The 914,501-nt window shown below is 61.8% G+C and carries 797 protein-coding genes, 4 tRNA genes, 15 pseudogenes, 2 CRISPR repeat arrays and 1 riboswitch (2 of these 819 only partly in view); of the genes and pseudogenes, 396 read left to right on the top strand and 420 right to left on the bottom strand.

All coding sequences use genetic code 11. The features are described 5' to 3' along the window. On the bottom strand, positions 1–1,253 hold the 5' portion of the coding sequence (traD, locus tag AC6I6U_RS23915; RefSeq protein WP_497878483.1) for a type IV conjugative transfer system coupling protein TraD. It extends 886 nt beyond the left edge of the window; 1,253 of the gene's 2,139 nt are visible here — the first part of the coding sequence; the start codon lies at positions 1,251–1,253; its stop codon lies off the left edge, out of view. Between the two features lie 315 nt (positions 1,254–1,568). Here traD (AC6I6U_RS23915) and AC6I6U_RS23910 point away from each other — a divergent pair, with 315 nt between their 5' ends. The 9 genes from AC6I6U_RS23910 to cas6f all read left to right on the top strand — a co-directional run bounded on the left by AC6I6U_RS23910 (position 1,569) and on the right by cas6f (position 13,226). After that, positions 1,569–2,348 (top strand): PFL_4669 family integrating conjugative element protein, encoded by a 780-nt coding sequence (locus AC6I6U_RS23910; RefSeq protein WP_497878482.1) that lies wholly within the window; start codon positions 1,569–1,571, stop codon positions 2,346–2,348. A gap of 4 nt (positions 2,349–2,352) precedes the next feature. Continuing rightward, complete coding sequence (locus tag AC6I6U_RS23905; RefSeq protein WP_497878481.1) at positions 2,353–2,925, top strand: DUF3158 family protein; 573 nt, start codon at positions 2,353–2,355, stop codon at positions 2,923–2,925. Positions 2,926–2,927: 2 nt separating this feature from the next. After that, complete coding sequence (locus AC6I6U_RS23900; protein WP_497878480.1) at positions 2,928–3,362, top strand: single-stranded DNA-binding protein; 435 nt, start codon at positions 2,928–2,930, stop codon at positions 3,360–3,362. A gap of 256 nt (positions 3,363–3,618) precedes the next feature. Continuing rightward, positions 3,619–4,367: a CRISPR direct-repeat array (repeat unit 28 nt; unit sequence GTTCACTGCCGTATAGGCAGCTCAGAAA). Positions 4,368–4,478: 111 nt separating this feature from the next. Then, complete coding sequence (gene cas1f, locus AC6I6U_RS23895; RefSeq protein ID WP_497878479.1) at positions 4,479–5,456, top strand: type I-F CRISPR-associated endonuclease Cas1f; 978 nt, start codon at positions 4,479–4,481, stop codon at positions 5,454–5,456. Next, positions 5,453–8,851, top strand: a complete 3,399-nt coding sequence (gene cas3f, locus AC6I6U_RS23890; protein WP_497878478.1) for a type I-F CRISPR-associated helicase Cas3f — start codon at positions 5,453–5,455, stop codon at positions 8,849–8,851. Before cas1f ends, cas3f begins: the two co-directional genes overlap by 4 nt. Before the next feature lie 402 nt (positions 8,852–9,253). Beyond that, positions 9,254–10,618, top strand: coding sequence for a type I-F CRISPR-associated protein Csy1 (csy1, locus tag AC6I6U_RS23885; protein ID WP_497878477.1), 1,365 nt, complete (start codon positions 9,254–9,256; stop codon positions 10,616–10,618). Then, positions 10,611–11,594, top strand: a complete 984-nt coding sequence (gene csy2 / locus AC6I6U_RS23880; RefSeq protein ID WP_497878476.1) for a type I-F CRISPR-associated protein Csy2 — start codon at positions 10,611–10,613, stop codon at positions 11,592–11,594. The genes csy1 and csy2 overlap by 8 nt, the downstream gene beginning before the upstream one ends. Positions 11,595–11,627: 33 nt before the next feature. Further along, positions 11,628–12,659: a type I-F CRISPR-associated protein Csy3 gene (gene csy3, locus AC6I6U_RS23875; protein WP_497878475.1), complete on the top strand. Its 1,032-nt coding sequence runs from the start codon at positions 11,628–11,630 to the stop codon at positions 12,657–12,659. 3 nt (positions 12,660–12,662) lie between these two features. Then, positions 12,663–13,226 (top strand): type I-F CRISPR-associated endoribonuclease Cas6/Csy4, encoded by a 564-nt coding sequence (gene cas6f, locus AC6I6U_RS23870; RefSeq protein WP_497878474.1) that lies wholly within the window; start codon positions 12,663–12,665, stop codon positions 13,224–13,226. A gap of 146 nt (positions 13,227–13,372) precedes the next feature. Continuing rightward, positions 13,373–14,361: direct repeats of the CRISPR family, unit length 28 nt; unit sequence GCTCACTGCCGTATAGGCAGCTCAGAAA. A gap of 1,159 nt (positions 14,362–15,520) precedes the next feature. Here cas6f and AC6I6U_RS23865 read toward each other — a convergent pair. From AC6I6U_RS23865 to AC6I6U_RS23840, 6 genes are all read right to left on the bottom strand, one after another. Beyond that, the gene (locus AC6I6U_RS23865) at positions 15,521–15,889 is read right to left on the bottom strand and encodes a type II toxin-antitoxin system RelE/ParE family toxin (RefSeq protein ID WP_497878473.1); all 369 of its coding nucleotides are present in this window, start codon (positions 15,887–15,889) and stop codon (positions 15,521–15,523) included. Positions 15,890–15,891: 2 nt separating this feature from the next. After that, positions 15,892–16,182 (bottom strand): type II toxin-antitoxin system ParD family antitoxin, encoded by a 291-nt coding sequence (locus AC6I6U_RS23860; protein WP_497883092.1) that lies wholly within the window; start codon positions 16,180–16,182, stop codon positions 15,892–15,894. 928 nt (positions 16,183–17,110) lie between these two features. Continuing rightward, positions 17,111–18,279 (bottom strand): IS3 family transposase gene (locus AC6I6U_RS23855; protein WP_497878044.1). Its coding sequence is split into 2 segments (ribosomal slippage): positions 17,111–18,018 and positions 18,018–18,279, totalling 1,170 coding nucleotides; the frame shifts between segments, so codons are not numbered across the junction. 79 nt (positions 18,280–18,358) lie between these two features. After that, positions 18,359–18,877, bottom strand: a complete 519-nt coding sequence (locus tag AC6I6U_RS23850) for a hypothetical protein (protein ID WP_497878472.1) — start codon at positions 18,875–18,877, stop codon at positions 18,359–18,361. A gap of 47 nt (positions 18,878–18,924) precedes the next feature. Continuing rightward, on the bottom strand, positions 18,925–19,419 hold the full coding sequence (locus AC6I6U_RS23845) for a hypothetical protein (RefSeq protein WP_497878471.1): 495 nt from the start codon (positions 19,417–19,419) through the stop codon (positions 18,925–18,927). Between the two features lie 405 nt (positions 19,420–19,824). Beyond that, positions 19,825–20,523, bottom strand: coding sequence for a YoaK family protein (locus AC6I6U_RS23840; protein WP_497878470.1), 699 nt, complete (start codon positions 20,521–20,523; stop codon positions 19,825–19,827). Between the two features lie 298 nt (positions 20,524–20,821). On the opposite strand from AC6I6U_RS23840, the gene AC6I6U_RS23835 reads away from it, so the two are divergent. Continuing rightward, entirely contained in the window at positions 20,822–21,037 is a 216-nt protein-coding gene (locus AC6I6U_RS23835; RefSeq protein WP_497878469.1) for a DUF2790 domain-containing protein, read from the top strand. Positions 21,038–21,141: 104 nt separating this feature from the next. On the opposite strand, the gene lysA is transcribed toward AC6I6U_RS23835, so the two are convergent. The 7 genes from lysA to AC6I6U_RS23800 form a co-directional block, all read right to left on the bottom strand. Next, positions 21,142–22,380, bottom strand: a complete 1,239-nt coding sequence (gene lysA / locus AC6I6U_RS23830; protein WP_497878468.1) for a diaminopimelate decarboxylase — start codon at positions 22,378–22,380, stop codon at positions 21,142–21,144. A gap of 196 nt (positions 22,381–22,576) precedes the next feature. Then, positions 22,577–23,494, bottom strand: coding sequence for a LysR family transcriptional regulator (locus AC6I6U_RS23825; protein ID WP_497878467.1), 918 nt, complete (start codon positions 23,492–23,494; stop codon positions 22,577–22,579). Positions 23,495–23,730: 236 nt separating this feature from the next. After that, positions 23,731–25,083, bottom strand: coding sequence for an OprD family outer membrane porin (locus tag AC6I6U_RS23820; RefSeq protein ID WP_497878466.1), 1,353 nt, complete (start codon positions 25,081–25,083; stop codon positions 23,731–23,733). A gap of 203 nt (positions 25,084–25,286) precedes the next feature. After that, positions 25,287–26,660 (bottom strand): nucleobase:cation symporter-2 family protein, encoded by a 1,374-nt coding sequence (locus AC6I6U_RS23815; protein WP_497878465.1) that lies wholly within the window; start codon positions 26,658–26,660, stop codon positions 25,287–25,289. Between the two features lie 99 nt (positions 26,661–26,759). Further along, the gene (locus AC6I6U_RS23810) at positions 26,760–27,860 is read right to left on the bottom strand and encodes a DNA alkylation repair protein (protein WP_497878464.1); all 1,101 of its coding nucleotides are present in this window, start codon (positions 27,858–27,860) and stop codon (positions 26,760–26,762) included. Positions 27,861–27,871: 11 nt separating this feature from the next. Next, a complete protein-coding gene (locus AC6I6U_RS23805; protein ID WP_497878463.1) occupies positions 27,872–28,468 on the bottom strand; it encodes a cupin domain-containing protein in 597 nt (198 codons plus the stop codon). Positions 28,469–28,666: 198 nt separating this feature from the next. Further along, complete coding sequence (locus AC6I6U_RS23800; RefSeq protein WP_497878462.1) at positions 28,667–30,628, bottom strand: oxidoreductase; 1,962 nt, start codon at positions 30,626–30,628, stop codon at positions 28,667–28,669. 207 nt (positions 30,629–30,835) lie between these two features. Between AC6I6U_RS23800 and AC6I6U_RS23795 the strand changes: the two genes are divergently transcribed. Both AC6I6U_RS23795 and AC6I6U_RS23790 read left to right on the top strand, forming a co-directional pair. Further along, on the top strand, positions 30,836–31,891 hold the full coding sequence (locus tag AC6I6U_RS23795; RefSeq protein ID WP_497878461.1) for an ABC transporter substrate-binding protein: 1,056 nt from the start codon (positions 30,836–30,838) through the stop codon (positions 31,889–31,891). 69 nt (positions 31,892–31,960) lie between these two features. Continuing rightward, positions 31,961–32,746, top strand: a complete 786-nt coding sequence (locus tag AC6I6U_RS23790; protein WP_497878460.1) for a class II aldolase/adducin family protein — start codon at positions 31,961–31,963, stop codon at positions 32,744–32,746. A 148-nt stretch (positions 32,747–32,894) separates the two neighbouring features. Here AC6I6U_RS23790 and lpdA read toward each other — a convergent pair whose 3' ends face one another. Genes lpdA through AC6I6U_RS23770 form a run of 4 tightly spaced genes read right to left on the bottom strand, consistent with a single transcriptional unit; the run spans position 32,895 to position 37,861 of the window. Then, on the bottom strand, positions 32,895–34,283 hold the full coding sequence (lpdA, locus tag AC6I6U_RS23785) for a dihydrolipoyl dehydrogenase (RefSeq protein ID WP_497878459.1): 1,389 nt from the start codon (positions 34,281–34,283) through the stop codon (positions 32,895–32,897). A gap of 2 nt (positions 34,284–34,285) precedes the next feature. Further along, entirely contained in the window at positions 34,286–35,566 is a 1,281-nt protein-coding gene (locus tag AC6I6U_RS23780; RefSeq protein WP_497878458.1) for a dihydrolipoamide acetyltransferase family protein, read from the bottom strand. Further along, positions 35,567–36,622 (bottom strand): alpha-ketoacid dehydrogenase subunit beta, encoded by a 1,056-nt coding sequence (locus tag AC6I6U_RS23775; protein WP_497878457.1) that lies wholly within the window; start codon positions 36,620–36,622, stop codon positions 35,567–35,569. It abuts the gene before it with no gap. Positions 36,623–36,625: 3 nt separating this feature from the next. Beyond that, entirely contained in the window at positions 36,626–37,861 is a 1,236-nt protein-coding gene (locus AC6I6U_RS23770; protein ID WP_497878456.1) for a 3-methyl-2-oxobutanoate dehydrogenase (2-methylpropanoyl-transferring) subunit alpha, read from the bottom strand. Positions 37,862–38,056: 195 nt separating this feature from the next. On the opposite strand from AC6I6U_RS23770, the gene bkdR reads away from it, so the two are divergent. Further along, complete coding sequence (gene bkdR / locus AC6I6U_RS23765; protein WP_497878455.1) at positions 38,057–38,545, top strand: Bkd operon transcriptional regulator BkdR; 489 nt, start codon at positions 38,057–38,059, stop codon at positions 38,543–38,545. 73 nt (positions 38,546–38,618) lie between these two features. Here bkdR and csrA read toward each other — a convergent pair whose 3' ends face one another. Beyond that, a complete protein-coding gene (gene csrA / locus AC6I6U_RS23760) occupies positions 38,619–38,813 on the bottom strand; it encodes a carbon storage regulator CsrA (protein ID WP_010443705.1) in 195 nt (64 codons plus the stop codon). Between the two features lie 252 nt (positions 38,814–39,065). On the opposite strand from csrA, the gene AC6I6U_RS23755 reads away from it, so the two are divergent. Continuing rightward, positions 39,066–39,404 (top strand): SPOR domain-containing protein, encoded by a 339-nt coding sequence (locus tag AC6I6U_RS23755; protein WP_497878454.1) that lies wholly within the window; start codon positions 39,066–39,068, stop codon positions 39,402–39,404. A gap of 146 nt (positions 39,405–39,550) precedes the next feature. Here the strand turns inward: AC6I6U_RS23755 and AC6I6U_RS23750 are convergent, their stop codons facing one another. The 3 genes from AC6I6U_RS23750 to AC6I6U_RS23740 form a co-directional block, all read right to left on the bottom strand. Then, complete coding sequence (locus tag AC6I6U_RS23750) at positions 39,551–40,657, bottom strand: Gfo/Idh/MocA family protein (protein WP_497878453.1); 1,107 nt, start codon at positions 40,655–40,657, stop codon at positions 39,551–39,553. Positions 40,658–41,067: 410 nt separating this feature from the next. After that, the gene (locus tag AC6I6U_RS23745) at positions 41,068–41,757 is read right to left on the bottom strand and encodes an endonuclease (protein WP_497878452.1); all 690 of its coding nucleotides are present in this window, start codon (positions 41,755–41,757) and stop codon (positions 41,068–41,070) included. Positions 41,758–41,760: 3 nt separating this feature from the next. Continuing rightward, positions 41,761–41,961, bottom strand: coding sequence for a DUF1654 domain-containing protein (locus AC6I6U_RS23740; RefSeq protein WP_497883091.1), 201 nt, complete (start codon positions 41,959–41,961; stop codon positions 41,761–41,763). Between the two features lie 368 nt (positions 41,962–42,329). On the opposite strand from AC6I6U_RS23740, the gene AC6I6U_RS23735 reads away from it, so the two are divergent. The 10 genes from AC6I6U_RS23735 (at position 42,330) to AC6I6U_RS23690 (ending at position 50,907) form a co-directional block, all read left to right on the top strand. Then, positions 42,330–42,794, top strand: coding sequence for a hypothetical protein (locus AC6I6U_RS23735; RefSeq protein ID WP_497878451.1), 465 nt, complete (start codon positions 42,330–42,332; stop codon positions 42,792–42,794). A 231-nt stretch (positions 42,795–43,025) separates the two neighbouring features. After that, positions 43,026–43,970, top strand: coding sequence for a sugar ABC transporter substrate-binding protein (locus AC6I6U_RS23730; protein WP_497878450.1), 945 nt, complete (start codon positions 43,026–43,028; stop codon positions 43,968–43,970). 67 nt (positions 43,971–44,037) lie between these two features. Continuing rightward, entirely contained in the window at positions 44,038–45,591 is a 1,554-nt protein-coding gene (locus AC6I6U_RS23725) for a sugar ABC transporter ATP-binding protein (RefSeq protein WP_497878449.1), read from the top strand. Next, positions 45,588–46,565 carry an ABC transporter permease gene (locus tag AC6I6U_RS23720; RefSeq protein WP_497878448.1) on the top strand — a complete coding sequence of 326 codons (978 nt, stop codon included), beginning with the start codon at positions 45,588–45,590 and terminating at the stop codon, positions 46,563–46,565. The genes AC6I6U_RS23725 and AC6I6U_RS23720 overlap by 4 nt, the downstream gene beginning before the upstream one ends. A gap of 3 nt (positions 46,566–46,568) precedes the next feature. Continuing rightward, a complete protein-coding gene (locus tag AC6I6U_RS23715; protein ID WP_497878447.1) occupies positions 46,569–47,579 on the top strand; it encodes a LacI family DNA-binding transcriptional regulator in 1,011 nt (336 codons plus the stop codon). 55 nt (positions 47,580–47,634) lie between these two features. Further along, positions 47,635–48,555 carry a ribokinase gene (gene rbsK, locus AC6I6U_RS23710; protein ID WP_497878446.1) on the top strand — a complete coding sequence of 307 codons (921 nt, stop codon included), beginning with the start codon at positions 47,635–47,637 and terminating at the stop codon, positions 48,553–48,555. Then, positions 48,552–48,956, top strand: a complete 405-nt coding sequence (rbsD, locus tag AC6I6U_RS23705; protein WP_497878445.1) for a D-ribose pyranase — start codon at positions 48,552–48,554, stop codon at positions 48,954–48,956. Before rbsK ends, rbsD begins: the two co-directional genes overlap by 4 nt. 29 nt (positions 48,957–48,985) lie before the next feature. Further along, positions 48,986–50,014, top strand: a complete 1,029-nt coding sequence (locus tag AC6I6U_RS23700; protein ID WP_497878444.1) for a nucleoside hydrolase — start codon at positions 48,986–48,988, stop codon at positions 50,012–50,014. A gap of 94 nt (positions 50,015–50,108) precedes the next feature. After that, complete coding sequence (locus AC6I6U_RS23695) at positions 50,109–50,414, top strand: hypothetical protein (RefSeq protein ID WP_497878443.1); 306 nt, start codon at positions 50,109–50,111, stop codon at positions 50,412–50,414. A 169-nt stretch (positions 50,415–50,583) separates the two neighbouring features. Further along, the gene (locus AC6I6U_RS23690; protein WP_497878442.1) at positions 50,584–50,907 is read left to right on the top strand and encodes an I78 family peptidase inhibitor; all 324 of its coding nucleotides are present in this window, start codon (positions 50,584–50,586) and stop codon (positions 50,905–50,907) included. 87 nt (positions 50,908–50,994) lie between these two features. On the opposite strand, the gene AC6I6U_RS23685 is transcribed toward AC6I6U_RS23690, so the two are convergent. Further along, positions 50,995–51,207, bottom strand: a complete 213-nt coding sequence (locus AC6I6U_RS23685) for a cold-shock protein (protein ID WP_007956027.1) — start codon at positions 51,205–51,207, stop codon at positions 50,995–50,997. Positions 51,208–51,490: 283 nt separating this feature from the next. Then, on the bottom strand, positions 51,491–51,799 hold the full coding sequence (locus AC6I6U_RS23680) for a hypothetical protein (RefSeq protein ID WP_497878441.1): 309 nt from the start codon (positions 51,797–51,799) through the stop codon (positions 51,491–51,493). Between the two features lie 384 nt (positions 51,800–52,183). Between AC6I6U_RS23680 and thrS the strand changes: the two genes are divergently transcribed. The 12 genes from thrS (at position 52,184) to AC6I6U_RS23620 (ending at position 64,677) form a co-directional block, all read left to right on the top strand. Further along, positions 52,184–54,106, top strand: a complete 1,923-nt coding sequence (thrS, locus tag AC6I6U_RS23675) for a threonine--tRNA ligase (protein WP_497878440.1) — start codon at positions 52,184–52,186, stop codon at positions 54,104–54,106. Further along, positions 54,106–54,657 (top strand): translation initiation factor IF-3, encoded by a 552-nt coding sequence (gene infC, locus AC6I6U_RS23670; protein ID WP_497883090.1) that lies wholly within the window; start codon positions 54,106–54,108, stop codon positions 54,655–54,657. The genes thrS and infC overlap by 1 nt, the downstream gene beginning before the upstream one ends. Before the next feature lie 60 nt (positions 54,658–54,717). Then, the gene (gene rpmI, locus AC6I6U_RS23665) at positions 54,718–54,912 is read left to right on the top strand and encodes a 50S ribosomal protein L35 (RefSeq protein ID WP_002553160.1); all 195 of its coding nucleotides are present in this window, start codon (positions 54,718–54,720) and stop codon (positions 54,910–54,912) included. Positions 54,913–54,942: 30 nt separating this feature from the next. After that, positions 54,943–55,299 carry a 50S ribosomal protein L20 gene (rplT, locus tag AC6I6U_RS23660; protein ID WP_010443727.1) on the top strand — a complete coding sequence of 119 codons (357 nt, stop codon included), beginning with the start codon at positions 54,943–54,945 and terminating at the stop codon, positions 55,297–55,299. A 109-nt stretch (positions 55,300–55,408) separates the two neighbouring features. After that, entirely contained in the window at positions 55,409–56,425 is a 1,017-nt protein-coding gene (gene pheS / locus AC6I6U_RS23655; RefSeq protein WP_010443728.1) for a phenylalanine--tRNA ligase subunit alpha, read from the top strand. Positions 56,426–56,452: 27 nt separating this feature from the next. After that, positions 56,453–58,834: a phenylalanine--tRNA ligase subunit beta gene (gene pheT / locus AC6I6U_RS23650; protein ID WP_497878439.1), complete on the top strand. Its 2,382-nt coding sequence runs from the start codon at positions 56,453–56,455 to the stop codon at positions 58,832–58,834. A gap of 3 nt (positions 58,835–58,837) precedes the next feature. Beyond that, the gene (gene ihfA / locus AC6I6U_RS23645; protein WP_002553164.1) at positions 58,838–59,140 is read left to right on the top strand and encodes an integration host factor subunit alpha; all 303 of its coding nucleotides are present in this window, start codon (positions 58,838–58,840) and stop codon (positions 59,138–59,140) included. Next, the gene (locus AC6I6U_RS23640) at positions 59,121–59,477 is read left to right on the top strand and encodes a MerR family transcriptional regulator (RefSeq protein WP_010443730.1); all 357 of its coding nucleotides are present in this window, start codon (positions 59,121–59,123) and stop codon (positions 59,475–59,477) included. Before ihfA ends, AC6I6U_RS23640 begins: the two co-directional genes overlap by 20 nt. A 90-nt stretch (positions 59,478–59,567) precedes the next feature. Beyond that, positions 59,568–59,644: transfer RNA gene (locus tag AC6I6U_RS23635), tRNA-Pro, on the top strand. Between the two features lie 138 nt (positions 59,645–59,782). Next, complete coding sequence (locus tag AC6I6U_RS23630; RefSeq protein ID WP_497878438.1) at positions 59,783–60,952, top strand: AAA family ATPase; 1,170 nt, start codon at positions 59,783–59,785, stop codon at positions 60,950–60,952. Further along, positions 60,949–61,590, top strand: a complete 642-nt coding sequence (locus AC6I6U_RS23625) for a DUF4276 family protein (RefSeq protein ID WP_497878437.1) — start codon at positions 60,949–60,951, stop codon at positions 61,588–61,590. Before AC6I6U_RS23630 ends, AC6I6U_RS23625 begins: the two co-directional genes overlap by 4 nt. Before the next feature lie 1,269 nt (positions 61,591–62,859). After that, positions 62,860–64,677: a DUF262 domain-containing protein gene (locus AC6I6U_RS23620; protein WP_497878436.1), complete on the top strand. Its 1,818-nt coding sequence runs from the start codon at positions 62,860–62,862 to the stop codon at positions 64,675–64,677. 310 nt (positions 64,678–64,987) lie between these two features. On the opposite strand, the gene AC6I6U_RS23615 is transcribed toward AC6I6U_RS23620, so the two are convergent. The 7 genes from AC6I6U_RS23615 to AC6I6U_RS23585 form a co-directional block, all read right to left on the bottom strand. After that, positions 64,988–65,350 carry a DndE family protein gene (locus AC6I6U_RS23615; RefSeq protein WP_497878435.1) on the bottom strand — a complete coding sequence of 121 codons (363 nt, stop codon included), beginning with the start codon at positions 65,348–65,350 and terminating at the stop codon, positions 64,988–64,990. Further along, positions 65,347–67,359: a DNA sulfur modification protein DndD gene (gene dndD, locus AC6I6U_RS23610; RefSeq protein WP_497878434.1), complete on the bottom strand. Its 2,013-nt coding sequence runs from the start codon at positions 67,357–67,359 to the stop codon at positions 65,347–65,349. The genes AC6I6U_RS23615 and dndD overlap by 4 nt, the downstream gene beginning before the upstream one ends. Beyond that, a complete protein-coding gene (dndC, locus tag AC6I6U_RS23605) occupies positions 67,356–68,882 on the bottom strand; it encodes a DNA phosphorothioation system sulfurtransferase DndC (RefSeq protein ID WP_497878433.1) in 1,527 nt (508 codons plus the stop codon). The genes dndD and dndC overlap by 4 nt, the downstream gene beginning before the upstream one ends. Next, complete coding sequence (gene dndB, locus AC6I6U_RS23600; protein WP_497878432.1) at positions 68,879–69,961, bottom strand: DNA sulfur modification protein DndB; 1,083 nt, start codon at positions 69,959–69,961, stop codon at positions 68,879–68,881. Before dndB ends, dndC begins: the two co-directional genes overlap by 4 nt. Positions 69,962–70,093: 132 nt before the next feature. Next, positions 70,094–71,359: a hypothetical protein gene (locus AC6I6U_RS23595; protein WP_497878431.1), complete on the bottom strand. Its 1,266-nt coding sequence runs from the start codon at positions 71,357–71,359 to the stop codon at positions 70,094–70,096. Beyond that, positions 71,346–73,343, bottom strand: a complete 1,998-nt coding sequence (locus tag AC6I6U_RS23590; protein WP_497878430.1) for a ParB N-terminal domain-containing protein — start codon at positions 73,341–73,343, stop codon at positions 71,346–71,348. The genes AC6I6U_RS23595 and AC6I6U_RS23590 overlap by 14 nt, the downstream gene beginning before the upstream one ends. 296 nt (positions 73,344–73,639) lie before the next feature. Beyond that, complete coding sequence (locus tag AC6I6U_RS23585) at positions 73,640–74,782, bottom strand: SRA domain-containing endonuclease (protein ID WP_497878429.1); 1,143 nt, start codon at positions 74,780–74,782, stop codon at positions 73,640–73,642. A 177-nt stretch (positions 74,783–74,959) separates the two neighbouring features. Here AC6I6U_RS23585 and AC6I6U_RS23580 point away from each other — a divergent pair, with 177 nt between their 5' ends. The 3 genes from AC6I6U_RS23580 to AC6I6U_RS23570 all read left to right on the top strand — a co-directional run bounded on the left by AC6I6U_RS23580 (position 74,960) and on the right by AC6I6U_RS23570 (position 78,222). Continuing rightward, a complete protein-coding gene (locus AC6I6U_RS23580; protein ID WP_497878428.1) occupies positions 74,960–76,099 on the top strand; it encodes a DEAD/DEAH box helicase family protein in 1,140 nt (379 codons plus the stop codon). A 69-nt stretch (positions 76,100–76,168) separates the two neighbouring features. Beyond that, positions 76,169–77,722, top strand: coding sequence for a hypothetical protein (locus AC6I6U_RS23575; protein ID WP_497878427.1), 1,554 nt, complete (start codon positions 76,169–76,171; stop codon positions 77,720–77,722). Then, on the top strand, positions 77,719–78,222 hold the full coding sequence (locus tag AC6I6U_RS23570; protein ID WP_497878426.1) for a phospholipase D-like domain-containing protein: 504 nt from the start codon (positions 77,719–77,721) through the stop codon (positions 78,220–78,222). The genes AC6I6U_RS23575 and AC6I6U_RS23570 overlap by 4 nt, the downstream gene beginning before the upstream one ends. Before the next feature lie 69 nt (positions 78,223–78,291). Here AC6I6U_RS23570 and AC6I6U_RS23565 read toward each other — a convergent pair whose 3' ends face one another. Next, positions 78,292–78,615, bottom strand: a complete 324-nt coding sequence (locus AC6I6U_RS23565) for a DUF6124 family protein (RefSeq protein ID WP_497878425.1) — start codon at positions 78,613–78,615, stop codon at positions 78,292–78,294. A 401-nt stretch (positions 78,616–79,016) separates the two neighbouring features. After that, a pseudogene (traD, locus tag AC6I6U_RS23560) lies at positions 79,017–80,994 on the bottom strand (type IV conjugative transfer system coupling protein TraD); the annotation flags it as partial. Positions 80,995–81,159: 165 nt separating this feature from the next. On the opposite strand from traD (AC6I6U_RS23560), the gene AC6I6U_RS23555 reads away from it, so the two are divergent. The 13 genes and pseudogenes from AC6I6U_RS23555 (at position 81,160) to AC6I6U_RS23495 (ending at position 93,268) form a co-directional block, all read left to right on the top strand. Further along, a complete protein-coding gene (locus tag AC6I6U_RS23555; RefSeq protein WP_497878424.1) occupies positions 81,160–81,951 on the top strand; it encodes an SDR family NAD(P)-dependent oxidoreductase in 792 nt (263 codons plus the stop codon). 287 nt (positions 81,952–82,238) lie between these two features. Beyond that, positions 82,239–82,907, top strand: coding sequence for a GntR family transcriptional regulator (locus AC6I6U_RS23550; RefSeq protein WP_497878423.1), 669 nt, complete (start codon positions 82,239–82,241; stop codon positions 82,905–82,907). Between the two features lie 71 nt (positions 82,908–82,978). After that, the gene (locus AC6I6U_RS23545) at positions 82,979–83,785 is read left to right on the top strand and encodes an ABC transporter substrate-binding protein (RefSeq protein ID WP_497878422.1); all 807 of its coding nucleotides are present in this window, start codon (positions 82,979–82,981) and stop codon (positions 83,783–83,785) included. 12 nt (positions 83,786–83,797) lie between these two features. After that, positions 83,798–84,574, top strand: coding sequence for an amino acid ABC transporter permease (locus AC6I6U_RS23540; RefSeq protein ID WP_497878421.1), 777 nt, complete (start codon positions 83,798–83,800; stop codon positions 84,572–84,574). 2 nt (positions 84,575–84,576) lie between these two features. Next, positions 84,577–85,356, top strand: a complete 780-nt coding sequence (locus tag AC6I6U_RS23535) for an amino acid ABC transporter ATP-binding protein (protein WP_497878420.1) — start codon at positions 84,577–84,579, stop codon at positions 85,354–85,356. Between the two features lie 20 nt (positions 85,357–85,376). Next, positions 85,377–86,468: a polyamine ABC transporter substrate-binding protein gene (locus tag AC6I6U_RS23530; RefSeq protein WP_497878419.1), complete on the top strand. Its 1,092-nt coding sequence runs from the start codon at positions 85,377–85,379 to the stop codon at positions 86,466–86,468. 26 nt (positions 86,469–86,494) lie between these two features. After that, positions 86,495–88,105: a gamma-glutamyltransferase family protein gene (locus AC6I6U_RS23525; protein WP_497878418.1), complete on the top strand. Its 1,611-nt coding sequence runs from the start codon at positions 86,495–86,497 to the stop codon at positions 88,103–88,105. Positions 88,106–88,194: 89 nt separating this feature from the next. Continuing rightward, a complete protein-coding gene (locus tag AC6I6U_RS23520; RefSeq protein ID WP_497878417.1) occupies positions 88,195–89,202 on the top strand; it encodes a 5'-nucleotidase in 1,008 nt (335 codons plus the stop codon). A gap of 380 nt (positions 89,203–89,582) precedes the next feature. Then, positions 89,583–90,314 carry a zeta toxin family protein gene (locus AC6I6U_RS23515; protein WP_497878416.1) on the top strand — a complete coding sequence of 244 codons (732 nt, stop codon included), beginning with the start codon at positions 89,583–89,585 and terminating at the stop codon, positions 90,312–90,314. Then, positions 90,311–90,505 carry a hypothetical protein gene (locus AC6I6U_RS23510; protein ID WP_497878415.1) on the top strand — a complete coding sequence of 65 codons (195 nt, stop codon included), beginning with the start codon at positions 90,311–90,313 and terminating at the stop codon, positions 90,503–90,505. The genes AC6I6U_RS23515 and AC6I6U_RS23510 overlap by 4 nt, the downstream gene beginning before the upstream one ends. 380 nt (positions 90,506–90,885) lie before the next feature. Continuing rightward, positions 90,886–91,203, top strand: coding sequence for a helix-turn-helix domain-containing protein (locus AC6I6U_RS23505; RefSeq protein ID WP_497878414.1), 318 nt, complete (start codon positions 90,886–90,888; stop codon positions 91,201–91,203). 424 nt (positions 91,204–91,627) lie between these two features. Further along, positions 91,628–92,410 (top strand): annotated as a pseudogene (locus tag AC6I6U_RS23500) (MCP four helix bundle domain-containing protein); the annotation flags it as partial. After that, positions 92,405–93,268, top strand: coding sequence for a methyl-accepting chemotaxis protein (locus AC6I6U_RS23495; RefSeq protein WP_497883089.1), 864 nt, complete (start codon positions 92,405–92,407; stop codon positions 93,266–93,268). The pseudogene AC6I6U_RS23500 and the gene AC6I6U_RS23495, both read left to right, overlap by 6 nt. A gap of 45 nt (positions 93,269–93,313) precedes the next feature. Here AC6I6U_RS23495 and AC6I6U_RS23490 read toward each other — a convergent pair whose 3' ends face one another. Further along, positions 93,314–93,679, bottom strand: a complete 366-nt coding sequence (locus AC6I6U_RS23490) for a hypothetical protein (protein WP_497878413.1) — start codon at positions 93,677–93,679, stop codon at positions 93,314–93,316. 127 nt (positions 93,680–93,806) lie between these two features. Between AC6I6U_RS23490 and AC6I6U_RS23485 the strand changes: the two genes are divergently transcribed. After that, positions 93,807–94,454 carry an SMI1/KNR4 family protein gene (locus AC6I6U_RS23485; RefSeq protein ID WP_497878412.1) on the top strand — a complete coding sequence of 216 codons (648 nt, stop codon included), beginning with the start codon at positions 93,807–93,809 and terminating at the stop codon, positions 94,452–94,454. A gap of 148 nt (positions 94,455–94,602) precedes the next feature. Next, positions 94,603–96,096 (top strand): sensor domain-containing diguanylate cyclase, encoded by a 1,494-nt coding sequence (locus tag AC6I6U_RS23480; protein WP_497878411.1) that lies wholly within the window; start codon positions 94,603–94,605, stop codon positions 96,094–96,096. 77 nt (positions 96,097–96,173) lie between these two features. Here the strand turns inward: AC6I6U_RS23480 and AC6I6U_RS23475 are convergent, their stop codons facing one another. The 4 genes from AC6I6U_RS23475 to AC6I6U_RS23460 are packed head-to-tail and all read right to left on the bottom strand — an operon-like array spanning position 96,174 to position 103,955. Next, on the bottom strand, positions 96,174–97,448 hold the full coding sequence (locus AC6I6U_RS23475) for a TIGR02679 family protein (RefSeq protein ID WP_497878410.1): 1,275 nt from the start codon (positions 97,446–97,448) through the stop codon (positions 96,174–96,176). Beyond that, positions 97,445–101,590: a TIGR02680 family protein gene (locus tag AC6I6U_RS23470; RefSeq protein ID WP_497878409.1), complete on the bottom strand. Its 4,146-nt coding sequence runs from the start codon at positions 101,588–101,590 to the stop codon at positions 97,445–97,447. The genes AC6I6U_RS23475 and AC6I6U_RS23470 overlap by 4 nt, the downstream gene beginning before the upstream one ends. Next, positions 101,587–102,846, bottom strand: coding sequence for a TIGR02678 family protein (locus AC6I6U_RS23465; RefSeq protein WP_497878408.1), 1,260 nt, complete (start codon positions 102,844–102,846; stop codon positions 101,587–101,589). Before AC6I6U_RS23465 ends, AC6I6U_RS23470 begins: the two co-directional genes overlap by 4 nt. Before the next feature lie 5 nt (positions 102,847–102,851). Beyond that, positions 102,852–103,955, bottom strand: coding sequence for a TIGR02677 family protein (locus AC6I6U_RS23460; RefSeq protein WP_497883088.1), 1,104 nt, complete (start codon positions 103,953–103,955; stop codon positions 102,852–102,854). 110 nt (positions 103,956–104,065) lie between these two features. On the opposite strand from AC6I6U_RS23460, the gene tnpA reads away from it, so the two are divergent. The 3 genes from tnpA to tnpC all read left to right on the top strand — a co-directional run bounded on the left by tnpA (position 104,066) and on the right by tnpC (position 106,317). After that, positions 104,066–104,386 (top strand): IS66-like element accessory protein TnpA, encoded by a 321-nt coding sequence (tnpA, locus tag AC6I6U_RS23455; protein ID WP_497878407.1) that lies wholly within the window; start codon positions 104,066–104,068, stop codon positions 104,384–104,386. Further along, a complete protein-coding gene (gene tnpB / locus AC6I6U_RS23450; protein WP_047595464.1) occupies positions 104,383–104,718 on the top strand; it encodes an IS66 family insertion sequence element accessory protein TnpB in 336 nt (111 codons plus the stop codon). The genes tnpA and tnpB overlap by 4 nt, the downstream gene beginning before the upstream one ends. A 63-nt stretch (positions 104,719–104,781) precedes the next feature. Then, on the top strand, positions 104,782–106,317 hold the full coding sequence (tnpC, locus tag AC6I6U_RS23445; RefSeq protein ID WP_497878406.1) for an IS66 family transposase: 1,536 nt from the start codon (positions 104,782–104,784) through the stop codon (positions 106,315–106,317). Here the strand turns inward: tnpC and AC6I6U_RS23440 are convergent. From AC6I6U_RS23440 to AC6I6U_RS23430, 3 genes are all read right to left on the bottom strand, one after another. Further along, positions 106,299–106,781 (bottom strand): DUF2397 family protein, encoded by a 483-nt coding sequence (locus tag AC6I6U_RS23440; protein WP_497878405.1) that lies wholly within the window; start codon positions 106,779–106,781, stop codon positions 106,299–106,301. The two genes, tnpC and AC6I6U_RS23440, sit on opposite strands and share 19 nt — an antisense overlap. A gap of 289 nt (positions 106,782–107,070) precedes the next feature. Continuing rightward, the gene (locus AC6I6U_RS23435) at positions 107,071–107,796 is read right to left on the bottom strand and encodes a retron system putative HNH endonuclease (protein WP_497878404.1); all 726 of its coding nucleotides are present in this window, start codon (positions 107,794–107,796) and stop codon (positions 107,071–107,073) included. Continuing rightward, complete coding sequence (locus tag AC6I6U_RS23430) at positions 107,793–109,169, bottom strand: AAA family ATPase (protein ID WP_497878403.1); 1,377 nt, start codon at positions 109,167–109,169, stop codon at positions 107,793–107,795. The genes AC6I6U_RS23435 and AC6I6U_RS23430 overlap by 4 nt, the downstream gene beginning before the upstream one ends. Before the next feature lie 356 nt (positions 109,170–109,525). Between AC6I6U_RS23430 and AC6I6U_RS23425 the strand changes: the two genes are divergently transcribed. Then, positions 109,526–110,767: a DUF1835 domain-containing protein gene (locus tag AC6I6U_RS23425; RefSeq protein WP_497878402.1), complete on the top strand. Its 1,242-nt coding sequence runs from the start codon at positions 109,526–109,528 to the stop codon at positions 110,765–110,767. A 52-nt stretch (positions 110,768–110,819) separates the two neighbouring features. Here the strand turns inward: AC6I6U_RS23425 and AC6I6U_RS23420 are convergent, their stop codons facing one another. After that, on the bottom strand, positions 110,820–111,107 hold the full coding sequence (locus tag AC6I6U_RS23420; RefSeq protein ID WP_497878401.1) for a HigA family addiction module antitoxin: 288 nt from the start codon (positions 111,105–111,107) through the stop codon (positions 110,820–110,822). A 13-nt stretch (positions 111,108–111,120) separates the two neighbouring features. Then, entirely contained in the window at positions 111,121–111,399 is a 279-nt protein-coding gene (locus AC6I6U_RS23415) for a type II toxin-antitoxin system RelE/ParE family toxin (RefSeq protein ID WP_497878400.1), read from the bottom strand. 451 nt (positions 111,400–111,850) lie between these two features. On the opposite strand from AC6I6U_RS23415, the gene AC6I6U_RS23410 reads away from it, so the two are divergent. From AC6I6U_RS23410 to AC6I6U_RS23400, 3 genes are read left to right on the top strand one after another with little or no spacing between them, the layout of a single operon-like run. Continuing rightward, positions 111,851–113,563 carry a ShlB/FhaC/HecB family hemolysin secretion/activation protein gene (locus tag AC6I6U_RS23410; protein ID WP_497878399.1) on the top strand — a complete coding sequence of 571 codons (1,713 nt, stop codon included), beginning with the start codon at positions 111,851–111,853 and terminating at the stop codon, positions 113,561–113,563. 32 nt (positions 113,564–113,595) lie between these two features. Next, positions 113,596–122,025 (top strand): two-partner secretion domain-containing protein, encoded by an 8,430-nt coding sequence (locus AC6I6U_RS23405; RefSeq protein WP_497878398.1) that lies wholly within the window; start codon positions 113,596–113,598, stop codon positions 122,023–122,025. After that, positions 122,022–122,519, top strand: coding sequence for an SMI1/KNR4 family protein (locus tag AC6I6U_RS23400; protein ID WP_497878397.1), 498 nt, complete (start codon positions 122,022–122,024; stop codon positions 122,517–122,519). Before AC6I6U_RS23405 ends, AC6I6U_RS23400 begins: the two co-directional genes overlap by 4 nt. Positions 122,520–122,631: 112 nt before the next feature. Here AC6I6U_RS23400 and AC6I6U_RS23395 read toward each other — a convergent pair whose 3' ends face one another. Continuing rightward, the gene (locus AC6I6U_RS23395; RefSeq protein WP_497878396.1) at positions 122,632–123,576 is read right to left on the bottom strand and encodes a helix-turn-helix transcriptional regulator; all 945 of its coding nucleotides are present in this window, start codon (positions 123,574–123,576) and stop codon (positions 122,632–122,634) included. A gap of 180 nt (positions 123,577–123,756) precedes the next feature. On the opposite strand from AC6I6U_RS23395, the gene AC6I6U_RS23390 reads away from it, so the two are divergent. Together AC6I6U_RS23390 and AC6I6U_RS23385 are read left to right on the top strand one after the other, a co-directional pair. Then, positions 123,757–124,185, top strand: a complete 429-nt coding sequence (locus tag AC6I6U_RS23390; protein WP_497878395.1) for a hypothetical protein — start codon at positions 123,757–123,759, stop codon at positions 124,183–124,185. 26 nt (positions 124,186–124,211) lie between these two features. Further along, positions 124,212–124,874, top strand: coding sequence for a hypothetical protein (locus AC6I6U_RS23385; protein WP_497878394.1), 663 nt, complete (start codon positions 124,212–124,214; stop codon positions 124,872–124,874). 49 nt (positions 124,875–124,923) lie between these two features. Here AC6I6U_RS23385 and AC6I6U_RS23380 read toward each other — a convergent pair whose 3' ends face one another. Then, on the bottom strand, positions 124,924–126,279 hold the full coding sequence (locus tag AC6I6U_RS23380) for a hypothetical protein (RefSeq protein ID WP_497878393.1): 1,356 nt from the start codon (positions 126,277–126,279) through the stop codon (positions 124,924–124,926). 460 nt (positions 126,280–126,739) lie between these two features. Here AC6I6U_RS23380 and AC6I6U_RS23375 point away from each other — a divergent pair, with 460 nt between their 5' ends. Together AC6I6U_RS23375 and AC6I6U_RS23370 are read left to right on the top strand one after the other, a co-directional pair. Next, a complete protein-coding gene (locus tag AC6I6U_RS23375) occupies positions 126,740–127,789 on the top strand; it encodes a nucleoside hydrolase (protein ID WP_497878392.1) in 1,050 nt (349 codons plus the stop codon). 402 nt (positions 127,790–128,191) lie between these two features. Next, positions 128,192–130,444 carry an exo-alpha-sialidase gene (locus AC6I6U_RS23370; protein WP_497878391.1) on the top strand — a complete coding sequence of 751 codons (2,253 nt, stop codon included), beginning with the start codon at positions 128,192–128,194 and terminating at the stop codon, positions 130,442–130,444. A 111-nt stretch (positions 130,445–130,555) separates the two neighbouring features. On the opposite strand, the gene AC6I6U_RS23365 is transcribed toward AC6I6U_RS23370, so the two are convergent. The 3 genes from AC6I6U_RS23365 to AC6I6U_RS23355 are packed head-to-tail and all read right to left on the bottom strand — an operon-like array spanning position 130,556 to position 136,256. Next, positions 130,556–131,935 (bottom strand): efflux transporter outer membrane subunit, encoded by a 1,380-nt coding sequence (locus tag AC6I6U_RS23365; RefSeq protein WP_497878390.1) that lies wholly within the window; start codon positions 131,933–131,935, stop codon positions 130,556–130,558. Next, on the bottom strand, positions 131,935–135,069 hold the full coding sequence (locus AC6I6U_RS23360; protein WP_497878389.1) for an efflux RND transporter permease subunit: 3,135 nt from the start codon (positions 135,067–135,069) through the stop codon (positions 131,935–131,937). The genes AC6I6U_RS23365 and AC6I6U_RS23360 overlap by 1 nt, the downstream gene beginning before the upstream one ends. An 11-nt stretch (positions 135,070–135,080) precedes the next feature. Beyond that, a complete protein-coding gene (locus tag AC6I6U_RS23355; RefSeq protein ID WP_497878388.1) occupies positions 135,081–136,256 on the bottom strand; it encodes an efflux RND transporter periplasmic adaptor subunit in 1,176 nt (391 codons plus the stop codon). Between the two features lie 153 nt (positions 136,257–136,409). Here AC6I6U_RS23355 and AC6I6U_RS23350 point away from each other — a divergent pair, with 153 nt between their 5' ends. Together AC6I6U_RS23350 and AC6I6U_RS23345 are read left to right on the top strand one after the other, a co-directional pair. After that, on the top strand, positions 136,410–137,801 hold the full coding sequence (locus tag AC6I6U_RS23350) for an ATP-binding protein (RefSeq protein WP_497878387.1): 1,392 nt from the start codon (positions 136,410–136,412) through the stop codon (positions 137,799–137,801). After that, a complete protein-coding gene (locus AC6I6U_RS23345; protein ID WP_497878386.1) occupies positions 137,798–138,460 on the top strand; it encodes a response regulator in 663 nt (220 codons plus the stop codon). Before AC6I6U_RS23350 ends, AC6I6U_RS23345 begins: the two co-directional genes overlap by 4 nt. 38 nt (positions 138,461–138,498) lie before the next feature. Here AC6I6U_RS23345 and AC6I6U_RS23340 read toward each other — a convergent pair whose 3' ends face one another. From AC6I6U_RS23340 to AC6I6U_RS23330, 3 genes are all read right to left on the bottom strand, one after another. After that, the gene (locus AC6I6U_RS23340) at positions 138,499–139,722 is read right to left on the bottom strand and encodes a DUF1444 family protein (protein ID WP_497878385.1); all 1,224 of its coding nucleotides are present in this window, start codon (positions 139,720–139,722) and stop codon (positions 138,499–138,501) included. Between the two features lie 120 nt (positions 139,723–139,842). Beyond that, complete coding sequence (locus tag AC6I6U_RS23335) at positions 139,843–140,592, bottom strand: substrate-binding periplasmic protein (RefSeq protein WP_497878384.1); 750 nt, start codon at positions 140,590–140,592, stop codon at positions 139,843–139,845. A gap of 192 nt (positions 140,593–140,784) precedes the next feature. After that, positions 140,785–140,955, bottom strand: coding sequence for a CrpP family ICE-associated protein (locus AC6I6U_RS23330; protein WP_497878383.1), 171 nt, complete (start codon positions 140,953–140,955; stop codon positions 140,785–140,787). Between the two features lie 214 nt (positions 140,956–141,169). Between AC6I6U_RS23330 and vapB the strand changes: the two genes are divergently transcribed. Beyond that, positions 141,170–141,400, top strand: coding sequence for a type II toxin-antitoxin system VapB family antitoxin (gene vapB / locus AC6I6U_RS23325; RefSeq protein ID WP_497878382.1), 231 nt, complete (start codon positions 141,170–141,172; stop codon positions 141,398–141,400). Next, positions 141,400–141,810, top strand: coding sequence for a type II toxin-antitoxin system tRNA(fMet)-specific endonuclease VapC (vapC, locus tag AC6I6U_RS23320; protein ID WP_497878381.1), 411 nt, complete (start codon positions 141,400–141,402; stop codon positions 141,808–141,810). The genes vapB and vapC overlap by 1 nt, the downstream gene beginning before the upstream one ends. A 109-nt stretch (positions 141,811–141,919) precedes the next feature. On the opposite strand, the gene hpaI is transcribed toward vapC, so the two are convergent. The 8 genes from hpaI to AC6I6U_RS23280 all read right to left on the bottom strand — a co-directional run bounded on the left by hpaI (position 141,920) and on the right by AC6I6U_RS23280 (position 149,246). Then, entirely contained in the window at positions 141,920–142,717 is a 798-nt protein-coding gene (hpaI, locus tag AC6I6U_RS23315) for a 4-hydroxy-2-oxoheptanedioate aldolase (protein ID WP_497878380.1), read from the bottom strand. A 16-nt stretch (positions 142,718–142,733) separates the two neighbouring features. Next, positions 142,734–143,537 (bottom strand): 2-oxo-hept-4-ene-1,7-dioate hydratase, encoded by an 804-nt coding sequence (gene hpaH / locus AC6I6U_RS23310; protein WP_497878379.1) that lies wholly within the window; start codon positions 143,535–143,537, stop codon positions 142,734–142,736. A 14-nt stretch (positions 143,538–143,551) separates the two neighbouring features. Continuing rightward, a complete protein-coding gene (locus tag AC6I6U_RS23305) occupies positions 143,552–144,859 on the bottom strand; it encodes an MFS transporter (RefSeq protein WP_497878378.1) in 1,308 nt (435 codons plus the stop codon). Positions 144,860–144,895: 36 nt separating this feature from the next. Then, positions 144,896–145,306, bottom strand: coding sequence for a 5-carboxymethyl-2-hydroxymuconate isomerase (locus AC6I6U_RS23300; RefSeq protein WP_497878377.1), 411 nt, complete (start codon positions 145,304–145,306; stop codon positions 144,896–144,898). A gap of 15 nt (positions 145,307–145,321) precedes the next feature. Beyond that, positions 145,322–146,245 (bottom strand): 3,4-dihydroxyphenylacetate 2,3-dioxygenase, encoded by a 924-nt coding sequence (hpaD, locus tag AC6I6U_RS23295; RefSeq protein ID WP_497878376.1) that lies wholly within the window; start codon positions 146,243–146,245, stop codon positions 145,322–145,324. A gap of 87 nt (positions 146,246–146,332) precedes the next feature. Next, on the bottom strand, positions 146,333–147,793 hold the full coding sequence (gene hpaE / locus AC6I6U_RS23290; RefSeq protein ID WP_497883087.1) for a 5-carboxymethyl-2-hydroxymuconate semialdehyde dehydrogenase: 1,461 nt from the start codon (positions 147,791–147,793) through the stop codon (positions 146,333–146,335). A gap of 5 nt (positions 147,794–147,798) precedes the next feature. Beyond that, a complete protein-coding gene (locus AC6I6U_RS23285; protein WP_497878375.1) occupies positions 147,799–148,578 on the bottom strand; it encodes a fumarylacetoacetate hydrolase family protein in 780 nt (259 codons plus the stop codon). Continuing rightward, entirely contained in the window at positions 148,575–149,246 is a 672-nt protein-coding gene (locus AC6I6U_RS23280; RefSeq protein ID WP_497878374.1) for a fumarylacetoacetate hydrolase family protein, read from the bottom strand. Before AC6I6U_RS23280 ends, AC6I6U_RS23285 begins: the two co-directional genes overlap by 4 nt. A gap of 154 nt (positions 149,247–149,400) precedes the next feature. Here AC6I6U_RS23280 and hpaA point away from each other — a divergent pair, with 154 nt between their 5' ends. From hpaA to AC6I6U_RS23260, 4 genes are all read left to right on the top strand, one after another. Next, entirely contained in the window at positions 149,401–150,309 is a 909-nt protein-coding gene (gene hpaA, locus AC6I6U_RS23275; protein WP_497878373.1) for a 4-hydroxyphenylacetate catabolism regulatory protein HpaA, read from the top strand. Between the two features lie 181 nt (positions 150,310–150,490). Then, the gene (gene hpaR / locus AC6I6U_RS23270) at positions 150,491–150,913 is read left to right on the top strand and encodes a homoprotocatechuate degradation operon regulator HpaR (protein ID WP_497878372.1); all 423 of its coding nucleotides are present in this window, start codon (positions 150,491–150,493) and stop codon (positions 150,911–150,913) included. A 120-nt stretch (positions 150,914–151,033) separates the two neighbouring features. Further along, a complete protein-coding gene (locus tag AC6I6U_RS23265; RefSeq protein ID WP_497878371.1) occupies positions 151,034–152,203 on the top strand; it encodes a p-hydroxyphenylacetate 3-hydroxylase oxygenase component in 1,170 nt (389 codons plus the stop codon). A gap of 62 nt (positions 152,204–152,265) precedes the next feature. Further along, positions 152,266–153,192, top strand: coding sequence for a p-hydroxyphenylacetate 3-hydroxylase reductase component (locus AC6I6U_RS23260; protein ID WP_497878370.1), 927 nt, complete (start codon positions 152,266–152,268; stop codon positions 153,190–153,192). Between the two features lie 189 nt (positions 153,193–153,381). On the opposite strand, the gene AC6I6U_RS23255 is transcribed toward AC6I6U_RS23260, so the two are convergent. Beyond that, positions 153,382–153,789 carry a helix-turn-helix domain-containing protein gene (locus AC6I6U_RS23255; protein ID WP_497878369.1) on the bottom strand — a complete coding sequence of 136 codons (408 nt, stop codon included), beginning with the start codon at positions 153,787–153,789 and terminating at the stop codon, positions 153,382–153,384. A gap of 247 nt (positions 153,790–154,036) precedes the next feature. On the opposite strand from AC6I6U_RS23255, the gene AC6I6U_RS23250 reads away from it, so the two are divergent. Further along, positions 154,037–154,498, top strand: coding sequence for a RidA family protein (locus AC6I6U_RS23250; RefSeq protein WP_497878368.1), 462 nt, complete (start codon positions 154,037–154,039; stop codon positions 154,496–154,498). Between the two features lie 19 nt (positions 154,499–154,517). Here the strand turns inward: AC6I6U_RS23250 and AC6I6U_RS23245 are convergent, their stop codons facing one another. The 4 genes from AC6I6U_RS23245 to AC6I6U_RS23230 all read right to left on the bottom strand — a co-directional run bounded on the left by AC6I6U_RS23245 (position 154,518) and on the right by AC6I6U_RS23230 (position 159,680). Further along, complete coding sequence (locus AC6I6U_RS23245) at positions 154,518–155,504, bottom strand: LysR family transcriptional regulator (RefSeq protein ID WP_497878367.1); 987 nt, start codon at positions 155,502–155,504, stop codon at positions 154,518–154,520. A gap of 63 nt (positions 155,505–155,567) precedes the next feature. After that, positions 155,568–156,260 carry a DUF1963 domain-containing protein gene (locus tag AC6I6U_RS23240; RefSeq protein ID WP_497878366.1) on the bottom strand — a complete coding sequence of 231 codons (693 nt, stop codon included), beginning with the start codon at positions 156,258–156,260 and terminating at the stop codon, positions 155,568–155,570. 381 nt (positions 156,261–156,641) lie between these two features. Next, complete coding sequence (locus AC6I6U_RS23235; RefSeq protein WP_497883086.1) at positions 156,642–158,765, bottom strand: TonB-dependent siderophore receptor; 2,124 nt, start codon at positions 158,763–158,765, stop codon at positions 156,642–156,644. 195 nt (positions 158,766–158,960) lie between these two features. Further along, the gene (locus AC6I6U_RS23230) at positions 158,961–159,680 is read right to left on the bottom strand and encodes an IclR family transcriptional regulator (RefSeq protein WP_497878365.1); all 720 of its coding nucleotides are present in this window, start codon (positions 159,678–159,680) and stop codon (positions 158,961–158,963) included. Positions 159,681–159,809: 129 nt separating this feature from the next. Between AC6I6U_RS23230 and AC6I6U_RS23225 the strand changes: the two genes are divergently transcribed. Continuing rightward, a complete protein-coding gene (locus tag AC6I6U_RS23225) occupies positions 159,810–160,571 on the top strand; it encodes an SDR family NAD(P)-dependent oxidoreductase (RefSeq protein ID WP_497878364.1) in 762 nt (253 codons plus the stop codon). Between the two features lie 93 nt (positions 160,572–160,664). On the opposite strand, the gene AC6I6U_RS23220 is transcribed toward AC6I6U_RS23225, so the two are convergent. Beyond that, a complete protein-coding gene (locus tag AC6I6U_RS23220) occupies positions 160,665–161,543 on the bottom strand; it encodes a LysR family transcriptional regulator (RefSeq protein ID WP_497878363.1) in 879 nt (292 codons plus the stop codon). Positions 161,544–161,669: 126 nt separating this feature from the next. Between AC6I6U_RS23220 and AC6I6U_RS23215 the strand changes: the two genes are divergently transcribed. Both AC6I6U_RS23215 and AC6I6U_RS23210 read left to right on the top strand, forming a co-directional pair. Further along, the gene (locus AC6I6U_RS23215; RefSeq protein WP_497878362.1) at positions 161,670–162,362 is read left to right on the top strand and encodes an aspartate/glutamate racemase family protein; all 693 of its coding nucleotides are present in this window, start codon (positions 161,670–161,672) and stop codon (positions 162,360–162,362) included. A 51-nt stretch (positions 162,363–162,413) separates the two neighbouring features. After that, positions 162,414–163,145, top strand: a complete 732-nt coding sequence (locus tag AC6I6U_RS23210) for a glutamine amidotransferase (RefSeq protein WP_497878361.1) — start codon at positions 162,414–162,416, stop codon at positions 163,143–163,145. 211 nt (positions 163,146–163,356) lie between these two features. On the opposite strand, the gene AC6I6U_RS23205 is transcribed toward AC6I6U_RS23210, so the two are convergent. The 6 genes from AC6I6U_RS23205 to AC6I6U_RS23180 form a co-directional block, all read right to left on the bottom strand. Further along, on the bottom strand, positions 163,357–164,397 hold the full coding sequence (locus tag AC6I6U_RS23205) for an alpha/beta hydrolase family protein (protein ID WP_497878360.1): 1,041 nt from the start codon (positions 164,395–164,397) through the stop codon (positions 163,357–163,359). A gap of 108 nt (positions 164,398–164,505) precedes the next feature. Then, positions 164,506–164,835, bottom strand: coding sequence for a hypothetical protein (locus AC6I6U_RS23200; protein ID WP_497878359.1), 330 nt, complete (start codon positions 164,833–164,835; stop codon positions 164,506–164,508). Positions 164,836–164,960: 125 nt separating this feature from the next. After that, a complete protein-coding gene (locus AC6I6U_RS23195; RefSeq protein WP_497878358.1) occupies positions 164,961–165,446 on the bottom strand; it encodes a hypothetical protein in 486 nt (161 codons plus the stop codon). 7 nt (positions 165,447–165,453) lie between these two features. Beyond that, positions 165,454–165,855 carry a hypothetical protein gene (locus tag AC6I6U_RS23190; RefSeq protein WP_497883085.1) on the bottom strand — a complete coding sequence of 134 codons (402 nt, stop codon included), beginning with the start codon at positions 165,853–165,855 and terminating at the stop codon, positions 165,454–165,456. 118 nt (positions 165,856–165,973) lie between these two features. Beyond that, positions 165,974–166,441 carry a GFA family protein gene (locus AC6I6U_RS23185; protein ID WP_497878357.1) on the bottom strand — a complete coding sequence of 156 codons (468 nt, stop codon included), beginning with the start codon at positions 166,439–166,441 and terminating at the stop codon, positions 165,974–165,976. 16 nt (positions 166,442–166,457) lie between these two features. Further along, a complete protein-coding gene (locus AC6I6U_RS23180) occupies positions 166,458–166,901 on the bottom strand; it encodes a GFA family protein (protein WP_497878356.1) in 444 nt (147 codons plus the stop codon). Positions 166,902–167,021: 120 nt separating this feature from the next. Between AC6I6U_RS23180 and AC6I6U_RS23175 the strand changes: the two genes are divergently transcribed. Together AC6I6U_RS23175 and AC6I6U_RS23170 are read left to right on the top strand one after the other, a co-directional pair. Next, positions 167,022–167,915: a LysR family transcriptional regulator gene (locus AC6I6U_RS23175; RefSeq protein ID WP_497878355.1), complete on the top strand. Its 894-nt coding sequence runs from the start codon at positions 167,022–167,024 to the stop codon at positions 167,913–167,915. 219 nt (positions 167,916–168,134) lie between these two features. Continuing rightward, the gene (locus AC6I6U_RS23170) at positions 168,135–168,719 is read left to right on the top strand and encodes a HEPN domain-containing protein (protein ID WP_497878354.1); all 585 of its coding nucleotides are present in this window, start codon (positions 168,135–168,137) and stop codon (positions 168,717–168,719) included. 223 nt (positions 168,720–168,942) lie between these two features. On the opposite strand, the gene AC6I6U_RS23165 is transcribed toward AC6I6U_RS23170, so the two are convergent. Further along, positions 168,943–169,953 (bottom strand): GTP pyrophosphokinase, encoded by a 1,011-nt coding sequence (locus AC6I6U_RS23165; RefSeq protein ID WP_497878353.1) that lies wholly within the window; start codon positions 169,951–169,953, stop codon positions 168,943–168,945. 486 nt (positions 169,954–170,439) lie between these two features. Here AC6I6U_RS23165 and AC6I6U_RS23160 point away from each other — a divergent pair, with 486 nt between their 5' ends. The 3 genes from AC6I6U_RS23160 (at position 170,440) to AC6I6U_RS23150 (ending at position 172,480) form a co-directional block, all read left to right on the top strand. After that, positions 170,440–170,895: a methyltransferase family protein gene (locus tag AC6I6U_RS23160; protein ID WP_497878352.1), complete on the top strand. Its 456-nt coding sequence runs from the start codon at positions 170,440–170,442 to the stop codon at positions 170,893–170,895. 263 nt (positions 170,896–171,158) lie between these two features. After that, on the top strand, positions 171,159–171,695 hold the full coding sequence (locus AC6I6U_RS23155) for a hypothetical protein (protein ID WP_497878351.1): 537 nt from the start codon (positions 171,159–171,161) through the stop codon (positions 171,693–171,695). A 146-nt stretch (positions 171,696–171,841) separates the two neighbouring features. After that, on the top strand, positions 171,842–172,480 hold the full coding sequence (locus AC6I6U_RS23150) for a hypothetical protein (RefSeq protein WP_497878350.1): 639 nt from the start codon (positions 171,842–171,844) through the stop codon (positions 172,478–172,480). A 78-nt stretch (positions 172,481–172,558) separates the two neighbouring features. Here the strand turns inward: AC6I6U_RS23150 and AC6I6U_RS23145 are convergent, their stop codons facing one another. Beyond that, on the bottom strand, positions 172,559–173,554 hold the full coding sequence (locus AC6I6U_RS23145) for a zinc-dependent alcohol dehydrogenase family protein (protein ID WP_497878349.1): 996 nt from the start codon (positions 173,552–173,554) through the stop codon (positions 172,559–172,561). Between the two features lie 108 nt (positions 173,555–173,662). Between AC6I6U_RS23145 and AC6I6U_RS23140 the strand changes: the two genes are divergently transcribed. Both AC6I6U_RS23140 and AC6I6U_RS23135 read left to right on the top strand, forming a co-directional pair. Next, the gene (locus tag AC6I6U_RS23140; RefSeq protein ID WP_497878348.1) at positions 173,663–174,226 is read left to right on the top strand and encodes a LysR family transcriptional regulator; all 564 of its coding nucleotides are present in this window, start codon (positions 173,663–173,665) and stop codon (positions 174,224–174,226) included. After that, positions 174,192–174,542: a substrate binding domain-containing protein gene (locus AC6I6U_RS23135; RefSeq protein WP_497878347.1), complete on the top strand. Its 351-nt coding sequence runs from the start codon at positions 174,192–174,194 to the stop codon at positions 174,540–174,542. The genes AC6I6U_RS23140 and AC6I6U_RS23135 overlap by 35 nt, the downstream gene beginning before the upstream one ends. A 211-nt stretch (positions 174,543–174,753) precedes the next feature. Here AC6I6U_RS23135 and AC6I6U_RS23130 read toward each other — a convergent pair whose 3' ends face one another. After that, entirely contained in the window at positions 174,754–175,119 is a 366-nt protein-coding gene (locus AC6I6U_RS23130) for a DUF6124 family protein (protein WP_497878346.1), read from the bottom strand. Between the two features lie 485 nt (positions 175,120–175,604). Here AC6I6U_RS23130 and AC6I6U_RS23125 point away from each other — a divergent pair, with 485 nt between their 5' ends. Then, complete coding sequence (locus tag AC6I6U_RS23125) at positions 175,605–176,324, top strand: hypothetical protein (RefSeq protein WP_497878345.1); 720 nt, start codon at positions 175,605–175,607, stop codon at positions 176,322–176,324. Positions 176,325–176,579: 255 nt separating this feature from the next. Further along, positions 176,580–177,080: a hypothetical protein gene (locus AC6I6U_RS23120; RefSeq protein WP_497878344.1), complete on the top strand. Its 501-nt coding sequence runs from the start codon at positions 176,580–176,582 to the stop codon at positions 177,078–177,080. Between the two features lie 444 nt (positions 177,081–177,524). On the opposite strand, the gene AC6I6U_RS23115 is transcribed toward AC6I6U_RS23120, so the two are convergent. The 6 genes and pseudogenes from AC6I6U_RS23115 to AC6I6U_RS23090 all read right to left on the bottom strand — a co-directional run bounded on the left by AC6I6U_RS23115 (position 177,525) and on the right by AC6I6U_RS23090 (position 181,129). Then, on the bottom strand, positions 177,525–177,824 hold the full coding sequence (locus AC6I6U_RS23115; protein ID WP_497878343.1) for a hypothetical protein: 300 nt from the start codon (positions 177,822–177,824) through the stop codon (positions 177,525–177,527). A gap of 139 nt (positions 177,825–177,963) precedes the next feature. Next, positions 177,964–178,359: pseudogene (locus AC6I6U_RS23110) on the bottom strand (aldehyde dehydrogenase (NADP(+))); the annotation flags it as partial. Positions 178,360–178,540: 181 nt separating this feature from the next. Further along, positions 178,541–178,900: a cupin domain-containing protein gene (locus AC6I6U_RS23105; RefSeq protein ID WP_497878342.1), complete on the bottom strand. Its 360-nt coding sequence runs from the start codon at positions 178,898–178,900 to the stop codon at positions 178,541–178,543. Further along, the gene (locus AC6I6U_RS23100; protein ID WP_497878341.1) at positions 178,897–179,490 is read right to left on the bottom strand and encodes a GNAT family N-acetyltransferase; all 594 of its coding nucleotides are present in this window, start codon (positions 179,488–179,490) and stop codon (positions 178,897–178,899) included. Before AC6I6U_RS23100 ends, AC6I6U_RS23105 begins: the two co-directional genes overlap by 4 nt. A 247-nt stretch (positions 179,491–179,737) precedes the next feature. After that, a complete protein-coding gene (locus AC6I6U_RS23095; RefSeq protein ID WP_497878340.1) occupies positions 179,738–180,358 on the bottom strand; it encodes a LysE family translocator in 621 nt (206 codons plus the stop codon). Between the two features lie 156 nt (positions 180,359–180,514). Then, positions 180,515–181,129 carry a LysE family translocator gene (locus tag AC6I6U_RS23090; protein ID WP_497878339.1) on the bottom strand — a complete coding sequence of 205 codons (615 nt, stop codon included), beginning with the start codon at positions 181,127–181,129 and terminating at the stop codon, positions 180,515–180,517. A 128-nt stretch (positions 181,130–181,257) separates the two neighbouring features. On the opposite strand from AC6I6U_RS23090, the gene AC6I6U_RS23085 reads away from it, so the two are divergent. Next, entirely contained in the window at positions 181,258–181,710 is a 453-nt protein-coding gene (locus tag AC6I6U_RS23085) for an Lrp/AsnC family transcriptional regulator (protein WP_497878338.1), read from the top strand. Positions 181,711–181,722: 12 nt separating this feature from the next. Here the strand turns inward: AC6I6U_RS23085 and AC6I6U_RS23080 are convergent. Then, positions 181,723–182,015 (bottom strand): annotated as a pseudogene (locus tag AC6I6U_RS23080) (IS66 family transposase); the annotation flags it as partial. Positions 182,016–182,372: 357 nt separating this feature from the next. Here AC6I6U_RS23080 and AC6I6U_RS23075 point away from each other — a divergent pair. Next, positions 182,373–182,765, top strand: coding sequence for a hypothetical protein (locus AC6I6U_RS23075; protein ID WP_497878337.1), 393 nt, complete (start codon positions 182,373–182,375; stop codon positions 182,763–182,765). Positions 182,766–183,342: 577 nt separating this feature from the next. Then, positions 183,343–183,981: a hypothetical protein gene (locus AC6I6U_RS23070; RefSeq protein ID WP_497878336.1), complete on the top strand. Its 639-nt coding sequence runs from the start codon at positions 183,343–183,345 to the stop codon at positions 183,979–183,981. Positions 183,982–184,086: 105 nt separating this feature from the next. Here the strand turns inward: AC6I6U_RS23070 and AC6I6U_RS23065 are convergent, their stop codons facing one another. The 8 genes and pseudogenes from AC6I6U_RS23065 to AC6I6U_RS23030 all read right to left on the bottom strand — a co-directional run bounded on the left by AC6I6U_RS23065 (position 184,087) and on the right by AC6I6U_RS23030 (position 190,408). Then, positions 184,087–185,673: a methyl-accepting chemotaxis protein gene (locus tag AC6I6U_RS23065; RefSeq protein ID WP_497878335.1), complete on the bottom strand. Its 1,587-nt coding sequence runs from the start codon at positions 185,671–185,673 to the stop codon at positions 184,087–184,089. Between the two features lie 284 nt (positions 185,674–185,957). After that, positions 185,958–186,314, bottom strand: coding sequence for a DUF6124 family protein (locus tag AC6I6U_RS23060; protein ID WP_497878334.1), 357 nt, complete (start codon positions 186,312–186,314; stop codon positions 185,958–185,960). Between the two features lie 459 nt (positions 186,315–186,773). Then, positions 186,774–187,205, bottom strand: a complete 432-nt coding sequence (locus AC6I6U_RS23055) for a tetratricopeptide repeat protein (protein WP_497878333.1) — start codon at positions 187,203–187,205, stop codon at positions 186,774–186,776. Positions 187,206–187,319: 114 nt separating this feature from the next. Further along, positions 187,320–187,577, bottom strand: a pseudogene (locus AC6I6U_RS23050) (aldehyde dehydrogenase (NADP(+))); the annotation flags it as partial. Beyond that, on the bottom strand, positions 187,540–188,385 hold the full coding sequence (locus AC6I6U_RS23045) for a methyl-accepting chemotaxis protein (protein WP_497878332.1): 846 nt from the start codon (positions 188,383–188,385) through the stop codon (positions 187,540–187,542). The pseudogene AC6I6U_RS23050 and the gene AC6I6U_RS23045, both read right to left, overlap by 38 nt. A 284-nt stretch (positions 188,386–188,669) precedes the next feature. Further along, entirely contained in the window at positions 188,670–189,026 is a 357-nt protein-coding gene (locus tag AC6I6U_RS23040) for a DUF6124 family protein (RefSeq protein WP_497878331.1), read from the bottom strand. A 380-nt stretch (positions 189,027–189,406) separates the two neighbouring features. After that, entirely contained in the window at positions 189,407–189,697 is a 291-nt protein-coding gene (locus AC6I6U_RS23035) for a hypothetical protein (protein ID WP_497878330.1), read from the bottom strand. A gap of 354 nt (positions 189,698–190,051) precedes the next feature. Further along, entirely contained in the window at positions 190,052–190,408 is a 357-nt protein-coding gene (locus AC6I6U_RS23030; RefSeq protein WP_497878329.1) for a DUF6124 family protein, read from the bottom strand. A gap of 635 nt (positions 190,409–191,043) precedes the next feature. Between AC6I6U_RS23030 and AC6I6U_RS23025 the strand changes: the two genes are divergently transcribed. Continuing rightward, complete coding sequence (locus AC6I6U_RS23025) at positions 191,044–191,526, top strand: hypothetical protein (RefSeq protein WP_497878328.1); 483 nt, start codon at positions 191,044–191,046, stop codon at positions 191,524–191,526. 498 nt (positions 191,527–192,024) lie between these two features. On the opposite strand, the gene kwaB is transcribed toward AC6I6U_RS23025, so the two are convergent. From kwaB to AC6I6U_RS23010, 3 genes are all read right to left on the bottom strand, one after another. Continuing rightward, the gene (gene kwaB, locus AC6I6U_RS23020) at positions 192,025–192,993 is read right to left on the bottom strand and encodes an anti-phage protein KwaB (RefSeq protein WP_497878327.1); all 969 of its coding nucleotides are present in this window, start codon (positions 192,991–192,993) and stop codon (positions 192,025–192,027) included. After that, positions 192,990–193,580: an anti-phage protein KwaA gene (kwaA, locus tag AC6I6U_RS23015; RefSeq protein WP_497878326.1), complete on the bottom strand. Its 591-nt coding sequence runs from the start codon at positions 193,578–193,580 to the stop codon at positions 192,990–192,992. The genes kwaB and kwaA overlap by 4 nt, the downstream gene beginning before the upstream one ends. Before the next feature lie 668 nt (positions 193,581–194,248). After that, positions 194,249–195,445: an IS256 family transposase gene (locus tag AC6I6U_RS23010; RefSeq protein WP_497878325.1), complete on the bottom strand. Its 1,197-nt coding sequence runs from the start codon at positions 195,443–195,445 to the stop codon at positions 194,249–194,251. Between the two features lie 194 nt (positions 195,446–195,639). On the opposite strand from AC6I6U_RS23010, the gene AC6I6U_RS23005 reads away from it, so the two are divergent. Further along, positions 195,640–196,008: a hypothetical protein gene (locus tag AC6I6U_RS23005; RefSeq protein ID WP_497878324.1), complete on the top strand. Its 369-nt coding sequence runs from the start codon at positions 195,640–195,642 to the stop codon at positions 196,006–196,008. A 100-nt stretch (positions 196,009–196,108) separates the two neighbouring features. Here AC6I6U_RS23005 and AC6I6U_RS23000 read toward each other — a convergent pair. From AC6I6U_RS23000 to AC6I6U_RS22960, 9 genes and pseudogenes are all read right to left on the bottom strand, one after another. Further along, positions 196,109–196,509: pseudogene (locus AC6I6U_RS23000) on the bottom strand (aldehyde dehydrogenase (NADP(+))); the annotation flags it as partial. 57 nt (positions 196,510–196,566) lie between these two features. Then, the gene (locus AC6I6U_RS22995) at positions 196,567–197,646 is read right to left on the bottom strand and encodes a hypothetical protein (protein ID WP_497878323.1); all 1,080 of its coding nucleotides are present in this window, start codon (positions 197,644–197,646) and stop codon (positions 196,567–196,569) included. After that, positions 197,647–199,206, bottom strand: coding sequence for an AAA family ATPase (locus tag AC6I6U_RS22990; RefSeq protein ID WP_497878322.1), 1,560 nt, complete (start codon positions 199,204–199,206; stop codon positions 197,647–197,649). It abuts the gene before it with no gap. 415 nt (positions 199,207–199,621) lie between these two features. After that, on the bottom strand, positions 199,622–199,822 hold the full coding sequence (locus AC6I6U_RS22985) for a hypothetical protein (protein ID WP_497878321.1): 201 nt from the start codon (positions 199,820–199,822) through the stop codon (positions 199,622–199,624). Positions 199,823–199,960: 138 nt separating this feature from the next. Continuing rightward, positions 199,961–201,541 (bottom strand): aldehyde dehydrogenase (NADP(+)), encoded by a 1,581-nt coding sequence (locus tag AC6I6U_RS22980; protein WP_497878320.1) that lies wholly within the window; start codon positions 201,539–201,541, stop codon positions 199,961–199,963. Positions 201,542–201,718: 177 nt separating this feature from the next. Beyond that, positions 201,719–203,272, bottom strand: a complete 1,554-nt coding sequence (garD, locus tag AC6I6U_RS22975) for a galactarate dehydratase (protein ID WP_497878319.1) — start codon at positions 203,270–203,272, stop codon at positions 201,719–201,721. Between the two features lie 79 nt (positions 203,273–203,351). Beyond that, positions 203,352–204,719, bottom strand: coding sequence for an MFS transporter (locus AC6I6U_RS22970; RefSeq protein WP_497878318.1), 1,368 nt, complete (start codon positions 204,717–204,719; stop codon positions 203,352–203,354). Between the two features lie 105 nt (positions 204,720–204,824). After that, positions 204,825–205,736, bottom strand: coding sequence for a 5-dehydro-4-deoxyglucarate dehydratase (gene kdgD, locus AC6I6U_RS22965; RefSeq protein ID WP_497878317.1), 912 nt, complete (start codon positions 205,734–205,736; stop codon positions 204,825–204,827). A 288-nt stretch (positions 205,737–206,024) separates the two neighbouring features. Next, complete coding sequence (locus AC6I6U_RS22960) at positions 206,025–206,924, bottom strand: LysR family transcriptional regulator (RefSeq protein WP_497878316.1); 900 nt, start codon at positions 206,922–206,924, stop codon at positions 206,025–206,027. Positions 206,925–207,135: 211 nt separating this feature from the next. On the opposite strand from AC6I6U_RS22960, the gene AC6I6U_RS22955 reads away from it, so the two are divergent. Both AC6I6U_RS22955 and AC6I6U_RS22950 read left to right on the top strand, forming a co-directional pair. Then, complete coding sequence (locus AC6I6U_RS22955) at positions 207,136–208,923, top strand: acyl-CoA dehydrogenase C-terminal domain-containing protein (RefSeq protein ID WP_497878315.1); 1,788 nt, start codon at positions 207,136–207,138, stop codon at positions 208,921–208,923. 78 nt (positions 208,924–209,001) lie between these two features. Continuing rightward, complete coding sequence (locus AC6I6U_RS22950; protein ID WP_497878314.1) at positions 209,002–210,165, top strand: iron-containing alcohol dehydrogenase; 1,164 nt, start codon at positions 209,002–209,004, stop codon at positions 210,163–210,165. Between the two features lie 18 nt (positions 210,166–210,183). On the opposite strand, the gene AC6I6U_RS22945 is transcribed toward AC6I6U_RS22950, so the two are convergent. The 5 genes from AC6I6U_RS22945 to AC6I6U_RS22925 form a co-directional block, all read right to left on the bottom strand. After that, positions 210,184–211,041, bottom strand: a complete 858-nt coding sequence (locus tag AC6I6U_RS22945; protein WP_497878313.1) for a glucose 1-dehydrogenase — start codon at positions 211,039–211,041, stop codon at positions 210,184–210,186. 96 nt (positions 211,042–211,137) lie between these two features. Continuing rightward, the gene (locus AC6I6U_RS22940; RefSeq protein ID WP_497883084.1) at positions 211,138–211,314 is read right to left on the bottom strand and encodes a con-10 family general stress protein; all 177 of its coding nucleotides are present in this window, start codon (positions 211,312–211,314) and stop codon (positions 211,138–211,140) included. A gap of 204 nt (positions 211,315–211,518) precedes the next feature. Beyond that, positions 211,519–212,079 carry a type 1 glutamine amidotransferase domain-containing protein gene (locus AC6I6U_RS22935; RefSeq protein ID WP_497878312.1) on the bottom strand — a complete coding sequence of 187 codons (561 nt, stop codon included), beginning with the start codon at positions 212,077–212,079 and terminating at the stop codon, positions 211,519–211,521. A 93-nt stretch (positions 212,080–212,172) separates the two neighbouring features. After that, positions 212,173–212,730 (bottom strand): ATP-dependent Clp protease proteolytic subunit, encoded by a 558-nt coding sequence (locus AC6I6U_RS22930; protein ID WP_497878311.1) that lies wholly within the window; start codon positions 212,728–212,730, stop codon positions 212,173–212,175. 17 nt (positions 212,731–212,747) lie between these two features. Further along, positions 212,748–214,538 (bottom strand): thiamine pyrophosphate-requiring protein, encoded by a 1,791-nt coding sequence (locus tag AC6I6U_RS22925; RefSeq protein WP_497878310.1) that lies wholly within the window; start codon positions 214,536–214,538, stop codon positions 212,748–212,750. A 231-nt stretch (positions 214,539–214,769) separates the two neighbouring features. Here AC6I6U_RS22925 and AC6I6U_RS22920 point away from each other — a divergent pair, with 231 nt between their 5' ends. From AC6I6U_RS22920 to AC6I6U_RS22910, 3 genes are all read left to right on the top strand, one after another. Further along, complete coding sequence (locus AC6I6U_RS22920; RefSeq protein WP_497878309.1) at positions 214,770–215,306, top strand: hypothetical protein; 537 nt, start codon at positions 214,770–214,772, stop codon at positions 215,304–215,306. Between the two features lie 288 nt (positions 215,307–215,594). Beyond that, entirely contained in the window at positions 215,595–215,792 is a 198-nt protein-coding gene (locus AC6I6U_RS22915) for a hypothetical protein (RefSeq protein ID WP_497878308.1), read from the top strand. A 55-nt stretch (positions 215,793–215,847) separates the two neighbouring features. Continuing rightward, positions 215,848–216,399, top strand: coding sequence for an STY4526/YPO1902 family pathogenicity island replication protein (locus AC6I6U_RS22910; RefSeq protein WP_497878307.1), 552 nt, complete (start codon positions 215,848–215,850; stop codon positions 216,397–216,399). Positions 216,400–216,472: 73 nt separating this feature from the next. Here AC6I6U_RS22910 and AC6I6U_RS22905 read toward each other — a convergent pair whose 3' ends face one another. Continuing rightward, positions 216,473–218,584: a TonB-dependent siderophore receptor gene (locus AC6I6U_RS22905; protein ID WP_497878306.1), complete on the bottom strand. Its 2,112-nt coding sequence runs from the start codon at positions 218,582–218,584 to the stop codon at positions 216,473–216,475. Between the two features lie 199 nt (positions 218,585–218,783). On the opposite strand from AC6I6U_RS22905, the gene AC6I6U_RS22900 reads away from it, so the two are divergent. Further along, a complete protein-coding gene (locus tag AC6I6U_RS22900) occupies positions 218,784–220,049 on the top strand; it encodes an MFS transporter (RefSeq protein WP_497878305.1) in 1,266 nt (421 codons plus the stop codon). A 40-nt stretch (positions 220,050–220,089) separates the two neighbouring features. Next, positions 220,090–221,343, top strand: coding sequence for an arsenic transporter (locus AC6I6U_RS22895; protein WP_497878304.1), 1,254 nt, complete (start codon positions 220,090–220,092; stop codon positions 221,341–221,343). 18 nt (positions 221,344–221,361) lie between these two features. Here the strand turns inward: AC6I6U_RS22895 and AC6I6U_RS22890 are convergent, their stop codons facing one another. Together AC6I6U_RS22890 and AC6I6U_RS22885 are read right to left on the bottom strand one after the other, a co-directional pair. After that, on the bottom strand, positions 221,362–221,862 hold the full coding sequence (locus AC6I6U_RS22890) for a hypothetical protein (protein WP_497878303.1): 501 nt from the start codon (positions 221,860–221,862) through the stop codon (positions 221,362–221,364). An 11-nt stretch (positions 221,863–221,873) separates the two neighbouring features. Beyond that, positions 221,874–222,242 (bottom strand): avidin-fold protein, encoded by a 369-nt coding sequence (locus tag AC6I6U_RS22885; RefSeq protein ID WP_497878302.1) that lies wholly within the window; start codon positions 222,240–222,242, stop codon positions 221,874–221,876. Positions 222,243–222,408: 166 nt separating this feature from the next. Here AC6I6U_RS22885 and AC6I6U_RS22880 point away from each other — a divergent pair, with 166 nt between their 5' ends. The 4 genes from AC6I6U_RS22880 to AC6I6U_RS22865 all read left to right on the top strand — a co-directional run bounded on the left by AC6I6U_RS22880 (position 222,409) and on the right by AC6I6U_RS22865 (position 224,887). Continuing rightward, positions 222,409–222,954 (top strand): hypothetical protein, encoded by a 546-nt coding sequence (locus AC6I6U_RS22880; protein WP_497878301.1) that lies wholly within the window; start codon positions 222,409–222,411, stop codon positions 222,952–222,954. A 153-nt stretch (positions 222,955–223,107) separates the two neighbouring features. Continuing rightward, a complete protein-coding gene (locus tag AC6I6U_RS22875; protein ID WP_026145362.1) occupies positions 223,108–223,317 on the top strand; it encodes a hypothetical protein in 210 nt (69 codons plus the stop codon). A gap of 28 nt (positions 223,318–223,345) precedes the next feature. Then, positions 223,346–223,516: a hypothetical protein gene (locus tag AC6I6U_RS22870; protein ID WP_497878300.1), complete on the top strand. Its 171-nt coding sequence runs from the start codon at positions 223,346–223,348 to the stop codon at positions 223,514–223,516. Positions 223,517–223,702: 186 nt separating this feature from the next. Beyond that, positions 223,703–224,887 (top strand): sugar transporter, encoded by a 1,185-nt coding sequence (locus tag AC6I6U_RS22865; RefSeq protein ID WP_497878299.1) that lies wholly within the window; start codon positions 223,703–223,705, stop codon positions 224,885–224,887. 95 nt (positions 224,888–224,982) lie between these two features. On the opposite strand, the gene AC6I6U_RS22860 is transcribed toward AC6I6U_RS22865, so the two are convergent. Beyond that, positions 224,983–225,909, bottom strand: coding sequence for a hypothetical protein (locus AC6I6U_RS22860; RefSeq protein WP_497878298.1), 927 nt, complete (start codon positions 225,907–225,909; stop codon positions 224,983–224,985). A 235-nt stretch (positions 225,910–226,144) separates the two neighbouring features. Here AC6I6U_RS22860 and AC6I6U_RS22855 point away from each other — a divergent pair, with 235 nt between their 5' ends. Further along, positions 226,145–226,492 (top strand): BON domain-containing protein, encoded by a 348-nt coding sequence (locus AC6I6U_RS22855; RefSeq protein ID WP_497878297.1) that lies wholly within the window; start codon positions 226,145–226,147, stop codon positions 226,490–226,492. A gap of 43 nt (positions 226,493–226,535) precedes the next feature. On the opposite strand, the gene AC6I6U_RS22850 is transcribed toward AC6I6U_RS22855, so the two are convergent. The 7 genes from AC6I6U_RS22850 to AC6I6U_RS22820 all read right to left on the bottom strand — a co-directional run bounded on the left by AC6I6U_RS22850 (position 226,536) and on the right by AC6I6U_RS22820 (position 233,675). Beyond that, positions 226,536–227,507: an oligopeptide/dipeptide ABC transporter ATP-binding protein gene (locus AC6I6U_RS22850; protein ID WP_497878296.1), complete on the bottom strand. Its 972-nt coding sequence runs from the start codon at positions 227,505–227,507 to the stop codon at positions 226,536–226,538. Next, positions 227,504–228,496, bottom strand: coding sequence for an ABC transporter ATP-binding protein (locus AC6I6U_RS22845; protein ID WP_497878295.1), 993 nt, complete (start codon positions 228,494–228,496; stop codon positions 227,504–227,506). Before AC6I6U_RS22845 ends, AC6I6U_RS22850 begins: the two co-directional genes overlap by 4 nt. 2 nt (positions 228,497–228,498) lie before the next feature. After that, the gene (ddpC, locus tag AC6I6U_RS22840) at positions 228,499–229,380 is read right to left on the bottom strand and encodes a D,D-dipeptide ABC transporter permease (RefSeq protein ID WP_497878294.1); all 882 of its coding nucleotides are present in this window, start codon (positions 229,378–229,380) and stop codon (positions 228,499–228,501) included. 1 nt (position 229,381) lies between these two features. Continuing rightward, positions 229,382–230,398 carry an ABC transporter permease gene (locus AC6I6U_RS22835; RefSeq protein WP_497878293.1) on the bottom strand — a complete coding sequence of 339 codons (1,017 nt, stop codon included), beginning with the start codon at positions 230,396–230,398 and terminating at the stop codon, positions 229,382–229,384. A 70-nt stretch (positions 230,399–230,468) separates the two neighbouring features. After that, positions 230,469–232,043 carry an ABC transporter substrate-binding protein gene (locus tag AC6I6U_RS22830; protein ID WP_497878292.1) on the bottom strand — a complete coding sequence of 525 codons (1,575 nt, stop codon included), beginning with the start codon at positions 232,041–232,043 and terminating at the stop codon, positions 230,469–230,471. Positions 232,044–232,239: 196 nt separating this feature from the next. Beyond that, the gene (ddpX, locus tag AC6I6U_RS22825; protein WP_497878291.1) at positions 232,240–232,779 is read right to left on the bottom strand and encodes a D-alanyl-D-alanine dipeptidase; all 540 of its coding nucleotides are present in this window, start codon (positions 232,777–232,779) and stop codon (positions 232,240–232,242) included. 35 nt (positions 232,780–232,814) lie between these two features. Further along, the gene (locus tag AC6I6U_RS22820; RefSeq protein WP_497878290.1) at positions 232,815–233,675 is read right to left on the bottom strand and encodes a MurR/RpiR family transcriptional regulator; all 861 of its coding nucleotides are present in this window, start codon (positions 233,673–233,675) and stop codon (positions 232,815–232,817) included. Positions 233,676–233,929: 254 nt separating this feature from the next. On the opposite strand from AC6I6U_RS22820, the gene AC6I6U_RS22815 reads away from it, so the two are divergent. Further along, entirely contained in the window at positions 233,930–234,373 is a 444-nt protein-coding gene (locus AC6I6U_RS22815) for a CopD family copper resistance protein (RefSeq protein ID WP_497878289.1), read from the top strand. Positions 234,374–234,385: 12 nt separating this feature from the next. On the opposite strand, the gene AC6I6U_RS22810 is transcribed toward AC6I6U_RS22815, so the two are convergent. Continuing rightward, a complete protein-coding gene (locus AC6I6U_RS22810; protein ID WP_497878288.1) occupies positions 234,386–234,721 on the bottom strand; it encodes a DUF6124 family protein in 336 nt (111 codons plus the stop codon). Between the two features lie 366 nt (positions 234,722–235,087). On the opposite strand from AC6I6U_RS22810, the gene AC6I6U_RS22805 reads away from it, so the two are divergent. After that, positions 235,088–235,684 carry a helix-turn-helix domain-containing protein gene (locus AC6I6U_RS22805; protein ID WP_497878287.1) on the top strand — a complete coding sequence of 199 codons (597 nt, stop codon included), beginning with the start codon at positions 235,088–235,090 and terminating at the stop codon, positions 235,682–235,684. Further along, on the top strand, positions 235,677–236,555 hold the full coding sequence (locus tag AC6I6U_RS22800; protein WP_497878286.1) for a queuosine precursor transporter: 879 nt from the start codon (positions 235,677–235,679) through the stop codon (positions 236,553–236,555). The genes AC6I6U_RS22805 and AC6I6U_RS22800 overlap by 8 nt, the downstream gene beginning before the upstream one ends. Positions 236,556–236,596: 41 nt before the next feature. Here AC6I6U_RS22800 and queC read toward each other — a convergent pair whose 3' ends face one another. The 11 genes from queC to AC6I6U_RS22745 all read right to left on the bottom strand — a co-directional run bounded on the left by queC (position 236,597) and on the right by AC6I6U_RS22745 (position 244,909). Next, entirely contained in the window at positions 236,597–237,292 is a 696-nt protein-coding gene (gene queC / locus AC6I6U_RS22795) for a 7-cyano-7-deazaguanine synthase QueC (protein ID WP_497878285.1), read from the bottom strand. 94 nt (positions 237,293–237,386) lie between these two features. After that, the gene (gene cobA, locus AC6I6U_RS22790; RefSeq protein ID WP_497878284.1) at positions 237,387–238,214 is read right to left on the bottom strand and encodes a uroporphyrinogen-III C-methyltransferase; all 828 of its coding nucleotides are present in this window, start codon (positions 238,212–238,214) and stop codon (positions 237,387–237,389) included. Positions 238,215–238,284: 70 nt separating this feature from the next. Next, positions 238,285–239,463, bottom strand: coding sequence for a heme d1 biosynthesis radical SAM protein NirJ (gene nirJ / locus AC6I6U_RS22785; protein ID WP_497878283.1), 1,179 nt, complete (start codon positions 239,461–239,463; stop codon positions 238,285–238,287). Between the two features lie 21 nt (positions 239,464–239,484). Continuing rightward, complete coding sequence (gene ahbB, locus AC6I6U_RS22780; protein ID WP_497878282.1) at positions 239,485–239,988, bottom strand: siroheme decarboxylase subunit beta; 504 nt, start codon at positions 239,986–239,988, stop codon at positions 239,485–239,487. Continuing rightward, positions 239,963–240,406, bottom strand: a complete 444-nt coding sequence (locus tag AC6I6U_RS22775) for an Lrp/AsnC family transcriptional regulator (protein ID WP_497878281.1) — start codon at positions 240,404–240,406, stop codon at positions 239,963–239,965. Before AC6I6U_RS22775 ends, ahbB (AC6I6U_RS22780) begins: the two co-directional genes overlap by 26 nt. After that, positions 240,399–240,914, bottom strand: a complete 516-nt coding sequence (gene ahbB / locus AC6I6U_RS22770) for a siroheme decarboxylase subunit beta (protein ID WP_497878280.1) — start codon at positions 240,912–240,914, stop codon at positions 240,399–240,401. The genes AC6I6U_RS22775 and ahbB (AC6I6U_RS22770) overlap by 8 nt, the downstream gene beginning before the upstream one ends. Continuing rightward, complete coding sequence (locus AC6I6U_RS22765; protein ID WP_497878279.1) at positions 240,911–241,369, bottom strand: Lrp/AsnC family transcriptional regulator; 459 nt, start codon at positions 241,367–241,369, stop codon at positions 240,911–240,913. Before AC6I6U_RS22765 ends, ahbB (AC6I6U_RS22770) begins: the two co-directional genes overlap by 4 nt. Position 241,370: 1 nt before the next feature. Then, the gene (locus AC6I6U_RS22760) at positions 241,371–242,549 is read right to left on the bottom strand and encodes a cytochrome D1 domain-containing protein (RefSeq protein WP_497878278.1); all 1,179 of its coding nucleotides are present in this window, start codon (positions 242,547–242,549) and stop codon (positions 241,371–241,373) included. After that, positions 242,546–242,872, bottom strand: a complete 327-nt coding sequence (locus AC6I6U_RS22755) for a c-type cytochrome (RefSeq protein WP_497878277.1) — start codon at positions 242,870–242,872, stop codon at positions 242,546–242,548. Before AC6I6U_RS22755 ends, AC6I6U_RS22760 begins: the two co-directional genes overlap by 4 nt. A 15-nt stretch (positions 242,873–242,887) precedes the next feature. Further along, a complete protein-coding gene (locus tag AC6I6U_RS22750) occupies positions 242,888–243,202 on the bottom strand; it encodes a c-type cytochrome (RefSeq protein ID WP_497878276.1) in 315 nt (104 codons plus the stop codon). Positions 243,203–243,226: 24 nt separating this feature from the next. After that, on the bottom strand, positions 243,227–244,909 hold the full coding sequence (locus AC6I6U_RS22745; RefSeq protein WP_497878275.1) for a cytochrome D1 domain-containing protein: 1,683 nt from the start codon (positions 244,907–244,909) through the stop codon (positions 243,227–243,229). A 417-nt stretch (positions 244,910–245,326) separates the two neighbouring features. Here AC6I6U_RS22745 and AC6I6U_RS22740 point away from each other — a divergent pair, with 417 nt between their 5' ends. Further along, positions 245,327–246,517 carry an NnrS family protein gene (locus AC6I6U_RS22740; protein ID WP_497878274.1) on the top strand — a complete coding sequence of 397 codons (1,191 nt, stop codon included), beginning with the start codon at positions 245,327–245,329 and terminating at the stop codon, positions 246,515–246,517. 31 nt (positions 246,518–246,548) lie between these two features. Continuing rightward, positions 246,549–246,986: a hypothetical protein gene (locus AC6I6U_RS22735; protein ID WP_497878273.1), complete on the top strand. Its 438-nt coding sequence runs from the start codon at positions 246,549–246,551 to the stop codon at positions 246,984–246,986. Positions 246,987–247,028: 42 nt separating this feature from the next. Here the strand turns inward: AC6I6U_RS22735 and AC6I6U_RS22730 are convergent. Next, a pseudogene (locus tag AC6I6U_RS22730) lies at positions 247,029–247,505 on the bottom strand (hemerythrin domain-containing protein); the annotation flags it as partial. Between the two features lie 173 nt (positions 247,506–247,678). On the opposite strand from AC6I6U_RS22730, the gene norR reads away from it, so the two are divergent. After that, the gene (gene norR / locus AC6I6U_RS22725) at positions 247,679–249,208 is read left to right on the top strand and encodes a nitric oxide reductase transcriptional regulator NorR (RefSeq protein WP_497883083.1); all 1,530 of its coding nucleotides are present in this window, start codon (positions 247,679–247,681) and stop codon (positions 249,206–249,208) included. A gap of 3 nt (positions 249,209–249,211) precedes the next feature. Here the strand turns inward: norR and AC6I6U_RS22720 are convergent, their stop codons facing one another. Then, positions 249,212–249,703 (bottom strand): winged helix-turn-helix transcriptional regulator, encoded by a 492-nt coding sequence (locus AC6I6U_RS22720; protein ID WP_497878272.1) that lies wholly within the window; start codon positions 249,701–249,703, stop codon positions 249,212–249,214. Positions 249,704–249,815: 112 nt separating this feature from the next. Here AC6I6U_RS22720 and fabF point away from each other — a divergent pair, with 112 nt between their 5' ends. From fabF to AC6I6U_RS22695, 5 genes are all read left to right on the top strand, one after another. Further along, complete coding sequence (gene fabF, locus AC6I6U_RS22715; RefSeq protein WP_497878271.1) at positions 249,816–251,084, top strand: beta-ketoacyl-ACP synthase II; 1,269 nt, start codon at positions 249,816–249,818, stop codon at positions 251,082–251,084. Between the two features lie 244 nt (positions 251,085–251,328). After that, a complete protein-coding gene (locus tag AC6I6U_RS22710; protein WP_497878270.1) occupies positions 251,329–251,520 on the top strand; it encodes a type II toxin-antitoxin system HicA family toxin in 192 nt (63 codons plus the stop codon). A gap of 50 nt (positions 251,521–251,570) precedes the next feature. After that, positions 251,571–252,026, top strand: coding sequence for a type II toxin-antitoxin system HicB family antitoxin (locus AC6I6U_RS22705; protein ID WP_497878269.1), 456 nt, complete (start codon positions 251,571–251,573; stop codon positions 252,024–252,026). A 133-nt stretch (positions 252,027–252,159) separates the two neighbouring features. Continuing rightward, complete coding sequence (locus AC6I6U_RS22700; protein ID WP_497878268.1) at positions 252,160–253,215, top strand: alpha/beta fold hydrolase; 1,056 nt, start codon at positions 252,160–252,162, stop codon at positions 253,213–253,215. 191 nt (positions 253,216–253,406) lie between these two features. After that, positions 253,407–254,585 (top strand): GGDEF domain-containing protein, encoded by a 1,179-nt coding sequence (locus AC6I6U_RS22695; protein WP_497878267.1) that lies wholly within the window; start codon positions 253,407–253,409, stop codon positions 254,583–254,585. Positions 254,586–255,223: 638 nt separating this feature from the next. On the opposite strand, the gene AC6I6U_RS22690 is transcribed toward AC6I6U_RS22695, so the two are convergent. Then, positions 255,224–256,144 carry a LysR family transcriptional regulator gene (locus AC6I6U_RS22690; protein ID WP_497878266.1) on the bottom strand — a complete coding sequence of 307 codons (921 nt, stop codon included), beginning with the start codon at positions 256,142–256,144 and terminating at the stop codon, positions 255,224–255,226. A gap of 173 nt (positions 256,145–256,317) precedes the next feature. On the opposite strand from AC6I6U_RS22690, the gene AC6I6U_RS22685 reads away from it, so the two are divergent. Genes AC6I6U_RS22685 through AC6I6U_RS22660 form a run of 6 tightly spaced genes read left to right on the top strand, consistent with a single transcriptional unit; the run spans position 256,318 to position 263,225 of the window. Beyond that, the gene (locus tag AC6I6U_RS22685; protein ID WP_497878265.1) at positions 256,318–256,935 is read left to right on the top strand and encodes a thermostable hemolysin; all 618 of its coding nucleotides are present in this window, start codon (positions 256,318–256,320) and stop codon (positions 256,933–256,935) included. After that, on the top strand, positions 256,932–258,497 hold the full coding sequence (locus AC6I6U_RS22680) for an AMP-binding protein (RefSeq protein ID WP_497878264.1): 1,566 nt from the start codon (positions 256,932–256,934) through the stop codon (positions 258,495–258,497). Before AC6I6U_RS22685 ends, AC6I6U_RS22680 begins: the two co-directional genes overlap by 4 nt. Then, entirely contained in the window at positions 258,472–259,353 is an 882-nt protein-coding gene (locus AC6I6U_RS22675) for a TauD/TfdA family dioxygenase (protein ID WP_497878263.1), read from the top strand. The genes AC6I6U_RS22680 and AC6I6U_RS22675 overlap by 26 nt, the downstream gene beginning before the upstream one ends. Before the next feature lie 8 nt (positions 259,354–259,361). After that, positions 259,362–260,489 carry an aminotransferase class III-fold pyridoxal phosphate-dependent enzyme gene (locus tag AC6I6U_RS22670; RefSeq protein ID WP_497878262.1) on the top strand — a complete coding sequence of 376 codons (1,128 nt, stop codon included), beginning with the start codon at positions 259,362–259,364 and terminating at the stop codon, positions 260,487–260,489. Next, positions 260,467–261,807, top strand: a complete 1,341-nt coding sequence (locus AC6I6U_RS22665; protein WP_497878261.1) for an aspartate aminotransferase family protein — start codon at positions 260,467–260,469, stop codon at positions 261,805–261,807. Before AC6I6U_RS22670 ends, AC6I6U_RS22665 begins: the two co-directional genes overlap by 23 nt. A 2-nt stretch (positions 261,808–261,809) precedes the next feature. Continuing rightward, positions 261,810–263,225, top strand: coding sequence for an amidase (locus AC6I6U_RS22660; RefSeq protein ID WP_497878260.1), 1,416 nt, complete (start codon positions 261,810–261,812; stop codon positions 263,223–263,225). 5 nt (positions 263,226–263,230) lie between these two features. Here AC6I6U_RS22660 and AC6I6U_RS22655 read toward each other — a convergent pair whose 3' ends face one another. Together AC6I6U_RS22655 and AC6I6U_RS22650 are read right to left on the bottom strand one after the other, a co-directional pair. Beyond that, entirely contained in the window at positions 263,231–264,142 is a 912-nt protein-coding gene (locus AC6I6U_RS22655) for a DMT family transporter (RefSeq protein ID WP_497878259.1), read from the bottom strand. A gap of 130 nt (positions 264,143–264,272) precedes the next feature. Beyond that, entirely contained in the window at positions 264,273–265,463 is a 1,191-nt protein-coding gene (locus tag AC6I6U_RS22650) for a cyanate transporter (protein ID WP_497878258.1), read from the bottom strand. Positions 265,464–265,949: 486 nt separating this feature from the next. On the opposite strand from AC6I6U_RS22650, the gene tssB reads away from it, so the two are divergent. From tssB to AC6I6U_RS22545, 21 genes are all read left to right on the top strand, one after another. Then, positions 265,950–266,444 (top strand): type VI secretion system contractile sheath small subunit, encoded by a 495-nt coding sequence (tssB, locus tag AC6I6U_RS22645; protein ID WP_497878257.1) that lies wholly within the window; start codon positions 265,950–265,952, stop codon positions 266,442–266,444. 37 nt (positions 266,445–266,481) lie between these two features. Beyond that, a complete protein-coding gene (tssC, locus tag AC6I6U_RS22640; protein WP_497878256.1) occupies positions 266,482–268,020 on the top strand; it encodes a type VI secretion system contractile sheath large subunit in 1,539 nt (512 codons plus the stop codon). A 23-nt stretch (positions 268,021–268,043) separates the two neighbouring features. Further along, positions 268,044–269,399, top strand: coding sequence for a type VI secretion system baseplate subunit TssK (gene tssK, locus AC6I6U_RS22635; protein WP_497878255.1), 1,356 nt, complete (start codon positions 268,044–268,046; stop codon positions 269,397–269,399). Continuing rightward, positions 269,396–270,067 carry a type VI secretion system protein TssL, short form gene (gene tssL, locus AC6I6U_RS22630; protein WP_497878254.1) on the top strand — a complete coding sequence of 224 codons (672 nt, stop codon included), beginning with the start codon at positions 269,396–269,398 and terminating at the stop codon, positions 270,065–270,067. Before tssK ends, tssL begins: the two co-directional genes overlap by 4 nt. A gap of 52 nt (positions 270,068–270,119) precedes the next feature. Beyond that, positions 270,120–271,793: an OmpA family protein gene (locus AC6I6U_RS22625; protein WP_497878253.1), complete on the top strand. Its 1,674-nt coding sequence runs from the start codon at positions 270,120–270,122 to the stop codon at positions 271,791–271,793. A gap of 33 nt (positions 271,794–271,826) precedes the next feature. Continuing rightward, positions 271,827–272,318 carry an Hcp family type VI secretion system effector gene (locus tag AC6I6U_RS22620; RefSeq protein ID WP_497878252.1) on the top strand — a complete coding sequence of 164 codons (492 nt, stop codon included), beginning with the start codon at positions 271,827–271,829 and terminating at the stop codon, positions 272,316–272,318. Positions 272,319–272,437: 119 nt separating this feature from the next. Continuing rightward, complete coding sequence (locus AC6I6U_RS22615; RefSeq protein ID WP_497878251.1) at positions 272,438–274,846, top strand: type VI secretion system Vgr family protein; 2,409 nt, start codon at positions 272,438–272,440, stop codon at positions 274,844–274,846. Continuing rightward, positions 274,843–275,640 carry a toxin Tle1 chaperone Tla1 gene (gene tla1, locus AC6I6U_RS22610; RefSeq protein ID WP_497878250.1) on the top strand — a complete coding sequence of 266 codons (798 nt, stop codon included), beginning with the start codon at positions 274,843–274,845 and terminating at the stop codon, positions 275,638–275,640. Before AC6I6U_RS22615 ends, tla1 begins: the two co-directional genes overlap by 4 nt. A 4-nt stretch (positions 275,641–275,644) precedes the next feature. Then, positions 275,645–276,160, top strand: coding sequence for a Tli1a family immunity protein (tli1a, locus tag AC6I6U_RS22605; protein ID WP_497878249.1), 516 nt, complete (start codon positions 275,645–275,647; stop codon positions 276,158–276,160). Beyond that, positions 276,148–278,445: a T6SS phospholipase effector Tle1-like catalytic domain-containing protein gene (locus AC6I6U_RS22600; protein ID WP_497878248.1), complete on the top strand. Its 2,298-nt coding sequence runs from the start codon at positions 276,148–276,150 to the stop codon at positions 278,443–278,445. Before tli1a (AC6I6U_RS22605) ends, AC6I6U_RS22600 begins: the two co-directional genes overlap by 13 nt. Positions 278,446–278,470: 25 nt before the next feature. Then, a complete protein-coding gene (tli1a, locus tag AC6I6U_RS22595; protein WP_497883082.1) occupies positions 278,471–279,001 on the top strand; it encodes a Tli1a family immunity protein in 531 nt (176 codons plus the stop codon). A 153-nt stretch (positions 279,002–279,154) separates the two neighbouring features. After that, positions 279,155–279,487: a hypothetical protein gene (locus AC6I6U_RS22590; protein WP_497878247.1), complete on the top strand. Its 333-nt coding sequence runs from the start codon at positions 279,155–279,157 to the stop codon at positions 279,485–279,487. A 276-nt stretch (positions 279,488–279,763) separates the two neighbouring features. Then, positions 279,764–280,021 (top strand): PAAR domain-containing protein, encoded by a 258-nt coding sequence (locus AC6I6U_RS22585; protein WP_497883081.1) that lies wholly within the window; start codon positions 279,764–279,766, stop codon positions 280,019–280,021. After that, entirely contained in the window at positions 280,018–281,151 is a 1,134-nt protein-coding gene (locus AC6I6U_RS22580) for a KPHS_23130 family T6SS system protein (RefSeq protein ID WP_497878246.1), read from the top strand. Before AC6I6U_RS22585 ends, AC6I6U_RS22580 begins: the two co-directional genes overlap by 4 nt. Beyond that, complete coding sequence (locus tag AC6I6U_RS22575) at positions 281,135–284,497, top strand: ImcF-related family protein (RefSeq protein WP_497878245.1); 3,363 nt, start codon at positions 281,135–281,137, stop codon at positions 284,495–284,497. Before AC6I6U_RS22580 ends, AC6I6U_RS22575 begins: the two co-directional genes overlap by 17 nt. Beyond that, positions 284,494–286,080 carry a type VI secretion system protein TssA gene (gene tssA, locus AC6I6U_RS22570; protein WP_497878244.1) on the top strand — a complete coding sequence of 529 codons (1,587 nt, stop codon included), beginning with the start codon at positions 284,494–284,496 and terminating at the stop codon, positions 286,078–286,080. The genes AC6I6U_RS22575 and tssA overlap by 4 nt, the downstream gene beginning before the upstream one ends. Before the next feature lie 24 nt (positions 286,081–286,104). Continuing rightward, positions 286,105–287,874, top strand: coding sequence for a type VI secretion system baseplate subunit TssF (gene tssF, locus AC6I6U_RS22565; protein ID WP_497878243.1), 1,770 nt, complete (start codon positions 286,105–286,107; stop codon positions 287,872–287,874). Then, positions 287,838–288,935 (top strand): type VI secretion system baseplate subunit TssG, encoded by a 1,098-nt coding sequence (tssG, locus tag AC6I6U_RS22560; RefSeq protein ID WP_497878242.1) that lies wholly within the window; start codon positions 287,838–287,840, stop codon positions 288,933–288,935. Before tssF ends, tssG begins: the two co-directional genes overlap by 37 nt. Beyond that, a complete protein-coding gene (gene tssJ, locus AC6I6U_RS22555; protein WP_497878241.1) occupies positions 288,916–289,452 on the top strand; it encodes a type VI secretion system lipoprotein TssJ in 537 nt (178 codons plus the stop codon). The genes tssG and tssJ overlap by 20 nt, the downstream gene beginning before the upstream one ends. 3 nt (positions 289,453–289,455) lie before the next feature. Next, positions 289,456–289,896, top strand: a complete 441-nt coding sequence (gene tssE, locus AC6I6U_RS22550) for a type VI secretion system baseplate subunit TssE (protein ID WP_497878240.1) — start codon at positions 289,456–289,458, stop codon at positions 289,894–289,896. A gap of 24 nt (positions 289,897–289,920) precedes the next feature. Continuing rightward, complete coding sequence (locus tag AC6I6U_RS22545) at positions 289,921–291,033, top strand: OmpA family protein (protein ID WP_497878239.1); 1,113 nt, start codon at positions 289,921–289,923, stop codon at positions 291,031–291,033. A gap of 51 nt (positions 291,034–291,084) precedes the next feature. Here the strand turns inward: AC6I6U_RS22545 and AC6I6U_RS22540 are convergent, their stop codons facing one another. Beyond that, entirely contained in the window at positions 291,085–291,807 is a 723-nt protein-coding gene (locus AC6I6U_RS22540) for a pirin family protein (protein ID WP_497878238.1), read from the bottom strand. A 222-nt stretch (positions 291,808–292,029) separates the two neighbouring features. On the opposite strand from AC6I6U_RS22540, the gene AC6I6U_RS22535 reads away from it, so the two are divergent. Beyond that, positions 292,030–292,980: a GlxA family transcriptional regulator gene (locus AC6I6U_RS22535; RefSeq protein WP_497878237.1), complete on the top strand. Its 951-nt coding sequence runs from the start codon at positions 292,030–292,032 to the stop codon at positions 292,978–292,980. A 185-nt stretch (positions 292,981–293,165) separates the two neighbouring features. Continuing rightward, positions 293,166–294,617: an ATP-binding protein gene (locus AC6I6U_RS22530; protein ID WP_497878236.1), complete on the top strand. Its 1,452-nt coding sequence runs from the start codon at positions 293,166–293,168 to the stop codon at positions 294,615–294,617. On the opposite strand, the gene AC6I6U_RS22525 is transcribed toward AC6I6U_RS22530, so the two are convergent. Continuing rightward, on the bottom strand, positions 294,609–297,395 hold the full coding sequence (locus tag AC6I6U_RS22525; protein WP_497878235.1) for an ATP-binding protein: 2,787 nt from the start codon (positions 297,393–297,395) through the stop codon (positions 294,609–294,611). The genes AC6I6U_RS22530 and AC6I6U_RS22525 overlap by 9 nt on opposite strands. A 246-nt stretch (positions 297,396–297,641) precedes the next feature. Next, positions 297,642–298,097 carry a helix-turn-helix domain-containing protein gene (locus AC6I6U_RS22520; protein WP_497878234.1) on the bottom strand — a complete coding sequence of 152 codons (456 nt, stop codon included), beginning with the start codon at positions 298,095–298,097 and terminating at the stop codon, positions 297,642–297,644. 250 nt (positions 298,098–298,347) lie between these two features. Here AC6I6U_RS22520 and AC6I6U_RS22515 point away from each other — a divergent pair, with 250 nt between their 5' ends. From AC6I6U_RS22515 to ycaC, 4 genes are all read left to right on the top strand, one after another. Further along, complete coding sequence (locus AC6I6U_RS22515) at positions 298,348–299,271, top strand: LysR substrate-binding domain-containing protein (protein WP_497878233.1); 924 nt, start codon at positions 298,348–298,350, stop codon at positions 299,269–299,271. Positions 299,272–299,388: 117 nt separating this feature from the next. Next, positions 299,389–299,805, top strand: a complete 417-nt coding sequence (locus AC6I6U_RS22510; protein WP_497878232.1) for a DoxX family protein — start codon at positions 299,389–299,391, stop codon at positions 299,803–299,805. Between the two features lie 44 nt (positions 299,806–299,849). Continuing rightward, entirely contained in the window at positions 299,850–301,688 is a 1,839-nt protein-coding gene (locus AC6I6U_RS22505) for an amidohydrolase (RefSeq protein WP_497878231.1), read from the top strand. 70 nt (positions 301,689–301,758) lie between these two features. Beyond that, the gene (ycaC, locus tag AC6I6U_RS22500; RefSeq protein WP_054059284.1) at positions 301,759–302,385 is read left to right on the top strand and encodes an isochorismate family cysteine hydrolase YcaC; all 627 of its coding nucleotides are present in this window, start codon (positions 301,759–301,761) and stop codon (positions 302,383–302,385) included. A 104-nt stretch (positions 302,386–302,489) separates the two neighbouring features. Here ycaC and AC6I6U_RS22495 read toward each other — a convergent pair whose 3' ends face one another. Further along, positions 302,490–303,509 (bottom strand): alpha/beta hydrolase, encoded by a 1,020-nt coding sequence (locus AC6I6U_RS22495; RefSeq protein WP_497878230.1) that lies wholly within the window; start codon positions 303,507–303,509, stop codon positions 302,490–302,492. A 149-nt stretch (positions 303,510–303,658) separates the two neighbouring features. Between AC6I6U_RS22495 and AC6I6U_RS22490 the strand changes: the two genes are divergently transcribed. After that, entirely contained in the window at positions 303,659–304,555 is an 897-nt protein-coding gene (locus AC6I6U_RS22490; protein ID WP_497878229.1) for a LysR family transcriptional regulator, read from the top strand. On the opposite strand, the gene AC6I6U_RS22485 is transcribed toward AC6I6U_RS22490, so the two are convergent. From AC6I6U_RS22485 to AC6I6U_RS22445, 9 genes are all read right to left on the bottom strand, one after another. Next, on the bottom strand, positions 304,552–304,956 hold the full coding sequence (locus AC6I6U_RS22485; RefSeq protein ID WP_497878228.1) for a hypothetical protein: 405 nt from the start codon (positions 304,954–304,956) through the stop codon (positions 304,552–304,554). The genes AC6I6U_RS22490 and AC6I6U_RS22485 overlap by 4 nt on opposite strands. Positions 304,957–304,959: 3 nt before the next feature. Continuing rightward, complete coding sequence (locus AC6I6U_RS22480; protein ID WP_497878227.1) at positions 304,960–305,694, bottom strand: hypothetical protein; 735 nt, start codon at positions 305,692–305,694, stop codon at positions 304,960–304,962. A gap of 13 nt (positions 305,695–305,707) precedes the next feature. Next, positions 305,708–308,125 (bottom strand): penicillin acylase family protein, encoded by a 2,418-nt coding sequence (locus AC6I6U_RS22475; RefSeq protein WP_497878226.1) that lies wholly within the window; start codon positions 308,123–308,125, stop codon positions 305,708–305,710. A gap of 27 nt (positions 308,126–308,152) precedes the next feature. Then, positions 308,153–308,773 carry a 2OG-Fe(II) oxygenase gene (locus AC6I6U_RS22470; RefSeq protein WP_497878225.1) on the bottom strand — a complete coding sequence of 207 codons (621 nt, stop codon included), beginning with the start codon at positions 308,771–308,773 and terminating at the stop codon, positions 308,153–308,155. A 27-nt stretch (positions 308,774–308,800) separates the two neighbouring features. Continuing rightward, positions 308,801–310,057 carry a hypothetical protein gene (locus tag AC6I6U_RS22465; RefSeq protein WP_497878224.1) on the bottom strand — a complete coding sequence of 419 codons (1,257 nt, stop codon included), beginning with the start codon at positions 310,055–310,057 and terminating at the stop codon, positions 308,801–308,803. 22 nt (positions 310,058–310,079) lie between these two features. Further along, positions 310,080–311,255 (bottom strand): hypothetical protein, encoded by a 1,176-nt coding sequence (locus AC6I6U_RS22460; protein WP_497878223.1) that lies wholly within the window; start codon positions 311,253–311,255, stop codon positions 310,080–310,082. A 5-nt stretch (positions 311,256–311,260) separates the two neighbouring features. Next, the gene (locus tag AC6I6U_RS22455; protein ID WP_497878222.1) at positions 311,261–312,037 is read right to left on the bottom strand and encodes a sterol desaturase family protein; all 777 of its coding nucleotides are present in this window, start codon (positions 312,035–312,037) and stop codon (positions 311,261–311,263) included. Between the two features lie 46 nt (positions 312,038–312,083). Further along, entirely contained in the window at positions 312,084–312,659 is a 576-nt protein-coding gene (locus AC6I6U_RS22450) for an acyl-homoserine-lactone synthase (protein ID WP_497878221.1), read from the bottom strand. Between the two features lie 174 nt (positions 312,660–312,833). Beyond that, a complete protein-coding gene (locus AC6I6U_RS22445; protein ID WP_497878220.1) occupies positions 312,834–313,223 on the bottom strand; it encodes a DUF4902 domain-containing protein in 390 nt (129 codons plus the stop codon). Between the two features lie 124 nt (positions 313,224–313,347). Between AC6I6U_RS22445 and AC6I6U_RS22440 the strand changes: the two genes are divergently transcribed. Then, positions 313,348–314,061, top strand: coding sequence for an autoinducer binding domain-containing protein (locus AC6I6U_RS22440; protein ID WP_497878219.1), 714 nt, complete (start codon positions 313,348–313,350; stop codon positions 314,059–314,061). An 88-nt stretch (positions 314,062–314,149) separates the two neighbouring features. Here the strand turns inward: AC6I6U_RS22440 and AC6I6U_RS22435 are convergent, their stop codons facing one another. Next, the gene (locus AC6I6U_RS22435) at positions 314,150–314,929 is read right to left on the bottom strand and encodes a PhzF family phenazine biosynthesis protein (RefSeq protein ID WP_497878218.1); all 780 of its coding nucleotides are present in this window, start codon (positions 314,927–314,929) and stop codon (positions 314,150–314,152) included. A 406-nt stretch (positions 314,930–315,335) separates the two neighbouring features. Between AC6I6U_RS22435 and AC6I6U_RS22430 the strand changes: the two genes are divergently transcribed. Beyond that, positions 315,336–315,959 (top strand): glutathione S-transferase family protein, encoded by a 624-nt coding sequence (locus AC6I6U_RS22430; protein ID WP_497878217.1) that lies wholly within the window; start codon positions 315,336–315,338, stop codon positions 315,957–315,959. Positions 315,960–315,970: 11 nt separating this feature from the next. Here AC6I6U_RS22430 and AC6I6U_RS22425 read toward each other — a convergent pair whose 3' ends face one another. Then, positions 315,971–318,160: a TonB-dependent siderophore receptor gene (locus AC6I6U_RS22425; protein ID WP_497878216.1), complete on the bottom strand. Its 2,190-nt coding sequence runs from the start codon at positions 318,158–318,160 to the stop codon at positions 315,971–315,973. 231 nt (positions 318,161–318,391) lie between these two features. On the opposite strand from AC6I6U_RS22425, the gene AC6I6U_RS22420 reads away from it, so the two are divergent. Both AC6I6U_RS22420 and AC6I6U_RS22415 read left to right on the top strand, forming a co-directional pair. Continuing rightward, positions 318,392–319,459 carry a DUF2157 domain-containing protein gene (locus AC6I6U_RS22420; RefSeq protein WP_497878215.1) on the top strand — a complete coding sequence of 356 codons (1,068 nt, stop codon included), beginning with the start codon at positions 318,392–318,394 and terminating at the stop codon, positions 319,457–319,459. Beyond that, positions 319,456–320,316, top strand: coding sequence for a DUF4824 family protein (locus tag AC6I6U_RS22415; protein ID WP_497878214.1), 861 nt, complete (start codon positions 319,456–319,458; stop codon positions 320,314–320,316). The genes AC6I6U_RS22420 and AC6I6U_RS22415 overlap by 4 nt, the downstream gene beginning before the upstream one ends. A 457-nt stretch (positions 320,317–320,773) precedes the next feature. On the opposite strand, the gene AC6I6U_RS22410 is transcribed toward AC6I6U_RS22415, so the two are convergent. Further along, a complete protein-coding gene (locus tag AC6I6U_RS22410) occupies positions 320,774–322,165 on the bottom strand; it encodes an aldehyde dehydrogenase family protein (protein ID WP_497878213.1) in 1,392 nt (463 codons plus the stop codon). A gap of 101 nt (positions 322,166–322,266) precedes the next feature. Here AC6I6U_RS22410 and ptrR point away from each other — a divergent pair, with 101 nt between their 5' ends. The 4 genes from ptrR (at position 322,267) to AC6I6U_RS22390 (ending at position 325,486) form a co-directional block, all read left to right on the top strand. Then, on the top strand, positions 322,267–323,151 hold the full coding sequence (ptrR, locus tag AC6I6U_RS22405; protein ID WP_497878212.1) for a putrescine utilization regulator PtrR: 885 nt from the start codon (positions 322,267–322,269) through the stop codon (positions 323,149–323,151). Between the two features lie 65 nt (positions 323,152–323,216). After that, a complete protein-coding gene (gene dapF, locus AC6I6U_RS22400) occupies positions 323,217–324,041 on the top strand; it encodes a diaminopimelate epimerase (protein ID WP_497878211.1) in 825 nt (274 codons plus the stop codon). 192 nt (positions 324,042–324,233) lie between these two features. After that, positions 324,234–325,121 (top strand): transcriptional regulator CynR, encoded by an 888-nt coding sequence (gene cynR / locus AC6I6U_RS22395; protein ID WP_497878210.1) that lies wholly within the window; start codon positions 324,234–324,236, stop codon positions 325,119–325,121. Between the two features lie 68 nt (positions 325,122–325,189). After that, a complete protein-coding gene (locus tag AC6I6U_RS22390; protein ID WP_497878209.1) occupies positions 325,190–325,486 on the top strand; it encodes a DUF3144 domain-containing protein in 297 nt (98 codons plus the stop codon). Positions 325,487–326,013: 527 nt separating this feature from the next. Here AC6I6U_RS22390 and AC6I6U_RS22385 read toward each other — a convergent pair. Then, positions 326,014–326,418, bottom strand: a complete 405-nt coding sequence (locus tag AC6I6U_RS22385) for a DUF6124 family protein (protein WP_497878208.1) — start codon at positions 326,416–326,418, stop codon at positions 326,014–326,016. Positions 326,419–326,835: 417 nt separating this feature from the next. Next, a riboswitch (cobalamin riboswitch) is annotated at positions 326,836–327,037 on the top strand. Between the two features lie 119 nt (positions 327,038–327,156). Between AC6I6U_RS22385 and AC6I6U_RS22380 the strand changes: the two genes are divergently transcribed. The 3 genes from AC6I6U_RS22380 to AC6I6U_RS22370 are packed head-to-tail and all read left to right on the top strand — an operon-like array spanning position 327,157 to position 329,968. Beyond that, the gene (locus AC6I6U_RS22380) at positions 327,157–328,167 is read left to right on the top strand and encodes an ABC transporter substrate-binding protein (RefSeq protein ID WP_497878207.1); all 1,011 of its coding nucleotides are present in this window, start codon (positions 327,157–327,159) and stop codon (positions 328,165–328,167) included. Further along, positions 328,164–329,183: a FecCD family ABC transporter permease gene (locus tag AC6I6U_RS22375; RefSeq protein WP_497878206.1), complete on the top strand. Its 1,020-nt coding sequence runs from the start codon at positions 328,164–328,166 to the stop codon at positions 329,181–329,183. The genes AC6I6U_RS22380 and AC6I6U_RS22375 overlap by 4 nt, the downstream gene beginning before the upstream one ends. Beyond that, complete coding sequence (locus AC6I6U_RS22370; protein ID WP_497878205.1) at positions 329,180–329,968, top strand: ABC transporter ATP-binding protein; 789 nt, start codon at positions 329,180–329,182, stop codon at positions 329,966–329,968. Before AC6I6U_RS22375 ends, AC6I6U_RS22370 begins: the two co-directional genes overlap by 4 nt. Before the next feature lie 101 nt (positions 329,969–330,069). Here AC6I6U_RS22370 and AC6I6U_RS22365 read toward each other — a convergent pair whose 3' ends face one another. The 3 genes from AC6I6U_RS22365 to dapA (AC6I6U_RS22355) form a co-directional block, all read right to left on the bottom strand. After that, positions 330,070–330,972 (bottom strand): DMT family transporter, encoded by a 903-nt coding sequence (locus tag AC6I6U_RS22365; protein ID WP_497878204.1) that lies wholly within the window; start codon positions 330,970–330,972, stop codon positions 330,070–330,072. 642 nt (positions 330,973–331,614) lie between these two features. Continuing rightward, positions 331,615–332,862, bottom strand: a complete 1,248-nt coding sequence (locus tag AC6I6U_RS22360; RefSeq protein ID WP_497878203.1) for a ribonucleotide-diphosphate reductase subunit beta — start codon at positions 332,860–332,862, stop codon at positions 331,615–331,617. A 304-nt stretch (positions 332,863–333,166) separates the two neighbouring features. Beyond that, a complete protein-coding gene (gene dapA / locus AC6I6U_RS22355) occupies positions 333,167–334,042 on the bottom strand; it encodes a 4-hydroxy-tetrahydrodipicolinate synthase (RefSeq protein WP_497878202.1) in 876 nt (291 codons plus the stop codon). Between the two features lie 445 nt (positions 334,043–334,487). Between dapA (AC6I6U_RS22355) and tam the strand changes: the two genes are divergently transcribed. Continuing rightward, complete coding sequence (gene tam / locus AC6I6U_RS22350) at positions 334,488–335,252, top strand: trans-aconitate 2-methyltransferase (RefSeq protein ID WP_497878201.1); 765 nt, start codon at positions 334,488–334,490, stop codon at positions 335,250–335,252. 13 nt (positions 335,253–335,265) lie between these two features. On the opposite strand, the gene AC6I6U_RS22345 is transcribed toward tam, so the two are convergent. The 10 genes from AC6I6U_RS22345 to AC6I6U_RS22300 form a co-directional block, all read right to left on the bottom strand. Continuing rightward, positions 335,266–335,607 carry a type II toxin-antitoxin system HicB family antitoxin gene (locus AC6I6U_RS22345; RefSeq protein WP_497878200.1) on the bottom strand — a complete coding sequence of 114 codons (342 nt, stop codon included), beginning with the start codon at positions 335,605–335,607 and terminating at the stop codon, positions 335,266–335,268. Continuing rightward, complete coding sequence (locus tag AC6I6U_RS22340; protein ID WP_497878199.1) at positions 335,604–335,855, bottom strand: type II toxin-antitoxin system HicA family toxin; 252 nt, start codon at positions 335,853–335,855, stop codon at positions 335,604–335,606. Before AC6I6U_RS22340 ends, AC6I6U_RS22345 begins: the two co-directional genes overlap by 4 nt. A 165-nt stretch (positions 335,856–336,020) precedes the next feature. After that, entirely contained in the window at positions 336,021–337,721 is a 1,701-nt protein-coding gene (locus AC6I6U_RS22335) for an ABC transporter ATP-binding protein/permease (protein WP_497878198.1), read from the bottom strand. Further along, positions 337,718–340,501, bottom strand: coding sequence for a M16 family metallopeptidase (locus AC6I6U_RS22330; RefSeq protein WP_497878197.1), 2,784 nt, complete (start codon positions 340,499–340,501; stop codon positions 337,718–337,720). Before AC6I6U_RS22330 ends, AC6I6U_RS22335 begins: the two co-directional genes overlap by 4 nt. A 57-nt stretch (positions 340,502–340,558) precedes the next feature. Next, positions 340,559–343,498, bottom strand: coding sequence for a TonB-dependent receptor plug domain-containing protein (locus AC6I6U_RS22325; protein WP_497878196.1), 2,940 nt, complete (start codon positions 343,496–343,498; stop codon positions 340,559–340,561). A 180-nt stretch (positions 343,499–343,678) separates the two neighbouring features. Further along, positions 343,679–344,725 (bottom strand): FecR family protein, encoded by a 1,047-nt coding sequence (locus AC6I6U_RS22320; protein WP_497878195.1) that lies wholly within the window; start codon positions 344,723–344,725, stop codon positions 343,679–343,681. Further along, a complete protein-coding gene (locus AC6I6U_RS22315; protein ID WP_497878194.1) occupies positions 344,718–345,224 on the bottom strand; it encodes a sigma-70 family RNA polymerase sigma factor in 507 nt (168 codons plus the stop codon). Before AC6I6U_RS22315 ends, AC6I6U_RS22320 begins: the two co-directional genes overlap by 8 nt. 128 nt (positions 345,225–345,352) lie before the next feature. Next, positions 345,353–346,726 (bottom strand): nucleotide 5'-monophosphate nucleosidase PpnN, encoded by a 1,374-nt coding sequence (gene ppnN, locus AC6I6U_RS22310; protein WP_497878193.1) that lies wholly within the window; start codon positions 346,724–346,726, stop codon positions 345,353–345,355. 114 nt (positions 346,727–346,840) lie between these two features. After that, positions 346,841–348,154, bottom strand: a complete 1,314-nt coding sequence (locus tag AC6I6U_RS22305; RefSeq protein ID WP_497878192.1) for an ATP-binding protein — start codon at positions 348,152–348,154, stop codon at positions 346,841–346,843. Beyond that, positions 348,151–348,891 (bottom strand): response regulator, encoded by a 741-nt coding sequence (locus AC6I6U_RS22300; protein ID WP_497878191.1) that lies wholly within the window; start codon positions 348,889–348,891, stop codon positions 348,151–348,153. The genes AC6I6U_RS22305 and AC6I6U_RS22300 overlap by 4 nt, the downstream gene beginning before the upstream one ends. A 370-nt stretch (positions 348,892–349,261) precedes the next feature. On the opposite strand from AC6I6U_RS22300, the gene AC6I6U_RS22295 reads away from it, so the two are divergent. The 4 genes from AC6I6U_RS22295 (at position 349,262) to AC6I6U_RS22280 (ending at position 351,682) form a co-directional block, all read left to right on the top strand. Beyond that, a complete protein-coding gene (locus tag AC6I6U_RS22295) occupies positions 349,262–349,531 on the top strand; it encodes a DUF2790 domain-containing protein (protein ID WP_497878190.1) in 270 nt (89 codons plus the stop codon). Positions 349,532–349,593: 62 nt separating this feature from the next. Next, a complete protein-coding gene (locus tag AC6I6U_RS22290) occupies positions 349,594–349,806 on the top strand; it encodes a hypothetical protein (protein ID WP_497878189.1) in 213 nt (70 codons plus the stop codon). A 170-nt stretch (positions 349,807–349,976) separates the two neighbouring features. Further along, positions 349,977–350,903, top strand: coding sequence for an extracellular solute-binding protein (locus AC6I6U_RS22285; protein ID WP_497878188.1), 927 nt, complete (start codon positions 349,977–349,979; stop codon positions 350,901–350,903). An 11-nt stretch (positions 350,904–350,914) separates the two neighbouring features. Then, a complete protein-coding gene (locus tag AC6I6U_RS22280; RefSeq protein ID WP_497878187.1) occupies positions 350,915–351,682 on the top strand; it encodes an ABC transporter permease subunit in 768 nt (255 codons plus the stop codon). A 388-nt stretch (positions 351,683–352,070) separates the two neighbouring features. On the opposite strand, the gene AC6I6U_RS22275 is transcribed toward AC6I6U_RS22280, so the two are convergent. Beyond that, positions 352,071–353,015, bottom strand: a complete 945-nt coding sequence (locus AC6I6U_RS22275) for a GGDEF domain-containing protein (RefSeq protein ID WP_497878186.1) — start codon at positions 353,013–353,015, stop codon at positions 352,071–352,073. 218 nt (positions 353,016–353,233) lie between these two features. Between AC6I6U_RS22275 and fabV the strand changes: the two genes are divergently transcribed. Beyond that, a complete protein-coding gene (fabV, locus tag AC6I6U_RS22270) occupies positions 353,234–354,430 on the top strand; it encodes an enoyl-ACP reductase FabV (RefSeq protein WP_497878185.1) in 1,197 nt (398 codons plus the stop codon). Between the two features lie 150 nt (positions 354,431–354,580). Here the strand turns inward: fabV and AC6I6U_RS22265 are convergent, their stop codons facing one another. Continuing rightward, on the bottom strand, positions 354,581–355,396 hold the full coding sequence (locus AC6I6U_RS22265) for an AraC family transcriptional regulator (protein ID WP_497878184.1): 816 nt from the start codon (positions 355,394–355,396) through the stop codon (positions 354,581–354,583). 154 nt (positions 355,397–355,550) lie between these two features. Here AC6I6U_RS22265 and selD point away from each other — a divergent pair, with 154 nt between their 5' ends. Then, positions 355,551–356,585 (top strand): selenide, water dikinase SelD, encoded by a 1,035-nt coding sequence (gene selD, locus AC6I6U_RS22260; RefSeq protein WP_497878183.1) that lies wholly within the window; start codon positions 355,551–355,553, stop codon positions 356,583–356,585. After that, positions 356,585–357,682 (top strand): tRNA 2-selenouridine(34) synthase MnmH, encoded by a 1,098-nt coding sequence (mnmH, locus tag AC6I6U_RS22255; protein ID WP_497878182.1) that lies wholly within the window; start codon positions 356,585–356,587, stop codon positions 357,680–357,682. The genes selD and mnmH overlap by 1 nt, the downstream gene beginning before the upstream one ends. Before the next feature lie 50 nt (positions 357,683–357,732). On the opposite strand, the gene AC6I6U_RS22250 is transcribed toward mnmH, so the two are convergent. Beyond that, entirely contained in the window at positions 357,733–358,788 is a 1,056-nt protein-coding gene (locus tag AC6I6U_RS22250) for a permease (protein ID WP_497878181.1), read from the bottom strand. 163 nt (positions 358,789–358,951) lie between these two features. Further along, entirely contained in the window at positions 358,952–359,389 is a 438-nt protein-coding gene (locus AC6I6U_RS22245; protein WP_497878180.1) for an Lrp/AsnC family transcriptional regulator, read from the bottom strand. A 132-nt stretch (positions 359,390–359,521) separates the two neighbouring features. On the opposite strand from AC6I6U_RS22245, the gene AC6I6U_RS22240 reads away from it, so the two are divergent. Then, entirely contained in the window at positions 359,522–360,418 is an 897-nt protein-coding gene (locus AC6I6U_RS22240) for a DMT family transporter (protein ID WP_497878179.1), read from the top strand. Between the two features lie 37 nt (positions 360,419–360,455). Here the strand turns inward: AC6I6U_RS22240 and AC6I6U_RS22235 are convergent, their stop codons facing one another. Beyond that, entirely contained in the window at positions 360,456–361,238 is a 783-nt protein-coding gene (locus tag AC6I6U_RS22235) for an SDR family NAD(P)-dependent oxidoreductase (protein WP_497878178.1), read from the bottom strand. Between the two features lie 100 nt (positions 361,239–361,338). On the opposite strand from AC6I6U_RS22235, the gene AC6I6U_RS22230 reads away from it, so the two are divergent. Continuing rightward, positions 361,339–361,881, top strand: a complete 543-nt coding sequence (locus tag AC6I6U_RS22230) for a TetR/AcrR family transcriptional regulator (protein WP_497878177.1) — start codon at positions 361,339–361,341, stop codon at positions 361,879–361,881. Positions 361,882–361,994: 113 nt separating this feature from the next. Here AC6I6U_RS22230 and AC6I6U_RS22225 read toward each other — a convergent pair whose 3' ends face one another. Then, positions 361,995–362,924, bottom strand: a complete 930-nt coding sequence (locus tag AC6I6U_RS22225) for an AEC family transporter (RefSeq protein WP_497878176.1) — start codon at positions 362,922–362,924, stop codon at positions 361,995–361,997. Between the two features lie 287 nt (positions 362,925–363,211). Between AC6I6U_RS22225 and AC6I6U_RS22220 the strand changes: the two genes are divergently transcribed. The 3 genes from AC6I6U_RS22220 to AC6I6U_RS22210 all read left to right on the top strand — a co-directional run bounded on the left by AC6I6U_RS22220 (position 363,212) and on the right by AC6I6U_RS22210 (position 365,246). Next, positions 363,212–363,730, top strand: a complete 519-nt coding sequence (locus AC6I6U_RS22220) for an RICIN domain-containing protein (protein ID WP_497878175.1) — start codon at positions 363,212–363,214, stop codon at positions 363,728–363,730. Between the two features lie 117 nt (positions 363,731–363,847). Beyond that, a complete protein-coding gene (locus AC6I6U_RS22215) occupies positions 363,848–364,447 on the top strand; it encodes a flavin reductase family protein (protein WP_497878174.1) in 600 nt (199 codons plus the stop codon). A gap of 178 nt (positions 364,448–364,625) precedes the next feature. Beyond that, complete coding sequence (locus AC6I6U_RS22210) at positions 364,626–365,246, top strand: TetR/AcrR family transcriptional regulator (protein ID WP_497878173.1); 621 nt, start codon at positions 364,626–364,628, stop codon at positions 365,244–365,246. A gap of 19 nt (positions 365,247–365,265) precedes the next feature. Here the strand turns inward: AC6I6U_RS22210 and preA are convergent, their stop codons facing one another. From preA to AC6I6U_RS22190, 4 genes are all read right to left on the bottom strand, one after another. Beyond that, positions 365,266–366,546, bottom strand: a complete 1,281-nt coding sequence (gene preA / locus AC6I6U_RS22205) for an NAD-dependent dihydropyrimidine dehydrogenase subunit PreA (RefSeq protein ID WP_497878172.1) — start codon at positions 366,544–366,546, stop codon at positions 365,266–365,268. Further along, positions 366,547–367,914 carry an NAD(P)-dependent oxidoreductase gene (locus tag AC6I6U_RS22200; RefSeq protein WP_497883080.1) on the bottom strand — a complete coding sequence of 456 codons (1,368 nt, stop codon included), beginning with the start codon at positions 367,912–367,914 and terminating at the stop codon, positions 366,547–366,549. 197 nt (positions 367,915–368,111) lie between these two features. Then, on the bottom strand, positions 368,112–369,551 hold the full coding sequence (gene hydA / locus AC6I6U_RS22195) for a dihydropyrimidinase (protein ID WP_497878171.1): 1,440 nt from the start codon (positions 369,549–369,551) through the stop codon (positions 368,112–368,114). 271 nt (positions 369,552–369,822) lie between these two features. After that, positions 369,823–370,206 carry a hypothetical protein gene (locus AC6I6U_RS22190; protein ID WP_497878170.1) on the bottom strand — a complete coding sequence of 128 codons (384 nt, stop codon included), beginning with the start codon at positions 370,204–370,206 and terminating at the stop codon, positions 369,823–369,825. Between AC6I6U_RS22190 and AC6I6U_RS22185 the strand changes: the two genes are divergently transcribed. The 4 genes from AC6I6U_RS22185 to AC6I6U_RS22170 all read left to right on the top strand — a co-directional run bounded on the left by AC6I6U_RS22185 (position 370,201) and on the right by AC6I6U_RS22170 (position 375,663). After that, the gene (locus AC6I6U_RS22185) at positions 370,201–371,691 is read left to right on the top strand and encodes an NCS1 family nucleobase:cation symporter-1 (protein WP_497878169.1); all 1,491 of its coding nucleotides are present in this window, start codon (positions 370,201–370,203) and stop codon (positions 371,689–371,691) included. The genes AC6I6U_RS22190 and AC6I6U_RS22185 overlap by 6 nt on opposite strands. Positions 371,692–371,855: 164 nt before the next feature. Beyond that, positions 371,856–373,139 carry a Zn-dependent hydrolase gene (locus tag AC6I6U_RS22180; RefSeq protein ID WP_497878168.1) on the top strand — a complete coding sequence of 428 codons (1,284 nt, stop codon included), beginning with the start codon at positions 371,856–371,858 and terminating at the stop codon, positions 373,137–373,139. Between the two features lie 338 nt (positions 373,140–373,477). Continuing rightward, the gene (locus tag AC6I6U_RS22175) at positions 373,478–374,392 is read left to right on the top strand and encodes an EamA family transporter (protein ID WP_497878167.1); all 915 of its coding nucleotides are present in this window, start codon (positions 373,478–373,480) and stop codon (positions 374,390–374,392) included. A gap of 8 nt (positions 374,393–374,400) precedes the next feature. Continuing rightward, a complete protein-coding gene (locus AC6I6U_RS22170) occupies positions 374,401–375,663 on the top strand; it encodes an ATP-grasp domain-containing protein (protein WP_497878166.1) in 1,263 nt (420 codons plus the stop codon). Positions 375,664–375,867: 204 nt separating this feature from the next. On the opposite strand, the gene AC6I6U_RS22165 is transcribed toward AC6I6U_RS22170, so the two are convergent. Genes AC6I6U_RS22165 through AC6I6U_RS22155 form a run of 3 tightly spaced genes read right to left on the bottom strand, consistent with a single transcriptional unit; the run spans position 375,868 to position 381,656 of the window. Further along, complete coding sequence (locus tag AC6I6U_RS22165) at positions 375,868–377,295, bottom strand: efflux transporter outer membrane subunit (RefSeq protein ID WP_497878165.1); 1,428 nt, start codon at positions 377,293–377,295, stop codon at positions 375,868–375,870. Beyond that, a complete protein-coding gene (locus AC6I6U_RS22160; RefSeq protein ID WP_497878164.1) occupies positions 377,279–378,442 on the bottom strand; it encodes an efflux RND transporter periplasmic adaptor subunit in 1,164 nt (387 codons plus the stop codon). The genes AC6I6U_RS22165 and AC6I6U_RS22160 overlap by 17 nt, the downstream gene beginning before the upstream one ends. After that, on the bottom strand, positions 378,435–381,656 hold the full coding sequence (locus AC6I6U_RS22155) for an efflux RND transporter permease subunit (RefSeq protein WP_497878163.1): 3,222 nt from the start codon (positions 381,654–381,656) through the stop codon (positions 378,435–378,437). Before AC6I6U_RS22155 ends, AC6I6U_RS22160 begins: the two co-directional genes overlap by 8 nt. Positions 381,657–381,876: 220 nt before the next feature. Between AC6I6U_RS22155 and AC6I6U_RS22150 the strand changes: the two genes are divergently transcribed. From AC6I6U_RS22150 to AC6I6U_RS22140, 3 genes are all read left to right on the top strand, one after another. Then, positions 381,877–382,281 (top strand): PA0061/PA0062 family lipoprotein, encoded by a 405-nt coding sequence (locus AC6I6U_RS22150; RefSeq protein WP_497878162.1) that lies wholly within the window; start codon positions 381,877–381,879, stop codon positions 382,279–382,281. A gap of 29 nt (positions 382,282–382,310) precedes the next feature. Further along, complete coding sequence (locus tag AC6I6U_RS22145) at positions 382,311–382,721, top strand: PA0061/PA0062 family lipoprotein (protein WP_497878161.1); 411 nt, start codon at positions 382,311–382,313, stop codon at positions 382,719–382,721. 95 nt (positions 382,722–382,816) lie between these two features. Continuing rightward, entirely contained in the window at positions 382,817–383,158 is a 342-nt protein-coding gene (locus tag AC6I6U_RS22140) for a YdcA family protein (RefSeq protein ID WP_497878160.1), read from the top strand. A gap of 26 nt (positions 383,159–383,184) precedes the next feature. Here the strand turns inward: AC6I6U_RS22140 and AC6I6U_RS22135 are convergent, their stop codons facing one another. Continuing rightward, complete coding sequence (locus tag AC6I6U_RS22135) at positions 383,185–383,877, bottom strand: YoaK family protein (RefSeq protein WP_497878159.1); 693 nt, start codon at positions 383,875–383,877, stop codon at positions 383,185–383,187. Positions 383,878–384,081: 204 nt separating this feature from the next. On the opposite strand from AC6I6U_RS22135, the gene AC6I6U_RS22130 reads away from it, so the two are divergent. Together AC6I6U_RS22130 and AC6I6U_RS22125 are read left to right on the top strand one after the other, a co-directional pair. Further along, positions 384,082–385,728 carry a phospholipase D-like domain-containing protein gene (locus AC6I6U_RS22130; protein ID WP_497878158.1) on the top strand — a complete coding sequence of 549 codons (1,647 nt, stop codon included), beginning with the start codon at positions 384,082–384,084 and terminating at the stop codon, positions 385,726–385,728. 108 nt (positions 385,729–385,836) lie between these two features. Next, a complete protein-coding gene (locus AC6I6U_RS22125; RefSeq protein WP_497878157.1) occupies positions 385,837–388,209 on the top strand; it encodes a P-loop NTPase fold protein in 2,373 nt (790 codons plus the stop codon). Between the two features lie 8 nt (positions 388,210–388,217). Here the strand turns inward: AC6I6U_RS22125 and AC6I6U_RS22120 are convergent, their stop codons facing one another. Beyond that, the gene (locus tag AC6I6U_RS22120; protein WP_497878156.1) at positions 388,218–389,450 is read right to left on the bottom strand and encodes an NADH:flavin oxidoreductase/NADH oxidase family protein; all 1,233 of its coding nucleotides are present in this window, start codon (positions 389,448–389,450) and stop codon (positions 388,218–388,220) included. A gap of 78 nt (positions 389,451–389,528) precedes the next feature. Here AC6I6U_RS22120 and AC6I6U_RS22115 point away from each other — a divergent pair, with 78 nt between their 5' ends. Beyond that, positions 389,529–389,945: a MerR family transcriptional regulator gene (locus AC6I6U_RS22115; RefSeq protein WP_497878155.1), complete on the top strand. Its 417-nt coding sequence runs from the start codon at positions 389,529–389,531 to the stop codon at positions 389,943–389,945. 32 nt (positions 389,946–389,977) lie between these two features. Here AC6I6U_RS22115 and AC6I6U_RS22110 read toward each other — a convergent pair whose 3' ends face one another. Beyond that, positions 389,978–391,516 carry an MFS transporter gene (locus AC6I6U_RS22110; RefSeq protein WP_497878154.1) on the bottom strand — a complete coding sequence of 513 codons (1,539 nt, stop codon included), beginning with the start codon at positions 391,514–391,516 and terminating at the stop codon, positions 389,978–389,980. 205 nt (positions 391,517–391,721) lie between these two features. Here AC6I6U_RS22110 and AC6I6U_RS22105 point away from each other — a divergent pair, with 205 nt between their 5' ends. The 3 genes from AC6I6U_RS22105 (at position 391,722) to AC6I6U_RS22095 (ending at position 396,656) form a co-directional block, all read left to right on the top strand. Continuing rightward, positions 391,722–392,615 carry a LysR family transcriptional regulator gene (locus AC6I6U_RS22105; protein ID WP_497878153.1) on the top strand — a complete coding sequence of 298 codons (894 nt, stop codon included), beginning with the start codon at positions 391,722–391,724 and terminating at the stop codon, positions 392,613–392,615. Between the two features lie 270 nt (positions 392,616–392,885). Next, positions 392,886–394,439, top strand: a complete 1,554-nt coding sequence (locus AC6I6U_RS22100) for a TerC family protein (protein WP_497878152.1) — start codon at positions 392,886–392,888, stop codon at positions 394,437–394,439. 129 nt (positions 394,440–394,568) lie between these two features. Continuing rightward, positions 394,569–396,656, top strand: coding sequence for a putative bifunctional diguanylate cyclase/phosphodiesterase (locus AC6I6U_RS22095; protein WP_497878151.1), 2,088 nt, complete (start codon positions 394,569–394,571; stop codon positions 396,654–396,656). 66 nt (positions 396,657–396,722) lie between these two features. Here the strand turns inward: AC6I6U_RS22095 and AC6I6U_RS22090 are convergent, their stop codons facing one another. From AC6I6U_RS22090 to AC6I6U_RS22075, 4 genes are all read right to left on the bottom strand, one after another. Continuing rightward, positions 396,723–398,177 carry a DHA2 family efflux MFS transporter permease subunit gene (locus tag AC6I6U_RS22090; RefSeq protein WP_497878150.1) on the bottom strand — a complete coding sequence of 485 codons (1,455 nt, stop codon included), beginning with the start codon at positions 398,175–398,177 and terminating at the stop codon, positions 396,723–396,725. 250 nt (positions 398,178–398,427) lie between these two features. Beyond that, positions 398,428–399,348: a transaldolase gene (gene tal / locus AC6I6U_RS22085; RefSeq protein WP_497878149.1), complete on the bottom strand. Its 921-nt coding sequence runs from the start codon at positions 399,346–399,348 to the stop codon at positions 398,428–398,430. 607 nt (positions 399,349–399,955) lie between these two features. Further along, positions 399,956–400,375 carry a cupin domain-containing protein gene (locus tag AC6I6U_RS22080; RefSeq protein ID WP_497878148.1) on the bottom strand — a complete coding sequence of 140 codons (420 nt, stop codon included), beginning with the start codon at positions 400,373–400,375 and terminating at the stop codon, positions 399,956–399,958. A gap of 43 nt (positions 400,376–400,418) precedes the next feature. Then, the gene (locus tag AC6I6U_RS22075) at positions 400,419–400,697 is read right to left on the bottom strand and encodes a putative quinol monooxygenase (protein WP_497878147.1); all 279 of its coding nucleotides are present in this window, start codon (positions 400,695–400,697) and stop codon (positions 400,419–400,421) included. Between the two features lie 221 nt (positions 400,698–400,918). On the opposite strand from AC6I6U_RS22075, the gene AC6I6U_RS22070 reads away from it, so the two are divergent. Next, on the top strand, positions 400,919–401,551 hold the full coding sequence (locus AC6I6U_RS22070) for an FMN-dependent NADH-azoreductase (protein ID WP_497878146.1): 633 nt from the start codon (positions 400,919–400,921) through the stop codon (positions 401,549–401,551). Positions 401,552–401,559: 8 nt separating this feature from the next. On the opposite strand, the gene AC6I6U_RS22065 is transcribed toward AC6I6U_RS22070, so the two are convergent. Then, complete coding sequence (locus AC6I6U_RS22065) at positions 401,560–401,883, bottom strand: hypothetical protein (RefSeq protein ID WP_497878145.1); 324 nt, start codon at positions 401,881–401,883, stop codon at positions 401,560–401,562. Between the two features lie 171 nt (positions 401,884–402,054). On the opposite strand from AC6I6U_RS22065, the gene AC6I6U_RS22060 reads away from it, so the two are divergent. From AC6I6U_RS22060 to AC6I6U_RS22050, 3 genes are read left to right on the top strand one after another with little or no spacing between them, the layout of a single operon-like run. Then, the gene (locus AC6I6U_RS22060; RefSeq protein ID WP_497878144.1) at positions 402,055–402,765 is read left to right on the top strand and encodes an STN domain-containing protein; all 711 of its coding nucleotides are present in this window, start codon (positions 402,055–402,057) and stop codon (positions 402,763–402,765) included. After that, positions 402,762–403,307 (top strand): sigma-70 family RNA polymerase sigma factor, encoded by a 546-nt coding sequence (locus tag AC6I6U_RS22055; protein WP_497878143.1) that lies wholly within the window; start codon positions 402,762–402,764, stop codon positions 403,305–403,307. The genes AC6I6U_RS22060 and AC6I6U_RS22055 overlap by 4 nt, the downstream gene beginning before the upstream one ends. Positions 403,308–403,344: 37 nt before the next feature. Next, entirely contained in the window at positions 403,345–404,295 is a 951-nt protein-coding gene (locus AC6I6U_RS22050) for a FecR family protein (RefSeq protein WP_497878142.1), read from the top strand. Positions 404,296–404,445: 150 nt separating this feature from the next. Here the strand turns inward: AC6I6U_RS22050 and AC6I6U_RS22045 are convergent, their stop codons facing one another. Together AC6I6U_RS22045 and gspH are read right to left on the bottom strand one after the other, a co-directional pair. Continuing rightward, on the bottom strand, positions 404,446–405,054 hold the full coding sequence (locus AC6I6U_RS22045) for a type II secretion system protein GspJ (protein WP_497878141.1): 609 nt from the start codon (positions 405,052–405,054) through the stop codon (positions 404,446–404,448). After that, a complete protein-coding gene (gspH, locus tag AC6I6U_RS22040; RefSeq protein ID WP_497878140.1) occupies positions 405,051–405,506 on the bottom strand; it encodes a type II secretion system minor pseudopilin GspH in 456 nt (151 codons plus the stop codon). Before gspH ends, AC6I6U_RS22045 begins: the two co-directional genes overlap by 4 nt. Positions 405,507–405,670: 164 nt before the next feature. Here gspH and AC6I6U_RS22035 point away from each other — a divergent pair, with 164 nt between their 5' ends. Further along, positions 405,671–406,102 (top strand): type II secretion system protein N, encoded by a 432-nt coding sequence (locus AC6I6U_RS22035; protein ID WP_497878139.1) that lies wholly within the window; start codon positions 405,671–405,673, stop codon positions 406,100–406,102. Here the strand turns inward: AC6I6U_RS22035 and gspI are convergent. Then, positions 406,062–406,475, bottom strand: coding sequence for a type II secretion system minor pseudopilin GspI (gene gspI, locus AC6I6U_RS22030; protein WP_497878138.1), 414 nt, complete (start codon positions 406,473–406,475; stop codon positions 406,062–406,064). The genes AC6I6U_RS22035 and gspI overlap by 41 nt on opposite strands. 146 nt (positions 406,476–406,621) lie before the next feature. Between gspI and gspG the strand changes: the two genes are divergently transcribed. The 7 genes from gspG to gspF all read left to right on the top strand — a co-directional run bounded on the left by gspG (position 406,622) and on the right by gspF (position 415,016). Beyond that, a complete protein-coding gene (gspG, locus tag AC6I6U_RS22025) occupies positions 406,622–407,071 on the top strand; it encodes a type II secretion system major pseudopilin GspG (RefSeq protein ID WP_497878137.1) in 450 nt (149 codons plus the stop codon). A gap of 8 nt (positions 407,072–407,079) precedes the next feature. Next, positions 407,080–408,039 (top strand): type II secretion system minor pseudopilin GspK, encoded by a 960-nt coding sequence (gene gspK, locus AC6I6U_RS22020; RefSeq protein WP_497878136.1) that lies wholly within the window; start codon positions 407,080–407,082, stop codon positions 408,037–408,039. Further along, complete coding sequence (gspL, locus tag AC6I6U_RS22015; RefSeq protein WP_497878135.1) at positions 408,036–409,196, top strand: type II secretion system protein GspL; 1,161 nt, start codon at positions 408,036–408,038, stop codon at positions 409,194–409,196. The genes gspK and gspL overlap by 4 nt, the downstream gene beginning before the upstream one ends. Continuing rightward, a complete protein-coding gene (locus AC6I6U_RS22010; protein WP_497878134.1) occupies positions 409,189–409,731 on the top strand; it encodes a type II secretion system protein M in 543 nt (180 codons plus the stop codon). The genes gspL and AC6I6U_RS22010 overlap by 8 nt, the downstream gene beginning before the upstream one ends. Then, complete coding sequence (gene gspD, locus AC6I6U_RS22005) at positions 409,728–412,127, top strand: type II secretion system secretin GspD (RefSeq protein WP_497878133.1); 2,400 nt, start codon at positions 409,728–409,730, stop codon at positions 412,125–412,127. The genes AC6I6U_RS22010 and gspD overlap by 4 nt, the downstream gene beginning before the upstream one ends. 271 nt (positions 412,128–412,398) lie before the next feature. Further along, the gene (gspE, locus tag AC6I6U_RS22000; RefSeq protein WP_497878132.1) at positions 412,399–413,805 is read left to right on the top strand and encodes a type II secretion system ATPase GspE; all 1,407 of its coding nucleotides are present in this window, start codon (positions 412,399–412,401) and stop codon (positions 413,803–413,805) included. Then, on the top strand, positions 413,805–415,016 hold the full coding sequence (gene gspF, locus AC6I6U_RS21995) for a type II secretion system inner membrane protein GspF (protein ID WP_497878131.1): 1,212 nt from the start codon (positions 413,805–413,807) through the stop codon (positions 415,014–415,016). The genes gspE and gspF overlap by 1 nt, the downstream gene beginning before the upstream one ends. A 146-nt stretch (positions 415,017–415,162) precedes the next feature. On the opposite strand, the gene AC6I6U_RS21990 is transcribed toward gspF, so the two are convergent. Then, positions 415,163–418,255: a multidrug efflux RND transporter permease subunit gene (locus AC6I6U_RS21990; protein WP_497878130.1), complete on the bottom strand. Its 3,093-nt coding sequence runs from the start codon at positions 418,253–418,255 to the stop codon at positions 415,163–415,165. Positions 418,256–418,257: 2 nt separating this feature from the next. Continuing rightward, positions 418,258–419,415, bottom strand: coding sequence for an efflux RND transporter periplasmic adaptor subunit (locus AC6I6U_RS21985; protein WP_497878129.1), 1,158 nt, complete (start codon positions 419,413–419,415; stop codon positions 418,258–418,260). Between the two features lie 154 nt (positions 419,416–419,569). Between AC6I6U_RS21985 and AC6I6U_RS21980 the strand changes: the two genes are divergently transcribed. Together AC6I6U_RS21980 and AC6I6U_RS21975 are read left to right on the top strand one after the other, a co-directional pair. Then, entirely contained in the window at positions 419,570–420,271 is a 702-nt protein-coding gene (locus AC6I6U_RS21980) for a response regulator transcription factor (RefSeq protein ID WP_497878128.1), read from the top strand. A 4-nt stretch (positions 420,272–420,275) separates the two neighbouring features. After that, positions 420,276–421,574, top strand: a complete 1,299-nt coding sequence (locus AC6I6U_RS21975) for an ATP-binding protein (RefSeq protein ID WP_497878127.1) — start codon at positions 420,276–420,278, stop codon at positions 421,572–421,574. A gap of 33 nt (positions 421,575–421,607) precedes the next feature. Here AC6I6U_RS21975 and AC6I6U_RS21970 read toward each other — a convergent pair whose 3' ends face one another. Then, positions 421,608–422,465 (bottom strand): LysR substrate-binding domain-containing protein, encoded by an 858-nt coding sequence (locus tag AC6I6U_RS21970; RefSeq protein ID WP_497878126.1) that lies wholly within the window; start codon positions 422,463–422,465, stop codon positions 421,608–421,610. Positions 422,466–422,709: 244 nt separating this feature from the next. Between AC6I6U_RS21970 and AC6I6U_RS21965 the strand changes: the two genes are divergently transcribed. The 6 genes from AC6I6U_RS21965 to metC (AC6I6U_RS21940) all read left to right on the top strand — a co-directional run bounded on the left by AC6I6U_RS21965 (position 422,710) and on the right by metC (AC6I6U_RS21940) (position 429,196). After that, positions 422,710–423,543, top strand: a complete 834-nt coding sequence (locus tag AC6I6U_RS21965) for a transporter substrate-binding domain-containing protein (protein WP_497878125.1) — start codon at positions 422,710–422,712, stop codon at positions 423,541–423,543. Then, the gene (locus AC6I6U_RS21960; RefSeq protein ID WP_497878124.1) at positions 423,543–424,265 is read left to right on the top strand and encodes an amino acid ABC transporter permease; all 723 of its coding nucleotides are present in this window, start codon (positions 423,543–423,545) and stop codon (positions 424,263–424,265) included. Before AC6I6U_RS21965 ends, AC6I6U_RS21960 begins: the two co-directional genes overlap by 1 nt. Next, positions 424,255–424,938: an amino acid ABC transporter permease gene (locus AC6I6U_RS21955; RefSeq protein WP_497878123.1), complete on the top strand. Its 684-nt coding sequence runs from the start codon at positions 424,255–424,257 to the stop codon at positions 424,936–424,938. The genes AC6I6U_RS21960 and AC6I6U_RS21955 overlap by 11 nt, the downstream gene beginning before the upstream one ends. Then, positions 424,925–425,743, top strand: coding sequence for an amino acid ABC transporter ATP-binding protein (locus AC6I6U_RS21950; protein WP_497878122.1), 819 nt, complete (start codon positions 424,925–424,927; stop codon positions 425,741–425,743). Before AC6I6U_RS21955 ends, AC6I6U_RS21950 begins: the two co-directional genes overlap by 14 nt. A 28-nt stretch (positions 425,744–425,771) precedes the next feature. Beyond that, on the top strand, positions 425,772–426,368 hold the full coding sequence (locus tag AC6I6U_RS21945) for a cysteine dioxygenase family protein (RefSeq protein WP_497878121.1): 597 nt from the start codon (positions 425,772–425,774) through the stop codon (positions 426,366–426,368). 95 nt (positions 426,369–426,463) lie between these two features. Then, positions 426,464–429,196, top strand: coding sequence for a cystathionine beta-lyase (metC, locus tag AC6I6U_RS21940; protein WP_497878120.1), 2,733 nt, complete (start codon positions 426,464–426,466; stop codon positions 429,194–429,196). Positions 429,197–429,404: 208 nt separating this feature from the next. Here metC (AC6I6U_RS21940) and rarD read toward each other — a convergent pair whose 3' ends face one another. Continuing rightward, positions 429,405–430,289 (bottom strand): EamA family transporter RarD, encoded by an 885-nt coding sequence (rarD, locus tag AC6I6U_RS21935; RefSeq protein ID WP_497878119.1) that lies wholly within the window; start codon positions 430,287–430,289, stop codon positions 429,405–429,407. 715 nt (positions 430,290–431,004) lie between these two features. Next, complete coding sequence (locus tag AC6I6U_RS21930; RefSeq protein ID WP_497878118.1) at positions 431,005–431,955, bottom strand: class I SAM-dependent methyltransferase; 951 nt, start codon at positions 431,953–431,955, stop codon at positions 431,005–431,007. 216 nt (positions 431,956–432,171) lie between these two features. Between AC6I6U_RS21930 and AC6I6U_RS21925 the strand changes: the two genes are divergently transcribed. Further along, positions 432,172–433,047 carry a DNA/RNA non-specific endonuclease gene (locus AC6I6U_RS21925; protein ID WP_497878117.1) on the top strand — a complete coding sequence of 292 codons (876 nt, stop codon included), beginning with the start codon at positions 432,172–432,174 and terminating at the stop codon, positions 433,045–433,047. Positions 433,048–433,053: 6 nt separating this feature from the next. Here the strand turns inward: AC6I6U_RS21925 and AC6I6U_RS21920 are convergent, their stop codons facing one another. From AC6I6U_RS21920 to AC6I6U_RS21890, 7 genes are all read right to left on the bottom strand, one after another. After that, on the bottom strand, positions 433,054–433,944 hold the full coding sequence (locus tag AC6I6U_RS21920) for a M35 family metalloendopeptidase (RefSeq protein ID WP_497878116.1): 891 nt from the start codon (positions 433,942–433,944) through the stop codon (positions 433,054–433,056). Between the two features lie 17 nt (positions 433,945–433,961). Further along, entirely contained in the window at positions 433,962–438,194 is a 4,233-nt protein-coding gene (locus tag AC6I6U_RS21915) for a dermonecrotic toxin domain-containing protein (RefSeq protein WP_497878115.1), read from the bottom strand. 133 nt (positions 438,195–438,327) lie between these two features. Further along, positions 438,328–443,541 (bottom strand): dermonecrotic toxin domain-containing protein, encoded by a 5,214-nt coding sequence (locus tag AC6I6U_RS21910; protein WP_497878114.1) that lies wholly within the window; start codon positions 443,539–443,541, stop codon positions 438,328–438,330. A 100-nt stretch (positions 443,542–443,641) separates the two neighbouring features. Further along, complete coding sequence (locus AC6I6U_RS21905) at positions 443,642–447,514, bottom strand: dermonecrotic toxin domain-containing protein (RefSeq protein WP_497878113.1); 3,873 nt, start codon at positions 447,512–447,514, stop codon at positions 443,642–443,644. Positions 447,515–447,761: 247 nt separating this feature from the next. Then, the gene (locus AC6I6U_RS21900) at positions 447,762–448,148 is read right to left on the bottom strand and encodes a hypothetical protein (RefSeq protein ID WP_497878112.1); all 387 of its coding nucleotides are present in this window, start codon (positions 448,146–448,148) and stop codon (positions 447,762–447,764) included. A 15-nt stretch (positions 448,149–448,163) separates the two neighbouring features. Next, on the bottom strand, positions 448,164–448,670 hold the full coding sequence (locus AC6I6U_RS21895; protein ID WP_497878111.1) for a hypothetical protein: 507 nt from the start codon (positions 448,668–448,670) through the stop codon (positions 448,164–448,166). 204 nt (positions 448,671–448,874) lie between these two features. After that, positions 448,875–449,102, bottom strand: a complete 228-nt coding sequence (locus tag AC6I6U_RS21890) for a hypothetical protein (protein WP_497878110.1) — start codon at positions 449,100–449,102, stop codon at positions 448,875–448,877. Between AC6I6U_RS21890 and AC6I6U_RS21885 the strand changes: the two genes are divergently transcribed. The 5 genes from AC6I6U_RS21885 (at position 449,103) to AC6I6U_RS21865 (ending at position 457,889) form a co-directional block, all read left to right on the top strand. Beyond that, on the top strand, positions 449,103–451,961 hold the full coding sequence (locus AC6I6U_RS21885) for a hypothetical protein (protein WP_497878109.1): 2,859 nt from the start codon (positions 449,103–449,105) through the stop codon (positions 451,959–451,961). 51 nt (positions 451,962–452,012) lie between these two features. Next, on the top strand, positions 452,013–455,060 hold the full coding sequence (locus AC6I6U_RS21880; protein ID WP_497878108.1) for a hypothetical protein: 3,048 nt from the start codon (positions 452,013–452,015) through the stop codon (positions 455,058–455,060). Next, positions 455,057–456,934 carry a hypothetical protein gene (locus tag AC6I6U_RS21875; RefSeq protein ID WP_497878107.1) on the top strand — a complete coding sequence of 626 codons (1,878 nt, stop codon included), beginning with the start codon at positions 455,057–455,059 and terminating at the stop codon, positions 456,932–456,934. Before AC6I6U_RS21880 ends, AC6I6U_RS21875 begins: the two co-directional genes overlap by 4 nt. Beyond that, a complete protein-coding gene (locus tag AC6I6U_RS21870) occupies positions 456,915–457,220 on the top strand; it encodes a hypothetical protein (protein ID WP_497878106.1) in 306 nt (101 codons plus the stop codon). The genes AC6I6U_RS21875 and AC6I6U_RS21870 overlap by 20 nt, the downstream gene beginning before the upstream one ends. Positions 457,221–457,427: 207 nt before the next feature. Continuing rightward, positions 457,428–457,889 (top strand): hypothetical protein, encoded by a 462-nt coding sequence (locus AC6I6U_RS21865; protein WP_497878105.1) that lies wholly within the window; start codon positions 457,428–457,430, stop codon positions 457,887–457,889. 57 nt (positions 457,890–457,946) lie between these two features. Here AC6I6U_RS21865 and AC6I6U_RS21860 read toward each other — a convergent pair whose 3' ends face one another. Next, positions 457,947–462,908, bottom strand: a complete 4,962-nt coding sequence (locus AC6I6U_RS21860; RefSeq protein ID WP_497878104.1) for a dermonecrotic toxin domain-containing protein — start codon at positions 462,906–462,908, stop codon at positions 457,947–457,949. Between the two features lie 187 nt (positions 462,909–463,095). Here AC6I6U_RS21860 and AC6I6U_RS21855 point away from each other — a divergent pair, with 187 nt between their 5' ends. Both AC6I6U_RS21855 and AC6I6U_RS21850 read left to right on the top strand, forming a co-directional pair. Beyond that, positions 463,096–464,316, top strand: coding sequence for a putative DNA modification/repair radical SAM protein (locus tag AC6I6U_RS21855; RefSeq protein WP_497878103.1), 1,221 nt, complete (start codon positions 463,096–463,098; stop codon positions 464,314–464,316). Continuing rightward, positions 464,313–465,182 carry a TIGR03915 family putative DNA repair protein gene (locus AC6I6U_RS21850; protein WP_497878102.1) on the top strand — a complete coding sequence of 290 codons (870 nt, stop codon included), beginning with the start codon at positions 464,313–464,315 and terminating at the stop codon, positions 465,180–465,182. Before AC6I6U_RS21855 ends, AC6I6U_RS21850 begins: the two co-directional genes overlap by 4 nt. An 8-nt stretch (positions 465,183–465,190) precedes the next feature. Here AC6I6U_RS21850 and nfsB read toward each other — a convergent pair whose 3' ends face one another. Then, entirely contained in the window at positions 465,191–465,847 is a 657-nt protein-coding gene (nfsB, locus tag AC6I6U_RS21845) for an oxygen-insensitive NAD(P)H nitroreductase (RefSeq protein WP_497878101.1), read from the bottom strand. 105 nt (positions 465,848–465,952) lie between these two features. Between nfsB and AC6I6U_RS21840 the strand changes: the two genes are divergently transcribed. The 4 genes from AC6I6U_RS21840 (at position 465,953) to AC6I6U_RS21825 (ending at position 468,385) form a co-directional block, all read left to right on the top strand. Continuing rightward, positions 465,953–466,870: a LysR family transcriptional regulator gene (locus AC6I6U_RS21840; protein WP_497878100.1), complete on the top strand. Its 918-nt coding sequence runs from the start codon at positions 465,953–465,955 to the stop codon at positions 466,868–466,870. Between the two features lie 263 nt (positions 466,871–467,133). Then, positions 467,134–467,220, top strand: a tRNA-Leu gene (locus AC6I6U_RS21835). A gap of 171 nt (positions 467,221–467,391) precedes the next feature. Next, entirely contained in the window at positions 467,392–468,213 is an 822-nt protein-coding gene (locus tag AC6I6U_RS21830) for a tyrosine-type recombinase/integrase (RefSeq protein ID WP_497878099.1), read from the top strand. Continuing rightward, positions 468,122–468,385, top strand: a complete 264-nt coding sequence (locus AC6I6U_RS21825) for an AAA family ATPase (RefSeq protein ID WP_497878098.1) — start codon at positions 468,122–468,124, stop codon at positions 468,383–468,385. The genes AC6I6U_RS21830 and AC6I6U_RS21825 overlap by 92 nt, the downstream gene beginning before the upstream one ends. Here the strand turns inward: AC6I6U_RS21825 and AC6I6U_RS21820 are convergent. Beyond that, a complete protein-coding gene (locus AC6I6U_RS21820) occupies positions 468,303–468,719 on the bottom strand; it encodes a helix-turn-helix domain-containing protein (protein ID WP_497883079.1) in 417 nt (138 codons plus the stop codon). The genes AC6I6U_RS21825 and AC6I6U_RS21820 overlap by 83 nt on opposite strands. A gap of 391 nt (positions 468,720–469,110) precedes the next feature. Between AC6I6U_RS21820 and AC6I6U_RS21815 the strand changes: the two are divergent. Then, a pseudogene (locus AC6I6U_RS21815) lies at positions 469,111–469,729 on the top strand (LysE family translocator). A 59-nt stretch (positions 469,730–469,788) separates the two neighbouring features. On the opposite strand, the gene AC6I6U_RS21810 reads toward AC6I6U_RS21815, so the two are convergent. The 3 genes from AC6I6U_RS21810 to AC6I6U_RS21800 all read right to left on the bottom strand — a co-directional run bounded on the left by AC6I6U_RS21810 (position 469,789) and on the right by AC6I6U_RS21800 (position 473,005). Further along, entirely contained in the window at positions 469,789–470,544 is a 756-nt protein-coding gene (locus tag AC6I6U_RS21810) for an SDR family NAD(P)-dependent oxidoreductase (protein WP_497878097.1), read from the bottom strand. A 352-nt stretch (positions 470,545–470,896) separates the two neighbouring features. Continuing rightward, positions 470,897–472,093: an IS256 family transposase gene (locus AC6I6U_RS21805; protein ID WP_497878096.1), complete on the bottom strand. Its 1,197-nt coding sequence runs from the start codon at positions 472,091–472,093 to the stop codon at positions 470,897–470,899. Positions 472,094–472,438: 345 nt separating this feature from the next. Continuing rightward, the gene (locus AC6I6U_RS21800; protein WP_497878095.1) at positions 472,439–473,005 is read right to left on the bottom strand and encodes a helix-turn-helix transcriptional regulator; all 567 of its coding nucleotides are present in this window, start codon (positions 473,003–473,005) and stop codon (positions 472,439–472,441) included. Between the two features lie 277 nt (positions 473,006–473,282). Between AC6I6U_RS21800 and AC6I6U_RS21795 the strand changes: the two genes are divergently transcribed. Together AC6I6U_RS21795 and AC6I6U_RS21790 are read left to right on the top strand one after the other, a co-directional pair. Beyond that, positions 473,283–474,626 carry an MFS transporter gene (locus AC6I6U_RS21795; protein ID WP_497878094.1) on the top strand — a complete coding sequence of 448 codons (1,344 nt, stop codon included), beginning with the start codon at positions 473,283–473,285 and terminating at the stop codon, positions 474,624–474,626. Positions 474,627–474,687: 61 nt separating this feature from the next. Beyond that, complete coding sequence (locus AC6I6U_RS21790; RefSeq protein WP_497878093.1) at positions 474,688–475,665, top strand: dipeptidase; 978 nt, start codon at positions 474,688–474,690, stop codon at positions 475,663–475,665. A 101-nt stretch (positions 475,666–475,766) separates the two neighbouring features. Here AC6I6U_RS21790 and AC6I6U_RS21785 read toward each other — a convergent pair whose 3' ends face one another. Continuing rightward, positions 475,767–476,645 carry a LysR family transcriptional regulator gene (locus AC6I6U_RS21785; RefSeq protein ID WP_497878092.1) on the bottom strand — a complete coding sequence of 293 codons (879 nt, stop codon included), beginning with the start codon at positions 476,643–476,645 and terminating at the stop codon, positions 475,767–475,769. A gap of 96 nt (positions 476,646–476,741) precedes the next feature. On the opposite strand from AC6I6U_RS21785, the gene AC6I6U_RS21780 reads away from it, so the two are divergent. Then, a complete protein-coding gene (locus AC6I6U_RS21780; protein ID WP_497878091.1) occupies positions 476,742–477,419 on the top strand; it encodes a nitroreductase family protein in 678 nt (225 codons plus the stop codon). Between the two features lie 46 nt (positions 477,420–477,465). Beyond that, the gene (locus AC6I6U_RS21775; RefSeq protein WP_497878090.1) at positions 477,466–478,446 is read left to right on the top strand and encodes an NADPH:quinone oxidoreductase family protein; all 981 of its coding nucleotides are present in this window, start codon (positions 477,466–477,468) and stop codon (positions 478,444–478,446) included. A 54-nt stretch (positions 478,447–478,500) separates the two neighbouring features. On the opposite strand, the gene AC6I6U_RS21770 is transcribed toward AC6I6U_RS21775, so the two are convergent. The 6 genes from AC6I6U_RS21770 to AC6I6U_RS21745 all read right to left on the bottom strand — a co-directional run bounded on the left by AC6I6U_RS21770 (position 478,501) and on the right by AC6I6U_RS21745 (position 486,903). After that, entirely contained in the window at positions 478,501–479,574 is a 1,074-nt protein-coding gene (locus tag AC6I6U_RS21770; protein ID WP_497878089.1) for a CaiB/BaiF CoA transferase family protein, read from the bottom strand. A gap of 25 nt (positions 479,575–479,599) precedes the next feature. Then, entirely contained in the window at positions 479,600–480,739 is a 1,140-nt protein-coding gene (locus tag AC6I6U_RS21765) for an acyl-CoA dehydrogenase family protein (RefSeq protein ID WP_497878088.1), read from the bottom strand. Positions 480,740–480,783: 44 nt separating this feature from the next. Continuing rightward, positions 480,784–482,058, bottom strand: coding sequence for an OprD family porin (locus tag AC6I6U_RS21760; protein WP_497878087.1), 1,275 nt, complete (start codon positions 482,056–482,058; stop codon positions 480,784–480,786). 60 nt (positions 482,059–482,118) lie between these two features. Next, a complete protein-coding gene (locus AC6I6U_RS21755) occupies positions 482,119–483,438 on the bottom strand; it encodes an MFS transporter (protein ID WP_497878086.1) in 1,320 nt (439 codons plus the stop codon). A 148-nt stretch (positions 483,439–483,586) separates the two neighbouring features. Continuing rightward, a complete protein-coding gene (locus tag AC6I6U_RS21750; protein WP_497878085.1) occupies positions 483,587–486,232 on the bottom strand; it encodes a winged helix-turn-helix domain-containing protein in 2,646 nt (881 codons plus the stop codon). Positions 486,233–486,279: 47 nt separating this feature from the next. After that, entirely contained in the window at positions 486,280–486,903 is a 624-nt protein-coding gene (locus AC6I6U_RS21745; RefSeq protein WP_497878084.1) for a TetR/AcrR family transcriptional regulator, read from the bottom strand. Between the two features lie 203 nt (positions 486,904–487,106). Between AC6I6U_RS21745 and AC6I6U_RS21740 the strand changes: the two genes are divergently transcribed. From AC6I6U_RS21740 to AC6I6U_RS21700, 9 genes are all read left to right on the top strand, one after another. Further along, positions 487,107–487,868 carry an SDR family NAD(P)-dependent oxidoreductase gene (locus AC6I6U_RS21740; RefSeq protein ID WP_497878083.1) on the top strand — a complete coding sequence of 254 codons (762 nt, stop codon included), beginning with the start codon at positions 487,107–487,109 and terminating at the stop codon, positions 487,866–487,868. Beyond that, complete coding sequence (locus AC6I6U_RS21735) at positions 487,865–489,040, top strand: acyl-CoA dehydrogenase family protein (RefSeq protein WP_497878082.1); 1,176 nt, start codon at positions 487,865–487,867, stop codon at positions 489,038–489,040. The genes AC6I6U_RS21740 and AC6I6U_RS21735 overlap by 4 nt, the downstream gene beginning before the upstream one ends. Next, positions 489,037–490,104: a phosphotransferase gene (locus AC6I6U_RS21730; RefSeq protein ID WP_497878081.1), complete on the top strand. Its 1,068-nt coding sequence runs from the start codon at positions 489,037–489,039 to the stop codon at positions 490,102–490,104. Before AC6I6U_RS21735 ends, AC6I6U_RS21730 begins: the two co-directional genes overlap by 4 nt. Continuing rightward, complete coding sequence (locus AC6I6U_RS21725; protein WP_497878080.1) at positions 490,101–490,898, top strand: enoyl-CoA hydratase/isomerase family protein; 798 nt, start codon at positions 490,101–490,103, stop codon at positions 490,896–490,898. Before AC6I6U_RS21730 ends, AC6I6U_RS21725 begins: the two co-directional genes overlap by 4 nt. Next, complete coding sequence (locus tag AC6I6U_RS21720; protein ID WP_497878079.1) at positions 490,891–492,051, top strand: acetyl-CoA C-acetyltransferase; 1,161 nt, start codon at positions 490,891–490,893, stop codon at positions 492,049–492,051. The genes AC6I6U_RS21725 and AC6I6U_RS21720 overlap by 8 nt, the downstream gene beginning before the upstream one ends. Next, positions 492,051–493,028 carry an NAD(P)H-dependent flavin oxidoreductase gene (locus AC6I6U_RS21715; RefSeq protein WP_497878078.1) on the top strand — a complete coding sequence of 326 codons (978 nt, stop codon included), beginning with the start codon at positions 492,051–492,053 and terminating at the stop codon, positions 493,026–493,028. Before AC6I6U_RS21720 ends, AC6I6U_RS21715 begins: the two co-directional genes overlap by 1 nt. Before the next feature lie 17 nt (positions 493,029–493,045). Further along, positions 493,046–493,822 (top strand): enoyl-CoA hydratase-related protein, encoded by a 777-nt coding sequence (locus AC6I6U_RS21710; protein ID WP_497878077.1) that lies wholly within the window; start codon positions 493,046–493,048, stop codon positions 493,820–493,822. Positions 493,823–493,868: 46 nt separating this feature from the next. Beyond that, positions 493,869–495,404: an acyl-CoA synthetase gene (locus AC6I6U_RS21705; protein WP_497878076.1), complete on the top strand. Its 1,536-nt coding sequence runs from the start codon at positions 493,869–493,871 to the stop codon at positions 495,402–495,404. A gap of 79 nt (positions 495,405–495,483) precedes the next feature. Then, complete coding sequence (locus tag AC6I6U_RS21700; RefSeq protein WP_497878075.1) at positions 495,484–497,148, top strand: AMP-binding protein; 1,665 nt, start codon at positions 495,484–495,486, stop codon at positions 497,146–497,148. Between the two features lie 40 nt (positions 497,149–497,188). Here the strand turns inward: AC6I6U_RS21700 and AC6I6U_RS21695 are convergent, their stop codons facing one another. Together AC6I6U_RS21695 and AC6I6U_RS21690 are read right to left on the bottom strand one after the other, a co-directional pair. Next, positions 497,189–497,668, bottom strand: a complete 480-nt coding sequence (locus AC6I6U_RS21695; RefSeq protein WP_497878074.1) for a hotdog domain-containing protein — start codon at positions 497,666–497,668, stop codon at positions 497,189–497,191. Positions 497,669–497,710: 42 nt separating this feature from the next. Beyond that, positions 497,711–498,499, bottom strand: a complete 789-nt coding sequence (locus tag AC6I6U_RS21690) for an AraC family transcriptional regulator (protein WP_497878073.1) — start codon at positions 498,497–498,499, stop codon at positions 497,711–497,713. A gap of 151 nt (positions 498,500–498,650) precedes the next feature. Between AC6I6U_RS21690 and AC6I6U_RS21685 the strand changes: the two genes are divergently transcribed. Beyond that, a complete protein-coding gene (locus AC6I6U_RS21685) occupies positions 498,651–499,880 on the top strand; it encodes a YbfB/YjiJ family MFS transporter (RefSeq protein WP_497878072.1) in 1,230 nt (409 codons plus the stop codon). Here AC6I6U_RS21685 and AC6I6U_RS21680 read toward each other — a convergent pair. Beyond that, positions 499,877–500,923 (bottom strand): LysR family transcriptional regulator, encoded by a 1,047-nt coding sequence (locus AC6I6U_RS21680; RefSeq protein ID WP_497878071.1) that lies wholly within the window; start codon positions 500,921–500,923, stop codon positions 499,877–499,879. The genes AC6I6U_RS21685 and AC6I6U_RS21680 overlap by 4 nt on opposite strands. A 58-nt stretch (positions 500,924–500,981) precedes the next feature. On the opposite strand from AC6I6U_RS21680, the gene AC6I6U_RS21675 reads away from it, so the two are divergent. The 4 genes from AC6I6U_RS21675 (at position 500,982) to AC6I6U_RS21660 (ending at position 504,853) form a co-directional block, all read left to right on the top strand. Then, positions 500,982–502,268 (top strand): amino acid permease, encoded by a 1,287-nt coding sequence (locus AC6I6U_RS21675; RefSeq protein WP_497878070.1) that lies wholly within the window; start codon positions 500,982–500,984, stop codon positions 502,266–502,268. Between the two features lie 34 nt (positions 502,269–502,302). Then, positions 502,303–503,481: a cystathionine beta-lyase gene (gene metC / locus AC6I6U_RS21670; RefSeq protein ID WP_497878069.1), complete on the top strand. Its 1,179-nt coding sequence runs from the start codon at positions 502,303–502,305 to the stop codon at positions 503,479–503,481. A gap of 317 nt (positions 503,482–503,798) precedes the next feature. Then, the gene (locus AC6I6U_RS21665) at positions 503,799–504,386 is read left to right on the top strand and encodes a disulfide bond formation protein B (RefSeq protein WP_497878068.1); all 588 of its coding nucleotides are present in this window, start codon (positions 503,799–503,801) and stop codon (positions 504,384–504,386) included. Between the two features lie 83 nt (positions 504,387–504,469). Further along, entirely contained in the window at positions 504,470–504,853 is a 384-nt protein-coding gene (locus tag AC6I6U_RS21660; protein WP_497878067.1) for a Rid family detoxifying hydrolase, read from the top strand. 78 nt (positions 504,854–504,931) lie between these two features. Here the strand turns inward: AC6I6U_RS21660 and AC6I6U_RS21655 are convergent, their stop codons facing one another. Next, on the bottom strand, positions 504,932–505,399 hold the full coding sequence (locus tag AC6I6U_RS21655) for an Lrp/AsnC family transcriptional regulator (protein WP_497883078.1): 468 nt from the start codon (positions 505,397–505,399) through the stop codon (positions 504,932–504,934). 164 nt (positions 505,400–505,563) lie between these two features. Here AC6I6U_RS21655 and AC6I6U_RS21650 point away from each other — a divergent pair, with 164 nt between their 5' ends. The 4 genes from AC6I6U_RS21650 to AC6I6U_RS21635 all read left to right on the top strand — a co-directional run bounded on the left by AC6I6U_RS21650 (position 505,564) and on the right by AC6I6U_RS21635 (position 511,014). Continuing rightward, on the top strand, positions 505,564–506,814 hold the full coding sequence (locus tag AC6I6U_RS21650) for a Zn-dependent hydrolase (RefSeq protein WP_497878066.1): 1,251 nt from the start codon (positions 505,564–505,566) through the stop codon (positions 506,812–506,814). A gap of 82 nt (positions 506,815–506,896) precedes the next feature. Then, positions 506,897–508,120, top strand: coding sequence for a diaminopropionate ammonia-lyase (locus AC6I6U_RS21645; RefSeq protein WP_497878065.1), 1,224 nt, complete (start codon positions 506,897–506,899; stop codon positions 508,118–508,120). An 81-nt stretch (positions 508,121–508,201) separates the two neighbouring features. After that, positions 508,202–509,833, top strand: a complete 1,632-nt coding sequence (locus AC6I6U_RS21640) for an APC family permease (protein ID WP_497878064.1) — start codon at positions 508,202–508,204, stop codon at positions 509,831–509,833. Positions 509,834–509,850: 17 nt separating this feature from the next. Further along, positions 509,851–511,014: a M20 aminoacylase family protein gene (locus AC6I6U_RS21635; protein ID WP_497878063.1), complete on the top strand. Its 1,164-nt coding sequence runs from the start codon at positions 509,851–509,853 to the stop codon at positions 511,012–511,014. 81 nt (positions 511,015–511,095) lie between these two features. On the opposite strand, the gene AC6I6U_RS21630 is transcribed toward AC6I6U_RS21635, so the two are convergent. The 10 genes from AC6I6U_RS21630 to AC6I6U_RS21585 all read right to left on the bottom strand — a co-directional run bounded on the left by AC6I6U_RS21630 (position 511,096) and on the right by AC6I6U_RS21585 (position 521,008). Further along, positions 511,096–511,803 (bottom strand): GntR family transcriptional regulator, encoded by a 708-nt coding sequence (locus AC6I6U_RS21630; RefSeq protein WP_497878062.1) that lies wholly within the window; start codon positions 511,801–511,803, stop codon positions 511,096–511,098. A gap of 239 nt (positions 511,804–512,042) precedes the next feature. After that, positions 512,043–513,068: a proline racemase family protein gene (locus AC6I6U_RS21625; RefSeq protein WP_497878061.1), complete on the bottom strand. Its 1,026-nt coding sequence runs from the start codon at positions 513,066–513,068 to the stop codon at positions 512,043–512,045. A gap of 10 nt (positions 513,069–513,078) precedes the next feature. Continuing rightward, positions 513,079–514,560, bottom strand: coding sequence for an aldehyde dehydrogenase family protein (locus AC6I6U_RS21620; protein ID WP_497878060.1), 1,482 nt, complete (start codon positions 514,558–514,560; stop codon positions 513,079–513,081). Further along, positions 514,557–515,837, bottom strand: a complete 1,281-nt coding sequence (locus AC6I6U_RS21615; RefSeq protein WP_497878059.1) for an NAD(P)/FAD-dependent oxidoreductase — start codon at positions 515,835–515,837, stop codon at positions 514,557–514,559. The genes AC6I6U_RS21620 and AC6I6U_RS21615 overlap by 4 nt, the downstream gene beginning before the upstream one ends. Before the next feature lie 58 nt (positions 515,838–515,895). Further along, a complete protein-coding gene (gene dapA, locus AC6I6U_RS21610) occupies positions 515,896–516,771 on the bottom strand; it encodes a 4-hydroxy-tetrahydrodipicolinate synthase (RefSeq protein WP_497878058.1) in 876 nt (291 codons plus the stop codon). 28 nt (positions 516,772–516,799) lie between these two features. Beyond that, entirely contained in the window at positions 516,800–517,465 is a 666-nt protein-coding gene (locus AC6I6U_RS21605) for an amino acid ABC transporter permease (RefSeq protein ID WP_497878057.1), read from the bottom strand. Positions 517,466–517,475: 10 nt separating this feature from the next. Then, the gene (locus tag AC6I6U_RS21600) at positions 517,476–518,147 is read right to left on the bottom strand and encodes an amino acid ABC transporter permease (protein WP_497878056.1); all 672 of its coding nucleotides are present in this window, start codon (positions 518,145–518,147) and stop codon (positions 517,476–517,478) included. Between the two features lie 11 nt (positions 518,148–518,158). Continuing rightward, entirely contained in the window at positions 518,159–518,980 is an 822-nt protein-coding gene (locus tag AC6I6U_RS21595) for an amino acid ABC transporter ATP-binding protein (RefSeq protein WP_497878055.1), read from the bottom strand. Between the two features lie 53 nt (positions 518,981–519,033). Beyond that, positions 519,034–519,864, bottom strand: a complete 831-nt coding sequence (locus AC6I6U_RS21590; RefSeq protein WP_497878054.1) for a transporter substrate-binding domain-containing protein — start codon at positions 519,862–519,864, stop codon at positions 519,034–519,036. Positions 519,865–520,087: 223 nt separating this feature from the next. Further along, on the bottom strand, positions 520,088–521,008 hold the full coding sequence (locus AC6I6U_RS21585; RefSeq protein ID WP_497878053.1) for a LysR family transcriptional regulator: 921 nt from the start codon (positions 521,006–521,008) through the stop codon (positions 520,088–520,090). Between the two features lie 101 nt (positions 521,009–521,109). On the opposite strand from AC6I6U_RS21585, the gene aptA reads away from it, so the two are divergent. From aptA to AC6I6U_RS21560, 5 genes and pseudogenes are all read left to right on the top strand, one after another. Beyond that, positions 521,110–522,456 (top strand): omega-aminotransferase AptA, encoded by a 1,347-nt coding sequence (aptA, locus tag AC6I6U_RS21580; protein WP_497878052.1) that lies wholly within the window; start codon positions 521,110–521,112, stop codon positions 522,454–522,456. A 76-nt stretch (positions 522,457–522,532) separates the two neighbouring features. Beyond that, on the top strand, positions 522,533–524,029 hold the full coding sequence (locus AC6I6U_RS21575; RefSeq protein ID WP_497878051.1) for a CoA-acylating methylmalonate-semialdehyde dehydrogenase: 1,497 nt from the start codon (positions 522,533–522,535) through the stop codon (positions 524,027–524,029). A 120-nt stretch (positions 524,030–524,149) separates the two neighbouring features. Continuing rightward, positions 524,150–525,454 carry an aspartate aminotransferase family protein gene (locus tag AC6I6U_RS21570; protein WP_497878050.1) on the top strand — a complete coding sequence of 435 codons (1,305 nt, stop codon included), beginning with the start codon at positions 524,150–524,152 and terminating at the stop codon, positions 525,452–525,454. 309 nt (positions 525,455–525,763) lie between these two features. Further along, positions 525,764–526,852: pseudogene (locus tag AC6I6U_RS21565) on the top strand (cache domain-containing protein); the annotation flags it as partial. Positions 526,853–526,942: 90 nt separating this feature from the next. After that, positions 526,943–527,710 carry a methyl-accepting chemotaxis protein gene (locus AC6I6U_RS21560; RefSeq protein ID WP_497883077.1) on the top strand — a complete coding sequence of 256 codons (768 nt, stop codon included), beginning with the start codon at positions 526,943–526,945 and terminating at the stop codon, positions 527,708–527,710. Between the two features lie 92 nt (positions 527,711–527,802). Here AC6I6U_RS21560 and ppsA read toward each other — a convergent pair whose 3' ends face one another. The 3 genes from ppsA to AC6I6U_RS21545 form a co-directional block, all read right to left on the bottom strand. Further along, positions 527,803–530,217, bottom strand: a complete 2,415-nt coding sequence (ppsA, locus tag AC6I6U_RS21555) for a phosphoenolpyruvate synthase (RefSeq protein ID WP_497878049.1) — start codon at positions 530,215–530,217, stop codon at positions 527,803–527,805. Positions 530,218–530,259: 42 nt separating this feature from the next. Continuing rightward, positions 530,260–531,660 (bottom strand): GABA permease, encoded by a 1,401-nt coding sequence (gabP, locus tag AC6I6U_RS21550; protein ID WP_497878048.1) that lies wholly within the window; start codon positions 531,658–531,660, stop codon positions 530,260–530,262. A 119-nt stretch (positions 531,661–531,779) separates the two neighbouring features. Then, entirely contained in the window at positions 531,780–532,286 is a 507-nt protein-coding gene (locus AC6I6U_RS21545) for a heme-degrading domain-containing protein (protein WP_497878047.1), read from the bottom strand. Between the two features lie 278 nt (positions 532,287–532,564). Between AC6I6U_RS21545 and AC6I6U_RS21540 the strand changes: the two genes are divergently transcribed. Continuing rightward, a complete protein-coding gene (locus AC6I6U_RS21540) occupies positions 532,565–533,401 on the top strand; it encodes a transporter substrate-binding domain-containing protein (RefSeq protein WP_497878046.1) in 837 nt (278 codons plus the stop codon). Positions 533,402–533,479: 78 nt separating this feature from the next. After that, positions 533,480–534,250, top strand: coding sequence for an SDR family NAD(P)-dependent oxidoreductase (locus AC6I6U_RS21535; protein ID WP_497878045.1), 771 nt, complete (start codon positions 533,480–533,482; stop codon positions 534,248–534,250). A 61-nt stretch (positions 534,251–534,311) separates the two neighbouring features. Here AC6I6U_RS21535 and AC6I6U_RS21530 read toward each other — a convergent pair. Further along, positions 534,312–535,421 (bottom strand): annotated as a pseudogene (locus tag AC6I6U_RS21530) (NAD(P)/FAD-dependent oxidoreductase); the annotation flags it as partial. Between the two features lie 62 nt (positions 535,422–535,483). Between AC6I6U_RS21530 and AC6I6U_RS21525 the strand changes: the two are divergent. The 6 genes from AC6I6U_RS21525 (at position 535,484) to AC6I6U_RS21500 (ending at position 548,705) form a co-directional block, all read left to right on the top strand. Next, a protein-coding gene (locus AC6I6U_RS21525; protein ID WP_497878044.1) for an IS3 family transposase occupies positions 535,484–536,652 on the top strand; the annotation gives its coding sequence in 2 pieces (ribosomal slippage) (positions 535,484–535,745 and positions 535,745–536,652; 1,170 coding nt in all). A gap of 20 nt (positions 536,653–536,672) precedes the next feature. After that, positions 536,673–538,085: a TolC family outer membrane protein gene (locus AC6I6U_RS21520; protein ID WP_497878043.1), complete on the top strand. Its 1,413-nt coding sequence runs from the start codon at positions 536,673–536,675 to the stop codon at positions 538,083–538,085. A gap of 131 nt (positions 538,086–538,216) precedes the next feature. Next, entirely contained in the window at positions 538,217–540,355 is a 2,139-nt protein-coding gene (locus AC6I6U_RS21515) for a type I secretion system permease/ATPase (protein ID WP_497878042.1), read from the top strand. A 94-nt stretch (positions 540,356–540,449) separates the two neighbouring features. After that, positions 540,450–541,865 (top strand): HlyD family type I secretion periplasmic adaptor subunit, encoded by a 1,416-nt coding sequence (locus tag AC6I6U_RS21510; RefSeq protein ID WP_497878041.1) that lies wholly within the window; start codon positions 540,450–540,452, stop codon positions 541,863–541,865. Positions 541,866–541,896: 31 nt separating this feature from the next. After that, positions 541,897–542,346, top strand: a complete 450-nt coding sequence (locus AC6I6U_RS21505; RefSeq protein ID WP_497878040.1) for a hypothetical protein — start codon at positions 541,897–541,899, stop codon at positions 542,344–542,346. Positions 542,347–542,399: 53 nt separating this feature from the next. Next, positions 542,400–548,705, top strand: a complete 6,306-nt coding sequence (locus AC6I6U_RS21500) for an SPM autocatalytic domain-containing protein (RefSeq protein ID WP_497878039.1) — start codon at positions 542,400–542,402, stop codon at positions 548,703–548,705. A gap of 752 nt (positions 548,706–549,457) precedes the next feature. Here the strand turns inward: AC6I6U_RS21500 and AC6I6U_RS21495 are convergent. Genes AC6I6U_RS21495 through AC6I6U_RS21485 form a run of 3 tightly spaced genes read right to left on the bottom strand, consistent with a single transcriptional unit; the run spans position 549,458 to position 552,037 of the window. After that, a complete protein-coding gene (locus AC6I6U_RS21495) occupies positions 549,458–549,967 on the bottom strand; it encodes a flavin reductase family protein (protein WP_497878038.1) in 510 nt (169 codons plus the stop codon). Positions 549,968–549,997: 30 nt separating this feature from the next. After that, the gene (locus AC6I6U_RS21490; RefSeq protein ID WP_497878037.1) at positions 549,998–551,026 is read right to left on the bottom strand and encodes a methionine synthase; all 1,029 of its coding nucleotides are present in this window, start codon (positions 551,024–551,026) and stop codon (positions 549,998–550,000) included. Positions 551,027–551,053: 27 nt separating this feature from the next. Beyond that, entirely contained in the window at positions 551,054–552,037 is a 984-nt protein-coding gene (locus AC6I6U_RS21485) for a DUF1852 domain-containing protein (protein WP_497878036.1), read from the bottom strand. A gap of 243 nt (positions 552,038–552,280) precedes the next feature. On the opposite strand from AC6I6U_RS21485, the gene AC6I6U_RS21480 reads away from it, so the two are divergent. Next, positions 552,281–553,210 (top strand): LysR family transcriptional regulator, encoded by a 930-nt coding sequence (locus AC6I6U_RS21480; protein ID WP_497878035.1) that lies wholly within the window; start codon positions 552,281–552,283, stop codon positions 553,208–553,210. Between the two features lie 104 nt (positions 553,211–553,314). Further along, entirely contained in the window at positions 553,315–555,444 is a 2,130-nt protein-coding gene (locus AC6I6U_RS21475) for a TonB-dependent siderophore receptor (RefSeq protein WP_497878034.1), read from the top strand. A 182-nt stretch (positions 555,445–555,626) separates the two neighbouring features. Here the strand turns inward: AC6I6U_RS21475 and AC6I6U_RS21470 are convergent, their stop codons facing one another. After that, positions 555,627–555,854, bottom strand: coding sequence for a hypothetical protein (locus tag AC6I6U_RS21470; RefSeq protein WP_497878033.1), 228 nt, complete (start codon positions 555,852–555,854; stop codon positions 555,627–555,629). Positions 555,855–556,128: 274 nt separating this feature from the next. Between AC6I6U_RS21470 and AC6I6U_RS21465 the strand changes: the two genes are divergently transcribed. Then, entirely contained in the window at positions 556,129–556,581 is a 453-nt protein-coding gene (locus AC6I6U_RS21465) for a hypothetical protein (RefSeq protein ID WP_497878032.1), read from the top strand. Next, positions 556,582–557,838 (top strand): hypothetical protein, encoded by a 1,257-nt coding sequence (locus AC6I6U_RS21460; RefSeq protein ID WP_497878031.1) that lies wholly within the window; start codon positions 556,582–556,584, stop codon positions 557,836–557,838. A gap of 10 nt (positions 557,839–557,848) precedes the next feature. Here AC6I6U_RS21460 and AC6I6U_RS21455 read toward each other — a convergent pair whose 3' ends face one another. The 5 genes from AC6I6U_RS21455 to AC6I6U_RS21435 all read right to left on the bottom strand — a co-directional run bounded on the left by AC6I6U_RS21455 (position 557,849) and on the right by AC6I6U_RS21435 (position 563,024). Beyond that, on the bottom strand, positions 557,849–559,243 hold the full coding sequence (locus AC6I6U_RS21455; RefSeq protein ID WP_497878030.1) for an integrating conjugative element protein: 1,395 nt from the start codon (positions 559,241–559,243) through the stop codon (positions 557,849–557,851). 38 nt (positions 559,244–559,281) lie between these two features. After that, complete coding sequence (locus AC6I6U_RS21450; RefSeq protein WP_497878029.1) at positions 559,282–560,229, bottom strand: TIGR03756 family integrating conjugative element protein; 948 nt, start codon at positions 560,227–560,229, stop codon at positions 559,282–559,284. A 124-nt stretch (positions 560,230–560,353) separates the two neighbouring features. Continuing rightward, on the bottom strand, positions 560,354–561,103 hold the full coding sequence (locus tag AC6I6U_RS21445) for a TIGR03747 family integrating conjugative element membrane protein (RefSeq protein WP_497878028.1): 750 nt from the start codon (positions 561,101–561,103) through the stop codon (positions 560,354–560,356). A 199-nt stretch (positions 561,104–561,302) separates the two neighbouring features. After that, positions 561,303–561,707 (bottom strand): helix-turn-helix domain-containing protein, encoded by a 405-nt coding sequence (locus tag AC6I6U_RS21440; protein WP_497878027.1) that lies wholly within the window; start codon positions 561,705–561,707, stop codon positions 561,303–561,305. Positions 561,708–561,827: 120 nt separating this feature from the next. Continuing rightward, on the bottom strand, positions 561,828–563,024 hold the full coding sequence (locus tag AC6I6U_RS21435) for an MFS transporter (protein ID WP_497878026.1): 1,197 nt from the start codon (positions 563,022–563,024) through the stop codon (positions 561,828–561,830). 267 nt (positions 563,025–563,291) lie between these two features. Here AC6I6U_RS21435 and AC6I6U_RS21430 point away from each other — a divergent pair, with 267 nt between their 5' ends. The 8 genes from AC6I6U_RS21430 to AC6I6U_RS21395 all read left to right on the top strand — a co-directional run bounded on the left by AC6I6U_RS21430 (position 563,292) and on the right by AC6I6U_RS21395 (position 576,498). Further along, positions 563,292–563,804 (top strand): sigma-70 family RNA polymerase sigma factor, encoded by a 513-nt coding sequence (locus tag AC6I6U_RS21430; protein WP_497878025.1) that lies wholly within the window; start codon positions 563,292–563,294, stop codon positions 563,802–563,804. Next, positions 563,801–564,754: a FecR domain-containing protein gene (locus AC6I6U_RS21425; protein WP_497878024.1), complete on the top strand. Its 954-nt coding sequence runs from the start codon at positions 563,801–563,803 to the stop codon at positions 564,752–564,754. Before AC6I6U_RS21430 ends, AC6I6U_RS21425 begins: the two co-directional genes overlap by 4 nt. A 233-nt stretch (positions 564,755–564,987) precedes the next feature. Continuing rightward, complete coding sequence (locus AC6I6U_RS21420) at positions 564,988–567,948, top strand: TonB-dependent receptor domain-containing protein (protein ID WP_497878023.1); 2,961 nt, start codon at positions 564,988–564,990, stop codon at positions 567,946–567,948. Between the two features lie 147 nt (positions 567,949–568,095). Continuing rightward, complete coding sequence (locus AC6I6U_RS21415) at positions 568,096–570,828, top strand: TonB-dependent receptor (protein WP_497878022.1); 2,733 nt, start codon at positions 568,096–568,098, stop codon at positions 570,826–570,828. Positions 570,829–570,896: 68 nt separating this feature from the next. Continuing rightward, positions 570,897–572,750 carry an extracellular solute-binding protein gene (locus AC6I6U_RS21410; protein ID WP_497878021.1) on the top strand — a complete coding sequence of 618 codons (1,854 nt, stop codon included), beginning with the start codon at positions 570,897–570,899 and terminating at the stop codon, positions 572,748–572,750. Further along, positions 572,737–573,801 carry a microcin C ABC transporter permease YejB gene (yejB, locus tag AC6I6U_RS21405; RefSeq protein WP_497878020.1) on the top strand — a complete coding sequence of 355 codons (1,065 nt, stop codon included), beginning with the start codon at positions 572,737–572,739 and terminating at the stop codon, positions 573,799–573,801. Before AC6I6U_RS21410 ends, yejB begins: the two co-directional genes overlap by 14 nt. After that, the gene (locus AC6I6U_RS21400) at positions 573,801–574,823 is read left to right on the top strand and encodes an ABC transporter permease (RefSeq protein WP_497878019.1); all 1,023 of its coding nucleotides are present in this window, start codon (positions 573,801–573,803) and stop codon (positions 574,821–574,823) included. The genes yejB and AC6I6U_RS21400 overlap by 1 nt, the downstream gene beginning before the upstream one ends. Before the next feature lie 52 nt (positions 574,824–574,875). After that, positions 574,876–576,498 (top strand): ABC transporter ATP-binding protein, encoded by a 1,623-nt coding sequence (locus AC6I6U_RS21395; protein ID WP_497878018.1) that lies wholly within the window; start codon positions 574,876–574,878, stop codon positions 576,496–576,498. A gap of 14 nt (positions 576,499–576,512) precedes the next feature. Here AC6I6U_RS21395 and AC6I6U_RS21390 read toward each other — a convergent pair whose 3' ends face one another. Next, entirely contained in the window at positions 576,513–578,078 is a 1,566-nt protein-coding gene (locus AC6I6U_RS21390) for a methyl-accepting chemotaxis protein (RefSeq protein WP_497878017.1), read from the bottom strand. Between the two features lie 345 nt (positions 578,079–578,423). Between AC6I6U_RS21390 and ptaA the strand changes: the two genes are divergently transcribed. Next, a complete protein-coding gene (gene ptaA / locus AC6I6U_RS21385) occupies positions 578,424–579,530 on the top strand; it encodes a pyoverdine biosynthesis transaminase PtaA (RefSeq protein ID WP_497878016.1) in 1,107 nt (368 codons plus the stop codon). Positions 579,531–579,672: 142 nt separating this feature from the next. After that, positions 579,673–579,921, top strand: a complete 249-nt coding sequence (locus tag AC6I6U_RS21380; RefSeq protein ID WP_497878015.1) for a DUF1652 domain-containing protein — start codon at positions 579,673–579,675, stop codon at positions 579,919–579,921. A gap of 18 nt (positions 579,922–579,939) precedes the next feature. On the opposite strand, the gene AC6I6U_RS21375 is transcribed toward AC6I6U_RS21380, so the two are convergent. Together AC6I6U_RS21375 and AC6I6U_RS21370 are read right to left on the bottom strand one after the other, a co-directional pair. Continuing rightward, complete coding sequence (locus AC6I6U_RS21375; RefSeq protein WP_497878014.1) at positions 579,940–580,842, bottom strand: bifunctional 5,10-methylenetetrahydrofolate dehydrogenase/5,10-methenyltetrahydrofolate cyclohydrolase; 903 nt, start codon at positions 580,840–580,842, stop codon at positions 579,940–579,942. A gap of 178 nt (positions 580,843–581,020) precedes the next feature. After that, a complete protein-coding gene (locus AC6I6U_RS21370) occupies positions 581,021–582,064 on the bottom strand; it encodes an LLM class flavin-dependent oxidoreductase (RefSeq protein WP_497878013.1) in 1,044 nt (347 codons plus the stop codon). Positions 582,065–582,279: 215 nt separating this feature from the next. On the opposite strand from AC6I6U_RS21370, the pseudogene AC6I6U_RS21365 reads away from it, so the two are divergent. Beyond that, positions 582,280–583,368, top strand: a pseudogene (locus AC6I6U_RS21365) (HAMP domain-containing protein); the annotation flags it as partial. Between the two features lie 90 nt (positions 583,369–583,458). After that, entirely contained in the window at positions 583,459–584,226 is a 768-nt protein-coding gene (locus AC6I6U_RS21360; RefSeq protein WP_497883076.1) for a methyl-accepting chemotaxis protein, read from the top strand. Between the two features lie 46 nt (positions 584,227–584,272). On the opposite strand, the gene AC6I6U_RS21355 is transcribed toward AC6I6U_RS21360, so the two are convergent. After that, entirely contained in the window at positions 584,273–584,758 is a 486-nt protein-coding gene (locus AC6I6U_RS21355; protein WP_497878012.1) for a flavin reductase family protein, read from the bottom strand. Between the two features lie 323 nt (positions 584,759–585,081). On the opposite strand from AC6I6U_RS21355, the gene AC6I6U_RS21350 reads away from it, so the two are divergent. The 3 genes from AC6I6U_RS21350 (at position 585,082) to AC6I6U_RS21340 (ending at position 590,401) form a co-directional block, all read left to right on the top strand. Then, complete coding sequence (locus AC6I6U_RS21350) at positions 585,082–586,485, top strand: purine-cytosine permease family protein (protein ID WP_497878011.1); 1,404 nt, start codon at positions 585,082–585,084, stop codon at positions 586,483–586,485. A 637-nt stretch (positions 586,486–587,122) separates the two neighbouring features. Continuing rightward, a complete protein-coding gene (locus AC6I6U_RS21345; RefSeq protein WP_497878010.1) occupies positions 587,123–589,372 on the top strand; it encodes an AAA family ATPase in 2,250 nt (749 codons plus the stop codon). A gap of 3 nt (positions 589,373–589,375) precedes the next feature. After that, positions 589,376–590,401: an HNH endonuclease family protein gene (locus AC6I6U_RS21340; protein WP_497878009.1), complete on the top strand. Its 1,026-nt coding sequence runs from the start codon at positions 589,376–589,378 to the stop codon at positions 590,399–590,401. On the opposite strand, the gene AC6I6U_RS21335 is transcribed toward AC6I6U_RS21340, so the two are convergent. The 6 genes from AC6I6U_RS21335 to ribBA all read right to left on the bottom strand — a co-directional run bounded on the left by AC6I6U_RS21335 (position 590,391) and on the right by ribBA (position 596,480). Further along, positions 590,391–591,023 carry an START domain-containing protein gene (locus AC6I6U_RS21335; RefSeq protein WP_497878008.1) on the bottom strand — a complete coding sequence of 211 codons (633 nt, stop codon included), beginning with the start codon at positions 591,021–591,023 and terminating at the stop codon, positions 590,391–590,393. The genes AC6I6U_RS21340 and AC6I6U_RS21335 overlap by 11 nt on opposite strands. Before the next feature lie 156 nt (positions 591,024–591,179). Continuing rightward, positions 591,180–592,334: an ABC transporter ATP-binding protein gene (locus tag AC6I6U_RS21330; RefSeq protein WP_497878007.1), complete on the bottom strand. Its 1,155-nt coding sequence runs from the start codon at positions 592,332–592,334 to the stop codon at positions 591,180–591,182. A 19-nt stretch (positions 592,335–592,353) separates the two neighbouring features. Continuing rightward, positions 592,354–593,163 (bottom strand): ABC transporter permease, encoded by an 810-nt coding sequence (locus AC6I6U_RS21325; RefSeq protein ID WP_497878006.1) that lies wholly within the window; start codon positions 593,161–593,163, stop codon positions 592,354–592,356. Positions 593,164–593,169: 6 nt separating this feature from the next. Further along, entirely contained in the window at positions 593,170–594,126 is a 957-nt protein-coding gene (locus AC6I6U_RS21320; RefSeq protein ID WP_497878005.1) for an ABC transporter permease, read from the bottom strand. Beyond that, positions 594,111–595,133, bottom strand: a complete 1,023-nt coding sequence (locus AC6I6U_RS21315) for an ABC transporter substrate-binding protein (protein WP_497878004.1) — start codon at positions 595,131–595,133, stop codon at positions 594,111–594,113. Before AC6I6U_RS21315 ends, AC6I6U_RS21320 begins: the two co-directional genes overlap by 16 nt. Before the next feature lie 237 nt (positions 595,134–595,370). Next, a complete protein-coding gene (gene ribBA / locus AC6I6U_RS21310; RefSeq protein WP_497878003.1) occupies positions 595,371–596,480 on the bottom strand; it encodes a bifunctional 3,4-dihydroxy-2-butanone-4-phosphate synthase/GTP cyclohydrolase II in 1,110 nt (369 codons plus the stop codon). Between the two features lie 74 nt (positions 596,481–596,554). On the opposite strand from ribBA, the gene AC6I6U_RS21305 reads away from it, so the two are divergent. Then, positions 596,555–596,848 (top strand): DUF1330 domain-containing protein, encoded by a 294-nt coding sequence (locus AC6I6U_RS21305; protein ID WP_497878002.1) that lies wholly within the window; start codon positions 596,555–596,557, stop codon positions 596,846–596,848. A 386-nt stretch (positions 596,849–597,234) separates the two neighbouring features. On the opposite strand, the gene AC6I6U_RS21300 is transcribed toward AC6I6U_RS21305, so the two are convergent. The 8 genes from AC6I6U_RS21300 to AC6I6U_RS21265 all read right to left on the bottom strand — a co-directional run bounded on the left by AC6I6U_RS21300 (position 597,235) and on the right by AC6I6U_RS21265 (position 603,019). Next, positions 597,235–597,798, bottom strand: a complete 564-nt coding sequence (locus tag AC6I6U_RS21300) for an NUDIX hydrolase (RefSeq protein WP_497878001.1) — start codon at positions 597,796–597,798, stop codon at positions 597,235–597,237. A 2-nt stretch (positions 597,799–597,800) separates the two neighbouring features. Beyond that, a complete protein-coding gene (locus AC6I6U_RS21295; protein ID WP_497878000.1) occupies positions 597,801–598,553 on the bottom strand; it encodes a GntR family transcriptional regulator in 753 nt (250 codons plus the stop codon). Positions 598,554–598,632: 79 nt separating this feature from the next. Continuing rightward, complete coding sequence (locus AC6I6U_RS21290; RefSeq protein WP_497877999.1) at positions 598,633–599,028, bottom strand: carboxymuconolactone decarboxylase family protein; 396 nt, start codon at positions 599,026–599,028, stop codon at positions 598,633–598,635. Between the two features lie 56 nt (positions 599,029–599,084). Next, positions 599,085–599,570, bottom strand: coding sequence for a flavin reductase family protein (locus AC6I6U_RS21285; RefSeq protein ID WP_497877998.1), 486 nt, complete (start codon positions 599,568–599,570; stop codon positions 599,085–599,087). 12 nt (positions 599,571–599,582) lie between these two features. Continuing rightward, positions 599,583–601,061, bottom strand: a complete 1,479-nt coding sequence (locus AC6I6U_RS21280; RefSeq protein WP_497877997.1) for an aldehyde dehydrogenase — start codon at positions 601,059–601,061, stop codon at positions 599,583–599,585. After that, positions 601,058–601,888, bottom strand: a complete 831-nt coding sequence (locus AC6I6U_RS21275; RefSeq protein WP_497877996.1) for an alpha/beta fold hydrolase — start codon at positions 601,886–601,888, stop codon at positions 601,058–601,060. Before AC6I6U_RS21275 ends, AC6I6U_RS21280 begins: the two co-directional genes overlap by 4 nt. Positions 601,889–601,914: 26 nt before the next feature. Beyond that, positions 601,915–602,505, bottom strand: a complete 591-nt coding sequence (locus AC6I6U_RS21270) for an amino acid synthesis family protein (protein WP_497877995.1) — start codon at positions 602,503–602,505, stop codon at positions 601,915–601,917. A 235-nt stretch (positions 602,506–602,740) separates the two neighbouring features. Then, positions 602,741–603,019: a hypothetical protein gene (locus AC6I6U_RS21265; RefSeq protein WP_497877994.1), complete on the bottom strand. Its 279-nt coding sequence runs from the start codon at positions 603,017–603,019 to the stop codon at positions 602,741–602,743. Between the two features lie 186 nt (positions 603,020–603,205). Here AC6I6U_RS21265 and AC6I6U_RS21260 point away from each other — a divergent pair, with 186 nt between their 5' ends. Next, the gene (locus AC6I6U_RS21260) at positions 603,206–604,462 is read left to right on the top strand and encodes a 3-phosphoshikimate 1-carboxyvinyltransferase (RefSeq protein WP_497877993.1); all 1,257 of its coding nucleotides are present in this window, start codon (positions 603,206–603,208) and stop codon (positions 604,460–604,462) included. Positions 604,463–604,475: 13 nt separating this feature from the next. On the opposite strand, the gene AC6I6U_RS21255 is transcribed toward AC6I6U_RS21260, so the two are convergent. After that, the gene (locus tag AC6I6U_RS21255) at positions 604,476–605,126 is read right to left on the bottom strand and encodes an HAD-IA family hydrolase (protein WP_497877992.1); all 651 of its coding nucleotides are present in this window, start codon (positions 605,124–605,126) and stop codon (positions 604,476–604,478) included. Positions 605,127–605,225: 99 nt separating this feature from the next. On the opposite strand from AC6I6U_RS21255, the gene AC6I6U_RS21250 reads away from it, so the two are divergent. The 3 genes from AC6I6U_RS21250 to AC6I6U_RS21240 all read left to right on the top strand — a co-directional run bounded on the left by AC6I6U_RS21250 (position 605,226) and on the right by AC6I6U_RS21240 (position 606,787). Next, positions 605,226–605,429 (top strand): hypothetical protein, encoded by a 204-nt coding sequence (locus tag AC6I6U_RS21250; RefSeq protein ID WP_497883161.1) that lies wholly within the window; start codon positions 605,226–605,228, stop codon positions 605,427–605,429. Positions 605,430–605,611: 182 nt separating this feature from the next. Beyond that, positions 605,612–605,911, top strand: a complete 300-nt coding sequence (locus tag AC6I6U_RS21245) for a putative quinol monooxygenase (RefSeq protein ID WP_497877991.1) — start codon at positions 605,612–605,614, stop codon at positions 605,909–605,911. Positions 605,912–605,956: 45 nt separating this feature from the next. Next, on the top strand, positions 605,957–606,787 hold the full coding sequence (locus tag AC6I6U_RS21240) for a nitroreductase family protein (protein ID WP_497877990.1): 831 nt from the start codon (positions 605,957–605,959) through the stop codon (positions 606,785–606,787). A gap of 187 nt (positions 606,788–606,974) precedes the next feature. Here the strand turns inward: AC6I6U_RS21240 and AC6I6U_RS21235 are convergent, their stop codons facing one another. The 9 genes from AC6I6U_RS21235 to AC6I6U_RS21195 all read right to left on the bottom strand — a co-directional run bounded on the left by AC6I6U_RS21235 (position 606,975) and on the right by AC6I6U_RS21195 (position 617,529). After that, a complete protein-coding gene (locus tag AC6I6U_RS21235) occupies positions 606,975–607,778 on the bottom strand; it encodes a PA4824 family protein (protein WP_497877989.1) in 804 nt (267 codons plus the stop codon). 11 nt (positions 607,779–607,789) lie between these two features. After that, positions 607,790–608,137, bottom strand: coding sequence for a DUF2493 domain-containing protein (locus AC6I6U_RS21230; RefSeq protein WP_497877988.1), 348 nt, complete (start codon positions 608,135–608,137; stop codon positions 607,790–607,792). After that, positions 608,125–609,843 carry a Na/Pi cotransporter family protein gene (locus AC6I6U_RS21225; RefSeq protein WP_497877987.1) on the bottom strand — a complete coding sequence of 573 codons (1,719 nt, stop codon included), beginning with the start codon at positions 609,841–609,843 and terminating at the stop codon, positions 608,125–608,127. The genes AC6I6U_RS21230 and AC6I6U_RS21225 overlap by 13 nt, the downstream gene beginning before the upstream one ends. Before the next feature lie 153 nt (positions 609,844–609,996). Continuing rightward, positions 609,997–612,711 carry a magnesium-translocating P-type ATPase gene (gene mgtA, locus AC6I6U_RS21220; protein ID WP_497877986.1) on the bottom strand — a complete coding sequence of 905 codons (2,715 nt, stop codon included), beginning with the start codon at positions 612,709–612,711 and terminating at the stop codon, positions 609,997–609,999. Positions 612,712–612,996: 285 nt separating this feature from the next. Then, positions 612,997–613,284 carry a hypothetical protein gene (locus AC6I6U_RS21215; protein WP_497877985.1) on the bottom strand — a complete coding sequence of 96 codons (288 nt, stop codon included), beginning with the start codon at positions 613,282–613,284 and terminating at the stop codon, positions 612,997–612,999. A 348-nt stretch (positions 613,285–613,632) separates the two neighbouring features. Then, the gene (locus AC6I6U_RS21210; protein ID WP_497877984.1) at positions 613,633–614,481 is read right to left on the bottom strand and encodes an urea carboxylase-associated family protein; all 849 of its coding nucleotides are present in this window, start codon (positions 614,479–614,481) and stop codon (positions 613,633–613,635) included. A gap of 16 nt (positions 614,482–614,497) precedes the next feature. After that, on the bottom strand, positions 614,498–615,175 hold the full coding sequence (locus AC6I6U_RS21205; protein WP_497877983.1) for a GntR family transcriptional regulator: 678 nt from the start codon (positions 615,173–615,175) through the stop codon (positions 614,498–614,500). Continuing rightward, positions 615,172–616,677: an amino acid ABC transporter permease/ATP-binding protein gene (locus tag AC6I6U_RS21200; protein ID WP_497877982.1), complete on the bottom strand. Its 1,506-nt coding sequence runs from the start codon at positions 616,675–616,677 to the stop codon at positions 615,172–615,174. The genes AC6I6U_RS21205 and AC6I6U_RS21200 overlap by 4 nt, the downstream gene beginning before the upstream one ends. Positions 616,678–616,692: 15 nt before the next feature. Further along, entirely contained in the window at positions 616,693–617,529 is an 837-nt protein-coding gene (locus AC6I6U_RS21195; RefSeq protein WP_497877981.1) for an ABC transporter substrate-binding protein, read from the bottom strand. 266 nt (positions 617,530–617,795) lie between these two features. Here AC6I6U_RS21195 and AC6I6U_RS21190 point away from each other — a divergent pair, with 266 nt between their 5' ends. The 7 genes from AC6I6U_RS21190 to leuD all read left to right on the top strand — a co-directional run bounded on the left by AC6I6U_RS21190 (position 617,796) and on the right by leuD (position 624,042). Continuing rightward, positions 617,796–618,992, top strand: coding sequence for a lysozyme inhibitor LprI family protein (locus AC6I6U_RS21190; protein ID WP_497877980.1), 1,197 nt, complete (start codon positions 617,796–617,798; stop codon positions 618,990–618,992). A gap of 461 nt (positions 618,993–619,453) precedes the next feature. Next, a complete protein-coding gene (locus tag AC6I6U_RS21185) occupies positions 619,454–620,131 on the top strand; it encodes a CsgG/HfaB family protein (RefSeq protein WP_497883075.1) in 678 nt (225 codons plus the stop codon). 30 nt (positions 620,132–620,161) lie between these two features. After that, on the top strand, positions 620,162–620,530 hold the full coding sequence (locus AC6I6U_RS21180) for a DUF4810 domain-containing protein (protein ID WP_497877979.1): 369 nt from the start codon (positions 620,162–620,164) through the stop codon (positions 620,528–620,530). After that, positions 620,527–621,189, top strand: a complete 663-nt coding sequence (locus tag AC6I6U_RS21175) for a DUF799 domain-containing protein (RefSeq protein WP_497877978.1) — start codon at positions 620,527–620,529, stop codon at positions 621,187–621,189. Before AC6I6U_RS21180 ends, AC6I6U_RS21175 begins: the two co-directional genes overlap by 4 nt. Before the next feature lie 58 nt (positions 621,190–621,247). Beyond that, entirely contained in the window at positions 621,248–621,829 is a 582-nt protein-coding gene (locus AC6I6U_RS21170) for a hypothetical protein (RefSeq protein ID WP_497877977.1), read from the top strand. Between the two features lie 180 nt (positions 621,830–622,009). Next, positions 622,010–623,431 (top strand): 3-isopropylmalate dehydratase large subunit, encoded by a 1,422-nt coding sequence (leuC, locus tag AC6I6U_RS21165; protein ID WP_497877976.1) that lies wholly within the window; start codon positions 622,010–622,012, stop codon positions 623,429–623,431. Continuing rightward, positions 623,428–624,042: a 3-isopropylmalate dehydratase small subunit gene (gene leuD, locus AC6I6U_RS21160; RefSeq protein ID WP_497877975.1), complete on the top strand. Its 615-nt coding sequence runs from the start codon at positions 623,428–623,430 to the stop codon at positions 624,040–624,042. The genes leuC and leuD overlap by 4 nt, the downstream gene beginning before the upstream one ends. A 39-nt stretch (positions 624,043–624,081) precedes the next feature. Here the strand turns inward: leuD and AC6I6U_RS21155 are convergent, their stop codons facing one another. The 5 genes and pseudogenes from AC6I6U_RS21155 to AC6I6U_RS21135 all read right to left on the bottom strand — a co-directional run bounded on the left by AC6I6U_RS21155 (position 624,082) and on the right by AC6I6U_RS21135 (position 629,292). Next, positions 624,082–624,996 carry a LysR substrate-binding domain-containing protein gene (locus AC6I6U_RS21155; protein WP_497877974.1) on the bottom strand — a complete coding sequence of 305 codons (915 nt, stop codon included), beginning with the start codon at positions 624,994–624,996 and terminating at the stop codon, positions 624,082–624,084. Positions 624,997–625,415: 419 nt separating this feature from the next. Further along, positions 625,416–625,970 (bottom strand): annotated as a pseudogene (locus AC6I6U_RS21150) (alpha/beta fold hydrolase); the annotation flags it as partial. 151 nt (positions 625,971–626,121) lie between these two features. Further along, positions 626,122–626,586 carry a VOC family protein gene (locus AC6I6U_RS21145; protein ID WP_497877973.1) on the bottom strand — a complete coding sequence of 155 codons (465 nt, stop codon included), beginning with the start codon at positions 626,584–626,586 and terminating at the stop codon, positions 626,122–626,124. Between the two features lie 109 nt (positions 626,587–626,695). Further along, complete coding sequence (locus AC6I6U_RS21140) at positions 626,696–627,658, bottom strand: DUF3829 domain-containing protein (RefSeq protein WP_497877972.1); 963 nt, start codon at positions 627,656–627,658, stop codon at positions 626,696–626,698. Further along, entirely contained in the window at positions 627,658–629,292 is a 1,635-nt protein-coding gene (locus tag AC6I6U_RS21135; protein ID WP_497877971.1) for a J domain-containing protein, read from the bottom strand. The genes AC6I6U_RS21140 and AC6I6U_RS21135 overlap by 1 nt, the downstream gene beginning before the upstream one ends. A 210-nt stretch (positions 629,293–629,502) precedes the next feature. Between AC6I6U_RS21135 and AC6I6U_RS21130 the strand changes: the two genes are divergently transcribed. The 6 genes from AC6I6U_RS21130 (at position 629,503) to AC6I6U_RS21105 (ending at position 636,501) form a co-directional block, all read left to right on the top strand. Then, the gene (locus AC6I6U_RS21130) at positions 629,503–630,519 is read left to right on the top strand and encodes an AraC family transcriptional regulator (RefSeq protein ID WP_497877970.1); all 1,017 of its coding nucleotides are present in this window, start codon (positions 629,503–629,505) and stop codon (positions 630,517–630,519) included. Positions 630,520–630,802: 283 nt separating this feature from the next. Further along, the gene (locus AC6I6U_RS21125) at positions 630,803–632,449 is read left to right on the top strand and encodes an AMP-binding protein (protein WP_497877969.1); all 1,647 of its coding nucleotides are present in this window, start codon (positions 630,803–630,805) and stop codon (positions 632,447–632,449) included. Between the two features lie 158 nt (positions 632,450–632,607). Further along, positions 632,608–633,375, top strand: a complete 768-nt coding sequence (locus tag AC6I6U_RS21120; RefSeq protein ID WP_497877968.1) for an SDR family NAD(P)-dependent oxidoreductase — start codon at positions 632,608–632,610, stop codon at positions 633,373–633,375. Positions 633,376–633,387: 12 nt separating this feature from the next. Next, complete coding sequence (locus AC6I6U_RS21115; RefSeq protein ID WP_497877967.1) at positions 633,388–634,575, top strand: acetyl-CoA C-acyltransferase; 1,188 nt, start codon at positions 633,388–633,390, stop codon at positions 634,573–634,575. A 9-nt stretch (positions 634,576–634,584) separates the two neighbouring features. Further along, the gene (locus tag AC6I6U_RS21110) at positions 634,585–635,712 is read left to right on the top strand and encodes an acyl-CoA dehydrogenase (RefSeq protein WP_497877966.1); all 1,128 of its coding nucleotides are present in this window, start codon (positions 634,585–634,587) and stop codon (positions 635,710–635,712) included. 15 nt (positions 635,713–635,727) lie between these two features. Next, the gene (locus AC6I6U_RS21105; protein WP_497877965.1) at positions 635,728–636,501 is read left to right on the top strand and encodes an enoyl-CoA hydratase; all 774 of its coding nucleotides are present in this window, start codon (positions 635,728–635,730) and stop codon (positions 636,499–636,501) included. 86 nt (positions 636,502–636,587) lie between these two features. Here the strand turns inward: AC6I6U_RS21105 and AC6I6U_RS21100 are convergent, their stop codons facing one another. Beyond that, positions 636,588–637,739: an acyl-CoA dehydrogenase family protein gene (locus AC6I6U_RS21100; RefSeq protein ID WP_497877964.1), complete on the bottom strand. Its 1,152-nt coding sequence runs from the start codon at positions 637,737–637,739 to the stop codon at positions 636,588–636,590. Between the two features lie 4 nt (positions 637,740–637,743). Next, on the bottom strand, positions 637,744–638,850 hold the full coding sequence (locus AC6I6U_RS21095) for an enoyl-CoA hydratase/isomerase family protein (RefSeq protein ID WP_497877963.1): 1,107 nt from the start codon (positions 638,848–638,850) through the stop codon (positions 637,744–637,746). Positions 638,851–639,126: 276 nt separating this feature from the next. On the opposite strand from AC6I6U_RS21095, the gene AC6I6U_RS21090 reads away from it, so the two are divergent. Beyond that, positions 639,127–639,477, top strand: a complete 351-nt coding sequence (locus AC6I6U_RS21090) for a hypothetical protein (protein WP_497877962.1) — start codon at positions 639,127–639,129, stop codon at positions 639,475–639,477. Positions 639,478–639,502: 25 nt separating this feature from the next. Here the strand turns inward: AC6I6U_RS21090 and AC6I6U_RS21085 are convergent, their stop codons facing one another. The 3 genes from AC6I6U_RS21085 to AC6I6U_RS21075 are packed head-to-tail and all read right to left on the bottom strand — an operon-like array spanning position 639,503 to position 642,174. Next, on the bottom strand, positions 639,503–640,120 hold the full coding sequence (locus AC6I6U_RS21085) for a TetR/AcrR family transcriptional regulator (protein WP_497877961.1): 618 nt from the start codon (positions 640,118–640,120) through the stop codon (positions 639,503–639,505). 6 nt (positions 640,121–640,126) lie between these two features. Further along, positions 640,127–640,981 (bottom strand): 3-hydroxybutyryl-CoA dehydrogenase, encoded by an 855-nt coding sequence (locus tag AC6I6U_RS21080; RefSeq protein ID WP_497877960.1) that lies wholly within the window; start codon positions 640,979–640,981, stop codon positions 640,127–640,129. 11 nt (positions 640,982–640,992) lie between these two features. Further along, positions 640,993–642,174 (bottom strand): acetyl-CoA C-acyltransferase family protein, encoded by a 1,182-nt coding sequence (locus tag AC6I6U_RS21075; protein ID WP_497877959.1) that lies wholly within the window; start codon positions 642,172–642,174, stop codon positions 640,993–640,995. A gap of 266 nt (positions 642,175–642,440) precedes the next feature. Here AC6I6U_RS21075 and AC6I6U_RS21070 point away from each other — a divergent pair, with 266 nt between their 5' ends. The 10 genes from AC6I6U_RS21070 (at position 642,441) to AC6I6U_RS21025 (ending at position 653,141) form a co-directional block, all read left to right on the top strand. Then, complete coding sequence (locus tag AC6I6U_RS21070) at positions 642,441–643,451, top strand: AraC family transcriptional regulator (RefSeq protein ID WP_497877958.1); 1,011 nt, start codon at positions 642,441–642,443, stop codon at positions 643,449–643,451. Between the two features lie 44 nt (positions 643,452–643,495). Beyond that, the gene (locus AC6I6U_RS21065) at positions 643,496–643,894 is read left to right on the top strand and encodes a carboxymuconolactone decarboxylase family protein (protein ID WP_497877957.1); all 399 of its coding nucleotides are present in this window, start codon (positions 643,496–643,498) and stop codon (positions 643,892–643,894) included. Between the two features lie 31 nt (positions 643,895–643,925). Continuing rightward, entirely contained in the window at positions 643,926–644,357 is a 432-nt protein-coding gene (locus tag AC6I6U_RS21060; RefSeq protein ID WP_497877956.1) for a VOC family protein, read from the top strand. A gap of 170 nt (positions 644,358–644,527) precedes the next feature. After that, on the top strand, positions 644,528–645,514 hold the full coding sequence (locus AC6I6U_RS21055) for a sugar ABC transporter substrate-binding protein (protein ID WP_497877955.1): 987 nt from the start codon (positions 644,528–644,530) through the stop codon (positions 645,512–645,514). Beyond that, the gene (locus AC6I6U_RS21050) at positions 645,514–647,055 is read left to right on the top strand and encodes a sugar ABC transporter ATP-binding protein (RefSeq protein ID WP_497877954.1); all 1,542 of its coding nucleotides are present in this window, start codon (positions 645,514–645,516) and stop codon (positions 647,053–647,055) included. Before AC6I6U_RS21055 ends, AC6I6U_RS21050 begins: the two co-directional genes overlap by 1 nt. After that, positions 647,042–648,049: an ABC transporter permease gene (locus AC6I6U_RS21045; protein WP_497877953.1), complete on the top strand. Its 1,008-nt coding sequence runs from the start codon at positions 647,042–647,044 to the stop codon at positions 648,047–648,049. Before AC6I6U_RS21050 ends, AC6I6U_RS21045 begins: the two co-directional genes overlap by 14 nt. After that, positions 648,046–649,017 (top strand): ABC transporter permease, encoded by a 972-nt coding sequence (locus AC6I6U_RS21040; protein WP_497877952.1) that lies wholly within the window; start codon positions 648,046–648,048, stop codon positions 649,015–649,017. Before AC6I6U_RS21045 ends, AC6I6U_RS21040 begins: the two co-directional genes overlap by 4 nt. A gap of 75 nt (positions 649,018–649,092) precedes the next feature. Further along, on the top strand, positions 649,093–649,629 hold the full coding sequence (locus AC6I6U_RS21035; protein WP_497877951.1) for a sigma-70 family RNA polymerase sigma factor: 537 nt from the start codon (positions 649,093–649,095) through the stop codon (positions 649,627–649,629). Continuing rightward, a complete protein-coding gene (locus tag AC6I6U_RS21030; protein ID WP_497877950.1) occupies positions 649,626–650,579 on the top strand; it encodes a FecR domain-containing protein in 954 nt (317 codons plus the stop codon). The genes AC6I6U_RS21035 and AC6I6U_RS21030 overlap by 4 nt, the downstream gene beginning before the upstream one ends. A gap of 93 nt (positions 650,580–650,672) precedes the next feature. Continuing rightward, positions 650,673–653,141: a TonB-dependent siderophore receptor gene (locus AC6I6U_RS21025; RefSeq protein WP_497877949.1), complete on the top strand. Its 2,469-nt coding sequence runs from the start codon at positions 650,673–650,675 to the stop codon at positions 653,139–653,141. A 42-nt stretch (positions 653,142–653,183) separates the two neighbouring features. Here the strand turns inward: AC6I6U_RS21025 and AC6I6U_RS21020 are convergent, their stop codons facing one another. The 5 genes from AC6I6U_RS21020 to AC6I6U_RS21000 all read right to left on the bottom strand — a co-directional run bounded on the left by AC6I6U_RS21020 (position 653,184) and on the right by AC6I6U_RS21000 (position 658,305). Beyond that, positions 653,184–653,951 carry a DJ-1/PfpI family protein gene (locus AC6I6U_RS21020; RefSeq protein WP_497877948.1) on the bottom strand — a complete coding sequence of 256 codons (768 nt, stop codon included), beginning with the start codon at positions 653,949–653,951 and terminating at the stop codon, positions 653,184–653,186. A 717-nt stretch (positions 653,952–654,668) separates the two neighbouring features. Next, entirely contained in the window at positions 654,669–655,127 is a 459-nt protein-coding gene (locus AC6I6U_RS21015) for an REP-associated tyrosine transposase (protein ID WP_497877947.1), read from the bottom strand. Positions 655,128–655,719: 592 nt separating this feature from the next. Further along, the gene (locus tag AC6I6U_RS21010) at positions 655,720–656,898 is read right to left on the bottom strand and encodes an acetyl-CoA C-acetyltransferase (RefSeq protein WP_497877946.1); all 1,179 of its coding nucleotides are present in this window, start codon (positions 656,896–656,898) and stop codon (positions 655,720–655,722) included. A gap of 14 nt (positions 656,899–656,912) precedes the next feature. Further along, the gene (locus AC6I6U_RS21005) at positions 656,913–657,572 is read right to left on the bottom strand and encodes a CoA transferase subunit B (RefSeq protein WP_497877945.1); all 660 of its coding nucleotides are present in this window, start codon (positions 657,570–657,572) and stop codon (positions 656,913–656,915) included. Positions 657,573–657,606: 34 nt separating this feature from the next. Then, the gene (locus AC6I6U_RS21000; RefSeq protein WP_186688494.1) at positions 657,607–658,305 is read right to left on the bottom strand and encodes a CoA transferase subunit A; all 699 of its coding nucleotides are present in this window, start codon (positions 658,303–658,305) and stop codon (positions 657,607–657,609) included. Between the two features lie 142 nt (positions 658,306–658,447). Here AC6I6U_RS21000 and AC6I6U_RS20995 point away from each other — a divergent pair, with 142 nt between their 5' ends. From AC6I6U_RS20995 to AC6I6U_RS20980, 4 genes are all read left to right on the top strand, one after another. Beyond that, positions 658,448–659,350, top strand: a complete 903-nt coding sequence (locus AC6I6U_RS20995; RefSeq protein WP_497877944.1) for a LysR family transcriptional regulator — start codon at positions 658,448–658,450, stop codon at positions 659,348–659,350. A 69-nt stretch (positions 659,351–659,419) separates the two neighbouring features. After that, a complete protein-coding gene (locus AC6I6U_RS20990) occupies positions 659,420–659,971 on the top strand; it encodes a DUF4174 domain-containing protein (RefSeq protein WP_497877943.1) in 552 nt (183 codons plus the stop codon). Positions 659,972–660,014: 43 nt separating this feature from the next. Further along, positions 660,015–660,788 carry a class I SAM-dependent methyltransferase gene (locus AC6I6U_RS20985; RefSeq protein ID WP_497877942.1) on the top strand — a complete coding sequence of 258 codons (774 nt, stop codon included), beginning with the start codon at positions 660,015–660,017 and terminating at the stop codon, positions 660,786–660,788. A 232-nt stretch (positions 660,789–661,020) separates the two neighbouring features. Beyond that, on the top strand, positions 661,021–661,806 hold the full coding sequence (locus tag AC6I6U_RS20980) for a sulfite exporter TauE/SafE family protein (protein ID WP_497877941.1): 786 nt from the start codon (positions 661,021–661,023) through the stop codon (positions 661,804–661,806). On the opposite strand, the gene AC6I6U_RS20975 is transcribed toward AC6I6U_RS20980, so the two are convergent. Beyond that, complete coding sequence (locus AC6I6U_RS20975) at positions 661,807–662,685, bottom strand: LysR substrate-binding domain-containing protein (RefSeq protein ID WP_497877940.1); 879 nt, start codon at positions 662,683–662,685, stop codon at positions 661,807–661,809. 139 nt (positions 662,686–662,824) lie between these two features. Between AC6I6U_RS20975 and AC6I6U_RS20970 the strand changes: the two genes are divergently transcribed. From AC6I6U_RS20970 to AC6I6U_RS20960, 3 genes are read left to right on the top strand one after another with little or no spacing between them, the layout of a single operon-like run. Next, positions 662,825–663,457: a DUF998 domain-containing protein gene (locus AC6I6U_RS20970; RefSeq protein WP_497877939.1), complete on the top strand. Its 633-nt coding sequence runs from the start codon at positions 662,825–662,827 to the stop codon at positions 663,455–663,457. After that, complete coding sequence (locus AC6I6U_RS20965; RefSeq protein ID WP_497877938.1) at positions 663,454–663,744, top strand: hypothetical protein; 291 nt, start codon at positions 663,454–663,456, stop codon at positions 663,742–663,744. Before AC6I6U_RS20970 ends, AC6I6U_RS20965 begins: the two co-directional genes overlap by 4 nt. A gap of 15 nt (positions 663,745–663,759) precedes the next feature. Continuing rightward, positions 663,760–664,326: a nucleotidyltransferase family protein gene (locus AC6I6U_RS20960; RefSeq protein ID WP_497877937.1), complete on the top strand. Its 567-nt coding sequence runs from the start codon at positions 663,760–663,762 to the stop codon at positions 664,324–664,326. A gap of 6 nt (positions 664,327–664,332) precedes the next feature. Here the strand turns inward: AC6I6U_RS20960 and AC6I6U_RS20955 are convergent, their stop codons facing one another. The 4 genes from AC6I6U_RS20955 to AC6I6U_RS20940 form a co-directional block, all read right to left on the bottom strand. Then, a complete protein-coding gene (locus AC6I6U_RS20955) occupies positions 664,333–664,902 on the bottom strand; it encodes a hypothetical protein (protein ID WP_497877936.1) in 570 nt (189 codons plus the stop codon). Between the two features lie 729 nt (positions 664,903–665,631). After that, complete coding sequence (locus AC6I6U_RS20950) at positions 665,632–666,021, bottom strand: MerR family transcriptional regulator (protein ID WP_497877935.1); 390 nt, start codon at positions 666,019–666,021, stop codon at positions 665,632–665,634. A gap of 76 nt (positions 666,022–666,097) precedes the next feature. Further along, complete coding sequence (locus tag AC6I6U_RS20945) at positions 666,098–666,673, bottom strand: NAD(P)H-dependent oxidoreductase (RefSeq protein WP_497877934.1); 576 nt, start codon at positions 666,671–666,673, stop codon at positions 666,098–666,100. Positions 666,674–666,772: 99 nt separating this feature from the next. Further along, positions 666,773–667,483, bottom strand: coding sequence for a CerR family C-terminal domain-containing protein (locus tag AC6I6U_RS20940; RefSeq protein WP_497877933.1), 711 nt, complete (start codon positions 667,481–667,483; stop codon positions 666,773–666,775). A gap of 103 nt (positions 667,484–667,586) precedes the next feature. Between AC6I6U_RS20940 and AC6I6U_RS20935 the strand changes: the two genes are divergently transcribed. The 3 genes from AC6I6U_RS20935 to AC6I6U_RS20925 are packed head-to-tail and all read left to right on the top strand — an operon-like array spanning position 667,587 to position 671,723. After that, entirely contained in the window at positions 667,587–668,711 is a 1,125-nt protein-coding gene (locus tag AC6I6U_RS20935; protein WP_497877932.1) for an HlyD family secretion protein, read from the top strand. Continuing rightward, a complete protein-coding gene (locus AC6I6U_RS20930) occupies positions 668,704–670,284 on the top strand; it encodes a DHA2 family efflux MFS transporter permease subunit (protein WP_497877931.1) in 1,581 nt (526 codons plus the stop codon). Before AC6I6U_RS20935 ends, AC6I6U_RS20930 begins: the two co-directional genes overlap by 8 nt. Beyond that, positions 670,281–671,723: an efflux transporter outer membrane subunit gene (locus AC6I6U_RS20925; RefSeq protein ID WP_497877930.1), complete on the top strand. Its 1,443-nt coding sequence runs from the start codon at positions 670,281–670,283 to the stop codon at positions 671,721–671,723. The genes AC6I6U_RS20930 and AC6I6U_RS20925 overlap by 4 nt, the downstream gene beginning before the upstream one ends. 10 nt (positions 671,724–671,733) lie before the next feature. On the opposite strand, the gene AC6I6U_RS20920 is transcribed toward AC6I6U_RS20925, so the two are convergent. The 13 genes from AC6I6U_RS20920 to AC6I6U_RS20860 form a co-directional block, all read right to left on the bottom strand. Next, entirely contained in the window at positions 671,734–672,141 is a 408-nt protein-coding gene (locus AC6I6U_RS20920; protein ID WP_497877929.1) for a hypothetical protein, read from the bottom strand. Then, positions 672,131–673,798 (bottom strand): alpha/beta fold hydrolase, encoded by a 1,668-nt coding sequence (locus AC6I6U_RS20915; RefSeq protein ID WP_497877928.1) that lies wholly within the window; start codon positions 673,796–673,798, stop codon positions 672,131–672,133. The genes AC6I6U_RS20920 and AC6I6U_RS20915 overlap by 11 nt, the downstream gene beginning before the upstream one ends. Beyond that, complete coding sequence (locus AC6I6U_RS20910) at positions 673,795–674,901, bottom strand: Gfo/Idh/MocA family oxidoreductase (protein WP_497877927.1); 1,107 nt, start codon at positions 674,899–674,901, stop codon at positions 673,795–673,797. Before AC6I6U_RS20910 ends, AC6I6U_RS20915 begins: the two co-directional genes overlap by 4 nt. Beyond that, positions 674,898–681,515 (bottom strand): beta-ketoacyl synthase N-terminal-like domain-containing protein, encoded by a 6,618-nt coding sequence (locus tag AC6I6U_RS20905; protein WP_497877926.1) that lies wholly within the window; start codon positions 681,513–681,515, stop codon positions 674,898–674,900. Before AC6I6U_RS20905 ends, AC6I6U_RS20910 begins: the two co-directional genes overlap by 4 nt. Before the next feature lie 25 nt (positions 681,516–681,540). Further along, on the bottom strand, positions 681,541–694,044 hold the full coding sequence (locus AC6I6U_RS20900; protein WP_497877925.1) for an amino acid adenylation domain-containing protein: 12,504 nt from the start codon (positions 694,042–694,044) through the stop codon (positions 681,541–681,543). Between the two features lie 126 nt (positions 694,045–694,170). Further along, the gene (locus tag AC6I6U_RS20895; RefSeq protein ID WP_497877924.1) at positions 694,171–695,925 is read right to left on the bottom strand and encodes an ABC transporter ATP-binding protein; all 1,755 of its coding nucleotides are present in this window, start codon (positions 695,923–695,925) and stop codon (positions 694,171–694,173) included. After that, the gene (locus AC6I6U_RS20890) at positions 695,922–697,727 is read right to left on the bottom strand and encodes an ABC transporter ATP-binding protein (protein ID WP_497877923.1); all 1,806 of its coding nucleotides are present in this window, start codon (positions 697,725–697,727) and stop codon (positions 695,922–695,924) included. Before AC6I6U_RS20890 ends, AC6I6U_RS20895 begins: the two co-directional genes overlap by 4 nt. Beyond that, positions 697,724–699,319: a thioesterase domain-containing protein gene (locus AC6I6U_RS20885; RefSeq protein WP_497877922.1), complete on the bottom strand. Its 1,596-nt coding sequence runs from the start codon at positions 699,317–699,319 to the stop codon at positions 697,724–697,726. Before AC6I6U_RS20885 ends, AC6I6U_RS20890 begins: the two co-directional genes overlap by 4 nt. Next, positions 699,316–700,581 carry an MFS transporter gene (locus AC6I6U_RS20880; RefSeq protein ID WP_497877921.1) on the bottom strand — a complete coding sequence of 422 codons (1,266 nt, stop codon included), beginning with the start codon at positions 700,579–700,581 and terminating at the stop codon, positions 699,316–699,318. Before AC6I6U_RS20880 ends, AC6I6U_RS20885 begins: the two co-directional genes overlap by 4 nt. A gap of 1 nt (position 700,582) precedes the next feature. Continuing rightward, positions 700,583–702,589 (bottom strand): TonB-dependent receptor, encoded by a 2,007-nt coding sequence (locus AC6I6U_RS20875; RefSeq protein WP_497877920.1) that lies wholly within the window; start codon positions 702,587–702,589, stop codon positions 700,583–700,585. Positions 702,590–702,691: 102 nt separating this feature from the next. Further along, on the bottom strand, positions 702,692–703,630 hold the full coding sequence (locus tag AC6I6U_RS20870; protein ID WP_497877919.1) for an AraC family transcriptional regulator: 939 nt from the start codon (positions 703,628–703,630) through the stop codon (positions 702,692–702,694). 161 nt (positions 703,631–703,791) lie between these two features. Continuing rightward, the gene (locus AC6I6U_RS20865) at positions 703,792–704,613 is read right to left on the bottom strand and encodes an amino acid ABC transporter permease (RefSeq protein ID WP_497877918.1); all 822 of its coding nucleotides are present in this window, start codon (positions 704,611–704,613) and stop codon (positions 703,792–703,794) included. Further along, positions 704,610–705,431 carry an ABC transporter substrate-binding protein gene (locus AC6I6U_RS20860; RefSeq protein ID WP_497877917.1) on the bottom strand — a complete coding sequence of 274 codons (822 nt, stop codon included), beginning with the start codon at positions 705,429–705,431 and terminating at the stop codon, positions 704,610–704,612. Before AC6I6U_RS20860 ends, AC6I6U_RS20865 begins: the two co-directional genes overlap by 4 nt. 119 nt (positions 705,432–705,550) lie before the next feature. Between AC6I6U_RS20860 and AC6I6U_RS20855 the strand changes: the two genes are divergently transcribed. Both AC6I6U_RS20855 and AC6I6U_RS20850 read left to right on the top strand, forming a co-directional pair. Next, positions 705,551–706,435, top strand: coding sequence for a homocysteine S-methyltransferase family protein (locus AC6I6U_RS20855; RefSeq protein WP_497883074.1), 885 nt, complete (start codon positions 705,551–705,553; stop codon positions 706,433–706,435). Positions 706,436–706,446: 11 nt separating this feature from the next. Beyond that, positions 706,447–706,836 carry a DoxX-like family protein gene (locus AC6I6U_RS20850; RefSeq protein WP_497877916.1) on the top strand — a complete coding sequence of 130 codons (390 nt, stop codon included), beginning with the start codon at positions 706,447–706,449 and terminating at the stop codon, positions 706,834–706,836. Here AC6I6U_RS20850 and AC6I6U_RS20845 read toward each other — a convergent pair. Continuing rightward, positions 706,814–707,269: a VOC family protein gene (locus AC6I6U_RS20845; RefSeq protein WP_497877915.1), complete on the bottom strand. Its 456-nt coding sequence runs from the start codon at positions 707,267–707,269 to the stop codon at positions 706,814–706,816. The genes AC6I6U_RS20850 and AC6I6U_RS20845 overlap by 23 nt on opposite strands. Positions 707,270–707,447: 178 nt before the next feature. Between AC6I6U_RS20845 and AC6I6U_RS20840 the strand changes: the two genes are divergently transcribed. Continuing rightward, positions 707,448–708,887: an APC family permease gene (locus AC6I6U_RS20840; RefSeq protein ID WP_497877914.1), complete on the top strand. Its 1,440-nt coding sequence runs from the start codon at positions 707,448–707,450 to the stop codon at positions 708,885–708,887. A gap of 35 nt (positions 708,888–708,922) precedes the next feature. On the opposite strand, the gene feaR is transcribed toward AC6I6U_RS20840, so the two are convergent. The 10 genes from feaR to AC6I6U_RS20790 form a co-directional block, all read right to left on the bottom strand. Next, on the bottom strand, positions 708,923–709,885 hold the full coding sequence (feaR, locus tag AC6I6U_RS20835) for a transcriptional regulator FeaR (protein ID WP_497877913.1): 963 nt from the start codon (positions 709,883–709,885) through the stop codon (positions 708,923–708,925). A gap of 133 nt (positions 709,886–710,018) precedes the next feature. Continuing rightward, complete coding sequence (locus tag AC6I6U_RS20830) at positions 710,019–710,393, bottom strand: nuclear transport factor 2 family protein (RefSeq protein WP_497877912.1); 375 nt, start codon at positions 710,391–710,393, stop codon at positions 710,019–710,021. A gap of 49 nt (positions 710,394–710,442) precedes the next feature. After that, positions 710,443–710,634 carry a hypothetical protein gene (locus tag AC6I6U_RS20825; RefSeq protein ID WP_497877911.1) on the bottom strand — a complete coding sequence of 64 codons (192 nt, stop codon included), beginning with the start codon at positions 710,632–710,634 and terminating at the stop codon, positions 710,443–710,445. Between the two features lie 55 nt (positions 710,635–710,689). Beyond that, on the bottom strand, positions 710,690–710,881 hold the full coding sequence (locus tag AC6I6U_RS20820; protein ID WP_497877910.1) for a hypothetical protein: 192 nt from the start codon (positions 710,879–710,881) through the stop codon (positions 710,690–710,692). 138 nt (positions 710,882–711,019) lie between these two features. Beyond that, positions 711,020–711,853 carry a phosphodiesterase gene (locus tag AC6I6U_RS20815; RefSeq protein ID WP_497877909.1) on the bottom strand — a complete coding sequence of 278 codons (834 nt, stop codon included), beginning with the start codon at positions 711,851–711,853 and terminating at the stop codon, positions 711,020–711,022. 25 nt (positions 711,854–711,878) lie between these two features. Continuing rightward, complete coding sequence (locus AC6I6U_RS20810) at positions 711,879–712,913, bottom strand: ABC transporter ATP-binding protein (RefSeq protein WP_497877908.1); 1,035 nt, start codon at positions 712,911–712,913, stop codon at positions 711,879–711,881. Further along, positions 712,910–713,704 (bottom strand): ABC transporter permease, encoded by a 795-nt coding sequence (locus tag AC6I6U_RS20805; protein WP_497877907.1) that lies wholly within the window; start codon positions 713,702–713,704, stop codon positions 712,910–712,912. Before AC6I6U_RS20805 ends, AC6I6U_RS20810 begins: the two co-directional genes overlap by 4 nt. Next, entirely contained in the window at positions 713,701–714,474 is a 774-nt protein-coding gene (locus tag AC6I6U_RS20800; RefSeq protein ID WP_497883073.1) for an ABC transporter permease, read from the bottom strand. The genes AC6I6U_RS20805 and AC6I6U_RS20800 overlap by 4 nt, the downstream gene beginning before the upstream one ends. Before the next feature lie 96 nt (positions 714,475–714,570). Then, positions 714,571–715,575: an ABC transporter substrate-binding protein gene (locus tag AC6I6U_RS20795; RefSeq protein ID WP_497877906.1), complete on the bottom strand. Its 1,005-nt coding sequence runs from the start codon at positions 715,573–715,575 to the stop codon at positions 714,571–714,573. Then, the gene (locus tag AC6I6U_RS20790; protein WP_497877905.1) at positions 715,559–716,578 is read right to left on the bottom strand and encodes a LacI family DNA-binding transcriptional regulator; all 1,020 of its coding nucleotides are present in this window, start codon (positions 716,576–716,578) and stop codon (positions 715,559–715,561) included. Before AC6I6U_RS20790 ends, AC6I6U_RS20795 begins: the two co-directional genes overlap by 17 nt. 288 nt (positions 716,579–716,866) lie before the next feature. Here AC6I6U_RS20790 and AC6I6U_RS20785 point away from each other — a divergent pair, with 288 nt between their 5' ends. The 4 genes from AC6I6U_RS20785 (at position 716,867) to AC6I6U_RS20770 (ending at position 720,539) form a co-directional block, all read left to right on the top strand. Beyond that, a complete protein-coding gene (locus tag AC6I6U_RS20785; protein WP_497877904.1) occupies positions 716,867–717,178 on the top strand; it encodes a hypothetical protein in 312 nt (103 codons plus the stop codon). A gap of 142 nt (positions 717,179–717,320) precedes the next feature. Next, entirely contained in the window at positions 717,321–718,970 is a 1,650-nt protein-coding gene (gene mqo, locus AC6I6U_RS20780; RefSeq protein WP_497877903.1) for a malate dehydrogenase (quinone), read from the top strand. A gap of 148 nt (positions 718,971–719,118) precedes the next feature. Next, the gene (locus AC6I6U_RS20775) at positions 719,119–719,424 is read left to right on the top strand and encodes an RcnB family protein (protein WP_497877902.1); all 306 of its coding nucleotides are present in this window, start codon (positions 719,119–719,121) and stop codon (positions 719,422–719,424) included. Between the two features lie 107 nt (positions 719,425–719,531). Beyond that, a complete protein-coding gene (locus AC6I6U_RS20770; protein WP_497877901.1) occupies positions 719,532–720,539 on the top strand; it encodes an Ldh family oxidoreductase in 1,008 nt (335 codons plus the stop codon). Between the two features lie 853 nt (positions 720,540–721,392). Here AC6I6U_RS20770 and AC6I6U_RS20765 read toward each other — a convergent pair. The 16 genes from AC6I6U_RS20765 to AC6I6U_RS20690 all read right to left on the bottom strand — a co-directional run bounded on the left by AC6I6U_RS20765 (position 721,393) and on the right by AC6I6U_RS20690 (position 735,488). Next, the gene (locus tag AC6I6U_RS20765; RefSeq protein WP_497877900.1) at positions 721,393–722,310 is read right to left on the bottom strand and encodes a dihydrodipicolinate synthase family protein; all 918 of its coding nucleotides are present in this window, start codon (positions 722,308–722,310) and stop codon (positions 721,393–721,395) included. A 114-nt stretch (positions 722,311–722,424) separates the two neighbouring features. Beyond that, positions 722,425–723,453: a trans-3-hydroxy-L-proline dehydratase gene (locus AC6I6U_RS20760; RefSeq protein ID WP_497877899.1), complete on the bottom strand. Its 1,029-nt coding sequence runs from the start codon at positions 723,451–723,453 to the stop codon at positions 722,425–722,427. Positions 723,454–723,616: 163 nt separating this feature from the next. Beyond that, positions 723,617–724,339: an amino acid ABC transporter ATP-binding protein gene (locus AC6I6U_RS20755; RefSeq protein ID WP_497877898.1), complete on the bottom strand. Its 723-nt coding sequence runs from the start codon at positions 724,337–724,339 to the stop codon at positions 723,617–723,619. Continuing rightward, positions 724,332–724,982: an amino acid ABC transporter permease gene (locus AC6I6U_RS20750; RefSeq protein WP_497877897.1), complete on the bottom strand. Its 651-nt coding sequence runs from the start codon at positions 724,980–724,982 to the stop codon at positions 724,332–724,334. The genes AC6I6U_RS20755 and AC6I6U_RS20750 overlap by 8 nt, the downstream gene beginning before the upstream one ends. Before the next feature lie 12 nt (positions 724,983–724,994). Next, complete coding sequence (locus AC6I6U_RS20745) at positions 724,995–725,666, bottom strand: amino acid ABC transporter permease (protein ID WP_497877896.1); 672 nt, start codon at positions 725,664–725,666, stop codon at positions 724,995–724,997. Beyond that, the gene (gene lhpI, locus AC6I6U_RS20740) at positions 725,659–727,422 is read right to left on the bottom strand and encodes a cis-3-hydroxy-L-proline dehydratase (protein WP_497877895.1); all 1,764 of its coding nucleotides are present in this window, start codon (positions 727,420–727,422) and stop codon (positions 725,659–725,661) included. Before lhpI ends, AC6I6U_RS20745 begins: the two co-directional genes overlap by 8 nt. A 10-nt stretch (positions 727,423–727,432) precedes the next feature. Beyond that, positions 727,433–728,251, bottom strand: a complete 819-nt coding sequence (locus AC6I6U_RS20735) for an ABC transporter substrate-binding protein (protein WP_497877894.1) — start codon at positions 728,249–728,251, stop codon at positions 727,433–727,435. Positions 728,252–728,654: 403 nt separating this feature from the next. Further along, on the bottom strand, positions 728,655–729,410 hold the full coding sequence (locus AC6I6U_RS20730; RefSeq protein ID WP_497883072.1) for an AraC family transcriptional regulator: 756 nt from the start codon (positions 729,408–729,410) through the stop codon (positions 728,655–728,657). Positions 729,411–729,484: 74 nt separating this feature from the next. Then, a complete protein-coding gene (locus tag AC6I6U_RS20725) occupies positions 729,485–730,741 on the bottom strand; it encodes an FAD-dependent oxidoreductase (protein WP_497877893.1) in 1,257 nt (418 codons plus the stop codon). Next, positions 730,738–730,974, bottom strand: coding sequence for a (2Fe-2S)-binding protein (locus AC6I6U_RS20720; RefSeq protein WP_497877892.1), 237 nt, complete (start codon positions 730,972–730,974; stop codon positions 730,738–730,740). Before AC6I6U_RS20720 ends, AC6I6U_RS20725 begins: the two co-directional genes overlap by 4 nt. After that, positions 730,967–732,082 carry an NAD(P)/FAD-dependent oxidoreductase gene (locus tag AC6I6U_RS20715; RefSeq protein WP_497877891.1) on the bottom strand — a complete coding sequence of 372 codons (1,116 nt, stop codon included), beginning with the start codon at positions 732,080–732,082 and terminating at the stop codon, positions 730,967–730,969. The genes AC6I6U_RS20720 and AC6I6U_RS20715 overlap by 8 nt, the downstream gene beginning before the upstream one ends. Continuing rightward, complete coding sequence (locus AC6I6U_RS20710) at positions 732,079–733,011, bottom strand: 4-hydroxyproline epimerase (RefSeq protein ID WP_497877890.1); 933 nt, start codon at positions 733,009–733,011, stop codon at positions 732,079–732,081. The genes AC6I6U_RS20715 and AC6I6U_RS20710 overlap by 4 nt, the downstream gene beginning before the upstream one ends. Positions 733,012–733,120: 109 nt before the next feature. Beyond that, positions 733,121–733,792 (bottom strand): GntR family transcriptional regulator, encoded by a 672-nt coding sequence (locus tag AC6I6U_RS20705; protein ID WP_497877889.1) that lies wholly within the window; start codon positions 733,790–733,792, stop codon positions 733,121–733,123. 94 nt (positions 733,793–733,886) lie between these two features. Further along, entirely contained in the window at positions 733,887–734,291 is a 405-nt protein-coding gene (locus AC6I6U_RS20700) for a DUF2442 domain-containing protein (protein WP_497877888.1), read from the bottom strand. Then, positions 734,278–734,529 carry a DUF4160 domain-containing protein gene (locus tag AC6I6U_RS20695; RefSeq protein WP_497877887.1) on the bottom strand — a complete coding sequence of 84 codons (252 nt, stop codon included), beginning with the start codon at positions 734,527–734,529 and terminating at the stop codon, positions 734,278–734,280. Before AC6I6U_RS20695 ends, AC6I6U_RS20700 begins: the two co-directional genes overlap by 14 nt. Before the next feature lie 170 nt (positions 734,530–734,699). After that, the gene (locus tag AC6I6U_RS20690) at positions 734,700–735,488 is read right to left on the bottom strand and encodes an N-acetylmuramoyl-L-alanine amidase-like domain-containing protein (RefSeq protein WP_497877886.1); all 789 of its coding nucleotides are present in this window, start codon (positions 735,486–735,488) and stop codon (positions 734,700–734,702) included. 171 nt (positions 735,489–735,659) lie between these two features. Here AC6I6U_RS20690 and AC6I6U_RS20685 point away from each other — a divergent pair, with 171 nt between their 5' ends. Together AC6I6U_RS20685 and AC6I6U_RS20680 are read left to right on the top strand one after the other, a co-directional pair. Beyond that, positions 735,660–736,709: a GlxA family transcriptional regulator gene (locus tag AC6I6U_RS20685; RefSeq protein ID WP_497877885.1), complete on the top strand. Its 1,050-nt coding sequence runs from the start codon at positions 735,660–735,662 to the stop codon at positions 736,707–736,709. 131 nt (positions 736,710–736,840) lie between these two features. Beyond that, on the top strand, positions 736,841–738,562 hold the full coding sequence (locus AC6I6U_RS20680) for a hydrogenase maturation protein (RefSeq protein WP_497877884.1): 1,722 nt from the start codon (positions 736,841–736,843) through the stop codon (positions 738,560–738,562). Here the strand turns inward: AC6I6U_RS20680 and AC6I6U_RS20675 are convergent. The 4 genes from AC6I6U_RS20675 to AC6I6U_RS20660 all read right to left on the bottom strand — a co-directional run bounded on the left by AC6I6U_RS20675 (position 738,559) and on the right by AC6I6U_RS20660 (position 743,523). Continuing rightward, complete coding sequence (locus tag AC6I6U_RS20675; protein ID WP_497877883.1) at positions 738,559–739,602, bottom strand: ABC transporter ATP-binding protein; 1,044 nt, start codon at positions 739,600–739,602, stop codon at positions 738,559–738,561. The genes AC6I6U_RS20680 and AC6I6U_RS20675 overlap by 4 nt on opposite strands. Continuing rightward, positions 739,599–741,209, bottom strand: coding sequence for an ABC transporter permease (locus AC6I6U_RS20670; RefSeq protein WP_497883071.1), 1,611 nt, complete (start codon positions 741,207–741,209; stop codon positions 739,599–739,601). The genes AC6I6U_RS20675 and AC6I6U_RS20670 overlap by 4 nt, the downstream gene beginning before the upstream one ends. 3 nt (positions 741,210–741,212) lie before the next feature. Beyond that, positions 741,213–742,229, bottom strand: coding sequence for an iron ABC transporter substrate-binding protein (locus AC6I6U_RS20665; RefSeq protein WP_497877882.1), 1,017 nt, complete (start codon positions 742,227–742,229; stop codon positions 741,213–741,215). 217 nt (positions 742,230–742,446) lie between these two features. Continuing rightward, on the bottom strand, positions 742,447–743,523 hold the full coding sequence (locus AC6I6U_RS20660; RefSeq protein WP_497877881.1) for an AbrB family transcriptional regulator: 1,077 nt from the start codon (positions 743,521–743,523) through the stop codon (positions 742,447–742,449). 131 nt (positions 743,524–743,654) lie between these two features. Here AC6I6U_RS20660 and AC6I6U_RS20655 point away from each other — a divergent pair, with 131 nt between their 5' ends. Next, positions 743,655–744,557, top strand: coding sequence for a LysR family transcriptional regulator (locus tag AC6I6U_RS20655; RefSeq protein WP_497877880.1), 903 nt, complete (start codon positions 743,655–743,657; stop codon positions 744,555–744,557). 102 nt (positions 744,558–744,659) lie between these two features. Here AC6I6U_RS20655 and AC6I6U_RS20650 read toward each other — a convergent pair whose 3' ends face one another. The 7 genes and pseudogenes from AC6I6U_RS20650 to AC6I6U_RS20620 form a co-directional block, all read right to left on the bottom strand. Further along, positions 744,660–745,019, bottom strand: a complete 360-nt coding sequence (locus tag AC6I6U_RS20650) for a Na+/H+ antiporter subunit G (protein WP_497877879.1) — start codon at positions 745,017–745,019, stop codon at positions 744,660–744,662. Continuing rightward, complete coding sequence (locus tag AC6I6U_RS20645; protein ID WP_497877878.1) at positions 745,016–745,294, bottom strand: K+/H+ antiporter subunit F; 279 nt, start codon at positions 745,292–745,294, stop codon at positions 745,016–745,018. The genes AC6I6U_RS20650 and AC6I6U_RS20645 overlap by 4 nt, the downstream gene beginning before the upstream one ends. Further along, positions 745,291–745,779 (bottom strand): Na+/H+ antiporter subunit E, encoded by a 489-nt coding sequence (locus AC6I6U_RS20640; RefSeq protein ID WP_497877877.1) that lies wholly within the window; start codon positions 745,777–745,779, stop codon positions 745,291–745,293. The genes AC6I6U_RS20645 and AC6I6U_RS20640 overlap by 4 nt, the downstream gene beginning before the upstream one ends. Next, positions 745,776–747,455: a monovalent cation/H+ antiporter subunit D gene (locus AC6I6U_RS20635; protein ID WP_497877876.1), complete on the bottom strand. Its 1,680-nt coding sequence runs from the start codon at positions 747,453–747,455 to the stop codon at positions 745,776–745,778. The genes AC6I6U_RS20640 and AC6I6U_RS20635 overlap by 4 nt, the downstream gene beginning before the upstream one ends. After that, positions 747,452–747,796, bottom strand: coding sequence for a Na+/H+ antiporter subunit C (locus AC6I6U_RS20630; RefSeq protein ID WP_007986256.1), 345 nt, complete (start codon positions 747,794–747,796; stop codon positions 747,452–747,454). The genes AC6I6U_RS20635 and AC6I6U_RS20630 overlap by 4 nt, the downstream gene beginning before the upstream one ends. Then, positions 747,796–750,726 (bottom strand): monovalent cation/H+ antiporter subunit A, encoded by a 2,931-nt coding sequence (locus AC6I6U_RS20625; protein WP_497877875.1) that lies wholly within the window; start codon positions 750,724–750,726, stop codon positions 747,796–747,798. The genes AC6I6U_RS20630 and AC6I6U_RS20625 overlap by 1 nt, the downstream gene beginning before the upstream one ends. A 432-nt stretch (positions 750,727–751,158) precedes the next feature. Next, a pseudogene (locus AC6I6U_RS20620) lies at positions 751,159–752,200 on the bottom strand (DMT family transporter). Here AC6I6U_RS20620 and AC6I6U_RS20615 point away from each other — a divergent pair. The 13 genes from AC6I6U_RS20615 to AC6I6U_RS20555 all read left to right on the top strand — a co-directional run bounded on the left by AC6I6U_RS20615 (position 752,195) and on the right by AC6I6U_RS20555 (position 764,480). Further along, entirely contained in the window at positions 752,195–752,758 is a 564-nt protein-coding gene (locus AC6I6U_RS20615; RefSeq protein WP_497877874.1) for a helix-turn-helix domain-containing protein, read from the top strand. The pseudogene AC6I6U_RS20620 and the gene AC6I6U_RS20615 sit on opposite strands and share 6 nt — an antisense overlap. 233 nt (positions 752,759–752,991) lie before the next feature. Then, a complete protein-coding gene (locus AC6I6U_RS20610; RefSeq protein ID WP_497877873.1) occupies positions 752,992–754,194 on the top strand; it encodes an SfnB family sulfur acquisition oxidoreductase in 1,203 nt (400 codons plus the stop codon). A 9-nt stretch (positions 754,195–754,203) separates the two neighbouring features. Then, positions 754,204–754,659 carry a hypothetical protein gene (locus tag AC6I6U_RS20605; RefSeq protein ID WP_497877872.1) on the top strand — a complete coding sequence of 152 codons (456 nt, stop codon included), beginning with the start codon at positions 754,204–754,206 and terminating at the stop codon, positions 754,657–754,659. After that, a complete protein-coding gene (locus AC6I6U_RS20600) occupies positions 754,649–756,079 on the top strand; it encodes an LLM class flavin-dependent oxidoreductase (RefSeq protein ID WP_497877871.1) in 1,431 nt (476 codons plus the stop codon). The genes AC6I6U_RS20605 and AC6I6U_RS20600 overlap by 11 nt, the downstream gene beginning before the upstream one ends. A gap of 84 nt (positions 756,080–756,163) precedes the next feature. Then, positions 756,164–757,153, top strand: coding sequence for an AMP-binding protein (locus tag AC6I6U_RS20595; protein ID WP_497877870.1), 990 nt, complete (start codon positions 756,164–756,166; stop codon positions 757,151–757,153). Then, positions 757,150–757,926, top strand: a complete 777-nt coding sequence (locus tag AC6I6U_RS20590; protein ID WP_497877869.1) for an ABC transporter ATP-binding protein — start codon at positions 757,150–757,152, stop codon at positions 757,924–757,926. The genes AC6I6U_RS20595 and AC6I6U_RS20590 overlap by 4 nt, the downstream gene beginning before the upstream one ends. Further along, entirely contained in the window at positions 757,926–758,807 is an 882-nt protein-coding gene (locus tag AC6I6U_RS20585) for a branched-chain amino acid ABC transporter permease (RefSeq protein ID WP_497877868.1), read from the top strand. Before AC6I6U_RS20590 ends, AC6I6U_RS20585 begins: the two co-directional genes overlap by 1 nt. Positions 758,808–758,810: 3 nt before the next feature. Next, complete coding sequence (locus tag AC6I6U_RS20580) at positions 758,811–759,860, top strand: branched-chain amino acid ABC transporter permease (protein ID WP_497877867.1); 1,050 nt, start codon at positions 758,811–758,813, stop codon at positions 759,858–759,860. Positions 759,861–759,896: 36 nt separating this feature from the next. After that, positions 759,897–761,237, top strand: coding sequence for an ABC transporter substrate-binding protein (locus AC6I6U_RS20575; protein ID WP_497877866.1), 1,341 nt, complete (start codon positions 759,897–759,899; stop codon positions 761,235–761,237). A gap of 3 nt (positions 761,238–761,240) precedes the next feature. After that, positions 761,241–762,008 (top strand): ABC transporter ATP-binding protein, encoded by a 768-nt coding sequence (locus tag AC6I6U_RS20570; RefSeq protein ID WP_497877865.1) that lies wholly within the window; start codon positions 761,241–761,243, stop codon positions 762,006–762,008. 14 nt (positions 762,009–762,022) lie between these two features. Next, positions 762,023–763,489 carry an FAD/NAD(P)-binding protein gene (locus AC6I6U_RS20565; protein ID WP_497877864.1) on the top strand — a complete coding sequence of 489 codons (1,467 nt, stop codon included), beginning with the start codon at positions 762,023–762,025 and terminating at the stop codon, positions 763,487–763,489. A gap of 159 nt (positions 763,490–763,648) precedes the next feature. Further along, positions 763,649–763,722, top strand: a tRNA-Cys gene (locus AC6I6U_RS20560). A gap of 305 nt (positions 763,723–764,027) precedes the next feature. After that, on the top strand, positions 764,028–764,480 hold the full coding sequence (locus AC6I6U_RS20555; RefSeq protein WP_497877863.1) for a hypothetical protein: 453 nt from the start codon (positions 764,028–764,030) through the stop codon (positions 764,478–764,480). 128 nt (positions 764,481–764,608) lie between these two features. On the opposite strand, the gene AC6I6U_RS20550 is transcribed toward AC6I6U_RS20555, so the two are convergent. Next, on the bottom strand, positions 764,609–765,007 hold the full coding sequence (locus tag AC6I6U_RS20550) for a hypothetical protein (protein ID WP_497877862.1): 399 nt from the start codon (positions 765,005–765,007) through the stop codon (positions 764,609–764,611). A gap of 388 nt (positions 765,008–765,395) precedes the next feature. Further along, on the bottom strand, positions 765,396–765,707 hold the full coding sequence (locus tag AC6I6U_RS20545) for a hypothetical protein (protein WP_497877861.1): 312 nt from the start codon (positions 765,705–765,707) through the stop codon (positions 765,396–765,398). Positions 765,708–766,389: 682 nt separating this feature from the next. Here AC6I6U_RS20545 and AC6I6U_RS20540 point away from each other — a divergent pair. Further along, entirely contained in the window at positions 766,390–770,394 is a 4,005-nt protein-coding gene (locus AC6I6U_RS20540) for an nSTAND3 domain-containing NTPase (RefSeq protein WP_497877860.1), read from the top strand. Positions 770,395–770,445: 51 nt separating this feature from the next. Here AC6I6U_RS20540 and AC6I6U_RS20535 read toward each other — a convergent pair whose 3' ends face one another. After that, the gene (locus AC6I6U_RS20535) at positions 770,446–771,399 is read right to left on the bottom strand and encodes a hypothetical protein (RefSeq protein WP_497877859.1); all 954 of its coding nucleotides are present in this window, start codon (positions 771,397–771,399) and stop codon (positions 770,446–770,448) included. 1,164 nt (positions 771,400–772,563) lie between these two features. Between AC6I6U_RS20535 and AC6I6U_RS20530 the strand changes: the two genes are divergently transcribed. Beyond that, on the top strand, positions 772,564–773,208 hold the full coding sequence (locus AC6I6U_RS20530) for a DUF6896 domain-containing protein (protein WP_497877858.1): 645 nt from the start codon (positions 772,564–772,566) through the stop codon (positions 773,206–773,208). 91 nt (positions 773,209–773,299) lie between these two features. Here AC6I6U_RS20530 and AC6I6U_RS20525 read toward each other — a convergent pair whose 3' ends face one another. Continuing rightward, positions 773,300–773,662 (bottom strand): DUF6124 family protein, encoded by a 363-nt coding sequence (locus AC6I6U_RS20525; RefSeq protein ID WP_497877857.1) that lies wholly within the window; start codon positions 773,660–773,662, stop codon positions 773,300–773,302. Between the two features lie 599 nt (positions 773,663–774,261). On the opposite strand from AC6I6U_RS20525, the gene AC6I6U_RS20520 reads away from it, so the two are divergent. Next, complete coding sequence (locus AC6I6U_RS20520; RefSeq protein ID WP_497877856.1) at positions 774,262–774,507, top strand: hypothetical protein; 246 nt, start codon at positions 774,262–774,264, stop codon at positions 774,505–774,507. 9 nt (positions 774,508–774,516) lie between these two features. Here the strand turns inward: AC6I6U_RS20520 and AC6I6U_RS20515 are convergent, their stop codons facing one another. Further along, on the bottom strand, positions 774,517–776,043 hold the full coding sequence (locus AC6I6U_RS20515) for a conjugal transfer protein TraG N-terminal domain-containing protein (RefSeq protein ID WP_497877855.1): 1,527 nt from the start codon (positions 776,041–776,043) through the stop codon (positions 774,517–774,519). Next, positions 776,040–776,393, bottom strand: coding sequence for a hypothetical protein (locus AC6I6U_RS20510; RefSeq protein WP_497877854.1), 354 nt, complete (start codon positions 776,391–776,393; stop codon positions 776,040–776,042). The genes AC6I6U_RS20515 and AC6I6U_RS20510 overlap by 4 nt, the downstream gene beginning before the upstream one ends. Before the next feature lie 307 nt (positions 776,394–776,700). Here AC6I6U_RS20510 and AC6I6U_RS20505 point away from each other — a divergent pair, with 307 nt between their 5' ends. Both AC6I6U_RS20505 and AC6I6U_RS20500 read left to right on the top strand, forming a co-directional pair. After that, positions 776,701–777,180, top strand: a complete 480-nt coding sequence (locus tag AC6I6U_RS20505; RefSeq protein WP_497877853.1) for a hypothetical protein — start codon at positions 776,701–776,703, stop codon at positions 777,178–777,180. A gap of 78 nt (positions 777,181–777,258) precedes the next feature. After that, a complete protein-coding gene (locus AC6I6U_RS20500) occupies positions 777,259–777,645 on the top strand; it encodes a hypothetical protein (protein WP_497877852.1) in 387 nt (128 codons plus the stop codon). Positions 777,646–777,743: 98 nt separating this feature from the next. On the opposite strand, the gene AC6I6U_RS20495 is transcribed toward AC6I6U_RS20500, so the two are convergent. Further along, positions 777,744–778,145 (bottom strand): winged helix-turn-helix transcriptional regulator, encoded by a 402-nt coding sequence (locus AC6I6U_RS20495; protein WP_497877851.1) that lies wholly within the window; start codon positions 778,143–778,145, stop codon positions 777,744–777,746. An 81-nt stretch (positions 778,146–778,226) separates the two neighbouring features. On the opposite strand from AC6I6U_RS20495, the gene AC6I6U_RS20490 reads away from it, so the two are divergent. Continuing rightward, positions 778,227–778,637 carry a DoxX family protein gene (locus tag AC6I6U_RS20490; RefSeq protein WP_497877850.1) on the top strand — a complete coding sequence of 137 codons (411 nt, stop codon included), beginning with the start codon at positions 778,227–778,229 and terminating at the stop codon, positions 778,635–778,637. Positions 778,638–778,649: 12 nt separating this feature from the next. Then, the gene (locus tag AC6I6U_RS20485) at positions 778,650–779,393 is read left to right on the top strand and encodes an SDR family NAD(P)-dependent oxidoreductase (RefSeq protein ID WP_497877849.1); all 744 of its coding nucleotides are present in this window, start codon (positions 778,650–778,652) and stop codon (positions 779,391–779,393) included. On the opposite strand, the gene AC6I6U_RS20480 is transcribed toward AC6I6U_RS20485, so the two are convergent. Beyond that, complete coding sequence (locus AC6I6U_RS20480; RefSeq protein WP_497877848.1) at positions 779,370–779,624, bottom strand: hypothetical protein; 255 nt, start codon at positions 779,622–779,624, stop codon at positions 779,370–779,372. The two genes, AC6I6U_RS20485 and AC6I6U_RS20480, sit on opposite strands and share 24 nt — an antisense overlap. 89 nt (positions 779,625–779,713) lie before the next feature. Continuing rightward, positions 779,714–779,962, bottom strand: a complete 249-nt coding sequence (locus tag AC6I6U_RS20475; RefSeq protein WP_497877847.1) for a hypothetical protein — start codon at positions 779,960–779,962, stop codon at positions 779,714–779,716. Between the two features lie 159 nt (positions 779,963–780,121). Between AC6I6U_RS20475 and AC6I6U_RS20470 the strand changes: the two genes are divergently transcribed. Then, positions 780,122–780,934: an AraC family transcriptional regulator gene (locus AC6I6U_RS20470; protein WP_497877846.1), complete on the top strand. Its 813-nt coding sequence runs from the start codon at positions 780,122–780,124 to the stop codon at positions 780,932–780,934. Between the two features lie 120 nt (positions 780,935–781,054). Here the strand turns inward: AC6I6U_RS20470 and AC6I6U_RS20465 are convergent, their stop codons facing one another. After that, positions 781,055–781,591, bottom strand: coding sequence for a hypothetical protein (locus tag AC6I6U_RS20465; protein ID WP_497877845.1), 537 nt, complete (start codon positions 781,589–781,591; stop codon positions 781,055–781,057). 137 nt (positions 781,592–781,728) lie between these two features. Between AC6I6U_RS20465 and AC6I6U_RS20460 the strand changes: the two genes are divergently transcribed. The 3 genes from AC6I6U_RS20460 to AC6I6U_RS20450 all read left to right on the top strand — a co-directional run bounded on the left by AC6I6U_RS20460 (position 781,729) and on the right by AC6I6U_RS20450 (position 783,403). Next, positions 781,729–782,016, top strand: coding sequence for a hypothetical protein (locus tag AC6I6U_RS20460; protein WP_497877844.1), 288 nt, complete (start codon positions 781,729–781,731; stop codon positions 782,014–782,016). A 223-nt stretch (positions 782,017–782,239) separates the two neighbouring features. After that, complete coding sequence (locus AC6I6U_RS20455) at positions 782,240–782,668, top strand: methyl-accepting chemotaxis protein (RefSeq protein WP_497877843.1); 429 nt, start codon at positions 782,240–782,242, stop codon at positions 782,666–782,668. 21 nt (positions 782,669–782,689) lie between these two features. Continuing rightward, positions 782,690–783,403 (top strand): methyl-accepting chemotaxis protein, encoded by a 714-nt coding sequence (locus AC6I6U_RS20450; protein WP_497877842.1) that lies wholly within the window; start codon positions 782,690–782,692, stop codon positions 783,401–783,403. A 72-nt stretch (positions 783,404–783,475) separates the two neighbouring features. On the opposite strand, the gene AC6I6U_RS20445 is transcribed toward AC6I6U_RS20450, so the two are convergent. Beyond that, positions 783,476–784,201: an SDR family oxidoreductase gene (locus AC6I6U_RS20445; RefSeq protein WP_497877841.1), complete on the bottom strand. Its 726-nt coding sequence runs from the start codon at positions 784,199–784,201 to the stop codon at positions 783,476–783,478. A gap of 112 nt (positions 784,202–784,313) precedes the next feature. On the opposite strand from AC6I6U_RS20445, the gene AC6I6U_RS20440 reads away from it, so the two are divergent. Beyond that, the gene (locus AC6I6U_RS20440) at positions 784,314–785,108 is read left to right on the top strand and encodes a LysR family transcriptional regulator (RefSeq protein ID WP_497877840.1); all 795 of its coding nucleotides are present in this window, start codon (positions 784,314–784,316) and stop codon (positions 785,106–785,108) included. Positions 785,109–785,151: 43 nt separating this feature from the next. Here AC6I6U_RS20440 and AC6I6U_RS20435 read toward each other — a convergent pair whose 3' ends face one another. The 4 genes from AC6I6U_RS20435 to AC6I6U_RS20420 all read right to left on the bottom strand — a co-directional run bounded on the left by AC6I6U_RS20435 (position 785,152) and on the right by AC6I6U_RS20420 (position 786,699). Continuing rightward, positions 785,152–785,514, bottom strand: a complete 363-nt coding sequence (locus AC6I6U_RS20435) for a TIGR03745 family integrating conjugative element membrane protein (RefSeq protein WP_497877839.1) — start codon at positions 785,512–785,514, stop codon at positions 785,152–785,154. 38 nt (positions 785,515–785,552) lie between these two features. After that, complete coding sequence (locus AC6I6U_RS20430) at positions 785,553–785,792, bottom strand: TIGR03758 family integrating conjugative element protein (protein WP_497877838.1); 240 nt, start codon at positions 785,790–785,792, stop codon at positions 785,553–785,555. Beyond that, a complete protein-coding gene (locus tag AC6I6U_RS20425; RefSeq protein WP_497877837.1) occupies positions 785,789–786,058 on the bottom strand; it encodes an integrative conjugative element protein, RAQPRD family in 270 nt (89 codons plus the stop codon). Before AC6I6U_RS20425 ends, AC6I6U_RS20430 begins: the two co-directional genes overlap by 4 nt. Before the next feature lie 215 nt (positions 786,059–786,273). Beyond that, positions 786,274–786,699: a helix-turn-helix domain-containing protein gene (locus tag AC6I6U_RS20420; protein WP_497877836.1), complete on the bottom strand. Its 426-nt coding sequence runs from the start codon at positions 786,697–786,699 to the stop codon at positions 786,274–786,276. 69 nt (positions 786,700–786,768) lie between these two features. On the opposite strand from AC6I6U_RS20420, the gene AC6I6U_RS20415 reads away from it, so the two are divergent. From AC6I6U_RS20415 to AC6I6U_RS20400, 4 genes are all read left to right on the top strand, one after another. Continuing rightward, a complete protein-coding gene (locus AC6I6U_RS20415) occupies positions 786,769–787,995 on the top strand; it encodes an MFS transporter (RefSeq protein ID WP_497877835.1) in 1,227 nt (408 codons plus the stop codon). Between the two features lie 281 nt (positions 787,996–788,276). After that, positions 788,277–788,663: a hypothetical protein gene (locus tag AC6I6U_RS20410; RefSeq protein ID WP_497877834.1), complete on the top strand. Its 387-nt coding sequence runs from the start codon at positions 788,277–788,279 to the stop codon at positions 788,661–788,663. Further along, positions 788,647–789,450: a hypothetical protein gene (locus tag AC6I6U_RS20405; RefSeq protein WP_497877833.1), complete on the top strand. Its 804-nt coding sequence runs from the start codon at positions 788,647–788,649 to the stop codon at positions 789,448–789,450. The genes AC6I6U_RS20410 and AC6I6U_RS20405 overlap by 17 nt, the downstream gene beginning before the upstream one ends. 84 nt (positions 789,451–789,534) lie before the next feature. After that, on the top strand, positions 789,535–789,960 hold the full coding sequence (locus AC6I6U_RS20400) for a hypothetical protein (protein ID WP_497877832.1): 426 nt from the start codon (positions 789,535–789,537) through the stop codon (positions 789,958–789,960). 117 nt (positions 789,961–790,077) lie between these two features. Here the strand turns inward: AC6I6U_RS20400 and estP are convergent, their stop codons facing one another. Next, complete coding sequence (gene estP / locus AC6I6U_RS20395; protein WP_497877831.1) at positions 790,078–792,000, bottom strand: esterase EstP; 1,923 nt, start codon at positions 791,998–792,000, stop codon at positions 790,078–790,080. A 331-nt stretch (positions 792,001–792,331) separates the two neighbouring features. On the opposite strand from estP, the gene AC6I6U_RS20390 reads away from it, so the two are divergent. The 4 genes from AC6I6U_RS20390 to AC6I6U_RS20375 all read left to right on the top strand — a co-directional run bounded on the left by AC6I6U_RS20390 (position 792,332) and on the right by AC6I6U_RS20375 (position 794,263). Continuing rightward, positions 792,332–792,643: a hypothetical protein gene (locus tag AC6I6U_RS20390; RefSeq protein WP_497877830.1), complete on the top strand. Its 312-nt coding sequence runs from the start codon at positions 792,332–792,334 to the stop codon at positions 792,641–792,643. A gap of 108 nt (positions 792,644–792,751) precedes the next feature. Then, positions 792,752–792,883, top strand: a complete 132-nt coding sequence (locus tag AC6I6U_RS20385; protein WP_497877829.1) for a hypothetical protein — start codon at positions 792,752–792,754, stop codon at positions 792,881–792,883. Positions 792,884–792,886: 3 nt separating this feature from the next. Next, positions 792,887–793,798 (top strand): SMP-30/gluconolactonase/LRE family protein, encoded by a 912-nt coding sequence (locus AC6I6U_RS20380; protein ID WP_497877828.1) that lies wholly within the window; start codon positions 792,887–792,889, stop codon positions 793,796–793,798. 93 nt (positions 793,799–793,891) lie between these two features. After that, positions 793,892–794,263, top strand: coding sequence for a hypothetical protein (locus AC6I6U_RS20375; RefSeq protein WP_497877827.1), 372 nt, complete (start codon positions 793,892–793,894; stop codon positions 794,261–794,263). Between the two features lie 98 nt (positions 794,264–794,361). On the opposite strand, the gene AC6I6U_RS20370 is transcribed toward AC6I6U_RS20375, so the two are convergent. Next, entirely contained in the window at positions 794,362–795,501 is a 1,140-nt protein-coding gene (locus tag AC6I6U_RS20370; RefSeq protein WP_497877826.1) for a lactonase family protein, read from the bottom strand. Positions 795,502–795,726: 225 nt separating this feature from the next. On the opposite strand from AC6I6U_RS20370, the gene AC6I6U_RS20365 reads away from it, so the two are divergent. Both AC6I6U_RS20365 and AC6I6U_RS20360 read left to right on the top strand, forming a co-directional pair. Beyond that, entirely contained in the window at positions 795,727–797,238 is a 1,512-nt protein-coding gene (locus AC6I6U_RS20365) for a methylenetetrahydrofolate reductase C-terminal domain-containing protein (protein WP_497877825.1), read from the top strand. A 469-nt stretch (positions 797,239–797,707) separates the two neighbouring features. Beyond that, the gene (locus tag AC6I6U_RS20360; protein WP_497877824.1) at positions 797,708–798,478 is read left to right on the top strand and encodes a PFL_4669 family integrating conjugative element protein; all 771 of its coding nucleotides are present in this window, start codon (positions 797,708–797,710) and stop codon (positions 798,476–798,478) included. 50 nt (positions 798,479–798,528) lie between these two features. Here AC6I6U_RS20360 and AC6I6U_RS20355 read toward each other — a convergent pair whose 3' ends face one another. The 22 genes from AC6I6U_RS20355 to AC6I6U_RS20250 form a co-directional block, all read right to left on the bottom strand. Then, complete coding sequence (locus tag AC6I6U_RS20355; RefSeq protein WP_497877823.1) at positions 798,529–798,933, bottom strand: TIGR03757 family integrating conjugative element protein; 405 nt, start codon at positions 798,931–798,933, stop codon at positions 798,529–798,531. An 87-nt stretch (positions 798,934–799,020) separates the two neighbouring features. Then, positions 799,021–801,780 carry a conjugative transfer ATPase gene (locus tag AC6I6U_RS20350; protein WP_497877822.1) on the bottom strand — a complete coding sequence of 920 codons (2,760 nt, stop codon included), beginning with the start codon at positions 801,778–801,780 and terminating at the stop codon, positions 799,021–799,023. After that, positions 801,780–802,187 carry a TIGR03751 family conjugal transfer lipoprotein gene (locus AC6I6U_RS20345; RefSeq protein ID WP_497877821.1) on the bottom strand — a complete coding sequence of 136 codons (408 nt, stop codon included), beginning with the start codon at positions 802,185–802,187 and terminating at the stop codon, positions 801,780–801,782. Before AC6I6U_RS20345 ends, AC6I6U_RS20350 begins: the two co-directional genes overlap by 1 nt. Next, positions 802,168–803,592 carry a TIGR03752 family integrating conjugative element protein gene (locus tag AC6I6U_RS20340; protein WP_497877820.1) on the bottom strand — a complete coding sequence of 475 codons (1,425 nt, stop codon included), beginning with the start codon at positions 803,590–803,592 and terminating at the stop codon, positions 802,168–802,170. Before AC6I6U_RS20340 ends, AC6I6U_RS20345 begins: the two co-directional genes overlap by 20 nt. Continuing rightward, positions 803,582–804,451, bottom strand: coding sequence for a TIGR03749 family integrating conjugative element protein (locus AC6I6U_RS20335; protein WP_497877819.1), 870 nt, complete (start codon positions 804,449–804,451; stop codon positions 803,582–803,584). The genes AC6I6U_RS20340 and AC6I6U_RS20335 overlap by 11 nt, the downstream gene beginning before the upstream one ends. Next, a complete protein-coding gene (locus tag AC6I6U_RS20330) occupies positions 804,451–805,110 on the bottom strand; it encodes a PFL_4703 family integrating conjugative element protein (RefSeq protein WP_497877818.1) in 660 nt (219 codons plus the stop codon). The genes AC6I6U_RS20335 and AC6I6U_RS20330 overlap by 1 nt, the downstream gene beginning before the upstream one ends. After that, positions 805,107–805,511 (bottom strand): TIGR03750 family conjugal transfer protein, encoded by a 405-nt coding sequence (locus AC6I6U_RS20325; RefSeq protein ID WP_497877817.1) that lies wholly within the window; start codon positions 805,509–805,511, stop codon positions 805,107–805,109. The genes AC6I6U_RS20330 and AC6I6U_RS20325 overlap by 4 nt, the downstream gene beginning before the upstream one ends. A gap of 136 nt (positions 805,512–805,647) precedes the next feature. Next, on the bottom strand, positions 805,648–805,908 hold the full coding sequence (locus AC6I6U_RS20320; RefSeq protein WP_497877816.1) for a hypothetical protein: 261 nt from the start codon (positions 805,906–805,908) through the stop codon (positions 805,648–805,650). Positions 805,909–805,915: 7 nt separating this feature from the next. Beyond that, positions 805,916–806,431, bottom strand: coding sequence for an integrating conjugative element protein (locus tag AC6I6U_RS20315; protein ID WP_497877815.1), 516 nt, complete (start codon positions 806,429–806,431; stop codon positions 805,916–805,918). Further along, complete coding sequence (locus AC6I6U_RS20310; RefSeq protein WP_497877814.1) at positions 806,428–807,000, bottom strand: lytic transglycosylase domain-containing protein; 573 nt, start codon at positions 806,998–807,000, stop codon at positions 806,428–806,430. Before AC6I6U_RS20310 ends, AC6I6U_RS20315 begins: the two co-directional genes overlap by 4 nt. Beyond that, positions 806,985–807,695, bottom strand: coding sequence for a TIGR03759 family integrating conjugative element protein (locus AC6I6U_RS20305; protein WP_497877813.1), 711 nt, complete (start codon positions 807,693–807,695; stop codon positions 806,985–806,987). The genes AC6I6U_RS20310 and AC6I6U_RS20305 overlap by 16 nt, the downstream gene beginning before the upstream one ends. A 10-nt stretch (positions 807,696–807,705) precedes the next feature. After that, positions 807,706–808,377 (bottom strand): hypothetical protein, encoded by a 672-nt coding sequence (locus tag AC6I6U_RS20300; RefSeq protein WP_497877812.1) that lies wholly within the window; start codon positions 808,375–808,377, stop codon positions 807,706–807,708. Further along, entirely contained in the window at positions 808,374–808,892 is a 519-nt protein-coding gene (gene pilL2 / locus AC6I6U_RS20295; protein WP_497877811.1) for a PFGI-1 class ICE element type IV pilus protein PilL2, read from the bottom strand. The genes AC6I6U_RS20300 and pilL2 overlap by 4 nt, the downstream gene beginning before the upstream one ends. A 169-nt stretch (positions 808,893–809,061) precedes the next feature. Then, the gene (locus AC6I6U_RS20290) at positions 809,062–809,367 is read right to left on the bottom strand and encodes a hypothetical protein (RefSeq protein ID WP_497877810.1); all 306 of its coding nucleotides are present in this window, start codon (positions 809,365–809,367) and stop codon (positions 809,062–809,064) included. A 358-nt stretch (positions 809,368–809,725) separates the two neighbouring features. Then, positions 809,726–810,379 (bottom strand): glycosyltransferase family 2 protein, encoded by a 654-nt coding sequence (locus AC6I6U_RS20285; protein WP_497877809.1) that lies wholly within the window; start codon positions 810,377–810,379, stop codon positions 809,726–809,728. Continuing rightward, positions 810,376–810,975: a class I SAM-dependent methyltransferase gene (locus tag AC6I6U_RS20280; RefSeq protein WP_497877808.1), complete on the bottom strand. Its 600-nt coding sequence runs from the start codon at positions 810,973–810,975 to the stop codon at positions 810,376–810,378. The genes AC6I6U_RS20285 and AC6I6U_RS20280 overlap by 4 nt, the downstream gene beginning before the upstream one ends. Continuing rightward, positions 810,972–811,739: a PIG-L deacetylase family protein gene (locus AC6I6U_RS20275; protein ID WP_497877807.1), complete on the bottom strand. Its 768-nt coding sequence runs from the start codon at positions 811,737–811,739 to the stop codon at positions 810,972–810,974. Before AC6I6U_RS20275 ends, AC6I6U_RS20280 begins: the two co-directional genes overlap by 4 nt. Continuing rightward, entirely contained in the window at positions 811,736–812,815 is a 1,080-nt protein-coding gene (locus tag AC6I6U_RS20270) for an acyl-CoA dehydrogenase family protein (protein ID WP_497877806.1), read from the bottom strand. The genes AC6I6U_RS20275 and AC6I6U_RS20270 overlap by 4 nt, the downstream gene beginning before the upstream one ends. 197 nt (positions 812,816–813,012) lie before the next feature. Then, positions 813,013–815,382, bottom strand: coding sequence for a hypothetical protein (locus AC6I6U_RS20265; RefSeq protein WP_497877805.1), 2,370 nt, complete (start codon positions 815,380–815,382; stop codon positions 813,013–813,015). A 50-nt stretch (positions 815,383–815,432) separates the two neighbouring features. After that, positions 815,433–816,182, bottom strand: coding sequence for an ABC transporter permease (locus AC6I6U_RS20260; RefSeq protein ID WP_497877804.1), 750 nt, complete (start codon positions 816,180–816,182; stop codon positions 815,433–815,435). Between the two features lie 7 nt (positions 816,183–816,189). Then, positions 816,190–817,179 (bottom strand): ABC transporter substrate-binding protein, encoded by a 990-nt coding sequence (locus AC6I6U_RS20255; RefSeq protein WP_497877803.1) that lies wholly within the window; start codon positions 817,177–817,179, stop codon positions 816,190–816,192. A 13-nt stretch (positions 817,180–817,192) separates the two neighbouring features. Then, positions 817,193–818,008 carry an ABC transporter ATP-binding protein gene (locus AC6I6U_RS20250; protein ID WP_497877802.1) on the bottom strand — a complete coding sequence of 272 codons (816 nt, stop codon included), beginning with the start codon at positions 818,006–818,008 and terminating at the stop codon, positions 817,193–817,195. 139 nt (positions 818,009–818,147) lie between these two features. Here AC6I6U_RS20250 and AC6I6U_RS20245 point away from each other — a divergent pair, with 139 nt between their 5' ends. Both AC6I6U_RS20245 and AC6I6U_RS20240 read left to right on the top strand, forming a co-directional pair. Continuing rightward, positions 818,148–818,870: a GntR family transcriptional regulator gene (locus AC6I6U_RS20245; RefSeq protein WP_497877801.1), complete on the top strand. Its 723-nt coding sequence runs from the start codon at positions 818,148–818,150 to the stop codon at positions 818,868–818,870. Between the two features lie 60 nt (positions 818,871–818,930). Then, complete coding sequence (locus tag AC6I6U_RS20240; RefSeq protein WP_497877800.1) at positions 818,931–819,422, top strand: GNAT family N-acetyltransferase; 492 nt, start codon at positions 818,931–818,933, stop codon at positions 819,420–819,422. An 84-nt stretch (positions 819,423–819,506) separates the two neighbouring features. On the opposite strand, the gene AC6I6U_RS20235 is transcribed toward AC6I6U_RS20240, so the two are convergent. Beyond that, positions 819,507–820,748, bottom strand: coding sequence for an MFS transporter (locus AC6I6U_RS20235; protein WP_497877799.1), 1,242 nt, complete (start codon positions 820,746–820,748; stop codon positions 819,507–819,509). A 103-nt stretch (positions 820,749–820,851) separates the two neighbouring features. Here AC6I6U_RS20235 and AC6I6U_RS20230 point away from each other — a divergent pair, with 103 nt between their 5' ends. Then, the gene (locus tag AC6I6U_RS20230; protein ID WP_497877798.1) at positions 820,852–821,736 is read left to right on the top strand and encodes a LysR family transcriptional regulator; all 885 of its coding nucleotides are present in this window, start codon (positions 820,852–820,854) and stop codon (positions 821,734–821,736) included. 291 nt (positions 821,737–822,027) lie between these two features. Beyond that, complete coding sequence (locus AC6I6U_RS20225; protein WP_497877797.1) at positions 822,028–822,339, top strand: Lrp/AsnC ligand binding domain-containing protein; 312 nt, start codon at positions 822,028–822,030, stop codon at positions 822,337–822,339. Positions 822,340–822,373: 34 nt separating this feature from the next. On the opposite strand, the gene AC6I6U_RS20220 is transcribed toward AC6I6U_RS20225, so the two are convergent. The 6 genes from AC6I6U_RS20220 to AC6I6U_RS20195 all read right to left on the bottom strand — a co-directional run bounded on the left by AC6I6U_RS20220 (position 822,374) and on the right by AC6I6U_RS20195 (position 828,964). Continuing rightward, the gene (locus tag AC6I6U_RS20220; protein ID WP_497877796.1) at positions 822,374–823,417 is read right to left on the bottom strand and encodes a type II asparaginase; all 1,044 of its coding nucleotides are present in this window, start codon (positions 823,415–823,417) and stop codon (positions 822,374–822,376) included. 149 nt (positions 823,418–823,566) lie between these two features. Further along, entirely contained in the window at positions 823,567–824,979 is a 1,413-nt protein-coding gene (locus tag AC6I6U_RS20215; RefSeq protein ID WP_497877795.1) for an aspartate ammonia-lyase, read from the bottom strand. Beyond that, positions 824,966–825,955 carry a LysR family transcriptional regulator gene (locus AC6I6U_RS20210; RefSeq protein WP_497877794.1) on the bottom strand — a complete coding sequence of 330 codons (990 nt, stop codon included), beginning with the start codon at positions 825,953–825,955 and terminating at the stop codon, positions 824,966–824,968. Before AC6I6U_RS20210 ends, AC6I6U_RS20215 begins: the two co-directional genes overlap by 14 nt. A 28-nt stretch (positions 825,956–825,983) precedes the next feature. Next, on the bottom strand, positions 825,984–827,366 hold the full coding sequence (locus AC6I6U_RS20205) for an MFS transporter (RefSeq protein WP_497877793.1): 1,383 nt from the start codon (positions 827,364–827,366) through the stop codon (positions 825,984–825,986). A gap of 241 nt (positions 827,367–827,607) precedes the next feature. Then, positions 827,608–828,153, bottom strand: a complete 546-nt coding sequence (locus AC6I6U_RS20200; protein WP_497877792.1) for a VOC family protein — start codon at positions 828,151–828,153, stop codon at positions 827,608–827,610. Positions 828,154–828,211: 58 nt separating this feature from the next. After that, positions 828,212–828,964 (bottom strand): SDR family NAD(P)-dependent oxidoreductase, encoded by a 753-nt coding sequence (locus AC6I6U_RS20195; RefSeq protein WP_497877791.1) that lies wholly within the window; start codon positions 828,962–828,964, stop codon positions 828,212–828,214. 102 nt (positions 828,965–829,066) lie between these two features. Here AC6I6U_RS20195 and AC6I6U_RS20190 point away from each other — a divergent pair, with 102 nt between their 5' ends. The 4 genes from AC6I6U_RS20190 (at position 829,067) to AC6I6U_RS20175 (ending at position 831,256) form a co-directional block, all read left to right on the top strand. Then, entirely contained in the window at positions 829,067–829,984 is a 918-nt protein-coding gene (locus AC6I6U_RS20190; RefSeq protein WP_497877790.1) for a LysR family transcriptional regulator, read from the top strand. Positions 829,985–830,127: 143 nt separating this feature from the next. Further along, on the top strand, positions 830,128–830,532 hold the full coding sequence (locus AC6I6U_RS20185) for a nuclear transport factor 2 family protein (RefSeq protein WP_497877789.1): 405 nt from the start codon (positions 830,128–830,130) through the stop codon (positions 830,530–830,532). A 28-nt stretch (positions 830,533–830,560) separates the two neighbouring features. After that, positions 830,561–830,941, top strand: coding sequence for a putative quinol monooxygenase (locus tag AC6I6U_RS20180; protein ID WP_497877788.1), 381 nt, complete (start codon positions 830,561–830,563; stop codon positions 830,939–830,941). Positions 830,942–831,040: 99 nt separating this feature from the next. Then, positions 831,041–831,256, top strand: coding sequence for a DUF3079 domain-containing protein (locus tag AC6I6U_RS20175; RefSeq protein ID WP_497877787.1), 216 nt, complete (start codon positions 831,041–831,043; stop codon positions 831,254–831,256). Between the two features lie 4 nt (positions 831,257–831,260). Here the strand turns inward: AC6I6U_RS20175 and AC6I6U_RS20170 are convergent, their stop codons facing one another. The 5 genes and pseudogenes from AC6I6U_RS20170 to AC6I6U_RS20150 all read right to left on the bottom strand — a co-directional run. Continuing rightward, positions 831,261–832,613 carry a hypothetical protein gene (locus AC6I6U_RS20170; protein ID WP_497877786.1) on the bottom strand — a complete coding sequence of 451 codons (1,353 nt, stop codon included), beginning with the start codon at positions 832,611–832,613 and terminating at the stop codon, positions 831,261–831,263. Then, the gene (locus AC6I6U_RS20165; protein ID WP_497877785.1) at positions 832,610–838,927 is read right to left on the bottom strand and encodes an AAA domain-containing protein; all 6,318 of its coding nucleotides are present in this window, start codon (positions 838,925–838,927) and stop codon (positions 832,610–832,612) included. Before AC6I6U_RS20165 ends, AC6I6U_RS20170 begins: the two co-directional genes overlap by 4 nt. 5 nt (positions 838,928–838,932) lie before the next feature. Beyond that, positions 838,933–839,586 (bottom strand): 4Fe-4S single cluster domain-containing protein, encoded by a 654-nt coding sequence (locus AC6I6U_RS20160; protein ID WP_497877784.1) that lies wholly within the window; start codon positions 839,584–839,586, stop codon positions 838,933–838,935. 2 nt (positions 839,587–839,588) lie between these two features. Then, positions 839,589–841,421: an AAA family ATPase gene (locus AC6I6U_RS20155; RefSeq protein ID WP_497877783.1), complete on the bottom strand. Its 1,833-nt coding sequence runs from the start codon at positions 841,419–841,421 to the stop codon at positions 839,589–839,591. Positions 841,422–841,514: 93 nt separating this feature from the next. After that, positions 841,515–842,471: pseudogene (locus tag AC6I6U_RS20150) on the bottom strand (amino acid permease); the annotation flags it as partial. Between AC6I6U_RS20150 and AC6I6U_RS20145 the strand changes: the two are divergent. After that, positions 842,467–842,634, top strand: a pseudogene (locus AC6I6U_RS20145) (Lrp/AsnC ligand binding domain-containing protein); the annotation flags it as partial. The pseudogenes AC6I6U_RS20150 and AC6I6U_RS20145 sit on opposite strands and share 5 nt — an antisense overlap. 18 nt (positions 842,635–842,652) lie before the next feature. Here the strand turns inward: AC6I6U_RS20145 and AC6I6U_RS20140 are convergent. Beyond that, positions 842,653–843,927 (bottom strand): MFS transporter, encoded by a 1,275-nt coding sequence (locus tag AC6I6U_RS20140; protein WP_497877782.1) that lies wholly within the window; start codon positions 843,925–843,927, stop codon positions 842,653–842,655. 182 nt (positions 843,928–844,109) lie between these two features. Then, positions 844,110–845,564: a glycoside hydrolase family 28 protein gene (locus tag AC6I6U_RS20135; RefSeq protein WP_497877781.1), complete on the bottom strand. Its 1,455-nt coding sequence runs from the start codon at positions 845,562–845,564 to the stop codon at positions 844,110–844,112. A 206-nt stretch (positions 845,565–845,770) separates the two neighbouring features. On the opposite strand from AC6I6U_RS20135, the gene AC6I6U_RS20130 reads away from it, so the two are divergent. From AC6I6U_RS20130 to AC6I6U_RS20115, 4 genes are all read left to right on the top strand, one after another. Further along, positions 845,771–846,364, top strand: coding sequence for a LemA family protein (locus tag AC6I6U_RS20130; protein ID WP_497877780.1), 594 nt, complete (start codon positions 845,771–845,773; stop codon positions 846,362–846,364). A 21-nt stretch (positions 846,365–846,385) separates the two neighbouring features. Further along, a complete protein-coding gene (locus tag AC6I6U_RS20125) occupies positions 846,386–848,287 on the top strand; it encodes a M48 family metallopeptidase (RefSeq protein ID WP_497877779.1) in 1,902 nt (633 codons plus the stop codon). Further along, the gene (locus AC6I6U_RS20120; RefSeq protein ID WP_497877778.1) at positions 848,284–848,790 is read left to right on the top strand and encodes a GNAT family N-acetyltransferase; all 507 of its coding nucleotides are present in this window, start codon (positions 848,284–848,286) and stop codon (positions 848,788–848,790) included. The genes AC6I6U_RS20125 and AC6I6U_RS20120 overlap by 4 nt, the downstream gene beginning before the upstream one ends. Before the next feature lie 70 nt (positions 848,791–848,860). Next, positions 848,861–849,766, top strand: coding sequence for a LysR family transcriptional regulator (locus AC6I6U_RS20115; protein WP_497877777.1), 906 nt, complete (start codon positions 848,861–848,863; stop codon positions 849,764–849,766). Here AC6I6U_RS20115 and AC6I6U_RS20110 read toward each other — a convergent pair. From AC6I6U_RS20110 to AC6I6U_RS20100, 3 genes are all read right to left on the bottom strand, one after another. Then, entirely contained in the window at positions 849,756–850,526 is a 771-nt protein-coding gene (locus AC6I6U_RS20110) for a substrate-binding domain-containing protein (protein WP_497877776.1), read from the bottom strand. The two genes, AC6I6U_RS20115 and AC6I6U_RS20110, sit on opposite strands and share 11 nt — an antisense overlap. A 47-nt stretch (positions 850,527–850,573) precedes the next feature. Then, positions 850,574–851,872, bottom strand: a complete 1,299-nt coding sequence (locus AC6I6U_RS20105) for an MFS transporter (protein WP_497877775.1) — start codon at positions 851,870–851,872, stop codon at positions 850,574–850,576. Between the two features lie 181 nt (positions 851,873–852,053). Next, positions 852,054–852,932, bottom strand: a complete 879-nt coding sequence (locus tag AC6I6U_RS20100) for a LysR family transcriptional regulator (RefSeq protein ID WP_497877774.1) — start codon at positions 852,930–852,932, stop codon at positions 852,054–852,056. 244 nt (positions 852,933–853,176) lie between these two features. Between AC6I6U_RS20100 and AC6I6U_RS20095 the strand changes: the two genes are divergently transcribed. The 7 genes from AC6I6U_RS20095 to AC6I6U_RS20065 all read left to right on the top strand — a co-directional run bounded on the left by AC6I6U_RS20095 (position 853,177) and on the right by AC6I6U_RS20065 (position 861,392). Beyond that, on the top strand, positions 853,177–854,490 hold the full coding sequence (locus AC6I6U_RS20095; RefSeq protein WP_497877773.1) for an MFS transporter: 1,314 nt from the start codon (positions 853,177–853,179) through the stop codon (positions 854,488–854,490). A gap of 180 nt (positions 854,491–854,670) precedes the next feature. Next, positions 854,671–855,234: a phosphonate metabolism protein/1,5-bisphosphokinase (PRPP-forming) PhnN gene (gene phnN / locus AC6I6U_RS20090; RefSeq protein ID WP_497883070.1), complete on the top strand. Its 564-nt coding sequence runs from the start codon at positions 854,671–854,673 to the stop codon at positions 855,232–855,234. 132 nt (positions 855,235–855,366) lie between these two features. After that, positions 855,367–856,026, top strand: a complete 660-nt coding sequence (locus AC6I6U_RS20085) for an ABC transporter ATP-binding protein (protein WP_497877772.1) — start codon at positions 855,367–855,369, stop codon at positions 856,024–856,026. After that, positions 856,023–858,512, top strand: coding sequence for an ABC transporter permease (locus AC6I6U_RS20080; protein WP_497877771.1), 2,490 nt, complete (start codon positions 856,023–856,025; stop codon positions 858,510–858,512). Before AC6I6U_RS20085 ends, AC6I6U_RS20080 begins: the two co-directional genes overlap by 4 nt. Beyond that, positions 858,502–859,578 (top strand): lipocalin-like domain-containing protein, encoded by a 1,077-nt coding sequence (locus tag AC6I6U_RS20075; RefSeq protein WP_497877770.1) that lies wholly within the window; start codon positions 858,502–858,504, stop codon positions 859,576–859,578. The genes AC6I6U_RS20080 and AC6I6U_RS20075 overlap by 11 nt, the downstream gene beginning before the upstream one ends. A 172-nt stretch (positions 859,579–859,750) precedes the next feature. Next, positions 859,751–860,602: a class I SAM-dependent methyltransferase gene (locus AC6I6U_RS20070; protein WP_497883069.1), complete on the top strand. Its 852-nt coding sequence runs from the start codon at positions 859,751–859,753 to the stop codon at positions 860,600–860,602. A 1-nt stretch (position 860,603) separates the two neighbouring features. Then, positions 860,604–861,392 (top strand): class I SAM-dependent methyltransferase, encoded by a 789-nt coding sequence (locus AC6I6U_RS20065; protein WP_497877769.1) that lies wholly within the window; start codon positions 860,604–860,606, stop codon positions 861,390–861,392. Between the two features lie 99 nt (positions 861,393–861,491). Here the strand turns inward: AC6I6U_RS20065 and AC6I6U_RS20060 are convergent, their stop codons facing one another. From AC6I6U_RS20060 to AC6I6U_RS20050, 3 genes are read right to left on the bottom strand one after another with little or no spacing between them, the layout of a single operon-like run. Next, complete coding sequence (locus AC6I6U_RS20060; protein WP_497877768.1) at positions 861,492–862,205, bottom strand: hypothetical protein; 714 nt, start codon at positions 862,203–862,205, stop codon at positions 861,492–861,494. Between the two features lie 33 nt (positions 862,206–862,238). After that, positions 862,239–862,583, bottom strand: coding sequence for a DUF7079 family protein (locus AC6I6U_RS20055; protein ID WP_497877767.1), 345 nt, complete (start codon positions 862,581–862,583; stop codon positions 862,239–862,241). Positions 862,584–862,632: 49 nt separating this feature from the next. Beyond that, a complete protein-coding gene (locus AC6I6U_RS20050; protein ID WP_497877766.1) occupies positions 862,633–863,190 on the bottom strand; it encodes an ankyrin repeat domain-containing protein in 558 nt (185 codons plus the stop codon). A 176-nt stretch (positions 863,191–863,366) separates the two neighbouring features. Here AC6I6U_RS20050 and AC6I6U_RS20045 point away from each other — a divergent pair, with 176 nt between their 5' ends. Both AC6I6U_RS20045 and AC6I6U_RS20040 read left to right on the top strand, forming a co-directional pair. Further along, a complete protein-coding gene (locus tag AC6I6U_RS20045) occupies positions 863,367–863,873 on the top strand; it encodes a GNAT family N-acetyltransferase (RefSeq protein WP_497877765.1) in 507 nt (168 codons plus the stop codon). A 120-nt stretch (positions 863,874–863,993) separates the two neighbouring features. Further along, a complete protein-coding gene (locus AC6I6U_RS20040; RefSeq protein ID WP_497877764.1) occupies positions 863,994–865,208 on the top strand; it encodes an aldose 1-epimerase family protein in 1,215 nt (404 codons plus the stop codon). Positions 865,209–865,252: 44 nt separating this feature from the next. On the opposite strand, the gene AC6I6U_RS20035 is transcribed toward AC6I6U_RS20040, so the two are convergent. Next, positions 865,253–866,647 carry a sensor histidine kinase gene (locus AC6I6U_RS20035; RefSeq protein WP_497877763.1) on the bottom strand — a complete coding sequence of 465 codons (1,395 nt, stop codon included), beginning with the start codon at positions 866,645–866,647 and terminating at the stop codon, positions 865,253–865,255. After that, the gene (locus AC6I6U_RS20030; protein WP_010448343.1) at positions 866,625–867,308 is read right to left on the bottom strand and encodes a response regulator transcription factor; all 684 of its coding nucleotides are present in this window, start codon (positions 867,306–867,308) and stop codon (positions 866,625–866,627) included. The genes AC6I6U_RS20035 and AC6I6U_RS20030 overlap by 23 nt, the downstream gene beginning before the upstream one ends. Before the next feature lie 315 nt (positions 867,309–867,623). On the opposite strand from AC6I6U_RS20030, the gene AC6I6U_RS20025 reads away from it, so the two are divergent. Beyond that, complete coding sequence (locus AC6I6U_RS20025) at positions 867,624–869,243, top strand: glucan biosynthesis protein D (protein WP_497877762.1); 1,620 nt, start codon at positions 867,624–867,626, stop codon at positions 869,241–869,243. Positions 869,244–869,388: 145 nt separating this feature from the next. Here the strand turns inward: AC6I6U_RS20025 and msrA are convergent, their stop codons facing one another. Genes msrA through msrB form a run of 3 tightly spaced genes read right to left on the bottom strand, consistent with a single transcriptional unit; the run spans position 869,389 to position 872,513 of the window. Next, the gene (gene msrA, locus AC6I6U_RS20020; RefSeq protein WP_497877761.1) at positions 869,389–870,114 is read right to left on the bottom strand and encodes a peptide-methionine (S)-S-oxide reductase MsrA; all 726 of its coding nucleotides are present in this window, start codon (positions 870,112–870,114) and stop codon (positions 869,389–869,391) included. Positions 870,115–870,134: 20 nt separating this feature from the next. Further along, positions 870,135–871,949, bottom strand: coding sequence for a cytochrome c biogenesis protein DipZ (locus AC6I6U_RS20015; RefSeq protein ID WP_497877760.1), 1,815 nt, complete (start codon positions 871,947–871,949; stop codon positions 870,135–870,137). A 45-nt stretch (positions 871,950–871,994) separates the two neighbouring features. Further along, complete coding sequence (gene msrB, locus AC6I6U_RS20010; RefSeq protein ID WP_497877759.1) at positions 871,995–872,513, bottom strand: peptide-methionine (R)-S-oxide reductase MsrB; 519 nt, start codon at positions 872,511–872,513, stop codon at positions 871,995–871,997. A 176-nt stretch (positions 872,514–872,689) separates the two neighbouring features. Here msrB and AC6I6U_RS20005 point away from each other — a divergent pair, with 176 nt between their 5' ends. Continuing rightward, the gene (locus tag AC6I6U_RS20005) at positions 872,690–873,406 is read left to right on the top strand and encodes a response regulator transcription factor (protein ID WP_497877758.1); all 717 of its coding nucleotides are present in this window, start codon (positions 872,690–872,692) and stop codon (positions 873,404–873,406) included. Beyond that, the gene (locus tag AC6I6U_RS20000) at positions 873,403–874,866 is read left to right on the top strand and encodes a sensor histidine kinase (RefSeq protein ID WP_497877757.1); all 1,464 of its coding nucleotides are present in this window, start codon (positions 873,403–873,405) and stop codon (positions 874,864–874,866) included. The genes AC6I6U_RS20005 and AC6I6U_RS20000 overlap by 4 nt, the downstream gene beginning before the upstream one ends. 16 nt (positions 874,867–874,882) lie before the next feature. On the opposite strand, the gene AC6I6U_RS19995 is transcribed toward AC6I6U_RS20000, so the two are convergent. Continuing rightward, positions 874,883–876,013, bottom strand: coding sequence for a patatin-like phospholipase family protein (locus tag AC6I6U_RS19995; protein ID WP_497877756.1), 1,131 nt, complete (start codon positions 876,011–876,013; stop codon positions 874,883–874,885). A 350-nt stretch (positions 876,014–876,363) separates the two neighbouring features. Here AC6I6U_RS19995 and AC6I6U_RS19990 point away from each other — a divergent pair, with 350 nt between their 5' ends. Beyond that, on the top strand, positions 876,364–876,771 hold the full coding sequence (locus tag AC6I6U_RS19990; protein ID WP_497877755.1) for a VOC family protein: 408 nt from the start codon (positions 876,364–876,366) through the stop codon (positions 876,769–876,771). A gap of 117 nt (positions 876,772–876,888) precedes the next feature. On the opposite strand, the gene AC6I6U_RS19985 is transcribed toward AC6I6U_RS19990, so the two are convergent. From AC6I6U_RS19985 to AC6I6U_RS19975, 3 genes are all read right to left on the bottom strand, one after another. Further along, positions 876,889–877,077, bottom strand: a complete 189-nt coding sequence (locus AC6I6U_RS19985) for a hypothetical protein (protein ID WP_497877754.1) — start codon at positions 877,075–877,077, stop codon at positions 876,889–876,891. Between the two features lie 178 nt (positions 877,078–877,255). Beyond that, a complete protein-coding gene (locus AC6I6U_RS19980; protein WP_497877753.1) occupies positions 877,256–878,434 on the bottom strand; it encodes a cystathionine gamma-synthase in 1,179 nt (392 codons plus the stop codon). Further along, the gene (locus tag AC6I6U_RS19975; protein ID WP_497877752.1) at positions 878,431–879,807 is read right to left on the bottom strand and encodes a pyridoxal-phosphate dependent enzyme; all 1,377 of its coding nucleotides are present in this window, start codon (positions 879,805–879,807) and stop codon (positions 878,431–878,433) included. Before AC6I6U_RS19975 ends, AC6I6U_RS19980 begins: the two co-directional genes overlap by 4 nt. Positions 879,808–880,120: 313 nt before the next feature. Here AC6I6U_RS19975 and AC6I6U_RS19970 point away from each other — a divergent pair. Both AC6I6U_RS19970 and AC6I6U_RS19965 read left to right on the top strand, forming a co-directional pair. Then, a tRNA-Gln gene (locus AC6I6U_RS19970) sits at positions 880,121–880,195 on the top strand. 123 nt (positions 880,196–880,318) lie between these two features. Continuing rightward, entirely contained in the window at positions 880,319–881,053 is a 735-nt protein-coding gene (locus AC6I6U_RS19965) for a CPBP family intramembrane glutamic endopeptidase (protein WP_497877751.1), read from the top strand. Positions 881,054–881,056: 3 nt separating this feature from the next. Here the strand turns inward: AC6I6U_RS19965 and AC6I6U_RS19960 are convergent, their stop codons facing one another. From AC6I6U_RS19960 to AC6I6U_RS19910, 11 genes are all read right to left on the bottom strand, one after another. Next, a complete protein-coding gene (locus AC6I6U_RS19960; RefSeq protein ID WP_497877750.1) occupies positions 881,057–881,848 on the bottom strand; it encodes an ABC transporter ATP-binding protein in 792 nt (263 codons plus the stop codon). 11 nt (positions 881,849–881,859) lie between these two features. Further along, positions 881,860–882,621 (bottom strand): ABC transporter permease, encoded by a 762-nt coding sequence (locus AC6I6U_RS19955; protein WP_497877749.1) that lies wholly within the window; start codon positions 882,619–882,621, stop codon positions 881,860–881,862. Further along, entirely contained in the window at positions 882,618–883,391 is a 774-nt protein-coding gene (locus AC6I6U_RS19950; protein WP_497877748.1) for an ABC transporter permease, read from the bottom strand. Before AC6I6U_RS19950 ends, AC6I6U_RS19955 begins: the two co-directional genes overlap by 4 nt. 159 nt (positions 883,392–883,550) lie before the next feature. Then, positions 883,551–886,019, bottom strand: a complete 2,469-nt coding sequence (locus tag AC6I6U_RS19945) for a TonB-dependent receptor plug domain-containing protein (protein WP_497877747.1) — start codon at positions 886,017–886,019, stop codon at positions 883,551–883,553. 169 nt (positions 886,020–886,188) lie between these two features. Then, complete coding sequence (locus AC6I6U_RS19940; RefSeq protein ID WP_497877746.1) at positions 886,189–888,459, bottom strand: TonB-dependent receptor; 2,271 nt, start codon at positions 888,457–888,459, stop codon at positions 886,189–886,191. A 329-nt stretch (positions 888,460–888,788) separates the two neighbouring features. After that, on the bottom strand, positions 888,789–889,847 hold the full coding sequence (locus AC6I6U_RS19935; RefSeq protein WP_497877745.1) for an ABC transporter substrate-binding protein: 1,059 nt from the start codon (positions 889,845–889,847) through the stop codon (positions 888,789–888,791). 35 nt (positions 889,848–889,882) lie between these two features. Beyond that, positions 889,883–890,935, bottom strand: coding sequence for an ABC transporter substrate-binding protein (locus AC6I6U_RS19930; RefSeq protein WP_497877744.1), 1,053 nt, complete (start codon positions 890,933–890,935; stop codon positions 889,883–889,885). Between the two features lie 18 nt (positions 890,936–890,953). Further along, positions 890,954–892,117, bottom strand: coding sequence for an LLM class flavin-dependent oxidoreductase (locus tag AC6I6U_RS19925; RefSeq protein ID WP_497877743.1), 1,164 nt, complete (start codon positions 892,115–892,117; stop codon positions 890,954–890,956). Between the two features lie 319 nt (positions 892,118–892,436). Then, a complete protein-coding gene (locus tag AC6I6U_RS19920) occupies positions 892,437–894,305 on the bottom strand; it encodes an ABC transporter ATP-binding protein (protein ID WP_497877742.1) in 1,869 nt (622 codons plus the stop codon). Continuing rightward, positions 894,298–896,079, bottom strand: a complete 1,782-nt coding sequence (locus AC6I6U_RS19915) for an ABC transporter ATP-binding protein (protein WP_497877741.1) — start codon at positions 896,077–896,079, stop codon at positions 894,298–894,300. The genes AC6I6U_RS19920 and AC6I6U_RS19915 overlap by 8 nt, the downstream gene beginning before the upstream one ends. Before the next feature lie 72 nt (positions 896,080–896,151). Then, the gene (locus AC6I6U_RS19910) at positions 896,152–897,411 is read right to left on the bottom strand and encodes an acyl-CoA dehydrogenase family protein (RefSeq protein WP_497877740.1); all 1,260 of its coding nucleotides are present in this window, start codon (positions 897,409–897,411) and stop codon (positions 896,152–896,154) included. A 477-nt stretch (positions 897,412–897,888) separates the two neighbouring features. Here AC6I6U_RS19910 and AC6I6U_RS19905 point away from each other — a divergent pair, with 477 nt between their 5' ends. The 7 genes from AC6I6U_RS19905 to AC6I6U_RS19875 all read left to right on the top strand — a co-directional run bounded on the left by AC6I6U_RS19905 (position 897,889) and on the right by AC6I6U_RS19875 (position 906,264). Further along, a complete protein-coding gene (locus AC6I6U_RS19905) occupies positions 897,889–898,944 on the top strand; it encodes an ABC transporter substrate-binding protein (RefSeq protein ID WP_497877739.1) in 1,056 nt (351 codons plus the stop codon). 14 nt (positions 898,945–898,958) lie between these two features. Then, a complete protein-coding gene (locus tag AC6I6U_RS19900; protein WP_497877738.1) occupies positions 898,959–899,705 on the top strand; it encodes a class II aldolase/adducin family protein in 747 nt (248 codons plus the stop codon). A gap of 65 nt (positions 899,706–899,770) precedes the next feature. Continuing rightward, positions 899,771–900,958 carry an LLM class flavin-dependent oxidoreductase gene (locus AC6I6U_RS19895; RefSeq protein ID WP_497877737.1) on the top strand — a complete coding sequence of 396 codons (1,188 nt, stop codon included), beginning with the start codon at positions 899,771–899,773 and terminating at the stop codon, positions 900,956–900,958. A 10-nt stretch (positions 900,959–900,968) separates the two neighbouring features. Next, positions 900,969–902,540, top strand: coding sequence for an ABC transporter substrate-binding protein (locus AC6I6U_RS19890; protein WP_497877736.1), 1,572 nt, complete (start codon positions 900,969–900,971; stop codon positions 902,538–902,540). Next, positions 902,533–903,591, top strand: coding sequence for an ABC transporter permease (locus AC6I6U_RS19885; protein ID WP_497877735.1), 1,059 nt, complete (start codon positions 902,533–902,535; stop codon positions 903,589–903,591). Before AC6I6U_RS19890 ends, AC6I6U_RS19885 begins: the two co-directional genes overlap by 8 nt. Positions 903,592–903,601: 10 nt before the next feature. Beyond that, a complete protein-coding gene (locus AC6I6U_RS19880) occupies positions 903,602–904,447 on the top strand; it encodes an ABC transporter permease (RefSeq protein ID WP_497877734.1) in 846 nt (281 codons plus the stop codon). Beyond that, complete coding sequence (locus AC6I6U_RS19875) at positions 904,444–906,264, top strand: dipeptide ABC transporter ATP-binding protein (protein ID WP_497877733.1); 1,821 nt, start codon at positions 904,444–904,446, stop codon at positions 906,262–906,264. The genes AC6I6U_RS19880 and AC6I6U_RS19875 overlap by 4 nt, the downstream gene beginning before the upstream one ends. A 114-nt stretch (positions 906,265–906,378) precedes the next feature. Here AC6I6U_RS19875 and AC6I6U_RS19870 read toward each other — a convergent pair whose 3' ends face one another. Next, positions 906,379–906,990, bottom strand: a complete 612-nt coding sequence (locus AC6I6U_RS19870) for a LysE family translocator (RefSeq protein ID WP_497877732.1) — start codon at positions 906,988–906,990, stop codon at positions 906,379–906,381. A 51-nt stretch (positions 906,991–907,041) separates the two neighbouring features. Beyond that, positions 907,042–907,890: an AraC family transcriptional regulator gene (locus AC6I6U_RS19865; protein ID WP_497877731.1), complete on the bottom strand. Its 849-nt coding sequence runs from the start codon at positions 907,888–907,890 to the stop codon at positions 907,042–907,044. 510 nt (positions 907,891–908,400) lie between these two features. Here AC6I6U_RS19865 and AC6I6U_RS19860 point away from each other — a divergent pair. From AC6I6U_RS19860 to AC6I6U_RS19840, 5 genes are all read left to right on the top strand, one after another. Beyond that, a complete protein-coding gene (locus AC6I6U_RS19860; RefSeq protein ID WP_497877730.1) occupies positions 908,401–909,849 on the top strand; it encodes a serralysin family metalloprotease in 1,449 nt (482 codons plus the stop codon). Between the two features lie 338 nt (positions 909,850–910,187). Further along, entirely contained in the window at positions 910,188–911,657 is a 1,470-nt protein-coding gene (locus tag AC6I6U_RS19855; RefSeq protein WP_497877729.1) for a serralysin family metalloprotease, read from the top strand. 259 nt (positions 911,658–911,916) lie between these two features. After that, positions 911,917–913,434, top strand: coding sequence for a M10 family metallopeptidase C-terminal domain-containing protein (locus AC6I6U_RS19850; protein WP_497877728.1), 1,518 nt, complete (start codon positions 911,917–911,919; stop codon positions 913,432–913,434). Positions 913,435–913,571: 137 nt separating this feature from the next. Then, positions 913,572–913,883, top strand: a complete 312-nt coding sequence (locus tag AC6I6U_RS19845; RefSeq protein ID WP_497877727.1) for a protease inhibitor Inh/omp19 family protein — start codon at positions 913,572–913,574, stop codon at positions 913,881–913,883. A gap of 79 nt (positions 913,884–913,962) precedes the next feature. Continuing rightward, positions 913,963–914,501, top strand: partial view of a type I secretion system permease/ATPase gene (locus tag AC6I6U_RS19840; RefSeq protein ID WP_497877726.1) — the 5' portion only. Its footprint extends 1,243 nt past the window's final position; only the first 539 of its 1,782 coding nucleotides appear in the window; its start codon is at positions 913,963–913,965; its stop codon lies off the right edge, out of view.

Raw genomic sequence — 914,501 nt, 5'->3', positions numbered from 1 at the left:
AGTGAGGCCACGATTTTGTCGAAGTAGGTTTTGTCGTAGCGTACGGCGGAGCGCAGGCCATCCATGACGGGATCAGCCACGCGAGTCTGCGAAAGGTATTGGTCGATCGCTGTGACGCGGGGGAGACGGCCGCGCATGTTGTAGGGGGTGTTCTTTTCAGTGAGGTTGCCCTCGATCGTGGCAATGGTGTCCCAGGCACCTGGATCGTTGCGGGCGAAGTAGTCGCTGCTGTAATCGATGAACAGGGCATCGATGTTGATCACGTGCTGTTGGATCTGCACGTAGTCGGGGCGGTTGCCTAGCTCCACCAGGGCGCGAGCGATGATGTTGACGAAGCGCCAGGCGAACTCGCGAAAGGCGGCGCTGTTGCCTTCGCCGGAGAGTTGTCCGGAGATGCGGCTGGCGACTTCGGAGATGCGTCCAAAGCGGCCTACGGCGTTGTAGCGGGCGGAGAAGTCAGGCCAGCCCAGGTGGAAGACGTAGAACTCTTTTTCTCGGCCTGCGCGGCGGGCTTCGACGTACATGCGCTTGAGTAAGTCGGCATCGCCCTTGGGGTCGAAAACAATGACCGGTTCGAATTCCGAGAGGCCGTTGATGCGTTGCTCTCGACGAATGTCCTGGGTGATGAACAGTTCGGCCAGGCGGGTTTTACCGACTCGAGTGGTGCCCAGTACCAGGCTGTGGCCAACGCGTTCTCCAAGAGGGAGTGAGACCGGCATTTCGTTGGGCTCTACACCATGTAGGCGAGGAGAGCCGCCAACGGGCGGAAGTGGGCGCACGGGATTGAGTGGGCTGTCCCAGTGGGTGAAACGGGGAATCAGGCTGAGAGGGAAAGCGGCCTTTTCCAGGCGCTGTTCCAACTGGCGAGCTTGTTGGAATAGCGGGGTGGGTTCGACGTATCGGCGAAACTCCGGGCGGTAAGTTTGCATCAGGCGTTGGGTGTGTCGTTGCTCCCACTTGAAGCCTATGCCGACAAACAGCCGTTGATTGCTGACTGGGATGTTTTGGCTGGTGATGACGTAGCGAGGCAGGCGCCGGATGTTGCGTCGGTAGCGCAGAACTGCCAGTCCCTGGCGAAGGCGAACCCAGCCAAGTACCGCGTAAATGAGCGCGGCTACTGCCCCGAATAATGGCGTCAGGCCAAGCATCCAGGGTGCGAATAGGCATACCCCAATACAGGGGATACACACCGCAACGGTGTAGAGCTCAACGGCGGGCCGCAGAAGTACTTCAACGGTATGTTGTTGGGTCACGGTCTTGGCTCCTCGTTGCGACTGTTGGCTGGCGTTATGGAGAGATAACGGAAGTTGGGCATGCCGGTGTCCTCTGGTTGCAGGGGACACGGTTGCAGAGCGGGGAGGGGAGTTGCCGTAAGGAAACTGGAATGTGCTGTCTGGGTTTAATGGAGACGGTCCTGGTGGCGAGACGCGGAGCATGTTGCTCCTGTCCAGGATCTGTTCGGCTTTTCTCCTGGCGTAAAACCACCGGGTCTCGTTTCTGTTTTTTGGCTGATGACCGATTTGTTCCTGATGACACTGGGTGCTCGATACCTCAGCCAGGAGTCATCCATGTCCGGTTCTATTCAAAGCAAAATTGGGCCGCTGCGTAGCGTTATGCATCTCACGTTGCACACTCATCATGCCGTGCGCATTTGGCAGGGAAGACCTGCCAGTGAAGACAAACCACCGATCATGAGTTTGGCTCGCTTTATCGGGTTGATGGGACGGATCAACTACGACGCACAGAGGGATGATCCCTATGCCGACTTCTGGTTGATCCGTATCGAGGAAAAGTTGAAGCGCTGCAAGGCCGAGTTGGCGCACATTCATCAGGAGGTGGGTCTGTTGATGAGTGAGATACCGAGTGCCATTTCCGCAAAGGAAAACTTCAGTGTTCGGCCCGTCACTCTGCCCATGTTTGTCGGTTCTAGGCTCGGTTTCCTGGCCGTGTACCTGCTGATTTCCTATGACGAAATCGTGCGCCGTTTGCTGCATGTTCATCATGTTTCGTTGATTGGCCGGCGGGCGATGGAGAGCCGGATCGATGGCGCCAGCTATGTATTGCGAAGCCTGTTTGGGCTGGCTCAGTTGTACCGTATTTCGGGAGTGAATCGGGCTGACTTTGTGGCCAATAACGATCGGGCTAGGGAGGCCAGGGAGGCCTTTGGAGAGTTGCCGTTGGAGGTGTTGGAAGGCCGGCGAAGGGCCGAGTTTGCGCCGCAAATTCTTGTCGGTCGCAACCGGGATGATCGTGGTGTTTCAGTGGCTGGGGTGGAGCCGGTTGTGTGGGGCGGTGCTGTTCGAGGGGATACCTCGGTGCAGATGACACCTGCGGCCTTGGAGGGTTGATGCGATGACCATGATACGAGGAGGTGACAACGCTTTGGGCCCGGCTACGTCGGGAGATGGCCCGGAACACACTGCCTTCCAGCCACTTGAACACACTGCCTTCCGTGAGCTGAAACACACTGCTTTCCCTAAAGGGCTTTTAAAGCCCTTTAAGGGTAAGGGGGAGCTGCTTGAATTTGGTGAGCAGTGTGCTGAGCTGACCCAGGGACTGATCGCTTTGGCGATCGAGGGGGTGTTGGCTCAGGCCGAGCGGTACCCATTTACCCTGTTGCCCATTCGGTTGGTGAAGCAGTCGACCGGCACGGGGACTATTTTTCTACGCTGGAGCCGAGCGGATCGTTCAAAGATGGGAACTGATCTGTGGGCTGAGCTAGTGCTCGATGAGCATACGCCGATCAACTTGATCTCCGATTTGTATGCATTGGAACTGCAGAGGATCGTGATCAACATGCAGATCAGTCTGGTGCACAGCATTGGACGCCAGGCGTTTTTGTGTGCCAATAAGGCAGAGGCGGCTGAGCAAGTCTACCAGCAGCGGCTACTTGAACACGCTCGACTTCTCTCGGGAGGGAGGTGAACATGGCTACCAACTTCTGGGGTGAAGGTAACATCGGGACCAAGCCTGAATTCCGAGAGATTGCCAACGGCAATAACGCGCCGCATCGGCTGCTGAGGCTCAATATCTACTTCGATAATCCAATCCCGAAAGGCGCAGGCGAGTATCAGGATAGGGGTGGATTCTGGGCCGGCGTCGATATGTGGCACAAGGATGCTGAGCGTTATTCAGAGATTTATTGCAAAGGCATGCGCGTGTTGGTGGTCGGGCGGATGATTTTGGAGAAATGGGAAGACGACAAGGGAAATGAATGTCGAGCAATGAAGGTTCAGGCCAGTCGTGTGGGGATATTGCCGCATCGCGTTGATCGCGTTGTTATGGTGATCCAAGAGCGTCATGTACCTGAGGTGGATGAGCAGACCGTTACCCGTTTGTCTGCCAATGATGGATTGCAATGACGGTCCCAACGAGCTGATTCAGGTTGATCTGCTTTTGGGGTTTTGTGGCGTGCGTGGTTGTGTCTCTTGGGTGCGCTCCAATGGATCAGGGCAGTGTATTAGAGAGTGATCGCAGACCCTTTTCTGGACCCTCTTTTTTGGCGGGATTTTGTGGGCTTTGAAATCAATCACTTACGATGGAGCGAAAAAAGAGGGTTAAAATGGGGAAGTGGGGTTTTTACCTTTATGGACAAGGCCTTACTTGGAAAAGCGTCTAGTTCACTGCCGTATAGGCAGCTCAGAAAAAGGTCCTGGGACTGACCGCTTCGCCGTCCTCGTTCACTGCCGTATAGGCAGCTCAGAAATTGAGCAAGCGCCATGCGGCACGTGGCTAGGGCGTTCACTGCCGTATAGGCAGCTCAGAAATGGCCGGGGCCACCGTCCGGCGCAAACTCGCCGTTCACTGCCGTATAGGCAGCTCAGAAATCTTCCGCCTGGCCCGCTCTGAACGATTCAAGGTTCACTGCCGTATAGGCAGCTCAGAAAAGATCATGGCGGATCTCCGAGCCAACCCAGTCGTTCACTGCCGTATAGGCAGCTCAGAAAACACGTAGGGCACAGGATCATTTTCGTGGATGGTTCACTGCCGTATAGGCAGCTCAGAAATGTTCGGCGACATCGATCCGGACATCGATTTTGTTCACTGCCGTATAGGCAGCTCAGAAAAGAAGGCTGGCGAACCTGCTGTTCGATGAGCTGTTCACTGCCGTATAGGCAGCTCAGAAAAACGTGACGGCCGCACTGGAGGAACCAGCGGTGTTCACTGCCGTATAGGCAGCTCAGAAAAGCAATTGATCGGACACCTTGCGAATAAGCGCGTTCACTGCCGTATAGGCAGCTCAGAAAGTCAATATCGGAATCCCGGTACAAAACTGGCAGTCCACTGCCGTATAGGCAGCTTAGAAAATGACCCGCATCACTGTTGTGCCGGCGCCTGAGTTCACTGCCGTATAGGTAGCTCATAAGCCGTAATGTCGGCGCGAAGCATTTGGTTTCACGGTGCCTGTTGGCACATTGCCAGCCTTTCCGTTATAACCTCTGCACGATGATTGAACGGATACAGTCGGTCGCAGGTTTATGGAAGAAATCCGCTCCTCGGATCTCAAGACGATCCTTCACTCCAAGCGCGCCAATATCTACTACCTGCAGCACTGTCGGGTGCTGGTCAATGGTGGGCGCGTCGAGTATGTGACTGACGCTGGCAAGCAGTCGCTGTACTGGAATATCCCGATCGCCAATACCACCACGGTGTTGCTGGGCACCGGTACATCGGTGACTCAAGCTGCCATGCGGGAGTTGGCCAGGGCCGGGGTTCTGGTGGGTTTCTGTGGAGGCGGCGGAACGCCCTTGTTCAGTGGCAACGAGATCGACATCGAGGTGGCCTGGTTCTCACCGCAGAGTGAGTACCGCCCCACCGAGTATCTTCAGCGCTGGGTGTCCTTCTGGTTCGACGAGGCGAAGCGTCTTGAAGCTGCCAAGGCCTTCCAGCGACTTCGTTTGCAGTTCATTGCGCGACAATGGAACGATAACCCGGCCTTCAGCAAGGCGGGCTTTCGTGTCGATGCCGCAGCGTTGACCCGAGCATTGGAGCAGTCGCTGGCTTCCCTGAACAACGCAGCTGATCACGCCTTCCTGCTCACTGAAGAAGCCCGCCTGACCAAGCGCCTGTTCAAGCTGGCGGCCACTGCCACCCAGTACGGAGAGTTCACCCGTGCCAAGCGCGGCAGTGGTGGTGATCCGGCCAACAGCTTTTTGGATCACGGTAACTATCTCGCCTATGGCCTGGCTGCGACGGCTACCTGGGTGTTGGGGCTACCCCATGGGTTGGCCGTGCTGCACGGCAAGACGCGGCGGGGAGGCTTGGTCTTCGACGTGGCGGATCTGGTGAAGGATGGCCTGATCCTGCCTCAGGCGTTCATCAGCGCGATGCGCGGTGATGAGGAGCAAGCCTTCCGTCAGGCCTGTATCGAGAACCTCACGCGCAGCGAGGCACTGGACTTCATGATCGACAGTCTCAAGGATATTGCGGATCAGTTGGGGACGCCCATCGCTTGAACATCCTGCTGATCAGCCAATGTGATAAGCGAGCGCTGGTTGAAAGCCGGCGCATCCTCGATCAGTTTGCTGAGCGCCGCGGTGAACGAACGTGGCAAACCCCCATCACCCAGGCCGGTTTGGACACGCTGCGCCAGTTGTTGAGGAAGACGGCTCGGCGCAACACCGCAGTGGCCTGCCACTGGATACGGGGGCTCGATCACAGTGAGCTGCTGTGGATCGTTGGGGACGTGAGCCGTTTCAACGAGCAAGGAGCAGTGCCCACCAATACCACCCGACGCAATGTGTTGCGCAAAGACGATGAAAACGATTGGCATACGGCCGAGGACATTCGTCTGCTGGCGCAAATGGCTGCCTTGCTGCACGACCTGGGCAAAGCCAGCGTGGCCTTTCAGGCGCGCCTGAAGAAGCCTGTGCGCGAGAAGAACCTCTACCGCCATGAGTGGGTGTCCCTGCGTTTGTTTCTCGCCTTCGTGGGGGAGGATCCGGATGAGGTCTGGCTGCAGCGTCTGGCCCAGCCGAGTGAGCAGGACGATGCCACCTGGTTGGCCAGCGATCGTTATCGGCGTGACGGGCTCGATGAGCCGGCAGCACCGCCGTTTCGCAATCTACCGCCCTTGGCTGCCGCCATCGCCTGGCTGGTGGTCACTCATCATCGGTTGCCGGTCCTGCCGGTCTATGAGCGGGGTGAGCAGCAGTGGCTGGGCTGTCCCTCCCAGAGCTTCAACCCTGAGCGCCTCGACAACCTGCTCGAAGACATCACCCACGACTGGAACGAGATCAAGCGCCAGGCCACGGAGGCTGAAATCGGTCCCTACTGGCATTTTGCTGGGGCCTTGCCTGTCACGTTGCCCAAATGGCGGAGCCAGGCGGCCAGGGTCGCCCGGCATTTGCAGACGCTGTGCGCCAAGGCGGGAAAGGGGGACTGGCTCGCCAACCCCTATGTGATGCACTTGGCTCGCATGAGCCTGATGTTGGCCGATCACCACTATTCGGCTCTACCCGCGAACGCCAAGCAGCGTGTCCAGGGGGACTCGGGATACTCGCTCTATGCCAATACCGACGAAAACGGGGCCAGCAAGCAGGCGCTGGATGAGCACCTGCTCGGCGTGGCGCGTTTCAGCGCTACCATCGTTCATGGCTTGCCGGATTTTGAACGGCACCTGCCACGGCTGGCAAAACACCCCGGCCTGCGCAAGCGCAGCAAGGAGGAGCGCTTTCGGTGGCAGGACAGGGCTGCTGACGCTGCCAGCAGTGTGCGCACCCAAGCCAAGGAGCACGGCGCCTTCATCGTCAACATGGCCTCCACTGGCTGTGGCAAGACCTTGGCCAATGCCCGTGTCATGTACGCCCTGGCTGCCCCTCAGTTGGGGATGCGCTGCACCTTTGCCCTGGGCCTGCGTACGCTGACCCAGCAAACCGGCAACAGCTATCGTCAGGACCTGCACCTCAAGGAGGATGAGCTGGCGATACGGGTAGGCGGCACGAACAGCCGCAAGCTTTTCGAGTACTTTCAGGCGCAGGCGGAAGTCACTGGCTCTGCCTCGGCGCAGCAGTTGATCGAGGAGGACAGCCATGTGGTCTATGAGGGGCAAATGGCTGATCACGGTCTGCTCGGCAAGGCCATGGACAATGCCAAGATCCGATCGCTGCTGGCGGCACCGATGCTGGTTTGCACCATCGATCACCTGATGCCGGCCACGGAGGCTCAGCGCGCGGGACGACAGATCGCGCCCATGCTGCGCCTGCTCAGCAGTGACCTGGTGCTGGATGAGTTGGACGATTTTGATCACGACGACCTGCCCGCGTTGACGCGCCTGATGCACTGGGTTGGTTTATTGGGCGCGCGGGTGCTGTTGTCATCGGCGACCCTGCCGCCCTCGCTGCTCGATGGCATGTTTCAGGCGTACAGGGCTGGGCGCATTCACTACCAGCGTAACCGCGGTGTTCCAGGCGCTCAGGAGGCTGTACCGGACATTGCTTGTCTGTGGGTCGATGAGTTCACCACTCAGGTGGCAACCTGCCGGGACGCAGGGCAGTTTGTCGAGCAGCACGGACAGTTTGCCGCTGCTCGAGCAGCAGCCTTGGAGAAGGCGCCAGTATGCCGCTCGGGAGAACTGCTGGCGCTGAACTTCACCAGCAAGAGCAAGGAGGCCATTCGCCGGGATTTTGCGGAGCAGGTGCGAGCAGGCATGCTGGTTGCTCATGCCCGGCATGCTGAAGCCTGTCCCAGGAGTGGCAAGCGGGTCAGCTTTGGCCTGGTGCGCATGGCCAATATCGAGCCATTGTTTGATGTGGCGCTGGCGTTGTTTCAGGCGGGTGCCGACAGTGATCATCGGATTCATCTGTGCGTGTATCACTCGCGCTTTCCGCTGCTGATCCGTTCGGCCATCGAGGCTCAGTTGGACCGGGCCCTGAATCGCCGCAAGGACGAAGCGGTGTATGACCTGCCGGAAATTCGTCGGGCGATCGACGAGTCTCCCGAGGCAAACCATCTGTTTGTTGTGCTCGGCTCTCCCGTGACGGAAGTTGGGCGCGACCATGACTATGATTGGGCCCTGGTCGAGCCCTCGTCCATGCGCTCGTTGATTCAGTTGGCGGGGAGGGTGCAGCGCCACCGTCAGAAGGTCAGTCGATCGCCGAACATCCTCATTTTCGATACGAACTTGCGACACCTTGAAGGGGCGTTGGGCAATAGCGTCCAGAAGCCGGCGGCCTTCGTCAGGCCGGGGTTCGAGCGTGAGGGCGGAAAACCGGGTGATCCTTTTCGGTTGAAGAGCCATTGCCTGGATACGCTGCTCAGGGAAGACGAGTACCAAACAGTGACGGCCCGGCCGCGCATCTTGCCTCGACCGAAAGAGCAGTGGCGACCCGAGGAAAGCTTGGTTGATCTGGAGCATGCGCGATTGGCCGATCAGATGCTGCCCAAGAACCGCGATAGCCGTCAGCCGACCCCTCGTGGGGTCAAGCCAACGACGCAGCGTTTGGATGCAGCCTGCGCCTGGCAGTTTCCGCAGGCGGCGCTGACCTGGGCTTTGCCTCAGCAGCAACCGTTTCGAGACAGCAGCGCCCAGGAAGTGGAACTGGTCTTTCTGCCTGATGAGGATGAGCAGGCGCTGGTGCTGCACCGGATTCATGAAGAGGCTGCGCGGGGGCGGTCAGCCATCTACACCGCTGCCCAGGGCCAGCTCACGTATGTCGATCTCGAGAGCCAGCTTGGTTCAGGCATTCAGCCATGGGGCCGGCACGATTTGTTGGCTCTGCTGAATGAGCAGGTCGATGCGCAGAACCTGTCGCTGAGAGAGTGTGCTGAGAGGTTCACGCCCGTCAGTGTGTATGAGAGCACCTTCGGGTGGCGGTATCACCCAGTGCTGGGGTTTTCGCAAAAAAAATAACGGGGCAGAAATCTGCCCCGTTATCAGGTGGAACGCTACCTATTCGGTAGTTAAATCAAGAGCTTGTGATCAGCTCAATCGATGGCGCTATTTTCTGAGCTACCTATTCGGTAGATTTATCAGTTCATTCGATGGCGCTATGGTGTTGCTTTGCCTATGTAGGTGGCATATTGTGATTACACGCGCTGCTGTAACAGCGCGTGTAAAGCAACTCGCTGGTCGGCCCAGCTCTGCAAAGGAGGAACCCAAGGTGATTGGCAACCACTCGCTCTTATTAGAACGTTGAGGGCCAGGCCCTCATGAATCCAATCTCAAGGTAAATCCCCGCAGTAACAGCTTGTTGCTGTGGGGATTCTACATACGTTGTGTTCGCCACGTCGACTTCAAAAGGTTTGAACGATAATGGAAGAGGGATCTACCCAAGTATCACGTATTACACGTTTTCGAAGTGCCATTGCCGCCTTTATCGACGAGCGCAAAGAGGCCAAGCTCAAAGGTGGCGAAGGCGGTGAGGCTCAAGCAGACAAGTACGAGTACGGTACCTGGTTGGCTGATGCGGCGCGGCGGGTGGCGCAGATCCAGGCTGTCACGCATGTGCTCAAGGCGACTCACCCTGATGCGCGGGGCAGCAGTCTGCATATCCCTCCCGAATCATTGAGACAACATGCCGAGATTGGCAGCCATGTTCTGGGCGATCAGTATGCCGATGACATCGTTGGCAACGCCGCAGCGCTGGACGTCTACAAGTTCCTCAAGCGAGAGGTCGACGGCAAGCGTCTACTCGACTGGTTTCTGGCGAATGATGAGGACCTCTTGGCAGCGCTGAGTCGTGATGAGGCTACGGCGCAGGAGTGGGCCATGGCGTTCAAGAGTCTGGTGCGCCCAGTGGCCAACCTGGCCTCCCATGGCTTGGCCAAGCAGGTCTATTGGTGCGTGAACGGTGACCCGACCGACGACACGGGCTTTCACCTGCTGCAGCCCTTGTTCGCCAGCAGCCTGGCCCATGCCGTGCACCAGGATGTCCAGTCGGCGCGTTTCGGTGAGCAGAACAAAGTGGCTCGCCAGGCCTGGCGAAGGAAAGAGGCTCACGACGGCCCGTACCGTAACTATCCCAGTTTGGTGATGCGCAAGCTCGGCGGCACCAAGCCCCAGAACATCAGTCAGCTCAACAGCGATCGAGGCGGTGTGAATTACCTGCTGGCCTCATTGCCGCCCATCTGGAAGCAGGACAAGCCCCGTAACTTCCTGAACATCGACTCCGCTCTGGCGCGATTCCGATACTCAGAGGGTGTCTGGGAACAGCTACAGGCGCTCTGCACGTTGTTGGAAAACGACCCGCCCAACGTGATGGATACCCGCGACGAGCGTAAAGAAATTGAGCAGGAGCTCGCCCGGTTGCTGGCGGCTTTTGGTGTCGCCACTCGTGAACTGTTTGAGCCTGGCTGGAGCCGTGACCCAGCATGCAGATTGCCGCTGTGCGAGCAGCTTTGGCTGGACCCGGACCGAGTCAGCTTCCCTGTGCGTGAAGAGTATGCTGAAGAGGACCAGGCCTTTATCGCGGCCTTCCATTGGAGGGACTGGCCCGATCAGGTCGCTCAACGCTTCGGTCTTTGGCTCAACGAGATACTGCGCAAGCGGCAGTTGCCCGTGGGGGATGTCGAACAGATTCACTGGGCCAAGCAGGCGATTATCGAGGTCGATGAGCCGATCCCCTTCAAAGCTCCGGCTGCCGTGAGCAACGACAAGCGGGAGGTGGCACATGGCTGATTCGTGCCCACACGTTGATTATCTGCTGGTCATTCCGCGCATCCAGGTGCAAAACGCCAACTCGCTTTCGAGTCCGCTGACTCACGGCTTCCCCTCGATGACGGCTTTCCTGGGACTGATGTGGGCTGTGGAGCGCAAGGTTCGTGAGGCGGGGTTGGACCTTCAGTTCAATGCCACTGCTGTGGTTGCTCATCGTCATGAGGAGCAGATCACCACGGAGGGGTATGTGCAGACGCTTCGCCTGACTCGCAACCCGATCAACCGTGATGGCAGCACCGCTGCGATCGTGGAGGAGGGGCGTATTCATCTGGAGATCAGCCTGGTTTTCGGTATTCAGAGCGAGTTCCTGAATACCTCGCAAAATGAAGAGGAGGACTCGGCCAAGCTTGCCCGTCAGGTGCGCGACATTCTCTCGCAGATGCGCATCGCCGGCGGCAGTGTGATCCCCTCCAGAGCACCTCTGCGTAAGCAGCGTCCTTTCATCGTGTCGATGATTGATGAGGATGGGAGAGATGAGCTGTTCCGCAAGATCAAGCTGAGCCTGTTGCCGGGCTTCGTGCTGGTGGACCGTACCGATTTGCTGGAGCTGCGGCACCAAGAGCAACTGGCTATAGACCCCGGAGCCTCGAAGCTCGATGCCTGGCTGTCGTTGTCGCGGGTGAATTGGACCTGCACACCGGGTGAGCCCGAGCAAAAAGCCCACTGGGAAAACGACCGCAAAGGGAAGGGCTGGGTCGTGCCCATTCCGATCGGCTATGGCGCACTGGGAGAGGAGCAGGACCCAGGCACTGTCACGCACGCGCGTGATGCTCAGACGCCGTTCCGCTTTGTCGAAAGCCTTTACAGCGTCGGCGAGTGGATCAGCCCGCATCGATTGCACAGTGCTGAACAAATGCTCTGGTATGCCGATTCGGCGCCTGAAGAGTGGCGCTACCGGTGCCGCAACGACTATCGCTCGACCTCACCTGACTTCTAACGCTCAGCCCATTTTCCTAAAAGGTATTTGATCATGGCTAAAGAATCCAAAGATGTTCTCAAGACCGCTTCCGTGCTGGCCTTCGAGCGCAAACTCGATCCTTCCGATGCACTGTTCCATGCGGGGGACTGGCAGTCGCGTGATAAATGGACCCCTGTCACTCTTCGGGAGAAGTCCGTGCGGGGTACCATCTCCAACCGGCTGAAGACCAAGGACATGGATCCGGCCAAGCTGGACGCGCAGATCGAGAACCCTAACCTGCAGACGGTCGATGTCGCCACGCTGCCTCACGATGCTGACACCCTGCGAGTGAGCTTCACCTTGAGAGTGCTGACCGGTACTGGCCAACCATCGGCGTGCAACGACAGCGATTACCGACAAAAGCTGCTCGACACCGTCAAAGGCTATGTCGACAAGAATGGCTTCACCGAGCTTGCCCGACGCTACGCCCACAACCTGGCCAACGGCCGCTTCCTGTGGCGCAACCGTATCGGTGCGGAGCAGGTGGAAGTGGAGGTGGCCCATCTGGTCGATGGCAAGGCAGCGGCTCAGTGGCGCTTTGACGGGCTGGCTCTGTCTCTGCGTAACTTCGATGGCAGTGGCAAAAACGCCGATGCGTTGGGTGAACTGACGCAACTGATCGCCGAAGGCCTGACGGGCTCTCAGCATGTGCTGCTGCGTGTGACGGCCTATGTGCGTATGGGCGCTGGCCAAGAGGTATTCCCGTCCCAGGAGCTGATCCTGGATAAGGACAACAGCAAGAAGAGCAAGACCCTTTACCACGTCGACAGCGTGGCCGGCCTGCACTCGCAGAAAGTCGGCAATGCCATTCGTAGCATCGACACCTGGTACCAGGAGGCCGATGTCAATGGCCCGATCGCTGTGGAACCTTATGGCTCAGTGACCACGCAGGGCAGGGCTTACCGTCAGCCACGCGATACCAAGGATGACTTCTACACCTTGCTCGATGGCTGGGTGCTCAAGGACAAGGTACCGGCGCTGGAGCAACAGCATTTTGTGATTGCGACCCTGATCCGCGGTGGTGTCTTTGGCGAGGCGGGCTAAGCCATGGACCATTACATCGACCTGAAGCTGCTGCCCGACCCGGAGTTCGCGGCCACGCAGTTGATGAGCGCATTGATGTCCAAACTGCACCGAGGACTGCATGACCTCAGGCGCAACGATGTGGGGGTGAGCTTTCCAGAAATTGAAAGCGCGCGGCACCACCTGGGCAGTCATCTGCGTCTGCACGGCAATCGTGAAGCGCTGGCGCACCTGCTGACACTGAACTGGCTCACGGGCATGCGCGATCATGTGCATGTGGGGGAGGTGACTGCTGTGCCGGCCCAGGTGCGCCACCGACTAGTGACTCGTGTGCAGGTGGACAGCAATCCGGAGCGCCTGCGGCGACGGCTGGTCAAGCGCCATGGGATCAGCGAGGAAGAGGCTCGCGAGCGTATTCCGGACAGTGCGGGGAAACGCAGCAAGCTGCCCTTCGTGAGCCTGCGCAGTAATGGTAGCGGCAACGCCTTCCCGCTGTTCATCCGCCATGGCGATATCTTGGAGGCCGCTCAGGCAGGCACCTTCAACAGCTATGGCCTGAGTAGCACCGCCACCATCCCCTGGTTCTGAGCCACGGCTTCGCGAACCCTTTTTTTCGGACGACTCATTCCCCTTCGTAAAATCAATGACTTACGAAGGGGCCGAAAAAAAGGGTGCGCGAGCCGATTTTGGGATATTTCCCTTTGCTGCCAGTGCCTTACTGGGGAAATCGTCTAGCTCACTGCCGTATAGGCAGCTCAGAAACTCTTTCGCTACATATGACCCTTTTGCAGAGGTGCTCACTGCCGTATAGGCAGCTCAGAAAATGTTGTAGGCGTTGTTGGCTGAGTACTGCGAGCTCACTGCCGTATAGGCAGCTCAGAAAGCGCGCCATTGATCGGCAGTGCAAACCGCCTCGCTCACTGCCGTATAGGCAGCTCAGAAATATGCCCGGAATCGGCTTCGCCTACATCGACGGCTCACTGCCGTATAGGCAGCTCAGAAAAACCCCCAGGCTTGTCCTCGCGGGCGTAGAACGCTCACTGCCGTATAGGCAGCTCAGAAATGGGGCTCGACCCTGCCAGCACACCCGGCCAGGCTCACTGCCGTATAGGCAGCTCAGAAATGCCCGAGCAGGGACGTAGCAGTATGCGGGAGGCTCACTGCCGTATAGGCAGCTCAGAAAAAGAACCAGCAACCTCCGCCAGACGCTAACATGCTCACTGCCGTATAGGCAGCTCAGAAATCAAACGAAACCTCGAAGCCCATTGGAGGGCGGCTCACTGCCGTATAGGCAGCTCAGAAAAAAACAAGGCCAAGCCCCTTGATCTGATCGTGGCTCACTGCCGTATAGGCAGCTCAGAAAACGAATACGGGCGCCGAGGCGAAGAGTCGGAGGCTCACTGCCGTATAGGCAGCTCAGAAAACTACACGTTCGCTGAACTGATTGATCGCCTTGCTCACTGCCGTATAGGCAGCTCAGAAACGGCGGTAGTCGGCGACGATGTGGTAATACTGGCTCACTGCCGTATAGGCAGCTCAGAAAAAAACAAGGCCAAGCCCCTTGATCTGATCGTGGCTCACTGCCGTATAGGCAGCTCAGAAATGGCGGTGTGTGTCTGCCAGGACGACACAAGTGCTCAATGCCGTATAGGCAGCTCAGAAATCGAAATTCCCGCGCATGAAGCTGGGCGATGAGCTCACTGCCGTATAGGCAGCTCAGTAATCAAGTGCACGTGCTCTTTCTCATGTGGTCACTGTCCTCGAAGTCATCCGGGTACCGTTCGGCCTCATACCTAGGGAAGACGCGCGTTCGCGGCTTCATGCGATGTGGCAAGAGCAGGGAAGTGGTCAGCATAAACATCCGTCGATGCTTTAGCGGTCCCGTCCAGGTGAGGGGTATCTGCCAGGCAACGGTGAGGCCGAAGTAACGAGGAAATTGACGATCATGGTTTGGCATCTCGTTGGGGGAGTATGGCATCCTAACTTACAAGGATCTGTAAAAATCTAACTAGCTCGATAAGTAGGATGAGGATAAGTTGAAGTGTCATAGGGGGATCCAGATTGAGTTAATTCGTCTGGCGCTGGTAAAAGCGTCAGTTGTGGTCGGTGGTCGATATAGGCAGCTGAATTAAAGCTGCGTTAATTGGTGGCTGTCAACTGGGTGATGGAAAATAATTATTGCGATGGGTGCTCTTCCTCATAATTGGCCAGCGCCAGCAGCCCATGGCGCTAATGAGGTAATACGTTAATGCGGATTAGCGCGTTAGCGTGAGTGCGTATTTGATTGGGGGTTATCTGTTCGGTTGATTTCTAGTGGTTTGATTTAACGAAATAAATAATTCGTTAATTGATGAATTCGTTATTTCGTTAATTGTTTTGATTTCGTTGTTTTGTTCGTTGCTGCTGTCGAAGCTCTCTGCAATGGGGTTTTTGTATTTGAATGTAGTCAATCATTTTATTTCAATTCTGGCCCGAGTTCTGTTCTGAATTGTGTTTCTATTACATCTGTTCGTGCGAGCAGGTGGGTTAGGCCATACGTGCGCTTTGCTGTTCGCCGGCCACGAATGGCAAGGAAAACCGCATCGGTTCCGAACTTGAAATGTCAGGGAATGGAGCCGCGATGCCCCTCCAAATGGGCCATCCCTCGCCGAAGGACCGAGTAGCTCTATGTCCTGGTTGCGAACGCCTTCTAAAGCCCCTGATCGAGCACCTAGGTTTGAGTCGGCATCGTTGCGATGCCATTCGCTCGTGCTGGTGAGAGTGAGGGGTTGGAGGGCGATCCATGGCCGAGCGTGCTTCGGTACCGGCGGGGGAGAATTCCCCGCGCCGGTGTGTGAAGTGGATGTGAGGGGCATGAACAGGTGCTTCTCGGCTTTACGCTGCTAGCTGCCTGTCACGTCTTGAGTGAGATGCTGCCTGACCTCCATAGCGTCGTGCAGTATCCGGACGATCTCAATGAACTGATCGCCGGCCAGCCGGTAGAACACGACATGCCGCGGCTTCTGTACGGTGCCAATGGACGTGGCAGCCTGCTTACGGACATAGGCCAGGTGAAAGCTCCTCAGTCCTTCAGCGAGTTCATCGCGCGGGCTACTACCCACTCGGTCTGGTGCTTGGGCAAGGTCTTCGATGGCTGTGCGGATGAGCGCCTGGTACCTGACCCGTGCACGGGAGCCAAACTGCGCCTGGGAGTACCTCAGAACATCCTCGATGTCATGAAGAGCCGCATGGGTGAGACGGTAATTCGCCATGCTCAACGTTTCTTGCTGGGGGAAAGAGCCGCTCGCTCGCCGATCTCAGCCAGAAGACTTCCTAGCTGATCACCATCAATTTCTACGAAGCGGCCTTGCTCCAGGTCCATCAGTCCCGCTGAGGTAGCGCTGCGTAATGCTTCAAGCTTGGCCAGCTCCTGCACTTCACGCTGCTCCAATAGACGAAGCCCTTCACGCATGACCTCGCTGGCGTTCTGGTACCGGCCTGAGTCAACCAGGTCATTGATGACTTGATCCATATGGTCGGTGAGAACGACATTTCGCGTGGCCATGCTGTGCTCCTGGTGCAAATGCTGCGGGTTTGGATATTGGCATATTATGCCATTGCGCAGGTTCATACATAGCTTGAGTCTTGGGTTCATGTGGGAAAAATCTCCTGCAAGGTTTGAAGGTGTGGGTGGATCGGAAGAAAGAGGGGGAGTAAGTACTTCGGGCGGTTTTTTCTGAGTCACCTCCATCGGTGGGTACTGCGCGTGAGTTCAAGCCCGTTACCCGCTTCTGTCCCGGCGCAGTCAGGCACGAGCCGTGGCAATGCATGGCAATGGGTGTGGGGTATCGCGGTGCTCCAGGTTCATAAGGCAGAACGTGGAGAACGCTGCGTCCGGTGGGGAGAGATTTCCCGCGTGGATGGGTACGACGGACAATGCTTGGATCAGGTATCTCTGATGCCAAGTACTGCGGTAGTGAGGGCGGACAGCGGGGCGGCTGTGCGCGAGGTGAGTAAGGCCTTACAGGCCAGGGAACAGCAACGCTTCCATCGACATACATCGATTGGCCGCATTGCTGGAAGCTTGGCGACCTAGAGGTGGATCATGCGCAATGGCGCATCGTAGCCCTTCGGATCCAAGCTACATTCGCAGAGTGCTGACACAGTCAGCGATACGCCTCCTCATGATGGATAACGCCAGCGATGGATGCAAAAGCCCATCTGCTACAAGTTTTTTCGGGGTATCGCTATTCCAGGGTGCTCGGGCACAGCACGAGCCAGGCTTGCGTGCGGCAAGCTCTAATGAGCGGCGAGACCAACTCGATCGGCCCACCTGTTTTGACCCTCTTTTTTCGACGAGGTAATGCACCTTGTAAAATCAAGCACTTACGAAGAGGCCAAAAAAGAGGGTTAAACTGGCCGGGACGGGGAATTTCTCTTTGCCGGTAAGGTTTTACCTAGAAACTCGTCTAGTTCACTGCCGTATGTAGTGGTCAACAATTCCCGGACACAGAATTGAGTTTTTCTTCCGCCACCGCCGGCGGTACGAAACCGTTGTGCTGATGCGGCCTTATCCAGTTGTACCGCTGCATGAGGTAGCGGCCGATGTCCTGCTCGGCCAACGCGGTCGTCATGTAACCCACCGTCGGCACCCACTCCGTTTTCAGGCTACGAAACAGCCGCTCCATGGGGGCATTGTCGTAACAATTTCCTCGTCGGCTCATGCTTTGGGTCATCCGATAGCGCCAGAGCCGCTGGCGAAAACTACGGCTGCCATATTGACTGCCTTGGTCGCTGTGAAACAGGACACCCCGTGGTCTGCCACGCATCTCGTAAGCCCTGTCGAGCGCCTTGATGACCAGTTCGGCATCAGGCTTGGCCGACATCGCCCAGCCCACCACTCTGCGGCTGAACAAGTCCAATACAACGGCCAGGTAATTCCATCGACCCTGTGCCCAGATATAGGTGATGTCACCGCACCAGACCGTGTTCGGCGCTGCCACGGTGAACTGCCGATCAAGGACATTGGGAATGTCGGGGCGCTCAACCGTGGCCTTCTTGTAGGCATGAGAACCAGGCTGTTTGCTGATCAAACCCTGCTCCTTCATCAATCTTCTGACTTTGAAACGCCCGACCTCGACGCCTTCATCCCGGAGCATGGCAACGAGACTGCGGCTACCCGCTGAGCTACGGCTTTGACTGAACAGCTCGTTGACGCGGCTGCGCAGGCTCACTCGGCGCACATCGATACGACGGCGCCGGGCCAGATGGGCGTAGTAACAAGATCGGGGCAGTTCGAAGACCGAACACAACAGTTGAACAGGGTAGTGTCTTGCCAACTGCCGAATCGACTTCAACGTCTGCGCCCGTGTTCCTCGGCCATCAAGAGCGCAGTGGCCTCCTTTAAGATTTTCTTCTCAAGCTCCAGCCGGTTGATGCGGGCCTGAAGCTCCTGGATCGTCTGCTGCTCCGGCGTGAGCGCCTTGGCAGTGGGGGTAATGCCGCCGCGCTCCAGTTGCAACTGGGCGACCCAGCGACGCAACAAGCTCTCACCCACGTCGAGGGATCTGGCGGCCTCGGGGCAACTGTAGCCTTGATCGAGCACCAGGCTGGCAGCCTCACGCTTGAAGGCGGGGGTGAAAGTACGTCGTTGTCTGCTCATCGAACACCTCTGTATGGCGATCATTCTCGCCTAAAAAGGTGTCCGGGGTTAGTAGACCACTACAGCTGCCGCGGTGAAGTCAGGAAAGCGCGATACCGAGTCGACCGGCCAGTTCGGACATTCGTGGATCGTTTCTGATACCTTCGAGGAACTCTTGGTGGAGCCTTTCGTTCGTTGAGCGGGAGTTGAGGGCGGCATAGGTCGATTCGTCATCGATCAGGCCGTTTCGTTCGTACAAGGCATTCATATGAGAGCGCAGCAGTGAGAAGTACTCATCGGCTTCGCCGGATGAAAGATTCGAGAAGCGTACATCCAGTTCCAGACTGCCTGGGCGTCCCAAGGCCGCACGCTCCGATGGGAAGGTGACTTCCATCGCGAATTCGCCCCACCAACTCGGCATGGCGCCTACTGGAACAGGTGGGTCCATCAGGTCGGACATGTCAGCGCCAGCAGCGCTGATACTGACTTTGTCTGAGGTGTTTTTGATATTGCTGGGGTTTTCTACCGAGAAGCGGTGCTGATCTTGGGTTGGCTGTGCTGCTGCCTTGGAGGCAGATGAGTTGTATGTGTACGACTGCAGGTTGTTATTGACGTTCATGTGCTTGCCTTTTGAGGTTTGCTTGGAGGCGGTCAGAGGTTCTGGAGCTACCAGGAAAATGTTGAGAGGGGGCGATTCCAAGTGCTCTCCCGCCAGCCGAAATTGAGTGGCGCGCCATTCTTGTCCAGGGCTTGATAGTGGGAGTCCACTTCGACGGCGTTGCTTACGCTCCAATGGCCAGCGGGAGCATCTGATTTGTCTGCAAGCCACCGGTCACCTGCAACGTTGTAAATCGTTCCATCTTCGGCTGTGTGCTTGAGTTCCTTGTGTGGACTCCAGTTGCTGCCTACTGAGTAGTACGACCTGTAGTCGTGTTCGTTGCCAAAGCGCTTCAACCGTATGTTGTAGGTCTTCAAACCCTGCGTAACGCTGGGGTAGGGGTGTCCGGTAATCCTTGCAGTGCCTCTGATCTTGCCAAGGCTTTCATCATCGAGGACTGTTACGTGAATACCTTTGGCCTGAAGTGAAGACAGCAGGGGTGTTTGTGCAACGCTGATGGCCGGCAGCAAGGTGGCGGCTAACAACAGGTGGCCGGTTTTCATTGGTGACTCCAGATTGAAGTTTGACTTGATAAGCCAGGAACGGACCGATATCACTTTGTCTACACCAGATCAGGTGACAGAGAATTGATCGTCGCCTGCTGGCTGCAAGAGAGTGGGCTCTGCTCTTTTGTAAGTGGATATTTAATATTTTTTGCTGGTTTTAAATAACTGGCCGAACGGATAGGTTTTTTGTTATTTGGGAATAATAAAAGTCAATTTGAGGTGATATATGGATATATGTGGGAAATGGCTGTCGTTTTAAGGCTACAAAAGTAGACTTCTATACGGCTGAGAGAGATGAGGCGTGGTGATCTGGGGGGATCTTCATAGTGGTGCGGGGCTATTCGCAGGCAAGCCCCGTTCCCAGACAAGGGCGGTGTTGAACGCTGTTCGTGGTGCCGACTCTCACCGTGGCATAAAGTCCTTCTGCCACTGATGCGGAATCCTCAACGCCAAAAGCCCCAGCACGGCGGCAATCGCGGCACTGACCACCAACGCCTGCACGCCCATCTTGCGTTCCAGCACTGCGCCAAACACCGCCCCCAGCAGCATCCCGCTCCAGGGCACCAACTGCACCCGCCAGCCATCGCGCTTTTCGCCCAGCAGCCGGCGTCCCAGGCCGCGGCCGAAGCGGGACAGGGCGCCGGTCACGTAGGTCAGGCCGATGGGCAGGCCGTTGACCTGCTCTACAGCGGCATTGAGCATGCCCATGGCAATGATCGCGGTCAGCAGCGCCGGCACGCGGCTGTTGAACGGCAGTATCGCGGCGATGCAGAGCAGGGTGGCGACGCACAGCAGTAACGGCAGCGAACGCCGTCCACCGACGCGGCCGGCCAGCACACCGAGCACGTTGCCGGCGATGAACGCGATCACCGCCGCGACCAGGCGCAGCACCATCGGCAGGTCGCCCTCGCTGATCGACACCGCCAGGCGCGTGGTGTTGCCGCTCATGAACGAGACAAAATCGCCGGTGGCCAGGAAGCCTATGGCGTCGGTCATGCCCGCCAGAAAGGACAGGCTGGCTACCAGTGCCAGTCCGACCCGTCCGCGCAAGCGGCGCAGGTGCAGGCGGTTGCCGGAAAGAAGAGGGCCGGATGGCAACATCAGCTGGGCTCCTGTCGGGACGAGGATCGGCAAGCGGCGGGTCAGTCAGAAAAGACCGTTGTGCCGGGTAGCGTAATGATGGCATTTTTCATAAACATTTTTTCATATTTTTTAATGGAGTAAATTGCAATTTATAAAATTGGATTGTTAACTTTCCTTTATCCGATTTATAACGTTTTGTTTAAATTTATTCATGGGTTTCTTAATTCTCGGATAACACTCGATTGCGAGCCTGCACTCAGCGCCTTCTGCGGGGTTTGCCGAGTCGGCTTGTGTTTTTTATATTGAGAAAGTTCCCATGAATATCTATGCAAAATGTTTGGCCGTTACCGCCGTTCTTTTCAGTGCCCAGGCGTTTGCCTTGAACAAAAAAGATGTCGCTGAAGTAATTCGTGTTGACTCCGACCCTTATGCCTGCGGAATTAACGACGCGAAGATGACCTACAAGACGCCAGACGGACAGATCAAGGAATATCACTATAAGACCTGGGGCAATGGCTGTGCCGGGGATTGAGGTGAGAAGCGGGGTGGGAGCACTTCGCAGTGAAGTAGCTTGAATCAAGCAATACCAACACGGCGTCACCCTTCAACAGGTGACGCCGCGAGGCGTTTGGGGAATCAGCCCAGGCAGGCCAGTTCCGGGCCGAGCAGTTCATCGAAGGTCTGCCGGCGACGAATCAGCCGCGAGTCCTCGCCATCGAGCAGGTACTCTGGCACCAGGGGCCGCGAGTTGTAGTTGGAGGACATGCTCGCACCATAGGCGCCGGCGTTGTGAAACAGGATCAGGTCGCCGGTAGTTGGCTGGCTCATGCTCTCGAAGCGCAGGGCGCCGTCGCCGGCCAGGGTGAATACGTCACCGGATTCGCACAGGGGGCCGGCGATGATGGTGTTGATCGAGGGCCGCTCAGGTGCCTGGGCCACCAGCGACACGCGGTGGTAGCTGCCGTAGAGGGTCGGGCGAATCAGTTCGTTGAAGCCGGCGTCGACCAGGGTGAAGGGGTTGGCGCCCTGTTGCTTGACCGCGCGTACTTCGCACACCAGCGTGCCCGATTCGGCCACCAGGAAGCGGCCAGGTTCCAGTTCCAGGCGTACCGGACGGCCGTAGCGGGTTTGCGCGGTACGGCGCACCGCGTCCCACAGCGAGAAGTAGTGCTCCACATCGATCGGTTCCTCACCTTCGCGGTAAGGCACCGACAGTCCGCCACCGGCCGACAATGCCTCGATTGGCCGATCGATCTTCTCCAGCAGTTGGGTGATGGCATCGCAGACCTGGCCCAGGTGGCCGTAGTCGACGCCGGAACCGATATGCACGTGCACACCCACCAGGTGCAGGTCGTAGCGGCTCAGCAGTTCAAGCGCTTGCTGAAGCTGCTCGTGCCAGATGCCGTGCTTGCTGTTGGGGCCGCCGGTGTTGGTCTTGGGGCTGTGGCCATGGCCGAAGCCGGGGTTGATCCGCAGCCATACGCGGTGCCCAGGTGAGAGCTCGCCCAGTTGCTGAATCATGTCCAGCGAGCCGAGGTTGGCCTCGACGCCGAGTTCGACGATGCGCGCCAGGGTCTGGCGATCGAACACGTCCGAGGTGTAGACCAGGTCCGATGGGCCATCGACGTTGCTGCGCGGGTTGAAGCCGGCCTTGATCGCCCGCTCGATTTCGCCGAGGGACACGGCATCGAGCTTCACGCCTTCCTCGCGCATCAGGCTGAGGATCGACAGATTCGACAGGGCCTTCTGGGCGAAACGGACGGTGTCGAAGGTTTTCAGCGTGCGAATGCGGTCGCGGATGACGGCGGCGTCATAGATCCAGACGGGGGTGCCATGGGTTCTGGCGACGTGTGCGGCATGCTGTTCGATGGTCATGGCTCAAGCTCGGACTGAAAGGCGATGGTTCCTGGGGTTGCCAGGCAGGATGGCCACGCCGGCGCTGTCGAGCGCTGTCAGGCTGCGCACCTGGCGTGGGTGCGCATTTTTAGCATTGCGGTATCGGAATAAAAAATATCAGTTTGCGGGGTATCCATTCATTTCTGATATGGATGCTGCGTCTCCAGGATTTCGCTCAGGGAATCCTGGCGAGTTCGGCCTCGAGTTCCTCGCAACAATCGCGCAGGGCATCGACGAAATGATCGACCAGCGCCGAGTGGGGGCGGTGCAGCGGGCGTACCACGCGGATGGAGTAGGGGATCGACAGGGCGAAGCGCCGGATCGTCAGCCCGAGGTTGACGTAGGAGAGCGCGGTGAGGGGGTTGATGGTGGAGACTCCGACACCGTGGGCGACGGTGCTGCACACTGCGGCAGCGCTGTGGGTTTCCACCTGCAGCCGGCGACTGACACCGTGTTCCTGGAACAACGCGTCGATTTTTTTGCGGTAGGGATCGTTGGCGGCCAGCGAAATGAAGGGCTCGCCTTCGAAGTCCTCAAGGCTGAGTACCGATTTGGCGGCCAGGCGGTGGTCGGTTGGCAGCACGCAGACCATGTCCGAGGTGAACACGCAGTCGCTTTCGGTGCCGAGCGGGATGCTGGCGTCCTCGATCAGGCCGAGGTCGTAGCGTTGTGAGGACAGCCATTCATTCAGCAGGGGCGGTTCCTGCGGGGTGATGCTCAGGGCTACATCCGGGTACTGCCCGAGAAAGCGTTTGCAGACCCTCGGCAACACGGCCTGGGAGAACGCCGGCAGGGTGACCAGGGCGATCTGGCCGTGCTTGTGCTGGCGGATGGCTTCGGCGGTGCGCTCGATCCGTTCCATGCCGAAATAGGCGCGCTCGACCTCCTCGAATAGCCGCAGAGCCTGCTCGGTGGGAATGAGCCTGGCATTGGCCCGCTTGAACAGCACCAACTGGGTGATGGACTCCAGGCGACCCAGTTCGCGGCTTACGGTGGGCTGCGAGGTATGCAGCAACTCAGCTGCGGCCGTGGCGCTGCCGGTGGTCATCACGGCCCAGAAGATTTCCATGTGCCTGAAGTTGAGCTTGGCCACGTTGCTTGGGGTCTCGGTGTGGCGGGAGGGAGAGCAGATTGTATCTGAATCAGCCGCTGGCTTGAGGGCCTCTCCGATCAAGGTTTGTGGGAGCCGGCTTGCTAGCGAGCCGCCGAAGGCGGCCGTCCAGCAAGCCTGGTGCTGTCAAGTCGATCTCAATCTCCAGCAAGCGGAGCGCCGCCCGGCCGTCTCCCACAGGTGTTGTGCCAGGCACATGCAGCGTGGGCGCGGTGGTATTACCAGAGCGGAATCACATAGCTCACGTAGAAGCGGTTTTCATCCTGGATGGTCTGGCCGGTGATTTCCGGGGCGGCGTGGGCGTTCTGCCATTTCACCCCGAGGCCCTTGAGTTGGCCGGTCTGCACTTCATAGGTCAGTGCCAGGTCGCGTTCCCACTCGCTGGCGTCGCTGTTGGCGGCGCTGCGTACCTGGTCGCCATGGGCGTAGGTGGCGGCGAATTTCAGGCCGTCGATGCCCAGTTGGGCGAAGTCATACTTGTACTGGGCCATCCAGGTCCGCTCGCCGGCGTGCTGGAATTTGTTCAGTTGCAGGTTGGTCAGCGCCGGGGTGTCGGCACCCGAGCCCGGGCCCTGGCGGTTGTCGCCGCTGTTGAGGCCCGAGTCCAGGTACGGGAAGTCACTCTCGCCGCTGTTCTTCTGAATGCCCAGGCCGACGGTGTGGCCAGCCAGGCTGTAGCTTTCCATCAGGCTGATGGTCGACTGGTTGATCCGGCCCTTGCTGATGCCGTTGCCGTAGTAGCCGGCTGCCGCGTACTCGCTGTCACCGTCGCCGTTGCCACCGATGCCGAGGCTGCGGTAGGCACGAAAATCACTGTCGATGGCGCCGACCGGCAGGGCGTCATGGCGCTTGGCGCCGAGGAAGGCCTGTTGGTAGTAGTCCTGCAGGCTCGAATACCAGGCGCTCAGGGTGGTACCTGGAATGCCGGCGTAGTCCGCGCCGCCGTAGAGGAAACGGTCGCTCTTCTTGGTGCCGCCGGCGGTGATCATGCCGGTGTCGCCGGTTTCGTTGCGAATCTTGGTCTGGTTGATGTCGCCGACGGTGAAGGTGAAGTTGTCCAGGTCCTTGGACACCAGTTGCGCGCCGGTGTTGGTCTGGCGGTACAGGCGGCCGTCGGTGTTGGCCAGCATCGGGTTGTTCTGGTACAGGGTGCCGATGCGCAGTTCATCCTTGAGGAAGCGCGCCTTGAAGGTCGGGCTGAGCACGCCGAACTGGTCGGCGGACTTGCCGTCATCCAGCGGGAACATGCTGCCGGGGTAGCGGCCCTGGTGGTTCTTGTCGTTGAGGTCGCCGCCCGAGTCGAGCTTCAGGCCGTAGAAGGCCTGCAGGTCCAGGCCCAGGCCGATGGTGCCTTCGGTGTAGCCGGACTTGAAGTCGAACTGGAAACCCTGGCCCCAATCACGAATGCTGTGGGCCTTGGCACTGCTGCCGCTGATGTCGCGCCCCTGCTGGTTCAGATAGCGGTTGAGAAGGGTCACGTCGGCGTGGCTGTCATCGATGAAATCCGCGTGGGCAGACATCATGACACTCGCCAGGGCGGCACCCATCACGGGATTAAACAGCTTGTTCATTGGTTCGGATCCTGGTCACGAAATTGAAATAAGAGCTGCAAACTCTTGAAACAATTAAGCGGTGGCCATGTGACAGTTCCGAGTCAAACGGGGGCGGGGGCGGATGAAATTAAATTTAGGAAAGGAACTTTCGGAGTCAGCTTCTACAGGGGTTTCAGGTCTGCAGGGTGACGGCGGGGCGTGCCGTCACCCTGGTTAAATCATCAGTTTTTTGGCGAAGGTGGCAGGAACCAGTTCAGCACCAGGGCGCAGATACCGCCGGTGGCCACGCCGGATTCGAGCACGTTGCGCAGGGCTGCCGGCATGTGCGCGAGGAACTCCGGCACTTGCGACACACCGAGGCCCAGGGCCAGGGACACGGCGATGATCAGCAGCGCGCGGCGATCGAGGGTGATGCTCGCCAGGATGTTGATGCCCGAGGCCGCCACGGCGCCGAACATGACCATCGCCGCACCGCCCAGTACCGGTTCTGGCACGGCCTGGATGGCACCGGCCACCGACGGGAACAGACCGAGCAGGATCAGCATCAGGGCGATCCACTTGCCGATATGGCGGCTGGCGATGCCGGTGAGCTGAATCACGCCGTTGTTCTGGGCGAAGATCGAACTCGGGAAGGTGTTGAACACCCCGGCCAGCAGCGAGTTGGCGCCGTTGACCAGCACGCCGCCCTTGATCCTTTGCATCCACAGCGGGCCTTCGACCGGCTGGCGCGAGACCTTGCTGGTGGCAGTGACGTCGCCGATGGCTTCCAGGGAGGTCACCAGGTAGATCACCAGCATCGGAATGAACAGCGACCAGGAGAAGCCCAGGCCGAAGTGCAGCGGGGTCGGCACCTGGAACAGCGGCGCTTCGTGCATGCCGGTGAAGTTCAGGCGGCCCAGGTAGCCGGCCAGGGCGTAGCCGGCGGCCAGAGCGATGACGATGGCGCAGCTGCGCATCCACACCAGCGGGATGCGGTTGAGCAGCACGATGATCGCCAGCACCACGCCCGACAGCAGCAGGTTCTCGCCGTTGGCGAAGGTACCGTTGCTCATGGCACTGAAACCGCCGCCCATGCTGATCAGGCCGACCTTGATCAGGGTCAGGCCGATCATCAGCACGACGATGCCGGTCACCAGCGGGGTGATCATGCGTTTGACGAAGGGCAGGATGCGCGAAATGCCCATCTCGACGAACGAGCCGGCGATGACCACGCCGAAGATCGCCGCCATCACCGCTTCCACTGGCGTGCCCTGCTTGACCATCAGCGCACCGCCGGCGATCAGCGGGCCGACGAAGTTGAAGCTGGTGCCCTGGACGATCAGCAGTCCGGCCCCGAACGGCCCGAAGCGGCGGCACTGGACGAAGGTGGCAATGCCGGAGATCACCAGCGACATCGAGACGATCAGGTTGGTGTCACGAGCCGATACGCCCAGGGCCTGGCAGATCAGCAGGCCGGGGGTGACGATCGGCACGATGATCGCCAGCAGGTGTTGCAGCGCGGCGAGCAGGCCGATCAGCAGGCGAGGCCGGTCCTCCAGGCCAAGGATCAGTTCGTTGCCCTGGGGAGCGCTGGGCGGGGTCTGGTGAGAGGTCATGGCGGGTGCCCTGGAAAAAAAGAGCGGCGATTCTACTGCAATGGCCTGGGGCGTGAAGCACTATCTGCGGGGTTTGTGGACGAGCCGGCTCCCACAGGTTCAGTCGAGAAGGGTGAAGCCGCTGCTGCCCAGGCGTTCGCCGTTGATCAGCAGGTGCACCGCGTGGTGGCCTGCGTAGTGGCGGCGCGTGGTGAGTTCGCGAATGTGCTGGCGGCGGACCAGAGCTTCACTGGCGCCAGGAGCCAGTTGCAGGGTCTTGAGCTTGAAGACCTTGGTCGAGATGCCACCGGAGGCCTTCACGTAGTCGATGCCATAGTCGACCACCAGCTTCTGGCTGGCCGCTGCGGTGGACACCAGCGTGAAGGACAGGGTGACGCTGTCGCCCAGGCGGATCTGCGCCGGTTCGACCGTGAAATCGCGGACCTCGACCTGGGCCTTGGCACCTGCGCCCATCAGCGCCAGGGCGCGCGGGTTGCCCTGCTTGATCAGGCTGCGCAGGGCATGGCGGGCGATCCAGGCGGTGCGTGGATCGTCCAGGGACCAGCCTTCGAGCAGGTCCAGCACCCAATCGGGGTGCTCCTTGGTGATGTCGTTGAGGTGGTTGGCCACCGATTTGCGTACGTAGAGGCTGTCGTCGCGCTTGAGCGGGTCGAGAATCCCGGCGGCGAGGTTCGGGTCGGCCTGGATTCGCGCCAGCCGGAACGACCACGGCAGTCGAGGGCGTGAGCCTTCGCTGGCCAGGCGGCGAACATGCTCGTTGGCGTCCCGCGACCACTCATGCATCACCGCCAGGGTCCGCTCGAAATCGCTGAGCAGGAAATGCCGCACGGCGAATTCCGAGGAACCGAAGGTGGTGAAGTACTTCAGTGCGTCCATCGACAGTTCGAAGTCATCGCCGCCGTAGCTGGCCACATAGTGCGGCAGGCTGATGCTGACGAAGCTGCTGTTCAGCCGCGGGGCGAGCTGGCGCAGCAGCCCGATCGACTGCCGGTAGTCCAGGGACAGCACCGCATGCAGGCTTTCACTGACTCGCGCCATGCGCTGCATGATCGACAGTTCTTCCAGGCCGTCGTGGGTACGACGCAGAAACTCGGCGCTGTCGAACGTGGGGTACACCGCCTGCATTTCATCGGCGATGTGGTGCAGGCGTTCGCTGTTGAAGATTTCCTTCAGCGCGGGGGCGGCTTGTTCGGTGCTCATGGGCAGGCAGCCTAGAAAGTGGGTGGAGTGATGACCCAGATGACCAAGGCATCGACGTCGCCGGGGTTGCCATAGCGGTGCGGCTCCTGGCTGGAGAAGCTGAAGCTGTCGCCTTCGGCCAGTTGGAAATGACGATCGCCGACCCACAGCTCGAAACTGCCGGACAGCAGGTAGCCGGCTTCTTCGCCGTCATGGCTGTAGCTTTGCTGGCTGTAGGTGCCGGGCGGGAAGCGAGAGTGGAGGATTTCCAGCTGGCGGTTGGGTTGCGGGGTCAGCAACTGGTCGATGATGCCGTCTTCGTAATGCACGCTCAGGCGGCTGTTCTTGCGCACCACGTAGCCGCTGTCTTCGGGGGCGGTGGTGGTTTCGCTGGCGAAGAACCACTGGATGGTCACGCCCAGGCTGCGGGCGATGTTGAACAGGGCCGGGATCGACGGGTAGGCGAGGTTGCGTTCCAGCTGGCTGATGTAGCCGGCGGTGAGTTCGGACTGGCTGGCCAGTTCGGTCAGGGTCATGCCACGCCGCTTGCGCAGGCCGCGAATGCGCGTACCGAGGAACTGCGGGCCGGCGGCACTGCTGTCGCCGGCGGGCGTTGGGGCGTTGCTCATGGCCTGCTCCGATCCTTGAAAGGCCCGCAGTATAAGTGAGTTGGCGAGCGCGGGAAGAGGGCGCTTGGCCAGGCATCCGAACCAGACGCTGGACCTGTGGCGAGCGGGCTTGCCCGCGCTGGGGCGCGAAGCGCCCCTGAAACCGGCCAATGCGGTACATCAGGAAATGCACGTCGCATCCCGGTGGCAAACCGCTCTTCAAAGCGTCCAGGCAACCTTCAGCCCTTCGTAGATCGCTTCCTCGACCGTACGCGGCGCCAGGCAGTCGCCGATGCGCTGGAAGTCCACCAGGCCTTGCAGCTCATCGCCCAGGGTATCGACCGGCTGATGCCCCTGGCACAGCACCAGGGTGTCGACCTCCTCGAACAGCATCGGCTCGCCGCTGGCGGTGTGTTGCAGGTACACGGTGCTGTCGTCGCAGCCATACAGGCGGGCATACGGGGTGATTGGAATGCCCAGCTTGTGCAGCTCGCCGGCCAGTTGGTCACGCACGTAGAACGGCAGGCTCTCGCCACAGTGGGTGCCGTTGACCGCCAGCTGCACCTGGTGCCCGGCGCGGACCAGCCGCTCGGCAGTCCCTGGCCCGATCCAGTCGCATCGCCAGTCGACCACCACCACCGAGCGGCCGACCTGCACTTCGTCGCGCAGCACCTGCCAGGCATCCACCACCTGCAGCTCGCCGCCACGCTCGAAGGGCGGCCAATAGGGCTCGGCGCCGGTGGCGACGATCACCTTGTCCGGCCGTTCGCGCTCCACCAGCGCCCGGTCGACGCGGGTGTTGCGCAGCACGCGTACCCCCGCCAGTTCCATCTCGCGCTGCAGGTTGGTGCTGGCGCCGCCGAATTCGCTGCGCCGTGGCAGCAACTGCGCCAGTTGTATCTGGCCACCCAGTTGCGAACCGGCTTCATAGAGTGTCACTTCATGCCCACGCTGCGCCGCGACGGCGGCGGCCTTCATCCCGGCAGGGCCACCGCCGACCACCATGATCCGCTTGCGCGCGGTGGCGGCGACCGGTTTTCCGTACTGCAGCTCGCGCCCGGTTTCCGGGTGCTGGATGCAACTGATCGGCAGCCCGCGGTGAAAGTGGCCGATGCAGGCCTGGTTGCAGGCGATGCAGGCGCGCACGTCCTCGGCGTGGCCGCTGGCGGTCTTGTTCGGCATCTGCGGGTCGCAGATCAGCGCACGGGTCATGCCGCACACATCCGCCTGGCCGCGGGCGATGATCAGTTCGGCCTCCTGGGGCTGGTTGATGCGCCCGGTGACGAACAGCGGAATCGACAGTCGCGCCTTGAAGGTCCCGGCTTCCTTGGCCAGGTAGGCCGGCTCGATGGCCATCGGCGGCACGATGTGCACCGCGCCGCCGAGGGACGCTGAGGTGCCGGCGACGATGTGCACGTAGTCCAGCTCGCCCTGCAACTGCTCGACAGCGGCCAGCGATTCGTCTTCGGTGAGGCCTTCGGCGTCGCGCTCGTCGGCAGAGATGCGCAGGCCGACGATGAAGTCTGGGGCGGTCGCGGCGCGAATGGCGGCGATGACCTCACGGAGAAAGCGCAGGCGCTGTTCGAGGTCGCCGTTGTAGCCGTCGGTGCGCCGGTTGACCCGTGGGTTGAGAAATTGCGCCGGCAGGTAGCCATGGCTGGCGACCACTTCCACGCCGTCGATGCCGGCCTGGTGCAGGCGACGCGCGGCCGAGGCGTAACCGTCGATGATCTCGTCGATCATCGCCTGGTCGAGGGCACGTGGCATCACCCGAAAGCGCTCGTTGGGCACGGAGGAGGCCGAGTAGGCGACGGCCAGCAGCCCGTCGCTGGATTCCATGATCTCCCGTCCCGGATGGAACACCTGGGACAGCACCACCGTGCCCTGGGCATGGCAGACCTCGGCCAGCCGCCGGTAGCCGTCGATGCAGGCGTCGTCGGTGGCCATCAGCACGTGGGAGGTGTAGCGCGCGCTGTCGTGCACGCCGGCCACCTGCAGCACGATCAGCCCGACGCCGCCCTCGGCCCGCGCCTGGTGGTAGGCGACCAGTTGATCGTTGACCCGGTTGTCGGTAGGCATGGAGGTGTCGTGCCCGGTGGACATGATGCGGTTCTTCAGGCGCTTGCCGCGCAGTTGCAGCGGCTCGAACAGGTGGGCGAACGCGGTTGGGGACGACGACATGGCGACTCTCCAGGCGACCCGGAATCATGGCCGGGTGGTTGTTATTATGTGGCTATGAAAATTTACCTTCAGTAAAAAATCAACTTGTTTTTTTACTGATCCTTGCGTAGCTTCAAATCACGCCCGGTCCCCAGGGCGTACCTCATAAAACAAGAAAGTGGATCGTCATGGACTCCTGTCCGGGCGGTACCGCACGAGGATTCATCGATGAAATCGAATGCCTGCAGGTACGGTTTTTATCCCCTGTTTTCCACCCTTGCCCTGAGCCTGACGTTGAGCTGCGCCCACGCGGCCCAGGAGATGGTGGTCGTCGGTTACGGCGGCGCCGGACAGAAGGCCCAGGACGTGGCGTTCTTCAAACCCTTCGCGGCCAAGGACGGCAGCAAACTCATCCAGAGCGAGTACAACGGTGAAATGGCCCGGATCAAGGTCATGGTCGACACCGGCAGCGTGGATTGGGACGTGGTGCAGATCGAGGGACCGGACCTGGCGCGCGGCTGCGACGAGGGCATGTACGAACGCCTGGACTGGAAACAGCTGGGGCATGCCGACCAGTTGATTCCCGATGCTGCGCAGGAATGCGGTTCGGCAGCGCTGGTGTGGAGCGTGGCGCTGGCCTACGACACCGACAAGCTGGTGCGGGCGCCGACTTCCTGGGCGGATTTCTGGGACGTGAAGACCTTTCCCGGCAAGCGCGGCCTGCGCAAGCGGGCGGTGTACAACCTGGAATTCGCGCTGCTGGCCGATGGCGTGAAGGTCGAGGATGTCTATTCGGTGCTCGGCACGCCCCAGGGTATCGACCGGGCCTTTGCCAAGCTCGACCAGCTCAAGCCGTACATCCAGTGGTGGGAAGCCGGCGCCCAGCCTCCGCAATGGCTGATGGCCGGCGACGTGGTGATGACCTCGACCTACAGCGGTCGGGTGGCCTCCGCCGCGCAGCAGGGCAGCCACCTCGGCGTGGTCTGGCCGGGCAGCCTTTACGGCATGGACTACTGGGCGATCATCAAGGGCTCCAGGCATGTCGACCAGGCCAGGCGTTTCATTGCCTTCGCCAACCAGCCCGATGCCCAGGTCAACTATGTGAAGCAGATTCCCTACGGCCCGACCAACACCGAGGCGGCGGCCCGGCTCGACCCGGCGTTGGCCAAATGGGTACCGACCGCGCCGCAGAATCTCAAGGGCGCCTTGTCCATGAACGTCGCTTTCTGGGTCGATCACGGCGAAGAGCTCGAAGAGCGTTTCAATGCCTGGGCAAGCAAGTAAAGTAGCCCGGGGCCGGGCGCTGTCGTGACGCCCGGCCATTCGAATTCCCTGCCTGTAGGAGTGATCCGCTTGAATGACCTTCTGCACACCGCTGCCGCGCCGGCAGCCATCGAGCGCCAATTGCGCGAGCAACTGGCGGCCTGTTATCGGTTGATTGCGCATTTTCGCATGACCGACCTGATCTTCACTCACATTTCCCTGCGCCTGCCGGGGCCGGAGCATCACTTCCTGATCAACCCCTATGGGCTGATGTTCGATGAGATCACTGCGTCGAGCCTGGTGAAGATCGGGCTGGATGGGCGAGCGGTGGAGGAGTCGCCGTATGCGGTGAACCCGGCCGGCTTCGTGATCCACAGCGCGATTCATGGCGCCCGCGAGGATGCCCAGTGCGTGCTGCACACTCACACCAAGGCCGGCTGCGCGGTGGCGGCACTCAAGTGCGGGCTGTTGCCGGTGAACCAGATTTCCATGGAGTTCTATGGCCGTACCGCCTACCACGACTATGAAGGCGTGGCGCTGGACCTGGACGAGCAGGCCCGGCTGGTACAGGACCTGGGCGACAAGTTGGCGATGGTGCTGCGTAACCATGGCCTGCTGACGGTGGGCAGGACGGTGGGCGAGGCGTTTCTACGCATGTACTACCTGGAGAAGGCCTGCGAGATCCAGGTCACGGCGCAGGCCTGCGGCGAGCTGGTGTTGCCGTCCCATGAGGTGTGCGTCCATACCGAGCGGCAGTTCAACGATCCGGGACGGCCGGCGCAGGAGGGGCAGTTGACCGATCCGGATGCCATGGAGCTGGCGTGGGCGGCGATGTTGCGGTTGTTGGAGCGGGTGGCGCCGGATTACCGGGATTGAGTGGGTGGGGTTGTGGTGATTGGGCGGACGTCTTCGCGGGCAAGCCACGCTCCTACAGAACTGCGTCGTTCATTTCTCTTGTGATTGACGCGATCTTGTAGGAGCGTGGCTTGCCCGCGAAGAGGCCCTTGAGTCTTACCGATAGCAGTCAGATGTGCAGCGCATGCCCCAGCGCTTTGAGCGCCGCTTCCTGCACCGCCTCACCCAGGGTCGGATGCGCATGGATGGTGCCGCCGATATCCTCCAGCCGCGCGCCCATCTCCAGCGACTGCCCAAACGCCGCCGCCAGTTCCGAAACACCCACACCCACTGCCTGCCAACCGACGATCAGGTGATTGTCGCGCCGCGCCACCACCCGCACGAAGCCGCTCTTGGACTCCAGGGTCATCGCCCGGCCGTTGGCGGCGAACGGGAAGCTCGCGACGAGGCAGTCCAGCCCGGCGGCCTTGGCCTCGTCGGGTGTCTTGCCGACCACCACCAGCTCCGGATCGGTAAAGCACACCGCCGCAATCGCCGTCGGGTTGAACTCGCGGTGCTTGCCGGCAATCAGCTCGGCGACCATCTCGCCCTGGGCCATGGCGCGGTGGGCCAGCATCGGCTCGCCGGTCAGGTCGCCGATCGCCCAGACGTTGCGCATGCTGGTCTGGCAATGGCTGTCGACGCGAATCGCCGCGCCGTTCATGGCCAGCGACAGGGCTTCCAGGTTCCAGCCCTGGGTGCGTGGCCTGCGACCCACCGCCACCAGCACCTGGTCGGTCGCCAGCGACAGGGTTTCCCCCTGGGGATCACGCACCTTGAGGCTGTTGCTCGCCGCGTCGAAACCTTCGACGCTGTGCCCCAGCAGCACGTTGATGCCCAGTGCCTTGACCGAATCGGCCACCGGCTGGGTCAGTTCGCGGTCATAGGTCGGCAGAATGCGCTCGCGGGCTTCGACTACCGTCACCTCGGCGCCGAGCTTGCGGTAGGCGATGCCCAGTTCCAGGCCGATGTAGCCGGCCCCGACCACCACCAGGCGCTTGGGCACCGATGTCGGTGCCAAGGCTTCGGTGGAGGAAATCACCGGGCCACCGAATGGCAGCATGGGCAATTCCACGGTCTGCGAGCCGTTGGCCAGCAGCAGGTGTTCGCACTGCACGCGCAGGCCGTCGACGTCGACGTTCTTGCCGTCGATGATCTTGGCCCAGCCGCGCAGAACCTCAACCCCGTTCTTCTTCAGCAGACCGGCGACGCCGGTGGTCAGGCGATCGACGATGCCGTCCTTCCACTCCACGCTCTTGCCGATGTCCAGGGTTGCCTGCGCCACCTGGATGCCCAGCGGCGAGTGGCCGCCGCTGTAGCCCTGGGTGGCGTGGAACTGCTCGGCCACATGGATCAGCGCCTTGGACGGAATGCAGCCGACGTTCAGGCAGGTGCCGCCCAGTTCCTGGCCTTCCACCAGCAGGGTCGGGATACCCAGTTGCCCGGCCCGGATAGCCGCGACATAACCGCCGGGGCCGCCGCCGATGATCAGCAGGGTGGTGCTTTTGGTCTGTTGCATGCTCACTCCACAAACAGGCAGGCGGGTTGTTCGAGCAGGCCGCGAATGGCCTGGATGAATTGCGCCGCGTCCATGCCGTCGACCACGCGGTGATCGAACGAACTGGACAGGTTCATCATCTTGCGCACGACGATCTGGCCCTTGATCACCACGGGCCGCTCGACGATGCGGTTGACGCCGACGATCGCCACTTCCGGCAGGTTCAGCACCGGCGTGCTGACGATGCCGCCGAGGGCGCCGAGGCTGGTCAGGGTGATGGTCGAGCCGGACATTTCCTCGCGGGTGGCCTTGCCGCTACGGGCGGCCTTGGCCAGGCGGTTGATCTCGTCGGACGTGCTCCACAGGTCGAGGCTCTCGGCATGGCGCACCACCGGCACCATCAGGCCGCCGTCGGTCTGCGCGGCAACGCCGACATGCACGGCACCGTGGCGGGTGATGACCTGGGCCTCGTCGTCGTAGCGCACGTTCATCTGCGGGAACTCGCGCAGGGCGACGACCATCGCCCGCACCAGGAATGGCAGCAGGGTCAGCTTGCTGCGGTTGTCGCCGTGCTTGTGGTTCAGGTGTACGCGCAGCTCTTCAAGGGCGGTGACATCGACCTCCTCGACATAGCTGAAGTGCGCGGCGCGGCGCTTGGCATCCTGCATGCGCTGGGCGATCTTGCGGCGCAGGCCGATCACCGGAATCTGTTCCTCGTCGGTGCGGCGGGCGTAGCGGTTGCTGCCGGTGTGCGTCGGCTGTTCGGCCTGGGCCAGGTAGGCGTCCAGGTCTTCGTGCAGAATGCGCCCGGCCGGGCCGCTGCCGTGGACGAAACGCAGTTCGATGCCGGCATCCCAGGCGTGCTTGCGCACGGCTGGCGAGGCCAGTGGGCGTTCGTCGGGCTGGCGGGCCACCGGGGCTGGGCGGGTCGGTGCCGGGGCGCACGCGGCAGCCGGCTTGGCGACCGGCTCGACGGCGGCCACTTCGGCCGGTTTTTCCTGCACCGGCGCAGGTGCTGCCTTGGCGGCCGGCGCTTCGCTGCCTTCGCGCACATTGCCGGCGCCTTCGACCTCGATGCTGATCAGGATGCTGCCCACCGCCATGACTTCACCCGGCTGGCCGCCGAGGGCGATCACCTTGCCGTGTACCGGCGAGGGGATGTCGACCATGGCCTTGTCGGTCATGACATCGGCCAGTACCTGGTCCTCGACCACCAGGTCGCCGACCTGCACGTGCCACTGGGACAGTTCCACTTCCGCGATGCCTTCGCCGATGTCCGGCATCTTGATGACGTGAGTACCCATTCAGACCTCCATGACCCGTTTCAATGCCGCCCCGACCCGCACCGGGCCGGGGAAGTACGCCCACTCCTGCGCATGGGGGTAGGGTGTGTCCCACCCGGTGACGCGCTCGATCGGCGCTTCCAGGTAGTGGAAGCAGTGCTCCTGGATCAGCGCGATCAGCTCGGCACCGAAACCGCAGGTGCGGGTGGCTTCGTGGACGACCACGCAGCGACGGGTTTTCTTCACGGAATTGACGATGGTCTCCAGGTCCAGCGGCCACAGGCTGCGCAGGTCGATGACTTCGGCGTCGACGCCGGTTTCCTCGGCGGCGGCCTGGGCCACGTAGACGGTGGTGCCATAGGTGAGAATGGTCACTTCGCTGCCAGGGCGGGTGATCGCCGCGCTGTCCAGCGGCACGGTGTAGTAGCCATCGGGCACGGCGCTGGCCGGGTGTTTCGACCAGGGCGTCACCGGTTTCTCGTGGTGGCCGTCGAACGGGCCGTTGTACAGGCGCTTGGGTTCGAGAAAGATCACCGGGTCATCGTTCTCGATGGCGGCGATCAGCAGGCCCTTGGCATCGTAGGGGTTGGACGGCATCACGGTGCGCAGGCCGCAGACCTGGGTGAACATCGCTTCCGGGCTCTGGCTGTGGGTCTGGCCGCCGTAGATGCCACCGCCGCAGGGCATGCGCAGGGTCATTGGCGCGACGAACTCGCCGGCCGAGCGATAGCGCAGGCGCGCCGCTTCCGAGACGATCTGGTCGGAGGCGGGGTAGAAGTAGTCGGCGAACTGGATTTCCGCCACCGGCCGCAGGCCGTAGGCACCCATGCCCACCGCCACGCCAACGATGCCGCTTTCTGAGATTGGCGCATCGAACACCCGCGAGGTGCCGTACTTGGCCTGCAGGCCCTCGGTGCAGCGGAACACGCCGCCGAAGTAGCCGACGTCCTGGCCGAACACCACCACGTTGCTGTCGCGCTCGAGCATCACATCCATGGCCGAGCGCAGGGCCTGGATCATGGTCATGGTGCTGGTGGCCACGGCGTTCTCCGTTTGCAGTTTGCTGTGATCGTTCATGGCTTATAACCCCAGTTCCTGGCGCTGCCGACGCAAGTGGTCGGGCATGTCCTTGTAGACGTCCTCGAAGATGGTCGCGGCGCTGGGCATCTGCCCGCCGGCCAAGGTGCCGTACTGTTCGGCTTCCTTCTGCGCGGCGATGACCTCGGCTTCAAGTTCCGCACTGACCGCAGCATGTTCCTCTTCGGACCACTGGCCGATGGCGATCAGGTGCTGCTTGAGGCGGGCAATCGGGTCGCCCAGGGGGAAGTGGCTCCAGTCGTCAGCGGGACGGTACTTGGATGGATCGTCTGAGGTGGAGTGCGGGCCGGCGCGGTAGGTGACCCACTCGATCAGGGTAGGCCCGAGGTTGCGCCGGGCGCGCTCGGCGGCCCAGTTGGAGGCGGCATACACCGCGATGAAATCGTTGCCGTCGACCCGCAGCGAGGCGATGCCGCAGCCGACGCCGCGTCCGGCGAAGGTGGTGGCTTCACCGCCGGCGATGGCCTGGAAGGTGGAGATCGCCCATTGGTTGTTGACCACGTTGAGAATCACCGGCGCGCGGTAGACGTGGGCGAAGGTCAGGGCGGTGTGGAAGTCCGACTCGGCGGTGGCGCCGTCGCCGATCCAGCCCGAGGCGATCTTGGTGTCGCCCTTGATCGCCGAGGCCATGCCCCAGCCGACCGACTGTACGAATTGGGTGGCAAGGTTGCCGGAAATGGTGAAGAAGCCGTGGTCGCGGACCGAGTACATGATCGGCAGTTGCCGGCCCTTGAGCGGATCGCGCTCGTTGGACAGCAACTGGCAGATCATGTCCACCAGCGGCACTTCGCGGGCCATCAGGATGCTCTGCTGGCGGTAGGTGGGAAAGCACATGTCGTCGATGTTCAGGGCCAGCGCCTGGGCGCTGCCGATGGCTTCCTCGCCGAGGCTCTGCATGTAGAACGACATTTTCTTCTGGCGCTGGGCAACCACCATGCGGCTGTCGAAGATGCGCGTCTTGAGCATGGCACGCATGCCCTTGCGCAGGATCTCCACGGGCACGCCTTCGGCCCAGGGGCCAAGGGCCTGGCCCTGGTCGTCGAGCACGCGAATCAGGCCACGGGCCAGGTCGGCGGTGTCGGCGGGTTCGACGTCGATGGGGGGCTTGCGGACCTGGCCGGCATCTGTCAGGCGCAGGTAGCTGAAGTCGGTCTTGCAGCCGGGACGTCCCGAGGGTTCGGGTACGTGCAGGCGCAGCGGTGGGTACGCTGTGGTCATGGCTTTCTACGCTCTATCTTGTGAATTTCTTGTAGTGGGCGCGCGAGCTGGCAAGCATTCCCTGGGTAAGGGAAGTTTTGTCCTACAACAATCATAGGCCGGTCGTAGGAGAATATTTATCTGTGTTGGGTTGCGCCTGAGACTATTTGCAGATAAAAAATCTGCATAAGCATAAAAAACAGGTGATTTTCTCTCATGCGCAAACTGGATCGCACCGACATCGGCATTCTCAACAGCCTCCAGGAGAATGCCCGCATCACCAACGCCGACCTCGCCCGGTCGGTCAACCTGTCACCGACGCCGTGTTTCAACCGGGTGCGGGCGATGGAAGAGTTGGGGCTGATTCGCGAACAGGTGACCCTGCTCGATGCCGAGTTGCTGGGCCTGCACGTCAACGTGTTCATCCACGTCAGTCTGGAGAAGCAGGTGGAGGAGGCGCTGCAGCACTTCGAGGCGGCGATTGCCGACCGGCCGGAAGTGATGGAGTGCTACCTGATGGCGGGGGATCCGGACTATCTGATCCGCGTGCTGGTGCCGAGCATCCAGGCGCTGGAGCGGTTCATGATGGATTTTCTGACCAAGGTACCGGGGGTGGCGAACATCCGCTCCAGCTTTGCGCTCAAGCAGGTGCGCTACAAGACGGCGCTGCCGTTGCCGGCGGGCGGTCTTACGTTGGCAATGTAGGGAAAGGGCGGGGGAAGAAGCAGGACTTTCGTCAGCCGCGACCCTGGATGTCAGGGCTGACGAGTTCGAATGACTACAGGTTGTCTTTCTTGTCTCCGGCAGACAAGCCGGCCTGTATGCGCTGGTAAATCTCTTCACGATGCACGGCAACGTCTTTGGGGGCGTTGATGCCGACGCGTACCTGCTGGCCGCTGACGCCCAGGATAGTGATCGTGATGTCGTCACCGATGTTGATGCTTTCACCGACTTTGCGGGTGAGTATCAGCATGTCTTTACTCCTTGATTGTTACTAAGGTGCCTTTCTCAGGCATTCCTGGCTTAGGTCTTACATACAGAATACCGCCAAGTTGATCCGAGCGGGTGGTTCATTACAGACGTCATTTCATTCTATTTAATTCCCCGGCATCGGAAAATCGTCGGTAATTCAGCCTGATAAGGCAGTAATAGGACAGTTCTGCAAGGTTGAGACAGGTCGTAAGGTGATAAAATCACATTAACTGACGATTACGGGAGAAGCTCTGTGCGCAGAATAGCAGTGATGATGGCATTCGTGGTGCTGGCTGGTTGTGGCGATGGCTCGGGAAACAAGGTCGAGCCGGCCAAGGCCGCCGTCGCGCCGGTAGCGGCGGCCGTGCAGGCCACGGGTTGGGACCTGTTGATCAAGGATGACAAGACCAAGGCGCTGACCGATTGGACCGCGTGGCTGATCGAGCATGGTTTCCCGTTCAAGATCCTCGACGATGGCCAGGTCATCGCCGGGCCGTTCGCGACCAAGGAAATTGCCGAGCAGAAAAAGGCTCAACTGGCCGACAAGCAGAACATGGAATCGCAAGTGGTGGAACACAAGGCGCAGCCTTGAGGCTCGGATCTGTTCTGTAGGAGCGGGCTTGCCCGCGAAGCGTTTGGTGATCCCATTGGCCTCTTCGCGGGCAAGCCCGCTCCTACAAAAACGACGCGAGGATGCCTGCAGCGCAGGGCATTCGGCCAACTTGCCTGCACCGCTGATCACTCGGTCGGCGATTGCGTGTCGATATAGTCCGGTACCTCGGCCAGTGGGTAGTGTCGTTGCTGATCGCGCCGAGGGACCGGTATCGCAGGCAATGGCTCGAGCTTTTGCGGCGTGCCGGTCGTCAATGCGCGTTCTACCGCGAGCAGTACCCGAACGTCCCTGAAGCCTTCTTCGCCACTGGGCTCCGGCGTCACATCATTCAGAATGCAATCGGAAAAATACGCAGTCTCCCCCGCAAACTGGTCGACCACGGGATGCGAATGCTCCTGTGTTTGGTCGCCGATGATCGCGCGGTAGGTGATGCCGACTTCCTTGCCATAACCGAAGCATGGAGAGGCCTCTATTTCACCCTGGGTGCCGATGAGCTGGAAACGCTCGCTGTCTGGAAGGGTGTAGCTGACGGTGAATTGCGCCATGCGCTCGCCGGAAAACCTCAGGCATACGCTCACGGTGTCGGGTGTGCCCAGCTTGCTACCGGGGACTGATGTACCGACCGCACTGATCTCGATGGGCTCATCGGCAAAAAGCTGTCGCACCATGTTCAACGGATACGGCCCCATGTCCAATACGGGGCCGGCAGCGAAACCGTTCTGCATCCGATGATTGGTCAGCCTGACCGTCTGCGTGAAGGTCGAGGTGAACAGGCGTGGTTGCCCGAATTCACCGGCATGAACGCGCTCGATCATTTCGAGGGTGCCTGGCTCCGAGTGCAGCCGGTAGGCAATCATGAATTTCGCGCTCGAACGTTGCGCCGCGGCCAGCATCGCCTGGCAATCGTCTTCGTTGGTGGCCATGGGTTTTTCCAGCAGCACGTGTATGCCTGCCTCCAGGGCAGGGACTACATACTCGCGGTGCAGGAAGTTGGGCGTTGCCACGTAGACGGCATCAATTTCACCCGAGGCCAACAGCTCGGCGTATTGCCCATAGCTGTAGCTTTTCAGGCCATAGCGCTTGGCTAGCTGGTCTGCCTTGATCGGGTCACCTGTCACCAGGGCCGTCATGACGGAGTTCTCGGTCTGTCCTATCCCAGGCATGAACGCGCCTTGGGAAATCGATCCGCCACCGATCACTGCGTAACGAATTTTGCCGTTCGAATCGGGCATGTGAGCCTCCCTGTGCTTGGGCAATCGACGTGTCGCCTGCCAAGTGTCGGCCATTGTGAGCGCCAGGAGTTCCATCGGTGTTCAGGCCAGGGTTCGGGATGGTTGGCGCGGGCGACATTTGTCGGTGATTGGGAGCAACCGCTCGTCAGCGTCGAGGCGGATTTCTTGAACATCCCATTCGTTCTCCCGGACAGATTGAACATGTGCCGACGAAATTCCCTTTCGCCGCAGGACTCACTCGTTGAGGTGAACGATCATGAAAAGGTTATCGATGTGCTTGGGCTTGTGCAGCGCATTCATGCTTCATGGATGCTTTGACCACCCCGATAACAAAACGAAAGACAATTCCAGTGGAACCCAGTCTTCCGTAGAGGTGCAGAAAGGCAAGGCTGAAGAGAACAAGTAATCCTTCAGCCGCAGGCCTTGAGGTCCACAGCGCCGACGAATTCATTACCGCGGCCCATCACGCACGCCACGCTCTGGTTGCGCTGGCGTTCCCAGGTTTGCACCGGGTAGGTCTTGTTCCAGGCTTCGAACAGTTGGCGGTCCTGTTTCGATAAACGCAGGCCGTACTGCTTGCTCATGTAGAAATAGGTGCGGGCGATCATCCCGCGAATCGAAGGGCGCGGCATGACCTTCTTGGCCTTGAAGTCGACCTGGGTCAGGCAGGAGCCATATTGACCCTTCTGCTCCGGCAGCCAGCCGAAGCTGAAATTGCTGCGGTCGCCGTTCACCTCGCCGATGCTCGGTACCAGGTTGTGCAGGTCGGCCTCGGCACGCTTGTAGGCCTGATCGTTCTGGCTGCAGTTCTTGCGCCCGCCCTGTTGCCAGCACTGGCGCTGATGGCCGATCTGCCAGGCCGGCACGATATGTTCCCATTCGATCCGGGCGGCACGGTTGGCATTCTTGCGCGGTACATAACCGCAGGCCTGCAGGTCGACCCGGTTGCCGGTGTACTTGCAGCCGCAATAGAACTCCGTGGACTGGCGGGCATACAGCTTCCAGGCGACTTTCTTGGCCTCGCTGAAGGTACGCGGGGCCTCGGCGTGAGCCGGCAGCGCCCAGCACAGGCCGAGCAGGGCGATAACGTGCAAACGCATGAATCAGTCTTCCTTCGGCACGGTCCAGAAAATCTGCACGCCGCCGTCATCGCGGTAGGCGAGGGTGACGTTGTCGTTCTCGTCTATCTCCTCGAGCAGTTGTTCCCACTCATCGGCGGGCTCGTCCGGCATGCGGAAGATCAGCGCGGCCTTGGCCTGTTGGGCGGATTGCGAGTTGATGATTTTCTGTACGCGCAGGCCCATGCGCTCGTAGGAACTGGGGGCGGCGGCTGAAGTTGGGTTTGCCACGAAACAATCCTTAATTAAGCTGTACGTGCATACAGTATTTAACTGTAGGCAGTTTCGCAACTGTCAGAGCAGTTTCGAGCGTTTCTGACAGCGCTTTTTAGGATTTGGCGTCAGTTGTAGGAAAAATTATAAGGATTTATCGGGGCCTGAATGTCAGTACGCGCCTGCTCAGCAGGTCAGGCTTTTCGCGTTTGCGCTGCGGGGAGGGCGGATTGATTGCAGGATATTTGTATCGGTATTGAATGCACTGCCGTACATCGTGGCTAAAGTTTCGTCAGCCACCGCCGATACGCCGGTACAGAAATTTTCCCGAGGTTCTAACCATGTCAGTAGGTTTTCCTTCTCCCGCCGGCCTTTCGATCAACGGCCACACGGTGGGCACGGAGTCCAAGACCATCGCCATGACGAGCGAAATCGACAAGGCGGTGAAGGACAGCGATGAGGCAGACACCAAATCGGGCAAGGTCCGTGCCGGTGGTGGCAGCGCAGAGGCCGCAGGTGGTGCCGAGGAGAGTTCGGGCAACAGCCACAATGCCGCGGTCAAGGCGCTGCAGAAGCGCATGAAGGAGTTGCAGCAGCAACTGCGCGAACTCCAGCAGCAGTTGGCGGCCGCGGAAAAGGCCTCCTACCCGTCGGACGATGCCCGCACCACCGTGCTGATGGGTATCCAGGGCCAGATCAGTACCGTCAATGGTGCCTTGATGACCACGGCTGCGGCACTGCTCGCGGCGTTGAACAAAGAAGCCAAGTCCGGCAGTTCCGGCTCGCTGGTCAGCACCACCGCGTAACGTCCCTTCGCAACACGCTCTCCACCGCCGGGCCTCGCGCCCGGTGGTCATTTCCCGACTATTCTCTGGATCAAGCGCACTGCAGCCCGTTGACAAATGTCGGTGGGCTTCGCATAGTTGGCTTCACGCAAACGTTTGCGCGAGCAGTTTCAGGGGCTTTCCGAAAGTCGTGGCAAAGTCCCGTCGCGCTCCTGGCTTGCTCACAATAATCATAAGATCCGGAGTGAACCCATGAAGTTGCCATTCGCTGGTCGTCTGCTCGCTGTCGCCGTACTCGCTGCCACCCTGCCCATGTCGTCGGCCTTCGCTGACGCGGCCAAGCCCAAGGTCGGCCTGGTCATGAAATCCCTCGCCAACGAATTCTTCGTCACCATGCAGGACGGTGCCAAGGAATACCAGAAAGCCCATTCCGCCGATTTCGACATGATCACCAACGGGATCAAGAACGAAACCGACACCGCCGCCCAGATCGATATCGTCAACCAGATGATCCTGTCCAAGGTTGACGCCCTGGTGATCGCCCCGGCCGACTCCAAGGCCCTGGTGACAGTGCTCAAGAAAGCCTCCGACGCCGGCATCAAGGTGGTCAACATCGACAACCGCCTCGACCCGGACGTGCTCAAGAGCAAGCACCTCGACATTCCTTTCGTAGGCCCCGACAACCGCAAGGGCGCGCGCCTGGTCGGCGACTACCTGGCCAAGACCCTGGCCTCCGGCGACAAGGTCGGCATCATCGAAGGCGTACCGACCACCACCAACGCCCAGCAGCGCACCGCAGGCTTCAAGGACGCGATGGACGCCGCCGGCCTGAAGATCGTTTCCACCCAATCCGGCAACTGGGAAATCGACCAGGGCAACAAGGTCGCTTCCGCGATGCTGAGCGAATACCCGGACCTCAAGGCCCTGCTGGCCGGTAACGACAACATGGCCCTGGGCGCCGTCTCCGCGGTACGTGCTGCCGGCAAGGCAGGCAAGGTGCAAGTGGTCGGCTACGACAACATCGAGGCGATCAAGCCGATGCTGCAGGACGGCCGCGTACTGGCCACCGCCGACCAGGCCGCTGCCCAGCAGGCCGTGTTCGGTATCCAGAACGCAATCAAGCTGGTCAAGGGCGAGAAGGTCGATGCCGTCGATGGCGTGATCGAAACCCCGGTCGAACTGGTCCTCAAGAAGTAAGCCCAAGAAGCAATCCCTGGCTGCAACCGCGCCCGCTCGTCCTGAGCGGGCGCCCGGAGACTTTCCTATGTCATCTTCCGCACCGAACGCTGTCCTGTCGGTCAGCGGTATCGGCAAGACCTATGCGCAACCTGTCCTGAGCAACATCGACCTGACGCTGATGCGTGGCGAAGTGTTGGCGCTGACCGGTGAAAATGGCGCGGGCAAAAGTACGCTGTCGAAGATCATCGGCGGGCTGGTCACACCGACCACCGGCCAGATGCTCTTCAATGGCCAGGCTTATGCGCCCGGCAGCCGGACCCAGGCTGAAGAGCTGGGCGTGCGCATGGTCATGCAGGAACTCAATCTGTTGCCGACCTTGTCGGTGGCGGAGAACCTGTTTCTCGATAACCTGCCCAGCCACGGTGGCTGGATCAGCCGCAAGCAACTGCGCAAGGCCGCCATCGAGGCGATGGCCCAGGTCGGCCTGGACGCGATCGACCCCGACACCCTGGTGGGTGAGCTGGGCATCGGTCACCAGCAGATGGTCGAAATCGCCCGCAACCTGATCGGCGATTGCCATGTGCTGATTCTCGACGAGCCGACCGCGATGCTCACCGCTCGCGAAGTCGAAATGCTCTTCGAGCAGATTACCCGCCTGCAGGCCCGCGGCGTGGCGATCATCTACATTTCCCACCGGCTCGAGGAACTGGCACGGGTGGCCCAGCGCATTGCGGTACTGCGCGACGGCAACCTGGTCTGTGTCGAGCCGATGGCCAACTACAACAGTGAACAGCTGGTCAACCTGATGGTCGGCCGCGAGCTTGGCGAACACATCGACCTGGGCGAGCGCACGATTGGCGCGCCGGCGCTGACGGTCAAGGGGCTGAGCCGGGCGGACAAGGTGCTGGACGTGTCGTTCGAAGTCCGCGCTGGCGAAATCTACGGCATTTCCGGGCTGATCGGTGCCGGACGTACCGAGCTGCTGCGGCTGATCTACGGCGCCGATGTCGCCGACAGCGGTACCGTCGCCCTGGGTACGCCGGCCAAGGTGGTCGAGGTGCGTTCGCCGGTCGATGCGGTGCGCCATGGCATCGCCCTGATCACCGAGGACCGCAAGGGCGAAGGCCTGCTGCTGACCCAGTCGATCAGCGCCAACATCGCCCTGGGCAACATGCCGGCGATTTCCAGCGGCGGGGTGGTCAACGGTGGTGAAGAAACCGCGCTGGCACGGCGGCAGATCGAGGCCATGCGCATTCGTAGTTCCAGCCCGGACCAGTTGGTCTCCGAGCTGTCCGGCGGCAACCAGCAGAAGGTGGTGATCGGCCGCTGGCTGGAGCGCGACTGCTCGGTGCTGCTGTTCGACGAACCGACGCGCGGGATCGACGTCGGTGCCAAATTCGACATCTACGCGCTGCTCGGCGAACTGACCCGACAGGGCAAGGCGCTGGTGGTGGTCTCCAGCGACCTGCGCGAGCTGATGCTGATCTGCGATCGCATCGGCGTGCTTTCGGCCGGGCGCCTGATCGAGACCTTCGAGCGCGACAGCTGGACCCAGGATGATTTGCTTGCCGCCGCATTTGCCGGCTATCAGAAACGTGATGCGCTGCTCAACGACGCGGCGCCTAGGGATACCCTATGAAAACTGCTCCTACGGCCGGTAAAGCCGGTCGCAACTTCTATGGCCTCGGCACCTACCTGGGCCTGGCCGGCGCCTTGCTGGGGATGATCATCCTGTTCTCCAGCCTGAGCAGCCACTTCCTGTCCTACGACACCTTCAGCACCCTGGCCAACCAGATTCCCGACCTGATGGTACTGGCGGTCGGCATGACCTTCGTGCTGATCATCGGCGGCATCGACCTGTCGGTGGGCTCGGTGCTGGCGCTGGCGGCCTCGGCGGTCAGTGTCGCGGTGCTCGGCTGGGGCTGGAGCGTGCTGCCGGCGGCGTTGCTGGGCATGGGCTGCGCCGCGCTGGCGGGGACCATCACCGGTGCGATCACCGTGGCCTGGCGGATTCCGTCGTTCATCGTCTCCCTCGGCGTGCTGGAAATGGCCCGTGGCCTTGCCTACCAGATGACCGGTTCGCGCACCGCCTACATCGGTGACGCCTTCGCCTGGCTGTCGAACCCGATCGCCTTCGGTATCTCGCCCTCGTTCATCATCGCGCTGCTGGTGATCATCGCCGCGCAACTGGTGCTGACCCGCACCGTGTTCGGTCGCTACCTGATCGGCATCGGCACCAACGAGGAAGCGGTACGCCTGGCCGGGATCAACCCCAAGCCGTACAAGATCCTGGTCTTCAGCCTCATGGGCCTGCTGGCCGGCATCGCCGCGCTGTTCCAGATCTCGCGCCTGGAAGCGGCCGACCCGAACGCCGGTTCCGGCCTGGAACTGCAGGTCATCGCCGCAGTGGTGATCGGCGGTACCAGCCTGATGGGCGGGCGCGGTTCGGTGATCAGCACCTTCTTCGGCGTGCTGATCATCTCGGTGCTGGCCGCGGGCCTGGCGCAGATCGGCGCGACCGAGCCGACCAAGCGGATCATCACCGGTGCAGTGATCGTCATCGCCGTGGTACTCGACACCTACCGCAGCCAACGCGCCCGTCGGCGGGCTTGAGTCATGGCCACGATCAAGGACGTCGCGGCCCTGGCCGGTATCTCCTACACCACGGTGTCCCACGTGGTGAACAAGACCCGGCCGGTCAGCGAGCAGGTGCGGCTGAAGGTCGAGGCGGCAATCGCCGAACTCGACTACGTGCCCAGCGCCGTGGCGCGCTCGCTCAAGGCCAAGACCACTGCGACCATCGGCCTGCTGGTGCCCAACAGCCTCAACCCGTACTTCGCCGAACTGGCGCGGGGCATCGAGGATTACTGCGAGCGCAATAACTACTGCGTGATCCTCTGCAATTCCGACGATGATCCGGACAAGCAGCGCAACTACCTGCGGGTCCTGCTGGAAAAACGTGTCGACGGCCTGATTGTCGCCTCCATCGGCGGTGATGACAGTCTTGCCGCCGGGTTGTCGGGGGTACGCACGCCGATGGTCATCGTCGACCGGGATATCGCTGGTGTCGAGGCTGACCGGGTGCGCATCGACCACGAGGAGGGCGCCTACCTGGCGACCCAATACCTCTTGGAATTGGGGCACCGGGCGATTGCCTTCATCGGCGGGCCGAGCGACACCAGCGTGGCGCAGTTGCGCCTGGCCGGTTATCGCCGGGCCTTGCAGCAGGCCGGGGTCAAGGTACCGGCCAAGTGGGTGCTGGCCAGTGATTTCACCAGCCCCGGCGGTTACCGGGCGGCGGCCCGGCTGCTGGAGGGCGAGCGGCCCAGTGCGATTTTTGCCGGCAACGACATGCTCGGCATCGGCGCGCTGCGGGCGGCGGCGGAACGTGGTATCCGCGTGCCGGACGAGTTGTCGATCATCGGCTTCGACGATGTGCAGATGAGCCGTTATGTCTACCCGGCACTGACCACCGTTGGCCAGTCGATCCTGCAACTGGGCGAAACGGCGGCCGAGTTGCTGCTGCGGCGCATCGCGACGCCACAGTTGGCGCTGGACCAGCGCATCGTGACCCCCAGCATCGTCAGGCGCGAATCGACGGCGCCGGTTCCCCACGGGGTTGCATGAAACGTCGGGCCAGCGCGGCTGGTCCCGACCGAACCGAATTCAAGAGTGAAGATGCATGCAAGCAAAAGTAGTGGTCATAGGCAGTCTCAACATGGACCTGGTCACCCGCGCGGAGCGTTTGCCGCGGGCCGGTGAGACCCTGGTCGGCCAATCGTTCGCCACCGTGCCGGGCGGCAAGGGCGCGAACCAGGCGGTGGCGGCAGCACGCTTGGGGGCGCAGGTGTCGATGGTCGGCTGTGTCGGTGACGACGCCTATGGGCAGCAGTTGCGTGACGCGCTGTTGGTCGAGGGCATCGATTGCCAGGCGGTCAGCGCGGTGGACGGCGTGTCCAGCGGTGTGGCGCTGATCGTGGTCGACGCCAGCAGCCAGAATGCGATTGTCATCGTCGCCGGTGGCAATGGCCATGTGACGACTGAGGTGGTCAAAAGCTTCGATGCGGTGCTGCAGGCGGCGGATGTGATCATCTGCCAGCTCGAAGTGCCGATGGAGACCGTCGGCTACGCCCTCAAGCGGGGTCGCGAGCTGGGCAAGACCGTCATCCTCAACCCGGCCCCGGCCAGCGCGCCGCTGCCGGCCGACTGGTATGCGTCGATCGACTATCTGATCCCCAACGAAAGCGAGGCCTCGGCCCTGACCGGCCTGCCGGTCGATTCGCAGGCCAGCGCCGAAGCCGCGGCGACCCAACTGATGGCCGCCGGGGCAGGGAAGGTGATCATCACCCTCGGTGCCCAGGGCTCGCTGTTCGCCGATGGCCAGGGCTTCACTCATTTCCCGGCGCCCAAGGTCCAGGCGCTCGACACCACCGCTGCCGGCGATACCTTCGTCGGTGGTTTTGCCGCGGCGCTGGCCTGCGGCAAGAGCGAGGCGGAGGCCATTCGGTTTGGCCAGGTCGCGGCGGCGTTGTCGGTCACCCGTGCCGGTGCGCAGCCATCCATTCCGCAATTGTCCGAAGTGCAGGGGTTCAAACTGTCATGAAAAAAGCACCGTTGCTCAACATTGCCCTGTCACGCTTGATCGCCTCGCTGGGGCACGGCGAGATGCTGGTGATCGGCGATGCCGGCCTGCCGGTACCGCCCGGCGTCGAGCTGATCGACCTGGCGCTGACCCCGGGCATTCCCGATTTCGTCAGCACCCTGCGCATCGTGCTCAGCGAAATGCAGGTGGAGAGCCATGTGCTGGCCGAAGAGATCCTGCTCAAGCAGCCACCGGCGCTGACCTACTTGGAGGCGCTCGAATCCCGTGGCGAGTTGGGGCAGCGTCGCCTGCTCAGCCACGAGGAGTTCAAGGCACTCAGCCGCCAGGCCAAGGCCGTGGTGCGCACCGGCGAGTGCCAGCCCTACAGCAACGTCATCCTGGTGGCAGGCGTGACGTTCTAAAATTACCCATCGCGCACAAGGAGTGCACCATGCAACGCTATGCTGAGAGTTTCTCCCGCTGGTTCAGGAGTCTGCTGATCGTGTCCCTGCTTACTGCTACCGGCGCCCAGGCGGCGGAAAAGATCGACCTGATCATCGACACCGATCCGGGCGCCGACGACGTGGTGGCGCTGTTGTTCGCCCTGGCCTCGCCGGAGGAGTTGAGCATTCGCGCGCTGACCACCGTGGCCGGCAACGTGCGCCTGGACAAGACCTCGCGCAATGCCCGTCTGGCCCGTGAATGGGCCGGGCGTGAAGAGGTGCCGGTGTATGCCGGGGCGCCACGACCGTTGCTGCGCACGCCGATCTACGCCGAGAACATCCACGGCAAGGAAGGCATTTCCGGGGTTACCGTGCACGAACCCAAGGCGCCGCTGGCCAAGGGCAGCGCGGTCAACTACCTGATCGACACCCTACGCGCAGCCAAGCCCCACAGCATCACCATCGCCATGCTCGGGCCGCAGACCAACCTGGCCCTGGCGCTGATCCAGGACCCGGAAATCACCCAGGGCATCAAGGAAGTGGTGGTCATGGGCGGCACGCACTTCAACGGCGGCAACATCACCCCGGTGGCCGAGTTCAACCTGTTCGCCGACCCGCAGGCCGCCGAGGTGGTGCTCAAGAGCGGCGTCAAGCTGACCTACCTGCCGCTGGACGTGACCCACAAGATCCTCACCAGCGACGAGCGCCTGAAGAAAATCGCCGCGCTGAACAACAACGCGGGCAAGGTGGTTGGCGATATCCTCAACGACTACGTCAAGGGTGACATGGAGCACTACGGCATTCCCGGTGGCCCGGTGCACGACGCCACGGTCATCGCCTACCTGCTCAAGCCGTCGCTGTTCAGTGGGCGTGAGGTCAACATGGTGGTCGACAGCCGCGAAGGCCCGACCTTCGGCCAGACCATCGTCGACTGGTACGACGGCCTGAAGCAGAACAAGAACGTGTTCTGGGTCGAGAATGGCGATGCCCAGGGCTTCTTCGACCTGCTGACCGCGCGCCTCGGTCGCCTCAAGTAATCCCTGCCACCCACGGGCGCTCGTCCGTGGGTTCGCTGGGCACAAGGCCCGGCTACGTGCCACACTGCGGTTTTGCCTTGTCTGGAAAACCGCCGTGCAGATCGACCTGAACAACCCCGACAACCTCACCATTGACGCCGTGCGCCAGTTGCTCGCCTCGGCCAGCGACGACGTGCACACCCAATTGCGGGTGACCCGCTCGGGGATCGCCTACCTCTCCAGCGGCGTGGTAGGCGGGCGCGATATCGAAGGATTGCTGTTTCGCCTGGAAACCTGGGCGGCCGGTTCCGGCTATGTCGGCAACGTGGCGGCCAGCGACGAGGTGTGGGTGCGCCAGGTGTTCAACGCGTTGAAGGACAACTGGCCCAATCCGCCCTTCGACTACATCGACGTCTACTGAATACACAAATCGTTCATATTCAGTCACGATTGAGTGTGCCAGCAGGGCAGTGGCTCAGGCAGACTTGTCCGGTATCGCCGCCAGAATCGGCTCGCCCGCCTGGCACCATGCAACCAATCGTGCAAACGGCGGTCGCACACTCTCTACCTATTTTTCACGAGGAGGCTTCATGCCTTGGAAGCTTGCATCCTGGGGGGCGATTATCGCCATGTCGGTCCTGGCCGGTTGTTCGACGAACACCGGCTCTTCGCCGGCCAGTAGCAGCGAGCCCGTCACCCAGAACGACAGCGGCCGTTGCGAAGCCAAGGGCGCCGAGTTCGCCCTTGGCAAGCAGGCCTCGGCCGAATTGCTGGAGCAGGCACGCAGCCGCAGCGGTGCGCAGAGCGCACGGGTCGTGGGCCCGGATGACATGATCACCCTGGAATACCGCTCCGACCGCCTGAACCTCAATGCCGACCGCACCGGCAAGATCGAGCGGGTCAACTGCGGCTGATCGGCCAGCGGTTTCTCGCCGGGCTTTCCGGCAGGCATAAAAAAACCCCGCCACATGAAGGCGGGGTTTTTTCAGTTCGCGGAAAACTTACTCCGGACGAACCTGTGCAGCTTGCATACCCTTTTGGCCTTTCTCAGCCACGAAGGAAACGGTCTGGCCTTCTTTCAGGCTTTTGAAACCGTCAGTTTCGATAGCTTTGAAGTGTACGAACAGGTCGTCACCGCCACCTTGAGGAGTGATGAAGCCGAAGCCTTTTTCATCGTTGAACCATTTTACGGTGCCGGTTTGGCGATTAGACATGGTGTATCTCCAAGAAACATATATTTTCAGTAGTGCTGTGTTGCTCAGGCCAACTGGGCACACCGGGCTATCATAGTCGAAATGTTCGACTTGGGAGCCCCCCACAACGGCTGATTGCCAATCAGTCGCGCTCTCTTTACCGCTGTGATTGGCTGAAAGCCCCGGTTTAAAAGGCTTTCAGGGGAAAACGGCAGTGATAAAAAAAGCCGTAAAAACTGCATAAAATGTCTGAAAAAACTGCTTTTCGGCTCTGAAGCTCAGACAAGCCCCGACATTTGCCGGATTATTTGGCGACCCGGCAGGCTGCCACGACGTTCAGTGCCTTGGTTTGCAGCTCCTTGCTCGGGCCCTTGTTGGGGTCCTTGGGGTGCATCAGTTCGGCCAGTTCGGCGTTGGTGAACTTGTCGTTCAGTTGGTCGGCGCTGCAGGCGCAGTGCTGCTGGGCGGTCTTGAGATCGACGCTGCGGTTGGCGGCGGCGGTGCAGTCCTTCATGTAGGCGTCGCGTTGGCCGGCAGGCCAGGCGGCCTGGGCGCTCAGGGGCAGCAGCAGGGCGATGGGCGCGGCGAGGGCGAAGAGGTGAGTCAAGCGCATGTTCGTACTCCTTTGGAAAAACGCGAACTGGACGTCGCTTACGGGGTGTTTGAGGGCTCGAGGGCAACTCAAGTTCACCCATGGCACATGAAACCTGCTGACTCTAGCAGTTTGTGTTCCTGGCGAGGCGATGACCGTTCATCTGTGCTAGCATGCTCGACTTGGCTGTAATCGGCGTCGTAGCGGGGTTCCCCCGGACGAGGCCACGCCATCAACCCTTTTTTCTTGAACTCCAGTCACTCTGGTTCGTTTCCGGTTGGCCTTGCGGCTCCTGCCAATGTGCGGCAGGCGTTCTTCACTGAACGGCTGGACGAGTCGCGTACTGGCTGCTCATCCCAACCCACGTGACCTTTGGTAGGGGTCACCACTAGGAGAGGAGGCGCCATGCCCACTATTACTCTTCCCGACGGCAGTCAACGTTCGTTCGATCACCCGATTTCCGTAGCCGAAGTCGCCGCTTCCATCGGTGCGGGCCTGGCCAAGGCCACCGTGGCCGGCAAGGTCGACGGCAAGCTGGTCGATGCCTGTGACCTGATCCAGGCCGATGCCACACTGCAAATCATCACGCCCAAGGATGAAGAGGGGCTGGAGATCATTCGTCACTCTTGCGCCCACCTGGTTGGCCACGCGGTCAAGCAGCTGTATCCGACCGCCAAGATGGTGATCGGTCCGGTCATCGACGAAGGTTTCTACTACGACATCGCCTACGAGCGTCCTTTCACCCCGGACGACCTGGCGGCGATCGAAGCGCGCATGCACCAGCTGATCGACAAGGACTACGACGTGATCAAGAAGGTCACGCCGCGCGCCGAAGTCATCGAGGTGTTCACCCAGCGTGGCGAGGACTACAAGCTGCGCCTGGTCGAGGACATGCCGAACGAAACGGCAATGGGCCTGTACTACCACGAAGAATATGTCGACATGTGCCGCGGTCCGCACGTGCCGAATACCCGTTTCCTCAAGTCGTTCAAGCTGACCAAGCTGTCCGGTGCCTACTGGCGCGGCGATGCCAAGAACGAGCAGTTGCAGCGTGTCTACGGTACTGCCTGGGCTGACAAGAAACAGCTGGCCGCCTACATCCAGCGCATCGAGGAAGCGGAAAAACGCGACCACCGCAAGATTGGCAAGCGCCTGGGCCTGTTCCACACCCAGGAAGAAGCGCCGGGCATGGTGTTCTGGCACCCGAATGGCTGGACCCTGTACCAGGTGCTCGAGCAGTACATGCGCAAGGTGCAGCGTGACAACGGCTACCTGGAGATCAAGACCCCGCAAGTGGTCGATCGCTCCCTGTGGGAGAAGTCCGGGCACTGGGCCAACTACGCCGAAAACATGTTCACCACCGAGTCGGAAAGCCGCGACTACGCCATCAAGCCGATGAACTGCCCGTGCCACGTGCAGGTGTTCAACCAGGGCCTGAAGAGCTACCGCGAGCTGCCTATGCGCCTGGCCGAGTTCGGTGCCTGCCACCGCAACGAGCCGTCGGGTGCCCTGCACGGCATCATGCGCGTGCGTGGTTTCACCCAGGACGACGCGCACATCTTCTGCACCGAAGACCAGATGCAGGCCGAATCCGCTGCCTTCATCAAGCTGACCATGGACGTCTACGCCGACTTCGGCTTCAAGGACATCCAGATGAAGCTGTCGACCCGCCCTGAAAAGCGCGTGGGTTCCGACGAGCTGTGGGATCGCGCCGAGAATGCGCTGGCCGCGGCACTCGACAGCGCCGGCCTGGCCTATGACCTGCAGCCGGGCGAGGGCGCCTTCTACGGGCCGAAGATCGAATTCTCGCTCAAGGACTGCCTGGGCCGTGTCTGGCAGTGCGGTACCCTGCAGCTGGATTTCAACCTGCCGATCCGCCTGGGCGCGGAGTACGTGTCCGAAGACAACAGCCGCAAGCATCCGGTGATGCTGCACCGGGCGATCCTCGGTTCGTTCGAGCGTTTCGTCGGAATTCTCATCGAACACTACGAGGGCGCGTTCCCGGCCTGGCTGGCGCCAACCCAGGCGGTGGTGATGAATATCACCGACAAGCAGGCCGATTTTGCCCTCGAAGTGGAAAAATCTCTGGCCGAAAGCGGATTCCGTGCCAAGTCCGACTTGAGAAATGAGAAGATCGGCTTTAAAATCCGCGAGCATACCTTGCTCAAGGTTCCCTATCTTTTGGTTATCGGAGATCGGGAAGTCGAAACGCAAACTGTCGCTGTGCGTACCCGTGAAGGTGCTGACCTGGGCTCGATGCCCGTCGCCCAGTTCACGGCGCTCCTCGCGCAAGCGGTTTCCCGGCGTGGTCGCCAAGATTCGGAGTAATTATTATTAAGCGTGATATGAGACAAGATAAACGAGCTGCACCGAAAGCCCCGATCAACGAGAATATCTCGGCACGCGAGGTTCGGTTAATTGGCGCTGATGGCGAGCAGATTGGCATCGTCTCGATTGATGAAGCGCTTCGAATTGCCGAAGAAGCCAAGCTGGATCTGGTGGAAATCTCCGCCGATGCAGTGCCACCCGTCTGCCGGGTGATGGACTACGGCAAGTCGATCTTCGAAAAGAAGAAGCAAATTGCTGCTGCGAAGAAAAACCAGAAGCAAGTGCAGGTTAAAGAAATCAAGTTTCGTCCAGGGACGGAGGAAGGGGATTACCAGGTAAAACTACGCAACCTGGTACGTTTCCTGAGTGACGGGGACAGGGCCAAGGTATCCTTGCGATTCCGCGGCCGTGAGATGGCCCACCAGGAGCTGGGGATGGAGCTGCTCAAGCGGGTTGAAACCGACCTGCAAGAATACGGCTCGGTCGAACAGCATCCTAAGATGGAAGGACGCCAGCTGATCATGGTCATCGCCCCGAAAAAGAAGAAGTAATCAACAGGGCACGGCAGGCCTTCTGATTATGTTTATCAACTGAATGCGGAGTATCCGAACATGCCAAAGATGAAAACCAAAAGTGGTGCTGCCAAGCGGTTTCTGAAAACTGCTAACGGCATCAAGCACAAGCACGCTTTCAAGAGCCACATCCTGACCAAAATGTCGACCAAGCGTAAGCGTCAACTGCGCGGTAGCAGCTTGCTGCATCCGTCTGACGTGGCAAAAGTCGAGCGCATGCTGCGCCTTCGTTAATTTTTGGATCAAGAATAGAGGAAGTAACTCATGGCTCGTGTAAAGCGTGGCGTCATTGCCCGTAAGCGTCACAAGAAAATTCTGAAACTTGCCAAAGGCTACTACGGTGCACGCTCGCGCGTATTCCGTGTTGCCAAGCAAGCGGTAATCAAGGCAGGCCAATACGCCTACCGTGACCGTCGTCAGAAAAAACGTCAGTTCCGCGCTCTGTGGATCGCTCGTATCAACGCTGGTGCGCGTATCAACGGTCTGTCCTACAGCCGTTTCATCGCTGGCCTGAAAAAAGCGTCGATCGAAATCGACCGTAAGGTTCTGGCTGATCTGGCAGTGAACGAAAAAGCGGCGTTTGCTGCGATTGTCGAGAAAGCTAAAGCCGTTCTGGCCTAAGTCCCCCGACAATCACCGGGGCTCGCATTCGCGGGCCCTGGTGTTAAACGTCAGTAAATAGGGGAAGAGCCTTCAGGCTCTTCCCCTATTTCGTATCTGGAGTCTGTACATGGAAAACCTGGACGCACTGGTCTCTCAAGCACTTGAGGCTGTGCAAAGCGCTGAAGACATCAATGCCCTGGAGCAAATCCGGGTTCACTACCTTGGCAAGAAGGGTGAGCTGACTCAGGTGATGAAGACCCTGGGGAGCCTGCCGGCAGAGGAGCGTCCGCAGGTCGGCGCCCTGATCAACGTCGCCAAGGAGCGTGTCACAGAGGTTCTCAATGCGCGCAAGGCGTCGTTCGAGGAGGCGCAACTGAGCGCCAAGCTCGCCGCCGAGTCCATTGACGTGACCCTGCCTGGCCGTGGCCAGACCTCGGGTGGTCTGCACCCGGTCACCCGGACTCTGGAACGCGTCGAACAATTCTTTACCCACATCGGCTACGGCATCGCCGAAGGTCCCGAAGTGGAAGACGATTACCACAACTTCGAGGCGCTCAACATCCCAGGCCACCACCCGGCCCGGTCGATGCACGACACCTTCTATTTCAATGCGAACATGCTGCTGCGCACCCACACCTCGCCGGTCCAGGTGCGCACCATGGAATCGCAGAAGCCGCCGATCCGCATCGTCTGCCCAGGCCGTGTGTATCGCAGCGACTCCGATATCACCCACTCGCCGATGTTCCACCAGGTCGAAGGCCTGCTGGTCGATCGCGACATCAACTTCGCCGACCTCAAGGGCACCATCGAGGAATTCCTCCGCGTGTTCTTCGAGAAAGAGCTGGCGGTGCGTTTCCGTCCGTCCTACTTCCCCTTCACCGAGCCATCGGCTGAAGTCGACATGGAATGCGTGATGTGCAGCGGCAAAGGCTGCCGCGTGTGCAAGCAGACCGGCTGGCTGGAAGTGATGGGCTGCGGCATGGTGCACCCGAACGTGCTGCGCATGTCCGGCATCGACCCGGAAGAGTTCCAGGGCTTTGCCTTCGGCATGGGCGTTGAGCGTCTGGCCATGCTGCGTTATGGCGTGAACGACTTGCGTCTGTTCTTCGACAACGACTTGCGGTTCCTCGCGCAATTTCGCTAGTCGTCACGAATCTATTGGGAGAACAGGATGAAATTCAGTGAACAATGGCTGCGTGGCTGGGTAAGCCCGCAAGTTAGCCGCGACGAGCTGGTGGCTCGTCTGTCGATGGCGGGTCTGGAGGTCGACAGCGTGACCCCGGCCGCCGGCGAATTCAGCGGCGTGGTGGTCGGCGAAGTGCTGAGCACCGAACAACACCCGGATGCCGACAAACTGCGCGTGTGCCAGGTCAGCAACGGTGCGGAAACCTTCCAGGTCGTCTGCGGCGCGCCCAATGTGCGTCCGGGCCTGAAGGTGCCGTTCGCCATGATCGGCGCGCAGTTGCCAGGCGACTTCAAGATCAAGAAGGCCAAGCTGCGCGGTATCGAATCCAACGGCATGCTCTGCTCGCAGGCCGAACTGCAGATTGGTGAAGGCAACGACGGCCTGTTCGAACTGGCCGCCGATGCGCCGGTGGGCGACGACATTCGTGCCTACCTGAGCCTGGACGACGCCAGCATCGAGGTCGACCTGACCCCGAACCGTGGCGACTGCCTGTCCCTGGCGGGCCTGGCCCGTGAAGTCGGCGCGCTGTACGCAGCTGACGTCGCGCGTCCAACCGTACCGGCCGTTGCCGCCGTGCACGACGAAGTGCGTCCGGTCGAAGTCCTCGCGCCGGCAGCTTGCCCGCGTTACCTGGGCCGCGTGATCCGTAACGTCGACCTGTCCAAGCCGACTCCGCTGTGGATGGTCGAGCGCCTGCGTCGTTCCGACGTGCGCAGCATCGACGCCGCGGTCGACATCACCAACTACGTGATGATCGAGTTGGGCCAGCCGCTGCACGCCTTCGACCTCGCTGAAATCAATGGCGGCATCCGCGTGCGCATGGCTGAAGAGGGCGAGAAGCTGGTGCTGCTCGACGGCCAGGAAGTCACCCTGCGTAGCGATACCCTGGTGATTGCCGACCACAACCGCGCCCTGGCGATTGCCGGCGTGATGGGTGGCGAGCACAGCGGCGTGAACACCGCGACCACGCGCGACATCTTCCTTGAAAGCGCATTCTTCGATCAGATCGCCGTCGCTGGCAAGGCTCGTTCCTACGGTCTGCACACCGACGCTTCGCACCGCTACGAGCGTGGCGTGGACTGGAAGCTGGCCCGTGAAGCCATGGAGCGCGCCACTGGCCTGCTGCTGGAAATCACCGGCGGTGAAGCCGGCCCGATCATCGAAACCGTCAGCGAAGCGCACCTGCCCTCCGTGGCACCGGTGAGCCTGCGTGCCGAACGCGTCACCCAGATGCTCGGCATGGAAATGGACTCGGCTGAAGTCGAGCGCCTGCTGACCGGCCTGGGCCTGGGCGTGACCGCCAGCGGGGCAGGGCAGTGGACGGTTGAAGTGCCAAGCCATCGCTTCGACATCAGCCTGGAAGTCGACCTGATCGAAGAACTGGCGCGTCTGTACGGCTACAACCGCCTGCCGGTTCGTTACCCGCAAGCCCGCCTGGCGCCAAAGGCCAAGGCTGAAGCCCGTAGCGGCCTGCCTGAACTGCGTCGCCTGCTGGTGGCGCGTGGTTACCAGGAAGCGATCACCTACAGCTTCATCGATCCGAAGCAGTTCGAACTGTTCAGCCCAGGCGTCGAGCCGCTGCTGCTGGCCAACCCGATTTCCAACGACATGGCGGCCATGCGCTCGTCCCTGTGGCCGGGCCTGGTCAAGGTGCTGCAGCACAACCTGAACCGTCAGCAGGATCGCGTGCGCCTGTTCGAAAGCGGCCTGCGTTTCGTCGGTCAGCTGGAAGGCCTGAAGCAGGAGCCGATGCTCTCTGGCGTGGTCTGCGGCAGCCGTCTGCCGGAAGGCTGGGCGCAGGGTCGCGATGCGGTCGACTTCTTCGACGTCAAGGCTGACGTGGAAGCGGTGCTCGGCGCTGCCGGCGCACTGGACAGCTTCACCTTCGTACCGGGCCAGCACCCTGCGCTGCATCCGGGCCAGACTGCTCGCATTGAGCGCGACGGCAACCTGGTCGGCTTCCTCGGCGCGATCCACCCGGAACTGTCCAAGACCCTGGGTCTGGACCGTCCGGTATTCGTCTTCGAGCTGGTGCTTGCAGAAGTGGCGGCGGGCAAGATGCCGAAGTTCAGCGAGCTGTCGCGCTTCCCTGAAGTGCGCCGTGACCTGGCCCTGCTGGCGGACAAAGGCGTGGCAGCCAGTGCCGTGCTGGAAGTCATCCGGGAAAACGCGGGCGAATGGCTGACGGACCTCAGGCTTTTTGACGTTTATGAGGGTAAAGGCATTGATCCTCATAGAAAAAGCCTGGCCGTTGGCTTGACCTGGCAGCATCCATCGCGCACTCTTAATGACGATGAGGTGAACTCCGCAACGCAAAATATCCTCACCTCGCTTGAAACCAGGTTGAACGCCACGTTAAGGAAGTGACGTATGGGGGCTCTGACGAAAGCTGAAATGGCGGAACGTCTCTACGAGGAGTTGGGTCTTAACAAGCGCGAGGCCAAGGAATTGGTCGAGCTGTTTTTTGAAGAGATCCGCCACGCACTCGAAGACAACGAGCAGGTCAAATTGTCGGGTTTCGGCAATTTCGATTTGCGTGACAAACGCCAGCGGCCTGGCCGCAATCCAAAAACGGGAGAGGAAATCCCGATCACGGCACGCCGTGTGGTCACCTTTCGTCCAGGGCAGAAGTTGAAAGCCCGAGTTGAGGCCTATGCTGGAACCAAGTCATAACGACGAGCTCCCGCCGATCCCAGGCAAACGCTACTTCACCATTGGTGAAGTCAGCGAGCTGTGTGCGGTAAAACCGCACGTGCTGCGCTACTGGGAACAAGAGTTTCCTCAACTCAACCCCTCCAAGCGGGGCGGTAACCGCCGGTATTACCAGCGCCACGACGTGCTGATGATCCGCCAGATCCGCGCCTTGCTGTACGACCAGGGCTTCACCATCGGCGGGGCGCGCCAGCGCCTCTCCAGTGACGATGCCAAGGAAGAGAACATCCAGTACAAGCAACTGATCCACCAGATGATTGCAGAGCTGGAGGATGTGCTGGTGGTGCTCAAGAAGTGAATTTTTTTGGAAATAATACTTCCAAAATTCAAAAGCTTAGGTTAAATTCCTAATCGCTTTCAGAGGTTTGAAAGCACAGCTACTCAGTGTCGGGGCGTAGCGCAGCCCGGTAGCGCACTTGCATGGGGTGCAAGGGGTCGAGTGTTCGAATCACTCCGTCCCGACCAATATTTGATGACAGAGCCACCTTCGGGTGGCTTTGTTGTTTTTGGGATAATGACTTTCCGAGTGGCGCCATCTGTTCCATCATCCAGGGTGGGGCTGCGATTCGGCAGGTCAATGACGCATATCAGGGAGCAGACGCAATGCTGATCCACTCCATCCAGCTGGCGAACTTTCTCAGCTTTGGTACTTCGTCCACCCCCGTACCCTTGAGTTCGCTGAATGTCATTATCGGGCCGAACGGGTCTGGCAAGTCCAACCTCTTGGAGTCCATCGAGTTGCTGCGCAGTGCGCCGGAGCAACTGTCGAAACCTATCCGTGAAGGCGGTGGTGTCCGTGACTGGCTTTGGAAAGGGGCGAAGGGAACGCCAACTGCTGCCCTGGACTTTGTGATCGCCCACCCCAGAGGGGCGCAGAATCTGCGTTATCAGCTGGCATTCACGGAAGTCGGGCAGCGCTTCGAGATCGCGGACGAGCGCGTCGAGAACGAAAAGCCGGACGGGGCGCGTCATGCCCAGCCGTATTTCTTCTATCACTTCAACGGCGGCCGGCCGGTGCTGAACCTGAAAGGTGGGGGCAGCCGTTCCCTACAGCAGGAAGATGTCGACCTGGAGAAGTCAATCCTATCTCAGCGTCGCGACCCGGATCAGTACCCGGAAGTGACCTACCTGGGGCAGACGCTGGGCAAGATCCGGCTTTACAGGGAATGGAGTTTTGGCCGCTACACCACGCCTCGGCTGCCGCAAAAGGCAGATTTGCCCAACGATGTATTGGAACCGGATTGCAGCAATCTCGGCCTGGTGCTTAACCGGCTACGCCGCGACCCGGCGGTCAAGCGGCGTCTGTTGACGGCCCTGCAGTCGCTTTACAGTGGTATCGACGACTACGATGTGCAGATCGAGGGCGGTACGGTTCAGGTGTTTTTCCACGAAGGGAACATGACGGTGCCGGCGACTCGCCTGTCTGACGGTACCTTGCGCTATCTGTGCCTGCTGGCGGTCCTGTGCCACCCCAATCCGCCCCCGCTGATCTGTATCGAAGAGCCTGAACTGGGGCTGCACCCGGATATTTTGCCGACTTTGGCGGATCTGCTCAAAGAAGCGTCGACGCGCACGCAACTGATTGTGACCACGCATTCCGATGTACTGGTCGATGCCATGAGCGATCAGCCTGAGTCGGTCCTGGTGGCAGAGAAGGGGGAGTCCGGTACGACGCTGACACGCCTGAATGCCGAGAAGCTCAAGCCTTGGCTGGAGAAATACCGGCTGGGCCAGCTGTGGACGCGAGGTGAAATCGGAGGGACGCGCTGGTGAAGCTCTATGTCGAAGGAAGGGGGAGTGCAGCTTCATTGCGAACGGCCTGCCGTGAGGGTTTTTCGAAGCTTCTGGACAAGGCCGGCTTCAAGGGGCGTATGCCCAGAATCGTGGCGTGTGGCAGCCGTAATGACGCGTACGATTCTTTCTGCACCGCGATACGCAATGGCGAGAAGGCCATGTTGCTTATAGATAGCGAGGCGCCGGTGATCGCGGCGGCGCAACCGGGTGATGCGCGCGAGGCCGACGACCGCGCCAACTGGTTGCCATGGCAACATCTGCTCCAGCGACAAGGGGATGGTTGGAAAAAGCCTGAGGGCTCTGAGGACTGGCAGTGTCAGCTGATGGTGCAATGCATGGAAAGCTGGTTGCTGGCGGACCGGCAGGTGCTCAAGGAGTTTTTCGGGCAGGGTTATCAGGAAAATAAACTGCCGGCGCTGGGTAATTCTCTTGAGCGAGTGGCCAAAGAGCGTGTCTACGATGCGTTTGCTGATGCAACTCGTAATTGCAAATCCAAGGATCAGTACGGCAAGGGCGAGCATTCCTTCAAATTGTTGGCGTTGATTGACCCGGCCAAGGTTAGTGAGGCTTCGCCTTGGGCCAAGCGGTTTTTTGAGATGCTTGAAAAGCGTATGTGATTTATTGGAGCGTTGTATCTCCGGTATGATTTGATCACAGGGCCACCTTTGGGTGGCTTTCAGGTTTCTAGGGTGTGCGGTTTAAACCTGCTCGATGACGGGCTGGTGCCTAGGTTGAAATTTTTTGACAAAACCACTGTCCACTAATCCAGTATTTAGTTTACTCTGTATAAATAGTAATCAAAAGGTTGGACTGGGCGTGGACATAATCACTTTTCGCCGTTCATCACTGCTTTGTTTCCTTGTCATGCCTTCGCTTGTAATAGCAGTTATCGTAGCCTGTCAACTGGGATATATGTCTGGCAGCACTTAAGTTCCAGATGTGATTTCTTCTATTATCAACTGGCGAATATCTTCAAGAGTTTTCTATGATAATTTTTTGGGGGTATGATCATATGTGCGCTCATTACTGGCTACGCAGCATTTCGGAGAGATGAATTCGTTAGGGGGGGTAGAGAGACTGTTCGATGCCGTTGGTAAACTAGTTACCAATAATTTTTATTTCTGGTCAGGAAATTTTTTAGCTTACACTCTGGCCTCTAAAATGCTAAGTTTTGTCGAGCCTATAGATAGCCAAGGGATTATGGTGCTTCTGGCTTTGACTCTGGCAATTGCTCTCGAGTTTTTTCTTTCTTTCATGAAGGTCTTATTTTTCCGCCCTCGGTTTCAATAGTCATGAGAGTTTAGTCGTCAAAGTTAATCGGTTTGCTAAGATGGTGAAATAGGGGGGGCGGTGCTGAGTATTGACGATGCTTCCAATCAGAAGTTTAGATTGTGCACCTGCACCTCTAGGATTCATCACAACACTTTTTGACGTAGAAGTTCCAGCTAGTATTAGTTAGGCTTTGTACGAAATAGTTTGAAACGCAGGTTGGGTAAGGCAAAAATTGCGAGAAAGCGGAGTTGACTGGTTGTCAATGAGCATTTCGAGCCGGTTTTTAACGCCGCATCACCAAGTTTCAAGGTATTTTGTACATAGCCTAAGAGCTGAGCTCTCACCTGATCTATAACGTATGTAGGTAGCGCAATTTTTCGGATTGCGCTCCTGGGTTCGCCAGTCGAGGATTGGGTGCCAGCGTGTAAGAACTCTAATCGCTGTCGTGCTCTCGTCAGCGCCCTCAATTGCCTATCTCACTTGTGTTTAGGCAAACCGGTATGTAATCTCTTGATGTCATAATGATGTTGCTCAGCGATCGTGAGCCCGCTTGGAAAGTGAAGCGCTTTTGTGACGAGTGTGGCTTAGTCAAATTTTAGGAAAGGAATTGAAGGATGCAGATAAATCCCACGCACGCGTCATTTGGTGTGATTTTTGACGGACGCTCAGTTTTCGAAGTACCTCGATATCAGCGTGGTTATGCTTGGAACGATGAGGCGATAGCTGATTTTCTTGGGGATCTAACTGTTTGCTTTGAAGCACGCCGAGAGGATGATCGGTCAAGAGAGCATTTTTTTGGCGGTGTTTTGAGTGTACGTCGCCAGATGCAAGGTGTCGCAAATGAATCAAAATTCGAGTTGGTAGATGGCCAGCAACGAGTTACGACGTTGACTCTTCTGGCGGCTGCGTTATATGAGAATTACCAGAAGATATTCGCTGAATTAGCTGTCGCTGGGGATGTTTATAGAGAGCGTATTGAGCTTCGTAAATCGCGCCTCAAGAAGTGCTTTATAGAATATTATCAAGAAGTTAATAAAGAGATACGGAGGGTCAACGTACTTACGATGTCAAAAAATGATGAGCCCTTCTTTAGGTCAATGCTTGTCGGAGGAGGCCTGAAACCATCTAGGGACTCTCATAAGAAATTGAATAATGCTTTTATGAAACTAAGAGGGTATGTTTCAAATTATGTTGATAATGTTCTTAGTGTTGAAGAAAAGCTTGATGTTTTAGAGCGATTGCAAAATGTTTTGCTTTCTGATTTTTCTGTTCTTCATATGGTTGCAGAAAATAAAGCGGATGCGTATCGGTTATTTCAGGTTATTAACGATCGTGGCGTTTCGTTGACAGATGGCGATTTGTTGCGTGCTAGAGTTTTAGAGCTTTTAGAAAATCATGAAATTGAGCAGTATGAAGTTGAGAGCATGTGGGATGAAATACTCTCTGATGAACCAAATGTCACGCTAAATTATTTACATTGGATTTACGAATCCCATGCTTTTGTACGAGCTAAAACATCTAATCTATCTGACGCTTTTTTTGGGTATTTCTTTCCAAATGTCAATTACGATGTATGTACTGCTGAGCAGGCGCAGCAAATTTTGGCCGCGATGAAAAAAATTCATTCGGATGTTCAGCTTTGCAGAAAAATTGTCGAAGGTGAGTGGCCATATGAGGAGCGACGCCCTGTTACGCCTTGGGATCGATCACGGCTAAAAGCATTGATTGTTGATCTGGGTCATACTCTATGTGTTCCATTGATTTTAGCACTCGCTGAAAGAGATGATGTTACATTTAGAAATGCAGTGTTAATGCTTGAACGAAGCTTCTTTAGATATAAAATTATCTGTGGGGAGCATGTGACGCCGCTGAAAAATCTGTATTATGCAGAGTCAAAAAATATTAGGAATTCTGGTGATTCCTATGACTCAAGTTCCTTGCGCGAAAAATTGAATCAGCTTTTGGAAGAAAAGGCCCCAGTTAAGAACTTTAACTCTGGGCTTTCTACTTTGAAATATCAGGCGAGAGATGGTGGAAATAAGCCGATTAAGTATTTGCTCTCTACAATAGAAAGCTATGCCGATTGGTATGATAAGGGGGCTCATGGAGCGCCAAGCTGTATAGAGGGGAATAGAATTTACGATTTTACGCATACATCGATAGAGCATATTTATCCAAAAAATGCTGCCATTGATGATGTTTGTGTAGAAATTGAAGATCTAAAAAATTCCATAGGGAATTTGACGCTTCTAGATCCTGCGCCGAACACAGATTCTGGGAATGATTCTTTTGCTAAGAAGCGTCAGATGTACGCCCGCTCTTCGCTCTACTTGAATCGGCTAATTTCTCAAAATGAGAAATGGGGACTTTCTGAGTTAGAGGCGTATCATCAAAAATTGTTGAAGATGGCGTCAGCTATTTTCGTGGCGTGAGTATATTAATGACCTAATGAACTCGGGCACCCAATTCAGGTGGATTTCACCGAGTCGGGGCCTGGGGGCTTAACAGAGCCTGAATTGTGGCGAAATAGCCACGGTTGATGACAGGTGTTAAAGCTTTGTAATTGAACCGCCAATCCCAATGCATTTAATCAGTTTTTGATCCTATGTGACATGCTTGATTAGGCTGTCAACCATGTTAAAAAGTGATGTGTGCATTGGGGATATTTTCTTAGTGGTATCGCAACGAGAGTAATGGCGAGGCTAGCCTCGCCTTATGGGTTCTTGCTGGTCGGGGTGTTAATTATTTACTAATCAGTTGCGCTACGTCTTTGATTGAACGTACATGCCCCATTTTATGTAGTCCTACCTCAATCAGCGACGCAACGTGCCTTACTGGATCCCACTCGATGGCATTCTGGTGTGTGAATTGCCTGAGCAGTGCTTCGTAGATATCCAAGTGCTCGCCAAATAGAGTTGGGGCGTTGAACTCCTGCCCGTCTAGGTCCGATACACTGGCATTGCCAAGTCCATTCTCGTCCCCTAGTGCAAGCGCTATCGCGAATCTACTCAAGATATTAGGTGTCAGGCCTGTTTTCGATTTGAGAAATTTCAGCTTCGCAGTTGATGATGCTGATATTTTAAATTTATGCGGAAATGCGTTCATGCGTTTTGTGCCCACCGCCAGAAATAGCCTTCCTCTGCTTGAGTGGAGCGAGTTTCTGGATTATATACCAGATGATAAGAGTGCGAAATTTTTCCCTGCAGGCCTTCATAGAATGCGTAATCAATTTCGGTATCTGTCGAGAGAATGATGACTTGATGACTCGTCTTTGGGAAATAATTCTCTACGAGTTTTTTTCGATGAATCGAGTCCAGTCGGCCTAATGGTGTGTCGATCACAACTGGCAAGCTTCGCCCCGAGGTGCGAGCTAGTGCTTCCAAAATAGAGATCGCAAAAATTTGCTTCTCGCCGGCCGACAGCTCTTCTTTGCGGAGTATGATGCCTTCATCGTCGATCAGAACTACCTCGAAGGAGCTCGGATTGATCTGGATGCTGAGATTCCGATCTTCTTTGCGGGCAAGGCCATTGAATGAGGTGTAAAACTGCGACTCGAGCTCTTTGAGTTTTTCAATTCGAGCGCGTGTAGAGAACTCTTTCAGTACATCTCTAGCGTTTTGTGCGAGCCCGGTTAGGCGCTCCTCTTCCTGGGACTCAGCAATTTCTGTATAGAGATCGTCTAACTGGCTTGCAGCCACTGACAAACGAGCGAGGATGGCCTTTGCATCCTCTGCGATTACGGATTTTTGCTCCTCAAGAGCTGAAAGCCTCCCCTGTAGCTGCCCTTGTTCGTTAAACAGTGGAGTCAGCACTTTTTCGTCGGGGGCTCTAGCGATATTTTCCTTGGCTGATTCGATCTGATTATCAGTTTCCTGAAGTGTCATCACCAAGTCGGAGGCTCGTTGTTGGAGCGAGCCGACCTCATTCAATAGCCGGTGGGAGATACTGAAACGTTGGGTGTCCGAGAACTCGTGAACTGGAAAACGCTGTTCAGCCCTGTGTGCAACTTCTGAGCCGAATGTCCTGAGAAAAATATCTTGAAGGGCAGGGAGTTGCTCCTTCGTCATCGCAAAGGTAGATTCGACTTCTGCTAGAAAATTACTCTGCTGACGCTGTAAGTACTCGGAGAGCACCTGCGCTTTTTCTGCGCGTTGCTCAGCGTCTATCTGCGCTAGCAGTTTCTCATTGAGGCTTTGAGTTATTGCGAAAGGTAGTAGGCCGCTGAGCATGTCATGCAGTGTGTGTTCTATAGCCTTTTTTTCACTAAGTAATGAATCGAGGTTTACCATTTCCTCTTGCCTGGAGGCGCTCCAGGCACCGCCACGTGCGTTGATGCTTGCTTCGATTTTGCCAAGGTTCTTGTTTGCCTCGACAGTATTCGTGCGCATGACGAGAAGCTTTTCGCGTATTTCTCCAAGCTGCTTCTTCAGCTCCTTGTACGTCTTTTCCGCTTCGGCAATTTTTCGCTTACGATCTTCAGAAGCCTTTTTGACCGAGCGCCCTCTGATAATAACGGAGAGATCGGAGTGCAATCTATCGATGAGATCCAAGCCCAAAAGCTTGTTGATAGATTCACGCAAGGCATCTCCGGATGTTTCTTCGGCAAGGCTCGCAATTTTTTCACCGTCGAAGAAAAATAGCTCAGAAACGCCGATCGGGATCAGCTCGTTGAGAAATGCTTGTGCCTGATCATAGGACAGCTCGGTCAAGGGGTGACCGTCCCTTGAAATGATCAGGCCTTCTTTTACCTTTCCAGCATGGTCAACAAACCAATCACGTGTCAGTTGATAGCTCGATATGACGCCATATTGTGCATAGCGAAAGGTCAGGTCGACGGATGCACGCGTAGGCTTAGCGATACTGTTATGAGCTCTGTGTATGCATTCACGGAGGTACTGATGATACTCGGCAATTGTTGCGCCGGAACCCAGTACGCCTTTGCCGTACAAGGCAAGCTTCAGCGCGCTCAGGATGGTTGTCTTGCCGCCGCCGTTTAGGCCGCCAAATAAAACGATAGGCGCGTTTTTTCCTCTTTTGACCTTAGGAACCAGGTCAAAGTCGTGGGCTCCGCTAAACACACGGAAATCTAGTACTGAAAGGGAGTCAATAATCATTGCAGCAAGCCATCTAGGTCGGCTTTCAGAGATTCGAAAGCAGTCTTGTACGTGTCGGTAACTTTAGGTTTGGCGCGTCGCTCCATCGCTTCGTCCAATCCACCCCAGTCTTGTTCCAAGACTTTCTGCAACTCGTCCAGGATACCTTTTCGGCGCGAGAGCCCGGAGAACGACAACTCTGTATCGATGAGCTTCATGATCAGAGCTGCTGGAACGCCGCGTTCAGCCTCAAGCTTGTTGAGAATGGCAGCATCAGGTTCAGTAAACGCGCCGGCATCGTTTTTGATCCACTCGATCGTATCTTCGGGGTAAACCTCACCGTAGATTTTAGGAAGCGAATCAATCCAGTCTGGCTCATTTGGATCCTTGAGCCACTGTTGGCGTATCACTTGCAGTTCATCGCGGCCGATCAGCTCAATCTCGCGATTGGTTTCACGAATACCTTTCTCAATTTCCAAAAGTAGTTTCAGCCACTCGCGGCGGTATTTCATCCAGTACGGACCAGGAACGTGCTTGGCGGCGGTACTGGAGTCGTCATCGATAGCCCCTCTTGCGAAGGTCACTTTCCCAGTACGACGCTTGTAGTTGCGGAACTCAGTTTTGTTCTCGGGCAGGGAGCTGGCGTGCAGCTGGTTGCGGAACTGGAGCAGCGGTAACATCCAGTCCTCTCCGCTGTTTACGAGCCCCTCGATTGCTTTGTCGTGTGTCACGACTGTGCAGGTCCAGCAGCCAAAACGCGAGTTACCGCACGATGGTGTGTTGGTATCTATGACGAGCGGACATTCTCCAGCGTTGGAGTCTTTGTAAAGCTCAAACAGTACTCGATTCGAGCCGCCCCAGGGCCTGGCAGCGCTCATGAGGTATTCCCAGACATCGTCAGCGTGCCATAGCTCAATGGGCATGTAGGTATACGCATTGGGTAATGTCGTGTGTCTACCCAATGCTGAACCGTCGATTTTGTGGCGTGTGATTACCTGGGCTCGTGTGGAACTTTCCTCTCGCCTGGAACCAAGCACAACCACGACTTCACCGAAGCGAGCGACTTTGTCTTTGATGAACTCGCTCACAGGGTCAATTTTCATTCGCTCAGTACACCAGCGGAACGCTTTGGTCGGGGCAGGGTACCCTTTGCCCAAGAGGTTGGCCCAAAACGTTTCAGCGACTTCAGGAGTGACAGAGTGTGCTGTCATCGGCAGTTGGTCCTGAATCGCCTGAGCATTCACCGATTCAAGCACTTGGCGGATCATATCGACGACTACAGGGGTTTCCACTCGAGTGTCAGAGGAAACCACGTACACGTGCTTATGGCGTTCCACTGGCGGTAACATTTTTAGTGCGTAATATGTGAGCGAAAGAATGACAGTGGAGTCTTTGCCACCGCTAAAACCCACTACCCATGGCCGATTATCAGCCTTGTAAATGCTCTGAAGCTCGCGGACAGCGTCCGCTAATGGTCTACCTGCAATGATCGCTTCTTGGACGAAATCATCATGTGATGTATAAAGAAATTGATCATTACTCATTGTTGAGAAAACCTGTTTTCTAACTCTCGCTCAACCGTAGACAGCGGTACACCAAGTTTCTTCTTGATGAGACTGGCGGTAAGTGCAACGTTCGTTGTGGCTTTGGATATCCGGCCGTGAACCATGGCACGACCTTCCCATTCAGGATTGGCTCTGGACCAATCGATGCTTCGCAGCTGTTTGATGGTTTTTTTCCATTCGGATTCTTTGCGGATAATCAGCTCGGCACCGACAAGCCCCATCGCTTGCAGCATCACGCCGTGGGCATGGATGTAGTTATCTCGCAGTTCAGACGTCGATAGTTCTTTGTTTTTTGCCCTGACCCAATCGGGCAGCTGGAGAGAGACCTCTTCCCAGAAAGACTTCGCGAGCTCTCTCTCGTTTTGTGCGATGAGATCACCTTTTCCTTTTTTTAAAAGTACGCGGGACGCATTCTTGATGGCGCTGAGGGTAAAAAGCCTGGAGCTGCGAGGGGAAAGGCTGGACTTTTCCAGCTCGGTCATCCTGGAGAAGACTTCTACATTTTTTGCCAGGTACCTAGCGAGGTCAGAAATCTGGTCTCTGTGATCGTACAGGGTGCTGATTGAATTGCTCGGACGAACGGCATGCTTGTTGAGATCAGCGAACATTTGCTGGCTGCGATTGAGTCCTTCATCAATAAAGAAAAGGACCGGGATATTGTCGTGGCCAAGCTCTGGATTTTCACGGATGGCCTGTTCGATGGCTGCACGGCGATGCTGACCGTCGTTGATCAATATAGGTGCTTCCATCGGTATTGTTAGCGTGCCGATGCTCTGTGCTAGGCCAGTGTCGGAAGCAGGGGTGAATTGGACAACGCCATCCACTGATGCAGTGATCGCGGATAGGGTGTAATCGTCGCGATTATCCAGCAAATAGGCTGAGATTTCTGGCACTCGGGCGAGGTTTAATGTGCGCTGCGCACGCAGATCTGCTGGCACATTGTCCTCGTTGAAAATGAATATTTTGGGCACAAGGCGCATGGGGCACATCGCAATGTAGCAAGGCCGTCCGGCTTGGATGCCCCTGACGCATGGGAAGGAGTGGACGTAAATATTCATGGCTCAGAACGTGTTTTTACTATGAGTACGTCATTTTGCATATTTTTAACGTACACGCAAGGTGAGCATGACCCATGCGGGTCGATTCGGAGCCTTGGACCAGGCGCTTCGGTCATCCCTGGTGCGGAGAAGTCATACCTCGACGAAAGTGACCAATGACTGAACTCCTAGGTGGCGGATGATCGCCGCTGCGACCTCTGTGCTGCCATCCGTAAATAATTTATCCTTGGTCTGCTTGTAGACATCTCTCCATTGGAAGTTTTGTTGGTTGCTGATTTTTTCGATTCTTAGGATCTGCCGCAATACTGAACGGGCAAACTCTAGGACGAGAACTATGCTAGGTTTAATGTCGCCGTGAGTGTAATGGAACTTGTTGCGCAGATCTATGTAAAACTTACAGGAAGTATAGTCGGAAGCGTGCAGAAGGTTGAAGTGGTTTCCGACGCTTTTATAGATTGGGTTAAAACCTAGAATCATCTTTTTGTCGAGTATGTACACGTCCGTGAATGTGCCTCTTTTGTCCGTGTAGTTGGCGATGGTAGCATTGTGTAAGAATAAGGCACCTGCTGTGTAGCACTCATAGGCTCGAAAAATGTGCATGAATGCCTTGCTATATAGCTGGCGGCGCATGGATAGCTCGTAACCCAAATAGTGCATTACTGACATCACCTTGTAGACACAAGGAAAGCCGTTCTGGAGGGTCGCGGTGGGGTAAGTGTTGGATAAGTCGGTGGCATTGGTGGGGCATACCATGAGCAGACCATTGCAATAACTGATGAGCGTGTCGATGGTATGCTTAAATATGCTGAACGTTGACTTGAGGTTGCCTATATAATCGACGAATGCTTTGAGTTCGTGCAGTTGAAGCCCATCGAGGTCGGTGCCGAGACTCTTATTCCTCAGCAACCTGTCGGGCAGGAAGCTGTAGCCAATCAATAGTCGGTTGATATGACGGACTAGTTCATTGTGCTCCCCGCAGGCCGCTTCAATAGTGTGTTTAACAATCGGGTGTAGATGCTGAGTGTCGTGAAGATAGCGGGTGATATTCTCGTGATTCGTGGTGAAGTCCGTATCGCGCAGCTGGGGGACCTCCGCTGAGAGCCCCGTATCGAGATCATATTTAATAAAGCGTCGATCTGCATCAGCTGGTAGATAGGCGTGCACCAAGAAATGCTCCGCCGTGGCCAGAACAGTGCTGCCTGGCACCAGCAAGCAGCGAGGGCAGATTTCCACCGTAGCATAAATATGCTGCGTAAGATCGGCCAGTAAGCTAGGAGAGCCAGAGACGATGAGAAACTCAGAGTACTCTAAGGTTGCAGCGCATAGCAGCTCCTTACGAGGTGGATCAAGGTTATCTCCGTCCAAGATGGAGAAGAAAACATCCTTACAGTTCCTCATCAAACTCCTCACTCTTGGAGTAAATAAAGTCCTTGGCTTTCAGGGTGCGAACCAAGTCATTAAAGGAGTCAGTCAGATTTTCGGAGATGAGTGTGCCGATCAGCGTGTCGAACTGGGTTTTTGAAGAGTCGCCGCCAAATTCCTTCATCTCTCTAGATTTGTCTAGTTCGGCCGCGTACAGTCGCTCGCGCTCAAATGCTGGAAGATTAAAGTTAGTGCGGTAGGATTTCTCGAAAACCTTGCGCTTGTCTTCCCGCATCTGGTTGATAAAACTACCTACTTCCTCTTTGGCTAATTCCGATATAACTTGCTGCTCTTTCGGGTCGGTGGAGTCGGTTTTATCTGCATTAGATAACAGTAGTCGGACAATCTGGCGTTTCGCCGACTTGGTTACTTTAATGCGAGAGCCACTAAAAATTGTGTCTTGGAGATAGAGGTGCCGTTCATCGAAGAGATCAGATTTTGGCGGGAATGAATTCGCCACGAAAATGGTTATGTAATGAGAAGCTCGTGTCAGTGGAATACCATTGGCAATGAATTTTGCGCAGAGGAGGGACCATGCTTCAATCATGGCCTTTTGGAAAATGGTTTTACGCGAAAAATCGGGTATTGTATTGTCGATTAATGTTCTCAGTTTTTCCCGTACCATCGCATGCATGGCGAGCGCCGGTTTGGACAGGATGTCGTTGAACAGTACATGCCCTTTAACGATGGAAAACACGTTTTGGTCGTTACGACGTTCGCGCCTGAGCTCCTCCTCGATGGTGGTAAAGTAGTTTTTGAATTGAGCGCAGTACTCTGCATAGAAAGGGGTGTTGAAGAACATTTCAACCAGTGCTGGTGTGATGGTTTCGTTCACCAGGGAAATAAGACGAGCGCGATGGCGAGACAGGAAATCGCGCCACGGGAAATACTCCGGCGCGCTTCTTTCCTCGTCGTATTCGTCGGAACCAAAATCAAACTCACTCGATTGTCTATCAATGCCCAGAATGGCAGCCAGCAGCTTGACGCCATTTTTGGTTTTGAAGAGCTCCTCGAAGGCGCTGTTAATCACGCCGATGCTGGTCAGGGTGTGTTCACGAGAGATCTCCAGTGATTGTTTGTGGTTTTTCGTATTCCATTCGATTAAGCCGAGGCCCTCTCCATCCTTCTGTTCCAGCACCGCTTTACAGAACTCTCGGCAAATAATGGAACCTAAAGTTTGCTCCGAGAGCAAGGTGAGGAAATGCCCGCTGACACGCTCTACAGTCGAGTTCACGTCGACGAAGAGATTTCGAAGTACTTCTGGGACTTTAGGTTGTATGTCGCGGCTATTCTCAATCGAGTTGGGTGGGTAGACTAGGCAGATAGGTAATGTCAGATCTTTTACCAAATCTCTGTGACTGGCTCGCAATGCGTTTAACGCAAATAGTCGATGTTGCCCGTCAATTACCACAAGCCTGGCGCCCCTCACTCCGTTGGGGGTGATATTCACCTGGATTTTTGCATTGTCTACTGTAATCGCTACAGGGTGGTCTCCATCGCCACAGGAAAATATTCTAGGCTCTTCCTGGTCGACTTGATAATTTGTGACTTTCAGTACGCCTGGCCACTCTCTGGTATGTAGTGTGCCGATGTTGTCAGTGTCAGAGCTAAATGTTGATTTTGGGTAGTAATCTTCGAGGCGTTTATCTTGGTCGACATAGACAACGCCAACTAACAGTGGAGGTAAAAAGACGATGTCCTTTTGAACGCCTTCTTCCTTTGCCAAGTACTGGCTGATTTCGGCAATGGCTCGTTCTTCATCAATGTCGCGCTGGATTAAATAATCAAAGTTTAGGTCGGTGTTGACGTCTTTGGCGTAGGAAAGATACGAAAGCTCATCGATTTTGAAAGATGTCATCAAGTATTCAATTGGGATGGAGCCGTTAGTTTTGAATATTCCGAATGCGCCATCTTTTTCAAACTCGTATCGGAAGGGGGCGGCAGTTTGTCGTCTGGTCATAGTGAGTTTAAATTAGTTAGTAAGTTTAATTATTTACGGTAAATGCAGAGCGTCATCCTGGTTAACTGCGGCACGTGCTTTGAGGATATGGATTGGGCTCCAACGAGGTTGTACGGTAGAGGACGGACACGTAAGGTCGTAGGCTCTAACAGCTCAAGGTGCATTTCATATGCTTTCTGCGCCAACACCCATCTCCTTCGGTTGTCAATCGGGGATGCCTTACACGTGGATAGGATGAATCTTACCTTATAACGAGCATCTGTTTGCACCTCATATGGTGTTCGCTTGCCAAGTGCTCACTTCTTCCCTTCGATGCTGGCGACGTAGTTTTTCAGAGCGTCGTTCTTCGTCTTTCCGTTCATACCATGGTGGATCTCACGGTGGCAGGCTGGGCAGATAGCCCCCATGTATCGCGGATGGTCTAGGCCGCCATCTGACAGCCTGTTGACGTGGTGAGGCTCCAAATAAGCGTCCCCATTCATCTTCAAGAAGGGAGCCGGCTTTTCGCAGCTTTCGCAGATGCCTTTGGCTCTTCGCAGAACGTACTCGGCGATGCGTTTGCTTCGGCGATAGACCGTTCTGAGGGCTGAGCTTCCCTCTGCGGCAAAACTTGACTCAGCTGCGGCGTAGGCATTCTCTCTGGCTTGCTCCAGAGATGTACCAGAGTCCTCCACGTCATTCTCTTCTGAGTGGGTGCCAACGTTGAGCTCAAGCCCAACAGGAACGAGGTTGAATATCACGATCTTTCGATCGTCACCTCGCTTATCTGGGCCTCGCTCCCAATCGAGGCTGGCACAGGTGAATTCACCGACGTAGCGCTGCCCTTCGCCTTTGCCCAATGACTTGAACACGTAGAGGGATTTTCCAGTCTCTGCGTGCTGCTGGATCGCCAGATTCCTTTTGGTGAGCGTCATGTCACCGATTTGGCCCTCGCCGGTATACCGGAAAACACCATCTTCACCGTGTTTGTCCTCATACCCATACTGCTCACCGGAGTCACCGCTGAAAATGAATATGGCTGGCGCTTTGGCTGAAGCGGAAATACCGCTCTGCCAACTTCCGCCAAACAGTTCATGAATCTCGCTCTGACGGTCATAGACCTGGTCCACAACGAATTTCAGTTCAGGGGCAGTCGAGCGTTCGAACTCCACGATTGTGAAGCCGTGCCGCTCCAGGTAGCTGTTGGTGGGCTTGCCGCCGGAGAAGAGGCCCACGGGGACGCCTGTCGCCAGAGAGACGATTTTCTTGGCGGGGTAGATCTTGTGATTGACGCTGATCGCGTAGCGATGAGCCTGATTACCTGTCCAGCCTTTCCACTCAGGAGTGCTGCGATACTTCTCGTCGAACTGCTTCAGAGCGCGCTCAAGCTTCTCTTTTTTGACGGCAGGGAGTTTCAAAGCAACGTCCTTGTTGGCGGCAGTGATCTTCTGGGGGGGCAATGCTCGCCTGCTCAGGAAAATGATGCAATGGCTAAATGATGGCTTTTTCGCTGATCGCCTTGATTGGCAAGGCTTGCGGTGTCCCATATTACGGGGCAGATGGGGTATGGCTGTATGCTACTAATCGAGCGTTGACGTAGAATCTCTGCGACGTTAGCTCAGGCTCGGATGTAGTCAATGCAAGGCAAGCAGCAAGACATGGAAGTTTTGGAGGGTTGGCGTGCGTTTGTTGAAGCGGCTGGGATCGCCAAAAGCCCTATCAAGGAGGCTGATGTTCATGAGCATCAGCAGATCAAGCTCAGCAGGAAAAGCCTCCAGGAGAATGACCAGGGGTTTTGCTTCTCTCTGTCTGATGTTCAGGCGTCGACCCTAAAGAGTCGTTTCACTAAGACGGATGATGAGGGGGTAGTGCAATCCGATGCGCTACAGCTCGGTTTTCCGTTGCTGCGTGTCACTGAAGGTTCGAAAACCTTTTTCCTTCCCTTGTTTCGATACTCCCTGCCCGATACCTGGCACAGCGAGGATTCTCTGCAATTCACTGTGCCGGTGAAGCAAGGCTCCGAAGTTGCGCCAAACGTTGATGCCTTCCGCCTGTACTTGGATATTGATATCCAGGAGCTGGGGGCCGAGCGGCACATGATGAGCATCGCTGCTGCTTGCATGGAGGACATGCAGACGAGTTTTGGCGAGCTTTTCGGTGAGTTTCTGCGTTGGATCAAGCAGCGTTTGGACGACTTGGGCGAAAGCTCAGCCAAAAGCGCGACGGCGTCTCTGGAGTTAGCGTTCACTGCAATCATCTGTCCGGAGGTGAATGCTGACTACAACACCAAGGAGCAGTTGAAGGATTACAAGGTGCTCTTGCAGCGTTCCAATCTGCAGGAATTGCCGTTACTTCGGCAATACATCGAGCACCGCTCTGCTGAAGTTGCCTCAACGTCTTCCTTGTACTTGCGTCCGCCCTACGGCCTGTTCGAGCGCGAGTATCCATTGGGGCGCGGACAGATGATGGCGTTGGCTCAGGTTTCGAGTGGCGCGTCGTTGTTGGCGGTGCAGGGGGCTCCGGGCACGGGCAAGACAACGCTGTTCAAGTCGCTGATTGCCAGTCAGATCGTGGAGCGGGCGTTGGCATGCATTGGCGGCAATGACCGCAATCTAGGATTGGTGGTTACCTCTACGGCGAAGAAGGCCGTCGAAAACGTCATCGATGACCTGCGTGGCGATGCTTATTTAGAAAACCTCAACTGGCTCTATTTCCAGGGGGGAGACAGTGTTCAGGTGACGAATGAGCTTCAGCGTGTCAGTGGGCTGTTACGCTAGCTTGATGCTGAGCTCCACGATCTGGATAAGCAGAAGGCGCTGGCAGCGAAGATCATCGAAAACCGGCGCTTGATTGATGTCAGCCTGAGTCGATTCGAGGAACTGAACAAACAGCTCGACGAGGCGACGGTGCCTTTGAAGGGGATGTCGCCTGAGGACTTTGAAGCGCAAACAAGGCTGTTCGGTAGTGATGTGTCTCGACAGTGCTCGGAGTTGGGCTTGTCCGTCGAGCGGGGGACTGACATCGCCCAGCAATGTGCGGAGGCGCTCGCCCGTCTCGACGTCCGAAGGAATGAGTACGCACACGCCCAAAAGTGGCTGTCTAGTGGCTATGGCAAATTGGTTGGCGCTCCTTTCGGCCTTGAGACGTATCGTGATTGGTTAGGCAGTTCGCTGAGCGAGAACCTTCAGCACCATTTTGCCGAGCACCCAGCGGGTGGGTTGGGCCTTCTTCTTGCCAAGTGGTTTGGTGGAAAGTACCGAGCTGCACGCGAGCACCTGCTCAAGGCCTACCCTGATGATTTCTCGCGTTACGGTTTGGTCGGCCTCGACCATCTGCAGTTGGCGAAGCTGGCGCGCAACCGCAAGGAACTGATTGCAGCCACTGGCGCCGATCAACTGTTGAGCGCAGCTGGGTGGGAGGAGTCCGATGCCGAGAAAGACAGGGAACGGGCGCTGAAGCGGCTATCGACTGACGTCGCTGAGCTCACCTCTCGCGTCGTTGACTTGCACCGCTATAACGGTGCCAAACGTGCTCTGCAAGACGAGTTTCCTGAAGGGGATTGGTTCGAAGTGCTGCGCATGCGCTTCATCGTGCAGCAGCGTGCGTTGTTCGAGTCTGCAATTGATTACCTGTGGCAGGAGTTGCTGCGGCAGAAGGCTTCGCTGCGCCAGGTCTTGTCCCTGTGGAGCAGCATGCTCAGCGGCAAGCAAGACAGTGGGTATTACCGCTGGAAGGACAAGCTGGAAGAGTTCTACCGCCTGATCACGTTGGCTTACCCAGTGATGGCGTCGACCTTGGCGTCGGCGCATAAATTGGCCGGCTACAAGCTCGCTGACCTGAATGGGTTCACGCCGTACCAACTGAGTCTGGTGGATGAGGCGGGGATGATTTCGGTCGAATCATTGGTGCCGCTGCTGGCACGTAGCTCTCGGGCAATCGTAGTTGGCGACCCTTTGCAGATCGAGCCTATACGTTCGTTGGACAAGGCCGCAGCGGAGAAACTGAAAGCCAGGTATTTTGAAGACAACACGCTCTATGAGGCGGTCTCGCCCATGCTGGTGACGGCCTATCACCGAGCCGCGGGCACCTTGACCGGAGGTGTTTCTGATATAGGAAATGGCATCGTTCTGGATGAGCACCGACGTTGTCAGCCTGCAATTGCCGCGCTGTTCATGAGCATTGCCGAGTACAGCGGGGTGCAGGTGCGCACCACGAAACCTGACTCCAGAATTCAGGCCGCCTGCGCCAACATGGGCGGTTTCAATTTGATGTTTTACGGGGTTCAAGGGCGTCGAGCGCTGATGCCCTCGCCCGAATGGCCGAGATCTGTGCAGAGTCGTTCTTCGTCAATATGGAGCACCAGAGTCCTTCTTTTGAGAGCGTCAGCAACAGCGGCGTGAAGCACTATTTTGACTGCGACCACATCACGGCGTTTGAGTCGTTGGTCTCCTCAAGCCGGCACTCCTTTACGGTAGTCGTCCCCTGGATTCGTCAAGGAAAGAGCAGCAATCATCCTCCATTGAACATTCTTCGCGCCGCTCAGGATCGTGGTGTTGCGGTCACCGTCTACTACGGTCACGACTGGGCTCACAGGGCTGATGCTGATGATGGAGATCAGGGGCTCATCCTGGCTTATCGCCGCCACCTGGGAGAGGAGAATGTCATTCGTCTACCAGGAGGGACCCACGAGAAGATCCTTCTGGTCGACGAGCAGGTCGCAACGGTAGGCAGCTGGAATTGGCTTTCTCACAGTTACTATCGGTACTGCGCAATGCCCGATTGGCAGAACCTGTCGTTGCGTCGCGAGACCAGCGTGGAGCTGCGAGATCCTCAACTGATCGCTCAGCTGAAAGCACGAATTGCTCAAGAGCCGAGGCAGGGTGGGGCGCCAGTCTCGTGATATGTCTGGCGCGGTTGCCGAGCCATGCCTCGATGTCATTGTTGTTGGGACTCTCCTACTCCTGGGCGTTCAGGCCTCTGCCGGCGGAGGTTCCTTCTCGATCAAAACATTCAGCCTGCGTTGTGCCAGTTCGATCAGGTGCACAACTCCCATTGCAACTTTCCGGTGGGGGCCTGTGAGATTGTCGGCATTTTCATAGGCGGTTGCAGCCGCGCTGTCCATGATCGAATGGATACTGACAAGCAGGTCTTCACGGTTTTGATTGAGGGCTTCGGGTGTATCAGATCCGGGTTGTGCGATGTGATTGTGCTTTGGCGACAAGTAATGGGTGAGGGCGCGGTCTGCTGCTTCGGGGGCGATTTTGTTTGGCGGGTTTGGTGTGACTTTGAACATGGCGTATCTCCAATCCGGTAGCTGGAGCCGTCACGCCATCGCGACTAAACGATATTGGGTGGCGGCTGTACGCAGGTTAGTCGACCGGAAGATTGGAGAAACCGGCGCACCCGAAGGTGCCCTGCGCACAGCCACCATAAAACTGCAGGCAATGAAAAATACCTGAGTTCAGGGGAGCGCTGTGCGCCAATCTATCGCGGGCGACTAAACCCGATCACTGATGAGCAGTGATGGGCTGAAGATAGTCATCGAGATTGACTGACACAAGCGATCCGAATTTTCTAGGAAATTTCACGCGAGTTAAAGCGATATGTCCTGCTCGCGTGAAGAGGTCTTCGAAAAAAGTGAAAGTGTTTGTTGAAAGCACGTTCTGATAACGCGGGTTGTGCCTGTTCGCTGCATCAGGCTCGTTCAGTTAAATCAGCTGCCGGGAGCTGCTCCTCCATATCGCGGTTACCGCTACCGGCCCACCATTCACCGCCGCCGTCGACGTAGCGCTTACGCATGTTGGCGGCCAGGGTCTGCAGGTCCTTGGGCATGCATTCGTCTGGATCGTGGGCGGGTAGGGGCATGCGGATCTTCCAGAGGTTGGCGCCTTCGATTAGGGCGAAGGCTTGGCCTTTAGGAAGGCTGACGACGTGGGCGGGCTCAATCAGGGGGACGCTGGTGGAACTGACCCGGTCTTGGGTGTTGCTGGTGAAGTCGGTGTTGCCTGAGATGTCGGAGCTGTCTGTAGCGCCGCTGACGAGGGTGGTGGAATAGACGTCGACCTTGGGGAGTTGGCGGGTGAGGAGTTCGGCGGTGGCGGTTTCTCGTACGCGCAGCATGAAGAGGTTGTTGAAGTTGCCGACCACCTGACCGGCCTTGGCGCGGTTGCCGATGCGGGCTTCGATGTCGCTGATGGTTTGGGTGTAGGCAGTGACCTGAATGCCCGCGCCACCGCCCTTGTTGATCATCGGAATGAACTCGTTGCCCATCAGTTCGTTGAATTCGTCGGCGTGCAGGTTGATGGGGACTTTCTGCTCTTGGTCGGCGTTGTGCAGCCCACCGTCCAGACCAAATTTGTAGATATGCCCGGCCACTGACACGAGGTCTGCGAACATCGAGTTGCCCACGGCTGCGGCGACCTCAGGATCGGAGAGGGCGTCCAGGCCTACATACACGATGCCTCGCTTACGAATGATCTGCATCCAGTCGAAAATGGGGCGGGGGTCGTCCAGGGCGCTGTAGTTGGGGGAGATCAGTTCGGCCATGCGTCCGGTGGTGAGTTTCTCCAGCAGGGGTAGGAGTGAGGCCACGATCTTGTCGAAGTAGGTTTTGTCGTAGCGTACGGCGGAGCGCAGGCCATCCATGACGGGATCAGCCACGCGAGTCTGCGAAAGGTATTGGTCGATCGCTGTGACGCGGGGGAGACGGCCGCGCATGTTGTAGGGGGTGTTCTTTTCAGTGAGGTTGCCCTCGATCGTGGCAATGGTGTCCCAGGCACCTGGATCGTGGCGGGCGAAGTAGTCGCTGCTGTAATCGATGAACAGGGCATCGATGTTGATCACGTGCTGTTGGATCTGCACGTAGTCGGGGCGGTTGCCTAGCTCCACCAGGGCGCGAGCGATGATGTTGACGAAGCGCCAGGCGAACTCGCGAAAGGCAGCGCTGTTGCCTTCGCCGGAAAGTTGTCCGGAGATGCGGCTGGCGACTTCCGAGATGCGTCCAAAGCGGCCTACGGCGTTGTAGCGGGCGGAGAAGTCAGGCCAGCCCAGGTGGAAGACGTAGAACTCTTTTTCCCGGCCTGCGCGGCGGGCTTCGACAGTACATGCGCTTGAGTAAGTCGGCGTCGCCCTTGGGGTCGAAAACAATGACCGGTTCGAACTCCGAGAGGCCGTTGATGCGTTTCTCTCGACGAATGTCCTGGGTGATGAACAGTTCGGCCAAGCGCGTTTTACCGACTCGAGTGGTGCCCAGTACCAGGCTGTGGCCGACGCGTTCTCCAAGAGGAAGTGAGACCGGAATTTCGTTGGGCTCTACACCATGTAGGCGAGGTGATCCGCCAACGGGCGGAAGTGGGCGCACGGGATTGAGTGGATTGTCCCAGTGGGTGAAGCGGGGAATCAGGCTGAGAGGGAACGCGGCCTTTTCCAGGCGCTGTTCCAACTGGCGAGCTTGTTGGAATAGCGGAGTGGGTTCGACGTATCGGCGAAACTCCGGGCGGTAAGTTTGCATCAGGCGTTGGGTATGTCGTTGCTCCCACTTGAAGCCTATGCCGACAAACAGTCGCTGATTGCTGACTGGGATGTTTTGGCTGGTGATGACGTAGCGAGGCAGGCGACGGATGTTTCGTCGATAGCGCAGGACTGCCAGTCCCTGGCGAAGGCGAACCCAGCCAAGTACGGCGTCTCTTGCGTCGGACAATTCGTCTTTCGTGGCCGGCCTGGCTGCGCGAGTCGGTGGGGCGCTTCGATTACGCGTCTGTGAACCCATTGGCGGCATCCCGTTGTTCAAGACGCGACGCCGTCATTTCCCTTTCACCCACGAAAAAGGAAGTCACCGATGGACCTGAATCTGAAAGGCAAACTCGCGCTGGTCAGCGGCAGCACGGCCGGCATCGGCCTGGCCATCGCCAGCACGCTGGCGCAGGAGGGCGCCCGTGTCATCGTCAATGGCCGCACCCAGTCGTCAATGGACGACGTGGTGGCGCAACTGAAGGCGCAGACCGGCGGCGATGTGCTGGGCTTTGCAGGCGATCTGAGCACGGCGGCCGCGGCCGAGGAAGTCGCAGGGTGCTATCCGGGTGTGGAGATCCTGGTCAATAACCTGGGCATCTTCGAGCCCAAATTGTTTGAAGAGATACCTGATGCGGATTGGCAACGTTTCTTCGACGTCAACGTGCTCAGTGGCGTACGCCTTGCTCGCCTGTTTCTGCCGGCGATGAGGCAGGCCAACTGGGGGCGCATCATTTTCATTTCGAGCGAAAGCGGGGTGCAGATTCCGGTCGAAATGATCCACTACGGCGTGACGAAAACCGCGCAGCTTGCCGTCTCGCGTGGGCTGGCCGAAGCTGTTGCCGGTACGGGCATTACCGTCAACAGCGTCCTGCCGGGGCCGACGAAATCGCGCGGCGTGGGCGAGTTCGTGGAGACCCTTGCCAAAGCCGAAGGCCAATCGTTCGAGGCGTTCGAAAAGGAATTCTTCGAGAAGGTTCGTCCCACCTCGCTCATCAAGCGATTTGGCTCACCGCAGGAAGTGGCCTCTCTCGTGGCTTATCTGGCCAGTCCGCTTTCGTCGGCTACGACGGGCGCTGCGTTGCGCGCCGATGGGGGCGTGATCAAGAGCGCTTTCTAGACCCGCGCCGGCGTTGGGCCGGCGTCTCTCTCCTTTGCGTGCATCCCTGGCTCCTGGATGAGGCGGGCGCACGCATTGTTACCCAACTACCAACCCGCACGTTCCCGGTGCACTCCGTGAGCCATTCGGTAGCACTCCATCCACTCACCCCAAGTCCCATCTTCCGCGCTCCCCGGCACCTTTCCCTTCCACATCAATCTCTTGAATCACCACCCCCAAACCTGGCACACCCCTTGCTTTTTTGCATCCATGGATAATTGGATACAAAAATACAAAAGGTGTCCCTCATGCAATTCGTCCCCGCCTACGTAGACCGCCAGCCCCAGACCGCCGAGGAGGAGGCCTACAACTTCCTGCTGCAGGCCATTTGCAGCGGTCGCTATCGCAAGGGCGACCGGCTGATCGCCGAGGACATCGCCACGGAAATCGGCATGAGCCGCATGCCGGTGCGCGAGGCCTTTCGTCGTCTCGACGCCCAGGGCCTGGTGACCCTGCGCCCCAACCGCGGCGCCGTGGTCAGCGGTCTGGACATCGACGAGCTGCATGAGGTGTTCGAGATGCGCAGCGCCCTCGAAGGCCTGGCGGTGCGCGTGGCCGTCGGCCGTATCAGCGACCGCCAACTGGCCGCTTTGGAACGCATGCTCGACGAGATGGACGATTACCGCGATGACGGCGCGCAGTGGGTCAGCCGCCACCGCGCCTTCCACGAACACCTGTGCAGCTTCAGCGGCCGCCCACGGCTGATGAAGCAGATTTTCGCGCTGTACTCGCTGATCGAGGCGCCCATGCGCCTGTGGCTGCAGCACGGCGACAAACCCCTCAGCGCCCGCGAGGAACACGCGGTGATTCTCGAGGCGATCCGCTCCGGCGATGCGGCCAAGGCCGAAGCCGTGGTCCGCGACCACATCGAGGGCACCGTCCCCGCGCTGATCCAGTTTCTGCAATCGGAAAAATAGAGGCGGGTCCCAACCCGCCCGAGTGTTGACTTTGAATCCTGCCGTTACCCAACGAAGTGGAGTGTCTGGTCATGCATTTACGCCGCGCCTTGCTACTGGCTGTTTCCCTCGGTTTCTCCGCGCAATGGGCCGTCGCCGCGCCCCAGGTGCCGGATCGCCTCAAGACCGTCGATAAACTCACCTACTGCTCGGGGATGGATTCACCGCCCCTGGTGTCCTTCGACGCCGAGCAGAAGCCCCGTGGGCTGACCATCGACCTCGGCCTGGAAATCGCCAAGCGTCTGGGCAACAAGCAGGTGCAATGGCGGGTGATTCCGTTCTCCGGCCTGGTGCCGGCGCTGCTGGCCGGGCAGTGCGACATGATCGTCGACCAGTTGTTCGACAAGCCCGAACGCCGCCAGGTGATCGACATCGTCAACTACATGTATTCCAGCCAGGCGGTGGTGGTGCCCAAGGGCAATCCCAAGGGGCTCAAGACCCTGGATGATCTGTCCGGGCACAAGGTCGCGGTGCTCAACGGCTCCACCATCAAGACCCTGCTCGACGCCCATAACGACAGCCTGGCCAAGGCCGGCAAGCCACCCATGAAAGTGGTGGTCTACAACACCGACACCGACGCTTTCCAGGCCCTGCGCATCAACCAGGTGGATGCCTACGGCACCACGGTCGAGACCGCCGGCTACTACGCCGCCATGGCGCCGGATCTGTTCGAGGAGGGCGTACCGGCCTTCAGTCGCATTCTCACCGGTCTAGGCATGCGCAAGGACGATGCGCAACTGAGCGCCGCGGTGCAGCAGATCATCAACGACATGCGCAGTGACGGCAGCTACGCCCGATTGCTCGGCGCCTGGCACGTCAGCAGCGACACCCTCGACTGAGGAACGGCATCGATGAACTTCAATTGGGATGTGTTCTGGCAGTACCTGTTGCAGCCCAGCGGGGTGTACCTCACGGGGTTGTGGCTGACCTGCCTGATTGCGGTGCTGGCGATGCTGCTGGGCTGCGTGCTGGGCCTGGCGGCGGCGCTGATGCGGCTGTCGCGCAATCCGCTGCTGCAATGGCCGGTGCGCTTTTATGTGTGGCTGATGCGCGGTACCCCGCTGCTGGTGCAGATCGTCTTTCTCTACACCGCGCTGGCCGCAGGCGGGATCTTTCGTTTCGAGGATATCCAGCTGTTCGGTCTGGTGGTGCCCGGCAATATCCAGGCGGCGATCATCGCCCTGGGCCTGAACGAAGGCGCCTACATGGCCGAGATCATTCGGGCCGGCATCGGCGCGGTGGACAGGGGCCAGTACGAGGCCGGGCGGTCCCTGGGCATGACCTTCGGCAAGCTGATGCGCCGCATCGTGCTGCCCCAGGCCTTTCGGGTGATCGTGCCGCCGCTGGGCAACGAATTCAACGTGATGCTCAAGAACACCACCCTGGTCAGCGTGATCGGCGTGCAGGAGCTGCTGCTGAGTACGCAGATGGTCACCTCGGCGACCTTCCGGGTGTTCGAGCTGTACCTGGTGGTCGCCATCTACTTCCTGCTGCTGACCACCTTGTGGGGCTTCTTCCAGCGCTGGCTGGAAAACCGCTCCGGCCGCAGCGACCAACCGAACTCGCCGCCACCGGCCGCCAGCCGGATGTTTGGCCGCGGCCCCCTGAAACTGCTGAGAGGACGCTGAGCATGGCGCACAAAAGCGAAGAGCTGGTGATCGAGGCGCTGGACATTCACAAGTCCTTCGGTGATCTGCCGATTCTCAAGGGCGTGTCGCTGCAGGTCCGTCGCGGCGAGGTGGTGGTGCTGATCGGCGCCTCGGGCTCGGGCAAGACCACCTTCATCCGCTGCATCAACCTGCTGGAAGACATCCAGGGCGGGCGCATTCGGGTCAACGGCCATGCCATGGGCTACCGCGAACGTCCCGATGGCAGCCTGGTGCGCGACTCCGAGCGCAACATCGCCCGTCAGCGCCGGGACATCGGCATGGTCTTCCAGCGCTTCAACCTGTTCCCGCACATGACCGCGTTGGAAAACATCATCGAGGCACCGATCCAGGTGCTCGGGGTGTCCAAGGCCGAGGCCCTGGAGCAGGCCCGGCAACTGCTGGCCCGGGTCGGCCTGGCGGACAAGGGCGGGCACTACCCGTCGATGCTCTCCGGTGGCCAGCAACAGCGGGTCGCGATCGCCCGGGCGTTGGCGATGAAACCCCAGGCGATGCTGTTCGACGAGCCTACCAGCGCCCTCGACCCGGAAATCGTCGGCGAGGTCCTGCAGGTCATGAAAGAGCTGGCCAAGGAGGGCATGACCATGGTCGTGGTCACCCATGAAATGGGCTTTGCCCGCGAAGTGGCCGACCGCGTGGTGGTGCTCGACCAGGGCGAGCTGATCGAGCAGGGGCCGCCGGAACAGATCTTCAATCACCCGACCCACGCACGTACCCGGGCCTTTCTCAGCCGAGTGCTCTGAACCGTCAAAGGAATTTCGCCATGCGTTTACCGAGTCTGTTCGCGGCGCTCTGCTGCGCCGCCGTGATGCCCCTGACCCAGGCCGCCGAGCAGGAGGTCAAGGTCTACAACTGGTCCGACTACATCGCGCCGGACACCCTGGCCAACTTCGAAAAGGCCAGCGACATCAAGGTCCGCTACGACGTCTTCGACACCAATGAAATGCTTGAAGCCAAGCTGCTTTCCGGGCACTCCGGCTATGACGTCGTGGTGCCGTCCAGCCAGTTCCTGTCCAAGCAGATTCGTGCCGGCGCCTACCAGCCGCTGCAGAAGACCTTGCTCGGTAACTGGAAGCACCTCGACCCAAGGCTGATGAAGCGCCTGGAGGCCGCCGACCCCGGCAACCGCTACGCCGTGCCGTACATGTGGGGCACCGTCGGCATCGGCTACAACGATGCCAAGGTTCGCGCGGTGCTTGGCAAGGACGCGGTGCTGGACTCCTGGGCCATGGTCCTGGAGCCGGGCAACCTGGAAAAACTCAAAGGCTGTGGCGTGGCCTTTCTCGATGCGCCGGTGAAGATCATCCCGCAGATGCTGCTCTACCTCGGCCTCGACCCCAACAGCACCCGCCCCGAGGACTACAAGAAGGCCTCGGATCGCCTGATGGCGCTGCGTCCCTCGGTGACCTACTTCAATTCCTCGAAGTACACCGCCGACCTGGCCAACGGTGATATCTGCGTCGCCATCGGCTACTCCGGCGACGTCATGCAGGCCCGCAGCCGTGCACGGGAAAGCGGCAAGCCGGTGGACATTCGCTACCTGATTCCCAAGGAGGGCGTGAACCTCTGGTTCGACATGCTGGCCATTCCCAAGGATGCCGCCAACACCGCCAACGCCCACGCATTGATTGACTACCTGCTGCGTCCCGAGGTCATCGCGCCAATCAGTAACTACGTCGGCTACGCCAACCCCAACAAGGACGCCACCGCCCTGATGGACCCCAAGGTCAGCGGCGACCCCGGCATCTACCCCAGTGACGAGGTGATCGAACACACCTTCGTCTCCGCCGACCTGCCGGCCAACATCCAGCGCCTGATCACCCGCGAATGGAGTCGGATCAAGTCCGGCCAATGAATTCCCCTATTGAAGAGTCGTTTGCCATGTTGAATCTCTCTGCCCACGAATACCCCTATCCATCGCAGCGCCAGAGCGTCTTCGCCCGCCGCGGGATGGTCGCCGCCTCACAGCCGCTGGCGGCCCAGGCCGGTATCGAAATCCTGCAAAAGGGTGGCAATGCCATCGATGCCGCCATCGCCACCGCGGCCGCGCTGACGGTGGTCGAACCGACCGGCAATGGCATTGGTGGTGATGCCTTTGCGCTGGTCTGGACCCAGGGCCAGTTGCATGGCCTCAATGGTAACGGCCAGGCGCCTGCGACACTGAGTATCGAAGCGGTCAAGGCGGCCGGTCGCAGCGAAATGCCGCTCTATGGCTGGACCCCGGTCACCGTCCCTGGCTGCCCCTCGGCCTGGGCCGAGTTGTCGCAGCGCTTCGGAAAATTGCCCTTTGCCGAGCTGCTGCAACCGGCGATCAGCCTGGCCCGCGAGGGGTTTCCGGTGTCGCCGGTAGTCGCCCACCAATGGCAGATCGCGCTCAACGAATTCGCCCCCCACCGTGACGACGTGCTGCAAGCCTGGTTCGACACCTTCCTCATCGACGGCCGCGCGCCCAGGGCCGGTGAGCTGTTCCGCAACCCGGCCCAGGCCGACACCCTCGAAGAGCTGGCCGCCACCGGCTGCGAAAGCTTCTACCGGGGCTCGCTGGCCCAGCGCATCGACGCCCATTCCCGCGCCACTGGTGGCTACCTGCGCGCCAGCGACCTGGAGGGCTATCGCGCACACTGGGTCGACCCGATTTCAGTCAACTACCGGGGCGTCGACGTCTGGGAAATCCCGCCCAGCGGCCAGGGGCTGGTGGCCCTGATGGCGCTGAAGATCCTCGAAGGTTTCGACTTCGACCATCGCGACAGCCAGCACACCTGGCACCGGCAATTGGAAGCGATGAAACTTGCCTACAGCGATGGGCTGCACCACATCACCGATCCGCTGCACATGCGCGTCGCGGTCGAGGACCTGCTCAGTGACGACTACGCCCAGCGTCGGCGTGCACAGATCAGCGAACAGGCCCAGCTGCCCAAACCGGGCGACCCCCACGCCAGCGGCACGGTGTATCTGGCGACGGCGGATGCCGAGGGCAACATGGTCTCGTTCATCCAGAGCAACTACCACGGGTTCGGGGCCGGGGTGGTGCTGCCCGACAGCGGCATCGCCCTGCAGAACCGCGGCCAGGAATTCAGCCTCGATCCCGACCACGCCAACTGCCTGGCGCCGGGCAAGAAGACCTTTCACACCATCATCCCCGGATTCCTCACCCGGGATGGGCAAGCGCTGGGACCGTTCGGCGTGATGGGCGGCTACATGCAACCGCAAGGGCATGTGCAGATGGTGATGAACCTGGTGGACTTCGGGCTGAACCCGCAGGCCGCGCTGGATGCGCCACGCTGGCAGTGGTTGGGCGCAAACAAGGTCGGGATAGAGCAGGGCGCCTCGCGGGACCTGATCAACGCCCTGGCGCGCCGGGGGCACGAGGTGGTGGTGGCCAGTGACCTGACCGATTACGGGCGAGGGCAGATCATCTTGCGCGATCCGGTGAGCGGGGTGTTGTGGGGAGGCACGGAGCCGAGGGCGGATTCGGTGGTAGGGGTTTGGTGAGGGGCAGGGGGCCAATCCGAGGCCCCTTGCGGTGACGGCTCTGTAAAGTGCTACAGTCCCTCATCCAGGCCTTGATAAGCGAGAGTTGCATGCCTTACGAATTGGACAGTCGCTTGGTGATCGGCGTCGCCTCCAGTGCCGTTTTCGATCTGCAGGAATCCGATGCGATCTTCAAAAGCCAGGGCGAGGAGAAGTACCGCAAGTTCCAGGAGTCGAATTTGCGCAATCCCTTGCCCAAGGGCATCGCCTACCCGTTCATCAAGCGCCTGCTGTCACTGAACGACCTCAGCCCCGATCCCGACGACCCGCTGGTGGAAGTGGTGCTGCTTTCCAAGAACGACCCGGACACCGGCCTGCGGGTGATGAAGACCATTGAGCATTATGGCTTGCCCATGACGCGTGCGATTTTCATGCAGGGCAAGGCCCCCTACGAGTACATTCCGGCGTTGAACATTGCCTTGTTCCTGTCGGGGGACAAATCCGACGTCGAGTCGGCCATCAGGGCCGGGCACCCGGCCGGGCAGATGCTGGAGTCCAAGTTCGACGACGATGAGGCCGACCAGACCCTGCGTATCGCGTTCGACTTCGACGGTGTGTTGGCGGGCGATGAGTCGGAAGCAGTGATGCAGTCCTCCGGGCTGACGGAGTTCCATGCCCACGAGGTCAAGAACGTCATGCAGCCCCACAACCCCGGGCCGCTGAAAGAGTTCATGGTGCGAATTTCGAAGCTGCAGTCGGTGGAGGAGGAGCACAAGAAGCGCAATCCCAACTACGAGAACCGGATTCGTGTCTCGATCGTCACCGCGCGCAACGCGCCGTCTCATGAACGGGCCATGAATACCCTGAAGAGCTGGGGCGTGATGGCCAACGATGCGTTTTTCCTCGGCGGCATCGAGAAAGGCCGCGTTCTTGGCGTGTTGAAACCGCACATCTTCTTCGATGACCAGTCCGGGCACTTGAAGTCGGCCAGCGCGGTGGCGCCGTCGGTGCATGTTCCGTTCGGGATCACCAATCAGGTGGATGTCAGGCCGGTGCTGGATACGCAGTTGGAGACCGAGATTTCCTTGCGTGAGATCAGCGTGAGTAGTGCGAGCTAAGCAAGCTGGTCGTAAAGATCAGTTCGGCTTGCTGCAATTTATTTACAAGCTGCTGCCGGCAATGTTGATGAGGCTGGAGGTAGCCTACCTGCATGGGGTGCTAACTAGCAGTACGGCATCAGTCTGCTAAGTAAGCTCTCAGGATAGAAAGCCTACCAAATAATCAAACATTTCCCACGTGTTTTGGGCGCGAGGCAATATTGTCTGTGCCTAATGCAGGCCCTACTGTTTGTCACTATCAACTCAGTGGCATAGGTTCTTCAGTGCAGTTGTAAATATGCATACAGTATCGCAAACGTACTTTCAAACTGTATGCAGGTGCTGAAGAGTTTACTGTCGGTCTGGTGGAGGTCTTGATTTATTTCAGAGGGCGTGGGTCTATGACACGGGAGGAGTTCTGCATTTGGGTGCGTGCCGTGGAGTTTGCGAAGCAGAATCGAACTCGTATTGCTCGGGAGTTGGCGTGTTTGGAAACCTATCCCAGTGATGAGTATCCAGTCTCGGTATTTATGGCGGGATCTCCAGGTGCGGGTAAGACCGAGGTGTCCAAGGCTTTTGTGCAAATCATGCAGCGCGGCGGGTCTAACGCATTGCGAATCGATCCGGATGATTTCAGAGACTACTTTCCCGATTATACGGGGCGAAACTCCAACCTTTTTCAGCACGGCGTGACCAAGTTTGTCGAGCGCACGCTAGATCTTGTTTATCATCAGCGCCAGTCGTTTTTGCTGGATGGAACGCTTGCGAATCTGGATGTAGCACGACGAAACATTTCACGAGCACTTCATGCTAGAAACCGATCGGCCCAGATTATCTATGTTTACCAGAGGCCTGAACTTGCTTGGGAGTTTGTGCTTGCAAGGGAGAAAAAAGATGGGAGGCATATTCCTTGTGATCACTTTGTTCGGCAGTTTTATGCGGCGAAGGTATCGGTATGTACGCTTAAGCGTGAACACCAAGGACAGTTGCAAGTAGACGTAATAATCAAGGACAGCGATGGGAAAAATAGAGATGTTGGTATTGACCTTTCGGCGCTCGAAATTGACGCGTTTGTCAAGCAGCCCTATGATCATGACGAGCTTGAGAGCGTATTAAACGGAGCATCCCTATGAAGGGCGAAAAAACCAAAAACACGTCGGTGACACGTTCCGGTTCTTCCAGGATGTCTGATTTTTTCCGCCACGGTTCAGTGGAGGAGAAGCGCGCGATCTATTTTGAGGTCGCGAACGCTGCGATTCTTGAGCAGCAAGGTCTTATCTACGCTGTTAGAGCCAGTGAAGCTGGCGTCAAAGAGTCTAAATGACCCCGATTTGCCTAGGCCGTCCGGTCGCAATAGCTAGCCGCTAGCTCCTGCCGGCTAAAGATCATTTCCCTGCAGCGCTTGGCGACTTGTGGAAACGCAGCCGCCACTTGCGCCAGCACCCGATGCAGGTGGGTGTCAGGCCGGCGCTGGAGGAGGAGTTGGAACCGGCGACGTCGGTATTACCTCGCCTACGTAGACGGTTACCCCCTGCGGGTAGAGATGGCTACAGGCGGAGTCGCAGGTAAATCCTTTATTTTGTGGTTTAAAGGAAAGAATCCGCTTTAAATCACATATCCTGGGTTTTATCACCTTAGAAGGAATCTCCACTTAATTCTAATATCTTGTGTATTAAGTGGCCAGATTTGGCGGTAAGGCACATTATGCTGGACTTAAGCTTCAGCAAGCCGAATGAGGTCGTCAGTCGTCTCTGCGAGCGCCTGCGCCGGGAGCGCCTGGCTCAACAGATGACCCAGGCTGATGTCGCCGGTCGCGCGGGGGGCGGGGTCAATACCGTCTCCAATCTGGAGGCGGGGCGTAACGTGGGGTTCGAGAACGTGATCCGAGTGGCAATGGTCCTGGGCCGGATCAAGGAACTTGAAGTGCTGTTCTTGCCCAGACTGGATAGCCTTGAAGACATTCGCCGCTACGAAAATGGCGCCAAGCGCCAGCGTATCAAGAGAAAGCCCGAAAGTGCTTGAGCAGGTCGAGGTCTACTACGATGGCTGGGGGGAGCGTTGGCTGTGGGGCACGCTGGTGTCTACAACCGCTATCACCCGTCGACCGCAGATTGTGTTCGAGTACAGGTCACACCGGACACCCTGCGGCTCATTCAAGGGCGTATCCACGACAATCTTGGCTTGCTGCTGAAATAGGTGAAGCTCAAAGGAGTGTCTGTTCTCAGCCTGTGAACCACAACGTCATGTGTTCATGCCTGAGCTGATTCTACCCGAGTCTGCAGTCGGCGTCTGACCGTGCCCCTTGCCTGCAACCGGCCGCCACGCCGCTCGTCAAATAAACCCATTCCCCACCCTTCAGGCCGCTCTGGTGCGGTCGATAGGATGAGTATGCCTACGCCATCGCGCGGTCACCGCTATCCCCCCCTCTTTTTGCACAGGTTTGCCTATGAACTGGTTCTACGACGCCAAGCTATCGACCAAGCTTTATCTCGCCTTCGCGCTCTGCGCTTCCATCACCCTGGTGGTAGGTATTCTCGGCGGCGCGGGCATTAGCTCGTTGTCTTCCAGCCTGCAATTGGTGTTTTCCAACAACCTCGTGTCGGTCGCCAAAACCGGCGAGGCCCGCTCCTATGCCATGACGCAGAGCCGTGAGCTGTATCGCTTGCTGGCAGCCGCCTCGGGTGGCGCTGAAGCATCCGAGCGCAGCCCCATCGTTGCGGCGATGAAGGAAAGTCGTGAGAAGAGCGAGCGTGCCTTCGCCATTTACCGCGCCACGCCGCTGGCCGATGACGAGCGGATTGCCGGTGATCGTATGGAGAAGGAGTGGCCTGTCTATCAGGCCCTCGTCGACCGTGCGGTGGCGACGATCGACAGTGGTGATCTGTCTGGCGCCAGGCGGTTGATTTCCGGAGAGTTGCATGAGGCTTTCCGCGCCATCAACGATGAATTGAGCATCATAGTCGAGTCCAACAACCGCCAGATTGGCGAGGGCGCCGAGGAGGCGCGTGCCTCGGAAACATCCGCCAAGCTCAATCTGTATATCGGTATCGGCCTCGCGTTTGTGGCGGCCATGGTGTTGGGCATGTTCATTAGTCGGGTGATCAGTACGCCCATCGCGGTGGCCGTTCGCAACGCCCAGCGCATCGCCGGCGGTGATCTCACCCAACCCATCGAAAGTGGCCATCGGGATGAGGTGGGCCAACTGTTGACCGCCCTGGGCGCGATGCAGGGCGGACTCAAGGGCACCATCCAGCAGATCGCCAGCGCTGCGGATCAATTGGCGTCGGCTGCCGAAGAACTCAATGCCGTGACCGAGGAGAGTGGCCGTGGCTTGACCCGGCAGAACGACGAGATTCAGTTGGCCGCCACCGCCGTCACCGAGATGAGCGCTGCGGTCGAAGAGGTGGCGCGCAACGCCACTTCCACCTCCGAAGCCTCCCGGAACACCAGCACGGAGGCGGCCAGCGGCCGCGACCAGGCCCGCGATGCGGTCAACGCCATTACCCGCGTGAACAACGAGATTGGCCAATCGACGGTCATCGTCGATGAGCTGGCCGGTAGCGTGCGTGATATCGCCAAGGTGCTCGATGTGATCCGTGGCATCGCCGAGCAGACCAACCTGCTGGCGCTCAACGCGGCCATCGAGGCGGCACGGGCCGGTGAGCAGGGCCGCGGCTTTGCCGTGGTCGCTGACGAAGTGCGAGCCCTGGCGGCCCGTACCCAGGCCTCCACCGGCGAGATCGAAGCGATGATCGCCAGTGTACAGTCGCGCGCCGACGACGCGGTCAAGGCCATGGGCAACAGCCGAACCCTGGCCAGCAGCACCCAGGACCTGGCCCAGGCCACTGGCGAATCCCTCGAGCGGATCGCCCAGAGTATTGCCGAGATCAACGACCGCAACCTGCTGATTGCCACGGCCTCGGAACAACAGGCCCACGTCGCGCGCGAGGTGGATCGTAACCTGATCAACATTCAGGACCTGTCGACCCAGACGGCTGCCGGGGCCAACCAGACCAGTGCGTCGAGCCAGGAGCTGTCGCGCCTGGCGGTGTCGTTCAATAACCTGGTGGGTACCTTCAAACTGTAGGTGGCTGAACAGGCCGGGCTGGATCGTCAGAGCCAGCCTACAGGCTTACTTATCCTCTGGCTTGATCTCCACGATCCTGCCGCCGCAGTCCACGAACTTGGTGGCATAACCGTCGCGGCAATAGTTGATCTCCCGGGTTGGAGGACTGGGCGGCGGCGGGCAGGCATTGGGCATCTTGAGGTCATTGAAGTACTCGCACTGCCGCGTATTGCCCGCCTGGAACTCATACAGGCCTTGGAAACTATCCGCCCGATTCTTGTACCGGGTTTCGCAATCATCCACCTCCGCGTCCAGTTTGTGCAGGCAGGCCAGTCCTTGCGGTGTTTCTGGCTTGATGTAGCGGTATTCGGGGTAGTGAGTGCAGGCGGTCAACAGCACCACCAGCGACAGGGGGGCCAAACGCATAGGCATTGATCAGGATCCATCCAATGTTGAGCTTGCCGTTTCAGACCCTGTTGGTCGGCTTCGGTTCACCGCCGGGGCTCACCTCGACGTTGGTCATGCGGTACCCTGAGACTCCTTTCACATGGAGCCCTTGATGAAAACCACGATGGATCGACTGGAACACTGGCTGCAAACCCACCTCCCGCAAGTACAGGCCGACTTGGCTCCAGGCTGCTCGGAAGCCGAACTCGCCGACTTTGAAGAGGCGGTCGGAAGGCCTTTTCCCGAGAGTCTGAAAGCGCTCTACCGCCTGCATGATGGACAAAAAGGCGAGGCCGACACGGGGCCCTTCTACGGGCTCAACTTCCTGTCCCTGGCCGGGGCACGGGAACATTGGGAGTCCTGGAAGACGATCATCGATGATCTCTCCGCCGAGGACATGGCGAACATGAGCGCCTTCTGCACCTCGGCTCAACCTGGTCTGGTCAAGGAGGTCTACGCCAACCGGTACTGGATTCCAATTGCCTACGACTACGGCGGAAACCACCTCGGTGTGGACCTGGACCCGGCGCAGCAAGGCACCGTGGGGCAGGTCATCAACTTTGGTGCTGACGAGGAAGAGAAGTTCGTGCTGGGCCGTTCTGTCGCGGTCTTCCTGCAATGGCTGGTCGATCAGCTTGAGTCAGGGAACGCGCTGATCAGGGAAGAGGATGACGGTGGGCAGAGCCTGAATACCAGGGAGCCGGAGTCGTCTCATTTCCTGGATGCGCTGGAGACGCTGTTCGCCGCACAAAAGGCCTGAGGCGCGCCGGTCTCCAGGACTGCGGGCGATAGACCCCAGCGGAAGTGATACCGGCCACTCCGGAGTCGACTAAAGACCTGCGCCCCGTCGCCGAATACCTGAGCATCTATGCTCAATGGAAGCGGTTGACCACTGGGGCGTTTCGTTGATGTCGAATCTGCCGGGATTGTTGTTTGGCTCTCCTGTCCTGTTGGGCATGTGCGTGCTGTTTGCCTGCGCGGTGGCCAGCACCAGCATTCTCTATTTCTGCCGGCCCTCTCGTGGCCCCGGTTATTGGGCGGCGTGTTGCTGGCTGTTGCTGTTGGGCTACAGCGTTTTTCTCTATGACCTGCTGGACCGCCAACTGACCCTGGACTGGCTGAGCAACCAGATTCTGGTGGCGGCCCAGACCATCATGATGCTGGGGATTTTCCGCTTTCTTGGACGGCCTACGCCGAAGGCCCTGCTACCGGCGGCCCTGTTGGCGCAGGCTGCGGTGGACTACTTTCGCGACCACGGTCTGCCGCAGGCGGTAGGCGATGCGGCTTATAGCGCGATCATCGTGATACTCGCGATCGTAGAGCTCAATATTCTGCGTCGTCACCCGGCGATCGGAGAGGTGCGCTCGGTCCGGCTGTTCATTTACATCTCGCTGCTGCTCTATTGCCTGGCCCATGTCCTGCGCCTGGCGGTGGGCGTGGCGGGTTGGGTACCCCAGGCCTTCCCCGAGGATTCCATTCCGATGCTGTCGTTCTTCACCGGCTTGCCGTTCCTGGTGAACGCGCTGGTGGGGTTCACCGCCATGAGCCTGCACCGCACGCTGGCGCAAAGCCGCGATTATGAAGCCGCCGCCCGTGCCAACCTGCGTCGTTTCGAGCAGTTGATGCGCATCAGCAGCGCGGCCATGTTGTTGCTGCGCACTGGGCGTATCGAGGACAGCAACCCCAAGCTGGGCGAGCTGTTCGGCTGTCGGCGCGAGGTGCTGCATGGGCTGTCCTTCGATGCCCTGTTTCTGCCGGGGACCGAGCCGACCGAATTGTCCGGGCAGCCTTGCCACAGCGTGGCGGTACGGGCCGACCAAAGCACCTTCCAGGCCGAAGTCGTGATGCTGGAACTGGATGATCAGCAGTGCTTGGCGGAAATCCGCGACGTGAGCAGGCAAAAGACCCTGGAGACGCAACTGAGGGAACTCGCCAACGCGGACCCGCTCACGGGGGCGCTCAACCGACGGGCATTCGCTGCCCGTTTCGAGTTGGCCAGGCAGTCGTCTGGGCCGTTGTGCCTGGCGTTGATCGACCTCGATCACTTCAAGCGTATCAACGACCGCTTTGGGCATGACGTCGGCGATGAAGTGCTGATTACCTTCACGCGTCTGTGCCAGGCTCACGCGCGCAGTGGCGACGTGTTCGCGCGGATGGGGGGAGAGGAGTTCGTCTTTCTGCTGCCGGGTTGCGGGCTGGATGCCGCCCACGGCTTTCTGGAACACCTTGCCCATGAGCTGAAGGCCTTGCGCATCCGGGGCCTGCCCAAGGGCTCCACCGTCAGTTTCAGTGCCGGCCTGGCGGATTGCCCATTCGATGTGGAGCTCAACGCGGTGCTCAAGCAGGCGGATCTGGCACTCTATCGGGCCAAGTCGAATGGGCGGGCGCGGGTGGAGCAGTAACCTTTACTGCGTCCTCAACGGTATTGCGCAACATTTTGGCCCGGGACGCGAAGCACTTGAGCACATTTTGGGCGAAGTCAGTCGGTCGTAGTTCTCCCGCTCAGATCTTCAAGCAGAATGTTGGTAACAGCTTCCTCCGCAATTGCCAATCCGCAGGTGTCCATGGACGCACGAAGCCGGTCATCCCAGGATGCTTCTACTCCACTACTATTCAGGTCACGTGATCGAACGGGGGTCTTCGCTACCGCTTGCAGATAATCCTTCTGTCCAAATCGCCAAGGGCTCGCCTTCCAGGTACGTATGACATGGTTGCCGATCGTGATTCCGGGCCAATCGTAATCACCGTGATAATGCAGGTTCGCGCCAGCTGCCTGTAGCTGGTCGAGTAGGACTCGTTGCGCGGCGGCCGGCATGCCGTCGGTACAGACCAATGGAGCACTACCGACCCCCAGGCAGTCGGCGACGATGGAAACGACGTTTGGGTTCTCACATATGTAGACGTTCCGGTCGGCTACCTGCCAGGCGTACGGCCTGCGTAGCAGTTGCCGTAGTGAAAGGTAGCCAGGCTCGCCCGGCAGCCACGTGCGGGTGGCATCAGGTGCTACGGGCAGGTTCAGGAACAACACGGGGCGAGCCAATTCGTTGACCAGAATCCCGGCTCTCGACCAGATCTCCCGCACATGTTCTTCGGCACCGGGTGAGGCTTCGCTTTGCACTTCATCCTTGAGAGCGGCATCAGTCTGTTCATACAGGCGCCACACCGATAGCACCAGGGTTGCTACCGGGCGCCCGATATCCAGCGCGTGGGCGTCACCAAGCGTTTCGGCAGCCAGTTGTGAGCGAGGCAGTCCTTGTGCCGGGAGCCGATGGAGGACGCGCTCGACCGCTGTAAGTAACCGTGCAGCGCTCGCCGGGTCGCGTCCGAGACGTTTGAGCAGAGGCAGTGATATGGCGGTATCTTGCAGCCAGGCGCATAGCGGCGAGCTGTGTTCGCTCGAGTCGACCAGTGCCGCCCATTGAGCGGAGAGCGTTTTGCGCAGGGTCGCTTTGGCAGCGATAGGGCCGTCCAACTGCTCCAATGCGGTCTGCAGCGAGTCGGCAAGCCCAGCGTTTTTCAAGCGTGTATCAAGATCGTCGAGATCCAGCTTCATCGAGCGTGCCGTGCGCGAGGGGCGCCCGGTCAGTTGGCAGAGAGCTGAGTACTCATGCGGTTCAAGATTTGTCAGTTGGATCGAGGCGATCACTGTTTGCTCATCGGCTTGTTCAAATCGGCGGCGCAGACGCAGGCGTAACCCGGACAGGGTCGGCCCTCCAAGCAACCGTAATAACCGTGGGTCTGGAGTAGTGGTCATGCCAGTGGAAACCTACGGTCCGGGTCTTTTTCGAGTCGCTTGGCCTTGCCGCTCCAGGTCCAGCGCGAAACGAACACGGCATCTATACCTTCGCGTCGCTGCAGTTGGCAGATGGATACGCCAGGCAGTTCTGCGTAGCAGGCCCACTCCCGTTCGCTGGTGATGACAAAGTCCAGGTCGAACTCCCGAACCAGTCCCATGCAGTGGGCCCTGGCCGTATCGTCTATGCCTGCGAAGGCTTCGTCGAGCAACATCAGGCGGGGTGCCAGTGGGCTACCGCCATGGCCATAGAAACTGGCGATGGCGGCGAACAGCGGTACAGTAAGCCCTAGTGCACGTTCACCGCTCGAGGCCGGGCCGGACAGTTTGCGCCACTGGCCGTCCTGCTGGCGCTGGATGCGGAAACGGTGCCAATAACGGTAGTCCAGTGCATGAGCGAGTTGATCGAGCAAGCTTCTGCCGGCGTTGTCAGCGTCGGCCAGGGAGCGTTCTGCAGCAATCTGCTGCTGTAGCATGATCCCGACGGCGCGCCGATCCTCGGTCGACCAGAGGTCGGCGCTGGTATTGAGCAGACTTTTACGGGCCGCTTCCAGGCCGGCTGGTGCGCCTTCTTGTGGAGACAGAGGCTCCCATTGCAGGCGGTAGCGTACGCCAGTGGTAGTGGGACGTTTGTACAGTTCGCTATTGATGGCGGTAACGCGCTCGTCGGCAGCGCGCATCAGGCGCTGGAGTTCGGCGGCTATCTCGGCCTGGAGGTGGTTTTCCAGTACTTCGCGCTCGCGCGCCGATAGCAACTCGCTGCGTTGGCTGATGTCCTCGGCCAATAGCGAGGCGAGCGTGTCGGGGCGTTCAGTGCGATTCTGGTACTGGATGGTGACGATGATGCCCCAATCGGTAGGCTCGGCAATGGCATGATGACTCAAGGCGCTCAACCCGCTTTGCAGGTCGCTCAGATCCTCGGAGATCTGTTTCTGTACCCGGTTCCAATGAGCGTCGTCATCGTTGATATGAAGTAGCGCCTGTTCGATGCCACGGGCCAGAGTCAGGGCCGGATCGATGCTCCAATGCCCGGGTAGCCCCAGTTCGGGCAAGGCTGCCGCCAGCAGGCCGCTGGAACTGAAGTGGCGGAGCCTTTCGGTCGCCTGCAGGCGTTCCTCGCTACGCTCATTCAGTTTCTGTTCGGCACGTTCGACCTCTGCCTGAACCAGGGCCAACTGCGTCTGCGCGTTGCTCAGTGCGTTGCGGCACTGCTCTGTCTGCTCTTCAGCTTTAGCACTTGCGGTGCGCGCAGCCGTCAGTTTGCGTTGCAACTCCTCCACCTGTTGGCCGATGGATTGGCGTAGCGTCTCGAAACGCGTCTGGGCCTGTTTTGCTTGGCTTTCAGCAATGCCCATAGCCTGTTCGGCCTGTTCCAGCATCGTGCGTGCTTCGCTTTCGCGCTGGTGCTGCTGGCGTTGATCGGGCCAGGCGCGCTGCCACTCTCGCACCGCCTGTATCAGGTTTGCCTGGGCTTGGTCGAAGTGTTCGAGTGCCTCCTCTATCCTGGGTAGCTGTTCGGCTTCGGGAGGAAGCCGCAGATCGACAGCGTCGTTCTGCAGTTGTTCACGTACGGAGTGCAGTGTTTCCTCGGCTTCCTGATGGCGTGTTTCAGCATGAGCCAGTCGTTGCCTGTTCTGCTCGACGCCGCGGGCGGCTTGCATGGCGGTGCTGATCGCATCGTGCAATGGGCGCTCGGAGGGCACGGATTGTCTTTCCCGGTCGGCCTGGCTGCGTTCATCAGCCAGAGTCTGTTGCTGTCCTTCGAGCTGTGCCTGAGTCGAGTCGAGTTCGAGCAGGAGATTGGCCAGCCCATCCAACCGTCGCTGCCTTGCCATTTCCCTGGCGCTGCGGCCGATGTAGCCTGCCTCGGCTTTTCTCCATGCTCCTGCCAGGGGACCCAGGCGATAGCGGCCATCAGGTGAGAGCCAGGCTTCTTCGTCCGTGGGTTCTTGCGTGCCATAAGCCACACAGGCCAGCGCTGCCTTCAGGCCCGCATCCGTGATCGGGCAGCCTTCTGGCCGGGCAGGAATCAGTGCATCGTTGAGACTGCTACCGTTTGCCGGCCTGCGCTGATACCAACTGGTATCCAGTAGTGGCTCACCGCTGCTGTCGCTCAGCCCGCCTTCTGGTGATAACCAGGCGTCGAGAAGGCCGCTGGCTTCCAGGGCGGCTTCCAGCCCGGCACGTTCTGCGGCATTAAGGTGTGGGTGAAAGTCCACCAGTTGCCATAGCGGCATACCTTGGCGTTGCAGCCTGATACCGCTTGCGCGGGTTGGGGGCGCAGGGGGAAGGGCATCTTCGCCCCTGGCGAGACGGATGCGTTCCTCTTCGATATCGGTACGTTGTTTATCCAGGGTTGCAAACCTGCTGTCCAGCGCCGCCTTTTGTGTGGCGTGGCTTTGCAGGAACGCCTGCCAGGCTGTGTCGAGTGCCACTTGAGCAGGGTTCTCACCTTCCGGGCGGGCCACCCACTTGGCCAACTGAAGCAATGGTTGTTCTACCTCGAAGCGCAGTTGCACAAGGTGTGCACAATGCCCGGACCAGGTTTCGAGCAACACGTTACCTGCATCTTCGGCCTGCTGATCAGCCTCCTCGCGTTGTTCCAGCGCTGTTTGCATTTCATCGCGAGCAGTCTGTACGTGTTCGTGCGTGTTCACCAGCACTGCCAGGGCCTTCCCGGCTTCCATGTGGCGTTGCCGCAGGTGGACGATGTCCTGGCGTCGTTGTATCACCAGGGTACGCAGGGGCTCATCGGTCGCTCTGTGCCCGGATGGTTGTTCTGCCAGGGTTTCGGCATCAATATAGAGCAGAGGATGAGCGGCGACCTCGGTTGCGAGGGCAACGGTTATGGCGGTGTTGTGCGTACGTGTGCGCGCCTTTTCCAGTTCTTCGCGAGCCAGAACAGCCGCGTTGGCGCGTTGCTGGCTGAGAGCGATTTCGCCGTCAAGCCTGATTCGCGCCTCATCACGCTTTCCAATGGCCAATTGGGCTGTCTGCTGGCGCTCGGCAGCACTGCGTTCTTCCTGTGCCAGCCGGTTGGCGTCCTGGTTGGCTGGGTCGCTCTGCAGCGTTTCTACCTGCTCCCGGGCTGCCAAATTCTGCAGTTTTGCCGTTTCGAATGCGATGCAGGCATCGCTGTGATCACCCTCGCGTCGGGTCAGATCCTGCGTTGCCCGGTTGCGCGCCTCGCTGGCATTGTCGAAGCCAGTCTGCGCTTGACGCAACTCGCGCGCCTGGCGTCTGGCCAGAATTCCGGCGTAGATGCGGTAGCGCTGTTCGAACAGGGTGACGGCCTGCTGGAGTCGACGGGCTTCTTCCAGTTGGATGCGATCTTCTTCCAGTTGATTGAGCGCCTCGGCCACATCTCCCAGCAGTTCGGGGGGGAGTGGCGGCAGTGATTCGCTCAAGGCGTTGGACAGACCACTTTCGTCGGGCTTCTTCGAGAGTTGTGGCTGGCGCAACTGGATCAGCGTATCCATCAAGGCATCGAAGCGTCGCGCACCGAGCTGGAAAAGACGCTCGTCCACTGCGCGGCGGTAGAGCTGATGGTTCGTGAACAGTTGGCCTCGGCCGCCAAGGGCATCGCGCAGGCGTTCTTGAGTCAGCACCTGTCTCTCGGCGGTGGTCAGCCAAAGATCTTCTCCAATGCGTGGATCTGCTGTCGTGCTGTCGCCCTCAACAATGAAGAACCAACTGTCCACATGCGCTCGACCGTCGACAGCAGAAAGGCCCACGCCCAGGGTCAGGTAGCGCAGGCGACCATCGTGCTCGCGACGGCCGAACTCTATCCAGCTGTAGCCGATACGTCGAGGATAGGTGCCAACCAGCAGGTTCCAGGCCATCTTCTTGCCGCTATCGCCGTCGGGTTCTACGCGAGACGAGCGCAACTGTGCGTCCAGCAGCAACGGTAGGGTCAGCGACAGGACTTTGGACTTGCCGGTACCATTATTGCCGCGCAGTAGCAGGTGACCGTCGTGGAACCAGAACTCCTCACTGTCATAGTGGAACAGCTCAACCAGACCCAGGCGCAGAGGTTGCCAGCGTTCGCGTTGAGGTTGGGGTAGCGCTGGCCGTGAGTCGGTAGTGAAGAGATCGCTGCTCATGCGTCCTGCCCGGATAGGAATAGAGATTCATTGCCCTGGGCGTTGCGTACCTCGGTCTGTCCAAGGGAAAAGCGCGCAATGGCAGGTAGTGGGCTGACACCTTGCGTGCTGCGTAGCATCAGGCCCAGGCGGCAGAGGCGGGTAATGGCTATTTGTGCCAATTCGTGTTCGGCGCCTGGCGCGCGTGCCGATTTGCGCCAGTAACGACCGTAACGTCCTGTGGCCTCACGCAGGAACAGGGCAATTTCGCTTTCGGGCACATGCAGCGAGGTGCGCCTATTGCGCAGGCGCTGTGCCAGATGCTCTGCGACCAACAGTGTGACATGGGCCTCGGTGCCCTCGGCGGGCATGACCACATCAGTCAATTGCCCACTTTCGTCTACCAGTGCCAAGCCCTCGGCCCGCTGTTCGGCGATCAGCCCCGTAGCCTCGCACAGACGATTTGCGAGAACGCCGCGCTGATTGATGAAGTAGTTGCGAGCGTCCTCATCCAGCGTTGCGGTGTAGACCACCGGATCGTCCAGCAGGCGCCGTGCGAGGTGGTGGCGAATGGTGTCACGTTTACCTTGTTCACTGTCCACCGTGAAACCTTCCACCAGGCTACGCAATCGAGCTTCGGTATTGCTGGGGGCTTCCTCGATGCTCCAGGTCGAAGGGCCGCGTACCGCCGCCAGCAAACCGGCCAGTTGGCGTCTGTGAATGTCGTAGAGTGCGTCGGACTGCGGTCCGCTGCTGTTCTGGACATAGTTTTCCTCTTCACCGGCAACCCGTTCCAGGATGCCGTGCTCCAGTAGCGTGCGGCATACCATGACCAGCTCGCGTCGTTCGGTGGCAGTGTGCAAGGTAAAGACAAAATCCAGTGACTGCAGTGTTGGATCGGTAGCTTGTTTTACGATTCGCTCGCCGATTTGTCGCAGGGTGATTTGCGGATCGGCCCTTTCAAGGACAGCCGCCGCCAAGCATAGCAGTACATAACTGCGTCGATTGTAGTCAGGCAGACCTCGGGTCGGGTCAGATAGATCGGCTGGACGTTTGAGCAGGCGCGCACCCTCACGGTCGACATGCAACGGCCATCCGGTTTCCCGGGAAAACCACTCGCGCAGACGCTCGGCCTGGCGTCGTACGGCAGGAAAGTCTGCATGATCCGGTGGCATAAGCGGGCGCATCAACAGGCTGCGTAGAGCCCTGCGAAACTCATCTTGCTGCTGCGCCTTCTGTGTATCCCCCATATGCCTGGTGTGGCGGGATTTCTTCATCAGGTTTACTCGGTGAGTCGAATCGTCAACAAGTGGTCACGGCCAGAAAACATACCAGTCGGTGTCGATATCTGGGCATGGCTGTTTTCAGCCAGAGGTTGCAGTTGAATGTACAGCAGGCCGTCCCCTGTCTGGCGCTCGACCGGACTGTTTGGATCGCGCTGCTCTGCCAGCGCTTCGCCAAGCAATCCAAGGAACAGGCCAAATGCCTGCACATCGAGCTCGCCCAGCTCCGAGAGACGCGTCTGGCGACCGGTGGCCAAGCGTCGGCGTGCTGCTTCGACCTGACGCGACTCCTGATCCAACTGCTGCGCCATCAGCGCACGATCCCTGCTGCGATCACGTACCTTCGCCAGTGCGCCTCGTGGCGCGGCCTCTCCGTATTCGCGCAGGCGGGGATTGATGACCAGAGGGGGCGCTTCCAGCCAGGAGGTACTGGCGGTTATCTCTTCTGCCTCAGCGACCTCCAGTGAAAAGTGGCGTGCTGGCTGCAGTGCGAATGCCTCGTGAGCTAGACGATGAGCATCTTCGTCGCAGTGGCAGGCAGCGAACCACTGCGCCAGCACACGGAAGTCGGCTGATCTGTCGCTACGACCGCTACGGCGTTCATTAACCGCCGCGATGGCCCCCAGCAATTGCGGGATCGCCGAGCGCGCGCGAGCGCGGAGCAATTCTGCCTGGGGTGGTTCGTGACCAGTGGACAGAAACCAGCCGCGCAGCCCTTTCCAGCGTTCGCGCCAGGCGTCAAGGCGTCGCAGGGTTTCTGTTTCCTGCTCGTCGGTGCTGCCGGGCGCGGCGTCGCGTGCTTCACGTGTGGATATTTGCAGCAATACGTTGTCGACGGGAAGGTACAGCTCCTGCAGTGTCCGGGCGATAGTGTCGGAGCGACGGATCAGATCTCCCATGAACCTCTCGAGATAGTCGATCAACCGTCGCTTGTAGGCAACCAGTGCAGTTGCGTCGGATTGTTGCAGTTCCAGGCTGCGCGTCACTCCCGCCATGAATGCTTGGGCGTTTTCGGCGAGACCTTCGAATACACGTACCAGATCGCGCAGGATCTCATGGGCTTTTGCCGTGTCCAGGCTGCCGCTCGCCTGTGCCTCGTGCAGCAGGTGCCGCGTAAGCGTCCGGCGAACTCACCTTCCGAACTCCAGCTTTAAGGGCGATGGTGTCCGCGTATTTTTAAGCGGACGCGATCACTCTTATCGCCAGGATCTCCATGCGCCAACGAAGCTCTTATCCGAAGCCTTTCAAAGCCCAGGTCGTTCAGGAATGCCTGCAACCTGGTGCAACCGTGTCCAGTGTCGCCATCAGCCACGGCATCAACGCCAACGTCATCCGCAAATGGCTGCCGCTCTATCGAGACCAATCCGCGACAACTTCGCTACCGGCCTTTGTGCCACTGAAGGCTGCCCCTAAACGGCCAGCTGAAGCGTCAGTGATCATTGAATTAGCCATGGCCGGCCAAGTGATCACAGTGAAATGGCCAGCCTCAGATCCCGAAGGCTGTGCGCAATTTATCCGGGCTGTTGCTCAATGATCCGCATCGATGCGATCTGGCTGGCCACCGAGCCGATGGACATGCGCGCTGGTACCGAAACCGCATTAGCCCGGGTGATCGCGGTGTTTGGTGCGGCGAAGCCGCACTGCGCTTACCTGTTCGCCAATCGCCGGGCCAACCGGATGAAGGTGCTGGTGCACGACGGCGTGGGAGTTTGGCTTGCAGCGCGACGACTGAATCAAGGCAAGTTTCACTGGCCCGGCATTCGCCATGGCAGCGAGGTCGAACTCGACAGTGAACAACTCCAGGCCTTGGTGTTGGGCCTGCCGTGGCAGCGCGTCGGTGCAGGCGGTGTGATCAGCATGCTGTAACCGCCGTGCATTTGGCCGGTCTACGTGTCGTCGTCACGTGCCTGCTCTGGCACAATCGGCGGCATGACTTCCTCGCCCAACCTCGACCAGATGACCCCGGAACAGCTTCGTGCCTTGGCGGCACAGGCGTTACAGTTGCAGTCCCAGGTCGAGGCGATGAGCAAGAAGATCCAGAACGATCAAACCGTCATTGAGCAGCTCACTTACGAAATTGCCCTGCTCAAACGGCACAAGTTTGCCAAGCGCAGCGAGCAAATCAGCCCGGCGCAAAGCAGCTTACTGGATGACCTGCTCGACACAGACCTTGAGGCTATCGAGGCCGAGCTGAAACAGCTCCTTCCAGCTGCGCCACAGCCCGAACCACGGCAATTCCCGAAACGTGCGCCATTGCCGCCGCAGTTTCCACGCACGGTGATTCGTCACGAACTCGAAAATACCCAGTGTGCCTGTGGCTGCCAACTTCAACGCATCGGCGAAGACGTCAGTGAGAAGCTGGATTACACGCCGGGCGTGTTTACCGTCGAGCAGCATGTGCGTGGCAAATGGGCCTGCCGTCAGTGCGAAACACTGATCCAGGCGCCGGTGCCGGCGCAGGTGATCGACAAAGGTATCCCGACCGCAGGCCTGCTAGCCCAGGTCATGGTGGCCAAGTTTGCCGATCACTTGCCGCTGTACCGGCAGGAGAAAATCTTTGGCCGCGCCGGGCTGGCCATCGCTCGCTCGACCTTGGCCCAGTGGGTTGGACAAACTGGCGTGCGACTCCAGCCACTAGTCGATGCACTGCGTGAAGCGGTGCTGAGCCAGGGCGTGATCCACGCCGATGAAACACCGGTGCAAATGCTTGCGCCGGGCGAGAAGAAAACTCACCGCGCTTATGCTTGGGCCTACAGTACGACGCCGTTTTCGGCGCTTAATGCGGTGGTTTACGACTTCAGCCCAAGCCGCGCCGGAGAACATGCACGCAACTTCCTGGGCGACTGGAGCGGCAAGCTGGTTTGCGATGACTTCGCGGGCTACAAAGCTGGTTTTGAGCAAGGCATCACTGAAATCGGCTGCATGGCTCACGCCCGTCGCAAGTTTTTCGATCTGCACGTGGCGAACAAAAGTCAGTTGGCCGAACAGGCGCTGCACTCGATCAGCGGCTTGTACGAGGTCGAACGCCAAGCGCGGGACATGAGTGATGAAGATCGCTGGCGAATACGTCAGGAAATGGCGGTGCCGATCCTCAAAAAACTGCATGACTGGATGTTGGCCCAGCGCGATCTGGTGCCCAATGGATCAGCCACAGCCAAAGCCCTTGATTACAGCCTGAAACGCTGGGTAGCGCTGACGCGCTACCTGGACGATGGGGCTGTGCCCATCGACAACAACCAGGTCGAGAACCAGATACGGCCCTGGGCGCTCGGACGCTCGAACTGGTTGTTTGCCGGATCGCTGCGCAGTGGTAAACGAGCGGCTGCAATCATGAGCTTGATCCAGTCGGCGCGCATGAATGGGCATGATCCGTATGCCTATTTCAAAGATGTGCTGACGCGGCTGCCGACGCAGCGGGCCAGTGAGATCGGGCAGTTGCTACCGCATCAGTGGATGCCGGCCTGACTTACGCAAGGTGAGTTCGCCGGACGCTTACGGTGCCGCAAAGCTTGTAGGCGGTTGTCAATATCTTCCAGGGCAACGCTCTGCAGTTCCGCACGATGGCGGAGGTTTTGCACGAAGGCTGACAGCCCCGTCTCCACTGCTTCGCCGCCACGTGATAGCCGATAGAGAAAACGTGCCCGATAGTAGTCGTTGAGTGTAGACACGCGCGTCATGTCCGGCTGCGACTCAAGATTGCCCCAGACTGCGAGCTGAGTCAGTGCTGCGCTGACCTCTTCCTGAGAGGGTCGGGATCTGTCATCCCAGTTTGCTTCGGACATGACTTCATCGGGGCGCAATTGCAGGCGATATTGGCGCTTGGCAGAAGCAAACACCTCCATTATCGAGCGATAGAAGGCCGCCTTGTCTGCCGTGGCGTGGCGAAACAAGTCAGATGACGCGTGCGTCCAGATTGATTCACGAACCATTGGAGGCTCTCCACTGACCCTGTGTGATCAATTGGGTCATTCCGAGTTTGCTATGTACCTGGCTTGTACCAGGAGGTCTTTTGGAGCCGTTAGCCAATACAGGGATAGAGGCGTACTATTTTCGGTATCGACTCGGCTTTCAATGCTTACTTGCGAAATTGGCGGAGCATGCAGTGCATGAGACTTCAATATCAGTAGGAAAAGGTGATCAAACTCATCTCTGGAATCATACGTGCGGTGATGTTGGCCGTATCTACGCGCGCTGGAGGTCCTCGTTGCTAAATCGGTGTCACAGTAGCTCAGGAGCGTTCTGCTCAATTACCTTCTCGGCAATGGCCCCGAAAAGTCTGCGAGTGATGCTGAAGAATTGGCTTAGATTCTTTCCAGTTGGAATCAGGTCTATGCCCGCGAGGCAATGCAGGCTCATATCCTGGTCAAGGTGTTCTTCGATCAGTGTTTCCAGCTCACCCCACCAACGATAACGCAGATCCTGGAGATAGGGGCTGTTCAGATTCAGCAGGCCGATGGTGTATTGGGCGCGATCCGTTTCCTGGGGGGACAAGCCATCAGCGGGCACTACACGTCCGTCTGACAAATAGGAAAAGAAGCGTGAAGCATCTGGCTGGTGACACGATACGAAACGGGTCATATCGACGCCGTCTGACTTGCCCTGCGCGTGACCACCAAAGACTTCTGCACCTTGTGCCTGGAGTGCGTGCAAGTCGCTTTTGCTATCCAGGGCGCAGGCCGCCAAATTGCTGTAGTCAAAAGTACGTTGCGGGTGCTGGCTCTTGTTTTCAACATGCTCTATGTGGAAGTTCAAGCCAACCCGATCCGGGCGGATTTCGCTGTAGCAGCACAAAGCGTATTGCTCTTCCAACAGATAGCCCAGCACTTCTGGTTTATACCCAAAACTGCCCCATCGGCTGGTCGCGGTGGTGTCAGATGTAGGCGGGTGGGCGTGCGAGTTGTTTAGCTGATAGGGACCGTGTCCTCGCTTGCGAATTGCCCTCATCCCTTCAATGCCTTCTGCCGTCTGATACTTCGATGCAAACGTTGCAACTGAGGATGTTGTTCGCCCAACGCAGCGGTGAGCCGCTGCATCAATATCACTACCTGCTGTTCGTCATAGCGGCCCTTATCCACCCACTCGGTCAACTGCAGCAGATCCCGCTTTTCATTGATTGGGGGCTGAGGGTCAACGTTCATTACACTGTGAAGCACGCTGTTGCTTGGCTCGCCGTAGGTCAGGGCAAGTGGTTGTGAGGCGATCAATTCACCTTGGGCGTTTCTCCCGATGACTCGGATATTTTCCCGCCGTACCGTACTGAGGACCTGTGGGCTGTGAGTCGTGACGATGAATTGCATTGCAGGAAACGCAGCCCGCAAGGATCCGACAATAGTCTGCTGCCAGAGGGGATGCAGAAACATGTCCACTTCATCGATCAGGGCTATGCCTGGGGTTTCGAGTGGGGCTCGCTCTCCTAGGTGAGGGTTGAGCTTGCAGGCACGAAAGGCGAGGTCTGCGACCATGGCTATGGTATTGCGTAGCCCATCGCTCAATAACTCGACCGGTAACACTCCTTGCTCGGGATGCTGCATCACCAACTGTTGTTGATGGCTGGCACTGTACTCCAGGCTATGCCAGCCAGTGGAGTCCTTGATCAAACGATCGATAGCTTCCTTGATGGCTACGATGATTTGCTCGAAGCGCTGTCCCGTGTGGGATATTGCTTCGTGGCTTTCCAGAGCAATGATCTGGGATTCCCGGTAGCTGCGGTAGATCCAGCTGTACCAAGCCGTAAAAGTCTTGAAACTGGACGAGTAGGAGAGGCAGTTCAGATAGCCTGATGTCCTTGAATACTCAGTTTTGTCCAGCGTGGTCTGAGCTGCCAACGAGGTGAAGCGGCCTTCGAACCAGAGCCTGGAAGTTCCCTGGTAGGTTATCATTGGCAGTGTGACAGGTGCGTCGCTGCGCACTTGCTCCTGCAGCGATTTACCGTAGGCGGTTAAAGCTCTGGATTCGGAGTCGCCAATGGTGTTGGTGTTCTTTTGCACGCTCGTGCGCTGTTGCAGCCAGTGGCTCTGCTGGCTGCGATCCGACCACTGCCCCCATGCTTCGATCGAACTGGGTGTTTGAGGCTCCATGTTGCCGTTGCTGAATCTTGCGAGACGGACGTCTTCGTTCTGGACGGTGGCAGATTTACCGGTTTGACTGCCAAGGTCAAATCCTTTGACGAAAGGCCATAACGCAACCCGCACGGCATCCAGAATTGTGGTTTTACCACCGCCGTTGGAAGCCGTCAGTATGGTCAAATGTGGATCGAAGTCGATCTCGAACTCTCCAAAGCAGCGATAGTTCTGTATGCGCAGCTTGTCGAGTTTCACAGTCTTTTCTCCGGTTCTCTCACTTGGACCAGCATATTAAAGATGCCTTTGCGTCAGGGTTGTAATATTCATGCTGAATGCATGTTGTAAACATACCAGAAAAGGTCAGTATGAGGGTGTCACAGGTTACCCTCAGGACTGTTGTGAATCCTCTTGATTTGAGACAACTGTTTACGATGCTTGAGCCTACTCGATGGAAGCCATCAACCATTGCATCCTCCGAAGTCCGCCGCTAAAGTCCCCCATCAGGCGTTTGCCACGCCAGTGGTCCGCGCAAAGGGGTTGCCCAGGCACTGCATCCTGTTTTCATACCAACTCCCGGCTTGTCGGCGGACCGAGCCCCCAAAGGAGTTGGCATGTCCGCCATCAATGCTTCCCGTCATCACGGCCTGCTCGATCTGCCCGCCTTGCGTAAGCGCGCCAAGCGCCTGCTCACGGCGCTGAAAAACCACGAAGCCGACGACACCCGGGCGCAACTGCGCACTATCGGCCTGCCAGGCCCTGACTACCGTCTTGCCGATACCCAATGGCTGGTGGCCCGCGAAGCCGGCTTCGCCAGTTGGCCCAAGCTCAAGGCCCATGCCGATGCGGTCGCGTTTGCCGCCCGCCATCCGGCCTTCGTCGCCGATGGCGAGGCGACCGTCCAGCATTGGCGCTGTGGCAACGACATCGAGCACAGCCTGCGGACAGCGGGTTTTCAAGGCGCATTCCACATGTTCGACGACCCCATGGTCATGGGGCCGGTACCGGCATTGCCAGAGGACGACTATTGGCGGGTTCGCACAGCCTATGTGCAGCAGGCCTTTGGCCTGGCTCCCCGCGATGTCCAGCAGCGCCAGGCCTTGCAGCGTTCGGCACTGGCACAGTTGAGCGCCGACAGCGAAGTGGTGCTCTGGTGCGAAGCGGATGCCTATGACCAATTGTTCCTGATTCGCCTGCTTGCCAGCCTTCCCAGCCTGCCGCGGCGGCTGGAGCTGATCGAGATCGACCAGGTGCCAGGCGTCGAGCGCTTCATCGGTATCGGCCAACTGGCCCCGGATGTGCTCGCCTGGCTCTGGCCGCAACGCCGTAGCCTGGGCGAGGATGCCCTGTTGCTGGCGCGCCAGGCCTGGGCCGCCTATACCGCGCCGGACCCCAGCGCCTGGGCAGACCTGGCTGGCCAGCAACATCAGCCGCTGCCGTTGTTGGGCGCAGCGTTGGCGCGGCAACTGCAGGAGCTTCCCGGTGCTGAGGACGGCTTGAGTCTCACGGAGCGACTGACCCTCCGGATCCTGGCGACAAAAGGGGAACTGCCGGCCGGTCGAGTGTTCGCCGAACTGATGCAGCACGAGGAACCGCTGCCGTACCTGGGCGACCTGATGTTCCATGTGCTGCTGCGGCCCTTGATCAACGCACCGAGTCCGTTGCTGCACGAAGGCCAGGGCGACACTTGGGCAAGGCGCCCATTACGCCTGACTGCCCTCGGTGAACGGATTCTGGCGGGGCAAGCGCATTGGCTCGACCAGTCTCCGGCCGAGCGTTGGGTGGGCGGAGTCCGGATTGTGGCGAACCAGAAGCCCTGGGTTGTCAGTGGGGAAGGGCAGGTCTGGCGGCGCTGATGAGGGCAAGTCATTCAAAGGCCCGGCGTGAGCAGCCAAGGGGGATAGCTGCTCAGCTCACCTGGGCATAGCGTTCGATCGGCGGTTGCTCGCGATGTTCTGCCTGCCACAGATCGTAGTCTGCCTGGATGCCCAGCCAGAGGCGGGCCGTGCTGATTCCGGCCCGCTCCAGCCTCACGGCCAGGTCAGGGCTGATGGGAGCATGGCCATGCAGTATTCTCGAGAGCGTTTCTCGAGCGAAACCCAGGCGGCGAGCAAATTCGGTAATGGTGGTTCCGAGGCCGGGTATCACGTCCTCGAGAAGAATCCCGCCAGGGTGAGGTGGGTTGAACATGCCCATGGAGGGCCTCCGTTCAGTGGTAGTCCAAATAGTCGACCAACTCGACGTCCGCCCCCATGAAGCGGAAGACGACGCGCCAGTTGGCAGTTACGGTGATTGACCAGAACCCTGACAGCTCACCTTTAAGTGCATGTAACCTCCAACCAGGAAGGTTTACATCGTCTGGTGCTCTTGCCCTGTTCAGAACAAACAGCACGTTGGAGAGCCGCTTTGCCTGGTCTGCTCTTATTCCGCTGGTTGATCCACTTTCAAAAAAAGCTCGAAGGCCTTTATGCCTCCAGCTGACGATCACGGCTTGAGTGTGATGTGATCCATCACACTCTGCAATGACCGTGCGTCTTTCGCTTCTAAAAAAAACATCAAGGTGACCCCTGGAGAGCTAGATCAAATCAGATTGATTCGGCTCAGCCGATGATCCAGGTGAGTGGGTAGAAGCCTCTATCAGGCGCAGCTTTGATGTAGATGGAAATTTCTCTTCTTGATGTCAGCTATCTATGGGGCCTGACAAGCTCCGGACTCCTGGGGGCAACGTTCGGCTTGTGGCTGGTCAGGAACCTTGGGTTGTCAGTGGGGAAGGGCAGGTCTGGCGGCGCTGATCATCACGTTTTCATATCCATGATTTGCTGGGAATGTCACGTGAAAACATTTGGAAATAATTTCATGTTTGACAAATTGACGCCATAGAAATGCCATCCTAGTATCGCCGCCGATTGATGGCATAGAGCCATCTCTAAAGGGCGCGCATGGACACTTCATTTCTCAGGACGAGCACCGTCGTTGCGTTGGCCGTCATTGTCACCAGCCTCTCGTTCAGCGCCCACGCGGCTCCCACTCCTGGCGATACCGACCTGATTCGCGATCGCCAGGATCGTCTCCTCGAAGAACAGCGTCGCCGCCTCGAAGAACTCAAGGATCTACCCGGCCAGACCGCTGCCCCGGTGGCCCCCCAGGCGCCGGTCGACGGCCGCTGTTTCCCGATCAAGACCATCGACCTGCAGGGCGCGGATTCGCTTTCCGCCAGCGAGCGCGAGCAGCTGCTCAAGCCCTACATCGGCCAATGCCTGGGCGTGCCGCAACTCAACGAACTGCTCAAGGTCATCACCGACCGCTATATCGAAAAGGGCCTGGTGACCAGTCGCGCCTATCTGCCGCAGCAGGACCTGTCCAGCGGCCATCTGAAAGTGCTGGTGGTCGAAGGCAAGCTCGAAGGGCTCAAGGGCGCCGAAGGCAGTGGTATCTCCGACCGTGAGTTGACGATGAGTTTTCCCGGCAGACAGAGCGAGCTGCTCAACCTGCGGGAGATCGAGCAGATGGTCGATCAGCTCAACCGCCTGCCGTCGAACCAGGCCCAGATGGAGCTGGCACCGGGCAAGGAAGTCGGCGGCAGCGAAGTGCTGGTCAGGAACAACCCGCAAAAGCCCTGGCGTGCTGGCCTGTCATACGGTAACGAGGGCCAGCGCAGCACCGGCCGGCAGCAGGCCGGTACCACCTTCGATTGGGACAGCCCACTGGGCCTGGCCGACCAGTTTTCCCTGAGGGCCGGTCATGACGTGGTCGGCGATACGACGAAGAACTCGCGCAATGCCATGCTCTACTACAACCTGCCGTTCGGCTGGTGGAACCTCAGCTACACCTACAGCGAAAGCGAATACCGTTCGCAGGCCCAGTCCAGCGGGTTTGCGTTCAAGCAGAGCGGCGACAGCCAGAACCATCAGCTGAAACTGGAGCGGGTCGTCTATCGTGACGCGGTGAGCAAGACCTCGCTCAACAGCACGCTGACCTACCTGCGCACCAACAACTTCATCGAAGACAGCAAGCTGGCGGTCAGCAGCAACCGCCTGAGCGAGTCCGGCTTGGGTATCACGCACGGGCGACGAATCGGCGGTGCATTTGTCAACGTCGACCTCGGCATGCAGGACGGCATCGGTGCCTTCGACGCCCAGGGCAGTCATGATCCGGGGCCGGGGCAGGCTGATGCGCGCTATCGCAAATACACCGCCACGGTCAGTTACCTGCAGCCGTTCAAACTGTGGGGCGAGTCCTTCAGTTTCAGCAGCCTGATGACCGGTCAGCGCAGCGAGGACGTGCTGTTCAGTCCGCAACGCATGAGCCTGGGCGGCCTGTCGTCGATTCGCGGTTATCAGGACCAGACCTTGTCCGGCGACAGCGGCGGCTACTGGCGCAACGACCTGCGCTGGAGTCGCCCTGTCACCCTGGAGTGGCTCAAGCCACTGCTCTCGGAGTACGGCTCCAGCCTCGGTTACGACCAGGGCGTGATCCGTCACGACCGCTACAACGCCGAGCAGCACGGGCGCATGACCAGTGACTCGCTGGAACTGTTCGCCCGCGGCCAGCACATGGCAGCCACGGTGACCTTCGCCCATTCCCTGGAACGACCGACGCCTATTACCGAGCGTGAAGCGCCGATCTATTTCCGCCTGGATTTCTTTCTCTAACTCGTCGTTTCAACTGATCCGAGATGCCTGACATGGACGTTCGCCAGTTCGCCTTCCTCGCGCGCCAACCTTCCGCCGCCTTGAAACGTCGCGACAACTTTCTCGGGTTGCCCAAGCGCGGGCTGGCGTTCCTGCTGGCCAACGTCATGTTCTGGCAGCCGTTGTGGGCGCAGGCGGGCGGGATCGTGGTCAGTGCACCGGGCACGACGCTGGGGCAGGCAGGCAACGGCGTACCCATCGTCAATATCGCCGCCCCCAATGCCAGTGGCCTGTCGCACAACCAGTTCCAGGACTACAACGTCGGCAGCAACGGGCTGATCCTCAACAACGCCACCGACCGTACCCAGTCGACGCAGCTGGGCGGGATCATCCTCGGCAACAGCAACCTCAACGGGCGAGCCGCCACCACCATCCTCAACGAAGTCAATGGCGGCAGCCCCAGCCAATTGCGCGGCTACACCGAAGTGGCGGGGCAGGCGGCCCATGTGATTGTGGCCAACCCCTACGGCATCAGTTGCAACGGCTGTGGCTTCATCAATACGCCGCAGGCGACGCTCACCACCGGCAAGCCGGTGATCACCAATGGCCAGGTTTCGGGTTACCAGGTCGACCAGGGTAGCGTGTCCATTGATGGTGCGGGCCTGAACGCCAACAACATCGACCAGTTCGAAATCATCACCCGTGCCGCGACCCTCAACGCACAAATCAACGCGAACAAGCTGGCAATCATCACTGGCGCCAACGATGTGGATGCCAGGACATTGCAGGCAACGGCTCGCCCCGCCAATCCAAACAACGCGCCGCAACTGGCGATCGACTCCTCGGCGCTGGGTGGCATGTACGCCGGCGCTATCAAGCTGGTCGGTACCGAAGCGGGGGTTGGGGTCAAGCTCGACGGCAAGATGGTCGCCAGCGGTGGCGACATCCAGCTCGATGCCAACGGCCACCTGAGCATGGTCGACACTGCGGCGACCGGAGCGGTCAGCGTCAAGGCGCAGAGCCTGGAAGCCAAGGGGCCGGTCTATGCCGGCACCACCCTGGACGTGAACACCCAAGGCGACCTGACCAACCAGAACAACCTGGTGGCCAAGGACCGCATCACTCTCAATAGCGGCGGCCAACTGACCAACAACGGCATCATCGAGTCCGGGGTCAACGCCGATAACAGCCGCAATACTGAAGGCGACGTGGAAATCACGGCGCAGAACTTCACCAACTCCGGCCAGAGCGTCATCACCAGCCGCGACCTGGCCGTCACCACTACCCAGACCCTGGGCAACCAGGGCGGTACCCTGAGCGGCAAACGCCAGGTCACGGTCACCGCCGGCACCCTCGACAACCAGAGCCAGGGCCGGGTCCTCAGCGCCGACAGCCTGAATCTGACTGCCGACACCGTGCTGAACGGGCAGGGCGGCCTGATCAACAGCGTCGGCCAACTGACTGCCACCCTTGGTCACCTGAACAACAACGGCGGTGAAGTTTCCAGCAAGGCCAGCAGCACGCTGGTCCTCGGTACGATGGACAACCTCACCGGCCTGGTGATGGCCGAAAACACCCTGAGCCTCACCGCCGCTGGAGCGATCAACAACCAGAACGGCGTCCTCTCCGGCTGGCAGGGCCTGACCGTCACGGGTACCGGCCTGGACAATCGCAACAACGGTACCGTCTCCAGTCGCAACGGTGATGTCGGCGTCACCCTCAGCGGTGCGCTGCTCAACAGCCAGGCCGGTGCCGTGGTCAGCCAGAAGGCTTTGACCGTCACGGCCGACAGCCTCGATAACAGCGACCAGGGCGTTCTCTCCAGCGGTGCTGCCCAGAAGCTGACCGTCACCGGCCTGCTCGACAACACCCTGGGCGGCTCCATCACCAGCTCGGCCAACCTGACCTTGCAGGCAATGGCCCTGAACAACGCCGGCATGATCAGCGCCAATGACGCCCTGAGTTTCACCGGCACTGACCTGGACAATAGCCACGGCACCTTCACCGGCAATGCCGGTGTCACCCTCGATCTGCTCGGCACCCTGACCAACCATTACGGCAAGCTTTCCAGTGCCGGTCCGCTGCTGATCCAGCGCAGTGCGCAGATCAACAACCAGAACGGTGGTATCAATAGCCAGGAGGTGCTGACCCTGCTCACCGGCAGCCTGGACAACAGCCAGCAGGGCACCCTCGGTGCCACTGACACGCTGTTGATTACCGCCAGCGGCAACGTCGACAACAGCGCCGACGGCCTGATCGCCAGCCGCAACGCCGACCTGCAACTCAATGCCGCCAGCCTGAGTAACGGCAAGGGCTCGCTGCAAGGCAAGGGCGCAGTCACCCTGGATGTAACGGGCGATATCGATAACCAGAGCGGCAAGGTCATCGCCCAGGAAGGCGGCCTGACCGTCACCGCAGCCAACCTCGACAGCCGCGGCGGCCTGCTCTCCAGCGTCAAGGGCGCGTTTGAAAGCCACATCGTCGGCGTGCTGAAGAACGGCTACGACCTGAGCAACAACGGCCAGGGCGGCACCATCCAGGCCCAACGCCTGGCCCTCAATGCCTTTGGTGGCATCGACAACAACGGTGGCCGTATCGCCGCCCAGGCCGGCGACGCGGTGCTCGACGCCCGCAGCGGCAATATCGACAACCGCAATGGCGGCCTCTACGCCACTAACCTCGTGCAGGTCAGCGCTACCGATTTCGACAACAGCGGCAGTAACGATGGCCAGATCAGTGGCAACCAGATCAATCTCGATCTACAGGGTGCCCTGAACAACACCGGTGGCATTGTCGAAAGCCAGAGCACGTTGACGGTCAACGCGGCGAGCCTGAACAACCAGAATGGCCAACTACGGGCGCTGGGCAAGAGCAGCAAGACCGTGTTCAACATCGGTGGCCTGCTCGACAACAGCAACGGACGCTTGGAAACGGCCAACACCGACTTCGGACTCGATGCCGGCAGCTTCCAGAACCAGGGCGGCAGCCTGTTGCACGCTGGCACCGGGTTGTTCGCCATCAGCATGGCCAACCTCAGTAACGTGGGTGGCCAACTGGTGACCTATGGTGACCTGACGCTCAACGCCGACAGTTGGACCAACAGCACCTCGATCCAGGCCGACCACCTGACCGTCAACGTCAACCACCTGACCCAGGCCGCTGGCGGCCAACTCCTGGCCTCCACCAGCCTGACCGGCACCGGGGCCACCTGGATCAACGACGGCCTGATCGGCAGTGACGGGACGGCCAGCCTGGTTCTGGGCGGTGGCTATGCCGGCAAGGGCCGCCTGAGCAGCCTGGGCACACTGGGACTGCATGCGGCGCAACTCGACCTGGATTCTGCCGCGAGCGTGGCCGGTGGTGGCAACACCACGATCAACATCGACGGCATCCTGAACAACAGCGGGCGCCTGACCTCCGCCGCCGACATGACGGTCACCGCCGTCAGCCTCAACAACTACGGCACCCTGGGCAGCGCCCAGAAACTCACCGCCACCACCGGCGCATTACTCAATGACCACGGCCTGATCTTCAGCGGTGGCGACATGGGGCTGCGGGTCGATTCGCTGACCAACAGCTACGCCAGCGTCTACAGCCTGGGCAACCTGGTCGTGGATCGGGACGGGCAGGGCACCGTGGCCAGCAGCATCCTCAACAGCTCCGGCTCGCTGCAAAGCGATGGGACCATGAGCCTGGCGGCCAGCACGATCAGGAACGTCCGGGCGGTGCTCAACACCAGCGACCAGGGCATCTACACCGCGTCGATTTCCGAAGTGCAATGCATCGAGGGCTACAACGCCGGCGATTGCAGCGGCAAGCAGAACCACGTCTGGCAGATCGTCCAGCGTGACCGGTTCGAGGTCACCGAGGCCAGCGCGGCCTCCAGCATCACGGCGGGAAGCAACCTGACCCTGCTGGGCGGCGACCTGCTCAACCAGAGCAGCACCATTGCTGCCGGTGGCGCGCTGACCGCCACGCTCGCGAACCTGACCAACAGCGGCCTGGAGACTGGCGAAACCGAGACTTCGCGCACGTTCATGTCCGAGCGCACCAAGAATGCCGGCATGTGGTACGACAGCGCCGCTTCGTTCAACGATCACTACTCGCTGGGCGCCGCCGACTACAACCCGAACAACCTGGGCGGTCTGCAGGCGGCCATGAGCGCCTTCATCGGTATCACCGAGACCGAGCTGGGCCAGTTCCGCAGCACGCGCAAGATCGATACCGGCGACCAGAGCTATGCTGCGGTGATCCAGGCCGGTGGCGCGGTCAATGTCACGGCGCAAGGCAACTTCGATAGCAGCGTCGTGCGCCCGGGCTACACCTACGTCGGCAGTGGGCCGCGTACCGATACCCAGGCCGCGTCCAGCCCGTTCTCCACCTTCGTCACGGTCAACCAGCAACTGCCGCCGGACCTGGCGCAGCAGCAGGTCAATCCGGTCAGCCTGCCGGGCTTCAGCCTCCCTACGGGCAGCAACGGCCTGTTTCGCCTCAGTGGGCAGGCGGATAACAGCCTACAGGCAGCGAGCCTTGTGCATGTGGCCGGTTTGCCTGACACCTCGGCCAGGAGCAACCCACAGAAGTACCTGATCGAGACCAACCCGGCCCTTACCGACCTCAAGCAGTTCATGAGCTCGGACTACCTGCTGTCCAGCCTGGGCTATGACCCGGACACCAGCGCCAAGCGCCTGGGCGATGGGCTCTACGAGGAAAAGCTGATTGACCAGGCGGTAGTGGCCCGTACCGGGCAGCGTTTCATCGATGGCCAGACCTCCGATGACGGTATGTTCAAGTACCTGATGAACAACGCCGTCGAGAGCAAGCAGGCGCTGAACCTGCAGTTGGGTGTCAGCCTGACTTCCGAGCAGGTCGCGGCCCTGACCCACGACATCGTCTGGATGGAAAACGAGACGGTCAACGGTGAACAGGTGTTGGTCCCGGTGCTCTACTTGGCCAATGCCAACAACCGGCTGGCGGCTGACGGCGCCCTGGTCCAGGGCAGTGATGTGAACCTGATCGCCGGCAAGGACCTGACCAATGCCGGGACCCTGCGCGCCAGCAGCAACCTGACGGCCGCTGCCGGTAATGACCTGGTCAACAGTGGCCTGCTCGAGGCGGGCAATCGCCTGGATGCCCTGGCCGGCAACGACCTGACCAACAAGGCGGGCGGGATCATCGCCGGTCGCGATGTTGGTGTGACGGCGGTGCAGGGTGACGTGATCAACGAGCGCACCCTGACCACCCACCAGAGCGGCACGGACGCCAAGACCGAGCAGCGCACCTTCGCCGACAACGCGGCGGCGATCGAAGCGACGCAGAGCCTGGCCGTCACGGCAGGCCGCGACATCGACAACGTCGGCAGCACCCTCAAGAGTGGCACCGACACCACGCTCAAGGCCGGCCGCGACGTCAACATTACCTCGGCCGAAGAGATCAACAGCAACACCCGTGGCGATCGCAACCGCGACCAGAGCATTACCCAGGACAGCTCCAGCATTTCTTCCGGTGGCAACCTCACGGTCAATGCCGGCCGCGACCTGACCGCCGTCGCCAGCCAGATCGACGCCAAGGGCGACTTGTCGATGGCTGCAGCCGGTGACCTGATCCTGGCCTCGGCCGCGAACGAGGCACACGACTACAGCAAGACCAAGAAGGTTACCTCCCAGCATGACCACGTCAGCCAGGTCGGCACCAGAGTCACCGCTGGCGGTGACGTGAGGCTCAGTTCCGGCACCGACATGACCCTGGTGTCGAGCCAGGTCAATGCCGGCCATGAGGCCTACCTGGTGTCGGGCGGCAAGCTGGACTTGCTGGCTGCCCAGGACAGCGATTACTCGCTGTACGACATGAAGAAGCGCGGAGCCTGGGGCAGCAAGAAGACCCAGCACGACGAAGTCACCCAGGTCACCAACGTGGGCAGCCAGATCAAGGTCGGTGGTGATATCGGCCTGATCAGCACGGGCGACCAGCACTACCAGGCGGCCAAGCTCGACAGTGGCAATGACCTGACCCTGCAAAGCGGCGGCGCCATCACCTTCGAAGGCGTGAAGGACCTGCACAAGGAAGACCACGCCAAGAGCAACACCAACCTGGCCTGGAACACCATGAAGGGTAAGGGCAGCACCGACGAAACCCTCAAGCAGACCGAAATGGCTGCCAAGGGCCAGGTGGTGATCAAGGCGGTCGATGGCCTGCACATCGATGTGAAGCAGGTCAACGAACAGACCGTCAGCCAGGCCATCGACGCGATGGTCCAGGCCGACCCGCAACTGGCCTGGCTCAAGGACGCCGAGAAGCGCGGCGACGTCGACTGGCGGCAGATCAAGGAGCTTCACGACTCCTATAAATACAGCAACTCCAGCCTCGGCGCGGGGGCGATGCTGGCGATCATCATCATTGTCACGGTGCTGACGGCAGGCGCGGCGAGCGGGGCAATCGGTGCGATGGCCGGTACCGGCGCCGAGGCAGGGAGTGGTGCGGCGTTGGCGGCTGGTGGCAGCGAAGCCATGGTGGCTGCTGGGACGGCTGTCGGAACGGCTTCGGCGGGGTGGGCCAACGTGGCCCTTACGTCCGTACTGAGTTCCATGGCCAGTAACGCTGCCGTCAGCTTTATTAACAATGGCGGGAACATCGGGGCGGTCCTGGGAGACGTCACCTCTAGCAGCAGCTTGAAGAACTATGCGACCGGTGCTTTGACAGCAGGTTTTACGGCCGGAGTGCTCGACCCGGCGTTCGGAGTGACCGGTGACAATGTCAATAAAATCACAAAAGGCTTTGATCTAAGTTCTATCACCGACATCGGTAAGTTCGCAGCTTACACGGGGGCTCAAGGCGTCATTCAGGCCGGAGTGGCGACAGGGCTCCAGGGCGGAAGCTTGCGAGACAATTTGGAAACCACCCTCAGTTCACAGTTGCAAGGTGTACTGCAAGCAGTGGCTTTCAACGCGGTAGGGGATTTCTCGGATAAGCAGGGCTGGAAAGACTCTAGCGCGCAGAAAGTTGCCCTGCATGCCTTGGTCGGTGGATTGCTAAGCGAGATCGGTGGCGGCAGTTTCGCTACTGGGGCTGCTGCGGCAGGAGCCAACGAAGCGCTGGTAACGTCGTTATCCAAGGCTGTGAACCAGGACCAGAGTCTGTTGCTTGCAGCTTCACAGTTGGTAGGTATCGCTGCAGCAGGCGCTACAGGTGGTGATGTACAGAAGGGCTCGGAGATCGCGAAGAACGCGACGGCCTACAACTACCTGAACCACCATCAGGTAGATAACCTGGTGAGTGAGCTCAAAGGGTGCCGAGCTGCTGCAGACCCTTCAGCTTGTCGAACAGACGTTGCGTCGCAGTACCGCTCACTCAGCGATAAGACTACCAACTCTGCCCTAAATGGATGTGCTGGGGAATCGGGTTGCCTTGACCAGTTGGCAGACATAGAAGCTGCTACGAAGTCTCTTGATAAGTATGCATCTGCAAAGGACCTGAGCTCTGAAGAGCGGGATATTGTTCAGGACTTTCAAGATAGTAATTTTCACGACGAGACAATTGCTCGCAACATTTGGCTGACAAATTTCCATAAAGAAATTACTCCTATCGTCCTGAGTGGGGGCGGTGCGGCTGCTCTTGAAGCAGGGGCGAGCACGGAGGGGGAGGCGGCAACTGAAGCAGGTCTAAGCGCTGAGGGGGCGGCTGGTGCTAGCAGCAGTGAGGTTGCGCCTGTAGGGGCAGGTGTGCGTTTTGGTGAAACCGTCACGCAGAAAAATGGTGTTATTGCTGAGGGTGACGACACCTCAGTTACAGCCGTGGGGTCGCCAGCGGTACCTTCGGTTGAGAAAGCGCCTGACGCACCTGTATGGGAGACCTCCGAAGGTCCTTATAGTGGGAAGCTAGAGGGCGATTATGCGTCAGGAACGACGACATTTAATGGTCAGCCCATAGGAGGGACTAACGAACCAGCGATAGCAGCAGGTGGTGATCCAATAGTAGCTACACCACAAAACCTGTCTATTCATTCGCTTAGTGATATTGTTGATCCAGCAATCAACCCTTCCACCATCCGTGATAGCCTTGCTCCTTATGTTAAAAGTGCAGATGTCGATAATTTGTCGGTGGCGGTCGGATCTGTAGAGGTCGATGGTCAAACACAATATTTGCTATCTGTGAGCGGTAAAGGTTGGAAGGGGAACGCCCCGGATATGGTTTCTATTTCCGGTGTGGAGTATAAGGTTATTAGATTGGATAGCGAAGCCGTACCTTCGGCTGAAAATGGGTCAAGCGGTATTACGAACTTTAATCATGCTGAGCAGAAAATTATGAGCTATTTACAGGAAACCTACGCAGGGGGGAACGCCAATATATCTATAGGTGTCGAAAATACCTCTGTTAGTAGACCGGGAATGTGTGCAGGTTGTTCTATTAGTAGCAGGGGGTTTGCTGAAAGCAATCCTGGCTTCAATGTTAAGTTTTTTCAGGGTACGTCTGGAGTCAATCCGTGAGTTCTTTTTCTAGCAATGTTGCGGTAGAGGGTTTTTCAGAGTTTTTTTCTAAATTCATAGGTTATGATGTATCGGATTTTGATAAAATCGAGCGACTTTATAGAGTCAAGATTGACGGACAGCTCAAGGATTTTTTAATGGAGCTAGGTAAGAGCGATGGCGGAGCTATCGGGGATTCGGTGATTCAGCTTTACAGGCCGTCATGGAGAGTTAGGCAGCATTTGTTGTTTCAGGTTGATTTTTTTAGCCAGATGCAGGATGAAGGTTTTTTTGATTATTTGAAGAAACCTTTCGTTTTTGCATGGATTTCGGAAACTCAGTATTATTTTGTTCAGACAGCGTCTGAAGATATTAACGCTGTATATCATTTTGATTCCAATTCGCTTGTTGTAAAGCGGACCGAGTGGGATCTGCTAGCGTTTGTTGGCAAGCTTTTCTCTGAAAGAGATATGGAGATTTCTGCTGCTGCGCAGGGTGATATTTTACTTATTTAGCTGAAAGGGTGCGGATTTATTTTTTGAATGATATGCGGGGGAATAGAATTGCTCCGTTTTTTTAGGGGGGCAGAGTTTGAAAGTAAATCTGAAAACTATCTAGCTGGCCTCATCACTCCGCCCCCGGCGCATACCCAAAATACGCCTTGTACGCATGATTGAAATTCGCCGGATTGGCGTACCCCAACCGATACGCAATCTGCGCCACCTGCCATTTCCGCTGGCGCAACAACGTCCGCGCCAATTCCATCCGCTGCTGCCGCACATACTCCAGCATCGACTGCCCGAACACCTGCCCGAACGCCCGGCGCAAGGTCGTTTCGCCCACCCCCAGGCGCTGGGCCAGGGCCAGGCTGCCAGGCGGATCGATCAGGTTGGCATCCAACTGCCGCCGCGCCTCGTGCGCCAGGTCTCTATGCCCGCGCGCCGTCGGCGTTGGCTTGTCAGCCTTCCCCTTGAGATGCGCCGCCAGTTCCACCAGCACCGCCAGGCTCAAGCTTTCCTGATACAGACGCTCCAACGTCCCTTCAAACGGCGAATGGTAAAGCCGCTCCAGCAGACTCCCCAACGCCCGGCAACGGTTGAACTCGGAGAACTGCATGCCCTTGTCGAACAACCCAAGTAGCGGCTGCAGCGTTGAGTCCTCTTCGGCCAATTCACGCAGGTAGTCACCGGCGATACGCAACCCGGCCATGCGCACATGGCTGTCGGCCGGCAGTTGATCCACCGCTTCCATGCTCTCGCTCAGCCCCAACGCATGGGGCGCACCGATGGTGTACCGGTTGAGTTGGCCGTCGACCCGGTGCTGCCACTGTCCGTCCAGTACTTGCACGATGCACAGGCTGCCGGGCAATACCTTGTGAATGTGCAGCGGTTCGGGAAACTGCAGGTCGCAGTCGAAATACTGCAGGTGCGGGCGCACGGTTCGCGCGCGGTAGTGACCGCTGGCGCTGCCCAGCACCTGGCCGATCGCCGGGTCGAGCACGCCGGTGTGATCCAGCGGGGCAGGGCGGTCAAAGCAGAATTGGGTGTCCAGATAGGCGTTCCAATGTTCCATCGGTACAGCGTTTCCATGAAGACTTGGCTACTCGACGGCAAATGTTAACGCGATCACGGGCAGCGCGTCAGTGATTGTGATCGATGGCGTGGTTGTTGTGCGCGGCGGCCACTGCGGTTGGCACGGCGTCGTATGCAGACTTCAATAGTCACCCCCTTCGCTATTCAAGGAACCTGAACGATGCTCGATTTTCGCAAATGGGCGCTTCTGTTCGTCACCACACTGGCGCTGCTGGCGGGCTTTGCCCAGGCCGAGGATCGTCCGCAGGTTGCGGACAAGGTACTGGCCTATTCCGGCCAGCAGGGCGTCAAGGTCTGGACCCTGCGTATTGGCGAGCGCAGCGACAACCAGGCGCTGGTGCAAGTGGAAGACGTCGACCATGACTGGAACCTGCGCATCCAGAAAATGAACGTGGAAAAAACCGCCAAGGACACCCGCTATTCCACCACTGTCGATGGCAATAAGTTCGTCGTGCTGATTCTCCAGGAAGGCTGGGGTGAGCTGTACCTGCCGGGCGAGGCCAAGGCCCTGACCGTCGGCTACGACGAGAACCTGTCCAGCCGCGGCGATGCTCAGGCGTTTCTGACTGATTACCTCAAGAAGCAGTAAGCGACGAGCCGAGACAGGAAGACCTGATGACCACCCCTCAACAACCGGACCTGCTGGCCAGCTTGTCCAAGGCCCCGGATGCCGAGTACGACCGTTTCAGCGCCGCCCGGCGCGAACGGACGATCGCCGAACTCAAGCAGGTGATCGAGCGCGTACCCGAGCAGTCGGCATTCACCAACACCACCCGCTACAAGTGGCTGGGCCCGCTGTTCACGGTGATTGCGTTGGGCATCCTCGGTGCGAGTATTCATCTGGGCAAGACCGGCATGATCGTGTTCGCCGTGGCCATGGTGCTGACCTTCGCGTTGATCACCTGGCAGCATCGTCACGCCGGACAACAAGTGTTCATGCGCCTGACCCGTCGCCAGTTGTTCGTCGACACCTTGAGTGCACCGGTCAACCTGGTGGATGTCGTCGATATCTACGTCAAGGATGAGGGCCTGGTGATGCTGCAGAAGTTGACCCTGCGTCCAGGCAGCGAGCTGCCCACGCACCGTTCCTGCCGACAGTTGTTCGGCAACCAGGGGATGGCGCTCAAGCAACCCCAGCCGCATATTCGCATTCACTCCGCCGGGTTGATGAGCGCCGGCAGGAAACTGGACTGCGATGAGGTCGCCGAGCTGCTTCGGGCCTATTGGATGGCAGCTCATGCCCAGCAGGAACTGGATGCACTGCAGCCCAACGGCTAACTGAGTCAGATCAACCTCCGGGCAACTGGTGCCCGGAGGTCGTCATCCATTACTCAAGCAGTTGTTCCAGGCTTGGGTCGCGGATGACGCGCTGCACGGGCAACTGCGGCGCACCGCCGGACTTCAGCATTTTCAGCTTCGGACTGGCGACTTTCGTGCAGGCATTGCCGCCGTTCTCGTAGATCCCGCCCATCGCACATTTCCACTCGTAGAAGTTCGCCAGCCCACCCGACATCTGCAGGCTGAAGTCCGTGCTCTGGGTGCCCGGCGTGAACGGATGACCGGCCTGGATGTTCTGGAACCACTTCATCCATTCAGGCGAACCCACCGGTGGCACCTTGTCTGGACTCTGGAACGTGGGGTTCATGAGCGCCACTTGCGGTGACTCGGCTGTCATGTGGCAGCTCTGGCAGGAACTGACAGGGTTGTCCACCGGGCCATTGAGGCGCCCGTTCCAGCCCAGGTGGGTCGGTGGCAACTCCTGGGTGTTGGCGTTGATGGCGGTCTGTTTCAGCGCCGTGTTGATCTTGGTGACGGTCGGTTGCTTGTTGGTGAAATCATCGCCCGTCTGCTGCGGATCGTTGCCCCACATGATCCCCACCGGTACCAGGTTGTCCCAGCCGGCCTTGCCGGTCTTGGCGCCGTTGTACTGGAAGGTGCCGAAGATCCAGCCGGTGTCCTTCATGCGCGTGTCGCGTACGGCGATGTCCATCTGGATCAGGGCGACGTCCCGGAGTACACGGTTGGTCGACTTGAAGGTATCGGTGATGTAGGCCTTCCACAGCACCGGGTTGGCGAGGAATGGCACGGTGCTGCGGTCGATGTCGGCGAACAGCGCCTTGCACACCACGGTCCCGTTGGGGAAGCTGTTGGGCTGCGAGGTGTAGCTCGGGTCGGGGTTCTGCGGGTCTTTCCAGACCTGGCCGATGGTGTAGGCGCCGATGTCGTTGTAGATCCCCACGGCGTAGGTCTGGCCGGTCGCCGTCTGCGTCGATGCCAGTTGCTTGACCTGGATCTGGGCTTCCTTGGTCAGGCCATGGGTGCCTTCACGTCCCAGCGGTCCATAGTGTTGCCACGGCATGTGGTACCACTGGCGCACCTTGTTCTTCTGCACGTCCCAGTTGACCTCGGTGTTGCCCTCCAGGCAATAGTTCTTCACCTCGTTCATGTAGGTGCGCCAGGTCTCGAAGTTGTTGTCCGGCTTGGCCGGCAGTTTCTTGAAGAATGCCGGCGGCGAGCCGGTGGGCGCTTGGGTCGGGTAGTTCTGGCTGAGGACGAACTTGGGGCCGGTGTAGCCGTCGGGTGGTGCATAGCCGTAGTCGGGGTAGGTGCCGGCCTGGGCCGCGACGCTGAACAAGGCGGCCGCCACCGCCAATGCTGTGAGTGTTGTCTGGTGCTGGTTCATCGATTATCTCCTTGACAGGGATGTGCCGGGCATCCTTCGAGCGTCTGCTCGTTCAATACCGGGCTTCCTTTTTTCTTGGTTTGAGTCTCGGTTTGGCCATCGAGACGGCTTCACGGGTCAGCAGGGTATGGGGTGGTTCACCTCCTCGGCAGTGCCGGACACACGAGTTCCATCCCCGGCGACAGGCCGGAAATGCGGGAAAGAGGGGAGACGGATTGTGCGCAGAGATGCGAGGGGGAATTGCCTATCGACTCCTTGTCGATCGCGTGCCGTTCTTCCTTGCTACAGGTGTAGGCGACTTCCAGAAAAGTGCCATGTCTTGCATGAAAAATAGATGGCTATAGGCCGCTAGACAGGTATCGGAGGCTCACCTACAGTTCAGGACGCAGCGTTTGGGCAGCAGGGTCGTTTTGTCTTTGAATTGGATATGAACGCTTTATTAGCCAGGAGGGCTAAGGATATGTCTGCGCAATCCCTTACTCATGTACTCGTTGATACCGATGTCGATTTTGACGATTACATGGCCATTTCGTATTTGCTCAAGCACCATGCCGTAAAGGTTGAAGGCATTACCGTGACGGGTGTAGGCGCCGCTCACCTGAGCCACGGCGTTGAAAACCTCAGCAACTTCCTCACCGTGTTCAATGACGCTGCGATAGAGCAGATCCCCGTCGTGGCGGGCTTCCAGCGTCCGCTGATCTACAGCAACACCTTCGCCTTCGACACGCGCCAGGCGGCGGATCAGCACTACGATTCCGCATTCCCGCGCAAGAACCCGAACCCCACGCGCACCGGTGCCGTGGAGTTCATTCGGGAAACCCTGGAAAACGCCGATCACAGGTTCACCGTACTGATGATTGGCGGCGGGACGACCTGGGGGCATCTGTTCCAGCAGGCCAGGACCGACGCCGCCCTGCAGAAACTGCTGCACAGCAAGGTCGAGCGCATCGTCGTGATGGGCGGCAACCTGTTGCCGCAATACGTCAAGCCCGGGGCCGGCGGCAACATCAAGGATGCGTTGGGCGCAACGCCGTACTACACCAACGATGTGGCCGAGTGGAATATCTTCCTGGACCCATTGGGCGCGCAGTTGGTCTTCGACAGTGGCATTCCGGTGCAACTGGTGGCGCTCAATGCGTCCAACTCGATTCCGATCACCCAGGAGTTCGTGTTCCAGCTTGGCCGCATCGGCAACCCGGTGGCGCAGTTCCTCAAGCACGTGCTGGAAAGCTCGACCATTGCCCCCGGCATTGGCACCTACCTGTACTTCTGGGACCCGCTGGCGGCCGTCGCCATCACCAACCCTGACCTGATTCAGTTCGGCCGCTACAAGCTGCGGGTGGAACAGGAACTGAACGAGGAACAGGACACCAGCGGACAACTGATCCCGGACGATCGCGGCGCACCGATCGACGTCGGCCTGAGCGCCGCACCAGGGTTTGTCCTGTCGCTGTACCTGACCACCATCGCGGGCAACTCGGCCGACGCTGCGCTCGAAAACACGCGATGACGCCTTACGGCGTGTGCGATCCCGAAAGCGGCAACGCAAGGCACCCCAGCGCTCCTTGAGCTTGGCCCGGCGTTGCATTCCCTGTTTGTGAACAACGTAAACACCGCGACTTCAGGCCGTCATGACGGCCCGAAGTCGTGTTCCCTTCAAAGGAGTGAAGCGATGAACGTCAGGGCAATACTTGGCCGGTCAATGATAGGCCTGTTTGGTTTGTTGACAGTCCTTTCGGTTAATGCCGAAAGTGTCATTGTGGCCACACCGCAACAGGGTGTCGGCATCGCCGTCGATGTTTTTGATAAACCCGATGCCGCCACGGGCACGCCTTCCTTTTCGAGCACGGTAAAATTTACGCTGCCGGCCTACTTTGTGCCGTCGGTCAACTCATTCAAGGGCAAGGTGTATATGTTCTGGTCAAACAACAATGACCAGCAGCATGTCTACTTTGCCAGTTCGCAAGATGGGCGCACCTGGTCCACGGCACAAACCATCAGCGTGAACAATGTGTTGGGCAACGTCTCCGTCAGTGCCTTCAGCCAGAAGCTGGTGCTGACGTTCACCGACGCCCAGTTTCGGCTCAAGACCATCAGCTCGGAGGATGGGGTAGCCTGGTCCGCAGTCAAGCCGATCGATACGCTCCACACGGCCGTCACCAACAAGCCTGTGGTGTACAACGGCAAGTTGTTCGTGCTGTACAGCGAGAACTCGGGCAAGGTCGTCTACTCGGTCAGCTCCAGCGACGGGATCGCCTGGAGTCGCGAAAGCCAGGCGTTCCAGGAGACCGCCGATTCGATCCTGACGATGGTTCCCGTGGTCTACAACGGGCAGTTGTGGGCCTACTACGCCTTTCAGAATGGCGCTACCTTTGCGCGCACCTATGATCGCTCGGGGCAGTGGGGGCCCCGGCGTGATCTCAACGGCATTACGGGCAAGGGCGGGCTCAAGGGCTTTCTGAACAGCGCTGCGATGATTGACGGCCGGGTATTCATCAGCAGCAGTGCCAGCACGTTCTATTCAAACGATGGGTTGAACTGGAGTCCGTATTTCTCCAAGAGCTTCTCCGGCAAGTCGGCTTTTCCCTCGGGGCTGGGTGTCTCCTACGCCATCACCGCCAACGACCTGACTCGCAACGGCCCGACACTGCCGTCGGACCTGGCGACCGGCATCAGCCATACCGACTACGCCACCTTTGCCTGGCGCAGTTTCATCGCCCTGAACAACACCGCCAACACGCCGTTGCCGGCCAATCGCGGGGTGGGCAACCCGAACGGCAGCTTCGCCGATTCGGGCAAGGCCTCCCAGACGGCCAATCCTCTACTGTGGCAGACCTTCGCCCATCGTACCGAGCTGTTTCCGGCGGCAGGCAAGAGCGCGGTTGGCGGTCCGACCCGTCCGTTCGGCTCCAGCCCGCAATACAGCTACACCCAGTTCCCCAATGGCGTGCCATTGGCGCCCGGGGCCAGCTATGCCCACTACAACAACCTCGATGAGGCGAGCCAGATCGGCCAAAATTCGATCTTTTTCCCGGTCAACCCGCCGAATGCGGCGAAGAAAGGGAACGACTATGCGCCTTCGAACGACAGCCAGATCTTGTTCGAGGCCAAGGCCAACCCGGTGGTCTACGAGTATGCAAAGGGCCTGAAGAGCTACCCGGACCATATCGTCCTGCCCGATGGGGCCGTGGAGGTGAAGGCGGCCTGGCGCAAGCTGGCGGACATTCCCCAGGCGCAGCGTTCGCGCTACCACACGGCAACCGTGGTGACCTACCACGGGGATGACAGCAAGCCGGTGGCCTACAACGAAGAGTACGCCCTGGTCGCCTTGCACATCATCCACAAGACACCCAACTACCCGACCCTCATCTTCGCCACGTTCGAGCATGAGGATGCGTTGAACCTGCCCGACAATTCGCCGACCGGGCTCTACTACATCGCCAACTACGACAGGATCGCCTACGCCTCGCCGCCGGATGACACGCCGCCGCCGGTGGCGACCTTTTCCGATGGCAAGAGCATTCACAAGGTGACCTTGCCCAAGGGCTACCTGGCCGATGCGAAGCACACGCCGCCGATCTACTCCGGCAGCAACGGCATTCCCAAGGGGCAGGCCGGCCCGATCACGGTGGTGCAGCCGCAGACCACCCATGCCGAAGTCGCCGCAGTGAACGAACAGGTCAGGAAACTGATGGACGCCAGCGGCCAGTTCGGCAATTCGGTCTGGAAGCACTACCGGCTCAAGGGCGTGCAGGCTATCCCGTCGAGCAACGAGACCGACCCGGACTATTACCTGGCCAACATCATGGTCGAGAGCAGCCAGCCGGGGATCCAGCTGTTTCGTGGAACCAACGTTTTCCCGGTTCCGCAGAACAACACCCTGACCAACATGCGCAACGTGGCCAACATCAAGGTGCCGGACTATGACCACAGCAGCCAGACCCTGACCATGGGCGGTTGCATGGGCTGTCATGGCGTTGCCCAGTCTGCGCTGAAGCAGGGTTTCAGCTTCCTGTTCGATGCGATCAACATTCACAACCTTCCCCAAGGCACGCCCACCGGCTTCTCGAATCCGGAAACCGTCGGTCTGCCGGATGTTCGCGTCCAGCAGCAACGGGCCCTGAAGTATTCGCTGGGCGTCAAGGACAGAGGCGCTACCCCGTAGCCGCGTGACGCTGTATGGAATGAAAACCGGTCACCCTCCCGTCGTTGTGATGGGAGGGTGGTCGACCGCCTCATGGTTGCGCTACGACCCAGCCTTCCCGAGCGGTTCTGCTCAACCTTCCCAACCACCCCCCAGCGTCTTGTACAACGTCACCCGGTTGACCTGCTCCGACAGCTCCAGGCTGATCAGCGTCTGCTGCGCGGTGTACAGCGAACGCTGGGCGTCGAGCACATCCAGGAAGCTCGTCGAACCCTGCCTGTACAGCGCCAGCGACAGGGTGTAGCTCTTGTCGGTGGCCTGGGTGAGGCTGCGCTGGGCGTCCAGCCGCTCGTTGATATGGCTGCGCACGGACAGGGCGTCGGCCACTTCGCTGAAGGCGGTCTGCAGGGTCTTCTCGTACTGGGCCACGTCGATGTCACGGGTGATCTTCGCCGCGTCGAGGCTGGCACGGTTGCTGCCGGCGTTGAAGATCGGCAGGTTGATCGACGGGGCGAAACTCCAGGCGCGGCTGCCGGACTTGAACAGCCCGGACAGCTCGCTGCTGGCGCTGCCGCCGCTGGCGGTCAGGGTCACGCTGGGGAAGAACGCCGCACGGGCGGCGCCGATGTCGGCACTGGAGGACTTGAGGGTGTGTTCGGCCGCCAGCACGTCGGGGCGACGTTGCAGCAGGGTCGACGGCAGGCCGGCCGGGACGTTGACCAGCAGCGCCGCATCGAGTTGTGCATCGCCCGGCAACAGTGTGTCGTCCAGGCGTTCGCCCACCAGCAGTTCCAGGGCGTTGCGGTCCTGTTCGACCTGGCTTTCGTAGTTCGCCACGTTGGCTCGCGCCGACTCCACGGTGCTCAGCGACTGGGCCAGGCTCAGCCCGGATTCGCCGCCCAGGCCGTGGCTCTGTTGCACCAGCGCGTAGGTCTTCTGCTGGCTGGTGTAGGTGTTGCGCGTCAGGGTCAGCAATTGCTGGTCGGCGGCCAGGGTCATCCAGGCGCTGGCGACTTCCGCCACCAGGCTGATCTGCGTGCTGCGGCGGGTCTGCTCCAGGGACAGGTAGTCCTCCAGCGCGGCGTCCTTGAGGTTGCCCAGCCGGCCGAACAGGTCCAGCTCGTAGCTGCTGATGCCCAGGCCGACGCTGTACTGGCTGCTGGTCGCGGTGCTGCTGTCGGACAGCGCGCGCTGGCGCGTGCCGCTGGCCGTGGCGGAGACCGCCGGCAGCAGTGCCGCGCTCTGGATGCGGTACTGCGCCTGCTGGTACTCGACGTTCAGCGCCGCGACCCGCAGGTCGCGGTTGTTGGCCAGGGCGCGGGCCACGGTGTTGCGCAGGCGGCTGTCGACGAACAGCTCACGCCAGGCGATGTCGGCGTTGGCCTGGCCAGCCGGGGTGGCGGTCGACCATTGCTCGGCCACCGGCGCCGTGGGGCGCTGGTAGTCCGGGGCGAGGTTCACGCAGCCACCCAGCACCATCGCCAGCAGCAGGGGAAGAGGGGCGAAACGCATCAGATTTCTCCTTCGGCGGTGGCCGGGGCGGCGGCGCTACGGCGCGCGGCCAGGCGTTGCACCAGCACGTAGAACAACGGAATGAAGAACAGCCCGAGCAGCGTCGCGGCGAGCATGCCGCCCAGCACGCCGGTCCCGATCGCCTCGCGCCCGGCCGAACCGGCACCGGTGCTCAGGGCCAGCGGCAACACGCCGAGGATGAACGCCAGCGAGGTCATCAGCACCGGCCGCAGGCGGATGCGCACGGCTTCCAGGGTTGCGCTCAGCAGGTCCTGGCCACGTTCGTAGCCTTCCTTGGCGAACTCGACGATCAGGATCGCATTCTTCGCCGCCAGGCCCACGGTGGTCAGCAGGCCGACCTGGAAATAGACGTCGTTGGACAGCCCGCGCAAGCCGGTCAGCAGCAACGCACCGAGAATGCCCAGCGGCACCACCAGCATCACCGCGAACGGCACCGACCAGCTCTCATATAGCGCGGCCAGGCAGAGGAACACGAATAGGATCGAAATGGCGTAGAGCAGCGGCGCCTGGTTGCCGGCCAGGCGCTCCTGGTAGGACTGGCCGGTCCAGGCGTAGCCGATGCCTTCGGGCAGTTTGGTCATGATCTCTTCCACGGCGACCATGGCATCGCCGGAGCTGACACCGGGGGCAGGCGAGCCGACCAGTTCGTAGGAACCGAAACCGTTGTAGCGTTCCAGCAGTGGCGAGGCGCTGCTCCAGCGGGTGCTGGTGAAGGCCGACAGCGGCACCATCGTGCTGCTCGAGTTGCGCACGTACCAGTCGCCGATGTCCTCGGCTTGCATGCGCTTGTCGGCGGCGCCCTGCATGTAGACCTTTTTCAGGCGGCCGGCATCGAGGAAGTCGTTCACGTAGCTGCCGCCCATGGCCACGCTGAGGGTGTTGTTGATGTCGCTGGCCGACACACCCATGGCACCGGCCTTGCGGTCGTCGATGTCGACGTTGAGCTGCGGGGTGTCCTCCAGGCCCTGGGCACGGACCACGGCCAGGCGTGGGTCCTGGGCGGCGAGCTGGAGGAATTGGTCGCGGGCCTTGAGCAGTTCGGCATGGCCGAGGCCGGCGAGGTCCTGCAACTGGATGTCGAAACCTGAGCTTTGGCCCAGCCCCTGGACCGCTGGCGGGGCGATGACGAAGACATTGCCTTCGAGGATTTTCGACAAGGCCATGTTGGCCCGCTGGGCGATGGCCGAGGCGCTGTGTTCTTCGCCCTGGCGCTCGCTCCAGTCCTTGAGTTTGACGAAGCCGCGCCCGGCGTTCTGCGCGTTGCCGCCGTTGCCCAGGCCGCGCACGGTGAGGATCGAGGCGACTTCCGGTTGCCTGAGCATGTAGTCCTGCACCTGGCGGGTGACCGCCTGCAGTTGTTCATCGGTGCCGCCCACCGGCAGGGTTACCTGCATCATCAGCATGCCCTGGTCTTCCTCGGGGAGGAACGCGGTCGGCAGCTTCTGGAACATCAGCACCACGCCGCCGAGCACCAGCGCGTACACCAGCAACGCCCGCAGTGGCCGTGCCAGCACGGCGCCAACACCGTGCTGGTATTGGCGCGACCCTCGGTCGAAGGTACGGTTGAACCAGCCGAAGAAGCCGCGGCGTTCTTCGCCGGCATGGCTGTGGGGCTTGAGCAGCGTGGCGCACAGCGCCGGGGTCAGGGTCATGGCCACCAGCACCGATAGCGCCATGGCCGCGACCATGGTCACCGAGAACTGCCGGTAGATCACCCCGGTGGAGCCACCGAAGAAGGCCATTGGCACGAACACCGCCGACAGCACCACGGCGATGCCGATCAGCGCGCTGCTGATTTCGCCCATGGACTGGCGGGTGGCTTCGCGCGGGGACAGGCCTTTCTCGGCGATGATCCGCTCGACGTTTTCCACCACCACGATGGCGTCGTCCACCAGCAGGCCGATGGCCAAGACCATGCCGAACATGGTCAGGGTGTTGATCGAATAGCCCATCAGTTGCAACACGCCGAAGGTGCCCAGCAGCACCACCGGCACGGCGATCGCCGGGATCAGCGTAGCGCGCAGGTTCTGCAGGAACAGGTACATGATCAGCACGACGAGGGCGATGGCCTCGAACAGAGTCTTGACCACTTCCTCGATGGAGATCTTCACGAACGGCGCGGTGTTGTAGGCGACTTCGCTGTGCAGTTGCAGCTTGCTGGGGAAGAACTTCTCCAGCTCGGCGAGCTTGGCCTGCACCGCCTTGGACACGTCCAGGGCGTTGGCGCCGGTGGCCAGGCTGACCGCCATGCCGCCGGTGGGTCGGCCATTGTGTTCGGCAATCACGTCATAGCTTTCGCTGCCCAGTTCCACGCGGGCGACGTCGGCCAACGTGACCACCGCGCCGTTGCTGGCGTACTTGAGCACCAGGTCGCGGAACTGCGCGGCGGTCTGCAGCTTGCTGCGTGCACTGATCGTCGCGTTCAGTTGCTGGCCGGCGCGGGCGGGCAGGGCGCCGAGCTGGCCGGCGGAGGTGTCGACGTTCTGCGCGGTCAGGGCGCTGCTCACGTCCGATGGCATCAGCGAGTATTGCTTGAGCTTGTCCGGATCGAGCCAGATGCGCATGGCGTAGCTGGAGCCCAGGGTGGTTACCTGGCCGACGCCGCTGACCCGACTGATCTGGTCGTACAGGGTACTGGAGATGAAGTCGCTGATGTCCGAGGCGGTGACATCGGGGTTGTCCGAGATCAGCGAGAGGATGATCAGGAAGTCGCTGGCCGAGTTGCGGATCTCGATGCCTTGCTGCTGCACGGTTTCCGGCAGGCGCGCCTTGGCCTGTTCCAGCTTGGTCTGTACCAGCATCTGTGCGGTGTTGATGTCGGTGCCGGCGGCGAAGGTCAGGGTGATGTTGGCGCTGCCGGACGAGCTGCTGCTGGAGGACATGTAGGTCAGGCCGTCCAGGCCGGTCATCTGCTGCTCGATGACCTGGGTCACCGAGTCCTCCATGGTCTTGGCCGAGGCGCCGGTGTAGGTGGCGTTGAGGCTGATCTGAGGCGGGGCGATGTTGGGGTATTGCGACAGCGGTAGCTGGTAGATCGCCAACACCCCGCCAAGCATCACCAGGATGGCGATGACCCAGGCGAAGATCGGCCGGTCGATGAAAAAGCGTGCCATGGGTGTCTGCCTCAGTCAGTGCTGCCGTTGCGGGCGGTCAGGTTGGCGTCGGTGACGTGCACCTGCTGGCCGACGCGGACCTTCTGCAGGCCCTGGACGATCAACTGGTCGCCCGCGGACAGGCCCTTGCTCACCCACCAGCGATTGCCCACGGCGCGGGCCAGGGTCAGCTCGCGCTGCTCGACCTTGCCATCGACCACCACCAGCGCCGTGGCGCCGCCGCGCTCGTCGCGGCTGACGCCTTGTTGCGGCACCAGGATGGCGTCCGTTTTCACGCCTTCCTGCAACGTCGCCTTGATGTACATGCCCGGCAGCAGCAGGCCGTCCGGGTTCGGCACCAGAGCGCGCAGGGTCACGCTGCCGGTGCTCTCGTCCACGCTCACGCCGTTGAAGGTCAGGGTGCCCGCGTGGGCGTAGGTGCTGCCGTCTTCCAGTTGCAGGCTGATGCGGGTGGCATCCTTCTGCTCGGCGGGAGCGAGCTTGCCCTCGGCCAGTTCACGCTTGAGACGCAGCAGGGTGCTGCTGGGCTGGGTGAAGTCGACGTAGATCGGGTCCAACTGCTGTACGGTGGTCAGGGCAGTGGTCTGTTCGGCGGTCACCAGCGCGCCGGGCGTGACCGACGAGGTGGCGGTGCGGCCATCGATCGGCGCATTGATGCGGGTGTAGCCGAGGTTGATGCGCGCGGTGCGCAGCGCGGCCTGGGCCGACTGCAAGCTGGCACGGGCCTGCAGCAGCGAGGATTGGGCGCTTTCGTTGTCCTCGGCGCTGATGGCGTCGATTTTCACCAGGTCCGCGTCACGCTTGGCCTTCAGTTCCGCCGCCTTGAGGGTGGCCTGGGCCGAACTGACAGTGGCCTCGGCCTGGGCGACGGTGGCTTCGTAGGTCTGCGGATCGATCTGGTACAGGGCCTGGCCGGCCTTGACCGTTTCGCCTTCGACGAACAGGCGCTTGAGCAGGATGCCGCCGACCTGCGGGCGAATCTCGGCGACCAGGTGCGCAGTAGCGCGGCCGGGCAGGGTGGTACTCAGGGCCTGGGGGGCGCTGGTGACGTGATACACCGTCACGTCCTGCACGGGCGTGGCGGGAGCGGTTGGCGTGCTGTCGCGGCAGCCGTCGAGGACGATCAGCCCGGCGCTGAGCATCAGGGCGCGGGCCAGCGGGGAACGAATAGCGAAGAAGAAGGACATCCGAGGGACTCCGGACCAGGTAATTTTCAGTCCTCAGCCTGCTCGGCAAATGTGCAGCCAATGTGGAGAAATCTGGGAGATTTGCCGACGCGCCTTGCCGTGCCAGGGCTGCCGCGTTTCAATGGCGACAGTTTCGATTGTCCCGGCGGTACCATGAAAGTCAGCCTCTCCAGCAAGTTCTTCCTGGCCATGCTCGCGGTCTGCGCCTTCGCCGTGCTGGGCATGGTGTTCGCCGCCTACCTGAGCCTCAAGTACGGTTTTCTCGGCTACCTCAACCAGCAGGCCGAAGAGCGCATGGACCGCATCGTGCCGCGGGTGGAGCAGGCCTATGCCGCTCACGGTGACTGGGATTTCATTCGCCAGGACAAGGACCAGTGGTTCGAGCTGCTGCGCCCTGATGACGCAAGACCGGCCAAGTCCTTCGATCCCAGCCAACTGACCGTCTCGGACCTCACCGGTGCCTTCGTCCGCTTCGCCCTGCTCGACGAACAGCGCCAACCGATCATCGGCTACCAGGCCGCCGGGGAGATGTTGCTGCGGCCTATTCATGACCAGGGGCGTGTCGTCGGCTGGATGGCCCTGGCGCCGTTGCAGTCAGTGACCAGCGTCGGCGACAGGCGCTTCCAGCTCAACCAGTTGCGTTCCAGCCTGCTGATCGGCCTGGCCTGCCTACTGGCGACCGCGGTGATCGCCTGGTGGTTGAGCCGTGCGCTGCTGCGACCGATCCGCGAAGTGGCCCGCGCCACCCACCAACTGGCCGCTGGCGACTACGCGATCCAGGTACCGGTGCGCTCGCAGGACGAGGCCGGACAACTGGCCGGTGACTTCAACCGCATGGCCGCGACCCTGGCCAGCAACGAGCGCATGCGCCGTGATTTCATGGCCGACATCTCCCACGAGCTGCGCACGCCGCTGGCGGTGATGCGCGCCGAGCTGGAGGCCCTCGAAGACGGCATCCGCCCGTTGGATGCCACGGCGCTCAGCTCGCTGCAGGGCGAGGTCGGGGCACTGACCAAACTGGTGGACGATCTTTTCGACCTGTCCCTGGCCGAGGTCGGTGGACCAACCTACCGCCGCGAGCGTATCGACCTGCGGGTGCTGTTGCCGGTGGTGGCCGAGGCCTTTCGGGCCGGCTTTGCCGAACGTGGCCTGGCGCTGCGCCTGGAACTGCCGGAGCAGCCACTGTGGGTAATGGGCGACGAGTCGCGCCTGGGCCAGTTGCTGCACAACCTGTTGGAAAACAGTCGTCGCTACACTGACGCGGGCGGCCAGACCGTACTGCGAGCCCTGCAAGACGGCGACCGGGTGCTGGTGCAATGCGAGGACAGCGCGCCGGGCGTCGATGCGGCCTCGCTGGAGCGGCTGTTCGAACGCTTCTACCGCGCCGAACGCTCGCGCAACCGTGCCAGCGGCGGCACAGGCCTTGGCCTGGCGATCTGCCGTGGCATTGCCGACGTGCACGGTGGCAAACTCAGTGCGAAGGCATCGAGCCTGGGCGGCCTGCTGTTGAGCCTGGAACTACCTGTGGCGGGGGATGAAGCATGAGCCGGATTCTGTTGGTGGAAGACGAACCCAAACTCGCCGCGCTGGTGGGCGACTACCTGCGCGCCGCCAGCTTCGAGGTCGAGCACCTGGCCGATGGCCTGGCGGTGGTCCCGGCGGTCCGGCAGAAACCCTACGACCTGATGCTGCTCGACCTTATGCTCCCTGGCCGCGACGGCCTGGACATCTGCCGCGAGCTGCGCGGCTTCAGTCGCCTGCCGATCATCATGATGACCGCGCGGGTCGACGAGATCGACCGCCTGCTCGGATTGGAACTGGGCGCCGACGACTACATCTGCAAGCCGTTTTCCCCGCGCGAGCTGGTGGCGCGAGTGAAAGCCGTGCTACGCCGAAGCGGAACGCAGGCGACCAATTTTGGCCTGGAACTCGATGCCCAGACCTTCCAGGCCCGCTACCAGGGCGTGGCGCTGGACCTGACCCCGGTGGAATTTCGCATGCTCGCCGCACTGGCGGAGCGGCCAGGTCAGGTGTTGTCCCGCGACCAGTTGATGAACCACATCTACCAGGACAACCGCGTGGTCGCCGACCGCACCGTGGACAGCCATGTGAAGAACCTGCGGCGCAAGTTGACGGCCATTACGCCGGGGATCGATCCGGTTCGGTCGGTGTATGGAGTGGGGTATAGCCTGGAGTGTGAGTAGGAGGGGACTCTCTGCGGGAGAGGAGTCCCCGTTTCCCATCAGCCCAGCAGTGTCAGCCCCTGTAACTGCTCGCCGGTAGGAAATCCAACCGTGCGATACCGCGGCGGATAGACATCGGCTGGCGTCAGCAGTGCGCCGACCTTGGGTATCAGCTCATCCCATTCGAACACCTGAGTCCTGGCGCCGCCATCCGCCTGCGGTTCCACCAGCACCACCCGGTCGGTCTTGGGCAGCAGGCTATCGACGCTCTGGGTCCAACTGCACATCGAGAAGGTCCGGCTGTCGTCCTCCGAGCGCTGGTAGAGCATGTAGGACGCGACGAACACGTCCTCGCTCTGTTCTTCATGAATCTTGTCGAGCAGTTCCTTCTGCGTGTGATAAGTGCCTTGCAGAAGCAAGTGTTCCAGGGTCGCCAGGCGTGCTTTTAGCGCTTCGTCCTCGGCCTGGAAGGGAACGATCTGCTGGTCCTGGTAGGTGTAGATCTGGCTGGACACGGCACGGCCGTTTTCCATGGCCTTGAAGGCGACCTCGACCATCTGCGTGATGCCTTGCTCGTCCTTGTCACCGGTTACCATCAGCACGTCGTTGGTGGGGATCATGAACACCGGCCGGCCCTTGATCGGTGCCCGTTGCAACACGTCCGGCAGCAGGGCGCGGCTGATGTCGTAACCATCGTTCCAGCGACCGACATAGAGTCCCGGAATGATTTCCTCGAAGGCCTGCGCCGTCGTATCACGCAGGTTGTCCACGGCAATCGCCAGCGCTTCGTCGAGGCTCACGCCCCAATGGTCCTCGGGGCCCCTGGTCAGGGTGGCGGTGGATTCCGGTGAGTCGACCGCCAGCAGCATCACGCAGTCCTTGCCCACGGGGCGGTGGACTATCGTGTAGGGTGCGCTCCAACCTTCGCTGCGGACATGGTGCAGGCGCACTTCATCCAGCATGCCAAGGTTGCGAATGACCGGCCGCAAAGTGGGGCGAACCTGTTCGAAGGTCTGCGGCGTTTTATCCTTGGTGCTGAGCAGTGTCGCGACATACCCATTGAGCACGGCGGCCTTGTGCGACTTGTCGGCCTTCTGATAGTCGCGAAACGCGTTGTGCAGGTTGAAGTAGCCGCCGTCGCCGTGCAGGAGTCGAAACTCGTCGGGCACATACTCGAGGTTGCCGCCATAGCCGGCCTGGCGGACCGCCTGGATGAACTTCTGGGCGAACCCGTCTTCGGTCAGTGGGCGATTGAAGAGTTTGCCGAGTAGCGTGCCGAACATGGGCGGGATCCTCCTTGAATGCAAATGGGTCATGGTGCTGGGTGAAGCGGTTGGGGTAAAGCCCTTGTGCCAAAACTCTGCTTTGGCTGAGTCCGGAAGCGGCGTGTCACGAGAGGGCAGTCACGGCCCGATGGACTGCACGTAGCGATTCTGGATGCTTTCCAGTTCGCCCGAATGGCGCATTTGCTCCAGGGCGCGGGCCCAGTGGGCGACCACCTTGTCGTCGGAGTCGAGGCTGAAGGCGATGTAGAGCGAGGAGCGATACAGTTCGATGGGAATCTGCCGCAGCGCGCCGGGGAAGATGCCCAACTGGCGGGTGTAGTAGGCCACCCCTGCGTCGGTGTCGCCCACGACGATGTCGGTGCGTCCGGCCAGCAGCATGCGGTAGAGCTGCTGGCTGCCGGTGGCGCTTTTCTCGAGGTTTCTGAAACCTTGTGCCTGCAGCGTCTCGGGTATCAGGCCGGCATGTCGGGTGGTGATGCGTGGCGCCAGCATCAACTGCTCCAGGGTACTGACCGGCTGCTTGGTACTGGCGAGCTGATAGGGATGGATGGATTCTTCCACGATAGGCCCGACCCATTTGTACAAGGGCTCGCGCTCCGGCGTGCGAAACATCGAATACATGATGGTCCTGGGCTGGTGCTGCAGGGAGCGGGTGGCGCGCATGCTGGGGACCACCTCTATCTCGAAGTCATCGCCGGTAATCGCCATGATGCCGCGCACGACCTCGGTGGCCATGCCGGTGAGTTGGTCGTTTTCCAGGTAGTTGTACGGCGCCCACTCTTCGGTGACGACCTGGTAATGCTCAGCCCTGGCGGGATGGCCGGGCAACAGACAGAGCAGCGCTGCAATCAGTACTGAATACTTCACGTCATGGGCCTGGTGGGCTGTGCGGCGATCAGGGAAGGGTATGACTCAACGGGTAGCGTGAGTATAGACACTAAACACCTGGGAACAGTTCGCAGGGTGCGATGATGCGCGGTTGGCTACGATTGACGATACGCAGAGTTGCCAATGTCCATGGCGGGTTGAGAACGGCGTCGATGGCGTTTCATCGCAAGCCTAGAGAAAGTCGAAACCCAGCTGCTGCTCCTGGGCAAACCCCTTGAGCCAGGAAGACTGCATCGCCGGATGCTGGTAGGGGCAGTGGAAGACCTTCCAGCCCTTGCGTGCCGCATCGGCGCCCGCGGCCCTGATGGCCAGGTGCGGATTGTTGAAACGACGTCTGTCCAACGGTTTCGGAACGCTTGCTGTTTGACTCACCGGCACAGTCTCCCAAGGCAGCAGGTGAGTCAAACAATAGCATCCGTGTGTTGCAACTGTGAGGGGCGCCGTGCCTGTATTTTGGCTGGGTTCGCAATGCAAGATATCAACGACATATCCCATTGACATATCCCATAGTGAAACTACTATGGGATATACGTTTGAGATATCCCGTGAGGTGACTATGGAACAGGGGTCCGTTTTTCAGAGTAATCGTAGCCAGGCGGTGAGGTTGCCTAAGTCTGTCGCGCTTCCTGACGCGGTGAAGCGTGTCGATGTGGTCGCGATCGGTCGTACGAGAATCATCACTCCCGCTGGAGAGTCCTGGGACAGTTGGTTCGAGGGTGAGGGTGTCACTGCCGACTTCATGATGGATCGAGAGCAGCCTGCTGATCAGGACCGAGAGGCGTTTTGATGCTCAAATTCATGCTCGACACCAACATGTGCATCTTCACGATCAAGAATCGCCCGGAACAGGTTCGTGAGGCATTCAAGCAGCACCACGGGCAGATGTGCATCAGCACTGTCACGTTGATGGAGCTGATCTACGGCGCCGAAAAGTCCTCTAACCCTGAGCGCAACCTGGCTGATGTCGAGGGCTTCGCGGCACGCCTGGAAGTGCTGGCTTATGATCAGGCGGCAGCTGCACACACCGGCCAGCTTCGCGCGGAGCTGGCCAGGGTTGGTCAGCCAATTGGCCCCTACGACCAGATGATTGCAGGGCACGCCCGCTCCCAGGGACTCATTGTCGTGACCAATAACCGTCGCGAATTTGACCGCGTACCTGGGTTACGAGTTGAGGATTGGGCTGCTCCCACTACTTGACAGGGGAATGGGAGGCTACCACCTGATATGAAAAACTCTGCGCCGCCCTTTCGTTGCGGTTTGGTGGCTCAACACTCGCAGGTGGCATTGCCTCCCTGAAAACAACGGGTCAGTAGACACCGCCCCCCGAAGTGCCGGGCTGCTCGGTGCCCTTGAAGCGCGCCGCCAATGTCTGCAAACCGCGCATCAGCACCGTGGTATCAACGCCCACCGCGACGAACAGCGCGCCGAGTTCCAGGTAGCGTCGCGCCAGTTTCTCATCGGCACTCAGGATGCCCGCCGCCTTGCCGGCCTTGCTCACTCGCAGGATGGCATCCTCGATCGCCGCCTGGACTTCCGGATGGCCAGGATTGCCGCGATGGCCCATCGAGGCCGACAGGTCCGCCGGGCCGATGAACACCCCGTCCACACCCTCGACCGCAGCGATTTCATCGAGGTTGGCCAGGCCCTCGCGGTTCTCGATCTGTACCAGCAGGCACATCTGTTCATCGGCCTTGTCCAGGTAGCCGGGCACGGTGTTCCAGCGCGAGGCCCGGGCCAGGGCGCTGCCCACGCCGCGGATGCCCTTGGGCGGATAGCTGATGGCGCGGACCAGTTGTCGTGCCTGCTCGGCGGTTTCCACCATCGGCACCAGCAGGGTCTGGGCGCCGATGTCCAGCACCTGCTTGATCAGCGCAGTGTCGCCAATGACCGGGCGGATCACCGGCTGCGACGGATACGGCGCGACCGCCTGCAACTGGCCGAGCAGGCTGCGCAGGTCGTTCGGCGCGTGTTCGCCGTCGATGAGCAGCCAGTCGAAGCCGGCATTGGCGGCCAGTTCCGCGCAGTAGGCGTCGGCCAGTCCCAGCCAGAGGCCGATCTGCGGCTCCCTGGCCTTGAGGCGGGCCTTGAAGGTATTGATCAACATGAGCGTGTCCTCCGGTTCAGACGAAGCGGCAGGCGATGCTGCCGAGCAGGTCGTAGTCGACGTGGAAGGTGTCGCCAGGGTTGGCGGCGACCGGCCGGGTGAACGAGCCACCGAGGATGATCTGGCCCGGCTGCAGAGTGACGTCGTACGGTGCCAGCTTGTTCGCCAGCCAGGCCACGCCCTTGGCCGGGTGGTTGAGTACGGCGGCGCTGACCCCGGATTCCTCGATCACGCCATTGCGGTACAGCACGGCTGGCACCTTGCGCAGGTCGATCTCGGTTGGGCGCACGGCGCGGCCGCCCATGACCACGCCGGCGTTGGCGGCGTTGTCGGAGATGGTGTCGAAGACCTTGCGGGTGGCCTTGGTCTGCGGATCGACCTGCTGGATGCGTGCGTCGATGATTTCCAGGGCGGGGATCACCCACTCGGTGGCATCGAGCACATCGAACACCGTGCAGTTCGGGCCTTTGAGCGGCTTGCCGAGGATGAACGCCAGCTCCACTTCAACCCGTGGGACGATAAAGCGCTCGAAAGGAATGTCGCTGCCTTCGTCGAACAGCATGTCGTCGAGCAGCGCGCCATAGTCCGGCTCGGTGATGTTCGACGACACCTGCATGGCCCGCGAGGTCAGGCCGATCTTGTGGCCGACCAGCTTGCGCCCGGAGGCGATCTTCTTGGCGACCCAGGCGCGCTGGATGGCGTAGGCGTCCTCGAGGGTGATGGCGGGGTGGTCGAGCGAGAACTGGCGGACCTGTTCGCGCGAACGTTCAGCCTGGTCGAGGCGGGCGGCGGCTTGCTGGATGAAGGTGGAGTCGAGCATGGGCAAAATCTCTCTCAAGGGTTGACGGTGGCGGCCCGGGTGCGCAGCACCAGCAGGCCGCCGAAGGCGATGAACAGGGCCAGGATGTGCAGGGCCAGGCTCGGGCTGTGGGTGGTGTCGCGCATCCAGCCGATGAAATAGGGGGTGAGGAACGAGGCGATGCTGCCCAGTGAACTGATCAGGGCGATGCCGGTGGCCTGGGTGCGGTCGTTGAGGTAGGCCGGTGGCAGTTGCCAGAACATCGGCAGGGCAGCACTGGCACCCATGCCGGCGATGATCAGCCCGGTCATGACCGGCAGCGGTTGTTCCGGGGCAAGGCCGGCCAGGGCAATGCCGACGGCGCCCATCAGCAGCGGCACGCACAGGTGCCAGCGGCGTTCCCGGCGACGGTCCGAGGAGCGGCCGCAGGCGAGCATGAACACGCAGCCGATCAGGTAGGGCAAGGCGCTGAGCAGGCCGACGCTGGCGTCGTTGCCGATGCCGGCACCATGAATAAGGCTCGGCATCCAGAAAGCGAGGGTGTTGACCGCGAGCATCACCGCGCAATAGATCGCCACCAGCAGCCAGATGGCCCGGTTCGCCAGCAGGCCACCGAAGGAAGTGACCACCTTGCGCTGCTCTTCACGACCGAAGGCCTCGCGCAGGGCGGCTTTCTGCTCGCTGTCGAGCCAGGTCACGGTTTCGAAATGCTCGGGCAGTCGTGCCAACACCACCAGGCCGAGCGCAATCACCGGAGCACCTTCAAGTAGAAACATCCACTGCCAGCCGGCCAGGCCACCGGTGCCATGCATCAGGCTGAGAATGGCGCCCGACAACGGCCCGCCGACCACGCCCGCCAGGGGCACGGCGATCGCGAACAGTGCGGTGACCTGCGCCCGGCGCCCCGCCGGGTACCAGCGGTTGAGGTACACCAGGATGCCCGGGAAGAAGCCGGCCTCGGCCGCCCCGAGGGCAAAGCGCAGCAGGTAGAACACGCCGCTGCTGTCGATCAGCAGCATGCTGGTGGATAACGCGCCCCACACCACCATCAGCGTGGCGATCCAGCGCCGTGGGCCGACCCGCTCCAACGCCAGGTTGCTCGGCACGCCGAACAGTGCATAGGCGATGAAGAACAGCCCGGCACCAAGGCCGTAGACCGTGTCGCTCAGGTGCAGGTCGGCGGCCATCTGCATCTTGGCGAAGCCGATGTTGATGCGGTCCAGGTGCGCAAACAGGTAGCACACCAGCAGCAGCGGGATCAGGCGCCAGGTCACCTGGCGGTAAACGCTGGCAGCAGGGTCCTGTGCCGCGCACAGGGTCGAGGCAGGGTGGGTCGTGCTCATGGTCTTGTACTTTTTATGGGATGAGACGGGATAGGCTCAGGCGCGGCCGTTGAACAGCGGGTGCAGGCTGCTGTGCTTGCCGTCGTAGACCTGGGCCTGGCTTTCGTCGATCTGCAGGGTGATGCCGATCGGTCGTCGTTTTACCAGGGGATCCAGGACTTCCTTGAGCACCGCCAGCAGGCTGTCGCCAACCGCGCTGTGCACGGCGCCGCTGCGCCCCAGGCCCATGCGCAGGTTGGCGTAGAGAAAGCCGTGGTTGCCCTGGCCGTCGGCCACCGCGCAGTGTGCGGCGGGGTAGGCCAGCACACGGGTGCCGCCGGTGGGGAACACCGGCTTGCCGCTTTCGTCGCGGGCCTGGAGCATGGTGTCGGCCAGGCGGCGGCACAGCGCTGGAATGTCGGCCTCGGCTTCAAGGTCCGGGGTGTACAGCAATACCAGATGGGGCATGAGCGGCTCCTGGGTTCAAAGGCGGCTGGCAAGGCCGACCGACGCGGGGTTGGAGGCCTGGGCGGCGGGGATCGACGAGCCGTCCTGAGGCGTGACCGGGAACACGGCGTTGATCTGCCCGGTACCGGAGGAGCCGAAGTACGGTGTCAGCACTTCGGCCTTGCCGTCGTAGTCGGACCAGCCCAATGCGCCGAGCAGCATCGCGGTGTCGTGCATGAAGCCTTCGCCATGACCCTTGGACGCGTATTCCGGGAGCATCGCGCAAAAGTCCGCCCACTCGGCGTCTTCCCACATCTTCACCACGCGGTGGTCGAGGGTTTCCAGGAACGGGCTCCAGACCTTGGTGGCGAAGTCCGGCGCCTGGCCGTTCTGGGCAAAACGGTGGGACAGCGAGCCGCTGGCGAGGAACGCCACGGTGCCGTCGTAGTGATCCTCGACCGCCTTGCGCATGGCCCAGCCCAGGCGCGCGCTGTCGGCGAGAAAGTGCGAGGTGCACAGGGCGGAGACCGAGACCACCTTGAAGTGCTGGTCCTGGTTCATGTAGCGCATCGGCACCAGCGTCCCGTATTCCGGGCCCAGGGTGGTGGCGTGGTGGGCCATGGTCTCGACACCGAAGCGGTTGCAGGTGTCGGCGAGGAGCTTGCCCAGTTCGCTATTGCCGGGAAATTCGTAGGGCATGTTGCTGATGAAATGCGGCAGCTCGTTGCTGGTGTACACGCCCTGGTAACTCGGGCTGCAGAGCACGTGGTAGTTGGCGTTGACCAGCCAGTGGGTGTCGAACACGACGATGGTGTCCACGCCCAGTTCGCGGCAGCGCCGGCTGATCTCGTGGTGCCCGTCGATGGCGGCCTGGCGGAAACCCTGGCGTGGGCCCGGCAGTTCGGACAGGTACATGGAGGGCACGTGGGTGATCTTGGCGGCCAGTGCGAGCTTGCCCATGGGGTTCTCCGGTAGTTGATTGTTCTTGTTGGTCCTGCGGGAGTCGGTCGTGCCGGCTCCCGCAGGGTGCAGCCTGCTGTCTCGGCTTTATACACCCCAGCGCGGGATGTGGTGGCTGCCCATGGAGATGCAGACGTTCTTGATCTCGGCGAACACCTCGAAGCTGTACTGGCCACCTTCGCGGCCGGTACCCGAACCCTTCACGCCGCCGAACGGCTGGCGCAGGTCGCGCACGTTCTGGCTGTTGATGAACACCATGCCGGCCTCGATGCCACGGGCCAGGCGATGGGCCTTGCCGATGTCCTGGGTCCAGATGTAGGAGGCCAGGCCGTACTCGGTGTCGTTGGCCAGCTTGAGCGCTTCGGCTTCGTCCTTGAACGGGATCAGGCAGACCACCGGGCCGAAGATCTCTTCCTGGGCAATACGCATGCTGTTGTTCACGTCGGCGAACACGGTCGGCTGGATGAACTGACCTTTCGCCAGGTGCGCCGGCAGGTTGGCCGGACGCTCCAGGCCACCGGCGAGCAGGGTGGCGCCTTCCTCGATGCCGATGCGGATGTAGCCGGTGACCTTGTCGTAATGCTGCTGGGTGATCATCGAGCCGACCTGGGTCTTCGGGTCGGTCGGGTCACCGACGATCAGGCGCTTGGCCCGTGCGGCGAACTCGGCGACGAACTGCGGGTAGACGCTTTCCTGGATGAAGACCCGGCTGCCGGCGGTGCAACGCTCGCCGTTGAGCGAGAAGATGGTGAACAGGGCGGCGTCCAGTGCACGCTCCAGATCGGCGTCTTCGAAGATCAGCACCGGCGACTTGCCGCCCAGCTCCATCGAGTATTTCTTCAGGCCGGCGGTCTGCATGATCTGCTTGCCGGTGGCGGTGCCGCCGGTGAAGGAGATGGCGCGCACGTCCGGGTGACGGACCAGGGCGTCGCCGGCGGTGGCGCCGTAGCCCTGGATCACGTTCAGCACGCCGTTGGGAATGCCGGCTTCGACCGCCAGGCGGCCCAGCTCGTTGGCGGTCAGCGGCGACAGCTCGGACATCTTCAGCACGGCGGTGTTGCCCAGCGCCAGGCACGGCGCGGTCTTCCAGGTGGCGGTCATGAACGGCACGTTCCACGGCGACACCAGGCCACAGACACCCACCGGCTGGTACAGGGTGTAGTTGAGCATCTGGTCGTCGACCGGGTAGCTGTGGCCGTCCATGCGGGTGCAGACTTCGGCGAAGAAATCGAAGTTGTGCGAGGCACGCGGGATCAGCACGTTCCGGGTCTGGTGGATCGGCAGGCCGGTGTCCAGGGTCTCCAGCTCGGCCAGGTGCGGGACGTTCTGGTCGATCAGCTCACCGAGCTTGCGCATCAGTCGGGCGCGTTCCTTGGCCGGGGTGTTGGCCCACTTCGGAAAGGCTTCCTTGGCTGCCGCCACGGCCTGGGCGACCTCCTCGGCGCCGCCGCTGGCGACCTCACCGATGGCTTCGCCGGTGGCCGGGTTGTAGTTGACGAAGGTGTCTTTGCTTTCGACCTCACGGCCGTTGATCCAGTGCTTGATCATGCTGCTCATGCCTTGTTGTTCTTGACGTTGTTCTTGAAGAAGTCCGCTTCGCTGACGATGCGGTTGACCAGGCGCCCCACGCCCTCGACTTCCACCACCACTTCATCGCCCGGCACCACGTCGGCCAGGCCCTCCGGCGTGCCGGTGGCGATCATGTCGCCGGGCTGCAGGGTCATGAGGCTGGAGAAGTATTCGATCAGGTACGGAATGTCGAAGATCATGTCCGCGGTGGTGCCTTCCTGCTTCAGCTCACCGTTGATCCAGGTGCGCAGTTTCAGGTTCGACGGGTCCGGCACATCGGCGACATCGACGATCCACGGGCCGACTGGAGTGGTGGCGTCGCGATTCTTCACCCGCAGGTTGGGGCGGTAGTAGTTTTCCAGGTAGTCGCGGATCGCGTAGTCGTTGCACACGGTGTAGCCGGCCAGGTACTGCAGGGCGTCCTCGCGCTTGACGTTCTTCGCCGGCTTGCCGATCACCGCGACCAGCTCGCACTCGTAGTGCATGTAGGTGACGCCATCCGGGCGCCAGGTCTGCTGGTTATGGCCGGTGTAGGTGCCCGGCGACTTGATGAACGCCAGCGGTTCGGTCGGCGGGGTGAAGGCCAGCTCACGGGCGTGGTCGGCGTAGTTCAGGCCCAGGGCGAACATGTTGCCGTTGGCCGGTGGCAGCCAGGTGACCTGCTGCTCGCCGAGCACGCGGCCGTCTTCCAGGCGCACGCTGTGGTCGTCGTTGACCTGCACCGCGTGCACGTTGCCTTCGAACAGGATACGGGCGTGTTTCATGGGCGTGGCTCCTGCTCACTGAGGATGTGGTTGGTCAGGCGGCCCAGACCTGTGATCTCGACGTCGACCCGGTCGCCCGGCTGCACATCGACGCGGCCTTCCGGGGTGCCGGTGATCAGCACGTCGCCGACCTCCAGGGTCATGAACTCGCTCAGTTCGGCAATCAGTTTCGCCACGCCACGCACCTGGTTGGCGGTGGTGTTTTCCTGCACGACTTCGCCGTTGACCAATAGCTTGAGGGTCAGCGCCTGCGGGTTGGGCACGTCCTGGGTCGGTACCAGCACCGGGCCGAGAGCACAGAAACCATCGCGGCACTTGGCCTTGACCGCCGGGCGGTAGTAGCTGTCTTCCGGCAGGCTGAATTCGTTGGCGATGGTGTAGCCGGCTACATGCTCCAGGGCCTGGGCCTCGCTGACCCGGCTGGCACGCTTGCCGATCACCACGGCCAGGGCCGGGCCCGGCTGCAGGCGCTCGCCGGCAGGTTGTTCGACGGTGCCGTCGTGCTGGTTGCGGGTGTTGGGCGTCTTGATGAACAGCACCGGCTTGACCGGTGGTTTCTGGTAGGGCGCCGCGTTGAACTCAGGCAGGCGCTGGGCTAGCAGGCCTTGGTAGTTCAGGGCGATGCCGAACAGCGTTCCGTGGGCCGTGTCGTACAGGCTTCGGGGCATCTCGATCTCCTGGAAGGGCCTGGGGCCCGATATTGTTAATGTGTTAACGTTATAATTAAGATGTTAACGATCGTCAAGCGAGGTCGCGCCCGGCCAACTGTTCAAAGTCGGTAAAAGCGCGCAGCATGCCGGCATAACAACAAGGAATTTCCTGATGCGCAGCGAACGTTCGCCCATCCCCAACATCAACATCGGGCAGGTCTACGACCAGCGTTACAGCGATGCCGAGATCCATTACGACCGCCTGAGCAACCTGGCCGGTTTCTTCGGTCGCAACATGCCGGTGCACCGGCACGACCGGTTCTTCCAAGTGCACTACGTCAAGAGCGGCGCGGTGCGCGTCTACCTGGACGACCGCCAGTTCGTCGAAAGCGGGCCGATGTTCTTCCTCACGCCGCCGACCATCCCGCATGCCTTCGTTACCGAGTTCGACGCCGACGGGCACGTGCTGACCGTGCGCCAGCAACTGGTCTGGCAACTGCTCGAAGAAGACCCGGCGCTCGCGCCGCCACCGCCGATGGCACCGGCCTGCGTGGCCCTGGATCGACTTGAGGGCGACCAGTTGGCCGAGGCCAGGCGCCTGGAACTGATGTTCGACGCGCTGCGGGAAGAGATCGAAGGGCAGGCCAGTGGTCGCGCCCCGGCGCTGCATGCACTGACGCGGCTGGTGCTGATCAGCCTGCTGCGGCTGTCGGCGCATTCGCTGACGGCGCAACCGGCGCGGCATGAGGACCTGCAAGTGTTCCATCGCTTCAACGCGCTGATCGAGGCGCACTACCTCGAACACCTGCCACTGGCGGCCTATGCCGAGCGCCTGGGCGTCACCGAGGCACGATTGAACGACATCTGCCGGCGTATCGCCGACCTGTCTTCCAAGCGCCTGGTGCTCGAGCGCCTGATGCAGGAAGCCCGGCGCCTGCTGCTGTTCACCGGCCACTCGGCCAACGAGATCTGCTACCAGCTCGGCTTCAAGGACCCGGCCTATTTCAGCCGGTTCTTCCAGCGCTATGCGCAGATGACGCCGGGCGAGTATCGGCAGCGCCAGGGCGGTTTCAGGGGATGACGGCATCGGTGCAGCCTTGGGGTAAGAGCCTTTGTGCCGTTATCGTGGCGGCGCCCGGAACCGCGGCCAATGCCTTTTCCGGGCAAGCGCTGGTACTTTCCATGAACGACGCAGGCGTCGCTTGCCACCGCCTGTCGCCGGCTCGTAAGCTGATCGGCCTTTCACTGACCTTGTCCTGAACATGCCCGTGCCACGTCCCTCACTGACCCTGTCGTTGCTCCAGGCCCGCGAAGCCGCGATGGCCTTTTTCCGTCCTTCGCTCAACGCCCATGACCTCACCGAGCAGCAGTGGCGGATCATCCGCATCCTGCGTCAGAACGGCGAGCTGGAGAGTTACCAGTTGGCCGAGAAGGCCTGCATCCTCAAGCCGAGCATGTCCGGTGTGCTGGTGCGGATGGAGCGCGACGGACTGGTGCGCCGCTTCAAGTCCAACGAGGACCAGCGGCGCATGTTCGTCGCCCTGACCGACGCCGGCCAGCAGCGTTTCGTCGAGATGGCCGACGACATGGAATTGAACTACCAGCGCCTGGTGTCGCGCCTGGGCGAAGACAAGCTGGCGCTGCTCAACGAGCTACTCGACGAGCTGAAAGCCATCGAGCCGTAAGAGCGATCGGGACACCGACAGGGTCGTGGAAAGTACAATCGGCCCTGTGAAACGTCCATTTTCCAAGTGGGGGCTGCGGGAAATACTGGAGGGGAATCCAATAATAATTCGGTACCCCCCATGAAACAGCCCAACCCGCTGCTCGAAGACCTCAAGGCCATTCTGCCGACCATCGCCGCCAATGCCGCGCAGGCGGAACAGGACCGCCAGGTACCTGCCGAAAATATCGCCCTGCTCAAACAGATCGGCCTGCACCGGGCGTTCCTGCCCAAGGTCTACGGCGGCCTGGAAATCTCCCTGCCGCAGTTTTGCGACTGCATCGCGCTGCTGGCCGGCGCCTGTGCCAGCACCGCCTGGGCGATGAGCCTGCTGTGCACCCACAGCCACCAGATGGCGATGTTTTCCAAGCAGATGCAGGACGAAATCTGGGGTGAAAACCCTGACGCCACCGCCAGCAGTTCGATCGCGCCGTTCGGCAAGGTCGAGGAAGTTGAAGGCGGGGTGATGTTCAGCGGCCAGATGGGCTGGAGCAGCGGTTGCGACCATGCCGAGTGGGCGATTCTCGGTTGCCGCCGGACCAACAACGAAGGCGGCCAGGACTACTGCTTCGCCGTCCTGCCGCGTAGCGACTACCAGATCCGCGACGACTGGTTCTCCGCCGGCATCAAGGGCAGCGGCACCAAGACCCTGGTCGTCGACAACGTGTTCGTGCCCAACCATCGCATCCAGAAAGCCAAGGACATGATGGAAGGCAAGTCGGCCGGCTTCGGTCTGTACCCGGACAGCAAGGTCTTCTATTCGCCGTACCGTCCATACTTCGCCAGCGGTTTCGCCACCGTCAGCCTGGGCGTGGCCGAGCGTATGCTCGACGCCTTCAAGGAAAAGACCCGCAACCGCGTGCGCGCCTACACCGGTGCCCAGGTCGGTGCCGCCACCCCGGCGCTGATGCGCCTGGCCGAGTCGACCCACCAGGTCGCCGCCGCACGGGCCTTCCTGGAAAAGACCTGGGCCGAGCACGCCGAACACAGCGAAGCCCATCGCTACCCGAGCCGCGAGACCCTGGCCTTCTGGCGGACCAACCAGGGCTACGCGGTGAAAATGTGCATCCAGGCCGTCGACCGGCTGTTCGAGGCCGCCGGAGGCGGGGCGTGGATGGAGTCCAACGAACTGCAACGCCTGTGGCGCGACTCGCACATGACCGGCGCCCATGCCTACACCGACTACGACGTCTGTACGCAGATCCTCGGCCGCGAGCTGATGGGCCTGGAACCCGATCCGAGCATGGTCTGAAACCGCTCCATCCATAACAACAATCGAGAGGGCTGCCCGTGGGGCGGCTCCGGGAGTCTTGCATGTCCGTTGAATTCGATTCGCGCGCGTTTCGCCGCGCGCTGGGTAACTTCGCCACTGGCGTGACCGTGGTCACTGCGGCCACCGCCGACGGTCGCCGGGTCGGCGTCACCGCCAACAGCTTCAACTCGGTGTCGCTGGAGCCGGCGCTCATTCTCTGGAGCCTGGACAAGCGCTCGGGCAGCCTGGAGGTGTTCGAGCAGGCCAGCCACTTCGCGGTGAACATCCTCGCCGCCGACCAGATCGACCACTCCAATCACTTCGCCCGCAGCAAGGACGATCGCTTCGCCGAGATCGAGCATGAACTGGGCGAGGGCGGGGCACCGCTGCTGGCTGACTGCGCCGCACGCTTTCGCTGTGAAAAGTACCAGATGGTCGACGGTGGCGATCACTGGATCCTGATCGGCAAGGTGGTGGCCTTCGACGACTTCGGCCGTGCGCCACTGCTGTATCACCAGGGCGCCTACTCAATGGTGCTGCCGCACACCCGCATCACCCAGCCGGACCTCGCGGAGCGCCCGAGCAGCCACTTCCAGGGCCGCTTGCGCGACAACCTCTACTACCTGATGACCCAGGCAGTGCGCTGCTACCAGGGCAGCTACCAGCCACGGCAACTGGCAACCGGCTTGCGCACCAGCGAAGCGCGCATGCTGATGGTGCTGGAGAACGACGCCGGCCTGAGCCAGGCCGAACTGCTGCGCGAAGTGGCGATGCCCCAGCGCGAAGTGGAGGAGGCCATCGCCAATCTGTGCCGCAAGGGGCTGGTCACCGAGGCAGAGGGGCGTGTGAAGCTCACGGTCGCAGGCATCGACCAGACCGAGGCGCTGTGGACCATTGCGCGGGAGCAGCAGGAACGGGTGTTCAGCCAGTTCGATGACGAGCAGGTGGCGAACTTCAAGCAGGTGCTGCAGGCGATTATCTCGGCCTGAGAAATGAGCCGACGCCACGTAATGACAGGCGTTTTGCGCTGAAGCGACTGGCCTATTCGCGGCGGTTCGGCGCCCCGACAAGTCCTGCTCCTACAGGACGGAGGCGACCACAAACGTTGTGAACGCCCCAGCACTGTAGGAGCAGGGCTTGCCCGCGAAGCTCTTGATCTTTAACCGGCCGGTCCATCGTCATGCAGACCGGAGACTGGTGCTCGGATAGGTAGCTTGTTGCCTCCAGGAGTAGGGCGTCACCCCTTCGGCTTTCAGGAAGGTTCTGGAAAAGTGCGCCTGATCGCAGAAGCCACATTCAAGCGCGATATCGACCAGCAGCATCCGCGAACGACTCAGCAGCTCCTTGCTCTTCCTGAGCCGCTGTTCGCGCAGCCACTCCCGGGGAGGGAGCCGGGTGCTTTCCTTGAACATGCGGGTAAAGTGACTGCGTGACAGTGCACAGGCTTGTGCGACCTCCGTCACCGATATTCCGCGATCCAGATGATCCAACATCAACCGCTTGGCCGTGCTGACCTGCCATGGCTTGAGCCGTCCTGGCAGATCCACTTCCACAGTCGCCAACACGGTGCAATCGTCACTGTTCATGGAGATCCATTTCCCCTGGTTGTTAGATGTTTGGGTCAGGCAGCGTGCAGCCCTGAGACCTCGGGTGAGGAGAGTTCTCTGGGCGGGTTGTCGCCAAGTGCCGGCAAAAGATAACGAAACTTGCGTCGAATGGATGGCGCATTTTTGCGCTCTTGGGGGCGCATTAATGCGCCCTAAGTGGCCTGCTTCGCGGTGCTAGCATCCGTGTCACTCGGATCACATCGATCCCACTCGCCAGGAGAACCCAATGGCTGCTTCACGACCTTTCAACGACGACACCGCCTACTGGGGCGTTCCATGGGAAGACAGCTACGGTTATCCGCAGGCGCGGCGGGTCGGGAACGAGATCTTCGTTTCGGGGCAGTTCAACCATGACGAAGAGGGCAACCTGGTCGCCCCCGCGCCGCTGGATGCCGACGGTAGGCCGAGCGATTACTCCTCGATGGGAGAACAGATGCGGGTCTCCTACGACAACATTTCCAAGCTGCTCGCCCTGTATGGCGCCACGCTGCAGGATGTCGTCGAAGAGACGCTGTATGTGCTGGACATGGACGCGGCCTTTGCCGTTGTCGGCAAGGTGCGCAAGGCCGCCTACGGCATGGAACGCCCCCAGGCGGCCAGTAACATCATCGGGGTATCGCGACTCGCCCAGCGGCCGCAACTGATCGAGATCGTGTGCCGGGCGGTGATCGGCGCGCAGGCCCGGTAATCCGTGCCCGAGTTACGACCTACGAGGCCTGGAAAGGCTGATGTCCTTCCACGAGGGGCTTCAGGTCGGCCACGGCCGCTGCGCAGAAGGTCATGAAGGCCTTGACCCGCCAGGACTTCCTGATGTCCTGGTGGGTGAGCAGCCATAGCTCGTCCTGCAGCTCGCGCACCACAGGGCCGACGCGAACCAACCCTGGGGTGATGTCGCCCAGCATGCAGGGCAGAAAACCAAAACCCAGGCCGGCCGCGATGGCCGCGCTGGCGGCGGCAACCGAGTCGGTGCGGTACGAGATACGCTCCGGGGCCACCCGGCACTCGACATGGTTCGTCGCCTTCAAACCCTGTAAGCCGCCGGAGTAGGACACCCATGACTGGCCCTCCGTGAAGGGATCGGCAGTGACCGCCTGCTTGACGGTGCCATAAGGGGCCCAGGCGATATTGGCCAGCTTGCGACCCACCAGCGTGTCCGCCGGCTTTCGAGTGGCACGCACGGCAATATCCGACTCATCCCTGGCCAGGCTCAACGTCTGGTTGCCCACCAGCACTTCAATCGTGATGCCTTCGTTGAGGGCTTTGAAATTCGCAATGATCGGGGTGAGAAAGTACAGGAGCAGTGAGTCGCTGGTCGTGATGCGCAGTTTTCCCAGAGGCCCCTGGCCGGCACGGGAAACCCTGCGGGTGACACTGACGATATCCAGCTCGACGCGCTCGGCCAGCGCACGCAACTCCGCACCTTCGGCCGTCAGCAGGTAGCCCGCCTTTCGGTGATCGAATAGCGCCACCCCGAGTGATTTCTCAACCTGAGAGAGCCGCCGCGACACGGTGGAGACATTGATGCCGAGTTTCTTGGCCGTGTCCGCGCGATTACCACAATCACTCAGGGTCTTGATGATCCGCAAATCGTCCCACGAGAGCTGGCCGACAGCCTCGCCAGCATCCCATTTGGGGCCTTGGGGAGCAGCAGGGGCAGGCGAAATACTTCCAGGTGACGACTTCACGTAAACCATTCCAGATAGAGTGCGCTGATGATACGAGAAGGGGCCGGTTCAACCAATATGGCGAAAACTCCCTCAGTAGAAGTCGTAGTAAAGCTGCCATTCCCCCGTCACCGCATGTTTCCAGAACATCAGGCTGCCGTTGTCCACCACGTTCAACTGGATCTTGGCATCGGACGACACCTGGAACACGAACTCGAACCCCTCCCCTGGGTCAACGCCCGACTGGCAAAACGAGGGATAGCCGCCGATCTTGTGCTCGTAAACATGGGTGATCAGGTCGTAGTAACTGTCTATCGTCCCGGCCCGCTCGAGTTCGAGTATTTCATCTTCAAGCGCTTCGGGAACGCCACCGCCATCCCATAACGGAAAGTCTTCCATCAACTCGGCCTTCAAGGGAAAAGCCTTGAGCGGTGAGTCAGCCACGCAAAGCGACTTGTTGACCAGGACATCGGTCTCGCCGTACTCCCTGATCAACCAGTTTTCGCCCATGGGCTCAAAGTGCTCTGGAAACTCCCTGGAAATGAATAAGGTGAGTACACGAACGTTGGCCAGTGCCGGGCAGGTGTACGGCAGGCTGGGCAGGTGAAACTGCGCATAGGGCAGCATTTGCTCACCCGCGGCGTTCACAGGGATGGTTTCATCAGGTCGGAACAGGAAGACCTTGCCCAGCCAGCTTTCGTCGTGCGCATGGGTGGGGCGAAATCCACCGGCGACAAATTTTGTGGCTGGCCTTGCCAGGCGCAGCTTGATTTCTTCGATATCCATTCGGGCGTCAACTTGATCGGGGAAAATCGGCAGGGGAGCATACCATCTGCAGGGAAGCAGACATTTTGATCATGCCCAGAGGTGAGTGTGTATGGCTACCGGGTCACTGACCGCCACGTCACCAGCCCATCTAGGTCATGGTCGGACTTCAGGTAATTGAGCATGTTTTGCGCCTCGGCCTTTTCTTCAAACGGGCCTAAGAAAATATGGGGCTGGACGCCGAGCATGCCGAGCGCCCGACCAGAGGCGGCACTCGGACCGCCTGCCGAAAACCGCCTCGAACGCCTGACAGACGACGGACAAAGCGTGGTAGCCCCTGCTCAGGCCGGGATCCTCACGACCCCGAACCCGAGCCCGAATAGCTGCGATTCAACCCTTGGCTCAAAGGTTGTAATTGACGCTGAACATCACATTGCGCGGCTCGCCTGGCATGACCCAGTACCAGTCATAGGCCCGCTCGTAATATTTTTCGTCGAAGAGGTTGTTGACGTTCACCCCCAGCGTGACCTGTTCGCTGACCTTGTAGTGCGCCAGCAGGTCGACGGTGGTGTAGGAGGGCAGTTCGAAGCCGCTGTCGTTCGAGTTGCCGGAGCGATCACCCACGTAATTGACTGCGGCACCGATATCCGAACCGCGCAGCCAGCCGTTCTGGAACTCGTAGACGCCCAGCAGGCTGCCGCTGTGCTTGGCAACACCGAGCAGGCGGCTGCCCTTGGGCGTGTCTTGCTCGTCCTTGGTGGTCTCGGCATCGATGTAGGCGTAGCTACCGATCAGGCGCAGCGCGTCGGTGAGCTGACCGGTCACCTGCAGATCGATACCCTGGCTGCGTACTTGTTGCGAAGTACGGTTGTAGTTCGGGTCAATCGGGTCAGCGGAAAGCACGTTCTTCTTCTCGATGTGGAACGCGGCCAGGGTGGCATCCAGGCGACCGTCGAACAGTTCGAGCTTGGTACCCGCCTCGTAGCCGATACCTTCCTCGGGATCGAACGTCTTGCCAGTACGACTCAGGCCACTGTTGGGCTTGAAGGTGGTGGAGACGTTGCCGAACAGACCGACTTGCGGGGTCAGTTGGTAAAGCAGGCCGGCCCGACCGGTCACTTCGTTGTGGGTTTGCCGGCTGTCGGTGCCACCAGGACGCTGGTTGTGGTTGTCCTGTTCGACACGGTCCACGCGCATGCCCAGCACGCCGCGCAGGTTGTCCGTCAGCAGCAGTTGATCCTGAAGGTTGAGGGCGTAGTTCCTGGTCTGCTCGGTGTAGTCGGTACCGGTGTTGGCATCGCTCGGCTTGGCCTGACCATAGATCGGATTGTAGGGATTGACTGCATAGCTGTCCGGCGAGTTGCTGGACGTGACCCGCTGGCTGAGTCGATAGTTTTCGTACTCCACGCCTATCAGCAACTGGTGCTCGATACTGCCGGTCTGTAGTTTACCCAGCAGTTCGGCCTGACTGATGCTGTCGTTCCAGTCCATGTCGCGCTGCCGGTAGCGCCGCTGCAGCAGGCTGCTGTCGGCACTGCTGAAACGCCGAGCCTCGGTAGCGGCACCATTGAGCAAGCCGCTTTTGTAGTGGCTGGCCACACGCAGTTGCCAGTCATCATTGAGGTAATGCTCCAGGCGTACCTGCAGCAGGTCGTTGTCGTTATCGATATGGCCGTCGTTGGGCTCGCCGAGGAAGGTCGAGCGCGAGGGCGCCGAGCGTCCATCCTGCGGCACGACCAGACCACGGTCGAAGACGCTGTTGTTACGCACGAATTCGGTTTCTATCAGCAGGCGCGTGTCCGGATTCAACTGCCAGCTCAGGCTCGGGGCCACCAGGTATTTTTCGTTACCGACGTGGTCGCGGAAGCTGCCATTGTTTTCAGACACCACATTGAGGCGGCCGAGCAGATTGTGCTGGTCGTCCAAGGCACCGTTGACATCCATGGTGCCGCGGTAACGGTCCCAGCTACCGGCGCTCGCAGAGAAACGGGCGAAGGTATCGTCCTGCGGCTTCTTGCTCACCAGGTTGACCAAGCCCCCCGGATCGCCACGGCCGTAAAGGCTGGAGGCCGGCCCCTTGAGTACCTCGACCCGCTCCAGGGTGGCACCGTCCGGGCTGTTGGGATAACCGCGGTTGGCGCTGAAACCATCGCGGTAGAACTCCGAAGTGGTAAGGCCTCGCACGCTGTATTCATACAGCGTCAAACCACCGAAGTTGTTCTGCTTGGAAACGCCACCGGCGTAATCGAGGGCGCGTTCGACGTTGGCGCTGCCCAGGTCCTGCAGCACCTTGGCAGGTACCACGCTGATGGCCTGAGGCACCTCGCGCAGTTCGCTGTCGGTCTTGGTCGCGGTGGCCGAGCGCGTGGCACGATAGCCCACAACCGGCCCCTCGGCGGTTTCCTGATGATATTGCCCATCTACGACGGTGGCTTCGAGCTCCATCGTGGCAGCGGGCTGTGCAAGGCATGAAAAGCTGAGGAGACCGGCAGGAACACCACCGAGTCGGATGAAGGCACGCAAAATGAAATCCCTAACAAAATTGTTATGTAATATTATTACATAAGCGCAGGGTGCTGAACATTTCACTGAGTGTTTTCAACGTGTTGCTTCCTCTTGAGGATCTCCCGCGCAGGCGCCGGCCTGGTGAGACTGACCAGCGACAAAGCCCCTCGTCTTGCGAATGCGCAGGAGCCCATTGGCGCGGTGCCTGATGCGGTTTCAGTATTTAACCACGTCATAAAGTTGCCTCAACGCTCGCTTGGCCTTGAGCTGCAACAGCGCCGGGCGCAATGCGCTTGCTCTTCCGCTTGCCCCCAAGGCACCGACTACCCGGCCTTGCAGTCTTAGAGGAATAGCCATGCAGTTCAAGCCAGGCAGGGATGCTTGATGATCGACCGCGAAACCGATATTACGCACCAGCGCCAGGTCTCCCTCCAGGGATCGATCTATTGCCCCTTCGCGCCGAATCCGTCTCGCCAATTGCTCATCATGGGCCAGCAATATTTTTCCCACGGCGGAGGTGCAGAGGGCGTCGCGTTGGTTATCGACAGTGGGCTCGAACGCCACGCCGTCACGGTCCACTGCTTCCAGCGTCAGGTACGAGCGGGTGCCGCTGGCCACGGCCAGAAAGCAGTCGGCCTCACATAGCTCATTGAAGGCATGCAACGCCGGACTGAACAATTCGCGGATCCGCTGTGCTGGATCGTGAGGCGATCGAGCCAGCGACCTGACCCGGTTACCCAGCCAGTAGCGGCTGTTCTGGTGGCTCACATAGCCCAACTCCACCAGGGTATCGAGCAGTCCATGGGCTGTGCTTTTGGTCAGGCCATTGGCGGCGCACAGCTCTGCCAGCCTTGCACCCTGGGGGAAGTCACGCAATTGCTCAAGCAGGCCCATGGCCCTTTCCACTGATTGAATCTGGCGGCTGCGGGTGGTCAATGTGCGGGCTCCTGCACGGTAAAAATACTCATTTTTTCGGCAATGACGAATCTTGCGATGAGTCTTGCGGCAGCACCGCCGCACTTGCGCGACAGGGCGTTATCCTGCGCAAAAGTCATGACTGCAAGGGTGAACGCATTGGATCTTCAGCTCAAGGGTAAGTCTGTTCTGGTCAGTGGTGGAACACGTGGTATCGGTCGAGCCATCGTCGAGAGCATGTTGGAAGAGGGCGCCCAAGTGAGCTTCTGTGCCAGGCAAGAGCACGCCGTTCGCGAGGCGCAAGCGGTGCTGGGCGAGAGGGCAAGAGGCTACGTCGCTGACGTGTCGGACCCCGCCCAAGTGATTGACTGGTTACGCCAGAGCGCCGAGCAGATGGGCGGCATCGATATCGTCATCCCCAATGTCAGCGCATTGGCCGGTGGTGGGGACTTGGCGACCTGGCGCAAGGCGTTCGATATCGACCTGCTGGGGACGGTGAGCCTGGTAAATACGGCGCTTCCTTACCTGAAGCGTTCATCGGCGGCGGCGGTGGTGTTGATCTCCAGTGTGTCTGGCCGAGAGATCGACAGATTTGCCGAGCCCTACGGCGTGCTCAAGGCGGCACTGACCCACTACGGCAAGACCCTCTCGGCGCGCCATGCCAGCGAAGGCATCAGGGTCAATACCGTGGCGCCTGGCAATGTCTACTTCGCCGATGGTGTCTGGGGCTCCATCGAGCGTGACGACCCAGTGGCCTTTGCCCAATGTCTGGCAGCGAACCCCATGGGGCGCATGGCCACGCCCAAGGAAGTCGCGAACGCCACGGTCTTCCTGGCGAGCCCTGCTGCGAGTTTCATCACTGGGACCACCTTGCTGGTCGATGGTGGACTGACGCAGGGTGTGCAGTACTGAAGATATCGTCGGTCGGCAGGTCTACTGAGTCGTTGTAGCTGCGCTTGGCGGAGGGCTGCTAACGGCCAGAAGCGGACGTTGGCAGAAAACTACTTACGTGGAAGCTCCTCGGTATCTGGCGCTCTCATTCCGAATGGATTCCAGCAGGCGCGATTCGTAGCCAGACCGCCAGACCAAATGAGTTCGGACACGTGCAAACCTGGGCGGCAGCGGGAGAGCCTTGACCAGGTTTTCGACCTGCACGGCTTTGAGCACCGACTGCGGCATGATTGCCACGCCGGTCCCCGCCGCCACACACGCTGATATCGCATGATAGGAGGCGAGTTCCAGCACTCGGGTGGGTACGAGTTCGCACGTCTCTAGCCAGTTCTCCAGAACTCGCCTGAACGAGCATCCTTTGGCAAAAGCGATAATCGTCGCTCCCTCAAGTGCTCGGGCACTCACAATCGGACTGTTCCTGGCGACGATCAGCGCCAGCTCCTCGACGAAAACCTCCTGGCTTTCCAGGCCAGCCGTCGTGAAAGGATCCGAGACGAACGAGGCTTCAAGTTCACCTCGATGAACCTGAGCAATCAACGAGTCGGTTGATCCGGACACCAGCTCAATCTGAACATCCGGGAACCGCTCGTGATAGCTCGACAGCAGTGGAGGCAGTCTTGCGGCGGCGGTGCTTTCGAGTGTGCCTATCCGCAGTACGCCCTCCAGAATGCCGCGCTTCAGCGCACTCTCTGCCTCTATGGAGAGGCGTAGCAATTTCTCGGCATATTGATGCAGAAGCAGCCCTTCATCCGTAGGAATCAGCTTTCCACTCTGGCGATGGAAAAGCACCACACCCAGACGCTCCTCCAGATTCTTCACTCTGGTGGTGATGTTCGATTGCACGCGGTTGAGCTGAGCCGCCGCATTCGTGACACTGCCGTAGTCCACCACGGCTTTGAATATTTGCAGCGAGTCCAGATCCAGGTTTCTCATTCTGAGAATTCCATATGCTGATTATTCATTATCTGAGAATAGCTCAGCAGCATACACTCACCTCGATATGTGCTGAACGTTTCCGCTGTTCAGCGAACGGCAAACGCAAAGAGGGAGCAACGCCAGATGCGCAAGATTGGTCTGATCGGTGGGATGAGCTACGAAGGCTCCGCGGTGTACTACCGGGAATTGAATCGCGGGATCAACAAGCGACTGGGCGGACTGCACTCGGCTCAGGTGTTGCTGCATTCGGTGGATTTCCAGACCATTGTCGACAAACAGAAGGCTAGCCAATGGGATGAGGCTGGACGCGAGTTGGCTGAAGTAGCCCGTAGCCTGGAAAACGCAGGTGCTGACTGCGTGATGATCTGCGCGGTGACCATGCACCTGGTGGCCGACGCCGTGATGGCAGCCACCTCACTGCCCTTCATCCACATCGTCGACGTCGTGGCAGACAGGCTCAAGGCCGCAGGGCATAAAAGGCCGTTGCTGATCGCGACCCGCTACACCATGGAAAACGGTTTCTACCCCGCCCGCATGCAGGGGCACGGCGTTGAGGTTCTCGTTCCCGATAGTGCAGGTCGGAGTCAGATCCACGACATCATTTTCAATGAACTCAGCCTGGGCATTGTTAGCGATGAATCACGGGCAGTGCTTGTATCTCTGATCGAGCAAGCCAAAGCTCAAGGCGCTGACTCTGTCATTTTCGGGTGTACCGAGATCTGCCTGATCCTGGAAACGGACAACCTTGCGCTGCCTGGCTTCGACTCGACGGCCATTCATATCGAAGCAGGAATCGAGTTTGCGCTGGGTCATTGATCCTTCCCAAAATGCATCCTTGGCCCACTCCCTCAATAGCGGTAGGTATCCTTGAATTTATCCAGGCCTCTCATCGTTCAGGTCGGTACACCTCCGGCGGAGATCCGCGACCAGCTCGGCGACCTGCCATCCTGGTTTGCAAAAGCCATAGGGGCATCACATGATGAGTTGACCGTGATTCGAGCCTTTGAAGGCGAGCGGTTACCTGCCCCCAGCAAGGATTGTATCGCGATCATCACTGGCTCATGGGCCATGGTCACTGACCGGGAGCCGTGGAGCGAATACGTGGCTGAGTGGATTCGTGAAGCCATGGTCATCGAGATGCCGTTATTCGGCGTGTGCTACGGTCATCAACTCATGGCTCATGCCTTGGGCGGCGTTGTTGACTATCACACCGATGGACGTGAAGTAGGTTGTGAGATCATTCAACTGTTACCCAATGCAGCGCAAGACGAGATGTTGAGACGCTGGCCAGTGCGCTTCCCGGCTCATCTCACTCATGAACAGACTGTCGTTAAGCTCCCTGAAGGTGCCGTCGCACTGGCGCGCTCAAACCATGACCCGCACCAGATCATTCGCTATGGTCGCCATGCGATGTCCACCCAATATCATCCTGAATTCACCCCGGCTCACCTTGAAGCGATGATCCGGCGCCGAGCCGCCATACTGATTGCAGAACAGCGTGATCTGACTCAAATGATCAGCGCCCTTCAGGAGACACCAGACGCCAAAGCAGTCCTGCGGCACTTCGTGGAAAGCCATTCACAGCTCTCAGGCGAATAACTCATTAGAAACGGAAATTCACTGATGCCTCCGCCACCTGCGCCTCGTGACGTCGGTAGCTGCCAGTGACGAAGGTCTCCTTTTGGCCGGTTGCTGCCTTTCACCAACGGCAGTCTTGGGCCGATAGCGGTCGCATGTGAGCCTTCGCTTTCGACCCATTGCATCCAGTTGGCACTCGCCAAGCACCAACCGTCAATCGAGCCATCAATCGTCAGTTGTAAAATGACTGCGCCAGAAACTCGGTGATCAGCGAGTTAATCTGCGATTGGATCAACGCCCGCGGTCGAGCGTTATCACCGTCCCGACAAATGACTCCATCGCCGGGCGCGTCTTCTTCGAGCAACGCCATTGCGCCAGGTTTGCACATCGACAAGAAGCTGAAGTGGCTGGCGTCCTTGATCTCGACATAACGACTGGTTGCCGGAGGCAGTCGTTTGGCCAGGTCGGTAGACTCCAACTGTGCAGGGAGATCTTCGGAAGGCGCGCCCGCCGCGATCACCAGTGCCGGCACCGGCAGCGTTGCCAGGCTTTCATTGGTCATGCCGCGTGACAGGCCCAGGTCCAAGGTGACGATGGCGGTGACGCGTTTGTCTCTCTGGTCACTGTTCAGTCGAGCTTTCGAGGAGGGGTCGCTGTCAGGGTTGATCTGTTTGTAAACGCTGCAACTGGACAATTGCGGATGGGTGGCGCATTCCTGAAGAAAACGCTTGGAGTCGAACCGGGCACCGGCTATTTCCAGCGCGGTCCAGCCACCGAGTGAATGTCCCACCACCGCAATTTGACCTTTCGCCACCGATCCATACTGACTTGGCTGAGCCACGACCGCATCAATGGCACGCTGCAGGTCGATGGGCCGCTGCCACAACTGTGCGGCAGCCGCTGGGTTGCGATCGCGGGTGGTCGTGCCGGGGTGGTTGACCGCGGCCACGATGTAACCCTGGTGAGCCAGTGCACTGGCCATCCATGACTGGTTCCCCCAGTTACCGCGATAGCCGTGGGAAAGCACCACCAATGGATGCGCGCCGGCGGCCGGCAGCGCATCGCGTACGGCAACGTCACCGACGAAGACCGCAGTATCGGCGATCAACTGCGGTGTGGCGGTGGTTGTGCTCGGATACCAGACGACCAGTTCCAGCGGGCGATGATTGTGCTCGTCCGGTAGTGTCTTGTTCTGAAAATCGATGGTCTTGTAGTCTGCGAATGCAGGTACGTTCAGGCAGATAAGAAGCACGAAGCCGAGTACTGTTTTCATTGTTTTTCTCTTCCTTGATGGTGTCGCGTCGATTGGACGCGACCAGATGCGCGAGCAACATATCAGCCCTCGTGACACGCGCTCAAAAGGATCATTAACCTAGAGAGACTAAAGGCGTTTCAACTGCGCAGGAGGCATGTCGAGCTTGCGCACGCGACTTACGCTGATCAGTTTCCCATTTGAACGCGTGGCCGCTGGACGGTAGCTTGCACCGTATTCGTAACTGCCCTGGCAGGTTTGCACAAGCCATGCACTGGTGCGCACGCCGTTCGCCCCGGTGGTCGATAAATATGGGTTCAACTGAGTCACACAACCCTCTGGGAAGTCTGCCCTGATCAAATACATCCATTCCTGGGTAACCGCGTCGTTCTCGGTTGAATAGGCGGCCGAGCTCAGCGCCAGGGCAAGGCCCGGGAGAAGTGTGTTGAGTGTTCGCATGCCGGCAGTCCTTGTCGTGCGTAAGGAGTGGAGAAAGGGGGGGCATTATGCTGATCGGGTCAACAAGCGGATAGCATTGGCAAACGACCATCATCGACCTGTGGTGCGCATGTCTGATTGCCGAGCTAACCCTCAAGCTCGAACTGCTGAAACCCCACACGCGTAACATGAAGCCAAAAGTCATCTCCTGGCTCATATTGCTCCATGCAAATGCTGTGTTCCTGGCCCAGTTCATCTACGTCGATCAGAATGCGATCCCAATCGAAATCATGGTTCTTGGAAAGGGTATAGCTAGGGTAAGGCTTGTCGAGATCGAAGTGGATCGAGTACACCAACAACGGAGACTCCCACGGCATGTGGGTTTCGTACAGCCGCATGAGTTCGGGCATCTGCGCCTTGCAGTGCTGTTCGGCAAACTTCACTGCCTGGGGCATGTCATCCCACGTGGCCTGAACCACGCGTTGTGCGGCGGCAACTCTGAAGTGCGGTGACTCGTTATCGCGGTGCTGGACGTAAATCAATCGGCTGCCGAACTGGAACTCGCATTGCCAAACACCCGAGGGAGTACGCCAGTGACCAAGCATGGACTCGGTCAGTAGATTGATGTCCATATCGGTACTACTCCGCATACTGCTCGTAATCCAGCGAAATCCCATCACTGGCCGGGTAGCTGACGTAAACCACGATATCGTCACTGCTGGCCACGATTGCGTACGGCCATTTCCCATTGGCTTTGCGCATTTCCTCGTAGAGCGGAAGGAAAAAGTTTTTCGTTTGCCCAGTCGGATCGTATGGCACTTGCCCGGTGAAGACAGGGTAGTGGTCACCATTGCACAACTGAACCCGTTCCAGCTTGATGTGATGTTTTTCCAGAACAGCGCGCGCCGGGTGTTGCCAGGTCTTGAGATCCACATCGTGACAGTCCGTCGCCTTGCTGCTGTAAAGCTCGGTGTCCTTCAGCGCCGGCAGCGCCCACGCCAGGGAAGGCAGAATCAATAACAACACGGAAAGAAAACGCATCACGCGGGCATCCTTGAACGTTGGGATGCGGATTGTAGAGGTTTCCGTGTGCAGGCGACTATCGGCACCACGCTCAGCCGTGACGTGATGGTTAGCCTTGTCTTGATAGCTGCTACCGCTAACTATTAGATCCCGAACCCATCGCGGCAAACGCAGCCATCAACGCAGAATAATCCTGTGGCTCGGGAAAGGCCTCGTAACTGACCTTTGCCCCGGTGCTGGCCCAGGTCAGTTTTTCTCGCGTCCAGGTTTCCATGAACGGCGCGTAACGCTCGGCGCTGTCCAGCAGGCTGCTGCGCACGCCCACGAAGGCATCCTTTCCGGCAGGCCGAGTGAACAGCCAGGACAAGCAGTGGGGACAGAAAAAGTGTCGGGTCGCGCCATGCATGCCACCGATCACGGGCGAGCCCTGGGTGATGGAGAAGGCGTCGGCCGGAAACAGCGCCGTCAAGGAGAAGGCACTCCCTGACATCTTCTGGCAGCCGGTGCAGTGACACGCGCTGGTCATCACCGGTTGCGAACGCACCTCGAACGTCACCTGGCCACAGCGGCAACGGCCGGTTGCACAGAAGTCGTCAATGATCATCGCTACCTCCACTCGGTCAGGACTGGCCTGCGTTCAACACGGCTCCAAATTCCTCGGGCGTCGGGCTTTCCGGCCAGGTGGCGATGTTGTCGGGCAGGTTCAGCCAGGGTTGCTTGTGCTTGACCCAGATATGCGCCATCGGGCTCAACGAGCTGCGCTCCTCAAGCGTACCGGCGCGCAACACCCAGAGGCCGGGGGCTGCGGTTGTGGTGTTGTAAATGCGCGTATGACAGGTGGCGCACAGGTGGTGACGCGAGGTGTGGCCCTGGTTTTCATAGGCATATTCCACAGTCGGACCTTGCAGCACGAACGCTTCACTGTGTAGCAAGGCGTGCAGCGCAAAGCTGCTGCCGCTCCAGGTTTGGCAGAACTGGCAATGACAGGCGTAAACAGCGACCTGCATGTCGCTGTCTGAACGATAAGATACGGCGCCGCAACGGCAACCACCGGCAAGTTTCATAGGCAATTTCCCTGGTTTTCAACACTCGATGCTTGATGCCAACCATCGACTGGGTAAGCATGCCTCGTATTCAACTTGATTAAAATTGATCAAACATTACTACCAGCTCATAGGAAATGTATGAACATCCCGCCACTTCAGTGGGAAACCCAGCGCGTGTTCCTGGCTGTGCTGCGAACCGGCAGCCTGTCGGCCGCAGCCCGTGCACTGGGCATCGCCCAGGCCACCGCGCGACGACGAATCGACTCGCTGGAACAGAGTGTGGGGACCAGCCTGTTCATCCGCTCGCCGGCCGGCTTGATGCCCACAGACACCGCCCGAGAGTTGATCGAGCATGCGCAAGCGATGGCCCTGGCTGCCGAAGCGTTCACCCGCGCCGCGTCTGCGCAGGCCAATGGGCAAGGCGGAACCGTGCGCGTGACCAGCAACCAGTTGCTGGGCGTCGAGGTGCTGCCTCCCATGCTGGGCGAGATCCGCGCTGCCCAACCCGAGTTGGCGATTGAACTGAGCGTGTCGAACCGGCTGGAAGACCTGGCCTTGCAGGAAGCCGATGTGGCTGTACGGATTCGTCGGCCCTCCGAGGCGGCGGTCGTGACCCGCCATGTCGGCGACTTGCGCATTGGCCTCTATGCAACCGCTCAATTGATCGAACACCGAGGGCAGCCGCGTTGCGCAGAGGAATTGAACGAATACCCGGTGATAGGCCCGGACCGTAACCTGACGGAGCAGACGTTCCTGAAAGAGCGAGGATTTTTCTGCACCGGGGAGAACGCTGTCATGCGCAGTGATGACCACCTGGCCCAGTTCGCATCACTGCGGGCCGGCTTGGGCATCGGCGTATGCTCAAGCCAACTGGCGCGACGTCATGGCCTGGTGCGCGTGCTGCCCGAGCTGGTGGACTTTCCGGTCGATGTCTGGATTGCGATGCACCATGACCTGAAGCGGGTACGGCGGGTTACGCTGGTATTCGATGCGCTTTCGCAGGCGCTTTCACGCTTTTTGACCGAAAATTGATGGGAGGCCGAGCGTCTGGTAGCGGCCAAAATCGGACCTTTGAGAGCGGCATCTTCCGGCGAAGCAGACCGCCCGATACGTCTAAAAAAATCAGCGGAGTTCACTTCCTTGCAAGGCTAGGTCAGAATCTGCTTGTTACATCGGAAATTGCCATTCCTCCAAATGGACAAGGAACGGTCCATCCAACACCTATAAATCCATTCCTCGGCAGTGCGAACCATGTCAATTATTCTTGATCTTGAATACACTCCTCTCCACATCTTTAGTAAAAACTTGGTAAAGATAAAGTACATTCAACACATCCAAAAGGATTTGTCAGATAGCAAGGCTAGAAACCTCGAGTTGAAAATACAATTTCTGAATCAATCATACATATTTCAGCTAATTTCCTTCTGGCAGGTATTTGTAGAAGATTTAGCAAGGTATGCATTTCGGAAAATAGAAAATTCCGAGGGGAATGCTATATTAAAAGCTGTCGCGAAACAAAAAGTCGAAAATTCGATAGATAGGTTCAATACGCCGAATACGAAAAACATTGATCTTCTTTTTAAGGATGTGCTAGGTATAAACAAAATTTCAAATAATTGGCAGTCGCAAGAGTTAACAAGAGATGAAGCAACCTCAACACTGAGCACGCTTTTGGGCGCAAGACATCAGATCGCTCATGAGGGCACAACGTTACTCACACTTTCCCATCAAAGTAATTTTGAAAAAATGGAAACGCTAATGAAGATCGCCGAACTTACCGAGCGCGCGGTTTTTGAAGAGCTAAAAAAATCCCTCGATCATGAAAACAAACTGTGACCTCATGACTATGCTCGTCGCATTTGAATAACCGCCTTTGGCCAGTCTCTGCCCGTCACGAAGGGCTGCTTCGAGTCGAAAGCGGCCTGTAGTGATCAGCGGCTTCCAACTCAAAGCGGCCGGTTATGGCGTCATAATATCTAAGGGCGACTCAGCCCGCTAGGCGCTGAATTGTCTCGGTAAAAATGTTAGACGCCATGCGGATGCTCAGAATATTTCTAAACTATTCGTCTGTGCCTGCGAAATTTAGGATATGTCGGTATTTATTTCTGGAGGCTATGACACTATCTGGTAGTGTGTGTTCTCGGCCGTAATAATAATCATCGCTTACAAGATCTAAAATCGTTCTGATTACACCCGAAAACTCCCATAACGGTAGCTCAAGTCCTGCGCTCTCCGCTTCCTCTCTCTCCATGTTATTCAATATCGGAATTGTATATTCAATGTTTTCAACTAGAGTTTTGAGGGTTAGCCCAGCCTCCCTTATGTCCTCTAATAAGCTAGGGATATTGTTATCGCTGTAGCTACGCTCGTTAAAGTATCTATCGCGCAGGGCAAGCAGACTATCAGAATTTAGCTCGTTTAGATTGTCGAACTCTTGATTGTTTCGAGGAAAATCATTTTTGTATTCGATTTTCATGTCTTTTATGGCATCAAACTGCTCATCCGCCAATTCAATTAGTGCGCTCAGGCGATTAAGTTTTCGAAGTAGCTGTGACGGCACGTCTGATACTTTTTTGTACAGCAATTTGTGGCTAATGGCAGACCACGTATGCATAAGCATAGTTCTGATCTGGATTTCTGCTTTGAGTCCATCTAGGCCTCTGGCAGAAGGGTGGGATAACCACTCATCTTTTAGCTTCACTACATAATGAAAGGATCTGTAGCCAAACTGATTGTCATCTAATTTGTCCTGCTTGTCTTCTTTGGAAACGATATGAAATTCATCGTCGATCAACTTGCAAACTATATCTATGTCGGTTTGGTAGTAGCAGATCACTCGAACTCCACAAAGGTCGTCGACATTCTCGATCATCGCTTCATATTCCTTTTTCGCGATTTTTTCGAGGAAAGATTCTTCATCCTTAACTCTGGACTCGATTGCAAAGATAGGTACTTTTTTTTGCCCAATCATGTCTTCCAATGCTGCTATAAGATTGGCTTTAAGTCTTTCAAGCTTAGGCTTTATGTCTCCATATTGTTGTATTAGTTCTAGTTTGGTGATTTCTGTCACTTTGGAATCATCCTTGAAAAATAAGAAGGCAGGAATTTAACGCAGGCAGGTTATGGGGGATGTTTTACTCTCAAGCTTTAATATAAAATGGTTCTCGCGTAAAATTTTTTAGTTGGCCAGAACTCACTAGTGGCTATAACTGGGTGAAAACCATAGCTCAAAGAACGGGAGAGAGTATAGCTAGCAGAGCTGCCGGTTGGCGACTGGAACCAACTGTCATTGGCGAATCACCTAAACCCACGAGAAGTTATGAGCGTGCGCTCCTGGCAGATAGCTGCCCATCGTCACCGGCTGCACTCGACCAAAAGTGATTGCCGGTTTTCCAGGAAACACCAAGTGGCTCACTGACGACCGGGACGGATGATCACTGCTCTGATCTCAGTGAGACGGCCCAGCCCCTGAGCCCTCATCGCGCTCATGTTGCTTGACCCTGAAGTGACTACAGCCCTCATCCTGGTGATAGCTCCTCTCTACCAGGCATTCATCATGGACAATCGTATTCCTCCGCCGCTGGTTGCAACCCTGTTCGGCCTGCTGGCGTGGCTCGCTGCTCGGTACCTACCAGGTTCCCTGGACCTGGCTATCGAGTGGCGTGTCGGTCTGGCGCTGCTCGTGTTGCTGGCAGGTGTGGCCATCTGTCTGGCTGGCGTATTTTCATTCCACCGCGCGCGCACCACGGTCAACCCGCTGAGGCCGGAAACGGCTTCCGCCCTAGTCAGTTCCGGCGTCTACCAATACACCCGAAACCCCATGTACCTGGGCTTCGCTACCGTCCTGGTCGCCTGGTCGATATTCCTCGCCTGGCCGCCCGCACTCCTGGGCGTGCTGGGCTTCGTGATCTACATGAACCGCTTCCAGATCGGGCCGGAGGAGCGAGCCCTTGCCAGCCTTTTCGGGAGCGACTTCAGCCAGTACTGCAGTCAGGTCCGGCGTTGGCTTTAGGAAAGAAACTGTCTCCCATTGGCCAGTAGCTGTCGTCCAGCAGCGGCGGCTGTGGGTCGATAGCGAACGCAAGGCTCAATAGACCATCCTCGCAGGCCGTGGCCGCCTCTCGCATAACTTAATAAATCTTAATGCGCCGTCTGCCCCGGCAACTGCTATCAAGGATGCCACCACTAAGCGCTGTGTCGATGAGCACGCCTGGAACGGTGTGCTTGAGTTAGGGCAGGCGTATTTTCAGCCCGTGAGAGAACGATAGGGATTTCGTGAAAATAGATTTGATGAGAGATCAGGCCAGGCAATTCAATCTTCCGGTGCCTGCCGAACAGGTCACGTCCTTACGGGTATGGCATTGCAAGTACAAAAGCTTGAAAGCGATTGAAGCGTGCGTGAACTTGCGAACGTTGGTGATCGCCACGCTTCCCGACGATTCGATGGACTTCCTGGCGGGTTTGAAACAGCTTGAGTACCTGAAGATCCTGCACCTGCCGAAGGTGCAGAACGTTTCGGCGCTGGCCGGACTTGATGCGCTTAATAGCTTGTCACTGGCCACATTGCCCAGCTGGGATTCGTCACGCAAACGCACCGTGATCGATACCCTCGAGCCGATATCCGCACTGCCTTCACTCCAACACATTGAGTTGTTGAGCGTTGTTCCTGCCGATGGCAGCCTGGAACCTCTCGTGCGCCTCCCTCACCTGAAAAGTGCTCGGTTTGCCGGGTACCCGCGCGACGAGCTGAAGCGCTTCTACGCCGTCACTCAACTGCAAGATGGTTTTAACCCATGCTCGGAGTTTGATTGAGGCCAGGGCAGGCGATGCCCGGACATTGGCGACCTGGACCAAGGTCCTGATCGGACTCTTCAGCTTGAGCCGCTCGCCGCGACACCTGGCAAGTCTGTTCTGCGGACCGCACCACTCGCAGTTCCTGCCGTCATGGACATAGGAAAATGTCAGAAAAAAAGTACCGCTACCTGCTGCTCTTCGTCCTGTCGATTCCCGTGTTGTGGAGACTGGATGGCTCATATCTCTATGGGCTGGGACTGTTTTACGGAAGCGGTGTAGCGCGGTATTCCACCGTTGGTTCAGCGCTATCGCTGCTGGCCCTGCTACTTCTTTCCCCGATCATCGTGTTTGCAAGAAATGCCTATCAGAAGGCCAAGGGGAGGGCGCCGGACTTTCGCTATCTGCGTAGCATCATGACCGTTCTGCTCGGCGTGGTGCTCGGGTTCAGCGTGGTCATGCCCGTTATGAGCAAATGGCAGTCGTACCGGGAAGATGTGAAGCTGGAGGCGTTATACACCAGCCTTCGGTCTGCCGGTACGATGGCACAGATCGAGGGTGTGCTCAGGCAACAGGGGGTTGTCAGTACCTTTGAAGTCAACCCCAAGTATCGGATTCGTGATAGACATTACATTGAGGAAAACCACCTGACGCTCCCGCCGGGAGTGATGTTCACCAGGCTTTCCTATCCGTCGGGCAACGCCTTCTCGCCCAGGACAACGCACATCTTCGTTTCCCTGGACAAAGCGTCCAGAAAGATTCTGGCGATGTGTTTTGCCAGGGACGACATTCTCAACTGCGATTAGCCGGCAGCCCAGCGCTGGGGAAAAGGCATTCCAAGCGGGTCCACTGTCCGTGCCGGGCAACGCGACAGGCTTGCCCGCTCAACTCAGCAACTCGATCACCGTCTTGCCCTTTCCTTGTCCTCGGGCGACGTGGTGAAACGCCTCGTTGACGTCACGCAGGGCATAGCGGTGCTGATCGACCCTGATCCTCAGTTGTCCGGCGTCCGCCAGTGCCGCCGCCTCACGCAGAATCGCCCCATGGTGTTCGCGTCCTTTGCCGGTCAGTAGTGGCAGCAAAGTGAACACCCCTGAGTAGGTCGCGCTTTTGAACGAGAGCGGCGCAAGGCGATGCTCCCCCCAACCCAGGCAACTGAGCACATGGCCGGTGTAGCTCTTCACCGCCTGGAACGATGCATCCAGGGTTTGACCTCCCACCGTGTCATAGACGATGTCGAAACCTTCCCCAGCGGTATGTTGCTCAAGATAGCTGTCGACGCTCTGAGCCCGATAGTCGATCGCCGTCGCTCCCAGCGAACGAATGAAGTCGAGGCTGTCGGCTGAACCGGTGGCGAAGACCTCGGCACCGCGGGCCTTGGCCAGTTGCACGGCCATTTGGCCGACGCCGCCTGCACCGCCATGTACCAGCACGCGCTGGCCGGCGCGGACATTGGCACGATCCACCAGTCCTTCCCAGGCCGTGATGAACACCAGCGGCAGAGCCGCGGCCTCACGCATGGTCAGCGCCTGCGGCTTTGTCGCGATCAGCCGGGCATCCACCGCGATGTATTCGGCCATCGCACCCTGGGCCCCACCAATCCCGCCGGCCATGCCGAAGACCTCGTCACCCGGCGCAAAGCCGGTAACGGCTTCTCCCACGTCGACGACCGTCCCGGCCAAATCCAGGCCGAGTATGGCCGGCAGTTGGCGGGCATGAGCGGCCGCGCCTGCGGCAATCTTGGTATCGAGTGGGTTGACCCCGGCAGCATGCACCTTGACCAGCACCTGGCCCTTGCCGGGAATAGGGCGGGCAACCTGGCGCAAGGCGAGGGGTGCTTGGGCTGATTCAGCGATGGCGGCGAGCATGGTGTTGTTCATGGCGGAAACCTCTGATGGGGTGGATGCGTTCAGGTTGCCGTACCCCAGGCATTCCGATAAGAAGCTAAATTTGAATATCACCTATTCCTTGAAAGAGCCTAATTCCCCATGGATCTGTTTGACAGCATGCGCACCTTTGCGCGCGTGGTAGAACGCGGCTCGTTTTCCGCAGTTGCTCGAGAGCTGAACGTGGGACAGCCGGCCGTGAGCAAGCAGGTGCGCGCGCTGGAGCAGTACCTGGGCGGGCCACTGTTTGCCCGCAGTACCCGTCAGCTCTCACTGACCGACCAGGGGCAACGGTTCTACCAGCACTGCCAGGAAATCCTGGGGAGCCTTGAGACGGCCACGCGCAGCTTTGCCAGTGGCCAGGAACAAATCGCCGGCCCCCTGCGGATCACGGCTCCGGTCAGCTACGGACGATCCTGTATCGCGCCGCTGATCCGGGTTTTCCTGCAGCGCTACCCGGATGTGCGGATTGATCTGCGGCTGAGCGATCACAACGAGGATCTGCTCAAGGAAAACATCGACCTGGCGATCCGCATCGGCAAAGGTGAAGAACGAGGGCCTGGTTGCAGTGCCCCTGGGCACCAGCACACGACGGGTCTATGTCGCCCCCGAGTACCTGAAGCATCACGGCGTGCCGCGCGAACCCCAGGAGTTGGCCGACCATAACTGCATCGGCTTCACCTTGCTGGAACACTTCGACACCTGGCACTTCACGCGCGATGCACAAGCGTTGGCTATTCCCATCAAGGGCAATGTCACCAGCAACAGCAGCGAAGCCATTCGCGAAATGGTGATCTCCGGCCTGGGGATTGCCCTGTCTCCAGAATGGCTTTTTGCTGCGGATGTCGAGCAGGGCAGGGTCATCACCGTGCTCGATGCCTACCAGACAATAGCGTTGCCGGTGAACGCCGTACTCAGCAGCGAACGGCGACGTTCAGCGCGCACGATTGCGTTCGTCAATTTTCTGCGGGAATGCGTGTGAGTGTCACGTCCAAACCGGTGTTGCAGGCGACCATCTGTGACCGAGAAGCCCGCTACCACAGCGAAATACGCCGGTGTTTTGCGCCGAGACGACTGGCCCATTCGCGGGCAAGCCACGCTCCTACAAGATTGAGGTGACCACCACTCTGATGACCACCGCCGTACTGTAGGAGCAGGGCTTGCCCGCGAAGCTTTTGACCTTCAGCCAGCCATCAGCTGTTGGCTGCTACAACCTGCTGCTCCAGCACACTCATTCTCAACTGCGCCAACTCAATCAGATGCACCACCCCCATCGCCACCTTGCGATTCGGGCCGGTCTGGTTGTCGGCGTTCTCATAGGCCGTGGCGGCTGCTGATTGCAGGATCGAGTGGAGGTCGAGCAGGGTGTCTTCGTGAGCCAGGGAGCTTGGCGGTTGGCTTGGAGGCGCGGTGGCTGTGATGGCTGTGGTGGAGGCGGGCGCTGGTTTCGGTACTGCCTCTGGCCCCAAGTCATAGTAGGCCAGTGCCTGGTCGGCGACACGAGGATCAATGATTCCGGCACGAGGTGTAGTCGGCGGATTGGGGGTAGCTTTGAACATGATCGAACTCCGATATGAGGTGGAGCTGTCACCGTTCGCTTGCACACGAATGAGGGTGGCAGCCGTACGCAGGTGTGCAAGACCGGGCATATCGGACCCCGGCAGACTCGAAAGTCTCCCGCGCACGGCCACCATCAAACTGGAATCGAAGAGGGCAGGAGCACCCGTCGAAACGGCTTGTTTGAGGGCGCGTGACGCACCGATATGAACGGACTTGCACATCCGTGTCATCCGTTGGGATGACCGAGCCAAGACTATCGGCGGCGTATGGCTCAAACAAGCGGTTGGGATTTTCTAGGAAATTTCATGCAAGGGAAAGGGAGTTGTCTGGTTGGGAGTTTTGCGAAGGGCAGCTGCCAGTCGTCAATTACTGCTACAACCCTAAGCCGTCATTGTGAATCTACGAAACTACGGGCGATTCAGCGCTAGAAAACAAACGGTATTGATGGCAGAGTGCCTTCTTTGAGTTCTAAGAGGTAAGGGGAATGTATCAGGAAATTTTAGCTCTTTTGAGCAGTAACGGAGCTGTAGCGACAGCCATCGGTGTGCTGGTAGCAGTGATAATAAAATCTATTTCCATGTTGAGCCAAATCATGGAGTTTCGTGACAAGCATTTTATTGAAAAACGCTATAAGTTATTGGTGGATTTGGCCTCCGTAGTCCCTGCTAATAGTAAGCTCAAGCAATATATGGATAATTCCGTTGAGCACGAAATATTTCGGATTGTATCAGGTATAAGAGGCAGCTCTTTGCAAATTGCTGCGCTGGTCAAATTAGACAGCCTCGGGTACTGGAATCGAGAGCAAATTCGCCGGGTGGCCAGATTTCTAATAGCCAAACCTGAGTTCTCAACACCATTTATTGAGATCACCAAGACAGATAGATTTGGAGCTTGGTTTGGGTTAATTGTGGCGATCCTTCTCCTCTTGAGCGGAGGTGCTATCTCCATAGCACTGACAATTAAGGTTCCTCCCTTTGGGTTTTTCATAGGTCTGATCCCTTTGACGGTGATGATTTGGGCAGGTGGATTTTTCGCGGCCGATCATGGAGCTTATAGAAACGCCCTAAACATCCAAAAGTATCTTATGGATCATCCCGACACATTTGCCACGCGCACGGCCGAACAGTGCTTTTCTTACGATGATGTCGATGGTCTGCAAGAAGAGTATTCAAGTACCACTGCTGTCGTAGAAAAATTTAAGTGATTGCTGTATTCCCAAGCTAGCCATTCAGTGTGGTGGGCTACTAACTCCGACCTCGAAAAGAGTTGTGTCTTGTCTTGAGAATTTAAACCATTTTTTTGATCGCTGAACTCCATCGACGGAGCCAGCAGGCGTGAACAGTGGTCTGTGCGCTAGACTCTTTGTTCCGCTAACCAACGTTCAAGTTTCAAAGGAGGCACATTGGTTCGGATCGCTTGTCTTGGATGGGGCTCCCTAATTTGGGAACCGAGAGGTTTCGTGATTCAGGGGCAATGGTCTGAAGACGGACCATTGATACCGGTTGAGTTCGCCAGGCAATCGCAAGATGGGCGAATTACTCTTGTATTAGTGGAATCCGGACAAATGGTTCCTTCCCTGTGGGCGGTAATGGAGACAGTTGATCTCGCCTCTGCCGTTGAAGCTTTGCGCAGTCGTGAAGGTATTCCGGGGAAAAATGTGGAAAAACACGTTTGTCGATGGTCTGCCGGCGAGCCTTCTCCAAGGCGAATCCCAGGTTTATCTGAATGGGCTAATGCCCACGACTTGGTTCACGTGATATGGACCGGTCTGCCTCCCAAATTCAACGGTGCAGAAACCACTCCCTCAGCTGATCAAGTCGTTGAGTACCTGAAGACCCTAACCGGCGAACGGCGTGAGAAAGCCGAACGATACGTTCGCCTTGCTCCGCGGCAGATTGATACTCAGTATCGGCGCTCCATCGAGTTGTCGCTCAACTGGTATCCCTGGGGCGGTGATTAGTAGCTGATAGCCGCTTGGTCTGTCCCGACGCAGGTGGGCAGGTAATTAAGAGCGCAGGTTTTCTAGGATAACTATAGAAAATAGATTTGTCCCCTTTTTCCAATGAATAACCCAACCGTCGCCGTCAACTGGGTTTTCATCCCGCCCACTCGCTGAAAAGTAGTCGACCTCAAGGAAGCTGATTGTAATCTTGTGCGTGCTTCTTCGGTCGGCACCCAAGCTTCAGTCCGTCGAGTAAAGCTAAGCACAAGCGACCGACCCACGATGTCGTAATTGATGGCGCTGGCTTGGTAGAAGTTATGCAGATCGTACGCACGGTCGTTAATCTCAACCTCGATATGCCCGAACGCGAAGCCATGTAATTGCATGGGTTAACTCTAATGATCTACCGGTAGGCGTGCATCGTAATGCATCTTCGCAATGGTAGCTTCTGGCCGATGTCAGTCATTCAGTCTCACCGCCATAGGGCATGATATTGTCCTGAGCCTGCCACAGGCTCAACAGTCCGACCCCATCAGCAACACCAAGAATTTGATCAATTGCAGCGATTTTCAGGCTCGCATCTTCGATCTGAAAATCGACGCCATTGAGCGCCGCCTCCGCCTCCTTGTGAAGCGCATAGCCCAGATGCGCTGCGACACGGACGTTCATTAGCGCCTCCACATCGCTGCGCAGATAATCCGCAAGCAACCCTCTGATCTCAAGCAGCGCGAGCGCGAGTAGCCTGGCCTGATCTGACTGCATAAAGATTCCGATTACCAAAGATGGAAGTGCGAACGACTTCAGCGAGGCCAGATTAGTCCCTGGCCGGACAAAAGCGAAACACCGATCCCAAAAATGAAAAAGCCCCGCCAAAGCGGGGCTCTCTCCATCAACGCAGCAATCAGATCGCCGCCTCACTCCACTGCCCATTCACCAGGCGACGCAGCCCCAACGGGTTGCCGTCACGCAGTGCCTCAGGCAGCAGCGACTGCGGGTAGTTCTGGTAGCAAACCGGACGCAGGAAACGATCGATCGCCAGGGTACCCACCGAAGTCCCACGGGCATCGGAAGTCGCTGGGTACGGACCACCGTGAACCATGGCATCACACACTTCGACACCGGTCGGGTAGCCGTTGATCAGGATACGGCCGACTTTCTCTTCCAGCAGCGGCACCAGCCAGGCGAAGGCTTCGAAGTCTTCCGCTTCACCGATCAGGGTAGCGGTCAGCTGGCCACGCAGGCCGAGCAGGGCAGCTCGCAGTTGTTCGTTGTCCTTGAACTCGACGGAGACGGAAGAAAATAGATCCGTCCCCTTTTCTCCCTATTGACCCGAAGCAGACACCGAATAGATACAGTGGGCGACAGCGCAGCCATGCGGTAGAGGGTTGTTGTGGCCTGCCGTAGAACATTCGAGCGCCGCCAGCAGGAACACATACAAACCGTCCTTGCGCTGCGCTCGATGCAACGTGACCCCGACCCTATTTCGTGGGCAAGAGGATCACGAAGTTCTTTTTCATGTCTTCCAGCACGGTCCACTTGCCCTTGGCACCCGGTTCGATAATGAACGTGTCGCCAGCGGCCAGAGTGACGGGCGCGCGACCCTCAAGCTCGATGACGCAGCATCCACTCAGGACATGGCAGAACTCCCAGACTTTGTAGTCGATGCGCCACGCTCCGGTGCTGGCTTCCCATTCTCCGCAAATGCGACCTTGCTGTTCATCGTGATAGTACTTGGACGTCAGCGTATGAGGGGTGCCCTCCAGGACCTCTTCAAAAAAGGGCAGGTCGCGCACCGGTTGGATATCCAGTTCGCGGAACACGGTCAGTTTCTGGTTCATGGCTTTTTCTCGAGCACGTTGTGGTTAGGGCGATACATCAAATAGGCCTCACCGGTTACACCCAGCATCGGGTGCGGAACGATCTGGCAGGTTTTAACGATTTGAAAACCGTGACGTTCGTAGAAGCGGCGTGCACCGTGGTTTTCTGCATAATCGATCAGGCATAGCCCATCCAGGCCAGCGTCCTCGGCGCGCTGCTGGGCGTGGCGAAGAAACTGGGCGCCCAGCCCCTGGCTGCGCCACCCCTCATCCAGGGCCAGGCTGGATATGTACAAGGTGTCGGGGATTTCCATGTCGGAATAGGGCGCCAGGACCGGGTCTGTCTCGACAGGCCCGTCAGGGGTCTCGTGCAAGGCATAGCTATGCATCATGCCGATGACGCGCCCTTCGAAAGTGGCCATCAGGCAGTTCCTATAGGAAAAGTCGCCCTGTTCCCTGGCATAGCGAGACGCACCGACACTCAGCAAGGCTTCTCCAGGAGCGGCAAGCTTGCTCCATATGTAATCGGCCATGCCCTCTGAGGTCAGTTGAAAGAAGCGCGCAATGTCGTGCGCGTCCGAGGCTCGAGCGGGCCTGAAGTCGATAGGCATGTGCAGTGCTCCCATGGGATCGGGTGGTTGGTTTTCAAGAATTACGCCTTTGACTGGGTGGCAGGGTAGGCGGGTTGAGCGGGTCCCATCATGCTCTGGGCGAACACCGTCAGTACGGTGTGCGACGCTGCCCCATGTTCAAAGGCACGTGGCCATCGCATGGCTCAGGCCTGGGGAATAGCTGCTCACACCTTGCCTTATCAGGCCAATGTCTATCCGCTAAGCACCGACGTTTCTGGATTTAGTTCTACCGCTGCCAAGCAAGCTTGGCAGCCAGCCCAATGAAGCAAGCTCCCAATATGGCATCGACTGCTCGCCATGAACGTCGGTACGTGGCCTGAACGCTTTCCAGCGAAAAAGTAATGGCGATCGTGGCATACACACCGCACGCGACTATCGTGACTGCCAGGACTGAAGCTACATATGCTTCGGCATCAGACCCATTTGGCAACGCTGTAGTGAAGATACTCGCAATGAAAAAAGCCGCCTTCGGATTTGCCAGGTTAGTCGCCACGCCACGCAGAAAAATGACATACGACGGCAATGTGCTAGCGGTTTGGACTGGCGGTTCATCACCCTGTAGGGCACCCTTTATTGCCTTGCAACCCAGGTAGGCAAGATACATCGCACCGCCGATTTTCAGAACTTGGTACAGAGTGCCGAACTCGGCAGATGCCGTTGCGAGACCGACTGCAATTACGCTTGCGAGAATTAGCACGCCAATCACAGCACCCATTGCCGCAGCCAAACCGGCTCGCCGACTCAGCAGTGAGTAGCTCGTAATGTTTATGAAGTCGGGCCCAGGACTGGCGCACGCGAAAAAAAACAAGACCGCGATGGTCGTGACCGCCGTGAAATAAAGCTCCACCTATTGGTAACTCCCTGCACTATTTCTTAGGAACGGTTAGGTTAGACCGGCGCTAGCTGACAACGCGGCAAGCACTGCATGTCGCTGACTTATCGGGCGCTTGATCTCTGGCCTCCTTAGCAATGCGAGAGGCTGAATTATCCTGCCTGTGAACGTTTACACGACGCGCTCGACCACCAGCACGACTGCGATGACGACCATGGCTGCCCCTGAGATCTGGCTGATTATTCGGGCAGCGCTCGGACGCGTTCGTAGAACCGCTTTAGCTCCGTATCCAACGACCATATAGACGGCTGTGCAGCTGAGCATGTGAACCAATCCAAGACAGATGATCTGTACAGGAACAGGCCAGGCAGCTTGAGGGTTTGAAAACTGCGGAAGCAAGGCAAGGAAAAGCAGAAATACCTTAGGATTCATTCCGCTGACGCAAAACCCTTTCATGAACCACCTGGAGACGCTTCCCGAGCCAGCGCCTGCAATTTCACTTGGCACCGGCGGCTGCTTAATCATGCCGACTCCCAGCCAAAGCAGGTAAGCAGCACCGACTAGCGTCAGGGCTGTCATTGCACTGGGAACACCTGCAACGACTCCTCCAATACCCGCAGCTACAACCAACGTTGCGGCTAGGTGCCCTGAAAGCATTCCAGCTACAGCGGGAATCACCCGACGACCGTGCAGACCTGCGGAAATTGAGTAGGCCCAATCCACGCCAGGGGTAATCACGAAGAGAAACGAGACGGCCCAAAACGCCGCCAACACACTGAGGTTCATCAGAATTCTTCCTGCTTGTGAGATCGAGCACGCAGCGCCCGTTACTACGAGGAAGAATATGGAAATCGAGTTAGAATTATCTCTCTATATTTCCGATAAACATGGTTGGCTGGGGAAGATATTTCGAAATGGATAAAGTTGATCGGAAGATTCTTGCGGAGTTGCAGCGCGATGGCCGCCAATCTCTCACCGAGCTGGCAGAGCGTATAGGGTTGAGTCTTTCGCCTTGCCATCGCCGAGTCCGAGCGCTGGAGGAGGCTGGCGTGATCATGGGCTACCGGGCTGAACTGTCCGCGACGGGCCTGGGACTGAATTTTTCGTCACTCGTCTTTGCCACGCTACGCGAAGGTCACCATCAGGCAGTTGCGGACTTTGAGACAGCGCTGCAGGACATTCCAGAGGTGATCCAGGCTCAGCGTCTGTTCGGCGACCCGGATTACCTGCTACACGTCGTTACATCCGACCTACCAGCTTTTCAGAAACTCTACGACGAATGTCTCTCGCGCCTGCCGAACGTGCTGCGGATGACCTCCACCCTGGTCATGAAATGTGTCATTGAGAACCGACCGCTGCCTTTGTAACCGCACCAGTCGTCAGCGTTGGGAAAACGGGCCTGCCCACTGCTCAGGCGAAGCCCACTCATGTGTAAGGCGCTTATTGATCTCGCTGGCTCTTTGAATGGGTAGTCGCAAAAGAGCATCCTTCAAATAGGCATACGGATCATGCCCGTTCATGAGTGCCAACTGGTTTAAGCCCACGATTGCTGCCGCCCGTTTAGCGATCCGGCGAACGACCCATTAGAACGCCCAAGAGCCCACGGCCTGATCGTGTTTTCGACAGGATTGTTGTCGATGGGCACAGCACCATCATCCAAGTAGCGCGTCAGTGGAAAATAGATTCGTCCCCCTTTTCCGTCCCCTTTTCCCCTCGTGGACTTCCCGGTCGACGTCTGGATTGCGATGCACCACGACTGGAAGCGGGTACGGCGAGTCACGCTGGTATTTGATGCGCTCTCGCAAGCGCTTTCGCGCTTTTTGACCGAAGCTTGATGGGGGACTAGAACGTCTGGTATCGGCCAGAAGCGGACGGTGATTCAAGTCGCCGATGTGAGTAGTGAGTCGCCCTGCGCCACCATGCACAGATGCCAGTTGGGCTAGATTCAAGAATAGGTATCGAGTATGTTATTCCCTTGATGTCATATAGCCTCTATGGTGTTCCAAGTTTCAGTCAAGGAGTGGGTGATATGGGGCTGTTCAGTTCGCTAGACGAATTCTTCTTTGGCCCTCCAGGTGTTGCTGGCGGCCTTGTGGGCGATGTCGTAGATGCGATTTCTGAGAATCCGGGCAAATCCATTGCTGTCGTCGCTGCGACTTTAGCAACCGGTGGCGCTGCATTGGTTGCAGCTCCGGCGATTGCTGCAACAGCTGGTGCAGCAGGGCTGCTGGGTGCAGCAAGCACAGGCACCGCGATCAGTACACTTTCCGGTGCGGCATTGACTAACGCTTCGCTCGCAGCGCTTGGTGGGGGAGCTGTTGCTGCCGGTGGTGGAGGTATGGCAGTCGGTACTGCCGTTGTTGCCGGCACAGGGGCAGCCGTAGGTGCAGGCGTATCAGGCACGATTGCAGCAAAGAGCTGAATGGCACCCGAGGTCTGGTGAAGTAAGAGAGCGGCCTCTGCTGAGCCAGGTCTTTTGTTGATCCAGACCAGACGGCACCTATACACCCATTTCTACCGCGCGCTCATCGAGTCATTGAGGTCGCTCAACCTCCAAGCCCCGACACTCGCTCGCCGCCCCATCTTCTTCAGCACTTTAGTTTCGGTCGATCTTGGCCAAGTTAGTTTCTGAACGTATCGGCTCACCTGAGCCATGGTAGCCGCTGGCAGATACTGAGGGAAATAGTAGGACCCTCCGCTTTGGGGCGATAGCGAATGCAAGGCGCAATGGACCATCCTCGCAGGCCTTGCCTGCCTCTCGCATCACTTAATAAATCTTAATGCGCCGTCTGCCCCGGCAACTGCTATCAAGGGTGCCAACACTAAGCGTTGTGTCGATGAATACGCCTGGAACAGGCTCGGCGTTTGATTGAGGCGGTTCGGACATCGGCAATCCGGGTCCTAGGGTTCTTCAGCTTGCGCCGCTCGCCGCGACGCCTAACGAACGCTGTTCCCCGGACCGCACCAACCGCAGTTGCTGCCCTGATGGATACAGGAAAATGCCAGAAAAAAAGTACCGCTACCTGCTGCTCTTCGTCCTGTCGATTCCCGTGCTGTGGAGACTGGATGGCTCATATCTCTATGGGCTGGGGCTGTTTTACGGAAGCGGTGTCGCACGGTATTCCACCGTGGGTTCAGCGGTGTCGCTGCTGGCCCTGCTACTTCTTTCCCCGATCATCGTGTTTGCAAGAAATGCCTACCAGAAGGCCAAGGGGAGGGCGCCGGACTTTCGCTATCTGCGCAGCATCATGACCGTTCTGCTCGGCGTGGTGCTCGGGTTCAGCGTGGTCATGCCCGTTATGAGCAAATGGCAGTCGTACCGGGAAGATGTGAAGCTGGAGGCGTTGTACACCAGCCTTCGGACTGCCAGCACGCTGGCACCGGTCAAGGAAGTACTCAGGCAACAGCGGGTTGTCAGTGCCTTTGAGGTCAACCCCAAGTATCGGATTCGTGATGAACATTACATTGAGAAAAACCACCTGACGCTCCCGCCGGGTGTCATGTTCACCAGGCTTTCCTATCCGTCGGGCAACGCCTTCTCGCCCAGGACCACGCATATCTTCGTTTCCGTGGACGAAGCATCCGAAAAGATTCTGGCGATGTGCTTCGCCAGGGACGACATGCTCAACTGTGATTAGCCGCCAGTCTTGCGCTGGGGGGAGGGCACCGCCAGCCCGAAGCTTCCAGGCAAACATCCAGCGCCGATGGCTGGCACGAGACAGTCACCACCGGCGCACGCTCCCTCAGAGCTTGAACTGACCCACCAGCCCTTGCAGGTGAACGCCCAGGCGCGCCAGGTCGATGCTGGAGGCGGCCGTTTCGTCGCTCGCGGCCGAGGTCTGCTCGGAGATGTCGCGCACGTTCAACACGCTGCGGTTGATCTCTTCGGCCACGGCCGCCTGCTGCTCGGCAGCCGCGGCGATCTGCTGGTTCATCGACTCGATGGAAGCCACCGAGCGGGTGATGTTCAGCAAGGACGTGCCGGCGCGCCGGCTCAGTTCGACACTGCTGTCGGTGAGGGCACGGCTGTTATCCAGGGTCGTGGCCACCTGGGCTGTAACGCCCTGCAAGCCGTCGATCAGGCTTTCGATTTCCTGGGTAGAAGCCTGCGTACGCTGGGCCAGGCTACGTACCTCATCGGCCACCACGGCAAACCCACGCCCGGCCTCGCCCGCGCGAGCGGCTTCGATGGCCGCATTCAGCGCCAGCAGGTTGGTCTGCTCGGCCACCGACTTGATCACGTCCAGGACCGTGCCGATCTTGTCGCTCTCGCGCTTGAGCTCGCTCATGGCCTCGGTGGAATGCTCCACCTCCGTGGCCAGGCGCTCAATCTGCGACAAGGCCTGTCCCACCACCTCATCACTGTTGCGGGCATCTTCGCTGGCGGTCAGGGCCACCTGGGAGGCCTGCTCCGCATTGCGCGCCACCTCCTGCACGGTGGCGGCCATTTCGTTCATGGCGGTCGCCACCTGATCGGTTTCCACCTTCTGGCTGTTGACCCCGGCACTGGTCTGCTCGGTGACGGCCGACAGCTCTTCGGCGGCGCTGGCGATCTGGGTGACACCGTCACGAATGCCACCAATCACTTCGCGCAGGCTGATCGTCATGCGTTGCATGCTGTCCTGCAGTTGCCCCAGCTCGTCACGACGCGTCACTTCCAGATCCTGGCTCAAGTCACCATTGGCGACGCGCTTGGAGGCCTGCACCGTCAGCATCAGTGGATCGACGATCAGTCGGGTGATGAACCAGGCGGCGAGCACGCCCAGGAGCAGGGCCGCCGCTGAAGCACCGGCCAGCCAGCCGTTGGCCTGGTTCACATCATGATCGCGCTTGGTGACCTGGCCGGCGGACAACTGTTTGCTGGCCTCCAGCAGGGAGGCGACATCGGCGTTCAGGGAGTCCTCGACCTGACGCGCCTTCTCGCCATTGCCCGCCGCGCCGATGGCCTGGGTGAAGTCATTGAAATGTGCGCGGTACTGGTCCAGGGCACGGTCGGCCTGGGCCACCCAGCGCAAGCTCTCCGGGGTCTCCAGTTGCGCCTTTACCTCATCGACATGCCGGTCCACCCCATCGATAGCCTTGATCACCGCCGCCGCGTGCTCGCTGTCGGGTTTGAGGGCGTACAACAGCCGCGCGATGCGCATGTCTCGAGCCTTCTCGTTCAGGATGGAAATCGAGATCAGCTTGTCACCACGCTCACTGAGCGAGGCCAGTCCCTGCCAGCCGGTGAGCGCGATCAGTACCGTCAATACCAGCACGATCGCAAAGCCTAGCGTCAGTTTTGCCCGGACACTGATATTACCCAACCCACGTGTGATTGCTCCCGCCATCTAGATTTCCGCCGTTCAGTGTCAATGTAATGTGTGTGGATGGCACGAACGCCGCGCGCCACCGCATGAACGACGAAACCGAGAGGATATCGCCCTTCATGATATCAACATGACACCACTCAAAAATAACGGTTCCCTCCGCGAGTGTTTTTTCTTGCGTCTGTGGGCAAAAAAGATCTGAACATTCAGTGGGTTGCGTAACTGATCAGGTCAGAGGGCCAGGACCTTATCGGCTTTTTGGGTCGATAGCGGATTCGTCATGGCCGCCATCGACCGTGACACGTTCAACTACTGGCGGCTACAACCTGCTGTTCCAGCAGGCCCATTTTCAACTGGGCTAGCTCAATCAGGTGCACCACGCCCATCGCCACCTTGCGATTCGGGCCGGTCTGGTTGTCGGCGTTCTCATAGGCCGTGGCGGCTGCTGATTGCAGAATCGAGTGGAGGTCGAGCAGGGTGTCTTCGTGAGCCAAAGAGCCTAGCGGTTGGCTTGGAGGCGTGGCGGCTGCGGTGGAGGCGGCTGCCGGTTTCGAGCCTGCCTCTGGCCCCAGGTCATAGTGGGCCAGTGCCTGGTCGGCGACACGAGGGTCGATGATTCCGGCACGAGGTGTAGCCGGCGGATTGGGGGTAGCTTTGAACATGATCGAACTCCGATATGAGGTGGAGCTGTCACCGTTCGCTTGCACACGAATGAGGGTGGCAGCCGTACGCAGGTGTGCAAGACCGGGCATATCGGACCCCGGCAGACTCGAAAGTCTCCCGCGCACGGCCACCATCAAGCTGGAATCGAAGAGGGCAGGAGCACCCGTCGAAACGGCTTGTTTGAGGGCGCGTGACGCACCGATATGAACGGACTTGCACATCCGTGTCATCCGTTGGGATGACCGAGCCAAGACTATCGGCGACGTATGGCTCAAACAAGCGGCTGGGATTTTCTAGGAAATTTCATGCAAGGGAAAGGGAGTTGTCTGGTTGGGCGCTGAGTGGGGGAAGCTGCCGACCAAGAGTGGCAGGCATTGGCTCAGGGCCGACGGTCGTGATAGGCAGCTTTCGGCCAATTACTGCCGCCGTCGAGCTTTTGTTATCGGCTATTCCGATTTTTAAATCACGGCCCGCGTTTTTAGAAACGCGAAATACTTAGGGTCGTCGTTGTCAAAAATCTCATCCCCAGCCGCCATGTATGCTCGCATAAGTTCATCGGCGGCTCGATCAGTTTCCTCTTTCTCGTACAGTGCTTGGCCCAAACGCAAATGCAAAAATGGATTGCCGACCGCATCGGGACAAGTCATCGCATACTCAAGGGCCTCTTTTGCGGAGGTAAAGAGTTCTCCCTGAAAACAGGCATCGCCGATAGCGGCAAGCACCCACGTCGCCGCTTCCCAGTTATTTTTGGGTTCTGGAATCAACTCCCACGCTAGGTTGTACTGACCGATGGCAGCATTGAAATTACCGCCCTCCAGATGTTCATCACCCAATTGGCAAAACGCCTTGATCTGCTCATGGGTCAAGTCATCCAATTCGAAAGTTTCCATCTGAACTCCCTGTCTATAAGGCTCAACCGCGTTATCCGCCGATTTTGCAACCAAGCTGGGCGATAAATAATCGTAAAAATCACGACGATTATAGGCCAGCTAACGGCCGATTAGCGACTGCGGGTAGTTCTGGTAGCAGACCGGACGCAGGAAACGATCGATCGCCAGGGTACCCACCGAAGTACCACGGGCATCGGAAGTCGCCGGGTACGGGCCACCGTGAACCATCGCATCACACACTTCAACACCGGTCGGGTAGCCGGTGATCAGGATACGGCCGACTTTCTCTTCCAGCAGTGGCACCAGCCAATCGAAGGCTTCTAAGCCTACCGCTTCACCGATCAGGGTAGCGGTCAGTTGACCACGCAGGCCGAGCGGGACAGCGCGCAGTTGTTCGTTGTCCTTGGCGGCGACGGTAGAAAATATATGCGTCCCCTTTTCCCAGGCTGATTGTCATGCGTTGCATGCTGTCCTGCAGTTGCCCCAGCTCGTCACGACGCGTCACTTCCAGATCCTGGCTCAAGTCACCATTGGCGACGCGCTTGGAGGCCTGCACCGTCAGCATCAGTGGATCGACGATCAGTCGGGTGATGAACCAGGCGGCGAGCACGCCCAGGAGCAGGGCCGCCGCTGAAGCACCGGCCAGCCAGCCGTTGGCCTGGTTCACATCATGATCGCGCTTGGTGACCTGGCCGGCGGACAACTGCCTGCTGGCCTCCAGCAGGGAGGCGATATCGGCGTTCAGGGAGTCCTCGACCTGACGCGCCTTCTCGCCATTGCCCGCCGCGCCGATGGCCTGGGTGAAGTCATTGAAATGTGCGCGGTACTGGTCCAGGGCACGGTCGGCCTGGGCCACCCAGCGCAAGCTCTCCGGGGTCTCCAGTTGCGCCTTTACCTCATCGACATGCCGGTCCACCCCATCGATAGCCTTGATCACCGCCGCCGCGTGCTCGCTGTCGGGTTTGAGGGCGTACAACAGCCGCGCGATGCGCATGTCTCGAGCCTTCTCGTTCAGGATGGAAATCGAGATCAGTTTGTCACCACGCTCACTGAGCGAGGCCAGTCCCTGCCAGCCGGTGAGCGCGATCAGTACCGTCAATACCAGCACGATCGCAAAGCCTAGCGTCAGTTTTGCCCGGACACTGATGTTACCCAACCCACGTGTGATTGCTCCCGCCATCTAGATTTCCGCCGTTCAGTGTCAATGTAATGTGTGTGGATGGCGCGAACGCCGCGCGCCACCGCATGAACGACGAAACCGAGAGGATATCGCCCTTCATGATATCAACATGACACCACTCAAAAATAACGGTTCCCTCCGCGAGTGTTTTTTCTTGCGTCTGTGGGCAAAAAAGATCTGAACATTCAGTGGGTTGCGTGATTATTCAGATCGGAGGGCCAGGACCTTATCGGCTTTTGGGGTCGACAGCGGACTCGTCATGGCCGCCATCGACCGTGACACGTTCAACTGCTGGCGGCGACCACCTGCTGTTCCAGCAGGCCCATTCTCAACTGGGCCAGCTCAATCAGGTGCACCACCCCCATCGCCACCTTGCGATTCGGGCCGGTCTGGTTGTCGGCGTTCTCATAGGCCGTGGCGGCGGCTGATTGCAGAATCGAGTGGAGGTCGAGCAGGGTGTCTTCGTGAGCCAGAGAGCTTGGCGGCTGGCTTGGAGGTGCGGCGGCTGCGGTGGAGGCGGCTGCCGGTTTCGAGCCTGCCTCTGGTCCTAGGTCATAGTGGGCCAGTGCCTGGTCGGCGATACGAGGATCGATGATTCCGGCACGAGGTGTCGCCGGAGGATTGGGGGTTACTTTGAACATGCTGGTAACTCCTAACGTAGGTTAGAAGCCGCCAAAATCACTGCTAAATGATGGGTGGCGGCCGTACGCAGGTTAGCAGACCGGTACGTTAGGAAACCGGCGCATCCGAAGATGCCCTGCGCACAGCCACCATGAAGCACCGAACACAAAAAAGCCGGTGGGATGGGTGACGCTGTGCGCCTAACGATTTACCGAGCTGCTAAACCCGATCACTGGATTGGCAGTGATGGGCCGAGACTAAACCACCGAAATTATTAGGCGCAACCGGTCGGGATTTTCTAGGAAATTTCATTCAAGGGAAAGGGACATGTCTGGTTTGGCGCTGAGTGGGCGGACGCTGTCTCGTAAAAACTAGCAATCGCCAGAAGTGGAACAGCGAGCTACGCCAGCGTGTGAAGCATGTCCATGAACATCGGGCCCGATAGATCTTGTATCAGCCCATCATCAGCAACCATGCAGCCCGCAGCGCCAGCGAATGACTCCTGTTCATGGGCAGGGATGCCCAAGGTGCAATGGATTTTGTAACGGAAGAGCCAACCACCGGCAACGCGACCGAGCGGTTCGACTACCTGATGATAACCCTCAACTGCCAACGGCCCGGCACCGTGGTCCTGAGCACGACGATATGCCGCGTCGTGGGTAGATTCACTGCTTGAAGGTTCTTTTTTCATGCGTATTCGAAATGGCTGGGATTGGGAGCAATTATCTGCACATTCCCGACTGACCGACTGCTGTGGGTCGATTGTGGATCGTGATTGATGCAGTCTCCCGTGAACAGCAGGAGCTGGTAATCAGTCGGCTCGCTGCCGAGCAGGTGGAGAATTCAAGTAGATGCAGCAAGCGATCATCTCTGTCTTGGATGCCTGACATCATGACGTAGTGCACAGGCGTTTCGCGGTGAAGCCGTTGGCCTATTTGCGGGCAAGCCATGCTCCTGCAGAATTGAAGTGACCACCACTCTGATGACCGCCGCAACACTGTCGGAAGGCTGCTTGCCCGCGAAGCCTTTGACCTTCAGCCAGCCATCAACTGTTGGCTGCCACAACCTGCTGCTCCAACACACTCATTCTCAACTGTGCCAGCTCAATCAGGTGCACCACACCCATCGCCACCTTGCGATTCGGGCCGGTCTGGTTGTCGGCATTCTCATAGGCCGTGGCGGCCGCTGATTGCAGAATCGAGTGGAGGTCGAGCAGGGTGTCTTCGTGAGCCAGAGAGCTTGGCGGTTGGCTTGGAGGCGCGGCGGCTGCGGCAGAGGCGGGTAAAGGTTTCGGTACCGCCTCTGGCCCCAGGTCATAGTGGGCCAGCGCTTGGTCGGCGACACGAGGATCGATGATTCTGGCACGAGGCATAGCCGGCGGATTGGGGGTAGCTTTGAACATGATCGAACTCCGATATGAGGTGGAGCTGTCACCGTTCGCTTGCACACGAATGAGGGTGGCAGCCGTACGCAGGTGTGCAAGACCGGGCATATCGGACCCCGGCAGACTCGAAAGTCTCCCACGCACGGCCACCATCAAGCTGGAATCGAAGAGGGCAGGAGCACCCGTCGAAACGGCTTGTTTGAGGGCGCGTGACGCACCGATATGAACGGACTTGCACATCCGTGTCATCCGTTGGGATGACCGAGCCAAGACTATCGGCGGCGCATGGCTCAAACAAGCGGTTGGGATTTTCTAGGAAATTTCAGGCAAGGGAAAGGGAGTTGTCTGGTTGGGCGCTGAGTGGGTGGGAGCAGCCAGTCAAAAAAGCAGGTTTTGGCCCAGAGCGGCCCTGGATGGAGTGCATTGGATGGTCATAAGCCGCCACAGCCTAGAAATGGCGAATTTTTTACGATGCCCTGCTTGGGAAAACTGGAGCTTTCGAAGCCAACCGAGGCTTGCGACGCAGACATTAATACATGGCATGTGGCCCTTCGGGGCCTGGGAAGCATTGATCGAAAATCAATGCATACATAGTATGCAGACTGATAAATACAATGTATGCTTGTGTCATCTCCACACAGTTTAGAATCGAAATGTTATCAGTACGACTGAACGACAATGTCCGCGACCAGTTGGACCTTTGGGCGCTGCGCACGGGCGAACCGCGTAACTCCATCATCACCAAAGCAGTGAGCCAATACCTGAGTAGCCTCACCTTAGGAGGTATTCCTCTTGAGGAAAGCGTACAAGAAAACGCCTCTGAGCTATTCAACAGCTGGTTCTCCAAGCCAGACGAAATGAGGGATAAATTCACTGAAGTAAAACGTTGGATCGAAGATGAGGTGATCTGGACAAAAAATCTCGGCCATCCCGAAACGAGGACAGGAGCGCCGACTCCGGGTATTTGCGGGCGGAATGTGGTAACGGGCTACTACGTAGATCGTGATCGCGAGATTTTTGTGATCAGTAAGCACGTAACTTGGCCACCGGCGTCCGGGCTCGACAGCTACCATTTGTACGTCACTCCATATGCTGAATGGGTGGAGTACATGCTGGAGGTCAAACGCAAGGTCTAATGTTGTGCCGCCTATGCACTTCGGGTCGGATGTGACGTCTCCTTGAGATGCCGGCAGGCCGCCCCGAAGTTCTTATTCATGTTGTAGGTTGGCTGTCGCTTGTCTGCTCATCGAACACCTCTGTATGGCGATTATTTTCGCCTAAAAAGGTGTCTGGGTGTAGTAGACCACTAAATTTTCCCGTTTCCATTACGCCCTCCTGAAAATAGATCAGAAGGTGTAAACCTTATTCAGGACGGGACAACGGCAGAAAATAGATGCATTCCCTTTTTCCACGTCCTCCTTTCCAAGGAACTGACAGAGCTCCAATTAAATCACGGGTTGGCTGATCTAAAGTCTTCGGTAAGCGGCACCTCAGAGAAATACGCCGCTATCATCCAAAGGAAGTTTCGAGCAGCCACGCAGATCACAGTGATGAGTTCGCTACAGGCCGAACGGGTCTTCATGGAGTGACCAGCACCACTGCACGTCCGCAAAAATTAAAAGACGCTTACGCCTTTACGGTGCTGCTTCCACTAAGTCTTTGCTGTCTGCATCATACTCAAAATTAGTTAGCTCCGACCTCAAATAGTCGTCATTAAGCAGCTTCATAAAAAAATTCTGAGAAACTTTTGTGTCCAAAATGATTTCCGTGTCGGTATTGTTGATTTTTATTTTCTTGCTAAGACTGTGGTGCTGCTTGATAAACTGGATGATCTGATCATTGCCAACAGTATCAAGAACCCGAGAATGTGATATAGCTCTAATCACCTTCTTGGCAAATGTCACATCACCTTGGGCAGTGATCCGCTCCTCGAGAACTGTTATGTCTGCAATAATATTACGAGCGGTGAGCGTAGCAAGCTTTACACTCGCATCAGCCTTTACCGCCTCTTTAAATCCAAAAAATTTCTCCAAAACCTTGAAGTTAGTCACAAACACATCAGTGCCATCGTAGATAAAATCAATGGTATGACCCATCCGAATAATATCTTGATCAAGCTTTTCAAAGCGATCCTGCCCTATACCGGCACGCCACAAGCTGAAACCGTTCCTTCGGTATGTATTGGTTGGATAATGATGCTTGTAAATAGCCAGGCTGTCGCTCCCATTACCCAGCACTACTACGATTGCTTTTAGATTAGTCACTTCATCATTCGTATGATCGAAATCAGGAGTGGTACCAGGTGAGTCAAGCGTATCTTTTAGTGATAGCAGTTGTGCTGGAAAATCCGGAAGGTCGTAGCGAAAAATAACATTTTGGCGTAGGTCTACATCTGTGAGATTTTTCAGTACATAATTCGTCTGAAAAAACTCTCGAATCTCGTACTTAACATCTGCTATCAGCGCGACTTGGGCATCGGCTGAGAGTTCAACCTTACGAGCAGCGAACCCATTTGGCTCCTTGAGGATGAAAAACATAACCCCTACTGTTTGTGGGTCATTTGCTAAACTCTCTGCAGTCAGTCGCAACGCGTCAATGCTCATGCTTTCCTTCCGAAAACGAATTTCTCGTCAATTGTGGTAAAGACAACTTTATCGGATTCGATGATTCGCTGAGTCGTAATCATCACCTTACTAGCACCCTCAACTTCAAGCTTATATAGCCTAAAGCCAAGTATCGCCAATGTTGGATTCGCATAAAACTTATCAGTCTTTACGTATATCTGCCCAATCACAAGCAGGAGTATGAATAATGCAATTATGTAACGGGTGTTGTCCAGATTAAAACAAATTAAGGGGACGATATAAGTTGTCAGGAAGGTAAGGTGCTCATAATTCAAGTCTTCTACTTTTCTGGCCTCAACTGGAAGCCCTACGCCAGACTTAACCCTATACTTGAACCGAGCGTAGCAAACTCCGGCAACTGCGATAAAAATTAGCGAAATTATTGGAAGGACGTTATGCCTCAACAATTCCCATGTACCAATGTAATGGCAGTCGTTCCCAAAACAAACTGGAAAATCCGCCTTTACCACCACCATCAAAACGAACAGCAGCCAAAGCGAAATTATATATAGCTCGAATTTCATTACGGACTGGCGAAACTGCAGCTTTCGCTCCTCACTTCCCATTCCAATACCGCTCCTTGGCGAGTGGCGCCGAACGATTCGTTACCAATCAGCGGAGACTAGCACAATGATGGCACCGAACGTGGAGCACTTCTGCTCATGGTCGCTTGCAATGCGAGACGTTGCGGCCGTGATGGCACAACGTCTGAAAGGTTTCAGCTCATTCGGACGATAGAAACGATCCGTTACAAACTTTCAAATGGGACTGAACTGGCTTAATGATTCTGGGCACCTCAATCGGCCGCTATGACGGCGCCGGCGCATCGGGACCGACTGTTCCCTTCGACTGAAACACTATCCATGTTCCTGGCCTAGGCCCTAAGTGCCGATCGCTCGTGTCAGAATGAGCTCTCAAGGCTAAGATGAAAAAGCCCTCCTAAAAATCTCATATTTCCCACACGATTCAGGCATGGGACAATATTGTGTGCGCCAAACGTCATGGCTACAGTCCCAAGGTCGCTGCAAATTCAGCGATACGGGTTTTGCAGCCCGTGACAACAAAGGCGCACAACGCCGCGATCAGCGGCATTTTTTCGTTCGCGTTATGGCGAGCTGTGCGCAGGAGGCTTCGGCCTGCCGGTTCCTTTGTTGCCGGTCTGCAAACCTGTGTACGGGATCGTGTCCCAGGAAGTGGTGTAACTCATCGTGGCCTTGGCCACTGAGTTTGCCGTTTAGTTGATCACGGCCGACAGCTTGGCCTGCGGATTATCGCTGACCGCTTCGAAAGCCTCCAACTGCATGTAGCGCCGTTGCAGGCACCATTCGTCGTTCTGTTCCAGCAGCATCGCGCCAACCAGTCGGGTAATGGCCGGATCGTTGGGGAAAATGCCAACGACTTCAGTGCGGCGCTTGATCTCTGCATTCAACCGTTCCAGCGGGTTGGTACTGTGCAATTGCTGCCGGTGCGCTTTGGGAAACGCCATGTGCGCCAGCACTTCGTCCTCGCAGCCATCCATCAGCGCCGCGATCTTTGGGTATTTCTCACGTAACTGGTCAGCCACTAGGCGCCATTGCTGGTGGCATTCCTGGCGGCTGTCCTGAGCGAAGACCGTGCGCAGCAGCGCCGCCACCATGGTGCGCTGGCCCTTGCCGACATGGGCCATGGCGTTGCGCATGAAGTGCACGCGGCAGCGCTGCCAGGTGGCATGGAAAACCTTGGAAACGGCGGCCTTGAGGCCTTCGTGAGCGTCGGAAATCACCAGCTTTACGCCGCGTAGCCCACGCCGCATCAGGCTGCGCAGGAAGTCCGTCCAGAACGGCTCGGCCTCTGATGGGCCAACCCGCATGCCCAGGATTTCACGGCCACCATTGGTGTTCACGGCCACGGCGATTATGACGGCGACCGAGACGATACGCCCGGCCTCCCGCACTTTGACGTAGGTCGCGTCGATCCAGAGATAGGGCCAATCGCCTTCCAGCGGACGATCGAGGAAGGCATGAACGCGCTCGTCGATCTCGCCAGCCAGTCGTGATACCTGGCTTTTCGATATACCGGTCATGCCCATGGCCTTGACCAGTTCATCAACCGAGCGCGTCGATACGCCCTGGATGTAGGCCTCCTGGATGACGGCTGCCATGGCTTTCTCGGCGGTGCGTCTCGGCTCCAGGAAGCCCGGAAAATAGCTACCTTGTCGCAGTTTTGGGATCTTCAGATCAACGTCGCCAGCGCGGGTTTGCCAGAGGCGATCACGGTAGCCATTGCGACTGTTTACCCGGTCGGGGCTTTTGACGTCGAAGCCAGCGTTATACAGGCCTTCGACATCCAACTCCATCATGCGCTGGGCAACGTACTGGATCATTTGCTTGAGCAGATCGGCGTCTGCCCCTTTCTCAACCAGCTCGGTCAATGCGATAGTGGGCTTGGTCATCGTGGTTTCTCTGGTGAAGGTTAAGTCCGCAAACTCAACGTTAGCCAAGAACCACGATGACCATCCTCTTTTGCCCACTGGGCACCTTCGGCTGGTTCAGTTACACCACTTCTCGGGACACGATCGTGTACGCTCGTCACCCCTCGTTTTGCAGCGTAGGTGACGGGCTCCTGACCCAACAAAGGAACTCCACCATGACCAAGAAAATTGTCCCTGATCCGCCGCCCACCAACAGGGCTTTCGGCACAGACAACGAAGCATCCACCACCCGCTTACTCGACAGTCTCACATTCACCCGTTTCCGCCCTGTTGCTCCAGAATCCCTTGATAAACCTTCCTTGTTCGCCATCCAGCAGGGTGTCAGTGCCTATGACGCGCTGGCCCACGTCTCGCGCTTGCTCGAAACGGCAGAACTCAACGGCGACGAACTCAGCCTACGCACCGATCCTTTCGAGCGGGCATTGTTCTGGAGCATGCTGCATTCTGTAGAGATGGCACGGGCAGTGGTCGACGCGCTGCTGGATGGCGTCCCCGTAGCGAACCAGATGTCCCCCGAAAACTGAAGACCCTCAGGATAGGTTACGCCTGCCTTCAAACGGACACGCACCGCGCCGGAAATAAAAAAGCCCCGCCAAAGCGGGGCTCTCTCTACCAACGCAGCAATCAGATCGCCGCATCACTCCACTGCCCATTCACCAGGCGACGCAGCCCCAACGGGTTGCCATCACGCAGCGCCTCAGGCAGCAGCGACTGCGGGTAGTTCTGGTAGCAAACCGGACGCAGGAAACGATCGATCGCCAGGGTACCCACCGAAGTCCCACGGGCATCGGAAGTCGCCGGGTACGGACCACCGTGAACCATCGCGTCACACACTTCAACACCGGTCGGACAGCCGTTGGTCAGGATACGGCCGACTTCTCTTCCAGCATTGGCACCAGCCAAACAAAGTCCTCCGCTTCACCGATCAGGGTGGCAGTCAGTTGCCCGCGCAGGCCGAGCAGGGCAGCGCGCAGATGCTCGTTGCCCTTGATCTCGACGGTGACGGTGGTCGGGTCGAAGACTTCTTAGAAAATAGATCCGCCCCCTTTTAGCTATTTTATTAGGATAATAGGAAATAAATATCAGGCCAATCTTGCCGGGCCAGCGGCACTCCAACTGGTAAGCGTAGATCCAATTCTTTTCCACAAAGATTTCAAAGTAGGGCATTCGTCCGGGGATAGTGGCACAAGCTTCTCAATGTGAAGCCGCATCTCAGCTCTATTCTGCAATGGCTTTAATAAGTCGCATGTGCAGCTAGCTTGCAGGCACTCCTTGGAACAATCTTGAGAAAGCCCGGGTAATGCGGCGCTCCAATACATACTGGCTTCCTGGCAGGTACGTAAATAGCCTAACTTTAAGCCTTTCTTATAATCGAAGAAAAGTTTTGCCTCTTGATGTCCGCTCTGCTCGGCGAGCTTCAAAGCAGCAATCATAGTATCGGTATGGCGCGAGTTTGATTTTTCCGAGATAAAAGACAATGGCACGAGGTTCTCTATTTCATGGAAATCTAAATCTAAGTGGTGCGTAAGGATTTTGGTCGGGTCATCAGACTCACGAACTTTTGTACTGGTCGGTCCGTAATCGTCAGTCGGATATTTTTTATCCGAATCCGTGATGCATAGACAAAATAAATTATTGTTTCGCTGCGCTCTTTCGAATACCGCGTAAGTCCGATTGCCTCCGCCATGGATAGGCCTATATTTACGATTAAGTGTTTTCACTGCCAAAGCCTGGCTTACGTACCATTTGGAAATTATTTCATAAATATAGTGATCATTTATCTCTTCGAAAATTATTTCCAGTGGGGTTCTTAAGTTCATATCCGAACAAAAAATCAGAGGAATAGAAATTATTTTTTGATTTGCAGCGGTACTAATCGTTGGAATGCCATCGCCTGGAACGATTTTCACATAAATTTCAACTTTTTCAAGAATCGACTCTTGTTGGGGAACTCTAACAAATACGCTTTTATATGCGGCTCGCGCAGATTCTCCTAGTTTTACAAATTTGCTCAGGGAGATCAACGACTGGGCATCGCCGAGCACCAAATGGTCTCCAGAACGCACTGCGGATGCGATATCTTCAAGTGCACTTATCTCAGTGGGACTCAAATTTCCGTTATCTATGCAGCCTGTAATGGTCTTGTCAATATAAATAATCATTTAGGCCTCGTAATCAAAAAAGCCATACGGCCAATTGTGAAGAGACCCATTTTCACGATAGCCACTAAACTCAACAATTGTTTGCGATGCATTAGGCTCTTTTGAGAATAGCACGATAGTGGAGTCGTCTTTTGTTAAAGCTCCCATTGCCGTCATCAATCCAATTTTATTGACAATCACCTCGCTGTGCGTTTCGATTATTAAATGCAAAATCACATCGGCTTCTTTAGCTGTGTTTACTACTGAAACTAACATCTCTGCAAGTTTCGATTGCATGCGCGGGTGTAGATGAAGCTCAGGTTGCTCTATAACACAGGTGTAAGAGAGCCCCGTTATACCGTTTCGTGTTGGTTTGTACAATATGGTCCAAAGTTGTATTATGATCGGGATTACTTGCGAGTAACCAAAGCCCATATCAGCAAGGTTATAAGACTCTTTGCTTTTGTCGAAAGCGACGCCTAAATTTACATGGCCCCCGTTGAACTGCACTACAGTTCTAAACCCAAATTCCTTCATGGACCATTCGTCAAGCGCATTTTTCTCACGGTCACTTAGGTTTCGTAAAAACATTGCTAAGTTCTCGCCTTTTGAATCGAGCTCTTTTACACCGATATCCTGCGAGCGATAGTATCGCTGCGCTGATGCACGAATAGGCTCAATATAAGAAACTCGTCTGAAGGTCTGATCTAAGATTTCGTCAAGATTGTAGAGTATCATTCCCGTTCTAGCTAATATCAGAAGGTTTCGAAAGCGAACGAAAATTTCATCGTTATGCTCTTTATCTAAAGTTTTGCTTTTCCAGGTGTTAGTGCTGAACATTTTTTTAAAGTTAATAAGCATGTCTGCCTGCTTGCCAATAACAGTCTTGTAAACTGCATTGGTAAGAGATTCTAGGCTTGTCCGCTTATTTGAATAGACTCTCAGCGTGTCTACTAGATCATCCAGGATTCCGTCGGGCCAGAATCCGCTCCACCATGACCTGTATATATCTTCTTTTGGTGAGTCGCTTTTGGCGCGGATGAGCGGAAGTAACCTGACTGCTGAGTTGTACGTGTAGCTATCACAATATTGACTGTGATTTTCGCCATTAATAATTATTGAGCTAATTTTATTTGATTCATTGATGTCGATTTTAACTGAATTTCCTTCGATATCTAAATCAATCCCAGCTGTTCTCGTAAGGCCGTCTTTGCCCAAAGACGCTAGTCGCAGATCTACAGTGATATTAGAGGTGCTACGATCGCGAGGACCTCCCTGAGCTCTGAGCGGTCGATGGTAGATTAACTCAGGGACGGTCAAGCCAAATGAAAAAACGATTTCTTTTTCACCCTGCTTCCTGATGAGTGCTTGATCGAAATCTCCGAAATCGACATATTTACCGAACCAGAGAATTGAGCTCCGAGTTGTGGTTTCAGCACTTTGTTTTAGAAGAGGGAACGCTCGAAGAAAAGTACTTTTGCCTGAGCTGTTTTCGCCCAGAAGAATAGTTATTGGCGAAAGTTTTACTGTGCCCGTATCCTTTAAGCTTCTAAGATTTTTTACTCTGAATTCGGTCAACATCCTGTACGTTCCTTGTGATATTTAGCCGTGAGCGTGAATTAATTTACATCGCTCTTAATTACGGCTCGACTCGGCAGACGGCCTGAAGTCTGCGGCAATCATTACTGTTTGTATCACTTTTGGCTAGTGGCCAAATGCCCTTATCGCAAAAAAATTGAGATCAGGTGAGGAGTTTAGCCATACCGCATCCTGGCAGATGCCCTCTAGATGTGGTTGAGTCATCGGAACACCTATTAAAGGGATCTATTTGTGGCCCGACTGATGAGTCGACCGGACCTCATGGTATGCAGTCGATCATGGATGGCTGCTAATGGGCGATAGCAGTCATTCAGGCTTAGCGCCATAAGGTATGATATTGTTCTGAGCCTACCACCGACTCAGCAGCCCGGCCCCATCAGTAACACCAATAATTTGATCAATTGCGGCGATTTTGGCTCGCAGCTTCGGTCTGAAAATCGACGTCATTGAACGCCGCCTCCGCCTCATTATGAAGCGTATAGGCCAGATGCGCTGCGACACGGACGCCCATTGGCGCCTCCACATCACTGCCCAGATAATCAGCAAGCAACCCTCTGATCTCAAGCAGCGCGAGTAGCCTAGCCTGATCTGATTGCATAGAAATTCCGATTACCAAAGGTGGACATGCGAACGAATTCAGTGAGGCCAGATTAGTCCCCGGACGGACAAAGCGAAACACCGATCCCAAAAATGAAAAAGCCCCGCCAAAGCGGGGCTCTCTCCATCAACGCAGCAATCAGATCGCCGCATCACTCCACTGCCCATTCACCAGGCGACGCAGCCCCAGCGGGTTGCCATCACGCAGTGCCTCAGGCAGCAGCGACTGCGGGTAGTTCTGGTAGCAAACCGGACGCAGGAAACGATCGATCGCCAGGGTACCTACCGAAGTCCCACGGGCATCGGAAGTCGCCGGGTACGGACCACCGTGGACCATCGCGTCACACACTTCAACACCGGTCGGGTAGCCGTTGATCAGGATACGGCCGACTTTCTCTTCCAGCAGTGGCACCAGCCAGGCGAAGGCTTCGAAGTCTTCCGCTTCACCGATCAGGGTGGCGGTCAGCTGGCCACGCAGGCCGAGCAGGGCGGCGCGCAGTTGCTCGTTGTCCTTGACCTCGACGGCGACGGTGGTCGGGCCGAAGACTTCTTCCTGCAGCAGGGGATCGGATTCCACCAGCAGGCGGGCATCAGCCTTGAACAGCTGGGCACGGGCCTGGCTGCCTTCCTGGGCCTGACCGGCCAGGTGCTCGATACCGGCGTGGGCCTTCAGGTGTTCCAGGCCGCCGACGTAGCTGCGCAGGCCGCCAGCGTTGAGCATGGTCTGGCCAGCCTGTTGGTCCAGGTGCTGACCCAGCTCGCCCAGCAGTTGGCTGTACTGTGGCGATTGCAGGCCGATGACCAGGCCCGGGTTGGTGCAGAACTGACCGGCGCCCATGCAGACGGAGCCTGCCAGTTCGCGGGCGATGGCTTCGCCACGCTTGGCCAGGGCACCCGGCAGGATGATCACCGGGTTGATGCTCGACATCTCGGCGAAGACCGGGATCGGCTGTGGACGCTCGGCGGCCATGCGGCACAGGGCGTCGCCGCCTTTCAGGGAACCGGTGAAACCAACGGCCTGGATCGCCGGGTGCTTGACCAGCCACTCGCCGACACCACCGCCGAAGACCATGTTGAACACGCCTTTTGGCATGCCGGTACGCTCGGCAGCGCGCTGGATGGCGCAACCGACCAGGTCGGCGGTGGCCATGTGGCCGCTGTGGGCCTTGAAGACTACTGGGCAACCGGCAGCCAGGGCCGCAGCGGTGTCACCACCGGCGGTGGAGAAGGCCAGCGGGAAGTTGCTGGCGCCGAATACGGCCACCGGGCCGACGCCGATGCGCATCTGGCGCAGGTCGACGCGTGGCAGCGGCTGACGCTCAGGCAGGGCCAGGTCGATACGCGCACCGAGGAAGTCGCCACGACGCAGCACCTGGGCGAACAGACGCATCTGGCCGCTGGTACGGCCACGCTCACCCTGGATACGGGCGGCGGGCAGGGCGGTTTCACGGCAGACGACGGCGACGAAGCTGTCGTCCAGCTCGTCCAGTTCTGCGGCGATGGCGTCGAGGAATTCGGCGCGACGGGCCGGGGCCAGTTGGCGGAATTCGACGAAGGCGGCTGCGGCGGCCTTGGCCGCCTGGTCCACTTCGGTTTCGGTGGCCTGGGCGAAGTTGTAGGGCAGGGCCTCGCCAGTGGTGGCGTCCAGGCTCTGCAGACGCTGGGTGCCAGCGGCGCTGCGCTGACCGGCGATGAAGTTGTGGCCGAGGATCTCAGGCATGGAATGCTCCTTTAGAGAGAAGTGAAGGATGAATGCGGGTTGGATGGGCTGGCTCGATTTCTGTGGGTGCGGGCTTGCCCGCGAAGCAGGACCGCGGTGCAGGGCACCGGCTTTGCCGGTGTTCGCGGGCAAGCCCGGCTCCTACAAGGGCTGTGAACATCGAGCCAGATCGGTGCATCAGGTGATCGGCGCCGGGTTGAACAGGACGATGTCGTTGTGCAGCTTGTGCTGCTCGGCCCAGGTCTGCTTGCGGCCGCTGGCGACATCCAGGTAGTAGTGGAACAGCTCCCAGCCCAGTTCCTCGATGCTCGAACGGCCGGTGGCGATGCGCCCGGCGTCGATGTCGATCAGGTCGGGCCAGCGCTCGGCCAGTTCGGTGCGGGTGCACACCTTGACCACCGGCGCCATGGCCAGGCCGTAGGGGGTGCCGCGACCGGTGGTGAACACGTGCAGGTTCATGCCGGCGGCCAGTTGCAGGGTGCCGCAGACGAAGTCGCTGGCCGGGGTGGCGCAGAAGATCAGGCCCTTGCGGTTGACCCGCTCGCCGGGGCCGAGCACGCCCTGGATGGCGCCGCTGCCGGACTTGACGATGGAACCCAGGGACTTCTCGACGATGTTCGACAGGCCGCCTTTCTTGTTGCCCGGCGTGGTGTTGGCGCTGCGGTCGGCTGCGCCTTGTTGCAGGTAGCGGTCGTACCAGTCCATCTCGCGCACCAGCGCGTCGGCCACTTCCTGGTTTTCGGCGCGGGAGGTGAGCATGTAGATGGCGTCGCGCACTTCGGTCACTTCCGAGAACAGCACGGTGGCGCCAGCGCGCACCAGCAGGTCGGCGGCGTAGCCCAAGGCCGGGTTGGCAGTGATGCCGGAGAAGGCGTCGCTGCCGCCGCACTGCATGCCGAGGATCAGCTCGCTGGCCGGCACGCTTTCACGGCGGCGCTGGTCGAGTTTCTTCAGGCGGGTTTCGGCCAGCTCCATGATCTGCTCGATCATTTCGGTGAAGCCCAGGCTGGCGTCCTGCAGGCGGTACAGCCATGGTTCGCTCAGGTCGACCGAGGGGTCGTTGTCGTGCATCACCTGGCCGGCCTGCAGCTTCTCGCAGCCCAGGCTGATGACCAGCGCTTCGCCACCCATGTTCGGGTTGCGCGCCAGGTTGCGCACGGTGCGGATCGGGATATAGGCGTCGCGGGCGTTGATGGCCACGCCGCAGCCGTAGCTGTGGGTGATCGCGACCACGTCATCGACATTGGGGTATTTGGGCAGCAGCTCGGCCTTGATGCGCTTGACCGCGTGTTCGAGTACGCCGGTCACGCATTGTACGGTGGTGGTGATGCCGAGGATGTTGCGGGTACCGACGGTGCCGTCGGCGTTGCGGTAGCCTTCGAAAGTGAAGCCTTCCAGTGGGGGCAGGGCGTCAGGCACGGCGTCACAGCGCGGCAGGCTGTCCAGTTCCGGTGCCGATGGCATGGCCAACTGGCTTTCCTGAACCCAGCTGCCCTGGCGCAGGTCTTCCAGGGCATAGCCGATGATCTGTCCGTAGCGGCGAACCGGTTCGCCCTTGGCGATGAGCACGGTGGCGACCTTGTGGCTCTGCGGTACCGCTTCAACCAGGGTCAGGCCGTCGGAGAAGCTGGCGCCTTCGCCAAGGCCGCCGTCATTGACCACCACCACGACATTGTCGTCTTCGTGCAGGCGGACGTAGCGGGGCGAGTCTGAATGTTCGATCAACTGCATGGTCGTGCCTTTCTTATGGATTCTCAGGCTTTGTACTGCGTCCATGCCCGGTGGTTACCGGGCATGGACGGGTTCTTACTCAGTGACGCGCACCCGCGACTTCGATCGTGGGGTTGGCATCCTTTGCCGATTCATCCTTTGGGCCGTCACGCAATTCGATCCGCTTGATCGGGCCGACAATGACCAGGTAACTGAACACTGCGACCAGGGCGTTGGCACCGACATACACCAGGGCCCACTTGAACGAGCCGGTGGCGCTGATGATGTAGCCGATGACGATTGGCGTGGTGATCGAGGCGATGTTGCCGAAGGTGTTGAACAGGCCACCGGACAGACCGGCGATCTGCTTGGGCGAGGTGTCGGCGACGACCGCCCAACCCAGTGCACCAATGCCTTTACCGAAGAACGCCAGGGTCATGAAGCCTACGACCATCCATTCCGCGTCGACGTAATTGCAGAAGACCATGGTGGTCGACAGCATCAGGCCGCAGACGATCGGCAGCTTGCGCGAGAAGGTCAGCGAGTTGCCGCGACGCAGCAGCCAGTCCGAGATTACACCACCGAGTACACCACCGATGAAACCGCAGATGGCCGGCAACGAGGCGATGAAACCCGCCTTGAGGATGGTCATGCCGCGTTCCTGCACCAGGTACACCGGGAACCAGGTCAGGAAGAAGTAGGTGATGGCGTTGATGCAGTACTGGCCCAGGTACACGCCCAGGAGCATGCGGCTGGTCAGCAGTTGCTTGATGTAGTTCCACTTCGGACCGTCGTTGGCGCGCTTCTGGTCCATGTCCACCAGGCCGCCGTTCTGCTCGATGTGCTCGAGCTCGCCCTGACTGATGCGCGGGTGTTGTTTCGGGTTGTAGATGGTCTTCATCCAGATGCCCGAGAACACGATACCGAACACGCCCATGACGATGAACACGTGTTCCCAGCCGAAGGTGTAGACGATCCAGCCCATGATCGGTGCGAACAACGCGGTGGCGAAGTATTGCGCCGAGTTGAAGATTGCCGAGGCGGTACCACGCTCTGCCGCCGGGAACCAGGCCGCGACGATCCGGGCGTTACCCGGGAACGATGGGGCTTCGGCAAAACCGACCAGGAAACGCAGGGTGAACAGGGTCACCACCGACCAGGCCACCGGCATGCCGCCGACGAAGCCCTGCAGCATGGTGAACAGCGACCAGCTGAAGATACTGAAGGCGTAGACGTTTTTCGAACCGAAACGGTCGAGCAACCAGCCGCCAGGAATCTGGCCAGCCACGTAGGCCCAGCCGAAGGCGGAGAAGATGTAGCCGAGGGTGACAGCGTCGATGCCCAGGTCTTTTTGCAGACTGGAACCGGCGATGGCGATGGTGGCGCGATCCGCGTAGTTGATCGTGGTCACGAGGAACAGCATCAACAGAATCAGGTAGCGCACATGCGTCTTTTTAGTCGCTTGCATGCGTTGTACTCCCACTAGTTATTTTTGTGCGGGCTAACGAGTTGTGAGCGGAGCCGGCGGTTAACCCGGCTCCGGGTGCGGTGTTGGCAGACCGCAGGGGCGCGCTTACTGCGGGCCCATCTTGTCCATCAGTGCCGCCAGGGCTTCGTATTCCTGTTCGGTCAGGTCGGTCAGCGGGGTACGCACCGGGCCTGCATCGTAACCGGCAATCTTCGCACCGGCCTTGACGATGCTCACGGCATAGCCGGACTTGCGGTTACGAATGTCCAGGTACGGCAGGAAGAAGTCGTCGATCAGCTTGCCAACGGTGGCGTGGTCGTCGCGGGCAATGGCGTTGTAGAAGTCCATCGCGGTCTTCGGCACGAAGTTGAACACCGCCGAGGAGTAGACCGGTACGCCCAGGGCCTTGTAGGCAGCAGCATAGACTTCGGCGGTCGGCAGGCCGCCCAGGTAGCTGAAACGATCGCCCAGGCGGCGACGGATGGAAACCATCAGCTCGATATCACCCAGGCCGTCCTTGTAGCCGATCAGGTTCGGGCAGCGCTCGGCCAGTTTTTCCAGCAGGTCGGCGTTCAGGCGGCAGACGTTGCGGTTGTAAACGACGACGCCGATCTTCACCGATTTGCACACGGCTTCAACGTGGGCGGCAACGCCGTCCTGGCTGGCCTCGGTCAGGTAGTGCGGCAGCAGCAGCAGACCCTTGGCGCCCAGGCGCTCGGCTTCCTGTGCGTACTCGATGGCCTGGCGGGTCGAACCACCCACGCCGGCGAGGATCGGCACCGACTTGGCGCAGGTGTCGACGGCAGTCTTGATCACCTGGCTGTATTCGCTGGCCGCGAGGGAGAAGAATTCACCGGTGCCACCGGCGGCGAACAGTGCGCTGGCGCCGTAAGGGGCAAGCCATTCCAGGCGCTTGACGTAGCCGGCAGGGTTGAAGTCGCCCTGGGCATTGAAGTCGGTGACCGGGAAGGACAGCAGGCCGTGGGAAAGGATGGATTTCAGTTCTTGTGGGGTCATTGTTATAGGTATCCAGGTGGCACGAGGGTGGAAGGAATTTCTGTGGAGGTAAGTTATCGTACAACTTGAGCGAATGCTAGTGTCATTTATCTCGATCAAGCGTGTCGATGTGTTTCACGCCCCATGCTACCCCATCGGGCTAGATCGCCCGGTTATAAAGGGCGTTATCTGCCTAACAGAAGGTTTTCAGGGCCGGGTGGACCGCCAGGGGCGGTCCCTCTGCAAACTGGGGATTATGGGGGTTAGTCATCGTACGATTGCTGATCGACCACAGGGAATGACCAAGGCTCAGGCCGGGCGGATGTCCATGATCCGTTCCACCAGCCACGCCAGCGCCGGGTCGTGCTGGCGATGGGCGAGGTAGACCAGTTCCAGCTCGAAGGGCTCCAGGGCGAACGGCAGTTCGAACAGTTGCAGCGGCAGCAGCCGGGCGAAGTGCGTGGCCAGTGCGGTCGGCAGCACCACGCACAGGTCCGAGGCTGCCGCCAGGTGCGCGGCCTGCAGGTAGTTGGGGGTGGTGTAGGCGATACGCCGCGACAGGCCCTGTTCCGCCAGCCACTGGTCGACCATGCCGCGGGTCTGGCCACCGTGGACCCACAGATGGCGCAGGCCGAGGAAGGTGTTCAGGTCGAGCGTTGCGTTTACCACCGGATGGTCCTGGCGTAGCGCGATGCGCAGGGTTTCGCTGCGCCAGTGTCGGCGTTCGAAGCGCGCCGGCGATTCATCGAAGCGTCCCAGCACCAGGTCCAGTTCACCACGATCAAGGGCTTCGACCGGCAGGCTCGGCGCCAGGTGCACCACATCGACCCGCAGGTGTGGCGCCTGGGTCTGCAAGGTGGCGAGCAGCCCCGGCATGCACAGCTGTTCGGCGTAGTCGGTCAGGGCGATACGCAATTGCCGGTGGCTGCGGCTCGGGTCGAAGTGGTCGCCGCCGCCGAGGGTCTGTTCGATCTGTTGCAACGCGGCACGGATCGGTCCTTCGAGGGCCAGGGCACGCGGCGTGGGGCGCATCTGCCGACCGACCCGCACCAGCAGCGGATCGTCCAGCAGGTCGCGCAGGCGCGCCAGGGCGTTGCTCACCGTTGGTTGGGTCAGGGCCAGGCGCTCGGCGGCGCGCGACACGTTCTGTTCGCGCAGGAGCATGTCCAGCACCCGCAGCAGGTTGAGATCGAAGGTCGATATATTCATGGCCGGAATACATGGGATGCAAAATTAAAATTTCAAAAATACTAGGGCCCTGACTAGGGTTGCCGCAATCCCTTCGTTCATCGATTCAGGAGCGCCGCCCAGTGACCCACCTCTACCCAACCTTCGTCATTGGCGCCGTCCCTACCGGGCCGGTGCAGTGCCTCCCGAATCAGGCCGGGCTCCGCCTGGCGAGCGGCCGGGAGGAGCAGGCATGAACTACCGTGCGCCCCTGCGTGACATGCGTTTTGTCCTGCACGAAGTGTTCGACGTGGCGGAACATTGCCGCCGCCTTGGCAATGGCCTGGACCGTGAGACGATCGAGGGCATTCTGGAGCAGGGGGCGCGTTTCGCCAGCGACGTGGTGGCGCCGCTCAACCGCCAGGGCGACGAGCAGGGCTGCCGCCTGGAGCAGGGGCGGGTGCTGACCCCGGACGGTTTTCCCCAGGCCTACCGGCAATACGTCGAACAGGGCTGGGCGGGCATGACCGGCCCGGTCGAGTACGAGGGCCAGGGCCTGCCGCAGATGGTTTCGGCCAGTTTCCATGAAATGCTGATGGGCGCCTCGCTGTCGTTTCGCATCTACTCCGGGTTGACCGAGAGCGCGGTGCTGGCCCTGCACCGTCACGGCAGTGAAACGCTCAAGCGCGACTACCTGGGCAAGCTGGTCAGTGGCGAGTGGACTGGCACCATGTGCCTGACCGAGCCGCAGGCCGGTACCGACCTGGCCCTGCTGCGCACGCGAGCCCGGCCCGAGCCTGAGGGCAGCTACCGCATCAGCGGCAGCAAGATCTTCATCAGCGGTGGCGACCAGGACCTCAGCGAGAACATCGTGCACCTGGTGCTGGCGCGGCTGCCGGACGCGCCTGCCGGCGTCAGGGGCATCAGCCTGTTCCTGGTGCCGAAGTTCGAGCCTGGCGCGGATGGCCGCCCTAGACGACGCAATGCCGTCGAATGTGGCGCCCTGGAACACAAGATGGGCATCAAGGGCGCAGCCACCTGTGTGATGAACTTCGACGAGGCCCGTGGCTGGCTGATAGGCGAGGCCAACCAGGGCCTGGCCTGCATGTTCACGATGATGAACGATGCCCGCTTTCAGGTCGGCCTGCAGGGGCTGGGTATCGCCGAGGCGGCGTTCCAGGGCGCGCTGGCCTATGCCCGCGAGCGCCTGCAATCGCGTAGCCTGGCCGGCGCGGTGGCGCCCGAGCGCGCGGCCGACCCGATCATCTCTCACCCCGATGTGCGCCGCATGCTGCTGACCCAGAAGACCCTGGTCGAAGGTTGCCGGCTGCTGGCGGCGTGCACCGCCCGTGAACTCGATGTGGAACACGGCGACCCGGACCCGCAGGTGCGCGAGGCCGCTGGCCGGCGCGCGGCGTTGCTGATCCCGATCGTCAAGGCGTTCTTCACCGATGTGGGCCAGGAGGTTGCCAGCCTGGCCGTGCAGGTCTATGGCGGGCATGGCTACATTCGCGAGTGGGGCATCGAGCAGTTGATGCGCGACAGTCGCATCACCCAGTTGTACGAGGGCACCAATGGCATCCAGGCCTTGGACCTGATTCGGCGCAAGGTGCTGGCCGACGGTGGCGAACAGATACAGCAGTTGATTGAGGAACTGCTCGATGAGGCGGCGGCCTGCCGCGATCCGGCCCTGGTCGAAATGGCCCAGGCGGTGACTCGGCAGTTGGAGCAGTGGCGCGACCTGAGCCGGCAGATGCTCGACCTGTGCCGGGATGACGTCCAGGAGATCGGCGCGGTGTCGGTGGATTTCCTCGCCTATTCTGGCTACGTGCTGCTGGCGGCGTTATGGCTGCGGGCAGCGGCTTGCGCCAGCGCGGCGCTGGCCAGGAGCAGCGAGGACCGCGCGTTCTACCAGGCCAAGCTGCAGGCCGCGACGTTCTACTGGCGACGGGTGTTGCCGCGGGCCGGCGCCCATCGCGAGGCGTTGCTCGGGGGCGCGCAGTGCCTGATGGCCATGAGCGAGGAACACTTCGCCTTCTAGCCGGCTTTCCCCTGAAGCCGCTCGCGCAAGTAGCGCAGCGGCCGGTGCCATCCCTACAAGAACAAGAGGAACCTGGACATGCAGCCTTTTCATTTCGCCACCACCCCGCAACTGCTCTGCGAAGCGGGCGCCGCCGCCCGCCTGGCGCAACTGTGCCAGCAGCGCGGTGCCCGTCGGGTCTTGATCGTCACCGACCCCGGCATCATCCGCCTGGGCCTGCTGGATGACCTGTTGCCCGGCTTCACCCAGGCCCGGCTGGGCGTGGCGATTTTCAGCGATGTCTGCGCCGACCCGAGCGATAGCTGCGTACTGTCTGCCGTCGAACGTGCCCGGCATATTGGTGCCGACCTGATCGTCGGTTTTGGCGGCGGCAGTTCGATGGATGTCGCCAAGTTGGTGGCGCTGCTGGCGCATCCCGAATGCATTCAGGCGCTGGATGAACTCTATGGTGTCGATCGGGCCCAGGGCCGACGCCTGCCGCTGGTGCAGGTACCGACCACGGCCGGAACCGGTTCGGAGGTCACGCCGATTGCGGTGGTCACCACCGGGCAGGCGAGCAAGATGGGCGTGGTGTCCTCGCTGTTGCTGCCGGACCTGGCGCTGCTCGACGCCGCGCTCACCCTGGGCCTGCCGCCGGCAATCACCGCGGCCACCGGCATCGATGCCATGGTCCATGCGATCGAAGCCTATACCAGCAAACTCAAGCGCAACCCGCTGTCGAGCCTGCTGGCCCGTGAGGCGCTGAGATTGCTGGCGAGCCACCTTGACCAGGCGGTCCATCAGGGCGACAACCTGGCGGCTCGCCAGGCCATGTTGCTGGGTGCCTGCCTGGCCGGCCAGGCCTTCGCCAATGCGCCGGTGGCGGCCGTGCATGCGCTGGCCTATCCGCTGGGTGCGCACTTTCATGTGCCCCATGGGCTGGCCAATTCACTGGTGTTGCCCCATGTGCTGCGCTTCAACCGGCCCGCCGCCTTTGCCGACTACGCCGAGCTGGCGCCGGTGCTGCTCGGCGAGCGGCTGCGGGCCGGTGACCCGCAGGCGCGCTGCGAGCAGTTCATCGAAGAGCTGGCGCAACTGGCGCCGCGGTGTGGCTTGCCGACCCGGCTGCGCGACGTCGAGGTGCCACGCGAGCGCCTCGAACAACTGGCCGAGGATGCGCTGCAGCAGCAACGGCTGCTGGTGAACAATCCCCGCGAGGTCAGCCGGGCCGATGCCCTGGCCATCTACGAAGCGGCGTTCTGAACCGGTTCGGGTGGCAGGTCAGAGGATCGGCTTGCCGCCGGTGACCCCATACCGCGAGCCGGAGATATAGCTGGACTCGTCCGAGGCCAGCAGCACGTAGATGGGCGCGACCTCCACGGGTTGGCCGGGACGGCCGAGGGGCGTCTGTTCGCCAAAGTGCTGTACCTCTTCAGAGGGCATGGTGGAGACGATCAGCGGAGTCCAGATGGGGCCCGGCGCCACGCTGTTGACCCGGATGCCCTGGGGCCCGAGCAATTGCGCCAGCCCGGCAGTGAAGTTGGCGATCGCGCCCTTGGTGGTCGCGTAGGGCAGCAGGGTGGGCTTGGGTGCGTCGGAATTGATTGAGCTGGTGTTGATGATCGAGCTGCCGCTGGCCATGTGTGGCACCGCCGCCTTGCAGATCCGGAACAGCGCGGTGATGTTGATATCGAAGGTCCGTACCCATTCCTCATCGGAAATATCCGCCAGCTCATGATGGGTCATCTGGTAGGCGGCATTGTTGACCAGCACATCGATACGGCCGAATGCTTCCACGGTCTTGGCGACGATCTCATGGCAGTGCTGTTTCTGCGCCAGGTCGCCGGGCAGCAGCAGGCACTGGCGCCCGGCCAGCTCGACCCAGCGTGCGGTTTCCCTGGCGTCTTCATGCTCGTCCAGGTAGGCCACGGCGACATCCGCACCTTCGCGGGCAAAGGCGATCGCCACGGCGCGGCCAATGCCGCTGTCGGCGCCGGTGACCAGGGCGATCTTGCCCTGCAATCGACCGGAGCCCTGGTAGCTCTGCTCGCCGCAATCGGGATAGGGTTCCATGGCTTTTTGCGAGCCGGGCGTGGACTGCGGTTGTGCCGGGAACGGCGGGCGGGGGTAGGCTTTCATAAGCGCGTCTCCATCAGGAGCGGGGGGAAGGGCAGTTCGCGGGGGGACTGCCGGAAAAGAGGCAGGGGCCGAAGCCCCTGCGCAATGGATCAGTTATCAACTGCGACCGCCGCCGCCGTGTTGGCCACCTTTCTTGCCTGCCTCGGATGCTTTCTGCCGGTCATTGGCGAAGTTGTTGCCGCCGGATGCCTGGCCACCTTTCTTGCCCGCTTCAGAGGCTTTCTGGCGATCGTTTGCGAAATTGCCCGAGTTGGATTTTCCGGTATTAGCCATGATGCGATACCTCGTGATTAATTGAAGGTTGCTTGTCATCGCGGCAAGCATTAATTGGGAGTTGGCCAACTAACGAAAGGTTGAAAAATAATATTCGAAGTTCGACGAACGGTTATTTGATAGTGATTTGATCTTTGCGCTGCCGCTTGCGGCTATAAGCAAGCGGCACGCTTAGATATATATCTACAGATTGCCGGCGATCATTCAGGCGGCGGCCAGGGCCTGGGCGATGGCCTGGTTGAAGGCCGGCAGGTCGTCGGGGTTGCGCGAGGTGATCAGGCGCCAGCCATTGGCCTGGCATTGCTTGACCTGGGCGTCGGCCCACTCGGCCTTGGCGTTGACCAGGTCGGTGCGCACGCTGGGGTAGGAGGTCAGGGTCTTGCCGGCGATCACCCCGGCGTCGATCAGCGCCCAAGGCCCATGGCAGATGGCTGCGACGGTCTTGCCGGCCTTGACGAAATCATTGATCAGGCGCAGGGCGCTGGCATCCTGGCGCAGGGTGTCGGCATTGACGGTGCCGCCGGGAATCACCAGCGCATCGAAGTCGGCGCTGTCGAGGTCGGCCAGCTTGGCATCGGAGTCGACCACCTTGTCCTTGTCGGTGTCGTGGAGGAAGGTCTGCGTCGCACCGCCCTGGCTGGAACCATGGGTGACGGTGGCACCCAGGCCACGCAATGTTTCCAGTGGCTTGAGCAATTCGTCACGCTCGATACCGGTATTGGAGGTAATGACGAGAATTTTCTTGCTGCGAAGTTGTTCGCTCATGGGGAAGTTCTCCATTGTCGATAAAGTGTGTGCCATTCATCTGAAAGATGATTGCGATTTGAAGTTCAGATTGATTGGGAATAGTGCAAGCAGCTAATCGCCACTGACTTTCCAGTGCTTGATATCCGTGGCAAATACCACCTGCCGGACTTCATGTGCGATGCCATAGGCCAGGGACTCATGGGCGGCGATGACTTTTTCCTCGGCCGACAGGCACTTGAAGATATCCAGCTTGGTTTCGGCATCGTCGGTCTCGACCTCATAGATCTTCACGTAGCGCGCCAGGTCGTTGTCCAGGCTCGACAGGTATTCGCGCAGGCGCTGGTGATCCACCGAATTCTGGCTGAAGTACCAGTTCATCGGGTGGATCAGGAAGCGCGAGTGGGGGGCGGTGATGCGTCGATGGGCGGCGAGAAACATGATGATGCCCATCGATTCGATGTTGCCGGCATTGACCGCGCACAGTGGCACCGGCAGGGACTTGAGAAAGGTGTACAGGGCGAAGCCGAAGTTGGTGCTGCCGCCCGTGGTGGAGAGGTTGAGCAGCAGCGATTGCGCACCTTGCTCGATAGCCTCCAGGCAGCAGTCGCGAAAGCGCTCGGTGGTACTCTGATCGATCTGGCAATGAAAGTGCACGATGTGTTCGCTCATGGGATCAACCTCTGGCCTTACCGCTTGCGTTTGGGCAGCACGGCGCTCACCACCTGCTTGGCCGTCTGCACGATGATGCCCGCTTCATCGGGGTCGCCCTGGATCAGGGCCGAGGCGAATTTCTTCGCCTGTTCAAGCTTGATGTGCGCCGGCAGCGGCGGCACGTCGGGGTCGGTCTTGAACTCGATCAGCACCGGGCAATCGGCGGCGAGGGCTTCTTCCCAGGCAGCGGCGACGTCTTCGTCACGTTCGACGAAGATGCCCTTGAGGCCGATGGAAATCGCGAACAGGTGGTAGGGCACGTCCGGGATCGATTGCGAGGCTTCGAACTTGGGATCGCCTTCCATCACCCGCTGTTCCCAGGTCACCTGGTTGAGGTCCTCGTTGTTGAAGACCGCGCAGATCCATTTCGGGCTTTGCCACTGCCGCCAGTACTTGGCCACGGTAATCAGCTCGGCCATGTTGTTCATCTGCATGGCGCCGTCGCCGACCAGCGCCACCACGGTCTGTTGCGGGTGGGCGAACTTGGCGGCGATCGCATAGGGCACTGCGGCACCCATGGAGGCCAGGCCACCCGACAGGGAACACTGCATGCCGCGGCGGATCTGCAGGTCGCGGGCATACCAGTTGGCGCAGGAGCCGGAGTCGCTGGTGATGATCGCGTTGTCGGGCAGACGCGGCGACAGTTCGAACACCACCCGTTGCGGGTTGATCGGGTCGGCCTTGACCAGCGCACGTTTTTCCAGGGTCTTGTCCCAGCTGGCGCGCCAGCCCTCGACCTTCTTGCGCCACGGGCGGCGGGTCTTGTGTTCGAGCAACGGCAACAGTGCCTGCAAGGTCTGCGCGGCATCGCCCTGCAGGTTGACCTCCATGGGATAACGCAGGCTGAGCATGCCGGCCTGCAGGTCGATCTGCACCGCGCGGGCCTGGCCTTCCTTGGGCAGGAACTCGGCGTAGGGGAACCCCGAACCGATCATCAGCAGGGTGTCGCATTCGTTCATCAGCTTGTAGCTGGGCTCGGTGCCCAACAGGCCGATCGAGCCGGTGACCCAGGGCAGGTCGTCGGGCAGGGCGGCCTTGCCCAACAATGCCTTGGCGACCCCGGCGCCGAGTTTTTCGGCCACGGCGATCACCTCCTCGGTGGCCTGCAAGGCACCGGCGCCGACCAGGATCGCCACCTTGTTGCCGGCGTTGAGCACATCGGCCGCGCGTTGCAGGTCATCCGCGTAGGGGATCACCCGCGGGGCGTTGTAGCCAGGCCCGGAATGCGCGGTGCCGTGGGCGCGACGAGGCTCTTCATAATCGAGGTCCTGCAGGTCGTTGGGCAGGATCAACGCCGTGACGCGCCGCTCACCGGTGGCGATGCGCAGCGCGCGGTCGACCAGGTGCCGGACCTGGGACGGCGCCGAGGCCTGCTGGACGAACGCACCGGCGACATCCTTGAACATCGACACCAGATCCAGCTCCTGCTGGTAGTGGCTGCCCAGGGCGGTCCGCGCCTGTTGCCCGACGATTGCCAGCACCGGCATGTGGTCCATCTGCGCATCGTAGAGGCCGGTCAGCAGGTGCGAGGCGCCGGGGCCGGAAGTGGCGATGCACACGCCGGGCTCGCCAGTGAACTTGGCGTGGGCGGTGGCCATGAAGGCGGCCATTTCCTCGTGGCGGGCCTGGATGAACTCGATCTTGCCGTGGCTACGGTTGAGGGCGCCGAAGACGCCATTGATGCCATCTCCCGGATAGCCGTAGATCCGTCGTACGCCCCATTGATACAAACGTTCCACCAGGAAATCGCCTACGGTCTTGCTCATCGGACACCTCGCTGCTCGAGTGGATGGCATGGTGGTCGCGGTCGCCTGGACCGCGAAGCCTGCGCACGCCTTGAGAGTCGTATAGGGGTCTGGACCGGGCGTGGCCGGATAAAGTTTCAACCAATGCCTGGACGGTCGTCCCGCCCTCTGGACGTGGCTAAATCGGATTGAATCATTCCGGCGGTGGGCAGGTCGGTAGAGTTTCAGCGTCTATTCAGGGGGGACACGCCGGTGCCCAGAATCCTCACGTCACAGGTCAACGAGGACGAGTTGACCGAACAGAACGCCAAGATGTTCGGCTCGCCCAAGGAGCGCCTGGATTTCTATCGCCGCGAGATCCAGTACGAAACCAGCATCCTGTCCAACCGGACCGACGCCTACCTGAGTGCGCAGTCGTTCCTGGTGATCGCCTTCGCCTCCTGCATGGGCAACCTCAATCCTGAATGGGGCAAGCTCTTCACCCTGTCGCTGCCGCCGCTGCTGGCCCTGCTCGGCATTCTCAGTTCGCTCAATGCCTGGCCGGGGATCAAGGCGGCCTACGAAATCATCGACCACTGGCACTTCAAGCAGAGCCACCTGCTGCAGAGCGAGCCGGTGATGGGCCTGGCCTATGACGAGTCGCCGTTGTTCTGCGTGACCGAGTCGACGCACAAGGGCTACCGCAAGTCGCTGCTGTTTTCCCTGCGTTCGCCCTTGCTCTTCGCCGTGTTCTGGCTGTTGCTCGGTGCCTGGGCGGTCACCATCCAGGTGGCCAACTTTGGCGCCTGAGTGATCACTCCCACGCCACTTGTACCCCCCCTTGCCGAACCCTTCGCGCTCAATGCCTCACGAATGACGCCCGCTTTTTCCTGCGGGAGGGACGCTTTGTCTTACAGATAGCCTTGAGCAGAGCGACTACATAATTAGGGGCACCACAAAATTGCGTGGCAGAGGAGAGGGAAGACGCCCGGAACCACCGACGTGGTTTCGCGTCTGGCCTGCGGAAAGTTCGCTCTGTCTGCTCGACCATCATGGCTGGCGTGCCTCGGCGCGACGGCGACCACAGGGAGTACACAAATGGATTTGAGTTCCGACATCACCACCGGGCAGACCTGCATGGTCCTGCTCAGGATCAACCAGGAGTCATTGCGCCGCGACGGCTTTCTGTTCGAGCTGGCCAGCCATGTCGAAGGCTGGGCCGGCGTCGAGATCCTGAGTGTCGAGTTCGCTCACCGTGACGAATACGATCCCGGCCCGGCGGATTGCCTGGCGTGAAGCGGACGGGCCCGCTCGTGGGCTGTCATCTGACCATGGAATGGTGGAGGTTTATATGCACCCGTTGAATCTGGCAGTCGCCTTTCAAATCATGAATAACATCAAGAACGGTCAACTGCGCAGTTGCCTGGCCATGGGCTTCGAGGAAAAGGACCTGCAGACCCTGATCGACCCGCGCTGCATGGGTGCACTGGTGAACTCGCCGGTGCCCTGGTTCAAGGTGCTGGTCGACGGTGATGTTGTCCAGCGCCTGCTGACCCACATCAAGAGCGGCGACGAAGAGGCGCTGATCAGCCGGGCAATCAGCCTGGGGGCCAGTTCGCCAATGATTCTCGAACTGTTCGGACTGTCGCCCAAGGAGGTCGCCATCCGCCGCACGATGCTGGGCATACCGCATCGCAAGGGCCGCTGGCCACTGGTGGGGCACGAGCAGGAAATGCGCCTGTGGGAGCATTGGGTGCAACTGGCGAATGAGCTGCAGACCGATCCCGCTGATCCGCGTTCGGTGCTGCAGGCGGCGATGCTGATGACCGAAGGCGAGCCGGCCCTGAACCTGTCGATGGTCTGGGGGCTGGTCCAGGGCTGGATCGCCGAGGAACTGGTCTAGGACCTGGCGGACCAATAGCCGGGGAGGGCCGCTCCCGATGGGCAGCCCTCCTGTGCGATGCACAACGACCGGGTCAGTATTTCCAGGTCAGCGAGGCGGTCAGGTTGCGCGGTGCGCCGTAGTTGCTGGCCGTGCCGCTGTACAGGGACACCAGGTACTTGCGATCGGTGACGTTGTCGAGGTTCAGCGACGTGCTCCAGTTGCTGTTGATGTCGTAGCTGGCCATCAGGTCGACCACGGCGTAGGCGTTCTGGTGGATCTGGCTGTACGTGTCGTTTTGCACATTGCTCTGCCAGCTCACGCGAGTGCCAACCTTCGCTTGCGGCAGGCCGGGCAGGCGATAGGTGAGCATGCCGTGGAAGCTGTGCTTGGGGACGTACTTGCGCGCGCGATCGCCATCGTCGCCGTCGATCCGTACATAGGTGTAGCCGCCGAGCAGGTCGAGGCCGGGCAGCACTTCGCCGGAGGCCTGGAGTTCGACGCCATGGCTCTTGTAGTCATCGGTGTAGTAGAGGTAGCGGGTGCCTTCGTCAATGTAGCGGCTGTTGGACGCCACATTGCGTTGCTCGGTCTTGAACACGGCGCCTGTCAGGGTCAGACGGTCATCCATCAGGCTGCCTTTCACACCGGCTTCCAGGCTCTTGCCTTCCAGGGGCGCGAGGGGCTTGCCGTCGACGCCAAGCGTGGCGTACTGCGGATTGAAGATCTTCGTCCAGCTGGTGTACAGGCTCCACTGCTGGTTCAGGTCGTAGACCAGGCCCGTGTAGGGCGTGACCTTGCCGTGTTCGTGCTGGGTGTGATCGGCGCCATAACTTTCGCCCGAACCGTCTGTACTGAGCATGCGTGCGCCGGCGATCCAGTGCAGGTCGTCCGCCAGGCTGAAACGTGCACCGGCGAACAGGCTCTTCTGGGTGTCAGTGAAGTTCTGTGTGTCGGCATCGCTGGTGTAGATGAATGATGGGAGAGCCTCGGTACCCGCAAGAATGCCGGCAAACGAGGTGTGGTAGGAACCGTCTCCTCCCGCCGCATCGTATTCGAGAGCGGTCTGGTGGGTATGGCCATAACTCGCACCGAAGGTCAGTTCATGTTCACGTCCGAACAGGCTGAACGGGCCGGACACCTTGGCCTCACCGAGCAGTTCGTGGGCCTTGCTCGTGGTATGGGCCGCGTACGACTTGGCGTCATCATCGGTGACGCTGGAAACATAGAGCATGTTGGTGTCTTGTTTCTCGGTGATACCGGTCGCGGTCACCGTCGCGTTCCAACCATTGCCGAAATCATGCTTGAGTTCGGCGAAGGCCCGCTGGGTGTGCATGTTCCAGTAGGTCCACGGCTGGCCGACGCTGGAGCTGCGGCTGCTGTAGTGGATCGGGTTGTTGTTGCTGTCCACCAGCGGCAGGTTGCCCCAGGTGCTGCCATTCGAATCGCTGTTGTGCTGCGAGAAGCCGACCGTCAGGGTATCGGCATCGGACAGGTCGAAGGCAAGCAGGCCGGCGACCACGTTCTTTTCATGGCTGTAGCGATCCAGCCAGGAGTTGCCCTTGTCGTGGGCATAGATGAAGCGGCCGCGCACGTTGCCGCTGTCCGTCAGCGGCCCCGAAACGTCGACATCGATACGGCGGTTGTCCCAGGAACCGACGCTGGTTCCGATCTGGGCCTGGAAGGTGTCGGTTGGACGCTTGCGCACGAAGTTGACCGTGGCCGACGGGTTGCCGGTGCCACTCATCAGGCCGTTGGCGCCGTGAAGTACATCGATCTGCTCGTATTCGGCCATGTCCTGGTCGCCGATCAGGATCGTCTGGGCGAACGGCATGCCCATCCCATCGTATTCGAAGGTGCCGATGTCGAAGCCGCGCGAGGTGAACTCGGTGCGGTCGGTTTCGCTCTGTTCGACCGTTACCGAGGGCGCGGAGCGCAGGGCGTCCTTGACGCCGTTGAGCTTGAAGTCATCCATCTGTGCGCGGGTGATGGTGGTGATGGCTTGTGGCGTTTCCTTGTCCGTCAATCCCAGCTTGGTGGTGCTGGAAGAGGGCTGTCCTTGATATCCCTCGCTCTGGGCCTCGCCCGGAGTGCTTGCGCCCTGGATTTGCGTAGCGGGCAGTGTGACCTCGTCGGCGGCGTGCGCCTGGGGCAGGACACTGATGGCGCCCACAAGTAGCAAGGTGGTGGAAAGGCAAGGATTCAAGATTTTGTTTCCTGGGGTGTCAAAAGGAATTGATATTCTTAATCAATATGAGAATTATTACCAAATGTATCTTTATTGTTACTGACGGATGGGCGCCCAGACTCAGGTGGAAGACGCCATGAATAGTGGCGAGTGGACGAACTAACGTCAGGCGCCAGGGTCATTGCACTTATCCGCCGGTCCTGTCGAGAATGCTCGCTTGAAAACCCTCCCTGAAGCCCGCCGCAACGAACTGTCACTGGATTGGCTGAACTTCTTTCTCGCCGATGTGCGCGATGGGCTGGGGCCTTACCTGGCGATCTATCTGCTGGCGGTGCACAAGTGGGAACCGGCCAGCATCGGCCTGGTGATGACCCTGGCGGGGATTGCCGCGCTGCTCACGCAGGCGCCAGCCGGTGCGCTGATCGACCGGACGGTGGCGAAGCGGGCGGTGATCGTGGTGGCCGCCTTGCTGGTCACCGGCAGTTGCCTGTTGCTGCCGTGGGTGACTTCATTCGGCCTGGTGGCGCTGACGCAAACGGTCAGCGCGATCGCCGGTTCGGTATTTGCCCCGGCCATCGCCGCGATCTCCCTGGGGATTACCGGCCCCAAGGCCTTCACCCGCCGTACCGGGCGCAACGAAACATTCAATCATGCCGGCAATGCCTGCGCCGCGTTGCTGGCCGGTGGTTTCGCCTACCTCTATGGTCCGGTGGCGGTGTTCTACCTGATGGCACTGACCACGCTGGGTAGCGTCGTCACGGTGAGCCTGATCTCGGCCAAGGCCATCGACCATGACCAGGCCCGTGGTTTTGTCCCCGACCTGACGGGTGGTCATGGGCAGGCGTCCGGCGTCGGCGAGTTGCTGAAAAACCGCTCGCTGCTGCTGTTTGCGGTCTGCTGTGCGCTGTTCCACCTGGCGAACGCCGCCATGCTGCCGCTGGTCAGCCAGAAGCTGTCGCAGGTCAACTTGCAGATGGCGACGCCGCTGACTTCCGCGTGTATCGTCGCCGCACAGTTGGTGATGGTGCCCGTGGCGATGCTGGTCGGAGCCAAGGCCGACCCGTGGGGGCGCAAGCCGCTGCTGCTGATGGGTTTCCTGATCCTGCCCGTGCGCGGCCTGCTCTATGTGCTGTCCGACGATCCCTACTGGCTGGTGACGGTGCAGTTGCTTGATGGCATCGGTGCTGGCATCTTCGGTGCGCTGTTTCCGATCGTGGTCAAGGACCTCACCCAGGGCAGCGGACGCTTCAATGTCAGCCTGGGCGCGTTGTCCACGGCGTTTGGCGTGGGCGCGGCACTGAGTCCGGGGATTGCCGGGTGGGTGGTGCAGGCGCGAGGCTACGACGCTGCGTTCCTGACCCTGGCCGCGATTGCCGGCGTGGCGTTCCTGCTGTTGTGGCTGGCGATGCCGGAAACCCGCGAGCGCTCGAATTCGTTGGGCGAGACCACGGCTCCCGAGATCCCGCCCACGGCACTCACTTGATCGTGCCTTACCCTCTTTTGCATTCAGCCGAGTAATGTTCATGCCTGTAGTCGATGCTTCGACGGTTATCTGGATCGTGGCCGCCGTCGCCACCTGTGGCGTGATCCTGCGTCCCTGGCGGGTGCCGGAGTATGTCTGGGCGATCAGCGCCGCGCTGCTGTTGATCGTGTTTGGCTGGATGCCGCTGCCCAGCGCATTGGCCGCGGTCGCCGAAGGCGGCGATGTCTACCTGTTTCTGATCGGCATGATGGTATTGGCGGAACTGGCGCGCCAGGAGGGACTGTTCGACTGGCTGGCCATGTACGCGGTCAAGCATGCCGGAGGCAGCGGCCAGCGGCTGTTCGACCTGGTGTTCCTGGTGGGCACGCTGGTCACGGTGTTCCTGTCCAACGATGCCACGGCCGTGGTGTTGACCCCGGCGGTGTATGCGGCGTGCAAGGCGGCCAGGGCCGAGCCGTTGCCCTATCTGTTCATCTGCGCCTTCATCGCCAACGCCGCCAGCTTCGTGCTGCCCATTTCCAACCCGGCCAACCTGGTGGTGTTCGGCAGCCAGATGCCGCCTCTGCTGGAGTGGCTGCGGCAGTTCACCTTGCCGTCGCTGGCGGCCATCGGCCTGACCTACCTGGCGCTGCGCCTGGCCTTGCGCAAGCAGATCCGCCAGCCATTGGCGACGACCCCCGAGATGCAGGCCCTGTCCACTGGGGCACGTTTGTGCGCTTGGGGCATCGTGCTGACCGGTGTGCTATTGCTGGTGACCTCCGCCCTGGATCGGCAACTGGGCTTGCCCACTTTCTGTGCCGGGGTCGCCACGGCCGGGCTGATCCACTGGCGCCAGCGGCGTAATCCCATGCCGGTGCTCAGGGGCGTGGCCTGGGGCGTGCTGCCGCTGGTCGCGGGCCTGTTCGTGCTGGTGGAGGCGGTGGCCCAGACCGGCCTGATCGAGCGCCTGGCCCATGGCCTGGCCGCGCTGGCGCGCCATTCCGAGCTCCAGGCGAGCTGGAGTGCCGGCGTGATCTCGGCGATTGCCGGCAACCTGATGAACAACCTGCCGACCGGGCTGATCGCCGGCTCCATGGGGCACCTCGTCGAATTGCCGAGCCAGACCACGGCGGCGTTGCTGATCGGGGTCGACCTCGGGCCGAACCTGTCGATCACCGGTTCCCTGGCGACCTTGCTCTGGCTGGTTGCCATTCGCCGGGAAGGCGAACATGTCGGCGCCCTCGACTTCCTGCGCCTGGGCGTGCTGGTGATGCCGCCGGCGCTGATCGGAGCGCTGGCGCTGTTGCACTTGTGAGTGCTAGGGCTGGCGCCGTCAATGAGGGGCGCGGCCAGCTTCGGCTTGCGAGTCGGCCACGCTGGCCAGGGTGGTGTCGCCAAGCTCCTCGCGCACCCAGCGGGCAAATTCCGCTACCTCGGTGTGTGGCGAGGCTGACAGCTGCCTGAATAGCGCCAGCTCTCTTGCCAGCTCGTTCCTCAGCGTGACGGCCCAGTCCTGGGAGAGCTGAAGCGGGGCGCAAATGGCGAATCCGACCAGGATGTCGAGTACTTCCACTTTCAGTTCATCGCCAGCGCTGCGCAGTGCCTGCAGCAGAAAGGGCAGTGCAGGCAAGGCGGCCGAAGAAATGAATGCATGCTGGTGGCATAGCCCGCACCACAGCCTGTGGGATGCCGCCATGGCAATGGAGCGCTCCTGGGAGAACAGCAGTTCAAGGTCGGCAGGGACCCCGGAGGCGTCTCCATAGGCAGTCGAAAAACTCTCCCAGGGGATCGCTTCCAGTTCTCTTTGCAGGGCGGTTATTTGGTTTGGGTCCATTGGGAACCTGATTATTGCGCAATGAATTCGACGTAGTTCGATTCGCCACCGCCGGTGGCACCCGACAGCCAGCCCCAGACAAAGCTCAGCGTGGTGCGCCCGGCGTGATCGACACCGACCGTGCCACGGGACCAGCCGGAGCGCAGTTCACCCTCGGTGGTCAGGCAGTGGTAAAGCAGTTCGATGGTGTCGGGTCCGGTCACTCGGCCGACCTGATGGCCGCTGCGGATCTTGCCGCCCTGGTAGGTCCCCGAAATGGCGGTGCCGTCGAGAAGGTAGTGAAAGATCGTGCTGGCGTCGGAAAGACCCTGGGTATTGCTGGCGACGGCGAAGCGGCGGTTGTGCAGGCGCTCGGTGATTTGCGCGAAGGGCGTTTCCATGATGACGGGGTCCTTGTTGAAGATATTCCATTGCGGGCGTCGGCATCCTATTTCATTTTTCCGTGGAGGATGAGGATGTGTTTCCTCCCGGATGGTGTACCGTCATGGAGATTGTTCGGCAAGAAACACATAGACGGTTGGAAAAAATGACGCAAAGAGCTCACGGATGGCGATAAAGGCGCTGTTGTATGGTTGGACGACCTGCCTGGTTGTCTCATGGTTGACCAACTTTGGCATTTTCTACAGTGACATCGCGCTCGACAGTGAGCTGCACCGTTGGCTACCTGCTATCTCCAGGGCCGAGGACTATTTTGTTGCGCACGGCCAGCTGGATTTTCTGAAGAAAACCGCCTGGATCTACGAAAAGGACCTCGCGCTGCAGGCGTTCATGTTGGCCTGGCTCGCTCTGTACGCCCGGTTCTCGCTCAAGGTGAGACTTCATGAGTTCTTCAAACTGGCCCACTACAGGCACAACTACCTTGCGTTGATCCCGTTGTTGGCCTGTACCTTCATGGTCGCGACTGTCGTTCTGGGGCCGGACATGGAGCCGTCCACTCGAGGGCGCTTGAGCAACAGGCTTTATGAGTTCAGCGTCATGTGGGGCGCATTCTACAGCACGGTCATTTTGTTCCCGCTGGTTCCAATGGTGGTTTTGGGCTTTGGCGTTTTACTGGATGCCACCCATGAACGCATAGCGGCCTATCGGCGTTGATCCACTGCGGGTAAGTTGCGCTGTGACAGGCCCCTGTCAAGGTATTGCCTGGCGATGTGCAGGCAGGCAAATGCAGCTTGCGGGCAAGATGCATTTTCAGAAACGCGCCAGGCATGGTAAAAAAATCCATCCCTCATCATCGAAGTTCGAAAAATGCCCAAGACACAGCTGGCAGGTAGCTCGGCAGCGACAGCGGCCGATATCGAAAAGTCGATCCAGGCCCTGAACAAAATGGCGGAACGCCTGTGGGGTGATGGCCGGGAGGCTGAAGCCCAGGCATTGCTCAACGCACTGGACGCCTTGAACCGCGCGCTGGACCGGATCCGGATTGGCCAGAGTCGTCGTGCGGCGACGCTGCACTGAAAGGTAGGGAGGGCTTGGCGCTTACAAAATGCATATAAGCGATTTGATTGATGTGATTTTTGGTGTTCTGGATCTGCTGGACGGCGGTTCAAATCACCGCAGAAAGCGCGTGTTTTCGCCGGGGTTCCTGATCTTTGCGGCGTTTGTGGCAATCGTGGAACTGTTGCTGCTGAACGCCTGGTATGCTCCAGGCACCTGACACCACACCTGCTATGTTTCAACGTGACTTGGTTGGGCTCACCGCTCTCCAATCATCGAGCCGCTTCTGGGAGCGATACTTGCACCCAGCGCGTCACCCATTTCACCTTCACCTGCTTTTTCTTCGGACGTCCGGCCCCCGAGCCGCCGATGGCCCGATCCTCGATAGCGTAAGACGGATTTTCAGATGACAACCCCAGCAACAGAAAACACGGGCAACTGGCAACAGGTGATCGCGTTGGCCTTGGCCGCCTTTGTCTTCAACACCACCGAGTTCGTGCCGGTCGGGTTGTTGAGCGCCATCGGCGAGAGTTTCGACATGTCGAGCGCGCAGGTCGGCCTGATGCTGACGATCTACGCCTGGGTGGTGTCCCTGACTTCGCTGCCGATGATGCTGCTGACCCGCAACATCGAGCGACGCAAGTTGTTGATGGTGTTGTTCGGGCTGTTCATCGTCAGCCATGTGCTGTCGAGCATCGCCAACAGCTTCGGCATCCTGCTGGTGAGCCGGATAGGCATCGCCCTGGCCCATGCGCTGTTCTGGTCCATCACCGCGTCCCTGGCGGTGCGGGTCGCGCCACCGGGCAAGCAGGTGCAGGCGTTGGGCCTGCTGTCGACCGGGACGTCCATGGCGATGGTGCTGGGGATTCCGCTGGGCCGGTTGCTGGGCGAAGCCATGGGCTGGCGCACGACTTTCCTGGTGATTGCATTGCTGGCGGGAGCATTGGTGCTCTGGTTGGCGAAGACCCTGCCGCTGCTGCCGAGCCAGAATTCGGGTTCGTTGCGAAGCTTGCCGGTGCTGTTCAAGCGGCCAGCGCTGGTGGCGGTCTACTGCCTGACGGCGGCGGTGATTACCGCGCAGTTCACCGCCTACAGCTATGTCGAGCCGTTCATCAAGACCGTGGCGGGCATGAGCGGCGAGGTGGTGACCCTGATCCTGCTGCTGTTCGGTGGCGCCGGTATCCTGGGCTCATGGCTGTTCAGCAGGTTCAACCGACAATACCCGCAGCCGTTCCTGCTGGCGGCGACCTCGCTGCTGACGGTCTGCCTGCTCCTGCTGCTGCCCTTGAGTGGGAATGTTTCGGCGCTGAGTGTGCTGAGTATCTTCTGGGGCGTGGCGATCATGGGTTTTGGCCTGTCGCTGCAGCGCAAGGTGCTGGAGTTGGCACCGGATGCGACCGACGTGGCCATGGCGATGTTCTCGGGGATCTACAACATCGGCATCGGCGGCGGGGCCTTGGTGGGGAGTTGGGTGGGGCGGCAGCTCGGTTTTTCCTACATCGGCGTGATCGGTGGTGCGCTGGCGGGTGTGGCGCTGGCGCTTTATTGCCTGTCGCTGTACCGCCAGTCGCGCAATGGCGCGCAGGCCTAGTCGCTGTTGTCAATGAGGCTGGATGGACTCAGGTCCAGCCTCAGGAATGATCAGGTTCTCAGCCAGTTTCTTTAATTGAAGTGGCCTTGGCAGCCTCAACCACAAGACCCCTGTATCGTCTCCTCGCTCTCACGTTGCAATCTCTCGCCTTCAGCGCGCAGTTGCTGCCAGTTGGCTGTGCCTTGACACTGCTCGGCCACGCGTACCGTTATTTCTCCCATCTTGTGCGCCTGCCGGGCGGAGACGCAGATGCCCGGATTCCTCTGGGATTGGCCCTGCTGGGTCAGGTGATCTAGATAGGCTTTGCCTTTGCGCTCCGCCGCCTCGCAGCCACCTGAAAGATCCACGGCGGCCACTTCCGCCGAAATCTTCCCGGTGCCCTTGGCAGAATCTTGCGTATACGACGTGTTGTCATGGGACGTCCCGCCGCCAGCCCCGCTTGCCTGGCTCAGGGCATTGCCCATGACGGTCAGTTGTGCTGCGCGAGCTGGGTTGCTAGCCGCCATGCCATGGCCGACGCCGCTGCTCAAGGCACCCAACATGTTCAGGGCCGTGCCGACTCCTGAGTCCGTGCTGTCTGCGTTGGAAACGGCACTGACGGGCGGCGTAGTGGGCGGTGGTGTATCGCTGGCGACCAGTGCGCTGTTCTTGAATACCCCGCTACGTACCGAACCGTCCGGGGAGCGCATGCTGCCTCGACCGGTGAGTGTGCCATCAAGCAGTTGTCCCTCGTAGTGATAGCCCTCGGCCCACTGAATGGTGGCTGGGCCGTTGAAGGAGCCCTGGACCATTGTGCCTTCGGTCGTCGAGAAAACTTGGCCATTGACCAATGAGAGCAACACGCCTTTACCTGACGCGAAGCCCTTGGTGCATTGGCCGGACCAGATATAGCTGGGGTTGGTACGCTGGGCATTCCAGTTCTGGACCTGGCAGCCCTTGTCGGTCCTGGCGAACTCAGTAGCCAGGCAGGGGCCGGCCGTCACGGAAATGGCTAGCAAGACCAACAGGTGGAACTGATTCATGTTCATGTACCGCAGAGAGAGGGGCGGATACACGATAGTGGCTTATTAATATTGCTGCCATAGACCCGAGATCTTTCAGACGGACTGTCCTGAGCGGGCGACCGCTTGGCTGACCACTGCGTAGTTCTTGAGCTTGCGCACTATACTTTCTGAGTGTCGGTGCGGCTGCGGCGCGTACTCCACAACCACACCTTGGGCATGAACAGTACGTCTGCAACCGACAGAGGGTTCTGCCATGAAACAACCTTCCCTGCAGCACCTGTCCCACGATCTGGGCATGGCCGTGCATGACACCTGGACCACCGCCAGGGTCAAGTCCGCACTGGCCATGGCGGATTCCGCCCAGAGCCTGCACATCCATGTGAAAACCCACGCTGGCATGGTGGCCCTGAGCGGGCGGGTGATGAATCATCGTCATTATGAGCAGGTCGTCGATCTGGTCCGCTTGGTGCCGGGCGTGCTCGATGTCGATGCCCATGAACTGCTGACCCACGTGTTCATCCCCTCGGCGTCGATGCAGCCACCGAGTGCGGAGGAGAGCAACGAGTACCGCTCTCCGATGCCGCCCCGCAAGGATGAATGACCGCCTGCGACAGGGGCAGTGACTGCCCCTGCCTGCCTGTCCTTCAGCGCTGGATATGACACCTGACGCGCTGTTGCTCCGAGCCGACCATTCCCTGGGGCTTCTCACAGCCCACCGTGCAGATCCGGCAGCGCTCGCGAAAGAAGCAGCCTTCCGGCAGGCGCCGGTTACCCGGCAGCTCGGTCGGCGCCGCCATCTGGTCGGCCTGCAGTGGCACCCCCAGGCGCGGTACCGCTTCGAACAGCAGGCGGGTGTAAGGATGCAGTGGCGTGTCCAGCACCTGGGTGGCGCTGCCCAGTTCGACGATCTGCCCCAGGTACATCACTGCCACCCGGTCGGCCATGTGGCGGACCACCGAGACGTTGTGGGAAATCAGGATGTAGGTCAGCTTGCGTGCCCGTTGCAGTTCGGCCAGCAGGTTGAGGATCTGCGCCTGCACCGAGATGTCCAGGGCGGAGGTCGGTTCGTCGAGGACGATGATGTCCGGGTCCGAGGACAGCGCCCGGGCAATCGCGATCCGCTGGCGCTGGCCGCCGGAGAACTGGTGCGGGAAGCGATCCAGGTACTCCGGGCGTATGCCCACCTGGGCGGCGACCTTGGCCGCGATCGCGCGCATCTGCTCGCGGGATACATGGCCACGGGCGTACAGCGGTTCGGTGATGATCCGCCAGATCGGCAGGCGCGGGTCGAGTGACGATTGCGGGTCCTGGAAGACGATCTGCACGTTGCGCCGAGCCTGGCCGTGATCACGCTCGGGCCAGTTCAACGCACCACTGCTGGGGGCGATCAGGCCCATCAGCAACTGCGCCAGGGTGCTCTTGCCACAGCCTGATTCACCGACGATTCCCAGGGTTTCGCCAGCGCGGACCTGCAGGTCGATACCGTTGAGGGCATGGGCATAACCCCGCGGCCGGCCAAGCCAGTCGTTGCTCACCGGGAAGCGGACGCGAACGTCCTCGAGCCGGAGGATTTCGGGCGCGGTTTCCGGCTGCGGATGAAGGACGGCACTGTTCATTGCGACAGCTCCTTGGCCGGCAGCCAGCACGCGCTCTTGCGTTGCTCGTTACCGTTGATGGGGGTGAGCGACGGACGCTGGGCACAGGCCGGCATGCGGTACGGGCAGCGTTCGCCAAAGGTACAGCCCTGGGGCAGGGCAGCCAGATTCGGTACCTGGCCGGGAATGGTCTGCAACGGTTGGCCCGGCTCGACCATCTCCGGCAGGCCGCTGAGCAGGCCACGGGTGTATGGGTGCTGCGGGTTGCCCATCACCTCGGCGGTGCTGCCTTGCTCGACCACGGCACCGGTGTACATCACATAGACCCGGTCGCAGAACTGCGAGACCAGCGCCATGTCGTGGGTGATCAGCAGAATCGCGGTGCCTTTCTGCCGGGCCTTTTCGCGCAGCAACAGCAGCACCTGGCGCTGCACGGTGACGTCCAGCGCGGTGGTCGGCTCGTCGGCGATCAGCAGTTGCGGCTCGCAGGAGAAGGCCAGGGCGATCATCACCCGCTGGCGCATGCCGCCGGACAGCTCGAAGGGGTAGGCGTCCAGCACCTGCTCGGGGCTGGCGATGTGCATGTCGCGCAGCAGGGCGATGGCCTTCTGGCGAGCCTCGGCGGCGCTGATTTTCTGGTGATGGATGATCACGTCGAGCATCTGCCGGCCGATGCGCCGAGTCGGGTTCAGGGCGGTCATCGGTTCCTGGAAGATCATCGCCGCATCGCGGCCACGAATGTGCAGCAGGTCCTTTTCGGAGGCGCCGAGCATGTCGCGCTGGAGCATGCTCAGGCTGCCGCCGGTGATGCGATAGCTGCGTTCGGGCAGCAGGCGCATGCTGAGCATGGCGGTGACCGACTTGCCCGAGCCGGACTCGCCGACCACGCCGACGATCTCGCCGGGGCTGACGTGCAGGGAGACACCGTTGAGCGCCTTGACGTTGTGCTTGTAGGCCGGGAATTCCAGGCTCAGGTTGTCGATGGCCAGGACGGGAGCGGGTGAATTCATGGTCATTTCCCCTGTTGCCGTGGGTCAAGCAGATCGCGTACGCCATCGCCGAGCAGGTTGAAGCCGGTGGCGGTGATCAGGATCGCCAGGCCCGGAAAGGTCGAGTACCACCAGTTGTCGAGGATGTAGTTGCGTCCGGTGGCGACCATCGCGCCCCATTCGGCGGTCGGTTGTTGGGCACCGAGGCCGATGAAACCGAGGGCCGAGGCCATCAGGATGGCGCTGCCGATGTCCAGGCTCAGCTGTACCAGCAGCGGCGGCATGGCGTTGCGTGCCACGTGCCAGTGGACCATGTGCCAGCGCCCGGCGCCGAAGGTCTGCGCGGCCTTGACGTAGCCCATCTGGCGGATGCTCAAGGCTTGGCCGCGGGCCAGGCGCACATAGGATGGAATCCGCACCAGGGTGATCGCCAGCATGGCGTTGAACAGGCTGGCGCCAAGGGCGGCGGCCAGGGCCATGATCAGCACCAGCGAGGGCACCGACAGCATGATGTCCATCAGGCGCATGACCAGCGCATCGAAGCGTCCGCCGATCACCCCGGAGAAGCAGCCCAGCAGGCCGCCGATCAGGCACGAGGCAAAGGCCACGAACAGGCCGACGCCAACCGATTGCTGGCTGCCGAACAGCACGCGGCTGAAGATGTCCCGGCCAACCTCGTCGGTACCGAACCAGTGTTCGGGCGAGGGCGCTGACAGGCGCTCGGCGAGGTTCAGGGCGTTGGGGTCGTGGCTGGCGAGCCACGGCGCGAAGATCATGCACAGCAGGACGATGGACGTGATCGCCAGGCCGGCCATGGTCAGCGGGCTGCGGCGGACCTGGTAGCCCAGGTAGGCGAGCTTGTCGCTCCAGCGCGGGGCGCGTGTTGCACTCAGGGTTACGGACATTTCAGCTCACCTCGCCGATACGTGGGTCGATCACGCGGTACAGAAGATCGATGGCCATGTTCAGCAGCACGTAGATGAAGGACACCAGGATCGCGAAACCCATCACCGCCGGGAAATCCAGCGACTGGATCGACTTGACCACATAGGCGCCCATGCCGGGCCAGGCGAACACGGTTTCGGTCAGGACTGCGCCGTAGAGCAGGTCGCCGAGAGTCAGGCCGAGTACCGTCACCGAGGGGATCAGGGCGTTGGGCAGGGCATGGCGCAGGATCACCGTCCAGCGCGACAGGCCGTAGGCGCGGGCGGTGCGGATGTAGTCCTCGCCAAGTTGGTCGAGCATCGCCGAGCGGATCTGTCGGGCGACCACGCCCAGGGTGACGAAACCGAGGGTGGCGGCGGGCAGGATCAGGTGCTGCAACGCATCGACGAACAGGCTGCCGTCGCCGGCGAGCAGCGAGTCGACCAGGTAGAAGCCGGTGAAGGTCGGTGGCGGTGCCAGCCCCTCGGACAGGCGCCCGCCACCGGGCAGCCAGCCAAGCTGGCCGTAGAACAGCACGATGGTGCCCAGGCCCAGCCAGAACGCCGGGGTGGAAATGCCGGTGACCGCCAGGGTCCGGGCGATCTGGTCGATGGCGCGGTTGTGGTAGACCGCCGACAGCACCCCCAGCGGCACCCCGACGAGGATCGCCAGCAGCAGCGCCACCAGGGCCAGCTCCAGGGTGGCGGGGAAGAACGCCTGCAGGTCTTCCAGTACCGGCCGGTTGGTACGGATCGAGGTGCCGAGGTCACCGTGCAGCAGGTCCATCAGGTAGCGGCCGTACTGTTGGTACAGCGGCAGGTCCAGGCCCAACTGGTGGCGGATGCCGGCTACCAGTTCATCGCTGGCGCGATCGCCGGCGATCAGCCGGGCCGGGTCCCCGGGGATCAGGTGGGAAATTGCGAAGGTAATCAGCGAAACACCGAACACGACCAGAATCAGGCCGAGCAGGCGCTTGCGCAACAGAGTCAGGAAGGCCATCTGGCACCTCAGTCACACGAACGACGGGAACGCCGCGCCAGCCGCGAACGGTCGGCGCGGGCGAGCAGGCTTACTTGCTCATGCTGCCCAGGTTGAACACCTGTTCGAGCATCGGGTTGAACACGTAGCCCTTGACCGAATCACGCATCGGCAGGGTGTAGCTCTTCTGGTAGAGGTAGGCGTAGACGCTGTCCTTGAGCACCTTCTTCTGCGCCGTCTGGTACAGCTCGACGCGCTTGGCGGTGTCGCTGGTGGCTGCCGCTTCACGGATCAGCTTGTCGACTTCGGGGTTGCTGTAGAACGAGCGGTTGCCCTGCAGGCCCTGCATTTTCGAGTCGAACCAGAAGTTCATGAACATGTAGGGGTCGGCGAAGTCCGGGCTCCAGGCGCCGGCGGCAATGTCGTAGTCGGCCTGGCCGACGCGCTCGCGCAGGGTCGCGTTGGCGAGTTTTTCCAGCTTGAGGTTGATGCCCAGGGGCGCCAGCGCCGCTTGCAGCGTGAGACCGATCGGCTCCCAGTTCGGGTCCTTGTCGGAGTACAGGTAGCTGAGGTTGGTAACCTTCTGTGGCGCCTTGGCCAGGCTCTCCTTGGCCGCGGCCAGGTCCTGCTTCATCGCCGGCAGCGAACTGTCGTAGGCCCACATGCCGTCCGGGATCGGCCCGTTCATCAGCTTGGCCTTGTCCTTGAGGATGCCCTTGACGATGCCGCTGTAGTCCACTGCCTCGGTGATGCCACGACGGGCGTCGACGCTGGTCAGCGGACCTTTCTTGTTGTTCAGGTACAGGTAGGTCACGCGCAGCGACGGGAACTCCCTGACCGCCACGCCGGGCTTCTTGGCGAGCACGCCGAGCTGGTCTTCGGGCATGTCCTCGATGATGTCCAGGTCACCCTTTTCCAGTTGCAGGCGGCGTACCGACGGCTCGGCGATGATCTTGATCACCACGCTCTTCAGCGCCGGCTTGGCCCCGGCGAAATGGCTGTTCGGCTCCAGCGTCAGCGACTGGCCTTTCTGCCAGTTGCTCAGGCGGAAGGGCCCGGAGCCGGCAGTGTGGCTCGACAGCCAGGCGTTGACGTCGCTGCTCTTGTTCACCACGTCCGGGTTGATGATCGAGGCGCCGTTGTGGGCCAGGGTGAACAGGAACGGCGCGAACGGTGTCTTGAGGGTGAAGCGGATGGTCTGCGGATCGACCACCGAGACCACCATGTCTTCGGGGAAGGCCCCGGACGGCCCTTGCTTGAGGGTCATCAGGCGGTCGAAGGAGAATTTCACGGCTGCGGCGTCCACCGGCGCGCCGTCATCGAACTGGTTGCCGGCCTTGAGCTTGAATTCCCAGACCAGGTTGTCGGGGGAGACGGTCCAGCTTTCCGCCAGGTCGCCCTGGACTTCGGTGCTGCTCTTGTCGCCTTCGACCTTGTAGCCGACCAGGCGCTGGTACGACGGGTAGGTGATGGTCCAGTCGTTGTTGTCGAAGGTCACGGCCGGGTCGAGGGTCTGCGGGTCGGCGGGCTTGCCGATCACCAGCGTGTCGGGTGGCGTGGCGGCGCTGGCGGCCTGCCAGGCGCCCAGGCTCAGGGCGCTGCACAGCAGAGTCAGCAGCAGCTTGCCGGGAGCGGTCTTGCGGGTCACGGTGTCGATAGGGTTCATGCCGGTTTCCTTGATCATTCGATGTATGGAAGTTCGTCAGGTTTTTTATAAAAGCTATAACCGGGCAGTTGCAGGTGAAGCGTAAGTCGTGCGGGTTATTGTTGTTCTCAGCCACGCTGGGCGGCTGTGCTGTGTGGCTTTCGAAACTCTCTGGTTTCGTTGGCGTTGGCCTTGCGGTTGGAACGGTTTATGGGGCTTATTGGTCCTCCAGCAGGGGATAGTCGTCGGCATTCGGCAGCTCGTAATGCCACCACTCGGTGGCGATGGCCTGGAACCCGGCGGCGAGCATGATCCCGAGCAGCAGCAGGCGATTGCGTTGCACCGCCACGGGCAGGTCGGGGTAGAACTGGTGGGAGCGTTCTTCCATGGTGTCGAAGGCACTGCCCATGTCCAGCGGCTGGTTGTCGCTGTCGACCAGGGTAAGGTCGACCGCCACGCCACGGCTGTGGTGCGAGCCCAGGTGCGGGTCGCGCACGTAGTCGTTGTTCGGCAGTGCCGCCCACAGCAGGTGCTGGGCATAGGGTGGCCGGTAGGCGTCATAGATGCGCAGGGTGTAGCCGGCCTGGCGCGCCAGCCGGCTGGCCAGTTCAAGGCGCTCGGCGGCCTCGCGGTGCAACTGGCAGCGGGCGTCGGGGTAGATGACCTTTCCTGCCAGGTTGTCCGCGCTGGCGTAGATCATGTCGATCTGCACCTGGTAGCGCTGGGCATCGATCTCTACAAGGGGGTTGTTGTTCACGCAAACACTCCGGTTGGGACTTGCTGGGCTATCGATCAACCTTCGAACTGGCCGAAGGCTTTCTGCAGTTGGCGATTTCGGGCCAGGCGCTCGTCGAGACGGTCGCCGTATTTCTCCGCCACGGCCGACACCACCAGGTTGAACAGGCAGGTCAGCGGCGCAAGGGAGTCCCAGAACTGGCCGACGTCGGTTTTCAGTTGCAACAGGTCCAGCGCATGGTCCCGCGCCCAGGGGCATTGCAGGTCGGTGATCAGTGCCAGGGGCAGGTTATTGTCCTGGGCGACCTGGCAGAAGGTCTGGGCCACGCTTGCGTAGGCGCGAAAGTCGGCAATGATCGCGTAGGGATTGGCGAAGCCGGAGTTCAGCGTTTCCGCGTAGATGCCCGAGAGCCCGTCGACGTAGTAGACCTTGGGACGGATGTATTCGAGATGGCTGTGGAAGGCGGTGAGAATCCCGCGGGTCGACTGGATACCCAGGATGAACACGGCGTCGGCTTCATGGATCCGCTGCACGATGCGGGCGAAGGTCTCGCTGCGGGCCAATCCGTAGACGTGCTGGATCGCCTCGATCTCGCGGTGCATGGAGCGGTCGAGGGCGTCCTCCTGGTTGGCCTCGGCGCGAAAGGCGCCAATACGATCGGTGATCAGCCAGGACGCCGGCGCTTCACCGCGCAGGCTCTTCTTCACGTCGTCGATGTTCTGGTAACCCAGCGAGCGCAGGAAGCGCCCCACGGAAATACCGGTGGTGGAAGCCTGTTGGGCAATGCTGTCGGCCGATTCGAACGGCAGTTGTTCCGGATTGCCGAGCAGGTAGCTGGCGATGCGCTTGCCGGTCGGGGTCAGGCTGGAGAACTGTTGCTCCAGTTGCTGCAGAAAGCTGTTCTTTTCCGTGGACATATCGGCGTGCCAGCATCGTGATTGTTATGTTTATGTCATTTTTCGTGACCGTGTTACGAACATAACATTGTCTTTCGAAATAGCACAATGCCTTTTTTGAGGGGAGGCTGTCGGGTGGGGACCATGGGCCAGGCAGATGTCTTGATCGGTATCAACGGCGGGCGCGGCCGGTCGCGCTAGCCTGCCTGCAAGCCGGTGGCCCCTGTTGCCGACGGTCCACCCACATTGCGCCTGCCGTCGAGACCAGGGATTTCATGATCTATCCGCTGCTGCTCACATTGCACCTGTTCGCCGCGCTGGTGTTTATCGGCACGGTGTTCTTCGAAGTCCTGTTCCTGGAAAACATCCGCCGACAATTACCGGCCAAGGTCATGCTGCGGGTAGAGCAGGCCATCGGTCGGCGTGCCCGGAGCCTGATGCCCTGGGTCCTGCTGGTGCTGTTTGGCGCCGGGCTGGGGATGGTCGGGCTGCGTTACCAGTCGCTGCTCGCCGATCCGCTGGCGTCGTCCTTCGGCACCTTGCTGGGCCTGAAGATTCTGCTGGCCTTCAGCGTGCTCGGGCATTTTCTGGCAGCGGTGTGCTTGCTCAAGAGCGGTCGCATGACGGCCCGCTACCAGCACTTCATCCATTACAGCGTGTTCACGCACATGGTGCTGATCGTGGTGCTGGCCAAGTGGATGTTCTACCTGAGCTGGTGAACGAACGTTCTTTCAGCGTTGGCTGTCCGCCATGACTTCAGACGGCCCTGTCGGCATTTCAAGATTGTTCAACGCCCGGTTCACCAGCAACTCACCCAGCTCTGTCAGTTGCTGCAGGGCCAGCACGACGCTGCGGTGTGCTCCTTGCAGTTCGCCGGCCAGATCGGTGGTCATGACATTCAGGGACGCAAGCGTTTCGCTCGCATGACAGAGCAATGACCGCGTGTCGATGTTGGGCGCGACGGTGAACAGCGGCGTCCACCTGCCCGCAGGGTGTGAGTCCGCGTGGGGACGGAGCTCGGAGAGTGGAAGGCCCGACTCGGGGGCGCTGCTGATGGCCTTTTTCATGTTTGAGCTCCTTGCAGGGTGGGCGCCAGGCTCATGGGCAATCGATGTTGCGTGGGTAATTACCTGAGCGGATAGAGCAGTAGTTATTACCAGAAAATTCTCCGAAATTAATCAAAATAATGAACATTCGTGAAAATAAATAATTCATGTAGGAAATATCCTGGGTGTGCTTCTGATACTAAGTTAGGAGTTTTGTATTCTTGTCTGTGTTGCGTAGTATTTTTCTGTAAGGAGTTTCTTGATTTGTTGTGTTGACTGATCTCCTGTATCGATTGATGGATATCTCGTGATAGGAAGAGGCTGCCTCCATGAATGACTGTTTCGAGCAGCGCAAGGGGATGTTTTTATGTTGGAAAAGGATGTGGTATGTATAAGAGAGAGCGGGTGGAGAACCTGAGAGATAATCTTAGATATCTCATGAGAAGTCGCGGGGAGACAAGGCTGTCGTTATGTAGTGCCAGTGGTCTGACCAGGACCACAATCTACAATATTCTCGAAGGAAGGGTGATTAACGTACAGCAATCGACTGTCCGTAAAATATCCAATTTTTTCGGGGTTTCCTATCACGAGATTGAGACTGTCAATTTTGAACGCAGGGAAGTTATAGAAAATACCCTTTTGCCGCACGGAAATATGAATCCGGCGGCGGTGCCGATCATCAGTGAGCACTTGTTGATTGATAAACTCGACAAGACAATCGGAGAGTTGGTAATCAGTCATCCGCTTACCTACTATTTCGGGGACGCTTGCAACCTGATCGGGGTGCTTTTGCAACATGGAATTCAAGGCGTCAACGAGCCGGGAGATTTGTTGATCGTCAGAAAGGGCGCGTCTGGTGTCGAGGGGCAAAAGCTGGTTTATCACAGGAACACAGGTGCATTGCTCGTAATGGATGAAGTCCCTACGAACTCTGCGGCCTTGCTGGTGGTGGGCGATATCATGGAGGAAAGATTCAATGGCTGAACACAGGGAACGCGAAAACAGAAAGTACAAGTTGTTGGGTTTTGAAAATAACAAAAGCCTTGCCGTCGTCATGCTGATGTCTACAGGCAGGGTTATCAAGATGAAATTGGACGAATTGCTGAAAAGTGAAATACTGGATGATCTGAATAAGTCGGAAATCAGGCAGGTCTATCGAAAGTATTACTCTGGTAGCTCCGTATTGACTGCCTATGAAATGAATGACAGGAACGAGCGTTCATGGATGACCTATGTGGCGCTCAACCTGGCTTTATGCGCTATCTACATCTTTACCAACGTGTCTGCGGCCAAGCTCATCCATGTCGAGTGGTTTGATGTCGTGGTGACGCCCGGTGTGTTCCTTTATCCGCTGACTTTCCTGGTTGTGGATTTGCTGAACGAGTCCTATGGGCTTCGGCTTGCGAGAAGGGCGATACTGTTTGCCTTCGTGAACAATGCGTTCATTCTATTGCTGTTGAGCCTTTCCAGTTGGGCGCCAGGTCTGGCCGGATGGGAACTCGGCTCCTCCTATGGAGAGGTGATCAACCATGTCTCTTCGGCGTTGGTTGCTTCATCGGTTTCGTTTCTGCTCTCCGAGTACGTGAACTCATATCTGTTGTGCAAGGTGAAGCGGCTGACAAATTCCAGGTTTCTTTTCTTGCGGGTGTTTGTCAGCACCTTTTTCGCCGTGATCATCGATAGCTTTGTGTTCTGCTTCATTCTGTTTTCCGGGACGTTGCCGAATGAGAAAATCCTCGGTCTGATCTATGTGCAGATCATCATAAAGATGTTTTTTGCGTTCTTTAACGTACTGCCTGCCTATGGGGCGAGGGCGCTGTTTCGACGTTATGTTTTTCAAGCCCAGCCGGCATAGGGGAAAGACGAGCCGGTTGAACGGCTCGTCCCCATGGCAGGCTATGGAGCCAATTTGTCCTTGAGGCTGGCGAGGGTCTCTGTCCGATGGCTGAGAAATTGCTCCAGCCCCTTCGCGCGAAGGTGGCAGGCATCGCAGTCGGCACAGCCATCGCCTTTGATTCCGTTGTAACAGGTCAGCGTTTCCTGCCGAATCAGATCCAGCTTTCCATGGTGATCGGCGAGTGCCCAGGTCTGCGCCTTGTCCAGCCACATCAGCGGCGTTTCAATTCGCAGCGGGTAATCCATGCCCAAATCAATGGCGTGGTTCAGCGCCTTGATAAATCGGTCGCGGCAGTCCGGATACCCGGAGAAGTCCGTTTCGCATACGCCGGTGATCACTGTTCGTGCACCTACTTGATAGGCATAGATCGCCGCCAGCGTTAAAAACAGGATATTGCGGCCCGGCACGAAAGTGCTGGGTATGCCGCCTGCCGTACTGTTGGCCGCAGGCACCGGGATGTTGTCGCGGGTCAGGCTGCTGACGGCCAGTTCGTTCAGCAGTGTCGTGTCCAATACCTTGTGCGCCGTGACACCGAAGCGTTTGGCCAATTGTTGGGCCACTTCGATTTCGGCGCGATGGCGTTGCCCGTAATCGAAAGTGATGCAGTGGATTTCGTCGTACACGGGCAAGGCATGGACCAGACAGGTCGTCGAGTCCTGGCCGCCGCTGAAAACGATTACTGCTTTTTCGGTCATGGTGTTCATACCTGGACGCTGGTGGGTTCGCTTGCGACCCTATCGCAAACGGTCCCTTGCCTGGCGTGGGACGTTTCCGAAACTACACGTGCGGTCATGGCTGCTGTGGCAGTGCCAGGGCCGGCTGAACCCGTGCCGGATAGTCCAGCCGTTGACCATCGAACAGGTCGACCACCTGGCCGATCACGGTCAGGGTCGGTGCGCCCGGCGGGCAGTCGCGGGCCAGGTTGGGCAGTTGCTGCAATGTGCCGCGGATCACCTGTTGTTCGGGCAGGGTGCCGTTGCTGATCAGGGCCGCCGGGGTCTGCGCGCACAGGCCGGCTTCGATCAGCCGTTGCGCGATGACGTCCAGGTTGGACAGGCCCATGTAGAACACCAGGGTCTGGCTGCCGTCGGCCAGGCTGCTCCAGGGCAGCGACAAGGCGTTGTCCTTCTGCAGGTGCCCGGTGATGAAGCGGCAGGAGTTGACCAGGTCGCGGTGGGTCAGGGCGATACCGGCATAGGCGCTGCAACCGGCGGCGGCAGTGATGCCGGGGACCACCTGGCAGGCGATGCCGCGTTGCAGCAGGTAGTCGAGTTCCTCGGCGCCACGGCCGAAGATGAACGGGTCGCCACCCTTGAGGCGCACCACCCGCTGGCCCTGGCTGGCGAGTTCGGCGAGCAGTTCGTTGATCTGTTCCTGGGGCAGGCTGTGGCAGCCGCTGGCCTTGCCGACGTAGTGCCGGGCGCAGGCCAGGGGAATCAAGCCCAGCAGCGCGTTGCTGATGAGGCGGTCGTAGACCACCGCGTCGGCCTGCTGCAGCAGGCTCCAGGCGCGCAGGGTCAGCAGGCTCGGGTCGCCGGGGCCGGCACCGACCAGGGCGACTTCGCCCGGCCGGAAAGACGACTCAAGCGTGGGCGGTAGAGAAATGGATGCGGGCATGGGCGGTCCTTGGGGCTTCATCAGGTGGGCCGGCTGCCGTGCTCGGGTGGACGGCTCGTCGGCGGGTATTTCAATGCATGACGCAGGGAATGAGCGGCCGGGGCTCGACACCGATCTCTTCGTCGCTCAGATGGCAACCGGGGTCCTGGCCCCAGAGATCGCCTTCGGCCCAGGCGCGGGTACGGGTGTTGCCGTTGCAGATCGCCAACCAGCGACACTGCCCGCAACGCCCGCCGATGCTTCGCGGATGCTCGCGCAGCCGCAGCAGCAGGGCATCGGGCTGCTCCAGCCAGAGGGTGCGAAACGGTGTGCGGCGGACATTGCCCACCGAGTGCTGCCACCAGTAGGTATCGGGGTGCACCTCGCCGGTGTTGTCGATGTTGGCGATGCCACTGCCCGAGGCGTTGCCGCCCCAGGCACGCAGCATGTCCTGCAGTGGCTCGTAGTGTTCCGGCAGGTGTCGGGCGACCCATTGCAGCAACAGCACGGCGTCGGCATCGTTGTTGCCACTGACGAAGTCGCTGTCGCGACCGTGCTGGATATCCTCCCAGGCCCGTTCGAAGATCAGGTTCATGGCGTCGCGGCTCATCTGCCGGCGTGCGTCGAGCTGGCGGCTGCGTTTGCCACGGCCGCTGTAGTTGAGGTGCGACAGGTAGAATTTCTGCACATCGTAATCGCGCATCAGCGCCAGCAACTGCGGCAGTTGCCGGTGATTGTCCTGGGTCAGGGTGGTGCGCAGCCCCACGCGAATGCCTTGCTCGCGACACAGCCCGATTGCCCGCACGGAACTGGCGAAGCTGCCCTTGAGCTGGCGGAAGGCGTCGTGGGTTTCCTCCAGGCCGTCGATGCTGATGCCGACATAGTCGAAGTGGGCCGCGCCGATTTGCGCGATGTTGTGTTCATCGATCAGTGTGCCGTTGGTGGACAGGGCGACGAACAGGCCCTTGGCGCGGGCGTGGGCGCTGAGTTCGAACAGGTCCTCGCGCAGCAGCGGCTCGCCGCCGGACAGGATCAGCACCTTCACCCCCGCCTCGTGCAGGTCGTCGATCACCCCACGCGCCGCAGCCGTGTCCAGCTCATCGCGAAAGACGCTGTCCGCGGAGGTGGCGTAGCAGTGCTTGCAGGTCAGGTTGCAGCGGCGCAGCAGGTTCCAGATCACCACCGGTGGTCGCAGGCTGCCCGGTGGGCTGGTTCTCGGCGCGGTGCCCTGGCCGGCCAGGGCGCGCAGGTATTGGCTGATCCTCAACATGTCGCTCTCCTTGACTGATGTTCAGCGTACGGCGGGCGGTAGTCGCAGGCCGGTCTTCTTCAGGATGCGGCTGCTCACCAGCATCTCGTCGGCGCTGCTGGCTTCGCCCAGCAGGTCGCGCAGCTGTTCGCGGTAACGGTCGATTTCCTCGCGACTGCGGCCATGGACCATGGCGAACAGGTTGTAGCGCCAGCCGTCCCGGCGTGGGCGCCGGTAGCAGTGGCTGACGAAGGGCTGGGCGCCGATCAGCGCGCCGAGGCGCGGCATCTGTTGATCCTCGACGTCCCACACGGTCATGCCGTTGTGGCGATAGCCCAGGCGGTAGTGGTTGGGTACGGCGGCGATGCGCCGGATCACCCCTTGTGCCTGCAGGCGCCCCAGCAGCTCGAGGGTGCCCTCGACGCTCAGTTCCAGTTCTGCGGCAAGCCACGCCCAGGGGTCTTCCAACAGGGGCAGGCCGGCCTGGGTCAGTGCCACCAGTCGTTGGGCCAGGGCTGAGTCAGACCGGGAGATACAGGCCGACATGGTAGGTATGCTCCTTGGGCAGGTTGAGGGGTGTCAGGCCGGTCAGGCGTTCGATCTGTTGCAGGGTTTCGCTGATTGCCTGGCGGGTGGGGCAGGCGAGTACGAACCACATGTTCCAGGCATGTTCGCGGCGATAGTTGTGCGCCACCGCAGGCAAGGCGTGGAGTTGTTCGGCCACCGCGTCGAAACGTTCTTCGGGAACCGCCAGCGCCGCCAGGGTGAAGGCGCCGCCCAATGGCTCGATGTCGAACATCGGGCCGAAGCGGCTGAGGGTGCCGTCACCGAGCAAGGCCTGCAGGCGTTCCAGCAGTTCGGCGCTGCTGCTGCCCAGTTCACGGGCCAGCGCCTGCCAGGGTTGAGGGACCAGTGGCAGGCCCAACTGCAGCCGGTTGATCAGGCGGCGGTCGAGTTCATCCATGGCTCGGCACTCGTGTCGAGGTTGCAGCGAAGCGTCCGCCGCACTGCTTGAAGGCATGGGTGCTGAACAGCAGTTGATGGGGCAGGTCGTTCAGTTGCTGTGCTTCGAGCAAGCTGCGGATATGTGCCTCGACCTGCTCGCGCTGGCGCCCGTGGATCATGCAGAACAGGTTGTAGCGCCACTGCGGCAAGCGTCGCGGCCGTTGATAGCACAGGCTGACGCCGGCGGCCTGGCCCAGGCGCCGGCCGACTTCGTCGACCAGTGCGTCCGGGATATCCAGCACCAGCATCGCGTTGGCGGTGAAGCCCAGGGCGCGGTGGTTGAGCACCAGGCCCAGGCGGCGGAACAGTCCTTGCTCTTGCCAACCCTGCATCTGCTCCAGCACCTGCTCTTCGCGGGCGCCGATTCGTTCGGCGAGCATCTGGTAGGGGCGTGATACCAGCGGCAAGCCACCCTCCAGGTGCTGGCGCAACATGAGGGCTTGGTGTGGGCTCAATCCGGGCTTCATGGCGCGTCTCCCAGGGCGAAACCGAGGTCGATGCGGTAGGCGGTCAGCATCGGCAGGTCCAATGGCACCAGGCCGGTGTCCTGCTGCAGCTCGTCGAGGACGTTCTCGATGTGCGGCCGGTCGGGCCCGGTCAGCACGAACCAGAGGTTGTAGGCATGCTCGCGGGCATAGTTGTGATTGACCTCGGGGTACTGGCTGACACGCTCGGCAACCTGGTGCAGGCGCTCGGCCGGGACTGCGAGGGCGGCGAGGGTACTGGCGCCGGCGCGGCTGTGTTCGAACACCGGGCCGATGCGTGACAGGCTGCCGGCCTCGTTCATGTGCCGCAGGCAGTCCATTACCTGCTCCTCATCGCAACCGAGGGCGTTGGCCATCTCCCGGTACGGCTCCGGGCACAGCGGCATGCCGTGCTGGAAACGGTCCATCAGTTGACGAGCCAGCAGATCGACGTCCATCTCAATACCCCATCTTTTGTGCGCGACTGCTGAAGAAAATCCCGCTCGGTGCGCTGGCCGGCAGGCTGGCCAGGCGCTTCAGGCTGTACGGATCCCAGACCTGGACCTGGTCGCCATCACGGGAAGACAGCCACACCTGGTCGCCACGGGCGGTGAATTCCATGTGCAGCACCGCCGGCCCCGGACGCAGGTCGGCGACGACGGCGTGGGTTTCGGTGTCGATGACCTGCACCCGATTGTTGTCCGGGTAGGCGAAGTTGACCCACAGCTGGCGGCCGTCCGGGCGCGCGGTGACGAACACCGGTTGGCCGGCCACCGCGATCGTCGCGGTCTGCTGCCAGTTGCGCGGGTCCATCACCAGTACCTGGTGATGGCCAACCGCTGGAACGAAGGCCTGGTCGGCGGCGAGGGCCCAGCCCTCCAGGTGCGGCATCTTGTAGACCGGCAGTTTTTCCTCGCCGCGGCCATAGTTGCCGAGCACTCGCCGTACACCGCGCTCGGGGTGCCAGAGGTCGAGCTGCGCCATACCGTCTTCGCCGAACAGCCCAGCCATGTAGTAGCGGCCATCGGGGGTGATCAGGGCATCGTAGGGTTGCTGGCCGATGTCCTTGTAGCGTTCGATGCGGGGCGTGTTGCCCTGGCTGAAGTCGGCGCTCCAGATCTCGCCGGTGTCGAACAGGCTGAACACGAAACGCTGGCCGGGGGCGTCCACCAGGCCGACCACCCGTGAACGCTTGCTGCCATCGGCCAGCGGCGTGGCCGGGATGTCGGCCACCAGTTGCAGGGTGTCGGCGTCGAACACCTTGACGCCGCCCGGCACGTAGTTGGACACCGCGACCAGCTTGCCGTCCTGGCTGATGGCGCCGCCGATGCTGTTGCCACCCTGGATGATGCGCCGGTCGATCCGCCGCTGGAGCAGGTCGATCTTGCTCAGCCCGCCGTCGCGGCCGAAGACGTAGGCGTAGCGCTGGTCGGGTGAGAACACCATCGAGGCGTGGGACAGGTCACCCAGGCCATCGAGGCGGGCCAGCGATGTGTGGCCGGTGCTTTCGACGATCTGCACGCTGCCACTGGCGCGCTCGACCACCACGCCGAGATTGCCGGTGCCGCGCAAGGGCGCCTGGGCGCAGGCGGACAACAGCAGTGCAGTGGTCGTGGACAGCAGGATTGAACGGATCATGGTGCGGGATATCCCTGGAGAAGAAGATCGACCAGCCAACGGATGTCGTCGTCGCTGAGCAGCGGTGCCCAGCCGGGCATCGCCGTGCCGGGACGACCCAGGGCGACGGTGGCGACCAGGCCCTCGCGGGGCTTGCCGGCCAAGGCCGCACGGGTCAGCTCGGGGCCGAGTCCGCCGGTCATGTGCAGCCCGTGGCAGGCGCCGCAGTCCTGGGTCAGCAGGTGTTCGAGTTGGGCCTGGCGCCGGCTGTCCGGCGCCGCGCCCGAGGTGTTGCACAGAAGCAGGAGGGCCGTTGCAATCGTCACGTGTCGGTACAGCTTCATGCGCCCTCCAGGTGGCTATTTGAGCGTCAACACCCAGTTGGCGAGGGTCTTCGCTTCTTCCTCGGTGACCGGGTTGGCCGGCATCGGTATCGGTCCCCAGTTACCTTGCGTACCGTTCTTGATATGCCCGGCGAGGGTGTCCACCGCACCGGCCACGCCGGCATTCTTGGCCGCAACTTCCTTGAGCGACGGGCCGACCAGCTTGCTGTCGATGGCGTGGCAGGCGCCGCAGGGTTTGCTCTTGAACAGTTCCTGGCCGTCCTGGGCAGCGGCGGGTTGCAGGCTCAGTGCGGCACCCAGGGCGATCAGTGAAATCAGCGTATTTTTCATGACGATTCCTTGTATTGATGAAGCTCAATAGATGTCGTTCTGAGTGTTGTAGACGTTGAATTTTCCGGTCGGGGTGATCAGTCGCTTGTCCTTGATCACCGCCTTGGGCTTGAGGGTCTTGTCGTCGATGACCACCAGGGCCGACTCCTCGGACTGGCCGCTCCACACCGAGAACCAGACCTCGTCACCGGCCTTGTTGAATTCCGGTTGCACCACGCGCATGGCGCCCTGCTTGATGCCGGCGTACTCGGCAATCGGCAGCGAGGTGTAGCCGGCGTCGAGCTTGTCTAGGTTGAACACCGCCACCGACTGGCTGAGCTTGGGATCCGGGTTGAAGGTGGTGTCGACGTACAGGTGGCGCGAGTTGGGGTGGGTCTTGATGAACAGCGAGCCGCCACCCTGGCCCTTGAGCGAGGCCACCTGTTTCCAGGCGTATTGCGGGTGCTTGACGGGGTCGGTGCCGATCAGCGAGATGCCGTCGTCGCCCAGGTGGCTGGTGGCCCAGACCGGCCCGTACAGCGGGTGCTCGAAGTTGGCGCCACGGCCTGGGTGCGGGGTCTTGCCGACGTCGACCAGGGCGGTCAGCTTGCGCTCCTTGGAGTCGATCACCGCGACCTTGTTCGAGTTGTTGGCGGCGGTCATGAAGTAGCGGTGGGTGCTGTCCCAGCCGCCGTCATGCAGGAACGGCGCGGCATCGATGTAGGTGATGGTGAGGTTCTTGATGTCTTTGTAGCTGACCAGCATGACCTTGCCGGTTTCCTTGACGTTGACGATGAACTCCGGCCATTCGTGGGAGGCGATGATCGCCGCGACCCGTGGCTCGGGGTGGTATTCCTGCTTGTCGACGGTCATGCCGCGGGTCGAGACGATCTGCTTCGGTTCCAGGGTCTCGCCGTCCATGAGGGTGAACTGCGGCGGCCAGTAGGCGCCGGCGATGGTGTACTTGTCCTCGTAGCCCTTGAACTTGGAGGTTTCCACCGAGCGCGCCTCGATGCCGATCTTGACCTCGGCGACCTTGGTCGGCTCGACCGGCCACAGGTCGATCATGTCGATGCGCGCGTCGCGACCGATCACCAGCAGGTAGCGGCCGGAGGCGGAGATGCGCGAGATGTGCACCGCGTAGCCGGTCTCGATGACCTTGACGATCTGCTTGCTGTCGCCGTCGATCAGGGCGATCTTGCCGTCGTCGCGCAGGGTCACCGAGAACAGGTTGGGCAGGTTGAGCTTGCTCAACTGCTGCTTCGGACGATCCTCGGGCTTGACCAGCACCTTCCAGGTTTTCAGCGTCTCGGCCATGCCCCATTCCGGTGGCGTGGGCGGCGTGTGCTGGATGAACTTGGCCATGGCGGTGATCTGGTCCTTGGTCAACGCATTGGAGGTGCCCCAGTTCGGCATGCCCGCTGGCGAGCCATAAGTAATCAGCGCTTCCAGGTAGGCCTGGCCGCGGGCCTGGGTGATGTCCGGGGTCAGCGGCTTGCCGGTGGCGCCCTTGCGCAGCACGCCGTGGCAGCCGGCGCAGCGCTGGAAATAGATTTCCTTCGATGCGTCGAATTCGGCCTGGCTCAGGTCGGGCGCACCGGCGCTCTTGACCATGGCCGGGGCACTGGCGGGCTCCTCGGCGCCAGCGGCCTGGCTGGGCGCCAGGGCGAGTGCCGAACTCAGGGTAGCGACCGTCAGGGCGAAGATTTTTCTGTTGCTGATCAGCATTCCATTTCTCCTCAGGCAAGGCCTTTGCGATGCGCCGCGACGACAGCGCAGAACGCCGGCTCTTAGTGTTCGCAAGGCTATGCCGGAGCAGGGCGGGGGCTGCTTGACGACGATCAAGTTTGCCGGCCATGGCGCTTGTCAGTTTGTCGCAGGGCCGCGTGGCTCGAGGGGGCAAGGTCGAAATGACCCGGCGCCGGCGGGTCTGAATGACCCTGGGTCTGGTCGAAATGACTCCTGTGATTGCCCATCGGGATCGGCTGGGCCAGTTCCGCCGGCAGGTGTCCCCGGGGCATGCCGTTTGCACTGTTGATTTGCGACAAGGGCACTCAACCGCGAATGCCCGATGATCGCCACCTGGAATCACCTCGCTGCATGCGGATGAGTAGCAGGTTGGCGGCAAGGTAAAGGAGTGGCTTTATGCAAGTGCTTGAGCGCAGCAAGGCGCTGGCGATCACACCATTGTTCCGGCTGGCCTTTCGGCCCTTCTTCCTCGCCGGCTGCGTGCTGGCGGTGCTGGTCATTCCGTTGTGGCTGGCCGCCTTCGGGGGCTCGATCAGTGGCTGGACACCGGCCGGGGGCTGGCTGGGCTGGCATCGGCATGAGCTGTTGTTCGGCTTTGGCCTGGCGATGATCGCCGGCTTCCTGCTGACGGCGGTGCAGACCTGGGCCGGTCGTCCGGGGTTATGTGGCAAACCCCTGGCGGCGTTGGCCCTGCTGTGGCTGGGCGCGCGGTTGGCCTGGCTGTGCAACGCCCCGTGGTGGTTGCTGGTACCGCTGGAGCTGGCGTTCCCGTTGGCGGTGGCCTTCGTCATGGGCCGCACCCTGTGGGCGGTACGGCAAAAACGTAACTACCCGATCGTGCTGGTGCTGCTGTTGCTGACCGGGGTCGATGGCCTGTCCGTGTACGGATTGCTCGACGGCCACGAAGGCTGGCAGCGCCAGGGCGTGCTGGGTGGGCTGTGGCTGGTGGCGGCGATGATGGGGCTGATCGGCGGGCGGGTCATTCCGTTCTTCACCCAGCGAGGCCTGGGGCGTACGGCAGGAGTGGTCGCCTGGCCCTGGCTGGACGGGTTGCTGCTGGTGGGCTCGGCACTGGCGGCGCTGGCCTATGCCGCGGGGCCGGCGCTGTCTCCCAACCTCTGGGTGGGCCTGCTGTTCGCGGTACTGGCGGCGGGGCATCTGCTTCGGCTGGTGCGCTGGCAGGACCGGGCGCTCTGGCGCGTGCCGTTGCTGTGGTCATTGCACCTGGCCTATGGCTGGCTGGCGCTGGCCTGCCTTGCCGTGGCGTTGTGGCATTTCGGCGTGGCGTTGAATCCGAGCCTGGCCGTGCACTGCCTGACGGTTGGCGCCATGGGTGGCCTGATCCTGGCGATGATCGCCCGGGTCAGTCTCGGCCATACCGGGCGGGCACTGCAGCCGCCGCCGGGAATGACCCTGGCCTTCATTCTGCTGAACCTGGCGTGCTTCAGTCGGGTCGTGCTGGTCAATTTCTTTGCGTTGCCAGCCCTCTGGCTGGCCGGCCTGTGCTGGACGCTGGCCTTTGCACTGTATGTCTGGCGCTATGGGCCGATGCTGCTGCGGGCCCGGGTCGACGGGCATCCGGGATGACTCGACTTGCCATTGCCCGAGGAGGGCGCTGATGTATCCGTATCTACTGGTGACACACCTGTTGGCGGCGATTGCCTTTATCGGGACGTTGTTTTTTGAAGTGTTGATCTGGCAGCGCGCCCGCGAGCCGTTGGCGGACGCTGCCCGAGCGACGGCGGACCAGGCGATTGCCGTGCGCTCGCGCAAGGTGCTGCATGGTGTGGTGCTGGTGTTGTACGGCGCCGGCCTCGGCATGGCCTGGCACTACCGCGAGGCGCTGGCCCAGCCGTTGGCCAGTCGGTTCGCGACCTTGCTGAGCCTGAAGATGCTGTTGGCCCTGGGCATCATCGGCCATTACCTGCTGCTGGCCTACTGGCTGAAAAGCGGCCGTATCACTCCCGGTCGGGCGCTGTGGATTCGCCGCAGCATCCTCGGGCACATGGTGTTGATCGTGATCCTGGCCAAGGCCATGTTCCTCTGGCATGGCTGAGGCGTGCAAGCGGGCCCGTGCGAGGCGGGCCTTGGAGAGTACTCAGTGACCGGGACTCAGGGCATTGACGAACAGCACGTTGTTTTCCAGGTGGATGTGCTGCACCAGGTCGTCGTGAAACTCCCGCAGCCCGTCATAGAGGCTGCGCCAGGTATTGCAGGCGTCAGCCGGCGGCGTGATGTGGTGGGTCAGGGCCAGCAGCCTGTGCAGGGCTTCGCCATGCTGTTCATGCTCGAAACGCATCACCTGGATCGGCGGCGCGGCCCGTGGCCCGAACCCCAGTTGAAGCAGCGGGAAGAGCACCTGTTCCTCCTTGCACATGTGGCTTTCGAGTTCCTGCTGCATGTCGGTCAGCAGGTCGGCCAGGCCATTGGGGCAGGTGTCATGGTTGCCGTGCACCTGCTCGACCCGGCGCGCCAGGCGGATCAGTTCCGGCAGTTGTTCGCGGTGACGGGCGTGATAGCGGGTCAGCAGGTGAGAGATCAGTTGGGGCGCCGGTTCGTCGCGCCAGCTTTGTTCCAGCAGGGTCAGGCTCATCGGGGTTCCTCGCTTGTCCGTTCAACGATTTCCCAGACCCTTTGCATCCCGTGTGCCAAGGCTAATGGATTGATTAACCTGGGTTTATTTCTAGTCGTGGTGAGATTGACCCGGCACTTGCCGGGTCGATTCCACCCAGGAGGGTGATGACTACCATGTTGCGTGAAAGCCTGGCCGCCGACCTGATCGTCGAGCTGCCCAATGCCGTGCGGTTGCAGCGGCTGGTCCAGACCTTGCGTGAGTACTTCAACAGTAGCGCCGTGGGGCTGCTGCGCCTGGACGGCGACAGCCTCAGGCCAGTGGCGACGGCCGGGCTGGTCCACGAGGCGTTGGGGCGCCGCTTCATCATCGCCCAGCATCCGCGCCTGGCGGCGATCATGGCCTCGCGGGAGCCGACCTGGTTCGAGCCCGACAGCCGCCTGCCGGACCCCTATGATGGCCTGCTTGAAAGCCACGTGGGCGAAGTGTTGCCGATGCATGACTGCATGGGCGTGAGCTTGTATGTGGAGGGGCGGCCCTGGGGCGCGATCACCCTCGATGCGTCCAACGCCGGAACCTTCGACTCGCGTGCCCAGGCGGAACTCAAGCGCTGCACCCTGCAGATCGAAGCCGCCGTGCGGGTTACCCGACTGGAGCAGGACAACCGCAGCCTGCGCCTGGCGCGCAGCGATCCGCGGGCTCTGGAACGGCCGCTGGAGGAGGGGGAAATCCTCGGCCAGAGCCAAGTGTTGCAGCACCTGCTCCACGAATTGGATGTGCTGGCTGATGCCGACCTGCCGGTGTTGCTGCTCGGTGAAACCGGAGTGGGCAAGGAACTGTTCGCCCGTCGGCTGCATCGGCTCTCGCGGCGTGCCGACAAGCCGCTGATCCAGGTCAACTGCGCGGCCCTGCCTGAGTCACTGGCCGAAAGCGAGTTGTTCGGGCACGTCAAGGGCGCCTTCTCGGGCGCTACCAGCGACCGGGCCGGGCGTTTCGATGCGGCCAACGGTGGCACGCTGTTTCTCGATGAAGTGGGGGAGCTGCCGCCCAGCGTCCAGGCCAAGCTGCTGCGTGCCTTGCAGAACGGCGAAATCCAGCGCCTGGGAGCGGACAAGCCATTGCATGTCGACGTGCGGATCATTGCGGCTACCAACCGGCACCTGCCCGACAGCATTCGCGATGGTCTGTTTCGAGCCGACCTGTATCACCGGCTCTCGGTGTACCCGGTGCCGATCCCGGCGTTGCGCGAGCGTGGCCAGGATGTATTGGTGCTGGCCGGACATTTTCTCGAGCTCAATCGTGCCCGGCTCGGCCTGCGCGGTCTGCGCCTGTCGCCGGCGGCCGAGCGGGCGTTGCTGGCCTACACCTGGCCGGGCAATGTCCGCGAACTGGAACACGTGATCAGCCGCGCCGCGTTGAAGCTGCTCGGCCGTGGTGGCAGCCGGGCATCGATCCTGACGCTGGAGCCGGATGTCCTCGACCTCGACAGCACGCGGGGCGCGCCACCGGTCGAGGCCGAGCCAGCGCTGGTGGCGGCCCTGGGCGTGCCGTTCCAGGCCCTGGCCGACGCGGTCGACGACTGCCAGCGGCAGAAGGTGCTTCAGGCCCTGAAACTCAGTGGCGAGAACTGGTCTGGCGCTGCGCGGCTGTTGCAGGTCGATCCGAGCAATCTGCACAAGCTCGCCCGGCGCCTGCGGCTCAAGTAATCCTCAGTTGTCGTGCCGGCGCCCACCCAGGCGCTGGCGCATCTGTTCGCTGGCTGCCGGCCCGGCCTGCACGGTGCTGTTTCCCAGCGGCACCGGGCGGCCATCGGCGACGTCCGCCAGCATCAGGTGCAAGGGGCGGGCGCTGTCGCGTTCGACGATCTGCACGCTTTCGCCCTCAGGCGCGTAATGGCGATTGCCCCATTCGACCAGCGCCATCAGTACCACGCGAAAATCCCGGCCCTTGGCGGTCGGCACGTACTGGTAGCGCAGCGGACGCTGGCTGTAGGCCTCGCGTTCGAGCAGGCCGTCTTCCACCAGGCCGTTCAGGCGCCGGGTCAGCATGTTGGGGGCGATGTCCAGGCTGCGGGAAAACTCGTCGAAGCGTTTCAGGCCCTGCAGCGCGTCACGCATGATCAGGATGTTCCACCATTCGCCCACCCGCTCGAGGCTGCGGGCGATCGGGCATTCGGCATGGATCAGGGTTTTGCGCTGCATGGCGGCTCCTGCAGGGAAAGCTGTTTTTTGTCAGGTTGCATGTTACTTTCATTATGATAGTAGCGTCCACAGGCCATTACTTGCTCAATCACCTGTAAGGAGTTGGATTGTCATGAACAAACGTATCGTTGTCACGGGCATGGGCGCGCTGACCCCGCTGGGCTGCGGCGTGGAAACGATCTGGCAGCGCCTGCTGGCCGGGCAGTCGGGCATACGGCCGCTGCCGCAGGAACTGATCGGCGACCTGGCGATCGGCATTGGCGGCCAGGTCCCGGATCGCCTCCAGGATCCGCAGGCCGGCTTCGATCCGGACCTACTGCTGGCGGCCAAGGAACAGCGCAAGATGGACCGCTTCATCCTGTTCGCCCTGGCGGCCGCCGAGCAGGCCCTGGCCCAGGCGGGCTGGGCGCCAGACACCCCACGGGCGCAGGCGCGCACCGGCACCGTCATCGCCACCGGGGTGGGTGGTTTTCCGGCGATTGCCGAGGCGGTGCGTACCACTGACAGCAAGGGGCCGCGGCGCCTGTCGCCGTTCACCATCCCGTCGTTCCTCGGCAACATGGCCGCCGGGCAAGTCTCGATCCGCCACGATTTCAAGGGGCCGCTGGCGACCCCGGTGACCGCCTGTGCCGCAGGCGTCCAGGCCATTGGCGATGCGGCGCGGATGATTCGTGCGGGAGAGATCGACGTGGCGATCTGCGGGGGAGCGGAAGCCTGCATCCACCGGGTCAGCCTGGCCGGCTTCGCGGCGGCGCGGGCGCTGTCGAGCGATTTCAACGACACCCCGCAACGGGCTTCGCGACCGTTCGACCAGGCCCGCGATGGTTTTGTCATGGGCGAGGGCGCCGGCCTGCTGGTGATCGAGGAACTGGAGCATGCGCTGGCCCGTGGCGCGACACCGCTGGCCGAACTGGTGGGTTATGGCACCAGTGCCGATGCCTATCACATGACCGCCGGCCCCGAGGACGGCGACGGTGCCCGCCGAGCGATGGAGCAGGCGCTGTTGCAGGCCGGTATCGAGCCAGGCCAGGTGCGTCACCTGAATGCCCACGCCACCTCGACGCCGGTGGGCGACAAGGGTGAGCTGGCGGCGATCAAGGCCGTGTTTGGTACTGGTGCAGGTCCGGCGATCAGCTCGACCAAGTCTGCCACCGGCCACCTGCTGGGTGCGGCCGGTGGGATCGAGGCGATCTTTACCGTCCTGGCGCTGCGCGACCAGGTGGCACCGGCGACGCTCAATCTGGACCACCCCGACGAGGCTGCCGCCGGTCTCGACCTGGTTCGCGGCCAGCCCCGCCCGTTGTCGATGGACTATGCGTTGTCCAATGGCTTCGGGTTTGGCGGGGTGAATGCCAGCGTGGTGTTCAAACGCTGGGTGTAGCTCTTACGCCCGATTGTGCCGAGTCCCCTTCGCAGCCTTGAGTCATCCCACCTGATAGAGGGCCCTGTCTGATTTTCTGCGGCACACGCTCACTTCTAAATCGACCATACGCAGACGCCATGCCATTCAGCATGGCGTTTCTTCAGTGTGGTTATGAAAAGCTGAGTATCGAGATTTTTCAGATCTGTGGTGTTACCACATTTATGATGTATCTTTGAGTCGTCAGCGAAGCGAGAGAGAGCTGATGAAATACAACGAGTTCAGGCGGTGGCTGGAAGCCCAGGGCGTCATTTTCTTCAAGTCACGCAGTGGTAGCAGCCACTTCAAGGTCCTGGCTCCCAATGGCAGGCAGACGATTTTCCCAAACCACGGAGCCAACGAAATTGGCGAAGGACTCAGGAAGGAAATCATCAAGCAGTTGGGGCTCAAGGATTGAGCACCAGGCCGAATGAACGGGCATCCATCAGTTTGAACAGTGAGGTATACATGTACAGCTACGCCATCCAGTTACATGAGGAGGCCGGCTCCTTCTGGTCATCCTGCCGGGACATTCCGGAAGCTCATAGCGCGGGTGACAGTGTGGAGGAATTGCTGGGCAACGCCAGCGCAGGGCTCGAGTTGGCCCTGACCATCTATGTCGACCAGGTCCGGACCATCCCGCTGCCTTCGGCCGCAAGGCCTGGAGATTATCTGGTGCATCTCTCGGCGCTCACCGCGGCAAAGGTTTCCTTGTGGAATGCGATGCGGGAAAAAAACATGCGCAAGGCAGATCTTTGCCGGCTGCTCGGCGCGTCCCAGACCAAGGTCGACCGCCTGGTCGATTTTGACCACAGCTCCAGGATCGAGCAGGTGGAGATCGCCCTGGCTGCACTTGGCAAGCGTCTCTCTGTCTCGGTCGAGCGGGACCAGCGGAGCGTTGTGTATCACTGTGTATCTGGTTGATCAGCCGATACACAGGCTTTCCCAATGGCAGGGAGTTCGACACAGGCCGGATACGTCGAGGGGGTCAAATGTCTCCAAGGTTTCAAGGGCGTCATCCAGACCCCTGACCATGGCTGGCAACGGAGAGATCACCATGAAGAAGGCACTGCACAACAACAAGAACGGCAAGGGCCGCCTGGCCGGGTCGTCGATGCTCGCACTCGCCCTGTTCGGCATGTTCGGCGCGGCGCAGGCGGCGACGACCACTCAGGCTGATGTCAGCCCTGCCGGCGTGTCCTACTCGGCACCTTCGCCTTTCGGCCCGCTCAAGCACGTCAAGGCCGGGCTGCTCGACGTGGCCTATGCCGAAACCGGCCCGGCCGATGGCCAGGTGGTGATTCTGCTGCATGGCTGGCCCTACGATATTCACAGCTACGACGACGTGGCGCCGTTGCTGGCGGCCAAGGGGTACCGGGTATTGATGCCGTATGCCCGTGGCTATGGCGACACCCACTTCCTTTCCGAGAAGACCCTGCGCAACGGTCAACCGGCAGCCTTGGCCAGCGACGTCATCGATTTCATGGATGCCCTGAAGATCAAGCAGGCCGTGCTCGGCGGCTATGACTGGGGCGCACGTTCGGCGGACATCGTCTCGGCCCTGTGGCCGGAGCGGGTCAAGGCGCTGGTGTCGGTCAGTGGCTACCTGATCGGCAACCAGGCGGCCGGCAAGACGCCGCTGCCGCCCAAGGCCGAGTTGCAATGGTGGTACCAGTTCTATTTCGCCACTGATCGCGGTCGTGCCGGCTACGAGAAAAACACCCATGACTTCGCCAAGCTGATCTGGCAGACGGCTTCGCCGAAATGGGCGTTCGACGATGCCACCTATGATCGCAGCGCCAAGGCGCTGGAAAACCCCGATCATGTCGATATCACGGTGTTCAACTACCGCTGGCGCCTGGGTCTGGTCCAGGGCGAGGCGCGCTACGATGCGCTGGAACAGAAACTGGCCACGGCGCCGTCGATCAGCGTCCCGACCATCACCCTTGAGGGCGATGCCAATGGTGCGCCACATCCGGCGCCCGAGGATTACGCCAAGCGTTTTACCGGCAAGTATCAGTTCCGCCTGATCAACGGCGGCATCGGGCACAACCTGCCGCAGGAAGCGCCAGAGGCATTCGCCAAGGCGGTCATCGACGCGGATCACCTCTAGGCCGCCTGTTGTTCCTCCCCTGAACTGCGCGCGTTCAGCGCCTCCTGGCCTGATCGTCGCGCAGCTTTATCCCTCGCGTTTCGGGCAGTCCGTCAGAAAGTTGGCAAAAAGCCATCTATGTTCAGGCTGGCCTCAATGAAAAGCATTATGATTGACACTTTTTTACGTAATTCAGTAAAGGCCTGTCCGTCATGTCGCTTGACCCCCTCACGATGTTGGTTATCACGATCGCCCTGGCAGCGGCTGCCGCGCTGTATCTGGCGGTCGAGTGGCGCAGCGTTCGTGAACCATCGCTGCTGTTCTGGAGTTCGGGGTTTGCAACGATCAGCATCGGTTCGACACTTGCGTTGTTGCGTGGAAGCGGCTTTTTGTTACTGGGTATCTGGTTCGCCAATGGCCTGCTGGTGACTGCACACTGGCTGTTCCTGATGGGCGTTGCGCGATTCACCGAGACGCGGCTTTCCCGTGCCTGGTTCCTGGTGGTCGTGGCCTGGATCGCCATGCTGTTTCTACCCAACGATCCGTCGTGGTCGAAGATCATGATGCTGGTCAATTCGCTGATGGTCTCGCTGGTAAGCCTGCGTGCCAGTTTTCTGCTGCGTCCCCACGGCAGGTCGTTGAGCGTGGGCGCGGTGCAGTTGCGTTATGTCCTGCTGATCCACGGGCTTTTCTACTTTATCAAGGCCATGTCGACGATCATGCCGGGTACGCTGATCGACCTTGCCGCGTTTCGGGGCGAGATCATCCAGATTTCGCTGGTCGAAGGCGCCATGGCGATCATGCTGATCGCGCTGTCGATGACCGGCACCGAACGCTATCGCCGGGAAAAGCGCATTGCCCGGCTGGCGGCCCGCGACCCGTTGACGGCGTTGTACAACCGTCGTGCCCTTGAAGTACGCGCGCCGCGCCTGCTCGAGGACGTCTCAAGCGCGCGACCGGCGGCCCTGCTGCTGATCGATGTCGACAACTTCAAGCTGGTCAACGACCTCTATGGCCATACCGCTGGCGACCGCCTGCTGGTGGCGCTGAGCGAGATGATTCGTTCGCTGCTGCCCGAAAGCGCCTTGGCGGCCCGGCTGGGCGGCGACGAATTCGTCATCCTGCTGAGCGATACCTCGAAAGAGCAGGTCGTCAAACTGGGCAGTGCGTTACGCGATCAGTTCCACCAGATTGCCTGCGAGAAATTCGCCACCCCCCAGGCGGTGACCCTGAGCATCGGCGCCAATCTGTTCGACCAGCCACCCAGCAGCCTCGCGGCGTTGGTCGAGCAGAGCGATGCGGCGCTCTATGAGTCGAAGCGGGGCGGGCGCGACAGTATTCGCCTGATCGACCGGACGAGGTCCTGCAACGAAGCGCTGCGTACATCCTGATTCGCGGCTGTCGCCAACGATCGACCTGGAGCCCTGATTGCGGATTGCAGCACGGTGCGTTGTCGAACAATCAGGGTTTCTAACCCGGACAACAAACCCGACTGGGTAGTTGTTTCAATCCCTGTCGACGAGATAAGTACATGCTCGGGTGGTTGTAAGAAAGTACTTCGGGCCGTGGGTGCAAAGAAACGCCTGCCTGCCGCTGGCAGGCCGAATAGGGCGGGGACAATTCAGGCTTATTGACCCTGCTTTACGCAGAGTTCGGTTGTCCTACGATCGCGGCAACAAGCGGAACGCCGTATTTGCAAAAAAGTGTAATCAAGGCGATGACGCCAATATGTCGTCAACCACGCCCGTTCACTGGAGAAACCCCGAAAACGGGAGAGCGATCCGGGACAGAGGCTAGAGCATTTAAGCAGTTATCTTGCGGGTGTCGAGACAGCGACCTGGCATTTTTGCCCGAGCCTGCAGGTAAGTGGGTAAATTGTCAGACGTTTTTCAACTAACGGCAGTTGCCCACGGGCGGACTCATAAGCAATTGGTAATCAATTGCACTGTTATAGTGCAACTCTTCCAGGCCGTGATAGCGTGGGTGGCCAGCACCCGCAAGGGTACTGGCCAGTACTGCGGCAGGCGCCTCAGGCGCAGACCTTGGCGATCTGCTCGCGTAGCCAGGCATTGGCGCTGTTCTGGCCGCCCTTGCGGTCCCAGAGCATGTCCATGGTGAAACTGGGCAGGCCTGGCGGTGGTTTGCAGAAGGCGAATTTCGTTTCATCGCAAATCCGCATCTGGATGCGCCGGGGCAGGGTCAGGACCAGATCGGTGCCGGTGATCATTTCCAGGGCCGCCACGTAACTATTGGAGCGTGCGACGATCTGCCGGGTATAACCCTGCTTGCCGAGCCAGCCATCCACCATGTTGGTGTCCGACATCCACGGAGTGGGGAATATATGCTGGCGTGCGGAAAAACTTTCCAGATTGAACTTGTTGCCCGCCGGGGCGAAGTTTTTGTCGACTACGCAGACGAAGTCATCATCCAGCAGTATCTTCGACTTGAAGTTCTTGGCTTCTCGATGAAAGTTGGGCCCGGAGCAAATGGCCAGATCAATGCGGCCGTCTGCAAGTTTTTCCGTGGGAATGTCTTTGTGAAGTTTGTGGATGTTGATGATTACCGGGAAACTGCTCTTGATGAAGCTTTTCAATAGTGTTGGCAGGATCAGTAACTCGAAATATTCCGGGGCACAGATATTGAAAGTTATTTCCTTCTTTGCCGGATCGAATGGTTTACTTTCCGAGTGACACAGGTTGATGCTTTTAATGATATTGATGACATGACTGTACATGCTGGTGGCCTTGCTGGTTGGCCACATCGCATTACGGGTGTGGATGAACAGCTCGTCCTCGAAGCTGGTACGCAGCTTTTTCAGGCAGTAGCTGACGGTGGACTGGCTGACACAAAGGGTTTCGGAAACCTCGGTGACGCTGCTCTGTTCATATATCGCGACGAATACCATCAGGTCCTGCATGTCCAGCTTTCTAAGCAAATTGCTATTGAGCATAAGATCCGTCTCGATAAAAATCCATTGGTGTTACTTTCGTCACATTTCTAGTGTTTCATCCTATTTGTATATTAGCGGAAGCAATTTACTTTTTAAATAGCCTGTTGGAAGTCTCCTCCCTATATTCGCCACTCACATTTGAGTACCCCTGCACAGGGACGGAGGAGGACGAAATGTTGGTACGTGTCACGGAAAACCAGACGCCGTTGTGGATACAGGCGACGGAAGTTGTGAAAGAAAAATTTCGCAGCTCTTATAAGGCCAGCGTCGAACCCAATCCGCAGTACTTTGCTCTGACGCTGGATGCCGATGAGCAGATTCTTTCTTGCGCCGGTATAACTTTTGCCGACCATCGAACGCTGTTCTCCGAGCAATACCTCTCGGAGCCGATCGAGGTGATCCTGTCGCGGCGCTTCGAAAAGAGCATCGAGCGTTCGAACATCGTCGAAATCGGCAACCTGATCTCCCACCACATGACGGCAGGCATCATCATGGTCAACATGATTCCGCTGCTGGCCTGGTGCATGGGCGCCCATTACCTGCTGTGCACCGTTACGCCGCGGGTGCGGGAGATGATGGAGAGCTGCCAGATCGTCTTCGAGCCGCTGCTCGCCGCCGATCCGGATCGCCTGGTCAATGAGGACGGCAAGAGCTGGGGCAGTTACTACTCGAAGCAGCCGGTCACCGGTTTCATCCGCGTCGATCCGCAGCGTTCGCGTTTCGCCGCCTTGACCCTCAACACGCTGTTCAGCCAACTGCCGACCGACCTGCCAGCGAGGGCGCAGCCATGAGTGCGGCATTCATTACCGATCTGCGCCGAGCCCTGCAGGCCAGTCGTGATCTGATCTGTGCGGTCGATTGCGCGGCCACCGGCCCGGAGCAGGGCGTCGTGCTGACCTACGGCGAGCTGGAATCCCGTGCCCTGAACCTGGCGGCCGAATTGCAGCGGCGTTTTACTGCCGGCACTGCGGGGGAACGCGTGGTGCTGGGCATCGCCACGCGCAACAGCAGCGACTGGCTGGTGGCCGACCTGGCTTGTCTGTTTGCCGGGATTACCGCATTGCCCTTGCCCCTGGCCTTCAGTCAGTCCCAGGCCGAACACCTGGCGGCCCGTTGCGACGGTTTCCTGGTCGACGCTGCCGGGCAACGCACCCTGAGCGAGCGCTGGCTGCTGGACTTCCCTGCGGCGCGTCTGCGCCTGATCAACGAGTCGGCCATCGAACAGCCCCTGCTGGATGTTCCGGACGATGACGAATGGATCTGCAAGATCATCCACACCTCCGGCACCACCAGCCGGCCCAAGGGTGTGCGGCTGAGCACGGCGGCAGTCGGCGCGGTGCTGGCCTCCCTGCGCCAGGGCATGCCTGCCGGTGCCCATCGGCGTTATCTGTCGTTGGTGCCGTTGAGCCTGCTGCTCGAACAGGTGACAGCGGCCTACCTGCCGTTGCTGGCCGGTGGCACGGTGTTCTTCCTGCCCGAGGCGGAGCCGCTGCTGGGTGAACCCGGCGCCTCGCCACAACAACTGATCGACTGGCTGCTGCGGGTCGAGCCGACGGCGATGACGGTGCCGCCGGTGATGCTCAACCGTTTCTACGAGCAACTGGCCCAGGGTGACGAGGCCGGCGAGCGGCTGTCGCGCTACCTGCATTCGGGTGTGCACATCACCTGCGGCGGCGCCGCGGTCAGCGTCGACATCCTCAAGGCCCTGGCCGAGGACGGCATTCCGGTGTTCCAGGGCTACGGGTTGTCCGAGAACGCCTCGGTGGTGAGCATGAACACGGCTTCGAACCAGCGCCTGGGCAGTGTCGGCAGGCCGCTGGCGCATGTCCAGGTGCGTATCGGCGCCGACCAGACCATCGAGGTCAAGAGCAGTTCGCTGTTCAGCGGCTACTCGGGGCTGGACCCCAGTGCCTGCTCGATGTCCGAGGACGGCTGGATGGACACCGGCGACCTGGGCTCCCTGGATGCCGACGGCTACCTGTATGTCCACGGCCGCAAGAAGAACGTGATCTGCCTGCCCAATGGCCGCAACGTCAGCCCGGAACAGGTCGAGCTGGAATACCGCGAGTATCCGGGGGTACGCGACGCTGCGGTGTTTTTCGATGAAGTGCATGGCCTGGTGGCCTTGCTCTGTGTTGAATCGCTGCCGGACCGGGTCGAGCTGGCCAACTGGTCGGGGCGACGCTTTTCCGATATCGAACGGCCCAGCCGCCTGTGGCTGCTGACCAAGGACGATCCGCTGCTCGAACAACTCTACACCGTGACCGGCCGACCGAAACGTGCCGATATCGCCACCGTTTTCTCCACACTGCAAGGGAATGCAACTGATGAACTCGCCTGCCTATCACTCTGAAAGCCCAGCCATCTCGATTATCGAGCCCCGTCATTTCACCAGCCTGGGCAAGCCCGAGTTGTATGAGCTGCTTGGGCACTACGGCATCGTGCTGTTTCGCAACTGCATCCACAGCGCCGAGGATTTCAGCGCCTTCGTCCGGCAGAACAGTTCCCGGCTGAGCCTCGACCCGGCACGGGTCATGGTCGGCGGCGCGGCGCAGCTGGTGGACGCCGGGCGCGATGCGGTTGGCCTGCATTGCGAGAACGGCAACTCGCCATTCTGGCCTGATATCACCTGGTTCTATTGCCAGGAAGCGCCGCGCAAGGGCTCGCAAACCACCCTGTGCGATGGCGAGAAAGTCCTGGGCAAACTGTCGGCCGATTGCCGTGGGTTCTTCGAGGACAACCCGATTCGCTATAGCCGCACCGTCGCCGGCGACAAGTGGCGCCGCCTGGTCTGCCACTACTCGTCGACGCTTTCCGATCCGTCCGCCGTGGTCATCGAGGACCTGCTGCAGATCATCGGTGACGACCCGCGCACGCAGATCACCTTCAACCCGGCCGATGACTCGATCCACTACGCGTTCAGCACCCCGGCGATCCTGGTCTCCGAGTTCAGCCAGCGTCCGGCTTTCGCCAACAGCATTCTCGGCCCGTCCTTCAACTATGAGGCACCGGTGATCGACACCGTGGCCGGGTGGCCGATCCCGGCCGAGTTCCTCGCCGAGATCGCCGCGGTGACGGCCCAGGAAACCTACCCGGTCGGCTGGCGCGACCACGACATGGTGATGATCGACAACCGCCGGGTCATGCATGGCCGAGAAGCCATCGTTGATGACCGCCGCCGTATCTTCAATGCCCTGAGCTACCGTTGAGACCTTTTATGAAGACCAATGACAAACTGATCATCACTGGCCAGTACGAGACCTACACCGATGGTGATGGTCGCAAGGTCGTCGACCTGAGCGGCGGCTTCGGTTTCCAGGTGCCGCCGGTGATCGACGCGGTCAGCCGCCAGGCCGGCATCATGGGCCTGTCCAACCGGGTGCTGATGTCTGAACCGCTGATCGGCCTGTGCCGAACCCTGGCCGAGCTGCTGCCCGCGCCGCTGGTCAGCTCCTACGTCTGCAGCTCCGGCGATGAAGCCTTCGAAGGCGCCTTGAAGCTGTGCAAGGGCCTCAAGCCCAAGGGCAACACCATCGTCTTCATCCAGGGCGGCGACTATGGCTCCTTGAGCTATGGCCGGTGCTTGAGCGCATCGCGTGATTATCAGGAGATCCAGGATTTCCTCGGTTTCAGGCACGTGGCGATCCGACAGGTCGCCGACCTGGACAAGGTCGACTGGGCCGACTGCTTTGCGGTCTGCCACACCAGCACGGTGATCGATGACAACGGTCGCTTGCGCCTGATCGAGCAGTCGCTGCTTGATCAGCTGTATGCCCGGGCCGCCAAGGCCTCGGCACCGGTGATCGCAATGGACGTGCAGACCTGCCTGGGCAGCCTGGGCCAGCTGTTCGGTTTCCAGCGCTACCAGAACACCCCGGATATCGTCGTGCTGGGCGGAGCCCTGGGCGGCGGGGCGATTCCCATCGGTACCTACACCTGCAGCGAAGAGATGGCCTACCAGGTCTACGGTCGCAGCAGCCCGGCGAAACATGGCAGCACCACGGCGGGCAATCCGATGGCCTGCGTGGCCGCACTGACCGCCCTCGACTATGTACGCCAGCATGACTGTGCCAGGCAGTGCCTGGACAACGGCCGGCTGCTGGCGCAGACGCTGGCCCCCCTCGGGGCGGTGGCCTGTGGCGCCTGGGTCAGCCTGCCACTGGCGGGCGATCTCAAGCCGGCCGAGTTGTGCCAGATCCTCTACGACCGCGGGGTCTACGTCAGCGTGCCGCGCGGCCGCGAACTGATCCTGCGGTGCCCGGTTACCGCTCGTCCCGAACCCATCCAACGTGCCGCCCAGATCATCAAGGAGACTCTCAGCCATGTCCTTAACCCTGCCGCATGAGCAACTGCTGGATGATTGCCAGCGTCACTGGAGTGCTTCGGCGGCCAAGCTCTATCGCCTGGGCAAGACCAGCGTCGAGCAGCACACCGACGGCATCTATGTCACCGACCATGCCGGCAAGCGCTTCATCGACTGTGCCTGCAGCTATGGGGTGTTCATCGTCGGCCATCGTAACCCGCTGGTTCGCGAGCAGGTGCAGAACCAACTGAATCGCATGGCCTGGGTTCCGGAAGGGCGCGTACATCCGTTGCAGCATGCCTTGTCCGAGCGCCTGCGGGACCTGGTGCCGGGCGAGTGGGGTGATGTCCAGTACATGGTTTCGGGTGCCGAGGCCATCGAGCAGAGCCTGCGCTATGTGCTCAAGGTCCAGCGCAACCGTCGCGGCATCGTGGTGATGGGCGACTCCTATCACGGCAAGACCCTGGCGGCGATGAGCATTCTCGGCCAGCAACAGCACCATCGCAGCTACGGCACCCATGCGCCGCAAGTGACCTATGTGCCCTATGGCGACTTCGCCGCCTTGCAGAAAGCGGTGGGCGAGGGCGTGTGCGCGGTGTATGTCGAGCCGATTCTCGGTGGTGCGCACCTGCAGGTGCCGCCGGTGGGCTACATGGCCAACATTCGCGCCCTGTGCGACGCGACCGAGACCCTGCTGGTGGCCGACGAGATCCAGACCGGCTTCGGGCGTTGCGGCAAGTGGTTCGCCGTGCAGTACGACGAAGTGGTGCCGGACATCATGATCCTCTCCAAGGGCCTGACCGGCGGCTACACCTCGTTCGCCTGTGCGATGTACAGCGAGCGGTTGAGCCGACAGTTCCCGCTGGCCGAGATCGAGCCCGACCAGCGCACCAATGGCGGGCACCCGGTGGCCTGTGCCTCGGCGCTGGCGGCCATCGACTATATCGAGCAGCACGACCTGGTCGAGCAGTCGCGGATCAACGGCGGCCTGTTGCGCCACGGCCTGCAACGGCTGGCCGAGCGCTACCCGCAGATCGTCGAGGATGTGCCGGGCGTGGGGCTGATGACTGGCCTGCGCCTGCGTGGCTCGGTGTACGAGGCGCTGATGAGCATGGAGCTGGGCAAGCGCGGCATTCATGCCGGGCACTCGATGAATGAGAAGGCCCGGCACCCGGTACTGCGTTTCTATCCGCCCCTGAACATCACGCCCGAGGCACTGCGTCACGTGCTGACGATGACCGAGGAGGCCCTGGAGGCCATCGCCCGGCGGCCGAAGCTTGGGGTCAAGGCGTTCTCCCTGGTGGTGCGCAACATGTACCAGATTCCCAACAAGCTGCTGCGCAGCAAGGCGGAGCGTTGAGCATGTTCAACCCGGATACCTTGACCCTGCGGGAGATGGCCGGCCTGCTGCGCCGTGGCGCGCTGACCAGCGTCGAGTTGCTGGAGTTCTATCTGCAACGGATCGCCGAGCGTAACAAGGCGATCAATGCCCTGATCCAGCTCGAGTCCCTTGACGAGTTGCGGCGCCAGGCCAGGGAGGCCGATGAACTGGCCAGCCGCGGGCTTTTCCTCGGCCCGCTGCACGGCGTGCCGCTGACCATCAAGGATGTCTGCCACGTGCGCGGTTTTCGCATGTCGCGCGGCCTCGAAGAGTTGCTCGGTGAGCCCAGCGAGCAGGACGCCACGGTGGTCGCGCGGTTGCGTGAGACGGGTGCGATCATCCTGGGCATCACCAACGTGCCCGAGCTGTGCATGGCGTTCGAAACCGAGAACCTGCTGTATGGGCGCACCCTCAACCCCTATGACGCCCAACGTTCCGCCGGTGGCAGCAGCGGCGGTGAAGCGGCTGCCATCGCGGCCGGTTGCTCGCCGGCCGGCTTGGCTTCGGACGCCTGTGGCAGTGTGCGCATCCCTGCGCATTTCAATGGCATCTGCGGGCTCAAGCTGACCCAGGGGCGAGTGCCCCTGACCGGGCAGTTTCCCAACGACCGTTCCGGGCTGTTCCACCTGACTTCGGCGTTTGGCGTGATGGGTCGCTATGTCGACGACCTGGCGTTGCTCGGGCCGTTGATCAGCGGCGCCGATGGCCAGGACCCGGACACGGTCGACGTGCCGTTCGCCGAGAGCAAGCCACTGGGCGAGTTGCGCGTGGCGATTTCCTGGGCGTCCGAGCGGACCCAGGTCAGTGCCGGCGTGAAGCAGGTGTTGCAGCGGGTCGAGGCATGCCTGCAGGGAGTGGTCGCTGAAGTGAGCCCGGCGGTGCCGACGATGCTCGACGAGGCCTGCGATATCCTCTGGCGGGTATTCATCACCGGAGCGGATGCCGGCCGTGGCTGGCAGCGGCTGTTCCAGGCCATGGGCAAGCAGGCCTACACCCCGGCCACGGCGGAACTGGTGCGACGCAGCGAGCAGGTCGAACTGAGCGTGGATGAACTCAAGCGCGACTGGATCGCCATCGATACCTTCCGCTACCAGTTGGCGAAGTTCTTCGCCGAGCACGATCTGTTCATCTGCCCGGTGTATCCGGACGTGGCTTTTGCCCACGGTGAGTCGCTGGCGGATCGTGATCGGTATGCCTTCGTGTTCCCGTTCAGCCTGTCGGGCTCGCCGGCGGTGGTCATTCGTGCCGGCCATGATCCGGATAGCGGCTTGCCGATCGGCATCCAACTGGTGGGGCCGCACTGGCAGGAGGAGCGCCTGCTGGCTGTCGCCGCGTTCCTCGAGCGGCAACTGGAACGCTGGGCCCCGGTGATGCCCCGGGGCTCTGCGTTACGCTGAGGCCCTCAGGCCAGGGCCGGCTTGGCGCTGCGGCTGCTCAGCACCAATGCGCCCATGCCGACAGCGACCAGCACGGCACCGACGGCTTCCACCAGCGTCGGTTGCTGGCTCAGCCAGAACCAGTGGAACAGGGTTACGAACAACGTATTCAGGTAGACGTAGGAAATCACCGTCGACGGGGCGATCACTCCGATAGCCCGGTGCAGCAGCCAGAAGGTCGCCAGGGTGCCGAACAGCGCCAGGTACACCAGCCAGAACACATCCCGCCCGGTCAGCAGCGCCCCGCTGCGCCAACCACCGCTGAACCCGCAGAACACCAGCAGGAACAGCGCACCGAAAAGCATGTTCCAGAACGTCATCGCCACCGGGTCGCGACCCTTGAGGACGCCGGCCTTGAAACGCTGGCTCAGGGGCGAGTAGAGCGCCATCGCCAGGCAACCGATACTGAACACGATCACCGGATACGGCGTGGGCAACTCGCCAGGTGCCGCGCCCTTGAGAATCAGCAGGACGGCGCCGAGCGCCGCGAGGGCCATCGGCAGCAGGCGCGTTTTCAGGCTGGCGCTGGGCAGCAGCACGGCTTCGAAACCCAGGGTCATCAGTGGTACCAGGGTGTACAGCGTCGCGGTGTTGACCGCCGTGGTGTAGCGCAGCGCTTCGAACAGCGAACCGAAATACCCCGCCAGCAACAGGCCGAGGATGGCATGTGCCAGCAGCCCCCTGGCTGAAATCGGGGACTTGTTGTTCAGAAGCAACAGCGGCAGGAACAGCAGCGCCGAAAACAGCAGGCGCAACCCGGTCAACAGGATCGGGTCGATCGATTGGCCCACTTCGGCGGCGGCGAAGAACGACGCGGCGATCAGCAGCGCCCAGACCAGCATGCCCCAATGGGCGGCAGCGAAACCGACTTGTTTCATGAGCGTCTCCAGGACGGAATGCAGATGCCCCAGCCTGGGGCCCGAGGGCAGCCAGGTGGGGCAGGGGGAGTCGACAGGGGGCGCGGCCCTTTCCCAGGCCAGTCGGCCAGGCGGGAAGGGCCGTTGATCGCTATCGGATATGCTGCTCGTAGTGCTTGGGGTTGAAGCGCAGCACCATCACGATCATCACCGCCATCACGGCGGTCAGCGACCACCAGGCCCATTCGAAGCTGCCCAGCTGATCGCGGATCACCCCGGCGATCAGCGGCGACAGACCGGCGATCAGATAGCCGATGCCTTGCACGAAAGCGGTCAGGCCACCGGCGCGGCGCGGGTCTTCCAGGTGGTCGAGGGAGACGATCAGGCTCATCGGGAACAGGCCACCGATCCCCAGGCCCAGCAGGCATGGCCAGAGCAGGGTGAAGTGTTGCGGGCTGAGGATCAGGCCACAGAAACCGGCGATGATCAGGGCCAGCAGCACGGCCAGCACCAGGCGGCGGTCCTGACTGCGGTTGGCCAGGGCTGGCGTCACCAGGCCGGAGACCACTTCCATGGCCGTCAACAGGCCCAGCAGCAGGCCGGCGCTCTGTTCGCTCCAGCCTTTTTCCACGTAGTAGGGCGCCAGCCAGGCCAGCACGCAGGTATAGGAGGCGGTGCCGAGGCCGAAGAAGATCGCCAGCAGCCAGGCCCGCGAGTTGCTGAAGAACGACTCCCGTTGGCTGCTGCCCGGCGCCTGTGGCAACTCCGGGACCGCCGAACGCTGGGCGTACCAGACGACCAGCCCGACCAGGGCCAGCACCGCCCAGATCGCCAGGCTGATCCGCCAGCTGCCGGTCTGGGCCAGGACGAAGGGCGAGAACGATGCCGCGATCGCCGCGCCGCCCATGATCGACGTGACATAGACGCCCATGAACAGCGAGACGTTGTTGCTGAAGCGGGACTTGATCAGTGCCGGCATCACCGCCTGGATCAGGGCGATGCCGAGGCCGGCCAGGACCGCACTGAGGATCAGCTCGGCGGTGCTGTCCAGGTATAGCCGCGAGGCGGTCGCCAGGCCGATGACCAGCAGCGACAGGACAATGGTGCGGTGTTCGCCGAAGCGCTGGGCCAGGCGCATACCGAGAAACATCGCCAGGCCCATGGCCATCACCGGCAGCATGGTCAGCAGCGCGGCGGCGCTGAAACTCAGTGGAATATCGCCGCGTATCGCCGACAGCAATGGCCCGACCGCGGCCATCGACGGTCGCAGATTGAGCGCGACCAACACGACGCTGACCATCAGCCAGACGGCATGAGCGCTTGAAGTCCTAACGTTTTCCATGTGGGGAGCCTTCCATGACAAAGCTCTAATTAAGCCATTGCGCGCCGGAAGGGGCAATTTGAAAAACTGATGGGGGTCATCGAGAAACTGAGTTTGCGTCGATTGCCACCTGATGCGTTGCGGCGCTTCCTGATTTTGGCGTGTGACGAGAATTTGCCAGTAATGGCTAGATGCTACTTCTGGAATATCCTGTTTATACAGAGGTTTACGATGTGTTTTCGGTTTATTTGTATTGATGTGTCTCTATAAAAAGCTGTAGGTGATTTCCTAAAGGTCCAGTGAAATTTCCTTAACGCATTTTTGAATATGGAAAGATTTTACTGGATAACTCATTGTATTTGGGAGGGGCGAAGAATTTTCCTAACTTCAGGGGACGGCTCGCCTGACCAAGAGACAGGTTTCAAGTGATTTCGTACATGGCCTTTAACGAACTCACATTCCATTTGAATTGAATAATGGTATCTGCTGTTGCCATCTGGAGAAATCATGGCCGCGAGTAGTTTTCAAAATGAAGTACCCAAGGCTCGGGTGAATATCAGGCTGGACCTGCATACGGGCGGGGCGCAGAAAAAAGTCGAATTGCCGCTGAAGTTGATGCTGATGGGCGACTACAGTAACGGCAGGGAGCAGCAACCCCTCTGTGACAGGGCAAGGATCGACATCGACAGGAACAATTTCGACAGCGTCCTCGCCGATTTTTCACCGGGCTTGAAGCTGACGGTGGAGAACACCCTTGCCGGTGACGCCAGCGACACCCGCTTTGATTTGCAATTCAGTTGCATGAAGGACTTCGAGCCGGAGCAGGTGGCACGCCAGATTCCCCAACTGCGTCGGCTGTTGGCCATGCGCAATCTTCTGCGTGACCTCAAGTCGAATCTGCTGGATAACGCGACCTTCCGGCGCGAGTTGGAGCGAATTCTAAAGGATGAGGCTCTGAGTCATGAACTTCGGACCGAACTCTTCGCGCTGAACGCCCAATAAAAATCTCGGTTACTCAGGTTAAAAAGGAAGTTTCACCATGCCTGCAGATCATTCCGACGTGCAATCGCACGGCGCCGTAGTGTTGCCTGAAGAAAACAAAACCGTATATGCCGCGTTATTCGACAAGATCAATCTGCACCCGGTTGAGACGTTGACCGGCATTGAAACATTCCAGAGTAGCGAGGCTTTGTCCGAGGTCTCCACCGATGAGCGTGTAACGGCTGCTGTCAGTGTCTTTCTCGATCTGCTCGAAAGCTCCTCGCAGAAAGTCGAACGCCTGGACAGGACGTTGCTCGATGAACATATCGCTGCGCTGGACTGGCAGATCAGCCGACAACTGGATGCGGTGATGCATCATGCCGATTTCAAGCGTGTGGAGTCGACGTGGCGCGGGGTGAAGTCGCTGATCGATCAGACCGATTTCCGCCAGAATGTCCGTATCGAATTGCTGGATATCAGCAAGGATCACCTGGTGCAGGATTTCGAGGATGCGCCGGAGATCGCCCAGAGCGGGTTGTATATCCATGCCTACACCCAGGAATACGACACGCCGGGTGGTGAGCCGATCGCGGCAGCCATTTCCAACTACGAGTTCGATCGCAGCCCGCAGGACATCACGCTGCTGCGCAATATCTCCAAGGTCGCTGCGGCTGCCCACATGCCATTCATTGGCGCCGTGGGCCCGGCTTTCTTCGGCAAGGAGTCGATGGAGGAAGTGGCGGCGATCAAGGACATTGGCAACTACTTCGATCGCGCCGAATACATCCGCTGGAAGTCCTTCCGCGAAAGCGACGATGCCCGTTACATCGGCTTGACCATGCCGCGGGTATTGGGCCGCCTGCCCTACGGGCCGGATACCGTGCCGGTGCGCAGCTTCAACTACGTCGAGAACGTCAAGGGGCCCGACCACGAGAAGTATCTGTGGACCAACGCCTCGTTCGCCTTTGCGGCCAACATGGTCAAGAGCTTCGTCGCCAATGGCTGGTGCGTGCAGATCCGCGGGCCCCAGTCCGGCGGCGCGGTGACCGAGCTGCCGATTCACCTGTACGACCTGGGCACGGGCAACCAGGTGAAGATCCCTTCTGAGGTGATGATCCCGGAAACCCGCGAGTTCGAATTCGCCAACCTCGGTTTCATCCCCCTTTCGTACTACAAGAATCGCGACTATGCGTGTTTCTTCTCGGCCAACTCGGCCCAGAAACCGGCGGTGTACGACACCCCCGATGCGACCGCCAATAGCCGGATCAACGCGCGCCTGCCCTACATATTCCTGCTGTCGCGCATTGCCCATTACCTGAAGCTGATCCAGCGCGAGAACATCGGCACCACCAAGGATCGTCGCCTGCTCGAGCTTGAGCTGAACAAATGGCTGGGCGGGTTGGTGACCGAGATGACCGACCCGGGCGATGAGTTGCAGGCCTCGCACCCGCTGCGCGAGGGCCAGGTGATCGTCGAGGATATCGAGGACAACCCGGGGTTCTTTCGCGTCAAACTCTATGCCGTGCCGCATTTCCAGGTCGAAGGCATGGACGTCAACCTGTCGCTGGTTTCACAGATGCCCAAGGCGAAAGCCTGACGACCTGGCAGGGAGACTACCGGATGAAAATCGACCGTCCCCTCTGGGCTGCGGGTGTACTGCTGTCTCCGCAGCAATTCCAGCAGCAGGCGCGTTGGGAGGCCTGGGCCAACGAAAACCTTGCCCATCTGTCGCTGGTGCATCCCTGGGGCGTGCGCGCCGTGGCCTTCGACCAACAGGCGTTGCGACTGGGCAAGCTCAAGGCCACCCGGTTGCAGGTGCGTCTGCCCGACGGCAGCCTGGTCGACACCGACCGCGTGGATCGGCTGCCTCCCGCCCTCGAGTTGGCGCAACTGCTGCCCGCCGAGCTCCAGCAGGTGAGTCTGTTGCTGGCCCTGCCGCTGGAGCAGGCCAACGGCAACAACTGCCTGTTCGACGGGGCCAGGGCCGACCGGCCGGTGCGCTATCGCCAGGATTGGCGCCAGGTGCAGGACATCTATGCCGATGAGGTGCAGTCGGTCGGCGTTCTGGAGCAGATGCTGAGCTTGCGCCTGGGGCATGATGAGAACGCCGACTACCTGACTTGCCCGGTCGCTCGGCTGGTGCGAGACGGGCAGGGGGCCTGGAGCCTGGACCTGGCCTACATACCGCCCTTGCTCAGTTTTGCCGCCCATCCGGGGCTGCTGGTGCAGTTGGAGAACCTCCTGACCCAGATGTCCGCCAAGCGTCAGCGCCTGATGGACATGCGCCGCGAGAGCAACCAGCGCATGGCCGATTTCGCGGTGGCCGATGTGTCGCTGTTCTGGCTGCTGAACGCGTTGAACAGCTATCAGCCGGTGCTGGCTGATCTGCGTGATCACCCCGAGCGGCATCCTGAGCAGGTCTATCTGGAACTGGTGCGGTTGGCCGGCAGCCTGCTGACGTTTTCTCTGGAGCACGATCTCGACGCCATTCCTGCCTATCGGCACGAACAGCTCGAAACCGTGTTCCCGCCGTTGATGCAGACCATCGCCAGTCTGCTGGCTGCCAGCCTGCCGTCGCGGGTCATCGCCCTGGCGTTGGAGACGGGTGCCGCCAACCACTGGCAGGTCCGGATCAATGACACGCGCCTGTTGGAGCCCGACGGTGCCGACTTCTACCTGTCGGTGCGTTCCAGCCTGCCGGCTGCGCAACTGCAGGGGCAGTTTCCCAGGCTGTGCAAGGTGGGAGCACCGGATGAGGTCAGGCGACTGGTCAATGCCGCGTTGGACGGTGTCCCCCTGCAGGCGCTCAGTCACGTGCCTGCCGCCATTCCCTTGCGGCTGGAGAACCAGTACTTCGTCCTCGATCTTCGGCACGACAAGGGCCAGGCGATGCTCAAGGCCGGCACCTTTGTCTTCTACGTGCCGAGCACCCTGGCTGACATAAAACTCGAACTGTTCGCGGTGTTACGCACATGAACCAGACAAACAGTATGGCCGCCGCGCTTGTCGACGGCCTGATGCAGGATAGCTATCTGCTGGTGGTGGAGTTGCGCCAGGGCGCATCGGTACGGAACAGCACCCAACTGCGTGAGCATGGCGCACGGCAGGTCGAAGCCGTTCGCCAGGCGCTCGAAAAAACCGGCATGAGCCAGCGCAACATCGATCATATCAGCCATGCCCAGTGTGCCCTGCTGGACGAAACCATGCTCCACCACGCCCAGGGCGAGGCCCATGCGAACTGGGCCGACAAGCCGTTGCAGGCCAGCTTTTTCAATCAGCACCAGGCGGGCGAGTTTCTCTATGAGCAAATGCGCGAAGTCCTGCGCGAGCCGGCTCCCGATCTGCAGGTGCTGACGGTGTTCCATCGCGTGCTGATGCTGGGTTTCCTGGGCCGCTACCGTAACCCGGACGATCCCGAGCGCAAGAGCGTGCTGGCCGCGCTCGATGCTCAGGTGGCGCCCCTGGCGCTTGGCCACGCATTGGACACCTGCACGGGTATCGGTCAGCGAAGGCGTCTTCCAACTGGGCTGCAATCCTCCTTGTTTCATGCCCTGCTGGTGGCGCTGCTGCTTCTTGCGGTCTGGTGGGGGCTGGACCAATGGCTCGATGAGGTGGCCTCCACCGTGTTGCCGGTGCTGGAGTGAGACGCAGATGACGCGCTATCAGACATGGGCGCTTTGGCTATGGGCGAGCGCCTTGACCCTGTCTTTGACGATGCTGCTGCCGTTGACTGACGGGATGCGGGTCGTGGTTGCCCTGGGTGTCATCGTGCTGCTTGCCCTGGTCTGGCGTCGGGGCCGGCAGCCGGTGGCGGCGCTGCATCCGTCGTCGGGCCTGGCCGCCAGCAGCGACAGCGTCCTGCCACCGGCAGGCTATCGCCAGCCGATAGTGCTGGTGTGTGGTGATGGGCTGACAGGGTTGTTCGGCGACATCCCCCCGAACCATCTGGCGCTGCGCACTGTCGAGCAGGGCTGTTATGTGCGGGTCGCCCGGCCGGAGCATTTGCCGCGGATGATCGCCAACCTGGCGGCCTTGCGCCCGGCGTGGCGTCGTCAGCTTTGCGTGATGTTTGTCTGCAACCCCGGCGAACATCGTGACGAGGCGGTATTCACGGCGGGTGTGCGTGCCATGGGCAGTCAACTGGCACTGCTTCGCCAACGGGGGGCTGCGCTGCCGCTCATGCTGGTGAGTTATCTGCAGGCTGCCCACGGCGAGGGTCCCTGGTTCAGTTGGGCGGCTGCCGAGCGCGCTCCACGGGTGCATGAGGCGGGTGCCTGCTCCAGCTTCGAGGAGTGGCAACGACGGCCCGACGACCTTCGTGCCCAGGCCCGGCGGGTGCAGGCCTGTGTGCAGTTGGACAGCTGCGTGGCCTGGCTGAGCCGGGTGGTGCAACCTCGCTTCACGACCGGTGAGGATCGCTATCGCGCGGGCTCGCCGGCGGTCTGTGGCGTCATCCAGATTCCGGTGCTGCCAGGTAGGCAGGACGATAGCCTGTGGCAGCAATGGCTGCGTGAAAGAACCGCCTTGCTGGATGCCCGCAGCACCTCGCCTGTATCGGATGAGCTGTTGCCGTTCCCGGATCCGCTGCTGCCCTTGTTGTCCACCCATGCCAGGACGACACCCGTGCATCGCGTCAGGGCGGCGGCGGTGTGGCTGTTCGCGCTCGCTGCGCTGGTCGCGTTGTTCAGTTCGGCCTGGCAGAACCATCGGCTGCTACGCCAGGTCGGCGCTGACCTGCATCGTCACTTGTCCATGTCCCAGTCGGGGGTGCATGACGCTCAATCACATGCCTGGCTTGCAGAGGCCCTGGCGTTATTGCGCCAGGATGCGCAGCGCCTGCAGAGCTACTACCGCGATGGCGTACCGTGGGCCTTGGGGCTGGGGTTGTACAGGGGCGAGCCGTTGCGCGTGCCACTGTTGAAGCTGACTACCGATCATCGCTCGTCGACCGGGACGCCGCTTGCCAGCGAACCGATACGCCTGGACAGCCTGTCCCTGTTCAGTTCAGGCAGCGCCCGGCTCAAGCCCGAGTCGACCCGGGTGCTGGCCAAGGCCCTGGTCGGCATCAAGGCGCAGCCGGGCTGGCTCATCGTGATCGGCGGGCACACCGATGCCACCGGCGAGGCCGGGCAGAACCTGCGCTTGTCCCAGGCCCGTGCCGCTGCCGTGCGTGACTGGATCCAGCGCGTGGGCGACATCCCCGACAGTTGCCTGGCGGTGCAGGGGTTCGGCGCCAGCCAGCCGATCGCCACCAACGACACCGATGCAGGACGCAGGCTCAATCGCCGCGTCGATATTCGCCTGGTCCCTGCCCAGGGGGCCTGTGCGCTCCCGGCCACGGCATCGAACAGGCAATCCCCTGTCGCCTAGCGCGATATTCATGACCCAGAGAAGGAGCTTCACATGGCAATCCCGATTTACCTGTGGCTGCAAAATGATGGTGGTGCCGAGATCAAGGGATCGGTCGATGTGCAGGGCCGCGAAGGCAGCATCGAAGTGATCGCCCAGGACCACAGCGTGAAAATCCCGACCGACGACAACACCGGCAAGCTGACGGGGGCGCGCGTGCATACCCCGTTCATTTTTGCCAAGGAAATCGATGCGTCCACCCCTTACCTGTACAAGGCGGTCAGCACCGGCCAGAACCTCAAGAGTGCCGAATTCAAATGGTACCGGATCAACGATGCCGGCCAGGAAGTCGTGTACTTCACCACCAGGCTGGAGGGCGTCAAGGTGGTGAAGGTCGCCCCGAAAATGCACGACGTGAAGGACACGGGCAAGGAGAAACACGGCCACCTGGAGGAAATCGAACTGCGCTACGAGAAGGTCACCTGGACCTACGTGGACGGCAACATCATCCACTCCGATTCCTGGAGTGAACGCCAGAGCGCCTGACCGCCGAGTGCCGGGTAGCCGTGCGAGGTTATCCGGCCCGTCGCCCGTGCCAGCTGGCAGGCGCCGGAAAAACCGGTATCGGACATGCCTCATCGCAAACGCAGCGCGGAGTACTGAGCATGCGTGATGTACAACCCATCTTCTTCGACCACAGCCGCCACAAGCTCGAGGTCCGTGACCTGGACGCCAGCCTCGACGTGCTGGCCTTCAAGGGCGAGGAACAGCTGAGCCAACCGTTCGCTTACACGGTGGAGTTCACCTGCACCGCACAGGACCTCGCCGTCGAAAGCATCCTCGGTCGCGACGCCGGCTTCACCCTGTGGCCGATGCCGGTCAAACGCCTGAACATCCCGGGCCTGAAGGAACCCGAGATCAAGCCGCTGCGCAGCGTGTTCGGGGTGATCACCGACTTCCAGCGCCTGTCCGCGTCCCGCGACGAGGCCCGCTACCAGATCACCCTGCAGCCGCACCTGGCCCTGCTGGAGCGGGGCAAGCAATTTCGTCTCTACCAGCAACGTTCGGTGCCGGAAATCGTCGAGCATATCCTGCGCGGCCGCCATGAATTCTACGGCCAGGACTTTCACTTCCAACTGGTGCGCGAATACCCCCGGCGCGAGCAGGTCATGCAGTACGACGAGAGCGACCTGGCATTCATTGCCCGGCTGCTGGCCGAGGTCGGCATCTGGTACTGCTTCCGCCACGACGAGCGCCTGATGATCGATGTCGTCGAGTTCCACGACGACCAGCGTGGCTACGCCAAGCCACAGATCGAGTTGCCCTGTCGCCCGTCCTCGGGCCTGAGCAGCCTCGGCGAGGACAGCGTGTGGGGCTTGCAGTGCCGCCACCGGGTGGTGGAAAAGAGCGTCAGCGTTCGTGCCTACCACCACCGCGAGGCCCACGCCCACCTCGATGGCGAGGTCGACCAGAGCCGTGGGGCCCTGGGCACCTACGGCGAGGCCTACCACTACGCTGAAGCCTATCGGGTGCTGGGCGATGCCTATGCCCAGGACGAAGACCTGCAAAGCGAAAGCGGCTTCTTCTATGCCCGGCTGCGTCACGAGCGCTACTTCAACGAGCGCACCCGCCTGAGCGGCCACAGCAGCCAGGCGGGCCTGGCGCCCGGCCAGGTGCTGAACATCAGCGGCGGGGCGCCGCAGGCCTTCGAGCCGGGTGCGGTGATCACCCGCCTGCTACTGGAGGCCGCGCGCGATCGCAGCCTGGAAGTCAGCTTCGAGGCCATGCCCTACGCGGAACGCATCTGCTTCCGCCCGCCCGTGCTGCCCCGGCCGAAGATCGCCGGAACCCTGCCGGCCCGGGTCAGCCACCCGGACAAGAGCCACCGCTACGCCGAGATCGATTTCGAAGGCCGCTACCGGGTGCATTTCCTGTTCGACCGCGAGCCCTGGCCGACGGGGCAGGAAAGCGGCTGGCTGCGCCTGGCGCGACCCTATGCGGGCGAAACCCACGGCCTGCACCTGCCGCTGATCGCCGGCACCGAAGTGGCGGTGGCCTTCGAGCAGGGCGATCCGGACCGGCCCTACATCGCCCACGCCTTGCACGACAGCGACCGGCCGGACCACGTGACCTTCAATCGGCGCGACCACAGCCGCAACGTGCTGCGTACCCCGGCCAACAACAAGCTGCGCATGGAGGACTTGCGCGGGCAGGAACATGTGAAGCTCAGCACCGAGTATGGCGGCAAGAGCCAGCTGAACCTGGGGCATCTGGTGGATGCGGCGAAGAACAAGCGCGGGGAAGGCTTTGAGTTGCGCACCGATGATTGGGGGGCGATTCGGGGGGGCAAGGGCGTGTTTATCAGTGCTGATAAACAGGAGAGGGCGAAGGCGGGCGTGCTGAGCATGGAACCGGCCACCGGCCTGGTTCAGCAGGCGCTGGAGCAGTTCACCGACTGGCAGGCGATCAGCGAGGCCCATCATGGCCGCCAGCCCGGCACCGAGGGCCTGCGCAGCTTGCAGGCGGCGGCGAAGGATCTCCAGCAACCGACCATCCTGCTCAGCGCTCCCCAGGGCGTCGCGGCCGTGACGCCCGCCAGCGTCCTGCTCAAGAGCGGCAACGCGTTCTACCTGCAAAGCCAGGACGAAATCAACCTGGCGGCCGCCCAGCGCCTGTCGGCCCATGCCGACCAGGCGATTTCGCTGCTGGCCCGCGAGGAGGGCCTGCGCCTGGTGTCCGGCAAGGGGCCGCTGGAGATCGAGTCCCATGCCGACGAGCTGAAGCTGGCCGCCCAGCAGGACATCAGCGTCGAGTCGGTGCAGGGGCACCTGCAACTGACGGCCACGAACGGCATCACCCTGGGTTGTGGCGGCGGCAGCATCCGTATCACGCCCAGCGGAGAGATCCTTATCCATGGGCCGGGGTTGGTCAGTATCAAGGGGCATCACCGGGTCAACGCTCCGGCCGAGGAGGTGTTTGCGCTGCCAGAGTTGCCGGGTTCGGTGTGTGAGGAATGTGTGAAAAGAGCCAGGGCCAAAGCGCGGGGCTTCGCCAATCGGGAGGACCGGACATGAGTGGCAGGGATTCCGCCAACTGGCTCGAGCTGCTGGAAACATCCTGCGCCGAGCTACACGTCAATGACGTGCACATCATTATCGACCAATCGGGCTGCGACGAGTCGTTGCTGCCCAGCGTCCAGGCCGTCGACCCGCCGATACCCTGGTATTCGTTGTTCACCGGGCTGCCAGAGGCCATGCACGAGAACCTGGCACCATTGCTGGTGTGTGTCGACCTGCAGCAGCCGTTTCAGCGGCACTGGCTGAACGGGCTGCAGGGTGTACTGGACCCTTCGCTGGTGCTGGCACTGGCTTCTCCCTGGTCCTTCCGGACCCTGGCCGAGCACCTCGGCCGATGTGTCGAGGCGGTCAATGGCCGTCACTCGGGCTTGCTGCGCTATTACGACTCGCGCCTGTTCCCGCTGTTGTTCAGCCATGTGCTGGAACCTGACCAGCAACAGCGGTTCTTGAGACCCGCGCTGTTCTGGAGTTGGCGGAATCGGGACGGCCTGCCCGAGTGGTTGCCTGGGGAGGGCGATGCGCTGGAGTGTGCTGCGGATATCAGCCCCATGGAGCTCAGCGACCGGCAGATGGACGTCTTTGGTTGTGCCAGCGATGCCACCGCAGCCGTTGATGAACTGGCCGATGCGTTTCCTGGCGAGTGGGGGGCGGAGCAGCGTTTCCAGGCTTGTTTCGCCGCCATGCTCGCGGCGACTGCGGCCGGGTTGCTGCTGAATGCCGAACGCCAGGCCTATGTTCTCGACAGGGTCAGCCAGACCCGACTGGAGGCGTCCGATGACAAGAGGAAGTGAACCTATGTCCGAACCCTGTTTGCGCCGCTTATTGGGTGTCTCACTGTTGGCGTTGGGCCTCTGCGTACAAAACGTCCAGGCCAGCACCCTGGGAGCGATCAACCACACCCATTGGGCGATCAATCATTTCAGTGTCGATGGGCGCTCGGGGATCGACATCATCGGTCCCTATCAGGGCGGTGGAGGTGGTTGTTGCTATATCGCTCCGGCGCGCTGGGAGCCGGGATTGAAGGTGCGGGTGGATTGGGAAACGGGGTCGGCGTACACCGACGGTTTTCCCGGATTTGTTGATGAGGCCAAGTACGACGCTTGGCGGGAAAAGGTCAAAGCGCAAAAACGCCAACACAGCAAGCTAGCCCCAGTACCGGACTACATCGGCCAGAAGGTCTGCGGCCTTACCGTGCATTTTCTGCCTTGCGAAGAATTGCAGGTCACCACGTCTTGCTACGCCTACGGCAGCCCCGAATATCCGATCAAGACCCCCCTGCATTTACCGGAGCCTACCTCATGTCCGAAGTGAAACGTGCGCCTGCCTGGTATCCACCGCAGTTCCCCATCCAGGGGCGCCTGCCTCAACGAGCAGGACAGGTCTATCAGAATATCCGGCGCCGATGCCAGCTGGAGGACGACTACCAGGATGCCATGAGCGTGGCCGCTGGGCGGCGGGTCATGCCGCCTTGCTGCAGGACCCTGCATATCAGCCTGTGCTTCGATGGCACCGGCAACAACCTCAACAACGACCTCTACCTGTCGACGCCCCGGCACCCAACCAATATCGCACGGTTGTTCCGGGCCAGTATCGGCGATGGTTATGCGGGCGGTACGGCCCACAGCAGGACCCATGGGCTGGTCGATGAACCGGGCACCGGCCACGGCCAGCACTACAAGTACTACATGCCCGGGGTTGGTACGCCTTTCCCCGAGGTGGGCGACCTGGACTACAGCCTCTCTGGCCTGGGCGCTGCCAGCTATGGCGAAGAACGCATCAATTGGGGGCTGCTGATGCTGGTCGACGCCCTGCGGCGCATGCTCGGCTTGCCCCGCCAAGACAATGCGAGCCTTCTGGCCTCGGTCAAGGCCATGGGCAGTACCCATGGGCTGGAGTCGTTGACCGGTCGCAGCAATCGTCGGCGCGAGTTCGTCAAGCAGTTCTGGGCATTGCTCAAACCACTGGATATTGCCCTGAAGCAGCCGACTCCCGGTCAATGCAAGCTGCTGGGCGTCAAGTTGTATGTCTATGGTTTTTCTCGAGGTGCCGCGGCGGCGCGAGCCTTTGTCTGCTGGCTGGACCAACTGCTGTCGAACACCGAGACGACGCCGGCGCTGAAGCTGGCGGGCATGGAGTTGCCGCTGCCCATCAGTGTGGATTACCTCGGGTTGCTGGATACCGTGGCTTCGGTGGGGGCCGCCGATATCTTCCCGGGGGCGCAGGGGCATATGGGCTGGGCGGATGGCACCCAGGAACTGCCGATGAGCAGCCTGGTCAAGCGCTGCCTGCATATTGTCGCCAGCCATGAGCAGCGTCAGTGCTTTCCGCTGGACTCCATTCGCCGCCAGAGTGGCGAGTATCCGGACAATAGCCTGGAGGTATTGCATCCGGGGATGCATTCGGATCAGGGGGGAGGGTATCCGCCTGGGGATCAGGGGAAGGCCATTAGCCAGGACTCTCGGGTAGGTGATGGTCTGTTGTTGTCGCAGATTGCACTGAATGATCTATATGCCGATGCCTTTGCCCATGGCGCACCATTAAAAGTGCCGAGAGAAGCCTTGCCGACGGGGTTACAGCGTGAGCTTTGGAGGGTGATGGAGTTTGAGGTTGTAGAGCAGTTTCGTGTTTCCTCTACGTTAGTCGACCGCTTCAACGCCTGGCGCCTGGTCACTCTAGGTCTGATCCCCTCAGACCAGCCGCTCCCCATCGAACGAGTTGAACACTACCAACCGCTAGAAGCCCCCGTCACCGTCGAAGAGGCCCTGCGTGACCAGATGGGCTGGATCACCGCCTGGCGTATCGACCGCTATGCCTTTGCCACGCTGCGAAAGGCACCGTTCTATCTTGAGGCCAGCGATACCGAGTCCGACCTGCAGGCCCGGAGCAATGCCGAGGCGAGGCGCAATCAGAAACAGGCCGAAGTCGAGAAGCGTCGCCAGGAGCAATTGGCCCGCGAGTATTCTGACCGGACACCGAGCCTGCCGCTCGAACCCGGGGTCAAGGACTTCGACCCTGACATGGCGCAGACCCAGTTGCGGGAGGCCGCCGAGGAGTTTGCCCAGCATTTTCGGGGTGAGAGTCTGACGTTTTCCGTCGCGATCTGGCGGGTGCGTCCGAGCGTGGCGGTGAGCGTGCAGTCGCTTGCCCGGATATGGGCCGAGCGAAAGCAGATGAAAGAGCTGGGCCTGGCTCGGGTTCGACCATTGTTCCCGCCTCCCAGGCATGAGCAGAACCACCTGGACGAAAACAACCGGGGCAATGTGGACGAAAGCCGCAACGCCGGGCAGCCGGAAGGTTTGCTCAGGGCGCTGTTCGACAATCAGGTCCACGACTCCCGAGCCTGGTTTCTCTACAAACACGGCCGCGAGCCCTTCGGCAGCTACCTGCTTGAACGCATGGTGTTCTTCGGTGATGTGGGGAGCCGGGAGCTGGTGCGTTACGACGAAAACGGCGAGCAGTTGTTGGCGAATGTAACCGAGAACGCTCCGGTGTACATGGACCCCGAACGCAAGGCCCAGGCGTTGCGCAATATAGATGCACGGTGGAAGGCGTCTCATGCCAGGGCGACGGGGGAGGTGGATGATGCTTCGGTTTGAAGTGAGTCGGTTTTCTACTGCATCAATGGCTTTCCAGGGGCCCGCTTCATGGCGATTCCGACTTGGCGCACTATGCGCTTTGTTCGGCGGGGTGATTTTGGGACAGGGTGCCCAGGCCAGTACGTTGGGAGCCATCAACCATACCCATTGGGCAATCAACCATTTCAACGTGGATGGCCGTTCGGGGATCGACATCATCGGTCCCTATCAGGGCGGTGGAGGTGGATGTTGCTATATCGCTCCGGCGCGCTGGAAACCGGGATTGACGGTGCGGGTGGATTGGGAGACCGGTGTGGCTTATCCCGATGGTTTTCCTGGCTTTGCTGATGAGGTTAGGTATGAAGCATGGGCTCAAAAGATCAGAGCTCAGAAACGCAAATACAGCAAGACCGTCCCCGTCCCGGACTACACCGGTCAGAAGGTCTGCGGCCTTACCGTGCATTTTCTGCCTTGCGAAGAATTGCAGGTCACCACGTCTTGCTACGCCTACGGCAGCCCCGAATACCCGATCAAGACCCCCTTGCACCTGCCGGAGCCGCAGTCATGTCCAAGGTGATCTGCCCAGGTTTTTCAGGGCGACGAATGCCCAACGGCCGACAAGGCCTGGATAGCGACATTGCAGTACCACTTTCTACGGCGCATTGGCTGCTGGAGTGCCGTGTTCTAAACGAGAAGTAGTTGATTGTTCATTGGTTTATGGAGACTGATCATGAAAGATGATGATAATGAAGTTTTATTTGAATCGATAGAATGGAGGTTGATTAGCGATAGGGCTAGGGAATGGTTTGGTTCTATTGTTGGATCGATTTCCTGCTTGTTGGTTTTGTATGCGTTCATCTTGAATAATAATGATTTAGTTCTTGGTCTTTTGATTTTTCTTCCGGTTACTATAGTTGTGGTCATTGTAATGCTGGTGCCGGCTGCTTTGATTGGGGTTGCGCTGACCCATTTTTTTTATGGGAGAATTTTTCCTAGTGTAGTGGCTATATTTTTTGTCGTGCCAGGGGTTTATCTTGTTTTTTTAAAAGTATGGAATTGGTGATGGCTGGGTTGGCCATTTTTGATCAGGGGCACGCCTCGCTGATATAACTGGTTTTATTTTATAGGTCAGAAACTTATTCGCAGGTTGCTTCTGTCGGTTGATAGAAACTGTTTGAATGTTTTTCACGTGATGGAACAAGTATTTCGAATGATTGACTGTTCCGGCAAAAGAAACGGTAGTTGCACTTATCCGCATTTCTTTCGTCAAGCCTCCTTGTGCTTGCCGTCGCCGCAACCATGTCCGCAGGGAAATGCGCCGCAAGGCGGGAGGTAAATGATGAGACCGGTAGTTCGACAAGGCGATACGCTGCGCGAGTTCGGTGGCAGCGTACTGGAAGGGCATTCGCCCTATTACGGCCAGCCCATTGCCTGCCAGGGGGACGCCGTGCGCTGCAAGCTGCATGGCCTGACCTGGATTGCCGAAGGCAGCGAGTTGTTCCAGGTCAACGACCGCCCGGTGGCGCTGCACGGTCATCGTTGCGCCTGCGGATGCACCCTGGTCAGCTCCATGCCCGATTCATGGGTGGCTTCATGAAGCTGGCGCCCGCGTTCGCGGCCTATCCGCGGGTGGCGCCTCCGGTGTATGCGCGTTGGCTGGCCAGTGTTGTCGCGCTGCTGGCCCTGGTGGCCAGTGCCAGTGCAGTGATACGGCCCTTTGTCGAGACGCGCGTGGTGGTGGCCGTTGTGGTTTTCCTGCTGCTGCTCTGGGTGCTGGCCTTGCTGCTGCGGGTGTTGTTCTACCGCTTCAACCGACACAACGCGCACAGCTATGACGAAACGGTGCGACAGGTGCAGCGCCATTGGTGGCAACAGCATCGGCAGCAGGTCGCGCTGGTCGATTCGGTGCTGCTTGGCGCCGCGTGCCAGACACCGGCGCAAGCGCAAGGCCTGTTTCGAGCCGACGCCCTGCCGCCCGTGCCGCGCAGGAAAAACAAGAGCATCGACCGCTTTATACGTCAGGTGTCGGGTAGCGACAGCACCGAGCGCGAGCGCCAACTGGCGACACTGCTGGCCCTGCGCTGGCAGGCACAACAGCCCGAGCCCATCGTCGTGCAGCCCTTGTGCTGCTACTGGCAGGGCACGCCTGACGCCTGGCAGGCCTTTGTCGAGCAGATGGCGAATTGCTGTCCGCAGGTGCAGTTGCCCGAACGCCCCGAGCCCTGGCTAGGCCTCGACAGCCTGGACGCGATCATCGACCGGTTACAGGGCGCCCCGGCGGATGCGCGCATTCTCTGTGCCGGCTGCCAGTCTTCAGCGGCGTTGCCAGAGAACCGCCTGCCCGCGGGGGAGGCCGCCTTGCTGTGGTTGCTCGGTCCCCGGGGCGGCGTGCGTTTTTCCCGCGGCGAGTGGTTTGCCGCCGATACCGACAGCCTGGCCGCAGTGGCCGAACGCGCACAGCAACAGCGCACGGGAGAGACACCGGTGCAAGCCTGCGTGTCGTTCTCCCAGCCTGACGTTCCCGACCTGTCCGCCCTCGGCTGGAACACCCGACAACACCTGCAGGACGCCCACTTCGGCGCGCTGGCCGGCCTCGAGGCCATGGTCGTGCAGACCCTGGCGGCCTGGTATGCCGAGCAGCAGGGCATGCCCTGCGCCTGGTTGGCGAACGATCCCCATCACAGCCTGGCCATGGGAGTGGTTGAACCCGATGACTCAAACCCTTGAAACCCCGAGTATCCACGCCTGGCGAACGTTGCTGCTACTGGTCGTGGTCCTGGCCTTGCTGGTCGCCCTCGCAGGCCTGGCCTGGTGCTACTGGACGGACTCGTGGCCGACTGATGCAGCCATGCTGCAGGACATCCTGTTCAAGGCGGCGCTCTGCTGGGTGGTTCTGCTTGCGGTGTCGCTGCTGGTCTGGCAGGTGACGCAGCAGGGTATTCGCACGCTGGTGATCCATTCCTGGCCAAAGGCCTTGCGCAAAACCAGGGGGGGCACGAAGGCCGTCCGGCCATGGCTACCTGAATTGCTCACGCACCTGCACGACCACCACGGCAGGCTCTGGCGCCGCAAACTGCGCCTGCTGCTGGTCGTCGGCGAGCCCGAGCAGATCGAAGCCATCGCCCCTGGCCTGGCCGGGCAGAAGTGGCAGGAAGGCGAGGGCGCACTGCTGCTCTGGGGCGGCGACATCCACGCCGAAACCACCCCCGCACTGTTCAGCCACTGGCACGGCCTCAGCCGCTGGCGCCCGCTGGACGGCGTGGTCTGGGCGCTGAACAAGGCGCAGAGCGCCGACCCGACCGCGATCCGCAACGGTACCCGGCATCTGCGGCAACTAGCCCAGGACCTGCATTGGCAACTGCCGCTGCACCTGTGGCAGATCTGCGACAGCGAGTGGTGTCAGGCTGACCGCACCACCCAGCCGGTCGGTACGCTGATGCCGGCGCCGTTCAACGCCGTCGATCTGCACACCCGGCTCGAAGCGCTGCTGCCCCTCTTGCGCCGGGAAGGTATGCGGCAGATGCGCCAGGTCATGACCCATGACTTTCTCTATCGCCTGGCCCGCGATCTCGAGGCCGAGGGCATGGCCCGTTGGCGCCAGGCGCTGGCGCCCTGGCTCGGCGCGCTGGGCCGAAGCGTACCGCTGCGCGGCCTGTGGTTCGGCCTGCCGCTGCCCCGCGCGGCCAATGAGGCGGCGCATCTCTGGCCGCCGACGCCGAGCTGGCAGGGCATCGTCGATGACCGCGGCGTGCGGCTGCGTCGGCTCGGCTGGCCGGCCACGCGAGTCGGTCATGTGGCGCTGCTGACCCTGGCCGCCGTGTGGGGCGCCGGACTGCTGTTGTCCGCAGCCAGCAACCGCGCCCAGATCGGTCAGATCCACACGTCGTTGGCAGCGCTGGAACAACCCAGCGATGGCAACGGACAAGTGCTGAGCCTCAATGAGCTGGTGCTCGTGCTGGGTCGCCTGGTTCACCGGGCCGAGTACGGCGCACCCTGGTACCAGCGCTTCGGCCTGGACCCGACCGCCGACCTGCTCGACGCCCTGTGGCCCCGTTACATCGAGGCCAACCATCGGTTGATCCGCGACCCGGCCGCGAAGGCCCTGGAGGCACAGTTGCATGCCCTGGTCCAACTGCCCCCGGACAGCCCCGAACGCACTAGCCAAGCCCCGGCGGCCCATCGGCAACTGAAGGCGTACCTGATGATGGCCCGCCCGGAAAAGGTCGACTCGGACTTCCTCGCCAGCACCCTGGGCAGCCTCGAACCCCTGCGCCAGGGCATTTCCCCAGACCTGTGGGAACTCCTGTCGCCCAGCCTGTGGCAGTTCTATGCCGACCAGTTGGCGGCTCATCCGGGCTGGCGCATCGAGGCCGACCCGCTGCTGGTCCGGCAGGTGCGGCAAGTCCTGCTCGGGCAACTGGGCCAGCGCAATGCCGAAGCCAGCCTATACCGCCAGGTGCTCGACCAGGCCGCGCCGCATTACCCGGACCTGGGCCTGCCACAAATGCTCGGCGACACTCACGGGCTGTTTTCCACCACCGCCAGCGTACCGGGGGTGTTCACCCGCCAGGCCTGGGAAGGCCAGGTGCGCCCGGCCATCGAGCGGGTCGCTCGGGCGCGCCGCGAGGAAATCGACTGGGTACTCAGTGAAAAGCCGGTCGCCGTCGACCCGTCGCTGACCCCCGAGGTGCTCAGGGAACACCTCACCGAACGCTATTTCCAGGAATACGCCGGCGCCTGGCTGGATTTTCTCGACAGCCTGCGCTGGCATCGGGCCGAGAGCCTGGGTGATGTGATCGAGCAACTGAGCCTGATGAGCGACACGCGCCAGTCGCCGCTGATCGCGCTGATGAACACCTTGGCCTACCAGGGGCAGGCCGGCGGTCGCCGCCAGGCCCTGGCCGACTCGTTGATCCAGTCCGCCCAACAAGTGGTGGCGCAGGACAAGGTCATACCCCTCGAAACCCAGGACCTGGCCGGCCCACTGGACGCCACCTTCGGACCGTTGCTGAGTCTTCTGGGCAAGCACTCCGAGGGCTCGGCCGGGCCGGAAACCTTGAGCCTGCAAGCCTTTCTTACCCGGGTGACCGGCGTGCGCCTGCAACTGCAGCAGGTGAGTACCGCTGTCGATCCGCAGGCCGTGGCCCGTGGCCTGGCGCAGACGGTATTCCAGGGCAGGCGCATCGACCTCACCGACACCCGCGCCTACGCCAGCCTGATCGCCGCCAGCCTGGGCGCGGAGTGGGAGAGCGTCGGCCGCACGCTGTTCGTGCAACCGCTGGAGCAGGCCTGGCAACGCGTGCTGCAACCCTCGGCGACCAGCCTCAATCGCCAGTGGCAACAGTCGATCGTCAGTGACTGGCAGACGGCATTTACCGGCCGTTACCCCTTCGTGAACACCAGCAGCGACGCCTCGCTGCCCATGCTGGGACAGATGATTCGCGCCGACTCGGGGCGCATCGAGCAGTTCCTGCAACGGCAACTGGGCGGGGTGCTGCACAAGGACGGCAGCCAGTGGGTGGTCGACCCCACCTACAGTCAGGGGCTGACGGTCAATCCGCAGTTCCTCACTGCGGTGAACCAACTCAGCCACCTGGCCGACGTGCTCTACACCGATGGCGGCCTGGGCCTGGGCTTCGAACTGCAAGGCAAGGCGGTGCGCGACGTGGAGCAGACCCGTTTCATCCTCAATGGCCAGGAGCATCTGTACTTCAACCAGCAGGAAAGCTGGCAACGCTTCAACTGGCCGGGCCGCAGCGACTATCCCGGCGTGAGCCTGAGCTGGACCAGCATCTACGCCGGTGAACGACTGTTGGCTGATCATTCGGGCACCTGGGGGCTGATTCGTTTGCTGGAAAAAGCCCGGGTCACGCCGCTGGACGATGGCGACAGCCGTTACCGCCTGGTGCTCAAGGCCCCCGACGGCCTGGACCTGACCTGGCACCTGCGTACCGAACTGGGGGCCGGGCCTTTGGCGTTGCTCAAGTTGCGCGGTTTCAAGCTGCCCAGGCAGATCTTTGTCGCTTCCCGCGAGTCGGGGGAGCCGTTGGCCGGAAAGGGACGTTTCGAATGAGCCTGCAGACACTGATCGCCAATTGCCTGGAGGGGCGCGACGCGCTGTCCCTGGCCCGCGGCCAGGCCGCCCGCTGGGAAGACTGGCTCGCACCCATTGATGCAGATTGCGCGGTGGGCGAGGACCCCGGTTACGACGATGATTTCCAGCGCATGCGCGAGGAGGTCGACAAACTCTCTGGAGCGGATGCCGGGCAAGTGATAGCGCTGGCCCGACAGCTCCTGGTGCGGCGCTGCAAGGATTTGCGGGTGGCCACCTACTACCTGTGGGCACGCCTGCAGGTCGATGGCGAGGCGGGGCTGGCCGATGGCCTCAGCCTGCTGGCGGTGTTGATCGAACGTTATGCCGACCAGGTGCTGCCCGCCCGCCCCAACCGCCGCCGGATGGCGCTGGAATGGCTGGCCAGCAGCAAGGTACTGGACAGTCTGTCGCTGTACCCCGAAGTGGTGAAACACGAGGCCGAGCGTACGGTTGCCGCGCTGGCCTGGCTGGAGCATGGTCTGGGGGCCTGGCCATCGGAGCAGCGCCCGCTGCTGACGGCGCTCTACGATGCCCTGTCGGCCCGGCTGGCGCAGTCTGGCGGGGTGGATGCCGTGGTGCCGCAAAACAGCGCCAGCCATGAACCGAATGCCCGGGCGGCGGTGTTGCCGGCCATGTCGCTGAAGTCCGGGCGAGACCTGCTGGACAGTGGCCGGACCCTGGCAACCTACTTGCGCGAGCAACCCCTGGGCTGGCTGGCCGCCCACCGGCTGATGAAGAGCCTGCGCTGGGACAGCGTGCACCAGACGCCGCCCCAGAACACCACGGGCAATACCCGTCTGGCCGCGCCACGTGCCGAGTACCGCGCGCAACTCAAGCGCCTGTATCTGCAGCAGAACTGGAATGAACTGCTCGAACAGGTCGAGCGCATCTATGCCGAAGGGGTGAACCATTTCTGGCTGGACCTGCAGTGGTACCTGCATCGGGCGCTGGGTCAGCAACCCACGCCGCAGAACGGCTGGGCGGCCATCGTCCAGCGCGACCTGGGCATGTTTCTCGAACGCCTGCCCGGCCTGGAGACCCTGTGCTGGAGCGACGGCACGCCCCTTGCCGACGACGCCACCCGCGAGTGGATCGACCAGCACGTCACGGGCAACCCGCCCCAGCCCTGGCTGGCGGTGCAGGCCACCCCGCCACCCACTGCGGATGCCGAAATCCTGGCCTTGGAAGAGGAGGCCCTGGCCCAGGCCGACAGCGATGGCGTTGACGCCGCCATCGCCTGGCTGGCCGCCCGGCCGGGCATCGACAGTGGCCGGCAGCGCTGGCTCCTGCACCTGTTGATGGCGCGAGTGGCCGAGCAGTACGGCAAGAGCGACCTGGCGTTGCATCTGCTGGCGGAACTGGAGGCCGTCGCCCGGCGCCAGGCGCTGGCCAAATGGGAGCCGGCGTTGAGCTTCGAGGTCAAGGCCCGCCTGCTCAAGTTGCTGCGTCTGAAGGCCCAGCGCGGCGATGCCGACAAGGCCGGCCTGAACCGACGCATGGACACGCTGCTGGCGGCGCTGGTGAGTCTCGACCCGGTGCGCGCCGCGGTGCTCTGTGGCTGAAGCCATTTGCCCAGGAGGTTTTTCGTGAGTACAGATAATCTGACACTGCATTACTTCGACGCCGAGATGCGTTACCTGCGCGAGGCCGGCAAGGAGTTCGCCCAGGCCTTTCCCGACCGCGCGGCGCTGCTCAATCTGGACAAGCCAGGCGCTCATGATCCCTACGTGGAGCGTTTGTTCGAAGGCTTTGCGTTCCTGATGGGGCGCCTGCGCGAGAAGCTCGACGACGACCTGCCGGAGTTGACCGAGGGCCTGGTCAGCCTGCTCTGGCCGCATTACCTGCGCACGGTCGCCTCGCTGTCGATCGTCGAGCTGGTTCCCGACCTGGCGCAGATGAAACGCTGCGAGACCATCGCCCAGGGCTTCGAGGTGCTGTCGCAACCCATCGGACCCCAGGGCACCCGCTGTCGCTACACCACCACCCAGGACCTGACCCTGCGCCCGCTGGGCCTGGATTTCGTGCGGTTGGCCTGCGAGCCGGATGGCCGCTCGATGCTGCGCCTGCGCTTTACCCGCGCCAGCAATGTGCCCTGGGAGGATATCGACCTGAGCCGCCTGGTGCTGTACCTCAATGCCGATGCGCCACTGGCCTGCGCGTTGCACCAGGCGCTGACGCTCGATTGCCAGGCGCTGTATGTGCGACTGCCGGGCCAGGCACGGCGCCAGCGGCTGGGGGGCCACTTTTCACCCAAGGGCTTTGCCGATGAGGATCGCCTGTGGCCCAAGGGCGACAGCGCCTTCAGTGGCTACCAGTTGCTGCTGGAGTACTTCGTCTTTCGTGAGAAGTTCATGTTCGTCACCCTCCATGGGTTGGAGCACGCCGAGATGGAGCCTGGCACGCCCTGGTTCGAGCTCGAGGTCGTGCTCGGCCAGCCCTGGCAGCACCCAACCGCGCCAGGCGACACGGATATTCGCCTGCATGCGGTGCCGGTGATCAACCTGTTTACCCTCGATGCCGATCCGATGCCCCTGGACCCCTTGCAAACCGACTACCTGCTACGCCCCATACGCGTGCAGGACGGCCATACCGAAATCTATTCGGTGGACCAGGTGACTTCCTCGAAGGGCGCCGAACGCCAGGACTACGTGCCGTTCAGCAGCTTTCGCCACAAGGGTGGCATGCTGCGCGACCAGGCCCCGGAACGTTACTTCCATACGCGCCTCAAGCGCGGCGCCAATGGCTTGCATCACACCTGGTTGATCCTTGGCGGCGGCGGTTTCGACCAGGATCGCCTGCGCAGCGGTCAGAGCCTGTCCCTGCGCCTGACCGGCACCCACGGCCAGCTCCCGCGCAAGGCCTTGCAGAGTACCTTGCTCGATACCCCGGTGAGTTCCACCCAGACCGCCTTGCGGGTGCGCAACCTGTGTGCGCCGACCTTGCCGTGTTATCCGCCCAATCGGGATCGCTTCCATTGGCGCGTACTCAGTCACCTCGGTTCGAATTTCCTGCCGATGCTCGACAGCGCCGAGGTGCTGCGCGGCACCCTGGCCCTTTACGAATGGACCGGTAGCGAACTGAACCGGCGCCGGCTCGAGGCAATCGTCGAGGTGCGTCACCACCTGATCCAGCGTTTCGAGAGGGGCTTCCTGCTGCGCGGGGTGGATATCGAGATCACCCTGGATGCCAACGGCTTTTGCGGCGAGGGTGATATCAGCCTGTTCGGCGAGATGCTCAACCGCTTCTTTGCCCTGTATGCCGACATCCACCTGTACAACCAGCTCACCCTGATTTTGCAACCGACCGGAAAGTGCCTGCGATGGAACGAGAACCACAGTCAGCGTATTCCCGGCTGAAGGCCTGCGGCCTGCTGGACCTGTTGCAAGGGCAGGTGGCCGAGGCCAACCTGTATCGCCTCTGCCAGTTGCTCGAGCTGGCGTTGCCGGGACATCCGCCGCTGGGCAGCACCACCAGCCCGATGGACGACGCGGTGCGCTTTCGACCCGACCCGGGGATGGGTTTTCCGGTCGGCGAACTGCGTGCCATCGAGTTCGACCCGGACAATCCGCAGGCACCGGCCACCGTGCGCACCCGGCTGCTCGGCCTGTACGGGATCGGCTCGCCGCTACCCACGGCGTACCTGGACGATATCGCCCAGAGGCGGGAAGGGCATGAGGCGCTCGAAGCCTTTCTCGATATCTTCAACCATCGGATCTTCACTCAGTTCTACCGGATCTGGCGCAAGTACTCTTACCCGGCGACGTTCCAGGCCGGTGGGCGCGATGTCACCTCGCAGTGCCTGTTGGGCCTGATCGGCCTCGGCATTCCCGGCACCGCCGAGCGCTTTGCCACGCCGTTGTCGCGGTTTCTCGCCTTGCTCGGCGTGATGCGCCTGCCTACGCGTAACGCCGAGGGCGTCAGTGCCCTGGTCAAGCTGCTGGCGCCCGCGACCCGGGTGCGGGCCATACCGCACTGGCCGTGCAAGGTTTTCCTGGAACGCCCTGCGGGCCTGTCCACGGACCCACCGGTCAGCCTGTCCCAGGGCACACCCCTGGGGCCGGTGGGGCAGGATGCCAACAGCCAGTTGCTGCTTTGCCTGCACACGGAGGACCTGCAGGAGTCCCGTGACTGGCTGCCAGGAGGGCCGTTGCACAGCGACCTGCTGGTGCTGTTGCGGGTTTACCTGGGCTGGCGTTGCACGGCGAAGCTGCAGTTGTCGCTGCCGATCCGCAGCCTGCCGCCGCCGCGACTGGGGCGGGTGCCGGTACTGCTCGGCATGACCGCGCTGCTGGGCTCGGGCAGCGGGCACTGGCAGGCCGCGCAGGACGGCCTCGTCACCATCGATCTGGGCCGCTACCAGGGCCTGCGAAACAACCCTCAGGACAGGAAGACACAGTATGTCGCGTATTCTTCGTAACGCATGGGTGCTTGCCACCACGGCAGCGCTGCTCGGTGGCTGCGGGCTGGTGCAGTCGGTGGGCGACGGTACCCGCTCGATGGCCAGCGCGGTGTTCCACAAGCAGGTAAAGACCCTGCGGCTGGACTTCGACGGCCGGGTGGCGATGAACACCGGTGGGGCGCAAATGGACGCCCCACCGGTGCCGACGCAGGTACGGGTCTACCAGTTGCGCGACAACGCGGCGGGGCAAAGGGCAACCTACGACCTGCTGTTGAGCGATGCGCGCAGTGTGCTCGGTGCCACGCTGCTGGATGAGCGCAGCGTGGTAGTGAGGCCGGGTGGCGCTGCACAGTTGAACGTGCCCCTGGACAAGGACGCCGGTTTCATCGTGGTGGCCGGCTTGTTCCGCGAGCCCGACAAGCTCGGCGACAGTTGGCGGCTGGCCCTGGCCCGTGACGACCTGGACCCCGAGCGCCCAAGGGTCATCGAAGTGGCAGGCAATCGGCTGACTCTGCGTCCGTTGTCAGAGGACTAGGCCATGACCGAATACAACCCGTCGCTCTACGAAATGCTGCTGCACCATTTCAAGGGTGAACTGGACCTGCACCGGGTCACTGAAGAAGACCAGTACACCCTCTCGGTGCTGGACAACCTGCAGCGCATTCTAAATAGCCGCGCCGGCAGCCTCAGCCACCTGCCGGACTACGGTCTTCCTGACATGGGGGTGATCCTGCAGGGCCTGCCCGCCGCGGCGCACAGCCTGATGGGCACCATGGTCGACACCTTGCTCAAGTATGAGTCGCGCTTGGCGGCGGTTGCCATCGAACCTTTGCCCCAGAGCCTTCCAGGGCATCTGGAGTACGCCCTCGATGTGCAGCTCAAGGGCGGTCGACGGGTGTGTTTCGGCACCCGGCTCGGGCCCGAGGGCAGGGTGTTGGTGCGGCACCTCAAGAGGCAGGGCTCCCTGTCGCCGTCATGAACCCCTTGCCGGAAAGGATGCCCGATGATGCTGACTGAAATGCATGTTCGAGTCGGTGGGGACCCGCGTGGTTTCGTCGAGTTCACGGCGTTGCTCGACGAGTTGGCGAAGCTTGGCCATCCAGCCTGTCCGGTCGTGGACTGGGTCGAAGTGGAGCGACTGTGCATGACCTTGTTTCACAGGAACGGCGCGGAGCTGCAAGGCGCAGCGGCCTTTACGGTGGCCTGCAGCCAACTGTATGGACCGCAGGGGATGGTGCAGGGGCTGTCGTTGATCGAAATGCTGCTGGGGGAATGGCGGCATTGCTGGCCTGCCTCGCAGGCGGCACGCCTGGAAGTCCTGGCCTGGTTGTTCGCTCGGTTGCGCGTGCTGCTACGGGGTTGGGAAAGCGGTGGGCAGGAACTGTCGGCACTGGGGCGCCTGGAACAGGTGATGGAGTCCCTGGACCGGCAATTGGAATCTCGACTGCAGCAGCCATTCGTTGCGTTGCACGCCCTGCGTGAGCAACTGGGCAACCTGAGCCGACGCCTGTCACGCAAGCCGGTCATGAATGAAGTGAGCGTGCCGTTTCAGCCGGTCTTCACGGTCCAGCAAGCTCTCCTGAGGCCGATGATCATCGTGACGCCCTCTGCGGCACCGCAAGCGATACGTCGCAGGGGCCGTCTGCTGCCATGGGTGTTCGTGATGGTGTTGGTGGTGGCCAGCGCGGCGGGTGGGGCCTGGTGGTTGGCCAGGCAGGAATCCTCCTGGTCCCGGCTGGTGCGGATGCCGCCGGAACCGTTGCGCCTGGATAGCCTGTCACTGTTCGAGGCTGGCAGTGTCGAGCTGCGGCCTGACTCGACCCGGCTGTTGATCGACGCCCTGGCGGATATCAAGACTCAACCGGGCTGGCTGGTGGTGATTACCGGACATACCGACGCCACGGGCGATGCCGAGTACAACCAGCGGTTGTCCCATGCCCGCGCCAGCGCGGTGCGCGACTGGATGCAGCGAATGGGTGATATCCCCGACAGTTGCTTCGCCGTACAGGGGCTGGCGGCCAGCCAGCCGATCGCGAGCAATGACAGTGAGGTGGGGCGTGCGGCCAATCGACGGGTCGATATCCGCCTGATGCCTCAAACGCGGGCCTGCGGGTAGCCCTTCCACAGGCAAGGCCCGAGGGCTGCGAACCCCCGGGCTGTTTCAGCCTCATGGCATTTGCGGCAGTTCTTCGGGCCGCAGGTCGAACACCAGGACTTCGGCATCGACACCGTTGGCCAGGGTCAGCAGGCGTTCCTTGCGTACCCGCACACCGTCACCGGTCTGCAGCACCAGGCCATTGAGTTCGACGCTGCCACGCGCGACGTGGACATAGGCGTAGCGGTTCTCGGCCAGTTCCAGGCTGGCGGTTTCCTGGCCGTCGAACAGGCCGGCATAGACCCGCGCATCCTGGCGCACCTTGAGCGAACCCTGTTCCCCTTCAGGGGAGATGATCAGCGCCAGGCGGCCGCGCTTCTGTTCTTCGCTGAAATGCTGCTGCTGATAACGCGGGGTCGCGCCACTGACTTCGGGCACGATCCAGATTTGCAGGAAGTGCACCAGCTCGTCGTGAGAGTGGTTGAACTCGCTGTGGGCCACGCCGGTACCGGCGCTCATCAGTTGCACATCACCCGGGCGGATCACCGAACCGGTGCCGAGGGTGTCCTTGTGTTCCAGGGCACCGTCGAGCACGTAGGAGAAAATCTCCATGTCCCGGTGCGGATGCTGGCCGAAGCCCTTGCCGGCCGCTACCCGGTCATCGTTGATCACCAACAGGTCGGAAAAACCCTGCTCGTTGAGGTTGCGGTAGTTGGCAAAGGAAAAGGTATGGAACGACTTCAACCAGCCATGGTTGGCGACGCCGCGATCGGTAGCCTTGCGAAGGGTCAGCATGATGAATTCTCCTGTGTGGACGTTGATTCGTCCGAGTGAGGAGAAGCTTAATATTTACTCATTGGTTCAATAAGTAGGTGAAAATAGAAAGACCGTCTCCTTCTGGTTGACAGTCTGGGGCAACCCTCCTGTATGCTTCTCATTCACCCCATTCCAGCCAGGTCGTCATGCCCGGGCGGTCGCGTGGGCGCTCCCCGTTGATAGTGAAGTGATGTCCAAGCAATGAAAACCGTGGCGATGGTGCTGTTTCCTGATTTTCTCCTGCTCGACATGGCCGGGCCCATGGAAGTGTTTTCCATGGCCAACCGCTACCTCAAGCCTGCGGACCAGTATCAACTCCTGACCATCGGCAGCGAGCCGGGTGCCTTGCGTGCGTCCAACGGCGTGCGGGTGCAGGCCGACCTGTGCATCGACCAGGCGCAGTCCAGCTATGATCTGCTGCTGGTGCCAGGCGGTCCGGGTGGCTACAACAGGACTCACTCGGCGTTGGTCAACTGGCTGCGCGGCGCTGCCGAAAAGGCGCTCAGCTACGGCTCGATCTGTACCGGCGCCTTTGTTCTCGGACACGCCGGGCTGCTCGACGGCCACCGTGTGACGACCCACTGGCACTACACCGACCGGCTGATCAAGGCCTTCCCCGCCGCCCAGGTCGAGACCGACCGGATCTACCTGCGCGACCGCAAGCTGCTGACCTCCGGCGGTGTCACAGCCGGTATCGACCTGGCGCTGGCGGTGGTGGCCGAGGATCACGGCAAGAAAGTCGCCCAGGACGTGGCGAAGGTGCTGCTGGTGGTGATGAAGCGCCATGGTGGACAGGCGCAGTTCAGCCCGCTGACCGCGGCCGTGGCGCCCCAGCAGACCCCGGTGACCTGGGTGCAGCATCATGTGCTCGAACATCTCGACGAGGCATTCAGCATCCAGAGCATGGCGGCCCTGGTGAACATGAGTCCCCGGCACTTCTCGCGGATGTTCGTCCGCGAGACCAATATGACCCCCATGGCGTTCGTCCAGAGCGCGCGCATCGACTACGCCCGCAACCTGCTGGAAACCACCGACCTGCCGCTCAAGACCGTGGCCTATAAAAGCGGTTTCGGCAGCGTACGGCACATGCGTTTTCTGTTTGGTGAAAAGCTTGGCCTGACGCCCGTCCAGTACCGCGAGCAGTTCAGCTAAGCGGCTTTTGTCCGCCTCGCGCACCGGGAAGTCCGTAACGCTCCCCCAGGGACGGTTGTTCCTTCATCCATGCCTGCCAAGATGGAAGTGGATATTTCGCAAGGGAGGCGTGGGTCCGCTGGATCATTTCGCGCGTCGGTTCTTGCCGCGTCGATTTCGGGCCCGGCGCCGGCCCGCGAGTGGACATGAACAGCCTCAGACAATTGGATGGCGATGCGCTGCTGCGCTTCGGCCCCTATGCCTTACACCTGCGCCAGCGGCTGGTCCTGGAGGGCGAGCGCCCGCTGCGCATGGGTGGTCGCGCGCTGGACATTCTGCAGATATTGCTCGAACACGCGGGCAACGTGGTCAGCAAGGATGAATTGATCGCCCGTGTCTGGCCGACCTCGGTGGTCGAGGAAATCAACCTGCGCGTGCACATTGCCGCCTTGCGCCGGGCATTGGGGGACGGACAGGGCGGCCAGCGCTACATCGTCAACGTTCCGCAGCGCGGCTACAGTTTCATCGCCTCGGTGCAGCGCGAGCAGGCGGCATTGCCGGTGTCGTTGGAGACCGCCCTCAAGCCCCAGCACAACCTGCCCGCCCGACTGACGCCGGTGACCGGTCGCGACTCGCTGGTGGGCAGCCTGGTGCGCCAGTTGCCGGTGCGCCGCTTCATGACCCTGACAGGGCCCGTCGGCGTCGGCAAGAGCACCGTGGCGTTGCGCGTGGCCGAACTGCTGCTGCAGCACTATCGCGATGGCGTGTGGATGATCGACCTGGTTGCCCTGGACGATTCGACGCAGTTGCTTGAACAGCTGGCCTGCTGCCTTGACCTGGACCCCGACCTGAACGGCCTGGCCGAGCGGCATGCCCTGGTGGTACTGGACAACTGCGGGCATCTGCTCGATGGCTGCCGGGCCCTGGTCGAGCGCCTGCTGGCCGTGGCCCCGCGCCTGTCGTTGCTGGTCACCAGCCGTGAGCCGCTCGGTGCCAGTGATGAATGCGTGCTGCGCCTGCCGCCACTGGCAGTGCCGCCCGCGTCGGCGCTGCACAGCGTGGAGGAGGTAATGGGCTATTCGGCGGTTCAGTTGTTCGTCAGTCGCGCCAGGGCTTGCCAGCAGGGTTTTTTCCTGCGCGAACGGGACCTGGTGGCCGTGCGCGATATCTGTCGCCGGCTCGACGGCCTGCCGCTGGCGATCGAATTGGCGGCGACCCAGATCGGCGCTCTGGCCCTGGTGGGGCTGCAGGCCCAGCTCGACAACTGTTTCCAACTGCTGATCCAGGGGCGGCGCACCGCCGAACCCCGGCACCAGACCTTCAAGGCAGCGCTGGACTGGAGCTACGAGCGGCTGGCGCCGCTGGAGCAGATCCTGTTGCAGCGCCTGGCGGTATTCAAGATGTGCTTTACCGCAGAGTCGGCCATTGCGGTGGCCTGTTGTGAGCAGTTGGCGGCAGCGCAACTGCCAGAGCTGCTGGGGCGCCTGGCTGATAAATCGTTGCTGATGCTGGAACAGGGTACGGGTGTGCCTCGTTACCGCCTGCTCAACACCACCCGGACCTATGCCCTGGAACAGCTGGCGCGCAGCGGGCAGTCGCGCCCGCTGGCAAGGCGCCACGCCGCCTACCTCAACCAGGCGGAGCCAGTCTTAGGCTGACAGGCGCGGCTCCAACTGTTCGAGCAATTGCGCGGCCTTGAGCAGGTCCGGCGTCTGGCAGCCTTCGCTGAAGCGTGCATGGACCGGTGCGAGCAGTTCATGCGCCGGGCAGTAGCGCCCTTGCTGCTGCCATAGCCGTGCCAGCGAGGTGGCGCAGCGCAGTTCCCAGGCCAGGGCGCCTTGCGCCTGCGCCACGCCGATGGCCTTGAGCAGCAGGGCCTGTGCGGCATCCGGGTGACGCTGTGCCAGCAGTTTTTCTGCCTGGGCGCGCAGGATTTCCGCACTGCTCCAGCCAGCCGCACCGCTTTCGGCGCGTGCGAGCAAGGCGTCATCGACGAAGCGGCTGTCGAGGGTGACCATGATTTCCTTCACCAGGCCATTGCTGGCCGGCACCAGGCCGGTCGACGGTTGCCTGGTGATCACCTGGGCGTACTGCTGGCCCCAGTTCTGAAACAGCGGTACCGCATGTTTCTGCGCCTGTTCCAATAGAAGTTGCAGCAGTTCACGGGCGGTTTCGCTGTCGCCGTTGTAATAGGGAATCAGGCAGCCGGCCAGGGCCAGGGTGTAGCAGATGGACGTGCCATGGTTGACCTGCAGGGCCAGGTCCAGCGCCTGGCGGGCGGTGCGCCAGGCCTGCTGCGGCTGGCCCTGCAGCCAGAGAATGCGCGCCAGGACGGTCAGGGCCGCGACGCTTTGATCGTACTGCACGCCAAAGTCGCGGGTGAAACGGTTGACGTGATTGCCATGGGCCAAGCGTTGCAGCACCTGTTCGGCAAGCTCTCGTGCCAGGTTCTGCTCGCCGGAATAGTGCAATGCCAGCACCCGCAGGCGTTGCGTGCCGAGTGACAACGGCGTATCGCTCAATGCCAGTTGGTCGAACTGCCGGCTTTGCTCCAGCGCCAGCCGGTAGTTGCCGCTACTGAGGTTGGCCGTCATGTGGCCCGACACCGCCTTGAGTTGGCCGCCCAGATCACCGTGGTACTCGGCCAGGGCCTGGGCGCTGCTGAAGGTGGCAATGGTTTCGGCACTGCCGCCATGGGTGTGGTAGCAGGCATTGCCCAGGGCCAGCTTGAGGGCGATGGTCAGGTGCGGACAGGGATGGGCGATTTTTTCCTGCAGCGTGAGGGCCTTGCGGACATGGTCGCCGTGTTCCTTGGGCAGCGACAGTTCCTGCCACAGCGGCGCCGATGCGGCGGTCAGGCGAATCGCCAGGCCTTGCGGACCTTGCGGGCCCAGCCCCCAGTCCAGCGCCGCGCGCAAATCTTCCAGGCCTCGGGCGTAGCGCTCGAGCCAGCGTTCGGTGCTGGTGTTCTCCCACTCGGCCTGGGCCTGTTCCATCATGGCCAGGCAGCGCTCGGCGTGGCGTTGCCGGGTGCCTGGCAGTTCACAGGCCAGGTCGAGTTTTTCCAGGGCATAGCTGCGGGTGGTGTCGAGCAGTCGGTAAAACACCTCTTCGTCACCCACTTCGACGTTCAGCAGCGACTTGGCGACCAATTGCGTAATCGAGGTGAACACCTCGCCGGCTTCGACGTTCGCGCCCATGATCACCGCTGCGGCCGAGGCGAGGGTGAAGCTGCCGCGGAACACACCCAGCCGGCGCAGGCAAGTCTGTTCGGTGGGGGTGAGCAGCTCGAAGCTCCAGTCGAGGGTGGCGCGCAAGGTCTGGTGCCGACCCAGTGGCGTATGCCCGCCCTGGGTCAGCAGGCGGAAGCTGTCCTGCAACTGCGCGAGCAGGCCCTCCAGCCCCAGGTTGATGACCTGGGCGGCGGCCAGTTCGATGGCCAGGGGAATGCCATCCAGGCGCCGACAGATCTCGATGGCCAGCGGCAGTTGTTCCTGGGTCAGTTCGAAGCTGTCCTGGTTGGCCATCGCTCGTTCAACGAACAGTTGCAAGGCCGGGAAGTCCATCGCCTGGGCGCGGTCCAGGGCCGCCAGGGGCGGCGGACAATCGAGCGACTCCAGGCGTTGCACGAATTCGCCTTCGGCCCGCAGGCTTTCACGGCTGGTGGCGAGGATATGCACCTGGGGTGCACCGCGCAGCAGGCTTTCGCACAGCGGTGCGACGGCGTCGAGCAGGTGTTCGCAGTTATCGATCACCAGCAGCATCTGCCGCTCGCGCAGGAAGGCGACGATGCTGGCGGTGGTTTCGCTTTCCGCCGCGGACATTCCAAGCAGCGTTGCCAGATGGCCGGCGACCAGTGCCGGATTGTCCAGCGGGGCCAGGTCGAGCAGGCGGATGCCGTCCCGGTAGTGGCCGATCAGTTGTTCGGCGACGCTCAGGGCCACGGTGGTCTTGCCGATGCCGCCGGGGCCGACCAGGGTGATGAAGCGCTGGTGCGAAAAATGCCGAAGCATACCGGCAAGGAGTGCCTGGCGGCCGATCATGCGGGTCCGGCGCAACGGCAGGTTATGACTGACCGGCGCGCTGCCTTGTGGGTGCTGCTCGATCATGTCCAATTGGCACGGGGCAACGAAGCTGTAGCCGCGCTGGGCCACGGTGACGATATAGCGCTGCCCGGCCTGGCCATCGCCCAATGCCTTGCGCAATGCGGCCATGTGCACCCGCAGGTTGATGTCCTCGACCACGCTGTCGGGCCAGACCCGGGCCAGCAGTTCCTGCTTGCTGACCAGTTGTCCGGCATGTTCGAGCAGGATCAGCAGGATATCCATGGCACGCCGGCCCAGTCGCAGGGGACGGTCGCCCTCCATGATCAGGCGCTGTCCGGGGTAGGTTCGATAGGGGCCGAAACGCACGGCCTGCTCGAGTGAAAGGGTCAACGGGTCGCTCCTGCCTGCTTCTCTTCTGGTCGTCCCCGCCGAAGCTTGTCGAGGGGGCGGCGGATGACTCGGGCCGCACGCAAGGCTCCGGTCTATCACGCAATATCCGTGCATATTCCTCAGGTTTTGGCGGATGTGCAAGGTGGTGGCAGGTTGACTCTGCCGCGGCAGGGTGGCGGGCCGCCGTTTTTTTGCGGATGGCCGCCAGATGGCTGGAGATGACTGCGAGAACGACGACGTCCGCGATCAGCGGGTGGCAGGGCGCTCGACATAGCAGAGATGGCGCGCACCGTTGCGCACTGGCTTGGCGGCCAGTTGCTGGCAGCGCCAGGCAAAGGGGTTGATGCCTTCGCTACGGGTGAAGATATGACAGAAGTACGCCTGGTCGCAGAAACCGCATTCCAGGCTGATCTGCGTCAGGCTCAGGTCGGTTTCGCGGATCAGTCGCTTGGCCCGTTGAATCCGCTGCTGGCGAATCCAGTCCTGGGGCGAGAGTCCGGTGCTGCATTTGAAGGCCCGGGAGAAGTGGCTGCGTGACAGTGAACAGGCGCGGGCCAGCTCGCTGATCTCCAGGGTTTCGCTCAGGCGGTCGAGGATCAGTTGCTTGACCAGCTTTTCCCGCCAGGGCGAGAGCCCGCCCGGAATAGGCGTACGGGCTTCGGTGGCACGGGGAAGGGAGGCGTTGTGCTGTGTTTGAACCATGACCAGTATCCGTGTCGGGGGGGAGGGGTGCTGGCACACAGCACGTCGAGTCAGCACCGTCCCACGGTAGGGTTGAGGTCATCATTTTTGGCGCAGGGGCGTTAAGGGGCGAGTTAAACGTTGTTAATTCCCCTTTCCGCCACGTTGCGGGGCGGGCGGTGAAAGACAGCACATCCTTTCAAGTATCGGGGGTGGGCGCCGATGGATACTGGAGGATCGCCCCTGGCAGACCCATGAGGAGACTGTGCCGATGAACCGAAACGACCTGCGCCGCGTCGACATGAACCTGTTGGTGATTTTCGAAGCCCTGATGTTTGAAAAGAACCTGACCCGGGTCGCCGAAAAACTCTTCATGGGCCAGCCCGCCGTGAGTGCCGCGCTGGGGCGCTTGCGTGACTTGTTCGACGACCCGCTGCTGCTGCGCAACGGTCGCGGCATGGAACCGACGGCGCGCGCGCTGGCGATTCTGAAAGAGCTGCAACCGGCGATGGACACCATCTCCGGTGCGGTCAGCCGGGCCAAGGACTTCGATCCGGCGACCAGTTGCGACGTCTTTCGTATCGGCCTGTCCGACGATGCCGAGTTTGGTCTGTTTCCACCGTTGCTGAGCCAGTTGCGCGAGGAAGCGCCGGGCATCATCGTCGTGGTGCGTCGGGCCAACTATCTGCTGATGCCGTCGCTGCTGGCTTCCGGGGAAATCTCCGTGGGCGTGAGCTACACCACCGAGCTGCCGGCCAACGCCAAGCGCAAGATGCTGCGCGACATTCCCTGCAAGGTGCTGCGTGGCGATGATCGTCCGGGGCCCCTGACCCTGGATGAGTACTGCGAGCGACCCCATGCGATGGTGTCGTTTTCCGGTGACTTGAGCGGCAACATCGACCTCGACCTGGCAAAGATCGGCCGCTGTCGCCGGGTGGTACTGGGCGTGCCACAGTTCAGTGGACTGCGGGCGTTGCTGGCCGGTACCGAAATGATTGCCACCGTGCCCGACTATGCCGCCTGTGCCCTTGTGGAGGGCTGTGCGCTGCGCGCCGAGGACCCGCCGTTCGAGATCGACGCGGCGCAGTTGTCGATGGCCTGGAGCGGGGTGCATGACAACGACCCGGCTGAGCGCTGGCTGCGTTCACGGATCGCGCAATTCATGTCTGCGCCACTGGATATCCCAGCTCCCTAATCACGCCTCTCTGGAAAGAGAGCACGTACATTCAATTTTTCCGCAGCCCGTCCCCGCACTATTTGTCCACAGTCCGGCTTCCTGATGCCGGTGGGTTTTCTTGGTGATGGGTGGATCATGAACGCTTCGTGCTGGAATGAACGGGCGCAGGCCCTCGGATTGCTGTTTATGCGCGTCAGCGCCGCGGTGTTTCTGCTATGGGTCCATGGCCTGCCGAAACTGCTGCACTACAGCACCGAGCTGCAGAACATCGAAGACCCGTTCCACCTGGGCGCCAACCTGACCCTGATGCTGGCGATCTTCGCCGAGGTGTTCTGCCCGCTGCTGATCATTGCCGGCGTGCTGGTACGTCTGGCGTGCTTGCCTATTCTCTCTGTGTTGCTGGTGGCACTGGTGTTCGTGCACCCCGAGTGGACCCTCGCCGAAGGCCAGTTCGCCTGGCTGCTGCTGATCCTCTTCACCAGTCTTTTCATCGCCGGTCCCGGACGACTGGCGCTCAATGATCGTTTCGCCGGAATCTGGCGTCTTGCCTGATCCCGGACGAGCCTTTCCACTCTTACCCTGACGAAGGAGACGCGATGAACGCCGATCTGATCCTGTTCAATGGTCTGTTCCACACCGTTGACCGTGAAAAACCACGGGCCAGCGCCGTAGCCATCCGTGAGGGCCGCTTCGTTGCGGTCGGCACCGATGCCGAGGCCATGGCCCTGCGTGGTTCGGACACCCAACTCATCGACCTCAAGGGCCGTTGCGTGATCCCGGGTCTGAACGACTCGCACCTGCACCTGATCCGGGGTGGCCTGAACTACAACCTCGAGCTGCGCTGGGAAGGCGTGCCGTCCCTGGCCGATGCCCTGCGCATGCTCAAGGACCAGGCCGACCGCACCCCAACCCCACAGTGGGTACGCGTGGTCGGCGGCTGGAACGAATTCCAGTTCGCCGAAAAGCGCATGCCGACCCTGGAAGAACTCAACCAGGCCGCGCCGGACACCCCGGTGTTCGTGCTGCACCTGTATGACCGTGCCTTGCTCAACCGCGCCGCCCTGCGTGTGGCCGGTTACACCCGCGACACGCCGAACCCGCCAGGTGGCGAGATCGTGCGCGACAGCAACGGCGAACCGACCGGCATGCTGGTGGCCCGTCCGAACGCGATGATTCTCTATTCGACCCTGGCCAAGGGGCCCAAGCTGCCACTGGAATACCAGGTCAACTCGACCCGCCAGTTCATGCGTGAGCTGAACCGCCTGGGCCTGACCAGCGCCATCGACGCCGGCGGCGGTTTCCAGAACTACCCCGATGACTACCAGGTGATCGAGCAGTTGGCGAAGGAAGAGCAACTGACTGTTCGTATCGCCTACAACCTGTTCACCCAGAAACCCAAGGAAGAACTGGCCGACTTCAAGAACTGGACCGGCAGCGTCAAGCTGCACCAGGGCGACGACTTCCTGCGTCACAACGGCGCCGGCGAAATGCTGGTGTTCTCCGCCGCCGACTTCGAAGACTTCCTCGAACCGCGTCCGGACCTGCCGGCCAGCATGGAGGCCGACCTGGAGCCGGTGGTTCGCCACCTGGTCGAGCAGCGCTGGCCGTTCCGCCTGCACGCCACCTACAACGAATCCATCAGCCGCATGCTGGATGTATTCGAGAAGGTCAACCGCGACATCCCGTTCAACGGCCTGCCATGGTTCTTCGACCATGCCGAAACCATCACCCCGCAGAACATCGAGCGGGTCAAGGCGCTGGGTGGTGGTATCGCGATTCAGGACCGCATGGCGTTCCAGGGTGAGTACTTCGTCGATCGCTACGGTTCCAAGGCTGCCGAAGCCACGCCGCCGATCAAGCGCATGCTGGCCGAAGGCGTGCCGGTCGGTGCCGGTACCGACGCCACCCGCGTCTCCAGCTACAACCCATGGACCTCGCTGTACTGGATGGTCAGTGGTCGTACCGTTGGCGGCCTGGCACTGTATGAGGAAGGCCTGCCACGCGAGACCGCGCTGGAACTGTTCACCCACGGCAGCGCCTGGTTCTCTTCCGAACAGGGCAAGAAGGGCCAGATCAAGGTCGGCCAGTTGGCTGACCTGGCGGCCCTGAGCGCGGACTTCTTCAGCGTCGAGGAAGAAGCCATCAAGTGGATCGAGTCGGTACTGACCGTGGTCGGCGGCAAGGTGGTCTACGCCGCGGAAAACTTCGAGAAGCTCGGCCCTGGCAACCTGCCGGTCCTGCCGGACTGGTCGCCGGTCGCCAAGGTACCCGGCCACTGGCGCCCGAATGCGCCGATGCAGGCCCAGGTTCACCTATGCAGCGGTCCATGTGCCGTGCACTCCCACAGCCATGAGCGGGCCCGTCATTCGAACGTGCCGGTCAGCGACTTCCAGGGCTTCTGGGGCGCATTCGGCTGTTCCTGCTTCGCTTTCTGATTTCCCACCCCACGGCGCCGGTCATCCGGCCGGCGCCACAAACCCTTGCTGTCGATGATGGAGCCTCGAAATGAGTAACGTTCCTTACAAACGCCTGGACAAAAATGATGCGGTGGTGCTGCTGGTCGACCACCAGACCGGTCTGATTTCGCTGGTACAGGACTTCTCGCCGAACGAGTTCAAGAACAACGTATTGGCCCTGGCCGACTGCGCCAAGTTCTTCAACCTGCCAACCATCCTGACCACCAGCTTCGAACAGGGTCCGAACGGCCCGCTGGTTCCAGAACTGAAAGAGATGTTCCCGGACGCGCCGTACATCGCCCGTCCAGGCCAGATCAACGCCTGGGACAACGAAGACTTCGTCAAGGCGATCAAGGCCACCGGCCGCAAGCAACTGATCATCGCCGGCGTGGTGACGGATGTTTGCGTCGCGTTCCCAACCCTGTCGGCCCTGGCCGAAGGCTTCGACGTGTTCGTGGTGACCGATGCTTCCGGTACCTTCAACGACACCGTGCAACAGGCTGCGTGGAACCGCATGACCCAGGCCGGCGCACAGATGATGAACTGGTTCGCCGTAGCCTGTGAGCTGCACCGCGACTGGCGCAACGACATCGAAGGCCTGGGCAACCTGCTGTCGCAGCGTATCCCGAACTACCGCAACCTGATGAACAGCTACGCGGCACTGACTGCCAAGTAAGCTGTTTGCCTCAACGCGAAACCCGTCGCAACGAGCAGCTCGTTGCGGCGGGTTTTTCTGCATGGGAAGGGTCATCCTTGACCGCTCGTTTTTCGTTTACGCGCTTACTTCAGGTGGGTCTTGAGTTCCAGGGCCGCCTGGCGCATCGCCGCCTTGACTTCAGGAATCCCGTTCAGCGGGTTGAGCAGGCCGAAGTCGTGGATCATGCCGTTGTAGCGCACGCTGGTCACCGGCACACCGGCTGCATCCAGGTGACGGGCATAGGCTTCGCCTTCGTCACGCAGCACGTCGAATTCGGCGGTCTGCACCAGCGCTGGCGGCAAACCGCGAAGCTGTTCGGTGCTGGCCTGCAGAGGCGAGGCGTGAATCTGTGCCCGCTCGGCGCCGTTGGTGGTGTAGCTGTCCCAGAACCACTTCATCATGCCCTTGGTCAGGAAGTGCCCCTCGGCAAACTGCTGGTACGACGCCGTGTCGAAGTGCGCATCGGTCACCGGCCACAGCAGCAGTTGGAAGCGCAGTTCCGGGGTCTTGCGTTCCTTGGCCATCAGCGCCACGACCGCCGCCATGTTGCCGCCGACGCTGTTGCCGGCCACCGCCAGGCGCTTGCTGTCGACACCGATTTCCTTGCCGTGCTCGGCGACCCATTGGGTGGCGCCGTAGGCCTGGTTGATCGCGGTCGGGTAGTGCGCTTCCGGCGACGGCGTGTAGTCGACGTAGACCGCTACCGCACCCGAGTCGACCACCAGGTCGCGGATCAGCCGCTGGTGAGTCGGGAAGTCGCCCAGTACCCAGCCGCCGCCGTGGAAGAACATGAACACGGGCAGGGTGCCCTTGACCCCGGCAGGGCGGACGATCTTCAGGGTGACCGGCTGGCCGCCCACCTGGATCGAACGTTCGCTGACGTCGATGCCGGAGAGGTCGACCTTGACCGAGGCCTGGGCACCGGTCAGGACTGCCCGGGCGTCACGTGGGCTCAGTTGCTCCAGGGGGCCGCCACCGCCGGCGGCGAGGGCATCGAGGAATGCCTGGGTGTTGTGTTCGACGCCGGTGCTGCCGGCGGCGAAGGCCTGGCCGACGCTCAGGGCCAGCAGGGTAGTGGTCAGGGTCTTTTGTACGATGTTCATGGTGAAATCCTTTTGATTTGATTGATCTGTATGAAGTGCGTTTGGCGACCGACTCAGTGGCTGTCGCTGCAACGTGTGAACAGATTAATGGGATGCCAGAACATGAAAAAGCCGTTATAAAGCGTTTTACTGTCAACCAGGGAGTGACAATGAACCCCTTCGAAGATATGCGTATTTTCTGCCAGGTAATGGACTCCGGCAGCTTTACCGCCGCCGCCGACCAGCTGGGCCTGTCCAAGCAGTTCGTCAGCCGGCGCCTGATGCAGCTCGAAGAGCGCCTGGGGGTGCGGCTGCTCAACCGCTCGACCCGGCGCCTGGATGTCACGCCGCTGGGGCAGAGCTACTACGAGTCGGCCTTGCGCTTGCTGGGCGAAGTCGAACAGGTGGAGCAGGGCATTGCCGGCCAGACCGCCGAACCACGCGGGACCATTCGCCTGAGTGCGCCGCTGTCGTTCGCCCTGGCGCACCTGGGCTGCCTGCTGCCGCCGTTTCTGCAGCGGTATGGCGAGGTCAGCGTCGAGGTCGATCTCAGCGACCGGCCGGTGGACCTGCTCGGCGAGGGCTACGACCTGGCGCTGCGGATCGGCACGCTGGAGGACTCGACGCTGATCGCCCGCCGCATCGCCAGCATCGACCGGGTGTATTGCGCCAGCCCCGACTACCTCGCCGAGCGCGGCACGCCGCTCAAGCCGGACGACCTGCATTTCCACGACTGCCTGCCCTATGGCCACGGTCGCCAGGTGCAATGGCGCTTCACCGGGCCGGGCAAGCCGGCGGTGGTCAACGTGACCGGGCGGATGCGCGTGAACAACGGCGACCTGCTCAGGGACGCCGCGATTTCCGGGATGGGGATCACCTACCTGCCGATTTTCATCGTCGGTTCGGCGTTGGAGGAAGGCAAGTTGGTGCCGGTGTTGAACGACCTGCGCCCGGAGCCGCTGGTGCTGTCGGCGGTGTATCCGCAGCATCGCCAGGCATCGCGGCCAGTGCAGGCGTTCATCGAGTTTCTGCGTGAGCGGCTCAGTCGCATCGACGTTCGGCTTTAGTGGCGTCCGGTTGCCTGGAGGGGTTGCCTTGAATCCGTCAGCCAATAGACCGTCGTGAAATAGCCCCAGCCGACCAGAAAGGAGGGGGCGATCGTCAGCAGTACATTGGGCGTGCCCGCATTGAAGTGAACCACCGCCGACAGTGAGCTGAACAGGCTCACCACGCTCAATGGCACCAGTGTTCTCCTCGCCCGCTTGGGCAAGCCGGCGAGCAGGCGCGCCAGCCTGAACATGACGGAGAGTGCGACGAGCGTCGAAACATAGCTGATGAGTCCTTGAATGACCGCTGCAAGGCCCATTGGGCCCATGCCGTGGCCGGCGTTGGACACCGCTGCCAGCGAGCCATAGAAAATGGCCGCCGGCAGCGCCGAGAGAAGAACGGATCTCTTGTTCACCTGCATGGGCTATCGGATGATCTTTTCTTTGACGAACCACTCCGAGTCGGGTTGCAGCGCCACCACACACAGGATCTGGTCCGAGTAGGTGACGTGCCTGATGAAATGCGCATTGGTCACTTCATCGCTCGACATGTCCATCTTCGGGAAGAAATTGGGGGCGACCGAGCTCTGGCCGCCGGGAATGACCCCGGTATTCACGTCCAGCACGAGGTCCTTGGACAATGAGTGAACGATCTCGAGCGCCAGGGCGGACATCTCGGCATCCTGCACATCAACACGCAGGTCGGGGTAGAAGCGGGCTGACGGGACTCGTGAAGACATCACCCGGAACATGTTGTAGACCACCGGGTTGTAGGTCTTGGCCACGATCAGGCGGGGCAGGCCGATCGTTTGAATGACATTCTTCAGGAAAAACTGGTTGAGCTTCTTGAACAGTGTCGACCCCCGGTATTCATCCGCGATCATTGCCGTCCACAGATAGAGGAACGACGATGAGCCGAACGGAAGGCTTTTTGCACCGATGATCCCCACGACCTTTTCGCTTTCGGCGTCGATGGCCAATGCCAGGTGTTCGTAGATTTCGAAAATCCCTGGTTGGTTGCCAAAGTACTGCCTGACGTCGTATTCGGGCATCCCCTGTTGCAGGTCCTCGACGATCTTGACCTTGAAACTGTCCGGGAAATTGCGGCCGACAACCGAGTAATCCAGGTCCCACTCCGTGTTGCTTGTCTGTCTGTTCATAGGCGACCTTGATTCAGCGTTTGTTGTCTGGAAGAAATGTGAGCGCATGGCTTTCCGAGGTCTGGCGTGGCGACAGGATTTTTATGTAGTCGCCGCGGGCCCATAGCCTGTTCATGTCCACATAGCCGTTGAACTTGATTCCGGTATTGGAGGAGGACAGGATGTAGCTTGAGTTATCAAGGTTCGACAGGTCCGCCACCATCCTGAAAGTAGCTGCAATATTGGTGTTGAACGGATTGGACGGATCGCTGTAGTTGTAGCGTCCGACATTCACCGTGAAATTGTCGCCACCCATGTTGTTGCGGTTGTCAAAGAACCAGGCCATGGGGCTTTTGTGCAGGGGCACATGTTCGCCAACAGCGGCGTGCGCGCGTCCCCACTTCCAGCCCTTGACGTCAGCGCCATATTTTTCCCGGATCTGCTGCAACGACTGGTCCAGGGATGCCTCCAGTACCTGCTGGCAATTGCCAGGGGCCCCACACCAGAAGCCCTGGTCGGCTTTCCCGCTTAACACCAGGTTGAGAAATGCATCGTAGTTGCGCTGGTTCCAGCCGGCCGCGAGAAGCTCCTTGCCAATTTTCGGCTCCAGTAACGCCTGGGTGAGATTCCTGACCCAGTAGGCTGCAATCAATGGCGCTGCCGACTCCGGGTCCGAGTCGAAGCGCCAGGCCTTGAGAAGGCTCAACTGCGCAGGTGCCGAAGGTCGCCCGTCGATGGGGGCGATCATTTTGGGTAACAGGTCGGCCAGGGACGACGAGTAGCGATCGAGCTGGATGTCGGTGGAGGTTTGCAGGGTATGCGGTGCGCGCTCCTTCAACAGATCCATGATGCGGTCATAACGATAGGGCAGCACCCAGTCATGGCCGAAATTGAACGGATAGTTGTCCGGAACGATGCGGTTGTTGGCCGTCGCGATGTAACCGCCGGCAGGATTGAACTGCCTCGGCTTGGCGGCTTCGGGCACATAGCCTGTCCAGTCATACTTGGCTTCCCAGCCGGGCGCGGGGCCCTGGCCCAGGAGGTCGTTGTCCTGCGCCTTCACCGGTACCCGGCCGGCCGACACGTAGCCGATGTTGCCGGCTGTATCCCCATAAACCATGTTCTGTGGCGGCAGGCCGAATTCGGCGGAAGCCTGGAGGAACTGCGGCCAGTTTTCTGCGTGGTTGATATCCAGGATGCTGTCGAAGGTTTTGTCGCTGGGGTCCAGTCCGGTCCAGGCCAGGGCGATGACCACGGATTTTCTGCCGCTGATGGCCTGTTGGGCCGCCTGGTAGATATCGCTGATGACCGGGCCGTGCTTCGTGTGGCGAATTGGCAGGCTAATGGGGGCTCCACCCTTGACATTGATCTGCTCGTGCGTGACCCGAAACGGTTGATAGGTCGAGTCGGCGGTGAGGTAGAGATTGCTGTCCGAGGGGTTCAGTTTTTCCAGGTACGCATCCTGAACGGATGAGCCGGTGTTGGTGTAGCCCCAGGCGATCTTCCTGTTGTGCCCGATCACGAAGAGGGGGGCACCGGCATAAGTGGCACCTACGAGCGACGAGCCTGGCGTCTCGAGAGCCGCCAGGTAGAACAGCGCCGGATTGGTCAGCCGCAGGTGCGGATCGTTGGCCAGTATCGGTTTGCCCGTCACCGTATGGTCGCCGGCGATCACCCAGTTGTTCGAGCCGACCCCCTCGACGTTCGAGGGGGGCAGTTTGTCCAGCAGGGCCAGGCCGGTGTCGGATACGTCCAGTTTGTTGTACAGCGCGGCATAGTCCCGGGTCTTGACCGGTGCGCTGCCCGGGTAAGGTGCGAATACCTCGTTGATCTGCGCGACGCTCAGGTTTTTCGACAACGACAGGCGTTGTAACTGCATGCCGAGGTTGGAGCTCAAGGTCCACGAAAACAACAGGTGCAGCGCGACGGAGTCTGAGGGCTCCCAGTGTCTGGGGGCTGGGGAACGGGTCAGCGAAAATTCGACGGGCAAACGATCGCCGAATTTGTCGATGAAGAAATTCACCCCATCACTGTAGCTGCGCAGGATGTCCTGGGTTTGCGGCTTGAGTTGCTGAAAAATCAGGCTGGCGTTTTTCTTGAAGCCCAGCGTCCTGGCAAATTTGTCCATCTCCACCGTGGACGTGCCGAATGTCTCCGACAGGGTACCGCTCGCGTAATTCCTGCTGAACTGCATCTGCCACAGGCGATCGCGGGCGTGGCTGTACCCCAGCAGAAAATAGGCATCGCGTTCATTGGCGGCCTTGATGTGCGGAACGGCGTTGGCATCCCAGGCAATACTGCCCTTGTCGGAAATGCCCTTGGGCACTTCCATGACGCCGGTCTCGAACACATTGGACAGCGTGATGTTGTGCAGCACATACATCACGCCGGCCGTTGCGGCTGCGAATGTGCCGAAAACGCCATATAGAATTATTTTAACCGATGTTTTCATGACATCTAACTTCCTGAACCAGTGAAATCACGCCACCCGACGATTTTTCTCTGCGTACTTGCTCACGAAAAACACCAGCGATACCCGTTCGCCCTCGGTGACGGCTTCAACCTGATGAGGAAAGGAGCAATCGGTGATCACCACTGATTGCAACTCGGGGCGGATGAGGTTCACCTGCTTGTCCTGCTTGTCGAAAATCAGAAACTCGCCCCCGGCAAAGTGCTTGCCCAGTTGCAGGACGATCGAATACAGGTAGTCAGGGTTGCTATCGATGTCCAGGTGTTTGCCGATGAAAGACCCGTCTTTCATTTTGTTGACCTGCATGCGGCGAATGTAGAAGTCGTCGCCATCGAGCAGCTTGGAGACAAAGCCCAGCAGCTTCTCATTGCACACCACCGAAATCATGTGGTCGGCAAGTGGCTGGTTAACGCGTGTCGGTCTGTCGATATCGGTCATGAAGCGGGCGACCGTCAGGTCGTTGAGCTCGTCGGCATCACCGATATAGACCTGTTCCCAGGGCAATGCGGTGTTCGCCAGGATAGCGTTGATTTCATTCCAGTCATTCTGGCTATACAGAAAATCGGTGGCGCTGGAGTAGAAAGAGCCGTTGCTTGCCAATTCTTTTTTTGCGATGTCGACAATGTTCATTTCACGTTCCTTCGTTAAGAGTAGTTATTAAACTTCGGCTTCTACTGCTGGCAACTTACGCGCCGTTTTTGATTCGATATGCTGCTTGTTCGTGTCGTACCAGGTGATGATCCCGAAGGGGTCGCTTTGATCTCGGCAAAGATGATCGCGCAGGATCAGGAAACTCTCGGTCATGCTCCAGGTTTCGGTCATCGGGCCAAACCGCGATGCCAGCGATTCATTCGCCGCTCTTTCCGGGGCAATGCTCCAGAAGTTCACACCCGGGTTGCGGTGGTGAAAGTCGTGGCTGGGCAGGTCCTGCATGAAAGAGAAAACCCGCAGGGGTATGTCAATGAACACGACGGCCAGCCCCCACTTCACCACTCGCCAGGTGAATGCCCAGCCGGTGTGATTCACGGGGTAGGGGCGTCCGAAGAAGCGGCCCCAGCTCAGCGAGCCGTAGAAAATGTACTTGGGCAAACCCTGGGTGTTTTCCGAAAACCACAGGTGTTCGGTGGTGTGTTGTATCCAGGAAGAAAACTGTGTCACGAGGAAGATCGGCATCAGGTAGAACACGGCGAAGGGCACCATGTAGCCGGACAGGTAGACCCCGCTCAGCAACAACAGCCAGTAGATCGCGCGGCTGATCCTTTCATGCTTGTCGGTCTTGACGAAGTTGACTTCGAGCCGGAACTTTATGTGCTCGTAGATACGCATCGGGTGAAACGGCGCCAATACCAGCCTGGTCCAGTATTCAGTCTCGCTCATGCCCTTGTAGAAACCATGGGCGGCCATGAACTGCAGGTCGACGTCCTTGTCCGTGCAGAAGGTGTTGACGCTGTGGTGTTCACTGACATGCAGCTTCATGTAGTTATTCCACGGGGTATGCACGATAGGCATCGACAACACCCACTTGCAGACGAACTTGGCCAGCCGCCTGTTGGCGATGCCGGCACCGTGAATGGTGTAGTGGAAGGTGTGCAGCAGACCCCGCTGGCGGTTGACCACCATGCAGACCATGGGAACCGACAGCAGCACCTTGGTCGCCCAGTGAAGATCCGACTGCAGCAGCTTGTTGCCAAGTAGAACCGCGGCCACGAACACGGCATAACCCCAGCTGATCTGAAGGAAAAGCTGCCACGGTTTCAGCAGTGTCTCCTTGGGACCCTTGGGTGGATTCTTGTTGCCGGATTTGCCCGTGACCCACGTCCAGAACGCCTGGAGCGGCAAATGTTCATACGTTGCGCGGACATCAATACCATGCCCGTACTTCGTATAGCGCGTGCTAAAAAGTTGCTGTTTCATATTGGCAGTATTCCCACATCGCCTATAGATAATCCGTTTTCACATATAAAACGGCGACCGGCCCGAAGAAGGAGTAGAAGGGCTCCATCTTGTAGTGGTCGACAGCCAGGACCACGAAGTCCTTATATGCTTCGAGGAAGATTCCTCCCATGAGGGCATATTCAGCCGCTTGCGAAAGGAAGTTGTTCCAGATGGTTTCGTCGCTCTGGCCCACAAACCACTTGGAATACAGTGGGCGCCTGGATTCGAATATTTCCTCCATCTGTTGGTGACATAGACCGGTCTGGCCATAATCCCTTGAACGCAGTCGCTGCAGGATCGCCTGATGGCGTTCGTGCCAGCCATCCTCATTACCACACAGTTCAAAAAAGGAACCCGTGACGGCAGGTGCCGTCAGTTCATTGCCGATACTGAGTAACTGCCGATAGACCTTGTCGAGAAACTCATCTCGAGCACTGGCCGAGTTCGCGTTCCGGTTAAACGACAGGTACTCGAACTCGCCACCGAACAGCTTGTGTTCCAGGGGCACACCCACGGCCTTCGAGAAATCATTCAAGGCATTGTCCACCTTGAGCAGTTTTTCCCCCGCCAGCCCCGGCTTCGCCCCTACGTGGGTAAAGGTATACCGAGGCTTGCCTTCGGCATCCATGACATAGGAGTAGTCCGGGCATATCGCACTGACAATGGTCAACCGCCGGTCAAGCGACTTGCTGTGGTTGATCTGCGTGATCACACCTTCCATTGCCGCCTGCGTCGGAGGCATCAAGCCACCTTCGCTCAGCAGTTGCGACAGGGCCGTGCCGTATCGTTCGATGTGTTCGACATGTGTGTACTTGAGTTCGACGGCGGACTTCGCAGCGTGTTCGTCAGACAATAACAACGATGCTATCGAAGGTATGCGTCCCTTGGTTTTGAATACATGAATGTTGGTCAATACCCTGGCCTTGGAATTCATTGGTAGCTCAAAATCAAACTCTGAATATTTATCCTTGAGCATCATGTAAAACAGATAGTTGCTCACCGGCAGTGTTTTATTGCCGAAAGACTTGCGCAGGGCCGCGTACTGGCTACGCAGCGCCTCAATCCTTCGCGAGAGAAACTCCGGCTCCTTGGGGACATTCAGTGCATCATGCGGAATTCCGGAATTTATGCACTTCAACAGATCACGACTCAGGCGTGAATCAATATTCAAGAACATATCAATTACCCGCGCTTGACCAGTGACTCTTCGTTCAGGCTCCCAGGTGTTTTCATTGTCGCTGGAACTTCATGAACGTCCTTGAACAGCAGCATGTCGACAAAGCGGTTTTCCTTGTTGTCGGAAAAGCCTTGGGGCGCGAAATTTTCCTTGGGGTTCTCAAAGGTTCCGAACAGCATGTCCCAGATCGGGAAGTCACTGTAGTTGCACTCGTGGCGATCACGTTGGTGATGAACCCGGTGCATTTCCGGGCGCTGGAAGAAGTAGCCGAGCCAGTGTGGAGTTTTGATGTTGGCGTGATAGAACATCTCGCCCAGTGCCGCGAACATCACGTAGAAGGCACCGGCCTCGACACTGATGCCCAACAACACGTAGGCCACGGCGCTGCCCAGCATCGAGTTGAAGACCATTTCCGTGGGATGCTTGTAGAACGAGGTGAAGACTTCAATTCGCTGGGGGGCGTGATGGATTTGGTGGAACAGGCGCCACAACGTGTTGTTGGCGTGGCGGAAGCGGTGCCACCAGTAGGTCACGAAGGTATTGACAAAGTAGGCGACGAAACCGGCCGCGAGTGGGCTGAGGCTTTCGGACAGGTGGAACAGGCTGTGACCCTGCATCCATTTGTTCCATGAAACACCGGCCAGCAGCGCTACCGCGATCTGAATGATGTTGAGGGTCATGGACCGAAAAAACCAGGTGCTGACCTTGGGTAGTTTCCATCCGGGGATAATATGTTCGAGAACCAGTACCGCCAGTGCGACGCCTATCAGATAGAGAATCATGGTTAGTCCTTTAATCTAGGTTTTATATAGTCATCCAGCGTCTTGCTTAATAAGCAGACAAGGCATTTATCGTTTTCTCGTTGATCTCGATCCAGAATGCAACTACGGGTTTTCCATCAATCAACTGGGCGCTGGATACACGATGCACATCCGCCCCCATTCTTCTGAGCAGCCGCTCATTGCCAACAGCGGAAAAGGCGATTAGCCGTTTGACTTCATGGTTTTTGGCGACCAGGACAACTTGTTTCACCAAGCGGCATGTGTCCAGCCAATGGTCAGTTGCCGTGTTGTCGTCTGAGGAATTAACGGCAAATCGTGAGAGTTCCCAGATTTCGTTTGACTTGGGCAGCGGTATATCGCCCATCAAACTGGGGAATATTTGTTCAAGAAGGTAACTCTTGCTCGTCGACAACATCCGGGCACAGCCACAGACGTTACCGTTTTTATCACGGGCAATAATGTAGTAAGTGTCGTCACCGTCGAACTCATCGGATTCCAGGCCTTCTTCACACTTTAGAGGCCAGCCCATTTTTTCGACGAAGATCTTGTAGCGAAATAGCCCGAGCCCCGCGATAAGCTCAGAAGGGAGTTGTCGCGCTGTACCATTTGTTATATTTAGCATTCCACACCAGCTTCCAATCCAGTTCCCAGAATTAGAAGTCATGGTTGCGAAAAAGAATAGCTGCCCAAAAGGGCAGCTTCTATAGTGCCATCTTTGATGCCTCTTTTTGGTGCTGTTGTATTGCTTTCCATACAATAGGCTGCATGATTGACTGGTGCCACGGCATGACTAAGATCAACTGTCGCGCTCGAATATCAAGCTCTCAGGCAGCTTACATTCCAAGCCCTGCCTGGATATCCAGACAAGAAGCAGTTGTTGTGTCATGTCACTCCCCAGATCATAACCACTGGGTGAGCGTAACATGATGTTGCAACTGATTCCTCCCGGTGCTATAAGGACTTTTCCAGAAAAAGCTTCCTTGAACCAATTCCAACTAATGCTCAGTTTTGGTGCGGAGTCCTGGCACTCCCACTCACTGTATCCAGCATAGGCAACAGGCAGTCCGAATTCCTTTAATTCGGCGGTCAATCCAGTGTCGATCCAGGTCAGGTAAGGCTGGAACGACAAATCAATCAACTCCGGGTAAGACAGGCGTACCAGCTGGTCTGGGGCTAGTGATTGCATTCGAATTACTCTGCTTGGTTGTTGGTTTTATTTTCCAAATAGATTCCCCGCTCGGCCTCATATCCAAACTCCAATTTATTGGGGTCGGGGCCATCCCTTGCACCCTCACTAAAGGTAAATATATATGTCTGATTGGCGTGAACACTATCTTTCGCTATTTGCGGAAGCGAAAACAGAGGAGGAGTTTCTTGCGTTGCTTGAGTGGGTCATTCGCTCTCTTGAGTTTGATCAGTATTCGCTGGGCATTCGTTTTCCGTTACCCATTTCCAGTCCGAAATTTCATTTGTCTTCCAATTACCCTGCTGCTTGGGAGAGCACGTACATAGCCAACAATTACTTCAGTATCGATCCGACTGTGAAACATGGACTGACTCAGTATCGGCCACTGTGCTGGTCTGCCGATGGGTTTACCGAGCAGCTTCATTTCTGGGAGGATGCCAAGCATTATCAACTCGTCCATGGCTGGTGCACGCCATCGCGAGCAAAGCACGACACGATCGGGATGCTCTCCCTGGTCAGGTCTGCCAATCCGATCACATCACTGGAATTCAACGAGAAGGAGGCCAAACTGCTATGGATCGCTCATATCGCGCATTCCACCATGCTCAATTTCATTGCGCCAAGCTACATTCCTGAGATCAGTGCGGTCCTTACCGCCAGGGAAGTGGAAACCTTGAAGTGGTCGGCCACAGGCAAGACCTATACCGAGACAGGGCTCATTCTGTCCATTGATGAAAGAACGGTTAAGTTTCACCTCGTCAATGCCATGCGCAAGTTGCACTCCAGCAACAAGGTGGAAGCGGCCATGAAAGCCTATGCCTTGGGCATGCTTCATTGACCCAGCGTTGTAACTGAATCTCTGGCGGGGAATCCAGACTGGTTGCCTGAGAAATACGTTCGCGTATTTCTCAAGCGCCGCGCGAGCCTTAAAGAGTGATTTCTCCCACCATGTATAGCACCGACTCTCCGGTTATCAGCACTCGCTCCGCGGCCATTTCGCAGCGCAACTGACCTTTTCGCAAGCCGCCTTGTTGTGCCGTCAACACCTGTTTGTCCAACACACTTGCCCAGTAGGGCATCAGCGACGTATGCGCCGAACCTGTCACCGGGTCTTCGTTTACCCCGACATTAGGGCCAAACCATCGAGAGACAAAATCGAACTCGCTACCTCGCGCTGTGACGACTACACCCCGCAGGGGAAGCCCCTTCAGGCGGGCGAAGTCCGGAGCCAGCTTTTCCACGATCTTCTCGTCAGGCACGACGATGATGAAGTCATCTGTCGCGAAGACCTCGGCCGACTCCAGGCCCAGTGCAGGCAACAGGTCAGCTGGTGGCGTGCAGGGCTCGGGTTTTTTTGCCGGGAAATCCAGCGTCAGCCCGCTACCGGAACGACGTACCCGCAGTTCCCCGCTTCGGGTCGAAAACCTTAAAACCTCCGCGGTGACGCCGAGCTTGTTCAAGATGACCCACGCTGCCGCCAATGTCGCATGCCCGCATAGTTCAACTTCGACCAGGGGCGTGAACCAGCGCAGTTCGTAGATGTCACCTTGCCTGACGAAATAGGCTGTTTCCGAAAGATTGTTTTCTGCGGCAATGGCATACAGTTGTTCGTCTGGCAGCCAGTGATCCAGCGGGCATACAGCTGCCGGATTGCCGGAAAATGCCTTGGAGGCAAAAGCGTCAACCTGAAAGATAGCGACCTGCATTCGTCAAACTCCTGTTACGACCTGCTGTTGATATAGGGGGAGGTTTAGTGCCTGTAAGTTGTCGCACTCTTGATTAGTTGCTGGCGATAACGACATGGCGCTGGATTTAAAACCACCCGCCCAGGCTTGTATACCTGTCCTTTCGGGCAGGTGTTTTCAGCCGGTCAGTAGATTCGGATTCGAGTAGAAAGGCAGTTTGAAGTTTTATGAATATCGATTGTTTACTTGTGGCGAATTGACTTCTTTAGTCTCCTACATCTATTACACAAAATAGCCTGCCAGAACGGTCCAGGCAATACTTTTAAACAAATCTTGAGTTAGGTGAACGCTGTCGTTTAACGTTTCACCCTTGTGGGTATACTGCCGGCGGATGTGAAATTCGTGGCCCCGATAATAAGGAGATGAAATGCTGCAGATACTGGGTAAGGCCTCATCGATCAATGTGCGCAAGGTGCTCTGGACCTGTTCCGAGCTGCAGATCCCTTTTGCGCGCCAGGACTGGGGTTCTGGTTTCAGGGAGACTGCCATTCCCGAGTTCATGGCGTTGAACCCCAATGCCATGGTGCCGGTGATCGATGACGATGGTTTCGTGTTGTGGGAGTCCAACACGATTATCCGATACCTGGCGAATCGGGCCCAGGCGTTGCACCTCTATCCCGCCGACGCAAAGGCCAGGGCCCGGGTGGATCAATGGATGGATTGGCAGGCGACCGACTTCAACAAGTCCTGGGGCTATGCCTTCATGGCGCTGGTCAGGCGCAGCGCTGGCCATCAGGACCCTGATGCCCTGGCAGAGGGGTGCCGGCAATGGTCCAGGCACATGGCAATCCTGGATCGGCAACTCGACGCGACGGGGGCTTATGTCAGCGGCAGTGAGTTTTCACTGGCGGACATTCCGATCGGCCTCTCGGTGAACCGGTGGTTTGAAACTCCACTGGCTCATCCGGACTTCCCCGCAGTGAGTGCCTATTACGAACGCCTGAGCCAGCGTGCCGGTTTTCGCCTGTATGGTCGTAATGGCACGCCGTGACGCTCATGCCCTCAGAAGTTGACTGAGGCACTCAAGCGCGCCGTCAGCGGCGCGCCCTGGAACAGGTAGTCGTCACCCATGTACTCGCCGACATCGCGCCAGTAACGCTTGTCGAACAGGTTGTCCACGGTCAGGCGGAACACCGTGTCATAACCGTCGATGCGGGTGCTGTAGCGGCTGCCGACGTTGAAGATCGCATAGGCGCCGGTTTCGACGCCGCCCTCGTGGCTGGCGTACTTGCGACCGCTGTACTGCATTCCACCCAGCAGCGCCAGGCCATCGACCCAGGGCAGGGCGTAGTCGCCGGAGAGGCTGGCGCGTAGTCGCGGTACGTTGATCGCCTGGTGTCCCTCATAGGAAGGTGTGCCAGTGTCGGTGACCCGCGCCCGAATCGCCGCGACGCTGGCGGCGATCTGCAGGCGTTGGGTCGCCCAGCCATTGGCCGACAGCTCCAGGCCGATGTTCTTCTGCTGGCCTTGCTGGACGAAGGTGAAGTCGCCGTTGCCGTCGGGCCTGGAGTACTGGTAGCCCTGGCGAATCTGGAACAGGGCGGCGGCGAGGGTCATGCGTCGCCAGTCATACTTGATCCCGGCTTCGATCTGTCGCGAGATAGTCGGTGCCAGGGTTTCGAAGGCGTTGCTGGCAAACCACGGCGCGGTGCCGCCCAGGGACAGGCCCTTGCTGTAGCGGGTGTACAACGACAGGTCCTCGATCGGCTTGTAGATCAATGCCGCCTCGGGCAGGAACACATATTGCTGGGTATGCCGGGTGGTATCACCGGCCTGGTCGAAGGTGCGTTCGTCCAGGCGTACTTCACGACCGCCGATGATGGTCTGCCACTGTTCGTTGAAATGGATGCGGTCGGTGGCGAAGAGGCCGTACTGGCGGCTGTCCAGATGGCGATAGGAGGGGCCAATTGCGCCATCGTAACGCGCGAAGTTCTCCGGGTCGCTGTCGATATTGCTGCTACCGATCATTTGGTTGATCGCATCATGCTGGTCTACCACACGACGAAACGCGCTGGTACCCACGGTCAGTTCGTGCCCAAGACCGGCGGCGTCGAAGTTGCCACTGAGTGCGGCCTGGATTTCGTCGTTGCGCCGTGTGTCGTCGGGGCTGCGGAAATCGTAGATGTCGTAGTTGCCTTCGGGGCTGAAGTAGTTCGGTACTTTCACCGCGTTACAACTGGTCGAACCGTAGCAGCCCCAGGCAAACGAACTGTAGTCATCAATCACCACCCGGCTGCGCGAAGCGCTCAGACTGCCTTTCCAGCTGTCATTGAAGTGGTATTCGAACAGACCATTGATGTTCAGCGCATCGCTGACCACCTGCGGCGAACCGCTCTGGTGACCCAGCAGCTTGCGCGGCGAGGCGCCGTGGGGCAGTTCGGTACCACCGAGCAACTGGTAGCCAGGCGCCGAGCGCTGCTGCTTGTTCTGGTACTCGACGTCCAGTTGCAGCAGGGCATCGGGGCTGATGTTCCAGTCGAAGGCCAGCGAGGCGAAATCGCGCTTGCCGTTGGTGTGTTCGACGTAGGAGTGGATGTCCTCGTGGGCCACGTTGGCCCGCAGGCCGAACTGCCGCTCGGGGCCGAACCAGCCACCGACATCGGTGGCCAGGTAACCGCTGCCCCGGTCGTCGGTGGACACGGTGACCGAGCGCACGTCAGCCGGGCGCTTGGTCACGTAGTTGATCACCCCACCAGGCTCGCTGACGCCGCTTTCCAGGCCGGACAGGCCCTTGAGCACTTCGACCTGCTGCTTGTTTTCCAGGCCGACGTTCTGCTCGCCGGTGATGCTGCGGCCATTGATCCGGTAGCTGTTGGCGGCGTTCAGGGCAAAGCCGCGGACGTTGAAGTTCTCGTAGTAGCCTACTGGTGCATAGCTCTGGCCTACTGCCGCGTCGTTGCGCAGCACTTCGCTGAGCAGGCGCGCCTGCTGGTCCTTGATCAGCGAGTCGGTGATGACCGAAACCGAGGCCGGGGTATCGCGCAGAGGGGCGCTGTCGAAACCGGCCACCGAGGCGTTCTCGGCGCGGTAGCCGCTGTTGTCCTCGCCGATCACATTGACTGCCGGCAACTGGGTTTCAGCGGCGTGTGCCGTGTGCAGCCCGGAGGCAAGCAGCAGTCCGGGGGCCAACAGCCCGAGAGTGATACGCGGGGCAAAGGTGCCCTGGGCGGACCTTGGGTGAGCCTTGTACATCAACGATTCCTCAAAATCCGGGCTGCAAAAGCGCGCCATCATACAGAACGATGGGAGCCGGGGCGGCTTTACATCACGATGGAGAGAGGTGTCTTGAGTGCTGCGCACCATTTACCTGGTGAACTGGCCCCGAGGCTTGTCCATGAACGGCTCGCACTGAAGCAGGGATTGGGCATAGCATTGGCATTTGGGGCGGGCGTATCGGACTCGCCCCGGTCAATGGATTGCCCAATGAGTGTACTTACCCAGACAGAAGCCCAGCAGCGCGCCGACGACATCCGCGTTTTCCAGTTGGAGCTGGATCGACTCGGCCATGAAGGCGCACTGCAACTGTCAGCCGAGCAGCAGCAGGCGCTGGCCACCCACCATCAGGCGTTGCTTGCCAGCTACCGCAACGCCTTCGATATCGACCTGACCAGCAGCTCCCGGCAACTGTCGATGGGCATGCGCATTGCCTCGTTTCTCGGCGCATTGGCATTGGCGGCCAGTGTGTTCTTTCTGTTCTACCGCTTCTGGGGCACGCTCTCGACGGTGGCCCAGGTCACCACGCTGTTGCTGGCGCCATTGCTGACCTTCATCGGCACGATCTGGCTGCAAGGTCGCGACAGCACCGGTTACTTCACCAAGCTGGCGGCCACGGTGGCCTTTGCCTGTTTCGTCCTCGATGTCAGCATGCTGGGGCAGATCTTCAATATCACGCCTTCCGACAAGGCCTTCATCGTCTGGGGAATCTTTGCGCTGTTGCTCGCCTACAGTTGCAACCTGCGCCTGCTGTTGCTGGCGGCCATTCTCTGCGTGGCCGGTTTTGTCGCCGCCCGGGTAGGGTCCTGGGCGGGTATGTACTGGCTGGACCTGGGAGACAGTCCGGAAAATTTCTTCCCGGCAGCGGCGCTGCTCGCCCTGGCGGCACGGTTCATGCCGCAGAGACGTTTTCCCGGCTTCGCCATGACCTATCGGGTGTCCGCGCTCCTGGCCTTGCTGGTGCCGGTGCTGGCGTTGGCCAATTGGGGGGAGGGCAGTTACCTGGCATTCGACCCGAAGCGCATTGCCCAGGGCTATCAAGTGGCGGGCTTCCTGCTCAGTGCCGCAGTCATCTGGCTCGGCGTGCGTCGGCAGTGGCCGGATGTGGTCAACACCGGCGTGACCTTCTTCGTGATCTTCCTGTTCAACAAGTTCTATGACTGGTGGTGGGAGAGCCTGCCCAAGTACCTGTTCTTCTTCGTGGTTGGCCTGGCTGCCGTGTTGGTGCTGGTGGCGCTCAAGAAACTGAGGACGTTGCAGTCCGGAGGTGTCCAATGATCAAGTGGACAACCCGTCACACATTGATTGCCGGGGTGGCGCTGATTCTTGCCACTCATGCGGTCGTACTGCTGGGCGTGGCCCATAACCGCAGCGGGACGCCGCAAGCGCAATTGAACCTGTCCCAACGCGAATTGCAGTTGCCGTATGGGAATGACGCCGACAACAGCGGCCTGTCGCTGCGCCTGCGCCTGCGGGGGCTGCATCCATACGAGAATGCCTACTCCGATCCCGGAGACGTCAGCGTCTGGCTGGACAAGGCCAAGCTGGCGAGCCTGGGATTCGATGTCTCCAAACCCTACGAGACGCAGTACAGAAGCAGCCGCTACACGAAGCGGTTTTCCCGTCCGGTGTTCCTGGCTTTCGAGTTCAATGGCCCTGCTTATCAGCGGGCTGTCGAAAAGGCTCGGGTATATGAAGCTCGGCAAGTGAATAAAAATGCTTCGAAAAACAACCTGGAGTCGATTCGTCGATCACTGGCCTTCGAACTCAATGGCAACAGCCGGCTGTTCCTGGTCGATGCCGGCCTGGATGCCCAGGCGTTGCGCAAGCAGTATCCGGACACGGCCCGCTACCTGATTCTCCCCGGCAGGATCGAACCCCTGGTGCTCGACAGTACCGAAAGCCGGCCACGGCTGCTGACGGGGCGTATCACTGGGGTCGCTGCACAAACTATCAACGTACCGGCAGCTTTCAGCGAGCTGCTTGAGCCGATCCGGCAGCAGATAAAGGGACAGCGTTACGAAGATCGCGAGAGTGACATGTTCGGGTTCAACGCGACGGTCGCGTTCGGCCAGCGGTTCGAGCCGTGGATCGTCGATCTGAAACCGAAACAGATGCCCCCTCATCCAGAGTGAAGGGGCAACTTGTCTCAGCGGCTTTCAAGTCGGAGAGATGGTGGCCAGCAGGCCGATCGCGATGGTGAGTAGCAGGAAACCGCCCAGGAAAATTGCCATCTTGCCCATGATTTCAGGCCTCCTGAGCCAAGGAATTGCGGTGCAGCGAAAACCGAGTCATATCGAACTCTCCCCTCAAGCACGGCCCGAGACGTCGGGCGGTGACTTATTGTCGGGGAAAATCTGATCCCGATACAGATTCAGGTAGTGAAGAAAAATACGGATCAGATGGTGTTTTCCGGGCGGGATGCAGCACTTGTGGCGAGCGGGCTTGCCCGCGCTCGGCTGCAAGGCAGCCGCAAAACCAGCCACCTCGGTCTTCCTGATAGACCAGGGCGGCTGGTTTCAGGGGCGCCTTGCGCCCCGGCGCGGACAAGCCCGCTCGCCACCAAGTGAGTCTGTGATCACTCGGTCCGGATCAGTTGCGATCCAGCCAAACGGTCTGGGCGTTGCAGAATTCGCGCACGCCGAAGTGCGACAGCTCCCGGCCAAAACCGCTCTTCTTCACGCCACCGAAGGCCACGCGTGGGTCGGAGGCGCTGTAGCCGTTGATGAACACACCACCGGTTTCCAGCTCATCGGCAATCTGCTGCGCCAGATCGACATTGGCGGTATAGATCGTCGAGGTCAGGCCGAACTCGCTGTCGTTGGCCAGCTCCACCGCATGGCGAGCGTCACGGGCGGTGATGATCGACGCTACCGGGCCGAACAGTTCCTGCTTGAAGGAAGTCATCTGGTCGGTGACATCGGCCAGCACGGTCGGCTCGTAGAAGTTGCCGTTGCCTTCGGCCTTCCTGCCGCCCAGCAGCAGGGTCGCACCTTCGGCCAGGGTCGCCTGGACCTGTTGGTCCAGCTCGTCACGCAGGTCGAAACGGGCCATCGGGCCGATGTAGGTTTCGGCCGACAGCGGATCGCCCACCACCAGCTTGCGGGTGGCTTCGACGAACTTGCGGGTGAACGCTTCCACCACCCCTTGTTCGACGATCAGGCGCTTGGCCGCAGCACAGACCTGCCCGGTGTTCTGGTAACGGCCGATCACCGCCGCCTGCACGGCGGCATCGAGGTCGGCGTCATTCAGGACGATGAACGGGTCGGAACCGCCCAGTTCCAGCACGCATTTCTTCAGCACTGCACCGGCCTGGGAGCCGATCGCGGTGCCGGCGCGCACGCTGCCGGTCAGGGTCACGGCGGCGATGCGTGGGTCGGCGATGGCCTTGGACACGCCGTCCGGAGTGACGTTGATTACCTCGAAAACGCCCTCAGGAAAGCCGGCGCGCTTGAACGCATCAAGCAGCAGGTAGGCGCTGCCCATCACGTTCGGCGCATGCTTGAGCACATAGGTGTTGCCGGCCAGCAGGGTCGGGACCGTGCCACGCAGCACCTGCCAGATCGGGAAGTTCCACGGCATGACGGCCAGGATCGCACCCAGTGGGCGGTATTCGATGCGGGCGCTGCCGTTGTTCACCAGGGTTGGCTCGGGTGCCAGCATGGCCGGGCCCTGTTCGGCGTACCACTCGCAGAGTTGGGCGCATTTCTCGACTTCGCCACGGGCCTGGGTGATCGGCTTGCCCATTTCCAGGCTGATCATTTCGGCCATCTGGCCGGCGTTGTCGCGCAGGGCCTTGGCCAGGGCGATCATCAGTTGCGCGCGCTGGGCGACGCTGGTCCGCCGCCAGCCGGCGTAGGCCTTGGCCGAGCGGGCCAGCGATGCGTCCAGTTGCTCGGCGGACTCGTAGGCGTAATGGCCGATCTGCTCACCGTTGAAGGGGTTGATCGAGATAGCGTGGGTCTGATTCGACACAGTAGTCATGGCACCGTCCTGACGGGTGGGTTATGGAGCCAGATTACGGCGCTGTTGTTTTTATGGAAACTGAATAATACTGAGTCATTCATTCACGATTGGAGAATGACGTGGATCTGGTCCAGCTGGAAATCTTCAAGGCCGTCGCCGAGCAGGGCAGCATCAGTGCTGCCGCGCAACTCATTCACCGGGTGCCGTCGAACCTGACCACCCGCATTAAGCAATTGGAGCAGGATCTCGGGGTGGAGCTGTTCATCCGCGAGAAGAGCCGCCTGCGGCTTTCGCCGGCCGGTTGGAGCTTCCTGGACTATGCCCGGCGCATTCTCGACCTGGTGGCGGAGGCGCGCCTGACCGTGTCCGGGGAAGAACCCCAGGGCCCGTTCGCCCTGGGTTCGCTGGAGAGTACGGCGGCCGTGCGCATCCCGGCGCTATTGGCGGCCTACAACCAGCAATACGCCAAGGTCGAACTGGACCTGTCTACCGGGCCCTCCGGGACCATGATCGAAGGCGTGTTGTCCGGGCGGCTGGTAGCGGCGTTCGTCGACGGCCCGATCCTGCACCCGACCCTGGAAGGCGTGGCGGTGTTCGATGAGGAAATGGTGATCATCGCGCCGCTGCAGCACGCGCCGATTACCCGAGGCGCCGATGTGAATGGCGAGAGCATCTATGCGTTCCGGGCCAACTGCTCGTACCGTCATCATTTCGAAAGCTGGTTCAGCCACGACGCGGCGGTGCCCGGCAAGATCTTCGAGATGGAGTCGTATCACGGCATGCTCGCTTGCGTCAGCGCAGGGGCGGGCTTGGCGATGATGCCGCGCAGCATGCTTGAGAGCATGCCGGGGTGCAGCACTGTCAGTGTCTGGCCGATGTCGCCGGATTTTCGTTACCTGCAAACCTGGCTGATCTGGCGGCGGGGCACGGTGTCGCAGAACCTGTCGGTGTTCGTGCAACTGCTGGAAGACCAGGTTCAAGCGAACCGCAGCCCGGCAGAGTGACGGCTCGCCTGTCATCCCCTTATGCTTCATGTTCGCCGAACGCCCGAATCCAGACAGGAGCACGCATGACCCTCAGCTTTGTGAAAATGCATGCCCATGGCGATGATTTCGTCATCATCGACCGTCGTGGTCAGGCCGACCCGATCACCAGCGCGGTGGCCCGGCGCCTGGGTGATCGCAATCGTGGCATCGGTTTCAATCAACTGGCGGTGGTGCTCGATTGTGAGGATGCCGCGGCCCGTGTGGTGTTCTGGAATCCTGATGGTTCGCCCCTCGATACCTGTGGCAGTGCCACCCGTGGTGTGGCCGATACGCTGATGCGCGAGGCGGGTACTTCCTCGGTGATGCTCAGGAGCAACCGTGGATTGCTGACCTGCGTGCGCGAGGAGGGCGGCGCCATTTCGGTGGACATGGGCCAGCCGTCACTGGCGTGGCAGGACGTTCCACTTGCCGAGCCCATGGACACTCTGGTGTTGCCGCTTGCCGGCAGCCCGGTCGCTTGCAGCATGGGCAATCCCCATTGCACCTTCTTTGTCGACGATCTGTCCGTTATCGATGTGGCCGCCCTCGGGCCGAAGATCGAAAGTGATCCGCTGTTCCCGAAAAAGACCAACGTGCACTTTGTCCAGGTCATCGATCGTGGTCATATCCGCCTGCGCATCTGGGAACGTGGCGGTGGCATTGCGCAGGGTTCGGGCTCGTGTTGCTGTGGCGCGGTGGTGGGCGGCATTCGTCGGGGCCTGCTGGACGAGCGGGTCGAAGTGCAGTGCGACGGCGGTACGGTCAGCGTGCAGTGGGACGGTAGCGGCGGGGTGATCCTGAGTGGGCGGGTGCAGCCCGTTCTGCAAGGGACGGTTGCCGAGCATCTGTTGCTGGGTGCGGCGCCGTAGACCTGCGGCATCTGGTGGCGGCGGTAGGGGGCCGGGGCGGTCGGCACACGATTATCGATGTTGCCGGCATGGCGGATGACGAACAGGTCGCCAGGTTCAGGTTGCGATGGAACAGTGATTACGGGGTGCATGGCATAAGGTAAAGGTATCGCTTATGATTTCCTGTATCAGATAATCTTATGGGGTGGGTGAATGCTGGCCCGACATATCCAGTACTTTCTCGCGGTGGCGGAACACGGCAGTTTCACCCGGGCGGCCGCCGCCCTTTATGTCTCCCAGCCGGCCTTGTCGCAGCAGGTGCGACAGCTCGAGGATAGCCTTGGCGTGCAGTTGTTCGACCGTTCCGGGCGGGTGACGCGCCTGACCGATCACGGCGAGGTGTACCTGCGCTATGCGCGTCGGGCCTTATTGGAGCTGGAGGAGGCCAAGCGTGCGCTGCATGATGTCGGTGACCTGAGTCGGGGATCGCTGCGGGTGGCGGTGACGCCGACTTTCACCACCTATCTGGTGGGGCCGTTGGTCGAGGCCTTTCACCAGCGCTATCCGAATATCACCCTGAACCTGCGGGAGATTGCCCAGGAGTCCATGGAAGAGCAGTTGGTGGCTGATCAACTGGATGTGGGGATCGCCTTCGAGGCGGTGCAGGCGCAGGAAATCGACGCTGAGCCGCTGCTGGTCGAGACTTTGGCCCTGGTGGTCAGCGCCAGGCATCCGCTGGCCGGGCAGCGCAGTGTCGGGCTGGAGGCGCTGGATGCGGAGTCGCTGGTGCTGCTCAGTGCCGAGTTCGCCACTCGCGAGCAGATCGATCGCTATTGTCGCCAGCATGGGATTCGTCCGCGGGTGCAGATGGAGGCCAATGCGATTGGGGCGGTGATCGAGGTGGTGCGCAGGACCGGTTTGTCGACCCTGTTGCCGGCGGCGATTACCCTGGCGTATCAGGATCTGGTCGCGGTCGAGCTGGAGCCCCTGCGGCTGCAGCGCACGGCGGTGGTCATGCAACGCAAGGGCGGGTACCAGAGCGCAGCGGCGCGGGCCTTCATTGAGGTGGCCAGGGAAGTTGCCGGCCGGCTGGCGGGTTGAACTGTTCTGGACAGAAGCCGGGAAGGCTGGTCCCATAGGGCGTTTTTATCATCCAGAGATAGCCTGCCATGTCGGATACCATCGATGAATCGTTCTATGACCGTGCGGACGAGCATATCAACCTGGCCAATGAGCAGCTCAAGCAGGTCGAGAATTTTGGCAAGGTCAATGCTTCGATGATGTTTGGTACGACTCGGTTCAATGCCTGGGTCAGTGCGCGCAGCTTCAAGTCGGGGGAGGAGATGGCCGGGGCGCGGGAGGCGATGCTCAAGTATTTTTGTGATCAGTATCGGTTGATGCTTGAGGATAACCTTGATGATCATATCAAGAATTTTGAGCTGTACATGGGGGGGAGGCAGGGCTGAGTTATCGAGGGGCGTTTAACCTGCTGTTTGCCTGTGTGCGATTGCGGTTGTAGGTGTACATATCCGTTTGCGCGGTTGGCTGGGGTAGTGGTTTCGCCCTTACGGCGAGTTACTTTTTTTCAGACGCGAAAAAAAGTAACCAAAAAACGCTTGCCCCTCCATTCGGCCCTCGCTACGCGAGGGTTCCTTCGTTCCGGTTCTGTTTCGAGAGCACGCCGCGATGGGCCATCCATGGCCCAACACGGCTCGCCCGGCTTCCCTGCCGGGCGTCTCTCGAAACAGAACCTCCACTCAGCCTGCTGGGCGGGGCCGGTGGATCAAAAGCAAAGGCAAGATCAAGATCAAAAAGCAAATGCTTCGCAGGCAAGCCCACTCCGATGCCTGCGCCAGGCCCCATTCTGGTGTACGACACAACACCTGTAGGAGCGGGCTTGTCGGGACGCCGCACCGCCGCGAAGAGGCCCGTGAAATCACTAAAAGCCTTCAAGGCACACCCTCCATCCCTCCATTTTGAAGCGCTGCTCACTTCAGGTCGAGGCGGGCAGTGGGGGCGCCGCCAACAGCGAGTCCACGATCGCTCGCGACAGTTCCAGCGATTGCAGCACTCCCCTGAACAGGTCACGGTCAACGTCTTCCAGGCGCGGGCCGATTTCGTCGGCGTTCAGTTCGGCAGTCCGGAGCAGGTCCGAGACATGGGCCAACGCCACCTTGGCCGGGACGCCTGGCTGAATGGCAAAGAGCGCAGGCTTGCTGGCTGAGTCGCTGCCGATGTTGAAGGCGCTTGTGGCGAGGGTATCGAGTGGATCAGGCGGTGGTGGGTCCGAGTTGATCTGGTCCAGGGCGCTGTACATGGCGCTGCGCAGGAAGTCGCTTTTTTCAGTCGGACTTGAAGTGCGGCAGGGTGGTGGGTCGGGCGTGATTTTCTTGGTCATCGGCAAGCTCTTCTTCAGTAACACCTTTGGAAGCGCGCCATCTTTCGTGTCCAAGCGAAAGGGTGGCGAACCGTGCGCAGGTTTGGACAACCGGGGAAGAAGAAACCCGGCACACCCCGAGGAGTGTCCCGCGCACGGTCCGCCATAGAGCGGACACAAAAGTGCCGTTCGCGCGGCATTGTGCGACTTCTTCTTCCAAAAAAAAACGGGTGTCCAAGCCCGGTTGCTGAATTGGCAGCAACGCGAAAACATTAGGCTTCGTGATCAAGTGAATCAACGGGAAATCTGTAGGAAAAATCCGCTAAAAGTCCTGAATTATTCTCGAATCGGTCGAGAAATGAGCGCTGTAGAACGTTGTGGCAGTGGCCCGCAGCTGATGAGAGCGGTTCTTATGCGTTCCCAACGGCAATTTGATGGTCTACCATGCCGCCCGCCGGTTTCCACTCGGAAATAATAGGGAATCCCAGGCCTCCGACCCCGGTTGGCCAAACGGAACTGCCCCCGCAACTGTAGGTGCCGAGCCCGCTCCAACGATGCCACTGGGTCCATGTGATTCGGGAAGGCCGGAGGCGGGCCAGGACGCACCAGTCAGGAGACCTGCCGGCCTACATTTACCAACCGGCGGGGTGTCCGGGATGGCCATCTCCCCTGTGAAGGGCTGCCCCGGACGTCGTGCCAGGGCGGCGATGCCTGTCCATGCGTTCACTTCGTGTTCTGCCCGACAGGAGATCGCTCACCATGCTGCCTCGTTTCGCCACCTTGCTCGCTGGCCTCTCGCTCACCGGCCTGGCCCAGGCTGCCGCCACCCAATACCCGCTCACCGTGGAAAACTGTGGTGTGCCGCAAACCTTCGCGAAGGCTCCCGAGCGCGCGGTCACCATTGGCCAGGCCGGCACCGAGATGCTGTATGCCATGGGGCTGGGCGACAAGCTGGTCGGTACTTCATTGTGGTTCAACAACGTGCTGCCGGAGTTCAAGGTGCAGAACGACAAGGTCGAGCGCCTGGCCGACAACGATCCGAGCTTCGAAGCGGTGGTGGGCAAGCGTCCGCAACTGGTGACGGTGCAGTTCGAGTGGATGGTCGGGCCCCAGGGCGTGGTCGGTACCCGTGAGCAGTTCAACGAACTGAAGATCCCCACCTACCTGCTGCCTTCGGACTGCGAAGGCAAGGACAATCTGGTGGGTGCCGACGGCACCCGGATGCAGCCGTTCAAGGTCGACAGCATCTACAAGAGCGTCAGCCAACTGGCGACGATCTTCGATGTGCAGGATCGTGGTGCGGCGCTCAATGCCGACCTGCAGGCGCGTCTCGACAAGGCGAAGAAGCAGTTGGCCGGCAAGGACCTGTCCAACACCAGCGCGTTGTTCTGGTTCTCCAGCGCCGACCTGGCCATCGATCCCTACGTGGCCGGTCGCCAGGGCGTTGCTGATTTCATGCTGCAGACCCTGGGCGTGCGCAACGTGGTCGAGTCCCACGAAGAGTGGCCGACCGTGGGTTGGGAAACCCTGGCCAAGGCCAACCCGACCTGGCTGATCATCGCCCGCATGGACCGGCGTCGCTTCCCGGCGGACGACTACCGCAAGAAGCTCGAATTCCTGCGCAGCGACCCGGTCGCCAAGAACATGGACGTGGTGAAGAACAACCGCATCATCATCCTCGATGCTGATGCCATGCAGGCCGGAATTCGCCTGTTCCGTGGCCTGGAAACCCTGTCCACCGCCATTGCCACCGGTAAAGCCCCAGAGTGAACACGCGCCTGCTGCCCTACAGCCTGCTGGCCTTGGTCGCCTTGTTCGCGGCCCTGCTGGCTGGGATTGCCATCGGTGAAACCAGCCTGTCGCCGCGCCTGATCTATCAGGTGCTGGCCAACCAGTTGTGGCAGGCCGGCTATCCGGTCGAGCCGATCGACTCGGGCATCGTCTGGAACTACCGGCTGACCCGCACACTGGTCGCTGCCGCCTGCGGTGCTGGGCTGGCGACCTGTGGGGTGATGCTCCAGGCGCTGCTGCGCAACCCGTTGGCCGAGCCTTACCTGCTGGGGCTCTCGGCGGGTGCGTCGACCGGCGCGGTGGCGGTGGGGCTGCTGGGCCTTGGTGGGGCGGCGCTGTCGCTGTCTGGCGGGGCCTTCATCGGCGCGCTGTGCGCGTTCGGCCTGGTGCTGTTGCTGTCCCGTGCGGTGGGGGCGAGCAGCAATAATGCCCAGGTGATCCTGGCCGGTATTGCCGGTTCGCAGTTGTTCAATGCGTTGACGGCCTTCCTGGTGACCAAGTCGGCCACCGCCGAGCAGGCTCGCGGCATTCTGTTCTGGCTGTTGGGCAATCTCAGCGGTGTGCGTTGGCCATCGGTGTGGCTGGCAGTGCCGGTGGCCCTGGTGGGATTGCTGGTCTGCCTGTGGCATCGGCGCGCGCTGGACGCTTTCACCTTCGGCGCGGATTCGGCGGCTTCCCTGGGTATTCCGGTGCGGCGTACCCAACTGCTGCTGATCAGTTGTGCTTCGCTGGTGACGGCGGTGATGGTATCGATCGTTGGGGCGATCGGTTTCGTCGGGCTGGTGATTCCGCATGCCTTGCGCCTGCTGCTGGGCCCCGGTCACGCCCGGCTGCTGCCCGCCAGCGCCCTGGGTGGGGCGTTGTTCCTGGTGCTGGCGGATATCTGCTCGCGCATCCTGATTCCGGGGCAGGTGATTCCAGTTGGCGTGGTGACTGCGCTGATCGGCGCCCCAGTGTTCGCGCTGATCCTGGTCAGCCGCAGGAGGCGCCCATGACGGTCATGACGGCAACGGATGTTGCACCGCTGTCCTGCCACGGCCTCGGCCTGCGCCTGGCCGGCCACGATGTGCTGCGGGATGTCGACCTGACAGCGTTTCCCGGCGAGACCCTGGGCATCGTCGGTCCCAATGGCTCGGGCAAGTCGAGCCTGCTCAAGCTGCTGGCCGGCCTGCGCACGCCAAGCCAAGGCACGGTGCAGTTGCTCGGCGAACCGATGGCCCGGTTGTCTCGGCGACACGTTGCACAGAAGCTGGCGCTGGTCGAGCAACAGGCCGACACGGGCGACGCCATCAGCGTCTTCGACGCTGTCGCCCTTGGCCGGACCCCTTGGCTGTCGGCCCTGGCCCCGTTCTCCGCGCAGGACCGCGCGATCGTCGACCAGGCCCTGGCCGACACCGACGCGCTGCACCTGCGTGATCGTCAGTGGCACGCGCTTTCGGGGGGCGAGCGCCAGCGGGCGCACATTGCCCGGGCCTTGGCGCAGCGCCCGCAGGTGCTGCTGCTCGACGAACCGACCAACCACCTGGACATCCAGCATCAACTGAGCCTGCTGCGCCAGGTGCAAGCCTTGCCGGTGACCACCCTGGTGGCCCTGCATGATCTCAACCAGGCCCTGACCTGCGACCGCCTGGCGATCCTCGACCGAGGCCGGCTGGTGGCCCTGGGCAAACCCTACGATGTACTGACCCCCGAGCGTCTGCTGGAAACGTTCGGCGTCCACGCGCATTACCTCACCGATCCTTATGACGGAGCGCGCATCCTGCGTTTTCGTGCTGTTTGAATCGGAGGAGAGGCTGACTGGTGTTGGCGGTCAGGCGGGCAGCGGAGGGGCGCTGGCGGCAACGATAAGTGGCCGCCGCCAGCGTGGAACTCAGTTAGTGATTAGTGAGCGGAAGCTTTGCGCCACGCGCTCATGATGGTGGCCAGGACGATCAGTGCCGCACCACCGGCCATGCGCAGCGAAGGTTGTTCGCTGAACAGCCACCAGGCGCAGGCGATTGCATACACCGGCTCCAGGGCGATGATCATGCCGGCGGTACGGGCCTGCAGGCCTTCCAGGCTCTTCACGAACAGGAACTGCGACAGCCCGGTGCAGAAGATCCCCAGAACCGCGAGGTTGACCCAGTCGTCAGTGCTCAGGCTGGTGGTAGCCAGGTGGCTGAAGGCGAAGGGGGCTACCAGCGCGGCGACCACCACGTTCTGCCAGAACGACGTCTGCATGGCATTCATGCCGCTGGTGTTGCGACGGTTGGCGACGGTCAGCAGGGCGAACGACAGGCCCGAAGCCAGGCCCCAGATCAGACCGATGGTGCCTTGGTCGACCATGTCGAATGACGGAATCACGAGTACCAGTCCTGCCGATACCATCAGCAGTAGCAAGGTTTCGGTGGCACCGATCCGATCACGGAACACCAGGGTGTCGATCAGGGCGATGAAGGCCGGGAAACTGGCGAAACCCAGCGTGGCCACGGCCACGCCGCCAACCTTGATCGCGATGAAAAAGGTCACCCAGTGAGCGGCGAGCAGGGTGCCGGTCAGCCCGATGATCGGCAGGTTGCGCCAGGTCAGCGCGTCCAGCAGGCGGGTGCCCTTGAGCCCGGCGACGAAGCCGAGGGCGATGAAGGCAAAGGTGGCACGCCCGAAAGTGATCACGCTGGCGTCGGCCTTGATCAGGGCACCGAGAATACCGGTCAGCCCGAACAGGACCGCGGCAATGTGGGCGATAAGTAACGCATTACGGTGGCCGGTTGCAGAACCGGCACTGGAAATCGAGGTAGTCGTCATGGCAGTCAAGTCTTCACAATTGTTGCGCACACAGAGATGGTCCGCTCGTGTGCGCGGGTCCATAGGATCTGAGTCATATATGTTGTCTGCGACCGGTTATCCGGTTCGGAAGGGCGCCGCAGCGTTGGAATTGTGAAGCGAGGCTGCATACTCGCGGTGTTGCGGGACCGGCCTATGGCGGAAGACCGGTCTGTGTGCGAATTATTGGATTTGTCGACGTTGACGGAGCGATCAGAAACGACACGATTTTGTCGGAATACGACGTGCTGACCAGAGGTGGTGCATTGTGGCGATGATGGCTCTAGAACGGGCTATTTCAGTGCAAGCATCAAGGTGATGGGCGACAGGTCGGGGCAGGAAGCGAAGCCCGCGTGCCTTGCGAAAAAACGCCAGTTTTCACCCGATGAACTACCACGGCGGTTGCCCAGCGGGGGCATCGCTACAGGTTTTGATCTGGCCTTGGCTTTTGATCTTGCTTTTGACCTACCGGCCCCGCCCAGCAGGCCGAATGGAGGGCTTGGCAAAAGTAACTCGCCCGTAAGGGGCGAAACCGCAACATCACCAAAACGCGCAAATGGATATACACCCAATCCCAAATAAAAAAGCCCTGACCAAGTCAGGGCTTCCAGGGCAGCGAACGAATCAGTCCCAGCTCAACGCACCACCGGTCTGGTACTCGATCACACGGGTCTCAAAGAAGTTCTTCTCCTTCTTCAGGTCCATGATCTCGCTCATCCACGGGAACGGGTTGGTCGTCCCTGGATACTCTTCCTTCAGACCGATCTGCGACAGGCGACGGTTGGCGATGAACTTCAGGTAGTCCTCCATCATCGCCGCGTTCATGCCCAGTACGCCGCGAGGCATGGTGTCACGCGCGTATTCGATCTCCAGTTGGGTCCCTTGCAGGATCATCTGGGTCGCTTCTTCCTTCATTTCGGCATCCCACAGGTGCGGGTTCTCGATCTTGATCTGGTTGATCACGTCGATACCGAAGTTCAGGTGCATGGATTCATCGCGCAGGATGTACTGGAACTGCTCGGCGACGCCGGTCATCTTGTTGCGACGGCCCATGGACAGGATCTGGGTGAAGCCGCAGTAGAAGAAGATGCCTTCCAGCACGCAGTAGTAGGCGATCAGGTTGCGCAGCAGTTCCTTGTCGGTTTCGACGGTGCCGGTGTTGAACTGCGGGTCGGAGATCGAGCGGGTGTACTTCAGGCCCCAGGTGGCTTTCTTCGCGACCGACGGGATCTCGTGGTACATGTTGAAGATCTCGCCTTCATCCATGGCCAGCGATTCGATGCAGTACTGGTAGGCGTGGGTGTGGATCGCCTCTTCGAAGGCCTGGCGCAGGATGTACTGGCGGCACTCGGGGTTGGTGATCAGGCGGTACACGGCCAGCACCAGGTTGTTCGCCACCAGGGAGTCGGCGGTGGAGAAGAAGCCCAGGTTGCGCATGACGATGCGACGCTCGTCGTCGGTCAGGCCTTCCGGGTTTTTCCACAGGGCGATGTCCGCAGTCATGTTGACCTCTTGCGGCATCCAGTGGTTGGCGCAGCCGTCGAGGTACTTCTGCCAGGCCCAGTCGTACTTGAAAGGCACGAGCTGGTTGAGGTCGGCGCGGCAGTTGATCATGCGCTTCTCATCGACCGCGACACGGGCCGAGGCACCTTCGAGTTCAGCCAGGCCTTCGGCGACGTCGAGTGCGTCGAGTGCAGCCTTGGCACGGATGATCGCGGCGGAGTCGCTGGCGGTCACGGCACGGGCTTCGAGGGCGGCGGCGCCGCCGGCGCTGTCCAGGCGATCGAGGGTGGCTTCGGCGGCTTGGCCGGCAATCGCAACCTTGGCTGTCGCTTCACCGTCTTCCTTGTCGAATTCGTCCCAGCTGAGCATCGGATATTCCTTTTAAATAGGGTGTTTGTAGGCCTGGTTCACTGCCCTTGAGTCGGGCAGGTAGACACGTGTTTGGAACTCCCGTTCAACAGGATTCACAGCACAAGCAGGCAATCGGCAAACCCTGGTGTTCCAGGGTGATGAGAGGTGCCGTAGGAGAAGTGTGGCACATCATGTAGTGTTTTTCGTTGGTGTTGGCACACTATATGGTGGTTTGGTTGCAGGGTCAATCCGAAGGCGGCCGCCGCGCGGTTTCGTCGCAGCAACGGCGGCAGATAGATCCTGGAGTACTGCTCGTGTGCGTCTAGCGCGAGAGCTGCTTGAGTGTCGCCAGGACATCTTGCAAACGTTCGACCAGGGCGTCGCTGCTGGCTAGCATGGGGGCACGCAGTTCGTCGCGAATCAGTCCCTGTAGCGCCAGGGTGCTTTTCACCGGTGCGGGGTTGGGTTCGACGAACAGGGTTTGAATCAACGGAGTCAGGTGCAGGAACGTCGCCCTGGCTGCGGCAAGCTGCTGCTCCCGGACCTGCCGGTGCAACTGCACGAACAACTGGGGGTGAATGTGCGCCGACGCGGCAATCGCCCCGCTGGCGCCCAGGCACAGGGCATTGAAGATCTGGTTGTCTTCGCCACACAGCACGTCGACCTTGCCGCTGGCCAGCAACGCCAGGGTGTTGTTCAGGTTGCCGCCACAGTCCTTGATGGCGACGATGTTGTCGTGGGCGACGATGTCGAGCAGGGTTGCCTGTTCGAAGCTCACGCCGGTGCGATAGGGAATGTCGTAGAGAATCAGCGGTACGCTGGAGGCATCGGCGACGGTCTTGAAAAACGCCTGCAGGCCGGCCTGGGACGGGCGGATGTAGTAGGGCGCCGGTACCAGCAGCCCAGCCACCGGACGCTTGAATATTTCGCCCTGAAACTGCAGCAGCTCGCCGAGGTTGTTGCCGGCCAGGCCCATCATCACCTGGTGCGGTGCTGCCACTTCGAGCACCGCATCCAGCACGGCCAGTTGCTCGTGCTTGCCCAGGGCGGCCGCTTCGCCGGTGGTACCACAGACCACGAGGCCGTCGACGCCGCTTTCCAGCAGATGGCTGGCCAACCGGCGCAGGCTGACGAAGTCGATCGCCTGGTTGATGAACGGCGTGACGATGGGTACCCAGATACCTTGAAACGATGACATGCACTTTCTCCTGATGGTTGACCGTTTCGTCACCGTCAGAAGCGTGGAAGGAAGTTGGGAGGAGGGAGGGTGTCCGTCGCGCTCAATGTCCTGTCAGCTCATCTGACGGGACAGCGCGCCCCGGTCACATGAGCGACTGTTTCTTCGATTTAGGGGCAAACGCAACGCACGCGACAGCCTGGGCATTCAAGCCGGCGGCGATAGCGAAGACGTTGAGCGTTGCGGACATATTTGTTTACACCCTGGATCAGGCGTCCAGTTTTAAGAGCTGGCGCGGGGTTTGTCAATCCTTGCTGGAGAGCGGGCCATGGAAGGCCTGCTCTTCCAGGCTGGGCTCAAGCGGGCCTGGATCAGCGAAACGGAGGTTGCTGTCGAAATCGTCATTTGTCATCGCCTCTCGCAAAACCTACGCTGTGCACACTCCATGAGCACAAGAGGACGTGTGATGACCTGGTCAGCCAAGCAATACTCAACCTTCGAAGCCGAGCGTACCCGCCCGGTGCGCGATCTGGTCGCGGCGATTCCTACCCGCTCGGTGCAGGTGGCGGTCGATCTGGGGTGCGGTCCGGGCAACTCCACCGAGGTGCTGGCCGAGCGGTATCCCGAGGCGCGGGTGACCGGCCTGGACAGCTCCGACGATATGCTCGTCAGTGCCAGGGAGCGCTTGCCCGGATTGAGTTTCGAGCTGGCTGACATCGCCACCTGGGACCCGCAGCAGCGCTTCGACGTGATCCTCGCCAATGCCTCGCTGCAATGGCTGCCGGATCACGCCAGCCTGTATCCTCGCCTGGTCGGCAAGCTGGCGAGCGGTGGCAGCCTGGCGGTGCAGACGCCGGACAATCTGCAGGAGCCTTCCCACCGGCTGGCGCGGGAAGTGGCGGCAGACGGGCCATGGGCAGGCAAGATCGGCGCCGTGCGGCATCCGCCGCGGCATGATGCGACGTTCTACTACGAACTGCTGAAGCCGCACTGCGCGAACGTGGATGTCTGGCGCACCACCTATCACCACCCATTGGCCGGCGGCCATGCGGCGGTCGTCGAGTGGTTCAAGGGTTCCGCCTTGCGGCCTTATCTGGCACCGCTGGATGACGCTGAAAAAACCGCCTACCTGGAGCGCTACCTGGCGGCGATCAGTGCAGCGTATCCGGCCTTGCCTGACGGCAGCGTGCTGCTACCGTTTCCGCGGCTGTTCGTGGTGGCGAGTCGTTGAGCGGCGGATTGGATCAGGCATGCCGCTGCAGGTATTCGCTGAGCGCCTGACGGGTCAGGTCGTTGAGTGTCACGTTCTGTCGGGTGGCACTCACGGCTGCGGCCAGGTGCAGGTCATGGCCGACTCGAACATTGAACGAGCCTTTGCACGGTACTTCTGGGGGCTGCCCGAGCCGTCGGCAGGTTTCGAGGTAGTCATCCACCGCTTCCCTGAAGGCGGCTTCCAGCTCTGCCACTGTCTGGCCTTCATAGTTCACCAGCGCGCGAATGAACTGGAGTTTGCCGAACAGGCAGTTGTCCTCGATGCTGGCCTGGATGGAACCGTAATAGCCTTTGTATTGCAGTGGATTGTTCACGGAATCAGCTCTCCCGATTTCAAGTGTTCGATCACCTGACGCCTGGTATAGGTTTTCAGCTCATTGCCAGGATGTGGTTTGTGCAGGTTGATCTGCGCGCGCGGATTGCCATTATCGAATTTGACCCGACTTCCCGATCCTTCGATTTGCCTGTAGCCGAAGTACCTCAACAAGGTGACCAGCTCAGGCCAGGTGAAGGTGGTACAGGGGTTGAGCAGTCGAGTGAGTAGCTTTTCATTCCTCGACACCTATCCTCCTTTTTGCAACTAAATATAGTTGCTGAAATGTGAAGAGGTCAAGAATGGGTGCTTTTCCCTGGGCCTTCAATTGCCAGGGCCAAGCAATCGAGCTTTCTTACAGGTGATTGAGAGAGGGAGCACCAGTGCCCGACGGGTCGGGCACTGGCCAGCGGGTTAGAGCGCGGCTTCCGGTTCCAGGTATTTGGCCGGTGCCGTGTGTTGGTGGGACTGCAGGTCCAGCGTCTGTTCGAACAGCGCCTGCACCGCCGGTTGGTGGCTGACGGCGATCACGCTGCATTGGGGCAGGCGCGTTCTGAGCAGCAGCAACAGCGAGCGGGCCGAGGCTTCATCCAGCTGGCTGGTGGCTTCGTCCAGATAGAGCGTGTCGGGCCGGTAGAGCAGGGCACGGGCAAAGGCCAGGCGTTGCTGTTCGCCACCCGAGAGTTCACGTGTCCATTCGGTTTCGCGCTCCAGTTGATCCTGCAGGACGCCAAGGCCGACTGCGTGCAGTATCTCGCGCAGCCCACTTTCCCCCGGTACCTCGTTGGACGGGTAGGCCAGCAGCCGGTCCAGTCGATCGGTGGCCAAATAGGCTTTTTGCGGTAGCAGCAGGCTGCGACCCGGAGGCAGTTGCCAGTGGCCGCGATGGAAGGGCCAGACCCCGCCAAGGGTACGCAGCAGCGTCGATTTGCCCAGGCCGCTCGGTCCGGCCAAACGCAGCCAGGTACCGGGTTGCAGGTTCAGGCTCAGGTCCTCCAGCAGCGGGTTGCCATCGGGCAGCAGCACGCTTGCCGAACGTAGTTGCAGCCGGTTGCCGACAGCCGGTTGCGGGCGCTCGGCGTGCGCCTGTTCCAGGGCGTTGTGGAACTGCCCAAGGCGTTCGACCGTAGCGCTCCAGTCCATGATCAGCCGATAGGCGCTGATGAACCAGCTGAGCGAGTTCTGCACCGCACCGAAGGCACTGCGGATCTGCATCAGCCCACCCAGGGTGATGGTCTTGGCCAGGAAGGCCGGCAAGGCGGCGAATACCGGAATGATCAGGCTGATCCGGTCATAGCTGACGGTGAAGAAGTTCAGGTCGCGCTCGCGGTTCATCAGCGCCCGCCAGTTGTCGGCGATGCGTGCGAAACGTGCCTTGAGCTGATGCGCTTCTACCGTTTCACCGCGATACAGGGCGATCTGCTCGGCGTTGTCGCGCTTGCGCAACAGGTCGGCACGCAGGTCGGCCTCCCGATGCTGCTGTTCGTAGTTCAGGCGATGCAGCGGGCGGCCGATCCAGTGGGTCACCGCCGTACCGACCAGGGTGTAGATCACCGCGATCCATACCAGGTAACCGTCCAGGGTCACGCTGTAGCTGCCGAGGCTGAAGGTCTGGGTGCCGGACAGTTGCCAGAGAATGCCGAGGAATGCCCCGGCCTGGGCGAAGTTGGTGATGAACGACACCAGCAGGCTGACACTGCTCTCGACCAGCCGCTTGATGTCTTCGGCGATGCGCTGGTCGGGGTTGTCCGGCTCGCCCTGATGCCCCATGCGATAGAACACATGGTCATCGAGCCAGCGGCCGATGACCTGCTCGGTCATGCTCTGGCGCCAGCGCAGCAACAGGGCCTTGTGCAGCCAGTTCTTGTACACCGCGATCAGCACGAAGGCGGCGAGGTAGATCACGTACTCACCCATCAACCGATACAGCGCCGAGGTGTCGAAGGCGCCGAGGGTGTCGTAGAAGGTCTTGCTCCAGGCGTTGATCCAGACGTTGATCTGCACGATCAGCAGGCCCATGCCGATCACGCTGGCCAGCAGCAGCCAGGACACCCACTGCTGGCGGCTGCGCCAGTAGGGCCAGGCCAGCCGGAAGAAAATCCGCAGCGTGTTCATGGGCGAGCCTCGGCGGCTGGCAGAACCTGCAGTTCGCGCAGGTTGGCCGGGTTCCAGAGGTGCTTGGCCAGCGCCTTGAGCGTCGCCAGTTGCAGGCTCTGCGCCAGTTGCTGTTGTTCACTCAGGTAGCGTGGGTCGGCATAGGCCCGTTCGCTGAGAATCAGTCGGTGGAGTTGGGTCTGCGGATCGTTCAGCCGCTCGCGTTCCTGGGCCTGGAGTTGCTTGCGCAAGGCAGCGACGCTTTCGCTGGTGATTCGTTGCGGCAGTTGGGCGAGCACGTCGGCGGCCATTTTCCTCAGTTCGTCCAGGCGCTGCGGGTCGGTGGTGAAGGCCAGCCGGCTGTCGATACGCCGGGTGTCCTGGCCCAGCTCGCTTTCGAAGGTCAGGCGATAGACGCCGCCGGCTTCACCGCGCAACCTGGCCTTGAGGTTTTCCTGGGCCATGCGCCCGAGCAGCGAGACAGCCGCCGCCTGCGCCGGGCTCCAGGGCATTTCGCTGAAGCTGTAGGCCTGCAAGCTGGCGCGTGGCTCCAGGGACATCGCCAGGCTCTCCCGGCGTGCGCCGGCCAGCGGCGCAATGTCGTGCGTGGCCAGCGCCGGGCCACGGGGAATACCCGCCAGGTAGCGGCTGACCTGTGCTTGCAACTGCTGTTCGTCGATGTCGCCCATCAGGTAGTAGGTGACCGGGCTGCGGCTCATGCGTTGCCATTGTTCGAGCAGGTCCTGATGGCTCACGGCGGCCAATTGCTCGGCATCGGGCTGCAGGGCCGGCTGCGGGGCGAAGCGCAATCGGGCCAGGGCCAGGGCGTGGCGGCTGGAGACGCTGTCGCTTTGGCGCGACAGGGCATCGTGCATCTGTTCCAGGCTTTCATCGACGGCCTGCGGATCGATCCACGCGCGGGTCTGCCAACTGTTGTAGAGCGCCAGCAGTGGTTCCAGGCCCGACGCCGGGCTTTGGCCGCTGAAGGTCAGCCGGCGGGCTTCGCTGTTCAGGTTGAGGCTTACCGCATGGGTGCTGTGCCAGCGCTTGAATTGGGCCTCGCTCCAGCCTTGCGGGGCGCTCTGGGAGAGTAACTGGGCTGCGGTCTGTGCCTGCCATGGCACCAGGCCCTTGGCGAGGTAGCCGGAGGGCGAGTCGATGCGTAACTGTACCTTGCCGTCGGCTCCGGGACGCTTGAGCCAGACTAGCCGGTCGCCGTTGCCCAGTTGCCAATGCTCGACCTGCTCGGCGTCGAAGTGCTGTTTGCCGATGACCTGTCCAGCCTGTTGCGGGGCCGGCAGAACCGGCAACTCGATCGGTTCCTCGACCTTGGCGGGTAGGGCGGGCAGCGCTGCCGCGCGCCAGTGGGCGATGGCGGCTTCGACATGGTCGACACTGGGCAGCAGCACCGGCGCCAGGCCCGGGGCCTGGTATTGCAGGACCCGATCCGGCTGGTCGGTCCACGTGTTCCAGCGCTGATTCAGTTCCGCGAGCTGGATGCCGTCGAGCAGTTGCAGGATCAACTGGGCGATGGCGCTCGGACGGACTACGCGATTGTCCTGCACGGCGGCATCGTTGAGGCGGCGCACCCATTCGGCGAAGTCACGCTCGTCGCCGTTTTTGAGCATGCGCTGGGCGGTCTCACGCAGTGCGTTTTTCTGCTCCAGGAACTGCTGCTCGTCGAAACCATTGCGGCGCAGGCGGGCGATTTCCTCGAGAATTTTCTGCAGGCCGGCCTCGTGGCCGCTGGCACTGACCCCGGCCCCGACGGCGAGCACTGTCGAGAACTGGCCGATCTGGTGTTTCTGCAGGGTCAGGCTGCGCACGCCCGAGTCGCTATCGCGGCCCTGGCGAACCAGTTGCTGCTGGGCCAGTGACAGCACCATGCGGTTGATCAGGCGCTGGCGGGTACCGTCGTTGGTGGTGGCCCGGGCATCGGCTTCGTGGAAGCGGAACATCAACGCGACGTTGCTGCCGCCGCTCTGGCTGTCCTGCACCTGGACGATGTTCAATTGCTTGCGCAGGGGTAGTTCCAGGTAGTCACGGGCGGGCGTGGAGGCTGCCGGCAACTTGCCGAACCAGTGCTCAAGCCGCGCGGGCAGGGTAGCGGGATCGATATCGCCGGTGATCACCAACTGCATGTTGCCCGGTACGTACCAACGCTGGTGGAAGGTCGCCAGATCAGCCCACTGCGCGGCTTCGATGCCCTCCTTGCTGCCGATGGGCGGGTGGTTGACGTAGCGCGAGCCGACCCGCTGGGCGTCACGTCGCTGTTCGTTCATGCGCTGGGCGACGCCCAGGCCACCGCGCCATTCCTCGAGGACGATCGGACGTTCCTGCTGCAGGTCGGCGGCGGTGAAATCCACCGGGCCGCTGATGGTCGCCAGCGCCTGCAGGCCCAGCTCCAGCTGCGCCTTACCGGCGGCCGGGCTGAAGAAGTACTGGGTACGATCGTTGCTGGTGACGGCATTGAAGTTCTGCCCCTGTTTCCAGCCGGCGGCCTGCAGGCTCTGGCGCACCGTGCCAGGCAGGCTGCCACGTTGATAGAACGACAGGTGTTCGAGCAGGTGGGCGACACCGCCGCGTTCGCCGTTTTCGTCCACCGCGCCGGCTTTCACCAGCAGGCGCAGGTCGACCCGGCCTTGCTGGCTGTGGTCCGGTAGCAGCCAATATTCCAGGCCGTTGGCCAGGGTGCCGCGTTGCAGGCGGTCGTCCCAGGGCAGTTCGGTGGTGGCTGGCCGTGAGGCGCAGGCGGTCAACAGCAGCAGGCCGGCAAGGCCTGTACAGAATGTCTTGATCATGAAGGGCTCGGGCTGGTTTCGGTCAGGGGTGGTCGGCCTTGCGGGAATGGCTACCGGCTAGAAGCGGTAGCCGACTTCCAGCCAGTACTGGCGGCCGATCTCGTAGGTGGTGGTTCCGGAGTAGCTGACGATGGGCGACACCTTGTCCAGGACGTTGGTGATGTCGACGGCGGCGAAGAGTGCCTGTTCGTGGGCGGTCGGTATTTCCCAGTAGAGGCGGGTGTCCCAGGTAGGGGCGGCCTTGACGGTGGCGGCCTCGTAGACGTCGTAGGTGGTCAGGCCGCCTTCGGAGTTGGGCAGGCTCGCGGTCTTGCCGGTGTTGACGATCTGTTGGTATGGCCCGCGATAACGCAGGAAGTTGCTCCAGGTCAGGTGCAACGCGGGTACGTCGGTGATGGCGGTCAGGCGGGCGGTCCACGGACGGTTGAAGTCACTGGTGGGAAGTTCGCTGTAGGCGGTCACCTTGCCGTCGTAAATCACATCGTTATCGTCGACCTCCGAGGCGGAGAGCACCTGCTGGTAGTCGGTGTGAGTACTGCGGGTACGGTTCCAATCGAGAGCGAGTTGCATCGAAGTCGAGGTTCCCAGGCCCTTGACACGCCAGTCCGGGCTGATGGTCAGGCTGACGTTGTCGCTCTCGCTTTTGCCCTTGTTGGTGTAGGTGTAGTAGTTGGCGATGGTGCTCACGCCATCGCCTGTCGGTAGATCCAGGTTTCTGGCGGTGGAGCGCACCACCTGGTCCTTGCCCTGGCGATGCACGTACTTCAGGTCGAAGGTGGTATCCAGCCAGCGCTGGCTGATGCCCAGCATGACCTCGTCGTCATAGGGGATATCCAGCTTGCGGAACGAGTTCTCGTCGACACCATAGTTGACCCAACCGGCGAAGTCCGGAATGGTGGCGCCGCTGGCAGCGCCGCGGGTACGGCGCCAACGCAGTGCCTCCCGTCCATCGGCCAGGCGGTAGATGAACAGGTTGCGGCCGTAGTAGCGGTTCAGGCCACCGGTCAGCACGGTGGAACGGTCGGCAAAGACGTCGTACTCGGCGGAGAAGCGTGGCGCCAGGGTTTTCTTGTCCATGTAGTCGTCGGTGTCCAGGCGCAGGCCCGGACGCAGGGTCAGCTTGCCCAGCTCGATTTTGTCCTGGGCAAACAGGCCGTAACGCCGCTCTGTCAGTTCGATCTTGCCTTCGCGATAGTAGTTCAGGCTGCGGAAGTACTGGCGGGTCAGTGCTCCGAGGGCGTTCTTGGAGATGGAGCAGTATTCGCTGTCGAGGGCGCCGCTGGCGGTATTGCAGGTCAGGTTGCCACTGGAGGCGCCCACCCCGAGGGTAGTGGCGGTCCAGACGTCGCTCGGGCGTTCGTAGGTAGCGGTTTGCTGGCTCAACTCCAGACCGGTCTGCAGGTTGTGGGTGATACCCCAGAGTTGTACCGGTAGCCATTCAGCCTTGAAGCTGTAAGTGGCACCGACCTGGGTCTGGTTCAGGTCGCCCATGCCGCCTTCGGCGCTGGTGGCAGCGGAACTCCTCACCCCATTGCGGAACGGGTTTCCCCAGTTCTTTTCATCAGACCAGCGCCAGGACTTGTAGACGTTGCTGTCCGAAGTACGCGAGCTTTCCAGATTGGTGTAGGCGAGCTTGTGGGTGTAGGTCGCCTGGTCACCGAGCCAGATCGCCTGCATCGACGCCTGGTAGCCGCCCTGGTGAATCACGGTAGCCGAGTCGCGGGTGTTGGCGCGGAAATACTCGCCCTCCTGCGGCGCATGGGTGATGTTGAACTTGGTTTCCAGGCGGTCGTTGGGGGTCCAGAATCCCTTGAGCACGTAGTTGTCGATCTGCCGACGTTGATCATGCTTGCCGTCATCGGTGCTGCTCTGGTAGCCGTTGTCATAGGCGTTGAGCGGGATGATCGAGGTCTTGCGGGAAAAATTCGCCATCAGGCCGAAGTTGTCGGTCAGGTGTCCTTCGACAGTCGCCTTGTAGGTAAACTTGCGAAATTCCGGCTGGTTCTGTGCATCGCTCGAGCGTTCGAAATCGCCACGCTGATCATCGGCGATGTGGAATTTGGTCCAGGACGAGCGAGTCGTGCTCATCGACACCTTGCCATGCAGGTCCTCGGTTGGACGGCGAGTGATAGCGTCGACCACTCCGCCATTGAACCCGCCATATTCGGCCGGCACGTTACTGTCATAGACCTTCACCGACTCCAGCTGATCGGCGTCCAGGGCGATGCCATGGGCGCGACTGGGCAGGCCCTCGATACGGTTGTAGTCGTTCCAGCTATGGCTGCCGGGATCCAGGTCATTGTTGATGCTGATCCCGTCGATCATGAAGTTGTTCTGGTAGTACTTCGCACCGTTGATGCTGATATCGGCCGGGTCGATTTCACCGGCGGTGTTGGAGCTCTTCTCGTCGGCACGGAATTTCACGCTGGGGTGCATCTGCAACAGTGTCGTGATGTCGCCGTTGGCGCCGGGGAAGGCTTCGATGGCGCGGCGGTCGATGACCGTTTCGCCCTGGAAGCCGCTTTCCTGCGGTGTACCCAGGACCACGATGTTCTCGGTGACCAGCACTTGCTGCGTGCTCTGACGATAGGCGTCGGTTACCGGGATCTCCTCGAGGATCAGGGTGTCGGCGGCCGGGTTGAGGTGCCAGCGCACGCCACTGCCATGCAGCAGGTCGATCAGCGCATCACGGGCCGAGAGGGTGCCACGGGCACCGACGGAGTCGCGGTTGCGCAGCAGGGCGCTGTCGCTGCTGATCTGGATACCGGCCTGCTGGCCGAAGGCGATCAGCGCGCCGGACAGCGACTGTGCAGGGATATCGAAATCGAAGCGTTGCTCCAGGCGTTGGCTGACGGCGAGCGGCTTGATGTCGTCGGCGCAGACACTGGCGCTCATCAGCGCCCCGACCAGCCCCATGGCACCCAGCCATTGGCCGGAGCGGCCAAGCAGTCGTTTGTCGGCCGCGCGGTCGAAAGGCGCCGTCCTGGAAATCGTCATTCGTTGTTACTCCCCGTTGCACTGCTGAACGCATACGCGAACTAAAATGCGAACGCATCTCAAATGCGTCGCAGGCAAATGACGCAGTGCTTCAGGAAATTTTCAGAAAAAAGTGAAAATAATTTCAGGAAGGTGTTCGGGGGAGGTGTCAGGCCAGTATTAACCGGCCTGCCAGGAGACTCAGGAGCGCGAGATGACCCAGAGATAATCGGACCAGGTCCGCAGTTGGCCGCCATGGGCCTGGACCAGTGCGCGCAGCGCTGCTTGCGGGTTGCGCAGGTCGTAGACGCCGGTGACCTTCTCGGCGGCCAGGTTGTCGTCGGACAGCAGGATCAGCCCGCGATGGTAACGACGCAGTTGCTCCACCAGTTCACCGATGCTCTGGTCATCGGCCACCAGTTGCCCCTGCCGCCAACTGGCGATCTGGGTCGGTTGCAGCCGATGGCGTTCCAGGTGCCGGGTTCCGTAGTCCAGTTGTGCCTGGTCGCCGGCAATCAGGGCGCTGTTCAAGGCTGCCGAATGCAGGCGCTCGTCGCTGACCTTGACCGAACCATGGGTCACGGCGACGTTCAACTGCTCGGGGGCGAGGCGCACCTCGAAGGCGGTGCCGGTGACCCGTATCGAGCCACTACCGGCAGTGACGGTGAAGGGGCGCTGGGGATCCGGAGTGACATCGAAGAAGGCTTCGCCGCGCAGCAGTTCGACATTGCGCTGGCCGTCGCTGAAGTGATCGACCAGGGCGCTGTCGCTGCCAAGGGTGATCCGGGTGCCGTCGTTAAGCTGAACCAGGCGCATCTCGCCCACGCCGCTGGTGTAGTCGGCGCGCCAGTCGGGCAGCACCGGCAGCAGGGCGAGCACCAGCACCGCGGCTGCCGCCGTACCGATCCAGGCACGGCGCCGGCTGCGTGGCGTGCGCCGGATCGGTAGTACTGCGGCCGGCTGTTGGCTGACCGCTGCGGGGGCGGGGCTCCACTGTTCGGCATAACGGGCGGACATACCGCCGCTCAACCGCCAGACACGCTCGGCCTTGCGCCAGGCGGCGGCATGCTCGGGCGCAGCGTTTTGCCAGGCGGCGCAGGCCGCTTGCAGGTCGGGGTCGTCGGGCGCTTGCTGGACGCGCTCGAGCCAGTCCAGGGCGGTCTTCCAGACCGGGTCGTCGGCGAGGGAGGCCTTCATTGGCACACGGTCCTTGCTGGCTTGATGGGCAATCATTGTCGCATTACTCATCGCCTTCTCCCAGTCGCTCGGCACAATGGGTCAAGGCGGCACGCACCAGCGAGTGCGCCAGGCCGACGGAGATGCCCAGGTGGCTGGCGATCTGCTGGAGGGTACAGCCGCCCAGCCGATGCATCTCGAAGGCGACCCGGGTGCGTTCGGGCAGTTCGGCCAGGGCATCTTCCAATTGGCTCAGTTCGTCCTGGTGATACAGCTGGTGTTCGGGCGATGGCGTGTCGGCGGCCAGGGTGTCCAGCAGTTCGGCCCCATCGGGCTGGTACTTGTCGCTGTGCAGGCGCCGGGTCAGGTCCAGGGCCAGGTTGCGCACGATGCGATAGAGGTAGGCCACTGGCCGCTGGACGGGCCGGGTATCACGCCCGTCGAATCGCAGCCAGGCATCCTGCACCACGTCTTCGGCCTGGGCCTGACCGCCGACGATAGGCGCGGCATAGTCGACCAGTGCCTGGCGATTGGCGAGGTAGATATCGAGCTTGGAGTCTGGCTCGGCCATGAAGAGTAGAGGCGCCCTGAAAGTGAGTCATGAACAGCGGGCGCGACTCTACTCGTATTGAGAAGTATTATCAATTGAAGTCTTGCCCACCGACGCGTTCGATGAGCAAGGACTTCACTTTGGATCGGTCAGCTGACGACCCGATAGCACGGTTCATAGGCCGCGCCACCCGGCAGTTTCATCCGGTGCTGGGCCACGAAGGCCTGCAGCAGCTTGTCCAATGGCTGCATGATCTCGGCGTCGCCGTGGATTTCGTACGGGCCGTGTTCCTCGATCAGGCGGATGCCCTTGTCCTTGACGTTGCCGGCGACGATCCCGGAGAACGCCCGGCGCAGGTTGGCCGCCAGTTCGTGGGCCGGCTGGTTGCGGTGCAGCTTGAGGCTGGACATGTTGGCGTGGGTCGGGTCGAACGGGTGCTGGAAGCCCTCGTCGATTTTCAGCAGCCAGTTGAAGTGGAAGGCGTCGTTACGCTCGCGGCGGAACTGCTTGACCGCCTTGAGGCCGAGGGCCATTTCCCGGGCGACCTGCGCCGGATCGTCGATGATGATCTGGTAATGCTTGTACGCCGCTTCGCCCAGGGTTGCGCCAACGAAGGTGTGCAACTGGTGCAGGTAGGCCTCGGCGCTGCGCGGGCCGGTGAGAATCACCGGGAAGGGCAGTTCGTGGTTGTCCGGGTGCATCAGGATGCCCAGCAGATAGAGGAATTCCTCTGCCGTACCGGCACCGCCGGGGAAGATGATGATGCCGTGCCCGACCCGCACGAACGCCTCCAGGCGCTTCTCGATGTCGGGCATGATCACCAGTTCATTGACGATCGGGTTCGGCGCCTCGGCGGCGATGATGCCCGGCTCGGTCAGGCCCAGGTAGCGACCGGTGGTGATGCGCTGCTTGGCATGGGAGATGGTCGCGCCCTTCATCGGTCCCTTCATCACGCCCGGCCCGCAGCCGGTGCAGATGTCCAGGCTGCGCAGGCCCAGCTCGTGGCCGACCTTCTTGGTGTACTGGTACTCCTCGCTGCTGATCGAGTGGCCGCCCCAGCAGACAACCATCTTCGGCTCCAGGCCAGGGCGCAGGGTGCGGGCGTTGCGCAGCAGGTGGAAAACGTAGTCGGTGATGCCCTGGGAACTTTCCAGGTCGATGCGCTGGCTGCCCAGTTCGTTCTCGGTGTAGACGATGTCGCGCAGGGCGCTGAAGAGCATTTCCCGGGTGCTGGCGATCATCTCGCCGTCGACGAAGGCGTCGGCCGGGGCGTTGAGCAGTTCCAGGCGTACGCCGCGATCCTGCTGGTGAATGCGGATCTCGAAGTCCTTGTAGGCTTCGAGAATGGTCTTGGCATTGTCGACGTGGGCGCCGGTATTGAGGATGGCCAGGGCGCACTGGCGGAAGAGGGTGTAGATGCTGCCGGAGCCGGCTTCGCTCAGTTGCTGCACTTCACGTTGGGAAAGGGTTTCAAGGCTGCCCTTGGGGCTGACGGAAGCATTGATTACGGATCGTTGGGTCATTCTCTATTCCATGAAAAGCGGCACGCGAAAAGTGCCCTAGCATAGCTAAATCGAGCGTCGAGGTGTGCCCCGTCGGACGGGGCACTGTTGGCGGGGCGTTATGGGCAGGGTGAGTCAGGGGCGGGTGCTGCCCAGTTGCAGCTCGGCGCACAGGCCGCCGCCTTCGCGGTTGCTCAGGGTCAACGAACCGCCCAGGGCCACCGCCAGTTGCTGGGCAATCGCCAGGCCCAGGCCGGTGCCGCCGGTGCTGCGGTTGCGCGAGCTTTCCACCCGGTAGAACGGCTTGAGGACGTCCTGCAACTGTGCCTCGTCGATTCCCGGACCACGGTCGAGGACCTGGATCGAGATGCTCTGGTTGTCCTTCGAACTGACCACCAGTTGCGCCGCGCCGGCGAACTTCAGGGCGTTGTCCACCAGATTGACCAGCACCCGGCGCAGGGCATGGGGGCGAATCTCGATCAGTGCGCCGTTCTTGCCCTGCAGTTCGACTTCCTGGCCGGTGTCCTGGTAGTCGAAGACCAGGCTGTCGAGGAACGAGTCGAGGTCGATGCGGCAACTGAGTTCGGTTGCACCGTGCACGCTGCGGGCATAGGCAACGCCTTCGCGGACCAGGTGTTCGATTTCCCCCAGGTCCTGCCAGAGTTTGTACTTCTCGGGCGATTCTTCCATGAACTCGGCGCGCAGTTTCATGCGGGTGATGGGCGTCTGCAGGTCATGGGAAATCGCCGCGAGCAGTTGCATGCGTTCCTTGAGGTAGTCGGCGATGCGTTTTTGCATGGCGTTGAACGCCGTGGCGGCATGGGCGACTTCCGATGGGCCACTTTCGTCCAGCTGCACCGCATGGGTGTTGGGGTCGAGGTTCTCCACCGCCTGGGCCAGGCGGGTCAGCGGGCGGACCGCGATACGCACCGCCAGCCAGGTACAGCCGAGCATCAGCAGCAGTTGCCCGAACAGTACCGCTGGCAGCCAGGTCGACATCGGTGCGAGCGAGGGGCGCACGTCGATGGTCACCGGGCTGCCGTCCTTGAGGGTCAGGTGTGCCTGGAAGTGCTTTTTCGGCCCAGGGATATCGCTGAAGGTCACCGGATAGTCAGGCCCCAGGGCTTCCTCGATCGAGGGCACGGCGATCGGCAACTCGCCCGGGCTCATGGGCACGCCGGGCGTGCCTTCGTCGAGCAGGTAGCCGTAGTTGTGTCGTGCCAGGCGTGGCAGCCAGCTGGCGCGCTCGATTGCCGGCAGGCGTTCGAGGATGGCGATGGAGGTCGCGACGTCGGTTTCCAGGTTGCCGAGCATGGCGTTCTTGGCGCTTTCATAACGCTCGTAGGATTGCGCGCCGAACGACAGCGCCTGGGCCAGGATCAGGCACACCAGGAAGATCAGCGACAGCCGCGAGGCCAGGGTGCGCGGCCAGTGCAGGACGCGTCTCATGCTTGCGCCCCGAGCAATTCGACCGGCAGCGAGAACACGTAGCCCTCACTGCGCACGGTCTTGATGTAGGCCGGTTCACGGGCGTCGTCGAGCAGGCGCTGGCGCAGGCGGCTGACCAGCAGGTCGATGGAGCGGTCGAACAGGTCGGCGTCGCGGCCCTGGGTGAGGTTGAGCAACTGGTCGCGGTTGAGCACCCGCTGCGGGTGGTCGAGGAACACCCGCAGCAGGCGGTATTCGGCACCGCTCAGGGCGACCATGGTGCCGTCCTCATCAAGAAGGTGGCGCGCGGTGGTATCCAGTTTCCAGCGCCCGAAGCCCAGCAGGCGACCGCTTTCGGTCACCACCAGGTTCGGTGGCAGCATCCGCGTGCGGCGCAGCACGGCGTTGATCCGTGCCAGCAGCTCGCGGGCGGCGAATGGCTTGACCAGGTAGTCGTCGGCGCCCATTTCGAGGCCGATGATCCGGTCGGTTTCGTCGTTGCGGGCGGTCAGCATCAGCACCGGGGTGGTCTTGTGCTTGCCGGCGCGCAGCTCGCGGCACAGCAGCAGGCCGTCGTCGCCAGGCATCATGATGTCGAGCACGATCAGGTCCACGGGAGTGGTTTCCAGGAAGGCGCGCATTTGCCGGCCATCGGCGACTACCGTAGTGCGCAGGCCGTTCTTCTTCAGGTAGTTGCCGACCAGCTCCCTGATTTCCCGGTCATCGTCCACGATCAAGATGTGATCGACATGTTCCATCGGTCCAACCTCTGTCAAAAATGGGGTATGGCGCAGTCTAACCACAAGCACTGCGTTTGCCTGCTGCTGTTTGTATTGCAGTGTATCTGGCGCGAAACGGATACATGGATATGCAAAAAAGCCTGCTCGGGCTCACCGTCTCCAACCTCGGTCATTTGCACAAGATCGTTCACCGTTGCCATATAGGCGGGATGCCCCATGGCTGGCTGAGCCAGCCGTGTGTATGGCTTTGTATCAGGCGGCGCTCCAGACACTTGAGCTTTAATTGCGGGCCGTTCGCGACACATCCGGGATACCTGGCGGGCGTTCAATGAGCTCCATCGAGGCAACGCGACTCGACCTCGCTGAAGCCAACCAGAAGGAAATGACCATGAACAGCAAAGCCCTTTTCGCCGCCTGCCTTTTCGCTGCACTGAATGTCTGCACCCTGTCGGCCCGTGCCGAGTCCCAGGTTCAGCCGCAACCGGAAACCTACCGCTACGGCAGCCACCTGGATGTGCGCAAGGTGTTGTCGCTGAGTCAGGACGATGGCCCGGAGTGCAGCGTGGTCAACGCTCGCATGACCTACCTCGATTCCCAGGGTGAGCAACACATTCTTGCCTACCGCAAGTTCTCCGATATCTGCCACGAAGGGAGTTGAGCCTTGGAACGCTTCGCCCTTGCCGTGTTGAGCCTTTTATTCCTGATACGAGAGTGCATGCCATGAACCACGTTGGAACCTACCTGAGTGCGATCGCTTTCTCCCTGGCTGGCGCTGCAGTACACGCCAATGCCGCTACCGAAAAACGCCAGTGCCCGGACGGCCATTGCTTCCAGCTGACCCCGGTGGGCGAGCAGCAAAGGTCTCCACTGCTGAGCGAGAACGGCTCAAGCCACACGCCTCAGGGGCGCCATGTGGACGACATGCCGGCCTGAGCCACCCCGCGCCGCCCCTTGCTCCAAGTCGGACAAGTGGCGGCGGGCAAGCCCTAACGGACAAAAGATAGCGAGCAACTCCCAATATCCCGCTGCCCGGTTCCCTGTCCTTGTGCGGGGCGTTAGGCTGCGCCGCTATATAAATAACCCTATAGCGGTGGAGTGCCAGCATGAGCAAGCAACGGTGGAAGATGGCCATGGGGGGATTGGCCTTGTCGCTGTCCCTGGCAGCCCAGGCGGCAGATACCTTGCACGTTACCTACGCCGGTTCCATGGGCGTGGTCATGGACAAGTCCCTCGGCCCGGCCTTTGCCCGCGAGCACCAGGTGACCTACCAGGGGCAGGGCGAGGGCGCCTACGGCCTGGCGCGCCTGTTGGCCTCGAAGAAGGTGGTCGCCGATGTATTCGTTTCGATCACGCCGGGGCCGATCGAGATTCTGCGCCAGGCCGGACTGGTGGATACCGCGGTGCCGGTGGCCAGTACGCGGATGGTGATTGCCTATAACCCCAAGAGCACGTTCGCCAAGGCGTTCGAGGCCAGCCAGGCGGCGGATGCCAGCCAGGCCTGGTGGCAGGTGCTGCAACAGCCGGGGCTGCGCTTTGGTCGCACCGATGCGGCGACCGATCCCCAGGGCCAGAACATTGTCTTCGCCATGCAACTGGCCGAGAAATACTACCGTCAGCCGGGCCTGGCACAGAAAATCCTTGGCGAGGTACAGAACCCGGCGCAGGTGTTTGGCGAAGGTGGCCTGCTGACCCGCCTGGAGGCCGGGCAGGTGGACGCAGCCTCGGGCTACGAGAGTGCGACCCTGTCGGCGCACCTGCCCTATGTGGCGTTGCCGGACGAGATCAACCTGAGCAACCCGCAGTTCGCCAGGGACTGGTACGACACCGTCAGCATCAGCCTCAAGGACAAGAACGGCAAGGACCAGGTCGTTCATCCGCAGCCGCTGGTGTTTTACGCGACCGTGCTGAAAAACGCGCCCAACCCCGAGCAGGCCAAGGCTTTCGTCGGCTTCCTGCAGTCGGCTGAAGGCCAGGCGCTGTTTGCCCACGCAGGCTACGGCAAGCCCAAGGGCGAGGCGCTGGTCAACTGAGCGGCTGGCTGGTGAGTCCCCGGCTGTCTGCCTGGCTCTGCGTGCCTGCGGCGCTGCTGTTGGGACTGCCGTTTTTCGCTCTGGCCAGGGAGACGGCCTGGAGTGATCTGCAACTGGCCTATGGCGATTGGAGCGCCCTCGGTGTTTCGCTCGGCTTGAGTGCGTTGTCCTGTCTATTGATCGTGCTGCTCGGGTTGCCGCTTGCCCGTTGGCTGGCGCGCACGCATTCGGTGTTCAAGCGGGCCGTGGAATCGCTGGTATTGATGGCGCTGTTGACGCCGCCGTTGGCCATGGGGATCGTGCTGGTTTCGGCCTATGGTCCCTATGGTGCACTTGGCGAGCCACTGGGCCGGTTGGGTATCACCCTGAGCAACAACATTCCGGCGTTCGTCCTGGCCCAGTTGTATGGCGGGTTGTCCTACTTCGTGCTGGCGGCCCGCTCGGCGTTCGAGGCGGTGCCGCTGTCCCTTGAAGAGGCGGCCCGTGGCCTGGGCTGCTCGGCTGCGGGGGTGATGAGGCGTGTCACCTTGCCATTGGCGGCACGGGCCCTGGCTGCGGGGCTGGCGATCGTCTGGGTGAGGGTGATCGGCGAGTTCGGCATTGTCATGGTCTTTGCCTATTTTCCCCAGGGCATACCGGTCAAGCTGTTCGTCAACTTGCAGAACGAAGGGGTGGAGGCGGTCTATGCCTTGCTCTGGCTGTTGCTACTGGTGACCCTGCCGTTCCCGCTGTGGTGCCTGTCGGCGTTTGGGCGCAACGCGAGCTGGACGCGGGGGTGAGGGGTAATGTTCGCGGTTAAAAAAAAGCTACTGCACGGGGAGTACAGTAGCTGAAGTCTTAACCAAAGGATGATGAAGAAGAGTACGGCCCAATGACTGTTCCGGCAGTGGCCGGAAACCGATTGAGGCATAACTTTGCCATCGGGGTGCACAGTACCAGTGCTGCCCGCTTATCGCTTATCAGTCGCATCAATAGTGATTATTGATACAAACCTACCCGATTGTGTCGAGTAGCGTGCTAGAGCCCTGCCTTGGGCTTTAGCCCATTCCTTGTGGTGACCGGCCTGCTGGCGATAACAGTGCCACTGTCGGTCATGATTTCGGTGGATGGCCGCCTTTGGCGGATCGCCAGCAAGCCGGCTCCTACAAAGGCAGGGTCAGGCTTCAGTCATTCGCTGAAGTCGGCGTACTCGGCACCCATGCGTCCGTTGCGCTTGATCCGGTACAACAACTCATCGACCTTTTCGACGAAGCCCAGCGCTGGCTCTTCGACAGCGGCGCGGGTGGTGCCGACCCCGAGACTGATGCTCAACAGTTCCGATACTGCCGACTTCTCATGGGCAATCTGTTGCTGGCGAACCAGCTGCAGGCATTTCTGTGCCACCTGCCTGGCTTTTTCCGCTGGCGTTTCGGGCAGCAGCCAGACGAACTCCTCGCCACCGATCCGGGCAATGAAGTCCCGTGGCCGGTTGGTGGCCCGAGCCAGGGTCTGGGCCACCTGGCGCAGGGCTTCGTCACCCTTGATGTGGCCGTAGTGGTCGTTGTACTGCTTGAAGAAGTCGATATCCAGGATGATCAGCGACAGCGGCAGTTGGCTGCTCTGGGCCTGTTCCCACTCGCGGGCGAGGATGGTGTCGAACATGCGGCGGTTGGCGATGCCGGTCAGTCCATCCTGGAACGAATACTCCTCCAGCTGTTTCTGCAGGCGCACCAGGTGTTCCTCGGTTTTCTTGCGTTCGCTGATGTCGAACATGAACCCGATCAGCGCCTCGACTTCCCCGTCCTTGCGCACCACATGCACCACATCGCGTATCCATACGTACTCACCGTCGCGGGTCAGGGCGCGGTAGTCGGCCTCGTGGTCGACGCCGGCCTTGGATTGCGAGACGCAGAAGTTCACCACGTATTCGCGATCGTCCGGGTGCATGCGCGAGACCCAGTCATCAATACCGACCCAGCTGTCCTGGGCCCAGCCGAGCAGTGTCTCGATCTGCGGGCCGATGTAGCTGAAGGTCATGGTCTGCCAGTCGATTCGCCAGGGAATGGCCTTGGTCGATTCGAGCAGGGTCTTGTAGACATCGCTATCGGTTTCGGTGGCAGACGGGGTGCTCATGATCGATCAGGATTCACAGTAGGAGGGGGGCGGCTAGAATGTTGCCCGCAGGCCCTGGAATCAAGGTCCAGGCGATGCAAGGCAAGGTATTTCACCTTCTCCGGCACAACCGGTGTGGTAAAAGCAGTGACGCATGGGCTTTTTGAGCGTCTACGACTAGAATCCGCGACGTTATCATCATCAGCGTCGATATAGGCCTAAGAGAAAAGGGGACCTTAATGATCATCAAACCACGCGTTCGTGGCTTTATCTGTGTGACCACTCATCCAGTGGGCTGCGAAGCCAACGTCAAGCAACAGATTGACTACGTCACCCAGCAAGGCCCGGTCAATGACGGACCGAAGAACGTCCTGGTGCTCGGCGCCTCTACCGGCTATGGCCTGGCTGCACGCATCACCGCCGCATTCGGTTGCGGTGCCAACACCCTCGGCGTGTTCTTCGAGCGCGAAGGCGACGAAGGCAAGCTGGGCACCGCCGGCTGGTACAACAGCGCCGCTTTCCACAAGTTCGCCGAGGCCAAGGGCCTGTACACCAAGAGCATCAACGGCGACGCCTTCTCCGACGAAGTCAAGCGCCTGACCATCGAAACCATCAAGCGCGACATGGGCAAGATCGACCTGGTGGTCTACAGCCTGGCGGCGCCACGCCGTACCGACCCGAAAACCGGTGAAGTCTACAGCTCGACGCTCAAGCCGATCGGCAAGTCGATCACCCAGCGCGGTCTGAACACTGACAAGGAAGTGGTTGCCGAAACCACCCTGGAGCAGGCTACCGAGGAAGAAATCGCCGGTACCGTCAAGGTCATGGGCGGTGAAGACTGGCAGCTGTGGATCGACGCCCTGGACGAAGCCGGCGTGCTGGCCGAAGGCGCCAAGACCACCGCGTTCACCTACCTGGGCGAAAAGGTCACCCACGACATCTACTGGAACGGTTCGATTGGCGCGGCCAAGAAGGACCTGGACCAGAAGGTCCTGGCGATCCGCGAGCGCCTGGCGGCCAAGGGCGGCGACGCCCGTGTGTCGGTACTCAAGGCCGTGGTCACCCAGGCCAGCTCGGCCATCCCGATCATGCCGCTGTACCTGTCGCTGCTGTTCAAGGTGATGAAGGAGCAGGGCGTCCACGAAGGTTGCATCGAGCAGGTCTATGGCCTGTACAAGGACAGCCTGTATTCGCCAACCCCGATCCTCGACGAAGACGGCCGCCTGCGTGCCGACTACAAGGAACTGGCGCCTGAGGTGCAGGACCTGGTGGCCAAGCTGTGGAACGAAGTGACCACCGAGAACCTCAACGAACTGACCGATTTCGCCGGCTACAAGGCCGAGTTCCTGCGTCTGTTCGGCTTCGGTGTCGAAGGTGTGGACTACGATGCCGACGTCAGCCCTGACGTGGCGATCGCCAACCTGATCCAGGCTTGAGTCGCGCCTGAGGCCTTGAACGATCCGTGCGGTGGCACCGCGCGGGTCGTCGCCTGAAGATGAACGCAGGTGCCAGCCCTGGCGCCTGCGGCTCACCCCTCCCTCGGGCAAGCGCCCGTCGTTGTACCTTTCGTCCCGTGTCCCGCTGCTTCAGCCTGCCAGTCGTTGCATCTTTGCCCAGTGCCCTGGCGCCAGGCCGAAGGTGGTACGGAATTGCCGGTTCATGTGGCTCTGGTCGGAGAACCCGGCCATCAACGCTGCTTCACTCAGCGAATGACCCTGCGCCAGCAATGAACGCACCAGGTCCAGCCGACGCATGCTCAGGTAGCGATAGGGGCTGGTACCGAACAGCAGGCGAAAATCCCGGCTCAGGGCCCAGCGATCGCGACCACTGTACTCGGCCAGTTCATCGAGGGTCACGGTGCGATCCAGGGCGCTGTGCATGAACTCCCTGGCACGTTCCGCTGCCTGGTAATCGAAACTGCGCCGCCTGACCGGTGCGCCGCACACCGCATTCAGCGCATGGGCCAGTTCGAAGATCGCATCCTCTTCCTCCAGCGGATCGAGCGCATTGTCCATGCTCTGCAACAGGGTTTCGGTGGCGATCCGCAGGCGTGGGTCGGCGCTCAGACCGCCAGGAATGAAGGGCAGGGGCTGGCCACCGAGAGCCGCCTGGATCAGCGAAGGCTGAAGGTAGATCATCCGGTACTGGAAGCCGTCGTGGGTGCCGGCCTGGCCATCGTGGACCTCATCCGGGTGCAGCACCATGGTCCCGCCGGGCAGGCTGTGACGCTGGCTGCCGCGGTACTTGAAGCTCTGCACGCCGGCCAGGGTGCGGCCGATCGCATAGGTATCGTGGCGATGGGGGCTGAAGCGATGGCCATGGAAGAACGCTTCGAAACGTTCCACATGGCTGGTCTGTGGTGCGCGGTGCACCCAGTCGATGATCGGCGTGTGTGTGCCCATGGTCCTGCCTGTTTTTATTTCTTTATTACCGCACCGATAGTAAAGGAAAACACCGGAAGGCGCCGCTTTGTCGCACGTCCCCGGTTTAGGGGCACAGGTCGGGCATGGACGGGTCTGTTAGAATCGGCAGACTTTGATACAGCGAGGTTGATCGATGAGCGAACCCATTCGCCTGACCCAGTACAGCCACGGCGCCGGCTGCGGCTGCAAGATTTCGCCCCAGGTGCTGGAGGTGATCCTGGCTGGCAGCGGTGCCCAGAACCTCGACCCGAAACTCTGGGTCGGCAACGCCTCGCGCGACGATGCGGCGGTGTACGCCATCGACGAAGAACGCGGCGTGGTGTCGACCACCGATTTCTTCATGCCGATCGTCGACGATCCCTTCGACTTCGGACGCATTGCCGCCACCAACGCCATCAGCGACATCTATGCGATGGGCGGCGACCCGTTGATGGCCATCGCGATTCTCGGCTGGCCGGTGAACGTGCTGAGGCCTGAGGTCGCCCGCGAGGTGATTCGCGGTGGGCGTGCGGTGTGTGACGCCGCCGGCATCCCGCTGGCCGGTGGGCACTCGATCGATGCCCCCGAGCCGATCTTCGGCCTGGCCGTCACCGGGCTGGTGGACAAGCGCAACATGAAGCGCAACGACACCGCCACTGCCGGCAGCATCCTCTACCTGACCAAGCCCTTGGGCATTGGCGTGCTGACCACTGCGGAAAAGAAAGGCAAGCTGCGCAGCGAAGACGTCGGCGTGGCGTGTGACTGGATGTGCACCCTGAACAAGCCCGGCAGCCGTTTCGGCAAGTTGCCGGGGGTGACCGCGATGACCGACGTCACCGGTTTCGGCCTGCTCGGTCACCTGGTGGAAATGGCCGATGGCAGCGGTCTGACCGCGCGCATCGTGTACGAGCAGGTGCCGCGCCTGCCGACGGTCGAGTATTACCTGGAGCAGGGCTGCATTCCTGGCGGTACGCTGCGCAACTTCGACAGTTATGCCAGCAAGGTCGGCCCGCTGCGCGAACTGCACAAGCGGGTGCTGTGCGACCCGCAGACCAGCGGCGGCCTGCTGATAGCCGTCACCCCCGAGGGGCAGGCGCAGTTCCTCTCCGTCGCCGCCGAGCTGGGCCTGAGTCTCGAGCCCATCGGCCAACTGGTGGAGCGACAGAGCCATGCGGTAGAGGTGTCCTGATGCCAGGCGATATCACCGACTACCGCAAGCTGTTTCTTGATGATGTGCCGATGATGGATACCCGGGCACCGGTCGAATTTGCCAAGGGCTCCTTCCCCGGCGTCGTCAACCTGCCGCTGATGAGCGACCTGGAACGTCAGCGCGTGGGTACCTGCTACAAGCAGCACGGCCAGCAGGCGGCGATCGTCCTCGGTCACCAACTGGTGTCTGGCGAGGTCAAGGCGGCCCGGTTGCAGGCCTGGGTCGATTTCACCAGGGCGCATCCGGATGGGGTGCTCTACTGTTTCCGCGGTGGCCTGCGTTCGCAGATCGTCCAGCAATGGCTCAAGCAGGATGCAGGCATCGACTTCCCGCGGGTGGCGGGCGGCTACAAGGCCATGCGGACCTTCCTGATGCAGGCCGTCGAGCAGGCGGTGGCACAAACCGACTTCGTCCTGCTGGGCGGCATGACCGGCACCGGCAAGACCGACGTCATCCTCCAGTTGGACAACAGCCTGGACCTGGAAGGGCATGCCAATCATCGTGGTTCCAGCTTCGGCAAGCGGGCCACCGGGCAGCCGTCCAACATCGATTTCGAGAACCGCCTGGCAGTGGACCTGCTGAAGAAGCGTGCCCGTGGTATCGAACAGTTCGTGGTCGAGGACGAGAGCCGCATGGTCGGGCGCTGTGCCTTGCCGCTGGCGCTGTACCAGGGCATGCAGCGCTTTTCCATGGTCTGGCTCGAGGACAGCGTGGAGAGCCGCGTCGAGCGTATCCTGCGTGACTACGTGGTGCAGCTGTGTGCGGAGTTCATCGCCGTTCATGGGGACAACGGCTTCAAATTGTTCAGCGAACGTTTGCTCGGCAGCCTGGACAACATCCACAAGCGCCTGGGCGGCGAGTGCCATGGGCGGATGCGGGCACTGATGGCCGATGCCCTGGTCGAGCAGGAGCGCAGTGGTGCTGTCGACCTGCACCGGGCCTGGATCCTGGGGCTGCTCAACGAGTACTACGACCCGATGTACGTATTCCAGCGCGAGAAGAAGGGCGCGCGGATCGAGTTCGCGGGCGATCAGTCAGCGGTGCTGGAATATCTCGGGAACCGGACACGACGCTGAGAGAGCTGATCCGGCTCCCACAAGTCCGGTTCCATATGGAAAAGCGGTGCCTAGAGCACCACCACCGCCACCAATCCGCTGACGATGCCGACCAGCATGGTCAGCACCGCCACGGTCACCAGCACCCGAGCATCGAATTCCTTGCGCAGCATCAGCAGCGACGGCAGGCTGATGCTTGGCAGGGTCATCAGCAGCGCAACGGCCGGTGCGGTACCCAGGCCCAGGGTCATCATGGTCTGTACGATCGGAATCTCCGCCGCCGTCGGAATCACGAACAGCGTGCCGACGATCGCCAGCGGTACCAGCCACAGCAGGCTGTTGCTCATTGCGCCGTCGACATGGGGGAACAGCCAGACCCGCGCTGCGCCGAGCAGCAGTACCGCCACGATATAGATCGGAATGGTGCTCCAGAACAGTTGCCAGAGTGTCTTGCCCCAGCGCACGAAGAAGTGCTGGTCGCTCGCCGTGCTGGCCGCCACCACCGCTTCCACGGCCGGCTCCGGCAGCGTCTCTGGACGGGCGATCCGCTGGGCGCCCAGCGACACCCCAAGTACCAGCACCAGTCCCGCCACCAGGCGGATCGCGCTGAAGCCCCAGCCGAGGACGAAACCCATGAACACCAGGGTGGCCGGGTTGAGCACCGGATTGGCGATCCAGAACGCCAGCGCCGCGCCTACCGAGACATTCTGCCTGCGCATGCCGGCGGCCACGGGAGCGGCGCAGCACGAGCACATCATGCCGGGCAGGGCGAACAGCCCGCCGCGCAGGGTCGAACCGAAGCCGGCCCGGCCGAACAGGCGCAGCAGCCAGTCACGGGGAATCAGCACCTGCAGCAGCGAGCCGAGGATCACCGCCAGCACGGCGGCTTTCCAGATTGCCAGGAAGTACACCTGGGCGTAGGCCAGTGCGGCCGCCACCGGCGAGCCCGGATTGTCGTTGATGATCGAGCCGCCGATGCTGTGGCTGTCGGCGGCGACGAAGGCCTTGGCGTAGTAGGGCGACCACTTTACGTAGTAAAGGCCGATGGCGGCGATGGTGAGAAACAGCAGCGGCTTCCACCACAGTGACCAACCCCGTGCTGGGGTGGTGGAGGAGAGTGAGGTCATGACGGGCGGGCTCTGGAAGGAGAGTGAAGGATTTCGGGTGAATGATACCCCAGGGGCTGCGCTTCGCGATGTTGTCCGAGTGGGACGCCTCGTCTGATCGGTCGTCTTCGCCGGCAAGCCGACTCCTACATTGGCCAGCGGCGACAAAGATTGAACACTCGCCTTAGGCCATCGGCGGCAACCGCCGTTTCACCGGTGTCTTCTTGACGATCGCGGTATTGGTCTCGGCATGGCTGTTCAGCTGATCGAGCAGGGTGTCCAACTGCTCCATGTTCCGTACATGCAGGCGCGCGATGAAGCAGTCGTCACCGGTGACCTTGTCGCACTCGGTGAACTCGGGAATCGCCTGGATCTGTCGCTCCACCTCGTGCAACTGGCCGGGCAGTGGTCGGATACGGACGATGGCCTGCAACAGGTAGCCAAAGGAGCGGGGCTCGACCTCGACGGTGTAGCCCTTGATCACCCCGCGTTCCTCCAGGCGGCGCAGGCGCTCGGCGACGCTGGGTGCGGACAGCCCGCTGATCTGCGCCAGGGCCTTGAGCGAGCGCCGGGAGTCTTCCATCAAGGCCGTGAGCAGGAGTTGGTCAATGGCGTCGGTCATCATGGCCTCGTAAGGTAAAAGTCGTGGTTGGCCTTGATCATAAAGGCAAAACCGCAGTTTAGCCTTTCATAGTCGCTGGAGAAGCCGCCAGGGCGCTTGGCATACTTTTGCCATCTGCCAAGGAGTTCAATCATGCCTCAATCACTGCATCGCGGGTCGCTGGAAATGGTCGCGGCCATGCTGATTTCCGGAACCATCGGCTGGTTCGTGCTGGTGTCCGGCCAGCCGGTACTGGACGTGGTGTTCTGGCGCTGCCTGTTCGGCGCGCTGACCCTGTTGGCGATCTGCGCCGCCTTGGGTTTTCTGCGCCCAGGCATACTGACCCGAACCACTTTCCTGTTGGCGGTACTCAGCGGGGTGGCGATCGTCGGCAATTGGCTGCTGCTGTTCGCTTCCTATTCCCGCGCCTCGATTGCCATCGGCACGGCGGTCTACAACGTCCAGCCGTTCATGCTGGTGGGGTTGGCGGCGTTGTTTCTCGGCGAGAAGATCACTGTGCAGAAACTGTTCTGGCTGGGCCTGGCCTTTGCCGGGATGCTGGCGATCGTCAGTGCCCATGGCCAGCAGGGCGAGAGTGGCGGCGATTATCTGCTGGGCATCGCGCTGGCCCTGGGCGCGGCGCTGCTGTATGCCTTTGCCGCCTTGATCATCAAGCGCCTGGTCGGTACGCCGCCCCACTTGATCGCACTGATCCAGGTGGCTACGGGGACACTGTTGCTGGCGCCCTGGGCGAATTTCTCGACGCTGCCGACGCAGGCCGCTGCCTGGGGCAGCCTGGTGACCCTGGGGATCGTCCACACCGGTGCCATGTATGTGCTGCTGTATGGTGCGATCCAGAAACTGCCGACGGCGTTGACCGGTGCGCTGTCGTTCATCTATCCGATTGCGGCGATTTTCGTCGATTGGTTCGCCTTCGGGCACCGCTTGCAGCCATTGCAGTGGCTGGGTGTGACGGCGATTCTGTTGGCGGCTGCTGGAATGCAGCAGGGCTGGACGCCCTGGAGTCGCCGGGTTGTTGCACGTAATTGAATGAGGTGCCCCCATCGACCCCGATGGGGGCAAACGATCAGGCGCGGTAACGTGCTGCCGGCAGCACCTGCAGGTAGTTGGGCAGCATCGCCAGGCGCGCCGCCTCCAGGGCCTGCCACTGGCCTTCGTCCGGCAGCGGCGGAATGGTCACGGTTTCGCGGCGGTCGAAGCCCACCAGTGCCGCGTCCACCAGGTCCTCGACCTCCATCACCGCCGGCAGGTCCTCGATCCGCTTGCCGGAGCGTTCCCAGATTTCGGTGCGGGTTGCAGCCGGCAGCACCGCCTGGACATACAGCCCTTGGGCGCCCAGTTCGATATTCAAGCCCTGGCTCAGGAACAGCACGAATGCCTTGCTCGCTCCGTAGACACTCAACTGCAACTCCGGCGCCAGGCCCACCACCGAGGCGAGGTTGATGATCGAGCCGCCACCGGTCCGTACCAGGCGTGGCGCAATGGCATTACTCAGGCGGGCGAGGGCGGTGATGTTGAGGTTGATGATCTGGCTCACCAGCTCCGGTGCCTGCTCGATGAAGCTGCCGCCACCGCTCATGCCGGCATTGTTGACCAGGATGCCGATACTGGCATCGTCCCTGACCCGTGCCTCGATCCCTGCCAGGTCAGCGGCATCGGTCAGGTCGGCCTGCAGCACCTCCACCTTCACGCCAGTTTCCGCCTGCAGGCGTTCGGCCAGGGTATCCATGCGCGACTTGTCCCTGGCGACCAGTACCAGATCGTGCCCACGTCTGGCGAAACGGTCGGCGTAAACGGCGCCGATACCGGTGGATGCACCCGTGATCAGAACGGTGGATTTAGCGGTCATGACAGTAATCCTCGTGGGTCGATTTAATCATGATGGTCATCATGTTTATTAAATATGATGTTCGTCATGTATACTGTCAAGCCTGTCAACGGAGGTTCGGATGAAAGTCAGTCGCGAGCAGGTGGCGCAAAACCGCCTGAAGATTCTCGAGGTCGCCGGCCGGCTGTTTCGGGAACATGGCTACGAGGCGGTCAGCGTCGCCCAGGTGATGAAGGCTGCCGGCATGACCCATGGTGGTTTCTATGGCTACTTCGCCTCGAAGGATGAGCTGGTGGCCGAAGCCCTGGCCCATGTGGCCTCGACGTCGCCGCCGGTGGGTGACGACCTGGCCGGCTACATCGAGCGGTACCTGAGCCCGGCCCACCGTGAGGATTGCGCCGGCGGTTGTCCGCTGGCCGGATTGGCCGGGGAAACCCGTCGCCAGTCCGCCGAGGCGCGGGCGCAGATGACCCGCAGCATTGGCCGGCAGCTTGAGCGTCTGGAGCAGGATACGCCGGGCGCCTCGGCCGAGGAGAAACGCCGCGCCGCCACCGGCAACCTGGCGACCCTGGTCGGTGCCCTGGTGCTGGCGCGGGTTTGTGACGACCCGCAGTTGGCCGAGCGGCTACTCGAGGATAGCCGCAACTGGCTGTTGGAAAAGTGACTGTCGGGCTGTCGCCGTCAGCGCCTGTTGCACGCAGCGCAGGGCGAGCAGGGTGGTCGGGGCGACCCAACGCAAGTCGTGGAGGCCCGCAACGAGCGGGTTGAGCGGGTATCTCAGTGACCGATCAGGTACAGGCAGATCGACAGGGTCACCAGCGAACCCAGGGTGGAGACCAGGATCGTGCTCGACACCAGCGAGGCTTCGCGCTTGTAGTACTCGGCCAGCATGAACGGCCCGGTGCCGGTGGGCAGGGCGCTGAGCAGCAGCGCCGAGTTGGCCCACAACGGTGGCAGGTGAAACACCCGGAAGGCGAGGAACCAGGTCAGCAGCGGGTGCGCCACCAGTTTGAGCAGTACCAGCAGTGTCACGCCTTCACGAGGGCCCTGTTGCTTGTGCGCCAGGAACAGCCCTAGGGAGATCAGTGCGCAGGGGCTGGTCGCCGCGCCCAGCAGGCCGAGGAACGTCTCCAGCGGTGCCGGCAACGGTGCACCGCCCCAGGCCCAGAGGGCACCGAGCAGCGGTGACACCACCAGCGGGTTCTTCGCCAGGGCCAGCAGCACCTTGAACACGATCCGGTGCACCTGGCGCTCGGTCTGCAAGCCGATCTCGATGCACACCAGCGCCAGGCCGAACAGCACGCAGACCACCAGCAGCGAAGCGATCAGCGCCGGCTCCAGGCCGTTCTGGCCGAGCACCATCACGCACAACGGAATGCCGATGTAGCCGGTGTTGGCATAGGACGCGCTCAGGGCATCGATACTCGCATCGGCGAAGTGCCCGGCCTTGCGCCAGCGCAGCAGCAGGGTCAGGCCGAAGATCGCCAGGGTGCCCAAGGTGAACGCCAGCACGAACCCCGGATGCCAGATCTGTTCCCAGGTCGCGGTCGCCGTGGCCTTGAACAGCAGCGCCGGTAGGCACAGCCAGACCACCATGCGATTGATTTCCGAGGCGGCACCGGGCCCCAGGCGGTTGGTGCGCCGGCAGATGAAACCGACCAGGATCAGGGCAAAGATAGGCAGCAGGACAGTGAGTACGGAAGACATTGAAGCTGAAGCCTTGGACATGCGCGGGTGGGTGGAGAAGGGTAAGGGGGGAGATCGTTAGCTTGCAATCTTTACCGGTGATGTTTCATGCGAAGCCGGTCGCCTGCACGCCTGATGTACACGCCAGCCATCGCATTGGCGGCTTGGGCCCATTAGAGGTGAAGGCACTACTGGCTATTCGGAAACCGTCTATAAACCTGTCATTTCTGACAGTAGACCGGTTTGTGGCGTGTGCCCAACATAGCCGGCAAGGGCGTCTTGGTCGCAACGCACAAGGAGTCATCATCATGCACGAAGAATCCACCCCCTCTGACAGGGAGGACCCTGGGCACACAATCCAGGGGGCGCCTGGGTCTGCCATGCAGATACCGGAGGCGGTCTACAAGATCTACAGCGGCTTGAGCGGCAACAGGCTTGTCGACATGTCGTTGAGTGGAGGCAGTACGGAGCGCCACAACGTCAAGTTGTACCATGACAGTAACGCGCCAGAGTCGACGTGGAGCATCACGCGCCTGGGCAATGGCGCCTATTTGATGCGCAACGGAAAATCCCCTCAGTTGATGATCGAGCAAATCAGCGGCAACAATGTCTGTGCCTCCTATGATGCTTCCCCCATCCTGTTCGCGTCCTATCATTGGATTTTCAAGGATGCGGGTAATGGTCATGTCTATCTCGAGAACAAATCCTACGGCGACGTGATGGACGTGAAAGGCTCGAACACGGCCGATAATACCGACATCATTGCCTGGCCCTACGGCGGATCGGCAAACCAGAAATTCAGGCTGGTGAAAGTCAGAGACCTTTAGCGTCATGCTGAAACAACAGGCATGACATTGATGTCCGGGTTTTTGATCAAGGGCTGTGCATCCTGGGCCTGCTCGCCTAGGATGCTCCTTCTGTATCCCCGTCAGGAATTCCCGTTCATGTCCGCCGCCCACCGCCTTGCCGTGCCCCTGTCCAAAGCCTACCGCCTGCTCAATCACGGCCCGACCGTGCTAGTCAGCGCGGCGCACGACGGCCAGCGCAACATCATGGCTGCGGCCTGGGCCATGCCGCTGGATTTCGAGCCACCGAAGGTCGCGGTGGTGATCGACAAGTCGACCTGGACCCGCCGCCTGCTGGAGGCCTCGGGTACCTTCGTGCTGAACGTGCCCTGTGTCGCCCAGGCCGATGTCGTGCAGACCGTGGGCACCACCTCCGGCCTGGAGCTGGGCCAGAGCCACAGTCGCGACAAGTTCGATGCCTATGGCCTGGAAACCTTCCGGAGTGAACGGCTCGATGCACCGCTGGTGGAAGGTTGCGTCGCCTGGCTCGAATGCCGCCTGCTGCCGGAGCCGCGCAACCATGAGCAGTACGACCTGTTCCTCGGCGAGGTGATCGCGGCCCAGGCCGATTCGCGGGTATTCAGTGACGGGCGTTGGCATTTCGAAGGGCATGATGCCCTGCGCACCCTGCACCATGTCGCCGGCGGGCATTTCCTCACGATTGGCGACGGGGTGGATGGCCAGGTCCTGAAACCCTGAGTCGGCGATCGATGATCAGGGCCGCGGGTTGACCATCGCGATGCGATCCGTTGCGACTGCTGAAACCTGCCAGGTCCTGCCGGTCCGGCGGCAGGACCTGATTTGTCCCCCAACCGCGCTATACCGCGGGCCCGGAACGGGTGTTAGTCTTGGGACAGGTCGTTTTCAGGGAGCCCTCATGGGCAATCACAAGAGTGGGATTCGTCGCAGCAACGTCGAGAAGATTCTCCTGGGAGCGGAGAAGGTCTTTGCCGAGAAGGGCTTCGGCGGCACCGCCATGGCCGATATCGCCGAGGAGGTGCAACTGCCGCGTTCCAACCTGCACTATTACTTCAGCACCAAGGGCGAGTTGTACAGCGCGGTGCTGCTCGACCTGCTGGAAGTCTGGAAACAGGACGCACTGTGCTTCGAGATGTTCGATGACCCGCGGGTGGTGCTGAGCAGCTACATCCGCGCCAAGATGAACCATTCGCGCAGCCGACCCCATGGCTCGAAGGTCTGGGCCAATGAAATCATCCATGGTGCGCCAACCCTTGGCGAGACCTTGGACATGAGCCTGTACGACTGGGCCAAGATGAAGGAGGCGAAGATTCGCCAGTGGGTGGAAGACGGTCGCATCCTGCCGGTGGAGCCGTCGAGCCTGCTCTACATGATCTGGGCCTCGACCCAGCACTATGCCGACTTCAGCCACCAGGTGACGATTCTCAACGAACACCAGCCGCTGTCTGACATGCAGTTCGAGAAAGCGGTGCAGACGGTGACCCAGGTGATCCTGCGGGGGATCGGGCTGGAACCCTGATCCCCCGCAGCCTTGCCGGCTAGCTGGCCTCCTTGATGTGATAGGGGTTGCGCGGGTCGTGGTTCCAGTCGAGGAACGGCTTGCCGGTCGCCTGGGGTACCATCTCGATGCAGTTCTCCACCGGGCAGGTGATCTGGCACAGGTTGCAGCCCACGCATTCCTCGTCGATCACCTCGTAGCCGTGCGTACCATCGGCCTTGCGCAGGCTGGCGATAGCCTGGTGTGAGGTGTCCTCGCAGGCGATGTGGCAACGGCCGCAGCCGATGCAGGCGTCCTGGTCGATCCGCGCGATCACCTGGTAGTTGATGTCCAGGTACTTCCAGTCCGTGGTGTTGCCCACCGCCTTGCCGGAGAAATCCTGCAGACTGGCGTAGCCATGACTGTCCATCCAGCGCGACAAGCCGTCCTTCATCTCGTCGACGATCCGAAAACCGTGGAGCATCGCCGCCGTGCATACCTGTACCGCGCCGCAACCGAGGGCGACGAACTCGGCGGCGTCGCGCCAACTGCCGATGCCGCCGATGCCGCAGATCGGCAGGCCATGGGTCTGTGGGTCGCGGGCGATCTCGGCGACCATGTTCAGCGCGATCGGCTTGACCGCCGAGCCGCAGTAGCCGCCGTGGGTGCTCTGGCTGCCGACCATCGGCAGGGCGACCATGCGCTCCAGGTCGATGCTGGTGATCGAGTTGATGGTGTTGATCAGCGACACCGCGTCGGCACCGCCCCGATGGGCAGCCCTGGCGGACGTGCGGATATCGGTGATGTTCGGCGTCAGCTTGACGATCACCGGCAGCGAGCAATAGGTCTTGCACCAGCGGGTGACCATTTCCACGTATTCCGGTACCTGGCCGACCGCCGCGCCCATGCCGCGTTCCGGCATGCCATGGGGGCAGCCGAAATTCAGCTCGATGCCATCGGCGCCGGTGGCCTCCACCAGCGGCAGGATGTGTTTCCACGATTGCTCCTCGCAGGGCACCATCAGCGAGACGATCAGCGCCCGGTCCGGCCAGTCCTTCTTGACCTGGGTGATCTCGCGCAGGTTGATCTCCAGCGAGCGGTCGGTGATCAGCTCGATATTGTTGATGCCCATGACTTCGCGGTTTGGCCCGAAGTGCGCCGAGTAGCGCGACGATACGTTGACCGCCGCCGGGTCTTCGCCAAGGGTTTTCCAGACCACGCCACCCCAGCCGGCCTCGAAGGCGCGGACCACGTTGTAGGCTTTGTCGGTAGGCGGTGCGGAGGCCAGCCAGAACGGATTGGGGGCCTTGATGCCGGCGAAGACAATCGAGAGATCGGCCATTTATGCAGCCTCCACATTGAGCATGAGTTGGGTGTGAATGGCCTCGGCGGCCAGCTTGCCGTGCTGCACGGCCTGGACGGTGAGGTCCTGGCCGAGGCTGGTGCAGTCGCCACCGGCGTAGACCCCTGGGACGCTGGTACGCAGTTGCGCGTCGACCAGGATGCGATCGCCCTGGCGTTGCAGTTGGCGGGCCAGCGGATCATCCAGGGTGGCGTCGTCGAAGGCCTGGCCGATGGCCTTGAAGATGGCGTCGGCGGCCAGCTCGAAGGTTTCACCGGTGCTCTGCAGGCGACCGTTTTCCAGGCGGGTGCGGGCAAAGCGCATGCCACGGACCTGGCCCTGCTCGTCGAGCAGCACCGCGTCCGGCTGGGCCCAGGTCAGCAGGCGTACCTGGTTGGCCTTGGCGATTTCCTGTTCATGGACAGTGGCGCCCATGTCCTCCAGACCACGGCGATACACCAGGTTGACGTCCTGGGCGCCAAGGCGGGCCATCTGCACGGCCATGTCGATGGCGGTATTGCCCGCGCCGAGGACGATGCAGCGGTTGGCCAGGGGCAACTGGCTGAGGTCGTCGGCCTGGCGCAGCTCGCTGATGTATTCGGTGGCCGACAGCAGCCCCGGTGCATCCTCGTCGGCCAGGCCCAGTCGACGGCTGGCGGCCAATCCGAGGCCGAGGAAGACCGAGTCGAACTGCTGGTGCAGTTCGCTCAATGACAGGTTGCTGCCCAGCTTCTGCCCGTGGCGAATCTCGATGCCACCGATCTGCAGCAGGAACGCCAACTCGTGCTGGGCGAAGTCGTCTACCAGCTTGTACTTGGCGATCCCGTACTCGTTGAGGCCGCCGGCCTTTTCCCTGGCTTCGAAGATCACCACGTCATGGCCGTGCATCGCCAGCCGGTGGGCGCAGGACAGCCCCGCAGGACCTGCGCCGACCACGGCGATGCGCCTGCCGCTGCTGGCGGCGCGCTGGAACGGGTGTTCACTGAAGTGCGCGTTGTCGACGGCGAAGCGTTGCAGCAGGCCGATCAGCACCGGCGCACATTCGTGGCTGTTGTTCCGCACGCAGGCCTGCTGGCAGAGAATTTCCGTCGGGCAGACCCGGGCGCAACTGCCGCCAAGGATGTTGGCCGAGAGGATCTTCTGTGCCGCGCCCTGGACATTGTCCTGGTGGATGTTGCGAATGAACGACGGGATGTCGATGTCGCTGGGACAGGCGTTGACGCACGGCGCGTCGTAGCAGTACAGGCAGCGCGAGGCCTCCAGGTGGGCCTGGCGGGCATTGAGTGGCGGCGCCAGGTCACTGAAATGGGCGGCGAGGGCGGCCGGGGTTTCACTGGGGTGCGGGAGGTGGCTCAGGGTCTTGATCACGGTGAAGGCCTCACGGTTTTTATGGCTGCCTCTGATGGGCATTGGTTTTATTTTTGGGTTGGCCAGGAGGGCCTGTTCGCGGCGGTTCGGCGTCCCGACAAGCCCTGCTCCTACATGTGTACGTCTCGGTCCCTGTAGGAGCAGGGCTTGCCCGCGAAGAGGCCATCACTGACGCCGCAGCACTCAGCACTCAGCACTCAGCGCTCGACCGCAACCGGCCTCTGCGCCTCAGCGCGCTTGCTCAGCAGGTCGAACACCGCCGGATACGCCGGCCGCTCGACATAGCGCCCGGCCCCGCGCTCGGCACGCAGGTCGCCATCGACCCAGACCAGCTTGCCCTGGCTGATGGTGTGGCTGGGAATACCGCGCACGGTCTTGCCTTCGAAAATGTTGAAGTCGACCTGCTGGTGGTGGGTCTTGGCCGAGATGGTCCGGCTGCCCTGGGGATCCCAGAGCACCAGGTCGGCATCGGCACCGACCCGGATTGCCCCCTTGCGGGGGAACAGGTTGAAGATCTTCGCGGTGTTGGTCGACGTCAGGGCGACGAAGTCCTGCATCGACAGGCGACCGCTGTTGACCCCCTGGTCCCAGAGCACGGCCATGCGGTCCTCGATGCCGGCGGTGCCGTTGGGGATCTTGCTGAAATCATCGCGCCCGGCGGCTTTCTGTTCGGCGCAGAAGCAGCAGTGGTCGGTCGCGGTGGTGTGCAGGTTGCCCGACTGCAGGCCATGCCATAGCGCTTCCTGATGGCCGCGTGGGCGGAACGGCGGGCTCATCACGTAGCCGGCGGCGGTCTGCCAGTCGGGATGGCGGTAGACGCTGTCATCGAGCAGCAGGTGCCCGGCCAGGACCTCGCCATAGACCGGCTGGCCCTTGGCGCGTGCGTAGGTGATCTCGTCGAGGGCTTCACGGGTGGACACATGTACCAGGTACAGCGGCGTACCGAGGGTTTCGGCGATGCGGATCGCCCGGCTGGCGGCTTCGCCCTCGACCTGGGGCGGCCGCGACAACGGGTGGGCTTCCGGCCCGCTGATGCCCTGGGCCAGCAGCTTGCGTTGCAGGTGATAGACCAGCTCGCCGTTCTCGGCATGCACGGTCGGCACTGCGCCGAGTTCCAGGCAGCGTTCGAAGCTGGCAACCAGCGTGTCGTCGGCCGCCATGATCGCATTCTTGTAGGCCATGAAGTGCTTGAAACTGTTGATGCCGTGGTGCTTCACCAACTCGGCCATTTCCTCGCGAACCTGCTCGCTCCACCAGGTGATGGCGACATGAAAACCGTAGTCGCTGGCGGACTTCTCGGCCCAGCCGCGCCACTGGTGAAAGGCCTCCAGCAACGATTGCTGCGGGTTGGGAATGACGAAGTCGATGATCGAGGTGGTGCCCCCGGCCAGGCCGGCCGCCGTGCCACTGAAGAAGTCTTCGCTGGCGACGGTGCCCATGAAGGGCAACTGCATGTGAGTGTGGGGATCGATGCCGCCAGGCATCAGGTATTGCCCGCTGCCATCGATGACCTGGCAGCCGCTTGGAACTTCCAGTTGTTGGCCGATGGCCTTGATCAAACTTCCGACGCAGAGCACATCGGCTGGGAAACTTTCTTCATGGGTGACCACGGTGGCACCCCGGATCAACAGAGACATACCGAATTCCTCGCAGGCTTGACCGGTTCTTGCCGGTTCTAGGTTTTGTACGGGAACGTGCCGAGAGGAAGTTTCAATCCTGTCAGCTGTGTCAGGAATGAAATCTAGATGCTGATCATGAAATGAGCAAGATTATTTTTTATAAGCTTATATTTGTTTTAACTATTTGAAATTTAACAAAATAAAATTCAAATCACCAAAATGGTGAGCCATCTCACCATTTTGACGCACTTGACAAGATTGAAAACTCGGCGAGATTTTATATGGCAAATCAGCTGCTTGAGCGGTTGCCGGGCGGCGATGAATACCGAATGAAAAAAGTTGGCTGCACCAGTTTGAGTCCTGATGTTTCGTCGATCTTGTTCACATTCGCCTGAGTGTGGGAACACAAGTCCCGAAGAACTGACTGGGAAAATATATAAAGCTGATCAAAGTCAGCAAGTTGCAACTGTTTTGCGGATCGTCCGGGCAGGTTTTCGTGGAACCCGGCACGGTTGTTGAGTGCCGTCGGGAACCGGCTGGCAGATCCGTCGATGTCGTGTTGTGTGCAGGCAAGTTTTGCCCAGAACCTCCGGCCATCTTCCGGTGCGCGGCGCTGTCCGCCAGCCGGTCCGATGAGCGAATAATCAGAACAACAGTGGAGCGGCCAATGCAACAGAACAGATCGCAAGTGACCGAGCGTGACGGCTTGTATGAGTTGAACGCCGGCAACGATGTCCTCGACAGCCCCCGTTACAACCACGACATCGCGCCGACCCGCGTCCAGGAGCGCACCTGGAACAAATGGCACATCACCGCCCTATGGGTGGGCATGTCCATCTGCGTCCCGACCTACACCCTGGGCGGCGTGCTCACCGCCTATTTCGGCTTGTCGGTCGGCGAGGCGCTGCTGGCGATCCTGCTGGCCAACATCGTGGTGCTGCTCCCGCTGACCCTCAACGCCTTTGCCGGCACCAAGTACGGCATTCCGTTCCCGGTGTTGCTGCGACCGTCCTTCGGCATCCTCGGCTCCAACGTGCCGTGCCTGATCCGGGCCCTGGTGGCCTGCGGCTGGTTTGGCATCCAGACGCTGTTCGGCGGGTTGGCGATCCACCTGTTCCTCGGCTCGATCTTCTCCGGCTGGAAAGCCCTCGGCGGTACCGGCGAGGTGATCGGCTTCATGATCTTCTGGTCGTTGAACCTGTGGGTGGTGCTGCGTGGGGCGGAGTCGATCAAGCGCCTGGAAACCCTCTCGGCGCCGCTGCTGGTGCTGGTCGGCCTGGGCCTTTTGACCTGGGCCCTGCCGCATATTTCCCTGAGCGAACTGCTGGCCCAGCCGCCCAAGCGTCCGGAAGGCGCCAGCGTCTATGGCTACTTCTTCGCCGGGCTGACGGCGATGGTCGGGTTCTGGGCGACCTTGTCCCTGAACATCCCCGACTTCAGTCGCTACGCCCGCAGCCAGAAGGACCAGATTCTCGGGCAGATCTTCGGCCTGCCGCTGACCATGTTCCTGTTCGCCGCCCTCGGTGTGGTGATGACTGCGGCCTCGGCCTCGCTGGTGGGGCAGACGGTGTCCGACCCGGTCAGCCTGATCGGCCATATCCAGAGCCCGGTGTGGGTCGCCATCGCGATGGCGCTGATCATCGTCGCCACGCTGTCGACCAACACCGCGGCGAACATCGTCTCGCCGACCAACGACTTCCAGAACATCGCCCCCAAGCTGATCGACCGCACCACGGCAGTGTTGCTGACTGGCCTGGTGGGGCTGTTGCTGATGGGCCATGAACTGCTGAAAAAACTCGGCTGGCTGGTCTCCGACGTGAGCCTGGAAACGGTGTACTCGAATTGGCTGCTGGGCTACTCCAGCCTGTTGGGGCCGATCGCCGGAATCATGGTGGTCGACTACTTCGTCATCCGCCAGCAGCGCCTCGACCTGGCCGGGCTGTACCGCGACGACGTGTACCCGGCCTGGAACTGGAACGGCTTCATCGCCTTCGGCCTGCCGGTGGTGCTGACCCTGATGTCCCTGGGCAGCAGCGCCTTCAGCTGGTTCTACGACTACGGCTGGTTCACCGGCTCGGCGCTGGGCGGCGTGTTGTATTACGGGCTGTGCCGGCTGGCCAGCGGCAAGGCGGTGGTGGCCGCCAAGCCCTCGGCCTGAAGGTGAATGCAGTGGCTGCGACATGCCAGGCCGAGCGCCTGTGCAGGTTTTGCGACCGCTGTGCGGTCGAGCGGGGGCAAGCCCCCTCGCCACCGGGGCAGTACATGGCCATGTGGGCCGTGGCGACCTGAGCGAACAACAAGGAACTGACTGAGGAGATCACCATGAACGCATTGAGCAAGGTTCTGCAGTCCGACCATCAGCACGTCAACAGCGAGCGACTGTGGCAGTCACTCATGGAACTGGCCAGGTTGGGCGCCACGGTCAAGGGCGGCGTCTGTCGCCTGGCCCTGACCGATCTCGATCGCCAGGCCCGTGATACCTTCGTGCGCTGGTGCGAGGAGGCCGGTTGCAACGTCAGCATCGACGCGGTCGGCAACATCTTTGCCCGTCGTCCTGGGCGCAATCCCAGCCTGCCGCCGGTGATGACCGGCAGCCATATCGACACCCAGCCCACCGGTGGCAAGTTCGACGGCTGCTTTGGCGTACTGGCCGGTGTGGAAGTGCTGCGCACCCTCAACGATCTGGGTATTGAAACCGAGGCCCCGCTGGAAGTGGTGGTCTGGACCAACGAAGAGGGCTCGCGTTTTGCCCCGTGCATGATGGGCTCCGGCGTGTTCGCCGAAAAGTTCACCCTGGAGGAAACCCTGGCCAAGACCGATGCCGAGGGCATCACCGTCGGTGAAGCGTTGAACGCCATCGGCTATGCCGGCCCACGTGCGGTCAGCGGGCATGCGGTGGGTGCCTACTTCGAGGCACATATCGAACAGGGGCCGATTCTCGAGGACCAGCGCAAGACCATTGGCGTGGTGTTGGGTGCGCTGGGACAGAAGTGGTTCGACCTCAAGCTCAAGGGCGTCGAGGCCCATGCCGGCCCGACGCCGATGCACCTGCGCAAGGACGCCCTGGTCGGCGCGGCGGCCGTGGTGGCGGCGGTCAACCGTGCCGCCCTGGGCCACCAGCCCCATGCCTGTGGCACGGTCGGTTGCCTGCAAGCCTATCCGGGTTCGCGCAACGTGATCCCCGGCGAGGTGCGCATGACCCTGGACTTCCGGCACCTGGAGCCTGTGCGCCTGGACTCGATGATCGCCGAGGTCAGGCAGGTGATCGACAGTACCTGCGAAGAACATGGCCTGAGTTTCGAGCTGACCCCGACTGCGGACTTCCCGCCGCTGTATTTCGACAAGGGCTGCGTCGAGGCGGTACGCGATGCGGCGGCGGGGCTGGGCCTGTCCCATATGGACATCGTCAGCGGCGCGGGGCATGACGCGATCTTCCTCGCCGAACTTGGGCCGGCGGGCATGATCTTCGTGCCGTGCGAAGGCGGGATCAGCCACAACGAAATCGAGAACGCCGATCCCAAGGACCTGGCGGCGGGGTGTGCGGTGTTGCTGCGGGCAATGTTGGCGGCTTCGGAGACGCTTGCCAAGGGCCGGCTGGCGGCCTGAAGGCCGAACGCGAATCTGTAGCGGGCCCGTATCCTGTTGGAGCCAGCAAGCCGGCTTCAACAGGGGCTGCGTTGACCGCAAAACGAGAGTACACCCCAAATCTGTAGGAGCGTGGCTTGCCCGCGAAGAGACATTCAAGTCTTGCGCAGAACCCTGTTCTGTCAGTTGCCAACCCCTTTTGTAGAAGAGCTTCCATGAGGGGGTGTGCGAATTATTGATATTTCATACAGTTTTTTCAGAGAGTTCCTTGCTTAACGGATGGCGGTGATTACGGACGGCTATGGCAAGGTGTGGCTGTTGTCTATTTCTTGTGCGCGTGAAATAGAGGAATTGCCATCTTGAAAAGGTATGGGGTAGCTCTGGGTTTGCTGTTCTGTGCGGTAAGTGCCGCGTTCGACGTGTATGTCGCGTTCATTACCCAGACCATCAGCACATTGGTGGTCATCTTCTACTGTTTCAGTGTTTCTGCAGTTTCCTTCCTGGCCTATGCGCTCTACACCGGCGGGGCTTCGCTCGCTATCAAGTTGAGGAGGGATCTGGTGCTGGTCGCGGTGGTGAATGGTTCCGTGTTGCTGAATTGGGGTGGCCTGTTTTACGCACTGAGGTACCTGGAACCTGCTGTTGTCGGCGTCGCCTCGGTGGCTTTTGGGCCGGCGATCACGCTGGCATTCTCCACCTTCGACAAGCAGGGTAGCAGCGCCAGTCGAGTGGATACGCTGGTTTCCTATCTGGTGCTCTTTTCGGTAGGGATCATGTTGTTCAACTCGTTCTCGGGAAACAGTGGGCTGGTACATACCTCCATCGAGCAGCGCATCCTGAGCATTCTTGCTGTCGTCACCTGTGCCATGGGCACTGTCATGTACACCGTTTTTTCCAAGCGCCTCTTTGCTGCCGACTGGGCCACTCACGAGATTCTTGCGGTGAGGAACCTGGCGATGCTCATCGCTTGCGTGCTGTTCATACCGATGACGGGAAACGGTTTTTCCATTAACCGTGACTTGCTCGGGGCAATGGCCGTTCTGGTGATCGTCGGGCATCTGCTGCCGATCTACCTGATCCAGAAAACCATCTATCACTTGAGCCCCCTGCATGTGTCACTGGTGCTGCTGGCACTGCCGGTCTTCGTGCTGCTGTTTCAGTATCTGGACTCACGGGTGGAGTTCTCGATCGCCAGTGTTCTTGCCGTGGGCATCATCGTTTTACTGTTGTGCGGGCGAGGGCTGATGGACATCCATGCCGGTATGAAAAAGTGAGGTGAGTAATGAACAGGATCGTGCTCGTGGATGGCTTTTCCTCCGGAAAGCACCTGGCGAAGAGGCTCAGGGAAAGCACCTGTGTGCTGATGCATGTGGCGTCCTCGGCCGAGTTGGACAGTTACTATTACAACGGTTTCGATGACTCCATCTACGACCGCCTCCTGGTGAATCGGGATATCGACTCCACGGTTTCAAGCATTGAGAACTTCGCGCCGCAGTGCATTGTCGCCGGCGCGGAGAGTGGCGTTCTGTTGGCTGATCTACTGAATGAGCGCCTGAACCTGCCTTACTGCAACCGGTTTGACCGGACCAGGGCCCGCAGGAACAAGTACGAAATGATCCAGTGTGTTGCCCTGGCCGGCTTGCCCGCGGCGCAGCACTGTGTAGCGGATTCGTGGGGCGAGGCTCGTGACTGGATCAAGCGCCATGGAAAGTTTCCAGTCGTGGTCAAACCGCTCGAAAGTGCCGGGGCGGATGGAGTCGCAATATGTAATGACCTGCCGGCGTGCGAGCGGGCTTTCGGGGTGTTGCTGGGCAAGAGAAACAGGCTGAACGCGGAGAATGTTCAGGTGCTGGTTCAGGAGTACCTGGCAGGGGTCGAGTATGTCGTCAATATGGTCTCCCTGGGCGGCAAGCAACTGGTGACGGAGGTGGTGAGATACCAGAAACAGCGGCTGGACTGCGGCTCGATCATCTATGACATCGATGAGCTCGTGGGGCCTGATGATCCCGTTTGCCGGGAGCTTGTGAGCTATACGCGGGATGTAGTGAGGTGCCTTGGCATCGAGAATGGCCCCAGTCATGCCGAGGTGATGCTCACTGAGACCGGGCCCAAACTGGTGGAGATTGCAGCGCGGACCGATGGAATTCTGAGGCCTGGAGTTTCTGGGCAAACGACCGGGTTGGGGCAGATTGCGGCTACAGCTCTGTCGATCACCAAGCCTGAGGAGTTCCAGCGACTGCTGGCTACCGGGGAGAGTTATCGGCTTTTGCAAAACACCTACAACGTCAGCCTGATCAATCGTTCGCAAGGCCACTTTCGCGAAGAGGAATTCATGAAGGAGCTGCGCTCTCTTGAGTCTTTCTTCGAGGCGGTTTTTTATCTGGCGGACGGTCAGCCGGTGGCGGTCACAAGGGATGTTTTCAGTCAGCCGGGTACGGTTTATCTGGTGCATCCTGATCTGGCGGTGATCAGGGCGGACTACCTCAGGATTCGGGCACTGGAAGATGCAGGTATCTATTTGATATCTGGTCAGGCAGGTTGCTGACATTAGGTGAGTCCTGGACTGCCCCAAGAAGTTGGACACCAATCCAACCCTTAGGAGCAGTCCATCCTGTGGGAGCCGGTGGCCCTCCGTCACGGTTTATCCGCGAAGATTTTAGCGATCTCAAGAATGTCTTCGCGGCGGTCCGGCGTCCCGGTAAATCCGGCTCCCACAGTAGGGCTCTCTACACGTTCCAGAGTCCTGATGTCAGCCCTGGCCTTGCGGACTCCAGCCACCACCCAACGCCACCATCAAGCCGACACTGGCCTGCAACTGCCGCGTCTGCAGCGCCTGCAACTGCCGTTGCGCCTGCAAGGCCGCAGTCTGCGCAGTCACCACATCCAGGTAGTTCACCGCACCCGCCTGGTAGCTGTTCATCGCCAGTGTCTGGGTGTGCTCGGCGGCATTCACCGCAGCCTGTTCGTCCTGGGCCTCCTGTTGCAGGTCGTGCAGTTGCGACAGGTTGTCTTCGACCTCTCGCACCGCGCGCAGCACATGGCTGCGGTACTGGGCCGAAGCCTCCTCGAACTCGGCCTTGGCCTGCTTCTCCTGGGCGCTGATCCGCCCGCCATCGAAGATCGGCAGGTTGACCAGCGGGCCCAGCGCCCAGTAGCGGTTACCCGCCGCCAGCAGGTTGCCGACGCCCTGGGTCTGGCCACCGATCAGGCCGGTCAGGCTGAAGTCGGGGTACCACGCGGCCTTGGCCACGCCGATCCCGGCGTTGGCGGCAAACACCCGGCGCTCGGCAGCGGCAATGTCCGCCCGACGTTGCAGCAGGTTGCTGGGCAAGGCGCCCGGCACGGGAGGAATCGTCAGGATCTGGGTGGTCGGTGCCAGCTGGAAGTTGCTCGCCGATTCACCCACCAGCTCGGCAATCGCATGTTCGGCCAGGTTGCGCTGCCCTCGGACTTCGTCCAGTTGGGCTTGGGCCTCGGCCAGCTGGCTCTGGGCGCGGGTCAGGTCGAGTTCCGAGGCAATCTTGCCTTCGTAGCGGTCACGGGTCAGTTGCAAGGCCTGGCTGTAGTCATCCAGCGAACTTGAGAGAATCCTGCTCTGGGCATCGAGACCGTTGAGCTGGATGTACAGGCTCGCCAATTGCTGTTGCAGGCTCAGCCGGGCCACCGCGAGATCATCGCCCGAAGCCTGGGCCTGGGCGTCGCCGGCCGCGACCTGATTGCGAATGCGGCCCCACAGGTCGAGGTCGAAGTTCAGCGCGAAAGTGGCGGTGTTGCTGTTGTACACCGAAGGCTGCGTACTGCCGCGCAGTGGACGACTGTCGGACTGGCGCTGGCGCTCAGGTTGCGCGCTGGCGGTGATCTGCGGGAACAGCCCGGCATGCAGTTGGCTGGCGTAGGCCTGGGCGCCGTCATAGTGGGCCAGGGCCGCGGCCAGGTCAGGGTTGGCCTTGAGCAGGCGCCGTTGCAGGTCGTTCAGGTGCTCGTCCTGGAACAGCTGCCACCATTGGCTGGACAGCGGGTCACCGGGTTTGGCCAGGTGCCAGGGACCATCGCTGGTCTGGTCACGGTAGTGCGCCGGGAGGTCGATCTGCGGCACCTGGTAGGTCGGTGCCAGCGAGCAGCCTTGTAGCCCGGCTACCAGGAGCAGGCAGGCAGCGAGTTTAAGCTTTGCGGGCATGCTGTTCTCCGGCATCGGCGAGTTTCACCAGGTCGCCGTCGCGCAGGGCGTCCGGCGGGTTGTCGATCACCGTGTCGGCGGGTTTCAGGCCCTGGTCGATGACCAGGCGTTCACCCAGGTCGAGACCGATATGGATATCGCGCAGGTGCACATGCTTCTGCGCATCGAGCACCGCCACCTGGGTGCCCTTGGCGCGGAAGATCAGGGCGCTGGCGGGAATGCTCACGCCATGGGTATCGGCCGGCACCGGGATCGTCGCTTCGGCATAGTCGCCGGGCAGCAGGGCGTTGTCCGGGTTGTCGGCGACGAACTGCGCCAGCAGGGTGCCGGAGCGGGCGTCGACGGCGGTGGAGTTGCCCACCAGGCGGGCGCCGAAGGTCTGGCCCGGATGCTCCGGTACGCTCAACTGCACCTGCAGGCCGGGGCGGATCACGCTGGCGTAGTTCTGCGGCACCGGTACATAGAGACGCAACTGATGGGTGTCGGCGATATCGAACAGTTCCGGATCGCTGTCGCTGTCGGCCTTGACCAACTGGCCGATGTCGGTGTTGCGTGCGGTGATGGTGCCGCTGAACGGCGCGCGGATGGTCTTGTACGCCTCCAGCGCCGAAAGCCGTGCGTAGTCGGCTTCGGCCGCCTGGGCATTGGCCTGGGCAGCGGCGGCGTTGGAACTCTTTTCATCGGCCTCCTGTTGCGAGACCGAGTGGGTGTTCACCAGATTTTTCCAGCGGGCTGCGGTGGTCTGGGCCAGGCGTGCGTTGGCCTGTTCCTGCAGCATGTGTGCATGGGCCTGGGCGACCTGCTGGTCGAGGTCCGGGCTGTCGATCTGCGCCAGTACCTGGCCGGCCTGGACCTGGCTGCCGATATCGCTTTTCCAGTCCTTGAGGTAGCCGCTGACCCGCGCATGGATCGGCGCCTTGCTCCAGGCCTCAAGGCGAGCCGGCAGGCGCAAGGTGTCGCCAGCAGCGTTCTGCGTCGGCTGGAACACGCTGACCATCGGCACCGCGGCGGCCTCGGTCCAGGCGGTCACGTCGCGTTCGTGGCGGGTTCGCGCGGCAATCCCGTTGGCCACCAGCAGCGCTGCCAGCGTCAGGCCGCCGACGCCCAGGTAGAGCAGGCGTTTGCCCGAGGGTTTGCGATCAGTCATGAGTCATTTCTCCAGCTGTGGCGCGAGTAGGTTGTGGGCGACCATGCACCAGGCTGAACACCACGGGGACGAACAGCAGGGTGGCAGTGGTCGCCAGGATCAGGCCGCCGATCACGGCGCGTCCGAGGGGGGCGTTCTGTTCCTGGGAAATGGCCAGCGGCAGCATGCCGATGATCATTGCCAGGGCGGTCATGCAGACCGGGCGGAAACGGGTGTAGCCGGCTTCCAGGGCGGCCTTGAGGGCGTCGCCGTGTTCGGCCAGGCGCTCGCGGCAGAAGCTCACCACCAGGATCGAGTTGGCGGTGGCGACGCCCATGCACAGGATGGCGCCGGTCAGTGCTGGTACCGACAGCGAAGTCCCGCTGAGGAACAGCATCCAGACGATCCCGGCGAGGGCCGCGGGCAGGGCGGTGATGATCACGAACGGGTCGATCCAGGACTGGAAATTGACCACGATCAGCAGGTAGATCAGCACCACCGCGCCGAGCAGGCCGAAGCTCAGGCCGCTGAAGGCTTCATGCAGGGCGTCGATCTGGCCATGCAGGCTGACCACCGCCCCCTTGGGCCGCAGCGACGAAGCATCGTCGAGGATCTTCTGCACGTCATGGGCCACCGCACCCAGGTCACGGCCCTGGACGTTGGCGTAGATGTCCAGGGTCGGCTGGATGTTGTAGTGGGTCACCACCGCCGGGCTCGGTACCCGGCTGATGGTTGCCAGGCCACCGAGGATCTGCGACTGGCCGTTGCTGCCGGTCACCGGCAGGGCTTCCAGTGCCGGCAGGCTGTCGAGGCGGTATTGCGGGGTCGCCGCGACCACGCCATAGGACACCCCGTTGGCCGGGTTGAGCCAGAACGTTGGGGCTACCTGCGAGCTGCCGGCCAGCGAGGCGACCATGCTGTTTGTGACGTCACGCTCGGTGATCCCCAGGCCCTTGGCGCGCATCCGGTCGACGTTCACCTGCAGCGACGGATAGCCCTCGGACTGCTGGATTCGCAGGTCGGCGATGCCCGGCACGTGTTGCAGGCGACGTTGCAGCTCCACGGCGAACTTGCGGTTCTCTTCGGCGCTGCGGCCAGAGATTTTCACGTCCAGCGGCGCGGGGGCACCGAAGTTGAGGATCTGGCTGCTGATGTCTGCGGGCAGGAAGGCGAAGTGGCTGCCGGGGAAGCTTTCCGGCAGGGCGCTGCGCAGTTGCTTCACATAGTCAGCCGTCGGCTTGTGGCCGGGCTTGAGGGTGACCTGGATATCGCCGTCCTGCGGGCCGATGGTGCCGCTGGCGCTGTAGGCCATGTCGATGCCGCTCAGCGGGATGCCGATGTTGTCGACGATATTGCCCAGTTCTTCGGCGGGAATGATCTCGCGGATCCGCGACTCGATACGGTCGAAGGCTGCCGCGCTTTCCTCGATCCGCGAGCCCAGTGGCAGGCGCACATGCAAGGCCAGGGCACCGGCGTCGGTGGCTGGGAAGAAATCTTCACCCAGGCTTGGCAGCAAGGCGAAGGACGCCAGCACGCAGCCGAGGAAACCCAGCAGGAAGCGACGACGGCAACCCAGGGCGAGGGTCAGCAGGCCATGGTAGACGTCGCGCACGGTGGAGAAACCGCGTTCGAAGCCCTGCTGGAAATTCAGCAGGCCCTGCAGCAGCGCATTGCGCTGGCGCCCGTGCTGGTCACCTTCATGGTGGTTGATGAACGCGTCTTCGGGATGATGGCCGGGACCGCCTTCGACCATATGGGGCTTGAGCAGGAACATCGCCAGGGTCGGCACCAGGGTCCGCGACAGGATGAACGAGCTGGCCATGGCGAAGATCACCGCCAGCGCCATTGGCCGGAACAGGTAGCCGGCAATGCCCTGCAGCATGAACATCGGCACGAACACGATGCAGATACACAGCAGCGAGACGAAGGCCGGGCCGACGATCTGTTTGGCCCCGTCGAGAATCGCCGTCTTCACCGCCTTGCCCTGTTCCAGGTGCCAGTTGATGTTCTCGATCGTCACTGTCGCATCGTCCACCAGGATACCGACCGCCAACGCCAGCCCGCCGAGGGTCATGACGTTGAGGGTCTGGCCGGTCGCGGCCAGCAGGGCGATGGCGGAGAGGACCGCCAGCGGGATCGAGGCGGCGATGATCAGGGTCGAGCGCCAGCTGCCAAGGAACAGCAGGATCATCGCGCTGGTCAGCAGGGCGGCGATGATGCCTTCGCGGGCCACGCTGCCCACCGACTCCTTGACGAACACCGAGGCATCGCCCAGCAGCGAGGTTTTCAGCTCCGGTGGCAAGGTTTCGTTGATCAGCGGCAGCATGTTGCGGATGCCGTCGACGATCGACAGGGTGGAGATGTTGCCGTTCTTCATCGCCGGCATCAGCACCGCGCGGCGGCCGTCGACCCGGACGATGTTGGTCTGCGGCGGCGAACCGTCACGCACGTGGGCGACCTGGCCGATGGTGATCAGCGCACCGTCGACGGTCTTGATCGGCAGGTCGTTGAGTTCATCGATCACCTTCGGGCTGTTGTTGAGCAGCACGGTGTATTCGTAGGGGCCGAGCTTTGCGGTACCCACCGGGATGATCTGGTTCTGTGCCGCCAGTGCATTACCCACGTCCTGGGCGGACAGGCCCTTGGCGGCCAGCGCCTGGGGATCGAGATCGAGGGTGATCTGGCGCTGCTTGCCACCCATCGGGGTCGGCAGGGCCAGGCCGGGCACTGCAGTCAGTGGCAGGCGGATGTTGTTCTGCACCAGGTCGCGGATCTTGGCTTCCGACAGCGTCGGGCTGGAGAACGCCATCTGCAGGATCGGTACCGTCGAGGCGTTGTAGTTGAGGATCAGCGGCGGGGTGATCCCCGGCGGCATCTGTTTCAGCACGGTCTGTGAAACCGCTGTCACCTGGGCGTTGGCTGTTCGGATATCGACGCCCGGCTGGAAGAAGATCTTGACGATGCCCATGCCGGGCAATGATTGCGACTCGATGTGTTCGATGTCGTTGACCGTGGTACTCAGCGAGCGCTCATAGGTGTAGATCACCCGGCCGGCCATATCGTTGGGCGACAGGCCGTTGTACTGCCAGACCACCGCAACCACCGGAATGCCGATATCGGGAAACACGTCAGTGGGCGTACGCAGGGCCGCCAGCGGCCCGATGATGCAGATGAAAATCGCCAACACGATGAACGTGTACGGCTTGAGCAGTGCGGTCTTTACCAGCCCGAGCATGCCTTGGACCTCCGGAGAGTGGAATTGCAAACCCCGGCAGTCTTGCCGTTGGAACTTAACGTTTGGCTTTCACCAACATGAAGGATCTTTTAGGTAAGGACTTAAATTCCTTTCATTTCCATTCATTTGTCGAAAGCGCTCTGCCTCGCCACTCTTGGCGGCGATTTGACGGCGAGCCCGCCTGCCGAAACTCCAAATGAATGTGAGAGGAATTCATACGATGAACCTGAAACCGCTGCTGCTGATCCCTGCCTTGAGCCTGGTGTGCCTGCTCTCGGCCTGTGCCGGCCCGCTGCCCAAGGCTGATCCGAGCCAGGCCTGGATCGGCCTGCAGGGCCAGTCGAGCGACAACCTGATGGCCGAGCGCGTGGATGGCCAGCGGGTGGATGACGGCCGCTATTTCGAGGTGGCACCCGGCAAGCACAACCTCGAAATGACCCTGATCCAGGGCGCCAACGGTGACCTCGACCAGCCCGAATGCACCGGGCATGTCGAATACGACCAGTTCAAGGCCGGCAAGCAGTACCACCTGGTGGAATCGGGTTCGGGGACCGACGTCGGGGCGATCCTGGTCAACGACCACGGCAAGCAGGTAGCCCAATCCCATCTGTTCTCCTGCATCTGACGGCTTTTTCATCTTCGAGGTAAACCTGCATGACACTCAAACCACTGATGCTGATCCCGACCCTCGGCCTGGCCTTCCTGCTGTCCGCTTGTGCCGGTCCGCTGCCCAAGGCCGACCCGAGCCAGGCCTGGATCGGCTTGCAGGAAGAAGCGCCGAATGACCTGCTGGCAGAGAAAGTCGACGGCAAGTCGATCGAGGACGGGCGCTTTTTCGAAGTGACGCCGGGCGCGCACAAGCTGGACGTGACGCTGGTGGAGATTCCGGTAGGCGATGGCAATCAGGAGGACTGCTCCGGACAGGTGTCTTACAAGCAGTTCAGGGCCGGTGAACACTACAAGCTGGTGGAGTCGAGCCTGGGTCAGGAAGTCAGCGCGCGCCTGCTGGATTCCCATGGCAAGGAAGTGGCCAATACTGGCGACTTCCAGTGCATGCCGGGTTGAGGCTTTGAGGGAGTAGACCGCCTATCCAGTTTGGCTGCGCGGTCAAGGCAAATTGATATCATGAGGCCATCTTTTCTCCAGCAAGGATGCGCTCCATGAGTTTTTCGTGTCTTCCCCGGTTGCGTCACTTCGCCCTGGCGGTACTGTTGGTATTCAGCGGTGTGGCATTGGCTGGCAACACTCCCTGCTCCGGCAGCAAGGGCGGGATCGCCGGCTGTGACGGCGAAACCTTCCTGTGCAACGACGGCTCCACCAGCGCCTCGAAGAAGAACTGCTCGGCGATGATGGGGCTGCGCAACGATCTGCGTGCGGCTCGGCCGCAGCAATTGCAGAGTGCCGAAGGCTGCCAGTGCGGCAGCGGCAGCTACTGCACCGGGCCTCGGGGCGGGGTCTATTGTCTGACCCCCAGTGGCAACAAGAGTTACAAGCGCAAGTAGCCAATACGCCAGGTATGCGCCTGGCCTCAGGCCTGCAACTGGTCCTTGCGATGGGTATTCAGGCAGACCCCAATGGCAACCGCCACCGGCAGCAGCAACCCCCACAAACCCGTTACCAGATACAGCAGCGCAGCGCTGATACAGCCAGTGGCGAAGGCCAGCAGGGTGGTGCAGATCGGCTTCAGGCGCTGGCGGATCGTGGCCCGCTGCGCCGCATCGCGCTCAGTCCACAGGGCAAAGACGTCGATGGCGAACTGGGTGACATTGCCTGTCATCAGGGTGGTGGGCGGCGCGCCCTTGAGGTGTTGTCGGGAAATCGCATTCTGGACCGCCATGGCCGCCACTCCGGTCATGCCGGTGATCAGCGCCGTGGTGCTGTCGCTATCGGCGAAGGGGCCCCAGTAGATCGCCAGCCCGGCAAAGGCGGCGAGCATGAGCGTGTGCGCCACCAGCAGCAGGCGCAAGGGCACCAGGCCACGGCGATGAATCGCCACGGCAGCCAGGTGCGTCAGGCCTACCACCAGGATGAACACCGGCAACGCAATCAGTTTGGACAATGCGCCGGAGGCCCCATTGGCGATGCTCACCCCCAGGGTCACGAAGTTGCCGGTGACATGGGCGGTAAACAGGCCCTGCAGGGCGAGAAAACCCAGGGTGTCGACGAAGCCGCCATTGAAGCTCAGGGCCGGGGCCACGCTCGGGTGCAAGGGGGATTCCATGGAAGGTCCTTTCTGGTTCGAGTAGGAAAACAGCAGATCGCGTCCGACGACGGTTCGCCGCGGATCATGGGTCAGGCTAGAGTTTTATGCGGCCTGATGCTTGTATTCGGGTGCTGAAAGTTACATTTCATACGCGGGCGTGGGCACTGTCGGTAAAGTTCGCTAGCCTTTTGCGCTCCAGCCAATCTCTCAAGGATGTGATGCATGCGCGTACTTCAAAGCAATGCCCAGGACGATTTCCGGGTCAAGGCGTATGCCGGCACCAACGGGGTGCTGCTGGCAATGGATCTGGCCGAATCAAGACGGGCGGGCCTGCTCGGTTTTGCCATCGAGCGCCAGACGGGTACCAAGGCCTGGCGATTCCTGTTCAACAGCCTGACCTTTCCCGACAAGGCGCATACCTTTCCCCAGTATCACGCCACCCCCAGCGACCTGGCGCCGTTGCAGAAATTTCGCTGGGCCGACTACAACGTCGAGCCCGGCACGCTCTGCAATTACCGCGTGCACCTGGCCTATGGCACACCCGATGCGCCGCAACTGGGCGAGTCGCTGGCGATCAGCGTGACCACCGACAACGGCCTGCCGAAGAACCAGCAGGTCATCTTCAATCGGGCAGTGGCGGCGAGTCAGGGTTTCGAGCGCAAGTTTCCCGAATTGAACCAGCAGCTGACCCTGCAGAAGAGCCTGCCTATCGAGGAGTGGCCGGAAGCCGCCCGCCTGTGGCTGGAGAATGGTCTGCTGGAGGAACTGCTTGGTTTCATCGCCCGCGCCAAGGATGGACAGTGGGGCCTGGATATCGCCATCTACGAGTATCAGTTGCCGGCGATCGTCAGTGCGGTCAACGCGGCCCAGAAACGCGGCGCACGAATTCGCGTGCTGTATCACGCCAAGGTCGGTGACGAAGACACCGCCTACAACGAACGCAGCCTGGCGGCGATTCCCGCCGAGAGCAAGCGGGGGCGGGTCACCAGCAAGATTTTCCACGACAAGTTCATCGTCCTCAGCCAGCGTGATGCCGCTGGCCAGTACCAGCCCGAAGCGGTGCTGTGCGGCAGCACCAACTTCACCGCCAATGGCGTGTACCGCCAGGCCAACGTGATTCATATCCTCGACGACCGTCGCCTGGCAACCGAATACACCCGGCTCTTCGAACAGATCTGGGCCGCCCCGGCGAACGTGGCGGCGACGCGCAAGTGGATCACCCAAAACAACCCCATGGACCCCGGCCAGCCGCTGTTCGCCGGGTTCTCCCCGCGCACTGGCCGGGCGGACCTGGCGGAGTTCGTGCAGATCATCACGGCGGCGCAGAAAGACGTGCTGTTTGCCACGGCCTTCGCCTTGCCCCAGGACATTCTCGCTGCGCTGCTCGGCAAGCCCCACGACGACGTGCTGCGCTTTGGCCTGCAGAACACGGCCAGCAGCATCTCCGGCATCCACGCCGATCGCACCGATGATTTCGTCGCCACGGCGCTGCTCGGCAGTGGCCTGGAAGGCTGGATCAAGGAAGGCCTCAAGGGACAGAAGGGCCGGCTGCTGGTGCACACCAAGGCGGTCGTCACCGACTTCACCACTGATGCACCGACGATCATCAGCGGCAGCCACAACCTCAGTGTCGGCGCCAGTGAGGGCAACGACGAGAACTTCCTGGTGATTCGCGGCGATACCGATCTGGCGGACCGCTATGGCCTGGAGATCCTGCGTTTCTACGAGCACTACCGGTTCCGCTATTACGCGAAAAAGCTGGCGCTCAAGGAGGTGCAGCCGCTGGCGCCGAATGACAGTTGGAGCGACGCGTACTACAAGGATGGCGACCTGAAGATGCTGTCGCGGTTGCGGTTTGCAGGGCGGTGAGCGAGGAGCTGTTACAAAACCGGGGTGCTTGATGTTAAATGGCTACCTTTGTTCGCTCATCCCGGTGACCTGATCGTTGCGGTCGCCCGTACAGGAATGGAATCAGTGTTGAAAGACGACAAGGGCGAGCCGCTGATGCTGTCTGGTTATGCCATGCAACTGGATAATTCCTCGGACCTCTACAGCTCGCCAGGAGAGGGGGATCCCTCTCGGCCAATCATTCAACTTGATGGCATTCAAATAGCAAACACCCACAGCGATGACCCCTGGGCGGTTGGGCTTGATGATCAGTTGGATGTTGGAGACGAGGCCAAGGCCTTTGCTCGAATGGCAGCCTCCAAGGCCTTCGTGCCGCCTTTGGCGGTTGGCATCTTTGGTGATTGGGGCAGCGGCAAGTCTTTCTTCATGAGATTGGTCCACGAACATATTGAGCGCCTGTGCGCAGGTCGTCCGGAAATCGGGGCTTCAGAGGCCGGATCGCCTGACTTTCACACTCGGATCGTGCAGATTCGCTTTAATGCCTGGCACTATGCGGAGACCAATCTGTGGGCCAGCCTGGTCAATCACCTGTTCACGGAGTTGGACCGCTGGTATGGCGAGCACAATCCCGAGAGCCCCGACGGGTTGCTGGACACCCTGTCTACTGCACGCACGCTGACGCTCGAAGCCGCCCAGGAGTTGGTTGACCGTCGTAAGGAGCAACGTAACGCTGCCAATGACTTGCAACTGGCAGAACAGCAACTTACCGATGCTCGCGAGGCGCTTGGCACATCACCCCGATTTTACTGGAGTGTACTGACATCGGTTATATCCGAGGCCCAACCGGGTAGTGAACTGGCCAAGAGTGAAGAGCAGCTGACGCGCGCTGCACAGGAACTCGGCATGACCGATCTTGTGGGGAGTGCCGACTCGCTTCGTCAAGTGATGACCGACCTTGAGAACGAGTCCAGGCGAGCAGGCTTGTTGGCCAGGGGATGGAAACGCCAGCTGCAAGGTTGGCCTTTTGTCATATCCACAATGCTGGTCATTCTTTTTGCGCCAGTGTTGGCCACTTATGTACAGAAGTCGCTGGCCAACTGGTTGCCCATGCTTGGAAGCCTGCACCAGGCGATCATTTCTGCAAGCGTAGGCCTGGCAAGCATTACCGGTTTGATGAGATGGTTTCTAGCAAAGACCAGGAAAATCCTGGGGCGGCTGGAGGCAGCCAAGAGCGTCCTGGACAGGGCAGTGGATGCCAGGGTGAGTGCTCAGGCGAATACCCTGAAACGCCGACAGGACAGCCTGTCCCAGGCCAATGCCCTTGTGGAGGAAGCGCAGGCACGGGTCAAGGCCAGCAGTGAGCGGCTGGCAGAGGCCTCGCATAATTACTCACAGGGAACCGGGGCGAGTCGCCTGAAAACATTTGTCCGGGCTCGTGCCGTAGATGGCGATTATGCAAAGCATTTGGGGCTGATCGAGACTATTCGCAAGGACTTTGAGGAGCTGTCTTCATGTGTCATGGATGATGGACGCCCCGATGAGCGAGTCCAGCAGGAGCGAGAGGCTTTTGGTAAGCGCTTGCAGCAGTTTCTGGGTGACCATGAGGGGCTGTTGACAGATGGCGAGGTCAGCGAGCTGAAACTGACTTTGACTCACCTTTCAAATGACAAGGGCAGTGGAGGGGAAGAGCCTGAATCCTTCAAGCGGATCGTTCTTTACATTGACGACCTGGACCGTTGCCCGCCGGAAAAGGTGGTTGACGTCTTGCAGGCGGTTCATCTGCTTCTGACGTTCCCGATCTTTGTTGTCATGGTGGCGGTGGATGCTCGCTGGGTACGCAATGCACTCCTGAAAGTGTATCCCGGCTTGATCGGCACAGCAGGTGATACGGCTGAGAAGATGGCCTCGGCGAATGATTATCTGGAGAAGATTTTCCAGATACCTTACTGGATGAGCCCAATGAAGGGTTATGCCAGCGTAAACTTCCTGGCTGATCATGTTCAGCGCCTCGATCCCCGACCTGCTGCAGCAGTACCAGAAAAGGCCTTGATCAAACTGCCTATCGACAGGCTGTCGATAACGCCGGAAGAGGAAGCATTTCTCAAACAACTGGCGCCTTTTCTCGGGGGCTCGCCCAGGCGTGCATTGCGTTTTCTCAATACCTACCGTCTGATCAAGGCAAGTCTCAGCCTACGAGACTTGTCGAAATTGGAGGGCGGCAGGTTCAGGCATCTCCTGGTGCTGCTGGCATTGGCAACCGCCTCTCCAGCCCTCTTCAGCAAATCGGCCACTTTGCTGGAGATGAACGATAACGGGGGGACGCTGGAAAGCCTCATTGCCCAGGTGATCGATGGTCAGACGGATTCACCTGAGCTCCAGCGAGGCAAGCGCATCCTCAGCGCTTATCAAAATGAATTCCCATCAGGGCCAACCACCTCTCTTTCCGGGCTCAGACGTTACGTTTCCATTGCTCGTCGGTACTCCTTCGTTGGCTGGTCATAGGTTGCGCATCAGTGCTGACTGGAGGCCATCTCCCGACGATACTGCCGTGTCCGCCGACCAATGAACAGCCGGTCCAACACCAGCGCCCAGGCCGGAGAGACATCGGGTTTCGTCCGCCGCCCCCGGCTCAGGCGCTGCAACTGGAACTTGACCACTGCCATGTTCGCCAGCGCCGCCAACGGCTTTTTCTTCCAGCGGATCGGCGGCAGTTGCGGATGGCTGTCGCGGCCTTCGCGCCAGTGGCGGGGCAGGTGGGGCTCCACCGCCAAGGCGGTAGCGATACCGGCCATTGAGATGCCGCTGTCCAGTACCTGTTCGACGATAGGCAGGCGGCGGATGCCGCCGGTAACCATCACCGGCATCGTCGCGACTTTCGCCAGGCCGGCGGCCATTTCCAGGAAGTACGCCTCCCGCGCCAGCGTCCGGCCGTCCCGCGCCTCGCCCTGCATGGCCGGCGCCTCGTAGCTGCCACCAGACAACTCGACCAGGTCCACCGGCAGTGCGTTGAGCCATTCGATCACCTGGCGGGCATCCTCGGCGTCGAAACCGCCACGCTGGAAGTCCGCCGAGTTGAGCTTCACCGCCACGCAGAAATCCGGCGCAACCACGGCGCGAATTGCTTTCACCACCTCCAGCAGCAGCCGGGCGCGATTCTCCAGGCTGCCACCCCAACGGTCGCTGCGCCGGTTGCTCAGTGGCGAGAGGAACTGGCTGAGCAGGTAACCGTGGGCGGCATGGATCTGCACACCGGTGAAACCGGCCTGTTCAGCCAGTTGGGCGCTGCGGGCGAAGCGGGCGATCACCTCGGCGATATCGGCTTCGGTCATGGGCCGGGGTTCGGCGAACATCTTCGAAAACTCGCCCATTTCCAGGGCTACCGCCGACGGTGCGAGTGTGGGCTGGCCGAGATTGGCCAGGGTCTGGCGACCGGGGTGGTTGAGCTGCATCCAGAGCTGCGCACCCCCGGCCTTGCTGATGGCTGCCCACTGGCGGAACTTGCCCAATTGGCTGTCATCTTCCAGGACCACACCGCCGGGGCCGGTCATGGCCCGACGGTCGATCATCACGTTGCCGGTCAAGATCAGGCCCGCCTCGCCGTCGGCCCAGGCGCGGTAGAGCTCCATCAGTTGCGCGGAAGGTGCGTTGTCCAGGTCGGCCATGTTTTCCTCCATGGCGGCCTTGGCAATGCGGTTGGGGATCTGTGCGCCGTTGGGCAACGACAATGCCTGGAAGGGTGACATGCTTGACTCCGGGGTAGTGGAGCGATCAGGCTAAGTTTAAAGTAAGGTTTAATGTCAATAGCCGCGGCGAGGATTTCCATGAAGATCGGTGAACTGGCCCTGCGCAGTGGCCTGGCGGCCTCGAAGATCAGGTTCTACGAGGCCCAGGGCCTGATCCGCAAGGTGCGGCGCCAGGCCAATGGCTACCGCGAATATCCGCCGGAAGTCTTGCAGACACTGTCGATCATCCAGTGCGCCCAGCAGGCCGGCTTCAGCCTGGAGGAGTTGCGTGCGCTGGTGCCAAGCAGCGAGCCCGAGGCCTGGGATCACGCTGAAATGATCGCCAGCCTGGAGCGCAAGATCGGCCAGATCGAGTCCATGCAGGCGCGCCTGGCCCAGAGCAAGCTGCAACTGCTCGGGGTGGTCAACAGCATCAGGAACAAGCCGGCGGATGTGTCCTGCCGGGAGAATGCCGAGCGCCTGATGGCATCGCTCGGCGGGCCCTTGGGAGACTGAACAGGGGCGTGCCCTGGGCCCGGTGCTCGAAGTCACTCCCGCGCCAGGGACAGCGACTGTGCACCGGGCAGCGGATTGCGCATCAGCGTGCCGACCACCAGGGCACCGAGCAGTGCCAGCAAGCCGGCGACCCAGAGCACTGTGCCGAAACCGCCGACAAAGGCCTGGCGTGCCAGCGGCTGCACCAGTGGCCGGGCCGCTTCCGGCAGCATGGCCATGGCCGCTGGCATGTCGCCGGCCACCACCCGCGAGGCGATGTCCTGGGTCTGTTCCAGCCAAGCGCTGGCCTGGCTGGCAAGACTGGCTTGCAGCAGGTCCTGGGTGTGCCCGGCGAGCAGCGCACCGAACACGCCGATCGCCAGCACGATGGCGCTGAAACGCATGGTGGTGCTCAGGCCCGAGGCCATGCCCGTGCGGTCTCGCGGCACGCAGGCCATAATGTTCTTCTGGGTGTCGCCATTGAGCAGCCCGGCTCCCGCTCCGGTCACCGCGATCGCCAAGCCGAAGCCCAGGTAACCGCCACTGGCAACCGCCCAGGCACTGAGCAGGTTGCCGCAACCGACCAGGGCCAGCCCGCTGGCCATCAGGGTCGCCGGCTCCAGTCGCGACGCCAGTCGCACACCGATCCGTGGGCAGATCAGCATGGTCAGGGCAAACGGCAGCATGCCCAGGCCCGAGGCGATCGCCGACAGCCCCAGGCCGTTCTGCAGGTAGAACGGCAGCAGCGTCATCATCACCTGGGCGCAACCGGCGTAGGCGAACATGCCCAGCAAGGCACCGATGAAGCGCGGGTGGCGAAACAGCTGCAAGTCGACCATCGGCCGTTTCTGCACCCGTTCGACCACCACGAACAACCCCAGCAAGGCTGCGCCAGCGAGCAGGCGGGTGGTGGTCAACGGGTTGCTCCAGCCGATCTGGTTGGCTTCGATCAGGCCCCAGATCAGGCACAGCAGGGCGCCGCTGAAGGCCAGGCTGCCCCACGGGTCGAGCCGCGCCGACTGGCTGTCGCGGGACTCGGGCACGGCATGGCGGACCAGCGCCATCAGCAGCAGGCCGATAGGCAGGTTGATGAAGAAGATCCAGCGCCAGCCCAGGTACTGGGTGATCAGGCCGCCCACGGTTGGCGCGGCGGTCATCGCCACGCCCATGCAGGCGCCCCAGAAGGCCCAGGCCCGGGCCCGCTCGGCCTCGTCATGAAAGGTGTGGCCGATGGTCGCCAGTGCCGAGGTCAGCAACAGCGCGGCGCCGATGCCCTTGATTGCCCGGGCGATGTCGAGGAACAGGCTGTCCGGTGCGGCCCCGCAGCCGAGGGAGGCGAGGATGAACAGGGTCAGGCCCCAGAGCAGGGTCTTCTTGCGGCCGAAACGGTCGGCGATGCTGCCGGCCGGCAGTAGCAGGGCGGCGAAGGCCAGCATGTAGGCGCTGACCACCCACTCGATGTCGACGAAGTTCGCGCCCAGGTCGCGGGCAATGCTTGGGAGGGTGACGGCGACGATGTTGGTGTCCAGGACAATCAGCGAGCAGACGCCGGAAGCCGTGAGCAGCGTCAGGCGCGGGCTGACCCGGCTCATGGGCGGGCCTGCACTTCAGGTGCGATTGCCCCGTAGGCAATGATCACTGGGAGTGGCTGGGCTCCATCTATATGTGGCGGGAAAAACAAGGGTTTGACTGACATGCTCAAGGCTCTCTACTGTGGCGGTGAAAACAGCTTATCGTGGGCTGCGACCTGCCGCGTTAGGCCGGTCTTGGCACTTCATTACCTTTGAGCTAATGCCCATGGAAATCCGTCACTTCCGCTATTTCCTCGCCGTCGCCCGCCAGCGCAACTTCACCCGCGCGGCGGAACAGCTGGATATCGCGCCACCGACGCTCACTCGGCAGATCCAGGACATGGAAAATGCCCTAGGCACCCGCTTGTTCTTGCGTGGGTCGCGCGAGGTTAGCCTGACCGAGGCGGGCGCGGCGTTGTTGCCCGAGGCCGAGGCGACCGTGCGCCAGTTCGAGTTTGCCCAGCGCAATGCCCAGCGCGCCGGGCGCGGCGAGATCGGCCATGTCGAAATCGGTTATGTGGCCTCGGCGGTGTACTCGGGGGTGCTGCAGCAACAGGTCAAGGCCTATGTCCGCGAGTTCGCCGATGTCAGCCTTAACGTGCGGGAGAGTCCCATGGCGGCATTGCCAGGGTTGATCGCCGACGGCCGTTTCGATATCGGTTACGTGCGTTCGCCGATGTCGTTGCCCGAGGGCGTAGAAGCGATTCGGCTGAATGCCGAGGGTTTTGTCCTGGCCCTGGCGGATGACAGTTGGCTGTGTCGCCTGCAGGGCATCGGCGCCGAGCACCTGCAGAACGAGACCTTCGTGCTGCCGGAGCAGATCAACGGCACCTTGCAGGTCGCCGCCCAGGGCGGTTATGCGCCCAACCTCGGGCCGCAACCCGGCGGGCTGGTGGCGGTGATCGCTGCCGTATCCCTGGGCCAGGGTGTGGCGGTGGTACCCGAGTCGGTAATCGGCCACGTCAATCTGCCGAATGTGGTCTATCGACCGATCGTCGGCTGCCAGACCACATCCTGGCTGTCGCTGATTCACCGGCGCTTCGAGAAGGCGCCGGCGGTGGCACGTTATATCGAGCGGGTCAGGCAGGATTTCCGGCGGGAGCAGGGGGGCGCCCGGTGATCTCCACGCGGTCTCGATTTCATGATTTGAAATAGTTTGTCTGTCGGGATGGTTCTTTTAGTCATGTAGGATTTATTTCCTTATTAGCCACTCAGGTTGTACATGAACACCCTCGCGGAACCTCCCGGTCGTCCCCTCACGTTCTCCTCCACGCACGCATCCCTCTCCGCCGTGCGGTCTTCTCACTTTTGCAGCGCAGCATCCGGGCCATTCTTGGGCTCGGTATCGTCGTGCGCGTCCGTTCGAATCCATTAAGGGAGCGCATTTTTCATGGAATGGTTGGCTGACCCCACGGCCTGGCTTGGCCTGTTCACCCTGATTTTCCTGGAGTTGGTGCTGGGCATCGACAACCTGGTGTTCATCGCGATCCTGGCGGACAAGCTGCCGCCGGAACAGCGTGATCGGGCGCGGATCATCGGCCTGTCGCTGGCCCTGCTGATGCGCCTGGGCCTGCTGGCGAGTATCGCCTGGATGGTGACCCTGACCCAGCCATTGTTCGAGGTGCTGGGCAAGAGCTTCTCCGGTCGCGACCTGATCATGCTGTTCGGTGGCGTGTTCCTGTTGTTCAAGGCGACCATGGAGTTGCATGAGCGACTGGAAGGCCATGCCAGCCAGCGTTCGGCGAATGGCAGCTACGCGCTGTTCTGGCCGATCGTTGCGCAGATCGTGGTGCTCGACGCGGTGTTCTCCCTGGATGCGGTGATCACCGCCGTCGGCATGGTCGAGGAACTGTCGATCATGATGATCGCGGTGATCGTCTCCATTGGCCTGATGATCGTCGCCAGCAAGCCGTTGACCCGCTTCGTCAATGAGCGCCCGACCGTGATCATGCTGTGCCTGGGCTTTTTGATGATGATCGGCTTCAGCCTGACCGCCGAAGGCCTGGGTTTCCATATTCCCAAGGGCTACCTGTACGCGGCCATCGGTTTCTCGGTGCTGGTCGAGTTGTTCAACCAGATTGCGCGGGCCCGCCGCAAGCGCTCGAGCCATGGCCAGCGACCGCTGCGTGAACGTACCGCCCATGCGGTGCTGCGCATGCTGGGTGGGCGTCGTCTGTCCAGCGAGGAGGTGGACGAGGAAATCGCCGACCTGCTGGAGCCTTCCGAAGGCGAGGCCGAGGTACCGTTCGAGCGCAGTGAGCGAATGATGATCAGCGGCGTGCTGCAGCTGGCCGACCGGCCGATTCGCACACTGATGACCGTGCGCACGCAGGTCGACACCCTGGATGTTGCCGACAGTCCGGAGATCATCCGGCAGAAACTGTTCCGCTCGTCCTACTCACGGCTACCGCTCATCCGCCAAGGTGAGGTCGATGAGCCGCTGGGGTTCGTGCACAAGAAGGAATTGCTCAAGGCGTATCTGGAAGGTAGCGAACCGGGGCTGGAGTTTTTGGCCCGTCGGGCGATAAACCTTTTAGACAGCTACTCTGTGCTCAACACCCTGGAGCAGATGCGCCAGGCCTCGACCCATATCGCTTTCGTGGTCAACGAGTTTGGTGATTTTGTCGGCCTGCTGACGATGACCGACATCCTCGAGTCGATCGCCGGCGAGTTGCCGGACGCCAGCGAGGTCGAAGGCCCCGAGGTGATAGAGGAAGCGGAGGGTTTCCAGGTCAGCGGTGCCATGACCCTGAGCCGCGCGCGTCAGCGCATCGGGCTTGAGGCCAGGGCTACCGAGGATTACCAGACGTTGGCCGGGCTGGTGATGAGCCTGCTTGACCGGTTGCCGATGATCGGCGACCAGGTGCAGTGGGCAGGGTGGCGGATGACGGTGGTTGCAGTGCAGGAACGACGGGTGACCCGGCTGTTCCTGACACGTTTGTAAACGCTGTCGTCCAGACCTCGGGGGATACTGGCCAAGTGCCTAATTCCCCGTGCGTTCGCTGATGGAGTGCGTACAATCGACGGCTTTTGGCCGGCCGGATGTTGATCTGGTACGAGGTTTAGAAGTCCCATGCTTACCGGTAGTTATTCCTCATCGCTGGTCATCATGTCGCTCTGCGTGGCGATCCTGGCTTCCTATACCGCCCTGGACCTGGCTGGACGAATTGCCACGGCCAGCGGGCGGGCAGTCTATATGTGGATGGCCGGGGGCGCCCTGGCCATGGGCGTCGGCATCTGGTCGATGCACTTCGTCGGCATGCTTGCGTTCCGCCTGCCGATCGAGCTGGGCTACGACGGGCCGATCACGGCCTTATCGTTGCTGATCGCTATCCTTTCCAGTGGCTTCGCCCTGTGGCTGGTCAGCCAGCCCAGCCTGCCGCTACTGCAACTGGCATTCGGCGCGTTGATCATGGGCGCCGGCATCAGCGCCATGCACTACACCGGCATGGCGGCGTTGCGGATGCAGCCGGGTATCGACTACGACCCGACGCTGTTCAGTGCCTCGCTGCTGATTGCGGTGAGTGCTTCGGCGGCAGCGTTGTGGATTGCCTTCCACCTGCGCCGCAATACCCCCTATATCCGCCTGGCCCGCGCCGGCGCGGCGGTGATCATGGGCGTGGCGATCGTTGGCATGCATTACACCGGCATGGCGGCGGCGAATTTCCCCGAGGGCAGCTTCTGTGGCGCGGCGGTCAGTGGTCTGGCGGTGAAAGGCCTGGACAACCTGGTGCTGGTGACCAGCCTTGCGGTGCTGTCGATCGCCTTGTTGACCTCGGTCCTTGACGCCCGTTTGGAGGAGCGTACCGCCGACCTGGCCGACTCCCTGACCCTGGCCAACCAGGAACTGATCCAACTGGCCCTGCACGACAACCTCACCGGTTTGCCGAACCGGGTGTTGTTGGCCGACCGTATCGATCAGGCGATGCACAAGGTCAGCGCCCAGGGTGGTTGTTTTGCCCTGATGTTCATCGACCTCGATGGGTTCAAGCCGGTCAACGATGCTTTCGGTCATCACGCCGGCGACCAGTTGCTGCGTGCTGTCGCCCATCGCCTGCGGGGGGACCTGCGTCCCCAGGATACGCTGGCGCGGATCGGTGGCGACGAGTTCGTCCTGTTGGCGCAGTTGTCCGAGCCGGATGATGCGCTGCAGGTGGCCTCGCGTCAGGTCAGCCTGGTTTCCCAGGTGTTCCAGGTGGTCGAGCAGGACCTGCAGATCTCCGCGAGCATTGGCATCGTGCTGTATCCCGGCAGCGGCCAGACCGCCGAGGAACTGCTGATGAACGCCGACGCGGCGATGTATCACGCCAAGAATGCGGGCAAGAACTGCCACAGCTTCTTCGATGCCTCGATGAACGGTAATGCGCGCAAGAAGCTGAAACTGCAGCAGGACCTGCGTCAGGCGCTGGAGAGCGGCGAGCAGTTCCGCCTGCATTATCAGCCCAAGTTCGATGCTGTCAGCGGCCTACCTGTCGGCGCCGAGGCGCTGGTGCGCTGGCAGCATCCCGAGCAGGGACTGATGATGCCGGACACCTTCATCATCCTGGCGGAGAAAAGCGGGCTGATCATCCCGATCGGCGAGTGGGTATTGAACGAAGCCTGCCGGCAGATGCGCCAGTGGTACGAGCAGGGCTACCGGGACTGGCGGATCGCGGTGAACCTGTCGGCCCAGCAGTTCTGCCACGCCGGGCTGGTGGCCAGCGTCGCCAGTGCCCTGGCCCGGCACCAGTTGCCGGCCAACAGCCTGACCCTGGAAATCACCGAAACCACCACCATGAGCGATGCCGACGCAAGCATGACGGTGTTGCGCCAGCTGTCGGAAATGGGCGTGGACCTGTCCATCGATGACTTCGGCACCGGCTACTCCAGCCTGATGTACCTCAAGCGTTTGCCGGCCACGGAGTTGAAGATCGATCGCGGGTTTGTCCGTGACCTGGAGCATGATTCCGACGATGCGGCGATCGTTTCGGCGATTGTCGCACTGGGGCAGGCATTGGGGTTGCGGATCGTTGCCGAAGGGGTCGAGACTGACGAACAGCGGGATTTTCTCACCAGCCTCGGCTGCAATTCGCTGCAAGGTTACCTGCTGGGGCGGCCGATGCCGGCCGATCGGTTCATGGCCAGTATTCGCCAGGCGGAGGCACAACAGGCCGCCGGCTGATTGCTGGCCTTGTGGGAGCGGGCTTGCCCGCTCCCACAAGTGTTCCTCCAAAACGCAGGCGTGTATCTACACCGCCAGTGGCGCTTCGCCGCCGATATTGCTACCGGTCCTGGTCCGCATCAGGGTTGCCGCAATGCAGGCACCCAGCGCAGAGAACACCGCTCCGGCGAGAAAGGCCGCCTGATAACCCTCGTTGAGCGCCAGCAGCTCCGGCACTCCAGCACCCAGGTGCAATTGCGTACGCGCTGCTGCCAGGCTCGCCAGGGCTGCCAGTCCCAATGCGCCCCCCATCATGAAGGCGGTATTGACCATGCCGGAGGCCAGCCCCGATTCGGACGGTGTGACATCGTTCATGGCTGCCAATAACAGCGGGTTGAACGCAACCCCGGCACCCAGCCCCAGCAATACCATGCCCGGCAGGATGTCGTGGACGAAGTTGCCGTCCACCGGTGCCTGGGCAAACAGCAGCAGACCGAGCGTCGCCAGCCCGAGGCCGGCGGCGAGGGGGCCGCGGATACCGAAGCGCATCACCAGCCGGGCCGAGATGCCCAGGGAAAACACCGCCATGATCAGGTTCGCCGGCAGGAACGCCAGTCCGACCTGCAGCGGCGTGTAGCCCAGCACCAGTTGCATGTACAGCGCCGACAGAAAGAACCAGGCGAACATCGCGGCCGCCCAGAGCGCGCCGACGATATTGGCCACCGCCAGGTTGCGCAGGCGGAACAGCCGCAATGGCATCAGCGGCACCTTTATCCGGGTCTCGATCACCAGGAACGCCACCAGCAAGCCGATGGCCAGTGCCAGTTGGCCGAGGGTGCGCGACGAGTCCCAGCCCGTTTCGTTGCCGTTGACGATGGCGTACACCGCCAGCATCAGCGCGGCGGTGACCGTCAGCGCACCCAGCACATCCAGGCTGCGCTCGGGATGCTGGTTGAGGGACCGCGACAGCAGGCGCAGTGACAGCACGATCACCGCCAGGCCGATCGGCAGGTTGACCAGGAATATCCAGTGCCAGCTCAAGGTACTGGTCAACACCCCGCCGAGCAGCGCACCCAGGCTGCCGCCACCGGCGCAGACGAAACCGTAGACGCCCATGGCCTTGGCGCGCTCGGCCGGTTCGGTGAACAGGTCCATGATCAGCGACAGCGCCACTGCCGTGACCACTGCGGCGGCCAGGCCCTGGAAGGCCCGGGCCCAGATCAGCAGGGTTTGCGTCTGGGCGATGCCGCAGGCCAGTGACGCCAGGGTGAAGAAGGCAATCCCCAGCAGGAACAGCCGGCGATGGCCGTACAGGTCGCCCAGCCGGCCACCGAGCAGCAGGAAGCCGCCGAAGGTCAGCATGTAGGCGTTCACCACCCAGGCCAGGGCGGTCTCGCTGAACTGCAGGTCGGTCTTGATCGAGGGGAGGGCGACGTTGACGATGGTGGTGTCGAGCACGATCATCAGTACCCCGAGGCACAGTACTACCAGGGCCAGCCAGCGCTGTCGGGGTTCTTGGGAGGCGGTATCGGACACGGTCATGATGCTCTCTCTCATGGGCAGGCGCGAGAGTTTAGGCATCGGTCCGTGACGGGCTCAATCGGGAAATTGTCGGTGGTTTGTTAAGGGGGCAGGGTCGGTTGTTTCGACAAGGGGCGTGTGGGGGCGAGGATTCTTTCAGGGCTCACTGGCGCTTTCGCGGGCAAGCCCTGCTCCTACAGGTTTGCAAACGCTTTTGTGAGCGCCACGAACCTGTAGGAGCAGGGCTTGCCCGCGAAGAGGCCCTCGAACATTACTGGGTCAGCAAGGCTTCCAGCTTTTCCTGGTCGCGAGCGAACTGGCGAATGCCTTCAGCCAACTTCTCGGTGGCCATCGCATCTTCGTTGGAGGCCCAGCGGAACTGCGCTTCGTTCAGGCTCTGGCGTGCTTCACCGGTGGTGCCCGGCGTCAGCTTGCGCTCCAGGGTGCCCTGGTCCTGGGAGAGTTTTTCCAGCAGGTCCGGGCTGATGGTCAGGCGATCGCAGCCGGCCAGGTGTTCGATCTGGTTGAGGTTGCGGAAGCTGGCGCCCATGACCACGGTCTTGTAGTCATTGGACTTGTAGTAGTTGTAGATGCGGGTTACCGACTGCACGCCCGGATCGTCGGCACCGGTGTATTCGTTGCCGGTGGACTTCTTGTACCAGTCGTAGATGCGGCCCACGAACGGCGAGATCAGGAACACCCCGGCATCGGCGCAGGCCACGGCCTGGGCGAAGGAAAACAGCAGGGTCAGGTTGGTCTGGATACCGGCCTTCTCCAGTTTCTCGGCGGCGCGGATGCCTTCCCAGGTGGAAGCCAGCTTGATCAGTACGCGATCACGGCCGACGCCGGCCTTGTCGTACAGCTCGACCAACTGGTTGGCCTTGGCCAGCAGCGCGGCTTCGTCGAACGACAGGCGTGCATCGACTTCGGTGGAGATACGCCCCGGAATCGCCTTGAGAATACCGGCGCCGACCGAGACCGCGAAGTGGTCGCAGGCCAGGCCGACATCGCCCTTGGCATGGGCCACGGCGCCCTTGAGCAGTTCGGCATAGCCGGGCAGGGCGGCGGCCTTGAGCAGCAGCGATGGGTTGGTGGTGGCATCGACCGGCTTCAGGCGGGTGATGGCCTCGAGGTCGCCGGTGTCCGCGACCACGGTGGTGAACTGCTTGAGTTGTTCCAGCTTCGAAGTCATGAGCGTCTCTATCGGGAAAGGCATGGATCAATGCACTGATTGAGTGCCTGGGGCGTAAAAAGTTCTGTCGCAGGAATCGCTCAAGAATGCCGCGCCTGCGGGTGTTGTGCAACCCGCAACACGGGCCGGCTCAGGTCGGTGTCGCGGGCATCAGGGTCTTGCCGACGGGGTTGAGCCTGGGGCAGATCCGTTTGCGCGGTTTGATGATGGTACGGTTTCGCCTTTACGGCGAGTCACTTTTGCCAGTCGCGGCAAAAGTAACCAAAAACGCTCGCCCCTCCATTCGGCCCCTCGCCACAGCGAGGGGTTCCTTCGCTCCGGTCTCGTTTCGAGAGCACGCCGCGATGGGCCATCCATGGCCCAACACGGCTCGCCCGGCTTCCCTGCCGGGCGTCTCTCGAAACAGAACCTGCACTCAGCCTGCTGGACGGGGCAGGTAGGTCAAAAGCAAGATCAGAAGCCAAAGCCAAAGCGGAGCAGGGTTATTGGCTGATCGGGATATTGTCTGCGGCAATGTCTCTTCTGTAGGAGCGGGCTTGCCCGCGAAAGCGTCGTCACGGTCACCGTAAACCGCTCAGGTTTATTCCTTCCCTCTGCGGCAGGACTCTCACTGGTGCAACGGCGTCAGCACCGCATCTTTTTCATCCATGAACATGAACACCAGTAGTTTGGCCGGCTTGCTGTCGCTGGCATTTTTCGACACCAGGTGTTCGGAACCCGCCGGTTCATACCAGGATTGCCCGGCCTTGTAGGTGATCGCCGGGCCGCCCTTGACCTGGGAGGTGATTTCGCCATCGAGCACATAGGCCATTGCCGTGCCCTGGTGGCGATGGGCGGCGGAGGCTTGGCCGGGCAGGTAGTCGACGGTCAGCATCATGGCTTTCTTGCCAGGAGCGTTGAGCAGTGCCTGGTCTTGCAGGATGGTGATTTTTTCCTGGCTGGCGCCGGTTTCGTGCGCCAGGGCGCCGAAGCTGGTCAGCAGCGCGGCAGTGGTCAGGGTGGCACGAAGGACCTTGAGGGTTTTCATGATGGGTTCTCGCAAGTGTGGGTGAAGAGTTCGCCAATGGAGATCAGTGCTGCAAATCGATTCGGCTGGCCAATCGGCTGCCAAGCAGGTCGATGAAGCCCTGCAGGGCCGGTAGTTGGAAATGCGCCTGCAGCGCAGCAGCGGAGTGCCAGTGGCCGATGATGGTCCACTCGCCGGTTTCGTCCCCACAGGTCATGGCGTAGTCCAGGCAGCCGGGAGCCAGGCGCAAGGTTTCGAGCAGGGCGCGCAGGCGCTGCCCGAGTTCGTCGCTACGCCCAGGGACGGTCTTGAGCCGGATGATGTTGGTCGCCTGAACGGACATTGCCGGTTCTCCTGTGTGACGAGCGCCCCGTTAGCAGGGCGACTTGAACAAGAGTAGGGGCGGCAGGCGCAGTGACCTATAGCCAATTCCCGGCAAAATCCGGGGGCCATTGGCGGTGGCTTTGGCCTGCCTGAAAAAGCCCGGATTGGCTATCTGCCATCGGCGCCGGGGGCCTTAGGCTGTGCCCGGAATTTTCCAGCGGCTACAAGAGGTCCAATCCAATGAAACTGATGCATGTCGACGCCAGCGCCAAGGGCGAACGGTCCAACTCCCGGGCACTGTCCCGCTACTTCGTCGAGCAACTGCGCGCCCAGGGCGTGGACCTGACGGTGGATTACCTGGACCTCAGCGTCGACACGCCGCCCCATGTCAGCGAAGCCTTCGCCGTGGCGACCTACACCCACCCCGATGCCCGTACCACCGAGATGAAGCAGACCCTCGCGGCGTCGGATGCCTTGTGCAAGCGGGTGATGGACGCCGATGCCTGCGTGTTCGCCATGCCGATGTACAACTGGTCGATGCCGTCGACCTTCAAGGCCTTCATCGACAGCATCACCCGTACCGAACTGACCTACCTGAACACGCCGGAAGGTATCGTTGGCCAGTTGACCCGGCAGAAGGTGCTGTTCCTCACCAGTCGTGGCGCCGACTTGCGTCCCGGCAATCCGCTGGCCTGGATGGATGCCCTGACTCCGGCGCTCAGGGCGGCGTTTGCCTTTATCGGCGTGACGCAGCCGCTGTTCGTCGATGCGCAGCCGTTGCAGTTTTCCGCGCCTGAAGCCCGCCTGGAGGCTTTGGAACGGGCTCGGGTCGAACTGGACCAGGTTGCTCGGCAGTGGGCCCGGACGGCCTGACGACCGGCCTATTGGCCCGAAACCGGGCGCTGTGGCTTGACCGACGTACCAAAGGTATTACCCATGCGGATACGGGTCGCGGCCGGGGTCGTCAGGCCGGCCTGGTTCGGCGCCTTTTTGGTGATGTCCGGATTCATCGCCTCCTGGTTGTGGCGCTTGGCTTCAGTGTTTTCCGGGCTGCTCATCTGTTGGCTCAGGCAGTGGTAGTCCGGTGCCTTGTAGCCGTCGACGCTGACTTCGACACAGCCGGCCGGCTCGCCCTGGGCGGCGATACCCAGGCCGGGAAGGGTGGCGAGCAGAAGGATGCTGGCAAGACGCGAAAGGGCTTTCATGGGGGCCTCCTGGCTGACCTCGCGATCGAGGTTCTGGTGCCCTGGAGTCTAGTGCAAAGCCCGGCCCGCCTGGGTGATGGTTTTTTTGCAGCGCCCGTCATATCAGATTCATAAACAGCCCTCAGGATGACGGTTTTCAGGGACACGTCAGCAGTGCAGGGACTTCGATCCGTGGCCGTGCGTCTGTCGTTTTTTCGCCTGGGTCTGATGGTGATCACCCTGGCAGCGCTGCTCGCCGGGCGAGTTTCCGTGTGCCTGGCCGCCGAGCCGCTGAAGGTCGATCCGCAGGCGCGGGTCGATCTCGATATCGCCGCCCAGGACCTGGCCGGTGCGCTGGATGCCTTCAGTCGCCAGACCGGAATGGCGGTGCTGGTCGACCGCGATCTCACCCGGGCCCGCCGCTCCCTGGCGGTGCATGGACACTATCGGGCCGGCGAGGCCCTGGCCCTGCTGCTCACCGGCAGCGGGCTGATGGCGCGGTATGCCCGGGCCGATGCCTTCACCTTGCAAGTGGCCCAGGTCAGCGAGGCGTCGACCAGGGGGCCGGTCGGCAAGGGCGGGGCGTTGGCCAGCAGCTACGCGCGGGCGATCCAGCAGGCGATCGAGCAGGCCCTGTGCGCCGTGCCCTTGACCCGCCCCGGCAGCTACCGGGCGGTGTTGCAGGTCTGGATCGGTCATGACGGTGCCTTGCAGCACAGCCGTCTGGTCAGTTCGACCGGAAATGTTCAGCGTGATGGCGCGCTGGTCGAGCGTTTGCGCACGGTGCGGGTCGATCGCTCGGCCCCTTCGTCGCTGCGCCAGCCGGTGACCCTTCTTTTAATGCCGGATTCAGCAGGAACGAGCATGGATTGCACAGAACAAAAAGGAGCCGCTGGAGTATGAAGAATATCGGGCACAGTCCGATGGTCCGGTTGTTCCTGACCTCCTACGACGATTTCAAGCTGCGCCTGCGCCGCCGCCTGGGATCGGAGGAGTTGGCCAATGACGTGCTGCATGAAACCTACCTGCGGGTCGACCGGATGGAAACACCGCTGAACCTGACCCAGCCCAACGCCTATCTGTACCGCATGGCGTTGAACATAGCCGCCGACCGGCGCCAGGCCGATGCGCGGCTGCTTACTGGCGAAGAGGTCGAGGAACTGCTGCAACTGAGTGACGAGGCGCTCGACCCGGAGCGGGTGGTGGGCGGCCAGAAGGAGATCCAGTCGTTGCTCAGCGCGTTGTACGAACTGCCGGCTCGCCGCCGGCGGATCTTTATCGCCGCGCGCCTGGAAGAAGCGCCCCATTTGGAGATTTCCCAGCGTTTCGGTATTTCCACGCGCATGGTCGAGAAGGAACTGAAGGCCGCCCTGGGACATTGTGCAGCCCGTTTGGAAAGAAAAGTGATTCAGCGGTTCGGTCCCGGGGCGGGAAAACAGTCTTAGTCATACATCAGCGAAATCTTCGTGAGTACCTGTGCGCTTGAACACGACGTCCATTACCGAATTGCGGGTCGGCCCAGCCGCCCGCTTGCAGAGCGAAGCCCGGGACTGGCTGATTCTCCTGACCTCTGGCCAGGCTACTGCCGCCGATGCGCGGGCCTTGCGCCACTGGTGCGAACAGAGCCCCGAGCACGCCCGGGCCTTCGAGCAGGCCAAGCTCCTGTGGCAGTCCCTCAAGCCGGCCCTCGAACAATTGCAGCACCCGCCTCGGGCCCGCAGCTTCGGGCGTCGGGCTTTCCTGGGGGGCGCCATTGCCGCATCGGCGGCGTTTTTCCTGGTTCGGGGCACCGTGCCCGGCGGCTTCTCCGGGCTGGGCGCGGACTACAGCACCGCGGTCGGCGAACAGCGGCGCATCGACCTGGCCGATGGCATCAGTCTCGAACTCAATACCCAGACCCGGATCAACCGATTGCCGTCGGACAATGGCGATGCACGTATTGAACTGGTCAGCGGCGAAGTGGAAGTGCTGGCGCGGACCCAGGCACCAGTCAAGGTCCAGGCGGGTGGTGGGTTGATGACCGCCGAGCAGGCCCGGTTCAACTTGCGCAACCTCGACCAGAGTGTCTGTGTCACCTGTATCGAAGGCCTGTTGACGGTGGATGTGCTGGGTCGGCGTTTCCGCCTGGAAAGCGGCCGGCAGTTGGTCTACGACACCCGCCAGGCCAGCGAGCCGCAGGTCGTCGACCCGACGGCGGTCATTGCCTGGCGCAACAAGATGCTGGTGTTCAACGATGCGACGCTGGCCACGGTGATCAGCGAGATCAACCGCTATCGGCCGGGGATGCTGGTGCTGCTCAACAATGAACTGGGCAAGCGCAAGGTGCAGGCGCGGTTCAGCCTGGACCAGTTGGCGGGCGTGGCGTTGCTGATCCGTGATGCGTATGGGGCCAAGTGCACCGAGTTGCCGGGTGGGGTGGTGTTGCTCAGCTAAGCAATGGGGTGGCTGGGCGGGCCTCTTCGCGGATGAACCCTGCTCCCACGATGATTGCGTCTGACGCGCAGGTCATAGGCGCCGCAAGCCCTGCGGGAGCCGGCGGTCCGGCGCTCCGGTTTTATCCGCGAAGCGCCCTCAAGCCCAACCTCACTCCAGCGGCCCCAGCACCTGGCGATAGCGCTCCACTCCCTGCGGCGTATCTCTCACCAGGCTGATCTCCAATCCCGTCGGATTATCCTGGCGGTTGCCGCTCAACCGCCGCCAGCCCTTGCCCGGCTGCCACACCCGCAGATCCATCGAAGTCACCTGTTCCAGCACCGCCACGCCGTCCTTCGGCGCCGGCAGTGGAAACTGCGTGCGCGCCGCCGCCACTGCCCGGTACAGCGTCCCGCCTTGCAACCACCAGCGCACCCGCTGCAGGCTGCCATCCTGCTCTGGCGACGTACGAATCAGGTCCAGCCGGAAACCCTTGCCCTCGGCACTGCGCACACTCAACGCGACCGGCCCGCCCGATGGCTGCGGCTCCTGCTCCGGGCGGGGTGGCTCCACCAGTTCGATCCCGGCACGCAGGGCCACGTCGCGTTCCAGTTGGCCCAGCGCTGCCAGCAACTGGTGGGTCTGGGCGGTGCTGCGCTTGAGGTGTTCGTCGGTACGATTGACGCTGTCCAGCCCGCGCCAGGCAATGATGCTGACCACCGCCATGAGCATGAGTGCAATCATCACTTCGATCAGGGTAAAGCCGGCCTGGCGCTTCATTGCACGCGTACCTCGCCGTTGGCGCTGCGCACCACGTCAATACTGTGCTGGCCATCGGAAAGCGACAGGCGCATCGCCGGGGCGATCCATTCGGCGTCGAGCAGCAGGGTCTTGCCCCGATCCAGCTGTACCTGCATCGGGGTGCTCTGCCAGCGGGTCGGCCGCAGTTGCGGATCGTCGTTGAACTGCTCCTTGCCGCCCTGGCCATCGGTGCGGATGAACGTGTAGCCCTTGCCGTCGCCGAGCCAGAGGATCGGCCGGCCATCGGCCCGGGCTTCGGCCTGGGCCACCTGCAGGGCCTGGGCCAGGCGCTCGGCATCCTTGCGCAGCAACTGCAGCGGGTCGGGCTTGATGCTCAGGCTGATGGCCGCACTGGCGATGCCGACGATCACCAGCACCACCATCAGTTCGATCAGGGTGAAACCCGCTTGAGCGGGGCGTGGGGCATCCATTCGACGAGGCTCCTTGGGTCTGGCTCCATGCTGCCTGGCAAAGATGATGGGCGTGTGAAATAAAAACGTGAGAATTGCCAGGTAGGCTGGTTGGGCGCGTCCCAGCGGACGGTCGCCGATCACTCATCACTGTTGCGCAGACAGAAAGAAAAGGAGCCTCAAGCATGCAATGGACCCCGCGCGTTTCCCCGGTGCAGATTGTTCAGTCGGCGGCCTTGCTTGCCGCCCTGGCCGGCGTGCTGGTCTGGTCGGCGCTGCTGCTGACGCCAGCAGTGTCCCAGGTACCCGAGGCACAATTGCCGGTGGCTGCCGCGCGTAGCGACAACCCGGCGTTGCAGTGGTTTTCCAACCAGCCGGCACGGCTGGATATCAAGGTGTCCGGGGTGATGGCCAGTTCGCGTGGTGCGGTGGCGATTCTCAGCCTGAACGATGGCCCGCCACGCAGCTTTCTCGCCGGAGAGCGGTTGGGGCAGGGGATAAGGCTACTGTCGATCGAACGCGACGGCATCCTGGTCGAGCAGGGCGCGCAGAAGCTGCACCTGGCCGTGACCCGGCTCAGCGAAGCGCCGTTCCTGCCGCAGCTGACTCGGCCTTGACCTGCGGCAGGCTCATGATGGTTTCCAGGCGCGCCAGCGGAGGTGCTTCGCGGCTGCGGTCCAATACCCGTATCTCGACTCGAAACAGTCGCGGGCTGCCGCCTGGACCGATGGTCTGATCGCAGCGCAGGGCCAGGCGGCCCTGGTCGCATTCGAACGATCTGCGTCCCGGACCCAACCGGCCTTCCAGGCGCAGCTCGGCCAGCCGGCCCTGGGCGGCCAGCAGGGCCACCGAACGGTCGCGCAGCATGCCGTTGCTCTGGGTCATCAACCCGGCCACACGCACCGCCGCCGACATCGCGACGGCGATGATCGCCAGTGCCACCAGCACTTCGATCAGGGTGAAACCTTGTTGGCGGGAAGGGCGCTGCATGGCTGTCTCGGGCCGGGAATCGAGTCAGGACACTAGCGCGCTTGTTTGACCGATTGCTGACCAAAGCACCCGAGGATTTTCAATATCGGTGACATATCTTCTTGCAACAATCCGCCGCGAATCGAATCAAGCCAAGGACTGTCGAGATGGATATCGCGCACATCAATTCCCGTTCCGGAACTCGTCGAGCACAGCAGGGATTCACGCTGATCGAGATCATGGTGGTGGTGGTCATTCTCGGCATTCTCGCCGCTATGGTGGTGCCCAAGGTCCTCGACCGGCCTGACCAGGCGCGGGCGACTGCGGCCAAGCAGGACATCGGCGGGCTGATGCAGGCGCTCAAGCTCTACCGCCTCGACCACGGCAGCTACCCGAGCCAGAACCAGGGTCTGAAGATCCTCGTCGAGCGCCCGGCCAATGCCAAGGACAGTAACTGGCGCTCCTACCTGGAGCGCCTGCCGAACGATCCGTGGGGCCGTCCCTACCAGTACCTGAACCCTGGCGCCAACGGCGAAGTCGACGTGTTCTCCCTGGGCGCCGACGGCCAGCCGGACGGTGACGGGGTGAATGCCGATATCGGCTCCTGGCAGCTGTAGTCGCGATCATGAAAGCCCATAACCAGGAGGGCATGGCGATCATCAGCGCACTGCTGATATCCGCCGTGGTGGCGGTGATCGCCGCCGGCATGCTCAGCCGCGAAACCGTGTTCACCCGCAGCCTGGAAGCCGAGCAGTTGCGCGTCCAGGGTTCCTGGCAGTTGCGCGGCGGCCTTGAACTCAGCCGCCAACTGCTGTGGGAAGCACGCCAGCGCGACCCCTTGACCCACCTGGCCCAGGCGTGGTCACAGCCGATCCTCAGTGAGCGCGGCGGCCAGTTCGACGGGCGCCTGGAAGACGAGCAGGGCAAGTTCAACCTGCGCAATCTGGTGCAGGACCAGCGTGTCGATGCCGAGCAGATGGATGGTTTCATCCGGCTGTGCGCGATGATCGGTGTCAAGTCGGTGGTCGCCCAGCGCATTGCCCAGAGGGTGATCAGTTCCTACCCCCGCCTGCTGAACCCCGAGCGCCAGGCCACCACGGCGGTGCAGGGCACCTTCGACAGCGGCCGCCTGACTTCGCCCGGCGCCGCCGACAAACCGTTGCCGGCCACTCGGCCGATGTTGCGCAGCCTGGATGACCTGAGGAGTGTCGACGGCGTGGACGACGAAACCCTGGCCCGGCTGGCGCCACACGTGACCATTCTGCCGGCCAATACCTGGGTCAATGGCAATACCGCCACCGCCGAGGTGCTGGCTTCCCAGGTTCCGGGCTTGTCGCCCCAGCGCGCCCGCGGCCTGGTCAGCGAGCGTGATGCCGGGCAGTGGTTCATCAATCGTGGCGACTTCGTCAACCGGCTGCGGATGCCGCAGTTGGTGGTCGCCGATATCAAGGTCGGCATCACCAGCGAGTGGTTCCTGCTGGTGGGCCAGGCACGCAACGATCGGCGCCGGGTCAACCTGGCCGCGCTGCTGCATCGCAGCGAGCTGGAAATGCCCCAGGTGATCTGGTCACGGGTGGGTGTATGAGCCTCTTACGTATTGCCTTGCCACCGCTGGACGCGCTGGAGCTGGACAGCCCACTGGAATTCGCCCGGCTCGACCGCCAGGGCCAGCTCGGTGAAGCTGGCCGCTCCAGCCTTAAGCAGTTGGGGCAGGCCAACAAGGGTATTGCCGTGGAGTGCTACCTGCACCCCCGGGACAGCCTGCTGGCCAGCCTCGAACTGCCCGCGCTGCCGCCGGCGAAGATTCGTGCGGCGGTCGACTGCGCGGCCCAGGCGCTGATCCTTGGTGCCTGCGAGTCGATGCACATCGCCCATGGTCCACGGGATGCCCAGGGCCGGGTGCCGATCGCCTGGCTGCCACGGGAGGTACTCGAACGCCTGGGCGCGTTGTTGCGCCAGACTGGCCTGGGCTTGCGCGGCCTGTATCCGGCGGCGTACTGCCTGCCGGTGGTTGCCGGTGAACCGGTGGTGGAGGCGCGCGACGAACATCTGCTGATTCGCCTCGGGCCGGACCTGGCCGAGGTGCACCCGGATGTCGACCAGGCCCTGGCTCAACTGCAGGGGCGCGGCGAGGTGCTGCACTGGCTTGGCGAACCACCGGCGGCGAACCCGCTGGTCCAGGCCTTGCCCGCCGACCGCCGCTGGACCGGCAAGGCGCCGGGCTGGGGTTTGCACGCTGCCTTGCGCCAGCCGGGCGCCACCTCCGGCAAGTGGGGGCGGGCGCTGGCCTGCTGTGCACTGGCCGTGGCGGTCTGGGGCGTGGGCCTGAATCTCTATGCCGCGCGGGAGGCCGAGCAGGGGCAACAGCTCAAGACGTGGATGGTGCAGCGGGTCAAGCAGGCTTTCCCGGCACTGCCGGTGGTGCTCAACCCGTTGCAACAGGCTCGCCAGCAGTTGGCCCAGAACCAGGCTGGCGGTGTCGGCGACAGCGATTTCTCCCGGCTGGTGCGCCAGGCCGGTCTGTCGATGCCGTTCGTGGTCGGTGGGGTGCAGGGCCTGGTGTTCGACAAGGGTGAATTGCACCTGAGCCTGCTGCCCGACAACCGCAAACCCGGTGCTGCCGGGGCCTGGCAGGCCGAACTGGCCCAGGCCGGGGTGATGGCGAGCGCGGCGGCCGAGGGCTGGACGCTCAAGGCCCAGGCCGAACAAATGCAACCGGTGGCGGAGGCGGAAAATGAATAACCCCAGGCTGGTTCGCTATCGGGCCCGTTGGCAGGCTCTGTCGACCCAGGCCCAGGTGTATTGGCGCGGCCTGGTTCCGCGGGAAAAACGCCTGGTCGGCGGCCTGGCCCTCGGCGTGTCGGGGTTGTTGGTCTGGCTGGTGCTGATCCAGCCGCCATTGAAGAAGCTCGATTACTGGGCCGCCGAAACTTCCAAGCTCAGAACCCAGGCCCAGACCCTCGAGGGCCTGCTGCAAGGTCTTGCGCGGCCGGCCAGCAACGATGTCGAGGCGGGGCTGCGCGCCAGCCTCGAGGCCAGTGGCTTGGGTGGGCACTACCAGTTGCAAGGCAGCGGGGAAGGCTGGCTGTTGACTGTCGAGGGGGCACCAGCCGACGTACTGGTGGATTGGCTGCTGGGCAAGCCCCGTTCATTCACCCTGGATGTGGTCGAGGCTCGCCTGCAACGGGCGGCTGCGGCCGAACCCGAAGGCTCGGCGGGCAGACTGTCGGGAACCGTTCGCATGGATCAGGCGCTTGGCGCTAAGGAAGCTTCATGAAGTGGTCAGGCTCTTTGTATGGATTGCGTTGCCGGCAGGCGGCGGCTCCGTGGTTGCTGCTGGCATTGACCGCATGCAGCAGCGGTACGGCGCCCCAGGCGCCCTTGCTGGTGGAAAGCGAACTCGGCCGCCCGCTGGGCTCGACCGTCAAGAGCGGTGACGTCGTGGCGGACCGGCAGCGAGCCCAGGCCCAGGTCGAGCAGCCGCGGCGCGTGCTGCACCCGATCGGCAAATCGACCCGGGCCGGCAGCACCACGGGCAGGGCGATCCCGGCCAGCAACCCGCTGGGCGACCAGCCGGTGCAGTTGAACTTCGTCGACGCCGATATCCAGGCCGTGGTCCGCGCGCTGTCGCGTTCCACCGGCCGGCAGTTCCTGGTCGATCCACGGGTCAAGGGCAACCTGACCCTGGTGTCCGAAGGCGAGGTCCCGGCCCATCGTGCCTACGACATGCTGTTGTCGGCCCTGCGCATGCAGGGCTTCAGCGTGGTCGATGTCGGCGGGGTCGCCCAGGTGGTGCCGGAAGCCGATGCCAAGCTGCTCGGTGGTCCGGTCTACAGCTCGGACAAACCGGCGGAAAACGGCATGGTCACGCGCACCTTCCGCCTGCAGTACGAGAACGCGGTCAACCTGATTCCGGTGCTGCGCCCGATCGTCTCGCCGAACAACCCGATCAACGCCTATCCGGGCAACAACACTGTGGTCATCACCGACTACGCGCAGAACCTGCAACGGGTGGCCAGCCTGATCGCCAGCATCGACACCCCGAGTGCCATCGATACCGACGTGGTGAGCATCCAGAACGGTATCGCCAGCGATATTGCCAGCATGGTTTCGGAGTTGCTGGAGAACCAGGGCAACGACCCGACCCAGAAAATCAGCGTGCTCGGCGACCCGCGTTCCAACTCGGTGATCATCCGCGCCAGCAGCCCGGAGCGCACGCAACTGGCCAAGGAGTTGATCTTCAAACTCGACAACGCCCAGAGCAATCCGAGCAACCTGCACGTGGTGTACCTGCGCAACGCCCAGGCCGGCAAGCTGGCCCAGGCCCTGCGCGGGCTGCTCACCGGCGAAAGCGACAGCAGCGACGGCCAGGGCGACTCGACCCGGGCGATGCTCAGCGGGGGCGGTAGCAACAGCAACAACCAGAACAGCCAGAACGGCAGCCAGACCAACGGCAGCACCAGCCAGACCGGCACCAGTGGCAGCAACTCGCTCTACGGCCAGGCCGCCCGCAACGGTTCTGGCCAGGCCGGTGGCGCGGAGCAGGGCAACGAGCAGAATGTGGCGTTTTCCGCCGGTGGCGTGACCATCCAGGCCGATGCCACCACCAACACCTTGCTGATTTCCGCGCCGGAACCGCTGTACCGCAACCTGCGCGAGGTGATCGACCAGCTTGACCAGCGCCGCGCCCAGGTGGTGATCGAGAGCCTGATCGTCGAGGTCAGCGAGGACGAAGCCAATGAGTTCGGCGTGCAGTGGCAGACCGGCAATCTCGGTGGCAGTGGCGTGTTCGCCGGGGCCAACCTGGGCAACACCGGCATCGTCACCACGGCCAAGAACAGCATCGATGCCTTGCCCCAGGGACTGAACATCGGCGTGGTACGCGGCGCGGTGGATATCCCCGGCATCGGCCGGGTGATGGACCTGAAGATGCTGGCCCGGGCCCTGAAGAGCAAGGGCGGCTCCAACGTGCTGTCGACGCCGAACCTGCTGACCCTGGACAACGAAGTGGCGAGCATCTTCGTCGGCCAGACCATTCCCTTCGTCAGCGGCAGCTATGTGACCAACGCCAGCAGTTCGAGCAGCAACCCGTTCCAGACCATCCAGCGTGAGGAAGTCGGGCTCAAGCTCAACGTTCGGCCACAGATTTCCGAGGGCGGTACGGTGAAGCTGGATGTGTACCAGGAAGTCAGCAGCGTCGATGATCGCGCCACCGCGACGGCTGCCGGTACCGTGACCAAGAAGCGGGCGATCGACACCAGCATCCTGCTCGACGATGGCCAGATCATGGTCATGGGCGGCCTGCTGCAGGACGGCTACAGCCAGAGCAACGACGGCGTGCCGTTCCTGTCGAGCATCCCTGGAATCGGCGCCTTGTTCCGTCATGAGCGACGCGACAGCAACAAGACCAATCTGATGGTGTTCCTGCGGCCATACATCATCCGCGACGGTGCGGCCGGGCGGGCGATTACCCTGAACCGCTACGACTTCATTCGCCGTGCCCAGGGCAGCCTGACGCCGGAGCGCAACTGGGCCTTGCCGGACATGCAGGCACCGCAACTGCCTGCCGCCAGCGAAGCCATTCCCGGTTCCCGGCCAGTGCCGGTGCCGCAGACCCCGAGGGCGCCGATCCGCGCGGTGCCGGTATCGATGAATGAGCGGCAGCAGCCATGAGCGCCCTTCAAACCGCAACGGCCAGCCCCACTTTGTGGCGAGCGGGCTTATCGGACCGCCGCACTGCCTTGTGGCGAGCGGGCTTGCCCGCGCTGGGCCGCCAGGCGGCCCCAAAACCTGCCTACCCGATTTTGCCGATGTACCGAGCTGGTGGGTTTTACGGCTGCTTTGCAGCCGAGCGCGGGCAAGCCCGCTCGCCACAGAGGTGTGATCCTATCGCCCGCTCGCCACAAGGGTGTGATCGCGTCGATCAACAGAGGGAGGCTTCACCATGAGCGCGTTACCTTACGCCTGGGCCAAGGCCCAGCGGGTGGTGCTGGCCGACGGTGTGCTTACTGCCTGCCCCTCGACTCCCGGCTGGGCCATCAGCGAGGTGCGCCGCCAATACGGGCCGGCGCGCCTGGAGCGGGTGCGCGACGAGGAACTCGACAGCCTGCTCACCACCGCCTATGCCGACACCGGCAGCGCTGCGGCGGTGGTCGGTGCGGCGGAAAACGAGGTCGACCTCGACCGCCTGATGCAGGACATCCCGGAAGTCACCGACCTGCTCGACACTCAGGACGGCGCGCCGGTGATCCGCATGATCAACGCCTTGCTGACCCAGGCCGCCCGCGACGAGGCCAGCGATATCCATATCGAGCCGTTCGAGACCCATTCGGTGGTGCGCTACCGGGTCGACGGCACCTTGCGCGACGTGGTCTCGCCACGCAAGGCGCTGCACGGCGCACTGGTGTCGCGGATCAAGATCATGGCGCAACTGGACATCGCCGAGAAACGCCTGCCCCAGGACGGCCGTATCGCCCTGCGGGTCGCCGGCCGGCCGATCGACATTCGCGTTTCCACCGTGCCCACCGGCCACGGCGAGCGGGTGGTGATGCGCCTGCTGGACAAGCAGGCCGGGCGCCTGCAACTGGAAACCCTGGGCATGGACCCCGACGTGCTGGCCCGGCTCGACCACCTGATCCGCCAGCCCCACGGCATCGTGCTGGTCACCGGGCCCACCGGCAGCGGCAAGACCACCAGCCTCTACGCCGCCTTGGCCCGGCTCGACGCCAGTACCAGCAACATCCTCACCGTCGAGGACCCGGTGGAATACGACCTGCCGGGCATCAGCCAGATCCAGGTCAACGCCAAGATCGACATGAGCTTCGCCCTGGCCCTGCGGGCGATCCTGCGCCAGGACCCGGACATCATCATGATCGGCGAGATCCGCGACCTGGAAACCGCGCAGATTGCCGTACAGGCCTCGCTGACCGGTCACCTGGTGCTGGCGACCCTGCATACCAACGACGCGGTGTCGGCGGTCAACCGCCTGATCGACATGGGTGTGGAGCCGTTCCTGCTCGCTTCGTCGATGCTCGGCGTGCTGGCCCAGCGGCTGGTGCGGCGGCTGTGCCAGCATTGTCGCCAGCCTGATCCGGCCACGCCGGGCACCTGGCGTCCGGTCGGGTGCAGCGCCTGCAACCACACCGGCTACAGCGGCCGAACCGGCATTCACGAACTGTTCTGCATCGACGATGATGTGCGCACCCTGATCCACCAGGGCGCTGGCGAGCAGGCGCTGCGCCAGGCTGCGCGGGCGGCGGGCATGTTGAGCATGCGCGAGGATGGTGAGCGCTGGGTGCGCAGCGGTGCCACGGCGCCGGAAGAGATCCTGCGTGTGACGAGGGATGCCTGATGAATCGCTATCGTTTCGAAGCCGCCGATGCCCAGGGCAAGATCGAGTCCGGCCACCTGGAGGCCGACAGCCAGGGCGCGGCCATGGCCTCCTTGCGCGGTCGCGGACTTACGGCGCTGTCGCTCAAGGCCGAGGTCAGCGACAACGGCGAGACGGCCGGCGGGCTGTTCAGCCCACGGCTGTCGGATAACGACCTGGCCTGGGCCACCCGGCAACTGGCCAGCCTGCTCGGCGCCAGCCTGCCATTGGAGGCGGCGTTGAGCGCGACGGTCGAGCAGGCCGAACGCAAGCACATCGCCCAAGCCTTGAGCGCGGTGCGCACTGATGTCCGCAGTGGCATGCGCCTGGCCGAGGCACTGGCCAAGCGGCCGCGGGACTTTCCCGAGATCTATCGGGCGCTGATCGCCGCCGGCGAGGAATCCGGCGACCTGGCCCAGGTCATGGAGCGGCTGGCCGACTACATCGAAGAGCGTAACAACCTGCGCGGCAAGGTGCTCACGGCGTTCATCTACCCGGCGGTGGTCGGGCTGGTGTCGGTGGGCATCGTGATCTTCCTGCTCAGCTACGTGGTGCCGCAGGTGGTCAGCGCGTTTTCCCAAGCGCGCCAGGACCTGCCGGGGCTGACGTTGGTGATGCTCAATGCCAGCGACTTCATTCGCGAGTGGGGGGCATTGTGCTTTGCCGTGCTGGCGGGGGCGTTCTGGGGTTGGCGCCTGTACCTGCGCCAGCCGGCGGCGCGGCTGGGTTGGCATAGCCGGATCCTGCGCCTGCCGATGGTGGGGCGGTTTGTATTGGGGCTCAATACCGCGCGGTTTGCCTCGACCCTGGCGATTCTCGGCGGCGCCGGGGTGCCGTTGCTGCGGGCGCTGGAGGCGGCGCGGCAGACGGTGTCGAACGATCGCTTGAGCCTGAGTGTGAGCGAGGCGACGGCGCGGGTCAGGGAAGGGGTGAACCTGGCGGCGGCGCTGAAGGTGGAGAAGGTGTTTCCGCCGTTGCTGATTCACCTGATTGCCAGCGGTGAGAAGACCGGCGCGCTACCACCGATGCTGGAGCGGGCGGCGCAGACCCTGTCGCTGGACATCGAGCGGCGGGCGATGGGGATGACCGCGTTGCTCGAACCGCTGATGATCGTGGTGATGGGCGGGGTGGTGCTGGTGATCGTGATGGCGGTGTTGTTGCCGATCATCGAGATCAACCAGTTGGTGCAGTAGTTGGGGGGGCTGGCCTCTTCGCGGGCAAGCCCTGCTCCTACAGCTCGGTGTCAGATCACAAGATAGGTGTACACCACACCCTTCTAGGAGCAGGGCTTGTCGGGGCGCCGAACCGCCGCGAAGAGGCCCTCCAGCCCAGCGAAAGATCAGGAGGCCTTGCGCCGCACCAGCTTCATCACCACCACGAAGAACACCGGCACGAACACCACCGCCAGCGTCGCGGTGATCATCCCGCCAATCACCCCGATCCCGATCGCCTGCTGGCTCGCCGAACTGGCCCCGGTGGCAATTGCCAGCGGTACCACGCCGAGAATGAACGCCAGCGAGGTCATGATGATCGGCCGCAACCGCAGCCGCGCGGCCTGCACCGTCGCCTCCAGCAGATCATGCCCCTCGTCGTACAGGCTCTTGGCGAACTCGATGATCAGGATCGCGTTTTTCGCCGACAGGCCGATGATGGTGATCAGGCCCACCTTGAAGAACACGTCGTTGGGCATCCCGCGCAAGGTCACCGCCAGCACCGCACCGAGTACCCCCAGCGGTACCACCAGCAGCACCGAAGTCGGGATCGACCAGCTCTCGTACAACGCCGCCAGGCACAGGAACACCACCAGCAGCGACAGCGCCAGCAGCAGCGGTGCCTGGGAGCCGGACAGGCGCTCCTGCAACGACAGCCCGGTCCATTCCAGCCCCAGGCCCCGTGGCAGTTGCTGCACCAGCCGCTCCATTTCTTCCATGGACTGGCCGGTGCTGTAGCCCGGTGCCGATTCGCCGGAGATGGCGATGGCCGGGTAGCCGTTGTAGCGGGTCAATTGCGCCGGGCCCTGGGTCCAGCGGGCCTGGACGAAGGCCGACAAGGGCACCATCTTGCCGCTGCTGTTGCGCACGTGGATTTTCAGCAGATCTTCGACCTGGGCGCGCTTGTCGCCTTCGGCCTGGATCACCACGCGCTGCATGCGGCCCTGGTTCGGGAAGTCGTTGACGTACGCTGAGCCGACCGCAGTGGAGAGGATGCCGCCGATGTCGGCGAACGACACCCCCAGGGCGTTGGCCTGCTTGCGGTCGACTTCCAGCTGCACCTGCGGCGCTTCGGCCAGGGCGCTTTCGCGGACGTTCGCCAGCACCTTGCTCTGCTGCGCGGCTTCCAGCAGCTCGGTACGTGCCTGCATCAGCGCCTGGTGGCCGACGCCACCACGGTCCTGCAGGCGGAACTCGAAGCCGCTGGAGGTGCCAAGGCCATCCACCGGCGGCGGCAGGATGGCGTAGGCCACTGCATCCTTCAGCTCACTGAAGGCAATGTTCGCCCGCTCGGCAATCGCTGCCGCCGAGTCCTCGGCGCCACGCTCCGACCAGTCCTTGAGGGTGGTGAAGGCCAATGCGGCGTTCTGGCCGCTGCCGGAGAAGCTGAAACCGAGAATCATCGTGGTGTCGCCGACCCCCGCTTCCGTGGCGTTATTGGCCTCGATCTGCTCGACCACCTTCACCGTGCGGTTCTTGCTCGCACCCGGTGGCAGCTGGATGTCGGTGATGGTGTAGCCCTGGTCCTCAACCGGCAGGAACGAGGCGGGCAGGCGGTTGAACAGCAGCCCGAGCAGCGCCACCAGCAGGCCGAACAGCAGCATGTAGCGGCCGCTGCGCTTGAGTGCACTGACCACCCAGCCCTGGTAGCCGTCGCTCATCTGCTCGAAACGGCGGTTGAACCAGCCGAAGAAACCGCCCTTGGCATGGTGTTCGCCCTGGGCGATCGGCTTGAGCAGGGTGGCGCACAGCGCCGGGGTCAGGGTCAGGGCGAGGAACGCCGAGAACAGGATCGAGGTTGCCATGGACAACGAGAACTGCTGGTAGATCACGCCGACGGAACCGGGCATGAAGGCCATCGGGATGAACACCGCCACCAGCACCAGGGTGATGCCGATGATCGCGCCGCCGATCTGGCCCATGGCCTTGCGGGTGGCTTCCTTGGGCGGCAGGCCCTCGTTGGCCATGATCCGTTCGACGTTCTCCACCACCACGATGGCGTCGTCCACCAGGATACCGATCGCCAGGACCATGCCGAACATGGTCAGCACGTTGATCGAGAACCCCAGGCCGAGCATGGTCGCGAAGGTGCCCATCAGCGCCACCGGCACCACCAGCGCCGGAATCAGCGTGTAGCGGATGTTTTGCAGGAACAGGAACATCACCGCGAACACCAGCAGCATCGCTTCGAGCAGGGTGTGGACCACCTTGGTGATCGATACCTTGACGAACGGCGAGGTGTCGTAGGGGATCTTGTATTCCACGCCGGCCGGGAAGTAACGCGACAGTTCATCCATCTTCGCCCGCACCAGCGTCGCGGTCTTGAGGGCGTTGGCCCCCGGCGACAACTGGACGGCGAAGGCGGTGGTCGGCTTGCCGTTCAGGCGCGTCGAGAACTGGTATTCCTGGCTGCCGATTTCGACTCGGGCAACATCGCCGATGCGCACGGTGGAGCCATCCGGGTTGGCCCGCAAGACGATATCGGCGAATTCCTGGGGCGTCGACAGCTGGCCCTTGACCAGCACCGCCGCCGTGATTTCCTGGGTCGACGGGCCTGGCAGGTCGCCGATACTGCCGGCCGACACCTGGGCGTTCTGCGCGGCGACGGCGGCGTTGACGTCGGCGGTGGTGAGGTTGAAACCGACCAGTTTCTGCGGGTCGATCCAGATCCGCAGGGCGCGTTCGGCGCCATACAACTGGGCCTTGCCGACGCCGTCCAGACGCTTGATCTCGTTCATCACGTTGCGCGCCAGGTAGTCGCTGAGCGCGGTGTCGTCGTACTTGCCGTCACTGGAGGTGAGGGTCGCCAGCAGCAGGAAGCCGGCTGACACCTTCTCGACCTGCAGGCCCTGCTGGGTGACGGCGGCGGGTAGGCGCGGCTCGACCGCCTTGAGGCGGTTCTGCACGTCGACCTGGGCCAGCTCCGGGTTGGTGCCGGGCTGGAAGGTCGCGGTGATGGTGGCGGTGCCGAGGCTGCTCTGGGACTCGAAATACAGCAGGTGGTCGGCGCCGTTGAGCTCCTGCTCGATCAGGCTGACCACGCTTTCGTCCAGGGTCTGGGCGGAGGCGCCAGGGTAGGTCGCGACGATTTCCACCTTCGGCGGCGCGACGTTGGGGTATTGCGCCACCGGCAGTTGCGGGATGGCAAGGATGCCGGCCAGCAGGATGAACAGGGCGACCACCCAGGCGAAGATCGGCCGGTCGATAAAGAATTGCGGCATGCTCACTGTCCTTTGGACTGGGCGAGGGAAAGGGGGCTGTCATCGATCTCCACTGGCTCGCCAGGGCGCGCGTGCTGCACGCCTTCGACGATGATCCGGTCGCCGGGCTTGAGGCCGGCGTTGACGATCCAGCGGTCGTTCTGCGCCGCGCCAAGGCTTACCGGCTGTAGGCTGGCCTTCATCTGCGCATCCACCAGCAACACCTGGGGCACGCCGGCGCTGTCGCGCTGGATCGCCCGCTGCGGGATGCTGATGCCTTCCCGGTTGACGGCCTGCTCGACGCGCACGCGCACGAAGCTGCCCGGCAGCAGGTCGAGTTCCGGATTGGGGAATTCGCTGCGCAGGATCACCTGGCCGGTACTCGGGTCGACGCTGATGTCGGTGAACAGCAGCTTGCCCGGCAGCGGGTAGGCGCTGCCGTCGTCCTGCACCAGCGTGGCCTTGGCCTGGTTCTGCCCGACCTGCTGCAACTGGCCGGCACGGAAGGCCCGGCGCAGGTCGTTCAGTTCGCGGGTCGACTGGGTCAGGTCGGCGTGGATCGGGTTCAGTTGCTGGATCAGCGCCAGGGCGGTGGTCTCGTTCTGGCCGACCAGCGCGCCTTCGGTGACCAGCGCGCGGCCGATGCGCCCTGAGATCGGCGCGGTGACGGTGGCGTAGCCGAGGTTCAGCTTGGCCCGCTGCACGGCAGCCTTGTTGGCGGCCACGTCGGCAGCGCTCTGGCGCGCGGCGGCCTGGGCATTGTCGTAGTCCTGGCGGCTGATGGCATTGCTTTCCACCAGTTCGCGGTAGCGCTGGTGCTGCAGCCGGGTCTGGAAGGCGTTGGCCTCGGCTTTCTGCAGTGCTGCCACAGCGCTGTCGAGATCGGCCTTGAACGGCGCCGGGTCGATCAGGAACAGCACGTCGCCCTGCTTGACGTCGCTGCCTTCCTGGAACAGGCGCTTGAGCACCACGCCGGCGACCCGTGCGCGTACCTCGGCGATCCGCGGGGCGGCGATACGACCGCTCAGCTCGCTGCTGATCGACAAGGGTTGGGTGTGGATGGTCTCGACCCGGACCTTGGGCGCAGGCATGGCCTCCGGCTCGGCGGCAGACTGGTCGCAGGCGGTCAGCGCCAGGGCCAGCGCCGACAGGCAAAGCGGGGCAAACAGCTTCTTCAACATAATCAAGTCCCAATGATGACCCGTGCATGCTACGGGCGGCCGTCAAGTGGCGCTGTGAAGCAATGTAGGAGGTTGGTGAAAAAGTGTGAAGCATATGCTCGCCCGCGCGTAAGGGCGTATATCCTTCATCTTTTCCTTCATTTCGTAATTATTTATGCCGACGATTCTCCTGGTCGAAGACGACACCGCACTTTCCGAACTGATTGCCAGTTACCTGGAGCGCAATGGCTATCAGGTCAATGTGCTGGCCCGTGGCGACCAGGTGCGGGAGTACGCCCGGCAGAGCTCGCCGGACCTGGTGATTCTCGACCTGATGCTGCCGGGCCTCGATGGCCTGCAGGTGTGCCGCCTGCTACGGGCCGATTCGGCGAGCCTGCCGATCCTGATGCTCACCGCCCGTGACGACAGTCACGACCAGGTGCTGGGCCTGGAGATGGGAGCCGACGACTACGTCACCAAGCCTTGCGAACCACGGGTGTTGCTGGCACGGGTGCGGACCCTGTTACGTCGCAGCAGCCTCAGCGAACCGCAGGTGGCCAGCGACCAGATTCTCATGGGCAACCTGTGCATCGACCTTTCCGAGCGCACCGTGACCTGGCGCGACCAGCCGGTGGAGCTGTCCAGTGGCGAGTACAACCTGTTGGTGGTCCTGGCGCGGCATGCCGGCGAAGTACTCAGCCGCGACCAGATTCTCCAGCGCCTGCGCGGCATCGAGTTCAACGGCACCGACCGCTCGGTGGACGTGGCGATCTCCAAGCTGCGGCGCAAGTTCGACGATCACGCCGGCGAAGCCCGCAAGATCAAGACCGTGTGGGGCAAGGGCTACCTGTTCAGCCGTTCCGAATGGGAATACTGAGTCGATGCTGAAGATCCTCATCCGGCTGTACCTGATGACCATCGTCACCTTCAGCGCTGCGATCTACCTGGTCCCCGACCTGGTGGTCGGGGTGTTTCACGAGCGCTTCATGGATTACAACATCGACCAGGCGCGCGGCATGCAGGACCTGCTGGTCAAGCAGTTCAAGGCGGTGCCGAAGGAACATTGGCCGGCGGTGGCGACTGATCTGGACAAGAGTTTCGAGCCGTTGCGGGTGTCCTTGATCCGCATCGACGACATCAGTTTCAGCGAGCCGGAACAGAAGCGCCTGCGGCGCGGCGAAAATGCCGTGCGCATCGGCGACTGGGGGGCGCCGGACCTGGTGGCGTCGCCGCTCGACGGGCAGTTGGCGGTGCAGGTGGAGGTGCCGCCAGACCCGCTGGACGTGCGGTTGCTGTACTGGAGCATGAACGTGCTGGTCGGCGCCGCGCTGCTGGGCTGCCTGCTGCTCTGGCTGCGCCCCCATTGGCGCGACCTGGAACGTCTGAAACAGACCGCCAGGCATATCGGCCAGGGACAACTGAGCGAACGCACGCATATTTCGCCACGTTCGAACATCGGTGAATTGGCGCTGGTGTTCGACACCATGGCCAGCGATATCGAATGCCTGCTCAACCAGCAACGCGACCTGCTCAACGCTGTTTCCCACGAACTGCGCACACCCTTGACCCGACTGGACTTCGGCCTGGCCCTGGCGCTGTCCGAGGATTTGCCGACGGCGTCGCGCGAGCGCCTGCAAGGCCTGGTCGGGCATATTCGCGAATTGGACGAGTTGGTGCTGGAACTGTTGTCCTACAGTCGTCTGCAGAATCCCGGACGCACGCCGGAACGGGTGCTGGTGCCGTTGCATGAGTTCGTCGACAGTATCCTCGGCAGTTTCGATGAGGAGCTGGAGACGCCGGATATCGTGCTCGACGTGCTGATGCAAGGGGGCCAGGAACACTTCGCCCTCGACCCGCGGCTGACGGCGCGGGCGGTGCAGAACCTGCTGCGCAATGCCATGCGCTATTGCGAGCGGCGGATCCAGGTGGGGATTCGCGCGACGGCCGAGGGCTGTGAACTGTGGGTGGATGACGACGGCATCGGCATTCCCGAGCAGGAACGGGAACGGGTCTTCGAGCCGTTCTACCGCCTGGATCGCAGCCGGGACCGTGCCACCGGCGGCTTTGGCCTCGGGCTGGCGATCAGCCGGCGGGCGGCGGCGGCGCAGGGCGGGACGCTGACGGTGGAACAGTCGCCATTGGGCGGGGCGCGGTTCCGGGTGTGGCTGCCTGCGGCTTGAGACCGTGTCGCCGATTCGCCAGCAAGCCAGGTCTCAGTGCCCCTGGCTCGCCCGAATCAGGTCATAGGCCCGGCGCACCAGCGGGTTGACCGTGTTCGGCCGGATCCACAGGTGGTACGTCACGTCCGGCAAGCGCGGCAACCCATCATTCTCTCCCAGTACCCGCATGTCCGGCCCCAGCAGTTCCATGCTGCGCGGCGTTACCCCGAGGCCAGCCCGGATCGCCGCCTTGATGCCGATCAGGTTGGACGCCAGGTACGCCTGGCGCCAGGCGATACCCTCGCGCTCCAGCGCTTCCATGGCATAGCGCCGATAGATGCTCGGCTCTTCCACCAGGATCAACGGCAGTGGTTCGCTGGGCACGTGGATGTACTGCGCCGAGCAGATCCACCAGACCGGTGAGGTGCGCAAGGCAAAGCCTTGCAGTCGCGAATCCTCGCGGGTGGAGATGACCATGTCGATCTTGCCCCGGTGCAGGTCGTCCATCAGGTAGGGGCTGCGGCCGACATCGATCTCCAGGCGCAGGCGCGGTGCCGAGCGGGCGATGTGGCTGAGGATCGGCGGCAGGATGGTGTCGGCGATGTCATGGGGCGAACCGATCCGCAGCACGCCACTGAGGTGGCTTTCCTGCAACGAATTGAGCACTTCATCGTTGAGCGACAGCATCTGCCGGGCATGGCGCAGCAGTTGCCGGCCCGGCTCGGTGAGCTGTTTGTGCCGACCCTGTTTCTGGAACAGGCTGACCCCCACCTGATGCTCCAGGCGCTGCATCTGCTGGGTCACCGAGGACTGGGTACGGGCCAGATGCTGGCCGGCTTCGGCAAAGCTGTGGTGATCGACCACCGCGACGAAGGTGCGCAGCAGTTCCAGATCGAGCAGGGAAGAGGGCATGGCGACTCGCATTCATATCAAGGGCGACCCGCAATAGATTACGTATTGTTATGTGTATGGCCAGCTGAAAATATCCGCGACCTGAAATTTCCCCGAAAACAGGGGTTATTCCATTTTTTCAGAAAATTAATAACCAGAAAGTTATAACAATATTAGATATTTGAATTTCCGTTCCGGGGGCGCGCTCCCTAGCATGCGGGGCAAATCAGGTCGGGAAACGCCGACTGCCACCGAGGAGACATCCATGCAGTTCACGCGCCCCCCGATCCAACGCTTCCTGCCCACCGTGCTCGGGGCCTTGCTGGCCTTCGGTGCGAGCGCTGCCGCCCAGGCCGACGCGACCCTCGACAAGATCCAGCAGCGGCACAAGCTGGTGGTTGGCGTGGTGCTGTCCGGCGGGCCGTTCGGCTCGATCGACCCGGCGACCCAGGACCCCAAGGGGCTTAACGTCGACCTGGCGAACGCCCTCGGCAAGGACCTCGGCGTGGCGGTTGAGCTGGTCCCGGTGCTGCCGGCCAACCGCGTGCAGTTCCTTCAGCAGGGCAAGGTCGACCTGCTGATCGCCAACATGGAGTGGACCCAGGAGCGCGACGGCATTCTCGGACACGTGCCGACGCCGTTCTACAGGATCGGCGGCACCGCGGCGCTGGCCAAGGACAGCAAGATCACCCGCTGGGAGGACCTCAAGGGCCAGCCGGTGTGCACCTCCCAGGGCAGCAGCTACGTCAAGCCGCTGAGTGAGTTGGGCGCCGACATCAAGGCGTTCAAGAGCTCGTCGGAATCGCTGTTGGCCCTGCGCGGCAACAACTGCGTGGCGGCGGTGCACGACTCGACGCTGATCAACCCGCTGCTGGCGAGCAATCCGGAGTGGAAGGACTACCGTGCGCTGACCCCGGACCTGAATCCTGCACCGTCGGTGATCTGGACCCGCACCGGCGAGACCGACACCCAGAAGTGCCTGGACACCGTGGTGCAAGGATTGCACCGCAGCGGCTGGCTGATCGAGGCCGAGACCCGCAACCACATCGCCCCGGCGTCGCCGGCCTTGGTGGAGTTGCATGAGAAGTTCAAGGGCTGATGGAAACTCTCGTCCACTGGGCCGCCACCCTGGGCCTCGACTACCGCTTCCTGCTCGACGCCTACCAGCGCGGTAGCCTGGTCGACGGCGCCTGGACCACCTTGCTGCTGTGCGGCCTGACCATCGTCGGCAGCCTGCTGGCCGGTTTCGTCCTGGCCGCCATGCTCACCAGTGGCAACAAGTGGCTGGTCCGCCCGGCGCGGATTTTCGTCGAAGTGACCCGCAACACGCCGACCCTGGTCCAGCTGTATTGCGCCTTCCTGGTGCTGAACATGCTGCTGACCCAGGCCGTGGGCGCGGCCAACCCGCTGACGCCGTTCGCCTGGGTGGTTATCGTGATCTCCCTGCACAAGGGCGCCTTCCACGCCGAAGCCCTGCGCGCCGGGATCGAGGCGGTGCCGGCGGTGACCCTCGAAGCCGCCAGCTCCCTGGCCTTCAGCCGTCGCCAACTGTTGTGGAATGTGCAGTTGCCGCTGGCCCTGCGCTTCGCCTTGCCGGCCCTGGTCAACAACCTGATCGATCTGGTGAAGATGACCTCCGTGGCCTCGGCCATCGCCGTCGGCGATATCACCTACGCCTCGATCATGATCTGGACCCAGAGCGACAACGTACTGGAACTGATGATCCTGATCCTCGGCTTCTTCGGCCTGCTGAGCTTTATCGTCAACTGTGTCGGCCGCTACCTCGAAGCGCGCCTGAGGATGCCCGGCTATGGCCATTGAAACGGCGGAATCGCTGCTGCGCTGGACCCCGGCGCTGATCTCCGGCTTCGGCCAGAACATCCTGATCAGCCTGCTGGCGATCGCCCTCGGTTCGCTGCTTGGCCTGCTGATCGGCGCCCTTGGCCTGTCGCCGCTGCGACTGTTGCGCCTGCCTGCCAGGCTGTGGGTACAACTGTTTCGCAATGCGCCGTGGCTGGTGCTGATCTACTTCACCACTTACGTGTTTCCGTTCGAGATCCACCTGGGCGGTTACTACCTGCCGTTCCCCGACTGGGTGAAGGTCACCCTCGGCCTGGCGCTGCCGGCCAGCGCCAACGTCGCCGAGATCTTTCGCGGCGCCATCGGCTCGATTCCGTCCACCCAGTGGGAGGCGGCGCGCTCCCTGGCCTTCAGCCGCGGCCAACTGTTCCGCTCGATCATCCTGCCGCAGTGTTTCAAGCGCATGCTGCCGCCGTGGATGAACCTCTACGCGGTGGTCACCATGGGCACCGCACTGGCCTCGCTGGTGGGCGTGCACGACCTGATCGATACCGCGCAGATCGCCAGCAACACCGTCAACCGTACCGCGTTCACCGTGCTGATCTACTTCAGCGTGCTGGCGTTGTTCTTTGCCTATTGCTACCCGATTTCCCGCCTGACCCAACGCCTGGAGCGCCGTTATGCCTTCTACTGAAACCCTGGTCAGCCTGCGCGACCTGCACCTGTCGTTCGGCGCCAACCCGGTCCTCAAGGGCATCGACCTCGACGTGCTGCGTGGCCAGGCGGTGTCGATCATTGGTCCGTCGGGCTCGGGCAAATCGACGATCCTGCGTTGCATCACCGGTCTACTCAAACCCCAGCGTGGCAGTATCCGGGTGGGCGACACCGATGTGCACCGGCTGCAACGCGAGGCCGAGCTGATCGAGTTGCGCAAGCGGGTCGGTTTCGTCTTTCAGCAATACAACCTGTTCCCGCACCTGTCGGTGCTGGAAAACCTGTTGATCGCCCCGTGCAAGGTGCTTGGCCGCAGCCGCGCCGAGGCCGAACAGCAGGCCCGGCAACTGCTGGCCAAGGTGCGCATGGAACACAAGGCCACGGCCTATCCCGGCCAGCTCTCCGGTGGCCAGCAACAGCGGGTGGCGATTGCCCGGACCCTGGCGATGCGCCCGGAACTGATCCTGTTCGACGAAGTGACCTCGGCCCTTGACCCGGAAACCGTCGGCGAAGTACTGACGGTGATCCGCGAACTGACCGAGGAGGGCATGACCTGCGTACTCGTGACCCACGAGATGCGCTTCGCCGAGGAAATCAGCGACCGGGTGTATTTCACCGAGAACGGTCGGATCGTCGAGTCCGGCAGCGCCCAGCAGATCTTCCAGGACCCGCACAGCGAGCGCACCCGCGAGTTCCTTCGGCATGCCCTCGGCGACAACCGTCGCGCGCCGCCGGCCGACCCGTTCCGCCTGACCAATATCAGCCCCTTCAGCCTGTCCGTCTAACCGTGATCCCCCGATAAGGAACCTGCCCATGAGCACTACCGAACGCGCCAACGTGATCGAAACCTTCCTGGTGAAGATCCGCGCCATCCACCAGCGTGGCGTCGACCGCGCGGCATTGGAACAGATCGTCGTGCTGCTGGAGGAACTGGCCGAGCGCCGTGACCTGTTCAACTTCGCCAGCTTCCCGGCGCCAGTGGCAGGCGAGGGCAGCACCGCGTTCCGCTACCGCCTCAACGACGACGGCGAGACCCCGACCCTGTACCTGAACTCGCTGCTGCCGGGCAAGAACACCGTGGCCCACAACCACGAGACCTGGGCGGTGATCAGCGCCATCGAGGGCCAGGAACTGAATCGCGTCTATGCCCGCAGCGACGATGGCAGCGATCCGGCCCGCGCGGTGCTGGAGCTGGAGCGCGAAGTGGTGGTGCAGCCCGGCACCTCGATCGCCTTCCTCGGCGAAGACCTGCACAGCATCCGTGTCGATGGCGAACAGGCGACCTTGCACTTCCACCTCTACGGACGTCCGCTGGAATCCCTCGAGGGCCGCTACGGCGTGCAGGACGACGGCACCGTGCTCAACTACAACAAGTCGCAGATGGCGCCCTCGATCAAGGCCCATGCCTGACCACTGTTCTTCGAAGACCGGTACGCCGCTGCTGTAGCGGCTACCGCAACGACCGCACTATTCCCAGATACGGCTTATCCCGAGACGAGGCTTTCGTGAGCACAACCATTACCCCGGCGCAGTTGCAGACGTGGCTGTTCGATGACCGGGAAATCGCCCTGTTCGACATCCGCGAGCATGGCCAGTACGGCGAGGCGCACCTGTTCCATGGCGTGCACCTGCCCTATAGCCGCCTGGAGCTGGAAGCCCTGCGTTTGGCACCGAACCTGGCCGTGCGGCTGGTGATCTACGACCAGGACGGCGGCGAACTGTCGTTGCGCGCGGCCCGGCGCCTGGCCGATCTCGGTTATAGCCAGGTGCATCGCCTGGAAGGTGGCGCGCAAGGTTGGCAGGCTGCCGGACTGCAGCTGTTCGCCGGGGTCCATGTACCGTCCAAGGCGTTTGGCGAATTGGTCGAGCAGGCGTGCCATACACCGCATATCAGCGCCGGCGAGCTGGCCGGTTGGCAGGCCGAGGGCAAGCCGCTGGTGCTGCTCGATGGTCGGCCGTTCGACGAATACCGCAAGATGACCATCCCCGGTTCCATCTGCTGCCCCAATGGTGAGCTGGGCTATCGCCTGCATGACCTGGTGCCGGACGAATCGACGCCGGTGGTGGTCAACTGCGCCGGGCGTACCCGCAGCATCATCGGCGCGCAGACGTTGATCAACCTCGGCGTGAAGAACCCGGTCTACGCCCTGGAGAACGGCACCCAGGGCTGGTTCCTCGCCGACCTGCAACTGGAACATGGCAGCAGTCGGCGTTATCGCGACGAAGCCGTTCCGGCCGGTGTCGAGCAACGCCGTGCTGCGGCCCGACAACTGGCCCAGCGCGCCGCCGTACCGAATGTCAGCGTCACGCAGGTCGCGGCCTGGGCCGCCAGCGGCGAGGGCAGCCTGTTCCTCTGCGACGTGCGCAGTGCCGAAGAGTTCGCCCGAGGCAGCCTGCCCGGTGCGCAACACACTCCGGGCGGCCAGTTGATCCAGGCCACCGACCTGTATATCGGTGTGCGCAAGGCGCGGCTGGTGGTGTTCGATGACGATGGTGTGCGTGCGCCGATCGTGGCCAGTTGGCTGCGGCAATTGGGTCACGATGCCCAGGTGCTGGAAGGCGGCTTGCACAGTGGCCTACGGTTGCCGTTGCCGGTCACTCCGCTGTCGCCAGCGTTGGCGACGATCGATGCGGCCGAGCTGCAGCGGGCGCTGGCTGAAAATCAGGTGGCGTTGATCGACCTGCGTCCGGGAATGAGCTTTCGCAAGGGCCACCTGGCCGGCTCGCAGTGGTCGATCCGGCCGTTGCTGGCCGCCCAGGTGGCTGGCGAAACCCGGCCGCTGGTGCTGGTCGCGGATGATCCGGCGGTAGCCCGCCTGGCCCTGCTGGAACTGCCGGTGGCGCAACAGGCCTCGGCGCGGCTGCTGGCGGGCGACCCTGCCGGTTGGCAAGCGGCCGACCTGCAATGGCTGAACGACGCCATGGCCTTGCCCGATGAGCGCTGCATCGACTTCCTGTTCTTCACCCACGACCGCCATTCCGGCAACAAGGACGCGGCGCGCCAGTACCTGGCCTGGGAAACCGGCCTGCTGGGACAGATGACCGCGGCGGAAATCGCCAGCCTCAGTCCGCTGGCACCGGTGGTCGATGTCCGCACTCGCCTGGTTCATGCCGGGCGCACCGGGCAGGGCGGTGGGGCACGGGCGGTGAACGTGGCGGTCACGCGCCTGAGCACGGTGCTGTTCGACAACGTCGCCCAGCAGCGCGAAGCCCGCAGTCGGCGCGACAGCGAGCGGGTGCTCAGCTACGGTGCCCGTGGCAACCCCACGGCCTTTGCCCTGGAAGACCTGGTGACCGAACTGGAAGGTGGCTATCGCACCCGATTGTTCGGTACCGGTCTGGCGGCGGTGGCGCAGACCCTGCTGGCCTACCTGCGGCCGGGCGATCATGTGTTGATCACCGATGGCGTGTACGGGCCGGTGCGCCGCCTGGCCAGCGAATTTCTCGGGCCGTTCGGCATCGAGGTCGAGTACTTCCCGGCCGATGGTCACGACCTTGAGTCCCGCCTGCGCGCCAACACGCGGATGGTCTACTGCGAAGTACCCGGTTCGCTGCTGTACGAGCTGGGCGATCTGCCGGCGATTGTCGCGCTGTGCAAGCCACGCAACATCCTGGTGGCGGTGGACAACACCTGGGGTTCGGCCTACCAGTACCGGCCGCTGGCCCTGGGTGCCGACATCTCGCTCATGGCCCTGACCAAGTACCTGGCCGGCCACAGCGATGTGGTGATGGGCAGCGTCTGCACCACCGAGGCGGCCTGGCCGGCGTTGTCGCGGATGAGCGACAGTTTCGGTAACACGGTCAGCCCGGACGACGCCTACCTGGTGCTGCGCGGTGCGCGGACCCTGGCAGCGCGGTTGGAGGTGCACCAGCGCCAGGCCCTGGAGATTGCCCTGTGGCTGAAGGCGCAGCCGCAGGTACGACAGGTGTTCCACCCGGCCTTGCCGGAGCATCCGGGGCATGCGTTGTGGCTGCGGGACTTCACTGGCAGCAACGGCTTGCTCTCGTTCGAGTTCGCCGACGCTGACCAGCGCCAGGCCGAGGCGTTCATCGACGCCTTGACGGTGTTTGGGCTGGGGGCGTCGTGGGGCGGTTACGAGAGTCTGGTGACCCTGGCCGACCTCACCGACCGGCAGTTCCCGGTGTCGGTGAGTCAACCCGTGATTCGCTTGCACATCGGCCTGGAAGCGGTGGCCTCGCTGATCGAGGATCTGCAGCTCGGGTTTGCCGCGCTCTGACCGCGCATGACGGTGCCGGAGGCCCCACGTTCTCTTGTGGCGAGCGGGCTTGCCCGCGCTGGGCTGCGTAGCGGCCCCAAGCCCTGTAGCCCTGTCCAGCCTGACACAATGGGATCACAGGCTTTAGGGTCGCTGCGCGCCCCAGCGCGGGCAAGCCCGCTCGCCACCGTTCTCTATCGCTTCAGGGACCTATCCAGGCCCTTGCTCTTTAGAGAGGCCGGCGCTGCCTCAGCAGGCGCTTGACCCCTTCGAGCACCAATACCAGCACTGCCAGCCAGATCGGTATGTAGGTCAGCCATTCGCCTGGCGCGATGCTTTCCCCCAGCAGCAGGGCGACGAACACCAGCAGCACCGGTTCGACGTAGCCCAGCAGGCCGAACAGGCCGAAGGGTAGCATGCGGCTGGCCAGCAGGTAGCAGATCAGCGCAGCGGCGCTGATCATTCCCAACAGCGGAATCAGTGCGTACAGGGCAGGGCGCTGGTCGACCACGGCGAAGCCCTGTTGCCCGCTGTGCACGAACCACCAGGCCACCGGTAGCAGCAGCGCCATGTCCAGCCACAGGCCACCGAGGTTGTCGGTGCGGTGGCGGCGGCGCAGGACGAAGTACACCGGATAACCTGCGGCGACCACGAGGGTGGTCCAGGACACGCTGCCCACCTGGATCAATTCGTTGAGCACACCGCCGAACGCGAGCAGGGAGGCCAGAATCTGCGGTCGCGAGAGCTTTTCGCCATAGACGATGCGCCCGGTCAGCACCATGGTCAGCGGCAGCAGGAAATACCCCAGCGATACATCCAGGCTATGACCGTTGAGCGGCGCCCAGAGGAAGATCCACAGCTGCACGCCGAGCATCGCCGACGAGAACAGCAACTGCGCCAGCAGCCATGGCTGTTGCCAGACCCGCTTGCAGATCGTCACGACCAGTTTCCAGTCGCCGGAAATCAGCATGAACAGGGTCATGCACGGGGCGGTCAACAGCATGCGCCAGCCGAAGATGTCCTCGCCGTTGAGTGGTTCGAGCACGGACGTGTAGAAATACATGATGGCGAACAGGCAGGACGCCGATATCGATAAAACGATGCCTCTGGACACAACAGCCTCGCAGGTGGGCGGGTAAGGGTTTTCGGGTGATGATTTTCTTGTGGCCGACAGCTTGCAGCCTAGCGGAGCGCGACGCAAACCGCCTGGCACGTATTGTCGTTCGCCGGTTTGGAGAAGGCGTTATCAACCCGTGGGATGAGTGGGCTTTGTAGTGAGCGGGCTTGCCCGCGCCCTGGAATCGGCAGATGGGTTGTGTCAGGCATGGCGCGTTCCGTTGGGTTGGGGCTGCTTTGCAGCCCAGCGCAGGCAAGCCTGCTCGCCACAGGGTATGTCTGCCGTCAGTGGGCCGTGGAGCGAACAGGCTTTTGTGGTGAGCGGGCTTGCCCGCGCTGGGCTGCGTAGCGGCCCTGAAATCAGTAGATGGGTTGTGTCAGGCATGGCGCGGTCTGTGGATTTGGGGCTGCTTTGCAGCCCAGCGCAGGCAAGCCTGCTCGCCACAGGGTATGTCTGCCGTCAGTGGGCCGTGGAGTGAACAGGCTTTTGTGGTGAGCGGGCTTGCCCGCGCTGGGCTGCGTAGCGGCCCTGAAATCAGTAGATGGGTTGTGTCAGGCATGGCGCGGTCTGTGGATTTGGGGCTGCTTGGCAGCCCAGTGCAGGCAAGCCTGCTCGCCACAGGGTGTGCCTGCCGTCAGTGGTCCTTGGAGTGAACAGGCTTTTGTGGTGAGCGGGCTTGCCACGGTGCGTTCCGGCCAGGTAGGGGTGATGATCAGCCTTCGCTGTCATGCAGGCGGAAGACCAGGGCCTTCAGGCCACTGTCGGCATCGCTGTCGGGGAACTCCGGCGGGTTTTCCAGGCGCTGCTCGAAGCGCAGGGCCGGGGCTTCGCGGGTCACGCCGTCGATCAGGAAGTCCGGGCCGATCGAGGGATCGTTCATGCAGGCCAGCACCGTGCCGCCGGTGCCGAGCAGTTCCGGCAGGCGCCGCAGGACCCGCTGGTAATCCTTGGTCAGCAGGAAGCTGCCTTTCTGGAACGACGGTGGGTCGATGATCACCAGATCATACGGGCCGCTGTTGATCACCTTGCCCCAGGACTTGAACAGGTCGTGGCCGAGAAACGCCACCTTGCCCAGGTCGTGGCCGTTGAGCCGGTGGTTGTCACGCCCGCGGCTCAAGGCCGCACGGGACATGTCCAGGTTCACCACATGCTCGGCGCCGCCGGCGATGGCCGCCACCGAGAAACCACAGGTGTAGGCGAACAGGTTGAGCACGCGCTTGCCCTGGGCATTGGCGCGGACCCAGTCGCGCCCGTAGCGCATGTCGAGGAACAAGCCGTTGTTCTGCTTCTTGCCAAGGTCAACGCGGTACTGCAGCCCTCCCTCGGTCAGGGTCCATTCGTCGATGGCTTCGCCCAGCAGCCATTCGGCCGGGCTCAATGGCAGGTAGCGGTGCTGCAGCAGCAAGGTGTGGGCGCCACTGCCTTGCCAGGCTGCGGATCGCACCAGTTCGCCGAGCATGTCCTTGAGCGCGGTCAGTTGCGCCGGTTCCGGTTCGCGGAACAGCGACACCATCAGCACGCCCTGCAGCCAGTCCACGGTCAATTGCTCCAGCCCTGGCCAGCAGCGGCCACGGCCATGGAACAGCCGGCGGGTTTCCCCTGGCGCACTGGCCAGTGCGTCGAGCAGGTGAGCGTGAAGGGTGGACAAGGCTTGGGGATTCATCGGGCAGGATCGGCAATCTGAAAGGGCCGGCAGTTTAACGCCATGTCGGCGGAAAATCGTCGGTTTCCTGGGCGGATACTGTCAGTCTGCCAGTTTTCAGGGCGGTCGATCATTTTCCTGTCATTTGTTTGCCGCAGATGGTAGAAGCCTCGCCGAGCCCCGGTATAGAGGGCTCTGTAGGAAAATTTTCGACCATCCGAAGTGAAGAAGTGACGCATGAAGCCAGGCAAGATAGCAGTCGGTTTGTCAGCCCTTTTGTTGTTCACCAGCGGCGTGGTCCAGGCCCGCAGCGTCCTGGATCTGCTCGAGCCACCGGCACAACACGAAAAATCCACGCACCGCTCAGGCTCGATCGGCCAGGGTGCGGCGCTTGAACTGTATTCCAGCCAGGAGCGGCAGCCCTCGTTCGATGGCTGCGCGCAGATGTTCCCCAACGCCCGGCCGATCAACCTGGGCAGCATCCCGGCCAGCATGAAGCCGCTGGCGCTGTGCTCCGACACTTTCGCGGTGCTCTACTCGCAAACCAGCAAGACCCCGCTGGTGGTGGTCGAGCGCCTGAACTCGGCACAGCTCAAGGACGCCAAGGGTGAGGAACGCACCAACCAGTTCTATCCCGACCCGCGCATCCCCAAGGGCGCCCGTGCCGAGCTGAGCGACTATCGTGGCCAGCATCCGGCGGTGGACCGTGGGCACCAGGCGCCGGCCGCCGATGCGCCGACGCCCAACGCCATGGCCCAGTCGTTCGCGCTGTCGAACATGGTGCCGCAGGACCCGACCAACAACCGCAAGATCTGGAGCAAGGTCGAGGCCGACGTGCGCAAGTTCGCCCAGCGCGCCGATGGCAACGTGTACGTGTTCACCGGCCCGCTGTTCGACGAGGGCCACGGGACCATCGGCGACAACCGGGTCTGGGTGCCGACGCGGCTGTTCAAGCTGGTCTATGACAGTGCCTCCGGGCGGGCCTGGGCCTACGTGATGCCCAACGCCGAGACCCGCATCGAACGGCCGATGGACTACCCGACCTTCGTCAAGATCACCGGCCTGCGGCTGCTCGACAGCCTGCCGGTTTCGGGATCGCTGGCCAAGGGCTGAACCCGCCTACTCGAATGGCTGATACTCCACTGGCCTGCCCAGGTGGGCGATCAGCAGGGCCATGGAGTCGGCATTGTCGAGTATCAGGTTGATCCGTTTGTTGGCGTCGGCCAGAAAGGCCTGCCGGGCGGCATCCAGGTCCTGGGTGCCAGTGAGCTTCAACACCCGGTGCCTGGGCTCGTTTTGCAGGTCATGCCAACGGTAGTCGTACTCATCGAAGGCCTTGAACAGCTCATTGGCCGGGGTGGTCGTGGAAAAGGCCTCCCGCTGCAATTGTTCAAGCGTCGAATGACGGTGTTGTCCCTCGGGTGTCCGGGTGTCGATCAGGTCGAGAAAGGGGCGGCTCGCATCCAGGTAGGCGAAATCGAGGGTGTCGAGGCTGATATGGCTGATTTCGTGTAACAGCACCGTGCCCATGCTGTGCCCGTAGAGGTCGAAGGTCCTGGGGCGTATGGGCAGGTAAACCTGCAGGCCGGGATCGAAAAAACGCTCGGTGAGGTAGATTTTCCCGTCGTTGTCTCCTGGCAGGATAAACGCCTGGCTGATCGGGTCCGGTCGCGGAATCGAACCTACGACAAAGCGTTGCGAGGTCAGCGGGTTGAGCGACGGCTTGAGCAGTTCATCGAGCATGATGTGCAGGCGCACCTTGATTTTCCTCAAGGTGTCGGCTCCGATCGAGGAAACATCGAAAAAACTTTCCAGAAACAGACGGCGTTTGTTGTCCAGTCGGGCAGTGCCGAACAGGCTGTCGAGGTTGCGCATGGCCGCATTCAGATACTCCACCGCCTGCTGGTGGGCGCGGTGGATCATTCGGGCACGGTTGGGATAGAGCCGCCGGATGCTGGTGATTCCGACGGCTTCAACACGAATCTCTTGCCGGAGTGCTCTGCGGTTCATGCAATCATCAAGCATTTTCATCGCGAGGTATCCTCGATGCACTGCGTTGGCATGTCGAACGACCAGCGCTGTTGCTCATCCTGGCGCAGCCAGGGGCCTTTGCCGGTATCGGTGACGATGCGCCAGCGCTGTTGTTCCTGGCGTACCTGGAAGACGCTCCCGCCAATGACCACGAAGGTATCGCCGGTTGCCGTTTCGGTGTAGAGGTTGTTCAGTCGGCTCAGGGTGGTCTGTTCCAGCGCGATGCGATGAACAGACAGCGCCAGCAGCCGGGCCTGTTGTCGAGGCGCGAGGATTTGGTCGCCCCAGGGCGGTTCGGGAAAGGGGGATTCGATGGCGTGCCCGGTGCTGGTGTGTGCGATACCCCCCAGGTTGGATCGGCTCCAGCCCCGGCGGGCCATCGCCAGCTGTGCCAGGGCCATGACGAACTCCTCGATCGCTTCACTCCAGCGACCCTGCCAGGCGTGTTGCGTGGCGTCCTTGAGCTGGGAAAGGGTTTGCCAGACCAGCCAGGGCAGGCGCAAGCGACCGAGCAGGTGCGTCGCGCCCTTGGACAGTCCGGCCTTGAGCCAGAACAGTGCCTGGTTCCAGATCGATCCCTGGCCCTGCACGCCCTGGCGGCCGAGCAGGTCCTTGAACAGTTCGGTCGTGTCCTGGTAGAGCCTATGGAACAGATTGCCCCTTATCGGGCTGCCGTGTATCGCCAGGGCGGTTGATGAAGCCTTGAACAATTGCGCGTAATGCTCGTAGCGTCCGGGTGCCAGTCGCTCAAGCACATGCTGGCGCAGGCTGGGCGAGTTGCCGATATCGGCGAGGCACGCCGCGTCGTTGGCATATTCCTGAAACATCGGTCGATCTCCATGTGGGCTGAACAGGATGCTCGGCCCCTGGCCGGCGTCCGGACCGATCAGGTAGATGCCGCGTACCGCGTCGGCCACGGACTTCAGGCCACTGAGCAGTTGCAGGGGACGTAGCTCGATGTTCTGTCCGTTGAGGGGGACACGGGCGAGGCCGTCCGGCATCGACAGCAGGTGCTTGATGAATCCATGGGCGGTAGTGGACAGGGTGTTGCCCAGCCGTTGCGCGAATGCCTGCAGCAGACCTTGCCAGTAGCCGTGCCGGGTGAACATGGGACGGCGGTGGACATTCTGTGGCTCGTCGTGCGACAGGTGCGAGGCCAGCAGTACCGCGTAATGACTGCCGATGGCGGCTTCCTCGACCAGTGTCTTCAGATGCTCGCCCGTCAGGGTCTTGGGCAGGGTGCCGGTCGACAGGCTGGCGCTGATCGTGCGTGGTCGGATGTCGTCGAAGTGACGCAGGGCGAAGTCGGTCAGCGCTTCATGAACGGGCAGCGCGGAGTCGTGGGGTGTCAGCCAGACCTGCAGTTGGTCCGGGTCGAGCGGCTCGTCTGGAAAGTCTCTCGACAAGAGGCTCATGAGCTTGGTCCTGGCCGTTTCGCGCAATGGGGGAATGTCCAGGTGATAATCGTCGGTGGTCGCGGCGTCCTGGCGATAGCGGTCGAGCAGGGCGGCGAGGGCGAACTGCTGGTGGTCGCCGATGCCGCTCAGCCAGGCCGGCACGGCCAGGTGGGTGGCGGTGTTCTGCGCGGCCTGGATTGCCCGCTCCAGCATGGGAATCGTCGAATGGTTATCGAGGCAGTTTTGCAGGTTTTGCTGGAATTGTTTGCCGCGGTACGCCGAGGTGGCAGCCAGGCTCAGGTCGGCCAGGGCCTTGTCCGTCAGCGAGTTGAAGCGATTGCTTTGCAGACTGGTATGGATGAGCCGGAAGTCCAGGCTCGGGTGGGGCCGGTGATTGCTACGTGACGGCGGGATGACCGGCAGGTTGCCTGGGGCTTTGTCGTTGCCAAGGTTTTCCAGCAGGGCCAGACGCTCGACGGGGTGATGCAGGCGCCGCTGCAGCTCGACCTCGGCGTCATGAAACGAGTCGAAGGGCTCCACGCCTTGGGCCGGCGTCCAGAGCAAAGCGGTTCCGCAGTGATCACTCTCCAGTCCGCCCCGGGCAGTCAGCAGGAAGCAGTTGTGCAACTTGCTCGGTGTCGCCGTGGTGTCGGGCTTGTACACCAGTTCGAACGCATCGGGGAGGAATCCGCGTAGCCCCAGACGCTGCTCACGCGAGTGGCCGTCGAGCAGGTTGTCGAGCAGGGCCAGGTGGTCGGCGCCCAGGGCCCCACGTACGACTTTCAATTGCGCTTCGCGGCGCAATCCGAAGGTGATCGCCTCGTTCAGCGGCGCGGACAGATTGCCGTATATCGAGCGATGCCGCCGCAGGAAATGACCGAGAAAGTCCGGCAGCAGCCGCTCGAGGATCGTATTGAGCAGGCCGATATCCAGGTTGGGGACGCGTGACCACAGGCCGCTGGAGTCTTTGCTGAACAGACCGCTGCTGCTGCCGGGGGCGAGCGCCTGGGTACGCTGGGTCAGGCGTTCGAAAAAATGCGCCACGACGCTTTGCGAGGCAGTCGGCGCCAGGCTGGTGTTGCCGATCCGGGGTAGGGCGGCGGCATAGTGATTGATGAAGAGGTTGTCGGGTGACAGGTTGCCAAGTTGCCTGCGGCCGAGTTCGCTGGACAGCTCGCTGTTTATGAACTCATCGAGTGACGGGCGGTTCTGTAGACCGCTGGTCAATCTGGCCTTCAACTCATTCAGGACCGTCAATTGGTGTCGAGCGGTGTCCAGGTTCGGCTTCAGTGTGTCGGTCAACCCGGTTGATTGGGGTTTTTCACTGGGAGAAGGGTCCAGGCGATGGCTCCAGCGCACCGGGGGGGCGAGTTCCATCAACCGCGAGGAGATCAGGTGGCGGATGTCCAATGCGCTCTCGAAGGCTGTCGGTAGTGCCAGGGCAGCGTTACTGGCGCGATAGCGCTCCAGTACGTAATCGATGTTGTCCAGCAGTTTGGCGAGGCTGGTGTTGAACAGGGCCTTGAAAATCGCCAGCTCGCCGGAGGCCAGGGTGATGGCTTTGATGCTGGCGCCGCTCAGTTGGCTGCGCTCGCGCAGTGACAGGCCCAGGCGCAAGTCTTGCTCGTGCCCAGGTGCTTCCAGCCGCATCTTTACCGCGTCGAGCAGGGCGTGTTCGCTTTCGAAGCTTTGCAGACGCTCGCCCCCATAGAGGAAATGAGCGGTCGCTGCGGACTGCGCATGACGCACGACGAAGGCATTGGCCAGGGGGAACGAGCCGCTGGGCAGGTGTACCGCCAGGGTATGCAGTGTGACCGCGTCGAGTCGTGATCGATCCAGCGGGTACAGGCCGCACAGCCGGTGGTAGTCTTCGGGCTCGATCGCGTTCCAGTCCAGTTCCTGCTGCAGCAGTTCGGCACGAAAGCGCACGCCCAGGGCGTCGATGAACAATTGCCGACGTGGCTGCCCGGTGTCCAGTGGGCTGTCCCAGAAGGCGTTCACGCGGTTTTCCAAGTGACTTTGCAACTGGCTGGCGAGTGTTGCGATGGTGTTTTCCCAGGCCGCGGTATCCGTCGGCTGTACGGTGTAGTCGGGGGCCACGAATTCGCGGCTCTGGCCACTGGGCCAGTTGCCGAGGTTATAGTGTCCCAGCAGGGCTTCGCTCAGTGTCTGGACCGACACCTGGCGCAGTGGGCGGCCTGTCGAGGTGTCATGGCTGATCACCCTCAGGGCGTTCAGGCGGGCCTGGGGGAAGCGGGTGCCCAGGGTGTTTTCCAGCAGTTGGTTGAGCAGGGACTTGAGGCTGGGCAGCTCGAGGAGTTCGTCCTGCAGGTCTTTCAAGGTGCTGTCGAGACAGGCCTGCACCGATTGCCGTCGATCGGTCAGGACGATGCCTTGGATGGGGCGCGTGACCAGGGCCGGTAGGGGCTCGAAGCCGAGGGTGTTCCTGACCTTCAAGGGCACGAACCGCAGCAGTTCGTCGCGTTGCGCCGGGAGACGCAAGCGTTCGCGCAGTTTCTCCAGCGACTGCTCGCGTGACTCGAAACGCTCCAGACCGAAGCTCGGCGTGCAGAGGAAGACCGCGTGCCGCTCGGGGCCACGGATCAGGAAGGTACCAGCCAGGTCTACGGTGATGGCGCCTTGCGCGACCAGCAGCTTGTCGACGAACATGGGGGGCACGAGCGCCTCGCGGGCGTCCTGGTTGGCGAGGAACAGGTTGCTCAGCCAGTGCCGTTCGGTGGTATCGATCTGCAGCGTCTGTTCGAGTGGGCTGGGGGTGTCGCGCAATTCCAGGGCCTGGGACAGGTAGTAGGGCGTGGCGGGGTCGGTCATGGGGGCATCCCTTCGTTCGAGCGGATCACCGGGCCTCGTCGTGCGGGGCCCGGTGGGAATGGCTAGACGCTACGGCGCTCGAATCGAAAGGAGGGGGTAAATAGTGCTGCTTGGTGTTCTGCCTGCGGCGTGACTACAGGTGGTGCTGGCGCAGAAGCTCCTCGGTCAGTTGCGCCAACTCCCGGCGATAGGTCCGGGCGAAGCGCTCCGCATGGCTCTTGTAGGTACTGTCCTTCATTGGCTGGATGAACACTTCGCTTTGCAGCAGTTCCAGGGTACGCGCCGACTGGCTGATGGTCTGCTGCAACTCGGTCTTGCGGGCGCTATCCAGGTCGTCGCTGGTGAACCATTCGCGCTGGGCGTCAAGCAGGTCATCGAGTGCACCGATCCTCTCGTCCCGCTGCAGCCTGGGCTCCTTGAGTCGTGTCTGGGCAAAGCGGACTTCCAGGTAGTCCTCCCAAAACGGTTGTTCGAGCAGACGCCTGGCCAGTTCGCCGGGCAGGCGTTCCCCGGCAAGAATGGCCTGGCTGGCCTGCTCCAGCACCGCTTTGCCGACATTGGCTTCGTGGTTGTAGAGCATGCTCCGGGCTTGCCAGGGCAGTTCCAGCTGTTCGGCCAGGCCGATGCGAAAGGCCAGGTGGATTTCGGCCTCATGCACGGTTTCGTGATGGGCCTTGCGGCTCTGGATCAACTGGCGTGCCCAGTGTTTCACCTGGGCCAGCCGCGCCTTGCCGCGTGCCAATCGCAGCAATGGCGCTTCACGCTGTTCCAGCGGCAGACTCTGGGCTTCATGCAGCAGCACCTCCAGCCCCATGTCGTCGAACGTCACGGTCATGCCGTCTTCACAGGTGTCGGCCTCGATCAGCGGGCCGGTGGTGTCGACGGCCCGGTTGGCCAGCAGGAACAGTCTTCTGCGCAGCCCGCTGTCCTGCTCGGCTGCCGTGACCATGCGCCACACGCGCTCCAGCAGTTGCGGACGATGGGCACCGTTGTCGTGGAGATAGTCGGCGCTGTTTCTGAGGTCGGCCAGCACTTTGAAAAACGCTTCGGATTCGTCGATATCGTCACTGGCCAAGCGTAGCCAGAGATCGCGCCTGGCCTGCTGTCGCGCCGTATCCAGTCCTTCGAGCCAGGGCTGGCTGTCGCGGGGCACGGGCGACACGCTGCCCCACGGGTTGTGGTACGAGCCGGCGGCTGACTGCGGGCGTGATTCGCTGCTCCACTCGGACTGCTCACCACTCTCGATCAGCGGCTCCAGCCCCAGGTCGATGCCGGTTCGCTGCCGATAGCGTTCGATGCGTCGATGCAGGTCGACGGGGATCAGGTTGTCATCGAGATTGATCGTCATGTTGAGCTGTTGGCGGGCGGCACTCAGGCCGAAGAGTTCCTCGGGAATCTGGTTGATCCGGTTGTCTCGCAGGTCCAGGCGCTTGAGTTTCGGCAATTGGTCATACCCCTGTGGAAACCGGCTCAGGCCGGTGTTGCGCAGGTACAGGCACCTGAGGCTGGACAGCGGGCTCAGGTCGGGGACCAGCGACAGCTCGGGGTTGTTATCCAGGTTCAGGGTTTCCAACCGCTCCAGGTGGCTGAACGGGCTGGCTGTGCTCGCCGTGATGATGATCTGGTTGTTGCGCAGTTCCAGATGCTTGAGCTGCTTCAGATGCGCCAGCGCCGCCGGCAGGCGGCTCAGGAGATTACCGGAGAGGTTCAGGCGCAGCAGGTTGGGGAAGGTCCTGAGAAAGCTGTCCAGCTCCGGCGAATTGGGCAGGCCCGTTCCACGCAGTTGCAGTTCGGTGATATGGGGCAATGACACGGAGAGTTTGGGCAGCTTGTCCACCGTGTAGCCCGTCAGGGCCAGCTCGTACCCGTCCGTCCGTGTGCCCTCATGGTCGATGACTATCGGATCGCCTTCATTGTCGATGGCGCGATCCGTTTCACGGCGCCAGCCACGTTTGATCTGAATGGCCCAGCGCAGCCTGCCGTGATCCGCCGCGTCCGGGGCTTCGCCCACCCAGGCGTCCAGTTCGTTTTCCAGGGTGCGGTATTCGCTTTCCAGCGCCCGCAGGCGTGTGATGGCATCCGCTTGGCTCAGGTCGCGCAGGCCATGCAGGGTTTCCACCTCGGCGATGCTCAGGTTCGGATACAACTCGCGGGCCAGACGCCCGATCGTGCAGGCGCGTTGGCTGCCCGTGGCGCGTCCGCTGAGTCTATAGCCTGGCCGGCCATCGGCCAGGCGCATCGGTGGTCTGAATCCCGGTTTGATCGGGGGGAGCGCCTGGCGCCTGGCCAGCTCTTCGCGCGGCAGTGGCGGCAAGGCGCGCACCGTCTGTTTCAACCGCGCGCCCTGGCCGACATGGGGGAAGCCCAATGCAGTGCGTTCGGCATCGGGAAGTGCATGCAGGACGCTGGCATACAGGTCGTCCGGGCCATGCAACGGTTGACCGATGTCGTCATAGGTTTCATATAGGTCGGCGTTTCGGACCAGGACTTTGCTGATCGATGCCGACTCGGGGCCGATGCTGCCGAGCAGTGGGCCGGCGAAGCTGCCGTCGCGTATTTCCAGGCGTAGCCGGCTCGACCAGCCCGGCAGTTTCCGGAGCATCGGCAGCGCGACCCGGTACACTTCGGCCTGGCTCACCGAGTCGAGGTACAGCGGCTCGTACAGGCGCGCCAGCCGCACCGCGCGCAGGTAGTGTCGGGCTTCCTCGGCCAGGCGCAGCGGTACGCGCGCGTTGTTGAGCTGCCTGCGCTCGGGCGTGCTGGCTTGGCGGGCCAGTTCCTGCGCCACGGTGTCTGGCAAACCGGGAAAGTCGCGACGCAACACCGTTGCGCCGGGCTCGCTGGCCGCCGGCGTGGTGCGATAACGATAGTGTGACTCGAACAGGTCCGCACGGCGCTTGAGCGCGTCCCTGGCCAGACGACGCCGCATGGCCACGACCCGGCTGGCGAGGCTGAGCGTGCCTTGTCCGAACTCCTCGCGCAGCAGGATCCTCAGCTCACTCTCGTCCAGTTTACCCAGAACCTGCTGGAGCAGACCGTCGGCATTCAGCCCTGGCCAGCGCACCTCGATCCGGGTGGTGTGGGTGTCGTTGTTCGCCGGGTACTCCTGAATGGTGCGACCCGAGTCGTTGAGCAATCGCAGCACTTTCGTGCCCGGCCAGACCGGGTCGCTGGTCAATAGTTGCAGTTCCATGTGCAACTCGTCTGCGGTGCCATGGGAGGTTGCACCGCTTTGCAGGCGTTGCACCAGGCGTTCCAGATCCTGATCCAGGGTGAAGCGGGTGAGGGTATCGTCGAGCAGTGCAGGTGGTTGCCAACTGTTGTGATGCAGGGTGCGCAATACATCGCCGTCGATACCGGCGATATGCAGAATGCACCGGGCCGTCTGCTCGTCGAATTCGGCGGCATCGGTGCCCAGGCGGTTGAACAGGCGTGCGTCCGGCCAACTCAGGGGGGTGTCGAGTTCGTGCCGCCAGGCACCGCTGCCATTGCTGCGAAACTCCGGCGCGTAGGGGTTGAGCAGTTCGTCGGCGCGGCTGTGGCGGGCGCGATAGCGTCCTGGCCAGCGGGCGTCGGGTTGCAACCGGTAGTAGTTGTCCTCCAGCAGCAGATAGCGATCATTGCCATCAGCATGCAACCCCAGGTTATCGGGCCGTGAACTTGCCGGCAGGGTCGGTTGGTGCTGATAAGGCGTAAGGTCGGCGCTCCACAGTCGACGAACCCCCTCGCGCACCGTGACCGGTATCAGGGCGTCGACAAAGGCCGAGGTATCGAGCGCTGACAGGACGACGCCGGCGGTGCCGACAAAGGCCACGTTCATCGCCACGCCGAGCAGGTGGGCCCAGGCCTGGCGGGTATCACCCGCCTCCCAGGCCTCGATGCCCGAGTAGACCTCGTGAAGCATCCGGGTCGCCATGGCCAGCAACATCACCTGGCCCAGGCCGGGGATGAACACCAGCAGGTTGAACAGGTCCATCGCTGCGTCGGCGAAGGCCAGGAAACGTGCGGTCCTGGCTTCACGGTCTTCGTCGTCGGTGGGCACCGCCAGGGCTCTCGCGTCGCTGAGCATGCGGCCGATTTTCAGCTCGCACTGGTCCTTGAGCAACGTCTCCAGCGTCGGGCTCGCGCCCACGCGTGGCGCCAACTCGACCAGATCCAGGCCCACGCGCCACTCGGGATTGACGCTGTAGTCATCCCACAGACCGTGGCGGTCGGCGGGGTCCAGGCGCTTTTTCAGCGCGGCGAAAAAGGCGGGCTGTTCGCGCACTGGCACGAAACGGCTGAAAAAGCGCCGATAGTGGGCAAGGTGCAGGCGGGTGCGCAGGTCGACCATGAAGTCTGCGCTCGACGCGTAATGACGTACCGGCTGGTCATCGTCGCCGGGTATGTAGACCAGGCAGCGCCAGGACGAAGGCGTCGCCTCGGGACGCAGGAAAATCAATTCACCCAGGTCGACGCCCAGCATCCGCAGGCGCCAGGGGCGCAGCCGGTGGCCTTGCAGGCGTACATTCGCATGGCCGGCCAGCCACTGCAGCAGGGCCTGGTAGGCGTCGTCTGGAACAAGGTCTTTCATGCGTGCCAAGTGCACGGCTTCGGCCAGTTCGTTGTGCAGATGCCTGGCCCAGGTCTGGCGTACATGGGCCTTTTGCGCGGGATTGGCGGGGTTGAGTTGCCCAGTGATGTGGTCCTGGTAGCGCCGGCCCAGATCGAGGTCGCGGCACACTGCGGCGAAGCGCTCCGGGCGCAGGGGCAGCTCCCGGGCCTCGTCGTGGGCGGTGATTTGTACGTCGTCGGTATTGTGGTCGTGGGTGATGAATTCATCGCCTACCGCAGGCGGTTTGCTGGCCTCGTCGGCGGTGAAGTTGTGCAGTGCGGCTTCCAGCAGGCTGACGTCCCAGTAGCTGCTGCGGACCTGCGGATCGCTGGCGGAAAAGTCGAGCAGGCCGCCCATGCTGGAGGGGCGACGACCGTGCATCCGACGCACGAAGTAGGTGTTGCGCACATCCAGCTCCAGCCCGGATGCCTGGCGGATCGCTTGCTGCAGCAGCGGCGCGGCAAATGCCTCCAGGGGCGTGATGCGCCGGAGGATGGCGTGGAGTTGATGCTCGCTGGTGCATCGCTCCAGTTGGCTGTTTTCCAGGGCGGCGCGCAGCTCGCCCGTGGCCTGGGAATACCAGGACGGCGCCGTCGGCTCGGTGTTCGCCAGCGCCTTGAGGCAGGTGGAACCTGGGGCTGTCAATGGTGCGGGCAGGCGGCTTTCGATAAAGACCTGGTGCTGGTTGAGCGGGGCGCGGGCGCCGCTGGCGGCCGCCGTGTCGCCCGAAGTCGTTGAGGAAGAGGAGGTCATTGCGTTAAGCCCGTTTCGTTGTTCGAAGGGGCAGGGTAGGCGCGCTGCGCGTGGCGGCGGCGGTAGGTATGCATACCTGCCGCCGCCAGGTTCCTGGCGCTCAGGAAGGTTCCGACATGTCTGGAATAACCGGTTCGGTGCTGTTCAGCGTCTGGATCTGTTCCCAGGTGTAGCCGTGATTCATGCGCAACTCTTCATCGGCCTTGACGGCTTGGCTGGTGAACAGGGCGGTAATGTAGTAACGATTTGTCACGACGCTGCCGTCAGAGTCCTGGATATCGACCGGAAACGCGAATGCCTCGACGTTGTAGCCAGTGGCGGCCTGGCGTACGGGAATGCCATCGTGGTACTCGAATATTGTATTGATTCTCGACAGCATGTTGTCGCCGGTGAGACAGGGCAGCGCCGATTGGGGGTGGGGGCCATGAAAACGCAGCAGGTTCAGCGAGCGCTCGTCCTGGATCCAGGTCGTGAAGGGGTCTCGGCGATGGTGGTTGACGATCAACGGAATCAGCATGCCGCCATATACCCCGAGCAGTTCACCCGGATTCAGGTCGTGTCGGGGAGAAACACGAAAGCGGTAGAGTAGATGCCGTTCATCCGCGGACGCCATGTGCTGTTCCTTGAAACGCAGGATGCGCAGCTTGTTTTCGTAAAGGCGTGCCACTTCCACGCCCTGTGCCAGGTAGGGAATAATCTGTTGCGCGCGGGCCTGGGTCTGAGGACTGTCTTCGGCCACGGAGTAGTACAGCGCGGTAATGGTCATCGGGTGCCCGTCCAGATCCCGCAGGGGATAGCGGGCGTTGTCGACCGGGTCGTAGGCGAAAGGCGAGTTCGTATGCGAGCGGTAGGACTTGTTTGCCAACAGGCGCTGCCACTGCTCTGGGGTAAACATCGTTCCTGGCTGAAGGTCGGCCAGGACCTGGCTGTCTGTCGGTACTGGAAGGTGCTCCGATTGCACCAGCAACCTGGGCTCGCGGTCCGGATGATGCAGGGTCCATCGATGATCACGCTTGCTTTTGCGCTGCAGTCGCGGCTGGTAGAAACTGTAGGGATTGCTCGCGTTCAGCAGCCGCCAGCCCTCGGGGGACCATCTGACCGGATAATAGCGACGGCGGTCGACAATGTAGTGCCGGTGGGCCCGGCTCGAGACGGTTTCGCGGTTCAGGTTCCAGTAGATGCCGTTGTCGCGCAACTGCAGGCCGGACACCAGGCGGCCGGGTACGGCGAACTGCTCTGGCAACGGTCCGGCAGAGGATGTCATCGCAGGTTCCGGCAGGGGGTGCAGCATGCGTACTGCCGGGGTCTGGCGACGCAGCTTCGAGGCTTGTCGGAATAACGCCCGTTTCAGGTCGATCGCTGTCTGCCCCGCCTCCAGACTGATGTCATAGGCTTGACTCAAATGTTTTTGCGTCGCCGTTGGCAGGGTCTGCCACAGCGCGCTGTAGAAATCGGCGTGGGTGGAGAGCGTCCTGCCTTGCCTGTCCTGCGTCTCGTAGCGTGATGCTGTTTTCCTCAGGCGCCGGTAGTTCAGACTGAAGTCCACCCCGATGCTTTGCAAGGGAGTCGAGAGATCGAGCGCGGGGTCCATGAGTTCCAGGCGCAGGTCCTCCGGCCAGGGCTCCAGGGTTTCGAGCAGTGAAAAGGCCAGGTATTCACTGTGCTGGTTTTTTGGCCACTCCGGATAAAGGCCCTCGAATACCCGGGAAATGCGGACTTGTTCCAGAGCGCGGTCGATCTCGGGCTGCAGTCCTGGCAGGGTGGTTTCGCTCTGCTCCAGTGTCTGCAGGATCAAGTCGAGTTCTTCCAGGTGGCTCTTGGGCAGGTCCGGATACGCGTCGCGCAGTCGTTGCTGGCTTGGTGTCTCGGGTTGTTCGAGTTGCCGGTACAGATAGTCGAACAGTTCGGGCAGCCATTGGATTTCGTCGATGTTGACGAATTGCGCGCCATCGGCGCCCAGGATGAGCCGGCGCGAGTTCTGCTTGGCGATGCGCACGGGCGCTTGCTTCGGCAAGTCGGGCAGCAGGTTCGGCAGATGCGTCTGGATCTGCGAGCAGAGTTCGGAGCAGGTATCGTCCTGGGGTTGGTCGATGTTGAAACCCTCGATTTCCCGCAGAATCCATAGGCGCTTGAGGCTATCGAGCAGCAGTGGCGGAGTGCGTCGGCCATGGCGATGCAGTTGTCTCAGGGTGTCGGTATTTTCCCCGCTCAGGGACAACAAGGCGTTCGCCAGGGGCTCGGGCAGTCGTGCGGCACGTGCACTCAGGCGGTTGATGAGCTTGGCCTCGGGCCATTGCAGGATATTTTCGTGCAGTGTCCACCAGGCACCGACGCGGTTGTGTTTCAACGGCGGAGAGTAAAGTTCGGGTTTGTCCTGAGAGACGATATGCCAGCCCTGAGTGTCGGTATCGTAGCGGACTTCATAGTACGACTGGTTGAGTAGCAGGTAGGTCTTGTTCGCCCAATCGTGCAGGCCCAGGGCGTTCATGTGCCATTGACCGTTGGGCAGGTGCAGTGCCACCCGATAGTGGCTGGGGTCGGGGTGCCATAGGCGCGTGCCGCTTCGAGTGCGAACGGAGACCAGTTCCGGGAGTGTGCTCGCCTCGGTGTGCATTTGTGGCGTTATCTGGCTGCTGGCTTGGGCTTCGACGACATTGAGCAGGTGGATCGAACCACTCAGTCGTTCCACGATGTTCCAGGTTTCGAGATCCTGATAGACGAGTGCCGCATCCAGGATGTCCACCGGTTCGGCCAGGCGCCGTTTGAACTGGGGAATGTAGTCCTTGAGGGTGGGCAGCAGTTCCAGGCCCGAGGTTTGATAGTCGTCCAGCAGTTTTTCCCGTTGTGCCGCCTGCACGTTTGCCGCGGGGGGCGCCAGCCGGCCCAGGTCCTCGAGCGCGCGCGATAGCAACTGTCGGTGGATGTCTTCGAACAGTTCCTCTTCGATCCAGCTGGAGAGGCTGACCTGGCTGGCCTGAGGAGCGTTGGCGGCGCTGATGGCGCTTCTCAGTTTTGCCGTCAGCAGGTTGTCCCGATAGTCGATGGGCATGAGTCGGCTGATCCGGCGCCGGGCGTCCTGCGAATTGAGGTGCGTCATGAATACCACCTGGAACATGAGCAGCGAGGAGTACTCCCTGAGCGGATACAGAGGGTGGCCGGGGAAGTAAATGGCGCACCGTCCCTTGTCGTCGTCCGGGTCGGCGGCGAAATGAATGACACCGGGCAACACGTGGCCAAGCAATTTGACCCGATGGCTGAGCAGCAGCTTGCCTCTACTTCTATCGGGCGCAAGCAAAAAGTATTTGAGCCGCCTCGCACAGTCATCGGAGATGTCGCCGCGCAGGTGGGCCATCTTTAGTATCACATTGAAGCGATTGCGCTGGTGTTCGGCGAAGTGCTGATGCTTGTTCTGTGGCACCAGGGGTTCGTTCGCCGGGTTGGTCAGGTCGAGTACCTGCTTGAGGTGCAGCAGGTATCTTCGGCCGAGGTCAAGGTTACGGCAACGCAGGGCGAAGACTTCGGGCAGCAGGTTGCTTTTGAGTCCCGCGGACTTTCCTGTCAGATAGATGGCTGATCCACTGCCAAACCCACTGCTGCGGGTTTCCCAGGCTTCGAAATTGTAGAGGGCGGCCTCCAGCAGGCTGTGTTCGGGGCTGGCATCGTAAATGGGGATCCACATGACACTGTCGCGATACCAGCGTTTGCTGATAGTAGCGATCTGCATGTCACGCAACTGCGGATAGCCCGCCTTGAGGTCCATCTCAAGGATCGGTTCGGCAAAGTCATCCAGGCTCTTGAGCGGGCTCAGGATATCACCGACCTTGATGGCGGAAAGATGACACTGGATCAGAGCTTCGCGCAGATCGGTTCGTTCCTGGGGAGTGGCATTCTTCAACCAGTCCGGCAAGCGGAATCTGATGAAGCGCTCGTGAGGCAAGGAAAGGGCTGAAGAGGCTTCAAGGGCGGTGGGCATGTTGGAACTCGCTGTCGGTTTTTTGAAAGAAGGGCGTCGAGTCGCCAGCTAAAGCCCATGTGGGAGCCAGGGTGTGTTAGATAGTTAATGAACTCGAATGAGTCAGAGGGTTCTTTTCATTCATTGAGGTTCTTGTTCAGTTGAGTTCTTGTCGTTGTGGCGGAATTTGGTGATATATATGAATTTTATATATCCCCGTTTCTGTTCGGTTATTCCGGTTTTGCATCGATATAATCTATTTTCATTTTTAACGAGCGGGCGGGTAGTCTTTGGAATACATGTGGATGGAAAAATGGCGTGAAGCCAGCTCGAGAGTCTGAGATTTTCTCTTGTGCCATTGGATTAGGTGGGTTTTTGCATGAGAATGTTGGTGTTTGATAATGCCTTGAATCGCTATGAAGTTTCCGGTGAGGGGGCGGATGGCGGCAGTTTTGAATATTTGCAGAAAATTGCAGCGACGCTGAGTAATGTTGATATTGCTATTTCCGGGATTTACCTCGAAGGCAGGGAGATCCGTATCGCTCGTGGTCATGCGGTTTTTACGTTGGGCCATTTGCATGTACAGGGTGCGAAGGCTCAAGAAATTGTTTATCCCTGTTTCATGGATCGATTCGTACTCGACTTCGAGCGCCATATTCCGGATTTTGCGCTATGGACAGGAATGGATAGGGAACTGCAGGCTTCGTATGCGGCGTTGAAGTCCTACCTGCTCAAGGAGGGTGTGGCGGCCGAGGGCCTGGTCAACCTTGCACTGGTTCAGGATCTCACGCTCATGAGCAATCCGGAGGGCGATGATTTCAGGATAAGAAAAGACGAGCTGGATTTTTTGAATGGGCTGATCGGTATCTATGAGCTGGGCGTGGCTCAGGCGAAGGTGAGGCGTCATCTTGGCGTTACCCTGGCAAGGGATGCCGCTGTCCGTCGCAAGCGTCATACCGAACACTCGTTGAATCTTCTGGTTGGCGATGAGGTGGCGGTTGCCAAGCTCTACCAGGTGATCGCAGAGCGGCGTAGCGAGTCTCGTGCCGGCATGAACATGTTGTGCACCTACTACGGTCAGTGGCGCGGGAATATCAAGACCGCGCAGGACGTGAGCACATTCCTGTCCCTGATCAATATCTGGTCTGTGCCCGCTGATCTGCTGATCGGGCTTCATCAACTCAACGCATTTAGGGCGTTTGGTCCATTACGGGTCCAGCTTTCCCTGCCGTTGGTGGATTCGGCGGTATGGAAAGAGATGATTGTGAACATCGACAAGGAGTTCGGTGTCATCCGGGGTGCCGAATTGGTTCGCTTGTTCGGCCCATACAGTCATCAGTACCTGGATATGGGGGCAGACTACACGATCAGTAATAATGGTTTATCCATTAAATATTCCCTTCCTGCGGTGGAAGGTGTTTCTTTTGATGGCGTGGTCAATGTCATCGGCCATGGCCGAAACATTGGCGAGCAGATGCGCGCTCGCCCGGAGAGGGTCGCACAATGGTTGTACGATAATATAATTCAAGTTCATGGTGCGGCGGGTTTTAAAAAACTGAAGTTTATAAATTTTCAGGCTTGTCATATTCATCAGGTAGTAGCCGGCCACATGGTCTGTCTTTTGCTGAAGAAGGCACTGCGGCATTTCGAGACAGATAGAATTCCGGTGGTCCTGGCCATTTCCAGCCCCTGGGCGCCTTTGGTGTTGAATGCGAGTCGGGTCTTCGGTTCGCTGTCAGCGGCCTGGCAGGAGCACACTGTCGTTCTGCCGGGCCTGCTGCTCAAAGGGCTGGATCACTTCATCAGGACCTCGCAGGCCCAGAAAGTCCCCTTGCAATTGGCCGTGCAGAGCGGGTTGACGGGATCTCGTGGCCTGCAGAACCTGAACGATCTGCCCTACCGTGACTATTTGAGACTCAGCAATGTGCTGTCGCTGGATCACAGCTTTTTATCGGGCGAGCATTACATGAAGCGCGCCACGCTGGAGCTGCTTGCGTCAGGTCTGCTGGCATCGATCAATTTGCGCAATGCCGCGCTGGCGGAATCCGCGCAGCTCATTCGCTCCATATTCCCGGACCGGTTCGAGGCCATTGAGCAGTTCGTCACGACCGCCTCGATCGCACCGTCACTGCGGGGCGTCGGGCCGTCGGGGGGAGGCTCACCGTCTGCGCTCTTGAGGGCCGGAGCGGTCGAAACCGTGAGGAAGGTCATCGATTTCCTGGTGATGCTGAAGTCGGCCAGGGACCGCGGTGACTGGCTGGAGGGATTGCGTCTCTACAACGATACGAAAATCAAGTTCCTGATCGATCCTTATGATCATCGTGGGCCGGAAAAGAAAAAGTTCATCGTCGATACCCTGTTCAGCCTGACAGGCCCTGCCACGCAGCCCGGTGAGCAGGCCTACAGCGGCGCCTTCGAGAAGTTCTTCCTGCTCAGCAAGCAGGACTTCCAGGAAATGACCGGCATCAATATCGACTGGGCCATCGGCCATTTCTTCACCCGCGGTACCCCCAATACCACCGTCTCCGAGGCGCTGTTTCGCAGCCTCCAGGTGACCGCGCCCGAGCCCGCGATGCTGGTGCTGGATGCCTCGGTCCAACGTGGCCTGCTGGGCAGTGAACAACTCGGCGTTTCGAGCCGCGAACTGCGGGCCGCGCTTGAGGCCGGGGAGGAGGGGCCGGGCCGGCTGGCGGCCATGGAGCAATTGCAGCAGAACCTGGCGAGGAGAAGAGCCTCGCTGGGCAACGCCCGTTCTCTGAAGAGCCTGCAGGACACCCAGGATGATCTGCTGCGGGCGAAGACCGCTATCGAGAACAAGCAATTGTCGGCCCCGGTGCTGAAAACCTCGGCGCGCATGGCCAGTGCGGCCAGCCGCTTGCTGGGCGCTTTTGGGGTGTTCCTGGACTTTCGCACCCAGCCGTTCCACCTGGACTTTTCCTCGTTGCGCTCCGGCGTGTTCACGGTCAGCGACTCCCTTGCTGTGACCAAGGGAATGTTCGATTTCACCACTGATGTCGGCGTGGCGCTGCGCCTGCGCCTGGCCTCGAACGCCTTCCGGGCGATCTGGCAGTCGCGGCTGGACCTGCTGTTCTTCAAGCTGAACAAGGTCTTGCTGCCGCTGGACGTACTGTTCACGGCCGTCAGCCTCTACCGCAATATCGACGGCGTGCGCCTGGCCAGAAGTGCCGAGGAGCAGGCCCTGTACCTGGCCATGACGGTGATCGACGGGGCCGCCTTTGGCGTGACCCTGGCCGGCTTCGCCCTGATCGCGGTGCCGGGCGTGGGGGTGGCGTTGATCCTGGTGGGCGTGGCCCTGGCGGTGGTGAACATCATTCTCAATGCGATCGTTGGCCTGTCTTCGCTGGAAAACTACCGCTGGGATGAAAAGGTCGGGCTGTTCTTCGACAACCTGTTCGGCGCGTCGTCGCTGTTGACCGGCAGTCTTGCCGCTCCACCGACGGCGCTGGAGGGAATCACTGCCCAGCAGCAGATGCGCCAGGCGGCGGATCAACTGTTCGAGGGCAGTGCTGATGCCTCGATCAGCAGCCTGCCCGAGCAGGGGATCGATCTGTTGCTGACGCCAGTGCTCAACGACAGCGACGACGAGGACCAGACCAACGCCCTCAAGGCCATTGGCCCACCCGGTCCGAACCGTGCCCAGGGCTATACCCTGGCGCCGTTGGGATTGACCGCCGCCGAGCTGGGTACCTGGCCGGACGGCAAGGGCCAGGAAAAGGAGCGGCAGGTGCGCAAGGGCTGGTATCTGCGTCGCGCATCAGCACGTTCGGGCCTGGCGCGGAAGCTGATGGTGACGATGCCCGCGACGCCGGGCAGCCAGGCGCAGGTGCTGGACTTCGGTCCTTTGCCGGCGGTGCTGTTGTTCGGCGCCACGCCGCATCTGCTGCTGGGCATGAACCCCTTTGGCTGGGCGCCGGGCGAGTCGCCGCAGGAGCAGGCGCGCCAGGCTTACCAGGTCAAGTTGTATCCCGGAATCGGTTACACGCTGCAGTTCAAGAAAAGCGTCCTGAGCGCCAAGGACCATGATTCGCACTTCGACAGCCGTACCCGCTTGCTGGTGCCCGAAGGCGACTATCCGAGCCTGCCCCAGGTCGCGCTAGACCTGTCGGCGCAGGGGGATGGCCGCGAAACAATCCGCGAACTGGACCTGTCCACGGCGTCGCTGGAGGTGATCAGGTTCAAGGCCCGCAGCAAGCTCCGGCTGGAGCTGGTGCGGGCCGGCAGCGAGGCGCCGTGTGCGCTGGAGCAGGTGGTGCGCACCGTGCAATTGCCGGCGCATATCAACTTCCGCAGCGGCCGGCGCCATCCGGTGATGGCGGTGGTCGGCGAGGGCTCGCGGGTGGCGTTGCGCAATGCCGAGGGCCAGTCGTTGCTGTTGTTGCGCCCGCAGGTGAAGCACTGCGACATCGAGGTCGAGGCGGCGGTCAGCGGCTTTGCGATTTCCATCTGAAGATCGAGCCTGAGCATTCAGGCGGTTTGAATATTTAAAGGACTATCAGTCGTGAGTGGAAAGAAGGTGATCAAGATCACAGGGCGGGATATTGCCCTGAGTTCGGCACAGAAGAAGATCGACTTGCTGTTAACGGATAACACGCTCAATTACTACGACCTGGAAGTCAGGTTGAACGACTTTCACGAAGGAGACGTTCGGCATCTGTCCTGTATCGTTGGCGATCGGGCCGGGGACAAGTTGCAGGTCTCGCTGGAAGGGGATTTTTTCCTGGCCGATGATGCCGGTGAAAAACCTCATCTGCGTGAGGATGTCGAGCGTGGCCTCAGAATCATCCTGCAGAACCTGACCGTGAGCCTGAGTCCGGACGCCTATTACGGCAAGCGCCTGTACAGTGTCCTCGACATGGACCTGCCCAAGCTGCTGGTTCCCGGCGATAACCAACGGGTCGCCCTGGGCAGTGCGGCCAGCCGCTCCTACGAGTCGATCGAGTTGATATTCAATCCGGCCAGGGAACCGGAGCTGGCAAAATACCTGGCACAGGGCCGGGTCAACTATGAGATTCATACCACCCGGCACGATGGCCAGCTCACCGTGGCGAAATCCGGTTCGCTGACCTTCGGGGAGATCAGCAAGCGGAAGTCGGCAGGGTACGCCTTCGATATCGGTGGGCCGATGTCGGCATTCGACCTGAGTTCGATTCGACTGACCTACCAGCTCACCACGCTGGGCGGCAGGATCGAAGACGACAGGAAGGACTTCCTGCAACTGCGGCTGGTGGAAGGTCGCTATCAGCAGATCGACCTGAAGGCGGTCAACCGCAAGCATACCCGCGAGTCGCTGGAGTTGAAGTTCGCGCTCGATGGAAAGGATGTTTTCAAGTACCTGAATGTGCGCTTTCCCAGCTACCCGGTGTTTCAGGCGGGCAGCGCCGACCGGGTCTTCAACAGCCTGCAGCGCCTGGACGTGGCGCACGCGACGCGCAGGACGGCCGACGCCATTCTGGTCGACATGAGCGCCCTGGCCTCGACGGTCTATCTCGACAGACAGTCTTTCCTGCGGGTCAAGGGCCTGGTCTATCTCGACGATGAGCCGCCGGTCGGCCTTGTCGAGGTCGACTATGAAATGTTCGACGAACACAGCCGGCGGCTGGGCGACCGCACGTTCCAGGGCCGTTGCCAGATCCGCAAGGCCGCTGAAGACGCCACGGTCTCGCGCTTTATCAACTTGGCGAGCCAGGGCAAGGTGTGCTTCTTCGAACTGGACCTCCAGGACTCGCGAGAAGACCCCGCCATCGCCACGGTCGCGTATTACCGGATCGTGCTGCCGGCGGCGTTCCCGGCAGCCTCCCGCAACGAGGCGTGGGTCACCGAGGTGGAGTTCTATTACAACCGCTACCTGAACTTCGAGGCGATCGCCCAGGAGCAGGCGTTTCCCTACGAGGACTTCAGCCTTACCTCGCCGGTGCCCGAGGAGGGCGCGGGCAGGGTGGCGAACCTCAAGACGTTCCTGGATGAGCATGTATTGGCCTATGCGTCGCTGCCGTTCTCTTTTGAACGCATGGCCGAGGACGTGCTTGTCGAGGGTGAACTGTCGGAGGACTTGCAGCAACAGGCGTCCCTCCATGGCTATTCCAGGACCGCAAGGCAACTGTTCTCCACGCCCTGGCTGGACAGGTCGCAGGTGCTGGAGACGGATGGCTGGTGGCGAGGCGTCGATATCCTGCTGTTCACCTGCTGGATGAAAAAGGAGGACCTGCGCGGGACGTCATCGCCTTACTCGCGAAGTGTCGAGAGCGAGTTCGGTTATTTTCATGATGTTCCCTACACCCTGTCGATCAAGGGCAAGTTCAATCCGTACATCTACATTCCCTGCCTGAAGGGCAATCACGACTATGAACTGGACCCGCTGTTTTCCAATACCCTCTACCTGAGGCAGGGGCGCAGTAGGGTCCAGGGGCGCGGTTCGCTGAACCTGCTGTACCTGCTGTGGGACTCGCACACCACCTTCGATTTCGCTGCCGAGGAAGACTTCCAGCGCAGCGTCGCGCCCACGCGCTTCAAGCTCATCGGCGTGGACCTGCAAAGCATCGCCATCAAGGTCCCCGAGCCGGAACATGAGTTGTGGGGAAGCCTGGTCCTGGAATGGGCCGTCTGGGTCGATCCGGACAAACAGCTGGGGGCCTCCGAGGATCCTGCGGTGCTGGCCTTTCTCGGCGAAAGCCAGGCGGCGATCAAGGAGGGCTCGCTGACCCTGGTGAACTTCCTGAAAGAACCCATCGGCGAGTTCATCGAGTTCGAGATCGAGGGGCGTGTCTATACGCTGGAAAACCCTCCCGGCGATAGCAGGGTTCACTGGCGGCGACAGGTCGACCTGGGCCGCGAGGCACTGGGGGAAAAAACCGTGCTGGGCCGCCTGGGCGACAAGACCGAGTTCGTGCGACGACACACGATCCTGGGCCAGCCCAACACCGCGCTTCATCCCAGCGAGGGTGGCCAGGACATCCTCGTGGCCCGTGGCGAGGTCGCCTACCTCCACGGCGGTGAACATGAAACCCAGTTGATCGGGAACCTGCCGGAAAACCATTTCTACCTGCACCTGGGCGGAACCGACAGCGTGGTCGCCAACGGCTACCGCAATACCGTCGAGATTTCCGCAGGCGCCGGGGGCAGCAAGGTGATTTTCCTCTCGGGGAGGAAGGGCGCATTGAACGTGATCCAGGCCCCGGCGATCAGCTTCGCTACCGCCCAGCTCAGGGATGACGACCTGTTCCTCTTGCGCGAAACCGAGGCGCAACTGCTCACGGTGTGCCTGAAGGGCCTCCTGGCCTGGGACCCGTTGCGCCTGGGCCGGGTCAGCCTGGTGCTCGAAGAGGGCACCTTTGACGCCGGGCAACTGCTTGGCCTGCTCAGGGCCACGCAGCAGATTCGTGCGCAGGAATCCCATCGATTCAAGTCGACCTTGCCCGAGCCGGCCCTTCAGCGGGGCCTGGTGCAGTTGGCCGACAGGCTGGCAGCGGGTGACGCTTCGAAGGCTTTTCTTGAAGACCAGATCCAGCAGTATGACGTCGTCGACAGGGACGATCAGGAGGGACAATGATGTCCACGCAAGCCAATCCACTGGAGATGCACGAGCGTCTTCATACCGTCGAGAACCCTTTCTACGGCGAGAGGGACTACACCTTCACCTTCGAGTTCTGCGCGGCCGAGCCGATCTGGCAGACGCACACGGTCGATTATGTCAGCAGCAACCTGGCAAAACCGAACATCTGGATGGGCGAAAGCCGGCAGGATCATTACCTGACTCGGCGTGAGCCCGAGGCGCCGGACGAACGGGTGTTTTCCGAGCGGGAATGCCGCAGCTTCGCGTTGTTCTGTCGTGACAGCCAGTTGCACCTGGTACTGACGGTCTGGGGGGAGGGTGCCGATGGCAAGCGCCTGCCCAATAGTCGCCATGACCAGCGGTTCGCAACCATCGCCACGCGCCAGGTGGCGGGCAAGGGCGACCTACTCAGGCTGGCCCATGAGCAGCCGTGTGTCATCAAGCTGGAAACCCGCGGCGGCGTCTCCAGCCTCAAGGTCTGGAACACGCTGGACAGCGAGCAGGAACCGTTCACGCTGGACGTGCCGGGTGAGTCGTTCGAGGACTTTTTCTCCGGGTTCACCGAGTTCCAGTTCAACGCGGTACCCGTGGCCCTCAGAACCGGCAAGCACTCCCTGAAGGTGCAGCGGGTCGCCACCTGGCGTGGGAACGCTAAACCTGAGGGGGAGAAGAACTTCCGGGACTGTCTCGAGGAGAAGAAGGCCGCCCTGAAAAGCTTCGGTTATCGGCAACTGCCACTGGACAGGCTGGCGGCGCACTACCCGTTGCACAAGGACCGCTGGAGTCTGCTGGAGAACCGGGCGTTTTATTCGCTGAAGAACGCCGATTTCGAATGGCGGGACCACCACGGGCTGTGTTTCGAGCTGCACCGCAACGTCTGCTCCATCGCGCTGAAGGCGGCGGCCGGGCGAGGCGCCAGCGCCAACGTCCTGCTGAGTGTGTTGCCCGGTGCCGCCAGCCTGGGCGAGATCACCACCCTGGGCGCGCAAGTCGATGCCTGGGCCAGGTCCGAGCCGGGTTTCACCACACGCAATCATCGCCTGAAATTCCGCCAGATTCTTGCGGATGTGCAGGCCTTCGATGCCAGCCAGGCCTTCAGCCTGTCTTCCCACTACACGGATGGCACCCTTGCGGCGATCCAGCAGGGGACCTTGCCGGTGGGGCTTGGCCAGTTCATGGCGCAACTGAAGCGCTCGACGTTTACCGACAGCTCGGCACTCGAGAGCACCATGACCCAACTGCAGGCGGCACTGAACCAGGACAAGGCGCTGAACGACGAGCGTCGCGAGGCGATGGGCAGGCTGACCCTGAACACTTCGAACCCTGAGACGTCCATCGTCTTTCGCGTGCAGCTTTGCCGGAGAATGGTCACGGCGCCGGAAACCGGCGCGTTGCGTTATGAAGAAACAGTGGTGTTTCAGGATAGCGAGGGTCAGGACCGAGGGGCGTTCGAGCTGAAGGAGCGCACGGGTTTCCTGCTGTTTTCGCTGAGCGATGACCGCCAGGCCCTCGACCTGTTTTTCGCCGGTCCGGGCAGCGAGCTTCCCGCTTCGTTGGTCGCGTCGTTCCGTCATTCGCTGGGGGAGGCTCAAGGGGGGACGAGCGCCCAGGTCATCGACGAGGTGGTGCTGGAACTGGGTGCCGAGGGTCCGACGGCCCAGGGCACGAGGATCGCCCTCAGCGGCTTGAGCCTCTGGGACACGGCCTTGTGGCAGCGTGAAGGCCTGATCGCGGAGGGTGAAAAGCCCGATCGGGACTACAACGTGAAGACCCTGGCCTATCTCGGCTTTTGCGGGTTGTTCGAGGCCTTGCTTGAGCAATATCAGCGATCGGCCAAGGTGGGGGCGGTGCATGTCGAGCCTGACGTTTGACCCTGCGCTCGATCGCTACGAAATGTCGGGGACCGGGCTGGATACGCAGCGCTTCGTCTATCTCGACGCGATCATCAATACCCTGGCGCAGCATTCGATCATCGTGCCCGCCCTGGCCCAGGTCGAGGGCGAGCACGGCAGCCGGATGCTGCAGGAACTGCGCTTGCTGAAGGGGGTGCTGTCACTCCACTCGCTGGGCATTGCCCAGCGAAAAGTCGCCGAGGCACTCGGGGTCGACCTGTCGAACAGCAAGGCGCGTACCCGGCGTGCGGGGGTCAATCGCTGACCTTGCTATTGGGGGAGGAGGTTGCGACCACGACACTCTACAAGGGGCTGAGTTCTTTCGTGGAGCTTGTGCCGATAGGGCTGCTCCTCAGGTATTTTTCCTACAAAAAGCGCGACGCGCTACAGACCCCCGATGACTTGCAGCGATTTTACCTGGCATTGAAACGCTGGATTCAGGACAGCTACCTGCTCAACCGGTCGCAGGCCTATGGCACGGGTTTTCCGCTCATTGCCAACCTGCTCGACCCGGCTGCTTCCGGCCATGGCGCAGATGGAACAGAGCCTGAAACGCAAAGGCGTCTCGCTGGGCGACGCGCTGTCCCTGAAACGTCTGCAGGACACCCAGGATGATCTGCAGCGGGCGAAAACCGCCGTCGAAAAAAATCAGCTGTCGGCTCCGGTGCTGAAAACCTCGGCGCGCATGGCCAGTGCGGCCAGCCGCTTGCTGGGAGCCTTTGGCGTGACCCTGGCCGGCTTCGCCCTGATCGCGGTGCCGGGCGTGGGGGTGGCGTTGATCCTGGTGGGCGTGGCCCTGGCGGTGGTCGGCGAGGGCTCGCGAGTGGCGTTGCGCAATGCCGAGGGCCAGTCGTTGCTGTTGTTGCGCCCGCAGGTGAAGCACTGTGACATCGAGGTCGAGGCGGCGGTCAGCGGCTTTTCCGTCTCGATCTAGCCCGTTGGTTCAATAGGGGGTGTGCGGCCCGTCCAGGTGCCGCACACCGGCTGGGTGTCAGTCGACTGCCAGGCCGTGTTCCAGCAGGGCTTCCTCGGTGAGCCGTTCCAGTTCGTCGGTGTATTCGCCGGCGATGGCCTGGTAGAGAACATGGTATTCGGCGTCCGTCAGGCTACGGGCGAAGACCTGCTGTTCCGGCTGGCCCAGCACTGCGGCCGAAGCCTTCATGGTGACTTGCAGCGAGGCCTTTTCATCCTCCGACAGGCTGGCCGGGTTGAACCAGCGTTCCTGGGCGCTCTTCAGTTCTTCCAGGGCATCGCCCTTGCGCTCGCGCAAGGCTTGCTTCTCGGTGAGCTCCTGCAGGTGCTGGTCGTGCAGGTACTGTTCCCAGAAGTCCTGCTTGAGCGTCTGGCGGACCAGGTCCCGTGGTTGTTTTTCCTGTTCGAGAACGGCCTCGTAGGCGGCCTCCAACTGGCGCTCGCCGACATTGGCGATGGGCGCATACCGCATCTTCGAGGCCTGCCAGGGTAGCGCCAGGCGTTCGGCCAGGCCAATGCGGTAGGCCAGGTAGATTTCCGCCTGGTCGGGGTCGCCGACGCGATTTTCGATTTCCGCCTTGGCCAGTTGGTTCACCCGATCCAGGCGTGACTTGCCCCGGGCCAGGCGTAGCAGCTTCGACTCGATCCGCTGCCACTCTGGCTCCTCATAGGCTTCATGAAGCAGCACGTCGAAGCCCATGTCGCTGAAGGCCACCGTGATGCCGTCGGTGCAGGTGTCCGGTTCCGGGCTGTTGGCCTTGAGGAAGAGCCTTTCACGCAACTCGCTGTCCTTGATCGCGGCGCGGACCATGCGGCGGACCTTGTCTTGCAGCCTTGGCCGAACAACCGGATCGAGGTAGTCGGCCGAGTCTGTCAGGTCGTGGATCACCCGGAAAAATTCTTCGGATTGTTCGACGGGTTCCTCGCTGGCCAGCAGCATCCAGTCATTGCGAAAGTCATCCTGTTCGGCGGCGGACATGAGCCCTTGCAACCAGGGCTGTTCGTCGCGGGCGACGGGGGAGCGCGCCAGTACCGGACTGTGCACCGATGCCGTTTCGCTTGGCGAGGCGTCCGACTCCGGATCGGAAGGCAACTCCAGTTCCAGGTTCAGGTCGAGCCCGGTTTCTGCATGGTAATTGACCACGTCGTCCAGGTTGTCGATGGCATTGTTGAAGAGGTTGAGGGTCCGGGCGAGGCGCTGCCCCTGTTCGCTGGTATCGAGCAGGGCTTCGGGGACATGGCCCAGGTTGTTGGAACGCAGGTCCAGCAGGCGCAGGCGCGGCAGCTGTTCAAACCCGGTTGGCCAGGTATTGAGCCCGCAATTGTGCAGATAGATATCCTGCAACTCGGACATCGCACTGAAATTCGGGGTGCGTCCCAGGAACGGATTGTTGCCCAGGTCCAGCTTCTTCAACCGTGTGAGCCGGGTCAGCAGGGCGACGCCCTGCTCGGTCAGAACGATGTGGTTGTTGCTCAGGTCCAGATAGTCCAGGTATGGCATCGAGCCCAGGCTCGCCGGCAGTTCGTCCAGGATGCCGCCGCGTATCGTCAATCGTATGAGGTGAGGAAAACGGGCGAGAAACGGCCCGATCTGGGTTGCCACACTGGAAGCGTCGTGAAAGAGGGTCAACTCGGTCACATGGTCGAAGGTTGCCGACAGGCTTGGCAGCGGTGCCAGGTCGAGGGTCAGGTACTGATTGAATTGATACCCGCCCAGGCTCGAGTGGTAGGACCAGCCCCGGCGCCAGCAGCCTTTCAGGCTGTCCGCAAACTGTGCCCTGGCCTGCGCGAGTTCTGCCGACGTTGAAGTGCTCGCCACCCAGGTGTCGAGTTCCTCGCCCAAGTTGGTGTAGGTCTGCCCCAGTTGTTCGAGGTGCAGCACGGCCGCGCCCTCGTTCAGGCCGCGCAGGCCGAGAAACGCTTCGCTCTCCCACCAGTGGTGGTCGGGGTACAGGCGCTGCGCAAGCTCGATGAATGTCTGGGAGCGCATGAGCCGCGTGCGTCCGCCGATGCCGCGTCCGCTGAGCGGGTAGCCGATACGTCCATCGGCCAGGCGCATCGGCAGCCGATGGGCGGGCTTGATGGCCGGCAGGTCGAGCAGGGCGGCCAAGGCCTGGCGATCGGGTAGCGGTTGTTGCAGCAGCTGGCCCTTCAGGGCATTGGCCTCGTGGGTGCCGGGGAAGCCCAGGGCCTTGCGTTCGGCGTCGGGCAGGGCGTGCAGGACGCTCGCATACAGATCGTCCGGGCCATGCAACTCCAGGCCGTCGGCGTCGAGGGTTTCGTAGCGCCCGGCGTTTTTCAGCAGAATCTTGCGGATCGGCGCCGACTCGCTGCCGATGCTGTCGAACAGGGGACCACTCAGGTTGCGCTCTCGTATTTCCAGGCGGACCTGTCGCGACCAACCGGGCAGTTTCTGCAACTGGTGCAGGATCACGCGGTCGGTGTCGGGTGTATGGCCGGACTCCAGGTACAAGCCCTCCAAGGCCCGCGCCAGGCGCTGGTTGCGCAAGTAGTGGCGGGCTTCCTCGGCCAGGCGCAGGGGGATGCGTCGTGCGCCGAGCAGTTGCTGGCGTTCGAGCGGGTTGGCGTTGCGGGCGAGCTCTTCTGCGACCGGTGTCGACAGGCCGGGAAAGTCGCGCTGGATCACGGCGGCGCCAGGCTGGACGGGCTGGCTGCGATAGCGATAGTGCGAGTCGAACAGTTCGCTGCGACGCCTGATCGCCTGCGGGGCGAGCTTGCGCCGCAGGTGGCCGGAGCGGGTCTCGAGGTTGAACGGGCCGCTGCCGAATTCCTCGTCCAGCAGCGTGCGGACTTCCCCTTCGTCGAGGTTTTCCAGCACCTTGGCCAGCAACCGGTTGGCATCGAGGCCGGGCCATTGCAGGTCGATACGCTTGACCAGGGCCGGCTGGCCCGCCGGGTATTCCTGTATCCGCACGCTTTTGCGGTCCAGCAGGCGCAGCACCTTCGTGCGTGGCCAGACCGGCTCGCTGGTGAGCAGTTGCAGTTCCATGTGCAGTTCGTCCAGCGACGGGCCGGCGACGCCGCCGTCCTGCAGGCGACGGATCAGGTTGTTCAGTTCGCGGTCGAGCTTGAAGCGGGTCACACAGTCCTCCAGCAGGGCCGGTGGCTGCGCCTGGTCCATGTGCATCCGGCGCAGCAGGCTGTCGTCGACCCCGCTGACCCGCATGGCCTGCTCCACCGACGCCGGGTCGAGGCTGGCGGCATCCGGCCCGAGCCGGGAAAACAGCTGCGCGCGCTGCCATTGCCAGGGTTGTTCGAACTCGAATTGCCAGGCCCCCTTGCCGTTGTGTTGCAGCAGCGGTGCGTAGCTGTCGGGGTTGTGCGGATGCAGCAGGTGGAAGCGATTGACCCCGGTGCCGGGGCGTACCTGGTAGTTGCGTCCGTCCAGGTGCAGGTAGGTCTTGCCGTCGTGGTGAATGAGACCGGCGGCATCGGGGTTCGCGTCCACGCTGTCGGGCAGTTCGTGTGCGTAGGCCGACAGGTCGGGTTTCCATAGCGCCGGTTCGTTGGGCGCGGGCTTGATCGGGTGCAGCCCCTCGATGAAGGCCGAGCCTTCGAAACCCACCTGCAGCGCGGTGCCCAGTCCCAGCAGTTCCAGGTTCAGCACCACCCCGAGGAAGCCGAGTACCGCCTGTTCCTTTTCGTCATGGCGCCACTGCTCGATGCCGTTGTAGAGCTGCACGATCAGTTGCCCTGCGGCCACCGCCAGCATCGCCTCGCCCAGGCCCGGTACCAGGAACAGCAGGTTGGTGGTCCAGTTCAGCAGCGAGCGCAGGCGTTCGCTGCGGGTTTTCCTGTTCTCGTCGTCGGTGGGCACGGCGGTGACCCTGGCGTCGTCGAGGCGCTTCACGGTCTGCAGGGTGCAGAATTCGCCGAAGGGCTGGTTGCCCAGCGAGGTCGCCTGCAGGTGCAGGTCCGCCCCTTTCCCAGGCGTGGGCGAGGCCAGCCGCTCGCCGAGGGCGCTGAAGAACGCCGGCTGCGCGCGCAGGTGCACGTAGCGCTTGAAAAAGGCCTGGTAGGGTTTGCCACGCAGCCGCTCCCGCAGCGCGTCGTGCGCGGCCTGGCGGGAGGCATACTGCTTGACCGACTGCTGCGGGTCACCCGCCAGGTACAGCACGCAGGGTGACCCTGCCGTGCCCGATGGGTCGTTGCGTTCGATCAGCATGACACCCTTGAGCACGGCACCGCGATAACCGCTGGGGTTGACGAAATCGAGCAGTGTCAGGTAACTGCAGGTGATCGGGCGGTCGCTCCATTGGGGTGTCCGGGCCGGGTCGATCAGGCTTTGCAGCATCTGGTAGGCCGCCGCGTCGAGGTTGCCCTGGATCTGCGCGATTTCGGCCTGCAGCGCCAGTTCATCGCGCTGCTGCTGTTCGAAGAGCACGCGATAGGGCGCTGGCTGGCCGGGCCCGGCGGGTAGCAGGAAACCCTCGATGTGCTTGCGGTACTGACCGCCCAGGTCGAGTTGCCGGCAGAGCGCGGCGAAGTCCGGCAGGGTGATGTTTTTTTTCAGCACCCGGGTGGACTTGCGCAGGATCGCCGAGCCGCGATCGAAGCCGAAATAACCGGTCTCGGCGCTTTCGAAATTCTGCAGGGCGGCCTGCAGCAGGCTCTGCGTGAGGATGCTTTCCTGGCGGGGGCTGCCGAGGGTGGCGGCCGCGAGGATGTGCACGTGGCGCAGTTGGTCCCGGTAGATGTCCAGGCCCGGACCGTAACGCTCGTTCAGCGCCTGGGTCAGCAGCGGGGCGGCGAACAGCCGGGCGCTCTTGAGCCCCTGCAGGTGCCTGGCCAACGCCACCCTGGAACCTTGGCTGCGCTTGACCGCACGGGCGAAGGCCTGGCGCTGCGCGAGGGTGGCACCGGTCAGCCAGGCGGGCAGGCGGCTGATGATCAGGCGATGGTTGCGGGTCGAGCGGGGTGCGGGAAGAGAGGGAAGAAGGGTGGAGGGTTCGTTTGGCATTGCGTGAGGTCCGATTCGTTGTTCGAATCGGACACGCTAGGTGGCGTGCGGGAAGTGAATGCGGTAGCTATGTATGGCGCTTTCAGGTCTGTTGTACGGTGATCAAGGCATCTTTGGCCGAACGGTGCTTGCAAGTGTTTGTATCTCGGAATACTGTATGAATGATCAGTATTTCGAGTAGTAGTCCATGCAGCTCATCGCCAAGCTCGGCATTCTCGCCGACGCCGCCAAGTACGATGCCTCGTGCGCCAGCAGCGGCGCGCCCAAGCGCAGTTCCCGCGGTCGGGACGGGCTCGGGGCCACCGATGGCATGGGCATCTGCCACAGTTTCACCCCCGATGGGCGTTGTGTTTCATTGCTCAAGGTGCTGCTCACCAACTTCTGCCTCTACGACTGCCAATACTGCGTCAACCGTCGTTCCAGCAATGTGCCGAGGGCGCGGTTCACGCCGGAAGAGGTGGTGCGCCTGACCCTCGACTTCTATCGGCGCAACTGCATCAGCGGGCTTTTCCTCAGCTCGGGGATCATCCGCTCGGCCGACTACACCATGGAGCAACTGATTCGGGTGGCGCGACTGTTGCGCGAGGAACACCAGTTCCGCGGCTACATTCACCTCAAGACCATTCCCGATGCCGACCCGCTGCTGATCGAGGAGGCCGGCCGGTTGGCCGACCGCCTGAGCGTGAACATCGAGCTGCCCACCGAGGCCAGCCTCAAGCGCCTGGCACCGGAAAAGCAGTTGACCACTATCCGCCAGGCCATGGGCACCATCCATCTCGGCCAGCAGGCGGTGGCCGGCGAGGCCAGGGCGCCGCGTTTCACGCCGGCCGGGCAGAGCACCCAGGTGATCGTCGGTGCCGACGCCACGGACGACCGCACGATCCTGCGCAATGCCGAATCGCTCTATCAGGGCTACGGCCTGCGGCGTGTCTACTACTCGGCGTTCAGCCCGATTCCCGACAGCCCCGACAGCGTGCCCCTGGCCGCGCCACCGCTGCTGCGCGAACACCGCTTGTACCAGGCCGACTTCCTGATGCGCGGCTACGGTTACAAGGCCGGCGAGCTGTTGAGCCAGTCGAGCAACCTGGAGCTGGACATCGACCCCAAGCTCGCCTGGGCGCTGGCCAACCGCGAGGTGTTTCCGCTGGACGTGAACCGCGCCGAACCGGCGTTGCTGGCGCGCATTCCGGGCATCGGCCTGCGTAGCGTGCAGCGGCTGGTGGCGTTGCGCCGGGAACGGCGCATTCGCTATGACGACCTGATCCAGCTACGTTGCGTGCTCGACAAAGCCCGGCCGTTCATCGTCACCAGCGATTATCGACCGCCCCAGGCGGAAACCCGCAGCGGCCTGTTGCGCGCCCGCTTGCGTGAACCCCAGGCGCCGTTGCAGATGGGGCTCTGGGGATGATCGCGCTGGACTGCGATAACGACTTCGGTACCTGGCGCAACCAGGCACGGACACTGCTGGGGCACGGTATCGACCCGGTCGATGTGACCTGGACCGAAGGGCCGATGCTCGATCTGCTGGCCGAACCCACGCCGTTGCCGAACGGGCCGGGGTTGTTCTGTGCGCGAGTGCCGGCGGCGCTGCTGGCGCAGCTCGAACAGGCCGCCCGCTATCATGGCGAGCAGCGCTGGAACCTGCTCTACGAGGTGCTCTGGCGGGTCGCCCACGGCGACCGTACCGCGATGCTCGCGGGTGACCGCCTGGGCAGTGAATTGCAGCGGCGGATCAAGCAGGTGCGGCGCGAGGCCCATCACCTGCATGCCTTCGTGCGCTTCGTGCCGTTGCCCGACGCCCTGGCCGAACGGTTGCAACTGGACCTGGTGGCCTTCCACGAACCTGCCCATGACATTCTCGCCAGTGCCAGTGGTCATTTCGCCGAGCGGCTGGGCCGACAACGCTGGCTGATCGCGACCTCACGTGATGGCATCCGCTTCGATGGCGAGACGCTGGACTACCGACGCCAGTGTCCCGAGCAGTGGCGCCAGTGGGCCCTTCATGCCGATGATCCGGACGCCGAATTATGGCTGACCTACTACCGGCACATCTTCAACCCGGCCCGTGTCAATCCGCAGGTCATGCGCCAGCAGATGCCGGGGCGTTTCTGGCGACATCTGCCCGAGGGGCCGCTGATTCCCCGGTTGGTGGGGCAGGCCCGGCAGGGCAAGCAGCGTGATGGCCAGGCGCGGGAAGTGGGGTTGCAGGGCGGCAAGCGGATTGCCGGCGGGAAGGGCTCGCCAGGTCAGGGGCTGGCTGGCGAGCCCAGGTAGCCTGTCGATCAGGCCAGGTGAGTGAACAGGTAGTTTTCCGGCAGCCGCGACTTCGGCAGGGTGGCATTGAAGTCACTGTCGCTGCGGTAGCCCAGGCAGACCAGTACCACGCTGGTCAGGCCTTGGGCGTGCAGATCCAGTTCGGCATCCACCGCCTTGGCATCGAAGCCTTCCATTGGCGTGGCGTCGATACCCAGCGAGGCGGCACCGAGCAGCAGGCTGCCGAGGGCCAGGTAGGTCTGCTTTTCCATCCAGTGCTGGAGGTCTTTCTGCTCGTAGCGATGCAGGTCGACGAAGCCCGAGCGGATCTGCTGTTGGCCGCTGCGGGCGGTGTCGCTGGCGAAGCGGCCGTCTTCCTGTTCCTGTTGCAGCACCTTTTCCAGGTGGCTGTCGCTCATGCCGGTGCGGGTGCACAGGGCGATCACGTGGGAGGCATTGAGGATCTTCGGTTCGTTGTAGGCGAAACGTCCTTCGGCGCCCTTGGCCAGGCGTGCCTTGCCCTCGGCGGTCGAGGCGACGATGAAGTGCGAAGGCTGCGAGTTGACCGATGAAGGTGCGTTGCGCAGCAGTGTCAGCAGTTCATCGATGGCGGCCTGGGGAATACGTTTCGAGGCGTCGAAGGCTTTGGTGGTGTAGCGCTGGGCGGTGATGTGCGCGAGGTTCATCGGGAACTCCATGGCGGCAGGATGAGGACTGGCGCTGATTCTGATCTTCGTTGACAGAGAGATAAAGAGGTAAGATCGGTTAGCTCTTTCACTCCTGGTGTGAAAATGATTCGGCTCGATGACCTGTCGTTATTTGTTCGCTCTGCCGCGCTGGGCAGTTTCTCCAATGCGGCCCGCGAGGTGGATCTGCTGCCCGGCCAGGTCAGTGCGGCGATCCGGCGCCTGGAGCGCGAGTTGGACATCTGCCTGTTTGCCCGCTCGACTCGCAGCCTGCGCCTGACTGCGGAAGGCGAACGCTACCTGCCTTATGCACGAGGCGTCTTGGAAACCTTGCGCGAAGGGCACGAGCAGTTGCACGTCGAACGCCTCGAACTGCAGGGCACCCTGCAGATGGCCGTGTCTTCCGACCTGGGGCGCAACCTGCTGTCGCCCTGGCTGATCGAATTTCGCCGCCTGCATCCACGGCTGATCCTGCGCCTGTCGGTGTCCGACCAGATTTCCGACGTCTTCCGTGATCCGGTCGATGTCGCGGTGCGCTACGGCCATCTCGAGGATGCGAGTTTCGTCGCCTTGCCGCTGGCGGAGAATCGGCGGGTGCTGGTGGCGGCGCCGTCGTACCTGGAGGCTCACGGACGACCGTGCAGCCTCGACGACCTGGCCGGGCACAATTGCCTCTGCTACGTGTTGCAGGGCCGCTATTACGACAAATGGGCGTTCTACAAGGATGGCCAGCGCCGTGAAGTTGCGGTCACCGGGACCCTGTTCAGCGACGACGCCGATGTGGTGCGGCACTGGGCATTGGCGGGTGAGGGCATCATCTACAAGGCCTGGCTGGAGGTGCGTGCCGATATTGCGGCGGGGCGCCTGGAACTGCTGTTGCCCGAATACCATGGCGAACATACCCGGCTGCAGTTGGTGTGCCCGCATCGGCGGCAGATTTCCGCATCCGTGCAGGCCCTTTACCAGTTTCTCCAAGGGAAATTCCGCGAACTGGATCAGAAGGGCCCGGTGCTGCCACCCTGAAATTGGGCTAATGTCCCTATGGAAAATACGTGAAAGGTGGTCGGGATCTGCTGCGATAATTCGCCAGCGGGTTTGATTCGAAGCGCAATCCTTTGAAAATCATAAGCTTGCGAAATGTGTCGAATACGGAAAATTGGCGCCGGTGAACTTGCTTCGAGGGGAGGGGATGTATATATTCGTGCCCTTGTCGCCCCGGTCCTGGAAGGTCATCAAACCTTTCGGCTCACCATGAGCCGCCGCGTCGACCGCTGCACCGCGCTGCCGCCCGAATGGCGAAATTGGTAGACGCATGGGACTTAAAATCCCCCGTTCGTAAGGACGTGCCGGTTCGACCCCGGCTTCGGGCACCATCTTACATTCCAGAGAAGGCTTACGAGATCTCTGGAAGCCTTGAAAACCTGCCTCCTGGCGGGTTTTTTCGTTTTTGCCTTCCATCAGGTTCCAGGCCCGTACCCGGAAATCCAGCCGTTTTAAGGGTACAATTAAGGGTAATCTCCGGTTCGAAAAAGGAGAGTACCCTTATGTCACGTACAACGACTCCTCTCACGGATACTGCTTGTCGCTTCGCCAAACCCACTGACCGGCCCTACAAGCTTTTCGACGGTGATGGGCTCTACCTTTTGATCCAACCTAATGGCCGCAAAGGCTGGCGTCTCAGGTATGTGAAACCCGATGGGCGGGAAGGTTTAACCTCGTTAGGCAATTACCCTGTGATCGGCCTGGGCGATGCGCGCCAGAAGCGTTTGGAGGCGAAGCAGTTGCTTGCGGGTGGCATTGATCCTGTAGAGAGCAAGCGGAAAACCAGGCTGGAAGACGTGGTCAACGGGGCGACCTTTGAAAGCGTTGCCCTGGGCTGGCACAAGAACATGTCTACCAAGTGGTCGCCTGATCACGCCAAGACGGTCTTGCATCGTCTCAAGACCGACGTTTTCCCCTTGATTGGCGCCCGAGCGATTGTGAGCCTCGACACCTTTGATTTGATGCAGCCTGTGGAGGCGATCAGGGCGCGGGGGGCAATCGATGTCGCCATCAGAGTGCAGAGCTTCCTGAAAAATATAATGCGAGAGGCCAAACGCCTTCGTCTCATTACCGAAAACCCGGCACATGATCTTCAAGGCATGATCACTGCGCCAAAAGTCACCCATCGGCCAGCCTTGCCGTTGTCACGCCTTCCTGAGCTGCAGGCCAGAATCAACGCGTATCCGGGGCGCAAATTAACCCGCAAACCGCAGTCAGCGGGCAATTCGCATTGTGGAGCTTGCTCGTGGTCAATTTGCTCAAACGAGCCCAGCGTTACCTTTGTTGAATGCCATTGCTGCAGGGGTCGGCTGGAGCTGGCGTAGCCTTTCTGAGCTGACGATTGGCCCGTTTCGAGGGTTTCGAAGCCCTGAGACGTTTGATCTCGCCAGGCGCCTGATCCTGTTCTATGGCCCTAACGGCAGCGGAAAAACCAGCCTGTGTGAAGCGCTGGAGTTCGCATTGCTAGGCGCCGTGGATGAAGGTGCGACAGCTTGAAGGTGGATTGCAAGTGAGGTTTCAGGCCGAAAGCGCTCCAGATCCGTTGCACTGTAGCGGGCGATACGCCCGTTGCAGCACTCATGCTGCGCACGCTCCACTGTGTGGCATTCTCGGGCAGGCTTTGAAGCGCCCGGTTGACAACGTTTTGCACCTGCTCATCCGAAACGGTACGTGGACGGCCCGGGCGGGCTGCATCTATCAGGCCGTCAAACCGGTACGCCTCAAATCGGCGGCACCATTTTGAAACCGTTTGAACAGTCGTGTGCAGACGCTCTGCAATGGTTGCACCACGCTCTCCGTCGGCACATGCCAAAACAATCTGTATCCGCATCTTTTCATCAGCAGGGGCCTTTCGGATGGCCAAGCGGGCAAGTAACTCCGCCCGCTCCTCTGGCGTAATGATCAGCTTCCTGGGAGGGCGACCTGTTCTGGGCATGTATGGCTTCCATCAAGCGATAGCCACAAGAGTACCAGAAATCGATTTTATTAAAATTATATTTGAGACACCACACTAGTTTGTCGGATGTTGCGGTTTTCAGCGACCCAGTCCCCTTCCAGGAACTGAGCGTCGCCTACGTAACTCCAGGTGGGCTGAATGAGCAGGTCTTGCGCGATTTCAATCATCATGGTGGTGAGCGAGCGCTGCATCGGGCGCTGGATAAGGTGTTGGAACGTATTACCCGCTAACTGAATTTCATTGTGTTCATCTGTGGTCGTTAGATATGTCTGTCACTGATAATTTGATTGCTTTCACTCTGGCCGCAACTGTACTTACCCTCACACCTGGGTTGGATACGGCATTGGTTTTGAGAACCGCTACAGTTGAGGGCAGGGCGCAGGCCATGCGTGCCACATTGGGCATAAACGCCGGTTGCTTGCTCTGGGGCGGCGCTATCGCTTTTGGTTTAGGAGCACTGCTCACGGTCTCGGAAGTAGCCTACAGCCTGTTGAAGTACTGTGGAGCCGCATACCTGCTGTACCTGGGGGGGAACATGCTGTTGCGCCCCCGCCGATCGATCTCTGATGTAAACGCGCAAGAGACGACGTCCACCAATTGGTTCGTGAAAGGCATGATGGGGAATGTGCTCAACCCGAAGATAGGGATCTTCTACGTCTCTTTTCTGCCGCAGTTTATTCCGCAAGGCCAATCACTCATCCGGGACATTCGGCTTGGTCGGCATCCATGTAGTGCTGGGTTTGCTCTGGTCCTCAGTGCTGATTGGGGCAACGCAGTCGTTGGGAGGCGTGCTGAGAAAGGAGAAAGTGGTCAGTCGAATGGATCGAGCTACGGGCATGATTTTCATGGCTTTCGCAGCACGGTTGGCCATGAGTAGAGGCTGACGAGGAGGCTGGGGTAGACCTATCGCTGGGCCTTTTTGGCCAGCGATAGGTCAATTGGATCATGCTACTGGCTGAGCGCCGGTGATCTCGACGAGCGATCCGCACATGAAGGCGGCCTCGTCCGAAGCCAGGAAAGCCACCAGCGCAGCAACTTCCTCAGGCTTACCGATACGCCCGAAGGGTACCATCTTGTCGAGATCGGCAATGGTGCGGCCAGATCTACGGACACCCGCCTCTAGCATCGGCGTGTGAATCTCACCTGGGCAAACAGCATTAACGCGTACTTTATGCGGCGCGTAATCACGTGCCAGGTTCTGGGTGAACGATGCCACTGCAGCCTTGGTAACGTTGTAAGCGATGTGTCCAGGCGCAGGGTAGAGACCCCACTGCGAAGCGGTGTTGACGATAGCGCCGCCACCCGCATCGATCATGATCGGCAATACCGCGCGGCAGAGGTGGAACATCGAGTCTAGGTTAACTGCGAAGCTGATATCCCAATCGTCTTCGCTCAGAGAGAGCAAATTACCGCGGCGATTGATACCGGCGTTGTTGACCAGGATGTCGATCGTTCCCAGCTCGGCTACCGTTTTCCGTACCAATTCGCGGCAGGCATCCCCTTTGGAAATGTCCGCAGCGATGGCCACAGCTTTGCCGCCGTTACCTTGGATGGTTTCTACGACGGCTTGAGCTGCTTCAAAGTTCACATCGCTGATCACCACCTTGGCGCCTTCGCTAGCCAGCCGCGCTGCAATCGCTGATCCGATGCCACCTGCAGCGCCGGTCACGATTGCTACTTTGTTCTCGAATCTGTTCATCGTCGACTCCCGTTTTTGTTTGTGATTGAACCAGGCGTTCAGCTTCCCAGGCGACGTGCGCCCCGGATAGACAGAAGGAAAAGGTATGGTTGCAGCAGGATGCTCGATCTGACCATAGGTGACTTCACGAAAGACTACTGCGGTCAGGAAGACTCTGTATGTCTGGCTGCACTGTTGTGTGCAGTGATGCGTACAAAATAAGGCCTGCTGCGGACTCTGTCAACGGGCTCCCCCGATTGCGAAATCGATTGGTGGAATCGGTCACAAAAGGAGCGGGATGACGCGGGTGGCTGTCGATCGTGTCCCAGGAAGTGGTGTAACTCATCGTGGCCTTGGCCACTGAGTTTGCCGTTTAGTTGATCACGGCCGACAGCTTGGCCTGCGGATTATCGCTGACCGCTTCGAAAGCCTCCAACTGCATGTAGCGCCGTTGCAGGCACCATTCGTCGTTCTGTTCCAGCAGCATCGCGCCAACCAGTCGGGTAATGGCCGGATCGTTGGGGAAAATGCCAACGACTTCAGTGCGGCGCTTGATCTCTGCATTCAACCGTTCCAGCGGGTTGGTACTGTGCAATTGCTGCCGGTGCGCTTTGGGAAACGCCATGTGCGCCAGCACTTCGTCCTCGCAGCCATCCATCAGCGCCGCGATCTTTGGGTATTTCTCACGTAACTGGTCAGCCACCAGGCGCCATTGCTGGTGGCATTCCTGGCGGCTGTCCTGAGCGAAGACCGTGCGCAGCAGCGCCGCCACCATGGTGCGCTGCCCCTTGCCGACATGGGCCATGGCGTTGCGCATGAAGTGCACGCGGCAGCGCTGCCAGGTGGCATGGAAAACCTTGGAAACGGCGGCCTTGAGGCCTTCGTGAGCGTCGGAAATCACCAGCTTTACGCCGCGTAGCCCACGCCGCATCAGGCTGCGCAGGAAGTCCGTCCAGAACGGCTCGGCCTCTGATGGGCCAACCCGCATGCCCAGGATTTCACGGCCACCATTGGTGTTCACGGCCACGGCGATTATGACGGCGACCGAGACGATACGCCCGGCCTCCCGCACTTTGACGTAGGTCGCGTCGATCCAGAGATAGGGCCAATCGCCTTCCAGCGGACGATCGAGGAAGGCATGAACGCGCTCGTCGATCTCGCCAGCCAGTCGTGATACCTGGCTTTTCGATATACCGGTCATGCCCATGGCCTTGACCAGTTCATCAACCGAGCGCGTCGATACGCCCTGGATGTAGGCCTCCTGGATGACGGCTGCCATGGCTTTCTCGGCGGTGCGTCTCGGCTCCAGGAAGCCCGGAAAATAGCTACCTTGTCGCAGTTTTGGGATCTTCAGATCAACGTCGCCAGCGCGGGTTTGCCAGAGGCGATCACGGTAGCCATTGCGACTGTTTACCCGGTCGGGGCTTTTGACGTCGAAGCCAGCGTTGCACAGGCCTTCGACATCCAACTCCATCATGCGCTGGGCAACGTACTGGATCATTTGCTTGAGCAGATCGGCGTCTGCCCCTTTCTCAACCAGCTCGGTCAATGCGATAGTGGGCTTGGTCATCGTGGTTTCTCTGGTGAAGGTTAAGTCCGCAAACTCAACGTTAGCCAAGAACCACGATGACCATCCTCTTTCGCCCGCAGGGCGCCTTCGGTTGGTTCAGTTACACCACTTCTCGGGACACGATCGTGGCTGTCTATTTGCCGTCAGTGGCAGTGTGCTCAATTGAGTACATCTGACGCTATTTTCATGGTTTATTTTTTAAGCCATATGTGCATTAGCGTTGAGCAGAGGGCAAATAATCGGTAGGCAGTATTACTCATCTGCTCGGAATTTAGCTTGCAAACATCTAGGTCGGATCGTTTTTTCGATTTGCAGGCTATAGCAGTTTTTCAATTTTGCTAGTGCTCAGCTGACGATGCGTTTGACTAACTCAGCTGTAGAATTAACACCGTACTTTTTTAAAAGGTTACAGCGGTGTATATCCACGGTCCTCGGGCTGATGTTCAGACGTTTGGCAGCCTCCTTGCTGGTCAGCCCATCAACCATTAGCGCTGCTACGTCCCTTTCGCGAGCCGTAAGCATTATGCTCTCTTCGCGGTATGGAAGCTCGGCGTTTGACACGTGTGTGAACACCCAGGTTGCCAGTTCGTAGGGGGCACTGGGATTGAATCCATACCCGCGCACCGTCACCCAGAAGTGGGTGCCGTCCAGGCGGCGCATCAAGCGATCGTCTTGAAAGTTCTCGTGCTTGGATAGCAGTGGGCCGAAATGTTGGGCGGCAGTCTCGAAATCTTTGTGCTCTGGATAGAGAACTTCAAAAGATGCCCCAATTACTTGCTCCGGGCTTGCCCTAAACATTTCCAATGCGCAGGCATTACAAAGTGTGATTTTTCGATTTCTTGCGATGATTACGGCAATAGGTAGGTGGTAAATGAAAAGGTCTGCATTGGACACCACTTCTTCATATTCCACTCGTACCTCCAAAGCCAGCCAAATGAGAAACTGTTGCAATTTCTATGATCACCTAGGTGATTGGAAACCGTAGAGCACCAACCTACCTGGGCCTATGATGGCACCTAGGACATTTTTAGAACAAGCGCCAAAAATAGGACGAATGGCAAAAAACTGACTCATAGATACTTAGGCAATATTTAGTTTTGCAGAATCCAACCTATACGCAAGTAAAAAGATACCTAACTTCCTTCACTGCCCATCCTACTCAATTACAAAAATCGGGAGAGCAATGACCATGAATGCAATCAATAACGTATCCAATGCGACGCTACGCAAAGTAACTGCTGCTGCTGCGGTAGGTAATTTTGTGGAGTGGTTTGACTTCGCCGTCTACGGGTTCCTGGCAACGATTATCGCCAAGCAATTCTTCTCAAGCTCAGATCCCAATGCCGCCTTGCTACAGACGTTTGCTGTGTTTGCAGTAGCCTTCGCCTTACGCCCCTTAGGTGGGATCGTGTTCGGTGGGTTAGGTGATCGGTTAGGTCGTAAGCGGGTGCTCTCCGCCACAGTCTTGATGATGGCAGGCTCGACGACTGTCATCGGCCTATTGCCAACATATGCAACGCTGGGGATCTTGGCGCCGGTGCTCCTGACGATTACGCGGTGCGTGCAAGGTTTTTCTGCTGGAGGGGAGTACGCGGGTGCATGTGCGTACCTTATGGAGCACGCTCCTAATAACCGACGTGCCTGGTACGGAAGCTTTCTCCCGGTGTCGACATTTTCTGCCTTCGCCGCTGCTGCCGTTCTAGCTTATCTACTGGAAGCGGGCCTCTCAGCTGAGGCAATGGCAGCATGGGGCTGGAGAGTACCGTTTCTGATCGCAGCACCTCTTGGTGTTGTAGGTTTGTACCTGCGCTGGCGGATGGAAGAAACTCCGACTTTCCAGCAAGCAATTGCCGAACGACCGGAGCACGCTCATTCCCCGCTACGAGAAACCTTGACTCAACACAAGCGAGTGATTTTCCGACTTGGCGCATTCATTTCGCTGACAGGGTTGTCGTTCTACATGTTCACTACCTACTTCGCCACTTACCTGCAAGTGGTGGGGCACCTTTCCCGAGCCGAATCACTAATGGTTACGACCGTCGCGCTGCTCTTCGCGGCTGGTGCGTGCCCGGCAGCCGGCGCGTTTTCCGATTACGTCGGTCGTCGCAGGACTGTCGGCTTCACTTGTTTGTGGGTGATCTTCACGGTGTTCCCTGCCTACTGGATGGCCAGCTCCGGACACGTTTGGGCGGCAATCGTGGGAGTGATGCTGCTGGCTGTAGGAGCTGTTCTGTCTGGTGTAGTGACTGCCGTTCTCTTGTCCGAGGTGTTCCCAACACGCACCCGATATACCGCATCAGCGATTACTTACAACGTCGCGTACACGCTGTTCGGCGGCACTGCTCCACTTGTGGCTACTGCGTTGATCAACCACACCGGCAGTAGCCTCGCACCAGCTTTCTACTTGGTGCTGATAGCTCTGCTTGCCCTCTGTGGTGGTCTGGCTCTGCCTGAAACATCACGCATCTCTTTGCATGACGATCCGACGCCAACGCCTGGCAACGTAGGAAAAAACCTTCATCGTCCGGCGTAGTCCTGCCGTGTCAAAGCGCGGGAGAGCCCCGCGCAATCAAAAAACGCTAAGGAGTAGATGTATGAGTGCTCGTGCTCTGCACAACGACAGTATCATCATTGATGGTCTGATCATTGGTAAATGGAACCGGGAGTTGTTCGAGGACATGCGAAAGGGCGGCCTGACCGCTGCTAACTGCACTGTTTCGGTATGGGAGGGATTCAGAGCAACCGTCGACAGCATTGCCGCAACTCAGAAATTGATGCGTGATAACAGCGATCTAGTGATCCCAGTGCGCACCACCGCAGATATCCTGGAAGCTAAGGCGACCGGTAAGACAGGAATTTTCTTCGGCTTTCAGAACACCTACGCATTTGAGGATCAGCTTCCTTATGTGGACGTTTTCAAACAGCTCGGCGTAGGCATCGTGCAGATGTGCTACAACACGCAGAACCTTGTTGGTACTGGGTGCTATGAGCGTGATGGCGGCCTCTCTGGATTTGGGCATGAGGTGGTCGCCGAAATGAATCGAGTTGGCATCATGTGCGACCTGTCTCACGTAGGGGCGCGTACGAGCGAGGAGGTGATTCGCGCGTCGAAGAAGCCAGTTTGCTACTCACACTGTCTACCTTCCGGGCTCAAGCAGCATCCGCGCAATAAGTCCGACGACGAACTCCGATTCATCGCTGAACAAGGAGGGTTTGTTGGCGTGACGCTTTTCACGCCATTCCTCGCCAAAGGCATCGACGCCACGATTGATGACTACGCCGAAGCAATCGAGTACACCATGAACATTGTCGGTGAGGATGCCGTAGGTATCGGTACTGATTTCACGCAAGGGCACGGTCAAGACTTTTTCGAGTACCTGACCCATGACAAAGGCTATGCCCGGCGGTTGACCAATTTTGGAGAAATCATCAATCCACTAGGGCTGCGCAGCATCGGCGAGTTTCCCAACCTTACAGAGACTCTGCTCAAACGTGGTCATCCTGAGCGCGTGGTGAGCAAGATTATGGGAGGTAACTGGGTAAATGTGCTCAGAGAGGTCTGGGGGAAATAGCACTGGAAAGCTGCAAACGCCAGCCAGGTAGCTGGCGTTTGTGCTTCGAATCTCGATTCTAGAAGAGGGATGTCACCGGGGGCAGCGGCCATCTAAGTGGATCAAGCCTGCAGCGCTCTCAGTAGCACTTTGACCCTTTCCAGCTCGTCTCGGTGTCGCAGATAGGCAGCGTACACATCGTACTCGGCAAACGCGAGATCAGGCAGCACCTGAGTCAGTTCTCCTGCCGCCAATTCCTCCTCAATAAGGTACCTGGGCAAGACTGCCAGTCCGGCGCCTGCTAATGCCAGTGAGCGCAGAGATGTTGAGTCACTGACACTGATACGCGGGTTTATGTGTAGGTTAGCCTTCTCGTCTCTCCAACTCACTGGAAAGCTGATCACAGGCGCATATACACGCTGAGCCATGCACACATGGTTTGCCAACTCAGCAATTTCTGTAGGCGTGCCGTGCTTCTTCAGATAGTCAGGCGCTGCGCACAGTGCCAACGTAAAAGCACTGATTTTTTCATAGCGGATGCCCGACTGGGATGGGCAGGCCATGCGGATGGCCACGTCGTATTCGCCATCGAGCAGGTCCACATAGCGATCCGACAAATCAACCTCGAAGCGCAATCTAGGATGCTCTGCGGTGAGCTGCGCAATTCGTGGAAGTACAAAGGCGCGGCCGAAGGAAGTAGGCATCGTCACCCTTAAGACTCCTTCGGCATTGAGAAGCCCGCCCTGCAAGCGTGTGTCTGCATCCTCCAGTCCGGCAAGTACATTGCGCAAATCGGCAGCGTAACTGATTCCCGAGTCGGTAAGTGCCACCTTACGCGTCGTCCTCAGAACCAGTTGGTGCCCCAACCTTGCTTCGAGATTGGTAATGCGTCGGCTCACTGTGGACTGCGCAATTCCAAGGTTCCGTGCCGCTCCGCCAAAGCTCTTGCACTCGGCAACTGCTAGAAAAGCGTCTACTTCTGTAAGGGAGGTGAGTTTCATCGATTTTGCGCATAAGTGAAATCTTATTTCTACTGTTTTAATCCGAAATCAGCAAGGATAGGATTTGGCCAGACCTGTCACAGAAGGCTAAGCGCCATGTCAGCAGTGATGCATGCGGTAAAGAACAGGCACTCCACACGGGCTTTTCTGCCACGTGCTGTGGACGAAGGCTTGTTGAGGGAAATTCTGGAAACCGCTCGGTTCTCCCCCTCCAGTGGCAACCTGCAACCTTGGAAGTTATACGTGCTCGCCGGGTCAAGCTTGACCAGTCTCAAAGAAGAAGTGGGGCGTACTCTCGCTCGTGAGCCACGGGGCGAAGGGATGGGCTATCCGATCTATCCACAAGATCTCAAAGCCGAATACCAGGCACGGAGAGTCAAGTGTGGAGAGGATCTATACGCGACTTTAGATGTGGCGCGAGATGATCGTGTCGGACGTGTCCGGCAGTTCGCCCGCAACTTCACATTTTTCGATGCTCCCGTCGGCATGTTGCTGGCTGTAGATCGCAGCATGGGGCAAGCACAGTGGGCTGACCTTGGCATGTTCCTTCAGACGCTAATGCTTCTCTCGCAGGAGAGGGGGTTAGCTACCTGCGCTCAGGCCTGTTGGACGCTGGTTCACAAAACGGTAGAGCGGCATATGGGGCTATCAGAAGACATGATGGTGTTCTGCGGTATTTCACTGGGGTACGCCGATAGCGAGCACCCCATCAATACGCTGCGCACTGAGCGAGAGCCGCTCTCGGGAATCGTCGACTTCAGGGGGTTCAACTAAACGAACGTATTGGATTGCGCATGTAATCGGTTAACTGGAGAGGCTGATGAAACGGGTAGAAACCAACAATCTGGATTCGATTGCGAACTATCAAATGGTGCAAGCTGCGGATCCCATACCGGGAACAGGGGAGGTGCTGTTACGCATCGCTGCATGTGGTATCGGCTACGTTGATGCCCTAGAGTCGCTCGGTCGCTATCAGGTCAAGCCCCCATTGCCACACGTCCCTGGGCAAGAGGTCAGCGGCTGGGTCGAGGCGGTAGGTGAGGGGGTAGACAGTGTTGCTGTTGGCGACCGAGTGATCACTCAGATCCATGGTGGGCTTGCTGAGTTAGCGGTCGCGTCGGCAAACACGGTTACCCGCATCCCGGCAAATATGAATTTCGCTCAGGCAGCCGGTTTCAAGATCAATTATTTGACTGTACTGCATGCACTCCGCGATCGAGCGAACCTGCAGGCCGGTGAAACCTTGCTGGTCATCGGCGCCGCGGGGGGCGTTGGTAGTGCTGCTGTACAGATTGGCAAGTGCCTTGGTGCAAAAGTAATCGCGGTCGCATCCTCTGCCGAGAAGCGCGCGTTCGTCCGCGACCTAGGGGCCGATGCTGTGATTGATTCGAGTGCGGACAACTTCCGTGACCAGGTCAAGGAGTTGTGCGATCAAAAAGGGCCGAACGTGGTTTTCGATCCAGTGTGCGGCCCTCTGTTCGAGCCAGCATTTCGTTCGCTGACTTGGGGTGGGCGCCACCTTGTCGTCGGCTTTGCTGGAGGCCCCATCCCCTCGTTGCGTGCAAACCTACCCCTGTTGAAGGGGGCATCGCTGGTGGGGGTTGATGTGCGCCAGTTTCAGATTTATGAAGCGGAGAAGGGCGCCTCCCATGTCCAGGAATTGCTGGCATGGGTTGCGGCTGGGCAAGTGGCACCGCCCATAGGCAAAGTGTTCGCGTTCGATGAGTTTGCCGCTGCGCTGGAGTTTGGCCTGTCCGGCAAGGGACTCGGCAAAACGGTGGTGAGAGTGGCGCAAGACTGATAAGTGAGTAGGACAGAGGGGGCCCATGGCCCCCTTTTTTCCGTCCGTTGAACTTCAAGCATCCCAGCGTTGCAGTGCCTGCTCGAGTTGAATCGCATGGGCCGGTTGAGGAACACCTGGCGAAGTGCGTGAGAATCGCGGGGCTGGGGCAGGCTGCACTACATCAGCGATGGTCACGAAGGTCTCTCTTGCGCGATTGTGCGCATGCAATGGAGCTTCATCCCAATCCAGCACTGGTGCAAAGCAGGCGTCACTGCCTTCGAAAAGGGTGCACCACTCATCTCGCGTGCGAGTGGCCATGATACCCGCCAGCGCCTGTTTCTGAGATGGCCAACTGGCCGGGTTCATCTGGTCATCAAACAGACTGCCTTCCATTGGGCACAGCTCACGCAACTGTTGGTAGAACTGAGGCTCAATCGCACCGATCGCCACGAAGCGGCCATCTGCACACCGATAGGTGTCATAGAACGGAGCCGCACCATCGAGCAAGTTACTGCCGCGATCATTTCCCCATTGGCCCATTGCCCGCAGCCCATGGATGAAGCTGGCCAGTAGTGTTGTCCCATCGCTCATGGCGGCGTCGATCACCTGACCCTTGCCGGACTTTGATACTTCATGCAGTGCGGCCATCACACCGACTAGCAGCAACATGCCGCCTCCACCAAAGTCACCCACGAAATTGATGGGCGGGGGCGGGGTTTCACCTGGACGTCCGATGCTCTGCAGCGCGCCGGTGATCGCTATGTAGTTGATGTCATGGCCTGCTGTGCGGGCCAACGGACCATACTGCCCCCAGCCGGTCATACGCCCATAGATCAGGCGAGGATTGACTGCATGGCATTCAGTTGGGCCAAGCCGGTTCTTTTCCATCACTCCGGGCCGGAAGCCTTCGATCAATATGTCGGCCTTGGCGACAAGGCGAAGAACGGCGGATTGGCCGGATTCAGTACGTATATCCAGCTCTACGGTCGGTCTGCTACGGCTGAGCACATCAGCAGGGTCTACTGCTGTGCCTGGGCGAACGATACGAACGACCTCTGCCCCGAGGTCGGCGAGCACCATGGCTGCGAACGGGGCGGGGCCGATTCCGGAAAGTTCCACCACTTTGATGCCTTTCAATGGTCCCATGTGTTCTCCTTGATGCAATTGCCTGTCAACCCAAGACGCTGCGCGCGATGATTTCTTTCATTATTTCAGAGCTGCCAGCGAAAATTCGTGAAACCCGGGCATCCAGGAAACGTTGACAGATTTCGTACTCCTGCATGTAGCCAGCTCCTCCGTGCAACTGTACACCGGCATCCATGACCCTTGATTCAAGCTCGCTCGTGATGAGCTTGGCTTTCGCCGCTGACTGAGCGGAAAGCTCGCCGGCATTGTGCTGGGCAACACAGTGGTCTACGTAGACTTGAGCGACTTCCAGATCGGCTGCCAAGTCAGCCATGGTGAATCGGGTGTTTTGGAACTCCGCTACTTTCTTGCCGAAAGCCTTGCGTTGAAGCACGTAGTCGCGCGTCAGGTCAAAGCCGCATTGAGCATTGGCCAGCGAACCGACAGCTGAAATAAGACGTTCTTCGACCAGCGAGGTCTTCAGGTATCGCAGCCCCTGAGAAACATCTCCCAGTACATTTTGCTTGGGTACACGCACGTCATTAAAGAAGAGTTCTGCGGTGTCTTGGGCGTGCAGGCCCATCTTCTCCAACTGGCGCCCTCGCTCAAAGCCGGGCATCCCTCGCTCAACCAGAAACAGCCCAATCTGCCTGGGGTCATCAGGATTAGTCTTGGCTGCAACGAGTATTACGTCTGCATTGATGCCGTTCGATATGTAGGTTTTCGCTCCATTGAGTAGCCAATGGTTCTCGCGTTCCAGCGCTCGAGTTTTCATGCCCGCCAGATCACTGCCAGCATCCGGCTCGGTCATGGCGATACCCAGAATACTATCGCCGGTAGCGCACGAAGGTAGATAACGAGCTTGTTGATCAGAGTTGCCGAAGTGCTTGATGTACGGTGCCACCAGCCGGCTGTGCAAGGTGTGGTAGAAGCCAACTTCGCCGAAGCGGTTATCTTCTTCAATCATGATTTGTTGATAGCGGAAATCCCACAGGCCGATGCCGCCATGCTCTTCAGCGGCCCACACCAGCAGGAAACCGAGTTCGCCCATCTTCTTGAACATCTCACGAGGAACGATCCCGGCTTTGCGCCAGGCCTGCTTATTTGGCTGCACTTCTTTTTGCAGGAAAGCCCTGTAGCTCTCCCGGAAAATGTCATGTTCAGTACTGAATCCAGAGCGTTGCATAAGGTCTCCCAGAAAGGTGCATCAACACTGCACCTACAGCAGTATCACCAGAGTTTCCATGTGTAGAGAACGTTCACACGCAGGTCATTGTTGTCGCGGAAGGTCGCGGCTTGGGTGAAGTTGTTGCGGTACCAGGCGTGGCGAACCTTGAAACCGAGTCCTTGAAGAGGGCCAGATTGGATGACATAAGCAACCTGTGCCTGGCTTTCGCGTTCGTATCGGCCGCTGCCGCCCATGCGATCTGGCAGTTCGATGTTGTCCCCGCGCATATGCCAGACCATCGCGGTGAGTCCCGGAATGCCCGCGGCGGCAAAGTTGTAGTCGTAGCGTACTTGCCAGGTGCGTTCTTTGGCATTGAGGAAGTCGGTAGCAATTGCTCCCTCCACAGTCGGAGATGGCTCGCTACGGCCCATGTACGGTTGAGCGGTGTCGCCGAACAGAGCCATGTAGCCAGTGCTGAAGGTATGACCGCCCAGGGAGTAGCGGAACACGACACCGTAGTTGTCGTTGTCGACTTCGCCCGCATTGGCGGAGCCATCTTCGCCGGACTTGACCCATCGGAAGTCGGTTTTGAGGCTACCAGGTCCCAGTGGAAGGTCATGGACCAACCACAGGTAATCCTGCCGATAGATGTCGTTCAGGGTTGCGTGATAGTAGCTCGCGGTGAGATTGGGACTTGCCTTGTACTTGGCACCGACGTAGGTGAACCCGCTGGAGTCAACGTCGAGGAAGCGGCCATTTTGTGCCGTGACGCGGATGTTTTCGTAGTTGCTTGAGTCCCTGAACTTGATGCGGTCCAGGTAGCCCCCCATCAACGTCAGGTTCTCAATGTCTTCTGACTGAAACGTGGTGCCCTGGAACGTCTGCGGTAGCAGCCTGCCTGGGCTGGAATAGGCAACCGGCAGCAGCAGTGTCATGCGGCCCGTGTTCAATTTCGACTGTGCAAAGCGAACCTTTGCAACACCTCCAAAGGTACTGAAGCTGTCTTCAGATCGGCCTTTGGAATCTACAGGTAGCAGTTGGGTGCCCGCGCGATGCGGTGATGAGTCGAGCTTGAAGCCTGTCATGCTGTTTAGGTCTAGCCCGAACCCAACTGGACCTTCGGTGTAGCCTGATTTGAAATCGAGAGTCACGCCTTGTGCCCACTCCCTCAGCTCACGCTTGAGCGCTGGGTTTTCCGGGTCTTTGTAATCCCGATCCAGGTAGTAGTTGTGCAGAAGAACGCTGGCAGAGCTATCAGTGAAAAATGCACTTTGTGCGTGAACTGCGAACGACAGTGGCAACGTGGACATCAGCAACGCTGCGGTGCGGAAAGTCATGTGGTGCTCCAGTATTTATTGTTGTTTGGAGTCAGGCCATTGCGATGGCGCGATTCAGGCTCAGTCCTTCTGCGCGCTCATCATCTGACCGAAGTGACGGCGTGCGAACAGGAAGCCCAGGATCGCAATGGGGCCTATGGCTGCAGCCATGGTTGCCAGCGCGAAAGCAATGGCTGTTGGCCCAGTAAACACGCGGTCAGCTAACAGGCCGCTCAGGAATGGGCCAACGGTGTAGCCGAAGAGATTGATGACTAGAAGGTTGACCGCAACGGTGCGGGCTCTGAGTCTGGATGGGCTGATCATTTGCATACCCAGGCATGTCATCACGGAAATGCTTGGCAAGAACATCATGCAGATCGCGAACGCGGTTACCAGAAGCCAGTACTGGCCGGCAAGCAGGCCGATGATAATGGCTGGCACCGGGATAGCCACGGAAAGCATCAGTATCAGAATGATGCCGTCCGATCGCCCTGCTTTTTGCAGTTTGCTGGCCAACCAAGGGAGGGACAGGGTGCCGAATACTGATGTCGGTAAACCCACCGAGCCAAACACGAAGCTGGCGTGGGAGGCGGTAAGTTCATGCAAGCGGATCAGCAATGTCGGAGCCCATGAGATCACGCCGAGTGTGAGTGATGAAATCATCCCTGTTGCAATGAAAAAAGGAATGAACATGGCCTGGTTGCCCTTCAAAAATGGCAGCAGTGCATCGATACCCGTTGCCGATTCAGAGGCTTGTGACTCGACGCGTGCAGGCTCACGCATGGTCAATGCAAACAGCAGGATCATCAGGAAGCCAGGCAAGCTGACGGTGAGCAAGGTGAAGCGCCAAGCTTCCATACCTGGCAGGAACTGTTGGGTGCCAGCGTACTGGTATACCGCTCCCCCGATGAGGAAGGCGCCCGTTGCCATGACGTTACCCGTAGCCATGTAGAAACTGGTTGGCAACGCTCTCTCTTTGCGCTGGAACATGTCACCGATTAGCGACATTGCCGCCGGCGTTAATACGGCTTCACCGATTGCTACGCCCGCCCGGCATATGATCAAGGTTGTGAAGTCGACGGTAAATGCGGAAGCCGCGGTCATGAGCGACCAGAGCAGCACGCCCGTGAGGATGATGCGCGTACGGTTACCCTTGTCGATGAGGTAAGCGACTGGAATGCCGGCTACGGAGTAGAGGATTGCAAATCCCGCCCCTAACAAAAGCCCCATTTGCGTATTCGACAAGCCCAGGCTTTGTGTAACTGGCTGGGCTACGGCAGACAGGATGAAGCGATCCACCATTGATATGGCGTAGAAGATGATGAGGCACCCAACGGCATACCAGCGGCCAGGATGGATTTTGCTCTCGGCATAGGTGAAGGATGTGCTCTGCTCGTTCATTGCGTAATCCCATTAATTATTTTTGTTGGATCTGCGAAACAGCAATAACCAGACGCCTCGCTTGCATCGCAAACGCTGGACATCTGGCTCAAGTCTATGGAGAAGGAGGGGACGGAAAATCGTCTCAAAAGACGATTTTCCAGGTGAGTTATGAGACCAATCCGAGTTTCCGCGCTACGGCAAGGGCCTGGGTTCGGCTGTTGGTTTCGAGCTTGGCATTGATATTGCGCAGATGAGTGCGCACGGTGCTGTTGGAGACGTGCAGGCGGTCGGCTAAGTCGAGGTTCGAACAACCCTCGGTCAAAAGCATCAGGACTTCAATTTCCTTACGTGTCAGCGGTTCGGCCATAGGCTGTGATAGCGACTGGCTGTTGCACTTTTCAGTAGTCGTTAGACCGAACCCAATTTGGAGCGTCCGTAGAAAATCTGAGAGCAGAGGGTTCCTGGACTTACGCGTTTCGTAGGCTTGCTTGAACTCGGTCACAACGCCTGCCAGTAATGGTCCCTCATCCAGCAGCGTGCGCAGGTAGCCCTCATGCGCGGCAAATGACAGTGCGTCCTCAAGCTCTTTGTGGGCACAAAGCAAGTTGTCGCAACGATGCAATGCCAGCACCTTGAGCAGTTGAAGCACCAGTGCGCGATGGCGTCGGCCAGAGGCGTAAGCGTCTTTGAGATCAGTGTTAGCTTGCTTCAGTGCTGCTACTGGGTCACCAAAATGAATTTCCCATCTGAGCCTAGCAAGGCGGAGGTAATGGATGTCGTGCGCGAGTAAACGCTGGCGGCATTCGCGAGCCCAGATGACGGGATCGTCCGCCCTGGCCAGCTCATCAAGGGATGCAGAGCCTTGGCCCTGGATAAGGAGAATCTTCGCTCGCTCGAGTTGCGCAGCCGCAACTGCGCGCGGGAGTCTGCGACTGTGTCCGAGGTACTCTAACTCGGTCAGGGCTTGTACGGCCGTGTCGAGATCCTTTTCTATGAAGGCAAGCCTGCATTTGAGCAGGTAGATAAGGATCAGATGATCAGGTATGCAAACTTCACGTACCAGCGGTAGGTATACATTAATCAGATGACGAGTTTTCGCGAGATCATTGGCTTCATACACCGTTGCGGTGTAGAGCACGCCGGCCCAGGCATTTCCATGAGTATGTTTGTTGCGAGTGGCATGCGTGGCGTCCACTGCCAGCCTGAAGCGAGCTGAGGCATGACGTAGCCTTCCATGGAGGAGGTCAATCAGCCCCTCGGTAGTTTCCGAATACATGCGATTGAACAGGCTTTCTCCACCATGCAGGCGTCGAGCCGCATCAAGCATCAATTGAGCATCCCGCGCATCACCGATAATGAGGGTCTGATGCGCAATGGCATTGAGCAGAGTGGCGCTCGCGAAGCAGTACCCAGGTTCCATGCTCTCCAGGGCGTGCTTACCTGCTGTGACGGCATCTTCGCAGTGATCTTGCATGCCGAGGAGGGTCGGATAGAGTGCGGCACCATGATTGCGAATCCGGGCGTCCGTGCTGTTGCGCCAGTCGATCTGCTCCAATTGTTCACGGGCAGCATGTGAACCTTCGGTCAACGCAGTAGCCCAAATGGACATCATGTACAAGACTGGGCGGGTTGCGACCAGGTTTTCAGGAATCGATGTGAACCACCGTCTCAGCAGGCGCATTCGCCCTTGCTCCAACAGTGACTCGGTATGCCGCTCAAGGAGCACTGTTGCCTGTTCGAATACCTTTCCTTGCACCGCGTGATCGATTGCCAGCACAGCCTGGCCTTGAGATTCGAACCAATGCGACGCCCTCAGGTGCAGGTCTCTCCACTGACAGGGATATTCGGTAATCAACTGGTTGCGCAGAAGCTCTGCAAAAAGGCCATGAAATCGCCAATAGCCACTTCTGGACTCGATTGGCAGCGCGAGGCCTTGCGTATGAAGTCCCTCTACCATCTCGCGACAGTTCACGCCTGGGTTCAACGCCTCACAAACGGATAGATTGAACGATCTCAACACACTGATGCGGATCAGGAACATGCGGAGCGCAGGGGTTTGTTCGGCTAGAACCACTTCACTCAGGTATTGGCCCACGGTGCCTGTTGAACCAGAAAACTGGGCGATGAAGTCTATACGGGACTCTGTTCGCTTAAGCGCGATTGAGGCTAGCCACAAAGCAGCTGCCCAGCCTTCGGTTTTGCCATGCAAGTGATCAACTTGTTCCCGTGAGAGGTTGCCGGCGGCAAGTTGAGGAGCGAAGAGCGCTGCACATTCGTCGTAGTCGAACCGCAATTCGCTCGAGCCGATTTCTGTGAGCCGGCCGCCGACGCGCAAGCGCGACAGCCCCATTGCGGGTGTCAGACGGGTGGCCGCTATCAGGTAGGCGCGGCGTGGAAGCTGCAGAGCAATTTCTTGAAGGAGCGCCAAAACGGAGCCTTCATGAATATTTTCCAGATCATCTACGAAGAGTGCGAATGGCCCATCATGTGTCGCAATGCTTGTCATGGCATCGCAACCGGGCTGGGCGATGCCCAGATGCTTTACGATCTTGTCCAGGCAGCTCAGAAACCTCGACAAGTCGTTGTCGGTCGCCCGAGCGTTCAACCATGCCGTTGCAATTCCGGCTTGGCTGAACTGGCCGAAGGCCTGAGCCATTGCCGTCGATTTGCCAAAACCAGCTGGTGCACTCAACAGGGTGAGGGTGCCACCGGCTCGCTCGATGATCGGCAACAAGCGCGAGCGCCTGACCTGCGTTGGAATGAGTGCAGGGCCTTTGAATCTAGGGTCTGGGTCGTTGAGCATGGTGTACATGTTCTCCTTCCTTGCGTCGTGACGACACTCCATGTCGCAGCACCCCGTCAGCGTGGCGCAAAACCTGTCGTGAGCAAGTCGACCATCTGCGCAGCTACGTCCTCCTTGGATTGTTTGCCGTCGGGAGAAAACCAGCGGGCAGGCCAGTTCAAGGCACCTGCCAGCGTGAATGCCAGTAGTTTTGAATCACAAGGTGCGATTGACCCATCCGCGATGGCCTCCTCAATCAAGCCGCGCATTGCCAAGTCGATTTTTCCTTTCAGCGACCGGAATTCTTTTCGGCCATCTTCTGATAAGGCTTCATCACCTGTGCGGATCACGCAGCGCCCGAAGTCATCCATGTTGATTTCGGCGTAGCGCTGCAGATAGTTGCGCAACCGGTCGATTCCCTTGCCAGGTTGCTGGCGCGCAGACTCTGCCGCTTCAATAAGCTGCTCCAGGCCGTGCAGAACACATTGGAGCAAAACCTGCTCCTTGTTTCCCAGGTAGTGGTAGATCGTTGGCTTGGAGATGCCGAGGCTGATCGCTACGTCCTCAAGCAACGTGGCGTGAAAGCCGCGTTCGTTGAATATGCGCACCGCTGCACGCAACACGGCCTGGCGTTTGGCTTCACGTTCTTGCTGCTTTTGCGTGACGGTTTGAAAAGGTGAGCTGTCAGTCACGTTAGTCATCCAGTTCGTTGTTTTTAGCACGGCTCAGGACCATGCATGGGCAGCAAGGTTCGCGGCATTTTCATCGTGCATAACCTTGACAGGGCCATGTGGGGAATTCTAGCCTACTCACGAGTAGGTGGTCTACTGGCAGGTTTTTAAGTGCCCGCCTGCACACTCCAGCGATCTCTATCCCCATAAAAACAAGCAAGAGGATGTGCGCGATGAAGATTCAAGATGTAGCGGCAGTCATCACCGGTGGTGCCTCTGGCCTGGGAGGCGCAGTTGCTGCTCGATTGGCGGCGGCGGGAGCGAATGTTGCGATCATTGACCTGAACCAGCAACTGGGTGAAACACTCGCCAGATCAATCGGTGGGGTGTTCATCAAGGCAGATGTGACTGATGAAGCCGCGGTAGAGCATGCGCTGGAAACAGCTGAAGGCGTGCATGGAAAAGCGCGCATTCTGGTCAATTGTGCCGGTATCGGCCCACCCGCCAAAGCAATCAGTCGTGACGGAAAAGCACTCCCGCTGGCTGATTTCGCTCGGATTATCAACATCAACCTCAATGGCAGCTTCAACGTCCTTTCCAAGTTCGCGGCCCGTCTCCATGCGGCTGAGCAGGCTGGGGAGGAACGCGGCATCATCATCAACACGGCCAGTGTTGCGGCATTTGATGGGCAGATCGGACAGCCGGCATATGCCGCTTCGAAAGCGGGGATTGTCGGCATGACCCTGCCCCTGGCCCGTGAGTTCGCCCGCTATGGCATCCGAGTGATGACTATCGCGCCGGGTATTTTCCTCACACCGCTCCTGGCATCGCTGCCAGAAGAGACCCAGCAGTCGCTTGGGCAGCAGGTACCGTTCCCTAGTCGACTGGGGCAGCCTGACGAGTTCGCTCAACTCGTCCAGTCAATCATCGAGAACCCCATGCTTAACGGTGAAGTCATTCGCCTGGATGGCGCGATCAGGATGGCTTCGCGATGAATGTGAATGATCTCGAGTTGGCTTCGGCGATTGCTGAGCGTGTTGAGGCGTTCGTACGTGAGGTGGTCGTGCCGTATGAGAAGGATATGCGCCGGGACCATCACGACTGTCCTACAGACGAAATGGTTTTGGAACTGCGTGAAAAGGCACGCCAGGCGGGTGTGCTCACCCCGCATATTCTTCCCGATGGTAGCCATCTGAGCCAACAAGGTACCGCGTTGGTCCTGGCACGCACCGGCCTTTCTCCTCTGGGGCCATTGGCCTGCAATACCTGTGCGCCGGATGAGGGCAACATGTACCTGCTGGGTAAGGTAGGTAGCGAGTACATCAAGCAGCAATTCCTCGAGCCGTTGGTAACAGGCAGAGCACGGTCGGCATTCTTCATGACTGAGCCTGCCGAAGAGGGTGGAGCGGGTTCCGATCCTTCGATGATGCGAACGCATTGCCACAGAGAGGGTGATAGCTGGGTGATCAACGGCCGCAAGGCGTTCATCACCGGTGCTCAAGGCGCGCAAATCGGAATCGTGATGGCGAAGGCGGAGGAAGGGGCGTGCATGTTTCTGGTCTCGTTGCCCGACCCGGCGATCCGTATCGAACGGATACCGCGCACGATCGACAGTTCGATGCCGGGTGGTCACGCCATCGTCACGTTGGATAACTTGCGGGTGCCGGCGGAGCAGATGCTGGGGAACGCCGGTGAAGGGTTTCGCTACGCCCAGGTCAGGCTTGCCCCTGCACGGTTGTCGCACTGCATGCGTTGGTATGGGGCCTGCCTGCGCGCCAATGAAATTGCCACCGACTATGCCAACCGCCGTATGGCATTCGGCAAGCTGCTGATCGACCACGAAGGCACCGGCTTTAGCCTGGCCGAGAACTTGATCGATCTTAAACAGGTTGAACTGATGATTCAGTGGTGCGCAAGCGTGCTGGACAGTGGGGCTGCAGGCGGCACTGAAAGCTCGATGGCCAAGGTGGCGGTCAGTGAAATCCTGATGAGAGTCGCAGACCGTTGCGTGCAAGTAATGGGCGGCAGCGGCCTAACTGAAGATTCGATCGTTGAGCAGGTTTTCCGCGAAATTCGTGCTTTCAGGATTTATGACGGACCCACTGAAGTTCACAAATGGTCACTGGCAAAAACGATCAAACGTGAGTGGGCGAGGGCCAGAGCATGAATGCCTTGGAGCAACGAGCGAACGCTGGGGCAGGAGCGGTTCGACCTGATATGGGGGTCGATGAGCGGGCCCTGGCGAACTGGATGCGGGCCAATGTCGACGGGTTCGCAGGCCCCATGACTGTGCTGCAGTTCAAAGGCGGGCAGTCAATCCCCACGTATCAAATCACCACGCCTGACAATAGCTACGTACTTCGACGTAAACCTGCAGGGCTATTGCTAAAAGGCGCCCACTCGATCGAGCGAGAAGCTCGGGTGCAACAAGCGCTGGGCAGGGTCGGCTTCAGTGTGCCGAAGATCTTCGGCCTGTGTACGGATGAGTCGGTACTAGGAACACCTTTCTACGTAATGGAGAGGGTTGAGGGCAGAATTTTTTGGGACGCCACCTTGCCGGACGTCGGCCACGACGAACGACCAGAATACTTCGACGCGATGAACCAGACGCTGGCCTCCCTGCATCGAATCAATCCGGCGGATGTTGGGCTACAGGATTATGGGAAAACGGGAAACTACTTCTCTCGGCAGATCAGCCGCTGGACTCGGCAGTATCTGGAAGACGAAGCGGCGGGCCGGGATCCGAACATGGACTTGCTGGTCCAGTGGCTGCCTGAGCATATTCCGGTAGGCGACGAAACCAGCATCGTGCATGGTGACTTTCGCTGCGACAACATGATTTTCCACCCTATAGAGCCTCGGGTCGTGGCCGTGCTGGATTGGGAGTTGTCCACGCTTGGACACCCCCTGGCCGACTTCGCCAACCACGCGATGATGTATCAGATGCCGCCGGACATTGTTGCAGGGCTCGCAGGTGCGGATTTGTCACACCTGAACATTCCTTCGCAAGCGCAATACGTTCAGGCGTACTGCGATCGCACTGGGCGAGCCTCAATTCCCGAGTGGGAGTTCTACATCGCCTTCAACCTGTTCCGCATGGCCGCCATCTTCCATGGCATCAAAGGCCGAGTCATTCGCGGCACTGCCGCTTCGGCGTATGCCTGTGAACGGGCAAAAAGTTTCCCGGTACTGGCCGAACTGGCCCGCCGTGCCTTGGAGGGTTGCCGATGAACGACTTAGTAATACTCAAGGTGGAGCAAGGCGTAGCCACCATTACATTAAACCGACCACAGCAGGGCAATGCCATTGATCTCCCCATGGCACAGGCACTGCTCAAGGCAGCCATCAGCTGCGATCAGGCTTGCGAGGTGAAGTGTGTGGTGCTCACCGGCAGTGGCAAACTGTTCTGTGCCGGAGGCGACCTGGATGAATTCGTGGCCGCAGGGGACGATATTTCTGGATTCCTCAGCGAGCTGGCTGGCACGTTGCACCTCGCCATCTCCAGACTTATGAGAATGGAAAAGCCGCTTGTCGTGCTCGTCAACGGCCCTGCTGCTGGTGCCGGCATGAGCCTCTCATTGGTAGGCGATGTTGTCCTGGCCGAGGGGGCAGCATCCTTCACGCCAGCCTACGGTGCGATTGGCTTGAGCCCCGATGGAGGTCTCAGTTGGCTTCTACCCCGGTTGGTTGGGCTGCGCGGTGCTCAAGAAATCATTCTGCTCAACCAGCGCATTAGCGCTGAACAGGCGAAGACCCTAGGTCTGATTACTCGGGTTGTCGAAGCGGGGCAGTTGCATGCCGAAGGAGCGGTGCTGGCACAGAGCCTGGCATCGATGCATGTGCCTGCGCTAGGCCGTGTGAAAAAGTTGCTGCTTGAGTCTCTTGGCATGCCGTTGGAAGCGCAGCTGGAGCAAGAAGCTCGCAGTATTTCGGCGCTGGCAACCCGGCCCTATGTACGTGACAAAGTCGGCGCATTTGTAGCGCAACGTACCCAAAAGAATAAGAAGGAGTTGACTCATGGCTGATGCATACATAGTGGCGGCGGTACGTACTGCTGGTGGTCGTCGTAACGGCAAGTTGGCAGGGTGGCACCCGGCGGACATGGGGGGAGAGGTGCTGAACGCACTGGTGGATCGCTCCGGAATTGATCCTGCCGCAGTGGACGATGTGATCATCGGATGTGTGACCCAGGCCGGTGAACAGGCTTTTGCTTTTGCCCGCAATGTGGTGCTCGCCTCCAAGCTGCCCCAGAGCGTACCCGCCGTCACCATCGATCGCCAGTGTGGGAGTTCCCAGCAGGCCGTTCAATTTGCTGCCCAGGCCGTCATGTCAGGGATGCAGGATGTGGTGATCGCTGGCGGCGTGGAAAGTATGAGTCGAGTGCCGATGTTCTCAAACATGTCTTTCCATGCAAAGGAAGGGATTGGCATCGGCCCTTTCAGCAACCGCATCAAGGAGCGATTCCAGGTCGATACGTTCAGCCAGTTTGGTGGGGCGCAAATGCTGGCTGAAAAGTACGGTTATGACCGACTGACGCTGGATCGATTTGCTTTGAGCAGTCATCAGCGGGCCGCTCAAGCCACACGGTCCGGGGCTTTTAAACAAGAGATCATCGGTCTGTGGGTAGGCGATGGTCTGCATCTCGTGGATGAGGGAATACGCTTCGATGCTTCCTTGGATGGCATCGGTTCGGTCAAACCTTTGCAGGAAGGCGGGGTGGTCAGCGCAGCGAACGCAAGCCAGGTGTGCGATGGGGCCTCAGGTGTACTGGTAGTCAGCGAGCGTGCCTTGAAAACCCACGGCCTGACGCCGATGGCACGTATCGTCGACATGACAGTGACTGCCGGGGACCCGGTGATCATGCTTGAAGAGCCGATTTTCGCGACGCAAAAAGCGTTGAAGAAAGCCGGCATGAGCATCGCCGATATCGACCTCTATGAAGTCAACGAGGCCTTTGCTCCTGTGCCTTTGGCATGGCTCGACGCCCTTGAGGCGGACCCCGATCGCTTGAACGTGAATGGCGGTGCAATCGCTCTGGGGCATCCATTGGGCTCGTCGGGTACCAAACTGATGACCACCTTGGTTCATGCCCTGAAGGCTCGCGGAAAACGGTATGGCTTGCAGACAATGTGCGAGGGCGGTGGTGTGAGCAACGTGACAATTTTGGAGGTGCTGTAATGGCCTTCCGAAATCGTGTTACCGAGTTGCTCGGGATTCGTCACCCCATCGTACAAGGCGGCATGATGTGGGTGGGGCGTGCTGAACTGGCAAGCGCCGTGTCGAACGCGGGCGGTCTGGGGACGCTTACCGCTCTCACCCAGCCGACACCTGATGACCTGCGTCGGGAAATCGACCGTTGCCGCAGCATGACGGACAAGCCTTTTGCGGTAAACCTGACGATTCTGCCGTCCGTGAGTCCACCACCTTATGCCGAGTACCGCCAAGCAATCATCGAGTCAGGCGTGCGCATTGTCGAAACGGCCGGCAACAAACCGCAGGAGCATGTGGAGGCATTCAAGTCTCACGGCCTCACTGTCATTCACAAGTGCACCGCGGTTCGTCATGCCGTTTCGGCCCAGCGCATGGGCGTCGACATCATCTCCATCGACGGCTTCGAGTGTGCGGGCCATCCGGGGGAAGATGACATTCCAGGGTTGGTATTGATACCTGCGACCGCTGACCAAGTCAGCATCCCGATCATCGCTAGCGGTGGTATTGGAGACGGCCGAGGGCTGGCTGCGGCGATGGCCTTGGGCGCCGAGGGAGTGAACATGGGAACCCGGTTCTGCGCGACTCAAGAGGCACCGATCCACGACGCCATCAAGGCCTTCCTGGTGAACAACGACGAGCGCTCCACCCATCTGATCTTCCGACGTTTTCACAATACTGGCCGCGTTGCGCGGAACACCGTTTCCGATGAAGTGGTGCGCTTGTCTCAAGAACCCGGTGCGACTTTCGAGGACATCCGCAGCTACGTTTCTGGTGCCAAGGGGCGAGAAGCCTTGGAGACGGGCAATCTGGACGCAGGGCTCATCTGGGCCGGGCAAATCCAGGGCTTGATCCGGGATGTTCCAACGTGCGAGGCATTGATTGAGCGAATGATCACTGACGCGCGCAGCATCATCAATCAGCGTCTGAACGGCATGCTGGCTTAACCTCCGGAGATCGAGCGATGGATTATCAATTTATCAGCGTGGCCCGTGAAGGTAGGCTGACGGTGATCACCCTACAGCGCCCAGCTTCTTACAACGCTCTGAATTTCAAGGCTCATGAGGAGCTACAGCAAGCTTTCGATGATTTCGCCGATGATGACGACCAGTGGCTGGCAATTCTCACGGGCGCTGGTTCCAAGGCTTTTTGCGCTGGGCATGACCTCAAGCAACAGGCCGACGATGCGAATCTCGGCACGCCTGAAAAGGGCTTCGGCGGCCTAGCTTCGCGTTTTGACTTGCACAAGCCTGTGATCGCCGCGGTAAACGGTGTGGCAATGGGCGGTGGTTTTGAGCTGGCATTGGCCTGCGACATCATCGTTGCGTCCTCCAATGCCTCGTTTGCACTGCCAGAGGCGAAAGTCGGCCTGGCAGCGCTGGCTGGTGGTATGCAGCGCCTCCCCAACCTGATCGGTTTGAAGCGCAGTATGGGAATGCTGCTGACTGGGCGACGTGTCAGTGCGAGTGAAGGGCTTCAACTCGGCTTTGTGAATGAAGTAGCAGAGGGTGATGTCATGGACACCGCGCGCCGTTGGGCCGCCGAAATTCTCTCATGCAGTCCGCTCTCGGTACGGGCCACCAAGCAAGCTGTGATGCGCGGGCTGGATGTGCCTGTCGCCCAGGCCCTGGCCGAACAGTGGGACTACCCCCAAGTGCAGGCGATGCTCAATTCCCAGGACGCAATCGAGGGGCCCAAGGCATTTGCTGAGAAGCGCCCACCGAGCTGGCAGGGTCGCTGAGTAGTTCGTGTTGTGCCTTCCGACAATCACAATAAGAGGATAAGCCATGCACCCGTTGATTCACGCCAAAACCAGCCCTGATAAGCCAGCCTGCATCCTGGCATCAACTAATAAAGTGATGACGTATGGAGAGCTTGACGCGCTTGCTAACCAGGGTGCCCATCTACTGAGAGGACTGGGCCTTAAACGGGGTGATACCGTTGCCGTGGTACTGGGTAATGATTTCGAGATTTTCGTCGTGGCTTGGGCCACACAACGGATTGGACTTTATCTGACTGCAGTCTCGACCAAGACCTCTGTCAGCGATCTTGCTTATGTGCTGGAAAACTCGCAAGCGAAAGTGCTGATTGCAGGCGAGGCATATTCCCAAGTTGCCGAGCAGGCTGCTGGGCAAACCGCTTTAGAGCCACCGTACGTCTTCAGCCACGCATCGGGCCGTACGCCTTTCATCGAAGCCTGCGAAGGGCAGCCTGTGACCTTGGTCAGCGATCCGAGTGCGGGGTCCGACATGCTGTATTCGTCAGGTATGACCGGCCGCCCGAAGGGGGTCAAACCGCAACTGCCGGACGGCCCGATCGAGGCGAAGACTCCACTGATGCAATTGGGAGAGACGCTCTATGGCATGGAAAGCAATAGTCGTTATCTGTCGACCTCGCCGCTCTATCATGCGGCGCCATTGCGGTGGGCAATGGTCGTTCACCGCTTCGGTGGCACGGTGGTGGTGATGGATCGCTTCGACGCCCAGCACTCGCTGGTTTTGATCGAACAGTATCGAATCACCCACGCTACCTTCGTACCGACTCATTTCGTGCGCATGCTCAAGCTGGAAAGCGAGGTGCGTCAGCAGTACGACTACAGTTCCCTAAAGGCGGTCATCCATGCTGCTGCGCCGTGTCCGGTTCCGGTCAAGCACGCCATGATCGAGTGGTGGGGGCCGATCATCCACGAGTACTACTCAGGCACTGAAACCTGCGGCATTACTGCGTTGGATTCAGCCCAGTGGCTAAGCAAGCCGGGCTCTGTTGGGCTCGCTGTGCTTGGCAAGGTAAAAATTCTAGGTCCTGATGGTGAGGAGGTTTCGGCGGGTACGCAAGGCGACGTCTACTTTGCAGATGGCCCGAAATTCGAATACCACAATGACCCTGAAAAAACCCGCCAAGCGTACAATCACAAAGGATGGGCGACCCTGAGTGACATAGGTTGGGTCGATGAGGACGGATTTTTGTTCCTGACGGATCGCAAGAGTTTCATGATCATCTCGGGAGGCGTGAACATCTATCCTCAGGAAATCGAAAATCACCTGATCACTCACCCTCAAGTAGAGGACGCGGCTGTCTTCGGCGCCCCCGACGAGGAGATGGGGGAGCGTGTAATCGCTGTAATTCAGCCACGACCCGGGGTAGTGGGCGATGCTCAGCTCGCCGAGACGCTTCGCAAGTTCGTGCGCGACGCCCTGGGCGGGGTCAAGTGTCCTCAACAGTTCGACTTTCGTAGTGAGTTGCCTCGCGAACCGACTGGAAAACTCATGAAGCGCTTGCTGAAGGCCGAATACGAGGCCGCACATCAAGCCCTGAGCGTGTAACCGGACCGCGCAGTTGGCCAGTAATGCCAACTGCGCGCGAATCTCAGGTTCAAAGATGACATCAAGGAGGACGCGAAGCATGAGTGTCGAACGATACGACAGCAAACCCTGGCTCTCCCTCTATCGCTCCGGGCAGCCGGCAGAGATCAAGCCGGTTTTCGATACCATGCTTGAGGCTTTCATGGACTCCGTGGGCAGGGCTCCTGATCAGCCATTGGTTCACTATTTCGATTCGAGTTTGACATTACGGGAGGTGGACCGGGCATCCACCGCATTGGCTTGCAACCTGCTGGCCCGAGGGTTCATGCCCGGGGATCGCCTGGGACTGTTCTTGCAAAACAACCCGGCCTTTATCATCGGTATGCTGGCCAGTTGGAAGGCAGGTGGGATTGCGGTCGCGATCAACCCAATGAACAAGGCCAGGGAGTTGGCCTTCATTCTTGAGGACAGCGGTGCTCGGGCAATGCTGTGTCTCGACTCACTTTACGAAGACGTCGCCAAGGCTGTTATCGAAAGTCTCGTTTCGCCACTCGAAATCGTTGTGACCACATCCATGCTCGATCACCAGGCAGCCAATGACGCTCGAGTGCTGAAGGTTGACCGCCGGCATACGGTCGCGTCGGGTGTACTGGATCTCCAGGCAGTCACATGTGCCTCGCAACATCCCCCCTTCCTGCCACCTGCAGAGTTGTCGGGCAATGATGTGGCAATGCTGACCTATACCTCTGGCACGACGGGCAAGCCAAAGGCAGCCATGAATACCCATGCAAATCTGGTGTTCACCGCACAGACGTACCGTGACTGGGTGCGCATGACGCCCGAAGATTGCATTCTAGGCATAGCTCCGTTGTTCCATGTCACCGGCATCGTGGCTCATGTCGCGCTTGCCTTGTTGACCCCTTGCCCTTTGATCCTGGCCCACCGCTTTCATGCAGAGGTGATACTGGAACTTATCCGGGATCGACGACCTACCTTCACCATAGGAGCGATCACAGCATTCCTGAGTCTGATGAATGCTCCTGGTGCAGCGCGGGCTGACTTTGCCAGCTTTCGGGCCATCTACTCTGGGGGTGCGCCCATTTCACCCGCGACCGCTGAGGCTTTCGAGTCCTTCAGTGGTCATTACATTCATAACGCCTTCGGGATGACCGAAACGTGCTCGCCCACCCATTTGGTGCCATTCGGGGAACGTGCGCCAGTGGATGAGCACTCGGGAGCCATTGCTGTGGGAGTGCCAGTGTTTAATACCTCGGTACGCGTCATCGACGATGAGGGATATTTTGTAGCGGTGGGAGAGCCCGGAGAAATCATTGATTGCGGGCCGCAAGTGATGAAAGGTTACTGGCAGCAAACACAGGCAACAGCAGAAGTAATGCATGACGGCTGGCTTCGTACTGGCGATGTTGGTTTCATGGATAGGAAGGGCTGGTTCTACCTGGTTGATCGCAAGAAAGACATGATCAACGTCAGTGGGTATAAAGTGTGGCCACGTGAAGTTGAAGACGTCCTATATAGCCATCCAGCGGTCCTTGAAGCAATCGTGGTCGGAGTGAGTGACAGCTATCGAGGCGAAACTGTAAAGGCGGCTGTAACGCTACGTCCCGGTTTTAAGGTGACCGAGCAGGCTCTCATCGAGCACTGCAAGGCCAATCTTGCCGCCTACAAGTATCCAAGGATTTTGGAAGTCCGCGAGGAATTACCTAAGTCTTCAACCGGCAAGCTGTTGCGCCGAAATCTGCGATGATGATGTGCAGGATGCACAGCGCTTGAGACACAAGCGGGGCCTAATCCCGTCTTGGGTTTCCGTCAGTCTCCACAAAGCGTATCGCTACCATCTCGCCACTGACGTGCGTACTTCCAGCAACGTTCAGAGTCAGTTCAATAACGGCCTTGCGCTCATCGAGCGACTTGAGTCGTGCTTGCAGAAGTAACTCGACGTCGAGCGGTGTGGGCCTATGGAAGACCACGGTGAGAGTGCCAGTCACAAAACGCATCAGGTCGCAACCGTCCCTCATTTCCCGTCCGGCTGCCGCGTGTGCAAACGCTGCGGCACTGGCGGCGCCATGGCAATCGAGCAGTGATGCGAGGAAGCCGCCGTAGGCGTTCTGTGGGACACCGCCAGAGTAGATGGGGTCGACAGTGAAGCGTGCTTCGACAATGTCGCCGTTGAGGTAGCTCTTGAGTTTATGGCCGTGTGGGTTGTTTACGCCGCAGCCATAGCAGTGTGCGAACCTTGGTGGGTAAAAGTCCTGAATCGCCGACATGTCGCTTCCTCTTGTGATGAGCTTGGAGTTCTAAGGCAGTGATCAAGGTCGCCGCATGTAAGCACTGGGGCTCAGGCCGAACTCCGAACGAAACATGTAGGTGAAGGCGGAGGTCGAGGAGTAACCCAAGGTCAGAGCAACCTGAGTAATAGTGTTACCGCTGGCAAGTAGCTCCAAGGCCTTGAGTGATCTCAGTTTCTGCGTCCATATGCGCATCGACAAACCTGTTTCTCTTTCAAAGTGACGGGCAAGTGTTCTCTTGGACATCTTGAAGTGCGCAGCCCACGCGTCGGCATCACGACTAGAGCACGGGTCGTTGTATAGCGCCTCGCAGATCTTTAGAGTAACTCCTTCAGTCGGCCATGGCAGGGCAGAGTGGATGGGCTGCATCTTGTCCAACTGTTTGCTGATCAAAGTCGTGACGAGGATCGAGTAATCGCTTTCGGTATCTTGGTCGAAACTACTGACTTCCACGATGAGCGCTCGCAGCAGATTGGACACCATGAAAGCTCTGGTTTGTGCAGGCGTATCAGTACTCTCATCCACGTATAAGCTCGAAAGCGTGGCTCCCAGCGCCGAGCCAGTGGTGTGGGTGACACCGCTGGGAATCCAGAGGGCTTGACCAGGGGCAATCACGAAACACTCATTGCCAATCATCACACTAAGTACGCCATCCGTGGCGTACGTGAGCTGGTTCCAGTCATGGGCATGCGGCTCAAATTTGCTTCGTGCGGGCAGCACTTGAGAGCGTAGGCGCACGGGGGCGGGCCGCCGGTCAACATCGGTGCCTAATCGGGGCAGATATTGCCAGTTTTCAGAAAATTTTGGCATCACATGGCAACTCGTCGACACAAATTGGCTAGGCGTGTGGAGAAAGACATCGCGCAGGCACCATAGAATAAAAATAATACGCTGTCACCCCAAACCATTTGGGTTGAGCCGCGAGTAAAGGCAATTGCTCAACCTGTGGAGGATTAAAGTAATGCAGAGCCCGGACGACTCATTGTTGCTGAAAAAATATCAAGTCGTGCTCTCTGGAATATGTGCACTGATTATTACCGTCGGGCTGGCCCGCTTTGCCTATACGCCTTTATTGCCCATTATGAATAAAGAGGCGGGGCTGTCGCTATTGGCCGGTGGTTGGCTGGCTACGTTTAACTACATTGGTTACATCGTAGGTGCATTGATTGCTGCCAATTTGAGTGATTTGACAGTTAAATACAAGCTTTACAAAGTTTGCCTTGTTGTCAGCGTTGCCAGTACTGCAGCAATGGGCGCTACAACCGATTTGGTGGTGTGGTCGTTGCTAAGATTGATTGGTGGTGCGACTAGTGTGGCTGGCATGCTGATTGCGTCCGGGCTAATAATGAACTGGTTAATGCGCAAGGGGATGCAGCAAGAGCTGGGCCTGCACTTTACTGGACTCGGTTTAGGGATAGTGGTGTCTGGCGCTGCGATCATCTTGATGGCTGACACTTTCAACTGGGCAGAACAATGGTATTGGATGGCGACCATCGCGTTACTGTTTTTTCCGCCAGCATGGCTCTGGATGCCGCAACCGGCCAAGGTGGCGCAGCGCTCCATGACTGCCGCTGGAACATCAGAAAAAACTTCCCCGTCCTGGATGAGGCTTCTGATCGCTTTCTACTTCTGCACTGGTTTCGGCTATGCCATCGGCGCGACGTTCATCGTGGCGATTCTGGGAAAATTTGAGTTCTTTGCTCAGATCGCAAGTGTCGTATGGATTATTGTCGGAGCGGCAGCGATTCCGTCGAGTTTCATCTGGGACAAAATCGCACGGTCGAGCAGCACTATCACCGCGCTGGTTGTGGCCAATGTGTTCGAGACTGTGGCTATCTTGGTGCCTCGCTTCACTGATGACACCCTGATCAATGTGATCGGAGCGATTCTATTTGGCAGCACCTTCGTAGGTATCGTGAGTTTGACCCTCGCGCTGGTCGGCCGCAACTTTCCCGCCAATCCGGCCAAGGCGATGGCCAAGCTTACTATCAGCTACGGTATCGCTCAGATCATCGCACCGGCCGCCGCAGGTTATCTTGCAACGCGCTATGGCGGCTACAGCGATTCGTTGGTGATCACCGGGGCGGCTCTGACGGTCGGGACATGCCTGTTGCTCTTCATGCGTTCGCATCAACGTGACGTAGAAACTCGGGCACTGTCGATGCAGCGGGACTCGACAGCGCCTTTTTAGCAGCCGAGCAAATGTGGGTAGTGGCTCATCCATGAATCCCAAGGGGCGGAAGGGTTGGCCCACTCACTGAGGAAAGACACGAACGAACTGATGACCTTATTACGCTCGCGATCAGGTAGATGCAGGGCCAGCAGTTTTCTCGACATGTCTGGAGTGATGTTTCTGAACAGTGGTACCAAGCGTCCGTTTTTGACGTGTGTGTCCATCAAATAGGATGGAAGGTAGGCAATACCCAGACCCTCTAGTGCAGCCTCCAGAAGAACCTGGCTGTTATTGGCCTTGATCAGAATTTCCCCGTAGGTAATAAGTTGTTTTTCCCCTTCGCTGGAGTACGCGTGCCAGGTTTCGTCAATGCCGGGATATAGCAAGCATGTATGGTTTTTCAAATCGTTGATGCAGTCGGGGGTGCCGGCTGATGAAAGGTAATCAGGCGATGCGCAGAAGAACCAGTGCATCGTTGCAATCGAAGTTGCATGATAGTTGTTCGGAGCCCGTTTAGCGATTCGTAACGCGACGTCACAGTCACCATCATTTAGGTTGACTTGCAAGTCTGTTACATCGAGTTGTAATGTCACTTTCGGGTAGATTTTTCTATAATCGGAAAATATAGGCATTAGGTGACGGGCACCGAATGCTACTGGAGTGGAGATCCTCAGTAGTCCTTTAGGCTCCGAGCGATCGGACGATAAACCATGGATCGTGGATTCCAGTGCGTTAATTGTCTCGCTGAACTGTTGGTAAAGGGTCTTGCCCTCGTCCGTTAGGAAAACACTTCGCGTCGTCCGTTGCAGCAACTTGGTGCCCAAGCTTTCCTCCAGCAAGGCCAAGCTTTTACTGACGGCAGAGGGGGTCAAATTTATTTTTACAGCAGCCTCGCTCAGTCCCCCGCATTCGACAACCTTTACAAAGATGATCATTTGCTTAAGTGTGAGATTATTTGGAAGCATTTTTGACTGATCCTCACAACTGTAATGAAATAATGTCGCTGGTATTGTTGAAGAGGCACGATTATAAAGTTTGTCAGGAGCGATGCCAACAGCCATTTAGGAAACTAGAGGCTAGCAGGGATGATTCAATCCAATAAAAACAATGGAATCTAGTATGTCTGTATTGACAACGCAGCACGTTGAGGAAAATGAAAGGTTATCCGTCCCATTCACCCGCTACGATGCGGGCTGGGTCATTCTATGTATCGGCATGGCTATCGGTGGAGGCGTCGTGTTCCTACCGATTCAGGTAGGATTGAAGGGGATTTGGGTATTTGCACTTTCATTGGTGTTGGCGTATCCCGCACTCTATATGCTGCAGGACCTGTATCTTAAAACGCTTTCCAAAAGTGAGGCGTGTGAAAATTATACTGGTGTTATCACGCACTACTTAGGCAGAAATTGGGGCTTTGGCCTCAGCGTTGCTTACTTTCTCATGCTACTGAAAGGCATGTTTACCTATTCGTTGGCTGTAACTTTTGACAGCGCAGCTTATTTGCAGAGTTACGGGCTGACGACTGAAAGCCTTGCCCAAACTGCTTGGTACCCCTTGGTTTTACTGGTCGCCCTTGTATGCATTGCAGCCCAAGGTGAGAAAATTCTCTTCAAGGTGTCCGGCCCTATGGTAGTGCTCAAACTGCTCATCGTTGTGGCGCTCGGATTTGTAATGATTCCAAAATGGACGCTAGCAAACATCGGTTTGGTCCCTGAATTTTTTGTGCTTGTCCGAGATGCCATTTTGACGCTCCCGTTCACGTTATTCTCCATTCTTTTTGTGCAGATCCTGAGCCCGATGAACATCGCTTACAGAAAGCGAGAGCCCGACAGCCGGAGCGCCACTTATAAAGCTATCAGGGCAAACCGAATCGCGTACTCCATACTGGCAACCTGCGTCATATTTTTCGTCCTCTCTTTCACCTTTTCTCTGAGTCATGAGCAAGCTGCGGAAGCGGCCAAAAACAATGTATCGGTTCTAGCGGTGGCGACGCAGGTTCTACCCGGAAAGGTGGTCGCGACAATGTCGCTCCTGCTGAATATTTTTGCGATCATGACCGCTTTCTTCGGTATCTATCTCGGTTTCCAAGAGGTTATCAAGGGCATGGCGGTTAACGTCATCAGCCGCTTCGTCAGTGTAGAAAATATCCACCCCCGTGCGCTGACACTGGGTGTTGCAGCGCTGATCGTCGTGCTGTTGTGGTGCTGGGTGATGACGAAATTCTCGATATTGCTGCTTCAGCAGGTGGGGGCGCCAGTATACGGTATTGTATCCTGCTTGATTCCTTGCTATCTGGTATTCAAGGTCCCGGCACTGAACGTGTATAAGAGTTGGCGAATATTTTACATCGCATTGTTCGGCTGCTTGTTGTGCATTGCTCCTTTTCTCAAGCTGCTCGAGAAATAACTGAATAATACTGTTTTAAGATTTGGTAATCGTTATGAATAAAGAAATTGGGCGTCACCACATTAGCACCCAGCTGACCATGTTGGGCCGTGATCCGGATGAGCAGGCTGGTTTTGTAAATGCGCCGGTCTACCGCGGCTCAACGATTGTCTACAAGACTGTGGATGACATCGAGAATAAACGTTCACGTTTTTCGTATGGCACCGCGGGTTCGCCGACCATCGAAAACCTCGAAAATGCCTGGACCAAGCTGACCGGCGCCGCCGGTACAGTTATGGCTCCTTCGGGATTGGGGGCAATTGCCCTGGCATTTTTTGCCACGACCAAGGCGGGTGATCATGTTCTGATTGCAGACTGCGCTTACCGGCCTGCGCGTAACTTCTGTGACAACCTCTTGTCCCGGTACGGCGTAGAGGTCGGCTTCTACGATCCCATGATTGGCGCTGATATCGAACAGCTCATCAAGCCCAACACCAGCGTTATCTTCCTCGAAGCGCCTGGCTCTCAAAGCTTTGAGGTCCAGGATGTACCAGCGATTGTGGCAGTGGCGCGCAGGCATGCTATCAAAACCATTATCGACAATACTTGGGCGACACCTTTGTTCTTCCAAGCGCACGAGCATGGCGTCGATATTTCGTTAGAAGCAGGAACCAAGTACCTTGGCGGCCATTCAGACTTGCTGCTAGGCATGATTTCTGCAAATGTCGAGACTTGGCCTGCTCTGCGTCAGACCTATGATGCAATGGCGATGCTGCCAGGTCCTGAGGATTGCTTCCTGGCCCTGCGAGGGTTGCGGACCATGCATCTTCGCTTAAAAGAAGCCGAATCTCGAGCCATGGAAATTGCCACCTGGCTGCAAGCGCGTCCCGAAGTGGCCAGGCTGTTGCACCCTGCGTTCCCGAGTTGTCCAGGTCATGAGCACTGGAAGCGCGACTTCAAGGGGGCGGCAGGTCTGTTTTCCATCGTCCTGAACGAGCGTTATGTCAAAGCGGATGTGGCGAGGATGCTCGACAACATGTTGATCTTCGGGATGGGCTTCTCGTGGGGGGGGTACGAGAGTCTTATTATCCCGTTCAACTGCGCTGACTACCGAACGGCTACTCAATGGCAGCCGGGTGGATATACGTTGCGTCTGCAGATTGGCCTAGAAGATGTCCAAGACCTGATTGGCGATCTGGAGTGTGGGTTCGAGCGGCTGAATGGTAGGGTGTAGTTGAGTGTGGCAATCAAGGGCACATTATTCTGCCCTTGATTACCCGGTTATTGGCTGGTTGTCTATGACATCTGTCAGCTCATCGACAGATTGTATCCTGCGAATATGTGAGACTTTTTCTGATATTGCCTAGAGGAGTTAGTCATGTTCATGGGATTCATCCCCGTTATGTTTGCGGTTGTTGCGATTGTTGGTGGACGTAAGAGTGTGGTGGTTGCCAGAGTGCTGTGGGGGCTGTGCGCTTTATTGGTAGTGTGTTGGGCCACGTACCATGGGAGCCATCATCTTGCAGACTTGAAGCAGTTGGGGGCTTGGTAATGAGTTCATCAAAAATAAGCGCCCTACTGAGCAGGCTCGATGAAGCAGGTCTCGTAGCGATCAGTGTCCTTTTACTAGCAGCGTTCTACTACCAAATCGTATTGCATGAACTGCCCTGTGCTTTATGCAACCTGATTCGTGTAGCATTTCTGGTGTTAGGTGCCGGGTTACTGCTGAATGTCCGCTTCGGTATAAGTCCGTGGAACTATGTGTTGTCCGCTTGTGGCGGGCTGATCGGCAGCTTGATTAGTTTGCTTTTCATGTTCGCTAAGGCGTTGCCCGGCACAAAGCCCACGGGGTCTGCAATCTTCGGCTTCCATATGTACAATTGGACCTTCGTGTTCTTCACGATAGCAATTATGTACTGCCTGGTTATGGTCGCGCTCTATGCAGTGAGTGTTCAGCGCGAAGCTAACGCATCTCCGATTTTGATTACAAAAACTGCGCGTCTGGCAGTGGCATTATTTACGGTCGTGGCCGTGGGTAACTTTGCGTCTGCATTTTTGCAAAATGGGTTTGGTCCGTTTAGGGCAAGCAATCAGCAGCATTATGAGATGTTGTACGATGGCGATGTGATGAAACCGTGAGTGAGTCCTGAACAAATAAGTTGGCTTGCCAGCAATATGCTGTTATGGATTTTTGTAATTATTAAACGCAGTGGAGATTCGATGTGAATAACCGATACATCATCGCTGAGGCCGCGCCGGTGGCGATCGGCACCTACTCACATGCGGTACAGGCTGGAAGCGTTCTGTACCTTTCAGGTCAGGTGCCCCTCGATCCTGCGACCATGAAGCTCGTAGAGGGGACAGAGCAGCAAATCGTCCAAGCCTTTGAAAACGTGAAGACCATCGTTGAGGCTGCGGGAGGCTCACTGGCCAACACCATGAAGGTGAACATTTTCCTGACCGACCTTTCCTGCTTTCCGTTGGTGAATGAGGTGATGGCCAGGTACTTCAAACCACCCTATCCGGCGCGGGCGGCAATTGGCGTTGCAGCGCTTCCGTTGGGCTGCGAGGTTGAGATCGAAGCCATGGTGAACATGAGCATTTGAGGTCCGGTTGGACGCGATTTAGCGACAGCCAACCTGTGAAAAGCGCGAGCCACGAACCTCGCGCTTTTCTATTTACGGTTAATTACCGAACACTGGCACAAAAAGACCGGTTTTCACGTTGCTCATCGCAACTAGAGTCTTGAAGCGTTTGACGTTGTTGTTTTCAAAGAACAATTCCCTTGTTAGTTGGGTGTATTGGTCCATGTTCCTTAATAGCATGATCAAGACGAAGTCGCATTCCCCCGCGACGTAATAGCACTGTTGGACCTCTGGGCAATGTAGAAATGTCTTTTTCATTTCGTCGAGCAAGTCCAGTCGCTCATTTTCAACCTCCACTTCCGTGATCACCGTGAGTGTATAGCCCAACTGTTCGGCATTCACCTGAGCTACGGTCCCTCGAATCACGCCATCAGCGGTGAGCCTCTTCAGGCGGCGATTCACGGCTGCCGAAGAAAGATTGACCTTCGCTCCCAGGTCGATCTGGGAGGTCCCTGCGTCGCGTTGCACAGCATCAAGCAACGCCCTGTCGAAATGATCGAGTGTCATCATCCGCTCTCGTAACGAATCGGCGCTTAATGCCGTATTTGCGTAATAAAAAATCATTTGTTGGGTAAAAATCAAGCTTTTCGTACGGTGGGAACGAATAACATTCTCTCATCAACGGTGCAGAGGCCAGTGTGGCACTGCTACGGAATCCCCAAGGAGAGCTGATGACGACGAGTAAAGAGTTGCTGCTGAATGGCTCATTGCTACTCCAGCAGATTAAGGTGCTCGGAGAGCTGGGGGGCGACAGTGAAAATGGCGGTAGAACAAGAATTGCACTGACCGATGCCGAAAAAGCTGGCCGTGATCTTGTAGTGGGTTGGATGCGTGACCTTGAACTACACATTCAGGTCGATCGAATTGGCAACATTTTTGGCACCTTGCGATCCCCAAATTATTCGGTAACTGAGCGCCCGCTGATGATGGGCTCGCACATCGATACCGTTACCAATGCCGGGGCACTCGATGGCTGCTATGGCGTGCTCGCCGGTTTGGCGGTGATTCGCGCCTTTCGTGATGCGGGCGTTTTGCCGCAGCGTTCCATTACGGTTGGCGCCTTCACCAACGAAGAGGGTGTTCGTTATCAGCCCGATATGATGGGCTCGCTGGTGTACGCAGGCGGTATGCCAGTAAACGAGGCACTGGACACGATCGGTACAGACGGAACCCGACTGGGTGATGAGCTTGAGCGTATCGGTTATGCAGGACTGCTTGAGCCTGGTTTCATTGTCCCTCATGAATACATCGAGCTTCATATTGAGCAGGGCCCGATCCTTGAGGCCGAACAGACGCTTATCGGCGTGGTTGAGAACCTGCAGGGAATTTCCTGGCAGCAGGTTGAGATCAAAGGTAGTGCCAACCACGCCGGTACGACCCCAACGCGTCTACGCCATGATGCGGGATTTGTGGCCAGCTCGATCGTCACTGAGTTGAGGGCCATTGCTGTCGGCACGGGCTCCACCCTAGCAACGGTCGGCTGCATGAAGTTCGAGCCCAATGTGATCAACGTCATACCCCGCAAAGCGACTTTCACCGTCGATTTGCGAGATCCCGATGAAGCCAGATTGGTGTGCGCAGAGAACCGGCTCCGCGAGTACCTGGACGGCATCGCCCAGCGGGAGGGTGTATCGATCACCACCGAGCGTCTGGTGCGATTTGAGCCGGTAATTTTCAACGCCGATCTCGCAAACGAAATTGAGGCTAGCGCAGAGCGTCTCGGTTACAGCCATCGGCGGATGACATCTGGTGCCGGACACGATGCGCAGATGATCGCGCGCATCGCGCCTTCTGCGATGATTTTTGTGCCCAGCCGCGGGGGTATCAGTCACAACCCTCGCGAACACACAGACGATCAGCAACTGATCCAAGGTGCGCAAGTGTTACTGGACGTCGTCAGCCGTCGCCTCCTAGCTTCCTGATTTACCACGAACCATGACCCGTCACCCGCTGGACAGTAGTGCTGCGGGGAGGGCTTCCCTTGCCTGTAATCTGGAGTTACCAATGTTCATAGCCAACCCCAAAGCTAAACGTCAGTCTTACCCGGAATCCCTTCAGTCGGTCATGGGTATCGCCCAGGCGCAGGAGAGCCGTCAATGGTTGTCCCAGTGGTCGCGTCTGAATCCTGGAGCTACGCCGCTTTACTCGTTGCCTGATCTGGCCAAAGAATTGGGTGTGCAGGCAGTCCTTGTCAAAGATGAATCAACGCGATCAGTCCTGGGCAGCTTTAAAGCGCTGGGTGCCCCGATTGCGCTTGTTCGTCTGATTTTGCGCACGTTCCCTGAGCAGCATTTCGAGCCGCGTGGCCTGTTGGAAGGTAAGTACGCCGACGCGCTCGCAGACTTTACTGTAATTAGTGCGACAGACGGCAACCACGGCAAGGGACTGGCAGCTGCGGCGCAGAGCATCGGTTGCCGCTGCGTCATCGTTCTGCATGCCAATGTCAGCGTTGAGCGTGAGGATGCCATTGCGGCCTATGGTGCTCAGATTGTCCGCATTACGGGGAATTACGATGAGTCGGTCGAGGAGGCGGCCTCGCTTGCGGCCAACAATGACTGGATTGTCGTTTCGGATACCTCGTACGAAGGCTACGAAGTGATTCCACGCGATGTCATGCAAGGATATGGAACCATTGCAGCAGAGATAGTCGAGCAGACCGATGGCAGTAAGCCAATACCTGCTTTCACCCATGTTTTCCTGCAAGGAGGTGTCGGCGGTCTAGCTGCCGGCATCGTCAGCTATTTGTGGGAGCAATTCGGCGAAGCCCGACCGACCTTCGTCATGGTCGAGCCAGTGCAGGCTGACTGCCTTTATCAAAGCGCACGCTTGAGTAAGCCGGCAAAGGCCACAGGTTCTGTGGACTCAGTAATGGCCGGTTTGGCGTGTGGTGAAACTTCTCCACTGGCCTGGCGCTTCCTTGAGCCCAGCGTCGATTTCTTCATGACCATTGAAGACGATGAAGCTATCGCCGCAATGCGTCGGCTCGCTACTGGCAGCGCTCGCGATATTCCTTTGGTTGCAGGTGAATCCAGTGTCGCCGGTCTGGCAGGTCTTGCTCGATTGGTGAAAGCCGCAAGCGCAGCGGCGGATGTGGGTATTGATGCCACTGCACGCGTCCTGTTCATCAGCACTGAAGGCGCAACTGCACCAGGTGTGTATGCCGACCTGGTAGGAGAAACTGCTGCTTCCGTGCTGGGTCGTCAACAAGGCTGGATCTCTCAACCCTGATCAAGTCGATCGATTACGTCTGAGGGTTGAAAAAGCACAACCCTCAGGCCGCTCCGTACAAAAAAAATAACGGGAGAAGGCATGAACAAAATAAAACGTGACATCAGTCCCTGGTCATTAATGCTGACCGGTCTCGGCTCCATAATCGGTTCGGGATGGCTGTTCGGCGCTTGGCATGCGTCGGCAATTGCCGGGCCAGCCGCGATCTTGGCTTGGGTTATAGGTGCGGTTGTAGTCCTCGCTATTGCGCTTACTTACGCTGAGATGGGGGCAATGTTTCCCGAGTCGGGCGGCATGGTCCGCTATGCCAGATACTCACATGGATCATTGGTAGGGTTCATGGCCGCATGGGCCAACTGGATCTCCATTGTCTCGGTAATACCGATCGAGGCGATCGCATCGATCCAGTACATGGCTTCCTGGCCATTCCCCTGGGCGAAGGGACTCGTAGAGCATGGCGAGCTGACTACCAGCGGATTGGTCGCAAGCGCAGGTCTGGTGATGGTTTATTTTGCTCTGAACTACTGGGGCGTGAAGCTCTTCGTCAAAACCAATACTGCTATCACTGTCTTCAAACTGGTTGTTCCCGCACTCACCGCTGTTGCACTGATATCGACTCAGTTCAACACCGAGAACTTCGGTGACGGCTCCGTCGCAAGCTTCGCCCCATACGGATGGTCAGCTGTCTTCACGGCTGTGGCTGCTAGCGGAATCGTATTCAGCTATAACGGATTTCAGAGTCCGGTCAGCCTTGCAGGCGAAGCACGCAATCCCGGTAGAAGCATTCCATTTGCATTGATCGGCTCGGTCGTCATATCGCTGCTCATCTACGTGCTGCTGCAAGTCGCCTTTATCGGTGCAGTGAGCCCTGAGAGCATCGTCGCCGGCTGGCATAGTCTTAATTTTGAATCTCCTTTAGCGCAGCTTGCTCTTGCTTTGAACCTCAATTGGCTGGCGATGCTGCTCTATCTGGACGCATTCGTGAGCCCTTCCGGTACCGGTTCGATTTACACCGCAACCACCGCTCGTATGGTTTATGCAATGGAGAAGAATAAAACGTTGCCCAAGATATTCGGCAACCTCCATCCGCTTTACGGCGTGCCGCGCCAGGCCATGTGGTTGAACCTCGCGGTCAGCTTCATTTTCCTGTTTTTCTTCCGTGGCTGGGGCACTTTGGCGGCTGTGATATCGGTAGCCGTGATCATCTCATTCCTGACTGGGCCTATCAGCCTGATGTCCCTGCGTGTCCATGCCCCCGACATTCATCGGCCGCTACGGCTCAAGGGTATGCAGGTAGTCGCTCCCTTCGCCTTCATCTGTGCTTCGTTGGTGTTGTACTGGGCCCGCTGGCCCCTGACTGGGCAAGTCATTCTGCTCGTTATCGGAGCGCTGCCTATCTACTTCTATTACCAGGCGAAAAGCGGCTGGAGAGGGTTCGCTCAAGAGCTCCGAGCTGCGCTTTGGCTGATCGGGTATTTGCCCGCTATGGCGCTGATTTCATGGATCGGAAGCGAAGCTTTCGGCGGGATTGGCTTGCTGGCCGAGGGCGTGGACATGGGGGTGGTTGTTGTTGTCGCGTTTATGTTTTACCGATTGGGTGTACGCAGCGGATATCGCACGCCCTACCTAAAGGAAAGTGTCATTTGGCAGCAAGCGGACAGCACGGGTGCGGGGGCGCCGGCTTCGATTTCAGAGCAATCACTGGTCAGGTAATAGCGAGAAAAATGATGATGAGTACAGGTACTTTGGAAGAGCGCCTCGTGCAGTGGCGGCATAATTTTCATCGCCATCCTGAAACGGGTTTCGAAGAGTTTACGACATCCGACAAGGTGGCTGAGATTCTGAATGGTCTCGGCCTTACAGTTCACAGAGGGATAGGCGGAACAGGACTGGTAGCCAGCCTCACCGTGGGGACTGGCGGGGGAGTAGTCGGTTTGCGCGCTGATATGGACGCTCTGAACATTACCGAATGTGGAGTGGGGCGCGAACATGCATCCTGCCATGCAGGGAAAATGCACGCCTGTGGTCATGATGGGCATATGGCAATGGTGCTCGGTGCGGCCGAGTTGCTATGCGCTCGACGGAATTTTAACGGCACCGTGAGGTTCATTTTTCAGCCTGCCGAAGAGCATGGTCGTGGCGCCAAGGCGATGATGGCCGATGGGCTTTTCGAGCGTTTTCCGGTCGACGCCATCTATGGCGCGCACAACATGCCAGGGATGCCGGCTGGCCAGATAGCTACGCGCGTTGGTGGAATCATGGCGAGCGAAGACAATTTTGTTATTCGCATCACAGGAAAAGGCACCCATGCCGCCCGGCCTCACATGGGCATCGATCCGATGGTTATTGGCGCGCAAGTCGTACTGGCGTTGCAAACTATTGTATCGCGTAACGTGGACCCTAGCCTGTCCGCGGTGATCTCGTGCACAGAGTTCACTACCGATGGGATCCGAAACGCGATACCGACGCTGGTGACAATCAAGGGTGACACAAGGAGCTACAGTCCAGATGTTCAACAATTACTTGAGCGGCGAATGCGTGAAGTATGCGAAGGGCTCTGCCATCTTAATGGAGCGACCTGTGAGTTCGAGTACACCCATGAGTTTGCCCCTACCGTAAACTGGGCTGGTAATACCGAAATCGCCGTTTCCGCAGCCAGGAACGTGGTAGGCGAAGAGGCGGTGGTAGCGGAGGTTGCCCCGATGATGATCTCGGAAGACTTTGGCGCTTTTCTTCAGCAAGTCCCGGGCAATTTTGTCTTCATCGGCAATGGGGCGGAGGGCCAATCAGGTGCTACGCCTTTGCACAACTCGGCTTATGATTTCAATGATGCAATTCTGCCCATAGGGGCATTGTACTTCTCTGAGGTTGCGCGGCTTAGCTTGCCGATATAGCACGAGAATCGAGTGATGCGGCTGCTAGCGATATCGCCGGCCGCATCACTTGTTTCTGTTGCCACCCGACCGCCCTGCACATCACGCAACGGACATGCGAGCCGTGAGGTTCTGCTGCATGTAGTCCAGGAATCGCCGTTGGAACAACATGGTGTGTTCATGCGCCGCGGCCTCAGCGGCATCGGCGTCGCGCGACGCGATGGCTTGAATCATGTCATCGTGATCGCGACCCAATCGGTGGGTGCTGGCTGAGCTGACAATGTGGTCGAAGTGCAAGTGAAGCAAGCGCTGGCCTTCCCCGAGTAACCGCTCGTAGTAGTTGATGAAGTAGGGGTTACGGCCAGCGTGGGCGATGGCCATGTGGAAGGCCTTGTTCAACTCGGACATGGATTGAAAATCACCGCGGGTCACGGCTTGCAAATACGCTGCATCCGCGTTGCGTATTGCCACCAGGTCCTCGGGGCGATGCTGGGTTGCGGCAAGGCGTGTGACCGCACGCTGGATCAAATCCAGTGCAGAAACGTAATTGGGGAATTCTTCAATTTCGAACGGCGTAACCAACGTAGTGCGGTTTGGCAGTATGACTACCAGACCTTCGGTGATCAGGCGTGCCAAGGCGTCGCGCACCGGGGAGCGGGAGAGCCCAAACTGGGCGGCCAGTGACACTTCATCAAGCTGCACGCCGGGTTTAAGCTTGAGGGTCAGGATTTGTTTACGTAACTCTTCGTAAATATACCGACCACCGTGGCGGCGAACGCCGGTTTCTTTATCGATTTCTTTTGCCATCATCAGGTCTCGTTGGTCTGACCCGTATCATACAGGCCAACCCTTCTTCTATTGCAGTCGTTCACGACTGGGCGACCGGTAGCATGGGGCGGGGATGGCTTCTACGTCAAACTTTGCCCACCTTGGCGTCCGACTGTTCTTGTATGTGAAGCACTGGGGGTACTTATTGCACGGTTGAGAGAGATTTTCGGAGAGGGACGCACTGTGCCTTTTTCTTCCTTTGGCACAGTGCGCTAGGACCACTATTTCAGTCCCACACCCCACGTATCGCTAAGCATGAAGCCAGCAGAAAGCGGATCGTCAGGGTCGACTCCCAATTGCTGAAGGCCATACAACCACGCGCGTCCGGTCACTCTCGGCAACACCGCCGCACGGCCGCCAACCTCGTCGTGGCCTAGCAACTCCACTTGGAATTGCCCGCCGATGGTCGAACGTGAGGTCAGTCGATCACCGGCACTTACCAACCCGCGCGCGGACAGTGTTGCCAGGTTGGCTGAGCTGCCGGTACCGCAGGGTGATCGATCAACCCGACCAGGAGGCAGCGTGGTGCACGTCTGGTAAGTGCGTTCGTCCAGCCGGTTGCGGAACATGACATAGGCCACTTCATTGACGGATGGCAGTAGCGGATGCTGGATGGTCAATTGACGATTGATGACATCCTTCAACGCTACACCAGCATCTGCAAGTGCCCGTGCATTCTCCGGGGCGATGGTCAAGCCGGTCTGCTCTACATCAATCAGCGCGTAGTACACGCCGCCGAAGGCCACATCCACCTTGATCGAACCAAACGCCTCAGTCTCGATCTCCAGGTCCAAATGCTCAACGAACGCCGGCACCATATCCAGCGACACGCTCTGGCATCGGCCATTTGCGCAGCGGGCTCGAGCGGTGACCAGGCCCGCCGGGGTATCGAGCACCACGGTGGTTTCCGGTTCTTGCATCGGTACCATGCCCAGTTCGAGTAAAGCAGTAACGACGCAGATGCAATTGCTGCCAGACATCGGATGGGCCTTATCGGCTTGCAACACGATAAAGCCAGCATGAGCCTCTGGGCGGGTCGGCGGCAGCAGTAGGTTGACCGACATCTGCAGGCAGCCGCGTGGCTCCAGTGTCACCAAGCGGCGTAGGCTGTCGTCGACCTCATTGATGTAATTCATCTTGTCGAGCATGGTGGCACCCGGGACGCCAATGACGCCCCCGGTGATGACCTTGCCGATCTCGCCTTCGCAGTGCACTTCAGCCAGCTGAAGCGTCTGTTTCCAACGCATGGGAGTTACCTCACTTAATGTACCAGCCCCAAGGCTGTTCGCTGTTGTAGCGAGTGATCTGCTTGGTTTCCAGGTAGTTGTTCAAGCCCCATTCGCCCAGCTCGCGACCGATGCCACTCTGCTTGTAGCCGCCCCATGGGGCTTCGGTGAAAGTCGGTTGGGAACAGTTGATCCAGACGATGCCTGCGCGGAACTTGCGCGCTACGCGTTCGCAACGTTCCAAGTCTTTGGACATCACGGCAGCGCCCAGACCGAAGCGCGAGTTGTTAGCGGACTTGACCGCTTCCTCTTCGGTGTCGAATGGACGGATGCACACAACAGGGGCGAAGATCTCCTCGTTCCAGATCCAGCTGTCCTCCGGCACGTCGGCAAACACCGTGGGTTGCAGGTAGAAACCTTTGTCCAGGTGCGCCGGGCGCTCGCCACCACACACCAGTCGAGCGCCTTCCTCCAGGCCGCGGGAGATGGCTTTCAGCGTGCCTTCGTACTGGCTGCGGTTGACCAGCGGGCCGAGCAGCACGCCTTCTTCCATGCCGTTGCCGATCTTGATCTTGCGAGCTTCTTCGGCCAGACGGGCCAGCAGCGGCTCGTAAGCGGAGCGCTCCACCAGCACGCGGGAGGTGGCCGAGCAAACTTCGCCCTTGTTCCAGAAGATGCCGAACATGATCCACTCGACGGCCTTTTCGATATCGCTGTCGGCGAAGATCACGAATGGCGACTTGCCGCCCAGTTCCAGGGTCACGTTCTTGATGTCCTGGGCGGCGGCTTGCATGATGCGGCTGCCCACCGGCACGCTGCCAGTGAAGGCCAGCTTGTCAACGCCCGGGTGCGCGGTGAGCGCTGCCCCCACTTTGGAGCCCGGGCCAGTTACGATGTTCAGCACGCCGGCTGGCAGGCCAGCCTCATCGGCGATTCGAGCCAGTTCCAGTGCGGTCAGCGAGGTCTGCTCGGCAGGCTTGAGAATAATGCTGCAACCGGCGGCCAAGGCTGGGGCAATCTTCCAAGAGGCCATCAGCATCGGGAAGTTCCACGGCACGATGGCGCCGGCTACGCCGATTGGTTCCTTGCGAGCCAGCGAGCTGAACCGATCATCGGAGAGGGTAACGTCCTTTTCGCGATTGCGATCCAGCTCTTCGGCCAGATTGGCGTAGAAGTCGAAGCAGCCAGCGGTGTCGCCGATGTCCCACATTGCTTCCGGGAACGGCTTGCCGTTGTCGCGTACTTCAATCGTCGCCAGTTCTTCCTGACGTGCACGAATACCGTCGGCAATCTTGCGCAGGTATTTGCCACGCTCGGCGCCACTCAAACGTGGCCATGGGCCTTCATCGAAGGCCGTACGGGCGGCCTTGACGGCAACGTCGATGTCGGCTGCACTGCCAGAGGCCACAGTGGCAATCAGGCTTTCATCGCTCGGGTCGAAGGATTCGAAGCTACCACCTTCGATTGGGCTGACCCATTGGCCATTGATATAGAACTGATCGTAGCGGTTCATGCTGTACCTCCAATAAGGGCGAAGCGTCGGGCGCTGAATGCAGAAAGGTTTTGTCCAGGTGTGCGCTGTGCGACTAGGTCGCTGACCAAGCGGCCGGTGGTCGCGCCGAGGGTCAGGCCCAACTGGCCATGACCGAAGGCCATAATCACGTTGCTCAGGCGTGGTGAGCGGTCGATGACTGGCTTGGTATCCGGCAAGAAGGGCCGGTAACCGACGCCGAACTCCATGCCCTGGGTGTTCAGTTGTGGGAGTACCCGACGGGCCTTTTCCATGATGATTTCGGCGCGCTTGAAGTTCGGTTCGGCACCTGGCGCGGCGAACTCGATGGTGCCGCCGATCTGCAGGCCTCGGGTCATCGGCGCAAAGCAGAAGCCGCCGTCGGCATAAATCACTGAGTGACGGATTTCTACTTCGGGCGTAGGTAGAACAGCTTGATAACCGGCGATGCCAGCAAGCGGAATATTAACGCCCAAGGATTCAAAGAACGCACGTGCACCGGTACCGGCAGCGATGACGATGTGCTCCGCTGGAAGGCGAGTGCCGTCCGACAGGGTCACGCCAGTAGCTCGGTCATGGTTCTCATCGATCTTCTCGGCTTTTTGCCTTACACGTTCACCACCTTGCTTGATGAAGCTGTCTGTCAGTGCGGCGATGAAACCTTCGGTATCGCTAACAGCGCGCCAGTCCGGGAACATCAGGCCATGCTGAAATTTGCCGGCCAACGCGGGTTCAAGGTCGCCGATCGCCGCGCCATCCAGTTCTTCGGATTTGAACCCCAGCTGTTTGCGTAGCTCCAGGTGTGGGCGTTCGTGCGCAAGGCCAGCCGGTGAGTCAAATACCTCTAGGATCGGACGGTCACCCAACAGAGCTTTGTCCGGGCAAGCGTCGAGTAGCGGGGCGTAATCCTGGTAGACGTGCTGGGTCAGGCGCGCCATGTCTTGGGCGATCTCGTGAATTTTCGAGGAGCGCGCGCAAGCCAGAAATCGCAGGAACCAAGGAAGGATTCCGGGAAGTGCGCTTGGGCGCAAGGCCAGGGGACCTTTCTGGTCGAGCAGCCAGCCCGGGATCTTCATCAGAATACCAGGCTTGGACAGCGGAATGACTTCACTGACCGCCATCTGACCGCAACTCCACTTGGCGGTACTGTCGCCCGGTGCGGCAGGGTCGACGAGCGTGACCTTATGGCCTTCGCGCTGCAGGTACAGCGCGCAGCAAACACCGACGATGCCGCCGCCTATGACCACGGCGTTCTGCGATGACGATTGTGGGGTGTTCATGGTTCTGTCTCGTATCAAGAGAAGATTCAAGGGGGCCGCATGACGGCCCCGTATAGCCTTACTGCTGGGATGCCTCGAATACCTTGCGGAATTCGGTTTTTTCTTCTTCGGTGAGCGGCAGCAGTGGTGCGCGGGCATTGCCGACCTTGAAGCCAGCCAGTTCGGCACCGAACTTGACCTTCTGCACGAACTTACCGCTTTCCAGGTTGGCCATGGCCGGGAACAGGCTACGCATTACCTGCTGTGCGCCGCGGATGTCGCCGCTGGTGAACGCTTTGTGGAAAGCCACGACCTTCTCTGGGAAGATGTTGGCCGGGCCACAGATCCAGCTATCGGCGCCCCACAGGTAGAAGTCCAGGGCTTGGTCGTCCGAGCCGCAGGACAGCTGAATACCTTTGTATTTTTCACCGATCTCAATGGCGCGCAACAGATTGCCACTGCTTTCCTTGATCCCGATCACGCGCGGGTGGTCATTCAGGGCCGCGACGACGTCCAGGCCCACTTCGACGTTGGTGCGTACCGGATAGTTGTAGAGCACCACGTTGATCTGGGGGAAGGTCTCGAGAATCGTGTTGTAGTGTGCCAACAGTTCTTCTTGGGATGGCAGCGCGTAGTATGGTGGGGCGATCAGCAGGTTGGTATAGCCAGCATCGACAGTCTGCTTGATCTGTTCCAGCACTTCGCGGGTGCATGAGCCGTTGGCGCCCGCGATCAGGGTGCCGCGGTCGCCCACGACTTCTTTGACGGTGGCCAGGATCTGGCGACGCTCTTCGTTGGTCAGTGCGTAGTACTCTCCGGTGGAGCCCAGCGGTACGAAGCCGCTGACGCCTGCCTTGAGCTGATGCTCGAGGATCGAAGCCAGGGTGTCGTGGTCGACCTTGCCTGCGGCGTCGAACGGGGTGACCAGGGCGGGCAGGATGCCATTCAGTTTCATTGAAAATCTCCAGTTAGTCAGGGGAGGTTTAGTAGGCGTAGCGGCGCAGCAAGCGCCCTTCGACCACACCGACCAGACGAGTCAGCGGGAAGGCTACGAGGAAGTAGATGACCGCTACAGCCGAGAGGAACTCGACCGGACGGGCAGTGCTGTTGGAAATGTTCTGGCCGACGAACATCAGGTCGGCGACACCCACGGAGGAGATCAATGCACTCTCTTTGAACAGGCTGACCACGTTCGACAGCAGCGGCGGTACGGCACGCAGCAGAGCCTGTGGGAAGATCACGTAGAGGACTTTGACCTTTGGGGTCAGTCCCAACGCGGTGCATGCATCGTGCTGTTCGCTGGCAATGGACTTCAGCGCGCCACGGAAGGTCTCACTGGTGATCGCTCCCATAAACAAGGTTAGGGCGATAAGCACCGAGACATACGGTGGTATATCGAGACCGAACACCACCGGAAAGCAGAAAAACACCCAGAACAGCTGGATAAGCAGGGGCGTACCGCGAAAAAACTCCACGTAAAGGGTTAACGGCAGGCGTATCAAAGGTGTCTTGAGTTGGCGCAACATGCTGACCACAAAGCCCAGCGTGCTGCCCAGCAAGGCACAGGCACCGGTGAACGCTAAGGTCAGGGCAAGGCCCTTCAGGAGCACCGGCCAGTAGCCCAGAACAACCGAAAAATCGAGTGGCATGGTTTTCTCCTCAGCGCTGTCCGGCCAGTTCCTGGCGCCGCTCGAACCACTGCACCAACTGCCCAATTGGCAGCGACAAGGCAAAGTAGATGAGGGCGATCAGGGTGTAGGTTTCGAGGGGGCGATAGGCCTCGGTGGCCAGGCTCTTGCCCACGTACATCAGATCGGCAACCGCGACGATGGCCACCAGCGCGCTTTGTTGAAGCGTGCCAATGCCGTTGGTAATCAGCACTGGCAGGGCGCTGCGCAGCGACTGTGGCAGGATCACATAGACGGTGCGCTGCCAAGACCGAAGTCCCAGTGCAATGCAAGCGTCCAAGTGTTCGCGTGGTACAGCTTGCACACCCGCGCGGTATGCTTCGGCATTGAATGCAGTGAGGTTCAGGCCCAAAGCCAGGAAGCCCATGGCAATCGGGTCGATGAACACGTCGAAGAGCATCGGCACGCAATAAAAAAACCAGACGATCTGCAGCAATGCTGGGGTGCAGCGGAAGAACTCGATGAAGAGCTGCGCCGGCCAGCGGATGACAGACCAGCGGCTAAGCGTCATCAGACAAAGCACGAAGCCGCAGGTCAGGCCAATCAGGTTGGAGACCAGAGCCAGTTGCAGTGTCACCTTCAAGCCATCAAGCAATGCTGGCAGGCTACCGCTCAGAAAATGGAAGTCGAATTGATAGTTCATGAAGGCATCCCTCAGTCGAAGTGCACGACCTTCTCAAGAAATTCGCGTGTACGAGATTCCTTGGGTTGGGTGAAGATCTGATCGGGATGGCCCTGCTCGACCACCTTGCCGTTAGCGCAGAACACCACGCGGGTGGCGATGTGCCGGGCGAAATGCATATCGTGGGTGACGATGATCATTGCCATCTTCTGGTCAGCAAGCTGCATCATCACGTTCTGCACCTCGATAACCATTTCAGGGTCAAGGGCGGAGGTCACTTCGTCGAACAACATGAGGCGTGGTTCAAGCATCAGGGCGCGAGCAATCGCCACGCGTTGTTTCTGTCCACCGGATAGTTGGCTGGGATAGGCGTGCAGTTTGCTCTCCAGTCCCAATCGCGCAAGGTAGGCGCGAGCTTTTTCGGTCGCTTCGGCTTTGCTCAGGCCATGGACCTTAACGGGGGCCAGAATCAAATTGCCCAGCACCGACAGATGCGGGAACAAGGTGTAGTGCTGGAACACCATGCCGATCTGTTTGTGCAAGGTCTCGTCCAGAGGCTTGCCCTGCTTGCGGTTGCCATCGATGTAAGGTTTGCCCTGGAACTGGATGCTGCCGCCTTGGATACCTTCTAGGCCCATCAGTACCCGCAGCAACGAACTTTTGCCGCTACCGGACGGACCGATGATCACCAGGCGGTCGTCGGCACGCATGTCCAGATTCATCCCGTCCATCACCACGAGCTGTTCGGAATAAGCTTTACGCACGTTCTGTAGCTGGATAAAGCAGCCGCCCTGGCTCGAATTCGGGTTGAGCGAGGCCTGTGGCTGAGAAGCCACCAAATGTGGGGTGTTCATTACAGTCTTCTCCACGAGGTCCCCTAGCCGGGGATCTCGGTATGTCAGCGGGATTACTGGGCTTTTTGGCCCGCAATGATCTCGGCGGAAGCCTTATCTACCAGCTTGTCGATCTCACCCGTTTCACGGCGCTGGGTGATATATGCATCGAGCTGGGCAAGATCATCGGCTGGTGTCTCGTGCGCGAGTGCGAAGGACACGCCTTGCTTGGCAAGTGCTGGTACGGGGAGGACTTCATTTGCCCACGCATTGGCCATGGCGAACAGGTGGTTGGTGTCGTTGGCATCGGCCAGTACGTCGGCGCGGCGGGACATCAACGCCATGCGAGTCTCATCCGAACCCGGGAGCCGCATCAGCGTTGCGTTCTTGATGGCTGCGGTAACGGCTTTGTCTGCAGCGGTGCCAGAGATCACGGCAATTGTCACGCCTGGCTTATCGTAATCGGAGAGGTTGTTGCCAGCGTTGCTGAGTTTTGGGTTCTTCTTGTTGGTAAGCAAAGAGACCTGGTAGTCCGTCGCAGGGACCGAGAATGCTACTGCTTTGGCTCGTTCTGGCGTCTTGTTGAGTGCCATGGCCATATCCCATTTACCGCTTTGCAGTCCCGCCACCTGGTTGTCCCAGCTGGTGTCGACAAATTGCGCTTTGACCTTGAGTTCATGCTCAGCGAAATCCCGGCACAGGTCTACAAAGTAGCCGCTGTATTTCCCGGTGGCCGGGTCGCGCATCACGTAGGGAGCGGCAACTGCAGCGCCGCAGCGCAGCACGCCGGCTTGTTGGACGCTTTTCCAAGTTTGGTCGCCAGCTTGAGCGGCGGGTTGCATCAGGAGCAAGGCGCTGGCGAAAGCGAAGCCGCGACCGATTGTGCGGGAAAGGGACGGTGCCATTTTGAATCTCTCCAGTAATTGTTCTTGTAGACAGAAGAGCAAGCAAAAAACGATTGAAGTTTGTATTTGTTGTGAGTGCCGCACTGTGTGCAGTGGTGCATTCAGGCTATTGCGAATCCGCTGAAGCTGTCAACACGCCGCAAAGAATTTTTTGAAGCAAAAACGCCCCGACTCACACGCAAATGTGAATGGGAGCGTAGGCAGGGCGGGGGTGACTCGGGCGTTAAGCGGCAGGGCCGGTCATTTGGAGTTCGTTCAGAAAACGCTCAAGAATCAAGTTCTGCCGGCGCCCTTTTCGAGTCGCAATGGCTAATTTGGATTCAAAGTACAGCCTGTCAGGGCCAAGAGGAGCCATGAGACCTTTTTCAACCCATGTGGCGGCGTAGTGGTCGGGTAGAAATCCAATGTAACTGCCGGTCAAAATCAGGAACGCTATGCCTTCCCGATCTGTTGCTGAAGCCGCGAAGTTGAGCAGTTGGTGCAAACCGATGGCTTCTGCGGTCATCCTGTAGGTAGGCACTACGGCGTCTGCCAGCGACAGCTGCTCGTCGCTGACGTTGGCGGCCGAGGCGAATAGGGGATGCTCATGGCTGCAATACAGACTTGATCGCTCCTCGTAGAGGAGGGTGTAGTCCAGCCCTGACAAAGGTGAGATCAATGGCACGGCGCCCACATGGAGCTGCCCGTCGAGCAAACCCCGCTCAATTTCCCCTGGAGTGCTCATGCTCAGATTGATGCGCACGCCACTGCCTTCGGCCCTTACAGCCTTGAGCGCATGTGTGATGCGCATCTTGGGCTGCGTAACCAAGTTGTTCACGATGGCAACGTTTAAGTCCCCGCGCAGATGCTGGTGCATCTGGTTCACTTCGCTGCGAAAGCCCTCGATTGCAACCAGAACGGTTTCACTCGCCCGTAGTACCTCACGCCCTTCATCGGTCAGGGCGAAACCTGCTCGGCCGCGTTGACACAAGCGCATTCCAAGACGCTTTTCAAGGTCTCCCATGTGGAGGCTGATTGCGGATCTGGTTATCCCCAAAACGCTCTCGGCCCCTGAAAAACTGCCACATTCGGCCACGGTCTTGAAAACTCGTAACAGCCTCAGGTCAAAATCGCTTACCTGGTGAAGGGGTATTTTTTTAGTCATACGTGAGCGATCCAATAACTGAATGCAAGAAAATATAGATTTAACGCACATGATGTTCCGGCACAAGCTACACACGTCCATCAACGCTCAGGATCGCCTTCATGAATCAGGCCTTGCAGACCCAAATCTCCTTGGCCAGTGGGCTTCAGCTCGAATCACACTGGATGCCGTTCTCGTCGAACCGCAATTTCAAGAAAGACCCGCGCTTCATCGTAGGCGCGAAAGGTAACTGCTTGATTGATGAGCATGGTCGAGAAGTGTTCGACAGCCTTTCTGGATTATGGACCTGCGGCGCTGGCCACTCCCGACAAGAGATTGCTGATGCTGTTGCGAAGCAACTGGTAACGCTGGATTACTCCCCGGCGTTTCAGTATGGCCATCCTTTGTCATTCAAACTGTCAGAGAAAATCGCCGGTTTGATGCCAGGAAATCTCAAGCATGTGTTTTTCACTGGTTCAGGTTCCGAGAGCGCGGATACCTCGATCAAAATGGCTCGGGCATATTGGCGATTGAAAGGCCGGCCTGGGAAAACCAAGCTGATCGGCCGGGCTCGTGGATATCATGGTGTGAACGTCGCCGGTACCGCATTGGGTGGTATTGGAGGCAATCGCAAGATGTTCGGTGAGTTGATGGACGTCGACCACCTTCCGCACACCTTGCAGCCGCATCTGGCATTTACCAAGGGGGCGGCAGAGACCGGTGGGGTGGCGCTTGCCGATGAGCTACTCAAATTGATCGAGCTGCACGATGCCTCCAATATCGCGGCGGTTATCGTCGAACCCATGTCCGGCTCGGCTGGAGTAATCGTACCGCCGCAAGGTTATTTGCAACGTCTGCGCCAGATCTGCACCCAGCACGACATCCTGCTCATCTTTGACGAGGTCATCACTGCCTTCGGCCGGCTAGGGACCACAACGGGTGCAGAGTACTTTGGTGTTACTCCAGATCTGATGAATGTAGCTAAACAGCTTACAAATGGTGCGATTCCCATGGGGGCAGTGATCGCTACCCGTGAGATATACGACACCTTCATGTATCAGGCGTCCCCTGAATATGCGGTCGAGTTTACCCATGGCTACACGTATTCAGCACACCCCGTAGCGTGCGCTGCCGGGCTCGCCACGCTGGACCTGCTGGATAAAGAGAATCTTATTCAGCGGTCAGCAGAGCTGGCGCCTCACTTTGAGGAGGCAATACACGGCCTGAGGGGCGCTAAGCACATCATCGACATTCGAAATTGTGGACTTGCAGGCGCATTGCAACTTGCCCCTCGCGACGGTGACGCGCATATCCGGCCTTTCGAAGCGGGCATGGCACTTTGGAAAGCAGGTTTCTACGTTCGCTTCGGTGGGGACACCCTGCAGTTCGGACCAACCTTCAATACCAAACCTCAGGAACTGGATCGTCTGTTCGATGCAGTCGGCCAAGCGTTGCACGGAATCAATTGAGCAGCACGCCCGATGCGTTGGGGCACCTCCTTAATACAACAACTACACAGCTTGTGACCAAGCTCGAGGAAAGAAAATGGCAACTATCAAGCACTTGATCAATGGTGAACACATCACTGACGATGCTCGTACCACTGATGTATTCAACCCAGCCACCGGCCAGGTCATCCACAAGCTGGGCCTGGCCAGCCGAACTACGGTGCAAAAGGCCATCGACTCTGCTCAGGCGGCGTTCCCTGCATGGCGTAATACCCCTCCAGCGAAGCGCGCCCAGGTCATGTTCCGTTTCAAACAGCTGCTGGAAGCGAACGAGCAGCGTATCGCTCAACTGATCAGCGAAGAGCACGGTAAAACTATTGAGGACGCTGTGGGCGAACTCAAGCGCGGCATCGAGAACGTTGAGTTCGCAACCGCTGCGCCGGAAATTCTCAAGGGTGAGTACAGCCGTAACGTTGGGCCGAACATCGATGCCTGGAGCGATCTTCAGCCGATCGGCGTCGTCGCCGGTATTACTCCGTTCAACTTCCCGGCGATGGTACCCCTGTGGATGTATCCACTGGCTATCGCCTGCGGCAACTGCTTCATTCTCAAACCATCCGAGCGTGATCCAAGCTCGACATTGCTGATTGCCGAATTGCTGCACGAGGCCGGCCTGCCCAAGGGCGTGCTGAACGTGGTGCATGGCGACAAAGAAGCGGTGGACGCGCTGATCGACGCACCTGAGGTCAAGGCACTGAGCTTCGTCGGCTCGACCCCGATTGCCGAGTACATCTACTCCGAAGGCACCAAGCGCGGCAAGCGCGTCCAGGCGTTGGGCGGCGCGAAAAACCACGCGGTGCTGATGCCTGATGCTGAGTTGGACAACGCCGTCAGCGCGTTGATGGGGGCCGCCTATGGCTCGTGCGGCGAGCGTTGCATGGCCATTTCGGTAGCCGTGTGCGTAGGTGACCAGGTTGCAGATGCGCTCATCGCTAAGCTCGAGCCTCAAATCAAAGCCCTGAAAATTGGTGCCGGTACCCATTGTGGTTTGGACATGGGCCCGCTGGTCACCGCCGCCGCCCGCGACAAAGTGCTGGGCTATATCGATGACGGTGTGGCAGCAGGCGCTAAGGTCGTGGTGGACGGTCGCGGCTTTAAGGTCGCCGGCAACGAAGATGGCTATTTCGTCGGCGGTACGTTGTTCGATCACGTTACCCCAGAGATGCGCATCTATAAGGAGGAAATCTTTGGCCCGGTGCTGTGTGTCGTTCGCGTGAACAGCCTGGAGGAAGCCATCCAGCTGATCAACGATCATGAATACGGCAACGGCACCTGTATCTTCACCCGTGACGGTGAGTCGGCGCGCCTGTTCTGCGACGAGATCGAAGTTGGCATGGTTGGCGTCAACGTTCCACTGCCGGTACCGGTGAGCTACCACAGCTTCGGTGGTTGGAAGCGTTCGCTGTTTGGCGACCTGCACGCTTACGGTCCAGACGGTGTGCGCTTCTACACCCGTAAGAAGGCAATCACTCAGCGCTGGCCGAAACGCACCAGCCATGAAGCAGCTCAGTTCGCTTTCCCTAGCAACAGCTAAGGCAAGCGCCTGGTTCGAATGCCTGCGTCATTGACTGTTCTGACGGAGAACGTAGATGGCGCAGGTGTTCGTCATTTTTCAAGCGTCTGGCTCACTTTAATTAGCAGGTCGATAAGTATCATGGCGATTACCAATCAATACGTGAAAGATCTTGATCGCGAGTACGTTTTTCACTCGTGGTCTACCCAAGGAACACTCAACCCTCTGGTGATCGCAGGCGGTGAGGGCTGCACGGTATGGGACTATGACGGTAAGCGGTACCTGGATTTTTCCAGCCAGTTGATCAATACCAACCTTGGTCATCAGCATCCTGCGGTCATCGCAGCCATCCAGGAGCAGGCTGCAGCTCTGGCGACCATCGCACCGGCAACGGCCAACCTCATTCGCGGTGAAGCGGCCAAGCGCATCATCGAGCAAGCACCTGCGGGCTTCAAGAAGATCTTCTTCACCAACGGTGGCGCCGATGCCAACGAGAATGCCATCCGTATGGCGCGCCTGTTCACCGGTCGAGACAAGGTGCTGTCGTCCTACCGCTCTTACCACGGCAATACCGGCTCGGCGATCGTCGCCACCGGCGACCCGCGCCGAGTGCCGAACGAGTACGCTCGTGGCCATGTGCACTTCTTCACCCCCTATCTGTACCGCAGCGAGTTCAACGCTCAGACCGAGGCTGAAGAAACCGAACGCGCACTGCGCCATCTGCGTCGGGTCATCGAGTGCGAGGGTGCCAGTTCGATCGCGGCTATTCTGCTGGAGAGCCTGCCAGGTACTGCAGGTGTACTGGTGACCCCGGCCGCCTACATGCAAGGCGTGCGCGAACTGGCCAACGAGTTTGGCATCATGCTGATCCTCGACGAAGTGATGGCAGGCTTCGGCCGAACCGGTAAGTGGTTCGCCTTCGAGCACTACGGCGTAGTGCCAGACTTGATCACCTTTGCCAAAGGCGTTAACTCCGGTTATGTGCCCGTCGGCGGCGTGGTGATCTCGGAGCAGTTGAGCAGCTACTTCGACACCCACTTCTTCCCAGGCGGCCTGACTTATTCCGGGCACCCGCTAGCCATGGCCTCTATCGTCGCGTCGATCGACGCCATGCGCACCGAGCGCGTGGTAGAAAACGCCCAGGAAATGGGCGAGAAGCACCTGGGCCCGCGCCTGCGCGAGTTGCAGCAGCGTCACTCGGCCATTGGCGAAGTCCGTGGCGCCGGCGTTTTCTGGGCTCTGGAGTTCGTCAGCGACAAGGCGACCCGTGCACCGTTGGCGGCGCAGACCATGCTTGCGCTCAAAAACAAGCTGATGGAGCGCGGCCTGCTGCCGTTCGTGGTCGAGAACCGTATCCACGTCGCGCCGCCTTGCATCGTCACCGCTGAAGAAGTCGAGGCCGGTATTGCCATTCTGGATGAGGTGATCGGCTCAGTACTTGGCTGATGGTTCGCAGACCGGCCTCCATCGGATGCTGGTCACTGGTTCGAGTATCTGCGTCATCGACTGTTCTGATGTAGGACCGTGATGGCACAGGTGCTCTAACCCGTAGAGTTCCTCTACGGTATATCCGCTGCAGACCTGTGGCGGGCACTTGGCTTCTCACCACTTAGTCGAAGGCTTCGGCCCAAGACCTGGCCGCCGCCACACTGGCGGCTTTTTTTATGGGAAGTTGAAAGTAACGCTTTTCCATACCCAGAACTTCATATTTGGGTCAGCGACCTCACGCAGTAACAAGAACAACAGAGGGCATTTATGAATATCAAGCAGAAACTGACCTTGGCCTTTGCTGGCATTGCCTGTGTACCCATCACTTTGGTCGCCATTGTGATCATCCTAAACCTGCGCGATGAGGCCAAAGCAGGCTTCCTGGACAGCAGCACCCGGGAGATCCGTCAGGTTAGCAATGCGATGAGCATCTTTTTCCAAGGAATTACGCAGAACGTCGAGTATCTCGCCCAACAGCCGGAGTTGATTGGTATTGGTAGCAACCTCAACAAACACTTCGACGCTCAGGATCGAAGCATGGTATTGGGTGAACAAGATCAGCGACTGACTGATGCGTTTGACCGGCTGGGGCAGAGCCACCCAAGCTATGCCTATATTTCCTATGGAGTAGCCGATGGCGGCCATGTCAGCTGGCCAGCAGGGCAAATTCTGTCGAAGTATGACCCGCGGGTGCGGCCCTGGTATCAACTTGCTATGGATAATCCAGGTAGGACAGTTCGAACTGCACCGTACTCTGGTGTGGGTGACGATTCGGTGCTGATCAGTACCGTGCGTACAGTCGCTAACCAGCTGGGCTCAAAAGGTGGGGTTATCAATATTGATGTGTCGCTCCAAGGACTTACAGAGATCGTCAAGCAGATCAAACTAGGCGAAAGTGGTTATCTGATTCTGATGGAAAATAATGGCAATGTTTTGGTGGATCCCCATGATCCAAGCCATAACTTCAAACCATTGAGCAGCTTCGGTCAGGGCTATATGCAGTTAGCCGCGGCTGGTCAGGGCTTGGCCGAGGTCATACTTGATGGGGAGGCCTATATGGCCAACGTCTACTCTGACACCAAGCTGGGCTGGACGTTTATCGGTCTGATCCAGCAAAATGAAGTCATGCAAAACAGTACGCGCTTGGCTCTGTTGATCAGTATTTTTGCCTTCTTGCTCGCCGTTATGTTCGCTGCGGTAGGTGCTGCCTTTGCGAAGTTGATCGTACGTCCGATCCTCAGCGTCACCAGTGGCTTGGAAGAAATTGCCCAAGGTGAGGGGGACTTGACTCGAAGTCTGGAGATTCGAGGGCGCGACGAAACTGCACAGCTCGCCGGATGGTTCAATCGGTTCCTGGCAGCTATTCGCAACCTGATTCAGCACATCGGTTCAGCAGCAGGGAACATTCTCAGCGCCTCCGCCAGTTCTACACGTGTTTCCAGTGATATGGAGCTTGCAGCCAGCCGTCAGAGAGAGTCGGTAGATATGGTATCCACCGCGTTTCATGAGATGGTTGCCACTGCCAACGAGGTAGCTCGCTCTTGCAGCCAGGCCGCGGAGTCAGCGGATAGTGGGCAACAGCAGGCGCGTGAGGGACAGTTGCAGATAGATGCTGCTGTTGAGAGCGTGGGGCGTTTGGGCTCTGAGATCGAGCAATCGGCACAGGCAATTCATCAGCTGGAACAGGACAGCAATGCCATCCAGTCGATACTGGGCACTATTCGCTCGATTGCTGAGCAAACCAATTTATTGGCATTGAATGCTGCCATTGAGGCGGCTCGTGCAGGCGAACAGGGGAGGGGGTTTGCGGTCGTTGCAGACGAAGTTCGTGCGTTGGCAAAGCGCACTGCTGACTCCACCGCAGAAATCGATGGGCTGCTGAATAATCTGGCCGCCCGAACGGCTGACGTGGCCCAGCAGATGCACGCCAGCTTGGAAGTGTCGGAGCAATCGGTAGTGCGTATCGGTTTGGCCCGCGAGCGCTTCGGAGAAATTCGTGAGTCCGTAGATATCATTCGCGACATGAATGCGCAGATTGCCACGGCGGCGGAGGAGCAGCATCAGGTCGCTGAGGACATCAATCATCACATCAGCCAGATCCATGAGGATGCGCGGTTGGTTGCTGAACTGGCCCAATCCGCTCGGGATGGCTCGCATAACTTGGCAGAACTGTCCGAGGAGTTGGACTCATTAGTACGCCGCTTTCGAGCATGAAGACCGCTGAACAGGTGTAAACCTATTTCAGGGCTAGACAGAGGTAGTAACCCAAGCCAGACGTTTAGTGCTGGCATGGGTCACTGTACTGCTTAGGCAGGTTCAGCGTTTTCAATGCGCTGCAGGGAGGGCTCTGAGCTTTCGCGTTGGTCAGCCAGGAAGAACCAGGTTTCCAGCACGGTATCCGGGTTCAGCGACACGCTTTCGATGCCCTGCTCCATCAGCCAGCGCGCCAGGTCCGGATGGTCGGAAGGCCCCTGGCCACAGATGCCGATGTACTTGCCGGCCTTGTTGCAGGCCTGGATGGCATTGGACAGCAGCTTCTTCACCGCCGGGTTACGCTCGTCGAACAGGTGCGCGATGATCCCGGAGTCGCGGTCCAGGCCCAGGGTCAGCTGGGTCAGATCGTTGGATCCGATGGAGAAACCGTCGAAATGCTCGAGGAACTCGTCGGCCAGGATCGCGTTGGAAGGCAGTTCGCACATCATGATCACGCGCAGGCCGTCCTGGCCGCGTGCCAGGCCGTTGGCCGCCAGCAGCTCGACCACCTGGCTGGCTTCGCCGAGGGTACGGACGAACGGCACCATGATTTCGACGTTGGTCAGGCCCATTTCGTTGCGCACGCGCTTGAGTGCACGGCACTCCAGCTCGAAGCAGTCACGGAACGACTCGCTGATGTAGCGCGAGGCACCACGGAAGCCCAGCATCGGGTTTTCTTCTTCCGGCTCGTAGAGCTTGCCGCCGATCAGGTTGGCGTACTCGTTGGACTTGAAGTCCGACAGGCGCACGATGACCTTCTTCGGCCAGAACGCCGCGGCCAGGGTACTGATACCCTCGACCAGCTTCTCGACGTAGAAACCGACCGGATCGTCGTAGCCGGCGATGCGCTTGTCGACGCTTTCCTTGATTTCCAGCGGCAGGCCAGCGTAGTTCAGCAGCGCCTTGGGGTGCACGCCGATCATGCGGTTGATGATGAACTCCAGGCGGGCCAGGCCCACACCGGCGTTCGGCAGCTGTGCGAAGTCGAAGGCGCGGTCCGGGTTGCCGACGTTCATCATGATCTTGAACGGCAGCTCCGGCATGGCATCGACGGAGTTTTTCTTGATGTCGAAGCCCAGTTCGCCTTCGAAGATGTAGCCGGTGTCGCCCTCGGCGCAGGAAACGGTCACGCCCTGGCCGTCCTTGAGCAGCTCGGTGGCGTTGCCGCAACCGACCACTGCCGGGATCCCCAGTTCACGGGCGATGATCGCCGCGTGGCAGGTGCGCCCGCCACGGTTGGTGACGATGGCGCTGGCGCGCTTCATCACCGGTTCCCAATCCGGGTCGGTCATGTCGGAGACCAGCACGTCACCGACCTGGACCTTGTCCATCTCGGTCACGTCGCGAATGATGCGGACCTTGCCGGCGCCGATGCGCTGGCCAATGGCACGGCCTTCGACCAGCACGGTGCCCTTTTCCTTGAGCAGGTAGCGCTCCATGACGTTGGCGCTGGAGCGGCTCTTCACCGTTTCAGGGCGGGCCTGGACGATGTACAGCTTGCCGTCGTCACCGTCCTTGGCCCATTCGATGTCCATCGGGCACTTGTAGTGCTTCTCGATGATCATCGCCTGCTTGGCCAGTTCGCTGACTTCGGCGTCGGTCAGGCAGAAACGCGCGCGATCGGCCTTGTCGACCTCGACGGTCTTGACCGAACGACCGGCCTTGGCCTCGTCGCCGTAGATCATCTTGATCGCCTTGCTGCCCAGGTTGCGGCGCAGGATCGCCGGGCGGCCAGCGCTCAGGGTGTTCTTGTGAACGTAGAATTCGTCCGGGTTCACCGCGCCCTGCACGACGGTTTCGCCCAGGCCGTAGGCGCCGGTGATGAACACCACGTCACGGAAGCCCGACTCGGTGTCGAGGGTGAACATCACGCCGGCGGTGCCGGTTTCCGAGCGGACCATGCGCTGCACGCCGGCCGACAGGGCGACCAGCTTGTGGTCGAAGCCCTGGTGCACGCGGTAGGAAATGGCGCGGTCGTTGAACAGCGAGGCGAATACTTCCTTGGCCGCGCGGATGACGTTGTCGACGCCACGGATGTTCAGGAAGGTTTCCTGCTGGCCGGCGAAGGAAGCGTCCGGCAGGTCTTCGGCGGTCGCCGAGGAACGCACGGCCACGGCCACGTCAGGGTTGCCGGCCGACAGCGCGGCGAAGGCGGTGCGGATCTCGCTGTTGAGGCGTTCGGGGAATTCGGCCTCCATGATCCACTGGCGAATCTGCGCGCCGGTTTTGGCCAGGGCATTGACGTCATCGACATCCAGCGCGTCGAGCGCGGCGTGGATGCGGTCGTTCAGGCCACTCTGTTCGAGAAAATCGCGATACGCCTGAGCCGTAGTGGCAAAGCCGCCGGGAACCGATACACCGGCGCCCGCGAGGTTACTGATCATCTCGCCAAGGGATGCGTTCTTGCCCCCTACGTGCTCCACATCATGGACGCCGAGCTTATCCAGGGAGACTACATACTCAACCACGTTAAATACTCCGTTAATTGTTGCGGGACAGAGGCAAAGACATCAGGTGTTGGACAGTGAGGCTTTGCGTGATGAGCGCCCATCGGCGGTGTGGGGGGCCTTTCTGGAATTCAACAGACCCAAGCAGACAATCATCACTGTCAGCAGTCCTGTAGCGGTGATCTCGGAACGATATGCCGGGATGAAGAACATGCTGATCAACGCGCCACTGATGAACAGAATCACCGCCCAGGTCAGCCACGGGAACATCCACATACGGAAATGCAGCGGGTCGCCGGCAGCCAACAGTTTTTTGCGCAGGCACAATTGCGAAACAGCGATGACCAGGTAGACCAGCAGCGCTATCGCGCCGGAAGTCGAAAGCAGGAACGCAAACACGTTTTCCGGTGCGAAGTAATTTATGAAGGTTGCCACGATGCCAAGCACGGTGGTCGAGGCGACGGAAGCAACCGGCACTTGTGCGCGATTGGTGCGCTTGAACAATCGCGGTGCATCACCTCGCTGGGCTAGGGAGTAGAGCATGCGCGATCCGGTGTAGACCTGGGAGTTCATGCAACTAGCAACGGCTACCAGTACGACGATGTCCATCACCAGCTTGGCATTAGGGATGTGCAGGATTTCCAGTGCGCGCTGGAATGAGCCCACCTCGGGTAAACGAGGGTCATTCCAAGACACGATCGACAGAATCATTACGATTGACAAAAGGTAGAAAATGCAGATGCGCCACACGACCGAATTTGTCGCGCGGGTAATCTGCCGAGCAGGGTTTTTCGATTCGGCGGCTGCGATGGTCACGACCTCTGCGCCGATGAAACTGAACATCGTTGTCAGTACTGCGCCTACGATGGCGGCCATGCCATTGGGAGCGAAACCTCCATGCTCAGCGATCAACCGCCCTAGTCCACTGACTTCGCGATCAGGCAGCCAACCCATCAGCGCCGCTATGCATAGCCCGATGAAGGCAATAATCGCAATGATTTTCAGCAGGCCGAACCAGAACTCAAATTCACCGTAACGTGCGACACTGAAAAAATTTGAGCAGGTGAGTAGCAGGATGACGCCTGATGCAAACAACCAGGTATCGATGGCTGGTATCCAAGCATTGAGGATATTAGCCGCAGCAATCGCTTCGAGCGGAATTGCCAGCACCCAGAACCACCAGTACAGCCAGCCGATACTGAAGCCTGCCCACGGGCCAATCGCGCGGTCTGCATAGGTTGAGAAGGAACCCGTGTCTGGTGATGCTACGGCCATTTCACCGAGCATGCGCATCACCAGAACAACCAGTGCTCCAGTGAATATGTAGGCAAGCAGAGCAGCCGGACCTGCTTTGGCGATTGCATGGCCGGAAAACACGAATAGCCCTGCGCCGATCACGCCAGCAATCGATAGCATTGTGACGTGACGCTGCTTCAAGCCGGTCGCAAGTGATGTGTTGGACATGGTTTAGACTCTATTAATTGTTCTTGGAGTGTTCTAATCCGCAAAATGAAACGCCCCTGTACATCCTCGGACGATGCTGGACAGGGGCAGGTCATGGGACGCGTGTATGCATTTTGCTGCTACAGAGGCGTTTCCGTGTTGAGTGCGAAATTCTCCGGGGGGTGACCAAGGATTTCACAAAGCGCATCTACAATAATCTGGTGGTCTTGACGATCAGGGAGTCCAGATACCGTGATAGAACCGATGACTCCTGCCCCTTGCACGATGATCGGAAAACCTCCGCCCACGCTTGCATAGTCTGCTGCGGACAGAAAGTAGCGTTGGGTGATGTCCTGCTTCTCAAGCGCCAATTGATGCCTGATTCGGTAAGAGCTGCGCAGAAAGCGCTGCACCGTATTGCACTTGCGTCTGACCCAATCTAGGTTGTCCGAGGTGATGCCTGGGCGGCTAGCGAAAAACAGCGGGCGGTCGAAGCGCCGCACGTCAATCACCAGTGGCCACGACTCAGTCACAGCCTGATCATATAGATAAGACCCGATTTGCCAGGCTGTCGCTTCGTTGAACTTCGAAAATTGAAGCGTTTCCTCTTGCTGGATCAACAGTGCCAGATCATCTGTAAGGCTCAAATTACGTTCCTCCTGACTAGCGTCGGCTTCAGTAAGCGCATCAGCTTGTGCCCTATTATTGTTGAGTTAAATCCATTTTTTCTCACGCATACGTACTGAAATACTTTCCTTATCGGTACGAATTCTTCCATGGTGCTAAAGATTAATTCTTAGATCAAATGGCTGTTGACAGGATTCTGTATTCTTTTTAATGTGAGTGCAGTCATGCACACAAAATCGCATGCAATGTAGTGCCGTACCTTCCTGCCAAAAACAATGATTATTCAGTGAGGTTTCAAATGGTTCTTCCGATCCCGTCTTCCCTCAAAGCTCTTTTCGTCGGCGCCACCCTTTGCGGTGCGCTGTTGGGTCAGTCTGCGGCCCAGGCAGATGAAGTATCGGTACTGCAAGGTATCCAGAAAGCCGGAGTATTGCGCTGCGGCGCCGCTGTGGCTGCGCCTTACGTCATGCGCGATGCGAAATCCGGAGATTACAGCGGCTATTTTGTAGACCTGTGCCGAGATTTTGGTGAGAAGGTACTCAAGGTCAAAGTTACCTTCGTCGATACAAACTGGGACAACCTGGTGGCCGGCCTGCAAAGCAACAAATGGGATCTGGCTATGGCGCTCAACCAGACACCAGAGCGCGCACTGGCGGTTACCTTCACGGTGCCAGCAACCGACTATCAAGTGTCGCTACTGGTGAACAAGGAAAACCCGAAAGTGGCTGATGTGAAGGAAGATATTTCCGTTCTTGACAAGCCTGAGGTGACCTTCGCAGTGATGTCAGGTACCGCACAGGACAAGGCTATTTCCTCGGTCATTAAGAATGGCAAGATCATGCGTTTGCCGGGTATGGATGAAGCGCGTCTGGCCGTCATGTCCAAGCGTGCAGATGTGCTGGTCGATGCCAGCGATACCAATCACTTGTTCGCACTTGCCAACCCCACCTGGGCTCGTGAAATCCTTCCCAAGCCGGCACTGGCCAAACAGGGTGTTTCCTTTGGCGTACGCCGTGACATCTCGCCAGCCGACCTGCAAGTGTTGAACATCTACTTGCAGCAGCGACGCGAGTCGGGAGAGATACAGCGTCTGGTAGACCAGGCTTCGCTGGCGGTCAACGCCGAAGCTAAATAGCCCCATGTACACGGCCTGTCGGTGTCGAGCCAGAAGCATTCGGCAGGCCATTTTTCCCTTTCAGTAAGGTAACTACAGATGTGTGATTACACGCGCCCCCTGGCCGGGCAGGTCATATTGGTAACAGGTGCCTCTGGCGGTATTGGTGCTGCGGTAGCAGAGCAGTTGGTTACCGAAGGTGCCCGGGTACTGATCCACTACAGTCGTGACGCCGAGGGCGCACAACGGTTACTGGATAAGATTGAGGGCGAAGGCTGGATTGTTCAGGGCGACCTGAGTGATGAGTCCGGCCCCGGGCAGCTCTGGAGCAAAGCGCTGGAACTGGCAGGTGGGCGTATTAACGGCCTCGTCAACAACGCCGGTATTCGTACTGAAATACCGCTGGAATCGGATTCTGTGAAATGGCGAGCCGCGTGGCGTCGCGAGTTTCAAGTGAACTTCTTCGCCGCCGCTGATTTGTGCCGCGAAGCTGTTGCACACTACCGCGCCAACGGCGGCGGCCGAATCATCAACATGGCCAGCCGTGCCGCCCAACGAGGCTATGCAGCTGATGCGTTGCCTTACGGCTGCAGTAAGGCTGCACTGATCAACCTCACCAAGTCGTTGGCGCGTAGCGTGGCGAGTGATGGTGTAGTGGCTGTGGCTATCGCGCCGGGTTGGGTGCGAACCGATATGGCCGAGCAATTTGTTGCGCAGCATGGTGAGGCCGCGGCAACGGGTGACATTCCGGTTGGACGCATGGCGAGCCCGGCGGAAATTGCAGAGCTAGTTGCATTTACCTTACGGCCTTCGCAAGCGTCTCTCAATGGCGCGACACTGGACGTCAATGGCGGTAGCTATATCCGCTGAGGATTGCCGTGAGGAGCCAGGCGCCGTCGTATTTGCGACGGCGTTTCTGTATCCGGGCAATTTACAATGGCTCGGGCTTGCAGAGCAGTTCACGACCTTTGAGCATCGCGTTCCAGTAAAGCGGCGGCAAGACATCCGCCTTGAGGTGCCAGGCAAGCCTTGAAGGGCGTAGTCCATCCAGAACCCAGGTCGGAAGTGATGGCATCAAACGTGCGCCGTAGCCGAATTCTGCAAGTACGATTTTGCCACGCTCAACGGTCAATGGGCAGGAACCGTAGCCATCGTAGCGAGCAGACAAATCCCGGCCGTCCAGTGTGGCCAACACATTTTCTGCTACGACGGGGGCTTGTTTGCGCGCCGCAGCCGCCGTTTTAGCATTAGGCGTCGATGTGCTGTCGCCCAATGCGAAGACATCATTGAAACGCTGGTGTCGCAGGGTGTGTTGATCGACATCGATCCACCCTTCCTGATTTGCCAATGGGCTGTGCTTGATCACATCCACTGGCCCTTGAGGTGGGCACACATGGATCATGTCGAAGTGCTCTACTGACTCCACTACCTGACCTTCGCCGTTCTTGCGCGCGAAGGTGGCCTGGCGAGCAGGGCCGTCTATGGCAATGAGTGTTGAGCCGAAATTGAGCGTGGCGTTGTAACGATCGACATATTCCATGAGTGCGGGCACATAGTCAGCGACGCTGAACAGGACTCCACCGGCAGTGTGGAATTGGACGTCAATGTCCGCAAGGTAACCGGCACGTAGCCAATGGTCGGCTGAGAGGTACATAGCTTTTTGCGGGGCGCCTGCACATTTGATCGGCATCGGAGGCTGCGTGAACAATGCTCTGCCTTTGCGGAGGTTCTGCACCAGCTTCCATGTGTAGGGCGCGAGGTCGGCGCGGTAGTTAGAGGTGACGCCATGCTGGCCAAGCGTATCGGTTAGACCCGGAATCGCCGCCCAGTCGATTTTGAGTCCTGGAGCCGCTACCAGCACTCCATACCGAAGGACCTGGTCGTTAGCGAGAACGATTTCCTGCGTGTTCGGACGGAAGGCAGCCACCGCTTGTGCAATCCACTCAACGCCCTTGGGGATTAATTCGGCCATTGCCCTGACTGTTTTCTCCCGCTCGAAAACCCCCGCTCCAACCATCGTCCAACCGGGTTGGTAGCTGTGTAGTGGTCTACTAACCCCGGACACCTTTTTAGGCGAGAATGATCGCCATACAGAGGTGTTCGATGAGCAGACAACGACGTACTTTCACCCCCGCCTTCAAGCGTGAGGCTGCCAGCCTGGTGCTCGATCAAGGCTACAGTTGCCCCGAGGCCGCCAGATCCCTCGACGTGGGTGAGAGCTTGTTGCGTCGCTGGGTCGCCCAGTTGCAACTGGAGCGCGGCGGCATTACCCCCACTGCCAAGGCGCTCACGCCGGAGCAGCAGACGATCCAGGAGCTTCAGGCCCGCATCAACCGGCTGGAGCTTGAGAAGAAAATCTTAAAGGAGGCCACTGCGCTCTTGATGGCCGAGGAACACGGGCGCAGACGTTGAAGTCGATTCGGCAGTTGGCAAGACACTACCCTGTTCAACTGTTGTGTTCGGTCTTCGAACTGCCCCGATCTTGTTACTACGCCCATCTGGCCCGGCGCCGTCGTATCGATGTGCGCCGAGTGAGCCTGCGCAGCCGCGTCAACGAGCTGTTCAGTCAAAGCCGTAGCTCAGCGGGTAGCCGCAGTCTCGTTGCCATGCTCCGGGATGAAGGCGTCGAGGTCGGGCGTTTCAAAGTCAGAAGATTGATGAAGGAGCAGGGTTTGATCAGCAAACAGCCTGGTTCTCATGCCTACAAGAAGGCCACGGTTGAGCGCCCCGACATTCCCAATGTCCTTGATCGGCAGTTCACCGTGGCAGCGCCGAACACGGTCTGGTGCGGTGACATCACCTATATCTGGGCACAGGGTCGATGGAATTACCTGGCCGTTGTATTGGACTTGTTCAGCCGCAGAGTGGTGGGCTGGGCGATGTCGGCCAAGCCTGATGCCGAACTGGTCATCAAGGCGCTCGACAGGGCTTACGAGATGCGTGGCAGACCACGGGGTGTCCTGTTTCACAGCGACCAAGGCAGTCAATATGGCAGCCGTAGTTTTCGCCAGCGGCTCTGGCGCTATCGGATGACCCAAAGCATGAGCCGACGAGGAAATTGTTACGACAATGCCCCCATGGAGCGGCTGTTTCGTAGCCTGAAAACGGAGTGGGTGCCGACGGTGGGTTACATGACGACCGCGTTGGCCGAGCAGGACATCGGCCGCTACCTCATGCAGCGGTACAACTGGATAAGGCCGCATCAGCACAACGGTTTCGTACCGCCGGCGGTGGCGGAAGAAAAACTCAATTCTGTGTCCGGGAATTGTTGACCACTACAACATGGATTGTTATGACTCTCTCCTCGCGCCACCTCTCACCGCTGTTCATGCTGGCGGTGATGACCACTCCGGCTGTTGCCGATGTCTCTTCCAGCCGCGCCGATCTGCTACAGGTTTACCGCCAAGCTGTTGAGCATGACGCCCAGCTTTCTGCTGCTCGTCATGATTACCAGGCGCGGCGTGAAAGCGTTCCTCAGGCACGCGCCGGTTTGCTGCCTACCCTCAATGCAGGTAGCACTGTGGAGTCCGTTCGGCTGCAGCGGGATGAGCCGGGCTTGGCTCGTACGCGCAGCACCAAGGTTTTTCAGGCGAACCTGAACCAGCCGTTGTTTCGGGTCGATCGCTGGTTTCAACTGGAGGCTGCCCAGGCCAGTACGGATCAGGCCGAGCTTGAATTAAGTGCCAAGGAGCAGACGTTGATCCTGACGGCGGCACAGGCCTATTTCGAGGCCTTGCGTGCCCAGGATCTGCTGGCCGCCTCGAAAGCCGAGGAAGCCGCCCTGGAGCGCCAGCAGCAACAGGCAAAGGCTCGTCTGGAAAATGGTGCTTCGAGTATCACCGATGTGCTGGATGCTGAAGCGGCCCATGACAACGCCAGTGCCAATCGCAAGCTCGCCGAGCGCAAGGTCGACGATGCATTTGAGGCGTTGTCCCGGCTGACGCGCCAAGAGTATTCCTCGATCGAGGGGATTGAGCATCAGTTGCCAGTGGAGCTTCCCGTGCCCAATGATGCCAACGAGTGGGTGCGCAAGGCGGTCCAGCAGAACCTGGCCCTGCAGGCCAGCGACTACGCGGTGCTGGCGGCGGAGAAGACCAACAGCCAGCGTAAGGCCGGTTATGCACCGACCGTCGATGCTGTTGCATCCTGGCGCAAAGGCGACAACGACAGCTTTGGCTACAGCAACCCCACTGACTTCGGGCAGGACGGCTACCGAGGCAGTGTGAGTCAGGGCAGCATTGGCCTGGAGCTGAATATTCCCCTGTATTCGGGTGGCATGACTCGTTCGCAGGTGCGTGAAGCGACTGAGCGTCTGGCCCAGAGTGAAGATGAGCGCGAGGACCGGCGCCGAGAGGTGGTGCAAAACACCCGCAACCTTCATCGAGCCGTCAACTCGGATATCGAGCAGGTCATTGCCCGTCGGCAAACCATTCGTTCCGGCCAGGCCTCGGTCAAGGCCAACCAGGTGGGACGCGACGTGGGATCGCGCAATACCGTCGATGTACTCAATGCTCAGCGCCAGCTCTACAGCGCCGTGCGCGAGTACAACAACGCACGTTACGACTACATCATCGATACGCTCAAGCTCAAGCAAGTGGTGGGCACCTTGAGCCCGAAGGACCTCGCTGATTTGGCAATGTACCTCACAAAAGACTACGACGCCGACCGGGATTTCCTGCCACCTCAAGAGCGCAAGGCGCTTTGATCAGGTATTCATACGGTCGAAAGAAATAAATCTCACTACATTGTTGCAAATTGATACTAATTGTATCGGGAGTGATATAAAGTATTGAGATATCAGGATTTTTTTGCCGCGTTTCGGCAGCATGGAAGCTTATGAGTGAACAAGGACGGGGCGACCAATCGCCCATGCCAGACACCGGTCTCGTGTGTCTGGTGATGATGGCGCGGTTCCATTCGGTGGCCGCCTCCGCCGAGCAACTGGCTCACGAATTTGCACCGGCGAACCAGTTGTTCACGCAACGTGAATTACTGCTCGCCGCTCGCAAGCTGGGACTCAAGGCCAAGTCCGTCAGTACCTCCCTTTCTCGCCTGGATCGCACGCCATTGCCGGCGATTGCTGGCGACAACGACGGTACTTTTTTCATTATCGCGAGGATGGACAACGGCAAGGCGCTGATCCAGGACCCTCGTGCGGAGCGGCCCCTGGTCATCTCCTTTGAAGAGCTTGCAGCGCGCTGGACCGGCGAGCTGGTTCTGCTGCGTTCTGGCACGAGCTTGTCGGGCGAAACCTCGCGCTTTGACTTCACCTGGTTTGTTCCTGCTATCGTCAAATACCGCAAGTTGCTGGGCGAGGTCTTGGTGGCCTCATTTGTCCTGCAACTGTTTGCCTTGGTGACGCCGCTGTTTTTCCAGGTGGTCATGGACAAGGTGCTGGTGCACCACGGGCTGACGACCCTTGATGTGGTCGCCGCAGGATTGTTGGGGATCATGCTGTTCGAGTCGGCCTTGAGTGGTTTGCGCAGCTATGTGTTTGCCCATACCGCCAGCCGTATTGATGTGGAACTGGGCTCACGGTTGTTCCGGCACCTGATCAACCTGCCATTGGCCTACTTCCAGGCGCGTCGGGTCGGCGACTCCGTGGCCAGGGTGCGTGAACTGGAGAATATTCGCAGCTTCCTGACCGGCAACGCCATTACGTTGCTGCTGGATGTGCTGTTCTCATTGGTGTTCATCCTGGTGATGTTCTACTACAGCGGTTGGCTGACACTGGTGGTGATTCTGTCGCTGCCCTTGTATGTGCTGGTGTCCCTGTTCATCACACCACTGCTGCGCGCTCGTCTGCAGGACAGCTTCACCCGTGGAGCCGAGAACCAGGCCTTTCTGGTAGAGACCGTGAACGGCATCGATACGGTGAAGTCCATGGCGGTTGAGCCCCAGGCAATCCGCAAGTGGGACAACCAGATGGCGGCCTATGTCGCTGCCGGGTTCAAGACCCAAACCCTGTCGACCATCGCCAACGAGTGCACATCGCTGATCGGCAAACTGGTGACCGTGGCGACGCTTTGGCTCGGGGCTCGACTGGTGATCGACGGTCAACTGTCCGTCGGTGAGCTGATTGCCTTCAACATGTTGGCCGGGCGTGTCAGTGGGCCCATCATGCGCTTGGCGCAACTGTGGACCAGCTTCCAGCAGACCGGTGTTTCCGTGCAGCGGCTGGGCGATATCCTCAACACCCGAACCGAGCTCTCCCAGGCAACCCGCAGTGCATTGCCGCCCCTCAAGGGGCAGATCGAATTCGACCAGGTGCACTTTCGCTATCGTGCCGACGGTTCGGAAATCCTGCGCGGGATCAACCTGCGGATTGCTGCCGGCGAGGTGATCGGTGTCGTCGGGCGTTCCGGCTCCGGAAAAAGCACGCTAACACGATTGCTCCAGCGGCTGTATGTCCCTGAGCGGGGGCGGGTGCTGGTCGATGGCATGGACCTGGCACTGGCGGATGTGTCCTCGCTGCGCCGGCAGATCGGCGTGGTGCTGCAGGACAACATGCTTTTCAACCGCAGCATCCGAGAAAACATCGCCTTGAGCGATCCCGGCGCACCACTCGAAACCGTGATGCAGGCGGCCAGCATGGCCGGTGCCCACGAGTTCATCCTGGAACTGCCCGAGGGTTATGACACCATGGTCGGAGAGCACGGTACTTCGCTCTCCGGTGGTCAGCGGCAACGTATCGCGATTGCGCGCGCCTTGATCGGCAATCCACGGATTCTCATCTTCGACGAAGCCACCAGCGCCCTGGACTATGAGTCCGAGCGGGTGATCCAGCAGAACATGCAGAGCATCTGCGCGGGGCGCACCGTGATCATCATTGCCCATCGCTTGTCGGCCGTGCGAGATGCCCACCGCATTCTGGTGGTTGACCGCGGGCAGATCGTCGAGCAGGGAAGTCACGCCGAATTGCTCACTCATCAAGCGGGTCACTACTCGCGGCTGCATCGCATGCAGCAGGGCTGAGTCAGCCTGTAGGTATCTTTCATGAAACTCCCGGCGCACTTGAGTTCAAGCGCGCCGGCTCTCTCCGTATTCTGAATTCAAGGATTGATACTCCATGAGTGAAGCGCCTTCACTAATGCAGCGTTACCGCCACGCCTGGCGCGAGTCCTGGCGCCAACGCAAGCACATGGACGGTGTACGGCGCCTGCCCCATGAAGCACAGTTCCTACCGGCGGCTTTGGAGTTACAGGATACCCCCGTGCATCCGGCGCCCCGGATCTTTGTCTGGGGCATCATGGGGTTTGCCGTCCTGGCGTTGGTGTGGGCCTGCGTCGGTAAGATCGAAGTGGTCGCCGTGGCTCCCGGCAAGATTGTGCCCAGCGGCAAGAGCAAATTGATCCAACCCAGCGAGACCGCGGTCATTAAGGCCATCCATGTGGGCGATGGGCAAAGTGTGGCGACTGGGCAGTTGTTGGTTGAACTCGACCCGACGGCGGCGGATGCTGATATCAAACGCCTGCAGGCCGACTTGCTGGCCGCGCGTATCGATACCGCCCGCAGTTCCGCGATGTTGGATGCCATCAACCTGAACCGCGCTCCAGCCTCTTTGGTCGGTACGATTGAAACGACAGATCCCGAGCAGGTGCAGGCTGCCCAGCGCTGGCTGCAGGGGCAGTATCAGGAGTACCGCAGCAGCCTGGATCTGGTTGAGGCGGAGATCCAGCAACGTGGCGCAGAGATTCAGTCAGCCAGGGCCCAGGTTTCCAGTCTGCAGAAAACGCTCCCCATTGCCAGCCAGTTGGCCGAGGACTACCAGCGTCTATTGCAGCAGCAGTACGTGGCACGTCACGAGTATCTGCAGAAAGAGCAGGCTCGGTTGGAGCTAGAGCGACAGTTGCAGGTGCAGCAGGCCGCAGTGCTCCAGTCGACTGCCGCTCAAAGTGAAGCCCGCCAGCGCCGTGAAGGGGTGGTGGCACAGACCCGCAGGACGATGCTCGATCTGCTGCAGTCTTCCAGCCAGAAAACCGCCGGCCTCAGGCAGGAGCTGGCCAAGGCCCGTTACCAGGAGGCGCGCACCTTGCTGACTGCACCGGTCGACGGCACGGTACAGCAACTGGCGGTGCATACGGTCGGCGGAGTGGTGACGCCAGCGCAACAACTGATGGTGATCGTGCCCAGGGACCAGCCGGTCGAGGTCGAGGCGATGCTGGAGAACAAGGACATAGGCTTTGTGCACGAAGGCCAGGCTGTCACGGTGAAGGTCGAGACCTTCACCTTTACCAAGTATGGGACAGTCGAGGGTGAGGTGGTCAGTGTGTCCAACGATGCGATTGAAGACGAGAAGCGTGGACTGATCTACAGCAGCCGGATTCGATTGAAGACTGATCACCTGCGTGTGGCCGGCCAGGATGTGATGTTGTCGCCGGGGATGTCTGTGACAGCAGAAGTTAAGACCGATCAGCGTCGAGTGATCGATTATTTCCTCAGTCCATTGCAACAGTATGGAAGTGAGAGCTTGCGAGAACGTTAGTGAATTCTAATTCTTTGTAAAGAGATTATGTATGAAGCGATTTATTAAATTGATACTGATGGCGATTGGTGTTGTTGCAGTTCTCAAGTATGGCGCCATTGCATTGATCTCTCTAATTGATGACTCGGACGATGATCTATCTGTGAAGCAATATCCATCGCCGGATGGGCACTATATTGCTGCACATGTCACACGGTCAGGCGGCGGGGCGATAGCCTCGTTCTGCTCGGATCGAGTTCTTGTGTTTAGCAGTTCGTTGAGCGTCGATGAGGTCGTTAAGCATTCCGACTACTTAGTCTATTCGGGTGAATGTGATTCGTTCGCTGAGAAGGATGCGAGCCCATCTGTGCATTGGGAGTCGGAAAGAAATCTACAGATAGATTTTTCTATCGCCGGCACGCAGGCGCGTAGTCGCAAAGTTGACCTTAAAGCATATGATGCGTCAGGGGTTGTGCAGGTTAAATTTTCGGCCTATCGCTAAATGGATTTTGATTTTTCTCGAATTTTCGAGAAGTGTAAGAGATGGAGGGGTAAGTGGCTAAAACTGAATTGATGCAAGGGCAATATGGTGCCGACGAGTTTCTGGTGGCGACCAGGGATAAAAAGAACTTCGTGGAAGCAAAGTGGCTGAATGATGGTTTTGGTAAATATATTATTGATCCTCAGACCAAACAGCCTTTCATTGTTCCGAAGGACTATAATGTTAATTCGGTCATTGAGCATTTTGAAAAAATCAAGGCTGAATATGATGCTTCAACGTTCAGCACGCGTGCCAGTCTCTATACTACGGTTCGCGAAGCATTTAGGCAGGGTGGGGAAGGCGACCTGCAGCGCTATTACAATGGCACTTCATATAAGACTGGCGGGGATTTTGTTCCAAGCTTCACTAACGCAGCATCCTTCAATTTTGGTATGGCCTCGACTGTTTTAGGGCTGCGCGAAATTGAGATTATTGGCGGAGGTGGGCTTTATAATCTGTACAACTCTCTGAGGGCTGGGGGTGAAAACATCCAGACTGAGGGCGAATGGTGGAATAACGAGCCGAACGTTATTTCAATTAAGACGGGTATATCTGTTGTTAATCCGGACCGCGACGGGCAAGCGATTATCGATCAGGGAGACTCGTGGGTTCGTCCCTCAAGCTTGCTGAATATCGAAATTGATCCTGATCCTCAGGCGCGTCGAGAGGTATTGCTTGAAAACCAAAGAACGCGTGATGTAATCAACGGTTATATCGATAACGCGGCTACACATAAGGTTTTTGCTCTTGGAGGTATCCTCAGTAAAACTGATTTTACCTCTACTCAGATGGCCAGCCTCGCATCGGGGGGTGTTCGCCCTGGCGAAGTACAGCTTGACCCTAATGCCCGTCCGAATACTTATTTGTCGCAATTCTATATGGATGCGGACACCACCAAGCCGGACTTCAGTCTGCGTAATGCCGTCACGCTGAACGGACTTTCGGCGCTGGCGACGTTCAATACCTATGTTGATCCGCTGTTGCTTGACTTGACTGGCAGCGGCGTGCACATGACTGATATGCGCGACGGCGTACTGTTTGATACTGATCATAGCGGTACCCTCAAGCGTAGCGGGTGGGCAGATCGCACTACTGGTATGTTAGTGGTTGATGACGGTAGTGGGCAGGTCAAAGACATCAGCCAGATGTTTTCCGAGTACTACACAGGCAAGGCCGGTGTAAACGGATCTGCCGGCGAGGCAAAATTCAAGGACGGCTTTGCTGCGTTGGCCAGTGAAGATGCTAACAAGGATGGCGTGATTGACTCGCGCGATCCGATTTGGAGTAAGTTGCGAGTCTGGGTCGATGGCTCTCACGATGCGAAAGTCAACACGGGTGAGCTTAAGACATTAGCTGAATTGGGCATTACCCAAATCAATGTTCGCTCGTCCAGCAGTACCGAAGTTCGTGATGGAAATAGGGTGATTGCTAGTGGATCCTTCACGATAAATGGTAAGGCCCAAGAGATGTTGGCCGTTGACTTCCTTGGCGACCCAGTCAGCAGTACTGTCAGTAGTCAGGGGGCTGGTACGCGGATAGTCTCCACCGCGAGTGGTCAGACGACGGTCGCCTATGCGAGTCAGAGCAGCGTTGATGAGACTCTGGATGCAGCCAAACTCGGCGTAAATAATATTTATGGTGGCACCGGCAACGATACGCTGATCGCCTCTGCGACGGGTAGCTGGCTGGTAGGCGGTGCTGGTAGCAATACATATCTCGGCGGGGCAGGTGATGACGTATTTGTCATTAGTGCCTCGGACGATACTCGTAATATTCGCGGCAATGGTGGGCGTGACACAGCCATTATTGTGGGTGATGGAGACGTATTCCTCAATATGGCCAACGCCGGTCTTACGATTGCGGAAGGCGGTCGTGGCAACGACGTTATCATGAGCGGCGGTGATCAGGACGCCTATATCAAAGGCGGTTCTGGAAATGCAATCTTGGCAGGTGGTGCGGGCAATGATGTGTTGGTGGGGGGGACAGGTCACAACACATTAATCGGTGGTAGTGGCAAGGCAATCATTTATGCCGGTCCTAACGGCGACACCATCTACGCCTCCAAAGGTGGAAGCATCATCCATGCGGGCGGTGGAGCCGACCATATCTATGGGGATGTTGGTAACGACGTCATAGAAGTGGGTCATGGTAATGCCACCATTGATGGCGGCGGCGGCATCAACTTGGTGACGTTGCACGGCAACCATGGTGACTACCGCATCACCCGTACCGCCAGCGGCTATGAAGTGGCTGACAATGTGGCAGGGCGCGATGGAACGGTTATCTTGAAGAATATCCAGAAACTGAATTTCTCGGATATCTCTGCGGTCGATCTGGCTCAACCCAACGCGATGCCGGTAGCTGACGTCTTGAGCCTCGACAAGGACGGCAAGGCCTTCGATCGCCGTCAGTCGCATCTGATTTCTGCCGCCAGCCTGCTGGCTAACGATCAGGTGCTCAACAGCAAGGGCGGCTTGCGGATTGCCAATGTCGGCGATGCGATTGGCGGTACGGTCAGCCTGACCCAGCAGGGTGATGTGCTGTTCACGCCGGATCCGAAATTCACCGGCCTGCTCAGCTTCAAGTACGGCGTAGTCGACAGTGCCGGCAATGCATCCGCTTCGGTCGTGGACCTGAGTAGTGGCAAGACCGCGCCAATGCGCGCCGGTGTAACGCTGCTGACCCCGGAGGTGCCGCTCGATCCATTGGCGGCCCAGGAATGGTACCTGAGCGATGCCAACATCCTGCCAGTCTGGAACGACTACTCAGGTAAAGGCGTTCGCATCGGTCAGTTCGAGCCGGGTGGGCAGTTCGCCACCGCTCCGGAAATTTTCGACATTACCCATCCTGATCTGGCGGCCAATGTCGACCAGGCCTGGCTACAGACCCAGAAGAGCAACAACACGTTGCCGGGACTGGTGTCCAACCACGCGACCATGGTCGCGGGTGTGATGGTGGCGGCTAAAAACGGCGTCGGCGGCGTGGGCGTGGCCTATGGGGCGACACTGGGCGGCTACTACCTGGCCAACAGCGGCGCCGACCTTGCCGGGTTGGGGCACATGGTCAGCTTTGACATTGCCAACAACAGCTGGGGTTTCACAAACGATTTTGCACTGAGCAGCTTTCAGGACGGCTCCCTCAACACCGCCACTGCACTGAGCATGAATGCCCAGTACGCGGCGGCTAACGGTCGGGGAGGCCTGGGCACAATCATTGTCGCTGCTGGCGGCAACAGCCGGGCAACCGGTGGTAATGCCCAAGGCTCCCTGACCAACAACAATCGCTTCTCGGTGGAAGTCGGAGCCATCAATGCCCAGGGCGACCTGTCGACCCTGCAGATCGGTTCGTCGCCGTTTTCCAACCCTGGAGCCAGCCTGCTGGTGTCGGCGCCCGGCAGCAACGTGGTCTCCACCAGCCATATGCTGGAGACCGAACGGGGTTCTACCTTTGGTAGCGATTACACCAGCATGCAAGGCACCAGCTTTGCCGCTCCGATCGTCTCCGGCATCGTCGCGCTGATGCTTGAGGCCAACCCGAACCTGGGTTACCGCGATGTGCAGCAGATCCTCGCGTTGTCGGCGCACAAGATCAACGACCCGTCCACCCAATGGAGCGATAACGCCGCCCACAACTGGAACGGCGGGGGCATGCACACCAGCAATGACTACGGTTTTGGCGAGGTCGATGCACGGGCGGCAGTTCGCCTGGCGGAGGCCTGGATGACCCAGAGCACAGCGGCCAATGAGTATGTCTACAGCGCTTCCAGTGGTGCGCTTGGAAAGAGCGTTGCCGCAGGCAGCACAGTGAGCTCAACCATTGCGATGAACGCTGGCCTGAACGTCGAGCACGTCGAGATTGATTTCGACGCCCAGGTCGGTCGTCTGGGAGACCTGACGCTCAAACTGATCTCTCCCGATGGCACCCAGAGCATCCTGCTCAACCGCCAGGGCAAAGTGCCGGATGGCATGGCGGGGGCGAGTGCCAGCGACATGGGCAGCACCCAGTCGGGGTCGTTCAAGTACACCTTCATGTCGACGCATGACTTCGGCGAGCGCTCGGCAGGCAACTGGACCTTGCAGGTGACGGATGCGGTGTCGGGCCTGCCGGTCACGCTCAATTCGTGGTCGCTGCGCCTGTACGGCAGCAAGAGCTCTGCGGACGATACTTACTTCTACACGGACGAATACGTCAAATCCGTGGTCGGGCATGCCAACCGTGCAGTGCTGGACGATGCGGTCAATGGCATTGCTGGCGGGCGTAATACCCTCAACGCCGCAGCCGTGTCAGGAGACACCTCGGTCAACCTGCAGACCGGTGTCGCCAGCATTGGCGGCGCGGCGCTGACGGTGAAGAATCCTGCAAACATTCAGAACATCGTCACCGGTGATGGCAATGATGTGCTGATCGCTGGCAAGGCTGATGCCTTGCTCGATGGCGGGCGGGGCAACAACACCCTGACCGGCGGTCAGGGCAAGGATTTCTTCGTCGTCCATCGCCGTGACGGTGGCAGCGATGTCATCAACAACTTCGAGGCGGCCCGTGGCGAGATCATCGACTTGGTGGGCTTTGTTGGGAAGAAGTACGCTGATCTAGCAATGACCCAGCAAGGCGCCGATGTCAGGATCGATCTGTCCAAAGGCCAGAGCATTGTCCTGAAGAACCAGTCGCTGGCAGGCTTGAGCGCGGCGAACTTCAAGTTCCAGGACACCTTTGTCGCCCCGGCGGCCTATGTCAGCAGCGATGCTACGGCAGTCAAACCGCAGGAAGGCCTGGGTACCGTTGTGCTCAACGGCGGTGCCAAGGGCGTGATGTACAGCAGCGATGCCCAGGGCAAGATGGTCGCTTCGCTGAGCGGTACGATCTACAGCCACGACAGCGCGACTTCGGATGTGTTTGTAGTGGCTGCTCAGGCGGGCGTCAAGGATTACAACAACGCCCTGCGCGGGTTCCGCCATGGCATCGACAAGATCGACCTGCGCCAGACGGGTATCACCGACTTCAGCCAGTTGACCATCGAGCACAAGAACCGCGCCACCCTCAACGGCCTGACGCAGATTCATGGTGTGTACGTGGCGATTACCGGCAGCCAAGGGACCAGTTCGAACGTGAATCTGGTGTATCTGGATGCGCTGGATGTGGCACAGGTCAGTGCCTCCGATTTCATCTTTGCCGCGCATACGCCTGATGTGGTGGCGCCTGTAGGGCCCGTGGTGGTTCCGCCGACTGAACAGCCTGCGATCAGTGTGCCAGGGACGCAGACGCCGACTGTCGAGCATCCGGTAGTCGATCAACCTGGCGTGGTCAAGCCACTGCCGACGATTGACCCGAAGCCAACGGTCACGATTCCGGATGTGACCCAGCCGGGGACCAAGACGATTGAGCAGATTCTGGCTGAACGGGGTGTCGACTTGAATCCCACGGTGCCCGAGCACAAGACCATTGAAGAACTGCTTGCCGAGCGCGGCGTAGGTTCGCTCGAACCTTCGAAAGTGCCGGACACAACGTCGCCAGGCCGTGACCAAGGGGGACGTCCTGTTGTTGATGTGCCAAGCCCACGGCCGATTGTGATCCCTGATGTACCGGTGATTGATATCTCTCACCGTGATCTGGATATCCCAGGTCGTACAGGGGGCACTTCGCCGACTACGCCTGCACCGACGGCCAATGATTCGAGTGTCATGACGGTCAAGGGGTTCTTCGCCAACGCCACCGTTGGAGACGAGAGCAAGACCATCAACGTCGAGGCATCGGGTGCCAAGCTGACGGCAGGCAACGGTGATAACAAGGTTAATGTGACCGGCAGCCGAGCCGAGATCAGCTTGGGTAACGGCAACAATGTCGTTGCTGGCAATATCAGCAAGCTGACTGTCGGCAACGGTAACAATGACATTACCGACAGCGGCTCTTTCACCGAGGTGAAGCTGGGTGATGGCAACAACAAGGTTGTGGTCAGCGGCAGCATGCCAACCGTGCAAGTCGGACATGGGGTCAATGATCTTGAGTTCAGCGGTAGCATGGGGCAACTGGTGTTCGGCCAGGACATCAGCCCCGAGCGCTTGTGGTTCGAGCATCATGGGCAGGATCTGCAGATCTCGGTCATCGGCAGCCAGCAGGAGGTCACGCTGCACAACTGGTATGCCAGCACTCCAGAGCGACCTCGCGACATCATGATCGGTACCCAGCATCGATTGATGGGAGGGGATGTAGAGAATCTGGTCCAGGCCATGGCAGCGTTTGCCCCGGCTGCACCGGCTACCATGACTTTCAGTGCTGCCGAGCAACAAGCTTTGCAGCCGGTCCTGGCGGCTAACTGGACGTGATCTGATCACTTCACCTGGAAAAGGGTCCACGACATCTGTCGTGGGCCTTCGAGGATCGCCTCTATTGGATGGGGTCTTCAGCCATCTCAAGGCAATGCTCGCCGTTCCTCAAGTTCAACATTGTCAGCCTCTGGTGCTGACGATCTGTAGCGATCTACTCAACCCCCACCTTGTGTTCTACATTGAGCGCGATAATCACATTGATGTCTGGCGCGTTTGGCGTGGGCGCGGGACATCCCTGAGTGGCTGGTGGAGGGTTTGGCCAGTGAAGCAACTCGACACACTGCCAGGCCGCGTCTGGCTTGCCTCTGCGCCCCGGCGAGTACACAATCAAGTACAGACCAGCCCCTCTGTGATTTAAAACCTTGATGTTTTTCAAAGAGATAGCGGCTTGTTTCGGGTCTCGTTTCCTTCTCCAGCTAGCAACCATCGACAAGCAAATCATCGAAAGCTGGTCTTGGCTGAGTCTTTTCTCAGACAGATTGGGGCTAGCACCAAGCCCTGAATCCAGATGAGTCACTCTTCAGGGTACTCATAGAGGTAGGAAAAATCATCGAACTCAGAATTTCATTGTTTTTCAATGGATTACGGTTTGGTTCGACCCCGGCTTCGCCATCCTAGATTCCAGAGAAGGCTTATAAGATCTCTGGAACCCCCGAAAAACCTGCCTCCTGGCGGGTTTTTTCGTTTTTGTATTTTGCCAAGTCCAGCCCTGTCTACCGCCGATGAAGCGCACGAGGGGGAGAGCATGCTCAAACGGCAACCGGCGCAGCGAGGTTGCGGTATTCTCCCTTGAAATACAGCAGTGGCTGCGCAGCAGGGATGTCTTGCAGGTTCAACGCCTTCACTTCACCGATGACGATCAAGTGATCGCCTGCGGCGTGCTCGGCGTGAATTTCGCAATCCAGCCAGTGCAGGCTGCCGGCGATGATCGGATTACCCAGCGGGGACTCCTGCCATTGGACGGCGTGCCATTTGTCCGTGCCTCGCCGAGCGAACTGGTTGGAAATCCCGACCTGCTCACCCGAGAGGATATTGACGGCGAATCGACCGGCCTGGCGAATCCTGGGGTAGCTGGCTGAACTGGCCATGACGCTGAATGACACCAGCGGCGGGCTCATCGACACGCTGTAGAACGACTGGCAAGTGAAGCCGACCGGCTCTTCATCGATGTGCGATGTAATCACCGTGATACCGGAGGCGTAGTGCCCGAGCGCTTCGCGAAATCTCGATGGTTCTATCGCCGTGCTTGGACGTGACATGTTGGATCCTGGATATTGGGTGATTCAGCACTATTTCGCGAGTTCTCTGCGCACGATCTCCGCGCCGGCGCTCAAGGCATTCAGCTTGCCTCTTGCCACTCGACGAGGTAACGGCGCCATGCCGCAGTTGGTGCAAGGGTAGAGTTTGTCGGCATCGACGAACTGAAGTGCCTTGCGCAGGGTATTGGCAACCTCTTCGGGCGTTTCAATGGCGTGGTTGGCCACGTCGATGGCGCCTACCATGACTTTCTTGCCGCGGATGAGTTCGATCAGGTCCATGGGCACATGGGAGTTGTGGCACTCCAGCGAGACAATATCGATGCCGGACTTTTGCAGCTTGGGGAAGGCTTCTTCATATTGCCGCCATTCCGAGCCCAGGGTCTTTTTCCAGTCGGTATTGGCCTTGATGCCGTAGCCGTAGCAAATGTGCACGGCGGTTTCACACTTGAGGCCTTCGATGGCTCGCTCCAGGGTCGCGACTCCCCACTCGTTCACCTCGTCGAAGAAGACGTTGAAGGCGGGTTCGTCGAACTGGATGATGTCGACACCGGCCGCCTCGAGCTCCCGGGCTTCCTGGTTGAGGATGCCGGCGAATTCCCAGGCCAGTTTTTCGCGGCTTTTGTAGTGGGCGTCATACAGCGTGTCGATCATGGTCATGGGGCCGGGCAGTGCCCATTTGATGGGTTGCGAGGTCTGCTGGCGCAAAAACCTGGCATCTTCGACGAATACCGGCTTCTGGCGAGTGACCGCTCCGACCACCGTCGGCACGCTCGCATCGTAGCGATCACGGATCCTGACGGTTTCACGTTTCTCGAAATCCACGCCGTCCAGGTGTTCGATGAAGGTCGTGACGAAATGCTGGCGAGTCTGCTCGCCATCACTGACGATATCGATGCCGGCTTGCTGCTGCTCGTGCAGCGACAAACGCAACGCGTCCTGTTTGCCCTCGACCAGTTCCTCGCCTTGCAATTTCCAGGGAGACCAAAGTGTCTCGGGTTGTGCCAGCCAGGAGGGTTTCGGCAAGCTGCCAGCGGTAGAGGTGGGTAACAGTTTTTTCATGATGGAAGACCTTGTGCGGTAAATTATTCAAAGAGCCTGCGCAGCGGACCACTGTTCGAGCACAGCCTGGTAGGGCTTGATGAAGTGCTCTTCAGCAAATTTCCCCTGTTCAATCGCCAACCGGCTACGTTCTTCCCGGTCGTAAACAATTCGAGTCAATGAATAATCCTGGTGTTGCAGACTTGGCTGGTAGGATTTACCGGCCGCAGAGTTGGCGTTGTAGATTTCCGGGCGATAGATCTTCTGGAAAGTGTCCATTGTGCTGATGGTGCTGATCAGTTCAAGATTGGTGTAGTCAGCCAACAGGTCACCAGAGAAATAAAAGGCCAAGGGCGCAACGCTATTGGGCGGCATGAAATAGCGAACCTTCAAACCCATTTTCCTGAAGTAGTCATCCGTCAGCGAGTATTCATCCTGCTGGTATTCAATGCCCAATACCGGATGCTGGTTTTCAGTCCGATGGTAAGTCTTGCTGCTGGAAACACTCAGGCAGATGACCGGTAGCTTGTTGAAGTTTTCCTTGTAGACGCTTGAGCTCACGAAGCACTTGAACAGCTTCCCATGCAGATCACCGAAATCCTCTGGGGTGCTGAATTTTTCCTGGGCCTGGTTGTGCCCCAGCAGCAGTACGCTGAAGTCATAGTCGCGGACGTAGGAGGAAAAATTATTGCCAACGATGCCATCAATACGCTCGTTGGTTTTTTGGTCTACGACCGTCGTTTTCAATATCTCAATCAAGGGCAGGGCATTGCCACGACTTTCGCTGGAAATATTCATTTCGACCGAAATGATTTCCAGCTCGACGGTGTAGCGATTCCCTTTGGGATTGTCCCAGTGCGCCAGGGCATTGAAACGATTGTCAATCATTCTCAAGGTGTTGCGCAGATTCTCTTGGCGGCTGTTGCCTCTCGCCAAGTTGGCAAAGTTGGTGGTGATACGGGTATTGTCCGATGGCTGATAGTGTTCATCGAAACAAATGCGCTTGATGGAGAATGCAAATTCGTTACTCATCTGGCCTGGTATCCTAATCACGTAATGGCTTTCAGTGCGCGCCAACTTTCCAACGCTTGACTAATGTGTTTGTAACAACTGAACGGTGGTTCAGGGTGATGGCTGATGAATGGATTTCAAAAGATCTTTAGTCATGTTCATGTTGCGATGGCTGGGCTGGCGAAAAAATCAATGAGGGGATTGTCAGGATCTTTCTGTCATGAGACAAACTCATTTTTTTTGCATACAAATATAATTTTCCTCATGATCGATTTGAGACACCTGCGCACCATCCATGCCCTGCGCGAAACGGCCAGCCTGCACGAAGCCGCTGAGCGACTGCACCTGACGCAATCGGCGCTGTCGCACCAGTTCCGGGAATTGGAGGAGCGTATCGGCATGCCGCTGTTCGTGCGCAAGACCAAGCCGGTACGCTTCACCAGCGCCGGCCTCAAGTTGTTGCAACTGGCCGAGCAGGTGCTGCCGCTGATCCGCACGACGGAGCGTGACCTTGGGAAACTGGCAGGTGGGACGGCCGGACGGCTGCACATCGCGATCGAATGCCACAGCTGTTACCAATGGCTGATGCCGTCGGTGGACGAATTCCGTGGTGCCTGGCCGGAAGTTGAACTGGACCTGGCGTCGGGGTTCGCGTTCGCGCCACTGCCAGCGCTGGAGCGCGGCGACCTCGACCTGGTGGTGACCTCCGATCCGGTGAACCTGCCGGGCATCAGCTATGTGCCGCTTTTCGGTTACGAGGCACTCCTGGCGATCGATAATCACCATGCCCTGCGTGAGAAGCCGTATCTGGTACCCGGTGACATCGCCAGCCAGACCCTGATCACCTATCCGATCGAGCGAAACCGCCTGGATATCTTCACGCGTTTCCTCGATCCGGCCGATATCGAGCCGGCACAGGTGCGCACCTCGGAACTGACAATCATGATGATGCAGTTGGTGGCCAGCGGTCGCGGCGTATGTTGCCTGCCGAACTGGGCCGTGCATGAGTACAGCTCGCGTGGCTACGTGACCGCCAAGCGGCTGGGAGAGAAGGGGCTGCAGGCCAGGCTCTACGCGGCTATCCGCAGTGACATGCTCGAAGTGCCTTACGTGAGCGACTTCCTGCTCACCGCCAAGGATATTTCCTTTGCGACGTTGGAGGGTGTCAATGCGGTTTCAGCGGGTACCGCTTAGTGTACAAATGTACACAAAGTCATTGAAAATACGAATTGTTAGCAGTTAAAATCGCCGCGCATTTCAATACCCCTCTCGCTCTCTGCTTTCTGGAACCGTAATCGATGCGTCGCACGATCGTCTCGCTGTGTCTGCTCCACGCTGCTCCCTCGCTTGTCTGGGCCTCTGAAACACCTTCGGCCCCGGCTACCGTCCAGTTGCAAGCGTTGAACATCAACGCCGATGCCAGTGATTACGAACGTGCCGATGGTCCCGTGCAGGGCTACAAGGCCAACCGTTCGGCCAGTGCGACCCGTACCGACACCGCTCTGCACGAAACCCCCCAATCGGTCAGCGTGGTACCGAAGGATGTGCTGGAAGACACCGGCGCCACGCGTCTGCAGGATGCGCTCGACTATGCCGGCGGTGTCGGTCGGGCCAACAACTTTGGCGGGCAAGGGCTGACAACCTTCACCGTGCGCGGCTTCACCACGGGCGAGTTCTACCGCAATGGCTTCCCGATCAACCGCGGCTACCCCAACGCCCCGGACGCGAACACCGTCGAGCGCCTGGAAGTGCTGCGCGGCCCGGCCACCAGCCTGTACGGCCGCGGCGATCCCGGTGGTACCTTCAACGTGGTCAGCAAGCAGCCGCTGCCGGAGTCCAGGGTTACCCTGGGCAGCCAGTTCGATGACCAGGGCATGCACCGCGCGACGCTGGATGCGACCGGCCCGCTGAACCAGGACGGCAGCCTGGCATACCGCCTGAACGTATTGGGCGAGGGCGGCGAGAGTTTCCGTGACGATGTGCAGAGCGAGCGTTATGACGTGGCGCCGGTGGTCAGCTGGCAGGTCAACGACAGCACGAAGCTCGTCTTCGAGGGCGACTTCATGCGCAACAATCACCCGCTGGATCGCGGGCTGACCCGCTATACCACCCAGACCGGCAGCGCCTCGCGCGACACCAACGTCTGGGAGAAGGGCAGCGACAACCTGCTGCACAACGACAACAACATGGCCCAGGTGCGTTTCGAACATCTGCTGAACGACAACTGGACGCTCGGTGGCGGCTTCCAGTTCCTCGACGGTTCGCTCAAGGGCAATGCCGTTGAGGCGAATGGCGCGCCTGCCGATGGTCGTACTCTCCAGCGCAACTTCAACTATCGCAAGCTGGAGTGGACCGACCGCGACTGGCAACTGAACCTGACCGGTCATTTCGATACCGGGGCGTTCAGCCACACCTTGCTGACCGGCGTCGAGTACGAGAACTACGACTACAACTCGATCATTCAACGTTCTTCGGCGGCGGTCGGTACCTATCCGATCGACATCTACAACCCGGTACTGGGACAACCACGTCCGGCCCTGACCCGCACCACCACCTGGGACAAGGAAAACCTGCAGACCTGGGCGTTCTTCATCCAGGACCAGATCGCCCTGACCGAACGCCTCAAGGCGCTGGCCGGTTTGCGTTTCGAGCGCTTCGAGCATGACTACGACAACAAGCTCAACAACGCTGGCGATTTCACCAAGGCTGAAAACGGTGTCACCCCGCGTTTCGGGCTGATCTATGACCTGACCGATACACTCGCGGTCTATGCCAACACCGCGCGTTCGTTCAAGCCCAACAGCGGCACCCCGGCTGCCGGTGGCGGTTTCGATCCGGAGAAAGGCAAGTCTTACGAGCTGGGCCTGAAGTGGGAAGCCCTCGAGCGTCAGCTCAGCGTCGACGCGGCGATCTACCATATCGTCAAGGAAAACGTGCTGACGCAGGACCCGGTGAACACCAACTACAGCCTGGCCGCCGGCGAGGTCCGCAGCCGTGGCCTGGACATCAACGTCACCGGCAACATCACCCCCGAGTGGCGCATGATCGGTGGCTATGCCTACGTCGACGCCGAGGTGACCAAGGACAATCGCCTGCCGACCGGTACCCGCCTGGCCAACATCCCGCGCAACAGCTTCAGCCTGCTCAACACCTACGAGTTCCAGGACGGCTTCGCCAAGGGCCTGGGGCTGGGCATGGGCGTCAAATACGTGGACGATCGCCACGGCCAGACCGAGGCCGTCACCTACAACATGGACGAATACACCGTGGTCGACCTGCTGAGCTTCTACAAGGTCAACGAACACGTGCGCCTGAACCTGGACGTGAAGAACATCTTCAACAAGGGGTATGACGAGGGCGCCTTCAACACCTACGCCTATCCAGGGGCACCACGTACCGTTCAGGCCGGGGTGGCGTACACCTTCTAAGCTGGTTATCGAGCCGGGCGATCAGTGGCCGCACCGAAGGGCTGATCGTCCCGTGGATGGCACTGCGTTCGTGGATCGTGCGGGAGAAGGCCAGCAGTCAACACGATGTCGTAGCCCGCGCGTCAACGAAGGCTTATCCATTACCGCCGCTGAAAAACACCGAACCAATCACCGGTTTTCAGTCAACTGCGAAACCTGGGCAATGGGCGCTCGATGCTCAGCGAAGTGAGCGTCTTGCGCACCTGGGCATCCTCGGCTTCCAGCGCCTTGAGACTGGCGCGGATCTTGCCCGCCGCAGGCATGTCACCCTGGCGGTCGATCCATTCGGCAATCTCCTTGCAGGCACTGCTCAGGCAAGCCTGGCGCTGGTTCATCAGCGACAGCAGGTTGGTCAGCTCTCGTTCGGACATGATCGCTTCCTCCGTTCGACGTGATTAGTGTAGCAGTGGTCTGTGAAGGCGTCGTGCGCCTGGGGACGGGGCGCTGCATATTTGTGTCTATATTTGTACTGAAGGAAAGAAGCACTCCTTTACAGTCAACGACGGCAACAGGCACAGCTTTCATTTGCTGTTTCAGTGTAGGAAAAAGTGAAATTCTTTTCGCAATAGCCCGCGCCCAGCCAACTCCACACAATAGGCTCCAAGTCGTTCGGAAATGTCCTGCGAACAAAACCTGGAGTTCACTATGTCTTTCTTCGATTCGGTTTTTGATTTTGTTGGTAGCGCGGCTGGGGCGGTGGGCGACCTGGCGGTTGCGGCGGTTGGTACGGTAGGCGACCTGGCCAGTTCGGCCGTTGACACGGTGATGGAACACCCCGGCAAGACGGCCCTGGTCTGCCTTGGTACCATTGCCACCGGTGGCGCGGCGGCGGCCTTTGCCGGTCCGATTGCCGCCGTCGTCGGTTCGACGGGCCTGTTGGGGGCAACGGCTTCCGGTACGGCGATCAGCTCGCTGTCGGGCGTTGCATTGACCAACGCCTCGCTGGCGGCATTGGGCGGCGGTGCCATCGCTGCAGGCGGTGGTGGCATGGCGGCTGGCGCGACGGTCGTGGCGACGACGGGGGCCGCCGTGGGCGCGGCTGCAAGCGCGGGTGCAGCGGCAGGTGCCGCCAGTGCGGAGAAAAAAGGGAACGCGTAGATGGCTCGTATCACCAAGGCACAGAAGGCTGGCCTGGATTTTCTGGACCAGATCTTCTTCAACGAACTCGTCGTTCATCGGGGGATGAATGACGAGGAGCAACGACAGCTTGAGACGGTCATCAGGCGTGTAGCGCAGTTGGCCGAGGATCGCTACTCGGGCCGTGAGGCCGAGATCATCAAGCACCTGGCTTACTGCTTCCTGGAGGTCAACCTGACCAACTCCACGGATGAGTGGATGCAGGCTTTCCCGGTAAAGGCGCTACCCCCTGATCTTTCCAGGCAGACGGTGGAAGCGGTTGATCGCTTCAATGCCGACTTTCAGATGGCCTACCTGCTGGTCCTGGCGGAGAAGTCCCTGGGGCTCGAGGTGAGCTACGCCCTGCAAATTGCTGAAACCCTGAAGGGTGAGTTCGCTGGCTACTCGGCGCTGGTCAGGCGTGATCTGGCCAAGCGCTGCTTTGCCTGTGAGTTCAGTGATGTGTCGGTAGGGGCGTATTGCTGGTTGACGGCTGCCGGGGTGCTGCCAGTGACAAAAAACAGCCCGGATCGGATAAGTAGCGAATTCAGCGAGCCATTCATCGCTCGTCTTACCTTGCTGGCCGATTACGAGATGATCACCCATGGCCTGAAGCTGATGATCAGCAAGGATAACTCCACCTCGGTATTTCTTGGCCAGCCGGGGTTCGAGCTGAAGGAGGCGACCATTGATCGCCTGCTCGATATCCAGAGAGTCTTCAATGAATCAACGGCCAAGGCGAGCCTGCGCAGCATCCCCCTGATCAATCTTCGGGATTTGACGAGTACAGGGCAGGTGCAGCGATTTTTCGAGCAGTGGGGGAGTCGCAAGGCGAGACTGCGCACGCACACGGGAACATTGGCCAGTTGGTTGGGGATCCTCGGGGCCGGCATGGTCGAGGTTGAGCTTTCGCGTGCCTACCATGATGCTGCGCAGGAACGGTTCCGCAATGGGGCACAGTCCGTGGAAATCGCCGATCTGAAGGTCGCCGCGATCTTCAACGCTTGTGATAACCGGGACACCCTCACCGAACTCGTGAAGCAGAGGCTCCGGGGCTACGGTTTGCAGATCAACCCAGACACGCTGTACCGCAGTCACTCGATGATGAAAAAGAGCATCCTGCGACTGGTGGGCATGTACTGCACGATGACACGTGAGGCAGGGGTCGTCATGTCAGCCATCTACGATGACACCTTCTACAGCTCGACCTTCATCCATGCAGACAAGCTGCCTCGCTGAGCGCTGCTGCTCAGGGTAATGGCGGCCGACTACCACTTTCATTGACGTCCTTCTCCGCCGACTCCAGCCGATTGGCATCGGCATCACCCTCGTAGACCGTCCGTGAGTTGTCCTTGCGTTGCTGGTGGCGCGCAATGATCGCCGAGGGCGCGTTACGGGCCAGTGAGCGACGCAGTTCCAGCTCGGCCTGCAGGTTGTCGATTTCCTGCTGCAAGGTTTCGCGTTCGCTGTTGATGGCCTGAGTGGCAACCTCGTTGGCGGCCACATTGGGCTCCTTGTTGCCGGCCAGCAATGTGCGCTGCAGCAGCAGGGCTTTTTCCAGCACGCTCGTCACGGCGATTTCCGAGATCAGGCGCTGGGCCAGCAATTCCTGGTCGGGCTCGTCACGCAAGGCGCTGACAACACCGCGGGTGATGGGCATCGAGTTGCTGCCGGCGGCGGCCAGGTTCTCCGGCGTGGTGGGTTTGCTGGCGTCGATCAGTTCCTGCAGCGCCTGAAGCTTGGCCTCGTATTCTTCCTGAATCAGCGGCGTCAGGCCCACACCTGCGGTAGCGGTGCTCTTGGTGCAGCCCTCGCAGGTTTGCTGCTCGACCTCGCCCAGCGCCCGGTTGGCAAACTTGGCGGCCTCATCCGGTGATTTCCAGGTTTTGCACAGCAGGCCGCTGTTGCAATCCTTGGGGTCGATGCCGCTGTTGTCCTTTGGGGCGCGACCATTGAGCAGGTTGTAGCCGGCCTTGGCCACATCCTTGATCACCTGGATCGGTGCCTGCTGCTTGCCTCCGGATTTTTCCCCGCCCACCCAGGGCACGCCGGTGTTGCCATTGTCCGCCTCGGCCTGGGTGGTGACCGCGACGGCGTCCTGGTTCCCGGCCATGGCTTCCTTGAGTGCCTGGCCCTCGGCGAGCGCCCCCCAACTGCTCTGGTTGCCGGCGACCCTCAGCATGCGCTCGGCCATGTCGCGGCAATTGGCCTTGGAGCGATCGAAATCCAGCCGTGCCTGGAGAATGCCGTTGGTGAGCAGGTTGTAGAGGCCAGGGTCCGCCCGTTGGATGATCAATGCCGGCAGCGAGGCAACTGCGCCTGTCGCACTCTGGATCAGGTCACCCATGATGTTCTGGAAACCTTCGGTGAGGCCGTTGAGCTGGTTGTGTAGGGTGGTGTTCAAGTCCATGGTTCCGCACATCAGGTTGGTGTTCCAGCCCACGCCGACCTGGAGGCTCTGCATATTGCCGGCCCGGTCCATGTTCACGGCGCTGCCGCCGCCGATCTGGTACAGCACGTCGTCACCCGTGACACTGCCTGCACTACCGAAGTCGAGCGGCGCGGCGAGCAGTGGCAGGTTTGCCAGTGCCATGATCAGTAGCAGCCAACGGCTGGGGTGGGAATTCGATGACATCCGGGTCATGGCAAGGGCTCCGTTATGAGTAGGACGGTATCGCGGTGTCATTGACCGCCGGTGCTGCCAAGGAAGGTTTGTCCTTCCTGCTTGCAACAGCTGTAGGGGCGCCAGAGTGACCAGGCATAGGCTCCATCGGCGGCCTGCTGGTGAGGGCCCGGGTCGGGAAACACCGAGCAGGATGCGCTGGGTGCGGGTGCCAGTTGCTGCCACTTGCCCGTCATCGAGTCGGACTCACGCAACTCGCCGGCCGGCCAGTAACCCGGCCTGGTGGGCGCCAGCAGCGGCTGGTAGACATGCACCTGGCCAAGGCGAGTGACGATATCGCCAGCGCGCTGGGCCATTACCGCTGAGGCCTTGTAGTCGTCGGGTTGGTGGAGGAAACCGCTACGCGGGTAGACACTTCCCCACAGGTTCATCGATAGCCGGCTGCCGACTTCGCGCAGGCCTGGGGTCAGGGATTGGGGGAACACGCTTTCCGGAATGCCATGGCGCCAGCCAATGGGGTCCAGGGTGCTGAGCAGGTTGGGTACGTAGGGCGTGCCCGCGCCCTGGCAGGTGTAGCCCGAGCCGCTGGCAAAGGTATTGAAGGCCGCGATACCGGGATGGCCGATCACATCGACGTTCTTGAACACCGTGAGGCTGTTTTCGCTCGTACTGTTGGTGGTACCGCTTCCACCGCCTTGTGCGCCAGAGGTCGGGGCGCTCAGGGGGCGGACTTCCAGCCAGGGGTTCTGGCCCGTCGTGGAGTAGCTGGACACCACTGCATCCGGCACGTAGTGCCGAACCTTGGCGGAGGTTTTGACATTGCAGCCGAAGTTGGTGCAGCGCAACCAGTAGCAGACGCCCACCACCTGATACTGCAGGCAATCGGGGGAGGACACCGTGGGGACGATGGTTGCCGTGTCCAGGGCCAGACCCTGGAGCGAATAGGGCAGGGCCAGCAGGGCAGGCAGCCAGGGCCTGGCATTTCGACGCGGGAGTAGACGACTCATGAGGAAAACCCGAGGTTGAGATAACGGGATCGTCTGAAAAACCTGGCTCGGGGGCATTCGGAAAACAGGATTGCGGCTGGATGTTTTGTCCTGGAAAAGCGCTGGGGCTCGCACTGCGAGTCTCTCACAGGTATTTCTTGAAGCTCCCGACCGTGATGCTTACCACCAGGCCCAGGACCACTGCGCCGGGCAGCAGGACCAGCAGTGGGTTCACGGTGATGGGCAGCGCGGGGTAAATGATCCATGGCGCAACCCACAACGGCATGAGCAGCCTCTTGGCCCGGTGGTAGATGAACCCGGACTCGCGCCCGGCACCGAAGCGCCGCAGATCCCTGCGGACGAGGCCGTCCACCGCGCCGCTCAGGACTGCCGCCAGCACCATCGGAAGCGTCAGGGCCAGGATCATGATGCGCGCCAGCAGGGTCAACACGGCGTACACGGCCGCCAGGCCATAGTCCTCGATATGCATATGGGCCTGCCCCAGGTAGTACTGCAACCCAGTGCCTTGTGGGCGGTGCAGGCGAGCATGTTCGGCGGATCGGTTGATCCAGTGGATCAGCCCGGTTTTCTCGAAGCACCAATCGTAGGCCTGCATGATGATCTGGCGCGCGGTTTGTTCCGTTTCCTCCAGCAGCAGGCTGTCTGCGAGTGCACTCGCAATCCACGCCAACTCGCCGTTGAGCATGTCCCGGGAGTGACGCCAGCCTTCATCCGGCCAGAAAAAGTACAAGCCGACCCACTCGCTGACGATGCTGAAGAACAGTGCGACCATGAGGATGCCGAGAAGGGTGAAGGGCAGGGCCAATACTCTGCTGAACAGGCCCTTTTCTCGATAGGCCTGCTGGTTCTTTACTGTTTCGGTCGTGTTGGCCATGGCCGCTCCTGCTCGATGGGGGCTGAGCACGAGCGGCTGAAACACACGTCGGCAGTGGGACGTGCAGGGACGAATGCACGGGCGCGCTCACCCAGTGACGGGCATACGCTGGCACATCTGTCGGTCTGTCAGCTCCGGGTAAACCGGATCAGGGCCTGGGGGTTTTACAGGCCGGCGCAACGGGAGGCTTGGAGGACTGTTATTCGGCGAAGCAGAACTCGGTTTGCGGCGTGGCGATTGCCGGACTCCTGGTCCTGGGTTGGGAGCGGCGCGGCGGCACGGGCGGTTCTTCGACGACGGGGATCTGCAGCTTCTGGAGTACCCCCGACTTTGCCAGGTCGGCCGCCTCCTGTTCTATGCGGCTCACCAACCCGCCGATGGGTTCGCCGGTCTGAGCCCCTAGCGTGATGGCCATCAACGTCAGCGGGCTCACGTTCAGTGGAACACTCAATGCACTGATCATTTCCAGGGTCGGGCAGCATTGACCGCGTTCCAACTTCGAGATGTACGTTCTGCTGCTGACCTCGGCGAGTTTCTTCTGCGAGAGCCCACGAGTGGCGCGCATGGCTTTGAGCACCGCGGCAAAGGTTGTTTTGAGCGACATAAAACGTTCCGTCAGAGGGGGCATTTCTGTGCCAATCAGGTGGTTCGTAGAGTAGGAAACGATGATCTGGAGCAGTGGAGGCTACCACAGCATTGGGCGTTTTCGCCTCAGTTCCTGGCGTCAAGTCAACGGGTTGGTGTGCTGTTCCCGAGCAAACCACCACAGCGCCCCCAGCCCCAGCAACGTAGTCAGCGCCGCCAGGATCAGAATCACCCCTTGCGCACCGAGAGGCGCGGCCAGCGCCGCCACCAGCAAGCCGGCCAGCGGTTGCGACAGATTGTTGAGCAGGGTGATCACGCCCACCGTCTTGCCGAAGTCCCTGGGCGGAATCACGCGCTGGCGGATGCTGCGCATGTAGACATTGAACATCTTGTCGAAGCCGACGATCAGCAGGAAGCCCAGCACATAGCCGGCCAGGTTCGGGCTCAGCGCACTGATGAAGGCACCGGCGGCGATCATCGAATAGCCGACGCCACCCAATATCCGCAGGGGCAATGCCACCCGCGCCAGGAAGAACAGGATCACGATGGTGGTCACCGCACCCGCCGCCTGCACCCCGGCGTAGCTGTCCTTGCCGGCGCCGTACTGGCCGATCACCAGGGTCGCCGAGGTGGCCAGGGTGACACCGACGATCAGGTTGACGCCAGCGGCGAGGGTGATGATCTTTCTCAGCTCCGCCAGTTCACCGATGTGCCTGAAGGCGATGCGCAGGGGCTGCAGCCAGATGTCCTGGTGCTGCTCGAACACTTCCAGGGTGATCCGGCTGAGGCGTTGCCACGCCAGCATGCCCAGGTCGGCCAGCAGGAACAGCCCGGCAACCCACAGCAGCACCCAGTGCCAGGCCGAAACCTCCAGCAGCAGCGCCGCCACCAGCGGCCCGAGAACCAGCCCGGTCTGGTCGGCGATCTGCGAGTAGGACAGGGTCCTGGTGTAGCTGTAGTGCTGGAAGATATGCGGCATCACCACCTCGCGGGCCATGATGCCCTGGGTGGTCAGCACCCCGCACAGGGCTGACAGCACCACCAGCCAGGCGATACCGCCGAAGACCGCATGGAGCCCCACCGCCAGCACGCAGAGTACGGCCCGGTAGACCTGGCTGATGTGCAGGATCCTGATGGGCGAGAACTTGTCGCACAGCGCCCCGCACACCGGAAACGCGAGAAACCGTGGCAGCGATTCAACGAAAAACGCCAGGCCCGCCCACGCGGCGCTCTGGGTGGTCTGAAACACCACCAGCGGCACGATGAACAGCAGGATCTGATCCGCCAGCCGCGACAGGAACAGTGAGATGAAAAAAGCCAGGTAATCCTTGCGCATGCTGAACTCCGTTGGAGGGGGGCCTTTATCTCATGTTGCTCGCCCATCCGGTGCACCGAATAACGTCAAGATCGATCGAAAGTTGTCGATCAGGCCGGGATTGACGCGAAAATTGTCCAACAATTTTTATATCTTTTAGATAGTTACTGCTTATTTTTTATTCCTTCCAACTGTTGTAACAGTTCAGGCACAGTCCCGTACCAGGAAACCGAGCGGCATTGGCCCAGGCGATTGACGCTCGTGATTGGTGATTACACGGAGCTTGGCATGAGCGTGACTCAGAACCTGCAGTTCGGTCTGATTGGTCAGATGTTCAAAAGTGATTATGGCTGGCTGTGCACGCGCGTGAGCAGGGCAATGGGATGTCCCCATGGTGCCCAGGACATTGCCTCGGAAACCTTCCTGCGGGTACTCGCGCTACCGGATCCCTCGTCCATTCGCGAACCGAGGGCTCTGTTGACGACCATCGCCCGGCGCCTGATGTACGAGGGTTGGCGACGCCAGGACCTGGAGCGTGCCTACCTGGAAACACTGGCGCAGGCTCCGCTCAGTGTCCATCCTTCGCCGGAGGAACGCCTGCTGCTGCTTGAAACGCTGGCCGAGGTCGACCGTCTGCTCGACGGCCTGTCATCCAAGGCCAAGGCGGCGTTTCTCTATCATCAGCTCGACGGGCTGACCTACATGCAGATCGGCGAGCGGTTGCAGGTTTCCGTCAGCCGTGTACAGCAGTACATGGCCGATGCGTTCAAGCGCTGTTATCTGGCGATGGTCCAGGCATGAATGGCGCGGCATCCGATGAGGTGATCATCGACGAGGCGGCGCAGTGGATGGCGCTGCTGCAATCCGGCCACGCCAGCCCGGAGGAACAGCAGGCCTTTCATCAGTGGCGCAATGCCGACCCACGGCGCCGCGAGATTTTCCGGGCGATGGGAGTGGGCCTCGGCGTCCTGGACAATGACCGGTTGCGGCATATGCCCAGGGACAGTCTCCTGCACACGCTCAATGCGCCTTCCGGGCGCCGGCGTTTCCTGCGCAATGCATTGTCATGGGTGGGCGTGGCTGCCAGCGCGGCGATCGTGGCCAGGCTGGGCAATGACTGGCTGCAACCCGGCCTGCTCAGTACCGGCACCGGCGAGCGGCTGAAGCTGACTCTGGTCGACGGCAGCGCCCTCGTACTCGATGCCCGTAGCAGGCTGGTGGAGCGTTTCGACCCGCAGCAACGGCTGTTGCAACTGCTCGATGGCAAGGTCTGGGTGGACGTCGCCAAGGACGCCGGGCGGCCTTTTATCATCGAAACCGCCGAGGGCCGGATGCGCGCATTGGGCACGCGCTTCGTGGTCGAGCAGGGCGAGGGGCAGACCCGCATCTCGATGCTGCATTCGCAGGTTGAGATTCGCACGCGCAGTGGCGCCGTGCAGATCATTCGCGCGGGTGAGCAGGCGTTGTTCGACGCCGACCGGATGCTTGCCGTGCAGCCCACCAGCGGCGCCGAGTCGGCCTGGACCGAAGGTCTGCTGGAGGTACGTGACCAGCCGCTGGGCAGCCTGGTCGAGTCGTTGCGCAGCTATCGGCGCGGCATCATTCGCCTCAGCCCGGCAGCCGAGTCCCTGCGCCTGAGCGGAATCTTCCCGCTGGACGACACCGATCGGGCCTTGCAATTGCTGGCGGCCTCGCTGCCGGTTCAGATCGATTATCACAGCCCCTACTGGGTCAACATCGACGTCCGCTGACCTGCGCCTGCATTCAAGGGGTACCTGCGAAAAAAATCGCCTCGGGCTCTATAAATTTCGCGGGCTTGTTGCACAACCGTATTGATACCCGCCTGCCAGGGCCTTTTGCTGCGGGCGGCGGGCTTCCATGGGCGGTTATAAGCCCATGCCTTATTGGCCTAATGCTGGCCTGTAAAAACCACCCGTTAGTTGCTCAATCCCATCAACTGACAACCATGATGGGAAACTTCGCAATGCCACTCAAACGTTCCTGTCGTCCATCGCTGGCGACACTCTCACTGGCCATTGGCGTGAGCAGCCTCGGGGTTGGCGCGCTGGTGCAGGCGCAGCCGGTCGCTTTGCCGGCGCCGACGGTGGCGGTCGCCAACCGCCTGGCGTTCGATATCGGGCAAGGTCCGCTGGACCAGGTACTGCTCAGCATTTCCCGGGCGAGCGGTACGATCATTTCGTTTCAGCAGAGCCTGGTCCAGGGGCTTGTCGGCGGCCCCATTCACGGCGAACTGACGACGAGTGAGGCACTGATCCAGGCGCTGCGCGGATCGGGGCTGGAAGCACTGCCCAATGCCGGCGGCGGCTGGGTCGTGCGCCGGGGTGCGGAGGCTCCCGCGGCGGCCAAACCGGCAGTGAAGCCGCAGGTGACCGCAGCGAAGTTGCCCGGCGATGTCACTCTGGAGAAAGTCACCGTCACCGGTTCGCGTATTCCTCGGGCACAGGTCGAGGGTCCGTCGCCGGTGAACGTGATCACCAGCCAGGAGATCGCGGCCCGTGGCTACCGGAACGTCTACGATGCCATCGCCTCGCAGACCCAGAACACCGGCATGACCCAGGGCGAGGACTACGGCAATACCTTCCAGCCGGCGGCCAGTGCCCTCAACCTGCGGGGCCTGGGGCCCAACCACACGCTGGTGCTGATCAATGGCCGGCGGGTGGCCGACTACCCGACGGCCTACGACGGCAGCGTCAACTTCACCAACCTGGCGAACATTCCGTCGATGATGATCGACCGGATCGAAATCCTCAGCAGTGGTGCCTCGGCGATTTATGGTTCGGATGCCATCGCCGGGGTGGTGAACATCATCCTCAAGGACAAGACCCAGGGCGTCGATGTCAACCTGCGCGGCGGCTACACCGAGCGTGGCGGCGGCGACAACCAGCGGCTGCAGATCACTGGCGGCGACAGCTGGGGTGACTTCGACGGTATCTTCGGCCTGGAACTGACCAACCGCCAGCCGATCTGGGCCAATCAGCGCGGCTTCATGGAAGATGGCACCGCGGTGAATGTCGGCTATCGGCGCAACCTCGACAGTGGCCAGTACCTGGGCCCCGGCTGTGGTGCCTATGGCGGCATCTACAACGGCAAGCTGGGCGGCAGCGGCAATCGCTGTACCACCAACCAGTACTACAACGACTATTGGACCTTGCAGGCGCAAAAGGAAAATTACGACGGCTACACTCGCGGCACCTGGCATTTCAGCGACACCGGCAAGGTGTTTGCCGACCTGATGTTAGGCTTCGATCACACCCAGAACAACACCCGTGGCCCGAGCTTCACCTCGCCGGACTTCATCAACCAGAACAGCGGTAACCTGGAGCGCTGGTACCGCAGTTTCGCCAGCGAGGAAATCGGCGGCAAGACCAGCAACAACAGCAAATGGCGCGAGGTGTCCTGGACCGGGACCCTCGGGCTGGAAGACAAGTTCGCCAACAGTGACTGGGGTTACCAGCTGTCGGCCAACCGCTCCGAGTACACCAGCACCCGGACCACGCGCTACACGCCATTGAGCAGCATTCGGGATTTTTTCCTCGGCCCGCAACTGGGCACCCAGAATGGTTACCCGGTGTATGCGCCGGATGAGTCGAAGCTGGACCGGCCGTTGACCGAAGACGAGTGGCGGCAGTTTCGCGGCAACCTGACCCAGCGCAGTCAATCGGTTTCGCAAACCCTGAGTGCCGGTGTCAACGGCGACCTGTTCGAGTTGCCAGCGGGCCCGATCGGTTTCGCCGGGATCGCCGAGGCGGGTCGCCAGTCGTATCACATCGATGTCGACGACCAGCTCAACGACGGCAGCTTCTACAACACCACGCCCGCCTCGAACTCGGGTGGCTCCCGCGACCGCTATGCGCTGGGCGGCGAGTTCAGCATTCCGGTCACCGATACGCTGCTGGCCTCGGTGGCGGGGCGTTGGGACCAGTATCGGTTCAGTGGTCGCAGCGAGCAGCAGAACACCTACAACCTGGGCTTGGAGTGGCGCCCGGTCAGCAGCCTGCTGTTGCGTGGCAGCTACGGCACCAGCTTTCGTGCCCCCGACCTCAATTACCTGTACCAGGCCGATACCAACGGCTATGACCCGGCCCAGATCGACTACTACGGCTGCAGCAAGGGCGTCAGTGGCGCCTGTGATCGCGGGCGTGTCGACTACACCCAGAGCGGCACGCCAGACCTGAAATCCGAGCGGGGCAAGTCCTGGACCTATGGCTTCGTCTGGTCGCCGTCCCATCAGTTCGATTTTTCCGCCGATTTCTGGCGTGTCGAGATCAGCGACCTGCTGACTACCGTCGACATCAATCGCCTGCTGCAACAGGAAAACCAGTGCCGTAGCGGCCAGCTCGATGCCGCCACCTGCCAGGCGGTGCTGGCGCGTATTCAACGCAATGCCAGTACCGCGGCGGTCGATCCGGACAAGCTGCAGCGGGTGCAGATCAACGCGATCAACGCCGCCAGCGAGCGGGTCAGTGGCCTGGACCTCAAGAGCAATATCCGCTGGGGCGCCGGGCGCTACGGCGCATTCAGCTCGCAGATCGGCTACAGCGCGGTGCTGTCGCACTACTACAAGGAATCCGACGAGTCCCAGACGCAGAACCTGCGCAGCAGCAACAGCAACTATGACTGGCGCAGCAAGGTCAACGCGAGCATCACCTGGGACTACCAGCGATTGAGCACGACCTTGGCGGGGATTCGTTATGGCAGCGTCACCAATGCCGCGGGTGATGGCCGGCTCTCGCCCTGGACCACCTTCAACGCCAGCGCCCGCTACAAGGTCAACGACCGGGCCAGTGTCGGCCTGACAGTCAATAACCTGCTCAACCAGGTCAAGAAGGATGACTCTGCCGGCTGGCCCTATTACCCGACGGGTAACTACGACCCGTACGGTCGGCAGGTCTGGCTGGATGTGAGCTATCACTTCGGTGGGTGAGCCGGGCGCCGTGCGCCGGGGCGACAACCCGCGCCGCAGGGCCGAATAAGCTCATGCGTTAACGTTCTAACCGCGCTCTATAAAAATCCCTGTGCTGGCGCACAACCCTGCATCAACCGCCAACCAGGACAGGGAGCCCACCAGCCGATGCGAGCATCCAGAACATTACCCGCCCACTTTGCACTGACGCTTGCCGCCAGTTTCGTCACCGCCGCCCACGCCGGCAGCGTTGAGTTGCCGACAAGCACGCCGGACCAGGCCACCCAGAGTACCGCCGCCAGCGGATCGAATGCAGCGGCACCGGCTGGCGTGGAAAGCCCTTCGATCGTGCCGCAGTTGCAGCGCATCGAGGTGACCGGCACCGCCATCCGCCGGGTCGACGCCGAAACCGCCGTGCCGGTGACGATCCTGCGCACCGAGGAGTTGAAGAAACAGGGCGTTACCTCCACCGAACAGTTGGTCAATCGCATTGCGGCAAACCAGTCCTCCGTCGGCGCCGGTCGCTCGGTGGGCTCGTCCAGCGGCGGCGCCTCCTTCGCCGACCTGCGTGGCATCGGCCAGAACAAGACGCTGGTGTTGCTCAACGGTCGTCGCCTGAGCAACAACGCCACCAGTTCGAGCAACGGCTCGGGCGTGGACCTGAACACCATTCCGTTTGCCGCGATCGACCGGGTCGAGGTGCTGCGCGACGGTGCCTCCGCGTTGTATGGCACGGACGCCATTGGTGGGGTGATCAACTTCATCACCAAAAAGAGCGTCACCGACGGCCAGTTGAGCGTCGGCGGCAGTACCCCGACCCATGCCGGTGGCGGAGAAACCGGCAACTTCAGCGGCAGTTGGGGTTTTGGCGATCTGGAGGAGGACCGATTCAACGTCTTCGGCGTGATCAGCCATGACAAGCAACAGAGCCTGCAGGCCAAGGATCGTGGCTATACCTACAACTACCAGCCGGGCAGGGGGCTGGATTATTCCTCCGGCACCGTTTCTCCCGCCAACTGGAGCCAGGGCAGCAATGCCACCAACCCGCTTGCGGCGTCGGGGTGTAACGCGCCGGGCCTGATCCTGCGCAACGGCATCTGCCGCCAGTCGGTGTGGAGTTACCTGGACCTGGTGCCGGAAACCGAGAAAACCTCGTTCTTCGGCAAGGCCACCGGCAAGCTGGCGGACGACCACAACGCCAGTTTCGAATACTTCTGGGCGCGCAACCTGAATCGTACCCAGATCGGTCCGGGCTTGCTGACCGGCCTGCAGGTCAATCCCGGCACGGCCTACTATCCGGGCAACGGCATCACCCCGGGGCCGACCAATTTTGTCCTCGATCCGACCCAGCCGGTTGACGTGAACTGGCGGGAAAGTGAAGTCGGTCCGCGCAGGCATGAGGACGACAACGTCAACCAGCGGCTGTTGTTGACCTTCGACGGCACGGTGGCCGGCTGGGACTACAACATCGGTGCCGCCTACAACCAGAGCAAGGTGACCAACACCATCCTCGGTGGCTACGTCGATGATCGTGCGGTGGCGAGCGGTATCGCCAACGGCATCATCAACCCGTTCGGCGCGCAGAGTGCGGCCGGTGCCGCCTATCTGGCGGCCAACGCCGTCGATGGCGACTATGGAGTGGCTGTCGGTCGGGTCAAGAGTCTCGATGGGCGCGTCAGCCGCGACATCGGTGATTGGTTCGGTGCCGGCCCGGCGTCGCTGGCCCTGGGTGGTGAATACCGCAAGGAGGATTTCCACCAGGATTTCCCGGCGTGGACCGCCAATGTGCAGAGCCTGGGCATCGATCCGTCCGGCGCCGTGTCCGGGGATCGTTCGGTACAGGCCGAATACGCCGAGGTCAATGTGCCGGTACTCGACAGCCTCGAATTGTCTGCCGCGGTCCGTCACGACAAGTACAGTGATTTCGGCAGCACCACCAACCCGAAGTATTCGTTCCGCTTCCAGCCGTTCCGCGAACTGGTGGTCAGGGGTGCCTACAGCGAAGGGTTCCGCGCGCCGTCGCTGTATGAACTGTACAACCCGGTCGCGACAGGTTTTACCGTGGCCAACTACAACGACCCGCGCCTGTGTGCCGGTGGCACACCCGGCAGCGGCGGGATCGCCAACCGCGACTGCGCCCAGCAGTTTTTCAACCAGACCGGTGGCAACTCGGACCTGAAGCCGGAAACCGCCCGCAACGTCACCCTCGGGTTTGTCTATCAGCCGGTCAACAACCTGTCCCTTGGCCTGGATTTCTGGTGGATCAAGATCGCCAACCAGATCTCCGAATTCCCGGAAAGCGCGGTGTTCGACCAACCGGATCTCTACCCCGACCGGATCGTGCGCAAACCCGATGGCTCGATCGACCACATCGTCACCGGGTTGGCCAACCTCGGCGAGGTCAAGACCAGCGGCGTGGATGTCAGCTTCGACTATCGCTTCCCCGAGACCGCGCTGGGCCAGTTCGGGACGAACCTGCAAGGCACCTACGTCACGCGCTACGACTATCAGCAGGAACTGGGTGGCGAATACATCGACAAGCTCGGTGACTATCGTGGCGGCACTTTCTCGTCAGCCGGGGCCGTCATTCGCTGGCGCCACAGCCTCAATGGCACCTGGTCCAAGGGCCCCTTGAGCGCGACGCTGACCAACCGCTATGCCAGCGGCTACAACGACGATGATCGCGCGACCCATGACCGGGTCGGCTCCTGGAACGTCTGGGACCTGGCCGGCACCTACACCTGGCGCGACAAGGCGCAGGTTACCCTCGGCGTGCAGAACCTGTTCGACCGCCAGCCACCATTCAGCAACCAGACCTCGACCTTCCAGAGCGGTTACGACCCGCGGGTTTCGGACCCGTTCGGACGCACCTTGTACACCCGTCTTTCCTACAACTTCTGATGACCTGCTGGCCAGCGCCTGCGAAGGGCGCTGGCCTTCCATGGGTGCCGGACAGGAGCCTTGCTGCAATGCTGTTTCGATTGATTGTGTGTGCTGCGTTAGCGGTCGGCTGGGTACCCTCGCTGCTGGCCCGGCCCGTCCATGCCCTGACGGTCTATGGCGAGGCGCCGAAGTATCCGGTGGGCTTCACGCATTTCGACTACGTCAATCCGGATGCCCCCAAGGGTGGCAGTTTTCGTCGTTCGTCGATGGAGGATGGCCCGTTCGACCATCTGATCCCCTACGTCGACAAGGGCACCGGTATCAGCCAGATTCAAGGCTGGCTCTACAGCCCGCTGGCCTATCGTTCGCTGGACGAACCCTACACCGTCTATGGCCTGGTGGCGCAGTCGATGGAGCTGGCGACGGACCGTCTCTGGTTGCGCTTCACTCTCGACCCAAAGGCGCGTTTCGCCGACGGCAAACCCATCACCGCACAGGACGTACGTTTCACCTTCGAATTGCTCAGGACCCAGGGCAGCCTGAGTTATCGCCAACGCTTCGCCGATGTCGACCAGGTCCTCGTTGAGTCGCCGAGCCAGGTGCGCTTCACCTTCAAGAGCGCCGACAACCGTACCTTGCCGCTGGACATCGCCTCGCTGCCGGTGCTCCCGGAACACTGGTGGCGTGGGCGCAACTTCGCCAATGGCGGTGGCTTCGAGCCGCCGCTGGGCAGCGGGCCCTATCGGGTCAGTGCGGTGGACAACGGTCGCAGCGTAACCTTCGAGCGTGTCAGGGACTGGTGGGGACGTGGTCTTGCGGTCAGCCGCGGCCTGTATAACTTCGACACCCTGCGCCTGGAGTTCTTCGGCGACACCGATGTGTCGCGGCAATTGCTGCGCGCCCAGGGCTACGACTTCAACCGCGAGTTTTCCGCCACCAACTACACCATCGGCTATGCCGGGGATGCGTTGAACGATGGTCGCCTGCAGCGCGAGCACCTGGCGCCGCATGCCGTGCAGGGCACCCAGGGTTTTGTCTTCAACCTGCAAAAGCCGCTGTTCCAGGACCGCCGGGTACGCGAAGCGCTGAGCCTGCTCTGGGATTTCAACTGGACCAACCGGCAGATCATGCACGGCATGTATCTGCGCCAGCGCAGCTTCTTTTCCCGCAGTGAACTGGCCGCCAGCGAGCTACCCGACGCCGCCGAGCTGGCCATCCTGGAGCCGTTGCGTGGGCAGGTGCCCGATGAGGTGTTCAGCCAGGTCTACCAGGCTCCGGTCACCGACGGCAGTGGTCGCATTCGCGCCCAGCAGTTGCAGGCGCTCAAGCTGCTGGAGCAGGCCGGTTGGACACCCTGCGGTGATCACTTGGTCAATGCCCAGGGGCAACCGTTGCAGTTCACCTTCCTGAGCAGCCAGAAGGGCTTCGAGCGCCTGCTCCTGCCATTCAAGCGCAACCTGGCGCAGATCGGCATCGGTTTCAACATCCGCCTGATCGACTCGGCGCAGTACGCCAATCGGGTGCGTGCACGGGATTACGACATGATCGTCAATGGCTACCCGGTCAGCCCGTCGCCGGGGCGCGAACTCATCAACTTCTTCGGCTCCGAGGGCGCGGACGACCCCGGCTCGAACAACTACATGGTGCTGAAGAACCCGGCGGTGGATCGCCTGATCGACGAGTTGGTGCGCGCCAACGATCGCCCGACCATGGTGCGCTACGCCCATGCCCTGGATCGGGTGTTGCAATGGGGCTATTACTGGATTCCCAACTACTACCCGCCAGGGTCGTCGTCGGTGTGGTGGAACCGGTTCGGTCGGCCTGCCATCGCACCGCTGAACGATGTCGGCATCGATACCTGGTGGGAAGTCAGCAAGACCCCGCTGACCACCGCCGGGATGCAGCGGATCAACCAGGAGGTTGCCCATGCTGGCCTATAGCGTACGGCGTCTGCTGCTGATCCTGCCCACCTTGCTGTGCATCCTGCTGGTGAACTTCTTCATCGTGCAGGCGGCGCCGGGCGGGCCGGTCGAACAGGCCATCGCGCGATTGCAGGGAATCGGCAGCCAGGCCTCATTGGCCGGGGCGCATGTCGAGACGGTGGGCCAGGATTCGCGCACGGTGCGTGGCCTCGACCCGGCCCTGATCGCCGATATCGAGCGGCAATACGGCTTCGACAAACCGCTCGGCGAACGACTCTGGTTGATGCTGAAAAGCTATGCCCGACTGGACTTCGGTGACAGTTTTTTCCGCGGTGCGAAGGTCACCGACCTGATCCTGGAAAAGCTGCCGGTAACGCTTTCCCTGGGATTCTGGGCGACGCTGCTCAGTTACCTGGTGTCGATCCCGCTGGGGATCGGCAAGGCGGTCCGGCATGGCAGCCGGTTTGATGTCTGGAGCAGCGCGATGATCATTATCGGCCACGCGTTGCCGGCGTTCCTGTTCGCGCTGTTGCTGATCGTGGTGTTCGGCGGCGGCACCTTGCTCGACTGGTTTCCGGTACGCGGGCTGGTCTCGGAAAACGTCGCCGAGCTGTCCTGGACCGGCCAGGTCGCCGATTACTTCTGGCATCTGGTACTGCCGGTGGCGTCGCTGGTGATCGGCAGTTTCGCCACCCTGACCATTCTCACCAAGAACAGCTTTCTCGACGAAATCAGCCGCCAGTATGTGTTGACCGCCAGGGCCAAGGGCTTCACCGAACGGCAGGTGCTGCGCCGCCACGTGCTGCGCAACGCCATGCTGTTGATCGTCGCGGGGCTGCCCCAGGCGCTGACTACGATGCTGTTTGGCGGCTCCTTGCTGATCGAGGTGATCTTCTCGCTCGACGGGCTCGGCCGCCTCAGTTACGAAGCCGCCGTTTCGCGGGACTATCCGGTGGTATTCGGCACGCTCTTTATCTTCACCTTGTGCGGCCTGCTGATCAGGTTGCTCGGTGATCTCGGCTACCAATTGCTCGATCCACGGCTGGACTTCACGGCGAGGAAACACTGATGTTCGTACTTTCTGCACCGACACGCCGTCGCTGGCTGCGCTTTCGGTACAACCGCCGCGGCTGGTGGTCGCTGTGCCTGTTCCTGGGACTGTTCCTGCTGTGCCTGGGGGGCGAGTTGATCGCCAATGACAAGCCCCTGGTGATTGGCTACAAGGGCGCGCTGCTGTTCCCGGCATTCGTGCGTTATACCGAGCAGGACCTGGGCGGCACGTTGCCGTTCCAGCCCGATTATCGTGACCGCTACGTGCACGAGCTGGTCGAGGAGCAGGGCGGCTGGATGCTCTTTGCCCCGGTTCCGTTCAGCTATGACACCGTCAACTACGAGCTGGATGCACCTTCACCCACCCCGCCTTCGGCTCAGAACTGGCTGGGTACGGACGATCAGGCGAGGGATGTGTTGGCCCGGGTGATCTTCGGCACTCGGGTGTCGTTGCTGTTTGCCCTGGCGTTGACCCTCGTCAGCACCGTGATCGGCATTCTCGCCGGAGCCTTGCAAGGCTACTACGCTGGCTGGGTCGATCTGCTCGGGCAGCGTTTGCTCGAGGTCTGGGCGGGGCTGCCGGTGCTGTACCTGCTGATCATCCTGTCCGGCTTCGTCGAACCGGGCTTCTGGTGGTTGCTGGGGATCATGGCGCTGTTTTCCTGGCTGACCCTGGTCGATGTGGTGCGCGCCGAGTTCCTGCGCGGACGCAACCTCGAGTACGTCAAGGCGGCCAAGGCGCTGGGCGTGAGCGACTTTCAGGTGATGCTCAGGCACATCCTGCCCAATGCGATGACGGCGACCTTGAGCTACCTGCCGTTCATCCTGACGGGTGCTATCTCCACCCTCACGGCGCTGGACTTTCTCGGCTTCGGCATGCCCTTGGGCACCGCTTCGCTGGGGGAACTGATCAGCCAGGGCAAGAACAACCTGCAGGCACCCTGGCTGGCACTCACGGCGTTTTTCGCCCTGGTGCTGATTCTGTCGCTGCTGGTGTTCATCGGCGAGGCGTGCCGGGATGCGTTTGATCCGCGATCTTGATCCGCGATCTTGATCCACGACGCCCACCAAAGCCTGTCATGGGGAATCTCAATTGACTGATGTATTGATAGAAATCCGCGACCTCAAGGTGGGGTTCGACGGACACCCGGTAGTCCGTGGCATAGACCTGGATATCCGTGCCGGCGAATGCCTGGCGCTGGTAGGGGAGTCGGGCTCGGGCAAGTCGGTGACGGCCCACTCGATCCTGCAACTGTTGCCCGCCCATGTCACCTGTACCACGGGCAGCATCCGTTACCAGGGCGAGGAGTTGCTGGGCAGCACGGCGCGGCGCTTGCAGCAGATTCGTGGCGACCGGATCGCGATGATCTTCCAGGAGCCGATGACCTCGCTCAATCCGCTATACACGGTGGAACGCCAGGTCGCGGAAACCCTGGCCCTGCACAAGGGACTGAGTGGGGAGGCCGCCCGCCAGCGAGTGCTGGAGCTGCTGGAACTGGTGGGCATCCAGCAACCGCAACGACGGCTCACCGCCTATCCGCACCAGCTTTCCGGCGGCCAGCGGCAACGGGTGATGATCGCGATGGCGCTGGCCTGCGAGCCGGTGCTGCTGATTGCCGACGAACCGACCACGGCGCTGGATGTAACGGTGCAGCGGCGTATTCTGGCGTTGCTCAGGAACCTTCAGCAGCGCCTGGGCATGGCCCTGTTGCTGATCAGTCACGATCTGAATGTGGTACGCAGCATCGCCCAGCGGGTGGCGGTCATGCGTGCCGGTGAGATCGTCGAGACGGCCGATTGCGCCAGGCTGTTCGCCGCGCCGGGGCATCCGTACACGCGCCAATTGCTGGAAGCCGAGCCGGAAGGTCGGGCACTGCCGCGAGCCGAGCGGGCGAACCTGCTCGAAGTCGATGATTTGCGGGTCTGGTTCGCGCAGGGCGGTCTTCTCCGGCGCCGTGCGCCGATCAAGGCGGTCGATGGTGTGCAACTGCGCCTGCAGCGTGGCAAGACGCTGGGTATTGTTGGCGAGTCTGGCTCCGGCAAATCGACATTGGGCCAGGCGATCCTTCGCCTGATCGATGCGCGGGGCAGTATCCGCTATGACGGCGAGGCCCTGGATTCACTCAAGGGCAACGCCCTGCGACCGTGGCGCAAGAAGCTGCAGGTGGTGTTCCAGGACCCTTATGGCAGCCTCAGCCCACGCATGAGCGTGCAGCAGATTCTGGAGGAGGGCTTGCGCGTGCACACCGACCTCGATGCCCGGCAGCGGGAAAGCGAAATCATCGGCGCGTTGCGCGATGTCGGCCTCGACCCGCAAGTTCGGCACCGCTACCCCCATGAGTTCTCCGGGGGGCAACGGCAGCGCATCGCGATCGCCAGGGCGCTGGTACTCAAGCCGGAACTGATCCTGCTCGATGAGCCCACGTCTGCGCTCGATCGTACTGTACAGAAACAGGTCGTCGGCCTGCTGCGCCGGCTGCAGGAGGAACATGACTTCACGTATCTGTTCATCAGCCACGACCTGGCGGTGGTGCGTGCGCTGGCGCATGACCTGATGGTGATCAAGGATGGTGTGGTGGTGGAGGCCGGTGCTACCGAGCAATTGTTCGAATCGCCCCGGCATCCCTACACCCGCGAGCTGTTGCTGGCTTCCTTCTCGGCGGCGGGTTCTGCCGCCGGAAACGACAGACCCGGCATCGAGCCGGGCCTTGGTTGAGCAACCCGGCCGCGCTATCGGTTGAACCGCTCGACCAGCGAATACTGGGTGGATGCCGTGCGGGTCAGGTCCTTGCTCAGTTCCGTGGAGAGGTTGGCCTGTTCCGAGGACCGGTCGGCCAGTTGGGCGATGGTGCTGATGTTGCGGCTGATTTCGTCGGCGACCGCGGTCTGCTCCTCGGTGGCGGTGGCGATCTGCGAGGTCATGTCGGTGATATGGGCGACGGCTTCGCTGATGCCCACCAGGGCCTTGTCGGCCTCGAGCACCCAGGCGACACCTTCCTCGGCCTGGCGGTTACCGTTCTCCATGGTCTGCACGGCGTTGTTAGACGAGGTCTGCAGTTTGGTGATCAGCTCATGGATCTGGCTGGTGGATTGCGAGGTCCGCTGGGCCAACTGCCGCACCTCGTCGGCCACCACCGCGAAGCCGCGTCCCATGTCGCCGGCCCGTGCAGCCTCGATGGCGGCGTTGAGCGCCAGCAGGTTGGTCTGGTCGGCGATGCCCTTGATGACGTCGACCACGGTGCCGATCTCGTTACTGTCCTTGGCCAGTTGCGCCACCGTTGCGCCGGTCTCGCCCACCACCGCCGAGAGGCGTTCGATGGCCTGGCGCGTATCCCGCGCGACATCTCGGCCGCGACTGGTGAGCAGGTTGGCTTGCTGGGTGGCATCGGCCGTGCGCTGGACATGGCTGGCAACTTCCTGGGTGGTCGCCGCCATCTGGTTGACCGCGGCGGACACCTGTTCGGTTTCCAGGCGTTGACGGTCAAGCCCCCTGGAGCTGTCCGTAGCGAGCAGATCGGACTGCCCGGCCAGTTCGCTGACTTGTTCGGCAGTATCCTGAAGGCGCGTGAGGCAGGTCTTCAGGCGTGAGTCCTGGCTGACCAGGGCGGTTTCCAGGCGCCCCTGGGGGCCGGGGGCGTCACTGTACATCTTGGCCAGCAAGGCGTCGCTGGTCGAAGGTTCGACCAACTGCAGCAGGCGCAAGGTTCCGCGCTTCTGCCAGCGGGAGGACAGCAGGGCGATCGGCACGGAAACGCCCACGGCGAGGACGATCGCCAGCGGCGCACTGAGGAACAGGCCGCCGAGGGTGGCCACCAGGCCCAGCGCCAGGTACGGCAGGTAGTCGAACAGCACCGGCAGCCAGCTGTCTTCGCGGGGAATCGCCGCCTTGCCCTGGCTGATACGCCGGTAGAGCGATTCTGCACGACGGACCTGTTCGGCCGTCGGCTTGACCCTGACCGATTCGTAGCCCACCACCTGGCTGCCCTCGAAGATCGGTGTCACGTAGGCGTTGACCCAGTAGTGGTCGCCATTCTTGGAGCGGTTCTTGACGATGCCCATCCACGGCCGTCCGAGCTTGAGGGCACCCCACATATGGGCAAAGACGGCAGGAGGGACATCGGGATGGCGGACGATATTTTGCGGGGCACCGATCAGGTCGGCGCGATCAAATCCGCTGATTTCGACGAAAGCGTCGTTGCAGTAGGTGATGACGCCTCGGGCGTCTGTCGTCGAGATAAGCTTTTGTTGCGGTGCAAGCGAGACTTCACGCTGTGTAACAGGCTGGTTGTTTCTCATTCCGACTGCTCCTGTCTTCCATGCCAAAGCTATCTGCTGACTCTCATGAGGCGAAAAAAGGGGACCCGGATAAAAACTCTAGCCTAATTACGTCGGGACGCCGGGGCGCGATGTCCCGCATTTGAGGGATGAATCCGGGTGGGCTGCACGCCTTTGAATGCGGGCAGCGAGGGTGCACGGACGGCCGTCATCAATCAAGCGGTGCTTCGATAGGGCCATCATTTGTAGGGCTTCTGGTACACGATTGCTGATAAATCGCACTCTTTTCGACTCGTCCCCCTGTTAACACATTTTTACAGATGGCTTGGAGGTCATCCGAGTCCATGATCAAGGGAGATCGGGTAGATGGTTGATGTTACGCGTCGTTCGGTGGTGGGGCTGATGGCTGCGCTGCCGTTGTTGAGTGGGTCGGGTCGGGCATTTTCTGCGGCGCTGCCTGGGGCTGTGAAGGCTTCGTCCGGCGAGGTCTATCTCAACTTCAACGAGAGTCCCTGGGGCCCCTCGGCGGCGGCGCGGCGGGCAATGGAAGAGGGGATCGCCCTGTCCGGACGCTATCCGTACAAGTACCAGTACCAGCTGGTCGATCTGCTGGCCCGGCAGTTGTCGGTGCCTGAAGAGCATATCGAGATCTACGCCGGCTCCAAGGTCGCCTTGCAGCAGGCGGTGATGGCCTTCACCGGCAGTCGCAGCCTGGTGGTGGCGACCCCGACGTATGAAGCACCAAGCCTGGCCGCGCAGGCGCACGGCGCCGCCGTGCACGAGGTGGCACTGGATGCCGGGCATGCCCATGACATTGGCGCGATGCTGGCCGCCGATGCCAACCTGGGGGTGATCTACATCTGCAACCCGAACAACCCGACCGGCACCCTGACGCCGATGGCACAGATCGAGCGGGCCTTGAAGGAAAAGCCTGCCGGTGCGCTGGTGGTGGTCGACGAGGCCTACATCCACTATTGCGATGCACCCAGTTGCGTACCACTGGTCAAGGAACATCCGGACCTGCTGGTGCTGCGCACGTTCTCCAAGATCTATGGCATGGCGGGCGCACGCCTCGGGTACGCCGTCGGCCAGCCGGCGCTGCTGGAAAAACTGAATGTGCTGGGCGAACAGAATGTCGCGGCCGCTTCGTCGTTGCTGGGCGGGATCGCCAGCCTGCAGGACGCCGGGCTGTTGCCGGAGCGCAAGAAGACCAACGCGCGTATTCGTGATGAAAGCATGGCCTGGTTCCGCGACCGCGGGTTCACCTGCACCGAGGCCCAGGGCAACTTCTTCATGGTCGATCTGCGCCGTCCGGCCGGGGAGGTCACCCAGGCACTGGCGCAGCACGGGATACGGGTGGCGCGAATCTGGGAAAACTGGCCGACCTGGATGCGGGTCACGGTCGGCAAGGAGGAGGAAATGGCCCGTTTGCGCAAGGCGTTCGCCCAGGTGGCGCTACCGGCCAAGCACTGACTCGACTCGATAGCGTGACGCTGTTCACATTTTCTGCAAGGAGTCAGGCATCCGGTGCCCGGCACTATCATGCAGATTGCAAGGGGTGGTCTACGCTGATCCGGCAAGAGCTGCCTCGAGCTCGATTTCAGGGATGACCACCATGCTTCCAGAACGTGAGCTGTGCCAGATCATTGAATCCGGTTTTCTGCCGATGTCCTGTTCTTGCACCACCAACGGCAACGGTGCGCTGATGGTGAAGATATTCGACCCGGTTTCCGGGCGCGTCGACCTGCAGCTCAACGGTGTCGCCATCAGCAGTTTCGACAGCGTTCGTTCGGTCGCCAACTTCATTGGTGAACTGCGCACCGAGATGCAGGCCGGTCGCCGGGCGTTTGCCGGCGCGATCTAGTCGACCGGCAGGCGGCTGTCAGCTCGCCACGGCTGCGAGAGGCCGGTGAGCGCCTTGCAGGTGGGTAGCGATCACGGTGTTTTTCAGCAGGTAGGCAATGGTCATCGGCCCGACACCGCCCGGCACCGGGGTGATGGCGCTGGCCACGGTGCGGGCACTGGCGTAGTCGACATCGCCGACCAGGCGCGGACCTTCCGCGGTTTCAACGCGGTTGATACCGACGTCGATCACTACCGCCCCCGGCTTGAGCCAGCTGGCATCGATCAACTGCGGCCGCCCGACGGCTACCACCACGATATCGGCCAGGCGGCAGAGTGCCGCGGCGTCGATGCTGCGCGAATGGATCACGCTGACCGAGCAATGGGCCTGCAGTAACAGGGTCGCCATCGGCTTGCCGACGATGTTCGAACGACCGACGACCACCGCGTGCAGGCCGCTGACGTCACCACAGGTTTCCTGCAGCAGGCGCATGCAGCCGCTGGGCGTGCAGGGTGTCAGCACTTCGGCGCCCTGGACCAGCCCGCCGACATTCTCCCGGTGAAAACCATCGACATCCTTGATCGGGTCGATGGCATGGATCACCGCCTGTTCCTCGATATGGGCCGGCAGCGGCAGCTGCACCAGGATGCCGTTCACGGCCGGGTCGGCATTGAGTTCGACAATCAGCCGCAGGACTTCGGCCTGGCTGGTGCTGGCCGGCAGGCGGTGTTCCAGGGAACGGATGCCGGCTTCCCCGGCGCGCAGCAGCTTGTTGCGCACGTAGACGTGACTGGCCGGATCATCGCCCACCAGCACGACCGCGAGGGACGGCACAATACCTTGCCCGGCCAGGGTCGCGACATCCGCGCGGACTTCTTCGAGTACCCGAGCGGCAATGGCTTTGCCGTCGATATCGCGGGCGAGGGGAAGGGAATTGCTCATGGAATGCGTCACCGTCGTCTGTAGCGAAAAGATCGGCAGCGTCTTGACGGCGGGCATCAAGTCGCTGGCGGAGTGACGGGAATATAGCACCTGCGCACCGGGGGACGGTGTGACATAGCGCAGCAGGTTGGCGGGACTGGGGCTGGGCCCCAATCCCGGCGGGGTTGCTATCGGGTACTCAGCGGAACGCTGGCACCACGTGCTGGATGAACAGCTCCAGCGACTTCTTCTTCTCGGCGTGCGGCAGGCTGTTGTCGCACCAGAAGCTGAATTCGTCGACGCCCAGTTCCTGGTAGTAGCGGATGCGGGTGATGATCTCTTCCGGCGTACCGATCATGGTGTTCTTGCGGATGTTCTCCAGCTCGAATTCCGGACGCTCGGCGAACTTCTCTTCCGGGCTTGGCGCGAGGAAGCCATTCTCCGGCACCTGCTTGTTGCCGAACCAGGCGTCGAAGGTACGGTAGAACCGGTTGATCGCCGTGGCGCCGACTTTCCAGCCGTCGGGATCGTCCTTGGCGTGCACGTGGGTGTGGCGCAGCACCATCAGTTGCGGACGTGGCACGTCGGGGTTGTTGTCCAGCGCGGCCTGGAACTTGTTCTTCAGGTCGAGGACTTCCTCGTCGCCCTTCATCAACGGCGTGACCATCACGTTGCAGCCATTGGCCACGGCGAAGTTGTGCGAGTCCGGGTCGCGGGCGGCGATCCACATCGGCGGGGTGGGCTTCTGTACCGGCTTGGGCACGCTGGTGGAGGTCGGGAATTTCCAGATCTCGCCATCGTGGGCGTAGTCGCCCTGCCACAGGGCACGGACCACCGGCACCATTTCCCGCAGGGCCAGGCCGCCGGAAGAGGCGGGCATGCCGCCGGCCATGCGGTCGAATTCGACCTGGTAGGCGCCGCGGGCGAGGCCGACTTCCATCCGACCGTTGCTGATCACGTCGAGCAGGGCGCATTCGCCGGCCACCCGCAGCGGGTGCCAGAACGGCGCGATGATGGTCCCGGCGCCCAGGCGAATAGTGGTGGTACGGGCCGCGAGGTAGGCCAGCAGCGGCATCGGGCTTGGCGAGATGGTGTATTCCATCGCATGGTGCTCGCCGATCCAGACGGTGCTGAAACCACCGGCTTCAGCCAGCAGCGTCAGTTCGGTGAGGTCTTCGAACAACTGGCGGTGGCTGACGCTTTCGTCCCAGCGTTCCATGTGTACGAACAGGGAAAATTTCATGACGCTTACCTCGGGTCTCTTGTAGATGGCCTGTCGACTGCGGGCCTGTTGCCTGGATGGCGCGCGGGGCGCTGCCGGATATGTTCAAGCGGTTCGAGTCGGCCAGTGCATGACTGGTCCCTCGATAAGGTGTTGGTATACCATAATATGGAATATCCGCAAAACCTTTCTCTCCGACAAATCGCACTCACCTGACTAGGAAAGCGTGCCAACCGATGAACATAAAACAAAAACTGACGCTGGCCTTCGCTGCAATCGCTGCCTTGCCCGTCATCCTCGTGGCGGTGCTGATCATCCTCAATTTGCGCAATGAGGCCCGCGAGGCGTTCCTGGACAGCAGCGGCCGGGAAATCCGCCAGGTCGAGAACGCCATGCAACTGTTCTTCGAGGGCATCACCCAGAACGTCGACTTTCTCGCCGAGGCGCCTCAACTGCAAAATATAGATGGCCAGCTCAAGCGCTACCTCGACGCCGACGCACCGAAGGTCGCCATGGGCGAGCAGGACCAGCAGGTGTTCCGGCTGTTCGCGCAACTGGTCAAGAGTCATTCGGCCTATACCTACCTGTCCCTCGGCACCCGCGAGGGCGGTTATGTGTTCTGGCCGGGCGATCCCAACCTCAACCGCTACGATCCGCGCAGCCGTCCCTGGTACCAGGCGGCGATGGCCCAGCCGGGCAAGACCTTGCGCACCGGCGCCTACTATTGGGCGGCGGACAACGTGGTGCTGGTGAGTACCGTGCGCAGCTTCGCCAATCGCCTGGGCGAGCAGGGTGGGGTGGTGAACATCGACGTTTCGCTCAAGCAATTGACCGACCTGGTCAAGCAGATCCGCCTGGGTGACAGCGGCTACCTGATGCTCACCGAGGGCAGCGACAAGGTGCTGGTGGACCCGCAACAACCCGAACACAACTTCAAGAACCTCAGCCAACTGGGTGACGGTCATGCCGCCATCGCCAAGGCCGGCAAGGGGCTGGTGGAAGTCGAGCTAGGAGGCGAGCGCTACATGGCCAACGTCCAACCTTCCGAGGCCCTTGGCTGGCGCTTCGTCGGCCTGGTGCGGCAGAGCGAGGTGATGGCCGGCGTCACCCGCCTGACCTGGATCATCGCCGTCATCGCCGTGGTCTGCGCCGTGCTGTTCGCCTTTGCCGGGGCTTTTTTCGCCAGCCTGATCGTGCGGCCGATTCGCGGGGTGGCCAATGGTCTGGAAGGCATTGCCCAGGGCGATGGCGACCTGACTGCGCGGCTGGATGTACGCGGGCGCGATGAAACCGCGCAACTGGCGGGCTGGTTCAACCAGTTCCTGGAGGCGATCCGCAGCCTGATCCAGCGCATTGGCGAGGCGGCGGTGCAGATCCACAGCACCTCCGGCAGCACCCACGAGGTGTCCCGGGAGATGGCCGAGGTCGCCTCGCGCCAGCGCGAAGCGGTGGACATGGTCTCGACGGCCTTCCATGAAATGGTCGCCACTTCCAATGAGGTTGCGCGTTCCTGCAACCAGGCCGCCGACTCGGCGGACAACGGCCAGCGCCAGGCCCACAGCGGGCAGAAGCAGATCGAGACGGCGGTGAGCAAGGTCGACCGATTGAGCCAGGAGATCGGCCTGTCGGCCGAGGCCATGCAGCAACTGGCGCAGGACAGCAACGACATCCAGTCGATTCTCGGCACCATTCGCTCGATTGCCGAACAGACCAACCTGCTGGCGCTCAACGCGGCGATCGAGGCTGCCCGTGCCGGCGAACAGGGCCGCGGGTTTGCCGTGGTCGCCGACGAGGTGCGTGCGCTGGCCAAGCGTACGGCCGATTCAACGGGCGAGATCGACGACCTGCTCGGTACCCTGGCGCGGCGCACGCAGCAGATGGGCAAGCAGATGCATGCCAGCCTGGAAGTGTCCCAGGAGACCGTGGTGTCGATCAATGAAGCGCGGGCCAGTTTCGAGTTGATCCGCGAGTCGGTGGACGTGATCCGCGACATGAATACCCAGATCGCCACCGCGGCCGAAGAACAGCACCAGGTGGCCGAGGACATCAACCGGCATATCAGCCAGATTCATGGCGATGCTCAGTTGGTGGCGGACCTGGCTGATTCCACCAGCCAGGATGCGCAGAACCTGACGCAGTTGTCCGAGACCTTGAACCAGTGGGTCCGGCGGTTCCGGACCTGAGGCGGGAACGCGGCGGTGCCTCGGGCACTGCCGTACCGACGTTCGATCAGGCGACGGCGGGGAGGGCGCCCATCTTGCCGTTGCAGTACACCAGCGGGCCGCTCTCGCGTTGCGGCACGATCAGGTTCTTTACCGCGCCGACCATGATCGCATGGTCGCCACCTTCGTATTCACGCCACAGCTCGCATTCGATGATCGCGGTGGCATTGGCCAGCAGCGGGTTGCCCAACTCGCTCAACGTCCATTCGATACCTTGTGCCTTGTCCTTGCCCTTGCGGGCAAAGGCATAGGCCTCGTTCTGCTGCGCGTCGGACAACACGTGGATGGCGAAGCGCTTGCTCTTGATCAGGTGCGGGTACGAGTCGGAGCTGTAGTTGGGGCAGAACAGCACCAGTGCCGGTTCCATCGACAGCGAGCTGAAGGCGCTGGCGGTCAGGCCGACGATCTGGCCATCGTCGTCCAGGGTGGTGATCACCGTGACACCGGACGGGAACGAGCCCATGACTTGCTTGTAGAGGGTTGCGTCGATCATTGGAAATACCTCGGTGCCGCAGGGGCATTTTTGTTTGAATATTGTCTGATGGTATACCGTAAATCTGGCTTTGCAAGGGCTTTTTCAGGTCGCCGACAAACGTCGGGTTATTGACTGATGTCCAATATTTACGCGGCTTTCAGCTGATTTTGTTAGGTTTTTTTGGGGCCGAACTACGGATCAGATGCTGTCAAAACTTACGGATCAGTCTTGTGCAATTCTTGGAATACCATAATATGGTCTTCATCTGAGCGAGCGCCGTAGAGCGTTCCCTGGTTTGGCTTCGTACAAAGATAAGAACAGACAAAACCGAGTTCATGACTATGTCCCAGCAAGATCCGTTGATCGAACAGCACACGGTCGACTACGTGCCGTTGGCCGAGCGCCATGGCAAGGCACGTGACCTGTTTACCCTGTGGTTCAGTACCAATATCGCGCCCCTGCCGATCGTCACCGGCGCGATGGTGGTGCAGGTGTTCCACCTCAACCTGCTCTGGGGGTTGATCGCGATTGCCCTCGGGCATCTGGTGGGTGGTTTGGTGATCGCCCTGGCTTCGGCCCAGGGGCCCAGGATGGGCATTCCGCAGATGGTCCAGAGCCGCGGGCAGTTCGGCCGCTATGGCGCGCTGCTGATCGTGTTCTTCGCGGCGATCATCTACATCGGCTTCTTCATTTCCAATATCGTGCTGGCGGGCAAGTCGATCACCGGCATCGTGCCGTCGATGCCGATGTCGGCCAGCCTGCTGATCGGTGCCCTGGGTGCGACGGCCATCGGCGTGATCGGCTATCGCTTCATCCATAGCCTGAACCGGCTGGGGACCTGGGTCATGGGCAGTGCCCTGTTGGCCGGGTTCATCTATATCTTTGCCCACGATCTGCCGGCGGACTTCTTCAGCCGCGGTGGCTTCAACCTGTCGGGGTGGGTGGCCACGGTGTCGCTGGGGGTGATCTGGCAGATCAGTTTCTCGCCCTATGTGTCGGACTATTCGCGCTACCTGCCAGTGGATATCGGTATCAGCCGGCCGTTCTGGGCGACCTATTTTGGCGCTTCCCTGGGCACGATCCTGTCGTTCTCCTTTGGCGCGGTAGCGGCTCTGGCCACGCCTGAAGGCACCGAGGCGATGCTGGCGGTCAAGCAGGCCACCGGCTGGCTGGGGCCGATCCTGATGGTGCTGTTCCTGCTCAATATCATCAGTCACAACGCGCTCAACCTGTATGGGGCGGTGTTGTCGATCGTGACGTCGATCCAGACCTTCGTCGGGCACTGGACGCCAAGCATCAAGGTGCGGGTGGTGCTTTCCGGCGTGATTCTGGCGGGCTGCTGCCTGGTGGCACTGGGCGCTTCGGCGGACTTCATTTCGCACTTCATCGGGCTGATCCTGGCGCTGCTGCTGGTGCTGGTGCCGTGGGCTTCGATCAACCTGATCGACTTCTACATCATCAAGCGCGGGGAGTACGACATTGCGTCGATCTTCAGTGCCGATGGGGGAATCTACGGGCGCTTCAACATGCATGCGATCGTGGCGTACTTTATCGGGATTCTGGTGCAGTTGCCGTTTGCCAATACGTCGCTGTATGTCGGGCCTTATGCCAATCTGGTGGAGGGGGCGGATCTGTCGTGGCTGGTGGGGTTGGTGGTGACGTGTCCGCTGTACTACTGCCTGGCGACGCGGACGCGCAAGGAGCGGGTGAAGGCGGGGCGGTTGGGGTTGACTGACCTGAGTTGAGTGATTGAGTGAAGGCGTCTGGGTTGAAGGGAACTCAGGCGCTTTTTTGTTTTGATCGGGTGTATATCCGTTTGCGCGTTTAGCTGATGTTACGGTTTCGCCCCTTACGGGCGAGTTCCTTTTGGCAGTCGCCCCAAAAGGAACCAAAAGGGCTTGCCCCTCCATTGGCCCTCGCTGCGCGAGGGTTCCTTCGCTCCGGTCCTGTTTCGAGAGCACGCCGTGACGGGCCATCCATGGCCCAACACGGCTCGCCCGGCATCCCTGCCGGGCGACTCTCGAAACAGGACCTCCACTCAGCCGGCTGGGAACGGGGCGGGTAGATCAAAAGCAAGATCAAAAGCCGAAGCCGAAGCCAAAGCGGTGCTCGGGTTGATAGGCTGCCACTGGCGCGGCGAGTTCTTGTGGGAGCCGGCTTGCTGGCGATGGCGTCCGCCCAGACGACACAAGGCTGACGATTTCACCGCAAGCTTCAAAGTGTTCCAGTCTCTGCAACCAGGTGAAGAGCCTGATAGGTATGCTGCTTCCGCGTTGCAGGAACTAGAGACGAAAAACGCCTCTACTTTTCGTTGCACGCCGATTAAAGTCTGCGTTTTTCATGGATGCACCGCCTTGTCGCGGTTTTTCAGGGAAGCTACCCATGCAGCTGTTCGATCGTCGTTCCGTGCCTGTTCCCGAGTTTTTTCAAAGCCGGGAGATGCAGGCGTCCCGTGTACAACTGAGGGATTTCTTTGGCGCTGACAGGCGCGTACGCGCCCAGACCCGGGCCTCGTACTTCGCTCTCGACCTGAACGATGCGTCGTTGTTCAAGGGCCTGGAGCGGTTGTTCTACGGCAAGTGCGCTTTCTGCGAGCGCATCGGCCCGACCAACGCCTATCGGCTACGTCCTGGGGCCAATGCCAGCCCGGCGCAGGGTGACGAGAACGACCATCTGTACTACGCCTGGCTGGTCAATGCCTGGGAGAACCTCTATCCGATCTGCCGGGAATGCCTTCCGGAGCGACGCAACTACTTTCCTGTCGACGGGGCCAGGGCACCGATTCCCCATGAGTTGCAGTTCTCGGCCTATGCTTCGGACCCCGAGGGGGTATGGCACGATCATCCGCCTCGGGAGATTAATCTGCTGCTCGATCCGTGCGGAGACTGGGTACCTTGCCTGCACTTCGAGATTCATCCGTCGACCGGGATTCTCGCGACCTTCAGCGATGCCGGGCTGGAAACCATTCGGCACTTCAATCTCAACCGCCCCGAGCTCAAGAGTCGAAGAGTCAGGAGGCTCGGCAAGTACCTGGATGCCCTGGAACAACTGACGCAATCCCCGTTTCAGGATCCGGCCGCCTTCGAGTCGCTGTTCGATTTCGCTGCCATGGAGTTCGGTGGCCTGTGTTATCTACTGTGCCTGCAACTGGAACCGCTGCTCAAGGGCTCATTCGGCGATAGCACGCCGCGGGACCCGCAGGGTTTCGGATTGGCTTTCGTCAGTTGTGCCCGGCGAACACGAGGGCTGGAGAGTATTCCAGTTCGAGCCTCGCATACCGAACTCCAGGCGCCATTATCCGAGGCGGAGCCGCTGCTGCGACGCCTGCAATCCATCGAACTGGAAAACTTCAAGGGCATCGAGCGCCTGTGCCTCTCGCTGCCGACACAGGCGTCCGGTTTCCAGCAGCCCGCCATGCTGATCCTGGGTGATAACGCCGCAGGCAAGAGTTCGATCCTGGAGGCGACGGCCTTGGCCCTATGTTCGTCCCGGGCCCGCGACCGCCTGCGGCTCGATGTGCGGAAACTGCCGCTCGATCCGCGGTTGATGGGTGCGGCCAACACGACGGCCTTGAAGAGCGCACGGATTAGCCTCGCGTTCGACGATTCGACCCGCCGGACACTGGCCATCAGTGGGCGTGAGTACTTGCCTGACGGACAGGATGAGCTGCCGCCGGTGTTCGCCTATGGTGCCTTTCGCCAGTACCTGAATCGCACGCGCAACTTCGGCGAGGCGCGGTGGATCGTCAACCTGTTCAAGTCCGATGTGCTGTTGCCCAACCCCGAGAAGTGGCTGTTGGGGCTGGAGCAACTGGACTTCGACCGGGTAGTCATGGCGTTGCGTGAAGTCCTTTCGATCGAGTCGGTGTTCCAGGTCATCGAGCGTGACGAGGTGGGCAAGTCCCGCCGCTGCCATATCGTCACTGCCACCGGCCGTACACCGTTGAGTCATGCCTCCTCGGGCTATCGTTCGATGCTGGCGATGGTCTGCGATATCATCCGCGGGCTGATGGACCGAACGCTCAACCCGCACTTCGAAGACCTGGAAAGCGCCCGCGCCGTGGTCCTGATCGATGAGGTGGAGGCCCATCTGCATCCACGCTGGAAGATCCAGATCATGCGGGCCCTGCGTGCGGCCTTGCCGCAGGTCACCTTCATCGTCACCACTCACGACCCGCTGTGCCTGCGCGGCATGCAGGAGGGCGAGGTGGTCGTCATGCAGCGGGTTCCGAGCGGCAAGCGGACCGACACCCAACTACCGGTCATGGTCGAGCAGGTGGTCCGCCTGCCGAACGTCAGCCAACTGACCGTCGAGCAATTGCTGACGTCGGATTTCTTCAGCCTGGCCTCTACCGATCAGCCGGATACCGAGCGGGAGCTGGCTCACTTCGCCGACCTGCTGAGCGTTCGCGAGAGAGGCGAGGCGCTGACAGCGGCACAACAGGAGGCCTGGCGCAGTCTCGAACGTGATATCGCCGATGCCTTGCCGATTGGCTCCACCGAAGTCCAACGCCTGGTGCAGGAGGCCGTTGTCGAATACCTCAAGGGCCGGCGGCGAACCTCGGCGGAACACCTTGCACAACTGCGCGTGGACGCCAAGCAGCGCATCCTCGGCATTCTGGAAGGACTCTGAAGTATGCGTGCCGTCCGTCGCGACAGCGTTCCCGTGCCCGATGCTATGTTGGGAGAAGAATCACAGGCAAAAAAGGAACTGCAAAAGCTCCAGGCCTATTTCGCCATGCCGAGAGGCAAGCTACCAGCCTTCACCGTGTACAAGTCCGACAGCGTCAAGAAGCAGTTGCATGAGCTGTTTCACGGCAAATGCGCCTATTGCGAGAGTTTCTACTACGGCAGCGCCCCGGTGGATATCGAGCATTATCGGCCCAAGGGCAGCGTCTACGAGGAGCCGGACCATCCCGGCTACTGGTGGATCGCCATGGACTGGGAGAACCTGCTGCCAAGTTGCATTCACTGTAACCGGCGCAGTGGTCAGGTGACGCCCACGTTATCAGCGAGTCTGGTCAGGCTGGTCAATGAAGACAAGGCCTTCAGCCGATCCCGGACGGTCCAGACCGGCAAACAGGACAGCTTTCCCATCCTCGGTCAGCGGGCCGCAGTGGGCACCCTCGATCTTGTCGGTGAGCAGGCCTTGCTGCTGGATCCTTGCCGGGATCAGCCAGAGGAACATCTGCGGTTTCATGTCGACAGTGACAACCTTATCGGACTGGTACTGCCCAAGCTTCATGACAGCGGTGGGCTGGCCCCGGGAGCAGGTGTCGCGGGTGTAAGGCCGGAGTTGCGCGAGGTCATCGAGCAGGCCTTGGCCGACAAGCTCAGCCTCAGGGGCGCGGTGTCGATCCATGTCTATGGCCTGAACCGGCTCGGCCTGGTGCAGGAGCGCACCCGCGTGCTGCGCCAGCTGGAGTTCCTGGAAATGCTGACGGTGGAAATGGGCTTGATGGCCCAGGAACTGGACCCCGGACCGCTGGCTGAAGAACCAGGCCAGGACAGCCTGGTGCGCGACCGTCGTATCGCCAAACGCCTGCGTTTTCTCCAGGAACAGATTCTGGAGCAGATGAAAACCATGGCCCGCCCCGAAGCGCCTTATTCTGCCATGGTTCGCGAGTGGATCGAGGGTTTCAAGGTGCGGCTCAAGGGCTGATCAAGGCAGCGCGGACACCCTGGCGCTCCGCCACTGCCCGCAACGTCTTGAGGCTGACCATCGGTGCATCGACGACGAACTGGTTGGCCAGCCAGGAGGGAATGTCGCCCGCCGGCTCGGCCTGCAGTTGATAGGTCACTTCGGTCACGCCGTCGCCCTTGGGCAGCATCTTCCACACACCCTGCAACTGGCGTACGCGGATCAGGCCCGGTACCGGTGGCAGGTAGTCGGGTGTCGCCTCCAGGTGGCGGACCAGGCTGCCGTCGTCGGCCTGCCCGGTATGCACATGCAGCACCATGTCCCGAGGGGCGGCCGGCCAGGGCAGGTCGGTGGTGAGATAGACCCAGGTGTCGTCGCCGTCATTCTTCAGCAGGCGCATCTCGGCGCAGGCGTACAGCCACTTGCAGGCGACCCTGAGGTTCTCCTGTAGGTCACGCAGGGTCGAAACGTCGGCCTTGATCTCGCTGACGCCACGAAAACTCTGGTAGCGCGAGCCCTGTACCTGGGTCAGGTAGACCTTGATGCCGTCCGCTTCCCTGGCCAGTGTCCACTGCTCGGCGGCCAGGGCCGTCGGGCCCAGGCAGGCGGTCGTCAAGGCGATCACGGATAACAGGGTTTTCATTCGCAGCCTCCGCAGGCACCCGACGGTATGTTCAGGTCTGCCAGATATAACACGCGGGCGCGAAGTTTATTCGATGGTGTGCGTGGATACGCTTCGGGAGGGAAGCCTTGTCGTCGCGGCGATTGCCGGCGCCGACAAGGCGAGCAGGACGGGTGATCAGTGACTGCCAGCGGCCTTGTTCAGGTCGCTTTCCTGCCACTCGGTGTAGACGCAGGCATCGGCGGTTGCCCAGCGCACGGCCACCAGGTCACCGGTCTTGAGCGGCATGCCGGTGGCGGACAACGCCTTGACGGTCATCGCCGTGCCACCCAGGGTGACAACGCTGCAAGTCTGGCTTTCACCGAGGAACAGCACCTCGCCGACGGTCGCCGTGACCTGGTTCCAGCCAGCGGCCGGTGGTTCGCTGGAGGCCTGTTCGAGGCTCAGGGCCAGGGCCTTTTCCGGGCGCACCATCAGCAGGATGTCCTGGTCGTTCTGCAGGCCCGACGTCAGGCGGATCGACAGCGCCTGGCCCTCGAAGCTGGCGGCACCATTGCCCTGGGCCTTGATCCGCAGGAAGTTGGAGTTGCCCAGGAACGAGGCGACGAAGGCGTTCGGCGGGTTCTGGTAGAGGTCATAGCCGCTGCCCAGGCCGACGATCTTGCCGTGGCTGAAGATGGCGATGCGCTGGGACAGGCGCATGGCTTCTTCCTGGTCATGGGTCACGTAGACGATGGTGATGCCCAGGCGCCGATGCAGTTGGCGCAGTTCGTCCTGCAGGTCTTCGCGCAATTTCTTGTCCAGGGCGCCGAGCGGTTCGTCCATGAGCAGGATGCGTGGTTCGTAGACCAGCGCACGGGCGATCGCCACGCGCTGTTGCTGGCCACCGGACAGTTGGGCGGGACGGCGATGGGCGAACTGCTCCAGTTGGACCAGCCTGAGCATCGCGTCGACGCGCTTTTCGCGCTCGGCGGCCTCCAGCTTGCGGATGGCCAGCGGGAAGGCGATGTTGTCGCGCACCGACAGGTGCGGGAACAGCGAGTAGCGCTGGAACACCATGCCGATGTCACGCTTGTGCGGCGGCACGTTGACCAGCGACTTGCCCTCGACCAGGATCTCGCCGGTGCTGGGGCTCTCGAAACCGGCCAGCATCGACAGGGTAGTACTCTTGCCCGAGCCGCTGGAGCCGAGGAAGGTCAGGAACTCGCCGTCCTTGATGTCCAGCGAGATGTTGTCCACGGCGGCGAAGTCGCCGTAGTGTTTGTTGAGGTTGCGCAGGCTGACCAGGGTGCGGTCGTTCTGTTGTGCGGCATCTTTGATCACGGCACTCATGTCTTCTACTCCTGGGCGCTCAGGCGCTGAGTTCATTGCGCCGACGCAGAGCGGCGGCAATCACCATCACCAATACCGACAGGCCGATCAGCAGCGTCGAAGCGACGGCGATCACCGGAGTCAGGTCCTGGCGCAGGGTGGTCCACATTTTCACGGGCAGGGTCTGCAGGGTCGGGCTGGCCATCATCACGCTCAGCACCACTTCATCCCACGACACCAGGAAGGCGAACAGTGCACCGGCCACCATGCCGGGACGAATCGCCGGGAAAGTCACCTTGAACACCGCCTGCAGGCGCGAGGCACCACAGATCACCGCGGCATCCTCGATCGACTGGTCGAACAGCTTCAGCGAGTTGATGATCGAGATGATGGTGAAGGGCAGGGCGACGATCACGTGGCTGACCACGAAGGCGAACATAGTGCCGGTGTAGCCGAGCTTGAGAAACAGCGCATAGACCGCCACGGCGATGATCACCAGTGGCACGATCATCGGCAGGGTGAACAGCCCGTAGAGCAGTTCCCGGCCGGGGAAGCGCCCGCGCACCAGGGCGAAGGCGGTCGGCAGGCCCAAGGCCACGGCGAAGATCGTGGTCAGCACCGCGACCTTGAGGCTGGCCAGGGCGGCATTCATCCAGTCCGCGTTGGAGAAGAACTGGCCGTACCATTTCAGCGTCCAGCCCGGTGGCGGGAACACCAGCCACTGGGAGGAGCCGAACGACAGCAGGACAATGAACACGATCGGCAGCAGCAGGAACAGCGCGATCAGTCCGGTGGTGAGGTAGAGGCCCAGGCGCATGCGCCGGCTCATGGCATTCGGGGTCAGGAGCATGGCGGCTTACCTCGCGTTGCTCGCGCCGACCGGGGATTCCGGCTGGAGCTTCAGGTAGAAGTAGAACAGCACCAGGGTGATCAGGATCAGCAGGGCGGCGCCGGCGCTGGCCAGGCCCCAGTTGAGGAACGACTGCACCTGTTGAATGATGAACTCCGGCAGCATCATGTTCTGTGCGCCGCCCAACAGGGCCGGCGTGACGTAGTAACCCAGGGACATCACGAACACCATCAGTGCGCCGGAAAACAGCCCCGGACGGCACAGTGGCAGGAACACCCGGAAGAAGTTGGTCCACGGGCTGGCGCCGCAGATCGAGCCGGCCTGCAGGATCATCGGGTCGATGGCCTGCATGGTCGCCTGCAGTGGCAGGACGATAAATGGAATCATGATGTAGCTCATGCCGATCACCACGCCGGTCAGGTTGTGCACCATCTCCAGCGGTTGGTCGATGATGCCCAGGCCCATCAGCAGCTTGTTGATCACGCCGGAGGCCTGCAGCAGCACCAGCCAGGAGTAGGTCCGCGCCAGCAGGCTGGTCCACATCGACAGCAGTACGATATTCAGCAGCCAGCGGCCCCAGCCGCGTGGCACCAGGGTGATCGCCCAGGCCAGCGGGAAGCCCAGCAGCAGGCTGAACAGGGTCACCAGCCCGGCCACCGAGAAGGTGTTGAGCAGTACTCGCGCATAGGCCGAGTTGGCGAACAGTTGCTGGTAGTTTTCAAGCCCTGGCGTGGGCTCCAGCACGCCGCGCAGCAACAGGCCGATCAGCGGTGCGAGAAAGAACAGGCCCAGGAACAGCAGGGCCGGTGCCAGGTTGCCGGCGCCTTTCCAGCGCCGGGCCAGCGAAGGTGTGTGTTTCATGACAGCCGCCTTGCCGGAGGCCGAGCCGGCGGCGCCAATGGCGCCCCCGGTCGGTTGGGAGGAATGGGACGCAGTGGCGGCCATTTTTATTTGACCAGCCATTCGTTCCACCGTGTCGCGATAGCCGGGCCGTTCTTGGCCCAGTAGGCGAAATCAAGGGTGATCTGGTCCTTGGCGTAAGCGGTCGGCAGGTTCGGCGCCAGCACCGAGTCCAGGCGCGACACGCTGTCGACGTTGACCGGCGCATAGGCGGTCAGGTTGGAGAAATCGGCCTGGCCCTTGGCGCTGCTGGCGTTGGCCAGGAACTTCATGGCGGCGGCCTTGTTCTTCGAGCCCTTCGGCACGACCAGGATATCGGCCATCACCAGGTTCTGTTTCCAGCTCACGCCCACGGGTGCGCCGTCCTGCTGCAGGGCGTAGACGCGACCGTTCCAGAACTGGCCGAGGCTCGCTTCGCCGGAGGCCAGCAGTTGCTGGGACTGGGCGCCGCCGCCCCACCAGACGATGTCTTTCTTGATGGTGTCGAGTTTCTTGAAGGCACGGTCCAGGTCCAGCGGGTAGAGCTTGTCGGCGGGAACGCCGTCAGCCAGCAGGGCCAGTTCGAGTACGCCAGGGCTTGGCCATTTGTAGAGGGCGCGCTTGCCGGGGTAGGTCTTGGTGTCGAACAGCGCGGTCCAGTCCTGCGGCTTGCCGGCACCGAGCTTGCCTTCGTTGTAGCCGAGCACGAAAGAGAAGAAGAACGAGCCGACGCCGTGGTCGGAGACGAAGCGCGGGTCGATCTTGTCGCGCTGGATCACACTGAAATCGAGAGGTTCGAGCAGTCCTTCGCTGGCGGCACGCAGGGCGAAGTCGGCTTCGACGTCGACCACGTCCCACTGCACATTGCCGCTTTCGACCATGGCCTTGAGCTTGCCGTAGTCGGTAGGGCCGTCCTGGACCACGGTGATGCCGCTGGTCTTGCTGAACGGGTCAGCCCACGCCTGCTTCTGTGCATCCTGGGTGCTACCACCCCAACTGACGAAGTTGACGCTCTCGGCGGCCATCGCTGCCTGGCTCATGCCCAGCAAGCCTGCCAGCAATACAGCGGTCGTACCTTTTTTCAATACCATTTTTACGCCCTCATTGTTGTGTTTTTGAGCGGGCTTTCGATGCCCGCCTATCGGGAGCAGCTGGTCTTTCAGTGCCTTTGCAGGCGGTCTTGGCAAGGCTAGTCGCCTGTCTCGTTCTTGGCCGGGTTCCTGGGTAAGTTTGTTCGGTCTACGGGATATCATATTATGGTATTCCAAACTTTGTGCAAGCACTTTGCCTTACCGGTTATCCGGCCAGGAAAAATTTTCCTCCCGGCGTTACTGGGTGAAGGGAATGCTCTCGACCACTTCCAGGTTGTAACCGGTCAGGCCCGCGTATTTGAGGGGTGGGCCGAGGTGGCGCAGCTTGCCGATGCCGAGGTCCTGGAGAATCTGCGCGCCGGTGCCGACTTCGGAATAAATGCGTGATTGCGAGCGGCTGTACTGGCGCGGCGGCTGGGTCAGTTGCGGGATGCGTTCGAGCAGTGCCTGGGACGATTCATGGTTGGCGAGCACCACGACGACCCCGCGACCTTCCGCGGCAACCCGTTCCAGGGCGGCCCACAGCGTCCAGTTGCTCGGGCCGTGGTATTCGGCGCCGACCAGGTCGCGCAGCGGATCGATGACGTGCACGCGGACCAGGGTCGGTTCGTCGCGGCGGATGTCGCCCATCACCATGGCCATGTGCACGCCGCCTTCGATGCGGTCCTCATAGCTCACCAGGCGGAAGGTGCCGTGCACGGTGGGCAGTTCGCGCTCGCCGATGCGCACCACGGTGTGTTCGGTGCTGAGGCGGTAGTGGATGAGGTCGGCGATGGTGCCGATCTTGATCCCGTGACGGCGTGCGAAGACTTCCAGATCCGGGCGGCGGGCCATGGTGCCGTCGTCATTCATCACCTCGACGATCACCGAGGCCGGGGTGAAACCGGCCAGGCGTGCCAGGTCGCAACCGGCCTCGGTGTGGCCGGCGCGGGTCAGTACGCCGCCTTCGCGGGCGCGCAGGGGGAAGATATGGCCGGGCTGCACCAGATCGTCGGCACAGGCATTGGCGGCGACGGCGGCGGCCACGGTGCGTGCCCGGTCGGCGGCGGAGATGCCGGTGGTCACGCCGGTGGCGGCCTCGATGGAGACGGTGAAGGCGGTACTGAAGGCGCTGCCGTTGCTCGGCACCATCTGTTCCAGGCCCAGGCGCTGACAGTGTTCGTCGGTCAGGGTCAGGCAGATCAGTCCACGCGCCTCGCGGGCCATGAAGCTGATGGCCTGGGCGTCGCAGCAGTCGGCGGCGAGCAGCAGGTCGCCCTCGTTCTCGCGGTCCTCATCGTCCACCAGCAGAACCATCTTGCCCTGGCGGTAGTCTTCGATAATCTCTTCGATGCTGTTAAAGGCCATGTTGCAATCCCCGCGTGTGTGGCAATATTTTGTGGTATACCATAATACAAAATAAACAAACAATGAGGTCGACAATGAAGGCTTACTGGATCGCTCATGTGAATGTCACCGACGCCGAGCAATACACCGAGTACACCCGCCGTGCGCCGGCGGCCTTTGCCGAGTATGGCGGACGTTTCCTGGCCCGTGGCGGGCAGTCGCAGGCAGTGGAGGGGAGGGAGACGCCGCAGCGCAGCGTGGTGATCGAGTTCGACTCCTACGAGCAGGCGCTGGCCTGCTACAACTCGGAACTTTACCAGGAGGCCAAGGGGCATCGCGCGGGCGTGGCGACGGCCGAAATCATCATTGTCGAGGGCATGGTGCCCTGAGTTTGAGTGATTGATGATCGTTCCTACGCTCGGAACACCCAAATGGGGCGCACCACAGCCTGGTGGCGAGCGGGCTTGCCCGCGCTTGGCTGCCCGGCAGCCGTAAAGCCAGGCGACCCGGTTGCGCACGAAGTATCGCGGTAACCGGTTTCAGGAGCGCTACGCGTTCCAGCGCGGCGGCGCAACCTCCCGCCAAGCCTGCGTTGGGGGGCGGAGCGGCACTGAAACCGGCCCCCCCCAGCCTGGCAGGATGAATCGAGAGGTCCGGTCTGCGGCTGCTTCGCAGCCGAGCGCGGGCAAGCCCGCTCGCCACAAAGGCTGTTCCGGTCGTTCCCACACTCCGCGTGGGAACGACCGGAACAGGGGCTCCAAGGCCCCACAAGGTCTCAGCGGATGAAATGCACCTTGCCGCTGTCGTCGTTGCCCATATACAGGCCGTAGACCCCAGCCTGGCGCTCCTCGATGTAGCGTTCGAGAATCTGCCGGATCGCCGGGTAGTAGATGCAATCCCAGGGGATTTCGTCGGGGGCGAAGAAACGGTAGTCCAGGGTCTCCGGCCCGTACTGGTCGGTGATCTCCAGGGCGATGGCGCGGAAGATGATGTACACCTCGCTGATCCTGGGTACGCTGAAGATCGAATACGGCGAGATGATTTCCGCCCGCACGCCACTTTCTTCCCAGACTTCGCGCAACGCCGCCTGCTCGGTGGTCTCGCCGCTTTCCATGAAGCCCGCCGGCAGCGTCCAGGTGCCGGGACGGGGCGCAATCGCCCGCTGGCACAGCAGGTAGCGACCATCGCGCTCGATGATGCAGCCGGCGATGATCTTCGGATTGACGTAGTGGATGTAGCCGCAGCCCCGGCACATCAGGCGCTCATGGGTATCTCCCGGTGGCACCTGGTGAGCGAGGTCACCGGCACCGCATTGCGGACAGAAGCGCGGGGCTGGCATTTTCAGATACCTATGCGAGGTTCTTTTACAGCGAGAGGGGCGATGATCTCCGGAATCGGACCGGACTCGTCCTGTTTGCGTTGCAGGTATTCCATCGCCACCTTGGCTGCGGCGCGGACGTGATCCACCGACGCCTGGTGGGCGGCCAGCGGGTCGCCGCTCTTGATCGCCTCGACGATGCGTTCCATTTCCTTGTTGCTGGCGCCGCGGCGGTTTTCCTGGGAAACCGAGGTGGCCCGCAGGTAGCTGATGCGCGCCTGCAACTGGCGCAGTTGGGTGGCGGCGGCGTGGTTGCCCGAGCCTTCGAGCAGCACGTCGTAGAAACCCTGCACCGAATCGAGCACCTGCTGCAGTTCGCCGTCCTTGAGGGCCTTGCGGTTCTCTTCCAAGGCCTTTTCCAGGGCCTTGATGTCCTTGGCCTTGGCGCGCAGGGTGAACAACTGGACGATCAGGCTTTCCAGTGCGCAACGCAGCTCGTAGATATCCCGTGCGTCGGCCAGGGTGATGATGGCCACGCTCGGGCCCTTGGCATCGGCGAAGGCCACCAGGCCCTCGGATTCCAGGTGGCGCAGGGCCTCGCGCACGGAAGTCCGGCTGACTCCCAGGCGGTCGCACAGGTCGCGCTCCACCAGACGATCCCCCGGCAGGAGCTGGAAGTTCATGATGGCGCTTCGCAGCTTGTCCAGCACGATTTCGCGCAGGGTGACGGGGTTGCGATTGACCTTGAAATTATCGTCGAGTGGCAGGCGTTTCATGGGGGCGGCTCTGAATATGGTTGTCCGGATCACGGGAACAGGGTATCGGGCCTGCTACGCCATACCGGACAGCCATCGGTTAACTGGAGGCGCCTGCTTCGGCGTCGGCCTCGGCAAAGGCTTCGCGGGCCAGCCGGAAACTGTCCACGGCTGCGGGAACGCCGCAATAAATACCGACTTGAAGCAGGATTTCGCGTATTTGTTCACGACTGAGGCCGTTACGCAAGGCACCACGTACATGCAGCTTGAGTTCGTGGGGACGATTGAGGGCCGAAATCATCGCCAAGTTTATCATGCTGCGCTCCTTGAGCGATAAGCCCTCGCGGCCCCAGACATGACCCCAGCAGTATTCGGTGACCAGTTCCTGCAGCGGACGGTTGAAATCGTCGGCATTCTGGATGGACTTCTGCACATAGGCTTCGCCCAGCACCTGGGTACGGATCTCCAGGCCTTTCCGGTATTTCTCGTTGCTCATTTCGCGTCCTCGAAAAAGAGCCGTGCGCGAGAGGCGGCGCACGGCCGAAGCGTCAGTTACGCCAGGGTCGGCAGTGCGCCGAGCTTGCCCTTGTGGTAGATCATCGGGGTGACCGGGTCCTGCGGCAGGATCAGATTTTTTACCGCGCCGACGATGATCGCGTGATCGCCGCCGTCGTACTCACGCCACAGTTCGCACTCGATGATCGCCGTGGCCTTGGGCAGCAGCGGGTTGCCCAGCTCGCTCAGGTGCCAGTCGATGCCCTTGGCCTTGTCCTTGCCCTTGCCGGCGAATGCGTAGGCTTCGGCGGTCTGGTCGGCGGACAGCAAGTGAATCGCGAAGCGCTTGCTGTCGCGCAGGATCGGGTAGGTGTCCGAAGCATAGTTGGGGCAGAACAGCACCAGCGCCGGATCGATCGACAGCGCGCTGAAGGCGCTGGCGGTGATGCCGACGATGCCGCCGTCGGCGTCGAGGGTGGTGACCACCGTGACGCCGGAGGGGAAGGAGCCCATGACTTCTTTGTAGATACCGGGTTCGATCATTTCAGCTGTCTCCTAGCGCATCACGAAGGGGTCGGGCATCGGTGCCTGCGAGAGGTTGATCCAGACCGTTTTCAGTTCGGTATAGGCCAGTACCGAGTCGATACCGCTCTCACGGCCGTAGCCGCTGTTCTTGAAGCCGCCGATCGGCGCCATTGCCGACACCGCGCGGTAGGTGTTGACCCAGATGATTCCGGAGCGTACATCGCGGGCCAGGCGATGGGCGCGGCCGAGGTCGCGGGTCCAGATGCCGGCGGCCAGGCCGAACTGCGAGTCGTTGGCAATGGCCAGCGCTTCGGCTTCGTCCTTGAAGCGGATCACCGAGGCGACCGGGCCAAAGACTTCTTCCTGCATGATCTTCATCGAGTTGCGGTCGCATTCGAACAGGGTCGGCTCGTAGAACCAGCCGCCGTCGATGTCCGGACGCTTGCCGCCGGTACGCAGGCGCGCGCCTTCGGCCAGGGCGTCGGCGACCAGGCCTTCGACCACGGCCAGTTGCTGGGCGGTGGCCATCGGGCCCATCTCGCTGGTTTCATCCTGCGGGTTGCCGATGCGGATGCGCTGGGCACGGGCGATCAGGCGTTCGACGAATTCGTCGTAGATCTCGTCCTGGACCAGCAGGCGCGAGCCGGAGACGCAGCTCTGGCCGGAGGCGGCGTAGATCCCGGCGACGGCACCGTTGATCGCGCTGTCGAGGTCGGCGTCGGCGAAGATGATGTTCGGCGACTTGCCGCCCAGTTCCAGCGACAGCTTGGCGAAGTTCTCGGCACTGCTGCGCACCACGTGGCGTGCCGTGGCCGCGCCGCCAGTGAAGGCGATCTTGCGGACCAGCGGATGGCGGGTGAGGGCGGCGCCGGTGCTCGGGCCGTAGCCGGTGACGACGTTGACCACGCCCGGTGGAATACCGGCTTCCAGGGCCAGGCGGGCCAGTTCGAGAATGGTCGCCGAGGCATGCTCGGAGGGTTTGATCACGATGGTGTTGCCGGCGGCGAGGGCCGGTGCCAGCTTGATCGCGGTCAGGTACAGCGGGCTGTTCCACGGAATGATCGCCGCGACCACGCCGATCGGCTCGTGCACGGTGTAGGCGAACAGGTCCGGCTTGTCCAGCGGCAGGGTACCGCCTTCGAGCTTGTCGGCCAGGCCGGCGGTGTAGTGGAAGAACTCCGGCAGGTAGCTGACCTGGCCGCGGGTTTCGCGGATCAGCTTGCCGTTGTCGCGGCTTTCCAGTTGCGCCAGTTGTTCCTTGTTCTCGGCGATCAGGTCACCCAGGCGACGCAGCAGCTTGCCTCGTGCGGTGGCGGTCAGGCCGCGCCAGGCCGGATTGTCGAAAGCCGCCTGGGCCGCCTGGACGGCGCGCTCGACATCGGCTTCGTCGGCATCGGGCAGTTGCGCCCAGGCCTCGGCCAGGGCCGGGTTGAGGCTATCGAAGGTCTTGCCGGACAGGGCATCGACCCATTCGCCGCCGATGCACATCTGGAAGCGTGCGAGTGTCATGCAACGATCCCCTTTATGGTTTGTTGGACGTAGGTGGTTGCAAGGAAGTCGAGGAGCATCTGGTTGACCAGGCGTGGCGATTCCACCGGCATCATATGCCGTTGTTCAGGGAGCACGGCAACCTGGGCACCGGGAATTCGCTCGGCCAGTTGCCGGGCCATCAGCGGGGTCGAACCGGGGTCCAGTTCGCCGGTGGCCACCAGCGTCGGCGCCTGGATGGTGTTCAGGTCGTCGGCGCGGTACATGTCTTGCGTGGCGAACAGCTTATAGGTGGTCAGGTAGCCCTGCGGGTCGTTGCTGGCCAGGACTTGGCGGATCGCGGCGATCTGCGCCGGGTTAGCAGCCTGGTATTCGCGGCTGAACCAGCGCGACAGGGCTGCTTCGGCATTGGCATCCGGACCGTGTTCGGCAGCCTGGCTGGTGCGGGCGATGACACCCTCGCGCTGTTCGGCGCTACGGTTGAACACGCTGTTGAGCACCACCAGGCCTTGTAGCCGTTGTGGAAAGTGCAGGGCAAAGGCCCTGGCGACCAGACCGCCCATGGAGAAGCCGATGACGCTGGCGGTGGGCAGTTGCAGGTGGTCGAGCAGTTCGCGCAACTGATCGGCATACCCGAGCAGCCCGCAGTCGGGGTCAGGGCGCGGACTGGCGCCGTGGCCGAGCATGTCGTAGGCAATGACCCGATAGTGTGGCGCGAGGCCAACGATCTGGCCGCCCCACATTTCTTTGTTCAGCCCGACCCCGTGGATCAGGACTACGGGTTGGCCTTCGCCGGTCGCCAGGTAACTGGTGCCGGCCGGGGTGCGTTCAGCGGTGTGCCGAATCATGGAGCGCTCCTGCCTTTCTTATTTGATTACTGGGCTTTCTCGGCGGCCAGTTCTTCCAGGTCGATGTAGCGGTTGCCGATGCGTGGGTGCAGGCGGCCGCCATCGGCGCAACCCAGGACCACGACGATTTCGTCGGCACGTGGCGCGTCTTCGATCTGCATTTCCAGGGTGATGTAGTGCGAACGCAGGCCTTCGTCGTCCTTGTGCATCATCGGGATCTGGATCGAAGTGCCCGGGCCGCCGCGCTTGTTGGTGAAGCTCAGGTAGCTCTTGGCCTTGACCGCTTCACGGTAGTGGTTGCCGAAGCGCAGGGTGTGGATCACCGCCGAGGCGTGTTCGATCTCGCCATCGGCGCCGACAACAGCGGCCTTGCCGTAGGCTTCGATGTTCTCGGCACCGCCGATGGCCTTGACCAGGCGCTCGACCATCAGGGCGCCCAGGTCGGAGCAGTTGGCACGGATTTCCGGTTTCAGGTCTTCGACGAAACCACGGCCCAGCCATGGGTTCTTGATCACTACCGCGAGGCCGATCATGGTCACCGGCTTGTCGGTGGCCTTGCCGCCTTCGATGAAGGTTTCCTCGATGTAGCTGACGATCTTGCGGATTTCGAAACTCATAAGGGGCTCCTCGGTTGTGTGTCGGTCTGTTGGTATGATGGTATACCATAATACTGGCTGCGCAAGCCCCTTGAATGAGTTTGTGTTGCGCAAGGATGACCGGAGGTCGGAATCAGCTGCTGCCGGCCCGTGTTCAAAGGCTTTCAGCGAGATAGGCGGGGGGCGGGGCGCCCGGATGAAAGGTCGAAATGCCGACCCCGGGCAGGGCGGCATTCATCACCGACTCGGAGCGGTTCTAGCGGCAGCTGGCTGCCGTGACCTTGCAGGTACGGGGTGTGCCGCCCGATTCGGCGGCATAGCGTCGGCAGTTGTCCAGGGATTTGGCGCTGGCGGTTTTCACGCTGGGTCCCCAGGCAAGCCCACCGACACCGGTGGTCGGCACCGCCTTGGCATAACAGGGGTAGCCGTTGACCGGGGTCTGGTGTCCGGAGCAGCCGGTGAGCAGCGAGAAGCTGCTGGCCAGCAGGAGCAGGCAGGGCAGGGATGGAAGGGTGCGTCGGCGCTGTTCGATCATGGCGGGGTCGTTGTCGAGAAAGAGTCGGTCCTATTTTCCTGGCTTGTCGATGAAGCGCAAGACCCGCCTGCAGGCCGGCCTGCTCGACAGAAACGGATGATCCGCCGGGTGTATTAATGGCATCATGGCGGACTGTCGAGGCGCACGAGCCTGTGCGCGTACCTTTCGAGCCTGGAGAGTTGATCAATGGCTGTGCAGCAAACCCTCACCGTGATCCCGCCGAACGCGTCCCTGAACGGCAAGGTGACGCCACCCGGTTCGAAGTCGATCACCAACCGGGCCCTGTTGCTCGCCGCCCTGGCCAAGGGCACCAGCCGCCTGTCCGGCGCACTGAAAAGCGATGATACCCGCCATATGTCCAATGCCTTGCGGCAGATGGGCGTAACCATCAGCGAACCCGACGACACCACCTTCGTGGTCACCGGAAGCGGCCAGTTGCAGGTGCCCGCGCAGCCGTTGTTCCTCGGCAACGCCGGTACGGCGGTACGTTTCCTCACGGCGGCGGTGAGCACCGTCGATGGCACGGTGGTGCTGGACGGTGATCACTACATGCAGAAACGTCCGATCGGCCCGCTGCTCGATGCGTTGCGTCGCGCCGGCCTGGATGTCGAAAGCCCTACCGGCTGCCCACCCGTGACCGTGCGTGGCCAGGGCCGCGTACAGGCGCGCCGTTTCGAGATCGATGGCGGTCTGTCGAGCCAGTACGTCTCGGCCTTGCTGATGCTGGCGGCCTGTGGCGAGGAACCGGTGGAAGTGGCACTGACCGGCAAGGACATCGGCGCCCGCGGTTATGTCGACCTGACGCTGGCCTGCATGCGCGCCTTCGGAGCGCGGATCGAAGAGGTCGACGAGACTACCTGGCGGGTGGCGGCTACCGGCTATACCGCCTGCGACTACCAGGTCGAGCCGGACGCGTCGGCGGCCACCTACCTGTGGGCCGCGCAGGCGCTGACCGGGGGGCGCATCGACCTGGGCGTGGCCGGGGAGGATTTCACCCAGCCGGATGCCAAGGCGCTGGAGGTGATCCAGCAGTTCCCCAACATGCCGGCAGTGATCAATGGTTCGCAGATGCAGGACGCGATCCCGACCCTGGCGGTACTGGCAGCGTTCAACCGCACGCCGGTACGTTTCGTCGAGCTGGCGAACCTGCGGGTCAAGGAATGCGATCGGGTCCAGGCGCTGCACGACGGCCTGAACGAAATTCGTGCCGGGCTTTCCTCGGTGGAAGGTGACGACCTGCTGGTGGCGGCCGATCCAGCCTTGGCTGGCACGAGCTGCAACGCGCTGATCGACACCCATTCCGACCATCGCATCGCCATGTGCTTTGCCCTGGCGGGGCTGAAGGTTTCCGGTATTCGTATCCAGGATCCGGATTGCGTGGCCAAGACCTATCCGGACTACTGGAAGGCCCTGGCTTCGCTGGGTGTGCAGTACGTTTCGTAAGACCGCTGGCTGATCAGGCCTGGACCAGTGCCAGGCCCTGGTCATTGCTGTCGACCTTCACCCGGCTGTAGTCCGCCAGCGTCGGGTGCGCTGTTTCCAGCGGATGGCCGTGGGTGGCGGTGATCACCGTCACCGGAATGCCCGCTGCTTCCGCCGCACCAATACCCGCTGGCGCATCCTCGAAAATCAGGCACTGAGACGGCTCGACCCCCAGTCGCCGGGCGGCCAGCAGGTAGCCGTCCGGTGCCGGCTTGCCGCGGCTGACGTCTTCGGCGGTGATCACCAGGTCGGGCAGGGGAATGCCGGCGGCGGCCATGCGGCTTTCCGCCAGGGCCCGTGGCGCCGAGGTCACCACGGCCCAGCGGTGGGCGGGCAGGTCGGCGAGAAACGCCAGGGCGCCGTCGATGGCGACCACGCCCTCGACGTCATCGATCTCGGCCTGGGAGATGGCCTGCGCTTCGCGCTCGGCGTCGACGCCGGGCAGGTTCTGCCGGCGGATGGTGTCGATGCAGCGCACGCCATGGATGGTCTTCAGGAAGGCCGGTACATCCAGGCCATGCCGGCGCGCCCAGTCGCTCCAGACACGCTCGGCAGCTGCGATGGAGTTGAGCAGCGTCCCGTCCATATCGAACAGAAACGCCGCGAAGCGTTGACCTTCAAACATGCCGTGTTCTCCTCTGGGCAAACAACCATGCTAACACGACGGGTTGCTACACTCAGGACTCCACGCCCGGACGGCCCGGGCGATCGATGTGAGGTGCGTATGGATACTCAGCCTGCTTGCGTGACTGATCCGTTTTCGCGGTATCCCCTGGTGGGGATGCCCTGGCATGAAGTCCCTGTGCCCGAGGACGATGAGGTGGTGGAGGATGGGGTGGATGACGAGCCTCCACCGCAAACGTGGAAGCATCCCGACGATGGCAAGGAGATGCCCGAGCGCGATCGCGAAACCCCGCTCAAGCCCTGATCGCTCCTGCCGGTCCGCCCGTTGCCCGCCTCGCTGGTGGGTAACGGCTCTGTTCGCAGAGCGCCCGGAACCTGTCCGGGAGTGGCGGTTCAGAGCCTTCTGCCCTTGATGGCCCGCGGCAGAGGGGGCATCATCGTCCTCCCGAGTGCTTTTGCACACCGTTCCCATTCAGGTGAAGATCCATGAACCATGCCATTCGTGTCGTTGCCATCCTTCAAGCCAAGCCGGGCAAGGAAACCGAGCTGGAGGCCGTATTGAAGGCCGCCGTGGTGCCCTCGCGGGCCGAAGCCGGTTGCCGTGAATACACGCTGCATGTCGACCGGGACAATACCGGGCGTTTCGTCTTCGTCGAGCGCTGGATCGACATGGCTGCGATCGAACATCATCGTGAAACCGAGCACTATCGGATCATGGGGGCCGCAGCCGCCGACCTGGTACAGGACCGCCAGGTCCTGCTGCTGGATGAAGTACCCGGACAGTAAAGCCGCCAGCGCAGGGACGCGTCCATTTCCCTTTCGAGACTCACCATGACCTTGTCGACTTCATCTCTTGATGCCCTGTGGCAGGCGCGTTACGGCCTGCCGCTGTCCAAGGCTGACCTGCCGCACAACGCGGTGCTGCATAGCCTGCTGGAGCACCGCTCGGTCCGGGCCTTCCTGCCCGATGCGCTGCCTGTCGGCGCCCTTGAGGTCGCAGTGGCAGCCGCCCAGTCGGCGTCCACCTCGTCCAACCTGCAGGTCTGGAGCGTCATCGCGATCCAGGATCCGGCGCGCCGGGCGCGCTTTGCCGAGTTGTCTGGCGGCCAGCGGCATATCGAGCAGGCGCCGTTGTTCCTCGCCTGGGTGCTCGACCTGTCGCGCCTGCGGCGCCTCGGTGACGCCCAGTCACAGGCCACCGATGGCCTCGACTACCTGGAAACCTTCGTCGTCGGTAGCGTCGACACCGCACTGGCCGCGCAGAATGCCGCGGTGGCCTTCGAGTCGCAGGGGCTGGGTATCGTCTACATCGGGGGAATGCGCAACCATCCGGAAATCGTTGCCGAGGAGTTGGGGCTGCCGGTTGGCAGCCTGGTGCTGTTCGGCATGTGCGTGGGCCACCCTGATCCGGCCTTGCCGGCGACGGTCAAACCGCGCCTGCCACAGCGCGTGGTGTTGCATCATGATCGTTATGGCGTGACGGACGAGTTGCAGCAGTGCCGTGCCTACGACGAGCAGATGCAACAGGCCCAGAGCCGCCAGGGACGGGCGGGACAACCCTGGTCCGAGGCGGTGGTGCAGCGTGTGGCAGGGCCCGGGTCGCTCAGTGGCCGTGACCGGCTGCGTGAGGCGGTCGCGGCGCTGGGCTTTGAGTTGCGCTAGAACGTTTCGGGCTGGCCTCTGGGCTTTGTGTGGTTCTCTCGGGCCTCTTCGCGGGCAAGCCCGGCTCCTACCGTACGGTGGCGCCTGCGCCCGTACGTACGCTGCAGCCTTGTGGAACGTACGGGCGGCGTCCGACTTGCCCGCGAAGGGGCCAGGAAAGGCGCCACAAGCCTGTCGGCTTGCCCCCTCAGAACCGCAAGCTTGCCCCCGTGGTGAACCAGTGATCCTGGCCGCCATTCAGCTGTCCGCCCGCTACCAGGTCGATGTCGAGGTTCTTGCCAATATGCAGGCGCGGACCCGCCTGCCAGCCCTGGTCGCCACCTTCCTGGCCGAAGCGCTCGGCCACCAGTGTCAGCGCCGGTGCCAGGTCGTATTCCAGGCTCGTGCCCCAGGTCAGTCGATGCGTCTGTTCGCCGTCGTTGTAGGCATGGCTCCAGCCACCGCTGACGGTCAGGCGTAGCGCTTGGATCGGTGTGTAGGTCAGTGGCAGGGCCAGGTCGGTGCCGTCGTAGGCATGGCGGCGAGCTGTGGCGAAATGCGCCTGGGCCTGCAACGCCGCCTCCAGGCCCAGGTCCTCGCGGCTGAACAGCGCTGCCTTGAGGTGCGGGCTGAACAAGGTCTGGTGCTCGCCATCATCGCGACTGCGATTGATATCGGCGCCCAGTTGCAGCGAGGACAGGCTGGTCGGGGTGCAGTCCGCCGACAGCACGGTTTCTCCGCTCGACGCGTGGTGCCGGGTGCTCTTGTACCAGCTGTCGGCAGTGCATTCGCCGGGTGCGTTGAGGCCGCCGTCATCGACGACATAGGAACCTCCGGCCGCATGGGCCTTGGAGTAGGCTGCCAGCAAGGCAACGGCGCCGAGGCTGGCGGCCAGAAATGCCAGGGTGCCGTGCAGGCTGCGTCTTCGAGCGCGCGGCAATGCCTGGTAGAGCGAGCGGTGGGTGGTGCCTTGCGGTGAGCGGTCGGTCCGGTGTTGATGATTGTTCTGCATGAGAGCCTCGCTCAATCGTCGATCGAAAGGGTTTCAATGCCGATGGCCCTGGCCTGGGCCAGCAGCTCTTCGGTGTCGCTGCCGCCCGGGAAGGCAATCACCAGGTCCGGTTCGCTGTCGAGCAGCATGAACCGGTTGCGGCGGCGCTCGGCCTGCTTGCCGTAGCGTTGCCAGTTGGAGGGGTAGCGCACGATGTGGACGCCGGTTTCCCGGGCCCAGTCCTCCAGGGTGCTGCCCAGGTGCTGGTTGCCTCCATGCACCAGCACGTCGACCCGGCGCAGCGAGTGGTAGGCCTCGAGGACCTTGCGGCACATCGATGCGTCCATGTAGTAGCGGCCGGCGCAGATCAGGACGCGCATGGGTAGTCATCCTTGTTGTTCGGACGCCGCCCTCCAGCAAGACGCACGCTGGGGCGGGTCGTTTCCGGCGGCTCGCCGAGGCCCGGGATAGGCTCGCCGGCCCGTTCCAGCACCGGGTAGGCCAGTGCGGCGATGTGGTGATGGACCCGGCGGTAGTCGCGCAACACCCGCTGGAAAATGTCCCCGGATTCGGCCCAGGCGCTCTTGTCGGCGCTGAGCTTGCGAAAGTGTTCGCGACTGGCGCTGGCTTCCAGTCGACGGATCGCATCCTTGCGCATGACCAGCCTGTGGGCGCTGGCAATGTCTTCACGCAAGAACACGGTGACCGCCAGGCTCAGGCTTTCCAGCTGTTCGTCGTGCAGCCGGTGGATATGCCCCAGCTCGAACTTCGAAAAGGTTTCACTGCGGCGTTGCCGGCGCATGGCCAGTTGCGTGAGGCTGCTCGACAGGATGTCGCCGGCGTGTTCCAGGTTGATCACGAACATGAGGATTTCCTGGGCACGGTCGGCGTCCTCGTCGCACAGGCCATCCTGGCCGATGTCCGCCAGGTAGGCACGGATCGCGGCGCTGAGCAGGTCCAGCGACTGGTCCAGTTGCCTGATCTGTCCGGGCGTGGCCTGGGTGGGTGTCTCGAACAGCCCGAGTACCTGGCTGAACATCAGCGATAGCATGTCGGCCAGGCGCAGGGCTTCGCGCACGGCGTTGGACAGGCCGATATTGGCCACTTCCAGCCCGGCCTCGTCGAGGTACTGCGGCATTCCCGGATCAGCGGCGGGCTCGGGCGCCGGCAGCAACCGGGTCAGCAGGTCGGCCATGCGCTCCACCAGCCCGAGGAAAGCCAGGCCCAGCAGCAGGTTGAAGGTGGTGTGCAGGTACACCACCTGGCGGTCCGCGGTGATGCCCGAGTTCGCCAGCAGATGGCCGAGCCAGGACACCCACGGCAGCACCAGCAACGCCCCGAACAGTCGCACGGCAAGATTGCCCAGGGGCAGGCGTCGGGCCACCGTGGTGCTGGCGCTCAGCACCGGAGGCAATGCACCGCCGATGTTCACCCCCAGGACCAGGGCCAGGGTGGTGATCGGCGACATCACGCCGGTGCTGGCCAGCGAGGCGACCAGCAGGATCACCGCGACGCTGGAATGGCAGATCCAGGTCAGCAGGGCGGCGACCAGCAGCGCGATCAGAATGTCACCTTGCAGACCCTGCATCACCGCGTGGAAGACCGGAGTGTTTTCCATCTGCTCGAGCACGCCGCCCAGCAGGTTCAGGGCCAGGAGCATCAGCCCCAGGCCGATCAGCGCGCAGCCGACGCTTTCGTAGCGGGAGTCGTCGCGCAGGCGGAATACCACGAAGCCCGCGAGCAGTACGATGGGGATCGCCAGCGTGGTATTGAAGCTGAGCAACTGCACGACCAGGGTCGAACCGATGTTGGCGCCGAGCATCACCGCCAGCGCGGGTGCGAGGCTGAGAGTACCGGCGGCGGTGAACGAGGTCGCCATCAGGCTGACCGCCGTGCTGCTTTGCAGGATGGCGGTCAGGCCGATGCCCGAGAGCAGGGCTTTCCAGCGTTTATCCAGGTTGCGCCCGAGCCCGTTGCGCAGCTGGGTGCCGAAGCCGCGCAGCAGGGCCGTGGAAACCATATGGGTGCCCCACAGCAGCAGGGCGATGGTGCCGGCGAGTTTGATCAATAGAGTGGTTCCAGACATGAGGGTTCTCCCAGTGCTGGTGTATTGCTTTCAGGTTTGCAGGAGCCGGCTTGCTGGCGATTGCAATCTGTCAGTCAATAATTTCGCTGACTGATACACCGCGATCGCCAGCAAGCCGGCGCCTACGGGAGCGCGGGCATGCTCGGGCGCTCGTCAGAACCACTGCTTGAAGCGGCGGATGTAGAGGGTTTTCATGGTCTGGGCCAGCACGCAGTAGGTCAGCAGGGTGCCCACCAGCCACGGGAAGTAGCTCATCGGCAGCGGTACCAGGCCGACCAGCGTGCCCAGTTGCGAGAACGGCAGGTAGAGGCCGATCGCTATCGCCAGGCTGGTCATGACGATGACCGGCAGCGCCGCAGTGCTCTGGAAGAACGGGATCTTCTGGGTCCGCAGCATGTGCACCACCAGCGTCTGCGACAGCAGGCCCTCGACGAACCAGCCGGACTGGAACAGCGCCTGCATTTCCACACTGTTGGCGGCGAACACGTACCACATCAGCGCGAAGGTGGTGATGTCGAAGATCGACGAGGTCGGCCCGATCCACAGCATGAAGCGGCCGATGTTCTTCGCGTCCCACTTGCGTGGCTTGCGCAGGAACTCCTTGTCCATCTTGTCCCACGGCAGGGCCAGTTGGGAGATGTCGTAGATCAGGTTCTGCAGCAGCAGGTGGATCGACAGCATCGGCAGGAACGGAATGAAGGCGCTGGCCACCAGTACCGAGAACACGTTGCCGAAGTTGGAACTGGCGGTCATGTTCAGGTACTTCATGATGTTGCCGAAGGTTTCGCGGCCCTTGAGCACGCCTTCCTCGAGCACCATCAGGCTCTTTTCCAGGAGGATGATGTCGGCCGATTCCTTGGCGATGTCGGTGCCGCTGTCCACCGAAATGCCCACGTCGGCATCGCGTAGCGCCGGGGCGTCGTTGATGCCGTCGCCGAGGAAACCCACGGTGTGCCCGTTCGACTGCAGCGCCTTGAGCACCCGCGACTTCTGCAGCGGGGTCAGCTTGGCGAAGACGGTGCGTTCCTCGACCCGCAGCTTGAGAGTGGCCTCGTCCATGTGCTCGATATCCTGGCCGAGCAGCGGCAGGCCTGGCTCCAGGCCGACCTCGCGGCAGATCTTGCAGGTGACCACGGCATTGTCGCCGGTCAGCACCTTCACGGTCACACCGATGTCGCGTAGGGCGGCAATGGCCGGGCCGGCGGTTTCCTTCGGCGGATCGAGGAAGGTCAGGAAACCGCGGATCACCAGCTTGCGCTCGTCGGCGGTCTTGTACTGCGCCTTGGCCTGGTCCCTGGTGATTTCCCGGGTGGCCACCAGCAGTACGCGGAAGCCCTCCTGGTTGTAGTCGTTGGCCAGGGCCAGCAGCTCCTTGCGGCGCTGCTCGTCGAGGGCCATCACGGTATCACCCTCCATCACCTGGCTGGAGATGGCGAGCATTTCCTCGACTGCACCCTTGCACACCAGCAGGTGGTCGCCGTGGCTGTCCTCGACGATGATCGACAGGCGCCGGCGGACGAAATCGAACGGCAACTCATCGACCTTGCTGTAGGCGAACGGCTTCTCGAATTTCGGATCCTGCTCGGAGAAGCGCAGCACGGCCTGGTCCATCAGGTTCTTCATGCCGCTCTGGTGGTGGCTGTTGAGCCAGGCCAGGCCCAGCACCGCATCGTTACGCTGGCCGTCGGTACCGACGTGGTGTTCGAGGATGATCCGGTCCTGGGTCAGGGTCCCGGTCTTGTCGGTGCACAGCACGTCCATCGAGCCGAAGTTCTGGATCGCGTTGAGGCGCTTGACCACCACCTTGCGCCGGGCCATGGCGACGGCGCCCTTGGCCAGGTTGGCGCTGACGATCATCGGCAGCATTTCCGGGGTCAGGCCCACGGCCACGGCCAGGGCGAAGAGCAGGGCATCACCCCAGTCACCCTTGGAGAAACCGTTGAGCAGGAACACCACCGGCACCATTACCAGCATGAAGCGGATCAGCAGCCAGCTGACACTGTTCACGCCGCGGTCAAAGGCGGTCTGCACCCGCGAGCCGACGATGGCCTTGGCCAGCGAGCCGAAGTAGGTGCGCGGGCCGGTGGCGACCACCACGGCCCTGGCCGTGCCGCTGACCACGTTGGTGCCCATGAAGCAGATGTTCTGCAGGTCCAGCAGGTTGTTCTGGTCAGCGGCGGTGCCGGTCGCGGACTTCTGCGCGACGTCGCCGAGGGTGTCGTACTTTTCCACCGGCAGCGCTTCGCCGGTCAGCACGGCCTGGCTGATGAACAGGTCACGGGACTCGATCAGGCGGATGTCTGCGGGGATCATGTCGCCGGCCGACAGGTGCACGATGTCGCCGGCCACCAGTTCACGCATCGGGATTTCCCGCAGGGTCGGCTCGCAGCCCACCTGCTCGCGCCGCATGACGGTGGCGGTGGTGCGTACCATGGCCTTGAGCGCTTCGGCAGACTTGGCCGAGCGGTACTCCTGCCAGAAGCGCAGGCTGCTGCTGAGAGTGACCATGGTCATGATAATGATGACCTTGGTCAGGTCGCCTTCTTCACCGGCTCGTTCGGCCAGCCAGAAGTCGGTGAAGAAGCTGATGCCGGCCAGGATCAGCAGTACATAGATGAACGGGTTGTTCAGCGCATGGAGAAACTGGACCAGCGCGCGGGGTGGCTTGTCGTGGGCGACCTCGTTGAAGCCTTCGCGCTGCAGGCGGCCTTCGGCGTCCAGTTCGGTCAGGCCGTCGCGGCTGGCCCTGACGTTGCTCAGGGTGGTGGCCAGGTCCTGCTGCGATTCGCGGGCGGCACGCATCGACAGCCGGGCGTTGTCCTTGCCGCTGTCCTGGGTGTGCCGTGGTGGAGTTTTTACGTTGCTCATGGGTATGCCCCTGTCACGTGTTCGCGACCAGGCATGTGCCGGCTCACCGAATGATGGGCGAGCGAATGCCTGCCGAGTCGCGAGGGTGCGATCGATTCGAATATGGGTAGTGGGGAATATTTGACGTTCGCTGCCCGTCCACGAAAAAACGACAGGCAGCGAACCGACTACTGGCTTCGTCCATAATAACTTTCTCGATGTTCATTAATTAACGGGAATAAAAATTCCGTGCACTTATTTGTTGTGTAAGTGCATGTTTGAAGTTGTCTTTGTTGCGCCGTTCAATCAGGCGACGCAAACCTCGACATATCGTTTCGGCGGCTTACAAAGGCGCAGGGCGAGCATGCGACTCTGCGGGTCCTGGCTGTCATCGAAGCTCCAGCGCTGTTGCAGTCGGCCGGTGTTCGGGCAGATGCGCCAGCCGATGGTCGCGCGTCGCGAGGCTTGGGCGTTGCAGGAAGGAATGGCGAACAGGGCGTTGGGACGCACGCGGGTGGGCTCGCGGCACAGCTTGACGCGCATGCTGGCGGTAAAGGCGCGAACGCCGGGCATTACAGAGGATTTGAAGGTCATAACACACCTCGTGACCGGACTGGCGCCGGCAGAGGGGAGTTACGTAGGAGCACGAGGCCCTGGCGCAGCTCACCCGACTGTGCGTCGAGTCCCGTCAATGTTTGGGTCAAGCGCCCGATAAGCCGCGTTCGCGGTAATCGGACTGCGTCTGGATACTGTGTCCATTGGGTTCTTTTGTGAGTTGAAAAAAGGCCTGTCGTGCAGGCAGGGGGAATTTACTCAGCGAGGCGTATCAAGTCAATTGAAAATAATCTGTTTTGTACAATTAATCTGAATGAACGCTGAACTTCCATTCATATTGTTTTTATTGGAGCCGAGGCCTGCTTGTGACAGCAGGCCCCTGGCGGGTTATTCCCAATCGGCCTTGCCGATGGCCAGTCCGTGGAGTCCGTTGTAGCTGGCGCGCTGTGGCGGCTTCCAGCCTTCGAGCAGACTGTCTTCGAGTTGATAGACCTCCACGCCCAATGGCCGGCAGACAGACAGCGGGTCCTGGGCGTCCGGGCCCCACATTGGCAACGACAGGTCGCCGCCGGGGCAGGTCGACAGCGCGCACAGGACGTCGATCTCGGCGAAGAACTCCAGATAGTCCCCCTTCTTGGCCGGGCAGGCCTTCATGAAATACATGTCGTCATGGTTCAGGCCGGTGCACTGGAAGATGTTCAGTACATCGTGCACATCGAACTCGGTCAGTCCGTGGGGCAGGACCGCGCGGGTCAGGTTGGAGTGGCAGTGGTGGTGGAAGTCCTCGCCGGTGAGCATCTTGTTGACGTAGGGGTCGCAGCGGGTGCCGAGCAGGTCGTGCAGGCGCCCGCCGTGCTCGTCGATACCGTAGTCGGCCAGGCTGTCGTCGGTGATGGTCACCAGCGGCCGCAGGAACGGCAGGTTCGACCAGAGGCGGTCGTAGGTACTCACGTGGGCACCTTGCAGTTGGCGGGTGCGAGCGGCCCACAGGCGCTCGCGCGGGTCGTTGGCGTTCCAGATGTTGAAGTCGCCGACCTGCGGGCCGACCGGGGCGGTGACGCGGAACACGTGGCCGGCCGGGACCTTCCAGGCGCGGCCGGTGCGGATCGGTACTTCGAAGGACTCGACCAGCGTGCGGCCGTCCTGGCGTTCGCGGATACGGTCGTAGAACGGCTTGTCGACCTGCAGGGCCGAGCCCTTGCTGACCTGGTAGGCGGCGGGGTAATCCTTGTACATGAGTTAGTCTCCGGTTTCAGGAACGGGGTGGGTGGTTGAACAGATCGAGCAGGGCATGCTCTGAGTCGTCCAGGTAACGGGTCATGGCTTCGGCGGCGTCGTGGCGAAGGCCGTCGGCGAGCAGGTCGTGGATCTGTCGGTCGCGCTCCAGCCAGGGGCGCTGGAAGTTCTCTTCATCGGGGGCCACGGCGAACACCAGGCGCATCTGCGCGGCGATGTTGGTGAAGAATGCGTCGAGCAGCGGGCTGCGCAACAGCCCGATGATGTGTTGGTGAAAACGCAGGCTGTGGGTACCGAACGCCTGCCAGTCCTCGCGCTCACGGGCCAGCTCGGCGGCCTCGATGGCATCGAGCATGCGGTCGGACTCGTATTCGCGCAGTGGCTTGCTGCCCAGGATCGCCTGCACTTCCAGGGTGCGGCGTACGAGGAACAGGTCGCGCACTTCCGGCACGCCCAGGCGACGGACCATCACGCCCTTGTTGCGCACGTAGGTGGCCAGGCCCTCGTGGCCGAGCTGGTGCAGTGCCTCGCGTACGGTGTTGCGCGAAGCGTTGTAGCGCACGGTCAGCTCGGCCTCGACCAGCGCCATGCCCGGCAACAGCCGGCCGCCGATGATGTCCTCGCGCACTTCGCAGGCCACCTGGTCGGCCAGGGACAGACTTTCGGCGGTTTTTTCCGGGGTCTTGATGTTCATGCCAGTTGTACATCCTTGAGGAAGCGGTTCATCCGTTCGCTGCGATTGTCCAGCAGTTCGCGCGGTGCGCCGGCCTGGACGATCTCCCCGCGCTCCATGAACACCACGCGGTCGGAAACCTGGAAGGCGAACTTCATTTCATGGGTGACGATGACCATGGTCATGCCTTCACGGGCCAGGTCCTCGATCACTTTCAGTACATCACCGACCAGCTCCGGGTCCAGTGCCGAGGTCGGCTCGTCGAAGAGCATCACCTGGGGCCGCATCGCCAGTGCACGAGCGATTGCCACGCGCTGTTGCTGGCCGCCGGAGAGCTGGTGCGGGTACTTGCCGGCGTGCTCGCGCAGGCCGACCTTGGCCAGCAGCGACAGGCCCAGGGCTCGCAATTCGGCATCGCTGGCGTGGCCATGGTGACGTGGGGCGAGCATGACGTTCTCCAGGACCGTCTTGTGCGGGAACAGGTTGAAGCCCTGGAACACCATGCCGACCTGGACGATGCCGTCCATGTGCAGGCGCGTGCCCAGGCTGCCGCCATCCTCGTGGTTGCCGCGCAGGAAGGGCGCGCCACACAGCTCGACCTGGCCGCGATCGAGGCCTTCGAGGCCATTGAGGGTGCGGATCAGGGTGGTCTTGCCCGAGCCCGATGGGCCGATGATCGACACCACCTCGCCGAAGCGGATGTTCAGGTCGATGCCCTTGAGCACTTCCAGCTGGCCGTAGTGCTTGCGCGCGCCGGTCACGCGCAGGGCGAACTCGCCACGTCGTGGCGCTGCTTCGTGGCGTGCGGGTGCCGGTTGTGCCGGGCTGTCGGCAATCACCCTGGGCTGGCGACGGGTCACGTCCAGGTGCAGTTCCAGGCGTCTGAGCAGGTAGCTGAACACGGTGACGATCAGTACGTAGTAGAAGGCCACCGCCAGCATGGTCTCCATGACCAGGAAGTTCTGCGTGTACAGCTGCTGGCCCACCAGCAGAATCTCCGACAGCGAGATCACCGACACTAGCGAGGTCAGCTTGACGATGGTGATGTACTCGTTCGCCAGGGTCGGCAACGCCACTCGCAGAGCCTGCGGAATGACGATCAGCCGTTGCACGCCGGTGTAGCGGATACCCAGCGCTTTGCCGGCTTCCAGCTGCCCCTTGGCCACGGCCAACAGGCCGCCGCGATGGATCTCGGCGATGTACGCCGCTTCACTCAGCACCAGCGCGATCAGGCCGGCGGCGTAGGGGTTGGACAGCAGCACGCTGGTGCCCGGAAACACCTGCGGCAGGTTGTAGACGAAAATCAGCAGCACCAGCAGCGGCAGGCTGCGGAAGAACCAGATATACAGCGCCGCACCACGGTTGAGGGCGCGATTGCTTGACTGCCGGGCCAGGGCCAGCACGAAGCCGAACACGATGCCCAGCAGCCAGGTCTCGACACTCAGCTCCACCACGGTGCCGACTGCCTTCCAGAAATCGCCGTTGACCAGCAGGCCAGCGGCGTAGTGCCAATCGAATTGCATGTTCGATGCTCCCGCTTACTGTGCTGCTGTCTGGGGATTCTGGCCCAGGGCCTGGGCCACTTCGCTCGGGCTTGGCTCGCCGAGGTTGTAGTGAGCGAGCAGGGTCTGGTATTCGCCGCTGCTCTTCATGGCTGCCAGGCCCTGGCGCAATTCGCCGAGCAGTGCATCGTTACCCTTGCGCACGGCCAGGCCGATCACCACCGGATAGATCAGTTCCTTGGAGCTGATAGTGATGCGGCCCTTGAGCTTGTCGGCGGTGATCGCCGCGACTGCGGCGTCCTCGAACTGCACATCCACCGCCTTGGCCAGCAGCGCCTGGGCGGCTTCCGGCGAGGTGGGGAATTCACGCGAGTCGATCGGCGCCTGGCCGTTGGCCTCGCAGTGGCTCTTGGAGAGTGCCATCAGCTTGGGAATCCACGAGCCGCCCTTGATCGAGCCGATCCGCTTGCCGCAGAGGTCTTCCGGGCGCTGTGGGCGGAAGCTGTCGTCGGCCCGCACCATCAGCGAGGCGCCGCTCTTGAGGTAGGGTACGAAGTCGACCTGGGCGGCGCGCTCGGGGGTGACATACAGCGCCGAGGCGACCACGTCGAAGCGGCGCGCGTTGACGCCCATCACCAGGTTGGCGAAACGGGTGTCCTGGAACTGGGTGGTCAGCTTCAGGTGCTGGCCGAGCAGGTTCATGAACTCGGGATCGAAGCCCGCCGGCTTGCCCTGGGCCAGGTAGGTATAGGGCGGGTAGGTAAGGTCGGAGCCGACGCTCAGGCGGTCGGCTTGCAGGGTGCCGTCGGCGGCCTGTACCGCGCTGGCGGTGCAGAGGGTGAGGGCGAGGGTGAAGGCTTTTGCTCGGGACATCGGGAACGCTCCACTGATGATTGTTCAACAATCGTTGTGGTTACGTTTATCAATAGTCGTGCCAGTCTTGCGTTTACTGGCCGGCCAGAGCGGTCGCAGGCGGCTGTGTGCGCCAGGAGCGTGCACGCTTTTTACTGGAAGTAACACCATGGTGCGCGGGTGTGCGGTCCGCTCCTCGACTGCGTGAAGGCTGTGTGGCGGATAGACGTACAATCACCGGTGTGGGCACAATCGGGTCTTTGGAAGGTATTCACTCAAGGGGCACCATGGATCGCTACGCATACTCCCTTCGTTCGATGTTGTTGCTCTCCGGACTGCTGTTGGCGGCTGGTACGCCCGCGATGGCAGCCTCCTTCGATTGCCAGAAGGCCTCCACGGCGGTGGAGAAGGCCATTTGTGCCAGCCCCGAATTGAGCGGGCTGGACAGCGCCCTTGGCTCCTACTACAGCCAGGCCATGGCCCGGCTGGCGCCCGAGCCGCGTGATGCCCTGCGTAATGGCCAGCGGGCCTGGCTGCAGGCCCGCAACGCCTGCGCTACCGACCCGGACAAGCTGGTTGGCTGCCTGCAACCCTTGCTGAGCCAGCGGGTGGTGGAGGTGGGCAAGCAGGTCCAGCCCGAGACCGCGGTGCTGGACGCGCTCATCGCCAGCATTCCCTATCATCCGGCCGAGGCCGCCGAAGGACTCAGGGCTTATCCGGACAATGGCCTGGCAGCGGCCTGGCTGGTCTATCTGCATCGTTTCGAACCGACCAGCGGGGTCACGCAGAAGGAGGCGGAGCAGAGCCGGCAACGGGCGATAAAGGCGTTGGCCGATGACAGTTTCTCGCTGTCGGTCTTCACTGACACCGAGAAGGACGCGTCGATCAGTCGCGAGCGGGTCGACCTGACGCTGCTGCGCATGCAGATCGAGCGCGCGGAATATGCGCCCTACGATAGTCAGCGCGATTATGTGCACTGTTTCATTTTCTCGCGCCAGGGGGAGGATGCCTACGCGACCTTCGGTCCGTTGTACGGCTCTACCCGCGACAGCAGCGCGCCGATTTGTGGGCCCCAGGGCAACCTGTTTGCGCTGGCTGCCTGGAAACAGTTGAGCCAGGGCTTCGACAAGGTCGTGGATGCGGCCAGCGAGAACAGTGGCACCATCCGTTTTGCCAGCTACGCCGGCTGGCGCCTGATGGCGTTGCAGGCGACTGTTTCCCCGCGGACCTTTCTCAAGGCTGCGGACAAGCAGAGTGCCGATCCGGAGCAGGTCATCCGTGATTGGACGGACGACAAATCCTGGCCGAAGAAACAGCGGCAGCAGGTTTTGGCAGCCATCGAGCCAGCACGGCAGGCAACGGCCACCTGGCTGCAACGCGAGCGTGGCCTGTCGGCCAGCGAGTCCCAGCAGGCCGCTCGGGAGATCGTTCGCCAGTGGCTGAATGACCGCCTGGACTTCATCGGGGAAAACAGCGAGGGCTGAACGACCACGACCCGCCGCCTGGAGCCTGTTTGCGGGCAGGTTTCAGGCAGTGGACTGCTCAGGGTGTTTTCAGGCTGGGCAGTGCTGCTTTTCCCGTGTCGCTCAGGACTGGCTGCTCTGGTTCGATTTATTGACGCCCGAAAGCCGTCACTATTATAATAATTGCCATTAAATTGATATCAAATGTATCGAGGGATCGTACATGTGGGTTTTTGCCCTCGGAATGAGGTTCCTCCCGGCATCGCCGTTCTGCGTTACCCCCACCGTCGAAACACCCCTTTCAACTGCCGGAGCCAAGCCAGTCGCTCAGGCTTAAGCCCTGGTGTCCAGCCAGAACAGGCCGGAGCCTTCCAACTGGCGGAAGGGCTGGCGTGTGATACCCAGTGTTTGAAGAACCCCTCGATCCATTCGTTTCTCTATTTCCCCCGTCCGTTTTTCCAGGAGAGTGCTGCGTGAAGAAAATGCCGCAGGTGATGATGTCAGGGATGGCCGCAATCGTGCTGGCCACCATTGCCGGCTGTGCCGCCCAGGAGACTTCCCGGGCGTTGCCGGTGCAGCAGGTTGAAAGCGTCAGCCGTCCGTATGCCGGGGCACGTACGCCTATCGCCGTCGGCAAGTTCGACAACCGTTCCAGCTACATGCGCGGGATCTTTTCCGATGGCGTCGACCGCCTGGGCGGCCAGGCCAAGACCATCCTGATCACCCACCTGCAGCAGACCAACCGCTTCAGCGTGCTGGACCGCGACAACATGGCGGAGATCCAGCAGGAAGCGACCATCAAGTCCCAGGCCCAGAAACTCAAGGGCGCGGACTATGTCGTCACCGGCGATGTCACCGAGTTCGGACGCAAGGAAACCGGCGACCAGCAGTTGTTCGGCATCCTCGGTCGCGGCAAGACCCAGGTGGCCTACGCCAAGGTCGCGCTGAATATCGTCAATATCGTGACTTCTGAAGTGGTCTATTCCACCCAGGGCGCGGGTGAGTATGCGCTGTCGAATCGCGAGATCGTCGGCTTTGGCGGCACCGCCAGCTATGACTCGACCCTCAACGGCAAGGTCCTCGACCTGGCCATGCGCGAAGCGGTGAACAAGATGGTCGATGCCATCGACAGCGGTGCGTGGAAACCGGGCCAGCACTAACGTATTCGATAAAAGGGAGTTTCAGGGGTGATGGGTAAAGTGTTCAGTTCGCTGCGTTTGGGCGCGTTGGTGCTGGGTGGTGCGGTGTTGGTCGGGTGTGCCCAGCAGCCCAAGACGCTGTATCAGTGGGAAGGCTACGAACCGCAGGTCTACGAGTATTTCAAGGGCGAGTCCAAGGAAGCGCAGGTGGCGGCGCTGGAGGCCGACCTGCAGAAAATCAAGTCGACCAACCGTGCGGCACCGCCTGGTTATCATGCCCACCTGGGCATGCTGTACGGCAGCCTGGGCAAGGACGACCAGATGGTGCAGCAGTTCCAGACCGAAAAGGCGCTGTTCCCGGAGTCGGAAACCTACATGGATTTCCTGTTGAGTAACGCGCAGAAAGGAAGCAAGCCATGAACCTGCGCTTTCTGGGTATCGTGACCGGATTGGTCCTGCTCGGCCTGCTGGGCGGCTGTGCCCGCCAGGTCAAGAGTCTCGACTATTCCGCCTACAAGCAGGCACGCCCGAAGACCATCCTGGTGCTGCCGCCGCTGAACCAGTCGCCGGACATCAAGGGCTCCTACAGCCTGTTGTCCCAGGTGACGTTTCCGCTGGCCGAGGCCGGTTACTACGTGATGCCGGTGGCCCTGGTGGACGAGACGTTCAAGCAGAACGGCCTGACCACCGCCGACGACATCCAGAACACCTCGCCAGCCAAGCTGCACGATATCTTTGGTGCGGACGCGGCGATGTACATCACCGTGACCGACTACGGCACCAAGTACATGGTATTGAGCAGTAACACCATCGTGACCGCCAATGCCAGGCTGGTTGACCTCAAGTCCGGTACCACCCTGTGGACCGGCAGCGCGACAGCGTCGAGCGAGGAGGGCAACAACAATAACCAGGGTGGCCTGGTCGGCATGCTGATCACCGCCGCGGTCAAGCAGATCATCAACAGTTCCACCGATGCCGGCCATCCGATTGCCGGTCTCACCAGCCGGCGCCTGCTGTCGGTTGGGCGCAACACCGGCCTGCTCTATGGGCCCCGATCGCCGAAATACGGCACTGACTGATGCGCGCAGGGGCAGGCTCCTGCCCCTTTTCGGCTTGTTTGCGTTCATGGAGTTTCAAGTGAAGATTCCCGCTTTGATCCTGGCCCTCGCCCTGTTGGCCGGTTGTGCTTCAAAACCCGACTACTACGTATCGCCCACCCCCGTGCATATCCCGGAAACCGCCACCTACTGGATCGATTCCTTCGGCCTGGACCTGGTGGGGGAGAACCCGCGGTTCCTGTCCCAGGACATCCTGCGCCAGCGCCTGCGCAATCAACTGTCGGACAAGTTGAGCACCGTTGGCCGCTATGCCAAAAGCCGCGAAAGCGCCGACTACCTGCTGGACGTGAGCACGGTCTATACGCGTCACATTAGCGATTCCAAGGGTGGCCTGGTGTCGATGATCGTCGATGACAACACCATCCTGGCCAGTGTCGGTTTCAGCTACAAGGTCAAGGTTTCCAGGGGCGGTGCCGAGGTACTCAACTTCGCCCAGGCCCGGGACGGCTTGATGCCGGCCGGCGTGCAGGGCAACCTGCGCAACTACAAGACCATGTGGGGCGCGATCAGCAACAAAGGCAACTCCGACGTCGAGGAGTTCTATGTCGAGGTCTTGCCGAACTTCATCGTCAAGGACATCGAAGGCATTCCTACGCACTGATCCGCCGTATGATCTCGGCGCTTGTGCAACGCAGGCGCCGATCGAACACGATCCATGTTTCTCGTCATCACCCTCGCGCCATTGATGCCCCTCCCAGGCTCCCTATGATGGACATGAAGCCTGTCGACTCCTGACCGTGATTCGACAGCCTCGAGTACTTTCATTCCTGCGAGCGCCACCATGACTCCAACAAGAACCCTCTACGACAAGCACATCGATTCTCATACGGTGTGTCGCCTCGATGACCAGGGCCATGTCCTGCTGTATATCGACCGCCAGGTCATCAACGAATACACCAGCCCGCAAGCCTTCAGCGGCCTGCGTGAAGCCGGGCGCGCGGTCTGGCGCCCGGAAACGGCACTGGCCGTGGTCGACCATGTGAACCCCACTGCGCCCCGGCGCATTGCCGCCATGCCGGACGCCGGTGGTGCCCGACAGGTGTCGTACCTGGCCGAGAACTGTGCCGACTTCGGGATCGAGCTGTTCGATGTGCTCGACAAGCGCCAGGGCATCGAACACGTGGTCGCCCCGGAACAGGGCTTCATCCTGCCGGGCATGGTCGTCGCCGCTGGCGACAGCCATACCACCACCTATGGTGCCCTCGGTGCCTTCGGTTTCGGCATCGGCACTTCCGAGATCGAACACCTGCTGGCGTCCCAGACGCTGGTCTACAAGCGCCTCAAGACCCTGCGGGTGACGGTCGACGGCGCGTTGGCGGCGGGGCTGACCTCCAAGGACGTGATCATGGCGCTGATCGGCGAGATCGGTGCCTCCGGTGCGACCGGCTATGCCATCGAGTTCCGTGGCTCGACCATCGATGCACTGAGTGTCGAGGCGCGCATGACCATCTGCAACATGGCGGTGGAGGCTGGTGCGCGGGGAGCCTTCATGGCCCCGGACGAAAAGGTGTTCGCCTACCTCAAGGACAAGCCGCGGGCGCCCAAGGGCGAGCAGTGGGACCAGGCCGTCGCCCGTTGGCGGGAGCTGCGCAGCGATGCCGGCGCACGGTTCGACCGGGAAGTGTACCTGGATGCCACGGCCCTGGAGCCGATGGTCACCTGGGGCACCAGCCCGGACCAGGCGGCGCCCATCGGCGCGCGGGTGCCGGATCCGGAAACCATCGGCGATCCGATCCTGCGCCAGGACATGCGCCGGGCCCTGAACTACATGGGCCTGGAAGCGGGCATGCCGCTGAGCGATATCGTCATCAGCCACGCCTTCATCGGCTCTTGCACCAATGCCCGCATCGAGGACTTGCGTGACGCGGCCCGGGTGGTGCGCGGCCAGCAGGTGGCCAGGCATGTACGGGCGATGATCGTGCCGGGTTCCACCCAGGTCCGCGACCAGGCCGAAGCCGAAGGGCTGGCGGCGGTGTTCATCGAGGCCGGTTTCGACTGGCGTCAGTCCGGCTGCTCGATGTGCCTGGCGATGAACGACGACGTGCTGGCGGCGGGTGACCGTTGCGCTTCCAGCACCAACCGCAACTTCGAAGGTCGCCAGGGCGCCGGTGCCCGTACGCACCTGATGAGCCCGGCGATGGTGGCGGCGGCGGCGATTGCCGGGCGCCTGACCGATATCCGTTCCCTGGAGCAACGCCCATGAGCCTGCAACCGTTTTCCCAGGTCTGCGGCAAGGCCGCGCCGATGCTGGCGGCCAACATCGATACCGACGTGATCATGCCCAAGCAGTTTCTCAAGGGCATCGACCGTAGCGGCCTGGATCGTGGGTTGTTCTTTGACCTGCGCTTCCTTCCATCGGGTGAGCCCAACCCGCAGTTTGTACTGAACCAGCCGGCTTGGCAGGGCGCAAGCTTCATGGTGGTCGGGCCGAACTTCGGCTGCGGCTCCAGCCGTGAACATGCGGTGTGGGGCTTGAAGCAGATGGGCATCCGGGCCTTGATCGGTAGCAGTTTTGCCGGGATTTTCTACGACAACTGCCAGCGCAATGGCGTGTTGCTGATCACCCTCGACGAGGCGACGCTGCAACGCCTGGGGCAAGTAGTGAGCCAGCCCGAAGGCGCCGAGATCTCGATCAACCTGGACGCCCAGCGCATTCATTTGCAGGACGGCAGCGTGATCGAATTCCAGATCGATGCACTGCGCAAGTCGGCCCTCCTTCTCGGGCTGGATGCCATTGGCAGCACCCTGCAGCGCAGCGAGCAGATCAAGGCGTTCGAGCGGGCGCATCTGCAGGCCAATCCCTGGCTGAGCTGACAGTCGATGACTCGCCCCTGTGGCCCTCACAGGGACGAGTCAGATAGACAACTGCCGGAAATGCTCCTGCAGGAACTCCACGCAAGCCCGCAATTTCCCCGAATAGGCTAGCCGCGTCGGGTACACCGCCCAGACGTTCGCACTCTGGGTGTGTTCGTGCAGCACCTGCACCAGCCGGCCCTGTTCCAGCAGCGGCTTGACGTCCCACAGCGAGCGCAGCAGGATGCCGCGCCCATCGAGTGCCCACTGCAAAACGATCTCGCCGCTGTTGGAAGACAGCGGGCCGCGTACGCGCACGCTGTCCTGGCGGCTGTCGCATTCCAGGTTCCAGATACCGAAGGCGTTGTCGCGCTCCTTGAGTACCAGGCAGTCGTGCTGTTCCAGGTCGCCCAACTGCTGCGGCGTGCCGCGTCGCTCCAGGTAGGCGGGCGCGGCGCAGAGCACCCGGCGATTGCTCACCAGGCGCCGGCCAATGTGCTGGCCGGGGATGTCGTCGCCGACGCGGATCTCCAGGTCAAAGCCTTCGCTGACGATGTCGACCACGCGGTCGAACAGGTCCAGGCGGATCTCCAGTGCCGGGTAGCGCTCGGCCAGCAGCGACAGCGCCGGTGCCACGTGGTTGCGGCCGAAACCGAAGCTGCTGCACAGGTGCAGGCGGCCGCTTGGGCTGTCATGGGCTTCGGACAGCTCCTCGCTCATCTGCTGGAAGTCTTCGAGGATGCGCACGGCCCAGCGTTGCACCCGCTCGCCGTCCTCGGTCAGGGCGAGACGGCGGCTGGTGCGGTGCAGCAGGCGGGTGGCGAGGGTGGTTTCGAGAATCTGGATACGCTTGCTGACGTAGGCGGGCGACAGCCCCAGTTCATCGGCAGCAGCGGCGAAGCCGGCCTTGCGGATGACGGTGAGGAACACGCGCAGGTCTTCGGGCAGGGGCACGGTGTCTTTCTTTGGGCTCATGGGTGCAACAACGAAAACTGGCGGCAGGAGCCGCCAGAATAGCATCGTTGGTCATTGTGCCTGGGGGAGATGAGTATTACTCGGTGGCTTGGGTGGCGAGGGTATTGCGCTCGCGACGAAGGGCGATCGGTGCCATCTTGCTGCGATCGAGCTGGCCCTCCCAGGCGGCCACCACCAGGGCGACGAAGCCTGCGCCGACTACCGTACCGGCGCCCTTGGACGCCGGTCTGCGGCCAGTGGTTGCCGATCAGCACGCCCAGGACGATGGCGATCACGACTTGGATATAGAGGGTTCCCAGCAGTTTTCTGATTGTCATTTTTATTATCTCCGGAGAGTTTCAGGCACGCCGATCCCGTCATGGATCGTGGCGACGGCCCAAGGCGAAGGGATGTTTCACGTCAGGGTTGCAGAGTGCCGGTCAGCGCAGGAACGGCAGCACTTCGTCCAGCAGTTGCCGGGGGATTTCCTCGGCCAGGTAATGGCCGCCCGGCAGGGACTTGCCGCGCACGTCGGTGGCGACCTGTTGCCACTCGTGCAGCGGGTCGAAGCAGCGACCGACCGTACCTTCGGCGCCCCACAGGGCCAGCAGTGGCAGGTTCAGCTGGCGCCCGGCGGCGAGATCGGCGCGGTCATGTTCCAGATCGATACCGGCGCTGGCGCGATAGTCCTCGCAGACGCCACGGGCGCTGCCGGGCAGGCTGAGGCAGCGCAGGTATTCGCCGAAGGCTTCGGCGGTAAACGGCTTGAGCCCGGCGCTGCGACTGCCCATGACGCTGCGCAGGTACTGCTCCGGGTTGGCCTCGATCAGGCTCTCCGGCAACGGCGCCGGACGGATCAGGAAGAACCAGTGCCAGTAGGCGCGGGCGAAGGCTTCGTTGGTCTGGGCGTACATCGACAGGGTCGGCGCGATATCCAGCAGGACCATGCGCTGCACCGCCTCGGGATGGTCGAGGGCCAGGCGATGTCCACACCGTTGACGTGGCGCTGGTCTTTCTGGAATCCGGCGAACATGGAAGTGACTCCTCGTTATTGTTGCCGACATCCTAAGTCTCACAGCGCTACAGGCAAGGCGCAAAGCGTGGGGCGCTCGTTCATGAAGTGTGTTGCTGGTCGCGGGCGACGGATCAGCCCTCGCGTTGTTCGAACAGCTTCGCGGCCCGGGCCTCGATCTCGGCCTGGGTCAGGTCTTCCTTGTGGCAGGCCAGGAACCAGACATGGCCGAACGGGTCCTTGAGGGTGCAACTGCGGTCACCGTAGAACTGGTCCTGTACTTCGCTGATCACCGTGGCCCCGGTCGCTGTGGCGATTTCGAACTGCTTGTCGACATCCGAGACGTACAGGTGGATACCGACCGAAGTCGGCCCCTGCGGGCTGACGAACGGCCCTTCGCCGCAAGGTGTGCCCAGCATCAGCGGCGAGTCGCCGATCCGCAGTTCGGCATGGCCGATGCTGCCGTCGGGCATCGTCAGGCGCATGATCTCGGTGGCGCCGAAGGCTTGCTTGTAGAAGTCGATGGCCGCGGCGGCCTGGCTGACGCCGAGGTAGGGGGTGATGCTGTGGAAACCCTCCGGTATCGCTTTGACGCTCATCGCGGTTCTCCCTTGTCAGGTGGCAATGACCGGCCACCGTGGCCGGTCATTTGACTATAGGCCACGACGAGCAAGGGGTTGGGCGAGCTGACGGAGTGTCTGGCCGGAGTCAGAAGTCGACATCCGCCTGCCGGTTGTAGATCGCCAGCAGGACGTCGTAGCGGTGACCGACGTTCCAGAAATCGTCGCTCAGTACCTGGGGGGCGGAGTGGTTGCGCCAGTCGGTTGCCAACTGCTCCAGGGCGGCCTGGTACTGTTGCATCGGCTGTTGCAGCATCGACCACAGTTCGTGGACCGGCCCGTTGCGGTGGCTGGCGGGGAGGGCGTTGCGATAGGTCACGGCGGCTTCCCGGGCCTTGCGTAACTCGTCGTTGGCGCTGGCGAGCAGGGGCGGGTCGAGTTGCTGCCGACGTGCCGCCGTATCCAGGCGGTCGATGGTCAGGCGGGCTTGCAGCATGCAGTTCAGCAGGTGCCAGTGCATGTCCCGGCCCAGCTTCTGCTCCAGCTGTTCCAACTGTCGGGGACGCAGCGCGAGGTCGGTGGACTCCAGGTCGCGGCGCATGGTGTTGGAAACAGGAAGGAATGCCTCGACGCTTTCGGCGTGCCGCTTTCTGTCCGACTCGGCTATCACGCTGTTGAGCTGGGCCGCCAGTTTCTCCGGCAACATGGGCCTGGTCGAGTCGAGGAGCCCAGGGGCCATGGCCTTTGCCAGAGCCATGAGGTAGCGATCGGCGAGCAGGCCAATCTGCCGCGTACCGTCGACAAGACCGGCCTTGAAGGTGCTGCCGGGTTTGCAGAAGTCGCGTGTGATCGCCTGGTAGTCATGGCGTTGCAGGTAGGGAAAGTCATCGTTTCCAGTGTTTTGCCCGGCCTCACGGTCCAGTCGCCAGGGGACTTCGGCGACGTTCACACATTTGATCAGTGGCCGCAGTGCATTGGCCTCGGCCGTTGCCTCGCTGTTGTGGCGGTCCAGCCAGATATCGAAACGACTCTGTTGCTGCTCGGTGCCGACCAGTACATAGATGCCACAGATCAATAGCACGCCAAAAGTGAGAAACCAGCGCTTGTCCATCAATGGGCCTCCTTGCCGTACCACTGTTTCCCGGTGGTGGGCAGGCGGCAGTCCTCGACGCTTGCCGGCATGCGGCTGCACAGGCGCTCGGGCCAGGGCTGCAAGCCCTCGTTGCGGCCCGCTACGGTCTTGCCATGCGCAACATAGAGCGCCAGCGTGCCGAGGCTGATACTCAGTATCAGGGCGCCGGCCAGCCACCAGGAGAGGGGGCGGGGCCGCTGCTTTTTCCCCATCCGGTCAGTCCACGCCAGCGCAAGCATCGTACCGGCGTAGGTCAGCAGGGGAAGCATGCCTAGCCAGGCGGCGGTCACTCCCGCCACCAGCCAGCACGGCAGCAACTCGCGTAATACCAGCGGCGAGGGACGGCGTGGACTGAGCCTGTGCGACAGGCGTTGGCTGAAACGATGATCCAGCGTCCAGAAGCTGTCCGCCATCGCCGGCCAGAACCAGAGCAGGGTTCCGGTGAGCCCGCCCAGGGCCAGTGACCATAAGGCAATGGCGTCGGCTGTCGCCTTCAACCCGCTGCCCGGCAGCAGCTTCTGCTGCACCGCAGCGACACAGCAGCTCAGCATCACGGCGGCGAAGCCAAGCCAGCCAGTCTCGGCATATTGCCAGTCGCGCCAAAAGAACGCGTTGCCCTCGGGCAGCCGGCTTTCCAAACGTGGGTGGTTTTGTCGAATCGTCTGCGCAGCCCGCTGGCAGGCTTGCCAGTCTTCCTGATGGAAGCGACGGGTGAAGCTGCGACGCTCGGCCTGCGACATCTGGGCGAACAGCAGTTGGGTGGCTCGGTTATCCGGAGTATTGGCCGGCAACTGCAGGCGATGCATATGCTGGGACAGCAGTTCCTCGTCCCGACTGCGTTGCAGCAGGTGCGTCCAGTATGGTTCTGGACAGCGGAGCGCGGGACCGACCTCGTTCCATTGCCTGACCTTGCACATCGCGTGAAAGAGTCTGGCAGACCAGAGGGGGCACTCCAGCAACAGCCTGGCCAGTACTTCATCAAGCAGTTGCTGATGGGCCAGGGCGTCGAGCCCGTAGAGCTGCATCAGGTTGTAATACTCGCGCCAGAAACCTTCGACATTGTCCACGTCGAGCTGATAGCCGAGGGCTTGTTCCAGGTTCCCCAGCAGGCGTCGATGCAGCTCGGCGAGTGCGCTGCGGGGAACATCGGTAGATCGCCAGGGGCTCATCCACTGGAAGCGTTCCAGGCCCCAGTGGGCCAGCGCCGTGAAGTCCTGTTCGGGTTCGAGACAGCGCAGTAGCAGTTGTTCGCCGAATTCGTGCTCGCAGTGATAGAGGGTGGCCTTGGCGAAACGCTCGTCGAGCAGGGCCGCAGTGATGCCTTCAAGTAACTGCGTGGCGACGCGCTGGGCGGCAGAATGACCGGTTGGGCGGGGCTGCAGGCCGGTGTCCGTGTCGTAGTGGATGGTATCGCTGGTCGCTGCAATGTCTTCCCGGACGGGCTCGGGGCTCGCTTCGCTCCAGTCCAGCGCCTGCTCGTAGGCCTCGCGCAATCGCTGGAAACCCTCCGGGTCATCGTCCGGGCGGGTACGCTTGAGCAGGCTGGCATACTGACGCTTGATGCTCCGGGGATCGGCGTCCGAGGGTAGGCCGAGGACTTCCCAACAACTCATCGATACACCCCGAACGCCGTGTTCGATGCGGCTACCACGATCATGCCCACAAGACTCCCGGTGAAGATCACTCCATGATGGGGGGCAATGGTATCAAAGTGCCGTTGCCTGCGCCGTAACTGGCTTTATCAGCGCGGTAGGCTGGCTTTTTACTCGGTGCTGCCTAAGATGGCCGTCACAAGGAACAGCACAAGGCTCGGGCGACCGTCAATGTCGGAAAAAGACACCATCTCCATCCATCTGGTGCGCGAGGCACTGCTGCAGAGCTGCGCCACGGACGCAGCCACCAATGAGGTGCTGGACAAGGTCGGGATCGACCCACAGTGGCTGCACCGGCCCGAGGCCCGGGTGCCGGCCAGCGACTATGCACGCCTGTGGCGCCTGCTCGCGCGGCGCAACGATGACGAGTTCTTTGGCATGGATCCGCGCAAGCTGCGGGCCGGCAGTTTTGCCTACCTGTGCCGGGCCGGCATGGCCCAGCCGACGGTGAGGGCCGGGCTGGAAGCAGTGCTGGAGTTTCTCTCGCTGATCTTCGAGCGCCTGCCGGCCCAGTTGGTGACTCAGCAGAGCCTGGCCGAAATCGTCCTGGCGGAGCCTGGAAGCGAGGCCCGGCGACCGTTCACCTATTTCACCTACTGGATGATCGTCCACGGCGTGGCCTGCTGGCTGGCGGGAAGGCGGATTCCGATCCTGGCCATCGAACTGCGTTGCGAGGAGCCGGATTACTGCGATGACTACCGGGTGATGTTCTCCGAGAACCTGCGTTTTGCCCGGCCACGGACGCGGATGATCCTCGCCGCCGATTGCCTGGACCTGCCGATCAAGCGCAGCCCCCAGGAATTGCAGCGTTTTCTCGGGCATGCGCCGGCCAATATCCTGGTCAAGTACCGCGATGCCCAGAGCTTTTCCAGCCGGATCCGGCACGATCTGCGGCAGTTGCCGGCCCAGCAGTGGCCGGAGACCGAGGGGCTGGCGTTGCAGCTGTGCATGTCCGCCTCGACCCTGCGTCGGCGGCTGGCAGAAGAGGGGCAGACCTACCAGGGGCTCAAGGACAGCGTGCGCAAGGAACTGGCGATTGCCTGGTTGGCCGAGCCGGCCATCAGCTTCGCCGATATCGCCGCGTGGCTGGGATTTGCCGATGTCAGCTCGTTCTACAAGGCCTTTCGCAAATGGTCGGGTTCGAATCCGGGGCATTATCGCAGCCTGATTCTCAACGACGCCCAGTAATCCTTGTGGGAGCCGGCTTGCTGGCGATAGCGGCCTATGGAAACCGCAGATTCATTGAATGGCCACCTGCGGCGGATCGCCAGCAAGCCGGCTCCTGCAGGGGGGGCGTCTCGATTGATTGGGCGATTGCAATATCGGCAATGGCGCTCGTTCCCATCCATCATTGGCCAAACCAGTCAATCAGGTTGAAGGCTTTGACCATTGTCCCAAGTCCCTGACGGGGCGACTATTTCCTGGATTTTTCTACGGTTTCCTCTAATAACAAGACCGGGAGATTGCTGGGATGCGCGACTACCTGACTGCCACCGAGAATTTCAATTATCAGCACGTGGCCGACATGAGCCTGAAAGGCTCCCTGACGGCGCTCAACGCTTGCGTCGAATGCTGTGACCGGCATGCCTTGCCGGGACGGATCGCTCTGTTCTGGGAGGGCCGCGACGGGAGCAGCGCCGTCCATACCTTCAGCCAGTTGCAGGAGCAGGCCGGGCGTTTCGCCAATTTCCTGCTGGCCCAGGGGGTGCGCCGCGGAGACAAGGTCGCCGGGCTGCTGCCGCGTAATGCCGAGCTGCTGGTGACGCTGTTCGCCACCTGGCGCATCGGCGCGGTGTACCAGCCGCTGTTCACGGCGTTCGGGCCCAAGGCCATCGAGCACCGCCTGAACACTTCGGCAGCCAAGGTGGTGGTCACCGATGCGGCCAATCGCGCGAAACTCAGCGAAGTCACGGACTGCCCAACGATCGTCACGGTCGGTGGTGCCAAGGGACAGGGCATTGTGCGCGGGGATTTCAGCTTCTGGGCCGAGCTGGACAACTACCCGATGGTTTGCGAGCCGGTAATGCTCAGTGGCAACGACCCGTTCCTGCTGATGTTCACCTCGGGCACCACCGGTCCCGCCAAACCCCTGGAAGTGCCACTCAAGGCGATCATCGCCTTCCAGAGCTACACCCGCGATGCGGTCGACCTGCGCCCCGAAGACGCGTTCTGGAACGTCGCCGATCCGGGCTGGGCCTACGGTCTCTACTTCGGCATCACCGGGCCGCTGGGCCTGGGCCATCCGATCACCTTCTACGACGGTCCGTTCACCGTGGAGAGCACCTGCCGGGTGATCGAGAAATACGGTATCACCAACCTGACCGGCTCGCCGACCGCCTACCGCCTGCTGATCGCTGCCGGCGAGGCGTTTTCCAGCCGGATCAGGGGCCGTCTGCGGGCCGTCAGCAGCGCCGGCGAGCCGCTGAACCCGGAGGTGATCCGCTGGTTCGCGGAAAACCTCGACGTCACTATTCTTGATCATTACGGCCAGACTGAACTGGGCATGGTCCTGTGCAACCACCATGGCCTGCAGCACCCGGTGCATGTTGGGTCTGCGGGGTTCGCCTCGCCCGGCCATCGCATCGTGGTGCTGGATGATGATCACCAGGAACTGGGTGTTGGCCAGCCGGGGATTCTCGCCCTGGACCGCACCCAGTCGCCTATGTGCTGGTTCAACGGCTACAAGGGCTTCGAGACCAAGGCCTTCGTCGGCCCGTACTACCTCAGTGGTGACACGGTAGAGCTGAACACCGATGGCAGCATCAGTTTCGTCGGTCGCAGCGACGATGTGATTACCACATCGGGCTACAGGGTTGGCCCGTTCGATGTGGAAAGCGCCCTGGTCGAGCACCCGGCGGTGGTAGAGGCGGCGGTGGTCGGCAAGCCCGATTCGGAACGCACCGAGTTAGTGAAAGCGTTCGTGGTGCTCAATGCGCAGTACCGCGCCGAACCGCAACTGGCCGAGGAACTGCGCCTGCATGTGCGCAAGCGCCTGGCGGCTCACGCCTACCCACGGGAAATCGAGTTCGTCGACGAGTTACCCAAGACTCCGAGCGGCAAGTTGCAGCGTTTCATCCTGCGCAACCAGGAAATAGCCAAGGCCCAGGCAGGGGCCTGACACGATCCTGTAGGAGCCGGGCTTGCCCGCGAATGGGCCCTCAAGGCTGAAAAAGCTTCGCGGGCAAGCCCGGTTCCTGCAAGGCGGGTCCGCTCCTGCAGAGATCACCCCAGGGCAGAGAATCATCCAGAATTGAAGTACGAAAGAAGGACAGGGCAATGAACATACAAGACAAGGCTTTCCTGATCAGCGGCGGCGCCTCCGGCCTCGGTGCGGCCACCGCCGAAATGCTGGTGGCCGCTGGTGCACGGGTGATGCTGGTGGACCTCAATGCCGAGGCCGTCGCGGCCCAGGCGCAAAAACTCGGCGCCAATGCCCGCAGCGTGGTCGCCGACATTACCCAGCAGGACCAGGCACAACGTGCCGTAGAGGCGGCTGTCAGCACCTTCGGTGGCCTGCATGGGCTGGTCAACTGTGCCGGCATCGTGCGCGGCGAGAAGATCCTCGGCAAGAACGGCCCGCACCTGCTGGACACTTTCAGCCAGGTGATCAATGTCAACCTGATCGGCAGCTTCAACCTGCTGCGCCTGGCCGCTGCGGCCATGGCCGAGAGCGAGGCGGACGCCGGTGGCGAGCGCGGCGTGATCATCAACACCGCTTCGGTCGCTGCCTATGACGGCCAGATTGGCCAGGCCGCCTATGCCGCCTCCAAGGGTGCCATCGTCAGCCTGACTCTGCCGGCCGCCCGCGAACTGGCGCGCTTCGGCATCCGCGTGATGACCATCGCCCCGGGCATCTTCGAGACGCCGATGATGGCCGGCATGACCCCGGAAGTGCGCGACTCGCTGGCGGCCGGCGTGCCGTTCCCGCCGCGCCTGGGCAAACCCTCGGAATACGCCGCGCTGGTCCGGCACATCATTGAAAACAGCATGCTCAACGGCGAGGTGATCCGTCTCGACGGCGCCTTGCGCATGGCGGCCAAGTAGGAGGAAACAAGCATGACTATCCAGGACCCCGTTGTCATCGTCAGCGCCGTGCGCACCCCCATGGGGGGCTTCCAGGGCGACCTCAAGAGCCTGACCGCACCGCAGCTGGGCGCTGCCTCGATCCGCGCGGCGGTCGAGCGTGCCGGTGTGGCGGCGGACGCCGTGGACGAAGTGCTGTTCGGTTGCGTGCTGCCGGCCGGCCTTGGCCAGGCGCCGGCCCGCCAGGCGGCACTGGGTGCCGGACTGGACAAGGGCACCCGCTGCACCACCTTGAACAAGATGTGCGGCTCCGGCATGGAAGCGACCATTATCGCCCACGACCGGCTGCTGGCCGGCAGTGCCGAGGTGGTGGTAGCTGGTGGCATGGAAAGCATGTCCAACGCGCCGTACTTGCTGGACCGCGCCCGCAGCGGTTATCGCATGGGACACGGCCAGGTGCTCGACCACATGTTCCTCGACGGCCTGGAAGACGCCTACGACAAGGGCCGGCTGATGGGCACCTTTGCCGAGGATTGCGCCGAGAGCAACGGCTTCAGCCGCGAGACTCAGGATGCCTTCGCCGTCGCCTCGTTGATCCGCGCGCAGCAGGCCATCAGTGAAGGGCGCTTCCGTGACGAGATCGTTCCGCTGCAGGTGACGGTTGGCAAGGAACAGCGACTGGTCAGCGATGACGAGCAGCCACCGAAAGCCAAACTGGACAAGATCTCCTCGCTGAAACCGGCGTTTCGCCAAGGTGGTACGGTCACCGCGGCCAACTCCAGTTCGATTTCCGATGGCGCGGCGGCGCTGGTGCTGATGCGCCGTTCCGAGGCCGAGAAACGCGGCCTCAAGCCGCTGGCGGTGATCCACGGTCATGCGGCATTTGCCGACACCCCAAGCCTGTTCCCGGTGGCGCCGGTAGGGGCGATCCACAAGCTGCTGAAGAAAACCGGCTGGTCCCTGGACCAGGTCGACCGCTTCGAGATCAACGAAGCCTTCGCCGTGGTCACCCTGGTGACCATGGACAAGCTGCAGATTCCCCATGAGAAGGTCAACGTCAACGGCGGCGCCTGCGCCCTGGGACACCCGATCGGTGCGTCCGGCGCGCGCATCCTGGTGACGCTGCTGTCGGCGCTGCGCCAGCAGAATCTGAAGCGCGGCATCGCGGCAATCTGCATCGGCGGTGGCGAAGCCACGGCGATCGCGGTCGAGTGTCTGTAAGGAGTTCCCATGCTACCGAACCAAGAGCAACAACAGATCAGCGACGCGGCCCGGGATTTTGCCCAGGAACGCCTCAAGCCCTTCGCCGCCGAGTGGGACCGCGAGCATCGTTTCCCCCGTGAAGCCATCGGCGAAATGGCCCAACTGGGTTTCTTCGGCATGCTGGTGCCGGAAGAGTGGGGCGGTTGCGACACCGGTTACCTGGCCTACGCCATGGCCCTGGAGGAGATCGCCGCCGGTGATGGCGCCTGCTCGACCATCATGAGCGTGCACAATTCGGTGGGCTGCGTGCCGATCCTCAACTTCGGCAACGACGAGCAGAAAGCCCGGTTCCTGCCGGCCCTGGCCGGTGGCGAGATGCTCGGTGCGTTTGCCCTCACCGAACCCCAGGCCGGCTCCGATGCCAGCGGCCTGAAGACCCGCGCCCGACTGGAAGGCGACCATTACGTACTCAACGGCTGCAAGCAGTTCATCACTTCCGGGCAGAACGCCGGGGTGGTGATCGTCTTTGCCGTGACTGACCCGAGTGCCGGCAAGCGTGGTATCAGTGCGTTCATCGTGCCGACCGACTCGCCGGGCTACCAGGTCGCGCGGGTCGAGGACAAGCTCGGTCAGCATGCTTCGGACACCTGCCAGATCCTCTTCGAAGACGTGAAGGTGCCGGTAGCCAATCGCCTGGGCGAGGAGGGCGAGGGCTACCGCATCGCCCTGGCCAACCTGGAAGGTGGACGGGTCGGTATTGCCGCGCAATCGGTGGGCATGGCCCGGGCGGCATTCGAGGCGGCCCGCGACTACGCCCGCGAGCGGCAGAGCTTCGGCAAGGCGCTGGTCGAGCACCAGGCCGTGGCGTTCCGCCTGGCGGACATGGCGACCCAGATCGCCGTGGCACGGCAGATGGTGCACTACGCCGCCGCGCTGCGCGACAGCGGCAAGCCGGCACTGGTGGAGGCGTCGATGGCCAAGCTGTTCGCCTCGGAAATGGCCGAGAAGGTCTGCTCCTCGGCATTGCAAACCCTTGGCGGCTATGGCTATCTGAACGACTTCCCGCTGGAGCGGATCTACCGCGACGTGCGGGTCTGCCAGATCTACGAAGGCACCAGTGACATTCAGCGCATGGTCATTTCGCGCAACCTGTGAGCAAGGAAATCAACGATGAGCTACGAAACCATTCTGCTGGACATCAAGGGCCGCGTCGGCCTGATCACCCTGAACCGCCCGCAGGCGCTCAACGCCCTCAATGCGCAGATCGTCAGTGAACTGAACCAGGCGCTGGATCGCCTGGAGGCCGATCCGGAGATCGGCTGCATCGTCCTGACCGGCTCGAAGAAGGCTTTCGCTGCCGGTGCCGACATCAAGGAAATGGCCGAGCTGACCTATCCGAAGATCTACCTCGACGACCTGTTCAGCGACAGCGACCGGGTGGCCAACCGGCGCAAGCCGATCATCGCCGCGGTATCCGGTTTCGCCTTGGGTGGCGGCTGTGAGCTGGCGTTGATGTGCGACTTCATCCTGGCCGCTGACAACGCCAAGTTCGGCCAGCCGGAGATCAACCTCGGCGTGCTGCCGGGCATGGGCGGCACCCAGCGCCTGACCCGTGCGGTGGGCAAGGCCAAGGCCATGGACTTGTGCCTGACCGGACGCTTCATCGATGCGGTGGAAGCCGAGCGTTGCGGCTTGGTGGCGCGGATCGTGCCGGTCGATGAGCTGTTGGACGAGGCATTGAAGGTGGCGACCCTGATCGCCGGCAAGTCGATCCCGATCAGCATGATGATCAAGGAGAGCGTCAACCGCGCATTCGAGGTCAGCCTGTCCGAAGGCGTGCGTTTCGAGCGCCGGGTGTTCCATGCGGCGTTTGCCACCGAAGACCAGAAAGAGGGGATGGCGGCGTTCGTGGCCAAGCGCGAGGCGCAGTTCAAGGATCGTTGAAACCGTCGAGTGGTGTGATGACTGATACACCGCTATCGCCAGCAAGCGGAGCGCCGCCCCGCTTGCTGGCGATGCCTTTCAGGGCATCACACCAGGTAATGCCTCAGCTCCCGCGCAATCAGCATCCGCTGAATCTCGCTCGACCCTTCGTAGATCTGCGTGATCCGCGCATCCCGGTAGTAGCGTTCTACCGGATAATCTTCCAGATACCCATAGCCGCCATGGATCTGCATCGCCGAGGAGCAGACCTTCTCGGCCATTTCCGAGGCGAACAGCTTGGCCTGCGAGGCCTCCGACAGGCAGGGCTGGCCCGCGCTGCGCAGGCGCGCGGCGTGGAGGATCAGCAGCCGCGTGGCATTGATCCGGGTGTGCATGTCGGCCAGCAGGTTGGCGATGCTCTGGTGCTCGATGATCGGCTTGTCGAATTGCACGCGTTCGCGGGCATAGGCCAGCGCCGCTTCGAAGGCGGCACGGGCGATGCCCAGCGCTTGGGCGGCGATGCCGATGCGTCCGCCTTCCAGGTTCGACAGGGCAATCGCCAGGCCCTTGCCGCGTTCGCCGAGCAGGTTGGCTTCGGGCACCGTGCACTGGTTCAGGGTGACCGCGCAGGTATCGGACGCGCGGATGCCCATCTTGTGCTCGGTACGGTCGACGATAAAACCCTGGGTGTCGGTCGGTACCAGGAAGGCCGAGAGGCCTTTCTTGCCCAGCTCCGGATCGGTCACGGCAAAGACGATCGCCAGGCTGGCGCGCTTGCCGTTGCTGACGAACTGCTTGGCGCCGTTGATCACCCACTGGCCGTCCTTGAGTTCGGCACGGGTGCGCAGGTTGTGTGCCTCGGAGCCGGCCTGGGGCTCGGTCAGGCAGAAGCAGCCGATCGCCTCGCCCGTGGCGAGTTTCTGCAGCCAGGTTTCCTTCTGCGCCTGGGAGCCGTAATTGAGGATCGGCCCGCAACCCACCGAGTTGTGGATGCTCATCAGTGCGCCGGTGGCACCATCGCCGGCCGCGATCTCTTCCACCGCCAGGGCATAGGCCACGTAGTCGACATAGGTCCCTCCCCATTCCTCGGGGACCACCATGCCCAACAGGCCCAGTTCGCCCATCTTGCGCACCAGTCCGTCATCGATCCAGCCGGCCTTTTCCCAGGCCTGGGCATGGGGCGCGATCTCGCCACGGGCGAAATCCCGGGCCATGTCGCGGATCATCACTTGTTCTTCGCTCAGTTCGATATCGTGCATGGCTTCAGTTTTCGCTTGTGTCGAGGCCGTGGAAAAAACGTGCGACCTGCTCGGGCGCCAGCGCCTGCAGGGTCGGTGGGTTCCAGCGCGGGGTCTTGTCCTTGTCGATCAGCAGGGCGCGCACGCCTTCCATCAGGTCGCCGTGCTCGAACCACTGGCGATCCAGGTGCAGTTCCATGGCAAAGCATTCCTCCAGGCTCAGGTGGCGACCCCGGCGCAGCATCTCCAGGGTCACGGCCATCGCCAGTGGCGAGCGGGTTTCCAGCAGGCTGGCGGTCTGCGAGGCCCATTCGTGGCTGTCGGCGACGGTCACCGCGCGCAGTTGCTCGACCATGCTCGGCACGTCGGGCAGGGCGAAGAAGTGGTCGATGGCGGGGCGCAGCTTGTCCAGCGGAGCATCGGAGAGGGTCTGCACGGCGAGCTTGGCCAGCAGGCTCTGCAGGTCCTTGAGCGGGGTGTCGTGCCATTCCATCTGGTCGAGACGCTGGTCCAGCAGGGCCAGCCTGTCGCTGTGCAGGTACCAGTCGGCGAGGCCGCAGTAGAGCGCATCGGCGGCGCGGATCTGGTTGCCGCTGACACCCAGGTACAAGCCGATTTCGCCGGGAATCCGCGGCAGGAAGTAGCTGCCGCCGACATCCGGAAAGTAGCCGATGCCGACTTCCGGCATCGCCAGCCGGCTGCGTTCGGTGACCACCCGCAGGTCCGCGCCCTGCACCAGGCCCATGCCGCCGCCGAGGACAAAACCGTCCATTAGCGCCAGCACCGGCTTGCGGTAGTGGTGGATGCAGAGGTCGAGGGCGTATTCCTCGACGAAGAAGTCTTCGTGCAACCGGTCGCCGCCCTTGTAGCTGTCGTACAGCGAACGGATATCGCCGCCAGCACAGAACGCCCGGTCACCCGCGCCGCGCAGGGTCACGGCGTGGACCTCCGGATCATCGGCCCATTCATCGAGCTGCGCTTGCAGCAGGCGGATCATGTCCAGGGTCAGGGCATTGAGGCCGGCGGGTCGGTTGAGGGTGAGATGACCGATATGGTTGCGCACCTGCGCCAGTACCTCGGCCGAGGCGTCGTCAAAATTTGTGGCAGCGGAGGGTGAAACCCGAACAGTCATTAACTAACTCCCTGCTTTTATTGTCTTTTTAGGTGCGTTCGCGTAGCGAACGATGGTTGATCGTAACAGTGCAATTTTGTCGTGTACAACCGGGATAACTGCAGGTCTTGTCTGCATTTTTGCCTGTATGGGCAAGCCTCTGGATAGTCTGGCTCAAGGTGCCGGGGTTGCAAGCCGGATCCGCCTTGGTGTCGTGGTGGCCTGGCGGTACGAATCCGGTTCGTATTGCGTGGACTCGGTGCTAAAGTCGCTTCTTTTTTCGAGCAGGGAACGGTCATGCGGATGTTAATCGGGGCGTTGGCGGCAGTGGCATTGGCGGGGTGCATGGGGCCCGGCATGAGTCAGAGTCGTACCACCGGCCCGACCAAGAGCTTTACTTCGACCAAGGCCGACAATGTCGTTGCCCAGTGCATTCAGTTCTCCTGGCAGGACGAAAAGGTCTTCGATGTCGACGCCGCGGCCTACCTGCAACCGGGCTACAAGGGCGGCTCGACCGTCTATACCCGTGGTTCCGAGTATTTTGTCGATGTCCGTCGCGAGGCCGATGGCACGGTGGTCGACTACTACGCCACCACCAGCAAGCCGATCGGCGCCCGGCGGCTGGCGGCTGTCGCTACCTGCCTCTGATGGTTTGAGCTGGACCGGCTGCCCATCACCGAGTAGCGCTGGCCAGCGCGCCTTTCACTGCTCCCAGTGCAATCCCGTGCATCAGCGTTCGATGCCCCTGTGGCTCCAGACCCGCTTCGTCGGTCCAGGCCGGCAGGTTGTTGAGCAGGCACAGGAAGGTACGCACGGTGGTGCGGGCCAGGGACTCGTCGGGGGAAAGGCCCAGTGGCGTAAGCAGCTTGACCAGGTGGCTTTCGTAGCGGCGGCGCAACTCCAGCACTGATGCCTGCTGCGAGTCGTCCAGGCAGTGGAACTCATGCTCCGCGACGCGAAAGAAATCGGCCTTGTCGCGGTGCAGGTCCAGATGGGCGGCGATCAGGGCGTCCAGGCGTTTTTCCGCCGAACGTGGGGCCGGGCTGGCGACGATATCGAGCAGGTCCCGGTGCAGGCTTTCGATCAGTTCGAACAGCAGCGCCTGCTTGCTCTCGATGTGGTTGTAGATTGAGCCCGGCTGGATGCCCAGGTGCGCCGCCAGTTCCCGCAGGCCGACCTGGGCGAACCCGCGCCGGGCAAACAGCGCCACGGCCTTGGTGCGGGTTTCCAGGTGGCGTGAAGGCTTCTGTTCCGGCGCCTGCGGCGCAATGGCGAGGGCGGCCCGGGCCATGGTCGATCAGCCTTCGTATGTGTAGAAGCCACGACCGCTCTTGCGGCCCAGGTAGCCGGCCGCGACCATCTCCCTGAGCAACTGCGCCGGTCGGTACTTCGGTTCGTCGAAGCCCGAATGCAGGCTTTCCATGATCGCCAGCAGGGTATCCAGGCCGATCAGGTCGGCCAGGGCCAGCGGGCCGATCGGCTGGTTGCAGCCCAGTTGCATGCCGGCGTCGATGTCCTCGGCACTGGCCAGCCCTTCCTGTAGGACGAAGATCGCTTCGTTGATCATCGGGCAGAGGATGCGGTTGACCACGAAGCCCGGGCGGTTGCGCGCGGTGACGGCGGTCTTGCCGATCTGCGTGGCCAGGGCGAGGGCATTGGCGTGGGTGGCGTCGCTGGTCTGCAGGCCGCGAATGACTTCCAGCAGGCCCATCATCGGCACCGGGTTGAAAAAGTGCAGGCCGATGAAGCGTTCAGGCCGGCTGATCGCCGCGGCCAGCTCGGTGATCGACAGCGACGAGGTGTTGGTGGCGATGATGCACTCGGCACCGACCACTTCGGCCACCTGCTTGAGGATGCGCTTTTTCAGCTCGAGGTTTTCCGTAGCGGCCTCGATCACCAGCTCGGCGCTGGTCAGCACCGCGTAGTCGGCACTCAGGCTGATGCGGCCAAGGGCGGCCTGCTTGTCCTCGGCGCTGATCACGGCCTTGCGTACCTGCCGCTCGAGGTTGTTGCCGAGGGTCGCCAGGCCCTTGTCCAGGGCGGCCTGGGACACGTCGATCAGACTGACCTGCAGGCCGGCTACCGCGCAGACCTGCGCAATACCGTTGCCCATGATGCCGGCGCCGATCACGGCGATACGTTGAATATTCATGAAGATCGTCCTTAAACCCGTTCGAAGATGACAGCGATGCCTTGCCCACCACCGATGCACATGGTGGCCAGGCCATAGCGGCCGCCCGTGCGATGCAGTTCGTGGATCAGCTTGGTGGCAATGATGGTGCCGGTGGCACCGACTGGATGACCGAGGGAAATGCCCGAGCCGTTGGGGTTGACCTTGGTTGGGTCGAGGCCCAGTTCCTGGCTGACGGCGCAGGCCTGGGCGGCGAAGGCGACGTTGGACTCGATCACATCGAGGTCGGCGATGTCCAGGCCGGCGCGCTTGAGTGCCAGGCGGGTGGCCGGGATCGGGCCGAGGCCCATCAGTTCCGGTTCGACCCCGGCGTGGGCGTAGGCCACCAGGCGTGCCAGGGGCTTGAGGCCGTTGGCCTGCACCGCCGAGGCAGTGGCCATCAGTACGGCGGCGGCGCCGTCATTGAGCCCCGAGGCATTGCCGGCGGTGACCGTGCCGTCCTTCTTGAAGGCGGTGCGCATCTGCGCCAGTTGCTCCAGCGAGGTGCTGCGCGGGTGTTCGTCGACGCTGAACAGCTCGGTGCCCTTGCGACTGCGCACTTCCACCGCGGCGATCTGCCCGCTGAAGCGGCCCTCGTCGATGGCGCGGCGTGCCCGTACCTGTTCTTCCAGGGCCAGGTCGTCCTGCATCTGGCGGGTGATGCCATTGCGTTCGGCGATGTTCTCGGCGGTGATGCCCATGTGGATGCCGTGGAACGGGTCATGGAGAATGCCGAGCATGTAATCGATGGCCTGGACGTTGCCCATGCGCGCGCCCCAACGGGCGGAAGGCAGCAGGTAGGGGCCGCGGCTCATGGATTCGGCGCCGGCGCCGATGGCGACCTCTGCATCGCCGAGCAGCAGGGTCTGGGCGGCCGAGACGATCGATTGCAGGCCGGAGCCGCAGAGGCGGTTGACGTTATAGGCCGGCGTTTCCTTGGGAATGCCGGCGTTCATCGCCGCAACGCGAGACAGGTAGGCGTCCTGGGTGTCGGTGGGGATCACGTTGCCCATCACCACGTGGCCGACCAGGGCCGGGTCCACATCGCCGCGCTGCAGGGCGGCCTTGACCGCGGTGGTCGCCAGTTCGCCCAGGGGCACATCCTTCAGGGCGCCACCGAAGGTGCCGATGGCTGTCCGGACGGCGCTGACGATATACACTTCGGGCTTTGACATGGGGCACTCCTGTTTTGTTGTTGTGGGAGCCGACTGGCTGGCGGTCCGCCAAAGTCGGCCATCCGGCACCTTTCCCGGCGCTGTCGGGGTAGCTATCGCCAGCAAGCCGGCTCCCACGGGGCTGAATGGGAAGCTTAGCTCGTGCCTGACGTATCATCTGAAGCAGGGCTTGTCTGGTCGGCCAGTCTAGGACCGGCCATCGATTCGGCCTATGCCGAAACTGCTCAGTAAACCTGTTCTTTTTTGCCATACGCAGTCCGGGATTCATGAAAGAAAAACATTCGGTGTCGTCGTATTTCGTCAAGGCCCTGTTGGTGCGCTTCCTTGACGATCCATCGCGGGTCGCCGAGCTGCTGCAGGCTGCCGGCTTCAGCGAGCGTTCGATTGACGCACTGGACGAGCGTGTCGCGCCCCGGCAATTGGCGCAGCTCTGGCTGGCGGTGATCCGCGAGCTGGGCGACGAGTTCTTCGGTTTCGACTCTCATGGCATGCCCATCGGCAGCTTTGCCCTGATCTGCCGCGGGCTGATCCAGGCACCGACGGTGGGCAAGGCGCTGGGCCTGTCGCTGGAATACTTCGCGCTGTTCCTGCGCGACATCCACGCCCAGGTGCAGGTGCGTGGCAAGCGCGTCGCGGTGGTGATGACCACCGATACCCGCGACCCGTACCTGCAGGCGGTGGTCACCGAAACTTACCTGATCCTGATTGTCGGCCTGATGTGCTGGCTGGCCGGCCGGCGGATTCCCATCAGCCGGGCGCGGTTTGCCCACGCGCGGCCGGCCCATGGCGACGAGCACCTGCTGTGGGGCGCCTATGTGGAGTTCGAGGCGCCGGTGACCGAGATCGAGTTCGAGCGCGAATGCCTGCGCCTGCCGGTGCTGGCCGATCGCAAGTCGCTCTATGCGTTCCTGCGCGATGCCCCGCAGTCGGTGTTCATCCGCTTTCGCAATCGCGAAGGGTTCAGCGCCAGGGTGCACCAGCGTCTGCGTTCGTGCGGCTACGATCACTGGCCGACCCTGGAACAGCTGGCTGACGAGTTCGATATCCACCTGGCCAGCCTGCGTCGGGCCTTGCAGCGCGAGGGTTTCTCCTACCAGGAAATCAAGGACGAAGTGCGCCGCACCATCGCCTTCGAGCGCCTGCGCAGCACCCGCATGAGCATCGCCGAGGTTGCCCAGGAAGTCGGATTCCGCGAGCCAAGTGCGTTTCACCGGGCCTTCAAGCAGTGGACGGGGGAGAGTCCGGGGAGCTTTCGCTTACGGGGGCAGAAGGGGTAACGTAGGGGCCAGGCGCGGTAGTCCATTCACTCCGAGGAAGCTCCATGTCGTCCCAGCACCTGACCGAATACGAAGATGCCAGCCCCGAAGTGCGCGCGGTTTACGATGACATCATGCAGACCCGCCAGGTCGGGCAGGTCAACAATTTCTGGAAGTGCCTGGCCGCGCATCCGCCCACCTTGCGCCGTACCTGGGACAGCCTCAAGGATATCATGGCACCCGGCGCCCTGGACTCGCTGACCAAGGAACTGATCTATGTCGCGGTCAGTGTCACCAACAACTGCCCGTACTGCATTGCCTCGCATACGGCGGCGGCCCGCAAGGCGGGGATGACCGATGCGATGTTTGGCGAGCTGCAGGCAGTGGTCGGCATGGCCAACGAGACCAACCGGCTGGCTAACGGCTATCGTGTGCCACTGGACGATGCGTTCAAGCTCGACTGAGTCGCCGGGCATCCATCAGGGAGGAACCTTCATGTTCAGCCATATCCAACTGGGCGCTAGGGATCTGCCGCGCATGATCGCCTTCTATGAGGCGGTACTGGCCGAGCTCGGCCTGGTACGCATGCCCGATGAACAGGACAGCGGCCCGCCCGGTGCCGGTTGGCGATTGCCGGGATGGGAGTGGCCGCATTTCTTCGTGCAGGAACCGTTCAACGGTTTGCCGGCGACCTGGGGCAACGGCGTGCAGGTGAGTTTCGCTGCGCCCTCGCCAGCGGCGGTGCAGGCCGCCTGGGATCGTGCCCTGGCGTTGGGGGCGACGGACGAAGGGGCGCCGGGCCTGCGACCGCATTATGGCGTCGACTACTACGGTGCCTATTGTCGTGATCCGGAAGGCAACAAGTTGTGCTTCGTGCACACCCGTGAATTGGACGCGATGCTCGCCCGGCAGCCCGCCAAGGCCTGAGCGCCGCTGTTGCCTGGGCAACAGTGATCCGACACATCTGTCGAAATGACGACAGGTCATGGATCATGTTTGTTTCGTATTTATATGATTTATATAGATAAATGTCTGTGGCATAGGCCGTGCAAGTAGACCGGTGAACCCTCTTCATCGCTCGCTCAGCGGAGCCCTGTATGCCTTGCACTCTTTTTTCGCTTTCCCGTTTCGTCTGGCTCGGCGCAGCATTGCTGCTGGGCCAGGCCGCCATTGTCCAGGCCGCCGAGGGCGACGATGCCGTGCCGTCCCTGGCCGGCAAGCGCATCGCCGTGAGCATGACCGGTACCAGTCACTATTTCGATATCAAGGCGTTCCAGGCCCAGGTCGATGAGATCAAGCGCCTGGGCGGCACACCGATCACCCTCGATGCCGGACGCAACGACAAGAACCTGGTGACCCAGTTGCAGACGGTGGTCACCCAGAAGCCCGATGCGGTGATCCAGACTCTCGGTACCCTGAGCGTGATCGACCCCTGGCTCAAGCGCATCAGCAAGGCCGGGATCCCGCTGTTCACCATCGATGCGCCGTCGCAGTACAGCCTCAACAACACTACCTCGGACAATGTCGCCACCGGCAAGGCCCTGGCCGACCAATTGATCAAGGACGCTGGCGGCAAGGGGCGGATCCTGGTGTTCAACGGCTTCTACGGTGTACCGGTCTGCGCGATCCGCTACGACCAGCTGAAACTGGCGCTCAAGGATCACCCACAACTGGAGATCATCGAGCCGGAGCTGCGCGATGTGATTCCCAATACCGTGCAGGATGCCTATTCCCAGGTGTCCGCGTTGCTCAACAAGTACCCGGCCGGCAGCGTCACGGCGATCTGGTCGGCCTGGGACATCCCGCAACTGGGGGCGAGCAAGGCGCTGATCGATGCCAAGCGTACCGAGATCAAGACCTACGGCGTCGACGGCACTCCCGAGGTGTTGGAACTGCTCGGCCAACCGAACTCGCCGGTCGGCGCAGTGGTGGCGCAGCAACCTGCGCTGATTGGCAAGACCGCGGTGCAGAACGTCGCCCGTTACCTGGCCGGCCAGCATGACCTGCCCAGGGAAACCCATGTCTCGACGCTGTTGACCACCGCCAGCAACCTGGCCCAGGTCCAGCAGTTGCGGGGTGACTGATGGCGGCGGTCCCGGCATTGCACCTTGAGCATCTGCGCAAGCGTTTCGGCGCGACCCTGGCGCTGGACGATGCCAGTCTCAAGGTTGCGCGCGGCACCATTCATGGCCTGGTGGGCGAGAACGGGGCCGGTAAGTCGACCCTGATCAAGATCCTGGCCGGCATACACAAGGCCGACGCCGGGCATCTGGGCATCGACGGCCAGCGCCATGCCGCGCTGTCGCCACGCCAGGTGGAAGCCCTGGGCGTGCAGTTCATCCATCAGGAACGCTTGCTGCCGGCGAGCTTCACCGTCGGCGAGGCGCTGTTCTTCGGCCATGAGTTGCGGCGCGGTCCGTTGCTGGATCGGCGTCGGCAACAGCGTGAGGCCGAGCGCCTGCTGGCGGAATACTTCGATCTGCAGTTGCCCGCCGGGGCCTTGGTGGGCGAGTTGAACAGCGCCCAGCGCCAGGTACTGCAAATCACCCGCGCACTGGTTCGCCAGCCGAAGATCCTGGTGTTCGACGAGCCCAGCGTGGCGCTGGTCAAGCGCGAGGTCGACCAGTTGCTGCGGATCGTCAGACGCCTGCGCGAGCAGGGGCTGTCGATCCTGTACATCTCCCATTACCTGCAGGAAATCGACAGCCTGTGCGACGAGGTCACGGTGCTGCGCAATGGCCGCGATGTGGCGGTGGTCGAGCCGCGCCACACCTCCAGCGCGCAGATTGCCCGGCTGATGGTCAACCGCGAGGTGCGCGAGATGTACCCCAAGGTTGCGGTCACTCCCGGCGAGCCGTTGCTGCAGCTGCGTGCCCTGAGCCTGACCCGGCATTACCGGCAGATCGATCTGCAACTGCGCCGGGGCGAGATCGTCGGCCTGACCGGGCTGGTCGGTTCCGGGGCCAAGGAACTGCTCAAGACTCTGTTCGGTGTGATCCGTGCCGACAGCGGCGAGATTCATCTCGACGGTCGGCTGCTGCGCCTGCGTTCGCCGGGCCAGGCCATTGCCGCGGGCATCGCCCTGGTGCCGGAGGAGCGACGTAGCCAGGGCATCGCGCCGGTGCTGTCGGTATTGGAAAACCTGACGCTGGCCGGGCTTCGGCGCTTCAGCCGCTGGGGCCTGCTGAGCCGGCGTCGGGAGCAGGCAGAGAGCCTGCGGCTGATCGACGAGTTGGCGATCAAGGCGCCTGGTCCCCAGGCGGCGGTCAGCCAGCTCAGTGGTGGCAATCAGCAGAAGGTTGCCCTGGGCAAATGGTTGAGCCGGCGTTCTGCCGTGTACCTGCTGGATGAGCCCTGTGTCGGGGTGGATGTCGGGGCGAAGGTGGAGATCTATCGACTGATCGGACGCCTGGTGCAGGAGGGCGCAGCGGTGCTGGTGCTGTCCTCGGACCTGCCGGAACTGATCGGTATCAGCGACCGTATCCTCGTGTTGCATCGCGGTGAGATCGCCGGTGAGTTCCGTGCGGGCGAGGTCGATAGCGATCGCTTGCTGGCCTGTGCCACCGGTGCCACTCGGGCCGAGGCAGTTGTCGTGAAAAGGGAGGTGGCGGATGTCGCTGTCTGATCCGCTTCAACTTGAAGCCCCCGCCGAGGGCCTGTCCCGACGCCTGTGGGTGTTGCTGCTGCGGCGGGGCTCCGCGGGGGTGTTCCTGGCCATTCTGCTGGGGTTTGCGCTGTCGGCGCCGAACTTCCTGTCATTGGGCAACATCACCAATGTCTTCAGCCAGTCGGCGATTTTAGGTGTGCTCGCCTTCGGCCTGACTTGCGTGATCATCGGCGGCGGCTCGAACGTGGTCGCCGGTGGGCTGGACTTGTCGCTGGCTGCCAACTTGGGCCTGTGTGCGGCGCTGTTCAGCCGGCTGAACAACGCCGGCCTGGAACTGTGGGCCAGCCTGCCCTTGACCCTGGGTTGCGGGCTGCTGGTCGGCCTGTTCAATGGTCTGGCGGTGGTGCTGCTGCGTTTGCCACCGCTGCTGGCGACACTGGCGAGCATGAACGTGCTGGCCGGGCTGGAGCTGGTGCTGACCGAAAACACTGTGGTGCCCACCGATTCAGCGTTACTGGACCTGCTCAGCAGCGGCAGTTGGCTGGGCGTACCGGCGCTGGCCTGGGTACTGCTGGTAACGGCAGGGCTGTTGACGCTGTTGATCCAGCACACCGCCTACGGGCTTCGTTTGCATGCGGTGGGCGAGTATCCCCAGGCCGCCCAGGCAGCAGGCATTCCCGTGGCGGGCTACGTGTTGTCCAGCTATCTGCTGTCGGGTCTGTGCGCCGCCCTGGCGGCCTTGTGCTCGGCGGCGTTCTTCAGCGGCAGCACCACCGGCTCCGCAGAGATGCTGCTGTCGGTGGTGGCGATCGCCTTTCTCGGCGTGGTGTTCTCCCGGCGACTGGTGGCGAGTATTCCCGGCACCTTGCTGGCGACTCTGCTGATCGGTTTCCTGATCAATGGCTTTCAACTGCTGAACATCTCCAGCTTCTGGGTCAATGGCGTGCAAGGCGTGCTGATCCTGCTGGTGGTGGCTGCGTCCAGCGCGCTGAATCGAGGGGAGGGCGCATGAGCCAGGTGCTCGCACGCCAGGCCGCGGGAGTGCGGTCGCTGTTGCCGTTTACCTTGCCGCTGGTGTTTCTGGCGATGGTTTTGCTGTTTGCCTGGCAGGCACCGGGTTTTCTCAGTGTTGGCAACCTCAGGAGCCTGGTGCTGAACAACTTCGTCCTGCTGGCGATTGTCGCCATCGGCATGACCTATGCGGTGGCGGCGGGCGGGATCGACCTGTCGGTCGGCACGGCCCTGGACTTCGCCAGCTTCAGCTTCGTCGTGTTGCTCAACGCAGGTCACGGGCTGGCGGTGGCGTTGCCGGTGGCATTGGGAGCGGGGCTGCTGGTGGGGCTGCTGAATGCCGGGCTGATCGCCGGACTGCGGATCAGTCCGTTCCTGGCGACCCTGGGCACCTTGTTCATCGGCACCAGCGCCCAGCAGTTGCTGTCCGACGGCGGCCAGCCGATCTACATCGCCCAGGGCTTCAAGCCGGAGCTGACTGGCATCAGTCTGTTCGGCGTGGCCTTGCCGTTGTGGACCGTGCTGGGCGTGGCGCTGGTCTATGGCCTGGTACTGGCCCGTGGGCGCCTGGGCCGCGAGCTGCTGGCCCAGGGTACCCAGCCGCTGCTGGCGTACTATTCTGGGTTGTCGGTGCGGCGCATCGTCACCAGCGTGGTACTGGCCACGGCCCTGGCCTGCGCCCTGGCCGGGGTATTGCTCAGCTCGACGGTCAACGCCTACGTGCCGTTGTCCGGCAATGCCTTCCTGCTCAATGCGATCGGCGCGGTGTTCATCGGCACCACTTTCAATCGCCAGGGCCGGGCCAACGTGCCGGGAACACTGCTGGGCGTGCTGTTCATCAACGTCATCGCCAACGGCCTGCTGCTGATCGGCTGGAACTTCTACTGGCAGCAGGTCGCGACCGGCGTGCTGATCTTCGGGGTGCTGGCGTTCAGCTTCGTCAGCCGGAGGATCATCGAGAGTCGCTAGCTGATACACCGACATTGCCGTTGCGACGATATTTGATTAAATTGCGAAGCATTCTCAATTGTATTCGTGACCTCCATGTCTCCCAGCGCTCTCAATTCGACTCCGGATCGGCCCGTCGCGACGCTCTATGGTGCGCACCATGGCTGGTTGGTCGGCTGGCTGCGAGCGCGGCTGGGCTGTTCGCAGCAGGCGGCGGACCTGGCCCAGGACACCTTCGTCCGCCTGTTGCTGGCGGAAAAGGCCCAGCGCCTGGATAAACCACTCGATGAGCCACGGCATTTCCTGGTCACCGTCGCCAAGCGGGTGATGGTCGACAGTTTCCGTCGGCGCAAGCTGGAGCAGGCGTATCTGCAGGCATTGGCCGAGCAGCCGGTGGGGGTGGCGATTTCGCCGGAAGAGCGCTGGTCGATCATCGAGACCCTGCAGGCGGTGGACGCCATGCTCGACGGCCTGGGGCGCAACGTGAAGCGCGCTTTCCTGATGTCGCAGTTGCAGGGGCTGGGCTACAAGGAGATCGCTGCGCAGTTGGACGTGTCGGTGAGTTCGGTGACCAAGTACGTCGCCAAGGCCACCGAGCATTGCCTGCTGTTCGCCCTGGATGCCCAGCCGTGACCCGCGATCAGCAACGCCTGGCGTTGTCGGCGGCGGCGCAATGGGTCGCGCGTCTGGCCGCGGCGCCAGAGGACGCGCAGATTCACCAGGCCTGGCGCCATTGGCGCGAGCAGAACCCTGCGCACCAATGGGCCTGGCAACGGGTGGAGATGCTCCAGGGACAGTTGCAGGGGTTGCCCGGCGCGCTGGCCTACAGCACGCTCGACAAGGCCGGCGAACGTTCCTTGGGCCTGGACCGGAGGGGGCTGCTCAAGGGCCTGGTGATGGCCGTGGGTGTCGGCGGCATCGGTTGGAGCGGCTATCGTGCAGCTCCGATCTGGCTGGCCGATCACCGTACCGCCACCGGTGAACGGCGCAGCTTCGAGCTGGCCGATGGTTCCCGCCTGACCCTCAACACCGCCAGTGCCGTGGATGTGCGCTTCGACGCCGGCCAGCGCCTGCTGATCCTGCGCGAAGGGGAGATTCTGGTGGAAACCGCCAAGGATGCCCGACCGTTCATCGTGCGCAGTACCCAGGGCGACATGCGTGCATTGGGCACCCGGTTCACGGTGCGCCAGCAGGATGACTCGACACGCCTGAGCGTGCTCGAACATGCCGTGGCGGTTCGACCGCAGGCGCTCGACCGAGAGCAGGTCATCGCGGCGGGGCAGTCGGTGAGCTTCAGCCGCTACCAGGTGGACGCAGTGCAGCCGCTGGAGTCGGGGGAGGGTGAGTGGGCCCGTGGGCGACTGCTGATCGACGGCTGGCGGCTGGATCGACTGCTTGCCGAGTTGCAGCGCTACCGTCCCGGTTACCTGGGTTGTTCGGCCGAGGTCGCGGGACTGCGGCTGTCCGGTGCCTATCCACTGGACGACACCGATCGCGCCCTGGTGGCCGTGGCCCGGGCCTTGCCGGTGCAGGTGGTGCAGCGCACCCGCTACTGGACGCGGGTGGTCGGCGAAAATAAATGAAAAATAATCAGATTCGGCTTGTCGATTTTTAGTTGCTGGTTCGACTCCCTCTTGAACGAACACTTCCGCTCATTCGGATCATCAGGAGCCAGCATGCAACCAGGGTACACCAGCGCCGCCGTCCCACCTCTTCACTCCCATGCGCGAAAGCCCCTGGCGGTGGCTGTTCTCGGCGCCTGCCTGGCGTTGCAATACAGTCTCGGCGCGCCGTTGTTCAGCCGATCCAGCCAGGCCGATGCCGCCTCGGCGCAGCAGGCCTATTCGATAGCCGGTGGTCCGCTGGGCGCGGTGCTGAGCCGCTTCTCCGGGGATGCCGGGGTGGTGCTGTCGTTCGATTCGAACCTTACCGCCGGCCGCCAGAGTCCCGGCCTGAAAGGCACCTACAGCGTCGACCAGGGTTTTGCCGTGCTGCTGGCCGGCAGTGGCCTGGCAGCGGTGCGCAATGCCGATGGCAGTTACTCGCTGATCACCGTCGCCTCCGGAGGCGCGTTGTCCCTGGGGGCTACCACCATTTCGGGCGATGCTCTGGGTCTGACTACCGAGAACACCCATTCCTACACTACCGGGGCAACCAGCACTGCGACCAAACTGCCGTTGTCGCTGCGCGAAACGCCGCAGTCGGTCAGCGTGATCACCCGGCAACTGATGGATGACCAGCACCTGTCGACGCTCAACGACGTGCTCAAGTTCACCCCCGGCATCACCACCAACCATCGCGACAGTGATCGCTACACCTTCTACTCCCGTGGCTTCCAGATCCAGAACTACCAGTTCGACGGCATTCCCTCGCAGACCATCAACGATTCGCAGCAATACACCGGTACGCTGCTGGATATGGCGATCTATGATCGGGTCGAAGTGCTGCGCGGCGCCACCGGCCTGCTCAGTGGTTCCGGCTCGCCGTCGGCGGCGATCAACCTGGTGCGCAAGCGGCCGACCAAAGACTTCCAAGGTTATGTCTCCGGTGACGTCGGTGCCTGGGACAAGTATCGCACCGAAGGCGATGTCTCCGGCCCGCTGACCGACAGCGGCAACATCCGTGGGCGCGTGGTGGCGGTGTATGAGAAGCAGAACTCCTTCATCGACTGGTACAAGCAGGAAAAGCGCGTATTGTACGGTGCCCTCGACGTCGACCTGAGCGAAGACACCCTGCTGCGCCTGAGCCTGGACTACCAGAACAACGACTCCGATGGTGTCAGCTTCGGCCATATCCCGCTGTTCAACAGCAATGGCACCCAGACGAATTTCTCCCGTTCGTTCAACCCGGCCGCGCGCTGGAGCTACCTGGACAACAGCCACTACAACTTCACCAGCCAGCTTGAGCACAAGTTGGCCAATGACTGGAGTCTCAAGGCCTCCTATAGCCACCAGTACGCCTACCGTCGCGGCACCGTGGGCTCGGCCAGTGGCGGCAAGTCCGACCCGCTGACCGGCAGCGGTAATTTCATGTTCGTCAACCGCCTGGACAGCTACCAGACCCAGGACACCCTCGACGTCTTCGCCTCCGGCCCGTTCAGCCTGCTCGGGCGCGAACATGAGCTGGTGCTGGGCGCCAGTACTTCGCGCACTCACCTGAACTACCCGACCTATGACCGGGCCAACCCGGCGGTACCGAATATCCATGAGTGGGATGGCAACCTGATCGGCAAGCCGCACCTGGCCAAGCTCGACGACAACCTGTCGCGCCTGCAGCAGACCGGCGTCTATGGCGCGCTGCGTCTGAAACCGACGGATGCGCTGTCGGTGATTCTCGGTACCCGTGTCAGTTGGTGGAACCAGCTGGATTCCGGCACCCACGACGAGGACGGCCTGCCGCCAACCAACGACCGCACAAAGAAGACCGGAGTCGTGACTCCCTATGCCGGGATCGTCTACGACCTCGACGATACCTACTCGGTCTATGCCAGCTACACCAGCATTTTCCAGCCGCAGCCGGGCACCAAGACCAGGAACGACACTTCGCTGGCGCCGCTGGAAGGCGACAACTATGAACTGGGGATCAAGGGCGAGTACTTCGGTGGTGCGCTCAATGCCAGCCTGGCGCTGTTCGAGATCAGGCAGGACAACCTGGCCCAGCCGGATGGCGTCAGCGTGAGCGGCTTGGATGCCTACAAGGCAATCAGTGGCGCGATCACCCGGGGTGTGGAAACCGAGATTTCCGGTGAGGTGCAGCCGGGCTGGAATCTGTTCGGTGGCTACACCTATCGGGAAACCCACGACAAGGACGGCAAGCGCGCGATTACCGACCAGCCGATCAATCTGTTCAAGCTGGGCACCACCTACCGCCTGGGTGGCGACTGGAACCGCCTGACCGTAGGTGGCAGTGTCACCTGGCAGAGCACCATCTATCACGAGGACGCAGACTCCGGCTTCCGCGCCTACCAGAATGATTATGCGCTGGTCGGCCTGCTGGCCAACTATGAGGTCAACGACCAGCTCACGGTCGGAGTGAACGTCAACAACCTGTTCGACGAGAAGTACTACGACGGCCTCGGTACCTTCAACTCCGGCTCCTACGGCGAACCGCGCAATGCGGTACTCAGCGCCAAGTGGAAGTTCTGAAACCTGGGTTGAGCCTGGCCGCCTGATCGGGCGGCCGGTGCCTCAGTGCGCGTGGGTGTCTGGCGAACTCTTGAGTATTTTCAGCCACTCGACGGCGAGACGATGACAGTCGCCTGGCCAGCGGGCGGTCAGCAGGTTGCCGTCGCGGACGGTGAAGCCGCGCTCGGGTTTGCTGGCGGAATCACGCAGCAGTGCCGGTGGCCCGCTGATGAAGTCCCTCGGGCTCGCCAGCACGGCCTTGATCTCCGATTCGACGGTCTGCGGGTAGGTGCGGTAGTAGCGACCGAGCCAGGGTGCGGTGATCAGCCAGGCGGCGAGTTCCATGGTTGTCGACAGCAGGGCGGTGAGCTTGCGGCCGTACAGCACGGATCGCCCGGTGTCCGGGTCGAGGGTGCGAGCGAACAGCAGCGGGCCATGGCAGACGGAGGCGGTCGGCTTGTCGGTCTTGAAGAAGTGCAGGGCGATCCGTTGCGCCAGGTCGGATTCCAGCAGGCTGCGCATGCCGTCGGCATGGCCACCGGGGACCAGCAGGCCGTCGAACTGTGCGGGGTCGACGTCGGCGTAGGCCATGGGCTGCAGGAAGTAAGGATCGGCGAGCATTGCGCGGTAGCTTTCCAGGTCGGGCTTGCGGGTCATCAGCAGCGGATTGAGTGGGCCGAAGCCGCCTTCCACCAGGCGTGGGTCGGCATGGGCCACGGTGCCTTGGGGCGTGGCGAAGCGCACCCCGATACCGGCACGGTGCAGGTACTGCCAGGGGACGCTGCTTTCGGTGGGGTCGTAGTCGCAGTGGGGCAGCAGGACAAGAATCATGCGGGGGCTCGCTCAATGCGTATGGACACATGAGTCGAGGATAGCAGTCGGGGGACGGAACATTGCTTTCCCCTGTGGCGAGCGGGCTTGCCCGCGCTCGGCTGCGGAGCAGTCGTAAACCCAGGATCCCCATTCCTCCTGATGCACCGCGTTGGCTGGTTTTGGGGGTGCTTTGCACCCCAGCGCAGGCAAGCCTGCTCTCCACATTGGTCCGTGGTGCTGCTTGAGGTGGGAGTGGTCTCATTGTTACTGGCGCCGCGTGCAATGAGAGTGACTGGTGGCCCCGCTTGTGGTGAGCGGGCTTGCCCGCGCTCGGCTGCGGAGCAGTCGTAAACCCAGGATCCCCATTCCTCCTGATGCACCGCGTTGGCTGGCTTGGGGGTGCCTTGCACCCCAGCGCAGGCAAGCCTGCTCGCCACATTGGTCCGTGGTGCTGCTTGAGGTGGGAGTGGTCTCATTGTTACTGGCGCCGCGTGCAATGAGAGCGACTGGTGGCCCCGCTTGTGGCGAGCGGGCTTGCCCGCGCTCGGCTGCGGAGCAGTCGTCAGCCCAGGTTCCCCATTCCTCCTGATGCACCGCGTTGGCTGGCTTGGGGGTGCCTTGCACCCCAGCGCAGGCAAGCCTGCTCGCCACAACAAGCCCGGTCACTCAATCCAGTCAAGTCGTTCCATCCCGTGGCGAGCGGTATCTCAATAGTCAACATTGTGCTGAAGAAACTCAAAGCCAAGCCGCATCCCACAACGGATAGTCGCCCACCCGTTCTACCAGGCCAGCACGTAGAGGATTGGCGATGATGTACCTGGCCGTGCCCCGCAGGTCTTCACCATCGCGAATGGCCCTGTCGTGATAACCGCTTTGCCAGAAACGACCGTGCTTGCCCGTTGCGCGGTTGATGACCAATGTGCTGCGGGATTTGACGCTGCCGACAAGTTGGGGGAGGCGAGTGTGGTGCAGTTGCAACAGCCAGTGGAAGTGGTCTGGCATGACCACCCAGGCCAGTGATGTCACGAGGCCGAGTTCATGGAGTTTTTTCATTTCGGCAACCAGCAGGCGTCCCAATTTCAAGTCGCTGAAGAGGGGGTATCTCCCATGTACCACTGCCGTAACGAGATAGGCCCGGCCGGGTTCGGAGTATCGGCCTGTACGCAGGCGGTGAGAGTTGGGGCGGGCACGCAATCCGTTGCGCTCTTTTGCTGAGATAAGTCTGATTCACGCTAGCAGTGCAAACAGTGCTGGGAGGCAGGATATGTTTACTGTGTGTTGCCACCTCTATGTGCTGGACGGTGGTTTTCCCTGCTCTGGCTGAGATGGATTGGCATTGGAGATATGCAACAACACCGTGTTCGGGTAAGTCGCCTGTGGTGAGCGGGCTTGCCCGCGCTCGGCTGCGGAGCAGCCGCGAGCCCGGGTTCCAGCTTCCCCATTCTTCCTGATGCACCGCGTTGGCTGGCTTGGGGGCGCCTTGCACCCCAGCGCAGGCAAGCCTGCTCACCACATTGGTTTGTGGTGCGGGTTAAGATGGGGTGTCGCATTGTGAGTGGCGCTACCTGCAATGAGAGCTACCAGATTGCCCGGTGGTACCGCTTGTGGCGAGCGGGCTTGCCCGCGCTCGGCTGCTGAGCAGCCGTCAACCCAGGTTCCCCATTCCTCCTGATGCACCGCGTTGGCTGGTTTTGGGGGCGCTTTGCGCCCCAGCGCAGGCAAGCCTGCTCGCCACATTGGTGCGGGGTGCTGCTTGTGGTGGCGAGCGGGGTTCAGGCCTTGATCGTTAGCGCTCGATCGCCAGGGCCACGCCCTGGCCACCGCCGATGCACAAGGTTGCCAGGCCCTTTTTCGCATCACGCTTGAGCATCTCATGCAGCAGGGTCACCAGCACCCGGCAGCCCGAAGCGCCAATCGGATGGCCCAGGGCAATGGCACCGCCGTTGACGTTGACCTTGGCCGCATCCCAGCCCAGTTCCTGGCCTACCGACAGGGCCTGGGCGGCGAAGGCCTCGTTGGCTTCGATCAGGTCCAGTTGGTCGAGGCTCCAGCCGGCCTTTTCCAGGCAGCGCTTGGTCGCGCTGACCGGGCCGATCCCCATGATCGCCGGGTCGACGCCCGCGTTGGCATAACCGGCGATCTTCGCCAGTACCGGCAAGCCGAGCGCCTTGGCCTTGGTCGCACTCATCAGGATCACCGCAGCCGCACCGTCGTTCAGCGACGAAGCGTTGCCGGCAGTCACCGAACCGTCCTTCTTGAATGCCGGCTTGAGCTTGGCCAGCGTTTCGGCAGTGGTGCCGGCACGCGGCTGCTCGTCGGTGGCGAAGGCCACCGGGTCGCCCTTGCGCTGGGGAATCAGGATCGGCGTGATCTCGTCGACGAAACGCCCGGCTTCGATAGCGGCCAGGGCCTTCTGTTGCGAGGCGGCGGCAAAGGCATCCTGGGCTTCACGGCTGATGTCGTACTTGCTCACCAGATTCTCGGCAGTGATACCCATGTGGTAGTCGTTGAACACATCCCACAAACCGTCGCTGATCATGGTGTCGACCATCTGGCTATGGCCCATGCGCAGGCCGGTGCGGGCACCGGGCAGCACGTAGTTGGACAGGCTCATGTTCTCCTGGCCGCCGGCGATGATCACCTCGGCATCGCCGCAGCGAATGGCCTGGGTCGCCAGGTGCAGGGCCTTGAGGCCCGAGCCGCAGACCTTGTTCAGGGTCATGGCCGGCACGGCGTGGGGCAGGCCGGCCTTGATCGCCGCCTGGCGGGCCGGGTTCTGGCCAGCACCGGCGGTGAGCACCTGGCCCATGATCACTTCATCGACCTGCGCACCGTCCAGGCCGGTCTGCTCCAGCAACTGGCGAATCACTGCCGCGCCGAGGTCCACCGCGCTGACGTTGGCCAGCGCACCCTGGAAGCTGCCGATCGCCGTACGGGTGGCGGCGACAATCACTACGTCTTGCATCGCTTCATTCCTCATCAGGAAAACTGCATTTCAGGCACATGGTCGGGAACGATCAGTTTACCCGCGGTCTTGCTGACAATCTCTTCGACGCTGACGCCAGGTGCGCGCTCCTTGAGGACAAAAGCGCCATTTTCGATTTCCAGGTAGGCCAGGTCCGTCAGAACGCGCTTGATGCAGCTGGCACCGGTCAGCGGCAGGCTGCACTTGGACAGCAGCTTCGACTCGCCATCCTTGGAGGCGTGGGTCATGGTGACGATGATGTTCTCGGCTCCGGCCACCAGGTCCATGGCGCCGCCCATGCCCTTGACCAGCTTGCCGGGGATCATCCACGAGGCGATGTTGCCCTGCACGTCGACCTCGAAGGCACCGAGCACGGTCAGGTCGATATGGCCGCCGCGGATCATCGCGAAGGATTCGGCTGAGGAGAAGATCGACGCGCCGGTACGGGCGGTGACGGTCTGCTTGCCGGCGTTGATCATGTCGGCGTCGACCGTGTCTTCGGTGGGGAAGGCGCCCATGCCGAGCAGGCCGTTCTCCGATTGCAGCATGACTTCCATGCCGGCCGGGATGTAGTTGGCGACCAGGGTCGGGATGCCGATGCCGAGGTTCACGTAGAAGCCGTCCTGCAGCTCGCGGGCGACGCGCTGGGCCATTTGTTCGCGGGAAAGTGCCATGTTCTTGTTCTCCGTAAGTCGAGGGGCCGGGGGATTACTTGCGCACGGTGCGCTGTTCGATGCGCTTCTCGAACGTGCCGCAGATGATCCGGTCGACGTAGATGCCCGGGGTGTGGATCTGCGCCGGGTCCAGCTCGCCCGGTTCGACGATTTCCTCGACTTCGACCACGGTGATCTTGCCGGCGGTGGCTGCCAGCGGGTTGAAGTTCTGCGCGGTGTGGCGATAGATGACGTTGCCGAAGTGGTCGGCCTTCCAGCCCTTGACGATGGCGAAGTCACCGGTGATGGACTCTTCCATCAGGTACGGGCGGCCATTGAACTCGCGGGTTTCCTTGCCTTCGGCGACCGGCGTGCCGACACCGGTGGCGGTGAAAAAGGCCGGGATACCGGCGCCGCCAGCGCGCATCTTCTCGGCCAGGGTGCCTTGTGGCGTCAGCACCACTTCGATTTCGCCGCTGAGCAGTTGCTTCTCGAACAGGGCGTTCTCGCCGACGTAGGAGGCCACTACCTTGCGGATCTGCCGGTCTTCCAGCAGCACGCCGAGGCCGAAACCGTCGACGCCGCAGTTGTTGGAGACCACGGTGAGGTCGCGGGTGCCCCGGCGCTTGATCTCGGCGATGAGGTTTTCCGGGATGCCGCACAGGCCGAAGCCGCCGGAGAGTACGGTCATGCCGTCTTCGAGGCCGGCGAGGGCCTCCTCGTAGGACGCCACGCGTTTATCGAAACCTGCCATATGCATGATCCTCTTTTGTTGTTCGTAGGCCGAGAGGCCTTTCGACAGAGTGTTGCTCCGGGAAATATATTTGTTAAGTTGATTTTTAGGTTTGATTGATTGATAAATCTCAATAATCGCCAGTCGCCACGGGAAAACATCGATGACCGTCAAACAGCTTAGGGCCTTTCTCGCCGTTGCCCAGAGCCTGAGCTTCGCCGTGGCGGGCGAGCGCCTGTTCCTGTCGCAATCGGCCCTGAGCCTGACCATCAAGGCCCTGGAGGACGGACTGGGCGGGCGCCTGTTCAGCCGCAACACCCGCAACGTTGCCCTGACCCCGGAGGGCGAGGCCCTGGTGCCGCTGGCCCGGCGGCTGATCGCCGACTGGGATAATGCCGAAGATGAATTGCGCCAGCGTTTCACCCTGCAGCGCGGCCGGGTGACCCTGGCGGCGATGCCATCGTTCGCCGGCAACCTGCTGCCGCCGATCCTCAGGATCTTTCGCCAGCGCTACCCTCAGGTCAATGTAGCGGTGAACGATGTGGTCAACGAGCAGGTGCTGGAGATGGTCGGCGATCGCCAGGTGGAACTGGGCGTGGCCTTCGAACCGCTGCAGAACTCGTCGCTGCGTTTCACGCCGCTGTATATGGATCGTTTCGTGGCCGTGGTCCCGGCGGATTCGCCGCTGGCCGAAGCCACCGAGATCGATTGGGACACCTTGCTGCGCGAGCCCTTCATTACCTTGCAGCGTCCGTCCAATGTGCGGGTGATGCTCGAGGAACACCTGCATGCCCGGGGCATGACCCTGCCGGTGGAGTTCGAGAGCCACCAGTTGGCGACAGTGGGGCGTATGGTCGCCAGCGGATTGGGCGTAAGCGCGGTGCCGGCGCTGTGCGTCGGGCAGATGCGCGAGCTGGGCGCACGCTGTATCACCCTGCATGAGCCGGTGGTCGAACGGGCCATCGGTGTGCTGACCAAACCGGGGCACGAGCTGTCCGCGGCGGCCCAGGCGCTGTTCGATATCCTGCTGGAAGAAAGATCCCGTTACCTGAATTTTGAGAAATAACTCGGCCCTGTGTGGATCTTTTCCTACGATGCGCAATCATTACCCCATGAATATTCAAAGGAGGTGTGTATGTTCGTCCGGTCTTTGACACTCGCCGCCCTGTCGATCTTCGCGTCTGGTCCGTTGCTGGCCGCCGATGTCGACTCTCCGTTGGCCCAGGATTTCGGAAAATCCCGTGCCTTGGTGGTGATCGCGCCGAGTACCGCAGACCCGACCCTGGTCGGGCTGAAAAAGGCACTCGACGACCCGGCCAACCGCAAGGCATTCGATGAGCGCCAACTGGTGCTCTACGAAGTGGCTCAGACCGTGGGCAAGCGTGCCGACAAGTTCATGGAGCAGCCGAGCACCATGGCGCTGATTCGCGGGCTGAAGCTGGGCGTCACGCCGGAAGGCAAGTCCACGGTGATCCTGGTCGGCAAGGACGGTCAGCAGAGAACCATCGAACACGAAGGGCCGTTGCCGTTGGCCGATGTGTTCAAGGCGGTCGACGCGTTGCCGGCCTCAGAGAAGGAAATCGTCGCGCCGACGCCACCTGCGCCAGCAGCCGCTGCCGAGGCCAAGCCGGCGAAGGGCGCCAAACCTGGCAAGGCGCCCGCTGCGCCCAAGGATCTGGATGACTGATCCGCGTAGTATTTCGCGCCATTGACCTGCGGAGGGCGTCGGTATGTCGGGTGTTCACAAGGCGGCACAAGTCGGTTTCAGTGCCGAAGCCAAGACCTATGCCCACGGGCGCCCTGACTATCCCGCCGGCTTGCAGCCGTGGTTGCGGGGCACCTTGGGTGCCGGTCCTGGCAGCCAGGTGGTTGATCTGGGCGCCGGGACTGGCAAGTTCACCCGTCTGCTTGCGGAGACCGGAGCAACGGTGACCGCGATCGAACCCGTGGACGCCATGCGTGCCGAGCTGGTTGCACGGCTGTCGCAGGTTCGGGCGTTATCGGGTACCGCCGACAGCATGCCGTTGGATTGTGCCTCAGCGGATGCACTGACCTGCGCCCAGGCCTTCCACTGGTTTGCCCATGAAGCTGCGCTGGCCGAGATCCATCGGGTGCTCAAGCCGGGTGGGCGACTCGGATTGGTGTGGAACGTACGCGACGAGTCGGTGGATTGGGTGGCGCAGATCACCCGGATCATCACGCCCTACGAGGGTGACACCCCGCGCTTTCACAGCGGCGCCTGGCGCTTGCCTTTCAACAACAGTCGCCATTTCTCGGCGCCGGAGCTGACCTGTTTCGAGTACACCCATGTGGGGACGCCGCAGGAAGTGATCATCGACCGCTTCCTGTCGGTCAGCTTCATCGCCGCCTTGCCAGAAGCCGGCAAGGCCCAGGTGCTCGGACAGTTGCAGGACCTGATCCTGAGCCATCCCGCCTTGCGTGGCCGGGAGACCATTGCGTTTCCCTATCGCACCGAAGCCTATCACTGCATGCGCCTTGACTGACGCCACATGCGGCCTTGCGCCTTGTTGAGCCGGTTCTCTGCCATAGTGGAATAACCCCTCACAGTAGGGAAAATTCCTCTGTCAAAGCGTCGACAAATTCTGCTGTAGCAGCGAATTCGTCGGTATCAAATGATTACTCTGGTTATAACGATAGATTTTATTTTTATAAACGGTCATAAGATTAACCGCTATGCTGCGCGCCTGTTTTTGTCGTCTCGCCCAGGGTTTGCTAATGGATGTCGGTAATTTCGGTTTTGTCGTGGCAGGCCTGGTGGTTGGCTTTATCGTCGGTATGACGGGCGTCGGTGGCGGCTCGCTGATGACGCCGATCCTGCTGTGGTTCGGTATCAACCCGGCAACCGCCGTGGGAACGGATCTGCTCTACGCCGCCATCACCAAGTCCGGTGGCGTGCTGGTGCACAAGCGCAACGACAACATCGACTGGAAGATCACCGGCTGGCTGACCCTCGGCAGCGTGCCGGCGGTGTTGCTGACCTTGTGGTTTCTCAGCAGCCTGCACCAGGCCCCCGACGAACTGAACCGCATCATCAAGCAGGCACTCGGCGTGGTGCTGTTGCTGACCGCGCTGGCGGTGTTGTTCAAGAAGTCGTTGCTGGCGTTCGCCCATCGGCGTGGCGTCGACCATTCGCAGATCAGCCCATCGAAACTGAACAGCCTGACGGTGCTGACCGGCCTGGTCCTCGGCACCATGGTCGCGCTGACCTCCATCGGTGCCGGTGCCCTGGGCACGGTGGCGTTGTTCATCCTCTATCCGTTCCTGCCGACCCGGCGCCTGGTCGGTACGGAGATCGCCCATGCGGTACCGCTGACGTTGGTGGCGGGCCTGGGGCATGCCCACATGGGCAACATGAACTGGGAACTGCTGGGCTTCCTGTTGATGGGGTCGTTGCCGGGAATCTACTTCGGCAGCCATCTGGCCGGACGGGTATCCGACGGCCTCCTGCGACCCTTCCTGGCGCTGATGCTGTTCACCATCGGCTACAAGCTGGTGTTCTGATCAGGCTGGAAGGTTATGGTCACCTTCCTCGACCAGCCAGTTTTCGAACTTCTCCAGCGCCTGCGTGCGCTCCGCTGCAGGCCGTGTAACCAGGACATAACGTTCGCTCAGTTGGGGGAACGTTGGCCATGGCGCACTGAGCCGCCCTTCGTTCAATTCCTGCTCGACATAACGTCGTGGCACCAGCGCCATGCCGATACCCGCCTTGGCTGCCTCAATGAGCAGGGCGTAGCGGTCGTAGGTGGGGCCCATCGAGCTGTTGGGCAGCGCCAGGCCCGCAAGCTGCGCGTAACGGTCCCAGCCGTACGGACTTTCATGCTTGTGCAACAAGGGCATGTCGTGTGCTGCGGTATCGGTCAGGCGCGGATGACAGACCGCGACCACCGGCTCCTCGAACAGCGGTTGCACCTTCATCGAATGCCAGATGGGATGCTCGTAGTTGATCGCCGCGTGCAGGCCGCTTTCCTCCAGGGAAAAAGGCTGGGTCCTTTCGCGCAGATTGACTTCGATGTCCGGGTGACGCTCCCGAAACCGGGCGAGCCTGGGGATCAGCCAGCGGCTGGCGAGGGTAGGGATCACGCCGATTTCCAGTGAGGTCGTGCCTTGCGTGTCGCTCATCAGCTGGCGTGTATGGCGCTCGATGTCCGCGAGTGCGGTGCGCATGCGTGCCGCATAGCTGGCGCCGGGAGCGGACAACTCGACGCGGTTGCCCACGCGATGGAACAGCCGCACCCCGAGAAAGTCCTCCAGCTTGGCGATCTGCCGACTGATCGCGCCTTCGCTCAGCGACAGTTCCTGTGCGGCCTTGGCGAAGCTCTGGTGGCGAGCGGCGGTTTCCAGGGCGAGCAGCGCGGAGGTGCTGGGCAGACGTCGAGTCATTGCGGGCCATCCATGGGACAAGGGGCGGCATCATGACGCATGCGCAAGCTGCCTTGCAAAAAAATCGGTAACGCGAAAGACGCGTGTTTCCTAGCATGGAGCCCGGATTGACCACTACAAGACAAGGGAGTGCTGCACCGTGAAAACCACCGATCGTGCCTTGCTGGGATTTGGCGTACTGATTCCGTTCTGGCTGTTTTTGGGCGTTGCCCTGACCGCGCTTGCCTATCCCGGCTACAGCCATCTGGAACTGGCGATGAGCCAACTGGGCGCCGAGGGTGCACCGACTCACAGCTTCTCGGCCTGGCTCAATAACTTCCCGCTGGGCGTATGGTTCATGCTCTTTGCGCTGGGGATAGCCAGGCAGTTCAGCGGCTCGCGACTGGCGTTGATGAGTGCGCTACTGATCTTCGTTCATGGTCTGGCGAGCCTGGCGGCCGGCTACTTTTCCTGTGACCAGGGCTGCGTGCCGGCTCAACCCTCATTCTCGCAACAGGTCCATAACCTGTCAGGGCTGGTGATGTTCCTTTCGTTGACGCTGGCAGCGTTGCTGTGGGTGTTCCTCGGCAAGCGGCTGCTGCCGTCGTCCGGCTTTGCCGTGTTCTCGGCGATCTGTGTCATCCTGTCGATCGCCACGGTGGCGATGATGGCCAAGGCCTTCGCCGACGGGCACCTGTTTGGCCTGTACCAGCGACTCAACTATGGTGTTTCGGTGATCTGGGTCGCGGTGCTGGCGGTATTCGCCTTGCGCGGGAAATCGGGAGCATCATGAGTGATCGTCAGCCAATCATCCGGGGCAGGATCGAAGCGGTCGTGGTAGCCAGTGGGGTCGACGAGATCATCTACCAGTCGGAGTGGCTGGGCTACCTGCCTTTCGGGGTTTCCCATTGGGTCGAGCATCAGGGCAGGGATGTTTCCAGTGACTTTCCCGCTGGGTGGACGCTCCAGGACCTGATAGGTCTTGAGCGCTCCGGGTTCCTTGAGGTGCTGGAAACCCATGAGAACCCGGACGACGAGTTCGATCGACGAATCCGGTATCGCGTTTGTGCGAACAACTGAGCCTAGGGTGCGCCCATGACATTGACCGTCGACAGCCTGATCAGCCTCGCCATGGCCAACCCGGTAAACGCCGAGATCGCCTCGCGCTTGCCTTCGCTGGGCCTGGACCAGTGCATGCTGACCGCAGGCTGCCTGTTCCAGGCGGTCTGGAATCACCAGGCTGATCTATCGGCGGATTGGGGAATAAAGGACTACGACGTTTTCTATTTTGACGAGGGCCTGTCCTGGGAGGCCGAGGACGTTGTCATCCGCTCGGTCGAGCAACTTTTCCAGGATCTTGGAGTGAACATCGAGGTCCGTAACCAGGCCAGGGTGCATCTCTGGTATGGCGAGCGCTTTGGTCGGCCTTATTCCCAACTGCATTCCTCCAGGGAGGGTATCGATCGCTACCTGATTGCCGGGACGTGCATCGGGCTGGATGTCCGCACGGGCGAAGTCTATGCGCCGTACGGACTGACTGACGTGGAGCAGGGCATTCTTCGCATCAACCCCGGATACCCGGAACCGAAGCTGTTCGAGCTGAAAGCGAGAAGCTATCAGGCCAGATGGCCCTGGCTGAAGATCATGGCACCTGAAGCGTAACGATGCTCAGAGCAGCTCGGTCACCAGGAAGAAGTGATGCCCGTAGGGCTGCACCGACGCATTCTCCTGCCAGCGCCGCTCGTTCTTCGGCTGGGTCAGTGGCTTGTCGGTTTCATCGTAGACCAGGGTGTAGGTGACGTTGGTGCCGACATCACCGCCCGTCGAGCCCCAACTCCACTCCTGATACTTCGCGGACGATTGTGGCAGGCTGCGGATCATTTCCAGGTAGATATGCCGCTTCAGCTGAAAGCTGACCCAGCCGGCGTCCACTCCATAGTGGAACGACGCGGTCAACAGGCCAACGGTGACGACCGGGGCGACGACAACCGAGACCAGGCGTTTCCAGCGACGTTTCCAGAGGTTGGCCACGAACCCTACGACGAAGCTGCAGGAGGCGATCAGGGCAGGGGCGGCGAGGAGGGGGATCAGGAGTAGCCAGAGCCCCAGGAGGCGGTCCAGTTCGCTGCTGATGTAGAGAATCAGGCAGAACACCAACCAATCGCCGAGATGGCGCACGGTGAAACGATCAGTCTGGTCTTCTGGAGACGGTTTGATACTGCTGTCGAGAATGCTCAAGGCGTTTTGTCCTTCCGTGACAACGCGAATGATCCGGCTCCCTTTCGCGTACTTCAGTACCAGAAGGGGGGACAGTTACTTCAACTCGCAACGGTCTTTCCAAAGACCGTCGATTACCGGGTTCCACCCCTTGGGGAACGGTATAGACAAGAGTGACTGGTGAGTCAATCCGTATTCCCGCTAAATGATCAAATGTTTGAACTGTTCGACAAACTTCAAGAGAGTGTTTCGTGTTGCTTACAATACTTGGTTTCCCTGGCGTCCGTTGTCACGGAGCGAGCCCCGAATACTCTGCCCCGGCAGGAAGCTGGATGTCCGCGGGCTCGATCGTCTTCGACGTGGTCCAGTTATCTTTTGGCATCTTCCTTAGAGCGATGCGGACGAGCTTTGGGTTGTAAGAGCCGCGGGCTAACAACAACAGAACTCTTGCGCTGATCCCATCCGCACCAATCCAATGGCATGGCTTTTTGATATTAACTTCGTCTCTATTGTTCGACTGCCGCTGATACAACTCGCATAGAACCGTGGCGGGCTCGTTCATGTCCCCCAAAAACACCGCTCCCTATAAAAGGGTACTCATTGGGAGGCGATATTGTGAGGCAACTTGAAACCTGGGAAGAATATCAAGCCGTTGCTCGAAACATCGTTTTCCCAACGAAAGCGATCATTCGGGACCTCTTGACCGCTGGCGCCGCCGAGGTCGGCGAGCCTATTGGACATGCTATTTCCTTATGCCTTTCCATCAGATGGTTGATGCCCAAGCCAACATTGGTCCCTGGCTTCCCTCAGGCTGCTTTCAAACGCCTCCAGCCCCGCATGGATCTTCTGCAACCCCTGGATCTGCGCCATCAGTTCCTGCTTTTTATCGGCGATGGCCTTGCTCGCCACCGCCCAGGGCAATTCCTGGCCTTGATGGTCCTTGAGGATCGCCTGCATTTCCTTGAGCTTGAAACCCAGTTGCTGGGCACACTTGATGAACGTCAGCAGCTCGACGCTTTGCTGGCTGTAGACCCGGTATTTTCCTTCGCGCCGGGGTGGCGGCAGCAAGCCGATGTCTTCGTAATGGCGGATAGTCTTGACGGTCGTGCCCGACAGTTGGGCGGCCTTGCCGATGTACATGAACGTCCTTTTTCGAGCGGGATGGGGGCGGTGCCGCATCTTTGCACAGTGCCATACCGTCGGGAACCCGGAGCTGTCAGCGGCGGGCGATGGCCTCGACCTGCTGCAGCCAGGTGTTTCGCCGCAGGTCGCTGGAACCGAACAGCGGTCCGAACATCAGGGTCTTCAATGGCCTGATGCCACAGAACTGCAGGGTGGTCTTGCGCACCTGGTGCAGGCCGGGCATGCGATAGACCCATTTGAAGTACCACGGCGGTGTATCCATCGTCACCAGCAGGTCTGCCGTGCGCCCCTTCAGAAGCGGGTCGGGGAAGGCTTTGCCTTCGCGGTACCGGAACGCGAAACCGGGCAGGAAGGTCCGGTCGAAAAAGCCTTTCATCAGGGCCGGGATACCTCCCCACCAGATCGGATAGACCCATGCCAGGTGCTCGGCCCAGGTAATGTCCGCCTGGGCCTGGAGCAGGTCCGGCTCCAGCGGCTGGACCTGCCGGTAGCCTTCGTGCAGCACCGGGTCGAAGTTCAGTGTGCCAAGCCGCAGCATTCGTACGTCATGCCCGGCGCTTCTGGCCGCCTCGGCATAGTGTTCAGCCAGCGCACCACAGAAACTCTCGGCGCCAGGGTGGCCCAGAATCACCAGAACTCGTTTGCTCATCATCACCGCATCCTGAATATGAAAGCCCAGGGTAGGGTGTGCCCTTAACGGGAGAGTCAATGGCCGGGTGTTCAAGCGCGCCGTTATCGACCCGATTCCTCAGAGGCTACCGGTGCCGCGTTCGTTGAGCAGGGCTTGCAAGGTCAGCCGGGTCTGTCCCAGCAGTACTTCGCGCACGGTTTCCATGCGCTGGCGGTCGATGGTTTGCCAGCCCAGGACCCCCAGCACCTGCCGACGCAATACACGGAACACCAGGCCCTGGCTGTTGATCGCGAAGGTGCGGATCAGCGTGCGCTCATCATCGGCCGGCAAACCCGTGAGTCGGCCGATGAGCCCGGTGGTTACCCGACCGATGCGCCGGTGCAGGCGGTCGTCCATCCGTTCCAGGGTGCCGGGAGGACCCAGGCCGGCCTGCTCGCGGGCCATGAACAGGCGCCAGTCGCGGCTGGGAGGACTGTCGTGGATGAAGGTGATGAAGCCGCCGAGCAGCGCCAGGTAGGTGTCCATCAGGCGCTGGTCGTCGCAGTCGTCTTCGCTCAACACCTGCTCGGCGTGTTCGATAGGCGCGGCCAACTGCTCCCACACGCGATCGAGAATGTACTCCACGCACGCCCGGTAGACCCCTTCCTTGTTGTCGAAATAATACTGCAGGGCAGGGGCGTTGACCCCGGCATCGGTGGCGATGTCGCGGGTCGACGCGCCTTCGAAGCCACGCTCGCCGAACAGCCGCAGGGCGCTCTCGATGATTCGTGCGCGGGTCTCTTCGCCGCGCTGGTAGCCGCCTTCGGCAGTGGTTTTATGTCGGGCCATTGAAATGCATCTGCTGGGAAACGTTTTGAAAATATATCACTTGACATAAAAGCCCTCAAAAGGCGATTTTTTACCAAGTGGAATAAATTCGGAACCCGGCCCCATGTCTGCCCATCGCCCGCTTGACCAGCAAGCCCCTACGCAACCTGCCACCGACAACCCGGCGCCCCCGGCCAATCGTCGCAAACCGAAACGGGTATTGCTCGGACTCGCCGCACTGGCTGGGATCGGCGGGCTGGTCTGGGCCGTGCAGTGGTACAGCGTCGGGCGTTTCATCGAGACCACCGATGATGCCTACCTGCAGGCCGACAGCATGACCGTCGCGCCCAAGGTGGGTGGCTATGTCGCGGAGGTGCTGGTGGCCGACAACCAGCAGGTCGAGGCCGGCCAGCCGTTGGCGCGGCTCGATCGGGGCAACTACCAGGCGTCTGCCGAGCAGTCCTCGGCCACGGTCAAGGCGCGCGAGGCCGATGTTGCGCGGGCCGAGGCCGAACTGGCCGAGCAGGATGCGAGCATTGCCCAGGCGCAGGCGGAACTGAGCGGCGCCGAGGCCGACCTGCACCATGCCCGTGGCCAGGTCCAGCGCTATGCACCGTTGGCCCGCTCGGGGGCCGAGACCGAGGAGCGCCTGGCCAGCCTGACCAACGAACAGTCTCGCGCCAAGGCTACGCTGGTCTCGCGCCAGGCTGCGCTACGCGCGGCGAAGGTGCGGGTCGGTACGCTCAAGGCGCAACTGCAGCAGGCCCAGGCGCAACTGGCCGTGGCCCAGGCCAGTGCCCGGCAGAGCGACCTCGACCTGGGGGACACGCTGCTCAAGAGCCCGATCAGCGGGCGCGTGGCCGATCGCACGGTGCGGGTTGGCCAGTTCGCCCAGCCGGGCACCCGGCTGCTGACCATCGTCCCGGTCCAGTCGCTGTACCTCACGGCCAACTTCAAGGAAACCCAGATCGGCACCATGCGCCCCGGCCAGGAAGTCACCGTGCACGTCGATGCCTTGCCGAACCAGGCGCTGGCCGGACACATCGACAGTATCTCGCCGGGTACCGGCGCGCAGTTCGCACTGCTGCCACCGTCCAATGCCACCGGCAACTTCACCAAGATCGTCCAGCGGGTCCCGGTGCGCATCGTCCTGGATATCCCCGAGGCCTTGCGGTCGGTACTGCTGCCGGGGTTGTCGGTGACCGTCGATGTCGATACCCGCAGTGCCGCGGATGCCAAGCATGGCTGACACCACACCGGGGGCAGGCGCTGTCAGCGCCCGCCCGGCCAATGCCGCACTGTCCGACTGGATCGCCGTGGCCGCCGGCTCGCTCGGTGCGCTGCTGGCGACCCTGGACATTTCCATCACCAACTCGGCGTTGCCGCAGATCCAGGGCCAGATCGGCGCGACCGGCACCGAAGGCACCTGGATCAGCACCGGCTACCTGATGTCGGAAATCGTCATGATCCCGCTGGCGGCCTGGCTGACCCGGGTATTCGGCCTGCGTCGGTTCCTGATGGCCATGGCCATTCTATTCACGCTGTTCTCGATGTACTGCGGCGCCTCCGACAGTCTCGGTGCGATGATCGCGGGGCGTATCGGCCAGGGCTTTGCCGGCGGGGCGATGATCCCTACCGCGCAAACCATCATCCGCACCCGCCTGCCGCAGCATCAGTTGTCCATCGGCATGAGCGTATTCGGCCTGACCGTGCTGCTGGGGCCGCTGATGGGCCCGGTGGTCGGCGGCTGGCTGACCGAAAACGTCAGCTGGCGCTGGTGCTTCTTCCTCAACCTGCCGGTGAGCATTGCCCTGGTGACCTTGTTGTGGACCGGCCTGAAGCCGGACAAGGTCGACCTCGAACGCCTGTTCAAGGCCGACTGGCTGGGCATCGTCGGCCTCGCGGTCGGCCTCAGCTCGCTGACCGTGGTGCTGGAGGAGGGCCAGCGCGAGCGCTGGTTCGACTCGCCGATGATCCTCTCGCTGAGCCTGCTGACGGTGCTTGGCTTCGTGCTGGTCACCCTCGGCCAACTGACGGCCCGGCAACCGATCATCCGCCTCGGCCTGATGCGCAATGCCAACTATGCCAGCGTGATCCTGATCGTCTCGGTGGTCGGTGCCGGGATCTACGGCGTGTCCTACCTGTTGCCGCAGTTTCTCGGCAACGTGTCGGGCTACAACGCCCAGCAGGCGGGTTCGATCATGCTGCTCTCCGGCATCCCGGCGTTCCTGATGATGCCGCTGCTGCCCAAACTGCTGGGGCGTTATCAGGCGCGCTGGCTGGTGAGCATCGGCCTGGCGCTGTTCTGTGTCAGTTGCCTGCTCGACGTGGGGCTCACGGCCGACAGTGTCGGCCATGATTTCTGGGGCTCGCAGATCATGCGCGGCTTTGCCCAGATCCTGGCGATGATGCCGCTCAACCAGGCCTCGATGTCGGCGGTCAAGACCGAGGAGGCCGGTGACGCCGCCGGGCTCTACAACATGGCACGCAACCTGGGCGGCTCGATCGGCCTGGCGTTGATCGGGGTGCTGGTCGACCGCCGCGAGCATTTTCACGATGCCATGCTGCGCGAGTCGGTGAACGCCAACAGCACCCTGGCCCAGGACCAGTTGGCCGCCAGCACGGCGGCCTTCCTCGCCCGTGGCGGCGACCAGGCCCATGCCCAGATGCAGTCGCTCGGGCAACTGGCGCAGACCATCGCCCGCGAGGCACTGGTGATGACCTACGGCGAAGCCTTCCTGCTGCTGGGGCTGGCGCTGCTCGCCTGCATTCCCCTGGCCTTGCTTCTCAAGACCCGCCAACCTCAAGGTGCTGCACGATGATACAAAAGACCTTACTGGCTGCTGCCGTGTTCACCGCGCTGGCTGGTTGCACCGTGGGCCCTGATTACGCTGGCGCACCGGTGGTGGCCGAACGAACCCTGGCTGCTGGTCACCTGCCCCATGCCGGCGGCCTTGAGACCGGCGCTCCGGCTCCCGCCGAGTGGTGGCACGGCCTGGGCGATAGCCAGCTCGATGAGCTGGTGCGCCAGGCCCTGCGCAACAGCCCGAACATTGCCGAGGCCGAGGCGCGGTTGCGCCAGTCGCGCGCGGGCCTGGCCAGCGAGCAGGCGGCCGGGCGGCCGAAACTCTCGGCCAACGCCACGATGTTGCGCACGCGCTCGCCGGATATCAGCCAGTTCAGTGGTGGCCAGGGTGGCGGTGGCGGGCGAGGGCCGCTGAGCCTGTACCTGGTCGATTTCGATGCCAGCTGGGAGGCCGATCTGTTCGGCGGTACTCGCCGGGCGATCGAGGCGGCCGATGCCAGTGCCGGTGCCAGCATCGCGCAGTTGGCGGATGCCCAGGTGCAGTTGGCGGCGGAAGTGGTGCAGGCGTATGTCGACTTGCGCGACCGTCAGCAACGCCTGGCCCTGGTCGATGCCTCCAGCGAGCTGGAACAGCAGGCGCTGGACCTGACCCGCCAGCGTCGCAGCCGTGGTGTCGCCAGCCAGTTGCAACTGGAGCAGGTCATCACCCAGGCCGATACCACCCGCTCGCAGCGCTCGCCGCTGCAGGCGCAGATCATCGAGTCGCTCGATCAACTGGCGACGCTGTGCGGCCTGGAACCGGGTGTGCTGGACAGCCGCCTGCAGGCTGTCCAGCCGTTGCCGAGCGTGCCGGCGCAGGTGCCGCTCGCCGATCCCGTCGCCTTGCTCAAGTCCCGCCCGGACATTCGCGCCGCCGAGCGCCAGTTGGCTTCGGCCAATGCCCAGATCGGCGAGAAAACCGCCGACTGGTTTCCCAAGCTCAGCCTCTACGGTGACTTGGGTTTCAGTGCCGGCGACCCAGGGCATCTGGCACGCAAGGACAACGCGACCTGGCTGGTGGTCCCGCGGCTGACCTGGAATGTACTGGATTTCGGCCGGGTCAAGGCGGGCGTCGAAGGTGCCGAAGCCGGGCGCGATGTGGCCGCGGCCCAGTACCGCGGCACGGTACTCGGAGCGCTACGTGATGCCGATACCGCCCTGGCCCGTTACGGCCAGCAGCGCGAACACGTGGTGGCGTTGCGCGGCATCCAGGCCAGCGCCGAGCGTGCTGCGGAGCTGACCCGGCAACGCTACCGCGCCGGTACCGCGAGTACCCTGGATTGGCTGGATGCCGAGCGGACCCGCTTCGATGCCCAGCAGAACCGCGTGGCGGGGGATGCGCAACTGCTCAAGGATTTTGCCGCGCTGCACAAGTCGCTGGGCCTGGGCTGGGGGGTAGCAGCGGCAGGCACCTGAGGCCCTGCCGTTACTGGCCTGCCTCCACCTCATCGAGCAGGCGCCGTGCCAGCGCCTGGCCTTCCTCCAGCGTTGCGGCCGTGCGATAGCGGATACCGAACGCCTGCTCGCCCTTGGGCCCCATCTCGTCAAAGTGTGCCCGTCGCGTCGGGTCGGCCAGGACGCTGATGATCCCGCGGCACAGTCCGGCAAACGCCCCCCGGTGCTGCTTGAGCCATTGGGCGCGGAACTTGCGGTCCTCATGGGGTTCATCATCCGCGGGTTCGTGATAGACCAGCACGAACGGCTCGCCCCGTGCCAGCAGCGCTTCGAGTTCCTGCGCCCATTGCTGGCTGTAGCCTGGCACCACCACGCCGGGCTCGATCAGGCAGATAGGGAAGGCGCGAATATCGTGGACCTGGAAGTGTTCAGTGTGCATGTTCGATCTCGTTCAAGTGAAGGGAGTACTGCAGCGTATCGCCTAGCCAGTTAAGCAGCTCGGTGCGGCGTTGGCGCAGGAAGAAATGGCCGCCGTCGACCTGGCGCCAGTCGAAACCGGCGCCCGCGTGCCGGCGCCACAGGCGGGCAGCCTCCAGTGGTACCAGGTGGTCGTCGCTGGCCGCGACCATCACCACCGGGCAATAGAGTTGGGCATCGCTCTCGGCGCAATAACCTTCGGCCAGGGCGCTGTCGTTGCGCAGGATCGGCGCCAGGGTGCGCATCATCTGCTCGTCGGCCAGCACCGCCTCGGGGGTGCCGCCCAGATGACGTACCTCGGCGGCGAATTGCGCCTCGTCATACCCGGACACCTTGCGCAGCAGTGGCAGGCTCGGCGCCGGACAGGCCATCAGGAACAGCAGCCGGGGTGGCCTGCCACGCGCGCTCATCACTCGGGCAACCTCGAATGCCACCTTGCAGCCGAGACTGCAGCCAAGCAGTGCCCAGGGCTGGTCGGTCCATGGCTCGATCACTTCGACCAGTTGTTGCACCAGTGTGTTCATGTCGGCGATACCCGGCTCGCCAATCCGTCCCTCGCGCCCTGGCAGTTGCAACGGATGGATGCGCCAGGCACCCGTGTCGAGCTGCCAGTGGCGATAGACCGAGGCGCCGCCGCCAGCATAGGGCAGGGCGAACACGTGATGGCCCAGCGCCCGGTCCGGTTGCCCGAATGGCAGCCATGGGCTTGCCGCTGCGTTGCCACCGAACGCCGCGTCCAGCCGCGCCGAGCGCCCGGCCAGGGCACGGGCCACCGCCGGCTCGACTACGCCGGCCTGTGCGCGCCTGCGCAGGTGCAGGACGCGGTAGTCGGCCCGGCCATCGCCGAGGGCATCGAACAGGCTCGAACCGGGCTCTGCGAGAAAACGCTCAAGCTCGGTGCGCAGTTCGGGGTTGTCGTGCTGCGCCAGCACTTCGCGCAGGCGTTGCGCAACCCGTGGCGGCGCGGCCTGGCGGGCCGCGACTACCTGGGCGGCAACCGAGCGCTCGGCGAGCAGTTCGAAGCCGCACTGGGCCAGCGCGTTGCGGATGTGAGGCAGGCTGGCGGCATCGAACACATCGGCGTAGCAGAACGTGCCGTTGTCGCGCAGTACCCGCCAGACATGTCCGAAAAAGGCCGGCAGGTCACTGTAGGCGCCGGAAGACTCGAGGTTCAGCACCAGGTCGACGCTGCTGTCGGCCAGCGGCAACTGGCAGGCATCGGCAATCTGCAGGCGCAGCCGCGCCTGCCGGTGACGACTGCGGCAATAGGCGATGTTGGCGGCCGACAGGTCGACGCCGGTCAAAGAGCGCGGACGGTACAGTCGGCCGAGCAGGGCCAGCGCACCACCGCGACCGCAGCCGACGTCGAGCACTTGGCTGCCGTCCACCGGCAATTGGCCGAGCATTTCCAGCACCAGGCGCGCCTGGTCGGCGCCGGGCTCGGCGGGGTTCACCACGTGTCGTGCCTGATCGGTGAGGCCCGGCACGGAGCGGTAGCCCCAGTTCAGGTACAGCGCATGCTCGGCCATGCCGGCGGCTTCCAGCAGTTCGGCCAGGCCTGCGTAGGCCTGGCGATTGCGCTGGAGTGAAGGGTCTTGCAGGGCGAGGGCGTTGTTCATGGGTGGGCCTCCTGGGCGTAGGTGGTCGGGTCCGGCCAGGGCACCGGCGGCGGTGTGCAGCGCACCATGCGCGGCTGGCCAACGGCGCGCATGATGCCCAGCCAGGCCTGGCCGTGGGCGTGCCACCATTGGGGTTGATGAACCGCTGCCGCCGGTTCGAGCAGTTCGTCCAGCGCTGCACTGATGGCCTGGGGAAACTCGCTTTGTACCGCCTGGGCCAGGCTCGGGCCGTCGGCGGGACCAAAGGTGACGGCGGTCGGCTGGCGATTGAAGCGACTGTCGGCATGGACGGCCGGCTCCAGCAGATACGATGCCGTGGCGTCGTCACGCTGGTAGTCGGGGGCATAGATCGGATGGCTCCACACCACCGGGCCATAGCTGTTGACCAGGGTTACGTGGCCCTCCGGCCCGCCGATGGCGATGCGGTGCATGACCAGGCTGTGGTGGTCGGGATCGTCCGGGTCGAGCCAGTCCTGCAGGTGCAGGGCGAAGGGGATCGTGCCGATACGGCCCTGGATGGAGCGGAATGGCAGCGGCGGGCCCTCCGGTGCGGGCGCGGCGCTGCAGGTAAAGTCCGCCTGGGGGCCGCCGAGGGCGCGCTGCACCAGGTCCAGGCTGGAATACAGCAGTTGCAGGCTGGTGGTGATTTCGATGAAGGCCGGCGGGCGTCGCTCGGCACTGGACCGGGCATAGCCGATGAAGCGCTGCCCGGCCGGCAGGTGCGGATAGAAGGTGCACACCTGGTAGCGGCAGCCATGGGCCGCGCCGACGGCCTGCAGGCGAGCGATGTCGGTGGGGTGTGCCGGATGCTCCTGGAGCACATGGATACCCCGTTCGAGCAAGGCCCGCGCGAGGTTCGAGCCCTCGCCACCGACGATGGCGCTGCGCACCACCACGCAGGCGACCTGGATGTCGCCAGGCACCTGCTCGACCGCCTGGTACAGCGGTACCCCCAGACGCTCGGCCAGTGCCCGCGAGCGCCCGCTGCCGCGAGCCAGGATGCCGGCCAGGCGGTAGCGCGGCAGCGCCCCGCTGGCCAGCGCCGCCAGATAATGCTCGCCAAAGCGGGTACCGCAGACCAGGACCTTGATCGGCAGGTTCATGCGGCACCTCCCAGCAGGCTCGACAGCGGCGCATCCCAGGCCGCCGGCTCATCGGCCAGGCGTTCCAGCAGGTTGCCGAAGCGGGCCATCAGCGCTGCACCCAGTGCCTCGTCGAGTCGATCCAGGCGCAGGTCGAGGTTGTAGAGCAGAGCGCTTTCTTCCTCCAGCACCTGCAGGTGCAGCCAGGTGCCCGGTTGCGAGGCCACCTCGAAGCTCGGCATGCCCAGCAGCGGGTCGCTGGTTTCCGGAATCGCGTAGGTGGTGCGCACGCCCAGCAGACTGGTCATGGCCACGCTGGGCAAACCGCTCAGGCCATGGGCATCGAGTACCTGGGCCGGGCCCACCAGGCAGGCTGCCAGGCGTTGCTCGAGGGCCGCGGCACCGGCCTGCGCCAGCGCCATGAAACTTGGCTGCGCCGGGTCGCACGGCAGCAGGGCCAGGTCGCTGGCATCGAGTACCAGGTTCATCACCTCGGCATGCAGGGGCTTGCGGTCAGGGTAGTCCAGGCGAAGGGCAAATGCCTGCTGTGGACTGTGGGGCATCAGGGCGACCGCGTAGATGGCCGCCAGCACCGCGCTGGCCGAAAGGTTGGCCTGCAGGCCGCGTTGCTTGAGGGCCAGCCAGCGCTGGCGGGGCAGCGCCGCGCGCCAGATCCGATAGTCTGCCGGGCCACTGCCGCCCTGGGGCAGCGTCAGTGGCGCAGGGCAATTGGCGCTGGCTTGGCGGTAGGCATGGAACTGCGTGGCACAGGCTTCGGTGTCACCCAGGGCCTGTTCGCAGGCGAAGTAGTCCAACGCGCCAAATTGCAGTGGCGGCAGGCGTCGGCCCGGCTCGGTCAGCCACAGGTAGGTCTCGCGCAGGATCACCCGTACGCTTTCGATGTCGATCAGCGCGGTGTCCAGGCGCAGGTGCAGGCGCAGCGTCTGTTCATCCAGGCGACTGGCGTGCCACTGGAACGGCAGGCCGCTGACGGCAGCGGGCTCGCGTGACCACTGGCTGCGCCGCGCGTCCAGTGCACGGTCACGCTCGGCGGCCGGGCGGCCGCGCCAGTCGTCGTGTGCAATGTGCAGGCGGGTGCCGGCTGGGGCCAGGCGGACCCGGCCGTGTTCGTCAAGGTGGGCACGGGTCATCGGATGGCGCTCGAGCAACTGGTTCCAGGCCTGTTCGAAGGCCTCCAGGTTGAACGCGGCAGGCTTGTCGTATTCCACGTACAGCAGTTGTGGCAGGTCCGCGAGTGCCTGGCGGCGTGCGCGCAACCCGGTCAGCGGGGCGTCGCTGGCCGGTTGTGGCAGGGCGTCGCCGTTGGCCGCCAGCCACTGGCCGCCACGGGCCTGCAATTGCCCGAGGCCTTCGCGCAAGGGCGTCCAGGCCGAGACCGGCGCCTGTTCGCCAGCAGGCAGCAGGCGGCGTTCCAGGCCGGCGGCGAAGCGTTCGAAGGTGGTGAACTCGAACGCTTCCTGGGCCGACAGTGCCACGCCCAGGTCACGCTTGAGGGTTTCACACAACTCCAGCAACAGCAGCGAGTCCAGCCCCAGTTGGGCCAGCGGCGTGTGCGCCTGGATGTCGGTGGCCGGGCATTGCAGCAGGGCCGCCAGGCGCGAGCGCAGGTCGCTGGCAACGTCCGCGGCGGGTGCCTGTTGGCCGCCCAACTGGTTGCACAACGCTTGCAGGGTGTCGACCTCATAGAGTGCCTGGGCGCTCAGGCGTACGCCAAACTGCTGCTGGATCCGTTCGGCCAGTTCCAGGAGCAGCAGCGAATCCAGGCCGAGCTGGATCAGCCGGGTCTGCGCACCGACGGCCTGCGGAGCACAACCGGCGATGCTGGCGATCAGTTGCCGGAGCGTGTCGGCCAGGCTATCGGTGCCCGGTGCGGGGGCGGCGTCGATTACCGGCGCCGGTGGCCGTGCAACCTGGCCGTCGAACACACCGGCAAAGCGCCGGGCGGTCGCCGGAGCCTGGGCGATGCGTGCCCAGTCGAGCCTGGCCGGCATCACCATCGAGGCGTTGCTGCCGGTGGCCGCGCCAAGCAGCGCCAGGCCCTGCGCGGTCGACAGCCCGAGCATGCCGCGTTCAGCCAACTGCGTCACCAGCGCGGCGCGCTGCGGCTGGCCGATTTCACCCCACAGGCCCCAGGCCAGTGCCAGGGTATCGTGGCCGCGGGCATTGCGTTGGCTGGCCAGGGCTTCCAGCCGGGCGTTGGCGCAGGCATGGGCGCCCTGGCCCTGGGGGCCGAGTACGCTGGCGGCGGAGCTGAAGTACAGGGTCAGCGCCGGATCGAGCTGGGCCTGATGGCGGTCCAGGGCGAGTGCCGGCAGCAGCTTGGTGTCCAGGCAGCGGTGCCACTGTGTCGCATCGTGCAGGCGCAATGGCGCATCGTCGACCACGCCGGCCAGGTGGATGATCCAACCCAGCTTCGGTCCCCTGGCCAGGCGTAGCAGCGCGGCATCGAATGCCCGGGCATCGAGCACGTCGGCCTGGCTGTCGACCTCGACTGTTACGCCGCGGGCGCGCAGTCGTTCGAGCTGGCGCTGCTCACTGCTGTCGGGCGCACGGCGGGCGAGGATCACCAGGTCGTCGGCGCCCTGGTCGGCCAACCAGTTGGCGACTGCCAGGCCCAGCTCGCACAAGCCGCCGACCAGTACGTGACGTCCTTGCGGACGGGTCGTGTTCGCTGGCAGCGGCAGGGCCTGCAACTGGCGTTCGAACAACCGACCCTCACGCTGCGCCAGCACGCGCAGGTCAGCCACGGCGGGCTCGGCCCACAAGCCGAGCAAGGTCTCGGCGTTGGTCGGGGTGTCGCTGTCGAGCAGGCAGGCCGACAGCGGCGCCAGCTCCTGCACGGCCACCGCCAGCAGGCCGGCGCCACCCGCGGCCATCCAGTCTTCGGCGCAGTCACCGGGGCTGACGACGAACGCGTCGCGGCACAGTACGGTCAGTGCGGGGCGGTGTGGTTGCCCGGCCAGGTGTTGCAGCAGCGCCGGCAAGTCGTCGGGAGCGAAGCTGGCCAGGCACACGGCGTCGTAATCCGCCAGGTGCAGACTGCCGATGGCGCTCACCGGGCTGACCTGGACCTGCACCCCATGACGGGCGAAGCCGGCCAGGTCTGCCTGCTCGCCCAGCCACAGCAGCCGTTGCAGGCTGGCGCCGGTGGGGAGCGTCAGTGGCCGCCAGTGCCAGGCATACAAGCCACCCTGGTCCGGCCATTGCGCGGCAGCGGGGTGCTGGCGCGGGCCATGCTGCAATTCCAGCCAGACCTGGCCTGTGGCATCGACGGCCAGCGCCGCCTGGGGTTCGACCTGTAGCCACAGCTGCGCCGGGGCCGTCTGGTCCTGGCGCCAATGCACGGCGTGCAGGTCCTGGGCATCGAGGGCCAGGCGCGCCAGCAGCCGATCGAGCAGTCCGTCGTCCGCCGCACCGGCCAGTGCCTGGCGCGGCAGGGCGACCTGTCGACGCAGGTTGCGCGGTTGTTGCCGTTGGGCGCTGAGCAGCGGCTGCCAGAGACCGTCGCCCTGGCGGGCGCTGACCCGCAGGTGCTGCGCCTCGCCCTCCAGGCGCAGTTGCAGCGGTGCTGGCAGCGTGAGCGGATCGAGGTGCCAGTGCAGCCCTTGCAGGCGACTGTCGGCGGGATTGTCCAGGCTGCGCACCAGCCAGCCCAGGATCGCGCCGGCACTGGGGTCGGCCAATAGCTGCGATGGCGCTGGCGGCGCGATCGAGGTTGCCTGTCGTGGCCATTGCGCGACGATGATCTGCTCGCCGAGAGCGTGGCTGGCCAGGTGCGTGCCGGGATAGCCGCTGCAGCGCTCGAAGCCGGCGGCCTGGGCCGCCGCCTGCCATTGGCGGAAGGTCGCGAACAGCTCGCCGGCACGGCCGTCGGCCGGGTCCAGCGGTGGTACCAGCGGGCCGAAGACGAAGTCGAAGAGTTTTTTCGGCTCGATGATCTCGCGCATCAGCAACAGCCCACCGGGCGCCAGGCGGGTGGCGAGGTTGGCCAGCACGGTGCGCAGGTCGGGCGCGTTGTGCAGCACGTTGGCGGCGATGATCAGGTCGAAGCCTTCCGGCAGGCCCTGGGCGGCGGCAGGCTGGTTCATGTCGAAGGGGTGGTAGCGCATGAACGGCACGTCGGCGAACTTGCGTCGGGCCCGTCCGAGGAACAGCGGGCCGACATCGGTGAACCAGTACTCGACGCAACCGCCTTCGGGCAACTGCGCCAGGACATCACGGGTGGTGCCACCTGTGCCGCCACCGACTTCGAGAATACGCAGCGGCCGGCCGCGTTCGGCCAGACCATGCACGGCCGCAGCGGCGATCTGGTTCAGGTAGCGCGACCAGGGTTGCTCCTGATACATGTGCTCGACATCGTCGGTGGCGGCGCCGGGGAACACCACGCTGACCGGGTCGACGCGCCCGGCGAGCATGTCGGCCAGGCGCGGGCCGGTACGTTCGACCAGCACGGCGAGTTGTTCGTAGCCCAGCTCGCGCATGGTCGCCAGCCACGGTTCGGGCGTCGGCAGTTGCGCCGTGCGCAGGTTGCCGTAGCGGCCGCCCTGCACATCGAGCATCTCGGCGGCTGCCAGGTCACGCAGCAGGCGTGCGAACAGGTCGCGCAACTCGACTGCGGCACCGGCCTGGGCCAGGCACTGGTCCACGTCCAGCCACTGGCCGGGCGTGCCGCACACCCCCAGTTCGGCGAAGGCACGGCCCACGTAGGCACTGTGCAGGGCATCGACGCCGCGTTGCTCCAACGCCAGGCCCGAGAGGTCAAGGGCTGCACCATGGGCCTCGGCGGCTTGCCCGGCGGCGTCGTTCAGCGCCTGCCAGTCATCGACCGGCGCGGTTCTTGCCGTGGCAGCCGCTGGTGCGTTGTACCAGCAACGCTGGCCTTCGAACGGTGCGGTCGGCAGCAGCGCCCGTTGCCGTGGGCGGCGAGCGCTCAGGCTGTGCGCGGCCCAATCCGGTGTTTCGGCCAGGGCCAGGTCGCGCAGTTCAGGGTCGAGGTTACCCGCCTGCCACAGGCCGATCGCGCCACGTTCCTGCTGCTCGAAGCCGTCGAGCAGGCCGTCGGCGAAGTCCAGCAAGGCGTCGGCCAGATCCTGGCGGCTGTCGCCGACCAGCAGCAGGCGCCGCGCATACAGGCTGCGGTGGTGCACGCTGGTGGCGGCATAGTCATGCAGGTCGCCGCGGCTGTCTTCGAGGCATTGCGCATGGCGCCGGGCGAGTTCGGCCAGGGCTTGTTCGCTGCGGGCACTGAGCAGCAACAGCGCGGGGCCGGGTAGGGGTTCGAACGCCAGCGCCGGCGGCTGTTCCAGCACCGCATGGCAGTTGGTCCCGCCGATGGCGAAGGCGCTCACGGCCGCTCGCCGTGGCCCGCTGCCGGCCGGCCAGGGCAGGAGCATCTGCGGCACGTAGAAGGGGCTTTGGGCGAAGTCGATGGCTGGGTTCGGCTGGTCGAAGTTCAGACTCGGCGGGATCTGCCCGTGGTGCAGTGCCAGCGCGGCCTTGAGCAGGCTGGCGACCCCGGCGGCGGTGTCCAGGTGGCCGAGGTTGCCCTTGACCGAACCCAGCGCGCACCAGGGCGTGGTCGGCCCGGCCTGCCAGGCCCGGCACAGGGCCTGGACTTCGATCGGGTCGCCCAGCGGCGTGGCGGTGCCATGGGCCTCGACCAGGCCGATGCTGGCCGGTTCCACTTCGGCCAGGTGCAGGGCCTGGCCGATCACCTGGGCCTGGCCTTCGGGCGACGGGGCGGTGTAGCCGGCCTTGCCGGCGCCATCATTGTTCACTGCCGAGCCGCGCAGTACGGCGAGGATCGGGTCGCCGTCAGCCAGGGCCGCGTCCAGGCGCTTGAGCAGGACCACGCCGACGCCGTTGCCGATGGCAGTGCCGTCGGCCTGGGCGTCGAAGGGACGGCACAGGCCGTCGGCGGAGAAGATCATGCCCGGACGATGCAGGTAGCCGGCCTGCTGTGGGAAGCCGATGCCGGCACCGCCGGCCAGGACCATGTCGCATTCGCCACTGGCCAGTTGTTCGCAGGCCAGGTGCACCGCCACCAGCGAGCTGGAGCAGGCGGTCTGCACGGTCAGGCTGGGGCCGCGCAGGCCGAGCTTGTAGGACACGCGAGTGGCCAGGTAGTCCTTGTCGTTGCCCATCAGGCGGGCGAAGGTCAGCGGCGAAGCAATGTCCTGTACGCGGTCGAAATGCGCGGCGCTGTAGGTCGACAGCTTGCAGGCGCCGAGTACGCCTACCGTTGGCCGTTGCGGGTCATCGGCCAACGCCTGGGGGCCGTAGCCGGCCATTTCCAGGGCTTCCCAGGCACACATCAGGAACAGCCGCTGCTGCGGGTCGATCAACTGCGCCTCCTGCTGCGAGTAGCCGAAGAACGACCAGTCGAAGCGCTCCACGTCTTCCAGCACCGCCGCGGCGCCGACGAAGTCGGGGCGCGCGCGCAGGACCGGGTCGCTGCTCTCGAAGCGCTCGATCAGCGCCTCGCCATCGGCCAGCCGCCGCCAGTAGTCGAAAATGTCCACGGCACGCGGCATGCGGCAGCCCGCGGCGATGATTGCCACCGGCAGGGTGTCGCCATAGTGTTGTTGCAGGTCCAGCTGTTCACACAGGTTCATAACGAGTCTTCCGTAATAGGGGCTGTCAGAGGAGCGAGGTCTGGTCGCGTTTCTTGCGGCGTTCGTTGGCCAGGCGCGCGCGTCGGCGCTGGTCGTGATCGTGGTCGTCGCTGGCGGCCGGCCGTTGTGCCGGGTCGTCCAGGCGTCCGAGGTGGGCGGCCAGCGCGGCAAGGCTTGGGTGGTCGAACACGTCGGTCACCGACAGGGCCAGGTCGAAGCGCTGGTTGAGCAGGCGGCGCAGGCGGATCAGGTCCATCGACGAGGCGCCGAGTTCGAAGAAGCTGACCGAGGCTGGCAATTCGTCGCGGCCCAGCAGTTCGCCGAGCAGTTGGCCCAGGGTCGCCAGCAGCCGTGCGTCTGTCGGTTGCTGTTGTGCGGCCGGGCTGTCGACGCGGACCTGGCGCGTGGCCACCGGCCAGCGATTGGCCGGCATGGCCGCGCGGGCAGGTGCGTCCCAGGCCGTCGGCTCGCTGGCCAGGCGCAGCAGCAGGTCGTGGTAGGCGCCGAACATCTCGTCCAGCAGGCCCTCGGGGAACAGGCCATCGACCGAGTCCCAGTTGAACACCAGACAGCCTTCGCGCTCGACCACCTGCTGGTCGATCCACACTTGCGGGGTCTGGCTGATGCCGTAGCCGAACTGGCCGAGCCAGTCCTGTCCGGCGTCGTCGGTGGCGACACCGAGGCCACTGGTGAACACCACCGGCATGGCCACCGCGTCCAGGCGGCGGTTGCGTCGTGCGGCTTCGCGCAGTACCCGCACCGCCGACACCTGCATGTGTTCCAGGTCTGCCCACAACTGGCGTTGCAGCAGGCTGGCGCGCTCGGCGAAGGGCACCGCACCTTCGCCTTCGAAGGCCAGCAGCACCAGCGAGGTGAAGTCACCGACCAGGTGGTCGATGTCCGGGTGCACCGCCGGGCGGTTGAACAGGGTCAGGTTGAGGGTCAGGCGCGCCTCGGCCGACCAGTGCGCCAGGACCTCGCCATAGGCGCTCAACAGCAAGGCGTTGGCGGTCACGTTGCGGGCGCTGGCGGCAGCCTGCAGGGCCTGCCACTGGGCGGGTTGCAGGCGCGCCTCGCGGCGGCTGAAGTGCGGTGGCCGGATGTCACGCGCGGCGCCTTCGACCAGCGGTAGGGCGGGACCTGCCGGCAATTGCGCGAGCTTGTCCTGCCAGTAGCCCAGCGAACGTTGCCAGGAGGGGCGCAGTTCGAAGCGTTCGAGCAGCAGCACGTAGTCGCGGAAACTCGCTCGCAGGGCCGGCAATACCCGCCCGGGATGGCGTGCCAGGCTCGACCATTCGGCGAGCAGGATGCGCATCGAACGACCGTCGCAAACCAGGTTGTCGAGGCTGATGCACAGGCGTACCCGCGCGTTCGGCAGTTGCGCTGCGCGCAGCGAGAACAGCGGCCATTCGCGGGTGTCGGGCACCTCGTGGGACAGCTCCAGGCGCACCACCTGTTGCCAGTCGTGCAGTTGCTCGGTGCTCGCCGTGCGCAGGTCGGTGCAGGCGATGCGGTAGGCCGGTACCTGCTCCAGGATCTGTTGCAGGCCGTTGTCGTCGATCACCGCGCGCAGCATGTCATGGCGCTCGACCAGGGCCTGCCAGGCCTGCTCCAGGGCTTCGAAGGCGATGCCGTCGACATCCACTTCGGCGTACAGGTGAGTCGATACCCCACCCAGTTCGAAGCCTTCGTCACGGCCGATCCAGTAGGCCTGCTGCACATCGGTCAGCGGGAACGGTGCAAAGCGTTCGGCCGGGTTGGCCACCAGCGCGGGCAGGCGGTCCTCGTAGGCCGGGGCGGCCGCCACGCGCAGGGCGAAATCGCCCAGGCGCGGATGGTCGAACAGGTCCGGCAGTGCCACCTGGGCATTGAGTTCATGCCGTACCCGCTCGATAAGGCGCACCGCCACCAGGCTGTCACCGCCCAGGTCGAAGAAGTGATCGCCGGCATCCAGGCCTTGTACTGCCAGCAGTTGTTCCCAGATGCGCAGGAGCGCCTCGGGTACCTGGCTGGCGTCACCGGTGCCGCGGCTGCCACGGTTGCGGCGTTGCGACGGGTCCGGATGCGGCAGTTGCTGGCGCATCACCTTGCCGGTCGCCGACAGCGGCAGGGCGGCGAGGGCGGTGATGGTCTGCGGGACCATGTAGGCCGGCAGCAGGGTCGCCAGGTGTTCGACCAGCTTGCGTGGGGCGAAGCGCCGGGCCTCGGCCGGGTGCTGGGCCAGCAGCAGGTGCATGCCCGGTGCCTCGCCGGCGACGCTGGCGGCCTGGGCCTGGGTGAAGCCGGCAGCGGTAAACGCCGCGGTCCACTGCGGGGCTTCCAGGAGTGCCTGGCCGCTGGCCTGGCGCTGGTCGGCGAAATGCTGGTAGCCGCCTTCGAGCAGGGCCACGGTGGCCAGCTGGAAGTCGCTGTTGCGGGTGATCTCCGGCGCGGCCAACACGCCGCCAGGGCTCAGCAGGCCCGCCAGGTTGTCCAGCAGGCGCGGAATGTCGCGGCTGCGGTGCAGGGCGTTGAAGGCGATCACCAGGTCGAAACCGTGGGGCTCCAGCCCCTGCTGGCTGGCCGGCAGGTCCGGGTCGAGCACCCGGCAGGCGAGCTGGTGGTGCGCCGGCCATTGGCCTTGCTCGAACTCGCTACGGGCCTGTTCGACCAGCAGTGGCGCGGCGTCGCTCAGGGTGTAGTCCAGCGCGGTGTCGGCCAGCAACGCCAGCAGCTCACGGCTGGCCACGCCGCTGCGGGCGCCGATCTCCAGTACCCGTGGCGCGCGGCCCAGGGCTTGCGCCGAGGCGGCGATCAGCTTGGCCAGGGCGCCGAGAGTGGCCGTCCACAGCGGGTTGAGGCGGGTCATCTGCTCCGGGGCCAGGGTTTGGTCGACCCCGTAGAACAGCTCCAGCGCGTTGGCCTGGCCACGTAGCACGGCCAGGCGCTGGGCGGCACCTTCACGCAGGCGCAGCAGCACCTGGCGCGGCAGGCCGCAGGCTTCGGCCAGCGGTCGCAGGCGGGACCATTCGCTGGCGCTGTCCGGGCCAGAGGCTGGCAGCAGGGTCTGCCAGCGCTGGATCAGGGCGCTGAAGCCAGGGGTGGGTGCCAGTTGCGCCCAGCCACCGGCGGCGTCGACGGTGTCGCGCATCAGTTGCAGGCCAAGGTCGTCCATCAGTTGCCAGAACCCGTCCAGGCTGGCCGGTGCGCCGGGCAGTTGGGCTGCCGCGGTCACCGCTTGCCAGTGGCCATCGCTGGTGGCTGTGGTGCAACGCAAGGTTTCGAACAGCTCATCATCCTGCTCGCGCGGCACCACCCAGGCGGCCAGGCGCTTGTTGCCGCGGGCCGGGCCGATGGCATCGACCACCGCTTCGCGCACTCCGGGGTGGCGCAGCAGGGCGCTCTCGATTTCCCCGAGTTCGATGCGGTTGCCAGCGATCTTCACCTGGAAGTCACGTCGGCCGAGGAACTCCAGGGTGCCGTCGGCCCAGTAGCGCGCCAGGTCGCCGGTGCGGTACAGGCGCTGGCCATCGCGTGGATGCTCGATGAAGCTTGCGGCCGTGCGCACCGGGTCGTTCTCGTAACCCAGCGCCAGGCCGACACCGGTGATGTACAGGTCGCCGGTGACGTAGTCGGGGCGATCGTGCAACTGGCCGTCGAGTACCCGGTAGCCCTGGTTGGTCAGGGGGTAGCCGTAGGGAATCGATGTCCAGTGTTCCGCCACCTGGCCGACTTCGAACCAGTTCGACCAGATCGACGCCTCGGTGGCGCCGCCCATGGCCACCAGGGCCGCTTGCGGCGCCAGTTCGCGCAGGCGGGTGGGCAGGTTGAGGGGAATCCAGTCGCCACTGAGCATCGCCCGGCGCAGGCTCGGCAGGCTGCCACCGACGGCGGCCACCTCATCGAGCAACAGTTCGAGCAGGGCCGGTACCGAGTTCCACAGGGTGATGCCATGGCGCTCCACCAGCTCGCGCCAGTGCGCCGGATCGCGGACACCGGCCGGCAGTGGCAGGACCAGGGCGGCACCGGCGGCGAAGATACCGAACAGGTCGTACACCGACAGGTCGAAGTACAGCGCCGACAGGCCCAGCACCCGGTCGTCGGCCTGGATGCCGAAGCGCCGGTTGATGTCCAGCACGGTATTGACCGCGCCGCGGTGGTCGATCAATACGCCCTTGGGCGTGCCGGTCGAGCCGGAGGTGTAGATCACGTAGGCATCGTCGGTGACCGCCCGCTCCAGCGCCAGCGGCGTATCGGCATGGGCCTGGGCGGCTTCTTCGCTGGCATCGAGGACGCTGACCGCCAGTTCGGCGACCAGGGCCTGGACGATCGGCAGATGGTCGGCCTGGACCAGGGCTACGCGGATCCCGCTGCCTTGCACGATGGCTGCCAGGCGCGCTGCGGGCACGTCGGCATCGACCGGCACGTAGGCACCGCCGGCTGCCTGGATGGCCAGGCAGGCGGCGACCTGCTCCGGTCCCTTGCGCATCACCACGGCGACCCGGTCGCCGCGGCTCACGCCCTGGGCGAGCAGGCCGTTGGCCAGGCGTCGGGCCCAATCGGCCAGGGCCTGGTAGCTCCAACTGCCACTGTGGGTGAGCAGGGCCGGGGCATCGGGCGTGCGTGCCGCCTGGTCGAAGAACAGTTGGTCCAGGCAACGGTTCGACAGGGGCGCCTCGGTGGCATTGATGGCCGCGCGGACAACCTGCTGGGCCTCGGGCAGTTGCGCCGGGGTATCGGCCTGCCACAGTGCCGGCTCGTCGGCCAGTTCCGCCAGGCGTTGGTTATAGGCGGCGAACATGGCGTCCAGGGTGCCGGGCTGGAACAGCGCCTCGACGGCATCCCAGTTGTAGATCAGCGCCCCTTCGAGTTCGCAGGCCTGGTGATCGAGCCACACCTGTGGGGTCTGGCTGATGCCGTGGCCGACGACGCCCAGCACGCTCTCGGCGGCGGCGCCCTTGGTCGGGTCGCTCATGCCCAGCTGGCTGGTGAACACCACCGGCATGGCCAGGGTGTCCTGGCGTTCGCGGCCACGGTTGGCCTCGCGCAGCACATCGACGGCGCTGAAGGCACGGTGTTGCAGGTGTTCCAGGACCTGGCCGTTGACCCCGGCGGCCCGTGTGGCGAAAGCCTGCTCGCCACTGTAGTCGAGCGGCAGCAGGGTGACTGCGGTGAAGTCACCGAGCAATCGGGGTACATCCGGGTGCCACGGCAGGCGGTCGAAGATGGTCAGGTTGAGGGTGAAGCGCGGCTCGCTGCTCCAGGCGGCCAGCACTTCGCCGAACACCGTGATCAACAGCGATGCCGGGGTACAGCCGACGGCTGCCGCGCGCTCGCGCAGGCGCTGCCAGGCGGCTGCATCGAGGCGATGCTGGCGGCGGCTGAAGCTTGGCTTGGCCTGTTGTCGCGCGCTGTTGCGCAGCGGCAGTTGCGGTGCCGGTGGCAATTCGTCGAGGGCGGCAAGCCAGAACTGCCGGGCACTGTCGCGCTGTTGCTGGCGCACCGGATCGTTCAGGCGGGCCAGCACATAGTCGCGGAAACCGATGGCGAACGGTTGCAGGCCGGCGGCCGCGGCATCGTTGCCGGCGCGGTACAGGGCGGCCAGTTCCTCCCAGATGATCTGCCCGCTGGTGGCGTCGTTGATCAGCATGTCGATGCCGATGTGCAGGCGCACCGCGCCCTCGGCCAGGCGCGTGGCTCGCACGTCGAACAGCGGCCACTGGGCGCAGTCCAGCACCTGGTGCGACATCTGTTCGCGCCAGGCCTGGCAGTGGGCCTCGCGGTCGCTGGCGGCGGCCGTAGAGAGGTCGGCGACTTGCAGGCGGTAGTGCGGTACTTGGTCGAGCACGCGCTGGCGACCGTCTTCGCCGATGACGATGCGCAAGGCACCGTGGCGCTGCACCAGGGTGTTCCAGCAAGCTTCGAGCAGGGCCAGGTCCAGGCCACCGGCGGCGTCGGCCTCCAGGTAGGCGTGGCAGGCCACGCCGCCGAGTTCGTAGTGACCCTGGCGGCCGATCCAGTAGGCATGTTGCAGTTCGGTGAGCGGGAACGGCTCGGCGGCGTTGGCCAGGTCGGCGACGATCGCCGGGGTATCGGCGGCCGGCGTGGCGCTGGCGTTGGGCAGTTGCTCGACGAGGTAGTCGCTGAGGCCGCGCGGGGTGCTGCGCTCGAAGATCGCCTTGAGTTCGCAGCGGATGCCCAGGCCGGTTTCACAACGGCGGGCGAAGTCCATCACCAGGATCGAGTCCATGCCCAGCTTGAGCAACTCGGTGTCGTCTTCCAGGCGTGCCGGGGCCACGTGCAGGGTGCGCGCCAGTTCGGCGACAACGAACGCATGCACTGCGTCGGCGTCCAGTTCCTGCGGGTTGCCGGCCAGTGTCGGCGTGCTGACCGGGGTTGCTTCCAGCGCGCAGCGGGCGAAGGTCGCGGTGGGGTTGTACAGCGACAGCAGGGGGATGAACTGGCGCCAGTCCACCTGCACGGCCACGTGGTTGCCGGTGGCGCCCGCGGCCAGCAGCGCCGACAGGGTGGCCAGGTAGCGTGGCGGTGCCAGGCGGACGATGCCGGCCGAGCGCAACAGTTGCAGCAGCGACGCGTCGACTTCGCTCATGCCGGCGCCGCCGCCCCATGGGCCCCAGGCTACCGACAGCGCCGGCAGCCCTTGCTGCTGGCGCAGGCGGACCAGCGCATCCTGGAAGGCGTTGGCGGCGCCGTACGGCACTTGCAGGCGTGAGCCCCAGATGCCGGAGATGGAGGTGAAGCAGACGAAATGCTCAAGGGCATGCTGCTGGCTGTGCTGGTGCAACAGCCAACTGCCCTGGGTCTTGGCCAGGGTCACGCTGCGGCAACCGGCTTCGTCGAGGTCGGCCAGGGCGCTGAAGCGGCTGGTGCCCGCGCAATGCCAGATCCCGGCTAGGGCCGGGCCGCCCTGGCGGTGGCGGTTGTCGATGGTGGCAAAGACCGCGGCCACGCTGGCGGCATCGGCCAGGTCGCAGTCCAGGTGCTGCAATTGCACACCCTGGCCGCGCAGCAGTTCCAGGCGTGCCTGCCAGCCTGCCGGGGCTTCGCGCCGGGCGAGCAGCAACAGATGACGCGCACCTTGTGCCACCAGCCAGTCGGTGGTGTGGCGGCCGAGCGCGCCGTAGGCACCGGCCACCAGGTACAGCGCATCGGCGCGCAGGCGCAGTGGCTGGGCCGCGGTTGCCATTGGCGTAGCGGTCAGGCGTGGGCGCTGCCACTGACCGTCACGCAAGGCCAGGGCGTCTTCCGTGCCGAACTGGCTCAGGGCCTGGGGCAGGGCGCTGGCCAGCAGTGCCGGGTCACGTTCGCTCAGGTCCAGTTGCAGCCAGCGCGGGCCGGGGTACTCCAGGGAGAGCGGCCGTGCGGCACCGGCCAGGGCGGCTTGCAGCGGGTCGCAGGCTTCATCGGCCAGGGCCTGGGCGACGAAGGTCGGCAGCAGGATGCGTGGCTTGCCGCCGGCGCGTTCGAGGTGTTGCAAGGCCTCGGCCAGTTGCCAGACATGACGGGATTCGGCGAGCTGCGCGAGCCGGGCATCCAGGCCGCCGAGGTAGATCAGCAGGTGCGATTCCTCGACACGTCCGACATGGGCCGGCCAGGCGTCGAGACTCAACTGCTCGCAGTGGTATCCCGCCAGGTGCAGGGCCAGCGCGTTGGCAAAGGCGGTATCGCCACCGAGCAGCCAGCAGCGTGGGCGTTCGGCGCTGGGTTGTGCGTCGAAAGGTTCCCATTGCAACTGATACAGGTCCACCGGTACTGCGGCGGCGCGTTCGGGTTGCGGCTGCAGGGGCAGCGGCGTGCGTGGAGCATCCTCGTCGTATTCGAGCCAGTAGGGCTGGCGCTCGAAGGGGTAGCGCGGCAGTGCCCGCGGCGACAGTTGCGCCCCGCGCCACAGCGCGGCCTCGTTGAAGTCCTGGCCGGCCTGGAACAGTGCTGCGCAGGCTTCGAGCAGGCTCTGCGCATCATCGTTGCCACGCCGCAGGCTGGCGACGCAGGGGATGTCGCCGACGCTGCGCTGGGCCATGGGCGTGAGCACGGCGTGGGCGCCCAGCTCCAGCAGCAGGTCGCAGTGTTCGGCGGCCAGCGCCAGGGCCTGGGCGAAACGTACTGGCTGGCGCGCGTGGGCGACCCAGTAGTCGGCGTCGGGGGCGGCGTCCAGCGGCGCACCGGTGAGGGTGCTGATCAGCGCCAGTTGCGGCACCTCGGCATCGAGGTGGGCGCAGGCGGCGCGCCAGTCCTCGAGCATCGGTTCGAGCAGCGGCGAGTGGAACGCGTGCGACACCGCCAGCGGCCGGGCATGCACCTGGCGGGCGGCCAGTAGTACACCAAGGGCCTCCAGCGCCGCGCTGGCGCCGGAGAACACCAGGTCCTGCGGGCCGTTGCAGGCGGCGATGGCCAGGCGTGAGCGCTGGGCCTCTGGCAACTCGGCCAGCACGGCTTCGGCATCCTCCAGCGACAGCCGTGCGGCGAGCATGCCGCCGGGCTCCTGCAGGGCCTGCATCAATGCCCCGCGGCGGGCGATCAGTCGCGCCGCCACGGCCAGCGGCAACGCACCGGCCAGGACCATGGCAGCGAACTCACCGATCGAATGGCCGACCATGACCCGTGGCTGTACGCCGAAACTGCGCCACAGCTGGCCGAGCGCGTAGCCCACGGCGAACAGCGCCGGCTGGGCCCAGGCGGTCTGCTCCAGGCGCGGATCGGCGCTGGCGTGCATCACCCGGATGATCGACTCGCCCAGGTGGGGCGCGAGGGCTGCGTCGGCGGCATCCAGTGCTTCGCGGAAGGCCGGTTCGCGAGCGTACAGGCCGGCACTCATGCCGGCGTGTTGCGAGCCCTGGCCGGTGAACAGGAAGCCGATCCGCGGGGCCCGCGTGTAGCCTTCATGGTTCTGGCTGGCGACGCGCTGCAAGGCCTGGCGCAGCTCATCGGCATTGCTGGCGACCACGGCTGCGCGGTGCGAAAGGTGGTCGCGGCGCCGGGCCATGGCATTGGCCAGGGCATGCAGTGGCAACTGGGTACGCTCGGCATAGGCCGCGGCCAAGTCGCCAAGGGACTGGCTGCTGCGGGCCGAGAGCACGAACAGCGCCGGGCCGGTTTGCCCGGCGGCGGATGGCGCGGGTGTCGGTGCCTGTTCGAGGATGATGTGGGCGATGGTGCCAGCGAAGCCGTATGAGGTGACGCCGGCCCGGCGCAGCGCCTGGCGCTCGGGCCAGGGTTCGCTGCAGGCCGGCAGGCGTGCCGGAATGGCTTGCAGGTCGATCGACGGGTTGAGCTGCTGCAGCCCGACTAGCGGCGGAATGCGCCCGCGCTCCAGGGCCAGCACGGTCTTCACCACGCCGGCCGCGCCGGCGGCAGCTTCCAGGTGGCCGATGTTGGTCTTGACCGAACCCAGCCACAGCGGGTCGTCGGCGCTGCGCCCGCGGAAGACTTCGGCGACCGACTGGTATTCGATCGGGTCGCCGAGGCGGGTGCCGGTGCCGTGCATTTCCAGGTAGTCGATGTCGGCCGGGGTCAGGCCGGCGCGGCTCAGGGTCTGTTGCAGCAGGCGCCGCTGGGCATCGCCGTTGGGGGCCGACAGGCTGCTGCCAGCGCCGTCCTGGCGCACGCAGCTGCCACGGACCACGGCCCGTATCGCGTCGCCATCGGCCAGGGCCTGGGCCAGCGGCTTGAGCACCAGCACCACGCACCCTTCGCCGCGTACGTAGCCGTCGGCGCGGGCATCGAAGGTCTTGCAGCGACCGTCGGCGGCCAGCATGCCGGCCTGGGTCAGTACCTGGTCGACCTCCGGCAGCAACTGCAATTTCACCCCGCAGGCCAGGGCCAGGCCGGCGTCACCTGAGCGCAGGCTTTGCACGGCCAGGTGCAGGGCGCTGTGGGAGGCCGAGCAGGCGGTGTCGACAGCCATCGACGGGCCTTCGAAACCGAAGCAGTAGGACAGTCGCCCGCAGGCGGCGGCGAATGAGGTGCCGGTGCCCCAGTAGGCATCGAAATGCTCGGCCTGTCCGGAGATGAACGGAATATGTCCGTAGTCGCCGGTGCCGATGCCCACGTACACCGAGGTGTCGCTGCCACGCAGGTGGGCCGGGCGTTGGCCCGCATCCTCCAGCGCGTGCCAGGCGGTTTCCAGCAGCAGGCGCTGCTGCGGGTCGGTGTTGATCGCTTCGCGGGCCGACATGCCGAAGAACGCGGCGTCGAACTGCTCGATGCGCTCCAGGTAGGCACCGAAGCCGGGGATGCCTTCCGGGGTGCGGAAACGCGCTGCCGGCATCGGGCCGATGGCACTGGCACCGTCTTCGAGTTGCTGCCAGAAGGCATTGTCGTCCTGCACCTCGCCCTCGCTGCCGGGCAGGCGGAAGGCCATGCCGATGATCGCCACGGCCTGGTCGTCGCTCTCTGGTCGCGGCGTGTCGGTTGCCTCGGGCGCCGCAGCGGTAGGCGCGGCGCCGCTGGCCTGCAGGCGATCGAGGATCCAGCCGGCGAGGTGGTCGAGGGTCGGTTGCTCGAACAGCAGTTCGTCGGCGGTTTCCACGCCGAATGCCTGGCCGGCGACGGCGGCCAGGCGCACGGCCGAGAGCGAGTCCAGGCCATGGTTGAACAGGCTGGTGTGAGCCGACAGGTGGCGCGCGGCGACTGTGCCGAGGATGGCGGCGGCCTGTTCGGCGAGCCAGGCGACCAGGTGTTCGCGGCGCATGCTCGCCGGCAGCGCGAGCAGTTCGCCAGCCGCCTGGGTGGCCTGGTTCTGCGCAGCCTGGACGGGAGCCAGATCATCCTGCCAGACGACCTGCAGTTGGCCCTCCTGGTAAGCCTGGCGGACCGCGCGGCGGCGCACCTTGCCGCTGGTGGTGCGGGGCAGGGTGCCCTTGCGAATCAGTACCACGGCGGCGGTGGCCAACTGATGCTCGCTGGCAATTGCCGCACGGATGGCCTGGGCCACGACCGCATGATCGATGGCATCGACGGGTTTGAGCACTTCCTGGACGAGCACCAGGCGCTCATCGTCGCCGCTGTCGGTGAGCCCGAACGCTGCTGCGGCGTCGGCGACACAGGCGCCATGGGCCGAACCACTGGTGGCCTCAAGGTCATTGGGGTAATGACACTGGCCGCGAACCAGCAGCATGTCCTTGTGCCGTCCCGTGACGTACAACTGGCCCTGATGGAGGAAGCCCATGTCGCCGGTGCGCAGGAAATCGCAGCCCTGGTCCGGCACGGTGCGTGCGCCGAATACTTGCTGGTTGAGTGCGGCTTTGCTGCCGTCGGCATCCCAGTAGCCGCTGGCGATGCACGGACCGGCCAGCCAGATCTCGCCGACCTGGCCGTCCTGGCACGGGGTGTGGCTGTGCGGGTCGACGATGCGCAGCGTCTGGCCGTCGAAATCGTCACCGTTGCCGACGTAACGACGCCAGCCGTCGACCAGCTCGCCGCTGGCCAGCCTTACCTGGGCCTGGCCGGCGACGAGGGCATTACTCTCGACGTCGATCAGGCAGGGCGCCTGGCTGGCGATGTTGGCCGAGACCAGCAGGGTCGCCTCGGCCAGGCCATAGGCCGGGCGGATGGCGGCAGTCTGCAGGCCGCAGGGGCCGAAGGCACGGATGAAGGCGTTGACCTGGCCGGGCAGCACCGGCTCGGCGGCGGGCATCAGGCAGGTGATGGCGCCGAGGTCCAGCCCGCTCAGTCGGGCGGGTTCGCGGGTGGCCTGGTCGGCGCACAGGCGCAGGGCAAAGCTGGGGCAGGGCAGCGCGGTGGCCCGTTCGGCCGCCGCCACTTCCAGCCAGCGCAACGGGTCGGCCATGAACGCCATCGGCGCCATGTACACCGCGCGGTTGCCCTGGGCCAGCGGCAGCAGGATGCCCATGATCAGCCCGAGGTCGTGGAACAGCGGCAGCCAGCTGGCGACCACGGTGTCGGGGCCGGCACCGGTCAGGCGCGAGAGGAAACCGAGGTTGGCCATCAGCGCCCCGTGGCGGTTGATCACGCCCTTGGGTTCGCCGGTGGAGCCGGAGGTGTACTGCAGGAAGGCGATGCCCTGGCCGTCGATGGCCGGGCGTTGCCACTGGGCGGTGTGGTCGCTGTCCAGGCGTTGCACCAGCAGGTCGTGACGGGTGGTGAACGTCGCCAGGTCATCGGCACAGGCCTGTTCGATGGCCGTGCTGGTGATCAGGGCGCGGGCGCGGCAGTCGCTGGCGATGCCATCGAGCTTGGGCAGTACCCGGCGTACCCGGGCCACGCCCGGCAGGTTGACCGGCACGCCGATCACGCCAGCGTACAGGCAGCCGAGCAGGGCGACCACGTAGTCGAGCCCCGAGGGGAACAGGATAAGGGCGCTGTGGCCAGCCAGGCCGCGCTGTTGCAGGCCGGCGGCGCAGTGCCGCACGCGCTCGGCCAGTTGCTGGTAGCTCAGGCGCTGGTCGGGTTCGCCGGCCTTGCCGACAAAGCACAGCGCTGGTGCATCGGGGGTGTGCAAGGCATGGTGTTCGAGGCTGTCGACCAGGGTCGGGAAGCCGGGCAGGGTAGGTACCGTTTGGGCTTTCATGCTGTCTTCCTTTGGGCATCGCAGGCGATGCTGACTGGTTGCCACCCCGTTTTCGGGGTAGGCGGTTCCTGCGCGGCCTCCTTCGGGGGGCCGCGTTGTTCGAATGAGCGAGTGAGAGGGGGCGGGTCAGGCCAGGGCGCTATCCCGCGAGCGGATGCGCCAGTGCCGGGTGCCTTGTTGCTGGGCCCAGAAGCGCGCGTACACGCCACCGGCATCGAGCAGTTGGGCGTGGGTGCCGCGCTCGACGATGGTCTGCTGGTCGAGTACCAGGATCTGCTGCACCTCGGTGAGGGTGTACAGGCGGTGCGCGATGACGATCACGGTCTTGTTCCGGGTCAGTGCGTTCAGGGCCTGGGCGATGGCCGCTTCGTTGTCGCTGTCGAGCGCGGCGGTGGCCTCGTCGAGGATCACGATCGGCGCATCCTTGAGCAGCGCACGGGCGATCGACAGGCGCTGGCGTTCGCCGCCGGACAGGTTGAGGCCGTCGCCCAGGCGGGTCTGGTAACCGTCGGGCAGGGCCATGATGAAGTCGTGGCAGCAGGCGGCGCGGGCGGCAGCCTCAAGTTCGGCCTGGGTGGCTTCGGGACGGGCGATGCGCAGGTTGTGCTCGACCGTGTCGGCGAACAGGTGGGTGTCCTGGAACACGAAGGCGATGCGCGCCAGCAGTTCGTCCTGGCGCATGTGGCGTACGTCGACGCCGCCGATCAGCACCTGGCCGGCATCGGCATCGTGAAACCGCGCGAGCAGTTGTGCCAGGGTGGTCTTGCCGGCGCCGCTGGCGCCCACCAGCGCGGTGATGCTGCCGCCCGGAGCGTCGAAGGTAATATCGCGCAGGGCCGCCGCGCCGCCGGTATGGGCGAAGCTCAGGTTGCGCACCTGGATGCCGTGGTCGCGCGGTCGCAGGCTGACCGTCGGCTCCAGCAGGCAGGGTTCGTCCAGCAGGGTCTCGATGCGCTCCAGGCTCTTGCGATAGAACGCCAGTTGGGCCATCAGCGTGGCCGACTCGCCGAGCATGGCGAAGAACCGGTGTGCCAGCACCAGCATCAGGATCAGCAGCGGTTGCGCCAGTTCACCTTGCACCGCCAGGTACACCGCAAGCCCGAGCAGCGCCAGCAGGCCGATTTCCAGGAGCACGGCGAAGCCGACGGCGAGCAGCCCGGCGACCACTTCGATACGAATGGACAGGCGGCGCAGTTGGATCATGGCCGCTTCCAGTGCACCGAAACGTTCGGCCGAGAGACCGAAGGCGCGAATCACCTTGATCCCCTGGACGAACTCCAGCAACTGGCTGGCGACAGTCGCCCGTTGTGCGTGCTTGGCCCGGCTCATGGTCGCGAAGCGTCGGCGCAGGGCCAGGGCCAGCAGGCTGCCGGCACCGACCGCGAACAGCGCCACCAGGCCCAGGCGCCAGTCGATCAGCAGCATCAGCGCGCCGCTGAGCAGGGCGATGCCCAGGCGACCGAACAGCTCGCCGGTCAGGTGGGTGAAGGCTTCCTCGACCTGGGTGGCGTTTTCCCCCAGCACGGCGCTGAGTTCGCCACTGCGGCTACGGCTGTGAAAGCCCAGGGGCAGGCGACGCAGCTGCGCGGCCAGTTGCAGGCGCAGGTCACAGATCATGCCGGTGCCGCCGAGGAAACCGCCGAGGTTGGACGCCAGGTTGCACCCCAGTTGCAAGACCAGGCTGAACAGCAGGACCAGCGTCAGCCAGACCAGCCGCGTACCGTCCAGGCTGCCGGCGAACATTTCGCGCAGGGCGATGTACAGCACCCCGTAGGGGACGGTGGCGAACAGCGCTTCGCCCAGGCGCCAGCCGATGCTGCGCCACACCCGGCCGTTGTCGGGGCTCTGGGTGATACGGAAAACCGCCAGGAGCATATTCATGGGTGTACAGCCTCCAGGTTGGAATGCTGGGCCGTGTGGCTGCCAAGGCGCCAATCGGCGTTGGCCTGTTGGGTGTGCCAGAGCTTCTGGTAGAGCGGCTCGCTGGCCAGTAGCCGGGCGTGGGTGTCGCAGGCGCGGATGCGCCCGGCCTCCAGCAGCAGGATCTGGTCGGCTTCGACGATGCTGGCCAGGCGATGGGCGATCAGTACCACCGTGCGCCCGGCGGTGAGGGTGCCGAGGGCCTGGAGGATCTGCGCTTCATTCATCGGGTCGGCGAAGGCAGTGGCTTCGTCAAGCACCACGATCGGTGCGTTGCGCACCAGGGCCCGGGCGATCGACAGGCGTTGCCGCTCGCCCCCCGACAGCCGTGCGCCACGTTCGCCGAGCAGGGTCTGGTAACCCTGGGGCAGGGCTTGGATGAACTCGTGGGCCTGGGCCGCCTTGGCCGCCTCGATCACCTGGGCTTCGTCGATGTCGCTGCGGCCCAGGCGGATGTTGTCCAGCACACTCTGGTTGAACAGGTGCACGTCCTGCATGACATAGGCCACCTGGTCGTGGATTTCCCCCAGCGGCCAGGCACGCACGTCGCGACCCTGCAGGGTGATGCGGCCCTGCTGCACGTCCCAGAAGCGCAGCATCAGTTGTGCCAGGGTCGACTTGCCGGCGCCGCTGGGCCCGACGATGGCGGTGAGGCTGCCATGGGGTAGGGTGAAGCTGATGTCATGCAGTACCGTGGCGCCGTCGTCGTAGGCGAAGTCGACGTGTTCGAAGGCCAGGGCATGGGGGGTGGCCGTCAGCGGCGCCGGCTCGCTGTTGCCCAGCTCCGGCGCCCGCAGCAGGGTTTGCACACGGCTGTTGGCCGCCTGCACCAGCCGCATCAGGTTGCCGAAGAACGCCAGGGCGAACAGTGGCCGGGTGATGCCCAGGCCGAGCAGCAGGCACAGGGTGAAAGCCTGCAGCGAGAGGCTGCCGTTGAGGTAGAAGTAGCCGCCGATGGGCAGGATGAACAGGCTGTTGGCACCGATCACCACGGTGAACGCCGACCAGCCGGGGACGGTGGTGGAAACCATCCGGCCGATGACATCGCGGTAGGCGCCGATCGCGTTTTCCAGGCGGCCGGTGGCGTTTTCGCCACGCAGGTAGGTCTTGACCACGGCGATGCCCTGCACGTAGTCGACGATGCTCGCCGAGAGTTCGGCGTTGACCTGGCCGTACTCGGCCATGACCTGCGGGATGCGCTTGAACAGCAGAATCTGCACGCCTACCGCCAGCGGCACGGTGACCAGCGTGGCCAGGGCCATGCGCCAGTCCAGCCAGAACAGCGCGACGGCGCTGGCCAGCGGCAGGGCCAGGGCGGCGGCGCTGTCATTGAGGTGGTGGGCGATGAACTGCTCCAGCCGGTCGATATCCTCGCGCAGCACCTGGTTGGCAATGCTCGCGGTGCGCGCGTCGATCCAGCCCAGCGGCAGGCGGGTGAGCTTGTTGGCCAGGGCCAGGCGCAGGGTGTGCAGGCTGTCGAACGCCGCCAGGTGCGAAAGCACTCCGCCACTGCACAACAGCACCCAGCGCAGCAGCATCGCCGCGCCGCTCCACGCCAGGATCGGCAGGACGTCAGCGAAGCGCGCGGCATCGCCCTGGGCGTAGCGCAGCAGGATCAGGTACACGGCGATCAACGGGGTAATCGACAGGATGCCGGACGCCGCGCTGCACAGTGCCGCGGCGATCAGCCGGCGGCGCTGGTTGCCGACCAGCGCCAGCAGGGCGGCGAAGCCGGTCTCGGGGGTAGGGGTGGATTCGGTCATGGAGACTCCGCAAGCGTGAGTTCGGCCAGCCGGCGCAGCCGGGCCTGAAGCTGTGGGCGCTGATCGCGCAGAAAGAAGTGTTCGCCATCGAGCTGTTCGAGCTGGAAACCGGCGCGGGCGCAGCGCTGCCAGCCGTGCATGTGGCTGGCGGGCACCAGCTTGTCGCGCAGCCCGGCGATACCGTGGATGGGGCAGTACAGGTCAGGCAGGTCGCTGCGTTGGTAGCGGCAGGCCAGTTGGAAATCCGCCAGCAGGGTGTGCTTGACGGCGGCCAGCAGGGCCGGTGCCTGTAGCACCTGGGGCGAGGTGCCGCCGAGCAGTGCGAGCAGCGCCGGCAGGTCGGTGCCGCGCAGTTCGGCGACCTGCAGCAGGCGCGCCAGGCGGGCACTGACGGCCATGTCCGGCGGGGCACTGGCCGACAGCCACAAGGCCATGGGCGGCGTGCCTTCGGCCTGTAGCGCCAGGGCCAGTTCGTAGGCCAGTTGGCCGCCCAGGCAATGGCCGTAGAGCACGAAAGGTCCCTGGCGGCGAGCCAGTTGCGGGCGCAGTTGCGCCAGGCACCACTGTACCCAGCCGGCCATGTCGGGGAGTGCCGAATTCAGGCGGAATCCTTCGCGACCAGGCAACTGCACGGGGCAGAAATCCATGCTGTCGGCCAGCGCTGCACGCCAACCGGCGAACAGCGAGGCCCCCCCGCCGCCGAAGGGAAAGGCGAACACGGCCAGGCCTTCGTGGTCGGGTTCGCCCTGGGGGAAGACCTCGCGAGGCGAATCGAGCATCGGCAATGGAGCGGCGCTGCCCTCGTCCGTCGATGACGGCGCTGGCAGTTGCCATTCAATCTGCGGGGCAAGTGGGCAGGGACGGGTGTCGCGTTGCAGGTGCAAGGCCAGGTAGCGCAGTCGACCCTGCGCGAGTGCCTGCGCGGTGCGGTCGCGGCCCTGGCGGAAGGCTTGCTGGATGAAGTCGTCTTCAGCCGTGTCGCTCGCGAGTGTGTCGTGGTGTGGTGCGGAATTGCCAATGTGCTGGGCCACGTCGGCGCTGAGGTCGAGCGTACGGGTGCAGACCAGGCCCAGCGTCGCGGCCTTGGCCAGCAACCGTTGCCAGGCCTCGTCGTCGAGCAGGTCGGCAACCAGCAGGTGGCCGCCGGGCCGCAGTACCCGCGCGGCACCGTGCAACAGGCTGGCGGGAGCGTGCACGCCTTCGAACAGCTCTACCGCCAGCAGCAGGTCGCAACTGGCAGCGGGCTGGGGCAGGTGGCAGGCGTCGGCGACCTGCCAGCGGATTTTCAGGTCGGCGAACTGGCGGCGGCAGGCGGCGATCTGTTCGGGGCATACATCCAGGCCGGTGAGCGACGCAGCCGCGCCGTGGCGGGCCAGGCTAGCCAGGGCCCCGCCGCGGCCGCAGCCCAGGTCCAGCACCCGGCGCCCGTCGATCGGCAAGCCGTCGAGCGCGGCCTGGAACAGTGCCTGTTGCGGCTGTTCGCCAGCGATGCCGTGGCACAACCACTGCAGTTGGCGATCCAGTTGCAACGCCTGGCTCAACTCGTCGAGGCGCCCGTAGACCAGCCGGGTCAGGTGCACGGCCGTGGTCATTGGCCCGGCTCCACGGCGGCGCTGGCGCGTGCCTGGCAACGTGGTGCGAGGACCAGGCCGAGCAGTGCCAGCACCCCGGCGACGGCGAAGCTGGCGGCATAACCGTAGTGATGGGTGAACTGCGTGGCACTCAGCCCCAGCACCAGCGCGCACAGCGCGTCGGTACACTGCAGCACCGTGTAGTCGGTGCCGGCCTGGGCGGGTGAAGCCCAGTCCATCATCAGGCTGTAGAGCACCACGAAGCCCATCGCCATGCACAGGCAGAAAGCCAGGAAGATTGCGATCAGCGCCACCTTGTTCGTGCCACCCTGGCTCTCCAGGGCCAGGTAGCCCATTTGCAGCAGCAGGTAGCAGAACAGGCTGGCCCGGACCATGCGCTGGCGCCCGACCCGCTCCAGCAGCAGTCCGCCGAGGCAGGCACCGGCGATGCCGGACAGGGCGATGCCACTGCTCGACAGCAGTCCCACCTGCAACACGTCGAAGCCGCGGTCGACCAGGTAGGTGAGCATGATTGCGGTAAACCAGCGCACCGGTGCCTGGAAACTCACCACGCAGGCCATCCCCCAGCGCACCGCCGGGCGTTGCCAGGCCCGGCGCAGGCTGGGAGGCTCGACGACCTGGGGCGTTTCCCGGGCCGGCAGTGGCAGGCTGCGCTGGCGCAGCAACAGTGCCGGTACTGCGCACAGTGCCAGGAGGATCACCAGGTAACCCGTGGCGAGCGGCCAGCCGCTGCGGCTGGCCAGCGCCACCCAGAGGCCGCCACCGAGTATGTAGCCCAGGTAGCTGCCGCCGATCTGCATGATATTGCCCAGGCCGCGTTGCGGGCGTGACAGGCTCAGTACCGCGGTACCGTCGGTGACGATGTCCTGGGTGACCATCACCAGCATCAGCACCCCGAGCAGGGCGATCAGCGGTGTCAGCGCCGTGGCCGGGGGCAGGGCGATGGCCAGCAGCATGCCGATTGCCAGCAGCCCCTGCAGGGTGTTGGCCAGGCGCAGCCGACCGCCGGGGACGTTGCCCGCCAGGCGGTCGGTGCGTGCGGCCCAGAGGAACTTGATGGCCGTGGGCAGGAACAGCAGCGACAGCAGGCCGATCTTGTCCAGGCCCACGCCCTGGGCGCGCAGCAGCACCGGCAGGCCCTCGTGGGCCAGGCCGCTGAGCAGCCCCTGGCTGGCATACAGGCCGCCAAAGGCGGCGAGCAGGCCAGGCAGGGACGCGGGACGCTGGCCCAGGTTGTCGACAGTGAGGGGGCGTTCAGTCATGTCAGAAGCTCAGGTTGACACGCAAGCCGGCCAGGCGGCCTTCACCCACCTGGTAGGCGGTGCCGATCGGTGCCCCGGCGTTGAAGGCGTACACGGCGTAGGTCTTGTCGGCCAGGTTGTCGACGTAGAAGTCGGTGGAGAGGTTGCGGTTGATCTGCCACGACAGGCCGGCGTCGAGCAGCGAGTAGCCACCCTGGACCATGGTGTTGGCTTCATCGAAATAGGTCTTGCCGATGTAGGACACGCCGGCATGTGGCGTCAGCGTCATGCCATTGCCCAGTTCGAACACGTACTCGGCGGCGAGGTTGGCGGTGCTGCGTGGCGCGTAGGGCAGGATGTTGCCCGACAGGTCATTGCTGGAGGCGCCGGTCGGGTCCTGGTAGTTGCGGAACTCGGACTTGTTCACTGCCACGCCGGCCTTCACCCGCAGGGCATCGGTGGCCTGCCATTTGGCGGTCAGGCTGGCGCCACGGGTGCGCGCGTCGCCAACGTTCTGCAGGTATTGGCCTTGAACCGGGCCAACCGACAACTGATAGTCCTTGATGCGCATCAGGTAGGCGGCGCCAGCCAGTTCCAGGCTGTTGTCGAGCAGGTTGGCCTTGAAGCCGACCTCGTAGTTGCGCGTCTTCTGTGGCGCGTAGTTGAAGTCGATGTTCTGCGGAGTGACCGCGCGGGTGAAGCCGCCGGCCTTGAAACCGGTGCTGAACAGCGCGTAGACCGACACGTCGTCGGTGAGCTTGTAGTTGATGCCGAGTTTGGGCGAAGTGGCGTTGTCGCGCTTGTCGTTGTCCATCGACAGGGCGCCGAAGCGGGTGTCGACGTCGGTACGCTGCTGTTCGAAGCGGATGCCGGGGGTGATGTCCAGACGGTCGGTGGCGTGCCAGGTGACTTCGCCGTAGGCGGCGTAGGAGCGGATGTCCTGGTGCGAGTCGAGGGCGTAGAGCGGGATCTCGCGCTTGAAGTCGAGGTCTTCGGCGTACAGGCCGGTGACGAAGTCCAGTGCCTTGCCGGGTTCCTGGCGCGAGGCCAGGCGCAGTTCCTGGGAAATGGTGCGCTGCTGCTCGGGGGTGTAGCTGCCGAACACGGTGCGCTGGTTGTCGCGGGTCTGGTAGCCGGTGAGGGCGCTGAGCACCATCGAGCCCAGGTCATAGTCGGCGTGCAGGCCGTAGCTGTTGGTCACCAGGCGGTAGTGCGATTCCATCGGCAGTACGCGGCGCGAGTCCTTGTCGCCGTTGACGATGAAGTACTCCTCGTCCGAGTGGGTGACGTCGCGGGCGGCGCTGACCATCACGTCCAGCGGGCTGCCATCGGGGGCGTAGCGCAGGCGCATGCGGCCGTTGCTGTCGTCGTTGTCGCCCAGGCGCGAGCCGGTGTACATGTCCTTGAGTTCGCCGCGGTTGTCGACGGTGCCGACGGCGACGTCGCCGAACAGGGCACCCGGTACCAACGGCCCACTGGCCAATACCTGCACGCCTTGGCCACGTTTGTTGGCGTCGATGCTGGCATCGAAACGAGCCTGGTCATCGGGTTTGCGAGTGACCACGTTGATCACCCCGCCGACTGCGCCGCGGCCATACAGGGTGCCTTGCGGACCATAGAGGATTTCCACCTGCTCCAGGCCCTGGGGCAGCATCTGCGAGAGCAGGGCCTGGTCCTGCGGCAGGCCGTCGATGAGCAGTTGCGCAGCAGGGTTGTAGAAGTCCGGCGAGGACTGGCCGCGGATGGTGAAGTTGTCGAACGCGCGGGACGAACGCTGGCGGATGTGCACGTCGGTGAACACCCGGTCGAGCTGATCGACCCGGCGCAGACCACGCGGCAGGATTTCCTCGGGGGTGACCACGTCGGCGGCACCGGGGATGTCCTGCAGGTTCTGGTCGCGCTTGGTGGCCTTGACCGTCAGGGCCGGCAGTTCGAGGGTGGGCTTGCTGCTGTCTTCGGCATGCGCCGGGGTAGCCAGAGCCAGTGCGAGAAGAGACAGCGGGTACGGCAGGAAGTTGGTTTTTTTCATGTTGGCAGATCGTCTATTTTTGATAATAAGAACTATTACTATCTGTAAGGCGACGATCTACCCCATGCGGGAATTTACGGTCCCATTCGGGAAAACTTCACTTCAGAGGGTGTCCCTGATCCCCTTGACGCTGGCCGGTGCGACGCCATGGATGCGCCGGAAGGCCGCCGCGAACTGGCCCGGATTGGAGTAGCCGACGAACTCGCAAGCCTGCAGCACGCTGCATTCTCCCGCTTCGAGCAGCCCCCGTGCCTGTTGCATGCGCACCTCGCGCAGGTACTGGGCGATGGTCTGGCCGGTCGCGGCCTTGAAGGCCGATTTCAGGTAGCACTCGTTGATGCCCACGCGCCGGGCCAGCGAGGCGATGGAGTGGCCGTAGGCGAACTCGCTGTGGAGGATGTCGCGGGCATCGCGCACCGCCACCCGCTGGCGCAGGGGCAACTGCGGGCCTTGCTGCCAGGGCTTGTGGTCGACCAGTTGGGCGAGCATCTGCAAGGCTGCCGCTTCGGCGTGCAGGCGACCGATCGTGGTGTGCATGGCGCTGGTGAGCAGGGTGCTGGCGGTCGCCATGCCGAGGGTGTGGCACAGATGTTCGTTGTCGAGCAGCAACTCGGTGCCGTTCGGGCCACCGATGGTCTCGGCCTGGTCTTCGAACAGTTGTTCCAGCAGCGGCGTGGGCACTTCGATCGATACACCGCTGAAGTGTCCGACCATCTCGCGGTTGAAGGTCTGCTCTTCGCTGCCTTGGCGCAGCATCACGCCAGCGCCGCGGTAGACGGTCGGCTTGTGCTGCTCGGGCACCTTCAAGTGCAGTTCGCCGGCGACCATGATCTTGATGGTCAGGCAATTGGGCGGTTGCACGTAGTGGTCTTCGAAGGTGCCGGCGAAATCGTACTGGCCACGGGCGAGGCTGATGCCATGGGCGATGCGATGAATGTCGGTCCAGCCACTGCCATGGTGCCTGGGCAGGTCGAAGCGGGCGTAGCCTGGGTTGAGATCGGTGGGCAGCGATGCTGCGGGGTTGGAGGTTGGGGTAGACACGGCATATCTCCCAGAAGCCAATGACCGAAGGCGTCAGGCACCGGGGCGGCGAGTCCATCCGGGGGTACCTGGAGCGCAGTGGGGATCTAGGATAAGCGTTTTTGTCTTGATGTAAATGATAATTATTGTCGAATGGATGGCGCAGTCGCCATCCTTCGCCATCAACGCTGGTAGGCCTTGCCGAAGTGCCGTTCCAGACGCGCCTGTACCAGTTCCAGCAGGATCGACAGCAGCCAGTAGATCACCGCCGCAGTGGTCAGCATCTCCAGATAGCGATAGCTGGAGCGGCCATAGGACTGGGCGAGGAACATCACTTCCCATACCCCCATCACCGAAATCAGCGACGAGTCCTTGAGCATCGAGATGAACTGGTTGGCAGTGGGTGGAATGATCACCCGCATGGCCTGGGGCAGGATCACGTGCCGGAAGATCTGTGGCCCGCGCATGCCCAGGGCCAACGCTGCCTCACGCTGGCCGCGAGCGACGCCGAGGATGCCGGCGCGGAAGATTTCGCTGAGGTAGGCCCCGTAGTTGAGCGACAGGGCGATGATGCCGGCGCTGATCGCTCCCGGCACCATGCCCAGTTGCGGCAGGCCCAGGTAGATCAGCAGGATCTGGATCAGCAGCGGTGTGCCGCGAAAGAACGAGGTGTAGAAGCTGGCGACCCCCACCAGTACCGCGCTTTGCGACAACCGCGCGAGGGCGGCGGCGAAGCCGAACAGGACCGAGACCAGCATCGAGCACAGGCAGAGGAACAGGGTCAGCGCCGCGCCCTGCAGGAAACCGTTCGGGCCCAGCTTGAAGCCGGCCAGATTGGGGAACTTGTCGACGATGATCGAGAATTTCAGGTCGAAACTCAGGAAGAACGCGACGAACAGGGCGAACAGCACCAGCCAGGTCAGGTACAGGCGGGTGCGAAAGCTCAACAGGCGAGGGCCCGCGGCACGGGCCACGGGCTTCGGGGCAGGCTGGAAGGCACTCATTTGCTGATGTCGGCGCCGATCCACTTCTGCGACAGGCGGGCCAGGGTGCCGTCGGCCTTCAATTCGGCGAACACCTGGCGGACCTTCGCGTCCCACTCGGGGTCGCCTTTCTCGATGGCGACCGAGTTGGGCTCTTCATACAGCGGGGCTCCCGCCAGCTTGAAGCGTTTGTCCTGGTCCAGGCGCGGTTGTGCGGTCACCAGGTTGGTCAGGATCGCGTCCAGGCGCACGCCGGCGCCCAGGCCCAGGTCCTGGAAGGCGACGTTGTCGGTGTCATAGGGGGCGATCTGGACGAAGTCGAAGGGGTAGTCGATCTTCTTGTCTTCGGCGCCTTCGATCACCAGGTTCTTATTCAGGTAGCTCTCGTAGCTGGACGCGCTGGTCAGGCCGACCTTGCGGCCATCCAGGTCCTTGGCCGAGTGGATGCGATCATCCTTGGCGTTGACGACGATCACCGCAGGCGAGGCGTAGTACTCCACCGGGAAGTCGAACACTTCGGCCCGCGCCTTGCTCGGGGTCATCGAGCAGATGCAGACGTCGTAGCGACCGCTCCAGCGACCGGCGGCGATCACGTCCCACGACGGTGTTTCCAGGCGCAGCTTGACGCCGAGCTTTTGTGCGACCGCCTTGGCCACATCGACGTCGAAACCGTCGAGCTGGTTCTGGTCATTCAGGAAGGAAAACGGCGGATAGCTTTCCATCAGCACGTTGACCAGTTCCTTGCGTGACTCGACACGATCGAGAGTGGCACCGGCAAACGCCTGTGAGGTAGCAGCGAGAGCGAGCAGCCCGGCACCGAGCAAGGAAGGAAAACGCATGTAAGCTCCTGAAAAGTTGGCTGAAAATTGAATTAAGCTATTAAATAGCTATAAGTGCACTGAATATAGTGAATTTTCTTCATAAGCACATTCAAGGAAGTTATATGAAACAACGATCGATGGTGGTGCTGGACGGTGGCATGGGGCGTGAGCTGCAGCGCAGCGGTGCGCCGTTTCGCCAACCGGAGTGGTCCGCGCTGGCGCTGAGCGAAGCCCCCGAAGCGGTCGTCGGGGTACACGCATCGTTCATCGCGGCGGGTGCGCAGGTGATCACCAGCAACAGCTATGCGGTGGTGCCATTCCATATCGGTGAGGAACGCTTTGCCCGCGAAGGGCGGCAGCTGGCGCAAATCGCCGGCAAGCTGGCGCGGACCGCCGCCGACGCCAGCGCCACTCCGGTGCGAGTGGCGGGTTCGCTGCCGCCGCTGTTCGGCTCCTACCGGCCAGACCTGTTCCAGCCGCAGCGAGTGGCCGAGGTCCTCACGCCACTGCTCGAAGGCCTGGCCCCGCACGTCGACCTGTGGCTGGCGGAAACCCAGAGCCTGATCGCCGAGGTCCGTGCGATCCATGCCCACCTGCCGGCTGACGGCAAACCGTTCTGGGTGTCGTTCACCCTGCAGGACGAAGATGTCGACGAAACGCCGCGCCTGCGCTCCGGCGAACCGGTGGCCGAGGCCATCGAGGCGGTGGCGGGCCTGGGCGTCGGCGCCGTGCTGTTCAACTGCAGCCAGCCCGAAGTCATCGGTGCGGCGGTGGATGTGGCGCGCTCGGTGATCGAGCGTCTCGACGCCGATATCGCCATCGGCGCCTATGCCAACGCCTTCCCGCCGCAGCCCAAGAAAGCCACCGCCAATGATGGCCTCGATGAGTTGCGCGAAGACCTCGACCCGCCGGGCTACCTGGCATGGGCTCGGGACTGGCAGCAACGCGGCGCCAGCATGATCGGTGGCTGCTGCGGTATCGGCCCGGAGCATATCGCCGAACTCAAGCGCAACCTGGCTTGAGTGAGCGAACCATGGATCCACTGCAGCAGACCCACTGGCTCGCCCGCGCCAGCCTCGCGTTCATCTTCGCCTACCATGGCCTGGTGCCCAAGCTCCTTGTCCTGAGCCCTGGTGAACGAGTACTGCTGCAGGCTCATGGCCTGGGCGACGCCACCTGGCTGTCACAAGCGGCTGGCGTGGCGGAACTGATCCTGGCCGTGTTGCTGCTCATGCCCAGGCTCGGCTGGCCGCTGATCGTGGCGGCGGCCGTATTGCTGGGCCTGCTGGTGGACGTGGCGGTGATGCAGCCGGCGATGCTGGTCGATGCCTTCAATCCGGTATCGCTGAATGTGGCTGGGATGGCGTTGTGTGCGATTGCGTTGATCACCCGGGATAGCGTCAGGCAAACGCCTTCTCGATGAAGGCCCCCAGCGTCTTCTCTTCCAGTATTTCGATGGAGAAGTGCCCGAAACGCTTGGGCAGCCAGATGATGCGTGTTCCGGATGGCGACTGCAGGTCCTCGCGGCTCAGTGGCCTGCCGTTCTCGTCTTCCGGCTGGACACCGGAGGCGACCAGTTCGTCGTAGGCTTTCTCGATGTCCGGAGTGGTGTAGCAATGGCGATAGATCATGCCTTCGCCCACCGTGCCGAGCAGTTGCCTGAGATTACCCGCCAGCGGCTGGACCAGCATGAAACGTTCCTGCCCGATCAGGGCAACGGCATAACGTACATGCAGGCCGCCACGATCCCAGACCTGTGTCGTGGAAATCTTCGCCTGGAGGATCTGGGCGTAATAGGCACAGGCTTCTTCGAGGTCATTGACCAGTACGTCTACGTGGCTGAACTTCAGTTCCATTACCTGCCTCCCTTGATCAAATCCACAGCATAAATCGGCCCGTTGGAAGTTGTCCTGTCACTGTCAGTCAAACAGTGGCACCTGTCGCCAAGACGTCCTTGGCGGCGGGCTCTTAAGCTGGCCTCCCGACCACCTCCGAGTTCGGACACAACAACTTCAATAACTCCGGATGAATGCCATGAGTGCGAATATTCAGACAACCGGCACGTTGCGCAAGAATGCCCTGGGCATGTGGAGCATCGTGTTTTTCGTGATTGCCACCAATGGGCCGCTGACCGGGCTGGTCGGTGTAGTGCCCACGGCGATCCTGATGGGCAACGGCGTAGGACTGCCGGGCGTGTTTCTGCTGGCTGGGCTGGTGTACCTGTTGTTTGCGGTCGGGTTCGTCGCCATGGGCCGGCACATCCGCAATGCCGGGGCGTTTTACGCCTACGTTTCCAGCGGACTGGGGCGGCCTTGCGGTACAGCGTCGGCCTTCCTGGCCATCACCGCGTACGCCGGCATGCAGATCGCCTGCTATGGCCTGATCGGTTTCTTTACCGCGCAGGCACTGGAAAGCTTCGGCATCAGCCTTTCGTGGTGGCTGGCGAGCATGGGCTACGCCGTGCTGATCCTCTGTTTCGGCACCCGTAACGTCGAGTTCAACGGACGTTTCCTGGCCTGGTTGATGCTCGCCGAGCTGGTGGTCATTGCCATCTTCGACCTGGCAGTGGTCGTCCATCATGGCGGTCCTGAAGGCTTCAGCCTGGCACCGTTGCAGCCGTCGAGTGTCCTGGCTCCCGGGCTGGGGGCGGCGCTGGTGTTCGTCGGCGGCGCCTTCATGGGGTTCGAGACCACCGCGATCTACGCCGAGGAAGCGCGTGACCCGCACAAGACCCTGCCGCGTGCGACTTTCCTCGCGCTGCTGATCATCATGGGCTTCTATGCCCTGTCGTCGTGGCTGATGATCGTTGCCATCGGACCGTCCAATGCAACCGCCTTCATCGAGCAGGATCCGGGCGCAGTGTGGTTCCGCCTGGCGAACGAGTGGGTGGGGCCGCTGCTCGGCGATTCGATCCATGTATTGCTGATCACCAGTCTGTTCGCCGTCTTGCTCAGTTTCCACAATTCGCTGTCGCGCTACCTGTTCGCCTTGGGGCGGGAAGGGATACTGGCCCGGCTGTTCGCGGTCACCCATGCACGGCATCAAACCCCTTGGTTGGCCAGTACCTTCCAGACTTTGCTGGCGTTGCTGATCATTGCCGCTTGCGGTGTGCAGGGGGCCGACCCGATCACCCAGGTCCTGCCGTTGGGGAGTGCGCCTGCCACCTTGGGAATCCTCGCGGTGCAGGTGATGGCATCGATTTCGGTCATCGCCTTCTTCCGTCGCGATACAAAAGGCAGCAACCTCTGGCAGCGGCTGATCGCGCCGCTGCTGAGTGCGGGCGCGTTGGGCTACGGCATCTACCTGATCGTGATCAACATGGCGTTGTTGACCGGTGGTGAGTCGATTTTCAATCAACTGATTCCACTGGGCATGCTCGGTGTCGCGATATCCGGCCTGCTGCTGGCCGGCTACCTGCGCTGGCGGCGGCCGCTGGTCTACCAGAATCTGGGGCGGGTGCTGGGCGAAGTCTGATAGCACGCAGCCGGTCCCTGGGGCGGCTGCGTGTTTCAGGTGCCGCTAGCCAGGCGGTAGTGCTTCGGTGACTGGCCATAGCGGGCCTTGAAGGCTCGGGAGAAGTGGCTCAGGTCGCTGAAGCCCCAGTCGAGCGCGACGGCCGAGATCTTCTGTTTATCGACGTGCTGCGCCAGTGCCTCGGCGCAACGTTCCAGGCGACGCTCCATGATGTAGCGGCCAATGGTCATGCCCTCATGGGCGAACAGTCGGTGCAGCGTGCGCAGCGAGCAGCCGATGTTCCGGGCAATCAGCGTCGGGCTCAGTTCGGGGTTGGCGAGGTCGTCGTTGATCGTCTGTTGCACCTTGTTCAGCAATTGAACCTGGGGGCGTGGAGCGTAAGAGGATTGTTGCCGTGTGTCTTCGCTCATCAGCGGCTGAATCAGACGCAATAGTGCGTCCATCATGGCCTCTGTCTCTTGCTGGTTGTCGCTGCGGCTTTCGAACAGTTCGCTGACCAGTGCGCCAGCGATTCGGCCCGGTCCCGAATTGGCGCGCAGTGTACGGTTGAGCAGCAGCCGGCGCCCGGATACAAGCCGCTGCACCGTGTGGCGCGGCAGGATCAACGACAATTGGCCGGCCATGCCCTGGAAGCGAATATCACAGGGCCGGGTGGCATCGAGCAGCACCATGTCGCCAGGCTGCAGCAGGCTTTGCTGCTCTCCATGCTCTATTCGGGCAGTGCCGCTGGATTGGTGCACGAGGAAGAAACAGTCGGTGTCGTCCTGGCGAATATCGTTGCGTCCGCGGTGGATATGCGGGCTGTTGCTGATGATCCGGGCGCCCACTCGCGTCGGGTCGACGGCGGGGGCGATGATGCGTCCGGAAAAGCCGGCGATGGCTTGGCCCGGCGGCGGTTCACAGTGAAATGCCCCGCAGTGGGCCTGCAGGGCGTGTTCCCAGCGGCCGAAGCCATCACGTCCCTGAAAGCGATCATCGTTCTGGGTGAACCCTTTCATTTTCCACCTCTGCACGCTTGTTCTTGTAATGGGTGCAATGTCGCCGCCAGTGGTGGCGGCGGATGGAAAGATAACATGTTAACGGAGTTCGTCTAGATACCGCCGAATTTCAGGTTTCGCGTAGAGAGCGGACCTATAGTGCAAACGCGGCAGTTGGCGTGCCCTGGTGAAAGAACATCTGCCAGCCCTGAGTTGTGTGCTTCCAGATCGATGACCTGAAGGCGAGGTTCGTCAGGTCGCCATCGCGCTCGACTTCTGCGGATTTGTAGGTGAGCAGGGCGACATCGTCGGAAATCCTGCGCAGGGAGAAGTCCCTGCTCATGAGCGTGGGATGCGCTTGGCTCTGTACGAGATCGCGCAACACCTCGTCCCTCGAGTAACGATTGCCTGAGCGGCCGATCTCCTGGAAGTCCGGATGCAGGAGGCTGTCGAGGCGGGCAGGGTCATTGCGTACCTCGGGGCGATGCAGGCTGGTTTCCAGCTGTTGCAGGGTATCGAGCAGTTCCACTTCCGAAAGGTCGTCCGAGTGCTTTTTACTTGTTGGGGACAGTCATGTGCTAGTGCCGCATCAACGAGACAAGGATGAAGACGCCCAGCGCCGTGCAGGCACCTAGCACGAATGGCAACCAGACCTGGTAGAAATCACTGCTCGGACTGCTCATTTCCTTGTTGAGCATGGCCAGTTCGGCACGTATCTGCTGCAGTTCTTCAGACTGCCTGCTTGAAGGTTTGGGATATCGGCTATGCATGATTTTCCTCATTGGAAGGGCATCGACAGGCATGCAATTGCTTTGATTCTGCTGATTATCTGTCGAGGAAAGTGAACAAGGTGACCAAAGCGGTAAGCAGCCCAGCCCCGACGACGAAGGGGTACAGGAGAGCTTCACGCTTGATCTTTTTTTCTTCTGCATTCAGCTTTCGTGTTTCCGCCAGACATTTGCGGTTTGTGACCGATAGATTCTCCAGTTCCAAGTCTTCTCGGTCTTCTCTCAGCATCGAGGTAATCCAGCGTAAGGTAGGGCAGCGGCAGTCCTGATGGGTGAATGCTGCGCCCATGGAGAGGATTTTTAAAGTGCAGCGGTGTTTCAGCTCGTGACCACCATTACAGGTCTTGAGCTGAGTTACATTCCAGGCTCAGTCAATCAACCCATTCTCATCATAAAACGGATACGGCCCCGCATATTCCCCGAACACGCCGTTATGTGTCACCAGCCCACGCTGCGGGTGCCAGGCATGCAGCAGGTACCCGGCCGGCTCCAGGTTGAAATGCGCCGGGGCCGCGTCCTGCAGATCCAGCACGATCTGGTGGGACGTCCCCGGACATACGCAACTGATACTGCCGCCAAAGCGCCGCTGCATGGGCCGGTGCATATGCCCGCAGAGCAGGCGCTCGACCTGCGGATGGCGGGCAATCACCGCTTCCAGCGCCGGAGCGTTCTGAAACGACTCGCGGTCCATGTGGCCGATGCCGGTGATGAACGGCGGATGGTGGAGGATCAGCAGCGTCGGTGTTTCGGGACGCAGTCCCAACTGCTTGTCGAGCCATTCGAGTTGCGCGTCCGTGACGCAGCCGCCATGGGCACCGGGCGTGGTCGAGTCTAGGCCAATCAGGCGTACCGGGTGCTCGTCCACTACCCAGTCCAGTGGACCGCCGGCCTTGCGCGGCAGGTAGTGGTGTTCAGGCAGGCCGGCCAGCAGGTGCTCGCGGTGGTCGTGGTTGCCGGGCACCAGGTAGCAGGGCATCTGTAGGCGCGCCAGCTCCGGGGCGAGTACGGCGTACTCAGCGGGCTGGCCGAAGTCGACCAGGTCGCCGCTGATTACCACGATGTCCGGGCGCGGGATGCTTGCGTTCAGGTGATCGACGGCGTGGCGCAAGGCGGCCAGGGTGTCGACCACGCCGTAGGTCAGGCGCTGCCCAGCCTTGAGGTGCAGGTCGCTGATCTGGGCGATTAGAAACGAAGAATTCAAGGAAACCTCTCGTACGGAGAAATCATCACGATTGCAGGGTGAACAACGCCTGGGGCTCGATGACCAGGGAAATCGGCGCGCCGGTGACGTGGACCTGCGCATCGCTGCTGTCCACCAGCAGCGGTTGCGCGGCTCCGACGTCCACCAGCAGGCGGCTCTGGGCTCCCTGGAAGAACTGCCCGAGCAGGCGGCCGCGCAGATGCCCGGCGCCGTTTTCCATCACGCGCAGGTGTTCGGGGCGGCAATAGACCGTGGCCGGTTGTTGCGTGCCGCTCCAGGGCAGTTCGCCGCCGTCGACCCGCAGGCCGTCACGGGGATACTCGAGCACGTTGAAGGCGTTGAGGTTGCCGACGAAGCCGGCGACGAAGGCGTTGGCCGGCTGCTGGTAGATCTCTCGTGGCGTCCCCAGTTGGGCGACACGGCCGTGCTCCATCACCAGGATGCGATCACCGAGGGCCATGGCTTCGCCCTGGTCGTGGGTGACGAACACCGAGGTGATGCCGAGGCTGCGCAGCAATTGGTCGAGTTCGCTGCGCAGGCGTTCGCGCAACTGGGCGTCCAGCGCCGCCAGCGGTTCGTCCAGCAGCAGGACCCGAGGCCGTGGAGCCAATGCACGGGCGAGGGCGACCCGCTGGCGCTGACCACCGGACAGTTCATGAATGCTGCGCTGGCCGTAGGCTTCAAGGCCCACCAGTTCCAACAGCTCGGCGCAGCGCCGCTTGCGCTCGGCGGCGGCGACGCCACGGACCTTGAGCCCGTAGACCACATTTTCGGCGACGTTGAGGTTGGGGAACAGCGCATAGTTCTGGAACACCATGCCAACGTCGCGACGCTCGATCGGCAGACCGGTGACATCCTGCTGGCCGAACCACACCTGGCCGCTGTCGGGGCGCTCCAGACCGGCGATCAGGCGCAGGGTGGTGGTCTTGCCGCAACCGGACGGGCCGAGGATGGCCAGGATCTCGCCGGGCTGGATCTCCAGGTCCAGCGCGTGCACGGCCACCGTGCCATCGGAAAAGCTCTTGCGGCAGCCTTGCAAGTGAATCGGGGTGCCGGTCATGGGCGTACTCCTCGGGACAGACGGGCACTGATGGCCTGCAGCGCAATCAGCAGCGGCACGATCAGCAAGAGGAAAATCAGCGTGTAGGCGCTGGCGACTTCCAGCCGCGCCGAGGCGTAGCTGTCGGCCAGGCCCACGGGCAGGGTCTTGGTCATCGGGGTGTGGAGCATCCAGGTCAGGTTGAACTCGCCGAGAGACAGGGTGACCACCATCAGCACCCCGGCGAGAATCCCGGCGCGGCTGTTGGGTACCACCACGCTGAAAAAGCGCTGCCAGGGACCGGCGCCCAGGCTCGCCGCAGCCTCTTCGAGCAGCGGCAGTTGCTGGCGCTGCATCACCGCCATCACCGGGCGTACCAGGAAGGGCAGGGTGAACAGCACATGACCGACCAGGATGAACAGCCAACTGCCACGGAAGGCGCCGAACTGGCCGTAGGTCAGCAGCAGTGCCAGCGCACTGGCCAGGCCCGGCATTGCCACCGGCAGCACCATCAGTTCCTCGACGGCGCGGCTGAAGCGGTTGTTCATCCGCACCAGGGCGTAGGCAGCCGGCACGCCGATCACGCAGACGCAGACGGCGCAGGCCAGGGCCAGTTGCAGGGACAGCCAGACGGTGTCGGCATAGGCCTGCCAGACCTGGACCAGCCAGGCGAACGTCAGCCCGCTGGACAGGCCCTGGAAATAGTTGCGGGTGAGCCCGGCGAGCAGGGACAGCAGCACCGGCACCAGCATGAAGGCGCAGACCAGCAGGGTGAATGCCAACTGCACGAAAAACAGTCTCGAGCGTTTCACAGCACGCTCCCCGACTGCTTGACCAGCCGCCGTGCCAGCAGCAACACCAGCCAGGTCAGGCCACCGAGCACCACCGACAGCGCCGCAGCCACGGCGAAGTTAGCGTAGTTGGTGAACACGTTGTAGATCGCCACCGGGGTGACGTTGAGCCGCGTGCCGAGGGTGAAGGCGGTGCCGAAGGCGCCCATCGAGGTGGCGAAGCAGATCGCTCCGCAGGACACCAGTGCCGGCGCCAGGCCGGGCACGATCACGTCGCGCACCACTGGCCAGAGCCCGGCGCCGAGGGAGCGGGCGGCTTCCTCCAGGCTGCGGTCAAGACTCTCGCAGGCGGCCATCACGGTGAGAATCACCCGCGGAATGGAGAAGTACAGGTAGCCGAGAAACAGGCCGGCCAGGGAGTAGGCGAAAATCCAGCGCTCGCCGGCCAGTTGCAGGCCGAGCTGGGCGAACAGGCCTTGGCGTCCGGCCAGCAGGATCACCAGGAAACCCACCACCACGCCGGGGAAGGCCAGCGGAAAGGTCAGCAGGGCCACCAGCAGTGAGCGACCGAAGAACTGCTGGCGGGCCAGGAACACCCCGCTGATGCCGCCGACCAGCAGGGCGGCCAGGGTGGTCAACGCTGCCAGCAGGGTGGTCTGCAACAGGCTTTCCAGGTACTGCGAGCTGCTCAGTACCTGCCAGTAACCACTGCCACCGGCATCGCGGCTTTGCGCGCCGAGCAGCACCAGGTGGGCCAGCGGCAACAGCCAGAACGCCAGCAGCAGCGCCATGGCCGGTGCCAGTGCCCAGGTCGCCGCCGAGGGCAGGCGCAGCCGCGGCCCACTGCGCGGGCGGGTGGCCAGGTGATTGTCGAGCACCAATGACACCTACTTCACCTCGCTCAGGTAGCGAGCGGCGAAGGCTTCCTGCACGGCAGCCATGTGTTCGTAGTCGACCACGCCGGCGCGGGCGTAGTCGCTGTCCGGCAGAAAGCGCGCGGCCACGTCGGCCGGCATCTTCATTTGCCGTACCGGGCGCAGGTAGGCATTGGCCCACAGGGCCTGGCCCTGGTCCGACAGCACGAAGTCCAGGACCTTCTGGGCGTTGGCCCGATGCGGAGCGTTGCCGACCAGACTCATCACGTAGGGCACGCTGAGGCTGCCTTCTTTCGGAATCACGAAGTCGACGTTGGCCTGGTCCTTGTAGCGGGCGCGGTAGGCGTTGAAGTCGTAGTCCACCAGGATCGGCAGTTCACCCGAGAGCACCCGCGCATAGGCGGTCTGCTTGGGCACGATCGGTGCGTTCTTCGCCAGTTTCTGGAAGTAGTCGATGGCCGGGGCGAAGTTGTCCAGGGTACCGCCCATGGCCTGGTTGATCGCCACCGCCGAGACATAGCCGACGAAGGCGCTGGACGGGTCGAGGTACCCGACCATGCCCTTGTATTCAGGCTTGAGCAGGTCGGCCCAGCCTTGCGGCACGGGCAGGCCGCCGAGGGCATCGACGTTGACCATCAGGCCGAGGGTGCCGGAGTGGATCGCGAACCAGTGGCCGGCCGGGTCCTTGAGACCGGCGGGAATCTCGTCCCAGTGCTTGGGCTTGTAGTCGCCCAGGACCCCGGCTTTCTGCGCCTGCAGGCCAAAGGTCACGCCGTAGTAGACCACGTCGGCCACCGGCGCTGCGCGCTCGGCCACCAGTTGCGCCAGGGCCTGGCCGGAGTTCTTGTTGTCCAGCGGCACCTGCACGCCGGTGCTGGCGGCGATGGCCTTGAGCTGGCTGCCCCAGTCGGCCCATTCGGGCGGGCAGTTGTAGCAGATCGCGGTTTCGGCTGCATGGGCGAGGCTGGCGATACTGCCGAGCAGCAGCGCCGCCAGGGTCTTACTGAGCGGGTTCATGAAGCGTCTCCTCGTAGGGCCGCATGCTTTCGCCGGGCCGGATATGACAGGGCAGGCACTGGGAAGTGGGACTGGCGCCGTTGATTCGCGCCAGCAGGTGCTCGATCACGGTGTTCGCCAGGGTGGTGATCGGCTGGACCACGCTGCACAGGGTCGGGTGCATCTGGGTGCCGATGGCAATGCCGTCGAAGCCGATCACCGACAGTTGTTCAGGCACGCCCCAGCCGTTGCGGCGCAGTTCGGCGATCAGGCTGATGGCCAGCAGGTCGTTGGAGCAGACCAGCGCGCTGGGTGCCTGGGGGCCGCGCAGCAGCGGTTCGATGGCGCTGAAGTCGGCGCGGGTGTGGGCCGGCATCTCGATCACCGGCAGGGGCGCCAGGTTGCGCTCCTGCATGGCGTCGCAGTAGCCGGCGTAGCGCAGGCGAGCGCGGTCCGATTGCAGGGCCGGGCCGGCGACCATGCCGATGCGCGTGTGGCCGGCTTCGAGCAGGTAGCGGGTGGCCAGGGCCATGCCGGCGCGGTTGTCGACCGAAACTGCGCAATAGTCGGTGTTGTCCGGCTGGTGGTAGGCGAGCACGAACGGCGTGTCCTCGCAGGCCAGGTTTTCCAGCAGGGTGTTCTGCTCGACGTCGGTGACGGTGAGGATCAGGCCGTCGACGCGCTGGCGCAGCAGTTCCTCGACCACCGCGCTTTCGCGTTCGGCGGCGTAGTCGGTGGTCGCCAGCAGCAGGTTGTAGCCCCAGGCGCTGGCGGCACGTTCCATGGCCTGGAACTGCTCGGCGAACACCGGGTTGAGCAGGTTGGGCACCACCACGCCGATCAGGTTGGTCTGCTGCAGGCGCAGTTGACGACCTAGGTGGTTGGGACGAAAGCCCAGCTCGCGGGCGGCAGCGAAGACCTGCTCGCGGGTTGCAGGGCGCACCACTTCGGGAGTGGCGAATGTTCGGGCCGCGGTCGCCCGGGAAACCCCGGCCAGACGGGCCACTTCTTTCAAGTCGGTCATTGTCGCGTCCTTGAGATCGATCTCATTGGGCGGCGACAGTACGGGTCGAAGATGGCGAAAAGATAAAGAAGCGATGACAGTTTGAAGTCGTGGGTGGCGGTGTTGTTGCCACTGGCGCATTCGCGGCGGTCCGACGCCTCGGTAAATCCGGCTCCCACGGAGTGCATGGCTTGAGAACGACGCTAACCCTGCAGGAGCTGGATCATCCGCGAAAACGCACTGTCAGGCGATAGATAAGGTCACTGTCAGAGTGGAATTGCCAAATTCAGCTATCATGAATTTTGTCAAATGACTGTCAGTCTTTGGTCGAAAAAAGGTAGGAAAACGACACTTTTTTTGACGTATTTACGTACGCAGGAGACAATGGCATTTCTGCCACCATCGATGCTGGCCAGTCTCTCCGTTTTTCCGGAGCCGGACTGCCCTGAAAGCCGCGTATTGGTCGACTATCCGGTCGCCAAGTGGCCTGTTCGTCGGCGGGGGCCGGAGCCAGGCGGCTGCGCTGCCGGCAGTGTGTGCGACCGCGCACCAACAGAATTCGTGTCACTCAAGTCAGCTGAAGCCAACAACGATAAGAAGTCAGCGCAGGAGCGACATTAAAAGTGAGGCCGAGCCATTCGTGGCGGCCTTGTGTGCCCATCCTCCAGTTTTTCGAGTGCGGGAGTCCACGGTGTTTCCGTGCGTCGCGGCCCTGCATGAGCGAGAGCGGAGGAGCGGATGGCGTCTATCGTAGGATGACAATATGTTGAAAAAAGTGAACACGGCGCTGTTGGGCCTGGCCTTGTCGATGGGGGTTTCGTCCTCGTTCGCGGCCGAGTCCAAGAAGGTCGATGTGCTGCTGATCGGCGGCGGGATCATGAGTTCGACCCTGGGTATCTGGTTGAATGAGCTGCAGCCTGACTGGTCGATGGAAATGGTCGAGCGTCTCGACGGCGTCGCCGAAGAAAGCTCCAACGGCTGGAACAACGCCGGTACCGGTCACTCGGCACTGGCCGAGTCGAACTACACCCCTTACGGCAAAGACGGCAAGATCGACATCTCCAAGGCGATCGAGATCAACGAGTCGTTCCAGATCACCCGTCAGTTCCTGTCCTGGCAGGTGCGTCAGGGCGTGCTGAAGAATCCGCATTCGTTCATCAACTCCACCCCGCACATGAGCTTCATGTGGGGTGACGATAACGTCAAGTTCCTCAAGGATCGCTACACTGCACTGCAGACCAGCCCGCTGTTCAGCGGCATGCAGTACACCGAAGATCAGGAGCAGATCAAGAAGTGGGTCCCGCTGATGATGCAAGGGCGTGATCCCAAGCAGAAGATCGCCGCGACCTGGACCCCGATCGGCACCGACGTGAACTTCGGCGAGATCACCCGCCAGTACGTCGCCCACCTGCAGGCCCAGCCGAACTTCAAGCTCAAGCTGTCCAGCGAAGTGCAGGACATCAAGCGCAATGAAGACGGCAGCTGGCACGTCACCTACAAGAACCTGAAGGACGGTAGCGAAACCGCGACCGACGCCAAGTTCGTGTTCATCGGTGCCGGTGGCGGTGCGCTGCACCTGCTGCAGAAGTCCGGTATCCCGGAAGCCAACGACTATGCTGCCTTCCCGGTAGGTGGTTCGTTCCTGGTGACCGACAACCAGGACATCGCCCTCAAGCACATGGCCAAGGCCTACGGTATCGCGTCGACCGGTGCACCGCCCATGTCGGTTCCGCACCTGGACACCCGCGTGCTGGACGGCAAGCGCGTGATCCTGTTTGGCCCATTCGCGACCTTCTCCACCAAGTTCCTGAAGAACGGTTCGTACTTCGACCTGCTGACCAGCACCACCACCCACAACTTCTGGCCAATGACCCGCGTGGGTATCGACCAGTTCGACCTGGTCCAGTACTTGGGCGGCCAACTGATGATGTCGGATGACGATCGCTTCAACGCCCTGAAAGAGTACTTCCCAGAGGCGAAGAAAGAAGACTGGCGCCTGTGGCAGGCCGGTCAGCGCGTGCAGATCATCAAGCGTGACGAAGAGAAGGGCGGCGTCCTGAAGCTTGGCACCGAAGTGGTGGCGGCCAAGGACAACAGCATCGCCGGCCTGCTGGGTGCATCGCCAGGTGCCTCGACTGCTGCGCCGATCATGCTCGGCGTGCTGGAAAAGATCTTCAAGGACAAGGTGGCGACGCCTGCCTGGCAGGAAAAGCTGCACCAGATCGTTCCTAGCTACGGCACCAAGCTGAACGGCAACCCTGAAGCCGTGCAGAAAGAGTGGAACTACACTGCCGAAATCCTGCAACTGGCCACCCCTCCGGTGATCGGTCAGACCGCGGCGGCGCCGGCTGCAGCACCTGCTGCGACCGACAAGCCGCAGGTTGAGGATCCGAAGTCCGACATGGCGCTGTAAGCGACCTGAGCGAATTTTGAGCCTCACGAAAACGCCACTCAATCGAGTGGCGTTTTTGCATCCGGCGTTCGCCAGCCCGGATGAATCGAATGATTTCAGCGTGCCGTGGTCAGATCTTTTGCATCCGTCTTGAACCAAGGAGTCGTCCATGACCGTGAAGTCCCTGATTGCCGGCTTGTCCCTGTTGGCCTGTTCGGCCGCTGTCACGTTGCCGCTGCAGGCGGCGGAGTCCACCGAGGAAAAAGTCCCGTCGACCTTCAGCAGCGGTGAGCTGGTGGTGGGGGATCGTGCGCCGGCGGTCTATCAGCGTGAGTCGGAGGCATTGCACGACTGGAAAAAGCGTGGCCTGCATGCGCCCGAGGAAGACAGCCAATGGGTGAAGATCAAGAACCAGTACGTGCTGGTGGCGATCACCAACGGCAAGATCATCGAACTCAAGCCGGTCAAGCATTGAGTTCCGCCCCGGCAGCTGTGCCGAATTCGTCACGACTGCCGGGCAAACCGATCAAGCTTCGGGCGGGCCGATAGGCAACTCTGGGAGACTTTCTTCTGGAGCTGCCCATGACTCGACTGACCCTCGACCAGGCCCATGACCTGGCCAAATCGATCCTGCTGCACAACGGTTTCAGCCCCGCCCATGCCAATGCCGTGGCCGATACGGTGACGGCCGGCGAACGCGATGGCTGTGCTTCCCATGGTTTGTACCGGGTGCTTGGTTGCGTTGCCTCACGCAAGGCCGGCAAGGTCGAGGCCGCTGCCGAGCCCGAGGTGATCGACCAGGCTCCGTCGATCGTGCGGGTCGATGCCGCCGGCGGGTTCTCCCAACTGGCGTTCCAGGCCGGTTTGCCCTCGTTGGTGGAGAAGGCCAGGGCCACCGGCATTGCCGCGTTGGCGATCAACCGCTGCGTGCATTTTTCCGCCTTGTGGGTCGAGATCGAGCAACTGACCGAGGCCGGGCTGGTGGCGCTGGCCTTTACCCCGAGCCATGCCTGGGTGGCGCCGGCCGGCGGCAACCGGCCAGTGTTCGGCACCAATCCAATCGCCTTTGGCTGGCCGCGTCCGGGGCGCGAGCCGTTTGTCTTCGACTTTGCCACCAGTGCCATTGCCCGTGGCGAGATCGAACTGCATCGACGGGCCGGCAAAGCCATTCCCCAGGGCTGGGGCGTGGATGCCCAGGGGCAGCCGAGTACCGACCCGAACGTGGTACTCGACCTCGGAGCGATGCTGACGTTTGGCGGGCACAAGGGCTCGGCGCTGGCGGCGATGGTGGAGTTGATCGCCGGACCGTTGATTGGCGACCTCACCAGCGCCGAATCGCTGGCCCATGACGCGGGCAGCAAGTCCTCGCCGTACCATGGCGAGATGATCATCGTTCTTGATCCACGGCGATTTCTGGGAAATGCCACTGAACAGCACCTGGAGCGGGCCGAACAGTTGTTCGAGAGTATCCAGGGGCAGGGCGCGCGGTTGCCATCGCAGCGCCGCTATGAGGCTCGCGAGCGTAGCCGGGAGCACGGCGTGGAGATCCCCGAAGCGCTGTACCGCGACCTCAAGGCATTGCTTGAGTGAGGGTGAGTATTGTGGAGAGTGAACATTGTGGCGAGCGGGCTTGCCCGCGTTGGGCTGCAAGGCAGCCCCATTACCTGCTGACGCGGAATACCTGACACAGCGCGGTGCCTGGCTTCAGGGCTGCTGCGCAGCCCAGCGCGGGCAAGCCCGCTCGCCACAGGGGAGGAGGGGCAGGTATTACGGTTGAGCAGGCATTGGGCAATGGCAGGCAGACCCTAGCCAGACCCAGAGCTTCACATCAGGGTCTCCCAGGATGAGGCGAAGACCCCACGTGTGGCGAGCGGGCTTGCCACAGGGGAGGAGAGGCAGGTATTACGGTTGAGCAGGCGTTGGGCAATGGCAGGCAGACCCTGACCAGACCCAGAGCTTCACATCAGGGCCTCCCAGGATGAGGCGAAGACCCCACGTGTGGCGAGCGGGCTTGCCCGCGTTGGGCTGCAAGGCAGCCCCAGTACCAGCTGACGCGAAGTACCTGACACAGCGCGGTGCCTGGCTTCAGGGCTGCTGCACAGCCCAGCGCGGGCAAGCCCGCTCGCCACAGGGGAGGAGAGGCAGGTATTACGGTTGAGCAGGCGTTGGGCAATGGCAGGCAGACCCTGACCAGACCCAGAGCTTCACATCAGGGCCTCCCAGGATGAGGCGAAGACCCCACGTGTGGCGAGCGGGCTTGCCCGCGTTGGGCTGCAAGGCAGCCCCATTACCTGCTGACGCGGAATACCTGACACAGCGCGGTGCCTGGCTTCAGGGCTGCTGCAAAGCCTAGCGCGGGCAAGCCCGCTCGCCACAATGAGAGAAGGCAGCCAATGTGGTGGGGCAGGCACTGCCGGGTCGGCAGGCTGCCCCGGTTCCCGTCTCAGAGGCCTACATCCGGCAATGCCGGCCGATTGGCCAAGGCCTTCGCCATGATCTGCTCGACGAACACCCGGTCCACCTCCGGCAGCGCCAGGCGCGGTGGGCGGGTCAGGGCGCTGCCACGGCCGGCGATGGCTTCGCACAGCTTGATGCACTGCACCAGGTCCGGCCGCGCATCGAGGTGCAGGATCGGCATCAGCCACTCATAGATCGGCATCGCTTCGGCGAAGCGGCCAGCCTTGGCCAGGCGGAAAATGGTCTCGCCTTCCTTGGGGAACACGTTGGACATCCCAGACACCCAACCCTCCGCACCCACCGCAATGCTCTCCAGCACCACGTCGTCGAGGCCGGCGAACAGCACGAAACGGTCGCCGACTTCATTACGCACGTCGATGAAACGGCGGGTATCGCCAGAGGAGTCCTTGAAGCACACCACGTTGTCGCAGTCGGCCAGGGAAATCAGGATGTCCGGCGTCACGTCGTTCTTGTATATCGGCGGGTTGTTGTAGACCATCAGCGGCACGTCGGCGTGCCTGGCCACATAGCGGTAGTGCTCGGCGGTCTCGAACGGCTTGGAACCATACACCAGCGCCGGCATCAGCATCACCCCGTCGACCCCGACCTGGCGCACCGCGTTGGCGACCTTGGCCGCCTGCACGCTGGTGAACTCGGCAACGCCGCAGATCACCGGCACCCGACCCTTGGAGGCGTCCACCGCGACCTCGGTGACAGCGATCTTTTCCTCGGCGGTCAGCGAGGTGTTTTCCCCGACAGAGCCACAGACCACCAGGCCCGAGACGCCGTCGCGGATCACGTTGGAGATCACTTGGTGGGTCTTTTCCAGGTTGATGGAAAAGTCGTCGTTGAACTGCGTGGTGACGGCGGGGAAGACGCCGCTCCAGTTGATACGTTTGCTCATGATTGACTCCTGGTTTAATTGTATTTCGTATACGATGTTGCTGATAAAAATCGGTGATTCATGTGTCTCATCGAGCGCCATTCCAGCGCCTGGGGGTGTGGCAATGGGAACGAGTCAGGCTCCAGGCCAGGTGTCCGACAGACGATAACCCTTTGGCCATGGGTCGGCCGGGTCCAGCAGCAACTGGTGGGTGCCGGTGATCCAGGCCCGGCCGGACAGGCACGGGTAGATGGCCTCGCGTCCGGCCAGTTCGGTCCGGGAATCGATGCGGCAATGGAATTCGGAACCGATGATCGAGCGGCCGATGAAGCGATCGCCGACCTTCAGCACGCCCTTGGCCTGCAACACCGCCATGCGCGCCGAGCAGCCGGTGCCGCAGGGCGAGCGGTCGATCTTGCCGGGACGGATGACCACGGCGTTGGCTCCGCTGGCGACGCCGTTCTCGTAGACCAGCGGCGCGGCGATCTGGCAGAAGGAAATGTGCGACCAGTTCGGGTTCAGCGGGTGGACGAACCCCAGTTGCTCGTTGGCGGCACGGGTGATCTTCAGGCCGGTCTCGACCAGGTCCCTGGCCTCGTCAGGGCGAATGGCGAATCCCAGGGGCTGGGCATCGACGATGGCGAAGCTGTCGCCGCCATAGGCAGTGTCGACCTTGATCGAGCCCAGGCCCTCGACTTCGATCCAGGCGTCGAGCCGATCGGCGAACGACGGCACGTTCCTGATCTCCACCCGCTGGACCTTGCCGTCCTTGCACTCGGCCACGGCCTCGATCAGGCCGCCGGGAGCCTCCAGTACCAGCCGGGTCTGCGGCTCGGTCATGGGCAGGATGCCGCTGTCGAGCAGCACCGTGGACACACAGAGCGAGTTGGAACCGGACATCGGCGGCGTGTCGGCCGGCTCCATGATGATCCAGGCCATCTGTGCCCGTGGGTCCTTGGCCGGCACCAGCAGGTTGACGTGACGGAACACCCCGCCGCGTGGTTCGTTGAGGACGAAATTGCGCAGGGTTTCATCCTGGGCGATCCAGCGCGACTGCTCCCACACCGTGGCACCTGGTGGCGGGGCGACGCCGCCGACGATCACATCGCCGACTTCGCCTTCGGCGTGGCAACTGACTACATGAACGATCTTCGAAGAACGCATTGCATACTCCTCTTTTGACAGCTCACTGATCCTGTAGGAGCCGAGCTTGCTCGCGAACCGCCAAGGGCGGCCATTCACTTCGCAACCGTGGCCGCTTTACCATTGCTTTCGCGGGCAAGCCCCGCTCCTACAGGGACGCTGTTGATTTCAACAGCGTGTTCAGTCATTTCACTGATTTGAGAAACGCCGCCGTTTCCGGCTGCTGCGGGTTGCCGATGACCTGGTCCGGCGCGCCGATCTCGTGCACCAGGCCATTGCGAAAGAACGCCACGCGGTCGGAAACGTCCCGGGCGAAGCGGATCTCGTGGGTCACCAGGACCATGGTCATGCCGTCTTCGGCCAGCATGCGCATGGTGTCCAGTACCTCGCCGACCAGTTGCGGGTCGAGCGCCGAGGTGGCTTCGTCGAACAGCATGTAGTCCGGCGACATGGCCAGGGCGCGGGCGATCGCCATGCGCTGTTGCTGACCACCGGAAAGCTTGCCGGGGAAGGTTTTGAGCTTGTCGCCCAGGCCCACGTGGGTCAGTTGCCGCACCGCCAGTTCCTCGGCTTCCTGCCTGCTCCTGCCGAGCACCTTGCGCGGCGCCAGCATCACATTCTCCAGCACGGTCAGGTGGGGGAAGGCGTTCCACTGCTGGAACACGATGCCGATCTTCTGCCGCAGCTTGTTCAGGTCGGTGGCACGGTCGTGGACCTCAATGCCATCGACCCGGATGCTGCCCTTGTGGATCGACTCCAGGCCGTTGATGCACATCAGCAGGGTCGACTTGCCGGAACCGGAGCCGCCGATGATCGACACCACCTCGCCCTTGTTCACCGTCAGGCTGACGCCCTTGACCACTTCCAGGTCGCCGAAGGATTTGTGTACGTTGTCGATCTCAATCATTTTCCTGCCACCTTCTTTCCAGACGAGCACCCAGGCGAGCGACCACCAGGCTCATGACGTAGTAGATAAGGCCCGCGATGCACAGCACCAGCAGCGGTTCCTGGATGCGCGTGACGATGGTTTGCGAGGCGCGCAGCAGTTCGATGATGCCGATCCACATCACCAGCGCGGTGTCCTTCATGACCCCCAGCACCAGGTTCAGCCAGCCGGGAAAGGCCACCCGGGTGGCCATCGGCAGGACGATCCAGCGCAGGTCCTGCAGGTAGCTCAGCCCCAGCGAGCGGCTGGCCCGGCGTACGCTCGGCGGCACCGAGAGCACGCCGCTGCGCACGATTTCGGTGAAGTACGCGGCGGCATAGATTCCCAGCACGATGCAGCCCACCGAGAAGGCGCTGATCTTCAGGCCGATGAGGCTCTTGAACGAGTTGAACAGCACGAACTGGATCAGCAGCGGCACGCTGCGAAACACGTCCAGCACCCAGGCCAGCGGCAGGCTTGCCCGTGGCAGCAGTGCGCGGAGCAGGCCGAACAGCAGGCCGGCGACGCTGCCCAACAGGATCGACCAGAACGTCAGTTGCAGCGTGACCCAGGCGCCGCTGAGCAGGAACAGCAGGTCATTGGCGGTAAGACTCGTGGAAAACATGGATCAGCCCCCTCAGTAACGGAACAGCCGCCAGGACAACAGCCGGGCCACCGCGACGATCGCCTTGGCGATCAGGTAATACAGCACGGCCGCGATGGCGAAGTATTCGAAGGTGCGGAACGTCCTGACGTTGTATTCCTGGGTCACCCCGGTCAGGTCGTTGTTGAGCCCGACGACCACCCCCAGCGACGTCATCAGCACCGCCCAGACCATCTGGTTGGTCAGGGGATAGAACACCACCCGCAGCAGTTGCGGCACGACGATCATCCGGTAGGCCTGGAAGGCGCTCATGCCCAGCGAGCGGGCGGCGCGCATCTGGGTGCCGGGCACCGCCTTGAGGCCGCCACGAAAGTTTTCCGCCAGGTAGCCGGCGTTGTTGAAGGTGATTCCGGCCAGCAGCGCCAGCCACGAACTGACATGCAGCCCCAGCGAACCGAGGCCGAAGTACAGGATGTAGATCTGGAACAGCGACGGGGTGTTGCGGGCAATCGACACCCAGCCATTGGCGAAGCCACGCAGCACCGGCTGCCTGGCCTCGCGCATCACTGTCAGGGTGAGGGCGATCAGCACGCCGAGGATCATCGACAGCGCTGCGGTTTCGAACGTCACCCAGGCACCGCCGAGCATGTCGGGCAGGGCCCGGAACGCTGCGCGCCACTGGAAGGTGTAGTTGAAGTTAAACATGAGCCGCTTCCTCCTGTTGCAACCAGGCCGGCAGGCGTCCGCTGGCGCGCGCGGTGCAGGCGCTGTCGACGCATTCGGCGAGGTTGGCGAAGTGCACGCTGCGCCCGACCAGGCCGGGTGCGTAGTGGGCGTATTTGCCAGAGTTGGTCATCAGGGTCCGGGCGCCGGGCGGGATTACTGGTTCGCCGACCATGCACCAGCAGGTGTCGGTGATCAGCATGGCGCCGAAGGCGTCGATAGCCTGCAAGTGGCCTGCTGCGCGGGCTTGCTCCAGTACGGCCCGGCCACAGGTGATCGCCACGACCACCGAGGGATGCTTGTGGCGGCCCTGGCACAGTCGCGCCAAGTGGGCGAATTCGCCAAGGGAGAAGTGCGGGTTGCCCAGCGAGATGACGTCCACGGCTGGGGTGCGGGCGCTGTTCAGCTCCTGCCAGCTGTCCAGCAGGTCTCCCAGGTTGATGCGTTCCACGGGGAGCGATTCACTCGCCACTTGCGTCGGGTCGAGGGCTTCCGGAGTGACCCCGGCGATATGGAACAGGGGGGCCGCCGAGGTGGTGGCGAACGCCGCGCCAAATGCCTTGAGGTCGTCGAGGCCGGGCTGGCTGCGCTCCAGTCCGCGTATGAGCGGGATGTGGCTGCCGCAGAGCATGCCGACGTGGTAGCCGAGCAGCGGATAGAAGGCGTCGTCGAGGTTTTCCAGCGCGGGCACCTCGATCTGCAATTGTGCCTTGCGCTGTTCGGCCAGGTGGCAGCCGGTCAGTGGCGCACGACCGGTCAGGGCGATGCAGATATCCAGGTAGTCGGGGTACTTCTGGGTCCGCGCACCGAGCACGCTGTTGGCATAGACCACGGCGTTGGACTCGGCCCAGACGATCTGCTCGCCGGCCTTGGGCGCACTGTCGAGCAGGTAGGGCGCGCAGGTGTAGCTCAGTTGCGCGCCCATGGCCATGTAGGCCGTGCCCAGGGCGCTGGCCGGTTCGCCGAGTGCCGGGTCGACCCCCAGCTCACGCCAGCGGCGCTGGTCCACGGAGATGGAATTGAGGGTGGTCGGGACACGCACCTGCGCGCCCCATTGCACCAGTTGTTCGGCAAAGCGCAGGCTCGCCGGCCCGGTATAGATGCAGCCGTCGATATGCGCCTGGGTCACGTCCAGCAGCGCCGGAGCGCCTTGCAGTTCGGCCATTTGCAGGACGATCTGCATGGCCACCTGGGCGGCCTTGCCATGGTGGCCGTCCAGCAGGTCCTGGTCGTGTTCGCTGAGTGCCAGCCTGGCCGTCGCCGCGCGGGGTGACGAGGGCACTGCCGGTGCCTGCCAAGCCTCTTCGGGGCAGGCATCGAACAGGCTCAGGCGCGTGCCTTCAACGCGGGCAAAGGCCTGGCCACGCAGGGTGGCAAAGGCCTCCCGGCCGATGCACAGCACCGGCAGGGAACGCTGGAAAATCACCTGTGCCACCAGCACGCCGAGGGTCAGGATTTCGTCGGCTTCGGCCAGCACCAGGGCGGCCGGCGCATGACCATTGCTGATCGCCTCCATCATGACACTGCTGCCGGTGCACGAGCCGCGCCCGCTGGGTAGGGCCAGCACGCGACCGGCCAGGTGTTCGCCGCTCAGGGGATGATGGCGGTCGATCACCTCGCCGCTGAACGGGTCGACGCCGCCCCAGAAACTCAGGCCGACATCGGCGAACAGCAGGGAACCTTGGGCAGACCCGTCGACCAGGCTGCGTCCGGTCAGGACAGTGGGCGTGCTGGGCATGCAGCTGTCCTCAGTAGTAGACGTGGGGAACGGTCAGGTCGGTCGGTGGAATTTCTTTACCGACCCACTTGGTGAACAGTTCCTTGTAGCGTCCGGTACGCACCTGCTGGTTGACGAACAGGTTGAGGTAGTTGATCAGGCCGTACTCGTTGCGCGCCGCACCCAGTGACACGTAGTCGATCACGTAGGGTGCGTTGCCGACGACTTTCAGGCCCTTGTATTTGCCTGACGCGAGCGTGGCGGCTGCCACGGTATTGGTGACGACGGTGGCATCGATATGCCCCTGGGCCACGGCCAGGATGGTGTCGTTCTGCGACTGGTAGGCGCGGAAGCTGCCGCTGCCCCAGCTCTTCTGGTCCTTCTCCAGGGCGATGGCTTCATAGGTGCTGCTGGTGTTGCCGACGTTCTTGCCCTTGAGGTCCTCGTACTTGGTGATGCCGGTATCTTCGCGGGTCAGCACGACCATCTGGAAGGCGAAGTAGGGGATGGTCATGCCGATGGTCTTGGCGCGTTCGAGGGTGTCGGAGGTGGATGCGGTGATGACATCGACGCGATCCGACATCAGGGCCGGGATGCGATCGGCGAACGGTGTTTCGACGACCTCGGCGGTGACCCCGAGGACTTTCGCCAGGTCGTTGCAATAATCGACGTCGAAACCCACCGGCTTGTTGCTGGCGTCACGCGAGCCCATGGGTGGGAAGTCGAGTGTTACCGCGCAACGCAGCTTGCCCGAGCTGATGATGTCATCGAGCTTGTCGGCGTGGGCGGTGGCGACGAAGGAAGAGCTGAGAACCACACTGAGCGCTGCGGCAAAAACGGGAGTTTTCATGGATGCCTCGTTTGTCGGTGAGTGGTGTTGGCTATCGTATTATGAATTTCGTATACGATATTAGATTAGCAATGACTGTGCCTGATTCCAGTCGCGTGGGTGAATTCGTTGTCGGGCCTTGGGTTAGAGGGGCTTGCTTGGTTGGCAGGCTCTTCTGGTTGATGGGCGTGGGGTAGTGTGCGGTGTTACAGAAGGGAGCAGGTAGTGGGGAGTACGCCCCCTAACGGAACACAGCGTATCGATGCACGGTGGTGGCGAGCGGGCTTGCCCGCGCTGGGGGCGCAGCCCCCCGAAACCAGCGAACGCGGAGTCTCGGAAGGCATCAGGGTTTACAGCGGCGTTGCCGTCGAGAGCGGCGGTGCGGCGTCCCGACAATCCTGCTCACCACAACAATGCCAGGCCGTCAGCTTTGCCGATGGGTCCCGCGATAATGGCTTGGCGACAACCCGGTCAGCGCGCGGAATTGGCGGCTGAAGGCGCTGTGATCGGTGTAGCCGCAGCGCAAGGCAATCTCGGTGATCGGCAGCTCGGCCTGCAACAGAAGCTGTGAAGCTTCTTCCAGGCGTGCCTTGTGAATCATCTGTCGTGGCGTGAGCTGGAAGATCCGCTTGCACTGGCGCTCCAGTTGCGCGACCGACAAGCCGGCGATCCGGGTCAGTTCGGCCAGGCTGATGGGCTGGGAGAAGTGGGCGCGAATATGTGCGTCCACCGCCGCGACCTTCTGAAAGGACGGGTGGTTCGACTGCGGCAATTGCAGGTCGCGGGAAATCCCCGCCAGCCCCACGATCTGTCCTTGCGGGTCGCGCAGTGGCACCTTGTGGGTCAGGCACCAGATCGGCTGGTTGCCGTAGTACAGGTGCAGTTCCAACTGGTCGGACAGCTCGCGACCACTGCTCAGCACCCGACGATCCTGTTCGGTGTAGGAAGCGCCGAAACGTTCGGGGAACACCCGGTCGGCGGTCAGCCCCAGCAGTTGTCCGGTGTGCTTGAAACCGCAACGCCGGGCCAGGGTGTGGTTGGCGAAGGCGTAGCGGGCCTCGGGGTCCTTGATGAAAAACACCACGTCGGCCAGGGTATCGAGCAACGGTGCGATGGCGTGCAGGCTGCTCAGCAGGGTGGTCAGGTCGCAGGGCTTGAAGCTGTTGAGCGAGGCATACATGGCGGCAGGCGTCTGGTGGCAACCCTGGGGATCATAGAGATCCGCCGGGGTTGCCGAAAGTCCTGCGCCGCGGTTCATGCCGGTGGGGTGTCGTCCAGGCACAACAGGGTGTCGATCCGTGCTGGACTGAACGGTGGCCGTGGCGCCACGGGCTGCCAGCCGAACAGGTGCGCGGTGGCACCGCCGCACACGCGTCCCTGGCAGGCGCCCATGCCGCAGCGGCTGGCCAGCTTGGCCTCGCGCCAGTCGCGGTGGCCGAGCAGGGCGGCGTAGGTGACGTCTTCGCAACGGCAGACGAGAGTGTCCGGTTCGGCCAGGGACTTGAGCCGTGGATCGAGGGCAAAGGCCTTGTTCAGGCTATGGGCGAAACCCCGCCAGCGCGCCCGGCGCGACCACAGGGCGCGAGCGGCTTCCTGTTCGCCAACCGCCGCATGGCCGGCGATCGCGCCCTCGACCAGGGCCAGTTCGCTGCCGCCGAAACCGGTGCACTCGCCGGCGGCGTAATGGTCGGCCAGGCTGGTGGCCTGCCACTCGTCGACGGCAATGGTTTGGCCAGCGAGGGCGCACCCCAGGGCCTGGCCGAGCTGGGTGTTGGGGATCAGGCCGAAGCCGCAGGCCAGTCGATCGCATGCCAGTTCGACGATCTTGCCTCGCTGCTGCAGGCGTACGCCTTCCAGGCGGTCGCTACCGAAAGCGGCGAGTACATGGGTGTCGGTGCGGTAGTGACGGTCGAACAGGCCGAAGGCTTGCAGCCATTTGTGCGGCCAGCGCGGCAATTGCGCAGCGAAGCCGGCGACGGCGGCGTCTGGGGCTTGCTCGGCAATCCGCAGAATCTGCGCCCCGGCCTGCCGCGCGGTGGCGGCGCTGGCCAGCAGCAACGGGCCGCTCCCGGCGATCACCAGGCGTTCATCGCTCACCGGCAGGCCGCCCTTGATCAACGCCTGGAGGCCTCCAGCACCGGTGACGCCGGGCAGGGTCCAGCCAGGGAAGGGTAGCAGCAGTTCGCGGGCACCGGTGCAGAGAATCAGTTTGTCGTAGCGGATCTGCCAGCCGCGTTGCGGGTCTTCGAGCAGCAGTTGTTTCGAACCGCTCTGGGCGATGACTCGAGTGGCGGGGTAGTGGCGCACATTGGCGCAGTCCTGTAGGCGCTGGCGCAACTGACGGGCCAGGGGTGGCAGCTTGGCCTGTGGCCCGTCGCGCCAGATCTGCCCGCCGGCCAGCGGGTTGTCGTCGATCAGGGTGATGCGCGCACCGCTTGGCGCGGCGGCGAGGGCTGCGGCGATACCGGCGGGGCCGGCGCCGATGATCAGCAGGTCGGTGGCTTCGATCATGGCCGGGTCTCCACGCGCATGCCGTCCTGGCACAAGGTCTGGCAGGCCAGGCGGCGATAGCCGTCGATACTGACTCGACACTCCTGGCAGATACCCATGCCGCAGAGCGGCGCGCGGCGGCGACCGCTGACCGAGGTCCGGCTGCAACCGTCACCGCCCAGGGCCAACGCAGCGGCCACGGTAGTGCCTTCGGCGACGCGCAGGGCGCGACCGTCCAGTATCAGTTCAGGCATGGGACGAGACTCCAGGAAAGCGCTGGGGCAGGTAGGCGGCGGTATCGAGCGGCGGCGTTTCGTTGAACAGCTGCGCGACCAGCAGATCGGCAGTGCCGGGCGCCGTGGTGACGCCCAGCCCTTCATGGCCGACAGCCAGCCACAGGCCCTTGCGCTGCGGATGTTCACCCACCAGCGGCAGACCATCGGGACTCGCGGCGCGCAGGCCGGTCCAGGCGCGGATCGCGTTGAGTCGGGCCAGGCCTGGCAGGTACTCGACGGCACGCTTGAGCATCTTCGCCAGCATCCAGCTTTCGACTGTGAGGTCACGGGTGCCGAACTGCCGCGAGGCACCGATGAACAACTGGCCGGTCGGTCGTGGCTGGATGTTGCAGGCGGTGGACGGGCCCTTGGCGTTGTGGGCGCTGGTGACATAGCCCAGCTCGACCAGGGTGTGGGTGACGCTGCCGGGATAGCGGTCGGTGATCAGCAGGTGGCCTTTCTTCGGTTCGATGGGCAGTTCCGGGCATAGCTCATCGGCCTGCACGCCGTTGGCCAGGACCACGGCGTTGGCGGCGAGCCAGTGGCAGTTGTCGAGCCGTACGCGGTTGCCGTCGACTTCGCAGACCCGCGCCCGACGCTGACGAATGCCCGGGGTTTCCAGCATCCAGCGGGCGGTAGCCGGCGCATAGAGAATGCCGTCGCCGTGGATCAGCAGGCCGCCCTCGAGTCCTTCGCGCAGTTGCGGTTCGCGCTCGTGCAGGGCCTGGCCGTTGAGCAGTTCGCAGGCGATGCCGTGGGCCTGCAGGTTGTGGTATTTGCATTCGGCGACCATCATTTCCTCGACATTGGCGGCGATCCACAACGTGCCGTTGCTGCGATAGGCGCACTGCTGCGGCAGGTCGGCGGCGTGTTCACGCCAGCGTTGTACCGAGTATTGGCTCAGCGCCAGCTCCGCCGGATTGTCATCGAGTACCAGCAGATGGCCCATGCCCGCCGCCGTGGCACCGGGCAGGCCGGCGTCCACCACCAGCACGTCGAGGCCACGGCGGGCCAGGGCCTGGGCACAGGCGGCGCCGACGATACCGGCACCGATCACGATCACGTCGGCCACCGCGCCTTCGTTCACAGGCGGATGCCCCAGGCGAACGGATCATCCTGTTCGAGGATCAGCGTCGCTTCGGCGCTGATATGCGCGCGCCCACGGATGGTCGGCACGATACGTTCGCCAGCGGCCTCGTAGGAACCTTCGAATTCGCTGCCGATGACACTCGCCTGGCGCCAGATCTGCCCTGGTTGCAGCTTGCCATCCGCGGCCAGGCACGCCAGCTTGGCGCTGGTACCGGTGCCGCAGGGCGAGCGGTCGTAGGCCTTGCCGGGGCAGAGGACGAAGTTGCGGCTATCGGCGCGGGCGTCGTCGGCGAACAGTTCGATGTGGTCGATCAGGCCGCCGTCCTCGCCGCGGATACCCTGTCGTTCCAGTGCCTGCTGCACGGCGAAAGTGTAGGCGGTGAGCGCATTGAGGTTGTTGCTGGCGACGTCGAGACCATGCTCGGCGATCAGGAAGAACCAGTTGCCACCCCAGGCGATATCACCGATCACCTGGCCGATGCCTTGCACCTCCAGTGTCACTGCCCGGCGGTAACGGTAGGACGGCACATTGCGCACGCTGACCGAGCGGTCCTCGTGCAAGGTGGCGTGCACCGTACCGACCGGGGTTTCGAACGCGTGGGTGCCGGGGCCGATCTTGCCCAGGTGGGCGAGGGAGGCCACCAGGCCGATGGTGCCGTGGCCGCACATGCCCAGGTAGCCGGTGTTGTTGAAGAAGATCACGCCGGCACAGGCCTGTGGGTCCACCGGCTCGCAGAGCAGGGCGCCGACCAGCACGTCGCTGCCGCGCGGTTCGAGTACGCAGGCGGCCCGCCAGGCATCGTACTGCTCGGCCAGGCGCTGGCGGCGTTCGGCCATGCTGCCGCGACCGAGGTCGGGGAAACCGGCGGTCACCAGGCGGGTCGGTTCGCCGCCGGTATGAGAGTCGATCACGCTGATACGTTGCATGGCAGGCCACTGTCGAATGAAGGAGTTCGCAGAGTGGCCTGGGCGAGGGCTGTCCGGCTTGATGCTTTTACCGGGCCCTCATGACGAAATCAGCACAATGGCTTTCGCCTCAATGTGAGCGGGGCAGGTGTTCGAGCAGGGTCGCGCAGACGCCGGCGATGTGTTCGTCGAGCAGTTTCACCGCCCGCTCGACATCGCGAGCCCGACAGGCCTCGATGATCTCGCGGTGTTCGTGATCGGCGCGCTCCTTGCCGGCGCAAAGGCTCATCTGCATGCGCAGGTAGCGTTCCAGCTTGTCGTTGACCGAACGGATCATGCCCACCAGGAAAGGCCGTTGCGCCGGCTCGTAGAGGCAGGCGTGCAGTTCCCAGTTGAGTTCGGCCCAGCGGCCGACGTCGTTCTCGCCGACGAACTCCTGGCAGATACGCTCGGCCTTGGCGAAGGTGCTTTCGGTCATGTTCGGGATGGCCAGGCGCAGCACCTTGTCCTCGAGCAGCATGCGCACCTCGAACATCTGTGCCAGTTCCAGCTCGGAGAGGCGCGTGACCATCGCCCCCCGGTTGCGCTGGAACATCACCAGCCCCTCGGCCTCCAGCCGCTTGAGCGCCTCGCGCACGGGGATCTTGCTGACATTGAACTGGCGGGCGATTTCGTCCTGGCGAATCGGTTCGTCCTCGGCGAAGTTGCCGGCGACGATCGCATCGCGCAGGTGCCGGGTGATGATCTCCGAGGTGGAGGGCGCGTTGCCCAGGTCCGGCAGGTTGAGTTTCGGTAGGCTCACGGCGCGATCATTCGAGGGGGATGGAAAGGATATGGTATACAAAAAACGTTTTGTTTTCCCTTCCTGCCGACGAGGTGAGGCGCCTTGGCGTGATTCAGATGGCCGGGCGCTTGCGCGGGCGACCGCCCAGCTTGCCGTTCTCGCGGGCGGCCCTGGACTTGGCCTCGGTTGAGCGCGAGCCGCCTTTCTTGCCCAACTGGCCGGCCATCCACGAAGCGCTGCCCAGTACGCCGTGGATCAGCGCCGGCAGATGCAGGTCGACATCCAGCTCCGGAAAGTGCAGCCCCTGGCCGCTCGGGCTGATGTCGATCTGCGCCAGTTGCGCAGGCTTGGCCTCGACCAGCCCCTGGGCCAGCCGCGGCGGGAATGACAGGCTTACCCCGGAGTCGAGGCGGATCACCACGCAATCGGCTGCAGCATCGTAATGGACCTCTTGCGCGCGAGGCGCCTTGGGTTGAGGGGCATTCGCCTGCTTGAATTCAAGTTCAGTCAAAGTCACCGTGGATCTCCTTCCACTGCTGGCATTGATAGGCCAGGTCTTCGTTCAATAGTGCGCACAGAAGCTTGAGCCTGCGGTAGGAAAAACCGTAATTGCTCCGCAGTTGCGGCGGACCCTCGGGGCACCGCAGATGGAACACCGCTTCGTGCTCCCAGTTCATGACATGCACGTGGCAGGGCCGGTGGTCGTTGGAGTAGATCACTACCCGGACATCGTCGAATCGCGCTGTCGTCACCATGATTTGAGATTAACCCATCCGTTTAGGTTTAAGGGAAATTGCCGACGTGTGGCAGCTTCCCGCTGACATTCCCTGTCGGCAGGTTCAAGGGTAGACGGGCAGGGTATTACGGCCTTGTCACAGGTATTTCCCGATATATGTAACGACAGCTTTCGAGGCGGACGGAGAGCCTACAGCGCTCGTAGCACCACGATCCCCGGAGTCTTCTTCACATAGGCGAGGAAAGGCGAGTCGATGACCTGGTAATGGCTCGACTGGGCGGAGGCATTGCGCAGTACCGGGCCCTTGTCGGTCATGATGAAGATGCCGGTGTGGGTCACGTCCAGGCCTTCGGCGGGTGTGTAGATGCCGATGTAGTCGCCGGTACGTAGGCGGGAAATGACGGCATCGTCGACGCGTTGGCTGGGAATGTAGCTGATGGCACGGGCCACCTCGGTGCTCGAACTGCCGCCCGCCGGGGTCTTGAGTACCTTGGTGACGGTGGTGGCGTCCGGGCTGGTTTCGCGGGTCACATCGCGGGCGTTGAGCGGCGTGGCGTGGGCCCAGTCGGTGAAGAAATGCTTGCGGTTGAGGTAGCTGACGTCGCCGTGTTCGTAACGGGTACGGACCACGTTCTCGATGAAGCGCGGCAGGTTGTCGGACTTGCGCAGGGCTTCGACGTAATCCAGGTAGGTGAAACAATCCAGGCCGCGGAAATCAATGACCAGCTTTTCCGCAGAGGTTGGCGAGCCCACCAGCATATGCGGTACATAAGGTGTGCCGAGGAAGCTGGCGGAAATCTCGTCGATGCGCTGCCCTGCTGTCTCTGCCGGGGCGCTGGCCAGGCGAGACTCGATCAGGTTGATCTTGCCCAGGGTGTAGTCGTCCAGCCTGATCGGCGCATTGGCCGTCGCCTGGGTGAAACCGCTCAGCATCAGGCCGATTGCCAGGCCCGACAAGATCGGCAGTATCTTGTTCATACCCTCTCCGAAAGACACCATGGGTGCTGTGCCAGGCGGCATTGTTTTCTCCGGCGTGGCGGCTGTCAAAGAAAACCGCGTAGCGGTCTTGCGAACAGTTTTGATGACGCTGCATGAACGCGATATTCTGCTGCCCACCAGCTTCCCGGTTTCCCTTGAGCATCATCACGCATGTCCGAAACACCGCCAGCGGGGCACCGCCAATTCAGTCGCAGCCTCAAGACCCTGAACCTCGCCTACCTCAACGAGTCGGGCCAGGCTGCCACGCCACCGCCGACGCGGCGGATTGCCTTCGTGCTGCTCGACAACTTCTCGATGATGGCTTTCACCGGTGCACTGGATGGACTGGTCACCGCCAACCTGCTCGGGCGGGCGCCGCTGTATGAAATGAAAACCTTCGGCATCGATCACCTGCAGATCGCCTGCGACCTGGGCATCTCCATCGCCGCCGACGACTGCATCAGCGCCTTGCGCCCGGATGCTGCCGACCTGTTGATCGTTTGCGGTGGTCTGCGCAGCTCGTTGCAGCCGGCCGGCAAATTGGTGGAGAAGCTGCGCCAGTGCGCGCGGGCGTCGATGCAACTGGGCAGCCTGTGGAATGGCTGTTTCCAACTGGCCCACGCCGGCCTGCTGGACGGCCGCTCCTGCACCGTGCACCCGGAGAACCGGGCCGGCCTGATGGAGATCTGCCCGACGGTGCGGCTGTTGCCACAGCCCTATGTGGTCGATGGTGGGCTGATCAGTTGCGCTGGCGCCAACAGCGCCCTGGGCCTGATCCTCAACGTGATTCGCGCCCAGCAGGGTGACGAGCTGGTTCGCGGTATCGAGGCGATCCTCAGCTGTGACCGCAGCGAACAGACCGACAACATGCCGCTGGCTCGGGTCTCCCGTGATCCGCGCCTGCCGGTGGCCTTGCAAAGCCTGCTCGACCTGATGGAAAACAACATCGAGGACCCGCTGGAACTCGACCAGTTGGCGGCTTATGTCAACCTGTCGCGGCGCCAGGTCGACCGGCTGTTCCAGCAGTTCATGCAGAGTTCGCCCAAGCGCTACTACCTGGAACTGCGCCTGACCCGTGGCCGGCAGTTGCTGCTGCAGACCAACGAGTCGGTCATCAACATCGCCACTGCCTGTGGCTTCGTCAGCTCGGCGCACTTCAGCCGCTGCTTCCGCGATTTCTTCGGCCATACCGCCAGCGAAGCCCGCGCTCGTCACCGCTGACGCCTGCACCCCAGGCCTTGACCTCGGTCAAGGCCGACTCCTCACACCGCGCTACTGTAGCCACTCCAGCCGGGCCAGGGATTGCTCGTCGCAGCAATGGGCCCGGTACATGCTCACGGAGGAGGTTAGTCATGCGCTCGTTGAAAATCATTCTGCTGTCCACCGCATTCAACGGTCTTACCCAGCGTGCCTGGCTGGCGTTGCGCGAAGCCGGGCACGAGCCCAGCGTGGTGCTGTTCAGCCACGAAGAAGAGGTCTGCCGGCAGATCGAGGGCAGCGGCGCGCAACTGGTGATCTGCCCGTTTCTCAAGGACCGTGTTCCCGAACAACTTTGGCGTAACACCGAGCGTCCGGTGGTGATCATCCATCCGGGGATCGTCGGCGACCGTGGCGCCAGCGCACTGGACTGGGCCATCACCCGCAAACTTCCGCGCTGGGGCGTGACCGCCCTGCAGGCGGCCGAGGAGATGGACAGCGGCGCAATCTGGGCAACCCGCGAGTTCGACATGCCTGCCCAGGTGCGCAAGTCGCAGCTGTACAACGGGCCGGTGGCGGATGCGGCGTTGATCTGCATACAGGAAGTGGTGGCCAAGTTCGGTACCGACTTCGAGCCGACGCCGCTGGATTACGACGCGCCAGGGGTTCACGGACACCTGCAGCCAAACATGAAGCAGAGCGACCGCAGCTTCAGCTGGCATGACAGCGCCGAGTTCATCAAGCGCCGCATTGATGCCGCCGATGGCCAGCCCGGGGTACTCGCCAGTCTCCAGGGCGAACAGTACTACCTCTACGACGCTCATCTGGATAGCCGCTGCGGAACGCCGGGGCAACTGCTGGCGGTGCACGATGACGCGGTGCTGGTCGCCACCGGCGATCATAGCCTGTGGATCGGCTCGCTGCGGCGCAAGCCCGCCGTCGGTGAGGAAACCTTCAAGCGTCCGGCTCGCCATGTCTTGGCGGGACGCCTGGACCAGGTGCCGACCCTGGACTGGTCGATCAGCACCCATCGGCAGTGCCAGGAGGCCTATCAGCCGATTCGCTATCGCCAGGTGGGTGAGGTCGGCGAACTGACCTTCGATTTCTACAACGGCGCGATGAGTACCGAGCAATGCCGTCGGCTGGTCAGCGCGCTGCGCTGGGCCAGGGCGCAGGACACCAAGGTCCTGGTATTCCGTGGCGGGCAGGGCAGCTTCTCCAACGGTGTGCACCTGAATGTCATCCAGGCGGCCGCCGTGCCGGGGTTGGAAGCCTGGGCGAATATCCGCGCGATCAACGATGTCTGCCGCGAACTGCTGAGCGCCCGGCAACTGGTGGTCAGTGGCCTGACCGGCAGCGCTGGCGCGGGTGGGGTGATGTTGGCGCTGGCGGCGGACGTGGTGTTGGCCCGCGATGGCATCGTGCTCAACCCGCACTACAAAACCATGGGCCTCTACGGTTCCGAATACTGGACCTACAGCCTGCCGCGTGCAGTGGGTGCCGAGCTGGCGCTGCAACTGACCCAGGAGTGCCTGCCGCTCAGTACCACTCAGGCGCTGGCCATGGGCATGCTCCAGGGTATCGGCCCGCGTTGCCCGCAGGCCTTTGGCGAATGGTTGATGGGCGAGGCGCAGCGCCTGGTCGACGAGCCGCACATGGCCCGCGAGGACAAGCAGACGCCGGACCTGGAGGCGATGGAGTACTGCCGCGACCTGGAGCTGGCGCAGATGCAGCAGGACATGGTACAGGACCGTAACGGCTTCGCCGGCAAATGCCGCAACTTCGTGTTGAAACGCAAGGCTTGCGGTACCCCTGAACGCCTGGTCGCCCCCTGGGCCCAGCCGGCCCGCACGGCGACTGGCGTGCTGACCTGCTAATCCAGCACGTGGGCATGGCCGAGGGTCGATACCAGCACCTGGCTGCCGACCCTCGGTGCCAACATGCCGCTGCTGCGGACCAGCAGCGGACGCTTACTGGCGTTGGTCAGTTCCACCGTCAGGGTGCAGGTGTTGCCGCCGAAGTCGCAGTCGGTCACCACGGCCGGGCTGCCCTTGGTCTCACCCTTCCCTGGAATGGCCAACTGCAGTTGCTCGGGGCGCAACATGATCTGTGCCGGGCCATGCAGCCCTTCATCGTTGACCGCAATTTTCCCCAGCTCGCACTCTGCCCAGCCGTCCTCGATTCGCGCCGGCAGGATGACCGCGTCGCCGAGAAACAGCGCGGTGTCCTCGTCCGTCGGGCGTAGATACAGATCCATCGGCGCCCCGGCCTGCACCAGTCGGCCCTGGCGCATCACCGCCAGTTGATCGGCAAACGACAACGCCTCGGCCTGGTCGTGGGTCACCAGGATGGTGGTGACCCCGGCATCCGACAGCAGGCGCGCGACCATTTTGCGCATGGCCGCCCGCAGTCCGGTGTCGAGGGCCGAGAACGGTTCGTCCAGCAGCATCAGCCGTGGACGTTGAGCCAGCGCACGGGCCAGGGCCACCCGCTGTTGCTGGCCGCCGGACAGTTCATGGGGCCAGCGCCGGGCCATCTGTGCATCCAGTGCGACCATTCCCATCAGCTCGGCGATGCGCGGCTGCTTTTCGCTGGACTTGCCTGTGAGGCCGAAGCCGATGTTGTCGGCCACCGTCATGTGCGGGAACAGTGCACCGTCCTGCGGCACATAGCCAATCAGGCGCTGATGGGCCGGGATCGCGGTGTGTGTGTCCACCAGTGGTTGGCCGTCGAGCAGGATGCTGCCCGAATCGGGGAACTCGAAGCCGGCGATCATCCGCAGCAGCGTGGTCTTGCCCGAGCCCGAGGGGCCGACGATTGCCGTGCGGCTGCCGGTGGCGATCGACAGGTTGATGTTTTCCAGGGCCGGTTGCGCGCCGAAGGACTTGTAGAGCGAGTTGAGTTCCAGAGCGTTCATCGGCCCGCCGTGCGTTTGGATTGGTGGTAGAGAAGCCCGGTCAGCGGCAGCGACAGCAGGATCATGATCAGCGCATAGGGCGCGGCGCCAGCGTAGTCGATTTCGCTGGTCAGGGCCCAGAAGCCGGTGGCCAGGGTGCGCGTGCCGTTGGGGGCCAACAGCAGGGTCGCGGTCAGCTCGTTGACCACGGCCAGGAACACCAGCGCGGCACCGGCAGCGGCACCCGGTGCAGCGAGGCGCAGGGTGATCAGCCAAAGGGCCCGCGCCGGCGAGCGGCCCAGGCTCTGGGCGATATTCTCCAGTTCCACCGGGGCCTGGGCGATGCCGGCACGCAGGCTGACCAGGGCCCGCGGCATGAACATCAGCAGGTAGGCCAGCAGCACGGTGATCGAGGTCTGGTAGATCGGCCGGGCGAAGTGGATGGTCACGGTGACCAGCGCCAACGCGACGACGATGCCGGGCAGCGAACTGGTGATGTAGTTGCAGCTTTCCAGCAGGCGGTGCAGGCGGCCAGGGGAGCGAATCGACAACCAGGCCACCGGCACCGCGGCGCAGGTGGTCAGCAGCGCGCCGGTAGTCCCGAGCAGCAGCGTCTGTTGCAACGCCGGCCACAGCTCATCGGCTTGCCAGACCTCTGCGCCTCCCGTGAGCAGCCAGTTGCCCAGGGTGATCAACGGCACTCCGAGGGCCAGTGCACTGGTGAGCAGTGTCAGGCCCAGGCCCAGCAGCTTGCCGCCAGGACCGAGTGACACCGTGCGTTGCTGGCGAGCACTGCCGGAACCGATCCTGGCATAGCGAGCCTTGCCACGGGCGGCCGATTCGACAGTCAGCAGCCCCAGGCAGCACAGCGCCAGCAGGCCGGCGAGGGTATGGGCCGCCGGGCCGCTGAAGGTCGACTTGAACTGGTCGAAAATCGCCGTGGTGAAGGTGTCGAAACGGATCATCGCGTAGAGACCGTATTCAGCCAGCAGGTGCAGACCGACCAGCAGCGAACCGCCGCAGATCGCCAGCCGCAATTGCGGCAGCACGATGCGCACGAACACCGCCCAGGGCTTGAGCCCCAAGGACTCGCCAACGTCCTCGATGGCCGGGTCCAGGCGCCGCAGGGTCGCGGCGATCGGCAGGTAGAGGAACGGGAAATAGGCGACCACTGAAACCAGTACGCCGCCACCAAGGCCGTGGATCGACGGCACCAGGCTGACCCAGGCGTAGCTGTGGACGAACGCCGGTACCGCCAGCGGTGCGGTGGCCAGTAACGACCAGGGACGCCGGCCGGGCAGGTCGGTGCGTTCGGTCAGCCAGGCCAGCGCCAGGCCCAGGGCCATGCACAGGGGCAGGGTGATGACGCTCAGCAACAGGGTGTTGACCGCCAGCTCCGCCACCCGTGGGCGCCATACCAGTTCCAGCAGGGTGCTCCAGCCGGTCTGCCAGGTCGAAAGGATGACGAAGGCGATGGGCAGCAAGGCCAGCAGGGACATCAGCAACGACAGCCCGACGATCCAGGGGCTGGTCTGGCGCCCGAAGAATTTTCTGGTTCGCCCATGCGAAAGCGCCGCAGGCGCGTGAGCGACTGCGGCGGGGTCCAGGGGGAGGTTGGACTCTGGGATCAATTACAGGATTCCGGCCTGGGTCATCAGGACCACGGCCTTCTTGCTGTCGAGTTTCGATACGTCGACCTTAGGTGCGTCGAGATCCTTGAGCGGTACCAGCTTCGCATTGGAGTCGGCTCCGACGCCGACGGCATATTCGAAGGAGGTGCCGTCGCGCAGCACGGCCTGGCCGCCCTTGCTGGTGACCCACTTGAGGAACGCCTGGGCTTCTTCCTGGTGTTTGCTGGACTTGAGTACGCCGCCGCCGGAGAGGCTGACGAAGGCGCCCGGATCCTGGTGCTTGAAGTAGTGCAGCGAGGTGTTCCTGCTGTTCTCGCCAGTCTTGGCCTGGTCGCCGAAGCTGTAGTAGTGGTAGATCACGCCGCTTTCCACTTGACCGGCATTGACGGCCTTGAGTACGGCGCTGTTGCCGCGATAGATCGAGGCGTTGGTCTTCATCGCCTTCAGCCAGTCGAGGGTGGCGGCTTCGCCCTTGAGTGCCAGCACGGCGGCAACGATGGCCTGGAAGTCGGCACCGGCAGGCGAGGCGGCCCAGCGGCCTTTCCACTCGGGCTTGGCCAGGTCGAGTAGCGACTTGGGCAGTTGTGCCTCGGTCAGCTTGTCCTTGTTGTAGACGAACACGGTGGAGCGGGCGGCAATGCCAACCCAGTTACCGTGGGCCGAGCGGTAGGCGGCACCTACCTGTTCCAGGGTGGTGGGTGCAACCGGGGCGAACAACTTGGCGTTGTCCACCAGTACCATGGCCGGCGAGTTTTCGGTGAGGAACACGTCAGCCGGCGACTTGTCGCCTTCCTGGACGAGCTGGTTGCCCATCTCGGTGTCGTCGCCGTTGCGCAGGGTTACCTTGATCCCGGTCTCCCGGGTGAAACCCTCGGCCCAGGCCTTGGTCAGGCTTTCGTGCTGGGCGTTGTAGACCACGATGCCCTCGGCGCTGGGGGCCGCGTAGGCGTAGCCAGCACCGAACAGGGCAGTGGCCAGCAGGGTGATTCTGAACAGCGAAGGGCAACGGGAAATCATCGGGTGCAAGCTCCTGCGGTCTTTGGGGAAGTGCGGGGAGCGGGCACGAGGCAACTGCCGCCCCATCGCCGCTCCGGTTAAACAATAGGAATCATTCGCATGTTTGTCCGGGCGGGAATGTAGAGCGGCAGATGAGAAAAAAACGTCAAATAAATCGTTAAGCGGTGTTGTTTCAGGCAGCAGGACGGGGCATGTGCAACCTCGCGTTGTACGGCTATCAGTCCTGGCGCGCGAAGCGGATCACCAGGCGGGCGAAGTAGGCGCCGGTGAAGATCACCGCCAGCAGGCGCAGGGTTTGCATTGCCAGCACCAGGCCGACGTCGGAGTGGGTGTCGACGGCGATGATCGCCATGGTGTCCAGGCCGCCAGGGCTGGTTGCCAGGTAGACCGAGAGGAAGTCCCGGCCCAGCCATTTCGCCAGCAGCCACGCCGAGGCGGCACACAGGGCTATCAGGCTGATGGCGCTGACCAGCATCGCCGGCAGGCGCTTCCAGACATAGAGCACGGTGGGGCGGTCGAAGCGCAGGCCGACGTAGCAACCGATGGCGCCGTAGGCCGTTGCCAGCAGCCAGGCGGGCAGAGTGATGTGCAGCAGACCGGACAGTTGCAGCGCGCCGCCGATCAGCAAGGGTACGAGCAGGGCGCCGGCCGGTACGCGAGCGCCGAGCAGCACGCCGACCACCACGGTCGCCAGCGTCAGCCCCAGGCTGAGCAGATCCAGGCCGTGCTGGGTCGCTGCAATTGCATGCTGTTCGCTACCGCTGGCCGGTGCTTCGAGTACATGGCTGACCAGCGCACCGATCACCACCACGCAGACCACTCGCACGTATTGCATGGTGGCTACCACCCGGCCGTCGGCACCAAAATCGTCGGCCATCGCGACCATGGCCGAGGCCGCGCCGGGCGAGGTGCCCCAGGCGGCGGTGCTGGCCTGGATACCGCCGAAACGGACCATCGCCAGGCCGACCAGGGAACTCAGGGCCACCGTCAGGACCGTGGCGAACAGCATCAGGTGCCAGGAGTCGGCCATCGCCTCGATCACGGCCAGGGTCATCGAATGGGCAGCCAGCAGGCCGATGCAGCCCTGGCCGAGGCGGAAGGCCTGGCGATGGATGCGGATACGGGCGCCGCTGACGCCAAAGCCGATCGCCACCAGCATGGGGCCGATGAATTGACCCGCCGGCAGTTCGAAGTGCTTGAGCAGTTGTCCGGCGCTGCCGGCAAGAACAATCAGCGCCAGCCATTGCAGCGGACGTGGCCAGTGGCCCAGGGAAAAACGCGATGAATCGGACAAAACTCCCTCCAGAGCGCCGGACGCACCAGTTGCAGGGCGTTGAGATCGACGCGATGGGTAAATTATCGATAGCGTAATCAATCAAGTCCAGTTTCTAATTGTCATGAACCTATAACTTTGGTTGATCAATTATGGACCTGCGGGACCTCACCTATTTCGAAACCATCGCCGAGCTGGGGCACCTGGGGCGCGCTGCGCAAAAGCTCAATCGCAGCCAGCCGGCGCTGACCAAGAGCATCCAGCGTCTGGAGGAGTCGTTCGGCACCAAGCTGTTCGAGCGCGAAGGTCGACGCATCAAACTGACACCGGTGGGAGTGCTGCTGCAGCAGCGGGCCGGGCAACTGCAGCAGAACATTGCGGAAACCCACCGCGAGGTGCGCGACTTTGCCAGCGGCGTGCTGGGCAATATCCGCCTGGGTTGTGCGTCGAGCATGGCCGAGTACCTGCTGCCGCAACTGACCGCGACCCTGCTTGAGCGCGCCCCGCAGATCACCCTGAACCTGGTGATCGGCCAGGACACCATGCTGCTCGAGTCCCTGCGTTCCGGACGACTGGACGTGGTGATCTGCCCACGGTTCGACAACGATCCGCAGTTGCTGGCCCATCCACTGTTCGATGACGAGGCGGTGGTGGTCGCCAGCCGCAACCACCCGATCTTCGACGGCCCGATCCGCCTGAGCGAACTGGGGCGCTACCGCTGGGTGCTACCAGCGACCGGCGTCTCGTCCCGCCGCTGGATCGATGGCGTGTTCCTGGCCCGCGACATGCCGCTGCCGTCGGTGCAGATCGAGACCAACACCATTTCCCTGCTGCCACGGCTGATCGGCCAGACCCGGCTGCTGAGCTTTCTGGCGCGCAATACCCTGGAGGACGTGCGCGGGGCGATGCACTTGCGCGAGGTGCCGCTCAAGGAAACCACCATGAAACGTACACTGGTGGCCGCGGTGCGCGACGGCGGCTATCTGTCTCCGGCGGCGCAGAGCCTTCTTGAGCTGCTCAAGAGCGAGGGGCGGAGTTTTTTTGTGGAGCGTTGATAGGGAAGGCTGTACGGGGCCTGGTGGTGTCACTGGCTCGGGGGCGCGTTGCGCCCCAGCGCGGGCAAGCCCGCTCGCCACCGGTGGGCTGGCGATGGCATTTCAGCTGCCGCCTTCGGTACGCCCGCTGCTGACTTCGCCCGGCACATCGTCACCGCTCATGCGCTTGCGGAACAGTCCGGTTCGCGCCAGCAGCAGGGTGGTCACCGGCACGGTGATCGACAGTAGGATCGGGATCAGCCAGGCATGCATCACCGGCTCCGACTTCAGCCCGGAAAAGTACAGGATCGACGCCAGCGCCACGCACCACGCGCCAATGGTCGAAGCCAGTGCCGGCGGGTGCATGCGCTGGAAGAAGTCCTTCATGCGCAACAGGCCGACGGCGCCACAGAGTGTGAACAGGCTGGCGAGTACCAGTAGCAGCGCCACCGGAATCTCGATCCACAGGGATAATTCGCTCATTCGATCACCTCGCCGCGCAGGAGGAACTTGGCCAGGGCAAAGGAGCCGACGAAGCCGAACAGGGCGATCAGCAGCGCCGCCTCGAAGTAGGTGTCACTGGCATAACGGATGCCCAGCACCAGCATCATCAGCATGGCGACGATGTACAGGTAGTCCAGCGCCAGGACCCGGTCCTGTGCCGAGGGGCCCTTGAACAGCCGCACTACGGTCAAGACCAGGGCCACGCTGAAGATGAACAGGCTGAACAGGATCGCGTTGGCGAGCAGGGCGCTCATTCGAAGATCTCCATCAGGGGGCGTTCGTAGGTATCCTTGAAGTGCTGGATAAACGGCGCTTCCTCATCCAGGTCGAACACGTGCAGCAGCAGGATGCTGCGGTCCAGTGCCAGTTCCGACCAGACCGTGCCGGGAATCACCGTGCAGATCATCGACAGCGCGGCCAGGCCGTTGGCGTCGCGCAGGTCCAGCGGTACCTTGATGAACGCCGAGCGCGGCGGCCGGCGGCCGGCGTTTAGCACGCTCCAGGCGACCGCCAGATTGGACACGATGACATCGCGGCCCACCAGCAGGAACAGGCGCAGGATCACCCGTGGCCGGCGGATGCGGATCGGTAGCGGCCGCAGCGGCGCCATCATCAGGGGGGCGAGAAAGCCCAGGGCCGCGCCCAGCAGCAGGTGGCCGGGGCTGACCGAGAGGTTCAGCACCAGCCACAGCAGCCACAGCGCCAGGGACAGCCAGGGGGCAGGGAACAGGCGCTTCATGGCTGTACCTCCTGCGCAACGCTCTTGGCCGATGGGCTCAGCAGGGCGCGGGTCGCCAGTACCGTGCTGATGTAATGCTCGGGGTTGGCCAGGCTGGCAGCCGTGTCCTGGGTATAGCGCAACAGCGGTTCTGCCTTGACGGTCAGCAGGATGCACAGGCCGAGCAGGGCGACGATGGGCAGGCACTCGAACCGGCGCAGGGCCGGCGAGGGGCGATCCGCCGGGCTCCAGAACCGCTGGACACCCATGCGGCTGAAGGCGATCAGCGAGGCCAGGCCGGACACCACCAGCAGCACCACCAGGGCCCAGGCCGCCGGAGTAATCGGTGCTTCCTGGCCGAGCCCGAGGGGATTGAGCAACGCGCTGAGCAGGCTCAGCTTGGCGATGAAGCCCGACAGCGGCGGCATGCCGATGATCAGCAGGGCGCAGGCGATGAAACTCAGGCCGAGGAAGGCCATGGTCCAGGGAATGACCTGGCCGACCACGGCTTTCTGCTCGTCGTCCAGGTTGGTGCCGGGGCGCGGGTGCAGCGACTCCAGCGGCCGGGGCAGCGGGTCGATGTCTTCATCCAGCGGCAGCTCGTTGGCCGAGCGCGAGCGTTCGATCAGCTCGGCGAGCAGGAACAGCGCGCTCATCGCCAGGGTCGAGCTGACCAGGTAGAACAGCGCACCCGCCGTCAGCCCCGGCTGGGCGAAGCCGATCGCCGCGAGCAGGATGCCCGCCGACACCAGGATGCTCAGGCTCGCCATGCGTTCCAGGCGCTGGGCGGCGACGATGCTGATCGCGGCGCAGCCGATGGTCGCCATGCCACCGTAGATCAGCCAGTCGCCGCCGAAATACGCCGAGGCGCCGGCCTGCCCGGAGAACAGTAGGGTCCACAGGCGCAGCAGGGTGTAGACGCCCACCTTCGTCATGATCGCGAACAGGGCCGCCACCGGTGCGCTGGCCGAGGAATAGGCCGGCACCAGCCAGAAGTTCAGCGGCCACATCCCGGCCTTGGCCAGGAACGCCACCGCCAGAATCGCCGCGCCGGCATGCAGCAGGCCGCGGTCGGCTTCCGATACCAGGGGGATCTTCACGGCCAGGTCGGCCATGTTCAGGGTGCCGGTCACGCCGTAGATCAGCGCCGCGCCGATCAGGAACAGCGACGAGGCCAACAGGTTGATCGCGATGTAGTGCAGGCCCGAGGACACCCGCGCCCGTCCGGAGCCATGCAGGATCATGCCGTAGGAGGCCGCCAGCAGCACTTCGAAGAACACGAACAGGTTGAACAGGTCGGCGGTCAGGAAGGCGCCGTAAAGGCCCATCAGCTGGATCTGGAACAGCGCATGGAAGCTGCTGCCGGCCCGGTCCCAGCGGGCCATGGCGAACAGCAGGGCGCAGACGCCGACGATGCCGGTCAGCACCAGCATCAGGGCCGAGAGACGGTCGACCACCAGTACGATGCCGAATGGTGCCTGCCAGTTGCCCGGCAGGTACACGCCGACGGACGCGGGCTCCCCCGACTGCTGGCTCCAGACCAGCAGCCACGCGGAAATGCCCAGGCCCAGCAGGCTCGACGCCAGGTTGAGGCGAGCCTTGAGCGGACGATGTTTCTCGCCGAGCATCAGCATCAGCGCGGCGGTGAGCAACGGCAGCAGGATGGGGGCGACGATCAGGTGCGGTATCAGGTTCATTCCTTGGGCTCCCGACCGTCCACATGGTCGGTGCCGGTCAGGCCCCGCGAGGCCAGCAGGACCACCAGGAACAACGCGGTCATGGCGAAGCTGATGACGATCGCCGTCAGCACCAGCGCCTGGGGCAGCGGGTCGGTGTAGTGCAGCAGGTCCTGGGGCACGCCGTCCTTGATGATCGGCTCCTTGCCGATGAACAGGCTGCCCATGCTGAAGATGAACAGGTTGACCCCATAGGACAACAGGCACAGGCCCATCACCACCTGGAAGGTCCGGGGTCGCAGGATCAGCCAGACGCCGGAGGCGGCGAGTACACCGATGGCAATGGCAATGACTTCTTCCATCAGGCAGTTCCTCCCTTGAGTGCAGGCTTGCCGGGTAATGCGGTCAACTGGCCCGGCCGGTGCGCACGCACCGACTGGTGTGCCAGCGCCGTGAGGATCAGCAGGGTCGAACCGACCACCACCGCGTACACGCCGATGTCGAAGAACAGCGCACTGGCGACATGGATATCGCCCAGCAGCGGCAGGTGCAGGTGCGCGGTATGGGTGGTCAGGAACGGATAACCGAAGGCCATCGCCCCCAGCCCGGTCAGCGTCGCGCACAGCAGGCCGAAGCCCATCCAGCGCAGTGGCCGCAGGCTCATCTGCGCCTCGACCCACTGGGTGCCGGCGACCATGTATTGCAGGATGAACGCCACCGACATCACCAACCCGGCGACGAAGCCGCCACCCGGCTGGTTGTGTCCGCGCATGAACAGGTACATCGAGACCACGAAGGCGATCGGCAGCAGCAGGCGCACCAGCACCGCCGGCACCATCATGAAGCCCAGCGCGGTGTCGCTGGCGCTGCGCGGGTTGACCAGGTCGGTGACCACGTCGCTGGCCAGCAGGCGTTGCTGGTTGGGCAATTGCAGGCTCTCGCGGGGTGGACGGAAGCGGCGCAACAGGGCGAAGATCGCCAGCGCCGTGGCCACCAGCACGGTGACTTCACCGAGGGTATCGAAGCCGCGGAAATCCACCAGCATCACGTTGACCACGTTGCTGCCGCCGCCTTCGGGCAGGGCGCGGCTGAGGTAGAACGAGGAAATGTCGTTCGGCGTCTGGCGGGTGAGCATGGCGTAGGACAGCAACGCCATGCCGCCGCCAACCAGCACCGACAGCAGCAGGTCGCGAAGGCGGCGGATACGCGCCTTGCGCAGGCTGTTGGGCAGCGGCGAGACCTCTTCGATCCGCCGTGGCAGCCAGCGCAGGCCGAGCAGGATCAGCACCGTCGTCACCACCTCGACCACCAGTTGGGTCAGGGCCAGGTCCGGCGCGGAGAACCAGACAAAGGTGATGCAGGTCATCAGGCCGCAAACGCTGACCATGGTCAGGGCCGCCAGCCGGTGGTACTTGGCCTGCCAGGCGGCGCCCAGGGCGCAGGCGATCGCCAGCAGCCAGAGGGTGACGAAGACGATCGAGCCAGGAATCTTCGGCCGATCGCCCCAGCTCAGGGCACTGTGCAGCATCGGGACCAGGCCGGCGACCAGCGCCACCAGCACCAGCATGAACAGTTGCGGTTGCAGGCGCTGGGTGCCGAGCAGGCGGGTCAGGCGCCGGGCGAAGCGCATCTTCATGACCAGCACGGCTTCGAACAGATGCTTGCCGTCGAGGCGGCCCACCAGCGGCGGATGGGCGAAGCGCCCGCGCTTGAGCTGGTTGCGCAGCAGCAGGTAGAGCAGGACGCCGGCGGACATGGCAATCAGGCTCATGACCATCGGCGCATTCAGGCCGTGCCAGATCGCCAGGCTGTACTCGGGCAGGTTGCCACCGACCACCGGCAGCGCGGCGGCCGCGAGAATTGCGCCGACCACCTGGGCCGGGAAGATCCCCACCAGCAGGCAGGTGAACACCAGGAGCTCGACCGGTGCGCGCATCCAGCGTGGCGGTTCATGAGGCGTGTGGGGCAGGTCCTTGGCCGGTGGGCCGAAGAACACATCGACCGTGAAGCGCAGCGAGTAGGCGACGCTGAAGGTACCGGCGATGGTCGCAACGATCGGCAGGGCAAATTCGACCCAGGCGGTGGAATTGATGAACACCGTCTCGGCGAAGAACATTTCCTTGGACAGGAAGCCGTTGAGCAGTGGTACCCCGGCCATCGCGGCGCTGGCGACCATCGCCAGGGTGGCGGTGAACGGAATCAGCTTGACCAGGCCGCTGAGCTTGCGGATATCGCGGGTGCCGCTTTCATGGTCGATGATGCCGGCGGCCATGAACAGCGAGGCCTTGAAGGTGGCGTGGTTGAGAATGTGGAACACCGCGGCCACGGCGGCCAGCGGGCTGTTCAGGCCGAGCAGCAGGGTGATCAGGCCCAGGTGGCTGATGGTCGAGTAGGCCAGCAGGCCCTTGAGGTCGTTCTGGAACATGGCGCAGTAGGCACCGAGCACCAGAGTTGCCGCGCCGGCACCACCGACGATCCAGAACCATTCCTCGCTGCCCGACAGCGACGGCCACAGCCGTGCCAGCAGGAACACCCCGGCCTTGACCATGGTCGCCGAGTGCAGGTAGGCCGATACCGGCGTCGGCGCGGCCATCGCCCGCGGCAGCCAGAAGTGGAAGGGGAACTGTGCGCTCTTGCTCAGGGCGCCGATCAGGACCAGCGGGAGCAGGACTGGATAGAGGGCGTGGGCGCGGATCTTGTCGCCGGCGGCCAGCACCACATCCAGCTCGTAGCTACCGACCACATGGCCGAGCATCATGACTCCCGCCAGCAGGCACAGGCCGCCGGCGCCGGTGACGGTCAGCGCCATGTAGGCGCCACGACGGGCGTCGGAGCGGTGGTGCCAGTAGCCGATCAGCAGAAACGAGAACAGGCTGGTCAGTTCCCAGAAGAACACGATCTGGATCAGGTTGCCGGAAAGTACCAGGCCGAGCATCGCGCCCATGAAGGCCAGGAAGAAGGCGAAGAAGCGCGGCACCGGGTCGTCCGGTGACATGTAGTAGCGGGCGTACAGCGACACCAGCGTACCGATGCCCAGCACCAGCATGGAAAACAGCCAGGCGAAACCGTCCAGGCGCAGGACCAGGTCCAGGCCGAGGCTGGGCAGCCAACTGATGGTCTGGTGAATCACGCCGCCGTGGGCGATCTCGGGGTACAGCAAGGCCATCTGAATCGTTCCTACCAAAGCCACCAGGCCGGCCAGAATGGATTCAGCGTTACGCGCGTTATGGGGCAGCACAGCTGCCAGACAGCTACCTAAAAAAGGCAGAAGCAGTAGAACTATCAGTGACATAGGCTTCTAATCTGCAGGAGTTTGCCAAGGATCATACGTGGCCCGACCGGGATCACCAACCTGGAACCTGTGGCAGAATCCTACAAGGTAGGTCGTAATTTCCTAATGTGCCTATCCTGACTGGACGATTGGGATGTTGCAGTGAGTTGGGGCGTACACCCTATGTGGCGAGCGGGCTCGCCCGCGCTGGGCTGCAAGGCAGCCCTGAGACTAGAGGTCGCGGTGTATCAGGCGGAATGGGTTCTTGGGGGTTGCGGCTGCTATGCAGCCGAGCGCGGGCAAGCCCGCTCGCCACAGAGCCCCTGCTTCACAGAAGCCCTGCATCACAGAGCCCCTGACTCACAGAAGCCTTGAATCACAGAGGCCCTGCCTCACAGAAGTCTGTTCAGCCTGGAGGGATGTTCTCCTGTGGCAAGGGCTGGCCTGGAAATATCAGGGATTGTTCGAGTCCAACCCCTCGGCCTCTACATCTTCCTCAACCACCTCGACACTCTTGCCCTTGGTCCTCAACTCACTGACGATCACCGCCGCCACGATCAACCCGGCGCCGACCAACGCCAGCCCTGGCAACCGTTCACCGGCCAGCCGCCCGGCGATCCCGGCCCAGACCGGCTCCCCGGCATAGATCAAGGTCGCCCGGGTCGGCGAAACGCTCTTCTGCGCCCAGTTCATCGCCACCTGGATCGCCGCGCTGGCCGCGCCCAAACCCACCGCGCTGAGCAGCAGCGTCCAGGAGAACACCGGCAACTGCTCCTGGGTCGGCGCGATCATCAGGAACGCCAGCACCGAAGCCGTGCCCAGTTGCACCACGGTGACGCGGCGCACGTCGACCTTGCCGGCATAGTTGCTGATCAGGATGATCTCGGCGGCAATCGCGATGGCGCTGATGATGGTGGCGATTTCCCCCGAACTGAAATTGAGCTGCGGATCGTTCGGCCCGGACAGCAACATCAACCCGGTAAAGGCCAGCATGATGCCGATGCTCGGCATCAGCCCCGGTCGCTTGCCCAGCACCAGCCACTGCAGCAGCGGCACGAAGGGTACGTACAACGCGGTGATGAACGCCGACTGGCTGCTGGGAATGGTCTGCAGGCCCACGGTTTGCAAGCCGTAGCCGAGCATGATCGCGGTACCGATGAACACCCCGGCCTTGACCTCGAAGACGGTCATGCCGCGCAGGCTGCGCATGGAGAACAGCGCGACGATACTGGCCGCGGCAGCAAAGCGCAGGCCGACGAAGAACATCGGCCCGCTGACGGTCATGGCGTGCTGGACCAGCAGGAAGGTGCCGCCCCAGATCATGGTGATCAGGATCAGCACGCACTCGGCTTTGCTGAACCTTAGGATCGAAGGGATTGGATTGCTGGATTTGACCGATGCCATGGCCTTGCGCGCTACCTTGAGTGGGACGCACAATGCGTCGAAAGATGGGCAGTATACTGCGCAAACCTATTCTGTGAGCAATATAGTGCACAAAGAAACTTCGCAGCGCGCTTCGGTCCTGCAACACGTAAGCCTCAATGTGCGACGCCTGCGACATGAAGCGCAGTTGAGCCAAGCGGCACTCTCGGAGAAATCCGGGGTCAGCCGGCGCATGCTGGTGGCCATCGAGGCGGGGGAGAAGAACGTCAGCCTGACCACCCTCGACCGCGTGGCCGAAGCCCTTGATGTGGCGTTCAGCGACCTGATCCAGGCTCCGGATGCCCGCGACCCAAGCCGCATCAACGAACTGGCCTGGGCCGGTTCGATTCCTGGCAGCAAGGCCGTGCTGCTGGCCAAGGCGGTGGCCAGTCGCGAGGTCGAACTGTGGGAATGGCGGCTGGAGCCGGGCGAGCATTATCACTCCGAGCCGGACAACGATGGCTGGAGCGAACAGCTTTATGTGTTCGAGGGGTGCCTCACCGTGTGGCTGGGCGAAGAACAGCGCTCGGTGGCGACGGGGGAGTTCTTCATGTTTCCGAGCAACCAGCCACATGGTTATCGCAATGATGGCGAGGTTGCGGTGCGCTTCGTGCGCAATGTGGTGCTGTAGGGTGGATTGTCTGGACGGGTGATGCTGGATTCATTGCCGCCATCGCCAGCAAGCCGGCTCCCACTGTTGCCAGGGCAACAGCAACTGGACACTTTGGCTGATTTCTAGCTTCACCAGTTTCTAGGTTTTTATCTTAACTATCTGAAATACATAGATATTAATTTCAGGCACGACTCCTGCTATGTCCTCTGCATGCGTTCTTTCGCACTCATTCAGGACTCTGGAGTCGGTCTATGACAACTGCCGCCAAACCCACCTATGTCGCCCATGTCATCCGCTCGGATGAAGAGGCGATCGCCGCCGCCAGGCAACTGGCCGCACGTTTCGCCGTCGAGGCCAGCGTGCGGGATCGCGAACGCCGCCTGCCGGCTGCCGAACTCGACGAATTCGCCGCCACCGGGCTCTGGGGCATCACCGTGCCCAAGGCCTACGGCGGTGCCGGTGTGTCCTATGTGACGGTGGCGGAGGTGATCAAGATTATCTCGGCGGCCGATCCGTCCCTCGGGCAGATCCCGCAGAATCACCTCGGCGTGCTCGATATCCTGGTGCAAACCGCCAGCGAGGAGCAGAAACGTCACTACTTCGCCAAGGTGTTGGAAGGCTACCGTTTCGGTAACGCCTTCTCCGAAGCCAAGAGCAGGAACGCCGGGACCTTCGATACCCGCATCCGCTTCGACGGCGACAGTGCGGTCATCAACGGCGAGAAGTTCTACTGCACCGGCGCCTTGTTCGCCCATATCGTACCGGTGGTCGGCCTCGACGAGGCGGGTAACGCGCAGATCGCCTTCGTCGAGCGCCATGCCGAGGGCCTGACCATCGTCGACAACTGGGACGGCTTCGGCCAGCGCACCACCGCCAGCGGCAATGCGTTGTTCGTTGATGTCCGCGTGCCGCGCAGCAGCGTGATTCCCGCTCACCTGGCGTTTGACCAGCCCACCGCCAACGGCCCGATCTCGCAGATCATCCAGGCTGCGGTCGACACCGGCATCGCCCTGGGCGCCCTTGAAGAAACCAAGCGCCATGCCCGTCAGGCCCGGCCGTGGATCGACAGCCAGCAGGACCATGGCTGGCAGGACCCTTTCAGCCTCGCCGCCATCGGCGACCTGGAATGGCGAGTGCACGGCACCGAGGCAATCCTGGAAAAAGCCGGCCGCGCCATCGACCACGCCCTGGCGCAGCCCAGTGAAGACAGCGTCGCCGAAGCCTCGGTGGTGGTGGCCCAGGCCAAGGTGCTCTCCGCCGAGACCTCATTGTTCGCTGCCAGCAAGCTGTTCGAACTGGCCGGCACCCGCTCGGTGCTCGGCAAGCACAACCTCGACCGCCACTGGCGCAACGCGCGCACTCACACCCTGCATGACCCGGCGCGCTGGAAATACCACCTGATCGGCAACTACCTGCTCAACGGCGTCAAGCCGGCCCGGCATGCCTGGAACTAGGAGATCGCGATGAACGCATTGAATCAATCCATTCCCCGTGATGCCGCACTGACCCACGCCAGCGCCGACCTGCAAGCCGCCCGCAGCGGCCTGGAGCGTACCCTCGCCGTGGTGCGCGGCCAGGCCGACCAGGCACGCGATCCCCAGGTGATCAGCCAGTTTGGCGACCTACAGATCCGTATCGAGGTCGCGGCAGCCCTGATCGAGCGCGCCCAGCGCTTCGCCAACAGCGCCCACGACGAGGCGGAAAAACTCATCGCCGCCACCGAAGCGGCGATCGCCAGTGCCGATGCGCTGCAGCAGGTCGGCAATACCGAATGGGCACTGACCGGCCAACGTGCCCAGCTGACGCCCAGCCACGACCCGCTGCAAGACCCCCTGCATCTGAAATACAAGCTGGTTGGCAACTTCCGCCTCAATGGCGTGCTGCCCGACCGTTCCAGGAGTGCTGTCGATGTCCCGTGAAATCCGTCTCAACGCCTTCGACATGAACTGCGTCGGCCACCAGTCTCCCGGCTTGTGGGCTCATCCGCGGGATCGCTCCTGGCAGTACAAGGATCTGGAGTACTGGACCGACTTGGCGAAGATCCTCGAGCGCGGCAAGTTCGACGGCCTGTTTATCGCCGACGTGCTCGGCATTTATGACGTCTACAACGGCAACGGCGACGCGGCGATCCGCCAGGCGGCGCAGGTGCCGGTCAATGATCCGCTGCAACTGATCCCGCCAATGGCGCTGGTCACCGAGCACCTGGGGTTCGGCCTGACTGCCTCGTTGTCCTTCGAACACCCGTATCCGTTCGCCCGGCGGCTGTCGACCCTCGACCACCTGACCAAGGGCCGCGCGGGCTGGAACATCGTCACCTCGTACCTGGAGAGCGGGGCGAAGAACATCGGCCAGCACGCCCAGACCGAGCACGATGCGCGCTATGACTACGCCGAGGAATACCTGGAGGTCTGCTACAAGCTCTGGGAGGGCAGTTGGGAGGATGGCGCGGTGCTGCGTGATCGCGAGCGCAAGCTGTTCAGCGACCCGCGCAAGATCCACGAGATCCAGCACTTCGGCAAACATTTCCAGGTGCCCGGCATCCACCTCTGCGAACCGTCGCCACAGCGCACGCCGGTGCTGTACCAGGCCGGGGCGTCGAGCCGCGGCAAGCAGTTCGCCGCCGAGCATGCCGAGTGCGTGTTCGTCGCCGCGCCGTCCAAGGTGCTGCTCAAGAAGGTAGTGGCTGATATCCGTCGGCGTGCCGCCGAAGCGGGGCGGGATCCGAAGAGCATCCTGATCTTCAATCTGCAGACAGTGATCGTCGACGAGACCGACGCCAAGGCCAAGGCCAAGTTCGAGGAGTACAAATCCTACGTCAGCTACGAAGGCGCACTGGCGCTGATTTCCGGCTGGACCGGGATTGACTTCAGCCAGTTCAAGCCGGACGAGCCGCTACGGCATGTGCACACCAATGCGATCCAGTCGGCGGTGGAGACCTTCTCCACGGCGGACCCGAATCGGATCTGGACGCCCAATGAGCTGGCTGACTGGGTCGGCATCGGTGGTTTCGGGCCGTTGTTCGTCGGTGGGCCGGAGACGGTGGCCGACCTGCTGCAGGAGTGGGTCGAGGAGACCGACGTCGATGGCTTCAACCTGGCGTATGCGTTGACCCACGAGACCTTTGTCGATGCGGTCGAGTGGTTGGTGCCGGAGTTGCAGAAGCGTGGCGTGTACAAGAAGGAGTACGCGCCAGGGACTTTGCGCGAGAAGCTGTTCGGGGCGGGGCCGAAGCTGGCAGATGTTCATCCGGGGGCGGGGTATCGGGACCTGTTGTGGCGAGCGGGCTCGCCCGCGCTCGACGGCGCAGCAGTCGCCAACCTATCGACGTATTCCACCTGACGCACCGCAATCGCCGATTTCAGGGGCGCTTCGCACCCCGACGGGGGCAAGCCCCCTCGCCACATCACTGAACGAGGTCAGCCCATGAGCGTGCACGAACTCAAGCGTCCGCCAGCGACGCCGCAGCCCGAAACGGTCTCGATCTTCACCGCCGCCCTCGAGCAACTGCGGCACTGGGCCCAGGTCAGCCCGTTGCAAAGTGCCTTGTGCCACAAGCGCCATGGCCAATGGCACAGCTGGCGCTGGATCGACACCTTGCGTGAAGTCGAGCGCCTGGCCGACGGCCTGCGCCAGCAGGGTTTTACCGTCGACTCGCGGCTGGCCCTCAGCGGCAGCCTGGAGCCGAACCTGCTGCTGTTGTCGCTGGCGGCCCATTCCATCGGTGGCCAGGTCTTCAGCCTGGCTCCGGACCTGAGTGTCGAAGCCTTGGGGCAGGCCTTCTGGCGCCTGCACCCAAGCCACGGCTTCGTCGACAGCCGTCAGCAGCTGCTTGATTGGCTCGCCGCTGGCGACGCCGACAGCGCCCCCGGCGTACTGATCGCCAACCAACTGCCAGGCCGCCTACCGGGGCTGCCGCGACAAAGGGTTGTGGATTTCGCCAGCCTCTGCGGCGAAAGCCAGCAACCCCGTCCGATTGTGCTTTGGCGCGCCCCGACAGCCCAGCCGCAACTCTGGAGCGAGGAGCACACCGGCTGGCAGGGCGGCCTCGGCGTGGTCCTCGAACAATGGCTGAACAGCGGTCACAGCCTGGCCTTCGCCGAAAGCCGCGACAGTGCCAGCCGCGACCGTCGTGAAGTGGCGCCATCCGGCCTGCTGCTATCCCCGCAACGCCTGCAAACCCTGGCCGACGAAATCGAACAGCGCCTGGCACCCCAGGGCACCTGGCGTCGCCGCCTGTGCGAATGGTCGCTGGCCCATCCCGAACGTTTCATCGCACGTCTGCTCAAGCAGCGGGTACGGCGCCTGCTGGGGTTCCAGCGCCTGCAATACATCTGGCAACCGAGCCACCCCGCGAAGCTGCCGGCAACCTTCAACCAATGGCGGCTCCAGGCCCCGGGACGGAAAAGCGCATGAGTGTGGCCGAGCCGATTTTGCAGGTGCGGGACATATCCCTGTCGTTCAAGGGCGTGAAAGCAATCAACGAGCTGTCATTCGACGTCAGGCGTGGTGAGATCTGCGCACTGATCGGGCCCAACGGCGCCGGCAAGAGCTCGTTGCTCAATCTGTTGAATGGCGTCTACCGCTTTGACAGCGGCGAGATCGTCTTCGAGCAACGGCGCTTTCGCCGTATCGATCCGCTGGATGCCGCGCGCCGGGGCATCGGTCGCACGTTCCAGAACAACGCGCTGTTCAAGAAAATGAGCGTGATCGACAACCTGCTCACCGGGCTGTCGCGTTATCAGCGCAGCCACTTTCTCGAACAGGCCCTGGGCCTGCCACGGGCGCGGCGCGAGGCCGAGGCGTTTCGGCGCAAGGCCCAGCAGATCCTGCAACTGCTGGAGCTGCAGGCCCTGCGCGACGTGCCGGTGGGCAACCTGTCCTATGGTCTGCAAAAACGCGTCGAGCTGGGCAGGGCGCTGATCGCCGGGCCGACCCTGTTGCTGCTGGACGAGCCCATGGCCGGGATGAACGCCGAGGAGAAACAGGAAATGGCCCGGTTTATCGCAGGGGTCAACCGCGACCTCGGCACCACCGTGGTGCTGATCGAGCACGACATGGGGGTGGTGATGGGGCTGTCCGACCATGTGGTGGTGCTCGACTACGGGCGCAAGGTCGGCGACGGCACACCAGCGCAAGTGCAGGCCAACCCCGAGGTGATCTCGGCCTACCTGGGAGCGCTGCACTGATGGCCTTCTTCCTGGAAACCCTGCTCGGCGGCCTGCTCGCCGGCACCCTGTATTCGCTGGTCGCCATCGGCTTCGTGCTGATCTACAAGGCCAGCGGCGTGTTCAACTTCGCCCAGGGCTCGATGCTGCTGTTCGCCGCGCTGACCTTCGTCAGCCTGCACGAACACGGCGTGCCGTTTGCCGTGGCCCTTTTGCTGACGGTGGTGGTGATGGTCATCGGCGCGCTGCTGATCGAACGGCTGGTGCTGCGGCCACTGGTCAACCGCTCGCAGATCACCCTGTTCATGGCCACCCTCGGGCTGTCTTTCATCGTCGAGGGCCTGGCCCAGGGACTGATGGGCTCCCAGGTGCGCGCGCTGGACCTGGGCATCGACGACGTGCCGCTGTTTGTCCACGGGGTGATGCTCAGCCAGTTTGACCTGGTCGCCGCGGCCACGGCGGTGGTGCTGGTGGTGGTCCTCGCGCTGCTGTTCAACAAGACCCGTATCGGCGTGTCGCTGCGTGCGGTGGCTGATGACACCAAGGCGGCGCTGTCGATCGGCATCAACCTCAACCGCATCTGGCAGATCGTCTGGGCGGTGGCCGGTGTCGTCGGCCTGGTGGCGGGGCTGCTCTGGGGCGCGCGCCAGGGCGTGCAGTTCTCGCTGTCGCTGGTGGTGCTCAAGGCGTTGCCGGTGTTGATCATCGGCGGCTTCACCTCGATCGGCGGGGCCATCGTCGGCGGGCTGATCGTCGGCGCCGCCGAGAACCTCGCCGAGGTCTACATCGGCCCACTGATTGGTGGCGGCATCACCCCTTGGTTCGCCTATGTCCTGGCGCTGGTCTTCCTTTACATCCGCCCGGCCGGCCTGTTCGGCGAGCGGGCCATCGAGCGAGTCTGAAGCATGTCTGTTCCCGTCATCACTGAAACGGCACCCTGGGTGCTGGTTGAACGGCGTCTGCCGTGGACCCTCATAGGCCTGTTGGTGCTGGCCTTCGGCGTGGTACCGCTGGTGGGCAACGACTACTGGCTCAGCGCGATCCTGATTCCATTCCTGGTGTTGTCCCTGGCCGGCCTGGGGCTCAACCTGCTGACCGGCTACACCGGGCAGACCTCGGTGGGCGCGGCGGGTTTCATGGCGGTGGGGGCCTTTGCCACCTACGGCTTTCTGCTGCGCCTGCCGGAGCTGGGCCTGCCCCTGGCGTTGCTCGGCGGCGGAGTGATCAGCGCGCTGGTGGGGCTGCTGTTCGGCCTGCCCAGTTCGCGGATCAAGGGCTTCTACCTGATGGTCACCACCCTGGCGGCGCAGTTCTTCCTGGAGTGGCTGTTCGTCAAGTTTCCCTGGTTCTACAACTACGGCTCATCAGGAACCATCTCCGCGCCGAGCCTGAGTCTGTTCGGCCATGACCTGAACACGCCGCTGGGGCGCTACCTGCTGACCCTGGTCACGGTGCTGCTGCTGACCTGGACCGCACGCAACCTGGTGAACAGCCAGACCGGGCGCAACTGGATGGCGATCCGCGACATGGACACTGCTGCTGCCGTGATCGGCATTCCGGTAGCGCGCTACAAGCGTCTGGCGTTCGCCGTCAGCTCGTTCTACCTCGGCATCGCCGGGGCGCTGTGGGCCTTCGCCTACCTGGGCACGGCCAGTGCCGGCAGCTTCGATATCAACCGCTCATTCCAGATCCTGTTCATCATCATTATCGGTGGCATGGGCAGTATCGCCGGCAACTTTATCGGCGCGGCGTTCATCAGCCTGCTGCCGATCCTGCTCAGCCACCTCGGCCAGGCCCTGCTGGGCGGCGCGGTGGATGCCGGGCAATTGCAGAACCTGCAGAAAATCATCTTCGGCGTGCTGATCATCCTGTTCCTGGTCAAGGAGCCGGAAGGGTTGATCCGCCTGCTGGGCAATACCCGCGAACGGCTGCGCCACTGGCCGCTGCGCTTCTGACTTCCCGACCTGCCATCCCTGGAGACCGATTCGACCATGCGTGCACTCTTCAAACGTTCCCTGACCGCCACGGCCATGGCCCTGACACTCCTCGGCGCGGCGGCGCCACTGGCCCAGGCTTCGCCGGACCAGCAGTTCTTTCCGTTGGCCACCTATCGGGTCGGCGCCTACGCCTCCAGCGGCGTGCAGGTGTGGGCCGGGATGATCGACTACCTCAACTACATCAATGAGGTCGAGGGCGGCATCAACGGCGTCAAGCTGGTATGGCAGGAGTGCGAAACCGAATGGACGGCGGAGAAGGGCATCGAGTGCTACGAGCGCTTCAAGAACGGCCTGGACGGCGCACCGGTGGCGGTCTACCAGCCCAACGGCGCGCCGGCGGCCTATGCCCTGAGCGAGCGAGCTGAGGTCGACAAGATTCCGCTGATCACCCTCGGCTACGGCCGCACCGAAGCCACCGACGGCAAGGTGTTCCCCTACAACTTCCCGGTGATGCTGACCTTCTACAGCGAAGCCTCGACCCTGGTGAACTACATCGCCCAGCGCGAAGGCGGCTTCGACAAGCTCAAGGGCAAGAAGATCGCCACCGTCTACCACGACTCGGCCTACGGTCGTGAAACCCTCGGCCCGCTGAAGCTGCTGGCGGAAAAATACGGCTTCGAGAACATCCAGATTCCGGTCGCCGATCCGGGCAACGAACAGTCGGCACAATGGCGTCAGGTGCGTCAGCTCAACCCGGACTGGGTGTTCCTGCGCACCTGGGGCGTCTCGACCCCGGTGGCGGTGAAGACCGCCGCGCGCTTCGGCTTCCCGGTCGACCATATCGTCGGCGACATCTGGGCCAGTTCCAGCGAAGACGTGCTGCCGGCCGGCGCTGCGGCCAAGGGCTACCTGGCGCTGACGCCGTATCCTGCCGGCAACGACTTCGAAATCCACAAGCGCCTCAAGCAATACATTCTCGACAAGGGCAAGAGCGACCTCAAGGACCTGAACAACTTCGGCAGCGTCTACTACAACTCCGGGTTGGTGAACGCCGCCATTGCCGTTGAAGCGATCCGCACCGGCCAGGGCAAGTTCGGCAAGCGCCCGTTGCACGGTGAGGAAGGCCGCTGGGGCCTGGAGCACCTGGACATCGACGATGCGCGGCTCAAGGCCATGGGCTTTTATGGCCTGATGCAGAACCTCAAGCTGTCCTGCAGCGACCACGAAGGCGGCGGTTCGGCGCGGGTGCAGCAATGGGATGGCGCGCACTGGAGCCTGGTGAGTGATTGGATCGCCGCCGACCGCGCCCTGCTGCGCCCCCTGATCGACGAGAAATCGGCGGCCTTTGCCAAGGAAAAGAACCTGACCCCGCGCACCTGCGCGGCAGGCGAGTGAGCCATGAGCCAGCCGGCGATTGAAACGGGCGCGGCGCCGCTGCTGCAGGTCGATGACATCGAGGTGATCTACGACCGCAGCATCCTGGCGGTGTCCGGGGTGTCCCTGAATGTGCCGCGTGGCGGCATCGTCGCCTTGCTTGGTGCCAATGGTGCCGGCAAGAGCACCACCCTCAAGGCCATCTCCGGGCTGGTGCGTGCCGAGCGTGCGCAAGTCACTCGCGGCAGCATTCACTTCCAGCGCCAGGACAGCCTGGCGGTGGAGCCCAACCAACGCGTGCGTGACGGCCTTGTGCACGTGCTGGAGGGGCGCCACGTGTTCGGCCAATTGACGGTGGAGGACAACCTGCGCAGTGGCGGGTTTGTCCGTGGCCTCGGCCGGCGCGAGCTGCAGGACGACCTGGAGCGCGTGTATGCCTGGTTCCCGCGCCTGAAAACCAAGCGCAAGACCCAGGCCGGGCTGACCTCCGGCGGCGAGCAGCAGATGGTCGCCATTGGCCGGGCGCTGATGACCCGGCCGACTTTAGTCTTGCTCGACGAGCCATCCATGGGCCTGGCGCCTATTATCGTGGAAGAGATCTACGAGATCGTCGCCCAGCTCAACCGTGAGCAGAACGTCAGCTTCCTGATTGCCGAACAAAACATTAACGTAGCGCTGAAGTACGCCACCTGCGGCCATGTCCTCGACACCGGCCGGGTAGTGCTCAGCGGCACGTCGGACGAATTGCTGGCCCGGGGCGACCTGCAGGATTTCTACCTGGGCAAGCACTGACAAGAGAGCGAAGAATGAGTGAAATCCTGAGCGGACAGGCGACACACGCCATCGCGCCGGTAGCGGGGCAGGCCGACGTGTTGATCGTTGGCGGGGGCTTGAGCGGCACCATGCTGGCGGTGCAGTTGCTGCGCCTGCCGGGCCGGCGCCGGCTGCTGATCGTCGAACCGCGCGCCGAACTTGGCCGTGGCGAAGCCTACAGCGCCACGGAACTGGGGCATACCTTGAACGGCAATGCGGCGCGCATGAGCGTCGACCCGGACAAGCCCGACGACCTGACCCAGTGGCTCGAAGCCTACATCGCCCAGGGCGGTTGGCCCGAGTCGGATCAGCAGCACGTGCCGGTCAGCGAACTGTTCATGCCCCGTGGCATCTTCGGCCTCTACGTGCAGCAGCGTCTGGCCGAAGCGCGGGAGCAGGGCGCGGCCCGGGGCTCGACGGCCGAGCATGTGCATGGCGAAGTGGTCGATTTGCAGACCGGCAGCGACGGCGTACGCCTGACCCTGGCTGACGGTGAGCAACTGCAGGCTGCCCACGCAGTGCTGGCGACCGGCATGTTCCCGGCTGCACGCACCCGCCAGAAACAATCCAGCGGCCTCAACGCCGCCGCCGTCGACCCCTGGGACGTCGCCGCCATATCGCGCCTCGATCCGCTGGGCACGGTCCTGATCATCGGCTCCGGCCTGACCATGGTCGATGCGGTGGTGTCCCTGGAGCAGGCCGGCCATCGTGGGCCGATCCGCATCTTCTCGCGTCACGGCTTGCTGCCCCATGTCCGCCGCCAACCGCCAACCTGGGGCGACTTCCTGGCGGCGGATCACAGCATTCGCAGCCCGTTGCAACTGCTGCGCGAAGTGCGTCGGCAATGCGCCGAGGCCATTGCCGCCGGCATCGACTGGCAGGCCCCGCTGGACACGGTACGGGCCCATATCGGCCGGCTGTGGAGCCAGGCCACCGATGTGCAGCGTCGCCAGTTCGTCCGCCATTTGCGGCCGTGGTGGGAGAGCCACCACCACCGCGCGCCACCGCTGAGCGCCGAGCTGGTGGAGCGCCTGCACAGGGAAGGGCGATTGACCATCGAAGCGGCTTCGCTCAAGGGGCTGGGTGAGGTGCGGGATGGGCAGGTGAGTATCACCGTTCGGCCACGGGGTGACGCGCAGACCGTGACCGTCAGTGGCGTTGGGCTGATCAACTCTACGGGTATCGAATACGACTGGCGCCGGGTTGACCGGCCATTGCCGCAGCAATTGCTGGCGCGTGGCTTGATTCGGCCGGGGCCATTGGCCTTGGGGATTGCGGCTGACCCAGGTGGCGCGGTGGTGGATGCGCAAGGCGATACCTCGACCCGGCTGTTCGCCATGGGCCCGCCATTGCGCGGCATGTGGTGGGAGAGCACGGCGGTGACCGACGTGGCGATCCAGGCCAAGGCCCTGGCGGCGCGGCTGGTGCGATTGGCGGCTCGGGAGCAGGGCGAGGGGTGATCGAGAAAAAATAAAAAATATTTAGAATTCAGGGGGTTGCCAGTGTCATCCAACTACGACATAATGCGCGCCATCAGCACGGACGGCAACGTAGCGATCGCTGAAGAATCAAGGAGTTGCGGCAAGTACAGCTTGCAAGGGCGCTCGATTCGACACTGAGGCCGAGTAGCAAAATGGTTATGCAGTGGATTGCAAATCCATCTACGCCGGTTCGATTCCGACCTCGGCCTCCACTATTCGAAAGCCCCGTAAATCAACAGTTTACGGGGCTTTTTCTTTGTGCCTGGAAAAGGCGCTTCCAGGACAACTCCCTTTTCAATGCCTGAAGTTTTCTAGAAAATCCTTTCGCCTTTCGCTTGCCGAAACCGGATGTAACTGGAAGCACCGCGTGTCCAAACGATTGACGCTAGGCGGCGGCGTCCGTCGACTTAATAGACGACAACAGCCTCAGAAGGCCCATCAGATACTTGGGCAGACGAACCGCAGGCCAAGATCCATGGTCAAATGACCAGCACCGACAGCCATCAGGAAAAATCTCATGCACCATCGTGAGCAAAGCGAGGCACATGAAGAGCGATTTCAGCAGGCGATTGCAGATCAGCTCGGCATTACTGCCGAAGAGCTGGACGAGTGGGTTGTATCGGAGGATGGGGAGTTTACTGACGACGACGTGTTAGTCGTCCATTCTGTCGAGTTTCACAAGAATACCCCGTCGCGCATTCTGGATCGGGTTGGCCTCCCGCAGAAAGGGACGAAAGTGAAACACCTGAAACCGATCCGCGCTGATAGCTTTGATGATATCGCTCCTGGTCCGCGAGGCGCAGGGGGTATAGCCTCCCTGAGGGATTCCAGCGTATCGAATCATAAGCCGCCCGTGGTTTCCAAAACGATGAAGTGGCTATTTATCAGCTTCGCAGTCGCCGTGGTTGCGGCCGTGGCAACGGTTGCATGGATCCTGCATTCTTTAGGACCGATGCCTTCTTTTGGCTAGTTACAGGTGGCGGCAGTAATCGTGGTTATGCCATTGGAACCCCAGTAACGAAAAAGGCCTCGGTAAGAACCGAGGCCGCTCACAGACTTAAACGAAAACAGCGGGCTGCAGGTGCAGCCCTTTACCCGTCAGGGAAGTAGATCGTAGGTCACGTAGGCAGTGCCGCCGCCGTTCTGCGTCATTGCTGCCCACAGGCCCTGGCCTGCTGGGATGACCACCGAGAACGGCAGAGTGGCAGAGCCGGCAACAGCAGACAGGATAACGGGCACGTTTGTCGACCAACGACCTTCCGGAGCGGTCGCACCCGTGCTCAGAAAACCGTTCCCGGCCGGGCTGATCATGGTAGCGGTTCGCACTACCGCGCCATTGACGTTCTGTGCCGGAGTGAAGATTGCCTCGGTGTAGCTGGTTGCGACCGATTTGAAGCGGCTGCCGATTTGTACAGGTTCCATTTTTTCACCTATTGAGTCGAATGATTGATCGCGGAGAATTCCGCATTCACGTCGCTCAAAGGCAATCTGCAGCAAGAGGCTCTCAGCTCTCGGTGGAGGATTTTTGTCTCGCCATAGCTGTATGTTTGTACAGTATATCAATACGCTAGACAGATCAAGCATTTGAACTGCGCTCAACCTGAAACAGACTCAATCCGGTGTAAGCCGCGGCGCTGCACAATGCGCTGACGAACAAATGAGCCCCCCACGGCTCGCGGTTGCCGCGACTGGCCCACTCCAGAGTTGACCTGGCCAAGGGACGTCGTTTTCAAAAAAACGCGCAGGATCCTGGCAAACTCATTCGGGCACTCATCGGCGGGCCAGTGGCCGGCCCCCTCGATCACTGCTCCACTCAGGTTCTGCGCCACCGGTTCGAGGAGTTGGGCCGTTTGCTCGGCAAAGCCCCATCTGACCCGATTCCACATCAGCGAGTGCTGTGGCCAGCCATGGAGAAGTACGACCGGATCTCCTTGCCCAGCGAACCGATAGTGCATATCAACACCATTGGCGCGGACTTTGTTGTGATGAATGGTGCGCTGCTCATTTTTCCAGTTTCCATGAGGTGCTCCAGTGCCTGCTCCGGATTGGAGGGCATGCTGCGTTGAAGCGCTATCTGTTCAGGTACTACTGCCGCCAGCACGGATAAACGGGCTGGCATTACTGTCGGCCTGCTGAAGAAAACAACAGCGCGCGGGAAGGGCGGGTTCTGGTGTGAGTGGCGATTCATGATTTTCACGAATCAGTGAGGCCACCCTGTAGAGAAGTTAAGCATCTTGGGCGAAACGGGGAAGGATTTATGTGCGCCAGCAAAGCGTGGTCGCCTAGTGCTGATCGCATAAGCGAAAAGCAACCAAAATGGCGCGCTCCAGCCCCATGGACCTTTCGGCCACGGAAAAGAACAGCGACCAGGCTAGTTTGTTGCCGTCTTGACGACCAGGCGCCAGTGCACGGCAACCTTTTGGTCTGCGTGCCGGTGTTGGTTCTGGTGGGGGAAGTGATCGCCCCTGCGGGCGGTTAGCTCTTTCCCGCATCCTGTACAGAGATAGATGCCGGAAACGGGGACTGTAGCGTCGTTTTGGTAACTCAGGTTCCACTCGTCCGAGTCGCCGAGAAGTGCCATGGCCATCTTTTGATCCCTCACATGATGATTTCTGACCACCTAACGCTACTACACTCGGAGTCAACCCGGTTACTGGTATTGCGTCCATGCTGGATGCCCTGACAGGGGTAGCCAGGCTGCCCCGATCCTGGGTGGGGAGCAGGTTTGTTCCGTTGCTTCGCTATTCCTGTGATACTGAATGGCCATATTTCATCGCTGAGAAGGAGACTGCCCGGCTCAGGGCCGGCTTCTCCATTCTCTGCCATACAGGCGACGCAGACGCTCCGCGGCGTGGCCAGGAACCACTGAAGGACACTACATGAGCACGGGTAACAATCCTGCGAACGCCACGCCATCAAGCAATGTCGCAGCGAACAGCAATGCCGGCTCTACGGTAGGAGCTGGCGCTGCCCTGGCAGGATACGACTATCAGCTCAATGTGTCGGTACTGGCGGCCCTTCGGCTGTTGTTGATCACCAAGTCGGCGACGAGCCTGACCTTGGAGCCGGTCAATGAAGAAGACCTGGAGGCAGATCTGGAGCCTTTCGAGCCCAGTCCGGTGGTGCCCAAGGCCGCCATGGTCGGTTACAAGTTGGTTATGCAAGTGAAGTTCTGCACGGGAGAGCCATGGTCGGTCGCAGACTTCGAAAGCTTGCTCAACCATGGCAAAAGGCGCCGGCCTGCAAAGCATCACCTTGATGATCCGGATACCCACTTCCTGTTGGTGACCAACGCGGACGCAAAAGGTGTCGCGCGTGATCTGCTGGTCTCGGATTTCGAGGAAAAGCCCGACCCGGCGGCGTTTCCCCCCGCCCTTAGGCAGACCCTGACGAAGAGGCCCGAGGGGCGTGTAGCCATTTGGGGAGGGCTGACTGACGAGCTGATAGAGTTCAAGATCAGGGAAATTCTGGCTGACTTGTTGCGCATTCCGCATCCCCGCCTAAAGCAGTGTCGTGAGAAGTTGAAGGCTGAGTCTCTACGTCGCATGCGCGGCTCAGGTCCTGGAGTCTGGACGCGTGATGGACTACTGGCCATCGTGCGCGAGCATGGGGGCTTTCTGGCGAGCGCGGCGGAGCTGGAGTCTTTTGTCGAGCCCTCGAACTTTGAGGCAATGCTGTCGCGCCTTCGTGAGAGAGGTGCCCTTGTCATTACCGGACCTTCCGGAACGGGCAAGACACTGGCCGCACTCGCGTTGTGCGAGCGGGCCCGGTCAATGGCGCCAGGCCTTGATGTCGTCACGGTCAATCCTGCTGAAGGCCCATCAGTCACCAGGCGCTTGGTAGACGCAGGCCCGACGCTGTTTTATCTGGAGGACCCCTGGGGGCAATACAGCCTCAGGTCTGGCTCTGAAAGTTGGACTGAACAACTGCCCAGGCTGCTACCGGGCGCACGTCCTGCCCATCAATATGTGATCACCTCGCGTGCTGATGTCATGCGGGCGGCTCAGGCGGATCAGGATCTTAAGCGGTGGGCCGTAGAACTCAATGCTGACCACTACAGCGACGGCCAGTTGGCCGAAATCTACGAAAAGCGCATGGCGTTGATTGCCACCTTTCTGCAGCCCAAGGCGCTGGAGTTCAAGGATGAAGTCCTCGAAACCCTCCAGACGCCGCTGGAACTGGACCTGTTTTTTACGAGCCTTTCTGAAGGGCCTGAGCCGGACGAGTCGGATTACTTGTTCCTGCACCGACTGCTGGGCCTGGCCCATCGCGATGCGGTTGAGGGGGTTGTCGTCAAGTACCTGAATGCGGTTGACCAAGTGGGGCTGTCGGCGGTGATCTGGGGGTTGCTGATGGCGCGCGGTCATTTCGATCGAGCGCAGTTGAGTGCGGTTGTGCGCCGACTGCGGCGCATCAATGCGCCTCTGGGGGAGCAACTCGAGGGTGCGGTGGATCGGCTGATTGCTGCTCGACATCTACGCCAGCCCAATCGCAAAGTCACGTTCTCACATCCGAGCGTTCGAGCCGGGTTTGCGGCGTTTCTCGAAAAGAACTGGTATCGCAGTGAGGATGCTCTCAATGCACTGTTATCCGCTCTGGTCTCATTGACCGGTGAGCAGCGTGAGTGGGGCCTGGAGACGGCTGCACAGGTCTTGAGCAAAACGCTGAGTTTCAGTGCAGACTTCAAGGACGGTCATGATGCATTTGACGTGGATGAGACCAGCAGCGACTTGATTGATCGCTGGCTCAGCGAGTCGCTCCTCGATCCCCGTTCTGAGTTCGTGCCGCTGCTGGAACTGGCTGTTGACAGCGGGTCTGCCGACTCCATGCCTTCAGAGGTTGCACGATGGATCATCAGGTGGAGAAGGAGGGGCGGAGGCTTCTTCATTGAGGGCTGGACGCCGCCAACGTTTAGTGATGAGTGGTACGACCGGGTGAGCGCCGATGCCCGTTCTGCGGTGATCGTGGGTCGCTTCATTCGGGAACAGTTGGCGCAGGATTTTGGGGAATACAGTCGGCATTTCGTGCCTCAGCTCGACCGGATCGCCACTGGGCTGGCGTCGGTCTTTATCGAGGTAGCGCATGAAATAGTAGGATCCCCGTTCCATTCGAATGCCCGAGTGATTGCTGCTGGAGCGATAAGAGACCTGCCGGGATATGAGACTGTGCTGGTCAAGGCCTTGGCGGAGCTTGATGCCTTGCGCTTCTCATACCTGCGCAATGCCGAGCAATGGCGGTCCATTGAGGACGGAGAGCGCGACAGTGCGTATGAGGAGTGGTACTGCTCTCAACCGGATGACGAGGGCGAGGCCTCCCGCATTCTTGTTGTCACCTACATCTCTGCCAAGCGCTCCTCGGGAAGCTGGCGAGACCTGGCCGAGCATGCTCATGCCAAAAGCCTCGCCGGGGCATGGGCACGCAACATCCTGGACACCGGGCTTCGAGCCGGGGAAGAGGAATTACTCAGTGTTTTGAGTATTGCCTCGGGTAGTGAGGATGAGGATACCGTGTGGAGAGCAGCTCACAAGCATTGGCACCCTTCACTGGAAAAACCGTTGTTGGATCGACTGCTTTCCTTGCCTGGGGATGAGCATCTCCGGGAGTCGCTGATGCTCTGTGCCTACACCATGGCCCCGACTGTCCTGGTCGAGTGTCTCAAGGCGCTCGTCAACTCGCCAGCGGCCCTCATTCACCTGCTGGTGTACCTCGGCGTGGTGGCGAAGAAGGAGGAGGGCAGTCTTCTTGATCTCAGTGGTCTTCCTCCTGAGACCACTGAGATACTGAATGCCCTGTATGCGACGGATGTGCCACAACGCCTCAGTCTTCCGGCGCTCTCCTTGTTGGAGTTGACTGCGTCGAATTGTTCTTTGACCGTGCTGGCGCACATCGCGCCGATCATCATTGCAAGTGGCGGTGTACCGACTGGCGCCATTGAGCGTTGGCTGGCTGAAAGCACGGAGGCGGCGAGTGCACTAGCCGCAACGAAAGCGGCGATCGCGATAGGCAGTGAGCCGCTTGTATGGCGAGCCTTGAGTCATCGGCGTGCCGATGCACGGTGCGCTGCGTTCGAATACCTCGCAGCCACGCTACCGGATCCGTTGCCGCCGGCGTTGCTCGACCTCAAGAGCGATCCTGGAAGTCGAGTACGGCTTGCGCTCGTTAATGAACTCAGTGGCCGGCCGCATACGGATCATTTGCCGGTCCTGATGGCGCTGTCGAAGGATCATTGGTCCGACGCTGAGTCGCCCTATGACGAACCGACTTCGTACAGGATTGCACGTGAAGCGGTCGTTGCACTGGCGGCTTATGATCAACTGTCAGATGAACTTGGCAAACAGCTCATTGAACTCGCCAGTCCCACCGAAGATCTGGGCTTACGTCGTATGGCGCTCGCTGTGGCTGCCAGCATGTGTAATGTCGAGATCCGTCAGCAGATCTGGACCGTGGTCGAAAATGAAAACCTCGAGTCCTGGGCTCGTGCGAGTGCTGTAGAGGCTTTGGCTTTGGCGCCTTTTGTTGAAGCTGAGATTTTGAGCAAGGTGACTGCGCAGCTACTGATGAGTGTGCCTGCGAGATTGGCCGCTTCACTCATGGCTTTGGTGAGCAGGCAGTTTTCTGTTGATGAGGCAGTGACGGTGATTGAGCAAGTTGGCCAGTCCCAGGCGCACCGAGCATTGCTGTTGCTGGGCGCCTACGAGCTGGAAAGTCGTGATCGCGTAGCGGCCATGGGGCTTCTGGATCTGCTGGACGTTGGTCATCCTGCTCGCAAACTGCTGGATGAGGACGGCCCGCTGCTACCTTCTAACGTGCTCGATGACCTGGGCGATGTGCGAATTCGCAAGCGGGTGGGGGAATGGTTGAAGAGGCGTATTGAGGAGCGTTAGCGTTGCCCAAATGCACCCGGACGGTAGATGTCTCAAGGTGAAAGCTGAAACCTAATTTCCTAGACATATACGACAGTTTCCACCGAAACCGTGCGCTCCTCCAGGTGCAGAATGCGAGAACTGTCCGCTGTCTTTGAACCCAGAAGGGCAGGCGGGAGCCGCAGGCCTAGGGAGCCAACCATCACCGCTGCATTGGGCGATCAGCTTCTGTGTCGCCAGGTTTGTTTCCACAGCAGTTAGCTTCTTCGAGAGGGCTATGGATTCGCCTTGAAGCTCTGTTGCCCACGCCCCAGCGGCAAACCCGGTTTGCGGCAGCGAAATTGGAAGAGCTCCTGAAGAGGTTGTCAGGATCAGTTGTACAGGGCCATATGTCCTATTGCCGTTTGGATCGATTGCTGCCTTCCTCGTACAAAGAAGCGACCACTGTGCTTCACTTTGTGGAAGCTGAAAGCCCACGATATTGAATGTTTTGTCATAGGGCTGGACCTGTCCGTTATTCTGCGAGCTGCAAGAAACAATTTCTGGATCAATGGCCAGTGAGTCTACCGTTTGTGGTGTAGAGCTTGTACGTTTCACGCTAATAGAGAAAACAGTGGGCGCCTCTCCAGGAGGAATGGATACCGATGTTGCAACGCCCTTGGCACTCAGGGCCCGGCAGGCCAGGTAAGCATCCAGGGAACTGCGCACTACTAGGCTTGAGTCTGCTTGATTGTAAGTCGTGCTGGTGTCGAGTGACTGTTCTGACTTGCAGTAATCATCTTTTGAGGAGTAGGACAGCCCTAGCGCTGACGCTGCATCTTTGTAATCAATTCCAAAGCCAGAGCTGGATGCCTTGCATACTTTTTGGTAGTAAAATTTTCTTTGGTCTGAGAACGACACGTCGTGGCGAACGTCCCGAGATGCATATCGTAGGATGTCTCCGCAAGATTCGGATTCTTCAGCGAATGCAATAGCTGTAAGTGTGCTGAAAAATATCGAAATTGTCACTGTGAGAGCTGCTTTCAAGATGTACTCCTTGCTGGCGTGCTTGTCAGTTGTTTTTAGGTTTTTTTAATTATTTGTCAGCGGCGATTTTGGCTTTTGCGTGCTTGTCCAAGGTATTCCAGGCTTGATCAAGCTGTTTGCTGTCGACGGATTTTAAAGGGTTCGAGATCGTCGGCATAACATTTGGAGTTTTGATGCTTTTTGCAGTGTTAACATTTTTTGTTGGTTTGATAGTATTAAAGCAAAAGCGGCTAGCGCCCCGCCCGATATGACGTAGGGGACGTCTGTTTTTAATATTCCAGGTATGGCAGAGGAAAATCCAGCACCTGCCAAGGCTATCGTTATTACGCTAACCCAGCGAGCTAGGTCGCTTAAGTTGTTTGCAAGGACTACCAGGCAGAGGGTGAACAATAGGAAGAGTACCCAAAAAATTAAGGTCAGGGGTACATTGATGTCGAGGTTTCCAACGACTCGCGATCTAGCCACTTTTATCTCCCTGATGTGAGCTTGCCTACTGCGCAGGCACAACGCTATCACGCATTGAAACCATAGATCAGGGGAGGGAAAATGCAAATTGGGGCTTTACATTATTTTGCTCTCTGCGTGCAGCTTTTAATGGCGCTGGATCGGCTTTGTGCGTGAAATTATTGACGCCGCAAAAATGTCGTTTCGTTGGGGGTGGGTTGGCTGTTTTGTTTGTGGTAATAAATAACTAACTGATGTTGATAAAGTATAGTAAGCACTTGTTAAATAAGTATTTTTGAAAAGTTAGTCGAGAGACGGTTTTCTTAGGGGATCACAGATCATCTACACTGCGTCTTCATCCTCCTGCCCGGAACTGGCAGCCTATGCGGATAGTATTTTTGACGGGTCTGATTTTGCTGTGGCAGGCGAGGTGTACCGTTTACGCATGCTGTTGTCCGCCCTGTCAGATATCACACTGAGTTCAACGGCGCCGACTGCCAATTGATCGCAGTATGAGGCGCTGGCTTCGATCATGTAATCCATCTAAGTAAGTGAGGCCATCGACCCTGCAGCTGGTATTCTTTAGCCTGCTTGGAAAATAGAATCGAACACGGACGACAGTACCGCAATGAACCGCCTGACAATCGTTCAGCACACCTCCAGATACGCCAGCAAGCCATACCCGACGTTCGCCATCGATGGCCTGCCATTCGAGGCTTCATGAACACCCAGCTCGCCCGTTTGATTTCTGACTACCAGGCCGGCGTCCGAGCGGCAGTGCAGCTTATGCAACGTTCTGGTATCGAATTGCCAGCGACCAGCAACGATTGGCTGGCCTCTGATGTTCCCGAGCAAGGAACGCTTGAGGGCGGCATACGCTACTTCAAGCATGGCTGCGGCTGCGCCGTGCTGCTGTCCACCGGCGCCGTTAGCTTTGACTTTGGTGATGAGGCAAAGATCGACGGCTTCAACGTCGGACGGCTCGCGGGCTTTGCCGGGTCCTGTTTGCCAGAATACGGTTTCGCCACGGAGGATGCGCTCCGGGCGTGTTTCCAGGCAGAGGTCGAGCATGGCTCGTTGGTGTATTCGGGGTACGTCCTCTACTACGTTGCAGGGGCTGCTCATTCACGCACCGTCGACATGCTTGCGAACAGACCGCCGCGACTGGAGATTGAAAGCGTCCGGTATAATGAGTTTCTCGAACTGTGGGAGCAGGGTGCATTTGATGGGCAGCGACTGGGCCAGGCGTTCTACAACCATTTTCGTCTGCATCGCCTCTGCGACCAGGCACTTTTGCAAGTCTTGTATGAGGCCAACGGCGACCAAGCCCGCGTGTTGATCTTGCGTGTTTTTCAGATCCGATAGCTGGGTGCGGTTCGGCGGCATGCGCAGTGGGTACGAGTAGCGCGGGAAGTACTGCTCCTGCTTCCCGCTGTTGCTTGAAGTGTCAGCGCTATCAACCGCTGGCGCTGATCGCCTGCTCATTCAGAACCTTGTCCATCCTCAACTGCGCCAGCTCGATCAGGTGCACCACGCCCATCGCGACCTTGCGATTGGGGCCGGTCTGGTTGTCGGCATTTTCATAGGCTGTAGCCGCGGCCGACTGCAGTATCGAGTGGATATCGATCAAGGCCTCTTCCTGCTTCACGGATGGGCAGTCGCATGGCGCTGTCGCATCGGGCGCAGGAGGCGGCAGAGGAGTGGAAGTCGGGCCGGCATCGGGGCCAAGGTTGTAGTGGGATAGCGCCCGGTCGGCGATACGGGAGTCGATGTTTGCCGCGTTGGGGCGCGACGGGGGATTAGGGGTTACTTTGAACATGTCTGCACTTCCAATGTTTAAGTGGAACTGCCAGTTATCGCTGCTAAACGAAGAGGTGGCAGCTGTACGCAGGTTAGCAGACCGGAACATTGGGAACCCGGCGCACCCGTGAGGGTGCCCTGCGCACAGCCACCATAAAAGCGAAGACAAAAAATGTCTCGTCAGGGTGGCGTTATGCGCCCAATGTTTCAGTTTCCAGGCTGCTAAACCCGATCACTGATGAGCAGTGACGAATCGAAGACTAGCGGTGAGATTGGGCGCAAAACAAGCACTTGGAATTGTCTCGGAAATTTCACTCAAGGGAAAGAGAGTTGTCTTGCCGTTGACTGAATGATCCGAGTTTTGTTGCTCTTGCTGCCGAATCGATTGTTATTTGGGAAAAGTCCTACAAGCCCCTACAGGGACCCTCTGCCAAGCTGACCTGAGCGTCGTACCGAGAATCTGTACGACGAGCGAAATCTCAATCAGGAGCTTCGAAGCATGGCTGCCAAAACGAAGAAAAAGGGACTTGTCTATCGGCTGGGCTACGCCTTTGGTTGGTGCTCTGGGCGTTACCTCCGGTGCGAGGAACCGGTGATTCGCTGGGCACTGAAAAAGGCATGCCCGCCACGTTGGCGAGCGTGCTGTGTGGGGGGATCAGGTTGTCGTTGATCGGTGTTTTTCTGTACCTGGCGTTTTGGGTTGTGGTTACAGTTTTGGGGATTTATTTACTTAAAGAAATTTTGCTGAACAGCTCCGAGACAATTCAAGAGGAGGAAGCTCCGTGGGTTGATCCTGAGAACCTTTTTCCTGACCCGTATTCTCTGGAAAACAGAATCGATCCTGTGTTTCATCGTGATCTTTAGATTTAATAATCATTTTGATTTCTTGTTAATTGAGTTTTTTATAGTACTTTCCAATATATTTTTACCGTTTGAACCATATTTCTGAGGACTGATGCTTCCTTCAGCCAGTCCTTTTAGAAACTGACCTGTGTGAATTCCAGTCCAGGCCAGAGACGCCAACCAAAACGACGGCAAGAGGATGAACATTGCGCCCATCACTATCCCGAGCAGAAAGTCAGCCTGTCCGTTGTTCAGCCCCATCAGCGGGTTCAAATTCGCATGGGGCGAGTTGAGCCCGTAGAGGGCATTGAAGATTGTGCTGTCGACCCATCGGGCCAGTTGGAACCAGAAGTCCACGAAAATCATCGCGAACTGCACCACCGAGATCGTGGCTACTGCTTTGAGGTCGTAGCTACCAAGCACGAGTATTAGCGGGATGCAGATCACCAGCGCCATCTTCAACAACGCCATCACCATCGGCAACGCCTGGCGCACGACATCCATCGCCGGCATGTTCGTCATTGTGCCTACCGTCGTCCCCACCGCCCCAGTCACCCGTGCGGCAAAGTCCGTAACCGAAGGGCCGACCTGGTCACCGTAGTCGGTATAGACCTGACCCTGGGTCATCTTCTGGTTCGTCGGCGATATCACCTGCCGAATGATCGCGTCGTCCACCTTTTCCTTGCCAGCGGCGCTGGCCCAGCTTTCAAAGCGTTCCAGCAGGGAACGGTCCACCTCGGCAAGCACCCGGTCTCGCAATCCCTTTCCCTGGTCATTCCACCACTGCTTGCACAACGGATATCCACCCCCGTCTTTAGCCTGGGGCAGGCCCGCATCCCGGGTCGCGTTGTAGGGCCATTCGGTCCTTGGGGTCTTGGAGTGATAGGTGTCGTAGAAGCCCGGCGTCTCCAGGAAATACCGCGAGCCAATCCAATTGATATCGTTGGTCTGTTCCTCGGTCAGGGGCGGGCGCTTCATGAACAGCTTCGCCCTGGAGTAGCCGTAGCAGTCGTTGGTGAACTCGGACAGTTCCTGAGCCAGCAGCGGATTCTTCAGCCGGGCGTTGTTCACCTGCATGCGCATCTGCCGCAAGTCGGTCCCGCAGGGAATGGCCGCCACTGCGGCGCCGCTCACGGCCTTGGACATCGAGTGCACGAAGAACCACCAGAGTGGCACCTTCGCGCTCTGGTCGTTCAGGGTGGTGAAAGACTTGCCCCAGCCGGTGTTCTGGGGCAAGGGTTGCAGGGTCTGGCACTGTTCCGAGCGGCTCTTGTCGTATTTCAGGGTGCTCAGGTCGAGGGTCCAGAAAGGCACTCCGACAAACATGATCACGGCAGTCGCCAGCCACAGGCGGTGCTCGATTCTGGCGCTGGCGGCAAACGCCATATCGGCGCCGCCACCGTCCTCCCGCGCCTGGAACCACTCCTGGAACATGATCACCAGGAAGGGCAGTGCGAACAGCCCCGAACCGACCAGCACTTCCCAGATCCCATTGCTGACCAGCCAACCCACCAGGGTCAGGTAGTATTCCAGGTAGTCGTTGGTATAGAGCGTCATACCAGCTCCTCCCACAGGGCCAGGCCCCGTACCAGCTCGATCAGCAGGATGCCCTGGGCAGCGGTGATTTCGGTCTTCTTCATTCTCTTGAGAACGACCGGCTGAACGCTGAGTGTCTTCCTGCGAAACCGGACCCAGCCCCATGCAACGAGACTGAACAAGACGATCCGGGCGAGCAGGAAGCACCAGTAGTTATGGACCTGCCACTCCTGCCATGCAGCGAGGCGCATGAGGGAGACGCCGCCCATACTCACGAGGCTCCACACTAGCAGGCCCAGGAGGGCGACTGCCATGGGCACGACGACAATCAGCGTCAGGAGCTTGAGGTATTTGCGAGTGCTCAAGTGCATGGCTGGACCGCCTGTGTGCATGCGCACCGTGAAGAGAGGGAGCGATACCCGGCGTGCAGTGGTTCCTCATCTACCGGCGACTGGGCTTGCTTTATCGGAGCTGCGGTTGAGATCGTTGATGGAGTGTGGTTAGTTTGGGAGAGGTACATGTTATGGCTCCTGAAAGAGAAGCCTCAAATCCTCCTCAGCGCCTCACGCCATCGCAGCAGGAAAACTGGATCGCGGTGGGCACTTTTGGCGAGGGCGCCATCTCCTGTGACTAGAGGAGAATCGAGTAAGTGCACTGCCTGCTTCAGCGAGATTTTTAATGAGTGATAGTGTGGCGGTTTTGGTAAACGCTTTCAGGAACACCTCCCCGCAGGTGGAGCCTCTGAGGACATTCGATCCGGATTGCATGGTGCGGATACCTGGCTGCCAGTCGATTCTGGAGGTGCTGCGCCTCATCAGCCACGGCGGGCCTTACTGGGCCTCTCGCCATGTCACGCTATGGTTTCCCAGCCCGGCAAATGCCTGGGTCCTGGTGTACCCGCTTTGGCAAACGAGTGCCCCATATTTCGACTTCATGTACACCCGCAAAGAGCCTCCCGAGAAAGCCCTGGCAGCACTGTTTGAGACGTACAGGCAGTGTTCTGTTATCGACTGGTCTCCCGGCCGCCTGGCTTGCATCGAGGTGCTTGATGAGAACCTTGAAACGCTCGCCGAGATCATCCAGGCAGCAGTGGAAACTGCCTGCGGGGAGCGCATCACAATCATTGAGGCCGCGTACGAGCAAGCGGACAGGGCATGACTCATTTGCTGTTGGCCACAACACCGTGATGTTCAAGAAAACGCCCGAACCATTACCCTTCACGAGGAAGTATGCAGAGTGAGTCTTGAGTTTTTTCTGGAGGCCGATAGCGGGCTCACTTTGCCGGTTCTGGAGCAGGTCTTGATCAAGGCTGGCGCCGAGGAGGTCTACTGGAAGGATGAACTGCTGAAGGCGTACTTCACCTCCGGTATTTCAGTCTGGGCCGAAGAAAAGACCAAAGACTTCGATATCGATGCAGAAGATACCAAGGGCATAGACTTTCGTGTCCGGGTATACTGCAACCTCAGGATAAAAGGGCCTGAGCCAGAAGGGCATTCGAGCATGGAGGATCTGGAAAAGGTCGCCCAGGGGATTTCCCAGGCCTGCCCAGCATTCTTCGTGATCAGCTTCCAGTACGAAACCACGATGTACTGGCGGGACGCCAAAGGGTTGCACCGCTGTTGAGATGATCGACTCTCGGGATTTCAATCACCGGGAGCGCCTCGTAGATCGCTGAAGCTGCCTGGCACTGGCAGACCAGACCGTCCTGAGCGGCGATCACCTCATTCAGGCTTCGGTGCCGCATTGGCCCGACGTCCGCGAGCTGGCGACTTCACCGGCAAGCTCTTGCCGTATTCATTCCACCACGCGGTCAAAGCCTCCATCGTGGGGCCCAGGCCGCGGGCTTTCGCCGTAATCTCGTATTCAACACGTGGCGGTACTTGCGCGAACACGGTGCGTGATACCAGCCCATCCGCCTCCAACTCACGCAGTTGCGCCGTCAGCATGTGCTGGGTAATGCCGGGGATCGCTTTTCTCAGCTCACCGAAGCGATAGATCCTCTGGTTGAGCAACCACATGATCTCAAGTTTCCATTTGCCTGATAGCAACGCAAAAGCACGGCGCATCTCCTCGTGCATATTGATCTCGCCGGCTTCATTAGTCTGGTTTTCCATACTAGGCATCACTAATTCATCCTACTTGTTGGTTTTCATCTTAGACAACATCCTTGGGCAAAGTCGATATGAACCCCTTGGAGTCTTCTCATGGCTGCGATCTTCGCCTACTGGGTCAGCACGGTACTGCTGACACTGCTCTACCTGATGTCAGCAACGCTGTATGTCAAGAAAAAGGACTGGGTGCAGCAGACCCTTGCCGAACTGAACTACCCGGCTCCCTACCTGGTGCCGCTGATGGTGGTCGTGAAGGTTCTTGCACCGTTGGCGATCCTGTCACGGTTCAGCCTGCCGCTGAGTGACCTGGCCTATGCCGGCGTTTTCTTTCACTTGCTGCTGTCCGGGTCTGCGCACCTCGGCGTGCACAAGCCCAAGGGCGCAGCGCCTGCCGTCATTGGCCTCGTGCTGCTGGCTGTGTCGTTCACCACTCAAAACGCTGCACGCGACGTGCCTTCGCCTTATGGCGTGGTCGCCGCGATACCCCAACTCATCCTCAACTGAAAGGAGCCAGTCATGGCCAGACTCAACGGAAAAACTGCCATCGTCACGGGCGCCGGCCGCGGCATTGGCCGAGCCATCGCCAAGCTGTTTGCGGCGGAGGGCGCGAAGGTGGCTGTACTCTCGCTGACTCCTGCGAACGTGGACGCAGTCGTATCGGACATCACCGCCGACGGTGGCACGGTGCTGGGCGTGCCCTGTGACATCGGCAGTGCCGACCAGATCAATGCGGCTGTGGCCAAGGTGGTGGCCTCCTACGGTGGCATCGACATCCTGGTGAACAACGCCTTCGATCCCGCTGTACCGTTTTCCTCCGTCCTGGACCTTTCGGTGGAGCAGTTGCAGCGCAATTTCGAGACAGGTCCCATCGCCTACCTGAGGACGATGCAGGCGAGCTATCCCTATCTCAAGGCCAGCGGAGAGGGACGTATCATCAACTTTGGCTCACTGGCAGGTGTCACTGGCCTGGTGGGGTATGGTCCCTACAACATGGCGAAGGAGGCCGTACGGGCCCTGACCCGAACCGCTGCGCGCGAGTGGGCAGCCGACGGGATTACCGTGAACAATGTCCTGCCGGTTGCTGAAACCTGGGGGCCGGAGGCCAACGTACCGGCACCGACCAATCCGCTGGGGCGCTACGGGTCACCGGAGGAAGACATTGCACCGGTCGTGCTGTTTCTGGCCAGCAAGGATAGCCAGTTCATCACCGGTTCGAGCCTCACTCCCGATGGTGGCTCAATCATCGACAGCGCCCGCTGACACGATTTCATAGGTCAGGCCTTTCTCCCTGAACATGGCCCCCCACACGATGTCGCCGGGTCGTGGCTCACACACCAGTTGTATCGATCTGCCCTCTGGCCCGTCCCATAGCTGCAGGACACGCGCAATATCCCCCGGCGCGGCGTCTCGGGAGCTGATCCAGTCCGTGAAAGTGATCTCGGCCAGGTCGACCGTGATGAGCTTGAGGGTGTCGCCAATGGACAGTTTCATGGGGGTTCGCTGCTGAGTGATAAAAGCAAGGGCCTTGCTGGGAGTACGCTGGAACAAGGCCCTTTGCGCATTTTGCCACCGTTGATGCCTCAGTTGGCGTCGACCAACGCGCAGAGCCGAGCATCCCTGATGGCAAGTACGTCGAACAGGCCCAGGGCGCGCAGCGCAGGAAGAGCCTCGACTATATCGCGCTCCGCTTTCGCGCGTTCCTCATCAGAGGTTGATGCAGACCAGGTCCTCGCATTGTGCAAGAACGCCGCCACTGTGCCCTTGCGTATGTTAAGGCCGGAAAAATCGGTGCTGTTCACGTCGTCTGGCAGAATGTCACTGGCTTTCATGGGCTTCTCTCGTCGGTAGGTGATGGATCTCGAAACCTACTCTAGCGACAGGCAGTTGGCTTGACTGCCGTAACGATGCCTACCTATCCTGCGTTTGAGCCAAACCTAAACCACAACGACTTCCTCATTCACACACCGCCCACTGTGCAGGCCCTTCGGATGTCCTCTCCGCTTGTCGTCCCGGAACTGATCACCCGCCTTGCTGCGCATGACATCCTCGCTGTTTGCCAGCGCAGTGACGCGATACGTGAAACACCGACCCATAGCCATCCCCAGGGGCAACTGCTTGGCAGCTCCGAAGGATTGATCGCGGTGGTAACGTCTGCCCAGCGCTTCGTGATACCGGCGACTCACTCCATCTGGTTGCCGCCGAACTGTGAGCACGCTTTCCGATCCTTCGGCGGCTTTTCAGGCTGGTCGGTATACGTGGCGCAGGAGGGTTGCGCCGAGTTGCCTCTGCATCCAAAGATCATCAAGTCAAACAACGTGTTGTTATCGCTGATCGAGCGCGCAACGTGTTGGACGGGATCTGTCAGGTCGGGCCCTGAGCAGAGATTGGCGAGTGTCATCATCGATGAAATCTCGTCCTCCCCTGAAGAGCCGCTTGGGCTACCCATGCCCCAGGATCCACGTCTCCTGCGAGTCGCCAATGCTTTACTCGACGACCTGTCGAGCATCAGCGGGCAGAGGTCGTGGGCGGACTGGGGACAAATGTCGACACGCACGCTTGCGAGAAAATTTGTCGCTGAAACCGGGTTCAGCTTCACCTCATGGCGCCAGCGGGCACGGGTTCTGCGCGCCATCGAGCAACTGTCACACGGAGAATCTGTAACCAAGGTTGCGCTCGACTTGGGTTACGAGAATGTCAGCGCCTTTATAGCCATGTTCAAGCGAGTGCTGGGCGTGACGCCGCGGCGTTACGTCGAGGGGACAATGCCGTCGATCATTGGGCCTCAAGTGGCTGATCTGTAAACGCCAGTGTGAGGCAGGAGGAGGGCAGGAGAAAAAAGGGCAGGCCGCCGGGCTACGGTCCAGGCGGCCTGCCTTACCGGGAGCGATTACGTTTCGAGGATCTCGATCCGGTTCTTTTTCCTAGAAGTCGAAACGCTGGTCAAACACCGTCTGCTCGCCCACTGTCACGGTGCATTGACGGGCTACTTCAACCGGCATCACTTTGCCCAGCAGCGGAGCCAGCGACTTGTAGAAGACCTGATCGCAGGCGTCGTCCTTGGTGAAGGCTTTGGCGTTACCGTCCGCGTCGGCGGTAATCCGGCAGCCTGTCACCAATTCAGCAGGCAACGTGTTCAACGACACAGTCTTGGAGCCGGAGCCCTGCAATTCCATCAGCTCGTTGCATGTGCCTTTGGCCGATCCTTCCTTGATGGTTTTGGTAAAGGCGACGCGTTGGTAGTCAGTTCCGGTGAACAGCACCTGGTTGTTGACCGTCACGCGGTATTGCGAGGGCTTGAAGGCGATGGACTTGATGCAGAACTGCGTGGTGACCGGTTTTCCATTGACCTCGGCTGTGGCCGTTTTGCATCCTGGGGTGGCCTGGGTGAACGTGGTATCGGGAGAGCTGGCGCAACCGGCCAGCGATAGCAGACACACACCGAACAGCATTTTTTTCATGGGACATCCTGTGCTCGAACATACCGCCTCCAGCGGACGGCTTCGGGCGCGCATCATACCAGCGAGACTGGGGCCAAACACCTTGGTTGCCGTAGCGCTCATACGTTACCCTCGCACCGAACCCTGGACGATAAAAGATGCTTCCGACCCTCCACAAAGCAGCGAACGGACATCTGTCGCTTGACTTCAACGATTGGCCAGACATGTGTTGGCTATCGCTGGAAGAAGAGTTGACGACACGCCGAGGATTCAAGCATGTGGGCTCAACGGTCATAGGCATTGATGAAGAAATCCATCAAGGTTTCCACTGTGCCGAGTTCCATCTCTCTGCGGGCTGGGACCATTGGTCCGGTCGTTATCTGCTTTCAGATTCAGCGGCGGGCGATATTTTTCTGCAAGGTCTATTCGATCAGCTCAGCGCCTGACGGATGACGGAGGCAGATCAGCCTACTGGCTTGTCTCACAGGAGCAGGAAGCGGGCAATCTCTCCACGGTACCAAGAAAATTCACCCTCTATGGAACCGTCATTTTTGAGTGGTGCCAGTTTGGCATCATGAATGACGGCATCCGCTCTGGCTCCGTCGTTCATGCGGTGGCGCGCAGCGTTCGCGCCATCTCATACATTGACACTGAATGGCGGAAATCTAGATGGCGGGAGCAATCACACGTGGGTTGGGTAACATCAGTGTACGGGCAAAACTGACACTGGGCTTTGCGACGGTGCTTGCGTTGACTGTCTTGATCGCCTTCACCGGGTGGCAGGGGCTGGCATCGCTCAGTGAGCGTGGTGAAAAGTTGATCTCGATTTCCATCCTGAACGAGAAAGCCCGAGACATGCGCATTGCGCGGTTGTCCTACGCCCTCAAGCCCGACAGCGAACACGCCGCAGCCGTACTCAAGGCTATCGATGGAGTGGATCGGCATATCGATGAGGTCAAGGCGCAGCTGGAAACCCCGGAGAGCTTGCGTTGGGTGGCCGAGGCCGATCGTGCCCTGGACCAGTACCGGACGCATTTCAACGACTTCGTCCAAGCCATCGGCGCGGCGGGCAATGGAGAGCGTGCGGGGCAGGTGTAGACCGATCAGGTGGCTACAGCCATGAGCGAAATGGTCGCCACCGTGCAGGAGGTGGCGCGCAATGCCGAGCAGGCTTCCCAGGTGGCCTTGAGCGCGAGTGACGACGCCCGCAACAGTGATGAGGTGGTGGCGCAGGCCATGACCCAGATCGAACGGCTGGCGGTGGAAGTGGGGCACTCGACCGAGGCCATGGCCGAACTCAAGCGCGAGAGCGACAAGATCGGTACGGTCCTCGACGTGATCAAGGCCGTGGCCCAGCAGACCAACCTGTTGGCGCTGAATGCGGCCATCGAAGCTGCCAGTGCGGGCGAGGCCGGGCGCGGGTTTGCCGTGGTGGCCGATGAGGTGCGCAGCCTGGCCCAGCGCACACAGGCCTCCACCGAAGAGATCGAAAGCTTGATCGGTGGTCTGCAGAACGTCACGGGGCAGGTGGCGGTGACGCTGGACAACAGCCGTACCTTGACCGACAGCAGTGTCGAACTGAGTCGGCGTGCCGGCACGTCCCTGCTGAACATCACCCGTTCGGTGGCCTCCATCGAGTCGATGAACCAGCAGATAGCCGCAGCCGCCGAACAGCAGGCGGCCGTGGCCGATGAGATCAACCGCAGCGTCCTGAGCGTGCGCGACATCTCCGAGCAGACGTCGGCCGCCAGCGAAGAAACCGCTGCGTCCAGCATCGACCTGGCGCGCCTGGGCGTCCATCTGCAAGGCCTGGTCGGTCAGTTCAGGCTCTGAGGACGGCCGCGTCGGCAGTCACGGCGTCCTGGTCGTCAGGGAAGGGGCCTTGATCGGGTTGCAGAACCCTGGTCAGGCCTGCTGCCGAGTCGCTGCCAGCACGATCTCGCGGATACACACGCCCTGCGGCTGCTGGTACGCATAGCCGATGGCGTTGGCCACGTCCTCGGCGCCGAGTACCTTGCCGCCCATCTCGCGCTTCCACTCCTGGTAGCCGCTCTTGATCGCCTCGTCGATGGTGTGGCTGAGCAGTTCGGTCTCCACCGCGCCGGGTGCGATGGTCACCACGCGCACGTTATGTGGCGCCACTTCCTCGCGCAGGTTCTCGGAGATCGCGTGCACCGCGAACTTGGTGCCGACGTAGGCGACGTGGTTGGGGAAGGTCTTGCGTCCGGCCACGGAACTTACGTTGATCAGCGTACCCTGGCGACGCTCGATCATGCCCTGGAGGACGGCGTGTACGCCGTTGAGCAAACCCTTCACGTTCACGTCCAGCATGCGTTCCCACTCGGCCGGGTCCTGTTCGGCCATGTTGCCCAGCAGCATCACGCCGGCGTTGTTCACCAGGGCGTCGGCCGGACCGAACTGCTTCTCGGCCTCTGCCACGGCGGCCAGCAGTGCCGCACGGTCGGTGACATCCACGGCACGGCACAGCGCATTGGGCAGGTCCAGCGCTTCCAGGCGCTCGATGCGGCGGGCGAGCAGTAGCAGCGGGTGGCCCTGTTGGGCGAAGAGGCGGGCGGTGGCTTCGCCGATACCGGAACTGGCGCCAGTGACGATGATCAGGGGCTTGCTCATGAGGGTTCTCCTGCAATTGGAAATATGGATGCCTGGACGTTGAGGTGAAGTATATTTAGCCCGGCAGAGCCTGAAAAATGGCTTATTCCTTTGCCTGGTATCGGTTATTCCTATGGATATTCGACAGCTGGCCGCCTTCGTCGCGGTCTTCGAAGAACGCAATATCACCGCCGCGGCGCAGCGCCTGTTCGTCAGCCAGCCGACGCTGTCGGCCACGGTGCGGCAATTGGAAGACAGCCTCGGCACCGAGCTGTTCGTGCGCCAGGCGCGCGGCGTGGACGTAAGCGAGGCGGCGCGGACGTTGTATCCGCGCGCCCGGGCTTTGCTTGCCGAGGCGGACGGCTTGCGCAACCTGTTCCGCCAGGCCTCTGCACGCCAGCCGCTGCACTTGGGGGTGGAGGGCGATATCAGCGCCGGGCAGGTGGAAAGCTTCATCGCGCTGGCGCGGCAGGCCGTGCCCCATCTGCAATTGCACCTGGAAACGGGCTGCGTCGGTGATGCGCGGCTGGCGGTGGAGGAGTTCTGTTGTGAGGACGAATTGTTCGTTCCGGTCTGGGATGATCCCTACGTGCTCGCGCTGCCACCGGGCGTAGAGGCGGCACGGGCGGTTGGCTGGATCACCTGTCCGACACACCCTTCGCACCAACGCCTGATGAGCGCCTATGGCAGTGATCCTGTGGTCGCCCAGGCGGGATCGCTGGAACTGGCCCAGCGGCTGGTCAGTGCTGGCGTGGGCGCGGCGATCCTGCCGTCGTCGCTACTGGCCGGTGCGCCGACGGTGCACAGCGCCAGCCTCAATCTACCGCTGCCGGTACGTCGTATCGGCCTGTGTCATTCGGCACAGGCACTGGAGCAGCCGGCGGTGCGGGCACTCTACGACTTTCTGCGAGCCCGCGGGGCAGCCTGAGTTCGCATCAGCGTGGCGCTAACCCAGGCAGCGCGGGTTTGAATCAGAGCACCTCGGTTGCCTTGGTCAGCAACCAGATGCTGATTACCAGCAACAGGGCACCCACACCGCAGGTCAGGCCGAACTGGCCCCAGGTCTTCTTGCCGTTCTGCACCTCAGAATAGGTGCTGTAGGCGTGATAGGCCACGCCGCAGAAGGTCGCGGCGGAAATGCCCAGGGCGATCAGTGAAACGATGTCGTAGCCATAGTTCTGTAGCGTCTGGATGAGGCCATTGCCGTCGCCACGGCTGGGAGCCTCGATGCCAGGCAATGCGGCCAAGGCCAGCGTTGGGCAAGACGTGGCCACCGTGAGGGGTACGCGCCTGAACAGACGATTGAGCGATTTGAGTGAGGATTGGATCTTCATCAGGGATGCCTCCATGGCGGTGTACGAAACGGGAAACCTCAGTGCAGTACCAGGGCGGTGAGCAGGATGTAGATCAGGCTCACCTTGACGATCAGGCTGAAGAGCCTGCCCTGGGACAGTTGACCGGTAGCCCAGCCGCGGTAGCCGGTGGTGATCGTCCAGGCGGCAAGGACCAATGCCACGGCCAGCACCAGCCCGGACAGCAGGGTGGTGCTTTCTTCAGGCGTGAAACCACCCATGGCCTTAAAGGCTGTCACCTGCGATGCACTCATGCTCATGGCGAGGATTCATCGGTGTGGGTGTAGTGGCCGGTCAGTTCCGGCAGCGACCGTGGCTGGGCACGCGCTGGCGTCAGGTGATCCTCGATGCCTTGGCGAACCAGCTCCAGTTCGGCAGAAAGGCGGACGTAGTCAAAGGTGAAACGGGCGTGCTCGTCAGTGGGCAAGGCGGCACTGGCGTGTACCTGCTTCATCATCGAGTCCAACTGGCGCAGCAGGCCGGCCAGGTGCGTGCGCTCCTGGGCCGTCGGTTCGGCTTGTACCATGTCGGTGGTGAAGCTCGCTGAGAGTGCGATAAGGCGAAGATGTCTCAAGGTCAGGGGCATGGGTGATCCGCTCGGAGAGTGTTCGCCGAGCGTGCCGTAGGAATCCATGGAGGGCAGCAGGAAAACAGGAACGGGGTCGGTGAGTTTTGGTGAGCCGCACGACGTATCGCCTGGCTCGTTGAGCGCAAATCCCTCTCAGGGTTGCCTGGTCGCCTTCACGGATGAGTTTTTTTCTTCGCCCGCTTGATATCGCGTTTGACTGCCACCTCCACAAGTCGCCGGAAGGTGGGGCATTCCATGTGTGACGGGACAGGGCAGTCGGCAACATGACGAAGCGTATCGCGCAGCGCCGTCAGCTCGTGGATCTGGCGATCAATCTCGTCAGCCTTCTGATGCAGCAGCGGGCGCGGCAGGTCCGGCCGACGATCCTTGCCGAACATGCCGGCGATCTCTTCAAGCGAGAAGCCCGCCGATTTTCCCATCGAAATCAGCTTGAGCTGCAAGAGCACTTCGGGCGCGAACTGCCTGCGCAGCCCATGCCGACCGATGGAAGTGATGAGCCCCGCTTCCTCGTAATACCGCAGCGCCGAGGGCTTGAATCCGCTCTTCGCCGACACCTCTCCAATATCCAGGGTTTTCATGCTTGACCTCAAGCTGACTTGAAGTTGCAAGCTACGTTCTATTCGGGATTTTGCAAAGAGGGCAAGCTGATGAAGCAGGCGCAATCACTCGCATCGACGAGAACACCCACGGGAATCACGTTCACTCTGGCGCTGTCGATGTTGCTGACATCGCTCGGTACCAGCATCGCCAATATCGCGCTACCAACGCTGGCCCAGGCGTTCTCGGCTCCCTTCGTTCAGGTGCAAGGGGTGGTCGTCGCCTATCTGGCGGCCCTGACGCTCTCGGTCGTGATCGCCGGCCGGCTTGGGGACCGTCATGGCCTGAAGCCGATGCTCCTGGTCGGGTTGGCTGTCTTCGGCATTGCCTCGGTGCTATGCAGTGTCGCGCCCAGCCTGTGGCTGCTTGTGGGTGCGAGGGCGTTGCAGGGGATCGGCGCTGCTTTCCTGATGACGCTGGCCATGGCGTTGATGCGCCAGACGGCAAGTGAGGCACACATGGGGCGCGCCATGGGCCTGCTGGGCACCGTCTCGGCGCTCGGAACCGCACTCGGCCCTTCGTTTGGCGGGCTGCTGATCGAACTGGCAGGGTGGCGGAGCATCTTCTGGGTCCAGTTCCCACTCTCTTGCATCGCCCTTGTCCTGGCCTGTGTGACGCTGCCGGACGATACCGGCAAGGGCACCACTCCGTCGGCAAGCCTGGGGCCGATGTCGGGTTGGAGCCTGGCGCCAAACCTGCTCGTCAACTTCCTGGTGGCTGCGGTCATGATGACGACGCTGGTGGTCGGTCCCTTCTACCTGGGTTTCGGTCTGGGCCTGAAAGCGGCCCAGGTCGGGTTCGTCATGGCGATCGGCCCCGTGATCTCCATTTTCAGCGGGGTTCCCTCGGGACGCCTCGTCGATGCGTGGGGCAAGGGGCGTGCGCTCGCCACGGGGCTTGTCCTGTTGGCGGTGGGCGCCTTCCTACTGGCGTTTCTGCCGAACATGATTGGCGTCGCTGGCTACGTGCTGTCCCTCATCGTCCTGACGCCGGGCTATCAGCTCTTCCAGGCGGCCAACAACATCGCCACGCTGGCGGATGTGCCCAGGGAACGGCGCGGTACGGTGTCGGGGCTGCTGAGCCTGTCGCGCAATATCGGCCTGATCACCGGGGCATCGGTGATGGGCGCTGTCTTCGCGTTCGGTGTCGGAACGCAGGTGTTCGATCACGCCGACGCGCTGGCGATCGCCGCAGGCATGCGCCTGACCTTCATGCTGGCGGGTGCGATGATGATCTTCTCGATGGTGATCGCCTTCGGGCGCGGATCCTGGCGGTAGCAGGCAGTTGGAAGGGCCCAGGTGTGCTCAGGTGGAGATGGAACAAGCTGCATATCGACAGGCCTGTCACCGCAAAGAAATGGAGTCAGGGTTGGAGCAGCGTGGCTGGCGGTCTCCGCTTCGAGAAGCCCCCGACCTCTGGCTCCTGGACATGAAGAGCAATTTTCCCTGGGCTGCGACACAGTGGGCGTCGATGGGGGAGCTATCTGCCTTCAGGTTCCTGACGGCCCTGACGAACTGGCCATAAACCGTTGTTGGGCGGGGACAGGATCGCACTGAAATTGAAAAATCTGAAAATTTCTCGGCGCCAAACGTCAAATGAATGGCTGCTAACTGATACCTGGGAAGTGGGTATAGGACACCCCGGTGTCAGGATAGTTGTCCTGCTTCCGGCCCTCGGTTTTGCCGAAGACGAGTACATCCGTGCCGATCGCTACTTCGACGAGGACTGGAAGGTGTCGAAAAGCGAGGTCAAGGTCCTGGACAACATGCCCGCACCGACCAGCCAGCAGGGTTTCGGTTTCTGCTACGGGCACTCTGCCGCGACGGTTTTCAACTATCACAATTGCAAGGCGCTCAAGGTCGCCGACTGCAGCAAGCAGGACGCCAACCTCCTGGCCGCGCCGCTGGGGGGCGGTCTGGGGCCGGACAATGCCCGAGTACAATGACGGTCATTACAACTTCAGCCCGGTCAATGAGCTCACCGAGGGCGGCAGTTCGATTCTGGCGTTGTTCAACACGGCAGTCATTCGTGGATCGGCGATCGACCAGGAGTGCATCAACGAAAAGGCCTTCCTCGGTGATCGCTACGTCGAGGACGGGAGTATTTCCGAGGCGTCGGTGGCCTCCCAACGCGAGCTGCTGGGCCAATTGGAGGTGTTTTACCGCAAGTACAAGGGTCAGTTCGCCACCACGGCCGACATTCCGGCGCCTGTCATGGCCGAGTTGCGGCAGATCGTGCCCACCGTGGATAACCCGGCGCTGGCCTCTGGGCTCAATGGCGAGAAGTTCGGTGAGTTCTTCTATCGGGTGATGATTCCGGATCGCTGCAAGCGCCTGGTCAACCATGCCCTGTTCGAGACGGACATGAAACTGGCCGAATACCCCGACGATGACAACAAGAGCCGCACCTACGAAGGCGCGATGGCGGTGATCAAGAAGGCCATCAACGGCGGTTCGCCGCTGATCCTCGAAGTGGAATGTGCGCTGAAGAAGAAAGGCGCCAAGGGATGCAGCGCGGACTACGCCCATTCTTATGTGATCTATGGCTACGCCAAGCTCTGCGAGCCCGAGGGCGAGTGTCGCTACGGCCTGCGCCTGCGCAACAGTTGGGGCATCAGGCAGGATGCCCTGGACCGTGAACGCTGGTACAGCGCCGAGCCACTGATTGCCGCGACACGCAAGAAGGGCTCTGTCCTTGGGTGGCTGATCCCGAGGCCGAAGAAGGTTGAGTAAAGAGCCTTTGGCTTAATTTTCTGCAAGTCCGGTAGACTGCGGCGGTTGACCGGGTTGGCCGGTCATGTCTTCAGAACTGGAATTATGGACATCAGTACACCTCAGGTAAGAAACACTTCACGCCCAGCACTGGTCATCTTCGCGTCAATCTACTGTCTGTTCATCACGTTCAGAATTGCCTATTGGACCGTCAGTGAAGGCTGGGACCTGGCAAGGACCGGGGATATTGCGTTTATCATGCTGCTTGCCCCTCTACTGACCTGTGTCCTGCTGGTCACGGGCAGTCTTCTGCTCTGGGCGCGTAGCGCAAAATCCCCGTGGTACCTCTTGGGTGCACTGCTTTTGGGGCTGACGCTGGTACCGCTGATGTCGCCTGGGATTTTCCCGGTCCCGGCCGGCATGTATGCGGTAGTTGCCTGGTACGTTCTGCCAGCCGCGGTACAAGCCGCGCTGCTGGTTGCGGTTTGGGTCTATAGCCTGCGGCTGCGTCGAGCGGATTACTACAAGTAGGGCGCCGAGTTCGAAGCCCAGCCTTGCGCTGGGCTTTTGCCTCTGGAATCAGCCCTTGGAATCCCAGGAACCGTTGCCAGGCTGAATGCTTCATCAGCTACGCCGAACAGCCAGGATTCAGAAATCCAGGCTCACCCCGACACTGATCCCTTGCTGAGTCAGGTTATCCTCCTTCCTCACGTTATACGCCGCCCGCAGTGCCAGTTCCTGAGTCAATGCGTGGCTGACGCCAAGGCTCAGGCGATCTGAGTTGCTGCGTGGTGTATAGCCTTCCAGCTTGAAGTCGATTCCCTGCACGCTGTTGAGTGAGATATCGACCTTGCGGGTGTCATTGTCGAATTCGTGCTCATGGGCCACCTCGCCAAACACCTGGGTTTTCGAGGTGATGCGATAGCTGCCCTGTAGACCGGCGCCCAGTCGCCTGGAGTTGTGTCGCTGGTCATCGAACGTCAGTGCGGTGGAGCGCTCGTCCTTTTCCGAATAGCCATCGACTTCGACCCGCGCATAGTCGGCGCTGATGAAGGGGGACAGGTGCCAGTCGCTGCCTGTCGCGGCAATGTCATAGCCCAGGCGGCCGCTCACGGCCCAGAGCCAGCCATCGGTGTCACCCTTTTCGGAGCCTTCACTCCCCCCCAGGGTGAACTTGCGCTTGAGGCTGTCGAAGTTCAGCTTGCCGCCGGTCAATGCAGTGTCGGCCCACCAATGGTTTTGCCGATATTGCGCAAAGGCGGTGCCCATGTAGCTGTAGAGCTTGTAGTCAGAGTCACGGGCGCCAGCTTCGAGCGTCTGGCGATACAAACCGGCTGCCACACCTACCCGCCAGGCTTCGTTGAACCGGTAGCTGCCGCCAATGTTCAGGTTGTAGCCGCTGCCGTCGCCATTGGCCGAACTGTCCCGGTCATCGAAGTCCAGGCGCTGGCCACCACCGGCGGCGATCATCCGCCATTGGCCGACGGCTTGCCAGTGGCCGTTGTCGGCTTGCCACTGGTTACGCAGTTCGTCCTGGTGGGCGCGCAATGTGCCTTGGGCCATCTCCGGCAGGAGCGTCACTTCCCAGGGGGCCGACAGGATCGAATAGGCATAGTCGGCAATCAGTTGCTGGCCGGTGACGGTGGGGTGGACCGAGTCGTTATAGAGCAGCTTGGTCGGGTCCGGGTTGGTGCCGCCAATGCCATAGACCGGGTTGGCGGTACAGCCGTCGCCGCTGAAGCAGGTACCGACGAGGTTCTGATCGGTAGCCAGGCCAAAGCGAGCAGGGTCGGCAAAGGTCTCGTTGAGCAGCAGCGCGATGTTCAACGGGATGATCTGCGCGTCGATCTGCGACAGTCGTTGTATCAGCGTCTGGTTGAAAACCCGGCTCAGGGCTGAACTGGTGGCCTGCAATGGGGTGCCGTTGAGCCCGGGTGTCAGCCCTGGGTCGGGCAGCATCCACACCATGATGTAGCGCGCTCCGGCTTGCTGCAGGGCCTGGACGCTGTCGGCCAGGCGTCCGCTGGCGGCTGCGGCCTGATCCGGGTTGAGCACCAGCCCTTGCAGGAAGTCGTTGCCGCCACCGGAGAGAAAGTACAGTGCGTTTGGGTCGGCCCGTCCACCATTGGCCGGCAGGTAGCCCAGGCGGCTGCGTAGCACGGTACCAGGACTTGGGCCGCCGGGTGGAATCGTGGTGTTGGAGACCGAGGTGATCGAATCCAGGATGTTGTCGGTACGGTAGCCGCCGACGGCCCAGTTGTTGCCGTCCGGCAGGCCCTGGGCTGCACGAACCGGTGATGTGGAGGCATTCAGGTCGTTGGCGGCAACGCCCAGCTTCATGCCCAGCAAGGTCGAGGAAATCAGGCCGTAGTCGCCCTGGAAGGTGGGGCCGGTGCGGTTGGTAAAGCGATAGGTGGCGCCACTGGAACCATCGGGAAACTGGCCTGCATCGGCCAGGCTGTCGCCAAACACCACCATGGTGGAATAGGGGGAAGGGGCGGCAAGTACCTGCGTGCAGGCCAATGCGAGGAGACAGCCCGCAACCGGGGCGAAAACATTCAGCTTCGACATGAAAAATCCCTTTAATAGATCTTCTGTAACGAAGCTGATACTAGTGGACCCATTTCAGGTAAAGCTCTTTGGGAGTGCAGTTGCTGTCCCGATTTTCGGTGTATGCAGCAATTCTGGACGGCGCCCACCAAGGCAAGCGGGGGAGATTTACATCGCTCCTGCCTGGCTCGTTTTGGGGCTGCCGAGGAGTGCGCCGACGGATCGTACGAGAGTAAAAATGCTCTCTGGCTCCTGCTACAGACCATAACGACTAGTCCTAAAGAATGGTGGAAGTTCGGCCCGCTGCCTGCTATAGCTCAATGACAGCAAGGGCTGTGCAAGAGGGGGCAAAATGAACGTTTCGCTGATCACACGACTTGTTGCCGGTCGCGGCACTGGTGCCGTCACGTATGACATCCTGCAAAGCGCAGCACCGGTTTTTCTCGAAGAGACCGAAGACCAGGATGTCTACCGCGTGGTACTTCGCTGGGGCGACTTTTGCCATATCAAGGATGCGCCTTGCTTCGGCGGCTTCGATGCGGAGCTCGCCTCAGGTCCGGTTATCTGCGGCGAGGTGATTGGATCTATCTCCGACCATGCGGCTGCCGGAGACAACTCCCCCGATCTCCTGGTGCTTAGCATCATGGCGAAAAGCGCTGGTTGAGGTTGGCGAAACCCACGATGCATCCATGCCTGTAGCCGGACGTATGCTTGCGTCGTTGGCTCATTGTCCGGCTGGATCATGAGTCTCATATCCTTCATGCTCCCGGTCATGTCGACCAATGCTTTTGTCACGATCATCATCGTCGCTTCCGCGATTGGCCTAGCCGCCATGCTCAGGGTGACTGTCGGCATGATGCTGGTCGGTGCGACGATTTTCTACGAACATTTGTCAGCGGTGTGATCAATGGATAAAACGCTCGATCGGGTAAATGGCGTCGCCTCACCTTTTCGCAAACTTCGACTGGCTCTCTGGGGCCTTGGTCTGCCGTGTGCCGCAGCCTTGGGCTTCTTTGCCTGGCAGAGTTTCTATCCGGTGCAGTCGGCCGACGGCTGGGACTATCGGGTTGTGCATGATGAAGTGGCCAAGGCCGCGTCGCTGGCTTTCATGCCGGATGGTTCGTTGCTGGTCAGTCAGGAACTGAACGACGGGCAGGGCAGCATCGTACGCATCCACCCGGATGGAAAACGCGAGGATGTTGTTTCCAAGCTATCCAAGCCCGATGGCATGGTCCCCGCGCGCGGCGGCTGGGTGTTCAGCCAGGAAGTGGGCGGGGCACCGGTCAGCCTGTTCAAGGATGGCGTGGTCACCCAGTTGTTCAGCGGCAACAACGTACAGGGGCTGTGGAACGACGGCGAGGACCTCTATGCCATCGAGGATGGCAAGGGAGAGGGCCGGTTGATGCGCTATCGCTGGAGCGACGGGACGTTGACCGTCGTGCGCGATCATCTCAACGAGGCCGAATCCATCACCCGCTGTACCGATGGCCGTCTGCTCTACACCAAGAAGAAGGAAGGGGTGGTGCGCCAGCTGAGTGAGGACCGCAGCGACCCGATAGTACTCGCCAACCTGAACCAGCCTACCTTCCTCATGTGCGATGAGCGTGGCTTGTGGATCAGCGAGGACTCGACGCATCGTGCCCGTTTGCTGTTGGTGGACCCGAAGGGGAAACAGCAGACCATCCTGTCGTTCCTGAAGGCACCCCAGTCGATCATCAGGACGCAGAAGGGCAGCTATCTGTTGGCGGAAGGCGGGCGTGACCGGGTGTTGGAGTTGACGCCACCGTCAATGGAAAGTCTTCACGGCAAGACGAACTGACTATTCGGTCACAGTCCTGCCCGATCTGTTTGAGCCTGTCCAGGGGGCATGTTATGGTTCCTGCGTCTATCAACATGATCTTAAAGGGATTTTATGCGGTTGTTCCTCTCGAAGACCTTCGGCGGTCTTACTCGCCAGTACTACATTCGGCAATTTCTGTTCAGCCTGCTGTTCCTGGCGATCGTTATCTGGGCTGTCACCAACAGCAAAACCGGGCTGACCCTGAGTTCGGGCTTCATGATCTTCTTCTCGATCGTGAGCTGCTTTCTCTATCCCTACGCTCGTTTCGTCTATGAGAGTGTCGTTGGCTACGTGATGGGCAATAACGTCTTTTTCGTGAATGCCATTTTCATGATGGTGGTGAAGATCTTCACCATGTACCTGTGCTGGGCCTTGTCGATCTTCATTGCGCCGGTAGGGCTGTTGTACCTGTACTTCCATCACAGCCGTAACGTTCGTACGTAAGGCCTGCGATGCATGAAAACCCCGCCGATGTGCGGGGTTTTTCATTTCGGGGCAGTTCTCGGTGAAGCAGTCCCGTCGCCTTGACGGGCCTTTTGCATTCAGGGGTAACTCACCGCCTGCACCCAGTTCGCGCCCTTGCCCGAAGGCGCGCTGGAGCGGCGGGTGAGCGTGCCCTGTTGCGGGTCGATGGCGTACACCCCGACCTCGGCACTCTTTTCGCCCGTGACCAGCAGCCATTGTCCCGAAGGGTCGACGGTGATGCCCCGTGGTTGCTGCTCGACCTTGATGTTCTGCACGAAGCTCGGCTTGCCGCTTTCACGGTCCACCGAAAACACGCTGACGGTGCTGCCGGTACGTTCAGTGGTGTAGAGGAAGCGACCATCGGGCGTCAGCTTGATGTCAGCGGCCCAGATCGGATTGTCGGGAACCGCAGGTGCGGCCGGTTGGCCGGGCTTGACCACTGGCCGGGCCACTCCATGTACCAGGTTCGAGGTGGCCGGTAGCGTACTGGTCTCCTCCAGGACACTCAGGCGCCCGCTGTCCGGGTCGATGGCGAGCGTGGTCACGGTGCCGGCCATTTCGCCGAGCAGGTAGATGAAGCGATTGTCTGGTGACAGCGCCGGGTGGCGAGGGCCGCTGTTCTTCGGCAAGTCGACATGACCGAGTGGGGTGAGTTGGCCACTGGCGGCGTCGAACTTGAATTCCAGGTACTGGTCGTTACCCAGGTTGGCCGCATAGACGAAGCGGTTGCTGGCGTCGACGATGATCGAGTGGGCGTTCGGGCCGGTCTTGATTACCTGCTGCACGTCATCGGTGACGACGCCGTCGGCGTTGATCGTGTTGACGCTGATCAGGTCCTCGCCGTAGGACGCACCGAACAGGTAATGTCCGGCCTTGTCCGTCGAAATGTAGGCCAGGCTGTCGGCGACGGTGGCGTTTTTCAGGTGCTTGAGCGCACCGTTGGCCGGGTCGATGGCATAGGTGGCCACCGAGAAGGGCTTGGAGCGGATGGAGGCGTAGAGCTTGGTGTGGTCGGGACTGAGCGCCAGCGGCATGACACCCGCTCCGGTCTCGGTGATGGTCAGCGGCTGCAACTGGCCCTGGGCCGACAGCGTGTAGCTGGCGACGGTACCGTCGGTGGCGTTGGAGACGTAGACGTAGGTGTTGGCCCAGGTCACCGGCGCGGTGGCCAGCAACGCCGCACCGGCCAAGCCCTGCAGGGTTTTCAGTCGATTCATTCGAGAAGGCTCTTTATTGTTTTTGTTTGTTTGTCAGTTGTCGTACAACTATGGCGATTCTCCGGCCATCGACCAGCCCTTGTCAATGGAGCGTCTGGGACTTGCCAATGTCTCTTTTCGACCGGTTTGCTGCGGCGCTGGACATGGCCCGATCCGTGGATGCCGCAAAATGTCTGGCACATCCTGCCACGCGCAGGGGCCACTCCAGCCAGGTAACGACGATCGATGGGTTTGTTGAAAACAGCGCTGGGCGAGCGGCAGTTCATCTGCCTGATGGAGTTCGTCCCCAAGCCTTCTGCCCAGCACTTCGGGGCTTTCGAGCAGCTTATGGCACAGTCGACGCTTTGCGGCTGGCCGATGGTCGCTGCCGTCGCCGATCGGGTCGGTGGCAATCTTGACCTGTCGCCCCTGGACGCCATTGCCGAATTCAACGACTGCCGCGGCGCGCTGGTGCATTTTTCCGGCAAGGATCGCGAGCGCCGTGAACTGCTGGCACAGCTCAAGCGCATGGATACGGCCGGGCTGGATGAACTGCTGATGCTTACGGGCGACCGCTTGCCCGGACACGAGCCAGGCCAGCGACCGGTGCGCTACCTGGAATCGGTGCCGGCCCTGCAGATCGTTCGCCAGGCTCGACCGGACTGGTTGCTTGGTGCGGCCCTGAACCCCTTCAAGTACCGCGAGGAAGAGGGCGGTGCACAATATTTCAAGGCCGAGAAAAAACTGGTCGCCGGCGCGGACTTCCTGACCCTGCAGCTGGGTTTCGACATGGCGAAACACCGCGAGGCGCTGGTCTGGATGAGCCGGCAGGCAACGCCCAAGCCGCTGTTGGCTTGCGTCATGGGCCTGACCAAGGGCCGTGCGGCGATGCTTGACCAGGTGGCCGGAGTGGTCATCAGCCAATCGATGCGGGATGTATTGACCGCCGAAGACGCCGTGTCAAAGGCCTATGCCCAGGAACGCAGCATCAGCCGTCTCGCCCTGCAGATCGTCGGTTTGCAGCGGATGGGCTACGCCGGCATTCACCTCTCCGGTGTGCATCAGCTCAAGCAGTTGCAGGCGCTCGAACAGGCGCTCAACGATTGGCGAGCCCGCATCCACACCCAGGAACAGTGGGACTTGGCCTGGACTGACAGCTGGAGCCTGCCTGATCTGCCCACGGTAGCGTTTCATGCTGGAGCTTTGAACTGGCGGCTCGGCGAGTCCGATGTCCAGGCGTCCTTCACGGAAAAGGCTCGTTATCACCTGATGTCGGGCTTTCACTCGCAACTGTTCAGCCGCACCACCTGGTTGAGCCGGGCTTTCGGCTGGGCCGTAACTCGCCCGCTCTGGGCCACGCCGAATGGGGCGCGCTGGTTGCACCGGGTCGAGCGCGGCCTCAAGCGTCCGCTGGTCGGCTGCGACACCTGTGGTCGCTGCCGTCTTGAAGACACGCTATATGTCTGTCCGGAGACCTGTCCCAAGGGGTTGGCCAACGGGCCCTGCGGCGGTACCCGCCTCAATCGCTGCGAGTTCGGCGACCGCGAGTGCGTGCACAGCGTCAAGTACCGGGTGGCCAAGGCGGCAGGACAAGCGTCGGTACTGACCGAACGGTTGATCCCTTGCATCGAGGTCGAGACACGGCATCAGAGTTCGTGGCCACGCTGGTTCAAGGCAGGCTTGCCTGTACAGGACGACCGCAGGAAGGCGGCGCAGGAGGGCGAAACGACCACCCGATCAGTGGAAATCATCGATTGACCGGCGTCCCGCAGGCCCTCGTCGCCGTCGCCCAGATGCTTACTCTACGGCGCAGATCCATCGGTGATTGTGCCGGTAGGGAGCCCGCGTAAACGGCACATCCGATACCAGACGCATGCCGCATTTCTGCAGGGCTTCGGTCAGTTGTACGAGTGTCTCTGCTTCGATAGTCATCGCTGTTACCTCGTCAGATTGACTGCGTTCATAATTGCTGACCAACAGGACGGGCGGCTAATTCATTTTTTCTACGTGGGCGATGTTCAATCGCCGTATCATCGGGCGGTTCGCACTGATTGGCTTTTTGCCTGGGGCGTTGGACATGTTCTGCACCGTGATGCTGTAGTTGCCTTCACTGGAGACAAGCGCCCGCCCAGGCTGAAAACCCCACCCCCTCGATTCTGTTTTCCGGCTGCCGGCCGATTTGTTCCTGACGACACTAGGGTTCCAATACCCAAGCCAGGAGCAATCAATGTCCGATGTTATCGAAAAAAGACTCGGCCCTCTGCGCAGTACCATGCAACTGACCCTCCACACCTTTCATGCCTTGCGGATCTGGGATGGCCGGGCTGCCAGCGAGGGAAAACCGGCGATCATCGGCTTTACCGGCTTTGCCAGTGCGGTTGGCAAGGTAAACCGTGGCGTCAAGCTGGGTGATCCCTATGCCGATCTGTGGATGCTGAAAATCCAGGAAAAACTGCAAGCCTGCAAGGCCGAGTTGGCGCTGATCCAGGATCAGTTGGACCTGCTCATGAGCGCCTTTCCGGACGCGATCAGTGCCGAGGAAAACTTCAATGTCCAGCCGGTGACGATGCCGATCGCCATCACCTCCCAGTTCGGCTTCCTGGCGGTGTATCTGTTGATCACCTACGACGATATCGTTCGGCGCCTGCTGCAGGCTCATCATGTCGCGCTGATCGATCGGCGGGAGATGGAGCGCCGCATTCATGCCGGCGCGCGCGAATTGCGCAGCCTCTTCGGGTTGCCCCGCAGGTACCGCTTCTCCGGGGTGAGCCGGGCCGATTTCGCCCTCGACAACGCCCAGGCCCGGCACGCCAGGGAGCGGTTGGGGGCGTTGCCGCCGGAGGTGATGAATGGCACCTTGCGTGCCGAATTCTCCCCACCCGTCACCTGGAACCAGGCGGTCCCGGCAGTTGACGGCGTGGCGCTGGAGCGTGCGTGGTCGGTCGCCTTGCCCGGTCCTCATGGGCAAGACATGATCCGCGTGTCGGCCAACGACTGAATCCACCGAGAATCGCTACGACAACCCAGCCCCTGCACGCTGGGTTGTCGTTATTGCGCAGCCCGCCGGAACGCCTCGATTTTAGCCAGGGCGCGCTCAAGGTTCGGATCGCCATAGACCACATAGCGATGATCGACGACGACTGCCGGAAGCTTGCTGACCCCCAGGCTCCAGGCATCGACGATGTCCTGGTGCGCATGGCTGATATCCGAGGAAACCTCGACGTTCATGACTTCCTCGAAAGCCGCCTGGGCTTGCGCCGGTTCAGACGGGAGGTTTTCGAAAAATGCCACTTCCAGCTGGTCGAGGCGATCAAGAAGGATCAGGCGAATGTCCGCCTGCACGTCAACGGGGTGCGCCGAATCGGTGATGACCCAGGTTTCGGCCAGGCACGGAGCAAGACCGGCCAGCAGGACGAGGGGACTGCAGAGTCGCAGGAGGGGATAGAAATTCATGACGAGGGTCCAGGTGATGGAAACCTGGATCCTCGGCGAAACGTGCGCCCATGACAGCCGGAAAACTGTTCTGCGCCGGGCGCCTTTTCAGCGCGGCTGTTCGCCCGACTCGCGACAGTAGTCGGCGTAGGTAGTGCTGTCGGGAATACCCCTGGCCTGGTCCAATCGTTGTGCCACGGCCATGGCTGCTTCCAGCTCGCTGATACCGTGGGTACTCATCAGCTCATGCCGCTCGGCCTTTTCCTCCGGCTCGGTCATGGCCATGGTCAGGTAGAGGCTCGGCGGTACCGCGCGAAACAGTACCTCCATAGACTTGGACAGGATCACCCCTTCGGTGAATTTCCCGGACTCCTTGCGAGCCGACAGCATCAGGGTTTTCTGCGCATCGGTGAGGGCGCGGAAGCGGGCGATCTTCTCGACCTCGTCCGGCGGCATGTTCAGGCAGATCCACCACTCGATCATGTTCAGCATCGGCTCCGCCGCCTTGGGCAGGTCGTCGACGTTCTGGGTGGCGAGCCAGAACCAGGCGCCGAGCTTGCGCCACATCTTGGTGATCTTCACCACATAGGGTGACAGCAGCGGGTTCTTGGTGATGATGTGGCCTTCGTCGGTGACGTTGATGATGGGCCGGCCGAGCATCTGGTCACGCTCGGCGATGTTGTTCACGGCGTTGATCAGTGAGATGTAGGCGATCGACAACTGGGCGTTGTAGCCCTCGCGGGCGTAGGTGGCCAGGTCCACCAGGGTGATGTCGGCTTCCGGCCAGGGCGTGCCGTCGCGGTTGAACAGGTCGCCGTCGGCCCCCTGGCAGAACATGTCCATGGCATCGGCCATTTCCTGCAGGCGCAGGCGGCGAGGTTCCGGCAGGTCGCTGTCCTGGCCCATGCCACGCAGGGCATCGCGCACATCCTGGGTCAGCACGGTCCTGCCGTCGGCGGTGCAGGCATGGGCCGCGTGGAGGATGCTCTGGCGAATCAGGCTGCGGTCAGCGCGAGTCAGACGCTGTTCCTCCTTGTCTTCGCCGCCGGTGATCATCAGGCGTGCGGTGATTTCCAGTTCACCCAGCACATCACGCTCATCGTCGGCGCCGTCGCTTTCGTCGAGTTCGTCAGTCTCCGCGAGCAGCGCCCGGTTGGGGGCGTTCACCAATCGATGGGCATCGGCAAAGGGCGCGAGGCTGACGCCGGAGCCGGGAGCGAGCTTGACCCGATGCACCTTCAGGCCCAGGCGCCGGGCAAAGTCGGCAAACAGCCCGAAGCTGTTGCCGGCTTCGGCGATGAACAGGCGGGGTCGATACAGGGCGACCACCTGGTTGAGCAGGTTGTTGAGGGTCGCCGACTTGCCGGCACCGGTCGGCCCGAACAGGAACAGGTGGGCATTCATCTGCCGGTCGAGCCGGTTGAGCGGGTCGAAGGTCAACGGCCCGCCACCGCGATTGAAGAAGGTGAAACCGGGGTGGCCGGTGCCTTCGCTGCGCCCCCAGATCGGTGCCAGGTTGGCCACATGCTGGACGAACATCAGCTGGGTGTACCAGTCGCTGCGTCGCATGCCTGGATTGAACACGCAGGGCAGCCAGCGCAGGTAGCTGTTGAGCGGAGCGACTTCATGCTCGTCACGCACCGGTTGCAATCCGGCGTTGAGCATCACGTTGTTGAGCTGCAAGGTGCGCCGGTCGAGCTCCTCGATGTCCTGCCCGCGCAGGTAGAAGGCCACGGCGGCGCGATACAGCTTGTGGGCGCTGCCCAGGTGTGAGCGGGCCTGTTGCACGTCGTCGCGGGTCTGCTCGGAGGCCAGGGTGTCGCCCACCGATTTCTTGGCCAGGTGATTGAGGTGGCTTTCCAGGGTGTCCTGCGGGGTGATCACCAGGGTGATGCACAGCAGGGTGTCCTCAGGCATCTGGTCGAACAGGGCATTGATCGCATCGCCGCCCTTGGGCGTTTCGCCGGTCAGATGGCCGGTTGTCGGCGGCGTGCGCAGACGGTCGAGCACCACCACGCGATGGGGCATCCGGTCGAAATACCACAGGCCACGCTCGAGGTCTGAACGGGGTTGCTCGAAGAACAGGCGCTGGGCGAAGTCGCTGCCGCTGGCCAATGGCAGTTCTTCGTCATCCACGTCGGGTGGATAGCCGGCCAGTGGGTAGAAGCGCTTGCGGTCCTCGACGGTGTCGCCGAGCAGGTTCGGTTTCGGGTTGAACCAGTGCAGTAGCCAATGATGGATTTGCGCACCATCGAGGCGACGAGCCTTTACCCCGGCATTGCCCAGTCCGCCGACCAGGCGTTCGCAAAGGCTGTTGAGCGCCTGTTCGCTGTTTTGTCCGCGTTGGACCGGGCTGCCCTTGCTGCGCCGGTACACCACCAGGCGGACCTTGCGGCACTGGCCGCGCCAGGGCAACTGGGTGACGGCGGTGTCCTCGAACAGGCCGCCCGGTTGAGACAGGGCCTGCAAGTGCTGGCCGAACATCCGCAGGTAGCACTCGGTGAAGGCCGAGCCGCGGGCACGCGGCTGGACGTAGGCATCGAGGGTCTGCAGATAGCCCTCCCAGTCGGTTTCGTCCTGGGCATAGAGTTGTACCACCCAGGGCTGTTCCTCCAGTTCGTCCAGGCTGTCCTGCAGCGCGTTTTCCAGGGCGTCGCGCACCCCGCGCAGCCAACTTGCCTCGCGCCCCTCGGTGCCGATGGAGGTCAATTCGAAGAACGCCGCGACCGACTCCCCATCCTCCAGCAGCAGGCACTGTGATTCGGGCAGGAACTCCACCCACGGCAACAACTCGACGAAGCTGGGTGTCGCGTCATAGAGCGCTTGCTCATCGGCCACGGTGGCGGGGCCGGTCTGCTTCGCTGGCATCAGTAGTCCTCGGTGCGTTCGCCGGGCATGGCGTATTGCACCCGTTGGTAAAAGGGGAAGACGGTGCTGTAGCCCGGCACCGGTACCGGGTCGGAGCCGGCCAGGTGCGGGAACACGTACATCACCAGGTCTGGATTGGGCAGGCGCTTGAACTGGCTGTGGATCTCGTTCCGGGCGGTTCGGGTATAGGCGGGCTGATCGCCCAGGGGCTCGACGAGGGGGTGGGAAAGCCCTTGGCGCGCCTCATCAAGTGGTTGCCGGCGAGGCTCATGGGCCGGGTTGTCCCAGATATCGGCCATGGTTTGCGGCCCGTGGGGCAGCAGGTGCTCCTTGTCGGTACTGCAGCCGCTGGCGAGCAGAACTCCCAGCAATAGGCTGGGCAAGGGCTTAATCGAGGCTTTGGGCATGTCCCGCTCCTGCAATGTGCCGCACCTGGCGGCCAAGGGTTTCGTAGTCGATCTCCAGTTGCCGGTCCAGGTGCACCGCCACCTGGGCGCCGGGCTGGACGTAGACGGCGGCAAAGGCCTGGCCATAGAGCTTGTTGACCCAGTCGCCGACGTCCTTCACACCGCCGGAGAGAATGCTGTTGAGCGCCGAAGGCCCGGCACCCACGGCAGTTCCACCGGGCGTCAGTACCGTACTGGCATCGGCCTTGTTGGCTTCGAGCAGCGCCGCCACCCCGGCTCCGGCCGCCGTGACCAGGCTGCGGCTGGCCAGGTATTGCTGGGCGTTGGAACGTCGTTCGCCGGCAATGCAGGGCACGCCGTAGGGATCGCTGAGCCAACCGATGCCGCCCTGGATCTTGCCGGTGCCGGACGAGCTGTTGCCTTGCTGGCTGGTCAGCTTCCGTGGCGCTGGCAGGGTGCGGATGCGTCCGTCGTTGAAGACGAAGGTCAGGCTGACGACCTGACCGCGCACGCAGGACAGTGTCCAGTCGCCAGCGGCCGTGCCGCTGAGCACCGCGCCGGCGACATCCGGCAGGTCGATGCCGTTGGCAGTCAGGTTGTCCGGGCCGATCAGGACCTTGAACGGATAGGGATCATTGACCACGCCGTCGATCGGGACCCGGCCGACCAGCGCGGTCATGGCGACGGAGCCGGTCAGGGTGCTGTTTTCCGGCAGGGTGTAGACGGGCTTGTCGGCGACCTTGCTCTCGGCCCTGCCGGGTGTTTTTTGTTCCGGCTGGGCCTCGGTGCGGAACCCGTTGGAAAACCCCACGCCGGGTGTCAGGGCGCCGGAATCGCTGGCCCCCGGCTTGCCCCGTGGACCGACTGCGCTCGCGTCCTGGGGTTCGGTCCAGACCAGTTCGTCCTGGGCGAATTGCGCCTCGTCTCCCGGTTCCAGGCCAAGACCAATGGGCAGTTCGTTCTCTGGCCGACCAATCAATCGAGTCGACAGTTTCTGCTGCAGGTCCTCCAGCAGGCTCTGCTTCTGCTGTGGGCTCAGTTCCTGCCGGGAACCTTGCGCGGATCGTTCCAGCTCACTCCCCAGGATCTTCTGGATGCGCTGGTCGATTTCACTGTCACGCTGACGCAGTCGGGTATTCTCCTCCTGCTGGTCCTTGTTCTCGGAGAGCAGCGCCTTGAGCTCTTCGCGCATAGCCTTGGTCTGGGCGACCAGGGTCGCCACCGTGTCGTGTGGAGTGTCGCCATCGATACCCAGTTGCTTCATCTCTTCAGGCGTCAGTCGGTACCCGCTGGGGTCGGCACGGTCTGGCCCATCGTTCTTGCCGGAGCAGCCCCTGAGCAGGCCAAACAGCACCAGCAGTAACAGGGGAAGGAGCAGCCATTTGAGCAGGGAGTTACTTTTCATGGGCGCTCCCGTGCAGGCTGCCGGGGCGGGCTGTCGCATCAACCATGCCGAGGGTGGGCGACATTGATTGCGCAAGGTTCCTTCCGCGAGTGACCAGGTAGACCACGGTCGTATCGCTGGGCTGTCCGGTTGGGCCGAGGAGACCATGTTGGAAGGTCGCGCTGATGAAGTCGCCCTGCAGTTCGCGCGGATCGAGAGGCAGGGGCGTGATCTCGAGGTTCTGAAGCCGGACTGCGCTGACTATGTAGTCGTCCAGTTGCCAGGCTCCCAGCAGAAGGGCGGACAGCGGCTTGCCCGGCAGCAGGCCGGAAAGGGCCGGCACACGCCGCAACTTCATGGTGGCCACGCCGGGCAGCGGTTCGACAGTCCGCAGCGGGGCATAGAGACTCTGCGCCGCATAGCGGGTCAAGGTGACCGGTATCGGGGTTTCCCGTGGGGTGGCGGGCTTGTCCGTCGGGCCCTTTGCCTCAGGCACCGCTGTCACGCTGGCATAACGCTTGGGCCGGGTGGCGCCCTTGACTATCCTCACCGGTTCCAGGGCAGGGGCGTCCTGCAGGTCGCGAGCGGCAATATCGATCAGGATCAGTTCGCCGCTCTGCACATCCTGCAGGTGCAGACGAGTTGGTTCGATCGGTGCATTGGCTCGCAGGTACAGGGTGCCGCCAGTGCTCTGGATCCGCAGCCGATTGCCCAGCGAACGAGGTGCACCGACCCGCACGTTATGGTCGATGAACAGCACCCGCTCCTGGCCGACCTGGAGCGAAACGGCCAGGGGCAGGCGCTCCCAGGTCATCAGTTCGATGCCCTGGGCCACGGTGCAACCCAGCCAGAGAGTGATGAGGAGAATCGAGCGGCGCATCAGTGGTGTCCTCCGGTGTCCTCGCCGGCTGGCCATGTGCTGATGCGCTGTGGAGCGCCGTCGTAGCAGTCGAGGGCCATGCCGAACGGGTTTTTCTCCGGGTCGATATCGCGGCGCACCACCTTGAGCGGATAGCGCACGAAGCTCTGCTTGACCCGCTCCGAGCCGTGGAACTCCTCGGTAGCCAGGTCGAGATTGAGCAGCCACTGGTCTCGTCCCAGCACCTTGACCCGCACATGGGGCGACTGGCCGTAGTTGCGCTCGGGAATCTCGAAGACGCCGCGGGTGCGGCTACGCAACTCGCCGGCAACCTGGCGTTGTTGGAAATCTTCCTCCAGCTGCGACTTGCAACTGGGTGTCAGGTAAGCGGAGAGTTTCTGGATGGCGCGCAGGTAGTCTTTTTCGCCATCGGTTGGCCAGCGGTTGAGTTGCTGGAAGATGTACAGCCCGAAGGTATAGACCGACTCGGGCGGCACCTCCCACCACTTGCGCGTGCTGCCCGAACGCAGGTCCGGGGGAATGTTGATGGTCAGGTTCCTGGGCGCCTCCCACCAGCCGAGCCCCAGCAGCAATGCCACCCCGAACAGCAGGCCGCAACCGGCGCGCAGGGAGGTGACATGGGCCTGCAGGCGACTCACCTCGTTCTTGAACTGGCTCATGGTCGTGGCCCCCGGCGCGTGCTCCAGAGCCCCGAGCGGATCACCAGGTCGTTCGCCCCGACCCAGTCGCGCAGCACGGGCGAGGTTGTCGCCAGGCGCCATTGCAGGTAACGGTACAGCCAGGTCTGCGGCTTGCCGCGTTTGTGACGGCGTAGCAGCCGGCCGCCCAGGAACAGGCCCAGGGCCATGCACAGCACGATCGCCGAAGGCAGCAGGGCGATGCTCTGCAACAGCATCGCGGCGGCGATGCCCAGGCCGGCGCCAACCAGGGCGGCGATCGTCAGGGTGATCCACATTTCGTCCGCAGTGAGCCCCAGGACGATGACGGGTTGATGGTTGAGGCGCGACGGCAGGAAACGAATGGTTCCGTCGGGCAGGCAGTGATCCGGGTCGAGTGTCATCGGGTGCCTCCATGGCGTGGTTGGGATTCGGGATAATGGCTGCACCCGGTGCAGGGCGAGGCGCGTTCAGCGAGGGGGCTGGAGCAAGTGCGCGGCAACAGCCGGAAAACACGGGCGAGAGGCGTCGGGTTCAACATCAGTGAATCGCCACTTCCCGGATTTCGAAGCACAGCAGCAAGACGCCAGCCAGCGGGTCCTTCACCTGAATGCCCCGGGGACCGATCCACTTTGGGGCCAGGCCGTTTTCCTCCAATAGTGGGTAGAGCGCCTGGCCATCGACCCAGCCCAACTGGGCGAGGCCCAGCAGGTTGTTGAGTTCCGCCGAAACGGCCTGCACCTCGCTAGCGGGTGACCAGAGCGCAACAAAGCGCAACTCCACCCGTGTCGGCCAGTTCATGGGCGCCTCATTGGTCGATGCCTGTGGCGGTGACAAGCGCCGGGTAGTGCGCCAAGCCCAGCCGTCGCGCCAGATCGTCGGCCGCCACCGGGGCCATGGCCAGGCCGCTGGCCAACTGGCGCAGTTCGTTCAGTGTGTCCAGCCGTTGCACGTTGACCACCAGCCCCACCGCCTTGAGTTCCCGCAGCACCTCGCCGCGTTCCAGCAGCCAGCGCCGCGACACGGGGTCATCGCCTACGAGGAAAATCGCTTGCAGGCCGGGAATGCTGTGTACGCGAGGCATGACCTGGCCGGGCGTCATGCCGGGTGAGTGCACGGGCAACAGGTCGGCTTCGCTGTAGGGCTTCAGGCGCAGCGCGGGTAATGGGAGCGGTTTGCCCTGTGGGTGTTGAGTCGAAAGATTGAGCGAACGGTAGTAGGCCAGCGCGGAGGTGCCGCCCAGGTCGTCGACAACCTGGAGTTCGGCTTCGGCGCAAAGCGGCGCCAGCAGCGTCAGGGCCCTGAGGAAACGGATGGATTTCATCGAGTATGTCTTCCTTGAACGAGTCCCTGCGAAACGCGGCCCAGATGGCGGGCAAAGGCCTTGCGATAGCGCTCGGCAGGTGCGCCACCGAGCGGGCGGTGATAACGACCGGCAGCGCTCACCCAATCGCTGCCGGGCTCCTTGTGTGCCAGCAGCAGGTCAGCGGCGACATCCAGGTTGCGGTAGGGGTCCAGCGCCTGGCAGGGGTGACTGAAGTATTGGGCGTTCCAGCCCAGGTTGATCTGGCCCAGACCGGCATCGACCCGCTTGGCACCGACTTCGTGGATGGCCAGCAGCAGGGCGCGGCAGGCGGACTGGCGGTCGGTGAAACGATGGCCCTGGCCGGCGACATTCAGCGTCCAGGGCCAGGGGACCAGCCGCCCGCGCAGCCAGGTGCCGCTTTCCTGTAGCGCCAGGGCATACAGGACGTGCGCCGGCAGTGGGGTGCCTTGCGTGGCCCACTGGTAAGCCAGGGGCGGCGGCGCGGCCATGGCGGGCAAGGCCAGCAGCCAGGCGGTGGCCAACGCACTTGCCAACTGTACGAGGGCGCCGCTCATTGGCGCCGCCATTGGCCGTTGACCGGCCGCATCACGGCGGGCAAGGTCCCATCGTCGCCCAGGCGTGCCCATTGTCCGGTGTCGTGATTGAGGGTGATGTCTCGCGAGCGCACCCTGGACGGTTCGATGCCGACCTGCCTGGCCCAGTCACGCAGGCGCTCGTCGCTGTTGTCGGTGTCGACCAGGTAGAGGTCGAAGCGTTTGCCTTCGCGCTGTAGCTGCCGGGCCTGGCTCATGCAGTGCTTGCACCGGGGCTTGACGAACACCGCGAGTCGAGCGTTGCTTTCGACCGGCGAGGCCAGCGGCGCCTTGCCTCTTTCCAGCAGGTTCACCGGCAATTGATCGGCGTGCAGGCGTTGGTAGGCGCGGTCATAGGCCTTCTGGTAATCCAGCAGTTTCTGCAGGCGGGCGAACTCCACCTGTACCTGCATCTGCGCGTAGCGTTCCTGCTCGGCCGGATCGCGCGCCTCGATGCCCAGGGCTGTCAGCGGGTCGAGGTTGGGCGAATGGACTCCCAGCGGGCCCTCCATCAGCTGTCGATAGCGTTGCCATTCCTGCGGCCTGAGTCCCCATTCGGCGGCGCGCTGTTGCTCGACCTGGCTCTCCAGGTGGACGCTGTCTTGCACGGTGGATCGTTCCAATGGTTGCGCCTGGGTCGCTGTGGCCAACAGCAGGAGCATTGCTCCGGGTATCGAGTGGACATTCATGGGTTGCCTCTCACGGAATCGACAGCGTGGTCAGCACACCGTCGGGCCTGAGCCAGTGGGCTTTTCCCGAATCCAGCGCCGTCAGCTTCCAGCCCTGGAACAACATGCCTGGACGTAGCAGTCGTACGTCGCCCAGCCGTTTCAGCCCTTGGGGAATGACCGCCAGGAACGACTCGCCTGCCCGTGACTCCAGGCCAAGCAGTGTGAACGGCGGCGGGCTGGCCTTGGCTGTGACCGGGGGTTTACTCCGAGTCTTCAGGCGCGGCGGCGGGTTTGCCGGCCCCGCAGTGGACGTGCACGCCGCGGGGCATTTCTCCGCCGCCGCTTTGAGCATCAGCAAGGTGCTTTCATTGTCCTGTAGCTGGGCTTTCATCGCCGTCAGGCTTGAGGTGAGGGTCTCTACCGCACGGGCTGTCGATTCCAGTGCGCCCAGGCGCTTGAGCAGTGACTGCTGTGCCTGCTGGAAGTCTTCCTTCAGCACGCCCTTGAAGGGTTGCATGCCTTCCAGTTCGTGATCGATCCGTTGCAGTTGCTGTTGCAGGCTGTGTATCTGCTCGGCGGCCTGTCGCACCTGTTTCGCATCGGCGAGCGTCGAGAGCCGGTGGGTGAAGAACCCCGCACAGCCGATCAACAGCAGCACCGTTGCACCTTGTACCAGCGAACTGCGTGAAGGCCGTTTCATCCCTGACCTCCCGCCAGCGTTGTCGCGCTGAAGCAGATTCGTCGGGCACGTTCGTCGACCTCCATCTGCCAGGCCGGCCCGGCCAGCGCCAGCAGGGCATTGCGGACCGTGACCGGGCCCAGGTGGTAATGCGCGGCGGGCAGCGGGTGGGCATACAGCACCTGCACAGCGTCGGCTGCGGGGCACAAGTGGTATCCCGACCGGCGCAGGACATGGGTCATGGCGTCCTGGACACTGGGGGTCAACTGGTCCGGTATGTGGATGTCGATCACCTGGCGTAGCAGGTCCAGCTGATCGGCCCGTGGCAGGGTGTTGGCCAGGGTGTAGCGCGCTGTGCGCAGCGGTGCCGACGGTTCGTACGGCAACGGCTGGCTCTCGGCTGACACCGGCGGCAGTGGCTTCGGCGAGCTGCCGGGAGGCGATCCTGCCGAAACGCAGCCCGACAGGGCGATCGCCGCCAGCGGCAAGGCAAGTGTTGCAAGAGTGGCCAGGGGCCGGGTAGGGGAGCCATGCATCCAGGTGTCCTCACGCGGTGGTGAGTACACAGTGGCAATCCGGCGCGATCACTGCTGCAAGGAAACTGGATTGTACCGGGCGTTATTTCGTCGGGCTTGGCTAGTCCAGGCCGCCAGTAGATCGTCCCCAAGAGAAAAACGCCCGACAATGTCGGGCGTCTTCTTGAGGTTACTCGCTCCATTCTTCCTTGAGCGACAGCAGCAGGTACGGCAGCCCGTGGTTGGAACTCAGCAGGCTGAGCACCAGCTTCAGGCGCAGCCGTTTCTCCAGCAGCGGGTACAGTTCGAAATGCACCTGATCGGCATCAGGTTGCCGGTTGTGCGCCTTGGCCGCTGCATGGAGCAGCGCCTGCAGGCGGCTTTCGAAGGTTGAACCCCGTGGGCCCTTGTAGTCCTTTACAGCCTTCTTCCAGATCAGTGGGGTCAGGATAATGGCGTACTTGAAAGTGGCGCCGGCAGGTTGCAGTTGGGACATATGACTTCTCCTTGTCGAGAGAAACCACCGGTCCCGACCGGGAGGTGATTTCCCGGTTGAGGTAGTAGGGCGATGCAGCAGGTCACACCCGTTTCCAGGAGCGTTTGCCCTGGACGGATGCAGGAGTAGGAGGGAACCGCGACGTGACAGCAATGCTTCCATCGACGAGGGTCGATTGGTCGCATGACTGGAAGCGTTGCGACCTGGGGACGGATCATGCGCAATCGCGCATCGTAGCCCTTCGGATCCGAGCTACATCGGCAGTGTGCTGACAAGGTCAGCGGTATGCATCCACACGATGGCGGATGCCGCCGCAGCTGTCAAAACAGGCTGTGCAACAAGCTTTTTCCGCTATCGCTCAGGCACTCAAGCTCTTGAGGAAATCACCGAAGCCACCGCGGGCACGACAGTCGCCGCGGCTGCTGGTGGAGACGCTGTTGCGCGCGGTCCAGACGATACGGGCCCCGCTTTGCTGCAGGTCGTTGACCAATTGCACGTCCTCGTCCAGGGGTAGGGGCCGAAAGCCGCCCGCGCGCTGGTAGGCCTTGGCACAAATCCCCAGGTTGGCGCCGTGGATGTGGCGATGGCCTTCCTCGGCGTGGTAGTGCGCCTGGTAGCGCTGGCGCAGTTGGGCGTCCTGATGGAGCTGCCAGTGGTCGACGTGTACCGTGCCGCACACCGCATCGGCGCGAAACGCCAACTGGCAAAGTAGCCAGTCGGGTGGCACGCAACTGTCGGCATCGGTGCACGCCAGCCAGCGCGCGCCATTCTCGAGCATCATGGCGGCACCGGCACGTCGAGCTTCACCGACATTCCGCACGTTGATGCTGAGGGTCTGCACACCCTGTCCCATTGCAATTGCGTAGCTGGCGTCGCTGCACTGGTCGAGAACGACGAGAATCTGCACTGTCTCCCCCAGCGCTTCGACGTTGCGCGCCGCCAGTTTCAGTGCCCGCAGGCAATCCCCCAGGTGTTGTTCCTCGTTATGAGCGGGTACGACAACGGCGATCATAGGCAGCTCTCTTCCAGGTCGAGCAGGGCGGGTTGCCTGCTCCACAGCTCCAGCAGGAACTGGGGCTCCTCATGGCGTACGGCGCGATGCAAAGGCAGCTGCCTGGCCAGCCGCTCATGGACCTGGCGGCCGTCCTGCGGGCAGCCATCGATCGGCGGCAACCAGTGGCAGGCCAGCACCGCACCGTCCGGTGTCAGGCTGTCAAGAGTCTGCTCGATGACCTGTTGCCAGTCCCAGGCGCTGAGGTAGTAACCGATTTCGCCCAGCACGATCAGATCGAAGCGGCCGGTCGGCCAATCATCCGGCAGTTGGCCCTGTTCGACCCAGACATGGGCGCGGTCACTCAAGCGCTCCCGCGCCAGTTCGACGGCGGTCGGATTGCGCTCCTGGCACAGCAGGGTTTCGGTACGGGTGGCCAGGGCGGCACTCAGCTCACCGTTGGCGCAGGCCGGTTCGAAGATCCGTTCGTAGCGCTGGCGCGGCAGGCAGGCCAGGATCAGGTCGCGTTTGCGCTGTTCGTACCAGCGGGTACGGAACTGCCAGGGGTCTTCACTGTTGGCGAAAAGACGCTCGAAGTAGTCGGCATTCATGCTCATGTAAACACCAGTTCGAAGGGTTGCAGCAGGCGTTCCAGGGCGTGGGCCTGCAACACCGCCGGGGTGGTTCCGTCGGCGACTATCTGGCTGTGGTGGGCCGTGATGGCCTGGTGCTTGCTCGCCAGTGCGCGGGCATCGAGCGGCAATTTTCGGGCGCGCTCCCAGGGCAGCCGCGAGTCGTTCGGCGAAGCCCAGTGCCAGGTCCAGACCGGTGCTTCGAGCAGCACCGCCTGGCACTGTCGGGCGGTCTGGGCGCAGGCCCGGCCGACGGCTTCGTGGTCGCAATGGCCGTCCTTACGCCAGGTGGTAATCACTCGGTCGCCGGGGCGCAGGTGTAGCACAAGGTAATCACGGAGTTCGCTTTCCCGGCTGGCCACATCGCTATCGGGCAGGCCGACCCGCAGCCAGGGCAATCGCTCGGTATCGAGCCCGAGTTCATGCAGGGCGGCCCGGCTTTCCCGTGGACGCAACTGGCGCAGGTCCTGTGGGCTCCAGCGCGTGGAGCCGCGGTGGCTGGCTTCGCCATCGGTCACGGAGACCAGCAGCACTTGGCGTTGCCGGCTGTCATCCAGGCTGGCCAGCAGACCACCGCACATGAGGACTTCGTCGTCGGGGTGGGGGGCGACCACCACCAGGCGGCTGTTCTCGGGAACCAGCTCGGCGAGGCTCACCGTCGGCACACCGGCCAGGGCAGTCGAGCGTTGCCAATGTTCCAGTGGGGTACCTGTGCCGGGAAAGGCATCGGTATCGGGAGCTGCCGTCATAGTTGCCAGCTCCCTGCGGTCACCTGGGCCACCTGGCTGCCCAACTCGGCCAGGTCCCGCTCGGCATGGCTCTGGCGTAAGTAAACCGGCAGGTCGGCACTGAGCCGGGCAAAGCGCTGGTCCTGGCAGTAGGGCGTGGCGCCCAGCGCACGGCCGACGCGATCGAGCACCTCGCTGGCCGCCTGCTCCACCACGGCCCGGACGCAGCGCACCGACGTGCTGGCATCCGAGTGGGGGTGCTGGTCGATCCAGGTGGCACACTGGCGCAGCGCGGCCCGGGCGCCACCCAGGGCGGCATCCACGGCCCCCAGGTGCGCCTGGGCGTGTGGCTCCTGCCGGTTGCGGCAGTACTCGCGCAGGTACTCGGCCAGGGCCGCGCTGGCGCCATACCAGCAGGCGGCAATGCCGGCGCCGCCTTGCCAGAAGCCCGGACGCGCCAGGTATTGTCCCGGTTGGCCGACCGGATAGGCCAGGGTGTCCTGGAACTCGATTTCGATGCTGCAGGTGGCCGCCATGCCCACCGCCTGCCAGGCGCCAGCCTCTAGGCGCTGGCTCGGGTCGTGCAGGTTGATGGCAACCAGTTGCGGCCTGTCATTCTCATCCCAGGCCGTGAGCAGCCCGTGGTCCACCTGCAATGCGCCGGAGCACCAGGCCTTGCGGCCGCTGAGGTAAACGCGAGTGCCCTGGCGCGAGGTGATCCGGGTGCGGGCGTAAGGCGGTTCCGCCGCCCAGACGCCCCAGAGGCCCTGGTCTTCCAGGTGGCTGGCGTGACATTCGGCGAGGATCGCCAGGGCGTCGGTATGGCCTTCATACAGCTTGGCCAGCGACAGGTCATGCCCCGCCACCTGTGCCAGGGCCCGCCAGCGTTGCAGGGTATTGCCGTGGCCCGGCAAGGGCAGGCGGTCCAGCCCCTGCGATCGGATCGCCTGCATTATTTCCAGCAAGCGATCGTCGAGACTGGGTAGACAGGGCACAGGGGGGAAGCCGTGCAGCAACGCCTCCAGCGCCTTGGCCTTGGGGCCGGCCGCTCTCTTGAGGTCAGGTTGGCGCAGGTGTTCCGACAATGACGACGACATTGCAAGGCTTCCGACTCGATGGTTTTGGCTGGTTGGTGGCTCCGTAAGGTATGAATGAGTGCGAGGAAAGGGAGTTCAATTTAATTGAAGGGTGAGCTGGCGGCGGATATTGCAATCGGTTTCAGGCAACGAAGTCTGGACATCCCGCCCGACGGATGATCCGTTGGGCGGGATTGTTGTTCGAGCCTCGGGAGTGATCAGGGCGTGACAAACAGCGCCGAGGTCCAGACCCGCGACTGGTCACGCTGGCGGGCGCTGATGAACAGGGGATGTTCACGGCCTTTTTCCAGGTCCAGCGCGCTCAGTTCGATTCGTCCGGACACCTCGCGCGGCAGTGGCGCCTCGCTGACCTGCTCCAGCGACACCTGCAACTCCGCGCCCGGCAGGTGCTTGACGATCGAGCCGGCGGCCAGCAGTTCCTCGCCGGTCAGTTGCAGGGTGACGCCAGGCGCATGCACGTGCGGTGGTGGGGCCAGCGAATCGCCGACCTTCACGTAGCCATCGATCCGCAAGTGCACGCTGATACGGGCGCCGGCCAGCCCGGAAATATCGATCTCCAGGCTGTCGGTGTCGCCGTTGGTGTCGGTCTTCAGCGCCAGGGTGGTGGCGTCCTTGCGCCAGGCCACCTGCTCGGGGTGGTCGGCACCGAGGAAGCGGAAGGCATTGAGGGTGGCGCCGGTGAGACTGATCTCGCCGGTCCAGTAGGCGCCGCGGTAGCGATCCTTGATCCGCGCACCGCCCAGGCGTAGGCGAATCCGCCGCGACGACAGTCCGGCCTCGGCATGCAGGTTGCGCGACCAGATGCTTTGCTCGCCCCGGAACAGCTCGATCTGCTCCCATCCGGTATCCCCCAGCAAGCGGTAGTCCAGGGCCGTTTCGCCGTTGACCTTTACCACATCACCCATCAGGTGTTCGCCCAGGCGCAACGTCGCCAGGCTGCGTTCGCCGGTGGTCGCGAAGGTGTGGCGGGCACGCAGGGCGCGGCCGACGCCGGCGCGGTCGAAGCTTTCGGCGATCACGCCGGTGAGACCGCCGCGGGAACCGAATACCGCCGTCGCCGGCACACCACCGCCACAGCGGCCCTGGTGTTCGTCACTGTTGGCCGCGGCACCGACGCGGTAGCCGCGTTGCAGGGCCTCGGCATAGACCCAGTGGAACTGGCCCCAGGCCGAGCCGACTTCGACCAGGCGCTCCAGCTCGGGGTGGTGCCAGTCGAGGTTGCAACGCCGGCCACCGACGTGGGGCATCATCAGGTGGCCTTCGGGGTCGTGCGCGTAGGCGGCGTACAGCTCGTCCACTGGCCAGGTGCCGGGCTTGATGGTACCCGCAGTGAACTCGTTCCACTCGAAGGAGCGCACCAGGCGTCCCTGGGCGTCGAACGGGAATTGCGGCTTGCCCTCGTGAAGGAACACCACGTTGCGATCACCGCCGGCGCAGGAGTTGCCGCACCACTCGGTGCCCGGGTAGCAGACGAAACGCCCCGGCTCGTTGAGCTGGTGGATCAGCTTGACCGCTGCGTCCCAGCGCTGCTCGGTGATGTTGAAGTCGTTGGCGGTGTAGCCGAGTACATCCAGACCGGCGACGTCGCGGCCATAGCTCAGGTTGTACAGGGTGTCGTTGGTACCCACGGTGTCATCGGAATGCACGTGCAGGTCGGCATAGAGCGGTCGCAGGGTGCCGAGCGCCGCATCGACGTTGACGAAGGCCGAGCCCGCTTGCACACCGAGCTGATCGGTGACGGCCTGGATCGACCATTCACCTTGCGCCGCCAGTTCGATGGCCGGCACCCGCAGGATGGCCCAGCCTTCGCTGGCCAGGGTGAAGGGCAGGCGCTGAGCCTGCGCGGCAGGCCCGGTCAGGGTGAGTTGACCGGTCAGTGGCGTGTGTCGGCAGGTATTGCCCCAGGCGTCGTCGGCCCGTACCAGGATGTCGAACGGCTGGCCTTCGCCGACCAGCCTCGGGGCGATCACCTGCAGCCGTTCCGGCGCGCCGGGGACGATGTCCAGCAGCAGGTCTCCCGGTACCTCGGCGAACTTGGAGCTGCCCAGCGGATCGATGAATAGCCGTAGGCGGAAGTCCTTCTCGACGAAGCTCTGCACGCGGGTGCCGGCACCACCCTGGCGGCGGTCGCCGAGACGAATGATGATGCGGTCGCCGGGGTTGAGGTAGCCGTCGACGATGTCGATCAGGATGGCTTTCTGGAAGGGCCGCTCATGGCCCTTCTGGTCGAAGCGCACCTTCAGGTGTTGTACCGTGGCCGGGCTCTGGCCGGGTACCAGTTCACCGGCCTGGTACTCGGCGCTGACGTAGTTGGCGGCCGTCGGGTCGGAAGTCTGGAACAGCGCCCAGTCCGAGTAGAACTTGAACGCCAGCTTGAGCCAGGCACCGTCGGCCAGGCCGCTGGCACCCACCTCGTAGACGAAGGTCAGCTCGTCCCACTGGCCGGCGACCAGGGTCTGGCGGTCGCAACGGATGCTGCCGAGGAAGGGCAGCGCCTTGTTGCGTGCGTAGAGTCCGCGCGGCGCGATGTACTCGCCGGCATCACGGGGATCGAAGGTCTGGCTCACGGAAATACCTCGTTGGTCATCGTGAAGAAACAAGGGAATGGCGAGGTACCTCAGGCAGCCCGCCAGGATTGGTAGTGACGTTCGAGCCGGCGGAACACCAGGCTTTCCATCAGCCAGGCGAGCAGGCCGATGATGACGATGCCCAGCAGCACCTGGCTGCTGTTGCCGATCTGGCCGCCCATGGAGACCATCCAGCCAATGCCTTGGGAGGCACCGATCATTTCGGCGGCCACCAGCGCCCGCCAGCCCTGGCTGAAACCGATGCGCAGCGCGGCGGTGAGAAACGGCAGCGACGCCGGCAGGTAGATATGCACCAGCAGTTGCAGCGGGCTGGCGCCGAGGGTCCGGGCCGCGCGGACCTCGCCGTCGCGGATGCCCAGCACGCCTTCCTGCAGGGTGACGATCATCGGGAACACGGCGGCGATGAAGATCACCAGCATGATCGAGAAGAACCCCAGCCCGAAAATGATCAGGATCAGTGGCGCCCAGGCGATCGGCGGGATCGCCATGAACAGGCTGTTGAGCGGTGCGACGAACTCGCGCAGGCGCCGCGACAGGCCGGCGGCGGTGCCGACGATCACCGCGACCAGCACCGCGCTGCCGAAACCGACCAGTTCCTCCAGGGCGCTGGCGCGAAACTGCTTCCACAGCGAACCGTCGTCGATCCAGCGCAGTGCCTCGGCGGCGACCACCCAGGGTTGTGGCAGCACATAGCTGGGGAAGCGGCTGGCCAGGGCGATCCAGACCAGCAGCAGAAAGGGCAGCGAGGCCCAGCCCCAATTGGGTCTTGGCAATTTCATGGACGGCTCAACGGGAGGCTTTCTGCAGATAGGAGGTGTCCACCAGGTCTTTCAGCGGCACCGTGGTGTTCATGAACTTGAGCGTGTTGGAGTAGGCCATCAGCCGCTCGATGAACTGCTGGTCGGCGTCGGTCAGCTCGGCCGACCAGCCCAGGCGCTTGCGCGCTTCTGCGACGATGGCCTGGCCATCGGCCTGGCTGCCGTCGGGACGCTGTACCGGCTCCAGGCGGAATGCGTCGGCGATGATCTGGTTGGACTCGCTGGGGTGTTCGTTCAGGTAGGCGATGGCGCGGCGGTGGGCGCGCAGCAGTTTCACCACGTCGTCGGGGCGATCACGCAGGGTTTCCGGCAGGCCGATGACCACGTACCACGGGTATTGCGGCAGCGCCTGGTTCACGTCCAGCAGCAGGCGTGCCGAGCCGCGCAGCAGCGCCTGGCTGACAAAGGGTTCCCAGGAAAATGCGGCATCGACGATGCCGCGGTCGAGGGCGGCGTTCATGTTGCCCGGCGGCATGTCGACGATGTCCAGGTCGCTGTCCGGATTAAGGCCGGCGCGCTCGCCCAGCACGTAGCCGCGCAGCAGCACGTCCATTCCGCTGCCTTTTTTCACGCCCGCCAGCTTGTGACCCTTGAGGTCGGCCAGGTCGTGGATCGGGCTGTTCGTGCCGGCGAGCACGGCGGCCTGGCCATAGTTGACCTTGGCCAGGATCACGCTCTTCAGACCACGGGCGTACCACTGGTAGACCGGCGGTGCGCCGACATAGGCGACGTCCAGTTCATGGGCCGCCAGGGCCTGTTGGATCACCGGGCCGTCGCCCAGGGCCTTGATGTCGACGTCCAGGCCTTCGTCGCGGTAGTAGCCGAGTTTGTCGGCGATCAGCACCGGGGCATTCGCCATGGCGAACACGTAGCCGATGCGCAGCGGTTCGGCGGCCTGGGTCGAGGCCAGCCAGGAGGTCGCCGCCAGGGCGACCGGCAGGAGCAGTTTCTTGATCATGTGGGGCTCGTTGTCAGTGGGTGGAGTCGCTGCGCAAAGGCGAGGCGGCCATGACTTCGCTGATGCGCGTCATCAGCTCGTTGCGATAGTCGAGGAACGCCGGCAGGCGACGGGTTTCCAGGTTGCTGCGCGGGCGCGGCAGGTCGATGGCCAGCTCGCTGTGAATGCCGCCGGGCGCGATGTTCATGACCACTACGCGGTCGGCAAGAAACACCGCCTCGTCGATGTCATGGGTGATGAACAGCACGGTCTGGCCCAGGGTCGACCAGAGCCGCAGGGTTTCCTCGTTCATCGCCGCGCGGCTGATCGCGTCGAGAGCGGCGAACGGCTCGTCCATCAGCAGCACCTCGGGTTCCAGCACCAGGGCGCGGGCCAGCGACACGCGCTGCTGCATGCCGCCGGAGAGCTGGCGCGGCAACTGCTGCGCGGCCTGTTCCAGGCCAACCAGGCGCAGGTATTTCAGCGCCTGCTGGCGTTGCTCCCCGGCATCGCCGCGGCCGGCCAGCTTGAGGCCGAAGCGCACGTTTTCCAGGGCGCTGAGCCAGGGAAACAACTGCGGGCTCTGGAACACATAGCCGAGTCTTGGCAACTCCGGCTGGGTCGGCAGGCCGTTGACCAGCACCTGGCCGGCCTTGGGTTTCTGGAAACCGGACAGCAGGTTGAGCAGGGTGGTCTTGCCGCAGCCCGACGGGCCGAGGATGGCGACGAACTCGCCGGGACGGGCGCGCAGGTTCAGTCCCTTGAAGACGGCATGCCCGTTCGGGTAGGCGAACTCGACGTCGCGAACGCTGAGTGCATCGGGGGGCAGGTAAAGTTCGGCATGGGACATGGCAAGCGGCACCGAGTCATCTAGAATGGTCAATGCCTGGTATAATACGTATTAATACAAGTTGCCCCAAGACGAAATGGTCATAACCTTAGAAGCGAAGTGCCATCGCACCGCTTCATTCCAACGGATCGGTAATCACGTGACTCTCCAGCGAGAAAGCTCCACCTCCCTCTACGAACAGATCGTCCAGCAATTGCTGCAGGAAATTCAGCAGGGCCAGTACGGCACCGACGGCAAGCTGCCCTCCGAGGCCGAGCTGATGGCACGTTTCGCCGTCAGCCGGGTGACCATCCGCCTGGCCCTCGGCAAGCTGGAAGAGGACGGCGTGGTCGAGCGCAAGCAGGGCAAGGGCACCTTCGTTGCCGCCCAGCAGGTGCGGCACAATCTGGATGCGCTGCGCAGCTTCCATGAGTCGCTGTTGCTGCAAGGGTTGCAACCGGGCATGAGCATGCTGGGGCATGGGCGCATCCCGGTACCTGACGAGGTGCGCACGCTGTTCGATGGCCATTGCGTGAAGGTCGAGCGCCTGCATTGGGTCGACCAGGAACCCATCGCCTATGCCTGTAGCTATCTCACCGATGAGCTGCGCGAGGTGAACTGGGAGGAGATGGCAGAGGTGCCGTTGTATTCGGTACTCGAACGCACCACCGGGCAAGCGGTGATTCGTGCCGACATGGCTATCCGCGCCCGCGAGGCGGACAAGACCCTGGCCGCGCACCTGGGGGTGAGGCGTGGCACGGCCTTGCTGGTGATGGAGCGTACCTCCTGGTTCGACGACGACCGCTGTTGCGATCGCACGACCTTCTTCATTCGGCCTGAGCGTTATGCATTTGTGCTCAGCGGGGTGTTCAAGAGTCGCTGATTCGATTCACGACCAGGCTGATATCATGGGTGATCGCTATTTCACCTTTTGGAAGTATTCATGAGCACCCCGCATTTCCGCCAACCCGTTGCCCAAGACGCCGAGCGCTGCTACGAGATCGAAATTGGCGCCTATGAGGGCGACGAAGCCGCCACCCTGGAAAAGATCCGCACCCGGATCAATCAGTACCCGCAGGGCTTCCTGCTGCTTGAGGCAGATGCTGGCATCGTCGGCTTCATCAACAGCGGCTGCGCCCACGAGGTGGTGATGTCCGACGAAGAGTTCAAGGAACTGGTCGGCCATGACCCGGTGGCGCCCAACGTGGTGATCATGTCGGTGGTGGTCGACCCTGCGCACCAGGGCAAGGGCTATGCCAAGCTGCTGATGAACGAGTTCATCGGCCGCATGAAGTCGCTACGCAAGCAGACCATCCACCTCATGTGCAAGGAGCAGCACGTCGAGCTGTATCGCAAGATGGGTTACGAGTACGTGCGACCTTCGCCTTCGGACCACGGTGGCATGGCCTGGCATGAGATGCTCATGTCGCTCTGAAAGACGTAACGCGCCACCTTCTCATCTGCCGTGTGCATGCCACCCGCGAAGGCGTTCTCCAGTTCGACACCCGATTACCGCGCTCTACGCGGATTTCAATTCCAGCGCATGACCTTTTTTGACCCGCGCAAACAATGGCACGGTTGCCAGGGCACAGCCGGCAGCCGCCAGCCATACCGCTGACCAGGACACGTGACTCATTAGCGCGGATGCCGCGATCGGTGTAAGGAACAGCACCACGAAAACGCAGGTATTACCCATGGCCAAGGCCGTACCGGCTCGGCTGGCGCCGGCTAATGTCGCCAGCTCGGTGTAAGCCACCCCATGCCAGGCCGACACGGTAATACCGGCCACGATCATCACTGCGATGATCAGCCATGCAGCGAAAGGCGAGGCGTTCAAGTCGTTGACATTGGTCGCCCCCACGATGACGCCGAGTATCAGGAAGGCAAGGGCGCTCAGCCAGGCACAAGTCTTCAGGTAGGAACGGCGGTTGTTATGCTTGTCCGTCCAGCGCCCGCTCCATATACGGCTGATAATGGCGCCTACCTGAATGACCGCGAGAGTGGCCGAGATGACGGCAATGTCGACACCGCCGAAGTCATGGAAGAACACAGCCGCATAGGTGAGGATGGCAAACTGGGGCGCGCAGAGCAGGCCGATAGCCAGGACGATCCGCCAGACCCCGGGGTCGCGTAACGGCCCCTTGCCGGTCGAACTGCCTTTGGTTTTGGCGGGTCCGGTGAAGTCGGGTTCGAACAGCCATGCCCAGGCAAACAGTCCCGACACTATGCATACAAAGGCGGAGGCGGCGAACACCTCGAGGAATCCGTAAGTGTGTGCAAGCCATGGCAGAAAGATTGCGCCCAAGGCATAGCCGCCGGGTACCGCAGTCTGGCGAATGCTCATGGCGAGACCTCGCTCGCCTTCCTTGAACCACGCCATGATTGCCCGGCCGCTTGCACCGTTGACGCTGCTGCCAAGTAGGCCCACTGCGAACAGCCCGGCCGCCAGCAGCATGGCAGTGGGTGCAAGGGACGCCAACAGGGCCAGCACCAGCAAGGCAGCGGCCGAGCTGAACAGCCCAGTGAGCAATACGGGCCGGTCCCCCCAGCGGTCGGTGAGCAGTCCCCAGGGAATCTCGCTGGCGGCAATGCCCAGCCCCAATACGCCCAGCACCATGCCGAGTTCGGTATTGTCCAACTGGTAGGTGGCGCGCATGTACACGGCGGTCGCAGGTAGCCCGCCGACGATGCTGGAGAAACTCGCATTGGCGGCAACTCCTACGCCCAGGACTTTCCAGCGGTGACTTCTGCTTATGGTCATGGAGACGCTCACTGTCCAAAAAATGTGGGAGTGAGGTTCGCATGAGGGTATTATTCGGAAAATCAAATTATTTTTTCTATACGTCCTGAAAAATAGGATGGTCATGCGGTCCGTCAATTTCGATCTCGATGTGATGCGCAGCTTCGTTACCGGGGTGGAACTGGGCAGTTTTGCCAAGGCAGCAGACAAGCTGGCGCGTTCCACTTCGGCCATTAGCGCGCAGTTGAAAAAGCTCGAAGCCCAGGCCGGAACGCCATTGTTCAAGAAGGCTGGTCGCAAGTTGGAGCTGACTGACGCGGGGGAAGTACTGCTTGACTATTCCCGTAGGCTGCTCAGCCTCAACGATGAAACAGTTGCGGCGGTTTCGCAGCTCAAGCTCAACGGCTGGGTGCGCCTGGGCCTGCAGGAGGACCTTGGTGGATTCTTGCCCAAGGTGCTTGGCCGCTTCGTTCGCGCCCACCCAGACGTGCGGGTAGAGACGCGTATAGCCCGCAATGCCGATCTGCTCGAGTGCGTAGATAAAGGCTCGCTGGATCTGGCCTTCGCCTGGGCCGGGTCGGATTGCACCGGCTACAAGGAAACGATTGCCGAGTTGCCCATGCGCTGGATTGGCTCCTCCCTGCATCCGCCGCTATGGCATCCGGATGACGGAGTACCGCTACCCATCATCGCCTTTGACGCACCTTGCCCGTTCTTTGCGATGGCCACCCAAGCGCTCGACCGCGCTAGCTTGCCATGGCGCCTATCGTTTACGAGTTCGAGCCTTCCCGGCCTATCAGCCGCTACCGAGGCCGGCTTGGGATACACGATTCGCACCGGCCTGGGCTTGCAACAAGGAACCCAGCTGCTGCCGGAGGGCGCTTTGGGCTTGCCATCGCTCCCATCCATCGCACTGACCCTACACCGTAGTGGAGGCTCGCCCGAGCCGCTTACCGAACGGCTGTCGGCTATTGTGCTGCAGGCTATTCGCAGTGAGCTGGCTGAATGAGAGGCTTGTAATGGCTTGGGGCGGCAGCTCATGAGAGAAAGCTTGCTGTTCGCTCGGCATTTCGCCTGATCGAAACCCCGCAGGCATAAGCCTCCTGCGCACAGCCCGCCATGACGCGGACACAAAAAAGCCGCTTTCGCGGCGCTGTGCGCCTATTCATCGCCGGGCTGCGAAACCCGCATCGCTGAATGTGCAGCGACCCCCGGACGCCAGTGACCACCGTAGACGCACACCATATTCTCCCATGCCGATAACGCGTAGGAAACCGGCTCAATTTCGGAAAGCCGTTTCGTGTCTTTACCAAGTGTTGCGGGCTACACATTCGTTAACCGCAAAATCGCCGGCTTCGTTGTCTACGTGACGGTCGGGTTGTCCAATCACACCAAGGACAGCCTCAAGGCATTCGAACAGGCGATCAGCCAGTCGCCGGATGTCGTGGAGTTCCACACCATCACCGGGACCATCGAATACCTGCTGCGGGTCGAGGTAGCGGACATCAGGGCCTACGAGACCTTCCACACCGATGTGCTGGGCGTGCTGCCCCATGTTTCGTCGATCACCAGCCACATCGTGATGGACTCACCCAAAAACGAACGCCCTTGAGCAAGGGCGTTCGCAGTCCATTGGCTGGCGGTAATCAGAAGGTGTGCAGCATCTGCTGGATCTTCGCCGGGTCATGGGTGACGGTCAGGGCGAGCATCAGCAGGATCCGCGCTTTCTGCGGGTTCAGGGTATCGCCCAGCAGGCCCACGTAGGCATCGTCCTGGGGGATGTAGCCGCTACCGGCACGGGTCGAACGCACCACGATCACGCCTTTCTGGATGGCGTTGCGAATGGCCGGCAGGACGAAGTTCGATTCGCTGCCCGCACCGACGCCCGCCACCACGATCCCTTGCGCATGGTTCTGCACGGCAGCGTCATACAGGTAGCCGCTGTCGTTCTGGTAGCCGTAGAGAATGTCGACCTTGGGCAGTGCGTCCAGCCTGGAAATATCGAACGGCGTCTGTACGGTGTGCGGCTTGGTGACCTGGGTCTCGAACAGCGGCACCTGGTTGACCAGGCGGCCGAGGTCTCCGGCTTCCGGCGACTTGAAGGTGTCCAGGGCGTTGGCGTCGGTCTTGGTCGTGAAGCGGGCCGAACCGATGCGGTCGTTGAGCACCACCATCACGCCACGGCCTTTGGCTTCGGGCGAGGCGGCGACGGCCACGGCTTGCAGGATGTTGCTCGGCCCATCGGCGCCAATGGCCGTGGAAGGGCGCATCGAACCGGTGACGACCACCGGTTTGTCGCTCTTGACCACCAGGTTGAGGAAGTAGGCGGTTTCTTCCAGGGTGTCGGTGCCGCGGGTGACCACCACGCCGGACACGTCATCGCGCTGCAGCAGGGTGTTGATCCGCTTGGCCAGCTTGAGCAGGATCTGGTTGTCCATGTTGTCACTGCCAACGTTGACCACCTGTTCGGCGGTGACGTTGGCCACTTCGCCGAGCGACGGGACCGAGGCGACCAGCGCCTGTGCCGTCAGCACGCCGGGCTTGTAGCCGGTGGTCTGGCTCTGCTGCGCCGCCGTGCCGGCGATGGTGCCACCCGTTGCCAGGACGGCGACGGTGGGCTTGGCCATGGCCTGGCTGACGGTCATGACCGAGGCGAGCAAGACGGTAAAACCTACATTTAGAATTTTCATTATTCACCTGCATTCACGTTTTTGGGGCAGAGGTAGGCTGAGCTCGCAGAACGAACTCTGAAGGTTTGTTGTTTTCAGGGATCAAGCTGGGCGGGCGAGGACGTCCACCCAAGTGGTGAGGCGATCTGACGATCACCTCACCGTGTTTCTCAACCTTCGAACACTGGGTGAGAAGCTTTTTCGATGGCGGCCAATGCCTGTTCCCGGGTCATGACCCCGGACTCTTCCATGATTGCCAGCAGCGAGCGGCCTTCGGCCACGGACTGTCGTGCCAGCTTGCTGACCTTGGCGTAACCCAACTGGGGCACCAGGGCGGTGGCCACGGCCATCGAGTCGGTCAGGTGCTGCAGGTTGCGGTCTGCGTCCGCCGTGATGCCGGCGATGCATTTCTCACGGAAGCTGCGGATGCCCTGGGTCAGCAGGGTGATGCTGTCGAACACTCGCGAGGCCACCACCGGCTCGAAATGGTTGATCTCCAGCTCGCCGTACTGCACGGCCTGGGCCACGGCGACGTCGTTGCCAATCACCGCGAAGCTCAGCTGGATCATCGCCATCGGCAGCACCGGGTTGACCTTGCCCGGCATGATCGAGGAGCCGGCCTGCGCTTCGGGCAGCTTGAGTTCACCGATTCCGCCGACCGGGCCGGAGGACAGCTTGGTCAGGTCCGTGGCGATCTTGGCCAGCGACGCGGAGCAGGTACGCAGCTCGCCGGAAATACGCGAGAACACGTCCATGTTCTGCATGGCATCGAACGGGTTCGACGGCGCCAGGTACTCGACATCGGTGATGGCCGACAGATGCTGGTAGACCGCCTTGCGGTAGGCCGCTGGCGCGCCGAAACCGGTACCGATGGCGGTACCGCCCAGGGGCAGGGTGCGCAGCTTGTCGCGCACCGCCGCCAGTTCGGCTGCCAGGCGCTGGGTCAGCGAGGCGTAGCCGGAGAACAGCTGGCCCAGGCGCATGGGTTGGGCATCCTGCAGGCAGGTGCGACCCAGATGGAGGATATCGGCGAACTGCTCGGCCTTTTTCTCCAACTCGACGGCAAGCGCCAGCATTTCGCTGATCAACGGGGTGAACATTGCGTAAGTGGCGATCTTCAGCGCAGCCGGGTACACGTCGTTGGTCGACTGCGAGATGTTGACGTGATCGTTCGGGTGCACGATGTCGTAGCGACCGGCCGGGTGCCCGAGCATCTGTTGGGCGCGATTGGCAATCACTTCGTTGAAGTTCATGTTCGTCGAGGTGCCGCCCGAGCCTTCCAGCAGGTCGACGATCAGCGAGTCGTCGCACTCGCCGACGATGACCGACTGGCAGGCCTGCACGATGGCGTCGCACTGCGTTGCGTCAAGTACGCCGCTGTCGCGGTTGGCCAGGGCCGCGGCCCATTTGCACTGGGCAAAGGCGTTACGGAAGGCCGGGTAGTGGGCCACCGTCAGGGGCGATACCGTCAGGTTTTCCAGGCCACGCACCGAGTTCACGCCATAGAGCCTGTCGCCGGGGATGCTGACTTCCCCTACGTAGTCCTGTTCAACCCTGGCGTTGCGGTGATCAAAAGTACTCACGGATATTACCCTCATCAAATTTCACTAGAGCCTCGACACCCTGGCCCAGGGCCGTGAGGTTGGGCAGGAAGGCGTCGAGGATGACGTCGCGTGCCGCTTCGCAGGCGTCTGCGAAGAAGGCGCTGTATTCGTTGCGTCTGGCGACCAGGTAGAGCGAGCGCTCAAGACCCAGCTCCGGTACCACATGGGCGGTGACGTTGCGGGCCCAGGTGCTGGCCTGCAGGAAACACATCGGGCTGGTGACGGCCCAGCCGATGCCCTCGGCGACCATCGAGGTCAGGGCGTCGGCGTTGTCCAGCTCCAGCCAGTTCGGTACGCGGATGTTCAGGCTTCGCAGGTGGCGGTCGATCTGCTGGCCGACCTGGGAGGCATGGTTGAAGCGCACCACCGGCAGCACGTTGGCCAGGGCCCGTACGTCCTCGATGCTGTTCAGTGGCTTGCGCTGGGTGGTCGGCGTGATCACGAAATAGCGTTCCGAGAACAGTCGGTAGCGCACCACATCGCTGGCATCCATCAGCGGGTCGCTGGTGACGATCAGGTCGAGGTCGCGGCGCAGCAGGGCTTCACCCTGTTGCGGGCTGAGCCCGGTGCGTACCGAGAGCTGGGCCGCCTGGCCCAGCATGCGCTTGGTGAACATCGAGCCACACGTCGAGGCGAACGAGTCGACCAGGCCCAGGCGCAAGTCGGGCTTGACCCCGCGACCGGCTTCCAGCACCTGGACCTTCAGGTTCGACAATTCCTCGGCCAGCAGCGCGCCGCGGTTTCGCAGCGCCACGCCCCAGGAGGTGAGGGTGAGCGGGCGGGTCGTGCGGTCGACCAGGACCACGCCCAGCTCATCCTCCAATTGCCGGACCATCTGCGACACACCCGACTGGGAGATCCCCATGCGAGTGGCGGCGCCCGACATGCTTCCTTCTTCAGCCACGCAGATAAAGACCTGTACCGCATACATGTCGATAAGCTTGTTGGCTGGCATATTCGTTCTCTCTTGGCTGAACGTGGATTCAGGAGCGAATCTTTCCGTCCTGGCCCGCCGCTGTCACCAGCGGCATGGCCGTTTGGACGCTGCTGTCATCGGCTGCCGATGCCAGGCCGGCGAGCTCTTCCTTGCTGGTCTCCGGGGCGAACAGGTGGCAGAACACCCCGCCGAACACCAGCACTGCGACACAGACACCCAGCGCCGTCTGGATACCCAGTTGTTGCACGGCGATCGGCAGCAGGAAGGTGGCGAACGCCGAGCCGAAGCGGCTGGAGGCCACGGCCAGGCCGATACCCGAACCCCGCAGGTGGGTAGGGAACAGCTCCGGTGGGTAGACGAACTCCAGGTTGACCGCTGCGGCCAGCACACAGGCGAAGAAGCCGAACGCGAGGATGGTACCGACGGGGCCGAAACCGCCGTAGGCCAGCACCGCAAGGCCCACGGCGCTGAGGTAGAAGGTGCCGACCAGGAAGGCGCGACGGGAGATCCGGTCGATGATCATCAGGCCGAGCAGGGCGCCGACCATCAGCAGGACGTTGTACACGAGTCCGCCGACGAACTTGTCCTGCACGTTGAGCGCTTCCAGCACCCGCGGCGAAAAGGTGCCCAGGGCGAAGAACGGAATGACCTGGCAGGTGTAGAACACGCAGCCGACCAGGGTGTGCTTGCGCCAGCGCTGGCTGAACAGTTCGGCCATGCCGCCACTTTTTGGCGTGGAAGCCGGGGCCGCCGCACTCAGGGTGACATGGTCACCGAACTTGCTGCGAATGATCGCCATGGCTTCTTCGCTGCGCCCCTTGGCCATGAGCCAGATCGGCGACTCCGGCACGCCCAGGCGCAGCGGCAGGATCAGCAGGGCGGGTACGCCGCTCAGGGCCAGCATCAGGCGCCAGGCATCGGGGCCGATATCGCGCACGGCGAAACCGACCAGATAGGCAGCGACATAACCGGCGGCCCAGGCAGCGGCAAGAATACTCAGCAGGCGTCCTCGATAACGGCGCGGGGCAAACTCGGTGACCAGGGATTTACTGACGACATAATCGAAGCCAAGTACCAGCCCGAGTAATAGTCGTAATACCAGGAGTTGTTCGGGGGAAGTTACGAAGAACTGTGAAGCGGAGATGATTGCAAACAGCAACATGTCCCAGGCGAAGATGGTGCGACGACCAAACTTGTCGGCGATGGGGCCACCGAACAAACTGCCAAGAAACAGACCCGCCAACGAGGCGGCACCCAACAGGCCCATCCATAGGGCATTGAGCTGCAACGGCCCGGCGGCCATGCTGACGGCGATGCCGATAATACCCAGTACGAATCCGTCGCTGAACTGTCCTCCTGTTCCACTGAATACCGTTCGCAGATGGAATCGGCTCAGCGGAAGATCTTCGAACGAAACTTGACTGCTCATCGTGTCACCACTTGCTTCTTGTATTTATGGAGCCAGTGTTTAATCCCTGGCATGTCGGCGAGTGTACGACGCTAGAATCATTGAAACAGTATGTGTCTTTGCAGTATCAGGATTACTGATACTGTTTAGCGTAATGGGTAATAGAACGCCTATAAGCCCGCCATCGCGGTTTCTGATAGGCGGTATGATTGTCGCCATCAGACTCAACGCGAGGGTGGACTTTGGACAGGGCGGGAGCCGATTACTTGGCCGCCAGCGACACCAGTTCGATCTGCGAACCCCACGGTGTCAGGAAGTAGAACCACTGCACGCCATCGGGGTTGGTGATCGGCTCGTTCAGCACCTTCAGGCCCTTCGCCTTGACCACGGCCAGGCTGCGCGCCATGTCGTTGGTCCGCAGGGCGAAGTGGCTGGCGCCGATGTCGTCCTCATGGGGCTGCACGTGGTTGATCTTTGGTCCCTTGTATTGGAACAACTCCACCTTGGCACCGCCTTCCAGTTGCAGCATGACGAAGCGTTCCAGTTCGCTGGAGGGGTTCCAGCGGAACTGCGCTTTCCATTCAGCCGGAATGGCACCCGGACGGATGTCCGAAATCACGTTGGCGCCCACCAGGTCGGTGAAGAGTTTCACCGCAGAGTCGATGTCGGGCACGTTCATGCCGACGTGGTCGATGGCCGAGACCTGCAGCACGTCAGGGGCGGCGGCGGGTGCGTTGGGCGTGGCGGCCTGGGCCATCGAGGCCAGGGCGAGGGACGCGGTCAGTACGGCAAGTTTTGCAGTTTTCATGGTGTGTTCCTTTCAAAATCAGGTGACGAGGCCGCGCGGGCTGCGGCCTGCCTTCGAGTCAGATCTGGGCCTGGCCGCCGTCGACGAACAGTTCGGTACCGTTGACGAAGCTGGAATCGCTGGAAGCGAGGAACAGCGCGGCACTGGCGATCTCTTCCGGTTCACCCACACGTCCCAGGGGAATCTGCGAGGCCATGTAGTCCAGCAAACCTTGCTGTTGGGCCGCGTCCGGGCCAGCCAGGTCGACCAGGCCAGGTGTACGGGTCGCGCCGGGGCTGATGGTGTTGACGCGGACGTGGCGATCCTTGAGGTCGAGAATCCAGTTGCGGGCGAACGAGCGGACGGCGGCCTTGGACGCGGCGTACACGCTGAAGGCAGCAGTGCCGGAGCTGGCGGCGGTGGAGCCGGTGAGGATCACCGAAGCGTTGTTGGCCAGCAGTGGCAGGGCTTTCTGCACGGTGAACAGCACACCCTTGACGTTGCGGTTGAAGGTGTCGTCGTAGTGTTCTTCGGTGATCTGTCCCAGTGGCAGCATCGAACCGCCGCCGGCGTTGGCGAACAACACATCGATCTGGCCGCGCTCGGCCTGGATGCGCTGGTAGAGGGCGTCGAGCTGGTCGAGGCGGGTCGAGTCGACCTGTACGCCGGTGGCGTTGCCGACCAGGGCCACGGCGGCGTCCAGTTCAGCCTGGCGGCGGCCGGTGATGTAGACGTGGGCGCCTTCCTGGGCGAAGCGTTTGGCGGTGGCCAGGCCGATGCCGGTGGTGCCGCCGGTGACAACTGCGATTTTGCCTTCAAGTTTGCCGATCATGATGTTTCTCCAAGTGGTTGATTGCTGCGATGGGGAGAAGCTTATCGACGGCTCGTTTTTTTCAAAATAGAATTGTCTGAAACCTATCGTTGCAGAAATGAAATGAGCAAATTACCCGATTTTGAAGGACTGGCAATGTTCGCCAAGGTTGCTGAAGAAGGATCGTTCGCCGCCGCTGCCCGGGTCATGGGCGTTTCGGTGCCGACGGTGTCGCGTGCCGTGGCCAGGCTGGAAGAGCGCTTGGGTGGGCGGCTGTTCAACCGCACCTCGCGTCAACTGTCGCTGACCGAGTTCGGCTTGAGCATGGCCGCGAAGGCGGGGGACATCTATCGCCAGGCCGAAGAAGTGGAAAGCGAAGCCCAGGAGCTGTCGGTACAGCCGCGTGGCCAGGTACGCCTGGCGATCCCGATGTCATTCGGCCTACGCTGGGTGGCGCCATTGATGCCGGAACTGATCCGGCGTTACCCGGAATTGTCGGTGGACCTGCATCTGTCGGACGCTTCGGTGGACCTGATCGCCGACGGCTTCGATGCCGCCTTGCGGATCGCCGCGCTGCCGGACTCGTCCCTGGTTGCCCGGCGGCTCTGCGCCGTGACCCAGTTCCTGGTGGCCTCGCCTGGGTACCTGGAACAGCACGGGCGACCGGAGCACCCGCGCGACCTGGCCAATCGCAAGTGCCTCAGTTATGCCTACCGCGCCCGCACCCAGGTCTGGCGATTCACCCAGGACAATGGCGCCGAAGAAGACGTGGTTCCCAGCGGCCCGATACGGGTGACGAACTCCGACGCGATGATTCCGGTGCTGCTGGAAGGGCTGGCGATTGCCGAGCTGCCGGAGTTCATCGCCAGCGAATACCTGGCCGACGGTCGCCTGGTCCGCCTGCTGCCGGAATGGAGCATGACCCGCGGCGGCCTGTACTTCGTGACGCCCTCGGCGCGCACGCGGCCGGTGAAAATCCGCGCGCTGTCGGACTTCTTCGCCGAACACCTCAGCGAACCTTCCTGGCGCTGGCCGCGGTAGTGCAGGTGAGTCAGCTTCATTTCATAAATGAAACGGTGGCTTTCTATCTTTGATATTTTGGTTTCTGAGGTCCTTGGTTAAAGTTGATCCCGTCGCCGCCAGTCACTGGCCGCCAACGAATCGACCACTCAAGGACACCTCCGATGAAAACTGCCGTACAACTGTTCCAGAGCTACCTGGACGCCATCCAAGACCCCCGTGCCGCCGCCGAGCTGTTCGCCCAGGACGGTGCGCTGGAAATTCCCTACCTGCAATCGCTGGGCATCACCAGCCGCGTCGAGGGCCCGCAGCAGATCGAGGGCTTCATCGCCTCGCTGCTCGGCAAGGTGCCGGACTTCAAGTTTCGTCGCATCCGCTTCCTGATCGACACCCCGGACCAGGCCTTCGCCGAGTACGACGTCGAAGCTCTGGTACCGGCTACCGGCCGTATCTATCGCCAGTCCTACGCCGGCCGGCTGGTCGCCCGTGACGGCAAGATCCAACTGCTGCGCGAGTCGCTGGATACCGTCGCTGCTGCCACCGCTTTCGCGCCCAATGACGCCGCCTGATTACCCTTTCGATACCTGGAGAATGACCATGCAAGCCTTTCAGAAAGATGCTGCATCCGACCACGACAAGACCCTGCCGACCCAGATCCTGGTCAGCGCCTACTACCGTGTCCACCCCGATGACCGGCAGACCTTCATCGACGCGGTGATCCCGGAAATGCTCGCCGCCCAGAAGCTGCCAGGCTGCATCTACTACGCCTTTGCCCAGGATCTGACCAACCCGAACACCTTCCACCTCACCGAAGGCTGGGCCGACGAAGCCGCCTACGAGCGCCATGAACACTCGGAGACCTTCCTGCATGCGCTGGCGACGGTGGTCAGGGAAGTGCGGATTCTCGATCGCGAAGGCATTCGCTACGATGTCGCCAAGCAACACATCGACGATCCGCGCGGCAAGGTCGCCCAGTAACCGCACCCTCCCGATTGGCGTCCTTGACCGAAATCAAGGCGCCAACCCGCTCTGCGCGCTAGCTTGAAGGCCACTTCCGTTCGCCCTGCGAGGAACGCCATGGCCAAGCCTTTCCCCATCAACCCCAAGCATCCCGAACGTATCTGCTGGGGCTGTGATCGCTACTGCGCCACCCACGCGCTGGCCTGCGGCAACGGTGCGGACCGCACCATGCATCCGGCCGAGATGTTGGGCGAGGATTGGTACCTGCATGGTGACTGGGGGATCGAACCGATCCCGGTCAAGGAACTGCCGGTGGATGACCCGGCAGGTTGATTACCTAGGTCCTGGTGCTGGTGGTCGCCTTGGCGGAGTCAGCGGCTTGCGGCTCCGCAGCCGCCACCACCTTCAGTTCGACCTGGCCGATCTCCAGGGCCTGTTCGATGCTCAGGTCGCCGCCCTGGCTCTTCAGCAGCGCTTGCAGCCGCTGGAACTCCCCACACCAGATGGTCTCGATGTCGCGGTCGCGTGTCTTGTCACGATCGTGGCTCATGGCTACGGCGCGAACTTGCAGGCGACCGGTGTCGGCCTTGCCGCCGACCTCGACGCCAAACCCCGGCGTGGCCGTCTTGCGCAGCACCACACGACCGGTCTGGGCCCAGGCGGTCTCCATGCCTTCACGGGTTTCGTAGCCCAGGCTGGCCAGCCCCTGCAAGACTGCCTGGCGACGGGCAACCGCCGCTTGTGCCTGCAAATGGGCGGCGATCGCGGCATTGCACTGTTCGATCAGTTCGGCCATCTGTTGCGGGTCCGCTTCGCCACGGGCGATCTGTTCCAGCAACGGCTGGTGGGCCGCGTCCTGCAGCGCCGCCACTTCCGTGGCGAGATCCTGCAACTGGTTGAAGTGCGCTCGTTGCTGCTGGTAGCGGCGCGTGGCGTGGGCCAGGTCGAGTACCAGGCTGTCGAGCAGCAGGTTGCGTGTCTGCGGGCGGGACTCGGCTTCGGCCTGCGCCAGTTTCAGGACAAACGTTTCGGCAGCCTGGGCGCCTTGCAGCAGTTGCAGTTCGGCAATGTGTCGGTCGATGCGCAGCAGGCGCACATCCCGTGAGTCGTCGAGCGGCTGGTTGGCGATCCAGTCGGCGAGCGACGGTGCCGGCGCGTCACTCTTGAGTCGTTGGGCGAGGGCGTGTTGCTCCGTGCCGAGAGTTTCTTTCTCGGGGGCAGTGGCCAGCAGCGCGAAACCCTTGGCCAGCAGAGAATCGGCGTCTTCGCGCCGAGCGCCCTGGGCCAGCTCGCCGACCTCCTGCAACAACTCGCTGGTGGCCAGTCCAGGCTTGGCCCGCAGGGCCTGAAGCAGGGTGGCGGCGTTTTCGTGGACGCGCCGCTGTTGCTGGCGCTTTTGCGTCGCACGGATGATGGCCCGCTCCTCACGTTCTTCCAGGTCGCGCTCCAGGTAGTCGATTTCGACGGGTACGGCCTTTTGCAGTTCGCGCAACTGATCCTGCTGCAGCAACGCCTGCAGGCGCTCATGCCGGGCCACGGCGGCGGCGCGGTCGGTCTCGCTCAGTTCGCCGATCCTGCCGGCCTGCACCTGCCAGCGCTCAAGGGCGATCGCCAGGCGCTTGAGGTGGGCTTCGCAGATCGCCACGATCTCTTCCCGGGTGACGATGCGAACGACTTTCGGTCCACTCATGCGCTGGTCTCCGTTGCGGTTGCCGGGTTGTGCGGCTGGGGTTCGAGGGCAGGTTGCAGGGCGTTTTCGATGGCCGCCCGGAGCAGGGCGCGCTCGTTGTCGCCATCGTGGTACCAGCCATGGGACGAGACCCGGTGCAGGCTCGGGATGGCCCGGTGCAGCACCGATGGCCGCCAGATTTCCCTGGCGCGGGCGCGGTTCAGCAGCGCATGGCAGGGCGAATCGCATTCGATGCCGATGGCGTAGAGCCCCGTGGTCGGGTTCTCGATCGCGAAGTCCAGGCCGAAGGCATCACCCTCGTTGGCGCCGGTGGCTTGCCAGCCGAGGGACTGGATGTACTCGCCGACGGTGCTGACGAAGCCGTCGCGCTGTTGCTGCTGGCGGCGCCGGGCCTCGCTGCGGTCGGTCTGCAGGCGGTTGAGCAGGCTGGCACCGCTGGCGAACTCCCCGGACGACAGGCTGCGGGCGTATTCCAGGTAACCCTGCAGGTAGTCGCGGGGACTGTTGGGCGCGCGGTGGGTGTTGAGCATGTCGGAGATATCGGCGATCGGCATCGAGGTGATAAGCACCACCTTCCGGCGGGCACGGGTGACGGCCACGTTCAGCCGCCGTTCGCCGCCTTTCTGCCCCAATACGCCGAAGCTGCGACGGAAGGCGCCCTGGCCGTTACGACCGAAGGTGGTGGAGAAGACGATGATGTCGCGCTCGTCACCCTGGACGTTTTCCACGTTCTTGACGAACACCGACATGTCTTCGCCGTCCTCCAGGCGTTCGCGCTCCTGGGCATAGGCCTGGCGGAACAGCTCGTCTTCCTCGGCGCGCCGTTCCAGATGCTCCTCGATCAGGTCGGCCTGCTTGCGGTTGAAGGTGACCACGCCAATGGAGGGGCGCTGGTCGTAGGGCTGGCGCCACAGTTCGGCAAGATGTTCGACGACCCGTTCGGCTTCCCGTTCGTTGCTCTGGTTCTGGTAGAGCCCGTTCACCTGGATCAGCTCCAGGGGCTTGATCCGCAGGATATTCGCCTGGGGATGACGCACCGGCACGCTCAGGCGATTGCCGTAGAACGACGCGTTGGAGAAACCTATCAGCTCGCGGTAGGCCGAGCGGTAGTGGATCTCCAGGGTGGTGCTGGGCAGGACGTTGCGGGCCAGTTGCAGCAGGTCCGGGCAGTCCTTGATTTCCCGGCGGTTCCAGGTGTCCTCGAAGGCTTCGCGTTGCTCTTCGTCGGCGTCCTCGTCGGGCATGTCGCCATCGAACAGCTCGGCTTCGTCGCTCTCGACCCGGCTTGAGAAGAACGCGGTCGGTGGCATCTGCTTCTCGTCGCCACTGACCACGGTGACCTGTCCGCGATAGAGGGTCGGCAAGGCAAACTCCACCGGCATCTGCGAGGCTTCGTCATAGATCACGATGTCGAACAGGCCGGCCCTGAGCGGCAGTACACGGCTGGCCACGTCGGGGTTCATCAGCCAGACCGGGCGCAGGTTCATGAGGCCCAGTTCCGAACCCATTTCGATGAACTCGCGCAGGCGTCGCGAGCGCTTGCCGGTCAGGCGGGTGACGTCTTCCCACTGCTTGCGGCTGCCCAGGCGGGCAGGGTCGATGCCCTTGCCGAGCAGCTCGCGGTTGAGCCGGCGCATCTGGATATCGGCTTCGGCGAGGCCGGCGATCTTCGCCCTGGCTTCGTCCTGGCCGAACAGCAGTTCCGGGTTGGCCTGTTCGATCCGGTGCTTCCAGCCCAGCCGGGCTTCCCGGTTGAGCAGCCGGCGCACGGCGCTTTCGAGCTGTTCGGCGGGGATCTGTTCGAGCTTGTCCTGTATCTGGCGCAGCACGGCGAGCAGTTCGAGGTCGGCCTGGCCAAGTTGACCGGCGCGCCCGCGAAAACGCTGGTAGGCCGCCAGTGCGGGCAGGTCCTGCTGCAAGCGGTTCAGGGTCAGCAGATTGCTTTCGTTGCGGCTGACGGCACTTTGTAGTGCCTGGCGCAGCGCTTCGCCGATCCAGTCGGCCAGTGCGGTGAGCCGATCCAGGCTGTGCTGGCGTGCACCCTGGCGGATGAGGGCGGCGTCCAGGTCCTTGAGCAGCGCTTCGAAGCTCTGCTTCTGGCCGGTGAGTATGGCGGTATCGACCTGCTCTGGGCGTGGTGCCAGCGCCAGGCCCTGGGCCAGTGCCTGGATTTCCCGCAGGTGGCGGATATCCAGGCTGGCCAGGCTCTCCAGTTCCAGCCGGACGTTCTGGGCAATCGCTTCCAGGCCCAAGGCCTGACGTGCGGCGTTCAGTGCCGCATGCAGCGGGCGTGCATGGGTTTCCAGTTCGGTGGCCGCCAGCAGCGCCGGCAGGCGCGAATCGTCGGCCTGTGCGTCGTGGCTGCGCAGGAAGGTGCGCAGGCGGCTGCGCCGCAGCAGGTGCAACGGGTTGATCCGGGCCAGCCAGGACGTGGCGTTCAGCACCTGGCCGGTCTGTACCCGCAAGCGCTCCAGATCCTTGTCGGCAAGGCCGCTGAGCGCCGGGGAGTGGGCCGGCAGGTAGTGGCCGGGGTCCAGCTGACGCAATTGCTGTTCGATATCGCCCAGCTCGGCGAGCAGGGTTTCCCCGCGCAGCGTCTGCGCCGTTTCGTTGCGGCGAAACAGCGGCAGCCAGCGGGCGAGGCGCTGGCGCTGTTCCTCCTTCAGGCCCAGCAGCGCCTCGACATGCCCGGCCATCCAGGCGCGGTAGGGCGTCGGGTCATCGACTTCGAAACTCGACAGGTGCTCCTGCAACACGCTCTGGCGGGCTGTTTCCGCCGCGACAAAGCCTTGCAGGCATTCGGTGAAGGCTTGCAGGGTCGCCGGGTCTGCGGCGAAGGCTTGCAGTTGCGCCAGTGCGCTGCCTTCGAAACGGGCCGGCAACCAGAGACGGATCAGTGGCGCACAGTTTTCCTCAAGCCGCGTCAGGCTGCCGATATCCAGTGCCGCCAGGCGCTGGCGCAACGCCGGGAAATCCAGGGGAGGGCTGCCTTGTTCCAGTTCGATCAGCTCGCCCAGCAAGCCGCGATAGCTGATGCCGGTGGGTTCATCGATGCGATGGAGGCTCTGGTGGAAACGATCCAGCTCGCCCTCCAGGGTTTCGATCCGGGCTGCCAGGCGCTCGCGCTGGCGTTGCCAGTCAGTGGCCCAGGCGCCATCGATGAAGAGTGCTTCCAGTTGTTCGCGGATGCTGCGAATGACCGGCTCGCGGTCGCGGTTGACGTCGTTGAGCATGACAATGCGCTGGCCCAGGCCTTCGGCGACCAGGCGCTTGTGCACCACTTCGAGCGCGGCGTGCTTCTGGCAGACGATGAGCAGGCTGCGCTGGCGGCCAATGGCATCGGCCACCATGTTGACGATGGTCTGGCTCTTGCCGGTGCCTGGCGGACCCTCGACCAGCAGCCCCGGGCTTTGCCGGGCGCGCAGTACGGCGGCCTCCTGGGAGGGGTCGCTGGCCACGGTGAAGAACCGCTGCAGTTCGGGCGGCGCCTCGACGGTCTGTACTTCACCGGGCTCCTTGAGGCGCAAGGCGGTTTCCAGGCCGGTACCGCCCGGCGACATCGACTTCAGTTGGCGCAGGTCCTCGCCGATCGCCTGGCCCATGAAGGTCACGTGGAACAGCACGGCGGCGCAGGCCAGCTCGTCCTTGTACGGTGTCACTTCGATGCTGGTGGGCGGCAATGCGGTCAGGGCTCTTGACTGGCTCGTGGCGAGCATGCCGAAGGCGTCCATGACATCGGCGGTACGGATCGCCGAGCGGCCCAGCAATTCATCCGCCGTCTTGCGCCATTGCTTGCAGGCTTCGGGGCCGAGCAGGCTTTCGAGTGCCGGGTTGAGCCGGACTTCCTCGCGCTCACCGTCGAAGGCCAGCGCCACCTGGGCACGGCTGCCCACTTCGACGATCAGTTTCACCGGCCACAACAGCAACGGCACGATGCGTGGGCGGGTATTGCCACGGGCGTCACGACTGAGCAGGAATGGGAAACCCAGGTACAAACCGTCGATGCCGGTATCGCGCTTGTACAGCGAGCTTTGCCGTTGCAACGCATGGAGCCGTGATTCCAGTTGCGCGTTGGCCAGGAAGCTTTCCGGGTCGAGGCTGACCGAGCGGGCGTTGCGCAACAGCAGGTGATCGAGCAGGGCGGCGGCGGGGCGCCGCTCGCTGTCCAGCTCCTGAAGATCGACCCGCGCGGTGGTCTTGCCGATGCTCATGCGCACCAGCGGTCCACGCATGACTGCGGTGACGACCTTCTTCTCGAAGAAATCGAGGATCTGCGAGACATACTGCTGCTTCTGCGGCTCCAGCCATTGCTCGGCGGGAATCGCCAGCAGTACCAGGGCCCTGGCCAGGGGCATGCGCCGCTCCAGGCGGAACTGTTCCGCCCATTCGTCCACCACCGGCACACCGCTGCAGGCGAAACCGCTGATGCGCTCGTCGACGGCGCGATAGAGTTCCTGCCGGGGATGCTCCAGCAGGGCCGTGGCGCTGTCGACGTCGAACAGCCGGACCTCGGCGTCCCTGGCCAGGCCGGCCGCCTCCTCGACGATCGCCGTGGCCGCGCGGAACTGGCTGATGTTGGCGCTGAGCAGGACGATCAGGTCCTCTTCGGCGATTACCCGGCGTTCCGACAGCGCTTGCAGGCCCGGATGCTCGGTGTCCGGCAGCAGGCGCTGGCGCTCCTGCCACTGGGCGGCCAGGCGCGCGCGGGAGGTGGACAACAGATAGATGCGCAGGTGCTCTTCATCGACCTCGATGTGTTGGTGCAGCGCTCGCTGGCGAACGTTCTGCGCGCGCATGCTGAGCCGTGACAGCCAGCTTTCGGTCTGCAACTGTTCGAGCAGGTCGGGCAGCGAGCCGCTGATCAGGCGATAGCCTTCCAGCGGATGATCCAGCAGCCAGCCCGGCGTGACAATTTCCCCGCGATAGATCAGCGGGATTTCGCCGTTGAGCAACTTGAGAGCCAGCATCAGCCGGAAATCGTCCTCGATGCCTTCGTGCTGGGCCACCTGGCGCAAACCGGCCAGCAGCCGGGGCTCCAGGCCGATGTGTTCGGCCCAGGTGACTATTACGCCACGCAGCAGGTGGTCGAGGGCCTGGGCCCAGTTGTCCGCCTGGGCGGCCGCGAGGGCGAATACCGACGGCTTGCGAAAGCGTTGGCTGCCCAGGGTGATGGCGGCGCCTTCGTCGTCATCCTGCTCACTATAGGACGAGGCCGGAGCCTCTACCGGCACGCCATTGAGCCAGTCCTGCACCTGTGGCCACTGCCAGCGCTGGTGGCGGTCACGGGCCAGCAGGCCGCGCAGCAGCAGGTTCAGTCGCGGGTCGAGGTCGCCGGGAATCGGTACGCCATTGGCCAGCACGTGGATGAGGAAGGCGTTTGGATTGATGCCTTCGAAGCAGGCGCCCTGGGTCAACTGCTCGAGCAGGATCATCCCCAGGCTCCACCAGTCCGAGGCCGGGGCCACGCCACCGGCGATCGCTTCGGGGGCCATGTAGCGGCTGGTTTCCAGCGGGGAAACGATGTCCAGGTCGAACTCGGACAGTCGTGCCGAACCGAAGCCGCTGATCACCAGGTCCAGCGGTTCGCGACTGCGCACCAGCAGGCTGGCGGGACGCAGGTCGCGGTGGCGTAGGCCGGCTTCGTTGAAGGCATGCAGGGCCTGGCCCAGCTCGCCGACCACATGGCGGACCGCCGCGTCGTCGCCGACGACGATGCCGAGATCGGCCAGCGTGCCGCCAGTCAGTTCCTCGATCACCTCGTAGGCGCGCTCGTCCCAGCGGCCGGTGGCGAGAATTTCCGGGACATGCTCGCGGGGCAGCCGGCGAATCACGTCGTAGATGGCCGGGTCCGGTTCGGCGCCGGGGCGGTACAGGGTCAGAACCGCCTGCTGGCCGCTGTCCCCGTGCTGGGCCAGGTAGCGTTCACGGATGCCATCGGTCTGACTGATCTGGCGCAGCAACTGCCAGCCATCGACCAGTGTGGCGCTGTCGGGCTGTTGCTGTGGCGTCTCGATATCAGCCGGCTGTAGCGCTGGCTCGGACGTAGCGGGCCCGCTGCCACATTCATGGCACATCAGGTCGCCGGCCTCCATGGGGTGGCCATTCTCGCAGAGGGCTGCGGGGGCTACCGTGGTGGCTTCGCTGCTGGCCGGGGCTAGGTCGGCCTCGGTAATGACCGGCTGGGGGCGCCAGCCATCGGGATGGATGGCCTCGCCGGAGAGATCCCAGCCGCAGGCATGCTCACCGATGGAGCCTTCGCAGAAGATTTCCGCGAGCTGGCGCTCGGAGTGGCAGTTCGGGCAAAAACGAATCATTGATATCACTTCCCTTGGCGAGGCCGCGAAGTATGGGCGCTCAGCTGTAGTTGGTGGCCTTGGTCCTGGAGCAGGTCGCGCAGGCGCAGCAGGTCGTCACGCTGGGGAACACCGGCCATCCAGACGCTGCCATCGTCGGCGAACATCAGGTCCAGGGCCTTGTCGGCAGGGACCAGCTGGCGTTCGTAGGTGGCGAGGCGCTCGCGCCCCAGTTCGGTGAGCAGGCTCAGCCGCTGGTTGTCGCTGCCGCGCAGGGCCATCGATTGGGGGTGTTCCTGCAGGTACGGGTCGCTGATCAGGCCGTCGATCAAACCGCGGGCCTGCTTCAGTCTGGGTTCGAGCTGTTCCAGCGAGTAGCCGCTGTAGACCAGGATGTCGACGTTGCTCAGGCGTCGCAGTTCACTCAGCAGGGCCTGCAACGCCGCGAATTGTTCGAACGGCTCGCCGCCGGAGATCGTGATGCCCTCGGCTTCGGCCAGCCACGGTTGCAGGTCTGCCAACAGTTGCGGCAGGCCGATCCGCCAGCGGCCGGGGCCCCAGGTGTCGGCGGAAATGCAGCCGGGACAACGGATGCTGCAACCCTGGAACCAGATGCCCAGGCGCCGCCCCGGCCCCAGTGTGGTGACCGGAAAATGCACCCGCGACAGGCTCAGTTCCATCGTCAGCGACGTTCCAGGCTCAGGCCGTTGGCATCCAGGGCGGTAATCAGGAACGACTGGCCGGGCTGCGCATCCTGGTCGAACAGGGCTCGGGACAACGGATTGAGCAGGCGCGCCTCGAGCTGGTTGCGGATACCGCGGCCGCCATTGGACAGGTCGCGCAGGCACAGGTCATGCAACACCTGGCGGGCTGCGGGCGCCAGCTCGATGGTCAGTTGCTGGTCGCGCAGGTCGGCGAAGGTGCTCTCGACCATCTGGGTGAAGATCTGCTCGGCGACATCCTCGCGAATGAAGTCGAAGACGATGATGTTTTCGCCGATACGGTTGAGGATTTCCGGGCGGTTGAGCACCAGCTTGAAGTAGCGGTCGATCTCGCCGTGGACCTTGTCGCGAACCGTTTCGAAGGGCTCGCCCGGTAGGACGTTGGCCGCGCGTTCGCCGTTTTCGCCCTGGCGGTAGATGCCCAGGTTCGAGGTGAACACGATCAGCGCCTCGGAGAAATACACCCGGTCGCCGCGGCCGGAGGTCAGCACACCGTCGTCGAGGATCTGCAGGAACTTGTCGAGGATACGCGGGTGGGCTTTCTCGATTTCATCGAACAGCACCACGCTGAAGGGTTTCTCGCGGATGGCATTGGTCAGTTCGCCACCGACATCGTAGCCGACGTAGCCCGGTGGGGCGCCGATCAGGCGTTGGTCGGCATGTTCGGCGCTGAACTCCGACATGTCGAAGCGGATGTATGCACTTTCGTCGCCGAACAGCAGGCTGGTGATGGTTTTCGCCAGCTCCGTCTTGCCGACCCCGGTGGGCCCGGCGAGAAAGGCCACGCCTCGGGGGCGATTGCCCTTGCGGCTGGCACCGACGCCGGTCATCGCCCGCTTGACGATGTCGAGCATGTGGGTCACGGCGTGGGCCTGGCCCTTGACGCGCCGGCGCACGATCTCGTCGGCCTGGCGGATGCGTTGCCGGTCGATCTTCAGCCAGGGGTCTTCGGTGACCCCGACCTTGTAGCGGCGCACGGCATCGGTGATGCGTTCCATCGGCACGTCTTCCACCCGGGCCAATTGGGCAATGGCGCTCAGGTCGAGCAGCAGCAGGCCCTCGGTGTTTTCGACGAAGGCGTCGATGGCGGCCTGGCGTTCCTGTTCGCTGGCCTCGGGCTTGCTCGACAGCCCCTTGAGCAGGGCGGGAGCCAGGGCGCGGCGGGCGATCTGGTCGGGTTTGGACACGGGGATGTGGCGCAGGCGCGGGTTGTCGACCAGCAGCCAGTCGGGCAGGTCAACTTCCTTTTCCACTACCCACAGCACGCTGTTGAAGAACGGCTTGCGCTGTTCGCCGGCCGGGCGACTGCGGGTCTGGTGCGACATTACCAGGGCCTGGGTGAACAACTGGTGCTCGGCCGCGCTCAGCGAATCGTTGCGCACCACCAGGCGGGAAGCGAAGTCGATGATCAGGGCGATCGGCTCGCCAGCGCGATTGACCAACCGTTGCAGGGTGGCCCCGAGCAGGTCGATACCGGCTGGCGCGACGCCGTCCACCGGGGTGAGGCCCAGTTCGGTAAGCAGGGCATGCCCGGTGGCCGGGTCGTTGCCCGGTCGTCCGGGGACGCGGAACCCGGTCACCGGGTCCCAGCTGACCACTTGGGCATAGCCGCTGTTGAGGAGGGCATCGCACAGTGCCTGGTTGAAACTCTGGGCCGTGACCGTGCCGGGGGCCACTTCGCAGGCTTGCAGGTCGCGAATGTTCCCCGACAGGACGAATTGGCTTTTCAGCGGCAGGAAGCGCAACAGGTCGCGCGTCCAGCGTGGCGGTTCAAACGGAGCATTCCCTGGCATTGGCGACTCGCAGCTGTGATGATCTGCGTAGGATGTTACCTACAAGATGTCCTCCTTAATACCATCTTTGGGTCAGAAAAGGCGTTCCCTGTCTTAATGCCTTTCCAGCGAGGCGGGGGCAGTGGCCGCGACTGGCTGAAGCGTTTTCCTGCGCGGGTAAGCCACGACCAGGAACAGGAACCACAACGGCATGAAGTACAACGCCGTGCGGGTATCCGGCCGCAGGGCCAGCAGGCAAAGCACGAACATCAGGAACACGAAGGTGGCGACGGCCATTGGTACGCCGCCTGGCAACTTGAAGTTCGAGCGCTGGTGGGCTGCCGGGTTCTTGCGGCGATAGGCGATGTAGGCGGCGAGGATCATCGACCAGGTGAAGATCACCAGGATCGCCGAGATGGTCGAGATCAGCGTGAACATCGTCATCACCTCGGGAATGATGAACAGCAGGGCCAGGCCGAACAGCATGCGGCAACCGGAGTACACGCCGCTGTTGGCCGAGGAGGCGGCCGAGGTGAGTACGACGAAGTTGATCATGCCGGCCGCTGCGGGGAAGCCGGCGAGCAGGAACAGTTCGACGAACGGGCTGCGGTTGGCCGGCACTTCGGCCCAGGACACCACGCTGATGATGCACACCAGGGCGAAGATGTAGAACAGCAGGATGCGCCAGGGAATGGTGTTGATCGCCTTGGGTAGCGTCCGCTCGGGGTTCTTCGCTTCGGCGGCGGTGGTGCCGATCAGTTCGGTGCCGGCGAAGGAAAACACGGCGATCTGGAAACCGGCGAAGAAGCCGCTGAGGCCGTGGGGCAGGATCGACTGCGGCTCGACCATGTGGCCGAAGGAGGCGACCACGCCGTTGGGCGAAGTGTACGAGGTGCCGATCAGGAACAGCGCGGTGAGGATCAGCAGGACGATAGCCGCGATCTTGATGATGGCGAACCAGAACTCGACCTCGCCGAACACCCGCACCGCGAGCATGTTCAGCCCCAATAGCAGGAACAGGGTGAAGAATGCCGGCATCCAGGCGGGTACGTCGGGGTACCAGTACTTGACGGGGGAGGCCGATTATGTGCTGACCGTGTTGGCCGCCGACCTGGAGAGCTATGGGCGTTTTGTCGAGGACGTGCTGCGCCGCCAGCCGGGCATCTCATCGATCCAGTCGAGCCTGGCGCTGCGCGAGGTCAAGGCGGTGACCCGCATCCCCGTGGACGGGTAGCGGGCCTCAGCCAACCGTTTACCGCGCCGGGGTGGGTTGTTCCGCGGCTTCGTGAGCCTCTACTGCTTCGGTCAGGTCCTGGGTCATGCGCAGTTCCACGCCGGTTGCCGAGTACTGGCTGGCGGCGGCGAACGGCGCGGCGGCGACGGTCACCGGGTGCGCGCGGCGACGCCAGACGAAGAACATCACCAGCGCCAGGTTGAGCACCGCGAACGCCCAGAACAGTCCGGACGGGCCGGACCATTCCATCAGCGGCGAAATGGCCAGGGGGCTGACCGCCGAACCGAGGGAGTTGATCAGCAGCAGGCCCTGGATCATCCGTACCAGGGCGCCGGACGGTGCGCTGTCGGCGGCGTGGCTGACCGACACCGGATACACCGCGAACACGCTGCCGCCGAGCAGGAACATCACTACCAGCATCGGCCAACCCGAAGGTGGCAGCAGCAGGGCGATCGCCGACAGCACCACGCAGGCGGCGGCGAGCACGATCAGTACGGTCTGGCGGTCCTTGCGGTCGGACCAGCGCCCCACCGGGTATTGCAGCACCATGGCGCCGAAAATCACTGCGGCCATGGTCTGGCCGACTTCGGTGGCGCTCAGCCCGACTTTTTGCAGGTACAGCGGCAGCAGGGTGTACACCGCCGCAATGATCACGCCGGAGCCGAAGCAGCCCATGACGCCGGTCGGCGTGATGCGGATCAGTTGGCCGGCCGGCAGCGGTTCGGCACGCTCGACCAGCGGGGTGACCCGCGGAATCATGGCGATCGGTACCAGCGACAGCGAGGCGAGCATGGCCGCGATGGTGAACGGCACGCTTTCACTGGCGCTCATGACCGGGCCGAGGCTCATCTGGCCGATCAGGCCGGCGCCGTACAGGGCAATCATGTACACCGCCAGCAGGCGCCCACGGATCTTCGGCTCGGCCACCAGCAGCAACCAGCTTTCCACCACCAGGTACACCCCGACGAGCGCCCAGCCGCCGATCAGGCGCAGGCCGGACCACACCCACGGGTCGTGGCTCAGGCCCTGCAGGGCGATGGTCACCGCGATCACCGCGGCGAAACAGCTGTAGGCGCGGATGTGGCCGATGCGCACGATCAGCCGCTCGTTGAAGATCGAACCGAGGGTCAGGCCGACGAAGTAGGCCGACGACACCACGCCGATCATGCTCGCGGAAAACCCCATGGCATCCAGGCGCAGGGTGGTCAGGGACGACATCAGTGCGCTGCTGATGCTGATGATGAACAGACCCAATAGCGGTGCCAGCGCCGTGGCCAATAATTGCGGGGACATGATGACCTCAGGAAACGGACGAAATGACGGTTGTTGCAGGCGGGGGTTTTATAAGAGTTCTGGGCTGGCAACGCAGGCGCGAATCTTAACGGGCGCGAATGCGCAAAAGAAGACGCCATGGTGCGATTTTCGGCACTGTCGTCGGATGTGTGATGATTTGTCGCAGGTAGAGGGGTGGACGGCTATCGCGGATTCCAGCCATCGGCCCCCGCGAGCAACCGTGACGCGTCGGCGCTGGGCCGGTCGCCTGGGTGTGCGGCGTCGATTGCATCCTGTACATGCCGATAGCGTTCGTTCGTACTGACCTTGAGCGCGCCCGGAGAATCGGTAGCGCCCGGGAAGTTCGTCCAGCGCTGGTCGCAGCTCGACACCCTCGAATGACCGGCCTGCGCGGCGAGTCCAGGCACGGCCGGGCTGACACCGCCGGCGCCGACCTTGATGTCGGCGCGGCTGACCTGCCACTGCGCGGTCGAGGCGAAGTGGACGTCGTCCAGGGTCATGCCGATTGCCGGCGAGGCGCCGCTTGCCTGTATGCGCAGGATTCCATCGGCGCCCTGGACATGCTGCAGGCTGATGTCGCGGTAGACCGGAATGGCGTTGCCGGCAGCGTCCCTGGCATAGGCCGTGTCGATATCGATCGGCTGGCGGTTGTTGCGCAGGCAGATGTCCTGGTAGCGAATGTCCTGGACAAGCCCGCCCCGCGAGGCATCGCTCTTGATCCGGATACCCGAGGTGGTGCCATCGAGGGTCAGCCCGCGCACCAGCACATCGGACACTCCCGAGGTGGTTTCGCTGCCGATCGACATGCCATGCCCGCTGTAGAAGTGGTTGTCGAGGATCGATATATGTCGGCTGGGCCCCTGGGAGCCGGCCTTGATGGCGACGTTATCGTCACCGGTGCGAATGGAGTTGTGGGCCAGGGTGACGTTGCTCGAACCCATGGGGTCGATGCCGTCGGTGTTGCGTGCGTCGGCGGCGGTGTCGATGACCAGGCCCCAGGCCGTGAAGCCATCGACCTGATAGGCGACCACGTGGAAGTTGGCGGCGTTGTGCAGGCGCAGGCCATAGAGAGTGATGTCGCGGGAGCGGTCGATCTCGATCAGGCGCGGATTGTTCTGCTTGCCGTTCTGCTTCTGAGCCAGGCGTGCCAGTTGCCACCAGCTCTGGTTGCGACCCTGGATAGGCTTGTCGCCCTGGCCGTCGATTTCGCCCTGGCCGACGATCGCACTGCCGTGGGCCCGATCGATGTGGATGAAGGGGCGGCAGCCGTTGCCCTTGTCGTCGATGCGGCCGCAGGTTCCGGCGCCGGCGTCGTAGGCCCTGGCATCGGTGGTGGCGGCCAGCACCACGGACTTGTCCAGCCACAGGGTCACGCCGGAGGGGATCTGCAAGGGACCGCTGGGGAACACCGCGTCATTCGCTCCGGCTTTCAGGCGCACGGCCTGGCCCTGGGGGCAGTGGTTCAGGGCATTCTGCAACCGGGCAGTTTCGCTTTGCCAGGTCGTGGCGAGCGGTTCGAGCGTTGCGCAGACCTGGCTGGGCAGGCGCGGCTCCTGGACGTGGCGGGTGTCTTCGGCCCAAACACTGTGGGTCATCAGCGAGAACAGCAGCGTGACAGCTATGGAAAGACGCGACATGAAGCGGCGTTGACCTGCATGGGAAAATGTCTGGTCATGATTGTGTGCCGCGCCGGGTTTGATCAAATGAAGATTTCGACCCGATTGGTAAAGCCGGTCGCGAAAGGAGGCAATCCGCAAAGCTGCCGGCCTCAGGCTTGCCTGCGCTTGCCATGGATTTTGCGCTAACATCGCCTCTCATTTTCTGACGAAGATAAGGACGTCGCATGACCACCACCCTGATCATCCTGGCCATCATTACTCTCCTGGTCTTCTATGTCATCGGCATCTATAACAAGCTGGTGACCTTGCGTAACCGCTTCAAGAACGCCTTCGCCCAGATCGAGGTCCAGCTCAAGCGCCGTCACGACCTGATCCCCAACCTGGTGGAAACCGCCAAGGGCTACATGGCTCACGAGCGCGGTACCCTCGAAGCGGTGATCAATGCGCGCAACCAGGCGGTGACCGGCCTCAAGGCCGCAGCCTCGAAGCCGGGCGATGCCGGCAGCATGGCCCAGCTGGGCAGCGCCGAAGGCCTGCTGAACAACGCGCTTGGCCGCTTGAACGTAACCCTTGAAGCCTACCCGGACCTCAAGGCTTCGCAGAACATGCAGCAGGTCAGCGAGGAACTGAGCAGCACCGAAAACAAGCTGGCCTTCGCCCGCCAGGCCTTCAACGATTCGGTGATGGAGTACAACACCTACAAGCAGACCTTCCCGCCGGTGTTCTTCGCCGCAGCCTTCGGCCATGGTGCCGATGCCAGCCTGCTTGAGTTCGCCGACAGCGCCGAGATCCAGGCTGCACCCAAGGTGTCGTTCTAATCTGCCAACCACGGACGGCTCATGAATTTCTTTGAACACCAGGACCGCGCCCGCCGTCACACCGGCCAACTGGTCCTGCTGATGGTTTTGGCGGTCGCCAGCCTGATCGCCCTGACCAGCCTGGCGTTGACCCTGATCTGGCACTTCTATGGCGAATCGGAAAGCCGGCGCAGCGTGACACCGGTACTCGACCCGTCGCTGGTCATCGCCGTGGCGGTGGTAGTGATCGGCGTGGTGCTGTGTGGCTCGTTGTACAAGCGCGTGCAGTTGAATGCCGGCGGCAAGATGGTCGCCGAAAGTCTCGGCGGGCGCCTGATCAACCTGGCGCCGCAGGACTTCTATGAAAAGCGCCTGCTCAATGTGGTCGAGGAAATGGCCCTGGCTTCCGGCACGCCGGTGCCGTCGGTGTATGTCCTCGACGATGACGGCATCAATGCCTTCGCCGCCGGCCTGAGTCCCAAGGATGCAGTGATCGGCGTGACCCGGGGCGCGATGAGCCTGCTTGATCGCGAAGAGCTGCAGGGCGTGATCGCCCACGAGTTCAGCCATATCTACAACGGCGACATGCGCCTGAATATGCGCCTGATCGCCTTGCTCCACGGCATCCTGCTGATCGGCCTGATCGGCTCCTGGGTGTTGCGCAGCGATACCGGTTCGTCGCGCCGCTCCTCGAATGACAACAAGGGCGAGCTGTTCAAGCTGGCCATCGGTTTGACCTTGTTGATACTTGGCTATGCCGGGACGTTTTTCGGCAACCTGATCAAGGCCGCTGTCAGTCGCCAGCGCGAATTCCTTGCCGATGCCTCGGCGGTGCAGTTCACCCGCAATCCCGACAGCATCGGCGGTGCCCTGAAGAAGATCGGCGGCCATGCAGCCGGTTCGCAGTTGCAGGCGGCGAACGCGGCGCAATTCAGCCATCTTTACTTCGGGGCGGGTATCAAGTCGGCCATCGACGGCCTGTTCGCCACTCATCCGCCGCTGGAGGAGCGCATTCGTCGGGTCGAGCCAGGGTGGGATGGCCAGTATCCGCAGGTGAAACGCTCCAGGCAAAATCCCGCGGATCTGGTTGCGCCCCCGACCGCGCCTGTCCGCCTGCCCAAGGCACCAGCCTTTGCCGATGCGGCGGTTGCCCAGTCCATCGCTGCCATCGGTGACCCTGGCCTGGCGCATCTGCAAGAGGCCCAGGACACGCTGCAAGCCCTGCCTGAAGCCCTGATCCAGGCTGCCCACGACAAGGAAGGTGCCCAGGCGCTGGTCTACGGCCTGTTGCTCGACTCGGTTGAGGTGCTTCGACAACAGCAGCTCGACCTGTTGCGCCCGCATCTGCAACCGGCACTGGCCGAACGACTGGAGGCCTTGCGTGCACCGCTGCGCGACGTGCCCCAGGGCCAACGCCTGGCCCTGATCGACCTGTCGATTCCGGCGCTCAAGCAGTTGGGCAAGGACGAGTTCGCCGCCATGAAGCGTCATATGGCCTTGCTGATTCGTGCCGATGACCGTGTCGAGCTGATGGAGTGGACGTTGCTGCGCATCGTCGAGCGCAATGTCGAAGGGCTGCGCTCGGTGGCCGGCAAGCACCGGCTGGAGACGCTGGCTGACGAGGTTTCGTTGCTGTTGTCGTTTCTCGCCCGCGCCGGCCAGGCTGATCCGATCAAGGCAGGGCAGGCCTACGCCCATGGCTGCGCCGAGTTGCCGTTCGTGGTGCCGGGCTTCAAGACCGAGGGCGACCTGAAGGCGCTGGAGGCGGCCCTGCATCGCCTGGCCAGCCTGTTGCCGTTGCAGAAGCCGCAACTGCTCAAGGCCATGGCTTGCTGTATTGGTCATGATGGCCAGGTCAGCGCTGCGGAAGCTGAACTTATGCGAGCCGTCGCCGATATCCTGGATTGCCCGATGCCGCCGTTGCTCACGGAGACCCGCCCATGATGCCTTTCAAGGTACGCCACGCCAGTACCGCCGATTGCGTGCAGCTCAGCCATATCGCCTGCCGGACCTTCGCCATGGCCTGTCCGGCCAGTACGCCGGCGCTGGAAATCGCCCGGCATATCGAGGGCAATCTGCAACCCGTGCATTTCGGCGGCCTGCTGCAAGAGCCCGGCAAGATTCTCCTGGTGCTTGAGCTGGATGAGCAGTTGATCGGCTACAGCCTGCTGACTCTCACCCCCGACCCCGTTGGCGTCGACATCGCCGACGCGGCCCAGGAATTCACCCGTTGCTACGTGGCACCGGAATTCCACGGCACAGGGGCCGCCGGATTCCTGATGAGCGAATCGTTCAAGTATCTGGCGGGCCCGGTCCGCCTGAGTGTCAGCGAGGAGAACCCGAGGGCGATCCGCTTCTACGAGCGCCAGGGATTTCGTATCGTCGGCGAGACCACCTTCCAGTGTGGCAGTGATCTGCAACGCGACTGGCTGATGTTGCGCGACTAAAACGGCACAATGCATCTATCAGGGGAACTCATGCGTTAAACTGATCAATCAGTTTTCGTGAGTATCCCCCGTGGCCATCAACTTCGATTTGAACGACCTGCAGGCCTTCCGCGCCGTGGTCGAGCAGGGCAGTTTTCGCAAGGCGGCCCAGGCCATCAACCTGTCCCAGCCGGCCCTCAGTCGGCGGGTGGAAAAGCTCGAAGAGGCGCTTGGCGTGCGGTTGTTCGAACGTACCACTCGACGGGTCAGCCTGACCCAGGTCGGCCGCGCCTTCGCGCCGACGGTGGAGCGCCTGCTGGACGACCTGGATGTGGCGCTGCTGGGCATCACCGATGTCGCTTCGACCCGGCTGGGGCATGTCACCGTGGCCTGCGTGCCGTCGGCGGCCTACTACTTCATGCCCAGGGTGGTTGCCCACTATCACCGGCAGTATCCGAAGATCAAGGTCAAGGTGCTCGATTCCAGCGCCAACGACGTGCACGCCGCGGTACTCAGCGGCGAGGCGGATTTCGGCCTGAGCTTTACCGGCAACCTGCAGCCGGAAATCGAGTTCGAGCTGCTGGTGGAAGAGCGCTACGTGGTCGCCTGTCGTCGTGACCACCCGCTGGCCGGGCGGGCCAGTGTGAGCTGGAAGGAGCTGTACCAGCAGGACTACATCAGCCTCGACAAGACCTCGGGCAACCGCTTTCTGCTCGACCAGGCACTGATCCGCATCACCCCGGAAAAACCGGGTGTATGCGAGACTCGGCATGTCACGACCATGATCGGGTTGGTGGAGGCGGGATTGGGCGTGGCCGCAGTGCCGACCATGGCGATGCCGGGGCCGGAGCATCCGATCCTGACCAGCGTGCCGCTGGTCGAACCGCAGGTGATGCGCAAGGTCGGGCTGCTCAAGCGCCGGGGCAGGGTGCTGACCCCGGCGGCCTTGGAGTTGGAGCGGTTGATCGTGGAAATGAAGCAGCCGGTCAACGGCTGACGGAATCCAGCCCGGTGGCCTTGACCGTCGCCTGGGCGGCCGGGGCTGCCAGGTACTGCAGCAGTGCCTTGGCCTGTTCCGGATGTTGTGCGCCCACGGGAATGCCGGCGGCGAAGCGGGTCACCGACTGCAGCGATTCCGGGATCTTGCCGACATAGGTCACCCCCGGCACCGGCAGCAGTTCGCTGACCTGTTGGAAACCCAGCTGGTACTCGCCGGTGGCGACCACCGAGGCCACCGGGATTTTCGGCACCATGCTTGCCTTGGGCTTGAGTTGCGCCTCGATACCCAGGCGCTTGAACAGCTGATCCTGGATGTACACGCCGCTGGCGCTATCGGAGTAGGCCACGGACTTGGCCTTGAGCAGGGTGTTCTTCAACTCCTGCTCGGTGCCGATCGCCGGCTTGGCGCTGCCTTCGCGTACCACCAGGCCAATGCGCGAGTCGGCCAGTTCGACGCGTGAGTCAGGCAGTACCTTGCCTTGCTTGATCAGTTCGTCGAGGGCGTAGCCGACCATGATCACGACATCGGCCTTCTCGCCGCGCTCCAGCCGGTTGGGGATTGCCTCTGGCGCCTTGCCCATGGACGGGCCGAGGGCGGTGTCGAGGGTGTTGCCGGTTTCGGCCGCGAATTTCGGGCCGAGTATCTTGTAGGCAGCGGTGAAACCGCCGGAGGTCATCACGCGAACTTCCTCGGCCTGGGCGACGCCGCCCAGGGCCAGGCTGCCGATCAGGGCCACTTTCAGGAACAGTGCTTTCATCGGGTTTCTCTTGTTTGAGTAGGAAAGATGGAGAGCGGTGCGCTGATCTACAGGGCCGGCTTGAGCTGCATATTCGCCTTGCGATACAGGAACACCGTCGCACACAGCGCGCAGATCGCCGCAAAACTCATCCAGTAACCCGGCGCAGCCTTGTCGCCGGTGTATTCGATCAGCGCCGTGGAAATCGCCGGGGTGAAGCCACCGAACACGGCGGTCGCCAGGCTGTAGGCCAGGGAGAAACCGGCCACGCGGACTTCCGCCGGCATGATCTCGGTCAGCGCGGCAATCATTGCGCCGTTGTACATCCCGTAGAGGAACGACAACCACAGCAGCACCAGCAGCATGCTGCTGAAGCTTGGCGCCTTGACCAGCAGCGCCAGTGCCGGATAGGCCGTGGCCAGGGTCAGCCCGGCCATCGTCAGCAGCACCGGGCGTCGGCCGATGCGGTCGGAGAGGGCGCCGCCCAGGGGCAGCCAGCAGAAGTTCGAAACTCCCACCAGCAGCGTCACCAGCAGGCTGTCGGCGGTACTCAGATGCAATACGGTCTTGCCGAAGGTCGGCGCGTAAACGGTGATCAGGTAGAAGGCGGTGGTGGTCAGGGCGACCATCAGCATCCCGGCGATCACGATCACCCAGTTCTGCGCCAGGGTGTTCAACACTTCGCGCATTTCCGGACGACGCTTGCGCTGGGCAAACTCCTCGGTTTCCGCCAGGTTGCGGCGCAGGAAGAAGATGAAGGGTACGATCAGGCAGCCGACCATGAACGGAATGCGCCAGCCCCAGTCGGCGACGGCGCTGGGGGCCATCCACTGGTTCAGCCCATAACCCAGGGCGGCGGCGACCACTACGGCGACCTGCTGGCTGCAGGACTGCCAGGCGACGAAAAAGCCCTTGCGGCCTGGGGTGGCGATTTCTGCCAGGTAAACCGAAACGCCACCCAGTTCCGCACCGGCGGAGAACCCTTGCAACAGGCGCCCGAGCAGAACCAGGGCCGGAGCCAACAGGCCGATGCTTTCGTAGCCGGGCACCAGCACGATCAGGATGGTGCCGCTGGCCATGATCGACAGGGTGACGATCAGCCCCTTGCGCCGGCCGACCTCGTCGATGTACGCGCCGAGGATCACCGCGCCCAACGGACGCATGAGGAAGCCGGCGCCGAACACCGCGAAGGTCATCATCAGCGAGGCGAACTCACTGCTGGCGGGGAAGAAGGCGGCGGCGATATAGGTGGCGTAGAAGCCGAACAGGAAGAAGTCGAACTGCTCGAGGAAGTTGCCCGAGGTGACACGAAAGACCGCGCCCGCCTTGGCACGGGCGGAACTGGCGGTGGGTGGTGTGGCGTGCATCGTTAGGTCTCCAGCGTTTTTATGGCCTGCATCGCGTGCAGATTTTTATTGGCGGGGATACTGGATCAGCCTTATCGATTTGATAAGTGCATTTTTAGAATGGATTGATGCGTTTGGTGGATCAGAGCGTTTTGATGCTTCTCATGGACTTGCTGCAGGAAGGGGGCTGGAGCTTTTGTGGTCAGGCGAACCTTCCCAACATGAACTCGATAAAACTGCTCAGCTTCGGCGTCATGTGCTTGTCTGGCAGGTACACCAGGTGCAATGGCCGGTCCAGCGTCTCGTGATCGGGCAACAGGTGGACCAGGCGTCCATCCTTCAGTGCCTCCTGCACCAGTGTCTGCGGTAGCAGAACGATGCCGAGGCCTTCCAGTGCCGCGTTCATCAGGGCGTTGCCGTTGTTGGCCGATAGCTGACCATGCACCCGTACGCTTTCATTGCTTACCCCGCGGAACAGCCAGTCGCGCTGCGCCGTGGCCCGCAGGAACACCAGGCAGTTGTGCTGCTGCAGGTCCGCCGGAATCTGCGGCGTGCCGTGAGCCTCCAGGTACGCCGGCGACGCACAGGCGATGCGCCGGTTCTTGTTCAACAGGCGGGCCACCAGGCCGCTGTTGGGCAGTTCACCGTAGCGGAACACCACGTCGAAACCTTCTTCCGCCAGGTCCACCACGCGGTCGTTGAACTGCAGTTCTATGTTCACTTCGGGGTACAGCTTGAGGTAGGCGGCGATCGCCGGCATCAGGCGGTCCGAGGCCAGGGTCGCCGAGGCGCTGATCCGCAGACGGCCACGGGGATGGGCGCGCTGTTCACGGGCGATCAGTTCGGCCTGTTCGATCTGGCTGAGAATGGCCAGGCACTGGGTGTAGTAGCCCTGGCCGATCTCGGTCAGGCTCTGGCGGCGGGTGGTGCGGTGCAGCAGGCGGGTGCCCAGGTGTTTTTCCAGGCTCTGGACGTGGTTGCCGACCATGGTCGAGGAAATGCCGATGGACTGGGCTGCCGCACTGAAGCTGCCGTGGTCCACCACCTTGACGAAGACCTTCATGCTAGCCAGGACGTCCATTGCCAACCTTTTATTGGGAGTGATCCAAGAAAGCGCTAGTTTATCAAGCAGGGCTATGGGATCACCATGGGCGGCGAGACGCGACAACGCCTTGTTCGAGGTTGTACAGGCAAGGTTCAGCAAGAGGCCGTTATCGATAGTGGGCAAGCAGTCATGATCCGCGCGGTGCAGCGGATTTCGGGGGTGTGTGATCAGCGGGTTATCGGGGTTTTTCAGGTTGCGTCTGTCGCGGCAGGCCAGTGGCATGTTGGCGATCCTGATCGCCATCGGCCTGTCGTCGCTGGATACCGCCATTGCCAATACGGCGCTGCCGGCCATTTCCAGTAGCCTGCACACCACGCCGGCGGCCTCGGTGTGGATCATCAACGCCTATCAACTGGCGGCAGTGGCGACCATCCTGGCCTTCGCTTCCCTCGGCGGCGTGCTTGGGCATCGTCGGGTCTACATGTTTGGCCTGGTGTTGTTCACGGTGGCTTCGGCACTGTGCGCGATGTCGACCACCCTGACCCAGCTGACGCTTGCCAGGGTGCTGCAGGGCATCGGTGGCAGCGCGATCATGAGTGTCAATGCGGCACTGATCTTCAGCCTGTTTCCGCCGGAAAAGCTCGGCAAGGGCATGGGCCTCAATGCCCTGGTGGTGGGCATTTCCTTCGCCGCCGGGCCGACTGTGGCCTCGCTGATCCTGTCGGTGGCCGACTGGCCCTGGCTGTTCGGGGTGAATATCCCGATTGGCCTGCTCGCGCTGGCGATGGCGATTCCTTCGTTGCCGCAGACACCGCCCAATGGCCAGCGCTTTGCCTGGGGGACTGCGGGATTGAGTGCGTTGACCTTCGGTTCGCTGATCTATGCGTTGGGCGAGGGTGCCCAGTTTGCCGGCGCGACGGCGATCTGTCTGGCACTGCTGGTATGCGTGTGCGCCGGTTACCTGATGATTCGCCGTGAGGCAGGGCACCCGGCCCCCTTGTTTCCGCTCGATCTGCTCAAGCGGCCGATGTTTGCCTTGTCGGCCCTGACGGCATTCTGCTCCTTTGCCACCCAGGGCTTGGCGTTCGTGTCACTGCCGTTCTTTTTCGAGACGGTGTTGGGCCGCGATCCGGTGCAGACCGGCTACCTGATGACGCCCTGGTCGGTGGTGGTGGCGTTGATCGCACCGTTCGCCGGGCGCCTGTCGGACCGTTATCCGCCCGGGTTGCTGGGGGGCATCGGCCTGGGCGTGCTGTCGCTGGGGATGTTGTCCCTGGCCTTGCTGCCCAGTGATCCGAGTGCTCTGGATATCGGTATTCGCATGGTGATCTGCGGGCTGGGCTTCGGTTTCTTCCAGTCGCCGAACCAGAAGGCGCTGCTGACCAGCGCACCCCGCGAGCGCAGCAGTGGCGCCAGCGGCACCATTGCCACGGCGCGGTTGCTCGGACAGTCGACCGGGGCGGCGCTGGTGGCGTTGAGTTTCGGTCTGTCGAGCCATCAGGGGCCGGTGCTGGCCTTGTATATCGGCGCGGGGTTTGCGGCGGCGGCCTGCCTGGCGAGCTTTTCACGGTTGGTGGCGCGTAATGATGTTTGAGGCTGGGTGGGATGGCCGCCCGTAGGGCGGTTCGCGGGCAAGCCCGGCTCCTACAGGATGGGGGTGGGGTTGTAGGCGGCCAGTACTGGAAAAACGGCGGCGATTGGATATCCTTTGCGGCGATTATTGATTTGGCCAGCCGGTGATCCAGGCGTGGCGACACGTGCAGAGGATGTGGTGATGGCGGGCAGGTTGATCTATCTCATCGGGCCTTCGGGCTCCGGCAAGGACAGCCTGCTCGACGCCGCCCGCGATCCCTTGGCGCAACGTGGCTGTCGGATCGTGCGGCGGGTCATCACCCGCTCCGCCGAGGCGGTCGGCGAGGCGGCCCACGGGGTCAGCGCCGAGCAGTTTGCGCAGATGCGCCAGCAGGGCGCCTTTGCCCTGAGCTGGGAGGCCAATGGCCTGAGCTACGGCATTCCCCGCGAAATAGACCAGTGGCTGGCGGATGGCCAGGATGTGCTGGTCAACGGCTCGCGCGGCTATCTGGCGCAGGCTCGCGCGCGTTATCCCGAGCTGCTGGCGGTGCTGCTGACGGTGGACCAGGCGGTATTGCGCGAGCGCCTGCTGGCGCGTGGCCGGGAATCGTTGCCGGACATCGAGGCACGGCTGGCGCGCAACGCGCAGTTCAACCTCGGCGCAGGCGCTCTGGCGGCGGACGATCCGGCGCTGGTGCTGCTGGACAATTCCGGGCCGATCCAGCAGACCGTGAGCCGGTTGCTGACCCTTGTCGGCGAGGCGTGAGCCGATCCCCGCAGCCAGTTTTGCCGACTGATCGAGGGTGCAAAAAATCCCGTGATGCCCTATAACGGCTGACATCGCAGAGTCCGGCCTGGCGTTTTGCCGGTCGGGCTTTGTCTCGGGACGAGGTTATCGATGTTGCGCATTCGCGGGTTGAGCAAGGCCTACGCCACGGCCCAGGGGCCGCTGGCCGTGTTGCAGGGCGTGGATCTGGAGTTGGAGCAGGGCGCGAGCCTGGCGTTGATGGGCGAGTCGGGCAGCGGCAAGAGTACCCTGCTGCACCTGGTGGCCGGCCTGGACCGTGCCGACAGCGGTGCGATCGAGGTGGGCGGGCGTGATCTCTGTCAGCTTAACGAGGTGCAACTGGCCAACTGGCGACGCCAGGACATCGGCCTGATCTTCCAGCAGTTCAACCTGATTCCCAGCCTGACGGTGGCCGACAACCTGGCGTTCCAGGCACGCTTGGCCGGGCGCCATGATCGGCACTGGGAGCGCCAACTGGTCGAGCGCCTGGGGCTCGGGCAGACGCTGTCGCGGTATCCCGAGCAACTCTCCGGCGGCCAGCAGCAACGGGTCGCCCTCGGCCGGGCACTGGCGGCGCGACCGCCGCTGATCCTGGCCGACGAACCCACCGGCAGCCTCGACGAAGGCACCAGCGACGAGGTGCTGGATGTGCTGCTGGAACTGCTCGCCGACAATGCCACCAGCCTGTTGATGGTCACCCACAGTGAGCGCATGGCCAGCCGCCTGCAGCGTCGAGTGCGTTTGCACAATGGCCGGCTGAGCGAGTCATGAGGACGTTCTACTGGGCCTTGCGAGCCCTGCTCAGTCACTGGTGGCGCCATCGCGTGCAACTGGCCAGCGTCCTGGCTGGCCTGTGGTTGGCCACGGCCTTGCTGATTGGCGTGCAGGCCCTCAACAGCCAGGCTCGAGACAGTTATGCGCGGGCCAGCCAACTGATCGGCGGTGCGGCGCCTTACCGGCTGATCAGCCGCGATGGCGGGCATTTCGAGCAGCATTTGTTTGTCCGGTTGCGCTTGGCGGGATGGCCGGTTTCGCCCTTGTTGCAGGGTCGCCTGGAGCTGGATGATCCTCGCCAGCCGGGGCATGCCCAGCATCTGCAGGTGCTGGGTATCGACCCGGTCAGCCTGCCACGGGGCAGTACCCTGGCGGGACAGTCGGTGGACAGCGAGCAATTGCTGGCGTTCATCGGCACGCCGGGGCAGACCTGGGTAGCGGTGGATACGTTGCGGCGCCTCGGGCTGAAGGTCGGTGATCGGCCGCGCAGTGCGGACGGTCAACGGTTGCCGCCGTTGGCGCTGCGCCCGCAGTTGCCGCCCGGCTTGCTGCTGATGGATATCGGTGTGGCGCAACAGGTGCTCAATGCGCCGGGGCAGCTTTCGCAACTGGTGCTGGCGACCGACTTCGCCCGTGCCGAACCCTCGCTGCCAGCAGACTTGGCCAACCGTCTGCGCCTGCAGGCTCCGGGTGATGAAAGCGACCTGGCGCACCTGACCGAGAGCTTTCACCTCAACCTCAGTGCCCTCGGCTTCCTGGCGTTCATCGTCGGCCTGTTCATCGTTCACGGGGCCATCGGCCTGGCCCTGGAGCAGCGTCGTGGCCTGTTGCGTACCTTGCGCTCCTGCGGGGTCAGCGCCCGCTGCCTGCTGAGTGCGCTGACGGTGGAACTGCTGGCGTTTGCCCTGGTGGGTGGTGCGCTTGGCGTGGTCAGCGGCTACGGGCTGGCCAGCCTGCTGCTGCCGGACGTGGCGGCCAGTCTGCGTGGCCTCTATGGGGCGGAAGTCGCAGGCAGCCTCAACTTGCCGCCGAGCGACTGGCTGGCCGGGCTCGGGCTGTCCATGGGCGGCGCCTTGCTGGCCGGTGCCGGCAGTGTCTGGCGGGCAGCGCGCCTGCCATTGCTGGCGCTGGCCCAGGCCGAAGCCTGGCGCGCGGCCCAGGCCCGTCGCCTGCGCCAGCAGTTCTGGCTGGCTGCGTCGCTGGCCCTGGTCGTACCGGCCTGCATCGTTTGGGGCAACAGCCTGGCCAGCGGTTTCGCCTTGATGGCGGCGCTGCTGATTGCGGCGGCACTGCTGCTGCCGGTGTGCCTGCATGCGCTGTTGAGCGGCCTGTTGCCGATCTGCCGGCGGCCCCTGAGCCAATGGTTCATCGCCGACAGCCGCCAGCAGTTGCCGGCCCTGAGCCTGGCGCTGATGGCCTTGTTGCTGGCCCTGGCCGCGAATATCGGCGTGGGCAGCATGACCTCGGGCTTTCGCCAGACCTTTACCGGCTGGCTCGACCAGCGCCTGTTCGCCCAGCTGTACATCACCACCCAGGATGCCGGGCAGGACGCCCCCCTGGAACAGTGGCTGGCGGCGCGCAGCGATATCCAGGCGATCATGCCGGGCTGGGATGCCGAGATCAGCCTGCAGGGCTGGCCGACCCAGGTGCGCGGCCTGCCGGATGTGCCGACCTATCGCCAGCACTGGCCGCTGCTGGAGTCGACTGACGACGCCTGGCAACGCTGGTTGGCGGGCGAGGGCGTGATGGTCAGCGAGCAGTTGGCGCGCCACCTGAAGCTCACGCTCGGCCAGGCGCTGGTATTGCCGACCCCGGTCGGCGACTGGTCGCTGCCGGTGCTTGGGGTGTATGCCGACTACGGCAATCCCAAGGGCCATCTGTTGCTCGACGCACGTGCGCTGCGAGCCCATTGGCCGCAACTGCGACCGACCCGCTATAGCCTGCTGACCGCAGCCGAGGCGGTGGCACCCCTCAAGCAGGCCCTGCAGCAGGCCTTTCATTTCGATGACGCGCACCTGATCGACCAGAGCGAACTCAAGGGCACCGCGAGCAAGGTCTTCGAACGCACCTTTGCCGCGACCACGGCCCTCAACAGCCTGACCCTTGGTGTAGCCGGCGTCGCGCTGTTCATCAGCCTGCTGAGCCTGAGCGAAAGTCGGCTGGCGCAACTGGCGCCGCTGTGGGCACTGGGTGTCGGTCGTCGCCAGTTGCTGTTGTTGAGCCTGGGGCAGACCTTGTTGCTGGGTTCGCTCACCTTGTTGCTGGCGATTCCCCTGGGCCTGGCGTTGGCCTGGTGCCTGGTCGCGGTGGTGAACGTCCAGGCGTTCGGCTGGCGCCTGCCGATGATCGTGTTCCCCTGGCAATTGCTGCAACTGTCGCTGATGGCGCTGGTGGTGACCCTGGTGGCGGCCGCCTGGCCGTTGTGGAAGTTGCTGCGGGTCAGCCCGGTGGCCTTGCTGAGGACCTTTGCCAATGAACGCTAGGGGCACGCTTGCACTGTTGTTCGGCCTGCTGCTGGTGGGCTGCGATCAATCGCCTGTGCCTGAGGAAGGGTTTGCCGGGCTGGGTTCCCGCGCCGCCGATTTTGCCCAGGTGGTGCCGGGGCAGACGCTTGAGTTTCCCCGCGATCATGGCCCCCATCGCGACTACCGCATCGAATGGTGGTACATCACCGCCAACCTCAAGGATGCCGAGGGCCACAGCTATGGTGTGCAATGGACGTTGTTTCGCAGCGCGCTGCAGGTCCCCGGCGAGCTGACCGGTTGGAGCGAGCCGACCTTGTGGATGGGGCACGCGGCGCTGACCAGCGAGCACGGCCATCACTTCGCCCAGGCCCTGGCCCGTGGTGGAGTCGGCACCGCCGGAGTCGAGGCCGAGCCCCTGCACGCCTGGATCGATGACTGGCAACTGCGCAGCCTGTCGCCCGCCAACCAGGGGCTGGGGCAGATGCAACTGAGCGCCCATGGCAGCGACTTCGCCTATCGCTTGAACCTGAGCAGCGAACGGCCACTGGTGTTGCAGGGCGATCACGGCTACAGCCTGAAGTCCGGCAAGGGACAGGCGTCGTGGTACTACAGCCAGCCGTATTTCCAGGTGAACGGCAGCCTGCAGGTCGACGGGCGTGAAGTCCAGGTCAGTGGCCAGGCCTGGCTCGACCGCGAGTGGAGCAGCCAACCGTTGGCGGCGGAGCAGTCGGGCTGGGACTGGTTTTCCCTGCACCTGGCCGATGGGGCGAAGGTCATGTTGTTCCAGGTGCGGCAGCAGGGCGGCGAGGCCTATCGGGCCGGGACCTGGATCGGTGCCGATGGCCAGGCGCAGGTGCTGCGTAGCGACGATATCGTGTTGACGCCAGGGCGGCAGGCCAGTGTCACCGGGCGGCAGTTGCCGGTGGAGTGGCGACTGGAGATTCCGAGCAAACAGCTACGTATCGAGACGAAACCGCTGCGGGACGATGCATGGATGGGTACGACGTTCTCCTACTGGGAGGGGCCGATCAGTCTGAGCGGCAGTCAGCAGGGCGTGGGGTATCTGGAAATGACGGGTTATTGATGAAGGTGGCCTGCTACAGTAAGGCTGAGCGGCTGGCGCTGGCTAGACTGATCCTTGCGATAGACACGAACGGCTGTTTCATCTTATTCAAATAAGAATCATTTGCGTTATAGTGTGGCCATCCACTTTCCGGAGTCGCCACATGAGCAACAGTTTGCACTGAGCACACGACATCCCGGCGGGTCGCGACATCCCGTCTTCTGCAACGGCCGCCCTGGCCCATGCGATCAGCGATACCCTGCGCATTCCCCTGGCCGCGCGGGCCCTGGGCGATAGCCTGTTCCCCAAGGTTGCGGTCCACGATGCCAGCGCGCGCCAAGCGCTGGCCCAACTGGGCGATGACGGCAAGCTCTGGCTCCGGCAACGATCTTCGGTGTATGGCGTGCTGTCGCGTACCGGGATCTTTCGCGGCCTGGCCCTGGATTACCTGAAGGCTCATCCAGCGGGGCACGTGGTCAATCTCGGTTGCGGGCTGAGCCATTATTTCCAGTGGCTGGACAACGGCCAGGCGCGCATGACCGATGCGGACCTGCCGGATGTGATGGTGCTGCGTCGCGAGCTCTTTGGCGCGCCGGGCGAACGACAGACGCTGCTCGACCTGGACCTGTGCCAGTCCGGTTGGTGGGATCGCCTCGGCCTGCCGTCCGGGCGTGACGGGGCGCCGGTCTTCTTGATGAGCGAGGGCGTGCTGATGTACCTGCCGCCCGAGGTGGTGTTCGCTGTGTTCGTCGAGTTCGGCGAGCGGGCACCGGCCGGCTCGGTATTCGTTTTCGACGCGATCTGCTGGCTGGCGGCGGGCCGTGCCAGGCAGCATCCGGCGGTGCGCCACACACGGGCCGACTTCGCCTGGGGGCCACGCCGTCCCACCGAACTGGTGGCGCCGCATCCACGCCTGCAACTGGCGGCGGCTCACCAGGTGATGGAGGGCTACGGCTTGCCATATTCTCTCGTCGGGCCACTGTTCCGGCTGCTCATGCGCGTGCCGTTCTATGCGCTCTACGAACTGCGAACCAAGGATGACTGACATGACCACCGAACAAATCCGTTTCAACGATGGCGCTTCGTACGAGCGGTATATGGGCAAGTGGAGCCAATTGGCGGGCGAAGCGTTTCTCGACTGGCTTGCCCCGGCTCCAGGCCAGCGCTGGCTGGATATCGGCTGTGGCAACGGGGCTTTCACCGAGATGTTGATCGGGCGCTGTGCGCCGGCTGCGGTGACCGGCATCGATCCTTCCGCAGAGCAACTGGCCTACGCGCTGACCCGCGCGGCCTTGGGCGCAGTACAGTTCGACCAGGGTGACGCGATGGCTCTGCCTTATGGCGAGGGCGCGTTCGATGTCGCCGTGATGCCGCTGGTGATTTTCTTTGTTCCGAAGCCGGCGAAGGGGGTTGCCGAGATGAAACGGGTGGTCCGCCCTGGTGGGGTTGTCGCCGCTTATGCCTGGGACATGTTTGGCGGCGGTTTTCCCTATGAGGCGTTGTTGTCGGAAATACGCGGGCAGGGCATCGCGATTCCCAAGCCACCGAGTCCCGAGGCGTCACGGATCGAGGTCATGTGCGAGTTGTGGGCGGACGCCGGCCTGGAAGAAATTGAAACGCGAGTGATCGAGGTGCAGCGTACCTTCACCGATTTCGAGGACTTCTGGACGACCGCACTCGGTGCGCCGAGTGTCGGTGGGACTTTGGCGAAGATGGCTGCCTGGGATCTGGCATCACTCAAGGCGCGGATGCGTGAGCGACTGCCGGCGGATACCGGGGGTCGTATCACTTACAGTGCGCGGGCGAATGCGGTGACGGGGCGCGTCAGCGAATAGCCGGTTTTGACAATTGCCGGCCGAGCCTCGCTATTGCCGGGGGGGCGGTGGCGCGAAAGCCGGCACCGCCGTCTCTGACAACGACCGTGCAGGCGGCTGTCAGTTGAACTCCTTGTATCTCGACAGGATGTGCTTCGCAGCGTCCAGTGCTTTCATCAGGGCGTTATCGCCGTAGCCCATGCTCGTCAATTGCCTTGCGTACAGGCCAAGGAAGGTGTTCGTCTTTATTTTTGCAAGATCCAGCGTGGAACGGACTGCAACCAGAGCAGCAATTCTCTGGACGTCCTTTTTAATCGCCGAATGCCTGATTTCCTTCTGCCAGATTCTCAGATCCAGCCGCTCTGCAGTGAGCCCGTTGAAATACACAAGCATGAGGTCACGACTGTCGTTCGACTCGGCATCGGCGCTGAGAAAATGCTCCAGGGCACTCTCAAGCAACCCGGTGATTCCATCGATGATGTTTGTGGCTTTATCCTGGTCGGCTGGAATCCGGATAAAGTTCTTTACGCCAGCAATGACCTCTTGAGTGGCGTCCCTGCTGCCAGCGCTGCCGACTGCAAAGGACGTTCTGAATGTGTCGATCCAACTTTCTGGAGGAAGGGTTTTGTCGAACGACGAATCCAGCTCCAGGATCTGTTTTTCGATTTGCAGGGCAAGACCATCGGCTTTGGCTTCTGCCAGTTGGGCCAGCGCTTCGATCAGCTCTCTTTGGTCATTGTAGGCTTGCGTGTTTGAGTCGAGGTTTCTGATCAGGTTTCTAATTTGTCCCATCTGGCCATAAGCTCCTGTGTTGATCTGCTGTTTTTGAGTCAAGGCGGGTTTACTTGAACCTTTGAAACAAGCCCTTCACCCTTGCGGGAGACGGGCGGCCACCTGTTCCCAGCAGCTGGCGATTTCCCTGGCAATGGCTCCTCGATGGTTCCTGGGCATTGATTCGTCGGTAACCTTGAGGTTTTCCCGAAGCCATTCATCCGACCACCCAGCCCATTCCCCCGCCACACTCCTGAGGTTTGCCTCCAGCACGGGGAACACCTCGACCCACAGGATACGGTGGGCGTCTTCCGGCGAATACCCGGCCTCGACAACAGTACGCGCAATGTAGTCGTACGCCAGTTCGTCGATTTCGGTATCGAGAAACAACGACGAGAGCGCCTGCCAGAGCTTCAGGCGGTTGGTGTCGACGGCATTCATCGATGGTTCTCCAATGGGCGGTGCAGGATTCTCTGCCCCGTGGCAGCCGTTACTCGGCAGTGGGCAACAGCGGCTCGCCATCCATGCCGCAGGGCGGATCATAGGTGCCATGCCAACCGATCAGGGTGCGCTCGAACGAGTCGGTGAAATATCTGCCGCCCTTGGCAATCTTCACCACTCCACCGGCATAGGCCACCAGCATGGCCTCTTGTGCACGCTGCTCCGTCGCTTCCTTCCACGACTTGCTGCTCGGCAGCAGGTCCGGATCATTCGGGCTGACCCACAGTGACTCGCTGCCTTGCAATGCCTGGCGCAAAAGCTCGGCCAGGACAGGGTGTCCCTGGTCCTCGGCGATGCCCGCTGCCGTTTGTTCCTTGTAGGTCACGCTGTCGAGCGCGGCACCTGAGCGAATCAGCGCCCGGCAGGCGGATTCATGGCCAAAGTAGGCGGCCTGGTGCAGAAAGGTCCAGCCGGAAGAGGCTTTCTGGTAGTGGCTGCAGCGTCGTGCAATCTGGGGCAACTCTTTCCACTCGGACAGGAGCTGGTCCCATTGACCACGTTTTGCCTGCTCATAGGCCTGTTCAACGAGATTCTGCAGTGCGCTCATGTCGTTTCGCTCATGAGAAGTGAATGGGGACTATAGCGTGGTCGCCTGTCGGAGAAAACGAAGACTCACCAATGACCAGGGCGGTGGTCTCACGTTCAATACGGTGGGTAGAATCCAATGGAGATCCACCGAATGCAACGTATCGGGGTGTTGCACACCAGGGAGACAGGCAACCAATGAGTTCATTTAGCGTTCGCAAGCTGGAAGAAACCGATACCCGGGCACTGCTGGTATTCGAAACCCGCAATCGCCAATGGTTCGAATCGCAGATCGATGCGCGTGATCCGGCGTTCTACTCGCTGGAAGGCGTATCCGGGCATATCGGCGACTATCTGCGCGGCTTTGCCGATGGCACCTGGCATCCGTTTGTCATTGAGGATGATGGCGGCCACATCGTGGGGCGGGCAAACCTGAAAGACATCGACGTGCTGAAGGGGACCGCCGAGGTCGGCTACCGGGTCGGTCAGGACGTCGGCGGGCAGGGGTTGGCAACCCTGGCCCTGAAGCATCTGATCCAGCAGGCGCAGCAACGCTGGAAACTCACGCAACTGGTGGCATACGTCTACAAGGACAATATCGCTTCGAGAAAGGTGTTGGATCGTTGCGGATTCCTGATGGGGCAGGCGTCACACGAAAACGTGGCGGATGATCAAGATCGATTCGTGCTGTCGATCGTCTCGTAGACAGGGGCGCGCGGACAGGCCGGGAAGGGGGGCTGGCGGTTTCGTGTCTTGCTTGGATTGACTTGCTGAATCGTTTCACTGGCGTTATAAAAGTCGAACAATTCCAACAAGGACCGCCCCATGAACACCCTCCGACTGATTTTTGGTATCACTGCCCTGAGCACCGCTTCCCACGCCATGGCCTGGGACTATGTGCTGCTCGACAGCGACACCCCCGCGCAGAACCGCCAGATCACCAGTCAGCAATTGGGGATCAAGACCGACAAGCCTTTCTCCGTAACCTTGCGCACCCTGCACGGCGGCCGCCAGGAAGGGGTCAGCATTGTCGACATCGATAACGGCACGATGAAGCTCTCGGTGGTACCGACGCGGGGCATGAACGTTCTGCAGGCCTCCGTCGGCAATGTGCGCATGGGCTGGGACTCGCCGGTCAAGGACGTGGTCAACCCGGCTTTTATCGAGCTCAACGGCCGTGGTGGCCTGGGCTGGCTGGAAGGGTTCAACGAACTGGTAGCGCGCTGCGGCTATGAGTGGGTCGGGCATCCGGGGCTGGATAACGGCGAATTGCTGACCCTGCATGGACGGGCGGCGAACATTCCCGCCAGCAAGGTCACCCTGCATATCGACGAACAGCCGCCCTACGCCATTCGCCTGCAAGGCGAACTGAAGGAGCAGGCGTTCAAGAAAGTCGACTTCTCCGTGGTCACCGAACTGGCGACGGTGCCCGGTAGCGTGAGCTTTGCACTCAATGACACGCTGACCAACAACGGTGACTATCCGAAGGAATACCAGGCGCTGTACCACAGCAACTTCAGCACGCCGTTCCTGGAGCAGGGCGCACGTTTCGTCGCGCCGGTGAAGCAGGTGTCGCCGTTCAACGACAAGGCCAAGGGCGACCTGCCGGACTGGCAGACCTACCGCGCGCCGACCAGGGACTACGACGAGACGGTCTACAACGTCGTGCCCTATGCTGATGCCAGGGGCGATACCCTGGCGGTATTGCATAACAAGGCCGGTAGCCTTGGGGTTTCGGTCGGCTTCAACACACAGCAATTGCCGGTGTTCTCCCTCTGGAAAAACACCGACACCCAGGGCCAGGGTTACGTGACCGGGCTGGAGCCGGGCACCAGTTTCTCCTATAACCGCCGCTACCAGCGTCCGCTGGGATTGGTACCGACCATCGGTGCGGGGGAGAAGCGGCAGTTCCAGATCAGCTATGGCCTGCTGGCGGACAAGGCGGCTGTGGAGCAGGCGGTGCAGCGGGTTGGGCAGATCCAGGACGGACGCAAGACGCAGGTGCGGGGCACGCCGCTGGTGGACCTGAGCAAGGAATGATCCTCCTGCAACGCGGCGTCCTGATAGACGCCGCGTTGCAGGGTTCAGTCAACGGCAATCAGGCTGTCCCGGCACTCCAGAATCAACCGCGCCCCCGTGCGTTCGCCGGTGCCGATCTTCAGGTTGAAGCCGTGCAGGCTGATGATCGCCGCGACAATCGACAGGCCCAGGCCGAAGCCGCTCTGCTGGTTGCCGTCGTCGCACCGGTAGAAGCGTTGGAACACTGCGTCGCGCTCCGAAGGCGGGATACCCGGACCGCTGTCGATGACCTCGATCCGCGTGCTGCCGTGGTCGTTGACCGCCAGCAGCACCACCTCGCCACCGGGTGGGGTGAACTTGATCGAATTGCTCAGCAGGTTCGCCAGGGCCTCGAAGAGCAGGGCGCGGTCGCCGGTGATCTGCGGCAGGGCCTCCGGCAATTCCAGGCGCAGGCTGATCTCTGCCTCTTCGGCCAGCGGCAGGTAGAAGTCATGCAGCTCGCGCAGCAATGGCAACGGATCGAGCACCACGAAGCCGGAACGGCGCTGATGGTCTTCCAGCTCGGAAATTCGCAACAACCCCTTGAAACGCGCCATCAGGGTATCCGTTTCGGCGATCACACCGTCCAGTTGCAGGGCCTCGGGTGAGTCTTCCGGGGCCTGCTGCTGGATGCGATAGAGCTGCGCGCGCAGTCGGGTCAGTGGCGTGCGCAGGTCGTGGGCGATGTTGTCGCAGACGCCCTTGACCTCGTTCATCAGCCGCTCGATACGATCGAGCATGGCATTGACGATGGCCGCCAGCATGTCCAGCTCATCGCGACGGTTGGACAGTGGCAGGCGATGGCCGAGGTCGCCGGCGACGATCGCCTCGGCACTGGCCTGGATCGCCCGGATGCGGCGGATCGGTCGGCGCCTGAGCAGGTGCCAGCCGGCAATGCCGGGCAAGATGGTCAGCGAGACGGCCCAGAACAGTGCGTGGAGGATGATCCGCGTCACGCCGAACAGCGAGCCGTTGTCGCGCACCAGCAACAGCCAGCGGCCGTCGTGGGTCTGGGTGGCGACCGCATCGCAGCTGTCCTGGGGCAGGTTGGGGTCGTCGGAGTCGATGCAGTTGGCCAGTTCGTGGATGCGGCCATCCATGATCAGGTCTGGCGGCATTGCCATGATCGGCCCGCTGAGGTGCATCTTCTGATCGTTGAACAGGCCATAGGCGTCCACCCCACGCATGTCGAAGGTCATGCTGGTGGTCAGCGCATCCACCAGTTGCTGGCCCTGGAAGCGCGAAAACAGATGCTGGCGCTGCATCAAGGAGTGGCGCGCCAGGGTGTCGAGGTAGCCGGAGACTTCGTAGTAGAGCACGCCCATCAGGCTGCAGCTCCAGGCCACGAAGAGGAAACTGTACAGCGCCAGCAGACGGCTAGCGGACGAGCGCCAGCCCTTAGAGGGGTTCGGCAATGACATAACCCGAACCTCGTACGGTGCGGATCAGCGGAGGCAGGCCCGGACTATCGATTTTCTTGCGCAGACGGCCGATGTGCACGTCGATCAGGTTGGTGCCGGGGTCGAAGTGATAGCCCCAGACTTCCTCGAAGATCATCATCCGCGATAGGATCTGCCCGGTGTTGCGCATCAGGAATTCCAGCAACTTGTATTCGGTGGGCAGCAAGCTGAGCAACTGGTCGGCGCGCGAGGCTTCACGACTGATCAGGTTCAGCTCCAGGTCGGCAACCCGCAGCGAGGTCTCGAATTCCCGCGCCGGGCTCTTGCGCCGCAACAGTACCTCGACCCGTGCGGCCATCTCGTCGGAGGCGAATGGCTTGGTCAGGTAGTCGTCACCGCCGGCACGCAGGCCGCGGACACGCTCATCGACATCGGACAGGGCGCTGATCATCAGGATCGGCGTGGCGACGCCGATGGTCCGCAGGGTGGTGACGATGGCCAGGCCATCGAGTTCCGGCAGCATGCGATCGAGGGTGATCAGGTCATAGTCGCCGCTTACGGCGCGCACCAGGCCTTCGCGGCCATTGTCCACCCAGTCCACTTCAAGCCCATGACTGCTCAGTTCAGCCACGATTTCCTTGGCGGTTACAGCATCATCTTCGATGGTCAGGATGCGGGTCATTGCAGTTGCCTCGTACGGACCTTCACAGCAAGGTGTGGAATTTTGCCAACAAACCCGTGAAAGCTTCCTGAAGAAATATTCATGTTTGCCTGGCGGTCGTTAAGGGGGCGCCCGGATCTCGGATCAAGGCTTGAAACATCTAGCCACACCTTTGCTGAATAAAGGCTGTCATCTTGTTTTTCAAAGAGATTGCGAACGATCCCCGGGATTTGGTATCTGTTTCCTCACAGCCGCAGGTTGCGTGAAGCGGCTGACTCTCCTGTCTGGCACCTGGTGTCTTGCGGTGTCCGGATCGTCCTCAGTACAGGTCTTTTTATGCATCGCCGTAATCTCCTGAAAGCTTCCATGGCCCTGGCGGCCTATACCGGCCTGTCGGCCAGCGGTCTGTTCGCGGCGCGGGCACTTGCCGCCACCGCGGACGGTGACATCGAACATTTTGATTTCGAGGCGTTGCAGGCCCAGGCGAAGGGACTCGCGGGCAATCCTTATGTCAGTACCCGGCAGGTCCTGCCGCCGACCCTGGCGAACATGACCCCGCAGCAGTTCAACGCGATCCAGTACGACGCCCGGCATTCGCTATGGAACGAGCTCAAGGGCCAGCTGGATGTGCAGTTCTTCCACGTTGGCATGGGTTTCAAGCAGCCGGTGCGGATGTACAGCGTCGATGCCAAGACCCGCCAGGCGCGGGAGGTGCACTTCCGGCCGCCGCTGTTCAACTACGCCAGCAGCGGCATCGACCCCTCCCAGCTCAAGGGCGACCTGGGCTTTTCCGGTTTCAAGCTGTTCAAGGCACCGGAGATCGATCGCCACGATATCGTCTCGTTCCTCGGCGCCAGCTACTTCCGCGCGGTGGACAAGACCGGCCAGTACGGCCTTTCGGCGCGCGGTCTGGCGATCGATACCTATGCGCACAAGCGCGAGGAATTCCCGGATTTCACCAAGTTCTGGTTCGAGACCCCGGCCAAGGAAAGCACCCGGTTCGTGGTCTATGCCTTGCTCGATTCGCCGAGTGCCACTGGCGCCTATCGCTTCGACATCGACTGCCAGGCCGAACAGGTGGTGATGAGCGTCGAGGCCCATGTCAACGCGCGGGTGGATATCGAGCAACTGGGCATCGCACCGATGACCAGCATGTTCAGTTGTGGCACCCACGAACGCCGCATGTGCGACACCATTCACCCGCAGATCCACGATTCCGATCGGCTGGCCATGTGGCGTGGCAATGGAGAGTGGATCTGCCGACCGCTGAACAATCCGGCCAAGCTGCAGTTCAATGCCTTTGCCGACAAGGACCCCAAGGGTTTCGGCCTGGTACAGACCGACCACGAGTTCGCCAGCTACCAGGACACCGTGGACTGGTACAGCCGCCGGCCGAGCCTGTGGGTCGAGCCGACCACGCCGTGGGGCGAGGGCTCGGTGGACCTGCTGGAGATCCCCACCACCGGCGAAACCCTGGACAACATTGTCGCCTTCTGGACGCCGAAGCAGCCGGTCAAGGCCGGCGACTCGCTGGCCTACGGCTACAAGCTGTACTGGAGCGCATTGCCGCCGGTGGGCACGCCACTGGCGCGGGTGCATGCGACGCGCTCGGGCATGGGCGGGTTCACCGAAGGCTGGGCGCCGGGCGAGCATTATCCCGAGGTCTGGGCCCGGCGGTTTGCCGTGGACTTCAACGGCGGCGGGCTGGAGCGGCTGGCGGAGGGTGTCGGGATCGAGCCGGTGGTCACCGCGTCCAATGGTCAGGTGAAGGATTTCAGTATCCTCAAGCTGGATGAGATTGGTGGGTACCGGGTGCTCTTCGACTGGTACCCGACCAATGACAGTGTCGATCCGGTTCAATTGCGCCTGTTCATTCGCAGTGGCGAGCGCACGTTGAGCGAGACCTGGTTGTACCAGTACTTCCCGCCGGCGCCGGACAAGCGGCGTTATCCATGAGCCTGGGGCACCGTCTGGGATAGGCGGTGCCTGATCGGGCCTGTTCGCGGGCAAGCTCGGCTCCTACCGTTCCGCGTTGTACGCGGCTATTGTGTTCGACGCGCTCCTGTAGGCGCAGGCCTTGCCCGCGAAGGCGTCCTTAAGATCACTGCACATTCGGCACCAGCACCGGATCAGCCCGATACAGCTGCGGCTCCATCCGCTTGAGGTTTTCCACCTTCGGCAAGTCATTGATGGCGATATATGGCATGTACGGATGCAGCGTCAGGTAGTTCTGGTGATAGCCCTCGGCCGGATAGAACACCTTGTTGTCCTCGATCCGGGTGACGATTTTCGTCGGAAACACCTTCGCCCCATCCAACTGTTCGATATACGCCTGGGCAACCTTTTCCTGTTCGGCATTCACCGGAAAGATCGCCGAGCGATACTGGCTGCCACTGTCCGGGCCCTGGCGATTGAGCTGGGTCGGGTCGTGGGCCACGGAGAAGAACACCTGCAGCAGCTTGCCGTAGCTGACCTGGCTCGGGTCGTAGGTGACCTGCACCGCTTCGGCATGGCCGGTATCGCCGCCGCCGACCTGTTCGTAGTGGGCGGTGTTCGCCGCGCCGCCGGCATAACCGGACACGGCGTTCTGCACGCCACGCACATGCTGGAACACTCCCTGCACACCCCAGAAGCAGCCGCCGGCGAAAACCGCCGTGGCCTGCCCCGCAGTGGCCGGTGCATCCAGCGCCGGCGGGGCGATCGGCATCGCCGGCTCGGCGGCAAAGGCAAAACGCTGGACCAGCAGGATCGACAGCGCCAGGCCGGCTACCGCAGCGATCGTCGACAACGGCGAGGCAAATTTTTTCTGCATCACGGATTTGCTCATTTCAGACATCCTCTTGGCAATCAACCGAAGGTGAAGGCGTAGGCCTGGACACCGGGGTCGAGAAATTCGATGGAGAAGGTGTGTTCGCCGACGTCACCGGCCTGGCGCACCAGTTGATACAGGCGCTGCTCGGTCACCGTGCCCTGGCCGCTGGCGTCGGTATCGGTGCCGTGGTTGGCGCCGGGCGCCTTGCCGTCGATCAACACCTTGTAGCGAACGGGCTGGTCATTGGCTGAAGGGCCGAGCACCAGGTGCAGGTCGCGGGCATGGAAGCGGAAGACGATGCTGCCACCGGCCTGGTTCAGCGCCGCCTGCTCCGAGCGTACGGTCCAGTTGCCGGCCAGTCCCCACTGGTTCAACAGCGGTTGCTGAGGGGCCTTGTAGAGCTTCGGTTGATCGGCGAGTTGCTGGCCCGCGGAAGCGAAGTTCTCGGCGCGGTCATAACCGATGTAGGTTTCCGGGGATTTCACCTCGGCTTCGTCGGCCGCCTGCATAACGCCGCTGGCCTGGGTGCTGACCATGCCACCGGAGACGTTCTGGTGGCCGGCTTCGGCCAGCAGTTGCTGGATCACCTGCTCGGAGCCGGCGTAGTCGCCTTCGCCGAAATGGTGGTAGCGCACCCGGCCCTGGGCATCGATGAAATAGTGGGCCGGCCAGTACTGGTTGTTGAAGCCGCGCCAGATCGCGTAGTTGTTGTCGATCGCCACCGGGTACTGGATGCCCAGCTTGGTCACCGCCTGGCGGACGTTGTCGATGTCGCGTTCGAAGGCGAACTCCGGAGCGTGCACGCCGATCACCACCAGGCCCTGGTCGTGATACTTCTGCGCCCAGGCATTGACGTAGGGCAGGCTGCGCAGGCAGTTGATGCAGGAGTAGGTCCAGAAGTCGATCAGCACCACCTTGCCCTTGAGTTCGGCGGCGCTCAGTGGTGCGGAGTTGAGCCACTGCACGGCGCCGGAGAGGTCGGGCAGGGTGCCCTCCACCGGCAGGGTGCGGTCGGTGGCGGCGGTCTTGGCGGCCATCGCCATCATGCTGCCGGCCGGCTGTTCGTCGTGGACGGCGGCAGCCATCATTGCGCCGCCCTGCATCATCATGGCGTTCTGCTGCGGTGCCGGGTTGAGGGTGTCCAGCAGTTTCTGCTCGATGCCGGAAGTGGCCACCGTCGACACTCGGGTCAGCAGGCCGGTGTCCAGGCCCAGGGCAATCGCCGCGACCCCAGCCAGCATCGCCGCGCCAAGGCCACGGCGCAGCCACTCGCCAGTGCCGAGGTTGCGTTTCATCGCCGTGAACAGACGACCGCCGACCAGCAGCGCTCCGGCCAGGGAGGTGGCGGCGCCAGCCGCATAGGCCAGCAACAACAGCGTGGTGCCGATATTGGCGCCCTGTAGGGCCGCTCCGGTGAGAATCAGGCCAAGGATCGGCCCGGCGCATGGGGCCCAGAGCAGGCCGGTGGCGATCCCGAGCACGAAGGACGAGCGCACGCTGGGTTGCCCGCCGCCGTCCTGGGCCGAGCGCGACAACCGGTCACCAGCCGACACCAGTGGCCGGGCCAGGCGATCGGCCAAATGGGGGAAGAGCAGGGTAATGGCGAAGAACGCCATCAATGCCATCGCCAGCCAGCGCCCGTACTGGTTGGCCCGCACCACCCAGCCACCGCCGACGGCGGCCAGGGTGGCGACCAGGGCGAAGGTCAGGGCCATGCCGCACAGCAGCGGCAGGCCGCTGCGGCGCAACGATTCGCCGGAACGGGCGAAGACGAAGGGCAGCACCGGCAGGATGCACGGGCTCAGGATGGTCAGCAGACCGCCCAGGTAGGCCAGGATGAGTAGAAACATGATGAAGATCCTTGTCGGTGAAATGGGATCGTTAGTGCCCGCAGGTCAACTCGCGCTCGGCGCAAAGCTCATCGCCACGCCATTCATGCAGTAGCGCAAGCCGGTCGGGGCCGGGCCGTCGGGGAACACGTGGCCCAGGTGGCCGCCGCAGCGATGGCAGTGCACTTCGGTGCGCAGCATGCCCAGCGTGCCGTCGCGGCGGGTGCCGACGGCGTTTTCCAGCGGTGCGGTGAAGCTTGGCCAGCCGGTGTGGCTTTCGAACTTGGTCGCCGAGGAAAACAGCGCCTGCTGGCAGCCGGCACAGGCGAAGACGCCTTCGCGGTGTTCGTCATTGAGGGGGCTGCTGTAGGGACGCTCGGTGCCTTCATGACGCAGCACCTGGTACTGGCTGTCACTTAGCATCGCCCGCCATTCGGCATCGCTGTGCTTGACCTCGAAGGTCTCGTCCGAGGCACTGGGGGCAGCGCTGCTGCCGAGGGTGGCGGCAACCGCGCGCCAGTCGACGAAACCGGCGGCGAGCAGGGCGGCGGCACTGGAGAAAAGAAAGCGTCTTCTGGTGGACATGGCGTTACTTCCATGGCAATTGATCAGGCTTTCAGTGTCGTGCTGTAACGGTCGCCAAATCCTCCCGTAAAGTTAAATTAATCGTGAACCTTTTCTGCCTGGCGATTCGGCACAATGGCTTCCACGGCATATGCTGTGCGCATCACGGAAACTTTCACTTGCAGGAACGTCGCCCCATGGATTCACCCAAACGCATTCTGATCGTCGAAGATGACCTGCACCTGGCCGGGCTGCTGAGCCTGCACCTGCGTGACGAGGGCTACGAGGTCACCCATTGCGCCGACGGTAACCTGGGCCTGGCTCAGTTGGAAAAGGGCGGCTGGGACGCACTGATCCTCGACCTGATGCTGCCCGGTGTCGATGGCCTGGAAATCTGTCGACAGGCCCGGGCCATGGCGCGCTACACACCGATCATCATCACCAGTGCCCGCTCCAGCGAGATGCACCGGGTGCTGGGCCTGGAGCTGGGTGCCGACGACTACCTGGCCAAGCCGTTCTCGATGCTCGAGCTGGCGGCACGGGTCAAGGCCCTGCTGCGGCGGGTCGATGCCCTGGCCAAGAGCCTCAAGGTCGATGCCGGCAGCCTCGAACTCAACGGCCTGGGCCTCGATCCGCTGACCCGCGTGGCCAAGGTCGACGGTCGGGAGCTGGAGCTGACGCCACGGGAATTCGACCTGCTGCACTTCTTCATGAAGAACCCCGGCACGGTCTACTCGCGCCTGGACCTGCTGAACCAGGTCTGGGGCTACCAGCACGACGGCTACGAACATACGGTGAACACCCACATCAATCGGCTGCGGGCGAAGATCGAGGTCGACCCGGCGCAACCCGAGCGGATTCTCACGGTCTGGGGCCGCGGCTACCGTTTTGCTCCGGCGGGGCGTGCCGAATGAACCTGACTCTGTCCCAGCGCCTGTCGGTGGTGTTTTCGATCCTGTTGCTGACCTGCTGCGGTGCGTCGGTCTGGCTGCAGGTGCGCGCCAGCGACATGCACGAAAAGGAAGTGGTGCAGGGGCTTTCCCGCGACCTGGCCCGCAGCATTGCCCTGGAGAATCGCCTGGTGGGCACCGAGGGCCTGACCATGGAGGGCGTGCGGGCGCTGTTCGGCCAACTGATGAACGTCAATCCCAGCGTCGAGGTCTACCTGCTCGACCCGAATGGGCGGATCACCGGCGACGCCGCACCCCAGGGCCACCTCAAGCGTGACCGTGTCGACCTGATGCCGATTCGCCGCCTGCTGGACGAGCAGCCGCTGCCGATCCTCGGCGACGACCCGCGCAGCACCGACGGGCGCAAGGTGTTCAGTGCCGCCGCACTGCATGGCGGTGGCAAGGCGTTGGGGTATCTCTATGTGGTGCTGCAGGGCGAAGAGCATGACCGCCTGGCCGCGCGGGTGACGGCCAGCTCGGTGCTGCGCACCACGCTCTGGGCCATGAGCCTGGTGGCATTGCTTGGCCTGATCGCCGGCCTGATCGCCTTCCGCCTGATCACCCGGCCGCTGCGCCGACTGACCGAGACCATGCGTGATTTCGACACCGATGCCGCGCCGGTCAACCCGCCAACACTGTCCCGCGCAGGCTCGGGCAGGGGTGACGAGATCGAGGTGCTGGAAGCCAGCTTCGCGCAGATGGCGAACCGCATCGGTGAGCAGTGGCGAACCCTGACCCAGCTCGACCAGGACCGCCGCGAACTGGTGGCGAACATTTCACATGACCTGCGCACGCCCCTGGCTTCGCTGCACGGTTATCTGGAGACCCTGTCGCTCAAGGGTGAACTGCTGGCGCCGGACGAGCGCAAGCGTTACCTGGGCACCGCGCTGGCGCAGAGCAACAAGGTCCGGCAACTGGCCCAGGCGCTGTTTGAACTGGCGCGGCTGGAACATGGCGAGGTGCGCCTGGAGCGGGAGGACTTCTCCCTCAGCGACCTGATCCAGGACGTGTTCCAGAAGTTCGAGCTGATGGCCGAGACCCGCCATTCGAAGCTGCTGGCGGTGCTGCCGCGCGGTGCGTCGATGGTCAGCGCCGACCTCGGCATGATCGAGCGGGTGCTGACCAACCTGATCGACAATGCCCTGCGCCATACCCCGGAGGGCGGCAGCATCGAGGTGGCGCTGGTACATGAGCCGGGCAAGGTGCGGGTGACCGTCAGCGACACCGGACCGGGCATCCCGCCCAAACTGCTGGACAACCTGTTCCGGCGGCCGTTCAACCAGGATGGCGACCGCCGCAGCGGTGGCCTTGGCCTGCTGATCGTGCGGCGCATCCTGCAGTTGCACGACAGCCAGATCCGCCTGCTGTCGCTTCCTGGCAAGGGCGCGGTGTTCTGCTTCGAGCTGGCGGCCGCGGGCGAGTGACTCCCGACCGCGGTCTTCAGGCCGGCTTGGCGGGGCGGCTGGTCGCGGGTGGTGCTGACAGCAGGCCGTATTGCCGGTCGGTGGCCTGCGCGACCGCGTAGCCATGCCCGGCGATACGGTCGAAGGCCTGATTGCTCAGGCGATCCAGGCTGGTGGCGAAGTTTGCTGCAAAGGCCGCATCGCTGCCCGGCGGCGCCGCGATCAGTGTGCTGGCGATACCCAGGTAGCTGCCGCGTCCGGGAGCCTGGTTGAGGTATTCGACAAAATTGCGTATCCGCAGGGCGCGCGACTGGTCGGACATGATGTCGGCCATGCGCTTGAGCCGCCACGGGCTGAACACCCCGGCCTTGAAACCCGGCTTGAGTGGCGCGCCGGCATCGGACACCACGATCGGGTACTCATAGCGTTTGCTGCGGCCGGTGGCGGCGTCGTAGAAGGGTTCCAGGCCGAGATTGTCATAGACCCCGCCGTCATACAGGTGCAACCGGCGAAAGGGCAGCGGGGCCTCTACCGCAGTGTTCAGCGGAGCATCCCAGGCCCGCTGCATCCACTTGAAGCGCCGACTGTCGAGCACCAGCGGCCCGATCCCGCCAGGAAAGGCAGCCGACACCGCCAGGGCCTCGGCCAGCGGCATGTCGCCGGTGGCGGCGTAGCCGATGGAGTAGTCGCCCATGTTGCTGCGCTTGAAACGAAAGCGCTTGCCATTCTCGGCCGTGGTGCCATTGATCGACCAGTCCGGCCGGGCGCCGATCTGCGACAGCCGGCCATCGACACCCCATTCGTTGCGCAGCCCCAGGGCCAGCAGGTTGGCGCGCGACAGCAGGTAGCGCCAGTTCATCGGGTTGAACAGTTGGCGCAGGGCACTCAGCAGCAGGCTGCGCGAACACAGCTTGTCGCGCAGCGCCGGATACAGCCGCTGCAGAAACTCGGTCGAGCCGGGCCAGCGCCCATCATTCTCGTGCAGCAGCAAACCCACCAACAGGCTGCCACCGGAAACGGCCGAAAGTTGGCTGATCCGCTCCAACGCGGCTTGCTCGGCCAGGTACTTGAGCACACCCAGGTGAAACACCATGGCCCGGACGCCGCCGCCGGAGAGTGCAAGGGCGAAATCCGGGCGTTGACCCAGCGAGACTGCAGGAGAATCCATTATTCCTCTCTAGATTGGGGTTGTTAGCCATCCGATGGTAACTGTTCTGCTAACGAACTGTAGTGCACCGCCCTCTGAATCACAGGAGTTTCGTCCCGGGATGGGGTACGGATGCAACCTACTCTGTAGGACCTTTCTGAATTGCTGGTGGCGAGTAGGCGTTGGCTGAACTTGTCAGCGTAGGTGGATCTTATGACGAACGTTGGCGTGGTCTCACTGCTTATTGCTTGCCGCAGGAATGCTGCGCGAGACAGTTCTATGCTGAATTGATTGGCGGTGATGTTTTGACAACCCTCTTTCCTGAGCCGCAAAGCCGGACCAGGAGCCCCGGAAATGACAGGAGATCCACCATGAGAATCATTCCCTACCTCAGCTACAACGGTAACTGCAAGGAGGCCTTCGAACTGTACAAGCGGGTGCTGGGTGGCGAGTTGTTTGTCGTGACCTTTGCCGATGCTCCGGCCGAGGCCGAAGTCCCCAAGGACAGTGAAAAGATTCTGCACGCCTGCCTGACCGTCGGCGGATTCAGCCTGATGGCGTCGGATTGCCCATCCGGCCAACCGTTCCAGAAACCGCAGGGGGTGTCGGTGTCCCTCAATGTCGACAGCGCCGCTGAAGCCGAACGCTTGTTCAATGGCTTGAGCGAGGGCGGCAACGTCATCATGCCGCTGGCGAAGACTTTCTGGGCTGAGCGTTTTGCGATGTTCGAAGATCGTTTTGGCGTGGCCTGGATGGTCAACTGCGAAGGGGCCAGGTAACCCCGACGCTCCGTGGGTTGCAGGGGATTCGGTGGGAGCGGGCTTGCGGGCGAACAGGCCCTCGAGGCCGTGACATGCTTCGCGGGCAAGCCCGCTCCCACACTTGAATCCGACAGATCAGGCGGTTTTACGCCGCTCGACGCCGGTTGGGCTGCCGATGTCGACCATTCGACGCTCGATCAGCACATTACGCAAGGCCTGGCGCGAAGGGGCGTCCAGTTGATGGGCGCGCAGGTTGAGTTCCAGCAGGATCGGGGTGGACCAGTTGCGATAGGTGCGTTCGGCGATCAGTACGGGCGTCGTCATTGATTTCTCCTTGAACAAGAGTCTGCGGTGCAAACGGGGAATCCTTGAGTCGCAAAGGCTAGTAGAGAACCCAAAATGGTGCATGCGAAGTCCGACGGCTGGCATTGTGCAACCGTGCTGTTCGTCGGATTGCCAGGCGGCCCCAGGGGGCGCCCCTCGGTGGTGGGCACGTCCGGTTTCAGATCCGCGCCAGTGCCTGCGCCAGGTCGGCTCGCAAATCCTCGACATCCTCCACGCCTACCGACAGGCGCACCAGCGCATCGCCGATGCCCAACTGGGCGCGGGTTGGTGCCGGAATGGTGGCGTGGGTCATGATCGCCGGGTGTTCGATCAGGCTTTCCACGCCGCCCAGGCTCTCGGCCAGGGCGAAGATCTGCACGTTTTCCAGGAAGCGCCGCGAGCCGGCCAGGTCGGTGTTCAGGTCGACGGAGATCATCCCGCCGAAGCCGCGCATCTGCCGGCGTGCCAGTTCGTGCTGCGGGTGCGACGCCAGGCCGGGGTAGTGCACCCGTGCCACCTGTGGCTGGCGTTCCAGCCAGGTCGCCAATTCCAGCGCGTTGCTGCAATGGCGTTCCATGCGCAGAGCCAGGGTCTTCACCCCGCGCAAGGTAAGAAAGGCGTCGAACGGCCCGGAGATGGCACCGACTGCGTTCTGCAGGAAGCCCAGGCGGTCGGCGAGTTCTGCATTCTGCCCGACCACCGCGATGCCGCCGATCACGTCGGAGTGGCCGTTCAGGTACTTGGTGGTGGAGTGCACGACGATATCGAATCCCAGTTCCAGTGGACGCTGGACCCACGGGCTGGCAAAGGTGTTGTCGGCCACGCAGAGAATGCCCCGGTCGCGGCATAGGCGGGCAACGGCCGCCAGGTCGGTGAGGCTCAGCAGTGGGTTGCTCGGGGTCTCGATCCAGACCATTCGCGTGTCTTCCTGCAGCGCCGCTTCCAGCGCACCGGGCACGGTCAGGTCGACGAAGCTGAAGCGATGGCCGGCGCTACGCTGGCGCACCTTGTCGAACAGGCGGAAGGTACCGCCATACAGGTCATTGCCGGACACTACGTGGGCACCGGCGTCGAGCAGTTCGAGCACGGTCGAGATCGCTGCCAGCCCGGAAGCGAAGGCGAAGGCCCGGCTGCCACCCTCCAGGTCCGCCACGCAGCGCTCCAGGGCAAAGCGCGTCGGGTTGTGCGAGCGACCGTAGTCGAAGCCCTTGTGCACGCCGGGGCTGTCCTGCAGGTAGGTGGAGTTGGCGTAGATCGGCGGCATCAGCGCCCCGGTGGTCGGGTCCGGCGCCTGCCCGGCGTGGATCACCCGGGTGGCGAAAGCGCGGTTAGCCGCGGACTGGTCGTGCTGGCTCATGCAAGGGATCTCCGTAGGTGGTTGAGCAGGTCGAAACGGGTGATCAGGCCGTGGAAGCCCGAGGCATCGGCGATGATCGCCACCAGCCCGCGGTCCAGCTCCGCCTGCAGTTCGGCGAGGCTCGCGCTGGGCGATAGGGTTTGCAGCTGGTCGGTCATGACACTGGCGACACTCAGGCGGAAGTGCGCGGCATCGTCGTGCATGCCGAGCAGGATGTCGGATTCGTCGATGACCCCGACCAGCCGCTGGCCATCGACCAGCACCGGCAGTTGCGAGACATCCGCCAGGCGCATGCGCTGGAAGGCGGTGAGCAGGGTGTCGTCCGGCCCGACGCTGATCACCCGGCCATCCTCGAAGCGGCGGGCGATCAGGTCGCGCAGGTCGCCGTAGCGCTTGTACTGCAGCAGGCCCTGGTCGTTCATCCATTGGTCGTTGTAAACCTTGGACAAGTAGCGGGTGCCGGTGTCGCAGACGAAGGTGACCACGCGCTTGGGGCGGGTCTGCTCGCGACAGTAGCGCAGTGCCGCAGCCAGCAAGGTGCCAGTGGATGAGCCGCCGAGAATGCCCTCGGCGCGTAACAACTGGCGGGCGTGGTCGAAGCTTTCCTCGTCGCTGATCGAATAGGCCTGGCGCACGCTGGACAGGTCGGCAATCGATGGGATGAAGTCTTCGCCGATGCCTTCCACCGCCCAGGAGCCTGCGGTTCCCACGGTGCTGCTGCGGCTGTACTCGGCGACCACCGAACCGAGCGGGTCGGCCAGTACCATCGCCAGGTTCGGCTGCACCCGCTGGAAGAATCGCGTCAGGCCGGTCAGGGTGCCGGCCGAGCCGACGCCGACGACGATAGCGTCGACATCATGCTGGGTCTGCGCCCAGATCTCCGGGGCGGTGCTGGTTTCGTGAGCCAGGGGGTTGGCCGGGTTGTTGAACTGGTCGGTGAAGAATGAGTCGGGAATTTCCCTGGCCAGCCGGGCGGCGACATCCTGGTAGTACTCGGGATGGCCCTTGCCGACGTCGGAGCGGGTGATATGCACCTCGGCGCCCATGGCCTTGAGGTGCAGGACCTTCTCGGTGGACATCTTGTCCGGCACCACCAGCACCACCCGGTAGCCCTTGGCCCGGCCCACCAGCGCCAGGCCCAGGCCGGTATTGCCGGCGGTGGCCTCGATGATGGTCGCGCCGGGGCGCAATCGCCCGTCGCGTTCGGCGGCATCGATCATTGCCAGGCCGACGCGGTCCTTGATCGAACCGCCGGGGTTCTGTGATTCGAGCTTGAGAAACAGTGTGCAGGGGCCGGTATCGAAGCGGCTGACCCGAACCAGCGGAGTGTTGCCGATCAGTTCGAGTACGGCGGGGCGGGAATGGTTCTGCATGTCGTCACCTCGTTACGGACGGGTTCGTCCTGGATGGACAGCGGCTCAGTGAGCGGGTTGTGAAAGGCTGTTGTTTGGACCATAGGTCGTGATCGCACTGATCGCAAACACAGAAGGGCAGGATGGTTTAGCCTGCCACCTGCTACGAGAAGATGGCGGCATGCTGGCCATGAATAAATAAGTAGCTGTATTCAAAGAATTTTTTATCCCTTGGGGCTTCCCATCTCGAAAAAAGGTTGATACATTTGTCCCCGTTGTCGCAGTGGCCCGCCAGGGTTGCTGAATAAAGCGGCAATATCAGCGGTAAATCCACAGGGGCGTCGCCAAGCGGTAAGGCAGCAGGTTTTGATCCTGCCATGCGTTGGTTCGAATCCAGCCGCCCCTGCCATTTTCTCTTTATCTCCAAACTTTCCCCATCAGGCATTCATGGCCTGGAATCCCCGGTTGTCCGCATGACAGGAAACTTGTTAAAACGGACGTTTCGCTGTGCGCCGAAACCAGGGATGGCCGAATGATCCATGATGGACTTGCTGTTCTCATCAACTACGGGCTGTACCTGATACCCGGCCTGCTGCTCTGCGGCCTGTGGTTCTGCCTGTTACCCAAGACCCAACCGGCCTTGCGCATTGCAGTCCTGCTGCTGACCTTCGTGCTGCTGCGCGACGCCATGACGCCCTTGGGGATGTGGTCGCTCAGCGGCGATTTGCAGATCGGCTTTATCGCCAATCCGTTCGTGCTGGCCATGCTCGGTGCGTTATCACTGGGGTTGGTCGCGCTGCTGGCCTGGTTGACGCCGCAGTTGTGGCAACTGGTTGTGGGATTCAAGGGGAACCGGATTGTCGGGTTGGCGGTGGGCGTGGCTGCCGGTTGCCTGATCGGCTTGCCGTTGCGGCTGTACCAGGGCATCGAGCCGGCGGCGATTGTCGGCTACTGGAGCTGGTTGCCTGGAATGCTGGTATTGGCCTATGGGGCCAATGCGCTGGAAGAGGTGCTGTTTCGCGGATACCTGCAGGGCCATCTGGAGCAGCAGGTGACGCCCCTGCGCGCGGCCTTGATCAGTGCCGTGGCGTTTTCCGCCTGCCATTCGTTCCTGGCGCTGACGGTTACCCGGTTGGGCTGGCCAGTGCTGGCCTTTACCCTGTTGGAAGGGGTGGCTTGTGGGTTGGTGCGCATGCGGTATGGAGTAGTGGCCTCGACGGCGACCCATGGCACGGCCATCCTGCTGATCGCCGTGCCGATGCTGTAGGGATCAGTGCACCAGTTCTGCCAGCAACTGTTCCTTGTAGGCCGTCAGCAACGCGGACGCGCGGTCTCGCGGGTGGGGCAGGTCGATCCTGATCTCATGCTTGATCCGCCCCGGACGGGCATCCATGACGACCACCCGATCGCCCAGGTACAACGCTTCCTCGATATCGTGGGTGACCATGATCACCGTGCAGCGCTGCTTGATGCAGATGCTTTGCAGCTCATGTTGCAGGCGCACCCGGGTCAGCGCATCGAGCGCCCCCAGCGGTTCGTCCAATAGCAGCACCTTGGGCTTGTTGATCAGCGCCCTGGCGATGGCCGCCCGCTGCGCCATCCCGCCGGAAAGCTGGTGCGGATAGGCATTCTCGAACCCCTCCAGGTTGACCAGGGCAATATGTTCGGCCACCAGGCGATCCTTCTCCGGCTGGGACAGCGGATGATTCTTCAAGGCCAGGACGACGTTTTGGCTCACGGTCATCCAGGGGAACAGCCGGTGATCCTGGAACACGATGCCACGCTCCAGGCTGGTCCCGGTCACCGGCTTGCCATCCAGCAGGATCTCGCCGTCATACTCGGCCTCCAGGCCGACGACCAGCCGCAGCAGGCTGGACTTGCCGCAACCGCTGGCGCCGACGATGCTGACGAATTCGCCGGGGCGGATGCTGAGGTTGATGTTTTCCAGTACCGGCAGGGGCTTGCCCTCGATCCGGTAGGCCTTGCTCAGGCCGCGAATCTCCAGGGCGCCGCTGTGCAGCGCGGTATCGGTGGAGGGCAGGTGGTGGGCGATCGCATTCATGGGCAGGCCTTTCAACGGGTGGCGCGCCAGCGCAGCAGGTGCCGGCTGAGGCGATTGAACAAGAGATTCATCAGGTAGCCGCAGAGGCCGATGCACAGCACGCCGAGTACGATCACCTCCATGCGGGAGCCGGCTTCGGCGTTCATCATCAGGTTGCCCAGGCCGGGGCCCGAGGCCAGGAACAGCTCGCTGCCTACCGCCGTGACCCAGGCGAACGCCAGGGCATGCAGCACTCCGGTGGCGATCGCGGGCAACGCCGCGGGCAGCAGCACGAGGATGAACTGCTGGGTACGGCTGAGCACCAGCACCTGGCCGACCTCGCGGTAACGCTGTTCGACATGGCTGAAGCCCTGGTACGTGTTGAGCACCATCGGGTAGAACGCGGCGAGGGTGACGATCAGCAACTTGGAAAACTCGCCGTTGCCGAACCACATGGCGATCAGCGGAATCCAGCCGAGCATCGGCACCTGGCGGATCGAATGAAACAGCGGGCCGATCAGCCGGTTGGCCAACGGCGACAGCGCCATCAGCACGCCCAGCGCGACGCCGAACAGGATGCCGAGGGCCAGCCCACTGCTGGTCCGGGCCAAGCTGGCGGCGAGGTTGACCAGCAGTTCGCCGTTGCCGAGCATTTCCAGCAGGGCCGCACCGATGGTCGACAGGGGCACGAAAGCATAGGCCCCCGCGGCGTCCTGGCGTGACAGGTACTCCCAAAGGCCGAGCAACAGCAGCGGCAGCAGTAGGCCGCGGGATTTTCCAAGTAGACGGCTCATTGGCGCTCCGGGCTCGGTTGCCAGCGGAACAGGCGTCGTTCGAGCTGGCGGAAGGAATAGTCGAGGGTAAAACCGATCACCCCGGTGATGAACACACCGACCATTACCACGTCGATGCGCAGCATCTGCCGGCTCATTTCGATCATCTGCCCCAGGCCAGTGTCGGCGGCCAGCAGTTCGGTCGCCACCAGTACCACCCAGGCGCGGGTCAGGCCGATGCGAAAACCGGTGATGATCGACGGGGCGGCGGCGGGCAGGGCGATCTCGCGGACGAACGTCGGCCAGCGCAGGCGGTAGACGTCGGCGACTTCGAAGTAGCTGCGCGGGATGGCCTTGATGCCCTCGCTGGCGGCCAGGGCCACCGGGAAGAACGCGGTCTTGGCGACGATGACGATCTTGAAGGTTTCATCGATGCCGAACAGCAACACGAACATCGGGATCAGCGCGATGCTGGGGATCTGCCGCAGGGTATGGAACAACGGTGCGCAGTAGGCTTCGACCTGTTTCGACAGGGCCATCAGGATGCCGAAGGCCAGGCCACCCAGGGCGCCGAAACCAAAGCCCAGTACCAGGCGCGACAGGCTGTTGTGCAGGTGTTCGAACAGCTCGCCGTTGGCCAGCAGCTCTTCGAAGCTTTGCAGGACCAAGGCCGGGGGCACCAGCAGGTTGCGGGGAAAGAAACCGGCATCGGCGACCAGGGCCCAGAGCAGTAGCAGGGCCAGGGGCGAAATGAGCCAGGTCAGGGATTTGAGTAGGCGCTTGTAGGGCATGGATGATCTGGATCTGGTGGAGTTCCCCAGGGCCATCGCAAGAGCTGTGCCAGTTGGTTCAGGACTGCCTGGACCGGCGAGAGCGTCGCCATGGGCACCCCATGATGATGCCCTGGCAACACTCCATTGCTGCTCCAGCAGCAGCCAATCAGCAATCCCCTAGAAGTTGTAGCTCAGGCTGGTGTAGTAGAACGCCCCTTGGGCCCCCTCGGGGCTGGTGATCGAGTACTTGGGCACCCCGTACAGCTGCGTGCCGTTGGCCTTGTCCGGATAGCTGTCGAACAGGTTGATCGCTCCCACCGAGACCTTCAGCGCCTTGTTGAAGGTGTACGACACGTCCAGGTCGGTGACCCATTGCGCGCTGTAGGTCTGATCGAGGCTGGGGTTGGTGGTGTTCAGGCTTTTCCATTCACCATAACGGCGCTGGGCCACGGTCACGCTCCAGGCGTCATGGAGCCAGTTGGCGCTCAGGGTCAGCTTGGAATCCGGCGTGCCGTCCTCGATCAGACCCTGGGTGGCCCGGCCGATGATCTGCGAACCACTGATGCCGCCGACATCGCGCAGGGCGGTGATGGTGGTGTTGTTCTTGCTGAAACCGCTGCTCAGGTTCAGTCGGCCCCATTGCTGCAGGTCCAGTTGGTAGTTGCCGGTCAGCTCGACGCCGTCGGTGCGGGTATCGGCGATGTTGGTGTAGAACGCCGCGCTCTGGATGTTGGCGTAGGGTGTACCGGCGAAGATCGGCGAGACCACCGAGGCCGGCAACTGGTCGGAGAGGGTGATGCGGTTGGAGATGTCGATCCGGTAGGCGTCCACCGTCACCGAGGCATTGGGCAGTGGGCGCCAGACCAGGCCGAGGGAATAGTTTTTCGATTCTTCCGGCTTCAGCGCCTTGCCGCCGAGCAATTGCGCCTCGGGGCTGTCGGCACGCAGGGTGCGCTGTTGCACCTCGACATAGTTGCCACTGCCCGGTGGCTGTTCCACCACCTGCACGCTGAAGGACGACATGCCGCTCTGCACCAGCGATGGCGCGCGGTAGCCGGTACTGGCGGTAGCCCGGGCGGCCAGCTCGGGGGTGAAGTCATAGCGCAGCGACAGCTTGCCGTTGGTGGTGTCGCCAAAGTCCGAGTAATGCTCGGTACGTACGGCCACGCCGGCCTGGAATTTCTCGGTGATCTGCCCCTCGACGTCGAAGTAGGCGCCGAGCACCTTGCGCTCCAGCGAGGCGGCGTCGACCTGGGTGATCCCCGAGTAGTAGCCCGGCAGGCGCCGGCCGGTGATCGGGTCGATGGTGTTGAACAGCGGACCGTTCTGCCAGCCGGCGGCTTCCCCGGCGCTCAGCTCGTAGTTTTCCTTGCGCCAGGCCAGCCCGGCGGACAGGGTCAGCGGCTTGGCCAGCAGGTCGGTGGGGAAGTCGCGGACCCAGTCGAGGGTGAGGTTGGTCTGGTCGGCTTCGCGCTTGCCGGTGTAGATGTTGGTGGGGCTGTTGACCCCCCAGCTCGGGTTGATGGCGTTGCGGTCGTCCGAGGTCAGGCTGTTGTCGCCATGGTTGATCGCCAGGTCGAACTTGCCCAGTCGTTCGTCCTCGAAGCGCAGGCCGCCGGTCACGGCGTAGTCTTCCAGCGAATAGCGGGTCACCGGTAGGCGGCCATCGGGGTAGCGTTGCAGGGCGACGCTGCCGTAGTTGCTGCGCAGGGCTGTCGGCGGGTCGAAGAAACCCTCGGAGTCGGTGTTCTTGTGCGAATAGGTAGCAAAGCCGTAGGCGGTCAGCCCCTGGTCAAGGCCCATCTCGCCGTTGGCGATGAAGTTGTACTGGTCGGAGACACCGTTGGTGCCCCAGTTCCAGGTGCGGTAGCGGTTGTTCTGCTCGCGAGGGGTGTTGGTGCTGGTATCGCCGGGATAGAAGATCCGGTTGTCCGGGTTGGTGTTGCTGGCCGGGTCCTGGCTGCCGGCGTCGAAGCTGAGGGTCAGGAAGCCGTCGTTGGGCAGGGCGAAGCCTTTCCAGCCGCTGTACTTGCGCTGCACCCCGTCGCCCTTGTCGTAGCCGCCGAAGCGATAGCCGATGTTGCCGCCGTCGTCCTTTTCCTTGAGCACGATGTTGATCACCCCGGCGATGGCATCGGAGCCGTACTGGGCGGCGGCGCCATCACGGAGGATTTCCACGCGCTCGATGGCACTCAGCGGGATCAGGCTGATATCGACCGCCGCCGCGCCACGGCCGTTGGCCAGGCTCTGGCGGGTGATGTTGGCACTGGTGTGACGGCGCTTGCCGTTGACCAGCACCAATACCTGGTCGGTGGCCAGGCCACGCAGCGACGCGCCCTGGGCAATCGAGCCGGCAAACGCGCCCTGGGGCGACTGCGGCATGGTGAAGGATGGCGACAGCGCGGTGAGGGCACCGGACAGGTCGCTGGCGCCGGTCTCCTGCAATTGCTCGGCGGAGAGCACGTCCACCGGCGCGGCGCTTTCCAGGGCGGTGACATCGCTGCGACGGGTGCCCAGCACCACCACGGTATCGAGGCGATCGCCGCTGGCGGCGGGTTTCGACGGTGATTCGGCCGCGAAAGCGGGCACGGCAAGGCTGCCAATGACCAGCGCGACGGCGCCGGCCAACGGATGACGATGGAACATGGTTCAATTCCTTTCAGATTGAAAGTGGTTTATGGCCGGCCTGGCCCCTGGGGGCACCGGCTTGCTGCAGGAGGCGCTTCGACGATCCGCCGAAGGCGGCCCTGCAGCGGTTTCCTGTGGAAACGATCAGATCCATGCCGCTCCCACAGGGCATGCATGAGGTGTGCGACTAGAAGCGGCTGGTAACGCTCAGGCCGACGGTGCGTGGATCGCCGTAGGTGACGACGTATTGCCCGGCCGTGCCGTTGGGGCGGCCATGGACCTGGTAGCGGCGGTCGGTGACGTTGTCGACGAAGCCGGTGACGCTGAGCTTTTCATCCGGGCTGTACCAGGTCAGCCGGGTGTTGGCGAGGGTGTAGTGGGGCTGGCTCAGCAACTTGTCGGCGCTGCTCTGGCGATCCGCCAGGAAGTACTCCTTGTCGCGATAGCTGACGTCGCCGCTGGCCACCAGCTTGCCGCCGATTGCCAGCGGGAAGGTGTAGTCGGCACCCAGCGAGAGTACGTTGCGCGGCGAACGGACGAAGCTGTTGCCGCTGTAGTCGCCGGTGACCGCACCGGTGTTGGGGTTGGTGTTCTTGAAGTCGGTGTATTCGGTATCGAGGAACGACGCCGCGGCGCGCAGGTGCAGGTAGTCGGTCGGCTGGCCTTCGAGTTCCAGCTCGACGCCCTTGACCTTGCCCTTGGCCCCGTTGGTCAACGCGGTGGTCAGCACGCCGTTGTTGACGGTCAGCAGGTTCACCTGGATGTCCGAGTAGTCGTAGTAGAAAACGTTGGCGTTGGCCGTCAGCCGGTGGTTGAACCATTCGGACTTGAGGCCGAGTTCGTAGGCGTCGAGCTGTTCCGGATCGACCGTGGTCAACTGCGCCAGGCTGGTGGACAGCCCGGTGTTGAAACCGCCGGAGCGGAAGCCGTGGGCATAGCGCAAGAACACCCGAACGTTGTCATTGATTCTGTACTCGGGGGTCAGGTCGTAGGTCCAGGCCTCCCAGGTCTTGTCTTCCTGGCGATTGCCATTGGTACCGGTGCCCGCCAGCGGGATCAACGGGCCGTTGGCGGTGGCACGGGTGAGCTGGCTCAGGTTGAGGTCGATGTCTTTCTTTTCCTGGGTCCAGCGCAGGCCACCGGTGACGCTGAAGCTGTCGGTGAAGTCGTAGGTCAGGTTGCCGAACAGGGCATAGCTGTCGGTCTTGTGGGTGTAGTCGAGGTTGCGCACATCGGTGACGCCGCCGGTCTGGTTCGAGCCGGTACCATTGGGCGTGGTGCCGGGCGTGATGATCCGCGAACCGTTGCTGTCCAGGTCCTCGTGGAAATAGTGGGCGCCGGCCAGCCAGCGCAGGGTTTCCTGCTGTGGCGACGCCAGGCGGATCTCCTGGGAGTACTGGCGGTAGGCGTTGTCGCTGTAGCTGGTGCCGTTGACCTCGTAGGGCGTGTAGTCGGCATCGCTTCTGGAGCGCCCGCGGATATAGTCGTAGGCGCTGATCGAGGTCAGGGTGTAGTCGCCCAGATGCCAGTTGAGGGTCAGCGAGGTGCCGTCGTGGTCGAGACGGGAATCGTCATCGACGTTCTGGTCGACATTGCGCCCGGACGCCCGCTGGTAGCCGACGTTGTAGTAGCGGCCGATCGGCAGCGTGCCATTGGCACCGTCACCCTTGTATTCGCGGCTGTGGATCTTCAGCAGGGCGTCGAGGTCCGGGTTGAGCTTGGCCAGGAACTGCAGGCGCACGGCTTTCTTGTTGACATCGCCATAGGTCGAGTCGTCGAAGCGGTTGTTCTGGAAGCCGTCGCGTTCTTCGGAGTACAGCGAGACTCGCGCTGCCAGCCGGTCCTCCACCAGGGCGCCACCGATGGCACCGGTGAGGATACGGTCGTTCCTGCTGCCGATGCCGAGGGTGGCGAAACCGTCGGTATCGAAGGTCGGTTTTTTCGAAATGATGTTCACCGCGCCGGCCGTGGTGTTCTTGCCATACAGCGTGCCTTGCGGGCCGCGCAGGACTTCGATGCGTTCCAGGTCGAACAGCGGACCGCCGCCGGCGATCGGCGCATTGAGGTACACGTCGTCCGAGTAGATGCCCACCGGGAACACCGTCGCCGCCCCGGTATCGCCGGTGCCCAGGCCACGGATATACCAGCGTGGGCGCGCGTCGCCGTCGGGGTTCTTGGCCGAGACGTTGGGAATGAAAGTGGTGATGTCGCGCAGGTTGCGCGCGCCATCGGCGATCAGGTTGCTGCCCTGGACCGCCGACACCGCCACTGGAACCTCTTGCAGGGTTTCTTCGCGGTGTTGGGCGGTGACGGTCACGGCTTTCAGCACCGGCTCGCTGGTGCTGTTGCCGGCTTCGCCGTCGGTGGTTTCGGCTGCCAGCGAAACGTCGCTGAAGGTGCCACCGGCGAGGGCCAGGGTGAGCCATAGGCTCCGGGTAATTGGATTAAGTGTGTGCATCAAGTCTCTCCCCCTTGAATGTTTCCTGAAGGGACTTGAGCAGAGACCGTGCCAACAATATTAGTTATGGATTTTTTTGCTGTTTAGTATCTTTATTTGATTGAAAAATAAGGAATTTATTTAATTTCTTGATGGCATGGAAAGTGCTGTTCCGGGCAGGCGCGAAGTGCCTTGAAAACAATGGAAATGATTTGCCGGGGATTCAGCAGGAAGTTGCTTGGCGGGTGCTGCTGGAGCAGCAATGTGGGTGGTGGTGGGTGTTGCTGGATAAGCACTCTGGTGTGCGGGCGCCTTGTTGCGGGCGCCCGCACAGTGGATGGCCGCGATGGCTAGACCGCTACCCTGGAAGTCGATCCGATCACCTTCTCCAGTACCCGGAAGTCGATCCACTCGCGCACATCGAAGCGCCGCGGAATGAATTCCCAGCGATGCAGGAAATCGGTGAAGTCCTGTAACGCCTCGATCGAGCGCGCATCCAGGGTCGTGCGCAGCCGCCGGTGGGCATCCTCGCCGTAGGCCGCCGATACCCAGTATTCGCTGGTGTTCAGCTCCCGGGCGAGAAAGCGCCGGGTTTCCTCGGGGTTGGCCCAGGCCCATTGCTCGGTGCGCAGCACGGTATCGACGATCTTCACGCTGGCATCGAAATGCTCTTCCAGCAGGTGCGTGTCCACCGTCAGGGTCCGCGGCGTACCGTTGTTCGAGCGGATCAGCGGGTCCGGGTGCGAGCCGGTGTCGACCACCACGTGCAGGCCGAACTCGTTGGCCAGGTGTACGGCATGGGCGCCCTTGAGGAAAATCGCATCGATGTCACCGCGCAACAGGCCGATCAACTCGTTGTTGCGGCGGCTGTACTGGATTACCCCGAGGCTGATCTGCGAGCCGTGGACGTAGGCTTTCGGGTGGTCGCTGTAGGTGCCACCGTAGGGGTAGTCCACCAGCTCGACATCACTGACGCTCAAGCCCTCGAGCTTGAGGGCGTTCTCCAGGCCGCGCAGGGCTTGGGCGCGGGTGAAGTCGATCTGCACGTTGGCCCATTTCGGCACGCCGAAGCGGCGGTTCTTCAGGTCGCGGACACTCTTAACGCCGCTTTCCGCAGTGGTCAGGATCAGTTGCACCTCATCGGTCCAGGACAAGCCCAGGACTCGCGTCTGCACGCCGCTGGAGTAGGCCCAGATGGCCGGGATGTTGCCGCCGTGGCGCACCGAATTCTGCAGGTGATGGTCGTAGTGTGCCTCGCGAACTTCCCGTTCGCTGGACTCGCGCAACGACTGGATGTTCGTGCCCCAGGGCTGGAAGGCCTCGGCCAGGCGCCCGGACTGCACGGCGATGCCAAGCCCGGTGGGGACCGGGCTGTGGGTGTACCAAAGCGTATCGAGTGGTTTGCTCATAAAAGCCTTCAGTTCGAATCCATGAAACCCGAGGGTCAGCCTGCCAGCGCGGCAGGGGTTTGCAGCAGCGACTCCAGTGGCCGGCGGTCGATCCAGTCACGTACGTCGAAGCTTTTTGGAATGAAGCGCCAGCGCTGCAGGAACCCGGTGAAGTCCTGCAGGGCTTCGATGGCCTGCTCATCGAGCCCGGTGCGCAAGCGCAGGTGGGCGTCGTCACCGTAGGCGGCGCTGACCCAATACTCGCTGCTGTTGGTCTCGCGGGCAAGGTAGCGGCGGGTGTCTTCCGGGTGGGTGTGGGCCCAGTGTTCGGCGCGCAGCACCGAGTCGAGGATGCCGCGGGCAATGTCGAAATGCTGCTCCAGCAGGTTCAGGTCCACCGCCAGGGTGCGTGGCGTGCCGTTGTTGCTGCGAATCAGCGGGTCGGGATGGGAACCGGTATCGATCACCGTGTGCAGGCCGAACTCGTGGGCATGGCGGGCGGCACTGGCGCCCTTGAGGAAGATCGCATCGACCTCGCCGCGCAGCAGGCCCAGCAGTTCAAGGTTGCGACCCTCGCCTTGCCGGCCGTTGACCGGTGTGCCGGCGATGGTCTGCACCTGACTTTCGCTGAAGGTGCCGCCATAGGTGTAGTTCACCAACTGCACGTCACCGACCTGCAGGCCTTCGAGCTTGAGGGCGTTTTCCAGGCCGCGCAGGGCCTGGGCGCGGGTGAAGTCGATCTGTACGCTGGCCCAGTCGGGCAGGCCGAAGGTACGGCCCTTGAGGTCCTTGACGGTCTTGATGCCCGTGTCGGGGCGGGTCAGGATCAGTTGCACTTCGTCGGCCCAGGACAGGCCGATCACTCGGGTTTCGCGACCCTGGGCGCGAGCCCAGATGGCCGGGATATTACCACCATGACGCACCGAGTTGCGCAGGGTGTGATCGAAGTGCGACTCGCGTACCGCTTTGTCGCTGGACTCACGCATGGACTGCACCTGAGTGCCGAGGGCACCGACGGTGTCCTGCAGCCAGCCTTTTTGTACCGCGATACCGAGCCCGGTGGGAACCGGGCAACGGGTGTACCAGAGCGTGTCGAGAGGTTGGGTCATGGTCGGGGTTCCGGGCGTTCAGGCGCTGGCTTTCAGCTGGGACGGGGCGGCCTCGGCGGCAGGGCGCTGATGCACCAGCGGCAGGACTTCCTGGCCAATGCGCAGGGCTTCCTCCAGGTGCGGGTTGCCGGCGAGGATGAAGGTCGAGAAGCCGGCGTCGCGGTATTCCACCAGGCGCTCGGCGATGTTCTGGTGGCTGCCCACCAGGCCGACGGTCGGGCCCGGCTTGGCCTTGGCAAAACCGGCCCAGAGGTTGGGGCCGATGACCAGGTCCTCGAAGCGGTCGATGTTCTGGTGATAGGCGGTCTGGCGGGCGCCGCCGACCGAGTCCGAGCCGCTGGTGAAACCCTTGGCCAGGGCGCTGCCGCGACCGTCGAGCTTGTCGAACTGGCGGCGCAGGTCGGCCCAGGCCTGTTCCTCGGTTTCCCGGGCGAACAGGTCGACCCGCAGGCCGAAGCGCACGGTGCGGCCCTGTTTGTCCGCCAGTTCGCGGACCCGCTCGATATGCGGTTTGAGCTTGTCGACCGGCTCGGCCCAGTTCAGGTAGACATCGGCGTGCCGGGCGGCGACGTCGAGGGCCGCATCGGAGAAGCCGGAGAAATACACGCCGGGCTTGCGTTCGTGGTGCAGGCCGGGGGGCAGGGCGCCGTTCTCCAGTTGGTAGATATCGCCGTCGTAGGAGAAACGCTCGTTGTTCCACAGGCCCTGGATGATGTCGAGGAATTCGCCGGTGCGCTTGTAGCGCAGGTCGTGTTCGAGGAAGTCGCCGTGGGCGCGTTGGCTGGCCGGGTTGCCACCGGTGATGATGTTCCAGTCCAGGCGCCCGCGGCTGAGGTTCTGCAGGATGGCTGCCTGCTGCGCGGCATAGGCCGGCAGGGTCCAGGTCGCCTGGAAGGCGATCAGGAAGCGGATGCGCCGGGTTTCCCGGGCCAGTGCGGCGGCGGCGATCCATGGCTCCGGTCCGGTGGGCAGCAGCGCGCCTTCGAAGCCGGCCAGCTCGGCGGCCTTGGCGACCTGGGCGATGTAGTCGATGTAGGTGAAGTCGTCAGGCTCGCCGTTGGCCAGGCGGCCAGGTGCGATGTGGCCTGGGCGATGATGGGCGCTGCCGCGGTTGTGCTTGTCGGTGCTCAACTGCGGACCGTCGGTGCCCAGCGGCAGGCGCCAGAAAAATTCAGTGCTCATGGATGCTCCCGATTCAAGTGCACGGTGGGTTGGGCACTCGGTTGCAACGGCCATGCCACGTCGTTTGTGGGGGTGGCTCGCGGCCGATGGCGATAGCTCTAGCGTCACCGTAGCCTGGGGATGGCCGCCTTTGGCGGATCGCCAGCAAGCCGGCTCCCACAGGTTGGCGGTGGCAGGGGATCGAGGCGTGTCAGGCGGGGGGGTGCTTCTGTGGCAGCACCCTTCCAGCAGTGGTTGCTGTGAGTGCAGCACCGAGGCTCTTGCAGGCGCGGGCTTGCCCGCGAACCGCCAGGGGCGGCCAGACCCGGCGCTGCCGATTTCAGGCCGACACCCCTGCGCTGATCTCGTCGATACTGGCGCCATTCTCGGCATTGTGCAGATACGTCTGGTACAGCGCGGCATAGGCCCCGCCCAAGGCGATCAGGCGGTGATGAGGACCTTGTTCGACCAGCCGCCCATGGCGGATCACCGCGATCCGGTCGGCATCGCGAATGGTCGCCAGCCTGTGGGCGATGATGATCGCCGTACGTCCCTCGCACAGGCGCCGGAACGCCTGCTGGATACGCCGTTCGGTATGGATGTCGACCGCCGAGGTGGCCTCGTCCAGCACCAGCACCGCCGGATCGGCCAGGTAGGCGCGCACCAGGCACACCAGTTGCCGTTGCCCATGGCTTAGGTGCCCGCCCAGCGGCCCGACCTCGGTGCGGTACTGGTGCGGCAGGCGTTCGAGAACCTCTTCCGCACCCAGCTCCCTGGCGGCAGCGATCAGCGTCGCATCGTTGGCCTGGGGCGCGGCCAGGCGCAGGTTATCGAGGATGCTGCCGCTGAACAGCACGTTGTCCTGCAACACCACTCCGACGTTGCGCCGCAACGCCTGTTGGGTCAGCTCCCGCACATCGATGCCGTCGAGCCGTACCGTGCCGCCCTGCACGTCGTAGAAGCGCGTCAGCAACTGCACCAGCGTGCTCTTGCCATGTCCGGACGGGCCGACGATCGCCAGCACCTCACCGGCGCGAATATGCAGGTCCAGGTCATTGATCACCGGCGACAGCCCCAGCGGGTCATAGGCGAACCGCACCTGCTCGAAACTCACCTCGCCACGGGCCCGTTCCAGCGTACGCGGGGTATCCGGGTCGGTGACCTGCGGGCGGGTATCGAGCAGCAGGAAGATCCGCTGCGCCGAGGCCGAGCCGGTGGCGTAGCGTTCGAACAGCTCCGACAGCTCCTGCAGCGGGCCGAGAAACAGGAAGACGTAGAACAGGCTCTCCGCGACCTGGCCGACCGTCACGTGCGCTGCCGCCAGGCCATAGGCACCGACCAGCAACAGCGTGGCCATGCCCGCGGTACTGAGCAGCGCGGTGAACGGCGCGAACCAGCTGGCCCGCAGGCTGCCGCGGATCAGCGCCTGGTTGAAGTCGACCAGCAATTGGCGATAGCGCCGCCGGTTGGTTTCCTCGCGCACGCACTGCTGCAGCATGCGCACGCCGCTGACGCTTTCCACCAGGTGCGCGGTGAAGCGGCTGCGGTTTTCCGCGACCTTGGCCCAGTTGCGCTGGGAGATGCGCTTGAAACTCCAGGTCGCCAGCACCAGCAGCGGCACCGTGGCGGCCAGGCTGAGGAAGAAGCGTGGGTCGATGCTCCACAACATGATCGACGCCAGGGTGCAGCGCAGCAGTGCGCCGAGCAGTTCCGGCGGGCCCTGGATCAGCAGCGGTTCGAGGGCGTCGACATCACGGTCGGCGCGGGAAATGATCCGCCCGGCCTTGGTCCGGTCGAAGTAGCCGACGCTCAGCGCCTGGACATGGGCGAACACCCGTACCCGCAAGTCGTTGAGCACGCGGATCGCCGCGCTGCCGGCGATGAACTGCGAGATCCCGGCCAGCAGGAAGCGCCCCAGCCAACTGGCCGCGAGACCGAGTCCCAGCCAGAGCACCAGGCGTTCATCCAGCAGCCAGTGGTCGGCCTCGTGGACCAGGCCGCGGTCGAGCAGTTCGCGGACGAACCAGGGACGCAGGAACACGGTGAACACCAGCAGCACCTCGATGCCGATGACGCCGAGGATCGCGGTGCGGATCGGCTGCAGCAGCGGCAGCAGGCGGCTGAACATGCTGCGGTCGAGGGCTTTCCTGGCGAGCATTTCCTCGATTTCGATATCGCTCAGGGCTTTGCCCGGAATTGGATTAGCCATGGTCGATCCCCAGCAGGTCGCGGTAATGCGGGTTATGTTCAAGCAGTTCGGCGTGGGTGCCGCTGGCAGCGATGCGGCCGCCGTCGAGCAGCAGTACCCGGTCGGCGAGCAGAAGGGTGGAGAGCTTGCCGGAGATCAGCAGCACGCTGATCGGCCGGCCCTGGTCGCCGCGCAGCCCGCGAATGTTGTCCAGCACCTGGCGCTCGGTCAGGGCGTCCAGCGCGCTGGTGGCGTCGTCCAGGCAGAGGATGTCCGGCGTGCCGAGCAGGGCACGGGCCAGGCTCAGGCGCTGACGCTGGCCGCCGGACAAGGTCACGCCGCGATCGCCCAGCGGTGTCGCCAGGCCCTGTGGCAGGCGTTGCAGGACGTCCTCGGCGGCGGCCAGGCGCAAGCCCTCGCGCAATTGCTCGTCACTGGCGGCTGGCGCGCCCAGGCGCAGGTTGGCCGCCAGGGTGTCGGAGAACAGGAAGCTTTCCTGCGGCACCACATGTACCCGTCGGCGCAGCTCGGCCAAGTCCAGTTGGCGGATGTCCTGCCAGCCGCTGCTGTCGTTGCCCAGCAGCAGGCGGCCGGACGTCACATCGGTCAGGCGCGGCAGCAGGCTGGCCAGCAGGCTCTTGCCAGTGCCGGTGGCGCCGACCAGGGCAACCACTTCGCCCGGTCGCAGGCTCAGCGAACAATCGTGGAGGATATCCCGGCCACCGCCGGGGGCGCTGACGCTGACCTGTTCCAGCTGCAGTCCCACGGGCGTGGCGGGCAGCCGGTCGCTGCCGCTGCGGATCGCCGCTGGCTCGTCCAGCAGTTGCCAGATCCGCTCGGCGCTGGAGCGGGCATCGGCGAAGGTCTGCATGACCCGGCCGATGCCCTCGATACGGAACACCAGGGTGGTGGCGATCAGCAGCGAGGTCACCAACTCGCCGATACCCAGGCGCCCGGCGGCGACCTGGTGGGCGCCGTACACCAGGATCCAGACGTGGCCGAGGGCAACCACCGCCTGCGGCAGCGGGATGCGTGAACTGGAGTAGGCCAGGGCCTGGCGGGCGAGGTCGGCGAACACTGCCACCTGCTCGGCGAAACGCCGGATCCGGCTGTGCTCGAGGGCGAACGACTTGATCACCCGGACGCCGCCGATGCCTTCGCTGAGGTCCTGGGTGACCCGGTCATAGGCGGCGCCGACGGCACGGTCGAGGCTGACCAGGCGTTCGGTCTGGCGCACGAAGATCCACAGGCCGAAAGCGGTCAGCAGCAGTGGCACCAGCCCGAGCAATGGGTCGTACCAGCTCAGCAGGCCGACCGCGGCCAGTACCACCAGTGGGGTTTCCACCACCTGGCGCCAGAAGCTGATCAGCGCATCGCGGACCTTGTCGGCATCGCGGGTGGTGCGGGTGATCATTTCGCCCATGCCGTGCTGCCAGTGATAGCCCAGGTGCAGGCCCTGTACCTGCTGCAGGATACGTTCGCGCAGGCGCGTCAGCAGTTCCTGGCTGAGCACCAGCGACAGCACTCCGGCGGCGTACTGCAGCACGCCGCGCAGGGCGGCCACCGCGAGCATCAGCCACAGCCAGTGCCAGGCGAGGCTGGCGTCCAGGCTGCCATCGGCCTGGCGGACCACGGCGCGGCCGGCACTGACATCGTTGACCGCATGGCCGATCAGCCATTGCTGCCAGACCAGGCCCAGGTTGACGCTGATGAACAACGCGGCCACCAGCGCGAAACGCCAGGGCATTTCGCGATAGATCGCCAGGCTGCGGAGCAGGGGGTGTTTTTCGCTCATGAAAGGCTCGATAAGAGAGTTGCAGACCACCCCTCTGCTGTTCTTGTGGGAGGGGTGGGAGGAGGGGCAGGTTCAGCGGGTGGTGGCGCCCTGTTTTTCCTTGGCGTTGAGGATGGCGGTGTACTCGCCCGGATCGACGCCGTTGAGGTAGTAGTTGCCGACGTGGTGCAGGCGCCAGCGGATCGGGTCGTGGGTGGTGTGTACCCGCGCATTGCGCCAGAAGCGGTCGAGGTTCCACTTGCTCAGGGACGCGCTGGCGCCGAGCAGCGAGAAGATGTCGCTGGAAATCTTCAGCGAGGCACTGTCGGAGTGGGCCCGGGCGGTGGCCACCGAGAGGATCAGTTCGTCCTGCAGCTCCTTGTTTTCCGGGTCCAGCTCATGCTGGTCGAACACTCGTGCGGCATCGCGCAGCAGCGATTCGGCGGCGCGCAGGGCGACGGCGTACTCGCCGATCTGCTTGATGATGTGCGGCTCCTCGCTGGCGTGCTCGACACCGCTCTCCACCCAGGCCCGGGCGTTGTGCTTGAGGTAGTCGACCGCCGCACCGAGGGCGCCGGCGGCAATGCCGGTGTCGATGGCCGCGTGAAGGATCTGCGGGAAGGTCAGCCCGGTGCGTTTCATCGGGCCCTTGCGCCGGGATACGAAACGCTCGTCGAGCTCGATGTTGTCGAAGATCACGGTGCCGCTGACCGAATTCTTCTGGCCGAACGCCTCCCAGTCATCCACCAGGGTCAGGCCAGGGGTGTCGCGGTGCAGCAATACGCCGGCACCACCGTCGTCGCTGGCGGCGGTGAGGGAAATCCATTCGGCCAGGTACGAGCCGGTGGAGTAGAACTTGCTGCCGTTGAGCACCAGCGTGCCGTCCTCGCGGCGGTCGACGCGGGTCTTGAGGGCGAACTTGTTCTTCCCGCCGACTTCGGCCAGGGCGTTGCCCAGGCGCTTGCCGGCCAGCACATCGGCGAGCACGCGGTCGCGCACCTCGTCGGGGTAGCCGATGACGCCGCGCAGCATCACGTTGTGGATTTGCAGCAACTGGCCGACACCGCCGTCGGCCACCGAAACCAGTCGTACGGTTTCGACGATGGTTTGCACCGAGGCGCCCAGGCCGCCATGGGCCTTGGGTACGCCGATGGCGGTAATGCCGCTGGCTGACAGCAGTTGCGCCTGGCGCCGTGGCAGTTGGCCGTTCTGCTGGCTGTCGGCGGCGATCACGGCGATTTCCCGGGCGATCTCCCGGGCGGCCTCGATGGCCTCGGCTTCGCTGCGCAGCAGGCGTATCGGTGGCTGTTCCTGCAGTGATGGGGCGGCGGGGTGGCGTTCGAGCGTGCTCATGTTCTACCTCTGGCAATTCACGGAATGTTCCTGTGGGCTGCCCTTGCTTGTGGAAGCCGGCTTGCTGGCGATGACGGTGTGTCAGACGACACAGATGTCGACTGTCGAATCGCTATCGCCAGCAAGCCGACTCCTACAGGTGATGGGGCAAGGCGGCGTTGCCGGGCGTTGAGCAAGTTCTGCGCCAGGGCCGCGAAACCGGCCCGGAGCCCTTGCCTGGCCTGGCTTGCAGCTTTCAGTAAAGGCTTCTGGTGGCGGGCGGCTGCTGCTGGAGCAGCAGTGCCACGAGGTGACTGCTCAGCCAGCAGCAGTCGCGGTGCAAAGCTGCTGAATCACCAGCAATTCCTCCGTGGCTTTTTCCTCAGGCTGGTCTACAGGCCTTTGAATACAAGGCTTTCAGCTCTTGGCACGAGCGCTGCAATGGCGCTCGTATCGAATCGCACCTGCATCGATTTGCCCAAACCAATGGAGCCACCCATGACCGCTGTCGCTACCTTGTCCGAGCCCGAGGCCCGGACTGAGCTGGACCAGATCTGGTTCACCCGCTGCCCGGTGCCTACCGCCTCCGGCATCGCCTATAAACTCGGCTGGCTCGGCGAGGAGTTCGCCGCCGACGGCCTGCCGGTCTCGACCCTGCAGGAGGCCCGTCAACTGGGCCACCATCACTACGATCATCAACTGCCGGGGCTGTTTCGCGAGGGTGGCAACGTCCCGGCCCTGGCTGCCCGTGCGGCCGGTTCGCCGAGTCGGCTGATCGGTCTGACCTGGATCGAGGAATGGCAGACCATCCTGGTTCGCCCCGATTCCGGCATCAGCCGCCCGGAAGATCTGAAGGGCAAGCGCCTGGCCCTGCCGGCCTGGGGTGCCAGCCGTCCGGGCAGCATCGCCCGGGCCATGAGCCTGCACGGCTACAAGGGCGCGTTGAGCCTGGTCGGGTTGGGCTTCGACGACGTCGAGCTGGTGGAAGTCGCACTGCTGGACCAGGAACTGGCCAGCGATCCGCGTGCCGGACTGCAGCGGCTGTGGTCGGGGCTGGATTACCTGGCCCGTGGCGAGGTCGACGCGGTCTACGTCAAAGGCGCCTCGGCGGCCGACGCCGCGCGCCGCCTGGGCCTGGTGGTGGGTATCGACCTGGACCTGGTCGCCGAGCCGCGCTACCGCATCAACAACGGTACGCCACGGCCGATCACCGTGCACCAGAGCCTGCTGGACAACCACTTCGACGTGGTCGTGCGCTTCCTTGCGCAAACCCTTAAGGCCGCCGAATGGGCCGCCGGCAACCGTGATGCGCTCAACGTCATTCTCGAAGAGGAAACCCGCGCCGGCAGCGCTGGCGTGGCCGAGGCCTATCGCGGCGAATTCCACACCACCCTGGCCCCGGACCTGTCGCCACAGCGCCTGGAGTTCCTCGGTATCCAGAAAGACTTCCTGTACCTGCACGGCTTCCTCGAAAGCGATTTCGCCATCGCCGACTGGGTCGATCCGCGCCCCCTGCAAGCCGCCCATCAACTGTTGGCCAAGCGCCGCGCCTGAACTGGAGAACCGCCATGACTGCACTGCTCAATGAATCGTCCGTGAACGAAGCGCTGCTGGACAAGGAACTGCAAGCCTTCGTCGACCAGGTGCTGGTGGAGGCCGAAGAAGCGTTCACGGTGTTCCGCGAGACCAATACCATCACCGCCAATGGCACCGTCGGCTTCATCGAACGCGTGCCGGGGCGCGAGCTGCTGGTCTCGGTCAACTACGGTGGGCCGTGGAACTACCGCAAGCCGCTGCAGGCGACGGTCACCGACTTTGCCGGCAACGTGCTGCTCGGCAAGGGCAAGGGAGGCCTGGGCCGCTACACCAAGCTGTTCCAGCAGCATGCCGACATCACCACCATCTCCCATGTGCATTCGCCGTACCTCGGTGCCTGGGCCCAGACCCACCGCACGCTGCCGTTCCACTACGTGCCGGTGCAGCGTTACCAACTGGCGCGCGAGCTGCCGGTGTACATCGACCGCCGTCAGGCCGAAGTGGATTTCATCCTCGACAAGATCGCCGAGAACCCGTTCAACCTCGCGATCCTGGAAGCCAACGGCGGCTCTACCGTGTGGGGCAAGCAGGGCCTGCGGGCCACGGCGGAATTCATCCTGCTGCTGGAGGAGGGCGCGCAGTTGCAACTGCTCGCCGATGCCCTCGGTGGTTCGCGGCCCTACGGACCGGGCGTGCTGACCCAGCAGTGGAAGATGAGCGGGCTGTACGAGCGGGCCACCGAGCTGGGGCTGGTGCCGGCGATCGATCGGCGTAGCTGATTCCACCCTGTCGTGAGAGCCGGCGGCTCTCTCGAGACGACTGCTGCATTTCAAGGAACATGACCATGGCCGTAAAGATTCTCTGGTACCTCACCACGCCCGACGGACCTTATCCGTGGGAGCCCGAGGGCCGCTGGAAGACCGATTTCGAACACCTCAAGCAACTGGCCGTGGCCAGTGACCGGCTGGGCTACTACGGCTCGCTGCTTGGCTCCAGCCCCAACGAAAGCCTGGCCGTGTCGGCGGCGCTGATCGATGCGACCCAGCGCCTGCGCTTCCTGGTCGCGCAACATCCCGGCGAGTTGTCGCCGGCGGTCCTGGCCAAGTGGGCGCTGACCTTCGACCAGTTCTCCAACGGCCGCCTGCTGTTCAACGTGGTCAATGGCAACGACGCCGGCCTGGCGACCCTCGGCGTGCATTACCCGCACGACGAGCGTTACGACTTCAGCCTCGAGTACTGGCGCAGCTTCCAGAGCATCTATGCCGGTGACACCGACGGCTACGACGGGCGCTACGTCAAGCTGGCGCCACGCTCGCCCGGCGCGGCCAGCCATCCGCTTGGCGGCTGGCATCCGCCCAGGCAGAAGCCCGGCATTCCGCTGTGGGGCGCCGGTACGTCGGCAGCGGGCGTGGCGCACTCGGTGCAACTGCTCGATGTCTACCTGAGCTTCGCCAACACGCCACCGGCGCTGGGCGAAAAGTTCCGCAAGGTAGCCGCCGAGGCGGCGAAGATCGGCCGCGAGCTGACCTTTGGCACGCGTTTGCAGATCATCGTCCGCGAGACCGAGGAAGAGGCCTGGGCCCACGCCGAAAAACTGCTGCAACGCACCTCGCTGCAAACCGCACGGGCTTCCATCGAGCGGCAGTTGCCGCCGGGGGTGACCCTGGAAAACTTCCACAGCGACGACCCGCAGATCCAGCGCAATGTCGACAGCATCCGTGCCGGACGCCTGCCCAAGGCCCGCGACCTGGAGATCTACCCCAACGTCTGGCTCGGTCCGAGCCTGTTCGGCTTCAACATCCTCGGCCCTGCCGCCGGGACCTACCTGGTGGGCAGTGCCGAACAGGTCGCCGAGCGGATTCGCGAGTACGAAGCCCAGGGCACCTCGGCCTTCATTCTGTCCGGTTTCCCGCTGATCGACGAGGCGCACCGCGTCGCCGACCTGCTGTTCCCGTTGCTGGACCTCGATCACGGTTTCGAGGTCCCCCGGCTGGGGGTGAAATCTCGTCCGGCATTGGCCGAACCGGCCTGAGGAAGCGTTCATGAGTCAGGAATTTTCCCGCCGGACGTTTCTCGGCAACAGCCTGGCGGTCGGCGGCGGCCTGCTGCTGGGCAGCAGCCTGCTCGGCGGCTGTGACAACCAGGCCGCCACTGCGGCCGCCGGCGCGGTCTCCGCGACCGCGGTCCATGGCGGGCGGCTGCGGGTCGGCATCATCGATGGCGACCAGGCCGGCAACCTCGATGCCCACAAGCCGGTGGGCGGCGGGATCATTCGTGGCTGGGCGCTGTACAGCAAGTTCTGGGAGTGGAACCCGGATGTCAGCACGCGCCTGGCCCTGGCCGAATTCGCCGAGCCGAATGCCGATGCCAGCGCCTGGACCATTCGCATCAAGCCGGGCCTGGAGTTCCACCACGGCAAGAGCATCGGTGCCGATGACATGCTGTTCTCGATCCTGCGCCTGACCGATCCCAGGCTGGCATCGCCCTATGCCGGGCTGGTCGGTGCGATCGATCGCGCGGCGTTGCGCAAGCTCGACAAACGCACCATCGAGATTCGCTTCAAGCAGGGCCAGAGCTTTTTCCCGCTGGACGAAACCCTGATCAGCTTCGGCGGCATCGTGCCCACCGACTACGATCCGGTGAGCAACCCGGTGGGCGCCGGGCCTTATCGGCTCAAGCGTTTCATTCCCGGCCAGCGCTCGCTCTATACCCGTTTCGAGAACTACTACAAACCCGGCCAGCCCTATGCCGACGAACTGGAAATCATCGAATTCAAGGATCAGGTCTCCCGCGCGGCAGCCTTGCGCGCCGGGCAGATCGACATCGCCAGCGGCGTACAGGCCGAGCACAGCGCGTTGCTCAAGGCCGACTCACGCCTGAAACTCTACGTGTCGCCGACGACTTCGTTCACCGGGTTCAACCTCAACCTGGCCAAGGAGCCGTTCCAGGACGTGCGGGTGCGCCAGGCGTTTCGTCTGCTGGCCGACCGCCAGGAGCTGGTGAACCGTGGCCTCAACGGCTTCGGACGGATCGCCAACGACCTGTATTCGCCTCAGGACCCGACCTACAACCACGACATTGCCCAGCGTCCGTACGACCTGGAGCAGGCCCGTTCGCTGCTGCGCCAGGCCGGTCAGCAGGACCTGCGCGTCGAGCTGACCACCACGCCGGGTGCCGGGGTCAATGCTGCGCTGGTGTTTGCCCAGCAGGCGAAGAAGGCCGGCATCGAGATCAAGGTCAACCAGGTCGACGGCTCGGTGTTCAACGGCCCGCAGCGCGAGAGCTGGCTGCTGTCGCCCGGCTCGACCCCGGCCCGTGGCTTTCTCGCCTCGGCGTTGCACAACGATGCCCCGCAGGCGATCTACAACCGCAGCAACTTCCACGACGAGCGCTTCACCGCGCTGTACCAGCAGGCGCTGGCGCAACCGCAACTGGAGCAGCGCAAAGTGCTGGTACACGAAGCCCAGCGTATCCAGCACGAGCGTGGCGGCCTGCTGATCTGGGGCTTCAGCGACGTGCTCGATGCCGCCTCGGCGCAGGTCGGCGGACTGACACCGGAACAGACCACCTTCGCCTCCTGGCGTTTTGACGAGTTGTGGTTGAACCATGCGTAAGGCCCATCGCAAGACCTCGCGGACACCGGTCTGGCTGTCCTGGTTCATCGGTCGCCTGGGCTATGGCCTGCTGACCGCCTGGGTGATCAGCCTGGTGGTGTTCATCGCTACCCAGGCGTTGCCGTCGGATCCGGCTCGGGTGATTCTCGGCCCCGACGCGCCGTTGCAGAGCGTGTTGACCCTGCGCCAGCAACTGGGGCTGGACCAGCCGATCATCCTCCAGTACCTGCGCTGGCTCGGGCGTGCCCTGAGTGGCGACCTGGGCATCTCGCTGGATTCCAATGCTGCGGTCAGCGGCATCCTGTTCAGTCGTTTCGGCAACAGCCTGGCGCTGGTGGCGGGGGTGGTCCTGCTGGTGGTGCCGGCGGCGCTGGCGCTTGGCGTGGGCCTGGCCCTGCGCCGTGACCAGCGGCTTGATCGCTGGAGCCTGTCGCTGTTGATCTTCCTCAAGGCAACGCCCGGCTTCCTGCTCGCCATCGGCCTGGTGCTGTTGTTCTCCATGCCGCACATGGACCTGCTGCCGGCGGTGTCGCTCCTCGATCCGGAGCGTTCGCTGTTCCGGCAATTGCAGTTCCTGGTGTTGCCGGTGGTGGCCTTGAGCTTGTCGGCCTTGCCTTACCTGACCCGCCTGGTGCGCTCGTCGATGATCGAGGCGCTGGAGTCCGACTACGTCATTGCCGCCCGGCTGCGGGGCATACCGCAGTGGCGCATTGTCTGGCGGCACACCTTGCCCAATGCACTGGTGCCGGCGATCCAGGGCGTGGCGCTGACCCTGCGCATCCTGCTCGGTGGCGCGCTGCTGGCCGAGGTGGTCTTCAGCTATCCGGGGATCGGCACGCTGCTCAATGCGGCGATCCAGATGCGCGACCTGCCGATGATCCAGGCCTGCGTACTGGTCATTACCCTGAGCGTGGTGCTGATCAACCTGCTGGCCGACCTGTTGACCGTATTGTTGACCCCCAAGCTGCGCACGGCCTGGCGGGTCACCCTGATCCAGCGCAACCAGCGCGGCATCCAGCCCTGGTGGCGGCGCTCGCCGAAGGCGCCTTGAGAGGTGATGCATGAGTGACAACCGATTTTCCCGCGGGCGCCACTGGCTGGCCGAACCGCAGACCCGCAGGGGCGCGCTGATCACCCTGGCGGTGATGCTGCTGGCGCTGTTCGGGCCGTGGATTGCGCCCCATGGCACCACCGACATGGTCGGCCCGGTGTACGGCTCGCCACAGGCCTCTGCCTGGCTGGGCCATGACTTTCTTGGCCATGACGTGCTGTCGCGGCTGCTCAGCGGCGGCTTGTCGGTGCTGTGGATGTCGGTGGCGGCGGCGTTCATCGCCCTCGCGGTAGGCGCTACCCTGGGGTTGCTGGCAGGCTTGTCGCGGCGCCGGCTGGACCAGTGGATCACCTGGCTGGCGGACGTCGCGCTGGCGTTTCCCGACCTGATCCTGGTGTTGCTGATCGTCTCCATGCTCGGCCGCGCACCCTGGCTGATCGTGTTGACCGTGGCGATCGCCTTCATTCCCGGGGTGATCCGCCTGGCCCGTGGTTGTGCGGTGAGCGTGGCGGGACAGGAGTTCGTCGAGGCGGCGCAGATGATGGGCTATTCGCGCTGGCGCATCCTGTTTCGCGAGATCCTGCCGAACATCCTCACGCCGCTGCTGGTGCACCTGGGCAACATGCTCACCTGGGGTATCGGCATGCTCTCCGGCTTGAGCTTCCTCGGCTACGGCGTGGCGCCGCCGGCGGCCGACTGGGGTCTGATGATCAATGAAAACCAGGCCGGCCTGCTGGTGCAACCCTGGGCTGTGCTGGCGCCGGCGCTACTGGTGGGCATCTTCGCCTATGGCACGAATATCCTGGCCGAGGGCATCGGCCGCAGCAGTTCACGGATTGGAGACAAGCAAGCATGAATGCCGTTGCCGAAATCGAGCCACGCCTGCAGGCCGGCGTCCAGGTGCTGCAGGTGAGCGACCTGCGGGTCGAGTTGTCGGCGCAAATCGATGTATTGTCGGGGGTGTCGTTCTCGTTGGCAGCAGGGGAAATTCTTGGCCTGGTGGGCGAGTCGGGTTCCGGCAAGACCACCCTGGCCACGGCGCTGCTGGCCCATGCCCGGCGCGGTGCACGGATCGCCGGTGGGCGGGTCGAGGTGGCCGGGCAGGCGTTGCTGGAGCTGCGAGGTGAAGACTTGCGCCGGGCGCGCGGCAGCCTGATCGGCTATGTCGCCCAGGACCCGGCGACGGCGCTGAACCCGGCGTTGCGTATCGGTCATCTGCTGCGCGAAACCCTGCAGAGCCACCAGGATGGACTGGACCGGGCAACACTGCGCCAGCGCATCGGCGATACCCTGCGTGATGTCGGCCTGCCGGATGACGAGGCATTCCTGCGGCGGTTTCCCCATCAACTGTCCGGTGGTCAGCAGCAGCGGGTCATGCTGGCGCTGGCGTTCGTGCTACGGCCGCGCCTGATCGTGCTCGATGAGCCGACTACCGCGCTGGACGTCAGCACCCAGGCGCATATTCTTGAAACCCTGCGTCGGCTGTGCAAGAGCCAGGGCGTGGCGGCGGTGTACGTGTCCCATGACCTGGCGGTGATCAAGGACCTGGTGGACCGGGTGATGGTGATGTACGCCGGGCGGTTGGTGGAGGTCGCCGGGCGGGATGTGCTGTTTGCGCGGCCGGCTCATCCGTATACCCGTGGGCTGCTCGCGGCGATTCCGGATGTTGCCCAGCGTCGCGACCTGCTGGCGATCGCCGGGCAGGCACCCGCGCCGGGGCAGCGCCCTTCGGGTTGTGCCTTTGCACCCCGCTGCGCCTGGTCCAGGGCCGAGTGTGCGGTGGCCGAGCCGGCCCTGCGCGACTGGGCGACGGGGCAGGCGGTGGCTTGCCTGGACCCTCATCGTGAACCCTTGCAGCTGCTTGCCCAGGCGCCGCTGGGGCAGGTGGCGGCTCGGGAGTCCGAGGTACCTTTGCTGGAAATCGAGCGACTGAACGTGGCCTACGACCGGCAGGTGCTGTTCGATGTGTCATTGCAGGTGCTGCGGGGCCAGTGCCTGGCGTTGGTGGGCGAGTCCGGTTCCGGCAAGACCAGCCTGGCCCGCGCGGTGGCCGGCTTGGGAGAGAATGCCGAGGGCGAACTGCGTTACGCCGGCCAAGCGCTGAGCTTGGAGGCGCGTCAGCGGGACAAGGCGCTGCGACACCGGATCCAGTACATTTTCCAGAATCCGTACCGGGCCCTGAATCCACGGCAGACCGTGTACCAGACCTTGAGCGCGCCGCTGCAGCACTTCTTCGGGATCAGCGGGCAGCAGGCTCGCGAGCGGGTGGACTCGGTGCTCGAACGCGTGTCACTGCCGACGACGGTGGCGCAGTTGTATCCCCACAGCCTCTCCGGTGGCGAGCGCCAGCGGGTGGCAATCGCCCGGGCGCTGGTGTGCGAGCCGACGCTGCTGATCTGCGACGAAATCACTTCGGCGCTGGATGTCTCGGTGCAGGCGTCGATCCTGGCGTTGCTGCGGCAGTTGCAGGCGGATGGCTTGACGTTGCTGTTCGTGACCCATGACCTGGGCGTGGTCCGTGCCATCGCCGACCGGGTGCTGGTGCTCAGGCAGGGCCGGGTGGTGGAGCAGGGCGCAGTGGACGAAGTGCTGGACCGCCCGCAAGCCGAGTACACCCGCTCGCTGCTTGAACACTCGCCGACCTTGTTGGGCGCGCGTGCGGCTGCGGGGTGATCGCGCACCGCTTCGCGGTTATCGGCCAGCAAGCCGGCCCCCACTTGGGGGCGGGTGCGTGCAAGATTGGCGGCACGATGCTGACTCTCCTGGCGCAGCACCCGGTGGTCTTCCTCAGGCCAGCACGCTCAGCCAGGCCGAAACCAGCAGCAACAAGGCCATGCAGCGATTGAAGCGCTGCAGGGCCAGCGGCGAGCGCAACAGGCGGGCCGAGCCGATGCCGAGAATGGCCCACAGGCCCATGCACGGTAGCGACACCACGAAGAAGACCAGGGACAACGAAACGACATGAGCCTGGCGTTCGGCGCCGTTGCCGGCGAACACACCGACCACCGCCAGCGCCATCATCCAGACCTTGGGGTTGACCAGTTGCAGGCTGGCCGCTCCCAGCAGGCCCAGTCGCCTGGCCTGGTTATCGCCGGTTTCCAGGCTGTGCACCGGGGCACTGAAAATCTGCCAGGCCAGCAGGCTCAGCCAGGCGATGCCCAGCCATTGCATGATCGTCTGCACCCGAGGCAGCTCGCTCAATGACTGGCCGACCCCACTGCCCACCAGCAGCACGATCAGCGCTGCTCCCGCGCCGGCCCCGAGAATGATCGGCAGCGCCGCCGCCAGGCCATGGCGGGCGCTGTTGCTCAGTACGAGGATATTGTTCGGTCCCGGCGTGACCGAGGCGACGAAGGCGAACAGCACGAACGGCAACAGGTTGGGAAAGGTGGACAGCATGGATCAAGGCTCCGCGAATGGATCGATCTGACAATCTTCGCGGCTGTCGCCTCAGGTGTCTGGAAGGTTTGAGCAGCGCTTGCGGTAGGCCGCTGGCGTCAGGCCATAAGCGCGGACGAACCAGCGCCCGAGATGGCTCTGGTCGGCAAAGCCAAGACTCATGGCCACCATCGCCGGTTGTTCACCCAGCGCCAGCAGGCGTCGAGCCCTGGCCAGGCGCAACTGCACCAGGTAGGCATGGGGCGGCAGGCCATAGGCCGACTTGAAGGCGCGGGTCAGGCGAAAGCGGTCGACGCCGGTCACCAGGGCCAGGTCATCGAGGCTGACATCCTGCTGCAGATGGGCGTGCAGGTACTCCCGTGCCCGTTGTGCCACCAACGGCAGGCGTGGGTCCTCGCGGTAGCGGCTGCGCCAGTGCAGGTGGCGGGTGAGGGCGTCGAACATCTGGTCCAGGGTGCTTTGCTGGACAATCCGCAGTTCCGGGCTGTGCATGGCCTGGAACGCCGCACTGGTGGCCTGGGCCAAGCGGGTGTCGCCGGTCGCCAGCGGCGTGGAGAACGACAACTGGCTGTTGGCCGGAGCTTCCTGGAACAGTGCGCCCAGCTCGCGCTCCAGCCAGTGGGGTTCGAGGTACAGCGTGCGGTAGGTGAAGCCGCCTTCGGTGGGCGCATCGCCGTCGTGGATTTCACCCGGTTCGAGCATGAACACATTGCCCGGCATGCTGTGATAGCGGGTGCGCTGGCAATTGAACTGCTGCACCCCCTGTTCGGTGACGCCTATCAGGTAGGTGTCATGCCAGTGGGCGTCGTAGGCGTGTCCCTTGAAATGGGCGCGCAGGGTTTCGATACCGGTATCGCGATCCTGAGTCAGGTCGATCCAGTTGTCGGCGTTGCTGGACATGCTGTACCTGGAACATTGTTCAATCGTGCAGGGGACAGTAGGCACCGCTTTGCCGGGACAAGTCTAGAACATCCGTGCAGCGGTATTGGCGCCCGGACCGGTGGGCGTCGGTCGGGGCCGTGGCGGCGATTCCTGCGGCGATATATTCCAGGCACTCATCTGTCGGTACTAAACGAATGTACGCGGAGTAAAACTTGCAAGTTTATAAATGACCGGCTGGTCATTGATCGATGCACTTCGCTTATGCATTTTTCCGACTTGAATATTTCTAATGGCCTGCTTGAGTGGTTCGGAAAATTCCGTCAGAAAATATTTTCAGGGGAATAAGCAATGTTTGCGGGATCTTTCCGCTTTAAAGCATTTTGATATCAAAAAAAGCGCTAGACGGTGGATTTCAAAATGTGTCAGTTTCTCGCTGCCTTCAAAAAGGGCGAGTGATAGGATGATCTCGCCAAGGGATTGTCGCTATCGGACAAAAACTGTTTCACTTGCAAACAAGGAAGTGTGTTTATGTCGAAAGTCAAAGCGAAAGCTATTGTTTCGGTAGAGTCTGCGCTGGCGGCCAGCGGTACAAGTTCCGCCTTCAATCAGATCGATAGCTTCAGCCATCAATACGACCGTGGCGGCAATCTCACGGTCAATGGCAAACCCTCCTACTCCGTCGATCAGGCCGCCACGTACTTGTTGCGTGACGGTGCCGCCTGGCACGATCTGAACGGTAGCGGCAAGATCGAGCTGACTTATACCTTCCTGACGTCCCCGACCTCGAACTTCAGCGGTCTGGGCGTTACCGGGTTCAGTCAGTTCAGTGCGCTGCAGAAGTCGCAGGCGGTGCTGGCCATGCAATCCTGGGCCGACGTCGCCAACGTGACCTTCACCGAGGCAGCGAGGGGTGGCGATGGTCACATGACCTTCGGTAACTACAGCGGCGGCCAGGAAGGGGCGGCGGCATTCGCCTTCCTGCCCGGCACCGAGCCTGGCTATGATGGCCAGTCCTGGTACCTGACCGGCAGCGGCTACAACGTCAACAAGACGCCTGGCCTGAACAACTATGGCCGTCAGACCCTGACCCACGAGATCGGCCACACCCTGGGCCTGTCCCACCCTGGCGACTACAACGCCGGCGAGGGCAACCCGACCTACAAGGACGCGACCTACGGGCAGGACACCCGTGGCTACAGCGTCATGAGCTACTGGAGTGAAAGCAACACCAGCCAGAACTTCAGCAAGGGTGGCGTCGAGGCCTATTCTTCCGGCCCGCTGATGGACGATATCGCGGCGATCCAGAAGCTCTACGGCGCCAACTACAGCACCCGTGCCGGTGATACCACCTACGGTTTCAACTCCAACGCCGGTCGCGATTACCTGAGCGCCACCTCGTCTTCGGACAAGCTGGTGTTCTCGGTCTGGGATGGCGGTGGCAACGATACCCTGGACTTCTCCGGCTTTACCCAGAACCAGAAGATCAACCTGCATGCCGGTTCGTTCTCCGATGTTGGCGGCCTGGTCGGTAATATCTCGATTGCCCAGGGTGTGACCGTCGAGAATGCCATCGGTGGTTCGGGCAACGACCTGCTGATCGGTAACGACGTGGCCAACGAACTGCGTGGTGGTGCCGGCAACGACATCCTCTACGGCGCTGGCGGGGCGGACAAACTGTGGGGCGGGGCTGGCAGCGATACCTTCGTGTTCGCCGCAGTTTCCGATTCGAAGCCGAACGCCGCCGACCGGATCATGGATTTTGTCAGCGGCCAGGACAAGATCGACCTGTCGGGGATTACCCACGGTTCGGCGCTGAACTTCGTCAACGCGTTTACCGGACATGCCGGCGATGCGGTGCTGACCTATGCCTCGGGCACCAACCTGGGCACCCTGGCGGTCGACTTCTCCGGGCATGGCGTGGCGGACTTCCTGGTCACCACGGTGGGCCAGGCGGCGGTCACGGATATCGTGGTCTGAGTCGATGAGCGGGGAGGTGGCGTTTGCGCCACCTCCTTGAGTCGAGCATGCAAGCGCAGTGGAACCAGCCGTTTCGGCAAAGTCCCGACATGAGAATTGCCGTGTTGAAGTTGCTGTATCGAATTTTCCTGTTGAAGTTGATCCAACTTCACAAGCTCTGGCCGAAGTCTGCCCTTCAATGGCTGGGCGGGCGGTATTTGCAGGAAGTTTCGGATAGGAGCCTGTTCAATGCGCGCCCCTGTTATCGGGCACCGGCTGCCCGTATACATTTTTCCCTGTCTTAAGGACTTCGCGTGACAAATCCCTATTCAGAAACAGCAACTTCCGAGCAACTATCGTTGACGCTTCAGGCAAGTCGCCTGGCACTCTCCGACCGTGGCGGGGTGGATCTGCTCAATGGAAAGCCGTCCTATTCGGTGGACCAGTCGGCGGCACAGATCACTCGCAGCGGGAATGCCTGGAAAGACCTGGACAACAATGGCAAGGTCAACCTGACCTATGCCTTCATGGACAGCTCACCGGCGAATTTCGCCGAATTGGGGATGGATGTGGGTATCAGTGGTTTCAGTCAGTTCAGTGACCTGCAGAAAACCCAGGCGGTACTGGCCCTGCAGTCCTGGGCGGATGTCGCCAACCTGAGTTTCACCGAGGCGCCGGCCGGTGGTGATGGGCACTTGACCTTCGGCAACTACAGTGGCGGCCCATCGGGTGGTTCGGCATTCGCGTTCCAGCCACAGGGCGAGCCGGACTATGATGGGCAATCCTGGTACCTGACCGGCAGCGGCTACGAGGATAACAAAACGCCAGGCCTGAACAATTTCGGGCGTCTGACGCTGGTTCACGAGATCGGGCACAACCTGGGCCTTTCGCACCTGGGGGACTACGATGCAACCCGTGGCAACCCAAGCTACAAGGACGCCCTTTATGCGCAGGACACGCTCGGTTTCAGCGTGATGAGCTATTGGAGTGAAAGCAACACCGGCCAGTCTTTCACCAAGGGTGGCGCTGCGGCCTATTCGTCCGCGCCGCTGCTGGACGATATCGTGGCGATCCAGAAACTATACGGTGCCAATCATGGCACCCGTGCCGATGACACCGTCTACGGTTTCAACTCCAACACCGGCCGTGACTACCTGAGCGCCACCTCGGACGCGGATATGCTGGTGTTTTCGGTGTGGGACGGCGGTGGCAACGACACCCTCGATTTCTCCGGTTTCAGCCAGGACCAGACGATCAACCTGAACGAGGTCTCGTTTTCCGATGTGGGCGGGCTGGTGGGCAACGTCTCCATCGCCAAGGGTGTCACCCTGGAAAATGCCCTTGGTGGCAGCGGCGACGACCTGATCATCGGCAACGCGGCGGACAACCGGCTCATCGCCGGTGCGGGTGATGACCTGCTGCACGGTGGCGACGGTGCCGACTTGCTCGACGGTGGGGCCGGTGAAGACCAACTGATGGGCGGTAGTGGCGATGACATTCTGGTCGGTGGTGCGCACATGGATATCCTGAGCGGCGGGGAAGGGCGCGACACCTTCGTGTACAACGCCGTGTCGGATTCGGTTGCGAATGCCGCCGATTGGATCATGGATTTTTCCAGCGGCGAAGACCGGATCGATCTCAGCGGGATCACCGGTGGTTCGGGCCTGGATTTCGTCAGGGCGTTTACCGGCAAGGCCGGCCAAGCCGTAGTGGATTATGACCCGGATTTCAGGGATGGCACCCTGTCGATCGATTTCTCCGGCGATGGCGTGGTCGATTTTCAGATCACGGCGATTGGCCAGGTGGCGATCAGCGACATCGTCGCCTGATTGATGCAACAACGGGGCGGCGTTCGCGCTGCCTCTTCGAATCGTATGAAGCATGAGCGTGGCTGTATTGGGGGTGCCGTGTCGACTTTTCTCATGGATGACGTGCCTGACTCGGATGTCTTTTTCGAGAAGCCGGCATTTGCATGCCGGGTGAGCGTTATCTGCAGGAGTGGAGAGGCAGGAGCCTGTCCAATGCGCGCCTTCGTTGCTGGGCAATCGCCTGGACGAGCACGTTCTTTCCATGCCTCAAGGATTTAGCATGACTCTTCTGCATTCCAATACACAGACCTTCCGGCAAGTACCTTCCGAGGGCTATCAACCGGGCGGCAAACCGTCTTACTCCGTGAGTCAGGCGGCCACACAGATCACTCGCACCGGCGATCTGGTGCCGGACCGCGACAACAGTGGACGGATCGACCTGACCTACACCTTTCTCAGTGTCGAGCCGTCGGACTTCTCCGCTATGGATCTGCGCGGATTCAGTGAATTCAGCGAGCAACAGAAACAGCAGGCGAAGCTCTCCATGCAATCGTGGGCGGATGTCGCCAACATCACGTTCACCGAAGCGCAGAGTGGTGGCGATGGACACCTGACCCTGGGGAACTACAGTGACGGCGATCTGGGGGGGGCAGCAGCCTTTGCGTTCATGCCCGATCCGGATCCCCTCAAGGAGGGCCAGTCCTGGTATCAGGTTGATGGTGTCGATGGCTGGGCCGACTGGTTCTGGCGCCAGTTCGGCATCGACAATGAACCGAACAAGGCGCCGGCCCTGAACAGCCTGGGTCGCCACATCCTGACCCATGAGATCGGCCATAACCTGGGCCTGTCCCATCCCGGTGACTACGACGCCGGTGAAGAAAGCTGGTTCGACTGGCTCTGGCAAGTGGTCAGTGGCGACGATGGCTATGGCGGCGCGAGCTATGCCGAGGACTCGTCCGGCTACAGCGTCATGAGTTACTGGAATGAACGCAACACCGACCAGGATTTCAGCCGCGACGGTTCGCGGGCCTTTTCCTCGGGCCCGCTGATCGATGATATCGCGGCGATCCAGAAACTCTACGGAGCCAACCACGCCACCCGTGCCGACGATACCGTGTATGGGTTCAACTCCAACACCGATCGCGACTACCTGAGCGCCACCTCACCTTCGGACACGCTGGTGTTCACCGTCTGGGATGGTGGCGGCAATGACACCCTGGACTTTTCCGGGTTTACCCAGGACCAGAGGATCTATCTCGCCGAGACGTCGTTTTCCGATGTGGGTGGGCTGGTGGGCAACGTGTCGATCGCCCAGGGCGTCACCTTGGAAAATGCCCATGGCGGCAGCGGTAACGACCTGATGTTCGGCAACGAGGTGGACAATCTGATCAAGGGCGGTGATGGCGATGACACCCTGCTGGGGGATCTCGGCAATGACTGGCTGCATGGTGATGCCGGCAACGATTTTCTTCATGGCGGCAAGGGGCAGGACAGGCTGGAGGGCGGGGCCGGTCGCGACAGTTTCGTGTATTCGTTTTCTTCGGAATCGGTACCGGACGCAGCCGACTGGATCGTCGACTTCGCCAGTGGCGAGGACAATATCGACCTGACGCAGATTACCGAAGGTTCGGGCCTGAGTTTCGTCCAGGCCTTTACCGGGCAGGCCGGGCAGGCGGTACTGCGTTATGACCCGCGCCATGACGAAGGCTCCCTTGAAATCGATTTTTCCGGTGCCGGCCTGGCCGGGTTCCAGGTCCATACGGTTGGGCAGATGGCGGTCACGGATATCATGGCCTGATTGAACGTTGACGAGCAGCGCCCATGCGCTGCTCCCCGAGGGTATTGCGAGGGCTCATGATCGACCGATTCATTCCCCGTGTTGTATTGAAGGTGTGGCTGCTGGCCGCATCGATGCTGCTGACAGGAGAACAATGTATGGCACGTAGTTTGATTCTTCCCGCCCCCGACACTCTGGTCGGGACCTGGCGGCTGTATCCCCAGGATGACAGCAGTACTCCTTGCGAGCTGCGGTTGTCGACCCAGGCACCGGCACTCGACGGTGACCTGGAGTGCGCGGCCAACTGGCTGGGCGAGCGCCCGACGAGCTGGGAGCCGACCCCGGACGGCATCTGGCTGTATGGCGCCGGCGGCAGCGGTATCGCCCATCTCAATCGGCAGGGGGACGGGGTGTACGAAGTCCGTCTGCAAAATGGCCAGACCCTGGTGCTGGTCCGTAAACCGGCATGAATGGGCGGGCGGCTTCAGCGACAGGTTGAGGTCACCGCGCTCCACGATCTCTTGAAACCAGGCCTATCAGGGAAGATAAATGAAGGCGTTGAACATCAACTCCGGCACACCCTTGTTCCGTGTGCTGGGCGACTATAGAAGCACACTGGTCAGCGTCGGTTGTTTCACCGCGTTGATCAACCTGCTGATGCTGGTCCCGTCGATCTACATGCTGCAGGTCTACGACCGGGTCCTGACTTCGCAGAACGAAACCACCCTGGTGATGCTGACGCTGATGGTGGTGGGCTTCTTCGCCTTCATCGGGCTGCTGGAGGTGATCCGCAGCTTTATCGTGATCCGCATCGGCAGCCAGCTCGAGCGACGTTTCAACCTGCGGGTCTACCAGGCGGCGTTCGAGCGCAATCTGTTTCGTGGCCAAGGCCATGCCGGCCAGGCCCTGGGCGACCTGACCCATATCCGCCAGTTTCTTACCGGGCCGGCGTTGTTCGCGTTCTTCGATGCGCCGTGGTTTCCGATCTATCTGCTGGTGATTTTTCTGTTCAACCCCTGGCTGGGTGTCTTTGCCAGCGTGGGTGCGGTGCTGCTGATCGCGCTGGCCTGCCTCAACGAGTGGCTGAC

This window comes from Pseudomonas sp. UTLPPB19802 (assembly GCF_059730225.1).
The sequence above is the reverse complement of the archived record's forward strand: the minus strand, read 5'-3'. Positions and strand labels throughout refer to the sequence as shown.

Excerpts from the sequence above, each read along its gene's own strand:
- AC6I6U_RS23910 (WP_497878482.1), top strand. The coding sequence starts at position 1,569 with ATGTCCGGTTCTATTCAAAGCAAAATTGGGCCGCTGCGTAGCGTTATG.
- AC6I6U_RS23905 (WP_497878481.1), top strand. The coding sequence starts at position 2,353 with ATGACCATGATACGAGGAGGTGACAACGCTTTGGGCCCGGCTACGTCG.
- AC6I6U_RS23900 (WP_497878480.1), top strand. The coding sequence starts at position 2,928 with ATGGCTACCAACTTCTGGGGTGAAGGTAACATCGGGACCAAGCCTGAA.
- cas1f (WP_497878479.1), top strand. The coding sequence starts at position 4,479 with ATGGAAGAAATCCGCTCCTCGGATCTCAAGACGATCCTTCACTCCAAG.
- csy1 (WP_497878477.1), top strand. The coding sequence starts at position 9,254 with ATGGAAGAGGGATCTACCCAAGTATCACGTATTACACGTTTTCGAAGT.
- csy2 (WP_497878476.1), top strand. The coding sequence starts at position 10,611 with ATGGCTGATTCGTGCCCACACGTTGATTATCTGCTGGTCATTCCGCGC.
- csy3 (WP_497878475.1), top strand. The coding sequence starts at position 11,628 with ATGGCTAAAGAATCCAAAGATGTTCTCAAGACCGCTTCCGTGCTGGCC.
- cas6f (WP_497878474.1), top strand. The coding sequence starts at position 12,663 with ATGGACCATTACATCGACCTGAAGCTGCTGCCCGACCCGGAGTTCGCG.
- AC6I6U_RS23865 (WP_497878473.1), bottom strand. The coding sequence starts at position 15,889 with ATGGCGAATTACCGTCTCACCCATGCGGCTCTTCATGACATCGAGGAT.
- AC6I6U_RS23860 (WP_497883092.1), bottom strand. The coding sequence starts at position 16,182 with ATGGCCACGCGAAATGTCGTTCTCACCGACCATATGGATCAAGTCATC.
- AC6I6U_RS23850 (WP_497878472.1), bottom strand. The coding sequence starts at position 18,877 with ATGAACGTCAATAACAACCTGCAGTCGTACACATACAACTCATCTGCC.
- AC6I6U_RS23845 (WP_497878471.1), bottom strand. The coding sequence starts at position 19,419 with ATGAAAACCGGCCACCTGTTGTTAGCCGCCACCTTGCTGCCGGCCATC.
- AC6I6U_RS23840 (WP_497878470.1), bottom strand. The coding sequence starts at position 20,523 with ATGTTGCCATCCGGCCCTCTTCTTTCCGGCAACCGCCTGCACCTGCGC.
- AC6I6U_RS23835 (WP_497878469.1), top strand. The coding sequence starts at position 20,822 with ATGAATATCTATGCAAAATGTTTGGCCGTTACCGCCGTTCTTTTCAGT.
- lysA (WP_497878468.1), bottom strand. The coding sequence starts at position 22,380 with ATGACCATCGAACAGCATGCCGCACACGTCGCCAGAACCCATGGCACC.
- AC6I6U_RS23820 (WP_497878466.1), bottom strand. The coding sequence starts at position 25,083 with ATGAACAAGCTGTTTAATCCCGTGATGGGTGCCGCCCTGGCGAGTGTC.
- AC6I6U_RS23815 (WP_497878465.1), bottom strand. The coding sequence starts at position 26,660 with ATGACCTCTCACCAGACCCCGCCCAGCGCTCCCCAGGGCAACGAACTG.
- AC6I6U_RS23810 (WP_497878464.1), bottom strand. The coding sequence starts at position 27,860 with ATGAGCACCGAACAAGCCGCCCCCGCGCTGAAGGAAATCTTCAACAGC.
- AC6I6U_RS23805 (WP_497878463.1), bottom strand. The coding sequence starts at position 28,468 with ATGAGCAACGCCCCAACGCCCGCCGGCGACAGCAGTGCCGCCGGCCCG.
- AC6I6U_RS23800 (WP_497878462.1), bottom strand. The coding sequence starts at position 30,628 with ATGTCGTCGTCCCCAACCGCGTTCGCCCACCTGTTCGAGCCGCTGCAA.
- AC6I6U_RS23795 (WP_497878461.1), top strand. The coding sequence starts at position 30,836 with ATGAAATCGAATGCCTGCAGGTACGGTTTTTATCCCCTGTTTTCCACC.
- lpdA (WP_497878459.1), bottom strand. The coding sequence starts at position 34,283 with ATGCAACAGACCAAAAGCACCACCCTGCTGATCATCGGCGGCGGCCCC.
- AC6I6U_RS23780 (WP_497878458.1), bottom strand. The coding sequence starts at position 35,566 with ATGGGTACTCACGTCATCAAGATGCCGGACATCGGCGAAGGCATCGCG.
- AC6I6U_RS23775 (WP_497878457.1), bottom strand. The coding sequence starts at position 36,622 with ATGAACGATCACAGCAAACTGCAAACGGAGAACGCCGTGGCCACCAGC.
- AC6I6U_RS23770 (WP_497878456.1), bottom strand. The coding sequence starts at position 37,861 with ATGACCACAGCGTACCCACCGCTGCGCCTGCACGTACCCGAACCCTCG.
- bkdR (WP_497878455.1), top strand. The coding sequence starts at position 38,057 with ATGCGCAAACTGGATCGCACCGACATCGGCATTCTCAACAGCCTCCAG.
- csrA (WP_010443705.1), bottom strand. The coding sequence starts at position 38,813 with ATGCTGATACTCACCCGCAAAGTCGGTGAAAGCATCAACATCGGTGAC.
- AC6I6U_RS23750 (WP_497878453.1), bottom strand. The coding sequence starts at position 40,657 with ATGCCCGATTCGAACGGCAAAATTCGTTACGCAGTGATCGGTGGCGGA.
- AC6I6U_RS23745 (WP_497878452.1), bottom strand. The coding sequence starts at position 41,757 with ATGCGTTTGCACGTTATCGCCCTGCTCGGCCTGTGCTGGGCGCTGCCG.
- AC6I6U_RS23740 (WP_497883091.1), bottom strand. The coding sequence starts at position 41,961 with ATGGGCCTGCGCGTACAGAAAATCATCAACTCGCAATCCGCCCAACAG.
- AC6I6U_RS23735 (WP_497878451.1), top strand. The coding sequence starts at position 42,330 with ATGTCAGTAGGTTTTCCTTCTCCCGCCGGCCTTTCGATCAACGGCCAC.
- AC6I6U_RS23730 (WP_497878450.1), top strand. The coding sequence starts at position 43,026 with ATGAAGTTGCCATTCGCTGGTCGTCTGCTCGCTGTCGCCGTACTCGCT.
- AC6I6U_RS23725 (WP_497878449.1), top strand. The coding sequence starts at position 44,038 with ATGTCATCTTCCGCACCGAACGCTGTCCTGTCGGTCAGCGGTATCGGC.
- AC6I6U_RS23720 (WP_497878448.1), top strand. The coding sequence starts at position 45,588 with ATGAAAACTGCTCCTACGGCCGGTAAAGCCGGTCGCAACTTCTATGGC.
- AC6I6U_RS23715 (WP_497878447.1), top strand. The coding sequence starts at position 46,569 with ATGGCCACGATCAAGGACGTCGCGGCCCTGGCCGGTATCTCCTACACC.
- rbsK (WP_497878446.1), top strand. The coding sequence starts at position 47,635 with ATGCAAGCAAAAGTAGTGGTCATAGGCAGTCTCAACATGGACCTGGTC.
- rbsD (WP_497878445.1), top strand. The coding sequence starts at position 48,552 with ATGAAAAAAGCACCGTTGCTCAACATTGCCCTGTCACGCTTGATCGCC.
- AC6I6U_RS23700 (WP_497878444.1), top strand. The coding sequence starts at position 48,986 with ATGCAACGCTATGCTGAGAGTTTCTCCCGCTGGTTCAGGAGTCTGCTG.
- AC6I6U_RS23690 (WP_497878442.1), top strand. The coding sequence starts at position 50,584 with ATGCCTTGGAAGCTTGCATCCTGGGGGGCGATTATCGCCATGTCGGTC.
- AC6I6U_RS23685 (WP_007956027.1), bottom strand. The coding sequence starts at position 51,207 with ATGTCTAATCGCCAAACCGGCACCGTAAAATGGTTCAACGATGAAAAA.
- AC6I6U_RS23680 (WP_497878441.1), bottom strand. The coding sequence starts at position 51,799 with ATGCGCTTGACTCACCTCTTCGCCCTCGCCGCGCCCATCGCCCTGCTG.
- thrS (WP_497878440.1), top strand. The coding sequence starts at position 52,184 with ATGCCCACTATTACTCTTCCCGACGGCAGTCAACGTTCGTTCGATCAC.
- rpmI (WP_002553160.1), top strand. The coding sequence starts at position 54,718 with ATGCCAAAGATGAAAACCAAAAGTGGTGCTGCCAAGCGGTTTCTGAAA.
- rplT (WP_010443727.1), top strand. The coding sequence starts at position 54,943 with ATGGCTCGTGTAAAGCGTGGCGTCATTGCCCGTAAGCGTCACAAGAAA.
- pheS (WP_010443728.1), top strand. The coding sequence starts at position 55,409 with ATGGAAAACCTGGACGCACTGGTCTCTCAAGCACTTGAGGCTGTGCAA.
- pheT (WP_497878439.1), top strand. The coding sequence starts at position 56,453 with ATGAAATTCAGTGAACAATGGCTGCGTGGCTGGGTAAGCCCGCAAGTT.
- ihfA (WP_002553164.1), top strand. The coding sequence starts at position 58,838 with ATGGGGGCTCTGACGAAAGCTGAAATGGCGGAACGTCTCTACGAGGAG.
- AC6I6U_RS23640 (WP_010443730.1), top strand. The coding sequence starts at position 59,121 with ATGCTGGAACCAAGTCATAACGACGAGCTCCCGCCGATCCCAGGCAAA.
- AC6I6U_RS23630 (WP_497878438.1), top strand. The coding sequence starts at position 59,783 with ATGCTGATCCACTCCATCCAGCTGGCGAACTTTCTCAGCTTTGGTACT.
- AC6I6U_RS23620 (WP_497878436.1), top strand. The coding sequence starts at position 62,860 with ATGCAGATAAATCCCACGCACGCGTCATTTGGTGTGATTTTTGACGGA.
- AC6I6U_RS23615 (WP_497878435.1), bottom strand. The coding sequence starts at position 65,350 with ATGAACGCATTTCCGCATAAATTTAAAATATCAGCATCATCAACTGCG.
- dndD (WP_497878434.1), bottom strand. The coding sequence starts at position 67,359 with ATGATTATTGACTCCCTTTCAGTACTAGATTTCCGTGTGTTTAGCGGA.
- dndC (WP_497878433.1), bottom strand. The coding sequence starts at position 68,882 with ATGAGTAATGATCAATTTCTTTATACATCACATGATGATTTCGTCCAA.
- dndB (WP_497878432.1), bottom strand. The coding sequence starts at position 69,961 with ATGAATATTTACGTCCACTCCTTCCCATGCGTCAGGGGCATCCAAGCC.
- AC6I6U_RS23595 (WP_497878431.1), bottom strand. The coding sequence starts at position 71,359 with ATGAGGAACTGTAAGGATGTTTTCTTCTCCATCTTGGACGGAGATAAC.
- AC6I6U_RS23590 (WP_497878430.1), bottom strand. The coding sequence starts at position 73,343 with ATGACCAGACGACAAACTGCCGCCCCCTTCCGATACGAGTTTGAAAAA.
- AC6I6U_RS23580 (WP_497878428.1), top strand. The coding sequence starts at position 74,960 with ATGCAAGGCAAGCAGCAAGACATGGAAGTTTTGGAGGGTTGGCGTGCG.
- AC6I6U_RS23565 (WP_497878425.1), bottom strand. The coding sequence starts at position 78,615 with ATGTTCAAAGTCACACCAAACCCGCCAAACAAAATCGCCCCCGAAGCA.
- AC6I6U_RS23555 (WP_497878424.1), top strand. The coding sequence starts at position 81,160 with ATGGACCTGAATCTGAAAGGCAAACTCGCGCTGGTCAGCGGCAGCACG.
- AC6I6U_RS23550 (WP_497878423.1), top strand. The coding sequence starts at position 82,239 with ATGCAATTCGTCCCCGCCTACGTAGACCGCCAGCCCCAGACCGCCGAG.
- AC6I6U_RS23545 (WP_497878422.1), top strand. The coding sequence starts at position 82,979 with ATGCATTTACGCCGCGCCTTGCTACTGGCTGTTTCCCTCGGTTTCTCC.
- AC6I6U_RS23540 (WP_497878421.1), top strand. The coding sequence starts at position 83,798 with ATGAACTTCAATTGGGATGTGTTCTGGCAGTACCTGTTGCAGCCCAGC.
- AC6I6U_RS23535 (WP_497878420.1), top strand. The coding sequence starts at position 84,577 with ATGGCGCACAAAAGCGAAGAGCTGGTGATCGAGGCGCTGGACATTCAC.
- AC6I6U_RS23530 (WP_497878419.1), top strand. The coding sequence starts at position 85,377 with ATGCGTTTACCGAGTCTGTTCGCGGCGCTCTGCTGCGCCGCCGTGATG.
- AC6I6U_RS23525 (WP_497878418.1), top strand. The coding sequence starts at position 86,495 with ATGTTGAATCTCTCTGCCCACGAATACCCCTATCCATCGCAGCGCCAG.
- AC6I6U_RS23520 (WP_497878417.1), top strand. The coding sequence starts at position 88,195 with ATGCCTTACGAATTGGACAGTCGCTTGGTGATCGGCGTCGCCTCCAGT.
- AC6I6U_RS23515 (WP_497878416.1), top strand. The coding sequence starts at position 89,583 with ATGACACGGGAGGAGTTCTGCATTTGGGTGCGTGCCGTGGAGTTTGCG.
- AC6I6U_RS23510 (WP_497878415.1), top strand. The coding sequence starts at position 90,311 with ATGAAGGGCGAAAAAACCAAAAACACGTCGGTGACACGTTCCGGTTCT.
- AC6I6U_RS23505 (WP_497878414.1), top strand. The coding sequence starts at position 90,886 with ATGCTGGACTTAAGCTTCAGCAAGCCGAATGAGGTCGTCAGTCGTCTC.
- AC6I6U_RS23495 (WP_497883089.1), top strand. The coding sequence starts at position 92,405 with ATGCAGGGCGGACTCAAGGGCACCATCCAGCAGATCGCCAGCGCTGCG.
- AC6I6U_RS23490 (WP_497878413.1), bottom strand. The coding sequence starts at position 93,679 with ATGCCTATGCGTTTGGCCCCCCTGTCGCTGGTGGTGCTGTTGACCGCC.
- AC6I6U_RS23485 (WP_497878412.1), top strand. The coding sequence starts at position 93,807 with ATGAAAACCACGATGGATCGACTGGAACACTGGCTGCAAACCCACCTC.
- AC6I6U_RS23480 (WP_497878411.1), top strand. The coding sequence starts at position 94,603 with ATGTCGAATCTGCCGGGATTGTTGTTTGGCTCTCCTGTCCTGTTGGGC.
- AC6I6U_RS23475 (WP_497878410.1), bottom strand. The coding sequence starts at position 97,448 with ATGACCACTACTCCAGACCCACGGTTATTACGGTTGCTTGGAGGGCCG.
- AC6I6U_RS23470 (WP_497878409.1), bottom strand. The coding sequence starts at position 101,590 with ATGAGCAGCGATCTCTTCACTACCGACTCACGGCCAGCGCTACCCCAA.
- AC6I6U_RS23465 (WP_497878408.1), bottom strand. The coding sequence starts at position 102,846 with ATGAAGAAATCCCGCCACACCAGGCATATGGGGGATACACAGAAGGCG.
- tnpA (WP_497878407.1), top strand. The coding sequence starts at position 104,066 with ATGCGCCAACGAAGCTCTTATCCGAAGCCTTTCAAAGCCCAGGTCGTT.
- tnpB (WP_047595464.1), top strand. The coding sequence starts at position 104,383 with ATGATCCGCATCGATGCGATCTGGCTGGCCACCGAGCCGATGGACATG.
- tnpC (WP_497878406.1), top strand. The coding sequence starts at position 104,782 with ATGACTTCCTCGCCCAACCTCGACCAGATGACCCCGGAACAGCTTCGT.
- AC6I6U_RS23440 (WP_497878405.1), bottom strand. The coding sequence starts at position 106,781 with ATGGTTCGTGAATCAATCTGGACGCACGCGTCATCTGACTTGTTTCGC.
- AC6I6U_RS23435 (WP_497878404.1), bottom strand. The coding sequence starts at position 107,796 with ATGAGGGCAATTCGCAAGCGAGGACACGGTCCCTATCAGCTAAACAAC.
- AC6I6U_RS23425 (WP_497878402.1), top strand. The coding sequence starts at position 109,526 with ATGTCCGCCATCAATGCTTCCCGTCATCACGGCCTGCTCGATCTGCCC.
- AC6I6U_RS23420 (WP_497878401.1), bottom strand. The coding sequence starts at position 111,107 with ATGGGCATGTTCAACCCACCTCACCCTGGCGGGATTCTTCTCGAGGAC.
- AC6I6U_RS23410 (WP_497878399.1), top strand. The coding sequence starts at position 111,851 with ATGGACACTTCATTTCTCAGGACGAGCACCGTCGTTGCGTTGGCCGTC.
- AC6I6U_RS23405 (WP_497878398.1), top strand. The coding sequence starts at position 113,596 with ATGGACGTTCGCCAGTTCGCCTTCCTCGCGCGCCAACCTTCCGCCGCC.
- AC6I6U_RS23395 (WP_497878396.1), bottom strand. The coding sequence starts at position 123,576 with ATGGAACATTGGAACGCCTATCTGGACACCCAATTCTGCTTTGACCGC.
- AC6I6U_RS23390 (WP_497878395.1), top strand. The coding sequence starts at position 123,757 with ATGCTCGATTTTCGCAAATGGGCGCTTCTGTTCGTCACCACACTGGCG.
- AC6I6U_RS23385 (WP_497878394.1), top strand. The coding sequence starts at position 124,212 with ATGACCACCCCTCAACAACCGGACCTGCTGGCCAGCTTGTCCAAGGCC.
- AC6I6U_RS23380 (WP_497878393.1), bottom strand. The coding sequence starts at position 126,279 with ATGAACCAGCACCAGACAACACTCACAGCATTGGCGGTGGCGGCCGCC.
- AC6I6U_RS23375 (WP_497878392.1), top strand. The coding sequence starts at position 126,740 with ATGTCTGCGCAATCCCTTACTCATGTACTCGTTGATACCGATGTCGAT.
- AC6I6U_RS23370 (WP_497878391.1), top strand. The coding sequence starts at position 128,192 with ATGTTCTGGTCAAACAACAATGACCAGCAGCATGTCTACTTTGCCAGT.
- AC6I6U_RS23365 (WP_497878390.1), bottom strand. The coding sequence starts at position 131,935 with ATGCGTTTCGCCCCTCTTCCCCTGCTGCTGGCGATGGTGCTGGGTGGC.
- AC6I6U_RS23360 (WP_497878389.1), bottom strand. The coding sequence starts at position 135,069 with ATGGCACGCTTTTTCATCGACCGGCCGATCTTCGCCTGGGTCATCGCC.
- AC6I6U_RS23355 (WP_497878388.1), bottom strand. The coding sequence starts at position 136,256 with ATGTCCTTCTTCTTCGCTATTCGTTCCCCGCTGGCCCGCGCCCTGATG.
- AC6I6U_RS23350 (WP_497878387.1), top strand. The coding sequence starts at position 136,410 with ATGAAAGTCAGCCTCTCCAGCAAGTTCTTCCTGGCCATGCTCGCGGTC.
- AC6I6U_RS23345 (WP_497878386.1), top strand. The coding sequence starts at position 137,798 with ATGAGCCGGATTCTGTTGGTGGAAGACGAACCCAAACTCGCCGCGCTG.
- AC6I6U_RS23340 (WP_497878385.1), bottom strand. The coding sequence starts at position 139,722 with ATGTTCGGCACGCTACTCGGCAAACTCTTCAATCGCCCACTGACCGAA.
- vapB (WP_497878382.1), top strand. The coding sequence starts at position 141,170 with ATGGAACAGGGGTCCGTTTTTCAGAGTAATCGTAGCCAGGCGGTGAGG.
- vapC (WP_497878381.1), top strand. The coding sequence starts at position 141,400 with ATGCTCAAATTCATGCTCGACACCAACATGTGCATCTTCACGATCAAG.
- hpaI (WP_497878380.1), bottom strand. The coding sequence starts at position 142,717 with ATGTTGATCAATACCTTCAAGGCCCGCCTCAAGGCCAGGGAGCCGCAG.
- hpaH (WP_497878379.1), bottom strand. The coding sequence starts at position 143,537 with ATGCTCGACTCCACCTTCATCCAGCAAGCCGCCGCCCGCCTCGACCAG.
- AC6I6U_RS23305 (WP_497878378.1), bottom strand. The coding sequence starts at position 144,859 with ATGAGCACGACCCACCCTGCCTCGACCCTGTGCGCGGCACAGGACCCT.
- AC6I6U_RS23300 (WP_497878377.1), bottom strand. The coding sequence starts at position 145,306 with ATGCCCCATCTGGTATTGCTGTACACCCCGGACCTTGAAGCCGAGGCC.
- hpaD (WP_497878376.1), bottom strand. The coding sequence starts at position 146,245 with ATGGGCAAGCTCGCACTGGCCGCCAAGATCACCCACGTGCCCTCCATG.
- hpaE (WP_497883087.1), bottom strand. The coding sequence starts at position 147,793 with ATGATCAAGCACTGGATCAACGGCCGTGAGGTCGAAAGCAAAGACACC.
- AC6I6U_RS23285 (WP_497878375.1), bottom strand. The coding sequence starts at position 148,578 with ATGAAACACGCCCGTATCCTGTTCGAAGGCAACGTGCACGCGGTGCAG.
- AC6I6U_RS23280 (WP_497878374.1), bottom strand. The coding sequence starts at position 149,246 with ATGCCCCGAAGCCTGTACGACACGGCCCACGGAACGCTGTTCGGCATC.
- hpaA (WP_497878373.1), top strand. The coding sequence starts at position 149,401 with ATGCGCAGCGAACGTTCGCCCATCCCCAACATCAACATCGGGCAGGTC.
- hpaR (WP_497878372.1), top strand. The coding sequence starts at position 150,491 with ATGCCCGTGCCACGTCCCTCACTGACCCTGTCGTTGCTCCAGGCCCGC.
- AC6I6U_RS23265 (WP_497878371.1), top strand. The coding sequence starts at position 151,034 with ATGAAACAGCCCAACCCGCTGCTCGAAGACCTCAAGGCCATTCTGCCG.
- AC6I6U_RS23260 (WP_497878370.1), top strand. The coding sequence starts at position 152,266 with ATGTCCGTTGAATTCGATTCGCGCGCGTTTCGCCGCGCGCTGGGTAAC.
- AC6I6U_RS23255 (WP_497878369.1), bottom strand. The coding sequence starts at position 153,789 with ATGAACAGTGACGATTGCACCGTGTTGGCGACTGTGGAAGTGGATCTG.
- AC6I6U_RS23250 (WP_497878368.1), top strand. The coding sequence starts at position 154,037 with ATGGCTGCTTCACGACCTTTCAACGACGACACCGCCTACTGGGGCGTT.
- AC6I6U_RS23245 (WP_497878367.1), bottom strand. The coding sequence starts at position 155,504 with ATGGTTTACGTGAAGTCGTCACCTGGAAGTATTTCGCCTGCCCCTGCT.
- AC6I6U_RS23240 (WP_497878366.1), bottom strand. The coding sequence starts at position 156,260 with ATGGATATCGAAGAAATCAAGCTGCGCCTGGCAAGGCCAGCCACAAAA.
- AC6I6U_RS23220 (WP_497878363.1), bottom strand. The coding sequence starts at position 161,543 with ATGAGAAACCTGGATCTGGACTCGCTGCAAATATTCAAAGCCGTGGTG.
- AC6I6U_RS23215 (WP_497878362.1), top strand. The coding sequence starts at position 161,670 with ATGCGCAAGATTGGTCTGATCGGTGGGATGAGCTACGAAGGCTCCGCG.
- AC6I6U_RS23205 (WP_497878360.1), bottom strand. The coding sequence starts at position 164,397 with ATGAAAACAGTACTCGGCTTCGTGCTTCTTATCTGCCTGAACGTACCT.
- AC6I6U_RS23200 (WP_497878359.1), bottom strand. The coding sequence starts at position 164,835 with ATGCGAACACTCAACACACTTCTCCCGGGCCTTGCCCTGGCGCTGAGC.
- AC6I6U_RS23195 (WP_497878358.1), bottom strand. The coding sequence starts at position 165,446 with ATGGACATCAATCTACTGACCGAGTCCATGCTTGGTCACTGGCGTACT.
- AC6I6U_RS23190 (WP_497883085.1), bottom strand. The coding sequence starts at position 165,855 with ATGCGTTTTCTTTCCGTGTTGTTATTGATTCTGCCTTCCCTGGCGTGG.
- AC6I6U_RS23185 (WP_497878357.1), bottom strand. The coding sequence starts at position 166,441 with ATGATCATTGACGACTTCTGTGCAACCGGCCGTTGCCGCTGTGGCCAG.
- AC6I6U_RS23180 (WP_497878356.1), bottom strand. The coding sequence starts at position 166,901 with ATGAAACTTGCCGGTGGTTGCCGTTGCGGCGCCGTATCTTATCGTTCA.
- AC6I6U_RS23175 (WP_497878355.1), top strand. The coding sequence starts at position 167,022 with ATGAACATCCCGCCACTTCAGTGGGAAACCCAGCGCGTGTTCCTGGCT.
- AC6I6U_RS23170 (WP_497878354.1), top strand. The coding sequence starts at position 168,135 with ATGTCAATTATTCTTGATCTTGAATACACTCCTCTCCACATCTTTAGT.
- AC6I6U_RS23160 (WP_497878352.1), top strand. The coding sequence starts at position 170,440 with ATGGACAATCGTATTCCTCCGCCGCTGGTTGCAACCCTGTTCGGCCTG.
- AC6I6U_RS23150 (WP_497878350.1), top strand. The coding sequence starts at position 171,842 with ATGTCAGAAAAAAAGTACCGCTACCTGCTGCTCTTCGTCCTGTCGATT.
- AC6I6U_RS23145 (WP_497878349.1), bottom strand. The coding sequence starts at position 173,554 with ATGAACAACACCATGCTCGCCGCCATCGCTGAATCAGCCCAAGCACCC.
- AC6I6U_RS23140 (WP_497878348.1), top strand. The coding sequence starts at position 173,663 with ATGGATCTGTTTGACAGCATGCGCACCTTTGCGCGCGTGGTAGAACGC.
- AC6I6U_RS23130 (WP_497878346.1), bottom strand. The coding sequence starts at position 175,119 with ATGTTCAAAGCTACCCCCAATCCGCCGACTACACCTCGTGCCGGAATC.
- AC6I6U_RS23125 (WP_497878345.1), top strand. The coding sequence starts at position 175,605 with ATGTATCAGGAAATTTTAGCTCTTTTGAGCAGTAACGGAGCTGTAGCG.
- AC6I6U_RS23115 (WP_497878343.1), bottom strand. The coding sequence starts at position 177,824 with ATGCAGTCAGATCAGGCCAGGCTACTCGCGCTCGCGCTGCTTGAGATC.
- AC6I6U_RS23105 (WP_497878342.1), bottom strand. The coding sequence starts at position 178,900 with ATGAACCAGAAACTGACCGTGTTCCGCGAACTGGATATCCAACCGGTG.
- AC6I6U_RS23100 (WP_497878341.1), bottom strand. The coding sequence starts at position 179,490 with ATGCCTATCGACTTCAGGCCCGCTCGAGCCTCGGACGCGCACGACATT.
- AC6I6U_RS23090 (WP_497878339.1), bottom strand. The coding sequence starts at position 181,129 with ATGAACCTCAGTGTGTTGGCGGCGTTTTGGGCCGTCTCGTTTCTCTTC.
- AC6I6U_RS23085 (WP_497878338.1), top strand. The coding sequence starts at position 181,258 with ATGGATAAAGTTGATCGGAAGATTCTTGCGGAGTTGCAGCGCGATGGC.
- AC6I6U_RS23075 (WP_497878337.1), top strand. The coding sequence starts at position 182,373 with ATGGGGCTGTTCAGTTCGCTAGACGAATTCTTCTTTGGCCCTCCAGGT.
- AC6I6U_RS23070 (WP_497878336.1), top strand. The coding sequence starts at position 183,343 with ATGCCAGAAAAAAAGTACCGCTACCTGCTGCTCTTCGTCCTGTCGATT.
- AC6I6U_RS23065 (WP_497878335.1), bottom strand. The coding sequence starts at position 185,673 with ATGGCGGGAGCAATCACACGTGGGTTGGGTAATATCAGTGTCCGGGCA.
- AC6I6U_RS23060 (WP_497878334.1), bottom strand. The coding sequence starts at position 186,314 with ATGTTCAAAGCTACCCCCAATCCGCCGGCTACACCTCGTGCCGGAATC.
- AC6I6U_RS23055 (WP_497878333.1), bottom strand. The coding sequence starts at position 187,205 with ATGGAAACTTTCGAATTGGATGACTTGACCCATGAGCAGATCAAGGCG.
- AC6I6U_RS23045 (WP_497878332.1), bottom strand. The coding sequence starts at position 188,385 with ATGGCGGGAGCAATCACACGTGGGTTGGGTAACATCAGTGTCCGGGCA.
- AC6I6U_RS23040 (WP_497878331.1), bottom strand. The coding sequence starts at position 189,026 with ATGTTCAAAGTAACCCCCAATCCTCCGGCGACACCTCGTGCCGGAATC.
- AC6I6U_RS23035 (WP_497878330.1), bottom strand. The coding sequence starts at position 189,697 with ATGAAAAAAGAACCTTCAAGCAGTGAATCTACCCACGACGCGGCATAT.
- AC6I6U_RS23030 (WP_497878329.1), bottom strand. The coding sequence starts at position 190,408 with ATGTTCAAAGCTACCCCCAATCCGCCGGCTATGCCTCGTGCCAGAATC.
- AC6I6U_RS23025 (WP_497878328.1), top strand. The coding sequence starts at position 191,044 with ATGTTATCAGTACGACTGAACGACAATGTCCGCGACCAGTTGGACCTT.
- kwaB (WP_497878327.1), bottom strand. The coding sequence starts at position 192,993 with ATGAGCATTGACGCGTTGCGACTGACTGCAGAGAGTTTAGCAAATGAC.
- kwaA (WP_497878326.1), bottom strand. The coding sequence starts at position 193,580 with ATGGGAAGTGAGGAGCGAAAGCTGCAGTTTCGCCAGTCCGTAATGAAA.
- AC6I6U_RS23010 (WP_497878325.1), bottom strand. The coding sequence starts at position 195,445 with ATGACCAAGCCCACTATCGCATTGACCGAGCTGGTTGAGAAAGGGGCA.
- AC6I6U_RS23005 (WP_497878324.1), top strand. The coding sequence starts at position 195,640 with ATGACCAAGAAAATTGTCCCTGATCCGCCGCCCACCAACAGGGCTTTC.
- AC6I6U_RS22995 (WP_497878323.1), bottom strand. The coding sequence starts at position 197,646 with ATGATTATTTATATTGACAAGACCATTACAGGCTGCATAGATAACGGA.
- AC6I6U_RS22990 (WP_497878322.1), bottom strand. The coding sequence starts at position 199,206 with ATGTTGACCGAATTCAGAGTAAAAAATCTTAGAAGCTTAAAGGATACG.
- AC6I6U_RS22985 (WP_497878321.1), bottom strand. The coding sequence starts at position 199,822 with ATGCAATCAGATCAGGCTAGGCTACTCGCGCTGCTTGAGATCAGAGGG.
- AC6I6U_RS22980 (WP_497878320.1), bottom strand. The coding sequence starts at position 201,541 with ATGCCTGAGATCCTCGGCCACAACTTCATCGCCGGTCAGCGCAGCGCC.
- garD (WP_497878319.1), bottom strand. The coding sequence starts at position 203,272 with ATGCAGTTGATCGAACATTCAGACTCGCCCCGCTACGTCCGCCTGCAC.
- AC6I6U_RS22970 (WP_497878318.1), bottom strand. The coding sequence starts at position 204,719 with ATGCAAGCGACTAAAAAGACGCATGTGCGCTACCTGATTCTGTTGATG.
- kdgD (WP_497878317.1), bottom strand. The coding sequence starts at position 205,736 with ATGACCCCACAAGAACTGAAATCCATCCTTTCCCACGGCCTGCTGTCC.
- AC6I6U_RS22960 (WP_497878316.1), bottom strand. The coding sequence starts at position 206,924 with ATGAATATATCGACCTTCGATCTCAACCTGCTGCGGGTGCTGGACATG.
- AC6I6U_RS22955 (WP_497878315.1), top strand. The coding sequence starts at position 207,136 with ATGAACTACCGTGCGCCCCTGCGTGACATGCGTTTTGTCCTGCACGAA.
- AC6I6U_RS22950 (WP_497878314.1), top strand. The coding sequence starts at position 209,002 with ATGCAGCCTTTTCATTTCGCCACCACCCCGCAACTGCTCTGCGAAGCG.
- AC6I6U_RS22945 (WP_497878313.1), bottom strand. The coding sequence starts at position 211,041 with ATGAAAGCCTACCCCCGCCCGCCGTTCCCGGCACAACCGCAGTCCACG.
- AC6I6U_RS22940 (WP_497883084.1), bottom strand. The coding sequence starts at position 211,314 with ATGGCTAATACCGGAAAATCCAACTCGGGCAATTTCGCAAACGATCGC.
- AC6I6U_RS22935 (WP_497878312.1), bottom strand. The coding sequence starts at position 212,079 with ATGAGCGAACAACTTCGCAGCAAGAAAATTCTCGTCATTACCTCCAAT.
- AC6I6U_RS22930 (WP_497878311.1), bottom strand. The coding sequence starts at position 212,730 with ATGAGCGAACACATCGTGCACTTTCATTGCCAGATCGATCAGAGTACC.
- AC6I6U_RS22925 (WP_497878310.1), bottom strand. The coding sequence starts at position 214,538 with ATGAGCAAGACCGTAGGCGATTTCCTGGTGGAACGTTTGTATCAATGG.
- AC6I6U_RS22915 (WP_497878308.1), top strand. The coding sequence starts at position 215,595 with ATGGATTTGAGTTCCGACATCACCACCGGGCAGACCTGCATGGTCCTG.
- AC6I6U_RS22910 (WP_497878307.1), top strand. The coding sequence starts at position 215,848 with ATGCACCCGTTGAATCTGGCAGTCGCCTTTCAAATCATGAATAACATC.
- AC6I6U_RS22895 (WP_497878304.1), top strand. The coding sequence starts at position 220,090 with ATGCCTGTAGTCGATGCTTCGACGGTTATCTGGATCGTGGCCGCCGTC.
- AC6I6U_RS22890 (WP_497878303.1), bottom strand. The coding sequence starts at position 221,862 with ATGGACCCAAACCAAATAACCGCCCTGCAAAGAGAACTGGAAGCGATC.
- AC6I6U_RS22885 (WP_497878302.1), bottom strand. The coding sequence starts at position 222,242 with ATGGAAACGCCCTTCGCGCAAATCACCGAGCGCCTGCACAACCGCCGC.
- AC6I6U_RS22880 (WP_497878301.1), top strand. The coding sequence starts at position 222,409 with ATGGCGATAAAGGCGCTGTTGTATGGTTGGACGACCTGCCTGGTTGTC.
- AC6I6U_RS22875 (WP_026145362.1), top strand. The coding sequence starts at position 223,108 with ATGCCCAAGACACAGCTGGCAGGTAGCTCGGCAGCGACAGCGGCCGAT.
- AC6I6U_RS22870 (WP_497878300.1), top strand. The coding sequence starts at position 223,346 with ATGCATATAAGCGATTTGATTGATGTGATTTTTGGTGTTCTGGATCTG.
- AC6I6U_RS22865 (WP_497878299.1), top strand. The coding sequence starts at position 223,703 with ATGACAACCCCAGCAACAGAAAACACGGGCAACTGGCAACAGGTGATC.
- AC6I6U_RS22860 (WP_497878298.1), bottom strand. The coding sequence starts at position 225,909 with ATGAATCAGTTCCACCTGTTGGTCTTGCTAGCCATTTCCGTGACGGCC.
- AC6I6U_RS22855 (WP_497878297.1), top strand. The coding sequence starts at position 226,145 with ATGAAACAACCTTCCCTGCAGCACCTGTCCCACGATCTGGGCATGGCC.
- AC6I6U_RS22850 (WP_497878296.1), bottom strand. The coding sequence starts at position 227,507 with ATGAACAGTGCCGTCCTTCATCCGCAGCCGGAAACCGCGCCCGAAATC.
- AC6I6U_RS22845 (WP_497878295.1), bottom strand. The coding sequence starts at position 228,496 with ATGAATTCACCCGCTCCCGTCCTGGCCATCGACAACCTGAGCCTGGAA.
- ddpC (WP_497878294.1), bottom strand. The coding sequence starts at position 229,380 with ATGTCCGTAACCCTGAGTGCAACACGCGCCCCGCGCTGGAGCGACAAG.
- AC6I6U_RS22835 (WP_497878293.1), bottom strand. The coding sequence starts at position 230,398 with ATGGCCTTCCTGACTCTGTTGCGCAAGCGCCTGCTCGGCCTGATTCTG.
- AC6I6U_RS22830 (WP_497878292.1), bottom strand. The coding sequence starts at position 232,043 with ATGAACCCTATCGACACCGTGACCCGCAAGACCGCTCCCGGCAAGCTG.
- AC6I6U_RS22820 (WP_497878290.1), bottom strand. The coding sequence starts at position 233,675 with ATGTCCACGGAAAAGAACAGCTTTCTGCAGCAACTGGAGCAACAGTTC.
- AC6I6U_RS22815 (WP_497878289.1), top strand. The coding sequence starts at position 233,930 with ATGATCTATCCGCTGCTGCTCACATTGCACCTGTTCGCCGCGCTGGTG.
- AC6I6U_RS22810 (WP_497878288.1), bottom strand. The coding sequence starts at position 234,721 with ATGAAAAAGGCCATCAGCAGCGCCCCCGAGTCGGGCCTTCCACTCTCC.
- AC6I6U_RS22805 (WP_497878287.1), top strand. The coding sequence starts at position 235,088 with ATGTATAAGAGAGAGCGGGTGGAGAACCTGAGAGATAATCTTAGATAT.
- AC6I6U_RS22800 (WP_497878286.1), top strand. The coding sequence starts at position 235,677 with ATGGCTGAACACAGGGAACGCGAAAACAGAAAGTACAAGTTGTTGGGT.
- queC (WP_497878285.1), bottom strand. The coding sequence starts at position 237,292 with ATGACCGAAAAAGCAGTAATCGTTTTCAGCGGCGGCCAGGACTCGACG.
- cobA (WP_497878284.1), bottom strand. The coding sequence starts at position 238,214 with ATGCCCGCATCCATTTCTCTACCGCCCACGCTTGAGTCGTCTTTCCGG.
- nirJ (WP_497878283.1), bottom strand. The coding sequence starts at position 239,463 with ATGTTGAGGATCAGCCAATACCTGCGCGCCCTGGCCGGCCAGGGCACC.
- ahbB (WP_497878282.1), bottom strand. The coding sequence starts at position 239,988 with ATGTCGGCCTGTATCTCCCGGTCTGACTCAGCCCTGGCCCAACGACTG.
- AC6I6U_RS22775 (WP_497878281.1), bottom strand. The coding sequence starts at position 240,406 with ATGGATGAACTCGACCGCCGCCTGATCAACCGGCTGCAGTTGGGCCTG.
- ahbB (WP_497878280.1), bottom strand. The coding sequence starts at position 240,914 with ATGAAGCCCGGATTGAGCCCACACCAAGCCCTCATGTTGCGCCAGCAC.
- AC6I6U_RS22765 (WP_497878279.1), bottom strand. The coding sequence starts at position 241,369 with ATGGACGTCGATCTGCTGGCTCGTCAACTGATGGACCGTTTCCAGCAC.
- AC6I6U_RS22760 (WP_497878278.1), bottom strand. The coding sequence starts at position 242,549 with ATGATCCGTTCAATCCTGCTGTCCACGACCACTGCACTGCTGTTGTCC.
- AC6I6U_RS22755 (WP_497878277.1), bottom strand. The coding sequence starts at position 242,872 with ATGAAGCTGTACCGACACGTGACGATTGCAACGGCCCTCCTGCTTCTG.
- AC6I6U_RS22750 (WP_497878276.1), bottom strand. The coding sequence starts at position 243,202 with ATGAAAAATACGCTGATTTCACTGATCGCCCTGGGTGCCGCACTGAGC.
- AC6I6U_RS22745 (WP_497878275.1), bottom strand. The coding sequence starts at position 244,909 with ATGCTGATCAGCAACAGAAAAATCTTCGCCCTGACGGTCGCTACCCTG.
- AC6I6U_RS22740 (WP_497878274.1), top strand. The coding sequence starts at position 245,327 with ATGCAAGTGCTTGAGCGCAGCAAGGCGCTGGCGATCACACCATTGTTC.
- AC6I6U_RS22735 (WP_497878273.1), top strand. The coding sequence starts at position 246,549 with ATGTATCCGTATCTACTGGTGACACACCTGTTGGCGGCGATTGCCTTT.
- norR (WP_497883083.1), top strand. The coding sequence starts at position 247,679 with ATGTTGCGTGAAAGCCTGGCCGCCGACCTGATCGTCGAGCTGCCCAAT.
- AC6I6U_RS22720 (WP_497878272.1), bottom strand. The coding sequence starts at position 249,703 with ATGCAGCGCAAAACCCTGATCCATGCCGAATGCCCGATCGCCCGCAGC.
- fabF (WP_497878271.1), top strand. The coding sequence starts at position 249,816 with ATGAACAAACGTATCGTTGTCACGGGCATGGGCGCGCTGACCCCGCTG.
- AC6I6U_RS22710 (WP_497878270.1), top strand. The coding sequence starts at position 251,329 with ATGAAATACAACGAGTTCAGGCGGTGGCTGGAAGCCCAGGGCGTCATT.
- AC6I6U_RS22705 (WP_497878269.1), top strand. The coding sequence starts at position 251,571 with ATGTACAGCTACGCCATCCAGTTACATGAGGAGGCCGGCTCCTTCTGG.
- AC6I6U_RS22700 (WP_497878268.1), top strand. The coding sequence starts at position 252,160 with ATGAAGAAGGCACTGCACAACAACAAGAACGGCAAGGGCCGCCTGGCC.
- AC6I6U_RS22695 (WP_497878267.1), top strand. The coding sequence starts at position 253,407 with ATGTCGCTTGACCCCCTCACGATGTTGGTTATCACGATCGCCCTGGCA.
- AC6I6U_RS22690 (WP_497878266.1), bottom strand. The coding sequence starts at position 256,144 with ATGCTCAATAGCAATTTGCTTAGAAAGCTGGACATGCAGGACCTGATG.
- AC6I6U_RS22685 (WP_497878265.1), top strand. The coding sequence starts at position 256,318 with ATGTTGGTACGTGTCACGGAAAACCAGACGCCGTTGTGGATACAGGCG.
- AC6I6U_RS22680 (WP_497878264.1), top strand. The coding sequence starts at position 256,932 with ATGAGTGCGGCATTCATTACCGATCTGCGCCGAGCCCTGCAGGCCAGT.
- AC6I6U_RS22675 (WP_497878263.1), top strand. The coding sequence starts at position 258,472 with ATGAACTCGCCTGCCTATCACTCTGAAAGCCCAGCCATCTCGATTATC.
- AC6I6U_RS22670 (WP_497878262.1), top strand. The coding sequence starts at position 259,362 with ATGAAGACCAATGACAAACTGATCATCACTGGCCAGTACGAGACCTAC.
- AC6I6U_RS22665 (WP_497878261.1), top strand. The coding sequence starts at position 260,467 with ATGTCCTTAACCCTGCCGCATGAGCAACTGCTGGATGATTGCCAGCGT.
- AC6I6U_RS22660 (WP_497878260.1), top strand. The coding sequence starts at position 261,810 with ATGTTCAACCCGGATACCTTGACCCTGCGGGAGATGGCCGGCCTGCTG.
- AC6I6U_RS22655 (WP_497878259.1), bottom strand. The coding sequence starts at position 264,142 with ATGAAACAAGTCGGTTTCGCTGCCGCCCATTGGGGCATGCTGGTCTGG.
- AC6I6U_RS22650 (WP_497878258.1), bottom strand. The coding sequence starts at position 265,463 with ATGGAAAACGTTAGGACTTCAAGCGCTCATGCCGTCTGGCTGATGGTC.
- tssB (WP_497878257.1), top strand. The coding sequence starts at position 265,950 with ATGGCCGCGAGTAGTTTTCAAAATGAAGTACCCAAGGCTCGGGTGAAT.
- tssC (WP_497878256.1), top strand. The coding sequence starts at position 266,482 with ATGCCTGCAGATCATTCCGACGTGCAATCGCACGGCGCCGTAGTGTTG.
- tssK (WP_497878255.1), top strand. The coding sequence starts at position 268,044 with ATGAAAATCGACCGTCCCCTCTGGGCTGCGGGTGTACTGCTGTCTCCG.
- tssL (WP_497878254.1), top strand. The coding sequence starts at position 269,396 with ATGAACCAGACAAACAGTATGGCCGCCGCGCTTGTCGACGGCCTGATG.
- AC6I6U_RS22620 (WP_497878252.1), top strand. The coding sequence starts at position 271,827 with ATGGCAATCCCGATTTACCTGTGGCTGCAAAATGATGGTGGTGCCGAG.
- AC6I6U_RS22615 (WP_497878251.1), top strand. The coding sequence starts at position 272,438 with ATGCGTGATGTACAACCCATCTTCTTCGACCACAGCCGCCACAAGCTC.
- tla1 (WP_497878250.1), top strand. The coding sequence starts at position 274,843 with ATGAGTGGCAGGGATTCCGCCAACTGGCTCGAGCTGCTGGAAACATCC.
- tli1a (WP_497878249.1), top strand. The coding sequence starts at position 275,645 with ATGTCCGAACCCTGTTTGCGCCGCTTATTGGGTGTCTCACTGTTGGCG.
- AC6I6U_RS22600 (WP_497878248.1), top strand. The coding sequence starts at position 276,148 with ATGTCCGAAGTGAAACGTGCGCCTGCCTGGTATCCACCGCAGTTCCCC.
- tli1a (WP_497883082.1), top strand. The coding sequence starts at position 278,471 with ATGGCTTTCCAGGGGCCCGCTTCATGGCGATTCCGACTTGGCGCACTA.
- AC6I6U_RS22590 (WP_497878247.1), top strand. The coding sequence starts at position 279,155 with ATGAAAGATGATGATAATGAAGTTTTATTTGAATCGATAGAATGGAGG.
- AC6I6U_RS22585 (WP_497883081.1), top strand. The coding sequence starts at position 279,764 with ATGAGACCGGTAGTTCGACAAGGCGATACGCTGCGCGAGTTCGGTGGC.
- AC6I6U_RS22580 (WP_497878246.1), top strand. The coding sequence starts at position 280,018 with ATGAAGCTGGCGCCCGCGTTCGCGGCCTATCCGCGGGTGGCGCCTCCG.
- AC6I6U_RS22575 (WP_497878245.1), top strand. The coding sequence starts at position 281,135 with ATGACTCAAACCCTTGAAACCCCGAGTATCCACGCCTGGCGAACGTTG.
- tssA (WP_497878244.1), top strand. The coding sequence starts at position 284,494 with ATGAGCCTGCAGACACTGATCGCCAATTGCCTGGAGGGGCGCGACGCG.
- tssG (WP_497878242.1), top strand. The coding sequence starts at position 287,838 with ATGGAACGAGAACCACAGTCAGCGTATTCCCGGCTGAAGGCCTGCGGC.
- tssJ (WP_497878241.1), top strand. The coding sequence starts at position 288,916 with ATGTCGCGTATTCTTCGTAACGCATGGGTGCTTGCCACCACGGCAGCG.
- tssE (WP_497878240.1), top strand. The coding sequence starts at position 289,456 with ATGACCGAATACAACCCGTCGCTCTACGAAATGCTGCTGCACCATTTC.
- AC6I6U_RS22545 (WP_497878239.1), top strand. The coding sequence starts at position 289,921 with ATGATGCTGACTGAAATGCATGTTCGAGTCGGTGGGGACCCGCGTGGT.
- AC6I6U_RS22540 (WP_497878238.1), bottom strand. The coding sequence starts at position 291,807 with ATGCTGACCCTTCGCAAGGCTACCGATCGCGGCGTCGCCAACCATGGC.
- AC6I6U_RS22535 (WP_497878237.1), top strand. The coding sequence starts at position 292,030 with ATGAAAACCGTGGCGATGGTGCTGTTTCCTGATTTTCTCCTGCTCGAC.
- AC6I6U_RS22530 (WP_497878236.1), top strand. The coding sequence starts at position 293,166 with ATGAACAGCCTCAGACAATTGGATGGCGATGCGCTGCTGCGCTTCGGC.
- AC6I6U_RS22520 (WP_497878234.1), bottom strand. The coding sequence starts at position 298,097 with ATGGTTCAAACACAGCACAACGCCTCCCTTCCCCGTGCCACCGAAGCC.
- AC6I6U_RS22515 (WP_497878233.1), top strand. The coding sequence starts at position 298,348 with ATGAACCGAAACGACCTGCGCCGCGTCGACATGAACCTGTTGGTGATT.
- AC6I6U_RS22510 (WP_497878232.1), top strand. The coding sequence starts at position 299,389 with ATGAACGCTTCGTGCTGGAATGAACGGGCGCAGGCCCTCGGATTGCTG.
- AC6I6U_RS22505 (WP_497878231.1), top strand. The coding sequence starts at position 299,850 with ATGAACGCCGATCTGATCCTGTTCAATGGTCTGTTCCACACCGTTGAC.
- ycaC (WP_054059284.1), top strand. The coding sequence starts at position 301,759 with ATGAGTAACGTTCCTTACAAACGCCTGGACAAAAATGATGCGGTGGTG.
- AC6I6U_RS22495 (WP_497878230.1), bottom strand. The coding sequence starts at position 303,509 with ATGAACATCGTACAAAAGACCCTGACCACTACCCTGCTGGCCCTGAGC.
- AC6I6U_RS22490 (WP_497878229.1), top strand. The coding sequence starts at position 303,659 with ATGAACCCCTTCGAAGATATGCGTATTTTCTGCCAGGTAATGGACTCC.
- AC6I6U_RS22485 (WP_497878228.1), bottom strand. The coding sequence starts at position 304,956 with ATGCAGGTGAACAAGAGATCCGTTCTTCTCTCGGCGCTGCCGGCGGCC.
- AC6I6U_RS22480 (WP_497878227.1), bottom strand. The coding sequence starts at position 305,694 with ATGAACAGACAGACAAGCAACACGGAGTGGGACCTGGATTACTCGGTT.
- AC6I6U_RS22475 (WP_497878226.1), bottom strand. The coding sequence starts at position 308,125 with ATGAAAACATCGGTTAAAATAATTCTATATGGCGTTTTCGGCACATTC.
- AC6I6U_RS22470 (WP_497878225.1), bottom strand. The coding sequence starts at position 308,773 with ATGAACATTGTCGACATCGCAAAAAAAGAATTGGCAAGCAACGGCTCT.
- AC6I6U_RS22465 (WP_497878224.1), bottom strand. The coding sequence starts at position 310,057 with ATGAAACAGCAACTTTTTAGCACGCGCTATACGAAGTACGGGCATGGT.
- AC6I6U_RS22460 (WP_497878223.1), bottom strand. The coding sequence starts at position 311,255 with ATGTTCTTGAATATTGATTCACGCCTGAGTCGTGATCTGTTGAAGTGC.
- AC6I6U_RS22455 (WP_497878222.1), bottom strand. The coding sequence starts at position 312,037 with ATGATTCTCTATCTGATAGGCGTCGCACTGGCGGTACTGGTTCTCGAA.
- AC6I6U_RS22450 (WP_497878221.1), bottom strand. The coding sequence starts at position 312,659 with ATGCTAAATATAACAAATGGTACAGCGCGACAACTCCCTTCTGAGCTT.
- AC6I6U_RS22445 (WP_497878220.1), bottom strand. The coding sequence starts at position 313,223 with ATGCAATCACTAGCCCCAGACCAGCTGGTACGCCTGTCTTACCCGGAG.
- AC6I6U_RS22440 (WP_497878219.1), top strand. The coding sequence starts at position 313,348 with ATGTCTGATTGGCGTGAACACTATCTTTCGCTATTTGCGGAAGCGAAA.
- AC6I6U_RS22435 (WP_497878218.1), bottom strand. The coding sequence starts at position 314,929 with ATGCAGGTCGCTATCTTTCAGGTTGACGCTTTTGCCTCCAAGGCATTT.
- AC6I6U_RS22430 (WP_497878217.1), top strand. The coding sequence starts at position 315,336 with ATGCTGCAGATACTGGGTAAGGCCTCATCGATCAATGTGCGCAAGGTG.
- AC6I6U_RS22425 (WP_497878216.1), bottom strand. The coding sequence starts at position 318,160 with ATGTACAAGGCTCACCCAAGGTCCGCCCAGGGCACCTTTGCCCCGCGT.
- AC6I6U_RS22420 (WP_497878215.1), top strand. The coding sequence starts at position 318,392 with ATGAGTGTACTTACCCAGACAGAAGCCCAGCAGCGCGCCGACGACATC.
- AC6I6U_RS22415 (WP_497878214.1), top strand. The coding sequence starts at position 319,456 with ATGATCAAGTGGACAACCCGTCACACATTGATTGCCGGGGTGGCGCTG.
- AC6I6U_RS22410 (WP_497878213.1), bottom strand. The coding sequence starts at position 322,165 with ATGACTACTGTGTCGAATCAGACCCACGCTATCTCGATCAACCCCTTC.
- dapF (WP_497878211.1), top strand. The coding sequence starts at position 323,217 with ATGACCCTCAGCTTTGTGAAAATGCATGCCCATGGCGATGATTTCGTC.
- cynR (WP_497878210.1), top strand. The coding sequence starts at position 324,234 with ATGCTGGCCCGACATATCCAGTACTTTCTCGCGGTGGCGGAACACGGC.
- AC6I6U_RS22390 (WP_497878209.1), top strand. The coding sequence starts at position 325,190 with ATGTCGGATACCATCGATGAATCGTTCTATGACCGTGCGGACGAGCAT.
- AC6I6U_RS22385 (WP_497878208.1), bottom strand. The coding sequence starts at position 326,418 with ATGACCAAGAAAATCACGCCCGACCCACCACCCTGCCGCACTTCAAGT.
- AC6I6U_RS22380 (WP_497878207.1), top strand. The coding sequence starts at position 327,157 with ATGCTGCCTCGTTTCGCCACCTTGCTCGCTGGCCTCTCGCTCACCGGC.
- AC6I6U_RS22370 (WP_497878205.1), top strand. The coding sequence starts at position 329,180 with ATGACGGTCATGACGGCAACGGATGTTGCACCGCTGTCCTGCCACGGC.
- AC6I6U_RS22365 (WP_497878204.1), bottom strand. The coding sequence starts at position 330,972 with ATGACGACTACCTCGATTTCCAGTGCCGGTTCTGCAACCGGCCACCGT.
- AC6I6U_RS22360 (WP_497878203.1), bottom strand. The coding sequence starts at position 332,862 with ATGCTCAGCTGGGACGAATTCGACAAGGAAGACGGTGAAGCGACAGCC.
- dapA (WP_497878202.1), bottom strand. The coding sequence starts at position 334,042 with ATGTCATCGTTTCAAGGTATCTGGGTACCCATCGTCACGCCGTTCATC.
- tam (WP_497878201.1), top strand. The coding sequence starts at position 334,488 with ATGACCTGGTCAGCCAAGCAATACTCAACCTTCGAAGCCGAGCGTACC.
- AC6I6U_RS22335 (WP_497878198.1), bottom strand. The coding sequence starts at position 337,721 with ATGAACACGCTGCGGATTTTCTTCCGGCTGGCCTGGCCCTACTGGCGC.
- AC6I6U_RS22330 (WP_497878197.1), bottom strand. The coding sequence starts at position 340,501 with ATGATCAAGACATTCTGTACAGGCCTTGCCGGCCTGCTGCTGTTGACC.
- AC6I6U_RS22325 (WP_497878196.1), bottom strand. The coding sequence starts at position 343,498 with ATGACGATTTCCAGGACGGCGCCTTTCGACCGCGCGGCCGACAAACGA.
- AC6I6U_RS22320 (WP_497878195.1), bottom strand. The coding sequence starts at position 344,725 with ATGAGTAATGCGACAATGATTGCCCATCAAGCCAGCAAGGACCGTGTG.
- AC6I6U_RS22315 (WP_497878194.1), bottom strand. The coding sequence starts at position 345,224 with ATGGCCGAGCCAGACTCCAAGCTCGATATCTACCTCGCCAATCGCCAG.
- ppnN (WP_497878193.1), bottom strand. The coding sequence starts at position 346,726 with ATGACCCAACGATCCGTAATCAATGCTTCCGTCAGCCCCAAGGGCAGC.
- AC6I6U_RS22305 (WP_497878192.1), bottom strand. The coding sequence starts at position 348,154 with ATGAGACGCGTCCTGCACTGGCCGCGCACCCTGGCCTCGCGGCTGTCG.
- AC6I6U_RS22300 (WP_497878191.1), bottom strand. The coding sequence starts at position 348,891 with ATGGAACATGTCGATCACATCTTGATCGTGGACGATGACCGGGAAATC.
- AC6I6U_RS22295 (WP_497878190.1), top strand. The coding sequence starts at position 349,262 with ATGAACAGCAAAGCCCTTTTCGCCGCCTGCCTTTTCGCTGCACTGAAT.
- AC6I6U_RS22290 (WP_497878189.1), top strand. The coding sequence starts at position 349,594 with ATGAACCACGTTGGAACCTACCTGAGTGCGATCGCTTTCTCCCTGGCT.
- AC6I6U_RS22285 (WP_497878188.1), top strand. The coding sequence starts at position 349,977 with ATGAGCAAGCAACGGTGGAAGATGGCCATGGGGGGATTGGCCTTGTCG.
- AC6I6U_RS22275 (WP_497878186.1), bottom strand. The coding sequence starts at position 353,015 with ATGAGCACCCCGTCTGCCACCGAAACCGATAGCGATGTCTACAAGACC.
- fabV (WP_497878185.1), top strand. The coding sequence starts at position 353,234 with ATGATCATCAAACCACGCGTTCGTGGCTTTATCTGTGTGACCACTCAT.
- AC6I6U_RS22265 (WP_497878184.1), bottom strand. The coding sequence starts at position 355,396 with ATGGGCACACACACGCCGATCATCGACTGGGTGCACCGCGCACCACAG.
- selD (WP_497878183.1), top strand. The coding sequence starts at position 355,551 with ATGAGCGAACCCATTCGCCTGACCCAGTACAGCCACGGCGCCGGCTGC.
- mnmH (WP_497878182.1), top strand. The coding sequence starts at position 356,585 with ATGCCAGGCGATATCACCGACTACCGCAAGCTGTTTCTTGATGATGTG.
- AC6I6U_RS22250 (WP_497878181.1), bottom strand. The coding sequence starts at position 358,788 with ATGACCTCACTCTCCTCCACCACCCCAGCACGGGGTTGGTCACTGTGG.
- AC6I6U_RS22245 (WP_497878180.1), bottom strand. The coding sequence starts at position 359,389 with ATGACCGACGCCATTGACCAACTCCTGCTCACGGCCTTGATGGAAGAC.
- AC6I6U_RS22240 (WP_497878179.1), top strand. The coding sequence starts at position 359,522 with ATGCCTCAATCACTGCATCGCGGGTCGCTGGAAATGGTCGCGGCCATG.
- AC6I6U_RS22235 (WP_497878178.1), bottom strand. The coding sequence starts at position 361,238 with ATGACCGCTAAATCCACCGTTCTGATCACGGGTGCATCCACCGGTATC.
- AC6I6U_RS22230 (WP_497878177.1), top strand. The coding sequence starts at position 361,339 with ATGAAAGTCAGTCGCGAGCAGGTGGCGCAAAACCGCCTGAAGATTCTC.
- AC6I6U_RS22225 (WP_497878176.1), bottom strand. The coding sequence starts at position 362,924 with ATGTCTTCCGTACTCACTGTCCTGCTGCCTATCTTTGCCCTGATCCTG.
- AC6I6U_RS22220 (WP_497878175.1), top strand. The coding sequence starts at position 363,212 with ATGCACGAAGAATCCACCCCCTCTGACAGGGAGGACCCTGGGCACACA.
- AC6I6U_RS22215 (WP_497878174.1), top strand. The coding sequence starts at position 363,848 with ATGTCCGCCGCCCACCGCCTTGCCGTGCCCCTGTCCAAAGCCTACCGC.
- AC6I6U_RS22210 (WP_497878173.1), top strand. The coding sequence starts at position 364,626 with ATGGGCAATCACAAGAGTGGGATTCGTCGCAGCAACGTCGAGAAGATT.
- preA (WP_497878172.1), bottom strand. The coding sequence starts at position 366,546 with ATGGCCGATCTCTCGATTGTCTTCGCCGGCATCAAGGCCCCCAATCCG.
- hydA (WP_497878171.1), bottom strand. The coding sequence starts at position 369,551 with ATGTCTCTGTTGATCCGGGGTGCCACCGTGGTCACCCATGAAGAAAGT.
- AC6I6U_RS22185 (WP_497878169.1), top strand. The coding sequence starts at position 370,201 with ATGCAACAGAACAGATCGCAAGTGACCGAGCGTGACGGCTTGTATGAG.
- AC6I6U_RS22180 (WP_497878168.1), top strand. The coding sequence starts at position 371,856 with ATGAACGCATTGAGCAAGGTTCTGCAGTCCGACCATCAGCACGTCAAC.
- AC6I6U_RS22170 (WP_497878166.1), top strand. The coding sequence starts at position 374,401 with ATGAACAGGATCGTGCTCGTGGATGGCTTTTCCTCCGGAAAGCACCTG.
- AC6I6U_RS22165 (WP_497878165.1), bottom strand. The coding sequence starts at position 377,295 with ATGCCCGCAAAGCTTAAACTCGCTGCCTGCCTGCTCCTGGTAGCCGGG.
- AC6I6U_RS22160 (WP_497878164.1), bottom strand. The coding sequence starts at position 378,442 with ATGACTGATCGCAAACCCTCGGGCAAACGCCTGCTCTACCTGGGCGTC.
- AC6I6U_RS22155 (WP_497878163.1), bottom strand. The coding sequence starts at position 381,656 with ATGCTCGGGCTGGTAAAGACCGCACTGCTCAAGCCGTACACGTTCATC.
- AC6I6U_RS22150 (WP_497878162.1), top strand. The coding sequence starts at position 381,877 with ATGAACCTGAAACCGCTGCTGCTGATCCCTGCCTTGAGCCTGGTGTGC.
- AC6I6U_RS22145 (WP_497878161.1), top strand. The coding sequence starts at position 382,311 with ATGACACTCAAACCACTGATGCTGATCCCGACCCTCGGCCTGGCCTTC.
- AC6I6U_RS22140 (WP_497878160.1), top strand. The coding sequence starts at position 382,817 with ATGAGTTTTTCGTGTCTTCCCCGGTTGCGTCACTTCGCCCTGGCGGTA.
- AC6I6U_RS22135 (WP_497878159.1), bottom strand. The coding sequence starts at position 383,877 with ATGGAATCCCCCTTGCACCCGAGCGTGGCCCCGGCCCTGAGCTTCAAT.
- AC6I6U_RS22130 (WP_497878158.1), top strand. The coding sequence starts at position 384,082 with ATGCGCGTACTTCAAAGCAATGCCCAGGACGATTTCCGGGTCAAGGCG.
- AC6I6U_RS22120 (WP_497878156.1), bottom strand. The coding sequence starts at position 389,450 with ATGTCACCCTTCCAGGCATTGTCGTTGCCCAACGGCGCACAGATCCCC.
- AC6I6U_RS22115 (WP_497878155.1), top strand. The coding sequence starts at position 389,529 with ATGAAGATCGGTGAACTGGCCCTGCGCAGTGGCCTGGCGGCCTCGAAG.
- AC6I6U_RS22110 (WP_497878154.1), bottom strand. The coding sequence starts at position 391,516 with ATGAGCCGGGTCAGCCCGCGCCTGACGCTGCTCACGGCTTCCGGCGTC.
- AC6I6U_RS22105 (WP_497878153.1), top strand. The coding sequence starts at position 391,722 with ATGGAAATCCGTCACTTCCGCTATTTCCTCGCCGTCGCCCGCCAGCGC.
- AC6I6U_RS22100 (WP_497878152.1), top strand. The coding sequence starts at position 392,886 with ATGGAATGGTTGGCTGACCCCACGGCCTGGCTTGGCCTGTTCACCCTG.
- AC6I6U_RS22095 (WP_497878151.1), top strand. The coding sequence starts at position 394,569 with ATGCTTACCGGTAGTTATTCCTCATCGCTGGTCATCATGTCGCTCTGC.
- AC6I6U_RS22090 (WP_497878150.1), bottom strand. The coding sequence starts at position 398,177 with ATGACCGTGTCCGATACCGCCTCCCAAGAACCCCGACAGCGCTGGCTG.
- tal (WP_497878149.1), bottom strand. The coding sequence starts at position 399,348 with ATGACTTCGAAGCTGGAACAACTCAAGCAGTTCACCACCGTGGTCGCG.
- AC6I6U_RS22080 (WP_497878148.1), bottom strand. The coding sequence starts at position 400,375 with ATGAAAACCCTCAAGGTCCTTCGTGCCACCCTGACCACTGCCGCGCTG.
- AC6I6U_RS22075 (WP_497878147.1), bottom strand. The coding sequence starts at position 400,697 with ATGTCCGTTCAGGCGACCAACATCATCCGGCTCAAGACCGTCCCTGGG.
- AC6I6U_RS22070 (WP_497878146.1), top strand. The coding sequence starts at position 400,919 with ATGAAACTGATGCATGTCGACGCCAGCGCCAAGGGCGAACGGTCCAAC.
- AC6I6U_RS22065 (WP_497878145.1), bottom strand. The coding sequence starts at position 401,883 with ATGAAAGCCCTTTCGCGTCTTGCCAGCATCCTTCTGCTCGCCACCCTT.
- AC6I6U_RS22055 (WP_497878143.1), top strand. The coding sequence starts at position 402,762 with ATGAAGAATATCGGGCACAGTCCGATGGTCCGGTTGTTCCTGACCTCC.
- AC6I6U_RS22045 (WP_497878141.1), bottom strand. The coding sequence starts at position 405,054 with ATGAAGCGCCAGGCCGGCTTTACCCTGATCGAAGTGATGATTGCACTC.
- gspH (WP_497878140.1), bottom strand. The coding sequence starts at position 405,506 with ATGGATGCCCCACGCCCCGCTCAAGCGGGTTTCACCCTGATCGAACTG.
- AC6I6U_RS22035 (WP_497878139.1), top strand. The coding sequence starts at position 405,671 with ATGCAATGGACCCCGCGCGTTTCCCCGGTGCAGATTGTTCAGTCGGCG.
- gspI (WP_497878138.1), bottom strand. The coding sequence starts at position 406,475 with ATGCAGCGCCCTTCCCGCCAACAAGGTTTCACCCTGATCGAAGTGCTG.
- gspG (WP_497878137.1), top strand. The coding sequence starts at position 406,622 with ATGGATATCGCGCACATCAATTCCCGTTCCGGAACTCGTCGAGCACAG.
- gspK (WP_497878136.1), top strand. The coding sequence starts at position 407,080 with ATGAAAGCCCATAACCAGGAGGGCATGGCGATCATCAGCGCACTGCTG.
- gspL (WP_497878135.1), top strand. The coding sequence starts at position 408,036 with ATGAGCCTCTTACGTATTGCCTTGCCACCGCTGGACGCGCTGGAGCTG.
- AC6I6U_RS22010 (WP_497878134.1), top strand. The coding sequence starts at position 409,189 with ATGAATAACCCCAGGCTGGTTCGCTATCGGGCCCGTTGGCAGGCTCTG.
- gspD (WP_497878133.1), top strand. The coding sequence starts at position 409,728 with ATGAAGTGGTCAGGCTCTTTGTATGGATTGCGTTGCCGGCAGGCGGCG.
- gspE (WP_497878132.1), top strand. The coding sequence starts at position 412,399 with ATGAGCGCGTTACCTTACGCCTGGGCCAAGGCCCAGCGGGTGGTGCTG.
- gspF (WP_497878131.1), top strand. The coding sequence starts at position 413,805 with ATGAATCGCTATCGTTTCGAAGCCGCCGATGCCCAGGGCAAGATCGAG.
- AC6I6U_RS21990 (WP_497878130.1), bottom strand. The coding sequence starts at position 418,255 with ATGCCGCAATTCTTTATCGACCGGCCGATCTTCGCCTGGGTGGTCGCC.
- AC6I6U_RS21985 (WP_497878129.1), bottom strand. The coding sequence starts at position 419,415 with ATGTTGAAGAAGCTGTTTGCCCCGCTTTGCCTGTCGGCGCTGGCCCTG.
- AC6I6U_RS21980 (WP_497878128.1), top strand. The coding sequence starts at position 419,570 with ATGCCGACGATTCTCCTGGTCGAAGACGACACCGCACTTTCCGAACTG.
- AC6I6U_RS21975 (WP_497878127.1), top strand. The coding sequence starts at position 420,276 with ATGCTGAAGATCCTCATCCGGCTGTACCTGATGACCATCGTCACCTTC.
- AC6I6U_RS21970 (WP_497878126.1), bottom strand. The coding sequence starts at position 422,465 with ATGCCCTCTTCCCTGCTCGATCTGGAACTGCTGCGCACCTTCGTCGCG.
- AC6I6U_RS21965 (WP_497878125.1), top strand. The coding sequence starts at position 422,710 with ATGCAGTTCACGCGCCCCCCGATCCAACGCTTCCTGCCCACCGTGCTC.
- AC6I6U_RS21960 (WP_497878124.1), top strand. The coding sequence starts at position 423,543 with ATGGAAACTCTCGTCCACTGGGCCGCCACCCTGGGCCTCGACTACCGC.
- AC6I6U_RS21955 (WP_497878123.1), top strand. The coding sequence starts at position 424,255 with ATGGCCATTGAAACGGCGGAATCGCTGCTGCGCTGGACCCCGGCGCTG.
- AC6I6U_RS21950 (WP_497878122.1), top strand. The coding sequence starts at position 424,925 with ATGCCTTCTACTGAAACCCTGGTCAGCCTGCGCGACCTGCACCTGTCG.
- AC6I6U_RS21945 (WP_497878121.1), top strand. The coding sequence starts at position 425,772 with ATGAGCACTACCGAACGCGCCAACGTGATCGAAACCTTCCTGGTGAAG.
- AC6I6U_RS21930 (WP_497878118.1), bottom strand. The coding sequence starts at position 431,955 with ATGAATCCCCAAGCCTTGTCCACCCTTCACGCTCACCTGCTCGACGCA.
- AC6I6U_RS21925 (WP_497878117.1), top strand. The coding sequence starts at position 432,172 with ATGAAGCCAGGCAAGATAGCAGTCGGTTTGTCAGCCCTTTTGTTGTTC.
- AC6I6U_RS21920 (WP_497878116.1), bottom strand. The coding sequence starts at position 433,944 with ATGAACCGCAGAGCACTCCGGCAAGAGATTCGTGTTGAAGCCGTCGGA.
- AC6I6U_RS21915 (WP_497878115.1), bottom strand. The coding sequence starts at position 438,194 with ATGACCGACCCCGCCACGCCCTACTACCTGTCCCAGGCCCTGGAATTG.
- AC6I6U_RS21910 (WP_497878114.1), bottom strand. The coding sequence starts at position 443,541 with ATGACCTCCTCTTCCTCAACGACTTCGGGCGACACGGCGGCCGCCAGC.
- AC6I6U_RS21905 (WP_497878113.1), bottom strand. The coding sequence starts at position 447,514 with ATGCCCACCGCCCTTGAAGCCTCTTCAGCCCTTTCCTTGCCTCACGAG.
- AC6I6U_RS21900 (WP_497878112.1), bottom strand. The coding sequence starts at position 448,148 with ATGGCGCTCGAAGTCGAGTACGAATCGATCCATGAAACAGGGATAAAC.
- AC6I6U_RS21895 (WP_497878111.1), bottom strand. The coding sequence starts at position 448,670 with ATGAAGCCCGATCAGCAGATCAGCGGGCACAGACCAGATATTGATCAG.
- AC6I6U_RS21885 (WP_497878109.1), top strand. The coding sequence starts at position 449,103 with ATGGTCTGTCTTTTGCTGAAGAAGGCACTGCGGCATTTCGAGACAGAT.
- AC6I6U_RS21875 (WP_497878107.1), top strand. The coding sequence starts at position 455,057 with ATGATGTCCACGCAAGCCAATCCACTGGAGATGCACGAGCGTCTTCAT.
- AC6I6U_RS21870 (WP_497878106.1), top strand. The coding sequence starts at position 456,915 with ATGTCGAGCCTGACGTTTGACCCTGCGCTCGATCGCTACGAAATGTCG.
- AC6I6U_RS21865 (WP_497878105.1), top strand. The coding sequence starts at position 457,428 with ATGGCACGGGTTTTCCGCTCATTGCCAACCTGCTCGACCCGGCTGCTT.
- AC6I6U_RS21860 (WP_497878104.1), bottom strand. The coding sequence starts at position 462,908 with ATGCCAAACGAACCCTCCACCCTTCTTCCCTCTCTTCCCGCACCCCGC.
- AC6I6U_RS21855 (WP_497878103.1), top strand. The coding sequence starts at position 463,096 with ATGCAGCTCATCGCCAAGCTCGGCATTCTCGCCGACGCCGCCAAGTAC.
- AC6I6U_RS21850 (WP_497878102.1), top strand. The coding sequence starts at position 464,313 with ATGATCGCGCTGGACTGCGATAACGACTTCGGTACCTGGCGCAACCAG.
- nfsB (WP_497878101.1), bottom strand. The coding sequence starts at position 465,847 with ATGAACCTCGCGCACATCACCGCCCAGCGCTACACCACCAAAGCCTTC.
- AC6I6U_RS21840 (WP_497878100.1), top strand. The coding sequence starts at position 465,953 with ATGATTCGGCTCGATGACCTGTCGTTATTTGTTCGCTCTGCCGCGCTG.
- AC6I6U_RS21830 (WP_497878099.1), top strand. The coding sequence starts at position 467,392 with ATGTCACGTACAACGACTCCTCTCACGGATACTGCTTGTCGCTTCGCC.
- AC6I6U_RS21820 (WP_497883079.1), bottom strand. The coding sequence starts at position 468,719 with ATGCGGATACAGATTGTTTTGGCATGTGCCGACGGAGAGCGTGGTGCA.
- AC6I6U_RS21810 (WP_497878097.1), bottom strand. The coding sequence starts at position 470,544 with ATGAACAGATTCGAGAACAAAGTAGCAATCGTGACCGGCGCTGCAGGT.
- AC6I6U_RS21805 (WP_497878096.1), bottom strand. The coding sequence starts at position 472,093 with ATGACCAAGCCCACTATCGCATTGACCGAGCTGGTTGAGAAAGGGGCA.
- AC6I6U_RS21795 (WP_497878094.1), top strand. The coding sequence starts at position 473,283 with ATGAATGCAATCAATAACGTATCCAATGCGACGCTACGCAAAGTAACT.
- AC6I6U_RS21790 (WP_497878093.1), top strand. The coding sequence starts at position 474,688 with ATGAGTGCTCGTGCTCTGCACAACGACAGTATCATCATTGATGGTCTG.
- AC6I6U_RS21785 (WP_497878092.1), bottom strand. The coding sequence starts at position 476,645 with ATGAAACTCACCTCCCTTACAGAAGTAGACGCTTTTCTAGCAGTTGCC.
- AC6I6U_RS21780 (WP_497878091.1), top strand. The coding sequence starts at position 476,742 with ATGTCAGCAGTGATGCATGCGGTAAAGAACAGGCACTCCACACGGGCT.
- AC6I6U_RS21775 (WP_497878090.1), top strand. The coding sequence starts at position 477,466 with ATGAAACGGGTAGAAACCAACAATCTGGATTCGATTGCGAACTATCAA.
- AC6I6U_RS21770 (WP_497878089.1), bottom strand. The coding sequence starts at position 479,574 with ATGGGACCATTGAAAGGCATCAAAGTGGTGGAACTTTCCGGAATCGGC.
- AC6I6U_RS21765 (WP_497878088.1), bottom strand. The coding sequence starts at position 480,739 with ATGCAACGCTCTGGATTCAGTACTGAACATGACATTTTCCGGGAGAGC.
- AC6I6U_RS21760 (WP_497878087.1), bottom strand. The coding sequence starts at position 482,058 with ATGACTTTCCGCACCGCAGCGTTGCTGATGTCCACGTTGCCACTGTCG.
- AC6I6U_RS21755 (WP_497878086.1), bottom strand. The coding sequence starts at position 483,438 with ATGAACGAGCAGAGCACATCCTTCACCTATGCCGAGAGCAAAATCCAT.
- AC6I6U_RS21750 (WP_497878085.1), bottom strand. The coding sequence starts at position 486,232 with ATGTACACCATGCTCAACGACCCAGACCCTAGATTCAAAGGCCCTGCA.
- AC6I6U_RS21745 (WP_497878084.1), bottom strand. The coding sequence starts at position 486,903 with ATGACTAACGTGACTGACAGCTCACCTTTTCAAACCGTCACGCAAAAG.
- AC6I6U_RS21740 (WP_497878083.1), top strand. The coding sequence starts at position 487,107 with ATGAAGATTCAAGATGTAGCGGCAGTCATCACCGGTGGTGCCTCTGGC.
- AC6I6U_RS21735 (WP_497878082.1), top strand. The coding sequence starts at position 487,865 with ATGAATGTGAATGATCTCGAGTTGGCTTCGGCGATTGCTGAGCGTGTT.
- AC6I6U_RS21730 (WP_497878081.1), top strand. The coding sequence starts at position 489,037 with ATGAATGCCTTGGAGCAACGAGCGAACGCTGGGGCAGGAGCGGTTCGA.
- AC6I6U_RS21725 (WP_497878080.1), top strand. The coding sequence starts at position 490,101 with ATGAACGACTTAGTAATACTCAAGGTGGAGCAAGGCGTAGCCACCATT.
- AC6I6U_RS21720 (WP_497878079.1), top strand. The coding sequence starts at position 490,891 with ATGGCTGATGCATACATAGTGGCGGCGGTACGTACTGCTGGTGGTCGT.
- AC6I6U_RS21715 (WP_497878078.1), top strand. The coding sequence starts at position 492,051 with ATGGCCTTCCGAAATCGTGTTACCGAGTTGCTCGGGATTCGTCACCCC.
- AC6I6U_RS21710 (WP_497878077.1), top strand. The coding sequence starts at position 493,046 with ATGGATTATCAATTTATCAGCGTGGCCCGTGAAGGTAGGCTGACGGTG.
- AC6I6U_RS21705 (WP_497878076.1), top strand. The coding sequence starts at position 493,869 with ATGCACCCGTTGATTCACGCCAAAACCAGCCCTGATAAGCCAGCCTGC.
- AC6I6U_RS21700 (WP_497878075.1), top strand. The coding sequence starts at position 495,484 with ATGAGTGTCGAACGATACGACAGCAAACCCTGGCTCTCCCTCTATCGC.
- AC6I6U_RS21695 (WP_497878074.1), bottom strand. The coding sequence starts at position 497,668 with ATGTCGGCGATTCAGGACTTTTACCCACCAAGGTTCGCACACTGCTAT.
- AC6I6U_RS21690 (WP_497878073.1), bottom strand. The coding sequence starts at position 498,499 with ATGCCAAAATTTTCTGAAAACTGGCAATATCTGCCCCGATTAGGCACC.
- AC6I6U_RS21685 (WP_497878072.1), top strand. The coding sequence starts at position 498,651 with ATGCAGAGCCCGGACGACTCATTGTTGCTGAAAAAATATCAAGTCGTG.
- AC6I6U_RS21680 (WP_497878071.1), bottom strand. The coding sequence starts at position 500,923 with ATGGCTGTTGGCATCGCTCCTGACAAACTTTATAATCGTGCCTCTTCA.
- AC6I6U_RS21675 (WP_497878070.1), top strand. The coding sequence starts at position 500,982 with ATGTCTGTATTGACAACGCAGCACGTTGAGGAAAATGAAAGGTTATCC.
- metC (WP_497878069.1), top strand. The coding sequence starts at position 502,303 with ATGAATAAAGAAATTGGGCGTCACCACATTAGCACCCAGCTGACCATG.
- AC6I6U_RS21665 (WP_497878068.1), top strand. The coding sequence starts at position 503,799 with ATGAGTTCATCAAAAATAAGCGCCCTACTGAGCAGGCTCGATGAAGCA.
- AC6I6U_RS21655 (WP_497883078.1), bottom strand. The coding sequence starts at position 505,399 with ATGACACTCGATCATTTCGACAGGGCGTTGCTTGATGCTGTGCAACGC.
- AC6I6U_RS21650 (WP_497878066.1), top strand. The coding sequence starts at position 505,564 with ATGACGACGAGTAAAGAGTTGCTGCTGAATGGCTCATTGCTACTCCAG.
- AC6I6U_RS21645 (WP_497878065.1), top strand. The coding sequence starts at position 506,897 with ATGTTCATAGCCAACCCCAAAGCTAAACGTCAGTCTTACCCGGAATCC.
- AC6I6U_RS21640 (WP_497878064.1), top strand. The coding sequence starts at position 508,202 with ATGAACAAAATAAAACGTGACATCAGTCCCTGGTCATTAATGCTGACC.
- AC6I6U_RS21635 (WP_497878063.1), top strand. The coding sequence starts at position 509,851 with ATGAGTACAGGTACTTTGGAAGAGCGCCTCGTGCAGTGGCGGCATAAT.
- AC6I6U_RS21630 (WP_497878062.1), bottom strand. The coding sequence starts at position 511,803 with ATGATGGCAAAAGAAATCGATAAAGAAACCGGCGTTCGCCGCCACGGT.
- AC6I6U_RS21625 (WP_497878061.1), bottom strand. The coding sequence starts at position 513,068 with ATGCGTTGGAAACAGACGCTTCAGCTGGCTGAAGTGCACTGCGAAGGC.
- AC6I6U_RS21620 (WP_497878060.1), bottom strand. The coding sequence starts at position 514,560 with ATGAACCGCTACGATCAGTTCTATATCAATGGCCAATGGGTCAGCCCA.
- AC6I6U_RS21615 (WP_497878059.1), bottom strand. The coding sequence starts at position 515,837 with ATGAACACCCCACAATCGTCATCGCAGAACGCCGTGGTCATAGGCGGC.
- dapA (WP_497878058.1), bottom strand. The coding sequence starts at position 516,771 with ATGAAACTGAATGGCATCCTGCCCGCCCTGGTCACCCCGTTCGACGCC.
- AC6I6U_RS21605 (WP_497878057.1), bottom strand. The coding sequence starts at position 517,465 with ATGCCACTCGATTTTTCGGTTGTTCTGGGCTACTGGCCGGTGCTCCTG.
- AC6I6U_RS21600 (WP_497878056.1), bottom strand. The coding sequence starts at position 518,147 with ATGAACTATCAATTCGACTTCCATTTTCTGAGCGGTAGCCTGCCAGCA.
- AC6I6U_RS21595 (WP_497878055.1), bottom strand. The coding sequence starts at position 518,980 with ATGAACACCCCACATTTGGTGGCTTCTCAGCCACAGGCCTCGCTCAAC.
- AC6I6U_RS21590 (WP_497878054.1), bottom strand. The coding sequence starts at position 519,864 with ATGGCACCGTCCCTTTCCCGCACAATCGGTCGCGGCTTCGCTTTCGCC.
- AC6I6U_RS21585 (WP_497878053.1), bottom strand. The coding sequence starts at position 521,008 with ATGACTAAAAAAATACCCCTTCACCAGGTAAGCGATTTTGACCTGAGG.
- aptA (WP_497878052.1), top strand. The coding sequence starts at position 521,110 with ATGAATCAGGCCTTGCAGACCCAAATCTCCTTGGCCAGTGGGCTTCAG.
- AC6I6U_RS21575 (WP_497878051.1), top strand. The coding sequence starts at position 522,533 with ATGGCAACTATCAAGCACTTGATCAATGGTGAACACATCACTGACGAT.
- AC6I6U_RS21570 (WP_497878050.1), top strand. The coding sequence starts at position 524,150 with ATGGCGATTACCAATCAATACGTGAAAGATCTTGATCGCGAGTACGTT.
- AC6I6U_RS21560 (WP_497883077.1), top strand. The coding sequence starts at position 526,943 with ATGGAGCTTGCAGCCAGCCGTCAGAGAGAGTCGGTAGATATGGTATCC.
- gabP (WP_497878048.1), bottom strand. The coding sequence starts at position 531,660 with ATGTCCAACACATCACTTGCGACCGGCTTGAAGCAGCGTCACGTCACA.
- AC6I6U_RS21540 (WP_497878046.1), top strand. The coding sequence starts at position 532,565 with ATGGTTCTTCCGATCCCGTCTTCCCTCAAAGCTCTTTTCGTCGGCGCC.
- AC6I6U_RS21535 (WP_497878045.1), top strand. The coding sequence starts at position 533,480 with ATGTGTGATTACACGCGCCCCCTGGCCGGGCAGGTCATATTGGTAACA.
- AC6I6U_RS21520 (WP_497878043.1), top strand. The coding sequence starts at position 536,673 with ATGACTCTCTCCTCGCGCCACCTCTCACCGCTGTTCATGCTGGCGGTG.
- AC6I6U_RS21515 (WP_497878042.1), top strand. The coding sequence starts at position 538,217 with ATGAGTGAACAAGGACGGGGCGACCAATCGCCCATGCCAGACACCGGT.
- AC6I6U_RS21510 (WP_497878041.1), top strand. The coding sequence starts at position 540,450 with ATGAGTGAAGCGCCTTCACTAATGCAGCGTTACCGCCACGCCTGGCGC.
- AC6I6U_RS21505 (WP_497878040.1), top strand. The coding sequence starts at position 541,897 with ATGAAGCGATTTATTAAATTGATACTGATGGCGATTGGTGTTGTTGCA.
- AC6I6U_RS21495 (WP_497878038.1), bottom strand. The coding sequence starts at position 549,967 with ATGTCACGTCCAAGCACGGCGATAGAACCATCGAGATTTCGCGAAGCG.
- AC6I6U_RS21490 (WP_497878037.1), bottom strand. The coding sequence starts at position 551,026 with ATGAAAAAACTGTTACCCACCTCTACCGCTGGCAGCTTGCCGAAACCC.
- AC6I6U_RS21485 (WP_497878036.1), bottom strand. The coding sequence starts at position 552,037 with ATGAGTAACGAATTTGCATTCTCCATCAAGCGCATTTGTTTCGATGAA.
- AC6I6U_RS21480 (WP_497878035.1), top strand. The coding sequence starts at position 552,281 with ATGATCGATTTGAGACACCTGCGCACCATCCATGCCCTGCGCGAAACG.
- AC6I6U_RS21475 (WP_497878034.1), top strand. The coding sequence starts at position 553,315 with ATGCGTCGCACGATCGTCTCGCTGTGTCTGCTCCACGCTGCTCCCTCG.
- AC6I6U_RS21470 (WP_497878033.1), bottom strand. The coding sequence starts at position 555,854 with ATGTCCGAACGAGAGCTGACCAACCTGCTGTCGCTGATGAACCAGCGC.
- AC6I6U_RS21465 (WP_497878032.1), top strand. The coding sequence starts at position 556,129 with ATGTCTTTCTTCGATTCGGTTTTTGATTTTGTTGGTAGCGCGGCTGGG.
- AC6I6U_RS21460 (WP_497878031.1), top strand. The coding sequence starts at position 556,582 with ATGGCTCGTATCACCAAGGCACAGAAGGCTGGCCTGGATTTTCTGGAC.
- AC6I6U_RS21455 (WP_497878030.1), bottom strand. The coding sequence starts at position 559,243 with ATGACCCGGATGTCATCGAATTCCCACCCCAGCCGTTGGCTGCTACTG.
- AC6I6U_RS21450 (WP_497878029.1), bottom strand. The coding sequence starts at position 560,229 with ATGAGTCGTCTACTCCCGCGTCGAAATGCCAGGCCCTGGCTGCCTGCC.
- AC6I6U_RS21445 (WP_497878028.1), bottom strand. The coding sequence starts at position 561,103 with ATGGCCAACACGACCGAAACAGTAAAGAACCAGCAGGCCTATCGAGAA.
- AC6I6U_RS21440 (WP_497878027.1), bottom strand. The coding sequence starts at position 561,707 with ATGTCGCTCAAAACAACCTTTGCCGCGGTGCTCAAAGCCATGCGCGCC.
- AC6I6U_RS21435 (WP_497878026.1), bottom strand. The coding sequence starts at position 563,024 with ATGCGCAAGGATTACCTGGCTTTTTTCATCTCACTGTTCCTGTCGCGG.
- AC6I6U_RS21430 (WP_497878025.1), top strand. The coding sequence starts at position 563,292 with ATGAGCGTGACTCAGAACCTGCAGTTCGGTCTGATTGGTCAGATGTTC.
- AC6I6U_RS21425 (WP_497878024.1), top strand. The coding sequence starts at position 563,801 with ATGAATGGCGCGGCATCCGATGAGGTGATCATCGACGAGGCGGCGCAG.
- AC6I6U_RS21420 (WP_497878023.1), top strand. The coding sequence starts at position 564,988 with ATGCCACTCAAACGTTCCTGTCGTCCATCGCTGGCGACACTCTCACTG.
- AC6I6U_RS21415 (WP_497878022.1), top strand. The coding sequence starts at position 568,096 with ATGCGAGCATCCAGAACATTACCCGCCCACTTTGCACTGACGCTTGCC.
- AC6I6U_RS21410 (WP_497878021.1), top strand. The coding sequence starts at position 570,897 with ATGCTGTTTCGATTGATTGTGTGTGCTGCGTTAGCGGTCGGCTGGGTA.
- yejB (WP_497878020.1), top strand. The coding sequence starts at position 572,737 with ATGCTGGCCTATAGCGTACGGCGTCTGCTGCTGATCCTGCCCACCTTG.
- AC6I6U_RS21400 (WP_497878019.1), top strand. The coding sequence starts at position 573,801 with ATGTTCGTACTTTCTGCACCGACACGCCGTCGCTGGCTGCGCTTTCGG.
- AC6I6U_RS21390 (WP_497878017.1), bottom strand. The coding sequence starts at position 578,078 with ATGAGAAACAACCAGCCTGTTACACAGCGTGAAGTCTCGCTTGCACCG.
- ptaA (WP_497878016.1), top strand. The coding sequence starts at position 578,424 with ATGGTTGATGTTACGCGTCGTTCGGTGGTGGGGCTGATGGCTGCGCTG.
- AC6I6U_RS21380 (WP_497878015.1), top strand. The coding sequence starts at position 579,673 with ATGCTTCCAGAACGTGAGCTGTGCCAGATCATTGAATCCGGTTTTCTG.
- AC6I6U_RS21375 (WP_497878014.1), bottom strand. The coding sequence starts at position 580,842 with ATGAGCAATTCCCTTCCCCTCGCCCGCGATATCGACGGCAAAGCCATT.
- AC6I6U_RS21370 (WP_497878013.1), bottom strand. The coding sequence starts at position 582,064 with ATGAAATTTTCCCTGTTCGTACACATGGAACGCTGGGACGAAAGCGTC.
- AC6I6U_RS21360 (WP_497883076.1), top strand. The coding sequence starts at position 583,459 with ATGGCCGAGGTCGCCTCGCGCCAGCGCGAAGCGGTGGACATGGTCTCG.
- AC6I6U_RS21355 (WP_497878012.1), bottom strand. The coding sequence starts at position 584,758 with ATGATCGACGCAACCCTCTACAAGCAAGTCATGGGCTCGTTCCCGTCC.
- AC6I6U_RS21350 (WP_497878011.1), top strand. The coding sequence starts at position 585,082 with ATGTCCCAGCAAGATCCGTTGATCGAACAGCACACGGTCGACTACGTG.
- AC6I6U_RS21345 (WP_497878010.1), top strand. The coding sequence starts at position 587,123 with ATGCAGCTGTTCGATCGTCGTTCCGTGCCTGTTCCCGAGTTTTTTCAA.
- AC6I6U_RS21340 (WP_497878009.1), top strand. The coding sequence starts at position 589,376 with ATGCGTGCCGTCCGTCGCGACAGCGTTCCCGTGCCCGATGCTATGTTG.
- AC6I6U_RS21335 (WP_497878008.1), bottom strand. The coding sequence starts at position 591,023 with ATGAAAACCCTGTTATCCGTGATCGCCTTGACGACCGCCTGCCTGGGC.
- AC6I6U_RS21330 (WP_497878007.1), bottom strand. The coding sequence starts at position 592,334 with ATGAGTGCCGTGATCAAAGATGCCGCACAACAGAACGACCGCACCCTG.
- AC6I6U_RS21325 (WP_497878006.1), bottom strand. The coding sequence starts at position 593,163 with ATGCTCCTGACCCCGAATGCCATGAGCCGGCGCATGCGCCTGGGCCTC.
- AC6I6U_RS21320 (WP_497878005.1), bottom strand. The coding sequence starts at position 594,126 with ATGGCTGGTCAAATAAAAATGGCCGCCACTGCGTCCCATTCCTCCCAA.
- AC6I6U_RS21315 (WP_497878004.1), bottom strand. The coding sequence starts at position 595,133 with ATGGTATTGAAAAAAGGTACGACCGCTGTATTGCTGGCAGGCTTGCTG.
- ribBA (WP_497878003.1), bottom strand. The coding sequence starts at position 596,480 with ATGGCCTTTAACAGCATCGAAGAGATTATCGAAGACTACCGCCAGGGC.
- AC6I6U_RS21305 (WP_497878002.1), top strand. The coding sequence starts at position 596,555 with ATGAAGGCTTACTGGATCGCTCATGTGAATGTCACCGACGCCGAGCAA.
- AC6I6U_RS21300 (WP_497878001.1), bottom strand. The coding sequence starts at position 597,798 with ATGCCAGCCCCGCGCTTCTGTCCGCAATGCGGTGCCGGTGACCTCGCT.
- AC6I6U_RS21295 (WP_497878000.1), bottom strand. The coding sequence starts at position 598,553 with ATGAAACGCCTGCCACTCGACGATAATTTCAAGGTCAATCGCAACCCC.
- AC6I6U_RS21290 (WP_497877999.1), bottom strand. The coding sequence starts at position 599,028 with ATGAGCAACGAGAAATACCGGAAAGGCCTGGAGATCCGTACCCAGGTG.
- AC6I6U_RS21285 (WP_497877998.1), bottom strand. The coding sequence starts at position 599,570 with ATGATCGAACCCGGTATCTACAAAGAAGTCATGGGCTCCTTCCCCTCC.
- AC6I6U_RS21280 (WP_497877997.1), bottom strand. The coding sequence starts at position 601,061 with ATGACACTCGCACGCTTCCAGATGTGCATCGGCGGCGAATGGGTCGAT.
- AC6I6U_RS21275 (WP_497877996.1), bottom strand. The coding sequence starts at position 601,888 with ATGATTCGGCACACCGCTGAACGCACCCCGGCCGGCACCAGTTACCTG.
- AC6I6U_RS21270 (WP_497877995.1), bottom strand. The coding sequence starts at position 602,505 with ATGAGTTTCGAAATCCGCAAGATCGTCAGCTACATCGAGGAAACCTTC.
- AC6I6U_RS21265 (WP_497877994.1), bottom strand. The coding sequence starts at position 603,019 with ATGATCGAACAGCGCCGACGCACCCTTCCATCCCTGCCCTGCCTGCTC.
- AC6I6U_RS21260 (WP_497877993.1), top strand. The coding sequence starts at position 603,206 with ATGGCTGTGCAGCAAACCCTCACCGTGATCCCGCCGAACGCGTCCCTG.
- AC6I6U_RS21255 (WP_497877992.1), bottom strand. The coding sequence starts at position 605,126 with ATGTTTGAAGGTCAACGCTTCGCGGCGTTTCTGTTCGATATGGACGGG.
- AC6I6U_RS21250 (WP_497883161.1), top strand. The coding sequence starts at position 605,226 with ATGGATACTCAGCCTGCTTGCGTGACTGATCCGTTTTCGCGGTATCCC.
- AC6I6U_RS21245 (WP_497877991.1), top strand. The coding sequence starts at position 605,612 with ATGAACCATGCCATTCGTGTCGTTGCCATCCTTCAAGCCAAGCCGGGC.
- AC6I6U_RS21240 (WP_497877990.1), top strand. The coding sequence starts at position 605,957 with ATGACCTTGTCGACTTCATCTCTTGATGCCCTGTGGCAGGCGCGTTAC.
- AC6I6U_RS21235 (WP_497877989.1), bottom strand. The coding sequence starts at position 607,778 with ATGCAGAACAATCATCAACACCGGACCGACCGCTCACCGCAAGGCACC.
- AC6I6U_RS21230 (WP_497877988.1), bottom strand. The coding sequence starts at position 608,137 with ATGCGCGTCCTGATCTGCGCCGGCCGCTACTACATGGACGCATCGATG.
- AC6I6U_RS21225 (WP_497877987.1), bottom strand. The coding sequence starts at position 609,843 with ATGTCTGGAACCACTCTATTGATCAAACTCGCCGGCACCATCGCCCTG.
- mgtA (WP_497877986.1), bottom strand. The coding sequence starts at position 612,711 with ATGAGCAACGTAAAAACTCCACCACGGCACACCCAGGACAGCGGCAAG.
- AC6I6U_RS21215 (WP_497877985.1), bottom strand. The coding sequence starts at position 613,284 with ATGACCTTCAAATCCTCTGTAATGCCCGGCGTTCGCGCCTTTACCGCC.
- AC6I6U_RS21210 (WP_497877984.1), bottom strand. The coding sequence starts at position 614,481 with ATGTACAAGGATTACCCCGCCGCCTACCAGGTCAGCAAGGGCTCGGCC.
- AC6I6U_RS21205 (WP_497877983.1), bottom strand. The coding sequence starts at position 615,175 with ATGAACATCAAGACCCCGGAAAAAACCGCCGAAAGTCTGTCCCTGGCC.
- AC6I6U_RS21200 (WP_497877982.1), bottom strand. The coding sequence starts at position 616,677 with ATGCAATTCGATTGGCACTACGCCGCTGGCCTGCTGGTCAACGGCGAT.
- AC6I6U_RS21195 (WP_497877981.1), bottom strand. The coding sequence starts at position 617,529 with ATGTCCCGAGCAAAAGCCTTCACCCTCGCCCTCACCCTCTGCACCGCC.
- AC6I6U_RS21190 (WP_497877980.1), top strand. The coding sequence starts at position 617,796 with ATGGATCGCTACGCATACTCCCTTCGTTCGATGTTGTTGCTCTCCGGA.
- AC6I6U_RS21185 (WP_497883075.1), top strand. The coding sequence starts at position 619,454 with ATGCCGCAGGTGATGATGTCAGGGATGGCCGCAATCGTGCTGGCCACC.
- AC6I6U_RS21180 (WP_497877979.1), top strand. The coding sequence starts at position 620,162 with ATGGGTAAAGTGTTCAGTTCGCTGCGTTTGGGCGCGTTGGTGCTGGGT.
- AC6I6U_RS21175 (WP_497877978.1), top strand. The coding sequence starts at position 620,527 with ATGAACCTGCGCTTTCTGGGTATCGTGACCGGATTGGTCCTGCTCGGC.
- leuC (WP_497877976.1), top strand. The coding sequence starts at position 622,010 with ATGACTCCAACAAGAACCCTCTACGACAAGCACATCGATTCTCATACG.
- leuD (WP_497877975.1), top strand. The coding sequence starts at position 623,428 with ATGAGCCTGCAACCGTTTTCCCAGGTCTGCGGCAAGGCCGCGCCGATG.
- AC6I6U_RS21155 (WP_497877974.1), bottom strand. The coding sequence starts at position 624,996 with ATGAGCCCAAAGAAAGACACCGTGCCCCTGCCCGAAGACCTGCGCGTG.
- AC6I6U_RS21145 (WP_497877973.1), bottom strand. The coding sequence starts at position 626,586 with ATGAGCGTCAAAGCGATACCGGAGGGTTTCCACAGCATCACCCCCTAC.
- AC6I6U_RS21140 (WP_497877972.1), bottom strand. The coding sequence starts at position 627,658 with ATGGACAAGCGCTGGTTTCTCACTTTTGGCGTGCTATTGATCTGTGGC.
- AC6I6U_RS21135 (WP_497877971.1), bottom strand. The coding sequence starts at position 629,292 with ATGAGTTGTTGGGAAGTCCTCGGCCTACCCTCGGACGCCGATCCCCGG.
- AC6I6U_RS21130 (WP_497877970.1), top strand. The coding sequence starts at position 629,503 with ATGTCGGAAAAAGACACCATCTCCATCCATCTGGTGCGCGAGGCACTG.
- AC6I6U_RS21125 (WP_497877969.1), top strand. The coding sequence starts at position 630,803 with ATGCGCGACTACCTGACTGCCACCGAGAATTTCAATTATCAGCACGTG.
- AC6I6U_RS21120 (WP_497877968.1), top strand. The coding sequence starts at position 632,608 with ATGAACATACAAGACAAGGCTTTCCTGATCAGCGGCGGCGCCTCCGGC.
- AC6I6U_RS21115 (WP_497877967.1), top strand. The coding sequence starts at position 633,388 with ATGACTATCCAGGACCCCGTTGTCATCGTCAGCGCCGTGCGCACCCCC.
- AC6I6U_RS21110 (WP_497877966.1), top strand. The coding sequence starts at position 634,585 with ATGCTACCGAACCAAGAGCAACAACAGATCAGCGACGCGGCCCGGGAT.
- AC6I6U_RS21105 (WP_497877965.1), top strand. The coding sequence starts at position 635,728 with ATGAGCTACGAAACCATTCTGCTGGACATCAAGGGCCGCGTCGGCCTG.
- AC6I6U_RS21100 (WP_497877964.1), bottom strand. The coding sequence starts at position 637,739 with ATGCACGATATCGAACTGAGCGAAGAACAAGTGATGATCCGCGACATG.
- AC6I6U_RS21095 (WP_497877963.1), bottom strand. The coding sequence starts at position 638,850 with ATGACTGTTCGGGTTTCACCCTCCGCTGCCACAAATTTTGACGACGCC.
- AC6I6U_RS21090 (WP_497877962.1), top strand. The coding sequence starts at position 639,127 with ATGCGGATGTTAATCGGGGCGTTGGCGGCAGTGGCATTGGCGGGGTGC.
- AC6I6U_RS21085 (WP_497877961.1), bottom strand. The coding sequence starts at position 640,120 with ATGGCCCGGGCCGCCCTCGCCATTGCGCCGCAGGCGCCGGAACAGAAG.
- AC6I6U_RS21080 (WP_497877960.1), bottom strand. The coding sequence starts at position 640,981 with ATGAATATTCAACGTATCGCCGTGATCGGCGCCGGCATCATGGGCAAC.
- AC6I6U_RS21075 (WP_497877959.1), bottom strand. The coding sequence starts at position 642,174 with ATGTCAAAGCCCGAAGTGTATATCGTCAGCGCCGTCCGGACAGCCATC.
- AC6I6U_RS21070 (WP_497877958.1), top strand. The coding sequence starts at position 642,441 with ATGAAAGAAAAACATTCGGTGTCGTCGTATTTCGTCAAGGCCCTGTTG.
- AC6I6U_RS21065 (WP_497877957.1), top strand. The coding sequence starts at position 643,496 with ATGTCGTCCCAGCACCTGACCGAATACGAAGATGCCAGCCCCGAAGTG.
- AC6I6U_RS21060 (WP_497877956.1), top strand. The coding sequence starts at position 643,926 with ATGTTCAGCCATATCCAACTGGGCGCTAGGGATCTGCCGCGCATGATC.
- AC6I6U_RS21055 (WP_497877955.1), top strand. The coding sequence starts at position 644,528 with ATGCCTTGCACTCTTTTTTCGCTTTCCCGTTTCGTCTGGCTCGGCGCA.
- AC6I6U_RS21050 (WP_497877954.1), top strand. The coding sequence starts at position 645,514 with ATGGCGGCGGTCCCGGCATTGCACCTTGAGCATCTGCGCAAGCGTTTC.
- AC6I6U_RS21045 (WP_497877953.1), top strand. The coding sequence starts at position 647,042 with ATGTCGCTGTCTGATCCGCTTCAACTTGAAGCCCCCGCCGAGGGCCTG.
- AC6I6U_RS21040 (WP_497877952.1), top strand. The coding sequence starts at position 648,046 with ATGAGCCAGGTGCTCGCACGCCAGGCCGCGGGAGTGCGGTCGCTGTTG.
- AC6I6U_RS21035 (WP_497877951.1), top strand. The coding sequence starts at position 649,093 with ATGTCTCCCAGCGCTCTCAATTCGACTCCGGATCGGCCCGTCGCGACG.
- AC6I6U_RS21025 (WP_497877949.1), top strand. The coding sequence starts at position 650,673 with ATGCAACCAGGGTACACCAGCGCCGCCGTCCCACCTCTTCACTCCCAT.
- AC6I6U_RS21020 (WP_497877948.1), bottom strand. The coding sequence starts at position 653,951 with ATGATTCTTGTCCTGCTGCCCCACTGCGACTACGACCCCACCGAAAGC.
- AC6I6U_RS21010 (WP_497877946.1), bottom strand. The coding sequence starts at position 656,898 with ATGCAAGACGTAGTGATTGTCGCCGCCACCCGTACGGCGATCGGCAGC.
- AC6I6U_RS21005 (WP_497877945.1), bottom strand. The coding sequence starts at position 657,572 with ATGGCACTTTCCCGCGAACAAATGGCCCAGCGCGTCGCCCGCGAGCTG.
- AC6I6U_RS21000 (WP_186688494.1), bottom strand. The coding sequence starts at position 658,305 with ATGGCAGGTTTCGATAAACGCGTGGCGTCCTACGAGGAGGCCCTCGCC.
- AC6I6U_RS20995 (WP_497877944.1), top strand. The coding sequence starts at position 658,448 with ATGACCGTCAAACAGCTTAGGGCCTTTCTCGCCGTTGCCCAGAGCCTG.
- AC6I6U_RS20990 (WP_497877943.1), top strand. The coding sequence starts at position 659,420 with ATGTTCGTCCGGTCTTTGACACTCGCCGCCCTGTCGATCTTCGCGTCT.
- AC6I6U_RS20985 (WP_497877942.1), top strand. The coding sequence starts at position 660,015 with ATGTCGGGTGTTCACAAGGCGGCACAAGTCGGTTTCAGTGCCGAAGCC.
- AC6I6U_RS20980 (WP_497877941.1), top strand. The coding sequence starts at position 661,021 with ATGGATGTCGGTAATTTCGGTTTTGTCGTGGCAGGCCTGGTGGTTGGC.
- AC6I6U_RS20975 (WP_497877940.1), bottom strand. The coding sequence starts at position 662,685 with ATGACTCGACGTCTGCCCAGCACCTCCGCGCTGCTCGCCCTGGAAACC.
- AC6I6U_RS20965 (WP_497877938.1), top strand. The coding sequence starts at position 663,454 with ATGAGTGATCGTCAGCCAATCATCCGGGGCAGGATCGAAGCGGTCGTG.
- AC6I6U_RS20960 (WP_497877937.1), top strand. The coding sequence starts at position 663,760 with ATGACATTGACCGTCGACAGCCTGATCAGCCTCGCCATGGCCAACCCG.
- AC6I6U_RS20950 (WP_497877935.1), bottom strand. The coding sequence starts at position 666,021 with ATGTACATCGGCAAGGCCGCCCAACTGTCGGGCACGACCGTCAAGACT.
- AC6I6U_RS20945 (WP_497877934.1), bottom strand. The coding sequence starts at position 666,673 with ATGAGCAAACGAGTTCTGGTGATTCTGGGCCACCCTGGCGCCGAGAGT.
- AC6I6U_RS20940 (WP_497877933.1), bottom strand. The coding sequence starts at position 667,483 with ATGGCCCGACATAAAACCACTGCCGAAGGCGGCTACCAGCGCGGCGAA.
- AC6I6U_RS20935 (WP_497877932.1), top strand. The coding sequence starts at position 667,587 with ATGTCTGCCCATCGCCCGCTTGACCAGCAAGCCCCTACGCAACCTGCC.
- AC6I6U_RS20930 (WP_497877931.1), top strand. The coding sequence starts at position 668,704 with ATGGCTGACACCACACCGGGGGCAGGCGCTGTCAGCGCCCGCCCGGCC.
- AC6I6U_RS20925 (WP_497877930.1), top strand. The coding sequence starts at position 670,281 with ATGATACAAAAGACCTTACTGGCTGCTGCCGTGTTCACCGCGCTGGCT.
- AC6I6U_RS20920 (WP_497877929.1), bottom strand. The coding sequence starts at position 672,141 with ATGCACACTGAACACTTCCAGGTCCACGATATTCGCGCCTTCCCTATC.
- AC6I6U_RS20915 (WP_497877928.1), bottom strand. The coding sequence starts at position 673,798 with ATGAACAACGCCCTCGCCCTGCAAGACCCTTCACTCCAGCGCAATCGC.
- AC6I6U_RS20910 (WP_497877927.1), bottom strand. The coding sequence starts at position 674,901 with ATGAACCTGCCGATCAAGGTCCTGGTCTGCGGTACCCGCTTTGGCGAG.
- AC6I6U_RS20905 (WP_497877926.1), bottom strand. The coding sequence starts at position 681,515 with ATGAACCTGTGTGAACAGCTGGACCTGCAACAACACTATGGCGACACC.
- AC6I6U_RS20900 (WP_497877925.1), bottom strand. The coding sequence starts at position 694,044 with ATGAAAGCCCAAACGGTACCTACCCTGCCCGGCTTCCCGACCCTGGTC.
- AC6I6U_RS20895 (WP_497877924.1), bottom strand. The coding sequence starts at position 695,925 with ATGAATATGCTCCTGGCGGTTTTCCGTATCACCCAGAGCCCCGACAAC.
- AC6I6U_RS20890 (WP_497877923.1), bottom strand. The coding sequence starts at position 697,727 with ATGACCGAATCCACCCCTACCCCCGAGACCGGCTTCGCCGCCCTGCTG.
- AC6I6U_RS20885 (WP_497877922.1), bottom strand. The coding sequence starts at position 699,319 with ATGACCACGGCCGTGCACCTGACCCGGCTGGTCTACGGGCGCCTCGAC.
- AC6I6U_RS20880 (WP_497877921.1), bottom strand. The coding sequence starts at position 700,581 with ATGACTGAACGCCCCCTCACTGTCGACAACCTGGGCCAGCGTCCCGCG.
- AC6I6U_RS20875 (WP_497877920.1), bottom strand. The coding sequence starts at position 702,589 with ATGAAAAAAACCAACTTCCTGCCGTACCCGCTGTCTCTTCTCGCACTG.
- AC6I6U_RS20865 (WP_497877918.1), bottom strand. The coding sequence starts at position 704,613 with ATGAGTGCCTTCCAGCCTGCCCCGAAGCCCGTGGCCCGTGCCGCGGGC.
- AC6I6U_RS20860 (WP_497877917.1), bottom strand. The coding sequence starts at position 705,431 with ATGCGTTTTCCTTCCTTGCTCGGTGCCGGGCTGCTCGCTCTCGCTGCT.
- AC6I6U_RS20855 (WP_497883074.1), top strand. The coding sequence starts at position 705,551 with ATGGTGGTGCTGGACGGTGGCATGGGGCGTGAGCTGCAGCGCAGCGGT.
- AC6I6U_RS20850 (WP_497877916.1), top strand. The coding sequence starts at position 706,447 with ATGGATCCACTGCAGCAGACCCACTGGCTCGCCCGCGCCAGCCTCGCG.
- AC6I6U_RS20845 (WP_497877915.1), bottom strand. The coding sequence starts at position 707,269 with ATGGAACTGAAGTTCAGCCACGTAGACGTACTGGTCAATGACCTCGAA.
- AC6I6U_RS20840 (WP_497877914.1), top strand. The coding sequence starts at position 707,448 with ATGAGTGCGAATATTCAGACAACCGGCACGTTGCGCAAGAATGCCCTG.
- feaR (WP_497877913.1), bottom strand. The coding sequence starts at position 709,885 with ATGAAAGGGTTCACCCAGAACGATGATCGCTTTCAGGGACGTGATGGC.
- AC6I6U_RS20825 (WP_497877911.1), bottom strand. The coding sequence starts at position 710,634 with ATGCATAGCCGATATCCCAAACCTTCAAGCAGGCAGTCTGAAGAACTG.
- AC6I6U_RS20820 (WP_497877910.1), bottom strand. The coding sequence starts at position 710,881 with ATGCTGAGAGAAGACCGAGAAGACTTGGAACTGGAGAATCTATCGGTC.
- AC6I6U_RS20810 (WP_497877908.1), bottom strand. The coding sequence starts at position 712,913 with ATGACCGGCACCCCGATTCACTTGCAAGGCTGCCGCAAGAGCTTTTCC.
- AC6I6U_RS20800 (WP_497883073.1), bottom strand. The coding sequence starts at position 714,474 with ATGGCGCTGCTGCTGGCGTTCTGGCTGTTGCCGCTGGCCCACCTGGTG.
- AC6I6U_RS20795 (WP_497877906.1), bottom strand. The coding sequence starts at position 715,575 with ATGAACCCGCTCAGTAAGACCCTGGCGGCGCTGCTGCTCGGCAGTATC.
- AC6I6U_RS20790 (WP_497877905.1), bottom strand. The coding sequence starts at position 716,578 with ATGACCGACTTGAAAGAAGTGGCCCGTCTGGCCGGGGTTTCCCGGGCG.
- AC6I6U_RS20785 (WP_497877904.1), top strand. The coding sequence starts at position 716,867 with ATGACTGTCAGTCTTTGGTCGAAAAAAGGTAGGAAAACGACACTTTTT.
- mqo (WP_497877903.1), top strand. The coding sequence starts at position 717,321 with ATGTTGAAAAAAGTGAACACGGCGCTGTTGGGCCTGGCCTTGTCGATG.
- AC6I6U_RS20775 (WP_497877902.1), top strand. The coding sequence starts at position 719,119 with ATGACCGTGAAGTCCCTGATTGCCGGCTTGTCCCTGTTGGCCTGTTCG.
- AC6I6U_RS20770 (WP_497877901.1), top strand. The coding sequence starts at position 719,532 with ATGACTCGACTGACCCTCGACCAGGCCCATGACCTGGCCAAATCGATC.
- AC6I6U_RS20765 (WP_497877900.1), bottom strand. The coding sequence starts at position 722,310 with ATGAGCAAACGTATCAACTGGAGCGGCGTCTTCCCCGCCGTCACCACG.
- AC6I6U_RS20760 (WP_497877899.1), bottom strand. The coding sequence starts at position 723,453 with ATGCGTTCTTCGAAGATCGTTCATGTAGTCAGTTGCCACGCCGAAGGC.
- AC6I6U_RS20755 (WP_497877898.1), bottom strand. The coding sequence starts at position 724,339 with ATGATTGAGATCGACAACGTACACAAATCCTTCGGCGACCTGGAAGTG.
- AC6I6U_RS20750 (WP_497877897.1), bottom strand. The coding sequence starts at position 724,982 with ATGTTTTCCACGAGTCTTACCGCCAATGACCTGCTGTTCCTGCTCAGC.
- AC6I6U_RS20745 (WP_497877896.1), bottom strand. The coding sequence starts at position 725,666 with ATGTTTAACTTCAACTACACCTTCCAGTGGCGCGCAGCGTTCCGGGCC.
- lhpI (WP_497877895.1), bottom strand. The coding sequence starts at position 727,422 with ATGCCCAGCACGCCCACTGTCCTGACCGGACGCAGCCTGGTCGACGGG.
- AC6I6U_RS20735 (WP_497877894.1), bottom strand. The coding sequence starts at position 728,251 with ATGAAAACTCCCGTTTTTGCCGCAGCGCTCAGTGTGGTTCTCAGCTCT.
- AC6I6U_RS20730 (WP_497883072.1), bottom strand. The coding sequence starts at position 729,410 with ATGTATGCCTCGCTCAACAGCTTCAAGCCCTGCGACCTGACCACCCTG.
- AC6I6U_RS20725 (WP_497877893.1), bottom strand. The coding sequence starts at position 730,741 with ATGATCGAAGCCACCGACCTGCTGATCATCGGCGCCGGCCCCGCCGGT.
- AC6I6U_RS20720 (WP_497877892.1), bottom strand. The coding sequence starts at position 730,974 with ATGCCTGAACTGATACTGGACGGTCGCGCCCTGCGCGTCGCCGAAGGC.
- AC6I6U_RS20710 (WP_497877890.1), bottom strand. The coding sequence starts at position 733,011 with ATGCAACGTATCAGCGTGATCGACTCTCATACCGGCGGCGAACCGACC.
- AC6I6U_RS20695 (WP_497877887.1), bottom strand. The coding sequence starts at position 734,529 with ATGGTGACGACAGCGCGATTCGACGATGTCCGGGTAGTGATCTACTCC.
- AC6I6U_RS20690 (WP_497877886.1), bottom strand. The coding sequence starts at position 735,488 with ATGAACAAGATACTGCCGATCTTGTCGGGCCTGGCAATCGGCCTGATG.
- AC6I6U_RS20685 (WP_497877885.1), top strand. The coding sequence starts at position 735,660 with ATGTCCGAAACACCGCCAGCGGGGCACCGCCAATTCAGTCGCAGCCTC.
- AC6I6U_RS20680 (WP_497877884.1), top strand. The coding sequence starts at position 736,841 with ATGCGCTCGTTGAAAATCATTCTGCTGTCCACCGCATTCAACGGTCTT.
- AC6I6U_RS20675 (WP_497877883.1), bottom strand. The coding sequence starts at position 739,602 with ATGAACGCTCTGGAACTCAACTCGCTCTACAAGTCCTTCGGCGCGCAA.
- AC6I6U_RS20665 (WP_497877882.1), bottom strand. The coding sequence starts at position 742,229 with ATGATTTCCCGTTGCCCTTCGCTGTTCAGAATCACCCTGCTGGCCACT.
- AC6I6U_RS20655 (WP_497877880.1), top strand. The coding sequence starts at position 743,655 with ATGGACCTGCGGGACCTCACCTATTTCGAAACCATCGCCGAGCTGGGG.
- AC6I6U_RS20650 (WP_497877879.1), bottom strand. The coding sequence starts at position 745,019 with ATGAGCGAATTATCCCTGTGGATCGAGATTCCGGTGGCGCTGCTACTG.
- AC6I6U_RS20645 (WP_497877878.1), bottom strand. The coding sequence starts at position 745,294 with ATGAGCGCCCTGCTCGCCAACGCGATCCTGTTCAGCCTGTTCATCTTC.
- AC6I6U_RS20640 (WP_497877877.1), bottom strand. The coding sequence starts at position 745,779 with ATGAAGCGCCTGTTCCCTGCCCCCTGGCTGTCCCTGGCGCTGTGGCTG.
- AC6I6U_RS20635 (WP_497877876.1), bottom strand. The coding sequence starts at position 747,455 with ATGAACCTGATACCGCACCTGATCGTCGCCCCCATCCTGCTGCCGTTG.
- AC6I6U_RS20630 (WP_007986256.1), bottom strand. The coding sequence starts at position 747,796 with ATGGAAGAAGTCATTGCCATTGCCATCGGTGTACTCGCCGCCTCCGGC.
- AC6I6U_RS20625 (WP_497877875.1), bottom strand. The coding sequence starts at position 750,726 with ATGTCACTGATAGTTCTACTGCTTCTGCCTTTTTTAGGTAGCTGTCTG.
- AC6I6U_RS20610 (WP_497877873.1), top strand. The coding sequence starts at position 752,992 with ATGACAACTGCCGCCAAACCCACCTATGTCGCCCATGTCATCCGCTCG.
- AC6I6U_RS20605 (WP_497877872.1), top strand. The coding sequence starts at position 754,204 with ATGAACGCATTGAATCAATCCATTCCCCGTGATGCCGCACTGACCCAC.
- AC6I6U_RS20600 (WP_497877871.1), top strand. The coding sequence starts at position 754,649 with ATGTCCCGTGAAATCCGTCTCAACGCCTTCGACATGAACTGCGTCGGC.
- AC6I6U_RS20595 (WP_497877870.1), top strand. The coding sequence starts at position 756,164 with ATGAGCGTGCACGAACTCAAGCGTCCGCCAGCGACGCCGCAGCCCGAA.
- AC6I6U_RS20590 (WP_497877869.1), top strand. The coding sequence starts at position 757,150 with ATGAGTGTGGCCGAGCCGATTTTGCAGGTGCGGGACATATCCCTGTCG.
- AC6I6U_RS20585 (WP_497877868.1), top strand. The coding sequence starts at position 757,926 with ATGGCCTTCTTCCTGGAAACCCTGCTCGGCGGCCTGCTCGCCGGCACC.
- AC6I6U_RS20580 (WP_497877867.1), top strand. The coding sequence starts at position 758,811 with ATGTCTGTTCCCGTCATCACTGAAACGGCACCCTGGGTGCTGGTTGAA.
- AC6I6U_RS20575 (WP_497877866.1), top strand. The coding sequence starts at position 759,897 with ATGCGTGCACTCTTCAAACGTTCCCTGACCGCCACGGCCATGGCCCTG.
- AC6I6U_RS20570 (WP_497877865.1), top strand. The coding sequence starts at position 761,241 with ATGAGCCAGCCGGCGATTGAAACGGGCGCGGCGCCGCTGCTGCAGGTC.
- AC6I6U_RS20565 (WP_497877864.1), top strand. The coding sequence starts at position 762,023 with ATGAGTGAAATCCTGAGCGGACAGGCGACACACGCCATCGCGCCGGTA.
- AC6I6U_RS20555 (WP_497877863.1), top strand. The coding sequence starts at position 764,028 with ATGCACCATCGTGAGCAAAGCGAGGCACATGAAGAGCGATTTCAGCAG.
- AC6I6U_RS20540 (WP_497877860.1), top strand. The coding sequence starts at position 766,390 with ATGAGCACGGGTAACAATCCTGCGAACGCCACGCCATCAAGCAATGTC.
- AC6I6U_RS20530 (WP_497877858.1), top strand. The coding sequence starts at position 772,564 with ATGAACACCCAGCTCGCCCGTTTGATTTCTGACTACCAGGCCGGCGTC.
- AC6I6U_RS20525 (WP_497877857.1), bottom strand. The coding sequence starts at position 773,662 with ATGTTCAAAGTAACCCCTAATCCCCCGTCGCGCCCCAACGCGGCAAAC.
- AC6I6U_RS20520 (WP_497877856.1), top strand. The coding sequence starts at position 774,262 with ATGCCCGCCACGTTGGCGAGCGTGCTGTGTGGGGGGATCAGGTTGTCG.
- AC6I6U_RS20515 (WP_497877855.1), bottom strand. The coding sequence starts at position 776,043 with ATGACGCTCTATACCAACGACTACCTGGAATACTACCTGACCCTGGTG.
- AC6I6U_RS20510 (WP_497877854.1), bottom strand. The coding sequence starts at position 776,393 with ATGCACTTGAGCACTCGCAAATACCTCAAGCTCCTGACGCTGATTGTC.
- AC6I6U_RS20505 (WP_497877853.1), top strand. The coding sequence starts at position 776,701 with ATGAGTGATAGTGTGGCGGTTTTGGTAAACGCTTTCAGGAACACCTCC.
- AC6I6U_RS20495 (WP_497877851.1), bottom strand. The coding sequence starts at position 778,145 with ATGCCTAGTATGGAAAACCAGACTAATGAAGCCGGCGAGATCAATATG.
- AC6I6U_RS20490 (WP_497877850.1), top strand. The coding sequence starts at position 778,227 with ATGGCTGCGATCTTCGCCTACTGGGTCAGCACGGTACTGCTGACACTG.
- AC6I6U_RS20485 (WP_497877849.1), top strand. The coding sequence starts at position 778,650 with ATGGCCAGACTCAACGGAAAAACTGCCATCGTCACGGGCGCCGGCCGC.
- AC6I6U_RS20480 (WP_497877848.1), bottom strand. The coding sequence starts at position 779,624 with ATGAAACTGTCCATTGGCGACACCCTCAAGCTCATCACGGTCGACCTG.
- AC6I6U_RS20475 (WP_497877847.1), bottom strand. The coding sequence starts at position 779,962 with ATGAAAGCCAGTGACATTCTGCCAGACGACGTGAACAGCACCGATTTT.
- AC6I6U_RS20470 (WP_497877846.1), top strand. The coding sequence starts at position 780,122 with ATGTCCTCTCCGCTTGTCGTCCCGGAACTGATCACCCGCCTTGCTGCG.
- AC6I6U_RS20465 (WP_497877845.1), bottom strand. The coding sequence starts at position 781,591 with ATGAAAAAAATGCTGTTCGGTGTGTGTCTGCTATCGCTGGCCGGTTGC.
- AC6I6U_RS20460 (WP_497877844.1), top strand. The coding sequence starts at position 781,729 with ATGCTTCCGACCCTCCACAAAGCAGCGAACGGACATCTGTCGCTTGAC.
- AC6I6U_RS20455 (WP_497877843.1), top strand. The coding sequence starts at position 782,240 with ATGGCGGGAGCAATCACACGTGGGTTGGGTAACATCAGTGTACGGGCA.
- AC6I6U_RS20450 (WP_497877842.1), top strand. The coding sequence starts at position 782,690 with ATGAGCGAAATGGTCGCCACCGTGCAGGAGGTGGCGCGCAATGCCGAG.
- AC6I6U_RS20445 (WP_497877841.1), bottom strand. The coding sequence starts at position 784,201 with ATGAGCAAGCCCCTGATCATCGTCACTGGCGCCAGTTCCGGTATCGGC.
- AC6I6U_RS20440 (WP_497877840.1), top strand. The coding sequence starts at position 784,314 with ATGGATATTCGACAGCTGGCCGCCTTCGTCGCGGTCTTCGAAGAACGC.
- AC6I6U_RS20435 (WP_497877839.1), bottom strand. The coding sequence starts at position 785,514 with ATGAAGATCCAATCCTCACTCAAATCGCTCAATCGTCTGTTCAGGCGC.
- AC6I6U_RS20430 (WP_497877838.1), bottom strand. The coding sequence starts at position 785,792 with ATGAGCATGAGTGCATCGCAGGTGACAGCCTTTAAGGCCATGGGTGGT.
- AC6I6U_RS20425 (WP_497877837.1), bottom strand. The coding sequence starts at position 786,058 with ATGGTACAAGCCGAACCGACGGCCCAGGAGCGCACGCACCTGGCCGGC.
- AC6I6U_RS20420 (WP_497877836.1), bottom strand. The coding sequence starts at position 786,699 with ATGAAAACCCTGGATATTGGAGAGGTGTCGGCGAAGAGCGGATTCAAG.
- AC6I6U_RS20415 (WP_497877835.1), top strand. The coding sequence starts at position 786,769 with ATGAAGCAGGCGCAATCACTCGCATCGACGAGAACACCCACGGGAATC.
- AC6I6U_RS20405 (WP_497877833.1), top strand. The coding sequence starts at position 788,647 with ATGCCCGAGTACAATGACGGTCATTACAACTTCAGCCCGGTCAATGAG.
- AC6I6U_RS20400 (WP_497877832.1), top strand. The coding sequence starts at position 789,535 with ATGGACATCAGTACACCTCAGGTAAGAAACACTTCACGCCCAGCACTG.
- estP (WP_497877831.1), bottom strand. The coding sequence starts at position 792,000 with ATGTCGAAGCTGAATGTTTTCGCCCCGGTTGCGGGCTGTCTCCTCGCA.
- AC6I6U_RS20390 (WP_497877830.1), top strand. The coding sequence starts at position 792,332 with ATGAACGTTTCGCTGATCACACGACTTGTTGCCGGTCGCGGCACTGGT.
- AC6I6U_RS20385 (WP_497877829.1), top strand. The coding sequence starts at position 792,752 with ATGTCGACCAATGCTTTTGTCACGATCATCATCGTCGCTTCCGCGATT.
- AC6I6U_RS20380 (WP_497877828.1), top strand. The coding sequence starts at position 792,887 with ATGGATAAAACGCTCGATCGGGTAAATGGCGTCGCCTCACCTTTTCGC.
- AC6I6U_RS20375 (WP_497877827.1), top strand. The coding sequence starts at position 793,892 with ATGCGGTTGTTCCTCTCGAAGACCTTCGGCGGTCTTACTCGCCAGTAC.
- AC6I6U_RS20370 (WP_497877826.1), bottom strand. The coding sequence starts at position 795,501 with ATGAATCGACTGAAAACCCTGCAGGGCTTGGCCGGTGCGGCGTTGCTG.
- AC6I6U_RS20365 (WP_497877825.1), top strand. The coding sequence starts at position 795,727 with ATGGGTTTGTTGAAAACAGCGCTGGGCGAGCGGCAGTTCATCTGCCTG.
- AC6I6U_RS20360 (WP_497877824.1), top strand. The coding sequence starts at position 797,708 with ATGTCCGATGTTATCGAAAAAAGACTCGGCCCTCTGCGCAGTACCATG.
- AC6I6U_RS20355 (WP_497877823.1), bottom strand. The coding sequence starts at position 798,933 with ATGAATTTCTATCCCCTCCTGCGACTCTGCAGTCCCCTCGTCCTGCTG.
- AC6I6U_RS20350 (WP_497877822.1), bottom strand. The coding sequence starts at position 801,780 with ATGCCAGCGAAGCAGACCGGCCCCGCCACCGTGGCCGATGAGCAAGCG.
- AC6I6U_RS20345 (WP_497877821.1), bottom strand. The coding sequence starts at position 802,187 with ATGCCCAAAGCCTCGATTAAGCCCTTGCCCAGCCTATTGCTGGGAGTT.
- AC6I6U_RS20340 (WP_497877820.1), bottom strand. The coding sequence starts at position 803,592 with ATGAAAAGTAACTCCCTGCTCAAATGGCTGCTCCTTCCCCTGTTACTG.
- AC6I6U_RS20335 (WP_497877819.1), bottom strand. The coding sequence starts at position 804,451 with ATGCGCCGCTCGATTCTCCTCATCACTCTCTGGCTGGGTTGCACCGTG.
- AC6I6U_RS20330 (WP_497877818.1), bottom strand. The coding sequence starts at position 805,110 with ATGAGCCAGTTCAAGAACGAGGTGAGTCGCCTGCAGGCCCATGTCACC.
- AC6I6U_RS20325 (WP_497877817.1), bottom strand. The coding sequence starts at position 805,511 with ATGACACTCGACCCGGATCACTGCCTGCCCGACGGAACCATTCGTTTC.
- AC6I6U_RS20320 (WP_497877816.1), bottom strand. The coding sequence starts at position 805,908 with ATGAACTGGCCGACACGGGTGGAGTTGCGCTTTGTTGCGCTCTGGTCA.
- AC6I6U_RS20315 (WP_497877815.1), bottom strand. The coding sequence starts at position 806,431 with ATGAAATCCATCCGTTTCCTCAGGGCCCTGACGCTGCTGGCGCCGCTT.
- AC6I6U_RS20310 (WP_497877814.1), bottom strand. The coding sequence starts at position 807,000 with ATGGCGGCGCCAATGAGCGGCGCCCTCGTACAGTTGGCAAGTGCGTTG.
- AC6I6U_RS20305 (WP_497877813.1), bottom strand. The coding sequence starts at position 807,695 with ATGAATGTCCACTCGATACCCGGAGCAATGCTCCTGCTGTTGGCCACA.
- AC6I6U_RS20300 (WP_497877812.1), bottom strand. The coding sequence starts at position 808,377 with ATGAAACGGCCTTCACGCAGTTCGCTGGTACAAGGTGCAACGGTGCTG.
- pilL2 (WP_497877811.1), bottom strand. The coding sequence starts at position 808,892 with ATGCATGGCTCCCCTACCCGGCCCCTGGCCACTCTTGCAACACTTGCC.
- AC6I6U_RS20290 (WP_497877810.1), bottom strand. The coding sequence starts at position 809,367 with ATGTCCCAACTGCAACCTGCCGGCGCCACTTTCAAGTACGCCATTATC.
- AC6I6U_RS20285 (WP_497877809.1), bottom strand. The coding sequence starts at position 810,379 with ATGATCGCCGTTGTCGTACCCGCTCATAACGAGGAACAACACCTGGGG.
- AC6I6U_RS20280 (WP_497877808.1), bottom strand. The coding sequence starts at position 810,975 with ATGAGCATGAATGCCGACTACTTCGAGCGTCTTTTCGCCAACAGTGAA.
- AC6I6U_RS20275 (WP_497877807.1), bottom strand. The coding sequence starts at position 811,739 with ATGACGGCAGCTCCCGATACCGATGCCTTTCCCGGCACAGGTACCCCA.
- AC6I6U_RS20270 (WP_497877806.1), bottom strand. The coding sequence starts at position 812,815 with ATGTCGTCGTCATTGTCGGAACACCTGCGCCAACCTGACCTCAAGAGA.
- AC6I6U_RS20260 (WP_497877804.1), bottom strand. The coding sequence starts at position 816,182 with ATGAAATTGCCAAGACCCAATTGGGGCTGGGCCTCGCTGCCCTTTCTG.
- AC6I6U_RS20255 (WP_497877803.1), bottom strand. The coding sequence starts at position 817,179 with ATGATCAAGAAACTGCTCCTGCCGGTCGCCCTGGCGGCGACCTCCTGG.
- AC6I6U_RS20250 (WP_497877802.1), bottom strand. The coding sequence starts at position 818,008 with ATGTCCCATGCCGAACTTTACCTGCCCCCCGATGCACTCAGCGTTCGC.
- AC6I6U_RS20240 (WP_497877800.1), top strand. The coding sequence starts at position 818,931 with ATGAGCACCCCGCATTTCCGCCAACCCGTTGCCCAAGACGCCGAGCGC.
- AC6I6U_RS20235 (WP_497877799.1), bottom strand. The coding sequence starts at position 820,748 with ATGACCATAAGCAGAAGTCACCGCTGGAAAGTCCTGGGCGTAGGAGTT.
- AC6I6U_RS20230 (WP_497877798.1), top strand. The coding sequence starts at position 820,852 with ATGCGGTCCGTCAATTTCGATCTCGATGTGATGCGCAGCTTCGTTACC.
- AC6I6U_RS20220 (WP_497877796.1), bottom strand. The coding sequence starts at position 823,417 with ATGAAAATTCTAAATGTAGGTTTTACCGTCTTGCTCGCCTCGGTCATG.
- AC6I6U_RS20210 (WP_497877794.1), bottom strand. The coding sequence starts at position 825,955 with ATGCCAGCCAACAAGCTTATCGACATGTATGCGGTACAGGTCTTTATC.
- AC6I6U_RS20205 (WP_497877793.1), bottom strand. The coding sequence starts at position 827,366 with ATGAGCAGTCAAGTTTCGTTCGAAGATCTTCCGCTGAGCCGATTCCAT.
- AC6I6U_RS20200 (WP_497877792.1), bottom strand. The coding sequence starts at position 828,153 with ATGAAAACTGCAAAACTTGCCGTACTGACCGCGTCCCTCGCCCTGGCC.
- AC6I6U_RS20195 (WP_497877791.1), bottom strand. The coding sequence starts at position 828,964 with ATGATCGGCAAACTTGAAGGCAAAATCGCAGTTGTCACCGGCGGCACC.
- AC6I6U_RS20190 (WP_497877790.1), top strand. The coding sequence starts at position 829,067 with ATGAGCAAATTACCCGATTTTGAAGGACTGGCAATGTTCGCCAAGGTT.
- AC6I6U_RS20185 (WP_497877789.1), top strand. The coding sequence starts at position 830,128 with ATGAAAACTGCCGTACAACTGTTCCAGAGCTACCTGGACGCCATCCAA.
- AC6I6U_RS20180 (WP_497877788.1), top strand. The coding sequence starts at position 830,561 with ATGCAAGCCTTTCAGAAAGATGCTGCATCCGACCACGACAAGACCCTG.
- AC6I6U_RS20175 (WP_497877787.1), top strand. The coding sequence starts at position 831,041 with ATGGCCAAGCCTTTCCCCATCAACCCCAAGCATCCCGAACGTATCTGC.
- AC6I6U_RS20170 (WP_497877786.1), bottom strand. The coding sequence starts at position 832,613 with ATGAGTGGACCGAAAGTCGTTCGCATCGTCACCCGGGAAGAGATCGTG.
- AC6I6U_RS20165 (WP_497877785.1), bottom strand. The coding sequence starts at position 838,927 with ATGATTCGTTTTTGCCCGAACTGCCACTCCGAGCGCCAGCTCGCGGAA.
- AC6I6U_RS20160 (WP_497877784.1), bottom strand. The coding sequence starts at position 839,586 with ATGGAACTGAGCCTGTCGCGGGTGCATTTTCCGGTCACCACACTGGGG.
- AC6I6U_RS20155 (WP_497877783.1), bottom strand. The coding sequence starts at position 841,421 with ATGCCAGGGAATGCTCCGTTTGAACCGCCACGCTGGACGCGCGACCTG.
- AC6I6U_RS20140 (WP_497877782.1), bottom strand. The coding sequence starts at position 843,927 with ATGTCCCCGCAATTATTGGCCACGGCGCTGGCACCGCTATTGGGTCTG.
- AC6I6U_RS20135 (WP_497877781.1), bottom strand. The coding sequence starts at position 845,564 with ATGTCGCGTCTTTCCATAGCTGTCACGCTGCTGTTCTCGCTGATGACC.
- AC6I6U_RS20130 (WP_497877780.1), top strand. The coding sequence starts at position 845,771 with ATGACCACCACCCTGATCATCCTGGCCATCATTACTCTCCTGGTCTTC.
- AC6I6U_RS20125 (WP_497877779.1), top strand. The coding sequence starts at position 846,386 with ATGAATTTCTTTGAACACCAGGACCGCGCCCGCCGTCACACCGGCCAA.
- AC6I6U_RS20120 (WP_497877778.1), top strand. The coding sequence starts at position 848,284 with ATGATGCCTTTCAAGGTACGCCACGCCAGTACCGCCGATTGCGTGCAG.
- AC6I6U_RS20110 (WP_497877776.1), bottom strand. The coding sequence starts at position 850,526 with ATGAAAGCACTGTTCCTGAAAGTGGCCCTGATCGGCAGCCTGGCCCTG.
- AC6I6U_RS20105 (WP_497877775.1), bottom strand. The coding sequence starts at position 851,872 with ATGCACGCCACACCACCCACCGCCAGTTCCGCCCGTGCCAAGGCGGGC.
- AC6I6U_RS20100 (WP_497877774.1), bottom strand. The coding sequence starts at position 852,932 with ATGGACGTCCTGGCTAGCATGAAGGTCTTCGTCAAGGTGGTGGACCAC.
- AC6I6U_RS20095 (WP_497877773.1), top strand. The coding sequence starts at position 853,177 with ATGTTGGCGATCCTGATCGCCATCGGCCTGTCGTCGCTGGATACCGCC.
- phnN (WP_497883070.1), top strand. The coding sequence starts at position 854,671 with ATGGCGGGCAGGTTGATCTATCTCATCGGGCCTTCGGGCTCCGGCAAG.
- AC6I6U_RS20085 (WP_497877772.1), top strand. The coding sequence starts at position 855,367 with ATGTTGCGCATTCGCGGGTTGAGCAAGGCCTACGCCACGGCCCAGGGG.
- AC6I6U_RS20080 (WP_497877771.1), top strand. The coding sequence starts at position 856,023 with ATGAGGACGTTCTACTGGGCCTTGCGAGCCCTGCTCAGTCACTGGTGG.
- AC6I6U_RS20075 (WP_497877770.1), top strand. The coding sequence starts at position 858,502 with ATGAACGCTAGGGGCACGCTTGCACTGTTGTTCGGCCTGCTGCTGGTG.
- AC6I6U_RS20065 (WP_497877769.1), top strand. The coding sequence starts at position 860,604 with ATGACCACCGAACAAATCCGTTTCAACGATGGCGCTTCGTACGAGCGG.
- AC6I6U_RS20055 (WP_497877767.1), bottom strand. The coding sequence starts at position 862,583 with ATGAATGCCGTCGACACCAACCGCCTGAAGCTCTGGCAGGCGCTCTCG.
- AC6I6U_RS20050 (WP_497877766.1), bottom strand. The coding sequence starts at position 863,190 with ATGAGCGCACTGCAGAATCTCGTTGAACAGGCCTATGAGCAGGCAAAA.
- AC6I6U_RS20045 (WP_497877765.1), top strand. The coding sequence starts at position 863,367 with ATGAGTTCATTTAGCGTTCGCAAGCTGGAAGAAACCGATACCCGGGCA.
- AC6I6U_RS20040 (WP_497877764.1), top strand. The coding sequence starts at position 863,994 with ATGAACACCCTCCGACTGATTTTTGGTATCACTGCCCTGAGCACCGCT.
- AC6I6U_RS20035 (WP_497877763.1), bottom strand. The coding sequence starts at position 866,647 with ATGTCATTGCCGAACCCCTCTAAGGGCTGGCGCTCGTCCGCTAGCCGT.
- AC6I6U_RS20030 (WP_010448343.1), bottom strand. The coding sequence starts at position 867,308 with ATGACCCGCATCCTGACCATCGAAGATGATGCTGTAACCGCCAAGGAA.
- AC6I6U_RS20025 (WP_497877762.1), top strand. The coding sequence starts at position 867,624 with ATGCATCGCCGTAATCTCCTGAAAGCTTCCATGGCCCTGGCGGCCTAT.
- msrA (WP_497877761.1), bottom strand. The coding sequence starts at position 870,114 with ATGAGCAAATCCGTGATGCAGAAAAAATTTGCCTCGCCGTTGTCGACG.
- AC6I6U_RS20015 (WP_497877760.1), bottom strand. The coding sequence starts at position 871,949 with ATGTTTCTACTCATCCTGGCCTACCTGGGCGGTCTGCTGACCATCCTG.
- msrB (WP_497877759.1), bottom strand. The coding sequence starts at position 872,513 with ATGTCCACCAGAAGACGCTTTCTTTTCTCCAGTGCCGCCGCCCTGCTC.
- AC6I6U_RS20005 (WP_497877758.1), top strand. The coding sequence starts at position 872,690 with ATGGATTCACCCAAACGCATTCTGATCGTCGAAGATGACCTGCACCTG.
- AC6I6U_RS20000 (WP_497877757.1), top strand. The coding sequence starts at position 873,403 with ATGAACCTGACTCTGTCCCAGCGCCTGTCGGTGGTGTTTTCGATCCTG.
- AC6I6U_RS19995 (WP_497877756.1), bottom strand. The coding sequence starts at position 876,013 with ATGGATTCTCCTGCAGTCTCGCTGGGTCAACGCCCGGATTTCGCCCTT.
- AC6I6U_RS19990 (WP_497877755.1), top strand. The coding sequence starts at position 876,364 with ATGAGAATCATTCCCTACCTCAGCTACAACGGTAACTGCAAGGAGGCC.
- AC6I6U_RS19985 (WP_497877754.1), bottom strand. The coding sequence starts at position 877,077 with ATGACGACGCCCGTACTGATCGCCGAACGCACCTATCGCAACTGGTCC.
- AC6I6U_RS19980 (WP_497877753.1), bottom strand. The coding sequence starts at position 878,434 with ATGAGCCAGCACGACCAGTCCGCGGCTAACCGCGCTTTCGCCACCCGG.
- AC6I6U_RS19975 (WP_497877752.1), bottom strand. The coding sequence starts at position 879,807 with ATGCAGAACCATTCCCGCCCCGCCGTACTCGAACTGATCGGCAACACT.
- AC6I6U_RS19965 (WP_497877751.1), top strand. The coding sequence starts at position 880,319 with ATGATCCATGATGGACTTGCTGTTCTCATCAACTACGGGCTGTACCTG.
- AC6I6U_RS19960 (WP_497877750.1), bottom strand. The coding sequence starts at position 881,848 with ATGAATGCGATCGCCCACCACCTGCCCTCCACCGATACCGCGCTGCAC.
- AC6I6U_RS19955 (WP_497877749.1), bottom strand. The coding sequence starts at position 882,621 with ATGAGCCGTCTACTTGGAAAATCCCGCGGCCTACTGCTGCCGCTGCTG.
- AC6I6U_RS19950 (WP_497877748.1), bottom strand. The coding sequence starts at position 883,391 with ATGCCCTACAAGCGCCTACTCAAATCCCTGACCTGGCTCATTTCGCCC.
- AC6I6U_RS19945 (WP_497877747.1), bottom strand. The coding sequence starts at position 886,019 with ATGTTCCATCGTCATCCGTTGGCCGGCGCCGTCGCGCTGGTCATTGGC.
- AC6I6U_RS19940 (WP_497877746.1), bottom strand. The coding sequence starts at position 888,459 with ATGCACACACTTAATCCAATTACCCGGAGCCTATGGCTCACCCTGGCC.
- AC6I6U_RS19935 (WP_497877745.1), bottom strand. The coding sequence starts at position 889,847 with ATGAGCAAACCACTCGATACGCTTTGGTACACCCACAGCCCGGTCCCC.
- AC6I6U_RS19930 (WP_497877744.1), bottom strand. The coding sequence starts at position 890,935 with ATGACCCAACCTCTCGACACGCTCTGGTACACCCGTTGCCCGGTTCCC.
- AC6I6U_RS19925 (WP_497877743.1), bottom strand. The coding sequence starts at position 892,117 with ATGAGCACTGAATTTTTCTGGCGCCTGCCGCTGGGCACCGACGGTCCG.
- AC6I6U_RS19920 (WP_497877742.1), bottom strand. The coding sequence starts at position 894,305 with ATGGCTAATCCAATTCCGGGCAAAGCCCTGAGCGATATCGAAATCGAG.
- AC6I6U_RS19915 (WP_497877741.1), bottom strand. The coding sequence starts at position 896,079 with ATGAGCGAAAAACACCCCCTGCTCCGCAGCCTGGCGATCTATCGCGAA.
- AC6I6U_RS19910 (WP_497877740.1), bottom strand. The coding sequence starts at position 897,411 with ATGAGCACGCTCGAACGCCACCCCGCCGCCCCATCACTGCAGGAACAG.
- AC6I6U_RS19905 (WP_497877739.1), top strand. The coding sequence starts at position 897,889 with ATGACCGCTGTCGCTACCTTGTCCGAGCCCGAGGCCCGGACTGAGCTG.
- AC6I6U_RS19900 (WP_497877738.1), top strand. The coding sequence starts at position 898,959 with ATGACTGCACTGCTCAATGAATCGTCCGTGAACGAAGCGCTGCTGGAC.
- AC6I6U_RS19895 (WP_497877737.1), top strand. The coding sequence starts at position 899,771 with ATGGCCGTAAAGATTCTCTGGTACCTCACCACGCCCGACGGACCTTAT.
- AC6I6U_RS19890 (WP_497877736.1), top strand. The coding sequence starts at position 900,969 with ATGAGTCAGGAATTTTCCCGCCGGACGTTTCTCGGCAACAGCCTGGCG.
- AC6I6U_RS19885 (WP_497877735.1), top strand. The coding sequence starts at position 902,533 with ATGCGTAAGGCCCATCGCAAGACCTCGCGGACACCGGTCTGGCTGTCC.
- AC6I6U_RS19880 (WP_497877734.1), top strand. The coding sequence starts at position 903,602 with ATGAGTGACAACCGATTTTCCCGCGGGCGCCACTGGCTGGCCGAACCG.
- AC6I6U_RS19875 (WP_497877733.1), top strand. The coding sequence starts at position 904,444 with ATGAATGCCGTTGCCGAAATCGAGCCACGCCTGCAGGCCGGCGTCCAG.
- AC6I6U_RS19870 (WP_497877732.1), bottom strand. The coding sequence starts at position 906,990 with ATGCTGTCCACCTTTCCCAACCTGTTGCCGTTCGTGCTGTTCGCCTTC.
- AC6I6U_RS19865 (WP_497877731.1), bottom strand. The coding sequence starts at position 907,890 with ATGTCCAGCAACGCCGACAACTGGATCGACCTGACTCAGGATCGCGAT.
- AC6I6U_RS19860 (WP_497877730.1), top strand. The coding sequence starts at position 908,401 with ATGTCGAAAGTCAAAGCGAAAGCTATTGTTTCGGTAGAGTCTGCGCTG.
- AC6I6U_RS19850 (WP_497877728.1), top strand. The coding sequence starts at position 911,917 with ATGACTCTTCTGCATTCCAATACACAGACCTTCCGGCAAGTACCTTCC.
- AC6I6U_RS19845 (WP_497877727.1), top strand. The coding sequence starts at position 913,572 with ATGGCACGTAGTTTGATTCTTCCCGCCCCCGACACTCTGGTCGGGACC.